817 protein-coding genes, 11 pseudogenes, 1 riboswitch and 1 other annotated feature (2 of these 830 only partly in view) are annotated in these 922,746 nt (G+C 50.6%); of the genes and pseudogenes, 486 read left to right on the top strand and 342 right to left on the bottom strand.

Annotation, left to right across the window (positions count from 1 at the left end):
• The 6 genes from C7820_RS09805 to C7820_RS09780 all read left to right on the top strand — a co-directional run.
• Nucleotides 1-1,240, top strand: the 3' portion of a protein-coding gene (locus tag C7820_RS09805; protein ID WP_116230792.1) for a type 2 periplasmic-binding domain-containing protein. 386 nt of this gene lie to the left of the window's left edge; only the last 1,240 of its 1,626 coding nucleotides appear in the window; its start codon lies off the left edge, out of view; the stop codon is at nucleotides 1,238-1,240.
• Nucleotides 1,241-1,298: 58 nt separating this feature from the next.
• Nucleotides 1,299-2,222, top strand: coding sequence for an ABC transporter permease (locus tag C7820_RS09800; RefSeq protein WP_076166645.1), 924 nt, complete (start codon nucleotides 1,299-1,301; stop codon nucleotides 2,220-2,222).
• 67 nt (nucleotides 2,223-2,289) lie between these two features.
• A complete protein-coding gene (locus C7820_RS09795) occupies nucleotides 2,290-3,114 on the top strand; it encodes a carbohydrate ABC transporter permease (RefSeq protein ID WP_076169368.1) in 825 nt (274 codons plus the stop codon).
• A gap of 45 nt (nucleotides 3,115-3,159) precedes the next feature.
• Complete coding sequence (locus C7820_RS09790; protein WP_116230791.1) at nucleotides 3,160-4,284, top strand: glycoside hydrolase family 88 protein; 1,125 nt, start codon at nucleotides 3,160-3,162, stop codon at nucleotides 4,282-4,284.
• Nucleotides 4,285-4,524: 240 nt separating this feature from the next.
• Nucleotides 4,525-6,873, top strand: a complete 2,349-nt coding sequence (locus C7820_RS09785) for a helix-turn-helix domain-containing protein (protein ID WP_258875185.1) — start codon at nucleotides 4,525-4,527, stop codon at nucleotides 6,871-6,873.
• A gap of 22 nt (nucleotides 6,874-6,895) precedes the next feature.
• Entirely contained in the window at nucleotides 6,896-8,569 is a 1,674-nt protein-coding gene (locus C7820_RS09780; protein WP_258875184.1) for an extracellular solute-binding protein, read from the top strand.
• 24 nt (nucleotides 8,570-8,593) lie between these two features.
• Here C7820_RS09780 and C7820_RS09775 read toward each other — a convergent pair whose 3' ends face one another.
• The gene (locus tag C7820_RS09775) at nucleotides 8,594-9,022 is read right to left on the bottom strand and encodes a hypothetical protein (RefSeq protein ID WP_116230789.1); all 429 of its coding nucleotides are present in this window, start codon (nucleotides 9,020-9,022) and stop codon (nucleotides 8,594-8,596) included.
• A 322-nt stretch (nucleotides 9,023-9,344) separates the two neighbouring features.
• On the opposite strand from C7820_RS09775, the gene C7820_RS09770 reads away from it, so the two are divergent.
• From C7820_RS09770 to C7820_RS09760, 3 genes are all read left to right on the top strand, one after another.
• On the top strand, nucleotides 9,345-10,112 hold the full coding sequence (locus C7820_RS09770) for an arylamine N-acetyltransferase family protein (RefSeq protein ID WP_116230788.1): 768 nt from the start codon (nucleotides 9,345-9,347) through the stop codon (nucleotides 10,110-10,112).
• A 161-nt stretch (nucleotides 10,113-10,273) separates the two neighbouring features.
• On the top strand, nucleotides 10,274-11,773 hold the full coding sequence (gene proP / locus C7820_RS09765; protein WP_116230787.1) for a glycine betaine/L-proline transporter ProP: 1,500 nt from the start codon (nucleotides 10,274-10,276) through the stop codon (nucleotides 11,771-11,773).
• Between the two features lie 245 nt (nucleotides 11,774-12,018).
• Nucleotides 12,019-12,330 (top strand): hypothetical protein, encoded by a 312-nt coding sequence (locus C7820_RS09760; RefSeq protein ID WP_076166622.1) that lies wholly within the window; start codon nucleotides 12,019-12,021, stop codon nucleotides 12,328-12,330.
• A 74-nt stretch (nucleotides 12,331-12,404) separates the two neighbouring features.
• On the opposite strand, the gene C7820_RS09755 is transcribed toward C7820_RS09760, so the two are convergent.
• The gene (locus C7820_RS09755; RefSeq protein ID WP_258875183.1) at nucleotides 12,405-13,274 is read right to left on the bottom strand and encodes a pentapeptide repeat-containing protein; all 870 of its coding nucleotides are present in this window, start codon (nucleotides 13,272-13,274) and stop codon (nucleotides 12,405-12,407) included.
• Nucleotides 13,275-13,471: 197 nt separating this feature from the next.
• On the opposite strand from C7820_RS09755, the gene C7820_RS09750 reads away from it, so the two are divergent.
• The gene (locus C7820_RS09750; protein WP_116230785.1) at nucleotides 13,472-14,224 is read left to right on the top strand and encodes an SDR family oxidoreductase; all 753 of its coding nucleotides are present in this window, start codon (nucleotides 13,472-13,474) and stop codon (nucleotides 14,222-14,224) included.
• Between the two features lie 64 nt (nucleotides 14,225-14,288).
• Here the strand turns inward: C7820_RS09750 and C7820_RS09745 are convergent, their stop codons facing one another.
• A complete protein-coding gene (locus C7820_RS09745; RefSeq protein ID WP_076166611.1) occupies nucleotides 14,289-14,444 on the bottom strand; it encodes an aspartyl-phosphate phosphatase Spo0E family protein in 156 nt (51 codons plus the stop codon).
• Nucleotides 14,445-14,766: 322 nt separating this feature from the next.
• Between C7820_RS09745 and C7820_RS09740 the strand changes: the two genes are divergently transcribed.
• Entirely contained in the window at nucleotides 14,767-14,958 is a 192-nt protein-coding gene (locus C7820_RS09740; protein ID WP_105443220.1) for a hypothetical protein, read from the top strand.
• A 139-nt stretch (nucleotides 14,959-15,097) separates the two neighbouring features.
• On the opposite strand, the pseudogene C7820_RS09735 reads toward C7820_RS09740, so the two are convergent.
• Nucleotides 15,098-15,938 (bottom strand): annotated as a pseudogene (locus C7820_RS09735) (manganese catalase).
• A 213-nt stretch (nucleotides 15,939-16,151) separates the two neighbouring features.
• Between C7820_RS09735 and C7820_RS09730 the strand changes: the two are divergent.
• The 18 genes from C7820_RS09730 to C7820_RS09645 all read left to right on the top strand — a co-directional run bounded on the left by C7820_RS09730 (nucleotide 16,152) and on the right by C7820_RS09645 (nucleotide 37,750).
• A complete protein-coding gene (locus tag C7820_RS09730; RefSeq protein WP_116230784.1) occupies nucleotides 16,152-18,032 on the top strand; it encodes a WG repeat-containing protein in 1,881 nt (626 codons plus the stop codon).
• A 161-nt stretch (nucleotides 18,033-18,193) separates the two neighbouring features.
• Nucleotides 18,194-19,618 carry a spore germination protein gene (locus C7820_RS09725; protein ID WP_181908986.1) on the top strand — a complete coding sequence of 475 codons (1,425 nt, stop codon included), beginning with the start codon at nucleotides 18,194-18,196 and terminating at the stop codon, nucleotides 19,616-19,618.
• Nucleotides 19,619-19,653: 35 nt separating this feature from the next.
• Nucleotides 19,654-20,748: a GerAB/ArcD/ProY family transporter gene (locus C7820_RS09720; protein ID WP_116230782.1), complete on the top strand. Its 1,095-nt coding sequence runs from the start codon at nucleotides 19,654-19,656 to the stop codon at nucleotides 20,746-20,748.
• A complete protein-coding gene (locus tag C7820_RS09715) occupies nucleotides 20,745-21,878 on the top strand; it encodes a Ger(x)C family spore germination protein (RefSeq protein ID WP_116230781.1) in 1,134 nt (377 codons plus the stop codon). The genes C7820_RS09720 and C7820_RS09715 overlap by 4 nt, the downstream gene beginning before the upstream one ends.
• 331 nt (nucleotides 21,879-22,209) lie before the next feature.
• Nucleotides 22,210-23,235 (top strand): inositol 2-dehydrogenase, encoded by a 1,026-nt coding sequence (gene iolG / locus C7820_RS09710; RefSeq protein ID WP_116230780.1) that lies wholly within the window; start codon nucleotides 22,210-22,212, stop codon nucleotides 23,233-23,235.
• A 66-nt stretch (nucleotides 23,236-23,301) separates the two neighbouring features.
• Complete coding sequence (iolD, locus tag C7820_RS09705; protein ID WP_116230779.1) at nucleotides 23,302-25,164, top strand: 3D-(3,5/4)-trihydroxycyclohexane-1,2-dione acylhydrolase (decyclizing); 1,863 nt, start codon at nucleotides 23,302-23,304, stop codon at nucleotides 25,162-25,164.
• A 24-nt stretch (nucleotides 25,165-25,188) separates the two neighbouring features.
• Nucleotides 25,189-26,100, top strand: a complete 912-nt coding sequence (iolE, locus tag C7820_RS09700; protein WP_116230778.1) for a myo-inosose-2 dehydratase — start codon at nucleotides 25,189-25,191, stop codon at nucleotides 26,098-26,100.
• A 14-nt stretch (nucleotides 26,101-26,114) separates the two neighbouring features.
• Nucleotides 26,115-26,939 (top strand): 5-deoxy-glucuronate isomerase, encoded by an 825-nt coding sequence (gene iolB / locus C7820_RS09695; RefSeq protein ID WP_116230777.1) that lies wholly within the window; start codon nucleotides 26,115-26,117, stop codon nucleotides 26,937-26,939.
• Nucleotides 26,936-27,937 (top strand): 5-dehydro-2-deoxygluconokinase, encoded by a 1,002-nt coding sequence (gene iolC, locus C7820_RS09690; protein WP_258875182.1) that lies wholly within the window; start codon nucleotides 26,936-26,938, stop codon nucleotides 27,935-27,937. The genes iolB and iolC overlap by 4 nt, the downstream gene beginning before the upstream one ends.
• A gap of 21 nt (nucleotides 27,938-27,958) precedes the next feature.
• Nucleotides 27,959-29,425 carry a CoA-acylating methylmalonate-semialdehyde dehydrogenase gene (locus tag C7820_RS09685; protein ID WP_116230775.1) on the top strand — a complete coding sequence of 489 codons (1,467 nt, stop codon included), beginning with the start codon at nucleotides 27,959-27,961 and terminating at the stop codon, nucleotides 29,423-29,425.
• Between the two features lie 78 nt (nucleotides 29,426-29,503).
• Nucleotides 29,504-30,502 carry a LacI family DNA-binding transcriptional regulator gene (locus C7820_RS09680; RefSeq protein ID WP_116230774.1) on the top strand — a complete coding sequence of 333 codons (999 nt, stop codon included), beginning with the start codon at nucleotides 29,504-29,506 and terminating at the stop codon, nucleotides 30,500-30,502.
• 608 nt (nucleotides 30,503-31,110) lie between these two features.
• Entirely contained in the window at nucleotides 31,111-32,061 is a 951-nt protein-coding gene (locus tag C7820_RS09675; protein ID WP_116230773.1) for an ABC transporter permease, read from the top strand.
• A 125-nt stretch (nucleotides 32,062-32,186) separates the two neighbouring features.
• Nucleotides 32,187-33,911 (top strand): extracellular solute-binding protein, encoded by a 1,725-nt coding sequence (locus C7820_RS09670; protein WP_116230772.1) that lies wholly within the window; start codon nucleotides 32,187-32,189, stop codon nucleotides 33,909-33,911.
• A gap of 17 nt (nucleotides 33,912-33,928) precedes the next feature.
• Entirely contained in the window at nucleotides 33,929-34,837 is a 909-nt protein-coding gene (locus C7820_RS09665) for a carbohydrate ABC transporter permease (RefSeq protein ID WP_116230771.1), read from the top strand.
• Nucleotides 34,838-34,871: 34 nt separating this feature from the next.
• The gene (locus C7820_RS09660) at nucleotides 34,872-35,762 is read left to right on the top strand and encodes a CehA/McbA family metallohydrolase (RefSeq protein ID WP_116230770.1); all 891 of its coding nucleotides are present in this window, start codon (nucleotides 34,872-34,874) and stop codon (nucleotides 35,760-35,762) included.
• A gap of 13 nt (nucleotides 35,763-35,775) precedes the next feature.
• Nucleotides 35,776-36,780, top strand: a complete 1,005-nt coding sequence (locus tag C7820_RS09655; protein ID WP_258875181.1) for a LacI family DNA-binding transcriptional regulator — start codon at nucleotides 35,776-35,778, stop codon at nucleotides 36,778-36,780.
• Between the two features lie 112 nt (nucleotides 36,781-36,892).
• Nucleotides 36,893-37,204 (top strand): Dabb family protein, encoded by a 312-nt coding sequence (locus C7820_RS09650; protein WP_116230768.1) that lies wholly within the window; start codon nucleotides 36,893-36,895, stop codon nucleotides 37,202-37,204.
• 36 nt (nucleotides 37,205-37,240) lie between these two features.
• The gene (locus tag C7820_RS09645) at nucleotides 37,241-37,750 is read left to right on the top strand and encodes a GNAT family N-acetyltransferase (RefSeq protein WP_116230767.1); all 510 of its coding nucleotides are present in this window, start codon (nucleotides 37,241-37,243) and stop codon (nucleotides 37,748-37,750) included.
• Nucleotides 37,751-37,848: 98 nt separating this feature from the next.
• Here C7820_RS09645 and C7820_RS09640 read toward each other — a convergent pair whose 3' ends face one another.
• Together C7820_RS09640 and C7820_RS09635 are read right to left on the bottom strand one after the other, a co-directional pair.
• Nucleotides 37,849-38,505, bottom strand: a complete 657-nt coding sequence (locus C7820_RS09640; RefSeq protein WP_116230766.1) for an NADPH-dependent F420 reductase — start codon at nucleotides 38,503-38,505, stop codon at nucleotides 37,849-37,851.
• Nucleotides 38,506-38,589: 84 nt separating this feature from the next.
• Nucleotides 38,590-39,498, bottom strand: a complete 909-nt coding sequence (locus C7820_RS09635; protein WP_116230765.1) for a LysR family transcriptional regulator — start codon at nucleotides 39,496-39,498, stop codon at nucleotides 38,590-38,592.
• Nucleotides 39,499-39,636: 138 nt separating this feature from the next.
• On the opposite strand from C7820_RS09635, the gene C7820_RS09630 reads away from it, so the two are divergent.
• The 7 genes from C7820_RS09630 (at nucleotide 39,637) to C7820_RS09600 (ending at nucleotide 48,399) form a co-directional block, all read left to right on the top strand.
• Entirely contained in the window at nucleotides 39,637-40,386 is a 750-nt protein-coding gene (locus tag C7820_RS09630; protein WP_116230764.1) for an SDR family NAD(P)-dependent oxidoreductase, read from the top strand.
• A 646-nt stretch (nucleotides 40,387-41,032) separates the two neighbouring features.
• Nucleotides 41,033-42,508: a PTS mannitol transporter subunit IIBC gene (locus C7820_RS09625; protein WP_116230763.1), complete on the top strand. Its 1,476-nt coding sequence runs from the start codon at nucleotides 41,033-41,035 to the stop codon at nucleotides 42,506-42,508.
• A gap of 85 nt (nucleotides 42,509-42,593) precedes the next feature.
• The gene (locus C7820_RS09620) at nucleotides 42,594-44,765 is read left to right on the top strand and encodes a BglG family transcription antiterminator (protein WP_181908985.1); all 2,172 of its coding nucleotides are present in this window, start codon (nucleotides 42,594-42,596) and stop codon (nucleotides 44,763-44,765) included.
• A 5-nt stretch (nucleotides 44,766-44,770) separates the two neighbouring features.
• A complete protein-coding gene (locus C7820_RS09615; protein ID WP_076166532.1) occupies nucleotides 44,771-45,208 on the top strand; it encodes a PTS mannitol transporter subunit IIA in 438 nt (145 codons plus the stop codon).
• Nucleotides 45,205-46,344: a mannitol-1-phosphate 5-dehydrogenase gene (locus C7820_RS09610; protein ID WP_116230761.1), complete on the top strand. Its 1,140-nt coding sequence runs from the start codon at nucleotides 45,205-45,207 to the stop codon at nucleotides 46,342-46,344. The genes C7820_RS09615 and C7820_RS09610 overlap by 4 nt, the downstream gene beginning before the upstream one ends.
• A gap of 63 nt (nucleotides 46,345-46,407) precedes the next feature.
• Nucleotides 46,408-48,132 (top strand): phosphoenolpyruvate--protein phosphotransferase, encoded by a 1,725-nt coding sequence (gene ptsP / locus C7820_RS09605; RefSeq protein ID WP_116230760.1) that lies wholly within the window; start codon nucleotides 46,408-46,410, stop codon nucleotides 48,130-48,132.
• Nucleotides 48,133-48,135: 3 nt separating this feature from the next.
• Complete coding sequence (locus C7820_RS09600; RefSeq protein ID WP_076166519.1) at nucleotides 48,136-48,399, top strand: HPr family phosphocarrier protein; 264 nt, start codon at nucleotides 48,136-48,138, stop codon at nucleotides 48,397-48,399.
• 81 nt (nucleotides 48,400-48,480) lie between these two features.
• On the opposite strand, the gene C7820_RS09595 is transcribed toward C7820_RS09600, so the two are convergent.
• On the bottom strand, nucleotides 48,481-50,217 hold the full coding sequence (locus C7820_RS09595; protein WP_116230759.1) for an ABC transporter ATP-binding protein: 1,737 nt from the start codon (nucleotides 50,215-50,217) through the stop codon (nucleotides 48,481-48,483).
• Between the two features lie 325 nt (nucleotides 50,218-50,542).
• Between C7820_RS09595 and C7820_RS09590 the strand changes: the two genes are divergently transcribed.
• Nucleotides 50,543-50,812, top strand: coding sequence for a YrhK family protein (locus tag C7820_RS09590; RefSeq protein ID WP_076166513.1), 270 nt, complete (start codon nucleotides 50,543-50,545; stop codon nucleotides 50,810-50,812).
• Nucleotides 50,813-50,970: 158 nt separating this feature from the next.
• On the opposite strand, the gene cypC is transcribed toward C7820_RS09590, so the two are convergent.
• Nucleotides 50,971-52,227, bottom strand: a complete 1,257-nt coding sequence (cypC, locus tag C7820_RS09585; protein ID WP_397334155.1) for a CYP152 family fatty-acid peroxygenase CypC — start codon at nucleotides 52,225-52,227, stop codon at nucleotides 50,971-50,973.
• Nucleotides 52,228-52,651: 424 nt separating this feature from the next.
• Here cypC and C7820_RS09580 point away from each other — a divergent pair, with 424 nt between their 5' ends.
• From C7820_RS09580 to C7820_RS09520, 13 genes are all read left to right on the top strand, one after another.
• On the top strand, nucleotides 52,652-53,653 hold the full coding sequence (locus C7820_RS09580) for a BadF/BadG/BcrA/BcrD ATPase family protein (protein WP_181908984.1): 1,002 nt from the start codon (nucleotides 52,652-52,654) through the stop codon (nucleotides 53,651-53,653).
• 106 nt (nucleotides 53,654-53,759) lie between these two features.
• Nucleotides 53,760-54,701, top strand: a complete 942-nt coding sequence (locus tag C7820_RS09575; protein WP_116230756.1) for a DUF1861 family protein — start codon at nucleotides 53,760-53,762, stop codon at nucleotides 54,699-54,701.
• A gap of 394 nt (nucleotides 54,702-55,095) precedes the next feature.
• Complete coding sequence (locus C7820_RS09570) at nucleotides 55,096-56,145, top strand: nucleotidyltransferase family protein (protein ID WP_116230755.1); 1,050 nt, start codon at nucleotides 55,096-55,098, stop codon at nucleotides 56,143-56,145.
• Nucleotides 56,142-57,308, top strand: coding sequence for a glycosyltransferase family 4 protein (locus tag C7820_RS09565; protein WP_116230754.1), 1,167 nt, complete (start codon nucleotides 56,142-56,144; stop codon nucleotides 57,306-57,308). Before C7820_RS09570 ends, C7820_RS09565 begins: the two co-directional genes overlap by 4 nt.
• 169 nt (nucleotides 57,309-57,477) lie before the next feature.
• Entirely contained in the window at nucleotides 57,478-58,437 is a 960-nt protein-coding gene (locus tag C7820_RS09560; RefSeq protein WP_258875180.1) for a glycosyl transferase, read from the top strand.
• Nucleotides 58,438-59,035: 598 nt separating this feature from the next.
• On the top strand, nucleotides 59,036-59,998 hold the full coding sequence (locus C7820_RS09555) for an ABC transporter permease (RefSeq protein WP_076166498.1): 963 nt from the start codon (nucleotides 59,036-59,038) through the stop codon (nucleotides 59,996-59,998).
• A 12-nt stretch (nucleotides 59,999-60,010) separates the two neighbouring features.
• Entirely contained in the window at nucleotides 60,011-60,883 is an 873-nt protein-coding gene (locus C7820_RS09550) for a carbohydrate ABC transporter permease (RefSeq protein WP_089547061.1), read from the top strand.
• 82 nt (nucleotides 60,884-60,965) lie between these two features.
• Nucleotides 60,966-62,597: an ABC transporter substrate-binding protein gene (locus C7820_RS09545; RefSeq protein ID WP_116230753.1), complete on the top strand. Its 1,632-nt coding sequence runs from the start codon at nucleotides 60,966-60,968 to the stop codon at nucleotides 62,595-62,597.
• A gap of 165 nt (nucleotides 62,598-62,762) precedes the next feature.
• Nucleotides 62,763-63,560, top strand: coding sequence for a Nif3-like dinuclear metal center hexameric protein (locus C7820_RS09540; protein WP_116230752.1), 798 nt, complete (start codon nucleotides 62,763-62,765; stop codon nucleotides 63,558-63,560).
• Nucleotides 63,561-63,667: 107 nt separating this feature from the next.
• A complete protein-coding gene (locus C7820_RS09535; RefSeq protein ID WP_076166482.1) occupies nucleotides 63,668-64,342 on the top strand; it encodes a GntR family transcriptional regulator in 675 nt (224 codons plus the stop codon).
• Between the two features lie 26 nt (nucleotides 64,343-64,368).
• A complete protein-coding gene (locus C7820_RS09530; protein ID WP_116230751.1) occupies nucleotides 64,369-66,444 on the top strand; it encodes an alpha-glucuronidase family glycosyl hydrolase in 2,076 nt (691 codons plus the stop codon).
• A 46-nt stretch (nucleotides 66,445-66,490) separates the two neighbouring features.
• Entirely contained in the window at nucleotides 66,491-68,860 is a 2,370-nt protein-coding gene (locus C7820_RS09525; protein WP_116230750.1) for a glycoside hydrolase family 2 TIM barrel-domain containing protein, read from the top strand.
• 717 nt (nucleotides 68,861-69,577) lie between these two features.
• Nucleotides 69,578-70,984, top strand: a complete 1,407-nt coding sequence (locus C7820_RS09520) for a sensor histidine kinase (protein ID WP_181908983.1) — start codon at nucleotides 69,578-69,580, stop codon at nucleotides 70,982-70,984.
• Here the strand turns inward: C7820_RS09520 and C7820_RS09515 are convergent.
• Entirely contained in the window at nucleotides 70,971-71,558 is a 588-nt protein-coding gene (locus tag C7820_RS09515) for a response regulator transcription factor (protein ID WP_116230748.1), read from the bottom strand. The two genes, C7820_RS09520 and C7820_RS09515, sit on opposite strands and share 14 nt — an antisense overlap.
• A gap of 278 nt (nucleotides 71,559-71,836) precedes the next feature.
• Between C7820_RS09515 and C7820_RS09510 the strand changes: the two genes are divergently transcribed.
• The 15 genes from C7820_RS09510 (at nucleotide 71,837) to C7820_RS09435 (ending at nucleotide 83,498) form a co-directional block, all read left to right on the top strand.
• The gene (locus C7820_RS09510; protein WP_116230747.1) at nucleotides 71,837-72,286 is read left to right on the top strand and encodes a hypothetical protein; all 450 of its coding nucleotides are present in this window, start codon (nucleotides 71,837-71,839) and stop codon (nucleotides 72,284-72,286) included.
• Between the two features lie 18 nt (nucleotides 72,287-72,304).
• Nucleotides 72,305-73,357 (top strand): phage tail sheath subtilisin-like domain-containing protein, encoded by a 1,053-nt coding sequence (locus C7820_RS09505; RefSeq protein WP_116230746.1) that lies wholly within the window; start codon nucleotides 72,305-72,307, stop codon nucleotides 73,355-73,357.
• A 10-nt stretch (nucleotides 73,358-73,367) separates the two neighbouring features.
• Entirely contained in the window at nucleotides 73,368-73,832 is a 465-nt protein-coding gene (locus C7820_RS09500) for a phage tail tube protein (protein ID WP_220376645.1), read from the top strand.
• Nucleotides 73,833-73,970: 138 nt separating this feature from the next.
• The gene (locus C7820_RS09495) at nucleotides 73,971-74,369 is read left to right on the top strand and encodes a phage tail assembly chaperone (protein ID WP_116230745.1); all 399 of its coding nucleotides are present in this window, start codon (nucleotides 73,971-73,973) and stop codon (nucleotides 74,367-74,369) included.
• Between the two features lie 231 nt (nucleotides 74,370-74,600).
• Nucleotides 74,601-76,607, top strand: a complete 2,007-nt coding sequence (locus C7820_RS09485; protein ID WP_116230744.1) for a phage tail tape measure protein — start codon at nucleotides 74,601-74,603, stop codon at nucleotides 76,605-76,607.
• Entirely contained in the window at nucleotides 76,607-77,266 is a 660-nt protein-coding gene (locus tag C7820_RS09480) for a LysM peptidoglycan-binding domain-containing protein (RefSeq protein ID WP_116230743.1), read from the top strand. The genes C7820_RS09485 and C7820_RS09480 overlap by 1 nt, the downstream gene beginning before the upstream one ends.
• Nucleotides 77,263-78,273: an XkdQ/YqbQ family protein gene (locus tag C7820_RS09475; RefSeq protein ID WP_116230742.1), complete on the top strand. Its 1,011-nt coding sequence runs from the start codon at nucleotides 77,263-77,265 to the stop codon at nucleotides 78,271-78,273. The genes C7820_RS09480 and C7820_RS09475 overlap by 4 nt, the downstream gene beginning before the upstream one ends.
• A 3-nt stretch (nucleotides 78,274-78,276) precedes the next feature.
• The gene (locus tag C7820_RS09470; RefSeq protein WP_116230741.1) at nucleotides 78,277-78,744 is read left to right on the top strand and encodes a DUF2577 family protein; all 468 of its coding nucleotides are present in this window, start codon (nucleotides 78,277-78,279) and stop codon (nucleotides 78,742-78,744) included.
• Nucleotides 78,744-79,157, top strand: a complete 414-nt coding sequence (locus C7820_RS09465; RefSeq protein ID WP_116230740.1) for a DUF2634 domain-containing protein — start codon at nucleotides 78,744-78,746, stop codon at nucleotides 79,155-79,157. The genes C7820_RS09470 and C7820_RS09465 overlap by 1 nt, the downstream gene beginning before the upstream one ends.
• Before the next feature lies 1 nt (nucleotide 79,158).
• Nucleotides 79,159-80,220, top strand: a complete 1,062-nt coding sequence (locus C7820_RS09460; protein WP_116230739.1) for a baseplate J/gp47 family protein — start codon at nucleotides 79,159-79,161, stop codon at nucleotides 80,218-80,220.
• The gene (locus tag C7820_RS09455) at nucleotides 80,210-80,800 is read left to right on the top strand and encodes a putative phage tail protein (RefSeq protein WP_258875179.1); all 591 of its coding nucleotides are present in this window, start codon (nucleotides 80,210-80,212) and stop codon (nucleotides 80,798-80,800) included. The genes C7820_RS09460 and C7820_RS09455 overlap by 11 nt, the downstream gene beginning before the upstream one ends.
• 12 nt (nucleotides 80,801-80,812) lie before the next feature.
• Nucleotides 80,813-81,856, top strand: a complete 1,044-nt coding sequence (locus C7820_RS09450) for a discoidin domain-containing protein (RefSeq protein WP_116230737.1) — start codon at nucleotides 80,813-80,815, stop codon at nucleotides 81,854-81,856.
• Nucleotides 81,849-82,289, top strand: a complete 441-nt coding sequence (locus C7820_RS09445; protein ID WP_116230736.1) for a hypothetical protein — start codon at nucleotides 81,849-81,851, stop codon at nucleotides 82,287-82,289. The genes C7820_RS09450 and C7820_RS09445 overlap by 8 nt, the downstream gene beginning before the upstream one ends.
• Nucleotides 82,279-82,512, top strand: a complete 234-nt coding sequence (locus C7820_RS09440; RefSeq protein ID WP_076166411.1) for a hypothetical protein — start codon at nucleotides 82,279-82,281, stop codon at nucleotides 82,510-82,512. Before C7820_RS09445 ends, C7820_RS09440 begins: the two co-directional genes overlap by 11 nt.
• Nucleotides 82,513-82,673: 161 nt before the next feature.
• The gene (locus C7820_RS09435) at nucleotides 82,674-83,498 is read left to right on the top strand and encodes an isocitrate lyase/PEP mutase family protein (protein WP_116230735.1); all 825 of its coding nucleotides are present in this window, start codon (nucleotides 82,674-82,676) and stop codon (nucleotides 83,496-83,498) included.
• Here the strand turns inward: C7820_RS09435 and pdxR (C7820_RS09430) are convergent.
• On the bottom strand, nucleotides 83,495-84,910 hold the full coding sequence (pdxR, locus tag C7820_RS09430; protein ID WP_116230734.1) for a MocR-like pyridoxine biosynthesis transcription factor PdxR: 1,416 nt from the start codon (nucleotides 84,908-84,910) through the stop codon (nucleotides 83,495-83,497). The genes C7820_RS09435 and pdxR (C7820_RS09430) overlap by 4 nt on opposite strands.
• A gap of 123 nt (nucleotides 84,911-85,033) precedes the next feature.
• On the opposite strand from pdxR (C7820_RS09430), the gene C7820_RS09425 reads away from it, so the two are divergent.
• Nucleotides 85,034-85,999, top strand: a complete 966-nt coding sequence (locus C7820_RS09425; protein WP_116230733.1) for a DMT family transporter — start codon at nucleotides 85,034-85,036, stop codon at nucleotides 85,997-85,999.
• Here C7820_RS09425 and C7820_RS33415 read toward each other — a convergent pair.
• On the bottom strand, nucleotides 85,980-86,123 hold the full coding sequence (locus C7820_RS33415) for a hypothetical protein (RefSeq protein ID WP_163873822.1): 144 nt from the start codon (nucleotides 86,121-86,123) through the stop codon (nucleotides 85,980-85,982). The two genes, C7820_RS09425 and C7820_RS33415, sit on opposite strands and share 20 nt — an antisense overlap.
• 273 nt (nucleotides 86,124-86,396) lie before the next feature.
• Between C7820_RS33415 and C7820_RS09420 the strand changes: the two genes are divergently transcribed.
• The 9 genes from C7820_RS09420 (at nucleotide 86,397) to C7820_RS09380 (ending at nucleotide 98,428) form a co-directional block, all read left to right on the top strand.
• On the top strand, nucleotides 86,397-88,004 hold the full coding sequence (locus C7820_RS09420; protein WP_116230732.1) for a gamma-glutamyltransferase family protein: 1,608 nt from the start codon (nucleotides 86,397-86,399) through the stop codon (nucleotides 88,002-88,004).
• A gap of 209 nt (nucleotides 88,005-88,213) precedes the next feature.
• Nucleotides 88,214-89,074 carry an AraC family ligand binding domain-containing protein gene (locus C7820_RS09415; protein WP_116230731.1) on the top strand — a complete coding sequence of 287 codons (861 nt, stop codon included), beginning with the start codon at nucleotides 88,214-88,216 and terminating at the stop codon, nucleotides 89,072-89,074.
• Nucleotides 89,071-89,994 carry a DMT family transporter gene (locus C7820_RS09410; RefSeq protein WP_116230730.1) on the top strand — a complete coding sequence of 308 codons (924 nt, stop codon included), beginning with the start codon at nucleotides 89,071-89,073 and terminating at the stop codon, nucleotides 89,992-89,994. The genes C7820_RS09415 and C7820_RS09410 overlap by 4 nt, the downstream gene beginning before the upstream one ends.
• A 101-nt stretch (nucleotides 89,995-90,095) precedes the next feature.
• Nucleotides 90,096-91,133 carry an iron-hydroxamate ABC transporter substrate-binding protein gene (locus C7820_RS09405; RefSeq protein WP_258875178.1) on the top strand — a complete coding sequence of 346 codons (1,038 nt, stop codon included), beginning with the start codon at nucleotides 90,096-90,098 and terminating at the stop codon, nucleotides 91,131-91,133.
• A gap of 177 nt (nucleotides 91,134-91,310) precedes the next feature.
• Entirely contained in the window at nucleotides 91,311-93,599 is a 2,289-nt protein-coding gene (gene metE, locus C7820_RS09400; protein ID WP_116230729.1) for a 5-methyltetrahydropteroyltriglutamate--homocysteine S-methyltransferase, read from the top strand.
• Between the two features lie 162 nt (nucleotides 93,600-93,761).
• Nucleotides 93,762-94,046, top strand: coding sequence for a DUF4183 domain-containing protein (locus C7820_RS09395; protein WP_116230728.1), 285 nt, complete (start codon nucleotides 93,762-93,764; stop codon nucleotides 94,044-94,046).
• Between the two features lie 127 nt (nucleotides 94,047-94,173).
• A complete protein-coding gene (locus C7820_RS09390) occupies nucleotides 94,174-94,731 on the top strand; it encodes a GNAT family N-acetyltransferase (protein ID WP_116230727.1) in 558 nt (185 codons plus the stop codon).
• Nucleotides 94,732-94,993: 262 nt separating this feature from the next.
• On the top strand, nucleotides 94,994-96,946 hold the full coding sequence (locus C7820_RS09385) for an elongation factor G (protein WP_116230726.1): 1,953 nt from the start codon (nucleotides 94,994-94,996) through the stop codon (nucleotides 96,944-96,946).
• A 177-nt stretch (nucleotides 96,947-97,123) separates the two neighbouring features.
• Nucleotides 97,124-98,428 carry a discoidin domain-containing protein gene (locus C7820_RS09380; protein ID WP_258875177.1) on the top strand — a complete coding sequence of 435 codons (1,305 nt, stop codon included), beginning with the start codon at nucleotides 97,124-97,126 and terminating at the stop codon, nucleotides 98,426-98,428.
• Between the two features lie 67 nt (nucleotides 98,429-98,495).
• On the opposite strand, the gene C7820_RS09375 is transcribed toward C7820_RS09380, so the two are convergent.
• Entirely contained in the window at nucleotides 98,496-98,696 is a 201-nt protein-coding gene (locus C7820_RS09375) for a hypothetical protein (protein WP_258875176.1), read from the bottom strand.
• Between the two features lie 304 nt (nucleotides 98,697-99,000).
• Between C7820_RS09375 and C7820_RS09370 the strand changes: the two genes are divergently transcribed.
• The 3 genes from C7820_RS09370 (at nucleotide 99,001) to C7820_RS09360 (ending at nucleotide 102,780) form a co-directional block, all read left to right on the top strand.
• Nucleotides 99,001-99,993 carry a Gfo/Idh/MocA family protein gene (locus C7820_RS09370; protein WP_105443175.1) on the top strand — a complete coding sequence of 331 codons (993 nt, stop codon included), beginning with the start codon at nucleotides 99,001-99,003 and terminating at the stop codon, nucleotides 99,991-99,993.
• Nucleotides 99,993-100,862, top strand: a complete 870-nt coding sequence (locus C7820_RS09365) for a sugar phosphate isomerase/epimerase family protein (protein ID WP_116230725.1) — start codon at nucleotides 99,993-99,995, stop codon at nucleotides 100,860-100,862. The genes C7820_RS09370 and C7820_RS09365 overlap by 1 nt, the downstream gene beginning before the upstream one ends.
• Nucleotides 100,863-101,061: 199 nt before the next feature.
• On the top strand, nucleotides 101,062-102,780 hold the full coding sequence (locus C7820_RS09360; RefSeq protein WP_116230724.1) for a histidine kinase N-terminal 7TM domain-containing diguanylate cyclase: 1,719 nt from the start codon (nucleotides 101,062-101,064) through the stop codon (nucleotides 102,778-102,780).
• A gap of 87 nt (nucleotides 102,781-102,867) precedes the next feature.
• Here C7820_RS09360 and C7820_RS09355 read toward each other — a convergent pair whose 3' ends face one another.
• Nucleotides 102,868-103,761, bottom strand: coding sequence for an AraC family transcriptional regulator (locus C7820_RS09355; RefSeq protein ID WP_181908982.1), 894 nt, complete (start codon nucleotides 103,759-103,761; stop codon nucleotides 102,868-102,870).
• A 254-nt stretch (nucleotides 103,762-104,015) separates the two neighbouring features.
• Here C7820_RS09355 and rhaB point away from each other — a divergent pair, with 254 nt between their 5' ends.
• The 27 genes from rhaB (at nucleotide 104,016) to C7820_RS09220 (ending at nucleotide 144,525) form a co-directional block, all read left to right on the top strand.
• A complete protein-coding gene (rhaB, locus tag C7820_RS09350) occupies nucleotides 104,016-105,464 on the top strand; it encodes a rhamnulokinase (RefSeq protein WP_116231697.1) in 1,449 nt (482 codons plus the stop codon).
• A 36-nt stretch (nucleotides 105,465-105,500) separates the two neighbouring features.
• Nucleotides 105,501-106,778, top strand: coding sequence for an L-rhamnose isomerase (gene rhaA / locus C7820_RS09345; RefSeq protein ID WP_116230722.1), 1,278 nt, complete (start codon nucleotides 105,501-105,503; stop codon nucleotides 106,776-106,778).
• 520 nt (nucleotides 106,779-107,298) lie between these two features.
• Nucleotides 107,299-108,573: a BNR-4 repeat-containing protein gene (locus tag C7820_RS09340; protein ID WP_220376644.1), complete on the top strand. Its 1,275-nt coding sequence runs from the start codon at nucleotides 107,299-107,301 to the stop codon at nucleotides 108,571-108,573.
• 237 nt (nucleotides 108,574-108,810) lie between these two features.
• Entirely contained in the window at nucleotides 108,811-110,601 is a 1,791-nt protein-coding gene (locus C7820_RS09335; RefSeq protein WP_116230721.1) for a sensor histidine kinase, read from the top strand.
• Between the two features lie 119 nt (nucleotides 110,602-110,720).
• Entirely contained in the window at nucleotides 110,721-111,470 is a 750-nt protein-coding gene (locus C7820_RS09330; RefSeq protein ID WP_116230720.1) for a response regulator, read from the top strand.
• 150 nt (nucleotides 111,471-111,620) lie between these two features.
• Nucleotides 111,621-112,961 carry an extracellular solute-binding protein gene (locus tag C7820_RS09325; protein ID WP_116230719.1) on the top strand — a complete coding sequence of 447 codons (1,341 nt, stop codon included), beginning with the start codon at nucleotides 111,621-111,623 and terminating at the stop codon, nucleotides 112,959-112,961.
• A 274-nt stretch (nucleotides 112,962-113,235) separates the two neighbouring features.
• Nucleotides 113,236-114,117 (top strand): carbohydrate ABC transporter permease, encoded by an 882-nt coding sequence (locus C7820_RS09320; RefSeq protein WP_116230718.1) that lies wholly within the window; start codon nucleotides 113,236-113,238, stop codon nucleotides 114,115-114,117.
• A 23-nt stretch (nucleotides 114,118-114,140) separates the two neighbouring features.
• Nucleotides 114,141-114,986: a carbohydrate ABC transporter permease gene (locus C7820_RS09315; protein ID WP_116230717.1), complete on the top strand. Its 846-nt coding sequence runs from the start codon at nucleotides 114,141-114,143 to the stop codon at nucleotides 114,984-114,986.
• Between the two features lie 4 nt (nucleotides 114,987-114,990).
• Nucleotides 114,991-117,237 carry an FAD-dependent oxidoreductase gene (locus C7820_RS09310; protein ID WP_116230716.1) on the top strand — a complete coding sequence of 749 codons (2,247 nt, stop codon included), beginning with the start codon at nucleotides 114,991-114,993 and terminating at the stop codon, nucleotides 117,235-117,237.
• Nucleotides 117,238-117,443: 206 nt separating this feature from the next.
• Nucleotides 117,444-119,519: a serine hydrolase domain-containing protein gene (locus C7820_RS09305; RefSeq protein WP_116230715.1), complete on the top strand. Its 2,076-nt coding sequence runs from the start codon at nucleotides 117,444-117,446 to the stop codon at nucleotides 119,517-119,519.
• Between the two features lie 211 nt (nucleotides 119,520-119,730).
• Complete coding sequence (locus tag C7820_RS09300; RefSeq protein ID WP_116230714.1) at nucleotides 119,731-120,411, top strand: serine/threonine protein kinase; 681 nt, start codon at nucleotides 119,731-119,733, stop codon at nucleotides 120,409-120,411.
• A 79-nt stretch (nucleotides 120,412-120,490) separates the two neighbouring features.
• The gene (locus C7820_RS09295; RefSeq protein WP_116230713.1) at nucleotides 120,491-120,865 is read left to right on the top strand and encodes a MerR family transcriptional regulator; all 375 of its coding nucleotides are present in this window, start codon (nucleotides 120,491-120,493) and stop codon (nucleotides 120,863-120,865) included.
• Nucleotides 120,866-121,195: a thioredoxin family protein gene (locus C7820_RS09290; protein ID WP_116230712.1), complete on the top strand. Its 330-nt coding sequence runs from the start codon at nucleotides 120,866-120,868 to the stop codon at nucleotides 121,193-121,195. It begins immediately after the preceding gene.
• A gap of 259 nt (nucleotides 121,196-121,454) precedes the next feature.
• Entirely contained in the window at nucleotides 121,455-124,136 is a 2,682-nt protein-coding gene (locus C7820_RS09285) for a discoidin domain-containing protein (protein WP_147306271.1), read from the top strand.
• Nucleotides 124,137-124,392: 256 nt separating this feature from the next.
• On the top strand, nucleotides 124,393-125,685 hold the full coding sequence (locus C7820_RS09280) for a cupin domain-containing protein (RefSeq protein ID WP_181908981.1): 1,293 nt from the start codon (nucleotides 124,393-124,395) through the stop codon (nucleotides 125,683-125,685).
• A gap of 44 nt (nucleotides 125,686-125,729) precedes the next feature.
• Entirely contained in the window at nucleotides 125,730-128,144 is a 2,415-nt protein-coding gene (locus C7820_RS09275; RefSeq protein WP_258875175.1) for a glycoside hydrolase family 95 protein, read from the top strand.
• A gap of 109 nt (nucleotides 128,145-128,253) precedes the next feature.
• A complete protein-coding gene (locus tag C7820_RS09270; RefSeq protein WP_116230709.1) occupies nucleotides 128,254-129,213 on the top strand; it encodes an ABC transporter permease in 960 nt (319 codons plus the stop codon).
• Nucleotides 129,214-129,232: 19 nt separating this feature from the next.
• A complete protein-coding gene (locus C7820_RS09265; RefSeq protein ID WP_116230708.1) occupies nucleotides 129,233-130,096 on the top strand; it encodes a carbohydrate ABC transporter permease in 864 nt (287 codons plus the stop codon).
• Between the two features lie 222 nt (nucleotides 130,097-130,318).
• Nucleotides 130,319-131,899 (top strand): extracellular solute-binding protein, encoded by a 1,581-nt coding sequence (locus C7820_RS09260; RefSeq protein ID WP_116230707.1) that lies wholly within the window; start codon nucleotides 130,319-130,321, stop codon nucleotides 131,897-131,899.
• A 75-nt stretch (nucleotides 131,900-131,974) separates the two neighbouring features.
• On the top strand, nucleotides 131,975-133,000 hold the full coding sequence (locus tag C7820_RS09255; protein ID WP_116230706.1) for a response regulator transcription factor: 1,026 nt from the start codon (nucleotides 131,975-131,977) through the stop codon (nucleotides 132,998-133,000).
• A 29-nt stretch (nucleotides 133,001-133,029) separates the two neighbouring features.
• Nucleotides 133,030-134,871: a cache domain-containing sensor histidine kinase gene (locus tag C7820_RS09250; RefSeq protein ID WP_244169159.1), complete on the top strand. Its 1,842-nt coding sequence runs from the start codon at nucleotides 133,030-133,032 to the stop codon at nucleotides 134,869-134,871.
• A gap of 209 nt (nucleotides 134,872-135,080) precedes the next feature.
• On the top strand, nucleotides 135,081-136,643 hold the full coding sequence (locus C7820_RS09245) for an extracellular solute-binding protein (RefSeq protein ID WP_116230705.1): 1,563 nt from the start codon (nucleotides 135,081-135,083) through the stop codon (nucleotides 136,641-136,643).
• A gap of 57 nt (nucleotides 136,644-136,700) precedes the next feature.
• The gene (locus C7820_RS09240) at nucleotides 136,701-139,085 is read left to right on the top strand and encodes a glycosyl hydrolase family 95 catalytic domain-containing protein (RefSeq protein WP_116230704.1); all 2,385 of its coding nucleotides are present in this window, start codon (nucleotides 136,701-136,703) and stop codon (nucleotides 139,083-139,085) included.
• A gap of 22 nt (nucleotides 139,086-139,107) precedes the next feature.
• Nucleotides 139,108-140,328 carry a glucuronate isomerase gene (locus C7820_RS09235; RefSeq protein ID WP_116230703.1) on the top strand — a complete coding sequence of 407 codons (1,221 nt, stop codon included), beginning with the start codon at nucleotides 139,108-139,110 and terminating at the stop codon, nucleotides 140,326-140,328.
• Between the two features lie 70 nt (nucleotides 140,329-140,398).
• Nucleotides 140,399-141,430: a glycoside hydrolase family protein gene (locus tag C7820_RS09230; RefSeq protein WP_258875174.1), complete on the top strand. Its 1,032-nt coding sequence runs from the start codon at nucleotides 140,399-140,401 to the stop codon at nucleotides 141,428-141,430.
• A 37-nt stretch (nucleotides 141,431-141,467) separates the two neighbouring features.
• Complete coding sequence (locus C7820_RS09225; RefSeq protein WP_116230702.1) at nucleotides 141,468-142,643, top strand: glycoside hydrolase family 88 protein; 1,176 nt, start codon at nucleotides 141,468-141,470, stop codon at nucleotides 142,641-142,643.
• Nucleotides 142,644-142,692: 49 nt separating this feature from the next.
• Nucleotides 142,693-144,525: an alpha-L-fucosidase gene (locus tag C7820_RS09220; protein ID WP_116230701.1), complete on the top strand. Its 1,833-nt coding sequence runs from the start codon at nucleotides 142,693-142,695 to the stop codon at nucleotides 144,523-144,525.
• Nucleotides 144,526-144,684: 159 nt separating this feature from the next.
• Here C7820_RS09220 and C7820_RS09215 read toward each other — a convergent pair whose 3' ends face one another.
• The 4 genes from C7820_RS09215 to C7820_RS09200 all read right to left on the bottom strand — a co-directional run bounded on the left by C7820_RS09215 (nucleotide 144,685) and on the right by C7820_RS09200 (nucleotide 149,993).
• Nucleotides 144,685-145,791: a GerAB/ArcD/ProY family transporter gene (locus C7820_RS09215; RefSeq protein WP_116230700.1), complete on the bottom strand. Its 1,107-nt coding sequence runs from the start codon at nucleotides 145,789-145,791 to the stop codon at nucleotides 144,685-144,687.
• An 18-nt stretch (nucleotides 145,792-145,809) separates the two neighbouring features.
• Nucleotides 145,810-147,012, bottom strand: a complete 1,203-nt coding sequence (locus C7820_RS09210) for a Ger(x)C family spore germination protein (RefSeq protein WP_258875173.1) — start codon at nucleotides 147,010-147,012, stop codon at nucleotides 145,810-145,812.
• A 57-nt stretch (nucleotides 147,013-147,069) separates the two neighbouring features.
• The gene (locus C7820_RS09205; protein WP_116230698.1) at nucleotides 147,070-148,677 is read right to left on the bottom strand and encodes a spore germination protein; all 1,608 of its coding nucleotides are present in this window, start codon (nucleotides 148,675-148,677) and stop codon (nucleotides 147,070-147,072) included.
• Between the two features lie 176 nt (nucleotides 148,678-148,853).
• Nucleotides 148,854-149,993: an NADH-dependent flavin oxidoreductase gene (locus tag C7820_RS09200; RefSeq protein WP_116230697.1), complete on the bottom strand. Its 1,140-nt coding sequence runs from the start codon at nucleotides 149,991-149,993 to the stop codon at nucleotides 148,854-148,856.
• Nucleotides 149,994-150,218: 225 nt separating this feature from the next.
• On the opposite strand from C7820_RS09200, the gene C7820_RS09195 reads away from it, so the two are divergent.
• The 13 genes from C7820_RS09195 (at nucleotide 150,219) to C7820_RS09145 (ending at nucleotide 159,034) form a co-directional block, all read left to right on the top strand.
• Nucleotides 150,219-150,704 (top strand): RrF2 family transcriptional regulator, encoded by a 486-nt coding sequence (locus C7820_RS09195; RefSeq protein ID WP_116230696.1) that lies wholly within the window; start codon nucleotides 150,219-150,221, stop codon nucleotides 150,702-150,704.
• A gap of 56 nt (nucleotides 150,705-150,760) precedes the next feature.
• The gene (locus tag C7820_RS09190) at nucleotides 150,761-151,678 is read left to right on the top strand and encodes an NAD(P)/FAD-dependent oxidoreductase (RefSeq protein WP_116230695.1); all 918 of its coding nucleotides are present in this window, start codon (nucleotides 150,761-150,763) and stop codon (nucleotides 151,676-151,678) included.
• 119 nt (nucleotides 151,679-151,797) lie between these two features.
• Nucleotides 151,798-152,065, top strand: a binding site (T-box leader).
• 197 nt (nucleotides 152,066-152,262) lie between these two features.
• Nucleotides 152,263-153,348: an aspartate-semialdehyde dehydrogenase gene (asd, locus tag C7820_RS09185; RefSeq protein WP_076166265.1), complete on the top strand. Its 1,086-nt coding sequence runs from the start codon at nucleotides 152,263-152,265 to the stop codon at nucleotides 153,346-153,348.
• 172 nt (nucleotides 153,349-153,520) lie between these two features.
• A complete protein-coding gene (locus tag C7820_RS09180; RefSeq protein ID WP_116230694.1) occupies nucleotides 153,521-153,823 on the top strand; it encodes a putative quinol monooxygenase in 303 nt (100 codons plus the stop codon).
• Between the two features lie 137 nt (nucleotides 153,824-153,960).
• Complete coding sequence (locus tag C7820_RS09175) at nucleotides 153,961-154,155, top strand: small acid-soluble spore protein H (protein WP_076166259.1); 195 nt, start codon at nucleotides 153,961-153,963, stop codon at nucleotides 154,153-154,155.
• Nucleotides 154,156-154,171: 16 nt separating this feature from the next.
• The gene (locus tag C7820_RS33410) at nucleotides 154,172-154,345 is read left to right on the top strand and encodes a hypothetical protein (RefSeq protein ID WP_167372827.1); all 174 of its coding nucleotides are present in this window, start codon (nucleotides 154,172-154,174) and stop codon (nucleotides 154,343-154,345) included.
• 177 nt (nucleotides 154,346-154,522) lie between these two features.
• The gene (locus C7820_RS09170) at nucleotides 154,523-154,918 is read left to right on the top strand and encodes a VOC family protein (RefSeq protein WP_116230693.1); all 396 of its coding nucleotides are present in this window, start codon (nucleotides 154,523-154,525) and stop codon (nucleotides 154,916-154,918) included.
• A 178-nt stretch (nucleotides 154,919-155,096) separates the two neighbouring features.
• Complete coding sequence (locus C7820_RS34025) at nucleotides 155,097-155,540, top strand: alpha/beta fold hydrolase (RefSeq protein WP_309545748.1); 444 nt, start codon at nucleotides 155,097-155,099, stop codon at nucleotides 155,538-155,540.
• Nucleotides 155,501-155,851 (top strand): alpha/beta fold hydrolase, encoded by a 351-nt coding sequence (locus C7820_RS34020; RefSeq protein ID WP_309545747.1) that lies wholly within the window; start codon nucleotides 155,501-155,503, stop codon nucleotides 155,849-155,851. The genes C7820_RS34025 and C7820_RS34020 overlap by 40 nt, the downstream gene beginning before the upstream one ends.
• Nucleotides 155,852-156,439, top strand: a complete 588-nt coding sequence (locus C7820_RS09160) for a TetR/AcrR family transcriptional regulator (protein WP_116230692.1) — start codon at nucleotides 155,852-155,854, stop codon at nucleotides 156,437-156,439.
• Nucleotides 156,440-156,719: 280 nt separating this feature from the next.
• Nucleotides 156,720-157,136, top strand: coding sequence for a hypothetical protein (locus tag C7820_RS09155; RefSeq protein ID WP_116230691.1), 417 nt, complete (start codon nucleotides 156,720-156,722; stop codon nucleotides 157,134-157,136).
• Complete coding sequence (locus tag C7820_RS09150; RefSeq protein WP_089547113.1) at nucleotides 157,133-158,419, top strand: ammonium transporter; 1,287 nt, start codon at nucleotides 157,133-157,135, stop codon at nucleotides 158,417-158,419. Before C7820_RS09155 ends, C7820_RS09150 begins: the two co-directional genes overlap by 4 nt.
• A 204-nt stretch (nucleotides 158,420-158,623) precedes the next feature.
• Nucleotides 158,624-159,034, top strand: coding sequence for a VOC family protein (locus C7820_RS09145; protein ID WP_116230690.1), 411 nt, complete (start codon nucleotides 158,624-158,626; stop codon nucleotides 159,032-159,034).
• Nucleotides 159,035-159,163: 129 nt separating this feature from the next.
• Here the strand turns inward: C7820_RS09145 and C7820_RS09140 are convergent, their stop codons facing one another.
• Nucleotides 159,164-160,030: an AraC family transcriptional regulator gene (locus C7820_RS09140; protein WP_116230689.1), complete on the bottom strand. Its 867-nt coding sequence runs from the start codon at nucleotides 160,028-160,030 to the stop codon at nucleotides 159,164-159,166.
• A 212-nt stretch (nucleotides 160,031-160,242) separates the two neighbouring features.
• Here C7820_RS09140 and C7820_RS09135 point away from each other — a divergent pair, with 212 nt between their 5' ends.
• From C7820_RS09135 to C7820_RS09100, 8 genes are all read left to right on the top strand, one after another.
• Nucleotides 160,243-161,088, top strand: coding sequence for an amidohydrolase family protein (locus tag C7820_RS09135; RefSeq protein WP_181908980.1), 846 nt, complete (start codon nucleotides 160,243-160,245; stop codon nucleotides 161,086-161,088).
• A 52-nt stretch (nucleotides 161,089-161,140) separates the two neighbouring features.
• Nucleotides 161,141-162,088 carry an aldo/keto reductase gene (locus tag C7820_RS09130; protein ID WP_116230688.1) on the top strand — a complete coding sequence of 316 codons (948 nt, stop codon included), beginning with the start codon at nucleotides 161,141-161,143 and terminating at the stop codon, nucleotides 162,086-162,088.
• Between the two features lies 1 nt (nucleotide 162,089).
• Nucleotides 162,090-163,106 carry a zinc-binding alcohol dehydrogenase family protein gene (locus C7820_RS09125; RefSeq protein ID WP_116230687.1) on the top strand — a complete coding sequence of 339 codons (1,017 nt, stop codon included), beginning with the start codon at nucleotides 162,090-162,092 and terminating at the stop codon, nucleotides 163,104-163,106.
• Nucleotides 163,107-163,242: 136 nt separating this feature from the next.
• Nucleotides 163,243-165,546: a helix-turn-helix domain-containing protein gene (locus C7820_RS09120; protein WP_116230686.1), complete on the top strand. Its 2,304-nt coding sequence runs from the start codon at nucleotides 163,243-163,245 to the stop codon at nucleotides 165,544-165,546.
• Between the two features lie 311 nt (nucleotides 165,547-165,857).
• Nucleotides 165,858-166,712 (top strand): ABC transporter permease, encoded by an 855-nt coding sequence (locus C7820_RS09115; RefSeq protein ID WP_076169336.1) that lies wholly within the window; start codon nucleotides 165,858-165,860, stop codon nucleotides 166,710-166,712.
• A 27-nt stretch (nucleotides 166,713-166,739) separates the two neighbouring features.
• Nucleotides 166,740-167,660 carry a carbohydrate ABC transporter permease gene (locus C7820_RS09110; protein WP_116230685.1) on the top strand — a complete coding sequence of 307 codons (921 nt, stop codon included), beginning with the start codon at nucleotides 166,740-166,742 and terminating at the stop codon, nucleotides 167,658-167,660.
• Nucleotides 167,661-167,730: 70 nt separating this feature from the next.
• Nucleotides 167,731-169,395, top strand: a complete 1,665-nt coding sequence (locus tag C7820_RS09105; protein ID WP_116231692.1) for an ABC transporter substrate-binding protein — start codon at nucleotides 167,731-167,733, stop codon at nucleotides 169,393-169,395.
• Nucleotides 169,396-169,427: 32 nt separating this feature from the next.
• Nucleotides 169,428-171,836: a glycoside hydrolase family 95 protein gene (locus C7820_RS09100; RefSeq protein ID WP_116230684.1), complete on the top strand. Its 2,409-nt coding sequence runs from the start codon at nucleotides 169,428-169,430 to the stop codon at nucleotides 171,834-171,836.
• A 105-nt stretch (nucleotides 171,837-171,941) separates the two neighbouring features.
• Here C7820_RS09100 and C7820_RS09095 read toward each other — a convergent pair whose 3' ends face one another.
• Nucleotides 171,942-172,805: an AraC family transcriptional regulator gene (locus C7820_RS09095; RefSeq protein WP_116230683.1), complete on the bottom strand. Its 864-nt coding sequence runs from the start codon at nucleotides 172,803-172,805 to the stop codon at nucleotides 171,942-171,944.
• Between the two features lie 124 nt (nucleotides 172,806-172,929).
• On the opposite strand from C7820_RS09095, the gene C7820_RS09090 reads away from it, so the two are divergent.
• The 8 genes from C7820_RS09090 to C7820_RS09055 all read left to right on the top strand — a co-directional run bounded on the left by C7820_RS09090 (nucleotide 172,930) and on the right by C7820_RS09055 (nucleotide 183,822).
• The gene (locus C7820_RS09090; protein ID WP_116230682.1) at nucleotides 172,930-174,228 is read left to right on the top strand and encodes a Gfo/Idh/MocA family oxidoreductase; all 1,299 of its coding nucleotides are present in this window, start codon (nucleotides 172,930-172,932) and stop codon (nucleotides 174,226-174,228) included.
• 257 nt (nucleotides 174,229-174,485) lie between these two features.
• Nucleotides 174,486-176,312: a cache domain-containing sensor histidine kinase gene (locus tag C7820_RS09085; protein WP_116230681.1), complete on the top strand. Its 1,827-nt coding sequence runs from the start codon at nucleotides 174,486-174,488 to the stop codon at nucleotides 176,310-176,312.
• Nucleotides 176,287-177,891, top strand: coding sequence for a helix-turn-helix domain-containing protein (locus C7820_RS09080; protein WP_116230680.1), 1,605 nt, complete (start codon nucleotides 176,287-176,289; stop codon nucleotides 177,889-177,891). Before C7820_RS09085 ends, C7820_RS09080 begins: the two co-directional genes overlap by 26 nt.
• A 62-nt stretch (nucleotides 177,892-177,953) precedes the next feature.
• A complete protein-coding gene (locus C7820_RS09075) occupies nucleotides 177,954-178,868 on the top strand; it encodes a carbohydrate ABC transporter permease (RefSeq protein WP_116230679.1) in 915 nt (304 codons plus the stop codon).
• A 3-nt stretch (nucleotides 178,869-178,871) separates the two neighbouring features.
• Nucleotides 178,872-179,714 (top strand): carbohydrate ABC transporter permease, encoded by an 843-nt coding sequence (locus C7820_RS09070; protein ID WP_116230678.1) that lies wholly within the window; start codon nucleotides 178,872-178,874, stop codon nucleotides 179,712-179,714.
• A gap of 109 nt (nucleotides 179,715-179,823) precedes the next feature.
• The gene (locus C7820_RS09065; RefSeq protein ID WP_116230677.1) at nucleotides 179,824-181,143 is read left to right on the top strand and encodes an ABC transporter substrate-binding protein; all 1,320 of its coding nucleotides are present in this window, start codon (nucleotides 179,824-179,826) and stop codon (nucleotides 181,141-181,143) included.
• 135 nt (nucleotides 181,144-181,278) lie between these two features.
• A complete protein-coding gene (locus tag C7820_RS09060; RefSeq protein ID WP_116230676.1) occupies nucleotides 181,279-182,928 on the top strand; it encodes an MGH1-like glycoside hydrolase domain-containing protein in 1,650 nt (549 codons plus the stop codon).
• A gap of 12 nt (nucleotides 182,929-182,940) precedes the next feature.
• Nucleotides 182,941-183,822 (top strand): glycoside hydrolase family 43 protein, encoded by an 882-nt coding sequence (locus tag C7820_RS09055; RefSeq protein WP_116230675.1) that lies wholly within the window; start codon nucleotides 182,941-182,943, stop codon nucleotides 183,820-183,822.
• A gap of 509 nt (nucleotides 183,823-184,331) precedes the next feature.
• On the opposite strand, the gene C7820_RS09050 is transcribed toward C7820_RS09055, so the two are convergent.
• Nucleotides 184,332-185,252, bottom strand: a complete 921-nt coding sequence (locus C7820_RS09050) for a nucleoside hydrolase (RefSeq protein ID WP_116230674.1) — start codon at nucleotides 185,250-185,252, stop codon at nucleotides 184,332-184,334.
• 239 nt (nucleotides 185,253-185,491) lie between these two features.
• Here C7820_RS09050 and C7820_RS33405 point away from each other — a divergent pair, with 239 nt between their 5' ends.
• Nucleotides 185,492-185,656: a hypothetical protein gene (locus C7820_RS33405; RefSeq protein ID WP_181908979.1), complete on the top strand. Its 165-nt coding sequence runs from the start codon at nucleotides 185,492-185,494 to the stop codon at nucleotides 185,654-185,656.
• Nucleotides 185,657-185,838: 182 nt separating this feature from the next.
• Here the strand turns inward: C7820_RS33405 and C7820_RS09045 are convergent, their stop codons facing one another.
• Both C7820_RS09045 and C7820_RS09040 read right to left on the bottom strand, forming a co-directional pair.
• Entirely contained in the window at nucleotides 185,839-187,587 is a 1,749-nt protein-coding gene (locus C7820_RS09045; RefSeq protein ID WP_147306270.1) for a methyl-accepting chemotaxis protein, read from the bottom strand.
• Nucleotides 187,588-187,722: 135 nt separating this feature from the next.
• Nucleotides 187,723-188,511 (bottom strand): AraC family transcriptional regulator, encoded by a 789-nt coding sequence (locus tag C7820_RS09040; RefSeq protein WP_181908978.1) that lies wholly within the window; start codon nucleotides 188,509-188,511, stop codon nucleotides 187,723-187,725.
• Nucleotides 188,512-188,927: 416 nt separating this feature from the next.
• Here C7820_RS09040 and C7820_RS09035 point away from each other — a divergent pair, with 416 nt between their 5' ends.
• Nucleotides 188,928-189,371, top strand: coding sequence for a DUF5348 domain-containing protein (locus C7820_RS09035; protein ID WP_116230672.1), 444 nt, complete (start codon nucleotides 188,928-188,930; stop codon nucleotides 189,369-189,371).
• A gap of 100 nt (nucleotides 189,372-189,471) precedes the next feature.
• Entirely contained in the window at nucleotides 189,472-189,981 is a 510-nt protein-coding gene (locus C7820_RS09030; protein WP_116230671.1) for a GNAT family N-acetyltransferase, read from the top strand.
• Nucleotides 189,982-190,009: 28 nt separating this feature from the next.
• On the opposite strand, the gene C7820_RS09025 is transcribed toward C7820_RS09030, so the two are convergent.
• Complete coding sequence (locus C7820_RS09025; RefSeq protein WP_076166176.1) at nucleotides 190,010-190,480, bottom strand: GNAT family N-acetyltransferase; 471 nt, start codon at nucleotides 190,478-190,480, stop codon at nucleotides 190,010-190,012.
• A gap of 241 nt (nucleotides 190,481-190,721) precedes the next feature.
• On the opposite strand from C7820_RS09025, the gene C7820_RS09020 reads away from it, so the two are divergent.
• The 14 genes from C7820_RS09020 to C7820_RS08955 all read left to right on the top strand — a co-directional run bounded on the left by C7820_RS09020 (nucleotide 190,722) and on the right by C7820_RS08955 (nucleotide 204,002).
• A complete protein-coding gene (locus C7820_RS09020) occupies nucleotides 190,722-191,498 on the top strand; it encodes an ABC transporter ATP-binding protein (RefSeq protein ID WP_116230670.1) in 777 nt (258 codons plus the stop codon).
• Nucleotides 191,499-191,534: 36 nt separating this feature from the next.
• On the top strand, nucleotides 191,535-192,344 hold the full coding sequence (locus C7820_RS09015) for an ABC transporter permease (protein WP_116230669.1): 810 nt from the start codon (nucleotides 191,535-191,537) through the stop codon (nucleotides 192,342-192,344).
• Between the two features lie 12 nt (nucleotides 192,345-192,356).
• A complete protein-coding gene (locus tag C7820_RS09010; RefSeq protein ID WP_116230668.1) occupies nucleotides 192,357-193,274 on the top strand; it encodes an ABC transporter permease in 918 nt (305 codons plus the stop codon).
• A gap of 32 nt (nucleotides 193,275-193,306) precedes the next feature.
• A complete protein-coding gene (locus tag C7820_RS09005) occupies nucleotides 193,307-194,908 on the top strand; it encodes an FAD-dependent oxidoreductase (protein ID WP_116230667.1) in 1,602 nt (533 codons plus the stop codon).
• Nucleotides 194,905-195,237, top strand: a complete 333-nt coding sequence (locus C7820_RS09000) for a 4Fe-4S dicluster domain-containing protein (RefSeq protein WP_076166160.1) — start codon at nucleotides 194,905-194,907, stop codon at nucleotides 195,235-195,237. The genes C7820_RS09005 and C7820_RS09000 overlap by 4 nt, the downstream gene beginning before the upstream one ends.
• A gap of 27 nt (nucleotides 195,238-195,264) precedes the next feature.
• Nucleotides 195,265-196,287 carry an ABC transporter substrate-binding protein gene (locus C7820_RS08995; RefSeq protein ID WP_116230666.1) on the top strand — a complete coding sequence of 341 codons (1,023 nt, stop codon included), beginning with the start codon at nucleotides 195,265-195,267 and terminating at the stop codon, nucleotides 196,285-196,287.
• A 32-nt stretch (nucleotides 196,288-196,319) separates the two neighbouring features.
• Nucleotides 196,320-197,930 carry an FAD-dependent oxidoreductase gene (locus C7820_RS08990; RefSeq protein ID WP_116230665.1) on the top strand — a complete coding sequence of 537 codons (1,611 nt, stop codon included), beginning with the start codon at nucleotides 196,320-196,322 and terminating at the stop codon, nucleotides 197,928-197,930.
• On the top strand, nucleotides 197,927-198,277 hold the full coding sequence (locus C7820_RS08985) for a 4Fe-4S binding protein (RefSeq protein WP_116230664.1): 351 nt from the start codon (nucleotides 197,927-197,929) through the stop codon (nucleotides 198,275-198,277). Before C7820_RS08990 ends, C7820_RS08985 begins: the two co-directional genes overlap by 4 nt.
• A gap of 257 nt (nucleotides 198,278-198,534) precedes the next feature.
• Entirely contained in the window at nucleotides 198,535-199,593 is a 1,059-nt protein-coding gene (locus C7820_RS08980) for an ATP synthase beta subunit C-terminal domain-containing protein (RefSeq protein ID WP_116230663.1), read from the top strand.
• Nucleotides 199,594-199,692: 99 nt separating this feature from the next.
• Nucleotides 199,693-200,319: a hypothetical protein gene (locus C7820_RS08975; RefSeq protein WP_147306269.1), complete on the top strand. Its 627-nt coding sequence runs from the start codon at nucleotides 199,693-199,695 to the stop codon at nucleotides 200,317-200,319.
• 180 nt (nucleotides 200,320-200,499) lie between these two features.
• Nucleotides 200,500-201,651 (top strand): non-hydrolyzing UDP-N-acetylglucosamine 2-epimerase, encoded by a 1,152-nt coding sequence (gene wecB / locus C7820_RS08970; protein WP_116230661.1) that lies wholly within the window; start codon nucleotides 200,500-200,502, stop codon nucleotides 201,649-201,651.
• Nucleotides 201,652-201,655: 4 nt separating this feature from the next.
• The gene (locus tag C7820_RS08965; RefSeq protein ID WP_116230660.1) at nucleotides 201,656-202,213 is read left to right on the top strand and encodes a hypothetical protein; all 558 of its coding nucleotides are present in this window, start codon (nucleotides 201,656-201,658) and stop codon (nucleotides 202,211-202,213) included.
• 138 nt (nucleotides 202,214-202,351) lie between these two features.
• The gene (locus tag C7820_RS08960) at nucleotides 202,352-202,954 is read left to right on the top strand and encodes a class I SAM-dependent methyltransferase (protein ID WP_116230659.1); all 603 of its coding nucleotides are present in this window, start codon (nucleotides 202,352-202,354) and stop codon (nucleotides 202,952-202,954) included.
• A 61-nt stretch (nucleotides 202,955-203,015) separates the two neighbouring features.
• The gene (locus tag C7820_RS08955) at nucleotides 203,016-204,002 is read left to right on the top strand and encodes a phosphotransferase enzyme family protein (RefSeq protein ID WP_181908977.1); all 987 of its coding nucleotides are present in this window, start codon (nucleotides 203,016-203,018) and stop codon (nucleotides 204,000-204,002) included.
• 72 nt (nucleotides 204,003-204,074) lie between these two features.
• Here C7820_RS08955 and trxA read toward each other — a convergent pair whose 3' ends face one another.
• Both trxA and C7820_RS08945 read right to left on the bottom strand, forming a co-directional pair.
• Entirely contained in the window at nucleotides 204,075-204,383 is a 309-nt protein-coding gene (trxA, locus tag C7820_RS08950; RefSeq protein ID WP_116230657.1) for a thioredoxin, read from the bottom strand.
• A gap of 32 nt (nucleotides 204,384-204,415) precedes the next feature.
• On the bottom strand, nucleotides 204,416-205,306 hold the full coding sequence (locus tag C7820_RS08945) for a class I SAM-dependent methyltransferase (protein ID WP_116230656.1): 891 nt from the start codon (nucleotides 205,304-205,306) through the stop codon (nucleotides 204,416-204,418).
• A gap of 339 nt (nucleotides 205,307-205,645) precedes the next feature.
• Here C7820_RS08945 and C7820_RS08940 point away from each other — a divergent pair, with 339 nt between their 5' ends.
• Entirely contained in the window at nucleotides 205,646-206,203 is a 558-nt protein-coding gene (locus C7820_RS08940) for a GNAT family N-acetyltransferase (protein ID WP_116230655.1), read from the top strand.
• A gap of 128 nt (nucleotides 206,204-206,331) precedes the next feature.
• On the top strand, nucleotides 206,332-207,243 hold the full coding sequence (locus C7820_RS08935; protein WP_116230654.1) for a GNAT family N-acetyltransferase: 912 nt from the start codon (nucleotides 206,332-206,334) through the stop codon (nucleotides 207,241-207,243).
• A 91-nt stretch (nucleotides 207,244-207,334) separates the two neighbouring features.
• Here the strand turns inward: C7820_RS08935 and C7820_RS08930 are convergent, their stop codons facing one another.
• Together C7820_RS08930 and C7820_RS08925 are read right to left on the bottom strand one after the other, a co-directional pair.
• Nucleotides 207,335-208,072 (bottom strand): SDR family oxidoreductase, encoded by a 738-nt coding sequence (locus C7820_RS08930; protein ID WP_116230653.1) that lies wholly within the window; start codon nucleotides 208,070-208,072, stop codon nucleotides 207,335-207,337.
• Between the two features lie 78 nt (nucleotides 208,073-208,150).
• Nucleotides 208,151-208,405, bottom strand: a complete 255-nt coding sequence (locus C7820_RS08925) for an Atu4866 domain-containing protein (RefSeq protein ID WP_116230652.1) — start codon at nucleotides 208,403-208,405, stop codon at nucleotides 208,151-208,153.
• Nucleotides 208,406-208,622: 217 nt separating this feature from the next.
• On the opposite strand from C7820_RS08925, the gene C7820_RS08920 reads away from it, so the two are divergent.
• The 3 genes from C7820_RS08920 (at nucleotide 208,623) to C7820_RS08910 (ending at nucleotide 210,677) form a co-directional block, all read left to right on the top strand.
• Nucleotides 208,623-209,561, top strand: coding sequence for an AraC family transcriptional regulator (locus C7820_RS08920; RefSeq protein WP_116230651.1), 939 nt, complete (start codon nucleotides 208,623-208,625; stop codon nucleotides 209,559-209,561).
• A 47-nt stretch (nucleotides 209,562-209,608) separates the two neighbouring features.
• Nucleotides 209,609-209,920: an ArsR/SmtB family transcription factor gene (locus C7820_RS08915; RefSeq protein WP_116230650.1), complete on the top strand. Its 312-nt coding sequence runs from the start codon at nucleotides 209,609-209,611 to the stop codon at nucleotides 209,918-209,920.
• A 145-nt stretch (nucleotides 209,921-210,065) separates the two neighbouring features.
• Entirely contained in the window at nucleotides 210,066-210,677 is a 612-nt protein-coding gene (locus C7820_RS08910; RefSeq protein WP_309545746.1) for an NAD(P)H-dependent oxidoreductase, read from the top strand.
• Between the two features lie 134 nt (nucleotides 210,678-210,811).
• Here C7820_RS08910 and C7820_RS08905 read toward each other — a convergent pair whose 3' ends face one another.
• Nucleotides 210,812-211,294: a DinB family protein gene (locus tag C7820_RS08905; protein ID WP_116230648.1), complete on the bottom strand. Its 483-nt coding sequence runs from the start codon at nucleotides 211,292-211,294 to the stop codon at nucleotides 210,812-210,814.
• Between the two features lie 214 nt (nucleotides 211,295-211,508).
• On the opposite strand from C7820_RS08905, the gene C7820_RS08900 reads away from it, so the two are divergent.
• The 3 genes from C7820_RS08900 (at nucleotide 211,509) to C7820_RS08890 (ending at nucleotide 216,240) form a co-directional block, all read left to right on the top strand.
• A complete protein-coding gene (locus C7820_RS08900) occupies nucleotides 211,509-212,420 on the top strand; it encodes a LysR family transcriptional regulator (RefSeq protein ID WP_116230647.1) in 912 nt (303 codons plus the stop codon).
• 238 nt (nucleotides 212,421-212,658) lie between these two features.
• Nucleotides 212,659-213,456, top strand: a complete 798-nt coding sequence (locus tag C7820_RS08895) for a polysaccharide deacetylase family protein (RefSeq protein ID WP_116230646.1) — start codon at nucleotides 212,659-212,661, stop codon at nucleotides 213,454-213,456.
• Between the two features lie 225 nt (nucleotides 213,457-213,681).
• On the top strand, nucleotides 213,682-216,240 hold the full coding sequence (locus C7820_RS08890; RefSeq protein WP_116230645.1) for a glycosyl hydrolase family 95 catalytic domain-containing protein: 2,559 nt from the start codon (nucleotides 213,682-213,684) through the stop codon (nucleotides 216,238-216,240).
• A 146-nt stretch (nucleotides 216,241-216,386) separates the two neighbouring features.
• Here the strand turns inward: C7820_RS08890 and C7820_RS08885 are convergent, their stop codons facing one another.
• Nucleotides 216,387-217,922, bottom strand: coding sequence for a sulfatase family protein (locus tag C7820_RS08885; protein WP_116230644.1), 1,536 nt, complete (start codon nucleotides 217,920-217,922; stop codon nucleotides 216,387-216,389).
• Between the two features lie 118 nt (nucleotides 217,923-218,040).
• Here C7820_RS08885 and C7820_RS08880 point away from each other — a divergent pair, with 118 nt between their 5' ends.
• Nucleotides 218,041-218,922, top strand: coding sequence for an AraC family transcriptional regulator (locus tag C7820_RS08880; RefSeq protein WP_116230643.1), 882 nt, complete (start codon nucleotides 218,041-218,043; stop codon nucleotides 218,920-218,922).
• Between the two features lie 75 nt (nucleotides 218,923-218,997).
• On the opposite strand, the gene C7820_RS08875 is transcribed toward C7820_RS08880, so the two are convergent.
• A complete protein-coding gene (locus tag C7820_RS08875) occupies nucleotides 218,998-219,876 on the bottom strand; it encodes a LysR family transcriptional regulator (RefSeq protein WP_116230642.1) in 879 nt (292 codons plus the stop codon).
• A 148-nt stretch (nucleotides 219,877-220,024) separates the two neighbouring features.
• Here C7820_RS08875 and zwf point away from each other — a divergent pair, with 148 nt between their 5' ends.
• The 3 genes from zwf to gndA all read left to right on the top strand — a co-directional run bounded on the left by zwf (nucleotide 220,025) and on the right by gndA (nucleotide 223,727).
• Nucleotides 220,025-221,548 (top strand): glucose-6-phosphate dehydrogenase, encoded by a 1,524-nt coding sequence (gene zwf, locus C7820_RS08870; protein ID WP_116230641.1) that lies wholly within the window; start codon nucleotides 220,025-220,027, stop codon nucleotides 221,546-221,548.
• Between the two features lie 64 nt (nucleotides 221,549-221,612).
• Nucleotides 221,613-222,278, top strand: coding sequence for a fructose-6-phosphate aldolase (gene fsa / locus C7820_RS08865; protein WP_116230640.1), 666 nt, complete (start codon nucleotides 221,613-221,615; stop codon nucleotides 222,276-222,278).
• A 30-nt stretch (nucleotides 222,279-222,308) separates the two neighbouring features.
• On the top strand, nucleotides 222,309-223,727 hold the full coding sequence (gene gndA / locus C7820_RS08860; protein WP_116230639.1) for an NADP-dependent phosphogluconate dehydrogenase: 1,419 nt from the start codon (nucleotides 222,309-222,311) through the stop codon (nucleotides 223,725-223,727).
• 75 nt (nucleotides 223,728-223,802) lie between these two features.
• Here gndA and C7820_RS08855 read toward each other — a convergent pair whose 3' ends face one another.
• Nucleotides 223,803-224,228, bottom strand: coding sequence for a hypothetical protein (locus C7820_RS08855; RefSeq protein ID WP_116230638.1), 426 nt, complete (start codon nucleotides 224,226-224,228; stop codon nucleotides 223,803-223,805).
• A 300-nt stretch (nucleotides 224,229-224,528) separates the two neighbouring features.
• On the opposite strand from C7820_RS08855, the gene C7820_RS08850 reads away from it, so the two are divergent.
• Together C7820_RS08850 and C7820_RS08845 are read left to right on the top strand one after the other, a co-directional pair.
• On the top strand, nucleotides 224,529-224,861 hold the full coding sequence (locus C7820_RS08850) for an antibiotic biosynthesis monooxygenase family protein (RefSeq protein ID WP_116230637.1): 333 nt from the start codon (nucleotides 224,529-224,531) through the stop codon (nucleotides 224,859-224,861).
• Nucleotides 224,862-225,013: 152 nt separating this feature from the next.
• Nucleotides 225,014-225,574, top strand: coding sequence for a pyridoxamine 5'-phosphate oxidase family protein (locus tag C7820_RS08845; RefSeq protein ID WP_116230636.1), 561 nt, complete (start codon nucleotides 225,014-225,016; stop codon nucleotides 225,572-225,574).
• 117 nt (nucleotides 225,575-225,691) lie between these two features.
• Here the strand turns inward: C7820_RS08845 and C7820_RS08840 are convergent, their stop codons facing one another.
• The gene (locus tag C7820_RS08840) at nucleotides 225,692-226,867 is read right to left on the bottom strand and encodes an ROK family protein (RefSeq protein ID WP_116230635.1); all 1,176 of its coding nucleotides are present in this window, start codon (nucleotides 226,865-226,867) and stop codon (nucleotides 225,692-225,694) included.
• 204 nt (nucleotides 226,868-227,071) lie between these two features.
• Between C7820_RS08840 and uxaC the strand changes: the two genes are divergently transcribed.
• From uxaC to C7820_RS08775, 13 genes are all read left to right on the top strand, one after another.
• A complete protein-coding gene (uxaC, locus tag C7820_RS08835) occupies nucleotides 227,072-228,475 on the top strand; it encodes a glucuronate isomerase (protein ID WP_116230634.1) in 1,404 nt (467 codons plus the stop codon).
• Between the two features lie 18 nt (nucleotides 228,476-228,493).
• Nucleotides 228,494-229,780 carry a nickel pincer cofactor-dependent isomerase, group 22 gene (locus tag C7820_RS08830; protein ID WP_116230633.1) on the top strand — a complete coding sequence of 429 codons (1,287 nt, stop codon included), beginning with the start codon at nucleotides 228,494-228,496 and terminating at the stop codon, nucleotides 229,778-229,780.
• Nucleotides 229,781-230,554, top strand: coding sequence for an SDR family oxidoreductase (locus tag C7820_RS08825; protein ID WP_116230632.1), 774 nt, complete (start codon nucleotides 229,781-229,783; stop codon nucleotides 230,552-230,554). It begins immediately after the preceding gene.
• Nucleotides 230,555-230,580: 26 nt separating this feature from the next.
• On the top strand, nucleotides 230,581-231,381 hold the full coding sequence (larE, locus tag C7820_RS08820) for an ATP-dependent sacrificial sulfur transferase LarE (protein ID WP_116230631.1): 801 nt from the start codon (nucleotides 230,581-230,583) through the stop codon (nucleotides 231,379-231,381).
• Nucleotides 231,382-231,399: 18 nt separating this feature from the next.
• Entirely contained in the window at nucleotides 231,400-232,167 is a 768-nt protein-coding gene (gene larB, locus C7820_RS08815) for a nickel pincer cofactor biosynthesis protein LarB (RefSeq protein ID WP_397334112.1), read from the top strand.
• Nucleotides 232,164-233,198: a nickel pincer cofactor biosynthesis protein LarC gene (gene larC / locus C7820_RS08810; RefSeq protein WP_116230629.1), complete on the top strand. Its 1,035-nt coding sequence runs from the start codon at nucleotides 232,164-232,166 to the stop codon at nucleotides 233,196-233,198. Before larB ends, larC begins: the two co-directional genes overlap by 4 nt.
• Before the next feature lie 28 nt (nucleotides 233,199-233,226).
• Nucleotides 233,227-233,712 (top strand): nickel pincer cofactor biosynthesis protein LarC2, encoded by a 486-nt coding sequence (gene larC2, locus C7820_RS08805; protein WP_116230628.1) that lies wholly within the window; start codon nucleotides 233,227-233,229, stop codon nucleotides 233,710-233,712.
• A 136-nt stretch (nucleotides 233,713-233,848) separates the two neighbouring features.
• A complete protein-coding gene (locus C7820_RS08800) occupies nucleotides 233,849-235,228 on the top strand; it encodes an amidase (RefSeq protein ID WP_116230627.1) in 1,380 nt (459 codons plus the stop codon).
• A 695-nt stretch (nucleotides 235,229-235,923) separates the two neighbouring features.
• Nucleotides 235,924-237,426, top strand: coding sequence for a spore germination protein (locus C7820_RS08795; RefSeq protein ID WP_116230626.1), 1,503 nt, complete (start codon nucleotides 235,924-235,926; stop codon nucleotides 237,424-237,426).
• Nucleotides 237,423-238,595, top strand: coding sequence for a Ger(x)C family spore germination protein (locus C7820_RS08790; protein WP_116230625.1), 1,173 nt, complete (start codon nucleotides 237,423-237,425; stop codon nucleotides 238,593-238,595). The genes C7820_RS08795 and C7820_RS08790 overlap by 4 nt, the downstream gene beginning before the upstream one ends.
• Nucleotides 238,596-238,605: 10 nt before the next feature.
• The gene (locus C7820_RS08785) at nucleotides 238,606-238,839 is read left to right on the top strand and encodes a hypothetical protein (protein ID WP_116230624.1); all 234 of its coding nucleotides are present in this window, start codon (nucleotides 238,606-238,608) and stop codon (nucleotides 238,837-238,839) included.
• A gap of 15 nt (nucleotides 238,840-238,854) precedes the next feature.
• Nucleotides 238,855-239,943, top strand: a complete 1,089-nt coding sequence (locus C7820_RS08780; protein ID WP_116230623.1) for a GerAB/ArcD/ProY family transporter — start codon at nucleotides 238,855-238,857, stop codon at nucleotides 239,941-239,943.
• A 108-nt stretch (nucleotides 239,944-240,051) separates the two neighbouring features.
• Nucleotides 240,052-240,435: a YciI family protein gene (locus C7820_RS08775; protein WP_116230622.1), complete on the top strand. Its 384-nt coding sequence runs from the start codon at nucleotides 240,052-240,054 to the stop codon at nucleotides 240,433-240,435.
• Nucleotides 240,436-240,448: 13 nt separating this feature from the next.
• On the opposite strand, the gene C7820_RS08770 is transcribed toward C7820_RS08775, so the two are convergent.
• The gene (locus C7820_RS08770; protein ID WP_116230621.1) at nucleotides 240,449-241,663 is read right to left on the bottom strand and encodes an MFS transporter; all 1,215 of its coding nucleotides are present in this window, start codon (nucleotides 241,661-241,663) and stop codon (nucleotides 240,449-240,451) included.
• Nucleotides 241,664-241,806: 143 nt separating this feature from the next.
• Between C7820_RS08770 and C7820_RS08765 the strand changes: the two genes are divergently transcribed.
• Nucleotides 241,807-242,670: a LysR family transcriptional regulator gene (locus C7820_RS08765; protein WP_116230620.1), complete on the top strand. Its 864-nt coding sequence runs from the start codon at nucleotides 241,807-241,809 to the stop codon at nucleotides 242,668-242,670.
• Nucleotides 242,671-242,750: 80 nt separating this feature from the next.
• Here the strand turns inward: C7820_RS08765 and C7820_RS08760 are convergent, their stop codons facing one another.
• Nucleotides 242,751-242,945, bottom strand: a complete 195-nt coding sequence (locus C7820_RS08760) for a hypothetical protein (RefSeq protein ID WP_105443075.1) — start codon at nucleotides 242,943-242,945, stop codon at nucleotides 242,751-242,753.
• A gap of 319 nt (nucleotides 242,946-243,264) precedes the next feature.
• Between C7820_RS08760 and C7820_RS08755 the strand changes: the two genes are divergently transcribed.
• The 5 genes from C7820_RS08755 to C7820_RS08735 all read left to right on the top strand — a co-directional run bounded on the left by C7820_RS08755 (nucleotide 243,265) and on the right by C7820_RS08735 (nucleotide 248,854).
• Complete coding sequence (locus C7820_RS08755) at nucleotides 243,265-243,855, top strand: ankyrin repeat domain-containing protein (protein ID WP_116230619.1); 591 nt, start codon at nucleotides 243,265-243,267, stop codon at nucleotides 243,853-243,855.
• Nucleotides 243,856-243,962: 107 nt separating this feature from the next.
• Nucleotides 243,963-245,465: a sensor histidine kinase gene (locus C7820_RS08750; RefSeq protein ID WP_116230618.1), complete on the top strand. Its 1,503-nt coding sequence runs from the start codon at nucleotides 243,963-243,965 to the stop codon at nucleotides 245,463-245,465.
• Nucleotides 245,440-246,135 (top strand): response regulator transcription factor, encoded by a 696-nt coding sequence (locus C7820_RS08745; protein WP_116230617.1) that lies wholly within the window; start codon nucleotides 245,440-245,442, stop codon nucleotides 246,133-246,135. The genes C7820_RS08750 and C7820_RS08745 overlap by 26 nt, the downstream gene beginning before the upstream one ends.
• Before the next feature lie 132 nt (nucleotides 246,136-246,267).
• Nucleotides 246,268-247,749, top strand: coding sequence for an S-layer homology domain-containing protein (locus tag C7820_RS08740; protein ID WP_116230616.1), 1,482 nt, complete (start codon nucleotides 246,268-246,270; stop codon nucleotides 247,747-247,749).
• Nucleotides 247,750-247,990: 241 nt separating this feature from the next.
• Complete coding sequence (locus tag C7820_RS08735) at nucleotides 247,991-248,854, top strand: SDR family oxidoreductase (protein ID WP_116230615.1); 864 nt, start codon at nucleotides 247,991-247,993, stop codon at nucleotides 248,852-248,854.
• Between the two features lie 113 nt (nucleotides 248,855-248,967).
• Here the strand turns inward: C7820_RS08735 and C7820_RS08730 are convergent, their stop codons facing one another.
• Nucleotides 248,968-249,834, bottom strand: coding sequence for an SPL family radical SAM protein (locus C7820_RS08730; RefSeq protein ID WP_116230614.1), 867 nt, complete (start codon nucleotides 249,832-249,834; stop codon nucleotides 248,968-248,970).
• A gap of 259 nt (nucleotides 249,835-250,093) precedes the next feature.
• Between C7820_RS08730 and C7820_RS08725 the strand changes: the two genes are divergently transcribed.
• From C7820_RS08725 to C7820_RS08715, 3 genes are all read left to right on the top strand, one after another.
• Entirely contained in the window at nucleotides 250,094-250,516 is a 423-nt protein-coding gene (locus C7820_RS08725; RefSeq protein ID WP_309545744.1) for a nuclear transport factor 2 family protein, read from the top strand.
• Between the two features lie 161 nt (nucleotides 250,517-250,677).
• Complete coding sequence (dhaK, locus tag C7820_RS08720) at nucleotides 250,678-252,441, top strand: dihydroxyacetone kinase subunit DhaK (RefSeq protein WP_116230613.1); 1,764 nt, start codon at nucleotides 250,678-250,680, stop codon at nucleotides 252,439-252,441.
• A 33-nt stretch (nucleotides 252,442-252,474) separates the two neighbouring features.
• Nucleotides 252,475-253,197 (top strand): GNAT family N-acetyltransferase, encoded by a 723-nt coding sequence (locus C7820_RS08715; protein ID WP_258875172.1) that lies wholly within the window; start codon nucleotides 252,475-252,477, stop codon nucleotides 253,195-253,197.
• Between the two features lie 83 nt (nucleotides 253,198-253,280).
• On the opposite strand, the gene C7820_RS08710 is transcribed toward C7820_RS08715, so the two are convergent.
• Nucleotides 253,281-255,725, bottom strand: a complete 2,445-nt coding sequence (locus C7820_RS08710; protein WP_116230612.1) for an S-layer homology domain-containing protein — start codon at nucleotides 255,723-255,725, stop codon at nucleotides 253,281-253,283.
• 287 nt (nucleotides 255,726-256,012) lie between these two features.
• On the opposite strand from C7820_RS08710, the gene C7820_RS08705 reads away from it, so the two are divergent.
• From C7820_RS08705 to C7820_RS08645, 12 genes are all read left to right on the top strand, one after another.
• Entirely contained in the window at nucleotides 256,013-256,999 is a 987-nt protein-coding gene (locus C7820_RS08705) for a phosphotransferase enzyme family protein (protein ID WP_116230611.1), read from the top strand.
• A 733-nt stretch (nucleotides 257,000-257,732) separates the two neighbouring features.
• The gene (locus C7820_RS08695; protein WP_258875171.1) at nucleotides 257,733-260,798 is read left to right on the top strand and encodes a 3-keto-alpha-glucoside-1,2-lyase-like domain-containing protein; all 3,066 of its coding nucleotides are present in this window, start codon (nucleotides 257,733-257,735) and stop codon (nucleotides 260,796-260,798) included.
• Between the two features lie 185 nt (nucleotides 260,799-260,983).
• Complete coding sequence (locus C7820_RS08690) at nucleotides 260,984-262,741, top strand: cache domain-containing sensor histidine kinase (protein WP_258875170.1); 1,758 nt, start codon at nucleotides 260,984-260,986, stop codon at nucleotides 262,739-262,741.
• A complete protein-coding gene (locus C7820_RS08685; protein ID WP_116230607.1) occupies nucleotides 262,734-264,368 on the top strand; it encodes a response regulator transcription factor in 1,635 nt (544 codons plus the stop codon). The genes C7820_RS08690 and C7820_RS08685 overlap by 8 nt, the downstream gene beginning before the upstream one ends.
• 139 nt (nucleotides 264,369-264,507) lie before the next feature.
• Entirely contained in the window at nucleotides 264,508-265,911 is a 1,404-nt protein-coding gene (locus tag C7820_RS08680) for an ABC transporter substrate-binding protein (protein ID WP_116230606.1), read from the top strand.
• A 71-nt stretch (nucleotides 265,912-265,982) separates the two neighbouring features.
• The gene (locus C7820_RS08675; RefSeq protein WP_116230605.1) at nucleotides 265,983-266,882 is read left to right on the top strand and encodes a carbohydrate ABC transporter permease; all 900 of its coding nucleotides are present in this window, start codon (nucleotides 265,983-265,985) and stop codon (nucleotides 266,880-266,882) included.
• Nucleotides 266,883-266,981: 99 nt separating this feature from the next.
• A complete protein-coding gene (locus C7820_RS08670; protein ID WP_116230604.1) occupies nucleotides 266,982-267,884 on the top strand; it encodes a carbohydrate ABC transporter permease in 903 nt (300 codons plus the stop codon).
• Nucleotides 267,885-267,917: 33 nt separating this feature from the next.
• Entirely contained in the window at nucleotides 267,918-268,928 is a 1,011-nt protein-coding gene (locus C7820_RS08665; RefSeq protein ID WP_116230603.1) for a glycoside hydrolase family 130 protein, read from the top strand.
• Between the two features lie 197 nt (nucleotides 268,929-269,125).
• Nucleotides 269,126-270,514, top strand: a complete 1,389-nt coding sequence (locus C7820_RS08660; protein ID WP_116230602.1) for an FAD-dependent oxidoreductase — start codon at nucleotides 269,126-269,128, stop codon at nucleotides 270,512-270,514.
• The gene (locus tag C7820_RS08655; RefSeq protein ID WP_116230601.1) at nucleotides 270,511-271,530 is read left to right on the top strand and encodes an SGNH/GDSL hydrolase family protein; all 1,020 of its coding nucleotides are present in this window, start codon (nucleotides 270,511-270,513) and stop codon (nucleotides 271,528-271,530) included. The genes C7820_RS08660 and C7820_RS08655 overlap by 4 nt, the downstream gene beginning before the upstream one ends.
• Before the next feature lie 291 nt (nucleotides 271,531-271,821).
• Nucleotides 271,822-272,664 (top strand): sialate O-acetylesterase, encoded by an 843-nt coding sequence (locus tag C7820_RS08650; RefSeq protein WP_116230600.1) that lies wholly within the window; start codon nucleotides 271,822-271,824, stop codon nucleotides 272,662-272,664.
• Complete coding sequence (locus C7820_RS08645; RefSeq protein WP_116230599.1) at nucleotides 272,661-273,200, top strand: PadR family transcriptional regulator; 540 nt, start codon at nucleotides 272,661-272,663, stop codon at nucleotides 273,198-273,200. The genes C7820_RS08650 and C7820_RS08645 overlap by 4 nt, the downstream gene beginning before the upstream one ends.
• A gap of 559 nt (nucleotides 273,201-273,759) precedes the next feature.
• Here the strand turns inward: C7820_RS08645 and C7820_RS08635 are convergent.
• Nucleotides 273,760-274,131, bottom strand: a complete 372-nt coding sequence (locus tag C7820_RS08635) for a hypothetical protein (RefSeq protein ID WP_116230598.1) — start codon at nucleotides 274,129-274,131, stop codon at nucleotides 273,760-273,762.
• The gene (locus C7820_RS08630) at nucleotides 274,131-274,727 is read right to left on the bottom strand and encodes a PadR family transcriptional regulator (protein ID WP_181908975.1); all 597 of its coding nucleotides are present in this window, start codon (nucleotides 274,725-274,727) and stop codon (nucleotides 274,131-274,133) included. Before C7820_RS08630 ends, C7820_RS08635 begins: the two co-directional genes overlap by 1 nt.
• 333 nt (nucleotides 274,728-275,060) lie before the next feature.
• On the opposite strand from C7820_RS08630, the gene C7820_RS08625 reads away from it, so the two are divergent.
• The 6 genes from C7820_RS08625 to pepF all read left to right on the top strand — a co-directional run bounded on the left by C7820_RS08625 (nucleotide 275,061) and on the right by pepF (nucleotide 281,244).
• Nucleotides 275,061-275,738: a response regulator transcription factor gene (locus C7820_RS08625; protein WP_116230596.1), complete on the top strand. Its 678-nt coding sequence runs from the start codon at nucleotides 275,061-275,063 to the stop codon at nucleotides 275,736-275,738.
• Nucleotides 275,735-277,111, top strand: coding sequence for a sensor histidine kinase (locus C7820_RS08620; protein WP_116230595.1), 1,377 nt, complete (start codon nucleotides 275,735-275,737; stop codon nucleotides 277,109-277,111). The genes C7820_RS08625 and C7820_RS08620 overlap by 4 nt, the downstream gene beginning before the upstream one ends.
• Before the next feature lie 66 nt (nucleotides 277,112-277,177).
• A complete protein-coding gene (locus C7820_RS08615) occupies nucleotides 277,178-278,302 on the top strand; it encodes an ABC transporter permease (RefSeq protein WP_116230594.1) in 1,125 nt (374 codons plus the stop codon).
• Complete coding sequence (locus tag C7820_RS08610; protein WP_116230593.1) at nucleotides 278,299-278,982, top strand: ABC transporter ATP-binding protein; 684 nt, start codon at nucleotides 278,299-278,301, stop codon at nucleotides 278,980-278,982. The genes C7820_RS08615 and C7820_RS08610 overlap by 4 nt, the downstream gene beginning before the upstream one ends.
• 19 nt (nucleotides 278,983-279,001) lie before the next feature.
• Nucleotides 279,002-279,349: a helix-turn-helix domain-containing protein gene (locus C7820_RS08605; RefSeq protein WP_181908974.1), complete on the top strand. Its 348-nt coding sequence runs from the start codon at nucleotides 279,002-279,004 to the stop codon at nucleotides 279,347-279,349.
• A gap of 95 nt (nucleotides 279,350-279,444) precedes the next feature.
• Nucleotides 279,445-281,244: an oligoendopeptidase F gene (gene pepF / locus C7820_RS08600; RefSeq protein WP_116230591.1), complete on the top strand. Its 1,800-nt coding sequence runs from the start codon at nucleotides 279,445-279,447 to the stop codon at nucleotides 281,242-281,244.
• Nucleotides 281,245-281,361: 117 nt separating this feature from the next.
• On the opposite strand, the gene C7820_RS08595 is transcribed toward pepF, so the two are convergent.
• On the bottom strand, nucleotides 281,362-282,345 hold the full coding sequence (locus C7820_RS08595; protein WP_116230590.1) for an MBL fold metallo-hydrolase: 984 nt from the start codon (nucleotides 282,343-282,345) through the stop codon (nucleotides 281,362-281,364).
• Nucleotides 282,346-282,525: 180 nt separating this feature from the next.
• Here C7820_RS08595 and C7820_RS08590 point away from each other — a divergent pair, with 180 nt between their 5' ends.
• From C7820_RS08590 to C7820_RS08530, 14 genes are all read left to right on the top strand, one after another.
• Nucleotides 282,526-282,936, top strand: coding sequence for a PaaI family thioesterase (locus tag C7820_RS08590; RefSeq protein WP_116230589.1), 411 nt, complete (start codon nucleotides 282,526-282,528; stop codon nucleotides 282,934-282,936).
• A 38-nt stretch (nucleotides 282,937-282,974) separates the two neighbouring features.
• On the top strand, nucleotides 282,975-284,537 hold the full coding sequence (locus C7820_RS08585) for a class I adenylate-forming enzyme family protein (protein ID WP_116230588.1): 1,563 nt from the start codon (nucleotides 282,975-282,977) through the stop codon (nucleotides 284,535-284,537).
• Nucleotides 284,534-285,514: a zinc-binding dehydrogenase gene (locus C7820_RS08580; RefSeq protein ID WP_116230587.1), complete on the top strand. Its 981-nt coding sequence runs from the start codon at nucleotides 284,534-284,536 to the stop codon at nucleotides 285,512-285,514. The genes C7820_RS08585 and C7820_RS08580 overlap by 4 nt, the downstream gene beginning before the upstream one ends.
• A gap of 22 nt (nucleotides 285,515-285,536) precedes the next feature.
• A complete protein-coding gene (locus tag C7820_RS08575) occupies nucleotides 285,537-286,364 on the top strand; it encodes a VOC family protein (RefSeq protein WP_116230586.1) in 828 nt (275 codons plus the stop codon).
• Between the two features lie 36 nt (nucleotides 286,365-286,400).
• Nucleotides 286,401-287,198, top strand: a complete 798-nt coding sequence (locus C7820_RS08570; protein ID WP_116230585.1) for an ABC transporter permease — start codon at nucleotides 286,401-286,403, stop codon at nucleotides 287,196-287,198.
• Between the two features lie 88 nt (nucleotides 287,199-287,286).
• On the top strand, nucleotides 287,287-288,378 hold the full coding sequence (locus C7820_RS08565) for an ABC transporter substrate-binding protein (RefSeq protein ID WP_181908973.1): 1,092 nt from the start codon (nucleotides 287,287-287,289) through the stop codon (nucleotides 288,376-288,378).
• A gap of 28 nt (nucleotides 288,379-288,406) precedes the next feature.
• Nucleotides 288,407-289,186: an ABC transporter ATP-binding protein gene (locus C7820_RS08560; RefSeq protein ID WP_076165900.1), complete on the top strand. Its 780-nt coding sequence runs from the start codon at nucleotides 288,407-288,409 to the stop codon at nucleotides 289,184-289,186.
• 44 nt (nucleotides 289,187-289,230) lie between these two features.
• Entirely contained in the window at nucleotides 289,231-289,923 is a 693-nt protein-coding gene (locus C7820_RS08555; RefSeq protein ID WP_116230583.1) for an SDR family oxidoreductase, read from the top strand.
• A gap of 139 nt (nucleotides 289,924-290,062) precedes the next feature.
• Complete coding sequence (locus C7820_RS08550) at nucleotides 290,063-290,518, top strand: MarR family winged helix-turn-helix transcriptional regulator (RefSeq protein ID WP_089547191.1); 456 nt, start codon at nucleotides 290,063-290,065, stop codon at nucleotides 290,516-290,518.
• Between the two features lie 42 nt (nucleotides 290,519-290,560).
• A complete protein-coding gene (locus C7820_RS08545; RefSeq protein ID WP_116230582.1) occupies nucleotides 290,561-291,733 on the top strand; it encodes an amidohydrolase in 1,173 nt (390 codons plus the stop codon).
• Nucleotides 291,734-291,939: 206 nt separating this feature from the next.
• Entirely contained in the window at nucleotides 291,940-292,116 is a 177-nt protein-coding gene (locus tag C7820_RS33400) for a hypothetical protein (RefSeq protein WP_181152809.1), read from the top strand.
• Between the two features lie 82 nt (nucleotides 292,117-292,198).
• Nucleotides 292,199-293,365 carry an MGDG synthase family glycosyltransferase gene (locus C7820_RS08540; protein WP_116230581.1) on the top strand — a complete coding sequence of 389 codons (1,167 nt, stop codon included), beginning with the start codon at nucleotides 292,199-292,201 and terminating at the stop codon, nucleotides 293,363-293,365.
• Nucleotides 293,366-293,380: 15 nt separating this feature from the next.
• Nucleotides 293,381-294,025, top strand: coding sequence for a TVP38/TMEM64 family protein (locus tag C7820_RS08535; protein WP_181908972.1), 645 nt, complete (start codon nucleotides 293,381-293,383; stop codon nucleotides 294,023-294,025).
• A gap of 325 nt (nucleotides 294,026-294,350) precedes the next feature.
• A complete protein-coding gene (locus C7820_RS08530; protein WP_116230579.1) occupies nucleotides 294,351-295,670 on the top strand; it encodes a bifunctional DedA family/phosphatase PAP2 family protein in 1,320 nt (439 codons plus the stop codon).
• A gap of 5 nt (nucleotides 295,671-295,675) precedes the next feature.
• Here the strand turns inward: C7820_RS08530 and C7820_RS08525 are convergent, their stop codons facing one another.
• Entirely contained in the window at nucleotides 295,676-296,104 is a 429-nt protein-coding gene (locus C7820_RS08525) for an EamA family transporter (protein ID WP_116230578.1), read from the bottom strand.
• Between the two features lie 186 nt (nucleotides 296,105-296,290).
• Between C7820_RS08525 and C7820_RS08520 the strand changes: the two genes are divergently transcribed.
• The 7 genes from C7820_RS08520 (at nucleotide 296,291) to C7820_RS08490 (ending at nucleotide 305,812) form a co-directional block, all read left to right on the top strand.
• Entirely contained in the window at nucleotides 296,291-299,113 is a 2,823-nt protein-coding gene (locus tag C7820_RS08520) for a DEAD/DEAH box helicase family protein (protein WP_116230577.1), read from the top strand.
• Nucleotides 299,114-299,252: 139 nt separating this feature from the next.
• On the top strand, nucleotides 299,253-300,854 hold the full coding sequence (locus C7820_RS08515) for a copper amine oxidase N-terminal domain-containing protein (RefSeq protein WP_116230576.1): 1,602 nt from the start codon (nucleotides 299,253-299,255) through the stop codon (nucleotides 300,852-300,854).
• 189 nt (nucleotides 300,855-301,043) lie between these two features.
• A complete protein-coding gene (locus C7820_RS08510; RefSeq protein WP_116230575.1) occupies nucleotides 301,044-301,820 on the top strand; it encodes an NUDIX hydrolase in 777 nt (258 codons plus the stop codon).
• An 89-nt stretch (nucleotides 301,821-301,909) separates the two neighbouring features.
• Nucleotides 301,910-303,397, top strand: a complete 1,488-nt coding sequence (locus C7820_RS08505; RefSeq protein WP_116230574.1) for a nicotinate phosphoribosyltransferase — start codon at nucleotides 301,910-301,912, stop codon at nucleotides 303,395-303,397.
• Between the two features lie 10 nt (nucleotides 303,398-303,407).
• Nucleotides 303,408-304,022, top strand: a complete 615-nt coding sequence (gene nadD / locus C7820_RS08500; protein WP_116230573.1) for a nicotinate (nicotinamide) nucleotide adenylyltransferase — start codon at nucleotides 303,408-303,410, stop codon at nucleotides 304,020-304,022.
• A 15-nt stretch (nucleotides 304,023-304,037) separates the two neighbouring features.
• Nucleotides 304,038-304,856 carry an ammonia-dependent NAD(+) synthetase gene (nadE, locus tag C7820_RS08495; protein ID WP_116230572.1) on the top strand — a complete coding sequence of 273 codons (819 nt, stop codon included), beginning with the start codon at nucleotides 304,038-304,040 and terminating at the stop codon, nucleotides 304,854-304,856.
• A gap of 113 nt (nucleotides 304,857-304,969) precedes the next feature.
• Nucleotides 304,970-305,812, top strand: coding sequence for a nucleotidyltransferase domain-containing protein (locus tag C7820_RS08490; RefSeq protein WP_116230571.1), 843 nt, complete (start codon nucleotides 304,970-304,972; stop codon nucleotides 305,810-305,812).
• A gap of 96 nt (nucleotides 305,813-305,908) precedes the next feature.
• Here the strand turns inward: C7820_RS08490 and C7820_RS08485 are convergent, their stop codons facing one another.
• Entirely contained in the window at nucleotides 305,909-306,502 is a 594-nt protein-coding gene (locus C7820_RS08485; protein WP_116230570.1) for an NADPH-dependent FMN reductase, read from the bottom strand.
• Nucleotides 306,503-306,748: 246 nt separating this feature from the next.
• Here C7820_RS08485 and C7820_RS08480 point away from each other — a divergent pair, with 246 nt between their 5' ends.
• Complete coding sequence (locus C7820_RS08480; protein WP_116230569.1) at nucleotides 306,749-307,291, top strand: hypothetical protein; 543 nt, start codon at nucleotides 306,749-306,751, stop codon at nucleotides 307,289-307,291.
• A 91-nt stretch (nucleotides 307,292-307,382) separates the two neighbouring features.
• Here C7820_RS08480 and C7820_RS08475 read toward each other — a convergent pair whose 3' ends face one another.
• Nucleotides 307,383-308,891 (bottom strand): stalk domain-containing protein, encoded by a 1,509-nt coding sequence (locus tag C7820_RS08475; protein WP_181908971.1) that lies wholly within the window; start codon nucleotides 308,889-308,891, stop codon nucleotides 307,383-307,385.
• 183 nt (nucleotides 308,892-309,074) lie between these two features.
• Between C7820_RS08475 and C7820_RS08470 the strand changes: the two genes are divergently transcribed.
• Nucleotides 309,075-309,758: a hypothetical protein gene (locus tag C7820_RS08470; protein WP_258875169.1), complete on the top strand. Its 684-nt coding sequence runs from the start codon at nucleotides 309,075-309,077 to the stop codon at nucleotides 309,756-309,758.
• Between the two features lie 85 nt (nucleotides 309,759-309,843).
• Here C7820_RS08470 and C7820_RS08465 read toward each other — a convergent pair whose 3' ends face one another.
• A complete protein-coding gene (locus C7820_RS08465; protein WP_116230567.1) occupies nucleotides 309,844-311,253 on the bottom strand; it encodes an amino acid permease in 1,410 nt (469 codons plus the stop codon).
• Nucleotides 311,254-311,487: 234 nt separating this feature from the next.
• Here C7820_RS08465 and C7820_RS08460 point away from each other — a divergent pair, with 234 nt between their 5' ends.
• The 5 genes from C7820_RS08460 to C7820_RS08435 all read left to right on the top strand — a co-directional run bounded on the left by C7820_RS08460 (nucleotide 311,488) and on the right by C7820_RS08435 (nucleotide 316,468).
• Nucleotides 311,488-311,772 (top strand): GNAT family N-acetyltransferase, encoded by a 285-nt coding sequence (locus tag C7820_RS08460; protein WP_116231687.1) that lies wholly within the window; start codon nucleotides 311,488-311,490, stop codon nucleotides 311,770-311,772.
• Nucleotides 311,773-311,800: 28 nt separating this feature from the next.
• Nucleotides 311,801-312,583: an NAD-dependent epimerase/dehydratase family protein gene (locus C7820_RS08455; RefSeq protein ID WP_116230566.1), complete on the top strand. Its 783-nt coding sequence runs from the start codon at nucleotides 311,801-311,803 to the stop codon at nucleotides 312,581-312,583.
• Between the two features lie 494 nt (nucleotides 312,584-313,077).
• Nucleotides 313,078-315,426 carry an RNA polymerase recycling motor HelD gene (gene helD, locus C7820_RS08445; protein ID WP_116230564.1) on the top strand — a complete coding sequence of 783 codons (2,349 nt, stop codon included), beginning with the start codon at nucleotides 313,078-313,080 and terminating at the stop codon, nucleotides 315,424-315,426.
• 71 nt (nucleotides 315,427-315,497) lie between these two features.
• A complete protein-coding gene (locus tag C7820_RS08440) occupies nucleotides 315,498-315,914 on the top strand; it encodes an NUDIX hydrolase (RefSeq protein WP_116230563.1) in 417 nt (138 codons plus the stop codon).
• A 101-nt stretch (nucleotides 315,915-316,015) separates the two neighbouring features.
• On the top strand, nucleotides 316,016-316,468 hold the full coding sequence (locus C7820_RS08435) for a GNAT family N-acetyltransferase (protein ID WP_258875168.1): 453 nt from the start codon (nucleotides 316,016-316,018) through the stop codon (nucleotides 316,466-316,468).
• Nucleotides 316,469-316,567: 99 nt separating this feature from the next.
• On the opposite strand, the gene C7820_RS08430 is transcribed toward C7820_RS08435, so the two are convergent.
• A complete protein-coding gene (locus C7820_RS08430; protein ID WP_116230561.1) occupies nucleotides 316,568-317,095 on the bottom strand; it encodes a hypothetical protein in 528 nt (175 codons plus the stop codon).
• A 249-nt stretch (nucleotides 317,096-317,344) separates the two neighbouring features.
• On the opposite strand from C7820_RS08430, the gene C7820_RS08425 reads away from it, so the two are divergent.
• The 11 genes from C7820_RS08425 to C7820_RS08375 all read left to right on the top strand — a co-directional run bounded on the left by C7820_RS08425 (nucleotide 317,345) and on the right by C7820_RS08375 (nucleotide 328,611).
• Nucleotides 317,345-318,196 carry a hypothetical protein gene (locus C7820_RS08425; RefSeq protein WP_116230560.1) on the top strand — a complete coding sequence of 284 codons (852 nt, stop codon included), beginning with the start codon at nucleotides 317,345-317,347 and terminating at the stop codon, nucleotides 318,194-318,196.
• A 290-nt stretch (nucleotides 318,197-318,486) separates the two neighbouring features.
• On the top strand, nucleotides 318,487-318,990 hold the full coding sequence (locus C7820_RS08420) for a hypothetical protein (RefSeq protein WP_116230559.1): 504 nt from the start codon (nucleotides 318,487-318,489) through the stop codon (nucleotides 318,988-318,990).
• 3 nt (nucleotides 318,991-318,993) lie between these two features.
• Nucleotides 318,994-319,638 (top strand): PspA/IM30 family protein, encoded by a 645-nt coding sequence (locus C7820_RS08415; RefSeq protein ID WP_116230558.1) that lies wholly within the window; start codon nucleotides 318,994-318,996, stop codon nucleotides 319,636-319,638.
• Between the two features lie 145 nt (nucleotides 319,639-319,783).
• Nucleotides 319,784-320,890 carry a glycine-rich domain-containing protein gene (locus C7820_RS08410; protein WP_147306268.1) on the top strand — a complete coding sequence of 369 codons (1,107 nt, stop codon included), beginning with the start codon at nucleotides 319,784-319,786 and terminating at the stop codon, nucleotides 320,888-320,890.
• A 144-nt stretch (nucleotides 320,891-321,034) separates the two neighbouring features.
• Nucleotides 321,035-321,655 carry a TetR/AcrR family transcriptional regulator gene (locus C7820_RS08405; protein ID WP_251675658.1) on the top strand — a complete coding sequence of 207 codons (621 nt, stop codon included), beginning with the start codon at nucleotides 321,035-321,037 and terminating at the stop codon, nucleotides 321,653-321,655.
• Nucleotides 321,656-321,674: 19 nt separating this feature from the next.
• The gene (locus tag C7820_RS08400) at nucleotides 321,675-322,898 is read left to right on the top strand and encodes a cytochrome P450 family protein (RefSeq protein WP_116230556.1); all 1,224 of its coding nucleotides are present in this window, start codon (nucleotides 321,675-321,677) and stop codon (nucleotides 322,896-322,898) included.
• 256 nt (nucleotides 322,899-323,154) lie between these two features.
• Complete coding sequence (locus C7820_RS08395; protein WP_116230555.1) at nucleotides 323,155-323,922, top strand: ABC transporter ATP-binding protein; 768 nt, start codon at nucleotides 323,155-323,157, stop codon at nucleotides 323,920-323,922.
• A complete protein-coding gene (locus C7820_RS08390; protein WP_116230554.1) occupies nucleotides 323,909-325,840 on the top strand; it encodes an FtsX-like permease family protein in 1,932 nt (643 codons plus the stop codon). Before C7820_RS08395 ends, C7820_RS08390 begins: the two co-directional genes overlap by 14 nt.
• Nucleotides 325,841-325,853: 13 nt before the next feature.
• Nucleotides 325,854-326,222: a YxeA family protein gene (locus C7820_RS08385; RefSeq protein ID WP_116230553.1), complete on the top strand. Its 369-nt coding sequence runs from the start codon at nucleotides 325,854-325,856 to the stop codon at nucleotides 326,220-326,222.
• Nucleotides 326,223-326,449: 227 nt separating this feature from the next.
• Nucleotides 326,450-327,163 (top strand): response regulator transcription factor, encoded by a 714-nt coding sequence (locus tag C7820_RS08380; protein WP_116230552.1) that lies wholly within the window; start codon nucleotides 326,450-326,452, stop codon nucleotides 327,161-327,163.
• Nucleotides 327,160-328,611 carry a sensor histidine kinase gene (locus tag C7820_RS08375; RefSeq protein ID WP_116230551.1) on the top strand — a complete coding sequence of 484 codons (1,452 nt, stop codon included), beginning with the start codon at nucleotides 327,160-327,162 and terminating at the stop codon, nucleotides 328,609-328,611. The genes C7820_RS08380 and C7820_RS08375 overlap by 4 nt, the downstream gene beginning before the upstream one ends.
• Before the next feature lie 53 nt (nucleotides 328,612-328,664).
• On the opposite strand, the gene C7820_RS08370 is transcribed toward C7820_RS08375, so the two are convergent.
• Nucleotides 328,665-329,891 (bottom strand): epoxide hydrolase family protein, encoded by a 1,227-nt coding sequence (locus C7820_RS08370; protein WP_116230550.1) that lies wholly within the window; start codon nucleotides 329,889-329,891, stop codon nucleotides 328,665-328,667.
• Between the two features lie 65 nt (nucleotides 329,892-329,956).
• Nucleotides 329,957-330,403, bottom strand: coding sequence for a MarR family winged helix-turn-helix transcriptional regulator (locus C7820_RS08365; RefSeq protein ID WP_116230549.1), 447 nt, complete (start codon nucleotides 330,401-330,403; stop codon nucleotides 329,957-329,959).
• Between the two features lie 184 nt (nucleotides 330,404-330,587).
• Between C7820_RS08365 and C7820_RS08360 the strand changes: the two genes are divergently transcribed.
• Nucleotides 330,588-331,514, top strand: a complete 927-nt coding sequence (locus C7820_RS08360; RefSeq protein WP_116230548.1) for a VanW family protein — start codon at nucleotides 330,588-330,590, stop codon at nucleotides 331,512-331,514.
• A gap of 49 nt (nucleotides 331,515-331,563) precedes the next feature.
• On the opposite strand, the gene pdxR (C7820_RS08355) is transcribed toward C7820_RS08360, so the two are convergent.
• A complete protein-coding gene (pdxR, locus tag C7820_RS08355; protein ID WP_116230547.1) occupies nucleotides 331,564-333,000 on the bottom strand; it encodes a MocR-like pyridoxine biosynthesis transcription factor PdxR in 1,437 nt (478 codons plus the stop codon).
• Nucleotides 333,001-333,162: 162 nt separating this feature from the next.
• Here pdxR (C7820_RS08355) and C7820_RS08350 point away from each other — a divergent pair, with 162 nt between their 5' ends.
• The 5 genes and pseudogenes from C7820_RS08350 to C7820_RS08330 all read left to right on the top strand — a co-directional run bounded on the left by C7820_RS08350 (nucleotide 333,163) and on the right by C7820_RS08330 (nucleotide 337,014).
• Nucleotides 333,163-333,438, top strand: coding sequence for a hypothetical protein (locus C7820_RS08350; protein ID WP_116230546.1), 276 nt, complete (start codon nucleotides 333,163-333,165; stop codon nucleotides 333,436-333,438).
• A gap of 253 nt (nucleotides 333,439-333,691) precedes the next feature.
• A pseudogene (locus C7820_RS08345) lies at nucleotides 333,692-334,924 on the top strand (RICIN domain-containing protein).
• A 113-nt stretch (nucleotides 334,925-335,037) separates the two neighbouring features.
• A pseudogene (locus tag C7820_RS34015) lies at nucleotides 335,038-335,166 on the top strand (VOC family protein); the annotation flags it as partial.
• A 106-nt stretch (nucleotides 335,167-335,272) separates the two neighbouring features.
• On the top strand, nucleotides 335,273-336,385 hold the full coding sequence (locus C7820_RS08335) for a nucleotidyltransferase domain-containing protein (RefSeq protein WP_116230545.1): 1,113 nt from the start codon (nucleotides 335,273-335,275) through the stop codon (nucleotides 336,383-336,385).
• A gap of 245 nt (nucleotides 336,386-336,630) precedes the next feature.
• Complete coding sequence (locus tag C7820_RS08330; RefSeq protein ID WP_116230544.1) at nucleotides 336,631-337,014, top strand: YkvA family protein; 384 nt, start codon at nucleotides 336,631-336,633, stop codon at nucleotides 337,012-337,014.
• A gap of 84 nt (nucleotides 337,015-337,098) precedes the next feature.
• On the opposite strand, the gene C7820_RS08325 is transcribed toward C7820_RS08330, so the two are convergent.
• A complete protein-coding gene (locus C7820_RS08325) occupies nucleotides 337,099-337,965 on the bottom strand; it encodes a helix-turn-helix domain-containing protein (RefSeq protein WP_181908970.1) in 867 nt (288 codons plus the stop codon).
• Nucleotides 337,966-338,098: 133 nt separating this feature from the next.
• Here C7820_RS08325 and C7820_RS08320 point away from each other — a divergent pair, with 133 nt between their 5' ends.
• The 9 genes from C7820_RS08320 to C7820_RS08280 all read left to right on the top strand — a co-directional run bounded on the left by C7820_RS08320 (nucleotide 338,099) and on the right by C7820_RS08280 (nucleotide 355,218).
• Nucleotides 338,099-338,860 (top strand): SGNH/GDSL hydrolase family protein, encoded by a 762-nt coding sequence (locus C7820_RS08320; RefSeq protein WP_181908969.1) that lies wholly within the window; start codon nucleotides 338,099-338,101, stop codon nucleotides 338,858-338,860.
• A gap of 62 nt (nucleotides 338,861-338,922) precedes the next feature.
• Nucleotides 338,923-341,232: a helix-turn-helix domain-containing protein gene (locus C7820_RS08315; RefSeq protein WP_116230541.1), complete on the top strand. Its 2,310-nt coding sequence runs from the start codon at nucleotides 338,923-338,925 to the stop codon at nucleotides 341,230-341,232.
• A 221-nt stretch (nucleotides 341,233-341,453) separates the two neighbouring features.
• Complete coding sequence (locus C7820_RS08310; protein WP_116230540.1) at nucleotides 341,454-342,488, top strand: ABC transporter permease; 1,035 nt, start codon at nucleotides 341,454-341,456, stop codon at nucleotides 342,486-342,488.
• Between the two features lie 15 nt (nucleotides 342,489-342,503).
• Nucleotides 342,504-343,388: a carbohydrate ABC transporter permease gene (locus tag C7820_RS08305; RefSeq protein ID WP_116230539.1), complete on the top strand. Its 885-nt coding sequence runs from the start codon at nucleotides 342,504-342,506 to the stop codon at nucleotides 343,386-343,388.
• Between the two features lie 39 nt (nucleotides 343,389-343,427).
• The gene (locus C7820_RS08300; RefSeq protein WP_116230538.1) at nucleotides 343,428-344,936 is read left to right on the top strand and encodes an ABC transporter substrate-binding protein; all 1,509 of its coding nucleotides are present in this window, start codon (nucleotides 343,428-343,430) and stop codon (nucleotides 344,934-344,936) included.
• Between the two features lie 136 nt (nucleotides 344,937-345,072).
• Nucleotides 345,073-348,849, top strand: a complete 3,777-nt coding sequence (locus C7820_RS08295) for an Ig-like domain-containing protein (protein WP_116230537.1) — start codon at nucleotides 345,073-345,075, stop codon at nucleotides 348,847-348,849.
• 247 nt (nucleotides 348,850-349,096) lie between these two features.
• Nucleotides 349,097-349,777 carry a hypothetical protein gene (locus C7820_RS08290; protein WP_116230536.1) on the top strand — a complete coding sequence of 227 codons (681 nt, stop codon included), beginning with the start codon at nucleotides 349,097-349,099 and terminating at the stop codon, nucleotides 349,775-349,777.
• Nucleotides 349,770-353,972: a glycoside hydrolase family 2 protein gene (locus C7820_RS08285; RefSeq protein ID WP_116230535.1), complete on the top strand. Its 4,203-nt coding sequence runs from the start codon at nucleotides 349,770-349,772 to the stop codon at nucleotides 353,970-353,972. The genes C7820_RS08290 and C7820_RS08285 overlap by 8 nt, the downstream gene beginning before the upstream one ends.
• Before the next feature lie 109 nt (nucleotides 353,973-354,081).
• Nucleotides 354,082-355,218, top strand: coding sequence for a glycoside hydrolase family 88 protein (locus tag C7820_RS08280; protein ID WP_116230534.1), 1,137 nt, complete (start codon nucleotides 354,082-354,084; stop codon nucleotides 355,216-355,218).
• Between the two features lie 236 nt (nucleotides 355,219-355,454).
• Here C7820_RS08280 and C7820_RS08275 read toward each other — a convergent pair whose 3' ends face one another.
• Entirely contained in the window at nucleotides 355,455-356,759 is a 1,305-nt protein-coding gene (locus C7820_RS08275; protein ID WP_116231685.1) for a catalase, read from the bottom strand.
• Between the two features lie 352 nt (nucleotides 356,760-357,111).
• Between C7820_RS08275 and C7820_RS08270 the strand changes: the two genes are divergently transcribed.
• The 6 genes from C7820_RS08270 to C7820_RS08245 all read left to right on the top strand — a co-directional run bounded on the left by C7820_RS08270 (nucleotide 357,112) and on the right by C7820_RS08245 (nucleotide 362,870).
• Nucleotides 357,112-357,471: an NUDIX hydrolase gene (locus C7820_RS08270; protein ID WP_116230533.1), complete on the top strand. Its 360-nt coding sequence runs from the start codon at nucleotides 357,112-357,114 to the stop codon at nucleotides 357,469-357,471.
• 19 nt (nucleotides 357,472-357,490) lie between these two features.
• Nucleotides 357,491-357,919, top strand: a complete 429-nt coding sequence (locus tag C7820_RS08265; protein ID WP_116230532.1) for a GNAT family N-acetyltransferase — start codon at nucleotides 357,491-357,493, stop codon at nucleotides 357,917-357,919.
• Between the two features lie 98 nt (nucleotides 357,920-358,017).
• Nucleotides 358,018-359,160 (top strand): NAD(P)/FAD-dependent oxidoreductase, encoded by a 1,143-nt coding sequence (locus tag C7820_RS08260; protein ID WP_116230531.1) that lies wholly within the window; start codon nucleotides 358,018-358,020, stop codon nucleotides 359,158-359,160.
• Nucleotides 359,161-359,260: 100 nt separating this feature from the next.
• A complete protein-coding gene (locus tag C7820_RS08255) occupies nucleotides 359,261-359,923 on the top strand; it encodes a hypothetical protein (protein WP_116230530.1) in 663 nt (220 codons plus the stop codon).
• Nucleotides 359,924-360,090: 167 nt separating this feature from the next.
• Nucleotides 360,091-361,089: a cation diffusion facilitator family transporter gene (locus C7820_RS08250; protein WP_076165695.1), complete on the top strand. Its 999-nt coding sequence runs from the start codon at nucleotides 360,091-360,093 to the stop codon at nucleotides 361,087-361,089.
• 269 nt (nucleotides 361,090-361,358) lie between these two features.
• A complete protein-coding gene (locus tag C7820_RS08245) occupies nucleotides 361,359-362,870 on the top strand; it encodes a glycoside hydrolase family 43 protein (protein WP_116230529.1) in 1,512 nt (503 codons plus the stop codon).
• Nucleotides 362,871-362,887: 17 nt separating this feature from the next.
• Here C7820_RS08245 and C7820_RS08240 read toward each other — a convergent pair whose 3' ends face one another.
• Nucleotides 362,888-363,757 (bottom strand): AraC family transcriptional regulator, encoded by an 870-nt coding sequence (locus tag C7820_RS08240; protein WP_089547251.1) that lies wholly within the window; start codon nucleotides 363,755-363,757, stop codon nucleotides 362,888-362,890.
• Between the two features lie 270 nt (nucleotides 363,758-364,027).
• Between C7820_RS08240 and C7820_RS08235 the strand changes: the two genes are divergently transcribed.
• Nucleotides 364,028-365,734, top strand: coding sequence for an ABC transporter substrate-binding protein (locus C7820_RS08235; RefSeq protein ID WP_258875167.1), 1,707 nt, complete (start codon nucleotides 364,028-364,030; stop codon nucleotides 365,732-365,734).
• Nucleotides 365,735-365,814: 80 nt separating this feature from the next.
• Here the strand turns inward: C7820_RS08235 and C7820_RS08230 are convergent, their stop codons facing one another.
• Together C7820_RS08230 and rlmD are read right to left on the bottom strand one after the other, a co-directional pair.
• Nucleotides 365,815-366,522, bottom strand: coding sequence for a DNA alkylation repair protein (locus tag C7820_RS08230; protein ID WP_116230528.1), 708 nt, complete (start codon nucleotides 366,520-366,522; stop codon nucleotides 365,815-365,817).
• Between the two features lie 35 nt (nucleotides 366,523-366,557).
• A complete protein-coding gene (gene rlmD, locus C7820_RS08225) occupies nucleotides 366,558-367,967 on the bottom strand; it encodes a 23S rRNA (uracil(1939)-C(5))-methyltransferase RlmD (protein WP_116231683.1) in 1,410 nt (469 codons plus the stop codon).
• 259 nt (nucleotides 367,968-368,226) lie between these two features.
• Between rlmD and C7820_RS08220 the strand changes: the two genes are divergently transcribed.
• The gene (locus C7820_RS08220) at nucleotides 368,227-369,123 is read left to right on the top strand and encodes a stalk domain-containing protein (RefSeq protein ID WP_116230527.1); all 897 of its coding nucleotides are present in this window, start codon (nucleotides 368,227-368,229) and stop codon (nucleotides 369,121-369,123) included.
• A 133-nt stretch (nucleotides 369,124-369,256) separates the two neighbouring features.
• Nucleotides 369,257-372,169: a glycoside hydrolase family 3 protein gene (locus C7820_RS08215; RefSeq protein WP_116230526.1), complete on the top strand. Its 2,913-nt coding sequence runs from the start codon at nucleotides 369,257-369,259 to the stop codon at nucleotides 372,167-372,169.
• 495 nt (nucleotides 372,170-372,664) lie between these two features.
• On the opposite strand, the gene C7820_RS08210 is transcribed toward C7820_RS08215, so the two are convergent.
• Nucleotides 372,665-373,576 (bottom strand): AraC family transcriptional regulator, encoded by a 912-nt coding sequence (locus C7820_RS08210; protein WP_116230525.1) that lies wholly within the window; start codon nucleotides 373,574-373,576, stop codon nucleotides 372,665-372,667.
• A gap of 278 nt (nucleotides 373,577-373,854) precedes the next feature.
• Here C7820_RS08210 and C7820_RS08205 point away from each other — a divergent pair, with 278 nt between their 5' ends.
• From C7820_RS08205 to C7820_RS08160, 10 genes are all read left to right on the top strand, one after another.
• Nucleotides 373,855-374,250 carry a VOC family protein gene (locus C7820_RS08205; RefSeq protein ID WP_116230524.1) on the top strand — a complete coding sequence of 132 codons (396 nt, stop codon included), beginning with the start codon at nucleotides 373,855-373,857 and terminating at the stop codon, nucleotides 374,248-374,250.
• 46 nt (nucleotides 374,251-374,296) lie between these two features.
• A complete protein-coding gene (locus C7820_RS08200) occupies nucleotides 374,297-374,755 on the top strand; it encodes an NUDIX domain-containing protein (protein WP_116230523.1) in 459 nt (152 codons plus the stop codon).
• 318 nt (nucleotides 374,756-375,073) lie between these two features.
• Nucleotides 375,074-375,505, top strand: coding sequence for an NUDIX hydrolase (locus C7820_RS08195; protein WP_116230522.1), 432 nt, complete (start codon nucleotides 375,074-375,076; stop codon nucleotides 375,503-375,505).
• 52 nt (nucleotides 375,506-375,557) lie between these two features.
• Nucleotides 375,558-376,052, top strand: a complete 495-nt coding sequence (locus C7820_RS08190; protein ID WP_116230521.1) for a DinB family protein — start codon at nucleotides 375,558-375,560, stop codon at nucleotides 376,050-376,052.
• A gap of 49 nt (nucleotides 376,053-376,101) precedes the next feature.
• The gene (locus C7820_RS08185) at nucleotides 376,102-376,356 is read left to right on the top strand and encodes a hypothetical protein (protein ID WP_116230520.1); all 255 of its coding nucleotides are present in this window, start codon (nucleotides 376,102-376,104) and stop codon (nucleotides 376,354-376,356) included.
• A complete protein-coding gene (locus C7820_RS08180) occupies nucleotides 376,349-377,224 on the top strand; it encodes an alpha/beta fold hydrolase (RefSeq protein WP_116230519.1) in 876 nt (291 codons plus the stop codon). The genes C7820_RS08185 and C7820_RS08180 overlap by 8 nt, the downstream gene beginning before the upstream one ends.
• 131 nt (nucleotides 377,225-377,355) lie before the next feature.
• Nucleotides 377,356-377,847 carry a VOC family protein gene (locus C7820_RS08175; RefSeq protein WP_116230518.1) on the top strand — a complete coding sequence of 164 codons (492 nt, stop codon included), beginning with the start codon at nucleotides 377,356-377,358 and terminating at the stop codon, nucleotides 377,845-377,847.
• A gap of 238 nt (nucleotides 377,848-378,085) precedes the next feature.
• Nucleotides 378,086-380,491 carry a nitrite reductase large subunit NirB gene (gene nirB, locus C7820_RS08170; protein ID WP_116230517.1) on the top strand — a complete coding sequence of 802 codons (2,406 nt, stop codon included), beginning with the start codon at nucleotides 378,086-378,088 and terminating at the stop codon, nucleotides 380,489-380,491.
• 12 nt (nucleotides 380,492-380,503) lie between these two features.
• On the top strand, nucleotides 380,504-380,854 hold the full coding sequence (gene nirD / locus C7820_RS08165; RefSeq protein WP_116230516.1) for a nitrite reductase small subunit NirD: 351 nt from the start codon (nucleotides 380,504-380,506) through the stop codon (nucleotides 380,852-380,854).
• Complete coding sequence (locus C7820_RS08160; RefSeq protein ID WP_116230515.1) at nucleotides 380,829-381,641, top strand: formate/nitrite transporter family protein; 813 nt, start codon at nucleotides 380,829-380,831, stop codon at nucleotides 381,639-381,641. The genes nirD and C7820_RS08160 overlap by 26 nt, the downstream gene beginning before the upstream one ends.
• Nucleotides 381,642-381,731: 90 nt before the next feature.
• On the opposite strand, the gene C7820_RS08155 is transcribed toward C7820_RS08160, so the two are convergent.
• Entirely contained in the window at nucleotides 381,732-382,295 is a 564-nt protein-coding gene (locus tag C7820_RS08155) for a restriction endonuclease (RefSeq protein ID WP_116231682.1), read from the bottom strand.
• A gap of 183 nt (nucleotides 382,296-382,478) precedes the next feature.
• On the opposite strand from C7820_RS08155, the gene C7820_RS08150 reads away from it, so the two are divergent.
• The gene (locus tag C7820_RS08150) at nucleotides 382,479-383,033 is read left to right on the top strand and encodes a P-loop nucleotide/nucleoside kinase family protein (RefSeq protein WP_116230514.1); all 555 of its coding nucleotides are present in this window, start codon (nucleotides 382,479-382,481) and stop codon (nucleotides 383,031-383,033) included.
• 116 nt (nucleotides 383,034-383,149) lie between these two features.
• Here C7820_RS08150 and C7820_RS08145 read toward each other — a convergent pair whose 3' ends face one another.
• The 3 genes from C7820_RS08145 to C7820_RS08135 form a co-directional block, all read right to left on the bottom strand.
• Complete coding sequence (locus tag C7820_RS08145; RefSeq protein WP_116230513.1) at nucleotides 383,150-383,797, bottom strand: DUF2306 domain-containing protein; 648 nt, start codon at nucleotides 383,795-383,797, stop codon at nucleotides 383,150-383,152.
• Nucleotides 383,798-383,826: 29 nt separating this feature from the next.
• Nucleotides 383,827-384,885 carry a DJ-1/PfpI family protein gene (locus C7820_RS08140; protein WP_116230512.1) on the bottom strand — a complete coding sequence of 353 codons (1,059 nt, stop codon included), beginning with the start codon at nucleotides 384,883-384,885 and terminating at the stop codon, nucleotides 383,827-383,829.
• A 107-nt stretch (nucleotides 384,886-384,992) separates the two neighbouring features.
• Entirely contained in the window at nucleotides 384,993-385,202 is a 210-nt protein-coding gene (locus C7820_RS08135; RefSeq protein WP_309545743.1) for an SHOCT domain-containing protein, read from the bottom strand.
• A gap of 160 nt (nucleotides 385,203-385,362) precedes the next feature.
• Here C7820_RS08135 and C7820_RS08130 point away from each other — a divergent pair, with 160 nt between their 5' ends.
• From C7820_RS08130 to C7820_RS08085, 10 genes are all read left to right on the top strand, one after another.
• Nucleotides 385,363-386,049 carry a response regulator transcription factor gene (locus C7820_RS08130; RefSeq protein WP_116231681.1) on the top strand — a complete coding sequence of 229 codons (687 nt, stop codon included), beginning with the start codon at nucleotides 385,363-385,365 and terminating at the stop codon, nucleotides 386,047-386,049.
• 1 nt (nucleotide 386,050) lies between these two features.
• Nucleotides 386,051-387,385, top strand: a complete 1,335-nt coding sequence (locus tag C7820_RS08125) for a sensor histidine kinase (protein WP_116230510.1) — start codon at nucleotides 386,051-386,053, stop codon at nucleotides 387,383-387,385.
• A 372-nt stretch (nucleotides 387,386-387,757) separates the two neighbouring features.
• On the top strand, nucleotides 387,758-389,557 hold the full coding sequence (locus C7820_RS08120) for a cache domain-containing sensor histidine kinase (protein ID WP_116230509.1): 1,800 nt from the start codon (nucleotides 387,758-387,760) through the stop codon (nucleotides 389,555-389,557).
• Nucleotides 389,557-391,233, top strand: a complete 1,677-nt coding sequence (locus C7820_RS08115; RefSeq protein WP_258875166.1) for a response regulator transcription factor — start codon at nucleotides 389,557-389,559, stop codon at nucleotides 391,231-391,233. Before C7820_RS08120 ends, C7820_RS08115 begins: the two co-directional genes overlap by 1 nt.
• 127 nt (nucleotides 391,234-391,360) lie before the next feature.
• Complete coding sequence (locus tag C7820_RS08110) at nucleotides 391,361-392,932, top strand: extracellular solute-binding protein (RefSeq protein ID WP_116230508.1); 1,572 nt, start codon at nucleotides 391,361-391,363, stop codon at nucleotides 392,930-392,932.
• 37 nt (nucleotides 392,933-392,969) lie between these two features.
• The gene (locus C7820_RS08105; protein ID WP_089547274.1) at nucleotides 392,970-393,932 is read left to right on the top strand and encodes an ABC transporter permease; all 963 of its coding nucleotides are present in this window, start codon (nucleotides 392,970-392,972) and stop codon (nucleotides 393,930-393,932) included.
• Between the two features lie 16 nt (nucleotides 393,933-393,948).
• Complete coding sequence (locus C7820_RS08100) at nucleotides 393,949-394,848, top strand: carbohydrate ABC transporter permease (RefSeq protein ID WP_258875165.1); 900 nt, start codon at nucleotides 393,949-393,951, stop codon at nucleotides 394,846-394,848.
• Nucleotides 394,849-394,907: 59 nt separating this feature from the next.
• Nucleotides 394,908-396,941, top strand: coding sequence for an alpha-L-arabinofuranosidase C-terminal domain-containing protein (locus tag C7820_RS08095; protein WP_116230507.1), 2,034 nt, complete (start codon nucleotides 394,908-394,910; stop codon nucleotides 396,939-396,941).
• Nucleotides 396,938-398,698, top strand: coding sequence for a glycoside hydrolase family 2 protein (locus tag C7820_RS08090; RefSeq protein WP_116230506.1), 1,761 nt, complete (start codon nucleotides 396,938-396,940; stop codon nucleotides 398,696-398,698). Before C7820_RS08095 ends, C7820_RS08090 begins: the two co-directional genes overlap by 4 nt.
• A 115-nt stretch (nucleotides 398,699-398,813) precedes the next feature.
• Nucleotides 398,814-401,282, top strand: a complete 2,469-nt coding sequence (locus C7820_RS08085) for a family 43 glycosylhydrolase (protein ID WP_258875164.1) — start codon at nucleotides 398,814-398,816, stop codon at nucleotides 401,280-401,282.
• A 93-nt stretch (nucleotides 401,283-401,375) separates the two neighbouring features.
• Here C7820_RS08085 and C7820_RS08080 read toward each other — a convergent pair whose 3' ends face one another.
• From C7820_RS08080 to C7820_RS08070, 3 genes are all read right to left on the bottom strand, one after another.
• Nucleotides 401,376-401,615 (bottom strand): DUF362 domain-containing protein, encoded by a 240-nt coding sequence (locus C7820_RS08080; RefSeq protein ID WP_116230504.1) that lies wholly within the window; start codon nucleotides 401,613-401,615, stop codon nucleotides 401,376-401,378.
• 29 nt (nucleotides 401,616-401,644) lie between these two features.
• On the bottom strand, nucleotides 401,645-402,880 hold the full coding sequence (locus C7820_RS08075) for a cytochrome P450 (protein WP_116230503.1): 1,236 nt from the start codon (nucleotides 402,878-402,880) through the stop codon (nucleotides 401,645-401,647).
• Between the two features lie 152 nt (nucleotides 402,881-403,032).
• Entirely contained in the window at nucleotides 403,033-404,514 is a 1,482-nt protein-coding gene (locus C7820_RS08070) for a DHA2 family efflux MFS transporter permease subunit (RefSeq protein WP_116230502.1), read from the bottom strand.
• Between the two features lie 240 nt (nucleotides 404,515-404,754).
• Between C7820_RS08070 and C7820_RS08065 the strand changes: the two genes are divergently transcribed.
• From C7820_RS08065 to C7820_RS08005, 13 genes are all read left to right on the top strand, one after another.
• Nucleotides 404,755-405,360, top strand: coding sequence for a TetR/AcrR family transcriptional regulator (locus C7820_RS08065; protein WP_116230501.1), 606 nt, complete (start codon nucleotides 404,755-404,757; stop codon nucleotides 405,358-405,360).
• A gap of 8 nt (nucleotides 405,361-405,368) precedes the next feature.
• Nucleotides 405,369-406,598: a S41 family peptidase gene (locus tag C7820_RS08060; RefSeq protein WP_116230500.1), complete on the top strand. Its 1,230-nt coding sequence runs from the start codon at nucleotides 405,369-405,371 to the stop codon at nucleotides 406,596-406,598.
• Nucleotides 406,599-406,783: 185 nt separating this feature from the next.
• The gene (locus C7820_RS08055) at nucleotides 406,784-407,863 is read left to right on the top strand and encodes a FecCD family ABC transporter permease (RefSeq protein ID WP_258875163.1); all 1,080 of its coding nucleotides are present in this window, start codon (nucleotides 406,784-406,786) and stop codon (nucleotides 407,861-407,863) included.
• A gap of 3 nt (nucleotides 407,864-407,866) precedes the next feature.
• Nucleotides 407,867-408,628 carry an ABC transporter ATP-binding protein gene (locus C7820_RS08050; protein WP_116230499.1) on the top strand — a complete coding sequence of 254 codons (762 nt, stop codon included), beginning with the start codon at nucleotides 407,867-407,869 and terminating at the stop codon, nucleotides 408,626-408,628.
• A gap of 16 nt (nucleotides 408,629-408,644) precedes the next feature.
• Nucleotides 408,645-409,664, top strand: coding sequence for an ABC transporter substrate-binding protein (locus C7820_RS08045; RefSeq protein ID WP_116230498.1), 1,020 nt, complete (start codon nucleotides 408,645-408,647; stop codon nucleotides 409,662-409,664).
• Nucleotides 409,665-409,817: 153 nt separating this feature from the next.
• A complete protein-coding gene (locus tag C7820_RS08040; RefSeq protein ID WP_076165586.1) occupies nucleotides 409,818-410,030 on the top strand; it encodes a hypothetical protein in 213 nt (70 codons plus the stop codon).
• Between the two features lie 224 nt (nucleotides 410,031-410,254).
• On the top strand, nucleotides 410,255-411,133 hold the full coding sequence (locus tag C7820_RS08035) for a hypothetical protein (RefSeq protein WP_116230497.1): 879 nt from the start codon (nucleotides 410,255-410,257) through the stop codon (nucleotides 411,131-411,133).
• Between the two features lie 216 nt (nucleotides 411,134-411,349).
• Nucleotides 411,350-412,957 carry a two-component system sensor histidine kinase NtrB gene (locus tag C7820_RS08030; protein ID WP_116230496.1) on the top strand — a complete coding sequence of 536 codons (1,608 nt, stop codon included), beginning with the start codon at nucleotides 411,350-411,352 and terminating at the stop codon, nucleotides 412,955-412,957.
• The gene (locus tag C7820_RS08025; RefSeq protein ID WP_147306266.1) at nucleotides 412,954-414,588 is read left to right on the top strand and encodes a thiamine pyrophosphate-binding protein; all 1,635 of its coding nucleotides are present in this window, start codon (nucleotides 412,954-412,956) and stop codon (nucleotides 414,586-414,588) included. Before C7820_RS08030 ends, C7820_RS08025 begins: the two co-directional genes overlap by 4 nt.
• A gap of 246 nt (nucleotides 414,589-414,834) precedes the next feature.
• On the top strand, nucleotides 414,835-415,824 hold the full coding sequence (locus tag C7820_RS08020) for a phage baseplate protein (RefSeq protein ID WP_116230494.1): 990 nt from the start codon (nucleotides 414,835-414,837) through the stop codon (nucleotides 415,822-415,824).
• A gap of 184 nt (nucleotides 415,825-416,008) precedes the next feature.
• Nucleotides 416,009-416,485, top strand: coding sequence for a Cys-tRNA(Pro) deacylase (gene ybaK / locus C7820_RS08015; RefSeq protein WP_116230493.1), 477 nt, complete (start codon nucleotides 416,009-416,011; stop codon nucleotides 416,483-416,485).
• Between the two features lie 274 nt (nucleotides 416,486-416,759).
• A complete protein-coding gene (locus C7820_RS08010) occupies nucleotides 416,760-417,404 on the top strand; it encodes an SDR family oxidoreductase (RefSeq protein ID WP_116230492.1) in 645 nt (214 codons plus the stop codon).
• A gap of 238 nt (nucleotides 417,405-417,642) precedes the next feature.
• Entirely contained in the window at nucleotides 417,643-418,497 is an 855-nt protein-coding gene (locus C7820_RS08005; protein WP_181908967.1) for a phosphotransferase, read from the top strand.
• Nucleotides 418,498-418,718: 221 nt separating this feature from the next.
• On the opposite strand, the gene C7820_RS08000 is transcribed toward C7820_RS08005, so the two are convergent.
• Nucleotides 418,719-419,498: a DJ-1/PfpI family protein gene (locus C7820_RS08000; protein WP_116230490.1), complete on the bottom strand. Its 780-nt coding sequence runs from the start codon at nucleotides 419,496-419,498 to the stop codon at nucleotides 418,719-418,721.
• Nucleotides 419,499-419,816: 318 nt separating this feature from the next.
• Here C7820_RS08000 and C7820_RS07995 point away from each other — a divergent pair, with 318 nt between their 5' ends.
• A complete protein-coding gene (locus C7820_RS07995; RefSeq protein ID WP_181908966.1) occupies nucleotides 419,817-421,826 on the top strand; it encodes a WD40/YVTN/BNR-like repeat-containing protein in 2,010 nt (669 codons plus the stop codon).
• 137 nt (nucleotides 421,827-421,963) lie between these two features.
• Nucleotides 421,964-422,515 (top strand): GNAT family N-acetyltransferase, encoded by a 552-nt coding sequence (locus C7820_RS07990; RefSeq protein ID WP_116230488.1) that lies wholly within the window; start codon nucleotides 421,964-421,966, stop codon nucleotides 422,513-422,515.
• Nucleotides 422,516-422,604: 89 nt separating this feature from the next.
• Here C7820_RS07990 and C7820_RS07985 read toward each other — a convergent pair whose 3' ends face one another.
• From C7820_RS07985 to C7820_RS07945, 9 genes are all read right to left on the bottom strand, one after another.
• Nucleotides 422,605-424,104, bottom strand: a complete 1,500-nt coding sequence (locus C7820_RS07985) for an ABC transporter substrate-binding protein (RefSeq protein WP_116231677.1) — start codon at nucleotides 424,102-424,104, stop codon at nucleotides 422,605-422,607.
• Nucleotides 424,105-424,141: 37 nt separating this feature from the next.
• The gene (locus C7820_RS07980; RefSeq protein WP_105442971.1) at nucleotides 424,142-424,903 is read right to left on the bottom strand and encodes a response regulator transcription factor; all 762 of its coding nucleotides are present in this window, start codon (nucleotides 424,901-424,903) and stop codon (nucleotides 424,142-424,144) included.
• On the bottom strand, nucleotides 424,878-426,638 hold the full coding sequence (locus C7820_RS07975; protein WP_116230487.1) for a sensor histidine kinase: 1,761 nt from the start codon (nucleotides 426,636-426,638) through the stop codon (nucleotides 424,878-424,880). Before C7820_RS07975 ends, C7820_RS07980 begins: the two co-directional genes overlap by 26 nt.
• Before the next feature lie 158 nt (nucleotides 426,639-426,796).
• On the bottom strand, nucleotides 426,797-428,293 hold the full coding sequence (locus C7820_RS07970) for an ABC transporter substrate-binding protein (RefSeq protein ID WP_105442969.1): 1,497 nt from the start codon (nucleotides 428,291-428,293) through the stop codon (nucleotides 426,797-426,799).
• Nucleotides 428,294-428,374: 81 nt separating this feature from the next.
• Nucleotides 428,375-429,304 carry a carbohydrate ABC transporter permease gene (locus tag C7820_RS07965; RefSeq protein ID WP_076165561.1) on the bottom strand — a complete coding sequence of 310 codons (930 nt, stop codon included), beginning with the start codon at nucleotides 429,302-429,304 and terminating at the stop codon, nucleotides 428,375-428,377.
• 13 nt (nucleotides 429,305-429,317) lie between these two features.
• The gene (locus C7820_RS07960) at nucleotides 429,318-430,274 is read right to left on the bottom strand and encodes an ABC transporter permease (protein ID WP_076165559.1); all 957 of its coding nucleotides are present in this window, start codon (nucleotides 430,272-430,274) and stop codon (nucleotides 429,318-429,320) included.
• Between the two features lie 260 nt (nucleotides 430,275-430,534).
• A complete protein-coding gene (locus C7820_RS07955) occupies nucleotides 430,535-431,413 on the bottom strand; it encodes an alpha/beta fold hydrolase (protein ID WP_116230486.1) in 879 nt (292 codons plus the stop codon).
• Nucleotides 431,414-431,619: 206 nt separating this feature from the next.
• Nucleotides 431,620-433,038, bottom strand: coding sequence for a MocR-like pyridoxine biosynthesis transcription factor PdxR (gene pdxR, locus C7820_RS07950; protein ID WP_116230485.1), 1,419 nt, complete (start codon nucleotides 433,036-433,038; stop codon nucleotides 431,620-431,622).
• A gap of 278 nt (nucleotides 433,039-433,316) precedes the next feature.
• Entirely contained in the window at nucleotides 433,317-433,928 is a 612-nt protein-coding gene (locus C7820_RS07945) for a nitroreductase family protein (protein ID WP_116230484.1), read from the bottom strand.
• 330 nt (nucleotides 433,929-434,258) lie between these two features.
• Here C7820_RS07945 and C7820_RS07940 point away from each other — a divergent pair, with 330 nt between their 5' ends.
• From C7820_RS07940 to C7820_RS07850, 19 genes are all read left to right on the top strand, one after another.
• Nucleotides 434,259-436,391, top strand: a complete 2,133-nt coding sequence (locus C7820_RS07940) for a GMC family oxidoreductase (protein ID WP_116230483.1) — start codon at nucleotides 434,259-434,261, stop codon at nucleotides 436,389-436,391.
• A gap of 171 nt (nucleotides 436,392-436,562) precedes the next feature.
• Nucleotides 436,563-437,420, top strand: coding sequence for an SDR family oxidoreductase (locus C7820_RS07935; RefSeq protein WP_116230482.1), 858 nt, complete (start codon nucleotides 436,563-436,565; stop codon nucleotides 437,418-437,420).
• Between the two features lie 252 nt (nucleotides 437,421-437,672).
• Nucleotides 437,673-438,599 (top strand): VanZ family protein, encoded by a 927-nt coding sequence (locus C7820_RS07930; RefSeq protein ID WP_116230481.1) that lies wholly within the window; start codon nucleotides 437,673-437,675, stop codon nucleotides 438,597-438,599.
• A gap of 254 nt (nucleotides 438,600-438,853) precedes the next feature.
• Nucleotides 438,854-439,399: a helix-turn-helix domain-containing protein gene (locus C7820_RS07925; protein ID WP_116230480.1), complete on the top strand. Its 546-nt coding sequence runs from the start codon at nucleotides 438,854-438,856 to the stop codon at nucleotides 439,397-439,399.
• Between the two features lie 158 nt (nucleotides 439,400-439,557).
• Entirely contained in the window at nucleotides 439,558-441,081 is a 1,524-nt protein-coding gene (locus C7820_RS07920; protein ID WP_181908965.1) for a response regulator, read from the top strand.
• Between the two features lie 32 nt (nucleotides 441,082-441,113).
• A complete protein-coding gene (locus C7820_RS07915; RefSeq protein ID WP_116230478.1) occupies nucleotides 441,114-442,904 on the top strand; it encodes a cache domain-containing sensor histidine kinase in 1,791 nt (596 codons plus the stop codon).
• Nucleotides 442,905-443,016: 112 nt separating this feature from the next.
• Nucleotides 443,017-444,396, top strand: coding sequence for an ABC transporter substrate-binding protein (locus tag C7820_RS07910; RefSeq protein WP_116230477.1), 1,380 nt, complete (start codon nucleotides 443,017-443,019; stop codon nucleotides 444,394-444,396).
• A gap of 39 nt (nucleotides 444,397-444,435) precedes the next feature.
• On the top strand, nucleotides 444,436-445,326 hold the full coding sequence (locus C7820_RS07905; RefSeq protein WP_181908964.1) for a carbohydrate ABC transporter permease: 891 nt from the start codon (nucleotides 444,436-444,438) through the stop codon (nucleotides 445,324-445,326).
• Between the two features lie 5 nt (nucleotides 445,327-445,331).
• Nucleotides 445,332-446,162 (top strand): carbohydrate ABC transporter permease, encoded by an 831-nt coding sequence (locus C7820_RS07900; protein WP_116230476.1) that lies wholly within the window; start codon nucleotides 445,332-445,334, stop codon nucleotides 446,160-446,162.
• A 127-nt stretch (nucleotides 446,163-446,289) separates the two neighbouring features.
• Nucleotides 446,290-447,360, top strand: coding sequence for a M24 family metallopeptidase (locus C7820_RS07895; RefSeq protein WP_116230475.1), 1,071 nt, complete (start codon nucleotides 446,290-446,292; stop codon nucleotides 447,358-447,360).
• Nucleotides 447,361-447,382: 22 nt separating this feature from the next.
• Nucleotides 447,383-448,579: an NAD(P)/FAD-dependent oxidoreductase gene (locus C7820_RS07890; protein ID WP_116231676.1), complete on the top strand. Its 1,197-nt coding sequence runs from the start codon at nucleotides 447,383-447,385 to the stop codon at nucleotides 448,577-448,579.
• Nucleotides 448,576-449,577, top strand: a complete 1,002-nt coding sequence (locus C7820_RS07885; RefSeq protein ID WP_116230474.1) for a proline racemase family protein — start codon at nucleotides 448,576-448,578, stop codon at nucleotides 449,575-449,577. Before C7820_RS07890 ends, C7820_RS07885 begins: the two co-directional genes overlap by 4 nt.
• A gap of 26 nt (nucleotides 449,578-449,603) precedes the next feature.
• Entirely contained in the window at nucleotides 449,604-450,602 is a 999-nt protein-coding gene (locus C7820_RS07880; protein ID WP_116230473.1) for a proline racemase family protein, read from the top strand.
• A gap of 43 nt (nucleotides 450,603-450,645) precedes the next feature.
• Nucleotides 450,646-451,545 carry a dihydrodipicolinate synthase family protein gene (locus C7820_RS07875; protein ID WP_116230472.1) on the top strand — a complete coding sequence of 300 codons (900 nt, stop codon included), beginning with the start codon at nucleotides 450,646-450,648 and terminating at the stop codon, nucleotides 451,543-451,545.
• Nucleotides 451,546-451,573: 28 nt separating this feature from the next.
• A complete protein-coding gene (locus tag C7820_RS07870) occupies nucleotides 451,574-453,013 on the top strand; it encodes an aldehyde dehydrogenase family protein (RefSeq protein ID WP_116230471.1) in 1,440 nt (479 codons plus the stop codon).
• Between the two features lie 10 nt (nucleotides 453,014-453,023).
• Nucleotides 453,024-453,296: a (2Fe-2S)-binding protein gene (locus tag C7820_RS07865; protein WP_116230470.1), complete on the top strand. Its 273-nt coding sequence runs from the start codon at nucleotides 453,024-453,026 to the stop codon at nucleotides 453,294-453,296.
• On the top strand, nucleotides 453,296-453,628 hold the full coding sequence (locus tag C7820_RS07860) for a (2Fe-2S)-binding protein (RefSeq protein ID WP_116230469.1): 333 nt from the start codon (nucleotides 453,296-453,298) through the stop codon (nucleotides 453,626-453,628). Before C7820_RS07865 ends, C7820_RS07860 begins: the two co-directional genes overlap by 1 nt.
• Complete coding sequence (locus C7820_RS07855; protein WP_116230468.1) at nucleotides 453,625-454,872, top strand: NAD(P)/FAD-dependent oxidoreductase; 1,248 nt, start codon at nucleotides 453,625-453,627, stop codon at nucleotides 454,870-454,872. Before C7820_RS07860 ends, C7820_RS07855 begins: the two co-directional genes overlap by 4 nt.
• A gap of 1 nt (nucleotide 454,873) precedes the next feature.
• Nucleotides 454,874-457,189, top strand: coding sequence for a beta-L-arabinofuranosidase domain-containing protein (locus tag C7820_RS07850; RefSeq protein WP_116230467.1), 2,316 nt, complete (start codon nucleotides 454,874-454,876; stop codon nucleotides 457,187-457,189).
• 105 nt (nucleotides 457,190-457,294) lie between these two features.
• Here C7820_RS07850 and C7820_RS07845 read toward each other — a convergent pair whose 3' ends face one another.
• Both C7820_RS07845 and C7820_RS07840 read right to left on the bottom strand, forming a co-directional pair.
• Nucleotides 457,295-458,581: an MFS transporter gene (locus C7820_RS07845; protein WP_116230466.1), complete on the bottom strand. Its 1,287-nt coding sequence runs from the start codon at nucleotides 458,579-458,581 to the stop codon at nucleotides 457,295-457,297.
• 395 nt (nucleotides 458,582-458,976) lie between these two features.
• On the bottom strand, nucleotides 458,977-459,876 hold the full coding sequence (locus C7820_RS07840; RefSeq protein ID WP_483874465.1) for an NAD(P)-dependent oxidoreductase: 900 nt from the start codon (nucleotides 459,874-459,876) through the stop codon (nucleotides 458,977-458,979).
• A gap of 130 nt (nucleotides 459,877-460,006) precedes the next feature.
• Here C7820_RS07840 and C7820_RS07835 point away from each other — a divergent pair, with 130 nt between their 5' ends.
• Complete coding sequence (locus tag C7820_RS07835; protein ID WP_116230465.1) at nucleotides 460,007-460,864, top strand: LysR family transcriptional regulator; 858 nt, start codon at nucleotides 460,007-460,009, stop codon at nucleotides 460,862-460,864.
• Between the two features lie 98 nt (nucleotides 460,865-460,962).
• On the opposite strand, the gene C7820_RS07830 is transcribed toward C7820_RS07835, so the two are convergent.
• Nucleotides 460,963-461,517 carry a TetR/AcrR family transcriptional regulator gene (locus C7820_RS07830; protein ID WP_116230464.1) on the bottom strand — a complete coding sequence of 185 codons (555 nt, stop codon included), beginning with the start codon at nucleotides 461,515-461,517 and terminating at the stop codon, nucleotides 460,963-460,965.
• Nucleotides 461,518-461,677: 160 nt separating this feature from the next.
• On the opposite strand from C7820_RS07830, the gene C7820_RS07825 reads away from it, so the two are divergent.
• The 6 genes from C7820_RS07825 (at nucleotide 461,678) to C7820_RS07800 (ending at nucleotide 467,954) form a co-directional block, all read left to right on the top strand.
• Nucleotides 461,678-462,616: a ketopantoate reductase family protein gene (locus tag C7820_RS07825; protein ID WP_116230463.1), complete on the top strand. Its 939-nt coding sequence runs from the start codon at nucleotides 461,678-461,680 to the stop codon at nucleotides 462,614-462,616.
• A 139-nt stretch (nucleotides 462,617-462,755) separates the two neighbouring features.
• Nucleotides 462,756-463,337, top strand: coding sequence for a dihydrofolate reductase family protein (locus tag C7820_RS07820; RefSeq protein WP_116230462.1), 582 nt, complete (start codon nucleotides 462,756-462,758; stop codon nucleotides 463,335-463,337).
• A gap of 77 nt (nucleotides 463,338-463,414) precedes the next feature.
• A complete protein-coding gene (locus C7820_RS07815; RefSeq protein WP_116230461.1) occupies nucleotides 463,415-464,098 on the top strand; it encodes a response regulator transcription factor in 684 nt (227 codons plus the stop codon).
• A complete protein-coding gene (locus C7820_RS07810) occupies nucleotides 464,095-465,954 on the top strand; it encodes a sensor histidine kinase (RefSeq protein ID WP_116230460.1) in 1,860 nt (619 codons plus the stop codon). Before C7820_RS07815 ends, C7820_RS07810 begins: the two co-directional genes overlap by 4 nt.
• A 192-nt stretch (nucleotides 465,955-466,146) precedes the next feature.
• On the top strand, nucleotides 466,147-466,824 hold the full coding sequence (locus C7820_RS07805) for a GDSL-type esterase/lipase family protein (protein ID WP_116230459.1): 678 nt from the start codon (nucleotides 466,147-466,149) through the stop codon (nucleotides 466,822-466,824).
• Nucleotides 466,821-467,954 carry an acyltransferase family protein gene (locus C7820_RS07800; protein WP_116230458.1) on the top strand — a complete coding sequence of 378 codons (1,134 nt, stop codon included), beginning with the start codon at nucleotides 466,821-466,823 and terminating at the stop codon, nucleotides 467,952-467,954. Before C7820_RS07805 ends, C7820_RS07800 begins: the two co-directional genes overlap by 4 nt.
• Nucleotides 467,955-468,031: 77 nt before the next feature.
• Here C7820_RS07800 and C7820_RS07795 read toward each other — a convergent pair whose 3' ends face one another.
• Nucleotides 468,032-469,108: a GntR family transcriptional regulator gene (locus C7820_RS07795; RefSeq protein ID WP_116230457.1), complete on the bottom strand. Its 1,077-nt coding sequence runs from the start codon at nucleotides 469,106-469,108 to the stop codon at nucleotides 468,032-468,034.
• A gap of 203 nt (nucleotides 469,109-469,311) precedes the next feature.
• On the opposite strand from C7820_RS07795, the gene C7820_RS07790 reads away from it, so the two are divergent.
• From C7820_RS07790 to C7820_RS07700, 19 genes are all read left to right on the top strand, one after another.
• Nucleotides 469,312-470,028, top strand: coding sequence for a MerR family DNA-binding transcriptional regulator (locus C7820_RS07790; RefSeq protein ID WP_116230456.1), 717 nt, complete (start codon nucleotides 469,312-469,314; stop codon nucleotides 470,026-470,028).
• A gap of 118 nt (nucleotides 470,029-470,146) precedes the next feature.
• A complete protein-coding gene (locus C7820_RS07785) occupies nucleotides 470,147-470,884 on the top strand; it encodes an SDR family oxidoreductase (protein ID WP_116230455.1) in 738 nt (245 codons plus the stop codon).
• A gap of 187 nt (nucleotides 470,885-471,071) precedes the next feature.
• Complete coding sequence (locus C7820_RS07780) at nucleotides 471,072-471,986, top strand: tetratricopeptide repeat protein (RefSeq protein WP_116230454.1); 915 nt, start codon at nucleotides 471,072-471,074, stop codon at nucleotides 471,984-471,986.
• Nucleotides 471,987-472,045: 59 nt separating this feature from the next.
• The gene (locus C7820_RS07775) at nucleotides 472,046-472,477 is read left to right on the top strand and encodes an SRPBCC family protein (protein ID WP_116230453.1); all 432 of its coding nucleotides are present in this window, start codon (nucleotides 472,046-472,048) and stop codon (nucleotides 472,475-472,477) included.
• A gap of 94 nt (nucleotides 472,478-472,571) precedes the next feature.
• The gene (locus C7820_RS07770) at nucleotides 472,572-473,039 is read left to right on the top strand and encodes a MarR family transcriptional regulator (RefSeq protein WP_116230452.1); all 468 of its coding nucleotides are present in this window, start codon (nucleotides 472,572-472,574) and stop codon (nucleotides 473,037-473,039) included.
• A gap of 156 nt (nucleotides 473,040-473,195) precedes the next feature.
• A complete protein-coding gene (locus C7820_RS07765) occupies nucleotides 473,196-474,608 on the top strand; it encodes an MDR family MFS transporter (RefSeq protein WP_116230451.1) in 1,413 nt (470 codons plus the stop codon).
• 305 nt (nucleotides 474,609-474,913) lie between these two features.
• A complete protein-coding gene (locus C7820_RS07760) occupies nucleotides 474,914-476,740 on the top strand; it encodes a sensor histidine kinase (RefSeq protein ID WP_116230450.1) in 1,827 nt (608 codons plus the stop codon).
• The gene (locus C7820_RS07755) at nucleotides 476,715-478,229 is read left to right on the top strand and encodes a response regulator transcription factor (RefSeq protein WP_181908962.1); all 1,515 of its coding nucleotides are present in this window, start codon (nucleotides 476,715-476,717) and stop codon (nucleotides 478,227-478,229) included. The genes C7820_RS07760 and C7820_RS07755 overlap by 26 nt, the downstream gene beginning before the upstream one ends.
• Nucleotides 478,230-478,396: 167 nt before the next feature.
• Nucleotides 478,397-479,728 carry an ABC transporter substrate-binding protein gene (locus C7820_RS07750; RefSeq protein ID WP_116230448.1) on the top strand — a complete coding sequence of 444 codons (1,332 nt, stop codon included), beginning with the start codon at nucleotides 478,397-478,399 and terminating at the stop codon, nucleotides 479,726-479,728.
• Between the two features lie 21 nt (nucleotides 479,729-479,749).
• Nucleotides 479,750-480,616 carry a carbohydrate ABC transporter permease gene (locus tag C7820_RS07745; protein WP_116230447.1) on the top strand — a complete coding sequence of 289 codons (867 nt, stop codon included), beginning with the start codon at nucleotides 479,750-479,752 and terminating at the stop codon, nucleotides 480,614-480,616.
• Entirely contained in the window at nucleotides 480,613-481,521 is a 909-nt protein-coding gene (locus C7820_RS07740; RefSeq protein ID WP_116230446.1) for a carbohydrate ABC transporter permease, read from the top strand. Before C7820_RS07745 ends, C7820_RS07740 begins: the two co-directional genes overlap by 4 nt.
• Before the next feature lie 168 nt (nucleotides 481,522-481,689).
• The gene (locus C7820_RS07735) at nucleotides 481,690-482,796 is read left to right on the top strand and encodes a Gfo/Idh/MocA family protein (protein ID WP_116230445.1); all 1,107 of its coding nucleotides are present in this window, start codon (nucleotides 481,690-481,692) and stop codon (nucleotides 482,794-482,796) included.
• 57 nt (nucleotides 482,797-482,853) lie between these two features.
• Nucleotides 482,854-483,657, top strand: a complete 804-nt coding sequence (locus C7820_RS07730; RefSeq protein WP_116230444.1) for a sugar phosphate isomerase/epimerase family protein — start codon at nucleotides 482,854-482,856, stop codon at nucleotides 483,655-483,657.
• Nucleotides 483,658-483,690: 33 nt separating this feature from the next.
• Nucleotides 483,691-485,109, top strand: a complete 1,419-nt coding sequence (locus C7820_RS07725; RefSeq protein WP_116230443.1) for a sulfatase family protein — start codon at nucleotides 483,691-483,693, stop codon at nucleotides 485,107-485,109.
• A complete protein-coding gene (locus tag C7820_RS07720; protein WP_116230442.1) occupies nucleotides 485,106-486,110 on the top strand; it encodes a Gfo/Idh/MocA family protein in 1,005 nt (334 codons plus the stop codon). The genes C7820_RS07725 and C7820_RS07720 overlap by 4 nt, the downstream gene beginning before the upstream one ends.
• A gap of 17 nt (nucleotides 486,111-486,127) precedes the next feature.
• Nucleotides 486,128-486,682, top strand: coding sequence for an adenylyl-sulfate kinase (gene cysC / locus C7820_RS07715; protein WP_116230441.1), 555 nt, complete (start codon nucleotides 486,128-486,130; stop codon nucleotides 486,680-486,682).
• Nucleotides 486,683-486,696: 14 nt separating this feature from the next.
• Complete coding sequence (locus tag C7820_RS07710) at nucleotides 486,697-488,115, top strand: sulfatase family protein (protein ID WP_116230440.1); 1,419 nt, start codon at nucleotides 486,697-486,699, stop codon at nucleotides 488,113-488,115.
• Nucleotides 488,116-488,145: 30 nt separating this feature from the next.
• A complete protein-coding gene (locus C7820_RS07705) occupies nucleotides 488,146-489,033 on the top strand; it encodes an AraC family transcriptional regulator (protein WP_116230439.1) in 888 nt (295 codons plus the stop codon).
• Nucleotides 489,026-490,465 carry a sulfatase family protein gene (locus C7820_RS07700; protein ID WP_181908961.1) on the top strand — a complete coding sequence of 480 codons (1,440 nt, stop codon included), beginning with the start codon at nucleotides 489,026-489,028 and terminating at the stop codon, nucleotides 490,463-490,465. Before C7820_RS07705 ends, C7820_RS07700 begins: the two co-directional genes overlap by 8 nt.
• 93 nt (nucleotides 490,466-490,558) lie before the next feature.
• On the opposite strand, the gene C7820_RS07695 is transcribed toward C7820_RS07700, so the two are convergent.
• The gene (locus tag C7820_RS07695) at nucleotides 490,559-491,497 is read right to left on the bottom strand and encodes a tyrosine-type recombinase/integrase (RefSeq protein WP_116230437.1); all 939 of its coding nucleotides are present in this window, start codon (nucleotides 491,495-491,497) and stop codon (nucleotides 490,559-490,561) included.
• A 422-nt stretch (nucleotides 491,498-491,919) separates the two neighbouring features.
• Between C7820_RS07695 and C7820_RS07690 the strand changes: the two genes are divergently transcribed.
• Together C7820_RS07690 and C7820_RS07685 are read left to right on the top strand one after the other, a co-directional pair.
• Nucleotides 491,920-492,753 carry a discoidin domain-containing protein gene (locus C7820_RS07690; RefSeq protein ID WP_258875158.1) on the top strand — a complete coding sequence of 278 codons (834 nt, stop codon included), beginning with the start codon at nucleotides 491,920-491,922 and terminating at the stop codon, nucleotides 492,751-492,753.
• Nucleotides 492,754-492,883: 130 nt separating this feature from the next.
• Nucleotides 492,884-493,243: a winged helix-turn-helix transcriptional regulator gene (locus C7820_RS07685; RefSeq protein WP_116230435.1), complete on the top strand. Its 360-nt coding sequence runs from the start codon at nucleotides 492,884-492,886 to the stop codon at nucleotides 493,241-493,243.
• 84 nt (nucleotides 493,244-493,327) lie between these two features.
• Here the strand turns inward: C7820_RS07685 and C7820_RS07680 are convergent, their stop codons facing one another.
• Nucleotides 493,328-493,891 (bottom strand): NAD(P)H-dependent oxidoreductase, encoded by a 564-nt coding sequence (locus C7820_RS07680; protein ID WP_116230434.1) that lies wholly within the window; start codon nucleotides 493,889-493,891, stop codon nucleotides 493,328-493,330.
• A gap of 566 nt (nucleotides 493,892-494,457) precedes the next feature.
• Between C7820_RS07680 and C7820_RS07675 the strand changes: the two genes are divergently transcribed.
• The 4 genes from C7820_RS07675 (at nucleotide 494,458) to C7820_RS07660 (ending at nucleotide 497,504) form a co-directional block, all read left to right on the top strand.
• Nucleotides 494,458-495,033 carry a nitroreductase family protein gene (locus tag C7820_RS07675; protein WP_116230433.1) on the top strand — a complete coding sequence of 192 codons (576 nt, stop codon included), beginning with the start codon at nucleotides 494,458-494,460 and terminating at the stop codon, nucleotides 495,031-495,033.
• A 12-nt stretch (nucleotides 495,034-495,045) separates the two neighbouring features.
• Entirely contained in the window at nucleotides 495,046-495,528 is a 483-nt protein-coding gene (locus C7820_RS07670; RefSeq protein ID WP_116230432.1) for a nitroreductase family protein, read from the top strand.
• Between the two features lie 217 nt (nucleotides 495,529-495,745).
• Entirely contained in the window at nucleotides 495,746-496,330 is a 585-nt protein-coding gene (locus C7820_RS07665) for an RNA polymerase sigma factor (RefSeq protein WP_116230431.1), read from the top strand.
• Complete coding sequence (locus C7820_RS07660; protein ID WP_116230430.1) at nucleotides 496,305-497,504, top strand: DUF4179 domain-containing protein; 1,200 nt, start codon at nucleotides 496,305-496,307, stop codon at nucleotides 497,502-497,504. The genes C7820_RS07665 and C7820_RS07660 overlap by 26 nt, the downstream gene beginning before the upstream one ends.
• Before the next feature lie 89 nt (nucleotides 497,505-497,593).
• Here the strand turns inward: C7820_RS07660 and C7820_RS07655 are convergent, their stop codons facing one another.
• Nucleotides 497,594-498,022, bottom strand: a complete 429-nt coding sequence (locus tag C7820_RS07655; RefSeq protein WP_116230429.1) for an Lrp/AsnC family transcriptional regulator — start codon at nucleotides 498,020-498,022, stop codon at nucleotides 497,594-497,596.
• 136 nt (nucleotides 498,023-498,158) lie between these two features.
• Between C7820_RS07655 and C7820_RS07650 the strand changes: the two genes are divergently transcribed.
• Both C7820_RS07650 and C7820_RS07645 read left to right on the top strand, forming a co-directional pair.
• Nucleotides 498,159-498,911 carry an MBL fold metallo-hydrolase gene (locus C7820_RS07650; protein ID WP_116230428.1) on the top strand — a complete coding sequence of 251 codons (753 nt, stop codon included), beginning with the start codon at nucleotides 498,159-498,161 and terminating at the stop codon, nucleotides 498,909-498,911.
• A 94-nt stretch (nucleotides 498,912-499,005) separates the two neighbouring features.
• A complete protein-coding gene (locus C7820_RS07645; RefSeq protein ID WP_116230427.1) occupies nucleotides 499,006-500,679 on the top strand; it encodes a DUF4091 domain-containing protein in 1,674 nt (557 codons plus the stop codon).
• Between the two features lie 137 nt (nucleotides 500,680-500,816).
• Here the strand turns inward: C7820_RS07645 and C7820_RS07640 are convergent, their stop codons facing one another.
• From C7820_RS07640 to C7820_RS07630, 3 genes are read right to left on the bottom strand one after another with little or no spacing between them, the layout of a single operon-like run.
• A complete protein-coding gene (locus C7820_RS07640; protein ID WP_116230426.1) occupies nucleotides 500,817-501,791 on the bottom strand; it encodes an electron transfer flavoprotein subunit alpha/FixB family protein in 975 nt (324 codons plus the stop codon).
• Between the two features lie 27 nt (nucleotides 501,792-501,818).
• Nucleotides 501,819-502,586 (bottom strand): electron transfer flavoprotein subunit beta/FixA family protein, encoded by a 768-nt coding sequence (locus C7820_RS07635; protein WP_116230425.1) that lies wholly within the window; start codon nucleotides 502,584-502,586, stop codon nucleotides 501,819-501,821.
• Between the two features lie 26 nt (nucleotides 502,587-502,612).
• Nucleotides 502,613-503,194, bottom strand: coding sequence for a fatty acid metabolism transcriptional regulator FadR (locus C7820_RS07630; protein WP_076165412.1), 582 nt, complete (start codon nucleotides 503,192-503,194; stop codon nucleotides 502,613-502,615).
• 190 nt (nucleotides 503,195-503,384) lie between these two features.
• Between C7820_RS07630 and C7820_RS07625 the strand changes: the two genes are divergently transcribed.
• From C7820_RS07625 to C7820_RS07595, 7 genes are all read left to right on the top strand, one after another.
• Nucleotides 503,385-505,571 carry a (Fe-S)-binding protein gene (locus C7820_RS07625; protein WP_181908960.1) on the top strand — a complete coding sequence of 729 codons (2,187 nt, stop codon included), beginning with the start codon at nucleotides 503,385-503,387 and terminating at the stop codon, nucleotides 505,569-505,571.
• The gene (locus tag C7820_RS07620) at nucleotides 505,568-507,970 is read left to right on the top strand and encodes a 3-hydroxyacyl-CoA dehydrogenase/enoyl-CoA hydratase family protein (RefSeq protein ID WP_116230424.1); all 2,403 of its coding nucleotides are present in this window, start codon (nucleotides 505,568-505,570) and stop codon (nucleotides 507,968-507,970) included. Before C7820_RS07625 ends, C7820_RS07620 begins: the two co-directional genes overlap by 4 nt.
• 22 nt (nucleotides 507,971-507,992) lie before the next feature.
• Nucleotides 507,993-509,174, top strand: coding sequence for an acetyl-CoA C-acetyltransferase (locus C7820_RS07615; RefSeq protein WP_116230423.1), 1,182 nt, complete (start codon nucleotides 507,993-507,995; stop codon nucleotides 509,172-509,174).
• 68 nt (nucleotides 509,175-509,242) lie between these two features.
• Nucleotides 509,243-511,024: an acyl-CoA dehydrogenase family protein gene (locus tag C7820_RS07610; RefSeq protein ID WP_116230422.1), complete on the top strand. Its 1,782-nt coding sequence runs from the start codon at nucleotides 509,243-509,245 to the stop codon at nucleotides 511,022-511,024.
• Between the two features lie 25 nt (nucleotides 511,025-511,049).
• Nucleotides 511,050-512,744, top strand: coding sequence for a long-chain-fatty-acid--CoA ligase (locus tag C7820_RS07605; RefSeq protein WP_116230421.1), 1,695 nt, complete (start codon nucleotides 511,050-511,052; stop codon nucleotides 512,742-512,744).
• Nucleotides 512,745-512,787: 43 nt separating this feature from the next.
• Nucleotides 512,788-513,285: a PaaI family thioesterase gene (locus tag C7820_RS07600; RefSeq protein WP_258875157.1), complete on the top strand. Its 498-nt coding sequence runs from the start codon at nucleotides 512,788-512,790 to the stop codon at nucleotides 513,283-513,285.
• Nucleotides 513,263-513,592 (top strand): SCP2 sterol-binding domain-containing protein, encoded by a 330-nt coding sequence (locus C7820_RS07595; protein WP_116230420.1) that lies wholly within the window; start codon nucleotides 513,263-513,265, stop codon nucleotides 513,590-513,592. The genes C7820_RS07600 and C7820_RS07595 overlap by 23 nt, the downstream gene beginning before the upstream one ends.
• Before the next feature lie 185 nt (nucleotides 513,593-513,777).
• Here the strand turns inward: C7820_RS07595 and C7820_RS07590 are convergent, their stop codons facing one another.
• The gene (locus C7820_RS07590) at nucleotides 513,778-514,635 is read right to left on the bottom strand and encodes an SDR family oxidoreductase (RefSeq protein WP_116230419.1); all 858 of its coding nucleotides are present in this window, start codon (nucleotides 514,633-514,635) and stop codon (nucleotides 513,778-513,780) included.
• 641 nt (nucleotides 514,636-515,276) lie between these two features.
• On the opposite strand from C7820_RS07590, the gene C7820_RS07585 reads away from it, so the two are divergent.
• From C7820_RS07585 to C7820_RS07575, 3 genes are all read left to right on the top strand, one after another.
• The gene (locus C7820_RS07585; protein WP_147306264.1) at nucleotides 515,277-517,763 is read left to right on the top strand and encodes an Ig-like domain-containing protein; all 2,487 of its coding nucleotides are present in this window, start codon (nucleotides 515,277-515,279) and stop codon (nucleotides 517,761-517,763) included.
• A 280-nt stretch (nucleotides 517,764-518,043) separates the two neighbouring features.
• A complete protein-coding gene (locus C7820_RS07580; protein WP_116230417.1) occupies nucleotides 518,044-519,336 on the top strand; it encodes a sulfatase-like hydrolase/transferase in 1,293 nt (430 codons plus the stop codon).
• A gap of 148 nt (nucleotides 519,337-519,484) precedes the next feature.
• Complete coding sequence (locus C7820_RS07575) at nucleotides 519,485-519,808, top strand: 2Fe-2S iron-sulfur cluster-binding protein (protein WP_116230416.1); 324 nt, start codon at nucleotides 519,485-519,487, stop codon at nucleotides 519,806-519,808.
• Nucleotides 519,809-519,922: 114 nt separating this feature from the next.
• Here the strand turns inward: C7820_RS07575 and C7820_RS07570 are convergent, their stop codons facing one another.
• Nucleotides 519,923-521,278 (bottom strand): lytic polysaccharide monooxygenase, encoded by a 1,356-nt coding sequence (locus tag C7820_RS07570; RefSeq protein WP_116230415.1) that lies wholly within the window; start codon nucleotides 521,276-521,278, stop codon nucleotides 519,923-519,925.
• A gap of 455 nt (nucleotides 521,279-521,733) precedes the next feature.
• On the opposite strand from C7820_RS07570, the gene C7820_RS07565 reads away from it, so the two are divergent.
• From C7820_RS07565 to C7820_RS07545, 5 genes are all read left to right on the top strand, one after another.
• Nucleotides 521,734-522,357: an FMN-dependent NADH-azoreductase gene (locus C7820_RS07565; protein ID WP_116230414.1), complete on the top strand. Its 624-nt coding sequence runs from the start codon at nucleotides 521,734-521,736 to the stop codon at nucleotides 522,355-522,357.
• Nucleotides 522,358-522,531: 174 nt separating this feature from the next.
• Complete coding sequence (locus tag C7820_RS07560) at nucleotides 522,532-523,146, top strand: TetR/AcrR family transcriptional regulator (RefSeq protein ID WP_116230413.1); 615 nt, start codon at nucleotides 522,532-522,534, stop codon at nucleotides 523,144-523,146.
• A gap of 133 nt (nucleotides 523,147-523,279) precedes the next feature.
• Nucleotides 523,280-524,695: a DHA2 family efflux MFS transporter permease subunit gene (locus tag C7820_RS07555; RefSeq protein ID WP_116231672.1), complete on the top strand. Its 1,416-nt coding sequence runs from the start codon at nucleotides 523,280-523,282 to the stop codon at nucleotides 524,693-524,695.
• 187 nt (nucleotides 524,696-524,882) lie between these two features.
• Nucleotides 524,883-525,380 (top strand): helix-hairpin-helix domain-containing protein, encoded by a 498-nt coding sequence (locus C7820_RS07550; protein ID WP_309545742.1) that lies wholly within the window; start codon nucleotides 524,883-524,885, stop codon nucleotides 525,378-525,380.
• 12 nt (nucleotides 525,381-525,392) lie between these two features.
• Nucleotides 525,393-526,187: a GNAT family N-acetyltransferase gene (locus tag C7820_RS07545; RefSeq protein ID WP_116230411.1), complete on the top strand. Its 795-nt coding sequence runs from the start codon at nucleotides 525,393-525,395 to the stop codon at nucleotides 526,185-526,187.
• 31 nt (nucleotides 526,188-526,218) lie between these two features.
• On the opposite strand, the gene C7820_RS07540 is transcribed toward C7820_RS07545, so the two are convergent.
• A complete protein-coding gene (locus C7820_RS07540) occupies nucleotides 526,219-527,124 on the bottom strand; it encodes a helix-turn-helix transcriptional regulator (protein WP_116230410.1) in 906 nt (301 codons plus the stop codon).
• Between the two features lie 48 nt (nucleotides 527,125-527,172).
• Between C7820_RS07540 and C7820_RS07535 the strand changes: the two are divergent.
• Nucleotides 527,173-527,295: pseudogene (locus tag C7820_RS07535) on the top strand (dihydrofolate reductase); the annotation flags it as partial.
• Between the two features lie 27 nt (nucleotides 527,296-527,322).
• On the opposite strand, the gene C7820_RS07530 reads toward C7820_RS07535, so the two are convergent.
• The gene (locus C7820_RS07530; RefSeq protein WP_076169287.1) at nucleotides 527,323-528,567 is read right to left on the bottom strand and encodes a nitrate/nitrite transporter; all 1,245 of its coding nucleotides are present in this window, start codon (nucleotides 528,565-528,567) and stop codon (nucleotides 527,323-527,325) included.
• A 410-nt stretch (nucleotides 528,568-528,977) separates the two neighbouring features.
• On the opposite strand from C7820_RS07530, the gene nirB (C7820_RS07525) reads away from it, so the two are divergent.
• The 12 genes from nirB (C7820_RS07525) to C7820_RS07470 all read left to right on the top strand — a co-directional run bounded on the left by nirB (C7820_RS07525) (nucleotide 528,978) and on the right by C7820_RS07470 (nucleotide 542,587).
• A complete protein-coding gene (gene nirB, locus C7820_RS07525; protein ID WP_116230409.1) occupies nucleotides 528,978-531,104 on the top strand; it encodes a nitrite reductase large subunit NirB in 2,127 nt (708 codons plus the stop codon).
• Entirely contained in the window at nucleotides 531,101-533,218 is a 2,118-nt protein-coding gene (gene nasC, locus C7820_RS07520; RefSeq protein ID WP_258875156.1) for an assimilatory nitrate reductase catalytic subunit NasC, read from the top strand. Before nirB (C7820_RS07525) ends, nasC begins: the two co-directional genes overlap by 4 nt.
• Nucleotides 533,219-533,370: 152 nt before the next feature.
• On the top strand, nucleotides 533,371-534,225 hold the full coding sequence (locus tag C7820_RS07515; protein WP_116230408.1) for an NAD-dependent epimerase/dehydratase family protein: 855 nt from the start codon (nucleotides 533,371-533,373) through the stop codon (nucleotides 534,223-534,225).
• Nucleotides 534,226-534,390: 165 nt separating this feature from the next.
• A complete protein-coding gene (locus tag C7820_RS07510; protein WP_116230407.1) occupies nucleotides 534,391-535,206 on the top strand; it encodes a MerR family transcriptional regulator in 816 nt (271 codons plus the stop codon).
• Entirely contained in the window at nucleotides 535,199-535,579 is a 381-nt protein-coding gene (locus C7820_RS07505) for a DMT family transporter (RefSeq protein ID WP_076165362.1), read from the top strand. The genes C7820_RS07510 and C7820_RS07505 overlap by 8 nt, the downstream gene beginning before the upstream one ends.
• On the top strand, nucleotides 535,579-535,893 hold the full coding sequence (locus C7820_RS07500) for a DMT family transporter (protein WP_076165359.1): 315 nt from the start codon (nucleotides 535,579-535,581) through the stop codon (nucleotides 535,891-535,893). Before C7820_RS07505 ends, C7820_RS07500 begins: the two co-directional genes overlap by 1 nt.
• Before the next feature lie 259 nt (nucleotides 535,894-536,152).
• Complete coding sequence (locus C7820_RS07495) at nucleotides 536,153-537,175, top strand: LacI family DNA-binding transcriptional regulator (protein ID WP_116230406.1); 1,023 nt, start codon at nucleotides 536,153-536,155, stop codon at nucleotides 537,173-537,175.
• 165 nt (nucleotides 537,176-537,340) lie between these two features.
• A complete protein-coding gene (locus C7820_RS07490) occupies nucleotides 537,341-538,765 on the top strand; it encodes an extracellular solute-binding protein (protein ID WP_116230405.1) in 1,425 nt (474 codons plus the stop codon).
• A gap of 45 nt (nucleotides 538,766-538,810) precedes the next feature.
• Nucleotides 538,811-539,689, top strand: a complete 879-nt coding sequence (locus tag C7820_RS07485) for an ABC transporter permease subunit (RefSeq protein ID WP_105442891.1) — start codon at nucleotides 538,811-538,813, stop codon at nucleotides 539,687-539,689.
• Nucleotides 539,690-540,565, top strand: coding sequence for a carbohydrate ABC transporter permease (locus C7820_RS07480; RefSeq protein WP_244169143.1), 876 nt, complete (start codon nucleotides 539,690-539,692; stop codon nucleotides 540,563-540,565).
• 25 nt (nucleotides 540,566-540,590) lie between these two features.
• A complete protein-coding gene (locus C7820_RS07475; RefSeq protein WP_116230404.1) occupies nucleotides 540,591-541,889 on the top strand; it encodes a CehA/McbA family metallohydrolase in 1,299 nt (432 codons plus the stop codon).
• Between the two features lie 176 nt (nucleotides 541,890-542,065).
• Entirely contained in the window at nucleotides 542,066-542,587 is a 522-nt protein-coding gene (locus C7820_RS07470; protein WP_076165352.1) for a GNAT family N-acetyltransferase, read from the top strand.
• A gap of 131 nt (nucleotides 542,588-542,718) precedes the next feature.
• Here C7820_RS07470 and C7820_RS07465 read toward each other — a convergent pair whose 3' ends face one another.
• The gene (locus C7820_RS07465; RefSeq protein ID WP_258875155.1) at nucleotides 542,719-543,837 is read right to left on the bottom strand and encodes an Ada metal-binding domain-containing protein; all 1,119 of its coding nucleotides are present in this window, start codon (nucleotides 543,835-543,837) and stop codon (nucleotides 542,719-542,721) included.
• Between the two features lie 82 nt (nucleotides 543,838-543,919).
• Between C7820_RS07465 and C7820_RS07460 the strand changes: the two genes are divergently transcribed.
• From C7820_RS07460 to C7820_RS07445, 4 genes are all read left to right on the top strand, one after another.
• Nucleotides 543,920-544,645 (top strand): bifunctional transcriptional activator/DNA repair enzyme AdaA, encoded by a 726-nt coding sequence (locus tag C7820_RS07460; RefSeq protein WP_397334154.1) that lies wholly within the window; start codon nucleotides 543,920-543,922, stop codon nucleotides 544,643-544,645.
• Nucleotides 544,611-545,183, top strand: coding sequence for a methylated-DNA--[protein]-cysteine S-methyltransferase (locus tag C7820_RS07455; RefSeq protein WP_309545741.1), 573 nt, complete (start codon nucleotides 544,611-544,613; stop codon nucleotides 545,181-545,183). The genes C7820_RS07460 and C7820_RS07455 overlap by 35 nt, the downstream gene beginning before the upstream one ends.
• Nucleotides 545,173-545,886, top strand: a complete 714-nt coding sequence (locus C7820_RS07450; RefSeq protein ID WP_116230401.1) for a 2OG-Fe(II) oxygenase — start codon at nucleotides 545,173-545,175, stop codon at nucleotides 545,884-545,886. Before C7820_RS07455 ends, C7820_RS07450 begins: the two co-directional genes overlap by 11 nt.
• A 274-nt stretch (nucleotides 545,887-546,160) precedes the next feature.
• The gene (locus C7820_RS07445; RefSeq protein ID WP_116230400.1) at nucleotides 546,161-546,991 is read left to right on the top strand and encodes a sugar phosphate isomerase/epimerase family protein; all 831 of its coding nucleotides are present in this window, start codon (nucleotides 546,161-546,163) and stop codon (nucleotides 546,989-546,991) included.
• Between the two features lie 552 nt (nucleotides 546,992-547,543).
• Here the strand turns inward: C7820_RS07445 and kduD are convergent.
• From kduD to kduI, 3 genes are read right to left on the bottom strand one after another with little or no spacing between them, the layout of a single operon-like run.
• Complete coding sequence (gene kduD / locus C7820_RS07440) at nucleotides 547,544-548,290, bottom strand: 2-dehydro-3-deoxy-D-gluconate 5-dehydrogenase KduD (RefSeq protein WP_089547374.1); 747 nt, start codon at nucleotides 548,288-548,290, stop codon at nucleotides 547,544-547,546.
• A 37-nt stretch (nucleotides 548,291-548,327) separates the two neighbouring features.
• Nucleotides 548,328-549,092, bottom strand: coding sequence for a DeoR/GlpR family DNA-binding transcription regulator (locus C7820_RS07435; protein ID WP_116230399.1), 765 nt, complete (start codon nucleotides 549,090-549,092; stop codon nucleotides 548,328-548,330).
• 31 nt (nucleotides 549,093-549,123) lie between these two features.
• The gene (gene kduI, locus C7820_RS07430) at nucleotides 549,124-549,957 is read right to left on the bottom strand and encodes a 5-dehydro-4-deoxy-D-glucuronate isomerase (protein ID WP_116230398.1); all 834 of its coding nucleotides are present in this window, start codon (nucleotides 549,955-549,957) and stop codon (nucleotides 549,124-549,126) included.
• Nucleotides 549,958-550,219: 262 nt separating this feature from the next.
• Between kduI and C7820_RS07425 the strand changes: the two genes are divergently transcribed.
• Nucleotides 550,220-550,750: a GNAT family N-acetyltransferase gene (locus C7820_RS07425; RefSeq protein ID WP_116230397.1), complete on the top strand. Its 531-nt coding sequence runs from the start codon at nucleotides 550,220-550,222 to the stop codon at nucleotides 550,748-550,750.
• A gap of 22 nt (nucleotides 550,751-550,772) precedes the next feature.
• Nucleotides 550,773-551,429, top strand: coding sequence for a carboxylesterase family protein (locus C7820_RS07420; RefSeq protein WP_116230396.1), 657 nt, complete (start codon nucleotides 550,773-550,775; stop codon nucleotides 551,427-551,429).
• A gap of 66 nt (nucleotides 551,430-551,495) precedes the next feature.
• On the opposite strand, the gene C7820_RS07415 is transcribed toward C7820_RS07420, so the two are convergent.
• A complete protein-coding gene (locus C7820_RS07415; protein WP_116230395.1) occupies nucleotides 551,496-553,220 on the bottom strand; it encodes a glycoside hydrolase family 2 protein in 1,725 nt (574 codons plus the stop codon).
• A gap of 319 nt (nucleotides 553,221-553,539) precedes the next feature.
• On the opposite strand from C7820_RS07415, the gene C7820_RS07410 reads away from it, so the two are divergent.
• Nucleotides 553,540-555,180, top strand: coding sequence for a catalase (locus tag C7820_RS07410; protein ID WP_116230394.1), 1,641 nt, complete (start codon nucleotides 553,540-553,542; stop codon nucleotides 555,178-555,180).
• Nucleotides 555,181-555,212: 32 nt separating this feature from the next.
• Here the strand turns inward: C7820_RS07410 and C7820_RS07405 are convergent, their stop codons facing one another.
• Nucleotides 555,213-555,620 carry a winged helix-turn-helix transcriptional regulator gene (locus tag C7820_RS07405; protein ID WP_116230393.1) on the bottom strand — a complete coding sequence of 136 codons (408 nt, stop codon included), beginning with the start codon at nucleotides 555,618-555,620 and terminating at the stop codon, nucleotides 555,213-555,215.
• Nucleotides 555,621-555,781: 161 nt separating this feature from the next.
• Here C7820_RS07405 and C7820_RS07400 point away from each other — a divergent pair, with 161 nt between their 5' ends.
• Together C7820_RS07400 and C7820_RS07395 are read left to right on the top strand one after the other, a co-directional pair.
• The gene (locus tag C7820_RS07400) at nucleotides 555,782-556,912 is read left to right on the top strand and encodes a Gfo/Idh/MocA family protein (RefSeq protein ID WP_116230392.1); all 1,131 of its coding nucleotides are present in this window, start codon (nucleotides 555,782-555,784) and stop codon (nucleotides 556,910-556,912) included.
• A 107-nt stretch (nucleotides 556,913-557,019) separates the two neighbouring features.
• Nucleotides 557,020-557,976 carry an acyltransferase domain-containing protein gene (locus tag C7820_RS07395; RefSeq protein ID WP_147306262.1) on the top strand — a complete coding sequence of 319 codons (957 nt, stop codon included), beginning with the start codon at nucleotides 557,020-557,022 and terminating at the stop codon, nucleotides 557,974-557,976.
• Between the two features lie 339 nt (nucleotides 557,977-558,315).
• Here C7820_RS07395 and C7820_RS07390 read toward each other — a convergent pair whose 3' ends face one another.
• Nucleotides 558,316-558,672, bottom strand: a complete 357-nt coding sequence (locus tag C7820_RS07390) for a VOC family protein (RefSeq protein ID WP_116230390.1) — start codon at nucleotides 558,670-558,672, stop codon at nucleotides 558,316-558,318.
• A gap of 157 nt (nucleotides 558,673-558,829) precedes the next feature.
• Here C7820_RS07390 and C7820_RS07385 point away from each other — a divergent pair, with 157 nt between their 5' ends.
• The gene (locus tag C7820_RS07385; RefSeq protein ID WP_116230389.1) at nucleotides 558,830-559,237 is read left to right on the top strand and encodes a MerR family transcriptional regulator; all 408 of its coding nucleotides are present in this window, start codon (nucleotides 558,830-558,832) and stop codon (nucleotides 559,235-559,237) included.
• Nucleotides 559,238-559,423: 186 nt separating this feature from the next.
• Here C7820_RS07385 and C7820_RS07380 read toward each other — a convergent pair whose 3' ends face one another.
• Nucleotides 559,424-560,014: a CGNR zinc finger domain-containing protein gene (locus C7820_RS07380; RefSeq protein ID WP_116230388.1), complete on the bottom strand. Its 591-nt coding sequence runs from the start codon at nucleotides 560,012-560,014 to the stop codon at nucleotides 559,424-559,426.
• Between the two features lie 131 nt (nucleotides 560,015-560,145).
• On the opposite strand from C7820_RS07380, the gene C7820_RS07375 reads away from it, so the two are divergent.
• Nucleotides 560,146-560,559 (top strand): nuclear transport factor 2 family protein, encoded by a 414-nt coding sequence (locus tag C7820_RS07375; protein ID WP_116230387.1) that lies wholly within the window; start codon nucleotides 560,146-560,148, stop codon nucleotides 560,557-560,559.
• Nucleotides 560,560-560,633: 74 nt separating this feature from the next.
• On the opposite strand, the gene C7820_RS07370 is transcribed toward C7820_RS07375, so the two are convergent.
• From C7820_RS07370 to C7820_RS07355, 4 genes are all read right to left on the bottom strand, one after another.
• On the bottom strand, nucleotides 560,634-561,011 hold the full coding sequence (locus C7820_RS07370) for a hypothetical protein (protein ID WP_116230386.1): 378 nt from the start codon (nucleotides 561,009-561,011) through the stop codon (nucleotides 560,634-560,636).
• Nucleotides 561,012-561,219: 208 nt separating this feature from the next.
• Nucleotides 561,220-563,013, bottom strand: a complete 1,794-nt coding sequence (gene cstA, locus C7820_RS07365; RefSeq protein WP_116230385.1) for a carbon starvation protein CstA — start codon at nucleotides 563,011-563,013, stop codon at nucleotides 561,220-561,222.
• A 264-nt stretch (nucleotides 563,014-563,277) separates the two neighbouring features.
• Nucleotides 563,278-564,015: a LytR/AlgR family response regulator transcription factor gene (locus tag C7820_RS07360; RefSeq protein ID WP_116230384.1), complete on the bottom strand. Its 738-nt coding sequence runs from the start codon at nucleotides 564,013-564,015 to the stop codon at nucleotides 563,278-563,280.
• Complete coding sequence (locus tag C7820_RS07355; protein WP_116230383.1) at nucleotides 564,008-565,780, bottom strand: sensor histidine kinase; 1,773 nt, start codon at nucleotides 565,778-565,780, stop codon at nucleotides 564,008-564,010. The genes C7820_RS07360 and C7820_RS07355 overlap by 8 nt, the downstream gene beginning before the upstream one ends.
• 1,041 nt (nucleotides 565,781-566,821) lie before the next feature.
• Here C7820_RS07355 and C7820_RS07350 point away from each other — a divergent pair.
• The 15 genes from C7820_RS07350 to xerS all read left to right on the top strand — a co-directional run bounded on the left by C7820_RS07350 (nucleotide 566,822) and on the right by xerS (nucleotide 587,308).
• On the top strand, nucleotides 566,822-568,609 hold the full coding sequence (locus C7820_RS07350) for an ABC transporter substrate-binding protein (RefSeq protein ID WP_181908959.1): 1,788 nt from the start codon (nucleotides 566,822-566,824) through the stop codon (nucleotides 568,607-568,609).
• Between the two features lie 175 nt (nucleotides 568,610-568,784).
• The gene (locus C7820_RS07345) at nucleotides 568,785-569,624 is read left to right on the top strand and encodes an AraC family transcriptional regulator (RefSeq protein WP_116230381.1); all 840 of its coding nucleotides are present in this window, start codon (nucleotides 568,785-568,787) and stop codon (nucleotides 569,622-569,624) included.
• Between the two features lie 253 nt (nucleotides 569,625-569,877).
• Nucleotides 569,878-571,851: an ABC transporter substrate-binding protein gene (locus C7820_RS07340; RefSeq protein WP_116230380.1), complete on the top strand. Its 1,974-nt coding sequence runs from the start codon at nucleotides 569,878-569,880 to the stop codon at nucleotides 571,849-571,851.
• Between the two features lie 39 nt (nucleotides 571,852-571,890).
• Nucleotides 571,891-572,892 (top strand): ABC transporter permease, encoded by a 1,002-nt coding sequence (locus C7820_RS07335; protein ID WP_076165307.1) that lies wholly within the window; start codon nucleotides 571,891-571,893, stop codon nucleotides 572,890-572,892.
• 3 nt (nucleotides 572,893-572,895) lie between these two features.
• Entirely contained in the window at nucleotides 572,896-573,750 is an 855-nt protein-coding gene (locus C7820_RS07330) for an ABC transporter permease (protein WP_116230379.1), read from the top strand.
• 24 nt (nucleotides 573,751-573,774) lie between these two features.
• The gene (locus C7820_RS07325) at nucleotides 573,775-574,773 is read left to right on the top strand and encodes an ABC transporter ATP-binding protein (protein WP_116230378.1); all 999 of its coding nucleotides are present in this window, start codon (nucleotides 573,775-573,777) and stop codon (nucleotides 574,771-574,773) included.
• Nucleotides 574,770-575,882, top strand: coding sequence for an oligopeptide/dipeptide ABC transporter ATP-binding protein (locus tag C7820_RS07320; RefSeq protein ID WP_220376643.1), 1,113 nt, complete (start codon nucleotides 574,770-574,772; stop codon nucleotides 575,880-575,882). Before C7820_RS07325 ends, C7820_RS07320 begins: the two co-directional genes overlap by 4 nt.
• The gene (locus C7820_RS07315) at nucleotides 575,882-576,121 is read left to right on the top strand and encodes a hypothetical protein (protein ID WP_076165300.1); all 240 of its coding nucleotides are present in this window, start codon (nucleotides 575,882-575,884) and stop codon (nucleotides 576,119-576,121) included. Before C7820_RS07320 ends, C7820_RS07315 begins: the two co-directional genes overlap by 1 nt.
• 538 nt (nucleotides 576,122-576,659) lie before the next feature.
• Nucleotides 576,660-576,983: a hypothetical protein gene (locus C7820_RS07310; RefSeq protein ID WP_147306261.1), complete on the top strand. Its 324-nt coding sequence runs from the start codon at nucleotides 576,660-576,662 to the stop codon at nucleotides 576,981-576,983.
• A gap of 223 nt (nucleotides 576,984-577,206) precedes the next feature.
• Nucleotides 577,207-579,378: a PrsW family glutamic-type intramembrane protease gene (locus tag C7820_RS07305; protein WP_116230376.1), complete on the top strand. Its 2,172-nt coding sequence runs from the start codon at nucleotides 577,207-577,209 to the stop codon at nucleotides 579,376-579,378.
• 1 nt (nucleotide 579,379) lies between these two features.
• A complete protein-coding gene (locus C7820_RS07300; protein WP_116230375.1) occupies nucleotides 579,380-579,709 on the top strand; it encodes a hypothetical protein in 330 nt (109 codons plus the stop codon).
• Between the two features lie 142 nt (nucleotides 579,710-579,851).
• Entirely contained in the window at nucleotides 579,852-580,883 is a 1,032-nt protein-coding gene (locus C7820_RS07295; protein WP_147306260.1) for a phosphotransferase enzyme family protein, read from the top strand.
• Between the two features lie 221 nt (nucleotides 580,884-581,104).
• A riboswitch (cyclic di-AMP (ydaO/yuaA leader) is annotated at nucleotides 581,105-581,268 on the top strand.
• Between the two features lie 134 nt (nucleotides 581,269-581,402).
• Nucleotides 581,403-583,226, top strand: coding sequence for an APC family permease (locus C7820_RS07290; protein ID WP_116230373.1), 1,824 nt, complete (start codon nucleotides 581,403-581,405; stop codon nucleotides 583,224-583,226).
• 273 nt (nucleotides 583,227-583,499) lie between these two features.
• Entirely contained in the window at nucleotides 583,500-585,764 is a 2,265-nt protein-coding gene (locus tag C7820_RS07285; RefSeq protein ID WP_116230372.1) for a glycoside hydrolase family 3 N-terminal domain-containing protein, read from the top strand.
• Between the two features lie 473 nt (nucleotides 585,765-586,237).
• The gene (xerS, locus tag C7820_RS07280) at nucleotides 586,238-587,308 is read left to right on the top strand and encodes a tyrosine recombinase XerS (RefSeq protein ID WP_116230371.1); all 1,071 of its coding nucleotides are present in this window, start codon (nucleotides 586,238-586,240) and stop codon (nucleotides 587,306-587,308) included.
• Nucleotides 587,309-587,683: 375 nt separating this feature from the next.
• Here xerS and C7820_RS07275 read toward each other — a convergent pair.
• Nucleotides 587,684-588,058: pseudogene (locus C7820_RS07275) on the bottom strand (glucuronoxylanase); the annotation flags it as partial.
• 363 nt (nucleotides 588,059-588,421) lie between these two features.
• On the opposite strand from C7820_RS07275, the gene C7820_RS07270 reads away from it, so the two are divergent.
• Nucleotides 588,422-589,204 (top strand): helix-turn-helix transcriptional regulator, encoded by a 783-nt coding sequence (locus C7820_RS07270; protein WP_258875154.1) that lies wholly within the window; start codon nucleotides 588,422-588,424, stop codon nucleotides 589,202-589,204.
• 42 nt (nucleotides 589,205-589,246) lie between these two features.
• On the opposite strand, the gene C7820_RS33805 is transcribed toward C7820_RS07270, so the two are convergent.
• The 9 genes from C7820_RS33805 to C7820_RS07220 all read right to left on the bottom strand — a co-directional run bounded on the left by C7820_RS33805 (nucleotide 589,247) and on the right by C7820_RS07220 (nucleotide 598,708).
• A complete protein-coding gene (locus C7820_RS33805) occupies nucleotides 589,247-589,924 on the bottom strand; it encodes a glycosyl hydrolase 115 family protein (RefSeq protein ID WP_251675967.1) in 678 nt (225 codons plus the stop codon).
• Between the two features lie 128 nt (nucleotides 589,925-590,052).
• The gene (locus tag C7820_RS33800; protein ID WP_258875153.1) at nucleotides 590,053-590,289 is read right to left on the bottom strand and encodes a hypothetical protein; all 237 of its coding nucleotides are present in this window, start codon (nucleotides 590,287-590,289) and stop codon (nucleotides 590,053-590,055) included.
• 15 nt (nucleotides 590,290-590,304) lie between these two features.
• On the bottom strand, nucleotides 590,305-592,281 hold the full coding sequence (locus C7820_RS07260) for a hypothetical protein (RefSeq protein WP_116230370.1): 1,977 nt from the start codon (nucleotides 592,279-592,281) through the stop codon (nucleotides 590,305-590,307).
• Between the two features lie 841 nt (nucleotides 592,282-593,122).
• Nucleotides 593,123-593,962, bottom strand: coding sequence for an NAD(P)-dependent oxidoreductase (locus tag C7820_RS07250; RefSeq protein WP_258875152.1), 840 nt, complete (start codon nucleotides 593,960-593,962; stop codon nucleotides 593,123-593,125).
• Nucleotides 593,959-594,330 carry a MerR family transcriptional regulator gene (locus C7820_RS07245; RefSeq protein ID WP_116230368.1) on the bottom strand — a complete coding sequence of 124 codons (372 nt, stop codon included), beginning with the start codon at nucleotides 594,328-594,330 and terminating at the stop codon, nucleotides 593,959-593,961. The genes C7820_RS07250 and C7820_RS07245 overlap by 4 nt, the downstream gene beginning before the upstream one ends.
• Nucleotides 594,331-595,026: 696 nt before the next feature.
• On the bottom strand, nucleotides 595,027-595,344 hold the full coding sequence (locus tag C7820_RS07235) for a glutamate ligase domain-containing protein (protein WP_258875255.1): 318 nt from the start codon (nucleotides 595,342-595,344) through the stop codon (nucleotides 595,027-595,029).
• Between the two features lie 58 nt (nucleotides 595,345-595,402).
• Entirely contained in the window at nucleotides 595,403-596,035 is a 633-nt protein-coding gene (locus C7820_RS07230; protein ID WP_116230366.1) for a Mur ligase family protein, read from the bottom strand.
• Between the two features lie 95 nt (nucleotides 596,036-596,130).
• Nucleotides 596,131-596,784 (bottom strand): rhodanese-like domain-containing protein, encoded by a 654-nt coding sequence (locus C7820_RS07225; protein ID WP_181908958.1) that lies wholly within the window; start codon nucleotides 596,782-596,784, stop codon nucleotides 596,131-596,133.
• A 109-nt stretch (nucleotides 596,785-596,893) separates the two neighbouring features.
• On the bottom strand, nucleotides 596,894-598,708 hold the full coding sequence (locus C7820_RS07220; protein ID WP_116230364.1) for an alpha-galactosidase: 1,815 nt from the start codon (nucleotides 598,706-598,708) through the stop codon (nucleotides 596,894-596,896).
• A gap of 124 nt (nucleotides 598,709-598,832) precedes the next feature.
• On the opposite strand from C7820_RS07220, the gene C7820_RS07215 reads away from it, so the two are divergent.
• Nucleotides 598,833-599,657: an AraC family transcriptional regulator gene (locus C7820_RS07215; RefSeq protein ID WP_116230363.1), complete on the top strand. Its 825-nt coding sequence runs from the start codon at nucleotides 598,833-598,835 to the stop codon at nucleotides 599,655-599,657.
• A gap of 313 nt (nucleotides 599,658-599,970) precedes the next feature.
• Here C7820_RS07215 and C7820_RS07210 read toward each other — a convergent pair whose 3' ends face one another.
• From C7820_RS07210 to C7820_RS07145, 11 genes are all read right to left on the bottom strand, one after another.
• On the bottom strand, nucleotides 599,971-602,739 hold the full coding sequence (locus C7820_RS07210) for an FIMAH domain-containing protein (protein ID WP_116230362.1): 2,769 nt from the start codon (nucleotides 602,737-602,739) through the stop codon (nucleotides 599,971-599,973).
• Nucleotides 602,740-603,493: 754 nt separating this feature from the next.
• Complete coding sequence (locus C7820_RS07200) at nucleotides 603,494-604,231, bottom strand: alpha/beta hydrolase (RefSeq protein ID WP_116230360.1); 738 nt, start codon at nucleotides 604,229-604,231, stop codon at nucleotides 603,494-603,496.
• 337 nt (nucleotides 604,232-604,568) lie between these two features.
• Complete coding sequence (locus tag C7820_RS07195; protein WP_220376642.1) at nucleotides 604,569-604,982, bottom strand: AAA family ATPase; 414 nt, start codon at nucleotides 604,980-604,982, stop codon at nucleotides 604,569-604,571.
• Between the two features lie 183 nt (nucleotides 604,983-605,165).
• Entirely contained in the window at nucleotides 605,166-605,981 is an 816-nt protein-coding gene (locus C7820_RS07190) for an aminoglycoside phosphotransferase family protein (protein WP_258875151.1), read from the bottom strand.
• A gap of 423 nt (nucleotides 605,982-606,404) precedes the next feature.
• A complete protein-coding gene (locus tag C7820_RS07185; RefSeq protein WP_116230359.1) occupies nucleotides 606,405-606,737 on the bottom strand; it encodes an ester cyclase in 333 nt (110 codons plus the stop codon).
• A gap of 421 nt (nucleotides 606,738-607,158) precedes the next feature.
• Nucleotides 607,159-607,794, bottom strand: coding sequence for a cysteine hydrolase family protein (locus C7820_RS07180; protein WP_116230358.1), 636 nt, complete (start codon nucleotides 607,792-607,794; stop codon nucleotides 607,159-607,161).
• A gap of 596 nt (nucleotides 607,795-608,390) precedes the next feature.
• The gene (locus tag C7820_RS07170; protein WP_116230357.1) at nucleotides 608,391-609,377 is read right to left on the bottom strand and encodes an SDR family NAD(P)-dependent oxidoreductase; all 987 of its coding nucleotides are present in this window, start codon (nucleotides 609,375-609,377) and stop codon (nucleotides 608,391-608,393) included.
• A gap of 69 nt (nucleotides 609,378-609,446) precedes the next feature.
• Nucleotides 609,447-609,884 carry a MerR family transcriptional regulator gene (locus C7820_RS07165; protein WP_116230356.1) on the bottom strand — a complete coding sequence of 146 codons (438 nt, stop codon included), beginning with the start codon at nucleotides 609,882-609,884 and terminating at the stop codon, nucleotides 609,447-609,449.
• Between the two features lie 355 nt (nucleotides 609,885-610,239).
• A complete protein-coding gene (locus C7820_RS33795; RefSeq protein WP_251677588.1) occupies nucleotides 610,240-610,347 on the bottom strand; it encodes a hypothetical protein in 108 nt (35 codons plus the stop codon).
• 457 nt (nucleotides 610,348-610,804) lie between these two features.
• Nucleotides 610,805-610,978 (bottom strand): dihydrofolate reductase family protein, encoded by a 174-nt coding sequence (locus tag C7820_RS07150; RefSeq protein ID WP_258875150.1) that lies wholly within the window; start codon nucleotides 610,976-610,978, stop codon nucleotides 610,805-610,807.
• Between the two features lie 149 nt (nucleotides 610,979-611,127).
• Nucleotides 611,128-612,015, bottom strand: a complete 888-nt coding sequence (locus C7820_RS07145) for a LysR family transcriptional regulator (protein WP_116230354.1) — start codon at nucleotides 612,013-612,015, stop codon at nucleotides 611,128-611,130.
• Nucleotides 612,016-612,131: 116 nt separating this feature from the next.
• Between C7820_RS07145 and C7820_RS07140 the strand changes: the two genes are divergently transcribed.
• On the top strand, nucleotides 612,132-613,526 hold the full coding sequence (locus C7820_RS07140) for an MFS transporter (protein ID WP_116230353.1): 1,395 nt from the start codon (nucleotides 612,132-612,134) through the stop codon (nucleotides 613,524-613,526).
• A gap of 374 nt (nucleotides 613,527-613,900) precedes the next feature.
• Here C7820_RS07140 and C7820_RS07135 read toward each other — a convergent pair whose 3' ends face one another.
• From C7820_RS07135 to C7820_RS33790, 9 genes and pseudogenes are all read right to left on the bottom strand, one after another.
• Nucleotides 613,901-614,890 (bottom strand): copper amine oxidase N-terminal domain-containing protein, encoded by a 990-nt coding sequence (locus C7820_RS07135; protein ID WP_258875149.1) that lies wholly within the window; start codon nucleotides 614,888-614,890, stop codon nucleotides 613,901-613,903.
• Between the two features lie 355 nt (nucleotides 614,891-615,245).
• Nucleotides 615,246-616,016, bottom strand: coding sequence for a nucleotidyltransferase (locus tag C7820_RS07130; RefSeq protein WP_116230351.1), 771 nt, complete (start codon nucleotides 616,014-616,016; stop codon nucleotides 615,246-615,248).
• Between the two features lie 338 nt (nucleotides 616,017-616,354).
• The gene (locus C7820_RS07125; RefSeq protein WP_258875148.1) at nucleotides 616,355-617,074 is read right to left on the bottom strand and encodes a hypothetical protein; all 720 of its coding nucleotides are present in this window, start codon (nucleotides 617,072-617,074) and stop codon (nucleotides 616,355-616,357) included.
• Between the two features lie 113 nt (nucleotides 617,075-617,187).
• Complete coding sequence (locus tag C7820_RS07120) at nucleotides 617,188-618,540, bottom strand: sensor histidine kinase (RefSeq protein WP_258875147.1); 1,353 nt, start codon at nucleotides 618,538-618,540, stop codon at nucleotides 617,188-617,190.
• A 71-nt stretch (nucleotides 618,541-618,611) separates the two neighbouring features.
• Nucleotides 618,612-619,319: a response regulator transcription factor gene (locus C7820_RS07115; protein ID WP_116230348.1), complete on the bottom strand. Its 708-nt coding sequence runs from the start codon at nucleotides 619,317-619,319 to the stop codon at nucleotides 618,612-618,614.
• A 677-nt stretch (nucleotides 619,320-619,996) separates the two neighbouring features.
• Nucleotides 619,997-620,248, bottom strand: a complete 252-nt coding sequence (locus tag C7820_RS07105) for a YolD-like family protein (RefSeq protein WP_116230346.1) — start codon at nucleotides 620,246-620,248, stop codon at nucleotides 619,997-619,999.
• A 373-nt stretch (nucleotides 620,249-620,621) separates the two neighbouring features.
• Nucleotides 620,622-621,053, bottom strand: a complete 432-nt coding sequence (locus C7820_RS07100) for a GNAT family N-acetyltransferase (protein ID WP_116230345.1) — start codon at nucleotides 621,051-621,053, stop codon at nucleotides 620,622-620,624.
• Nucleotides 621,054-621,184: 131 nt separating this feature from the next.
• Nucleotides 621,185-621,511 (bottom strand): NIPSNAP family protein, encoded by a 327-nt coding sequence (locus C7820_RS07095; protein ID WP_116230344.1) that lies wholly within the window; start codon nucleotides 621,509-621,511, stop codon nucleotides 621,185-621,187.
• Nucleotides 621,512-621,825: 314 nt separating this feature from the next.
• Nucleotides 621,826-622,003: pseudogene (locus tag C7820_RS33790) on the bottom strand (class I SAM-dependent methyltransferase); the annotation flags it as partial.
• Between the two features lie 227 nt (nucleotides 622,004-622,230).
• Here C7820_RS33790 and C7820_RS07085 point away from each other — a divergent pair.
• Nucleotides 622,231-622,794 carry an RBBP9/YdeN family alpha/beta hydrolase gene (locus C7820_RS07085; RefSeq protein ID WP_181908957.1) on the top strand — a complete coding sequence of 188 codons (564 nt, stop codon included), beginning with the start codon at nucleotides 622,231-622,233 and terminating at the stop codon, nucleotides 622,792-622,794.
• A 286-nt stretch (nucleotides 622,795-623,080) separates the two neighbouring features.
• Here the strand turns inward: C7820_RS07085 and C7820_RS07080 are convergent, their stop codons facing one another.
• On the bottom strand, nucleotides 623,081-623,986 hold the full coding sequence (locus C7820_RS07080; RefSeq protein ID WP_116230342.1) for an NAD-dependent epimerase/dehydratase family protein: 906 nt from the start codon (nucleotides 623,984-623,986) through the stop codon (nucleotides 623,081-623,083).
• A gap of 136 nt (nucleotides 623,987-624,122) precedes the next feature.
• Here C7820_RS07080 and C7820_RS07075 point away from each other — a divergent pair, with 136 nt between their 5' ends.
• The gene (locus C7820_RS07075) at nucleotides 624,123-624,482 is read left to right on the top strand and encodes a winged helix-turn-helix transcriptional regulator (protein WP_116230341.1); all 360 of its coding nucleotides are present in this window, start codon (nucleotides 624,123-624,125) and stop codon (nucleotides 624,480-624,482) included.
• Between the two features lie 206 nt (nucleotides 624,483-624,688).
• Here C7820_RS07075 and C7820_RS07070 read toward each other — a convergent pair whose 3' ends face one another.
• The 6 genes from C7820_RS07070 to C7820_RS07045 form a co-directional block, all read right to left on the bottom strand.
• On the bottom strand, nucleotides 624,689-625,432 hold the full coding sequence (locus C7820_RS07070; protein ID WP_116231668.1) for an ATP-binding cassette domain-containing protein: 744 nt from the start codon (nucleotides 625,430-625,432) through the stop codon (nucleotides 624,689-624,691).
• A 40-nt stretch (nucleotides 625,433-625,472) separates the two neighbouring features.
• The gene (locus C7820_RS07065; RefSeq protein ID WP_116230340.1) at nucleotides 625,473-626,267 is read right to left on the bottom strand and encodes an ABC transporter permease subunit; all 795 of its coding nucleotides are present in this window, start codon (nucleotides 626,265-626,267) and stop codon (nucleotides 625,473-625,475) included.
• Nucleotides 626,268-626,339: 72 nt separating this feature from the next.
• The gene (locus tag C7820_RS07060) at nucleotides 626,340-627,368 is read right to left on the bottom strand and encodes an ABC transporter substrate-binding protein (protein ID WP_258875146.1); all 1,029 of its coding nucleotides are present in this window, start codon (nucleotides 627,366-627,368) and stop codon (nucleotides 626,340-626,342) included.
• Nucleotides 627,369-627,392: 24 nt separating this feature from the next.
• A complete protein-coding gene (locus C7820_RS07055) occupies nucleotides 627,393-628,499 on the bottom strand; it encodes an iron-containing alcohol dehydrogenase family protein (RefSeq protein WP_116230339.1) in 1,107 nt (368 codons plus the stop codon).
• Between the two features lie 95 nt (nucleotides 628,500-628,594).
• Nucleotides 628,595-629,788 (bottom strand): aminotransferase-like domain-containing protein, encoded by a 1,194-nt coding sequence (locus tag C7820_RS07050; RefSeq protein ID WP_181908956.1) that lies wholly within the window; start codon nucleotides 629,786-629,788, stop codon nucleotides 628,595-628,597.
• Nucleotides 629,789-630,213: 425 nt separating this feature from the next.
• On the bottom strand, nucleotides 630,214-631,155 hold the full coding sequence (locus tag C7820_RS07045; protein WP_116230337.1) for a zinc-binding dehydrogenase: 942 nt from the start codon (nucleotides 631,153-631,155) through the stop codon (nucleotides 630,214-630,216).
• Nucleotides 631,156-631,281: 126 nt separating this feature from the next.
• On the opposite strand from C7820_RS07045, the gene C7820_RS07040 reads away from it, so the two are divergent.
• Nucleotides 631,282-632,202: an MmyB family transcriptional regulator gene (locus tag C7820_RS07040; RefSeq protein WP_116230336.1), complete on the top strand. Its 921-nt coding sequence runs from the start codon at nucleotides 631,282-631,284 to the stop codon at nucleotides 632,200-632,202.
• A gap of 574 nt (nucleotides 632,203-632,776) precedes the next feature.
• On the opposite strand, the gene C7820_RS07035 is transcribed toward C7820_RS07040, so the two are convergent.
• From C7820_RS07035 to C7820_RS06965, 14 genes are all read right to left on the bottom strand, one after another.
• Nucleotides 632,777-633,460 carry a short chain dehydrogenase gene (locus C7820_RS07035; protein ID WP_220376641.1) on the bottom strand — a complete coding sequence of 228 codons (684 nt, stop codon included), beginning with the start codon at nucleotides 633,458-633,460 and terminating at the stop codon, nucleotides 632,777-632,779.
• Nucleotides 633,461-633,731: 271 nt separating this feature from the next.
• Complete coding sequence (locus C7820_RS33785; RefSeq protein WP_258875145.1) at nucleotides 633,732-633,890, bottom strand: NAD(P)H-dependent oxidoreductase; 159 nt, start codon at nucleotides 633,888-633,890, stop codon at nucleotides 633,732-633,734.
• Nucleotides 633,891-634,052: 162 nt separating this feature from the next.
• The gene (locus tag C7820_RS07025) at nucleotides 634,053-634,406 is read right to left on the bottom strand and encodes a MarR family winged helix-turn-helix transcriptional regulator (protein ID WP_258875144.1); all 354 of its coding nucleotides are present in this window, start codon (nucleotides 634,404-634,406) and stop codon (nucleotides 634,053-634,055) included.
• A 716-nt stretch (nucleotides 634,407-635,122) separates the two neighbouring features.
• Nucleotides 635,123-636,004, bottom strand: a complete 882-nt coding sequence (locus C7820_RS07015; protein WP_116230335.1) for a fumarylacetoacetate hydrolase family protein — start codon at nucleotides 636,002-636,004, stop codon at nucleotides 635,123-635,125.
• Between the two features lie 99 nt (nucleotides 636,005-636,103).
• Nucleotides 636,104-636,970, bottom strand: coding sequence for a class I SAM-dependent methyltransferase (locus C7820_RS07010; protein WP_116230334.1), 867 nt, complete (start codon nucleotides 636,968-636,970; stop codon nucleotides 636,104-636,106).
• A 488-nt stretch (nucleotides 636,971-637,458) separates the two neighbouring features.
• Nucleotides 637,459-638,700, bottom strand: coding sequence for a Gfo/Idh/MocA family protein (locus C7820_RS07005; RefSeq protein WP_116230333.1), 1,242 nt, complete (start codon nucleotides 638,698-638,700; stop codon nucleotides 637,459-637,461).
• 32 nt (nucleotides 638,701-638,732) lie between these two features.
• Nucleotides 638,733-639,554, bottom strand: a complete 822-nt coding sequence (locus tag C7820_RS07000; protein ID WP_116230332.1) for a sugar phosphate isomerase/epimerase family protein — start codon at nucleotides 639,552-639,554, stop codon at nucleotides 638,733-638,735.
• Nucleotides 639,555-639,592: 38 nt separating this feature from the next.
• Complete coding sequence (locus C7820_RS06995) at nucleotides 639,593-640,762, bottom strand: dihydrodipicolinate synthase family protein (RefSeq protein WP_116230331.1); 1,170 nt, start codon at nucleotides 640,760-640,762, stop codon at nucleotides 639,593-639,595.
• Between the two features lie 199 nt (nucleotides 640,763-640,961).
• A complete protein-coding gene (locus tag C7820_RS06990; protein WP_116230330.1) occupies nucleotides 640,962-642,113 on the bottom strand; it encodes a Gfo/Idh/MocA family protein in 1,152 nt (383 codons plus the stop codon).
• 258 nt (nucleotides 642,114-642,371) lie between these two features.
• Nucleotides 642,372-643,208, bottom strand: coding sequence for an AraC family transcriptional regulator (locus C7820_RS06985; protein ID WP_116230329.1), 837 nt, complete (start codon nucleotides 643,206-643,208; stop codon nucleotides 642,372-642,374).
• Between the two features lie 242 nt (nucleotides 643,209-643,450).
• The gene (locus C7820_RS06980) at nucleotides 643,451-644,086 is read right to left on the bottom strand and encodes a TVP38/TMEM64 family protein (RefSeq protein ID WP_116230328.1); all 636 of its coding nucleotides are present in this window, start codon (nucleotides 644,084-644,086) and stop codon (nucleotides 643,451-643,453) included.
• A 245-nt stretch (nucleotides 644,087-644,331) separates the two neighbouring features.
• Nucleotides 644,332-644,730, bottom strand: a complete 399-nt coding sequence (locus C7820_RS06975; RefSeq protein WP_116230327.1) for a hypothetical protein — start codon at nucleotides 644,728-644,730, stop codon at nucleotides 644,332-644,334.
• Nucleotides 644,731-644,795: 65 nt separating this feature from the next.
• Complete coding sequence (locus C7820_RS06970) at nucleotides 644,796-645,005, bottom strand: hypothetical protein (protein ID WP_116230326.1); 210 nt, start codon at nucleotides 645,003-645,005, stop codon at nucleotides 644,796-644,798.
• A 141-nt stretch (nucleotides 645,006-645,146) separates the two neighbouring features.
• The gene (locus C7820_RS06965; RefSeq protein WP_116230325.1) at nucleotides 645,147-646,058 is read right to left on the bottom strand and encodes an AraC family transcriptional regulator; all 912 of its coding nucleotides are present in this window, start codon (nucleotides 646,056-646,058) and stop codon (nucleotides 645,147-645,149) included.
• Nucleotides 646,059-646,231: 173 nt separating this feature from the next.
• On the opposite strand from C7820_RS06965, the gene C7820_RS06960 reads away from it, so the two are divergent.
• The gene (locus C7820_RS06960) at nucleotides 646,232-647,071 is read left to right on the top strand and encodes an SDR family NAD(P)-dependent oxidoreductase (RefSeq protein WP_116230324.1); all 840 of its coding nucleotides are present in this window, start codon (nucleotides 646,232-646,234) and stop codon (nucleotides 647,069-647,071) included.
• Nucleotides 647,072-647,798: 727 nt separating this feature from the next.
• On the opposite strand, the gene C7820_RS06955 is transcribed toward C7820_RS06960, so the two are convergent.
• Entirely contained in the window at nucleotides 647,799-648,653 is an 855-nt protein-coding gene (locus tag C7820_RS06955; protein WP_116230323.1) for a patatin-like phospholipase family protein, read from the bottom strand.
• A gap of 118 nt (nucleotides 648,654-648,771) precedes the next feature.
• Here C7820_RS06955 and C7820_RS06950 point away from each other — a divergent pair, with 118 nt between their 5' ends.
• Nucleotides 648,772-649,164 (top strand): MerR family transcriptional regulator, encoded by a 393-nt coding sequence (locus C7820_RS06950; protein WP_116230322.1) that lies wholly within the window; start codon nucleotides 648,772-648,774, stop codon nucleotides 649,162-649,164.
• A 91-nt stretch (nucleotides 649,165-649,255) separates the two neighbouring features.
• On the opposite strand, the gene C7820_RS06945 is transcribed toward C7820_RS06950, so the two are convergent.
• Nucleotides 649,256-650,164: a phosphotransferase family protein gene (locus tag C7820_RS06945; RefSeq protein ID WP_116230321.1), complete on the bottom strand. Its 909-nt coding sequence runs from the start codon at nucleotides 650,162-650,164 to the stop codon at nucleotides 649,256-649,258.
• Nucleotides 650,165-650,603: 439 nt separating this feature from the next.
• Here C7820_RS06945 and C7820_RS06940 point away from each other — a divergent pair, with 439 nt between their 5' ends.
• Together C7820_RS06940 and C7820_RS06935 are read left to right on the top strand one after the other, a co-directional pair.
• Nucleotides 650,604-651,005 carry a RidA family protein gene (locus C7820_RS06940; protein WP_116230320.1) on the top strand — a complete coding sequence of 134 codons (402 nt, stop codon included), beginning with the start codon at nucleotides 650,604-650,606 and terminating at the stop codon, nucleotides 651,003-651,005.
• Between the two features lie 24 nt (nucleotides 651,006-651,029).
• Nucleotides 651,030-652,526: a monooxygenase gene (locus tag C7820_RS06935; RefSeq protein WP_116230319.1), complete on the top strand. Its 1,497-nt coding sequence runs from the start codon at nucleotides 651,030-651,032 to the stop codon at nucleotides 652,524-652,526.
• 200 nt (nucleotides 652,527-652,726) lie between these two features.
• Here C7820_RS06935 and C7820_RS06930 read toward each other — a convergent pair whose 3' ends face one another.
• Nucleotides 652,727-653,650 (bottom strand): alpha/beta hydrolase, encoded by a 924-nt coding sequence (locus C7820_RS06930; RefSeq protein WP_116230318.1) that lies wholly within the window; start codon nucleotides 653,648-653,650, stop codon nucleotides 652,727-652,729.
• 691 nt (nucleotides 653,651-654,341) lie between these two features.
• Here C7820_RS06930 and C7820_RS06925 point away from each other — a divergent pair.
• The gene (locus C7820_RS06925) at nucleotides 654,342-655,247 is read left to right on the top strand and encodes an NAD(P)-dependent oxidoreductase (RefSeq protein ID WP_116230317.1); all 906 of its coding nucleotides are present in this window, start codon (nucleotides 654,342-654,344) and stop codon (nucleotides 655,245-655,247) included.
• A 38-nt stretch (nucleotides 655,248-655,285) separates the two neighbouring features.
• The gene (locus C7820_RS06920; protein WP_116230316.1) at nucleotides 655,286-655,648 is read left to right on the top strand and encodes a MerR family transcriptional regulator; all 363 of its coding nucleotides are present in this window, start codon (nucleotides 655,286-655,288) and stop codon (nucleotides 655,646-655,648) included.
• Between the two features lie 229 nt (nucleotides 655,649-655,877).
• Here C7820_RS06920 and C7820_RS33655 read toward each other — a convergent pair whose 3' ends face one another.
• From C7820_RS33655 to C7820_RS06890, 6 genes are all read right to left on the bottom strand, one after another.
• Nucleotides 655,878-656,423 carry a CD3324 family protein gene (locus tag C7820_RS33655; RefSeq protein WP_220376640.1) on the bottom strand — a complete coding sequence of 182 codons (546 nt, stop codon included), beginning with the start codon at nucleotides 656,421-656,423 and terminating at the stop codon, nucleotides 655,878-655,880.
• A gap of 393 nt (nucleotides 656,424-656,816) precedes the next feature.
• Nucleotides 656,817-658,496, bottom strand: a complete 1,680-nt coding sequence (locus C7820_RS06910; RefSeq protein ID WP_220376639.1) for an ABC transporter ATP-binding protein — start codon at nucleotides 658,494-658,496, stop codon at nucleotides 656,817-656,819.
• Complete coding sequence (locus tag C7820_RS06905) at nucleotides 658,493-659,614, bottom strand: helix-turn-helix domain-containing protein (RefSeq protein ID WP_181908955.1); 1,122 nt, start codon at nucleotides 659,612-659,614, stop codon at nucleotides 658,493-658,495. The genes C7820_RS06910 and C7820_RS06905 overlap by 4 nt, the downstream gene beginning before the upstream one ends.
• Nucleotides 659,615-659,899: 285 nt before the next feature.
• Nucleotides 659,900-660,550 carry an MBL fold metallo-hydrolase gene (locus C7820_RS06900; RefSeq protein WP_116230314.1) on the bottom strand — a complete coding sequence of 217 codons (651 nt, stop codon included), beginning with the start codon at nucleotides 660,548-660,550 and terminating at the stop codon, nucleotides 659,900-659,902.
• 153 nt (nucleotides 660,551-660,703) lie between these two features.
• A complete protein-coding gene (locus C7820_RS06895) occupies nucleotides 660,704-661,906 on the bottom strand; it encodes a multidrug efflux MFS transporter (RefSeq protein WP_116230313.1) in 1,203 nt (400 codons plus the stop codon).
• 16 nt (nucleotides 661,907-661,922) lie between these two features.
• Nucleotides 661,923-662,483 (bottom strand): cysteine hydrolase family protein, encoded by a 561-nt coding sequence (locus tag C7820_RS06890; RefSeq protein WP_116230312.1) that lies wholly within the window; start codon nucleotides 662,481-662,483, stop codon nucleotides 661,923-661,925.
• 123 nt (nucleotides 662,484-662,606) lie between these two features.
• Here C7820_RS06890 and C7820_RS06885 point away from each other — a divergent pair, with 123 nt between their 5' ends.
• Nucleotides 662,607-663,215, top strand: a complete 609-nt coding sequence (locus tag C7820_RS06885) for a TetR/AcrR family transcriptional regulator (RefSeq protein ID WP_116230311.1) — start codon at nucleotides 662,607-662,609, stop codon at nucleotides 663,213-663,215.
• A gap of 221 nt (nucleotides 663,216-663,436) precedes the next feature.
• Here C7820_RS06885 and C7820_RS06880 read toward each other — a convergent pair whose 3' ends face one another.
• Nucleotides 663,437-663,796, bottom strand: a complete 360-nt coding sequence (locus tag C7820_RS06880; protein ID WP_116230310.1) for a MerR family transcriptional regulator — start codon at nucleotides 663,794-663,796, stop codon at nucleotides 663,437-663,439.
• 103 nt (nucleotides 663,797-663,899) lie between these two features.
• Here C7820_RS06880 and C7820_RS06875 point away from each other — a divergent pair, with 103 nt between their 5' ends.
• Nucleotides 663,900-664,610 (top strand): SDR family NAD(P)-dependent oxidoreductase, encoded by a 711-nt coding sequence (locus C7820_RS06875; protein ID WP_116230309.1) that lies wholly within the window; start codon nucleotides 663,900-663,902, stop codon nucleotides 664,608-664,610.
• A gap of 134 nt (nucleotides 664,611-664,744) precedes the next feature.
• On the opposite strand, the gene C7820_RS06870 is transcribed toward C7820_RS06875, so the two are convergent.
• Nucleotides 664,745-666,238, bottom strand: a complete 1,494-nt coding sequence (locus C7820_RS06870; protein WP_116230308.1) for an alpha/beta hydrolase family protein — start codon at nucleotides 666,236-666,238, stop codon at nucleotides 664,745-664,747.
• A 251-nt stretch (nucleotides 666,239-666,489) separates the two neighbouring features.
• Nucleotides 666,490-666,912, bottom strand: coding sequence for a hypothetical protein (locus C7820_RS06865; RefSeq protein WP_116230307.1), 423 nt, complete (start codon nucleotides 666,910-666,912; stop codon nucleotides 666,490-666,492).
• 355 nt (nucleotides 666,913-667,267) lie between these two features.
• Between C7820_RS06865 and C7820_RS06860 the strand changes: the two genes are divergently transcribed.
• Nucleotides 667,268-668,629 (top strand): MFS transporter, encoded by a 1,362-nt coding sequence (locus C7820_RS06860; RefSeq protein ID WP_116230306.1) that lies wholly within the window; start codon nucleotides 667,268-667,270, stop codon nucleotides 668,627-668,629.
• A 256-nt stretch (nucleotides 668,630-668,885) separates the two neighbouring features.
• Here C7820_RS06860 and C7820_RS06855 read toward each other — a convergent pair whose 3' ends face one another.
• The gene (locus C7820_RS06855; protein ID WP_116230305.1) at nucleotides 668,886-669,635 is read right to left on the bottom strand and encodes an SDR family oxidoreductase; all 750 of its coding nucleotides are present in this window, start codon (nucleotides 669,633-669,635) and stop codon (nucleotides 668,886-668,888) included.
• 219 nt (nucleotides 669,636-669,854) lie between these two features.
• On the opposite strand from C7820_RS06855, the gene C7820_RS06850 reads away from it, so the two are divergent.
• Both C7820_RS06850 and C7820_RS06845 read left to right on the top strand, forming a co-directional pair.
• Nucleotides 669,855-670,682: a helix-turn-helix transcriptional regulator gene (locus C7820_RS06850; RefSeq protein ID WP_116230304.1), complete on the top strand. Its 828-nt coding sequence runs from the start codon at nucleotides 669,855-669,857 to the stop codon at nucleotides 670,680-670,682.
• A 195-nt stretch (nucleotides 670,683-670,877) separates the two neighbouring features.
• Nucleotides 670,878-671,164: pseudogene (locus C7820_RS06845) on the top strand (TetR/AcrR family transcriptional regulator); the annotation flags it as partial.
• Between the two features lie 10 nt (nucleotides 671,165-671,174).
• On the opposite strand, the gene C7820_RS06840 reads toward C7820_RS06845, so the two are convergent.
• From C7820_RS06840 to C7820_RS06805, 8 genes are all read right to left on the bottom strand, one after another.
• Complete coding sequence (locus C7820_RS06840; RefSeq protein WP_116230303.1) at nucleotides 671,175-671,702, bottom strand: GNAT family N-acetyltransferase; 528 nt, start codon at nucleotides 671,700-671,702, stop codon at nucleotides 671,175-671,177.
• A gap of 177 nt (nucleotides 671,703-671,879) precedes the next feature.
• Nucleotides 671,880-672,758, bottom strand: coding sequence for an SDR family oxidoreductase (locus C7820_RS06835; protein ID WP_116230302.1), 879 nt, complete (start codon nucleotides 672,756-672,758; stop codon nucleotides 671,880-671,882).
• A gap of 34 nt (nucleotides 672,759-672,792) precedes the next feature.
• On the bottom strand, nucleotides 672,793-673,776 hold the full coding sequence (locus C7820_RS06830) for an aldo/keto reductase (protein ID WP_258875143.1): 984 nt from the start codon (nucleotides 673,774-673,776) through the stop codon (nucleotides 672,793-672,795).
• Between the two features lie 78 nt (nucleotides 673,777-673,854).
• Nucleotides 673,855-674,313 carry a MarR family winged helix-turn-helix transcriptional regulator gene (locus C7820_RS06825; RefSeq protein ID WP_116230300.1) on the bottom strand — a complete coding sequence of 153 codons (459 nt, stop codon included), beginning with the start codon at nucleotides 674,311-674,313 and terminating at the stop codon, nucleotides 673,855-673,857.
• A gap of 277 nt (nucleotides 674,314-674,590) precedes the next feature.
• A complete protein-coding gene (gene rarD / locus C7820_RS06820) occupies nucleotides 674,591-675,469 on the bottom strand; it encodes an EamA family transporter RarD (protein WP_116231663.1) in 879 nt (292 codons plus the stop codon).
• Nucleotides 675,470-675,636: 167 nt separating this feature from the next.
• A complete protein-coding gene (locus C7820_RS06815; RefSeq protein WP_116230299.1) occupies nucleotides 675,637-676,119 on the bottom strand; it encodes a DUF2975 domain-containing protein in 483 nt (160 codons plus the stop codon).
• Between the two features lie 221 nt (nucleotides 676,120-676,340).
• Nucleotides 676,341-676,640: an IDEAL domain-containing protein gene (locus C7820_RS06810; protein ID WP_116230298.1), complete on the bottom strand. Its 300-nt coding sequence runs from the start codon at nucleotides 676,638-676,640 to the stop codon at nucleotides 676,341-676,343.
• A 379-nt stretch (nucleotides 676,641-677,019) separates the two neighbouring features.
• Nucleotides 677,020-678,948 carry a glutaminase domain-containing protein gene (locus tag C7820_RS06805; RefSeq protein ID WP_181908954.1) on the bottom strand — a complete coding sequence of 643 codons (1,929 nt, stop codon included), beginning with the start codon at nucleotides 678,946-678,948 and terminating at the stop codon, nucleotides 677,020-677,022.
• A 96-nt stretch (nucleotides 678,949-679,044) separates the two neighbouring features.
• Here C7820_RS06805 and C7820_RS06800 point away from each other — a divergent pair, with 96 nt between their 5' ends.
• Nucleotides 679,045-679,851: an AraC family transcriptional regulator gene (locus C7820_RS06800; protein WP_116230296.1), complete on the top strand. Its 807-nt coding sequence runs from the start codon at nucleotides 679,045-679,047 to the stop codon at nucleotides 679,849-679,851.
• 48 nt (nucleotides 679,852-679,899) lie between these two features.
• Here C7820_RS06800 and C7820_RS06795 read toward each other — a convergent pair whose 3' ends face one another.
• The gene (locus C7820_RS06795; protein ID WP_181908953.1) at nucleotides 679,900-680,664 is read right to left on the bottom strand and encodes an alpha/beta fold hydrolase; all 765 of its coding nucleotides are present in this window, start codon (nucleotides 680,662-680,664) and stop codon (nucleotides 679,900-679,902) included.
• 144 nt (nucleotides 680,665-680,808) lie between these two features.
• The gene (locus C7820_RS06790) at nucleotides 680,809-681,735 is read right to left on the bottom strand and encodes a ketopantoate reductase family protein (protein ID WP_116230294.1); all 927 of its coding nucleotides are present in this window, start codon (nucleotides 681,733-681,735) and stop codon (nucleotides 680,809-680,811) included.
• 148 nt (nucleotides 681,736-681,883) lie between these two features.
• Between C7820_RS06790 and C7820_RS06785 the strand changes: the two genes are divergently transcribed.
• Together C7820_RS06785 and C7820_RS06780 are read left to right on the top strand one after the other, a co-directional pair.
• Complete coding sequence (locus C7820_RS06785; protein ID WP_116230293.1) at nucleotides 681,884-682,435, top strand: TetR/AcrR family transcriptional regulator; 552 nt, start codon at nucleotides 681,884-681,886, stop codon at nucleotides 682,433-682,435.
• 98 nt (nucleotides 682,436-682,533) lie between these two features.
• Nucleotides 682,534-682,950, top strand: coding sequence for a VOC family protein (locus C7820_RS06780; RefSeq protein WP_116230292.1), 417 nt, complete (start codon nucleotides 682,534-682,536; stop codon nucleotides 682,948-682,950).
• Between the two features lie 80 nt (nucleotides 682,951-683,030).
• Here the strand turns inward: C7820_RS06780 and C7820_RS06775 are convergent, their stop codons facing one another.
• The 7 genes from C7820_RS06775 to C7820_RS06745 form a co-directional block, all read right to left on the bottom strand.
• Complete coding sequence (locus C7820_RS06775) at nucleotides 683,031-683,456, bottom strand: SRPBCC family protein (protein ID WP_116230291.1); 426 nt, start codon at nucleotides 683,454-683,456, stop codon at nucleotides 683,031-683,033.
• Nucleotides 683,457-683,531: 75 nt separating this feature from the next.
• The gene (locus C7820_RS06770; RefSeq protein WP_116230290.1) at nucleotides 683,532-684,488 is read right to left on the bottom strand and encodes a sigma-70 family RNA polymerase sigma factor; all 957 of its coding nucleotides are present in this window, start codon (nucleotides 684,486-684,488) and stop codon (nucleotides 683,532-683,534) included.
• 329 nt (nucleotides 684,489-684,817) lie between these two features.
• Nucleotides 684,818-685,702: a copper amine oxidase N-terminal domain-containing protein gene (locus C7820_RS06765; protein ID WP_116230289.1), complete on the bottom strand. Its 885-nt coding sequence runs from the start codon at nucleotides 685,700-685,702 to the stop codon at nucleotides 684,818-684,820.
• A 56-nt stretch (nucleotides 685,703-685,758) separates the two neighbouring features.
• Entirely contained in the window at nucleotides 685,759-686,316 is a 558-nt protein-coding gene (locus tag C7820_RS06760; RefSeq protein WP_116230288.1) for a DUF4362 domain-containing protein, read from the bottom strand.
• Nucleotides 686,317-686,498: 182 nt separating this feature from the next.
• Nucleotides 686,499-690,659 (bottom strand): S-layer homology domain-containing protein, encoded by a 4,161-nt coding sequence (locus C7820_RS06755; RefSeq protein ID WP_116230287.1) that lies wholly within the window; start codon nucleotides 690,657-690,659, stop codon nucleotides 686,499-686,501.
• A 127-nt stretch (nucleotides 690,660-690,786) separates the two neighbouring features.
• Nucleotides 690,787-693,300 (bottom strand): winged helix-turn-helix domain-containing protein, encoded by a 2,514-nt coding sequence (locus C7820_RS06750; protein ID WP_258875141.1) that lies wholly within the window; start codon nucleotides 693,298-693,300, stop codon nucleotides 690,787-690,789.
• A 343-nt stretch (nucleotides 693,301-693,643) separates the two neighbouring features.
• On the bottom strand, nucleotides 693,644-694,528 hold the full coding sequence (locus C7820_RS06745) for an AraC family transcriptional regulator (RefSeq protein ID WP_116230285.1): 885 nt from the start codon (nucleotides 694,526-694,528) through the stop codon (nucleotides 693,644-693,646).
• 164 nt (nucleotides 694,529-694,692) lie between these two features.
• Between C7820_RS06745 and C7820_RS06740 the strand changes: the two genes are divergently transcribed.
• A complete protein-coding gene (locus C7820_RS06740) occupies nucleotides 694,693-695,445 on the top strand; it encodes an SDR family oxidoreductase (RefSeq protein WP_116231662.1) in 753 nt (250 codons plus the stop codon).
• Between the two features lie 240 nt (nucleotides 695,446-695,685).
• Here the strand turns inward: C7820_RS06740 and C7820_RS06735 are convergent, their stop codons facing one another.
• The gene (locus tag C7820_RS06735; protein WP_258875140.1) at nucleotides 695,686-695,922 is read right to left on the bottom strand and encodes a TetR family transcriptional regulator C-terminal domain-containing protein; all 237 of its coding nucleotides are present in this window, start codon (nucleotides 695,920-695,922) and stop codon (nucleotides 695,686-695,688) included.
• 222 nt (nucleotides 695,923-696,144) lie between these two features.
• Here C7820_RS06735 and C7820_RS06730 point away from each other — a divergent pair, with 222 nt between their 5' ends.
• Entirely contained in the window at nucleotides 696,145-696,879 is a 735-nt protein-coding gene (locus C7820_RS06730) for a DUF4241 domain-containing protein (protein WP_181908952.1), read from the top strand.
• Between the two features lie 294 nt (nucleotides 696,880-697,173).
• Here the strand turns inward: C7820_RS06730 and C7820_RS06725 are convergent, their stop codons facing one another.
• From C7820_RS06725 to C7820_RS06700, 6 genes are all read right to left on the bottom strand, one after another.
• Nucleotides 697,174-698,385 carry an MFS transporter gene (locus C7820_RS06725; RefSeq protein WP_116230283.1) on the bottom strand — a complete coding sequence of 404 codons (1,212 nt, stop codon included), beginning with the start codon at nucleotides 698,383-698,385 and terminating at the stop codon, nucleotides 697,174-697,176.
• Between the two features lie 161 nt (nucleotides 698,386-698,546).
• Entirely contained in the window at nucleotides 698,547-699,644 is a 1,098-nt protein-coding gene (locus C7820_RS06720) for an L-dopachrome tautomerase-related protein (protein WP_116230282.1), read from the bottom strand.
• A 136-nt stretch (nucleotides 699,645-699,780) separates the two neighbouring features.
• Nucleotides 699,781-700,269, bottom strand: coding sequence for a GNAT family N-acetyltransferase (locus tag C7820_RS06715; RefSeq protein WP_116230281.1), 489 nt, complete (start codon nucleotides 700,267-700,269; stop codon nucleotides 699,781-699,783).
• A complete protein-coding gene (locus C7820_RS06710; RefSeq protein WP_116230280.1) occupies nucleotides 700,266-701,456 on the bottom strand; it encodes a winged helix-turn-helix domain-containing protein in 1,191 nt (396 codons plus the stop codon). Before C7820_RS06710 ends, C7820_RS06715 begins: the two co-directional genes overlap by 4 nt.
• A complete protein-coding gene (locus tag C7820_RS06705; protein WP_116230279.1) occupies nucleotides 701,453-701,641 on the bottom strand; it encodes a hypothetical protein in 189 nt (62 codons plus the stop codon). The genes C7820_RS06710 and C7820_RS06705 overlap by 4 nt, the downstream gene beginning before the upstream one ends.
• Before the next feature lie 178 nt (nucleotides 701,642-701,819).
• The gene (locus C7820_RS06700; RefSeq protein ID WP_116230278.1) at nucleotides 701,820-702,656 is read right to left on the bottom strand and encodes a phytanoyl-CoA dioxygenase family protein; all 837 of its coding nucleotides are present in this window, start codon (nucleotides 702,654-702,656) and stop codon (nucleotides 701,820-701,822) included.
• A gap of 151 nt (nucleotides 702,657-702,807) precedes the next feature.
• On the opposite strand from C7820_RS06700, the gene C7820_RS06695 reads away from it, so the two are divergent.
• Entirely contained in the window at nucleotides 702,808-703,683 is an 876-nt protein-coding gene (locus tag C7820_RS06695) for an AraC family transcriptional regulator (RefSeq protein WP_181908951.1), read from the top strand.
• A gap of 60 nt (nucleotides 703,684-703,743) precedes the next feature.
• On the opposite strand, the gene C7820_RS06690 is transcribed toward C7820_RS06695, so the two are convergent.
• Entirely contained in the window at nucleotides 703,744-704,613 is an 870-nt protein-coding gene (locus C7820_RS06690; protein WP_147306257.1) for a chemotaxis protein, read from the bottom strand.
• A gap of 261 nt (nucleotides 704,614-704,874) precedes the next feature.
• On the opposite strand from C7820_RS06690, the gene C7820_RS06685 reads away from it, so the two are divergent.
• Complete coding sequence (locus tag C7820_RS06685) at nucleotides 704,875-705,810, top strand: S66 peptidase family protein (RefSeq protein WP_116230275.1); 936 nt, start codon at nucleotides 704,875-704,877, stop codon at nucleotides 705,808-705,810.
• A 137-nt stretch (nucleotides 705,811-705,947) separates the two neighbouring features.
• Here C7820_RS06685 and C7820_RS06680 read toward each other — a convergent pair whose 3' ends face one another.
• A complete protein-coding gene (locus C7820_RS06680) occupies nucleotides 705,948-706,436 on the bottom strand; it encodes an AAA family ATPase (protein WP_116230274.1) in 489 nt (162 codons plus the stop codon).
• A 30-nt stretch (nucleotides 706,437-706,466) separates the two neighbouring features.
• Nucleotides 706,467-706,682: a helix-turn-helix domain-containing protein gene (locus C7820_RS06675; protein ID WP_116230273.1), complete on the bottom strand. Its 216-nt coding sequence runs from the start codon at nucleotides 706,680-706,682 to the stop codon at nucleotides 706,467-706,469.
• Between the two features lie 437 nt (nucleotides 706,683-707,119).
• Here C7820_RS06675 and C7820_RS06670 point away from each other — a divergent pair, with 437 nt between their 5' ends.
• Nucleotides 707,120-707,665, top strand: coding sequence for a GNAT family N-acetyltransferase (locus tag C7820_RS06670; protein WP_116230272.1), 546 nt, complete (start codon nucleotides 707,120-707,122; stop codon nucleotides 707,663-707,665).
• Here C7820_RS06670 and C7820_RS33780 read toward each other — a convergent pair.
• From C7820_RS33780 to C7820_RS06645, 5 genes and pseudogenes are all read right to left on the bottom strand, one after another.
• Nucleotides 707,658-707,942: pseudogene (locus C7820_RS33780) on the bottom strand (hypothetical protein); the annotation flags it as partial. The gene C7820_RS06670 and the pseudogene C7820_RS33780 overlap by 8 nt on opposite strands.
• A gap of 2 nt (nucleotides 707,943-707,944) precedes the next feature.
• Complete coding sequence (locus C7820_RS06660) at nucleotides 707,945-708,274, bottom strand: helix-turn-helix domain-containing protein (protein ID WP_116230271.1); 330 nt, start codon at nucleotides 708,272-708,274, stop codon at nucleotides 707,945-707,947.
• 141 nt (nucleotides 708,275-708,415) lie between these two features.
• A complete protein-coding gene (locus C7820_RS06655) occupies nucleotides 708,416-708,883 on the bottom strand; it encodes an NUDIX hydrolase (RefSeq protein WP_116230270.1) in 468 nt (155 codons plus the stop codon).
• Nucleotides 708,884-709,000: 117 nt separating this feature from the next.
• Entirely contained in the window at nucleotides 709,001-710,002 is a 1,002-nt protein-coding gene (locus tag C7820_RS06650) for an NADP-dependent oxidoreductase (RefSeq protein WP_116230269.1), read from the bottom strand.
• 87 nt (nucleotides 710,003-710,089) lie between these two features.
• Nucleotides 710,090-710,416, bottom strand: a complete 327-nt coding sequence (locus C7820_RS06645) for an ArsR/SmtB family transcription factor (protein WP_116230268.1) — start codon at nucleotides 710,414-710,416, stop codon at nucleotides 710,090-710,092.
• 350 nt (nucleotides 710,417-710,766) lie between these two features.
• Between C7820_RS06645 and C7820_RS06640 the strand changes: the two genes are divergently transcribed.
• Nucleotides 710,767-711,093 (top strand): hypothetical protein, encoded by a 327-nt coding sequence (locus tag C7820_RS06640; RefSeq protein ID WP_116230267.1) that lies wholly within the window; start codon nucleotides 710,767-710,769, stop codon nucleotides 711,091-711,093.
• Between the two features lie 310 nt (nucleotides 711,094-711,403).
• Here the strand turns inward: C7820_RS06640 and C7820_RS06635 are convergent, their stop codons facing one another.
• The 5 genes and pseudogenes from C7820_RS06635 to C7820_RS06610 form a co-directional block, all read right to left on the bottom strand.
• Nucleotides 711,404-712,501 (bottom strand): helix-turn-helix transcriptional regulator, encoded by a 1,098-nt coding sequence (locus tag C7820_RS06635; RefSeq protein WP_116230266.1) that lies wholly within the window; start codon nucleotides 712,499-712,501, stop codon nucleotides 711,404-711,406.
• Nucleotides 712,502-712,804: 303 nt separating this feature from the next.
• Nucleotides 712,805-713,923 carry a serine hydrolase domain-containing protein gene (locus C7820_RS06630; protein ID WP_116230265.1) on the bottom strand — a complete coding sequence of 373 codons (1,119 nt, stop codon included), beginning with the start codon at nucleotides 713,921-713,923 and terminating at the stop codon, nucleotides 712,805-712,807.
• Nucleotides 713,924-713,977: 54 nt separating this feature from the next.
• Nucleotides 713,978-714,105, bottom strand: a pseudogene (locus C7820_RS06625) (ApeI family dehydratase); the annotation flags it as partial.
• Between the two features lie 433 nt (nucleotides 714,106-714,538).
• Nucleotides 714,539-715,366 (bottom strand): class I SAM-dependent methyltransferase, encoded by an 828-nt coding sequence (locus C7820_RS06615; RefSeq protein ID WP_116230263.1) that lies wholly within the window; start codon nucleotides 715,364-715,366, stop codon nucleotides 714,539-714,541.
• 110 nt (nucleotides 715,367-715,476) lie between these two features.
• On the bottom strand, nucleotides 715,477-716,052 hold the full coding sequence (locus tag C7820_RS06610) for a histidine phosphatase family protein (protein WP_116230262.1): 576 nt from the start codon (nucleotides 716,050-716,052) through the stop codon (nucleotides 715,477-715,479).
• Between the two features lie 331 nt (nucleotides 716,053-716,383).
• Here C7820_RS06610 and C7820_RS06600 point away from each other — a divergent pair, with 331 nt between their 5' ends.
• On the top strand, nucleotides 716,384-718,663 hold the full coding sequence (locus tag C7820_RS06600; protein WP_116230260.1) for a penicillin-binding transpeptidase domain-containing protein: 2,280 nt from the start codon (nucleotides 716,384-716,386) through the stop codon (nucleotides 718,661-718,663).
• Nucleotides 718,664-718,834: 171 nt separating this feature from the next.
• On the opposite strand, the gene C7820_RS06595 is transcribed toward C7820_RS06600, so the two are convergent.
• From C7820_RS06595 to C7820_RS06585, 3 genes are all read right to left on the bottom strand, one after another.
• Nucleotides 718,835-719,314 carry a GyrI-like domain-containing protein gene (locus C7820_RS06595; RefSeq protein ID WP_116230259.1) on the bottom strand — a complete coding sequence of 160 codons (480 nt, stop codon included), beginning with the start codon at nucleotides 719,312-719,314 and terminating at the stop codon, nucleotides 718,835-718,837.
• Between the two features lie 195 nt (nucleotides 719,315-719,509).
• On the bottom strand, nucleotides 719,510-719,932 hold the full coding sequence (locus tag C7820_RS06590) for a DoxX family protein (protein WP_116230258.1): 423 nt from the start codon (nucleotides 719,930-719,932) through the stop codon (nucleotides 719,510-719,512).
• A 33-nt stretch (nucleotides 719,933-719,965) separates the two neighbouring features.
• Nucleotides 719,966-720,445 (bottom strand): GyrI-like domain-containing protein, encoded by a 480-nt coding sequence (locus C7820_RS06585; RefSeq protein WP_116230257.1) that lies wholly within the window; start codon nucleotides 720,443-720,445, stop codon nucleotides 719,966-719,968.
• A 288-nt stretch (nucleotides 720,446-720,733) separates the two neighbouring features.
• Here C7820_RS06585 and C7820_RS06580 point away from each other — a divergent pair, with 288 nt between their 5' ends.
• Both C7820_RS06580 and C7820_RS06575 read left to right on the top strand, forming a co-directional pair.
• The gene (locus C7820_RS06580; RefSeq protein ID WP_116230256.1) at nucleotides 720,734-721,315 is read left to right on the top strand and encodes a DUF6241 domain-containing protein; all 582 of its coding nucleotides are present in this window, start codon (nucleotides 720,734-720,736) and stop codon (nucleotides 721,313-721,315) included.
• Nucleotides 721,316-721,535: 220 nt separating this feature from the next.
• Nucleotides 721,536-722,351, top strand: a complete 816-nt coding sequence (locus C7820_RS06575; protein ID WP_116230255.1) for an alpha/beta fold hydrolase — start codon at nucleotides 721,536-721,538, stop codon at nucleotides 722,349-722,351.
• Nucleotides 722,352-722,502: 151 nt separating this feature from the next.
• On the opposite strand, the gene C7820_RS06570 is transcribed toward C7820_RS06575, so the two are convergent.
• From C7820_RS06570 to C7820_RS06415, 32 genes are all read right to left on the bottom strand, one after another.
• Nucleotides 722,503-723,444, bottom strand: coding sequence for an aldo/keto reductase (locus C7820_RS06570; protein WP_116230254.1), 942 nt, complete (start codon nucleotides 723,442-723,444; stop codon nucleotides 722,503-722,505).
• Between the two features lie 537 nt (nucleotides 723,445-723,981).
• Nucleotides 723,982-724,530 carry a 6-phospho-3-hexuloisomerase gene (gene hxlB, locus C7820_RS06565; protein ID WP_116231661.1) on the bottom strand — a complete coding sequence of 183 codons (549 nt, stop codon included), beginning with the start codon at nucleotides 724,528-724,530 and terminating at the stop codon, nucleotides 723,982-723,984.
• 151 nt (nucleotides 724,531-724,681) lie between these two features.
• The gene (locus C7820_RS06560) at nucleotides 724,682-725,389 is read right to left on the bottom strand and encodes an orotidine 5'-phosphate decarboxylase / HUMPS family protein (RefSeq protein ID WP_116230253.1); all 708 of its coding nucleotides are present in this window, start codon (nucleotides 725,387-725,389) and stop codon (nucleotides 724,682-724,684) included.
• Nucleotides 725,386-726,687, bottom strand: coding sequence for an MFS transporter (locus tag C7820_RS06555; RefSeq protein ID WP_116230252.1), 1,302 nt, complete (start codon nucleotides 726,685-726,687; stop codon nucleotides 725,386-725,388). The genes C7820_RS06560 and C7820_RS06555 overlap by 4 nt, the downstream gene beginning before the upstream one ends.
• Nucleotides 726,684-727,655, bottom strand: coding sequence for a sugar kinase (locus C7820_RS06550; protein WP_116230251.1), 972 nt, complete (start codon nucleotides 727,653-727,655; stop codon nucleotides 726,684-726,686). Before C7820_RS06550 ends, C7820_RS06555 begins: the two co-directional genes overlap by 4 nt.
• Entirely contained in the window at nucleotides 727,652-728,518 is an 867-nt protein-coding gene (locus tag C7820_RS06545) for a sugar phosphate isomerase/epimerase family protein (protein ID WP_116230250.1), read from the bottom strand. Before C7820_RS06545 ends, C7820_RS06550 begins: the two co-directional genes overlap by 4 nt.
• A gap of 342 nt (nucleotides 728,519-728,860) precedes the next feature.
• Entirely contained in the window at nucleotides 728,861-729,868 is a 1,008-nt protein-coding gene (locus C7820_RS06540) for a LacI family DNA-binding transcriptional regulator (protein WP_116230249.1), read from the bottom strand.
• Between the two features lie 328 nt (nucleotides 729,869-730,196).
• Nucleotides 730,197-734,348: a carbohydrate-binding protein gene (locus C7820_RS06535; protein ID WP_258875139.1), complete on the bottom strand. Its 4,152-nt coding sequence runs from the start codon at nucleotides 734,346-734,348 to the stop codon at nucleotides 730,197-730,199.
• 473 nt (nucleotides 734,349-734,821) lie between these two features.
• Entirely contained in the window at nucleotides 734,822-735,325 is a 504-nt protein-coding gene (locus tag C7820_RS06530; RefSeq protein WP_116230248.1) for a DUF3600 domain-containing protein, read from the bottom strand.
• Entirely contained in the window at nucleotides 735,315-735,878 is a 564-nt protein-coding gene (locus tag C7820_RS06525) for a sigma-70 family RNA polymerase sigma factor (protein WP_116230247.1), read from the bottom strand. The genes C7820_RS06530 and C7820_RS06525 overlap by 11 nt, the downstream gene beginning before the upstream one ends.
• 220 nt (nucleotides 735,879-736,098) lie before the next feature.
• A complete protein-coding gene (locus C7820_RS06520) occupies nucleotides 736,099-736,701 on the bottom strand; it encodes a hypothetical protein (RefSeq protein ID WP_147306256.1) in 603 nt (200 codons plus the stop codon).
• Between the two features lie 221 nt (nucleotides 736,702-736,922).
• On the bottom strand, nucleotides 736,923-738,182 hold the full coding sequence (locus C7820_RS06515; protein ID WP_116230245.1) for an FAD-binding protein: 1,260 nt from the start codon (nucleotides 738,180-738,182) through the stop codon (nucleotides 736,923-736,925).
• 156 nt (nucleotides 738,183-738,338) lie between these two features.
• The gene (locus C7820_RS06510) at nucleotides 738,339-738,815 is read right to left on the bottom strand and encodes a GNAT family N-acetyltransferase (protein ID WP_116230244.1); all 477 of its coding nucleotides are present in this window, start codon (nucleotides 738,813-738,815) and stop codon (nucleotides 738,339-738,341) included.
• Between the two features lie 244 nt (nucleotides 738,816-739,059).
• The gene (locus tag C7820_RS06505) at nucleotides 739,060-741,288 is read right to left on the bottom strand and encodes a chondroitinase-B domain-containing protein (protein WP_116230243.1); all 2,229 of its coding nucleotides are present in this window, start codon (nucleotides 741,286-741,288) and stop codon (nucleotides 739,060-739,062) included.
• 182 nt (nucleotides 741,289-741,470) lie between these two features.
• Nucleotides 741,471-742,595 (bottom strand): glycoside hydrolase family 88 protein, encoded by a 1,125-nt coding sequence (locus C7820_RS06500; RefSeq protein ID WP_116230242.1) that lies wholly within the window; start codon nucleotides 742,593-742,595, stop codon nucleotides 741,471-741,473.
• Nucleotides 742,596-742,624: 29 nt separating this feature from the next.
• Nucleotides 742,625-743,515 carry a carbohydrate ABC transporter permease gene (locus C7820_RS06495; RefSeq protein WP_116230241.1) on the bottom strand — a complete coding sequence of 297 codons (891 nt, stop codon included), beginning with the start codon at nucleotides 743,513-743,515 and terminating at the stop codon, nucleotides 742,625-742,627.
• 12 nt (nucleotides 743,516-743,527) lie between these two features.
• Nucleotides 743,528-744,499 (bottom strand): ABC transporter permease, encoded by a 972-nt coding sequence (locus C7820_RS06490; RefSeq protein WP_116230240.1) that lies wholly within the window; start codon nucleotides 744,497-744,499, stop codon nucleotides 743,528-743,530.
• 77 nt (nucleotides 744,500-744,576) lie between these two features.
• Complete coding sequence (locus C7820_RS06485; protein ID WP_116230239.1) at nucleotides 744,577-746,226, bottom strand: extracellular solute-binding protein; 1,650 nt, start codon at nucleotides 746,224-746,226, stop codon at nucleotides 744,577-744,579.
• Nucleotides 746,227-746,379: 153 nt separating this feature from the next.
• Nucleotides 746,380-748,707, bottom strand: a complete 2,328-nt coding sequence (locus tag C7820_RS06480) for a helix-turn-helix domain-containing protein (protein ID WP_181908949.1) — start codon at nucleotides 748,705-748,707, stop codon at nucleotides 746,380-746,382.
• A 22-nt stretch (nucleotides 748,708-748,729) separates the two neighbouring features.
• Entirely contained in the window at nucleotides 748,730-750,985 is a 2,256-nt protein-coding gene (locus C7820_RS06475; protein ID WP_116230237.1) for a glycosyl hydrolase family 95 catalytic domain-containing protein, read from the bottom strand.
• Nucleotides 750,986-751,409: 424 nt separating this feature from the next.
• Nucleotides 751,410-751,859 (bottom strand): DUF1569 domain-containing protein, encoded by a 450-nt coding sequence (locus C7820_RS06470; protein WP_116230236.1) that lies wholly within the window; start codon nucleotides 751,857-751,859, stop codon nucleotides 751,410-751,412.
• 265 nt (nucleotides 751,860-752,124) lie between these two features.
• The gene (locus C7820_RS06465; RefSeq protein ID WP_116230235.1) at nucleotides 752,125-753,795 is read right to left on the bottom strand and encodes an ABC transporter substrate-binding protein; all 1,671 of its coding nucleotides are present in this window, start codon (nucleotides 753,793-753,795) and stop codon (nucleotides 752,125-752,127) included.
• Between the two features lie 25 nt (nucleotides 753,796-753,820).
• Nucleotides 753,821-754,717, bottom strand: a complete 897-nt coding sequence (locus tag C7820_RS06460; RefSeq protein WP_116230234.1) for a carbohydrate ABC transporter permease — start codon at nucleotides 754,715-754,717, stop codon at nucleotides 753,821-753,823.
• 15 nt (nucleotides 754,718-754,732) lie between these two features.
• Entirely contained in the window at nucleotides 754,733-755,647 is a 915-nt protein-coding gene (locus tag C7820_RS06455; RefSeq protein ID WP_163875335.1) for an ABC transporter permease, read from the bottom strand.
• A 156-nt stretch (nucleotides 755,648-755,803) separates the two neighbouring features.
• A complete protein-coding gene (locus tag C7820_RS06450; RefSeq protein WP_116230233.1) occupies nucleotides 755,804-758,113 on the bottom strand; it encodes a helix-turn-helix domain-containing protein in 2,310 nt (769 codons plus the stop codon).
• Between the two features lie 366 nt (nucleotides 758,114-758,479).
• Nucleotides 758,480-758,971, bottom strand: coding sequence for an NUDIX hydrolase (locus C7820_RS06445; RefSeq protein ID WP_258875137.1), 492 nt, complete (start codon nucleotides 758,969-758,971; stop codon nucleotides 758,480-758,482).
• A 240-nt stretch (nucleotides 758,972-759,211) separates the two neighbouring features.
• On the bottom strand, nucleotides 759,212-759,775 hold the full coding sequence (locus C7820_RS06440; protein ID WP_105442686.1) for an NAD(P)H-dependent oxidoreductase: 564 nt from the start codon (nucleotides 759,773-759,775) through the stop codon (nucleotides 759,212-759,214).
• A gap of 41 nt (nucleotides 759,776-759,816) precedes the next feature.
• The gene (locus C7820_RS06435; protein WP_116230232.1) at nucleotides 759,817-761,622 is read right to left on the bottom strand and encodes a DHA2 family efflux MFS transporter permease subunit; all 1,806 of its coding nucleotides are present in this window, start codon (nucleotides 761,620-761,622) and stop codon (nucleotides 759,817-759,819) included.
• Nucleotides 761,623-761,625: 3 nt separating this feature from the next.
• The gene (locus C7820_RS06430; protein ID WP_116230231.1) at nucleotides 761,626-762,069 is read right to left on the bottom strand and encodes a MarR family winged helix-turn-helix transcriptional regulator; all 444 of its coding nucleotides are present in this window, start codon (nucleotides 762,067-762,069) and stop codon (nucleotides 761,626-761,628) included.
• A gap of 733 nt (nucleotides 762,070-762,802) precedes the next feature.
• Complete coding sequence (locus C7820_RS06425) at nucleotides 762,803-763,252, bottom strand: nuclear transport factor 2 family protein (protein WP_116230230.1); 450 nt, start codon at nucleotides 763,250-763,252, stop codon at nucleotides 762,803-762,805.
• Between the two features lie 116 nt (nucleotides 763,253-763,368).
• A complete protein-coding gene (locus C7820_RS06420) occupies nucleotides 763,369-765,240 on the bottom strand; it encodes a stalk domain-containing protein (RefSeq protein ID WP_181908948.1) in 1,872 nt (623 codons plus the stop codon).
• 112 nt (nucleotides 765,241-765,352) lie between these two features.
• Nucleotides 765,353-766,387, bottom strand: coding sequence for an aminoglycoside phosphotransferase family protein (locus C7820_RS06415; protein WP_258875136.1), 1,035 nt, complete (start codon nucleotides 766,385-766,387; stop codon nucleotides 765,353-765,355).
• Nucleotides 766,388-766,580: 193 nt separating this feature from the next.
• Here C7820_RS06415 and C7820_RS06410 point away from each other — a divergent pair, with 193 nt between their 5' ends.
• Nucleotides 766,581-767,507, top strand: coding sequence for a DUF2268 domain-containing putative Zn-dependent protease (locus tag C7820_RS06410; protein ID WP_116230227.1), 927 nt, complete (start codon nucleotides 766,581-766,583; stop codon nucleotides 767,505-767,507).
• Nucleotides 767,482-768,228 carry a MerR family transcriptional regulator gene (locus C7820_RS06405; RefSeq protein WP_116230226.1) on the top strand — a complete coding sequence of 249 codons (747 nt, stop codon included), beginning with the start codon at nucleotides 767,482-767,484 and terminating at the stop codon, nucleotides 768,226-768,228. The genes C7820_RS06410 and C7820_RS06405 overlap by 26 nt, the downstream gene beginning before the upstream one ends.
• Nucleotides 768,229-768,392: 164 nt before the next feature.
• On the opposite strand, the gene C7820_RS06400 is transcribed toward C7820_RS06405, so the two are convergent.
• The gene (locus tag C7820_RS06400; protein ID WP_116230225.1) at nucleotides 768,393-769,244 is read right to left on the bottom strand and encodes an AraC family transcriptional regulator; all 852 of its coding nucleotides are present in this window, start codon (nucleotides 769,242-769,244) and stop codon (nucleotides 768,393-768,395) included.
• Nucleotides 769,245-769,467: 223 nt separating this feature from the next.
• Here C7820_RS06400 and C7820_RS06395 point away from each other — a divergent pair, with 223 nt between their 5' ends.
• Nucleotides 769,468-771,753: a glycoside hydrolase family 127 protein gene (locus tag C7820_RS06395; RefSeq protein ID WP_258875135.1), complete on the top strand. Its 2,286-nt coding sequence runs from the start codon at nucleotides 769,468-769,470 to the stop codon at nucleotides 771,751-771,753.
• 182 nt (nucleotides 771,754-771,935) lie between these two features.
• Here C7820_RS06395 and C7820_RS06390 read toward each other — a convergent pair whose 3' ends face one another.
• From C7820_RS06390 to C7820_RS06370, 5 genes are all read right to left on the bottom strand, one after another.
• Nucleotides 771,936-773,027, bottom strand: coding sequence for a stalk domain-containing protein (locus C7820_RS06390; protein WP_116230224.1), 1,092 nt, complete (start codon nucleotides 773,025-773,027; stop codon nucleotides 771,936-771,938).
• A 104-nt stretch (nucleotides 773,028-773,131) separates the two neighbouring features.
• The gene (locus C7820_RS06385; RefSeq protein WP_116230223.1) at nucleotides 773,132-773,683 is read right to left on the bottom strand and encodes a dihydrofolate reductase family protein; all 552 of its coding nucleotides are present in this window, start codon (nucleotides 773,681-773,683) and stop codon (nucleotides 773,132-773,134) included.
• Between the two features lie 213 nt (nucleotides 773,684-773,896).
• A complete protein-coding gene (locus C7820_RS33775) occupies nucleotides 773,897-774,520 on the bottom strand; it encodes a hypothetical protein (protein ID WP_258875134.1) in 624 nt (207 codons plus the stop codon).
• A 54-nt stretch (nucleotides 774,521-774,574) separates the two neighbouring features.
• Entirely contained in the window at nucleotides 774,575-775,783 is a 1,209-nt protein-coding gene (locus C7820_RS06375) for a hypothetical protein (RefSeq protein WP_116230222.1), read from the bottom strand.
• Between the two features lie 247 nt (nucleotides 775,784-776,030).
• Entirely contained in the window at nucleotides 776,031-776,789 is a 759-nt protein-coding gene (locus tag C7820_RS06370; protein WP_116230221.1) for a cyclase family protein, read from the bottom strand.
• A 286-nt stretch (nucleotides 776,790-777,075) separates the two neighbouring features.
• Between C7820_RS06370 and C7820_RS06365 the strand changes: the two genes are divergently transcribed.
• A complete protein-coding gene (locus C7820_RS06365; RefSeq protein WP_116230220.1) occupies nucleotides 777,076-777,564 on the top strand; it encodes a DinB family protein in 489 nt (162 codons plus the stop codon).
• 78 nt (nucleotides 777,565-777,642) lie between these two features.
• On the opposite strand, the gene C7820_RS06360 is transcribed toward C7820_RS06365, so the two are convergent.
• From C7820_RS06360 to C7820_RS06350, 3 genes are all read right to left on the bottom strand, one after another.
• Nucleotides 777,643-778,053 (bottom strand): cupin domain-containing protein, encoded by a 411-nt coding sequence (locus C7820_RS06360; RefSeq protein ID WP_116230219.1) that lies wholly within the window; start codon nucleotides 778,051-778,053, stop codon nucleotides 777,643-777,645.
• A gap of 87 nt (nucleotides 778,054-778,140) precedes the next feature.
• On the bottom strand, nucleotides 778,141-778,896 hold the full coding sequence (locus C7820_RS06355; protein ID WP_258875133.1) for a carboxymuconolactone decarboxylase family protein: 756 nt from the start codon (nucleotides 778,894-778,896) through the stop codon (nucleotides 778,141-778,143).
• A gap of 41 nt (nucleotides 778,897-778,937) precedes the next feature.
• On the bottom strand, nucleotides 778,938-779,318 hold the full coding sequence (locus tag C7820_RS06350; RefSeq protein WP_116230217.1) for a DUF2255 family protein: 381 nt from the start codon (nucleotides 779,316-779,318) through the stop codon (nucleotides 778,938-778,940).
• Between the two features lie 209 nt (nucleotides 779,319-779,527).
• On the opposite strand from C7820_RS06350, the gene C7820_RS06345 reads away from it, so the two are divergent.
• Entirely contained in the window at nucleotides 779,528-780,073 is a 546-nt protein-coding gene (locus C7820_RS06345; RefSeq protein WP_116230216.1) for a TetR/AcrR family transcriptional regulator, read from the top strand.
• A gap of 63 nt (nucleotides 780,074-780,136) precedes the next feature.
• On the opposite strand, the gene C7820_RS06340 is transcribed toward C7820_RS06345, so the two are convergent.
• Nucleotides 780,137-780,559: a MerR family transcriptional regulator gene (locus C7820_RS06340; RefSeq protein ID WP_116230215.1), complete on the bottom strand. Its 423-nt coding sequence runs from the start codon at nucleotides 780,557-780,559 to the stop codon at nucleotides 780,137-780,139.
• Nucleotides 780,560-780,713: 154 nt separating this feature from the next.
• On the opposite strand from C7820_RS06340, the gene C7820_RS06335 reads away from it, so the two are divergent.
• The gene (locus tag C7820_RS06335; protein WP_116230214.1) at nucleotides 780,714-781,754 is read left to right on the top strand and encodes an NAD(P)-dependent alcohol dehydrogenase; all 1,041 of its coding nucleotides are present in this window, start codon (nucleotides 780,714-780,716) and stop codon (nucleotides 781,752-781,754) included.
• Nucleotides 781,755-781,858: 104 nt separating this feature from the next.
• Here the strand turns inward: C7820_RS06335 and C7820_RS06330 are convergent, their stop codons facing one another.
• The 13 genes from C7820_RS06330 to C7820_RS06270 form a co-directional block, all read right to left on the bottom strand.
• On the bottom strand, nucleotides 781,859-782,941 hold the full coding sequence (locus tag C7820_RS06330) for a Gfo/Idh/MocA family protein (RefSeq protein WP_116230213.1): 1,083 nt from the start codon (nucleotides 782,939-782,941) through the stop codon (nucleotides 781,859-781,861).
• 19 nt (nucleotides 782,942-782,960) lie between these two features.
• Nucleotides 782,961-783,944, bottom strand: a complete 984-nt coding sequence (locus C7820_RS06325; protein ID WP_116230212.1) for a Gfo/Idh/MocA family protein — start codon at nucleotides 783,942-783,944, stop codon at nucleotides 782,961-782,963.
• A gap of 117 nt (nucleotides 783,945-784,061) precedes the next feature.
• A complete protein-coding gene (locus C7820_RS06320; RefSeq protein ID WP_116230211.1) occupies nucleotides 784,062-785,720 on the bottom strand; it encodes an extracellular solute-binding protein in 1,659 nt (552 codons plus the stop codon).
• 93 nt (nucleotides 785,721-785,813) lie between these two features.
• Nucleotides 785,814-786,734: a carbohydrate ABC transporter permease gene (locus C7820_RS06315; RefSeq protein ID WP_116230210.1), complete on the bottom strand. Its 921-nt coding sequence runs from the start codon at nucleotides 786,732-786,734 to the stop codon at nucleotides 785,814-785,816.
• Between the two features lie 33 nt (nucleotides 786,735-786,767).
• On the bottom strand, nucleotides 786,768-787,718 hold the full coding sequence (locus tag C7820_RS06310) for an ABC transporter permease (RefSeq protein WP_116230209.1): 951 nt from the start codon (nucleotides 787,716-787,718) through the stop codon (nucleotides 786,768-786,770).
• A gap of 204 nt (nucleotides 787,719-787,922) precedes the next feature.
• Entirely contained in the window at nucleotides 787,923-789,077 is a 1,155-nt protein-coding gene (locus C7820_RS06305) for a GntR family transcriptional regulator (RefSeq protein WP_116230208.1), read from the bottom strand.
• Between the two features lie 173 nt (nucleotides 789,078-789,250).
• The gene (locus C7820_RS06300; protein WP_116230207.1) at nucleotides 789,251-789,970 is read right to left on the bottom strand and encodes a stalk domain-containing protein; all 720 of its coding nucleotides are present in this window, start codon (nucleotides 789,968-789,970) and stop codon (nucleotides 789,251-789,253) included.
• Nucleotides 789,971-790,234: 264 nt separating this feature from the next.
• Complete coding sequence (locus C7820_RS06295) at nucleotides 790,235-791,386, bottom strand: enolase C-terminal domain-like protein (RefSeq protein WP_116230206.1); 1,152 nt, start codon at nucleotides 791,384-791,386, stop codon at nucleotides 790,235-790,237.
• A 52-nt stretch (nucleotides 791,387-791,438) separates the two neighbouring features.
• Nucleotides 791,439-793,805 carry an AraC family transcriptional regulator gene (locus C7820_RS06290; RefSeq protein ID WP_116230205.1) on the bottom strand — a complete coding sequence of 789 codons (2,367 nt, stop codon included), beginning with the start codon at nucleotides 793,803-793,805 and terminating at the stop codon, nucleotides 791,439-791,441.
• 94 nt (nucleotides 793,806-793,899) lie between these two features.
• Nucleotides 793,900-794,781: a carbohydrate ABC transporter permease gene (locus C7820_RS06285; RefSeq protein ID WP_076164814.1), complete on the bottom strand. Its 882-nt coding sequence runs from the start codon at nucleotides 794,779-794,781 to the stop codon at nucleotides 793,900-793,902.
• A 13-nt stretch (nucleotides 794,782-794,794) separates the two neighbouring features.
• Nucleotides 794,795-795,757, bottom strand: coding sequence for an ABC transporter permease (locus C7820_RS06280; RefSeq protein ID WP_116230204.1), 963 nt, complete (start codon nucleotides 795,755-795,757; stop codon nucleotides 794,795-794,797).
• Between the two features lie 70 nt (nucleotides 795,758-795,827).
• Nucleotides 795,828-797,420, bottom strand: coding sequence for an extracellular solute-binding protein (locus C7820_RS06275; protein ID WP_116230203.1), 1,593 nt, complete (start codon nucleotides 797,418-797,420; stop codon nucleotides 795,828-795,830).
• A gap of 283 nt (nucleotides 797,421-797,703) precedes the next feature.
• Nucleotides 797,704-798,165 carry a DUF6843 domain-containing protein gene (locus C7820_RS06270; protein ID WP_147306255.1) on the bottom strand — a complete coding sequence of 154 codons (462 nt, stop codon included), beginning with the start codon at nucleotides 798,163-798,165 and terminating at the stop codon, nucleotides 797,704-797,706.
• A 247-nt stretch (nucleotides 798,166-798,412) separates the two neighbouring features.
• Between C7820_RS06270 and C7820_RS06265 the strand changes: the two genes are divergently transcribed.
• Entirely contained in the window at nucleotides 798,413-799,348 is a 936-nt protein-coding gene (locus C7820_RS06265) for a DMT family transporter (protein ID WP_181908947.1), read from the top strand.
• 91 nt (nucleotides 799,349-799,439) lie between these two features.
• Complete coding sequence (locus C7820_RS06260) at nucleotides 799,440-799,916, top strand: nuclear transport factor 2 family protein (RefSeq protein WP_181908946.1); 477 nt, start codon at nucleotides 799,440-799,442, stop codon at nucleotides 799,914-799,916.
• On the opposite strand, the gene C7820_RS06255 is transcribed toward C7820_RS06260, so the two are convergent.
• Nucleotides 799,913-800,794, bottom strand: a complete 882-nt coding sequence (locus C7820_RS06255) for a helix-turn-helix transcriptional regulator (RefSeq protein WP_116231656.1) — start codon at nucleotides 800,792-800,794, stop codon at nucleotides 799,913-799,915. The two genes, C7820_RS06260 and C7820_RS06255, sit on opposite strands and share 4 nt — an antisense overlap.
• 194 nt (nucleotides 800,795-800,988) lie before the next feature.
• Between C7820_RS06255 and C7820_RS06250 the strand changes: the two genes are divergently transcribed.
• On the top strand, nucleotides 800,989-801,558 hold the full coding sequence (locus tag C7820_RS06250) for an NADPH-dependent FMN reductase (RefSeq protein ID WP_116230199.1): 570 nt from the start codon (nucleotides 800,989-800,991) through the stop codon (nucleotides 801,556-801,558).
• A 21-nt stretch (nucleotides 801,559-801,579) separates the two neighbouring features.
• Complete coding sequence (locus tag C7820_RS06245) at nucleotides 801,580-801,891, top strand: Dabb family protein (RefSeq protein ID WP_116230198.1); 312 nt, start codon at nucleotides 801,580-801,582, stop codon at nucleotides 801,889-801,891.
• Nucleotides 801,892-801,939: 48 nt separating this feature from the next.
• On the opposite strand, the gene C7820_RS06240 is transcribed toward C7820_RS06245, so the two are convergent.
• The 3 genes from C7820_RS06240 to C7820_RS06230 all read right to left on the bottom strand — a co-directional run bounded on the left by C7820_RS06240 (nucleotide 801,940) and on the right by C7820_RS06230 (nucleotide 803,712).
• The gene (locus tag C7820_RS06240; RefSeq protein ID WP_116230197.1) at nucleotides 801,940-802,398 is read right to left on the bottom strand and encodes a DUF2269 family protein; all 459 of its coding nucleotides are present in this window, start codon (nucleotides 802,396-802,398) and stop codon (nucleotides 801,940-801,942) included.
• Between the two features lie 13 nt (nucleotides 802,399-802,411).
• Nucleotides 802,412-803,140, bottom strand: a complete 729-nt coding sequence (locus C7820_RS06235) for an NAD(P)-dependent oxidoreductase (protein WP_116230196.1) — start codon at nucleotides 803,138-803,140, stop codon at nucleotides 802,412-802,414.
• 239 nt (nucleotides 803,141-803,379) lie between these two features.
• Nucleotides 803,380-803,712: a winged helix-turn-helix transcriptional regulator gene (locus tag C7820_RS06230; RefSeq protein ID WP_089547588.1), complete on the bottom strand. Its 333-nt coding sequence runs from the start codon at nucleotides 803,710-803,712 to the stop codon at nucleotides 803,380-803,382.
• A gap of 207 nt (nucleotides 803,713-803,919) precedes the next feature.
• On the opposite strand from C7820_RS06230, the gene C7820_RS06225 reads away from it, so the two are divergent.
• A complete protein-coding gene (locus C7820_RS06225) occupies nucleotides 803,920-804,129 on the top strand; it encodes a hypothetical protein (RefSeq protein ID WP_076164794.1) in 210 nt (69 codons plus the stop codon).
• A gap of 250 nt (nucleotides 804,130-804,379) precedes the next feature.
• Here C7820_RS06225 and C7820_RS06220 read toward each other — a convergent pair whose 3' ends face one another.
• The 6 genes from C7820_RS06220 to C7820_RS06195 all read right to left on the bottom strand — a co-directional run bounded on the left by C7820_RS06220 (nucleotide 804,380) and on the right by C7820_RS06195 (nucleotide 807,583).
• Nucleotides 804,380-805,147 carry an ABC transporter permease gene (locus tag C7820_RS06220; protein ID WP_116230195.1) on the bottom strand — a complete coding sequence of 256 codons (768 nt, stop codon included), beginning with the start codon at nucleotides 805,145-805,147 and terminating at the stop codon, nucleotides 804,380-804,382.
• Nucleotides 805,148-805,906, bottom strand: a complete 759-nt coding sequence (locus C7820_RS06215) for an ABC transporter ATP-binding protein (protein ID WP_116230194.1) — start codon at nucleotides 805,904-805,906, stop codon at nucleotides 805,148-805,150.
• 15 nt (nucleotides 805,907-805,921) lie between these two features.
• Nucleotides 805,922-806,272, bottom strand: a complete 351-nt coding sequence (locus C7820_RS06210) for a DUF1048 domain-containing protein (protein ID WP_116230193.1) — start codon at nucleotides 806,270-806,272, stop codon at nucleotides 805,922-805,924.
• A gap of 12 nt (nucleotides 806,273-806,284) precedes the next feature.
• The gene (locus tag C7820_RS06205; RefSeq protein ID WP_076164786.1) at nucleotides 806,285-806,632 is read right to left on the bottom strand and encodes a DUF1048 domain-containing protein; all 348 of its coding nucleotides are present in this window, start codon (nucleotides 806,630-806,632) and stop codon (nucleotides 806,285-806,287) included.
• Nucleotides 806,629-806,937 carry a PadR family transcriptional regulator gene (locus C7820_RS06200; protein ID WP_285855252.1) on the bottom strand — a complete coding sequence of 103 codons (309 nt, stop codon included), beginning with the start codon at nucleotides 806,935-806,937 and terminating at the stop codon, nucleotides 806,629-806,631. Before C7820_RS06200 ends, C7820_RS06205 begins: the two co-directional genes overlap by 4 nt.
• A 313-nt stretch (nucleotides 806,938-807,250) precedes the next feature.
• On the bottom strand, nucleotides 807,251-807,583 hold the full coding sequence (locus C7820_RS06195; protein ID WP_258875131.1) for an iron-sulfur cluster biosynthesis family protein: 333 nt from the start codon (nucleotides 807,581-807,583) through the stop codon (nucleotides 807,251-807,253).
• Between the two features lie 193 nt (nucleotides 807,584-807,776).
• Between C7820_RS06195 and C7820_RS06190 the strand changes: the two genes are divergently transcribed.
• A complete protein-coding gene (locus C7820_RS06190; protein ID WP_116230190.1) occupies nucleotides 807,777-808,379 on the top strand; it encodes a TetR/AcrR family transcriptional regulator in 603 nt (200 codons plus the stop codon).
• A 5-nt stretch (nucleotides 808,380-808,384) separates the two neighbouring features.
• The gene (gene map, locus C7820_RS06185) at nucleotides 808,385-809,137 is read left to right on the top strand and encodes a type I methionyl aminopeptidase (protein ID WP_116230189.1); all 753 of its coding nucleotides are present in this window, start codon (nucleotides 808,385-808,387) and stop codon (nucleotides 809,135-809,137) included.
• A 68-nt stretch (nucleotides 809,138-809,205) separates the two neighbouring features.
• Here the strand turns inward: map and C7820_RS06180 are convergent, their stop codons facing one another.
• The 3 genes from C7820_RS06180 to C7820_RS06170 form a co-directional block, all read right to left on the bottom strand.
• Complete coding sequence (locus C7820_RS06180; protein ID WP_116230188.1) at nucleotides 809,206-810,429, bottom strand: RNA polymerase sigma factor; 1,224 nt, start codon at nucleotides 810,427-810,429, stop codon at nucleotides 809,206-809,208.
• 237 nt (nucleotides 810,430-810,666) lie between these two features.
• The gene (locus tag C7820_RS06175) at nucleotides 810,667-812,409 is read right to left on the bottom strand and encodes a Rieske (2Fe-2S) protein (protein WP_116230187.1); all 1,743 of its coding nucleotides are present in this window, start codon (nucleotides 812,407-812,409) and stop codon (nucleotides 810,667-810,669) included.
• Between the two features lie 466 nt (nucleotides 812,410-812,875).
• A complete protein-coding gene (locus tag C7820_RS06170; RefSeq protein ID WP_116230186.1) occupies nucleotides 812,876-813,316 on the bottom strand; it encodes a DUF5946 family protein in 441 nt (146 codons plus the stop codon).
• Nucleotides 813,317-813,707: 391 nt separating this feature from the next.
• Here C7820_RS06170 and C7820_RS06165 point away from each other — a divergent pair, with 391 nt between their 5' ends.
• Nucleotides 813,708-815,180, top strand: coding sequence for an MFS transporter (locus C7820_RS06165; protein WP_116230185.1), 1,473 nt, complete (start codon nucleotides 813,708-813,710; stop codon nucleotides 815,178-815,180).
• A 115-nt stretch (nucleotides 815,181-815,295) separates the two neighbouring features.
• Here the strand turns inward: C7820_RS06165 and C7820_RS06160 are convergent, their stop codons facing one another.
• The 4 genes from C7820_RS06160 to C7820_RS06145 form a co-directional block, all read right to left on the bottom strand.
• The gene (locus tag C7820_RS06160) at nucleotides 815,296-816,063 is read right to left on the bottom strand and encodes a class I SAM-dependent methyltransferase (RefSeq protein WP_116230184.1); all 768 of its coding nucleotides are present in this window, start codon (nucleotides 816,061-816,063) and stop codon (nucleotides 815,296-815,298) included.
• An 82-nt stretch (nucleotides 816,064-816,145) separates the two neighbouring features.
• Nucleotides 816,146-816,988 carry a 23S ribosomal RNA methyltransferase Erm gene (gene erm / locus C7820_RS06155; protein WP_116230183.1) on the bottom strand — a complete coding sequence of 281 codons (843 nt, stop codon included), beginning with the start codon at nucleotides 816,986-816,988 and terminating at the stop codon, nucleotides 816,146-816,148.
• A gap of 323 nt (nucleotides 816,989-817,311) precedes the next feature.
• Nucleotides 817,312-818,175: an RNA polymerase sigma factor SigJ gene (gene sigJ / locus C7820_RS06150; protein WP_116230182.1), complete on the bottom strand. Its 864-nt coding sequence runs from the start codon at nucleotides 818,173-818,175 to the stop codon at nucleotides 817,312-817,314.
• Between the two features lie 22 nt (nucleotides 818,176-818,197).
• Nucleotides 818,198-819,391 (bottom strand): NAD(P)/FAD-dependent oxidoreductase, encoded by a 1,194-nt coding sequence (locus C7820_RS06145; RefSeq protein ID WP_309545740.1) that lies wholly within the window; start codon nucleotides 819,389-819,391, stop codon nucleotides 818,198-818,200.
• Nucleotides 819,392-819,650: 259 nt separating this feature from the next.
• Here C7820_RS06145 and C7820_RS06140 point away from each other — a divergent pair, with 259 nt between their 5' ends.
• Complete coding sequence (locus C7820_RS06140; protein ID WP_116230181.1) at nucleotides 819,651-820,046, top strand: hypothetical protein; 396 nt, start codon at nucleotides 819,651-819,653, stop codon at nucleotides 820,044-820,046.
• A 94-nt stretch (nucleotides 820,047-820,140) separates the two neighbouring features.
• Here the strand turns inward: C7820_RS06140 and C7820_RS06135 are convergent, their stop codons facing one another.
• Complete coding sequence (locus tag C7820_RS06135) at nucleotides 820,141-820,734, bottom strand: TetR family transcriptional regulator (protein ID WP_116230180.1); 594 nt, start codon at nucleotides 820,732-820,734, stop codon at nucleotides 820,141-820,143.
• Between the two features lie 198 nt (nucleotides 820,735-820,932).
• Here C7820_RS06135 and C7820_RS06130 point away from each other — a divergent pair, with 198 nt between their 5' ends.
• Nucleotides 820,933-821,793 carry an SDR family oxidoreductase gene (locus C7820_RS06130; protein WP_116230179.1) on the top strand — a complete coding sequence of 287 codons (861 nt, stop codon included), beginning with the start codon at nucleotides 820,933-820,935 and terminating at the stop codon, nucleotides 821,791-821,793.
• 208 nt (nucleotides 821,794-822,001) lie between these two features.
• Nucleotides 822,002-822,913 carry a helix-turn-helix transcriptional regulator gene (locus C7820_RS06125; protein WP_116231654.1) on the top strand — a complete coding sequence of 304 codons (912 nt, stop codon included), beginning with the start codon at nucleotides 822,002-822,004 and terminating at the stop codon, nucleotides 822,911-822,913.
• A gap of 35 nt (nucleotides 822,914-822,948) precedes the next feature.
• Here C7820_RS06125 and C7820_RS06120 read toward each other — a convergent pair whose 3' ends face one another.
• A complete protein-coding gene (locus C7820_RS06120) occupies nucleotides 822,949-823,362 on the bottom strand; it encodes a MerR family transcriptional regulator (RefSeq protein ID WP_116230178.1) in 414 nt (137 codons plus the stop codon).
• Nucleotides 823,363-823,456: 94 nt separating this feature from the next.
• Here C7820_RS06120 and C7820_RS06115 point away from each other — a divergent pair, with 94 nt between their 5' ends.
• Nucleotides 823,457-824,302, top strand: a complete 846-nt coding sequence (locus C7820_RS06115; RefSeq protein WP_116230177.1) for an SDR family oxidoreductase — start codon at nucleotides 823,457-823,459, stop codon at nucleotides 824,300-824,302.
• A gap of 243 nt (nucleotides 824,303-824,545) precedes the next feature.
• Nucleotides 824,546-825,760, top strand: coding sequence for an MFS transporter (locus tag C7820_RS06110; protein WP_116230176.1), 1,215 nt, complete (start codon nucleotides 824,546-824,548; stop codon nucleotides 825,758-825,760).
• Between the two features lie 8 nt (nucleotides 825,761-825,768).
• Here the strand turns inward: C7820_RS06110 and C7820_RS06105 are convergent, their stop codons facing one another.
• From C7820_RS06105 to C7820_RS06035, 15 genes are all read right to left on the bottom strand, one after another.
• Entirely contained in the window at nucleotides 825,769-827,757 is a 1,989-nt protein-coding gene (locus C7820_RS06105) for a Na+/H+ antiporter (protein ID WP_116230175.1), read from the bottom strand.
• A gap of 312 nt (nucleotides 827,758-828,069) precedes the next feature.
• Complete coding sequence (locus C7820_RS06100; protein ID WP_220376637.1) at nucleotides 828,070-828,606, bottom strand: DinB family protein; 537 nt, start codon at nucleotides 828,604-828,606, stop codon at nucleotides 828,070-828,072.
• A 67-nt stretch (nucleotides 828,607-828,673) separates the two neighbouring features.
• The gene (locus C7820_RS06095; RefSeq protein WP_116230174.1) at nucleotides 828,674-828,967 is read right to left on the bottom strand and encodes a hypothetical protein; all 294 of its coding nucleotides are present in this window, start codon (nucleotides 828,965-828,967) and stop codon (nucleotides 828,674-828,676) included.
• A 173-nt stretch (nucleotides 828,968-829,140) separates the two neighbouring features.
• On the bottom strand, nucleotides 829,141-829,779 hold the full coding sequence (locus tag C7820_RS06090; protein WP_116230173.1) for an HD domain-containing protein: 639 nt from the start codon (nucleotides 829,777-829,779) through the stop codon (nucleotides 829,141-829,143).
• Between the two features lie 170 nt (nucleotides 829,780-829,949).
• Nucleotides 829,950-830,804, bottom strand: coding sequence for a GNAT family N-acetyltransferase (locus C7820_RS06085; RefSeq protein WP_181908945.1), 855 nt, complete (start codon nucleotides 830,802-830,804; stop codon nucleotides 829,950-829,952).
• 133 nt (nucleotides 830,805-830,937) lie between these two features.
• Nucleotides 830,938-831,204: a CD3324 family protein gene (locus C7820_RS06080; RefSeq protein WP_116230171.1), complete on the bottom strand. Its 267-nt coding sequence runs from the start codon at nucleotides 831,202-831,204 to the stop codon at nucleotides 830,938-830,940.
• 303 nt (nucleotides 831,205-831,507) lie between these two features.
• Nucleotides 831,508-832,086: an MBL fold metallo-hydrolase gene (locus tag C7820_RS06075; protein ID WP_116230170.1), complete on the bottom strand. Its 579-nt coding sequence runs from the start codon at nucleotides 832,084-832,086 to the stop codon at nucleotides 831,508-831,510.
• 21 nt (nucleotides 832,087-832,107) lie between these two features.
• Nucleotides 832,108-832,629 (bottom strand): DUF5946 family protein, encoded by a 522-nt coding sequence (locus C7820_RS06070; RefSeq protein ID WP_116230169.1) that lies wholly within the window; start codon nucleotides 832,627-832,629, stop codon nucleotides 832,108-832,110.
• 245 nt (nucleotides 832,630-832,874) lie between these two features.
• Nucleotides 832,875-833,729, bottom strand: a complete 855-nt coding sequence (locus C7820_RS06065; RefSeq protein ID WP_116230168.1) for an alpha/beta fold hydrolase — start codon at nucleotides 833,727-833,729, stop codon at nucleotides 832,875-832,877.
• 126 nt (nucleotides 833,730-833,855) lie between these two features.
• The gene (locus C7820_RS06060; protein WP_116230167.1) at nucleotides 833,856-835,076 is read right to left on the bottom strand and encodes an MFS transporter; all 1,221 of its coding nucleotides are present in this window, start codon (nucleotides 835,074-835,076) and stop codon (nucleotides 833,856-833,858) included.
• A 497-nt stretch (nucleotides 835,077-835,573) separates the two neighbouring features.
• Nucleotides 835,574-836,011, bottom strand: a complete 438-nt coding sequence (locus C7820_RS06055) for an Rrf2 family transcriptional regulator (protein WP_116230166.1) — start codon at nucleotides 836,009-836,011, stop codon at nucleotides 835,574-835,576.
• 118 nt (nucleotides 836,012-836,129) lie between these two features.
• The gene (locus C7820_RS06050) at nucleotides 836,130-837,356 is read right to left on the bottom strand and encodes a copper amine oxidase N-terminal domain-containing protein (protein WP_116230165.1); all 1,227 of its coding nucleotides are present in this window, start codon (nucleotides 837,354-837,356) and stop codon (nucleotides 836,130-836,132) included.
• Nucleotides 837,357-837,706: 350 nt separating this feature from the next.
• Nucleotides 837,707-839,683, bottom strand: coding sequence for a YjhG/YagF family D-xylonate dehydratase (locus C7820_RS06045; RefSeq protein WP_116230164.1), 1,977 nt, complete (start codon nucleotides 839,681-839,683; stop codon nucleotides 837,707-837,709).
• A gap of 16 nt (nucleotides 839,684-839,699) precedes the next feature.
• Nucleotides 839,700-841,166: an alpha-ketoglutaric semialdehyde dehydrogenase GucD gene (gene gucD, locus C7820_RS06040; protein WP_116230163.1), complete on the bottom strand. Its 1,467-nt coding sequence runs from the start codon at nucleotides 841,164-841,166 to the stop codon at nucleotides 839,700-839,702.
• Between the two features lie 21 nt (nucleotides 841,167-841,187).
• On the bottom strand, nucleotides 841,188-842,063 hold the full coding sequence (locus C7820_RS06035; RefSeq protein WP_116230162.1) for a fumarylacetoacetate hydrolase family protein: 876 nt from the start codon (nucleotides 842,061-842,063) through the stop codon (nucleotides 841,188-841,190).
• Between the two features lie 230 nt (nucleotides 842,064-842,293).
• Here C7820_RS06035 and C7820_RS06030 point away from each other — a divergent pair, with 230 nt between their 5' ends.
• Nucleotides 842,294-843,157 (top strand): AraC family transcriptional regulator, encoded by an 864-nt coding sequence (locus C7820_RS06030; RefSeq protein ID WP_089550251.1) that lies wholly within the window; start codon nucleotides 842,294-842,296, stop codon nucleotides 843,155-843,157.
• Between the two features lie 70 nt (nucleotides 843,158-843,227).
• Here the strand turns inward: C7820_RS06030 and C7820_RS06025 are convergent, their stop codons facing one another.
• The 18 genes from C7820_RS06025 to C7820_RS05940 all read right to left on the bottom strand — a co-directional run bounded on the left by C7820_RS06025 (nucleotide 843,228) and on the right by C7820_RS05940 (nucleotide 862,967).
• Complete coding sequence (locus tag C7820_RS06025; RefSeq protein WP_116230161.1) at nucleotides 843,228-845,513, bottom strand: glycoside hydrolase family 95 protein; 2,286 nt, start codon at nucleotides 845,511-845,513, stop codon at nucleotides 843,228-843,230.
• A 90-nt stretch (nucleotides 845,514-845,603) separates the two neighbouring features.
• Nucleotides 845,604-846,350: a response regulator transcription factor gene (locus C7820_RS06020; RefSeq protein WP_116230160.1), complete on the bottom strand. Its 747-nt coding sequence runs from the start codon at nucleotides 846,348-846,350 to the stop codon at nucleotides 845,604-845,606.
• A complete protein-coding gene (locus C7820_RS06015) occupies nucleotides 846,328-848,079 on the bottom strand; it encodes a sensor histidine kinase (RefSeq protein WP_116230159.1) in 1,752 nt (583 codons plus the stop codon). The genes C7820_RS06020 and C7820_RS06015 overlap by 23 nt, the downstream gene beginning before the upstream one ends.
• 102 nt (nucleotides 848,080-848,181) lie before the next feature.
• A complete protein-coding gene (locus C7820_RS06010; protein WP_116230158.1) occupies nucleotides 848,182-849,747 on the bottom strand; it encodes an extracellular solute-binding protein in 1,566 nt (521 codons plus the stop codon).
• A 61-nt stretch (nucleotides 849,748-849,808) separates the two neighbouring features.
• Nucleotides 849,809-850,696 (bottom strand): carbohydrate ABC transporter permease, encoded by an 888-nt coding sequence (locus C7820_RS06005; RefSeq protein WP_240913115.1) that lies wholly within the window; start codon nucleotides 850,694-850,696, stop codon nucleotides 849,809-849,811.
• A 15-nt stretch (nucleotides 850,697-850,711) separates the two neighbouring features.
• Nucleotides 850,712-851,695 carry an ABC transporter permease gene (locus C7820_RS06000; protein ID WP_116230157.1) on the bottom strand — a complete coding sequence of 328 codons (984 nt, stop codon included), beginning with the start codon at nucleotides 851,693-851,695 and terminating at the stop codon, nucleotides 850,712-850,714.
• Nucleotides 851,696-851,900: 205 nt separating this feature from the next.
• Nucleotides 851,901-853,322, bottom strand: coding sequence for a family 43 glycosylhydrolase (locus tag C7820_RS05995; RefSeq protein ID WP_116231652.1), 1,422 nt, complete (start codon nucleotides 853,320-853,322; stop codon nucleotides 851,901-851,903).
• A 28-nt stretch (nucleotides 853,323-853,350) separates the two neighbouring features.
• Nucleotides 853,351-855,234 carry a glycoside hydrolase family 127 protein gene (locus C7820_RS05990; RefSeq protein WP_258875130.1) on the bottom strand — a complete coding sequence of 628 codons (1,884 nt, stop codon included), beginning with the start codon at nucleotides 855,232-855,234 and terminating at the stop codon, nucleotides 853,351-853,353.
• A 312-nt stretch (nucleotides 855,235-855,546) separates the two neighbouring features.
• On the bottom strand, nucleotides 855,547-856,035 hold the full coding sequence (locus C7820_RS05985; protein ID WP_116230156.1) for an NUDIX hydrolase: 489 nt from the start codon (nucleotides 856,033-856,035) through the stop codon (nucleotides 855,547-855,549).
• A gap of 226 nt (nucleotides 856,036-856,261) precedes the next feature.
• Nucleotides 856,262-856,684 carry an SRPBCC family protein gene (locus tag C7820_RS05980; RefSeq protein WP_258875129.1) on the bottom strand — a complete coding sequence of 141 codons (423 nt, stop codon included), beginning with the start codon at nucleotides 856,682-856,684 and terminating at the stop codon, nucleotides 856,262-856,264.
• 11 nt (nucleotides 856,685-856,695) lie between these two features.
• Nucleotides 856,696-857,706 carry an aldo/keto reductase gene (locus tag C7820_RS05975; RefSeq protein ID WP_116230154.1) on the bottom strand — a complete coding sequence of 337 codons (1,011 nt, stop codon included), beginning with the start codon at nucleotides 857,704-857,706 and terminating at the stop codon, nucleotides 856,696-856,698.
• 418 nt (nucleotides 857,707-858,124) lie between these two features.
• Nucleotides 858,125-859,369 carry a serine hydrolase domain-containing protein gene (locus C7820_RS05970; protein ID WP_397334101.1) on the bottom strand — a complete coding sequence of 415 codons (1,245 nt, stop codon included), beginning with the start codon at nucleotides 859,367-859,369 and terminating at the stop codon, nucleotides 858,125-858,127.
• Nucleotides 859,370-859,534: 165 nt separating this feature from the next.
• A complete protein-coding gene (locus C7820_RS05965) occupies nucleotides 859,535-860,398 on the bottom strand; it encodes a pentapeptide repeat-containing protein (RefSeq protein WP_116230153.1) in 864 nt (287 codons plus the stop codon).
• Between the two features lie 14 nt (nucleotides 860,399-860,412).
• Complete coding sequence (locus C7820_RS05960) at nucleotides 860,413-860,742, bottom strand: PadR family transcriptional regulator (protein WP_076164694.1); 330 nt, start codon at nucleotides 860,740-860,742, stop codon at nucleotides 860,413-860,415.
• Nucleotides 860,743-861,066: 324 nt separating this feature from the next.
• Nucleotides 861,067-861,411 carry a hypothetical protein gene (locus tag C7820_RS05955; protein ID WP_116230152.1) on the bottom strand — a complete coding sequence of 115 codons (345 nt, stop codon included), beginning with the start codon at nucleotides 861,409-861,411 and terminating at the stop codon, nucleotides 861,067-861,069.
• A 6-nt stretch (nucleotides 861,412-861,417) separates the two neighbouring features.
• Nucleotides 861,418-861,849, bottom strand: a complete 432-nt coding sequence (locus C7820_RS05950) for an SHOCT-like domain-containing protein (protein WP_116230151.1) — start codon at nucleotides 861,847-861,849, stop codon at nucleotides 861,418-861,420.
• A gap of 13 nt (nucleotides 861,850-861,862) precedes the next feature.
• Complete coding sequence (locus C7820_RS05945; protein WP_116230150.1) at nucleotides 861,863-862,228, bottom strand: DUF2089 domain-containing protein; 366 nt, start codon at nucleotides 862,226-862,228, stop codon at nucleotides 861,863-861,865.
• A gap of 406 nt (nucleotides 862,229-862,634) precedes the next feature.
• Nucleotides 862,635-862,967 carry a winged helix-turn-helix transcriptional regulator gene (locus tag C7820_RS05940; protein WP_116230149.1) on the bottom strand — a complete coding sequence of 111 codons (333 nt, stop codon included), beginning with the start codon at nucleotides 862,965-862,967 and terminating at the stop codon, nucleotides 862,635-862,637.
• Nucleotides 862,968-863,093: 126 nt separating this feature from the next.
• Between C7820_RS05940 and C7820_RS05935 the strand changes: the two genes are divergently transcribed.
• Complete coding sequence (locus C7820_RS05935; protein ID WP_116230148.1) at nucleotides 863,094-863,990, top strand: NmrA/HSCARG family protein; 897 nt, start codon at nucleotides 863,094-863,096, stop codon at nucleotides 863,988-863,990.
• A 31-nt stretch (nucleotides 863,991-864,021) separates the two neighbouring features.
• Here the strand turns inward: C7820_RS05935 and C7820_RS05930 are convergent, their stop codons facing one another.
• Complete coding sequence (locus tag C7820_RS05930; RefSeq protein WP_181908944.1) at nucleotides 864,022-864,915, bottom strand: phosphotransferase enzyme family protein; 894 nt, start codon at nucleotides 864,913-864,915, stop codon at nucleotides 864,022-864,024.
• Nucleotides 864,916-865,038: 123 nt separating this feature from the next.
• On the opposite strand from C7820_RS05930, the gene C7820_RS05925 reads away from it, so the two are divergent.
• A complete protein-coding gene (locus C7820_RS05925; RefSeq protein WP_258875128.1) occupies nucleotides 865,039-866,502 on the top strand; it encodes an alkaline phosphatase family protein in 1,464 nt (487 codons plus the stop codon).
• A gap of 192 nt (nucleotides 866,503-866,694) precedes the next feature.
• Nucleotides 866,695-867,570 (top strand): aminoglycoside phosphotransferase family protein, encoded by an 876-nt coding sequence (locus C7820_RS05920; protein WP_116230146.1) that lies wholly within the window; start codon nucleotides 866,695-866,697, stop codon nucleotides 867,568-867,570.
• 137 nt (nucleotides 867,571-867,707) lie between these two features.
• On the opposite strand, the gene C7820_RS05915 is transcribed toward C7820_RS05920, so the two are convergent.
• On the bottom strand, nucleotides 867,708-868,613 hold the full coding sequence (locus C7820_RS05915) for a LysR family transcriptional regulator (RefSeq protein WP_116230145.1): 906 nt from the start codon (nucleotides 868,611-868,613) through the stop codon (nucleotides 867,708-867,710).
• A gap of 138 nt (nucleotides 868,614-868,751) precedes the next feature.
• Here C7820_RS05915 and C7820_RS05910 point away from each other — a divergent pair, with 138 nt between their 5' ends.
• Nucleotides 868,752-869,771 (top strand): alpha/beta fold hydrolase, encoded by a 1,020-nt coding sequence (locus tag C7820_RS05910; RefSeq protein WP_116231648.1) that lies wholly within the window; start codon nucleotides 868,752-868,754, stop codon nucleotides 869,769-869,771.
• 94 nt (nucleotides 869,772-869,865) lie between these two features.
• Here C7820_RS05910 and C7820_RS05905 read toward each other — a convergent pair whose 3' ends face one another.
• On the bottom strand, nucleotides 869,866-870,681 hold the full coding sequence (locus tag C7820_RS05905) for a nucleotidyltransferase domain-containing protein (RefSeq protein ID WP_116230144.1): 816 nt from the start codon (nucleotides 870,679-870,681) through the stop codon (nucleotides 869,866-869,868).
• Nucleotides 870,682-871,134: 453 nt separating this feature from the next.
• Here C7820_RS05905 and C7820_RS05900 point away from each other — a divergent pair, with 453 nt between their 5' ends.
• Nucleotides 871,135-872,355 carry an MFS transporter gene (locus C7820_RS05900; protein ID WP_181909059.1) on the top strand — a complete coding sequence of 407 codons (1,221 nt, stop codon included), beginning with the start codon at nucleotides 871,135-871,137 and terminating at the stop codon, nucleotides 872,353-872,355.
• Nucleotides 872,356-872,581: 226 nt separating this feature from the next.
• On the opposite strand, the gene C7820_RS05895 is transcribed toward C7820_RS05900, so the two are convergent.
• Entirely contained in the window at nucleotides 872,582-872,851 is a 270-nt protein-coding gene (locus C7820_RS05895) for a hypothetical protein (RefSeq protein ID WP_258875127.1), read from the bottom strand.
• Between the two features lie 92 nt (nucleotides 872,852-872,943).
• Here C7820_RS05895 and C7820_RS34085 point away from each other — a divergent pair, with 92 nt between their 5' ends.
• The 3 genes from C7820_RS34085 to C7820_RS05880 are packed head-to-tail and all read left to right on the top strand — an operon-like array spanning nucleotide 872,944 to nucleotide 874,731.
• Complete coding sequence (locus C7820_RS34085; protein ID WP_116230142.1) at nucleotides 872,944-873,450, top strand: CBO0543 family protein; 507 nt, start codon at nucleotides 872,944-872,946, stop codon at nucleotides 873,448-873,450.
• 22 nt (nucleotides 873,451-873,472) lie between these two features.
• Nucleotides 873,473-874,264 (top strand): hypothetical protein, encoded by a 792-nt coding sequence (locus C7820_RS05885; protein WP_116230141.1) that lies wholly within the window; start codon nucleotides 873,473-873,475, stop codon nucleotides 874,262-874,264.
• A 5-nt stretch (nucleotides 874,265-874,269) separates the two neighbouring features.
• Nucleotides 874,270-874,731, top strand: coding sequence for a hypothetical protein (locus C7820_RS05880; protein ID WP_116230140.1), 462 nt, complete (start codon nucleotides 874,270-874,272; stop codon nucleotides 874,729-874,731).
• A gap of 39 nt (nucleotides 874,732-874,770) precedes the next feature.
• Here C7820_RS05880 and C7820_RS05875 read toward each other — a convergent pair whose 3' ends face one another.
• Nucleotides 874,771-875,970 (bottom strand): serine hydrolase domain-containing protein, encoded by a 1,200-nt coding sequence (locus tag C7820_RS05875; RefSeq protein ID WP_116230139.1) that lies wholly within the window; start codon nucleotides 875,968-875,970, stop codon nucleotides 874,771-874,773.
• Between the two features lie 194 nt (nucleotides 875,971-876,164).
• Here C7820_RS05875 and C7820_RS34080 point away from each other — a divergent pair, with 194 nt between their 5' ends.
• Both C7820_RS34080 and C7820_RS33765 read left to right on the top strand, forming a co-directional pair.
• Nucleotides 876,165-876,398, top strand: a complete 234-nt coding sequence (locus tag C7820_RS34080; RefSeq protein WP_285855013.1) for an AraC family ligand binding domain-containing protein — start codon at nucleotides 876,165-876,167, stop codon at nucleotides 876,396-876,398.
• Nucleotides 876,377-876,682, top strand: a complete 306-nt coding sequence (locus C7820_RS33765; protein WP_258875126.1) for a helix-turn-helix domain-containing protein — start codon at nucleotides 876,377-876,379, stop codon at nucleotides 876,680-876,682. Before C7820_RS34080 ends, C7820_RS33765 begins: the two co-directional genes overlap by 22 nt.
• On the opposite strand, the gene C7820_RS05865 is transcribed toward C7820_RS33765, so the two are convergent.
• The 4 genes from C7820_RS05865 to C7820_RS05845 form a co-directional block, all read right to left on the bottom strand.
• The gene (locus tag C7820_RS05865; RefSeq protein WP_116230138.1) at nucleotides 876,675-877,112 is read right to left on the bottom strand and encodes a VOC family protein; all 438 of its coding nucleotides are present in this window, start codon (nucleotides 877,110-877,112) and stop codon (nucleotides 876,675-876,677) included. The two genes, C7820_RS33765 and C7820_RS05865, sit on opposite strands and share 8 nt — an antisense overlap.
• A gap of 154 nt (nucleotides 877,113-877,266) precedes the next feature.
• Nucleotides 877,267-877,872 (bottom strand): TetR/AcrR family transcriptional regulator, encoded by a 606-nt coding sequence (locus tag C7820_RS05860; protein WP_116230137.1) that lies wholly within the window; start codon nucleotides 877,870-877,872, stop codon nucleotides 877,267-877,269.
• Between the two features lie 391 nt (nucleotides 877,873-878,263).
• Nucleotides 878,264-878,710, bottom strand: coding sequence for an AAA family ATPase (locus tag C7820_RS05850; protein WP_116230135.1), 447 nt, complete (start codon nucleotides 878,708-878,710; stop codon nucleotides 878,264-878,266).
• Nucleotides 878,711-878,803: 93 nt separating this feature from the next.
• Nucleotides 878,804-879,463, bottom strand: coding sequence for an FMN-dependent NADH-azoreductase (locus C7820_RS05845; protein ID WP_116230134.1), 660 nt, complete (start codon nucleotides 879,461-879,463; stop codon nucleotides 878,804-878,806).
• A 171-nt stretch (nucleotides 879,464-879,634) separates the two neighbouring features.
• Between C7820_RS05845 and C7820_RS05840 the strand changes: the two genes are divergently transcribed.
• Complete coding sequence (locus C7820_RS05840) at nucleotides 879,635-880,150, top strand: RrF2 family transcriptional regulator (protein ID WP_116230133.1); 516 nt, start codon at nucleotides 879,635-879,637, stop codon at nucleotides 880,148-880,150.
• Between the two features lie 106 nt (nucleotides 880,151-880,256).
• Here the strand turns inward: C7820_RS05840 and C7820_RS05835 are convergent, their stop codons facing one another.
• The 3 genes from C7820_RS05835 to C7820_RS05825 all read right to left on the bottom strand — a co-directional run bounded on the left by C7820_RS05835 (nucleotide 880,257) and on the right by C7820_RS05825 (nucleotide 881,911).
• Nucleotides 880,257-880,628: an iron chaperone gene (locus tag C7820_RS05835; protein ID WP_116230132.1), complete on the bottom strand. Its 372-nt coding sequence runs from the start codon at nucleotides 880,626-880,628 to the stop codon at nucleotides 880,257-880,259.
• A 19-nt stretch (nucleotides 880,629-880,647) separates the two neighbouring features.
• Nucleotides 880,648-880,956 carry a hypothetical protein gene (locus C7820_RS05830; protein ID WP_116230131.1) on the bottom strand — a complete coding sequence of 103 codons (309 nt, stop codon included), beginning with the start codon at nucleotides 880,954-880,956 and terminating at the stop codon, nucleotides 880,648-880,650.
• A gap of 100 nt (nucleotides 880,957-881,056) precedes the next feature.
• Nucleotides 881,057-881,911, bottom strand: a complete 855-nt coding sequence (locus C7820_RS05825; protein ID WP_116230130.1) for a helix-turn-helix domain-containing protein — start codon at nucleotides 881,909-881,911, stop codon at nucleotides 881,057-881,059.
• Nucleotides 881,912-882,018: 107 nt separating this feature from the next.
• Between C7820_RS05825 and C7820_RS05820 the strand changes: the two genes are divergently transcribed.
• Nucleotides 882,019-883,179, top strand: a complete 1,161-nt coding sequence (locus C7820_RS05820; RefSeq protein ID WP_116230129.1) for an epoxide hydrolase family protein — start codon at nucleotides 882,019-882,021, stop codon at nucleotides 883,177-883,179.
• 112 nt (nucleotides 883,180-883,291) lie between these two features.
• Here C7820_RS05820 and C7820_RS05815 read toward each other — a convergent pair whose 3' ends face one another.
• Complete coding sequence (locus C7820_RS05815) at nucleotides 883,292-884,323, bottom strand: aldo/keto reductase (RefSeq protein WP_116230128.1); 1,032 nt, start codon at nucleotides 884,321-884,323, stop codon at nucleotides 883,292-883,294.
• 181 nt (nucleotides 884,324-884,504) lie between these two features.
• Between C7820_RS05815 and C7820_RS05810 the strand changes: the two genes are divergently transcribed.
• On the top strand, nucleotides 884,505-885,098 hold the full coding sequence (locus C7820_RS05810) for a TetR/AcrR family transcriptional regulator (RefSeq protein WP_116230127.1): 594 nt from the start codon (nucleotides 884,505-884,507) through the stop codon (nucleotides 885,096-885,098).
• A 117-nt stretch (nucleotides 885,099-885,215) separates the two neighbouring features.
• Here the strand turns inward: C7820_RS05810 and C7820_RS05805 are convergent, their stop codons facing one another.
• Together C7820_RS05805 and C7820_RS05800 are read right to left on the bottom strand one after the other, a co-directional pair.
• Nucleotides 885,216-886,187, bottom strand: coding sequence for an alpha/beta hydrolase (locus C7820_RS05805; protein ID WP_116230126.1), 972 nt, complete (start codon nucleotides 886,185-886,187; stop codon nucleotides 885,216-885,218).
• A gap of 338 nt (nucleotides 886,188-886,525) precedes the next feature.
• Nucleotides 886,526-886,795 (bottom strand): CD3324 family protein, encoded by a 270-nt coding sequence (locus C7820_RS05800; RefSeq protein ID WP_116230125.1) that lies wholly within the window; start codon nucleotides 886,793-886,795, stop codon nucleotides 886,526-886,528.
• A 486-nt stretch (nucleotides 886,796-887,281) separates the two neighbouring features.
• Here C7820_RS05800 and C7820_RS05795 point away from each other — a divergent pair, with 486 nt between their 5' ends.
• Nucleotides 887,282-887,500 carry a hypothetical protein gene (locus C7820_RS05795; RefSeq protein WP_116230124.1) on the top strand — a complete coding sequence of 73 codons (219 nt, stop codon included), beginning with the start codon at nucleotides 887,282-887,284 and terminating at the stop codon, nucleotides 887,498-887,500.
• Between the two features lie 57 nt (nucleotides 887,501-887,557).
• The gene (locus C7820_RS05790; RefSeq protein ID WP_116230123.1) at nucleotides 887,558-888,541 is read left to right on the top strand and encodes a phosphotransferase; all 984 of its coding nucleotides are present in this window, start codon (nucleotides 887,558-887,560) and stop codon (nucleotides 888,539-888,541) included.
• Nucleotides 888,542-888,639: 98 nt separating this feature from the next.
• On the opposite strand, the gene C7820_RS05785 is transcribed toward C7820_RS05790, so the two are convergent.
• Together C7820_RS05785 and C7820_RS05780 are read right to left on the bottom strand one after the other, a co-directional pair.
• Entirely contained in the window at nucleotides 888,640-889,101 is a 462-nt protein-coding gene (locus C7820_RS05785; RefSeq protein WP_116230122.1) for a phage tail protein, read from the bottom strand.
• An 86-nt stretch (nucleotides 889,102-889,187) separates the two neighbouring features.
• A complete protein-coding gene (locus tag C7820_RS05780) occupies nucleotides 889,188-889,667 on the bottom strand; it encodes a GyrI-like domain-containing protein (protein ID WP_116230121.1) in 480 nt (159 codons plus the stop codon).
• A gap of 110 nt (nucleotides 889,668-889,777) precedes the next feature.
• Between C7820_RS05780 and C7820_RS05775 the strand changes: the two genes are divergently transcribed.
• Nucleotides 889,778-890,740 (top strand): helix-turn-helix transcriptional regulator, encoded by a 963-nt coding sequence (locus C7820_RS05775; protein WP_116230120.1) that lies wholly within the window; start codon nucleotides 889,778-889,780, stop codon nucleotides 890,738-890,740.
• Nucleotides 890,741-890,782: 42 nt separating this feature from the next.
• On the opposite strand, the gene C7820_RS05770 is transcribed toward C7820_RS05775, so the two are convergent.
• Entirely contained in the window at nucleotides 890,783-891,232 is a 450-nt protein-coding gene (locus tag C7820_RS05770; protein ID WP_116230119.1) for a MarR family winged helix-turn-helix transcriptional regulator, read from the bottom strand.
• 108 nt (nucleotides 891,233-891,340) lie between these two features.
• Between C7820_RS05770 and C7820_RS05765 the strand changes: the two genes are divergently transcribed.
• Nucleotides 891,341-892,609 carry an FAD-dependent oxidoreductase gene (locus tag C7820_RS05765; RefSeq protein ID WP_116230118.1) on the top strand — a complete coding sequence of 423 codons (1,269 nt, stop codon included), beginning with the start codon at nucleotides 891,341-891,343 and terminating at the stop codon, nucleotides 892,607-892,609.
• A gap of 14 nt (nucleotides 892,610-892,623) precedes the next feature.
• Here C7820_RS05765 and ppsA read toward each other — a convergent pair whose 3' ends face one another.
• Nucleotides 892,624-895,221, bottom strand: a complete 2,598-nt coding sequence (ppsA, locus tag C7820_RS05760) for a phosphoenolpyruvate synthase (RefSeq protein WP_116230117.1) — start codon at nucleotides 895,219-895,221, stop codon at nucleotides 892,624-892,626.
• Nucleotides 895,222-895,561: 340 nt separating this feature from the next.
• On the opposite strand from ppsA, the gene C7820_RS05755 reads away from it, so the two are divergent.
• Entirely contained in the window at nucleotides 895,562-896,302 is a 741-nt protein-coding gene (locus tag C7820_RS05755) for an EcsC family protein (RefSeq protein WP_116230116.1), read from the top strand.
• Nucleotides 896,303-896,340: 38 nt separating this feature from the next.
• Here the strand turns inward: C7820_RS05755 and C7820_RS05750 are convergent, their stop codons facing one another.
• The 6 genes from C7820_RS05750 to C7820_RS05725 all read right to left on the bottom strand — a co-directional run bounded on the left by C7820_RS05750 (nucleotide 896,341) and on the right by C7820_RS05725 (nucleotide 903,056).
• Nucleotides 896,341-897,858 carry an ABC transporter substrate-binding protein gene (locus C7820_RS05750; RefSeq protein WP_116230115.1) on the bottom strand — a complete coding sequence of 506 codons (1,518 nt, stop codon included), beginning with the start codon at nucleotides 897,856-897,858 and terminating at the stop codon, nucleotides 896,341-896,343.
• Nucleotides 897,859-897,970: 112 nt separating this feature from the next.
• The gene (locus C7820_RS05745; protein ID WP_116230114.1) at nucleotides 897,971-899,188 is read right to left on the bottom strand and encodes an MFS transporter; all 1,218 of its coding nucleotides are present in this window, start codon (nucleotides 899,186-899,188) and stop codon (nucleotides 897,971-897,973) included.
• Nucleotides 899,188-900,318, bottom strand: a complete 1,131-nt coding sequence (locus C7820_RS05740) for a Gfo/Idh/MocA family protein (protein ID WP_116230113.1) — start codon at nucleotides 900,316-900,318, stop codon at nucleotides 899,188-899,190. The genes C7820_RS05745 and C7820_RS05740 overlap by 1 nt, the downstream gene beginning before the upstream one ends.
• 21 nt (nucleotides 900,319-900,339) lie before the next feature.
• Nucleotides 900,340-901,131, bottom strand: a complete 792-nt coding sequence (locus tag C7820_RS05735) for a sugar phosphate isomerase/epimerase family protein (protein WP_116230112.1) — start codon at nucleotides 901,129-901,131, stop codon at nucleotides 900,340-900,342.
• A gap of 94 nt (nucleotides 901,132-901,225) precedes the next feature.
• The gene (locus tag C7820_RS05730; RefSeq protein WP_116230111.1) at nucleotides 901,226-902,107 is read right to left on the bottom strand and encodes a carbohydrate ABC transporter permease; all 882 of its coding nucleotides are present in this window, start codon (nucleotides 902,105-902,107) and stop codon (nucleotides 901,226-901,228) included.
• Nucleotides 902,108-902,123: 16 nt separating this feature from the next.
• Complete coding sequence (locus C7820_RS05725; protein ID WP_258875125.1) at nucleotides 902,124-903,056, bottom strand: ABC transporter permease; 933 nt, start codon at nucleotides 903,054-903,056, stop codon at nucleotides 902,124-902,126.
• Between the two features lie 394 nt (nucleotides 903,057-903,450).
• Between C7820_RS05725 and C7820_RS05720 the strand changes: the two genes are divergently transcribed.
• Complete coding sequence (locus tag C7820_RS05720) at nucleotides 903,451-904,578, top strand: ROK family transcriptional regulator (protein ID WP_116230110.1); 1,128 nt, start codon at nucleotides 903,451-903,453, stop codon at nucleotides 904,576-904,578.
• Nucleotides 904,579-904,746: 168 nt separating this feature from the next.
• Here the strand turns inward: C7820_RS05720 and C7820_RS05715 are convergent, their stop codons facing one another.
• The gene (locus tag C7820_RS05715; RefSeq protein WP_116231646.1) at nucleotides 904,747-904,980 is read right to left on the bottom strand and encodes a DNA-directed RNA polymerase subunit alpha C-terminal domain-containing protein; all 234 of its coding nucleotides are present in this window, start codon (nucleotides 904,978-904,980) and stop codon (nucleotides 904,747-904,749) included.
• 657 nt (nucleotides 904,981-905,637) lie between these two features.
• On the opposite strand from C7820_RS05715, the gene C7820_RS05710 reads away from it, so the two are divergent.
• Nucleotides 905,638-906,876 (top strand): saccharopine dehydrogenase family protein, encoded by a 1,239-nt coding sequence (locus C7820_RS05710; RefSeq protein ID WP_116230109.1) that lies wholly within the window; start codon nucleotides 905,638-905,640, stop codon nucleotides 906,874-906,876.
• 1 nt (nucleotide 906,877) lies between these two features.
• Nucleotides 906,878-908,005 carry a carboxynorspermidine decarboxylase gene (nspC, locus tag C7820_RS05705; RefSeq protein ID WP_116231645.1) on the top strand — a complete coding sequence of 376 codons (1,128 nt, stop codon included), beginning with the start codon at nucleotides 906,878-906,880 and terminating at the stop codon, nucleotides 908,003-908,005.
• Between the two features lie 196 nt (nucleotides 908,006-908,201).
• Here nspC and C7820_RS05700 read toward each other — a convergent pair whose 3' ends face one another.
• Nucleotides 908,202-910,799, bottom strand: a complete 2,598-nt coding sequence (locus C7820_RS05700) for a glycoside hydrolase family 38 N-terminal domain-containing protein (protein WP_116230108.1) — start codon at nucleotides 910,797-910,799, stop codon at nucleotides 908,202-908,204.
• Nucleotides 910,800-910,966: 167 nt separating this feature from the next.
• Here C7820_RS05700 and C7820_RS05695 point away from each other — a divergent pair, with 167 nt between their 5' ends.
• Nucleotides 910,967-911,866: a helix-turn-helix transcriptional regulator gene (locus C7820_RS05695; protein ID WP_116230107.1), complete on the top strand. Its 900-nt coding sequence runs from the start codon at nucleotides 910,967-910,969 to the stop codon at nucleotides 911,864-911,866.
• 230 nt (nucleotides 911,867-912,096) lie between these two features.
• Complete coding sequence (dgoD, locus tag C7820_RS05690; protein WP_116230106.1) at nucleotides 912,097-913,245, top strand: galactonate dehydratase; 1,149 nt, start codon at nucleotides 912,097-912,099, stop codon at nucleotides 913,243-913,245.
• A 100-nt stretch (nucleotides 913,246-913,345) separates the two neighbouring features.
• On the opposite strand, the pseudogene C7820_RS05685 reads toward dgoD, so the two are convergent.
• A pseudogene (locus C7820_RS05685) lies at nucleotides 913,346-913,456 on the bottom strand (BBE domain-containing protein); the annotation flags it as partial.
• Nucleotides 913,457-913,615: 159 nt separating this feature from the next.
• Nucleotides 913,616-913,756, bottom strand: coding sequence for a hypothetical protein (locus C7820_RS33395; RefSeq protein ID WP_181908943.1), 141 nt, complete (start codon nucleotides 913,754-913,756; stop codon nucleotides 913,616-913,618).
• A 208-nt stretch (nucleotides 913,757-913,964) separates the two neighbouring features.
• Here C7820_RS33395 and C7820_RS05680 point away from each other — a divergent pair.
• Nucleotides 913,965-915,140, top strand: a pseudogene (locus C7820_RS05680) (serine hydrolase domain-containing protein).
• Between the two features lie 86 nt (nucleotides 915,141-915,226).
• Here the strand turns inward: C7820_RS05680 and C7820_RS05675 are convergent.
• The gene (locus C7820_RS05675) at nucleotides 915,227-916,213 is read right to left on the bottom strand and encodes a hypothetical protein (RefSeq protein WP_258875124.1); all 987 of its coding nucleotides are present in this window, start codon (nucleotides 916,211-916,213) and stop codon (nucleotides 915,227-915,229) included.
• 445 nt (nucleotides 916,214-916,658) lie between these two features.
• On the opposite strand from C7820_RS05675, the gene C7820_RS05670 reads away from it, so the two are divergent.
• Nucleotides 916,659-918,188, top strand: a complete 1,530-nt coding sequence (locus tag C7820_RS05670) for an MFS transporter (protein WP_258875253.1) — start codon at nucleotides 916,659-916,661, stop codon at nucleotides 918,186-918,188.
• 29 nt (nucleotides 918,189-918,217) lie between these two features.
• Here C7820_RS05670 and paiA read toward each other — a convergent pair whose 3' ends face one another.
• The 3 genes from paiA to C7820_RS05655 all read right to left on the bottom strand — a co-directional run bounded on the left by paiA (nucleotide 918,218) and on the right by C7820_RS05655 (nucleotide 919,940).
• Nucleotides 918,218-918,736 (bottom strand): spermidine/spermine N(1)-acetyltransferase, encoded by a 519-nt coding sequence (paiA, locus tag C7820_RS05665; RefSeq protein WP_116230103.1) that lies wholly within the window; start codon nucleotides 918,734-918,736, stop codon nucleotides 918,218-918,220.
• Nucleotides 918,737-918,763: 27 nt separating this feature from the next.
• Complete coding sequence (locus tag C7820_RS05660; RefSeq protein ID WP_116230102.1) at nucleotides 918,764-919,216, bottom strand: MarR family winged helix-turn-helix transcriptional regulator; 453 nt, start codon at nucleotides 919,214-919,216, stop codon at nucleotides 918,764-918,766.
• 145 nt (nucleotides 919,217-919,361) lie between these two features.
• Complete coding sequence (locus C7820_RS05655; RefSeq protein ID WP_116230101.1) at nucleotides 919,362-919,940, bottom strand: TetR/AcrR family transcriptional regulator; 579 nt, start codon at nucleotides 919,938-919,940, stop codon at nucleotides 919,362-919,364.
• A 160-nt stretch (nucleotides 919,941-920,100) separates the two neighbouring features.
• On the opposite strand from C7820_RS05655, the gene C7820_RS05650 reads away from it, so the two are divergent.
• Nucleotides 920,101-920,994, top strand: a complete 894-nt coding sequence (locus C7820_RS05650) for a ketopantoate reductase family protein (protein ID WP_116230100.1) — start codon at nucleotides 920,101-920,103, stop codon at nucleotides 920,992-920,994.
• A gap of 138 nt (nucleotides 920,995-921,132) precedes the next feature.
• On the opposite strand, the gene C7820_RS05645 is transcribed toward C7820_RS05650, so the two are convergent.
• Nucleotides 921,133-921,858 carry a YwiC-like family protein gene (locus C7820_RS05645; protein ID WP_116230099.1) on the bottom strand — a complete coding sequence of 242 codons (726 nt, stop codon included), beginning with the start codon at nucleotides 921,856-921,858 and terminating at the stop codon, nucleotides 921,133-921,135.
• A gap of 55 nt (nucleotides 921,859-921,913) precedes the next feature.
• Nucleotides 921,914-922,746 carry the 3' portion of a GTP 3',8-cyclase MoaA gene (gene moaA, locus C7820_RS05640; protein ID WP_116231643.1) on the bottom strand. It continues 184 nt past the right edge of the window, so 833 of the gene's 1,017 nt are visible here — the last part of the coding sequence; its start codon lies off the right edge, out of view — the gene reads right to left on this strand; the stop codon is at nucleotides 921,914-921,916.

The following is a 922,746-nucleotide window of genomic DNA, read 5'->3' as shown; positions in this document are numbered from 1 at the left end:
GGCGATCAAGGACGGTTACATTTTGAAGCTGAACGATCTGATCGACAAGTATGCTCCAAACCTGAAAAAGTACCTTCAGGAGCATCCCGACATCGACAAGATGGTCAAAACGGACAGCGGCAGCTATTACGCGTTCCCATTCATCCGGGGCGACGAATACCTGCGCGTATTCCAGGGGCCGATTATCCGGAAAGACTGGCTGGACGAGCTGGGTCTGCCGGTGCCGGAAACGATTGATGAATGGACGACGACGCTGAGAGCCTTCAAGGAGAAAAAAGGGGCGGCCGCACCGTTTTCGGTCGTGAGCAAGCCGCGCTTTTTCAATGAATCCGGCAACGGCGCATTTATTGGTGCCTTCGGTGTGAACCGCGGGTTCTATCAGGAAGACGGGAAGGTCAAATTCGGCCCCGCTGAGCCCGGTTTTAAAGAGTATTTGAAACTGTTCCATGACTGGTATAAGGAAGGCTTGATCGATAAAAACATCGCGACGGCCGACACGAAGGCAGTCGATGGCAACATGGCATCCGGCGCTACCGGGGCCACGATCGGCAACGCCGGAGGAGGCATCGGCAAATGGCAGCCGCTCGTTGAGGCAAACGATCCGAAAGCCGTGCTTGTTGCGGCACCTTATCCAGTGCTGAACAAAGGGGACAAACCCAAATTCGGACAGCTGAACCAGGCCTACGCGTCCGAAGGAACGGTAGCGGTCACGACCGCAGCCAAGGATCCCGCGCTCGCGGTGCGCATGCTGGATTACGGGTACAGCGAGGAAGGACATATGTTCTTCAACTTCGGTGAGGAAGGCGTAAGCTACAACATGGAGAACGGCTATCCGAAATTCACCGATCTCTTGATGAAAAATCCGGACAAGCTCGCTCCCGCCCAGGCGATCTCCCTGTATGCGCGCAGCAGCTATAACGGGCCGTTCGTGCAGGATAAGCGCTACGCGGAGCAGTTCTTTGCGCTCCAGACGCAGCGCGATGCGGTGGAGGTTTGGAAAAACACCGACGCGGCGAAGTATAACCTGCCATCCATTACACCGACGCCGGATGAAAGCTCCGAGTATGCCACCATCATGAACGATATCAACACGCTGGTGGATGAAATGACGATCAAGATCATTCTCGGCTCCGAGCCGGTCGATCAATATGACAGTTATGTCGCCAAGATGAAGTCGCTCGGACTGGACCGGGCGATCGAAATTCAAACGGCGGCGCTGCAGCGTTACAACAGCCGGTAAGCACAAAGGAAGGGGAGAGCCTGCTCTCCCCCTAATATAATCGAGGTGAACTTCAGGCATGGCAAATCGGCAATCGTTTCGAAGCCGGCTCGTTCGTGATTTTGTGCTCAACAAGTATTTATACATCATGATGCTGCCGGTGATCGCCTATTATTTGGTCTTTCATTATGCCCCCATGTACGGGGCGCTGATTGCGTTCAAAGATTATTCGCCCATGAAGGGCATTCTGGGCAGCGACTGGGTCGGATTGAAGCATTTTCATGACTTTTTCGGCAGCTACTATTTTTGGCGAATTTTAAAAAATACGATCTTGATCAGCCTTTATACGCTGGTTTTTGAGTTCCCGGCGCCGATCATACTGGCCCTCCTGATCAATGAAGTACGCAAGAAGAAATTCAAACGCGTCGTCCAGACGATCACGTACATGCCGTATTTTATTTCGCTCGTCGTCATTTGCGGCATCATCACCGATTTTACGAACGCGGACGGGCTCATCAACCGCCTGTTCATGTTCCTGGGCTATGACGGCCAGGCCATGCTGCAAAAGCCCGATCTGTTCCGGCCCATCTACGTGCTGTCCGAAATCTGGCAGCGGATCGGCTGGGAATCGATCATTTATATCGCTGCGCTCATGAGCATCGATCTGGAGCAGTACGAAGCGGCCCGGATCGACGGGGCCAGCCGTCTGAAGCAGATGCTGTACATTACACTGCCCGGACTGCTGCCGACCATTATGATCATGTTCATTCTCCGGATGGGGAACCTGCTCAACGTCGGATTTGAAAAGATTATTCTTCTATATAACCCGGTTACGTACGAAACGGCAGACGTCATCTCTTCGTTCGTATACCGCAAAGGTCTGCTGGAATTCGGCTGGAGCTACAGCTCCGCCGTCGGTTTGTTCAACTCGGTCATCAATCTCGTCCTCCTGATAACGGCCAACGCCATCAGCCGGAGGGTGAGCCAAAACAGCCTATGGTGAGGTGGTAAGCTTGAAAACAGAGAGCGGTTGGGGTGACCGCATATTCAATGTCATCAACTATGCCCTGATGATTTTTCTGGTTGTCGTGACCTTGTATCCGCTTGTGTATGTATTGTTCGCTTCCTTCAGCGATTCAGCCCGGCTGCTCGGCCACAAGGGCTTTCTGTGGCGTCCGCTCGGCTTCAGCCTCGACGCCTATAAGAGCGTGCTGGACAACCCGGGGATCGGCATCGGTTTTCGCAATACACTGTTCATTCTGGTATTCGGTGTAGCGGTAAATTTGCTGCTCACCTCGATGGGCGCTTATGTCCTGTCGCGCAAAAACGTGATGTGGAACAAGGTGTTCATGTTCATCATCGTGTTCACCATGTTCTTCAGCGGCGGTCTGATCCCGCTGTATCTCGTCGTCAAAGGCGTGGGTCTGCTGGACACGCTGTGGTCCACAATCGTTCCGTTCGCTGTCAGCACGTTTAACCTGATCATCATGCGGACGGCCTTCATGGGCATTCCGGACAGCCTGGAGGAATCGGCCAAAATCGACGGAGCGAATCATTTCACCATTTTGTTCCGGATTATCATCCCCTTGTCCATGCCGGTTATCGCTGTCATGATTCTCTATTATGCGGTGGACAAGTGGAACGGGTGGTTCTACGCATCGGTGTTTATCAAAGACAGAAACCTGTTTCCCCTGCAGCTGGTGCTGCGTGAAATTCTGATCTCCAACTCGACCGACAGCATGTCATCGGGCGCTTCGGCGGGAGACCGGTTCCAAATCGGGGAAACGATCAAATACGCAACGATTATGGTGGCGACCGTGCCTATTCTGTGCGTGTATCCGTTCCTGCAGCGGTTTTTCGTGAAAGGAGTCATGGTTGGCTCGCTGAAGGGCTGATGCACGTAGCTGCGAATCAAATTAGGTCAAAAAGGAGGTCTTCGCATGAAGGACTTTGAAACAGTTAAGCAGGAGATGTGGCGGCAGATCGTCCTCAAGGCGGGACAAATGCTGGAACGAATCAGAGACAAATCGCCGCATGCCGCAGGCCAAGACGGAAAATACGATGATATGCGGATCGATTGGTGGACTTCGGGCTTTTGGCCGGGCGTGCTGTGGCTGATGTACGACATGACCGGTGAGGATAAATACCGGGAGGCTGCCTGGAACTGGGATGAACGGTTGTCGGAACTGTGGCTCGCTCCGAATCATTATGATCATGATGTCGGTTTTCAGTTTTTGCCGACCGCAGTCATCAAGCATAAGCTGACCGGAGACGAAGACGCGGCAAGACGCGCGCTTCTTGCCGCCGGCTTCCTGGCCGGGCGCTTCAACCCTGCCGGCCGGTTCATCCGTGCCTGGAACGGCGACAAGACCGGCTGGTCGATCATCGATACGATGATGAATCTGTCACTGTTGTTCTGGGCATCGGAACAGAGCGGAGATCCGCGGTATGCACATATCGCAGGGCAGCATGCGGATACGGTCGTCCGCCATTTCGTCCGCCCGGACGGGTCCGTGCATCATATCATCCGGTTCGATGCCGAAACCGGCGAAGCCGCCGAAGCGATCGGCGGACAGGGCTTTGCGCCGGATTCGGCCTGGAGCCGGGGGGCGGCCTGGGCACTATACGGTCTAACGAATGCGTATCGTTATACGGACCGTCCGGATTACCTTGCGGCAGCCCAGCGGGTGGCGAACTTTTTTATTGCGCATCTGCCCGAGGATGGCGTGCCGTACTGGGATTTTCGTGCGGAAGCAGTGGAGGCCGAGGGCGGCATTGTGCGAGACAGCTCGGCCGGCGCCATCGCGGCATCCGGATTGCTGGAGCTCGCGGAAGTGCTTGGCGATATCCGGGGAAGAGGATATCTTGATGCCGCGCAGCGGATTCTGCATTCCCTGTACACGGCGTACGGAACATGGAATGATCCGGATCATGAGGCCGTCCTGCTGCACGGAACCGGCCATAAGCCGGTATCACAAAACGTGGATGTATCTCTCATTTACGGCGACTACTTTTTTATTGAGGCGGCCGCCAAACTGAACGGATGGAAGCACCGGATCTTTTAAAAAGATACGTATAGCGAGTTGATGCAGGATGCATGACCGCCTGTCCATTCATCTGCATGAGCCTGGGTAGACCGTGAGGTCTCCCGAGGCTTTTTCGCGTTAATTCCGTATCCAACAAGGGGATATTACGCTTTTTATCAACCGGATTGCACTTTTTATCTATACGCATCCCAGGCGATATTCGATATAATGGGTGTCTAATCAATCGAGACAAACTATTGAAGTATGGGTGATGGTCTTTTGCTGAACATTCAAAACCTATGGCGGAAACGGGAGAGCATCATTGTCACCTGGCTCGTATCATACAGCGCGGTGCTGTTTGTTCCGATCGTCATCAGCCTGGTGATCTATGCCCAGGCCAGCCATGCGCTGAAGAGCGAAATCCACCGGGCCAACGATTCGCTCCTGAAGCAGATGAGGTACACAATCGATAATCAGATCGACCTGATGAAGCGGTTGAATATGGAAATGACATGGAGCCCGAATTTGCAGCATCTGATGTATTCCAGCATGCCGGCTCAGGAAGTGCCGTACACGGCATACCAGCTGGTGAATGAATTCAGGCTGTTTAAAACGTCGTATGCTTCCATTGACGAGTTTTACGTTGTTTCCAGACGGGACGGCTCGGTGTACAGGTCCGGCAATATCCGCGACTTGAAATCCGCTTTCTATACAATTCACCAAACCGGTGCGCTCACATTCGAGCAATGGAAGAGCGAAGTATTGAATGGTACAAGCAATTCCTTTATCGTGCTTCCCCATGCCAATGCGGCTGATGAACATACGGCAATCGCCTATATTACGCAGCTGCCGAAAGACATGAACGGGCAGAGCACTGGCTGCGTAGTGGTCATGTCCGATACCCGCCGGTTCCAGGAAGCGGTGGAGGGCATTTCGGGTTTCAGCGGTGCGACGCTGCTCATTTTGAACCATAACAACGAGATTCTGATGTCCAACCATCCGGACTCGGAAGAGCTGGCGCCTTTTCTGAATGGTAAGCGGATTCAAACGGATTCCGCGCAGGCTGGCTCGTCGGAACTGTTCTCAATCAACTCCTCTGTCTCGGACCTGAAGTACGCCCTGATCATCCCGAGCGGAATCTATTGGGAAAAGGCGGAATACGTACGTAATTTTACGTATGTCAGCATACTCGTAAGCCTGGCAGGTGCCGGCGTCCTGACCTGGTTTTTTATGCGCCGCAACTATTCGCCTGTACAGCAGCTGGTCGAGTCACTCAAGGATGAAAACACCGACCGTAGTAATGCCGATGCGAACGAGTTCCGGTTCATCCAGAAAGTCGTCGCCCGCACCCGCACTGAAAATGACGAGATTTCCATGCAGCTGCAGAAGCACCAGCAGGTGCTGCGGTCCAATATGATCAACCGGCTGCTGAAAGGCAAACCGGATACACTGGTACCGTATGAGGAGGCGTTTCGTTCATTTCATATGAAGCAGGTATCCACGGAATTTGCCGTCATTCTGTTCGTGATCGAGAACGAAGACAAGCTGTACGAATTTTTGCCGGGCATCGACATGAATGAACGGAGCAAGCTGATCCATCTGATTATATCCAATGTCGTGGAAGAGCTGGCGGAAAAGCAGGGACATGCCGGGTATGTGGTCGAAACGGATGACATGATGGCCTGCCTTGTCAATTTGAAAGCGGATACTTCCGGATGGGAGCACGATCTTCATGACATCGCCGCCGAGGCGCAGCGGTTTCTGGAACGGTATGACATGGAGCTGACCATCTCACTGAGCGGACGCCATGCTTCCTGGATCGGCATTTCCGAGGCGTACCGGGAGGCGGTCGACGCGATGGAATACAAAATGGTCCTCGGCAAAAAAGGGATCATCGCATACGAGGACATCCGTGCCGACAGCACCGCAGACATCGGTTACGGCTATTATTATCCGCTTCAAATCGAGCAGCAGCTGATTAATGTGATCAAGGCGGGGGACCTGGATGAAGCCGCATCGTGTATGAACGAGATCATTGAGAAAAATCTGGGCAAGCCTGTCATGCCGCTCACACTGGCAAGATGCCTGATGTTCAATCTCGTCGGGACGATGATCAAGGCGATCAACGAGCTGGGCGAAGGGAGCGGCGGCATCACGCTTGCCGACAACCCGCGATGGATCGACGATATTATGGCATGCGGCACGCTTCGGGAAATGCAGGAGAAGCTGCAGTCCCTCCTTCAGGAAGTGTGTGCCTACGCATCAGCTAAACGTTCATCCCACGTATCCAGGGAGCGGGAGGATACCCTGCGGAACCTTATTGAGGAAGTCCACCAGTATATCCAAGCGAATTACATGGACATGAACTTGAACGTCAACGCGATCGGCGAGCATTTTCAGCTGAAGGGGAGCTATCTGTCGAAGCTGTATAAGACCCAGACGGGCGAAGGCATACTGGACAGCATTCATAAATACCGGATCGAGCAGGCGAAACGGCTGATGCGGACCAAGCCCGAGTCGGTCAGCGAGATATCCAGGCAGATCGGATACAACGACCCCGCGACCTTCATCCGGGTGTTCAAAAAGTATGAAGGGATCACGCCGGGCAAATACAGAGAAATTATTTGATGTTTATTTTCGGGAGGTACCTATGAAACGGAAAGGAAACGGGAGAGCGGCGGTGTGGGGATGGCTGGTTTGCATGGTTCTGCTCATAACGGTATTGCCGGCTTGCGATCGTGAGCGGACGACGAAGACGGCAAGTTCGTTGCCGACTGCTGAAACAACCCTGATGACGGGAGGAGGCAAAGGTTCGTCCGCCTCGGATGCCAAGCTGACCTATTGGGCTGAACTGAACGGCAACGCGGCGGGGATCAAGTCCACCTTTAACCAGGTGCCGTTCTTTCAGGAATGGCAGCGGAGAACCGGCGTCCAGCTGACGTTCATCCAGCCTCCGGCCAACCAGGCGAAGGAAGCGATCAGCGTGCTGCTGGCATCCGGCGATCTGCCGGATATGATGGAGTACGAATGGATCAACTATCCGGGGGGACCGGAGAAGGCGATCAACGACGGCTATATTTTACGCCTGAATGAAGCGATCGATCAGTACGCCCCGAACTTGAAGCGGTACCTGAAGGCGCATCCCGATATCGATATGCAAATCCGTACAGCCGGAGGCAGCTATTACGCATTCCCGTTTATCCAGGGAGACGACAAGCTGCGGACTTACCAGGGACCGATTATCCGCAAGGATTGGCTGGATGAGCTGGGCCTGGACGTACCTGTGACGATCGACGATTGGCATACGGTGCTCAAGGCATTCAAGGAAAAGAAAGGCGCGAAAGCGCCGCTTACCTTCCTTGGCGTACCGAACCCGCTGTTTGGCATCGAGGGCGGAGGGTTTATCGGCGCATTCGGAATTAAGAAAGGCTTTTACCAAGAGGAGGGAAAAATCAAGTTCGGCCCGGTTGAGCCGGGGTATAAACAATTTCTGTCACTGTTCCGGCAGTGGTACGCGGAAGGGTTGATCGACCCGAACTTTGCTGCCGTGGACTCCGAAACACAGGACACGAACATGATCCTGAGCCGAAGCGGTGCAGGCATTTGGAATGCGGGCGCCGGCATCGGCACGTGGCTGCCTGTTATGAAAGCGCAGGATTCGTCGGTGGAGCTCGTTCCGGCGCCCTATCCGGTGCTTCAACGCGGAGACCGGCCCGAATTCGGGCAGCTGGCCCCGGCTGTCGGATCCAGCGGGGTGGCGATTTCCGCGAAGAGCAAGCATGTCGAAGAAGCGGTCAAGATGCTGGACTACGGGTACGGACCGGAAGGACATCTGCTTTTTAATTTCGGCATCGAAGGGGTCAGCTACGAGATGAAGGACGGGTATCCGGCGTATACGGACGTCATTTTGCACAACCCGGATAAGCTGGCGCCATCACAGGCGCTGGCGATGTACACCAGGGCAAGTTATTTCGGGCCTTTCGTCCAGGATATACGTTACATGGAACAGTATTATTCCCTTCCGGAGCAGAAGGAGGCGGTCCGGGTGTGGTCCGACACGGATGCGGCGCTTCATACGCTGCCTGCGCTTCCGACCACAGAGAAGGAGAGCACCGAGCTGGCGGTGATCATGCAGGAAGTCAATAAGACCGTAACCGAAATGTCGCTGAAAATCATTATGGGCATGGAGCCGGTATCCGCTTTTGATGAATACGTGAAAAAAATCCGGCTGATGGATATCCAGCGTGCCATCGACATAGAACAGCAAGCGCTGGACCGTTATCGCGCATCCGTATCCAAAACAGGCGGGAACACCACCGGTTGACCGTGGAACGGGCTGTCCCGAAACCTACGATTTTAAGCCTTTCCTGATAGCAGGAACCGCTGCTGACAAGAGCGTGTTAAAGGCAATATAGAACGGAAACACAATCATTTCGAACATTAAAATCAAGCCGGTGACCGGAGCGGGATCATCTCCCGGATTCGTCAGCGGAAACAGCATGCTGAAGCCCCAAATCAACAGGATGAAATACGGGATCCACAGAACGGCAGCGGCATAAGCGGATTTGCGGCCGGAAACGAGACGCTTGCTCAGCCAATAGCAGAGGATCAATGATACGACCAGCAGGGCCAGATTCGCCCAGTTCAATGCATTATAGATGCCAGTCCAATTCGTGATTCTTTCCAGCCTGTACACATTGCCCAAACTTTCCGCATGGAGGAAAAAGAGGAAAGCGTAAATACAGCTCATCACATTCAATTTGAAAAAATAGCGCATGAAGGTTCATCTCCCATTAGTCCAGCGGTTCGCTGGGCTTCATTGCGTTGACGGATCGGCAAGCCGAGAATTTGTTCAATGCGGCGGATGCCACGTGGTGCTGCTCTGGCGCCTTTCACAAAGCCACATCTTTTATGGAAAATACAGGTTTCCATTCATTACCATTATACCTGAATCTAATTTGTAACGGTACAGCTGTGATAAATTCGCATTGTCCCGGCAGATCGCTCCCTGTACCTTATAAGTAATGGATTTTTTGTAATCGCATATCAATCAGCCCGTTTCTAATCACGATTTCATCTTCCCAAATGAGGTGAGAAGAATGTTTAACCTGCAAAAATACATGAGCAGACTGGGGATGGCCTATCAAATCGACATCACGCCCGATCTGAAGCTCCTGCGCGAACTGCAATATCGGCACATCATGCATATTCCTTTTGAAAACCTAGATATCATGGGTGGGGTCCCTTTGTCGATGAAACCGGACATTCTCTTCAACAAGATCATTGAAGGCCGGCGCGGAGGCGTATGCTACGAATTGAACGGGTTGTTTCACAGCCTTCTCAAAGCGCTTGGATTCAGCGTATCGATGGCTGCCTGTACCGTCAAGCAGGAGGAAGGTTGGTTTATCTACGGAACCCATGCCGTAAATGTCGTTCATCTTCCAGGTGGAGATTACCTCGTGGATGTTGGTTTTGGCGGCCGAAGCCCCCGAGTACCGGTTCCACTGAACGGCGAATGGACTGAGGACTGGGATGGACAATGGCGCCTGCGTCCGTATACAGAAAAACAGGACCGATTGGTTTTGGAGAAGGAAACCCCAGGTGAGTGGGAGATGCTGTACCAGTTGGACAGGGAGCCGCGACTGCTGGAAGATTTCACAGCGGTGTTCGATATGACGCAGTACGGGCACGAATCGAAATTCAATAAAATACGGGTGGCCATGATTCAGACGGAGCAGGGACGCGTTACGCTGAGCGGAAACTCTTTAACCCGGGTAAACGGAGAGATGAAATCTAAAGAAGACGTCGAGCCGGAACGGATTGGGCAGGTGCTGCGCGAGCTATTCCATATTGAATGGAAGGAATGACGGTCCATTAGCAGCCGGTCTCGTGATTAGCCCGTATTGAGGGCAAGAAGACTGACTTCGTTAATGAAGGAGGGCTGCCGGTTCTTCGATGAATTGGTGTAAGGCTTCGGGCGAATACTAGTTTGGTCAAGGTATTTTCGCTTGCAGAGGAGTCTTCGATTATGGACAGCAACAATCACGAGAAAAGTAAATGGGCGCTGCCTTTCCGAAAAAAAACCGGACCCCGGCTCCATAAGGACGATATCACGGTCGTGGACACCGGCAACGCCAAGAAGGCCGTCGTCGCCACCGCATTGGGAAATGCCATGGAATGGTTCGACTTCGGAATCTACTCTTATTTGGCCGTCATTATGGGCAAGGTGTTTTTCCCGGAGATGACGGGTTCCATCCAGCTGATTTATACATTTGCCACGTTTTCCATCGCCTTTCTCGTCAGGCCGTTCGGCGGTTTGTTTTTTGGGAGGCTGGGGGACCGACTAGGCCGGAAAAAAGTGCTCACCATCACGTTGGTCATGATGGCGGTGTCTACGCTCTGCATCGGCCTCATCCCGAGCTACGCATCCATCGGCATTACCGCTTCGGTGCTGCTGCTGCTGGCCCGCCTGGTCCAGGGCTTCTCCACCGGGGGAGAATATTCGGGCGCCATGACCTTCATTGCCGAATCTACGCCCGACAAGCGCCGCGGATTTATGGCGAGCGGTCTGGAAGTAGGCACCCTGGTGGGGTACATTGCCGGATCCGGGTTGGTGACACTGCTTAGCTACCTGCTCGGGCCCGACCGGATGCTGGCTTGGGGCTGGAGGATTCCTTTTTTTATCGCGGCTCCGATCGGCTTGGTCGGCCTGTACCTGCGGAATCATCTCGAAGAAACTCCCGCCTTTGAGGCGATGGAGAAAGCAGCCCAGGATGAAGGGAGGCAGAAAGTGCCTTTCCGGGAACTGCTAAAGGTTCAGTGGAGAGTCGTCCTGCTCTGCATCGTCATGGTGTGTTCCTTCAATGTCGTGGACTATATGGTATTGTCTTACATGCCATCGCACCTTACCGCGGTGCTCGGTTACGGAGAGACGGAAGGGCTGCTGCTCATCCTTATTGTCATGTTCATCATGATCCCGATTGTGCTGTTCATGGGTTACTTCAGCGACCGGATCGGGAACAAACGCATCATCCAAGGCGGTCTGCTGGGGCTGATCGTGCTCTCGCTGCCGGCATTTTGGTGGATCGGGAGCGGCAAGGGAGGGATGGTCTTTCTCGGTCTGCTGTGCCTCGCCGTTCTTCTGACCTGTTTTGAAGGCACCATGCCGTCGGTGCTTCCGGCTTTGTTTTTTACCAAGGTCCGATATGGAGCCCTGGCGATTACTTATAATATTTCAGCATCCCTGTTCGGCGGGACCACTCCGCTTGTCATGGCTTGGCTGATCAATCTGACCGGTGAGCCCTTGGTACCGGCGTATTATTTGATCGCGGTTTCAATTATCGGCTTTATCATCGTGACCATGTGGTTTACCGAGACCTCGGGCCGGTCGCTTCGCGGTTCTGCGCCCGCGGTGGAGAAGCCGCACGAAGTTCATGAGGTGCTTCAAGAGCCGGAGGAAGCGCTGTGGTGGCATGAGGAGCAGTCGGCCATCCACGATCAGCTGTCCGATTCAGATCCAACACGTTAAGGAAATAAGGATGGCGTGATGAAATATATAAATCTTTAAAAAGGCGCTGGAACAAGGGTTCCGGCGTCTTTTTTGCTTCTTTTTCCAAATATTTATGTGAAAGCCTTTTCAATTGTGTTTAAATGTGTTATCTTTGAGGTAATCTAATTGTGTCTAAATTGTGAAAGCAATTTGTCGAAATTGTGAATCATCGCTGATCCATAGCGTATGATATAGCATCCAATGTTTTTAAGGAGGAATTCATCATGACCTTTTTACTGCTGAGTGTGTTTACCGCTGCGTTGATCGGTGTGTTGTTTTTCGGGAAGAAGCACGAGGTGTTGATTGCCAACGTCATGAATACATTGCTGCTCACGGGTCTTGCGATTGCGTCCGGAATGCATTTGAGCTCTGGCGGCTTGTTCTATCTGATTCTGATTTTCTACTACGTGGTGCCGATGTATGCTGTCATTACGCTGTTTGGTGTCATGAAGAAGAACAACAAGAAGAAGCAGAAGGACGTATTTATCAGTTCCTTTGAGCCGTCCCTCCCCGATTTGCGTGGAGAACGCGCCTAATATCCAATAATAATTAACCGCTGGGACAACGAGGTTCCAGCGGTTGTTTTATTTTGTGAACTCTTGGCAGGCTATTAGGTCCAGTGAAAAGGTCGCTCCAAATGTGCTGGAATTTTGGTAGCTGCGTTCCCTTTGGCGGCATTGATCTGGAACTGGGTCAGAAAAAGGCATCCGCTCAAATCCGCGCCGCTGATGTCCGCGTCCCGGAAGTCGGCGCCGATCAGATCCGTGATTCGGAGGTCTGCATCCCGAAGGTCGGCCGCGATCAAATATGCGCCTCTAAAGCTCTGAAATTTGAGATCGGCGCCTTTCAGCTTGGCACCGATCAGATCCGCCCCGCGTCCCTTCAAGTTCTTACGAGAAGACGGTCCCTTGTAACGTCGGCGTGCCTCCTCCCGAACGAGTTCACTGGTCTTAAGGAGCAGGAGGTTTACTTCGGCCCGGTGAGCGGGAATATCCAGCTTCAATATTTCCTCTGGCGGAAGTTCGGTGAGACGATGCGTTTCATTCAGCTGCGTTCTAAGCTCCTCGTGGATCAGGTGGGCGTCTGGATGGCTTAGCGCTTCGCTTAAATAGGCCAGAAGCTCGTGCAGCTGTCGCATGACAGGAAACACTTCGAACATTTGCTTCGCCGTCTCCGGCGCTTGGCGCCAGTCTATGCCGCTATAAGTAAACTGGGAAACTTTTTGTCCGGCCCCGAAACAGTCATAAACGGTACATCCGCGAAATCCCTTTTGGCGCAGGCTGTTATGAATACCGCAGCGGAAATCGGATTGCAGATGGCGGCAGGGCTCTCCCGCCTGCTTGTCCATGGCAAAGTCGGATGAGGCGGCAAAAGGAAGGGAGACGCAGCACAGGCCGAAGCATTTCTCGCAGTCTGCCTTCAGGGCAGCTCGTCCGAAGTCTCCTAAGTCTTCAAAATGATATGGGTCTGGTTCACTCAATGTTGATATCTCCTTCATGTAAAATCAGTCCGATTTTCTTTTTACCTACAGTTATCTTACAATAAATTGAAGCATTTATCGATGACGTGATGCTTATCAGCCTGAAGCTTTCGCCAGATTTACTGATACATGGAATCGAGCGGAGATTGGACATCTTATCATTGTGAACTAATTTATCCAACGGGAGTGAAGGAGAAATGAAGATTAGCGGAAATACGATACTCATTACCGGCGGCGCATCCGGAATCGGGCTGGCCTTGGCGGAGCGGTTCGTTCAGGCGGGGAATACCGTGATCATTTGCGGGCGCCGCGCAGACAAGCTTCAAGAGCTGAAGGAACGTTATCCGGATATACATACGGTGGCATGTGACCTGTCTGTGGAATCCCATCGGCTGGAATTGTTCCGTAAGGTGACGTCCGAATTTCCGGGTTTGAACGTTCTCATCAATAATGCAGGCATTCAGCAGCGGGTTCATTTGCTCGAAGCGGAGAAAGAGTGGGAGTATTACCGTCAGGAAATTTCAATTAATGTAGATGCACCGATTCATTTAACGCTGTTGTTTATGCCGCACTTGCTAAAGCAACCGGATCCGGTCATCGTCAATGTCACCTCAGGATTGTCCATTACGCCGGGAGCCTGGGTTCCGATTTACAGCTCTACCAAGGCCGCGCTCCATTCCTTTACCGTTAGTCTCCGGATTCAGCTGGCTCAAACGTACGCCAAGGTGATTGAAGTGCTGCCGCCTGCGGTCAACACCGATCTTGGCGGGGCCGGGCTTCACACCTTCGGCGCGCCTCTTGACGAGTTTGCCGACTCGGTATTCAGGGACCTGCAAGCCGGTAAAGAGGAGATTGGTTATGGCGGTACGGAGGAGAGGCTGCATTTGTCGGCGATACAAGCAAGAGAAACGGCAGCCCGGATGTACGATGGCTTCCGGTCAGGTACATAACATCTTGCACACGATGCAGAACAGGAAGAGGACCTGCTGACAGGATCAGCAGGTCCTCTTTGGGTTACATGTTTTCTTTTAAAAATTTGTCGTAGTCGTTTAATGCCCGGTCTAATTTCTGACTGGCCTTGATCAGCTCCGGATCGGTGAGACATCTGCATACGGACAGTTTATTCAATTCCAACCGAAGCTCTTCAATTTTACGAATAATTTTATCCATGGTTGAACAGCTCCTTAGAAATTTTGCATCCTCCTTGCGCTCGCAGCATGCCGCAACGACAGATGCGTCAACACTTTTTTCGATCCAGCACATGATTTTTGAAAAAGAATGATACTACATTTTTCGCTAAATTCCCCTCAAATCCCTTCCGTGAAGCTGACATATTATCGAAATGTTACCCGATGATGAAATTTTTTTTTAGGTTCATAAAACCCTTCCGGCCTGGACAGCGAAATTCGATATAAATGGGTAAAATTTACATGGTTTAAGGAACGGGTGTTCGTATATAATAAAAACATACGTTCGGTTAGGAGGGTCTGTCATGTCAGAAAAATATGTTGGGCAAACCGTGGAGATCGTTTATTTAGACCAGGCCGGTAACATTACGCAGCGTAAAATCGAAGTGAAAGAGATGCGCGGGAACACCGTCAGGGCAGTATGCCTGAAGACAGGTGCCCCAAGAACCTTTCGGAGGGATCGGATTCTGGCATGGCAGGTCGCAAGAACTGCCTAGGACCGGTTAGGACGGAGTTCTTGACGCAGCTCAATTCGTGCGTATTGCTTCATCAATAAATTGATTCTTCGAAGAGAACGGAACCCAAATAAAAAGCCTAACCCGGTATGGGCTAGGCTTTCTCTGTATATATCAAAACTTACTTCTGCAGTACCTTGTCATCGAGATCATGATGGAGCGATGCAGCCGGCTTCAATGGCTTGTAGACCTGGCCTTGCGGTTCGGGATCGGCCAAGTAAACAAAGTCCCCGGAGCCGTCCGGGGCGATTCCTTTGGCCCACAGCCCTTCGCTCGACTCTACGCCTTCGGATAAGTTCCAGAATTCGTAGGCCTGCGGCTGTGCTTCCTGCTCCGACTCCGCGGGGAACGAAGCGGGAACGACAACGCCGTTTTTCGCTTCGAGCTCCTGAATCGCAGCCATCCATTGGTATTGATGGTAACGGTCGCGGGCCAGCATTTTGCGGAGCGTCGCGCGCACGCTTTCATCCGATGTCATATGGTATAAACGGGCAACCTGAAGCCGCCCCTGGCTTTCCGCATGCAGGTTGGATCGCATGTCGGCCAGCAAATTGCCGCTTGCCACAATATATCCGGCATTCCATGGGACGCCGGTCGAGCTCGTTGGGAGACCGCCAAGCCCGCTGACCAGCAGATGCTGCGGGTTGATGCCGCCCATGATCGCTGCGAGGACAGGGTCTTTGCCCGCTTCCTCCTGATCAGCCGGTGAAGCACCGTCCAGCAGCTGGCTGATCAAGGCACAGAGCATTTCAACATGGCCGATTTCCTCGGTGCCGATGTCCATCAGCATATCTTTGTATTTTTCCTCGCCTCTGCAGTTAAATCCTTTGGAAGAGATACTGCATCATCACGGTCATTTCACCGAACTGGCCTCCAAGCACCTCTTGGACCTGCCGCGCAAACATGGGATCCGGGCGCTCAACTTTGACTTCGAACTGCAGCTCCTTTTGATGACGAAACATGAAATCCCTCCTGTAGTAAGTGATGGTTTGTGTGCTTTGGACTTTGTATTTGCAAGATGTAATTAACCTCCCTGGTAAAAATAAAACAAACAGGATCATCAATGTCGGGGATATGATAAAGAACAAGTTCGCCGGCTTTCTGTCTCAGTCCTGGCATATCTTCCCGCTCTCGGCATACCATTAGGCAAAAGCAAAGAGAGAGGGAGGATACGGATGAACGAAAATGAACCGCAAAGTCCGGTACAGCTGGTCAGCACGCACCTGCCGGAAGGGGCTGAGCTGGTTACGATGAATACTCCAGCCGGACAACCTGCCGTGATTGCCGAGGATTTAACTGGGGATCGGGTCCCGGAGATATCCGCCGTCTACCGGTTGAATGATGCGCTGTACTTGCTTGTGCTCCAGTTCAGCGAAGGGGCATGGAGAACGATGGCCAGGATCCAGGGCCCAGGCTATGGAGTCACGTTCTTGACCGCTGCACCGGTAACCAAGCCTGGGCGGAACAACCTGCTCGTAGGCTGGCAGATCGGTTCCATTTGGTCGAAGCTGTCCGTGTATGAGTGGACGGAGTATGGTTTGACGGATGTAGCGCCTGCAGAAATGAGCTACAGCTATATTGACGTGGCGGATTGGCCGGGCCCTGGAGGTCCAGACGGCAGATCCGAGCTCGCACTCTGGATCCACGATACGGGCGAAGCCTACCGGACGGAGGTGCTGCGCTGGCGGGACGGGAGTTTTCACCCGGCTGAAGATGTTTACCCCGCCTATTACCCTGAAGTAGCCCGCTACTATGAACGGATGACCGAATCCTATCCGGATTATCCGTTCTACTGGTACTATCTGGCCGAGGCGCAGTATCGGGCCGGTATCCCGCAGGCGGCACTGCATTCGGTACGAAGAGCCTTAGGATTTGCCCAGCCGTATCCTTCCCGGGAAACCCTTTTGACGCTGGAGAGGAAGATCCTGCAGCTGCCTCGCGTGGCGGAGCTGCTGCGGTTTTCGGCCCGAACCGCCGAAGGGCTTCGGTGGGGGTATATCAACACGAGCGGTACGATGGTACTTCCGGCCAGATACGAGGAGGCGGCGGAATTTCAGAAGAACGGTCTTGCTATTGTCCGGGAACGAGGAAAATACGGATTGATCGATCAAGCCGGGATGTGGGTCGTTGCCCCGGTGTATGATTCGATATCGCCGTTTTCGGAACACCGGGCCGTCGTCACGGACGGCGGCGTCTGCAAGCTGATCGATGAACAAGGTAAGGTGGTAACGAAATGCGGGTACTCGTATATCGCGGATATGCGGGAAGGCAGGTCCGTATTTCGTGGAGAGGGCTATCAGGGGGAAACGGTACATATCGGCCGTTACGGCTATCTGGATTCCCAGGGATACGAGATCATCCCGGCAAGATATGAGGAAGCCGGCGATTTTGGCAGTGGAAGAGCCTGGGTCAAAATGAAGGATGGTGCGTACGCGCTAATCGGGCTGGACGGCCGCAGTCTATACGAATATGAGTTTGAGTATGCCGGTCCTCCAGGCGGCGGATTGCTCGTTTGTCAGCAGCAGGCCGGCGGAAAATACGGCTATATCGATCTGCGCGGTCAAGTCCGTATACAGCCTGCTTTTACCTCGGCGTCTCCCTTCCGCCGTCAGCGGGCGATCGTGAACATGGGGGAGGGCGGCACGAAGAGATACGGCGTCATCGATGAATCAGGTCAATTCGTCGTTCCACCTGAATATGACGAGATTCGTGACCTCGGTGAGGAAAGGCTGGCACTCGCGCACGCCGTGAATCCGGGGCAGCCGTCTATCGGCTTGAACTATGCGATTGCGGATTGGGAGGGCAGGCTGCTGACAGACTTTGCGTATACCCGCGTGTCGGCCTATCAAGATGGTCTGGCATCGGTCGCGGATGGGCAGGACACCTTTTTGATCGATTCTAGCGGTGCAGCCGCGTCCGGATATCCAAAGGTGGAAGGCAGCGGCAGCCTGACTTTGAAGGGGAACGGCCTAATTGAAGTCCAAGTGGACCGGCGGATGTCGTATGTAACTCGTGACGGAAGAACCATTTGGCGGGACCAGGATCCTCCCAAATGACTTCAGCCCGCCAATCACAATAAACCTTGAATTCGACGAACCGCTGCCGTGAAGGCCAGCGGTTTTTTTGGATTGGAAGGTTCAGGATCGATTGGGAATAATTTTACACGGGATGGGGGAAATTAACCGCAGTCTAACTAGTTATGGCAGGAGGGCAGGCTGTGACCTCACCAGAGCAAACGATCTATCCTTCGCTTGACGGGAACATTTCATACATCCGGGACAAGCTGTGTCACACCGACGATCTGAAGGTCAGGCACCTAACTTACCGCGGACAATCTTCGGCGCTCGTATATCTGGAATCAACGGTGGACCCAACCCTGATCGAGCGCAACGTCATCCGCCCGCTGCGGCAGGGAGGAGATGAGGACTTGTCCCAGCTTTTCCTGACGCTCCGGCTCGAGACCGAACACAAGCTGGATAAGGGCACGCAATCCCTTTTGTCGGGCAATTGCTTGTTTTTTACCCAGAATGACATGAAGCAGTTCTACGTTTTGACCACGCCGGCCAAGTACGAACGCAGCATTACGGAGCCGGAAAACGAAGGCATTATCCGCGGGGCACACAACGGTTTTATCGAGGATTTAACGGTCAATTTGTATCAGATCCGCCAGCAGATCAACTCGACGGACCTGAAGGTGCATTATCACAATATAGGCAGTACGGCTCCACGCAAAGTAGCGGTAATGTACATGAATAACCTGGCGGACCCTGCCGTAGTCAAAAAAGTGGAAGGCAGGCTGAAGGGCATCACGCTCGATTCCGTCATTTCGACCGGCTTTATCCAAGAATTCATGGAGGATCAGCCGTTTTCGATCTTTCCCCAGTTTTTGAATACGGAACGGCCGGACCATACGGGCGCGTATTTGCTCGACGGGCATGTGGTCATTATGCTCGAAGGGGATCCGACGGCTTTGATCGTTCCGGTGAGCTTTTTCTGCTTTTATCAAACCCCTGACGATTACAGCAACCGTTGGATGATCGCATCGTTTGTGCGGTTTATCCGGCTGCTCAGCTTCATTACCGCCTTTCAGCTGCCGGCATTCTATATCGCCATCGTAGCGTTTCATTCGAATATTTTGCCTATTCAGCTGTTCTTTACTGTGCAGGGTTCATTGACCCGGGTACCGTATCCCCCGCTCGTTGAAGCGATGCTGCTCGAGCTGATCTTCGAATTGCTGAGGGAGGCAGGACTCCGGCTGCCAAGCCGAGTAGGGCAAACGATCGGCATTGTTGGTGGTCTGGTCATCGGGGATGCGATCGTCAAGGCGGGTTTCGTGTCGTATACGATGATTATCGTTGTGGCTTTAACCGCGATTTCGTCGTTTTTGATACCGTCCAATGAGATGAGCTCGGCGATCCGGATATTGCGGTTTCCCCTGATGATATGCGCATCCATTTTCGGTTTTATCGGCATTGCTTTCGGACTAACGATCCTGTTCATTCATCTGTGCAAGCTGGAGTCGTTCGGGAAGCCTTATCTGTCGCCGCTGGCCCCATTGAAAATAAAGGGCTTCAAGGATGCATTTCTACGGTTTCCGATCTGGACGATCCGCGGCAGGCATGGCGAGAAAAAGCACAACTAACATCAGTTGACACGGATCCGGGAGGGGTGGCCAAGGTGGATCAGGCTGAGAAAAAGATGTCCCCGAAACAGCTGTTTTTGTTCATTATCCAAGCCCAAATCGGAGTCGGCGTGCTTTCGATTCCCTATGACCTTAGTAAGACGGCAAAAGGCGGCGGGGGCATATCGGTTGTGATCGCCGGAGCGATTACCCAAATCATCATTTTGATGATGTGGACTCTTCTGCGTAAGTTTCCCGGGATGAACCTTTTTCAAATTTGTATCCGGCTTGGCGGACCGATGGTAGGCAGGCTGCTGATCGCATGCTATGTCGGATATTTTATTTTGCTGGGCAGCAATGTTTTGCTCAATGCCTACATGGTACTCCAGCGCTGGATTCTGCAATCTACCCCCAAGTGGGTGGTACTGCTCCTGTTCTGTATCATGACGTATTACCTGGCCAAGGAAAAGCTCACGGTTTTGGCCAGGTTCTACAGCCTGTCGTCCATGCTGTTCATTCCTTTGATTATTTTTGTCAGCTACGGCCTGACACAGGCGCGGATCGAATACATGCTGCCGTTAACCGAAGCAGGCTTGATCAACATCCTGAAGGGAACCAAGGATACGACGATTTCGATGTACGGGTTCGAAATGTTCCTGATCATCTTTCCGTTCATCGACGCTTCAGACAGCAAGAAATTAAAAATGATCAGCTTGTCGAATCTGTTCGTTACCCTGTTCTACGTGTTTGTCGTGTGCACCTGTCTCATGGTGTTTAACCAGACGCAGCTGGCGATGATCCCGGAACCTGTCATTTACCTGGTCAAGTCGCTGAATTTTTACATCATCGACCGGGCGGATGTTCTGTTCTTGTCGATCTGGTCGATTACCTTGGTATGTTCCATCACCAGTTATTGCTACGCAGCAACGGACGGGCTTGCGGTCCTGTTTAAAAAGAAGGATCACCAAATTTTTGACCTGTGGGTTAAAGTAGCCTTTTTTTTAATCGCTCTGCTGCCGACCACGCCGATGGCGATTGAGCGCATCAACAAGATTTCCGAATATGCCGCGTACGTGTTCATTGCGGGCCTTCCCTTCCTGCTAATGCTGTTCTCTTTATTTGTCAAAAAGAAAGCGGGTGGAGCCGTATGAAACGAGGCCGCGGGGCACTTTGCTGTGCCATGCTGAGTCTGAGCACGGCGCTGCTGACCGGATGCTGGGACCGGGAATATTTGAAAGACTTGAATTTGGCCTACAGCGCAGGTTTTGATCTGACCAAGGATCATAAGATCAAGGAAACCGTTGAGCTGATCATTCCCCCGAAAACCGAACAGAGCTCCACGACAAATGAAATTCATTCGGCAGTGGGTTTGTCAACACGCGGGGCGAGCAACATCCTCCGGGCTCGCGTAAGAGGGAATATGCGGGTGATCAAGAACAGCGTGCAGCTGATCGGCAGATCTTTGGCCGAAGAAGGGCTCAAGGCACCGATGGACGTCAATTTCAGGGACCCTCGGAACCCGTCTTCCGACGTAAGGCTGGTCGTCACAGAGAACGATGCTTCAGAAATCATCGGCATGAAAAAAATAGGCGAGCTGCAAATCGGCGAATTCCTGACCCAGAAAATCAGCAGCTTGGAGAAAATGAGCCTGTTCTACCCGCCGGAAACCGTAAATACTGTATTTCGTGCTTTGACAGATCCGGGTCAGGATTTTGCGCTGCCTTATATCGGGGTACAAGGCTCCGAGATCGTTGCCAAAGGCGTCGCCTTGTTCCATGATCAGAGCTTTAGCGGATCGCTAGGCAAGGATCAGTCGATCATGCTGGTTCTGATGAAAGGAAAATCGGGAGGCAATGCCCGGTTTACCAAAACCGTGAATCTGGATACAACCAAGCCGATTCGCGGATCGATCAGCTACAACGTCGGCAATAAGAAGAGGAAGCGTGAGTTTCACGTTAGCGTCTCCCGGAACGGCGATGTTCACGTGAAACTGAGCCTCAAGCTTCAGGCGGTCATCGAGGAATTCACCGGACCGCAGCTGCTGGATGATAAAGCAGTAACGCGAGTGAACAAGGAGCTGTCGTCCATTATGACCGAGGAAGCCAGGGAGGTCGTGCGGGAACTGCAGCAGGCGAACTGCGATATTTTTGGGGTAGGCCGGCAGCTGATGGCCTATCATCCCAAACTGTGGAAGCGGATCGATTGGAACAAGGAGTACCGTAACGTTCAGTTTCATACCCAGGTCCAGGTGTCCATTATTGATACCGGGGTCATTCAATAACAGCCTGATGTCCATGCCGTACGGGATGCGGTATGGGATGTTTTGCGGTCTTGCCGTTTGCGGCAGGCCGCTTTTTTTGGTTTTCCAATTCGCTGGAAATAGAATGTTAACTTGCGGAAACTCATATATATGTCATGGAAACCGTTATCTAATAACCTGACACAATGCAGCGTTTAAAAAGCAATCGTATAGCAAGCGGCAAAAAAAATGTGGTATTAAATAACAAAAAAGGGTTTGCAAAGGTCCGGTGCGGTGTTATAATCCGATCAAGGAAAGCGGTTACCCTAAATGATTCATTGAAATGATATCGTGAGAACAAGGTGGAATGTCCATGAGTAAACAACTGAATATCGGCGTGATCGGAGCAGGGAGGATCGGAAGGCTGCATACCGAAAATCTGCTTAATCATCCTCAGGTTAAAGTGAAAGCGATTGCAGACCTGCAGATCGATCATGCCAGGGCATGGGCCAATGGGCTGGGGATCCCTTTGCTGACCCAGGATGCGGAACAGATCATCAGTGATCCGGGCATCGATGCCGTTTTTATTTGCACGTCAACCAATACCCATATTGACATGATCGAGCGATCCGCCAAGGCGGGTAAACACATTTTCTGCGAAAAGCCGATCTCCTTCGATGTCCGGGGAACCCGCCTTGCGCTGCAAGCCGCTTCCGACAGCGGCGTCAAATTCCAGCTTGGCTTCAACCGCAGATTTGACCCGAATTTCCGCAGAGTCAGGGAGATCGTCGCTTCCGGCCAGATTGGAGATCCCCATCTGATCAAGATCACTTCGCGCGACCCCAGCCCCCCTCCGCATGACTACATCAAGGTATCCGGCGGGCTGTTTATGGACATGGCGATTCACGATTTTGACATGGCCCGCTTTTTGAGCGGCAGCGAAGTGGATGAGGTGTATGTCCAAGGAGCGGTGCTGGTGGATCCGACCATCGGAGAGCTCGGAGATGTGGACACGGCGGTCATCATGCTGAGATTCCGGAACGGCGCGATCGGTGTCATCGACAACTCGAGGCAGGCTGCCTATGGGTACGATCAGCGCGTAGAAGTTTTCGGCTCACTGGGCCAGGTCAACGTGCAGAACGATTTTCCGAACTCGGCGGAAATCAGCACGGCCGGGGGCGTGTACCGGGATAAGCCGAAGCATTTTTTCCTGGAACGTTATGAAGCGGCGTATCGGCTTGAAATCGAGAGCTTTATCAAAGCGATCGTGAACAATGAGGACGTACCTGTCAGCGGAGAGGACGGGTATCAGGCGGAGCTGCTGGCGGATGCAGCAAAGAAATCATGGCTGGAGAAGAGACCCGTCAGCTTGTCCGAGTATTCGATGTCTACAACATAAGATTTTTGTTTGTCTTTAGGGTAAGCGATTAACCTTATGAAATATTCTGCGAAAGGATGGTTATGAATGGGCGTACTTCGATTAACGATGGCACAGGCTTTGCTTCGCTTCCTGGACCAGCAGTATGTGCAGCTGGACGGAAAGGAGCATAAGTTCGTAAAGGGAGTCATGGGTATTTTCGGTCACGGCAACGTCCTGGGCATCGGTGAAGCATTGGAGCGGGAGCCGGGCAGCCTCAGATTCATCCAGGGAAAAAATGAACAGGGCATGACGCATGCCGCCGTTGCGTACGCGAAGCAGAAGAATCGGCTGGAAATCTTCGCCTGTACTTCCTCCATAGGCCCGGGGGCGCTGAATATGGTCACGGCCGCCGCGACGGCGACGGTCAACCGGATACCTGTGCTGTTGCTTCCAGGCGATATTTTTGCCTGCCGGCAGCCAGACCCGGTCCTACAGCAGCTGGAGCATCCGATGGACTATACCGTGTCCGTCAACGATGCCTTCAAACCGGTCAGCCGGTACTGGGACCGGATTACGCGTCCCGAACAGCTGATGAGCTCGATGATCCAGGCGATGCGAGTACTGACTGACCCGGCGGAAACCGGCGCGGTCACCATCTGCCTGCCGCAGGACGTGCAGACAGAGGCGTACGATTATCCTGAGGATTTTTTCCGGAAAAGGGTGCATTATCTTGACCGCAAGCCGGCAAGCCAGGCAGCGATCGAGCGGGCGGCGGACCTGATTTCGCGCAAGCAAAAGCCGATCCTGATCGCCGGCGGCGGCGTTCATTATTCCTTGGCCTATGAAGAGCTGCGGCAGTTCGCGGAAGCGTTCGGCATTCCCGTGGCCGAGACCCAGGCGGGGAAGAGCGCAATCCCTTGGGACCATCCGCTGAATATGGGAGCGATCGGCGCGACCGGATCCCTTGCCGCGAACCGGCTTGCCAGAGAAGCGGATGCCGTCATTTGCGTGGGTACCCGGCTGGGGGATTTTCCGACCGCGTCCAAAACCGCTTTTACGAGTCCCAAAGCAGAATTCATTCATATCAATGTGAGCGGTTTTGACGCGTCAAAGCTGAATGCATGCCAGGTGGTGGCGGATGCTGGAGCGGGATTAAAAGAATTAACCTCCGCACTCCAGGCAAGGAGCTACAAGTCTGCTCATAACGGACCAGAGCTTGCCAAACTGAAAGCCGAATGGACCCGGGAGGTCGACAGGCTGTATGGCTTAGAGTCGGAAGAAGGCTTGGCGCAAACCCGCTTGCTCGGTGAGCTGAACCGTTTCATGGCAAACGAAGTGATCGTAGCGGCGTCCGGGAGTCTTCCCGGCGATTTACACCGCCTGTGGAGGTCGGAAGCGCCCAAATCCTATCACATGGAATACGGCTTTTCCTGCATGGGGTACGAAATTGCCGGGGCCTTCGGCGTGAAGCTCGCCGAGCCAGACAAGGAAGTCTATGCGCTCGTCGGCGACGGAAGCTACCTTATGCTTCATTCCGAGATTTTAACCAGCATCCAGGAAGGTGTAAAGGTGAACGTGATCCTTCTGGACAATCACGGGTACCAGTGCATACACAGCCTGCAGCGTGAAAACGGGAGCGACGGCTTCGGCAACGAATTCCGTCTGCGCAGCCCGGAAACGGGGCGCCTGACGGGGGACTACGTGCCGGTAGACTATGCGGCCCATGCGCGAAGCATGGGAATCAAGGCATTTTCCGCCACCAGTGTGGATGAGCTGAAGGAAGCCCTCCGGCAGGCCGGGGAGGAGAAGGGCTCTACCCTGATCGAAATCAAGGTGCTGCCTGGCACCCAGTCGGGCGGATACGAATCCTGGTGGAGGGTGGATGTACCGGAAGTGTCGACCAGCGATAAGGTGCGGGCTGCGAGGGAAACGATGAACGAACATGTGCAGCAGGCGCTGAAAATCTAAGTCCAAAGGGAGGTTACGACGTAGATGACGGATATCCGATCGATTAAATTGGGCATTTCACCGATCAATTGGGTTAATGAAGATGTGCTTGAACTGGGCGACCATTATACGTTCGACGACTTGATGCGGGATTTCACGCAGCTGGGGTTTACCGGAACGGAAAACAGCCGGAAATTCCCGAAGGACACGGCCGTTCTCAAGAAGGCTTTGGCTGAGCATGGACTCCAGATGGCTTCTCAGTGGAAGGGCGTCTTGTTCTCCGAGCCGCGCCGCAGGGCGTCCGAGCTGGAATCGTACCGGCAGCATGTTGAATTTCTAAAGTCGATGGGCAGCCGCCATGTCGTCACCTGCGAGCTTGGGGGTTCGATCATCGGCGACCCGAGAAGACCGAAAGGCGTGCAGGACGTGCATCCCCTGACGGACGAGGAATGGAACCACATGATCGCGGGGCTGCATCAAGCCGGAGAAATCTGCAAACGAAACGGGATGAAGCTCGTCTACCATTATCACATTGGAACTGTGGTCGAACGGCCGGACGAAATTCAAAGGCTGATGGAGACGACGGATCCCGAGCTGGTTCATTTGCTGCTGGATACGGGGCATGCCTATTACGGCGGATCCGACCCGCTGGAGCTGTACGAACGCTATGCGGATCGCGTTGCCTACGTTCATTTGAAGGATGTCCGGAACGATGTGCTGGAGCGGGTGAAAAGGGAGGGGATTCCTTTTCAGCAAGCGGTCATCCAGGGCGTGTTTACCGTACCTGGCGACGGATGCATCGACTTTGCGCCGATTTTCCGCAGCTTCGTGCGGCATGGTTATGACGACTGGATGATTCTGGAGGCGGAGCAGGATCCCGGCCAAGCAAATCCTTATGAATATGCCAGCAAGTCCAAGCAGTATCTCGCTCAAATTGTTCAGGAATTGAATGCCTGAAAGGAGGAAGGAACATGTCCAAGCTTATCGTTCCCGGCGGAGAGCCGGACGAGAACGGCAGATTGCTCAGCATCACGCCCGAATCGGCGGGGTGGGAGTACGTAGGTTTTGAAGCGTACCGGCTGGAACCCGGTCAAACGATCGAGCAGGAGACGGGAGACCGTGAAGTCTGCCTCGTGCTGCTGAGCGGGCTGGCGAATGTGGAAGCAGGCGGACAAAGCTATGAGCGGATCGGCCGCCGGATGAGCGTGTTTGAGCCGCTTGCCCCTTATGCGGTATACGTTCCTGCGCACAACCGTTTCCGGCTGGAAGCCGTTACCTTAACGGAGGTGGCCGTGTGCAGTGCTCCCGGTCAAGGGCGGCTCGAAGCAAGGCTCATCCCGCCGGAGAAGATCGGGGTGGAGCAGCGGGGCTCCGGTTATATGGAGCGGACCGTCCGCAATATTTTGCCGGAGCAGGAGGAAGCGGAAAGTCTGCTCGTCGTGGAAGTCTTTACGCCGGCAGGGCACTGGTCCAGCTATCCTCCGCATAAGCATGACCAACTCGATCTCCCGCATGAGTCCCTGCTGGAAGAAACCTATTATCACAAGGTGTCTCCGGGTCAGGGGTTTGCCCTGCAGCGCGTATATACCGACGACCTGTCGCTGAATGAAACGCTGGCCGTGAAGAGCGGGGACGCCGTCCTCGTTCCCTGCGGTTACCATCCGGTGTCGGCGCCTCCCGGGTACGATGTGTATTACCTTAACGTCATGGCCGGGCCGGTGCGCACCTGGAAGTTCCATAACGACCCTCAGCATGAATGGCTGATGACCCCTGGACAGGAGGTGCCAAAGCGTTGACCACGATTTCATTTCCAGACCATCGTTCCCTGGACTTTATCGGGCTGGGCCGGCTGTGCATCGATCTGAACGCCAACGAAATCCATCGCCCGATGGAGGACACGGTCACCTTTACCAAATACGTCGGCGGCTCCCCGGCCAACATTACGATCGCCATGGCAAAGCTGGGGCTGCGAACCGGTTTCATCGGCAGGGTGTCCGACGACGCCCACGGCCGTTTCATTACCCGGTACCTGCAGGACGCAGGCATCGACACCCAACATGTTATCGTCGACCGGTCGGGCAGCGTCACCGGACTCACGTTTACGGAAATCAAGTCTCCGACGGACTGCAGTATCCTGATGTACCGGGATAACGTAGCGGACCTCAAACTGGAGCCTGGCGACGTAAGCGAGGATTATATCCAAAGTGCCAGAGCGCTGCTCATTTCAGGTACAGCCCTTGCAAAGAGCCCGTCCAGAGAAGCGGCTTTCAAAGCGATGGAACTGGCGATAAGACACGGAGTCGTCATTGTTTTTGATATCGATTACCGTCCGTATACATGGACCTCGGCCGATGAGATCGGCACGTATTACCGTCTAGCCGCCGAGAAATCGGATATTATTATCGGCGGACGCGAAGAGTTCGACCTGATCGAAGTGTTGGACGGTCCGCTATTGCAGGATGATGAAGCCACCGCGAAGCAGTGGTTCAAGCACCGGGCCAAGCTGGTGGTCGTCAAACGGGGTGGCGATGGGTCGACAGCATTTTCGGCGGACGGAGAGAAGCACGTAGGTGCCGTTTTTCCGGCACAGGTGGTGAAAACCTTCGGCGCAGGGGACTCCTTTGCTGGTGCCTTTATTTACGGCCTGATGCAGGGATGGAGTATCGACCGGTGCCAGCAGTTCGGCAGTGCCTCAGCATCGATCGTGGTCTCCAGCCACAGCTGCTCCGACGCGATGCCGACAGCCTCGCAAATCCAGGAGCGGATCGACCGCTTTGTGCAGCAAGGAATCTGACCAAACGATGGAGGTATCTACATGACGGATCAAGTGCAAGATCAAGTGCAGCAGCTTCACAACTACGTCGGGGGCCGGTGGGTTCCTTCGGGCGGAAGCAGATCGGAGCGGGTCTATAATCCGGCCACCGGGGAAGAGATCGCCCGCGTCCCCTTATCCACCCTGGATGATCTGAACCACGCCGTATCCGCGGCGGCGGAGGCGTTTCCGTCCTGGAGCGGCACCCCGGTGCCGCGCCGGGCACGGATCATGTTCAAGTTCCAGCAGCTTTTGACGGAACACTGGGAAGAGCTCGCCCGGATGATTACGCTGGAAAACGGCAAGAGCTACCAGGAAGCATATGGCGAGGTGCTGCGCGGTATCGAATGCGTGGAGTTCGCCGCCGGCGCACCGACGCTGCTGATGGGCAGCAACCTGCCGGATATTGCCTCGGGGCTGGAGTCCGCTATGTACCGTTATCCGATCGGCGTCGTCGGCGGCATCACGCCGTTTAACTTTCCGATGATGGTGCCGAGCTGGATGTTCCCGCTAGCGATCGTATGCGGCAACACCTTCGTGCTGAAGCCGTCCGAACGGACGCCGCTGCTCGCGAACCGGCTGGCGGAGCTGCTCCAGGAAGCCGGGCTCCCGGACGGCGTGTTCAACATCGTTCACGGTGCGCATGACGTCGTTAACGGCCTGCTTGAGCACGAAGACGTCAAGGCGATTTCGTTTGTCGGCTCCCAGCCTGTGGCCGAGTACGTGTACAAGACGGCAGCAGCTCACGGTAAACGGGTACAAGCGTTGGGAGGCGCAAAAAACCATTCCATCGTCATGCCGGATGCCGATCTCAAGCTCGCGGTCAAAGAGATCACGAGCGCGGCCTTCGGCTCCGCAGGCGAACGCTGTATGGCCTGCTCGGTCGTCGTAGCCGTCGGCGATATCGCCGACGAGCTGGTGAGCGGGCTGGCCGAAGCTGCCAAGAATATCCCCGTAGGCGACGGTATGGAACCGGATGCCTTCCTGGGACCTGTAATCCGGGACTCCCATAAGAGCCGGACCATTGGATATATTGAGAAGGGGATACAGGAGGGGGCGCAGCTTGTATTGGACGGCAGGGATCATGCCCTGGCCAACGCAAAAGGTTATTTTCTTGGCCCAACCATCTTTGACCACGCCGCTCCAGGCATGAACATTTGGACGGACGAAATTTTTGCGCCTGTACTTCAGGTCGTTCGGGTTAGCAGCCTCCAGGAAGCCGTAGCGATTGCCAACAAGTCCGAGTTTGCCAATGGGGCCTGTATCTATACGGACAGCGCCAAAGCGATTCGAGAGTTCAGGGAATCGATCGACGCCGGCATGCTTGGGGTCAATGTAGGCGTACCGGCACCCATGGCGTTTTTCCCGTTCTCCGGCTACAAAAAATCCTTTTACGGAGACCTTCACGCCAACGGCAAAGATGGAGTGGAATTCTACACCCGCAAGAAAATGGTTGTGGCCCGCTATTGATCATGGAGCAAATTGCCACAGACTGGAACTTTCCCTATACTTAGAGTACAGAGCAGCGTTAAGGAAGGGGGAACGAGGGTGGCGACGATATACGATATCGCCCGGGAAGCCGGCGTGTCCATTGCCACAGTATCCAAGGTCATCAACCAGACCGGCCGGATCAGCGACAAGACAAGAAAGCATGTGCAGGACGTGATGAAACGGATCGACTACCAGCCGAGCGTCGTCGCATCCGCCTTGACCAAGAAAAGGACGTATTCGCTCGGGCTCCTGATCCCCGATATCGCGAACCCGTTTTTTGCCGAGCTGGCCCGCAGCATCGAAGATCATGCCCACGAGCTTGGATACAGCCTGGTCATATGCAGCACGGATAACGATTTGACCCGGGAAGAAAGGTATGTCAACGTTCTCCGGCAAAAGAGCGCCGACGGGATCATCATCGCCACTGGCGCCCGCAACGACACCATGATGAAGCAGCTGATGAAATACAAGCTTCCGGTTGCCGTCATCGCGCGGGAAATGCCGCTGCTTGCAGTGGATACCGTGCTCGTGGACGATTACTTAGGCGGCTATCTGGCTGCGTCTCACTTGACTGGGCTCGGACACCGGAACATTGCCGTGATTGCGGAGGACTTGGCGGTGATGAGCTCGAAGGAACGGGTTCGCGGTTACCGGAAAGCCCTTGAAGAAGCAGGAATCACTTACGATGACAATTTGGTGGCGGTCAGTCCGTTTCATGTCGAGGGAGGGAAGGCGACAGCCAAGGAGCTGCTCAGCGGCTCCAACCCGCCGAGCGCCATCTTCGGATGCAACGATCTGCTGGCGATCGGAGTCGTGCAGGCTGCCCGGGAGCTTGGCCTGCGCGTACCTGAGGATGTTTCGGTCGTGGGCTTTGACAACACGGTGCTGGCGACGATTATCGATCCGCCGCTCACTTCGGTGGCCCAGCCCGTTCAGCAAATGGGAAAAGAAATCGTCCAGCTGATCACTGGCGAAATCGACGGAAGCAAGCCCTCCAAGCAGCGCCTGGTTCTGCTGCCGGAACTCGTAGTCCGTGGAACAACCAGCGCCGTGTAACGGCGCTTTTTTTTTGCTGTTTCCCATTGTGGATCATCCGATGGTACCATCGTTTTTCCCGACATAATGAGGCAGTTTCAACCATTTTACAAACATAGACATTTTATTACAAAAATAATGATTGCGCTTTCATGCCGGAGTAGATTATAATTTCCTCAAGGTAAAGCGCTTACCTCACATTTCCAGTATCATGTTACCGACACAGTTCCTAGGGGGAGAGTCCGAAGCTATCTATCTTCGAGTTTATGTTACAAAGCTTCAAGAAGAAGTGAAGAGTCTTTATATGGTATCGATACCATACGCACTGAATAACGATTTAGATATCGATGCTAACAATCGTATCGGGATCGGATTCAGCTCTTGGTTTCAACCACAGAAATGTAATATTTTACAAAAAGAGCAACCATTTTTGATTTACACCTCATCTTGAGAGACTATATTCCAATTAAAGCCGACATTGAAAAGCCATTCTTAGTGAAAGGGGGGGATTCAGCCCTAAGAGAACAGATATGCAGTGATCATGACAACGATTAAGGGTGACGGGCGGCATGCAAGACACCGCTTCGGTTCATCAGCAATCATCCACAAAAAGAAGGTGATCCGAGTCCATGCAAACCCAGCTGAAAACAGCAGCTGTACCTGGAAAGACACCCGGCAAACGATGGAAAAACATTCTTCTGCATAAATACCTCTACATCATGCTGCTTCCTTGCCTCGCTTTTTTTATCATATTTTCCTACATACCGATGGTCGGCCTGATCCTGGCTTTCAAGGAATACAAGTTCAATACGGGAATCCTCGGAAGCCCGTGGGTCGGTCTGAAGTACTTTGAGCGTTTTTTCAATGATTATCAGAGCGGAATGCTCATCAAGAACACCTTGATCATCTCCTGCATGAAGCTGTTTATCGGCCTGCCTTTTCCGATCCTTCTGGCTTTGATGTTCAACGAGATCCGCAACCGTTATTTTCGCAGCATCGCCCAGAGTATCGCCTATCTCCCGCATTTTTTGTCCTGGGTAGTGGTCGTGGGGTTGGCTCAACGCCTGCTAGCTCCGGATAACGGATTGCTCAACCAAGTCGTGTCTTATTTCGGCGGGGACGGAAGCACCTTTTATATGATGGAACCGAATTATTTCTATTCCATTATGTTCGGCAGCCATTTATGGAAGACGATCGGATGGGACTCCATTATCTATCTGGCGGCGATTGCCGGCGTCAACCCGGATATGTACGAGGCGGCCAAAATCGACGGGGCGAACAAGTGGAAGGAACATTGGTACATCACACTCCCTTCCATCCGTCCAACGATCCTCATTTTGTTCATTCTATCACTGGGTAATATTTTGTCCGCCGGATTCGATCAGCTGTACCTCTTGAGAACCCCGGGAAACATGCAGCTCTCTGAAATTCTGGATACTTATGTCATTCGCATCGGTCTTCAGGGCGGCCAATACGGATATGCAACGGCCGTGGGATTAATGCAGGGCTTGATCGGATTGATCCTGGTCGTTACTGCCAACCGTATCTCAAGAAGGGTCTCTGACACATCGGTATGGTAGCGATACCATATGCTTTGCAACAACATTAATGCAACCATAATGCATCCATATTGCATCCATGATTGCATCCGTGAAAAGACAGGGGAAAGGCCATTGACCAATTATTTGAAAAGAGGGATGCCGAAATGCTGAAAGGGAAAACGTGGTTCAAAATGTTATCCATGCCGCTGATCGCCTCCATGCTTCTAGTTGGGTGCAGCGGAAATGATTCAAGCGGTCCAAACAGCGAACCGACGGCGGCTAATCAGGATACGGGTACGGCAAATCACCCTGCGACCTGGATTGCGGACCGTAAAGTAAAAGGGCTTGTCTTTATGGGGACGGATGACTACACGGAGGATATGAATGCGGAGATCAAAGCCAAGCTGAAGGAGATGACCGGCATCGACCTGGAAATCGAAATCATGGTGGCGGACCATTCCATCGACGGACTCATTGCGGGGCTGGCGTCGAACGACCTGCCTGATTTTATAACGTTCTATCTTAACAACAGCGGCCGGCCCGAAATGCAGGTTGTGCTGAAAGCGGCCAGAGAGCAAATGTTTACGGACCTTACGCCGCTGATGAAAGAAACGAAGATCTACAGCAAATATCTGCAGGACGACTACCTTCCGCTTGACACGAAGTATGGCGTCATGTTCCGGCCGGAGTTCGGAGGATCATCCTATTTCGTCCATATGAACATCGCCAGACAAGGCGGCTACTCGACGCGTAAATATGCCGGCGGTCCTTATATCCGCAAGGATATTGCCGACGCCCTGCATGTGGATCCGCGCACGATTGATACGACCCAGAAGCTGTATGAGCTGGCGCAAAAAATCAAGGCAGGCGGGTTCAAGGACAAGAACGGCAAAGACGTCGTTCCGATCGGTCCTTCTTACTGGGGAGGCAAGGAGGTCGGTGCCTTGTTTAACGACCTGGAATGGGGCAGCGCCGATCAGCGGATCAATAAGGATGCAGGGGGGAACATTTTGCATGAAAGCCAGACCGAATATGCATTGAAAAAAGTTGAGTATGTGCAAAAGCTCCTGAGCGAGAAACTGCTGCATCCCGAATTTTTCACGATGGACGAAAGCCGGGCGACGGAAGGCGCCCTGAATGGAACGTGGGGAATTATCGGAGATATGCACAATTATCAGGAGTTTAACCGCGATATGCATTACCTGCCGCTGGGACCGATCAATTATGTTGACCGTCCATACCAAATGCAGGTCGATTACAAATCCGGATACTCGGCCTGGGCGATTCCGGCAACGACCAAAGATCCGGAAGACATCATGAAGCTGGCGGACTTCCTGGCAAGCCGGGAAGGAAAGCTGCTGTGGCAATACGGGATTGAAGGCAGGGATTACACCCTGGATGCCAAGGGGAACCCTCTTGCCAACAAGGATATTTTGGATTTGAAGCAAAGCAATCCCGAGGAAGCGAAGAAGCTTGGCTTTGCGGGTGTCGGCAACTATTGGGGTGAGCTGCTGGGATCGACGGATATTGACCGGATGGCCGACTTCGGGGAAATGGAGTACGGAGACGCGGTTGCTCCGGAAGTGAATGCAGGCGCGCTGAAAATCGCCGATTACTGGGGCTGGGATGACAAACGCAAACAAGCGAATGTTGTGGACGGCTACACACCTTTATCTTTCATCGGAGAATTTGATCAGGGAACCGAGCTGAAAGCTGCGTTCGAAAATTATGACGACAGTCTGATTCGGGCGTATTACGCAAAAAACCTGGATGAGGCGAAGAAGATCCTGGACTCCGCTTCCAAGCAGCTGGATGCCTCCGGACTGCAGGCGTTCCTTGATCTGCTGAAGCAGAAAAATGCCGACGCCAAAACGCATTTGAAATTCTAGATGGGAGGATCATGCGGATGAAGCCATTTTACCGGACGCCGCTGGGTGAAAAAGTATATATCTTCGTAATCTACCTGCTGATCACGCTGCTGTGCCTGTCCATCGTCCTGCCGTTTTTGAACATATTGGCGCTCTCCTTCAACGCGGGGAAGGATGCGGAGCGCGGCGGGATTTACTTCTGGCCCCGGGTATGGTCGATCCAAAATTTCAAGGAGGTGTTCGCCTCCTCGAATATCGTAACGGCTTTCGGCATCTCGCTGTTTCGAACCGTGGTCGGCACGGTCGCGAGCGTATTTCTGACCGCGATGGGCGCCTATGCGCTGAAGAGCAGAACGATGCCCGGAGTGCGCTTCTTCACGCTGCTGATCTTCTTTACGATGCTGTTCAGCGGGGGAATGATCCCGTATTATATGCTGTTGAAATCACTGCATTTGACTAATACGATCTGGGTATATATTATCCCGAGCTTGTACAGCGCCTGGAACCTGATCATCATGCGGACGTTCTTTCAGCAAATTCATCCCAGTCTGGAAGAGTCTGCGCGGATGGACGGCTACAATGACTTCGCCATCTTTATGCGGATCATCATGCCGCTCAGCAAGCCGGTGATTGCCGTCATCGCGCTGTTCAACGCCGTCGGTCACTGGAACGACTGGTTTACGGGCGCTTTTTATGTCCGTTCGGCAAAATTGCGCCCGCTATCGACACTGCTGCAAGAGATGCTCACGCGGGCGGAAGCGATGCGCAGCAAGCTGGAATCCGCCGCAGGCATGAACCAATATGACGCGCTGGAGAAAATGCAGGTAACGGGCGATTCCATGAAGATGGCCACGATCATCATTGTCGTAGCGCCGATCATCATCATTTACCCGTTTATTCAAAAGTACTTCGCCCAAGGCGTTATGATCGGTTCGATTAAGGAATAACCGCAGAAAGATGATTAACCAGGGAGGATTTGGCATGCGCATCGAAAACCCTTATGATAAAAGAGGAACGTGGCTTCGCGGAAGCTTTCATAATCATACCAATAACAGCGACGGCTGGTTTCCACTGGAAACGGTGTATCGGATGTACGCCGATTATGATTTTCTCGCGATTTCGGATCATGACAAAATTACTGATTTGGATGGAGATCGCAGCATCCCCACGGTTTTTGAAGCGATCGAGGTCAGCAGCCGCGAGCCTCACATGCTTCTCGTTGCGCCCCCTCGTTCCATTTTGGAGGGCTACAGCAGCGAGTTTTCGATTGTAAATTACCAGAGGCTTGCTGATGTGACCTTGGATAATGGCGGAATCTGCGTTCTCGTGCACCCGAACCGGTATTTTTCGAATTACTGGAATCTGGAGGACATGCTGCAAATGGAGCGGGTGACCGGCATCGAGGTATACAACGGGGACGGGAACATCGAATACGATATCGCGTTTGATAAATGGGACGTGATGCTTTCGGCGGGACGGCGGGTATGGGGCTTCGGAAACGACGATTCGCATGTGTACGGACAAGAGAAGCAGGCCTGGAACGTCGTGCTTGCCGAAGAAAACTCGCAGCAGTCCATTCTCAGCGCAATCCGAAGCGGCAGTTTTTATGTCTCCACTGGTTTCGGTTTTGAATCGATTCAGACCGATGATCGTCAGATCAGCATCCGCCTGAAGTCGAACAAACTGCTGGACCGGATGTATAAATATGTGACCTTGTTTGGGAAAGACGGCAGGGTGCTGCATGAGGAAACGGGACGGATTACGGAAGTGACTTATTCGTGTATGGGAGACGAAGGGTATGTCCGCGTCAGCGCCTATATTGAAGGAGGCTATGCGGCGTTCTCTCAACCCTTGTTCATTAATCAGCGTTAGGGATGAGATGGGTATGAGTGTTAAAATTAAGGATGTTGCCAAACGGGCCGGTGTCTCTACGACAACGGTCTCCCGTGTTTTAAACGGGGAAAAATACGTCAGGGAAGAGCTGAAGGACCGCGTCAACCAGGCCATTGAAGACCTGGGTTATGCGCCCAGCCATATTGCCAGAAGCCTGGTCAGGAACAAAACCAATCTGCTGGGGGTCATCGTGCCGGATCTGACCTCCAGCTTTTATTCGACCATTCTGAGCTCCATCGAGCAGACCGCTGCCTCCAATCATTATAATCTGCTCGTCTGCAATATCAGCGAGGACATTGACAAGGAGTTCAAATACCTGAACATTTTCAAGGAAATGCGCGTGGAAGGCATCATTATCATGCACGAGAAGATCAATGAGGATATTCGGAATTTTATCGAGAAATTAAAAATTCCCGTCATCTTCTCCAGCGTGAAGCCGATGGACCAATCCTTCGTATCGGTCATCGTGGACGATTATGCCGCAGCGTATGACGCAACGACATATTTAATCGGACTCGGGCATAAGCAGATTGCTTTTATAGGCGGGGACATGCGTGATATGACTTCCGGCCAAAACCGGTACAGCGGGTACCGGAATGCTTTGGCGGACCATGGAATTAAATTTGTCCATGAACTGGTCCGTTTTGGCGATTACAAGGTGAACAGCGGCTATGCACTGATGGGTGAGTTCCTGCGTTACAAACATAAACCGACGGCGGTCTTTGCCGTTAGCGACGATATGGCGATCGGGGCGGTCAACTGCATCATCGATCACGGCCTGAAGGTTCCTGAGGATATTTCGGTGATCGGCTTTGACGGAAGCCAGATGACGGAGCTTGTCCGGCCGCGGATCACGTCTATGGAGCAGCCCATTCAGCGAATGGGCGAGGTGACGGTCGAAACGCTGCTTCTGTTCATTGCAGGAGAAAAGCGAACAGTGGAAGATATCATTTTGGGTCATCGGTTAGCGGTGCGCGACAGCTGCAGATCCCTGTGAAGGCTGTGAACAACCAAGAACCGGGGACGCTTTGAAGCTGTCCATCTCTTTGGTAAGCCTTTATAATAGTAAAAGACTCGTTTGTCATTTCGATGAAAAAAGGAGTGTTAACGTGAAAGACGGCACTATCATCCATTCGGTCATCTTTTCGCTGAAGCATGAGAAGGGTTCGTCCGCTGAACAGCGATTTCTGGAGGACGGCAGAGCTGCGCTCAGCTCGATTCCTACGGTAAAGGAATTTCAAGTATTCCGGGAAATCAGCCCCAAGAATACATATGACTTTGGTTTTTCCATGAGGTTTGACAGCCGGGCGGATTATGAATCCTATAACGCTCATCCGCATCACGTTGCATTTGTGAGGGACCGTTGGGATCAGGAAGTGAGCCAGTTCCTTGAAATCGATTATGCCGGATATGAGCATTGAGGTTAGATTTTCGATAGGACGAGGATGGTGCAAGCTTTGAATATTCAAATTCGAACAGGCCGGAGAGATGAGATGGAAGAGATCATGCAATTGATCTCCAGATGCGTTCAGGTCATGCAGGAAGGCGGCAGCGACCAATGGGACGACGAATATCCGAACCGGGATGTCATCGGGGAAGATCTGAGCCGGGGGACACTGTTCGCAGCGGAAGGCGACGGGCGGATCCTGGGCATCATGGTGCTGGATCAGCATCAAGACGAGCAGTATGACAAGATCCCTTGGACGGAGACGGAAGGGCCGCATCTGATGATGCACCGGATCGCGGTGGACCCGATGGCCCAGGGGCAAGGAATCGCGCGTAAGCTGGTTGCTTTTGCGGAACAGTTTGCCCAAGAGAATGGATACAAGAGCATCCGGCTCGATACATACGCCAAAAACGCGCCTGCCCTCAAGCTGTACCGGGGACTCGGCTACGATCAGCGGGGCGAAGTGAACTACCCGGGACGGGAAGCGGGCTTTCCGGCATTTGAAAAAGTGTTTGTTTAGTCTTCGGCAAGGTAATCCGATACCGTTATAATGAACAAAAATCCCCTTTGCTCCGTACGGTGGAGACTAAGGGGATTTTTGTTCTGTTTATATGCCGATCAAGCTCTAAACTCCGCTGGGCGCTCGGGGCTGGCTTCCGCGAGCGCTTGGCGAAGGCTGTCGGCGTTGTGCTCGCGGTAGCTTGGCGTACCCGGCTGCTGGCGCCAGGACTCATCCAGTCCGCCGGCGTCGATGGCGTCAAAGCCAAGTTCTTCAATCAGGTCAAGCACGACCTGCTTAGAGGCGGGATCGTCTCCAGCCACCGGCAACGCCAAACGTCCAGGGCTGCCCTTCGGCAGACCGCGTTCCAGCAGATTTTGGGCGGAAATGCCGTTAAAAGCTTTATTCACCGGCCGCTTCAGATGCTGTTCCACCCAGCGGCTTTCCGGCAGGCCTGCTTCAATTTCCGCGATGAGCCCGTCGCGCTGTCGGGGGTAATAGTTCCCCGTATCGATAATCACGGCATTTGGTGCAGTATGGTCGAGGATTCCGGCAGGAAGGTCAGGAATGTTTTTCTGTGGAATTGTGACAATGACCACTTCTGCACCCTGCGCCACTTCCGTGACTTCCTTGGGCGCTGCTCCCGTTTCTTCAGCAAGTGAAGCCAAGGTTTGTGGGCCTCTCGAATTGGCGATGGACACGTCATGTCCGAGTTTGGTCAGGCGGCGGGCGAGATTTCCTCCGATATTTCCGGCACCGATAATCGCAATTTTCATTTATTCCGACTTCCTTTCCCGAATTAGTTGTATATCATCAAATAAACTGTAACAAAAACAGTTATCGATGTAAAGCGCTGCAAACTATTTTTTTCCAAATGAATGATCCTGCTGCGGGTAAAGCTTTTGCATCGTATCCAAGAAGCCTCGGAGAAGAGGAGAGATGTGGTCTTTTTTCCATACAAAAGACATCCTGTATGCGGATTGGCTAACTCCAAGTACAGGCTTATATGCGAGATCGGTGCGAAGATGCCTGGCAGATTCATGAATCAGGGCAATGCCGAGACCCGATGAAACGAGCGACAACAACGTATGCATTTCGTCGGCCGTTTGAACAATGGCTGGACTGAACCCTGCCTCCATGCATACTTGAATCATCGTATCGTAATAAACCTTTCCTACTTCCCGGTTGGTAGTAATAAACGATTCCCTGCTTAATTCGCCGATATGCACAGTATGGCGGTTACCCAATGGATGTTCGGGAGGGAGTGCGACCCAGAAAGGCTCGCTCCGGATGGAGTATGACATAAGAAGCGGCTCGTTCACGGGAATGCCTGTAATACCGATGCTAAGCGTGCCATCCAACAGAGCTTCGATTTGGGAAGATGAATGTAAATGGCATGGTGTGATTTGGACTTCGGGATATGTTTGACGGTACGCAGAAATAACCTGAGGAAGAATGTCCCAAGTTGCGGATTCCACGAATCCGATCCTGAGTTCTCCGATCATTCCCGAAAATGCGCTCCTAACCTTGTCCACGGCACGATCCGCGTCGTGGAGCAAGTTTCTGGCTTCCTCATAAAATAAACTTCCGGCTGCTGTCAGGGAAACACTTCGTTTGGTACGGATAAACAAGGCACCGCCTAGCTCCTGTTCGAGCTGGCGAATCTGCTGACTAAGTGCAGGCTGGGCGATGCCCACCCGATCGGCTGCCCGTCCGAAGTGCAGCTCCTCGGCCAAAGTGACGAAATATTTGAGCTGCCGCAGTTCCATAAAGATCCTCCAATTCCCTTTTTTAATAAGTATAACTTATTACAGAAATATAAAACCGATATTTCGCTTATGATCGGATTGATATTACAATAGAATTCATCCAATGTCACACACATGGCGAAGGGAAAGGTGATCAAGATGACTTCAATGAAACGTACAGCGATCGTAACTGGCGGAAGCAGTGGAATCGGATTCTCGATTGCTCAAAGGCTCATACAAGAAGAAATCGGTGTCATGATCCTTGGCAGACACGAAGCTTCCCTGAGGGAAGCATGTAAGCGGCTGGGCGAAGGCGCTTCATGGGTACAAGCGGATGTACGCCGTCGTGAAGATGTACAGCGGGCCGTCGAGGAGGTAGTCCACCAAAACGGGCGTTTAGATATAGTGATTAACAATGCGGGATTCATGGGTGAGGCCGTTTCTACCGGAGTGCCTCTTGAGGATTCCGAACGGTTCTGGGATGACATTATTGGCGTGAACTTGAAGGGGGCATTCTTGATGACGGCTGCCGTAGCGCCATACCTGGCAAGTCCGGGCGGCAGGATCGTCAATATCAGCTCGATCGGGGCGTTTACAGGTGGAAGCGGCCCCGGATCCCTGGCATACGCCGCCTCGAAATCCGGGCTCCATGGCCTTACGTACGCTGCAGCCCGAGAGCTGAGCGTCAGAGGGATAACGGTGAATGCCGTGGCTCCAGGCTTGATTACGGATACCGGTTTTGGCCACCGTGAGGATAAACTGCAGCAGCTGATCCCGAGTATTCCCGCCGGACGTCCGGGGACGCCGGACGAGGTAGCCGCCGCGGTCTTATACTTGATTTCGCCGGATGCATCTTATGTCACTGGAGAAATTCTGAACGTCAACGGCGGATGGCTTTTTGGGAGATGACGTCTTTCATGCCGGATATGGCCAACACATATACACGCTAGCGCCCTAAACTAGGGCGCTTTTTTTAATATCAGAAAGTATAAACTCCAGAGCCATGGCTTCCTGATATTGCAAGAAAAACTTCCTTTAGAGGCGGTCTGTCTTCTGTGAAGGTACGTCGATAGACGTTTTTTTTATAATATCAGAAAGTATAAACTCCAGAGCCATGGCTTCCTGATATTGCAAGAAAAACTTCCTTTAGAGGCGGTCTGTCTTCTGTGAAGGTACGTCGATAGACGTTTTTTTTATTTTGTGAAAAATCGGTAATTTCTGAATCAGGTCCACTTAATGGGAAAAGCTACCCATGATCAGGTTCCATAAAGGAAAACTTAATCTGGGAAAATTACAGATTAAACGAATACAGTCACAGCTGACCGGAGTGAACTTAGCCCGTATGTTTCCCCTGCAAGTCATCCTGACCAGGACCTGAAAAAGCCTGATGCATCAAGGGTTTAGGCAGGATTCATAAAGTTTTGTCATCAGGGCTCCTGACAATATAGCGTTTTCATTTTATTGAGTGTCAGGTTGATGTCGGCTAGGATGGATATAGGACGAACGACGTATTGCAAAATACCGTTCGACAAAAGTTTACAAGGAGGTTATCCTCATGGCCCAATCCACATCTTCCTCCGCATCCGGTGCCGCCCGGGTCGGAGTTCAAAAATTCGGGCGCTTCCTGAGCGGCATGGTCATGCCGAACATCGGAGCGTTCATCGCGTGGGGCTTGATCACGGCACTGTTCATACCGACCGGCTGGATTCCGAATGAGTATCTCGCGAAGCTGGTCGACCCGATGATCAAGTACCTGCTCCCGCTGTTGATCGGATACACCGGCGGTACGATGGTGCACAAGCAGCGCGGCGGCGTGATCGGCGCCCTGGTCACGATGGGCGTCATTATCGGAACCGACATTCCGATGTTCCTCGGCGCGATGGCCGTCGGACCAGGAGCTGCCTGGGTGCTCAAACAGTTTGACAGAGCCGTCGAAGGCAAAATCAAATCCGGCTTCGAAATGCTCGTCAACAACTTCTCGCTCGGCATTATCGGCGGTGTACTCGTCCTGATCGCTTATTCGATCGTGGGACGCATCATCGAAGCCGTCACCAACGTGCTTTCCTCCGGCGTTGAGTTTCTGGTTCACCACCACTTGATTCCGCTCGTCAACATTTTGATCGAGCCGGCGAAGGTGCTGTTCCTGAACAACGCTATCAATCACGGGGTGTTAAGCCCGATCGCGATTGAACAAGCGCAGACCGCGGGCAAGTCCATCCTGTTCATGCTTGAATCGAACCCGGGTCCCGGACTCGGTATCCTGCTCGCTTACATGATCGTAGGCCGCGGATCCGCCCGTCAATCTGCACCGGGTGCGGCGATTATTCACTTCTTTGGCGGGATTCATGAAATTTACTTCCCGTACATTCTGATGAACCCACGCCTCATTCTGGCGGCAATGGCCGGCGGCGTGACAGGCACATTTACGTTCTCGCTGCTGAACGCGGGACTCGTTGGCCCGCCATCTCCGGGCAGCATCATCGCTTACCTGGCCATGGCGCCGCGGGGGGAAATCCTGCCCGTACTGAGCGGGGTCATCACCGCTGCGATCGTATCCTTCGTCGTGGCTGCGCTTCTGCTGAAAACCAGCAAGAAGACGGAAGAAGACCAGGACGATCTTGAAGAAGCAACGAAACGCATGAAAGACATGAAAGCTGCAGGAACTCCAGCTGCTGCGGCGGCCGCTGCGGCAGAAGGGGCGAAAGAAGCAACGGCTCCTTCGGCGGCAAGCATGGCCGAAGGGCAGAAGAGCAAAGACGAGGTTCATAAAATCGTCTTCGCCTGCGACGCCGGCATGGGCTCCAGCGCTATGGGCGCTTCCATCCTTCGCAAGAAGATGAAAGCCGCCGGATCGCCGATCGAGGTCACGAACACGGCGATCAGCGACATTCCGTCCGACGCGGATATCGTTGTCACGCATAAAACGTTGACCGACCGTGCTCGCGGCGTAGCGCCGCAAGCAGAGCATATTTCCATCGACAACTTCCTGAAGAGTCCGGAATATGACGAGCTTGTCGAACGCTTGAAATAACTATAAACACGCTTGAGGCGAATGGATGCGGGCATATGGGCCGGCGTCCAAGCGCCTTTTGCGGCCGTTTTGGAGGCTAAGGGGCATGGAATTGTCACACCGTGTAAGACAGATCTTGGATTTGCTGCTGCGCAGCCCTTCAGAGAGTACGGTTGCCGAAATCGCCAGCAGCATTCGGGTCAGCCCGCGGACGGTGCACAGGGAGTTGGACACGGTCGAGAGTTATCTGCATCGGCACGGGATTACGCTTCACCGGAAAGCCGGTTCCGGCCTCAGTGTAGAAGGTGACCCTTCTCAAATTGAACAAGTTCGATCGGAGCTGCTCATGCCCGCCGAGATCGAATATTCGGCGGATGAGCGGCAGGTATACCTCCTTGCCCGGCTGCTTGGTTCGCGGGAACCGGTGAAGCTGTTTACGCTTGCCCACGAGATGAAGGTCACGGTACCGACCGTAGGAGCGGATCTGGACGATTTGAGCGACTGGATCGGCAAACAAGGCTTGCTGCTGATCCGCCGGCGAGGCTATGGAGTGGAAATTACAGGCTCGGAGCCCTTGATCCGCGAGGCGATTCGTACGCTCGTCCGTTTCCGGCTGGATGACTTGTCGCTTATCGGGTACTCGGAGCAGAATCCGCATCATCCAGTGGATGCCCGAATCGCCTCAATGGCCGGGGCGGACCGCATTTCGGCGATCGAAGAAACCTTATGGAAGTGGGAGGAGCGGCATCAGGAAGAATCCTTCAGTGAAGAAGCCTATACCGATCTGTTGATCCGGCTGTCCATCGCGGCAGCCCGCATTCGCAAGGGCATCACAGTCACTGAAGCGGAAGCCGACCGCCTCATCAATCTGCGGCGGTTTGACCGGCCATCCGCTATGCCGGCTCAAGACCATAAAATGAAGTCCGCTGAACTTTTATGCGATGAGTTGAGTGAAGTTCTGAACATGGAATATTCGCTGCCTGAAGTGAGGTATACCGCAGAACTTCTTGAAAGAGCCTTGGCTCATTCGACAGGAATGCTTCCGGCGGACGATCTGGAGCTTGCCGGCACGGTCCGGTCGCTCATCCGCAAAATGATGGAACTGGATGCGAACGACTACACTGCTGACCGCTCCCTTCGGGACGGTTTGTTCATGCACCTGAAAGCGGCGATGGAACGAATCACAGCAGGGCAGCGGATCCGGAATCCGCTGCTGGATACGATCCGCAAGGACTATGCCGAGCTGTTCGGCCGGGTCCGGCAGGCAGCGGACGCCGTGTTTCCTTCCGTCCGCATCCCGGACGAGGAGATCGCTTTTCTGGTGATGCATTTTGGAGCAGCGCGGGAGCGTATCGGCCAGATCCCCCAGCATATGCGTGCGGTGATCGTATGCACGAGCGGGATCGGCTCTTCGAAAATGCTGGCAGTTCGGCTGCGCAAAGAATTTCCGCAGCTCCAAATCGTCGAGCAGGCTTCATGGTATGAGGCCGCAAGGATACCGAGAACGGACTATGATTTGATCATCAGTACCGTCGATTTGCCGCTGCCGGAGGAACAATATTTGAAGCTGAGCCCGCTACTTACCCCAACCGAAGCGGAGAAGCTCCGGGATTATATCCGGCACCGCGGCGTGACGCCCCTGCCGGACAGATTATCAGCGGATGCCGATCCGCTGCCCGGATTACTGGAGGATTTGGCACCGGAGCTGAGAGAGTGGCCTGCCGGACGCCGGGAAGCGGCCGGTACAGCCGACATCGACGGCTTGCGTTCATTGCACCGAACCCTCAAGCAAAGCATTGAGCTCTTGGAAGCTTTTCGTGTGCTGCCGCTGCGGATCGAAGGGCAGCCGAGCCTTGATCAATGGCTGCTTGCCGCCTGCACAGCACCGGCGCTCCGGGACGTGGTCATCGACCCGGAAGCGGTCGCGGCACTGCTGATCCAGCGGGAACAGCACGGGACCCAGCTGATTCCCGGCACGGAGCTGGCGCTGTTTCATACGCGCAGCAATGCGGTGAAACGGCCGGCATTGATGCTCTTTGAACTGGATCAGCGGTTCAAGCTGGATGACTCAGGTGTTGTTGAGCTGTCGCGCTTTTTGCTGATGCTGGCTCCGCGTCAGCTCGAGCGGGAAACCCTGGAGGTGCTGAGCGAAATCAGCGCAACGCTGCTGGACACGGATATGATTGAAGCCCTTGCGGAGGGGGATGAAGGGCGCATCAGGGAACTATTGTCCGCCCATCTCCGTGCATACTTAAAAAACAAATTGGAAAGAGAGTGATCATCATGAGTATTTTATCCGCAGATCAAATTCGAGTGAACGTTAAAGTATCCGACAAGTATGAGGCTATTCGCCTTGCCGGACAAATGCTGGTTGATGCCGGACATGTGGAACAGGAATATGTCGATAAGATGATTGAACGCGAAAACGCCTTGTCCACTTATATGGGCGCAGGTCTGGCCATTCCCCATGGGACCAACGAAGCCAAAGGAATGATCAAGTCGACCGGACTGGCCGTGCTGCAAATTCCGGATGGGGTCGATTTTGGCGGGGATGAGCCGGCGGTGCTCGTCGTCGGGATTGCCGCCCAAAACGGTGAGCATATGGACATTCTGACCAGCGTCGCCATGGTTTGCTCGGATGAGGACAGCATGGAAGGCATCCGTACGGCGAAGACCGCCGAGGAGATTTTGAGCATCTTTGAAAGCGGGATGGAAGAATGAAGGCTCTACATTTCGGCGCAGGAAATATCGGAAGAGGATTTATCGGCTTGCTGCTGTCGCAGTCGGGTTACGAGGTCGTATTTTCCGATGTGAACGAGTCGTTAGTGCAAACGATCCAGCAGCGCGGTTCTTACACGGTCACCATTGCCGACGAGAGCGGGAAGCAAATCCCGGTAGAGGGCGTTAACGCCATTGACGGCCGGGATCCCGCAGCGGTTGCAGAAGCAGTGGCTTCCGCCGATATGGTTACGACGGCTGTGGGAGTGAACATTCTGAAACATATCGCGCCGGGGATTGCAGCTGGTTTGAAGCTTCGGATGGAGCGCGGAGCAGCTCCGCTGCATGTCATTGCCTGCGAGAACGCCATCGGCGCCAGCACGCAGCTGAAAGAACATGTCATGGGCCATCTGTCGCTCGAAGAGCAGCAAAAAGCGGCTTCTTATGCAGCCTTCCCGGATTCTGCGGTAGACCGCATCGTGCCGCTGCAGCATCATGAGGATCCGCTAGCTGTCACGGTGGAGCCGTTCTACGAATGGGTGATCAATCGATCCCAAATGTTCTCCGGCTCCCAGGAAATCCAAGGCGTTCATTACGTTGACGACTTGATTCCGTATATTGAGCGCAAGCTTTTCACAGTAAATACAGGTCACTGCAGCGCGGCTTATGCCGGATATCGGAAAGGATACGCGACCATCCAGGAAGCGATGAAGGACGAGGAAGTCGCCGGGCTGGTTACCGGTGCGCTGCAGGAAACGGGAAGCATGCTCGTGCGTGCTTACGGCTTTGATCCTGCGGAGCATGAGAACTATATCCGTACAATCATGGACCGCTTCCGCAATCCGTATTTGAGCGACGAGGTTGTCCGGGTCGGCCGGTCGCCGATCCGTAAGCTGTCTCCGGATGACCGCCTGGTCCGGCCGGCGCTTCGTGCCTGGGAGCAAGGCGGTTCCTTCGAGCATTTGACCGAGGTTATGGCGCTGGCTCTTAAATTCGACTTCGCGGAAGATCCGGAGGCCGTCAAGCTGCAGAGCCTGATCGCGGATCAAGGCGCCCGCCAGGCTTTTGCCGAAGTAAGCGGTCTTGATCCAGACCATACGCTGACCGAGAAAGTGTTGAAGGCCTACAATCAACAATAATCGATCGAAAACAAGCATGTTCACGATAGACGAATTCCAACGTAAAATAAGGAGGTATGGCCCATGAGCCAACTGCTGACCGGCGTGCCCGCATCACCGGGCATCGCCATTGCCAAAGCGTACCGGCTGGAAGCGGAGGAGTCTATCCCGCAGCAGAGAAAGGTCGACGATCCTGAGGCCGAGAAACAGCGTCTTCGCAGCGCAGTGGATGCGGCCAAGGCTGATATCGACCGGATCCGGGAAACGACGCTGGAGCGGCTTGGACCGCAGAAGGCCGAGATTTTCGAAGCACACCTGTTTCTATTGGACGACCCAGATCTGATCGACACGACGCTGGACCAGATTGAGAGCGACGGCGTCAACGCGGAATATGCCCTGCACGAAGTGGCTTCCAGCATCATCGAAGCGCTGCAGTCCATGGATAACGAGATGCTGCGGGAACGCGCGGCGGACGTCAAGGATATTACGGGACGGGTCATCAGCAAGCTGGAGGGACGGGAGCACAGCGCGCTGTCCGAGCTGAGCACAGAAACCATTCTGATTGCCAAAGACTTGACCCCGTCGGATACGGCCCAGTTAAATCTGGAATTCGTCCGGGGCTTCGTCACGGAGATCGGAAGCCGGACGTCGCATTCCGCCATCATGGCCCGCTCCCTGGAGCTGGCTGCCGTCGTCGGGACAGGAGCGGATGCTTCTGCGATTCGGACGGGGGATACGGTCATACTTGACGCAACGGCCGGGAAGGTCATCGTCAATCCGTCGGATGAGCAGCTCCGCGAATATTCCACTCGTAAGGCAGAATATGAAGAGTATAAGACCCGCATGCGCATCTACGTGGACCGGCCATCGGTCACCGCAGACGGCGTTCAGGTGGAGCTGGCCAGCAATATCGGCGGCATTGACGATCTGGAGAAGGTGCTGGAGAACGGGGCGGACGGCATCGGCTTGTTCCGTACCGAATTTCTATATATGGGACGCAGCTCGTTCCCTTCCGAAGAAGAGCAATATTCTGTCTACAAGCATGTATTGGAGAAAATGAACGGAAAGCGCGTCGTCATCCGTACGCTGGACATCGGCGGGGATAAAGAGCTGCCTTACCTGCAGCTGCCGAAAGAGATGAATCCGTTTCTGGGCCAGCGGGCCATCCGTTTATGCCTGGATAAGGAGGATTTGTTCCGCACCCAGCTTCGGGCGCTGCTCCGGGCCAGCATGCACGGCAAGCTAGCCATTATGTTCCCGATGATCGCCGTCCTGGGCGAGCTTCGTGAGGCGAAGCGGATTCTGGCGGAAGAACGTGCCAAGCTCGAGCAGGAGGGCACGAAGGTGTCCGATACGCTTGAAGTCGGCATTATGATCGAAATTCCCGCTGCAGCGATCGCCGCCGATGTGTTGGCGAAGGAAGTGGACTTTTTCAGCATAGGCACGAACGACCTGATTCAGTACACGATGGCGGCGGACCGGATGAACGAATCGGTCGCCTACCTGTATCAGCCTCATCATCCGTCGATTCTCCGTCTGGTGCAGCTTGTGATCCAGGCAGCTAACCGCCACGGCAAATGGGCCGGCATGTGCGGCGAAATGGCCGGAGATTCGGCAGCGATTCCGCTTCTTCTCGGCCTCGGACTGTACGAATTCAGCATGAGTGCCTCGTCCGTACTCCCAGCCAGGGAACTGATATCCCGTTTGTCCAGAGAGGAATGGGCAGGCTTGGCCGAGCAGGCGATCGGCATGAGCACCCAGCAAGAGGTGCTTGATTTTGTCAACCAACAACTAAGGAGTGAAGCATAAGCTATGGTATCCCAAACTTTTACCGTCATCCACCCGCAAGGGTTTCATGCCCGCCCTTCGAAACTGTTCGTAGAGAAGGCAAATACGTTTCCTTGTAAAGTCACACTGTTCAAAGGCGAGAAAAAAGCGAACGGCAAAAGCTCCCTCGGGCTGTTGACCCTGGGCATTGCCGCCGGCGATGAAATCCGGCTGGAAGCCGACGGGGAGCAGGAAGAGCAGGCGCTGCAGGAGCTGGGCCAAATGCTCACCAAAATTTACGAAGAGTAGTATGAAGCAGCAAAAACCATCCAGAGCCTCAGGGAGAAATCCCTGTTGGACTGGATGGTTTTTTTGTAGGGGAATAGCCGGTCACAACTTAAGCTGCATGTTATATAAATGCGCATAGGTGCCGCCCCGTGCCAAAAGCTCTTCATGCGTTCCCTGTTCCGCAATCCCGTCATCGGTCAGCACGATGATCCGCTGTGCATTCCGGACCGTAGACAGCCGGTGGGCGATCACCAACGTCGTACGGTTGTCGGACAGCTTCTCCAGCGACGACTGTACCGCCTGCTCGCTGTCGTTGTCAAGGGAACTGGTGGCTTCGTCAAAGATGATCACGGGCGGATTTTTGAGAAACACGCGTGCAATGCTGAGCCGCTGCTTCTGACCGCCGGATAACTTGATTCCGCGCTGGCCGATGTCGGTATCATAGCCGTCCGGCAGCCCTATAATGAAATCATGGGCATGGGCCTTTTTCGCCGCCTCGATAACTTCCTCGCGGGTCGCCTCCACGTTGCCGTAACGGATATTATCCATAACTGTGCCAGCAAATAAATAGATATCCTGCTGGACGATGCCAATGTTCCGCCGGAGGGACCGCAAAGTTAATCCACGGATGTCTTTGCCATCCAAAAGAATGGTTCCTCCGCTGACTTCATAAAACCGGGGGATCAAGGAGCACAGCGTCGTTTTCCCGACGCCGGACGGACCGACGATGGCTACGTATTCGCCGGCTTCGATGGTAAGAGACAGGTCGGTCAGCACTTCCCGGTGATCATCTTTATACTTGAAGGAGACCTGCCGGAATTCCACCTTGCCTTCGGCATGGCCGAGTTCTGCCGCCCCTGGCGCGTCGCAGATATCCGGCTCTACCTCCAAAATCTCCATGAACCGGTCAAACCCCGTCATACCTTCCTGATACAGCCTTGCGAAATTCACCATCCGCTGAATGGGCTCGATCAGAATGCCGATGCATAAAAAGAAGGTCAGCAAGTCCGGAAGCTGCATCGACGAGTGGAGGATAGCGGCACCGCCGAAGACGATAACGGCCACGGTAATCAGCTGTGTAAAGCCGATCATTCCGCCGGAGAAAATGGCTTCGCTCTTGTACCCGTCGCTCCGGCTCTGGAGAAAGCGGGCATTGGCCCGGGCAAATTTGCGGATCTCCACGTGCTCGTTCGTAAACGATTTGACCACACGGATACCGGCGAGGGAGTCTTCCACCTGCTCGTTGATGTCCCCGATCCGGTCCCGGCTGATTCGCAGGGCCGCATTCATTTTCCGGTTAAAATAAAACGCGTACGCAGCCATCACCGGCAAAAATAGAAAGACAATTAAGGTCAGCTTAACGTCGATCGCGATCAAAATGATAAACGCACCGGTAAATTTCAAGATCGAGATGAGCAGGTCCTCCGGTCCGTGATGGTACAGCTCGGCAAGGGATAAAATATCGTTTGTGGTCCGGGTCATCAGCTGGCCGGTTTTTTGTTCGTCGTAAAAACGGAACGAAAGCTTCTGCAGATGCTCGAACAGTTCGCTTCGCATGTCGCCTTCCATCATCGCGCCCATCATGTGGCCTTTGTAATCCACGAACACCTCGCAGGCAATATGGAGAATGACCAATGCGAGCATCCCTGCACCGACCTCATAGATTTGGGACAGCGAGTCAGAATGAGCACCGTCAAGCAGCTCGGAGGTAATGTAGCGGACGCCGAGCGGAAGAACAAGTGTAATCGCCGACAAAATAAAAGCGCATGCCATATCGGCGGCAAACAGTCCCTTGTAGGGTCTATAGTAGGAAATGAATTTTTTGATTCTGGAATTCAATTGGATTCCTCCCGTAATGCAGGAGGGTTAAAGTATAGTCGCCCTCCCGTTGGTAGGTAAGACGGCGATTTTTTTCATAGAAAACACCCTTTCCATAAGAATTACTTTCATCATATCCGAACAGATTTCCATTTAGGAGTAAAATTTGCCTATATCTAAAAATTACTGCGGTGTGGGTACGTTCTAACGGCTCATGGAATTGATTCATGAAGGATGGGGCGGGTAATGAAATAAAACGCACTTTCTTATAAAAAGATGCGGGCTCCTGTGCAGGCAGTCCTCTTTGTGTTACGAAAGGAGCTGATTTATTATCCGGCATCATCTCATGGAGTTTGAGCAGCTTAAGACGGATGAACATCATTGGCATTGGGTGGTCAAGTTCCGGCACCACCGGCTTGTGGTCCATGAACCCGGCAAGGTTCTGCGGATCGCGAGCGACATCATCATTTCGCTGTGCTACATCAGCGGCAGCATGCTGTTTTTTCAGGAGTCGACGCAAACGGCGGGCGTGTGGCTGTTCATCATGGGCAGCTGCCAAATGCTTGTCCGCAGCGTGCTGCGCATTCTGGGCAAAATCGATTGGAAACAGCGCTAAGTCATTACGCAAAAAAGAGGTCTGGCTGCCATGTGAATCCAGGTCCTTGGCGATGGACCCCGATAATGATCATTCCATGCATGTTAAAAAGCCGCATTGCTGCGGCTTTTCCTCTGTTCAGGGAAGACATGGGCTGTGGAACATAAGCGAATTCATATCTAAACACTTCGGACGTTCTGAATGACAATGTTGCTGTGAGGCAGCGACGGAATATCGCTGAAGCTGTAGCTTAAATCCTGCTGTGGCACGTCATAGCTCATCCGGTTGGCCAGGAAGTCGAGGCTCTCCTTCATAATTTCCAGGGTTAGCCATTCGCCGGCGCACCGGTGCCCTGTATCATGATCTCCTCCGCCTTGAGGAATAAACCTGAAGGGGGATCCTTTCCAATGATGAAAACGGTCCGGCATAAATTTCTCCGGCTTGTCCCACTGGTCCGGGTGGTGATTGGTGCCATACAGGTCCAGCATGGTTAACGTCCCCTGCTCAAACTGATAGCCGTTCCAGACAAAATCCTCTGCCACCCGTGCTGCCGTCACCGGGAAGAAAGGATAGAAGCGGCGGACTTCCTGGATGAAGTGGCCAAGCCGCACTTCATCCGATCCGGCCAGCTTTTCCCGCTCTTCAGGCTGCTGAATGACGGCCAGTGCGGTAAAGGCGATATAAATGGAAACGGCGACGATCGGACGAATAATATTCAGCATTTCCACGGCGGCAGTTTTTAAGTCGAGCAGCTGGCCATTCAGATCCCGGTGAAACGAGATCACGGCCAGTGCCGAATGTTCCGGCGCTGTGAAACGGTTGGCGCGCACGTCCTCAATCAGGCCGCTGATCCAGGACTCCGCCTTGGCTCTGGCGTTCCGGCCTTTCATATAAGTGATTCCAATCGAGGCGGGAGATTCGAACAACGCGCCTAACCAGCCCGTTTTCTCTCGTACTTCTTCCGGTTTAAGCGGAACTCCAGCCCATTCGCAGGCAACCCGGCATAACAATTCCTTGGCTTCCTCGTAAATCTCGACTTCTTTCCTCGTTTCAAAGTTTTTCGCTGCAATCTCCCAATATTTTCGGGTCAGCTCCCGTATTCGCTGCATCGCGTCGTCGGACATGAGGGACATGAACATCGCTTTCCGGTGGCGATGGGCTTCGCCGTCCAGCGTTTGAACCCCGTTTTCACCGAACAGCGTTTTAATCACGCGTTTGGGTGCCGCACCGAACCGGATAAATTTGTCCTCGTCATAAAACAGCCTGGCGGCTTCTTCCCCGCGCATGCAAATGGTCCGTTCGCCAAGCAAACGCGTCTCGAATACATCCGATTGAAATCCGAGGGTTCGGTTCGTGATGAACAAATAGCCTTCTTTAAGAAAAGCTAAACTATGATCCAGGCCTTCTTCTGCCGGCATCGGTCTGTTTTCTTCCAACATGAATGCAACCTCCTTTTACAAATAAACCGCATCATATATACATACCCGAACTGTACTCGATTGATCGTACCCGGCATGGACATGAGAAGAATCTGGATAAACAGGGGTACGAATCAAAGTATTCCCATTCTCTCCGAAGGATAACAGATAGCCGTAGTTTTACCTGCACCGGAGGAAGCGGTCAAGGACCCCCGAATGATCCGGATTTCCGGGTCGTTTTGAGGGGGTTTTTGGTCGGTTATTTGCTGCTTTTTTTGCGAGGAACTTGGATCATTGTTCCTATCGTACACTCGATACAACAGAGGAGGATATGTAAAGAACTTTGTCGAATTAAACCTAACTAGTAAATAACTTCCATGAAGGCTGGAGTTCTTCTCGGGTTAGTGATTGGATGGTAGAGATAAGGGGGCAGGGGGATTATATGGCTGGAAGGAAACTGATTATGGGTATCGACGGAGGGGGCTCCAATACCAGAGTGGTCATCGCAAGTCCGGAAGGAAACATCGCAGCGTACATCGAGGATCAGAAAGCGGCATCGCAGCATCGGGATAACCAGGCTACGGATAATGTCAAGGCGGCGATCCGCAAAGCCCTTTCCGTCGCGGGGTGTTTCCCTGAGGAAATTTGCGGCATGGCCGCAGGCATCGCCGGCTACGACCGGGATCAGGATTTAGAGTGGGTGCAGGAACTGACTCATTTACCGGAAATGACATGCCCTAAGTGGCACGTAAACGATGCAGTCGCCGCCCATTACGGTGCATTGATGGCAAAACCAGGCGTCGTGGTTATTTCCGGAACCGGCTCGATTATTTTCGGTATCAATGAAGAAGGGCGATACATACGTAATTACGACTATCATCACTATGCTGCAAGTGCAGCGAGGTTTCTGGCCTATGACGCCGTTTATGAAGCAATCGCCGGACATACAGATGATACCGACGGGCGTCTGGTTCGTGATATGCTCTCGCATTGGAATGCAGCCGACCTTGGGGAACTTGCAATTCTGGGCAGGAACGGTTTCCATGATGACCGCCGTGAAAGGGACCGGACATTTGGAGCCTTTGCCCCTTATGTTACGGAGGCGGCAGCGACAGGAAGTTCATTAGCCCAAGCGGTTTGCGACCGGTCCATCCACCAGATCGTGGTCGGCATCCGCTTGCTCAGCCGGCATTTTCAGGCCGAAACGCTGCGGGTCGCGTGCATCGGGAGCGTGGCGAACAGCACTTATTTTCAAGAAAAGCTTAAGCGTTTCTCCACAGATGATCCGGGAAGGCCATTCCGTTTGGTGGATCCGCATTTTCCTCCCGCTGTAGGCTCGTTCTTGTATGCAATGGAGCAGCTGGGAATTCCGGTTACAGACAGCGTCCTCAGCAAGCTTGAGCGCACTTTAAGCGAAAAAAATAGGGTCATCGTAGAATCATAATGCTCGTTCCCTATCGAGTTTACAATACTCTATTGATTTTTTGAGCGTTTTGATAATAATAGGATTCGGAAAAATCAAGGCAGCATAGGAAAGGAGACTTATCAGCATGAATGTGGAGAAGCGTACCATACGAACATGTGACGTGCTCCTCAGGGAATTTCATGTGAAAGAAGTGCCCGTCCTGGAGAGGAAAAAACTGATTTTTACAGGAGTTAACGGTAAAGATGTATACAACATAACGGCTCCTTTTGAAGACGAGGGCGTGAAGGTACTGGCTGGCAGGGTAGAATCACGCGACAGCGAACAATCGCAGGTGATGTTTTTTACCGAGCGGGACGGCGTATGGCATCCTTTGGACCGGGCTCCGATTCTAAAGCTTCAGGATCCGTTTGTGACAAGAATAGGAAACCGGCTCATTATAGGAGGCGTAGAGACCTTTCCGGATCCGCTGCGCAAGGACAGGCTCTCGTGGAGAACGGTGTTCTATCAAGGGAATCGTCTTGATCAGCTGGAACCTTTTTTTACCGGACCGGACGGCATGAAGGATGTCCGGATGGTCGGCCTGCCGGAAGGGGACATCGGTATTTTTACCAGACCGCAGGGCGAAATCGGCGGGCTGGGTAAAATCGGCTTCTTTCGGATTCCGTCCCTGGACAGGCTTACGGTGGAGGCTATAGCCAACGCTCCCTTGCTTAAGGAGCAGTTCGCGGATGACGAATGGGGTGGGGTTAATGAAGCCCGAATATTGTCGAACGGATGGGTGGGCGTACTGGGCCACATCGCCCGTTTCGACGGGAAGGGCATGCGTCATTATTATCCCATGGTATTTGCGCTGGATCCGAATTCAGGACAGTACACCGACATGGAAGTGATCGCAGTTCGGGCCAGCTTCGCCCCGGGTCCCGCAAAACGGACCGACCTTGAGGACGTCGTATTCAGCGGGGGAATCCTTCGCTTAGCCGATGGTACGGCAGCTCTTTATGCAGGGATCAGCGATGCGGAAGCGCATTATATTGTCATTCCCGATCCATTTCTGACGTATGAGTAAGGAAATTTGAAAAAACTTGCGAAAGTATACCATGTATTGGCTTTCATGGCGGATACTCATCCATTTCCGCGAGTATTCGCTATTGAAAGCAAGGAACGAATTCGTTATTAGTATTAATAGCAGCCTATTTAGGTGAGTGCTAATAATCTGAAGCGGGAGGGGGTTATATTTATATGACCATTCTGTTCGATGATGCGGCACTTGATCCCACCGAGGGGCAAAAGGTCATAGCGGACGGGCTTTAGCGCATAGCGGCTGAAGACCAGACAACTCCAAAACAGAAGTCGTTGATGAATGAATTTTTTACGCTCATGGTGCCATGATCGAGAAAAGGTTCGCCATGCGCCGGCTTCTTTTTTTATGACCGAAAACCGAACTGGAGGGTGATCAACCGATGAAAGCGTTGCTGTTGGCCGGGGGACTGGGCACACGTCTGCGGCCGTTAACCGAACAAATGCCGAAACCGATGGCGCCAGTAGGAAATCGTCCCTGGATCGAACACTTGGTAAGGCAGCTTAGTGATCAAGGGGTGAGGGAATTTGTCCTGGCGCTCAAGCATTACCCGGACCTGATTCGAAACCATTTGGAAGACGGCAAAAAATGGGGGGTCTCCATCGAGTATGTTATAGAGAACGAGACGCTGGGTACTGCCGGCGCCATTAAAAACGCGGAATCGCTGCTTGGCGACTGCTTCCTGGTGTTTAACGCCGATATCGTACAGCATATGAATATTAAACCGCTCATTCAATATCATCAGGAACGGCAGGCGACCGTTACCATCGGGCTGACCGAGGTAGAGGATCCCAGTTCTTTTGGCGTTGTAGACATCTCGGAAACAGGCCGCATAGCCCGGTTTGTGGAAAAACCGAAATCGGGGGAAGCACCCTCGAAACTGATCAATGCCGGAATCTATGTCATGAACAAAGAAGCCTTGAGCTACATACCGGCAGGCCGCGAGGTATCGATCGAAAGGGAAACCTTCCCTCTTCTCATCGAAGCAGGGGAAGGTGTGTATGGCTTCACGATGACCGGATATTGGCTCGATATGGGCACCCGGGAACGCTACCGGCAGGTGCATTGGGACCTTCTGGATCGCAAATTGAAGCTGCCTTTGCCGGGTAAAGAGAAGACCTCGGGAATCTGGACCGGGACCGGCTGCCGGATCGGCGACGGCGCCCTTTTGATCCCGCCGGTCGTGATCGGAAACCGCGTGCAAATCGGCGATAAAGCCATCATCGGACCGTACACGGTCATCGGGGACGACTGCCGGATTGCCAATAACACCCGGTTATCGGAGACGATTCTGTGGGACGGCTGTCACGTAAGGGAAGGAGCACAGCTGTACCAATGCGTATTCGGATTCGGCTCGGAAATCGGATCCCGGCATATCCTTTACGAAGCTTTTGCGCACCGCATCAAAGAGGAGGAGGAGATTACGGTATGAATCGGATCGCTTATATAGGCACTTATGTGCCTCAAAAATGCGGGATTGCCACCTATACGCATCACTTGCGGCAAAGCGTGAACGGAGCCAGAGGCTGGAAGGGCCAAGATGAGGTTTACGCCGTCAAGCCGGCGTTCAGTTTGTTGGGAGATACGGATCCGATGATCCATGAAGTCGAGAAAGAGGACCGCAAAGCATACCGAAAGCTTGCCGAGCGGTTGAACCGGAGCGACGTGTCCGTCGTTTCGCTTCAGCACGAATTCGGCATTTTCGGCGGGGAAGCCGGAGAATATGTGCTTGATTTGGTCGATCATCTCGATAAGCCGCTTGCCGTTACTTTCCATACCGTATTTGAGCATCCGGAAGAGCCGTATTTAAGCATTCAAAAGCGGATTGCCCAGCGCAGTGATCTGATACTGGTAATGAACCGGCTGGCTGCCGGCTACCTCCACCGATCGATGGGTGTGCCGATGGATAAAATCCGCTGCGTGCCTCATGGAACACCGGAGCCTGCGGCCGGTTTGCGCGAACGGACGCGGCAATCCATGGGCTGGGACGGACACAAGGTCATGATGTCGTTTGGTCTTCTCAGCCGGGGGAAAGGTTTTGAGTTGATCCTTCGTGCTCTACCTGATGTCGTTCGAAAAGTACCGAACGCCTTGTATGCCATTGTGGGGCAGACACATCCTGAAGTGCGCAAATGGGAAGGCGAGGCGTACCGGCAGGAGCTCGAATCCCTTGCCCGTGAACTGGGAGTGGATGGCCATGTCGTCATGATCGACAGGTTCGTGGAGGAGAACGAGCTGGCTGGGCTGTTATCGGCCGCCGACCTGTACGTCACGCCTTATCCGGGCATGCAGCAAATTACGAGCGGAACGCTCGCTTATGCGGTTGGTTTGGGCCGGCCGGTTCTGACGACGCCGTATGCCTATGCCAAGGATTTGCTGGGGGATTATCCGGAGCTGCTGATTCCTTTTGATGATACGAAGGGATGGTCGGAGCAAATGGGAGCTATTCTTTCCGAAGAGGAAACGGCGAGAAGATGGGAACGGGAAATGGGGCGGATTGGAGCGGACATGCATTGGTCCAAGGTCGGTCTTCTCCATCTGGAGCTGTTCAACGGATTAGCCGCTTCCGTTCCGGAAATCATGAAAGCGAACTGAGGGAGGGGGACCCTTGAAAAGTTACCGGATATGTCCTAGACATTTGGAAAGGATGACGGATGATACAGGTTTGCTCGAGCATGCATTGGGTTCAGTTCCTAGGAGACAGGAAGGATATACAACAGACGACAATGCCCGTGCCCTGTGGGCTTGTTCGGTTATTCAGCGCATGGAACCGGATGTCAGCGAGCGCTGGCTGAAGCTGGCAGACATCTACCTGGCTTTTCTGCTGTGGCTTCAAAAAGAGGACGGAACGTTCCATAACAATGTTGCTTATGACCGTTCTCCTGAACCGGAAACGGCATCGGATGACTGCCATGGGCGCGCCGTATGGGCTGCGGTGAATGCATGGGCCGAGCTGCCGGACGAGGGAAGCAGGTGGGCTGCTGAAACGATCCTGCTCCGGTCGGCCGCTGCCGCGCAGCAGCTGCAGTTCCCACGGGGGTGGGCATATACACTTGCGGCCTACTCCCGGCTGTGGACAGTGGAGGAATGCTATCCGCTCCGAATGACAAGGCCGGAGCTGCTCGAGAAGCTTCAGGTCTGGACGCTGATCGAGCGTTTAGAGGGAAATTTGATGGACCTCTACTCCACGTCGGCTGAGCCGGGATGGCACTGGTTCGAGCCGCAGATGACCTACGGAAACGGCGTACTCCCATGGGCACTCTATTCCTCCTATCAAGCGACGGGACGTGAAACCGTCCGGCGGGTGGCCAAGGAATCCCTGGATTTTCTGGCCGAACAAATGACGGCAAAGGAAGGCTGGATCCGGCCGATCGGCAACCGGGGCTGGGCCGACCGCTGCCATCGCAGCCGGTGGGATCAACAGCCGCTCGAAGTAATGAAGCTGGCTCTGGCTGCCAGGGAGGCCTATCGGGTGGAAGGCAGCCAGGAATATAAGGAGCTAATCCGGCGCTGCAGGGAGTGGTTCCACGGTGAAAATGACTGCCGCCGCCCGCTCGCCGATCCTTCAGATGGCAGCTGCTGCGACGGCTTGACGCCAAACGGACCGAACCGGAACAAGGGGGCGGAATCCACGATTTCGTTTTTGCTGACAGAGTATCTGTTTGCCGAGTTGAATAGTGGTCATGAACAATTAGAAAAGCGTGCCGAGATGCTGAAAATTTAAAATCTATAGATGGTTGAATATAAATCCATAGTTTCCATTTAGAGTTCCAGGTTTGCGAACAAGGAATCATGTCGAAGAGAAGCAGAAATATGCGAAAGTTTCCTATGAAGCGTCAGCTGTGATATGTCACGGCTGACGCTTTTTTGGGGTTGGGGATGGCAGTTTTCGTATTCAGCTTGTTCGAAGAGGGCGTAACTTTTTTAAAGTTCCCGAAAGAAAAATATTGAAATCCAGGAAAAGGTCCATTACAATAAAAACAGTTCAACTACCATACTAGTTATACTAGTATTCCAATTTTCTCTGAACTGCCTCACCATTTTTATTCCGGTCTATTGTTTTCTAAGTTCAAAAAAAGCTATGGAGAACAGATGTATTGAGTTTTTTGAAGGTTATTTGTAAGCGCTTTAAGAAAGGGGAGGTCTTTTTCAGGGTTCGACGACCGCACTAAAGCCACACGAATTGTAAGCGGTTTATCCGCTTGCCCGGACCGGGATGAATGTTCATATGTGAAATGGTTGCGCGAGACATCAGACGGATTGGTACGAGAAGTGCAAAAATAACAGCGACATGTTCTGCGCGGATTGGAGTGATCTGAAGAATGGAAACGAAGGCCGCAAGCCCCGTCTTGCCCCAGGAGAGAGCCGTCAAAAAACAGAAGCAGCGCTCTGTAGGAAGGCTTTTTCGCAAAGATTGGCAGTTGTATTCGCTCTTGGTATTACCGGTCATTTACCTGCTCATTTTCAAATACGGGCCGATGATCGGCAACGTCATCGCTTTCCGCCGTTTTGTTCCCGGGGGGAGCATCTATGGAGAGAAATGGGTAGGGTTTCACTACTTCCAGATGTTTATCCAGGATCCGAACTTCTGGAAGGTATTTACGAACACGCTGATTCTCGGCGCTTTGACCCTGCTGTTCACGTTCCCGATTCCGATTATCTTTGCGTTACTGCTTAATGAAGTGAAGAACAAGAAATTCAAGAAATTCGTTCAAACCGCCTCTTACATGCCACACTTCTTGTCGATCGTCATCGTGGCCGGCATGATCCTGCAGATGACTTCGGCGAGCGGGTCGATCAATGCGCTCATCCGTTTCTTCGGCGGAGACGGTATTAATTTCATGCAGCGGGCCGAGTGGTTCCGGGCGATTTATGTTACCTCCGAGGTATGGCAGGGCATGGGCTGGGGAGCGATTCTGTATCTGGCCGCACTGACGACGATTGACGAGTCCCTGTACGAAGCTGCGAAAATTGACGGCGCCAACCGGTGGAAGCAGACGCTGCACGTGACGATCCCCGGGATCCTGCCGACCATCGTCACGCTGCTGATCCTGAACATGGGCAGCTTCCTGGCCATCGGTTTTGAAAAGATACTGCTCCTCTACAATCCGGTCATCTACGAAACATCCGACGTCATTTCTACATATTTGTACCGGGTCGGCCTGCAATCCAGCAGCTTCAGCTATGCCACGGCCATCGGATTGTTCGAATCGATCATCGGGCTCATTCTGGTGTTCTCGGTCAATGCGATTTCCAGAAAAGTAACGGAAAGAAGCCTATGGTAAGGAGGTCCTCAAGTGAAAGATTCCGCTTCTTATAAAGTGTTCAAAGTCGTCAACACGATCATTTTGCTGCTGATCGTCTTCATTACGGTATTTCCTTTCATTAACGTGCTCGCCCAGTCCTTCAGCAGCGAGGCTTATATCAATGCGGGGAAGGTCAACCTGATTCCGAGAGGCTTCAATATCGACACGTACCGGACGGTGGCCAAGGATGCGATGTTCTGGACGAACTACAAAAACACCGTCGTGTATACGGTGGTCGGGACGGCCATTTCGATGTTCATGACGACGATCTTTGCCTATGCCTTGTCCAAGAAAAGGCTGATGGGGCGCAAATTTTTGACGATGTTCGCGGTGTTCACCATGTTCTTTAACGGCGGGCTGATCCCGAACTATGTGCTCATTAACAGCCTTGGTTTTGCCAATTCGATCTGGGCGATCGTCGTTCCGGGTGCTATCAGCATCTATAACATGCTGATCATGAAATCATTTTTCGAGAACATGCCTGAGGAGCTGGAAGAAGCGGCTTCGATCGACGGTTTGAATACGTACGGGATTCTTTTCCGCATTATTCTTCCGCTCAGTAAGGCGATCATGGCCACCATGATGCTGTTCTATGCGGTGGGACATTGGAACTCATGGTTTTCCGCTTTCCTGTACATGGACCAGAAGGAACTGTTCCCGGTCACCGTATACTTGCGGAACCTCATTGCCGGGGCAACAGGTGGCGCCTCCGCGGGGGCGACGTCAGCGGATAACCTGACCCAAATCTCTGCGAACATTAAGTCCGTCACGATGGTTCTTACTATTCTGCCGATTCTGCTGATTTACCCTTTTGTCCAGAAGTACTTTGTATCGGGTGTTATGCTGGGTTCCGTGAAAGGATAAATCCGGTCCGGATCGCCGCATTCATTTCATAGCTTTACAGTTCTTTGCAGTTCCGACATTCATTCATGGGGGGAGTAATCAAATGTTCAAGCGTTCTCGTAAAAAATGGGGAATGACGCTGATGGCCGCAGTAATGAGCCTGTCCGTGGCTGCCTGCAGCAACAATCTTGGCGGCAGCGGCGGAGAAGCCAAGGATCAATCCAAAGGCGCGATGGAAAATTACGGCGTTAACGTTTCTTTCAAGGCAACCGAGCCGTTTAACCTGCCGATTCTTTTCAGCGACCAGCCGGCCTACCCTTACAAGAAGGACTGGATGCTGTTCCAGGAAATCACGAAAAGAACGGGCGTCACGCTTCAGCCAACCATCGTTCCGATGAGCGATTACAGCCAGAAGCGCTCGCTGCTGATCAGCTCGGGAGACGCTCCGCTGGTCATTCCGAAAACGTATCCCGGGGAAGAAGCTTCCTTTGTGTCATCCGGTGCGATTTTGCCGGTAAGCGATTACATTGATATGATGCCGAATTTTAAGGATAAAGTCGAAAAATGGGGCATGGAAAAGGAGCTGGACGGACTCCGGCAGGAGGACGGTAAATACTATGTGCTCCCTGGCCTGCATGAAGAGGTATGGCCGGATTACACGCTGCTCGTGCGGACCGACATTTTTGAGAAGAACAACATTCCGATTCCTGCGACCTGGGATGAGCTGTATACCGCTCTCAAGAAGCTGAAGGAAATTTATCCGGACTCGATTCCGTTCTCCGACCGGTTCCAGTTCAACAGTACGCTGAACATTGCGGCGACCGGATTCGGAACGAAGGCCGGCTGGGGCTTCGGCAACGGTCTCACTTACAAAGCGGACAAGGACGAGTTCGTGTACACGTCCACGACGCCGGAATACAAAAATATGCTGACGTATTTTAACAAGCTTGTATCCGAAGGCCTGCTGGACAAAGAAAGCTTTACGCAAACGGACGATCAGGCGACTCAGAAGTTCGTATCCGGTAAATCGTTTGTGATCAACGGCAACTCCCAGACCGTCGTGCTGCATCGCACGGACATGAACAAATCGCTCGGGGAGGGCAAATTCTCCATCGCCAAAATTACGGTACCAGGAGGACCTGCAGGTCAGCTGATGTCAGGCTCCCGTCTGGAGAACGGCGTGATGATTCTGGCCAAAGCCAAGGAAAACCCGAACTTTAAGGCGATCCTTCAGTTCATTGACTGGCTCTACTACAGTGACGAAGGCGAAGAGTTTGCCAAGTGGGGTGTTGAAGGGGTAACGTATACCAAAGAGAACGGCGTCCGGAAGCTGGTCGACGATATCAACTATAACGGCCTGAACCCGGAAGGAACGAAGGACCTGCGTATCGATTACGGCTTCTCCGGAGGGGTGTTCGCCTACGGCGGTACAACGGAGCTGCTGCAATCGATGTTCAGCGACGAAGAGAAAAAGTTCCAGGAAGATATGAAAAAGACGAAAACCGTCGTACCGGCCGAGCCGCCGATCCCGTATTCCGTAGAAGACCGCGAGCAGGCGACCCTGCTGAGCACGCCGCTGAAAGACTACTCGGATCAAAACACGCTCAAATTTATCCTCGGCGAGCGACCGTTGTCCCAGTTCGACGCATTTGTGAACGAGCTCAAAGGACAGGGTCTGGATAATTATGTTAAGCTTGCCAACAAGACGTATAAAGCTTATAAAGAAAAGAAGTAAGTCGGTAAGTCGTCATAAACACGAACTAATCTGAAGTTACCGAATCGGGTTGCCGTTTCGCCAGCGAAATGGCAGCCTGTTTTCAACTCGCCGGGCGTTATGCCGTATTAGCATGACATCCACCACGAACATCCATGCTTTTCATGGTCCGAAGGAGTGAATGGTTTGCGTGTTACCGCTCAGGAGGTCGTAACGTATTTAACGGAACCCGCCGGGGATTTGGAATCCCGGATCGACCGGATCATCGCCGGATCTCCCGAAGCGGAGGTCCGCGGAATCGGGGTCGCTTTCATCGCTTCCCATGATATTGTCCTTGAGGCCAGCCGGCTTGGGGTGAACCTGCTGGTTACGCACGAAGGGGCTTTTTACAGTCATCAGGAAGAGCAGGGCTTCGCTCCGGAAGATCCCGTTCATGCGGCAAAGCGGAAGCTGATCGAATCGGAGGATATGATCATTTACCGGTTTCACGATCATCCGCACAGTTATCGGCCGGATATCATCACGGCGGGACTGATCGAAGCATTGGGATGGCAGGATTATGAGCACCGGGATCTCGGAACGGCTTCCGTTGTGCGGCTGCCGCAGAGCCGTAGATTATCTGACATCGCCGGGCATGTAAAACAGAAGCTGAATCTGCCCTATCTGCGTGCCGTCGGCGATCCCGAGACAGTCTGCGGGCAAATCGGAGTTGCTGTCGGGTACAGGGGAGGTGGACAGCACGCGATCCCGTTATTCGAGCAAGAACGTCTGGATTTGATGATCATCGGTGAAGGGCCGGAATGGGAAACGCCCGAATATGTCCGGGATGCATCCGCGCAGGGACGAGCCAAAGCGCTGCTTATGCTGGGTCATGCCGCCAGCGAGGAACCGGGGATGAAGCTGATCAGCGAACGGCTTGCCGGCAGATTTCCCGGACTTCCGGTCCACTTTATTCCAAGCGGTTCGATGGTAGAAATCCTGTAAGTGTCCGCAGTGTGTCCGACTGAATTATTTTTAAAAAAAGAATGTTTGGCAGTCATTTCAACCTTCGCGTGTTGTGAAATGAAAGCAAGGAGAAAGAGGTAACCGTAATGTCGACAGAGCAGAAAATCAAGGGTTCCACCAGGGCTTATTCCTATAACCTGCTGAGGGAAAGAATTCTTCATTTGGAGCTCGAACCAGGCACCAAAATTTCGGAGAAGGAAATCGCGGACGAGCTGAACGTCAGCAGAACGCCCGTCAGGGAAGCGTTTATGAAGCTGGCGGAAGAAGAACTGCTGGACATCATCCCGCAGAGCGGCACCATTGTGTCCCGCATTAACCTGAAGCATGTGGAGGAAGGCCGGTTTATCCGCGAGAAGCTGGAAAAAGAAATCGTGGCGCTTGCCTGCGACCAATTGGATAAAGACGCCCGGTTCAAGATTGAAGCGAACATTGCCATGCAGGATGTTTGTGCCGGGCAGAACAATTTCTACAGGCTGTTTGAGCTCGATGAAGAGTATCATCAGATCCTGTTTGACGCCACCGGCAAACAGCGGACGTGGAAAATGCTGCAGCAGCTGAACATTCATTTTAACAGGCTGCGGCTGCTCCGGCTCTCCAAAGACTCCAATTGGGAAAATATCATTCGTCAGCATAAAGAAATCTACCAGCTGATCATTCAGCAGGATAAAGAACACGCGATGAAGGTGATGGAGCAGCATCTCCGCCTAGTCGTCGTGGAGCAGGACTTTTTAAAAGAGAAATATCCGCATTATTTTATATAAAGATCATCGGGAGGGACGAGAAGCTCATGGCGCAAGAGGCAAGGCTTCCATACTCGTCAGCGGATCAGGGCTGGCTCAGCTATACGAATAATGAATCACTCGCCGGAATGAAAGAACTGACCCAAATTGCGGTATATGGCAATTCGGATGTGATCGATTCCGCGCTCGCCGAACTCACGCACGGCATTCGTGAAATGACAGGCATTCTTCCTGCCATCGTGTCAGACTCGGATCGGCAGGCGTCGAGCCTGATCCGTCTTGGTTTACTCGAGGAGATCGGTGTACCGGAAGAATGGGTGGATGCAGCACGAATCAAGGATCTGGGGGAAGAAGGGTATGCGATTCGGCGTCATCCCGAGAACGGCGGCGGTTCGCTGTATGTGATGGCGAATACGGACAGGGGCCTCTTGTACGGCACATTTCATCTGCTGCGGATTCTGCGGACCGGACAGGAACTGGACCAACTGGATGTTACGGACAGCCCGCGGAATCCGCTGCGTATGATGAACCATTGGGACAATATGGACGGTTCCATTGAGCGGGGGTATGCCGGCAGATCGATCTTTTTTCAAGATAACCGGTTTGTTGAGGATGACGCCCGTATCCGGGATTATGCCAGGCTGATGGCATCCATCGGCATCAACGGCATCGCGATAAACAACGTCAATGTCCACCGGACGGAAACGCAGCTGATTACTCGGCAGTTTCTGCCGGATGTGGCGAACGTGGCCGGGATATTCCGCCGTTACGGCATCCGATTGTTTCTCAGCGTCAACTATGCAAGCCCGATGGAGCTTGGCGGACTGGATACGGCCGATCCGCTGGATTCCCGGGTGGGCGATTGGTGGAAGGAAAAAGCAAAAGAAATATACGAATATATTCCCGATTTCGGCGGATTTGTCGTAAAGGCGGATTCGGAGCATCGTCCGGGCCCGTTTACATATGACCGTACGCATGCGGACGGTTCGAACATGCTGGCGGAAGCGCTGGAGCCGTTCGGCGGGCTCGTCATTTGGAGATGCTTCGTGTACAACTGCCTTCAGGATTGGAGAGACCGGTCAACGGACCGGGCCCGCGCAGCTTACGACCATTTTAAACCACTGGATGGACAGTTCAAAAACAACGTCATTCTCCAAATCAAAAACGGTCCGATGGACTTTCAGGTCCGTGAAGCGGTATCCCCGCTCCTTGGAGCCATGCCCGGCACGAATCAGATGCTGGAGTTTCAAATCACGCAGGAGTATACGGGGCAGCAGAAGCATCTGTGCTATCTTGTTCCCCAGTGGAAAGAAATCCTGGACTTTGATACGTTCGCCCAAGGCCAGGGCACCGAGGTCAAGAAAGTGGTCTCCGGGGGGATCTATCCTTATCGAGCCTGCGGGATCGCCGCCGTCATTAACGTGGGAGACGACCACAATTGGACCGGGCATACGCTGGCGCAGGCCAACCTTTACGGGTACGGCCGCCTCGCCTGGAATCCGGATCTGACCGAAAAGGATATCACGGACGAATGGATTCGTCTTACATTTGGCGGCGATTCTTTGGTTTCCGCAGAAATTGAACCTATGCTTGCAGACTCATGGCATATTTACGAGAGCTACACCTCACCGCTTGGCGTCGGCTGGATGGTCAACCCGGGGCATCACTACGGACCGAATGTCGACGGTTATGAGTATTCGGTGTGGGGGACGTATCATTTTGCCGATTGTCACGGCATCGGCGTAAACCGGACGGTCAAGGACGGAACCGGCTATGTCTCCCAATATTTCCCCGAAAATGTACAGCGGTATGAATCGCTGGAATCGTGCCCGGATGAGCTGCTGCTGTTCTTCCATCACGTTCCTTACAGCCATGTGCTTCATTCCGGCAAGACGGTGATCCAGCATATTTATGATACCCATTTCGACGGCGTGGAGGGTGTGGAGCAGCTGATCGGGCGTTGGAGCAAGCTGGAAGGTCATATCGATGAACGGCGCTACCGGAATGTCTGGGAGCGGCTGCTTATTCAATTGGATCATGCCAAAGAATGGCGGGATGTCATAAATACGTACTTTTACCGAAAATCCGGTATTCCGGATGCAGCTGGCAGAACCATCTATTAGTCATTCAACGATCATATCCCTTACGAGTAGAGCAGGAGGTAGGCTCATGGCAGAACTGACAATGGAGGCGGGAACCCGAAGCAGGAAGATGAGCTCGTTCAATACGGGCTGGTTGTTCGCCCTGGGAAATTACGCAGGCGCCCAACAGCCGGATTTTAAAGATCAGGAGTGGCGGAAGCTGCAGGTTCCGCATGACTGGAGCATCGAGCAGCAGGTGGATCCCGCCATGGCATTCGGCGGCATGCAGGCTTACCTGCCGCGATGGAACGTGGGATGGTACAGAAAGCACTTCCATATCAAGTCGTCATCCGACAATGAGCGCGTCTATATTCAGTTTGATGGGGTTCATCATAACAGCGAGGTATGGATCAACGGTCATTTCGCCGGAAAACGGCCTTACGGGTATGTCAGCTTCCAGTACGATCTGACGCCTCATATCAAGTGGGATCAAGACAATGTGATCGCGGTCAAGGTGGACAATACGCCGATGCCGTCCGACCGGTGGTATTCGGGCTCGGGTATTTACCGCAACGTATGGATGATTCGGACGGATGAGCTGCATGTTGCAGCGTGGGGAACTTTCATAACAACACCGAAGATCCACCCGGATAAAGCAACGGTACAGGCGCAAATCCGGGTAAACCATCATGGCGAAGAGCCTGCGGATTGTACGGTTATTACCGAATTCGTGGACAGCCGGGATGTGGTTTTGGGGAAATGTGAGTCTCCTGTGACCGTATCTGCTTCAGAAGAGGTTACGGTCAATCAGGAAACGGTGATCCCCTCTCCGCATTTGTGGTCGCCGGAGCAGCCGGACTTGTATTATGCCCGGACAACGATTGTTCGGGACGGAGCTGAAACCGATGAATATATAACGCCGTTTGGCATTCGGGAAATCGTGCTGGACCCGAACCGGGGCCTCATTCTTAACGGGGGGCCTTTGAAGCTAAAGGGCGTGTGCATCCACCACGATCTGGGCTGCCTGGGCGCAGCCTACAATAATCAGGCCATGAAGCGCAGGCTGGAGAGACTGAAGGAAATGGGCTGCAATGCAATTCGCTTCGCCCATAACCCGATGGCCCCGGAGCTGCTAGATCTATGCGACCGCATGGGCTTTCTGGTCATTGATGAAGCGTTCGACAAGTGGAAGTCGCTGTATTATGAGCACCTGTATGATGAGTGGTGGGAGAAGGATCTGGAGGCGATGCTGATCCGGGACCGGAACCATCCGAGTATTTTTCTGTGGAGCGTCGGCAATGAGGTCGAAAACCAGGGACAGCCATCCATGCTGGTTATGCTGAAGCAGCTTACCGACTACTGCCGCAAGCTGGATCCGACACGCCCCGTCACCTGCGCGCTCGAACCGCATAACGTGCCGATCAGCCTGCGCGAAGGCCCGATTGAAGACAAGGTCCTGCACACGAAAAAGATGGCGGAGCTGGTCGATATTCTAGGGCTTAATTATCAGGAGCAGTGGTATGAGCATTACCGGGAAGCTATGCCGGATACACTGATCGTCGGCACCGAGACGTTCCCATACTACCGCGGGGAAGGCAACCGCGTGAAGGGCTACCTTCCGGTCAATCCTTGGTTTGATGTCGAGAAGCATGACTTTGTGATCGGGCAATTCGTATGGGCCGGGATTGATTATCTGGGAGAGGCTTCATACCCGTACAAAGGCTGGGCATCCGGCCTGATCGATACCTGCGGCTTCCGCAAACCGATCTCTTATTTGCAGCAAAGCTTCTGGTCGGAAGAGCCGATGGTTCATATCGCCGTGTTCGATCCGGCACAAGAGGATGCGGGCGCGCAGTGGACGCTGCATTGGAAATCGCCTGGGCTCGCGAGCCACTGGACCTTTCCCGATCAGGAGGGCAGATTGATGAGGCTTGTTACGTTCACCAACTGCGAGAGCGTGGAGCTGATCATGAACAACGAATCGTACGGCGTGCGGAAGCTGACGGATTACCCGAACCGCTTCATGGAATGGTATGTGCCATACCATGCCGGCACCATTCGTGCGGTCGGCCGTAACGGTGATGAGATAGTATCCGAGTTTGAGATGAAAACGGCAGGAGCGCCGCATCGGATCGTACTGGACACCGACCGCTCCCTGCTGAGGGCGGACGCCCGTGATATCGCGCATATCGAAGTCAGCGTCGTGGATGAGCAGGGGATTGTCGTCCCGAATTCGGACTTCGAGTTAAGCTTCGACATTCAAGGGAAAGGCGAGATCATTGGCGCTGATAACGGGGATTTGCGCGACCACGAGCCTTTTAAGAGCAGCCGCAGAAAAACCCGCGGTGGCCGTTGCCTCCTAGTCGTTCAGTCGGGTCTGGAGACCGGCGAAGTGGTGATCCGCGCAGCTGGGAACGGTTTGGCAGCGGGTGAACTGCGGATTAAAGTGGAAGAATAGGCCTATGAAAAGGGCAGCAAAGGACGATGAATTCGTTCTTTGCTGCCTTTTATTCTGCTAGTCCGGGCTCATCGCCGTTTCACCGGTTCGGGCAGATTTCCATAGCAGCCGCAGCTCGGAAGATTGGGATATTCTCCACAGTTTGGGTTATGAAAAGATCCATGGTATTGCGGATGCTTATGCATAAGGTGGTGGGACGAAATCCCGGCTGCGTTATACGACCCAACTATAAAATAAGGTATCCGGAAGGATACTTTTTTTGATTAGAATCTGGTAAGATTGTGCAGTGCAGCCCGATTATGTATATGGATCAGGCGATTCGGCCAATTGCCGATTTCCCGAGAACTGACTGGAAGGATACGATATTTCCTCGAAAGGTAGCCTGAAGAGGAAGAGGCCGACTCCGTTTTTTTTGCTACCAAGATGTCAATGGAATTGCTGAATGGGTGAGCCTGATTTGGACCTGCAAGCATGGGGAAGAGGGCAATGACATATATGTTAAAGTCCGAATCATAGCATATGCCGAGTAGCTTATCCAAGAGCTTGGATATTGTAAAAAGGAGGGGAAAAGAAGGGCAGAATGTTAGTGTAACACTTTTGCGTACATGGCATGGATGTCTGTGATTCTGGCACGGAGGTGGATGGGTTAGCACCCAACCCATGAAAATAATATACATATTCATGTTTGTTTCTTTATGGTCTTTAGGCCTGTTTTTTTTGGCTAACCGCACCCGCTCGACAGTATGGATCGGCTTGACTATACTGCTTGGCGGATCTGCCAGCTTCGCGTTTGCGATGCATTTGTCTATTATCCCCTACATTCCAGCCGATTGGTTATCCCCCGGGCTGAGTTACTTCCTTTATTGGCTTACGGTAGCCGCCATGCATATTTATTTTTACGTCCTGCCTTACGTTTACTGTATGGGAGGGTTATGGCTGAATGAGAGCGTTACCGGTTTTGTTAAAAAGGTGCTGACGCTCGCGCTGCTGCCTGGTCCATGGCTGCTGATGGCGGACCATTGGGCCCATGAACCTTGGAATCAGTTTGAAGTCGCCCGTTTTCGCTGGTGGGACGGAATCTATGTCGCCGCCGGAAGCTTTGGCTACATCCTTGCCTATTTTAAAGAGAAGAGCGAAGCGGCAAGACGCAGACAGTGGCGGACATTCGTGCTGCCGCTGGCAATGCTGTGGGCGTATACGAGCGATTACATCGGCTTTGAGCATCTGGAGCTGGGCTGGTGGTCGTTCCACTTGGAGAGCAATGGAATGTGGGAGTCCAACTTTATCATGATCTTGGGGACGGTGGGATTTATTATTTTTTATATCGCCAGATCCGGGTTTCTCGGCATCAAGCTGCGAATCGAACGGGAGCGCATTGACTATTCCATCCGGACGCTGACCATGGGCGTCTCCATCCTGAACCATTCCATCAAGAACGAAATCCAGAAAATCGATTATTTGGCAGAGAAAAGCCGGGTTCTGCTGGAATCGGGACAATCGGATAAGGCGGCGCATACGATCGCCCAGGTGCATGGCTTAACCGCCCATTTGCTGCACATGGTCAACCGGATCAAGGATAAAGCGGAGGACGTCGTCCTGCAGGAGGGGGAGCACGATATCCGGCAGCTGATCGACTCCGTCGTCGCGTCCGCCGGCTCGCTGATCGAGCGCCATCCGGCCACGATAACCGCGCGTTACGACGCAGAAGGGCGGCTATACTGCGATTCGGTTCACGTCGCGGAGACGCTGTCCAACCTGATCCGCAACGCGCTTGACGCGCTGCCTGCCTCCGGCGGAGGCATTGAACTCCATACGGCTTCGACCAGACGGGAGTTCCGGATTACCGTACAGGACAACGGCGCAGGCATTCCTACCGAACATCTGGCCAAAATATTCGAGCCGTTCTTTACGACAAAGAAGCATGCTCTGAACTATGGGCTGGGTCTGTCCTATTGCACCAGTGTCATGTCCAAACACGGCGGGAGGTTATCCGTTGCCGCAAGTGAACCTGGGAAGGGAACGACGATCGTTCTGCATTTTCCTTATGCCAGGTTCAAGCCATTGTCGCCTGCATTCAAACGGCAAGCAGATTCCCGGACGCTTGACCAGGTTAGTCCATTTTAAAATGGGTCAGTTTGTTTTTGATGCTGCGCAGCTGCGACTTGATCGTATTCGTCGATTTGTGCAGCTTCTCGGAAATTTCCCGCTTGCTTAATCCGTTCTTCCTCAGATCAAACACTTCTCTCTCCATGGGCGTGAGTTCCATGAGCTGAACCTCGCTCCGCATGATCCGGGCGGCATCGGAATGGATCGCTGCCCGGCCATGATGCGCTTCCCTAATCGCATGAACGATATCCTGATAACTCGACTTATTGATATAATTCAGCGCGCCAAGCCGAAAAGATTTCATGACGACTTCCGCTTCCGTAATGGAGGTGAGCATAATGATCTTCACCGGTTCGTTCCCGGGCTGGCGCAAAATAAGCTCGGCCGCTTCCAGCCCGTCCAGGTTGTTGCCGGTCAGATTGATGTCCATCAGAACGATGTCGATCCTTGATTTTGCGGCGGTCTCGATGGCATCTTCTTTGGTTGCGCAGGCGGCGATCATCTCAATATCAGGCTCATCGGACAAATCGCTGCTGATGTGATCCCTCCAAAAAGGGTCGTCTTCGACCAGCATCACTCGAATCTGCTCCATTTCAAACCCCCTTACAGAAGATTACAATTGCATCCAGTATAGCAGATCATATATGAACGCAGGAGGATGAATTCTTCTCACCCCCAGGTGAAGAAAGTTCATCCTGTTCGTTATGCGCTCCGTCCGCCTATAATCCGAAATGCAGCGGGTCGAAGCACCCGTCCAGAAGCTGGCAGAAGGAAGTGGGGAACGGATGGTTTGAAAAAGGATATATGCTTGATGAAGGATTCTAGGCGCTATGCTGCATGCCTGGTACGGTTCGGAAGAGGTGAAATTGGGTGTCGGTAAGCGAGAGTATCAACCGGATGTCGGAACTGATTTTGGCCAAATTTCCGGGAGCGGGGATTCACCGGTATCAGGAGCCTGCCGCAGCATCGCCGGGCGATTTTACCGTTTTGTTCAAACAGGAAACGAGGAAAGCGGTGAACCGGGATCACACGTTGGTCGACCGGGAGTATGTGATCCAGGGGGTTGGCCGTGATGCGGAGCAGGCGGTACAGGCAATGGAAGCCTTAAGCCGGTTTTTGATGAATGAGTATCCGGCTGCTCCCCCGGAAGCTGGGCCATCCCAGTTTAGAATCGACACGATGACGCTGACCGCGCCCGAAAAGCTGGATAACGGGGTGTTTCGATGCCCCGGAACGATACAAATCCAGTCACGGGAATCTGTGGCCGGCCCGATGTTCGAGAAAGTAAGACGTATCGAGGTACGCACAAACAATTTATAGGAAGGTGGCATGTAGAAAATGGGTGGAGCATGGGATCCGATCAGTTTACCGGTAAGGCCGGGGCTGTACATTAACTTTGTGGAGGCGGCTGCCGCGCAAATCAAAGGCGGGGCTCGCGGAACGGTCGCCCTTCCGCTGTTCCAATATGCAGGAGCCGAAGCGGGTAAATTTTACACGATTGAGAAAGAGGCTGAAGCCATTCAGCTGTTCGGTGCGGAAGCGGTGGGCCCAATCCGGCTGATTTTGCAGGGCGGTGCCAAAGAAGTATTGGTATATACGGTGCCTCCGGTCGAGGGGAACGTCACGCCGGCTGTATACACATCCATTCGGGACGTCTTCGGATCACGGCCGTTTAACGTGTTTGTGTATCCGGATGAAGTTCCTGCCGAAGAGCGGAAAGCAACCCAGCTGTGGTGCAAGGATAACCGGGAAGACGAAGGCAAGCATTTTATGACCGTGTTCGGCGGTTCACTCGAAGATGATCTGGATCCGGCTGTGGGGAACAAGCGCAGTACGGACCTCGCCGACGAATACGCGGTGAACTTGATTACAGGCGTTGAGATTGGCGGAACGGCGTACAGCTCGGCCCGCTATGCCCCATACATTGCCGGAATGATCGCCGGAACAGGCATCAACAAATCGATAACATATACGCCTGTCATAGCGACGGATGTCGTCAAACGCCTAAAAAACAGCGAAATCAATGCATCGCTGCAGAAGGGATCGTTGGTTCTTGTCTATGACGGGGAGAAAGTGAAAGTTGAACAGGGGCTCGTGACAGGCAAGAAAAAAATCAGGGCCATGCGCGCACGCCAGGCGATCTCGACCGATATTCCAAAAGCAGCGGCCGAGGCTTATATTGGCAGGCTCGATAACAATGCGGACGGTCAGGCTGCACTGATCTCTGCCGTGAAAGCCTATCTGGAGCGTCTGGAGCTGAACAATGTGCTGACCGATATTGTCGTCACCCTGGATCCGGACCGCCATTCCGAAGGAGACAGCGTTTTTCTTCTGATCGGATTTACGGAAATTGATAGTATGGAGCGGATTTTCTTAACGATCAAGGTGTAGACATCGATAAATGCTTAAAATTGACCTGGGAGGGATTATTGTGCTGGATTCGACCCGCGTGATTAACGGGACTTACGGATATGTGTACCATGATGGAACCTGGCTGACCAACATCAAATCAGCCGAGGCAAACGTCGAAATTACGAAAGAAGAGATTAAAAGGGCAGGAACCCGCTGGACGGCGCACAAGGTGACCGGACTTAGCGGAACAGGCACCATTTCCGGTTACAAGGTGACTTCCGAGTTCGTCGAACGGATCGGCAAGATCGCCGATGACAGCCAAGGCACGTTCATTACCGAGCTGATCCTTAAGCTGGAGGATCCCGAATCGTATGGAGCATACCGGGTTCGGCTCAAAGGCGTAACATTCGATAAAATTCCGCTGATGCATTTTGAAGTCGGAGCCATTGTGGAGGAGGAGCTTCCCTTTAATTTCACAGGCTATGAGCTTCTTGACAAAATAACGGCTGAGTAAAACCTGCTCGGAGTGCGGTGGTGACACGAAGCCGGAAGGGACCTGGCGAAGAAGGCGGGCCATCTACACGCCGTAGGGCTCTCGGCTTCACCCGCTGCGGAAACATATACAACGATATATAAAGGAGATGTATGAACCGTGACGATAACGGATAACCGACAAATCAGCGTGCTGCAGGCACTTCTCAGCGCGGACAGCAAGCCTAAGCGTGACATCCCGATGAAAAGGCTTGGGGTGGACTTCCAAATCCAGGCGCTGGACGGGAAAACGATTCATAAAATCCAGGAACAGTGCACGCATTATACCGGCAAAGGAGTAAAACGGGAAAAAGTACTCGACGAGGAACAGTTCGGCGCCCTTGTGATTCAAAGGGCTTGTCTGATCCCGGACTGGAGCGCCAGAGAGCTTATCGACAAATACGGGTCGCCAACGGAAGCGATTTTGGGAGTACTGCTGGCCGGCGAGATTGCAAAGCTGTCCTCCGAAATTCTGGAGATCAGCGGTTTTGACAGTGATGAAGACGAAATAAAAAACTGATTAAGGCGGGCGGCGAGGCTTTTCTGCTGCATCTGATCTTTCAGCGGCATCATCTTCCGCCTGACGAGGTATTTAACAAGGACGAAGGGACGAAGCGGTTTATGTATGCTTCCATGATGCTGCAGCTCGAGGAAGAGGAGAAGATACGGCGGGAAGAAGCAAGGGCTGCCCGCAGGAAAACACCGTAGGACCTTTGACGGGTATTTACGGTAAGCGGGGAGGTGGGGACGATTGGCTTCGTCTTCGAACAACAGCGGAGGCGGCGTTCAGATTTCGGGTAAAAGCATGAACAGCCTCAAGCAATATAACAAAATGATGAAACAGCTGCAGACGACGACGATCAGCCTGGAGCAGTTTAACGGAATCGCCCAAATGAGCGAGGAAATGTGGAAGGCAGGCGACTTGAGCGCTCAGGTCACGAGGCAGCTGTTTGCGGTCAAAATGGCAGCTGGCGACGCGGTCACGACGGTGACGAAAGGGATCTCCGGAGCGGCCTCGACGATCTACAGCGGAATTTCCGGGGCATTCTCGAAAATTGGCCAGGGTGTGTCCAAGGGAATCTCGGTTGGTGCCAGGACGGCAGCCAAACCGTTTGCTGCGGTCTGGAGTAAAGTAAAAGCCATGAAAGCAGCAGCCGATCAGAAGGAAGCGGATGAAGATGCCGCCGCGGAAAGGGCGAATTATTTGTACGGCACGCCGATTCCGAAGAAGAAAGGGATCAAGCGGCTGCAGAAGATCGTCGGATCAAGCCCGATCCAGGATTCAGAGAAGCAGATGAAGATGCTCTCTACGGTCACGGGTACAGCCAGCAGCATGCTCGGTGCTCTAAAAGACAAATCTTTCGAAGCAGCCAAGGTGTTCAGTACCGCCATGGGCACGCTGCGCGCTTCCTCAGGTGCGGGGCCCGGTCAAATCCAGGGGCTGACGGAATCGCTGAAGAAAGTCGGCAGTCAGGTGCCGCAGAACCTGAACGAGGTCGCAAAAGTGATGGGGACCCTCAGTGGAAAGGCAAAAATGTCGGGCTCTCAGCTGGAGGCCATGTCCAAAGCGGTGCTTGACGCCTCCAGGTTAGCCGGAGCGGGCAGCGGGGAAGCGGCGGAGTCGGCCGCGAAAGTGATGGATGTATGGGGCAAGAAGGCGAATGAAGGAACCTTGATGATGGACCAGTTCTACGCAGCCAGCCGGGCAAGTGGCGTAGGGATGGGAGATTTGTTGAAAAACATGACCCAGATCGGTGCACCGCTCAAGACGATGGGCCTTGGATTTGGCCAGTCGATGGCTCTTCTCGCCCAGTGGCAGGCCCAAGGGTTCACGCCCATACAAGACGCTTTGAAGAAAGATCTCCCCAGCGGCGGGATCGCGAAGATCGCGAGCGACATCAAGGATGCAGCGACGGCGGCGGATGCGGCTAGCATCGCCACCAAATATTTCGGCGAAAAGGCCGGTTCCGATCTGGTCACGGCCCTCCGGGGCGGGCAAGTAGAGTTTGCGGGTGTTATTGCCGCAATGAATTCGGCCAATGGAGCCATCCAACAGCAATCCGGTCAGGTGAAGACGTTCGGTGATCATTGGGATCAGCTTCAGAACCGGATTACGATTGCCCTTGCCCCGCTCGGGGAGGCACTTCTTCCATTTGGTGAAGCGATGGCTTCCGTGATCGAAGTACTTGCCAGAGATTCGGACATCGTGCTGGCCACCATCGGTTCGATGGCAGCTCTGCTTCTCGGCGTGTTCGCCCCTGCATTGTGGGCTTCGGCAGTGGCTGGGTGGGCATTAGTCGCGCCGTTCTTGCCGATCATCGCTACGGTTCTGCTCGTCGGCGCTGCCGTCGCGGGGCTAGCGTACCTGTTCAAATACCATATGGATGCGATCATGGAGTCCGTCACAAAAGTAGCCAATGCCATCGGGTCGTTTTTTGGTTTTGGAGATGAGGAGAAAAAAGTCTCCATCGATGTAAACCGGAAAAGCGCAGGGCAGATCACCGCAAACGGCGGACCTATTCCTGGACATTATCATGGTATGGATTATGTGCCATATGACGGGATGATCGCTAGGCTTCATAAAGGGGAACGAATTATGACGGCCAGCGACAACCGTGAATTTACCGGCGGATCTGCCGTAAGCGGGCCGATATCTATCACGGGCAACACTTTTCATGTTCGCCAAGAGTCGGACATCGATGCGATTGCGCGGGCACTTGCCAGGGAAATCAAAGCGGCAGGAGGTTTGATGGCGTAATGGCATCATTGGAATTTTGGCTGAAAACGATGGATGAGACGGAATGGCTGCAGCTGCCTGTAAATCCTGAGCAAATATCGGTCAAAACCTCGCATGGTTATGAGGATGTCCAGGTCACGCAGCTGGGGGAATATACGGTCATCGGTGAGGCACTGCTGAAAGAATATTCGCTTGCCTCCTTCTTTCCACGCGATTACCACCCTGGGTTTTGCGAGTACGAAGATATCCACGATCCCTGGGAAACGGTGGAGATGATCGAGAAATGGATCAAAAGCCGGCGCCCTGTACGGCTGGATATAACGGGGACGAAAATCAAAGGGCTGGTTACCATTCGTTCATTCCAATACACGGAACGAGCAGGTAATCCAGGGGACGTCTTTTACGAGCTGGAGTTAAAAGAGTATGCCGAAGTCCGGTTCCGTCAGGTCGAAACCACCGGTTCGGGTAAAGCAACGATCATTTCGGGAGAACAGCGTCCAGATGCCAGAGTCAGACCCGCAGCGTACGTTGTTGTTCCCGGCGATACCCTGTGGAAAATATCCCAAAGAACGCTGGGAAACGGGGATCGGTGGAGAGAGATTTATGCGGCAAATGAAACGGTAATCGGAAAAAATCCAAACCGGATTGTCCCAGGCCAGAAGCTGGTGATTCCATCATGAGCTGGAGCGTGGAGTACCAAGATGACCAACAGAACGTGCATTTGGACCCGATCGTCAAATCGGTCAGCTGGTCCGGCGATATTAAGCAGGCTGCGCGCAAGCTGGTTGTGGAGTTGTCCAACACCGGTGATCAGCGGGAGTTATACATGACCTATAAGAAGGGCGGCGAACTTCGCCTGATCTGGGATGAGAAGCTGGAATTGTTCCGGGGTGTGCTGTTTGCGGATCAGCTCAACTCTAAAGGACAGATGACGCTGACAGCGTATGATGAGAACATTTACCTGACTAAAAGCAAGGATACCAAAATATTTCGGAACATGACCGCTTCCTCTGTGATCAAGAAACTGTGCGGCGAATTTTCGATTTCTACCGGTGAAATCCAGGATACCGGTTATGTAATCCCTAAGCTCGTGTTTCGCGATAAAACTTTGTTTGAGATGATGGTCATGTCACTGACCGAGTCCCAGAAGCAAAACGGGGAGTGGTATCATCTGACTTCACGGGAGGGCAAACTCCAGCTGCTTGCCCGTAAAGAGCAGCCGGTCAAATGGGTGCTGGAAAACGGGGTAAATGTGCTGGACGCGAGTTATTCCCAATCCATCGAAGACACGAAAACCCAAATTAAAGTGGCTGGAGGGGATGCAGCCAAAAAAGAAATATCGGCTGCAGCCAAGGATGGGGAACTAATACGGAGGTTCGGTGTCATGCAGCACTTGGAAAAACCCGAACAAAGCATGACCAAATCCCAAATGGAGCAGCGGGCGAAGCAGCTTCTTGCCGATTTGGGCACCATTGAGGATCAGGCCCGGATCGATTGTCTGGGTATCCCTGAGGTCATTTCGGGTTCCTGCGTATATGTAATGGAAAGCGTCACCGGCATCCTGGGAGGCTATTACGTATCTGCGGACGATCATCGGTTCGAACGGGGCAACCATACGATGTCGCTCACGCTGTCGGCGACGGACGACATCCCCAAGATGGAATATAAGGAAGCGAAGGGAGGCTAAACGATGGAACGAATCGAAGGATCGGGAGCCAGCCAGCTTGTGCAGCTGATTCGTGCGATCGGATACAATTCCGATATGTCCATTGAACTTGCGACCGTGACGGCTGCGCCTCCCGAGCTCAAAATCAAGGTCGATCACATGAATGTCGAGCTGGAAAAAGATGATCTCATCGTGGCTCAGTCCCTAACCAAATATAAGCGAAAAGTGAATCTGAAGAGCGAAAGCAAGACGAAAGTTTCGGCAACGAACACGAATCCGGAGGCGCCTCCTTTTAACTTCGATCCTGGCGCCGTGTTTGTGGGCCAAGGCAAGATATCGTTTACCGGAATAAAGGTGTCGTCCGCCGATTTCTCCACCGAGGAAGCGGAGCTGGAATTCATCGACGAACTGGAGGAAGGCGACCGCGTGGTCGTGGCAGGGATACAGCAAGGACAAATTTATATTATTTTGGACCGGGCGGTGATGTACTGATGGCATTATCACCATTGCGCAACCGCGAGGAGCGATTTGTTGAAGTGAAGCATCTCTCTGCACCGTCGCGGACTTATAACCTTAATTTTGATACAGGAGAGGTCGGTGGGCGGATCATCGACGGGCAGGAGGCGCTTCGGCAATGGATCCGGAAGGCTATTCTCACGGCAAGGTACCGATATCTTATTTACGACAGTCAGTACGGCTGCGAACTTGAAAGTTTGCTGGGCCAGGATATTTCCCATCAGCTGCTGAAGAGCGAAATTACGAGAGTAATTACCGAGGCGATTTTAGCGGATGACCGTGTCACAACGGTGGAGCAGTTTGCCATCGTGCGTGACGGTGACCGATTGTTTGTGACATTTACCGTACGGACCAGCGAAGGGATCTTGGAACAGGAGGTGACGATCTGATATGTATGAACAGCAGACGAAAGGGGCCATCTTGCAGCGGATGCTGGATGCTTCGCCTGCCGATCTCGACAAGCGCCAAGGTTCGGTTACGTATGACCTGCTGTCGCCAGCGGCCATCGAGCTGGCGCATGCCTATATTGAACTCGACAATGTGCTGAAGTTTGGCTTTGCCGGCCCGCAGCAGCCCTCCGAGTTTCTGGATCTCCGGGCCGCCGAATTTGGCCTGGCTCGCCGGCCGAGCGTGAAGGCGGAAGGCGAGCTTCGCTTTAAGGGTGACGACCATATCGTGATTCCACGGGGAACCGCCGTCTCGACGGAAGACGAGGATCCGGTCGTGTTCGTCACGGTCGATGAGGCGACCATCAAGCAGGGGAGCGCTGTCGTGAAAGCGGCCGCGGCCGTGGGAGGCAGGAGTGGGAACGTCGCTGCAGGCCGAATTACGTTAGTACGTGGCAATTTATCCGGCGTCCTGACGGTGACCAATCCACTGCCTTTCGTCAATGGAGCTGACACCGAGTCGGACGAATCGCTTCTTGGACGGTATTTCGACCGGGTCAGAAGGCCGGCGACGAGCGGCAATGCGTGGCATTATCGGGAATGGGCTCTCGAGGTTCCAGGCGTGGGCGACATCAAAGTATTCCCGGTATGGAACGGGGGCGGGACGGTCAAACTGTCAGTTTTGTCCGACGACAAACGGGCCCCAGTCCCCGCCATTATCGAGCGTGTACGTGCGGCAGTGGAAGAACGGCGTCCGGTTGGGGCTCAGGTCACGGTGACTCCTGCGGTGGAGGTGAAGATTGATGTGTCGGCGGCGATCAAGCTGATGCCGGGTGCGGTCCTTGAAGACGTTAGAACTAAATTTCAGCGGGAGCTGGCGGCATTTTTGGCGGGTCTTGCTTTTCACCAAACGCTGGTTCCATATAACCGGGTGTTTGGTTTGCTGCTGGACGTTGAAGAAGTGTTGGATTTCAGCCAGCTAACAATCAACGGAACTTCCGGGAATCTGGAGCTCGCCGAAGAGCAGGTTGCTGTGGCAGGGACGGTGAATTTCGTTGTTACGTAACATTTCATCAGATATGCTCGAATATCTCCCTAAATATTATTCGGATTCCCGGATCGTCGGTAATCTGACGAGGCGTGAAGCGGATGAGTTGAACCGCCTGCATGAAGGCATTCAAGACGTCCTCAAACAGTTTTTTATCGATACGGCGACATGGGGGCTCGAAACATGGGAGAACATTTGCGGCATTCCTCAAACGCCGGGCAAACCCGACGACCAACGGCGCTCCGTGATCAAGACGAAGCTGCGCGGTGCAGGAACGGTCACGCTGGCCGTGATTCGCAGCGTCGTCGATTCGTTTGAAAACGGAGAAGTCGACATCCGGGAAAACTTCGGACGTTATGAAGTTGTCGTCACCTTTATTGGCAAGCGCGGCGTGCCGCCGAATTTGAATGATGTCCGGAAGGCGCTGCGGGAGATCGTCCCGGCGCATCTTCACCTGAACTTCCAGTTCACCTATTTGAGGTGGGAGGAACTGGATGCAGCGGATTTAACCTGGGAGGAGCTTGAGGCGCTTGGGATGACATGGGACCAACTGGAGGTCTGGAAGCCGGATCATTCAGGACGGAAGCTTGAAATGTAAGGGGGAGTAGACATGGCAAAACTGCCAAGCGGACTGCAGACGTTCGAGCCTTCGGATACGGTCAGGAGGATCGCACAAAATGAAAATATAGAAGCGACCGATGCGCTGTTTCACGGAACAGGCGGGCACCGGCATACGGGAAAAGCGGGGGATGCGCCGCTCATCGGCAGCGAAGGCATCGCCGGCGGTGCAGTTACAGGTGATAAGATCGCATCCACAGCTGTCACTGGAGACAAAGTGGCACGATACACATTGTGCCGCAGGCATCTGAAATCCGGCCGGATCAGCGGGAATGCCGCCAAATACAAGCCGGTTACGGTGACGGCAGGACAGCTCAGCGGGCTGCCGACGGTGCCGTATTTCCAATCCGGCGAACATTTTTGGGCTTTGTACTCAGCCTATAACAAGTTTCCTCAATCCATGACGGTCAATCTGGGCGACGAATATTCGGATATCGAAGGCGTTTCTTTTGAAAAGGGTTGGAACGCGGATCCCGTCAGCTTCTATATCGAAACCAGCAGCGACAACACCAACTGGAGAAAGGTTTACACCTATTCGCGCAGCGTAACGGATGAATTCCCGAGGTATCATCCCTTTGATCAAGCGGCAGCCGGTTCTTACGTCCGGTTAACGGTGACCGCTCCAGACAGCTCGGGCAATACGATCATCGCCGGTTTCGGTGTTCTCAGCAGGGCTTGTCCGGAGAGCAGTCCCGATTTTAAGGTCGAAAACGGTATATTGAAATTTCATGACGGATCGGGGTGGAAGGGCGTGGGAATTAAAAGCGTACAGCGCGGAACGACGAATATTTCTTTTTTCTATCCGAATGGAAACGGCTCATTGGTTAAAGAAGTGACCATTACGGCAGTTAATCCGCAAAAAAGCTTTGTTAATATCACCACAACCGGCTTGTCGCATTGGTCTCAAACCTCGCCGATGATGGACGGCTCGGTATGTGCAACCCTTGTGGGAAACAACAAGGTCAAATTTAATTTCATGGACGGATTTTACGAGGCGTATGCGGAAATTTCCTGGGAGGTGATCGAATTTGCCTAATTATTACGCGGAATTGGATGAGGAAGGCAAGGTGTTTGCTGTCAGCGAACTGGGCGGCGTTGTGGATTCTCCGCTTATGATCCCGATTACTTTCGAGCAATATCAAGATCGGCGGCTCCTGTTTACCCGCTTCGTCGAAGGCAAGTTCCAAGGAGCCTTTGCGCGGATCGAAGCGGATAAATCCTCCATTGCGGCAACAGGTGAAGATACCCTGTCTGCCCAGATCATCATAACCGATTGGGAGGGGAACGTGCAGGACGAATACAATGAAGTGATCCAGGTGGAGCTGAACGGGGTGCTGCAGTCCGTGAAAACAGAAAAAGGCGTGGCTCATATCACGGTTACCAGTGATGAGCCCGGCGCGTTCGTTTTAAAGACACACGGATTGGACCGAAATGCGGAGCTGAAGGTGGTGGTTGCCGATGCCGGCTAAGAAGGCAGTGTCTTCAAAAACCCATTTTCACATTCCGAAGGACCCGCTTCGGGTCAAGTCGGAAGAGATACAAGCCCGCCATGAAGGGAGAAGCCAGCGCAGTCTGAAGAAAGTGGAAGTCACCAACGACATGCTATACGAATTGTTAACGGATATTTTGGAGAAACAGTCCATACTGGAACAACGGTTGGAGCAGTATATGAGGGGAAAGCCGTTGAACTGATTCTGACCTCTATCTCTCCGCACAGAGCGGCGGATAGAGGTCTTTGTTATGTAGTGAAGGCCTTCCGGTGAATGCAATCCATATTTCGATGATGACCGAAGGGTTTCCGGTTTATCATGGAGTCAGGTTGATCAAAAAGTGAAAGAAGAAAGGATGGGTGAATGGTGGATATTGAGCAGCACATCCGCAAAGCACTGGATTTCAGACAGTTTCATAAGCAGACCTTCCTTTTGCCCAACGCTTGGGATGCGGCAAGCGCCAAGGTCTTCGAGCAGTGCGGATTCAAGGCCGTAGGTACGACCAGCGCAGGCATTGCCGCCGCCCATGGTTACACGGACCGGAGCATGCCGTTTGACACGATGTTGGCCGCGGTCCGGGAGATCGTTCAGGCCGTGAGCATCCCGGTTTCCATAGATATGGAAGACGGGTATGGATCGACGCCGGAAGAAGTCGCGAATTCGGTTAGACAAGTGATCGAATCAGGCGCAGTAGGGATCAACCTGGAAGACAGCAAGATGAATCCCCGAGACGGGCTGTATGATATCTCCGAGCAACGGCAGAAAATAGCCGCCACCCGGCAGTCCATAAACCGGTTGGGCATCCCGGTGTTTATTAATGCCCGGACGGATCCTTATTGGATTCGAAAGGGAACGCCGGAGGACATGCTGGAGGACACGCTTAAACGAACTAAGGCTTACAGAGAAGCAGGGGCCGACGGCGTCTTTGTGCCCGGCGTTACAGATATTGCTGCGATCCGCATCCTCCGGAAAGAAATCGGTGGTCCGGTCAACCTGCTGGCTGGCGCCGGCATGCCGTCCCTTCAAGAGCTGCAGTCGCTGGGGATTGAACGGATCAGCACCGGCTCCGGCCCTTTCCGTGCCGTGATATCGATGCTCCACCGGATCGGCGGCGACATGCTGGAGCACGGCTCGTTTGAGCGAATGACATCGGATGTCCTCACGTATGATGATTTATTGCAGCTCTAACGATGACGGACATGTTCCTTAAAATACTCGGCTGCAAACTGCTGAAGATATTGCACGCTGTAGCGGATTTCACCGGGTTCCAGATGACCGTAGCCAAGCAGCAGCTTGTCGGTGTGCCTTCCTTTCCGTATGCAGTGATGCTCCACGGGGACCGTGCGTATCCCGCTCCGGCGTGCATGATCCCGAAACGAATCATCGAAGGCCATGCCGGCAAACTCAACGGCCAAATGCAGCCCTGCCGCATCGCCCCAAGGACGCCATTGCTCCCCAAAACAGTCCGCCAGCGCATCGAGGAGAACCTGGCGCCGTTCTCTGTACAGCTTCTTCATCCTTGCGATATGCCGGTCGAATTTGCGGGTACGCAAAAACTCGGCCAGCGCCGCCTGTTCAAATGGCGGATTTTGCACGTCCGTATAGGTGCGCAGCCTTCTCCAGCGGCTTTGCAGCTCGCGGGGAACTAGAACATACCCGATCCGGAGCGCAGGAAACAGAACTTTACTGAACGTGCCGATATAAATGACCCGGTCCGGGGCCATCGCATACAGTGGTGCTGCCGGTTCCCCGTAATATCTGTATTCGCTGTCATAGTCGTCCTCAATGACATAGCTGCCGCAGCGGCGCGCAAAGCGGATCAGCTCGGCTCGCCTGGCTGCAGGCAAAATACCCCCAAGAGGAAATTGATGGGACGGTGTAACGTATATCGGCCCGCGGTGATCCAGGGATAAGGCATTGGTCTGAATCCCATGGGCATCGACGGGAACCGGCGTCACCTTGTAACCTTTTTGAATAAAAGTCTGGATCATCTCAATATTACAGGGATCCTCGGCCAATATTTCCGGATGGTCCGTATGGAGCAGGTCGGCAACCAAGTGAAGCGCCTGCGTGGCACCTGCGGTAATATAAATATCACCGGCGTCAACGGTCATTCCTTTGCTGCGCAAAAGCCAGGCGGCAATCTCTTCGCGCAGCTGTACCAGGCCTTGAGGGCCGCCATATCCCAGAAGCTCCACCGGCATTTCGCCCAACGCCTTCTGGAATACCCGCTGCCAAGCGTAACGCGGAAACTGGCGCAGGTCCGGCTGGCCTGTTTTGAAGTCCGCCCGAATGGAAGGAACAGGGATCGCTTCTTGATGCTGCTGGACTGCGCTCTGCTTCGCTTGATCCAGAATTAACCCTCCAACAACCCGGGTAGGCGCCCCCTGTCGGCTTTCCGCGTACCCTTCGGCGATCAGCATGTCATATGCTTCATTCACGGTATTCCGTGATACGGCCAGCGACTGGGCCAATTCACGGGTCGAAGGGAGGGGCGAGCCCTCCTTCAGAATCCCGTTTATCATTTGATCCCTCAGCCTCTGATAAATCTGACGTTTCAATGAAATGTCCGAGCTCCGGTCCAACTCGATTCCCCACATGGCATCCTCCAACTGGTTGGTATCATTTCGGGATGAACTGGTCCTTTTCCGTACCAGTTTGGTCCACTATGATTGTAACAGCCTTTTGGAAACGAAACTACTGAACCGGGGATGATGCTGAAAATGGAACGAATCAAAGGATATGTGTATCTGCTGTGCGCATTTGGGCTTGCCGGCACCTCTGTCGTGGCGGCTTCGTTTGTAAACGGTAAGCTTGGAACGTTTACGATTACTTCCATGGGCCTTTTGTTCTCGCTGGTTTGCCTGCTGCCGTTCTGTATGGGGCAGCTGCTGAGAACGATCCGGGCCCTGTCTGCCAGGCAGTGGCTGCTGCTGTTCTGCCAGGCGATGTTCGGCGTCCTGCTGTTCCGCATGTTTTTGCTTTACGGTCTCACCCGTACAAGCTCGGTGGAGGCCGGTATATTAACCGGCGCGACCCCCGCGATGACAGTATTGTTGGCCGTGCTGTTCCTGCGCGAAAAGATGAGAGCCGCCCATTTACTAGGCGTCGCCGGCACGGTCTGCGGCATATTGCTGATCCAGGGCGTGTTTATGCCGGAAAGCCGTTTCAGTAATGAACATATGGTTGGAAACATTCTGGTCCTGGGTGCCGCCGGCTGCGAGTCGCTGTTCAACGTTCTGTCCCGCGCAGCGGCAGTTCAAAGCAGCGGGAAACACGAGGCTATACATCCTGTCGTGCAGACGACGCTCGTCTCCGCGATGGCATGGCTGATCAGCCTGGTCCCCTGTTTGGCGGAGCAGCCTTTAGCGGCTCTCTCCGGAATGGGATGGCAAGGGTGGCTGGCTCTTGTCTGGTATGGTCCTGTGGTGACCGCTCTGGCGTTTATTTGCTGGTATGCCGGCATCCGGCGCTGCAGGGCTTCGACCGCGGCCGCCTTTTCGGGCATGATGCCGTTCACTTCCCTGACACTATCTGTGTGGCTGCTGCACGAACAGGCCGGATGGCCGCAGTGGGCAGGGGGCTTGCTTGTCATTGCCGGCATGGTTCTGATTGGCATGGATTGGGAATCCAAGCTTGTAAGGCAGACTCAGATGCCTGCAGGTTTACCTAAAAAAAGCGGGACATAAATTCATCAATCGCCGTCGTGTCTTCATAACTGCCGATAATGACGAACAGCAGGAATGGAACGGCGATGACCGCGATCAGCAGGCCTTTGCCGAAATAGAGGAGAAATCTGGTCAGCATATTCATTTTCGATCACTCCTTCGAATTTTTGAATGCGCAGGGATGAAAAAAGACCCTGATCAGAATCGCTTCTGATAAGAGTCGGAGCCGCTGCGGCCCGTAGATCCGCAAGGTTCTGGTTCATTCTTCTGGTTCAGTATATGACTGAAAATAGGGAGTAAGAACAGCAGTCCCGCCGCCAGAATCCTGCACGTGGCATATGAAAAGATGATTGACAGTTTAAAACCCGGATGATATGTTTACCGGCAAAACCGAAGAAATCAGGAGGCTGAAGCATTCATGTCCTTTGATCCTCTATATCATCCGTATCCTTCTTACCGGCTGCCGGTTTACGCGAATAAAGGCATGGTGGCCACTTCGCAGGCGCTCGCCTCAGCGGCAGGCTTGGACATTCTGAAGCGCGGGGGCAACGCCGTCGATGCGGCGATCGCTACGGCTGCGGCGTTGACGGTAGTGGAGCCGTGCTCGAATGGAATCGGCGGTGACGCCTTTGCCCTCGTTTGGATGAAAGGCCAGCTGCATGGGCTGAACAGCAGCGGTCCGGCGCCGGCCTCGATCTCGATCGAGGCGGTGAAAGCGCTGGGGCATCACGAGATGCCCCGCTACGGCGCGATTCCGGTGACCGTGCCGGGCACGCCGGCCGCCTGGGCGGAGCTATCGCGCAAGTTCGGCCGGCTGCCGCTGGCCGAGTCGCTGGAGCCGGCCATCCGCTACGCGGAGGATGGCTACCCGGTATCGCCAACGGCCGCAGCCAACTGGCACGCCGCTTTCCAGCGCTACAGCACGCTCGAAGGCGAGGAATTTGCGCCATGGCTGAGCGTGTTTGCGCCGGGGGGCAGGCCGCCGGCGGCCGGCGAGATGTGGCGCTCGCCCGACCATGCGCGGACGCTCCGCCTGATCGGCTCGACGGAAGCGGAAGCGTTCTACCGCGGGGAGCTGGCCGAGCGGATTGCCGGATTTATTTCCCAATCCGGCGGCTTTTTGAGCGAAGAAGATCTGGCTGCCTTCAAACCGGAGTGGGTGAAGCCGATGTCGGTACCGTACCGCGGCTACGACATTTGGGAGATTCCTCCGAACGGGCAAGGCTTGATCGCCTTGATTGCGCTCAATATTTTAAAGGGATTTCCGGCAGCATCCCAGGAATCGGCCGAATCATATCACCGTCAGATCGAGGCGATGAAGCTGGCGTTTGCAGACGGTGCTCGTTACATAACGGATGCTGCGCATATGTCCGTCGATCCGCATGTATTATTGACGGAAGAGTACGGGGAGCTGCGAAGAGGGCTGATCGGCGGCGAAGCGATGGTTCCGGCGGCAGGCGAGCCGCGCGCAAGCGGAACGGTGTACTTGGCGGCCGCAGATGGAGAAGGCAACATGGTTTCTTTTATTCAGAGCAACTATACCGGCTTCGGATCAGGGATCGTCGTTCCCGGTACGGGGATCGCCCTGCAAAACCGCGGGCTGGAATTTTCGCTGGAGGAGGATCATGCCAACCGCCTGGTGCCGGGAAAACGGACGTACCACACGATCATCCCGGGTTTTATCACCAAAGGAGAACAGCCGGTGGGGCCTTTTGGCGTGATGGGCGGGTATATGCAGCCGCAGGGACATGTTCAGGTGGCGATGAACCTGATTGATTACGGCCTTCACCCGCAGGCAGCGCTCGATGCTCCTAGATGGCAGTGGGTAAAGGGCAAGACCGTTACGGTCGAGCCTCACTTTCCGATGCATTTGGTCAGACGTCTCCAGCGTATGGGTCATGACGTTCAGGTTGCACACGACTTCGGCTCGTTTGGGCGGGGGCAGGTCATCTGGAGAGATCCGGATACCGGGGTGCTGTGCGGAGGAACCGACCCCCGGACCGACGGGGGCGTTGCCGTCTGGTAAAAGCATTTCAGCATTTAGTTCGGCCGATCTCGGACCATATAGAAAGGGATACTAAGCTCGCCAATCTGGATGTTGGCGGGCTTGTTCCTTTTGATCGTACTGCTTCGCCATGGCGATCATGCTTGGCTCGTACCTAGAGCAATATTATGCAATCCTTGTGGGTGAACATTCGGTTACCTTTATAGAGAAACCAAGAAGGAGGTGACGGCATGCCGGACGAAATTCGAACCGTTTATTATGACGCTGGCCTGCAGGTCGAGGCCTACCGATTTGTGGGTGTCAAACAGAAATTCCCCCCTCATTTTCACGACTATTACGTGATCGGATTTATAGAAGGCGGGCAGCGCTATTTGGAATGCCGGCAGCGGGAATACATCATCAATCCTGGAGATATCATCATTTTCAATCCGCGTGATGTTCATGCCTGCGAGCAAGTGGACGGCCGTGCCTTGGATTACCGCTGCATAAATATCCAGTCTCAGCGGATGATGGAAATCGCGCAGGAAATTACGGGCCGAAGCTATTTGCCGGCGTTTGCGCAAACCGTTCTGTACCAGAGCGAGCTTGCCCCTTCACTGAGGGAAATTCATGCCATGATCTGTGAGGGAGAGTCTGATTTTATCAAGGAAGAACAGTTCTTTTTGCTGATGGGACAGCTGATTCATGAATATACGGATGTCTCGGCCTGCGGGGCTTATGAGGGGGGAGCGGGCTTTCAGGACGTGTGTGATTACATGGAGACGAACTTCGCAGGGGCCATTTCACTGGATGACTTAAGCGCTTTGGCAGGGCTCAGCAAGTACCACTTTTTACGCTCGTTTACCCGGGAACGGGGCATATCGCCATACAGCTACCTGGAGACGGTGCGGATCGGACACGCCAAGAAACTGCTGGAACAGGGAACGCCTCCGGCAGATACGGCACTGCTGACCGGGTTCAGCGATCAAAGCCATTTTAGCAACTTTTTCAAGCGATTTATCGGGCTAACGCCGCGCCAGTATATGCGAATTTTCGGGAATGAACGGCAGATGGAGCCTGTCCTGCCAACTAAGGGGGCCAAAGGCGTATGAAGCTGTCCGAAAGCCGGAACGCTGGCCATATGACCGCCTTGTTGACGATTCTGATTTGGGGGACGACGTTCATATCGACCAAAGTGCTTCTGGACGATTTTGAACCCTTCGACATTTTGCTGCTGCGTTTCGCAATCGGATATGTTGCACTGCTTGCCGTTCATCCCCGAATGATTCCATTCCGGCGGATCCGGGAAGAGCTGCTGTTTGCGGGGGCGGGCCTTTGCGGGGTAACCTTGTATTTTTTACTGGAAAATGTGGCGTTAACCTATACGCTTGCTTCCAACGTTGGCATCATCGTTTCGGTCGCCCCTTTTGTCACCGCTGTAACGTCCAGGCTTATCTTAAAAGAAGGGAGGCTGGATGGGCTGTTTTTCGTGGGCTTCGCGGTGGCCATGAGTGGAGTGGTCCTGCTCACGCTGCAAGGAAGCGCTGTGCTGAAGCTGAATCCGATCGGGGATTCCCTGGCAGCACTGGCATGCGTGTTTTGGGGAATCTATTCGATCCTTACGCGCAAAATAAGCCGGCTGGGGTATCATACCATTGCTTGCACGCGGCGGATTTTTTTCTATGGGCTTTTGTTTATGCTTCCGGTCTTGCTTACTGAGGGGCTGCCCGGTAACCTCGAGCGTTTATCCGATGGGGCCAATATAGCCAATCTGCTGTTTCTTGGGCTGGGCGCATCCGCGGTATGCTTTGTCACCTGGAACTGGAGCGTTGGTGTACTTGGGCCCGTGCAGACCAGCGTATATATTTATCTCGTGCCGGTCATCACCGTGGCAGCCGCGGCCTTGATCCTCCATGAGGAGATCACAGCAGCTGCGGTCTGGGGAGCGCTGTTAACCGTCGCCGGACTGGTTCTGTCCGAACGAAGGGGGATACAAACGAAAGGCAGATTGGACAAAGAAGCATCGAACTAGCCACTGTAAAACAGATTACTTAAAAAATGAATTGCCACCTCTGAAGTGTCATGTTATATTGATAATGATTCTCAATATCAAATACATAGGGGTGGATTCAGTTGTTTAAATTTATAAGACCATACACGCTGATGGTCTGTGTGTTAGGAATAGCCCTGATGCTGGCGGCCTGCGGCGGGAACGCATCCAATGCAGGGTCGGGGACGTCGGGAAGCGGAGGAGAGGCCGCTGGAACTGCTTCAGCAGGATCATCGTCCGACACGCCTCCATCCCAAGCCGGGGGGAATGAGTCTTCCGGAACGGGTAAAACGGTGACGTTCCAAGCGGGCAACGGCGATGTTCAGGTACCCGAGCATCCGCAGCGGATCGTCGATTTGACGAATTTCTATACAGGGTACTTCCTGGCGCTAGGCGTCAAGCCGGTCGGCGTGTTGGAAGGCGCCATGGAGAATCCGTATTTCGAGGGCATGCTGGACGGCGTCGAAAGCGTCGGCAGCGAGCCATCGCCCGAGAAAATTCTGTCGCTGAAACCGGATCTGATCATCACGTATACCGGGACGGACGGAATCGATCAGCTGGAGCAGATTGCCCCGGTTGTCGCCATTGAATACGGTAAAAAGAATTACAAGGATCAGATGATCGACTTCGGAAAACTGACCGGTAAAGAAGCAGAAGCGAAGGCTTGGGTCGAGCAGTGGGAAAACAAGATCAATGAACTGAAGCCCAAGATTCAGGAAGCGGTAGGCAGCAAAACGGTGTCCATCCTGAACCCTTATGCCAAAGGGCTGTACGTGTTTGGACATAACTTCGGCCGCGGCGGAGAAATCATATATGACGAATTCGGCTTGAAGGCGCCGCCGGAAGCACAGAAGGAAGCGATTGACAGCGGGACCGGCTGGGCCACAATCTCTATGGAGAAGCTCCCGGAATTTGCCGGAGATATCATTTTCACTTGTCCGTGGTCAGGAGACACAAGCGACCCGAACATCGTCTATGACAACCCGGTATGGAAAAGCTTGCCCGCGGTTAAAGCAGGTCATGTATTTCAGCTGAATCCGAAGGCGGACACGTACAACGACCCGGTATCATTGGAAGCTCAGCTAAAGTTCATATCGAACAGTCTGCTGTCCGTTAAATAAAGTATGGATAAAGCTCTGCAGCTGCGGGTAAACAAGCCGCCTGTGGAGCTTATTTTGGTTAGAACAAGAGCGGTCGTTATAGCTTGCGGCTATAACTAGATATAGTTATTTCCAGTTTTACGGCAGCAGACGTCACGTGTTATCTTTTTGGTAACAATTTGCAAAGGGGTAACGAAGATGGCATACAGCAGCAGTTTGGGATATCCGCGCATCGGCGCAAACCGGGAATGGAAGAAGGCGCTGGAGGCGTTTTGGTCCGGAAAAATCGAAGAATCGGAGCTGCACGCGCAGCTGCAGGACATTCGTTTGAATCATCTGAGCAAACAGCGGGACAAAGGAATCGATCTGATCCCGGTCAACGATTTCAGCTATTATGATCATGTGTTGGACACAGCAGCCATGTTCGGGATGATTCCGGATCGTTTTGAATACAACGGCGGGCCCGTTCCCGTATCCGTCTACTTTGCGATGGCGAGAGGAAACAAAGACGCCACTGCCTGCGAAATGACCAAATGGTTCAATACGAACTACCATTACATCGTGCCGGAACTGGGCGGCATCACGCCGGTCCTAACCGAGAACAAACCGCTTGAGGCTTACCGTGAAGCCAAGGACAAGCTTGGCATCGAAGGAAAACCGGTCATCGTCGGACCGCTCACTTTCCTGAAGCTGTCCAAAGGGTATGCCGCATCGGAAACGGACGCCTGGCTTGATCGGCTGCTGCCGCTGTACGCGCAGGTTCTGAAGGAGCTGGAACAGGAAGGCGTCAACTGGGTGCAGGTGGATGAGCCGATTCTCGTAACGAAGCTAAGCGATACAGACGTCAGCCGGCTGCAGAAGATTTACCAAACGCTCAAAGCTGCGGCGCCAGGCGTCAAAATCATGCTGCAGACCTATTTTGAAGCAGTCGAACGTTATCAAGAGGTTACACAGCTGCCGGTCGACGGAATCGGGCTGGATTTGGTGCACGGAGGAGAAGGGAACCGGCAATCCATCCGTGACTTCGGGTTTCCGCAGGATAAAGTGCTTGGAGCGGGTGTCATCGATGGACGCGGCATTTGGAAAGCATCCCTGCGCGAAAAGCTCGATCTGCTGAACGAGATCGCGGCGACCGTGCCGTCTGAACGGCTGGTGATTCAGTCCTCCTGCAGCCTGCTGCACGTACCCGTCACGGTTCAGGCAGAAACGAAGCTTCAGCCCGAACTTCTGGGTGCGCTGGCTTTTGCCGATGAGAAGCTGGAAGAAATCGTGCTGCTGAGCAAGGCCGTTCAATCCGGAGCATCGGTGATTTTTGCTGAGCTGGAAAAGAGTGAAGCGGCGGTAACCGCGCTCAAGCGTTCCGGCGAACGCAACCGCACCGATATCCAGCAGGCGGTGGCCGCTGTCAGCGCGGGGCCTGCGCAGCGTGAGGCTGCTTTTGCGAAGCGCCTCGACGTGCAGCAGGAACGGTGGCAGCTGCCTATTCTGCCAACGACGACTATCGGCAGCTTCCCGCAGTCAGCGGAGGTGCGCAAGGCACGCCAGCTGTGGCGCAAAGGCGAATGGAACGCCGAGCAGTACACGAATTTTATCCGGGAACAAATCGACCTCTGGATTCAGCTGCAGGAGGAAATCGGACTTGATGTGCTCGTTCACGGCGAATTTGAACGGACGGACATGGTCGAATTTTTCGGGGAAAAGCTGGCGGGATTTGCCTTTACGCAGAACGGCTGGGTTCAATCCTACGGTTCCCGCTGCGTCAAACCGCCGATTATTTTCGGCGACGTCGCTTGGGAGAACCCGATGACGGTCAAGGAGACCGCGTATGCCCAATCCAAGACGAAGCTGCCGGTCAAGGGCATGCTCACCGGGCCGATCACCATAATGAACTGGTCATTCGTTCGCGATGACATCAGCCGCGAGCAAATCGCCTACCAATTGGCTTATGCATTGCGGCAAGAGGTTGAGGCGTTGGAGAGCGCGGGGATTGGCATGATCCAGGTGGATGAGCCGGCCGTTCGTGAAGGGCTCCCTCTGAAGGAACAGGACCAGAAAGGCTATCTCGAATGGGCGGTGAAGGCGTTCCGGCTGACCACGTGCACGGTGCAGAATTCGACGCAAATCCATACCCACATGTGCTATTGCGAATTCCATGACATGATCGATTCGATCATTGCCATGGACGCGGACGTCATCTCCATTGAAACCTCGCGGAGCCACGGGGAGCTTATTCAAAGCTTCGAAGAGAATACCTACCCGCTGGGTATCGGCCTCGGCGTATATGATATTCACAGTCCCCGCGTTCCGGACGTAGAGGAGATGACCCGGATGATCGACCGGGCTTTGCGGGTGCTGGATCCGAAGCTCTTCTGGATCAACCCAGACTGCGGACTCAAAACCCGGGGAATCGGAGAGACCGTAGCCTCGCTCCGGAACATGGTTGAAGCTACGCGCCTTGCCCGTGAAAAATACGCTTTGCAGGTGTAAATTGATATAACCAAAATGCGTTAATCGCCTTTGTTGCTGCGAAGCCAATAGGCGCGGTAAAGCCGGCTATGAATCTACCGCTGTTTTCATCCATTTTTATAGATTTGCCCTCACTTCTCTGATCCTATCGCTTCTATTGATAGAGAAGGGAGGTGAGCAAGGATGCCTATTGTAACACCATACCAGAACAGCCTGCGGTATACGTCCACGATCGGTTCGGGGACTGGAACAGGGGCTGCGTTCACCGTGGCCGCTACGGCATTTACGAATGATGCAGGCACGGCGGCCACGGCTTTTCCTGGAGCGTATAAATATTACAATCTTTTTATCAACGGAATGCTCCAGACGGCGGACACGTCCTCGGTCACGACGACCGCCATCACCATTCCAGGAGGTGATGCACTGGACGGAGGAACTCCTCTCGTCGTTCAGTTCATCGTCTCCTAACGGTTATCGCGGTACAAGCGCAGTGCAATGAATCGTCCGGATCCTTCCGGGCGGTTTTTTGCATCCATCCGTTATCCCCTTTCATGATATATTAATAGAATACTGAAGCCGGTTTGGGGGTTGGCATATGGGGAAATTGGAGATCAGAAGACCAAAGGCAGCGGATGTCGAGGCGATACATACGTTTTTTAGGCTGGTTATCACGGATACGTTTGAGAAGGAAGGCATAGCCGACCTGCACGATGATATCGAGCATGAAATCGCCTCTAAGCATGATTACCTCAGTCAGGATTTGGAATCGCAAGGCCGCCAGCGTTATTTTCTCATCGCATGGATGGAAGGCAAGATCGCCGGAACGATCGAGTATGGACCTTCCAGCTCCCTGATCGATGAATCCACCGGCCATGCGTTAAGGGATGTGATCGAAGTCGGGACCGTCCTGGTTCGCCCCGAGCTCCATGGCCAGGGTATCGGCAGCACGCTCTGGAGCACTATGCTGCTCACGCTGCAGGCAAAAGGCATCTCGCAATTCTGCCTGGACAGCGGGTATCGGAACGCCCAGCGGATCTGGACCCGGAAATTTGGCGAGGCGGACTATGTGCTGGACAACCATTGGGGAGAGGGGCAGCATCATATGATCTGGTCCCGAAAAGTCGAGGATATATCCATCTCGTTCAAAATATAATATCACTGAATTGCTGCAATTTTGTTGGGATCGCCCCATCAAGCCGGTTACCGGCCTGATGGGAGCGGTCTTTTTTTGGCGCTATTTAAAATGCGTGGCCGGATATTTTTTAGCTATAAGCATTTTATACCCGTTCCGGATGTCCGGAAGAGGGATACAATAAGTTTACAAATGATACAGGAGGCGGTACGCATGCGGCAACGCTATATCGACACGAAACCGAAAGGATCCAATCTAATGAAACCTGTGAGGTTAGAGCGATATGAACGATACGATAAATATTGGAGTTTTGGCCCATGTTGACGCCGGCAAAACGACTTTGACGGAGCAAATTCTGTATCAGGCAGGGGTAATCGAGGAAGCGGGATCGGTCGACCAAGGCAGTACGATCACCGACTCTTTGGACATGGAACGGAGAAGGGGGATCACCATCAAAGCGGCAGCCGTGTCGTTTATGCTGGGCGATCTGAAGGTGAATGTTATCGATACGCCGGGGCATGCGGACTTCATCTCCGAAGTCGAACATTCCCTTGGCGTTCTGGACGGCGTGATTCTGGTCGTATCCGCGGTTGAGGGAGTGCAGGCACAGACGCGGGTGCTGATGCAGACACTCAAGGAGCACGGAATCCCGGTCATTTTTTTTATCAATAAAATGGATCGGCTGGGTGCGGATTTCATTCGGGTACGGGACTTAATCCGCAAGCTGCTGGATGAACGCATATGTGAGGTGTCAGTTGCCCTGCAAGAGGGAACAGAGTCTGTTCAAGTGGTTCCGGCGGATCCCGGAGGTTCCGGCTGGATCGAAGTGCTGGCTTTGGGCAGCGAAGCACTGATGGAGGATTTCGCAAATAATGAGGTTATAACCGAAGACCGGCTAAGGCAGGAGCTGGGCAGACAATGCCGGCAGGGACTTGCGTTTCCACTGTTTGCGGGATCTGCGGTGAGAGGCTTGGGGGTTCGGGAGCTGCTCTCCGGGCTGGCCCGTTATTTACCTGTTCAAGCATCGCAGGCGCTGTCCGCTCTGCCGCTGTCAGGATTAGTCTTCAAAGTGGTTGTCCAGGCGGGCGGGGAACGGCTCGTTTTTGTCCGATTGTTTGCCGGACAGCTGCAGACCCGGGCTGATGTGACGGTCATCGCGCAGGATGGCCTGTCGGAACGGATTAAAATCAAGCAGCTGTACGGGCTGAAGGATGGCGGAAGGAAACCGGTTCAGCACGTCGATGCCGGGGATATCGCGATTTTTGGCAGCGAGCAGGTGAAGGTAGGGGATGTGATCGGCTGCGTATCGGAGAGCATGAAGGTATTCCGTTTTCAGAAGCCTCCGATTCAAGTGAAGGTATCTGCGGTCCGGCCGGAAGACGGTCACCCGCTTCATCAGGCGCTGAGCGAACTGACCGTGGAAGACCCGTTTCTGCAGTATGTATACGACTCTCATACCCACGAAAATATCATCCATGTCTTCGGTAAGGTGCAGCAGGAAGTGCTGCTCGAAACGCTGAGGGAGAGGTATGCGATTGAGGCTGCTTTCTCGGCACCGCAAGTGATCTGCATCGAAAAGCCGGTATCTTCCGGGGAGGCGGCGGAAAGCATGGGCGAGCCGGACAACCCGTTCTGGGCGACGGTCGGCATCCGCGTCGAGCCGGGTCCTGTAGATTCCGGTCTGGTATACCGCCTGGAGGTTGAACTGGGATCGCTTCCGCTGTCGTTTCAAAAGGCGATCCGGGAAACCGTAACGGAGGTCCTCCAGGAAGGGCTGTACGGGTGGGGCGTTACTGATATCACGGTTACCCTGACACACAGCGGTTACAGCAGTCCCGTATCCACGGCAAAGGATTTCCGGCTGCTGACACCGCTTGTTCTGATGAAAGCGCTGGAAAGAGCGGGGACCCAGGTGTACGAACCGGTCAGCGAACTGCAGATCAGCCTTCCCGAATCGAGCATCAGCAAAGTGCTGTTTCGGATCACGGCGCTGGACGGGACGTTTGAAGAACCGAAGTTCGATCACGGCAGCGTTTATGTCACGGGAACGATTCCGGTGCGAAATGCCGACATCTTAAAAACCGAGCTGCACGGGCTCACTGGGGGAGAAGGCGTGATGTCAGTAAAGCCGGGCGGATACATCGCCGCTGCATCACCGATCCCCGTCAATCAACGGAGGCAGCTGAATCCGCTCCAGCGCGGTGAATACATGCTGCATATCAACAAAATAAAATAAACGGTACATCCACAATCCGAGGTTCCGGGCGAACGTCGGATTGTTGGCATGACCGCAAGCCGTCATGCAAGATCTGATTCTGAACGCCGAATATGACACATATCGTTAGATGGCACCACGTTACATCTGCTGTATATTAGCCGAAACCATCCATTTTGTGTAGAGAGGTGAACTGGTTTGAAAGGAAAAGCATTCAAAACGCTCATGAGCTGCCTTCTGCTCCTTGGACTGCTGCCCTGGAGCGCATCGGCAGAGACGGTACCCGAATCCGTGATTTACGGCGGTGGTCCGTTCTATGCAGGGGGAACCGACACGATGAACACGCTGAAAGCTTCCGGTTTCACGACGGTCATGCTGTGGACTATCCATGTCAACAGCAACGGGGATCTGGTGTATAACGATCAGCCGGTGGTTTCTAACGGCACCTATATCGGCAAAGCGTCATGGCCTGCCGAGCTGGCTTCGCTCAAGCAGGCGCCCACCTCGGTGAAGCGCCTTGAGATCAGCGTTGGTTCATGGGGCGTGAGCGATTTCCAGAACATCAAAAATCTCGTCGCCTCTCAAGGGACGGGAACCGGAAGCATTTTGTACAAAAACTTTGCTGCGCTCAAGTCGGCGCTTGGGGTCGATGCGGTGAGCTTTGACAACGAGGACTTATACGACGTTAATTCGGCGGTCGCCTTTGGCAAGATGCTGTCCGGGATGGGCTTGAAGATCACGCTGTGTCCTTATACCAACGTCAGCTATTGGCAGAGCGTCAAATCCCAACTGGGATCCAGCGTGGATCGTGTGTATTTGCAGGTATACGACGGAGGAGCGGGGAATGATCCGGCAGCCTGGAGCAGCCAACTCGGGATGACGGTGATGCCGGGATTGGACAGCAAAACGTCCAGCGGCGGCAACACCCCGGCTCAAGTCAACAGCCGGATGAGCGCGTGGAAGTCGTCGGCGGGCATCCAGGGAGGTTTTATCTGGTATTATGACGCCATTTTGAACAATCCGGGCGGAGGGTCGGCGGCGGACTACGCGGCGGCAATCAACAGTGCGCTGGGCACGCCCGCTAACGGGTCGTTGACGACGGGCGGCACGGTATCCGCCAGCGCAATGGGAAGCCCATCCGGCGAAGAGAAGGAGAAGGCGTTTGACGGGAGCAGCTCAACGAAATGGCTTATTTTCACGAATGCGGGCTGGATCCAGTATCAATTCGGTGGCGGAGCATCCCATATCGCCACTTCCTACTCGGTAACGTCAGCTAATGATTTTCCAGCCAGAGATCCGAAGAATTGGTCGCTTCAGGGATCGAATAACGGCACGAGCTGGACGACGCTGGATACCCGTACAGGCCAAACTTTTGCAAGCCGTTTTCTGACGAAAACGTATACCTTTAGCAACACGACCGCTTATTCGTATTACCGTCTCAACGTGACGGCGAACAATGGAGGTGCAGAGCTTCAAATCGCCGAGATTGGCCTGTATCCATAAACCGCTAACTTCGAATGAGCCGTTCAACACCGTCAGCTCTCGTTTAGAGGCTGGCGGTGCTTTGCCGTCAATCGCGTTTGATTTTGCCGAGCTCATCCGTTAACCTGTCCAGCTTACGATTTAATGCTTCCAGCTTCTTATCGTAATGGCGGTAGGTGAAATAACCGAGAACCGCTTTGAACAGAAAAAAGACGACCGCGGCGATGACGATCAAAAAGTAATTGTGGGCGAGCTGCCTGAGCCAGCTGTTAATCGCATGCATATCCATGGGCCAGCTTCCTTTGTCCTTGTAATGAGTATATATCAGCTTTTTCCATATCGGAGCTATTATATCCGCTTATCATCGAGCGTTTAGAAAATAAGCGGCTGACAGAAGTAATAGCTTGAGTTTCAAAAGTGCCGCTTTTCTGTGAAATCATGACAGGACGGCCGTCAAGTTGTCGTTATATTGCATTGTTCGGATGCGCTTTCATTTCTATAATGGGGATGACATAAAATACTGCTGAGATGAAGCCGGCAAGCCGTATGGAAGTATCCTTACTGTACCGTATTTTATTGAGGAGGCTGTGTACATGAGCAAAGTTCGCGTAGGCATCATCGGCACGGGAGGCATCGCCGCTTGGCATGCCAGACAACTGCTGGAACTACCGGAGGTTCAAATTACAGCTTTGACGGACACCAGTGACAAGAATCGGAATGCATTTGTGGAAAAATTCGAGCTTCGTGAAGCCCGCCAGTATTCGAATTACGAGGACATGCTGGCACAGGCAGAGCTGGACGCGGTGGTGATCTGTTCACCGCACACCCAGCATTTCCAGCAGGCGCAGGATGTGCTCAGCAGTGGTCTGCATGTTCTGATCGAGAAGCCGATGACCTGCTCTTCGGCAGAGGCCGAGCTGCTGATTCATACCGCCGAGCAAGCGGGGAAAATTTTGCAGGTATCGTATCAGCGCCACTTTCAACCCGAGTTCCTGTACATAAGGGATGCCATTGCGAGCGGCGTCATCGGCAAGGTCACCTCGGTTACCGCTTCGCTGTATCAGGAATGGAGACAGGGGACGCCCGGTTCCTGGCGGCAAGACCCGGCGCTCTCCGGGGGCGGCTTCCTGATGGATTCCGGCAGCCACATTATCGATGTGCTGCTCTGGACCACCGGGCTGACGCCGGTTGACGTCAAACCGCAGCTGCATATGCATGGCGCGCCGGTCGAGATCGATACCTTCACCTCGATCCGGTTTGCGGAAGGTGCAGTGGCTGGATTGAATCTGGTCGGCTATGCACCTTGCTGGCATGAAACCTTCGTGTTCTGCGGCGAGGACGGCGGTATCTTCTATGACAACGGAAAAATCACGCTGCGGCGGCTGAAGCAGGAACCGATCGTCCCTGATCTGCCGGAGCAGACGACGAATCAGGACAAAAGCTTCATCGACGCGATCTTGGGACGGCATGAAGTATTGGTGCCTGGAGAATTCGCTCTGAAAGTTGTTAAGTTATCCGAGATGATCTACCAGGCGGCAGGCTATGTCCCGCAGGCAGCCGCAATGACAGAGGAGGAAAACGTCTAATGAGCAATCCCATCGGAATGCGAATTCCGCCTAAAATTGGTGCGGAAGGAATCCGGCAAACGGCTCTGTGGGCGGCGGAAGCCGGGCTTGATATTCTGGATGTCCCGCAGCTGACTCCAGAAGTAAAGCAGGCGTGCGAGGAGGCCGGCATCGGGATCGGATCGGTCGATGCCCAGCAGACGGCAAAGCTTCTCAGCCGCGACGACTCTGTAAGAGAGGCGGCTGTGACCTCAGTAAAACAGCAAATGGACGGAATATCGGAACTCGGTGGCAGTGTCATGTTTATGTGTCTCGTCCCGGAAGACCATACGCTCCCACGCAGGGAGGGCTTCGCTATCTGGAAGGATACGTTTCCGGAACTGGTCCGCCATGCCGAGGAGAAAGGTGTTTATATGGCAATCGAGGGCTGGCCCGGCCCGGCGCCGTATTATCCGACGCTGGGATGCACGCCCGAAATGTGGAGAGCGATGTTCGAAGCGATCCCTTCGCGGCATTTCGGGCTCAACTATGATCCTTCCCACCTGGTCCGGCTGGGCATTGATTATCTCCGCGCTTTGAGCGAATTCGGGGACCGTGTCGTTCACTGCCACGGCAAGGATACGGAAATTTTGCACGATGAGCTGTACGAGTGCGGCGTCATCCCCGCAACCTTTGGGGAGAAGTATGGCTTCTCCGAAGGGTCATGGCGCTACACGATCCCTGGACATGGCGAAGTGGAATGGAGCAAGGTTGCCGTAAGGCTTGACCGGCTTGGGTATCAGGGAGCAGTGAGTATCGAGCTCGAAGATCATCGGTTCTGGGGATCGATCGAGGCGGAGCGGCAGGGGATCGTGAAGGCTGCCGAACATTTGGCTTTGTATTTTAAATGATTTGGACCGGCATTTATATCGGGCCGTCTTGAATGAAAGGCATCTGGGGATTCAATCCCGTCATCATCCCGCCATCTTGGATGGCGGGATGATTATTTTTCTGTATCCTTGCCCTTATTTCCTGTGGTAACATCGGGATAAGAATGACCGGACCGCGACGGCTCCGGCTAACCACACATGATTTGGAGCCTGCAACCTTATGGGAACACCTTACTCCGCTGTCCTGACTCTGATCGTTTCCGCCGGTGTGTTAAATCTTCTGATGGGATTATATGCCTTGTCGGGAAGGTCCAAGCTCACCATGGTAAGAACCTTTTTCGCGTTCAGCCTTTTGGCAGCCATTTATACGTTCGGGTCCGCGCTTGAACTTGCCAGCGGCTCGCTTGAAGAAATCAAGTTCTGGATCAAGTTCGAATACTTGGGCATGCCGTTCCTGCCGCCGCTGAATCTGCTCATCATCATGTCCTATCTCGGTATGGAGCGTTATTTGGGAAGGCGTCTCAAGATAGCCATGTTCATCATTCCCACGGTCACACTGCTGCTGGTTATGACGAACGATTGGCATCACCTCTATTACCGCGACATTGTCCTGCGGGCAGGCGGGTCAAGCCTTAAGGCGGACGTGGTGGGAGGTCCCTGGTATATTATTCAAGGCGCCTACACGTTCGGCTGCATGATCGGCGGTGTCGTGCTTCTGCTGAGGCATTGGCGGAGAATGCCTTCTTACCGCTTTCAGCTCGGCACGATGCTGATCGGCCTGGTGCTGCCGCTTGCCGGAGACTTTCTTTACCTGGGCGGCATAACCCCCGAAGGGATGGATCCGATCCCGGTGATCATGACGGTGACTTCAGCGCTTTACTTATGGGCGCTTGTGTCCAAAGGATTGTTTCACGTCGCTCCGATTGCCCGGGACAAGCTGTTTGCCAGTATGCGCGACGGGGTGTTGGTACTCGACAGGGACAACCGGCTGGTCGATTACAACCCTGCCGCCGGCGCCATGATTCCAGAGCTCGGTATCTCGTCCATCGGGGAGCCGCTGGAAGGGCTGTGGGAAAAACACGCCGGGGGACCGCTGCTTCATTACGATCCGGATACGGATATCGGTTCAGGAGCGGATATCCAGGAATTGAGCTGGCATATTGGAGAGAGGGACTTCAACTATCAAATCCGGACGTCTGTCATCCGCAATCAGGGCGGGCAGCCGGCCGGACGGCTGATCGTGCTGATCGATGTCACCGAGAAAGCGCGTCTTCAGGAGGAGCTTCGGCAGCTAGCTTACTATGACGGGTTGACGCGGATTTACAACCGTGCCCATTTTATGAAGCTGGCCAGCGGCATGCTGTACGACTGCCTGAAACGGGAGGAGCCGATGTCGCTGCTGCTGTTCGACATCGATCACTTCAAACGGATCAACGATGAGTTCGGGCATGATACGGGCGATGACACCCTGATGCACATCGTCGCGGTATGCCGTGAACAGCTGCGCCCCGAGGACGTGTTTGGCAGGTACGGGGGCGAGGAATTTGTGGTCGCCCTTCCGGGGCTCAGCCCGGTAGAGGCTGCCGGAGCAGCGGAGCGCATACGCGCCAGCCTTGCCTTGCAGCCGCTTGAGACAGCGGGCGGCCCACTGTCGATGACGGCAAGCTTTGGCGCCGCCGGCTTTCCTGCGGCGGCCCTTGCGAGGACGGAAGCAGCGGCGAGCGGGGAGGTAGGCGATACCGGCCCATCGTCAGCCTGGGTCCGTGATGGAGGTCTTACAGCAGGAATGGAAGCCACATCCGCAGGAGTGCTCCCTATAGGAGGAGGCGAATGGCCGGATGCCGAGCTGCGGCGGCTGCTGAAGATGGCCGACCGGGCGCTGTATGAGGCCAAGCGGGCCGGAAGAGACACGGTGCGGATTGCCGCGGAAACGTCCTGAACAATATTGAATGAAGGAAGCCAGCCCCTTGGGGACTGGCTTTATTTGTGTATATGCATAGTGTATATGAATATTTACAATGTCTCACTAATCTTCCGTTCCGGCGGCCGACCTCTTTATGGACGCGTGTGACTGCCGGTATTCCCTTGGCGTCATGCCGGTAATCTTCTTGAAGAGCGAGTTGAAAAACGCGATGTCCGTATACCCCACGGCGCCAGAGATATCGTGAATCCGGCGGTGACTTGACCGAAGCAGGCGGCAAGCCTCCTGAATACGGATCCGCTGCAGATACTTGATGGGTGGGAGTCCGGTATGTTTGACGAACAGCCTCTGAAACTGCCGCTCCCCAATCCCGAGCTCACCGGCTAGCTCTTCTACGGTAAACGGACGGCTGTAATGGCCATGAAGCATGGACAGCACATGGTCCATACCTACGGCGGCCGGCGGTGCCCCTTTCACTGCGGCTTCGTGAATCCGGATGATGCAGATCATCAGCTGAAGCATGCCTGCGTACAAGGCGGTTTCCCTTCCGGTACGCTCCACCGAATACTCGCGATAGAGCCGTTCAAACCAGCCTTTGGCTTCGCCGTCACGGTCGCGGTAGTGCATGATTTCTTTAAAAGCCAGAAGCCTTCCAAGCTCATCGCCTCCAGGCACCATTTCCAAAATTTTGGTGGCATTCTCCATCGAAGTCAGGCAGTTATACACGATCAGCTGACGGTCCTTGGCCGTTGACCCCGGGCGGAACACATGCGAAGCGCCGATCGGAATGACAAACAGGTCCCCCGCAGATACGGGCATGACCTCGTCACCTGTATGGTGATACCCGGTTCCTTCAGTGACATAACTCATTTCCAGAAAATCATGGTGATGTTCGGTTAACTCATAGGACTCGGCGTTGCGGTTTACAAAAATCGAGAAGTCATCCCAATTGTTGAAATACTCCCTTCCGCTCAGCAGCCTTACCGTACGCTTAGGCATGATTAATTTCCTCGCTATGTCGGAATTACCGGGTAAAATGTCGCTTTCACCTAAATTACCCGGGGTGTTAATCATTTTATGATAAATAGGAGGATAGAACAAGATCTGGTCATGGAACGCTGGGAAAAGTTGCGCGACAAGGTATATGGAAGCAGCCGAAAGGCTTGCGGCAGAATCTATTCCTGATATGGCAGGGTGATTCGAAAGCGTTTCCATAAAGGAGAACGAACTTGGTTCAGAAAGGGGATGGAGGTATGGATACTCATATCGCCGTTGACATCGGGGCGTCAAGCGGGCGCCTTGTTCTCGGAAGGCTGAAGCATTCCAAGTTGGTGCTGGAGGAAATCCACCGGTTCGACAACGGCTTCCGTGAGCTGGACGGCTCCCTGTATTGGGATATCGAGCATTTGCTGGAACAAATCGTTGCAGGGCTGCAGGCAGCCAGGAAGGCCGGCGTCGAGTCCTGTACTTTGGGGATCGATACCTGGGCGGTGGATTATGCACTGGTCGACCCGGAAGGCAGGAGGCTTAGGGAAGTCTATGCGTACCGTGACCGGCGGACGGATTCGGCCCCGGCGGAGCTGGAAAAGCTGATATCCCGCGAAGCCCTGTATGAGAAGACAGGCATCCAGCAGCTGACATTCAACACGATTTACCAGCTGTTTGCACATGATCCGGAAGAACGGACACGGGCGGGCCAGGTTCTGCTCGTACCGGATTATTTGTATTACCGTCTGTCAGGCAGACGGATCAACGAAGTGACCAACGCGTCCACCACCCAGCTGCTGAACTTGCAGAGCCGGGATTATGATGAAGAGCTGCTGTCCATACTCGGGATGCGGCGGGAACAGTTTGCTGCGCTGACCGAGCCGGGAACCCCCCTTGGAGGGCTGGACCCGGCACTTCAGCAACAGTACGATTTGCCGTTATGCAGCCTCGTCGTTGCGGCAACCCATGATACCGCTTCCGCGGTGCTTGGTGTGCCCGCCCGTGAGGGGAGTTCCTGGGCCTACTTGAGCAGCGGCACTTGGTCCCTACTGGGCGTGGAGCGGATGCAGCCCCTGAACACGAAGGAAACGATGGCAGCGAACTATACCAACGAATGGGGCGCTTACGGAACATATCGTTTTTTGAAAAATATTACAGGCCTCTGGTTAATCCAGGAGGTCCGCCGGCAGAGCGGAGACCGGTATAGCTTTGCTGAGCTGGTTCAAATGGCGGAGCAGAGCGAGCCTTACCGCAGCCTGATCGACTGCAACGACGACCGGTTCCTAAATCCGCCGGACATGGCGGAAGAGATCCGCAGCTTTTGCAGGGACACCGGGCAGAAGGTTCCGGAGTCGGTGGCCCAGGTGGCACGCTGCATCTTCGACAGCTTGGCTTTAAGCTACGGCACGTACTTGGATGAGCTGGAAGCGCTGACCGGAGAACCCGTCGAAATCCTGCACATTGTGGGCGGCGGAGCGAAAAACGAGCTGCTCTGCCAGCTGACGGCGGACGCCACCGGCCGGGAGGTTTGCGCTGGCCCCGTCGAATCCACGGCGCTCGGCAACCTGATGGTCCAAATGATCCATGCCGGAGTGTTCAGGGATATTCACGAAGCCAGAAGAACCGTTGCCGAATCTTTTGAAGTGACCCGCTATAAACCGGGCCCCCTCGCAGCCGGCGTGAAGGAACGCTGGAATAGGGTCGTAAAGAAATGATCATTTACCAAATCCAATTTTCGGGAGGCAAGTAACATGGATCAACAAATCCGGAAGAGCTATGAGGATGCCAAAACGCTGTATTCCCAGCATGGGATCGACGTCGACCTGGCGCTGGAAAAGCTGGCGCAAATTAAAATTTCGCTCCACTGCTGGCAGGGGGACGATGTGCGAGGTTTTCTGTTCAGAGACGCGGAGCTTAGCGGAGGAATTGCGGTAACCGGCAGTTATCCGGGACGCGCGGCCACGCCGGATCAGCTGAGAGACGATCTGGAGAAAGCCTTGTCCTTGATCCCCGGCAAGCATAAAGTGAATCTCCATGCGATATATGCGGACACCGAAGAGAAGGTAGACCTTGACGAGCTCGAGCCCCGCCATTTTCAGCGTTGGGTCGATTGGGCCAAAGATCAGGAGCTCGGTCTGGATTTCAATCCTACGTATTTCTCCCATCCGAAAGCGGCCGACGGTTTTACGCTCAGCCATGCGGATGAGGAAATCCGCCAGTTCTGGATCCGCCACGGCAAGGCATCCCGCAGGATTGCCGAGCATTTCGGCCGCGAGCTGGGTCAGCCCTGCGTGACGAACAGTTGGGTTCCTGACGGGTACAAGGATACGCCGGTCGACCGCCTGTCGCCGCGCCAGCGGCTGCGCGATTCGCTTGACGAGATTTTCAGTGAAGAGATCGATCCGTCGTATAACATCGACGCGGTGGAGAGCAAGTTGTTTGGTTTGGGTTCCGAAAGCTATGTTGTGGGTTCGCACGAGTTTTATATGGGTTACGCGCTGTCACGGGGGAAAGCGGTCTGCCTCGATGCCGGGCATTTCCATCCGACCGAAGTGATCAGCAACAAGCTGACGTCCATCCTGATGTTTAGTGAACATTTGCTGCTGCATGTCAGCCGTCCCGTGCGTTGGGACAGTGACCATGTCGTAACGATGGATGACGAGCTGCTCGAAATTGCCCGCGAGCTTGTCCGGGGTGATTTGCTGCCGAGAACGAGCATCGGCCTGGATTTCTTTGACGGCAGCATCAATCATATTGCAGCGTGGGTCATCGGCACCCGCAATACGATCAAAGCGCTCCTCCGGGCCATGTTGGAACCGGTGGATGAGTTGAAAAGGATCGAGCTTGCAGGCGATTTCACCTCACGGCTGGCTTTGACCGAAGAGTTCAAATCCTACCCTTTCGGGTCCGTGTGGGATTACTACTGCGCTTCGCAGGGCGTGCCTGTGCGTGAGCAGTGGCTGCATGAAGTGAAACGCTATGAGGAACAAGTGTTATCCGCTAGATACAGCCTGGTTCAGAATTCTTAAATTCTGGCAGAGATGAGAATGAAGTGCTTTAAATATACAGTAGCGACGCCGCATCCGGCGTCGTTTTTTTATAATATCAGAAAGTATAAACTCCAGGGCGATGGCTTCCTGATATTGCAAGAAAAATTACCTTTAAACGCGGTCTGTCTTCTTTGAAAGTACGTCGATAGACGTTTTTTTTACGTCGGCAATAAACGTATCGTGTGGCCTGGCAGGGCAGAATTATTCTCGCATCATATATCTCGCTAAGTTTAGTCCATGCGAGCGGCTGGACCGATTTAATGGGATGTCCGCGCTAGGGGCTAATTCGTTCTATATCTTTTTTCAGCTGAATGAAAAGACGTGATTTTGTTCTATGGGATGCATCAATTTGTGTATGACACGGGGGTCGGACCTCGTGCTACGATAACCGTGCGCATGAGTGTTCTAATAACTTGAAAGCGCTTCACATGGTGGGCAGGATAGAGTCTCATGCTTCAGGTATATGAAGGGGTTACTTTACCTAAAGGAGGCCGATGATATGAAAAAAGGAAGACCGTGGAAAATTGGAGCGGCGGCGTTGATGCTGGCGACGCTCCTGCCGTCCGGGATGGGCAGCGCTGCCGCGGCGTTGACCGAGGTGCCATATGCCATGGATTCAAGCAACCAAGCGGGTTGGTGGACGCCCCTCGAAACGTATGGAACGGGATTGGAGTACGCCTACATGGCGTATAACGCTCCCGGAAGCGCCGAGTCAACGCATAAAGTATATATCGCCAGGCGGGACGGGAACGGAGTATGGTCCAATATTCCTGTCATGAACGGCAGCTCGGTTGCGGAATACAGCGATGATTTGGGACATAATCAGCCCTCGATCGCGCGGGACGGAAACGGCAGGTTTCATGTGTTCGCTTCGATGCACCACGAAGCATGGCATTATTTCCGGTCCGACACGGTAGGGGGAGCGCCGCAAAACCATTCCGCCGATATGCCAACGCTTTCCACGTTTCAAGGCACCTATCCCGTCTTGACCACGGCACCGAACGGAGACGTATACCTGTTGATCCGGTCCGGCGAAGACGCCGCCGGCTACCGGTCAGGGCAGCTGTTCCGGTGGGATAACGCGGCTTCCACATGGTCCAAGGTGGCCGTGATCGGCTCGTCCTTGAACAAATCGTTCTACCCTGATGATCTTGTGTTTGATGCGAACGGCGACCTTCACATTTTGTTCGAGTGGTCCGCGTTTGCGGCCAGTCCGCTGCGGCATGAATTGTCTTACGTCAAATACAGCCCATCGACAGGCAGCTTCTACAAGGCCGACGGCAGCGCCGTTTCCCTGCCGCTGACGCCGGGAACCGCGGATATCATCCAGCCGCTCGCGCCGACCGAAGCGTATGTTCAGACGGGAAGTGACCCCGGTGGCCCCGGTGTGCAGAGCGCCAAACTGGCCGTGGATTCGTCCGGCAATCCTGTCGTTGCCTACCGCTACCGGGAGGAAGGCAGCACGACCTTTTCCGTGAAGTATGCATCCTATGGAGTCGACGGCTGGAACCTGCAAACCGTGTATAACGCTTCCGAGACCAAGGCAGCCATTGATATTACATGGGCAGGCTCGGTGCCGCGGGTGTACTACGCCAAGAGCAGCGGTACGGACCGCGCATTTATGGCCGTCCCGTCAGGCGGCGGCTGGAGTCAAACGTCCATCGCACCAGGCAAGCCGATAGAGCGTCTAAGTGTTGAGCGAAATGATAACGGTATTGATATTTTGTACCTTGTGGACGTCACGAACCGCAAGCTGTATTACGGTAGAAACTGAGCCTGCGATCTTGTTGAAACGATATCAAAGTATACGTATAAATCTCCTGAAGAACCGCATATGGTGCGGTTCTTTTTTCGTTACCTGGCAGGATTAACAGCAGCGTGTCAATAGAACGATTTGATGTTTTTTGCAGGCATGCACGCTACAAAATTACGCTCTTGTACGAACATTGTTATCTAGGGACATCGTGTGAGATATAATGGGAGCACCAAGTGTAAAAAAGGAGTTCTCGTTATGCGGAAATGGCTCGGTCACCTCATTCCCCACAAGCTGAAATACCGGTTGTTTGCCCTGTTTGCGCTCGTCATTTTGCTTCCGTTCAGCGTGCTGAATTTGTACAACTACCAGAAAATCGAATCGCTTGTCCAAAATAAAATCAGCGAGCAGAGCCACGAGCAGCTGGACAATCTGCACCGGTCACTTGAGGATCAGCTCAGCATCGCGTTCAAGACGCTGATTTTCCTGGAACAGGATTCCGAGGTGAGACGCATTCTGCAGAAGCCGGAAGAACGGTCGGTCCTGGACAATAAAGAGATCATGGAGGACAAGTTCAAAGGGCTCAACAACAGCTTTTTCCTGTACAATCCGTCCGTCTATTTCACGCTTCTCGACAACAGCGGCCATGTGTATACATCCTATCCGCCGAATACTTCCCTGAATTACAGCCAGATTGCATCTAACGCATCTTTTAAGGCGCTTAAGGAATCCAAGTCCTCTTATCTCTGGGTGTCCGACGATGCCAATTACGTGTCACGGGATATCAGTAAAAGCCCGAGCCTGCTGTCTTTGTACGCAGAACTGCGCGACAGAAGCAACAAGGCCTACGGCTTGGCACGCATCAGCATCGATTTCTCCTTCTGGTTTCAATCCATGCTGCAAAAATCCGAAAGCGATCAAGCCTACTTCATCATGACCCGTACCGGTGAGGTGATCGCAAGGTCGATTCCCGATTCGTCACTGTCTGCCGCAGCCGTCAAAGAAATCGCAGACATGCCGCAGAGCGGTCATTGGACGGATCAGCAGTCTGATACGCTGGTGAATTACAGCTATTTGTCTTCCCTGGATTGGTATCTGGTGGATCGAATACCGCTTCATCTGCTGTTCCGGGAAATCGAAACGCTGAAGAAGCAATACTTTGTAACCTTTTATGCCATTACCGCCGCGTTTATTGCGGTTGCGTTCATGATTGCCCATGCGTTTACAAGGCCGTTGTCGCATATGCAGATCAAGATGAAGGAGGCGGTCCGCAAGGATCTGCGGATCCGGCTGCCCGAGAAGCGGTACAAGGGAGAAATTTTGGAACTGACCCGGACGTTCAACACGATGATGGTCGATATGAACGGTTTGGTCCAGCGGCTGCGGGCCGAAAAGCGGCAGAAGGATGCGGTGCATTTTCAAATGCTGCTGGCACAGATGAACCCCCATTTTCTGCTGAATACGCTGAATACGATCAAGTGGATCGGCCTGCGGAGCGGTAGCGAAGAAATTGTCGAGATTTGCCTGTCGCTCGGAAAGCTGCTGGAGACGAGCCTCAACTCCGACGTGGACCTGATTCATCTCCGGGATGAAATCGAGCTTACGCGTGCCTTTCTTTATATTCAGCAGGTGAGATATGGGAACCGCTTTCAAGTGGAATTCAGCTATGATGAGGAGCTGGTGTACGCGCTGGTGCCGAAGCTGAGCCTGCAGCCCTTGGTGGACAATGCAATCAAGCACGGCATCGGCAATATGGCCGAAGGCGGACGGATTCTGATCCGGATGGGGCGCAGCCCGCTGCTGCAGGACCGGCTCACTCTGGAAGTCGAAGACAATGGCGTCGGCATCGAGCAGTCCACCAAAAATCAGGGCGAAGCCCGCAAGCGTCCGAGTATCGGATTGCAAAATGTGAGGGAGCGGCTGCGCCTTTTGTTCAAGGACAAAGGGGAGCTTGAGGTTATCCCGCTTGAGCAGGGAACGCTGTGCCGGATGCACCTGCCGGTGCTGCTGTCCGAGCCCTACGAGAATACGCGTCAATCGATATCATGAACGATCTAAATGGAACTAAAATGATGATCCGGCTGATTTCTTGGGATGTGCAACTGTTCTAAGTCTGAGCTGAGACTTTATTTGGTTCCTTCTATCAAGCTGTTAAGGAGTGAACGCGCATGTGGAAAGTGCTGCTGGTTGAAGACGAAACCTTCGTGAGGGAGTCGGTCAAGGAGATCATCCGGTGGGAGGAGATGGGCTTTACGCTCGCGGGCGAGGCGAGCAATGGTTTGGAAGCCCTGCCGATGATCAAGAACGACCCGCCGGATCTGGTGCTGTGCGACATCGTCATGCCGCAAATGGACGGCCTTGAACTTCTGCAGGAGACGCGGAAAGCCGGCATCGGGTCCAAGTTCGTCATGCTGACCTGCATCGGGGACTTTGAATCCATGCGCCGAGCGATGGAGTACGGGGCCTCCAACTATATTTTGAAGCTGTCCATGAGCGTGAAGGATCTTCGGGAGACGCTGTCCAAAGTGAGCAGGGAGCTGTCAGCCCGGCAGCCGCAAGTTGAACGTCCGGTTCGGCAGCCGGCGGCCCGGGAGAAGATTACACACCCGGAAGTGAACAAAATTATGGAGTATATCGAACAAAACTACGATCAGGACATTACGCTCAAATCGCTCGCCCGTTATGTCATGATGGGGGAAAACTACGTCAGTGCCTTGTTTAAAAAGAAAACCGGGGAGACCTTGATCCACTACCTGCACCGGACGAGGGTCGAGAAGGCCATCGAATACTTGACGACGACGGACCTTCCGGTCAATCGGATCTGCCAGAACGTTGGTTTTATGAACGACAACTATTTTATTAAAATTTTTAAACGGATGACGGGGATGACCCCGAGCCAATACCGATTGAAGCAATAGAACAAAATGCATGTTTAGTATCTGTCACGAGCCGCCGAACTGCGTATTTCTGTTCCATGGGAATCATGATTCTGTTACTTACGGCGGGGCCCGCCGCTTTGCTATCCTTGAGCTGCAACAAACAATTCATTTTGATACGGGGGGCTTCAATTGAGAAAAAAAGGTTGGCTTGCGGGATTCGTATCGCTGGCGCTGATCGCGGGCGTCGTATCGGGCTGCTCCGGTGGCGGCAGTAAGGGGGACGCCGAGGGGGCGGCGGGCAGTGCAAAAGCCGCTTCGTCCGCTTCAGGCGGCGCCGTCAAACTGAAAATGTGGGGCGGGGTTCCGCCGGAGGCCGGTCCGCAGGAGGTGGTGGATGCCTGGAACAAGGATCACCCGGACATTCAAGTGGAGTATGTACGCTTTGTCAATGACGATGAAGGCAACTTAAAGCTGGATACGGCGATTATGACCGGACAGGATGTCGATCTCTTCGTCAACTATTCCGCTTCCCAGGCGTCAAAACGGGTTGCTTCGGGGGCTGCGGCTGACCTGAGCGCCTTCACGGACTATAATATCGATGAGAAAATGGGGCCCGAAGCGGCTGGCTGGAAGATCGACGGCAAATATTACGGCGTACCGACGACAAAAAGCTCCTTTTTCGTCGCGCTGAACAAGGATGCCCTGGATGCAGCCAACCTCCCGGTTCCGAAGGACTGGACCTGGGACGAGATGAGGGAATACGCCAAGAAGCTGAAGAAGGGCGAAGGCTACGGTTTTATCCAGAATACCGAGCCGTTTGTCGACCCGATCGACTCCGTGCTCGCCAAAGAAGGCTATACCAAGGCAGACGGCAGCTCCAACCTGGATCATCCGCTTGTGCGCAAATGGCTGGAGAGCTTGTACGGCATGATGAAGGATGACAAGACGACACCTCCTCTCGGCGAGCAGCTGACGTCCAAAATGCCGGTCGAGCAAATGTTCCTCAGCGGTGAAGTGCCGATGCTGAACATCGGGGCCTGGCTGCTCCGCAGTTCCAACAACTTTACCGATTATCCGCGCGATTTCAAAATTGCGTTCGCACCGGTACCGCGGCTGGAAGAAGACGCCGCAAACTATGTGACCCGCGGCGGGCTGGGCGATTATATATCGATCAACGCCAAGTCCAAGTATCAGAAGGAAGCGTGGGAGTTCCTGAAATGGTACGCGGACGGCGGCATGGCACCGATGGCAGCCGGCGGGCGTTTGCCTGCATCCAAGGATGCGGATCAGGATACGGCGCTGAAAAGCATGCTGGGAGACAAGGGTGACACCTACGATCAGGAATCCTTGATGTACGTCATGTTTGACAACAAGACGCCGACCTTCGTCCGTACCGTGCCGCAGGAGGTGATGGATCTGCGCTCGCAGGAATACGAGAAGTACTTCCTGGGGTCACAGGACCTGGACGCGACGGTGGCGGCTATGGTGAAACGCCATGACGAATATTTAAAATCCAATCCGCAGCAGTGACCTATTGCAACAAGGTGGTGCGCTCTTCTGAACACAAGGGATGGCCAAGTCTATTGGCTGTCCCTTGCCGCATTCTGGATAACTTTTTGCCCCCTTTATTGATCCGATTGCCCGATTATAGATAGAACGATTTGATGAACAAGCGCAGCGAGTCGTCCTCGAAGCGCTTTTTTTGCATCATTTTGTGATATGAAGACGATGGTTTTGTTCCTTCTGCGAAACGTCCCGGCTTGCTAGACTGAGGACATCAAAAATATGAAGGTAGGCGAAACGCATGAACAACCATTGGATGAGAAGGCAGCGCAGGCTGGGTTACGTCTTCATCGGGCCCAGCATGATCGGCGTGCTCCTGTTCTTTCTCATACCGGCCGCATACTCTCTCGGTTTGGTCTTCACGGATTACAAATTCATGAATCCCAAGGTCGGGTTCGTCGGTCTTGATAATGTAACCCGGATGCTGCACGACAAGCTGTTTTACCTGTCCTTGAAGAACACCGTGCTGTTCCTCGTGGCGGTGCCGGTGTCCATCGCACTCGGCTTTGTCGTCGCGGTCATTCTGAACCAGCGGATCTACTTGAAAAAGCTTCTGCGCGCCCTGTACTTTATGCCGTACATTACGAGCGGGGTGGCCGTCGCGTTTGTGTGGATGCTGCTGTTCCAGCCGAAGCAGGGGCCGATCAACGGATTTCTCCACGGCATCGGCATCGATCATCCTCCCGGATGGCTGTCGACGACCACCTCCTCCATGTTTGCGATCGACATCATCTGGATCTGGTTTCTGATGGGGTATAACATGATCATTTATTTAGCCGCGCTGCAGGAGGTATCGCCGGAGCTGCTGGAAGCCGCGAAGATCGACGGCGCCCGGCCGGGACAGCTGCTCCGCAAAATCATCTGGCCGCTCGTCAGCCCCACCACGTTTTTACTGCTGGTGACCGGAATGATCATGACGATCAAGACGTTCGGCATTATTCAGGCGACTACGCAGGGCGGCCCCGGGAACAGCACGACCATCTTGTCCCTGTACGTCTACCAGAACGCCTTCCGGTACTACGACATGGGTTACGCCGCCACGATATCGTGGGCGCTGTTCATCATCATCCTGATCATTACGGTGATCCAATGGATCGGCCAAAAACGATGGGTTCATTACTAAGAGAAAGAGAGGCCTGAAGCATCATGGAACTCCAAAAACGACTGCTGGCCGGCACGCCGGGCAGGCTGCTGGTGACGCTGATCATGCTGGCGCTGGCCATCGTGATGGTTATGCCTTTTCTATGGATGATCAGCACGTCTTTGAAAACACCGACCGAAGTATTCAAATACCCGATCGAGTGGATTCCCGCGCATCCGACATGGGAACATCACATCAAGGTGTGGACCGGACCGAAAAGCTTCGGTACTTACTACCTGAATTCGCTAAAAATTGCCCTGATCGGCATGGCGGGCGCCACGTTCCTGTCCGCGTTTGCGGCTTACGGTTTTGCCCGGATCGAATTCAAGGGAAGGAACGCGCTGTTCATGCTATATTTATCCATGATGATGATTCCCCCGCAGGTACTGTTCGTGCCCAAGTTCATCATGTTTGAATGGGCCGGCATTTATAATACGCATCTCGCCCTGATTCTGCCCGGCTTGTTCACGATTTTCGGTGTATTCATGCTGCGCCAGTTCTTCCTTTCTATTCCCCATGAGATTTCCGAGTCGGCTTTTATCGACGGGGCGGGGCATTTCCGGATCTTCTTCCGGCTCATTCTGCCTCTCGCCAAACCGGCGCTGGCCACCTTGGCCATTATCGATTTCTCCTGGCAGTGGAACGATTACGAGAACGCGCTGGTCTTTTTGATCGATGAGCGGCTGTACACCATTCCGCTTGGACTTCAGAACTTTATCCTGGAAAATACGGTGGACTACAACGGCATGATGGCCGCGGCGTCTGCAGGCATTATCCCGATGATCGTCGTGTTTGCGATCGGCCAGCGCTACATTATTCAAGGGTTGACCAACTCTGCGGTGAAAGGGTGAGAGAATGAAAACCGAGACGATACGAAGCGACGTAACCGTCGTTGGCGGCGGACTGGCCGGCGTATGCGCCGCTATTGCGGCGGCAAGGCTCGGCAGCCAGGTCGTGCTTGTGAACAACCGCCCGGTACTCGGCGGCAATTCAAGCAGTGAGGTTCGGGTGTGGGTGTGCGGAGCGACCGCGCACGGCATCAACCGGTACGCTAGGGAGACCGGCATTATGGGCGAACTGTTCGTCGAGAACCAGTACCGCAATCCGGAAGGCAATCCGTACCTGTGGGATTTGGTGATCCTGGAAGCGGTGCGGGCGGAGCCGAACATTACGCTGCTGCTGAACACCGATGTGCATGAAGTCGAGGCGGACGGTCCGGAGGAGAACCGGACGATCCGGTCGGTGACCGGCTGGATGATGGGCTCCGAGCGGCGTATCCGCTTGGAGAGCCCCGTCTTTCTCGATTGTACCGGCGACGGTCTCATCGGCTTTATGGCGGGCGCCCGCTTCAGGATCGGCCGGGAAGCCTCCCGAGAATACGGGGAAGCGTGGGCGCCGGAGGAGGCGGACGGCATCACCTTGGGCAGTACGCTGTTGTTTTACACGAAGGACGCGGGTCATCCTGTCCGGTTCGTACCGCCTTCTTTCGCCAAGGACATTACGCAGACGCCGATTCCGATCAAGCGGGTCATCCGCAGCGGCGACTCGGGCTGCCATTACTGGTGGATCGAGTGGGGAGGCGAACTGGACACGGTCCATGATAATGAAGTCATCCGGGACGAACTATGGTCGGTGATCTATGGGATCTGGGATTATATTAAAAATTCAGGGCGGTTTGATGCCGACGCCATGACGCTGGAATGGGTTGGTTCCATTCCGGGAAAAAGGGAATACCGCCGCTTTGTCGGCGACTATGTGCTGAACCAGAACGACATCATCGCGCAGGAGCCGTTCCCTGACCGCATCGCCTTCGGCGGCTGGTCCATCGATCTGCACCCGCCGCAGGGGATGTATGCCGAAGCCAGCGGATCCAAGCATATGCACGCGGACGGCATCTACCATATTCCGTACCGCAGCCTGTATTCGGCGAACGTCTCTAACCTGTTGTTCGCCGGCCGCAACATCAGCGCTTCCCACGTGGCTTTTGGCACAACGCGCGTCATGGCGACCTGCGCGGTCATGGGGGAAGCGGCCGGAACCGCCGCTTCGCTGTGCGCGGCGAAGGGCGTGCCGCCGCGGGCCGTTTACCGCTCGCATCTGCACGAGCTGCAGCAGACGCTGCTGCGCCAGGACGCGTCCGTCATCGGCCTGCGGCATGAAGACGACCGGGATCTCGCCCGCCAGGCAAAGGTGTCGGCCTCGTCGGTCCGAAGCAGCATCAGCGTCACCAAACCGCATTCAGCCTTCCGGCTGGAGCGGGATGCCGCGATATTGTTTCCGGTGGAGCCGGCAGTTGAAGGACTGGAGTTGCTGGTGAACGCGAGCGGGGACACCCGGCTGACCGTGGAGTTGTGGGACACGGGCCGTCCGGAAAACTACGTGCCCTGTACAAAGGTGGCTGAAGCCGAAGCAGCTGTTTCCAAGGGTGAAGCGCAGTGGATATCCCTTCCGCTGGCTTGGGCGCCGGACACGCCGCAGAATGCTTTTGTCATCATCCGCGGGAATCCGGACATCAGCCTGTACCGGGCGTCCGAACCACTCAGTGGGGTTCTTGCTTTTGAAAAGGGGGCGGTCCCGAACGCTTCAGCTGATTTGGAGGACCATGACGAGAATCAGCCCGTCGTGGCCTGGAGCATGAAGGCGATGGTCCGGCAGCCGTTCTGCTTCAAGGTTCTGGGTACGACCGCTGCCTATTCGCCGGCGAAGGCGGTCGGCGGATACAAGCGGCCATTTGGCGGACCCCATCTGTGGGCGTCGAATCCGATTGGGCCGGAGGACGAGGCATGGCTGCAGTTGACATGGGAGAGTGAAATTACGCTGCAGGAAGTGCGGCTGACATGGAACGACGACGTCAACGAAGACCTGATCAATCTGCATCATCACCGTACACCGTTCGAAATCATCCCTGAACTGGTCAAGTCATACCGGATCGAGGCACGCATCGGTGGGGAATGGGATACGATCGCCAGTGTTCAGGATAATCGGCGAAGAAGCAATCGGATCGCTTTGAATGAGCGCATTTCCACCGACGCGCTGCGCCTCGTGATCGAACAAACGAACGGTGCTCCTGCGGCCGAACTCGTGGAGATTCGGGTATATTGATTGGAAGGTCAACGGAACCCATCATCGCAAAGGTACGGTTGAGGCAGCCATCCACCAAGATGGCTGCCTTTTAGTTAAGGTAAGCTAGATAGTTGGTCCTATGTCGAACCGCAGTATGAGACGATGTTCCCTTTTTGTTGGAAAACTGAACCAAATTCGGGGTGATGAACGTAGTACCGAATAGTCCAACAAAAGGAGGTTCATTCATGAAAAAAAGGATGGCATGGCTTCTGGCTGCCGCACTGACATTGACTCCGCTGGTTCCAACCGCTGCAATGGCGTCCGGCACGGAAGCGACGGTTCCAGCCGCCAAAGGGCTTAAACAAATCGCCGCAGAGAAAGCGGAACTGCTCACGAAGCAGTACGGGACGATCAGCGTGCAGTACGCGCTCATCGACCAAGGGAAGATTCAAGTCTCCGGCCAAACCGGGACGAATGATCAAGGGGGCAAGGTTCCACTAACGAGCGGCACGATGTACGGCATCGGCTCAACGAGCAAAATGTTTACGACCGCCGCCGTCATGAAACTGGTTGACGAGGGGAAAATCAACCTGGATACCCCGCTTGTACAGTACATACCGGAATTCAAAATGAAGGATGAGCGCTACAAGCAAATTACCCCGCGCATGCTGCTGAACCATTCCTCCGGGATTCAAGGTTCCAGCCTGAATAATGCGTTTTTGTTTGAAGACTCGGACCCTTACGCGCACGACACCCTGCTTGAGCAGCTGTCCAAGCAAAGCTTGAAGGCCGATCCGGGCGCTTTCTCGGTGTATTGCAACGACGGCTTTACGCTGGCGGAGATCCTGGTGGAACGTGTAAGCGGGATGAAATTTACCGCCTTCGTTCATCAATATTTCACCGGGCCGCTGGACATGAAGAATACCAAAACTTCGCAGGATATGGTGGATCCTTCCCAAACGGCAGGCCTCTATTATCCCGGCATTCAGCAGCAGCTGCCGAACGAAACGGTGAACGTGATCGGCACGGGAGGCATTTATTCCACGGCGGAGGATTTGGCGCGGTTCTCGCAAATCTTTACCGGACAACAGCAGGGCATCCTGTCCGCCAAGTCGGTGGAGGCTATGGGTCAGCCTGAATACAAAAAAGGATTGTGGCCGAAAGATGCGGACAATTCCTTTGATTACGGCCTGGGCTGGGACAGCGTAAGGCTGTATCCGTTTAACGATTATGGTATCAAAGCGGTCGTCAAAGGCGGGGACACGATTCTGTATCACGCTTCGCTGATCGCCCTTCCGGAGCAGAATATGGCTGCGGCTGTCGTATCATCAGGCGGAAGCAGCTCGACGAACCAGCTCCTTGCGACCCAAATCCTGCTGGAAGCGCTGAAAGAAAAAGGAACAATCAAAGAGATCAAGCCGGACAAATCGTTCGGGAAGCCGGTTCCGGCCAGCATGCCGGAAGATCTGAAGAAGGAAGCCGGATATTACGGCTCGACTAATCAACTGGTCAAGGTTGACTTGAAGGATGGAATGATGTCCGTCACGGTTCCGAATGTTCCTGAGTATCCTGCGGAGAAATATGTGTACACTTCGGACGGAACGTTCGTGAACGAAGCGGGTACCGCTAAAGTCAGCATTGTGAAAGAAAAGAATGGCTTGACTTACCTCTGGGTCCAGGAATACAGCAGCGTTCCTGAGCTTGGGCAAATAGCGTTGTCCCATTATCTGGCCCAAAAGCTGGACAGCAACCCGCTGACGAAAGACGCGGCCAAAGCTTGGGATCAGCGTGAAGGTAAAACCTATTATCCGGTGAACGAAAAATACACGTCGGTCATGTATTTGATGAAGCCTACGCTGGAGATCAAGCGGGCCCAAGATTTCCAAGGGTATTTGAACGACAAAAAAATTACCGGACCGAATACGGCAGCCAGCGTTCTTCAGGTTCCGGGCATGGGCGGCCGGGACACCTCGGAATACAGCTTCTATAAAAAAGACGGGGCCGAATACCTGGAAGCCGCGGGCAGCGTGTTCGTCAGCGAGGATCTGGTGAAGCCGCTGTACCATGGCAAACAATCGACTGTCAGCATCAAGGCCGATGGTTATGCAAGATGGTTCACGGTTCCGAAGCAAGCCGCCGGAAAAACGATGACGGTGAAGCTTCCGGTTGAAGGAGGATTCGTCGTTTATGACGCCGAAGGCAAACTCGTAAATATGAGTGAAGTCAGCGGATCTAACCAAGTTGTCCTGCCTAAGGACGGAACCGTTGTTTTCGCAGGAGACGCCGGATCTTCGTTCGACGTCAAACTCGATAAAAAGTAAGGTATAATACGTAACCTGCTATCATCATTCATCATTTTATAGCTATTGAATGCAGAACCACCGTATCCTTCATCTACTAAAGGGGCGGTGGTTTTATATTACAGCGGGAGCGAAATCCTGGCTGTAACTAACGAGCTGCCATTCACTTGGATTACCCGGCTCAAATACAGTAGAATAAGTAAAACCTAAGCTCGCAGGGGGCGGTCGAACAATGAACAACAGTAAAGAGTGGAAGCAGGCCGAACATGCTCTATCCCGAATGGAAGTGCTGAAACAAGGCAGCAACGAGCCGGTGGCGATAACCGGTGAATCGGAGGATTTAGTCTGTATCGGCATCGGAACCGACGCGGCTGTGTTTGTATACGAACCGCTTCCAGCGTATGCATATAAGCTGTACACGGAAGCTGCGCTTCCAAAAAAGCAGGCGGAAATTCATGTCTACAGCCGGCTGGAAGGCAGTCCGTTTTTTCCTGTGTTTTACGGATCTGGAGAACGCTATGTCGTCATCAGCCGGGAAGAAGGTATGACTCTGTATGATTGCCTGCTGTACGGAATCCCGGTGCCACGGCAGGTCATCGACGACGTGGATGCCGCCCGTGCATTTGTAAGGAGCAAAGGGCTTAATCCCAGGGACATTCATTTGAAAAATGTGCTGCTTCAGGACGGGCGCGGGAAAGTCATTGACGTGTCTGAATATGTCCAGAGCGGAAACGATAAGCGATGGGAGCATCTGGAATGGGCGTATGATAACGTGTATCCGCTGCTGGAAGGCAAAAGGATCCCCCTATGGTTGATTGAAGCCGTGAAGACGGCTTATAACCATCTCGATCCGTTGAACATTAATTTACAGGAATTTTCCGAACGCATACGAAAGCTTTTTATAAAAAAATAATTGGCCTGCCTCTTGACCCTCACATTAGTGTCAGGGTTTACAATAAAGACCTACCGGGCAGGAAGGAGGAGATGGGGCCTTGAACATTGGAGAATTGGCGGAGCGGACCGGTGTTAGCATTCGCTCCCTTCGTTACTATGAACAAAAGGGGCTGCTTACGCCACTGCGAAAGGAGAACGGATACAGGGAATATACCCCGTTTGCGGTCGAGCAGGTGCAGGCCATTCAGCTGTATTTGAACCTCGGATTGTCCACAGACGAAATATCCGGAATTCTGCAGTGCGTCTTGCAGAACAAGGAAGCTTTTTGTAAAGACGTGCTGCCGATCTACCAGCAAAAGCTTCAGGAGATCGATAAACAGATTCAGGTGCTGACCAGCATCCGGGCCAATTTGACCGAGCGCATCGATTCCATCCTGTTCGAACGATCCCTATCCGGTCAGGAGGAAGGTTAAATGAGTATTCAAGCGGTTAACGATACGACGTTTGCGTCGCAAATAAGAGCCCAGGGAACGACATTGGTGGAATTTGGGGCGGTATGGTGCCCTCCCTGCAAGAAGCTGCTCCCCATGCTGGATGAGTTGTCTGAAGAGATGGGGGATCAGGTGCATTTTTTGAAGGTGGACTGCGATGAGTCTCCTGCTGCTGCCAGCCAATATCAGGTGATGTCCGTTCCGACGGTCATCGTGTTCCGCGACGGTGAGGCTGTCGAGAAGCTGGTCGGCCTTCGGCCGAAGAGCGTTTACGAGCAGGTTGTATCCAAGCATAGCTTATCTAAAGCATGAGTGGTGAGCGAAGATGGGCCATACTTCCCGGCAAGAGGGATGGATCGTGGCCTCTGCAGTGAGAATTGATATTTAGCATGGATGTCACAAATAGGCGGCGGTTCCGGAAGCATGGTACGCATGTTGGCCGGTCGCCGTCTTTGTCTGTTTGGAGGAAGGAATAAGAAAACACAAACCGATCGATAAAAACGACATGTTAAACGGTGAGAAGCCTTGTTAATATGTAAGCGATTTCAAAACAAGAAAGGTGGGATATGATTTGACGGGTTGGAGGAAAAGGGTCAGTGCAAGTCTGATCGTATTGATGATCTGCTCCCAAGCGGCAATGGCCGGAGGGAAACAGGCAGTTGACGCTGCTGCGGCCGAGGACGTGAACTTGGCGGTTGGCAGTACGGCGACGGCAAGCTCGGGCAGCGCAGCAAACGCGGTGGACGGCAAAGGCGAAACGGTATGGCAGCCATCAGCCGCCGACAGAAAGGATGATATGAACGTGTGGCTTTCCATCGACTTGGGTAAGGAGGAAACCTTCAACAAGGTGATGTTCAACTTGAACCGGGCAGACAATCTGAAGGATTACCAGCTGCTCTATTCGAACGACCAGACGAATTGGAATGAAGCATTCAGCAAAAACAAGGATTTAAGCGCATCGGAAACCGCCAGCTTTGAGGCGGTCAGCGCACGGTATTTGAAGCTGAGCCTGAATCTCAGCAAAGACCTGAACGTGCAGCTATCCGAGCTGTCCGTGTATAACAGTTCTGAGGCACCTGCACCGGCTGACCTTCAGCGGATCTATTTTACCGATGCGGCCGGGAAGGAATACCCGAACAACAGCGAAATCCGGCTGAACAAAGGAGAAGAAGCTGCGCTGTTTTTGAAAGGTGAACTGAAATCCGGCAGCATCGTGGATTTAAGCGAAGTGGCGAAAACCTTTAAATCTTCCACCATGGACGTGTCCGTATCCCCTTCGGGAACCGTGACGGCGAACCAGGTCGGTGCTTCGCTGATGCAGGCGGTCGTACATACAACGGAAGACTTGAAGACAAGCGACCTATGGGTGGTCGTTGATGATCCCGCAGCTTTTCAAGGCGAAGCCTATGTCGTCAACTCCAAACTGACGCATCCGCGGATGAAGACGGAGATCGGACAGCCGGCCGTCATCGAACCGCAGGACGTTTATCCGACCGTGTCCCTGACGCCTACCGTAAACGGAAATGTCACAGGCGAATTGATTTATAACGGCAACAAGACAGTTGATGCCTTGCCAAAGACAGCGTTGACTAAAGGAGAAGCGGTGGAATGGACGCCTGTGGGGAAAGCGGACCGGCAAGGGTCCTATCAGCTGCGGTTGACGATTGAACAGAGCGGCAAGGAACCCGTGTACGAATCATATTATTTTACCGTGCTTGATCCAAAAAGCGTTCTTGCGGGACAGAGCCCAATCGCTTTCTTGGGTAAAGACGGGAAAATGGTATACATCGGCGATTACCGCGGCAACCAAATTCTCGACTTCTCGAATGTCGGCTATATGGGCGGTGGTGTAAAGATACCGAACGTGCCCGTAAAAGCCACCGTATCTCCGGGAGAGGGAGATGACACGGCACGCATCCAGGCAGCGATCGATGAGGTGGCCCGGCTTCCGCTCGGCAAGGACGGGTTCCGTGGCACGGTCCTGCTGAAAAAAGGCAGATATGACGTCGGCGGCACACTGACCGTCAAAGCCAGCGGGATCGTGCTGCGGGGCATGGGTCAGGACGAAAAAGGAACGCTTATATACGGCACCGGGGCCAATCCACGCAATTTGATCGAAATCGGGGAGAATGTCGGCCTTACTTTGGACAGTGGCTCTAAGCAGACGATCTCCGATTTGTACGTGCCATCGGCTGCGCGAACCTTTCATGTGGAAGATGCCAGTGCCTATCATGTAGGCGACCAAATCGTCGTCCGCCGGATCGGGGATAAAAACTGGATTCATGCGATCGGCATGGATTACATTTACAACCGTCCGGGCGGCACGGCAACCCAGTGGTCTCCGTTCAACCTGGATTTTGACCGGGTCATCACGGCCGTCGACGGCAATTCGATTACGGTCGATGCGCCGCTGGCAAGCGCGATCGAGCGCCAGTGGGGCGGCGGTGAAATCTACAAATACACGGATGAGGCCCGCATTCAGCAGGTAGGCGTCGAAAATATGCGGGTGGATTCGGACTTCGATCCGAGCGTCATCGATACCGTCATGGATAACGATACGACCGACCCGTATTATGCGGACGAGAAGCATGCCGAGCGCTTTGTCGTGTTTAACAGTGTTAAAAACGGCTGGGTCCGGGATGTAACAGGGTATCATCTGTCGTACTCTCTCGTTCAAATGAGCCGCAACTCCAAATGGATCACCGTTCAGGACAGCAAAATGTACGACATGGTCAGCATCATCACCGGCGGCCGCCGATACGTAATCCATCAAATGGGACAGCTGAATTTTGTGCAGCGGATCTACACGGAGACTGCGCGGCATGCGTTTGTCGTTGACAGCAGGGTGCAGGGGCCAAACGTGTTTCTGGATGGTGAGGCGGTCAAAAATTATAACACCAGCGAACCGCATCACCGCTGGTCCGTAGGCGGACTGTTCGACAACATCAAGGCTCCGATTTCCATCCGGGACAGAGCTTGGCTCGGCAGCGGCCATGGCTGGGCCGGGGCCAACTATGTGAGCTGGAACACGGAAGGAGAGCTCACCTCCCAGCAGCCGCCGACAGCGCAGAACTATGCCATCGGACATGTCGGCGAGAAGGTGCCCGGTCTGGTTCCGAGCGACTACGATCCCCGTCCGCGCAGCGACGGATACTGGGACAATTACGGCCAGCATGTGACCGTTGAGAGCCTGTATAAGCAGCAGCTGGAGGAGCGGCTGGGCAAAAAAGCGCTGAACAACATACAAAAGTAACCAACAGCTAGTTCCGGCTTAGCAGCATCCACAATTTGTTGAATGATGCCAGACGATGAAGCCATGATTCCCATCCTATTCTCTATTGAGTAGGACGGGCGGAATCATGGTTCTTTTTATCTAAGCATAAAAAAACACAACCGCCAGGAATCTATGCCATGGAGAGACGGGCGGATGAGGAGTAGCATGGAGGCTGGAGTTACGTAATGTGCGGAATATATCTGAAAAGATGTTTTCCATAAAAGGAGGCCTATTTATGAAAGCGCTTCTCGTTGGTTTGGGAGGTTTTGGCGGCGGCTGGTACCGGAAGCTCCGGTCCCAGTATGCGGATATAGAACTCGCCGTTGCAGATATAGACTCTGGTAAAAGGACGGCGGTAGAGGCGGATGGAATCCCTTTTTACGAAAATGTACGCGAAGCCATCGAGCGGGAACAGCCAGATCTGTTGATCAACGTTACCCCAAGGGAGGTTCACAAGCGCATTAACGAGCTGGCGTTCGATCATAAACTGCCGGTATTTTGCGAAAAGCCGATCGCTGACAATTATGAGGATGCCGCCGCGATGGTGCAGCGTGCTGAACAGGAGCAAATTCCGTTTATGATCGCGGAAAACTACCGTACGTTTCCAGCGGTTCGTAAGCTAAAACAGCTTCTGGACGAAGGGGCGATTGGTGAACTGCGGTCCATGGAATGCGATTTTTTCAGGCAGCGCCAAAAAATAACGCTGGAGCGGGACGAAGTGCTGGAAGAAGTCATCATTCACCATTTTGACCTGGTGCGGTATTTGTCCGGCCGTGAAGTGAGCAGGCTGTATGCTTCACGCAGGCATGTGTTTCATATTGTTATGGACCTGCAGGCCGGAATCCAGGCCTCGTTTCGCTGCTCCTTGACCAGCCAGGGGCAGGAAACGCAGTGGGCCGGCGATTGGCGGATCGAGGGATCGCTGGGCAGCTTGACCTTTGCGGGCGGCGTGCTCGAGCTCGTGACGGCGGAAGGCGTCCGGCGGATCGAGGATTTTAGCGATGTGGACGCCCCGGGGCCGTTCACCGAGTTTTTGCGGTCACTGGAGGAACACCGCCCGGGTGAAACGAATGCCAGGGATTATTTGAAAAATCAGGCTTTGGCGGATTACACGAGAAGGTCTCTCCGGACAGGCGTCCCTGTGGATCCTTCGGACAGCTGGGGATACGGGCCGGCCGTTATCCGCAATTTTCTTCGGGCCGAACTTACAGGCTCTGTAAGCCATGGAGGTGAAGGCTTGGTGCATGGCAGCAAGCTGTTCGGGAGCGACGATTTCGATACGCCGCTGAAATTTTTGCATTACACAATCATCCCGCCGGGGTCATCCATCGGCCTGCATGGTCACCGTGAGGATGAAGAACTGTACGTTCTGCTCGAAGGCAGCGGCTTGATGACGGTGAACGGAAGAACGTACCGGGTGGAAGCCGGGGACATCGTTCTGAACAAGCCTTGGTGGAGGCACGGCCTGCGAAATGACGGGGATGTGCCGATGAAAGCGATCATTTTTGAGGTGGGTATACCCAAATAGATGTGTATGCAGCAAAGGCCGGAGGAAGAGGAGAGGTGAAGCATGTGGTCAAACAGGATGTCAGCTTGCAAGAGCGTACAACTACAAATACGAGGGACCTTCGATTATGGTACACCCGGCCGGCAGCCGGGTGGAATGAAGCACTGCCCATAGGGAACGGGCGGCTGGGTGCAATGGTGTTCGGCACGCCGGGTCTGGAAAAAGTCCAGCTCAATGAGGATTCGATTTGGTACGGCGGTCCGGGACGGGCGGCCAATCCCCGGTCCCAGCCCTATTTGTCTGAGATCCGGACGCTGCTTAAGGAAGGAAAGCAGGCAGAAGCGGAGCACTTGGCGAGAATGGCGATGACGGCTTCCCCTAAATATGAGCAGCCATACCAGCCTCTAGGGGATCTGATGATCAAATTCCTTGATCAGGAAGGGCCTGCGGAAGACTACGAGCGGCAGCTGGATTTGGAGCAAGCCGTTGTGGACGTTCGATACCGGCACAAGGGCGTCCGGTATCGGCGGAGCTATTTCGCCAGCGAACCGGATGGGGTTCTGGTCATCCGATTGACCGCGGACCAGCCGGGACAGCTTACGCTGGCCGTCAACCTCATGCGCCGGCCGCTCGATTATGGCTGCCGGACCGACCCTTCGGGAGCCATCGTCATGGACGGGGAATGCGGAACGGACGGCGTCCGGTTTAGTGCAGCCTTTCGTGCCGTAATTCAGGGAGGACGGCAGCGGGTTATCGGTGATTACCTTTCGATCGAAGGAGCGGATGCTGTGACCCTGCTGCTGGCGGCGCACAGCACGTTTCGGGTGAAGCAGCCGGCAGAAGTTTGCCTGGAGCAGCTGGAGAGAGCAGCGGCGAAACCGTTTGAAACGCTGCTGAAACGGCATATAGACGAGTATGCGTCCCGGTTCGGCCGCTTTGCGATCGATCTGACGCCGGACGGGGATCCGCTTGCCGCTCTTCCTACAGACCAGCGGTTGCTCCGGTTGCAGCATGCGTTGGGACATGAAAGCGGCGAAGGAAACAGAAACGATTTGCTGCCTAATGAAGCGGAGATTGAAGATCCCGGTCTGGCGGCCCTCTACGTTCAATATGGGCGCTATTTGCTCATATCCTGCTCCCGGCCGGGCACCTTAGCGGCCAATCTGCAGGGGATTTGGAACGACAGTTATACCCCGCCGTGGGAATCCAAATATACGATCAACATCAACGTTCAGATGAATTACTGGCCGGCTGAAGTGCTCCATTTATCCGATTGCCATGAACCGCTGTTTGATCTGATCGACCGGATGCGGCCTAACGGACGGGCTACCGCTCGCGAGATGTACGGCTGCCGGGGCTTTACTGCCCATCACAACACGAATCTGTGGGCTGAAACCCGGCCGGAAGGGATTCTGATGACCTGCACGGTGTGGCCGATGGGCGCCGCGTGGCTGTGCCTCCATCTATGGGAGCACTACCGTTTCGGGGGTGATCTGGCTTTTCTTACCGAACGGGCATACCCGGCGATGAAGGAAGCGGCGCTATTTCTTCTCGATTACATGATCGAGGAGGACGGTTATCGGGTTACGGGACCGTCTGTTTCTCCAGAGAACCGGTTCGTTCTCCCGGACGGCGGCAGCGGCAGCCTGTGCATCGGTCCGGCGATGGATTCACAAATCGCGTTGACGCTGCTGTCCGCCTGCTTGGAAGCGGCGGCGATCATCGGCGAGGAGGATCAGGCATTTCTCGGCGAATTGCGGGAGACGATCGAACGCATTCCGCGCCCGGCTGTTGGTAAACACGGACAAATTATGGAATGGCTGCGCGATGATGAGGAGGCCGATCCCGGGCACCGGCATATTTCGCAGCTGTTCGCCCTGCATCCGGGTGAGCTGATTGATGTTCGGCGCACGCCGGAGCTGGCGGCTGCTGCCGAGCGGACGCTCGCGCGGCGCCTCGCCGCAGGCGGCGGCCATACGGGCTGGAGCCGGGCGTGGATCGTCAATTTCTATGCCCGGCTTGGCAGGGGGCAGGAGGCTTACGGGCATTTGATGAAGCTGTTTGCGATCTCCACGTATCCGAATTTGCTGGACTGCCATCCGCCTTTTCAAATCGATGGCAACTTTGGCGGAGCGGCGGGAGCGGCGGAAATGCTGCTGCAATCCCATGCAGGGGAGATCCGGCTGCTGCCGGCCCTGCCGAAGGCGTGGCGCTCCGGCCGTGTTGAAGGCCTGCGGGCAAGAGGGGGGTATACCGTAGGTCTGTCTTGGAGTAAAGGGACGCTTGACGAGGTGACGATCCGCTCCTCCAAGGCGGGCTTGTGCCGCCTGTGGTCGCCCGTCCCCTTGGAGCTCGCTGTTTCCGGTCACCTGGGAGCCGGTGCCTCGGGCGATAAGTCCGACGATGACCCTTCCGGTTTTGAATATGTGATCACCTTGGCAGCTGGGGAAAGCTGCTGCATTCGGGCACGCAAAGGATGAACGCCACCGTAATAAAACACAAGTGAAGCGACAAATCCCCATTCCGAGGGTCCGGACAAAAAGATTAACATTAGCGATGAAGCGATCTATACAAAAAGGAGCGATATTTATGCCAGAACAAGCGCCAGCTGCCATCTCAGCCTCCAGTCCGGCCTTGCCCGTACCAAAAAGGCGGATGAGCAATCTGCGCAAATACAAGGCGCTGTACCTGATCTCACTGCCTGGAATCATTTATTTTATCGTGTTTAAATACCTGCCCCTGCTGGGGTCCGTCATGGCGTTTCAAAACTACAACATCTTCAAGGGCTTTACAGGCAGTCCATGGGTCGGACTCGACCAGTTCCGCAGGATGTTCACTTACCCGGAATTTCTGCGGATTCTTGAAAATACGGTTCTGATCGGATTTTATGATCTGATCTTTGCCTTTCCGGTTCCGATTATCTTTGCGCTGCTCCTGAACGAATTGAGGAAAGTCGTGTACAAGCGGATTCTCCAAACGGTCGTCTATCTGCCTCACTTCCTCTCCTGGGTCATTATCGGAGGGATCATGATCGGCATATTATCGCCGACGACAGGAATCGTGAATCAGGTATTGAATGCATTCGGACTCAAATCGATTTACTTTCTGGGCGAGGATTCGTATATCCGGAGCATCCTGGTCGGAACGGGGATCTGGAAAGACAGCGGCTGGGGCACGATTGTGTATTTGGCCGCACTAGCCAGCGTCAATCCTGAGCTGTATGAAGCCGCCCGCATCGACGGTGCCAGCCGCTGGAGACAAACCCTGTCGATCACGATCCCGGCCATCCTGCCGACCATCACCATTATGTTCCTGCTCCATATCGGAAACTTCCTTGATTTCGGTTTCGAACGTGTATTCGTCTTTGTCAATTCGCTGAATGAAAGCAAGGGCGACATCCTCGACACCTACATTTACCGGGTCGGCCTCATTGATCAGCAGTACAGCTACACGACGGCGATCGGCCTCTTCAAATCGGTGGTCGGACTGGTGCTTGTCATGATCGGGAATACGCTGAGCAAGCGGGCTTCGGGCGAAGGACTATACTAGAAAGGAGAAGGATGGCACAATGAAAAATAAAGGCAGCTTATTCGACGGATTTAATTATATTTTCTTGACGCTGGTCGGATGCTTGATGGTGTTCCCTCTTCTCCATGTGCTCGCCAAATCGTTCAGCAGCAGCCAGGCGATCAATGCGGGCAAGGTCAAGCTGATCCCGGTCGATTGGACGCTGACAAACTACCATGTCATTTTGGGAGACAGCTCCATCTGGCGAGCGTTTATGGTAAGCGTATTCATCACGGTCGTCGGGACGCTGATCAACTTGATCCTGACCGCATCACTGGCGTATCCGTTGTCCAGACCCGAGTATTCGTTCCGCAAAGTCGTGCTGATTTTTATACTGATTACGATGATCTTTCAGGCGCCGCTGATCCCTAACTATATGGTGATCAAAAACCTGCATCTGATCGACTCGTTATGGGCCTTGATCATTCCGTCGGCCATCAGCGCATACAACCTGTTCATCATGCGCTCCTTCTTCGTCGCCCTTCCGTCGGAGCTGATCGACAGCGCCCGGATTGACGGGGCGGGAGAGCTGCGCACGATGTGGAGCGTCATTCTTCCGCTGTCCAAACCGGCCATGGCAACCATGGGGCTGTTCTATGCGGTATCCCACTGGAATTCGTATTCATCGGCGCTGTATTTTATCAACAACCGGGCGCTTTACCCGCTGCAGCTTCGCCTCCGGGAAATCGTTCTGAGCAATGACCTCGGTCAGGCAGGCAACCTGCTTGAAAATGTGAACCAGATCTCTCCGGCTGGCGTGCAAATGGCGGTCATCGTCGTTTCCGTCGTACCGATCATTATCGTGTACCCGTTCCTGCAGAAGTACTTTATCAAAGGGATGCTGATCGGGTCGATCAAGGCCTGATATTATCTTTTTACAGCTAGAAAAGTATACGTTTTCATAGAAGTGAAATGTGATAAGATATTAAACATCAGTGTCATGCTATTTGCTCGGCGAGCGCTCAAGTATAGGTTGGCAGGCAAGAGTTTGGACCGGTGAGTGAATTTGGTTTTGCGTGCAGCTCAAAAACAGGAGAGCGAAGCGGAGTCAAACAGGAGTCAAATGGATGCAGGGAGGAGAGACGGCATGAAAAGAGCAGCTTATTTCATTCTGGCAGCGGCCGTTATTCTCCTGTTCTGTTATCTGACTGGAAGCGCGGACCGATTAGCCTCACCTTCGCCGCAGCTGGCTCAGGAAGGTGTGAAACAATCCTCTCCTCAGCCGACGGCCTTCAGCTTGGCGATATCCAACGGTGCCAGCCCTTATGCGGTGAATATGGCGGATCCGTCCGCGGACCGCTGGGTCAAACAATTGGAAGCGCTGACAAATACAAAGCTGTCCATCTCTTTGATCTCGCTGAAAGATTTCGACCGGCGCATGCCGGTTATTCTTGCAGGCGATACCTATCCGGATGTCGTGCAGATGATTGGCGGGGCAAGCTCGGCCGCCATGGCGGGATCGGTCCAAGCGGGACTGTTCCTTCCGCTTGACGATTTGATCCAGACCTATGCTCCGAACTTGTGGAAAGCGGTGCCGCCGGAAGCCTGGAAGGAAACGAGCTTCGAGGGGCATATTTATGGAATTCCGGCTTGGCTCGGCAACCCGTCGCGCCGGGCAACGTATATCCGATCGGACCTGCTGGCGCAAACGGGTCTGCCCGTACCGAGAACCGTCGACGAATTTCTGGACGTGCTCCGCGCCTTCAAGAAGCTGGGAGTCGAAATTCCCTATGAGATGCGGGAGAATTTCAAGTATGCGGACGTCATTTTCGGCGCGTACGACGTGCTGGGTTACCAGTTTGAAGTCCGAAACGGTGAGGTGGTTCCGAAATTTTTGGATGCAGAGCATATGATGAAGGCGCTGCAGGTATACCGGACGATGCTGATGGAGGGACTCATCCCGGAGGATTTTGCAACAGTCTCGTCAACTGAATATACCCATGACATCGAAGCTGGCCGAGTGGGAAGCTGGACGGCGAACGCAGCCGGATTGCTGGACTTCCGCACCAAGCTCAGGGCCTCGGTTCCCGGGGCCCAAATCGATATCATCCCCTCACCGGAAGGACCGGAAGGGACGAAAGGCTACGGCTTGTACAGCTCCGTCATCAATTCGTTCTACATTAATAAGCATGTGTCCAAGGAAAAATTGATCGGCATTCTCCAATTTTTTGATTGGATGGTTTCGGACGAAGCTCAGCGTTTTTTCTCGTTCGGGATCGAGGGCGACACGTATACGGAAGACCATGGGACGATTGCGTATCATTTTCCGAAGACAAGGGAGGAGCAGGACGAGGAGACCTTCCGCGAACTGCTGTGGCTGACGCACGATCTGACGATCAACCGGGCCAGAACGGAACTGGTGCCGGGCGGGAAGGATCTGCTCCATGCTTTGGACGTGACGCTGCCGAAGGAAGGGCTGGGAAGCATCGTCTTTGTTCCCGAGCTGGAGTCCTTCAGCGCCTACCCCGATCTTGCTTCGGAGCGGCCGAACCAGGCGCCGCCCGTGATTGTTGACCATATGGTCAAAATGATTTACGGCAAGGAACCGATCTCGGATTGGCCGAAGGTCGTCCGGGAATACCGGGAACGAGGCGGAAATGCGATTATTCAGGAAGCGACTTCGAGGTACCGGGCCAAGCAGGGGGTGCTGATCCAGCACAACCGATAAGATGCGACACTTCTTTCTCTTTTCGATAATGCAGCTGCGCTTTTTCTATCCGCTCAAGGAAGGGGTTTGATACAAGTGCGAGTTTTGATTGTGGAAGATGAGCCTGTCATTCAAAAAGGATTGGTTAAGATGGTTCAGCGTTATCCGGCTTCCTTCTCCGCGATTTATACCGCCGATGACGGGGAGACCGCTTTCGAGACGATCCGGAATCTGGAACCGCACCTGGTGCTGACGGATTTGCGGATGAAGCGGATGGACGGACTTGAGCTGTGCGAACGGATACACCGGGAATTCAGCCATGTCCAGGTTGTCGTCATATCCGGTTATAATGACTTTCAGTATGCACAGCGGGCTATGGCGTACGGGGTCAAGCGCTATTTGTTGAAGCCGGTGACCCAGCAGGATGTACACGATACGCTGAAGGAGCTGATATCAGGGATGACCGGCAGCATTATTCCTGTGCAAAAATATGTGGAGTGGGCGCATCAGCTCGAGCAGAGCATCTGGCTGCTGCAGCGGGACGAAACGATTCGCCTCATCGAAGAGGGCGAACGGTCGGGCTTGTTCGATGGGCTGAATGTGATCAACATGGAAGCGGTGCTGAGCGACTGCCTTGGCATGATCATAGAACGGCTGGAGAGCCGCGGCTGGAAGCCGCGTTCCGGATGCCGGGGAACACAAGGCGCGTCGAATACGAAGAAGGAAGTCATGATCGCTTTTACCGCCAGTATGGACCGGATTCTCGAAGAGCTTCAGCTGACACGGAAAGGCAATTTCAAGGATCCGATTGAAGAGGCCAAAGCCTTTATCGACCAGCATCTGTCGGAGGACATCACACTGGAGGAAGTGGCCAAGCGGGTGGGGCTCGCCAGGACCTATTTCAGCGCTCTTTTCAAGAAAATGACAGGGGAGACCTTTGTGCATTACCGGATCAAAAAACGGATGGAAGAAGCGCGCAGGCTGCTTGCCGTACCGACCCTGACGATCACCGATATCGCGGTCAAGGTGGGGTACGAGGATTATCCCCATTTCACGAAGACCTTTAAAAATTTCGTCGGCGTATCCCCGTCGGAGTACCGGTCTTCTTTTGGCATTGAATGATGAGAGTATCCCTGAGGCTGAAGCTGCTTTTGTATTTTACCATCGTGATTCTTCTTTCCCTGTCTGCGGTTGGCATCGCTTTCTACAGCATTTCAGCCAAGCAGCTGCAAAAAAGCGCAAAGAGCCAAATGGTCCAGATCGTGGACAATGCCGTACACCATACCAATCTGTATTTGTCGTCTTATCAGCGGTCGATGGTGGCGCTGCTGACCGACCTCAGGGTCAAACGGTACATCGATCTGCCGGCTGATCGGGAGGAGTACGAAAATTACCGCTACATGACCGATATCCGGGATGCGATCGTGGATCCGGTGTGGATCCGCAATCCCGAGATCGAAGCACTGTATATCATCGGTTACTCCGGGAATGCGCTCTATTATTATAACGGCGGATCGGAACCATCCTTTAAGCCGGAAGATACCGCCAAACAGATCCGATATTTTAAGGAGAACACGGATGAAAGCGGCCGGTTGACCATTATGAATTACAGCATTTTGGGCGAAAAGACCCCAATGATGACGCTAATCCGCCGTATCCGCGGACTTCGTTCCACGGACATGAAAGGTTTTGTGGGGATCGAGGTCAAGGCGGAGGAGCTGTCCACCCTGTGGAAGGGGATCGATCTGGGGAAGGACAGCTATTTTTTCATTGTGGACGGCGAAGGCAGGATACAATATCACAACGATCAGACCAAGGTAGGATCGATCGTTCCGGCCAGCCTGGGCAAACAAATCAGCGAGGCCGGCACCGAGATGTTCCGCAGTTCAGCGGAGGGAATGGACCGGGTATACATCAGCCGCAAAGCCGAATACTCCGGGTGGAATCTGGTGGTGTCCATTCCGTACAGCCAGCTGCAAAAACCGCTTAACACGATACGCAGCTCCATTATCGTCGTTGCGGTCATTACGTTCCTGACGGCGTTGTTCCTGGCGAGCCGGTTCGGCAAGTCGATTACTACCCCGATCCGGACGCTGATGAAGGGGATGAGCCAGACGGAAAAGGGAAACTGGAAGTTCATTCCGCTTCCGAAGCACCGGGACGAAATTACCGAGCTGATGATCCGCTACAACCTGATGGTGAACCGCTTATCGGAGATGGTCGATACGGTGTACCGTGCGGAGCTGAGGAACAAGGAAATGCAGGCCGAACGGCAGAAGGCCGAGTTCCAGTCGCTCCAGCTGCAGATCAACCCGCATTTTCTGTACAATACACTGGAAACGGTCGTATGTTACGCGGTTATTCAGGAGTCGGACGAAATTACGGAGATCGTCGGGGCTCTGTCTTATATGCTGCACTATTCGGTACGGACCAATCTGGAAGAGATCACGGTAGCGAATGAGCTCAAACACGTCATGTACTTCATGGTCATTATCAATCACCGGATCGGCCGGACGTTCGAGATTGATGTGCGGGTAAGGCCGGAGCTGCTTCTGCGGAAGATGGTCCGGCTCACGCTTCAGCCGCTGGTGGAAAATGTGTTCCAGCATGCTTTCAGGCAAGGGGTGGAGGATCATCATACGATCATCATTGATGCCGGCGAAGAGGGAGATTCCTTCTGGGTCAGCGTGCAGGACAACGGCTGCGGCATGGCCCCAGAGCGGCTTGAGGAGCTTCGCGCCAAGCTGAGCGAGAACCGGCTTGCCGACGAGGAGGACCGGGGCAGCGCGGGCGGGATCGGCGTACCCAATGTGCACCGGCGGATTCAGCTGGTGTTCGGCGAGGACTACGGCGTAACTGTGGAAAGCAGCCCCGAGTGGGGAACCCGGATGATCATGCGGATGCCGATTTCAGGCGTCAAAGAACTGAGCAGCCCAGCGGGGCAAGAGGCAGTCGCGCCTATTCTGACCCTGCCCATGGCGGGCAGCGGCTAGGCGCAAACAAAGGAGAACGTTAAGCAAATCCTGTATTCCGGAGCATGGAATACGGGATTTTTTTATGTTCAGACAGCCGTAAAAAACCGCAAAAAAACACATCACGACAATAATCCGCCCCATGGGAGCTTCCCTGGTTAAGCCTTATGATGGGGACAGCAGCAAAGAGAATACCTTTTGCACTTTGCATGAAGAGAGGGGATTATAAGATGAAAAAATGGGTCAGTCTGATCCTCGCGGCGTCGCTTGTCACGGGTCTGACCGCAGGCTGTGGAAACAAAAGCGCCTCGAGCGGCAGTGACGATGCGGCCGACGCATCGAAACCGGTGAAATTCAGCATTTCTTTAACCACAAGTGGAAACGCTTACGCGGAAGGCTCCAAGGACATCAACAACGAGAAATGGGTCAAGGAGGTCGAGAAGAGAGCCAACGTGGATTTGGACATCAGGCTGATTCCCCTGAAAGACTTCGATGCGAAAATGGCCGTCATGTTCGCCGGCGGCGATATTCCGGACGTCGTGCAAAACGTCGGCGGGGCAACAGATAAGTCTATGGCCGGTTCGGTTCAGGCCGGCGTGTTTATGCCGCTGGACGACTTGCTGAAAGAGTATGCTCCGAACCTGATGAAAGCCGTTCCGAAGGAAGCGTGGGACGAGGTGAGCTACAAGGGGAAAATCTACGGCGTGCCGACCTGGCTCAGCAACCCTTCCCGCCGCGCCACTTACATCCGGACCGACCTGCTGGAAAAAACGGGCCTGCCGGCGCCCCAAACGATGGACGATTTCCTGAATGTCCTGCGTGCGTTTAAAAAACTTGGCGTGAGTGCGCCGTATCAGATGAGGGAGAATTTTAAATACGCGGACATCGTATTTGGTGCGTATGACGCCCTGGGCTATCAGTTTACTGAAATGAACGGCCAGGTCGTACCAAAGTTTTTTAACGCTGAAAATATGGAAAAGGCGCTGACCGTCTATAAAACGATGTATGACGAAGGCCTGATCCAGAAAGATTTCGCGACGATCCAGGCGCCTCAATACAGCGAAAATATCGAAGCTGGCAATGCCGGCATGTGGACAGCCAATGCCGCCAGCCTTCTCGATTTCCGTACGAAGATCGGTGCGGCGGTTCCCGGCGCCAAGGTCGATATCATCCCGTCACCGATAGGGGACAACGGACAGAAGGGTTATGGATTGTACAGCTCGGTTAACACTTCGCTCTATATCAACAGCAAGGTCAGCAAAGAGAAAGCAGCCCGGATTATCCAAATGTTCGAGTGGATGCAGACGCCGGAAGCGAAAAACTTCTACAGCTTTGGCATCGAGGGCGAGGATTACACGGTTAAAGACGGAAAAATCGATTACAAGCTGCCGGAAGGCAAAGCCGCTCAGGACGAAGCCGGATTCCGCTCGCTGCTTCGCTGGGTCGGTGACGGAACGATCAACCGTGAACGGACCGAATTGCTCCCAGGCGGACAAGACGTGCTGAAGGCACTCGATGATACACTGGCCAAAGAAGGTGTGGGCGGAATCGGATTTGTGCCGGACCTGGAGTCCTTCAGCCAGTTCCCTGACTTGGCTTCCAAACGTCCGGATCAGGCGCCGAAGCTCATCATCGACCACATGGTCAAAATGATCTACGGCAAAGAGCCGATCAGCGATTTTCCTAAAGTCATCGAGGAGTATAAGCAAAAGGGCGGCGATGAGATCGTCAAAGAAGCCACGGAGCGTTACAACAACAAAGACGGAATTATCGATCAGCAAAGCCGCAAATAGGTTGATTTCAGGGAAGCCTTTCACGCGAAGGGCTTCCTCCTGTTAGGAGGGGAATATATGGGGAGGAAGACCGGAGACGGACGGAATAAGCTGAAGCTTCTGACCCCTTCATCCTGGTGGGAAGCCAAGTGGAGGGAGGCGCTGCCGGCAGGCAACGGAATCACCGGAGCAGCCGTGTATGGCGGAGTCCATTTGGAGACGGTCATGCTGACGCACGGCGGCTTATGGTGGCAGAGCCGCACGCCGGATCTGCCCGACGTGAGCGGCCGCCTTGGAGAGATGCGCCGGTTGATGATGGAGGGGAAGGAGGCGTTTGCCGAAAATATATTGGTCGACGGTTTGAAGGAGCAAGGCTACGATCCGGTCATGGCCGTTCCGCTGCCGCTTGGCGACCTGAACTTGAGTATGGACGTGAGTGAAGGCTTTAAAGACTACTGCCGGGAGCTGGACATGGAAACCGGTGAAGTAACGGTTCGCTGGCAGGACGGGCATACGCGTTATGAGCGGGCGTTGTTCGTATCCCGGGCGGACGATTTGATCGTCTATGAGCTGCGATCGTCAGGGCCAGGCCCGATATCGGCGAAGATCGCCCTTGACCTGCATCATCGCGGGGATGTCAGGCGTCCCCCTGGCAGACCTGACGCTCCATTACCGACAGGAAGCGAATCAGGGTCCGACGATGAGTTCATATGGTATGCCGCATGCCATGACGACGGCAGCGATTTCGGTGCCGTCGCCCGGGTGGTCACGATCGATGGCAGGATAAGCAGCACAGGCAGCGAGTCCGTTCTTGAAGGCGCCACGCAGGCACTGATCCTGGTTAAACTGTTCGTTCATGAACCGCGTCAAGCGGCCTGGAAACGATTGAAACACGAGCTTGCCGCAGAACATCGGTCTTACACCGAGCTGCTGCAGCCGCACATTGAGGAGCATGAACGCTTGTTTCAGCGGATGGCGCTGAATCTGGATGCTCCCGGACGAGAGGCCACGAACGAAGAGCTGCTGCTGCAAGCATACCGCGGCGAAGCCCCGCTGGCCATGCTGGAGAAGATGTGGGCCTATGGGCGTTATCTTCTGATTTCAAGCTCTCGCGAAGGCGGGGATCCCTGCCATTTATACGGCTTATGGTGCGGGGAATACCGCGGCTTCTGGGCGTTCCATATGGTCAACGAGAACCTGCAGATGATATATTGGCAGGCGCTCACGGGACATATGCCCGAGCTGCTGCTGCCCGTATTCGATTACGTGGAGCGGCAGATGGACGATTATCGCCGCAACGCGCGCTGTATCTACGGCTGCAGGGGGATCTGGATCCCCGCACCGACCGCGCCGGACTCCGGCCTGCTGAAGACGATCGCGCCCCACATTATCCACTGGACCGGGGCGGCAGGCTGGATCGCGCAGCACTATTATGATTATTACCTGTACACGGGCGACAGGGAATTTTTAAGAAACCGGGCCCTGCCGTTCCTGCGGGAGGCGGCTTTGTTCTATGAAGATTTCCTGATTACCGGGGACGATGGTCTGTACATCAGCTGCCCATCCAATTCGCCGGAGAACCGGCCGGGTAACGGCGCGGGTGGGCCAAAGGGAACGGCGATGAATGCGACGATGGATTTTGCCATCGCCAAGGAAGTGCTGACCCGGCTGGTTGAGGGTGCCGCTCAGGAAGGTTTGTATGCTGAGGAAGTCGCGGGCTGGAAAGACATGATTGCCAAAATCCCGGCGTATCAGGTCAATGCAGACGGCGCAGTCCGCGAATGGATGCATCCTGCCTATGAGGATCAATACCATCACCGGCACCAGTCTCACCTCTATCCGGTATTTCCGGGCAAAGAGGTAACGCGGGAGACCGATCCCGGTTTGTTTGCAGCCTTCGAGACCGCGTTAAGAAAGAGGCTGGTCGTTGGATTAAAGGAGCAGACGGGATGGTCACTTGCCCATATGTCCAATTTGTACGCCCGCATGGGCGAAGCGGATAAGGCGCTGGAGTGCTTGGATCTGCTGGCAAGATCAGCCGTGATCAATAATTTCTTCACGCTTCACAACGACTGGCGCGGCATGGGCATCGGCTTGGATATGGAGTGGGCTCCGTTTCAGATTGATGCGAATATGGGCATGACGGCTGCGCTTCAGGAAATGCTGCTGTATTCCGATCCCAACATGATCCGAATCCTCCCAGCCCTGCCGAAGCGATTCCTCTCTGGAAGCGCCGCTGGAATGCTGGCATGCGGTGGCTACGAGGTAGACATCGCCTGGGACAGGAAGGATGGCATGCTTGATGTTCGGCTCCAATCTTTGAGGGCTGGAGGCTCCGTTACCCTCGTGCTCCCCGATGCTTGCAGCGGCTTCAGGGACGGGGGCAGACTGCCTGAGAATAGGCAAATCCACATCTTGCTTGAACAGGGTGAATCCCTAACCTTGCAGTTGACGTTCAGCTAATGAGAGGGGAGAGACAAGGATCATGAGTATATCTTCATTATTAGAAGAAATTATGCGTCTGCCTGTGATCGATACGCATACGCATTTGATAGGCGATAAGCTGTGCGCGGCCGACTTTTGGGAGATCGCCGATTATTTCTGGTTGAACCAAGAGCTGCAGACGGCGGGATATCCGAAGGATGCGGCACAGCTGCCGGTTCCGGAGCGGGTGGAAGCCTTCGTCAGAGCTTACAAGGCTACCCGTAATACGATGATGAACCGTGCTTTTACGGCGATCATGAGGGATTTATACGGAATCACCATCCATGACGCGGCGTCTGTGCTTCAGGCGGACGAAGCTGTACGCGCGCAGAGAAGTGCTACAGGCTGGGCTCAAAGCGTGGCTGACCGGCTGCATGCGAAGCGGTTTGTTGTGAACCGCCCTGAACATGCCATATTTGACGGTATGCGGGAGGATGCCCTGCTGCTGCCCCGGATCGACGGGTGGCTGCCGGAGCTTGCCGCCGGCATCGTCTCCTCCGCAGCCCATGAACGCCAGGACCGTTTCGCGCAGGCAAAAGCGTTCATTTCCGAGCAATTGAAGTCCTATCATGAGATGGGCTGTCCGGGGATCATGACGACGCTCCCCCATTATGAGGCTGCGGCGCATGAGGATTATAAGCTTGAAACCGCGGGGCGGACCGATGAGGTCATGATGCTGCTTCTCCATGAAATTTGCTCCGGCCTGCAAGAGCGGGGCATGTTCCTTCAGCTGTTCCTCGGCGTGGAACGAAGATGGGGGAGCAGTTCGGCCGCCCCTGTGAACGATCCGCTCCGGATCGTAAAACTGTATGGCTTGTTTGAGCGTTACAATATCCCGTTTGAGCTGGTGGTTGCATCGGAACTGAACAATTTGGACGTCGTACAGGCGGCCTGGAATTTTGCCAATGTTCATGTAGGCGGCATGTGGTGGTATAACTTCCGTGCCAGCACATACACGCAGAGCATGCAGTACCGGCTCGAGGCGTTATCCCCGCTCAAAAGCTCGCTGATCGTCTCGGATGCGCGCTGCATCGAATGGACGTACGGCAAACTGCTGATCGTGAAGCAGCTGCTGGCCCGTTTTCTGGATGAACAGATCAAGGATGAATGGCTGAGCCGCGAGGATGCGCTGGCACTAGCCGCGGAATGGCTGCATGGCAGCGCGGCGAAACGGTACGGGTTGGCGGAGTCGACGGTCTCATCGTGTAACCGGGATCACTGAATCGTGAATGACGCGTACCATTTGGCAAAGACAGATGGTTGAGAAACTTAATGATGAACGGAGGGAGAACGTGACATTTTCACTGTTTGACCGGATGCTGCCTGCCCCCATGGAAGGGGGCTTTCGGATGGAAGGCTGGTGGGTATGGTGCGGGTCGGTCGTTCGCGGAGAGGACGGACGCTTTCATATGTTTGCGTCCCGGTGGCCGAAGTGGATGCCGATGCACCCGGGCTGGCTGCTCCGTTCGGAAATCGTCCGAGCCTCGTCCGATACCCCGGAAGGACCCTATACCTACGAAGAAACCGTGTTCCCAGCGCGGGGAGCGGAGTATTGGGACGGAAGGAGCACCCATAACCCGCACATCATCCGGTATGGAGACAAATATTTGCTGTATTACATGGGATCGACGCATCCTTTCCCTGAGCCGCGGCCAGGAGAGACGGTGGAGGCAGACGACTGCCGCGTCATTGCGGCAAGGGCGAACAAGCGTGTCGGCTTGGCCGTCGCCGACAGCATCTATGGGCCGTGGAAACGTCTCGATACGCCGATTCTGCCGACGAGGCCGGGCAAGTTCGACAGCTTCCTGACCTCGAATCCGGCGCCATGTATCCGGGAGGATGGCTCCGTGCTGCTGGTTTATAAAGCCCGGCGGTATGAGGGCACAACCCATGGGCAAATGACGCTGGGCGCAGCAGAGGCAGCAGGATATGAAGGACCTTATCGTGTAATCCAGGATGCGCCGCTGTTTCCGCCGGAACGGTTTCATATCGAAGACCCGTTCATTTGGCGTACAGCGGAAGGGTATGCCATGATCGCGAAAGACATGGATGGGAAGCTGTGCGGAGAGAAGCACGGCGGCATTCTGGCACTTTCTCCGGATGGCAGGGACTGGAGGCTCGCGGACCAGCCCAAATCCTATTCCCGGCGCGTCCGATGGGAGGACGGATCGGAGCGTTGGATGGGCAGCTTCGAACGGCCTTTCCTGCTGTTTCAGGAAGGACAGCCGACGCATCTGTTCGCCGCTGTTGCGGACGGACCGGGGGGCTTCCGGCAAGCCGAACATACCTGGAACATGGTGATTCCGCTGCGGACTTCGCCTTGAATTTAGAATAGAACAAACAATTACAGGAGGAGATCATATGGGAGAGACCGTTTCGAAGCAAAAGGGCAGCGAAGGGAGCTCGGCGCTTATTTCGGAATCCGTTCAGCAGTGGGCGGAGGGGGCCTGGCAGCAAATCGTAAACAAAGTGGAGCGGACCAGTCAGCGGATTGGAGTCAGTTTTCCGCATGCATCCGTTAACGGGGTCTATGACAACATGCGCCCGTCCTGGTGGACAGCCGGCTTCTGGCCGGGGATCTTGTGGCATATTGCCGAAGACGGGCACCATCCGGGGCTGCAGGGGATTGCCGAGCTGATCGAGGAGAAGCTGGACGAACCGCTGTATTCGCTCGCTGTGCATCATGATGCCGGCTTTATATGGACGCTTTCGTCCGTGGCCGACAACCGGATTACCGGCAGCGAGCGATCCAAACATCGCGGGCTGATGGCGGCCGCCCAGCTGGCAAGCCGATTTAATGTAAAAGGCAGCTTCATCCGCGCCTGGCATGACCTGGAGCAGGTGAACCGGGCAGGCTGGTCCATCATCGACACGGTGATGAATCTGCCGCTGCTGTATTGGGCTTCTGAAGTAACGGAGGATCCCCGGTTCCGCCATATCGCCGCGGCGCATGCGGATACGGTGCTGGCGCATTTTCTGCGTCCGGACGGATCCAGTTATCATATCCTCGAATTTGATCCCGAGTCGGGTGATCGAATCGGTGCCATGTCCGGTCAGGGGTATGCCGAAGAATCCGCCTGGTCCCGAGGCAGCGCCTGGACCATCTACGGACTCACCCTGTCTTATATTTACACGGGAGAAGAACGCTTTTTGACCGGCGCCAAGCGGGCCGCTCATTTTTTTCTGGCGAATCTGCCGGAGGACCATGTGCCGCACTGGGATTTCCGGGCGCCTGAAGAAGGGGGCAAGCCGCGGGATACTTCGGCCGGGGCCTGCGCGGCATGCGGGCTGATCGAGATGTCCCGACTGGTACCCGAGGCGGAAGCGCGGCTGTATCTCCGTTCTGCGGAACGCATCGTGCGCTCCTTGCATGAGCATTACGGGACATGGGATATGCCGGGGGAAGAAGGCCTGATCCTGTCCGGCACATCCAATCTGCCGGGTGGTGTGCATATCGATACGCCGCTGATTTACGGCGATTATTTCTTTGTTGAGGCGGTATCCAAGCTGCGCGGCTCGGCGCTGAGATTGTGGTAATGTGTATCAGCGCTGAGGCAGTAATTCAGCGCGAAAGGAGATATGACGAATGAAACGACAGGCCGAACAACAGGCCCAACAGACAGCAGCAGGGTCCGCGCCCGAGAACCTGCTCGATGATCCTTTTCATATAGAGACAGTCCCTGAAGGCCCTCAGTCTGAAGTGCAAAATCACCGGATGGAATGGTGGAGGGAAGCCCGGCTGGGCCTGTTCATCCATTGGGGACCCTATGCACTGCCAGCAGGCGAGTGGAAAGGGGAGGAGATCCAAGCTTCCTACAGTGAGCACATCATGCTGCGCGCAAAGATTCCGGCCGCCGAATATGAAGAGATGGCCGCAGGCTGGAATCCTTTTTCTTTCGACGCGCTGAAGTGGGTGCGTACCGCTAAAAGGGCCGGCTTGAAATATATCATTTTCACGGCCAAGCATCATGACGGATTCGCCATGTATGATTCGCATGTGTCCAATTACTCCATCGTCCAGCATGCGGCCTTTCGAAGAGATCCGCTCCGGGAGCTGGCGGAAGCATGCGAGCAGGAAGAAATCGTACTGGGTATTTACTACTCGCACGCCATGGACTGGCATGATCCCGATTCCCAGGGGAACACCTGGGACTACCCCGGCAATATCGGTGCTTATGACGACGTGGAGAGCTGGGTGCACGATCCGGATAAGCGAAGCCGCTTCGAGCGCTATCTGAATCATAAATCGATACCTCAGGTTCGCGAGCTGCTGACGGATTACGGGAAGGTCGGCCTGATGTGGTTCGACTGCGGCGGCAAGCTTACCCGCGAGCAGGGGGAGCAGTTTTTGGACACTGTATACTCGCTGCAGCCGGACTGCCTGGTGAACAGCCGGGTGTGGAAGGCTCCACTAGGGGATTACTCCAATACGTCCGACAATCAGCTGACCACGCGGACTTTGCGCCAGGATTGGGAGAACATCATCACGCTAAACGATTCATGGGGGTACAAAAAATCGGATCACAACTGGAAATCTCCCGCATCCATCATCCGGCAGATGATCGATGTCGTCAGCAAAAACGGCAATTTGGTCATCAATATCGGACCGACAGAGACGGGAGAGTGGGATCCGGTATCCGAATCGATTTTGCTGGAAATCGGCGGTTGGTTAGATACATACGGAGACAGCATTTACGGGGCGGGAGCATCCCCGACAGCAAGGCCGTCCTGGGGCAGGTGCACCGTTAAAGGAAACACGCTGTATCTGCATGTCTTCGACCGGCCAACGGAACGGAAGCTGGTCGTTCCCGGCCTGAAGACGGACGTTCTGCGGACCTATATGCTGGAAGACGGCAGGGAACTGAAATTGACCCGGTTATCGGAACAGGATTTGGAGATTGAACTGCCTGAATCGGTGCTATCCGAAGTGAACGAATTTTCCAAACCACAAGTCATCGCCGTCCTTTGTACCGGTCCGGTCGATGGCAATCCGGTGGGACTATTGGACTCACGGGAAGGCAGCATCCTTGAATTAGGCGTATTCGATGCCGAAATATCCGGAGCCGGACTGAAGTATGATACCGGGAAAAAGGGCCGTGACAACCTCCTGGATTGGACAGACGAAAGTGCCGAGGCGGTCTGGTCTGTCCGGACCTTGGGGGCCGCAGATTTCGACGTGCGCATCGAATATGGCAGCGGTGACGCCGAGGGTGGAGGAGGCGGGACCTACCTGGTGACCACCGGAGACCAGTCACTGCGCGCTCAGGTGCAGCCGACCGGCGGACCGTATGACTTTCGTGAGTTTTACGTGGGGAAGCTGCGTTTTCCGGAAGCAGGGGAGTATTTGATCCGTCTTCAGGCGGAAAGAATTACGGGCCAATATTTAATGCAGCCTAGATGCTTGAAGCTGCATCGTTAACCCGAACCGGATTGTGTTGAATTACGGAAAAGGAACCATTGCCTCTGCAAGCAGAAGACGGCGGTTCCTTTTTTCTTGACTTGGCTTCCTTATATCGCAAGAGAAACTGCCGCTTTAAGCGGCCTGTCTTCCTAGAATGTACTTCGATTGATGTTTCTCTCAAGATCTTCTCGACAGCTTTCCTTTTCGGGAAAAGAGCCTCTTCATCAGGACAACGGCTGCCAAAGCAAGGGGAATCCAAATTTGGAAAACCGGAAAGTCGTACACCAAATTTCGCGTGAATCCGATCCAGGTATGGTATATAAAATTGGGTGCAGCGAAAGAAATGGTATAAATAAACGCGCCGACGATGACCGTTAATTTTTTATGGCTCATCTTTATCAGGTAGGAAAGGCCGATAACCGCCCCCAAGTAAAAAGCCGTCATTTTCACAAAAATGCCGATATAAATCAGCAAAATAATGACCGGATCGAGCCGTTCGAGAAAATCAGCGATTTCGATCAAGCGGACCGATCTGAGCATGGGGAGGGTGGTAATGCTTAAGATTTCGGGGCTCAATATCGTTAAATTCAACAAGTTGAAGATCAGCAGCAGGATTCCCACGAACAGGTAGGAAAAGATCGACAGCTTGGACAGGTTTTTTTTGTTGTTCAAATGCTTCCAAAACGCCAGAAACACGACGACCTCGCCAAACGGGAAGCTGATGACTTTCGGAATGGCTTCCCTGACCACAGGCATGATACCATGCTCGAGCACTGGCTGAAGCCGCTCCAGATGAATATTTTTAGAGACGATGAACATCAAGAAAATCAGGAAATAACCCAAGATGGTAAAGGGGAGCAGAAATTCGACGACGCGGAAAAAAACTTCCGTTCCCTTGGAAATCGCATAGGCGGACAGCAGAATCATGATCAGCATCAGGACGGACAGCGGCGTTTTGGGAAGAAAGGAAATGTTGATAATGTCCCCAAACTCCCTGGTGTTTCTCATGGACTCATAGGAAAAATAGAAAATATAAGCGATGGTGACGATCGTTCCGAGAATACGACCCAGATGTTGGTTCAGGATTTCGAAGAGATTGCGGTCCTCGTTCCCCTTTTGGATGAAAAGGTAAACCAGGAGCAGCAGCAGTCCGGCCAGCATCGCGACAATGACGACCAGCCAGGCGTCCTGCTTGGCTCCCACGCCCAATTCGTATAACGGGGAAGTTCCGATCAAAAACAGGATCATCATCGCGATCAGCTCGTATATGTCTATTTTTTGCAAGTAGGGGCACTCCTTCCGCTAGAATTTTTGGTCTTTGAGCAAGCTGGAGTACGGCTTGGTAATCATGTTCGTATGCTCAATGTTAATCTTGACCTGCACGCGCAGGCTGATTTCCTCGATAGGACGCTTCGTCTTCATCAGGTTTCTCCAAGTAGAGGGATCTTTACGGTGTATCGCGTTCATAAATCCGGCTAGATCCACGTTCATTTCCTGCAGATGGCTCCAGGTCGCCATGACATCGCCGCCGATTTGTTTGCTTATCGTACGTTCTAAGTCCCGTATGACCTCCGGATTCTTTAAATCCAGATTACAGCCGGATTCGTCGATCGCTCCCGTTGCGGAAATTTTGGCATGGATAATCGATTTCCCATGAATGACCTTCGGATCCAGTTTGGTGGACGATTTCAGCACTCGATAGCTGAGCAGCTGATTTTCTTGGCCTTTTGCACTGCACGGAAACACGACGATCATGCTGCTGACACGGTCGGAAAGCCATGCTACGGAACGGCTATCTTTTTGATCGATCCATCCCACCAGCTTGTCCTTACGGAATACGCCCAGCTCTCCGAGCTTAATGACCGCATCATTTCGCGTCGATTTCAGGGCATCGAGGGAGGACTGCTTGGTCAAATCTCCGGATACCTCAAGCTCGGGCGCCATGGCGCTTTCATCCGGGCTGGCAACCATTCTGGCGAAATCGATGAGCCGCATGTTTTGAGCTTGGGACAGATTTTTCTGGCTTTGATCGATGATCCGCTGGATGGCGTTGCCGGATATTTTTTCCAAAGGGATGAGCACTTCCAGCAAATTGGAGGCTTTGCCTTTGGTTAAGAGGACGGACATGGTCTCCCTGCTCTCGAACGGACGAAGGAAAAAATCAAGAATTTCCCCGACTCCTTCTTTCCGGGCCACATCTTCGCTAAGAATAAGGACGGAGTTATGGGCAAAAAAGAGCTTCCTTGATGTTTCCAGACTGGCATTCTGCATCGCCTCGGCAATGGATCGCCCCTTGGTTGAGAAAATGGTCGTCGGAGACTGGCTGCCCGCACCGCCGCCTCCTGTCTGGGTGGCAATCGATTGCGGAATGACAACCTGGAACGAAATTTCCCATTTCCCGTTGCTCCGGTCGATGGACGTCGCAGAAATGATGCTCAGCGTATTCAATTCTTGGCTGTCCCAGCATCCGCCCGTCAGCAGCGCGACCGACAGTAAGAGAAACATAAGGCCCAGTCTCCGGAGCATCTTTTCCACCTCTTCGTTTGACCTGGATGTTTGCAGCTATTGTTCATCTTTCGATGGCGACGGTTTTTGGATTGATTTTTGGCGTTTGATGTTTTTTTGACTGATTAAAGTAGGTCGTTTGAGCATAGCCCACCAAGGCACGCGCACCAATGCGTCCTTTTGATCGGAAGGAGAAAAGGGCGCAAGCGGAATCAAATACGGGACTCCGAAGGACCGCAGCCCTGACAAATGGATAAGCATCGCCATTAATCCTGCAATGATCCCGAACAATCCCAGCGTAGCCGCCAGCAGCATGAATCCGAAACGAAGCAGGCGAGCTGAATTGGATAAGCTGACTGATGGAGCTACAAAGCCGGCAATGGCGGTAAAAGCCACGATAATAACCATCGCGGCAGATACCAGCCCGGCCTGAACCGCCGCTTGTCCCAGAACGAGCGCGCCGACGATCGAAATCGCGGACCCGATCGCCCTTGGCATCCGCACCCCGGCTTCCCTCAAAACTTCAAACGTGATTTCCATGGCAAGCGCTTCGACAAAGGCTGGAAAGGGGACGCCTTCCCGCTGAGCCGCGAGGCTGATGAGCAGGGTCGTCGGCAGCATCTGCTGATGAAATGTTGTGATCGCGATGTACATCGAGGGCAGGAGCATGGAGAACACAAATGCAATGATCCGCATCAAGCGCAGAAACGTCGCGATATCGAATTTTTGGTAATAATCCTCACTGGATTGAAACAGTTTGAAAATTGTAATGGGGGCAATAAGCACAAAGGGACTCCCATCTACAAGAATGGCTACTTTTCCTTCCAAAATAGCTCCGGCAATCGCGTCAGGACGTTCTGAATTCGTAAGGGTCGGAAAAGGCGTAAAGGTGGCGTCCTGGATAAATTCCTCGATATATCCGCTCTCCAGAACGCTATCGATGTCAATCCGGTCGAGCCTTTGTAAAATTTCCTGCACCACGTTATCACTAGCGATACCATGGATGTACATGACGGCTACGTTCGTTTGGGTTACGCGGCCGATCGTTCGGTCGACGATCCATAGATTCGGATTTTTGATTTTGCGGCGGATTAATGACGTATTGATCCGAAGGTTCTCCGTAAAGCCTTCCCTTGGTCCCCGGATGACGGTTTGGGACTGGGGTTCGTCTACACCGCGCTGCTCCCCACCGGCTGAGGATGCTGATATTCCCTTGGCTGTGCCATCTACCAGAATGACCGTATTGCCGGCAAGAATGGCGTCAAACAGTTTCTTCATGGTATCGATGTCCGTGACTTGGCCAATGGCTAAGAACCGGTGTTTGATCCAACCCAGTACCTGTTTTGGCGGGTCCAGCGAACAATCCGCATCGGCCTGGATTTGCGTCAAAGATTTCAAAATGGAATTGTTGATAATCTGCTCATCGGCCAAACCGTCGGTGTAGATGACGGCGACATGAACAGGTTTTCCCAGGGCCTGGTCCAACCGACGGATTATAATATCGGAACTGTCGCCCGTCATTTCCTTGATCATTTGGACGTTAACATCCAAGTATTTGGAAAGTGGCGTTTCAGGCATATTAAATTCCGTAGACTGCTCGTTTTGGTCATGATTTTGGTTGGAATCACCGCTGGAATCTTGTTTGGATTTGAAAAAAGGCCGCATCCTAATCCTCACCTTGAAATTTATATTCTGCTTCATCGTTGCCTTTTTCGGAGGAACTTAAACTAGGGGCATCGATAGAGGATTGTTCATCAGAAAACGTGCCGGAAAACGCAAAACAGACGGCTGGCGGCCGCCTGTCGCGATTTATAAACAAGCAATAGACTGAGGGGAAATCATTACCTTTCGGCGTCCACAACTTGCGGGTCACTGCGCAGCGGGAACCAGCCGGGAATACTCATCATGAGGCTCCACAGCGGCTCGGGAACCGATAATTCCTGCAGGTCGAGAGGAGAGATGGACGTCCGGATCTGCTGTTCACGGCCTTCCAATACCAACTGTACCCAATCCGGTTCCATAATAAGCTCTCGTCCCAGGGCGATGAGCGGGATGCCGGAGGACAGCGCCTCCAGCGCATCATCTGGCGTGTAAATGCTGCCGACGCCTATAATGGGGATACGCGAGCCGACGCGCTCCTGAAGAATCGCCAATCGTGTCCGGCTGTCCTGAATCCCCCTTCGCGGCACGGAACGGAAGCTGGTCAAGGATACATGAAGGTAATCGATTCCGGTACCCGACAGTGCATCGACGAACGAGAGGGTATCGGCCATCGTAATGCCTGGCGTTCCCGCCTCTTCAGGCGAAAACCGGAAGCCGACCAGGAAAGGTTGTTCAGACTCTTTGCGAACGGTCCGAAGGACCTCGCGAATAATGGCTAAGGCCAGCGTCATTCGATTCTCCAAGCTCCCTCCATAACGGTCTGTGCGGCGGTTCGTCATCGGGGATAAAAATTGATGCAGTAAATTCCCGTTGCCGCCGTGAATTTCCACCCCGTCAAATCCGGCGTTTACCGCTCTTCGGGCTGCTTCTGCATAAGCATGAATGATGCCTTCCATTTCCTGCTCGGTGAGACTGCGCGGGACGGGGGCTCCTTCCCGGTCTTCCGGGATGTTTCCGGCGCTGACGTAATCGCCTGTCTTTGAGCCTTGTCTGCCTGCGTGGAAAATTTGCAGCACGGCCTTGGCTCCGTTCCTCTGGATCGTCGAGGCAAGCCGGCGGAGTCCGGGAATGAGGGCGTCGTTGTCGGCGCCGGGCGCACCAGGCATTCCTCCTTGCTGCAATACATACGTTGCCGCTGTGATGACCATGGAAGCGCCGTGAGAACGCCGTTTGTAGTATTGAATTTCCTGTTCGGAAATGGAGCCGTCCGCATTGGAACTCATATGGGTCATCGGAGACATCACAATCCGGTTTTTTAAAGAAATGTTGGCTGACGGAAAATGAAATGGATCAAAAAGGGGGGAATACGATTTCTTCATTGGGTGACAACTCCTTCGTAACGATTCCTTTATTGAGCTTGTTATGATTATAAGAGGGGAAGCAGCATCCCGTAAGAACGCAAAATCTTTGGATATAATCCAAGTACCTGGACTAACTAACATAAAGTAAGCTTGATTTATCATCATGTTCTGCATATAATGGACATTACAGGTCCATAATAAATGCGCTGTTATGGTTTGCTGCTTGAAAAGGAGGAATCCAGCATGCAATTTTCAAAAAGTACTGCATACGGTTTACACGCCTTGATGCTGCTGGCGAAAACGGAACGGGGCCGCAACGTGGGAATTAAAGAACTGTCCTCATCCCTGGGCGCTTCCGAGAGCTATTTATCCAAAATTATGTCCAAGCTGCGGCAGGATGGGCTTGTTCGCGCAGTTACCGGTGTGAACGGCGGCTATGAGCTTGCCCGGGCCGCCAGTGATATTACTTTTCTGGACGTGGTTCAGGTTCTCGAAGGACGTCAGCACTTGTACGAATGCTTCCACGGGAGCGACCATCCGCTGCCGGCTCTGGAAGCTGCGGGGGACGAACCGGAAACGCCGGAATTTGCTTTCGGCGAAGGATGCCCTGTCAAACAAGTGATGGATGCCGCGGAACTGCAGATGAACCGTTATCTTCAGCAGCATACGATCCAATCGGCACTGAACCAGGCGGGCTCATGTGATGCCCATACAGCAGGCAAGAAGTAATAGACTTCTTGCGCATTTATTATGGATAAAAGGGATCTATAAAGGGAGGAATTAAAATGTCAGAAGTATTGTTGGATGCGGTTATTATCGGAGGCGGGCCAGCCGGCATGAGCGCAGCGCTTGCGCTGGGCAGATCAAGACGTTCCGCGGTGGTCATTGACGAAGGCCGCCCGCGCAATCGGGTAACCCATGAGATGCATAATTTCCTGTCACGGGACGGTATCGCTCCCGCGGAGTTCCGGCGGATCGCCAGAGAACAAATCAGTGAGTACCCTGCAATCAAGTTTGTTCAAGGGAAGACGGAATCCGTGGAAGGAAGCGATGGCGATTTCCGGATCCGCACGGTTGACGGAATGGTTTACCGCAGCAAAAAGCTGTTGTTTGCAACCGGCAAACGAGACCTGCCTCTGGATATTTCCGGGTTGGACGAGGTATACGGCAAAACCGCGTTTGTCTGCCCCTATTGCGACGGCTGGGAACTGCAGGACCAGCAGCTCGTAATGATTGCCAAGGGCGAAGGAGCGATGCATTTATCCAAAGTGCTTATGGGATGGTCTACAGATTTAACGCTATGCACGAACGGTCCGGATGAATTGAATGCTGAGCAGCGCGAAGAGCTGGAGCGCCACGGCATTACTGTTAAGGACTCACCAATTCACAAGATTGAGTCTGAAGAAGGCAACGTAAAGCAGGTACTCCTGGAGAACGGCGAATCCGTTGCCTGCACCGGGATTTTCTTTGCGCCGAAACTGGCCGCGGCCACTGACCTGCCACAGTCGCTGGGCTGCGAAGTGTCGGAATCCGGAAGCATCGTGGCCGATCGGATCGGCAAGACCAATATCCCCGGTGTATTCAGTGCCGGAGATGCCGCTTCTGACATGTATCAAGCCATTGCTGCGGCTTCCATGGGCGCGTTGGCAGGCATGGGCATCAATGCCGAACTGTTGGATGAGGCATGGAAATCGGTTCGCTGAGTCGCAGCCAGCTGATCCATTCTTTTGCCAGGTTTGTGAAATCGGAATTTTTTTGCGAAAAAAGGTTTACGTCAGGCGTAACTTCCGATATTATAAGCGTAATGTAAGAACCGTTAATTTGAAATGCGATGAAGAGAAGAGTAGGTAAAGGAAGCATTTCCCAGAGAGCTCCGTCCGCTGAAAAGGAGCATTGAGTCCTTTATTGAATAAAGCCTCTGAGCAGCACGCCGGAACCCGATGTTCAAGAAGAGGATGGTGTGCCAGGAGCTCCTGTTACAGAGCTAGAGTATATGCATCAGTTGATTGATGCCGTACTCGAAGAGGCTAAAATGGCGACATTTTAGCGAATCTGGGGTGGTACCACGAGTATGATATCTCGTCCCTAAGACGGCAGTCTTGGGGGTGGGATTTTTTATTTTTTCGTCATGATCCTGTAAATATCGCTGCTCACAGGCGGATGGGCACACCAATTCAAACGGTTTGAATAGTGTCTAATAGACGGTTTAACGAGCCACGCCTGTCACCATAGTATTTGTTTAGCAGACAACATCTCATACTCTACTTCGAAAGGATTGGAATCACTCATGTCACAAAAACTTAAAGTCGGTATTGTCGGTGGAACCGGCATGGTTGGCCAGCGTTTCGTACAGCTCTTGGATCAGCATCCCTGGTTCCAGGTGACCGCGATTGCGGCAAGCAGCAGTTCCGCCGGTAAAACCTATGAAGAATCGGTGCAGGGAAGATGGAAACTGGCAACGCCGATTCCCGAGGACGTCAAGCAAATTGTAGTTCAGGACGCTTCGAAGGTCGAAGAGGTTGCGTCGGGAGTTGACTTTGTTTTCTGCGCCGTGGATATGAAGAAGGACGAAATCAAAGCGCTTGAAGAAGCGTATGCCAAGACGGGTACGCCTGTGATATCGAACAACTCCGCACACCGGTGGACGCCTGACGTGCCTATGGTGATTCCGGAAATCAATCCAGGCCACATCGGGGTAATTGAAGCACAAAGACAGCGGCTCGGTACCAAAACCGGGTTTATCGCGGTCAAACCGAACTGCTCGATCCAGAGTTATGTGCCGCAGCTGAACGCGCTGCTTGATTTTAAACCGACTCAGGTGGTTGCGTCGACTTACCAGGCGATCTCCGGCGCAGGCAAAAACTTTACGGACTGGCCGGAAATGCTGGATAACGTCATTCCTTACATCGGCGGTGAGGAAGAGAAAAGCGAACAGGAGCCGCTGCGCATTTGGGGCAGCATCGACAACGGGCAAATCGTTAAGGCGTCCTCTCCGATCATCACGACCCAGTGTATCCGCGTTCCTGTGACAGACGGGCATTTGGCGACCGTGTTCGTTTCTTTTGAGAAAAAGACGTCGAAGGAAGAAATTATTGAGCGCTGGCGCGCGTATCAAGGAAGACCGCAGGAATTGGGCCTTCCAAGCGCACCGAAGCAGTTCATTACGTATTTTGAGGAAGAAAACCGGCCGCAGACGAAGCTGGATCGCGATATTGAACGCGGCATGGGCGTTTCGGCAGGCAGACTGCGTGAGGATTCCATTTATGATTTCAAATTCGTGGGTCTTTCGCATAACACGCTGCGCGGCGCCGCAGGCGGGGCAGTGCTGATTGCCGAACTGCTGAAGGAAGAAGGATATATTCAAGCCAAGTAACAAGTCCAAGGGATCGGATCGAGGTATCCGGTCCCTTTCTATTTGTTTTCACGAACTTTAGGACAGGTTCTCACAATCCCTGACCGTATCTGTCAGTAATTATCGTCTATACTGATGATAGTTGCGAGGGAATGAATCACATATACGAGTTGTGATGAAGGGGAGGACGAGAATGGAAAAATACGCTATGTTCGGCAAACTGACGGCAAAGCCGGGACAGCGCGATGAGCTCGCGAGAATGATGCTGGAATCCAGCGGGACGCTGGAGGATATGGAAGGCTGCATCTATTATATCCTGCATGAAGCGGAGGACAATCCGGATGACCTTTGGATTACGGAACTATGGGAAAGCAAGGAAGCTCACGCGGCCTCGTTGAAGAATGAGAAGGTGCTGGAGCTCATCGGACACTGCAGGCATCTCATTGCTGAAGCCGGCGGCATTAAGGTCCGGCCGATCGGAGGCAAAGGATTCTGATTCCTGATATAAACCATGTATGAGAGCAAACCGCGGATGCCGCGGTTTTTTGTTTCCGGGAGAGCGCGATGCATAACACCGCATGCCCCCGTACATAGTATAAGCGAACTCTACTCAACATTTGGAGGCATTACACAATGAACGTTCAAAGAGCACAGGAAATCGCATCCTCGCCAGTCATGGCAAACGTACTGCTGGATGGAACCCCCATCTATATACAGCATGTGGACGAGCTGAGCGAAACCGCACGCGTCTATCCGCTCGACAATCCGGAAGCTGAGCGGGAAGTACCGCTGTATTCGTTAGAGGAGCAGGATCATTTTCTGGGATAAAAAGGAGAGAATTGCGATGAAAGAAGTGCCTAAACAAAATGAAAAAGAGGCGGATCGGTTGAACGACTATGACGTCACCGATGATGTGGTACGGGAAGTTCCCGCCACGACCGATGCCAGTGATGCCGTCGCGGCCATGACTTCGCATATTAATAAGTATGATGTGCCCGATGAGCTGGAGGAAAAATAATCGACAAAGCTGTTAAAGCGTACAGGCGAACCTGTGCGCTTTATTGTTGTTCCCGATCGAATGTATTCACTTTTTATGCAAGTATAGCAATCGGGAATAAATCAGGCTCGTGATGATTTGATAGAATCAGCATGAGAACGAGTGTTTTGATCACATTTCATAGGGGAGAGATGGACGATGATTCAATGGGGAGACAAAAACATCGATGTCATCACGTTGTTTGTGGAAGATCTGCCGGAGGCCAAATCATTCTATGAGCGGGTATTCGGCCTTTCCTCCGTCTACGAGGATGACAACTCGGCAGTATATAACTTCGGGAACATGAGCGTCAATCTGCTGAAAATAACCGAAGCGGACGAGCTTACGCATCCGGCTCCGGTGGCAGACCGCGGGGCAGGAGCGAGGTTTGTGTTCACAATCCGCGTTGCTAACGTGGATGCGTTGTGTACAGAGCTGAATTCAGCCGGCGTTGCGCTGCTGAACGGTCCGATGGACCGCCCATGGGGAATCCGTACGGCAAGCTTCCAGGATCCGGGCGGGCATATCTGGGAAATCGCGCAGGAGCTGCGTTGATTCCTACGGAAATGGATTACAGGGAATTGTGGAAGACGGACAGAGCTTAAAGATGATGATAAGCTGAACCTCATGCGTTGAACCCAATGGGTTCGGCGTATTTTTTTCATTGACTAACTGTTCAACCAATAGTAATATGATGACATGATCAGGTAAATGATGGATGGAGGGATCCGGGATGGATTTGTATTATGAGATTCATGGCAGTGGAAAGCCCGTCATTTTTATACACAGCGGAGGCACGGACAGCAGGCTGTGGTCATTCTTGGCGCCATTAGTCGCCAATGATTACCAGGCTATTACTTTTGACGGCCGTGGTGCAGGCAAATCTCCTTCTCCCAAGGAACCGGCGAACTACGTCGGAGACTTGCATGAGCTGATGGATGACCTTCACCTGGATACCGCCGTCCTCATCGGGCATTCGGGAGGCGGCCAAATCGCCACCGACTTCAGCCTTCAATACCCGAATCGTGTTTCGGGCTTGGTGCTCATCGGCCCATCATTGACGGGCTATAAGCCATCACCAGAGTTTGAGCGCTGGATGAGTGAGGTGAACGCGGCCGCCCCGGATGCCGAAAAATCATGGAGCTCGCGTTCAGCGCTCCGCTGTACCGCGTCGTGATGTCCAGCCCGCAGCGCCGATTGATGATTGACATGTTCAGGCATCACCTGGCCAAGACAGCCGAGTGGGGGAGCTTCGAATCCGTTTGGCCGCAGCCTCCGGCCATCGGTCGATTAGAAGACCTTCACATACAAACCCTGCTTATGATCGGCGATAATGAGATCCCGGATAATGAACGCGTCGCAGAGCTGTTCCGGAGCTTGCCGAATGTTCGTTATGTCCAAATTCCGGGGACGGACCATATGATGCCATTAACCCATCCGGAGATGATGTACAGCTATATTGCCGAGTTTTTGAAGGAGAGACGTTAAATGCCTCGCACCCAGGAAGAGAATGAACGGATTCGTCAGCAGGCCAAGGCGAAGATCCGGGAAGCAGCCATAGAGCTTTTTATGAGAAAAGGTTATCATGCCACCTCGATCGATGACGTCTCCAAACACGCCGGTGTGTCCAAAGGGCTTCTATACAACTACTACAGTGGGAAAGAAGAATTGCTCGGGGCCATGGTCGAAGCGAGAATCGGGGAATTGATACAGGTCATGGAGAAGGCAGAGGCATTGGAGACGCCGGCTGAGCAGCTGAAACATATCGTTGAAGGGGCCGTCGATAATGTGCGGCGTTCTCCTGAGGTGTTCCGGTTCTACCTGCACCTGCAGACCCAGCCGGAAGCCGATGAAACCGTCGCCAAATACGGCAAGATCCTAATTGAGGAAAGTGCCCGCCAGTTTCAAATCCAGTGCCGCATGTTCGAAAAACTGGGAGCATCCGACCCGGTAGCGAGGTCATTGTATTTTTCCTCCGCACTGCAGGGAATCATGCTCATGATCTCGACATATCCGGATCAATTTCCGGTCGAGGCTATGAAACGGCAAATCATCGAGGATTTCTGCCAAGCTTAGCGCCAAATGTAAGACGGCAATCACCCGCTTTTTATAAATCCAAATGAACAGGGAACAGCTGCTGATGCAGCTGTTTTTTGCTGATTGAGGTCGTGTCATAGGAGGGCGTTTAAACGATAAAATTTATTAATAAAGCTGGTAACGATCGGATAAAAACGAATAGAAATACTTCATGAAAGCTTTTTTGCCAGGAGAGGTGTTTTCTCTATCAATCTATTGACTTCTACGATTAATGACCATATAATCAACTAAAGTGACCCGACGTGTAAGGAGACCTGACATGGTTATTATCGATGAAGTGTACCGCAATATCAGTTTTGATATGCCGGAACAGGAATTATTTATTTTACTCGAACGCGTTAAAGCGAAGAAGGAAGAAGACATAGAAGAGTTGAAAAACAAAATCGATAAATACGAGCAGAAACGCCGGGCGGAAGAGGCACTGTATCAATCCATGTCCCCGATCCGGCGCTTGTTTACAGGGCGGCCAGCCAGCCATCATCAGGCAGTTGAGTATATGGTCCATGTCAAAGAACGGTTCAAGAAGATCGACGCTATAAAGCGCAGTATTCGGGAACTGGATCAGGTACTTGATAGGCTGCGTTTACCGATAAGGGATTCAAACGAGGTATTTCTGTCTCCTGAACTGATCCGGGAAATCAGACTGCTTCAGGAAATGGAGGCTTCACAGGAATGAATTTAACGCTTGAATCTTTAGGTACGGGAATGGATACCGTATGGGTCGTTCTCAGCGCCGCCATGATTCTGTTAATGGAGGGCGGGTTCGCCTTGCTTGAGGCAGGATTTGTTCGTTACAAGAACAGCGTCAACATTATTATGAAGGTGTTCGCTGATATCACGATCGGCACGTTGGTTTTTTATGTATTCGGATTTGCGCTCATGTACGGAAAGGACGCCGGAGGGATCATCGGGACGAGCGGATTTGTCCTTGGGGGGGATTTATCCCACCTCCAGCTGCCAGTGTCGCTGGATACGTATTGGCTGTTCCAGGCGGCCTTCACCATCGCCGTCATCTCGATCGTATCGGGTGCTGTGGCCGAGCGGATCAATTTTAGAGCCTATTTGCTGTACATCGTCCTGATGACCGGCCTGATCTATCCGATCGGCGGCCACTGGGCCTGGGGCGGCGGATGGCTGACGAAGCTCGGCATGCAGGATTTTGCCGGCTCTGCCGTCATTCATGCGCTCGGCGGCTTCTCGGCCCTTGCGGCTGCGTTGATCGTGGGTCCCCGGAAAGGCAAATTCAATAAAGCGGGTGCCAGCACGATCGCCCTGCCCAGCAACCTGCCGCTCGCTTCGGTAGGGGCGTTCCTTCTCTGGTTCGGCTGGTTTGGCTTCAATGCGGGCAGCACGCTCAGTGCAACCGATGTCCGCATCGGACATATTGCGCTGACAACGATGCTGTCTGCCGCATCCGGCGGCGCGGTCACACTGGTGTACACGCTGTTCCGCTACCAGCGCTCCGACGCGCCATCCGTCATTAACGGCTCCTTGGCAGGTCTGGTCGGAATTACGGCCGGATGCGCTTTTGTCAGCGACAGCGCCGCCATCCTGATCGGTGCGATCTCGGGACTGCTTATGATGGCGGCAACGAGCTGGCTGGAGGGACGCCGGATTGACGATCCCGTCGGCGCCTTCCCGGTCCACGCCGTATCCGGTGCGTGGGGAACCCTTGCTGTTGGTCTGTTCGCAACAGACGGGGGCCTCTTTTACAGCGGCAGCTGGCATTTGCTTGGCGTTCAGGCGCTCGGACTGGCTGCGCTGGCGGCATGGGGATTTGTCCTTACTTGGGTCGGCCTTAAGCTGATTGGTCTCCTCGTCCCTGTTCGTTCCAGCGAGGAGGAAGAGGAAATCGGCCTCGACATCAGTTATCACGGCATTATGGCAGCGGACCGGTCCCACGAGTTTATCGATCATGAAGTCCGCTATTCAATGAGCGAAGAACATCGGAATGTATAGTTGTTTGTAAGGTTCAAAAGGAACACTTCGAATCACCCTCGAAGTGTTCCTTTTTATATTGCAGCATTTATTAGATACCGGGATGGGGTCTAAGCACCGCACCGCCAAATTCCAAGTTAGCAATCAGTAAGAAACGGAAGGTGATCCGCTGTGATACACTGATCTGGAAGAGTTGACAATCCACAGGGAAAGGAAGTATTCAAGATGGGCGTATTGAAACCTTTTATTTACTCGGAAAATGCAAGAAGTCAGGCGGATTTCTATATCCGTTCGCTTGGCGGCAATCTGGAATCCGTTATCACTCATGGGGAGTCGATGGGAGTACAGAATGACTTGCAGGATAAAGTGATTCATATGTGCTTATCGGTAGCCGGAGGCAACTATATTTTTATGTCGGACTCCATGGAATCGAATCTTCAAGGCAACAATATGTCGCTGAATATCGACTACCCTTCGTCAGAGGAAGCCCGCGAGGCATTCTCGAAGCTTGCCGATGGAGGTCATGTCATTTATCCGTTTGAACAGCAGCCGTTCGGGTTGTACCTGGGCGAACTTACGGACCGGTTTGGTGTCCGTTGGATGATTACTGCACCGTCGGTATCTACCCAATCCTAAGCGTTCCACAATTCAATAGGCCGTATCCGGAAACCCCGCTTGAACCTTTAGGTTAAAGCAGGGGTTATTTTGTTGTTCCGGCAAATTCCCGCTGGTGGGTGCTTCTGTTATTTTAATGAGCGGAGCTATCTATCGGGCTGTAGAGCTATGCCTGTAATGCGAAGGAGTCAGGCCGACAATCTGTTTGAATTTCCGGTGAAAATGAGGCATACTGTCAAACCCGCAGGCCGGGGCGATGCTGCTGATGCTGTCGTCGGTGTGAAGCAGCAGCTCTTTGGCCCGGATCACCCGTTTGACGTTGATGTAATCCGTTACGCTCATCCCGGTCAACTGTTTGAACACGCGGCTGAAATGGGCGGAGCTGACGGAAGCGAGCCGGCTTAAAGAGCTTAGGCTGATCTGCTCGCAGTAATGCCCATCGATATACAGCAAGCTTTGCCGCATCCAGTTCGGACCAACGAACGGGCTGCGGGAGCCGCTGCTCCCGGCACGTTGTTCCCGGTGGATCAGCAGCAATAGGTACTGAACGTACAGCACGATCGAGTGGCGGTAGCCCGGGGGTTGACCACTCAGCTCGGACTGAATGGCGGCCAGCTTGTCTTCGAGCTGCGACTCCAGCGCAGCGGGGCATTCCAGCTTATAAGCATGGTTGGAACTGCAGTTGTCAAAGCACTGCAAGTAAGAAAAGGATTCGCCCAAAGAAGACTGCCGGACGAGTTCGGGACTAAAAAACACGGCAGTGGACGTGACCGGATCGTCTTTGTCCGGGAACGCCTGGTGGATCGTGCTGCCGGGGATGATGAACAGATCCCCGCGGCGCATTTCGTAAATCGTCCGGTCAATAAAAAAGGAACCTTTGCCTGAGTGGACATACACCAGCTCATGCCAATCGTGAAGGTGATGCGGCAGTTCCAGCTGCGCCGTCTTTCGGTCGCGGTAATTGAATGAGAAAGGAAATTCCGGCTGCGCGTCAAATTGTTTGCGAATGGGATTCATAGCGTTGCCCCTTGAGCTTATTGGGAACCATCAGCCGAACCTTCACCTTCCGTAAACGATTCATAACAGAAGAGGAGGGTCAGCAAATGGGTTCGTTGTCTTGAAGATATCAAAATCGGATATGATTGTGCAAGATTTCGTTCTTTTAGAACCGATCCATAGTTGTTATATTGAGAAAAGAACTTCGTTTTACAAGAATGGAGGGAATTGCAATGCGAATAGACGCTCACCAGCATTACTGGAGTATCGCCCGGGACGACTACGGCTGGATTACGCCGTCCATTCCTGTCCTGTACCGGGATTATCAGCCGTCGGATCTGCTTCCGCATCTGGCAGAACATCATCTCGACGGAACGATCCTCGTGCAAGCTGCACCAACGTATGAAGAAACCGATTATATTCTCGAACTCGCGGCACACGATGATCGGGTTCTGGGCGTGGTCGGATATATGGATCTCGCGGATGATGATCACAAGGATCATTTTGAGCGCTTTGCGCAGCATCCCAAATTCGTCGGCTTCCGCCTCATGATCCAGGATATGGAGGATGCAAATGCGATCCTGGAACCTTCATACGCAGCTTCGCTCAAACACTATGCGAGCCTTGGTGTTCCGGTCGATTTGCTCGTCCGGTCCGATCAATTGGATACGCTGGTCCGGCTGATCGAGCAAATTCCGAATCTGCATGCGGTGATCGACCATCTGGCGAAACCGCGCATCGCCGCAGGGGAAATGGAGCCTTGGGCCGGATCCATGAAAAGGCTGGCGTCTTATCCGAACCTGTACTGCAAGCTGTCCGGCATGGTGACCGAGGCGGACCATGACGGCTGGAAGCCGGATCATCTGGAGCCTTATGTCCGTCATGTTCTGGACTGTTTTGGCGCAGACCGGGTGATGTTCGGCAGCGACTGGCCGGTATGCCTGATGGCTTCGAGCTACGACGGTGTCGTGGATGCTCTTTTGAAGACGCTTCCACCAACATGGGGGGCAGATGAGAGTTTGAAATTGTTTGGAGGCAACGCCGCAGCATTTTACCGGCTGAAGAATGAGACAAGATGACAAGCATCGCTGTGGGGGAAACGACTGAATCGAAGGGTTGGGTGAAACCGAAATGAAATACCGGAAACTAGGAAAAACGGGTCTGGAAGTATCGGCGCTCAGTTTTGGTGCCTCCTCGTTAGGCTCCGTATTCCGCGACACGGATGAGCAGGAGAGCCTGCGAACCGTCCACGAGGCGATTGACAGCGGGATCAACTACATTGACGTCTCGCCTTATTACGGATTGACCAAAGCCGAAACGGTACTCGGCAAGGCGCTTAAGGACATTCCGCGCGACCGGTACCTGCTGTCAACCAAGGCCGGACGATACGGGGAGAACGAATTCGATTTTTCCCATAACCGGATTGTGACGAGTCTGGATGAAAGCCTGAAGCGGCTGAACGTGGATGAAGTGGATATTCTGTTCCTCCATGATATCGAGTTCGTCCCGGCGCAAATCATCCTGGAGGAAGCCCTACCTGCGCTTGAAAAGCTCAAGCAGGCGGGCAAAATCCGGTTTGCCGGCATTTGCGGACTGCCGCTAGCGCTGTTTGAAACGCTGCTGCCGCAAATCGATGTCGACGCGATCATTTCCTACTGCCATTATTCGCTGAATGACACCAGTCTGCTGGACTTGCTGCCGCTTCTTGAGGAAAGGAATACGGGGCTCGTTAACGCCTCCCCTATCTCCATGGGACTGCTGAGCACCCGGGGAACGCCCGCCTGGCATCCGGCCGATCCGGAAATCAAGGAGGCCTGTCTGAAGGCGGCACAGTTCTGCGCGGACCAAGGGGAGGATATCGCGAAGCTCGCGGTACAGTTTTCCACCTCCAATGAGCGCATTCCCACCACGCTGGTCAGCACAGCCAACCCGGAAAATATCCGCAGGAATGCTTCCTGGGTGGAGGAGCCGGTGGATGAACGTCTGCTAAGCGAAGTGCTCGCCATTTTGGAACCTGTGCATAACCGGACCTGGACCAGCGGAAGGCCCGAATATAACACGAAAATAGGGGAGGCGTGAGATGAAAGGCATCATATGTTCAGACGTCGGCCGATTTGACATGGCGCTGGATCTGCCGGAGCCCGTGATGGAGCCGGGTCATGCGGTGGTCGAGATCAAGCGGGTCGGGATTTGCGGAACCGATCTGCACGCATTCCGCGGCAACCAGCCGTTTTTTACGTATCCGAGAATCCTAGGCCATGAGCTGGCAGGTATTATTAAGGAAATCGGCCCTAACCGTGATGGGCTTGAAGCCGGCGATCAGGTGAGCATCATCCCTTATTTGCACTGCGGGACATGCATTGCCTGCCGAAGCGGGAAGACGAACTGCTGTACGGATATGCAGGTCCTTGGCGTTCATACGGACGGCGGCATGCGTGAGCGGATTGCCGTTCCGGTGACCCACTTGATTCGCACGAACGGGCTGACGCTGGACCAGACCGCGGTCATTGAACCGCTGGCCATAGGTGCCCATGCCGTGCGAAGATCGGGGCTGACGGCCGGCGAGACGGCGCTCGTCATCGGGGGCGGGCCGATTGGGCTCGGGGTCATGGCCTTTGCAAAGGCCAGCGGTGCCCATGTGCTCGCGATGGATGTGAATGACGAACGCCTTGCTTTCTGCAAGCAATGGATTGAGGCGGATACGCTGGTGAATGCATTGCAGAATCCCGATGAACAAATTGCGGCGGCCTGCGGCGGGGAGCTGCCTTCGGTCGTGTTTGACGCTACGGGAAACGCACAGTCGATGACTGACGCTTTCCGCTATACCGCCCATGGCGGAAGATTGGTCTATGTCGGATTGGTCAAAGCGGATATCCGGTTCCACGATCCGGAATTCCATAAACGGGAGCTGACGCTGCTGGCCAGCCGCAACGCAACGCGCGAAGACTTCATGCACGTGCTGCATACGATCCGGTCCGGCGGGATCGACGTCGCTCCATACGTCACGCACCGGACCGCATTTGACGATATGATTGAACAATTTAACCATTGGCTGGACCCGGCTGCCAAGGTCATCAAAGCGATGGTAGATATGTAAGCTCATAGCTGGATGAAGCACTAAAGAAAACGGCCGTCTTCGAAGACGGTCGTTTTTCTCAACTTAGCGGTGATTGGAAGGAACAAAGCCGCAGGCGGCTGACTCATTCGATATCCATGAAAGGTCAGGTGGTTCCATGAAACAGGTGTGGCTGAACATTTCGCCGGTTTTTCGCAGATTCCTTATGTCTTATATGATCGTGCTGATGATCCCGCTGATTGCAGGATATGTGTCTTACCGGACGTCGATCGATGTAGCGGAGCAAAGTTCTCTGAAGACCAGCATCATGACGCTGCAGCAGAGCAAGGATCTGATAGAGCGCAGGCTCGCGGAAGTACAGGGCTTTACCAAACAGCTCGCCATTAATCAGGATTTAGCCAGGCTCATGACAGCGCGTTCGGACGAGCAGAATTACGACGTATACGGTCTGTGGAAAATGATGCGGGATATCGCAAGTTACAGCCAGACCAACGACTTCCTTTCGAATTTTTACATCTACCTCCGCAACAGCCATCTGGTGCTTACGCCAAGCACGGTCTATTACCGGCCGGAGCTGTTTTACGAATCGAACCATTATGAAGGCATGACCTTTGAGACTTGGAAAAAGAACTTTCTCGAGAAGAGCAACCTCAGCATGGTCGTTCCCCAGCACGATTACGTGACAAAGACACATCAGCAAACGGTGGTTACCTTCGTGCAGGCCCTGCCCCTGAACAGCTTCGATACACCTCTCGCTTCCGTCGTGGTCCTGATCGATACGAAGAAAATGTCCACATACCTATCAGGGATAACCGATCAATATGGAGGTTGGGCATTCGTCAGGAACCATGATGGGGAAACCGTCCTGTCTGAGGGGATCACTGGCAGCGACATAGCCAAAATCCGAAATATTCCTTCAGGTAAACCCGGCGATATCAGCCGTGCGGTGGATGACATGCTGCTCATATCCATCCGGGATGAATTAAGCGGCTGGGTCTACACGGCCGGCGTCCCGAAATCTGCTCTCATGATCAATGCGAACCGAATCAAGAACATCACCGGAATACTTACCGCGGTTTCATTAATTTCCGGACTTGTCATCGGACTTGTGCTGGCATACCGGAGCAGCGCCCCGATCAACAATCTGATAAATTCACTCAAGAAACAGCTTGGATTGGAACTCAGTACAGGTATCCAAGACTACGATTTTATCGCGGGAAACATTTCAAGCCTGATTGCGAGCAACAGACAGCTGGAACAAGAGCTCCACAACCAGGTGCCGTTGATCCGTGACGCTTTCATCAAACGGCTGTTGGTTGGAGAATTTTACAACGAAGAAGAACTGGCCGCTGCTTCCGCACAAGCGGGTGTGAACATTAAAGGTGACGCAGGTTACGCCGGCCTGGCTAAAATCAACACCTATGGCGGTTCAGACAGCCGCGAATCGCTCGCGGAATCCAGTGTGGCCCGCCTTATTGTGCGTCAGTCCCTCATGGAGGCCGAGCCCGATATGCTGGTAACGGATTGGGGGCAGGATAAGCTGGCCTTTTTGCTGCTGCGCACAAGCAAGCTGGCCCCGGATGAGGCCTTGGTGATACAAAGGCTGCAGGATCTGGCGGGCACGCTGTTCAGCCATTATCACATGCCTGTCCAGTTCGGAATGGGGAGGCCCTTCGAGGCGCTGGCGGATGTCGGGCGTTCGTTCGGCGAAGCGGCGGAGGCTCTGGACTATGCGGCGTTCACCGATGAGGGAGGCGTCATTCGGTATGAGGACTCAAGCAGGGACGCGTCGTTATTTTATTATCCGATCGAAACGGAAACGCGGCTGCTGAACACGATCAAGTCAGGAGATGGCAAGGAAGCGATGCGGATCCTCGAACACATTGCCGTACGGAATTTTCAGGAGAGGGAGCTGTCCCGTGAAATGACAGAGCAGCTGATCGGCGAACTCAAGGGAACGCTGCTCAAGCTGCTGGATCAAAAGGCGGGAGATGATCCCGAGTTTACAGAGAACCTCCAGTGGCGGATCGCTCAAATCCAGCCGTTCGAAGGGACCGACAGGCTGCTCGGACAAATGGGCGAAATGATCGGCCTCTATTGTTCGATGATCGAGGAGAAAAAGAACGCCCTGCATCATCAGACGGTACGGCAGGTGAAGGATTATCTTGAGTCTGCGTACGGGGATGCGGACTTGACGCTGTACCACATCGCCAAGCAGGTTGGAAGGCCGGAAAAGTATGTCTCCACGGTATTCAAGGAAAGCGAGGGGGAGCCTTGGTTCGATTACCTGGAACGGCTGCGCATCGATAAAGCGTCCGAGCTGCTGCTGAACCGGGCTTTGAAAATCGACGATATTGCCGAAAGGGTCGGCTATAACAGCGCACATTCATTCCGGCGGGCATTCAAGCGGGCCCGGGGGATCTCCCCGAGCATGTTCCGGGAGGCGGCCGAATTAGGATGACTCGCATTGATTCAGCACTGATCGAATGCGCTTTCATCGCAAAATGTACGCTTGATCGCGGATTGTACGGTCGGGTTGTGGATGCTTCCGCCGCAATTGTACCTTTACGGTCGTGGAGCGGAGATTTTACCATGAATTCTGTAAGCGCTACCATTACAGACGATTCCGGAGTCGTAACGTGAAGGGGGAATATGCTTGTGAAGGCTGTATCAGTTCAGCCGCAGACGGAGACCCGGGAGAGGAGCACTTCCAAAAATTATTGGAAGGAAGCCAAGAAAAGTCTGAGGAAGCACTGGCAGCTGTATTTACTGGTGATACCGCCGGTCCTGTTCTTTATTCTTTTCAAATACCTCCCGATGGCGAACGCGGTGCTTGCATTCAAGAACTATCAGGTGACCAAGGGAATATGGGGAAGCCCCTGGGTGGGGACGAAGTACTTCGACATGCTGTTTAACAATCCGCAATTCTGGACGCTGATCAAGAACACGTTGTTTCTGTCTCTGTATCAGCTGGCAGCCACTTTTCCGATCCCGATCATTCTGGCCCTGCTGCTCAATGAGGTGCGAAGCCTCCGTTTCAAAAAAGCGGTTCAGCTGATTACGTATGCGCCGTTTTTTATTTCGACCGTCGTCATGGTCTCCATTATTATGATCTTTCTGGCTCCGCGGCTCGGATTGCTGAACGTGATTCTTAATGCAATGGGCATGGAATCCACGAATTTTCTCGGCGACCCGACCAAGTTCAGATCCGTTTACGTATGGTCGGAAGTGTGGCAAACCACCGGATACTCCTGTGTCATTTATTTGGCGGCATTGGCTGGCGTGGACCCGTCGCTCTATGAAGCGGCCAAAGTGGACGGGGCTTCCAGGCTGCAAAAAATCATCCATGTGGACATTCCGGGCATTCTGCCGGCCGCCGTCATCATCCTGATCCTAAGCGTCGGCAATATCATGTCGCTGGGCTTTGAGAAAGTGTATCTCATGCAGAACCCGTTAAACCTGCAATCTTCAGAGATCATTTCCACGTATGTGTACAAAATCGGTTTGCTGAACGCCAATTACAGCTTTGCCACAGCCGTGGGCTTGTTCAATTCGGTGATTAACCTGATTCTGCTCGTGGCGGTCAATGCCGTCTCGCGGCGGATATCCGAGAACAGCCTGTGGTAATTCAAAATGAACAAGGGAGGGGAGGCTATGGCTGTTATACAGACGACCAGTTCCATATCGTCAAGGAGGAAAATTCGCGAATCGGCAGGAGACCGCGTTTTCCTCAGTATCACCTACATCCTGCTCAGTTTGATCCTCGTTGCCGTACTTTACCCGCTCATTTATATCGTCAGCTCATCAATCAGCAGTCCGCAGGCCGTCGCATCCGGCAAGGTCTGGCTGTGGCCGGTTGATATCTCATTTGCCGGATACAAAACGGTCTTCAGCAACGACCAGATTCTGGTCGGCTACGGAAACTCGCTATTCTATACCTGCTGCGGGACCTTGATCAGCGTCATCCTGACGGTGGCGATCGCCTATCCGTTATCGAAAAAGACGTTTTTTGGGCGCAATGTGCTCATGATGTTCATCACGTTCACCTTTCTGTTTTCCGGCGGCCTGATTCCTACGTATCTCGTCGTCAAGGGACTTCATCTGATCGATACGAGGTGGGCGCTGCTGCTGCCAAATGCGATCTTTGTATTCCAGGTCATAATTGCCCGCACCTTTTTTAAAGCGTCCATTCCGGAAGAGCTGAACGATGCCGCCGAAATCGACGGCTGCAGCGACATCCGCTTTTTGCTCAGCGTCGTCATTCCGCTGTCCAAGCCGATCCTGGCCGTATTGACGCTGGTGTATGCGGTCGCGCAGTGGAACGCCTTTTTCGACGCGCTAATCTATCTGAAGTCGCAGCATTTGTATCCGCTCCAGCTAACGCTGCGCAGCATTCTGATTCAAAATTTCTCCGGCGGCAATATGGACGCAAGCGAGCAGGTCAAGCGGCAGGAGCTTGCCTATTTGATGAAATATTCTCTCATCGTGGTCGCAAGCCTGCCTGTGCTGATCCTGTATCCCTTTATCCAGCGGTATTTCGTTCAAGGGATGCTGATCGGATCGATTAAGGGCTAAACCGCATAACAGTGGATGACTTAGCAGTGGAGCTTTTCAATTTTTGATGGAAAAGGGGCGTGTCGTGTTCATGAAGAAACGTGTTTACCGAGGCTGGTTCAGCTTGATTGCGCTGGTGCTTGTTCTCGCAGGCTGTTCCGGGGGGGCATCACCGAATGATTCGGGAGCGGAGGGCGGATCTGCGGGAACAGGCGGGGAAACCGGAACCGTTCCGATCAGCGTATTCGTCAATACCGACGGCAACATCGACTATAAAACAAACCAGTTCACCAAAGTGCTGGAGAAAAAAGCAAACGTCAAACTGCAGTTTACCGAGGTACCTTATGACGGCGCAGCGGAGAAACGCCAAATTTCCCTCGCCAGCGGCGACTACCCGGATTTGTACATGCTGATTCCGTGGGTCGACAAGTTCTCCCAATCGGATCTGGTGAAGTTCGGGCAGCAGGGCGTGATCCTTCCCTTGAACGATTTGATCGATCAATATGCCCCCAACATCAAGAAGGCGCTGGACGACCACCCGGATTACAAAGCGATGTCCATCGCTCCGGACGGCAACATCTACGGGCTAACTATGCTGAACGAATGTTTTCACTGCTCTTACCCCAACAAAATGTGGGTGAACACCAGCTGGCTGAAGAAGCTCAATTTGGAGGTCCCTAAAACGACGGAAGATTTCAAGAAGATGCTTGAAGCCTTCAAGACCAAGGATCCAAACGGCAACGGCAAAGCCGACGAGGTTCCTCTGAGCGGTTCCATCGAAAATTTTGGCGTGCACATTCTACCTTTTCTAATGAACGGCTTTATCTATGATGACGATAAATACTATCTGACGGTGAATGGCGATAAAGTAGACATCGCGGCCAACAAGCCGGAATGGAAGGAAGGACTTGCCTATGCCAGGTCGCTGTATGCCGAAGGCTTGATTGACCCGGGGGCATTCACACAGAACGCCGACGCGTTCAAGCTGATCGGCAACAATACCGCAACCGAGCTTCTGGGTGCGGGAGCATCGATGCATCCGGCGATATTCACGGATACCGGGGAGGGCAATAAGTACAGCTCTCATTACGATGCCATTCCTCCGCTGCAGGGGCCCCATGCCGCATATGCCACATTTAATTACCCGGTCGAGCCGGGAGCTACCTTCGTCTTGACCAACAAGGCAAGCAAAGAAGTCCAAATCGCTGCTATCAAAATGCTGGACTACATTTATACCGAAGAGGGACAGCTGCTGGGTAACTATGGAGAGGAGGGCAAGGACTGGGTAAAGCCGAAAGAAGGAGACGTGCCATTGAACGAAAAGGCGAGACCGATTTTCAAAACGCTGGAGCAGCCGGCGGGCTCCGAGCCGCGAAACAGTGCGTGGGGAGCAACCGCCCAATACGACCATACCCGGGAGTTCCGCGATGGCTGGATTCAGGAAACCGATATTTATAAAAATTCGGGTTATGAGCGCAGATTGCAGGAAGCGACCTACCTGTACGAGAATAAACAACCTAAGGAGGTCTATCCCAATTGGTCGGTTTGGATCGATCCAGCGGCTGCCGACGAGCAAAGCATGCTTCAGCAAAATATAAAGGACTACGTGGATCAAAATGCCCTGCAGTTTGTGACCGGCGCCAAGAACCTGGACAAAGACTGGGATGCTTACGTCAAAGGGCTGGACGCATTAAATCTGAAGCGGTATTTGGAAATCATGCAGCAGGCGTATGACACGACCAAAAAAGCAGAATAAAACGAACCTTTTTATCGAACCGGAGGGGAAGCATGAAACTTCAATATGACAAACCTGCTACAGTATGGACGGAAGCGCTTCCGATCGGCAACGGCCGGATTGGCGCCATGGTGTTTGGAGGCGTGGCCGATGAGCGGATCCAGCTGAACGAAGACACGCTGTGGTCGGGATATCCGCGGGACACGAATAATCCTGAGGCTTTGGAGGTATTGCCCCGGGTGCGCGAGCTGATCCGCAGCGGGCAATACGAGGAAGCCGACCGTGCGGCGAAAGGAATGATGGGTGCCTACAGCCAGTCCTATCTTCCGCTCGGAGATCTGCATATCGAGTTGGAGCAGGAGGGAGAAGCTTCGTTCACGGGCTACAAAAGAGAGCTGGATCTCGCTGAGGGCATTACTCGTGTTGAATACACGGTTGGCGGCGTGGTGTATACGAGGGAGATGTTCGTATCCCATCCGGACCAGGTTCTGGTCGTCCGTCTGACTTCCAGCGAGGCAGGGAAGCTGAATTTTCGGGCAGCGCTCAGCAGTCCGCTGCGCAGCGTGACGGAGGCGGAGAGCGGCGCCCTGGTCCTTCGGGGTACCGCACCGGAACAGGTTTGGCCCAATTATTACCGCAACGATGATCCCATTATCTATGGTGATCCGGATACGACGGAAGCGGTGCGTTTTCAAGGACGCCTGGCAGCAGTAACCGAGGGTGGCAGCGCAGCGGTCAGCGAATCCGGCATCCGCGTTCAAGGCGCAACGGCGGTAACCCTTTATTTCAGCGCCGCAACGAGCTTTAGCGGCTTTGATAAACTGCCCGGAAGCCAAGGCAAAGATGAGAAACGGGCCGCCAAGGACGATTTGGACAGAGCTATTCAAGGCAATTATGAAGGCCAGCGCCAAACGCATATTGCCGATCACCGCTCGCTGTTCGACCGGATCCAGTTGTCGCTTGGGGTAAGCAAGGCAGGAGAAGAACTATCGACAGAGGATCGGATTGTCCGCTATGGCGCCGACGATCCGGGGCTGGTGGAATTACTGTTCCATTATGGCCGATACCTGATGATCGCAAGTTCGAGGCCCGGAACCCAGCCGGCGAATCTGCAGGGAATATGGAACCAGGAGATGCGCCCCCCGTGGAGCAGCAACTGGACACTGAATATCAATGCAGAAATGAATTACTGGCCGGCCGAAACGGCGAATCTGTCCGAGCTGCATGAGCCGCTGCTTCGCTTTATCGGCGACTTGGCCCGGAACGGCGGGACAACGGCCCGGACTCACTATGGCGCCCGCGGCTGGACCGCCCACCACAACTCGGACATTTGGGCGATGTCCAATCCCGTAGGCGATTACGGGCATGGCGATCCGGTATGGTGCATGTGGCCGATGGGCGGTGTCTGGCTGTGCCAGCACTTGTGGGAGCATTTTGCATTCAGCCGTGACGAGAAGTATTTGCGGGAACATGTCTACCCGGTGATGAAGGAAGCGGCTCTGTTCTGCCTGGATTGGCTGCATGACGACGGCAGCGGCCGGCTTATCACTTCGCCGTCAACGTCGCCGGAGCATAAATTCAGAACGCCGGCGGGCGGTCTGGCTGCGGTCAGCGAAGCATCGACGATGGATCTGATGCTGATCTGGGACCTGCTCACGAATTTAATTGAAGCGTCCGAGACGCTGGAGGAAGACGAAGCGCTGCGGCAGGAGTGGCTTGAGGCCAGGGAGCGTCTCCTGCCGCTGCAGGTCGGAAAGTACGGTCAGCTTCAGGAATGGTCCAAGGATTTCGAAGACGAGGATGTCCACCACCGTCACGCGTCTCATATGTTCGGCGTCTATCCGGGCCGGCAGCTCACCAAGCGGCAGTCGCCGGTTTTATTCGAGGCCGCCCGGCGTTCCCTGGAACGGCGGGGCGATGACGGAACAGGCTGGAGTCTCGGCTGGAAGGTCGCTCTATGGGCCCGGTTCGGCGAAGGCGACCGTTCGCTAGCGTTGCTCTCCAACCTGCTGCGCCTCGTCCGCGAAGATGAACCGGATAATTATCACCATGGCGGGGTGTACGCGAATTTGTTCGACGCCCATCCGCCGTTCCAAATTGACGGCAATTTTGCGGCGACGGCCGGGATTGCCGAAATGCTGCTTCAGTCCCATCAGGGATATTTGGAGTTCCTTCCGGCTCTGCCTGCATCTTGGCCGAACGGATTTGTGAAGGGCCTTCGTGCGCGCGGAGGGTTTGAGGTCAGCCTGGATTGGAAAGATGGAAGGCTTGCGGAAGCTGAGATTGTCTCCCATGCCGGATCAACCCTGTCCATCTATTCGCTGAATCCGCTGACGATCTTGGCGGATGACAACAGCATTCCTGTTCAACAGACTGGAGAGAACTTGTACTCATTCCCTACGGCTGCGGGCATGACGTACCGCTTATTGCTTGAGCCATCCGTTCAACAAGGAAGGCTCTGATTGTTGAAGCCCTGCCGAAAGTTCGGCAGGGCTTTTTCATTTGAAATGGGGATAGTCAAGCGCGATCACCTTCGTTAGAACGAGAACGCCTGGAGCCAGTCGGCTTCATTCCCTGCGCCGAAAACCGGAGCGGTAGCTGCGGGCAGACATCCGCGTGACCGACTTGAATACTTTTTCAAAATGCGAAAAGTTCTCGAACCCCACATCTTCCGACACCCGAATGATGCGTTCGTCTGTTTCGCGCAGCAGTCGCTGGGCCTCCTTGATCCGGGTAATGCCGATATATTCGATCAGGCCAAACCCGGTATACTTCTTGAACGACCGGCTCAGATGGCTGGGGCTCAAGTAGAACTGTTCACTCAGGCCGCTCAAAGTCAGGGGCTCCCGGTAATGCTCCGAGATGTAGCTGGCGATGGCGTTCATGCGGGCTGCGGCGGGAGAGACCGTGTCTTCGGGCGCCCCCTGCTTGTACGCTGCGGACTGCCTGGCCGCAAACAGCAATGCCTGTCCCGCAGCATGCCGGACGGCCATCCGGTAACCGGGAGCCTCTTCCTGGATCTCCCGGAGCATTTCATAGAGCAGCTGCTCGATCCGAAGCTTGTCCTGATCCGGTAAATGCACCACGCGGTGGGGACCGTGGAACGGAGCAAGCAGCAGCTCGGCCTCATCCGGCTGGAGCGGCTCGAAATACGATTCGTTGACATAAATGACGATGCGTTCATGGTTCGGCACACCGGTGTCCGAGGTTTTATGCACTTCATTACCCGGGATGAACACCAAATCTCCGGACCGGACCCGATATACCCGGTCTTTTATAAAGTAAAAGCGTTCGCCGCCAAACAAATAATACAGCTCATAATGTTTGTGCATATGATCCTCCGACATGGAGAAGTGTCCTTTGCGTCGGTTATATTCTACTGAAAAGGGATCGGACGCGTTTCCGTACCGCAGCTCCTGGTGTAAAGCCATAATCGATCCTCCACATGCGCAATAAATGCGGGATTTTCATCATTCTAGCATAAAATGCGGGGACAATAAGCGAATTTTGCAGTAATCTGCAAATAAACAGATTCATAGAAGGAGAGGGAATGATATGGCCAAAAAAACTTATGTGCAGGTCGGAGCAGGCGGAAGAGCGGAATTCTTTTATGGTGCGATTGCCCAGCGTTTCCGGGAGTCGGCGGAGCTGCTCGCTTTTTGCGACGTGAACCAGACTCGTATGGATTATGCCAACAAGCTGCTGACGGAGAAGTACGAATATCACGCGGTACGAACGTATAAAACCGAAGCCTTTGACGAGATGATCCGGACCGAGAAGCCGGACTTCGTCATCGTAACCAGCGTAGACCGTACGCATCACCGTTATATTATCCGGGCGATGGAGCTCGGCTGCGACGTGATCACGGAAAAGCCGATGACGGTCGACGCGGCCAAATGCCAGGACATTCTCGACGCGGTGGAGAGAACGGGACAAAACGTTCGGGTCACCTTCAACTACCGTTATGCGCCTCATCATACGAAAGCCCGAGAGCTGATTGCAGACGGAACCATCGGGGATGTGACGTCGGTTCACTTCGAGTGGCTGCTTAATACGCAGCATGGCGCGGATTATTTCCGCAGATGGCATCGGGACAAGCGCAACAGCGGCGGACTGCTTGTACATAAGTCGACCCACCACTTCGATCTGGTTAATTTCTGGATCGGATCCGAGCCGGAAACCGTCTATGCGATGGGAAACCTGCTGTTTTACGGGCGGGAAAATGCTGAGAAGCGCGGAATCACCAAGTTTTATGACCGTGCCACAGGCCATCCGAACGCCAAGGACGATCCGTTTGCGCTGTCGCTCGACAGCAACGCGCATCTGAAAGCAATGTACCTCGACGCGGAGTGGGAGGACGGCTATCGCCGGGATCAAAGCGTATTTGGCGACGGGATTTCGATCGAGGATACGATGAGCGTTATGGTCCGGTACAAAAATAAAGCGCAGCTGACCTATTCGCTGAATGCTTACATGCCGTGGGAAGGATACCGGATCGCCTTTAACGGCACCAAGGGCCGGAACGAAATGACGGTAATCGAGCAATCCTATGTCAATTCCGGAGGAGACAAAGCGCTGGAAGGAGCGATCAAGGGCGTTAATATCCTGGTATTCCCCATGTTCGGCGAGCCTTACAAGGCGGACTTCGAGGAAGGGGCCGGCGGGCACGGCGGCGGCGATCCTGTGCTGCTGAACGACATTTTCGGCGTGCCTGTGGAAGATAAATTCCACCGGGCGGCGGACCATATTGACGGCGCGCGCTCAATCCTGACGGGCATTGCCGCCAACCAATCGATCTCCACCGGACTTCCGGTGAAAGTCGACGATCTGGTAAGGTTTTACGGGGCAAAGTAATATGCTCCACGGATAAGGGGCGAGGCCACCTGAGCGGCAGCCGGGGTGGCCTTTGGCTTCACGGTGCGGTAAGAGTTACAAAGACACTGACCGGTAAAGATCAGTGTCTTTGTCATTTTCGCCGATGGTCCGGGGACTTACTGCTGCCGGAAATGGAGTGTTGGAAGGGTATGGCACACAAGGATGAACCTGATTTGGTATGATGTGTTCAGCAGTAGCGAGAAAGCGCTGTCAAAATAACGAGAGGAAGGTTCGTCATGTTCTACTCGCTCAGAAGCAGGCTGATCTTATTTTTCGTGTTGTTGTTCGTTTTGTCGTTCGGTGCATTGTCCCTTCTCATTTTTAACGAATCACGAACGATTATCCGTTCCTATATTGAATCGTCCGCGCTCGAGAAAATGAATGAATACGGTTCCTACATCGATATGGTGCAGACGCAAATTTACGACTTGGCTTCCCTGGTCTTTAACAGCGACCAGACCGATACATGGGATAACATCGCATCGGACACGTCGGCAACGGAAGGGGAGAAGATGCTTGCCCATATCCAGATGAGCAAGTTTCTGACGCAGACGACCAACAGTTATACCAGCATCTCATCGGTCGCGCTGTACCGCAGGGAAGGCGTGTGGGTCAGCATGGACAACCAGGTCATCAAGGAAAGCTCCTTTCTGGATCAGTCCTGGTACAGGCAGTTTCGGGACGAGACGGTCCGCTGGGTGCCGGCGCACACCGACGATGTGGAATTGAAAATCCGCCGCAGCGACCATCCGGTCGTCAGCATGCTGATGCCGATCGGGGCATTTGAACCGAAGCAGGCGAAAACGGTGCTGAAGGTCAACGTGAGTGCCGATTATTTTCTGGAGCCGCTGAGCAGGATCCATTTGGGCGAGAGCGGGACGATGTATTTAATCGATCAGCACGGCAGCCCGCTCCTGACCCAAGCGGATTATGAAACGAGCGCCAGTCTCTCCAAGAACGAGGTCGCCAAGGCACAGGCAGGGCGGAGCAAGCAGGGCGTCGTCTATTTCCGGAACAGCCAGGGTGAAGCGCAAATCCTCGTTTACAAAAAGCTGGATCAAAACGGATGGATGCTTGTCGGCATCGTTCCGGAGAGCGACCTGTACGCGCCGCTACTTAAGCTGCGCAACAGCATTATGGTGCTGGCGGTCGCGCTGCTGCTGATCTCGCTGTTCATCGCCTTCTGGCTGTCGAACGGGATTACGAGGCCGCTGTCGAGGCTTGTTTCCGCCATGCGGCATGTGCAGCGGGGTGATTTTGACAGCGCAGAGAGCCGACTGCCTCTGGAAGGCACCATTCGTAATGAGGTCGGCTTTGCCACAGCGACGTTCCGCAACATGATCGGAAGGCTGCGGCAGCATATCAAAAACGAATTTGAGCTGAAGCTGCTCCGGCAGCAGGCCGAATATAAAGCGCTGCTAATGCAGATTAATCCGCATTTTTTGTTCAATACACTGGAGCTGCTCAGCAGCCTGGCGATGCAGAGGCGTACGGACGATACCGTAAAGGTCATTGAGTCACTCGGCAAAATGCTGCGCTTTGGCTTGCGGATCAGCGACGATTTGGTTGCCTTGAAGGAGGAACTGAAATACGTTCATGATTATGCCTCCATCCTGCGCATCCGCTTCGGGGACCGGCTCTGGCTGTCCGTGGAAAAGGACGGCCTGCCGGAGCATGCCGCCTGCGTCAAGTTTGTCCTTCAGCCTTTGCTCGAGAACGCCGTAAAGTACAGTTTTGCGCATCGGACGGAAGCGCGTGTATCCGTCAGGGTATACCGAAGGGACAGCCATGTGGTTATGTCCGTCACCGATAACGGACCCGGGATGACGGAGGAACAAATCCGAGAGGTGCTGAGTGAAGCGGCCGCCGCCAGGCCGGACCAAATTCTGGCCAGCAGGGAACGGCAGATCGGACTCGGGAACGTACTTGCGCGGTGCCGGCTGTATTATGGCTCTTTGTTTGAGGCTCATCTGGACTCAAAGCCCGGCGGGGGAACGCGAATTGAACTGATGTTACCGATCCGGGAGGTGCATAACGATGTATCGTTTATTGATCGTGGATGACGAACCGGAGATCCGTCAGGGTCTGCGGCTCAAGATGGATTTGGACGGTCTTGGCATTGCGCTGGCCGGCGAAGCATCGAACGGGGCGGAGGCGCTGTCCCTTCTGGAGAACGGTGACATTGAGATCGTTCTTACCGACATGAACATGCCGCTGATGGGTGGCGTGCAGTTTATGGAAGTGTGCAGGAAACGCTGCCCGAACGTCAGGGTCATCGTCATTACCGGCTATGAGGACTTTCAGTATGCTCGGGCCGCACTCCGCTTCCAGGCGAGCGAATACTTACTGAAGCCGGTTGCCCGCGATGAGCTGAATTCCGTCCTGAAGAACGTCACCGCCGAGCTGAAACGGGAACGGGATAAAGCACAGCTAGAGGCTAAAACACAGTGGGAGCTGTCGCAATATTACAGGGAGATGAAGGAGCAATTTATCCTCCGGCTCGTCCGCTGGGAATCCGGGCCGGAGAGCGCCGTTACGGACCACGCCCGCAGATTCGGGCTTGGCGGGTGGGATGAGCGTCAAGTACGCTTTATGACCCTCGGCCTGAAAGTGAGAGATATCGGACATGCGCCGGATCGGGCACCCGACCAATTCCTCCTCCCGCTGGAAATGATCTGCCGTGAAAAGGCAGACGACGCAGCCGGAAATTGCGAGGCGTTCCGGGACGGGCATTATCCGGGGCTGATTCATGTGGTCACCACAGAGTCCGTGGAATGGCTGTACTCTTTTGCAGATCACCTCCGGTCAGAAGTGAAGCGAATGCTTGGATTTGAGCTGGGCTTCGGCATCGGCCAATCCGTAACAGGCTTCAAGGGTTGGAAAGACGGCTACCTCTCAACGCTTGTGGCTTGGAACTATGCTGACAGCCGTTTGCCGGCCGAGACCCATCTCCAATCCACCGACAAAGCGTCCATAAGCGCGGATGAAATCAAAGTCATCGAACGGTACTTGGCCAAAGGTGAATATGCTGCGTTTGATCAGGCCGTCCGCCCCATTCTCCAGCTGGCTTTTACAGGGCCTGCGGCCAGTAGGGTGAAAGTCATTTTTCAGTTGTACCTGGCTCTGGAGTCGGCAGCGAGCGATTTGCTAATCACGATCGAGAGTGCAGAACAACTGTGGATCCGGCCGGAGTTGGCCTATTCATTGGATTCGATGGATAAGGCGTACTCGTACCTTGCAGGGATCGCCCGGAAAATCGCCAGACAGCGCGAAGAAGGCGCTGACGCTGCCGATGTCAACCTGATTGAATCCGTCCGCCGCTATATTGATGACCACTATGCATCAGACTTGAACTTGAGCGATATGGCTGCCCGTTTTAACTATCATCCTTCTTATTTCTCGGAACTGTTCAAGAAACGGGTCGGGCGACCCTTCATTCAGTACTTGACCGATGTGCGGATGACGCAGGCGATCCGGCTGCTGGAGGAGACCCAGCTCAGCCTGTGGGATATAGCCGAACTTACGGGCTTTAGCAATGCCAGCTACTTCAGCTCGAAATTCAAAAAGATTTACGGCGTTTCTCCTTCCGATTACCGAGAGAGGTTACCTGAAAAAATTGATAGCGAAGTGCCGAAGAAATAGAATTCAGCGCGTGCCGCATCTTGCTTATGATGTTCTTACCAACATCAGAAGGAGGATTCGCGATGCGAACATCACGCAGGCTGCCGATCCATTCGCACAACCGTACGGCGTACGCTTTTTTGCTGCCTTGGCTTATCGGCTTTTTCTGCCTTACGCTCGGACCGATGCTCGGTTCGCTGTATTTGTCGCTGACCAAATACAACTTGCTGCGTCCACCCGAATGGATCGGTTTCGCCAATTTCAAGCAGATCTTTACGAATGACGCGACGTTTACACATTCGCTGCAGCTGACATTCGTGTACGTGCTGCTGTCCGTACCGCTCCGTATCATTTTTGCGCTGCTCGTGGCGCTGGCATTGAATAAGGGAATTCGCGGGTTGGGCATTTACCGCACCGTCTATTACATCCCGTCCCTTCTTGGAGGAAGCGTCGCCATCTCCATCGTCTGGCGGCAAATTTTTGACAGCGAAGGCGTCATTAATGCGTTTCTGGGCTGGTTCGGCTTGGAGGGACCGGCATGGATCGCCAACCCGGATTACCTGATTTATCCGATCGTTACGCTGTCAGTTTGGCAGTTTGGCTCGGCGATGGTCATCTTCTTAGCGGGCCTGAAGCAGGTGCCGGCCGATCTGTATGAAGCGTCCCAAGTGGACGGCGCCGGGAAAATACGCCAGTTTTTCAGCATATCGCTGCCAATGTTGACGCCCGTTCTCTTTTTTAATCTGATCATGAGCATTATCAACTCGTTTCAGGCGTTTACGCCGGCTTACGTCATCGGCGACGGTCACGGAGGACCGCTGGATGCCTCGATGTTCTACACGTTGTACCTGTACTTGAAAGGCTTCTCCTATTTCGATATGGGATATGCATCGGCACTGGCCTGGATCATGCTGCTCATCATCGCCGTCTTTACGGGCATTATCTTTGCCACGTCGCGCTTCTGGGTGTTCTACGGCGACGGGAAAGGGGGGAGATAAGCCATGCTGACGGTGAAAGGAACTTACTCCAAGGCGATCAGGCACGTGCTGATCCTCCTGGTCGGACTGGCTATGCTGTATCCCGTATTGTGGCTGCTCAGCAGCTCCTTTAAGCCAAATCAAGCGATTTTTACCGATACCGGTTTATGGTCGCACACCTTTACGTTCGATAATTACAAAAATGGCTGGAAGGGCTTTCAAGGCGTATCCTTCAGCCGCTTTTTCGGCAACTCGGCGCTCATCTCCATCCTGTGCGTGCTGGGTAACATTGTGACCTGCTCGCTTGCGGCCTATGCCTTTGCCCGGCTGGATTTCAAGCTCAAAAAGGTGTGGTTTGCGCTGATGCTGGTAACGATCATGCTGCCGTACCATGTGACGCTTGTGCCACAGTATATCATTTTCAGCAAGCTGGGCTGGATTAACACGTTTGCGCCGCTGATCCTGCCCAAATGGTTGGCTCACGATTCCTTCTTTATTCTGCTGATGGTCCAGTTCATTCGCGGCATCCCGCGGGAGCTGGACGAGAGCGCGACGATCGACGGCTGCGGCCAGGGCAAGCTGTACCTGCGGATCATTCTACCCCTGCTGACCCCGGCGCTGATCTCAACTGCGATCTTTACGTTTATCTGGACGTGGGACGATTTCTTCAGCCAGATGATTTACATCAGCGATATCAAGCTGTTTACCGTGCAGCTCGGCATCCGGGCGCTGTACGATCCGTCGGGCTCATCCGATTGGGGGGCGCTGCTCGCCATTTCCGTGCTGTCGCTGCTGCCGATCACGCTGATTTTCCTGATGTTCCAGCGGTACTTCCTGGAAGGCATCGCGACGACAGGGCTGAAATAACGATGTAGTGGGACCGTTAAGACCGAAATGAGGAGAGCAGATGTCTGGGGCAAAACCGAGAATTATGCAAACGCTCCATAAACTTATAGCGACGAAGGAGAAATGGAACATGAAAAAAAGATGGTTCATATCTGTGCTGGCGTCCATGACTGTGATGCTGTCGGCATGCGGCAGTTCGGGCGGCCCGGCCGCTTCCAGCGGGTCCGGCGGAGAAGGAGGTTCCGGAGGTGACCAGGTCGAGCTTAGGATGATGTGGTGGGGGGACCAGGCGCGGGCGGATTTGACGAATAAGGCGCTTGAGCTGTTCGAGCAGAAGCATCCGGATATTAAAGTCGTGGGCGAGTTCTCACCGCAGGACGGTTATTTTGACAAGCTGAATACGCAGCTGGCTTCGGGAACGGCACCAGACGTATTTTTTCTAGGAGGCAATGTGGTGGACTACGCCAACAAGGGCGTTCTGCTGGATCTCCAGCCCTATAAAGGCAATGAGCTGAAGCTTGACGATATGGACACAACGATGGTGCAGTACGGAACGATCAACGGCAAGCTGGTTCATATTTCAGCAGGCGCCAACGCCCGCGGGATCGTTATCAACAAGACGCTCTTTGAGAAAGCCGGCATCGAAGTGCCGCAGGATGGCTGGAACTGGGAAGATTACGCCCGGATCAGCAAGGAAATTTCCGATAAGCTGGGTAAAGGCTACTATGGGACTTACAATTTCACGACCGACGGCATGGATATTTATTTGAAGCAGAACGGCAAACAGCTGTATGACATGGCAAACAACAAGCTTGGTTTTGAGGAAGCCGATATTCTGCCATGGTTCCAGTACTGGGACCAAACGTCTAAGGCAGGAGGCGTAGTCACGCCGGAGCTTCAGGTCTCCAATCCGCCGAATGATGCGAGCAAGTCACTGATCATCAAAGGAAAAGTAGCAATGACCCTGCTACCTTCCAATATGCTGGCCTCGTACCAAAGCCTGACCCAGGATGAATTGACGATGGTGCAGGTACCGCGCGGACCGAAAGGCACCGGCGTGGTGTTTGAATCCAGCCAGGGCATGTCCGGCTACGCGAAGACCCAGCATCCGAAGGAAGTGGCCGAGCTGATGGACTTCTGGATCAACGATCCGGAGGCTGTGAAAATACTGGGCAGCAACCGGGGCGTTCCGGTGACGGCGGAAGGCCGCAAGACGCTGGAGGCCGAGGCCAGCGCAGCCGACAAAATCGTCTATGACTTCACGAGCCGCGTGTCCGATGCGAACAAGAAGGAGCCTTTTGCCATCAGCTACAACCCGCCGGGGAACGCCGAGTTTATCAAGCTTGCGGATAATACGGTCCAGCTGATCGGCTTCGGGAAAGAAAACGTGGATAAAGCGGTGTCCGACTTCTATGCGGGAACGGTAAAAATTTTCCAAAGCAATCTGTAAGTATCCGGCAGCATCCGGCAGATCCGGCGATGACGCCGATCCCATAATCAATGGCCCCGAAAGGTCATCCGCTGCGGCAGAGACTTGGCGGGGCTTTTTTCTGATAGAAGAAACATAGAAAGCGAGGAAACGATCGTGGATGAGAAAGCGCTGTTAGATAAATTAAGGGCGGTGAACGTGGAACAGCGGATTGGTGAGCCCGGGAAAGCGCCGGACTTAGATGTTACTGCCGAGTGGAGACGGAGCGGTGTCCGGTTTGCCGCATCCAAAGGCAAGCTTGAAATTGTCTATTACAAGGCGATTCGCAGGCTGCTTGACTGCATCGCAATTGTTGGCGGCGTACCGATGCTGCAGGAAGGAGGGATTTATCTTGGCTGCTGGCTCGAAAGCACCGGCACGATCAACGCGGAACTGCTATCACGTTTCCTGCCGAGCGTGGCGCAATCGACGTTCCGCTCCTTTGCGCTGCACCAGCGGGCCGATGGTCTGCTCCCTTATAAAATTACGGGTGATGGGCCAGCGTACCGCCAAATCCAGCTTGTTACCCCGCTTGCCCGCAGCGTCTGGAATCATTATTTGCTGCAAGGGCGGGACCATGCGTTTCTGCGGATGATGTACCAGGCGATGGAACGTTATGATGTCTGGTTGGCTGCTCATCGTAATACCCGGGGGACCGGCTGTGTCGAGGCATTTTCGGCTTTCGATACGGGCCATGATCTGTCGCCGCGCTTCTGGCATGTGCCGGACACGCCATACCAGGGCGATCCGAGCCGGTTCGATCCCGGTTCGCCGGTTTTACCGTTCCTGGCGCCGGACCTTACGGCGAACGTATATTGTCAGCGTTTGTATTTGGCCCAAATCGCCGAGGAGCTGGGCTTGCCTGGCGAGGGGTGGATTTCCAAAGCTAAGCAGAGTGCTGACAGCCTCTTCCGGTACTGTTTTGACGAGGAAGACGCCTTTTTCTACGATCGTGACCGTCAGGACCGATTTGTCCGCGTACAGTCCGATATTCTGCTGCGCGTACTCGCATGCGAGGTCGGTGACCGTGAATTTTTTGATGACATGCTGTCGCGATATTTGCTGAACACACGCAAGTTTTTTGCCAAATATCCGTTCACCTCCATTGCGATGGATGATCCGCGGTTCGACCCGTTCTCCAGCTACAACAGCTGGGCGGGGCCGTCCAACTTCCTCAGCCTGATCCGGGCTCCGCATGCTTTTGAGCATCATCACCGGCATGTCGAGCTGACATGGGCCATGCAGCCGATCTTGTGTTCATTGGCCAGGGCCGAGCGTTTCGCGCAGACCGTCAGTCCCTGGACAGGGGAAGAGGGCTTTACCGAAGCCTATTCGCCTGCCATCTTGTGCCTGCTCGACTACGTGGAACGGCTTTGCGGAATCCTGCCTAGACCCCATGGGGAAATCTGGTTCACGGGGCTTCTCCCGTCTGCGATGGATCATGGAGAGGAGGTCGCCGGCGAGACGGCTTATGCACGATCCGTAGACAGGGTGCTCTACGAGCTGGTCAATCTGCGTGACAAGTCGGTCATTTACCGGGAGGGTCAAGCCTATATGAACTTCCCTTCCGGCGTCCGGGTCATTACGGACCGGGAGGGAAACCTGCGGGGCATTCTTGGAATGAGTGTGCGGACGGTTGATGGCCGATTGGAATGGGAAGGCAGGAGCATCCCTTTTTCGGTCAAAGGAAATGAGTATCTCAAATACGGCGATGGAGAACTGAAACAAACCAGAGATGTTGGCATCATTTGTCCGACATATTCTTAAGGAGGTCTTGCTATGAACAGGAAGGAGATTCAGATTCGGGACCCGTTTGTATTACCCCTCCGCGAGGAAGGCAGATATTATTTATACGGGAGCACGGATGCCAACATTTGGGGGCCTGGAACCGGATTCGACGCCTATATCAGCAACGATCTGGAGGAATGGGACGGGCCGTACCCTGTATTCAGGCCGGGAGCCGATTTTTATTCCGATACGAATTTTTGGGCACCTGAGGTTAATGCATTGCACGATAAGTTTTATATGTTCGCCACGTTTCGCCGGCGCGACAATGGGCGTCTTGGCACGTCGGTTCTGTCGTCACCCGGTCCGCTGGGGCCGTTCGTGCCTCACAGCAGCGGCCCTGTCACTCCGGAAGCCTGGAGCTCACTGGATGGGAGCTTATTTATGGACGCAGAAGGGCAGCCATGGATGATCTTCTGCCACGAATGGCAGCAGGTCGGGGACGGTGAAGTGTGCGCGATGCGATTGAGCAGCGATTTATCCGAGCCGGCCGGAGAACCAGTCACGCTGTTTCGGGCATCTGAAGCGCCGTGGACGACGCCCTACGAGTCGCCGCGATATAAGGAAACGGTCAATTATGTCACGGACGGCCCCTTTTTGTTCCGCGGTGAATCCGGCCATGTATACATGCTGTGGGCCAGCTTTATCGACAACCGGTATGCGCTGGGGGTTGCGCGCTCGGCGACAGGGGGCGTCACCGGACCATGGATTCATCAGCCGGAAGCGCTGTATCGGAATGACGGAGGACATGGCATGGTATTCCGGACGTTTGACGGTAAGCTTGTATTGACCCTCCATGCTCCCAACCGTACACCTGACGAGCGCCCGTTATTTCTGCGGATTGAGGAAGCAGCGGGATTCATTCAGCTTCGCTGAAAATGATTGAATTCAATCATATTAAAGAAAGACTCTGCCAGTATAACTGGCAGAGTCTTTATGAATGAACCGATTGAACGCGTTTGACGGTCCAAAAGGGGACGATGACAGGTTTACGGTCATTAGAAACGATAACGAATGTCCGGGGGTCGTCGGTTCTATGGCAAACTCCGGTATAGAACTCTCCGCTCACCAGATGTATCGTAATTTCTGTATTCGTTTCCGCTGCAGAAAGAATCATTTCCTTGTTCAAATTGGAATGGTCACCCCCATACACAATCGTTAATCAACTATAATTAAACAGAATTCCAGAAATTAATCAAGATTTTTGTCGAATTATTAGAAAATCTTTTAACAATGTACATTCAAAGGAGCCAGACCGTATTTAGGCGGTGTTTTTCTGGCGAATTTTGCGATCAGAGGCAGCAAGTCCCGGATACATGTACTTTCATATATTTTAAAAAAAGAGCCGACTACTTCCTGTAAAGGGAGCAGCAGCTCATAAGAAATTACTTCACTTCGGCAATCTTGTTGAACAAATCGCGGAATACGGCATCCCGGTTCACATGGTAAATATAACGGATCTGATGCCGCGTAGGGTCATTTACCCAACGGAAATCTTCGGAAATTCGCGGGCTGGGAACCAAAATGCTGGGGCAGGCTTCCGGAACAGCCAGCCAGGCGATGACAGAGATGTCCCAGATGACGCGTGAATACGCGTAATGATCCGGCGAACAATTCCGGTAAGTGTCGTAGAGATATTGGCCCACTTCTCCCTTATGCTTCATATGGGTTTCCAGTTCCGAGAGGGTCGTCAGGAGATGAGATGCCGTTCCCATGCACGGGACGAGAACAAGAGGGACACCGGAGCCGAGCACCAGCCTTGAGCCATGCAGATCCTGCGCGAGGTTGAACTCGCGCGTATCCGGCCAATGCAGCGAATGGCCGCCCAGCCATACGACGACGATCCGGTTGATAATCTCCGGTTCCAGCAGAATGGCCGAGGCCACATTCGTGATGGCTCCGATCGCAACGACATACAGCGGATCGTCCGGTGAAGAGGCCATAGCCCGTTGGACCAGATCCCGTGCCGCATCGCTGTCCACTGGCATATCAGCGCCGGGAAGATAGCTCCCTGATCCCCGGTGCACGGGGATATCCTCCCGCTGGGCAAGCTGACGGATTTTCAAGATCTCCTGGTAGCTTTTTTCCATGCCGTCCAATGGGCTTTCCGACAGTTCGTTGTAAAAAGGTGCGGCATACAAGGCCTCAACAGTTACGCTGGTGCTTGATTTCATGGCATAGATGACAGCGAACTGATCATCGATTTCGTTAAAGGTATCCGTATCCAAAACGATTCTTACCGGTCTTCCGGGATGCTGCAGCCGCCTGATTCGCTCATCGTCTGTGATCTGAGGAAATGTGGTCACGCTTTACGTCCTCCTATTCTCCACTGCATGATTTGGACTTCCAGCTTTAACCTCAATATATCACAGAAACGGTGGGGCAAGCCGGTTAAATGCAGCTAAATTTTCAGCTCTTTAGGTGACGGATCATCCCCGGAACTTACAAGTGTGTAAGATAGGTGTAAGTGAAATCAATAGGTGGCACGCCGGTTCACATGTATACTTTGAATAAATAAGAAAAGGGAAAGTGAAGGTGAACCGTAATGGAAGACAAACAAGAAAACCGTCTATTGAATATCGCACTTTACGTCATGCTGTTTATCATTCTGATTTCCTGCTTCGGGCGGCTGATCGATCACTCGGTCTACTTCGCAGAGAATGCTCTAAGTATGCTGGTACGAATCATGGAACGTATTTTATCCTTTTGAGTCCTAGAGCTTGAATCATTGGAATCAATAATCCTATAGCTGCGATCCGTCGCAGCTTTTTTGTGCAGATATTTTTAAGGTGGGATAGGTATGGGGAAATAGAAACCGGGATCAGCAGGGCAGGACACCTCCGTTAAAAAAGGGTAAGCCTAATGGCTTACCCTTTTTGCAGATGATCCGAGTTATACCCGGAACTTGCTGATGATTTGCGACAGGTTGCGTGCCATCGTCAGAAGCTGCTCGGAAGAACTCGCGATTTCTTCCATCGATGCGAGCTGCTCCTCGGAAGAAGCCGCAACGCGCTGTGCTTGCATGGCGGAGGAGGTGGTGATGCGCTCCAGCTCTTCCAGCGAAGCCGCAATTTCCTCGCTGCCGGCTGACATCTGCTCCGAGGCAGCAGATACTTCCTGTACCTGGGCGGATACTTCGCGGATGGCCTGCACAATGGCGCGGAAACTGTCGCCGGCCTGCAGCGCGATCTGCGTACCCATACGGGCCTCGTCGGAAGAACGCTGGAGGGAAGCTACCGCCTCATTCGTCCGGTCTCCGATGCCTTCGAGGATTACTTTCACCTGTTCGGAGGAATTTTTCGACTGCTCTGCCAGCTTGCGGATTTGCTGGGCGACCACGGCAAACCCGCGGCCGTGCTCGCCAGCCCGGGCCGCTTCGATGGAAGCGTTAAGGGCCAGCAGGTTCGTCTGGTTGGCTACATCCGCAATGAGGGCCAGAATTCCCCCGATTTGCCGGCTCAGTTCTTCCAGCTCCCGCATGGTTCCAACGGAATCGGACAAATTGTTCTCGATCGTCTGCATCTGCTCCACTGATTTCATCATGACGGATTCGCCTTCAACTGCGCGCTCGGTCGTATGCGCAGCAAGATCCGAAACAACGCTGGAGGACTCGGCGATACGCTGGATGCCCACGGCCATTTCGGACATAGCCCGCTGGCTTTCCGTCGAGCTATGAAGCTGCGTCTCCGAATCGGCGGCGACCTGGCTGATCGCTTCGGTAATTTCGTTAGTGGCCTGTGCCGTCTGCTGGGCACTTTCCTGCATCAGTTTGGCTTCATCGGTCACTTCGAGGGAAGTATGCTGAACATTGCCAGCCAGCTCCCGCAAACTCGAAACCATACTATTAAACGCATCTGCCGCTTGGCCGATCTCGTTTCTGCTCTTGACCGGGACACTGACGGTCAAATCGCCTTCGGCGGCCATTTGGGACACTTCCGCCAGTCGGCGAAGGGGTTTAAGGGCATATCGGACAGCTACCGATACGATAATGATGGCTGCGACGAGGAACACGGCTCCACCTGCCAGGCTTGTCCATAGGATTTCGGAGAGCCGATTCTGAATTCCATCATAGTCGAAATCGATGCCGAAGACCGAGACGATGTTCCCTTGTTCATCTGTCACGGCTGAAAGATAGGTCACCCAGGTCCCCAACTCATCGTCGTAAGGCACGGTTACGGCAGAGCCTTCTTTTAGCGTCTGATCAAAAGCATGCTCAAAATAAGCAGGCATCACGTATTCCGTTCCCGGCTGCAGCATCTGATCATCGGGGCCTTGCAAATTGATAACGGCTCTGTTACCGTTGCGTTCCATTTTTTCCGTGGCCAGAATATAGGCGTTGCCAATGCCTTGGTCTTTGCTAACCATCGCCTTCAGCTGACGGCGGATGACCTGAAAAGGCTCCGTATCCGTCGGCCCATGATTGGCCACCGCCTGGGTAATCTGCTTCACTTGGCTTATATTGGTATCCAGCTGGGACTCGAGGACGCTTCCGAGCCCCATAAATCGTTCCTGGAACAGACTTTTCTGCTCATTATAGGAGATCCACGTTTGAGCGCTGATGACGACGACGAACAGAACGGCCAGCAGCAGCGTGCTCAGCGCCATTAAACTCCGGAATCTGAATAACTTCTTTGACTTCACGTATGTGCACCCTCTCGGATTGGAATAACCAATATATCGGTACTGTGCACTCGTTTATTTAGCAGAGAAACCAGCGAAAACGGAGGTAATATATTCCACCCGAGAAACAGTTCAAAGTCCGCATTACTGAACTTGTCAGGACTTCGAAACGGCTGAAGGAGGATAACCTTTGATCGACTTAAATACGTTGCTGAAATACGATATATCATGGAATCCGCAGCGGTCCGCAACCTGGGTCACCGTGAAGCCCCCGGTGGACAAGAGCATTTCCGCTTGATTAATCCGGATCTGGTTCACATATTCCTTGAAGGAATATCCCGTGACTTGTTTGAACAATTTGCCGAAATAAACGGGGTTCAGGTTGACGATATCCGCCATCCCGGTTAAATGCAGATCCTCCGGATAATGGTCGATAATATATTCGAGCACCTTGTTGACGCGTGGATCAACAGGGTGATGTCCGGCGCTGCGGTAGGTATTGGTGATGAGGACATGATGGACGATAAGCATAAACAGCGCTCTTGCATGCATGATATAGCCCGGATGCTTGCGCATCCATACCTGGGTGAACTGCTTGATGTAACCCAGAATTTCGCTCGTGATGAGATTTTTCGTAACGGTCTGAAGTGGAAGCGCTTCCGATCTGCCAGGCGCAAGCCATTTGAAGTTGAATGCGTAAGAGTGCATGGGACAGTCTACAAACGTGTAAGCTTCGCGAACGCTGCCCACGGGTATGTAAATCACATCCCCGGCTTCCACCGTATATTTAACGCCATTAATAAAATAATTGGATTTCCCTTCGACAACAAACGTCAAATCCTGAAAATTGATCGTCTGGCGAATAATTTCCCATTGTGGGAAACAGCGCCTGTCCACGAAGAAAACAACGTCTGGAACGAGATTTTGCAGCCTTTTCAAATCCATGCGGAATCCCCCTTGTTCGGTTTTATCCATATTCGGACGGCATGATGAAATCTATACTTAATAATTTAATAATTACAAATAATATTTAGTTGCTCTATGGATTCTAAAAATGGTTTACTTTTATAATAAGCATAGTTGTAATGAAGAAATTCAGTCATCATTAGTTATTGCAAGCCGGATTACAGGCTTATGAATGAGAAAATTCCTGTTTACTTGTTACAAATTTTATTATAGTTTAGTGGAGCATACTTGAGTACCATATCATGAATGGTGCGTTTGATTCAAACCGTTTTTGTAAGCGATTACCGAATTGTTTAGCTCTCTGGCTTGCTGCGGTTGCCTGCCGGAATTGTCATGTTCAGAAAACGTTTTTGGTTAGACAGCGTCAATAAATTTTTTATGGATAAGGGGTTCGCATGACAAAGGATACGATGCTACAGGAACTATTAAACTTAGAAGTCCAGTTGAAAGAAATCACCCATGGCCTTCGGCAGATTGAAGACACGTGGAGTGACCATTTTGACCCGGCTGATCCGGACGATATGTATCTGTGTTCGACATTCGCCAAAGTGGAAGACAAGCTGTCCGCCGTCCGCCGCCTGATTCAAGGCATTGGGGCACAAGTGATTGCCCAAGGCACGCTGATAAAGAACGCTGATGGACAGTATGCCATCGGAAACACAGGTATCATGTTAACTGCGGGTTCTGCCGTCGAGGTTTTGTTCCGCAGTTCGGAGCAGGATGCCGAATGGATTGAAAGCGGTGTCGAATTGTGCGGTGAGGAGTATACATTAACGGGTTTTCCCAGACTTGACTTAGAGGGTCTAACGGTAAGGGTCAAGCAGTATCCCTCCGAATAGAGAGCGGTGCGGTGTATAACACGCCCACGTTTGTCACGAGAAGATCGGATGTGCTAGAATGGCAGCAGCTTGAAGCACTGGGAACGAGGGGGCAGCGTGAGTGGAAGTTATATTAACTCAAGTAAACACCGAAGAGGAGATTGCAGCACTGGCTGATCTGGCCTATGGGATTTGGCACGAATACTTTATCAGCATCATCACACGGGATCAAATCAACTACATGGTCGACAAATTTCAATCGGTTCCCGCGATAACCGACCAAATTCAACATCAGGGATACGAGTATTACTTTATCAATATTGACGGGGCTCATGCTGGATATATCGGAGTCAAGCAGGAAGAGGGCAAGCTGTTCCTGAGCAAATTGTACATTGCCAAGGAGTACAGGGGGCATGGGTACGCAAGCCGGGCTATGGAGTTTCTGACAACTCTATGCAAAGAGCGGAGCTTAAGCGCCATCTGGCTTACCGTGAACCGGCATAACGACTCGACGATTGCGGTATATAGGAAAAAAGGGTTTAAAACCGTGCGCACGCAAGTGGCAGATATCGGTAACGGTTTTGTCATGGACGATTATGTGATGGAAAAGCCGATCGTGTATAACGAATGAAAGCACCCTGAGGGTGCTTTTTTGCTGTTCACAGCGTCTTGATATACCAGGCGTCACAGGCAAAATGCTCGGTCGCACTCAGCGGCTTGTCCATCGGAACAAACCCGTGCTTGAGATAAAATTTGTTGGCCGCCGTCATGTTGTGGAATGTTTCCAGGTAGCACTGCTCGTAATGCTCTTTGGCAAAATCGAGCGCAACCCGCAGCAGCTCCGCCGCGATCCCCGTTCCCCTGGCTTCTTGGCAGGCGTACATTTTCTGCAGCTCGCAAATGTGCGGGAAACCTGGCACAGGTCCAATGCCGCATCCGGCGGCAATACGGCCTTCATCTTCGGCCACCCAATATTTTGATCCTTCAGGGCGATATACGTGATAAAAGTTACCTAAATCGGGATCGGCCCAGGCGGTACCGGGCTTGTTCGCACCAAACTCAATCAAGCATGTCCGGATTAGCTGCTCGACCGGCTTATTGTCTTTTTCCTCGATTTCTCGGATGATCATGATGACAACCTCCATTACTGAAAACCAATCTACCGTACTATCATACGACCTAACTGGAGATTCTGTACACCCCGCTAAAAAGAGTGGATCAGAATTTTGAATTAGCAATCGAATTTATTAATCCCTACTTGTTGAATCGGATTTAGAATGATAAAGTGCTGTCATATATCCAAGTAAACGGGTAGGAAAATATTATTTTGGCTTGTCGGCATCATTTGATTTCTAAAGGGAGGCAGAGCATATGGCGGAGACTTTGCTAAACATCACGGCGCTGAGTAAAAGCTTTGATACAGCCAAAGGACGTGTTGAAGCACTGCACAAAGTGGATTTGAACATCCGGGAAGGAGAGTTCATTACGGTCATCGGTCCGAGCGGCTGCGGGAAAAGCACGCTGCTGCGCATCATCGCCGGGCTGGACGGACAGTATTCCGGAACCATTACACTAGCCGGCCAGAACATTACGGGACCGGGAATCGACAAAGGATTTATTTTTCAGGAGCATCGTCTATTTCCTTGGCTGACGGTGGAGAAAAATATTGCTGCGGATTTGTCACTGCGTGATCCCGAAGTTAGGCGTAAGGTCGATGAACTCATCGAACTGGTCAAACTTGGGGGCTTTGAAAAAGCCTATCCCAAGGAGCTGTCCGGAGGGATGGCCCAACGGGTGGCGATCGCAAGGGCGCTGCTGCGCAATCCCCGGGTGCTGCTGCTGGATGAACCGTTTGGTGCACTGGACGCCTTCACCAGAGCACATATGCAGGATGTACTGCTGGATATTTGGCGCAGAAATCAGACGACGATGATTTTTGTCACCCATGACATTGATGAAGCCGTATTTCTGGCCAACCGGGTCGTCATTCTCAAGCCGCGGCCGGGTCAAATCAAAAGCATCGTGCCGATCGATCTTCCCTATCCCCGGAAGAAAACGACGTCATCCTTTCAAGAGCTTCGGCTTCGCGTACTTAAGCTGCTGGATTCCCTGGATGAGTTAGAGCTTACGGATGGGGCCGGTATATAAAATTGTTGTACTCATGTCAGAAAGGCAGGTGGTTGTATGAGTCACGAAATTTCAACAGCAGGACCATCCCTCAGAGCGGGCTCCGGAAGGTGGAAGCTTCTCGGGCTGGGACTGATTCTGCCGGGAGCCGTGCTTGTTTTGTGGCAGATCTTCGGACAGCTGGGGTATATATCCGATTTGCTGTTTCCGACACCTCTCGCCATTCTGAAGGCCTTTGTCGGTCTCGCTCAATCCGGTGATTTATGGGATCATTTCCGAATCAGCGCCGTGCGTGCACTTGCAGGATTTGCGCTCGGGGGGAGCTTGGGACTCTTGTTTGGAATGCTGGTCGGTCTGTTTGCGAAAGTCGAAAAGATGCTTGATCCTACGCTCCAAATGATCCGCATGATTCCGAGCCTTGCTGTCGTCCCGCTGTTTATTCTTTGGTTCGGAATTGGCGAGGAATCCAAAATTCTGTTGATCGCCAAAGGGGCCTTCTTCCCACTCTATATCAATACTTATCTCGGTATCCGTAATGTGGATAACAAATGGTTCGAAGTGACCCGTGTGCTCGGGTACAGCCGCATCCAGCAGATCAGAAGGCTGGTGATCCCGGCGGCGCTTCCTAACATTCTCCTTGGAACCCGGTTATCGATCGGGTTATCGTGGCTGGGTCTGGTGGTAGCCGAATTGATTGCTTCGACTTCCGGGGTCGGTTATATGATGTCCGATGCCCGCCAGTTTGCCGATACGCCGGTCGTTTTTGTAGGCATTATCGTGTTTGCGGCCGCGGGACTCATTACGGATTATATCGTTCGGCTGGCGGAGCGCAGGTTGTTAAGGTGGAAGGAAAGCTATACCAGGTAAGGAGGTATTCAAATGAGCCTGCAAAGCGAAATGCCGATTCCGCAAACAACAGCTAAACAAGATCGTGCTATCCATTCGCCTCCACATTCAAATCCCGCGGCTGGGGAGGATGCAGTGAAGGTTACAGCGGATATCGTACAAACGAACAGGCAGCCGAGGAGCTCCAAGAGATGGTGGGCCGATCTGTTATGGGCATCTATTATACCGGTTGTGGTGGTGGTGTTATGGCAATGGGCAGGCGGCGCAGGCTGGATATCGCCCGAATTCATGCCGACGCCGTGGGTCATTCTGAAATCGTTGATTCATCTCATTGCCTCGGGTGATCTTGCCTACCAGATTGGAGTGAGTATACAGCGTACGCTCCTCGGATTTGCGATCGGAGGCCTGCTTGGACTGGTGTTTGGATGTTTTACCGGTATGTTCCGCAAGGCGGAGTATTTGCTCGATCCCAGCATCCAGGTGCTGCGACTGGTTCCACATTTGGCCATCGCACCCTTGATCATATTGTGGTTTGGCTTTGGCGAAACCTCCAAGATTGCCATCATCATTTCCGGTTCTTTTTTTCCCATGTATATCAATACATACGCTGGGATTCGCCAAGTGGACGGTAAATGGTTCGAAGTGGGCAGGGTCCTCGAATTCAAGCCGTATCAACGGTTCACGCGACTGATTGTTCCCGGGGCAATGCCGAGCATCCTGCTTGGCGTTAGATTGTCGCTGGCTGTATCGTGGATCAGCCTTGTCGTTGCGGAACTCGTAGGTTCTACGGCCGGGATCGGTTTTATGATCAATGAAGCCAAGCAAAACTCGGATACCCCGGTTATTTTTGTCGGCATTCTGATCTTCGCGGTTGTAGGCAAGCTGATCGATTCGCTGGTTCGCCTGCTGGAGCGCAGGTGGCTTCATTGGCGTGATGCCTATCGTGGTTAAATCCCATTCCGAAAAAATAGGAGGCGTGGCAAATGGCAATTCAGGAACAGGCGCAGCATTTGAAAACGGACGTATTGGTGATCGGCGGGGGACCGGCGGGCACTTGGGCCGCCGTTACGGCAGCCGCCAAGGGAGCCAGAGTGGTGCTGGCCGATAAAGGGTATTGCGGATCCAGCGGGGCAACGGCGCCTTCAGGCACGGGAGTGTGGTATGTGAAGCCGGATGAACGGCTGAGGGAAGAAGCCAAAGCCAGCCGCTATGACATGGGCGGAAGGCTGGCGGAACACCGCTGGATGAACCGGGTGCTTGACCGCACCTATGCCAATATGAACCAGTTGGCAGGCTGGGGGTACCCGTTCCCGCTGGATGACGAGGGCAATCAGCACCGGCACAGCCTGCAGGGGCCCGAATATATGCGCCTCATGCGCAAGGTCGTCAGGAAGGCGGGCGTGACGATTCTGGACCACAGCCCGGCGCTGGAGCTGCTGGCCGACGAGCATGGCGTGGGAGGTGCTGCGGGAGTCAATACGCAGACGGGTATCCCGTGGACGGTGGAGGCCGGAGCGGTTGTGATCGCCACAGGCGGCTGCGCCTTTCTCAGCAAAGCGCTCGGCTGCAACGTCCTCACAGGCGACGGGTATCTAATGGCCGCTGAGGCCGGGGCGAATCTGTCCGGCATGGAATTTTCCAACGCCTACGCGATTTGCCCGACATTCTCGTCCGTGACGAAGACGGCTTATTACAGCTATGCCAGCTTCTATTATGAAGACGGCACGATTGTCGAAGGAGCCGGTTCCAAGCGCGGGCGCTCCGTGATTGCGCGTAATCTTATGGAGGGCCGGCAGGTCTATGCCGTCCTCGATCAGGCGCCAGAACACTTGAAGCCGCTGCTCCGGGTGGGCCAGACCAACTTCTTCTTGCCGTTCGACCGCCGCGGCATTGATCCGTTTACGGACCCGTTCCCGGTTACGCTTCGCCTGGAAGGGACGGTCCGTGGCACCGGCGGCATCCGGCTGGCGGATGAGCTCTGCGCAACCGATGTGCCCGGGCTCTATGCGGCGGGCGATGCCGCCACCCGGGAGCTGATTTGCGGCGGGTTTACCGGAGGAGGGAGCCACAATGCAGCTTGGGCTATGTCCTCCGGCTCCTTCGCCGGAGAAGGTGCGGCGGCCTACGTCAAGAAGCTGGGTGCCCGTGATGGAAGCCGCAATTTAGAGCGAAAGTCCACCCAGCCCATCGTGGAGGAAGGCAAGGGCAGCGTTACACCAAGCCGGGCAGCGGAATGGGTGCAGGCCGTTCAGGATGAGGTCAAACCTTATGACCGCAACCTGTTCCGGACCGGTGAGGTGATGACCCGGTCTTTGAACAGGCTGAACGGCTTATGGAACGAGCAGCGGGAGCAGGCTATTGAGCACACCGTGGATGGCGTCAAAGCAAGGGAAGCGGCCGCCATGACGGCAACGGCCCGTTGGATGTACACATCTGCCTTGGCCCGGACGGAATCGAGGGGCATGCATAAGCGCAGCGATTTTGCCGGGATGGACGACAATCAGCACTACCGCCTGATCACAGGCGGATTGGACCAATTGTGGGTTCGTCCGGAGCAAGTCCGTAAGGAGGTCGTCGTCCATTGATCGAAGTTATCAGTGAAAGCAAATGCATTGCCTGCAATCAATGCGTGTCTGTATGTCCTACCAACGTATTCGATCGCGTTGCTGACGGGATTCCCGTGATCGCCCGGCAAAGCGATTGCCAGACCTGTTTTATGTGCGAGCTGTACTGCCCTGTCGACGCCTTGTATGTCGCCCCGGAATCCGAGTCGGTCATCGGTGTCACGGAAAGCGAGCTGTCAGAACAAGGCCTAATGGGAGGATACCGGGAGAAGGTTGGCTGGGGGAAAGGCCGCAAGCCTGTCGCCAGTCACGAATATATGTATCAGCTGTCGAAGCGGAGCGGATTTTAATTATCGACTGAAGTGGGGGAGCCAATCATGAAGACAACGCATCGTAAAAACACCAAACACGGCCGCTTATGGAAATCAGCTGTCATTCTTGCAGGTCTGCTAGCCATCATCGTGGTTCAGGGCTGCTCGCCGTCCAAGCGCAGCGGGGATGCTGCCGAAGCTGCCGCGGATAAGCCGACGGTGCTCAATTATGGCTACATCGGGATCAATAAATTAAATGTGCCGTCAAGCGGAGCTGAAGGCTGGGGATTCCATAAAGGGATTATTCAGGAGGAGCTGAAGAAGCATGGGATTACGCAGGTGAACCTGACCGGCTTCCCCAACGGACCCGACCAAACAGAATCATTAGTCAGCGGCCGGCTGGACGCAGGCAGCCTTGGCGATACACCGGCGATCATCGCTTACGCCTCCGGTGCGAAAACACGTTTGATTTCCCAGCCATCGACCTATTCCATCGGGTACTTGTTTGCCAAAAAAGGCGGAGCTAAGTCCATCAAAGATTTGGAAGGCAAAACGATTGCCATTCAAAAGGGATCTTTTATGCACCGTTATGTCGTTGGCTTGCTCAAGCAGGAGGGCGTGAAGGATTATAAGCTGGTTCACATGCTGATTCCCGATGCGCAGGCAGCTTTGGCAAGGGGGGATGTTGACGCGTTGACCAACAATGGCGTGCAGGCGATGAAGCAGATTGACGAAGGTTATCCGCTGCTTGACGATGCCACCAAACATCCCGATCTGATCGGTACGAGTGCTACCGTCGTGTCGGACGCTTTTCTGGCCAAATTCCCCGACTTTCCGAAAATATGGAACGAAGCGCGCAAAAAGGCGCTGGATGACTTAAAGCAGCACGAAGACGAATACTACCAGTTTGTCGCGGATGCGCAGGGAACGACTCCGGAAGTTATCAAGAAGATCAGCCCGATCAGCGAGATCAAGGATACGCCGTTTACCGATGACGGCTTAAAGCTGATTGAAGGAACGAAAGACTTTCTGGTTGAAGAAAAGCTTGCGAAAAAAGATTTTGATATGAACGACTGGGTGCTGAAATAACCACGTACAGGACGATAGGGGGATTGCAGCAAATGGCACCCAAAATGGATATTCAATTAACCACGGATGTACTGGTTCTTGGTGGCGGGCCAGCTGGCGCCTGGGCGGCATGGAGAGCCGCGTCCAAGGGAGCAAGGGTTGTGCTTGCGGATAAAGGCTTCTTGGGCAGCAGCGGTGCGACGGCACCTGGAGGAACAACCCTGCTGGTGATTCCTCCGGTTGCCGAGCTGCGGGAAGATGCCGTGCAGAGCAGGCTCAAGGCAGGCGGATATCTGTCGGAGAACGCCTGGATTCACCGGGTTCTGGATGAGGTGGAGACCTATTTGGAAAAAGTCGGAGAATGGGGATATCCCTTTCCGAAAGATGGTAACGGGAATCCGCTCCGCACGCATTTGCACGGCCCCGAATATATGAAGCTGATGCGCCGGGCGGTCCGGCAGGCCGGCGTGCGCATATTGGATCAATCCCCTGCACTGGAGCTGCTGCACGATGCGAATGGCGTCGGGGGAGCAAGAGGCGTGAACCGGCTGACGGGCAAAGAATGGGAAGTACGCTCCAATGCGGTCGTTCTGGCTACTGGGGGCTGCGCGTTTCTGAGCAATGGGTTGGGCTGCAACGTACTTACCGGCGAGGGACTGCTTATGGCTGCCGAAACGGGAGCCGAGCTTTCCGGGATGGAATTCAGCCGCCAATATGCGCCGAGCGCCGCTTTTGGCAGTGTGACCCGGGGGAGAATGCTGGCTTGGTCTACGCTCTATGATCAAGAAGGGCGCGTGATCAGCCGGGGTGACCGCGCCTTCGGCAGTCTGCAGCAGCATCTCCTGAAAGGACCGGTGTACGCCTCGATCAATTTGGCCGACACGGAGGAGAAGCGGCGGTTTCTTCGTCACGCGCATCCGATCTTCTTTATGCCGCTCGAGCGCGCAGGCATCGATCCGTTCCGGGATAAGTTTCCGATCACGCTCCGGTACGAAGGGACGATGCGCGGGACGGGCGGGCTGCGGCTCACCGGGAACGACTGCCGCACGAGCGTTCCGGGTTTATACGCAGCGGGCGATGCCGCCTCGCGAGAGAAAGTAACGGGCGCCATTTCAGGCGGAGGAGCGTATAACGCTTCCTGGGCGATATGCAGCGGAAATTGGGCGGGCGAAGGTGCTGCGCAGTATGCACTATCCCAATCCGGGGATGCCGGTAAGCGGGATCTGACGCCGGCAGGACGATACGGCTTGGTGCAGCATTCGGACGCCGACCGGCTGATGGACGTCCCGCAAATCATCTCGGCCGTTCAGCGTGAGGTGTTCCCTTTGTCGATTAACTTTTTCCGCAGCGAACCGGTCATCAGGGCGTCTCTCGACCGTTTGCACGGGCTTGTTCCTTTTTTGCATGACAGTGTATCTGACGATCACCGTCATCGTGTGCGTGCCCGGGAAGCGGCAGGCATGGTGGCTACGGCGAGATGGATGTACTCGGCCGCCCTTGCGCGCAAAGAGAGCCGCGGGCTGCATGCCTTTGCGGAATACCCCCAGCTGGATCCCCGCCAGACCCACCGCCTTCTGGTGTCGGGAATCGACCGAATCCACATCCGGGCGGAAAAAGTCCCTCATGCGTCCGAACTCACGCCGGAGGAGGGGAGGGTCTTATGATCGAGCTGGTCAGCGGGGAGCGGTGCATCGGTTGTTCCATTTGCGTAAAGGTCTGTCCAACCAACGTGTTTGATATGCAGGATGGACAGCTTGTGATCGCCAGGCAGGAAGACTGCCAGACATGCTTTATGTGTGAAGCGTATTGTCCAGTTGATGCTTTGTATGTTGCGCCTTATGCGGACCGATCCGTAGAGGTCAGCGAAGAGGCGTTGTTGCACCAAGGAATGCTCGGCAGCTGGAGGGCAGAAATCGGATGGACCATGGGCAGTGAAACGACGATGGCCGCCCGGGATACCACGCCGTTTTTTGAACAATTTACGAAAAACCACCGGCCAAAGGAAAGCTAATGTAACGTACTGAAGCATGTGGAAGTGTAAAGCCACCATGATTTCAAACAAGGGTGGCTTTTTTGGCGTGCTGATCGGCTGCCGCGAATGGGTGAGTGAATAACCATTTTGTATTAGAGTCCTCGGTTTTCACTTTAATGTTGAGGTTCTAAATATGTCTTGTGTACAAGGTAACAAACAATCACAAATTTTTCCTCATTCCCTATTGCGCTATAGAGTAAAATAAATTACTATACAAAGTAAGGAGGTGCTAAAAAATGGATGAGGAGTTACAGCTTAACGTTCCGCTGCTGCGCCGACGCGTACCCAATCTAACGACGGCGGCACGGGAGGCTGGTCTAAGAGCGGCAACGGTTTCCAATCTATGTACAGGTAAAATCCCCGTCGGCCGCGCTGAAGTAAGGACGTTGGTGGCTCTTGCTTCTTTGGCGGGATGCAGTCTTGATGAACTCATAATTAGAGGGAGTGGTGTTCGTATGATCGAGACAGGTGTAAAAGCGTTGGATTTGCTCGCCCCGGTAGTTCGCGGGGGAACCGTTGGATTTGTGGCACGGCCGAACATGGGGCAGCTCGTTATGCTCGCAGAGCTGATGCTCCGCATGAAGAAACGGGGATTCGCAACCGTGTTCTGGGACCCGCAATCGGATATTTCGGGCGTCGAGCTGGTTCAGGAGCAATCCGAGTTTTCCCATTCGGCCAAAGAGGACGTTTATCAGCAAATCGTGCAGCTGCGCGGGGAAAAAGATATTCTCCTCGGCGTTGATCGGAGCAAAGTTTTATCCGGCGAGTTATTATCCTTGCGAGATCGACTTAAAGAGGTCGGAGCACGGCCCATCACGATCGCCCTTGTAGATATTAAGTGTGAAGCGGCTGACGATGATAATGCGTATGGACCTTTGGACACCCTGTGGAGATTTGACACCGATCTGATCAGCAGAGGCATTTATCCGGCTATCGATCCGATCGGGTCGACCTCGACCGTTCTGGAGGGAGCGCATCTGGATGCCGTTCATCTGACCACCCAGCAAGCGGCACGGAAACTGCTCCGCCGTTACAGAGAGCTGAGATCGTTGGTGACCGTACTGGGCACCGAAAAGATTTCCGATAGTGATTTGCAGCTGTACCAACGTGGCGAAAGGCTCGAAGCTTATCTTGCACAGCCTTTCTATGTATCCGAGCCCTATACCAAGAAACCAGGTGAATGGTTGACGCTTTATGATACACTGGCTGATGTGAAGCGGATCTTGGACGGTGAAATGGATGCCACCGAGCCTTCCGAATTGTTTTTTAAAGGGCGGCTGGAAGTCACCAGCTGAAGCGTGATGATTGAGATCTGGTAAACGGTTGCATGGGGCCGGTCCAGCTGACCGGCTCTTACGTACCGTATCGAATAGTTATCGAAAGAGGTGAACGGCTTGATTCGCGGCGTCATACTCGAAGGCTTATCCACAACTGGGAAAACATCCGTATTATCTGCATTAAAAAGAGTACATAGTTTAAGTTCGCATGCCGAGCGAACGATGATCGCGCTAAGTGAACATTATTCGCAAATCCTGCATTCCGATCACGGCGTGCTGAGATCTTTGGATCAAAATGAACATATCCAGCTGTTGAATCAGCATATCGCTTACCTTGAACAGCTGCATGGTTGGATTAAATCTCTGGGTCAAACGAAAGCGTCAAACGGAATTTTTTTCATCTTAGAGAGATTTCATCTTAATCATCGTGCGGCATTCGCAGATCATACAGAAATTGAGGCTTTGGAACAGCGGATGCGGCGTCTCAATGGAAAATGCGTTCTTTTGACCTTATCTCCGGAAGCTGTTCCGACCCGATTTGTTGAAAGCCGAGGCGAAGCCTGGCGGTCCTATATCATGGCGAATCATCCGACTGCAGACGAAGCTTGCCGCAAGTTTGTTGAGGATCAGGAAAGGCTGCGCACATGTATGAAACAATCGCTCATTCCTGCAATAGAAATCAACACCGACGAAGCAGCGTGGGATGATTATGCGAATCAAATTTTGAAGGCGTTGGACGAATAAGCACTATAATACATACCCGGTGAAACAAGCTGCAGGCTGCCGAACAACGGCGGCCTGTTTGGGTTATAGAGGGACTCATTCCTGAACAAAAGGAGATGTGGTGCTTCGTAACGAAGTAATATTATGGAAACAGTATAAAATCGTGGCAGAGAATGGATTTACCAAAGGAGAGAATCGACAATGAAGAAAAAAATAATGGTTATATTCGGCACTCGGCCTGAAGCGACGAAAATGTGCCCAGTGATTCAAGAATTGCGCCGTCATCAAGAATGGTTTGAGACAAAGGTGGTTGTTACCGGCCAGCACCGAGAACAACTAACTCAAGCTCTTTCACATTTTAATATTCAACCCGATGTCGACTTGGCTTTGATGAAAGAAAATCAATCACTGGCTTACTTAACTTCGGCTGCGATTGTTGGACTTGACAACATCATTAATGAGGATAAGCCTGACATGATACTGGTTCATGGAGATACGCAGACTGCGATGTGCGGAAGCTTGACAGCATTTTTTCATAAGATCCCGGTTGGGCATGTCGAAGCAGGCTTACGTTCTCATCAAAAATATTCGCCTTGGCCCGAAGAAGTAAATCGCAGAATTGTCGATGTTATTACAGATTTACTATTTGCGCCGACATCTGTTAGCAAGAACAATTTGAATAGAGAGGGTTATGATTCCGAACATATTTTTGTTACCGGTCAAACTGCCGTCGATGCAGCAATTCTAACCAACAAAGCTGATTATAAATTTCATAATGAACAATTAAACGATCTTGTCCAACTTCAAGGAAGATTGATTACTGTAACGGCTCACCGCCGTGAAAATTATGGAGAACCTATGCAGCAAATGTTCAAGGCGATCCGCCGTGTGGCTGATGAACATCCAGATGTTCATATCGTTTATCCGGTTCATTTAAGTCCATATGTCCAGGATACCGCATTTGCTATGCTGTCCGGCCATGATCGGATCCATTTGCTTGATCCCATTGAATACCCTGATATGATCAATCTGTTATCCCGTTCTCATCTTGTATTAAGTGATTCAGGCGGACTTCAAGAAGAAACACCTGTTTTTAATAAACCGTTGATCCTGATGCGAGATACTACAGAACGGCCAGAGGCTGTTGCGGCGAACGCCGTTTACCTGTCCGGAACCCAAGAGGATTCTATTTTTAACATAGCCAATAAACTATTAACGGACCCGGATCTCTATCATCAGATGGCAAATGCGAGAAACCCATTTGGTGACGGGCTCGCCTCCAAAAGAATCGTACATATTATTGCCCATCATTTCGGATTAACTGAAGACCTGCCAAATGAATTCGAGGAGTAAGCCAATGACTCAATACTACTATATCGCTTCAAGCCGTGAGCTTCCTACTGGCTCCTTCGGGAAGAACAAAACGGTAATGACCATTCGGGATTATATTGAAAAAGTGAACCCTTCGGCGAAAGATCAGATTGTGATGCAAGCGCTGCTGGAAAAGGACCCGGAGGGGGATCAGCTGATGGATATCTACGAAACGGAATTGGACGCAGCCGGCTTGTATGTAGCGGGCCCTATGAAATCAGTAGATGCATCGTGCCCGTTTCAGCACCCATACATTTATCAGGTAGACCCTGATGGAGGCTCTTTCGAAATGAATGACGAGAAGAAGCTGTCTTCGCCTGAATACTACCAATGCAGTAGAAAATGCATAACCGAGCTGTTCGAGTATATGGGACGTCATTTAGAGATTGGTGAAGAGCTGGAGCTGTACTCATGCACCGCATATGGGTGTGAAAGGTTTAGTGACTTGCCTAACAAGGATGATCTTATGATTGATTTGTCCACTTTCCAATTGGGTGACAATTTTGAGTGGAAAGAGCGCCAAATGATACGGGTAAGAAAATAAAGTGGATATCGTGCTGAATCAGTGCGAGGAGTGGGGCGGCGGCCGGCTTTGGTTTGATGACGTCTTAGTCCGGGAGAACGGCCGATTTGTATTGGATGAGCTGCAGGGGTTAAATCGTGAATAAGGCGGGATAAAGAAATGGATAAAACAAATCTGGCGAAATCGTATGACATCGATTCACACCGAAGAGCAAACGCGCATCCGGCGGATTGGAAGGTTATCGAGAGGGACAAGTTTCTTACCCGCCTGCAGGATTCAGGTAAAAAAAAACTTCTGGAAATCGGTGCCGGGACAGGGATAGACAGCCTATACTTTAAAGATCATGGTCTAAAGGTAACCAGCATTGATTTATCCAGTGAAATGGTGCGTTACTGCAGAGAAAGAGGGCTGCAGGCGTATGTGATGGATTTCTATCATCTAACATTTGAGGACGATTCGTTTGATGCCGTCTACGCCTTAAACTGTCTGCTGCATGTGCCCAAAAATGAAATAGGCGGCGTGCTGTCGGAAATCAAACGAGTGATGAAGCCGGATGGATTATTTTATATTGGATTATATGGAGGTACAGATTCCGAGGGGGTTTGGGAAAACGACTGGTGTGAGCCAAAACGATTTTTCGCTTCTTATTCAGATCGTTCCATCCGAGCGCTAACCGGGCAATATTTTAAGGAAATCAGCTTTCAAACCGTTCCTTTAAAAGAGGGTGAGCCCTATTTTCAGGGACTCCTGTTACAGAAATAAAAAATGAAATCCAAGGCGGGCATTAACTCGGTTCGAAAACATGAAGATACGGAGGTTTCAAATGCTCACAGCGGATATTTTGTCCAAAGCTGCCGCATCGTTTGACTTTGATGTGAATACGCTGGAGTTTGTCAGCCATTCAACGAATGTGGTATACCGGTTTTCGAAAAACAATGAATTTTATTTCCTGCGGATATCGGTTAAGCCTCTCGCCTACGCAGAAAAGATACATGCCGAATTGGAATGGGTTCATGATTTGGTACACCATGGCGTAAACACCTCTTTGCCGATCTTAACGAAGGATCAACAGTTAACCGCCGTGTATGAAGAAGACGGACTATGTTTTATTGCCGCTGTTTTTCGCATGGCACCGGGAAAATTCTTCGAGAAAGGCAACCCTCACTTATGGGGGACAGACATCTATCATGCATGGGGAGAAACCATGGGGAAGATGCACAAGCATTCGAAGTCCTATATACCTATGGTGAAGGGCAGGCAAAGAGATCATTGGAGCAAGAGCCAGTTCAGCAATCCGAATTTGCAGCATGGGATGTACAAGGTGCTTCTCGAAAAATTACAAAGCCTTGAAGATCAAATCGATTCGCTCCCTCGGGAGGATAATGCTTATGGGCTGATCCATAATGATTTTCATCCCTATAATTTCATGATCGACGGAGATACGATTACCGTATTTGATTTTGACGACTGCATTTATGGCTGGTATGCACTGGACATTGCCATTGCGGCAGCACATGCGGTTTGGTGGGGGTCCCCTGGAGAAGACCGAAAGTCAAAGAATGAATTTGCCCGGAGATTTTTGGATAATTTTCTTGCAGGGTACTTCAAGCATCATCCGTTGGACTCTCATTGGATTCAGCGTATTCCCTTGTTTATGGATTACCGAAATATATGTTCCTTCTTCTGGTGGCTGCAGGATTGGGATGGTGATGAAAGTAAACTGAATGATTTTCAGAAGAATGCAATAACAAAGGCGGTGAAAATCATCGCGGATGGCCGCTCCTTTGACGGCTGTGAGATTGAAATGTAGCTTTACCAATTTCAAAAGCCGGAGATTCCCGCTGAAGGAATTCCGGCTTTGTTTTGCTACCTTGATTTATGCTTAGGCCGTGAGCTCCTTCAAGATCTGTTTCGGCAGAATCCCCGATTCCTGGTAAACGAGCTTGCCATCTTTAAAAATAAGGGTGGTCGGTATGCTCATAATCTGAAATTGGGAAGAGATCACCGGGTTATCATCTACATTCACTTTAATCACGTTAACCGAACCGCTTGTTTCCCTTTCAAAGTCCTCCAGAATGGGAGCAAATATTTTACAAGGACCGCACCATGATGCCCAAAAATTCACGACCGTTACGCCTTCTGTCTGCATCATATTTTTAAACGTTGCGTCTGTTGCATGCTGGATTGCCATTGTTATCTTCCTTTCAATAATAAATTTCCGACTCAAATCTCTCTGGTGTACATGTTCTGATCCTGCAGTCGAATCAGCACCTTGCCAAAACGCCCGCCCTGTTGGAAGGTTACTTGTCCAGACGGATATGCTTGGTCCAGATAGTCCGCAACGATTGTTTGGTTGCGCTCATCGACAGGCAGGCCATGTCTGCGAAGCCAGCTCATCATCTCCTGCAGCGCTTCTTCCTTCGACATCTCTACCGTTTTCGTTTCCCGGGTGACCAGGGACTCATAGGAATAGCCTTTGAGATACAGCAGATGGAGCAAATATCCCATTTCCGCTGGTTTGGACTTGTAAGGTTCGCCGGTGACGAGCGGCCAAATTTCGTTGACCAGACTATGCTCTGCGGAAGAAACAGGCAGACTGACATAACAGAATTTTCGGGCACATTGGAGCACTTTCTCCACGCTCTCCCAGTCGCGAATGACCGGGCACATCGAAACGAAGACGAGATCGAAAGCCTGGCTCAAGCCTTTTTCTTGAACGTCGATTTCCTCAAATGGTACGGGGATAATCTTTATTTGGCCTTCGTCAAACTTGGCTATGTGTTCCTTCAGCAATTCAACTTGTGGTGGAGAGGACTCGACGGCCGTTACACAGGCTCCCCGCTCTGCAAACGGCACCGAAAATACGCCCGAAGCGGCGCCGATGTCCAGCACAGAGGCATTCTTAAATGATACCCCTTGTCCCTCAATCCAGTTCAGGATGCGATGGGTTCGTTTTCTTCCCTCCGGGCTAAATGACTGCTCATGGAAAGCCTTGGCTTTATGATCAAAGTCTCGAGAAGGGTCGATGCCGGCTTGTTTGGACTTGTTTATATAGGTGTCGGGGTCTTCTTTCCACGCTTTTTCCCAGCGGGCTTCATTAAAAAAATCGTTCATGATCTTTTAAACCTCCATAGATCTGTTATATCCATAATTAGAGCAAAAAAATAAATTTTTCTGTATGCTTAAAACATTAAGGCTCTTGCTTGACCGAAACCATCGTAAACCTCACACCAAAGTCCTTATAGAGAAGAGGGATGGTTCAAGTGAGATCCTCCTTTCTATTCGATAATATTATAGACCTACAATATCCATAATAAAATATACTCCATGGATTTGCAATGCTTTCTTCAGAAAATTCATTGTATAGCTGTTCATATCCCTTCATAATTTTGATACGAGAGATTAAGATTTTAATTAAAGAACGTTAATGTTTGACAAAGGAGGAGTCATTTGATGTACAAGGCTATAGTCAATGATGATTCATACATTTCGATTCTGGAAGACAGGCACGCTAACGAGCTTTTTCATTTAATTGACAGCAGTCGTGAATCTATACGGCAGTGGCTTCAGTTTCCTGATCTTACGCATAAAGTCGAGGACACAAGAGCCTTTATAAGCAGGTCATTAAAAAGATTCGCGAATAACGATGGGTACTGGGCTGGGATATGGTATAAGGAACAGATTGCAGGGGCCATAGGTTTTCTAGGGATCGATTGGGAAGCGGGTCGAACAGAAATAGGCTACTGGCTTGGCACACAATTTGAGGGGAAGGGTTTAATGACTGCTGCATGCAGAACGTTTGTCGCTCATGCGTTCCATGATCTGCGGCTTCGTAAAGTCGAGATCGGAGCAGCTGCAGGCAATATCAAGAGCCGAGCGATTCCGGAACGATTGGGCTTCACGCAGGAAGGGATTATCCGGAATTACGAACGTTTACATGACCAATATTTAGACAGAGTCATTTACGGTCTTACGCAACAGGAGTGGTTAGACCAGCAAGCCATGTCCTAATTAGCCGCCTGATCTTCTGTAACCTCCAAAATGAATATAAACGAATGTTACCAAACAAGTGTAACGTAAAATGGTAAAATCAACCTGTTGGAGAAGTGTTACAGATCATTAAAAAGTGAGGTTCGTGAATGACTCTGATTGAAGTCCGCCATTTTACGAAAGAAGATTTTCAGACGCTGGGTGATTTGTATGCTGCCGTAACTTCAATAGGAGAAACGGTATTCTGGTGGGTTGGAGACGAAGCCAATTGGACAAATGTGTTCATTGCAGTGGAGGGAGAACGAATCATCGGAAAAGGGCAGGTCAGCGTTATTTCGGAAATCCCGGCTGGCAGCCCGCAGGACCATAAGCACCATATTTATCTCAACTTGAAGACGCGTCCGGAAAGGGAGAATGACTATCATCTCTATGATCTGCTATACGAACCTTTGCTGAATAGGGCTTACGAGTTGAAAGCAGCCCTGCCCCCGGCTCATCAGACGTTGATTGGGATCGGTAACCAGTCCACGGAAGTGAACAACACCCAATATTTTATATCAAAAGGGTTCAGCTACAGTAAAAGTTTGTATACCATGCAAAGAGCACTGGTTGGAGAAATGGATCCATTCGCTCTTTCCGCACCTTATCGCTGTATCCAGTGGGACATGCCGTCGGAAGCCGGCATCCATGAATACTTGGCAGCAGACATGGAAATTTGGCCGGGGGCTCCCATTGGGATGGAGCGGCTCATGGAAAACCGGAAGAATCGAGCGTGGACTTCTTTTGTCGTCCGGGAGAATGATACGCTGGTCGGCAGCGTGATGGCATGGGTGGATGCAGAGGGGGATGGCGTCATCGAGGATGTTTTTGTCAGAGAACCTTGGCGAAAACAGGGCATTGCCAAGCATTTGCTGCACCAAGCGCTGACCTATCTCAAAAATATCGGATGTGAGTGTGCCGTACTGCAGGTTGAAACGGCCAACTCATCGGCTTTATCCTTGTATCATGCCGTGGGGTTCAAAGAGGTATCGGAGGAAGTTCGGTATGAGCGTGACTTGTAACCATTAAAAAAGCTATCAGGCAGCCGGATCGTTTTGTCGACCGGCTGCCTGATTCGTCATTAGGATGTTTAATTTTTATTTATTCACTGTATCATCCAAGCCGGGCTGTGGGGCGAACCACCAGCTCGTTCACATCGACGTCCGCCGGCTGCTCGATCGCATACGCGATGGCTTGGGCAATAGCGGAAGCAGGAAGAGCGTTACGCCGGTACGTTTTCATAAATTCCCTTGCCCCGTCATCCGTAATGCTCTCAGCGAGCTCGGATTCCGTTACGCCGGGAGAAACGAGCGTTACCCGAATGTCTTCATCAATTTCCTGCCGCAAACCTTCCGTGATGGCGCGAACGGCGTATTTGGTTGCACAGTATACCGCCGCCGTCGGCGTGACTGAATAAGCCCCGATGGAAGCCACGTTAATCATATGGCCGGATTGCTGCTCCTTCATCACGGGGAGACCTGCGGCAATACCGTGGAGAACCCCGCGGATATTGACGTCGATCATCCGGTTCCATTCGTCGATTTTCAAAGCTTCCAACGGTGATAGCGGCATCACGCCGGCATTGTTTACGATGACATCGACCCGTCCAAATCGGCTTTGTGCCAAGCGGATGATAGACTGCATTTGCTCGATACTCGTCACATCAAGCTGTTGATATAAGGCGGACCCTCCTTCTGCCTGAATGAGGGAAGCCAGTGCTTCCAGTTTTTCTACGCGTCTGGCCCCCATGACGACATGGGCGCCCCGGCTGGCAAGAAGCTTCGCTGTAGCTTCGCCGATCCCGCTGCTTGCACCTGTAATCACAACGACTTTTCCATTGATTTCGGACATTGAAATTTCTCCTTTGGATTTGATTTATGCTAAGTTGCTCGATTCGAACTCTTGTGATGAAAAAGGGGCATCTTCCCGCTAATTTTCACGATAGAGAATCATGCCGGCGTGGTAGAGCACCGAATCGCGGAAGTCGCCGTCCGCTGTAAACCCTGTATCATCCACATATTCGATATGGTCACCTACAATGGTGTACCTGCCTTGATATGCGCTCTTCCGATCACCGCGCGATTCGTCATACCGCCCGTTCGTCAGCAGCTCATGCCGGATGTAACCGTCTTTAGTCACCCACATGCCGATATACGGATGGGATTGTTCGTTTTGTGCAGTCATTGAATATTCTCCTTTCCTTTGCGAAAGCCGGATTGAATTCTGCCTTGTCATCGTTTTCTACAGTAAAGTTATCCGGACCATGTTTCGCATTTCTTACATGTTCATTATCGTTCCTTCGGGAAGAGAGACGGTAGCCGGATCATACAAGATGATTGCCTAATCCTCCAGAAGCGGATAAAGTTAAGCTAATCATGTAGATCAAAGGGGGAAGAAAAGGATGGATGAATGGTTCGAGAAACAAAGGAAAGAACTGCTCCGGATCATCGAGAAGTTCACACCGGAGGACGGTACGCATGAGACGGAAGTTCCCGGTTTGCGCTTCATTCGCTCTTCCCGGTTATCCGAACCGGTATATTCTGTCTATGAGCCATCCCTTTGCGTCGTAGCGCAGGGTTCCAAGGTGGTTATGCTGGGACAAGAGGTGTATCAGTACGACCCGAGCAGCTATTTAACCGCTTCAGTCCATTTACCGATTACAGGGCAAGTGATGGAAGCATCGAATGAAACGCCGTATTTAAGCCTGCAGATCCTTTTTGATATGAACCAAATTCTTGATGTGATTCAAGCATCCGATGATGCTATCCGAGCTGGGAATGAGACCAGCCGGGGGTTGAAGGTAAGCCAGCTTAACGATACGCTTTTGGATGCCGTGCTGCGGCTTGTGAAACTGGTTGAGACACCGCGTGATATTCCGGTGCTTGCTCCTTATGCCATGCGGGAAATCATTTACCGGGTGCTTCAGAACGAGCACAGCGCATCTGTGATGCAATTTGCCGTGATCGGAAGCCACGCCCAGCGAATCGCGGGGGTGGTTGAGAAGATTAACCGCGATTTTGCCCTGCCTCTTCGCGTAGAAGAATTGGCTGCGGAGGCCCGTATGAGCACTTCGTCTTTGTACGATTATTTCAAGGAAGTCACAGGGATGAGTCCGATCCAGTACCAAAAGCAGATCCGTTTGCAAGAGGCGCGCCGGCTGCTCTTCTCTGAATCGATCGATGCGGCGGAAGCTGCGTTTCAGGTCGGATACGAGAGTCCGTCGCATTTTAGCAGGGAATATGCGCGGATGTTTGGGATGCCGCCGGTCCGGGACGTACGCCGATTGCGGAGCACGATGGTTGACGAAATGACGATTTCGGCGGAAATCAGCGGAGGGTAGCCGATCATCGTGTTGACATATCGGGAATTATCGATATAATAAAAATCATGAAATCACTTGAACCTATTGAAGTGTTTAAAGCATTGTCCAATGAAGCGCGTTTGCAAATTTTAGAGTGGTTGAAAGATCCTCAAGCTTATTTTGGCCCCCAGGGAGGGGTGGAACTGATCGAAGTTGGGGTTTGCGTAAGCCAAATTACAGCCAAGCTGAACATGACTCAATCGACCACATCCCAGTATTTGTCTGTGCTGCAGCGGGCAGGTCTGATCCATGCAACCCGAATTGGTAAGTGGACCTATTACAAAAGGAATGAAGAAGCGATTCAGGCCATCGCCTCGTACATCCAGAAAGACCTGTAATGATAGAGACTGGATTCAATTCAATGAATTCAGTTTTTATATACTAAACAAATCGATAATTCGAGATATGTAATATCGATTTTGTTTTTTATCCAATACATCGACATATCCCGAATTATAATTTAAAAAGAAGGAGATGTTTTCATTGACCAACCCTTCCATCTTGACCAACGATACGCATTCCAGCCCAACGAACCGATCCTCAAGGACCGCCACACTTGTGATTGTTGCTCATCCCGATTTGGAGCATTCCCGGATCAACAGGCGACTGGCGGAAGAGCTGGAACGGCGGGGCAATGTGACCGTACATCGGCTCTATGAAGCCTATCCGGACGAAAAAATCGATATCGCAAGCGAGCAGGCGCTGCTTCTGGCGCACGACCGAATCGTGCTTCAATTTCCTTTTTTCTGGTACAGCTCGCCTTCCCTGCTGAAGAAATGGATGGATGAAGTGTTCGAGTTTGGATGGGCCCATGGACCAGGCGGGGTCAAGTTGAATGGAAAAGAGCTGATCATCGCCATCTCTTCCGGAGGTTCTCCGAGCATGTACCAAGCCGGCGGCTTTCACAATTACTCTTATGGCGAGCTGCTCCGTCCGTTCCAACAGACGGCAAACCTGACCGGGATGATCTATCGGTCGCCGTTTGTTATTGGGCGAATCCGCGAAGTCAGCGATGAGCAGCTGGAGAAGTATGCCGCAGAATACGCGGACTATGTAGAAGGCGAGAAAGCCTTATCAGGCACAACAAGTGCTTAACACGGTAAAAGTTTAGTTCTCACGCATAAGTTAAAGCCCCTTCCAGGCGCCAAGCGCTGCTGTGAAGGGGCTTCTTTCGTTTAGCTGGTAGAACTTCCGCTATGAGGCACATTTTCGCGCGAATGCAATCCGTTTTACAAGGAAACCGGCTTTTGTACCGCTTTTTGCTGGCTCGTAATCGTTCCCAGGTGGATAGCTTCGTGCATCAAGGCGAAGTTGAACAACTCGGCAGCGGTCGTGAATTCAAAAGGTCCCAATACGAACGGGGACTTCAGATCCTGCTGAAGCATATCCGGCGTAATCTCCGAAATCTGGGACAGCTGATTGGCAAGCTGCTGCACCAATTCTTTCTGGGATGGCGGAGAAATCGTCCAGTCGGCCGGCTTTGTACCGCTGTTGAACAGCGTTTCGTAGGTTGCCGGAATAGTCGACGCTGAACCGAAGCACAGCTGCTGATATCGATCGAGCCAAAATACGATATGCCCGACGTTCCAGCGGATCGTATTTCGAAAACCTGCCGGCGTTATATCGAAGAGCGATTCCGGTATGCCCTGAACCTGACCGATCACCAGTTGATGCAGCACCTTGCCCGTATTCACGATAGATTGTGTACTCATTTTTAATTCCTCCTTAGTGGTTTGTGGGGTGGTTTATTTCGTTCTTGTTACCAAGTTTACCGGTCCAGACCATAAGCAACAATCACGTAATTCCGATGGTATGAATCGTTTTCACTAATGGATCTTTCATCGTATGGGAAATCCTTCCGTCCTCCGTTATACTGGATATAGAACTTAACATGGCAGCATACGAACCAATGGGAAGGAGACGTCCATGGAACTTCGACAGCTTGAATACTTTGCCGCGATATGTAAAGAAATGCATTTCTCCCGGGCCGCCGAGAATCTCTGCACGACACAGTCGAATTTGAGTCAGCAAATCAAGTTTCTGGAAAAGGAGCTGGGGATGCCTCTGTTTGACCGGATTGGCAAAAAGATTGCCTTAACCGATGCCGGCCGGATCCTGCTCGAACAGAGCCAGCTGATCTTTGAGAGGGTGGATTACATTCAAGGGGCCATCTCGGATCTTAAAAAAATGGAGGGCGGCAAGCTGGACATCGGCATTCTGCCAGGGGATGGGGACCTGCTGTTCGACGCGCTGCTGCTTGATTTTCACCGGGCTTACCCCAAACTGTCCATTTCGGTCAGCGAAACGACGAACGTGTATGAAGAGGTTTTGGCCGGGAACAGAGACTTGGGCGTCACGACGATGCCTGAGCGGCCCGACGACCGTATGGCCATCATCCCGCTGTTTCATGAGGAGTTTGCGCTTGCCGTCCGATCGGATCATCCCGCTGCCCGATTAAAGGCCATCCCCTTTGAACAGCTAAAAGAGCTGGATATGGTCACATTCGGCCCCGATCACCAGATTACGAAGCTGATTCGAGCCTGCTGCCAGGAAAAAGGGATGGAGCTGCGTCACGCGATGGTGACCTCGACGCTTTCGACGCTTCTCTCTATGGTAGAGCAGGGAATTGGAGCATGCATTCTTCCCCGGTTGCTGCTCGACAACCTTGGCCGGGAACAAATCACCGCAGTCACGCTCTTGCATCCAACACCGAGCCAGGAGATCTGCATCATTTACCGGACGGATAAATATCTGGGGAAGGCAGGCCGCATATTCATTGAGGCATTACAAGCTTACATAGAGCGTGTAATTGAAAGCGCAAACCGTTCACTTGGGTAGATGGGTATCAAATGAAGTAGGGGGAGTCCCATTGGAAGCCTTTCATAATCAACCACAATCGGATTTTACAGGGATCAAGCTAGTGTTGATTTATGTTCTGAATGTGATGACCATGAACAAAATTCCTTGGACACGCAACACGCTTGCAGCTATGAAAATAAAGATGGATCATCAGAAGCGAATTCATATGTACAAGTAAACGATTGTCACTATGCTTACCAAAGAGGAGAGACGACATATGCGCATCCAATTGGACCGTTTTCCTAACGGTGTGAATAAGGCGGTGACGCTCAGCTTTGACGACGGGCGGGACCATGACCGCAAATTAGTCGGTCTGCTGAACGACTATGGCCTCAAGGGGACGTTTCATCTGAACAGCGGGAATCTCGGCAAAGCAGGACATATTGACAAAACGGAAGTCGCGGCATTGTTTGAGGGGCATGAGGTTTCGGTTCATACGGTGGACCATCCCTTTCTGGAACAGACGCCCCCGGATCAAGTGCTGGAGCAGGTGGTGGCAGACCGCAAGGCATTGGAGGAGCTCGTCAACTATCCGGTCAAAGGGATGAGCTATCCGTTCGGCACATACAGCGATCAGGTTGTGAACATATTGCGGTCCATCGGTATCGAATACGCCCGTACGGTGAACAGTCATGGCGGCTTTCATAAGCCGGAAGACTGGCTCCGCTGGCATCCGACCTGCCATCATAAGCAAATGGTCGAATACGCCGATCAATGGATTCATACGCAGCAACGATATTCAAGAATGTCGCTTTTTTACGTCTGGGGCCACAGCTATGAATTCGACAACGACAATAACTTGGACTTGGTAGAGAGGCTCGGTGAGATGATTGGTGGCAAGGACGACATTTGGTACGCGACGAATGCGGAAATTTACGCCTATTGCAAGGCCGTGGAAGGACTCCGGTACTCTGCCGATTCACGCCTCATTCATAATCCGTCGGCCCAATCGGTATGGATCAGCGTAGATGGGGACCCGATCGAAGTCCGTTCCGGAGAAATCGTCCGTTTATAACCAGACTATATGAGTCAGACCCTTTTACGAGGAAGCCGTTAGGTACGGCTTTCTTTTTTGTTGCCACTCCAGGTCGGCCCGGATTGTCGTTTCGTAACAAATTCCATGTCCATCGTAACTTATTCATACTGGCAGCATCCCGCACACGATTAAGATAGACATGGATTCACTATTAAGCGTGAAAGTCTAAGGCTTTTTCATCACACACGCAGGGAGTGCAGGCCAGTGAAAAAAGCAGTTGGATCTCCAAGCATGAATATGCGCGAGCATGTCTCACGGGCGGATTTGCATTACAGACATACCGTGGAGCGAAGTGAGGGCGGCCTACCGCTCGGAAACGGCCGGATGGGCAGTCTCATTTGGACTTCCCCCTCGGCGCTCAAGTTTCAAATCAACCGGGCCGATGTGTATGCGAACGACAGCCGTACCAACAGCTTCAACCAGCGTCACTCGGATTATGCTTACGGCTGCGGCTTTGTTGATATCGATCTTGTGGATTATGGTGAAGATGTATTTAATGACAAAGGAATTCGTCAGCATCTAAGCCTGTATGACGCGACAGCCTCGATTTCGGGAATTGGGGTGGCGGCGGAGGCCTTTGCTGCGTCAGGACATGATGTGTTCGGCGTCCGGATCCATGATCGGCGGCCGGTGCCTCAAGTGGTCAACATTAAGCTCAAAATGCTGCGCCCGGCAGAAGTCGTGACCAAAAACCACTCGGCTGTGTCACGCCTCATGATAAGGGACGGTATGATGGTGCTTCATCAGCAATTCCGCGAAGGAGACTATTTCTGCGCTTCAGCGGTCGTTATTGCGATAACGGGAAGGGACGCGCAGGTAAGGATGAACGACGAGTACGGCGGCCGGAAGCCAGTAGGCGCTTATCGGGAAAGTCTGGTCATCGGGCAGCCGAATGAGACGGAAATGCGCCTGTGCGTCCAACCGGAAAACGGCAGTTTTGAACTTTTTATGAGCAGCGCAGCCAGCTTTGATGATCAGGAAGATGTCATCGGGGAAGCGATCCGAACGGTGCGGCATGCCATGCAGCCGGGATATGACGCGCTGCTGGCGGAGCATCGCAAGTGGTGGCATTCCTTTTGGGACAAATCGTATATCCGCCTTCATAGCGAGGACGGGCGTGCTGAATTTGTCGAACAGCATTACACGTATTATGTATACCTGATGGCATCCAATTCGCGGGGTTCACAATTTCCTCCGAATTTCGGCGGCATGCTGCTCAGCCCGCGCGGAGATCTCCGGCACTGGGGAGCCATGCATTGGTGGAACAACATGAATTTGTATTATAACGCCGTGCTGCCAACCGGGCATTACGAGCTGTTTCATCCGTATTTCAACATGTATTCAGCCATGTACGACTCGTGTGCAGCCGCCGCAAGGCAGCAGTGGGGGAGCCAAGGCATTTATATTCCGGAAGTCGTGTCCTTTGATGGCGTGGAGGAGCTGCCGGAAGATATTGCCGAGGAAATGAGGGACCTCTATTTGCTGCGCAAGCCGTGGGAGCAGATGTCCGACCGGTTTCGCGAGTATGCTTACTCCAAGCGGCCGCATGAGAGCCGTTGGAACTGGAAGTATCACGAAAAATATGTGGATGGCAGGTTTACGTACAAGGAACGAGGTTACGGCCCCTTTGGATTCACGACCCACATGTTCGCCACCCAGGTCGGAATTGCGTACCACTACTGGTTGTACTATGAGTTCACCAAGGATGAAGAATGGCTGCGTGAGCGCGCATATCCGATCATCCGGGGCGTCGCCGAGTTTTTCCGCCACTATCCCAACCTGCGGAAGGATGAGGACGGACTGTATCATATGTATCACACGACCAGCGACGAAAAATATTACGGCGGCAAAGACACGATGGATTCGATGGCGGGCATGCATACGATCTTCCCGATCGTCCTGCGGGCTTCGGACCTGCTCGGATTGGATCGCGATATACGGCCGGCGTGGCAGGAGCTTTACGAGCATCTGGCCCCGCTCCCGCGAAGCGACCAAGCGGACGCCGTCCTGAAAACGGGAGAAGGGGAAGCGGCCGTTTGGGTCGGCGCTCTCGGTCCGGTATTGGATCAGAAAAGCCAAATCGACGTGAAGCCTGCTTATTTCGGCAGCCTGTGTTCACTAGAAACTGCCGTGAGTAACCAAGACATGTTTAAGACGACTATGGCTACGGTTCGGTACCAGGAGGAGCTTCTCGATCACGACTGGAGCCGGGCTGCCTCTGAAATGTCGGGGATGGCACGCGTCCTGGCCAATATGGGGCTTGCCGAGCCTTTTAAGCAGGTCGTGCTGGCCCAGTTGGAATGTGTCAACGCGGAGCGGGATTACTGCTATTTCAACGATACGGGCCGAATCAAATCGTTTGAAAACCGCTTGACCGTCAGGGAAGGGGTGAACTGCATCAGCATTCAGCGTATTGGTAACGCCGCAGCTGCGCTGCAATCGGCGCTGTGCCAAAGCCAGCCTGCAGGCCCAGGCCAGGATTCGGTTATCCGTCTGTTCCCTGCATGTCCTGTGGATTGGGACGCCGAATTTTCGCTATGGTGTCCTGGTGGATTTAACGTCAAATCGGCTGTTCAGGGCGGAGATATACAATATATAACGATCACGTCCTCCCTGGGAGGTACATGCCGGATCCGGAATCCATGGGGAGAAGGCGAAATACGCCTGCAGAAGGTAGGAGGCGAGGTTTACATGCTGGAAGGTTCACTGCTCCAGTTTGAGACAGAGATAGGAAATGAATACGATCTGTATCCGAATAAATAATTGAGTTGGAAAAGGCCGATTCACAGCGATGTGAATCGGCCTTTTGGATTTGCTGCTGTTACTCTTACTCTCGTACGTTCATAGGTTCATGAATTTCATTACGCCGGGCAAAGCATTCCCGTCGTTTGGATCGGGCCTGACAAGCGCTATGCTCCGGTAATTCTCGGCATCGGCATGGATTCTTTGCCGAGCTCCGCCCAGGCATATTTAAGCAGTAGTTCGGTTTTGAGCAGCGCATGCTCCGGATCGTCCCATAAATTGTTCAGCTCTCCGGGGTCTTCCTGCAGATCGAAGATTTCACCGTAGGTCTGGTTGTAGTAAACTGTGATTTTATAACGCTCGTCGACGTACGTTTTTTGGTGGATGGTGGTCGGTTCATGCCTGAACTCACAGATAGCATGATCCCGCGCCTGTGCGGCTTCGCCGAGCCATACCTTTTTCTGGTCGATGCCCGTCATGGCATAAGGAACCGGCAGATCGCACAGGGACAAGAACGTCGGAGCCAGGTCCACCAAAGATTGAATGGCGCTGCTCCGCTTGCCGGCCGGCACTTCACCGGGATACCGGACGATAAACGGCAGCTTGATCAAGTCCTCGTAATGAAACCCGCCCTTGGCCTGCAGACCGTGCTGTCCGAAGAAATGCCCGTGATCCGTCGTAAAGACGACGATCGTGTTATCGGCCATTCCCAGTTCCTCCAGCTTATCGAGAATATGCCCGATGTACTTATCCATCATGCTGATCATGCCGTAATAGACGGCGACCAGCTTTTTCTTGTCATACTCTGTCAAGCGCTTCCTGCTGCCGTACTCGTAATAATGATGTGAACGGTAACCGTGGATGCCATGACCCGTTTCCTGCAGGTCTGTGAAGTCGGGTTGCTCTTCCTGGGTTTTGGCAAAATGAGGCGGGTTACGGTCATGCTCGCCCGGAACCATCTCGGGAATGGTGAGCTGCTCGGGATCGTACATCGTATCCCATGGCTCGGGAACGAGGTATTCCGGGTGCGGGTCGAAGAAGCTGGACCACAGGAAAAAGCTTTCGTCGTTTTCATGATATTGTTCCAGTAAAGCATTGGTCCGTTCGGCGATCCAGGTATTGTAATGGTACTCTTCGGGAATCGGCCATTTATATGTTTGGTCCCGGTCCATGGTACCTGTAGGCGGCAGGAAGTAGTCCCTCCAATTATGGCAGCCTTTCTCTTCCATCCACAGCGCATAATGCTGCCCGACATGGGCTTCATTGGTGTGATTCCGCGCCAGCTCTACATGGTCAAAACCGTAGAATCCGTCTTTGTAATTTTTCCAAAACTCCAAATCCTGAAGAATGGGATAGGCTTCAAGCGACGGAAATTCCTCGGTCGAAGTGAGCGGCTGAAAATGTGCTTTACCGATCAGCCCGGTCCGGTAACCGGCTTGCTTGAAATCTTCGCCTACCGTATGGCGGTCCTCCAGCAATTTGGTGCCGAGCGTCCACGCGCCATGCTGGCTCGGGTACATGCCGGTAATGATCGAGGCACGGCTCGGCGTGCAGGTCGGATTTGGGCAATACGCCCGGTCGAACGTCGTCCCTTCCCGGACAAGCCGGTCCAGATTCGGGGTATGTATTTCAGGATTAAAGGCGCCAATCGTATTCCAGTGCTGCTGATCGCTGGTAATTAACAAAATATTAGGTTTCTTCATCCGTCAACCTCCTCGAACTGATTATATGTAAAGGGGTGCCCAAAGAGAATGGCGTATTGTATGATAGATTTATCATTTTGTCAGTTCATGTAAGGATAATGGGGAGGGTAAGAACGTTATGCTGCAGGAGTATGACCACGAATTCGCGGAGTTTTTATATTACACGCCGACCAGGATCGACAAAGATACCCCGTTCTGGCTGGTCAGGGCGGGTCAGAGTACAGCAAAGCCGGGATACCGGATCGGTCCGCGCAGAATTGAATGCTACAGTATTCATTTTGTCAGGGCAGGCAGCCTGATGGTTGAATATGAGGGGCACACGTACAGGCTTCAGACAGGGGATGCCTTTTGTATGTATCCGAATCGCACCTATATGTATTACAAGCCGGACAACGATCATTCTCTGCAGTTAACATGGCTGGCCATGGATGGACCGGGCATGGAACCGATGCTGAATCTGGCAGGCTTTCATCCGGATGTACCCTGCTCCAGAGGGCTGTGGAGTCCAGAGGTAGCGAACTTGATCCGGCGTCTGTTTGCGGAGTGGAAGGATGGCAAGACGGATCAGGTCGCTGCCGCCCTGAACCTGAAAGGACTGCTGTACCAGGTGTTATCCCAGCTGATCGCAAGCGCCAAAGCCGTGGACGAGCCTCATCGTCCTGCTGCGGCAACGATAAAAAATAGTAAAGCATCCCAATGGACCGAGTACATCGAATGGCATGCCGCCGAGGGGATCACCGTACAGCAAGTAGCCGAATATGCCGGCCTGAACCGCACCTATTTTTCGACACAGTTTACGAGGCTTGTAGGCATGACCCCGGCTGAGTATATTGCCAAGGTCAAGATGGACAAGGCCAAGCAAATGCTGTCCGGGACGTCGGCTGCCGTTACGGAGATCGCTTATTCCCTTGGTTATCCGACCCTGTTTGCATTTACACGTGCCTTTAAAAACTACTGTTCGATGTCCCCGTCAGCGTACCGGAAGCAGCACTGCAATTAAGAACGGATGATGCGTTAAAGGACGCCATTGCATTGGCGTCCTCTTCACCTTGCCCTTACTATTGTCTTGCACCTGCTAATGAACCACCTCGATAAATCTCTTCGCCGCCGCCGATATCGGCATGTTACGCATCACCATAAGGCCCACCTTGGAAGGAGGGATCTCCACATCCAGCTCAATTTCAAAGAGAGAGCCTTCCTTCAGCTCCTTGGCTACAAATTCGCGCGTGACATACGAAATGCCCAGTCCACGCTTGGCGAATTCGATCAGCAAATCGACGCTTCCCACCTCGATGTCGGGCTTTAGCTCATGTCCATATTTTTCAAACAGCTCTGTGATGGCCATACGCACCCGACTGTTCCGCGAGAACAGAATAACGGGATATTCCATCAGCTGTTCCATGGACAGCGCTTGCCCCTTCAGCTCCGCATACCGTTCGCCCGCCACAAAGCAGTCCTGCAGCTCAATGCTTTCCGTTACCTCCAGCTGCGAGTCGAAGATCGGCATTCGGACAACGCCAAGGTCGATCCGTCCCTCCTTTAGATAGGAGATCACTTCCGGCGTCGTGCCGTGATTCAGGTGCAGCTTGATTCCTGGGTATTTGACGTGGAAGTCCTCGAGAAAAGGAAGCAGGTAGTGCTTGAACAACGAATCGCTTCCGCCGATCCGCAGCTCGCCGCTATCCAAATTTTTGAGCGCCACCATTTTTTCTTCAGCGAGCGTAATGAGAATTTGCGACTGCTCTATATAGGAAAATAAAATCTTGCCTTCCTGTGTCAGGCTTACGCCTTTGGAGTTGCGGTAAAACAGCGTAACACCGATCCGCTCCTCCAGCTGCTTGATGGCATGGCTGACGCTTGGCTGAGTCAGGTACAGCGCCTTGGCAGCCTGCGTGAGACTTCCCGTCTTTGCGGCCCAATAAAACACTTTATACAACTCGTAATTGTTAGTCATAGATATGGTCTATATCTCCTCAGAAATATATTGATTACATGTATGGCACATATTTGTATTATAGTGAATCCAAGACACAGAAACCAGAGCTTTTTCGACAGAATGAGAAGTGGAAGTCGCGGAGCTTTGAAAGGAAGGAGCAATTGAGATGAATCCTACAACTTTTGTATTGTTTGGAGCGACTGGCGATTTGGCCAAGCGCAAAATATACCCTGCTCTGTATCATTTATATATCCACGGAAAGCTTCCGGAAGCTTTCTCCGTGATCGGACTCGGCCGTAAAGAAATGACGGATGAAACGTTCAAGGCTCACGTCAAGCAGTCGCTGTACGATTTTTACCGGCTGAACGTGAAAGAGGACGACTCCCTGCAGTCCTTCCTGGGACTCTTTGGCTTCAACATCCTGCACATCGATGACACGGATCACTTCGTCCGGTTAAAAGACCGGGTAGAAGCTTGGGAGCAAGGAATCGGCGGAACATCGAACCGTTTGTTCTACTTGTCCGTTGCGCCGAACTTCTTCGGCACCATCGCCTCCCAAATCGAAAACAGCGGCCTTGGCACCGTAACGGGCTGGAAGCGCCTCGTGATCGAGAAGCCATTCGGCCATGACGTCGATTCGGCCCGTGAGCTGAACGACCAGCTGAGCCAAGCTTTTGCGGAAGAAGAAATTTACCGGATCGACCATTACCTCGGCAAATCCATGGTGCAGCGGCTTGAAGCATTGAAGCAGGCGAATCCTGTTATTCAGGCGCTGTGGACGAACCGCTTTATCGCCAACGTCCAAATTACGGCTGACGAGACCGTAGGCGTTGAGGAGCGCGCTGGATACTACGACAAAGCCGGCGCCCTGCGGGATATGTTCCAGAACCACATGATGCAGCTGCTCATGATGCTGACCATTCACGCACCGCACAACATGGCTTCGGCGGAGAACGTCCAGCTCAAGAAGAAGCAGGTGCTTGAAGCACTGGACCCGCTGCAAAAGCAGGATGTGCTTACCAACATCGTGCGCGGACAATACACAGCCGGATCCATTCAAGGCAAACCGGTTCCTGCATACACAGCTGAGCCCGGCATTTCCGAAGGTTCGATGAACGATACGTTTATCGCGGCCAAGCTGCATATCGATAATTACTACTGGCGCGGCGTTCCGTTCTATATCCGGACAGGTAAACGTCTGGCCTCGAAGAACACGCGCATCGTGATCGAATTCAAAGAACCGCTCACCACGGCGACGCAAGCAGAGCAGGCAACCGCACCGAACCTGCTGGTCATCGAGATCGGGCCAAAAGAAGGCATCACGCTTCAGCTGAATGCGAAGGACCCGGATCATCCGAACGGCTTTAAACCGGTATACATCGATATGTATCCGGACCGCAAAGAAGCCCAGGAAGCGTACGAAACGCTGATTCACGATGCACTGAACGGAGATTCGACGTTCTTCGTCCATTGGGATGAGGTCGACCTGTCCTGGCAGTGGGTGCAGCCGATCCTGGAAGCCTTCGCTGCTAATGAGGTGCCGCTGCATCCTTATGCCGCCGGTTCGCACGGACCGGAAGCGGCCCATGAGCTGCTTGCCGCAGACGGATTTCATTGGTGGTTCGATGAGGAAGACGAAGCCGGAAAGGCTGCTTCCGAACCGCTTGTCGAGCAAGTTACCGCCAGCTGATTTTGGGTTCTATGCTCGGTTTACCGAGCCAATCATATATTGAACATTCACAGGAGGTTGTAAGATGAAATTTTTTATTGATACCGCCAATCTGCAGGATATTCAATCCGCCTACAAAATCGGGGTTCTGTCCGGAGTCACCACGAACCCGTCCCTGGTTGCCAAGGAAGGCGTGAAATTCGAAGACCGGATCGCCGAAATTTGCCAGGCTGTGCCGGAAGTGGAGTCCGTGTCGGCGGAAGTGACGCCGGATGCGGAAACCGCTGAGGAAATGATTGCCCAGGCGAACGAGCTGATCAAGATCAACAACAACGATGAAAAAATCACGATCAAGCTGCCGATGACCCTCGCGGGTCTGGAAGCCTGCCGTTATTTGTCCCAAAAAGGGGTCAAAACGAACGTGACCCTGATCTTTACCGTGAACCAGGCGCTGCTGGCCGCCCGTGCCGGGGCAACATACGTATCGCCGTTCCTGGGTCGCCTGGACGATATTTCCGAAGACGGCGTCCTTCTGGTGGACAAAATTGCGCAGCTGTTCCGCACGCATAACCTGGACACGCAAATTATTGCAGCCTCGGTACGCCACCCGGACCACGTCACCCGCGTCGCTATGGCCGGCGCGCACATTGCGACCGTACCGTTCGGCGTGATTGCGCAAATCACCAAGCATCCGTTGACGGATCAAGGCCTGGTTAAATTTGCGGCAGACTGGAAAAGCAGCGTCAAGTAAAAAGAGAGAGATCTGGAGGAGAGAGAAACGATGAGCAAACAGCAAATCGGTGTGGCCGGTCTTGCCGTCATGGGCAAAAACCTGGCTTTGAATATGGAAAGCAAAGGCTTCGCGGTCGCTTTATATAACCGTTCGCCGGAAAAAACGAAAGAACTGCTCGCTGAAGCCGAAGGAAAAAACTTTGTCGGTACATTCAGCATCGAGGAGTTTGTGCAGTCGCTGGAAACCCCGCGCAAAATCATGATGATGGTCAAAGCTGGCGGACCGACGGACGCGCTGATCGAGCAGCTCGTTCCGCATCTGGAAGAAGGAGACATCCTGATTGATGGCGGGAACGCCTTCTTCCCAGACACCGAGCGCAGATACCGGGAGCTTCAGGCAAAGGGCATCCGCTTTATCGGAGCCGGGGTATCCGGCGGCGAAGAAGGAGCCCTGAAAGGACCGGCGATTATGCCTGGCGGCCAGAAGGACGCTTACGAGCTCGTTGAACCGATTCTTACGGCCATTTCGGCCAAAGTCAACGGAGATCCTTGCTCGACGTACATCGGCGAAGGCGGGTCCGGCCATTACGTGAAAATGGTCCATAACGGCATCGAGTACGGCGACATGCAGCTGATCGGCGAAGCTTATCACCTGCTGAAGGATGTGCTGGGACTCGGGACGGAAGAGCTGCATGACATTTTCACTGAGTGGAATCGCGGGGAGCTGGACAGCTACCTGATCGAGATTACCGCTGATATTTTCTCCAAAAAAGATCCGGACACCGGCAAACCGATGGTTGACGTCATTCTGGATGCGGCGGGACAGAAGGGAACAGGGAAATGGACGAGCCAAAGCTCGCTGGATCTCGGCGTACCGCTGTCCATCGTGACCGAATCGGTATTTGCCCGCTTCTTGTCCGCAATGAAGGAAGAACGCGTGGAGGCTAGCAAAATCCTGAAAGGGCCGCACACCGCTCCGTATGAAGGGGATGAGCGGGAGTTCGTGGAAGCCGTACGCAAGGCGCTGTATGCCAGCAAAATCAGTTCGTACGCCCAAGGCTTCGCGCAGCTCCGTGCTGCCTCCGAAGAGTTTAACTGGAATTTGAACTTCGGCAGCATCGCGATGATTTTCCGAGGCGGCTGCATCATCCGTGCCCGCTTCCTGGAAAACATCAAGCAGGCCTATGATAAAAATCCGGAGCTGAAAAACCTGCTTCTGGACGATTACTTCGGCTGGGTCGTTACCAACTACCAGGATGCTTGGAGAAACGTTGTGTCCGTTGCCATGCAGCGCGGCATTCCGGTTCCGGCCTTCGCTTCCGCACTGGCTTACTACGACAGCTACCGTACGGAGCGCCTGCCGGCCAACCTGCTGCAAGCGCAGCGCGACTACTTTGGCGCGCATACGTTTCAGCGTGTCGACAAAGAAGGCACCTTCCATTTCCAATGGATCGAGTCCGAAGAATAATCGGTTATGGTCAATAAGAAAGCGTCCCGATGCGAGAGCATCGGAACGCTTTTTTTTGTTCAAAGGAGCGGAACCCTATTCATCGAGAGAACCTGTATCATACACGACTTGCCCTTGAGCGTTATATCCGGTGAATCGCATTGGCGGGTTTTGCGGTTCATCCAAGAGCACATACCAGTATACGGTGCCGTCAGATGCAGGGATCAACTGGGCTTCGGTTTTTACTTTGCGTGTCTCCACGACGACGCTCAGAATGTCTTTGTTATTCACAGTCCCGACAAACATGGGGCTAAGCTGATTCAGGTTGCAGTAGCTCCAGTCGATATCCTGGTCAGGATGGATATCCGTGTACGTGCCGACGATCCAAGTCCAACTCTGACGGTTGTGCTTCAAAAGGCCGACGTTATATTGATTGTCATTACTATAGAACACCACACTATGCTTATTGTCTGTATCAAAGGTTTTTAAAATGTCGTCATAAGGGATGTTGGATTTGTGCATCGCTTCCTCAATCGTTGATGGAGAATTTGAACAACCCGCAATCAGTACGAAACATAACAATAGGATACATCTGATTTTCATTCGTCACGTCCTTAACCCGAGATCACAGTGCACACGCATTTTTCACTTCAATAGTAAAACGCAGTATTTCGCGGTTAAGTTGGAGCGATAAATACATATTTTTGTTTAGGCATCCGATTTCTGTTCGCCCAGCATCTCCACAAGGTTAAACATTCATTTTATTTATTGTAAGTGGCTCGGTATAATGCAAGTAGAATGAGGGATAAAGGGGGAACGAGGATGGGAGCAATTGCAAAAACGCCGCAACCGCCGTACTATGCGGTCATTTTTACTTCGGAAATGTCTGAAGGAGAGAACAGAGGGTACGGGAAAATGGGAGATAAGATGGTCGAGCTTGCTTCGAAGCAGCCGGGTTTTCTCGGAGTCGAAAGCGTCCGGGGAACGGATGGGGTCGGAATTTCCATATCGTATTGGGAGTCGCTTGAGGCGATCAAGGCCTGGAAGGAGAATTCCTTGCACAGGGTAGCTCAGGACAAAGGGAAGAGCGAATGGTATGCACGGTTCGGTCTGCGGGTGAGTAAGGTCGAGAGGGACGATTTTATGAATATCTAATTTGTAATTAACCCGGTTTGAATGGAAGTCCCCATTGCACAAACACTCATAACTATAATGTATGATTACGCGGTGAAAATATATTTTTAATATGCAGCGGATGAACATACAATGAATTTAATTAATCGACAGAGTAGGAAAGGGGGATTCAAATGGGGAAACAATTTCCGGCTATGCTGCCTGAGCATATGGACTTTATCCGGAAGCAGCATATGTTTTTCGTTGGTACGGCGCCGTTATCGCAAGAGGGACACGTCAACTTGTCGCCAAAAGGTTATGACACGTTCCGGATCTTGTCTGAGAACCGGGTCGCGTACCTGGATTTGACCGGAAGCGGCAATGAAACGAGTGCCCACCTGGAAGAAAACGGCCGCATCACGATCATGTTCTGTGCGTTTGATGGGCCGGCGAACATCATGCGCCTGTACGGAACCGGGACGGTGATTTTACCGGAGAGCAGGGAGTGGGAGTCATTATACCCTTTGTTTGATCCGATGCCCGGAGCGAGACAGATCATCACGATCGATGTGCATAAAGTGCAGACGTCCTGCGGTTATGCGGTTCCCTTCATGACCTATGAAAAGGAAAGGGACACGCTGAATCGGTGGGCAGAGCATAAAGGCGAACAAGGGCTTCACGACTACTGGCAAGAGAAAAACAGGAGCACGATCGACGGACTGCCGACTCCTTTAGGAAAACGGCTGGGGTTATAGTCAAGTAAAAACACGAAACCAAATGACGCAAAACAAGCCGGGATGGATCCGGGCTTGTTTTTTTGTATAGGCCGTTTTGTTGTATCGAGCATCATCGTTCAATTTTCATTCCCCTAATCAATCAGCAAGGTCGTCGCCGGAGGGCAAGCTAAGCACAGGCACGTTCAGAAAACGGGAAATCGCCAGTGCACAGGCACCCATGACACATGATTTCCGCCCCATGCCCGACAGTGTGATCTCCCGGTAATGGCTGATTTGGGAGTGGAGTTGATGATGGATCCTCTGTAGTGCATCGGGAACCATTCGCAGAAGCTCACTGTCGATGACGATAACGTCCGGATTGTACATATTGATGACATTGTTCAGCCCGATCGACAGGTAATAGACGAACTGATTCAGAGCGTCAAGCACTTGTTCGTCGCCTTCGGCAATGCGCCGGCTGATCCACTCCATATCCGAGGCATCACCAGGTTCGGCCGAAAGGATGTTCCGGAGCACGCTTGTCTCCGAAGCATACTTCTCCCAGCAGCCGAGGTTGCCGCATGCGCAGGGCTCTCCGCCGGGAACGACGATCATATGGCCGATTTCACCGGCAAAGCCCTCATGGCCGCGAAAAAACTTGCCGTCCATGATCATGCCGAGCCCAATGCCGGAATACAGCGTTACGCAGAGCAGGTTGTCGGTCGTATGGTGAGCGTATGCCCGCTCGGCAAAAGCACTGAGGTTCGCGTTGTTTTCCAAATGGACAGCCGTACCGACTGCACGTTCCAGATCCTGCTTCAAGTCAACGTCCTGCCATTGAAAGCGGGGCACGAATTTGATTGTCTCTTCATTGGAGACGAGTCCGTGGATCGCCAATACGATGCCGACCATCCCATAGCGGCTGCCCGCGCATCGGCTTTGATAACGGCGGATCGCGGAGGCCAGCAGCTGTACGATATCCTCATAGGCTTCGGATTGAATTGGAATGATTTCGGTTGTGACCGGATGACCGGTTAAATCGGATAGCATGAATGTCGCATGTCCTGCGTCCAGGTCAATGCCGAGCGCATATCCTGCCTGGGCGTTCAGGGAGAGCATAATCGGTTTGCGTCCGACGGGGTTGTGCTCCAGCTCGGTTTCGACGACCAGTTCTTCTTCCAGCAAATCTGCTACCTGCGCGGAGATCGTCGCCCGGGTCAAGGCCGTAATCTTGGACAGATCCGCTCTGGAAATTTTTCCTTCCTTCATTATTTCCCGTATAATCAACGCCCGGTTGATCTTTTTTATATAAGAGGCGTCTCCGGTTACCATTTGTTTCCTCCAATTTTAGAACGTCATGAAAATTCAGCATAAACCATATTGTAGCACGAACCCGCCTCGCCCGCTCAGAAATTACCCGATTGACAAAGGCATGGGGAGTTGGTACAGTACGAATATATTTTGTAAGTTTAATAAACAAATTAAAAATTGTAAAGGGTTTCATACCAATTAACGATCCTTGGAGAGGAGAACAGGATGAGTCAATTTCTCGATTCGGAATTTTTGCTGGATACCCCTGCGGCGGTTCGGTTATATGAAAAGGCGGCTGCCGATTTGCCGATCTTTGATTTTCACTGCCATTTGGACCCGAAGGAAGTATGGGAGAACAAGCCATGGGCCAATATTACGCAGCTGTGGCTGGGAGGCGACCATTATAAGTGGCGTACGATGCGGATGCACGGCATCGGTGAGCAGCTGATTACAGGCGATGCGGAGGATTGGGATAAATTTATGGCCTGGGCGGAGACGGTTCCGCACCTGATCGGCAACCCACTGTACCACTGGACGCATTTGGAGCTCAAGAACGTGTTCGGCATCGAACAAATCTTGAGCCCAGTCACGGCCCGCGATATATGGGAGGCATGCAATGCCAAGCTGCAGCAGCCCGATTTTCTGCCGAGGGCGCTGATCGCCAGAGCCCGGGTGAAATTTATCGGCACGACCGACGACCCGCTGTCCCCGCTGGAATATCATGAGCGGCTGGCTGCCGATGACAGCTTTCAAACCATCATCGCGCCGACGTTCAGACCGGATGGAGCATTATATATCGAGCGCCCCACTTACACCGAATGGGTACATAAGCTCGGGGAGATTACAGGCGAAACCATCAGTTCCCTGGATGCCTTCCTGAATGCGCTTCAACGGCGCGTGGATTACTTCGATGAGCATGGCGGACGTGCGTCCGACCATGATATCCCGTACCTTGATTTCGCCGACATCACAAAGGAAGAAATCGTTCCTATTTTTAATAAAAGATTGAATGGTGAAGAATTGTCAGGCGCTGAGATTAACGCATACCGCTCTTTCCTGCTGAAGGAGCTCGGCAACATGTACGCCGGCAAGCAGTGGGTCATGCAGCTGCATATGGGCGCGCTCCGCAACACCAATAAAAAGATGAAAAAACGCATCGGTGCGGATACCGGTTTTGACTCTGTGGGAGAAACGAACCTTGCGCAGGGTCTCGCTCGCTTCCTTGATGCATTGGATCAGGAAGACGCCCTGCCGAGAACGGTGCTGTTCAATTTAAATCCGAAAGACAATGCCGTCCTGGCCGCGATGACAGGCAACTTTTATGAGGAAGGGGTGCCGGGCAAAGTCCAGTTCGGGTCTGGCTGGTGGTTTAACGATCATATAGATGGTATGGAAAAGCAGATGAAGGACCTGGCGAATGTCGGTCTGCTCAGTCATTTTATCGGCATGCTGACCGATTCGCGCAGCTTCCTGTCCTATGCCCGGCACGAATATTTCCGGCGCATTCTTTGCAATCTTCTTGGAGCTTGGGTGGAGAAGGGGCTCGTGCCGAATGATATGGAGGCCCTGGAACGGATGGTTCGAAACATCGGTTACGGCAACGCCGAAGCCTATTTCATGAAACGATAACGGGGGAGGGGAAAGCGCATGGGTATTTTGCAGGAACTTCTGAAGGATATTCCGATTCCGAAAATGGCCAAGGTCAACGTGCGGTTCAACGATGAACAGATCGTGGACCTTGGCAGCGACCTTGGAGCCAAGCTGCGTCAACCGCACATTATGGAGAAGGTCAAGCCCGGCATGGAAATCGCGATCGCTGTCGGCAGCCGAGGGCTTGACCGCATCGTGGAGCTAACCGCCGTAACCGTCAAAGCATTGAAGGAAGCGGGGGCCAAGCCGTTTATTGTGCCGAGCATGGGCAGCCACGGAGGTGCCACGGCGGAAGGGCAGCGGGAGGTGCTGGCGCATCTGGGCGTCACAGAAGAGAGCGCAGGCTGCGAAATTCGCTCCTCGATGGAAGTCGTTCAGCTCGGCGCGCTGCCGAACGGCCTTCCGGTGTATTTGGATAAATACGCCGCAGCGGCGGACGGCATCGTCGTCATTAACCGGATCAAGCCGCATACGGCTTTTCGGGGACCGGTGGAGAGCGGCATCATGAAAATGATCAGCATCGGCCTTGGCAAGCAGAAAGGGGCAGAGGCCTGCCACCAGCTAGGGTTTAAATATATGGCCGAGAACGTTCCGGCCATGGCCCAAATGATCATGGAGAAGAAGCCGGTCCTGTTCGGGGTAGCGACGATCGAAAATGCGTTCGACAAGGTTGCAGTCGTTGAGGTGCTTACGCCGGAGGAGATTACCGCCAAGGAACCGCAGCTGCAGCTTCAGGCGAAGGAACTGCTGCCGAAGCTGTTTTTTGACCAGCTGGAAGTGCTGATCATTGACGAGATCGGCAAAAACATCAGCGGCGACGGGATGGATCCGAACATCACGGGCCGATATCCGACGCCATATGCGCATGGAGGACCGGATGTCAACAAAATGGTCGTCCTGGATTTGACGCCGCAAACCGAAGGGAATGCAAACGGGGTGGGCACGGCGGACTTTACGACGCAGCGGCTTGTCGACAAGATGGATTTGGAGGTTACTTACGCCAACGGGCTGACGTCCACCGTCGTCGCGCCGACGAAGATCGCCACGACGCTGCCGAATGACAAGGAAGCGATTCAGGCGGCGGTGAAAACGAGCAATGTGCTGGATTTTAACCAGGCGAAAATCGTCCGGATCAAAAATACGCTCGTTCTGAGCCAAATCGAGGTGTCCGAAGCGCTGTTTGAATATGTGAAGCAGCATCCGCAAATGGAGCTGGCCTCGGAGCCGTATGATCTGCCTTTTGACGAGCACGGAAATTTACCGAAAACGGAGGAGAGTCAATAGATGACGACGAGTTTGTTTGATTTAACGGGGAAAACGGCGGTAGCAGTCGGCGGCAACAGCGTGCTCGGCTCGGCGATTGCCGAGGGCTTTGCTGAACACGGCGCCAAGGTCGCGATCGTCGGGCGGAACCTGGACAAAGCGGAGGAAGTCGTAAGCGTCATCCGGAGCCAAGGCGGGGAAGCGAAAGCATTTCAAGCGGATGTGGGCTCGCGGGAGTCCCTGGTCCAAGCGGCCGCGGACATTGAAGCATGGTCGGGCGGATGGGACATTCTGCTCAACGCTCCGGGTACGAACAGCACCACTCCCTTTTTCGAGCTGGAGATGGAAGAATGGGACCGCATTATGGACGTGAACCTGAAGGGCATCGTGCTTACCTGCCAAATTTTCGCCAAGCGCATGGTCGAGCAGAAACGGAAGGGAAGCATCATCAACATCTCGTCGGTGTCCTCGACGACGCCGCTCTCCAAGGTGTTTACGTATTCGGTGTCCAAAGCCGGATTGAACAGCGTCACCCAATTCCTGGCTCGGGAGTTTGCGCCGGAGGGGATCCGCGTGAACGCGATCATTCCGGGGTTTTTCCCCGCTGTGCAGAACCAGAAAATATTAAGCCCGGAACGGGTCGAATCGATCATGCGGCATACGCCGATGAATCGCTTCGGTACGCCGGATGAATTAAAAGGGGCCGCGATCCTGCTTGCTTCAGATCAGGCGTCAAGCTTTATCACCGGCTCGATGATCCGGGTGGATGGCGGGTTCGGCAGCATGACGATTTAATGGCCATACGGGAAGGAGGCAGGACAATGCTAACCGAAAAATACGAGAAACTGCAGTCCATCCTGCGGGAACTAAATTCAGTTGTCGTGGCATTTTCAGGAGGGGTGGACAGCACCTTTCTGCTTAAAGCGGCTGTCGATACGCTCGGCCCGGATCAAGTACTGGCGGTGACCGCAGATTCGGAAACGTATCCGTCAACCGAGCTTGCAGAAGCGAGGGAACTGGCCGAATGGATCGGAGCGCGGCATCAGGTCATTGAAACCTCCGAGCTGGCGATTCCCGGATATGCCGAAAACACGAAAAACCGCTGCTATTTTTGCAAAAGCAGTCTTTTCGACCACTTGGTTCCCGTACTGACGGAGCAATCCTATAAAAATATCGTTTACGGCGTCATTGCAGACGATATGAATGAGTTTCGGCCCGGCATGCAGGCGGCAAAGGAAAGGGGCATTCGCGGACCGCTGCTGGAAGCCGGATTGTATAAGGAAGAAATCCGTGAGCTGTCCAGAGGCTACGGCCTGCCCACTTGGGATAAGCCTTCTTTTGCCTGCTTGTCCTCGAGAATCGCTTATGGGGAACGGATTACCAAGGAGAAGCTGAGCAAGGTTGAAAAAGCGGAGGCCTATTTGAAATCGCTCGGCATTCGCCAGGTACGGGTACGCACGCACCAGGACACGGCGCGGATCGAAGTGGAACCGAAGGACATGCAGACCGTTCTGGAGCAGCATACACAAATTTCCGGCAGGCTGCAGGAGTACGGCTACAAGTACGTAACGCTTGACCTGGTGGGCTATCAGAGCGGCAGCATGAATAAGGTTTTGGCATAACGAAAGCTCTGGAAGGGGATGAGAACTTTGTTGGACGACGTTCTGGAGCAAGTACGCAGTGGAGCCCTGAGCGTGGCGGAAGCCAAAGCACGGCTGGCGGCATTTGAGGATCTCGGCTTTGCCAAGGTTGACCACCAGCGCAGTAAGCGGCAGGGTTTCCCTGAGATCGTCTATGGGGAAGGCAAAACGGCGGATCATATCATTTCGATTGCCTGCGCTTTGCAAGCCCGTGGCAGCAGCGTCCTGGTCACACGCGTGGACAAGGAAAAAGCCGAGACGGTGCTGCGGGCGTGTCCGGATTACAGTTATCACGAGACGGCAAGGGTCTTGTACTGGAAAAAGGAGCAGATGCCCGCTGACGATTCGCAAGGGTATGTCGCCGTGATTGCGGCGGGAACCTCGGATCTGCGCGTGGCGGAGGAGGCGGCCGTGACGGCCGAAGTGCTCGGAAGCAGGGTCCACCGGATCTATGATGTGGGCGTTGCGGGGATCCATCGCTTGCTCAGCCATTTGGAGGAAATCCAGCAGGCGACGGTTTCTGTTGTGGTGGCCGGGATGGAAGGGGCGCTCCCCAGCGTCGTGGGCGGCCTGGTCTCCTACCCGGTCATCGCAGTACCGACCAGCGTCGGGTATGGGGCTCATTTTCAAGGCTTGTCTGCGCTGCTGACGATGCTGAATTCGTGCGCCTCAGGCATCAGCGTGGTGAACATCGACAACGGATTCGGCGGAGGTTATAACGCCGCGCTGATTCATCAGCTTGTACATAGAGGGGGAACACGAACTTGAAAACGCTATACCTTGACTGCTTTTCCGGTATCAGCGGAGATATGTTCATCGGTGCGCTGCTGGATGCCGGCGGCGATGCGCAGCGGATGCAGACGGAGCTGCAGAAATTAAACATCGAAGAAGAATATACGCTGCAGTGGAGCAAGGTGAACAAGAACGGGATCATCGCGACCAAATTTGACGTGCATCTGCAAGAAGCGCATAAGAAAGATCACGATGAGCATCATCACGTGCATGAACATTCCCAAGCGGATCTTGAGGCCCAGGAAGGTTCAGGCGAAGCTCAATACGATCATGATGTAGCGCATCTCCACAGCCATAGCCACAAGCATGATCACGACCACAGTCACGAACATCATCTTGGACATGACCACAGCCACGATCATGTGCACGATCATGTACATGATCACCATCACGACCACGCGCACGATCATCATGCCCAAGATCACCATCATCATGACTATACACATCACCATCATAGCCATGATCATTCGCATAGTCACAGCCATCATCACCATCATCATCATCGGGCATACAAGGATATCGTCCAAATGATTGAAACTGCCGGTTTTGAGGAGCCGGTACGCGACACGGCGCTCCGTATTTTCAAGATCATCGGGGAGGCTGAGGGAAAGATACATGGCGTTCCGTTAGACGACGTTCATTTCCACGAAGTAGGCGCAGTAGACTCCATCGTCGATATTGTCGGTGCCTCGATTTTGATTCATGAAATGGGTATCGAAGCGATTCATTCCTCGCCCGTGCCCGTCGGTATGGGCAAAATCCGGATTGACCACGGTATTTACCCGGTGCCTGCGCCTGCGACGCTGGAGATTCTGAAGGGCGTACCGCTGGAAGCGTCGGATGTCCGCTTTGAGCTGACGACACCGACGGGTGCGGCGATCGTATCGGTGCTGGCGCAGCAGTACGGGCCCATTCCGTCTATCAAGGTGTCCGCCGTCGGTTACGGAGCAGGTACCAAAATGTTTGCGGACCGGCCGAACGTGCTGCGTGTCATCGTGGGCGAATAACGCTCTTGATCCGAAAGGAGTCTGTCTTATGAAATCCGAGCTGCCCCCAAATCATGAACATGTCGATCATGACATGGTGAAGATGGAAGTCAACTACGACGACATTTCGGGTGAATGGCTGGGCTACGTGATGGACCTTCTGCTCGAAAACGGTGCAAACGACGTGTTCTATACCCCCATTTATATGAAGAAAAACCGGCCGGGAACGATGCTTCAGCTGCTATGCGCCAAAGAAAAGATCGACCGGATGAAAGAAATCATTTTTCGCGAGACAACCACGCTTGGCATCCGGTATTATCCGCTCACGGTGCACCGTCTGGAACGAACGTTTACTCAGGTCCCAACAGAATGGGGTGCCGTTACCGTAAAATTGGGTATTCATAACGGGGAGACCGTTCAATGCGCTCCGGAGTTTGAGGATTGCAAACGAATAGCCAAAGAGAACAAGATCCCGATCAAGTCTGTTTACGAGCAGGTATGGAAATCCGTCGGGTTCCTGCCTACCAATTCGTGACGTTTTACAATTACCTTTTATTGGCAAAAACCCCATACGTTCTCTATCATTTCCGCATAGCTTAGTAGAGAACTGGACATGAAAGCTTCCCGAAAGGGAAGTTTTCGTTTGTCTGACTAAGAAAGGAGAATGAATGATGGGGAGAAAAACGATTCAGGAAATTCAATCCGGGTACAAAACAGGCTCTTGGACAACGCTGGACATTACGAAGCATTATTTGAAACGGATTAAAAAGAAAGATCCTGCACTCAATTCATATATTACGGTAGCCAAGGAGCGGGCAACGGGAGAAGCTAAGCGGCTCGAAGCCAAATCCTCATCGGGAGAGCAAACCGGTCTCCTGTACGGAATTCCGCTTTCCTATAAGGATAATATCGATACGAAAGGTATCCGCACCACTTACGGCTCCTCGATTGACGCCAATCACATACCAGACAAGAATGCTGCCATCGTCCAGCGGCTGCTGCTGCAGGATTCGATCCTGCTGGGAAAAAACAATCTGCATGAATATGCCCTTGGTGTCACCTCAAATAACCCGCATTATGGAGCTGTGCACAATCCATGGAATCATGAGTACACGCCGGGAGGCTCCAGCGGCGGATCGGCTGCGGCGGTAGCCGCTGATTTGACGACAGCTTCCATCGGGACCGATACGGGCGGCTCCGTTCGGATCCCGGCGGCATCCTGTGGCGTTGTCGGGTTAAAACCTACGTATAACAAAGTACCCACTGAGGGCGTATTTTACGTTTCTTGGACTCTGGATCATGTTGGGCCGATCACGGCCAATATGACCGACTTGGCAGTCCTGTTCGGTGCCATGGCGAAGCAGTCCTACCTGCCATATCTGAATCAAGACATCCGGGGGCTTCGTGTCGGCGTGCCGACCAGCTACTTTAACGAACACATCGACCCGGAAACCTATGCATTGTATCTTCAATCACTGGAGGCGCTTGAGTCGCTCGGTGCCATTCTCATTGATACGGACGTCTCTTTTGTGGAGGGGAACAGCGAGGTTTCGTTGACCATCGCCGCTTCCGAGGCCGGTTATGTCCACAAAAGCCGGATGGAATGCTGCTTATCGCAATACGGAGCGGATGCCAGAGCCTTTTTGGAATCGTCCCGGGATATCACCTCGCTGCAGTATATCGAAGCGCTTAAGACAAAAGAGATGTATATGAACATGTTCGATAAATTGTTCCGCGAACGCATTGATGTGCTGGCCACACCGACGATCCCGATCCCTGCGCGGAAAATCGGCGTGGACGAAGTCCGTTTTGGCGATTATACGGAAAGCGTGTTTGACGCAATGACCCGTTATACAGGCCTGTTCAACATGGTGGAGGTTCCGGCTCTGTCCATTCCTTGCGGGCTGACAAGCGAAGGGCTTCCCGTCGGACTGCAGCTTGTGGCCCGAAAGGATCGGGAAGATTTGCTGATTCGCGCCGGATACGCTTATGAGCAGGACCAGCTGAAGGAATTTTACCGTCTCCGGGATCAAATCTGCGCAGGATACTAATCAAGTGTCTTGAGGGGAACACTGTCTGCACTGCCGTGCAGCGGTGTTCCTTTGTTATTTTCTGTTCATCCGTAATTCCGGAAATATTAGAAATCTCTCGTTTACCGAATTTTTCAAGCTGTTCTGACCATACTAAAAACATGATCGAAGAAACTTCAAAGAAGCCAGACCGCGCTTAGAGGAAGTTTTTAGTGCGATATAAGGAAGCTGAATCTCCGAAGCCTGCACATTCTTATATCTAACTAAAAATGTATATTGATGTACCATCTAAGAAGCCAGACCGCGTTTAGCGGAAATTTTTATTGCGATATAAGGAAGCAGAGTCACCGAAGCTTACACTTTCTTATATCTAACTAAAAACATGATCGAAGAAACCTCAAAGGAGCCAGACCGCTTTTAGCGGAAGTTTTTAGTGCGATATAAGGAAGCAGAGTCTCGAAGCCTACACTTTCTTATATCTAAATAAAAATATCTATCGAAGTAACTCCTAAGAAGTCAGACCACGTTTAGAGGAAATTTTTAGTGCGATATAAGGAAGCGGGCTCATTGATGCTATTTCTTCCTTATATCTAAATAAAAATATGTATCGAAGAAACTCCTAAGAAGCCAGACCGCGTTTAGCGGAATTTTTATTCCGATACTAAAAAAATATATTTTGCCACCAGTATGGACCTTTGCCGGTTGGGGGTGTGGACATGCAAACCAATGAAGATGTGATCTTCTTAGCTCGCTTACAAGAAAATATCTCTCATCTGAAAGAGCGGTATGCGGATTGCTTTGATGTCGTGTTCCACGATTTCAGCTGCGGCCAAACTCCTGCGGTCATCGTCTACTTTATGGGTCTGACCGACAGCGACATGATTAACCGTTACATTCTCGAACCCACTTTGAAACAGTTGTCAGAAGACGGGGGCATCACCTTAGGGGATTTTTGCAAGTGCTTGCCGGTGTCCTCCTATACCATGATCCAAACGATGGATCAGGCGGTGATGGAGATTGGTGACGGCAATGTCGTCCTGCTAATGGATGGGGAAGAAAGGGCGATCTCTCTGTACCTGTCAAAATGGGAGCAGCGCTCGATCACGGAACCCGAGGCGGAATCCGTCGTCAGAGGCCCGCGTGAAGGGTTTATCGAAACGCTGATGGTCAATGTGTCCATGATCCGCCGCAAGCTGAAGTCGCCCGATTTGAAGATGAAGTCGATCCGGATCGGACGTTTTTCCCAGACCGAAGTTGTCGTCGCTTTCGTCAGCGGTATCATAGAATCCTCGCTGGTCACTGAAATCGAAAGCCGTCTTTCCCGCATCAACATCGACGGGATCTTGGAAAGCGGGATGATTGAAGAGCTTATCGAGGATAATCCATATTCGCCTTTTCCGCAATTACAGACGACAGAGCGGCCCGACGTGGTGGCAGCCAATCTGCTTGAGGGCAGAGCGGCCATACTCGTCGAAGGAACTCCCATTGCCTTGATTGCTCCAGCAACGATTTTTACCTTTCTGCAATCGCCGGAAGATCATTACCAGCGTTATTACATCGGCACAGCCATCCGCTGGCTGCGTTATTTTTTCGCGTTTATTGCTCTCATCGGGCCTTCATTCTATGTCGCTATCGTTACCTATCATCAAGAAATGATTCCAACGACGCTGCTGCTTAATATGACCAAATCGAGGGAGCAAATACCTTTCCCGGCTCTGGTTGAAGCACTGCTGATGGAAATTACGTTCGAAGCTTTGAGGGAAGCGGGTGTTCGGCTTCCAAAACAGATTGGTGCGGCGGTCAGTATCGTGGGAGCGCTGGTCATCGGTCAGGCGGCCATAGCCGCCGGCCTCGTTTCTTCGCCGATGGTCATGGTCGTAGCGCTCACTGGGATCGCCTCGTTTCTGATCCCCCATTTTGCTTTTGGCATCACGGTCCGGCTGCTTCGTTTTCCGATGATGCTGCTGGCAGGCTTTCTGGGCTTTTTCGGCCTGATGATGGGGATCACCTTAATCTTGACCCATCTGTTCGCACTTCGTTCTTTTGGCGTTCCTTATGTTACGTTGTCAACGGTCAGCAGTCTGAGTCAGCTGAAGGATATTCTGGTCCGCGTCCCAACTTGGAAAATGAATACTAGACCGCGAATCGGCGTTTGGAACAGGTATCGCCAAGGTGCTAACCAGCGTCCGGGACCCGGGCGGGGAGGCCGACGAAGATGAAAAGCGCAAGACTTGCTGCTGCGTTTCTTCTGTTTACGATCATCCCGCTCGTTACTGGGTGCTGGGACCGCACCGAGGTGAACGATCTGGCTTTAATTATGGGAGCTGGGATGGATGCTGCGCCAAACGGGAAAGTAGAGCTGTCCGTTCAAGTCTACACGCCCAACCAGACCAGCACGAGCAGCGACGCCGAGATGACGAGCAGTGGAAACGAAGGAGACATGGTTATCGTGAAAAGTGCAGTCGGGACGGATTTGGCGGATGCGGCCCAGCGGCTGCAGGAGGAAATGCCTCGCAAAGTCTTTTGGGGCCACAGCGAAGTATTTATCGTGGGGGAGGAGCTCGCCAAGAGGGGGATCATGGATCAGGTCGATTTTCTCTTTCGCCATCCCCAGCCGAGGGAGCATGCTTATTTTTTTATCAGCAAAGGAAGGGCTAAGAGCATTTTGAGCATAAACACGCGAATGGAGCGGGACAGCGCGGAAACCCTTCGCGAATTGACCGTTCTAGCCGGAGGCATGGGAGTTACGCTTAAAGACTTGGGAGGAATGCTGGCAGGTCGGTCGAAGGCAATTATCGTTCCTCTCATCGGGAAAAAGGAGGAATCTGGACAAAGCAATGCTTACCCGTACATTAACGGGGCGGCGGTTTTAATGAAGGGGAAAATGGCGGGTCAATATCAAGGAGAAGTCAAACGATACGTTCAGATCATCCGCAACGAGCTGGAATCAACGACGGTAACATTTCCTGTACAGGAGAGTAAGGGCGATGATGGGGGCATCATGTCCGTCCGGCTGATCAAATGCCATACGAAGCTAATTCCGTTGATTCGCAGAAATCAATGGAGTGTTATGATCCGGATTGAAGGTGAAGCAAGTGTGCTTCAGAATGAAACCCATGTCAATGTGATGCTGCCCCAAGAAATGCCTCGATTGGAACAGCAGCTGAACAAGGAAATCGAGTCCAAGATGAAAGAGACGTTTCGGCAGATCCAGGATGAGACTGGCGCCGATGTTTTCGGAACGGCCGATGCGTTTTGGCATAAGTATCCTACACGTTGGACTAAGGAACAGGCCCGATGGGATGAAATATTTCCTGAAATCAGCGTTTACGCCCATTCCGGTGTACATATTATTTCGCCTGGTTTTTCCGGTAAAACCTTTAAATGAGGGATAAGCGATGATTGTGCTCAAACTGCTTGGCATCACGCTGCTCTTTGTGGCCGTGTTTATATATGATTTTTCGAGTGTGGACCCCAAGAAGAAAAAGGAACGGGCAGCCATTGCCGTTATTACCTTCGCCGGGTGGGGTGTAGCAGTCATGCTGTTATTTGCTCCCGGCTTGCCCGGTCCGACCGAATGGATCAATCAAGTGACCAAACCGATCTGGGTTATCTTTTATCCCGAAGGCTAGGAGGGGGACGGCGGAATGGATAAGGAGAAAGTTTCGAATCTTCAACTGTGTTTGATGATGTACCTGATGATCGGCGGGACCTCCATACTCGTCGTGCCTTCTTTTACCGCGATGTATGCCAAGCAGGATATGTGGATTTCGCCGGTCATCGGCTCTGTCTTCGGTTTCTTCAGCGTGACTGTCGCTTGGCTGCTGTATCGGAGAAATCCGGGGCTTACGATGATCGAGCAGACGCAGCGCCTTTTTGGGAAGTGGGCCGGAAGCATTCTGGGCATCGTTTTCCTCTTATTCCAAATCGACGCGATCGGCTTGATTACCCGGGAATATGCCGAATTCATCGTACAAGCGTTTCTGCCCAAAACTCCGCTGGTTATGATTATCGGGTGTATTGTATTGACATGTTCATTTGCCGTCCGGTCCGGCGTGGAAGTGATTGGACGATTCGCGCAAATATTCGGCCCGATTTTTTTGTGCTTTGTCCTGGCGATTTTTCTGTTTCTTCTACCGGAATATCGTTTTTCCAACATGCTCCCCATTCTGGGAACCGGAATCAAGCCTTCGCTAAAAGGCTCTTTAGAGCCTTCGGTTTGGTTTATGGAATTCATCTTGATTTCATCGGTCTACCCGTCCGTCCGAAATGGAGACAACGGCCTCAAGGGTGGGCTGTTTGCCGTATTTCTAATGATGATCACGATGGTCATCACGAATTTTACTTGTTTGTTTTTGTTTGGGGAATCGACTGCCAATCTCACCTTCCCGTTCCTGTCTGCTTCGCGCTTTGTGAATATCGCTGATTTCTTTTCGCATGTGGAAGCCATTGTGATGGCGCTGTGGATCCTCGGGGGCTTTGCGCAAATTTCGATGTGGTATTACACGCTTGCTCTGGGAACTGCCCAATGGTTAAAGATGACGGATTTCCGTCCACTGGTATTTCCGGTTGGGCTGCTGATCGGTGTGTTCAGTATCTGGGTGGCCAAAAATTTCCAGCAAATGCTTCATTATTTTCCCACTGGGGGAACGGGCAGTTCCATCATCGCTTTGCTGCTGCTGCCGATCCTTTTACTCCTGGTCAGCCTTGTCCGCGGAAGCGGAGCTCGGAAATAAACTTTTTTCTTCGTCCTTCGCAAAGAAATGTCGATCCGGGAATATCTCTCTCGTCGTCTTATATAGGCAGCGTTATAATGCTGTATATGACGATGAGGAGATGAAGTTATGAAGTATTTGTGTTTGGGTTACCTGGAACCGGATCTGATGGATGCCAAACCCCAGGATGAAATCGACAGAGTGATGCAGGAGTGCAAGCCCCATCTTGAACAGTTGTATCACAGCGGGAAGGTGCTTCTCGACGCCGGCCTGGACAAGGCCGCGACGACCCTGCAGCGCAAGAATGGAAAGCTGAGAATGCTGGATGGTCCATTTACCGAATCAAAGGAGCTGATTGGTAGCGCGTTTCTGATCGAAGCCGAGGATCTGGAAGATGCGGTCCGTGTGGCATCTCTTCATCCGGCCGTTCAGGTGAGCGCGGGCGAATCGTTTGGCTGGCGCATCGAAATTCGCCCGATTCATCATTTTGAATTGTTCAGTCCAGAGGGATAACTTTCGATTTCATTTATTTGTTTAACTTCACTCTTACAAAAACGGCGCCCGCGACCGAAACCGCCCCCAAAACCGCTGCAAACAGCGAGGCACCCAGGGAGATGCTGGTCATATCGATCACAAATCCTGTTCCGATCGGCAGCAGTGCGGCAGGTACATAACCTCCGATATTCAGTACCGCGTTGGCTTCGGCGCGGCGGTGTGCCGGAACATGCAGGCTGATCAGCGTCAGGCCTCCGAGCTGCCCTAATCCCTGTCCTGCACCGGCGAATACAGCTGCTATGACCAGCAAAACGGGTGCCGAATCAATGACAGCAGCAACCAGGCATATCATGGACAAAAGGGTTGCCGCACTTCCCAGGAGAAACAGGCTGCGTACCGGCAGCCTTTTGACAGCGAATTGTATTCCCGTGGCCGCCAAGAACATAATACAGGCCGTTCCTCCAGCTACCAAGGGACTGGTCACATGGAGCAGTTTGGACAGCAGCGACGGACCCAGCGACAGCACAAAGGAAGTCGAGGTAATGCCTGGAGCAAACGCGGAAATTCCTAAAGCTAAATGCAGGCGATTTTGCTTAGGAACTGTTGGAAAGCGCAGTTTCCATCCTTCGCTTGCAGGATGCTGCCGGGAGGGGAGGCGGGCTGCCACCATGAAGGCTGCTGCCAAAATAATAAGTTGAGTGGTAAACACCGTGACAACATGATGCTCAAGAAACTCCGCCATCATTCCGGCCAGCAAAGGTCCTAGCCCGGCTCCAAGGACCATGGCCACAGAGGCGGCAAGGGATGCAACCTGTTTTTTACTGTGTCCGCCTGCGTCCACTACAGCAGCCATGCCCGCGGAGACGATGACGCCGACGGCTATGCCTGTCAGCAACCGCGCCGCCAGCAGCATGCCGAACGAATCGGCCGAAGCAAACAGCACACAAGCCGCCATCGCTGCTAATAGACCCGGATACAATACGGCCTTGCGTCCGAAGCGGTCCGATAATTGGCCGGCTGCGAGCAGCGTGCCGAGCAGGCCCAGAATATAAGCGGCAAAAATAACCGTCAACGTTCCATTCGAAAATCCCATCGCCGTCTGCCATTGCACATACAACGGTGTTGCTGAATTGGACAGCATAAATACGGCTGTTACGATCCAGGCGGTAGTCCAGATGCGGCGTGTTGATACGCGGGAGTCCTCTGATGCCTGAGGAATTTCCGCGTTTTTTGTATGATCGATCAAGGTAATCTCCTCCTATTCAACCAACTCTTTGAATGTGTGTAGGGCATCAGTGTTGTCATGAATTTAGAATACGTTATAATAGTTCATAACTGAAATACACATTTGTAATAGGAGAGATAACCATAAGGTTATGTTGAAGAGCGATGAATTTAAACTTGAACCATCTGAATGTCTTTGTGGCAGCCGCCGAGAAAATGAACATTACCGGAGCGGCGAAAGCGTTGTTTATATCCCAACCCGCTGTGAGCAAAACGATTAAACAGCTGGAAGATGCGCTGCAAGTGAGGCTGTTTGTCAGGGATAAGCAGAAGGGGATCATTCTGACCGATGTCGGCAGGGAGATTCTGACATTGGCCAGGCAGATGCAGTCCATTGAAAATCGTATTTTCCAGGCAGCCAGCCGGGAGAACCAGCTGTTAACCGGAAAAGTCAAAATCGGCTCGTTTCCAGCGGCATCGACCCTGTTGCTCCCGGAGGCGATCTCCAGGTTCCGGGCTAAGTACCCACAAGTTCAAATCGAGCTGAGTGAGGGGGTATCCGACCAGATCAAGGAATGGGTTACCGACCGTACCGTGGAAATCGGGCTAGTCGCTTCTCCGTTTGAAGGATTTGAGCATCATAGCCTGGTTCAGGATCACATGGTGGCCGTTATTCCGGACGATCATGAGCTGCAGAATACAGAGATTGTGGATCTCAGAAAATATGAGCAAGACATGATTTATTGTAAAGGCGGACATAAGGCGGCGTTGAACCGTGCAATACAACAGCACCATTTTAATCTCGAAAGCAACTTGACCGTCCAAACCGCCGAAACCTTGATCCAGATGGTCCGCAGACGACTCGGAATCGGTCTTGTTTTCGATTTTACGCTGTCTTCCGTGTCCCATGAACTTATCGTAAAGCCCATTACGCCGGTCATCACCAGGGAGATCGGGATCATCGCGCTCTCATTTGCGGAGATTTCACCAGCATCCATGGAGTTTGTTCGAATGATGAAAGAATCATGAAACAAGCCGCTTCCGGTTATGCCGGTGCGGCTTGTTTGTTAATATATTCAATCGATGGCTGTTCGGAACGGAAACTCCCCTTAGCGGCTGCTCTGACGATTCTCAACAGACTTCATGCGGTTTTGTTCATCGGGCGCCCGGTCATGGCCGAATTCCTGGCCGGCTTCCATTTCGGTGTGTCCCGACTGGCTGCGGGCAAATTCAGTGAATTCCGCCTTTTGCTCATCTTGCTCATGCTTTTGTTTCAGTATCTTTTTCGGATCTTGGGTTGTCATGGGGAAAGCCTCCTCGATTCAAATTCACTTTCTTATTATTACCCGCCTCGATGTTTGCCAAACTTACGCGTCATGTATGTATAACGATGAAACGCAGGATTTGTTATATGAAAAAAATAAGTGAAACAAAGGTTTTAAATATTTTGCATATGGAGTAGAGCGTGTTAGCATGTCGTTGAGTAGGAAAAAGGGGATTTGATCTATGATTCGTCTCTTTTTATGTATCGTTTGTATACTTTGGCTCAGCTCATGCGACATCATGCCGGGCTCTTCAAGAGAACAAGCGAAGGAACAATTGTCATCAACGGGGGTGGAAACGGTGACTCAGCAATTCATACAAGCGGCGGAAGCAGGTGATCTTGAGGCGGTACAGAACCTGCTTCAGGACGGAATCGATATTAACGCACAGGATGAGCGCGGCAGAACGGCCGTCATGGCTGCGACGTACAACCATCAGACGGAGATGGTCCGGCTGCTGATCAGCAAAGGGGCGGACATCAACATCAGGGATCATCTGCTCAACAATGTATTTCTGTATGCCGGAGCTGAGGGAATGTTGGATATCGTCCAACTGGCGATCGACGCTGATGCAGACACCAAACTGACCAACCGCTATGGCGGGACGGCGCTGATCCCCGCTTCTGAACGGGGCCATGTCGAAGTGGTCCGGGAGCTGTTGACCCGCACCGATATCGATGTCAATCATATCAACCGCCTGCACTGGACTGCTTTGCTGGAAGCGGTCATTTTGGGAAACGGCGGGGAGAAGCATCAGCAAATCGTCCGGCTGCTGGTCGATCATGGCGCGGATAGGGAGATCGCGGATGTGGAATGCATCACTCCGCTGCAGCATGCCCAAAGCAAAGGTTATAACGCAATCGCCGCAATACTGGAACGAGCAGGTTCGTAGCGATCAGCATATCCGCTAAAATAAAGCATGTGATCATCCATGCGCTAAAGAGCGAACGGTCCTGACCGTTCGCTTTTTCTGTACCTATCAAAGACGGAGGTGAGCAAGTGTCCATCCGCATCAAGCTTTTATTATCCTATACTGGCATGCTGCTCATCAGCCTGTTGGTCTTTGCCATGACGGCGAGCCTGTTTACGATCGCGGCGACGGGCGACGTGCACAGCCTGCGCGATTTTTACAAAGTCCACTATCAGCTCAATCCGCTGACGGAACAAGAAGAATCTATTTTTTTGGAATTGAAGTATCTTGCCAAAAATGAGCCGGATCGATTGCAGGAACAGCAGCTGCTGAAGGATTTCGATTTCAAGCTCAAAACGGTTAGAGCCGGGCTGTATGTACGCCGTGAGAGCGGACGCATCTACCAGTCGTATACGTTCAACCAGCCTGAGCTGGAACGGCATCTGCCGCCTTATGACCTGAACAACAACCAAATTCGCAGTACGTTTAATATCGGTGAGCGTTTTTATGCGTACGCCAAATACGACTTCCATTACTCGGACAGCCAGAAAGGCAGTGTGTTCGTCATCCGCGAGCGGAGTCCGTTTGGCGAAGTCACGAGAAAGCTACTCCCGGCATTCGTCATTAGCTTGGCAGGCATCATCGTGATATTCAATGCGCTGCTTTTCCGCTGGATTACGCGCAGCGTTGTTAAGCCGTTGGACCGGCTACGTCACTCGGCAGAGCACATTCAGCGGGGCAATCTGCAATTTTCGCTTGAACCGAGCACAAAGGACGAAATCGGACAGCTGAATGCAGCTTTTGAGAATATGCGGAAAAGGCTTCAGGAGTCGGTTCAGCTGCGGCTCGAGGATGAGGCGAACCGGAAGGAGCTCATCTCGAACATTTCCCATGACCTGCGGACACCGATCACCAATATTAAAGGCTATATTGAAGGCATTCGAGATGGAGTGGCAGATACACCCGAGAAAATGAACAAGTACGTCAACATCATTTATTCCAAAGCCGTTGACCTGGACAAGCTTGTGGAGGAGCTGTTCCTGTACTCCAAGCTGGATCTGAAACAGGTGCCGTTCACGCTTGTGGCGGTTGATATCGTTGACTTTCTGGACGACTGCATCGAGGAGCAGCGATACGTTCTGGAAGAGAAGGGAGTGGTCATCGGATGGGCTCATCGGCCAATTCCGCCGGTCAACGTATTTGCCGACCTCGAAAAAATAAAGCGTACCGTTCTTAATATAATCGGGAACGCTCAGAACTATATGGATAAAGAACATAAGAACATTCATATTTCCGTTCATCCTGAACGGGATTGGATAACCGTCGAAATCCGGGATAACGGGACGGGGATTCCGCAAGAAGCGCTGCCGCATATTTTCGAACGATTCTACCGCGCCGAAGCTTCGCGGAATTCTTCAACCGGAGGCAGCGGTCTGGGACTGGCCATAGCCAGCCAGATCATTGAGGGGCACGGGGGCAGGATCTGGGTGGAAAGCGAGGTAGGTGTTGGTACACGCCTGTTCTTCACGCTGCGGCGTACCACATACGAAGGAGGGGAAGGCAGACATGGCCGGCAGCATTCTGATTATTGAAGACGAGACGACTATCGCGCAGTTGGAACGGGATTATTTTGAATTGAACGGATTTCATGTGGATTTGTGCCATCATGGAGACGAAGGGCTGCGGCTTGCTCTTGAAACGGATTACCATCTTATCATTGTCGACCTGCAGCTGCCGGGATTGAACGGTTTTGAATTATGCAGCAGGATCAGGCAGGCGAAGGAAGTCCCGATCCTGATCGTCTCCGCCAAAAATGAAGAGATCGATAAGATCCGTGCGTTTAATCTGGGGGCCGACGATTATATTACGAAGCCGTTCAGCCCGAGCGAACTGGTAGCCAGGGCAAAGGCGCATTTGACCCGGTATGAACGGCTGATGAGCAGGCATGAAGCGACCCACAAAACCGAAATCCATATCCGCGGCCTGGTTATTGACCAGGCGGCACGCCGGGTGTACGTCCGCAATAAGGAGGTTATATTTACTTCCCGTGAATTCAGCCTGCTCGAATTTTTGGCCAGCCATCCGAACCGGGTATTCAGCAAAAGCGAGCTGTTTGAACGGATTTGGGGCATGGACTCGAACGGGGATATCGCGACCGTCACCGTACACGTACGGAGACTGCGGGAGAAGATGGAGGTCGATCCGTCCAACCCGCAGTATATCGAAACGGTATGGGGAGCGGGATACCGGTTCACCGTGTGACCGATTTAATAAATTGTTAATATAAAGTTTCGATTTTGTTTATGCCGGGTTTCTTGGCTGTTTATCCGTCTCGTTTACGATAGGGACATGACAAACACCAATCCATCTAAGGGATTGAAGGAGGAACCATCGATGAATAAACATGCTAACAAACTGGCCGGCCTGATGCTGGCCGCAGCTTTGGGAACAGCCGCCTTGCCAATCGGTGCCGTGCATGCCGCAGGCGATTCAAGGGCGCTGGGAGAAGGAGATATCAGTCAAGCCGTCCGTCAGTTATCGCAGCTTCATATTATGCAGGGGTACGAGGACGGTTCACTCGCCGTAGAACAGCCAGTCACACGTGCGGAGCTGGCCAAATTGCTTGCCCTGACGTTTAATTTGCAGGGTGCGGATCAGGCACAGCAGGGATTCACGGATGTCAATCCGCAGGCGTGGTTTTCGAAATATGCCGATGAAGTGGCAGCACAAGGGATCATGCTGGCAAATGATGGCCGTTTTGAGCCCCGCGGGACCGTAACGAAACCGGAACTCGTGCAGATCGTAACCAAAGCACTGAAGAGGGATGCGAAATCCGTGGAATACTGGGCTGAAAGCCTTGACCAGGGCAGCGGCCCGGTCGCTCGCGGAGAAACTGCGTATTTACTGAGCATGGCGCAGCGGGCGATCCCGTCGGACAAAGCCAAAATCACCAGCATCCGTTCCTTGAATGCGATTACGCTGATCGTGACGTTCGATGCGCCTTTAACGGCGGACAACGAGGCGTTTACGAAAGCAAAAGAAGACTTTGCCTTCACCGGCGGTCTTACGTTAACCAATCTTCCGCGGCTAAAAACGGGTTCCATCGCTACTTATATTGTACCAACCTCCGTTCAGCAGCCGGGTGTCCAATACTCCCTGACCTACAGAGGAGCAAACGCGGGGACTTTTACCGGGAATGCAGACAAGCTGAACATGACCGAGGCCAGACAGGTAACGAATGATACGTTTGAGCTGGAATCCCTGCAGGCGAACGGCGTGGTAGACTACGGATATGTCATCTCCGCATACAGTGCCGGCCGGGGAGCGGCTGCCTTCGTCCTGGACGAAAACAACCGCGCCAATGGCAAAACCTATCAGATCATTTCCTCCGGACAAGCCAGGGAGGTAACGATCACGCCGGAGGGCGGACAACCGATGGTAGCTAAATATGTACCGTTCACGCAGTCGACCGATGGCAGACAGGAACCGAAATTCCGCCTGCCTGAGGGCAAAACCCTGACTCCGGGCGTCACCTATACCGTGACTTCGGATTGGGCGCAGATTGGACGCCCGTCTTTCGTGGCGCAGAGCATCGCGCCGCTTGACATCGTCGGTGCCGAAGCCGTGAGCGAGACTTCCATTACGGTTGCGCTATCGGAAGACCCGGGAGACGAGCTGTTCTCGGGCCGCAGAGTCGAGCTGACGGATGCGGAAGGGCATAAGCTGACCGCCGAATATAAATACTCCAGCCGCAAAGGGGCCGTGGGTATCTTCGATCTTGCACCAGACAGCAAACTTGTGAAAGGCACAACCTACACCGTCACGCCGGTGGGGGAATGGGCCGGATCTTCCCGGACTCCATTAACAGCGAATTAAATCTTATACGCTTCTTGCTTGTTTCGGCTGCCGGATGTCCGGCAGCTTTTTACTTTTCTTTAACGCTTAAGTTTAATCGGATCATTGCTAGCTATGAACAGATAACGAGCAAAGGGTTAGTCGGTTGACACACGATAATCCTGTAACTATAATAGTTACATAACTGATTTGTTACTAATATGGTTACAATTAAGATCATCATGTGACAATAAGATCATAACGCTACAATGGAGGAATCAGGATGAAATTATTAGTTACCGGAGCCACAGGGAAGCTGGGCAGAAAAGTAGTGGAGAACCTTTTGCAGACTGTCCCTGCAAGTCAATTGGCGGTCAGCGTGCGCAACCCGGACAAGGCTGAAGATCTTCGGGCCGGGGGCGTTGACGTCCGCCATGGTGATTTTGACGTGCCGGAAACGTTGGATAAGGCCTTTGCCGGGATTGACCGGCTGCTGATCATTTCCGCGGATGGAGACAACGAAACCCGGATTCGGCAGCATACGAATGCGGTGGAAGCTGCCGCACGAGCCAAAGTTGGTTTCATCGCCTACACGAGCTTGGGAAATGCAGCTGAGAGCAAGCTGTTTCTTGCGCCACCTCATCAAGCAGCAGAGCAAGCGATTTTGAAGACGGGCATTCCGTATTCGTTCCTGCGGAACAACTGGTACCTGGAGAATGAGATTCCGAGCATTCAGGGGTTTCTAGCTGGAGCACCATGGGTGACGTCCGCAGAATCCGGCAAGGTTGGCTGGGCGCTGCAGCAGGAGTATGCCGAAGCGGCTGCTGCTGTTTTAGCGGGGGAAGGTCATGAGAACACCGTGTACGAGCTGTCCGGCAAACCGCTGACACAAGCGGAACTGGTGACTGCACTGGGCGATGTGCTGGGTAAAGAGGTACCGCTCCAGCAGGTCGACGACGAACAATATGCTGACATCATGAAACAAGCAGGAGTTCCGGAGTTTGCACTCCCGATCGTTGTAGGCATTCAGCAGGGGATTCGTGAGGGGCAGCTTGAGATCGAAAGCCAGGATTTCGAGAAGCTGCTTGGCCGTCCTTTAACACCTATAGCAAAAGCACTGGATCAGATTGTAAGCGGGCTTAAATAAGTGAGCATCAATCGTTGGCCTAGATCTTGATATGGCATGAAGAAAGCTGCAGAACCAACAGGTCTTTTATGACCCGGTCTGCAGCTTTTTTACTGGTGTGAAATCTGGTGGTCTCACTCGTGTTCATCTCTCTTATTTTCCGTCTGTTTCATTGGGAAAGCTTCCTCTTTAGAAACGCGAATCCGGTCCGGCGGAAAGTGTTTTTGGAAGTACTTCAATACCCGAAGATGGATATCTCTGTCGTACCAAGGGGTTAATCCATGCTCCTCAAAAAGTGCTGGCATACCCAGTCTGGCTGAACGCTTACCAAGCATACCGTCTCCAATCAGTAATGTATCGATCCACACGTAATCTGCAATTCCGCTTAAAGTCTTGGGGAAATCAGGTGTGAACGGCAGTACCGGCGAGATGGAAGCCTGCGTTCGGATTCCTGCTTCATGAATTTCCTGTAAGGCACGAAGACGGAGGCGAATACCAGGTGCCTGCGGGGCAAAGATCCGCTTCATATCCTCCCGGTCGGTCTCCACTGTCATTGATACCAGCAGTTCGCATTTGTCCTTAAGCTGAGTCAACAAGTCAATGTCCCTCGTGATGAGCGGTCCGCGCGTTTGAATTTGCAGCGAATCCGGCGGATCGCTGATCATTTCCTCGAGAATCCCCCGGGTTATGTTCGCTTTGCGTTCCATAGGCTGATAAGGATCGGTGGCGGATGACATAAAGATATGAACCGGTTTGTTTTTCTTCCGCAGCTTTAATATCTCCTTGCGGTAATTTTCAGCCGCGTTCGTCTTGACCTCCAGCCAGGTTCCCCAGGGCATGTCTTTAAATTTCTGGATAGGCATTTCCCTTACATAACAGTATTTGCAGGCAAAGGCACAGCCGCTGTATGAATTTAACGAGTGGGTGAACCCCACATCCAAGTATCCTTTTACTTCAGTGAGGATGGTTTTGGCCGTGATTTCCTTCGTTTCGATGTTCATATCCACAGCTCCTTTCCCATATTGTAACCGATGTGGCGGAGGTATAGGGAGAGAACTCGTTATGGTTGACATAATAAATATTACGTAATCATCATTATAGCCATATAAAGCAGGTGAAGTCACATTCGCAAATTAATTTACATCTAATTCATCTTTTCCGGTAAATAAGCCATCATCTGTCTTGTTTATTTCGTATCCTAAGCGTGTCTTCTCATTTGATTTGACGAGACGATAATACAGCCAATAAGGAGAAATAATGATGAGAATGGATATTGATTTCGGGAAGCCCCTTACAGCTGCTTGGGATGCCAACACGACCTGCGGAAGGGCATTTGAAGCGTTTCGTACCGCATTTGAATACGGTGAAACGGCGGATTTTCTCGCGCTTGTGACAGACGATTTCCGTTTTTCCGTACCTTTGCCGTACGACGAATGGAAAGAGCCGCAGTTCGGAAGGCACCGGTTCATCGAGTTGGTCCAATTTGAAAGGGAAGTGCTGCAAGTAGCGTTAACCCCGCAGTTTCAGCTATTTGATTCTCAGTACGGAGTGGTCGTTTTTCGAGCAGAAGGTCTGCTCAGTAACCAACCTTATCACAACGTTCTTACCGTCGTGTTTGAATTTAAAGGCGAACGGATCAGGTCCTTCCATGAATTCGTCGGGATGCCGCTCAAAAACTACTGAGAGCTGAATCCCTGATCGGAATGGTTGCGGCAATTCATGTTGAAGAAGCAGGATATTCGGGGGTGGCCGATGAAATCGTTCGACGTATCCATTAAAATCGGTGTCAGCAACGGTATAATGGTTATAGAGTGTTGGAGTGTTTTAAGAAAGGATGCGATCCCATGAAGAAAATCATGAACAGACCGGAGACACTCGTTGCGGAAATGTGCAGCGGTCTCGTATTGGCCCACCCTGAGCTTGAGTTTATCCGTAAATACAACATCATCAAGAAAAAAGTGATCCAGCAGGATAAGGTGACGCTGATCAGCGGCGGCGGCAGCGGCCACGAACCGGCACATGCTGGTTTCGTCGGCAAAGGCATGCTGGATATGGCCGTCTGCGGCGACGTGTTTGCTTCCCCGTCCCAGATTCAGGTGTACCAGGCGATCCGCTCTTCTGCGAGCAAGAAGGGGACGCTGCTGATTATTAAAAACTATAGCGGCGACATCATGAACTTTAAAAATGCGGCCCATCTCGCTGCCGAAGACGGCATTCAAGTCGACTACGTGAAGGTGGATGACGATATCGCCGTTGAAGACAGCTTGTATACCGTCGGCAAAAGAGGCGTCGCCGGAACGGTGCTCGTACATAAAATCGCAGGAGCCGCAGCGGAAGCGGGCTTACCGCTGGAAGAAGTCAAGCAGGCCGCCCAGAATGCAGTCGATAACGTGAAAAGCATCGGGTTTGCGCTCACGTCCTGTACTGTGCCGGCCAAAGGCAGTCCGACGTTTGAGATCGGTGATCAGGAAATGGAATACGGCGTCGGCATCCATGGCGAGCCCGGCATCCGGCGGGAGAAGCTGATCACGGCTGACGAACTGGCCTCCCGAATGGTTGCGGAGCTGCTGGAAAGCTTGCGTATCAGCGACAGTGCACCCGCGGAGGTGGCCGTCCTGGTAAACGGATTCGGCGGTACGCCGCTGCAGGAGCTGTACCTGCTGAACTATGCGGTCATACGTGAGCTTGCCGCACGGAACGTCACTGTATATAAAGTTTTCGTGGGCAACTATATGACAAGCATTGATATGGCCGGCGCGTCGCTGTCGATCATGAAGCTGAATCCCCAGCTGAAGCAGCTGCTCAGCGAGGATTGCGAGACGCCGGCTCTGACCGTCCGCGGACCATTCGAGCCGGTACAGTACGTACCTGATGAAGAGACCGTCCGACACTCGGTATCCTTCGGCACCGCTGCTGATGAAGCGCATGGTGTCATACACAACAATAAGCTTACACTGGAAAACCTGGTTTATCTGGTTGATCGCATGAGCGGCGTCATTATCGAAAACGAAATTCCGTTCTGCGAGCTGGATGCTCATGCCGGTGACGGTGACTTTGGGATGAGTGTGGCCAAAGGGTTTAAGCAGCTCAAATCCGAGTGGGAGGAACTCACATCCGAGGCGCAAGATATCGGAGGATTTCTTGATGCCTGCTCTCTAATCATTATGGAGCATTGCGGCGGTGCCTCCGGTCCGATCTGGGGTTCGGCCTTCCGGGCGGCAGGCAAATTTGCGGGGAACCGGAGTGAGCTGACCGTTACGGACATCGCCGGCATGATGGATGCTGCCGTGAAGGGAATTCAGGATACGGGTGAGCGTTCCTTTGGACGGGGTGCCATTGTGGGTGACAAAACGCTGATCGATGCGCTTGTCCCCTATGCCGAAGCCTGGGCGAAGGCGGCCAAGCAGGGCACCGATCTGATCGGCGCAGGCCTGTCCGCGGCAGAGGCAGCCGTTGAGGGGGCCAAGCAAACCGAGCACATTGCGGCCCGGATGGGGAGAGCCGGAACGGTTGGTGACCGGAGCATCGGTTACCCGGATGCGGGAGCCTACGCATTAGGCGTAATTTTTACTGAACTCGCGCATTCCCTTAAACCTTCGGATCAGTGAGATTCTATGAACGCTAAAAGGGGGCATGAAATTTTGAGTAATGGCCAATTTCACAAACCTTCCGCCCGGGATCTAATGGAATATCATGCGGAAGCTATGTTTACCCATGACCGCAGCGGACGCCTACATCTGGTCAATGAACCTTGGCCTGGTTCAGAGCCGGCTCCGCGATTGTTCCTGGGAAGAACCACGGAGGGAAGGAGCGTTTGGCGTTTCCGTCACGACGTTCCTGACCAACTGGTGAAGCAGCTGGAGAGTTGGTGTGCCGAAGAGGCTGTGGTCGTTGACTTTCAGGACAGGCCGAAGCATGAGAAGGATTATTGGAACCTGCTGCAAGGTAAAAAAATGACGATGGGGCCTTGCTTTTCTATTGAAAATGAAACGAGAGAGCCATCCGTGGATGTGCAGCGAATCACGCCTGAAAATGTAAGGCAGCTTGCGCGGGAAGGATTCGAATGGCTCGCTGACGAGATCAACTTTGCGCAGCCCTGCGTTGCGGTGGTACAGGAGGGCCGAGCCGTCTCCGTGTGCCGCAGCGTCCGCATCGGTACGAAGGCGCATGAAGCCGGGCTGGAAACGTTGGAAGAATTCCGAGGCAGGGGATACGCGGCTGCAGCGACGGCGGGATGGGCTGCAGCCGTCCGGGAGCTCGGCTGTATTCCGTTATACAGCACCTCATCGGATAATCTATCTTCTCAGCGCGTCGCGGGGAAAATGGGGCTTTCTTTCTATGGCGTGAATTTTTCGATTTATTAATAAAAGTGATTAGGACGTTAGTTGATTCGCGGACACGATTGTGGAATCAAGAGGCAATCATGTTTGCAGGCAGCATGTATCCGTTATTTGGAGCTTTGCTCCAGCAGTGAACGGAGCTCTGCATCGGTTCCTAACAGCCGAAGAATCATCGTGACGGCTTCAGCCCGGGTCACGGGTTCATTTGGGGCAAAACGGGACTCATCTCTGCCTTCGAGAAGCCCGGCTGCTGCGGCTTGCCCGATGATATCCTTAGCCCAATATGAATCGGCAATATCCGCAAAATGGCGAGTTTCACCGGTGGTCAGTTCAGATAAATCCGCCAGATTAGCCATCATTTGAGCCATTTCGGCCCGGGTCAGGCTGCGCTCGGCTTGGAAAAGCCCGCTTGCATTGCCCTTGACAATTCCATTGGAACCCAGAATGCCTATGGACGCAGCCGCCCAATGATTATGCATATCCCTGAAGGTAACGACCTCATTCCCTTGCCGAAGCGCGAAAGCTCTGACTACCAGTTCACTGATTTCCGCCCGGCTAATCGGAAGGTCCGGCTTGAAGCTTCCGTCACCGTATCCGTTGACCAATCCAAGCCGGGAAGCCACCGCGATGTCTTTTGCCGCCCAATGCGTGTATGTATCGGCAAATCTCTCCGGATGGTTCATCGCCAAGGCGTGGCGGAACGAAGCAGCAACATCCTCTGCCCGGATAAACGCCCTGAATGAAGATACCGGTTTTTCCGGCATTGGCGTAGGAGTTGGAGTCGGTGTAGGCGTCGGTACAGGAACCGGACTTGGTGCAGATGGTGGATCTGCCGGTTGGGAAGGGTTAGAAACGACCGGCTTGGCTGCGACTTTTAGATTCAGTGATTCGCTCTTGCCCCCATAGACGGCCGTGATCACAGTCGTGCCCGCACTCTTACCGGTGATCTCGCCGTAGGCAACCTCGGCAACCGCTGGATCAGCGGCGCTCCATACTGCTGACTTCGATACGTCGATTTCAGTCTGATTCGAATACAGAGCTTTCAACAAGACCGATGAACTCTGGCCAACCTCCACATTTAAGCTGCTTGCACTGATGCTCAAGTGTGTCAAGCCCTGAACCGTTAAGACTTTATCGGCTTGATTGCTTTCGTCGTTGCCGTCGCTTACCACAAAGCGGATGGTTCGATCTGATGGTTCCGGTGCATTTTCGGAGCTAACGTATGCTACGCTTCTTAAGGCCGACTCCCACTCAGAAACAGTGGCTGTTCCACTTTCTGATGTCAGGGTCAACATACCAGAAACGGGATCGAAGCGGCCGCTGATGTTGCCCATCGTCGCTCTATCGTTGGTGAACTGGAGCTCTTCCTTACCGGCATGATACGGGCTTATGATAGACACACGGCCGGAAGCCAAAGTCTGATCATCGGGATCTGTGACAGATAGTAGGGGATCGACGGGTATGGTCCCGGCGGTATACGAAGACGAACCCGCACTAGTTGTCACAACGGGCGGCTCGTTGGCTCCAGGAGCGGACACTTTTACCGTCTTGGTGGCGGAATTGCTGCTTGCGATTCCGTCGCTCACCGTGAACGAAATGGTTCTTATCGCGGCCGTATTCGGATTTTTAGATGTGTTGCCATAAGTCACCGCTCGCAGCGCTTGCTGCCACTGGGCAATCGTGGCCAATGCTTCGGATGACGTCAGAGTTAATGTCCCTGTCTCTGTATTATAGCTCCCTGTAATGTTACCCATAGTCGAGCCGTCGTTTATGAAAATCAGGATATCTTCTTTAGAAAAAAAGTTTCCCGAAATCGTGACACTAGCCGATGACATCGTTCTGTTATCCAAGTCTGACAGGGTAAGTCCGGGATCGATCTCTACTGCAGTCCCGTTAAAGGTTGAGCTGCCGCTCGTGGTTGTCAAAATCGGCGTCTGGTTAACCGTTGTCACCGTCATCATTTTGTCTGCGGGATTGCTTGTGGCGGTCCCGTCATTCACCATAAACGTGATGATGCGGTTCACCGTATTAGGGATGATGGCCGTATTCGAGTATGTAACTGCTCGCAGGGCTTGCTGCCACTGGGTAATCGTAGCTGATGCTCCGGAAGAGGTCAGAGTCAATGTTCCGTTAATTGAATCGTAGCTTCCGATAATATTGCCATATAAGGTCGTGTTGGTATTCACAAACCCAAGCAGGTCCTCGCCGGATTGCAGCCCGGATGTAATTCGAACTTGAGCCGAGGACAAAGTGGGGGTATCAGAATTCATGATGGAGAAATTCGAATCTACGAAGACGGGGGGCGCAGTTGTATTATCTCGTGCTCTAAAGCTGGTTGTTCCGTCACTGGTGGCAATCTGCGGCTGTGTGCTGGCATTCGTCATCTGGTTGGTAGTTGGGGATGAATCATCAGCCGCACCTCCTTCGCTAACGATGGCAGCAGGTCGAGGGTCGTCTGCAGCGGATGCGGATTCGGGGAGAACCGAAGAGGTTACCATTTGAAATGCCCAGATCAGGGTAATGATTGCCGCGTACTTCGAGCGGTTGTTCATAAAATTCCTCCTATTTGCGTCATGAAATAAGTCGTGCTGTCTCTATATAGATTGAACTAAAGATAAGCATCGAGCCTTCAGTTAGCCGCCTGTAAACTCAATTTCGATAGTTCAATCTATTTAGCTATAGAATATATCGGAATTCGCAAAGCTTGAGAGTATAGTTCGAAAAAAATAGGGCTCGCACACTCGCAGGGACTACGGATAACAATCTATAAGTTCAGCTGGACATATGGTAGTCTTTTGGTATTAGAGAGCATTCATCCCAATTCAACGAGGTACAATCCATGACAAACGAAGATTTGGAGCGGTTGGCACAAAGGTTTGGCATCAAGGGGGCATCATTCGATTTTATCCGGCATAACGAAAACGAAACATACAAGGTAAATGCGGGCGACGGACGCAAATTTGTATTGCGAATCCATCAGCCTTTCCAAGAGGGGATGACCGGTAAGCAGCACACCTATGAAGGACTGCTGGGTGAACTGCATATGCTGGAGGAGCTATCCCATAACAGCGGCCTTAGTGTCCAGACCCCGATCCGTAATAAGGAAGGGAGCTTGATCACCGTGATGGAGCATAATGGACGTCAGCTGAATTGCTCCATGCTCTCATGGTTAGAGGGGAGGGACCTCAATAAAACGGATGTCAGCCACCCTGAACTGGTACGTAGACTCGGCAGCCAAATCGGCAAGCTGCATACTTTTTTCCGCGGATACTATCACAAAACGCTGGAGAATCGGCCCAGCCAGGGGATGGCTTACAATCAATGGCTGGCCGAAACGGTCCGGAAAGGACTCAGCCTAGGCCTGTTTACACGATCCGATGTCGACATCGTTGATGAAACCTTGCGGGAAATCAACAAGCTTTTAGCTGCGTCAGCTGAGGCCCCTTCCGGCCGGTTAGGTCTCGTCCATGGAGATCTGGGATTAGGCAACGTAATTATTTCACCCGAAGGGATTATGAGCTTTATCGATTTTGGTTTTTTCGGAGAAGGTTACGAACTGCTGGACGTGTCGATGGGGGCCATCATGGTGCCGCCCGAACACAGGGACGTGCTGCTGGATGGGTATTATGAAGTGATAGGACGCAGTATAAGCACAGGTGATAGGGTCTTGCTGGACGGCTTTGCGCTTGTGGCAATCATCGGGTATTATGCTTTTCAAATGCCGAATGAAGCGGTTCATGGGTGGATGCGGGAGCGGATGCCGCGCTTGTGCGCAGAATACTGCAAGCCGTTCCTGCAGGGGGAGCGGATCTTTTCCAAAGTGTAAGCTGTGAGCGGAAGCCGGAAGCCTTTATTGCCTAGAAGGATGCAATCGTGGTCGGCAGTGATTCATACCGGTTCGGTATCGGTGGTAGAACTTATGTTTATTACTTCGACTTCGATTCAGAGACTGAAAGTGATTTGCGCGATCTTAGTCGGACCAAGCAACTCAATCGTCTCATTAAGGCGATTCTTTTGCACTTGAACGGGCGCGGCATGCTAAGGGTAAGGGAGGCTATTTAGATGCCTTCACCCGCAATGATGGAGCAAGAGGAGCTAGTAAATGCGATTATTCGCTCTAGTAATGTATGTAAATGATCGACGGTCCTACCGGAATGCAGCACGGCAGCAATAAATTCTACCTGATTTAATCCATGCAGGAAGTGTGAATGGTATTGAAGGGTATTTGCTGAAAAAAGACTTAGCCAGTGAGCTGCCCACATCACCCGCGGAAGCACGCGGAGGCTTAACCAACTGCTCTTCCTCGGAATTCACATTCCCCAGTACCCGGTGGACAGTTAAAATGTATCCCTGAAGAGTGGGCTTGCCCCACTCCTTTCTTTTTGGGCAGGGATTATAATCCATCTCAACAATGAAAAGTTTCAAATGGAGGGGGGAACTTGATCATCATAAAATGAGCTTGTTTCCGAAAATAATGTTAGCGCTTACGCCAAACCACAAGCACTGCCTTATGATCGGTGGGTGGATGATTAATTCTTAAGGAGGTATTTATGCTTACCATGACAAGAAAAGCAGTCAGTCTGTTGGCCGTGCTTGCCGTTATGATCACGGTATTTTTAGCCCAATCTGCGGATGCGATCGCGATGGAGAGCTATTCGGTTCCTTCATTGGATAGGACGGATGTCGCTGATCCGGCATTATTGGCACAGACCGACAATGCTCCGGCCACGATTCAAAATTATCCGATGCCGTCCATCTATACCGCGTCCAGCGTGTTTTCATTGAAAGCGGATAACGAAGCGGTTCCTGTCATCAGCTATATGCCTGACTATGACTACGCTGAGTTTTCTTTTTCCGGCACGGTCCATATCGAAGTTACTGTAAGTGAGCCGATTACCTCTTATTCCATCAGTCCAATGGCTAAAAAGATCGCAGGTACGGTCAACGGGAACAAGCTAACATTCTCGCTTTCTTCCTCAACCTATGTGATCGTGAAAATCAATGACATGAACAAAAAGATCGTCATCGCAGCAGATCCTTTGGAGACGGATGTTCCCCCGTCCACAGGTGCAGGAATCTATAATGTTACAAAGTCGCCGTACAACGCGGATAACACGGGAACAGAGATGGCATCGGACGCGATTCAACGTGCTATCGATGATGCCAATCAAGCCGGCGGCGGCGTTGTATTCGTTCCGGCCGGTGTCTATAAAAGCGGGAACCTGACGCTAAAAAGCAATGTGACCTTCTATCTTGCCGGAGGAGCTGTCATTGTCGGCACGGGCAAGGGTGAAGACTACGTGATCGATTTTCGCAAGGATTCACGAAATGCGGATGGTACGTATTTTATTCGCACAGCCGTAGACTCCAGCAATATCACGATACGGGGACGGGGAACCATTGATGGAAAAGGCATAGCGATGCGTGAGCGAAAGATGCCCGCGCCAAATAAAAACGAAGGGTTCCTGAATAACTTGCTGGTCCCGATTGCAACCACCAATTTTACATTTGACGGTTTAATACTGCGGGATGGCGGTTTCTGGTCGTTCATGGTTGTTCGTTCTGACAATGTGACCATCAAGAATCTCAAGGGATTCCAGGATTTATACAAAATTGAGAATGACGTTATCGACATCAACGAGAGTCAGGACGTGCTGGTTAAACATGCGATTGGAATATCGGATGACGACGCTTTTTCGACTAAAACCTGGCTGCAGACGGGGATGTCCAAGGGTTGGCCAGGAGCACTTGAACATTTGGAAAATGTAGTTTTCGATGACGTCATGGCGTGGACAAGATGCGCGGCTTTCAAGATCGGCATGGGGGTGGCTCAGCCGCAGATCGACGTGACCTTCCGAAATTCATACGTGTATCAAAGCGCTCGAGCCTTGCTTATTGATCATGGTTACCAATATAATACTCTTCCTGAGGAAGGTTACGCCCACAACATTACGTTTGAAAATATCGATATCGAACGAGTCGGTATCAATCAATTCGGGAATTATTGGTTCGGGGTATCAACCAGTACTTCCGGGGATGTAAGCAATGTTATATTCAAAAACATTAACGTTCGTGAGACGGGATCCCAGAAATCCAGACTTTCCGGAAATGACGCCAAAGGCGGAATGGTTAACGGCGTCACGTTCGCCGATGTTTATGTTGGAGGCAAGCTCGCAACAAGCTTGAACGACTTGAATGCAACCACTAATAGTAACGTAAATGGCATCCTCTTTGCCAATTCCAAGCCGCCGCTGTTCAGCGATAATTTCGAAGACGGAAATACGGCGGGCTGGACGTCCGTGACCGGCGGATGGACCGTACCGACAGACGGCTCGAATCAAGTGCTGTCCAGCGGGAACCAGACAACCACATCCCTGATAACCGCTAATGCCGGCAATTTATGGACGGATTACGCGTATGAAGCCAGAATGCGCATGCCCATTACCAATGCAAATGCAGGTCTGGTCTTTAGGGTGAAAGATGCAAACGATTATTATATGTATCGAATCAACTCATCGAATCAAAAGCTGGAGTTGTACAAATCCGTGAATGGACAACTGACGTCTGTAGCCAGTTCACCGTTCACAGCCCAGGAGAAGCAGTGGTATACGGTTAAGGTGATTGTACAAGGGAACACGATTGCCTGTTATGTGGATGGAGAATTACAAATGGAATGGACCAATCCTGTAAACGAATTGACAGCAGGGGGGATCGGATTCCGGACCACCTCGGCGGGCGTCCATTTTGACGATGTCGTGGTTTCACCGATCAATAAAGCGCCTGAAGATGTAACGCTTTCGCATAACAGCGTAGTCGAAAACACAACTGCAGGAGGCATGGTCGGCACCTTTTCCACTACCGATCCTGATGCGGGAGAAACATTCGCTTATATGCTGACAGCAGGAGCCGGGGATACGGACAACAAAAGCTTCACGATTTCGGACAACAAGTTGTTTCTTGCCGTAACACCTGATTACGAAGTAAAGGATAACTACAGTATCCGGGTGAGGAGCTTAGATTCAGGCGGACTATATGTTGAGAAGACTTTTACGATCCATGTCACGGATGTGAATGAAGCGCCTACGAATCCGATTCCTACGGTCACAAGGTTCAGCGACAATTTTGAAGACGGAAATACGGCCGAATGGACGTCTGCCTCCGGTTCCTGGAGTGTGGCAACAGACGGCACGAAAGCCTTGTTCCAGAATGCTTCGGCCACTGGACTCATTACCGCCGGGGATTCATGGACGGATTATACGTTTGAAGCCAAAGTGAAGATGCCTATCACCAATGCCAATGCAGGCATTCTATTCAGGGTACAGGATGCTGGTCATTTCTATATGTACCGAATCAATTCCGCAGCTAAAAAGCTGGAGTTGTACAAATCCGTGGACAATGTCATGACCCTAGTATCCAGTGCTCCGTTCACAGCTCAGGAGAAGCAGTGGTACACGATGAAGGCTTCCATTCAAGGGAACACAATGAAATGTTATGTGGATGGTGAATTAAAAGTGGAATGGACCAATTCCGTAACGGAATTAACGGCAGGGAAAGTAGGTTTCCGGACCACCTCGGCGGGTGTCGCTTTTGATGATGCTTTAGTTCTGGTTCCCGCTCCGATTTAGCCTGTTCCCGTACGGTCAAAAATAGCCGATCTACAGGCAGGCGGTCGGTCGGCATAAGTGGGTTATACGATGGAGCTGCCCCAAAAGCCATGAAATTGGCTACTTTGGGACAGCTTCGTTTTTTACATTGTCGAATTGGAGTCTACGGTGACATAATCGAAGGATAGAAATTACAACGGGGGGGCGTGAGGGGCTTGATCCACCTTCGAAGGCAATCATTCCGCAACAAACTCAAAATTGCATTTTTATCCGTCATCCTGCTCTCCGTGCTGATGACCGGCGGGCTATCGTATTATATCTCGGCTGCTACCCTGGAAAAGAACGCGCTGAAGCTCACGCAGGATACGGTGGTCAGGTCCGCGCAGATCGTGGATGAGAAGCTGAACAAGCTGATGCTCATCATGATGACGTTCATGATCAGCCAGCCTTTTCACGACATGCTGAAGGATGCAGCCTCCGGGGATTCCAGCGCGTATTATACGCATCTGAATGATCTTGACAACGTTTTCTCGCAGGCGCGGATTGCCGAGCCGATGATACAGTCCATCTATGTGACGACGCCGATTGGTGAGTTCTATCCTTCGTCCATGAACCGTAACCGGCTCACCGCGTTCGAGGATACCTTTTTGTATGAGCGCATTGAAGAGGAGAAAAAGAACATTTGGGTAGAGGGCCACGAGGATATGCTCTTTTCCGGCAGGGACCGTGTCATCTCGCTGATTCTGGAGCCGATCTTCGATATTCCGGTCAGAGATGTCTATATTGTCGTAAATATCCGCGAGGACGGCTTCCGAAAACTGGTGCAGGGAGATACCGGGACAGGGGCGTCAAGCTTTTTGCTGAACGCCGAAGGAGAGACGGTCTACCCAGTGAAGGAGCATCTGGTCCAGCAGGCAGCGGACTCAGAGAATCTGAGGGATATGATGAACCGCCCGGAAGGCAGCCAGTCCTTTGAACTGAACGGCAAGTCTTATTTGCTCAATTATGCGCAACTCGGTATTGCTGATTGGACGATGACCACCATCCAGTCTCAGGCTGGCGTGCTGAAAGACATGGTATATGTGAAATGGCTGATCGCCGGGATTGCTCTGACGGCTTTTACCGTAACGACGCTGATTTCCGGCGCGTTTACGCGCTATCTGCTGAAGCCGCTGCAAGGGCTGCTGAAGGTGATGAAGCGGGTGGAGAACAATGATTTGTCCGCCCGTTTTGAGAGCGGTAGTGGAGATGAGCTGGCTCAGGTGGGCTTCCGGTTTAATCGGATGCTGGAGCAGATCGTAGTGTTAATTGAAGAGGTCACGGAGGCGCAGACGCATAAGCGGTCTGCGGAGATCAAGGCGCTATCAGCTCAGATGGATCCGCATTTTCTGTACAACACCCTGAACACCATTTACTGGAAGCTGAATTTGAAGCAGGTCGGGCCTTCGCAAAAAATGGTTATGTCGCTCTCCCGGCTGTTCCAGCTCGGACTGAACAACGGCCAGGAAATTACGACATTGTCGAAAGAATTGGAGCATGTGCGTCAGTACCTCGATCTGCAGTCAAGCTGCTATGAAGGATTGTTCTCCTATGAGATCCATGTCCGCGATCCGGAGATGTCCTCGCTTTCGATTCCGCGCATCCTTTTGCAGCCGCTGGTGGAGAACAGCATTCTGCACGGTTTCCGCGACCTGGAGAACGGCGGCCGGATCGAGATCGAAATTGACGGAGACGGGGAACGCTGGACGATTGCCGTACGCGATAACGGCAGAGGCATGGACGAGACTCAAGTGCGCGGACTATTTTGGCAGGAATCGGAGAAGGGGTATGCCGTGTCCAATCTGATCCGGCGGCTTCAGCTTTATTACGGCGACAGTGCCGAATTTCATGTGGACAGTGCGCCGGGGTGTGGAACAGTAATGCGGATTTCTTTACCCAAGAAGGGGGAACATTCGGATGAGTAAACATGAGGCGGTCAGTCTCTGCATTATAGACGATATCAAAAGCGTGGTGGACGGCCTGACCGCGATGAATTGGGAAGAACAGGGGATTCGGGTCGCGGGCGCATCAAGCAATGGGGAAGAGGGGCTCAAGCTGATCAATGGGCTGAAGCCGGACCTGGTCATTACTGATATACGGATGCCGAGAATGGACGGGCTAAGTATGCTGCGTGCGGTTATGGAGGAGAACCGCAGCTGCAAGGTCATTTTGATCAGCGGATATGCCGACTTTGAATATGCGCAGCAGGCAGTGCAACTGGGGGCGTTTGATTTTGTGGTGAAGCCTTTTTCGGAGGAAGATATCATGTCTACGGTGCTGCGGGCGAAGGCAGAAATTATGGAAGAGAGATCCAAGCGCTTAAATCTGAGGGACATGGAGAATAAGCTCCGTGAGAGCATGCCGGTACTGCGTCAGGAATACTTTGCGCTGCTCGTAAGCCACCGCACTTCATGGGAAGAAGCTTCGTTGCGGTGGGATTTTCTGAATATCGAGCTGGAGCCTCGCGGCTTTGTAGTGATGCTGATCGAAATTGACCGTTTTCAGGAGCAGGCATCCGTGCATTCCATTCGGGAGATGGAGCTGATCCGTTTCTCATTGCTGAATATTATGCAGGAGACACTGGCCAACTATGCGCGCAACGTGGTTTTCCGCGCCCGTCACGACCGGTACCTGGTCGTACTGAACGATACGGGCGGATCCGGTCCGTTCAGCCCGATCGAAATTGCCGAGCAGTGCTGCCGGAATATTGATCGGTATACCAAGTTTACAGTATCGGTCGGGGTCGGCGGCAGAGTAGAGGAGATCAGCGAGCTGCCGGATTCCTATCGCCAGGCTCATCGTGCGCTCACCCATCACCTGTTCACCGACGGCAATGCAGCAATTATGTACGACGATATACACCAGAGCGGAAGCCAGAAGCCGCTGGCGCTGGAGTACAAGGACGAGCTGCTGCTAGCCCTTCGTTCCGGAAATGCCGGACGAACGGAGGCCATTCTGTCCGCGATTTCGGAAACGCTGCAGAGCCTGGTCTCCCGACAAAATCCGGATTACCTCCTCAGTTTTTACGATGAATTGGCAGCTTCAGCCATTCGCACCTTTTACGAGATGGTTCCGTATCCGGACATTCAGCCGCTGATCCAGCGATTCAGGGTGGTGCAAGGGACAGCGGGATTGTCGCTGGCCTCTCTGCAGCGTCAACTGCTTGCCCTATGCACGGAGGGAGCCGAACTGGTGCGCCGGAACAGCTTCTCCGAAGGGCAGCGGGTGATTTATGAAGCCATTGACTATATCAAGGGCCACTTGTCCGAGGATATCACCGTCGGCGAATGTGCCGCGCATGTTCATCTCAGCGCCAGCTACTTTTCGAGCCTGTTCAAGAAAGTGACTGGGATGACGGTCACCCAGTATACGACCTCGGAGCGCATCCAGAAAGCGAAGCTGCTGTTGGTGGAGGGAGCGCAGGTGCAGGAAGTGGCCGCGGCCGTAGGCTATGAGGAGCGCAGATATTTCAGCGAGATGTTCAAGAAGATCACCGGCCAGACGCCGTCGGAGTTCAGGGCGGGCTATCACCCGGAGCGGCCGGAGGCGTAGGACGCGCAAAAGGGCGCGCAGCACGAACCATAGAATTCTATCCCTGGAGAGTGAATTTGCCTCACTCCTTTTCTGAGGACGAGGGTCTACAATAAAAAACGAGCTCACAATACAAACGTCAATAAAAGGGGAAGAATGTATGCGAAAAAAATGGTTAGGTCTCGGCTTGAGCTTCATGTTGGCCGCCGGAATCGCAGGCTGCGGCGGGAATGACAACAATGGCACCAGCGATGCGACGAATGGAAAGTCTGACGGCGGCACGGCAACTCCCGCAGCCGAGAAGAGCCAACCCGTACAGCTTAAATATTGGACCGACGACCGTCATGACCAGGAGTATATCAAGGAATTGATCAACAAGTTCAATGAGACGAACGGCGACAATATCCAGGTGGAATTGACAGTAATGTCCGAGAACTACACGCAAAGCGTCGACATCGCATTTTCCAGCAACCAGGCACCGGATGTACTGCGTCTGAAGAGCGCCAATACGTCCGAGTTTGTCAAGAAGGGGTACCTGGCGCCGATCGACGGTTATCTAACCGATGATATGAAGAAGAAATTCGGCAGCTTGTTGATCGACAATGTCAACCGTTTTGACGGCAAGGTGTACTCTTTGGCCAATACCGGTCTCACTATGCGACTTGTCTACAACAAGGATCTCTTTGCCAAAGCGGGCATCGAGAAGCCACCGGTATCGCTGCAGGAAATGGTGGACGATGCCAAGAAAATCACCGAAGTCGGCAAGTCCGAAGGCATCTACGGTTTCGCGCTGAACTTCAAAAATCCGAAGCAGGCATTTGACCGTTCCATCCGGGAAATTCTCTCGTTGAGCGGCTATCAGGGACTTGGCTTTGACATGAAAACTGGCCAATTCGATTTTGCGCCTTACTCGCAGGTCATCGAATATTTCAAACAGATGCATAAGGACGGAAGCATACTCCCCGGCGCGGAAACGCTGGACATCGACCCGCTGAGGGCCCAATTTGCGGCAGGTAAAATCGGCATGTACCTCTCCTTCTCGACGGAACCGGGCGTGTACAAGGACCAATTCCCGACGGAAATCAACTGGGCGGGCGCCTTGGCCCCAACGCTGGATGGACAGATCAAGGGAACTTCTGAGATCGTGTCCGCCGGAACCTGGCTTGGAATAAGCGCCAAATCGGCGCATCAGGAAGCGGCCTGGAAATTCATGCAGTATATGTACGGCGATGATGTTCTGAAGACCTATCATGAAAAAGGCTTCGGGATCGCCATCGTGCCAAGCATTGTGGAGCAGGCCAAAAATCCGGATACCAACGGCATGGAGGGCTTCTTGGTCGGAGATCACGACTCGCTCTGGCCTGCTGCGCCAAGCGTTACCCCGGAAGGTTCCAACTATGCGGACGCTTTCTTCAAATATATGATCTCCGATGGAGATCTGAAGACGATCACAGCAGATTTGAACGCCAGATACAACGCCGCATTGTCCAAGGCCGTGGAAAAAGGCGAGTTTACCGTAACGCCGAATCCTGCTTTTGATCCAAGCAAACCGCAGGGCGAATAACAGGCAAGGATGGGGCTGCCGCGCACGCTTTCGCGGATGCCCCTTTTCTTTCCCCTAAGGAGGAACGAATCATGAGCTTTAAATGGAAACGGCTGGGCGAGAATTCTCTGTTTCTGTTCCCGAGCATCATTTTGACGGCGGTCTTGGGAATCTATCCCTTGTTCTGGATGCTCCGCTATATGTTCTATGATTATGCCGGGTACGGCGAGGCCTTGTTCGTTGGTTTGGACAATTTCCGGCGGTTGATGCGCGACGGTTTGTTCTGGGAATCGGTCGGCAATACCTTTATGTTTGCCGGAGGCAAGCTGCTGTTGACGCTACCCTTATCCCTGTTGTTGGCGGTTATCCTGAACGGCAAACTGCGTGGTGGAAGTCTGCTTCGGGGGATTTATTTTATGCCGACGGTCATCAGTACCGCGGTTATATCCGTTGTTTTTTATACCATTTTCAATTCCTATAACGGGATGGTTAACACGCTTTTGATGAAGCTGCATCTGATTTCGCAGCCAGTTGACTGGCTTGGGCCGAAGCATGCGATGCTTACGGTCATCCTGGTGGCGGTATGGGGTGCGGTCGGCAACTACATGCTGCTGTTCCTCGCCGGACTACAGAGCATTCCACAGGATTTGTACGAGAGCGCGTCCATAGACGGCGCAAACGCCGGAAGGCGGTTCTTGCACATCACGCTTCCAATGCTGGCCCCGGTTGCCCAGATGGTCATAATGTTGGCAATTATCGCTTCGCTGAAAGGCTATGAGAGCATCATGGTCATTACGGAGGGTGGACCGATCGGCAAAACCGAGGTTATGTACCTCTATCTTTACAAACTGCTGTTCCCGGTTTCCACCGGTTCGCCAGTAGCGCAGCAGCTCGGATACGGCAGTGCCGTTGGCTTCGCAAGCGCAGCGATCGTCGGAGCGATTACCGGTTTGTACTTTTTCCTTAGCCGTAAAATGAACAAAGTGTATTAGAAGTGCAGGGCGCCGAATTTGTGAATGCCTTTACGATTTGACAACAACGCCGCAGCCTGGTTTATAGTGAACGGCTGCAAGCGTAAAGGAGGTCCAGCAATGAACGAACAAGCATTACCCCAACAGCCGGGCATACGCGAAAAAAACAGGGCCCGTCCTGATTCTGGCCGTGCAGGCAGAGTAGTGGGCCGTACGCTCATGTGGCTGTTTTTATTGGCAACGGCGATTCTGACTTTGTTCCCTCTGATGATGACGATATCCGGTTCGCTCAAGACTGGCGCCGAAATGATGACAGGCGGCAGTCTGCTGCCGGCCAAGCCGCAATTCGCCAACTATACGGAAGCCTGGAAGCAGGCCAATTTCGCCCGCTATACCTGGAACAGCGTCTTTGTCAGCATCATGGTTACAGTGGGCACCCTACTGGTCGCTTCCATGGCGGCATATGTGGTGGACCGGCGCGATTTCCCCGGCAAATCCCTGTACGTGACGGTGCAGGCATCGATGATGTTCATATCCGTCGGCGCCATCGTGCTGCGTCCGCAGTTTGATCTGATGGTCATGTTGCACTTGAATACCACGCTGTGGGGTGTCATCCTGATTCTGATCAGCGCCCATTCCAGCACGTTTTTTATGCTGCAGGGATTCTTCAAAGCCATTCCCCGCGAGCTGGATGAAGCGGCCATGGTGGACGGCTCAGGGTTCATCCGTACCTTCTTCCGGATTATCCTGCCGCTCTTGATTCCGGGGCTGGGCGTGGCCGGACTGTTCGCCTTCCGCCATGCCTGGAACGAATATATCCTGCCGCTCGTGTTCACGATGACCAATCCGCAGCTGCAGACGCTTACCGTCGGGCTGGCGAATCTCCGCTACGGCTCTTCCGCGGCCATGCAGATCCATCTGATGATGGCGGGAGCATGTTTGTCAATTCTGCCGATGCTGCTCGCTTATATCGTGGCCAACAAGACGTTTATCCAAGTGACGGCAGGTTCGGTGAAAGGTTGACTCCATTTTCATACTCAAGGAGCATTGATGCATATGAATGAATTTACGGTAGGACCATTGTTATCCAGTTCAGTGATTGCCCGGTATTCTGGAAATCCGATTCTGTCGCCGGGCGATGTGCCCTATGGTCCCGCGATGGTTTTTAATGCCGGGGTTACCAAATTTAAAGGCAGATATGTGATGGTGTTCCGCAATGACTACGGCGATGAACGCAAGGGGATTGTTGCCCCGCATCATACGACCAATCTTGGGCTGGCTTTCAGCGATGATGGAAGAAAGTGGGAAGTGCAGCCGCAGCCTTGCTGGTCCTGGCATGATGAAGAGGTCATCCGCGTGTATGATCCGCGTCTGACGGTGATTGGCGAACAATGCTTTATGTGTTTTGCGGTTGATACGGAACATGGGCTGCGCGGCGGCATTGCCGTAACGGAGGACTTCAGCTCCTTCGAGGTGCTGAGCCTGTCGCTGCCGGACAACCGCAACATGGTATTATTCCCGGAGCAGATCGGGGGTAAATACGTGCGGCTGGAACGTCCAATGCCCGTATACAGCCGGGGCGGCAAGGACCGCTTTGACATGTGGATGAGCGACTCTCCAGACCTAAAGTACTGGGGCAACTCCAAGCTGCTGCTGGCGGTTGAAGATGTTGCCTACGCCAATGACAAGGTAGGCCCTGGCGCTCCGCCCGTCAAAACGGACAAGGGCTGGCTGACCCTGTTCCACGCCGTGGACCTCGACCCCAGCCGCGGCAAGAACGGCTGGGAGGACAGCTGGAAGAAACGGTACACCGCCGGCATTATGCTGCTGGATCTGGCTGATCCCAGCCGGATCATCGGCAGGGCGGAGGCGCCGCTGCTTGTGCCGGAGACCGAATATGAGACTAGTGGAGGCTTCCGCAATGATGTTATTTTTCCGGGAGGCATGATTCTGGAGGATTCCGGCGAAGTCAAAATCTACTATGGCGCCGCCGATACCGTAGAGTGTCTGGCTACCGCGAACGTGGAGGATCTTCTCCGCCTTTGTCTTGAAGGTGTGGTCAAGTAAGCTAAATGTGACACTTAATCACTTGGTTATGTTCATCACTGCTAGGAATGTTTGAACTTTCGACTGCTGTTATGTTTGGATTTCGCTGGAACATTCGCTCCTTTAGTTTCATATTTTCCCCAAACCATTCCTAGCCGTAATATTAGTTTTTTTAAGTTTAGCTTATTGCAGCCAATATATATCCAGAGGAGGTTTCCATGGAATACGGACATATTACTTTGCCAACAACTAACATCCCGGTTTCCCGCGAGGTGGATGTGCTGGTCATCGGCGGAGGTGCTTCGGGCATTGCCGCGGCCATTGCTGCTGCAAGAGGCGGAGCAAGCACTATGCTGGTGGAGCAACGAGGTTTCCTTGGCGGCATGGGCACCGTTGCGCTCGTCCCGGCCTTCTGCCCCTTTACGGATAAGCGGAGGCCGATTATCCGCGGCCTCGGCCTTGAGCTGATGGAGCGTATGAAGCAGGCGTGCGACGTCGGGTACAGAGAGGAATATCAAGAACTGCTGGACTGGGTACCGATCGATCCCGAGGTGCTTAAACGGGTTTATGACGGCGCTATTCTGGAAAGTGGCGTTACGCCGCTGTATCACACCTTTGTTTATGATGTCGTATTGTCCGAGGACCGTCGGACGGTGAAAGGTGTCGTTGTCGTTAACAAGACGGGGCGCTCCTTCATCTCCTGCCAGTATATCATCGATTGCTCGGGAGACGGGGATATCGCTGCGCTGGCGGGGGTTCCTTTTCAGAAGGGCGGGGAAGCGGGCGAGCTTCAGCCCGGCAGCATGTGCTATCTGCTTGCGAACGTGAACCGTCCGAATTTCAGACGATACCTGGAGGAGAGCGGGGATACAGGCCAACTGCACCAGACGGTGGAGCGGGCGATCGAGGACGGTGCGCTGCCGGAGGGCCGCAAATCGATCTCCGGCCTTGCTTGGGTCAACGACTACCTGGTAGGCGTTAACTTCGGTCATGTATTCGGCGTAGACGGCACGCTTGCCGAGGATTTGACGCGGGGGGCCATTGAAGGACGCCGCTTGGCGGAACGCCAGCTGCAGTTCTTCCGCCGCTACGTACCGGGCTTTGAGCACGCCCATATGGTTGCGAGCGGAGAGCAGCTTGGCATTCGAGAGACGCGGCGCATCGAAGGAGACTACATACTATCGGTCGATGATTTCATTGCTGCGCGCTCCTTTCCGGATGACATTGCCCGGAACGCCTACTACATCGACATCCATCTCGCCAACAGCAAAAGCGAAATGACATTCAACCACTTGCCGCCGGGAGTCTCACACGGCGTACCGTACCGGATCCTGCTGCCGGTCGGCATCGACAACCTTTGGGTCGCTGGACGCTCCGTGTCCTCGGATCGTGCGGTCCAAGGTTCCTTGCGGGTGATGCCGAACTGCTTCTCTATGGGTCAGGCCGCGGGGTCGGCGGCTGCATTGGCGCTTCAAAGTGGAACCGGCTCGCGCGGCATTTCCGTATCTGAGCTTCAGCGGCGGCTGCTGGAGCAGGATGTATGGCTGGGAGAGGATTTCATGCCAGCTGAGGAGACTGCAGGCAAGAAAGAAGGGAATACGCCGTGAAGCAGCTTCCCTTAACAGATGAGTGGTTTCACGGTGCCGTTTCGCTGGAGCAACGGGAGGATGGAATCAAGCCGTGGCGAATTCCTTACAAGGATTACAACCTGTATCCGCCCGAGGGACTCGAAGGCAAAGCGGAGATTTGCGCCGGTGTCCGCCTTCGGCTTCGCACGGATTCCGCAGAGGTGGCGGTATCGTTCACACCGCTTGCGGATGCAGCAGCCATGGATTGCCTGGTCTGTGGAGAATTATTCCGGACGCTTAGCCTACCCGCCGGAGCATCAGAAGCCTTGTTCTGCGGATTTCCGGGCGGAGTCAAGGATCTGGAGATCTGGCTCCCGCAAAATATAGGAATGACCGTCATCGGCCTGCGGATTGGCGCCCAAGCTGTCGGAGTCCCGCTGCCGGACACCCGGCCTCGCTGGATTACGTACGGCAGCTCCATTACCCAGTGCGTCGGGGCTTCCAGCCCTTCCCGCGCTTGGCCTGCCATTGCCGCCGAAGCATGCGGCTACAGCTTGACCAATCTCGGCTTCTCAGGCAACTGCCACATGGAACCGATGATCGGGCGGCTGATTCGCGACTTGCCGGCCGATTTCATCTCCATTTGTGCGGGCGTGAACATCTATGGCGCAGGCACCCTAAGCCCTCGCATGTTCAAGCCGCTGCTGATTGGAATGCTGGAGACGATACGCGAGAAACACAGGGAGACCCCACTGCTTGTCATTTCCCCGATTTATGGCACCGTCCGCGAAACGGAGCTCAATATGCAGGGCCTTACTCTGCCCATGATTCGTGAAGCCATCCATGAGACCGTGGAGCTATTGCGGGAGCGGGGCGATCGCCAGTTGTATTATCAAGATGGCCAGAACTGGCTAGGCCCGGAGGATGAAGCCTTTCTGACGGATGGCCTGCACCCTGATGCCGAGGGGTATGAGTTGCTCGGCAGGCGTTTTCGCGATCTTCATGAATTTGCGTTCCGAGATGTACATAGATTTGCAGATAACGAATTGCTTTGAAAGAGATCAGTAAACGAAGAGAAGAGAGGGATTCCATCATCGGAATGCCCTCTTATTTCTTATTTGTCTCCGTCATCGAAGGATACCAATGCGGTCCGATAATCGCACCGTTCCGGCTGATATGATTTCAACCAGGTGCAGCCGCCACAACGACCTTTGCGACAACAAAAGCCTGAAAACATTCAAAAAAATAACCGTAGAAGAATTATAATTCAATTGACTATAGTCTAATCAGACTATATAATGTTTTTAGTCTAATTAGACTATAGTGTTGTAAAGGAGTAAGACGAAATGATAAAGTCATTCTTAATGTTGGGGCAGTCGAATATGGCGGGTCGTGGATTTTTGCATGAAGTCGATCCTATCTATAATGAAAAAATAAAAATGCTTCGCAATGGACAGTGGCAGATGATGACAGAGCCGATTAATTACGACCGTCCGGTTTCCGGTGTAAGCCTGGCGGCGTCTTTTGCCGATGCCTGGTCGAAAGCCAACCCCGATGAAGAAATTGGTTTGATTCCTTGTGCGGAAGGCGGCAGTTCCTTGGATGACTGGCATCCGAAAGGCATCCTTTTTCAGCATGCTTTGTCCGAAGCCCGCTTCGCCCTGCGGTCCAGCCAAATCTGCGGAATCCTATGGCATCAGGGTGAGAGCGACAGTTATCGTTCGCTACATGAAACTTATTACGAGAAATTAACCCTTATTATCGAGACCCTAAGAAACGAATTGGATCTTGATGAGGTGCCGTTGATCATTGGCGGACTTGGCGATTTCCTTGGGAAGACCGGTTTTGGACAGCATGCAACAGAGTATCGGCAGGTCAATGAACAATTGCAGCACGTCGCTAACAAGCAGGAAAATTGTTATTTTGTAACAGCGGCAGATTTAACGGCGAATTCTGATGGCATTCATTTAGATGCGGTTTCGCAACGCAAATTCGGATACCGCTATTTCGAGGCTTTTTCGAAAAAGTGTCATGTCATGGAACCCATCCCTGAGGAAGAGCAGTCGCTGATAGTGAAGCGAAACTATTCGAAAACAGAACAGATTTACCTTCATAGCATGGATTTGGCTTCGGGTAAAATCACGTACGCAGAATTCGAGGAGCTTATGGCGAAGGTGATGCAGCTTTGATTCCCTTACTCATCCTTGGCTTACTCACCCAAAATCCCGGCGCTCACGGCTATGAACTGCTGGCCTTAATGGAAAAACGCCATTACAAATATATCGTAAATTTCACAAAAGGCTCGTTTTATTACAATCTGCAGCAACTTGAAGAAAAAGGTTGGATTGAACAGATTCAGCAGAATTCTTCAACCAGTGGGCGCGAAACTCGGAACTTTAAAATCACCGAATCGGGAATGGCTGAATTCGAAAAATTAATGGTCAAATACGGCACCAAATCGGAATATGTGAACCTGCAATTTTATGGGGCGCTGCTCTTTGCTGATGAATTCGACAAAAACAAATTGCTGGAACTGATCCAATCGCAAATAGACCAGACTAAAGTCCGAATCGCCCTCCTTGATGAATACCTGTCCAACACACAAGAACTTCCCGGCACAATCGATTACTACCGCCGCATGAACGAAAATTCCCGTTCCCATCACTTGGTTAACTTAGAGTGGTTTGAACAATTGAAAGCAGAAATAGAGGGGCCTGTCGTATAATTAAATAAGAAGTTAAGTAAACTGGTCCCCATAGACGGGACACTTTGAAAGAAGTGGTTAGGCTGTGGGGACTTTTTGTATACTGGTAATGTCATCTAAGGATCTAATTGGAACAGCGAGGATTTTCAGTTCAGTGGCTGCTTTCTGGTGAAGGAGCCGAAAAAGAAGTACATTAAAACGAAGTAGTTATTTTGGATATCATGTTACCCGGTTTAGACGGATTCACTGTGGGAAAACGATTAAACAAAGCAGCTCCTGCTGTTCCTATGAATTGTAACCCGAGAGATGGACACTTTGAAAAAAATGCCCTCTCTCGGGTTCTTTGCATCTCCCCGCGGTCCATCAGACAAGCCGTGGCGTCTGTGTCCCGGCCGACTCCCTCGGCCGATACATTGGAGACGACATGGCCGGAGAATCGGCAGGACGAAAGCGGGGTTACCGCAAAGGTGACAACGCCGGCCGTAACGATCATCAGGAGTACAAGAATCGTCAGCAGCAACCTCTTTATAGTCTTCAATATCCTTCCTCCCGCCCAAACATGATGGAGTAGATCACCCCTTTAATGAAACCAGGCTTTAGCCTCCGGGCTGTTTAATCTCCATAGGACGATGACCGGCAAAATGATTCCAAGCAAAAACCCGATGCTGTGCCATGCGGCAAACTCAGCAATCCGCATGACGATCAGGATGGTGCAAAGAACGTTCGCTGCATACCTGCTGAAGAGGGCGGGAATGTTCAGGCGATAGGCTGCATAAACCGAAGCAATTGCTGTGAGGATCATGATCACGCATAACGCTTTCTTGACCATTCCCGGGCTGCCCAACGAATAAATGCCATTAATCCCATTGATTACGGCTGTGGCATATAACAGAATTTGCACGAACGTGACGATTGGGGGCTTGGTTGATTCGATTCTCCGATGATTGGACATCAGGGCTGCTCCTCCTCTGTTTGCGATTCTTTTAGCGATAAAGATAAAAGCTGTGATTCTGCTTCATTACACCAGTCCAGGACCATTTGGACATACGCTGTTCCGTATTGCTTGAGCATAGCGGGAACTGGGAGTGACGAAACGTCCTCCGGACGATCCCATGAGCTGCCCGGCTGGATTTCCTGAATGGTTTTCAGCATCCATTCAAAGCTGGAGCGGCGTTCCCGGATCAGATTCACGATCATTTCCGGTCCTTGCCGACTGGCAAATAAAAATTTAACGAGATTCTCATCCCTGATCTGAATGGGTGCAGACGGAGCTGCCAACCAATGACGCAGAGCGTCCCGGCCCTTATCCGTGAGATGCCACCGTTGACGGGCTCTTGGCCCTTCGGCACCCTGCGGCGCTTCAATAAGCTGTAACGACTCAAGTACCTTCAGCTGTGGATACAGCTGCCCATCGCTGATGCCCCAGAACATGCGGACCGACCGTTTTGCCGCCTCCCGTATTTCATAGCCGCTTCTCGGATGCAAGGAGAGGAAACCTAAGATCGACCAGGCGGTTGGCGTAAGTTCGAGAGGCTCTATATCCGTCATTGCGGGGTTTGAGCCTGCTGTCCCATCTTCATTCTCTTGTCGATGCAATATCAAAGCACTCCTTTAAATTAATATCTCTGCCAGAGATATTATCCGTCTCGACCCGCTTTTTGTCAAATCCCCGTTAGTTTGCTCAAAATGAAAATCCAAGATGTTGTGTATTCTAAAAAAATAGAGGATTATTATTTTCATCATGGCTGCTTCTTATGAGTGATGGCAGAAATGATGAGGATACATAGGGATGTTCGGTTTTGTATTGTTTTGTTCATATGCCGTTCATCTCCTTTTGATATATTGATCGTTACGAATGTTGTATAAAGTGGGGGAGTTTCGATGAGACAACTGCTGATTGTGGACGATGACAGCCATATCCGTGAATTGCTGAGGTTCGTCATGACGAGAGAGGGCTATCAAGTCTATGAAGCCGAGAACGGTATGGAAGCAGCCAAAATGATGGACAGGCATGACATGGACCTCGCCGTCGTGGATATCATGATGCCATATATGGACGGGTACGAGCTGTGCGAATATATTCGGGAAAATTACGATATTCCCATCATCATGCTGACGGCAAAAGACCAGCTAACCGACAAGGAAGAGGCTTACTCCAGGGGAACAGATGATTACTTGACCAAGCCTTTTGAACCGGAGGAACTGGTATTTCGTGTCAAGGCGCTGTTCCGCCGCTATCAGCGCACCTCAAGCGATACGCTTTATTTGAACCGAATCGTGATCGACCGGAATAATGTGGAGGTCACCGATGGGCAGAGCGTCTTTTTGCTGCCGATGAAGGAGTTTGAGCTGCTCTCGCAGCTTGCCCAATATCCGGGAAGGCTGTTTTCGCGGGACGAGCTGATCAGGCTGGTATGGGGAGCCGATTACGAGGGGGATGACCGAACGGTCGATGTCCATATCAAGCGGCTTCGCCAGCGGTTTGCCGACTATACAGACGATTTCTCCATTCAAACGGTAAGGGGCATCGGGTACAAATTAGAGGTGCCCAAACGATGAAATCGCTGTACTCGCGTGTGTTTCTTATCACCCTCATTGTGATTGTTGTCAGCAGCACGCTTGGCTTTTTGGCTTCCAATATGTATTACCATGTCAAGCTCAAACCGTTCAACGACGAGAAGCTCGTCGGGATCGCCAGCCAAATGAAGCGGTTCTTGGAGAATGAGCCTGCGGATGTCGATGCCTACCTTCAGAATGCGGCAGCGCTTGGATATCAGATTTATTTGACGGACGGTGATAAAGATGACCGATATTACGGCCGCAGTTTTCGCAAAATGGATTTGGGCGAGAGCACCATATCGAAGGTTCTGCAGGGAGACATCTATCATGGGGTAGCCCAATTCCCGAACAAGCCTTTTATCTCCGGGTTCTTTGATAACCGGTTAAGCAATACGGTCGGGGTACCCGTCGCGGCAGGCGGCCGCCAATTCGCTTTGTTTATGCATCCTGACGTCATTTTGCAATTTGGGGAGCTGCGGATCTTTTTCGCTTTGGTCGGGATCTTGACGGTAGCCATCAGCGTCGTCTTGTTTCTGATCAGCACACGCTATCTCGTTAAGCCGGTGACCCGGTTGTCGGAGGCAACGAAGCGTATCGCGCAGGGAAATTACAATATCGTGCTGCCGACCAAGCGCAGGGACGAAATCGGCAGGCTCGCCGAGCATTTTATGGTCATGAGTCGGGAGCTGGAGCGTACGGATGCGGCCAGACAGCAGTTTGTGTCCAACGTCTCGCACGAAATCCAGTCGCCGCTGACGTCGATTCAGGGGTTTGCCAAACTGCTTGGCGAGTCCCGTCTATCTCCAGAGGAATCTGCGCACTATGCATCTATTATCGAACAGGAAAGCCGCCATCTTTCGATGCTCAGCAAGCAGCTGCTTCTGCTTTCATCCCTGGAACAGGGACAGGTTGCTGTGAACCGGAAAACAATTTCCCTGCGGGATCAGGTTCGTCAGGCGGTTCAGATGCTCCAGTGGCGTATCGAGGAGAAAGAGCTTCTGCTGAAAATATCTATACCCGAATCCATAACGTTAACCGGTGACGACGTGCTGCTCATACAGGTGTGGATGAACCTGATCGGGAACGCTGCCCAGCATATTCCTGAAGGGAGGACCATTACCGTTCATGCCGAACAAACGCATGCCGAAATCAAGGTGGAAATCCGGGATACGGGCGACGGCATTGCCGCAGAGCATTTGCCCTTCTTATTCGACCGTTTCTATCGCGCAGATCGGGCACATGAACGAGGTTCCGGAAGCACAGGCCTTGGACTGGCCATTGTCAAAAGGATCGTACAGCTTCACGAAGGCCACATCGAGGTAACCAGTTCACCCGAAGGAACCAGCTTTATCGTTACACTGCCTTCGTTGTAATTTACCATTCATGCGCCGTTCACATTCGCTTCCTATACTGGACTCATTCCAAAGGAGGGAAGCAGGATGTATTTAGCTTTACGGGAGATCAGATTCGCCAAGGCCCGTTATTCTTTGATTGCAGCCATCATGCTGCTGATTTCGTTTCTCGTGCTGTTCGTCACAGGTCTGGCCCAGGGCTTGGCCTATGATAATGCAGCCTCGATCCAAAATATGCCCGCCACCCATTTCGTACTGGAACAAGGATCCGATCATCGCTTTACCCGATCACAGATCAGTGGGGAGAAGCTCGAACAGACCCGGTCCGTCGTGGGCGAATCGAATGCGGAGCCGCTGGGGGTGCAAATGACGAGCGTCGTTCTTTCCGGTGACATTCAAAAAATCGACGTTGCGCTGTTAGCCGTTAATCCCAAAGGATGGCTGGCACCGGATCTAACCATGGGGGCTACGGAGAAACAGGAAACAGGCGGTGTCGTCGTGGATGAGAAGCTGGTGGAGCACGGCGTCAGATTAGGATCCATCCTGGTCGATCAAGCTTCGGGAACCCGGTGGACCGTAACCGGTTTTGTCAAAAATGAGTCGTTCAGCCACGCTCCAGCCGTGTTCTTGAGTAAAGAGGAGTGGATGGAACTTCATTCGCCATCGTCTGCGCAATCAGGGTCCAGCAGAGCCGAAGGGCAGGCCGCATATAACGCGGTTGCGGTTAAAGCAACGGAGGGGCAGGTCTCTAAGCTTCAAAGTGCGGTTCCGAACACAGAGATCATTAAGAAGGCGGATGCTGTGTCGGCGATTCCCGGATACAAAGAGGAGCAGGGCTCGCTTCTGATGATGATTGCGTTCCTGTTTGTTATCTCGGCGTTCGTGCTGGCTGTCTTCTTTTACGTCATCACGATTCAAAAAACGAGCCAATTCGGTATCCTCAAAGCGATTGGCACGCGCACTTCGTATCTGGCCGGAAGCGTGACGCTTCAAGTACTGCTCTTATCCGTATTCAGCTTGGCGATCAGCATTTTTCTGGTCAAAGTGTTGGAGATGGCGCTTCCCGGGACCATGCCGTTTCAGTTAGGGGCAGACATGCTGGCGCTTACCTGCGCTGCGTTTATCGCGATGTCCTTGGCCGGCTCGCTGTTTTCGGTGTGGAAGGTAGCCCGCATCGAAGCATTGGATGCAATAGGGAGGGCAGCAGCATGAACAATCGCTTGGAAATGCACGACATCACACGCACTTTTGCAGACGGTGGATTTCAACGGACGATCCTGGACCGTCTCAACCTGAAGGTAGCGGAAGGGGAATTGGTCGCCGTCATGGGACCATCGGGCTCCGGCAAGAGCACGTTTTTGTCGATCGCTGGGGCACTGCTGGAGCCGACCGGAGGAGATGTCTTGATCGATGGCAAGTCCATTATCGGCCAGGACAAACAAGCCCTTTCAGAACTGCGACTGCGGAAGATGGGTTTTATTTTTCAGAATGCCAATCTGATACCGTATCTCAAGGTGGAGGAGCAGCTGATGCTCGTGGCTAAGCTGGCGGGGAGCAGTAAGGAGGTTTGCGCGGCGAGGGCTGACGAACTGCTTCAGAAGATGGGGCTGACGCATCGGAAAAATGCTTATCCGCATAAGCTTTCCGGGGGTGAACGGCAGCGGGTGGCGATCGCCAGGGCGCTGATGAATGACCCCGCCGTATTGTTCGCCGATGAGCCGACAGCAAGCCTGGATGCTTCGCGCGGGTTGGAAGTTGTCGCCATGATTGCGAAGCAGGTTAAGGAGCAGCGGAAAAGCGCGGTGATGGTTACGCATGACGACAGGGTGCTCCCATATTGCGACCGGGTATTTTATCTGGATAAAGGAAAGCTGACGGAGCATCCGGTGTGACATTCGATAAACGCACCTGGTGACCCCGGAACCGGTCGTCGACGAGAGGGTGCGCGATGTTTGCGCTTTTATACAAAGATCGTATGCTGCTCCCATTAGACTCGGAGATTTTGCCAAGGTAGCCAATACGAGCGAGGGCCATCTGCGTCTTCTGTTTCGCACACATTTAATGGTGTCTCCTTACCAATATTTGCTGCAGGTAAGAATTGGGAAAGCGCAGGAACTGCTGCTGGCCACCAACAGGCCGCTTGCGGATATTGGCGCTGAAGTCGGGTTCGAGGAGTACAGCCACTTCCTCGCCACCTTCCGCAAAATCGTCGGCATGTCCCCTTCACACTACAGGAAGAACAATTCGTTGTATCAATAAAACGCTTACCGTTACCGTATCCATCTATGATACAATGGAGCATATTGGTATTTATACAATGGTCAATTCAAGTACTTGGGAGAGGGGCTTTGCATATGTCGAAAATTTTAACACGGGCTGAAGTGCCGGTGGAAACCACCTGGAACCTGGATGATATCTTTCCGTCCAAAGAAGCATGGGAACAAGAATTAAATAATATTCAGCGGGATATCGCCACGGTTACGAAATATGAAGGCGAACTAAGTCAAGGCGCTGACACTTTGCTGGCCTGCCTGCAGGCCCAGGAAGAGCTTTCCGGCAGAATGAGCCGGGCAGGAGCGTATGCGTACCTGCATCAGTCTGGCGACAGCATCAATCCGGAGAATCAGACGAACGCTTCGAAAGCGCGTGACCTTGCTTCGCAGGTCAGCTCGGCGTTGTCTTTTATCAAATCCGAAATCATTGCGCTTCCGGACGGTACGATTGACCAGTACATAGCCGATCAGCCCGAACTGCGGGAATTCGAGCGCAGCCTTCACCTGCTCCTGCAAACGAAACCCCACCGGTTGACGGCGGAAACGGAGAAGGTGCTGGCCTCGCTGGGCGAGGTATTGGATGCCCCTTACCGGATTTATGAACGGAGCAAGCTGGCCGATATGACCTTCAAGCAGGCGGTGAACGGTGAAGGGGAAGAAGTCCCGGTCTCGTTTGCCCTGTACGAGAATAAGTACTGCGAATCGCCCGATACTGAACTGCGCCGCAACTCGTTTAAAGCATTCAGCGACACGCTGCATAAATACCGGAATACGTTTGCTGAGGCATACGGTACCGAAGTCAAGCGACAGGTTATTGAATCCCGCTTGCGCGGTTACGAGTCCGTGACCGATATGCTTCTGCAGCCGCAGCAGGTCACCAAGGAGATGTATAACAACGTCCTGGATATTTTGCAGGAGGAGCTGGCGCCGCATATGCGCAGATATGCCGCCCTCAAGAAAAAGGTGCTCCAGTTGGATGAGATGACGTTTGCCGACCTGAAAGCGCCGCTCGATCCCGATTACAACCCGGAAATATCTTTTCAGGAAGCCGGAGAACTGATCAAGGAAGCCTTGGCTATCCTCGGACCGGAGTACGGGGGAATCGTATCGGATGCCTTCCGCAACCGCTGGGTGGATTACGCGGACAATGCCGGCAAACGCACGGGGGCGTTCTGCTCGTCGATTCCGGGCGTACACTCGTACATTCTGATCAGCTGGTCCGACAGCATGCGCGGGGCGTTTACGCTCGCTCACGAAGTAGGGCATGCCGGCCATTTGATGCTCGCAGCGAAATACCAGCGGCTGACGAATGCCCGTCCGTCCCTGTATTTTATCGAGGCACCGTCAACGATGAACGAGCTCCTGCTGGCGGATCATTTGCTTACGCGTTCCAATGAACCTAGAATGCGCCGCTGGGTGATTTCGCAGCTGCTCGGTACGTACTTCCATAACTTTGTGACGCATTTACTGGAAGGCGAGCTCCAGCGTAGAGTTTACGATCTGGCCATGAAGAATGTGCCGATCACTGCGGTAACCTTGTGCGAGCTGAAAGGTGATATCCTGTCATCGTTCTGGGGAGCGGACGTGGTCATCGACGAAGAAGCCAAGTTAACCTGGATGCGGCAGCCGCATTACTATATGAGCTTGTATCCTTACACCTATGCGGCCGGCCTCTCTGCATCCACTGCCGTCGCCAAGCTGATCCGGGAGGAAGGACAGCCTGCGGTGGACCGCTGGCTCGAAGTGTTAAAAGCCGGTGGCTCTATGAGCCCGCTGGAACTGATGAAGCTGGCCGGCGTGGATATGTCTCAGCCCGATCCGATCCGGAGTGCCGCCGCTTATGTCGGTTCCCTGATCGATGAGCTTGAGAGTTTGTATTGATTTTTTTCATGAAAGAGACGAAAGGTCCGGATTTACCGGACCTTTCTTTTTTAGTATCGATGATTGTTTGAGAGCGTACTACGATTGCTGGATGTGTGGAATAACGGCCATGTGAAGCTAATATGGTACATTTTCAAAAACGGAATACTTTCCCCCGGACTCTTGCACCCGCAAGAGTTTTTGTCGTTCCAGGTAACGTACGTGAGCTGCGGTTTCCCCAAGCGCAAACCGTGCGTTGTCGTTGTCAAAAACTTTGGAGAACAGCCTCATGCTAATGTCATATATCGTAGTACCAGCGCTTCCAGCCTCATGTACAATGCCCAGGACATGATCGAGCCGCTCCTTATGGTGGGCAATCACCGATTCAAAATAGTCCGTCTGCGGCTGAAACACCGGTCCGTGTCCGGGCAGAACGGTGCGAACCATCCGTCTTTCCAGCGCGTTCAATGTCGCGAAATATGACTCAAGCGGATTACCCTCATCCTCTTCGTACTGATATGTGATGTTGGGCGTGATTTTCTGCAGCAGCAGATCCCCGCCAATCAGCGCCTGCCTCTCCGCATTCCAAAACCCCACGCTGCCCTCGGCATGACCGCCGCCAAGTACGATTTCATACGGCTCCCCGGCGAGCACGATCGAGTCACCTTCCAGAAGGTTTACCCTTGTACCCGTAATTGGGGAAATTTGATGGAGCAGCTTCGAATCCAGCTCAGCTACATCCTGAGCTAGAGTCTCCGGTATGCCGCTTTTTAAATAAAAATGGAGATTTCGCTCCGACTGCCCTTGGCTATAATAGCGCTCCGCCAAGGCATAAGTCTCACCACTTGCATTCACTTCGGCTCCCGTCCAGCGCTGCATCTTACCGGCAAACCCATAATGGTCAGGATGGAAATGCGTAATGTAAATATTGCGGATATCAGAGGGCTTTACATTGAGCTGATGCAGCGTCTGCACCCATGATTTCTCGGTAACTAAGGTGTCCAGCCCGGGATCGATGACGCTCCAAAAAGACCCGTCCTGAACGAGATAGCTGTTCACGTGATTGAGTCGAAAGGGAAGCGGGATGCGAATCTGATAGATTTGCTTCAGCGGCGTCTTCATGAATTGGTCTCCTCTTTGTCGAAGTTTAGTGAGAACTATAGATCAATGTCGAGCCCTGCGTCAATGACATATAGATTTTATTTGATTTTATATAGAAAAGTTCAATTAGACTTTTAATTCCTACCGGTTTAGTATGATTAAAAATGTTTCACAGGCAAACAAAAAGGAGGTGAACTTCAAATGGCCGCCGTTTTAACTCGAGAAGCAATCGAGCCGGTTCTTACCGGTACGAAGTTTCATCAATTTCTGGGCATCCGGCTCGAAGAAGTGAACGAGCAGTCCGTTACGATCCGGCTGCCCTATAACGAGCTCTTTTATACCTCTGCCGACGGATACATCCACGGGGGGATTCTTGCGACAGTCATCGACATCGCCGGATATTTTGCCGTGTTCAGCCAGCTGAATCAGCCGGTTCCGACGGTCGATCTCAAAATCGACTACCTGCGTCCCGGGAGGGCGGGGGATCTGCTGTTTACCGGTTCCGTAGTCAAGCTGGGGAGGACCGTCAGCATCGCCGACATCGTGGCTGCCGATACAACCGGTAAAGCGATTGCGATCGGAAGAGGATTGTTTAGCTCAAAACAGGAGTAAGAAGCCAACAATATTCAGAATACAAAGGTGGAGCAGCGATGAACTCTTACAATTTTGCAGAAATCATTCGTTCCTCGGCAGCCCGTGCTCCTTTAAGTCCTGCGATCATTGCCCAAGGGAGAACGATAAACTACGGTGAGCTTCAAAGCCGTACAAACCAGGCGGGCAATTTGTTTGCCGGACTTGGTGTTGAGCCCGGAGACCGGGTGGCCGTGCTATTCATCAATGACTTCAGGTTTTTGGAAATCTGCTTCGGACTGATGACCATAGGAGCGGTTCCGGTGCCGATGAATTCGAAGCTGGGCGCAGATACGCTTGCTTATATATACAAGGATAGCGGCAGCCGCTTGCTGGTGTACCACTCATCTATGGGGGACAAGGCAAAGATCATTCATCAGGAGGCTGATGTTGCTGCAAGCGTCATCTGCACGACGGAATCACATCCGGACGATCTCGGGCTGAATTCAATGGTGTATGATGAAATACTATCGTCACAGGATACCCAGATGGACCTGTATCCGACCCGCGGAGCAGATCTGTGCCTGCTACCGTACACTTCCGGATCTACGGGAAATCCCAAAGGATGCCGCCTCACTCACAGCGGTCAGCTGTGGAACGTAACAGCGATTGCCGAAATCCGCGACTTGCAGCAGGAAGACCGGATCGTGATATCCCTGCCTCTTTATCATAAGAATGCCATGCTGTCCATGAAGGCGGTGTTTTATTCCGGGTCATCTGCCGTTATCCTACCGGCGCCTGAGCCTGCAGCTATTTTTCATGCGATCGGGACGCATCGGGCCACTTATATTTCCGGCGTTCCAGCCCTGTACCGCATGCTTGTGACTCACCTGAAAGAGTCATCCGCTTCTTATGATCTCAGCTCACTGAAGTATGCGATATGCGGGTCGTCCGATACGCCGGTTGAACTCCTGGAGGACATTAAGCAGTGGATGGGCATCGAGGTGTATGAAGGATACGGCCTTACCGAAGGAGGACCGGTTGTGCTGGAATCGCGTAAAGGCCTGCACAAGCCGGGATCGGCCGGCTTTCCGCTGCCGGGATGTTCGATTCGGATCGTGAATGAGACAGAAGCAGATGTCCCGGAAGGAACGATAGGCGAATTGTGGGTGAGTAACCCCGGTGTAGCGGACGGCTATTGGAATCTGCCGGACGTGACGCGCAGACGGATCACTTCAGACGGCTGGCTCAAAACAGGAGATATGGCGTGGCAGGACGATGAGGGTTATGTCTACATTGTTGGACGCAAGGACGACATGATCAACGTAGGCGGCGAGAACGTCTATCCGAAGGAAGTCGAAAACATCCTGCTTCAGCATCCGCATGTCGAGGATGCCTGTGTTCTTCCGATCCCTCACGAACTCAAGGGGGAGGTGCCGGCAGCATTTGTCGTGTTGAATCATCCCACCGATCGTGAGGAAATCAAGCGGTTCTTCATTGAGCGGGGACCGGCCTATGCGCATCCTCGCGAGATATACGAATTGGACGCTTTTCCGCTGACCGGTCCGGGGAAAGTGGATCGGACGCGGCTCAAACAAATGTTGGTCGAACAATTACAAAAAGGAGTGGGCAAATCGATATGAAAGCAGCGCTGATTCTTGAACATGGAGATCGAAACAATGTGGTGGTGGGGGATTATCCGAAACCGGAAGCCGGTCATGGAGAAGTTCTGGTCAAAGTTAAGGCGGTATCCCTGAACCATTTGGATATTTTCGTTAGGAGAGGGATTCCTGGAAGAAAACTGGACCTGCCCCATATTTCGGGCGGAGACGTCGCCGGCGTCGTCGAAGAGATCGGATCCGGGGTCACGAACGTTAATCCCGGTGACCGGGTCCTGATCGATCCGCATATCCCTGGCAAAGGGGCACTCGGTGAGGATACAACGGGTGGGCTGGCGGAATACGTAAAGGTTCCGGCAATCAATTTGATTCCTCTTCCGGAGGACATCTCCTTTGACGAGGCGGCTGCACTGCCGATCGCCTATGGAACGGCTTGGCGGATGCTGATTACGCAGGGCAGGCTTCAGGCCAACGAAACGATTGTCATCTTGGGGGCTAGCGGCGGCGTAGGGAATGCCGCGGTGCTGATCGCCAAGCTGGCAGGGGCGCGCATTATTGCGGCAGCCGGATCGGACAGCAAGGCGGAGAAGCTGAAAGAGCTTGGAGCGGATCATGTGATCAATTACAGCAAAACCGATTTTTCCAAGGAAGTATGGGCTTTGACGGACAAGCAAGGCGCGGATATTGTAGTGGACTATACCGGGAAAGCCACTTGGCCGCAGAGCATCAAAGCGACACGCAAAGGAGGACGGATTCTGACCTGCGGAGCGACGACGGGATTCGAGGCCGTTACGGACCTCCGGTACGTATGGGTCCGCGAGATTTCGATCATCGGCTCCAACGGCTGGGGAGAGGGAGACCTGCATACGCTGCTGGATTTGGTAAGCCGAAAAAAACTGAAGCCGGTCATCGACCGCGTACTTCCGCTGGAAGATATCAGGGAAGCGCACCGTTTGATCGAAGAACGGGAATTTTTCGGCAAGATCATTATTCATCCTTAAACAAGCCAAGGAGGAGCGAACCATGGGAGTCCAATTAACGTTTGATCATGCCGTACATTTTGTGAATAAACCTGAGCAAGCGCCGGAAGAACTTGCAGGGCTGGGGATTCATACGGTGAACGGCGGGAGGCACGAATCGGTAGGAACGTACAACGCACTGACGTATTTTGATATTCGCTATATCGAATGGATCGGCATTTTTGACCCGAAGCTGCTGCCTCCCCACCAGGATACCCAACGTTACGGGCTCGTGGATACGCTGGCAGGTGACGGTTATGTCGAAGGACTCAGCCGGATCGCGCTGCGGACGGAGCAAATAGATGAGTTGGCGGAGCAGCTGGCCGCCGAGGGTAATCAGGTGATCGGCCCTGTGGATTGTTCCCGCAGAAGGCCGGACGGGAAACTGCTGGAATGGAAGCTGTTGTTCGCAGGATTGCCTGACGAAGGACTGCCGCTGCCATTCTTCATCCAATGGAACGATTCCGATGAAGACAGAAGGGCCGAACTGACGGCAAACGGCACCATTACGGATCATGCCCGGGGTCCCATGACTCTGGATTATGTGGCGTTTACGGTTCACGACTTGGGAAAGACGGTCAGCCGTTGGGCGAAATGGCTCCACTTAGAGGCCGGAGAAGTCGTCTATGATGACTATTGGAAGGGCAAGAAACAAGTCATTGATCTGGGTTCGTTCCAACTGGTATTTCTGGAGCCCGATCAAGAGGGACCCGCAAGGGAGTACTTGCAATCAAGGGGAGAACGTCCGTTTCTAGTCGGACTGAACAGCGGTCAGGAAGGCTCACCAGAGCAGTACATCAACATTCACGGTTCTTTCTATCATTTGAAGTAGTCGAAGGGGACGCCTGAAGGAAAGGAGAGGCATCGCATGGCGTTACATACCAAAAAAGATACTAAAGCGAAAAACCTATGGATCCGATTCGTGCAAATTGCATTTATTGCCGCACTGCTGGCGGGCATGCAGCTGGCGGTGTCCAAGGAGTGGGTGAGCCGGGTATTCTTGGCTTCCCCGTCCCAGATCGTACAGGAGTTCGTATATATGCTCAAAGAAAACACACTTTGGCCGCATTTGTCCGTTTCCCTGCAAGAGGTTGCGGTAGGATATCTCATTTCGGCGGTGGCGGGCATCGGGCTTGGGGTGCTGTTTGTTTCATTCCCGTTATTGGAAAAGCTGATCGACCCGCTGATGGCGGCGATCATGGCCATTCCAAAGACGGCGATCATGCCGCTGCTCATTGTATGGTTCGGTATCGGCTTCAAAAGCAAGGTCGTTCTGGTTATACTGTTCTGTTTCTTTAACATTTTGTATAACACCGTAACGGGTTCCAAGCAGACCCGAACGGAGCATTTGAAGCTGGCCAAAGTGTTTAAGGCGAGCCGGGCGCAAACGGTATTCAAGGTTTTGCTGCCTTCGGCGCTTCCTTCCATTTTTAACGGGCTGCGTGTGACGGCGGCCACGGCGATCACCGGCGTCGTATTTGCCGAGATGGCCGCGGCCAAGAACGGGCTTGGTTTTCTGCTGAATGAGTCCCAGGCTGTACTGAATACGCCAAGATTGTATTTAGTCATCATTGTGGTGACGGTGTTATCTGTACTGTTCGTCGGGCTGATCAACCTGATCGAAAGGTTGGTATGCCGCCGGTGGATGCCGAGCCGGATCGCCTGATTATAAATTATACATTATACAAAGGGTGGGAAAGAGGAACATGTACTCAAATCAATGGTTAAGCAAAACAATTAGCGGAGTTATCTCATTGTCCCTGGTTTTCACGCTCGCCGCTTGCGGCTCGTCTTCCAAGGATGCTCCCGCTTCCACCAGCTCCACTGGTTCTGCTGAAGCTGGAAGCGGCACGGAGGCAGCTTCCAGTACACTGGACAATACAACTGTGGATATCGCTTCAGGGGTTCCGCCATGGAAAGGGCGGGACAACAAGGAAGTCACCCTTACGGCCGGTTTTTCCAAAGGGATGACCGGAATTGCCAATCAGTTTGCCATCGACAAAGGCTGGTATGAGGATGCCGGCATTCATTTAAACTTTGTCGATACGATTAACCCGGTTGCGGCTTTCGGTGCCGGAGAGGTCGACATCGCCGACGGAGATCCCGGAACCTATATCCCTGCCATTGTGAACGGGGTGAAAATTAAAGTCGTCAGCAATATGTGGAGAAGCCGCGGGGCTTACTGGATTATCGCCAAGCCCGGAATCAAGTCGTTCGCCGACTTGAAAGGCAAAAAAATTGGTTCTGCGCAGCCGATCGGCGGCATGCCGCTCACCTTGATGGAGGTGCTCTCACAGAACGGCATCGATCCGAAAAAGGATGTTCAGCTTGTGCCGAACGGCGTGTATCAATCCGCCTACGCGACGTTTGAATCAGGCGAAGTCGACGCCACGATTATTCACCAGCCGTTCGCCACGATGGCGGAGCAAGCCGGCAAGGGGAATGTGCTGGCCAAGACTTGGGAGTTTATGCCGAAATACCAAACCGGCGTGCTGGTAGCCAGCGAGAAGCTGATCAATGAGCAGCCAGAAGTAGTCGAACGCGTGCTCGAAGTGTATTTCTATGCCAACGAATACGCCAAGACGCATCTGGATGAATTTCTGCCCTGGGCAGCCAAGTATTTGAACCTTGATGAGAAGACCGCACGTACTGCAATCGAATCGGAAATCGTCCTCTGGGAGAACGATCCGATCGTCGATAAAAACCGCCTGCAAGTGACCGAGGATCTGCTGAATCAATACGGCATGCAGCGGGACAAAATCTCGGTCGACGGCACATTCGACAACACGTTTGCGGAGCGCGTCGCCAAAAGGCTGAAGCTGGGGAAATACAAGGCGAACAATTAAATGGGGAACCGTGAAAGGAGCTGATGTCATGCCGACAATCGAGCTTCGGCATATTACCAAGGAATACGAAAATATCGATGAAGAGCAAACCTATGCTCTGCACGACATTAACCTGACGGTTCAGGACGGGGAATTTGTGTGCGTGCTTGGTCCAAGCGGTTGCGGAAAAAGCACGCTCCTGGAAATTACCGCGGGTCTGCTTTCCCAGACGAGCGGAGAGGTGCTGCTGGATCAGGTTCCGCAAGCCGGAACCAGCCGCGACATCGGCGTCGTGTTTCAGGATTCCGCGTTGTTCCCTTGGCGGAGCATCCGCCGCAATATCGAATTCGGCTTGGAGATTGCCGGCGTCAGCCGCGAGGAGCGGCGCGCCAAAGTTCAAAAGACAATCGAGCTTGTAGGCTTGGCTGGTTTCGAGGACAAGTATCCACATCAGCTCTCCGGGGGCATGAGGCAGCGCGCCGGGCTTGCCCGGACGCTGGTTGCCGATCCGCGGGTCATCCTTATGGACGAGCCTTTCAGCGCGGTGGACCATTTGACGCGGTTGACCTTGCAGGACGAAATGATACGTATTTGGGAGAAAGAGAAGAAGACAATCTTTTTTATTACGCATGACGTGGCTGAAGCCGTCTATTTGGCGACAAGGATTGTCCTTCTCAGTCCGCGTCCCGGCCGCATCCAGCAAATCTTCGACGTTCCGTTCGATCGGCCTCGTAACCGAAACGATATGGAACTCTTGAGTATCGTGGAAAAGATATATATGGCGATCAACAACCCGGTCCAGAGCCATGACACCGAATATTTTATTTAACCGATTCAAAGAGACTAAAGGCCGGATGATATGGGGGGATTTCGATGAGAGTCATCATTACGGGGGGCAGCCGGGGGATCGGACTTGCGATTGCCAGGCAGCTGTCCATCGCCGGTCATGAACTGCTGCTGGTGGGGCGGAACGGGGAATCATTGGCCGAAGCGCGAACCGCGCTTGGTGGGAATGCACTGGTTTTCACGGCAGACCAGACGAGCGAGGAAACACCGGATCGGCTCATTATATATATGAAGGAACATCAATTCCAACCGGACGTTCTCATCTTGAACGCTGCCGCTTTCTTCGATGACACCCGTTCCGTTACAGAGCCAAAGGGTGAAGAGCTGGAGCGCATCCTTCTGGCCAATGTCGTATCCAACTACAATTGGGTGCGAACTTTGCTTCCGCTGATCCGCCAAGGTGAATACCCACGCATTCTGGTCATCGGGTCGACTGCCGGACTGCGGGCGGATACCTCGCTGTACGGCATTTCCAAAGCGGCGCTCCGAAATTACGCGCTCGGTCTGCGGGAGGAACTGAAGCCTGCCGGAGTCGGTGTGACGCTGATCCATCCCGGCGGCACCTTTACCGAGCGGCGCGTTCCCAATGAGCGAACAGCCCCGGACCGACTGCTGGAAGGCAGCGACATCGGTTTGCTGGTTGCAGCCATCTTGTCTTTAAGTCCGCAGGCGGTCGTCGAAGAGCTAACGGTCCGACCGATGCTGGGCGACACTTTTTAATCGATATTAGCTGGTATTAGAAAAGGTTCATTTCATGATTTCACGATGGGTCCATGCGTTTGATTGACGGATTTTGGAAGAACGGATAAGATGAGGTGAATGTTTCTGACGAACACAACAATTTAGAGGAGCGTTTGTATTGGATCAGTTTCATATTCAAGTGGACCTGGCCTTGGGACGGATGTTTGAAATTTATAATCTCCTGAATAAAAAACCAAAAGAATATGTGTCCGGCATGCTGCTATATTATTCGGAAATCCATATGATTGAAGCCATTGGAAGGCATCAGGACTCCAATCTGACGGAGCTTGCCAGCATATTGAACATCACCAAGGGAACCGCCTCCAAGACGATCGCCAAATTGGGCTCCAAGGGGCTCATCTGCAAGTTCCAGCGGGAGGATAACAAGAAAGAGGTCCATTTCCGGCTGACGGAGCTTGGACAGCTTGCGTTCGAAGGCCATTACCGGTATCACGAGTCCCGAAGCTCGGATATCGACCGGGACTTCGACAGTTACTCCCCGGATGAGCAGAAGCTCATATTGCACTTTATTGAGCGTTATACCGAAGAATTAAGCCGGTACCTTGAAGAATGACAATGTTATACTACATCATCGGAGTTAGAAGGAGGAATTCGCATGGCCAATCCCGGTTTAACGAATACCGGTTCCGCTGCGAAGCTGCAGGAACGCTTGGTGGACATTCGCCGCAATCTGCATCTGGAACCCGAATTATCCAATGAAGAGTTCGAAACGACGCGCAAAATCAAAGCTTGGCTGAAGGAAGCCGATATTGAAATTCTGGATTTACCCAACCTGAAGACGGGGGTCATCGCCCAAATCGGGACCGGCAGGGAACCGATCATGGCCCTGCGGGCGGATATCGACGCGCTGCCGATCGATGAAGAGACGGACGTTCCGTTCCGATCCAAGTTTGCAGGAAAAATGCATGCTTGCGGCCACGATTTTCATACAACCGTCGCCTTGGGAGCCGCCTATCTGTTGAAGGAAAAGGAGCAAGAGCTTCAAGGAACTGTACGGATGATTTTCCAGCCGGCCGAAGAGACTGGACACGGAGCTAAAGACGTGGTGGACTCCGGCGGGTTGGAAGGCGTATCGGCGATCTTCGGCCTTCACAATTCGCCGGAGCTTGCGGTAGGAGAACTGGGCACATGCGAAGGCGCCATCACTGCCGGCGTTGACCGGTTCGAAATCGTCATTAACGGAATCGGCGCCCATGCGGCAACGCCTGAGAAAGGGACCGATGCGATCGTCGCCGCCTCCCAAATCATCCTGGCTCTGCAAACGATCACCAGCCGCCGGGTCAGCGCACTCGATGCTGTCGTGGTCAGCGTCACCCGAATCTCCGGTGGGAACACATGGAACGTCCTTCCAGGGACAGTGGAACTCGAAGGAACGGTAAGGACGCTCGATGTGGAGGTACAGAAACGCATTCCGGACACGATCCGGCAAATTATTGACGGAATCGGAGCATCGGCGGGGGTGTCAGCTGAGCTGAAATGGTACCCCGGACCGCTAGCCACGATCAACGACGCATACTGGGCCAAGTTCGCCAGCGATGCGGCGGAGGAATCCGGCTATGTCATCAAAGTGCTTGGACCAAGCATGGGAGGGGAGGATTTCTCTTACTATCTTCAGCACATTCCCGGCGCATTTGTGTATGTAGGGTCTAACTCGCCCTATGCGCTGCATCATCCGAAGTTTAATCCGGAAGAGGACGCGCTGCTCCCCGCTGCGGAATATTACAGCCATCTGGCGGTACGCTGCCTCAACGAATTGAATAACCGATAAGCCGCGAGCTTGAATTGCACCACACTCTAACAGTTGGAGGTGCAGTTCAGCTTCGCGGCTTTTTTTGTTCAGAATTATATTCGACGATTATCATTCGTTTACATTTCCGAGATATGATCGAACCAGGGCTGAATCAGATCGTTTCGCTTGTCTGAGTATTAGATATGTCAGCCATGGAATTTGAATATAGATGGGGAGTGAGAGGCATGTATGAGAAGCTTCAGGATATGGATTTGTTTTTGCAGTCCATGCATGACTTGGAAACACGTATTCGTCATATGATTCAACGGTCCGGCCTTTCCGAGAAAGAGCAGCAGTTTATTTTGGACCATATATTGGTCATTCCCGGCAAGGATTTTTCATATCAGCGTAACTACGGTTAACTCTTGGCAGATCATCCTGACCGGATCAGGCATCGACTTGTGTCGCCTGGCTATCCGATGAGACCATAGGGAGGGAACAAGCATGTCTAACCGTCGCCCGCGTATTTTGATTTTCACAGCCGGCTTTGGAGACGGCCATCTTCAGGTATCTTCGGCGTTATTGCACTATTTTCATGGGCAACAGGTCAACCAGGTGCAAATCATTGACCTCATGAAGGAAGCTCATCCGGTACTAAATTCCTTGTTCTCGAAAGTGTATCAAATGAGCACATTTACGTCCCAATTGGGCCTCGACTATTATGGCTGGAGCTATTACATGACCAGAGATTCCAATCCATCCGGGCCGGTGATGCGGTACCTGAACGGACTCGTGAAAGGCAAAATGCTGGAGACCATCAGCCGTTTCCGGCCCGATGCGATCATCAATACATTTCCTTTCGGCGTCGTTTCGGAGCGAGAATGCGTTCACGCCGCGCGTACGTTTACTGTCATTACCGATTATGCCCTGCATTCCCGCTGGATTCATCCGGATACGTTCGGGTATTACGTGGCTACCAACGAGATCAAGGACATGATGGTCCAAAATTATAACGCCGCAGCGGAGAAAATCAGCGTTACCGGTATCCCTGTACGACCGCAATTCTATACAACAGCAGCCGAAGCCCCGCTGCGACGTGCTGCACAAGGAACGGCCAAGGGGAAACGTATTTTGATTATGGCAGGCACATTTACGGTGTTCCAGCAGCTGGTCGAGCTCATTCATCTTCTGGTTGACCAGGAAATTTGCGAAATCACAGTCGTATGCGGACGCAAACAGCAAGCCTATGAGAAATTGACGACGATGTTTTCGGGCCAGCCGCAAGTGAATATTGTTGGATACGTCAAAAACATTCACGATCTGATGGCCGCTTCCTCCTGCATCGTAACGAAGGCAGGGGGCATCACTTTGTCCGAAGCCGTCATTCTGAAGCTGCCGATTTTCATTCTGAGTCCGTATGGCGGTCAGGAGAGGGAAAACGCCCGCTATTTTAAAACCAATGGTATGGCCCAGATTTCATCCAATGTCCGCCAGCTCGCGGAGCAGCTCCGGGATTTTCTCGAGGCACCGACGATAGCCGATCGGATTCGCGGAAAAATGGCTGAATTTCATAAAGGAGCAGCAGGCGAGCTGATCGTGAACGATATTTTGAAGATGCTGCAAAACTATCAAGATGCAAACCATGATTATGAGCTGATGCTTCGCCCCTAAACGATGAAGCATAGGATGAAATGGTTCGGAATGCTGCTCCTGACCGCTTTGGCGATATATTCCGTTTATGTACTGCAAACAGGGGATGCGGATTCTATTGTCGCGTGGATACGCCACTATCGTTTCTTGGGCTTTGTTGCTGTGTTTCTGTTTCAAACCCTGCTCAATATGCTCCCGCTGCCAGGCGAAATCACCGCCGTGATGGTTCTGGAAATCTACGGGCCATATTGGGGAGGTCTCTGCTTGTGGACTTCGGGGATCATCGGAGCTTTTGGGGGATATTGGCTTGCCTGGTCCTTCTCATCCTATTTTGCAGGTACGCGGGTTGAACCGTATCTTGCCAAAATGGAGGATTGGCTGAGAGCCAGTGAATTTAAAGGCCTTCTGATCGCACGGTTCGTTCCATTCATTCCTTATCACGCTGTCAACTATGCCGCCGGGCTTTTAAAGGTCAACCAATTTCGTTACATGGTGACGACGGCGATCGGCGTGTTTCCGCATACTGTGGCTATGAGCGCACTGTACGCTGGTGTACGGAAAGGTTCACTGCTCTGGGCTGTGCTCGGCTGCATGGTCTTCATGATCCTTGCCGGTTTGTCATGGTATGTGAAGAAGCGGACGTCAAGTAAGTCCCGAAAAAGCAGAGTTACGGCGGAGTAATGTAGACAATGAGAGTGCAGCCAAGGAACGGTTGCCGTTTATTGGGATCCATGCAAAATAGCTTAGCGTTTCATAGGATGACAGGCAACTCCAACCAAGCCCGGCGGATTTCTCGTTGGGGTTGGTTATTTCGGCTTGGAGCTGCGGTTTGACAGGAAGGCACGGTCTATTTACACTGCGTATTATCCAAGACCAGATCGGCGCATGTTAAAAGCGTGAAATGAAGGGGAAATATAGAGAAAGTGGCTTCTATAAAGCCGATGAAGTAAAAGTTATACGACTAAATAAGTTACAGCGCTATGTGTAGAGGGAGCTGGAAGTACGTATGCTGACGAATTTGCTAGAGCACTATGGTTATGCATTGATCTATCTGTTTTTGTGCCTGGAAATGCTTGCCCTGCCGCTTCCCGGTGAAATGATGATGAGCTATACCGGTTTGTTTGTGTATGAAGGGAAACTGAACTGGCTGCTGAGCATGGCGTCGGCCGGAGCCGGCGTCTTGACCGGCGTGACTTTATCTTATTGGATCGGATACCGGCTGGGACGCCCTTTTATTTCGCGCCATGGCAGCAAGGTCCATCTCACCGAAGAGAGGATGGATCAAATTACAGGCTGGTTTGAGCGGTACGGGGACAAGCTTCTGTTTGCCGCTTATTTTATACCGGGGGTCCGTCACATTACCGGTTACTTTTGCGGCGTAACGCGTATGCCCTTCCGGCGTTATGCGCTGTTTGCCTACTCTGGCGCGCTTTTCTGGGTAGGCCTGTTCATTTCGCTTGGTAAAGTGCTCGGCCCGAAATGGGAAGCCTATCACTCTACGGTCAATCGGTACATGGTTATTTTCGGGATCGGTTCGGCACTGGTAACAGCGGCCATTTATGTCTACCGCAAGTATAAACATCAAGCGATCGAGCGATTGATGGATTTGCTGGCAAGCGGCGTGCGGCACTTTCAGTCGTTCGGAAAGGTCCGTCTATTGCTGCTGGCCTCATTTGCTGCGTTCGTATTGTTTTTTTCGTTAATGCTCGGCGTCATTCAGGATTTTTTGTCGCATGAGTACGGACAATTCGACCAAATTGCCTCCTATTTAGTATCGGTGCTGTTCGGCCCGGAGTGGGCGGGCTGGATGCACGTATTTGCGAGGTTCGGGACTTTGGATTTGTATGGGCCGGTTCTATGCCTGACAGGCTTGTGGATCGTGCTCCACAGCCGGGATCGCAGGCTGGACTTGGCGTTCCTGGTTTGGGTTGTGGCCGGCGGAGAGTTTTTGGACAGGGTGCTTCGCCTGCTGTTTCATCGTCCTGGTCCGGTGGCAGCAGGCGTACAGCTGTTCAATACATTTCCGAGCGAGGAAACGTTAGTTACGATGACAGTATGCGGTTTTTCGGCCTTTTTACTGCTGCGGCATTATCACTTCCGTTACGTCCGGGTCCCCATCGTTGTGGCAGTGATCCTGGTCTGTTTGGCGGTCGGGGTCAGCCGGGTTTATTTTCACGTGCAGTTCCCAAGCGATGTGTTTGCCGGATACATTTTTGGCGGTGTCTGGGTCAGTCTGCATGTGATGCTGCTGGAAATTATGCGCAAATTCAAGGAGTCGGAACTCGGCACGGCCTCAGGAAAAGGCAGCGGCAGCAAAGGTGCTTAATCAGGTTATTTCATGGCGACCAGAAGTGCGCCGATCGCGATCAGCACGACGCCGGCCGAGTTCAGCCAGGATATTTTTTCGCCGAGGAACAGAAAGGCCAGAATGACGGCGATCACGACACTTAACTTGTCGATAGGCCCTACCTGCGACACCTTGCCGTACTTGAGGGCCAAAAAATAGAACAGCCACGACGTTGCACCTGCCACTCCGCTGAGCACGATGAAGCTGAGTGCTTTTTTTTGTGCTAAAATGCTTCCCAGCTGGCCGAACTTTCCCTGTACGGCAATGACGCCGAGCAGAAATAAGGCCATAATGACGGCTCGAATCGCCGTTGCTGCGTTGGCATCGATGTTTTGCAGACCGATTTTCCCGAAAATGGACACCAGCGCAGCCGCCGCGGCTGAAAGCAGCGCGTAAATAAGCCATGCAGCCATAAGCATCCCCCTTTTTTCATAAATGACTTTTCAACATCGGCAAAGATTCCCTATTATAGTATTGTTCATCACGGGCTTAAATCATGAATCATTTTACAAAATATCCATTCCCCGAATCCCTGGCATATTTTTCGGCGTAAAGAGGGATATGGACGAAAGGAAATAGATGAAAAGAGGTGAACCGCCATGGAGAATCAGACCAAGGTTTTTCCTGAGCATATCAAATTTCGCTATCCGTGGCGTTCCTATCAAAAGCGGATACTGGACCGGTTGGACGAGCATTTGCGTAATCGGCACCTGCATCTTGTTGCGCCTCCCGGATCCGGCAAAACCGTTCTGGGCCTGGAAGTCATGCTGCGCATCAACCGGCCGACGATCATTTTGGCACCGACCTTGACGATCAAGGAGCAGTGGGCAAACCGCTTCATGGAGCTTTTTTTGGAAACAGACATACGCCCGGACTGGTTGTCGACTTCCATTCATCATCCGGCCATGGTCACAATTACAACATATCAGGCCTTACATACTGTTCTCGCTGCCGCCGGGAAAAAAGATGATGTGAAGGGAGACAAGCAGTCTATTGTTCTAATTGAAGATGGGCTGAAAACTGCGGTCGATGATACGGAAGATGCTGCCACTGAACGTGGATCGGCTCCGGAAGAGCAGGAGCTTCCAGAAGACACGGATGAGGCGGAAAAGGAAGACGAGGTGGACCAGCCTTCAGCAGCGATAGAGATCATTGAAAAGCTGAAAAAGCTGGGACTGCACACCGTCATTTTTGATGAAGCCCATCATTTGCGCGTGTCCTGGTGGAGGAGCGCGGTTCAGCTGTGCGACCTGCTGGAGCGGCCGACCAAAATTGCGCTGACAGCAACGCCGCCGTATGACGTGAATCCGAACGAGTGGCAGCGGTATATCGAGCTGTGCGGGCCGATTGATGAGGAGATCAGCGTGCCGGAGCTTGTCCGTCATGGCGAATTATGCCCGCATCAGGATTACATCATGCTGACACCGCCTGAGGAGAAGGAAGCGGCACAGCTCCGCGAGTTTCGCATGCATGCGGCCAGGCTGCGGGGCGAGCTCATCCGGGACAAGTTCATGACCGAGCTGATCGCCGGCCACCCTTGGATCACGAACGCGGAATTCCATATGGAAGAGATATTATCTTCCCCTGGTTATTACTCCAGCATGGTCATTTTCTTACGGGCGGCGAATCAGCCGGTGTGGCGCGATGCGGTCAGGCTGCTGGGGCTTAAAGAAGCAGATACGCCAAATCTAAGCGACGAATGGCTGGAGGAGCTGTTGAGCGGGGTATTGTTTAAAGATGCCCATGTGGATTCAGATCGGCCTGAGCTGAAGGAACTTCGCAGACGGCTTAGCCAACTCGGCATGATTGAGCGGCGCAAGCTGTACTTGCGGTCCACTCCGGCACTGGACAAAATGCTGATTCACAGCGTTTCGAAGCTGAAGCAAATCGGGCATATCCTCGATTATGAGAGATCGGTCCTTGGCGAAGGCCTGCGCATGGTCATCCTTACCGATTATATCCGGAAGGAAGACATGCCTAAGCAAGCAGGGGATGAACAGCCAATTCAGCGCCTTGGGGTGGTCCCGATTTTCGAAACCATCCGCAGACGGCTTAGAGAAAAAGAACCGAGCGGGCGAGAGCTCCCCATCGGCGTTCTGACCGGCTCCCTTGTGATCCTGCCAGTCGCTGCGGCAGCATGGGTGCGGGAGACGGCCGGTCAGCGCGGTATTACGCTCACGGAGCGGCCGCTCGCCCACGATTCCGAATACGTGACGATCGATGTGCGCGATTCGAATCGTTCCGTTATCGTCGGATGGGTCACAGAGCTTTTTGACCAAGGCGGTGTCCGCGTACTCGTTGGTACGGCCGCGCTGCTGGGCGAAGGATGGGATGCGCCAGGGATCAATTCGATGATCATGGCCTCCTACGTAGGCTCATTTATGCTGTCCAATCAGATGCGGGGGCGTGCGATCCGTTCGCAGCGCGGAAATCCGGACAAAACCGGGGTGATATGGCATTTGGCCTGCGTCGATACGGAGCTTGCGGATGGAGGAGAAGATATGGCGTCTCTTGCCAGACGTTTCCGCTCGTTGGTGGGCTTGTCCATTACGAATGAAACGATCGAATCCGGCATGGAGCGAATGGGATTGGGGCCGGGACAGTTAGGGGAAAGGGGTATTGAGCTGTACAACGCACAAACATTGGAAAGGGCAAAGGAGCGGCACTTGCTCAAGGAGCACTGGGTATCAGCCGTTGCCATGCAGGGTTCGATGACCGAGGAGCTGAAGGCGGAAGGCAAGAGTGTTCCAAGGCCGGTGGTTTATCCCTATACGGTCAAAGCGGTTCTTATTTTCGCATCGGTGCTCGGTTTGGAGACGTTTTTTGACGCGGCCTCATCGCCTCAAATGCTGCACTCGGATGCACCGGGCTGGTTCAAATTCAGCATAGCTGCCATCTTGGCGGCCGTATGTGCCAGCCCCTGGATCTACAAGGCTGCAAAAATGACGATCAAGCACCAGTCGCTGGATCGAAGTATTCGCGAAGTCGGATTAGCCGTATACACCGTGCTGTATGAAATGAAGCTGGTCCAACCCGCGCCGAGCATTCATCTGATCGGAAGTCAGGAGGAAGGGGGGGCCGTCGTATGCTGGCTGAGGGATGGGAGTACGCATGAAAAGACGCTGTTCCTCAATGCCCTGCAGCAGTTGCTCGATCCGATCGACAATCCCCGCTATTTAGTCTATCGCACATCGCGGCGGCGGTTTGGCCGGTCGCATGATTACCATGCCGTCCCGGAGGAGATCGGACGGCGCAAGGAACATGCCGAGCGTTTTGCCGTTCTGTGGCGCAAGCATATCGGACCGGCTGAGCTGGTCTATACCCGGACTCCCGAGGGCCGCAAGAAGCTGCTTGATGCGAGAGCGAAGTCCCTGACGGCGATGTTTGTCCGCAAATCCGAGCGGGTCAGCGCTTGGCGGTAAGGCTAGCAAACCATCACATGCGGCACTGAAGCTGGTGAATTATGTACGGGGAAATTTTTCAGGGCAGCAACCAACAGCTGATTTCCGGCGTTTATTGATTAGGCACTCATTTCTTTTTATAACGGGAGGATCCTATCTGATGCGCTTCAAACTACGATGGAATTCATTTCTGTCGGCTGCTTTTCTGGCCGCCGCTGCTGCATTTGCAATTGCACTGCCTGTTAGCGCCGACAATTCCGCGGCAACCAAAGCGGCGGCCAATACTGGCATTAACTTGACGATGAACGGTAAAGCTGCAAATCCGAAAACACCCCCTTTCCTTGACAAAGGTACGGTTTATCTGCCGGTCCGGGATATGGGAGAAGTGCTCGGTACCCTGGTCTCTTGGAACGTTCAGGCCAAAACGGTAACAATGAGGTATCCAAAGCTCACCGTGAAACTGCCTTTTGGCTCGAAAAGCGCTAGCGTCAATGGACAGCTTGTCGCTCTGTCCTCGCCACTTCGAATGGTCGACGGGCGGGTGTATGCCCCGCTGCGCTTCTTCTCGGAGGCTATGGGAACGGAAGTGAAGTGGGAGAAGTCCACTCAAACCGTACATATGACGAAATCGGACGATTACATGAGATTAACGCCCTATGCGATTTGGTTGAATCAGGTTACCCATGACCTGTATCTAACCAAAGATGAACAAACTGATGTAACCTTGATCGGTAAACTGGATGCTGAATTTAAAGGGACCGTTACGACCGATGGAGCGGTTCGAAATGGGAAAAATACGGTGCTAACCTTTGTGGACAAGTACGCGAACCCTCAGCCCCATTATGATGTCTACGCCCTACTTATCCGCAATAACCGAATCGTCGAGCAGAAGCATGCGGCTTATGACCGCCGGTACGAACCGAATACGTCATACTATCAGGTATATGATCCTAAAGGCTGGATCGAATATACGGTGCTGACGGACGGAAAGATCGTGTGGGTATATAACGACGAAGGGAAGATCGTTGCCACGCATGATTTGTCGGAGCTGACCAAGCAGGAAGACGTGTTCGGCGTTCAGGCCGTTGGCACGGATTATTTGGTGGTCCGGCCGAGCCGCACCGGATTGTTGACGTTAATAGACCTGAGGGACCAGACAACCACGGTACTCGCCGACAAGCTTTTAACGGGAAAAGATTTGGCATACGCCCGTGAGAACCAGACGCCGTATCCAGGAGATACGCTGAGCTTCGCCGGGGATGATTGGTATCCCGGTTATGGAATTTTAGATTTCGCCTATGACAGTCCGTTTCAAAAAAACGGTCCCTCCGAGCGGCTGACCTACGAACGGCCGTCTTATGCTGAAGAACGGAAGGCACTCCCTAAAGAGCGAAGCTTTCAGGAGATGGCCGCTTCATGCGCCGTCGACACGGTGAAGTCTGTTCATATGCAGGATGGAGACATCACGTACAAACCGCTGATCGCAGCGAACAAGCAGGATCAGGAGGGGATTCGTACCGTTTGCCGGATGCTTAAAAAAATTACTGCCGAAGGCTCGGAAGTGACGCTGCCAAGGATATTTCCCGAAACGTTTTTCCACGGGATGTCGGTAGAGTTCACTGCCGGGGATTCCGTCAGCATTTACAGGGCTGAAGGAACCAAGCTGGCTATGGGTTCAGAATTGGGAGGGAAAACTATTTTTCTGGAGGATGCCGAAATGGTCAAGACTTTCGAGCGCTTAAAAGTAAGTTCCAATAATTAGGTCGGTCTTGGAACCGCCTATTTTGTCTAACAGCTTCCTGACCGAAACATTTGAACAGGCCGACGCAGAAGTCGGCTTGTTTTTTTATTATTTTGGAAACATAACCCTTGACACAAAAAACCAACCCAGGTATATTATTAATTAACAAAATGTTAATTGTAAATCGAAACAGGAAAGGCGCAGGCAAATATGTCCAACGAACAAGCACTTCAGCAATACGATGTCCGAAAGTACCGCACACCTGACGGTTATACGTCCGACATCGCGGTCTTTACAATCCGTTCGGAGAAGACGGAAGCATTTAAACCGCCGGTTATGGAGCTGCAAATCATGCTCATCAAACGGAGTATGACGGACAGTGAGGGCCGCCCCAACATCGAAGCAGGGAAGTGGGCGCTGCCGGGAGGCTTTGTCGAACCGACGGAATCCGCTTTTCAAACGGCGGAGCGGGAACTGAAAGAAGAGACTGGGGTCGAGCATATTCATCTGGAGCATTTTGGCGTATACGATACGCCGGGCCGGGACCCGCGGGGCTGGATCATATCGAACGCGCATTATGCGATCGTGCCCGAACACCATCTGTCCCAGAGAGCAGCCAATGATGATGCGAGCGAGGTTGAGCTGTTTCCGGTCGACGACGTCCTGTCGCTGGACTTGGCGTTTGACCATGAAGTCATCATTCAGGACGCCATCGCCGTCATCCGGCGGAAACTGCTGGAGACGACGGCGGCCAAGGATTTTCTGCCTGAAGAGTTTACCTATTCGGAGCTGCAGAGTGTACTGCTCACCGTAACGAAAGATTCGGCGATTGCCCTGGATGCGGCTTTTGCCAGAAAGATTAAGTCACTCCCGTTTATCCAGGAGGTGGCCGGCAAGAAGACGAGCCGAACGTCGAAGAAACCGACGCAGCTGTACCGCTTTGTGGATGCGGATATCAGCAGCTCCATATATCACAGCAAGAAGTAAATCCATTTTGCGAAAATAAAGATCTTATTTTTTTCGAAATCTGATTTAACATTTGGTTAATTGTTATTTTACAAAAGGAGGACCAACGAATGAATCAGCAACCGAATCCGGATGCCAATCTTCATGCAGATGACAGCCTTGCGCTGCATACGGATAAATATCAAATCAATATGACGCAGTCCTACTGGCAGGATGGAATTCATGAACGACGGGCCGTGTTCGAGGTTTATTTTCGTAAAATCCCGTTTCACCACGGTTATGCCGTCTTCGCCGGACTGGAACGGGTGGTGCGCTATCTGCAGCAATTTCGTTTTACGGAATCCGATCTGTTTTACCTGAAGGAAGATGGATACAGTGACGAATTTTTAAAGTATCTCTCCGGGATCCGCTTCACGGGAACGGTCAAGTCTATGAGGGAGGGGGAGCTGGCGTTCGCCAATGAACCGCTGATGCGGATTGAGGCACCACTGGCTGAAGCTCAGTTAATCGAGACGGCTGTGCTGAATATCGTCAACTATCAGACTTTGATCGCGACGAAGGCTTCCCGCATGAAGCAGGTTACCGGAAACGACATCACGATGGAGTTCGGATCCCGGCGGGCCCAGGAAATGGATGCAGCCATTTGGGGAACGCGCGCGGCGTACATCGGAGGGTTTGATGCGACATCGAATGTACGGGCCGGCAAACTGTTTGGTATTCCGACTGCAGGAACGCATGCCCATGCGATGGTTCAGGCATACAGGGATGAGTATACCGCTTTCTGTAAGTATGCAGAGTCCCACCGGGACTGCGTTTTCCTAGTCGATACGTATGACACGTTGAAGTCCGGGGTACCGAACGCGATTAAGGCAGCCAAAGCTTACGGCGATCGGATCACGTTCAAAGGCATACGTTTGGATAGCGGCGATCTGGCTTATTTATCTAAAGAGGCCAGAAAAATGCTCGACGATGCCGGTTTTCCGCAAGCCCGAATTTATGCCTCCAACGATCTCGATGAACAGACGATCATGAGCCTGAAAGCCCAGGGAGCGCAGATCGATGTGTGGGGTGTCGGAACCAAGCTCATTACCGCTTACGATCAGCCTGCACTGGGAGCCGTTTACAAGCTGATTTCCATTGAGAATGAAACTGGTGAAATGGTCGACACCATTAAAATCAGCTCGAATCCCGAAAAGATTACAACCCCGGGCAGAAAGCGGGTTTATCGCATCATCAACCGGAGCAACGGCAAATCGGAAGGCGATTATATTACGCTGGAGCATGAAGAACCACAGAAAGAGAGGCGTCTCAAAATGTTCCATCCGGTGCATACGTATATTGCTAAGTTCGTGACCGATTTTGAGGCAAGGGAGCTCCATCATCTGGTTTTTGACAGCGGAGAGCTGGTGTATGAACTGCCAGACTTGAAGGACATCAGAGCGTTTGCGCGTGACAACCTTCAGGTGCTTTGGGAGGAATATCAGCGGATCTTGAATCCGGCAGAGTATCCGGTGAACCTGAGCCAGGCATGCTGGGATAACAAAATGAGGCTGATCGACGAAATTCAGCGGGACATCCAGCGGCAGCTGCAGCCTTAAGGAGGGGAACATGGCGAAAATCGGAATATACGGATCCTCGTTCGATCCTATTACCAACGTACATCTGTGGACGGCCAGCACCGTGGCCCACCGCTGCCGGCTGGACCGGGTGATCTTCCTGCCCTGTTCAAGCAAAAGGCCGGATAAATCGCTGCATGCCAGCGACGAGCACCGGTGGAACATGATTCAACTTGCGATAGATGGCAATGATAAATTTGTCGCGGACGATTATGAGATGAAGCAAGCAGGATGGGAAATTGCCACCTATCTGACGCTGAAGCATTACAAGGAGACTTTCCCGGGCGACGACATTTACTTTATCATGGGTGCGGATCTGCTGCTTGATATCGGGGAAGGGAAATGGAAGAAATCCGAGGAGCTCATCCAGGAAAACAAGTTCATCGTGATGGCTCGGGACGGAATCAACATGCTGGCGGCCATCAGCAAATCGCCGATTCTGCGGAACGCCGACGACGGACAGACGTTTCATCTGCTCGACAAAGGGCTCGCGATGGAAATCAGCTCGACGTATATCCGGGATGAATTTCAACGAGGCGGTGAGCCGCGTTATCTGGTTCCCGACAACTGCTATGCTTATATGTGCCAACATAAACTGTACCGATAGAAGGGAGTCATTGATATGAAAAACCAACAACAAATTATTCAAGAACTTCATGTAAAGCCTGAAATTAATCCGGAGGAAGAAATTCGCAGACGAATCGGTTTCCTAAAGGATTACTGCAAGAAGGCAGGGGCCAAAGGGTTCGTGCTCGGCATCAGCGGCGGGCAGGACTCGACCCTGGCAGGACGCCTTGCCCAACTTGCGGTCCAAGAGCTGCGTTCGGAAGGATATGAGGCCAAATTTTACGCGGTTCGGCTCCCTTTCGGCATTCAGAAGGATGAGGACGATGCGCAGAAGGCGCTGGATTTTATCAAGCCGGACGAGAGCTATGATTTCAACATTATGAATGCCGTCAACGCGTTTGCCCTTACGTATTCTGAATCTACCGGAAACGGGCTTCCCGATTACCATAAAGGAAACGTCAAAGCGAGAATGCGGATGATCGCCCAGTACGCCATCGCCGGTGAGCGGCAGTGTTTGGTTATCGGGACGGACCATGCGGCCGAAGCGCTCACCGGATTTTTCACGAAATTCGGTGACGGAGGAGCGGATATTCTGCCGCTGACCGGGCTGACCAAAGAGCAGGGCCGCCAGCTGCTTAAAGCTTTGGACGCCGAAGCGCGATTGTATCTGAAGACGCCTACGGCCGATCTGCTGGACAACAAGCCGCAGCAGCCGGATGAAACAGAGCTGGGCATGGAATATGAAGTGATCGACCAGTATTTGACCGGCCAGCAGGTTGACCCGCAGGAGCAGCTCAAGATCGAGCAGCGTTACGACCGTTCGCAGCATAAACGTGAGCTACCTGTGACTCCTTTTGATGAATGGTGGAAATAAGGCCAAGCGCCGGCTTTAGCCGGTGCTTTTTTACGTTTAAATAGTTTTCTACCGAAAATCCCGTTTGTGCGGCTGCTATAATCAATGAAAAGAGTCAAATGAGGTGAGCTGGCATGGATATTCAGCCCATAATCCATCGAATAACACAGGATCTTGGTCAGGTTGATGGGGTCAGGGCCATCGTACTTGGTGGTTCCAGAGCCAGAGGAATGCATCATTCCGGGTCGGATATCGATATCGGCATCTATTATGATTCAAGGGAAGGATTGGACGTCGAAGAACTCCGTCGGATCGCTGCTGCCCTCGATGATGAGGGCCGAACGGACCTGATCACGGAGATTGGCGGATGGGGACCTTGGATCAATGGCGGGGGCTGGCTGCAAGTCGAACAAATACCGGTTGATTTTTTGTACCGCGATATCCGCAAAGTCTCCATGGTGATGGAAGAATGTCTTGCCGGAAACGTCACGATTGATTATCAGCCAGGCCATCCTCACGGCTTTATTAACGCCATTTACATGGCGGAAGTCGCGTTGTGCCAAGTGCTATGGGACCCTGCGGACAGCATTACCGCACTGAAGTCCAAAACGTCGCCTTTCCCAGCCGTATACCGGCAAGCGGTCATCGGCAAGTTTTTGTGGGAAGCCGAATTTTCGCATGACATCGGGATGAAAGGGGTCGCCAAGAAAGACATCTCTTATGTGAGCGGATGCTGCTTTAGGGCGGTATCCTGCTTGAATCAGGTGCTGTTCGCCATAAATCATCAATATTGCATGAACGAAAAGGGAGCGACTGCCCTTGCCGACGCTTTCGATATCGTGCCGCCAGCCTATGCAAAGCGGGTCCATCAAATGTTTACCTTGGTATCGGCAGATGCCGGAAGGTTACAAGAAGCGCTTGATATTCTGCGCAAGCTGGTGCAGGAAACTAATAGGCTGGTCACCGCGGGGGATTAAAAGCAGGCTGAGGAGTAATTAGTATAGCAGTGAATATAAAAAAGCCGCCGGGTTAATCGGCAGCTTTTTTTGCATTTATTTGGATTGGCTATACAATTATCTTAAAGTCTTGAGGGCTCCGCTCCAAGCTACGACTTGATCCAGCATGGCATTGACATTGTCCAGATGAAGGGCTTGCGGTTTAAAGACCGATCCGTTTTCAAAATCGGTGAACAGAGACAGCGTTGGATGAACGCGAACGTCGGCAACCAAAAGTTCTCCCAGGATACCGCGGAGATGTTCCGCCGCACGGGCGCCGCCGGTGGAGCCGTAGCTCACAATCCCTGCTGCTTTGTTGTTCCACGCTTCACGGGCGAAGTCAATCGCATTTTTCAGCGCGCCGGTAATACTGTGGTTGTATTCCTGAACGATGAACACGAAGCCGTCCAGTTCTCCGAGCTTTTGGTTCCAAGCGGCGATGCCAGGTTCGGATCCGTCTGTCGTTCCGAGGAAAGGCAGATTATAATCGTTGATATCCACGATTTCGTAGTTAGCGTCACCGCGTTGGTCGGCAATCTCTTTGATCCATTGTCCCACTTGCGGGCTTACCCGGCCTTGACGCGTGCTTCCCAAAATAATACCGATGTTCAATTTGCTCATTGTAACTTCCTCCTTGGCTGCTGTGCCAAATAATTTTTTGAAAAACGACATGTTTGCACCACCTGAACCATCTATGATGTATTTGGATTATGAACCGACTGCAGTCTGAATTCATCAGTAAGTTACTTTGCGTAAGTTATTATATTTTTTAAATTTAATGTTGTCAACATAAAAACTTTATTTAAGTAACTGAGATGCCAACCTGTTTATCCGGAGAAAGGATCCATGGCTGCGGCGTGGAAGTAAATATAAGCAGAGCAAGCAAGTAAGAAAAAGAGCAAGAGGTGGAATCATGCGATGAAGGCTATTACCGATATTCAGATCCCAGACGTTCCATGGCATCGGTTGACGACGGCCTATGGGAGAGGAACGGACATTCCCCGGTTCATTAAAGAAAAACAGTACGCTTCCCTAGCGGGATTGATCGAACATCAGGGGACCTTGTGGCAGGTGACCCCTTGGACCATTCTTGTATTGATGGAGAAACTAAGGACGGTGGAACCGGTACAGGTTTCCATCGAAGAGATCGATTTATACCTTGCTGTAGCTTCTGCATTAGCAGATCAGGATATTCAAGACGTCGGCTCGATAAAATCCATGAAAGAGCTGCTGGATGACAAGTACCTCTGGCCCGAGCAAGAAGACGGAGACGAGGAGGAGTGGGAGGAAGAAGAACCTCGCGGCTACGAGCCGGATCCTTTTTACGGATATTATTATTTCAGCGGTGTGCTGCTAAAACAGGGAGTAGCGGAGTTCACGCGGATCATGAGCAGAAACGAGGACCTTGCTCCCAGGATCCGAGAGCTGTTGGCTTTGCTTAAACGTATCACCGCTGAATGATATTTAGCTGTAACCATTCTTAGGCAATTACGCTATGAAAAAAGCACACACCGCATTTAGTGGCGTGTGCTTTCTGCGCATGAACAGCCTGTTACTTGCCTTGAATGCTCAGCTCGACAAGATTCGGATTCCAATCGACCTGGCATCCCAGCTGTTTGAACAGGGAGGCTGGCACCATGACAGCGCCGTTAATCATACTTACCGGGGCGGACAATGCAATGGACTGTCCTTGAATGGCGGCATCGGCCGAGTCGGGACGGAAAGTCACCGTAGTTTGGCCATATTGAAGCTTGTAACTGGTCCCTTCCTGAGTTGTAGAGGCCTCGAGAGAGCCTCCGAGCTCCTTCGCTATGCTTTTTACAGGGACGATAATCGAGTTATTCTTGTTGACCGCCGGGAAGGAGGCGGGGAGCAAGCTGCCGTTGATACGAATGGTGATCGGCCGCTGAATGGGAACCGGTGCATATTCCATGCCGTCACCCGCATTTCGCGGGACGCCAACCTCATTCCAATTGTTCGCCCCCCAGCCGAATACCTGGCCTTTGGCATCAATGGTCAAGCGATGGGTATCCCCGGCCGATGCCGATACGATCCGCTGCAGTCCTTTGACTTTAACGGCTGTTCTGCCCTTTTTGCCGTCGTACATCCACAATTCGCCTTGTCGGCTTACCAGCAACGCATAACCAGGGGAAGCATAAACATTTCGAACCTGAAGGGACGGCTGAATGCTCACTGGCTTCACATACAGCTTTCCTGTGCTAGAAGAAGCTGGGGTAGACCAATTCCATACCTTGCCGGAGCTGTCTATTCCATAAGCGTCATAGGCATGCTGCATGGAAATTTGCTTCAGTGCCGGCAAACCCTGTATTCGGACCGGTACGGAGAGGTGAAGCTGATTCTCTGAGGTGTTCACCGTTAACTTCCAGACAGATCCTGCCGAATCCAGCGCATAGATATAATCGGATGTCGACTGCAGTTGTACGATATTTTTCAAACCCTTAACTGAAATCGGCTTGCCCGAATCGCCGCTCTTCTGATCTCTCATCCACGCTTTCACGGACCCATCGCTTGCTAGACCAAAGCTGTACTTTTGCAGTGTCGTTACTTGCGAGATTCCGGATAAACCCGGGAGTGCTCGCGGAACCTGGGTTTCCCGGACGTAGCCCGGTCGTGATCCCCATTCCCAAACCGTACCGTCGCGTGTGACGCCTAATTGGTAACCATACCCGTCGGTAGCTATCGAGTTCAATGGTGGCAGTGTGTTGAGACGAACAGGTGCCACCATGCTGGAAACGGCCGTAGTATCGGGAATCCCGAGTTCGCCATATAAGTTTCTTCCCCAGGTCCACACCGAGCCGTCTGCCCGGAGTCCGACCGAATAATAATTCCCGGCTGCCACCTGAACGAAAGCCGTTCCCAAAGTGGCGGTGCTGGAAGCTGACGCGGCCGGTGACTCTGCAGAGCTGAAAACCGATAACCGTGCTGCAGAATCCAGGCGATCTCCCGGTTGAGTCGATGCTGCCGCAAACGAATGGGGTGATACCGCTGTCACAACCACTGCAGATAGCAGCACGCCTTGCATGAAGTGGGAATATTTCATGATCATCCTCCGTGTTCTTTTTACTTGAATCTACTAATCAAGACGCAAGCATCATACGGGAAGTTGCGCTGCCACAAAGTGTAATCTTTATTGGAAAAGCTCCGTGTCCGGCCAACCGTTGCCCCGGCCACTTCCTACGCTTTATAATTCTAGTTAGTAGAATCCAGCAGACAGGAGGCGGATATGATCGATCAGCAGGAGTATGGAAAATACGTGCTTGGATTGATGGATAAAGAAGAGGCTGAAGAAACTGTAGGGCCTATTGAAGAAGAGATGTTTTACGGTTATTTTCAAATCTATATGCCCAGTGGAAAAGGGGTGGAAGCTACGTTCGCGCCCCTGGAAGACGGTGATATCTTTTTAAAGCGGATCCTCCCGATCTATGAAATGCTGGATCCTCAGGACTTTCAAGGGGAATGGGTGCCCGGGTATTTTAACGGAAAATCTGAACATGTATCCGAAGAGGAGCTCAGGGATCTTGGCCAAAGGCATATCCTCGGTTTGAAGCAGCTGATGGACGATCATGCCGAGCTGGATGAAGCGGTTGAGGCGTCGGCGTATCTCGGAACGGTCTCCGAAGTAGTCATCGTATCCGGCAGCGAATTCGAAAAATTCCGAGAGGAGTATGATCCCGTCGTACACGAATCGTTGTTTGAACTGGTGAGTGAGCATACGGATCATCAGGAACCTGTTCAAGTGTTGAGCGAGGCTTATTATTCCATTGCCTGTGACTACTGGATTTCGTACTACCTCCAATGGCACCGCTATGGGCTTGAAGGAGACCCGCTTGCTGCGTATTTTGAGTTGTACAAGCTTGGATATTCGGCGATTTTTGCGAACGGTAAGCTGTATATTGGTAAGCCGTAGAAGTTGAAGCCGCTGTCGCAACAGAATCCTATGAAAAAGGCGTCCATCCAAGATGGCCGCCTTTTTGTGTTCGCTACAGTAATGATTAGTTTGATGTGCTGCCTACCTTGCCTTTCTTGAACAGCAGCGGATAAAACAGAATGCCGCTGACGATCAACACAATGCCCAGCAGGAAGGTTTTCAAATCCGCCGTTCCCGCGATGATGACCCAAAGCGAATACAATGCCGCAAGCCCCGCGATCACGCCCTCGGTTACCCGTTCTTTGCGAGCCGTAAAGGTTTCTCCGGTCCAAATCAGCTTAATATGATAGAGTGAAGCAATCAAATAAGGGACCAGATAGGCAAGCGTGGCAATGTAAATGATAAAATCGAACGCCGCCGAGATCGAACCGGAGATCGTCGACAGCAGCAAAACCTGACCGACCGCGTTCGAGATCCATAGCGACGTCTTCGGCATGCCCTTTCCGTTTTCCTTGGAAAAGGAAGGGAGAAACACGCCCAGCTTGGCGGCCTGAAACGGCACCTCGGCGCTCAGCAGCACCCAGCCGATCGTCGACCCAAGCAGGCTGATCAAGCCCAGCGCAGCGAGGAGCTTGCCGCCGATCGGGCCGATGACCGCGGTAATACCGTCCACCAGCGGATTCTGGGAAGCCATCAGCTGATCCTGCGTCATCAGTCCCATCGTCAGGATGCTGATGCCTACATACAGGATGATGGAGATGAGCAGCCCGGCAATGGTTGCGCGGCGGATGTCCTGTTTGCGGCGGGCGCGGGCGGCAAAGACCATGGCGGATTCGACGCCGATAAAAGCCCACAGCGTTCCAACGGCGGCGGCATTGACCTGGGACAGCAGGCTGAGCGTTTCCCCGCTGTCATCGGTGCGAGGAGCCAGGAAGGGGCCGATGTTGCTTTTTTGAAAAGCGAATAAAGCAATGATAATAAACAAGGCGAAGCCAACCACTTTGGTTGCCGTCGCGATAAAATTCAATCGGCCCGCACCGTTCATGCCTTTCATACAGATGGCGTGCGTGCCCCACAGCAGAAGCGAGCAGACGATAAATGTCAGCACATTGCCGGCCTTTAACGTGAATATTCCGGTATCCACCCACACCTTACCGCTGGTCAACACCGGAAAAAAGGTCGACAGGTAACTGGCGAAGGTCGTAATCACCGCCACGAACCCGGCTATATTGCCTACCCAGTACCCCCAAGTGGACATGAAACCGGCAAGGCGGGAGCCATGTGAGCCTTCCCGGAACAGCTCTTTCGCGTAAATTTGCGGCCCGCCGCTGAGCTCCGGCTTACGGACAGCCAAGCTTCCGAAAACCAGTGCCAGCATAAGAACCCCGAGCCCAGTCGCCAGCCAGGCCAGAATGACGCCCGCAGGGCTGGCAGCTTCGGACAACGAGCGGGGCAGCATAAAAATTCCGGAACCGACCATATTCCCCACGACGAGAGCGGTCAAAATCCAGAATCCCAGTTTGTGTCTGGTCATGATGTCAAACTCCTTTTGAATGAATAATGAATCGACTTGTTGAAAAAAACACTGACAAGTATTAATCATACACTTTCTTCTGGTAAAGCACCAGAGTAAAATTCAGGGGAGCCAATTTTATGACGTACGCCCTCTGCAGGTTTCGCTTGTCCATTCGGCGGGGAAGAATAAAGAAGATAGAACAAAGAAAATAGAACAAAGAAGGAACAACTTTGCACAAGGAGCGTGGGAATGTTGAGAGAAATCCGTGAAGCGGGTCAAGGGTTCGTGATGGTGGAGGATGAACGTGCGGTGGCGGAAATCACTTTTCAGCCCGTAGACGACAGAACCATCGTCATAGATCATACGTATGTGTCCGAGGAGCTGCGAGGACAGCGGATCGGGGATGAACTGGTCAAAGCGGTGGTGGATATGGCCCGGAAGGAAGGCAAGAAGATTATTCCCGCCTGCTCATTTGCCCATGTTCAATTCAAGCGGCATAAAGACTATAACGATGTGTGGCAGCAAGAAGAACGCTGATCGAACAATAAGAAATGAGGTGGGAGCAATGAAACGGAAAATACTCGTTACCGGTGCAGCCGGGCGGATCGGGAGCTGTGTAGCAGATGGACTCCGCTCGACAGGAAAATATGAAGTGGTCGCAACAGATATTCGGCCCGATCCGGAGCACGGAGTCAGCAAGCTGGACATCACGGATGGAGAGGCTGTGGCGGCAGCGCTGGAGGGTATCGATACGGTGCTTCATTTTGGCTGGGCTAAAGACGAAGACGATTTCCTCGGGAAGGTGCTCCCCATTAACGTGACAGGTGCTTATCACATTTATGAAGGTGCCCGTAAAGGCGGCGTATCGAGGGTTATTTTCGCGAGTTCCAATCATGCCACCGGTTTTTATAAAGTAGGAGAGCATATCAAGCCCGAGGATCACCGGCCCGACAGCTTTTATGGGCTCAGCAAAAGCTATATCGAGCTTCTTGGCCGTTACTATTCTGATAAGTACGGAGTTTCCTCCGTGAACATCCGGATCGGCAATTTTCCGGGCGACGACCGTCCGCACTCGGATCGTACCGCTCATATTTGGATCTCCCGGCGCGATATGGTGCAATTGGCCGAATGCTGCATTGAGGTAGATCCATCCCTTAAGTTTTTGACCATGTACGGGACCTCAGCGAATGACGATAATTATTATGATATCGGATACTTGCGCGAAAAAATCGGCTATGAGCCGAAGGACAACGCGGCGGACGTGCTGGCACGGCAGGGGCTGGACGAAGACGACACCAAGCAGGAGGAAGGGGTATACCAAGGCGGTCCAGGAGTAAAGAAGGAATAGGCATAAAAAATATGGTTCTGAATATATTTTCCCTGAGAAAACCGGGTTACTTTATAAAAAAGCCAAGGAGTTATGTCGTCTGCAGGCGGCGTAACTCCTTTTCATATTGACTTGATCAATGAGTTTCGGCACAAAAAGCTTGCATTGGAGCATAAGAAAAACGTCTATCGACGTACCTTCAAAGAAGACAGACCGCATGTAGCTGAAGTTTTTCTTGCGATTATAGAATGGTTCAGCTTTGCTGAAATTTATAAATTCTTTAATCTTTAAAAAACTCCGCCAGACGGAACGTTATCCCGTAATAGGCGGAGTTAGAAAGCAAACAAAAATAGAGTTGCCAAAATGAGAGCAACATGATAAATTTAAATATGCGTCATGTGACAATATGTAGAATTAATCAGTATTCCCTAATTATATGTTACACCATTGCGTCGGTCCCGTCAACCCCCATTTTTCAGGAACTCACAATCATTTGTGTAAAGGAGTGTTTCTTAATGAGTCAAGAACTTCAACAGGAGCAGCAGCGGGTGAATCAGGTGATTGGCATCATCCAAGATCAGATCAACGAATATGAGGAAGCAACGGCTCGCCGCCGGCAAGAGGTTGTGGACATCCGTAAGCATTTCTGGGAAGACGTTACGGTGAACACGGACAACTTTGACGATTTTCTAGAAACGATTATCAGCTTAAGGCAGCAGTCCGAGGTCCTCTCCTTAAGCCAGGGCAGCCATCGCCAGTCCTCCAAGCGGCTGTCCCAGCTTCAGCGCATGCAGGATGTGCCGTATTTCGGGCGGATTGATTTTGCCGAAGAGGGAATGAACGAGACAGAGCGCGTGTACATCGGCGTTTCCTCACTCACGGATGCCACCGGGGAAAAGTTCCTGATTTATGACTGGAGAGCCCCGGTCTCAAGCATGTATTATGACTGCACACCGGGTCAGGCTGAATACATCACGCCCGGCGGGCCGATTCAAGGCACGCTGGAGCAGAAATGGCAGTACATCATCCGCAGCGGGGTTATTCAGTCGATGTTTGATACCCGGCTCACCATCGGTGACGAGATTCTCCAGCAGGTGCTCGGTCAATCCGCAGACACGCACATGCGAAGCATCGTGGCGACGATTCAGCAGGAGCAGAACCGGATTATCCGACATGACAGTGCACGTCTTCTCATTGTTCAGGGCGCGGCCGGGAGCGGCAAGACGTCGGCGGCATTGCAGCGGATCGCTTATTTGCTGTACAAATACCGGAACCGTTTGACGGCGGACCAAATGCTTTTATTTTCGCCAAATGCCATGTTCAAGAGTTATGTCTCCAACGTGCTGCCAGAACTCGGGGAAGAAAATATGCAGCAGGTTACGTTTCAGGAGTACCTGAACCACCGGCTGAGCAGCTCCTTCGACGTTGAAGATCCTTACACGCAGCTGGAGTACGTCCTTACGGCTTCGGAAGACCCGAACTACCGGGTGCGGATGGCGGGTATCCGCTTTAAGGCGACAAAGGCGTTTTTTGATCGGATCCAATCCTGCCGTCAGGCGCTGGAACAAGCTGGAATGGTATTCAAGGATATATCCTTTAAAGGTAAAACGCTCGTTTCCGCCGGGGAAATCATGGAGAGATTCTACAGTGAGCACACGACGCTTCGCTTTGCCAACAGACTGGAAAAGTTGTCGGATTGGTTGAAGGAGCTGGTCAAAGAAGCGGAGAAGGCCGAGCGGAGAAAGCCTTGGGTGCAGGACGCCGTTGAGCTGGTCGACAATGATGAATACCAGCAAGCTTATGCGCATCTTCGAAAAAAACAAGGGTTAACCGAAGAATCGGAAGAGGATGTGGATCTGGAACTTGTCCGTAAAGAGCTTGCGCGCCGGATCGTCAGCAGGAAATTCAAACGTATTCGGCAACAAATTAAAGATATGGGCTTTATCGATACGCCGGCCATCTATAAGCAAATGCTGGTTTCCCATCCTGCTGACGACGAGGTTGAAGGAGCAGAACTCCCTCCCGAATGGAATGAAATCGGCGAAATGACGTCTCAACTGATAGACCAAGGGAAGCTTTTATATGAGGACGCAACACCTTATTTGCTGTTAAAAGAGCTGATCGAAGGCTTTCAGACCAATGTTTCGATCCGGCATGTCCTCGTGGATGAGGCGCAGGATTATTCGCCGTTTCAATTCGAATTTATAAAAAGGCTGTTCCCGGCGGCGAAAATGACGGTACTTGGCGACTTCAACCAGGCAGTCTTCGCCCACGCCGACGGTACGGACGATTTCGGCATGCTGGCCGAATTATACGGGGAGGAACAAACCGATGCCATTATATTGAACCGAAGCTACCGGTCCACCAGACCGATCGTCGAATTTACACGGGCGCTTATCCCCAACGGAGAAGAGATCATCCCTTTTGACCGGAACGGAAGCCGCCCCGTACTCACGAGAGCTGCCGACGCGGAGCAGTTGCATCAGTCCATTAGGGAAAAAGTCAAACAATTCCGGGAACAGGGGCACCGAACCGTTGCAATTATTTGCAAATCCGCAGCCCAAAGCGCATCCGTATTCGAATCCCTTCACGATCTGGAGGATATCAAGCTCGTTACCAGCGGTTCGATCGAATATAAACAGGGAATCGTCGTCATTCCGGTATATTTGGCCAAAGGAATCGAATTCGATGCTGTGATCGTCTATAACGCTTCGGACGAAGAATACGGAGAAGAGAGCTTGCGGCGGCTGTTCTATACCGCCTGTACCCGGGCCATGCATGAACTGCAATTGTACAGCATCGGGAAACCGAGCCGCTTTGTTCAAGAGGCAGCTTCATGGATTGCGGAAGATTCGATTTCATGAATTGAAAACCATCCCCATTTCATGTATCGTCAATCACAATGAGAGACGCTGCATGGGGGGAGGACCATATCATGACAGGTAAGATCGTTGTCGTATTAAAAGCTGTAATTATCCATCAAGGCCGTGTACTGATCCTCAAACGTTCCGGTTCAGACGAAGTAGGCGCGGGAGGCTGGGAAACGGCCGGTGGAAATCTGGAGTTTGGCGAGGATTTGGATACCGCATTGATTCGCGAAATTAAAGAAGAAGCGGGGATTCACGTAAGTATCGATCGATTGCTGTTTGCAACGACGTTTTTTACGGATCCGGGGAGGCAAATCGTGCTGTTATCTTATTTGTGCAGGACTGACGAACCGCGTGTAACCCTCTCGCACGAGCATGACGAGTATAGATGGGCCACGAAGTCGGAACTCGTTCAATATTTGCCTGAGGCGATCATCAGCGACTTTACGAAGCATGGCGTCTTTGCGCTTCCCGAATTGATTTAATTCCTGTATCAGTGCTTGGGCGGACGATCTTTATTGTATTTTATCCACTCTACGCCGCTTTAGGAGCGAAACCTATGTATACTCACGGAGCATTATCCAGGATGGATTTAACAGACATTTGCGGGTTCCCGCAAACGGAACAGGAGCTGCTTTATGTTGGCCCAGGTTTTAGGTTTCCGTTAACACCAGAACAAATATCGGATTCACTCATGAACCGCTTTGAACCAACTGTTGTTATAGAAGAAGATTCCGGTCAAATCGCCGCTTACGCTAATTTATATAACCGATGCGGTCATGCTTGTTGGCTTGGCAACGTCATTGTCTCACCAAGTCACAGGGGACGAGGAGCCAGTGAACTTTTATTGCATGCAATGATGCAAAAGGCAAAAGACAACTACGGGGTGAGGGAGCTTTTCCTCTCCTGTCATCACGCGAATTCAAGAGGGCTGGCGTTTTACCATAAACATTCCTTCAGACCTTTTGATTTGAAAATTTCCCAGCTCGATGACGGCCGCAAAATCATTACGGTGCATATGAAAAAGAATCTGGGCTGATTTCGACCAATTTATCGGAAGCGGCGGTTTGACAAGGCATATAAAGAAAGCCCGCTTTGCAGCGGGCTCGGTATGCTCTCCGTTTATCGATTCCTTTATTTAGTTCTGCTCCTCGGCTACCAGAATCATTCCCGAATATTCCAGAGCCTGGATTCGGTATGTGCCGCCAGTTTCGATGACAATATGCTTGTCTGCGAGCTCGTATTCTTTACCGTCCTCTGTTCGTACACGGTCCCCGCCACGTCTAGGATCCCATATTTCGACGACGTGTACGGTTTTGACAACCGGCCCCTGAACGATATCCGCTGTTACTCTCCCAAGCATAACTAAAGGGAATAACGATAGGAAAAATATAAAAATGGCGAATAGCAAGTCTGCTCTTCGCGTAACCGATTGCCGTTTGCCATACCGAAGCACCACATATGTAAAAATATAGCTGAAAAATATCAATGCCGCGCTGTATCCAGCGATTCCCATCCACAAAAATTGGCGGACATGACCATCATACTTCACCCCGACAATCGCCAGTTCTGCCAAGCATAGCATCAGCAGGACAATCCGCAGGAGGTTTCTTTTCTTTTGGTACCAGACCCTTGGTGGAGTAACTAGAGCTCCCAACGCCTTCATAGGCATCTCCTTTCGTCATTCGAACATAGTTGAACTTATCGAAGCCGATACCTGCAAGCAGGACGCAGCACTCACCGGCATCATTCAAAAAGTAATGGAAGATCCTGCAAATTGCAAGCCTGAATATCAGGAACAGGAAACGAACGTGAATTCATCAGGCGCATAGGTGCACGCTGCTGAAACCCGATCTAGTACGGCTCCGTAATGTTACAAAGACAACATTTTTGAGCTCACAGGGGGAACGAGCGCGTGTCTAGGCATTCGAAAAGTCAATCAAAACACAGCAGCGCAAAGCGTCATCATGAGGTTCGCAAAGGTAAATTCAAGCGGAAGGGGAAACCGGACGGAAGCCGGGCTACCCGTTTTTGGCTGGGTTTATTGAAATTCCTAGGTTTTTTCATATTAGCCGGCTTACTGCTGCTGTATTGGGACTCGGCCAGGTTGGCCTCATTAATCTCACATGCGGCTCCGGTTCAGCAGCTGACGGCAGACACGAACGGAATCGTCCGAGTAGAAGGAAACGCAGAGGGAGAGGCCGTTGCAGCGGATGAAGGCAAGTTAATGCAGCGTTACCTGCTGCTTCAAAAGGAAAAGTTTAATTGGCACTGCAGCAAAAGCGGCTGTAACTATATGTGGAATGAAGACGTCGCTCCTCAAGTATGGGGAAGTTTAACCATTCAAGGCGTTAAGGTAGAAAGTGAGCGGTTCAAATTCTACTCGGACTGGCTGCCTCTTGATTCCGAAACTGTGAATCCGGATCAGCTTTCCTTTATCCATGAGGGAAATACATCCCGCCCGCTGCTTGTGGAGAGCCCTAAGGAAACGGCTTACGGTTATCACGCGCTTAGCCCAGGGCAAAGGATCACGGTGATCGGCCGGGCCGTTAACGGACATCTGGAGCCCATTCATCTGCCCGGCGAGGGAGAAGATCAGCGTATGATTTTGATTGGAAGCAGTGTAGAGGAAATGCTCTCCAGCGAAAAGGAAACGCAAATCGGGGTTCTCATCGCTGCCGGATTCGTCATGCTGTTTTTGGTACCCGTGATCGTCGGGTGGATCCGTAAATTGTTCCGGAAGCTGCTGACTTTGCAGAGCTTGTAGTATGTGTTTTGCAAAACCAAAAAAGCAATTAAATAGAGCAAATTAAAAGTCCGCGGAAACCGCGGACTTTTTCGTTTGCTCAGAAAGGTTTGGCTATGCGAGTTTGCAGTGCTCTTACAGCATTGGCACGTCCATATTTCCAAAGCGTCCCGGTGCCGGGAATCGGGTCGGTCAACATCCTGTTTTAACAATTAAGATTCGCTAAAGCTTGTTCTCTTAAGCTATACATACGCAAGGGACAAGGCATAACATACATGACCAAAACGGTTGCGGGAAAGGAGGTGAGTTCCTTGAAAAAACCTTCGTTACTTACCGGTATTGTCATCGGATCGGTTTCTGTCCTTCTCCTTGTGCTGCTCATGAAATGGAGCCTCTTTATCGGGCATGATGTTCCCGGAAAAACCTGGCACGGTCTTGTCGAACAGGGGCATCATGGGTATCCGGGATTTACAAGAACGGGAGGGCACTCGGAAGCGGGGATGAACCCTGTGTGGACGGCACTGCTTCAAATCACTCTGATGATCGGCGGGATGCTCCTAATCCTGAAAAGCAAGGGAGGGCTGAAATGGGCCGGAGTCATCCTGGCTGTTCTGGGTACACTCAGCTTATTCACCCCGCTATGGGGCACGATTATTCTGATCGCCGTTTTCCTGCTGTATAAAAGGATTGTCAGCCAGCGTAAATTGCTTTCCGATCCGGTCTTTTCCGACGTGGCGCCGTTATCAAATGAGCATAGTTCAAGCCGAGGACAATTCCTGGATGAATGGGAACGCAGACAACATAAGGAGGATTAATATATGGGAATTTTTACGAGAATCAAAGATATAGCCGCAGCAGACGTGCACCGTCTCTTGGATCAGGTCGAAGATCCCGTCAGCATGGCCAAACATTATATCAGACAGCTTGAAGACCAGATCGATCAAGCACGCGGGGCGCTGCAAACCCAAATTGCCGCGGAGCAGCGGTATGATCTGCTGCTGGCATCAACCGCTGAAATCGTCAGAAAGCGGGAGCGCCAAGCTCAGCTAGCCGTCGAACGCAATGAAGACGATATCGCGGCGATGGCCATTCAAGAGAAGCTGCATCACGCCAAGCTGGAGCAGACCTATACGGAGCAGCGTGAAACGGTCAGAAAACAGGCCGAATCGCTTCGCGGTGAAATTCAACGGCTGCAGGACGTGCACAAAGAGCTCACCGACAAACTCACCTTTTTGCTTGTTCGTGCCAATGCGGTGAATACGATGCGGGATACGGCAAGGACTGCTCCGGTCTCGGATATCAGCAAGCTATCCCGCGGTTTTGAGCGCATGGAGCAGAAACTGATGCACGCAGAAGCAGGGACGCTGGCTTATCAAGCGGCGGACAAATTAACGAATTGGTCGCGTCAGCAGGAAGTTCAGGAAGAACTGGCCAGACTGAAGTCAGCCAAACAAAGCTCTTAAGCCTGGAAGTGAATGGTGTGTGGTGAACCCCTGTTTCTGAGAGAAGCGGGGGGTTGCCTTTTTATAGGGAACGGATTTCCAGTAACGAATGTGTCATTGCTTCCTTCCCGGGATATGGTAATTTCATTAAGGGGATTCATTTCCATTGGGGACCGAAATCCACGGCATAAGGAGGAGTAGCATGAGTTTGCTGTCATTTTTGAAAAGATTGCTGGGTTCCGGTTCGGCTTCCGGAGATAGCTCAAAAGAAGGGAATAAGGGTCACGGGTTTGATACACCCATACCACCATACATAGGCATCAATAAAGAGATACAAGGCTTAGCCGATCTCGTCATACGATTGGAGAACGCTCTGGGAACGGACTATATGGAGCACGTAAAGCAGCGGGTTATGGAGCGCCATCCTATCAGCCATACCCAATATCAATGGATGCTGCTTGAAATGAAGAGGTTCTTTCTCATGTGCGCGATTCTCAAGCAGGTTCCCATGTTCAGTAAAGATGCCGATCTGATCTGGCATGAAATGCTGATGTTTACCCGCGATTATGATCGCTTCTGCACCACTTTTGCAGGACGGTTTATTCATCATCAACCTAACGTGGCCTACACGAATGATAAAAAGTTGCCGGAAGAAGAGAGGGCACGGTATGATTTGATCTACAGCATGCTGTTTCACATTTATCCGGCAAACGAGGCACTTCTCAATCCGTTTTTCCAATTTAAAATCGATGAGGAATTCATTCAAACCTTCGACAATTTAAACGATCCAGAGATCCGCAACCGATATTTTCAAAGCAGTTCCGATGCCGCAATCGAATCCATTCAACTGGCCATCATCGGCTCGATCCGAAAACATTATCGTGAAGTCAAGTCAGCAAAACCCGGCACATTGAGGGCAAGCCGTCCATTGCCTCCCAGAAGCCGCCGGGGTCAATCCACCGGCATCCGCCGCAATGTGGAGAGCGGGGTGACGGTAGATCCGTTCAGCTCCATTCTGTTTCTGACGGCCATGGATACGGATCCTTGGAATGATGACAACCCTTCGGGCGATTGGAATCCTTCAGACAGCGATCCTTCGACCAATCCAGGGGTGGACGATTCAGGCCCATCTCCGGACAGCGACAGCACTAGCAACGATGATTCCGGCAATTCTTCTTGCAGTTCGTCCTGCAGTTCGTCCAGCGATTCATCCTGCAGTTCGTCCTCGTGCAGCTCCTCATCCTGCAGTTCCTGTGGAGGGGGAGGAGACTAGGAAACCAGGAAACCTGTAACCCTGTACCTTCAAAAAATCCTTCTGCTTTCTGCAGGTGGATTTTTTTGTCATTTATATTGACCGAGAGGTCAGCATGTTGTATGATTTTACTAACCAATTGGTCAGCATACTCAAAAAGAGGTGATGAGACTGCCGATACAGCTTTACGAACAGGAGAACATTTTGCAAGCCTGCTTAACTGTGTTTGCGCGCAACGGTTACAAGAACACTTCAACGGAAATGCTGGCGGCTGCTGCCGGGATCTCCAAGGCTTTGATCTTTCATCATTTCACGAGTAAGAAGAAACTGTATCTTAGCTTAGTGGACCACTGCTTTGAGAAGGTCCGAACCGGTATCCATTTTGATGAGCGGACTACGGACCATGCTGATTTTTTTACAGCCATCACTGAGTTAAGCCGTGCAAAGCTCGGCTATTTTCGCGAGCATCCGGATGAATGGAAGTTGGTATATGAGGCATTTTATGCCACACCTGATGGCTTGAAGGAGGAAATCGAGGATAAGTACGGCCAGGTGAGCGAAGCCCGGAATGCGATGTTGGCACAGCTTTTTGACAAGGTTCCCCTTCGTGAAGGCGTAAATCGAACGTATGCATTCGAGCTTGTCATGTCCGTAACCAGACATTTCGAAACGAAGTTTCTGAATGAGACCAAGGGGATGAGCCATATTGACGAAGCCTATACCCGCAGCCTTATGGAGGAATTGGAAGCATTTTGCGACATGATCCGATACGGTATGGAAAACTAAAGTGAAGAGGTGAGCGGCCGTGAAAGACATCACCAGCAGTGATTTAGTGGCACCGGAAACGATGCGTGATTTCAATGCGTTTTACCAAAAACTGGTCCATCGTCAGGAAAGACTTTGCCGGCTTGACGACTTTTTTGGCATGGGCGAAGCTTGGATAGCTTTTCGGTATGAGGATGTCTCAGCGATTTTGAAAGATCCCCGGTTCCTTTCGGACCGGCGAAAGTTCCCTTCACAGCAACAATCTTCACCTGAGAAAAGCTCCGTCAATGAATTGCTCGAATGGTTCAAAAACATGCCTAATATGCTCATGGTGGATCCGCCCGACCATACCCGGCTCCGGCGTTTGGTCTCCAAAGCTTTTACACCCCGAATGATTGAGGATCTGCGCCCGCGCATCCAACAAATCGCCGACGAGCTGCTGGATAAGGTGGCTAGCCGGGGCAAGATGGAACTCATTTCTGAATTTGCTTATCCGCTGCCTATCATCGTAATCTCAGAGATGCTGGGAATCCCCGGCCATCATCAGGCGCGCTTTCGCGAGTGGACCCACAAGCTGGCCCAAGGCGCGCTGAACCCCGGCCAAGCAAACTTGGTTCAAGAAGCCCTCCAGGAGTTTATTGATTACATTCAATCTTTGATTTCCGAAAAGAGGGTGCGGCCCGGTAACGATGTTATCAGCGGTTTGCTGCAGGCATATGACGAGGGCGATAAACTGAACGAAAACGAGCTGCTCTCTACCATTTGGCTGCTCATTACGGCAGGACATGAAACGACCGTGAATCTGATCGGCAACGGAACCCTGGCACTGCTTCAGCATCCCGAACAAATGCAGCTGCTTCGCGAAGATCCGGCCCTTCTGCCGGCTGCGATTGAAGAACTGCTCCGGTATGCGGGTCCGGTTATGATTACGGGCCGGGTTGCAGATGAAGATATCGAGATCCATGGTACACTCATTCGAAAAGGCGAGATGGTTATGGTTTCGCTGGCCGGAGCGGATATGGATGCAAGCCGATTCGACGCGCCAGAGCGGCTGGACATCACAAGACAAGAAACCGATCACTTGGCGTTTGGCAGAGGAATCCATCTTTGCTTAGGAGCACCCCTTGCCCGCATGGAGGGACAAATCGCGTTCGGCACGCTATTGCGGCGCTTTCCCAACCTGCGTCTCGACGTGAAACCGGAAGACCTGGCCTATCACTACAGCACGCTACGATCATTGGTGAGTCTTCCCGTCAGCTTTTAAAGCTTCTTCATATCCATAGAAAAGTCCGCGAAATGCGGACTTTTTTCTTTTGCTTCCCATTCATTGATCAACTCGTCTGGAGACAGGCGAGTTTTTATTTGTGTCGGCAGCTCATAAAGATTCTTTCCGTTTTGTTGTGCCTTCTAACAATTTAAGGTTCCTGTAAGGTTGGGATTAACATGCTGAAAGGTTCGGGATTTAACATAAATGATGTAAGCAATAAGGAACGAATACAACCCGATTGAAGGAGATACTCATGAAAACGATACTGCAAGCGGAGAACGTCAATAAAACCTTTGGCACCAAAGGAAACCAATATACGGCACTGCACAATATCAGCCTTAGCATCGAAGAGGGCGAATATGTCGGCATCATGGGACCTTCCGGTGCTGGGAAATCCACCCTGTTGAACATTTTTTCGACGATCGACACGCCGACTTCCGGGGAAATCATCATTGATGGGCACAACATCGTGACTATGAATGAAGAAAAACTGTCCGATTTCCGCCGGAATAAGCTCGGCTTTATTTTTCAGGACTATAACCTGCTTGATACGCTCACGGTCAAGGAAAACATTCTGCTGCCGCTGGCCCTGTCCAAAGTACCGGCGGCGGAGATCGAACAGCGGGTTAACGAGATTGCCGACACGTTTGGAATCCGTGAAATCCTGGATAAGTACCCGTACCATATCTCGGGCGGACAAAAGCAGCGGGCAGCGGCTTCCCGGGCGATCGTGGCCAATCCGAGCCTGATTTTGGCGGACGAGCCGACCGGCGCGCTCGATTCGAAGTCGGCCACCCGCCTTCTGGAAAGCTTGAGCCGGCTGAATCAGGCAAATCGCTCCACCATTATGATGGTTACGCATGATGCGAATGCTGCGAGCTACTGCAAGCGGGTTATTTTCATCAACGACGGCCGGCTGTTCATGGAACTCCGGAAGGATGATCTCTCAAGAAAACAGTTTTTTGGTCAAATACTCGAAGTTCTGGCTACGCTTGGAGGTGAGGAAGATGACGCTGTTTAATATCGCCGGCAAAAACATCCGGAATAACTTCAAACATTACTTTCTGTACTTTGCATCGATGATTTTCAGCATCGTTATTTATTTTACGTTTGTGTCGTTGAAGTACGATCATACCATTCAATCGGCATCGGACGGGTCGCCGAAAATCAGCTCGGCGTTCAGCGGTGCGGCCGTCGTCCTGATCGTCTTCGTCGCCATCTTTATCTGGTATTCGAATTCGTTTTTTACGCGTAAGCGCAAAAAGGAAGTCGGACTGTATTCATTACTCGGCGTCCGAAAAAAGCAGATCGGCCGCATGCTCTTTTATGAAAATTTCCTGATGGGCGTCCTGGCGCTGCTCGTCGGCATTGCGCTCGGATCGGTGCTCAGCCGTTTTTTTGTCATGCTTCTGATGAAAATAATGGGTTACGACGCCATGCCGAACTTTGCCATTTCGCTGGCAGCCGTCCTGAATACGATTACCGTGTTCTTGATCATTACGCTGATCACTTCAGTTCAAGGCTACCGACTGATATACCGGTTCAAGCTGATTGAGCTGTTCAAGGCGGACCAGGAGCGGGAGAAGGAACCTCGGTCATCCGTATGGATTGCCCTTCTCTCCGTATTGCTTGTTGGTTTCGGCTACTGGCTTGCGCTGCAAAACATGCTGACATCAGAGGCGTGGAAGACAATCGGTGTGCTGATGACTCCGCTGGTTATCCTCGTTACGGTTATTCTCGGCACGTATCTGCTCTTTAACACATTGACCGTTACGCTGTTGAAGCTGGCCCGCAAACGCAAAAGAAGCTATTGGCGGGGACTGAATCTGATTGGAACTTCCCAGCTTTTGTACCGGATGAAAGGGAACGCACGCACGTTGACGATCATCGCCGTGCTGAGCGCAACGACGCTGACGGCGGTCGGAACGGCATACAGCCTTTATTACAATAACCGGATCAATGTGGCGCTGGCGAACCCGAACAGCTACATGTTTATCGGAGGAGACAAAGCTGCAGAGAACAAAGCGAATCAGGCTATCGAACAAGCTGCGGGTCACAAGGTGATCTACCATGAATCCGTCCCTTTGCTAGAAATGGATGCCGATACTACAGGACTGGGGCAAACTGCCGGGTCCAATGAGCAGACGTTTACGGTGATATCGAACCACACCTTCAATAAGCTGGCCAAGCTTCAAGGGCGGGACGACGTGCTGAGCCTACAAGGCAGCGATGCCGCGGTGCTGGAGCCCGGGTATATGAAGGGGATTTCGCCGGCATACGAGGGATCCACCATTGTGCTGACGGGAAAGGGAATCCATGAAAAGATCCATTTTACCGCATTGAAAACGTACAGCGTGCTGAACCTCGGGACCGTCTATTCAACCCTGGTCGTCAGCGACGATTTGTTTGCGGCGCTCCAGCCGAAAGCCAAGAGCTTGACTGCTCAAGCGTACGAAATTACGCATCAGGACAAGGCTAAGGATCTGACCAAGCAGTTGGAGAATATTCTGCCGGAGAACGCCGGTTTGGCAAGCTTCTATAGCGATTATGCGCGGGGAATGGAGTCTACCGGTCTGATGATCTTCATGGGAGGATTCCTTGGGCTCGTGTTCCTGGCGGCGACAGGCAGCATCATTTATTTCAAGCAGCTGACGGAAGCGAGCAGCGACAAAGCCCGGTACCTGATTTTGCATAAAATCGGCGTCAAAAAAAGCGAAATCCGCAAATCGGTCGCCAAGCAGGTGCTGTTCGTATTCGCGCTGCCCCTTGCAGCAGGCATTGCCCACTGCGCCGTGGCCTTATCGGCTTTATCGAACCTGATGATGACCAGCCTGGTCGTTCCCGTCGTCAGCTGCATGGGCATTTATATTTGCATTTATCTCGTTTATTATTTCCTGACCGTCAACAGCTACTACAAAATCGTTACGAATGTAAAGTGAGGAGTGGATTGAAGTGAAAAAAGGACTCATCGCAATAGCGGTCATTTTGATCGTTGTGGTCGGATTCGTCGTATTCATTCAAAACGTGAATTTGAACCGCCTCGGAGCGCAGCAGTATTATGTGCAGATTAACCAGGACGGAAAACGTTTTGAAGACAAAACGGACAACGGGGAAAAGTACGTCTACTACGAATACACCTTGGATGGCTATAATCCAAGCGGAAAAGAAAAAGCTTTGACTTTTACGGCACAGAAGGAACTGCGCAAAGACGCTTATTTGCGGGTTTATGTCAAAGGAGATGAGGTCAGTTCCTACCAAGAAGTGAAGGCCGATGAGCTGCCGGAAGGAGCGAAGCAGAAGCTGGACGGTGCAGGGAACTAATCCCTGCTCAGATGCTGAATGCACTCAGCATCAGCGCGGATTACTACCAATATGATGTCATGGATCCGACAGGCAAAATCACGTCAGACCGGGAAACCGCCAATCCGTTGGCTAAGTCTTTCGCGCAGGAATGAGATGGACAGCGTTTCAAAAGGGGACAGCGGCTTGAAAATAGAGTTATAGTAGATGGCAGGGTGGAAATGATGAAGAAAGGAGGTACAGAACGTATGCCGCAAAGTCAGAAAGTACTGATCGTCGATGATGAGGAAGATATCGTGAAGCTTTTGAAAACCGTTCTTATGAAGGAAGGCTTCGAGCATGTGTTTGCCGCTTTTTCCGCGAAAGAGGGTTGGGAACAGTTTCAGGACAAACGCCCTGACGTCGTCATCCTGGATATTATGCTGCCGGACGGAGAAGGCTATGACGTCTGCAAGCAAATCCGCAGCGTTTCGAACGTACCGATTTTTTTCCTATCGGCCAAGACGGAGGAAATCGATAAAATACTCGGTTTTGCCATCGGTGGCGACGACTACATCACCAAACCGTTCAGCCCGAAGGAAGTAGCATACCGGATCAAAGCCCGCTTTCGCAGGCAGGAGGCTGCCTCTGATGAAGTGGTAAAAGAGCATATCGTGCAAGCAGGTCCGTTTGTGTTTGACGAGCAAAAGATCGAACTGAAGAAAAACGGTGAAATTATCGAGCTGAAGCCGAAAGAGCTGGGATTGTTCACCCACTTGCTGAAGCACCCGAACCAAATTATCAGCAAAGAAAGCCTGTATGATCAGGTTTGGGGTGAAGATTCTTTTGGCTACGACAATACTGTGATGGTCCACATTAGGAGACTCCGGGAAAAAATCGAAGACGATCCCTCCAATCCGCAGTATTTGGTCACAGTGAAGGGTCTGGGGTACAAGCTTGCTCTGGAGGGTGCGAAACGATGAAATGGAGACTGACCGGAAGATACCTGGTATCTGTAGTTCTCATCGTTGTGATTGTCATTTTCATGAACATCGTGGTTGTGACCGGTCTTTATTTAAACCAGTTTGCCTTTCCCCATTTTTCTTTTCAAAGCAAACAGAATAATCCGGATTTGATTACCCGGTCGTTCGGCAAAGAATTGATCCTCTCCGATTCGGGGATGACCATTACAGGTGAAGGGAAGGAACTTCTTGACCGTAACCAGGCCTGGATCCAAGTTTTGGATGAGAACGGTCGGCAGGTCTACGGGTACCACGTCCCACCGGATGCAAAAACCAAATATACGCCGATGGATATGGTTCAGACCTACAAGTATATGGAAAAAGAGCTGATGTCGACCGTTTTTGTGGGGGAAAAGCAGGGCAAACAGCAGCGCTACAGCTACTTAATCGGTTTCCAAAATACTTATCTGGAGCGGAACGTCCTCACGTATGATATGCGCTCCGTGGTGCATTTCTTCAAAATCGGTAGCTTGGCCGTCATTGGGGTCGATGGATTTATTGCGCTGTGCATCGCATATCTGTTCAGCAAAAAGCTGACCCGGCCGCTTCATAAGCTGATCGATGCGATCAAGCAGCTCGCCCACAAAAAATATGGGGTTCATTACGAGCCCCAAGGGGTTTACAAAGACGTGTTCCATCATGTCAACCTGCTGAGTGCGGAGCTGGAAGCCAGCGAGGCCGAACGTAAAAAGCTGGACCGCATGAAGGAAGAATGGATTGCCAACATCACGCATGATATCAAAACGCCGCTGGCTTCGATCCAAGGATACGCCGAAATGATGAGGGACAAGGAATATGAGTTTACGACCGGAGAAATGCGCGATTACGCGGAAATCATCGAACAGAAATCGCACTACCTGAAAGACGTCATTGAAGATTTGAACTTGTCCACCCGCCTTAAAAACAAAAATATTACGCTTAACCTGAAGAGCGTCAATCTGGTCAGCCTGGTGCGCAGCGTAATTATCGACGTGCTGAATGATCCCCGATACAGCGGCAGGAACATCGATTTCAGTTACAGTGAAGAGACGATTCAGGTAAAAGTGGACGACCTCCTCATTCGCAGGGCCGTCAGCAATTTGATCTACAACGCGATGGTTCACAACGCAGAGGATACGGTCATTGAGGTTGGGGTAGAGAAAACGGCGGATTCGGTGACGATGATCATAGAGGATCATGGGAAAGGCATCCGCAAAGAGGAACTGGACCGGATTTTTGACCGCTATTACCGCGGAACCCATACGGGGGAGAAGCATAAAGGTTCAGGACTGGGAATGGCCATCGCGCATGATATCGTGGAGGCACATGGAGGAGAGATCCGCGTCACCAGCGAGCTCCATCAAGGAACGAGGATCGAAATCAGGCTTCATCCGCTTCCAGAAGTTCACAAATCCGATGAGATCCTATAATCCTATTCAAATCTCAAGAGAAGGACCACCCGGAAAGGGTGGTCCTTCTTCCGTTACCGGCGGCCGTGAAAGGTCCGGCGTAAATCTTGAACCCACAGCTCCGGCACTTCCCACGGTATAAAGTGGCCTCCTTCTTCGTGGGCAGTAATGTTCACATGGTTGTACCATGCAGCACGGTCGGTCTTGAGAAAATGCTCCACGCGTTGATCGGTCGTCACCCCCGGCGGGTTTTCGTAACCGACGAAGGTAATGCCGGTCGGTGCTTCGATAACAGGCTGTCGTGAATGGGAGGGCTCCCATGGATAACGGTTGTTGTTGGCATACACACGCATCGACGTTTCGATGGCGTTATTGACCCAGAAAATCGTGGCGTGCGTCAGCAGGTCATCCTTGGAGAACACCTGTTCAATGCTGCCTTTGTTGTCGCTCCACTTGATCCAGCGTTCAAGAATCCAGGCCAGCATGCCGACAGGTGAATCGCTGAGCCCGTAAGCGAGCGTGCCGGGATCCAGAACGTGCACGGCAAGATGCGAAGCAAACCGCCGGTCCAGCTCCAACAATTGATTCCGGATCTCTTCAGGCAGGTCATCCGGAATCGGACGTCCGCCGGCATAATCCCAGGCGCGTTCCCCGTTAAAGAAGTCCAATTTGAGGGCCGAACCGATATGAATACCGTACAGCTCAGCTCCGTATTTATGCCCGAGCTGACCGGTGATCAGCGCGCCGACATCGCATCCGGCAGCAGCATACTTCTCGTATCCGAGCATGTCGGTCATGAGGGTGTGCCACAGATCGGCGATCTTCCAGAAGTTCATGTCCGGATGGTCGGGAAGCGGAGCAGAGAATCCGAAGCCCGGCAGCGAAGGAACGATGACATCAAAAGCGTCGGAGGGATCACCTCCATGCGCCCCCGGGTCAGCGAGCGGATCCACCACTTTGGACCAATGCCAGAATGTCCATGGCCAGCCATGGGACAAAATGAGGGGAACCGGGTTTGGCCCGACTCCGGGCTTGCGCATAAAATGGACAGGCACACCGTTGACTTTGACATGATAATGCTCATAGGCGTTGATCGCCTTCTCGGATTTACGCCAGTCGAATTCGTGAATCCAGTAATCGACGAGCGCTTTCATTTCATCGCGGCGTACGCCGTAGTAACCGTCTTCGTTGCCTGCATCCAGGGGCCATCTGGTGGAGGTAAGACGACGGTTCAGATCGTTCAGTACCTCTTCGGAAACATGAACGGGACTTGCTTTAAACGGAAATTCGGCATGGGACATAGTGATCCTCCTCTGACGTGATTTGGAGCCGATGAAAAGGTGAACGTTTCAAGCGGGAAAATCCGCTAAGCGTCGCCAGCAATTTCGACCAGGCGCCTCAATGCCGGGATGGCATCAGCTATCGCTTGTCTCTCTTCTGTCGTGAGATGTTCCGCAAAACCGGCAATCCGACCGATACGTTCCAGGCGCCGGGAATCGATCACGTTAGCTCCCTGGGGGGTAATATGCACGAGAACAACGCGGCCGTCATTTGGATCGGATCTTCGTTCGACGAGCCCGTCCTTCTCCAGCTTGGTTACAATTTGCGTGATCGCCGACTGGGTTACCTGCTCCGTGGCAGTCAGTTCTGTCAGGCGCATCGGACTGTTGTGGGTTAGCGTGTGCAGGACCGACAGGGCGGTGAAGCTGAGCTTTTCAATGGACGGCAGTCGAATATTAATCCGGGTCAGATTTTCAATCACTCGAACAAAATCGGCGACATCCAATTCTTTGGATAGATGTTTAGGTTTCATGTCACTAATATATTAGAAACTTATATAAATGTCTAATATAAATTGGGAATGGATGAGAATTGGAGGTGAATGATTTTTGTGGAATCGCATCATAATAGCAGGATGAAAGCAGGATCTGCTCCAAACACCATGATGAAACGAGTGATGAGGCTTGAGATGGACATCCGCGGCATGCCTCCTGTTCATGCTGCTGCATAATCCGACCGCAGATCAAGAACAGGCACAGGACAAGCTTACGGTCACCCATGAAGGAAAAACCATCTCTGTGCTCCATCGCGACGCGCACAGCTTGGGGGTGTTTCCCTTACTGGACAAGGAACAATATAATGCGTGGGTCAACGAACTGGAACGGAAAACCTATAAAGAAGCGCAAAACGCCAGTTTTGACGCCGGCGGGCGCATTGTCGAGGGGAAGAACGGGTACAAGCTCGACCGTAGAGCTTTTTTAATGAAGTATTATGCGTATCTGTACGAAACGAAAGGGCCGGCCGTGATTGAGGTTCCGACGTACCCGGTATATCCGAAGGTCGATACGGAACTGCTCGCGTCTTTGCGTTCGAAGCAAATCGGTTATTATATTACTTACTACAACGCCGGCAACCGAGACCGCTCGCATAATATTGCTCTGGCGGCCGAAGCGATTGACGGTACGGTCATCTTTCCTGGTGAACGGTTCTCGTTTAACCGGGTAGTCGGCATACGAACGACCGGCAGAGGATACCGCCGGGCCGCCGTCATTGTGCGGGGCGAATTATCTGAAGGCGTAGGAGGCGGCATCTGTCAAGTATCCTCCACATTGTTTAATGCCGCCGATCGCGCCGGGCTGAAGATCGTTCAGCGATATTCCCACAGCCGTCACGTTCCCTATGTGCCATCGGGCAGAGATGCAACCGTAAGCTGGGGCGGACCGGATTTTGTTTTTGACAACGCGTACAACCAGCCGGTCCTTCTTCGCGCGTTTGCGGGCGGCGGCAGCATGGCTGTGTCCATATTGTCGTCTGATGTGATCGAATACTTCCCGAAAAAGGTCCCCAGCATATCTCATCATCTGCCGGAAGAGGTGCGCGACATTACCGCAAGCCAAAGCCCCGGCCATCAGAAGAAAAATTAGACCACAGGCTTGCCTTAAAGCAGCTTTCATAGTCCAAACACGGAACAAATTAATTCCTTAAGCTGTGCAGCGCACGGGCAAATCCGGCGATGCCTTGTCCAATGTATTCCGTCTTTGCACGCGCGAACGTAAACCGGACGAATCCGGCATCCGAACCGTACACGCTGCCAGGCACGAATACGACGCCGTTCCGGATTGCTGCTTCCAGCAGCTTCGCGTCATGGACTGGATCGGACAGCTTGCACCACAAATGATGACCGCCTTTCGGAATATGGAATTGAATCTCCCCCGGCAGCTCCTTCCGCAGCGCTTCGATCAGAAGATCGCGCTTATACATCAGATTTGTCCGCAGGCGGCCGAGATGAGGTTCAAAAAAGTCCGATTCCAAAAACTGCGCCGCCACCTGCTGGGGAATGACGCTAAGTCCAAAATCCATCTGCTGCCTGGCATCCGCCAATCTCTGCACGACAGAATTCGGGGCAACCATCCAACCGATCCGCAGTCCCGAAGCGGCGATTTTGGAGAAGGATCCGATATAAATGACAGACCCGGACGTATCTATTGATTTTAAAGGCATGCGTGGTAAGCCTTCGTAATCGGTTAGGCTGTAAGGATCGTCTTCGATGATCGGCAGTCCGAGCTCGCTTGCGGTTTGAAGGAGCTTGTGGCGCTTGTCGTCGGCAAGCAGCGTACCGGTAGGATTTTGAAAATTTGGATTCGTAAATATCATCTTGATGCGGTGCTTTTTGTACAGTCCACGAATTTCTTCCGGCCTCATGCCGTCCTGATCTACGGGAAGCCGGAAGATCCGCAGTCCCGCCGACTGGAACATCGGCAGCGAATAATAATAGGATGGGTCCTCTATAGCAACGGCGTCGCCAGGGGACAGCAGGCATTGCGTAATTAAAAATAAGGACTGCTGAGACCCGGATGTAATCAGGATGGATGATTCCGTCGCCTGAACCCCGCGGTATTCGGCCAAATATTGAACGAGAGCTTGCCGGAGCGGAATATATCCCTGCGGGTTGTCGTATCCCAAATACGATGCGTACTGATGGCTGCTCATGATTTCACTGATTTCGCTTGTCGGGGCCAGATCGCCCGCAAGTTCACCACTTGCAAAATCGACCAGAGAGGGATCCTGGCTTAGAGCTTCCCGAATTCTCCGGAGAAACGGAAGGTTCGGAAGAAAGCTCCCTCCTTCGGCATACCTGTTCCAGTTTGGTGTATGTTTCGGTGAAGCACCCCACTTAAACTGGCTCACCCGAGTTCCGCTGCCGGAACGGCTTTCGATGATCCCGAGCGAACGGAGTTCCGCAAAAGCTTGTACGACCGTGCTCCGGTTTACGCCGATCTGCTCAGCCAATTTCCTTTCTGAAGGCAGCAGGCTGCCGGGCGGAAATTCCCCAAACGAAATTCGCCGCTCGATGTGGTCGGCGATTTGCTGATATAATGGTTTTTTACTTTTTCGGTCAAGACCCCACATACGTTATCACTTCCTCGAACACAATTACGACACATGTTTATCATCCTTACCAATATATCTTATTCGCTTAACGATTTCCGTCTTTTTCTCACCGAGAGTTTTGCGTTTTCATGAACACGGCCCGTTTCATTTAGTGAAATGGATGGTCAGGGAACGATTGCAATGGCTGGTGTGTTCACGTCCGATGGTGATTATAATGAAACTGCAACAAATCTACTTGACGGGCGGGTGAACAGCATGGTCTGGCTGATGGTTTTTGCCGTGATCGTATTAATATGGGGACTCTTCGCAACGATGAGAATTGGACAATCCCAAAGCAATAAAGAACAAAACCCACAATACTTCCAGGATACGGGCAAAAAATGGTTTAAGCTTCTAGGCTTCTACGTAATTAGCATCGTTGCGGCAGCTATAATGATTGTGATTTTGATTAAGTGAATAAACAGAGGTAAATGATGAGTTAAATGTAAAAATATATAAATAAAGGTTGTTAATGTTATCCAAACCAGATATACTAGCAATGTAAGCGCTTGCTTTAGTAGATTGAGACTTCTAGATTTCCCTGCCGCTGTCCCATACCAAGCATAAAGCGAGGTGATTAACGTCCCAAAGGCGGGCTCTTTAATGATGCAGGTCTGATTTTCCTTATAGTGTCTGTGACGTTTTCCCAATTTGATGAGGAGGGAACAAGATGCTGAAAAAAGGATTATGCGGAATCATCATGGTCAGTCTTTTGATTGCTTTATTTCCTGTCAAACAGGTGAGTGCCGCTCCGAACTGGAAGCTGGTGTGGAGCGATGAATTTGACGGAACCGCGCTGAACCGTTCCAATTGGACTCCGGAGATCGGCACGGGCAGCGGCGGATGGGGAAACAACGAGCTTCAATACTATACGGACCGGTCGCAGAACTTGCAGGTTACCGGAGGAAATCTGGTGATTACGGCAAGAAAAGAATCATACGGCGGAATGAACTACACTTCGGCACGTATCAAGACGCAAAATCTGCAATCCTTTACCTATGGCAAAATGGAGGCTAGGATCAAGCTGCCTTCCGGACAAGGGCTGTGGCCGGCGTTCTGGATGCTGGGGAGCAATATCAGCACGGTGGGATGGCCGTACAGCGGAGAAACGGACATCATGGAGCGGGTTAATAACAATCCTTATGTTAACGGCACCGTTCACTGGGATGCGGGAGGGCATGCGGAGTACGGCAGAGTATCGGGCAACCTTGATTTTTCCCAATACCATGTGTACAGCGTCGAATGGGATTCGAAGTATATCCGCTGGTTCGTTGACGGACAGCAGTTCAATGAATTTTATATTGAGAATGGCACCGGAAATACCGAGGAATTTCAGCGGCCGTTCTTCCTGCTCCTGAACTTGGCGGTCGGCGGCAACTGGCCGGGGGCTCCGAACGATTCGACGCCGTTTCCTGCTCAAATGCTCGTGGACTACGTTCGTGTATATCAGGACAATGGCCAGTCCAGCGCAATCAGCAACGGAGTTTATACTTTGGCCTCCAAGGCAAGCGGAAAAGTAATGGATGTCGTTGACGTGTCCATGGCCAGCGGAGCCAAAATCCAGCAGTGGACGAATTATACCGCCACTAACCAGCAATTCCGGATCGAAAGCACGGGAGACGGTTATTACAAGCTTACTGCCGTGCACAGCGGCAAAGTATTGGATGTGCCGAATTCGTCAACGGCATCCGGCGTCCAGCTGCAGCAGTGGGATGATAACGGTACGAACGCGTAAAGGTGGAGCATTGTCGATGTAGGCGGAGGGTATTATAAGCTGGTTTCCAAAGCAAACGGACTCGTCGTTGACGTGTCCGGCTCGTCCACGGCGGATGGCGCGGCCGTTCAGCAGTGGACGGATAACGGAACGGACGCCCAGAAATGGGCTTTGACCAAAATCAATTAAGGCTCAGACAAGCAGTCCACATATGGGCTGCTTGTTTGTGTTTATGAGACTGAAGCGGAACAAATGCTAAATCTCGGTAATCGATGAGAAAATTCGGTGGGTGAGCGTGCTATAATGTGGATGCGTTGTATCGCGATTTTACCGATAAACAGATCACCGTCGGTGAAATCGTTGAGCTGCCTACCCGCAGGGTGTTTAACTTTGCGGATGACGAAGCGAATTACTTTGCGGTCATGGAAAAAAATAACGGCCGCTCGCGGCCGGAAGAAGGGGCGATGGTAACGACCATCGCTCTTTTCGCTAAAAGGGACATATCAAAGTCAAGCCCTGATTCAAGGAGGAATTCAGATGTTTAACCCTTTAGAAGTAGCCGAGCTTATGGTCCAACATATCTCAACGAATTTTCCGGACGACGTCTCTCTGATCGGATATTATGGATCACGCGCGCAAGGAACGGCGACGGAGCGTTCCGATCTCGATTTTTTCTTTATACCGGCGAACGCCGACGGTTTCCGTCATAGTCTGCAGTTTGTAGTGAACGGTATCAGCTTTGATTTCTGGCCGATCAGCTGGGAACGTGCGGAGAGAATCGCAGCTTTCGAAGAACTGAATGTATCGATCATCGCGGATTGCAAGCTATTGTATGTACGTTCCGAAGAAGATCATGAGCGGTTTCTCCAGCTTCGCAGCAAAATTGCTGACCAAGCCCGGACAGGCTTGGAATGGCTCCATAAAGCCGAATCGAGGCTGAAGGAAGCTTATATACATCTTTACAACTTAAGCAAAATGAGCTCTATGGATGATCTGGTTTCTTTTCGCTATGAAGCCCAAGAGATCCTTATCTTAAACCTTGAGAGCGTTTCATTAATTAATCATACATACTACACCAAAGGCTGGGGCAAAAACAGGGAGCAAATCCGAAACTTCCCTATACAACCGGAAACATTGGAGCAGACGATGGAGACGATTCTGAACTCCAGTTCGGGATTTCAAATCCGGGAAGCCTGCGAACGATTGACCAAGGATACGCTTCGTCTCATTTTGCAGCAGAAAGAAAAAGACGTCAGCGGTCCCGATTATCCTGGCCGGATGAAGGGCTTTTATGAAGAAGTGAAAGGGATTATGGATAAGGTGGTGAGCGCTTGTGAATCAAGCGACTACCATACAGCCTATTTCTGGGCGGTCGGCGTGCAGAAGGAAGTATCCCGTTTTCTCTTTTTCACCGAGAAAGGGTATTGGCCGTCGCTTTTGTGCGCCGGGGAGGAGGAGTTAACCTTGTATAAGGAACTTGGCTTTCCAGATTTAATCGGATTACTGAATCAGGAAGAGTTCAGCCCCCTGAAAGAAGCGGTTGAACAGCTTGATTCGCAGCTGGAGCAGCATCTTCAGAGCCGCGGAGTACAAATCAACCGGTTCCGGAACGCCGAAGAGTTCAGCGATTTCCTGCTGACGCTGCGTTGATCGCCGAAGCTGAATGCATCATGTCCATATCCCGTTGTGATTCCAATTCGTAGGACTGGAAATGATGATAGCATAGAGGACGGCTGCTGCTGCTGAGAGTCTCCTTCTCATGGTGTCGATTCGTAAATAAGTGCAGGGAGGTTTGTCAGTTTAAGGCGGCGAAGAATACATAAGGCAAGTCTTGCAGCAAGTTAATATGAAGATCATTCAATGAGTCATAACAAGCCAAGGGGAGAATGGAAGACATGATGGAACAGCTGAAAGCTTGGGCCAAACAATTAAAAAGGCAGGTTTTTGTTCTCTATTACGCTTATCGGGACAAACGCTCGCCATGGTATGCAAAGCTGTTTTCCATGTGCGTCGTTGCCTATGCATTCAGTCCCATAGATTTAATACCGGACTTCATACCCGTCATTGGCTATGCGGACGATTTGGTTTTGATTCCGCTGGGAGTATTGGCTGCTATAAAAATGATGCCTGGTGAGGTCATTGAGGATGCCAAAAAGAAAGCAGATGCTCGCATGAACCAAGGGAAACCGGTGAATTGGGCTGCGGGTGTCATGATTATTTTATTATGGGCTGCTGTACTGGCAGCGGTATTGACTTACCTGTATAACCGTTTGATGTAATTCGCTGATTCGCAGCAGGGCCTTCCGGCAGGATTCGGGTCGCCCGCCCAATCGGCTGCTTAAATCATGGCCGTTCCCCCGTATTTATGAATCCTGCAGCTTCTCCCGATACTCGGATGGCGTACAGCTGTAAACCTTGCGGAACTGGCGGGCGTAATAGTTCTGGTCCCGAAAGCCGCTTTCGAGCGCCACCTGGGAAATGGACAGGTTTGGATGGCGAAGCAGCGTGCAGGAATAGTCCAGACGCTTGCGTATGACGTAATCCATCGGTGTTGTGTGATAGTTGCGCGTAAAGACGCGCTGAAACTGGCGGGCGGACAGGTAGGCTTTGTCGGCCATCGCTTGCAGGGTGATCGGCTGGAGAAAGTGCTCTTCAATGTAAGTGACGGCTTCACCGATCCGCAACGCCTTGTTATCATCAGCTCCGCTGCCGATCTGATAATAGCGGGAGAGCAGGCCGACGAGAGCGGTAAAATAAGAGCGAATCATCAGACGATAGCCCTGCGGCTGCAGTTCATACTCGGTTAAAATCAGGTCAAGCAGCCTTGTCGCTTCCTGCAGCTGCGCTTCGTTCAGTGCAAGCATGCCCTTGAAGTTCATTTCCTTGCGGTAAAACGGTTCGATGTAGAAGAGCGCTTGAAAGCCCGGAAGCAGCCTAAGCTCGGACAGCTGCAGAAGCTGCTCAGGCTGGAACATGACGTTGATGTATTCAATCCCGTCGACGTTTTTGTAGCCGTGGGATATGCCGCTGTGAATCAAGAATACCTGGCCGGCTGTAACGGGGTATTCCCTCCCTTCAATGATATGAACGGCGCTGCCCTGCAAAATGACGACGAGTTCGGAAAAATCGTGGCTATGTACAAAATATTCGTGTGTTAGCGGACATTTCTGGATGCGGAACGTAAATCCCGGTTCGAGCCCGATGTCCGTGGCAAACAGTCTGGTCATCATGTCCATATTATGCTAAACAATGTCGGCATCGTCAAGGCGAAGAGCGGCGTCCCGCGATACCATTAAGATTACAGGCCGACGTATAGCAGATCGATATGTCATCGGCTTAGAGAATGTCAGTGGGGAGGTACCTATGGATTTATGGTGGAATGAAAGGACGAATCAACCCGTGAAGCCGGTTATTCTTTTTCTGGGGGACAGCATTACGGCCAGCGGTCATTATATCCGGTATACCGAAACCTGGCTCCGTCAGCACCAGCCGACGATGGACATAAAGCTGGTCCCATGCGGTGTACCCAGCGAAACCGTGTCGGGACTCAGTGAGGCGGCACACCCGTTTCCGCGTCCTTGCGTGCACGATCGGCTTCGGAACGCGCTGGATACGGTATCGCCCGGGATCGTGGCCGCCTGTTACGGGATGAACGACGGGATTTACCATCCTTACTCCGAGGATCGTTTTGCTGCCTTTCAAGAGGGGATGTATCGTCTAGCCGAAAGCAGCCGAGTGGCAGGAGCCAAGGTGGTGCTCATGACGCCGCCGCCGTTTGACCCACCCTCTATGAACGCCGAACTTCTGCCCGAAACCGAGCCGGATTTCAGTTATCTTACACCATTCCGGGAGTATGATCGCGTCCTCGAGCAATATTCCGCATGGCTTCTGTCTGCGGGTGATGTTGCCGACCGGATCATCGACTTACGCAGTCCGCTGCTGGACCATATAAAGGAACAAAGGGCACTGAATCCTGCTTATCGTTCGGGGGACGGTATTCATCCGAATCGTGCCGGGCACTGGGTTATGGCGCGTACGTTTCTCAAGGAAATGTTCGGCGCGGCACCTGGTGTTATTCCCGATGTGGATGCGATTTCGAGATCGCTTGCTGAAGAAACGGATTGACACCTAAAAATCAACCGGATTATAGTTAGGTCACTCCAACAATTGGGAGGGAGAGAGGTACGATGAACTTGCTGCAAATGCTGCGTACGCGGAAATATTTACAGCGGATCCTGCTCAGCTTTATGCTCGTAGTCGCCACGCTGGCGGTGGCCTCCCTATTTATGAACGCCTTCGCACGCGACAAAGTGCTCAGCCTTCAGAACGAAGCCGACCGCAAGCTGCTGACCCAAATCAACTATAACATTGAAAACATGAACGGCATCGTCAAGGACCTTGCAGTATCCTTGTACAACGACGAAGAGCTGATCGCACTGAAATCCGGAGCGGATTACAAGCAGAGCATTCTGAAGATCGAGCGCCTGAATCAGACTGTAGCGGCGTCTCCGTATCTCCACGCTGCCGTCTTTTACAACGGGGCGCAGCACCGGTTTTTCTCATCGCTCAACCATGATATGGACAACAGGCTGCTGTATCAAAGACTGGGGGATTATATGTCGTCCCGCAGCGACCTGCCGAAGCTCCAGTTGATTCCGATGGATCTGGACGGCGGAAATGAAGGGATCGATGTGTTCGCGTTCTTCATTTATGACGGACCGTCCTTAGGTTCCGTCAATGATAATGTCCTGATATTGACCGTCAAGCCGGGATGGATGCTGGATAACGTGAAAGCGCTTAATCGTGTCGCGGAGCGGGAGAACGACATGCTGTTCGTGACTGACAGTGACGGGCGCATGCTGATCTCCAACGACCGGTCGCTGCCGGAGGGGCTGAGCGTCAAAAAGGATTTGCTTCCGCAAATCCAATCTACCGGGAGTACGCTGGACTCTTTTATCTATAAGCACGGTTCGCATAAATACAAGGTGACGTATTTGAGCAAAGGGCTGAACAACTGGCAAATCGTCAGCCTCCAAAATTATAACGACGTGCTCGGCAGCGTCCGGCAGATGAAGTGGACGGAGATGGCCGTGACGCTGTCCGTTGCAGTCCTGGCTGTGCTGCTGTCCGTGTTCTTTTCGCTGCGGCTGTATAAACCGGTCGGACAGCTCCTGACGCTCGTTCCGCCGCAGCGGCGCGATGCTCCCCCGGCGAAGGATGAGCTGTCGGTCATTGCCGCCAACGTCACGGAAATGATCGGAAAGCTGAAAGGGCTCGAGCAGGAGAGGGCATCCCAGTGGAACATCGCCAAGGTCTATCACCTGCGCAGCCTGATCGGTCTCAGCGAAGGCGTACACGAACTGGAGTTTCGGCGGATCAGGGAGCAGTACGGGCTCGATATCGCGTATCCATCAAGACTCCGTCTGGCTCTGGTCCAGATTGACGACGTACAGAGCCTTGCCCGCGGCCAGGGATCGCAAGCGGAATCGCTGCTGTATTTCGCCATAGCCAATATTGGCCAGGAACTGCTCCACAAACAAGGATCCTGCGAAGCCGCAGATATGAAAAGCGGGCATCTCGTCTTTATCGTCGGCGGCGAATCCAGGGATCTAGATATGCTTGCTGACCGCTTTCGGGAGCTTCAGCACACCATCCTTCAATATTATCGGGTTACCTTCACAGTAACACTCAGCGACCCGTTTGAAGACTACCGCGAAATCACGGCGCATTATAATCTGGCTGTCCGCCACGCCAATTACCGTATGGTTTTTGGCAAAGGTGCGGTGCTAGAGCCGGAACGGGTTCGAAGCTGCGAGGCAAACGATACGTTCCGCATTCCGCAGGAATTGGAGCGGCGCCTGACGGAAGGATTAAAGAGCGGCGATCTGGAAGAGACGGAGCAGGCGATCCGGAGCTGGAGAGAGCTGATCGGCGGATTCAGCTTCGAGAATATGTACTCTGCGCTGCTGCATCTGGCAGTGACGCTCAGCAATACGCTGGGAGAGATGAACCATCACAATTTGAACCCGGTATCGGTCAACGTTCAGGCCATCAACCGGCGCATTCTCGAGAAAGAAACGTTGGATGAAATCGAAACGGTACTGCTTGAGGTCGTCCGCGAGGTATTCGAACAGCGGCGGAACGGGCGTGAAGACAAAAACAGGCTGCTTGCCGATACCGTGAAAGAAATAATCGACAAGCATTTTGCCGATCCGGATCTCAACGTGCAGCGGATCGCCGACATGCTGAAGATGAGCTCGGTTTACATCGGGCAGGTGTTCAAGGCACAGGAAGGGACGACGGTCGTCGATCAGATTAATGCCACCCGCCTGGCCCGTGCCCGAACGTATTTGGAGCAGCAGGAGCTGACCGTAGCGGAAATTATGGAAAAGGTGGGCTTCGGCAACGAAAGCTATTTTTACCGCTTGTTCAAACGCCGATACGGAACCACACCCAAGGAGTACCGCCTGAAATCAGCCATAGAGAGAAGCATATGAACCTGATGAAGACCCGCACGGGAGAACCGTTTCCCTGGCGGGTCTTTTGCATGTCCAAGAACGGCTGCAGACCTGTAAATACAGGAATCCGGCATCTATACAGCCCGCCAGTACAGTGATCCTGCAATTGTACAGTACGCAGCAGCAAGGGTTTTACGTTATCGTTAGACGTGCAAAGCCTGACACCAGGCAGAGCGCAAAGGAGGAAAGGGGCTTACGATATGTTGAATAAGGTTTCTCTGGCGGGTGACGCAGAAAACAGACGGGTGGCGCCAGAACCCGGACAAACCGGACCGCTACCCTCGCCGGATGTGCCGCCAAAGCAGCGCAAGCAAAAATCGTTCATCCGGAGGGAGCTGCGCCATTTCCGTAACAACCGGGAGCTGTTCCTGCTTTCATTGCCGGGAATATTGTATAAGCTGATATTTGCCTATATTCCGATGGTGGGGCTCATCATCGCCTTCAAAAATTATCGGTACGATCTGGGCATCTTTGGCAGCAAATGGGTGGGACTCGATAATTTCCGGTATTTGTTTTCTACGGATACGGCTTGGCGGATTACGCGCAACACGGTGCTGTACAATGCCGCCTACATCTTGGTGACCACCGTGGCTGCACTGCTGCTTGCGATCCTGATGAACGAAATCAAGCAGAAATGGAGCAAGTTTTATCAGACCGCCTTGTTTCTGCCGCATTTCCTGTCCTGGGTGCTGGTCGGTTACGTCGCGTATGCTTTTTTGAACCATGCAGACGGTTTGATCAACCGGACGCTGCAAGCGTTTGGAATGGATCCGGTCAGCTGGTATCAGAACGCGGCGCCGTGGCCAGTCATTCTCATTCTGGTTCATTTATGGAAGGCCGTCGGTTTCAATACGCTCATCTATTTCGCGGGAATTTTGGGGATCAACGGAGAATATTACGAAGCGGCGCGGATCGACGGGGCGACCAAATGGCAGATGGCCCGCAAGATCACCATTCCGCTGCTGTCGCCGCTGGTCATCATTCTGCTGATTTTGTCCATCGGCAACATGTTCCGCGGCGATTTCGGTCTGCACTACTTCATTCCGAACAACTCAGGTTTCCTGTATGGATCCACCGATATTATCGATACTTACGTGTATCGCGCACTGCGGGAAATCGGGAACGTGAGCATGTCGGCGGCAACGGGCTTTTACCAATCGGTTGTCGGCTTCGTATTGGTTCTGCTGGCCAACGGCATTGTGCGCAAAATCAATCCCGACCATTCTTTATGGTAAGGAGGTGACGTAAAGGTGACAAAAACATTGGAGCTGTCGAAAGTATTGATCAACCTGCTGTTTATCATCCTGTCCGTCATGGTCGTGCTGCCGTTTCTGCTCGTCATCGCCGTATCGCTTACAGATGAGAAGGCATTGTCCCGGGACGGCTATCAATTCATCCCCAAATCGTTCAGCCTGGAGGCGTACCGCTATCTGCTGGATGCCCCGGACGTTATGATACAGGCATACGGGGTTACGATCACCGTCACGGTGATCGGATCGCTCGTCGGACTGCTGCTGACCGCGATGACCGCTTACGTCATTTCCCGGCCGGATTACCGCTACAACCGGATGACGACCTTTTATGTATTTTTCACGATGCTGTTCAGCGGGGGACTCGTTCCTTCCTATATTCTAATGACCCAGTACCTGCACCTCAAAGACAGCCTGCTTGCACTCATTTTGCCGGTGCTGCTGTCGCCGTTCAACATCATGGTCATGAAAGGGTTCATGTCCAAGATACCGCTTGAGATCATCGAATCGGCGAAAATGGATGGGGCGAGGGAATTCCGGATTTTCTTCCGCATCATTCTCCCTTTGTCCACGCCGGCATTGGCTACGCTGGGCCTGCTGATCTCGTTCTCCTATTGGAACGACTGGTTTAACGCGATGCTGTACATCGACGATCCGGGTAAGGTACCGCTGCAGCTGTTGCTGGTCCGGACGCTGAACAGCATTGAATTTCTCACGACGAATACCGAGTTTGCGACGCAGCTGGGCATCGACCTGGCGAGCTTCCCGAACAATTCCGCCCGGATGGCGATCGCCGTGCTGGCCGGCGGACCGATGCTGATCATCTTCCCGTTCTTCCAGCGGTTTTTCGTGAAAGGGCTTACGGTTGGCTCCCTCAAGGGTTAACATACACGCAAGCGATTATAAAAACAGGAGGTCACACAGATGAAGAAAAAGTGGTTTGGCGTGCTGGCGTTTATCCTGCTGGCAGCAACCGTCCTTGCCGGATGCGGCGGCGGAAAAAGCGCGGACGGAGGCGGAGAAACGGCCGGATCAACGGATGTGAAGAACGAGAGCGGATTGAAACCCGTCGAGCTGACCTGGTATTATCCGCTGTCCCAGCTCCAGCCCGATCAGCAGAAGGTACAGGACGAAGTCAACAAAATCGTCAAAGAAAAGATCAACGCTACCGTCAAGCTGATGCCGGTCTCTATTGGCGACTACGTGCAAAAAATGAACACCGTGCTAGCAGCAGGCGAGAAGTTCGACATTCTCTGGACCGGCTACATGCTGAAGCCGGAGGAGCTGGTACGCAAAGGAGCCATACAGCCGCTTGACGATCTGCTGAATCAATACGCGCCGGAGCTGAAATCCGATGTGCCGCAGGTGATGTGGGACGGCCTCTCTGTCGACGGCAAGATTTACGGCATCCCCAACCAGCAGATCAACGGTTCCCGCTATGGGTTTATCGTGCTGAAGGAGCTTGCCGACAAGTATAAACTGGACACCACGAAAATTAAGAAAATTGAGGATATCGAGCCGTTTCTGAAACAGATCAAGGACAACGAACCGGATATGATCCCGTTCGGTATCTTTGGCAACGACTTCATCAATCCGCAGGTGCATGACGACAAATATTGGATCGTTCCGGGGCTCGATGACCACTTCTACATCAAGACGGATGACCCGACCTATACGCTTCAACGTTATCCGGAAGAAGAACTGAACAATTTCCGCCTGGCCAGCAAATGGTACAAGGAAGGGTTCATTTACAAGGATGCGGCGACCGTCAAATCGGCCGACTTCAAAGGCAAGATCGCGGTGGATTACCATATCGTCCTGAAACCGGGTGTCGAAGCGGAAATCAAAGCAAGAAACGGCGGCCATGATGTGGTCATCATCCCGCTCAGCAACTGGTTCTCCAACGGTTATTCGGCGACCACCAACCAATCGATCAGCCGCACTTCGCCGAATCCGGACCGGGCGATGATGCTGCTGAATCTCGTGAACACCGACAAGGAGCTGTACAATCTGCTCTGCAACGGCCTGGAAGGCGTTCATTACGAGAAGCAGTCCGGCGAATACATTAGCGCACTCCCGGATTCCCGATATAAACCGAATATGGACTGGGTGTTCGGCAGCGTATTCAATTCTTATCTGAAGGAAGGCCAGCCGGAGAACGTCTGGGAGGAAACAAAGAAGATCAACGAAACAGCCGAAATCAATCCGGTCGGGGCGTTCAAATTCAATTCGGAGCCGGTCAGCACCGAGATCGCCAACCTGAACGCGGTATGGGGCGAATACAAGCGCGGACTTGTGACCGGGACGCTTGATTTTGACGAAACCTGGCCGGTGCTCTACGGCAAGCTGAAGGAAGCGGGCGAGGATAAGTATGTGGAGGAGGTGAAGAAACAGTTTGAACAATTCCTGAAAGACAAGGGGTTGAAAAAGTAAGAAGAATATTGAAAAGCAGAGAAGCGCATGCAGCGCACGGATAACGGGGAGAAACCTGCTGTCATGGGCGGCTTCATTGGAAGCATACAACGGGACCGGGGCCGGCCCTAATCCATGCTGAAAGGAAAGAGAAGCCATGGCAAAAAAACGGTTGCTCGCGGTTCTCGCGGCCATCGTGCTGATCACGTTCACCCCGTCTCCGCCGCCAGCTGCAGCGGATGAAGCAGTCGCCAAACCAACGGGAAAATCGCTGTATGTAGCCACCAATGGCAGCGACACGAATAATGGATCCAAGAACCACCCGTTTAAAACGCTGGAGAAGGCAAGGGATGCCATCCGGAAGCTGAAAGCGAAAGATGGCCTGCCCGCCGGCGGCGTGACGGTGTATCTGCGGGAGGGGCGGTACGAACGATCAGGCAGCTTTGATTTGAACGAGCAGGACTCCGGCGAAGCCGGGAAGCCGATTAAGTATACGGCTTATCCAGGCGAAAAGGTGATCTTGTCCGGATCGAAACGCATTGAAAAATCTGCCTTCACACCGGTCACCGATCAAGCGGTTCTTAACCGGATCATCAGTCCCGAGGCGAGACAAAAAGTGCTGGTGGCCGACTTGGCAGGCCAGGGGATTACCGATTACGGCGAGCAAAGCCGCCACGGCTACTATCTTGCCAACGATCTGAGCAAAGTCCCACCGATGGAGCTGTACGTCAATGGGCAAGGAATGACCTTGGCGAGATGGCCGAACCAAGGGACGGTACAAATGGATGAGATAATCGATCCGGGCCCGACGCGGAAAGATCCGAACGGGGAAGTTCATACGCGCGGAGGAACTTTTTCGTATACGTATGACCGGCCACAGTACTGGACCCAGGCGGACGATATTTGGCTGGATGGAATATTCGGCTACAGCTGGGAATGGTCCTACAACAAAATCGCCTCCATTGACACAGCCGCCAAAACCATCACCCTCCGCTACGGAGAGATGAGCGGCCTGCTCAAAAACTGGTACCCGGATTTTCATTTTGCGCAAAACCTGTTGGAAGAGATCGATATGCCGGGCGAGTATTACATCGACCGCCACGCGGGAAAGCTGTACTTTTTGCCGAACGCCGAATTTACAGCGGCAAATCCGACGATCGAGGTAACGATGCTGAAAACGCCGATGATCAATGCGCTGAACGCTTCATACATCGACTTTTCCGAGCTGGTCATGGAAGATGGACGCGACTCGGCAGCGGTCATTATGGGCGGCAGCCACGTGCGTATTCTGAACAGCGAAATCCGCAACTTCACGAACAGCGGCGTGCTGGTCAATACGCAAAGCCGGTTCTACTACAATGATTTTCAGGGCGTACCGGGAACGGACCATGCTATCGTCAGCACGCATATCCACCATATCGGCGGGACGGCGGTCACGCTGACGGGCGGCGACAAAACGACCCTGCAGCCGGGAAACAACATCGTTGAAAATTCGCACATTCATGACTTTGCTTATTACCATAAAGCTTACAATCCTGGCGTTCTTCTCTCCGGGGTCGGCAACCGTATGGCGCATAACGAGCTGCATGACGCGCCACATCCCGGCGTGCTGATCTTCGGCAACGACCATGTCGTAGAGTACAACAACATATACGATGTGTGCAAAACCTTCTCGGATCTTGGGGCTATTTACATGAACGCGGGCGAAACACCGCAGCAGCGGGGTACCGTCATCCGCAGAAATTATTTTCACAATATTGGAGAAAGCAAGGCCGGCGTCGAGGGCGTCTATCCCGACAACTTCACCATGGGGCTTCAGATCGACGAAAACATTTTCTACAAAATGGGCAACTCGGCGATTAAAAACAACGGCGGCGCACATATTTTGTCCCGCAACAATATTTTCGTAGACAGTAAAGTTCCGTATGATTACGCGGACATCTACCTTGGGGATCAGCCGGACAATCAAATCCCGAAAAACTACATGCCAAAATGGCAGGCGCTGTTCGCCGCCAACAACGATTTTGTCGGAACGCCTTATTTGACCAAGTATCCAGAGCTGGCCAACTTCTTTACAGAAAACCGTTATTATCCCGATACGAACACGTTCCAGGGCAATGTCATCTACAACCCGACCATTCCACGCAGCACGACGACCAATGCCAATGGAGCGTATGACAAATTCGGGCTGGTTCAGTATGCCAATAACTTCGTTACGACGGAGGATCCGGGCTTTGTGGACCTGGCGAGCGGAGATTTGTCCCTGCGGCCGGATGCGGCCGTATTCAGCGCCATACCTGGCTTTCCCAACATCCCGTTTGGAGAAATCGGCATTAACGGCCGAGCCGGCACCAGCACAGGTCAGGACAGTCATCCTGTCCAGGGGGTTGCCGTATACAACGACGATGTGACGGTAGACCGCTGGAAAACGGTCAAACTGCAAACGGCGGTCCTGCCATGGAACGCAGATCATCCGGCACTGTCTTTCACATCCGCCGATCCGGGAATCGCAACGGTCGATAACGCTGGCGTTATTACAGGACAGTCTGTCGGCCAAACCGAGATCATTGTGGCATCTGTGGAAAATCCGCAGCTGACAGCAACCGCGAAAGTAACCGTTGAAGCCGGCGACGGCATTATGGACTTCACCGATTTCGAATCCGGTGCAAATGGATGGCCGGTGGATGCTAACCGGAGCATCGTGAAAGTGGATGAAAACCGCTGGTACAAATTACTTAACGGCGCGTCCGCGCTGAGCAGCAAAAAGTTCTCCGATTATGAGCTGACCTTCAAACTGAAGACGCCGGCGACCATCGGCGAAAACGCAACGCTGTATATTTTCGACCGCCAGGCGGGCAGCGCTTCAAGCCGTATCGGATATAAAACCCGGGCGGACGGAACATCGTCATGGCTGCTCTACAACTCGGCGTGGTCCGTGCTGAAGGAAGTCAAGATGCCTGAGCATGATTTGAAGCCGGGCACGGAGTATGCCGTCAAAATGCTCGTCAAGGGCGGCGACATCAGCGTGTACGTGAACGGCGGGTTCCGGCTGAAAGGCACCGATCCGGGACATAACGCGGAGGGTCAGGTCGGGTTCTACGTTAACAACGTCAGCGACATGATGTTCGATGACATCCAATTCAAGGCGCTGACCACCGATCTGGCCGGTATTATTCCGGCGGATAACCAGGTCCGGCTGGCTGCCGGAGAGAGCAAGCAGCTCCAGCTGACGTTTGATCCCGCGGATACGCCGGATACGGATGTGACCTGGCAATCCGCGAATCCTGCGGTGGCCGAAGTGAACGACACGGGCGTCGTGAGCGCCGTGTACGAGGGCGAAACGGTCATCACGGCCGTATCCAAGGTAAACCCGCTGATCAAGGCGGACATCGCGGTCACCGTCTCAAACATCATGCATGAGACCGATTTTGAAACCGGAGGAAACGGCTGGCCTGTCGATCCCAATAGCAGCATTGCAGCCGATCCGGACGGAAACCGCCGCTATAAAATCTTAAACGGCGCCACCGGCCTGCTCGACCGAAACTTCTCGTCCTACCAGCTTGAATTCAAGCTGAAGACGCCTGCGGTTATGCCAAATGACGGAGTGCTGTACATTTTTGACCGCCAGGACGCCACTGCATCGACGCGAATCGGCTACAAAACAAGGGCCGACGGCACGTCGGCATGGATGCTGTACGACACCGCCTGGCAGAAGATCAAGGAAGAGGCGCTGCCTACGCAAGACCTGCAGCCGGATACGGAATATGACGTCAAGGCGGTCGTCAAAGACGGCGACATCCAGCTCTATGTGAACGGGGAACTGAGGCTGTCCGGCACTGATCCGGGACATAAACCTTCCGGCAAAGTCGGCTTTTATGTGAGCGGATTCGATTACATGCTGTTCGACGACATTCGTTTCTTGGTAGTGCCTTAAAGCTTACTGGTGTTTAAGGGTTTCTTCGGCGCTCTCTCCCTGCATGGAGGGGGCGCTTTTACAATTCCAGGTCCGGTACAGCAATCAAGAGGTTCAATTCAATTCTATTCAAGGACAATACGGTATACCTTCCATGGCAAAATCGTGCTAAATGTGAGCAGCGCGAAATTTATGAATAAGCGTGATTCTCAGATACCTAAAGATTTTTAGCATGGCAAAACCAATAACCACCTCAAGGAGGGACAACATGATTCGATGTTTATTCCGAGCCGTCTGGAACGGAGAAGGCAGTCCGCGCTCTTTTTTTCGAGCCCAGGAAAGAGAGCATTCGCTTGCTGATGCGATGGAGCGGCTTCAGGTCGCCAATCTAAGCCTATTTGCCGATCAAGAACAGCTGTTTCTATATTATGAATGTCTGGACACGCCGGTTCTCCCGGAAAGCTTGCTGGCTGAAACCGGAGAGCGGCTGGCTGAATGGCCGGGAGGCGCACCGGGAAGACGTTGGGTACCGATGACTGATATTTTTCATTACCAGCACCCTGTGTCGAATTCGCAGTGGACCCGTGTCCATAAGGAACGCACCCCTTACGGAAGAATCGCTCTGTTAAAGCCGGAGCAAACGGCAAGCTATGTATATTATCACTACCAATACCAGGAGGAAAAGCCGGGGGACGGCGATAAGTACGGCATGATCGGCATGCACGAGAACGTTTTGTTTTTCTACTCGGAGCTGCCGGAGACGCTCACGCCTGCGCCCTATGAGGGCCGGTTGAAAACGTCGTTGAAGCCCGAAAACTGGGCCGAAGTGATGGAGCCTCATTTTATCAAGTGGGAGGGGGCTCCGGATGGGCAGGACATTTGGCGCAAGCTGATGCTTGTGCTAGAGGTACGCTGCCCGGCCGAAAGAAGGGGGGCACAACATGCGTAACTCGCTATGTCTGAACGGAGAGTGGGATTTCATGCCGCTGTACGATCAGCCCCAATCCCGCAAGCTGCCGGAGAATATCGTATACGATCAGCACAAAGTTCAGGTCCCATCCAGCTGGAGAAGGACCTACAAGCAGGGCACCGGCCGGTCGTTCGGGAACATTCCCGAATACGGATATGTTCCGATGGACCTGTACGATTATCCGAAGGAATGGGACGCCGCCGAGGCGGGTGTGCTGCACCGGAGCTTCCGGCTTCCGGACCATATGGCCGGCCAGCGGATTGTGCTGCGCCTGGACGGCATTATGCAGAAGGCCGTTATCTATTTGGACCGGGAGGAAATCGCCGTATGGGAGGACGGCTACCTGCCGCTCAGGCTGGATATTACATCCCGGGTGCAGGCGGATCGTGAACACCACCTGCACGTCGTTTGCGGGAGCTTTGACCGTGTAACCCTTCCGTCCGGATCACAAAAAGTGACCGGCCTTACCGGTTCCTGGTTCGGCACCGTTTGCCGCGGCATTTGGCAGGATGTTTATTTGGAAGGTTATCCGGAATTGTCGCTGGAGGATGTCAGCATCCGCACGTCCGTCCGGAAAGGGAAACTGGAGGTGCATGCAATTGCCGGAGGAGCTTCCACCGAGATAGAGCACAATTCGCGAGAAATGGAGCAGAATACGGTTCAGGTCAGCCTTGTTGTACGGGAGCTTGGCGTGTTGAGCGGGAATGGGCATCATGTGGAGTATGCCCAAGCATCCTTGACTCATCCGGCTCCAAATCCGGTTCTTGCAGCAAATGCAGCGGCCGTTCCTGTTGACGGTGCCGTTATTCAGCTGCCAAGGCTGTGCGAAAACGAGCGGGACGGGGTAGCATACCGTGCCTCCTTCATACTGGATTGGACGGACGCCTATCAGTGGAGTCCGGATTCCCCGTTCCTCTATCGGGCGGAGCTTGAGCTGCTGGTGGATGAGCGGGTCATCGACCGCTGTCATATTACGTTCGGGTTCCGGGAGTTTTGGTGCGAAGGACCGCAGTTTGTCCTGAACGGCATTCCGGTCAATCTGCGTGGAGATTCCTGGCATTTTCAAGGCGGGGTGCAGCAGACGGAAGCCTACATCCGGAACTGGTACCGGATGTGCCGCTCCGTCGGCGTGAACAGCATCCGGCTGCATGCCGAGCCGTACCCTGAGGACTACGTGCGGATCGCCGATGAAGAAGGAATGCTCATTGTGGATGAAACCGCGATATACGGCTCGGGCAAATCGATGCAGTCAGACCATCCGGTTTACCTGGAAAACTGCCGGAACCATGTCCGCCGCCTTGTGCAGCGGGACAAAAACCATCCGTCCGTCATCCTGTGGAGCGTACAGAATGAGATGCGCTGGGTCGACGGGCGTGACGCTTTCAAAACACATATCCCCGGCCTGATGGCCGCCATCCGCGAGCTGGACCCGACGCGGCCGATTCTTGCTGAAGGAGACAACCGTCTTCTGTCGAAAGAAGATACGGAGGTGGAGAGCCGCCATTACAATATCGACGGCACGATCGGCCAGTGGGACCGTGACGTTCCGCTGACGTTCGGCGAGCATGGCGGGTGGTGGTACATCTGCCCGCAGAACAGCAGTATGTATGTCGGACTGCGAGCCTACTACGGGACAGATGAGAGCACGGCCGGCCTTGCCGAGAAGGAGCGGCTGTTTGTGGAATACGCCCGGCGCCAGGGCGTATCCGGCATTTCGACCTTCAACTTTGCGCATTATTTCATGCGGGCTATGCCTGACCGCGACGTGATTTTACCGCCGGCAGGTCCAGGCGAACTCGGCCAGCCCGGCGTCAAGCCGAAGCGGATCCCCGCCTATTCACTGACCTTGAACAACGGTCTGCTGCCTGAAGAGTATCCGGCTTATTCACCAAATCCGGCCTTTGCTATCATGGCCAGAGCATTCAAGCCGGCCACCATCATCGCGGCCGAATACAATCGCTGTTTTTACGATGATGCGCCGGTTCACCGCAGCTTCGACGTGTACAACGATACACTTGCCGCGCAGGACGTCCGGGTGGAATGCAAGATCAGGCAGAGAGGCAAGCTGGTTCACGAGCAAAGCTTTGACTTCCGCCAAGCTCCGGCTGAGCACCAAATTATCTCGCTGCAATGGACCCCGGAATCTGTGGATGCAGAAGAACGGGCTGAGCTGACCGCGCAACTGATGCATGACGGGCAGCTTGTGCATGAGCTGCGTATCGAATACAGACTGGTTTCCGCCCGGCTGCGCAGCGATGCGGTAGAAGTCGGACGGGAAGCATTTTTTTGGGGGCCAGCCGGTGAATATGACATGATCTGCAGGATGATTCCTGAATGCGCAGCCATAGAGCGGGAAAGCTTGGCCGGACTGCCGGCGGACAGCTTACTCATCATCGGCACCTACGCCGAGGATGCGGACGGCTGGCTGGAAGCGCAGCTGAAGGCATTCGTGGAACGCGGCGGCCGTCTCATTCTGCTGGAGCAAAACCAGCTGTCGCTCGGCAAGCTGACGCTGTCGCGCAGGCCTTTCATCCGTGCCCATGCTGGCAGCTACAGCCATCCGGTTCTGAAGGGGATCGGCGATGAGGATTTAATGTTCTGGCATGAGGAGCTGCGGGAAGAAGGACCGCTGCCGATCATTCATGCGGCCTTTGAAAAGCCGGTCATCGGCGACTTTACGCTGCTGCTCGAATGCGGTGCAGGCGATTTCGGAGACGATGGAGACTTGTGGTCGCCGCTGGTGGAATACCGCAGCGGCACAGGCATGTTTATCGCGAGCCAGCTGGATCTTATGGCAAACGTCGCGCGCGTTCCGCAGGCCTGCCTGCTGCTGCGGAACCTGATCGCCTACGCCGGGCGCGCCGATGTCGCGGGCGCAGGCGAAACCGCCCGCACGGCCGCGCTGGTACGCGCCGGCGGAGCTGCCGCAGCTTTCCTCGACAAGCTGCGGCTGAACTACACGGCGCTTGGCGAAGCAGCGCCGCTTCCGGCGTCGGCGGGCGCAGCCGCCGCGCAAGGGGGGCCGGCGCAGGGCATCGCCCCGGCGCCGGACTCAGGCGGGCATGGCCGGCATGCCGCCATGCCGCCCGGGCAGGGCTTCGGCCTGCTGGTGGCCGAAGCCTGCCTGCTTGAGGCGCCGGGCGCGTCCGAGGCCGTTCGGCGCCACGCCGAAGCCGGCGGACGCGTGCTCGTCCTGCCGGCGGAGGGCCCGCAGCAGGCGGCGCTGGCGCGCCTGCTGGACCGCCCCGTGCGGGTAGCGCTGCACGAGGCGTATCACTTGGCGGCGGATGACGGCGCCGCCATGCGCGGCATCAGCCCGGTCGACCTGTTCGGCTACGACAAGGTATTCTTGTCACCGCGAGACGTGGTCAACCGGGTGCTGGCCAGCCACAAAATCGAAGCACCCGGCACGGAGGTGCTGTGCCGCAGCGTGGAAGGCACCGCCTGGAAGGACTACTTCGTGAACGGCTACACGGCGGAGTACAGCCGTTTGGCGCTGGTGGAACTGAATCACGCAAAGGCTGTGCCTGCAGGGGCATTCGTGATCGAAGCCAAGATTGGCGGGGGAAGCGTGGTATGCTCTCAACTGCTTCCCGATCCCGGCAGCGATAAGGCGCTGCGCCTGTATTCGCGCCTGCTCGCCAATCTTGGAGCTGCCTTCGATGACGGCTTGCTTACAAGTGAGAAGGGTGATGCACAGTGGGCTGTGGAAGCGGTGATGGCCCTGCCTTGTCCGCCGCATGTCGATTACGAAGCGATGAAGGCTTACCACACGGACCCCGAATTTTCGTTGAACAATTTGGGCGAAGGCTTGTACGGATGGATGCAGAAAAAGGAACGGCGCCCGGATGACGGCATGTTTCGCATAGCGGACGCTGGAAATACGCCATGGTTCCTCAGCTGTTTCATCGTGGTGCCCGGGAAGGAAAATGAGATGCGGCAGGGGAAGCTGCGGATCAACACCGAGGCGTCGTTCGAGATTTATATAAACGGGGAAAAGGTCTCAATGCCTGAGCAGGAAATCATTCTGAAGGGCGGGCTGAACAGGCTTATCGCCATCGTTCGCGGGACAGCGGGAGACCTTCTCTTCGGCATGACCTTCCTGAATCGGGACGGTACGTACATGAAGGATTTGGCGTTCCGCCTGACGTTGGACGATGTCGAGCCGAAATAGGCAGGTACGCAGGCGTGCTGCCGATTAGGTTTAACTGCAACTTTATAGAGGGCTTCATCCCATAGTTCCAACACAGAAACCCTACTTTATCATTTTTCAGGAGGTTGTTATGAACTGGAGCGCAACGATCGAGCAAACGCTGTTAACCACGAAAGCCAACATCGCCCGCTTTCAAGGCCAATTTCCGCATGTCAGCCACGGAGATGGCAAATATCAGCTGGTGAATCATACCGATTGGACGGAAGGCTTCTGGGCCGGGATTTTATGGTTGAGTTACGAATACAGTAAAGATCCGGATATCCACGATGCAGCAGTCCAAAGCGTCCGTTCTTTTCAGGAGAGGCTGCAGCAGGAGAGCCACTTGCAGCACCACGATATCGGCTTCCTGTATTCTCTGTCCGCCATGGCAGGCTGGATTGTCGAGCAGAATGAAGATGCCCGGGAAACTGCCCTGCAGGCAGCCGACCTGCTCCTAAAACGATGGAGGCCCTCCGCGCAAATCATTCAGGCGTGGAGTCCGGAAGGAGACCCGGAAAACGGCGGGCGTATCATCATCGACTGCCTGATGAATCTTCCGCTTCTGTATTGGGCGTCCGAGCAGACCGGGGACCCTCACTATGCCGCGATCGCCCGCATTCATGCGGACAAGAGCCGGAGATTTCTCGTACGGGGGGACGGATCATCCTACCATACGTTCTACTTCGATCCGCAAACGGGTGATTCGATCCGCGGGGGTACGCATCAGGGCTTCAGGGACGGTTCCACTTGGTCCCGCGGGCAGGCTTGGGGCATTTACGGTTTCGCGCTTGCCTATCGTTATTTGAGGGAGCCGTATTTTTTGGATACAGCCAAGCAGCTGGCCCGGTATTTCATGGATCACGTACCGGAGGATCTTGTGGCTTATTGGGATTTTGACGCCCCGCAGCAGCCGGGTGAACCGAGGGACAGCTCTGCTTCGGCTATTGCAGCATGCGGCATGCTGGAGCTGGCGCAGCATCTGGACGAATCGGATCCTGAGCGCGCATCTTTTCAGGAGTTCGCGGAGCAGTCCGTCATCTCCATGGCGAACGGTTATTTCACGGCTGGCAGCACGGAGGAAGAGGGGTTTCTGCGGCATGGCTCCTACTTTGTCAGAGGGGGAATTTCGCCGGATGATTTCGTCATTTGGGGCGATTATTTTTTCCTTGAAGCACTGATGCGTCTGGATGGCCGCTCGCCCGGGTATTGGTACGAAAGGTCGCTCTAACGCTGGGTCGAAGTCAATGTAAACGTTAATGGAGTATGATCTAAGGTGGCGGCCATTGTGCCGCCTTTTGCCATTGTTCATGCTGTTTCCTGTTTCCGCTGAACGACAAAAGTTCGCTGAGATAGACTGCTGAGCACAAAAAGAAGGGACACGTTAAAGAACGTATCCCCCTCTCGTCTACCAAGCTCAGACGTATGGCATACCCGAAATGATCCTCAATGATTCCTTGTTCAGTCTCAGCCTTTTCCTTTCATACCGATGTGCCCCGCAACCCTTTCACCCAGCTCCGGAGATGCTTCGTACAAGTAACTTAATACGATCCGCTGCGTTTCATGGGATATTCCTTTTAAATCAGCTGCTAGGTTATCCACCAAGTGCTCCTGCTGTACTGGTGAAATGGCGCGGTAAAACTCCCCGGCCTGGGTGAAATTATCCGGTTTGGAGATGTCGGTCCGTTCGAGCTTGCCCTCCACGTATCTGCCATTTCCGCTGGTCACCAGGGAAGCCGGAGACCAATTCTCCTGGTGATTGATCGGTATGCTGCGAAAACTAGGGCCTAACCGCCGGCGCTGGGAATCCCAGTAAATGTTGGCGCGGCCCTGCAGCATTTTGTCATCCGACAGCTCGGCACCCTCCAGCAGATTGGACGGGGAAAAGGCAATCTTTTCGACCTGTCCCATATAATTGTCCGTATTGCGGTTCAATACGAGGCGGCCGACCGGACGAAGAGGGTACTGCTGCTGGTCCCATACCTTGGTATCATCCAACGGGTCGAACGGAAGATGCGCCGCATCATCGGGATTCATCAGCTGCACATACAGCCCGTACTCCACGGTCTTGCCTGCGGCAATGGTATCGTACAGATCCTGGCCGGCAATATCCGGGTTCTCACCCGCCAGCCGGGCTGCTTCCTGCCGATCGATATACTGCTCGCCGGCTAATGGCATCCAGTGGTACTTTACATAAAAACGCATGCCCTTTGCATTTTTCCATACGTAAGTGCTCACGCTGTGACCCTTGATATGACGGAGACTCTTCACCGTGCCCACGTCCGAGTAGAGCCAAACGAGGAAATGGGTGGATTCCGGCGCCCTGGCTACAAAGCTCCAGAAGCGTTCGGGATCGATCAAATTGTTCTTCGGCGAGGGGAGAAAGGCCTTGATTGATTCCGGAAACCGGACGGCATCTCGAACCAAAAAGACGGGGATATGATTGCATAACAAATCAAATACCCCCTGTTCCGTGTAAAACTTGGTGGAAAACCCGCGCACATTGCGCGAAGTATCCGGTGTGCCTTTATTGCTGACCGCGAGGGAAAAGCGAACCGTGACGGGAACCTGCTGACCGGGCGTCTGCAAAAAGCTGAGCATCGTATAGTCGGTCATGGAATGCACTGTCTCAAAATAACCGAATGCGCCAAAGCCTTTTACGTGGACGGGACGCTCAATGATTTTGCTATGTACAAAGGTTTCCAGCGTTTCATGCAAAATGTTATCCTGTTCCAGGACAGGCCCGCGTTCGCCAACCGTCTGTGAGTGCATCACGGCCGGCAGATCCTCTGCCCATGGTAAGGACTGGTTAACGCTTTGCGGCCTGTCGTTCCCCTGATTTGGAACCGCTGAATTGGGTTCACGGTTCGCTGTATTGCCAGCCTGAGGGGCAGCACCGTTGTGATGGGAATCGTTCATTCCTTAACCTCCATATTCATGACTTCTCTCCTATATGGTTTATGCGGACTACCAATGAAAATATGAGTGGACATCCATATGTCACTGCAGGTTTCACGGTGCGGTGCATCGAAATATAGTCGCTTATAGGTTAGCTGGAATGTCATAAATAACCCTCTCAAAAGAAACTTTATAAATTATTATCGAGGGTGGGGAATGAAATAACATGATGATATCTTATGAGACCGGTACAAATACATTTCAGTTTAGGGCTGCTTGCATTATCCTCCATAGAGATAAGGTACTGATGCAAAGAGCAGAACATAATCAGTTGTGGTTTATACCCGGCGGCAGAGTGGAATTCGGTGAAACCGCAGAGGAAACGATAGAACGTGAAATGATGGAAGAATATGGGGCGCCAATCTATGACCGTAAGCTTCTCTGGATAATCGAAAATTTTATAGACTTTCCGGATCGTAAGGTTCACGAGCTGGGGATGTTTTTTCTTGTAAATTTGCCAAGAGATCATTCCATATTTGATCATACGACAGGGGTCAAACATATTAAAAATAGAGCCGTCAGATAGATCGGAGGGAGAATATATTATGATCCGTGAAGCGGAATCCAAAGATAGGGAACAACTGAGTAACTTGTACAGAATGCTGGTGCCGAACAGCAAGAAAATGAGTGTGCTGGAAGAGCAGATCGAAAAAATCAGAATGGATCCCGCCAATTTTCTGCTGGTCTATGAAGAGGAAGGGGCATTGCTGGGAACGCTTACGCTGAACATCTGCCCTCAAGCCATGCATGGGACCAGACCCTATGGATTGGTCGAGAACATCGTCGTTCATGAGGACCACCGCAGCAACAATATCGGCCAATCCCTTCTGAAATATGCCGAAGAATATTGCAGATCGCTGCATTGTCACAAAATCATGCTGCTCAGCCATTCCAAACGTGTCTGGGCCCATCAATTTTTTGAACGCGAAGGATATGACGGCTCAGTCAGCAAAGGCTTTAAAAAATATTTGTAACCGTACATTCAGTAAAACCTAAAGATCAGCACGAATTTCCTCTGTAAGAGAAGTGTTCGCTATAATGGGGTAACAGGCATCAAGAAAGGAATGTAATTATGAAGAAATATATCATCATCGGATCAGGCATCCTGGGAGCATCGACGGCCTATCAGCTGGCAAAAATGGGAGCGGATGTCCTTCTCATCGACCGCAAAGATCCAGGACAGGCGACGGATGCCGCTGCGGGTATCATTTGTCCATGGCTGTCGCAGCGCCGCAATCAGGCCTGGTATCGGCTCGCCAAGGCAGGGGCGGCCTTTTATCCAGGGTTAATCAAGGAACTGGAAGGAGAAGGCGAGACCGAGACGGGCTATGCGCAGGTCGGTGCCCTCAGCGTTCATCAGGACCCGGAGAAAATCCGGAAGATGGAGGAGCGGGCTTTGCAGCGCAAAGCGGATGCACCGGAAATCGGCGGTATTACCCGGCTTTCAGAAGAAGAAACCCATCAATGCTTTCCGCTGCTGGAGAGAGGTTATCAATCGGTTCGGATCAGCGGCGCCGCCCGGGTCGACGGCCGTGCCCTGCGCGACGCTTTGATTCGGTCTGCCCAGAGGCACGGGGCCGTTGTGATTCACGGGGATGCGAAGCTTCTGACGGATGGGAACCGGGTGAGCGGCGTATCGGTCGGACCCGACGAATATGCAGCGGACCGCACGATCGTCTGTGCAGGGGCGTGGGCCGGACAGCTTCTGCAGCCGCTCGGTGTCCGCTTTAACGTCCGTTACCAAAAGGCGCAAATCATGCACCTCCAGCTCGAGAATCATGAGGATACAGGCACATGGCCAGTTGTCATGCCGCCTTCGGATCAATACTTGCTTGCTTTCGAGAAGCAGAAGATTGTGATCGGGGCAACGCATGAAAATGACGTGGAAGGCTACGATACAAGAACAACAGCGGGCGGCATGCAGGAAATTCTGAATAAAGGATTAGCCTTGGCGCCCGGTTTGGCGGACGGCACCTTTCAGGAGGTCAGAGTCGGATTCCGTCCGTTTACCTCCGATTTTTTGCCTGTGCTTGGGGCCGTTCCGGGCTGGAGCGGCCTGCTCGCGGCGAACGGGCTCGGTGCATCCGGCTTGACGATGGGGCCTTTTATCGGCTATCAGTTAGCTAAGCTGGCGCAAGGCGTGGAGCTTGATATCGACATACACGATTACGATATCCGCAAAGCCATAGATGAGGGTTCGTTAACCGAATCGTAACCCGAACGTAACCCTTCATGGATCGCCATTCTTCTACAATAGAAATGACATTGATACATATAAATACGTCTCCAATGGCGTATATAAAGGAGAATGATCCATGAAGAAACGTTTGAAGGTGTTCATTGCGGCGAGTTCGGCATTTGTCATTCTGTCGGGCTCTGCGCTGGCGGTGTCGGCCGGGCCGCGGATTTTTATTAATGGGGCGGAATTCGCCAACACTTTTATGAAATTGAAAATCGAAAACGGAACCGCCATGGTCTCGCTGCGGGCCATCGTGGAGCAGCTGAAAGGCGAAGTGGAGTACAAGAGCGACGGCATTCATGTGTCATTGCCCGAGGCGAGCAAGCTGGCTCAGCAGGTGAACGGCTTCATGAACGCCCTGCAGGCCGATACGCCGGAGGATGCCGCCAATACCTGGATCCGCGGCGTTCAGAAACGCAGCGGACCGATGCAGTACGCGGTGATGACTCCCGCGCTGCAGGCTAAAACCAAACAGCAGTTTGAGGACAATTTCTGGGTTACCGGGGGCTCCAGTCCTCATATGGGCACGGTTACCAACATGACTACCAAGACGTTATCGGACGGCAAAGTGCAAATCTCCTTTGATTACCCTTTGGTGACCTCCGCAGGCGTGGAAGGCACGGGCAAAGCTATGCTCACGATTGAGAAGGGGACTGGACCTGCTGATGACCAATGGGCGATTTCGTCCATTTGGCTGAAAGATCCCGGAGATACCGGGCTCATGATCGGAGTGGATTAGGGATTTTTCGAAAGCTCGCTTGATAGCGGGCTTTTTTTCTTGGTTTACCGTTTGCCCGGCAACCAATAAACATCGTCTATTTCCCATTACACTGCATAAAATCCGGCTATTTTTCCCATCGTAAGAACATATTCAAACATGTCGGATTCTTAAGCAGGAGGCAAAAGATGGCGCAGCAGCAGGAACGGGAGCATTGGCTGGCACTCATCAAAAAGGGAAACAAATCATCGGCGATCGCAATGCTCGGCAATGCGGTCATCGCAGCAGCCAAAGGGGTGGGGGCGGCTTTGAGCGGCAGCGGGGCGATGTTTGCATCGGCGATGCACTCGCTTGCGGACTGTGTAAACCAGGGGTTTGTGTTTGCCGGAAGCGTGCTTGCGGAAAGAAAACCCAACCGTAAATTTCCGACCGGATTCGGCCGGGTGATCAACATTTTCTGCATGGTCGCCGTCATTGTGGTGACGATTATGGCTTATGAAACGATTCGGGAAGGATGGCATTTGATTCATCATCCGGCCAAAGCGGGCGGAGCTTTTTGGATTAACGTGGGTGCGCTTATTCTGAACCTGGTGATCGATGGCGCGATTTTATTTAAGGTGATGAAGGAAATTGCCCGAGAAGCAAGGATTGAGGCCTCCGGGATCTCACTCATCCCTATGTCCTTCAAGCATGTATCACGCTCAGCACCTCCGACGCGGCTGGTCTTTTATGAGGATTTGGTAGCGGTCACCGGTGCGTTTCTGGCTCTTGTCGCTGTTGTCGTCACGACATTTACCGCCTTTAAAGCACTGGACGGCATCGTGACCGTCATCATCGGTGTGCTGATGGTGGCCGTCGCTTTTCGTGTAGGCTATGATAATATGGTCGGACTAATTGGTGTGGCTGCGCCGCGCGACGTGGCGGAGAAGGTGTCTTCCATCATCTTGTCCGATCAGGACGTCACCGATATCAACGGTCTGCGGATTATCCAGGAAGGCCGGTACTATCATGTGGATACGATGATCGAACTTCGGAGCGGCCTGTCGCTTGCCGATGCCGATGATATTAAGTTCCGCGTTCAGGACCAGCTCAGCTCGGATCCGGATATATCGGATGTCGTATTGGGCATCATCGAAGATAACGGTGTGAAAAATTGGACGCCGGAGCATTTGAATGAGTTTTCGTAATCGCTAGCATTAAGATATTTGAAAAGTCCGCAGAATGCGGGCTTTTTTGTGTTGGGCTGCACGAATCCGGATGGATGGCTGGGTGTCAAATGCGCCATATTTTGTGGCTTAAATGTCTAGATCATGCTATTTTCCTGACTTGATCATCAAGGTTTGACTGCAGGCAACCGTTTAGAATATGGACAGAGCCGGTTGAACCCAGAACAAATTGGCGTAACCGCTCTCATAGAGTCAAATGTGGAATCATCACGATTAGGAGCTGAGTATCGATGCAGTATACCAACCCCGTCATTCCCGGGTTTCATCCGGATCCCAGCATCTGCCGGGTCGGTGACGATTATTATCTGGTCACCAGCACATTCGAGTATTTTCCGGGGGTGCCTATTTTTCACAGCAAAGATTTGGTGCATTGGCGGCAAATCGGGCATTGCCTGACGAACGAGCAGCAGCTGCCGCTGGCGGGTGCAGGCAGCTCAGGCGGCATTTACGCGCCAACCCTCCGCTACCATGACGGTTTGTTTTATATGATAACGACCAATGTTAGCGGGATCGGGAATTTTTATGTGACCAGTGTTGAAGCAGCTGGACCCTGGTCCGATCCGATACCCGTTGCGCAGGGCGGGATCGATCCATCCTTGTTTTTCGATGAGGACGGCCGTGTGTATTTCCAGTCGACCCGAATGGGAGACGAGGGAGACGGGATTTATCAATGCGAGATCGATAAGGAAACCGGTGAGATGCTCACCGAAAGCCGGTTGATCTGGCAGGGAACCGGAGGGGCGCATCCTGAGGCGCCGCATCTCTACAAAATCGGGGATTATTATTACTTGATGATCGCCGAAGGCGGGACGGAGTTCGGACATATGGTGACGATCGCCAGAAGCAACGATCCTTACGGACCTTATGATTCTTGCCCGCATAATCCGATTCTGTCGAACCGGAGCATAAAGAGCACCATCCATGCGACAGGTCATGCTGATCTGGTACAAGCTCATGATGGAAGCTGGTGGGCGGTTTGTTTGGGGATCCGGCCACCGTCCTATCCGATGCGCCACCACCTGGGCCGGGAAGTGATGCTTGCGCCGGTAACCTGGACGACGGACGGTTGGCCGGTCATCGGAGCAGGCGGACACATCGAACCCGTTATGGACTCGCCGAATTTGCCTGCCGTCCGCTGGGACGATAAGCCGGCAAGGGATGACTTTGACGCCTCACAGCTTCAGCTGGAGTGGACCTTTTTACGTAATCCCGCTCCCGGGAGCTGGTCTTTGGAGCGGCGGCCTGGGCACCTGGAACTTCGCGGAAATCGGACGACGCTGTCAGACACCGGCTCTCCGGCGTTTGTTGGCCGCCGTTTGTGCCATTTTACCTGCAATATTTCGGCAGCCATGGAATATGAACCAGCCGGCGACGGGGAAGAAGCCGGGTTAACGGTTTATATGAATGAGAAGTATCACTATGATCTTGCCGTTACGTCAAGAAATGGAGTCAAGAAGATACGGCTACGGCGAACCGTCGGATCTTTATGCGTGGAGGAAGAACATGCTTGTCCAGCAGGGCCGCTGGAACTGAAGATCGAGGTACAGCCTGACAAATTCGTGTTTTATTACGGGCAGCCGGGAGCAGAACTGACGGAAATCGGCTGGGGGGAGACCCACCTGCTTTCCACGGAAGTGGCCGGGGGATTCACCGGGGTATTCGTGGCGATGTACGCGGTATCTGCCGATGAGGAGCCTGCTCCCGCGTCGTTCGATTGGTTCGAGTACGATCCGGTTGGCTGACGCTGGTGCTCCAGCCTTTACGGCTGCACGCTTTTCCGGAATGCTTTGGGCGTCATGCCGTAAGTTTTTCTAAACTGGCGTGTCAAATAATTGCTGTCGTTATAGCCGCATTCGTATGAGATTTCGGTGATCGAAAGGTTCGTCTGCTTGAGCAGGATGCATGCCCGTTCCAGGCGAAGCCGCTGAAGATACGCCATCGGCGACGTCTGATAATATGCCCGAAAGATCCGGTTCAGGTGCCGTACGGAAATCCGGGACTTATCCGCGATTTCTTCCAGGGTCACCGGTTCGAGATAGTGGTCTTCGATATAGGATACTGCATTTGCCAAATGCATCAGATTGCTCTCGACGCCCTGATCCTGGTGCTCATACAGCCTGGACAAGTATACGGCAAGCTCCATAAACCGTGACGCCAGCATCGTTTGATAACCTTGGTGCCGATGGTGGTATTCGTCAATCATATCGGAAATGACCGAAGCCACATGTTCGAGATTGGACAGCGGAATATTAAGTTTACTTTCATAAGGATGCAGATGGCGATAAAGCGGTTCCAAAATAAAAAGCGCCTGAAATCCTTGAGATGCCCTTAAATCCGGGCCGGCATATTTCAGCATATCGGGCTTGAACATGATGTTGCAAATTTTAAAATCGTACGGATCCTTGTAGGCATGCTGCGTGGCGCCATTAATAACAAACGCGTTGCCTTTTTTGATAAAAGAAGCCTCGTTGTTGACGATATGCGTAGCATGTCCGTTCAGTACGATCACCAGCTCGCAAAAGTCGATGTGCTTATGCAGCTGCATGTCTTCGTCATGACCTCCATACTGGATGAAAAACGGAAACTGCTCATCGGTCGTAAACCAGTTTAAATACACGTTGATGCTCATGGAGGATCCCACCCGATAAAGTATGGTTTGATGTCTATATCATCCTATAATTGCGACTTAAAAATCAAGGTTTGCTTGTAGATTACGAATTACAATGGCTATTAACCAAACCGGAAACCGGTAGAGGAGGGATGTTTTTCGAGGACATTTCCGAAAACGTTTTTACTGCACGCACAAACGGAAGGATAACCGGGAGAGCTAACATCAATCAGCTATGCTAAACCGAAAAATGCAAACGCATTCTTAACAGAAATAAGGGGGAACATGACCATGACAGGTACAGTTGGGAAAAAATTCGGGCAGCTTCTTCTTGCCGGCATGCTGTTCATTTCGGCAGGGTGCAGCAGTTCAGGGGATGGCAAGCCAGCCGGTTCGGCCGGCAGCACGCAGGATTCCAAATCAGACGATACGAGCCCGATCACATTTTCGTTTTTTGGGGCGGACGCGAGCTCGAACTGGAACAAAATGCAGGATGAGGTTGGCAAAGAGATCACCAAAAGGACAGGGGTGACCCTGGATGCGGAATTCGCCGTATCCGGCGCGGGAGCGGATAAAATATCGCTTATGGCGGCGAGCGGTGATTACCCGGATCTGATTTACGGCAAAGGCGATGTCGACAAATTGGTGGAAGCCGGGGCCATGATCGACCTGACCGATTTGATCGACAAGTATGCACCCAATCTGAAAAAGGTATACGGCAAGTATATGAACCGCCTGCCATACAGCAACGACGACAAATCTATCTATGTCATACCAAGTAACGCGGCTGTTGATCAGCAGGACTTTGACGCCGGCAGCGGCTTTGAAATCCAAAATGCGGTGCTGAAGGAGCTGGGTTATCCGAAAGTCAGAACCGTCAAGGATTTTGAAAACGTTCTCCAGCAGTACAAGGATAAGCATCCTACAATTGACGGCAAGCCGACCATTCCGTTAACTTTGGACGCCGATGACTGGAGAATCATGATCACGGTTACGAACCCCGCAGTGTATGCTACCGGACTTAAGGACGATGGTGAATACTACATTAATCCGGATACCTTTGAAGCCAAGCTGCACTATAAGCGGCCGGAGGAGAAGGAATACTTCCGCTGGTTGAACCATATGTACAATGTGGGCCTGCTGGATAAAGAAACGTTTGTCCAAAAGAGCGATCAGTATAAGTCCAAAATCGCCAGCGGCCGCGTCCTCGGTCTGATTGACGCCAAATGGGGATATGCGGAAGCCGAGAATGCCCTGAAGTCAAGCGGGAAGGCGGAGCGCACCTACGCCCATTTTCCGGTGACCATGTCGGAAGAGTACAAGGATCATAACTTCCAGGATACCGGATTTATGTCCGGCTGGGGCGTTGGCATTACGACTGCATGCAAAGATCCCGTACGGGCAATCAAGTTCCTCGACTTCCTTGCATCCGATGAAGGACAGGTCCTGATCAACTGGGGGATTGAAGGCAAGCATTATAATGTGGTGGATGGCAAACGGGTTATTCCCCAAGAAGTGCTGGATAAGAAAGTGAATGATAATGCCAACTTTACGAAAACCACCGGGATCGGCTTGTACGGAAACATGTCGGCTCACTACGGTGACGGTGTCAAGGACGCCACAGGAAACTACTACACGACGAATTTTCCGGAACAAATTATCGCTTCATACACCGAGCCGGAAAAGGAAACGCTTGAGGCATACGGAGCAACCACCTGGAAAGACCTGTTCCCATCGAGCAAGGAATTTCCGGTCAAGCCGTGGGGTGCTGCCTGGAATATTGCAGCTCCGCAGGACGGCAATTATAACGTGATTTATCAGAAAACGCAGGATATTATCCGCAAACGGATTCCGGAAGCCGTTCTGGCAAAACCGGAGCAGTTCGACGCAATTTTTGACGGTATGCTGAAGGAGCTCGACGACGCGGGCGCCGTGGAGATGGAAAAGCAATATACGGAGCTGGTCAAAGCGAGAGTGGAGCTGTGGAGCGGTAAATAAACACGCATAAAAAGATGCACAAAAGGAGTCTTGAGCTCCTTCTGTGCATCTTCTGCGTTTAACATCTTACATATCTGCAATTAACATCTTACATATTTGCGTTTAAAGCCGAGCTGTTGTTTATCCACCGCTTTTTGAATGCTTTCCGAAGCATTTAGGATGCTGCTTTTTTTATGATCGCGCTTCATTTCTACCGGACCGACTGCTTTTGCAGTCTCGACTGCTTTATCATGGAGCGGCAGATAGGATACGGCAACCGTGTATATAAAATTGTTCATCGCCGATTTTGTGCGTTCCGGAGCTTCATGGATTGTCTTTGCCACCAATCCCAGCATATCCGCGAGTTTGCTTTCGTCAAATTGAGCGTCCGGCCGGCTGCCTAGAAGCCAGCAATAACAGCTCCAGCCCGCCGACATTTTCAGCTCCTCACCGCTTGCGATCCATTGATCGGCGAGTTGCTGCGCAATATCGGTTTCCGCCAAGGTTACCGCCACCACGTAATCGGACAGCATATAAAAATAGGCCCCCTGAATCCAACGCTCAAAATCCGCTTCGGTCATCGCTTTCGGATCGGCAATGATGCCGGCAAAGTACATGGCGTCATAATTTCCTGTGGCGTACAGCTGCTCGGCCAACGATTGATCGATTTTGATCTTCTTGGCCATGGGTTTCATGGCACCTGTCGCTACGCCAAAAAGCGGTTCATGTGCTCCATTGGACATATACTGCTTCTTGAGCCGTTCCTTGCCGAGAGCTTCGAGCTCCTGCATGACCTGTTCAAAATCCATGCTTTGACACCGCCTTCTTCAATTTGTTGCCGTCTTTATTTTCCGCTTTTGCCGTTCCAAACGAACAGCGAACAGCACTCCACATGACTCGTCTGAGGAAACATGTCAACGGGCTGGGCCCACTGGAGCTCATAACCGCCGTCGATCAGCACCTTGCTATCTTTTGCCAATGTGGAAGGGTTACAGGATACATACACGAAACGATTGGGCTTCGTTTTCAGAACGGTTTCCAGGAAGCGGCGGTCCAGTCCGGTTCGCGGCGGGTCTGCGACGATGACGTCCGGGCGAAGTCCCGCTTTGACCCATCGCGGGAGCAGATCCTCCGCTTCGCCTACATGGAAGCTGGCGTTATGACGGCCGTTGCGCTCGGCATTCCGTTTGGCATCCTCAACAGCCTCCGCGATCGTCTCGATACCACGGACTTCCTTGGCGTGCGGGGCCAGCCAGAGCCCGATCGTGCCAGTGCCGCAGTATGCGTCAATGACCGTCTCACGGCCGGTCAGACCGGCGGCAGCACGGACCGATTCGTACAGCTTCACCGTCTGCTGCGGATTAAGCTGAAAGAACGCTCGCGGCGATAGGGAAAATTCCAGATCGCTCAAGGATTCCTGCATGGAATCGGCCCCCCATATGGTGATGGTCCGGTCTCCGAAGATCAGCGAGGTCCGCTTCGGATTGACGTTCAGGGCGATTCCTGCCAATCCGTCGATAGACAATCTGAGCAGACGGATGAGATCGTCCTGACGCGGCAGGCTGCTGTTTGCACAAACCAACGTCACCTGCAGCTGGTCGGATTGAAAGCCGTGACGCACCACGATCGTACGCACACCTTCTTTACTGCCGTTTTCTTTGGCCAGCGGGATGCGCAGTTCTTCCAGCACGGATTTCACTTTCTCCACGGCCTCATTTACCTTTGGATGCTGGATAGGACAGCCGCTGATATCCACGATGCTGTGGCTGTCGGCTTCATACAGCCCTGCTATGATTTCGCCGTTCCGGCGTTCCACTTGCAGCTGGGCTTTGTTGCGGTAGTCCCAAGGGTGGTCCATGCCCAGGATCGGCTTCAGCTTGAGCTGGTCGATACCGGCATACCGGTTGAACGCTTCGCGGACAATGTCCGTTTTGGCCTGCAGCTGTCCTTCATACGAGATATGCTGAATCTGGCAGCCGCCGCATACGCCGAAAACCGGGCAGGGAGGTTCAATCCGGTGGGGAGATCGTTTCTCCACCTCTGTAAGCTGCGCTTTGATAAACTTAGGCTGCACTTCGGTTACCTCGGCCTTGACGACTTCACCGGACAGCGCTCCGTCGATAAAAACCGCCTTCCGCCGATAATAACCTACTCCTTCACCGTTAATGCCCAAACGTTTGATGGTCACGACGATGCGGTCGCCGGTCCGAAGCTCATCGGCATGCTCGCGGGCAGAGCCAGGCGTCTGCTTCATCGGCTCATTTTTGCGAAAGCCTTTGCGAGCAGCTGCATCCTTTCGATATAAATGAGTCCCGGCCTGGGACTGTCGTTTGTTATTGGGATGTTTTCGTTCATTCATGTTCGTTCTACACTCCATCGCTTGTTCTTCGTTTCACTATACCACGCGGCCAGGTAGGAATGCCATGTTCCGCCGCCGGGTTCTGCATTTTTCGTGACATTTCCTGTTGGTCAGCGTTTATATCTTAAAAAGCAGCAGAGGTGACCTGTTTCATATGAAAAAGCTGAAATTATTATTATGGATAACGATGGCCACAACGGGATTGGAAATGACGGGATTTGCGATGAATGAATCTGCACAAGCCGCAGCAGCCCCACAGTCGGTAGCCGTTCAAAATGCAGAATGGAACCAAGGACATCTCCTTGTCCCGGTCCGGTCTTTAGTCGAACCGTTGGGAGCCCGTTTTGAATGGTTTCCTGCAGAAAAGGAATTGGTTATCCGCAAAAACGATCGTACCATTCGGCTGGCTGCAAATTTCAGGCGTGCCATCGTGGAGACCCCATCAAGAGGAGAATTTCCTGAATATCCGGACCTGCCGCATCGCGAGTATGCCGATATGGGAGCTCCCGTCCAAGTGTTGAATGGTAGTGTCTATGCTCCATTAAAATTTGTCGCAGCAGCATTGGGAGCTACAGTTGAGTGGGATGGACCGTCCAAGCTTGCCACGGCGAAGCTGGAAGGAATCCGGATCCAAATTAAACCGTCACCATCCCCTGTTTCTATGACGGGTACCCAAAAACTGACCTCCGCCCGCATGAAGTTGTTGTCGGATAAGTTAAACGAAGTCCAAAATCTGGACGCTACATACGTGAGCGCACAGTACAAACGCTATTTTACCGAACGCTTCATCCGTACGCTGATTCATGATCAAGGGCTGCAGGCAGCCGGCCGCTATAAAGATCCGGTAACCCTGCCCGAATATACCGGCAAAACTGCCGCCACGTTTACACAATCGGCTCCGTTAGGGAACGGGCTGACGGGAGAGGATCAATACATAGAGGATCGGACCGTTATGCTCATCTGGACAGGAGGGGCTTGGAAGGTGGAGCGCGTCAATATCCGCATAAGAATATTGATGACGGGGTTTGCCGAATACGCACCAATGAACTAGGAACATACGAATCTTTCCTCAGGGTGACCTAACGGACAGTCTTTCTATGAATTCTATATGAAAACGCCTCTAATTATCCGGGTATCTCCTGAAACCGATATGGCTTAAAATACGCCTGAAGGAGATGATAACGATGCCAGCACAGACCGACTATCCATTTCAGAATACATCCTTACCTCTAGAAGAACGAGTGAGAGACCTGGTCTCCCGATTTACACTGGAAGAAAAAGTGGAGCTGATGGTTCAATATCAAGCTGCCGTCGAGCGGCTCGGTGTGAAAGCGTATAAACACGGAACGGAAGCAGCCCACGGCATGGCATGGCTGGGAGAAGCGACCGGATTTCCGCAGCCGATCGGCCTTGGCTGTACGTGGGACACGGAACTCATGAAACGAATCGGCAGCGTCATCGGTGACGAGGCCAGAGGGTTCTACCGCCGCAATCCCGAAGTGAACGGATTGACCCTGTGGGCTCCGACCGTCGATTTGGAACGCGACCCGCGCTGGGGCAGAACAGAAGAAGCCTACGGAGAAGACCCGATCCTGACCGGGAAACTGGCTTCCGCGCTCATTCAGGGCATTCAAGGCGATCATCCCGTATACTTGAAAGCGGTTGCCACTTTGAAGCATTTTATTGCGAATAATAACGAAGTTGGCCGGGGTGACGCTTCGGTCAGCATTGATCCGCGCAACATGCGGGAATATTATTTGAAAGCTTTTGAGATTCCGTTCAAGGAAGGCGGCGCCCAGTCCATGATGACGGCTTACAACGCCATCAACGGCGTGCCGGCGAACCTGAGTCCTGACGTCAAAGCCATCGTCAAGGACGAGTGGGGCATGGACGGTTTTGTTGTAAGCGATGCCTTCGACGTGACCGGTACCGTCCGCGATCATGGATACCTGGATACGTATAAGGAGGCTGTTGCCCGCTCCGTTAAAGAAGGCGGGATTGACAGCATCACGGACGATTCGGCTGTGATCAAGGATGCGCTGCGTGAAGCGCTGCGTGAGGGACTGCTGGCCGAGAGCGATCTTGATGCCGCACTGACGAATACCTTCCGCGTCCGCTTCCGGCTCGGCGAATTCGATCCTGAAGAGGGCAACCCGTATGCTGCGATCGATGAATCCGTAATCTTACGGCCAGAGCATGCGGAGCTGTCCCGGGAAGCCGCCCGTAAGGCAATGGTGCTGCTGAAGAATGACCGTGGGCTTCTTCCGCTCAAAGCAGACAAGCTGAACAAAGTGGCCGTGATCGGGCCGCTCGCCGGAATGGTGTACCGGGATTGGTACAGCGGTTCGCTCCCTTATGCCGTCACGCCGCTTCAGGGCATCGAAGAAAAGCTTTCCGGCGCAGGAACGAACGTTAAGACACGGTACAGCGGGGGAACGGACCGGATTCGGCTCAAATCCAAAAAGACAGGGCGGTATGTGCGAATTCAGGCCGGAGAAGAGGCAGCGCTGGCTGCAACGACCGAAAATGCTTTGGATGCGTCTGTGTTTGAAATGACGGATTGGGGCTGGGGAAGCCACACCTTGATCTCTGAAGACAATGGCCGCTACCTGACAACTGACGATAAGATCGTTAAAGCGTCTTCCGAACAAATTTGGGAGTGGTTCACCAAAGAAGTCTTCCTCATCCCTCCTGCCGAACATGAGCAAGGATGCGTAACCTTCTCAACATGGAACGGTACACCGGTGACGGTGCATGCCGAATCAGGTCAGCTGCTGGTTGGCGACGGCCAAGCCGCGGAGACTGCAAATGAGATCAACGTTGCAGGTGCTGCCGAGGTATCCGGTGAGGATGCCCCGATCGTCCATGCCGATCTGTTCGAGCTGGAAATCGTCACGGACAAGCTTCAGACCGCCAAAGAATCAGCAGCGGAAGCGGAGCTGGCGGTTGTGTTCGTCGGCAATCATCCGCTGATTAACGGCAAGGAGACGATCGACCGTCCGGACATTACACTTCCGGAATCGCAGGAGAAGCTGATTCAGGAGGTATATGCAGCCAATCCGAACACGGTGGTCGTCGTCGTAGGCAGTTACCCGTACGCGCTAAACTGGGTGGACGCGAATGTACCGTCCGTCCTGTACACGTCCCATGCCGGCCAGGAACTGGGTCATGCTTTGGCAGACGTGCTGTTCGGGGATACCAACCCGGCGGGACGACTGAATATGACGTGGTACAAATCCGTCGACCAGCTGCCGGAATTTATGGACTATGATGTCATTAAGCACGGCAGAACGTACCAATACTTCGAGGGCGAGGCTCTGTATCCGTTTGGACACGGCTTGTCCTACACCAGTTTCCGGTACGATGGGTTGCAGCTCGCCAAGGATAAGCTTACGGCAGGCACGGATCAAACGGTTCGTCTGACATGCAGGGTAACCAACATCGGCGAAGTGGCAGGGGAGGAAGTGGTGCAGCTGTACGGCCGGGCAAATCAGTCCCGCGTCAAGCGACCGCTCAAGCAGCTGCTTGGATTCCGCAGAGTGATGCTTCAACCGGGAGAGACAGCCGATGTGTCCTTTGAAGTTCCGCTAGATCAGCTGGCGATCTGGGATGTCACCCGCGAGCGCTACTGCATCGAGACCGGCACCTATATGATGATGGCCGGCGCTTCTTCGGAGAACCTGCCGCTGACAGCCGAGCTGGTTGTAGACGGTGAGACCATTCCGCCGCGTGACCTTACACAATTAACGAAAGCCATCAATTACGACGATTACGAAGGCGTTCTGATCGGTGAGTGTACGGAAGGCGGCAGCGCCGTGATCGTGAAGGATCCATCCGGATGGATCGCTTTCCGTGATGCCAAGTTCGAGGACGGTGCGGATACGCTGCGAATCCGGGCGGCCGGAGCGGCGGATGCCGTCGTTGAAGTGCGGCTGGATCATCCTGAAGGGCTGCCTGTGGGCCGGATCACTCTGACTTCAGGCGACTTACAGACATGGCAGGAGTATTCCTGCAAGCTTAGCGGAATACACGGAAGTCAGAATGTGTATTTTATTTTGAAAGGAAACCTGGCAATTAGCCAATTCCAATTCGCTTAAATCGGAAACGGAAAGCAAAAGCCAGCTATTGACCTATACACCCGCCTGCATTAAAGGGCGGGTGTATTTTAGGTTTCATGCGGGCATGTAACTGCCAAGAAGATATGAAGGTTATATTTATCTGATTAATCATTAATCATATTAAATAAATAATTTTCCTTAAGTACTCCAGACAGCATGTTGAATCATGTCATCTCGTACCACAACTTTCCCACAAAGTTACTTACACGGATTACGACTGGCACCATCGGCTAGTAGACTGCTGGCTGGCCAAGATACTGGATGTTGCATCCACAAGGTAGATCATGATTATGTGAGCATGCGTGCTGTACGATTTTTCAACAAATCGGGAAGTTACGCACCAGAGAACAATCCTTAACATGATTAATTAAATTCAGTCATCATGAAGCGAACAAGCCCCAATCTCATCGAGATCGGGGCTTGCTGTTCTTGTGGCGCAGCTTGTGTTTCACCTATGGAAATGAGGGAATCCCCTTACTGGATAGAGGCTTGCTTCAAATCGCTTTTAGGCGGCAGACCATACAATCGGGCATACTCGCGGCTGAATTGGGAAGGACTTTCATAACCAACCTGGAAAGCGGCATCGGCTGCCCCCATTTTTTCACTGATCATGAGATGTCTCGCTTCCTGGAGCCGGATCCGCTTCTGATATTGCAGCGGGCTCAGAGCCGTCACCTGTTTGAAATGTTTATGAAAAGACGACGCGGCCATATTTACTTCTTTCGCCAGTTCCTCGACGCGAAGCGGCTTGGAATAATCACGATGGATGAGCTGAATGGCCTTCGCAATGGCGTGCGCCTGGCTGCCGATCACCGCAAACTGCTTGACCAAATGGCCTTGCTCGCCCTGCAGAACGCGGAAGAGAATCTCCCGTGTAATCAAGGGAGCCAGGATAGGGATTTCGGCAGGTTGGTCAAATAATTTAACCAGCCTCAGCAGGGCATCAAGCAGTTGCGAATTCGTCTTGCCGACAAATATGCCGCTTCCCGGCTCCGATTCTTCAGGCCAGGCTAGATCTGTATGCTGCAGTATATCCAGAATTTGATCCGGTGTAAACTCCAGGTGAAGCCCAATGAACGGAACCTCAGGCGAGGCTTCGGTGATCTCACTTTTGATCGGGAGATGAACGGATGTCACGAGGTACGTGGTCGGATTGTAGTGGTAAATCTCTTGACCAAGCGCTGCGGATTTGGCGCCCTGGACAATGAAGCATAAAGAAGGCGCGTACATGCTATGAATAGGTTCGGATTTCGCCGTGGCCCGCATCATGTGCAGTGACGGGATCTCTGTGATATGTAATCCATCCGTCTGCAACAGCTGATTTAGCCGCCCGGATAATTCAGACAAATAGGGTTCGAGTCCGTTGGGGTGCATTTCTAGATCCATTTTCAGAACGCCTCCTTGTTCAAACATACGGTAAGAATAACAAAGGAGCTGACATCAGGCAAGAATGGATGATTGTTCTGAGTCTGAGATGCTTCAGATCATTTTCCTGAATCATCATAAGAACCTCCTTTTCCGGATGTAGAAGCCGATTCATTCCGTCAACTTCTTCTTTTTTTCTGTCATGCGAAAATGTTAACATGGAGAAGGTCGAAGGAAAAAATATAAAAAAGGTTCAGGACCAATGAGCTTTTTCATGTACCAACGAGGAGTGAGCATTTATGCAGAAAAAAATAGGACATGTTACGCTGCTGGTTAAAAATTTTGATGAAGCGATTGAATTTTACACTGAAAAGGCAGGGTTTGTTCTGTTAACGGACAACCATTTCGGGAACGGCATGAGATGGGTCACCGTAGCTCCATCGAAGGATGCGCAAACCGCCATCGTATTTGTGGTGGCACACACGGAGGCTAAGCAGGACAGGGTTGGAACCCAAGCCGCGAACCACGTATTCCTCGTCGTCCAAACCGATGACTTCTATCGTGATTACGACCAAATGAAGGCAAACGGAGTTCATTTTCTCAGTGAACCGAAAGAGGTCCCATGGGGCATTGAGGCGGTCTTCGAGGATCTCTACGGAAATCGGCTGGACCTTGTCCAACATAACGGATTTTAAAAGACTGATCCATACCACATAGAAATTTAGGAATCGTGAGGTTAGCATGAAGCCAATTAGAAACTCTGCGAAAGCGATCATCATTCAGCAAGGAAAATTGTTATTGACCAAAAACAAGGATAACGACGGTTTTTTCTACCTATTCCCAGGCGGCGGCCAAGAGCACGGAGAAGTACTGAAAGAGACCCTCAAGAGGGAATGCGTCGAAGAACTTGGAGTACAAGTTGAGGTGCAGGACCTTGTTTACGTGCGCGAGTACATCGGGAAAAATCATGAGTTCGCAGCATGGGATCATGACGTTCATCAAGTGGAGTTTTATTTTGTCTGCTCGCTTGCGCAGGAAGCCCCGGCACAGATGGATGGAACCCAGCCCGACCCGGATCAGATCGGCGTAGAATGGGTGGATATTCGTCAACTCGATCACATCAGGCTGTATCCGAAAGCGCTTGGACATCAATTAGTGAATAATGAATTGAACGTCCGGTATCTCGGTGATGTGAATTAAGTGATTCAGGTGAATAACCGCAGGTCATTTATACGAATCTTTGGGATTTCTGAAAGTTAGCGATGACCTTTGGGATGGTGAGGTTGTTCGTTTGCTGAAAATCGAGTGATTTAACAAATGAAAGTGATAAAGGAGCCTGAACGGCTTCTTTTTTTATGGGGATTTGAGGAAGCAGAAAGCTGTTGAGGGTTAAGTTATTTTCAAGGATGATTCAGAATATATGTTCTGGTATAATGATCAGGAGAATTTTGGAAAACAACAATACCTTCATGAATTGAAGTCGATTAATTCATTCAATCCCCATAAGGAGGACTATCCATGCCAAAGTTAATTGGCTCCGCGGCCATAATTCTCGATGCTGAGGGAAGAGTGCTGCTGGTAAAACACAGCTATGGCAAACACAATTGGGACCTGCCTGGCGGTAAGGCGGAAGAGAACGAGTCGGCTCAAGAAACCGCAAAAAGGGAAGTATTTGAGGAAGTCGGCATGGAAGTGCTTATCGGGAACCTGACAGGCATATATTACGATCCGGATTATGACATTCATCACTTTGTGTTCCTTGCGACGAGTAAAGATACCCGTGTGCCACAGCCAAGCTCGCCTGAAATTGTAGAATGCGGATTTTATTCAAGGGACGAACTTCCTAGACCCATTAGTGATTTCACATGCAGACGGATCGAAGATGCACTGCGCCATACCCAAAACCATGAGCTGTTTCACAAGGTGGGGCCAAGACAATGGATCGAATAGGGAGCAATAGGGGATCCATAATGTTCGGGCTACTAAACGAGGAGATGTGAACATGGAACTTGCACTCGAATTTATCCAAAGCATGAAGGTCAAGCTGATATCGGAACAAAGAGGGACGCTTAAAGCCATTGAACAAGTGTCGGAAGAAGATATTACCTGGCACCCGACTCCGGAAAGCAACAGTATTGCTAATTTGGTTGCGCATATTCGGGGCGCGGCCCACTCACGGGTTGAGACGATCCTGTATAACATTCCGGACAAGCGGGACCGGGATAAAGAATTCGAACGTGGACTGATGATGACGAAAGAAGAAGCATATCAGCATACTAAAGAAGCGTTTGATATCATTCTTCAGTATCTTCAATCCGAGCCGGAGCAATTGTTGTCCCAGCCTTTCCTCCATCTGCCGCCGCTTACATACAGCCAAGTGAACAACGAAACGACAGCCCTAAATCTGATGATGGCGATGTTCAGAGAAGTGCACTACCATACGGGACAGATCATTTATATTGCCAAAATGAGAAAAGGCGAGTTAACTTGGGACTGAAGAGATCAGAAACTGTGGTGCTGTACATTTTTCGGAAAGGGGACAGGGTATGGAAAAAATGAAATGGTTGCTGCTTGCGATCTCATCGTTGATCTTGGCAGTCTGCTCGTTACGGGCAGGATATCTGTGCCTGCATCCGATGATCCCCGAGACAGGTCCTGTGGGTGAGCCTCCTGAACCTGACCGTTTTCAAGCTGTTCTTTGGTATATAGCTTCCGGGTTATTATTCATCTCATTCATCATCGCTGTTGTTCGATCGATCAGCAGCTGGGTGCAAGTGGGATGGCGTATTTCCGATGACTAGAGATCGGGTCAACCGGACCATCGGCTATTTTACTACCAAAGCAGGCTATACAATAGAATATTCGATTGTTGGAAAAGGGGAGCCTCTTCTAATGATGCATGGAGGTCATTCCAATTGCCGTGAAGAACTGGGTTACCGGGAGTTTTACGAACACGGCTACTCGGTGATCACACCATCCAGACCGGGTTACGGTAAGACGTCAAAGGAGTTAGGTGAGAATCTGAGTGTCGCTTGCGATGCTTACAAGGAACTCTTAGACCATTTATGCATCGATCAGGTTCACCTCATCGCGATATCGGCCGGAGGGCCAAGCGGAATAAATTTTGTGACATCCTATCCGCAGCAGGTCAGAAGCCTTGTGCTTCAATCGGCCGTTACTCGGAGGTGGCTGACTCCAGCTGACAAATTATACAAATCGGCTCAAATCATGTTTAATCCTTCACTGGAAAAATACGTTTGGGCGATGATGAGAACGATGAACTATTTTTTCCCCAAGCTGATATTCAAGAGCATGATCGGTTCGTTCAGTCAATTACCGACATCGGAGGTATTAAATCAGACGAACGAGCACGACTTGGAGCAGTTCTCCAATATGTTGAAAGATCAGAGGTCCGGTCACGGTTTTCTGATCGACCTGGTGCAGACCGGGAAGCAGCTTGATCATGAATTGTCCGCTATCAGGTGCCCGACTTTGATCATGCACAGTATTCATGATGCCTCCGTGCCCATAGATCATGCCCGATTTGCTCATGAGGTGATTCTCAGTTCCCAGTTATGTGAATTGAATTCGTGGGGTCATTTAATTTGGGTTGGAGAAGACTCCGCTGAAATGTATCGAAAATTGTTTGTGTTTTTAGACAAACACTAAACGAATTGCACGGGAGTCAACAAAACTAGCACTCCTCTGATCCTATGCTGCCAACAAAGCAATCGAAAAGAAACGCCGGTTCCCTTGATAGGCTACAATCATCATAGAAATGAATATAGCCGGGAGGTAGGATGCGAATGAATTTGCACAAGATTACCCCAAACCTGTGGTTCGATTCTCAAGCTGAAGAGGCGGCGAATTTTTATACGTCCATTTTCCATGATTCCCAAATTGGCAGAATTGCCCGCTACGGTCCGGAAAGCCGTGGTGTAGAGGGAACGGTGATGACCGTGGAATTTCAATTGGAAGGGCAGCCATTTGTCGCACTGAATGGGGGTCCGCATTTTAAGTTCAATGAGGCCATATCTTTTATCGTTCATTGCGATGATCAGGAGGAGCTGGACTATTATTGGGATAAGCTCTCCGAAGGAGGGGACGAAAAGGCGCAGGTTTGCGGTTGGTTAAAAGATCAATTCGGCGTATCCTGGCAAATCATCCCCAGCCATTTAACGGAGATGATCAGTGACCCCGACCCGGCTAGAGCAGGGCGAGTCATGCAAGCCATACTCCAGACGAAAAAGAAAATCGACATAAAGGCGCTGCAGCAAGCTTACGAAAATTAAAGTTATTCTTACCCGCGTTAAATACGAAGGTTCGAAGAAAAGGTCACCTGTCAGGGTGGCCTTTTGTATTTTTGCTTCTTACGGTTGGAGGTCATCACAATAACGCCGTAACATTCCTGCCCTTCGCAAATTTTTTGCTTTAACAAAGCCGCTGTGATTTACTTCACAGGCAAAGCCTCCCATATCCGTTACGATATAAATGTAATGAATTTCACAAGGTTGCACGGGAGGCGTGTTTATGAGCAGACGATTGGTGATGATAGGCAACGGGATGGCGGGGGCGCGGTGTATCGAGGAAATTCTCCGCCGGGACCGCGACCGCTACGAGATAACGATGATCGGGGATGAACCGTATCCCAACTATAACCGCATTATGCTGTCCCCTGTGCTGCAAGGGAAAACGACGTTTGAAGAAATCACGATTAACGATTGGGACTGGTATCAGTCCAATAACATACATTTGCTGTCCAAGGAACGGGCTATAGAGATTAACCGAGCGTCGAAAGAAGTCCGAACCGACCGGGGAACCGTCGTCCCCTACGACGAGCTCATTATCGCGACCGGATCCAGCGCGTTTATTTTACCTGTACCAGGACACGACCTGGAAGGCGTCGTCGGTTTCCGCACCATTGAAGACACGAAAATGATGCTGGAAACGGCTAAACAATACAAAAAGGCGGTCGTGATCGGCGGCGGACTGCTCGGCTTGGAAGCAGCTCGCGGATTGATGAACCAGGGGATGGAGGTTCATGTCGTTCATTTGCTGCCCCATCTGATGGAAATGCAGCTCGACGCGGCAGCGGCAAAGCTGCTTCAGCAGGACCTGGAAGCCCAGGGCATGAAGTTTCTGATGGAAAAGAAAACAACCGAAATCTACGGTGACGGGAGAGTACAAGGGCTTCGGTTTGAAGACGGAACGAACGTCGAATGCGATCTTGTCGTCATGGCCGTCGGCATCCGTCCCAATGCAGCGCTGGCGCGGGACGCGGGGCTGGCGGTTGGCCGGGCGATTCAAGTCAACGACCTGATGCAGACGACGGACCCGTCGATTTATGCCGTAGGCGAGTGCGCTGAACACCGCGGTATTGCCTATGGTCTGGTAGCTCCATTGTATGAACAGGGCATCGTGCTTGCGGACCACCTTACAGGCCGGCCTACGGAAGGTTACGCGGGCAGCGTGTTGTCCACGCAGCTTAAGGTAGCGGGATGCGATCTGTTTTCCGGTGGAGAAATCCACGCGGATGCGGACACGAAAGCCATAGTCGTGCAGGACGAGGTCGCCGGATCCTACAAAAAGATCCTGGTCCGCGAGAACCGCATCGTCGGCGTCGTGCTGTACGGGGACGTATCCGACGGAACCCGGCTGTTCAGCCTGCTGAAGAAGGGCAGCGACATTCAGGAATATACGAGTGCCTCCGTGCTCCATAAAGCCGGGGGAGACAGCGGACTCGATGTCGCGTCGATCAGCGCGGACGAAACGATTTGCGGATGCAACGGTGTAACCAAGGGACGCATCGTCGGCGCCATTCTCGAAAACGGACTGACCACGTTCGACGAAGTGAAAGCTGTGACCAAAGCCGGAGGCTCATGCGGCAAATGCCGCGGCATGGTTGAGGCGATTCTTGCGCATACGCTGGGCGACAAATTCGACGCATCGGCGCAGAAGGCGGCAGGCATGTGCGCATGCACGACGCTTACCCGCGATGAGGTGGTGGCCGCGATTCGCGAGAAAGGTCTGCAGTCGCCAAGGGAGACGCGCATCGTGCTCGGGTTTGCATCCGAGGAGGGCTGCTCGAAGTGCCGTCCGGCACTGAATTATTATTTGCGGATGCTGCATCCCGAGACGTATGCCGACGATAAGGCATCCCGATATGTCAACGAACGAATGGAAGGCAACATGCAGAAGGACGGTACGTTCTCCGTCATTCCGCGGATGTATGGCGGAACGACGACACCGGAGGATTTGATCCGCATCGGTGAAGTTGCGAAGAAATACAACGTGCCGCTGGTAAAAATTACGGGCGCAAGCCGCATCGGGCTGTACGGCGTACAGAAGGAAGACGTCCCTAACGTTTGGGAGGAGCTGGAGATGCGTTCGGGATACGCCTACTCCAAGTCGCTGCGTAACGTAAAATCGTGTGTCGGTTCGAGATTTTGCCGGTTCGGCACCCAGGACTCGTTAGGACTAGGTATCCGGCTGGAACAGGAGATCGAGATGGTCGATACGCCGCACAAAATGAAAATGGGCGTGACCGGCTGTCCGCGAAACTGTGCCGAAGTATTGACGAAGGATTTTGGCGTCGTCTGCGTGGAGAACGGATACCAGCTGTATTTTGGCGGAAACGGCGGCACCGAGGTCCGGGAATGCGACAGCCTGACGACGGTGGCGACTGAGGACGAAGTGATCCTGTTGGCTAAAGCCTACGTTCAGCTATACCGGGAAACCGGCATTTACGGCGAACGCACAGCCCCATGGGTGAAGCGCATGGGCACAGATTGGGTGCGCCAAATGTTGGACAATGAGCAGGAGATTGCCGGTTTAGCCAGCCGCTTCGAGCATGCGAAAACAACGTATCGGGAAGCATGGTCGGCCGCGCTGGAAGACGAAGAACGCCGCCGGATGTATACCGTGGAGAGACCATAAGGGGGGAAGGGCATGAGCGTGACGAGAGAAATGATGAAAGTGATGAAGCTGGATGAGCTGAAGCCGCAGATTGGCAAGGAGGTACGCGTTGGCGATGAGTCGATTGCGTTGTTCCGGCTGTCAAACGGGGAGGTGCGGGCGGTTAGCAACCGGTGTCCCCACAAGAACGGTCCGCTGGCTGAGGGCATCGTGTCGGGTGAATTTGTTTTTTGCCCGCTCCACGACTGGAAAATTTCGCTGACGACTGGGGAAGTGCAAAAGCCGGACGACGGCTGCATCCAGACCTACAAAACCGCGGTCATCGACGGTTACGTCTATATTGGAGGACTGAAGGAGCATGAAAAACACCATTCAGATCGTTGAAACCGCCGGGATAAACAAGGTTAGCCTTATGAACCGGAGTATAGGCAAATACTTTGTATCCTCCATGCTTGCCGGTTTGTTCGTTGGTCTCGGCATCATACTGATCTTTACGATCGGCGGACTGCTCGCTCCGGTTCACGCACCCGCCATGAAGATCGTCATGGGAGCCAGCTTTGGTATCGCTTTGAGTCTGGTCCTGATGGCAGGATCGGACTTGTTTACAGGCAACAATATGGTCATGGTGGTCAGCACGCTGAACAAGAAGACGACCTGGCTCGATACGCTTAAAATATGGCTGTACAGCTACCTCGGCAATTTTGCCGGATCCTTGCTGGTCGCGGCGATCTTCGTATGGACGGGATTGGCGAAAGGGGGAACGGCCGAATTCATCAACAGCACGGCTGCTGTTAAAATGAATGCACCGTTTATGGAATTGTTCATGCGGGGAATTTTATGTAACACGCTCGTCTGTCTTGCCGTCTGGTGCTCCATGAAGCTGAAGGAAGAGACCGCCAAGCTGGTCATGATTTTCTGGTGTCTGTTCGCCTTTATTACTTCCGGATTCGAGCATAGTGTGGCGAACATGACGCTGCTCTCGGTTTCGCTCTTCATCCCGCATCCAGACACGGTAACCTGGGGAGGGCTGGCCGCAAACCTGATTCCGGTTACCCTCGGTAATATGGTCGGCGGCAGCGTGTTCGTAGGTCTGGCTTATTGGTATATGACGAAAGATAAAGAGAAAGTGGAGATCGAAACTCTGCCGCAAAGCAAAAGGTCTGCAAGTTAATGATCTGAAATAATCAACACCGTGAGCCTTCCCTTAGAGAGCCCCAAGGGTGCAGCGGGAATGAAAGCCAAGAAAGCGCGGTACGCCCCATCAGGTCGCTTTCTTGGCTTTTGGTTTCCACGTTGGCGCTTCCGTCACAGCAGGTTCCTCGATGATAGCCATTGCTTCATCGTAACGGCGGCTTTTAAATAGAATGATCAGTTCCTCCAGATCTTCCCTGTCCAACAGCTTCACCCCGTTCACGGCCGCCAGGATGCGGCAGGATTCGGTGTATCTTCCGGAAGTCAGCACGATGGCCCGCTCAGCTTCATAGTATCTCATCGAAGTATAAATCTCCTGAACCGCGCCGATGCTGACCGGATTGCTGTTCCCGTAGCGTTTGGCCTGAAGGACGTTTCTCAGTCCGCTCTGATCCGTAAACACCAAGTCGGCGCCGAAGTCCCGGCTGGCTGTCGTTTGATACACTTCTCTATATCCGAGCTCGTGAAACAGCCGGAAGAGATACAGCTCAAATTCAGAGCCGTCTGCCATTAAATCGATATCCTTGATCGTAATCTTGCGCGGATTCGCCTCCCGGCGGATCCTTTTTCTGCGGTTTCTGACCAAACGTATGACGAATAGGACGAGGAGCAGGGCAATCAGCCCTGCGATCATGATGGTCGTTGTATCCAAGGTAGTAGGCAAATTAGGTTTCCTCCAAATATCCGAATGTTTGTTCCTATCCACTATATCAAAATCGCGTCAACGAAGGAAGTCATTTCAAATGACTTGCCAGCTGAACATGACCGTAAGAGAGTAAAGGATATACATAAATAAAACATGGGGTGTGATTGTTAAATGACCGGGACGTTGAATTTCGAGGAATGGTTGGAACGGGATCGGGATCGGGATCGTGACTCCGCTCTAGTCGTGCTCATGTGCGGAATCGCCGGTTCCGGGAAAACTACATTTTCCCAGAGATTGGAGGAACAAGGATTCATCCGTCTCTCTATTGACGAGGAGGTGTGGAACACGCACGGTCGTTACGGAATCGATTATCCGGTTGAAAAATACAGAGAATACTTGGATGTCGCGCATGCAAGCTTACGAAAAAAGCTAGTCACTTTGGTTCAAAACAAAAAGCAGGTTGTGGTCGACTCCAGCTTTTGGAGCCGTTCCGCGAGAGATGACTATAAACGGCTTATTGAACATTCGGGAGGAAAGTGGAAGTTAATTTATTTAAAAGTACACCCTGATGAATTGCGAAAGCGCCTCAAGGTCCGGAGCCAACGTTTCGATGCGAACGCCGCTTTTCCTATAACCGAGGAGACGTTGAACAATTTTCTTAACTCGTTTGAAGAGCCACAGGGAGAAGGAGAAATCGTAATAGAATATGGGATAGAGCAACAATAGTCGGCAGATTCTGCTGGTCTGTTTTGCGGATTACTAAAAGGCTGCCGTACGCACGGCAGCCTTTCGTAGTTCTACAGGAGGAACATTAGCACTTCTCATCTCAGCACAATTTTCTATTACAGATCAACAGTAATTTTTCGCGTTATCTTCATCGTTCTGATCAGAATATTTGGAACAATCAGCAGCAGTACGATCGCTCCGTAGACGCCGATGGTATAACTCAAAGCATATTCCAACCCAAAACCCTGTTGAAGGACGGAAGTAATCAGATGAATGAGCAGGTTTGTAAAACAAAACGCATAACTCCGAATCATCCAGTTGCGGTGCCGAATGACCCGTTTCTTCTTAATTTGAATGAGTGCCGTCACTGTAATGAACAGCCAGATTAAATTTAGCGCGTTAAACGCCATGCTCGTCACTTTTCCTCCGGTGGCATAAGGGGCCATATACCCGGAAGTGATAACAACAAGAAGCACCGACACCATATACAGGTATCCGTTGATCCGATGGAATTTTCGGCTTTTTTGAAAAACGCGGTTGGAAAAATTGACAAGCCCAGCCGCCATGGCGATGCACGCAAAAGCAACATGTATGCGCATAACGCTTAACCACGCTGGGAGGTGAATTTCACGTTGAAGACCGGTTTTATGGCTTAAAAAACCTTCCGCACCGGGATCGATAATAAAATTATCCAATAAAGCGTAAAGGATAAACAAAATACTGACACAGGCCAACACACCATATAAGATTTTTCGTTTGTTCACTTCATTCTTAACCCCCAAAGCTCTTCAATTCATTGTTGAAAAGTTGATTTCAAGCGCTTGCCGGCGACCCTGGAGGCCGGAAGCACGCCGGCTTTGGCGGTGCCGTGCAGCTCGTCACCATCGACGGTTACATCAAATTTCAGGTTTAAACGCATCGGCTTGGTCACTTGCTGGGACCAGGTTAGCTTGTTACCTTGAATGACGGGACTCATAAATTTGACCGTTTCATCCCCTTGGGTGGCCGTTCCACGGACTTCCCCATGGCTTGTTGCGATGGAGAGCTTGACATCCATTTTACCCACGGGCGTTGCAATGGTCACATCCCATTCTCCGTCGAAAACGGACTCTGTATGTCCGGATGTGTTTTGAAGGGGAGGGGAAGGTGGATTCACCGCTTCAGTACTCAGCACAAGGTTCGATTCCTTGTCTGTTTCGGTCTTCTCCGAGTTCGGCACCATTCCCTGTGCCCGCCATGCGATACCTCTCCGCTCGTATTCGAACAGCTCCTCGATCGCATGGGCGATCCGAGGGCCAAGCTCGCGTTCCACCAGATGCAGGGCAACATCGAGCCCGGACGTTACGCCGCCGCCACTAACCAAATTGCCGTCGTCCACGACACGTGCTTTGACCGGCAGAACACCGGTTGCGCCAAGGACTTCCATGCCCAGATGATGCGTAACGGCCCGTCTGCCTTCCAGCAAGCCTCCCATGGCCAAAACCAAGGACCCGCCGCATACGGTGGAGACAATGATGTCTTTCCTTCCAAGGGCTTCCCTGATCATGCCGGTCAATTTGGTATTTGCGGTTCGTGCCAATATGGCTGGGACGGAATCAGGACCGTCGCTTTCGACATCCCCGGCAGCCCCGGGAACGAGAATAATCCCCGCTCGATTTGGATCCAGTTTACCGGCTGCTTCAATAGGCAGGCCCTGGGTGCCGCTGGCCACAGCTCTTGCTCCTTCGGCGGTGACAAGCTTCACCTCCAGCGCATCATTGGACATCATCGCCGCGGCACAGAAAACTTCATAAGGTGCCAAGGCATCCAGCAGATCGAAGCCATCAAAAAGAACGATTTGAACGGTTAACATCGATACATCCTCCTTCATTGAAGACGAAGCCCGTACGTTCAACTTGAGCCCCTTGTATTTTTACGCGAGACACGATCGCCGAACGGGTACATGATGGGCAATCATCGTTATTTGGTCAGCAAGTCCTTAAGCCGGCTATATTCCTGTTCGTCAATTTCACCTTTGGCCATCCGGTTTTTGAGAATCCAGGCAATGTCATCCTCCCGGCGGCGGCTATTACCGGACTTGTGACGAATGGAATAAATCCGAACCGCAAAAAAACAAAAAAGCGTGATACAAAACAAAGCGCTAAACACGTATACACTGCTGTTTTCCATGGTCAACCTCCTTCACGAACAACATCCTATCAAATGAATATCTCGAATGAAGAAATAAAAGTGTCACAAAACGATAAACATTGCATCACAAAATGGGAAGGGCGGTTAGCTCTTCACTAAAAAGATGATAAACTAGGATGCGAAGGTGGGATGTATGTACATGAGCGTAAGCCATACGATTCTCGTTGTAGACGACGATCTCAGCATCGTCGAACTGTTGAAGGACTTTTTGGAGAATGACCATTTTCGTGTGATCACGGCCTGCGATACGGCAGAGGCATGGGACATGTTTGAACGGAATACAGTTCACGCGATCATTCTGGATATTATGATGCCGGGACAAAACGGGTTTGATTTATGCCGCCGGATTCGCGCGGATAGCGACGTTCCGATCCTTTTTCTGAGCGCGCGCAGCGATGATGTGGACAAGATTCGGGGGTTGACGCTCGGCGGCGACGATTATATCGTGAAGACGGCTTCTCCGGGAGAGATTGTCGCCAGGCTAAAAGCCGTCCTGCGGCGCACCGCTTCGCGGGAGCATACGAAGGAAAGGATCCTTGACTACGGCCGGATCCAATTAAACTTGTCTACCAGGGAAGTTTTTGTGGATGGGGTCAGCATCGTGCTCACCCCGAAGGAGTACGATTTGCTGCGATTGTTCGCCGAACATCCAAGGCATGTATTTTCCTATGAGCAGCTGCTCGCCAAGTTTTGGGAAGGGGTCGGCGACCGCCATACGATTCGGGTTCATCTCAGCCGGCTCCGGGAGAAAATAGAGGTTGACGCGAATCAACCGCAATACCTGGTCAACGTGTGGGGAGTAGGGTATCGCTTCGAGGGAGGATAAGATGAAAACACTTCGCATTCGCACATTTACGATACTCTGCCTATTTATGATCACGCTCGTGCCCTGGGTATTTTTCGTTGCAGCCAACTTTCTGGAAACCCATTCGCTAAAAATCGGCTCAAACCAGCCGTACGATGAAAGTCTGCAGAAAGATATAAACGAGGCCATTCACATGATTGAGATGGGCTCGGGCCAATGGCGGGATCCGAACTGGCAAGGCCAGCTGCAAAGCGAGCTGCGTCAAACCAAGCTGGACGCCGTCATTTTATCCGATTCCGATGAGGAGATTTATCGGTCGACCGAGCGTGAAGGTGGCTTGCGGTCAACTGAGCGGTTCTCTGTCATCGATAATGGCCATTTGCTTGGAAGGGTGGTTCTTTACCTGCCCAAGTCTAATACGCTGCCAATGATATCGGCGTTTGCCGGATTGCTGCTCGCTTTTTTCATCGTTGGCGTAGAGATGCGGAGATTCCTGCTAAAGCCCCTGGAGAAAATGAGCCGGGCCGCAAGGCAAATCGCTTCAGGCGATTGGGAGGTGCGGTTACCGAAGTCCAGAATTACGGAAATTGCTGAAGTAAGGGATGGATTTGATGTGATGGTTAAAGGGCTGGGAACGTCATACCAGAAGCAGGTAAAGCTGGAGGAAGAACGCCGCTTTGTCATATCTGCGGTTGCGCATGATTTGCGTACTCCGTTGTTCGCCCTGAGAGGATATTTGGACGGCTTGGAGCAAGGCATTGCCCAAACGCCGGAGAAAATTTCAAAGTATGTGGCGGTGTGCAAGGAGAAATCGGCCCAGTTGGATCGGTTGGTGGAAGACCTGTTTACTTTTACGAAAATGGAGTATTGGGATCGTCCATTGAACAAGGCGCCAATCGATTTACCGGTCGTGCTCCAGCAATCCATCGACAGCTTGAGTCCCAGTGCCGGGCATAAAAGTATTGTGATCAACAGCCATTTGGCCGCCGATTGCATCGTTAGCGGGGATGCGCATCTGCTGGAGCGCGCACTGAGCAACCTGCTGGATAATGCGGTGAGGCACACCCCGCCAGGCGGTACGATCGATGTCCGATGTAACAAGAAAGAAGGGGAAATCGCGTTTGTGATCCGAGACAGCGGGCCGGGGTTCACGGCGGAAGAGCTGGAGCGCGTGTTCGAACCGCTGTACCGCGGGGAAGCGTCCAGAAACCGTTCGACCGGGGGCAGCGGCCTGGGATTAACCATCTCGCAGCGAATTATCCGGCAGCATGGAGGCGAACTCACGGCAAGCAACGATCCAGAGGGCGGCGCAAGGCTGACGGGCTGGATTCCAGCTGCAGACTCACATCTTTTTTGATAGAGCTTACTGCGGATAACACTTTGAAATAGGCTGGTCACTGCCATTCGGCGGCCGGCTTTTTTTGCGTATAAGCAGCTGCTTCTATTTCTTTCGGTTGGTCCTGATTTGGCAATATGTCAGGTTGACTCGACAATTTTTTATTTTCCTTTATATAATATGTATAAATTTCCCCCGTTAAGAAGCAGTTCCGCTCAATTGGAAAGTTGTCATTTTGTTGCGTAAGTACAAAGTGTTACCATCTCTTCCAGCAGTAACCTTAAAGAAACAATCGAATATTTTTTTCTAAGGATTGGGAAGCGCTTGCATTTAAATTGCCAGTCTATCGCCATATAAAACGAATTTAAAACACACTAATAAGGGTGGTATAATATGAATTTATCAACGCTGCGAAGATGGCTGTGGCCGCAAACGAGTTTCCAGGGGAAAATTTTTATGGCTTTCGGCCTGATCACATTTCTGTCCATCGTCTCCGTCACCGCTATCGTCTATGTGAATATGCGCGAGACGATCAAGCATAACGCGGTCACATCCGTCTCGGACAGCATTCGGCAGGCGGATGAATCATTGAACGTCATGCTCGAGGAGATCGACCGGCTGAACACGGTTGTCGTGACCAATAAAAACACGGTGATCAATACGATCATGAGCCCGAACGAAGAGCCAAGTTATGAATGGTTCCTGGAACAGAAGCGGATTACGGAGTATTTATCCGGACTGATTCAGTACAAGCCCTATATTTCCCGCATGGCGGTCGTCGGGCTGAACGGAAAAGTATTTTTTACCGGCGGTCCCTGGATGGACCGGAGCGTTTTGGGTACTCCGATGCTCAACTACATGCTGCACAATGGATCACGTCATGCGTATTTTAAGCCGGAAGGAACTGCGGATGCCATTACCGTCGGCCGTGAGATTCGCTATAACCGCGAGACGGTCGGCATCGTCATGGTTGACTTGGACTATGACTTTATTAAAAAAACGTACGGAGTCAAACCGACCGCGGACAGCATGCTGTATGTTCTTGATGAGCAGAACGGCTATGTGTATCAATCCGAGTCTGCGCCGTCTTCTTATGCGCCTCCCCTGGACAGAATCGTCCAGATCAAAGGGAAGCTTGCCGGAGATAACGACGTCGTGGAGCAGAAGATCAACGGCAGGTCCTACATCGTGGTCAGCCGCCATTCCGAATACACGGGCTGGAGCACGCTGGCACTGATTCCGCTTGATTCGTTACTTAGCGAATCGACGCGAATCCGTAATTTGATGACCGAGGTATCGATCATCGTCTTTATCGTCATCCTGATCGGCTCCCACCAGGTTTCTTCGCGGACCACTATAAATATTCGTCGGCTCAGATCGATGATGATGCAGGTGAAGGACGGGAATCTGTCGTTTCCCCGAACAGAAATTCACTCAAAGGACGAAATCGGACAGCTGTACCGCGTGTTCATCAGCATGGTAGACGAATTGAAACGGCTGATGGAAGGCATCCGATTAAGCGAGAAGAAGAAGCGGGAGGCCGAGCTGACCGCCCTTCAGGCGCAGATTCGTCCGCATTTTTTGTACAATTCGCTGAATACGATCAAGTACTTGGCCAAGCTGAACGGGGTGCCCAATATTGAGGAAGTATCCGGCTCACTCATTGAGCTCATGCGGGGTTTATTGGGGAACTCCAACGAATTTTTAACGCTGCGCGAAGAACTTGACTATGTGAACAGCTACATATCCATCGTGAAGTACAAATATTTGGAACCCATCGAGGTGCACACGCAGATCGAAGACGACGCTTTGCTGGATTGCCGTGTGCTGAAGCTGATGCTCCAGCCTCTCGTCGAGAATGCGATTATGCATGGGATCGGTCCATCCGGGGAAGGGGGCTTCGTCCTGATTCGGGTCTATGCGGAGCATCAAGAACTGCGGATCGAAGTCACGGACAATGGCCGGGGCATGACACAGGACCAGATCGACGCTCTTCTTGGAGCAGCGGACCGTGAGGAAATGCCGTCACGCTTCAGCAGCATGGGCGTACGCAATGCGAACGAACGGATCGTGAGAATGTTCGGCGAATCGTACGGTTTGAGCTTATACAGCGAGCCGGGTCTGTACACGAAGGTAGAAATTCGTTTTCCGCAAATCCGTAACAGCGATCAATCTGATCAAGAGGTGGTCTAATGATGTTTAAAGTACTGTTGATCGACGACGAGCCGTTGGTTGGCAATGTCATTCGAACGTTATTCAACTGGAAGAAGAACGGGTTCGAGTTCATCGGCGAAGCTTACAGCGGCACCGAAGCATTGGGGATGATGGAGGAGTCGCAGCCCCACATCGCCATTATCGACGTGAACATGCCGGGGATGAACGGAGTAGAGCTCCAAAGGATCCTCCAAGAGCGGTATCCGTCGGTTAAGACGATCATGCTCAGCAGTTATGACGATTACGATTATGTCCGCGAATGCTTGCGAAACGGGGCTGTCGACTATTTGCTCAAGCACCGGCTTGATGAGGCGTTGCTGCTGAACGTTTTGGGCAAAGCCGTTAAGGATTTACAGGAAGAAGACCGGGTGGAGGAAGGAAGGCTGGCGAGCAAAAAAATGGCGGAGACGATGAAGCCCGTATTGATCAGAAGCCGCATTGCCGAGCTGGTGAGAGAGAACGGGGAAGGGGCAGGTAGACTTGAGCTTGCGGGCGGGCTGGAAGGCTTGTATCCAGGTGCTGTCCGTTATGCGGCAGCGGCACTGCAGATCATCCCGTTCCTGCTGCTGACGGAGTCGTTCAGTGACAGCCAAACGAACCGGCTGGTACAGCAGGCGGTCGATGTGATGCAGCAGAGCCTTGGAGACATCCATGAGCGGACGGCCGCTTACGTGGAGAACGGGCGGCTGATGGTCGTGTTTGCGTTCAAGGAGCGCAGCGAACATGCCGGCTGCAGCGAGGCGCACCGCTGGATGGGCAAAGTTCAGCATGCGCTGGAGCTGATGCTGAATTTGAAATCCGTCTATGCCCTTGGGCATCCATGTGCAAGCTTGACGCAGCTGGGGACGAGCTACAGATCGGCCGAAAAGGCGCTCGATACCTCTCCTGTCGTGGAGAAGGGCATAAGATCCGAACGTGTGACCCATAACGAGCCTGCTGCCAAAGAAAGACCGAACGAGCAGCATTTTCGTGTTGCCTTGACGATTGAGGAACAGAAACAGCTGCTTCTTGCCCTGGAAAGTCTGGACCAGGAAAGGATACAGCAGCTGATCGCCTCCGTTTGCGGTTCTGTATGTCATCAGCCGCTTCATTCGCCTGCGGTGCAGATGATTGTCAGCGAGCTGCTGCACACCGGCGACAAGGCTCTGAAGAAGTCCATTTCCACACCTGCAGCGGAAGCCGTCATGTCAGAACTCCCGCCGAGACGCGATCTAGGGCGGATCGGCAGCATGTATGAGCTTGAGGAATGGCTGAGATCCTACTTCACCGCCTTGCTGAATTTACTGAAGCGTCAGCGTGCTGGAGGCAGCTATTCCCGGCATGTCTCGCAGGCTATCCATTTTATATTGGAGCGGTATCAAGGTTATATCAACTTAGAAATGGTGGCGGCTTCCATCGGGCTTAATCCCTCTTATTTAAGCCGTTTATTCAAAGAGGAGACGCAGTGCAACTTCTCGGAATACGTGAACCGTATACGCATCGACGCGGCCCAAAAGCTGCTGGAGAGCGATCAATATTCGGTCAAACAAATCAGCAGCCAAGTGGGCTTTACGACATATAACTATTTTTTCAAAGTGTTTAAGGAGCTGACCGGGATGACACCGCATGCTTATGTGGAGAGCCTCCGTCCGGAACGACAGCGGTCGAAACCGTAAAATATGTGGAGTAAATAGTCAAATAAGTAGAATTTGCTGTCATGCCGGGTGAACTATAATACTCACATGCACCAGGGGAAACGCTTTCAACTGTTCCCAAATATACAAATACGGAGGTCATAGAATCATGTACAAACTTTGGGGTAAATATGCGCTGAGCACAGCGCTCGTTTCCGCTTTACTGCTCTCGGGCTGCAGTTCCAACAGCGGTTCGGGAACCGATGCAAAGACGGCGGAGCCGTCCGAAGCAACGGTGAATGAGACCGGGTTTCCGCTAACTAAAGAGCCCGTCACACTGAACATGTTCACCCGGATTGCCCCGCTGAATGGTCCTTTTAAGGACATGCCGGTGTTTCAGGATTATGAAAAAATGAGCAATGTGCATGTAAACTTCACCGAAGCGCCGACAGACGGCTTCCAGGAGAAGAAAAACCTGCTGTTTGCGTCCAATGAGCTGCCTGACGCTTTTTACCGCTCAGGCATTACGCCGCTTGAAGCGACGCAGTATGGTGCCGTTGGCCAATTGATTCCGCTGGAAGACCTGATCGACAAATATGCGCCGAACCTGAAATCACTGATGGAACAGTACCCGGAAATCCGCTCGGCGATCACGACACCGGAAGGCCACATTTACGCGATCCCGGGAATCGTGACGCTTGCAGCCGCCCGTACGGATAAGAAGTGGATCAATGAGGCGTGGCTGAAGAAGCTGGGCCTGAAAGAGCCCGAAACGACGGACGAATTGTACGATGTGCTGGTGGCCTTCCGCGATAAGGATCCAAACGGCAACGGCAAGAAGGATGAAATTCCGATGACCGCCCGGGCGGGCCTGGCTGTCGTCAACTTGATGAGCGGATCGTTTGGTCTCGACCAGCAGCTTGGTTACAACATCAATCTGGAGAACGACAAGGTCAACATCTGGATGGGCAGCGAGAAGAACAAAGAGCTGCTCATGTACCTGAACAAGCTGTACAAAGAGAAGCTTCTGGATCCGGAATTGTTCTCGCAGAAGGAAGCGCAGTATTTGGCCAAACAGGGCTCGGGCAATGCCGGATTTTTCTTTGATCAGACGAACAACAACTTTCTGCCTATTGCCGACCAATATGTAGGGATTGCGCCTCCGGCAGGTCCGCACGGCGATCGGCTGCAGGCCCAGACAGCGCCGGTGCCGCGTGACTTTGGTGCCTTCGCCATTTCGTCCGTCAATAAATATCCGGAAATCACCATGCGCTGGATCGACTATTTCTACAGCGACGAAGGATCGACCCTGCTGCGGTTCGGGCGAGAAGGCGAGCACTATGAGCTTAAGGACGGAATTCCATATTATAAAGAAGACTTCCTGAAGACCGACAACCAGCCAAAAATCACACCTTATGCTGGAGGAGGAGCGCCACACCTCATTAGTGATAAGGTAGCCTCTTATATCAATCCTCCTCAGGTGCAGGAAGCTCAGAAGAAGCTGGATCCATACATGCCGAAGGTCCGTTATGCGGCTCCGATGTTCGATGAGAAGACAGCACAGGAAGTCAACATCCTCCGGAACGATATCGACAAGTATTACGAAGAACAAAGTACCAAATTCATTGCCGGTGCGCTCAGCTTCGATAAATGGGATGAATTCCAATCGACGCTGAAAAAGATGCAGATCGACAAGCTTCAGGAGCTGTATCAAGCAGCCTATGACAAGATGGAGAAGTAATGATGATATTTCGTCATGAGGTAAGGAGTAGATGGTTATGAAGAGCGCGCAAGTCCAGGCGACGGCCGCTCCATCCCGGGTTTCCGCAAGACGGGGGAGACGCATATGGATTCAGATGGTCAAGCGGTACGACCTGTATCTCATGCTGCTGGTGCCGATCGCCTGGTATTTGATCTTTCATTACGGGCCGCTGTACGGTCTGCAAATTGCTTTTAAAAATTTCAACCCGGCCAAAGGAATTATAGGCAGCGGCTGGGTCGGCTTCGATCATTTCGAACGGTTTTTCGATTCGTATTACTTCGGGCGGCTGCTGTGGAACACGTTATCGATTAATCTGTTCTCGCTGCTGATCGCTTTTCCGATTTCCATCGTGCTGGCGCTGATCGTCAACGAAATTCGCAGCAAATCGTTCAGCAAGCTGCTGCAAAATATTACGTTCATACCGCACTTTATTTCCGTCGTCGTCATCGTAGGCATCCTGAACGTATTCCTCTCGCCCACGACGGGGCCGATCAATTCGCTGATTGAGGCATTCGGCGGTTCGCCGATCCGATTTCTGGAGGAGGCCGGCTGGTTTAAAACGATTTTCATCGGCTCGAACATATGGCAGAACATGGGCTGGCAATCGATCATTTACATCGCGGCACTCAGCGGGATCAATCCCCAGCTGTACGAAGCGGCGAAGATGGACGGTGCCTCCCGGCTGCGGCGCGTGTGGCATATCTCCTTGCCGGGAATCGTTCCCGTCATCGTGATCATGCTGATCCTGGACATCGGCCATTTCATGGACATCGGATTCGAAAAAATATTACTAATGCAGAACAATTTGAACCTTGAGGCGAGCGATGTCATTTCCACGTTTGTGTACACGACCGGTATTCTCAAAGGAGAATACAGCTACACCGCGGCCATCGGGCTGTTCAACTCGGTCATTAACCTGGTGCTGCTGCTATTGGTGAACCGGTTTGCACGCAAAACGTCGGAAACGAGCCTTTGGTAAAGGAGGAACATGCGCCATGTCTAAACAAGCTGCTGCAATGATCAGCAGACCGAGGGATGAGCGGGTGTTCGATGCGGTCGTGTATACGATCGCATCGCTCATCATTCTGATCGTGCTTTATCCGCTCATTTTCGTGGTCAGCGCTTCGTTCAGCGACCCGGCGAAAGTGCTGAACGGGGAAGTATGGCTGCTGCCGAAAAGCGTGTCTTTGGACGCGTACTCGAATATTTTTCATAACGGAAAAATATGGACGGGATACATGAATACGATCATTTATACGGTAGTCGGCACGATCGTCAATATGATCCTGACTATATTGGCGGCTTATCCGCTGTCAAGACCCGACCTGCCCGGCCGGAAAGTGCTGATGGTCATCATTACGCTTACGATGTTTTTTGGCGGCGGGCTGATCCCTACTTATTTGCTTGTCAAAAATCTGGGCATGCTGGACACGATGTGGGCCTTGATCGTTCCGGGAGCGATCTCCACGTACAACCTGATCGTTATGAGAACGTACTTTCAGGGCAGCATCCCTTGGGAGCTGCAGGAGGCCGCCCACATCGACGGATGCTCGAACTGGCGGCTGTTGATCAACATCATCCTGCCCCTGTCCAAGCCGATCCTGGCCGTTATGGTGTTGTTTTATGCCGTCGGCCATTGGAACTCATTTTTTAATGCCTTGATCTATATCCGCGACGAGGGTCGGTATCCGCTGCAGCTTGTCCTGAGGGAAATCTTGTTGATCAGCCAGACCGACGCCGTTGACGGCAACGTCGGACTGGAGAGCAAGGTGCTGCTTGCGGAAAGTATCAAGTACGCGGTCATCATTATTTCCAGCCTGCCGATTTTGATTATGTACCCCTTTGTGCAGCGGCATTTTGTCAAAGGCGTCATGATTGGCTCCATTAAAGGATAGACATGGGCAGACGCCTTGATTGGCGGCGTTTAATAACATCTTACTTATGGAGGTACATTGTGCAAACGAATGCGACGATAACAATCGACTGCAGCCGGCCTGGTGAACATACGGTTAACCCTTATCTCTTCGGGCATTTTGTGGAAGATATTCGGGACCATATGGAAGCGATGCTGGCCTTTCCCTTAAGAGATATGGATTTTGAAAGCGAGAAAACCGGAGAGAGCGCCGTATCGGGAAGCTGGATTCCCTTTACGAACGGACGAAATACGCAATATGCGCTGGAAGCGCCGGCACTGAGACATTCAGGCCGCGCTCAGCGCATCCGGATCATGAGCGACGATGACGCATACGCTGGCATCGCACAGAACGCTGCGCTAAAGGGACCGATGACATACACGGTCCGCATTGTCGCCCGCGCATCCGTTGAGCTCCGTTATATCATACTGGAAGCGGTGGACCGGCGGACCGAGGAGCTTCTTGGGCGTGTGAAGATGGAGCTCAAAAGCCACAATTGGCAGGAATACGAAGCCAGCCTGCCTGTCTCCAGAAACTGTGCCGACGCGGAGATCCGTGTCTATGTTCCGGCAGACCATCCCCGCTGGACCGACCATGTTTCCACCGGCATGCTATGGCTCGATCACGTATCCCTGCTTCCTGAGGACAACATCGGCCTGGTGAAACGCGAGGTGATCGATATGGCCCGGCCGCTGAATGCGGGCATGATGCGGCTCTCGGGGAATTACATCAGCGCATACCACTGGGAACATGGCGTGGGTCCGGTGCTGGAGCGGCCCGTGATGTACAACGAAGCTTGGGGCGGATGGACCAGCAAGTATTTCGGGACAGACGAATTTATCCGGTTTTGCCAGGAGCTGCAGGTGGAACCGCTGATCTCCGTCAACGACGGGTCCGGTACGGCCGAGGAAGCCGCACGGTGGGTGGAATACTGCAACGGAAGCATCGATACGCCGATGGGAGCACTGCGGGCGGCGAACGGTCATCCCGAGCCGTATAACGTACGGTATTGGGAAATCGGCAACGAAGTATGGGGCGACTGGCAGGTGGGAACCTGCTCCGCCGAAGAATTCGCCGAGCGCTGCAAGGCGTTCGCGCTAGCGATGAAGGCGGTCGACTCGTCCATCGTCATCTTGGGCTGCGGGCATACTGACCCGGAATGGAACAAGCCGGTGCTCGATATTGCGGGCGAACAGATCGACTACTTGACGATGCATCTATACCACGGCTTCGGACGCTTCGGGATGAACCGCGATACACCGGCAGAGGAACGATATAAAGCCATCGCAACCTTCCCGGAATGGACCCGTGAAGATATCCGGCAGGCGGAGGAACTCATACGCGCGAATCCGAAGCACAGCCATGTGAAGCTCGCCGTCACCGAGTACAACACCATGTATTTTCCGAACACGGTGCGCAAAGGGCTGCCGGATGAGCACACGCTGGGGGCCGCTGTCGCCAACGCCGCCAACCTGAATGAAATGCTCCGCAGGAGCGATATGGTGCACATCGGCAGCTTCTCCGATCTGGTGAACGGTTGGCTTGGCGGCTGCATCCGTGTGGGCGATTACTACGCCGATCAATACCGCGGCAAGAAGCCCGGCTGGAGCGGCCTGCCGCTTACAGTATACGGAACGCCGACCTATGAAGTATTAAAGCTGTACGCCAACCGGGACATCCGGCGGATCCTGCCGGTGGATGCGGAGTGCGGCACCTTTGCCGTGCAGTCGCCGAAGCAGACGCGCATCGGGCTTGATGCGGTGCCTGATTTGGACGTGACCGCAGGTATTAACGAGGACGGCAGCGTCATCACTTTGTTGATCGTGAACCGCAGTCTGCATGAAGTAAAGGCAAAGCTTGACCTGCTCTCATTCGAACCTTTTGGTGACACTATTGTACATGAGATCACAGGCGACTCTTTCGAAGACATTAACTCCGTTTTCGAACCGGACCGCATCAAATGCGTGCCCCGTGTCGTTCCGGTTTCCGCCTGGCAGGACGGTTATCCTTTACGGAAAACATCGGTGTATGCAATTGAAATCAAGAAAGAACAAAGGTCAGGAGTGGCAAAATGACAACCAGAGGCTATATCAAGGATTATCCCAGGCCGCAGTTCGTCAGAGGCGACTGGATGAGCCTGAACGGAACGTGGGATTTCCGATTCGACGACCATAACGCGGGAGAACAGGAACGCTGGCAGGAGACGTTCGCTGAAACGCATAAGATCAACGTTCCTTTTACGTACGAAACCCGGCTGAGCGGAATCGGGATCGAAGAGTTCCACCCTTACGTCTGGTACAACAAAAAGGTACATATCCCGAAAGAAGCCGGGGGAAAACGGGTCATCCTGCATTTTCAAGCCGTCGATCACGTTGCCAAAGTGTGGATCAACGGCCAGATGGCCGGCAGCCACCAGGGCGGGTATGCCGCTTTTTCCTTTGATATCACGCCATACCTGGTCTTTGGCGCCGATAACCAAATTACGGTGAAAGCAGAAGACAGCGACAGCTGCACCCAACCGCGCGGCAAACAGCGCTGGACGAAGGACAACTTCGAATGCTTTTATGTCCAGACGACGGGCATTTGGCAGACGGTATGGCTGGAATATGTAGAAGAGCAGCGGCTGGAAACCGTCAAAATCACACCGGATGTCGACCGGTCGATCGTCCGTTTCGATTACCAAGTGGAGGGGGTGGAAATTTCAGGCGATTTGAGGCTGGAGGCGATCGTTACATTGAAGGGCAAGCCCGTGAAGCGGGTGAGCTTAGTGATTGACCGCCCCTGCCTGACGGTGGAAGTGGATCTGATTCATGAGGCGAACGGGCCGTGGAAAAAATGCCTTTGGTCGCCGCAGCACCCGAATCTGTACGATGTTGAGTTTGTCCTGACTTTGGACGGCCAAGTGGTGGACCGCGTCTTTTCCTATTTTGGAATGAGAAAAATCTCGATCGAGAATGGCCGGGTGCTGCTGAATAACGTGCCGATCTATCAAAGGCTGATCCTGGATCAGGGTTACTGGACGGACAGTCATTTGACACCGCCAAGCGAGGAAGCCCTGATCGAAGACATCGACAGCATGTTAGCGATGGGCTATAACGGTGTTCGCAAGCATATGAAAATCGAAGACGCCCGCTTCCTCTATTGGTGCGACGTAAAAGGTCTGCTGGTATGGTCTGAAATGGCTGCGACCTTTGAATTCCACGATCTGGCGGTCGAGGCGTTTACGAAGGAATGGCTGGAGATCGTCCGGCAACAGTACAATCATCCGAGCATTATCACGTGGGTTCCTTTTAATGAATCGTGGGGGATTTCATCGATCCTTCGAGATTCAAGACAGCAGAAATTTACCGAGGGCATTTATCATTTGACCAAAGCGATCGACCCGCACCGGCCGGTTATTACCAACGATGGCTGGGAGCATACCGTATCCGATATTTTGACACTGCATGATTATGTCGAAAATGGAGACGGGTTCATGAAACGGTACTCGAACCTGGAGGCTGTCTTAACATGCGAAACGACTTGTAATCAATGGAAATTCGCTTTTGCCGAAGAGTATGAATACCGGGGTCAGCCTATAATGATCACCGAGTACGGCGGCATTGCGTTCCGGTCGGACAAAGGCTGGGGTTACGGACGTCAAGTCGCTACTGAAGAGGAGTTTCTGAGCCGGTTCGAGGGATTGACCATGGCAATCAAGAGCGTCGATTCCATCGTTGGCTACTGCTATACGCAGCTGACTGATGTACAGCAGGAGATGAACGGGATTCTGAACGAAGACCGTACGCCAAAATTTCCGCTCGAGAAAATTAAACAGATCAATATGGCATAACCGAACGCCGTTACTCCAAGAGCCAAAAGAATCATATTTCTTTTGGCTCTTCCCTTGATCAGATCCATTTACGAAAAACGTAATCTATCGTACAAATTAGGGAGGTAATATCATAGTGAAATCTTTGCGATGGCTAATCATGGTAGCGGTTACATTTTCCCTGATCACCACGGTGCCCACCGAAACCTCTGCTTATCAAAACCCGAGAGCACTTCCTGACGAATGGGGGCAGTATGGACTCGGAGACCCTTACGTTTTGAAATTTAACGGATATTACTATTTGTATGTGAGTACGCGAGATACGGATGACGGCGTTAAAGTATGGAGCTCCAAGGACTTGGTGAACTGGTCCTATCGGGGTTTGGCCGCAACGGACCCGATTACGCATGGAGCTTATGCGCCTGAGGTCGTCTATTGGAACGGCATGTTCTATATGTATACGTCGCCGGCAGGCCAAGGACATTATGTCCTCAGCAGCACGAGTCCTACCGGTCCGTTCAACGTCGTTACCGGCAATCTCGGCAAAACGATCGACGGCCACGTCTTTATCGACGACGACGGATCGTTCAGCTTCTATCATGCAGGGCAGGGACGCATCGATGCAGCACCGATGAGCAGCCCGACCTCGATCGGGGCGAGCTCGTCTACAGGTGTCGGCATGGGAGGCTGGACCGAAGGGGCGACCGTGTTCAAGCGGAACGGCAAATACTATATGACTTATACCGGGAATCACGTGTTCAGCAAAGGATACCGGGTAGATTATGCGGTGAGTACGACAGGTCCGCGGTCCGGTTACGCTGCCGACAGCCTGAATCCGGCGTTAATCAGCACGGAAGGCCCGACCGTGGGACTTGGTCACAACACCGTGGTGGTCGGCCCTAACCTCGATACCCACTACATCGTCTATCACAACTTGGAAGGGCCAGGCGTGGTTGGTCCGCTCCGTCATCTGAATATGGACCGCATCGTGTGGAACAACGACAAGATGATCGTTCAGGGACCGACAACAACGCCGCAGCAGGATCCGGCGATGCCCACATTCTACGATTATTTTGACCGGACATCGATCGGCAGCGGGTGGACCAATGTCAACGGCGGCCATTGGGGCATCTACAATCAGGAGCTGATGTGGCAGGACTCGATCGGGGATACGACCTGGTACAAACAGATTTCGTCGGCAACCAGCTCTTCCGATTATACGGCCGAATTCAATACGAAAGAAATGAAGCGGGGCACTTCCGCCAGCCCAAGATACGGTGCCACCTTCTCGTACACGGACGAGAACAATTATGGCGTAGCACTGCTAAGCTCGAAGAATAACCGTCTTGCGACGTCCTTCCGGATCAACGGTGTGGATCAAGCGTGGCAAACGTTCGACCTGCCTGCAGGTTTTGATTACACGAAATGGCACAGCATTCGTATCGAGAAGTCCGGCACGACGTTTAAGTATTATGTGGACGGCATGCTGAAAGGAACGCGGACGGCCAATTTGGGCGGAGGTAAAATCGGTGTCCTGACGGAAGATACGCATGCGGATTTCGGCTATGTCGCTGTCAGTAACGATGTCAACGGAAGCAGCGCATGGGATGCTTACAAACCGGTTCCAGGGACAATCGAAGCGGTGCATTACATGAAGGGAGGCGAGGGTGTCGCCTATCATGACACGACCGCGAATAATATTGGCGGCGCGTACCGCACGGACGCTGGCGATATTCGTCTCAACAGCGAGGGGCTGTTTAACCTAGGCTGGAATCAAACGGGAGAATGGTATAAATACAAAGTCAACGTGGAATCAAGCGGTTATTACGATATCGACTTCCGAATGGCCACGACGATGAACGGTGTGCAAATCCGCCTGTGGGACGGATCGACGGACGTAACGGGAATCATCGACGTGCCGAACACAGGGGACTGGGATAAATGGCAGACCGTAACGAAGAAGGGAGTCTATCTGAATGCCGGGCAGCGGGAGCTTCGAGTCGAATTCGTTAAAGGCGAGGCCGATTTCTCGCGGATGACGTTCCATAAGAGCGCACAAGTCACAGCGCTTAGCGATGACTTTAACGATGGGAATGACAACGGATGGACGCGATTTGAAGGGACATGGGCCGTAGAGAACGGCGAGTACAGCGCGGGAAGCTCTGGACCTGCCAAGTCCACGATCGGTGACGCAAATTGGGCGGATTACACGGTCGAAGCCGACGTCAAAATGATCGACGCTGGAGGCGACGGTGGATTGCTCTTCCGGGTGTCCAATCCTTCCCATGGCACGGAACGTGGGCAAAACAACTATGACGCCTTCCAGGGGTACTATGCCTATTTGACGACAAGCGGGGTTAACCTCGGCAAGATGAGTTACAGCTGGACATTCATCAAAAGTGCGCCGCAGACTTATGCGACAAACACCTGGTACCATATGAAAGTGGTGGCGCAAGGGACTAATATTAAAGTTTACGTGGATGATATGAACCAACCGAAGATCGATTATACGGACAACAGTCTGAACCCGTTCACGCATGGCAAAGCAGGCGTCAGAACGGCCAATAAGCATACGCATTTCGATAACTTTAAAGTATCGCCGTAAGCCGTAACAGGAAGGTATCCCGATCTCTGCATACTCTCCGTAACAGCAGCAGCCTGCCGATTTCTGCATCGGCAGGCTGTTCTCATGATCGCATTATTTCGATTTATAAAAATCCTCCGCTTTTTGGATCATATGTTTTTCTTCGTCCGGCACATCCGTATCGTAAAAAACGGCTCCGACCGGACAAGCAACCTCACAGGCACCGCACTCAATACAAATATCCGCCTCGATAAAAAATTGGTCCGGGCCTTCCTCGATGCAGTCTACCGGACAAACGTCCACGCATTCTGCCGCTTTTTCATCAATACATCCCGAGGTAATCACATAAGGCATTCGTTCTCACCCTTTCGATGAAATGCTTACTACCGGCGTATCACGCGTACCGGTAAAGAGATCAGCGTCTGTCCGGCGGCGGATGGGGTTAGGTGAGCTTCCAGCTTGAATCCTGGAACGGGCTCAATCCGCTCAAATTGGTCCATGAACAGCCCCAGGCCGATGTTGGCTTCTAGCCGGGCCAGCGGTGCTCCCAGGCAGAAATGCGGACCGTTGCCGAAGGTCAGATGCCGTTTATTGTTGGAACGGTGGATGTTCAGCGTAAACGGGTCCTCAAAAACCTCTTTGTCCATATTCGCAGCACTCATCCAAGCGACGACGACGTCTCCTTTTTTAAGCTCCACGCCGAGCACGTTATTATCCTGCTTCACCGTACGGTCCATCTTCGCCATGTGGAACCGGTAGCGAAGCATTTCTTCCACCGTATTCGGAAGAAGCTCACGGTTAGCCTGGACCTCACCGTAGATCTGGTCGTTATCATACAGGAAGGAATAGAACGTGCTGGACAGCAGATGGCTTGTCGTCTCAATGCCGGCCCCGAGAATGAACATGGTCATCCGGACGATTTCGTCATCGGTCAAACGTTCGCCATCGACCTCGGCCTGAATCAGATCAGAAATAATATCATCGGTGAGCTGGCTTCTTTTGGCGATGACATGCGGATAGAGATAGTTGTAGTAATTCGTGGCCGCCTGCCGCTTCAGCTCCTGAACGTCTTCGACATTGTCGGCCGGAAGAGGGAGGAACAGATGATCGACCCATTCCTTAAACAAGAAGCGGTCTTCGGACGGAACACCGAGCAGGTCGGCGATCACGATGGTGGGCAGCGCGCTTGAAAAGCTTTTGACGATATCGATAACCGGTTCGTCGCCCATGTCCTTGATCAGCTGGCTGACCACCTCATGGATGCGCGGCTCCCACAGCTTCAAGCTTCTTGGCGTGAACGCCGCCGACAGCAGGCTGCGGCTTTTGCGGTGTTCCGGAGGATCCGAACTGAGATCGACCCGTCCCGAATTATGCTGGCCGGCTTCATTATCGGCGCCGACGCTGATCGTCGTCCGTGCCCTCACGCTGGAGAAGTACTCGTAATCGCTCAATACTCTTTTTACATCTTCATACCGGAAGACATTCCAGGAATTCGTTTCCTCATTATAGCTGATCGGATCATGTTCCAAGTGGTGCCTGTACCATTCAAAGGGGCTGAATTCTTCCACGGCGGATCGAAATTGGGTGATTTTAGCTAAGGAGATAATTTCCTTCTGCATAATACTCCCTCCCGGTTTGAACTATTTGGATTATGATTAAATTAACATATGTTAATTTAACATATATTCGTCAGAGGAACCACGACCGAATGACCCATGCCTAAAGGTCCGCTTTCCGGTTATAACGGTGGATCAAGACCATGGGCGAACCCTTAGACCTCACTCACGACGCCTTTTTGAATTGCAGCTTCGGATGCATGCTCAATATTCCGGGACGTGCGCTTGATAAAGAACGAGAGCAGCAGGCCAACAATACCGATACCGATAATGACAACATAGGCGTCGTTAATTCCTTGGATGGTCGCTTCCAGAACCATTTGCTTCTGATTCGCCGCTGCGCCGCCGGACGCCATCATGTCCGTCAGATGCGTTTTCGTCCGGTCGGACATGACCGTTACCAACAGGGACGTACCGACCGCACCGGCTACTTGACGCACGGTGTTGGATATGGCAGTTCCATGCGCGTTTAATCGGGCAGGCAGTTGGTTGAGACCTGCGGTCTGGATTGGCATCATTAGCAGGGCCATACCGATCCGGCGTCCTGTCGACATGAACAGCAGATACGCATAGGTGGTATGATCCGTCAAGTTGATGAATCCGGCGGTTGTTGCGATCGTAATGATCAATCCGGCAACGGCAAGCCATTTGGCGCCGAAGCGGTCAAACAGGCGGCCGGTGACGGGCATCAGCAGTCCCATCACAAGCGCCCCCGGGAGCATCAGCAATCCGGATTCCAAGGCGGAATAGCCGCGTGCATTTTGCAGGTATAACGGAAGCAGCATCATATCCGCATACATGACCATCGTGACCATGATGTTGATCACCGTAGTCAGGGAGAACATGTTATACTTGAAAGCCCTTAGATCCAGCAAGGGTTTCTTGGAAACCAGCTGTCTCCAAACAAACAGCACCAGGGCAATCACGCCGACGGCAATGGACACCAGCACCTCGGCGCTGGACCATCCTTGGCTCCCTGCCTGGCTAAAACCGTACAGCAGCGTGCCGAATGCGACTGTGGACAGAACGACGCTGATGATGTCCATCTTGGAGCGGACTGTCTCCGACACGTTTTTCAAATAAATAAAGCCGCAGATAATGACGATAACGGCAAGCGGGATCATGCCATAGAACATCGTTTGCCATTTGAAATTTTCCAGGATGTAGCCGGCAAGCGTCGGGCCGATCGCTGGAGCGAAAATGATGGCGAGTCCCATCATCCCCATGGCCGCGCCCCTCTTTTCCGGAGGGAACAATACCAAAATCACGTTGGTTAACAGCGGCATGATGATACCGGCGCCAGCAGCTTGAATCATGCGTCCCGTGAGCAGAACCGGGAAGTTGACCGCGAGGGCGGAAACAATGGTTCCGACGAGGAAGATCATCATCGAAGCTTGGAACAGCTGGCGGGTGGAGAACCTCTGCATAAAATAGGCCGTAATCGGAATCAGGATTCCGTTGACCAGCATATAGCCGGTGGTCAGCCATTGAGCCGTGGTGGCCGAAATGTTGAAATCAATCATCAATTCCGGGGTGGCCACACTCATGACCGTCTGATTCAGTGTTGCGAGAAAGGCGCCCAGTATCATAATGATTAGAATCGGGCCCTTTTTGACGGAACTGCTGGTTGTGTCCATAGGATGACTCAATCTACTCCTTCCTTTCTTTTCTCTCTAGACTTAATTTACAATGTGTTGGATAATTAACATTGTATAAATGAGATTATAGACAGAAGAGTGGAAGCTTACAAACAACGTTTTCACAAAAAATGTAAATTAGTTTTCGTTTCATCGTTTTAATGTTGATTAGTGATAAGATTTACTGCACATTGGTATTAAATTGTCTATTACGCAGGCCAGGAGAAAGGAAGGAAAAAAATGCCCGACGTTTCCAAACAGCCGACCGACCCCAGAGTGCTTCGTACAAGGCAGCTCATCAAGGATGCTTTTATCGATCTGCTGCAGGAGATGGATATCGAGAAAATGTCCATTAGCCGAATCGCCGAACGAGCCACCATTAACCGCGTTACCTTTTATTTGCATTATCGGGATATTCCCGACATGCTGGAAAAAATGGCCGATGATATGATCGAAGATTTCAAGCAGGCCGTGGGCATTGAGCCGGAAAAGCCGGCCGCTAACGAGGAAGAGGATTGGTTCATGATGCTGCGGCTTTTGGAGCATATTGCAGAGCATCACAAGTTCTACAAGGTGATCTTGGGATCGCGGAAGGCGCCCATATTCAGTGAAAGGCTGTTAAATATGCTGACCGAGTTAATTTCGGCAAGAATCGAAGAGATGGGGACCGAGTCTTTTTGTTACAAAGCAGGCATACCCAAGGACATCGCCATCTGGCACGGATCGGCAGCCCTCATTGGTACGATTGTGGCCTGGCTGCGGAATGACATGCCGTACACACCGGCCTTTCTCGCTAAGCAGTTTTATTTGCTGATGCGCAGCCGGATTGAAACGAAGGGAGAGTGAATGGTTTGATGCAGGAGTTAACTTTAAATGAGCGTCTGTTGATTTTATCGGAAACGATCCGAATGACCGAAAAGGCATTTGCGCACTGGGAGAGTGCAACCATCACACCTGATGAATTGGGGGAAGCCGCAAAAGAGTTTTTCGACAAAGCCGCAGCAGCCGAGAACCGGGCTGATTTTCAAAAGGTGATGTGGGCGTATTTTGGACAGCTTCGTAACGCTCATTCGAATTATATCGACAGGGCGGCACCGTTCCCGCATGGCGGGGTATTTCCATTATCACTGCTGGAGTCAGATGGCTCTTGGCTTGTAAAGGAAGACGACACCGGTCTTACCCACCCCGGGGATATGGTGGTATCCATTGCCGGCAAATCGATGAACGAGTGGCTGAACGAGATGAACCAATGGGCGAGGATTGCGGATTGGCGTATGATGGCTGGCCGTCTATCTGTATATTTTTCGCATTTTTACACGAAGGAGCAGGCAGATATCGAATTGTTGAATGAGCAGGGCAATACTCGAACAGTTACGTTATCCCGTCAGCCTATAGATTATAACAGCCACAACAATGGCGATACATCAGGAAAATGGCTGCAGCAAGACAAAATTGCGTATATACATATTCCAAGCTTTAACCATTCGAGGTTTGAAGAGAAGGCTCTCGAGCTGATCGGGGAATATCAACACGCCTCATCGATCATCATCGATGTGAGAGGAAACGGCGGCGGGAGCATGCCGGGAAGGTTAACGCATAAACTTATGAACCGGCCGTATCGGTGGTGGAAAGAGATGGCGCGACATCCCGAGTTTTTATGCCGTCGGCATCCGAATGCCGAAATATCCTTTACAACGGATTATCGGTTTTCCATATTTGATCCGGACTATACGCAACCTTCAGCCGAAACCTCCTACCAAGGTAATGTCATCATCCTGGTGGATCGATTCACCGGTTCTGCAGCCGAAGACTTTACCATGCAATTTATTGACAACGGAAGAGCAATCATCATCGGAGAGAGGACCTATGGTTCAACCGGTCAGCCGCTCGTTCAGCATTTCGATGACGGCAATATCGTTGTGCTGGTTGGAGCCATCCGCTCCTATTTTCCAAACGGGGACCCATTTGAGAATGTTGGCATCGTACCTGATATCGAAGTTCCGGTGAGGAGAGAAGATCTGTATCAACGAAGGGACAGAACGCTGGAGAAGGCGCTTGAGGTTATCAAAAATGCATCATTGTAATTCGTATTAAAACGAAGGTCGGGCATACAGTGCCCGGCCTTTATTATTTTGTGAGAACATAAAACCCTACTTATTTTTTCAACTAGGGATTGTCATGCGGAAGAATATGCCTTAATATATTCGATAATGATAATCATTATCATTACATACACAGACATCGGTACGCATCGATAGGAGGTGAATTCTTGAATACGAAGGAAGGAACAACGACTAGGTTGGGAAGCGGCTATTATGCAGTGATTTTGATCTTGATGATTCTAATCGCGTTATCCGCTGTCTTTTCCGTATCGATTGGACAGGTACATATTCCTTTCAGGCAGGCGTGGGAAATCATCGTCCATGCCTTGACCAACGGCAAATGGGGATCGATGAGCCACGTCGAGAGCGACTCCTACGTCAACATCATTTTGCAGGTCCGGATGCCCCGCGTCATATTTGCCCTTTTGATCGGCATGGGGCTCTCCTTATGCGGAACGATCATGCAGGCGGTCGTGCAAAATCCGCTCGCTGACCCGTATATTCTCGGCATTTCGTCTGGCGCATCCTTGGGAGCAACCTTTGCAATCCTGGTCGGATTCGGCAGCGGTGCGTTGCTGTCCCAGTTCGGCGTCGCCTTCGGGGCTTTTGCCGGGGCCATGGTCACGTCTATTGCCGTGCTGGTGTTATCCAGCATCGGAAGCAAAGCGACATCGGTAAAGCTCGTCTTATCCGGCGTCGTCATCGGCGCCTTGTGCAGCTCCTTTTCCAGCCTGGTCATTTATTTTGCCAACAACGCGGAGGGCATCAAGACTGTCACGTTTTGGTCCATGGGCAGTCTGGCTTCCTCCAGCTGGGATAAAACGCCAATCATGGCGGCGGTTGTACTGCTCGGCTGCGCATTGTTCCTATTGCAGCACCGTGTGCTCAATACGATGCTGCTCGGGGACGAGTCAGCCATTACGCTCGGGATTAACTTGAGTTCCTACCGCAAGTTTTATATGATCGCCGCGGCGCTTATTACCGGTACGATGGTTGCTTATGCAGGCATGATCGGTTTTGTCGGTTTAATCATTCCCCATATCGGCAGGGGGATCTTTGGCGCGGATCATAAGCGGCTGACGGCAGGAACGCTGCTGCTGGGCGGATTGTTCCTGATCTGGTCGGATATTTTATCCAGAACGCTGATTCATAATGTGGAACTGCCCATCGGGATCATTACATCGGTGATCGGCTCGCCGCTGTTTATCTATATGATCGTGAAAAAAGGCTACAATTTCGGAGGGTGAGACATGGAGTTGACCGTAAAGGAAATGCATGTCCGGATCGGCAAAAAAGATATCGTGAAGAACGTTTCGATCCAGGTCAAAAACCGGCAGTTCGTTGGCCTGATCGGTCCAAACGGATGCGGGAAATCCACACTGTTGAAAAGCATATACAAGAGCCTGGTTCCGCAGAAAGGGACCGTTTATTTAGACGACCTGGATGTGCTGAAAACGAACGAAAAGAAAGTTTCGCAGCGGCTTGGCGTCGTGGGCCAGTTCAATGAGATGAATTTTGATTTAACGGTCCAGCAGATGGTCATGCTGGGCAGAACACCGCACAAGAAGCTGCTGGAATCCGACAAAGCGGAAGATATGGCGATTGTGGAAGAAGCTTTGGCGAGAACGAATTTGCTGGATTATAAAGAGCGCAGCTATTTGTCGCTGTCCGGCGGGGAAAAGCAGAGGGTCATTTTGGCGCGGACGATCGCGCAGCAGCCCAAATTCATGATTTTGGATGAACCGACGAATCACCTCGACATTCGGTACCAGCTCGAAATTTTGACTTGTGTAAAAGGGTTGGATATCGGGGTGCTGGCCGCGCTGCACGATTTGGAAATGGCCGCTCATTACTGCGATTATCTATATGCCATGAAGCATGGCGAGGTATATGCGCATGGCACGCCTGAAGAGGTGCTGACGCCGGAGAACATTGAAGTGCTGTACCAGATTAAGTGTAAGACATATATAAATCCGGTTACGAACGGGTTGGGATTTGCTTATGGTCTATAAAAGGGGAGGAAGACAAGTGAAAAAACATCTGCTGCTGACTGCCGGGATTGCGGCAATGCTGGTGCTTAGCGCCTGCGGAAAGGCGGAGAAAACCAGTGAACCGGAGGCCCAGGCTGCCAGCCACTATCCGGTAACGATCGAAAATTTCACGAAGGCGGAAGGCGGAACGACCTGGGAGAAAAAAGAGCAGGTATTCGATAAGGCGCCAGAACGCATCATGGCCAATACCCGCCCGGCAGCGGAACTGCTGCTTCACCTTGGACTTGGCGACAAAATTGCCGGGGTAGGGGCGAATTTCGGGGCACCGGATCCAGCGGTCGAATCGGAATATAACAAACTGAATATCCTTAGCGACGAGTACGTCGGCAAAGAGGTTACGCTGGGTACTAATCCTGACCTGGTTTACGGACGGGGCGGCTTATTCGATAACGCCGATTGGGGAGTCGGCACGGTGGACACCTTGAACGGCATGGGAATCAAAACCTATGTTCTGGAATCGTCCGTTACAGGGGGAACCTATGATTCGATTTACAAAGATATTGAACATCTAGGTGAAATTTTTAACGTACAAGATAAGGCCGAGTCGTTCATCCAGGAGCTGAAAGGGAAGCAGGAAGGCATCGCTTCCAAACTAGCGGGTATCCAAGCGGAGAAAACATTCGCCTATCTCCATATGAGCGATCCGAAGGAAGTGAGCGTATACGCAGCCCAACAAGAAACATTTTTTAATGATGCGTTCAAAATGGTCAAACTGGACAACGTCTTTAAAAATGAAACGGGCGAGGTCAGCGTCGAAATGCTGATTCAGGCAGACCCTGATGTACTCATTATCCCGGACTGGAGCACGACGGGCGGCACGACCCAGGATAAGCTCAAAGAGGCGCTTTATGCAAATCCCAAATTGTCAAGCATGAAGGCGATCAAAAACAAGCAAATCTATGCGGTGGACTACAACTATATGTTTGGCTATGGCTACAATACGATCGACGGGATGGAAAAGCTGGCTAAAGAAATGTATCCTGACTTGTTTAAATAGTTTCATATCATAGAGAAGCGCGTCATGGCAACACTCTGTAATCGACAGAATCGCCGTACCTCCATCAGATTTCCTTCCTTCTGATTTGTGTAAATAAGAAGTAACAGCCTGGGCCATACTATGCCAATAGGAAATGAATGGGAGGTGGGAGCGATGAGCGAGACCAGTATTACGATTCATTTTGTCGGCGGAGAAGCACTCAATATTATATCCGATGACGTCAGCGGTGTAATTTCCAGGCTGAAGAGCGAGGAATGGGTAGAATTGAATGAGCATCAGGTGCAAACTTCGAACATTTCCTTTTTTACGGTGTATGAGTCCGGCTTTGGCAAAAACAGCGAAAAACAGCTTCCGTCTAAAAGCTGAATGGGTCATTAGCATACCGAACGACAGCCTGGAACGATCCGGGCTGTTTTTTTGTCGTGTAGACTTTCATATCTATACGCAGCAGGCTGATGGGCTTCTCGTCCATTCCGTTATCCTCGACTAAGGTCCAGTAATCACTCTGGCCTTTTGATAGGTGTGCTCCATGCGATTTTCCTTATAATGAAGATTATACATAACCAAACAGGAAGAAACTGGGGGTACAAATGAAAAACATAATCACAGGGACGACCGCCGTACTTGCCGTCATGCTGCTCGCAGGCTGCGGAACCGTGGACGATGCTGCACAAAAGCTCAAGCAGGGGGTGCACGAAACGGCAATGACTGCCGGAACAACGGTCATGGATAAAGTGAGCGGTATCGAAGAAAGCATCAAAAGCAAGGGTGACAGCATTCAGCTTACTGCCGAACAGGAAGTTAGGGCGGATTCATCGGTACAAATTCACCATAAAGCAGGGAATATCACTCTCGTACAGGGTACAGGAAATAAGATCACCGTGGAGACCACCATCTGGTTTTTAAATGATCAAACTCACCGCAATATTGCCGAGCAAGCGGAAACCTCCATTGTGGATAAAAACGGCTCGATGGAAATTGTGACACATGCAAAGGGAGATCCCAAACGAGATTTATGGGATTGGGCAGAGTCCCGTTTCGGGAAATCCGAGCTGTTCATCGAGTATGTCGTCAACGTGCCGGATCAGATCACCGGTTATGAGGTTGTTAACGATGTCGGCGGCATCACGATGAAAAACCTGAACGGATCGTATCAGGTTGAAAATAGTGTGGGTAGTATAACCGTTGAAGGAGCGCATGTTGCAGGGAAATCCAGAATCCAATCGGATGCCGGAAGCGTCCGTGTGGACATCCAGGAAATGGAGAAGGACAGCACTCTTCAGGTAGGTACCGATGTAGGCGGAGTCCAAGCGGTACTTGCAACTTCCTTGTCTTGCACCTTGAAGGTTCAGAGCGAACTCGGAACCATTTCCGGTGTATCGAGCGGTTCTACCGACTTCAACGGCGGGGGCCCGGTCATTACGCTTTCCTCTTCAGTCGGAGCGATTTCGGTAGAAGAAGCCATTTGAAATCAGTGATTTGAAGCCATGTATGTTTAGATGATTTGTGATTATCTTTGGCACCATGAAGAGGCTGTCCCTGAGTCCGTAGACCTGGGGACGGCCTCTTTGTTTGTTCGACATTAACTTTGAAAATATTGCCTAATCCCCAAAATATTTATATTCCTTAAGCCAGATTTACTATAAGATATAGGAAGTACAGTCGTAATTTGGGGGTTCGACCACATGGAAAACAATTACCTCGCCGAGGTTCGACGACGTTGCATCGCCTATGGAATGCAGCCAACCGATGTTCCCTCACTCCGAACAACCGTGTCCGAAGAGCATCTACAGAGACAGAAGCGGCTATATGCCGACATTCTGGAGGTTACCAAGGGATTTGGAGAGAACACGATTCAATTACTAAACGGGCAAATGGTTTCATTCGTCGTCACGGATGACAAAGGTTTGGTAATTGATTCCTTCGGTGATCGGATTATTAGAGAACAACTTTCACAGCTGAATATTAAAGAAGGGAGCTTGCTGATTGAGAGAGAGGTGGGGATATGCGCGACACTGATCACGCTGGAGTACAAAATTCCATTTCAAACGGTGGGAACGGATCATTATCATCTTGTTCTGCACGAATCGGCCTGCCACAGCGTCCCTTTTTCGGTTCCAGGAAATCATGGGGTGCGCGAAGGAACGATCTCCCTGATGACAAGCATCGTTGATTTCAGCAATTACCAGCTCGCCATGCTTGTGAATATGGCGGAATCTATGGGAAGGGAGCTGAAGCTCAGGAAAACAAACCAGCGGCAGCTGGATCTGCACCATCTCATGGTCGACAATTTGGATACCGGAATTCTTTTGGCTGACCGATCCGGAATTGTAGTCGATTTCAACCACGTCGCCCTAAACATCATCCCCGATTATATTTCCGTCGGACAGTCCTCCTATCAAATTACGGAGCTCGGACCGCTTTTTTTGCAAACGATTGCTAACGGCCAGCGGCAGCGGGGAATCGAGGTTCATTTTCACGCCGGCGGGACACACACGGTTTGCCTTGCCGACATCATTCCGATATTTGAAAATGGGATCATCCAAGGCGCCTATGCGCAGCTGCGGGATATTACCGAACGTTATTTGCTGGAGCAGCAGATCATCGTCAGCGAAAAGCTGTCGGCCATCGGCAAGCTGGCCGCCGGTTTAGCCCATGAAATCCGCAACCCGCTAACCTCCATCATGGGCTTTGTGCAAATTATCCGTGAGCGGCCGCTGGACCCGGACACGACCCGTTATTTGGGTTTCGTACACGAGGAGCTGGTGCGCGTCAAAAATCTTGTATCGGATTTTGTCACGATGTCCAAGCCTTCTTTTCCAATCGTCAAGCCGATCGAAATCAATCCGTTCCTTGACAGCGTGCTTGATTTTATGGAAGGACAGGCCGCGCTGCACGATATCCGGTTTATCCGGGATTACCATACCCTTGACCAGGACATCCTGTATGCCGATGCTTCGCAAATTAAGCAGGTACTGATCAATATTTTACAAAATGCCGTTGAAGCGTCCCAGCCAAAAGAAGCCGTAACCTTAAAATCTACCATACAAAACAAGCATCTAACCATCACTATTTCTGACAATGGCACCGGTATTAGTCCTGAAAACCTCACAAAAATACAGAATCCTTTTTTTACGACCAAAGAGAACGGAACGGGCCTGGGTCTATCCGTATCCTACCGCATTATTAACAACCACAACGGAGAGATCATCGTCGATTCCAGATTGGGTGCAGGAACGGAATTCAATATCCGATTACCTTTGTCAGGCATTTTAAAGGAGTGTCCTGTGTGAAAAATGTCGTAGAGCTCTTAGTTGAAACGCTGGTCAGTCTGGATATTCAGCATGCTTTCGGAATTCCGGGCAAATCCGTTGCCCCTGTGATTCTGGAATTTGGCAACCAGGGGATCGAATTTATTCTGGGAAGGCATGAAAGCGGGGCGGGTTTTGCAGCCGGAGGTTATGCTTTTGCGGGGAAAAAGCTGGGGGTGGTCGTCGGAACTTCAGGACCGGGAGGGACCAATCTGGTCACTGCCGCAGCGCATGCGAAAATGAACTGCCTTCCCGTTCTCTTCATCACGGGACATCAGTCGGCGGCGGAAACAGGGATCCCGCAATGCCAGGATTCCTCGTTATTCGGCATCGATTTGGCGGAAATTATGAAACCCGTTACGCTGTTCAGCACGATGGTTTCCCGCGCCGATACCTTCCCGGCGATTCTTAATCATGCGCTTCGCGAAGCCATGACCGGACGCAAAGGTCCGGTACATCTGTGCATCCCATTTGATGTGATGATTTCGCCAGTAGCCGAGACGAATATCCATATTCCGTCAAGCCGTCTAAACTATGCCGCAACCAATCTGACGGATGTGGTGAATCAGGTGCTGGCCGCCCGAAACCCGGTCATTCTGGCAGGAAAAGGGGTCGTCCTCTCCGGAGCTCAGGAGCCCCTCGCCAGGTTCGCCGAGCAGTTTCAGGTTCCCGTCGTCACAACTCCCGGTGGAAAGGGAAGCATCCATTCGATGCATCCACAATATTACGGACCTTTTGGTCTGGGCGGACACCAAAAAGCCAAGCACCTGCTGGAGTCGGGCGTCGACCTGATGCTGGTGATGGGATCGCGATTGAGCGATACCGCACTGGCGGGCTTGGATCGCTCTTATTTCCCGCAAAAGATCATTCAGTTCGATATCTCTTATGAATTTATGGGCGGGATTATCCAGGCTGAGCATACGCATGTGTTCGGCGATATTACAACGAATCTCGAGGAGCTGCTGCGCCTGTATCCGAATGAAAACGTGAGTGATGACGTGCGGGTTGGTGAGCGGTATCATGATCCCCTGCCCGAGCTTCAGTCCCTTTCTGTCGCAGAAGTCTGCCAGGCGGTAGGGGATATCATTCCTGAGCGAACCACGGTTTTTGCCGATGATGGCGCGCATGGGTACCATGCGGTTCGTTGGCTGGATATAAAGCCGGGGGTCACATTTTTCTTCGATTCCTATTTTGCTTCCATGGCCAATGCGATCGGGATGGCGATTGGTACAAAATTTGCCGACCGGGACCAGAACGTCATCTGCTTGACGGGAGACGGCTGTTTATTTATGCTGGGCTCCGAAATCTCAACCTGCGTCGCCGAGCAGCTTCCGGTTATTTTTATCGTCATCAATAACGGACAGCTGGATATGGCATTAAAAGGGATGCGCGAGTTTACCGGAAGAACCGACGGCACGGTCTTTAAGCAGCCTTTGGATGCCGCAGCGTATGCGGCTTCAATGGGAGCGGACAGCGCACGGTGCACGACGCTCAGCGAATTTACAGATGTTTTTAAACAGGCACTGCAGCTCAATAAGCCTTTTGTGTTTGACGTGATCGTGGACAAGGAGGAGATCCCTTCCACCTTGGCCCGGCAAATGAAGCTCGATTAAGAAATTTTTGCATACCGAATTGACGGATCACGCGAGAGAAGCGCCATTATGGCGCTTTTTTATTTTTGCAAATTTTCATTTTTTTGATAGATTGGAAGGATTGTTTTGCGGCATTAGGAATTGGGTTCATCTCAAATATAGGCAATTCATGTGAGTATTTAGCCCTAATTCTTTGAAAAACGGTTTTCATAGCCAGTTATTTCTATTAGCATAATGCTAATAACTCTCAATGGAGGTATCAACAAGATGTATTCATTTCAGTCATTGATCTCAAGGAACAAGCATTTTAAATTATTCTGCTTCGTTGCTCTTTCCATCCTGCTCTTTGGGATGTCGAGTCTGACCGCCTTTGCGGCATCGCCGGGAAAAACCGTCAACGCTTCAGCGAAACTGGCATACAACCTTAAAGGACTTCATCATAAACTGGCGGTTCAGAAAGCTTATATCGCTTCGAAATACGTATATGTTACCCAGCGGTCCAAAGGGACGGTCTATCTTTCCAGACTGGTTATCAACGGCAATACCGCTACATACAAGGATGAAATGAAGATCACCAATGCCGGTCACGGGCAAACGCTGGATATGTATACCTACAAAGGGATCAACTATTTTTACTTCAGCTCAAAAGCCGATCCTTCAACAAGCAATTATTGGTCGCTCCAGGTCGCGAGACTTCAATATTCAGCCGGCAAGACCCTGGATTATACGGACCTTCACCGGTTCACGTATATGAATTACGCCAACAAAAAGGGCACAAGACTAGGCGACACGTACCGTGTTGACGGCGGCGGAAACAGCACATATACCTTTTTCCGGGTTCAAACGAAACAAGGAAAGGTCACCTGGTCCGTGTATGATACGGTTAAACTGAACAAGCTGCTGGACAGCAACGAGCAGGTCCGTCTGGATAGTGCAGCGGCGAAGGCAGCGTGTGTATCCAGCTTTACCCAGTCGGGCAGTGCCATCGTGAGACCGAACGGTTCCTTCCAAGGCGCCGACCTGCTTGGCAAAACGGAAATTTATACGTCTGGCGGCGCTGAAGGAAACATCCCGCAGATTGCTATGATGTCTAACACAGGAGCTTATAAGAGTCTGGTGAAAATCACCAACGTGGGAAAACATGAAATCGAGGGCGTACAAAACAAAAACGGGAACGTTTATTTTAATATCGTAACCAATCCCGACAGCAAGCAGAATACCCAGAAAATTTACTACGTTCCAGACAGCATTTTTTAATTGCGATCGTGTTAGCTGGTTCGATGACAAGACAGAAAACAACCTGAGCATGGTTCAGGTTGTTTTTCTATTGACAGCGATAATGAAATTTTTCCAGGCGTCCGTTACCATGTTAAAATAGTACGTAGCTATTCAACGGCTAGTTATTTAACGAATTGTCATTGCGAAGGTAAGGTGAAGAAAATTGTCAGCCAAGACGAATGCCTGCCGAATACTCGACACGCTTCAAATCAAGTATTCGCTGCACGAATATGAATGGGACGAAAATCAGCTGGATGCGGCAACGGTTGCCGCGAAAGTAGGGCTGGAGCCCGGCCAGCTGTTCAAGACGCTCATTTTAAAAGGGGATAAGACAGGGGTCATCGCTGCTTGTATTCCAGGCGACCGGGAACTGAATCTGAAAAGTCTGGCCGCTGCAAGCGGCAATAAAAAAGTGGAGATGGTCCCCGTGAAAGACATTCAATCCTTAACAGGATATATCCGGGGCGGCGTGTCTCCACTGGGCATGAAAAAGAAGTATCCGCTGTATATGAATACATCCGTAAGCTCCATGGAAGTTGTCAGCATTAGCGGGGGAAGACGGGGGCTGCAAATTTTTCTAAGTGGGCAGGACTTAGCGGCAGCTGCGGAGGGAGTGCTGGCCGATCTTGTGCACAGTTAGCCCGCAATGATGGAACGGGTTCAAACCCATCAACCTGCAGGTCTAATCAGATTTTGCCTATTGAACTCAAAAGCTGCATAAATGCGATAAAAAAGCCGCCAATCAACACTAAAACAATCACCATGATCAGTACAAATCTTTTTCCATCCATCGTTAAACACCTCAGGATGATTATACCAAAAGATAGCCCTGATCCATAACAAATATGGAAAGCAAGGCGTTAAAAACAATCCTATCTATCCATAATAAGTATAGAAGAAAGGAAGGATTTATTATGAATGTACTGATTATCGGAGCCAATGGCCAGATTGGCCGGCATCTTGTAAGAAAGCTGCAGGAATCCAACAAGCACAATGCCATCGCGATGGTGAGAAGCGACGAGCAGAAAGCGGCATTTGAAGAGCAAGGCGTGCAAGCGGTGTTTGCTGACCTGGAAGGAAGTATCGATGACATTGCCAGCGCTGCCGAGGGGGCGGATGCAGTTGTATTTACTGCAGGCTCGGGCGGCCATACAGGAGCCGATAAGACGATGATGATTGATTTGGATGGTGCAATCAAGTCGGTGGAGGCTGCCAAACAATCTGGGGTGCGCCGCTTCATCATGGTGAGCGCGATCGGGACCCATCGCCGCGAGCTTTGGATGGAGAGTGCGCCTTACTACAGCGCCGCGAAGCATTATGCGGATATTTGGCTCGAGCAGAGCGGCCTGGATTATACGATTGTTCGCCCAGGAGGGCTGATCAATGAACCCGGAACGGGGAAGGTCACCGCGGCGGTTGACCTGGATCGGGGGACAATTCCCCGTGAAGATGTGGCTGAGGCTATACTAGCATCATTGGAAAATCCTCATACCGTCGGTAAAGCTTTTGATATAATTCGTGGCGAAACCCCAATAAAGCAAGCATTAGACGCGCTCTAACATATCTTAGAGAATTTCTAGATAAACCAAGTTATTGAAGCCGCTGAATAAGCGGCTTTTTTCTGTAGCTTCATGCCTGCTACTCAGTCCCATGAGCGTGGCACTAAGGGAAAAGGTCGAATGGATCAAGGAGGATAACCGATCGTTATCACGAAGTAAAAAAGAATATCAAATTGTTTACCGCTACTGTTTTCCAGGACCACTAAGCCAAGTATTTTCAGAAGGAACGGAGGATCTTATGCATCGTCATCCATCGTTTAACTTGCTGCTTCACGACGACGAAGAACTGGCAGAATATCTAGGAAGCCCGGTCTCACAACGGATCACCATCCATGAATGGCCATTATCGTGTGTTCAGCGCATGGTTACGGAGCAGGGAGACCGTTACATTTATAAAGTTCAGGCTCCGCCGACGCTGGAAGTCCAATTTTATGCTCGTGCCCAATCTCCGCTCCTGGTGCCGGTTCGCGTGATCGAAGCGAAGGACAATATGACGGCTATGCTAATGGAAGAAATCCAGGCGCCGCGGCTGAAGGACATTCCTTTAAAAGATTCGGAGGCAGCCAGCATCGCCAATGAGCTGATAGACATGATCTCACAGATCCATGGAGATTTGCCTGCCATGTTCGACATCAGTACGGAAGAAGGATGGGCCGCATATATCGAGGGTGCTCTTCATGATATTTCCGAATGTATCCATGAAGGAAGCTTCAAGGAAGTGGACATCGGCAAGGTCAACAAACTGCGCGAGTGGAGTCAAGCCCCGGCATTGCTTACCGAACTCCGTTCACCTTCAGGATATGTTCATGCAGACCTTAAAGCGGAAAATGTGCTGGTGACAAACGACGGGTACCGGGTCCTCGACTGGCAGCGCCCGATTCGGGGGCCGGTATCGCTGGATGCTGCAGCTTTATTACATTCGCTGGGTATTGATCCTGTTCGTTACGTCCCGATCGGCATTATGCAAATCTATCATTTCCTGCATGTCGCATGGTATGCCCAAGCGGCCAGGAAATGGGTTCCTCAGGGGAAGCCGTGGTTCGACAGCCTTATTGCCGAAATTGCTCGCGACCTCGAGCTGAAGCAGATCTAACTTAGCAGCGACCAACCCCGATAACAAAAGCTACCGGGCATCGTGCGAACTTACCTCTATCATGCTGATGCAGCTCGTCTCGACCGAAACGTTCCTGATACGTTAATTAAAAGACACCTCATACATGCCCATGAGGCATTTTAGAGGTGTCTTATTATGTTCATAACTACATTTTCAGCTCAGACGACGATCTTTGACCTTATTATAGGAACAGCGTTCGCTCATTTTACAGCCGTATTCTTGAAAAAGTCGATGGGCACTGTGCCTTCGGCTTTCCAGACTGTGCCGCGCTGCTCGTACTGGAATAAGTTTTCTACAGCGTTAGCGATCTGCGGCCCCAACTCGCGTTCGACCAAGTATAGAGCTACGTCCAATCCCGAAGTCACGCCTCCGCCGCTGACCAGGCGTGGTCCATCCTCAACGACTCTGGCCTCTACCGGGATTGCGCCCGCGGCACCTAACGCAGCCATGCCAATCGGATTGGTTACGGCATGCCGATCTTTCAGCAGTCCATCCATCGCAAGCAATAAGGAACCTCCGCATACCGTTGCTACCGTCACTTCTTTATCGTCCATTGCCTGTTTGATCATGCTGGTTAAGGACGTTTGCTTCGCCTTCCAAAGAAGGTTCGGAATGGTATCCGGAGTATTTCCCGCCGGCTTGCCGGCAGCACCAGGCACCACAATAATTCCCGGTTGATGGGGGTCCAGCTTGGATTTCGCTTCCAGAGAGGGTCCGCCCAGCCCGCTCGGAACAGAACGCTTGCCTTCTGCGGACACCAGTTCGACCGTCACTTTGTCACCGGAATACATGCCCGCAGCGGTAAATACTTCATAGGGCGCCAAGGCGTCGAGCAAATCGAATCCATCGAACAGCACGACCTGAACATGAAGATTATCCTTCCTGTTTTGATTGTCTGGTGCAGCATTCGCACTTGCGGCGGGGACAGCCAGACTGAGTACTAATGCTAATGACAAAAATAACGCAAACATCTTTCTCATTTCTGAATCTTCCTTTCTCTTCGCACCAAGCTCAGGCAATATAGCTCATGCGTTTTTTATTAGCAGTAAAATCATATCAAGCGAATATCACAAACGGCGTTCTATAAAAGTCACAAAAGGATCAACAACTCCTCACAATACATGGAACCATGAAAATATGAAAATCTTGACTCCAGAACGAGAACAATCCTTAACCCATCGCACTAAAGCAAACTCTATAATTAAACTTGTCATGAACAATCTTAAGCCTTGGACGGTTAAAGCACAGGAGATTTATTTTACTGAATGTTTTTTGCGCGGATGAAGGAGGCGTTAAACATGAGAATAAGACGCAGGCATTTCAAAGCAGCAGTCCTTGTGTCCATTTTGGCAGCCGTTCTTACGGGGTGTGCTAAAGGGGCGGAACCAGCAGCGGCCGCGCTGTCTTTGGCTGATATCCCCATTAAGCCGCAGCAGGGAAAGGAGCTCACTTGGAACGGGAATATCCCATATGATCTCCCGGTCTTCGATTTTGTCGATTCCAAAACCGGATTTGCGGTCAAAGAGCGCACTGACGCTCAACTAAGGCTGCTGTCCACCCAGGACGGCGGGACGCATTGGCAGGAACAGAATTTGCCTGGGAAGTATATACGCAGCCTGGATTTTATCAATGCCAAAACCGGGTATGCTTTGGTCGAAGACAACTGTTCCAGCAGCGCAGGACAGCTGCAGTGCAAACAGATCAGCCTGCTGAAAACCGGAGACGGCGGCAGCAGCTGGATGACAAAATGGAAGTCCGAATCCCATGAGGACCACAGCCAAGGCACTCCCATTCTGCATAAATTGTCGTTTGTGAATGAGAAAAGCGGCGCGATGCTCGTAAATGACCGCCTGCTTCTCACACAGGATGGGGGAAATCATTTTCAAACGGCTGTGTTCGGAATGAAGGACTTCAAACCGGTCAGCACCAGTTTTCTGAAATCCGGCACCGGCTATGTGGTCGGTACGGTCGGCAAGGATGATACCAGGCTTGCTGTTGTAAAGACTAATAATGGTGGGCGGACATGGTCCAAACAGTTGGATCTCTCTGCGAAGGATTCGCCTTTGTCCGCTTTTCAAATCCAGTTTGCGAGTGAAAATACCGGATGGCTGCTGACAAATGAGAAGGGGATGCTAAGCGGGGACGTTTACCGTACGGTTGACGGTGGTAAGCATTGGACTAAAATGAGCACACAGCGGACGGGACGTCCTTATGTAAACGGCATTCAGCTGATCGACGGGAACACCGGTGTAATTTCGCTGCACCCGGGCGCGGGACCGATCGAAGGAGGCATTTGGCTGACGAAGGACGGCGGCCGCAGCTTTACCAGCGTGAGCAAGGCGGTGGCGGTAAATCAGGTACAGATGGTGTCCGCTAAGGCAATATGGGCCGCCGTCGACGGGATGAACGGCTCCGATTTTCTCATTCATTCGAATGACGGGGGGATAAGCTGGCAGGAGTCTTATCCGCTATCCGAGCCGAATGGCAGCCCGACGAAGGACATAGCTTTTATCGATCTTCAACGCGGATTTGGCATCGGGACCCAGCTGGACAGTGGTAAGGTCCTGAAAACGATCGACGGTGGGGCGAGCTGGAAGATCATCGCTTCCCTGGATTCTTATATCCGGCTTGAGAAAATCAGCTTTGTCAGTAAAAAAGAAGGCTTCATGATGGCCTTCCGGGATAAAGACCCCCAGCATGTTTTATTGAAAACCCAGGACGGCGGGCTCACCTGGCATGAGGTTTCCAGCGAATCGCTGAACAAGCTGGGAATATCCGACGTTTCAGCCTTCCGGTTTTTTGACACAAATCATGGCGTCTTGTTCGCCACAGGAGAAGGGAAGGCTATTTATCGCACTTCGGATGGCGGAAAGACTTGGGGCAAAACGCTGGTGAGCAAAGAAAATAGTGAGATGCAAGTCTCCTTGGCCTCCTATTCCAGTGGATGGCTGCTGAAGCAGACGGACACCAAGGGAAGTATTGAGCTCGTCCGCTTCGGGGCGGACCATTCGGAGGAGACGGTATTGACGCTGGACAAGGACTGGTATCCGGACGCAGTCTATTTTAGCGATGAAACGCACGGGTATATGCTTTTTGAAGATTTTGAAGCCAAAGACGGTGTGATTACCCGCCTACTGATGACTGCTGACGGGGGCCGAACCTGGGTGGATCATCCTTTTCCCGCGGATGCCGAAATGGTAGACGTTCGATCGATCGGCTTTTCCGATCCGCAGCATGGCTGGATTCAGTTCCTGCAGGGAACTGCCGTGACGGCTGATGGCGGGCTGAGCTGGTCCGTTCAGCAGTGATCGTCGACAGGGCTAGCCGGAAATCGGAGAAGCTGACAACTTGTGCCCATTTGCTGCCGCCAAACGGCGGCTTTTTTTATCCATCACTTGAACTAAAATCTAATTAAATTGAAAAAAGAAAAAAGGGGGACTGGTGCATGAAAGCATTGCCGACCATTCCACTTGACAGGCTGCTGTTACGTCCTTTTTGCCTAGACGATGCCAAGGATGTTCAGAAATTAGCCGGGGATCCATACATCGCTGACATGACGTTATATATTCCTCATCCCTATGAAGATGGCATAGCGGAGAAATGGATTGCATCCCACCAAGATCAGTTTGAGCAGGGACGATCCCTCGAGCTGGCTATCGTACATAAGGAAGGCCAATATGTGATCGGTGCCATCTGCATCGCATTCCATCAGCCATTTGACCACGGCGAACTTGCTTATTGGGTCGGGAAGCCCTATAGCAATCTTGGTTATTGTACCGAAGCCGCAAAGGGAATCGTACGTTACGCCTTTGAAGAAATAAGGTTAAACCGCGTATTTGCGCGTCATTTTGGCAGGAATCCTGCTTCGGGCAAAGTGATGGCTAAGGTGGGGATGAAATATGAAGGCACGTTACGACAGCATGCTAAAAAGCAGGGGAAATACGAGGATCTTGTGTATTATGGACTGTTAAAAGAAGAGTATCTTTCGATGAAATGACCGGCAGCGGGTTACATACAGTATGACCGGCTGCCGGAACGTATCAATTAAAGAACGGATTGCACACGGAGAGTTGTATTCGCAAACAGCTACCTGCTGACAGCACGCCATGCATCCAGCTGTCTCTGCACTTCTTTACGCACGTCTTCAATACCTGCCTGCTTCAGTTCATGATTAAACTTGGGGAGGATCGCGCCAACATCGACGGAGCCCGTCATCAGACTGGGGTAGTATTTCTGCCAGACCATCTCAATGTTATCGGTTTGAGACGTCATTTTGCTAAGATCCGGCGTAAATCCGAGCACGGCCGACTTGACGACTCCAGCGTTATATTGACGGAACTGCTCCCATTTATCGAGGGGGTCCGGGTAGCCGCCGCCCATCGTATTCAGGATAAACCAATTTCCCTGAGTATACTGTACACCAGCATAACGGGACGAGGCATCGGCTCCATCCTTATCTTTTGAGGTGATGGGGACAACCTGCCCTTTGGCATCAAGCGTGTAGTGCACGCCCTCAATACCGTAATTAAATAAGTTTCGTATTTCCGGATCCGTGTTTAGCAGATTCAAAAACTTAATGCTCTCGGCGGGATGCTTGGTGTTGGCATTGACCGCCATAATTCCTCCCCGGACCGATTCCGTGGTGACAACGCTCGGCGTGACGGGATTCGCCACAACCTTGTAGCCGCGGTCCTTGCTCCAGGTCGTCTCCGATAGGGGACCGCCGCCGGAGGATTTCCAGAATACTTTGGCTCCCCGTTTCAAGCCTCCAGGCTCCCGCAGCGCCGCGTCCTTGTTAATGAAGCCAGCCTTGTAATAACGTCGCAGCGTATCCAGAATCTGCCGCGCTTCCCTGGTTTCGAATATATTGACGACCTTGGCGCCCGGATCCAGCGATTTGATCATTAAGGGAATTTTGTTGTTCATGATATATTCATAGCCATCGAGTGCAAAGAAATTGTGCGAATCCCGATCGAGTTCCATCGGTACGTAATCCGGTTCTTTTTGTTGAATCATCCGAAGAAGAGGTTCAAGCGATTCCAGCGTATCGTACTTAGAGATGTCGATATGGTATTTATCCACGATGGAAGCAGGGTACATCCACTGATCACGCACAGCCAGCTCTTTATTGGTTGGAATGCCGTATATGCCGCCGTCGTTCATGCGTACTCCCTGCCAAAAGATCGGATCAATCTCGTCGTACATCTCCTTGCCCAGTCCCTGAAGGTAGTCATCCAGCCTCAGCCAGGCTCCGCGCATCGCCGTGGGGGCGTAATCGGGAACAAAGGCGACGTCGAATGGACTGCCGGCGGATATGAGTGTGTGCAGCCGATCTTCATATTCCTGCCAACCGACCTTGATGTACGTGACGGTGACGCCGATTTTGGGTGCCATGATTTCGTTGATCTTATCGTTGACGAGCTGCAAATCCTTATCAGGTTCTCCGATCGTATAATAAATCAGATTGACCGGTGCGCCGTCATCGGAGTCGCTATTTTGGCCGGACTGACGAAAGCAGCCTGTCGACGTTAAGAGCAGCAGAATCAGAGAGAGGATCATTAAGACCGGCTTGCGTCTATAATTCATGACCACCCAGCAGCCTCCTTTCTGAAGTGTACGTAGCTCAAGCTTTTCCGCGGAGCTCGGAAGGAGACTTTCCGAAAAAGCTATGAAAGTGCGTATAGAAATAATTGAGATTGTTGTAGCCGACGGAAAACGCGATATAAGATATTTTCTCTTCGGTTGAACGGATTCGGTCCTCTGCAAGCAGCATCCGGTATGCCATGAGGTACTCCGAAAACTTCATTCCGGTCTCTTTAAGAAACAGCTGTCCCAGGTAAGTACTGTTCATTTGGAAGCGCTCCGCTACGGATTTTAACGTGATGTTCTGGGCGTATTCCATCTTGATCATCAGCAAAATGCGATTGACCAGCTTGGAGAGGTGCTCATATTGAACCCCTAATACGGGATCTCTGTTCAGGTCCTCGCTGTTCTTATCGCCAATCGTACCGTTAAGATCCTCGACAATGATTTTCTCAATGACTTGCTGCAGCTTGGTGCGCTCCACCGGTTTGAGCAGATAGTCTTTGACGCCGCAGCGAATGGCTTCCTGCGCATATTTGAATTCACTATAGCCGCTCATAATAATGTATTTCGTCGGGATCTTAAATTCGTTAAGCCTGCTGATGGTCTCATACCCGAGCGTCTTGCCAATGCAGACATCAAAGATGGCCACGTCCGGCTGCAGGTCAACCACTTTGGTCATGGCTTCCTCAGTCGTTTCACACGTTTCAATGCGGCCAAACCCGTATTGGTTCCAGTCCAGTATCCGTTTCATGCCCTCCAAAATTTGAGGCTCGTCATCCACAATCATCAACTTGTACATGTTCAATCACCTCTTTTGATATCCGTACCGCAATCTTGACCCCGGCTTCCTCGTTATTCGCGATTTCAATCGTACAGCCGTCCCCATAGAAGAAATGCAGCCGCGTGTATACGTTGCGAAGACCGATACTTCCGGAGGAAGCGTCATCCTGGTTAAACAGCGTGCGCCGAACGGTATTTAAACGCTCCGCCGGGATTCCCTGCCCGTTATCCACAAATTCAAGCACATAACCATCATCGGCTTCCCAGCCATTAACGACATACAAATTAAACTCATGACCAGCATCGAAGCCGTGAATGAAGAAATTTTCCGCGAGCGGCTGCATCCAAAATTTCACGGTCGGGATCGAGAGGAGGGCCGGTTCGACATTGACCTGATAATAAAAACGTCCCGGATACTTAAACTCCATAATCTCCAAGTATTTCTGCAGCAGTTCCAGCTCGCTGGCAATCGAAATGATATTTTCCTTCTTCACGATTTCGCGGTAGAGCGTCCCTAAAGTCGCAATGGCATCGGCAGTATCTGTGTCCCGGTTGACCAGCGCAGTAGAGCGGATCACCTCCAGCGTATTGTACAGGAAGTGCGGATTAATCTGGTTCTGAAGCGCTTTCATTTCAGTTTCCTGCTGCTTTATTTTCAGCAAATATTCATTGCGGATGTACTTATCCAGCTGCTGTATCATATCATCCAACTCACGTGCGATCATACCGTATTCGTTTCTCCGGTACCGGGCCGGGCGGCTCGTCGTAAAATTGGCCGTTTTGACGCGTCCGATCGACTGGATGATGCGGTGCAGGAAGAGGGCATCATCCCGTAAATTGTAGACAATGAGCAGCAGTACGCTGACCATCGCGGCCAGCACGATCAGGAAGAGGGTGATCAGCATCCCGGCATGCTGACGAATCAGCGTGGACAAATCGATGATGCTGACGAATTTGAAATTAAACTTGGTGGAGGCGAAGGTGACATAAAATATCGGCTTCAGCATTCCCCTTGAAATAATGCCGTGTGTGCGTCCATTTGCCGCAGCCAGGCGGGATATTTGCTCCAAATCTTCGCCGTGTCCGCCGATCAGGTAGATATCGCCGGCAGCACTGACGGCCGCAGCTTCGCCAACCCGGAAATTTTGGACCGATCTGAAAACTTGCTCACTGCTGACCAAAAAGCGCAGCTCTCCGAATTCCTGAGAGCCCAGCGTAGGATTCGACAGTTTCTTGCGGTATACGAAACCTTTCGTGATCGTGTCATGAAAAGCCTCGTCCTTATTCGGAAGTCCGAACGTGTAACTGGCGATACCGTTATCGTTAAAGCGTACTACATTACCGTATTCGCCGGTGTGCAGGCTGATCTGCGTGATCTCGCCCTGCGCCCAGCTGTATAAGTAGGTCTTAAGATCTTCGGGAAAGGAAACGAGCGGCTGCGAGTAGATGCTGTGATCCAGCCTGCTCGTCAAGTAACCTTCAGCACTGCTGCTCGCAAAGCTTCTGGCATCGTCGAGCAATCCCGGATTGGAGTAAATCCGCTGCATGTAAGCCTCGATACGGTCGGCGTCATACTGCAGTTCATTTTCCACGCGCGAGAATGCGTTCGCCGCCTCGATCCGGGCATTGCCGACCCATTGGTTGAGCAGCATGGCACAGGTCAGCGTGCCCAGCGTGAGTCCGATGCTCACGACGAAGATGACATAGGCGATAAACTTGTGGCGGTAAATTTTGATTTGCAAAAAAGAGCCCATAAGACACCTCGATTGACAGCAACTCGTCGAAGCATGAATGCTAATCCCAATGTATCACGATTAGTGCAAAGGTACCACGATTAGTACGAAACTTCATCGATGGGAAGGAAAAAGCATCCCTTAAGAGAGTCTCATTAAGGGATGCGCTTCCATTTCTTTTACTTGAAGTAGTTATCGATTTGCTCTTGAGCCGCTTTCATAATGGTATCCATGCCGGCCGACTTCAGTTCAGCGGTAATCTTCGGCACCATTTTCTCCGGATCGGATGCGCCGGTAATGAGTTCATACTTGTATTTGTCCCATACGGCCTGGCAGTTTGCCACTTCGGTCTGCAGATTGCTGATGTCCAGCGCGAACCCGAGAATCGTGGAGGAGGAGGCCGCTTCGTTCAACTTTTTAACCTGTTCCCATTGATCTTCCGGAGCGCCTTTCGTCACCGCCAGATTAAAGAACGTGCCTTGGGTGTAAGCAGCCAGCGGCCAAGTATCGGTTGTACGCTCGATGACCTTTTCGCCGTCGACGTTCTTGTAGTCTACGCCCAGCTCGCCAAAGGCCAGCATGTTGCGCAGCTTCGGATCGGTGTTGACCAGTTCAAGGTACTTCAAAGCTTCCTTCTGATATTTCGAATTTGCCGAAATCGCGTTCAAAGAACCTTGGATTGTACTTGTGGTGTAGATTGGTCCATAATGCTGAACCATGTCGTATTTCTGGACGTTATCATTGATTTGCCAGCTGATTTCGGCGCCAGGGAAGGCTTGTGCCGCAAAGAACGGTCTGCCTTTGTCAGCTTCGGTTTTGGTCGGAGCATCCGGATTGATGATGCCGTCTTGATACCATTGATGCAAAAGCTTCAGGTTAGCCATAACGTCAGGCTGCTCCAGAACGGAAACGACTTTGCGCGATGCATCGTCCGCTTTCACGCCGACCGGAGGGAAGCCCAGCGTTAAATCGTCATAATCGTTAAAGAATCCGTTCAGGCCTTCGCCTTGGGTCATCGGCAGCGGGTAGAAGCTTTTGCCTTCGCCGGCCTTCATATCATGAAGCGGCTTATCCAGATCCTGCAGCGTCTTGATGTTATTGATGTCGATATTGTACTTCTGCACATACTTGTCATCGAATACCCAATACTGCGTCAACGCGGAATCTTTATAAGTCGGTACGGAATAATATTTTCCGCCGATTTTGGTGCCGTCCCATACGTTTTGCGGAATCAGTTTGTACAGGTCAGGCGTTTCGCTTTGTACCAGATCGGTAATATCGGCAAAAGCACCCATCGCAACCTGCTTGCTGTACTTTCCGCTGTTCGTGAACATGATGTCAAAAGGCTCGCCGGTATTGACGATGGTGTTCATCTTCGTGTCCCATTCGCCCCAGCTGGCGACCTTGATGTCCACTTTCACGCCGATCTTTTCGGCTGTGTAGGCATTCATGGCGTCAACCGCCTTGCTGAAGTTGCTTGGCACCTGACCGCCGATCGTCCACCAGACTAGCGTCGGAACATCCTTGGTCGTTGTCGAAGTTTCCTTTGACGGCTCCGTGGTTGTCTGCGATCCATCGGCTGTAGAAGCAGGCTTCGAACCGCCGCAGGCCGCCAGAGCTGTGGCCAGAAGGGTCAGCAAACAGAGCGTAGAGATGAACCTGAAAGATCTTTTCATTCCAAATCCCCCTTATAGATGTTGAATCACCGTGATAGCAGTGATTTATCATAAACCAAGATGCCTTGGCTTATTTCGTCATTATCCTTTAACAGCACCGACCGTAAGCCCGGAAATAAAATACTTCTGGAAAAACGGGTAGGCGCAGGCTACAGGCAAAACGATGAGGATCGCCACAGCCATCCGCGCGGATTCCTTCGGCATCGTCGCGACAAGTACGGCGTAGCTGACGCCCATGCTTGCTGCATTCTTTGCCAGGGCATCGACATTGCTCATCAGGCTGTTGAGCAGGGCCTGCAGCGAGTACAGGTTTTGGTTGTCGATATACAGCATCGATTGAAACCAATCGTTCCAGTAGGCGAAGCAGAGAAACAATCCAATCGTCGCGATCACAGGCAGCGAGATCGGGAGGACGATAGAGAAGAAGATCCGCAGCTGGCTCGCGCCATCGATTTCCGCCGATTCGATGAGTCCGTCGGGAATCGTGCTTTTGAAAAACGTTTTGCAGATGATCACGTTAAACGATGAGACGGCCAGCGGCAGAATCAGGGCCCAGATGCTGTCTTTCAGACCCAATAAATTCGTATTGATAAAGTAGCTGGACACCAAACCGCCGTTGAACACCATCGGAATGAATACGATCCAGGTCAGAAATCCCTTCAGCTTGTAGTTGGGGCGGGAAATGACGTAACCCATGGATGCCGTCAGCAGGACCCCGAGCACGGTCCCAATCACAGTGACAAGAACCGACACGCCGAGCGCCCTCAGAATCGTTGTCCCCTGCTTGGCGATATAGGCGTATGCATCACCCGATAGTACGGTCGGCAGTAAATGATATCCCGTCTCACGGATCGAGTCTTCACTGGAAAATGAGATGGACAGAACTACAACGACAGGAATGACACAGATGAGCGCCAAGACGATAAATATCAGATGGAATATGACGTCGACGACTCTGTGGGTACGATTAAATTTCTCCAGGCCCGTATCGTAAGCCGTTCTTGTTGACATCGACCCTACCTCCTTACATCATTGCGCTTTCCGGATCGATTTTGCGGACAATCCAGTTAGCGATCAGAATGGTGGCACAGCCCAGGACGGACTGCACGAATGCAGCAGCGGAGGCCATCCCGACAGTAGCGGTTTTCAGCTGCTTGTATACCATGACATCGATGGTCGTAGACACGTTGAACAAGGAATTGGAGTCCCTCGTGACTTGGTAGAACAAGCCGAAATCGGTGTAGAAAATGCGCCCGACAGCCAAAATGAACATCATGACGATAACCAGTTTCAGCATCGGCAGCGTAATAAATCTCGTCTGCTGCCAAATTGAGGCGCCATCGATAACCGCGGCCTCGTAATAGGTGCTGTCAATGCTCGTGATGGTGGCCAAGTAGATAATCATTCCGTAGCCCAAGCCTTTCCACACGTTTAAGAGAATTAGGAAGAACGGCCAGTATTTCGGTTCCATGTACCAGTTCACCGGGTCGCTGCCCATACTGACGAGCATTTGGTTGACGATCCCCTTATCGAAACTTAGGAAAGCCCAGCCTACGGCGGATACGACCACCCAAGATAAAAAATAGGGAAGGAACATCATCGTTTGATAGATTTTGCTGGCCTTCCGGCTGTGCAGCAGTCCTACCATAATGGCGAATAGAACAGGGAGGACGATGCCTAGAACGATAAAGATCAGGTTGTATCCAATCGTATTGCGGATAATGATCCAAGCATCGTTCGATTTGAACAGGAACTCGAAGTTTTTGAAGCCGATCCACGGGCTGTTGAACACATTGCTCAGGAATCCGCCGCTAATTCTAAAATTTTTAAAGGCGATAATGATCCCGAACATAGGCAGGAAGCAGAAGAGGATATACCATATGGTCGTCGGCAAGGCGAGCAGGGTCAGTTCCGTATCCTGCTTGTGCCAACGCGGACGTAAGCGCTTACGTTTGTGGCTTTGCTCGGCTTTTGAACTCATGTTAGTCACTCCTTCCGGTGGTTTCTCTATTGCAGCTTGCGCTTCGTAAATTCATTGTATAAAAGGAAGATTCCATGCTTCCAGATAACAAACTTGATACTATAGTCAAAAAACGTTAGGTGAACATGAAATTTTGTCGAAATAAACGCATAAAGGCACCCGGTTCCTACGACCGGATGCCTTTTTTAAATGGTGAATTAAGAAGCTTATTTGAATGATAATCGATGGGATTATCTTGAAAAGCGTTAGCCGAACATCTTCTAACCGTCCAACAAATTAGACACGAGCCAGGGCTTGATGACCGGAAGCACGGTCTCCGGGTGCATGGCTTTGGTATGGTCCATCCCGTCTCCGGTTAAGATGCGAACATCCCAGCCCATTTCTTCCAAAGCTTGTTGGTTTCTATGCAATATCCCGGCAATGTCCACAGTGACGCCGCCGAAGTTTTCCCCATACACGATCGTATCTTTCTTTCCGGCAAAAGCCAGCTTCGGAACGGCCGGGTTCAGACTCACCGCCCGATCGTCAAAATCCATTAAATGCTGGTACAGCGTCATAAACTGTTTGGTCTGATTCGTGTCGATCTTGACCTGAACCTGGTCCCAATCCACCTTTTCCGGACTGCTCGAATCCTGCCAATCTTTCATTATAGGGGTATTTTGATTGCGTACAGCTTGTTCATAAGTACTGCGGGTCACCACCATCATTTCTTTATAGGGCCCGTCCAATGGCGGAAATCCACCCATGATCAAACTATCCAGCCGATCCGTACGGATAGCCAGCTGCAGCCCGACCAGCGCCAGCCAGGAGTAACCATAATAGCTAAAATGGCGGACATTCATTTCATCAGCGATGAACAGCAGATCTTCTACAATCTGCTCTGGTGTCAGATGGTCGGGATTGGTATGCTTCATGCGATGTCCTTCATAGTCAAAGTACAAGACTTGGAACATATCAGCCAGTCCCTCGACGAAATGCTGTCCGGATTCGGGGTCGACTCCCCACAGCTTCAGGCTTTCAGCTTCTTGGCCGTACACGGATTCCTTGGCGACAGGCAGCATAATTGTTTTGCCTCCGGATCGTCCCGCCAAACCAACTTTGATTTCGGATGAATCCTTGAGCTTGATGACTTTTTCCATTTATTTCACTCCTCAATGGTTTATACAGTCATCATATAACATTCATGCAATCTTTCGGTTTCGCGGGTTTACTTCATTGATATACTTGAATGATTTGCAAAAATATATTGTTGTAGCACTTGAAGGTTTAACTTTAAACTCGAGTGCCGGCCATGGAACTGTATTGATCGAAACGAAATACCAGTTTAATAAACGTAAGCTATATCTCAGATCCTTCTCCAAGATTCGGTAAACTGCTGGATTCTACGCAGCCCTTCAGCTATTTCCCTCTCTGTCAGATTCCCGTATCCGAGTACCACCTTGCCGGGGGAGCGACCTTTTAACACTGCATAGTCTTCAAAAGATGAGAGGCGGACGCCGAGCCCTTCCATGTTGTGCCAGTCTATCGGTCCGTAAGCATCCTGCTTAAAATGGAGCTGGACATGCATTCCAGCTTCGTCACCCAGCAGTTCAACGCGGTCGCCGAATAAGCGGCGGCATAGTTCCGCGATAGATACGCGTTTTCGTTTGTATATCGCTCTCATTTTGTGAATATGCCTGTCAAAATGCCCGTCCAATATAAAACGCGCAAGTGCCGATTGCATGATACCGGAAGTTGTCAGGTTTAGCTCCGTTTTGGTGCGAATGACCGGCTCGATCAGTTCCGGGGGGACAACGAGGAATCCGATTCGCAGGGCGGGCGAGAGCGTTTTGCTAAACGTGCCTGCATAGATGACCTTGCTCGGGGCAAGAAGCTGCAGCGGAGGGACCGGCCCGCCTTTATGCCGGAACTCGCTGTCATATTCGTCCTCTATGATATAGTGACCAGCCTTTTCAGCCAGCGCAATAGCCATCTGCCTCCGTTGAATCGCGAGAATGCTCCCAGTCGGGTATTGGTGGGAAGGCGTCAGCACGATCAGACCAGCAGGGAAGTTATGCTCAATCCGGTGGATCTGCATCCCTTGATGATCAACCTCGACCGGATGGATGGTATAGTTTAATCTTTGGAAAATATCACCGACAAACCCGATCGTCGGCTCTTCCGTGTATACCGTATGAAAACGGTCCGAAAGGGTAGACGCCAGCAGCAGAATTCCTTCGGAGGTCCCCGACGTAATGACAATTTGGTCCATACTGCACGCCATGCCTTTTACCCGGTACAAATAACCAGCAATGACCTCTCGTAGTGCGGGCAGCCCTTGAATATTGCCATACGAAAATATGTCTTCCACCGCCGAATCGGTAATCTCACGAACGTATTTACTCCAGAGCCTGCGGGGAAAATGAGACAAATCAGGCAGACCTCCGTCAAAGTCAATGAGCTTCGGTTTCTTAGGAACGGACTCAGATCGAGCGGTTGATGTTGAAGAAGGCATAGGGTCGATTTTCATAGCTTTGCATGTTTCGATGCCCTCAGCGACAAACGTTCCGGAGCCGGCTCTGGACGTCAAGTACCCTTCGGCGGTCAATTGCTCATACACTTCGATTACGATGTTGCGCGCTATCCCAAGGTCCGAGGCAGCCCGGCGGGTCGGCGGCAGCTGGAGACCGGGTTCGAGTGCACCACTCTCAATTTCCTGACGCAGGTAACTGCATAGCTGCTTGGTGACCGAACCAGCCCCTGCAGTAGCTCTAAATCCGAACATGGCAATGCCTCCTTTACATTGGTTCTTCTTATAAACAATTTTCCGGCTCCTAGGATGACCAATTATCACCATTATACGGAAGCTGAAGAAAACGCACAAAGGGGATGACGGTATGTGATTGTTCCGCTAGATAGTAAACATAACAAATATTATGTAAACTTAAAGTGGTGGTCATAGTTGTTCTTTTGTCAGCAGCACAACAAAAGCTGGCCAAGATCGGCCAGCTTTTTAATAGGTGTATTCATATGTGTTAAATAGATGCGATAGAGCGGCTTACTTTACTCAAATTTCCCTTCAAAAACAAGCTCGTTCAGCGGGCGGCGGTCATTCGGCACTTCGCGCTGCTGGATCGCTTCCGGAAGTACGGATTTATCGCCCAGATAGCCGAGGGCAATCACGGCGTGAAGATCGATGTGATCCGGTACGTTCAATATTTCACGGGCTTTATTGCGGTCAAAACCGCCGATGGCATGCGTGTGCAGACCGAGAATTGTCGCTTGAATCGCCAAGGAAGCCCAGGCTGCGCCGGCATCGAAGGCATGCGCACCGTTCGGGTCGCCGTTTTCTCTAAGTTTGTCGGAAGCGACCACAATGAGAACTGGCGCACTGGACGCCCATGTTAAATTGAATTCGTTTAAAAATGAATGAAATTTGCTGAGCTGCTCTTCGGTTTTAGCGACGATAAAGCGCCAAGGCTGATCATTATAAGAGGATGGAGCCCAATGTGCGGCTTCAAGGATGGTATAAAGGTCCTGATCACTGACTTTACGGGTGGAAAAAGCCCGTGTAGACCAGCGATTTAGAAATAGCGGGCTTACCGGGTATTCGGATTTGCGCTGTCCTTGCACCTCCGGTAAAACTTCATTGACGATGGATTGAACGCTGCTCATATACGACTTCTCTCCTTTTCGAATAAATATCTGCAGTGTTGTCATTGCTGCTTACTTAAACTTACGAACTTACTAATTAAATATAATTAAATATATGATTTAACTTGGATATAGTCAAATCAAAATCTTTAATGGATGATTAGGTATGTTTGCAGAATGACGATAGCCGCAAGCAGGGTTTAGTGATGAATAAAGAGAATACTAGATGCATCTCTTAGAGTGAGAACGGTTAAGGTGAACCGGCAATTTTGCATGAAGCACAGTTTTAGTCTACGAATGTATCGAAAAACCAAAAAGCGACAATTCGAACGAGAAGAAAGGTGGCAGAAAATGAATCAGAACTATCAAACATCCCTATCATTCGAGTGGCATTCTATATTGGAAGCGGTTTCTAATCGATTCATCCCGGAAAATGAATGGCCGTCTGCGGCCGGCGGAGGCGCACTCGTCTATATGGAACGTAGGGCAAATGAGGATCCTTCAACTTGGAACAAGCTGATCGAGCCCGGACTCCGCGCACTCGAGTCGGAAGCGTTGGCCCGGTATGGGCACGCATTTTCAGAACTGTCCGAGGAACAACAGGATGGATTGCTTCAGGATGTCCAGCATGACCGCGTCCACGATTGGCCTGTTTCGTCCGCAATGTTCTTCAATGCATTATTGGAGCTTGTCGTCGATGGCTACTATGGAAATCCTGAATCCGGCGGGAATCGCGAAGGTAAATCATGGGAAATGATCGGTTTTCGGCCGGGTCCAGTATCCGGCGAACAGGGACCGCCAGTCGAAGCCGATTTGCCTTTACGAACACTTGATCAGCTACAAGACCGCTACGATGCCGTCGTTATCGGAGCCGGAGCGGGCGGATCGGTAGCGGCGGCGGTGCTGGCTGAGTCGGGCATGCGCGTTCTTGTCATCGAACTCGGCCGTTGGCTTCGGTATGACCAGGTAGGCCGGGACCATTTGCGCAACCACCGGCTGAGTAAATTCGGCCACAACACCGGACCTGATCTGGAGGGCAGTCCGCGTACGTTTCTTGATGTGGCTGGGGAAGAGAGAATCACTGCTCCGCATGAAGGAAATTACCACAACAACGCCATGACGGTCGGCGGCGGTACGCGGGTGTACGGCGCTCAGGCGTGGCGGTTCCATCCGGAGGATTTTCGAATGGCAAGCCACTACGGCATCCCGGACGGGAGTTCCCTTAGCGACTGGCCGATCTCGTACGAGGATCTGGAACCTTATTATGTGAGGGCCGAATGGGAGGTGGGCGTATCCGGTGACGGGAACGCCCACACCGGCCATGCCAAGCGGAGCCGGCCTTACCCGATGCCGGCTATGCCCTTGACGACGGAAGCGCGGCGGCTGGCGGAAGCGGCAGCCCGTTTGGGATGGGACGCCGGATCGGTCCCGCTGCTGATCAACTCGGTCGAGCGGGACGGCAGGCCGGCATGCGGACAGTGCGGCCAATGCGTTGGCTTCGCTTGTCCAACCAACAGCAAAAACGGGGGACATAACACGATGCTCGTCCGCGCGGCCGCCACCGGTAACTGCGATATCATCTGCGATACGATGGTGGAAAGGATTGAGACGGAAGGCGGGAAGCGGGCCACCGGGGTAAGGCTTGTGCAGGAAGCAGGCGGGAAGATCCGGCGTCAACTGGTGGCAGCCGGTCAAGTCATCGTAGCCGCCGGCGCGATCGAAAGCGCGCGTTTGCTGCTGAACTCGGCTACCGATGCAGAGCCGGACGGCATCGGCAACCGGTCCGGCCAAGTCGGCCGGAATCTGCAGGGTCATGTCTATACGGGCGCGTACGGTCTCATGGACGATCCGATCCAGGACGGCCTTGGTCCCGGTGTCAGCATCGCTACGCTTCGCTTCGCCCATGACAATGGAGGCGGCGTGATCGGGGGCGGACTGCTCGCCAACGAATTCACCCGGCTTCCCCTTATCCATTGGTACAGGGCACTTGCTCCAGACGCCCCGAGATGGGGGCTGGCAGGCAAAGAAGCGATGCGTGACAGCTATTTGCGCACCAGCCAGATCCAAGGACCGATTCAAGAGATCCCGACAGCGGAATCGAGAGTGCGTCTCTCACGATCAGTGAAGGACCGTTTCGGTATGCCAGTCGCCCAGCTCTCGGGCCAGGTCCATCCGGAGTCGCTGCGGGCGGCAGCGATGCTGGGCGAACAGGCCGAGAAGTGGCTTTGGGCTGCCGGTGCGCACCAGGTTTGGCGAACAAGTCCGGGAACCGGGCTTAGTGGCGGACAGCATCAGGCAGGCACGCTTCGGATGGGGGATAATCCCGCCACTTCGGTCACCGATCCGACGGGACGCGTACACGGTTATGACAACCTGTGGGTGAGCGACGGATCCGTGCATGTAACCAACGGGGGAGTGAATCCGGTACTGACGATTCTAGCTTTGTCATTCCGGACTTCGGAAAACATCGTGAAGCATGGCTAAAACGGTTATCAGCAGTAAATATCAGAATGTAAGTGAGATAACCCTCCATCAATTGGCGTGAGGAAAGTTCGATTATAACCTTTTATTACCATTTGATTGTGGTAGGATGATTGTATATGGAATCGAAATGATTCCTCACGCACACTACCTTTCTGAAAGGAAGCACATCGGATGAAGCTGGTTATCACAGGAGCCACGGGAAACTTAGGCGGGCTCGTTATAGACCATTTACTGAAAAAGATTCCGGGAAGCCAGATCATTGCAGTCGTTCGAAAACTGGATAAAGCTGCTTCGCTATCAGAGGCAGGGCTGGAAGTTCGCCAAGGCGATTACAACGATCCGGGAACGCTTCGCGCAGCTTTTGAAGGCGGGACCAAACTGCTATTTGTATCCAGTCCGGATACCGATGATCCGCTGCGGATCGTTCAGCATGCCAATGTGATCAAAGCTGCCAGAGATGCGGGAATCAGGCATATTGCCTATACCAGCTTCGCTTTTGCCGAGGAAAATCCGTTTGCACTCGTTCATATGGCCACCGAATATGCCATCCGCGCGAGCCGTATCCCATATACCTTTTTGCGAAATGGCGGATATGCGGAGTTTTTCATCAATGACCACCTTCAAGCAAATGTAGAACGCGGGGCGATCGTCACCAACACGGGCACAGGGAGAGTGAATGCGGTCAGCCGCAGTGATCTGGCACTTGCTGCCGCGACGGTACTGACCGGAGAAGGACACGAAAACAAGCAATACACGCTGGTTTCCAATCGTCCATGGAGTTTCGATGAGTTGGCGGAAGTTCTCTCCGAAGTATCAGGTAAGCACATCATCCATCAAAAGGTTTCTTTCGACGAAGAGAAGGCTATGCTTGTTCAAGCAGGCTTATCGGAATCTTTAGCTCAAACGACGGCCTTTATCTATAACAATGTTGCAGAAGGAACTATGGAGAAAACGACCGACGATTTACATCAATTGATCGGACATCAGACGACGCTTAAAAAACTTGTTACAAAAGTTTTGCAAGCCTAGGCAAACTGGTAGACAGCCGCTTGAGGTACACATGATCCCTAAGACTTCTGGTCCTAGGTAACGTTCAGTAAATAAGTAGAAGAAGGGCAAAAGGTGAGGGTTCACCTGATGCTCTTCTTTTGTTGCGTCCGATCGTTCCCCTTACGTGACAACCGCGTAAGTTTGGTGTAAGAAAGAACCCTAGGAGAAGTAAGAATCTTGGGATAAACTTGCATGAGATATCCACTCATTTCGCAATAGGGAGCAGAATTTATGGCACAGAATCGCAAGGTTATCCTGATCATCACTATCCTTTATACAGTCCTCATTTTATATTTTATGTTTTTTGCGTTTGGCAGAATCGGAGCATCGCACCAGATTACAGAGTACGAATTTATTTTTACGCCCACTGATTTTTATCATGTACCGGATTTGCCTGATTTGTTTCGATTTTCCTTAATGGCTCTGTTTGGTTTTGGCAACTTCGCTGCATTTATTCCTTTCGGTTTTTTGATTCCGATGTTGTTTCCCATGCGCTACGTTCGATTTATTACATTGTTCTTTTTGTCCATCATGGTGGTCGAAACGGTACAAATGCTTACTTATCTGGGCAGCGGCGATATCAACGACGCGATTCAAAATTCTATAGGTGCATCCATCGGATACGCAGCTTACAAATTAGGATCAAACACAAAAACGATAAAGAAACAGCTTGTGATTTCCGGATTTTCCGCATTGTTCATTTTCGCTGGCGTATGGGGCTGCTGCGAAGTTATCGAAACGGCGCTGACCAAAAAAGAAGGACCTTTCGTTGCAATCAACGAAGTGAAGAACGCCAGTGGAAAAACGGTTCAACACACAGCACCATTTCGTTTTGAGTTGGGCGGCGAACAGGTGCTGCCTCAGTACAATGTGTTCAGTTTCAAAGAGCAAACGGCAGCAATTTACACTTCTGAACTAAGTGGAAAAGATATCATCCTCTATTTCAAGTATGGAGCAACGGGTAAGCTGGGAGGTACGCTTGCGATTTCGGTCGATGGGCAGCAGCTTCTGTACACAGAAGCATCAACCTACCAAGAGGGAGCTGCTGAAACGTACGAAATTCCAATTGAAAAAGCGAATAAACTTACAATCACCATAAAGGGAAATGCGAGATTGTGGGATCTCGGTTACAGGGAAATGAAGTATTTCTGGAATTAGTGCTTGCTGATGCGAAAAATGGAAGTCATTTATGTTTAATAATATAAATCATTAATCTGATTAATTATTGAAGACAGGGAGTGTCCTAAATTAGGATATTCCCTGTTTTTTTGCTGTAAATGGTGGTTTTCCGGCCTTCCGTACACAGCAAAAATGCCTGAATACATTGGAAAATTTTATTGACAATCGTCATTAAATATTGTTTCATTTTATTAAACTAAGTTGAATTTCATTCTATTTAGGAGATCAATGTGATGGAATTGGGGAGTAAGATCCGAAAAATTCGCAAGGACCAAAATCGGACCCTGGACGAAATCGCCCATGCCTGCGGCTTTACCAAAAGCCTGCTGTCCAAAATCGAAAACGGAAAAACGGTGCCGCCCATCGGCACGCTGATCAAAATCGCCGAGGCGCTTGGAACCAAAATATCCATTTTGCTTGATGACAGCGACCAAAACGGGACGGTGTATACCACAATGACGGGGACCCTGGATAAGATGGTCACGTCGGAAAAAGGATATTCGTTTTCGGCCATCGCGGCCGAGCGGCCCGAGAAGTTGATGCAGCCCTTTTATTTTGTAGCGAAGAAAGGGAAGACGGAGAAGCGAACGGTCTCCCATGTCGGGCAGGAATTCATTTATGTGCTCGAAGGGACCATGATTTATTATGTCGGCCAGGAAGCTTATACACTGCATGCCGGCGACAGCCTGTATTTCGACTCCTACGAAAATCATAAATATACGCCCATCACGGATGAAGTAAAGTACTTGTCGGTTTTCTGTTCGGATTCCAAAGCTTGAGTCCATCTAACCGGCAATGCCCGGTAAGTTGATGTCTGTCCTTGTTGTAACATGCTCATACAGGATTCTTGTAAACGGTTGGCAGCGCCATCACCTTCAATTTACTTGAAACCCGGATGGGCATTTTTTGTACCATTCATACGCAGGGGGGATTGGATATGCTGAACGTCTTAGTCGTTGACGACGAGCCGAAGCACAGACAAGGATTGTCGCGGATGCTGAAAAATCTGAGGCCGGAGTATCACATCTTTAATGCCAGGGATGGTGCGGAAGCGCTGGAGAGGATGGAGACCCATCCGATCGATCTGGTATTTACAGATATCCAGATGCCGATCATGGACGGCCTTGAATTCGTGGAACGTTTGACCCGCCGCGGGGGGAGCGAAAGCGTGGTGATTTTGAGCGCCTACTCGGATTTCGCCTATGCACAGCGAGCGCTGCAGCTCGGGGCAAGCGATTACCTGCTCAAGCCGGTGGAAGCCCAGAAAGTTACGTCTCTCCTTCAGAAAGCCGAACATAAGGCGGGAGCCTTGCGTGAGGCGACCATCGAATCGGCTTTGTCCGAACTGCTCGAGGGAAGTCCTGCCGAAACAGACATTAATTTGCTGCAGAGGTCCTTTTCAGGCAGGAGACGCGGAGTCTCGCTGGGTGCCGTGATCCACACAAGTGGTGCGGACCGGAAGCGGATGCTGTCCCTGCTTAAACGCATGCTTGCCCACATCATGGAGGAATCCGGTCTTGCCCATGCCTTTTACGTTACGGATCAATGGTTGAGGGGGGTGATCCTTAGCGCCGATGCCGCGTTTGACGTCACTTGCGAGCTTGAAGCGAAACTGCAGGAACTGATGGATCATTTTCAGAAGGAGCATAACCAGGAACTAACAGTAGGCATAGGCATGTACTTTACAGAGTGGGGGCAAGGGGCGCAGTTGTCTTATCAGCAGGCGCGCTTTGCACTTCAAAGCTTATTTTACGACGGGCCGGGAAAATTGTATAAGTCTGACCAACAGAGCCCTAAAGACCCGTCCGCGATCATCCATTTGGATGCAGGCAAACTGGCCAAAGCGATTCTATCCGGCAAAAGGGATGACATTCATGCGTGTCTGAAGACCGAACTGGAGCGTACATTGGCCCAGGGATATCCCGATCCCTCCAGGTTGAAGTATTCCGTCGCCGCCTCGATTCACCATGTCACTTCAATTTTGATCGAAAAGGGACTTTCTCATCTCCCCCATGCCGCTTTTGAAGGAGCACTGATGCGCTGCAGCCGCATGGATGAATTACAGGAGACAGCGTTCCAGTGGGTTCTAGAGATGGCCAATCATTTAGATCAACGTAGACAGTGTAAAAGTGAGACCGTGGTGGACAGCTGCAAAGCCTATATTGAAGCCAACTATGGTGAGGAGGATTTGTCCCTGAGCACACTGGCCGTGAAGTTTCATTTTAACCCCTCGTATTTTTGTATTCTGTTTAAAAACCACACCCGTATGACCATCCACCAATACATCACCCATATCCGAATGAGGGCGGCGGCCAGCCAGCTGCTGCAAACCTCCCAGAAAGTTTACCAAGTGGCCGAGAACGTGGGCTACAGGGACGTGAAGTATTTTATCCGTCTGTTTCGGAAGGAGTACGGCACAAGCCCGGATGAATACCGTCATTTATCCGCTACCCGCATATAAGGAAGGGATGTTCATTGAGAAGCCGCCGATTGATGCCGCGATTTCAGGATCTGCGCTATCGAACGAAACTGATGTTGTCCTATGCCCTCATCGTCACCATTCCCCTAACGATACTCAGCTATAGATATTTTGTGTCGAGCAGCGGGTTTATTTCCGACTTTGCCAGACAGAACCTGTACTCTATTGTGAAGCAGAACAACGAAATTATGGACGCCGAGCTCACCAGGGTCGAAGACAGCAGCCTCGCTTTGATCGCGGAGCAGGTTCTGTACGAACAATACCTCAATGCGGATCCGAAAGACGAATACCATATGATCACGATGGAAAAAAAGGTAAGCCGGGCGCTGAATACATATTTTCCAGACTTGAAGCACATGTACTCCATCCACTTAATCACCAGCTATTCAGACATCGGGCCTACCGGTGCTACGTCCTTTATCCCTTATGAAGGGTTTAACCAAACAGCCCTGTATCAGGCTGCCGTACAAGCGGATGGGGGAATGGCTTGGGTCCCCACGTTTTCGTTTGGTGACATGTTTCATCGGGATGCCGGGTCTCCCGTGCCCTCCGAGAACGTTCAGCTTCTGGCCGGCGTCCGGCTGCTGAAATTGTTTCGGATCAATAACGGGGAGGTGATCGAGCTGCAGGGTGCAGCCGAGCTTCCCGTGCTGGTCATCACCTATCAGCCCGATTATTACCGTTCCCGCTTCGCCAGCGTGCTCCCATCTACCGGGGCTTCTTTTTTTATCATGAGCCGGGACGGTCAGAGGGTAGCCGATTCGCAGGAAAAGGATTCTACGATGGATGAAACCTCATTGAAAAGAATGGCGGAGATGAAAAGCGGCACTCTCACGATCACAAGAAACGGTAAGCCGCTTATCGTATGCTTCGATACTTCCGAGGTGACCGGCTGGATTTCCGGTGTCACGATCTCGCCGGAGGCGCTCGGCAGCGCCTTTTTGCCGGAGGTGAAGTCGTACACGTTCTATTTGACGCTGATCCTTCTGCTGGTCTCGCTTCTCTTGGCATTTTTTCTGGCCAACTCCATCACCAAGCCCATTCAACAGCTGCTTCGAGCGATCAAAAAAACGGGAGAAGGGGAATTCGATACCCGCGTCCCGGTCAAATCCTATAACGAGATGGGGCTGCTCATCCACAAGTACAATCAAATGAATGTTAAAATCAACAACCTGATCGAAGAAAACTATAAAGTGAAGCTGAGAGAAAAAGAAACTCAAATTATGTCCCTGAACATTCAGCTGAATCCGCATTTTCTGTATAACACGCTCAACATCATGAACTGGACGGCGCTCGAGAACGAGCAAAACGACTTAAGCGCCATGATCGTCAGCTTGTCTTCCATGCTGCAGTATACTTCTGCAAGCAATCAGGACATCGGCGACCTGGAGGAGGACCTGAATTGGTTGAAGCATTATTTTTCGATTACCGAGCAGCGGTTTGAAGGCAAATTCACGGTAACCTATGACATCTCGCCTGAGCTGTATTCCTACAAGGTCCCAAAGCTGTTCCTGCAGCCCTTTGTTGAGAACGCCATCGTTCATGGCTTCGCCCGCCTGCACAGCGGTGGAAAGATTGTGATCCGGGGTCGGCTCATTGGGGATGAGCGGATCTTCATGGTGGAGGATAACGGAATCGGCATCCCGCATCACAAATTGGCTGGTTTGACACGGGAAGAGAGCCGCTCTATCGGCATCCGCAACGTTGATCAGCGAATCAAACTCATCTACGGTGATTCCTACGGCGTGACCGTAACCTCTGAAGAAGGCAGGGGAACGACCGTCATTATTAAATTGCCGCTATGAACAACACATAAAAATTGTCCACCATTCCAAAAATGTTCGAATTTTTTTTGAACCTCCGCTTTTTTACAATGAATTTACAAACATCAAATCCATGTGATTGGAGGGTAAAAGAATGAGAATTTCCAAATTTCTCGCTGGGATCGCTTTACCCGCTTTACTGGCTGTAACCGTTTCCCTTTCGGGCTGTTCGGGCAGCGGAGGATCAGCCCAAAGTGAAGGTGGCACCAAGGATGGGGGCAACGGGGAAGAAAAGGTCACCCTAAAGTTTGCTTTCTGGGGAGACACGATCGAAAAGAAGACGGTCACGGAAGCGCTCGAAAGCTTTGAGCAAAAAACCGGCATTCAGGTGGAGCCTATGCACATTCCGGCGGACTATTTGACCAAGCTGACGACGATGGTCGCAGGCAATGTCGCACCAGACCTCGGATATTTATCATCCGGAGCGGCACTAAGCTGGGGGAAAGACGGGAAGCTGCTGAACCTGGCTCCGCTGATCGAGGAGGACAAGGAATTCAAGAAGGAAGATTATCTGGATCAAGTATGGTATGAAATCGAACCGGGCAACACGATCGGCATGAGTACGGCTGTAGAAGGTTACGGACTTATGTACAACAAGGATATGCTCCTAGAGGCGGGTGTCGAGCTTCCTCCCACGCAGGCAGATAAGGCATGGGACTGGGATACGTTCATTGAGTACGCAAAGAAGCTGACCCTGGACGATCAGGGACGAAATGCGCTCGACCCTAATTTTAATCCGAATAAGATCAAGCAGTTCGGCCTCCAATACGACCCGTACAACATGATGGCTGCGGTGGTCTCGAACGGCGGTAATTTCCTGACGGAAGACGGAAAAGGATTCGGGCTGGCGAAGCCGGAGGCGATCGACGCGATTCAAAAGCTGGCGGACTTAATGTATGTGCACCACGTATCGCCGACGCCACTGCAGACCAAGAGTCTTCCTGACATGGCGCTCCAGACCAAGAAGGTCGCCATGACCGTATCCGGCAACTGGGCGCTCCAGGCTTTTGCAGAACAGGATTTCAATCTTGGGGTCGGTGTCCTGCCTAAATTAATGAAGAGCAACACGCTGCTGGACGGCGCGCCGACGGTCATTTTCAAATCGACCAAGCATCCGAAAGAGGCATGGATGCTGTATAAGTACATGGCGGATCCGGAATCGGTGCTGCCGCTGATCGAAGGCGGCTTGTGGATGCCGCTCAAGAAAGAGTGGTATACGAATCCGGACCTTATCAATAAATGGGCGTCGGGGAACAAGGCTCACCCGGAGGGATACACAGATGCTTTCATGAAACAGACGATTGAAAACGGCATCCGGACCCCTGGCTTTGAAGTGAAGAACCTGGATAAAATCAATGCGCTGGTGACCCCTGCCCTTGACTTGGTATGGACCGGCAAGAAGTCAGCGGAGGAAGCACTGAAAGAGATCGAACCTAAAGTACAGCCGCTGATTGAAGGCTATTACGGCAAATAACCCCGTCCGAACGAACCGATCCAGAAAGGAGGGATTCCCATGCTGCACAAACGCCGTATCGCCGTGGCGGGCATTCTCTTCGCCCTGCCCAGCATCTTTGGGATTATACTGTTTGTCATTCTGCCCATGCTCACCAGCTTGCTGCTCAGCTTTACGGATTACCGGATCGTGAATACGCCCAAATTCATCGGGTTTACGAATTATAAGCGGCTTTTCGACGGGACGGATCCTTATTTTTACAATTCGCTGTGGGTGACCTTTAAATACGTCATTCTCCGCGTTCCGCTCGGACTGATCGTCTCATTTATCGCCGCTTTCCTGCTGAACATGGAATTTATCCGCGGCAAATCGGTGTTCCGCACGATCTTCTATTTGCCGGCGATCGTGCCGGCCGTTGCGTCCTCGATGATCTGGATCTGGCTGTTCAGCCCGGACCTGGGACTGTTCAACAGCTTCCTTGAAGCGCTGAATCTGCCCACCTTAAATTGGCTGTACTCTGAAAATACGGTGGTTCCTTCGATTGTGATCATGAGCCTGTGGGGGATGGGAAGCACGATCATTATTTTCCTGGCAGGCCTACAAGGTGTACCCAGATCCTTGTATGAAGCCGCCATCGTGGATGGTGCAGGTGCGGTCCGGAAGTTCCGCCATATCACCATTCCGATGATGACGCCGATCATTTTCTTTAACCTAATCATGGGGTCAATCGGGGCTTTCCAAGTGTTCACGGAAGCTTTGATTATGACGCAGGGAGGACCGAATAACGCCAGCTTGTTCTACAACTACTACATCTACCGTCAGGCTTTTCAGTTCGGCGAAATGGGGCAGGCCTCAGCCATCGCCTGGATCCTTTTTATCATCATCCTGATCGTCACGGCGATCTTTTTCCGGACATCCAAGTCCTGGGTATTTTACGAAAGTGAGGTGTAGCGCCCATGAGGAAAAGCCGCCGGGTCTCGCAGATCATCGTATACGCCATTCTCATCCTGGGGAGTGTATTCTGTTTGCTGCCATTGTTCTGGTTAGTACGCAGCTCCATGATGTCATCTATGCAGATTTTCGAGATGCCGCCCAAATGGATTCCCTCGCCGTTCCGGTTTCAAAACTATACGGAGGCGCTGACAACCATCGATTTTCTCCGTTTTTTTCGGAACACCTTAACCATTACCGCCAGCTGCCTGATCGGAGCGCTAATCAGCAGTTCGCTCGGGGCATACAGCTACGCAAGGCTTGACTGGCCAGGAAAGAAATTTTTCTTTGGATTGCTGCTCGCCAGCATGATGCTTCCCGGCGCGGTCACGCTGATCCCCACTTTTATCGGGTGGAGGCTTGCCGACCTGATTAACACTTACGTGCCATTGATATTGCCGGTTTGGTTCGGTTCCGCATTCGACATCTTTTTGCTGCGGCAGTTTTATGCCGGCATCCCGAGAGATCTCGATGAAGCGGCATATGTGGATGGGGCCGGCCCATGGACGATTTTCTGGCGGATCATCATTCCATTATCCAAACCGCCTCTGATTGTCATCGGTTTATTCTCGTTCATGAACTCGTGGAACGATTTCATGGGACCGCTTGTGTACTTGAACGAAGAAAGCAAGTTTACGCTGGCGCTTGGGCTGCAAATGTTCCAGTCGATTCACAGCGCGCAGTGGCATCTGCTTATGGCAGCCTCCACCGTGGTTATCCTGCCGGTCATTATCGTGTTTTTCATCGGCCAGCGGTATTTTATCGAGGGGATTACGCTGACTGGCATGAAGGGATAAGGAAGTAATTTTGCAGATTTGTGCAGCCGTCATTCAACATAGTTGAATGTTGTTACATTAGATTGATTATGAAGAAACCATAGCATCCTGTGCAGCTGCAAGGATGAATAAGGAGCGTGAACCTAACATGGAAGCACAGCGCCTCGTCATTTTAAGGGAAGAGCTTGAGCGTCAAGGTATCGATGGACTTTTGATTTCCAGCCCGTATAACCGCAGATATGTGACCGGATTTACGGGAACAGCGGGCTTTGTCGCCATAACGAAGAATCATGCATGGCTGATCACCGACTTTCGTTACACCCATCAAGCAACGGAACAGGCCAAAGAATACCAGGTTGAACAGCATACGGGCCAACCGCTTGAATTGATCCGGGAGAAGCTGAGTGCTGCAGGGGTGAGGAAGCTCGGGTTTGAGCAAGATCATCTCACATACGCGTCATACCAAACCTATGTTGAAACCTTTCAGGGCTTTGAACTGATCCCGACGCAAAATATTGTGGAAAAGCTGCGCGGAATCAAAGATGAGCGGGAGCAGGAGCACATTCGAAAGGCGATCGAAATTACGGACATGGCCTTTGAGCATATCCTTGGCTACATGAAGCCAGGCGTTACCGAAATGGACGTTGCCACGGAGCTTGAATACTTTATGCGCAAAAACGGTGCCGTCTCGTCCGCGTACCCGACGATCGTGGCTTCCGGCGTCCGTTCGGCGCTGCCGCATGGCCTGGCCAGCTCAAAGCCGCTGGGAATGAACGAATTTGTGACGCTCGATTTCGGTGCGAACTATGGGGGATATTGTTCCGATCTGACGCGGACGGTTTTTATTGGTGATCCGACGGAGCGGCATCAGGAGATTTACCGGATTGTGCTTGAAGCCAATCGAAAGACCTTGGAAGGCTTAAAGCCGGGGATGACCGGAAAGGAAGGGGATGCTTTGGCTAGAGACTGCATTGCCGGCTATGGGTATGGGGAGTATTTCGGACACGGGCTCGGTCATGCGTTTGGCCTGGAGATCCATGAACTGATGCGCTTTTCCGAAAAGACGGAGGATTTGCTGGAGCCCGGCATGGTTATGACTGTGGAACCCGGTATCTATTTGCCCGGCTTTGGAGGCGTCCGCATTGAGGATGACATTCTCGTGACAGACACCGGGATTGAAGTGCTGACGAAATCAAACAAAGAGATGATTGTCCTATAAAACGAAAGAAGTGATTGCATCCATGCGTGATGAAACCGCAGAAGTCGTCATCATCGGGGGAGGGATCATCGGCATGTCCATTGCCTACTATGCCGCGAAAGCCGGCATGGACGTTCTCGTCGTGGAACAGGGGGAAATCGCCGGCGGGACCTCTTCCAAATGCGACGGCAACATCCTTGCCATCGACAAGGACCCGGGCTTCGACAGCCAGATGTCGCTGAAGTCGCAGGAATTGGTCAAGGAGTGGGTACGGGATCTCGATGAGGAGTTCGAATACCGGGCTCCCGGAAGCATTCTGGTCTGTGAGACGGAGGAAGAGATGATCGCTGCCGAATCCTGGGTCGCACGCCAGCGTGAAGCCGGCCTGCCCTTCCGCATGCTTGATCAAAAGGATCTAAGGGACGAATGGCCTTACATGGCCGAAGACCTGCCAGGCGGATTGGAATGCGCGACGGATTCAACGGTCAATCCGGTGCTGCTGACCTACTCGCTGGCGTCTACAGCCCGGCGCTATGGGGCAAGACTTCGAACCCATACGCCCGTCACCGGCATTCAGCTTGACGAGGGAAGGAAAGTACGCGCCGTTGAAACCTCGGAGGGCAGAATCCGCACGAGCATCGTCATTAATGCGGCCGGGGTATGGGCGAAGCATATCGGACGGATGGTGGGCATCGATATTCCGATCGAGCCCCGCAAGGGACATATTCTTGTCGCATCCCGGTGGGCGAACATCGGGAAACGGAAGGTGATGGAGTTCGGATATTTGATGAGCAAATTCGGCGGCACCCGTAACGTGGACCCCAAATTTGACCGATATGGCGTCGCGCTCGTCTTCGAGCCTACCGCTTCGCAAAACTTCCTGATCGGCTCCAGCCGCCAATTTGTCGGGATGGACAGCGGCGTCGATCAGAAGGTCATCAGCTTGATTGCGGAAAGAGCCATTCGTTTTTTCCCTGTGCTGGAGCAGATTCCGCTCCTGAGAACCTATGCGGGCCTGAGGCCGTGGACGGCGGATCATCTGCCGATCGTTTCCGCAATCGACGAAGTCCCCGGATTCTATGTGGCGGCGGGGCATGAAGGGGACGGGATCAGCCTGGCCGCCGTAACCGGGAAAGTGATCAGCGAAATGCTGAGCGGGGCCGAGACCTGCATTCCGGTGGACCGTCTTCGTTATGACCGATTCCGGAGCAAGCCGCACCCCCAGGAGGTGATTCGATGAGATGGTCCAAGATGGTCACCACGATCGACACGCATACCGGCGGGAATCCGACCCGGACTGTCACGTCCGGGGCTCCGGAGCTTTTCGGGAAAACGATGACCGAGAAGATGGTCTACATGTCCGAGCATTATGACGATTTCCGCCAAGCGCTGATGTTCGAACCCCGCGGGCACGAGGTCATGTCCGGCTGCATCTTGACACCGCCTTGCGATGAGAATGCCGACATTGGGGTGGTGTTTATCGAAACCGGCGGGTATTTGCCGATGTGCGGTCACGATACGATTGGGCTCTGTACGGCACTGATCGAGGCGGGATATTATCCGGCAACCAAGGACGTCATCCGGCTCGACACGCCGGCTGGCCTAGTGGAAGCCAGGCTTACGATCGAGAAGGGGAAGGTCAAACAGGTTACTTTTACGAACATTCCGTCTTTCCTCTACAAGCAGGATGTCCGGGTGCAGGTCGGCGACCTTGGGGAGGTCTCCTTGGATCTTGCTTACGGCGGCAATTTTTACGGGCTCGTCGATTCCCGATCACTGCATTTGCCGCTGGTTCCCCAGCGGGCTTCCGAGATCGTCCGCACCGCCGTTCGGATCCGGGATGCGGTAAATCACAAGCTTGAAATCGTCCATCCCGAAATTTCTGTCATTCGCGGACTGACCCATATCGAGTTCTACAGCGATCCGGTATCGCCAGTGGCCCACTGCCGGAATACGGTCGTCGTCCCTCCCGGGGGGATTGACCGCTCCCCCTGCGGAACGGGCACATCCGCCAAAGTAGCCGTGCTGCGTGCCAAGGGCGAACTGGCAATCGGAGAGGAATTCGTCCATGAGAGCATCGTGGGTTCGATGTTCCGCGCCCGTGTTCTGGAAGATACGACTGTCGGCCATCTGCCGGCCGTGATTCCGCAAATTTCCGGCTCGGCTTGGGTGATGGGATTTCACCAATTCATTCTTCAGGAACGGGATGAACTGAATACGGGGTTCTTCCTGCTTTAAACATCACAACGACGGGGGCCAGCACTATGGAAACGAAAAAATGGTATGCGGCGATCGATGTGCATTCCTGCGGACAGCCGCTGCGGATCATCACGGGCGGCCTGCGGCCATTGGCCGGATCGACGATGCGCGACAAGGCTGTATTCTTCCAGCGGCATGAGGATGACGTAAGGAAGCTGCTGATGTCGGAGCCGCGCGGCCACTATGCAATGACCGGTGCCATCGTTACAGCGCCGGTGACGCCGGAAGCGCGATTCGGTTTGCTGTTCCTGAACCAGCAAGGACTTGCATCCGTCAGCGGGCACGGAATCATCGCCGCGGTCACGGCTTGGACCGCGACGGGGCAGATTGCCCCGTCCGATGCGGCGGCGGGTATACTGATCGATTGCCCGTCGGGAACCGTCCAGGTGGTCGCTGAAGTGGAGGGAGACGAGGTTCGGTCGGTGTCGTTCCGGAATGTGCCCAGTTATGTGCACACAGAGCGACTTCCTGTGACGATCCAAGGGAGGGAAATCAGGGTGGACGTCGCTTTCAGCGGTGAATTTTATGCCGTGGTGGATATAGGCGAGTTCGGAGCGACTTCCTTGGAGCCCCATCAGCTTAGGGAATGGGCAGGTATGATCCACAGTGAAGCCGAAAGCCAGCTTGAACTTCAGCATCCGCAGCTGGATTGGATATCCGGTATTCACGGTGTGTTCTTCTATCAGCGGGATGAGCCAGATCGTCTGTCCTTCCGCAGCGCTTGTATCTTTGCCGGAGAGCAGCTTGACCGGTCGCCGGGCGGTGCTGGAGTATGCGCTCATTTGGCGGTCCTTAGCTCCCGCGGACGGCTCGAACCCGGACAGCAGGCTGTGTATCAGGGGATCAGCGGGGTTCAGGTCATAGGAAGCATCGCCAGAGACAGCCTTCTGGCTGGCAATAAAACCATCATTCCACAGCTAACGGGAACCGCCCATGTACTTGGTTTCATGAATTTCGTATTGGATCCGGACGACCCGCTGCCGGATGGGTTCGTACTGAATTAGCCTTACAAATATCAACTTGAATCATGAGAGGAGACATCTTGATATGCCAAAATTTGAAGGGGTTTATGTGGCGATCGTTACACCGTTTACAGCCACATTTGAAGTGGACTACAAGCGTCTATCTGAGCTGTGTGACTGGCTTATCTCGCAGGGCGTCCACGGCTTGGTCCCGACAGGATCGCTAGGGGAATATGCCACGTTGACGAATGAGGAGCGGGCAAAGGTCGTTCATACCGTCATTGAAGCCGCTGCTGGGCGCGTACCGGTTGTCGTCGGTTCAGCGGCGCCATCCACGAAGCAAGCTGCCGAGTGGGTCCGGCATGCCAAGGATTCGGGCGCTGCAGGCGTTATGGCCCTTCCGCCGATCCAGTACCGTCCGCTGGAACATGAAGTTATTGCCCATTATGAAGCGCTGAATGAAGTCGGGCTGCCGATGATCGCTTACAATAATCCGCATGATTATAAGGTCGATTTGACGCCGCAGCTGCTCGCCAGGCTTTCGAGACTGGAGCATCTCGTGGCGGTGAAGGAGTTTTCGGGCGATATCCGCAGGGTGCACGGCATCCTGGAGTATACCGAATTGGATGTGCTGATTGGCGTCGACGACTTAGCTATGGAAGGTCCGCTGATGGGGGCCGTGGGCTGGATTTCCGGGGTGCCGAACGCGCTGCCTAAGGAAGGCGTGGAGCTTTTTAATCTGGCTAGACAAGGGAAGGTTCAGGAAGCGACCACGCTATACCGCCGCTTGCTCCCATTGTTCCATTATGATGCGAGTCCCCAGTTAGTGCAGTCGATCAAGTACATGATGGAGCTCGCCGGATTCCCGGTAGGTCCAACAAGACCTCCGCGTCTTCCGCTTCCGGAATCTGAGTACGAAGCGATTCAAAGGGCATTTGTGCATGCGGTTAACCACCAACCTGCCGGTGAAGCGAAGAGCTCATAAGAAGAGATTGAAAAAGGAGGGTTAGCGTATGGTACACAGCCGAAATTGGATTGGCGGAGAGTGGATCACCCCCGCGTCGGATGAGCTGGCCGTGAAGAACCCGTCCAACATTCATGAGGAGATCGGGGTGCTTCATCTGTCGGATGCATCGCATATCGCTCAGGCGGAGCAGGCAGCCCGAGCCGCATATCGTTCCTGGTCCCGTTTGACCGGTGCCGCCCGAGGTGAGCATTTGTATCGCATGGCGGCTGCGCTCGAGTCCGCCTCCGCGGATGTCGCCCGCCTCGCCAGCATGGAAATGGGGAAGCCGATCACCGAAATGCAAGGCGAAGTCATCCGGGGAGTCAACCTGCTCCGGTATTACGCGGCGGAAGGCGTCCGCTCTAACGGAGTGGTCATCCCCGCAAGCGAGCCGAACGTGCTCCAGCATACGAAGAAGGTTCCTTTGGGCGTGGTAGGTGTCATTACGCCATGGAATTTCCCGGTGGCGATCCCTTTGTGGAAAATCGCACCTGCGCTCATTTGCGGCAATACGGTGGTCTGGAAGCCGGCGGAGAACGCCTCATTGACCGCCACTTTGCTGTGCGAAGTTTTTGTGGCAGCAGCTCTCCCGCCAGGCATCCTGAACCTGGTGGTCGGCAAAGGAAGCAGGATCGGCGACGCCCTTCTGGAGCAGATTTCCCTTGACGCCGTAAGCTTTACCGGCTCAACGGCGACAGGAACCCGCATCGCCCAAATTTGTGCGAAACGAAACATCAAGTATCAGACCGAAATGGGCGGGAAAAATGCAGCCGTGATCCTGAATGACGCCGACCTGGAGAAGACGGTCCCGATGATTGTGAGCGGCGCGTATCGTTCGGCCGGCCAGAAATGTACGGCAACCAGCCGAATCATCATTGAATCCGGAATTTATGACGAATTTATTGAAGCGATGAAGACGGCGATCGATGGAATCAAGCTGGCTCCATCGCTGGATCCGTCGGCTTATCTTGGACCTGTCGCTTCCGCAAGCCAGTTTGAAACGGTGATGTCCTATGTGAAGCTTGCGCGGGACCAGGCTGAAATCGTAGCCGAAGGCCGCTCTGCCGAGGCGAACGAAGAAGGGTATTATATTCCGCCGATCGCAGCAGCCGGCGTGGATCCAAGCCATCCATTGATTCAGGAAGAAATTTTCGGACCGGTTACCGCGATGTTGAAGGCTGCCGATTTTGAGGAGGCGATCGCCTTATGCAATCAATCCCTATACGGACTCAGCGCTTCATTGTTTACCCGGGATTTGTCTTACGCGCATCGTTTCCTGGATGAAGCTCAGGCCGGGATGGTCCGCGTCAACCAGGAAACGGCGGGCGTGGAATATCAATCCCCGTTCGGTGGCTTGAAGCTGTCGAGTTCACATTCGCGCGAGCAGGGGCAAGCCGCGCTCGATTTTTATACCGAGCTGAAAACCTGCGCCATCCGGTATTGGTAGGAGGCCGGCTATGAATACATCCAACCTGATCGTTTGCCGTTGTGAAGAAGTGACCATGGAACAATTGGAGGAAGCCTACCAATCGGGCTGCTGCACAGCCAGGCAGATCAAGATGAAGACGAGGGCGACAATGGGAGCCTGTCAGGGCCGGGTATGCAGACAGATGCTCGACGCCTGGGTTCATTTGAAGAACCCGCAGTTACCCCGGGATGCGGAGCAGCTGTCTTACCGTCCGCCGATCCGTCCCGTCACGTTCGGGCAGCTGGCGAAGGGAGAGGTGTAATGGACAGAATCGAAAATCATCCGATCTTGGGGCCGAGGAAAACAAAGCGGGAACCCGTAGATTTTACGTTTAACGGTGAGCAGTGGGCCGGGCTGAAAGGCGAGCCGATTGCAGCAGCGCTGCTCGCCGTGGGCATACGGACACTGCGTCGGCATGAGGAATCCGGCAGCCCCCGCGGTCTGTACTGCGCTATCGGCCACTGTATGGAGTGCCGCCTGAACGTGCAGGGCAAAGGCACGGTAAGAGCCTGCCTGACTCCTTTGGAAGCGGGGATGTGCATCTCGGAAGGGGAGCGGCTTCCCAATGAGATCACGGGGAGGAGGCTTCCATGACGCCCGCGATTCCTTTTGATCTGTTGATCGTCGGTGCCGGCCCGGCAGGATTGTCGGCGGCTGTGGAAGCTGCCAGCCGCGGTCTCTGCGCTGCCGTGGTGGACGAATTCCCCGAACCGGGAGGCCGCATGTTAGGGCAGTTTCACGAGGAGAAAGGGCATTGGTGGGTCGGAAGACAGGTGGCCGAGCAGCTGCTCGACAAGTGCTCCGCGCTAGGAGTGAAGCTTCGGTGCGGAGTATCCGTCCACAGCATCCTGCGAAGCGGCGCCGTTTGGGTCCTGAAGACCTCAGAAGGATCTATGCAGGCCAGAAACGTTCTGCTCGCTACCGGAAGTGCCGAAGTTCCCCATCCCCTGCCGGGGTGGACGCTGCCGGGTGTCATGTCGATCGGCGCCGCACAGGTGATGGCTAATGTCCATTACGTCAAACCGGGACGCCGCGGTTTGATCATAGGCGTCAATGTGCTCGCCATGGCGATCTCCCGCGAGCTGTCGGTGAGCGGCGTTTCGATCGCAGGGATTGTCCTGCCCGGGATTGGGCCGATAACCGGCAAAGAAGCATCGCCAAAAGAGAGCCTGAAGGAACTGATGGGATTGGCCCATTTGGCGCCGTCACCGCTGATGAGGATCGGAGGAAAAGCGGCAAACGCTTTGGGGATGGCGGGTTTCGTATCGAGGTTCATTCCAAGGAGCGGGATCAAGATTTGGGATATCCCTTTACGTTTGCGAACCGTTGCCGTATCCATTAACGGGCGCAGCCAGGTTCAATCGGTCACACTTGCGGATGTCAACGGAGAAGGCGCCGTTATTCCGGGAAGCCAGCGGGAGGAGCTTGTCGATTTTGTGGCGATTGCCGGAGGGTTATACCCTTTGGCCGAATTGGCGTCGGTAGCCGGCTGCCCGTTTGTGTATGCGGAAGAGCTGGGGGGCCACGTACCGGTTCACGATGAGCAAATGCGAACTCCGGTCGAAGGGCTGTACGTAGCCGGAAATATTACCGGAATCGAGAGCGCACTGGTAGCCATGGCTCAAGGACGCCTTGCGGCCGCCACGATTTGCGGTGACACTGGTCTTCTCGATCAACATCATGATCACGAAGTGCAGGAAGCCATGCAGGATGTCCGACGCGTGCGCGCCTCCGCGCTCATTCAATTCCGTCCGGGCATCCAGGAGGCCAGGGATCAATTTTACCGGAAATGGGGCAGTTTTCAGAGGGATGGGCAAGAGATAAAGGAGGAGGGATGACATGAGTTCCATTCACGACGACGAAATGATCGTCTTAAAAGACATGGAAGCCCTGTATCTGGGTAATCTCGGCACAGTCGAATTCGACATTAACCTGCCCAGGGAAGGAAAGTACGGATCGCAGATCTCCTGGCAGTCGGGAGACAGCCGGTTCATCAAGGATGACGGCAAGGTGACCCGTCCAAAATACGGTCTCGGCACACGGACCGTTCCGCTGATTGCGACGTTCCGCTATGGAGAAAGCGTAAAGGAACGAGCATATCACGTGACCATTTTGGAAGAAGAAAATAACATCAAAGTATCCCGAATTTATCCCATAACCCTGAGGGCTGAACTCGGTGCGGTGGGATATTTGCCTTCCGTCGCGGTGGTTGAAACCGAGGAGCATGAGGTCATAACCCATGCTGTGAATTGGGAAGACGGGGAAGTACGGGTGTTTCAAGAAACCGGACCTGCAGCCGCACGAGGCTTTCTCAAGGATACGGAAATTCCGGTCACTGCCGAAGTTTTGGTTCAAGCCAAAGTTGAGCAGGAAAAGATGGATCCGCTTCCCGCTGTAAAAAGCTTTTCTCCAAGCGCAGTCCGGCTTGGCGGCGACACAGCCTTTCAGGCTGCCCAAAACCGAAGCCTGGCATTTCTGAAATCCGTCAATGATGATCAGATGCTGTACAATTTCCGGGCTGCTGCCGGATTGGATACGAAGGGTGCCCCGGAAATGCTCGGCTGGGATTCGCCGGATTGTTTGCTCAGAGGACATACGACAGGGCATTACCTGTCCGCCCTGGCACTCTGCTACGCGGTAACAGGGGATGAAGACATCAATAAAAAGGCGGACTATATGATCGCCTCGTTAGAGGAATGCCAGCAGGCTTTTTCCATAAAACCCGGTTATCATGAGGGATTCCTGAGCGGTTACTCCGAGGAGCAATTTGACCGCTTGGAATCATTTACGAGATATCCGGAAATTTGGGCGCCTTATTATACGCTGCATAAAATCCTCGCCGGATTGCTTGACGTGTACCGTCATCTGGGCAGCGACACCGCACTCGGGATCGCCGACCGTCTCGGCGACTGGGTATATCGCCGTTTGGGCAGGCTGCCCAACCACGTGCTGAAAACGATGTGGAGCATGTACATCGCCGGCGAGTTCGGCGGCATGAACGATTCGCTTGCGGAGCTGTACCAATTGACGCGTAAATCAAGCCATCTGGCGGCGGCTAAATGGTTTGACAACGACCGGCTATTCGTCCCGATGCAGGAGCGCATCGATGCGCTAGGCGGGCTTCACGCCAATCAGCATATACCGCAGGTCATCGGTGCCCTGAACATTTTCCGGGCTACCGGCGAGAAAAAATATTATGAGATCGCCCATTTCTTTTGGCATGCGGTGACGAACGCCCACATCTATTCGATCGGAGGAACGGGTGAAGGCGAAATGTTTCGGCAGGCGGGCAGGATCGGGGAATACCTCAGCGATAAAACCGCTGAAACCTGCGCCTCCTATAATATGTTAAAGCTGACAAAGGAATTGTTCGGTTATGAACCTGCGGCGAAATATATGGATTATTACGAACGGACGATGTTTAATCATATCCTGGCTTCGGGCGACAGCAAACCAACGGGAGGAAGCACGTACTTCATGCCGCTAGAGCCAGGAGGCAGAAAGTCATTCGATTCGACAAGCAACACCTGCTGCCATGGCACCGGCTTGGAAAACCATTTCAAGTATCCTGAAGCGATCTATTTTTACGATGAGCAGTCGCTGTTCGTCAATCTCTTTGTGTCTTCCACCTTGAATTGGGCGGAGAAGGGGATAACCATAGCACTTTCTGCGCAGAAGCATGAACCGGGGGAGATTACACTGCGATTACAGGGTGAAGGAAGGTTTATTTTGAAAATCCGCCGACCTCACTGGAGCCCGGAAGGCGGCATCGTGGAGATCAACGGCCGCCAGGTCGATTACATGCCGGGGCCAGACGGTTATTGGTCCCTGGATCGGAATTGGAAGGACGGCGATGTAATTCAATTGAGGCTCGACTGCCGGATTCGGCTGGAATCGGCTCCTGACCGGAGAGAATGCGTATCGCTTGCTTACGGGCCGTTTATTTTGGCTGCGGTTTCGGACTCGAAAGAGTACCTGCGGCTTCCGCTTCAGGAAGGAGATCTGGACAGCCAATTCGTCAAGGAAACCGGACCGCAAGGGCTCCAATTCCGCTATATAAAGGACGACGTAACGTTTATTCCGCTGGCAGATGTCCAGAACGAGAGCTATCACGTTTACTTCTTGGCTGAAGGATCAACAAAGGATCAGCGATAAAACAAATTGTGGCAAGTCCTATATGGGAATTATTCTCTGCCTAATTCAATCCGATTAAAGTCTTAACGCCGCCGGTAATATACCGGCGGCGTTAAATTTTCTATCCTATAGGTCGTCGATGTCTGAATCCAAACGGCGAACCTGGCGGGAAGATAGCGTCCACATCGCTCCAAGTAGCAGCAGAATACCGCTTACGACGAAGATGAACCCAATCCAGGCCCCATTTTCTGAATCGATGATCCAGGTAAGCCAAGGGGACAGCTTCGTCCCAGGGAGGAGCCTTTCGAGCCATTGATCGGCCAGCGGCCCCGTAATAAGGAAGGACAAGGGTGCCGTGACGGCACATAACTGGCCATATGCGGCAAATACCCGTCCTTGAAGGGAAAGGGGCATTTTGCGCTGCAAAATGGAGTAAAACAAAGCCCCTGTCATCGCAAGTGGAAGCATAAGCAGAAATACGGCGGCTCCCAGCATGATGACCTGAGTGCTCGTTCCGAGCAGAACAAACATCAAGGAGGTGAGGATTGAGCCGGTGAAGATGAACCTGATTTTATACCGAAAATGTCCCCACCATACAGCAGCAGCTGCACCGGCCAAAGCACCGGCATTCATTGCCCCCAACAGCAAGGTCAAGGCGTCGCTGCTCCCCGTACGCTGCAGGAAAAAAGGGATAGCCAGTTCAAGCGGCCCGTTCAGAATAAAATTCCACCATCCAAAATAAAGAAGCAGATAGAGCAGCGGTTTGTTTTTCCACAAAAATCGGAAACCTTGAATGGCATCGTTCCATATGCGAACTTCCTCAAGCGGTCCCTCTTCGTGCTTTATTTCAGGCAGCGGTAGAAAAGCGACCACCCCGGTTCCTACCAGGAAGGTGAGCAGATCCGCCGCCAAGATGATGCTAATTCCATACGGTTCGTAGAGTAAACCAGTCAACGAAGGGGCGATCACCCCTGCAAGCGGAAAGAGCAGCTCTTTCATGGCATTCATGCGATCCAGCTCTTCATCCCTCACCATAAGCGGGATCATGGCTGAGGTTGCCGTGCTCTGCAGCGCCACAAACAATCCCTGCACGGCAGCAATGCCATAGACCGGCCACAGCGTGGAATGGATGTTCATAAGGCAGATCACGAGCAGCAGTGTACAGACCGCCTGGCCTGTATCTCCGGCAATAATGGCCGTTTTGCGCTTCCAACGGTCAGCAGCGATGCCGATCCAGCCGCCCAAGAACAAGAGGGGAAGCTCATTGAAAAGTGCCAGCAGCAGCAAGGGGGTCGATTGACCCGTTTCATGGAACAATTTTAGCCCGATCGCGATGGAGGTCATGCGGCTTCCCAACATGGAAAAACCCTGCAAACCGAAAAAAACGTAAGGTAAAGCTTTAGAAGGGTACATGGCTATTCTCCTTTTACGGCAGCAAAAAAAGCTCCCATGGAACTACAGATCCACGGAAGCTTGCAGCTTCGGTACTGAGGCGCACAAAAGGGCGGCTGCCTTCGACCGAAGTGCTGCTTGTTGTTCTGATGTTCTGAAGTGGGAAGCAGGAAAAAGGCGCATCGAATCAAAGCTCTGCTGATTGACAGAACGTCAAAGATTGTTGAGATTTCCTGCTTTCGTATGCAATTAAGCCTGCACTTCAGAACGACCAGTGAGGAGCATATCCTGTCGATTCCCCTTTTGTTTACCGATTGTAAGTGTACATATTCTATCACGCCGAATTTCTGTAGACAATATGACTTAAGTGTCGATGTAAATAAAATTTCGTTTGAACTCGAAGGTATCCGTTTGCCTCATTCATTGCCCGTCCGGAGAACTTTAATGACCGCAGCAAGCTCTTCGTTTTCGTATCCGGCTTGTATCGCCCTTTCGTATAATCCCATGGCGAAATTGGGGAAATCCGGATTGATCCGTGCTTCGCGCGCCTGCTTCACCCATAACTCTGCTGTTGACATGCAGGTTTTGACCGAGCTTTGGGGCTGATCATAAGTCTCCGACTGAATCACTTCTCCTTCATGCTTGATCATTTGCCCGAAAACAGGGGAGATGTCGGCTATCATAGAACCAAACGCATCGATCCGGTGGCCTTCGGATTCAAGAATGCGCGCACCGTGAAAGAATCCGAACATCGAGCCGAACATCGTGGAAAGGGCGGCCAAATCCCATGCTGAGGCAGATCCAACCGATTCGCCCAGATATATCAGGTTTCCGGCTAAAATTCTAAGAACCGGCTCACTCCGCTGGTATGCTTTTTCCGAACCTGACAGGAATATAGGCGTATCAGGCATTCCTATCTGAGGAGGTGTTGCCATAATGGCACCGTCCAGATAAACGGCACCCTGCTCATGAGCCCACGCCTCGCTGTTCCTTGCGTCTTGAGGAGTCCCCGTGCTGAGCTCCACCAATAACTTACCGTCCATTCTAGCGGCCACGTTCTCTGATCCCAAAATGCTCCGCGATATCTCATAGGTTGCCACGCATACGATAATGATTGGGCTGGCATTCACAGCAAGTGCAGCATCGGGTTCAAAAACCGCGCCTTCCTGAACGAGAGCCTCTGCCTTCTCGCTTGTCCGGTTCCAGACCGTCACTTTCTTGCCGTTACGCAGCAAAGTCCGGGCTAACGCTGAACCCATAGGACCCGCTCCAATAACCGTTATATCACTCATGTTTATTGATTCCTCCCCGTGTATTCTGCCGAAGTTTTGTGTTTTGTAACGTCCCTCGGCAATATTATTGTAAGGCAGGATCGACTTGGCGTATAATGATTGAAAATCATGCAAGCATCATTAATATTGATACCGAAATGAGGGTTGGTCGTAAATGGAGCTATCGGATCTGAAGGTGTTTCTGGCCATCGCCGAAGAACGGAACATTTCCCGGGCTGCCGAACGATTGGGCTATGTACAATCAAATGTGACGGCAAGGATTCGCAAGTTGGAAGAAGAGCTCGGTCTTCCCTTATTTTACAGACATCCTAAAGGTGTAACGTTGACCGATAAAGGAGTGACCTTCAGTGAATACGCGAAGAGCATTCTGAATTTGTCGGAAGAAGCGGTGCAAGTCGTTAAAGAAACGGAATTTCCTAGCGGACCGCTAGCAATCGGTGTGGTGGATAGCGTAACTTGTCTGGATTTCATGGATACGCTGGCTGAATTTCAACGTCATTATCCCGATGTTTCGCTGTCCATTTGGTCGGGAACGTCATCGGATCTTCTGACTAAAGTGCTGGACCATCAATTGGATGGAGCGTTCGTTATCGGCGAATTTGACTCTCCGTACCTGGTTTCTGAACAAATCCAGCGCGAAGAATTAACTTTGGTAACCCCGCCGCATATGCGCGGGTTCCCGGATTTGTCACAGACGAGATGGGCCGTATCGCCGGCAGGCTGTCCATTCAGGCGGGCATTGGAGGCATGGCTGCGAAGCGAGGGAGTTGCTTTCGATAACATCATCGAATTCAGCTCGCTGGAGACACTGATCGGGTGCGTACGCTCGGGACTTGCTGCCACGCTGCTGCCGGCTTCCGTCTTAGCAGTGGACTATTCGGCGTTTGGGGCATTCCCGATTCCGGAACAGTACAGGTATACACAGACCTGCCTGATCCGCCGCAAAGATCGTTATTCCAGCAAAGCGTTCGTTGCATTCTCCAAATTGATACTCGATTCCATGGCTGTGTAATGATGGAGTGGAAAAAATCAGACAGCGTCCTTATATAAGGTACTCACGAAGAGCCGCCAATCAGGCGGCTTTTTTGCTGCATGTATGCGTGGTTTGCATCAGGATACCGTCGGCAGATGCTGTTCCAGCAGCATCACCAATTGCTTAACCATCTCTTCTGGCGGATACGGCCTCGAATTTACGATCCACCATTCCACCAGACCCGTGATTGCAGCCGCCACGAATTGTACCGTGATCTCCCGATTCGCTCCTTGCGGAAGGCCATAAGTTTGGACCTGCTCCTCGACACCCCTGATGATAAAAGCCATCATTTGGCCTCTGAACGCGTGGGTTCCTTTTCTTGTCAACAACGTTTCGTAGATGTGCGCATGCCGTTCCAAATATTCAAACGTTTCAAGCAGCGGGCCATCGGACGCAAACAAGGTTGTGTCTTTTGCAGGCATGCAGGTCTCGTACAATTGCTTTAAGTAGCTGTCGATACACTGATCCAGCAAGTCGTATTTGTCGGCATAGTGCAAATAAATGGTCCCCCGGTTCACATTGGCCCGATCTGCAATTTCATTAATCGTAATATGCTCGATTTTTTTCTCCTCCAACAATTCGACAAAGGCTTTGAGTATCGCTTCCCGCGTTTTTGCAATCCGTCTATCCATCGTTTCTCCTTTTTTGAACACTCGATATGTGTTTGTTGATTTATCGACAAAAGCAAGAACATTACCGATTGATGCAGTGGTATCGCCTTGATATGCTAAGTCTAATCAACATTTGTTGATAAATCAATATTTGTTAAAATGCTGAAGCGGAGGAGTATTCATGAACATATTGGTGTATGGGGCAGGCGTCTTAGGCAGCTACTTGGCACACGTACTGGTGCGCGGAGGCCATGATGTGACTGTATTGGCCAGAGGCAAGCGGGCGGAGGAGATGGAGCAGAGCGGCCTCGTTATCCGCCACTATTTTCAGCGCAAAACGACGGTCGACCGGATCCGGGTTATTCGTACATTGGACGCTGAGGAAAGCTTCGATCTCATCTTTGTCGTCATGACCTATCCGGATTTTCCAACCGTGCTGCCAATACTGGCTGCGAATCAGAGCCGTCATATCGTTCTGGTAGGAAATAATGCGGATTCCAGCAAGATGCAGCATGAATTGCAGCAAATGAGCCGGACCGATAAACAGGTCGCCTTTGGTTTTCAGATTAGCGCGGGCCGGAGGGAAAACGGACGCATCGTCTGCATCCGCGCAGGCGGGCAAATGGTACTGGGCGGGATTGACGGGCCGGTTTCTTTTCGGTCATTGCTGGAAAAAGCATTCGAAAGCACCAAATACAAACTGCTGTTTCACGAGGATATGGATGCTTGGCTAAAGAGCCACATCGTTCCAATTTTGGCGATGAATGCAGCCTTGTTTGCCAAAGGCGGAAGGCTGCAAGAAATAGCCAAGGATAAAGGAACACGTACCCTGATCATTGCGGCGATCGATGAAGGCTTCAGTGTGCTTGAAGCCTTGGGATATACGATTACGCCTGCCGGTCAAGCGGCATTTTTTCGCAATCATAAACGGACGGCCAGCCTGGCGCTGAAAATTTACCACAGCCTGCCGGTAGCCCGATTGGTGGACGGATCTTTCGAGGAAATCGCCGCCTTTTTCGAAGCGTTCGGCGATTGGAAGCGTAATGCGGGCGTGCCTACTCCCCGGTTGGACGATCTCGAAAAACAGTTTTTTGGAAGTACTAAAGCCGAGAGCCGCTAGGCAACGATTCTGTTAACCAACATCCGCACCCCCATAAATTTACCAAATAGGAGAATGAGCAATCGGTAAGAAACGTGCTCCCGGGATCACTGATATAATGCATTTAAATACAACGCTTATATAGGAGGTTGTTATTGATATGGGTGAAATCATTCTTACCATGCAGGTCTCACTGGATGGCATTGTGTCGGACGAGCATCTGTGGATGACGCTGAGCAGGGAAATTCTTGAAGATTATTTGGACTATTATCAGACGATCGACACGATCATCGTCGGCAGAAACTCGTACGGCTCATTAGCCGAATACTGGCAGCAGGCGGAGAACTCATCCGATGCATTGGAGCAGGCCATTGCCAAAAAGATGAACGACATTCCTAAACTGGTGGTATCGCACTCCGATGTGGAACTAACCTGGAGAAACTCGGAATTATTGCTGGTGAAAGACGAGCACTCCCTTGCTGAAGAACTCCAAGCCCGAAAGAATGCCGTGCAGCGAATTTCAGTGGAAAGCGGCGTGAAGACGTGGCAAACCTTTATCGAGCACGGGTTTTACGACAAATTATGGCTGCTGGTTCATCCGGTCGTAGCCTCACAAGGCGAGCAATTATTCGCTCTTGCTGGACAGCGGCAGTCGCTGCAGTTGACGCAAACCAAAACCTATTCCAATGGAGTCGTTGGATTACAGTATCAGGCGGCAAATCAATCAGGACAACCTTTCTAGGAAGGTTGTCTTGTTTTATGGGCTTCGTTTACAATAAGATTTTATGAACTAAGAAATGCGAAGCCGGGAGAGATTCCATGCAAGAAACGATATTAATCGCCGAAGACGAAGCCGTTTTAAGGGAAATTGCCAAAGATTATTTTACGAATGAGGGGTATGAAGTGCTGGAGGCTGCTGATGGGGAAGAAGCCCTGCATCTATTCCAAACGAACGATCCTGCGCTAATTATTCTGGATATCATGCTGCCTGAGTTGGATGGATGGTCGGTATGCCGGCGGATCCGCAAAACGTCAAATGTTCCGATCATCATGCTGACGGCCCGGTCGGATGAAGAGGATACACTGCTCGGATTTGAGCTGGGTGCCGATGATTACGTAACCAAGCCTTACAGCCCGCCTATTTTGATGGCTAGAGCGAAACGGCTGCTCGACAGCCGTCGCCGGCTACCGGTCAACACGGTCCATCAGAGCTTGTCGCTTGGCGGCATTAGCCTGAATCTTACTTCAAGATCCGCCTCCGTTGACGGCAGAACACTTCACTTGACGTTTACGGAATATGAAATTTTAGCCCTGCTGATGAAAAATCCGGGAATGGTCATCACCAGGGAACAATTTATCGCCAAAATATGGGGGTATGAAGATGCGGGGGACGACCGGACCTTGAATACCCATATCCGCAATTTGCGCATCAAGCTTGGCGATAAGTCAAGTTTGATCACAACCATTCTTCGGATCGGCTACAAATTCGAGGATCCGGCATGAGGACGAGGATCGTCTTTAAGTTATTTTTGCTTACGGCCGCGCTGTGCATGCTGATTTTGGCTGCGGTCGTCATAGGACAGACGGTATTTTTTAAACAGTTTTACGCGAACCAGAAGGTAAATGAAACGGTTAAATCCATCCGGAATTTCACCAATGAATACGAGCAAGCACCGGGAAGTGAACAAGCCATACTGCAGCTGGAGCAGAAGTTCAACGACCAGTACCATGTATGGATCACCCCGCTCGATCGATACGGGAACGTGCATCAAGCGAACGACTTTGAGATGGAAGTCAAACTGGACTCTTCCCAAGAGCACCCGGAGCTCTCGAACAAAGAAATCAGAGTACCCCTCTACCATCTAGTCAACCAGGAGGAGATACTTGGCGGGGAAACTCCCCAATTAGCACCGGGAATGCGAATCAGCATGTACGGTGTCGTCAAGGATTCCGCACTTATTCCTTACATCATCGGAAAAACCGGAATTTTCCCTCCAGGCACGTTAGGCGCATTAACCCCGGCACAGCTGGAAGGGGTCAAAGGGCAGCCCTTTTGGGAAAACCGGCAGCTTGAGGAGCAGGTGAACCAGTATCTTCATGAGAAGTCCTCCGGCACTGCGGGAACTTCACCGGTAACCATGATCATCGGGACCGTCCAAGCCGTTCATGTACCGCAGAATAGTTACACATCTCTGTCGTATCTTGCTCCCCAATCTTTCTTTATGGAGCGGGCCCGGGCTTTTCAGGCCGATCTCCTGTTGAACCCTGGTATAGCGGACGAACCATCCCTGCAGATTACCGACGATCACCAGAATGATATTCCCTATAAGCGGGTCGTCCTGCGGGTGAAGGATTCGGTAGGCGGAGAGGGGTATCTGTTCGCTATGGTATCCCTGCAGCCTGTAGACGATGCGCTGAATATGGTCAAGGCTTATTACGGTTATGTCCTCGGTTTTGCCATTCTGCTGATTCTGTTTGCGTCCTACTATTACTCAAGGAAAATTGCCGGTCCTTTACTGCAGATCAACCGGGTTACTGAAAAAATTGCCAACCTGAATTTTTTCGAGAAGGTTCCTGTCTTGTCCAGAGACGAAATCGGCGATTTGGCCAAAAATATCAACACACTGTCTGACGCCTTGCATTCCCGTATTGAACAGCTGAAACAGGACATCGAAAAAGAAAAGAAGCTGGAAAACACACGCAAAGAATTCATCTCGAGCGTGTCCCATGAGCTAAAAAACCCGCTCAGCGTGATGAAAAGCTGCCTCTCCGCCGTGAAGGACGGCGTAGCCCGGCACAAGAACGATTACTACATGGCAGCGTTGGAGAAGGAAGTGGACCGCATGAATTTGCTGGTGGTGGATATGCTCGAGCTGGCTAAATTCGAATCCGGCACCTACCAAATGAAGGGGGAGCCGTTTTACATTGATGAAGCCATTCACGATGCGTGCGGGCTGCTGACGCTGGATATGGAGAATAAACATTTGGATTTGAAGATACAAGTCGACCAAGCGAGCGTATGGGGCAACCATCAACGGATCGAGCAGGTGCTTGCCAATTTTCTGACGAATGCCGTTCGGTATTCACCGGAAAACCAGTCGATCCATATTTCGGCCAGAGAAGAAGGAGAGGCTGTTAAAGTCAGCGTAGAGAACAAAGGTGCCAGAATCCCTGAAGACCAACTGGATAAAATCTGGGACCGCTTTTACCGGGGAGATGCTGCACGGAAGCGCTCGGATGGAGGAACGGGACTCGGGCTAGCCATTTGCAAAAATATTCTGGAGCTCCACGGCGCCCGTTATGGCGCCATGAACACGGAGGATGGCGTCCTGTTTTTCTTTTACCTACACAAGGCTTGATGAAACTTAATCATTTCCTCGCAAGAAACCGCCTTGTTCTGCATGATGCAGGACGGGCGTTTTTTTTCTATCCAGATAGGAAGAACATTCTTTAGCTCCTGTTGATTTCATCTTTACCTGATCTTGATATGGGTCTTTTATGCTGTCTTACGTACACAAATAAAAGAGCTGAAATCAAGGAGGTCATTCATTATGAAGACTAAAATGGGGTTTATTTTGCTGGCCGGGGCGATGGCTTGTTCCATATCGGCTTGCAGCCCGGGAGTAAATGGCAGCACGGTTTCGACAGATACAACAAGTTCGGTGAATGATCAGCAAGCGAGCACCGAAGCAAAAACTGCGGAGTCTGCGTTTGCCTCCAGTATGTTCATCGGGGATTCGTTTGTGGAAAAGGTCGCTAAATGGTTGGACAAAAGTCAAACCATCGCCAATGCGGGAGCAACCGCCCAATTTGCCATTGAAGACGTGGATCAAATCGCCGCAAGGCAGCCGGCGCATGTGTTCATCATGCTTGGATCCAATGACCTGCTCATGCCGGTAGACGATCCTATCGCCAATTCCATGAACCATTATGCCAAGCTGATCGAGGGGATTCGTAAAGCCGTACCGAATGTGAACATCCACGTCCTATCGGTTACGCCAGTGACGGACCAAGTATTAAAAGAAGAACCGCGCTACAAACAAATCCCGGACTACAACCGTTCGCTGAAACAGATGGCCGCCAATGAAAAAGTGGACTATATCGACTTGTCATCCATTTTCCAGACGGGTACGGATCTTCATACCGAGGATGGCGTTCACTTCAAGGATGAGTTTTATCCGCTGTTTCTTCAAAAAGCGGAAGCCCATCTGAACATACCCGAGTCATGAGTAATCCGGGACAAGCTCACTATATCCCCGGTCTGGATGGGATCAGAGCGCTGGCTGTATGTGCAGTCATTGCTTACCATCTGAATTTGGGGTGGTTTCCCGGCGGTTTTTTAGGTGTCGGCATCTTCTTCGTGCTCTCCGGATATTTGATTACGGATCTGCTCATCCGGCAGTGGGAAAGAACCGGGCGGATCGATCTGCGGGACTTTTGGGTCCGGCGCGCCCGGAGGCTGCTTCCTGCCATGTGCTCGATACTGCTCATCGTGATCGTCTGGCTCGCCTTATTTCAAACCTCGCGTTTGGTTGAATTGTGGGGCGATATTGCAGCTTCCTTGCTGTATGTAACCAATTGGTGGTTTATCGTTAACGACACAGCGTACTTCTCGCGGTTCAGTACAGCTTCGCCGCTCATGCATTTCTGGTCTTTAGCCGTTGAAGAACAGTTTTATCTGGTCTGGCCGGTTATGCTCATGCTGGGACTCCGCTTCGTTACCAACCGCAAAATATTGTTCGCGCTCATCCTTATAAGCGCTTTGGCTTCAGCCTTGGCCATGTACTTCCTCTACGTACCGGGGCTGCTGGATACGAGCAGGGTGTATTATGGAACGGACACGCGTGCGTTCTCGTTGTTGATTGGAGCCGGACTTGCTTTGTGCCGGCCCGCTGGTAATCCGGGCAAGGAGGGAAAAGGAAGAACTGGACTTCCGACAATCGCAATGGATTTTACGGGATTTGTTGGACTAGCTATTTTAATTTGGATGATCTGCGGGACAAGCCAATATGAACCCTTCTTGTACCAAGGCGGGATGGTACTGCAAAGTACAGCCACAGCAGCGGTCATCGCCGCGGCCGTTCAGCCCTCCACATGGATCGGGCGCTGCCTAAGCTGGAAGCCGCTTCGCTGGTTGGGTATTCGTTCCTATGGAATTTATCTGTGGCATTACCCGATACTCTTGCTTACATTTACAGGAGAGGAACGGTCTTTCCTTCAAACAGCCGTGCAAATAACTGCTGTTCTGGTCATCGCGGCGATATCATGGACGTACCTGGAAAAACCCATTCGCTATGGCTATAGCAACTGGAGTAGACAAAGAGGAAATACAGACAAACGATCTTCCATAGAATCCTAGAGCGTAAAGTCAAAAAACAACAACCCTGCTATAACGCATTCGGGTTGTTGTTTTTTTAGGAATCGGCCGCGGCAAGGCTACAGCTTTTTGACCGATTCGCGTATGACAAGCTGAGTGGACAGCAAGATCTTTTTGTAACTGTTGGGCGTTTCACTGCTGCTGTTCTCGAACAGAAGCTTTGCCCCCTCGTAGCCGAGTTCCTCAAAATTCTGCTTCACGGTGCTCAGCGATACCTTGGCGTATTTGGCGCTTTCGATGTCGTCGAAGCCCATGATGGATACTTGCTCGGGAATTTTGATTCCCCGTTGGGTTAGCTGCCCGATCATCTCGAGCGCCCGCCGGTCGTTCACGCAGAAGAGTGCAGTCAGCTCGCCCTGCTGAATTTGTCTGCATAGCTTCGTATAGTCCAAATCCCGCTCCAGGTATAACAGTTCGTCAGCCGGGGCAAGGGAGGCATGTGTCAGGGCATTCCGGTACCCGCTAAACCTGTCGACCTCAGTGCTCAAATGAAAATCATAAGCAGCAAATCCGATTTTTCGATGACCCTGGGCAATCAAATACTCCACGGCTTCGTAGGCGCCGTCATGGTTGTTGCACGTAATGCAGTTGACGGGATAACCTGCAGGAATACGATCGAGCATAACAAAGGGAATCGACTGTCGGCGAATCTCGTTCAGATATCCCTTGGCCAACTCCGGATGCGCGGAATAAATAAGCAGTCCCCGGTTCTCGGATTGGATCAGCTTTTGAATGACCTCACGCTCCTGATCCACGTCGTTTTCCACAAATTCAATGATGAGCCTGCAGTCCTGCTGGTTTACGAACGACTGAATCCCTTTAATGATCTGCATATACGAAGCGTCATACATTTCGTTGCCGGAAATCATAAATGTGACGTAACTGGATGTTTTATGTACAGAAACGGCCGGATCGGCGACAAAGCTCCCTTTTCCCCGAATGCGGTAAATGACTCCTTCATTGACCAGCTCCGCCAGCGCCTTTCGCACCGTGATCGAGCTGACGTCAAGCAGTTTGGAAAACTCGGATTCGCTCGGAATGCGGTCATGGGTGCCAAGCTCTTTATTTTCTATTTGCAAAAGCACATAATCCTTCACTAACTGGTACTTGGGCAATGTTGAGTCGTTCTTGCTCATGTAGGTTCACCTCTTATAGACATATCCCTAATTATATCGTACATCGGGGTAAAATATATGGTTCTTCGTTGCATGGTTTGAAACAAGCGGCAAGAGAGCTGCAAGGATGCGGATGTATCCCAACATTACTTGTAGGTCCGGCCCGTAATTCTTATAATATGGGTACAAAAGTTTAAGGTTTTACTTTAAGGAAAGGACCGTCAATGGACAAAAACTATACACCGAAGCAGATGGCCACGAGACTTCATGTCAGCACCACTACCTTGCGGAGATATGAAGAACTCGATCTGGTGCCGGATGTACCTCGCACGGCCAGTAATCGGAGATATTACACACCACTGCATGTACAAGCTTTCATTGCTTTACGTGCCTTAATCAAAGGATTCGAAATCCCGGTCAGTTATGATGTCATGGGTTTGCTAAAAAGGGGGCACGTTGAACAGGCGCTCTGGAAAATCAATTTACATCAGTACAACATTCAGGTAGAGAAACAACGCGTGGAAGAAATCATGGGCTTGATCAAGAAAACTGATTTTTCCAAGTACAGAAATATACGTGTAACGGAAGAAATGAAAATCGGGGAAGTAGCCGCGATTGCTGGTGTAAATCCCTCGGCCATCCGCCATTGGGAAAAGGAGGGGCTCATTCGCTCCAAACGGAACCCGGAAAACGGATATCGGGTGTTTACGTCCGGGGAATTAAAAAAGATCATCGTACTGAGCAGTCTGAGGAAAACCGTCTATTTTATTGAAAACATGAAGCAGCTGCTTGCCGCTTTAGAGACATCTGATCTCGCTGCGATTGAACGCTCTTTCAAAGTGGCACTGCAAAAGCTGAATGAGCAGTTGAAAAACCAAATGAACGGCATATCCGAAATGATGAGATATATTGAGCTCTATTCCTTCTTCGAAGAGAAATAGGCAAGAATTGAATAGGTATGTTCTAACGATGCCCAACCACCTTTTCCTATAATGAGTACATAAGGTCGGGCACGGGAGAAACGTCACGGCCAATACAATCTAAAGGAGAGAAACGGATATGAGTTTGAATGGAAAAGTTGCCATCGTTACTGGAGCATCGAGAGGGATCGGGAAACAAATTGCGTTACAATTGGCAGATGCCGGCGCGAAGGTCGTCGTGAACTACTCCTCCAATGAGGCAAAAGCGGTTGAGGTGGTACAGGCGATTGAGCAGGCCGGCGGCGAAGCGGCTGCCATCCGCGCCAATGTAGGCCGTTTGAATGAAGTCGAAGCGCTGTTTACGAAGACGCTGGAGCGGTTTGGACGCCTGGACATTCTGGTCAACAATGCCGGGATCATGGGGGTAGTACCGATCGCTGAAGTGACGGAAGACATGTACGACCAGCATTTTGATATTAACGTGAAAGGAACGTTCTTCGCTTGCCAGCAGGCGAACTTGCATATGGCGCAAGGCGGGACGATCATCAATTTTTCAACTTCGATTGCAGGAGCCATGCTCCCGGGTTACAGTATTTACGCGGCAACCAAGGGTGCCGTAGAGCAGATCACCCGTCAATTGGCCAAAGAATTCGGCCCTAAAGGAATCACGATTAACACCATTGCCCCGGGACAAGTAGCAACGGATCTGTTCTTGAACGGAAAATCCGAGGAACTGATCGATTCCTACCGCCGTATGAACGCCTTCGGTCGACTTGGAGAAGTGGAGGACATTGCGAATGCGGTCGAGCTGCTGGTCAGTGACAAAGCACGGTGGATTACAGGTCAAACGATTCGCGTTAACGGCGGTTTCAACTGAACAATGATGAGTCATCCGCGCTAGCGGATGGACTTGGCGATTAAAGCTTCCGGCTGCGGGAGCTTTTTTCCTTGTTTGGCTTTAATCATTTTTTATCTTGTCACAGAGGGACATAGCGCATAACATTTGTGTAGTGACTGATATGCTGCAAGATGTCTATACTTATGCTCAAAGGAGAAATTACTGTTTGAATACGAATCAAAGGGCCATCGCGTGCCTGGAACATAATAAATACGACGAAGCGCTCGCGCTTTTCAAACAAGCTGTAGAAGAGTCACGGGGCGTTCAGTCCTTGACCAATCTTGCGTGGATCTATGTACATGAAGAGGAGGAACACGAGGCAGCCTTGGCATTGCTCCAAGAAGTCATTGCTTTAAAACCGGCATCTTATTTTCCATATAATTTGTTGGGTGAGGTTTATATCGTCATGGAAAAATGGCAGGAAGCATCGGATATGCTGGTCCGATCCTTGGCGATTCAGCCTTCGGAGGAAGCGTACAATAACCTGGCGATCGCGAATTATCATTTGGGAGATATTCAGAGCGCTGCCGACTATTTTCAGCGTAGTGCTCAGCCCTCTGATTATGCGATGTACAGCCACATTAAGTGCTTGATTGAACTGGCAAGAACGGAGGAAGCTAAAGCGAAGCTGGACGCCTTTTCGGAAGAAGACGAAGAATTTGTCGGCCAGGTTGAAATGGCAGAATTGTATGTTGAATTGGACTGCTTTGAGCAGGCTGTTGAATGGTTTGAAAAAGGGTGGAAGTTATACTGGAAGACACCCGACTGGGTCGGCCGTTTTGTGTACGCTTTACTGAAAATCAATAAAGCAGGGCGCGCACATGAAATCCTTAATGAAGTCATTCAGCAAAAAGCTGAGGACATCCGCGACGCGGACAAAGAGGCGTTTGACGACGATTGGACGGAGGATGAAAAGGCCGAGTATATTCAGGAACTGGCTGAGGAACAGAAGGCGTATGAGGGGTTGCTCCAACGTATTACGGGAGGCTATATTCCTCCCATGAAATACGATACTTCCTTGCGGTACGGCTGTTACTTGTTCGGATGCGAGCGCCATCAACATCCCGAGTATCATGAATGAAATGAGAAATCAGGCTATCATGATGTGGACAAACTCCAAAATGAAAGGAAATGGGTCGCATGAACAACGTTACCAAAATGAAGATCGGCAAACCGGTCAGTGAAGTGTTTGAAGCTTTTGTTGATCCAGCTAAAATAGGGAATTTCTGGTTTACTTCCAGCTCTGAAAGATGGGAACAAGGCAAAACGATTACATTAACATACGACGAATATGATGCCCGGGGCGATATCAGGATCATGGAAATCAAAGAAAACCAAAAAATCGTGTTTCAATGGGGCGCCGACGGAGAAGGGCACGAAGTTACCATTACACTTGCTGAATCAGGGATTTCCGAAAGTATCGTCGAGGTGACGGAAGAAGGCTTTAACGAAAACGAGCAGGACTGGATACGTCAATTCGTGGATAATAAAGAAGGATGGGTCTATATGTTGACTTGTTTAAAAGGGTATTTGGAATATGGCGTTCAATTGAGAGCCTCCCTGATCAAATAGTTAGCCAAATGCTTGCATAGCCGCCGATATTGTTGAAATAGAAACAAAACCTCCATATAATAGGGTCATGCACCAACGGGCGGGAGGGCAGTCCATGAATAAACAAGAACAGGTCATGATGGATTTCAGGGACTTATTTAACAAGATGGCTTGGCTTAATAAATCCAAGATGGAAGACAGTCTTAAGGGGTATAAGCCTTCTGAAGTCCATTGCATCGAAGCCATTGGAAAAAACGCGGATCCCAACGTAACCAAACTTGCGGAGTCCCTTTATATGACGAGAGGTGCCCTAAGTAAACTAACGAAAAAGCTTATGGAAAAAGGTCTGATCGAAAGCTACCAGAAGCCGGAGAACAAGAAAGAAATCTATTTTAGGCTTACGGAGCAAGGGAAGGTCATTTATAACATCCATGAGGAACTGCACAAAGAATTTCAAGAGCGGGATCAAGCCGTATTTGAGCAGGTCACTGAGGAGCAATTTGACGCTATGCTTCGATTCATCCATGCATACAGCAGGCATTTGGATACAGAAATTATGAAAAAGGGTATTAGTATTCATTAAGATGGACCAATTCGAATAATGAATAAAGAATCCGCAGGCAGTCGGGCTCTATTGAGCATGGCTGCTTTTTTGTTATGTATATTTTGTTGACAGGGAAACAAAGTTGCGTTATTGTTGACAAGGAAACAAACAACAACCTTCTGAGAGGTGATGAACATGTCAAAAGTTAAAGCCAAGGAACCAGCATTACCCAAAGAAATGCTTGTTGCCGCCTGGGCGATTGCCCTCGGAGCCATTGCCCCTATGCTGGACTCGACGATGGTGAACATCGCCATCGACCAGCTAACTAAGGACTTCAACACGACATTAGATATCGTTCAATGGTCCATTACAGGTTATGTTTTAGCACTTGCAATCGCAGTTCCAGTATCCGGCTGGTTGATGAATAAGTGTAACGGGAAGAAAGTTTTTATTGGAGCAGTCATCGCTTTTGGTGTCGTTTCTGTGTTAGTAGGCGCAAGCTGGGATATTTCCAGCTTCATCTTTTTTCGTCTGCTTCAAGGATTCAGCGCGGGGATTATAACGACGCTCATGTCAACCCTATTGGTTCAAACAGCTGGTCCTGAAAATGTGGGGAAAGTAATGGCCATCGTCAGCACACCTATGATTTTTGGACCAATCCTAGGGCCAGTCATCGGAGGCTTTATCGTTCAAGGCGCGTCTTGGCATTGGATATTCTTCATCAACGTGTTTATTGTTCTGATTGCTGCGCCCCTGATGATGAAAAAGATTCCCGACTTTGAACCGTTTGACAAAGACAGTAAACTCGATGTTTTTGGAATTATTGATTTGTCCTTCATGAGTGCGGCCCTGATATACGGCATTACGAAAGCAGCGGACCATGCATCCTTTAACAATCGGGAAACCATCTTGTGGGTGGGCATGGGTCTTGCCTTAGCCGTCATTTACTACGCTTATAATCGGATCCGAAAAAATCAAACCGTGCTTCCAGTGAATTTATTTACACACAAGAGCTTTACAGCTGCGAGTATCGGTTTGTTTTTGGCGAATATTGCCGTCATGGGTCCGATGATCATCCTGCCGTTGTTCTTCCAAAACTTCCGGCATTTTACCGCCATTGAGGCAGCGCTTGCGTTAATTCCCCAAGGCGTCGGGATGTTCATTACCCGGCCGCTGATCGGAAAAATGATTGATCAGATCGGCGCGAAATACGTAGTTCTGGTCAGCCTTGTCGTTTCGCTTATTGGTTCCATTCCGCTGATCTTTATCACCGATCATACGAGCATGATCTGGATTTCCATCGTCTTGTTCATCCGGGGTACCAGTTTTGGAGGCATTATGCTTCCGCTTACGAGTGACGCTTATACAGGACTGGACAGCAAGCAACTTCCGCAAGCAGGTGTCGGGATCAATATGATTGAAAACCTGGGTTCAAGCTTTGGCTCAGCGGTTATCGCAACCGTGGTCGCAGCGGCCCTCCAAGGAATGCAGCCAACGATAGCGAACGGATTGAAGGGTTATCATACAGGATTTTTAGTATCCGCCGTTGTCCTTGCGGTAATCTGCATCCCGGGCCTATTCCTTACCCATAAAAAAAGCGCATCATAACGATTCTTGCTTCACATTCAAAGGCGGATGCAGCTCATTTTTGCTGCCATTCACACAGCTTCCATAAGGAACGGATGCCACCTGGCATTCGTTTTTTTGCGTGACAAGGGTTCCAGACGGCGGTTAGCGAATACAGGACAATCATCCGGCGCATATGCATCCAAAGAAAGACAACCGGAAGTATGTTGGAGGAAGGTGGTGATCTGATCAGAACGATCGGAAACCGGAGGATTTACACAAGGATTTCCACAAGTACATGGCATGGATAAAGGGAGGAGAGCCCTATCAAACGGTGGAACGACTATTTGCTGAAAACAAAAATGTTTATCGCATTCTCGGCGGTATCCCTGTTTATCGTGACGTTGACCTGCCTGATGTTTGACTACAAAAATGTAAGCGATATCAAAAGCCAAACGTTCGCACTATCGGATACGATTACGAGGCAGTTCAGCAGGACGTTCGAGCTGTATGTTCAGGACATTGAAAAATTATCCGTGTCGATCATCGGGGATTCCATCATCCAGAACAGCCTGATCGATCATTACCATTCCGACGATCCTGTGGAGCAGAACGAAATCGAACTCACGATCAACAATCGGCTGTTCACGCATTTACAGTCGAGATCCCAATTGCAGAGCATTTACCTGTTTACTTTGGACCATAATGCTTATTTTGTATCGAAAGCCAGCGGACCTAAAGTCAGTTTTGATCTGGAAGATGAAATCTGGTATCCCCGGACAGCCGAAATCATGACAAACAAGTTCATTTTACTGCCTGTCTCTGAGGAAAATACCGGAGGAGACCGCCGGGAGAAGGTCATCTCATTCGTGCGGAACATCAACCGCATCCCTTATCGGGACACCCTCGCGTATATGAAGATCAACATCAATGTGAACGTGATTAACGATATGCTCGTCATGTCCGATGCCAACGAATTTGAACGGAGCATGAGGGTTCTCATCGTGACGGACCAGGGAGACATCGTGTACGACAACAAGGACGAACTGACCGGAAACACCCATTCGGGACTGGGCAAGTCCGCATTTCAGAAATCGCCTCACTCGGGGGAATTGACGTGGATGGGGCAGCGATACCTGTACACGATCGAGCATTCGGACTATACCAAATGGAATACGGTCATTCTTACGCCGAAAGACTTTTTACTGTCCAAGCAGAAAAAGTCGCAATATATTCTCGCTCTTGCCGGGCTGCTCGCCACAGTCCTGATCGCCCTCGTGTCTTATCTTTTGTCTCACCAGATCACGATTCCGCTGCGTAACTTGATGAAGAAAATGACGCGGGTCGAGCAGGGCGATTTCAGCCAATACATGGCCGTTACTGGAAATCACGAAATCAGCAGGCTGAGCCGGATTTACAACAACATGCTGGACAGCATTTCCCGCTTGATCAGCGAAGTATACGAATCCAAATTGGCGGAGAAAAATGCCCAGTTATCGGCGCTGCAGGCGCAGATCAATCCTCATTTTTTGTACAACACCCTGAACATCATGAAGTCGATCAGCCGTGTCCGGGGTATCGAGGAGGTTGCCGAAATGTCCGAATCGCTCGCAGAGCTGTTCCAGTACAGCATGAAAAATTTGCATCAACCGGTCCCCCTTCAAGAGGAACTGAACCATATCGAAAATTACATGAACATCCAGCATCACCGTTTCGGCAGCAGGTTCGAGCTTCACGTTTCCGTCCCTGAGCATCTGCTCCACGCATCGGTATTGAAATTAACGATACAACCTCTGATCGAAAACGCGATCATCCATGGACTGGGTAACATGAAGTCCGGCGGAAGGATTGACCTTCGGGCGATGCAAAACGGCAGTTCGTTCGTCATCGAGGTATCCGATAACGGAAAAGGCATGGACAAAGAGCAGCTGGAAGGGCTGCGGAGCGTACTCCAGCATGCTGCACATTCGAGCCGCATTCAAGACCAGCCGTATGGGATCGGGCTCAGCAATATCCGTGAACGGATTCGGTTATTCTATGGGGCTGAATACGGGATGGAGCTGGAGAGCGGCCAGGGCGGAGGGACGACCGTCCGGATTAGGTTACCGTTTATGGATCACAACAACTGGAATAAGGAGGAGGCTTCGAATGAATATATTTCTGGTGGAGGATGAGCATTGGGCGCTTGCGGAGCTCGTCGAACTGTTCCGGATCTATGAAACGGAGCACCGCATTTTTGCATTTGGCAGCGGAGATGAAGCGTTGGCCGCGGCCTATGAGAACACGCCCGACCTGGTATTGACCGACATCACGATGCCGGGGATGGACGGGCTGGAATTGATCAAAGCGTTAATCGGTGTGCACCCAGACCTCAAAGCGATCGTGCTGAGCGTGCATGACCAGTTTACCTATGCCCAGCAGGGGATGAAAATGGGAGTCATCGACTATTTGCTGAAGCCTGTCCGCAAGGAGGTTTTATACGCGGCCATTGACCAAACGCTTCTTCATATTACAAACGATTCGAAAAGAAAAACCGAACGTATGCATGCAGCCGTCACACAGATGCTTTTGTCTTCAGAGACCCCGGAGAATGAGTATACGGCATCCGTTACCGGGAGCCTGTATTTCGCAGCATTACTGCAAATCAATGGCCATGCTTCGGAAGAGGGCGGGAAGGATACGGCGCTAGGCAGCGTACGATCGGTATTTCACAAGCGGCTGCGGGAACAAGACTTCTACTGCATTGACGTTGGTGCGAAGCGGAAGGTTCTGCTTGCAGCCTTAGAGGATGAACAGCTTATTGCATACTGTACGTCCTGCCTTCAAATGCTCTATCAACAAATGATCCATTCCGGAATTCAAGTGCACATGGGTTACGTCATCAAGAAGAAAGGGGAGTCCCTGCACTTCAGCTATACGGCATTGAACAAAATGATCGAGGAGCAGAGGAAGTTCGGGATGTCCACATACGTAACGCCGGACACATTCACTGTAGAGGCGGAAATCGGCGAAATATGGGATCGTGCCAGGCTGCTCCAAAATTTTATCGCACAGGGAGAAATCCAAAAGGGGAAAGATACGATTCAGAACATGGTTCATGAATTAAAGCATCATCAACTGACTGTGAAGCAGCTGACGCTGTTCATTAGTGATCTTTTCTATTCGCTCAAATATAACCTTCATGCTTCTTCTAACCGGGATACCCGAATCGCCGCGCTTCATGACGACATGCATGTACTTCACGAATTCACTACGTATGACGAATTGTCCGGCTGGCTCACCCGTAAAGTATTCGGGCTGTTCGGCGGGCAGACACCTTTTGATCAGAAACCCAAGGAACTTGTCCCCATTCTGTTAAATCATATCCATTCGAATTATCAGCATGATCTTTCACTTCAGCAGTTTGCCGCGGAACATCACGTAAGTCTCGGTTATTTGTCACGCCTGTTTAAAACCCAGACGGGGTACACCTTCTCAGACTATTTGATCAGGCACCGGATCGAAGCAGCCAAAACACTGCTGAGTGAGGGAGCACGCATCACGGATGTCAGCAGACTTGTCGGCTATGAGGATCCAAAGCATTTCAGCCAAGTATTCAAACGAATCGTCGGCGCCCCCCCTAAAACATACGCTCAAATGCAAAAAAGAAAATTCACCCCCTAAAAATGGGCAAAAGCACAGGTGTTCACCCATCCGTAATCCATCTAATCTTAACTTACGAGGGAACCCGGGCCCTTGATGCTGCATCGTTTCTCCAATAGAAAGCGCATTCAACCTTTGAGCAATCCGCAGGATCGAATGAAGGAATCAGTTAGGGAGGTTGTGTAATCATGAAGATGACGAAGAGCAAACCGCTTGCATTCGTTACCAGTATCGTGTTAATGATGACGCTGCTTGCAGGCTGCGGGGGAGGGGGCAAGGCCGCCGAAGGTGATACCGGAACCGCCGGTTCAACTTCGAAAAAGACGACGCTGACGTTGATGGTCGGCAACACGGGCACGACCCTGGAGGCGCTGAAAGCCGTAGCGGCGGAGGCTGAGAAAAAGCTGAATATCGCCATCGAATTCGATATTAAACCGGACGGCGGGGAAGGCGACAATCTGGTCAAGACGCGCCTGGCCACCGGCGATATGGATGATCTGCTCGTCTATAACACGGGATCGCTTTTTCTGGCGCTAAATCCGGAGGAGCACTTTATGGACGTTACGAGCGAACCATTTATGGCGAATGTGCTCGATTCCTTCAAGACGGTCGTCACATCCAACGGTAAAGTATATGGTGCTCCTGTGGGATCCACCAATGCAGGGGGCATTCTCTACAACAAAAAGGTTTACGCCGACCTTGGCTTATCCGTACCGAAAACATGGGATGAGTTCATGGCCAATAACGAAAAGATCAAAGCAGCCGGCAAAACCGCCGTGCTCGCTTCCTACAAGGATACCTGGACTTCTCAGTTGTTTGTGCTAGCCGACTTCTATAACGTTCAAGCGCAGGTTCCGAATTTTGCGGCGGATTACACGGCCAACAAGGTCAAGTATGCAACCACGCCTGCGGCGCTCCGCGGCTTCGAAAAGATCGAAGAGGTGTACAAGAAGGGCTACATGAATAAGGATTTCCTGGCAACGACCTATGACGTGGCGCTGAAAATGCTGGCCACCGGCGAAGGTGTGCATTACCCGATGCTGTCCAGCGGACTCGATACGATTATGGCCAATACGCCGGACCAGATCGACGACATCGGATTTTTTGCCCAGCCGAGCGACAGCGCGGACATAAACGGGCTGACCATATGGATGCCGAGCGGCCTGTATATCAACAAAGACACCAAAAACGCCGACGCGGCAAAGAAATGGGTGGACTATTTTGTCTCTCCGGAAGGGCAGGCCGTATTCGCTTCCAAGGTGAAAGCGACGGGTCCATACGTGATCAAAGGCGCCACACTGCCGGACGATTCTTACGGTGCCGTAAAAGACATGCAGCATTATTTCGACGAGGGGCACACTGCTCCAGCGCTTGAATTCGTCTCCCCGGTCAAAGGGCCGAACCTCGAAAACATTACGGTCGCTGTCGGCAGCGGCATCAGCACAGGCAAGAAAGGGGCCGAAGACTACGACAAGGACGTGGAGAAACAGGCGCAGCAGCTGAACCTTCCTGGCTGGTAACCGCCGAGAAAGGAGAACTTCATGACCAAAACCAAGATGAGAACGTATTCGTACTTCTTTTTACTGCCAGCCGGCATCATTTACTTCGTCTTTTATTTGCTCCCTACCATCCTGTCGTTTTTCTTCAGCATGACGAGATGGACCTTAACGAAATGGACGTATATCGGCTTTGAGAACTATGCCACGTTTTTCTCCGAAACGTCGCTGAGCATCGGTTTCCGGAACACGCTTGTGTACGCCGTCGTGACCTGCGGGTTAAAAGTCGTGCTTGGTCTTCTGCTCGGTGCCTTCCTTACGTCCAGGGTTTTGTTCAGAAACTATTTGCGTTCGGTTATTTTCTTTCCGACCTTGCTAAGTACGATCGCTGTGGGGATCGCATTCTCTACGATGATGCACCCTTCGCACGGGATGTTTAACACCGTCCTGGCCTCTCTCGGCATAACTGGTCCAGATTGGCTGGGCAATACGAAAATCGCGTTATTGTCGGTTGCGATGGTCGATGTCTGGAAGGGCGTCGGCGTCGCGACGGTCATCTACATCGCAGGGATATCGGCGATACCCCAGGAGTATTACGAAGCCCTGAAGATCGACGGAGGGAACAACTATTCCGCTTTTTGGAACATCACGCTGCCGCTGAGCCGGCCGGCCATGAACTCCGTCATCATCCTCGCATTCATCGGCGGCCTGCGCTCTTTCGATTTGATTTGGGCGATGACGAAGGGGGGACCCGGTTTTACGACCGACCTGATCGCCTCCATTATTTACAAGCAGTACCAGGCCGGTTTCTATGGACTCGCTACAGCCGGTAACGTGATTTTGTTCATCGCCGTCTCGGTGCTGGCGTTTCCGCTCTATAAGTTCCTGACGAAAAGCGAGGTGAACTTATGAGCAAAGATATAAGCAGCAATCAGTTGATAAAAGGCATCCGCGGAAGCAGGAGCGAGCGCGCTGACGGCAGGCTATCCAAACGGGCGAAGAAAATCACAATTGGTATCGTGGCACTCATCCTGAGCACCTTTATCTTTTGGATTCCCTTTTATTTTGTCATCATCAACTCGCTTAAGAACCAGGCGGAATCCGCGGATATGAGCATGGCTTGGCCGACCAGCTTTCATTTCCTGGACAATTATAAAGCCGTCCTGACCGCTTCGGATTACATGCTGGTCCGCGCATTCATCAACAGCACGCTGCTCACCGCCCTGTCCATCAGCATCCTCGTTATTGTGGCGGCGATGGCCGGCTTCGTGCTGCAGCGCAGGGAAGGAGGGAGGACGTCCTCCTTCATTAATTTTCTTGTGCTCGCCGGGCTGATGATCCCGCCGGCTATCGTGCCGACGATCTGGGTGCTCGATTCCATCGGCTTGTTTAAGACGCTGGCGGGAATCACGCTTATCGAAGTCGCTCTGCATTTTCCGTTTGCGGCGATTTTGTACAAAGCGTTTGTGGCGACGCTCCCCCGCGAAGTCGATGAGAGCGCCTTAATCGACGGATGCGGCGGCGGCCGGTTGTTTATGAGCATCATTTTCCCGCTATTGAAGCCGGTGACCTCGACTGTGATCGTGCTGACGTCCATCAATGTGTTTAACGACTTTGTCAATCCGCTTTACTTTTTCCCCGGCGCGGACAACGCTACGATCCAGCTGACGCTGTACAATTTCATGAGCCGGTTCACGACATCGTGGAACCTGCTGTTTGCTGACATCGTGCTGATCTCGATCCCGCCGCTTATTCTCTTTATTTTCTTTAACAAAAAAATCGTGGCGGGGATGACGGCAGGGGCGGTCAAAGGCTAGAAGAATGACCTGGCTAAATGTGCATTACAAATCGTCCGGATCGGTGCGGTTTCTGTCCCGATCGACCATGAATCAGAAAATGACGGAGATTATGATGTTATTAGAAAACGGTTACAGATCTTGTAAATGTGGAGCAACGAATGAAAAACGGATGAAAGGGATGAGGAAATGGCGGTCAAAATCGGAATTGTCGGTATGAATGGAATCGGGAATAACCACGCCCATTGTTATAAGGACGACGAATTGGCGGATGTTGTAGCGGTATGCGACGTCGTTCGGGAACGGGCGGATGCCGCTGCGGAAAGACATGGCGTCAAAGCCTATTACAGCGTGAAGGACATGATCGAGAACGAGCCGGATTTGCAGGTCGTGGACATTACGACCGGAGGGATCGATAACGGAAGCTGGCATTTCGAACCGGCGATGGAAGCGATCGGTTACGGCAAGCATGTGCTCGTCGAAAAGCCGCTCTGCAATGATGTCCGCGAAGGTCGCGAACTTGTTGCGTTCGCGGAGAAGCAGAAGGTGTATCTTGGATGCAACCTGAATCACTATTTCACGGCTCCTGCCGAGAAGGCGAAGGCTTACATGGACAGCGGAGAAATCGGCGAGCTTGTGTACTGCCTTGCCAAAATGGGCTTCAACGGCGGCGAAGCGAATTATGCGCCCGCCGGCTCAGCGAAAATCAGTGGGCATCCGTATTTTCACATGCGGGCATTTCTAACGCATCCGTTCAGTGTGATGCGGCATTTCTGCGGAGATATTACCCACATCCAAACGTTCTCGGACCGGCCGGGGTTCCGCCGGAGCGCCGGTGACGTGATGGTGTCCATCAACAGCATTCATGTCAAGTTTGCGAATGGCGGCGTAGGATACCTGCTTAGCCAGCGGGGCGACGCAGTGTATGGGCTCGGCGGCTGGTGGAGCCTGGAGGTGGCTGGATCCAAGGGGACTTTCTGCATCGAAAATTGCGTCGAGAAGGTTTCGTTCTGGAAGGCTGAGAAGGGCATCGCCGCGATCAGCGTTCAACCGGAACCAGTCGTCACCGATTTTGGCACAAACGATTTTAACCGGACGTTCAACAACCGGCTGCACGCCTTCCTGGAGGATGTAGAGAACAAGGTGTCTCAGGACCAGCTGCGCGCCAGCGGCCGCGATGCACTGGCCGTATTGGAATACGTTCATGCGGTTCAGGAGTCCTACGAGCTCGGCGGTGAAGTCGTTCGGCCGCATCCGCTGCCGCCGCTGCATGGTGATCCGCTGTACTTGAAGTGAGAAATCTGGATTATATCCATTATTCGAATATTCGAAGACAAAGGAGGATAACCCGAGATGATCAAGTTAGGGGTCAATTCCGTATTATTCAAGCATTTTAGCTTTGCGGAAGCGGCAAAGCAAATCGCGCTCTGCGGTTACGACGGAGTCGAGATTGCCGCCATCCAGGGGATGTGCGAACACCTGGACCTTAGCCGCTGGAAGGCGCAGAAGAACGAGCTGCTCGAAATCGTGCAAGAGAACGGCCTGTCCCTTCTTTCGACGGAAGTGGCATCGCTCGATGAGCAGCGGCTGCTTCCTGCGTTCGAAGCGGCCGCAGAGATGAAAATCCCGATCGTGAACGTAGGTCCAGGGGGCAAGATGAATGTCGAGGAAGACCTCGCCGCATCGATCGATAAGCTGGCCGGCATGTCTGAGAAGGCAGCGTCATTTGGCGTAACGCTGTGCGTCAAAGCCCATGTAGGCAACGCGATCCACAATACGCCGACGACACTGCGGGCCATGGAGGCTATTCCATCCCCGGCGTTCGGCATTGATATGGACCCGAGCCATATTCACCGCGCCGGCGAGCAAGCCGAGGAGGCGCTTCCTGCTGTGTTAAATCGAGTAAAACACATCCATATCCGTGACTGCCTGGGGAAGGAACAAGGCCCGGGTCCAATAGAACTGCAGGCGTGCGGAAGAGGAGACATCGACTTGTACGGATACTGCAAAGCCATGGTCGACGGCGGATACGATGGCCCGGTCGTGTTAGAGGTCATCGGCGCTTCACCGGAACACTCGCTGGCGCAGGTATCCATCGTTGCGGCTGAGTCGTACGGCTATTTGAACGCGATTCTTAAGAACTTGGGTGCGCGGTAAATCCATACTTGGTAAGGAGTGAATTCAATCGACATGAGCAACCGTAAACGTAAGAACGAGCCTAAGCGTAAGCCAAACGTCATTATTTTCGGCATCGACAGCCTTCGGCGCGATCATATGAGCTCCTATGGTTACGAAAAGCTGACGACCCCATATATCGACCGCGTGGCGAAGGATGGCGTCCTGTTCGAGAAGCATTTCAGTCCCAGCATTCCGACCACCCCGGCCTACGCGTCAATGCTGACCGGGATGGACGTATTCGGAACAGACGTCGTGGCACTCCGCCATGAAGGACCATTAGGCGATCATGTGCAGACGCTGGCCGAAACGCTGGGCGATCATGGTTATAACACGACTTGTATCGGTTTTACCGGCAATCCGTCCTCGCGCGGATTCAATACGTATCTGGATTACGAGGCTTGGCAGCCCGATGAGACGGGACGAACGCCGAAAGCGCAAAATTTGAACGAAGTGGCCGTACCGGAGCTGGAACGCTTGGCAGCGGACAACAAACCGTTTTTCCTCTTTTTGCGGCATATGGATCCGCATTCGCCTTATTTGCCGCCCGCTCCGTATGAACGGATGTTTTATGGCAGTGACGAGAAAGATCCCGGCAACCGCTCCATGGAACCGGTCTACGCTTTCAAACCGTTCGCCGATTTTTTGAAATCCTGGATTCCGGAAGGCGTCACCGACCATGAATACGTCACTGCGCAGTATGACGGGGCTGTCGCCTACATGGATGCCTGCATTCAAACCATCTTTGCCAAGCTCAGCGCGATGGGCCTGGAGGATGACACGCTTGTGATCATCACCGCCGATCATGGTGAGACGCTGTATGAGCACGACTGTTATTTCGACCATCATGGAATGTACGACTGCACGCTGGTCGTCCCGCTCATCATCAAGTTTCCTGGCCGCGTACCGGCCGGTAAGCGGGTATCCGACGTCACGGTCATTTCGGACGTGATGCCGACGGTTCTGGATCTGCTAGAAATTCCGATGGAGACGAAGTTCGACGGTCGCAGTCTGCGAAAGACGATCGCAGGCGAGGAGCGGAACCGGATCAGCGAATTTTATATCACCGAGTGCACTTGGATGCGCAAGCATGGCTGGCGCACACCGGAATGGAAGCTGATCCGGGCGCTTGAACCGGACTTCCATTTCAAGCCTGAGGTGGAGCTGTATAATCTCATTCTTGATCCCGAAGAAAATCATAATGTCGCGGAGCAGGAGCCCGATGTCGTTGCGCTGCTTACGAAACGGATGGAGGATCACATCGCCAGAAGAGAGCAGGAGACCCAAAGAGTCAACCCGATCTATACCAATCTGAATTGGCATGGAACAGGCAAGAAATTCACCTCGTCGCAGGAAGTGTATGATTCCCTTCACATCGGGTCCATCAAAAAGGCGCGTTCGCTGCAGGCGAAGGAAAAGGCGGAATCCCGATGATCAGAGTTGCTGTCGTCGGTGTGAATCATATTGGCAAAATTCACTGCCGGGCATACAAGCAGCACCCGGATGCGGAGCTTGTCGCCGTATGCGACCTTATGCCGGACCGCGCTGAAGCGGTGGGACTCGAGCATGGCGTTCCTTACTACACAGATCTGCGTGAACTTCTCGCCGCAGAATCTGTGGATATGGTGGCCGTGGCGACGGCAGGGGTTGAGAAAGGGAGCCATCATTTCGAGCCTGCCGTTATCGCGATCGAAGCAGGAAAAGACGTGCTCGTCGAGAAACCAATATCGAACCGGATCGAAGAGGCCCGCAGCATGGTCGTCCTGGCCCGGGAAAAAGGCGTAAGGCTCGCCTGCAACCTGAATCACCGCTTTACGCCTGCCGCGTACAAGGCTAAGGAACTCATCGAACAAGGTAAGCTCGGTTCCATGCTGTATATGAACATGCGGCTTACCATTTCGAACCGGCAGGAGGATACGGAGTGGCTGCACATGCGTGCGCTCCATCCGCATTCCATCGACGTCATGCGCTACTTCGCAGGCGACGTGAAGCGGGTGCAGGCATTCATGACGAAAGCGCCGGGGCGGAATTCATGGTCGACCGTTTCGGTCAACATGGAGTTCGTTTCAGGAGCGGTCGGTCATCTAACCGGCAGTTACGACGCCTCCATGCGTCACCCGATCGAGTTCTGTGAAGCAGCCGGCACCGCTGGCCGGATCGTCATCGACAACGTCTATGAGAGCATGACATATTATCCTCATCAATCGGATGAACTTATGGTGCTTCGCAATCCATTGTTCGGCGGGATGCAGGGATTTGATGACACGTTCAAGCACCGGATCAACCGCTTTATCGAACAGATCAAGGGAGGAACTTCCCCCGAAGACATCGAGGCTTCCGGCTCGGATGCGCTCGCCGCACAGGAAGTCATCGAAGCGGCTATCCGATCACATCAGTCCGGCGGAATACCCGTAGAGGTGCCGACCAGCCCATAAGCAGGAGGTACTTAAGGATGAATATAAGGCAGGAAGAGAAAGGAACGGTATTATGGTTTACCGGCCTTTCGGGCGCCGGCAAAACGACGACGGCCCGTTATGTGGCGAATGAGCTGCTGCAGCGGGGAGTCCGCGCAGAGCTGCTGGACGGCGACGAGCTGCGGGAAACGATTTGCAAAGGCCTCGGGTTCAGCCGTGAGGAGCGGTTTGAGAATATTAAAAGAATCGCCTACGTCTCTAAGCTCCTTGCCCGTAACGGGGTCCATGTGCTCGTATCCGCCATCACGCCATATGCTGAAATGAGAGATTACGCAAGACAAGAAATTCCGGGTTTCGTCGAAGTGTATGTTCAATGTCCTTTGGAGGAATGCGAGCGGCGTGACGTGAAGGGCCTGTATGCCAAAGCAAGACGGGGAGAGGTAAAGCATTTCACCGGAATATCCGACCCTTACGACATCCCTTCCGATCCCGACATCACGATTTGCACATCATCCCATTCGCTTCAGCACAACAGCGATCAGATTCTATCCTGGCTGAATCGCAGGGCACCGCTAAAAAAGGCAGTTCCTTAGGAGGATGAAGACGGATGAAAATCATTATGATTTCGCTGGATACGCTTCGCGCTTCCCGGTTAAGCGGGTATGGTTACACCAAGCCGACGAGTCCGCATATGGACCGGATCGCCGCCCAGGGCGTTCTCTTCGAACGGGCGTACGCCGCCGATATTCCGACGGAAGTGGCGCATACCGGGATTTTTACGGGCAAAGTCGGACTCACAACAGGCGTTGTATCGCATGGCTCCGAGCTGGCTCACCTGCCGAAGTCGGTGCCATGGCTGCCGACGATGCTGAGAAGCGCCGGATTCACGACCTCGGCAGTAGACAATTTGTATCAATTGAAGGAATGGTTCGCAAGAGGTTACCGCTATTATATGAACAGCGTCGGCGGCAACCGGTGGATCGACGGCGTGACTGTCAACGAGCTGGCATTTCCGTGGATTGAGGCGCATCGGGAGGAGAATTTTTTTCTGTTCCTCCATTACTGGGATGCCCACACGCCTTATCTGCCGCCGGCAGACTATGTTCCCGAATTTTACGACAGCGGCCGTGATCCCTATGATCCGGCCAACCGCAGCATGGAGCGGGCGTATAATCACCCGGCATATCCGTTTTTCAAACACCACCATTACGATCTGGTCGGACCGGTAACGGACAGCGCTTATTATAATGCGCTCTATGACGCCGAAATCCGGTATTTGGACGACCGGTTGAAGGAGCTGGACGACCATCTGGCAAAACTGGGAATTGCCGAGGATACCCTGCTGATTCTTTTCGGGGATCATGGGGAAAGCCTGACGGAGCACGATATATATTGGGACCACTGCGGACTGTACGAACCGACCGTCCACGTTCCACTCATCATGCGTTGGCCGGGCAGAATTCCATCCGGAAAGAGAGTGCATGGGCTGGTTCAGCAGGTAGACCTGCTGCCGACCGTCCTGGAGTCCACCCGTCAAGAGCTCCCTTCACATCTTAACCTTGCTCCGCTAGAAGATCCTATTGGGTTGGACGGCAAAAGTTTATGGCCGGCGATTCGAGGAGAAGCCGAGGGAACGGCGGAAAAAATATTTTTGAGCGAATGCGCCTGGCAGGCGGCCAGAGCCATCCGGACACCGAGGTACAAGTTTATCCGTACGTACGATGCGGGGCCGTTCACCCGTCCGCCAAGGGAACTGTACGATCTGATCGCCGACCCCGGGGAGAACGACAATCTGGCGAATCAGCTTCCCGAGCTCGCCGATCAATTCGAACAGGAAATCGGCGAATGGGTCAGCAGCAAGCTCGGCGGCCGCGAGGATCCGATGATGCGGCAGCTCGCCGAGGCAGGGCTGCCGTTCCGGAGACGGATCGAGCAAATTCTGTCCGCTTCCGGCATGAGCTGGGACGAATGGCAGCGGGATCCGCGGCGGGAGCGGTTTGATCAGGCAGCTTCGTCCTGCCATTAATGGCTAACGGTCAGAAGGAGGTGCTGCGGTGTGCAGGAAATTCTCAATAGCCGGGGCTACATGAAGGAAGAATTTCCGTTCTGGATCACACGGACCGAGCAGGGATCGCTTGCCGAGCATGGGCATGAATTCGTCGAGCTCGTCTATGTTGTGAAGGGAAAAGGGAGTCATATCTTTCAAGGAACGCGTTATGACATCCGGGCAGGAGACGTGTTCATTATCAATCCGGGCGAGACGCATGCCTATGACGTGGAGCAAGGCGAGAAGATGGAAATCATCAACTGTCTGTTCATGCCGTCCTTCATTTCGGACGCGCTGCTCAGGGAGCTGGAGATTACCACTTCGATGGATTACTTTTATGTGCATCCCTTCCTGAAGCATGACGTCCGTTTCAATCATCATTTAAACCTGCTCGGACAGGAAGCAGCTTCCGTCCTTACGCTGCTTGACAGCATGATCCGGGAAATCGGAGCGCGCGTCCTCGGGCATACGACGGTGATCAAGCTTCAGCTGGTGGAGCTGCTCGTGCTCCTCTCTCGATATTACGCGCTAATGCACAGCCGTAAAAGCTATGCTTCGCCGCGCCAGCTGGACCGGGTGATGACAGCCCGCCGGATCTATGGTTATTTGGAGCGCAGCTTCGATAAAAAAATTACGCTCCAATCCCTTTCCGGTTTATTTAACGTCAGTACACGGCAACTTAACCGAATCATGAGGGAAGAATTCCACAAGAGTGTATTCGACGTCCTCCATGAAATCCGGATTGAACGGGCCAAGCGGATGCTGACCGAATCGGACGAGAAGGTGATTGCCGTGGCCGCCAGCGTCGGCTATGACGATCCGTCGTTCTTCAGCAGGCTTTTCGTGCGGCATGCCGGCTGCTCACCGAGCGAGTTCAGGAGCGGTGCCCATGCGTAATCAGCGTCCCAATGTACTGCTGATCACCGCGGACCAGCTTCGCTACGACTGCGTGGGCTACAGTCGTAAGCATCCGGTCCGCACGCCGAATTTGGACCGGCTCGCTGCAGGCGGCGCAGCTTTCTCACATGCGTACTCCGTCCTGCCGGTCTGCTGCCCGGCGCGGCAGTCCCTGCTCTATGGCAGCCGGCCGGAAACGTTTGGCGCCTTGTGGAACTACAGCGGGGCGCTTCCTGTTGCGGCGCTGCCTCCTGACGCCTACACCTGGGCGAGGACGCTTGCAGAGAACGGGTATTCCTGTGCCTATTTGGGGAAATGGGGTGTGAATCCCGATTACGATGCGACGGCCTACGGATATCATTCGTATCTCGGTGAAGCGGAGTATGACGAATATGCCAAGAAGAAGTACCCGGACGTGCATTTTACAAACGGATACTTTGGCGAGAGTAATCCCATTCCGCTGGAAGACGCAAAGACGCATTGGTTTGCAGACCGTGCAGCCGAGGAACTGGAATGCCTTCAAACCAGCGGGAAGCCTTGGCACATGGCTCTGCATTTCTCCGAACCTCACCTGCCGTGCAGGCCGTCCGCGCCGTTTGCCGACATGTACGACCCTGCAGGCGTGACGGAGTGGGAAGGATTCAGGGATTCATTGGCGGGCAAGCCATATATCCAGCGGCAGCAGCAGCTCAGCTGGGGCGTTGAGCATTTTACATGGGATGACTGGGCGCCCATTGTTGCCCGCTACTACGGTTTGATCACCCAGCTCGACGATGCGATCGGCAAAGTACTGGATGCGCTGGAACGCACAGGGGCCGCAGAGAATACGATGGTCATCTTTACCGCTGACCACGGTGACATGTGCGGCTCGCACGGCATGATTGATAAGCATTATATTTTATATGACGACGTCGTTCGGGTGCCGCTTATCATTCGCTGGTCCGGCGTTCGGCATCCCGGGCAAACCTGCGATGATTTCGTGTATAATTTTCTGGATCTGCCTCCGACGTTTCTGTCCATCCTGGGACTTGAGTTATGTGACCCCTGCCATCTGCAGGGGAAATCGCTGCTTCCTCTGCTAACCGGTGAGGGACTGACTGAGCCGTGGCGGGACGCGGTTGTATCTACATACAACGGTCAGCAGTTCGGCCTGTATACGCAGCGTATGATCCGGACCAGGCAGTGGAAATACATCTGGAATCCAACGGATATCGACGAATTGTATCACCTGCAATCTGATCCCGGCGAGTTGAATAATGTCGTCAGCGAAGCGGAGCATGCCGGCATCCTGCAAGAACTTCGCGCTCGCTTGTATTATCAGCTAAAGGCGGACGGGGATGCGCTCGTCTCGAACCAGTGGATGCAGAGGCAGCTGCTGGGCGGCGCCAAGCTGAACGATATCCAGCGGACGACCGGATCGCTTAAAGGTTAGCTTTTTACCATCCTCCCAATGAAAAGACCTGTACGGCTCAGGTCGGTGTCATTCGGGAGTTTTTTGCGTTCCCAAATAAATTCTGCCGCCCGTTTAAGCTTGTCCATTCAACAACTCCCCTGGAATGGCCGGCCGGATATTATTCATCGCACGCTCTTTGGCCTCATCCAAAACATGAGTGTAGATCTGGGTCGTGGAAATATCCTCATGGCCAAGCAGCTCTTGAACCGTCCGCAGGTCGGCTCCGTTGTGCAGCAGATCCGTAGCGAAGGAGTGTCTCAGCTTATGGGCGGACAGCGTCCTTCCCGATAAATGCGGGTACTTTTCGAACAGGGCTTGAAAGGTCTTTTCCGCGATACTCTGAACCATTCGTTTGCTGATACGGCGCCGGAATTGGGAAATAAAAAAGGCCGTTTCCTTGGGATTCCGGGGAGATATCCGCTCGCTCAGACAGGTTTGCAGTAAGTTGGTCATTTCAGCAGGGAGGGGGATGTAGCGCCATTTCCCGCCTTTTCCGAGCACACCGATGTTATTCCCTTCCTGATCGAAGTCCGAAATGTTTAACTTCACGATCTCACTGACACGAAGTCCCGCATAGGCCATCAGGGCAACGATCGCAACGTCCCGAATCATATATCTTCCTTCAACCAGTCCCAGGCATGCATCGAGAAACTGCTTTTGAAGATACACGGGCTGTTTTTTCTTCTCAACCTTTGCTTTTTCAATATTCATGGCCGGATTATGGTCCGTTAGCTTGAATCGAATCATGACTTTATAAAAGAGGCGGATGGCCGACTGGCACCGGTTGCGATACCGGGCGCCTGCGCCGCTTTCACGGACACGAGTAAGGAAATACATCACATCAATCTCTGAAACTTCCGAGACCGCTTTGCCGTCCAGTGACGTCAAGAAATGCTTGAGATCATGAAAATAAGCATTCTGCGTTTCTTGTGAATATTCACGATCCTTCATATAGGAAACAAACAACTTCGTTTCGCGTTCATATTGCTCAAAAACTTCCGTATATTTCATCAGCTTGGCACCCACCTGATCGATTTAAAGATAAATTGCATTAAATATAGATTTAATGCAATTTTAGTATAACAAAAAAACCGATAAGTTAGGGCTCTATTGGCACAAATAAACGGGGGACCGGATTTTAGGCCGATTATGGGTCTGTCGTACGCTCTACAACCATTTTTTTGGCCAATGAAGCTGAAGGATCAGCAGGTGATGATAAGAAAAACGTCTATCGACGTAACTTCAAAGAAGTCAGACCGCGTTTAGCTGAAGTTTTTCTTGCGATTATAGAATGGTTCAGCTTCGCTGAAATTTATAAATTCTATAATCTTAAAAAATCTCTTTAGGGTTCATATGAACCGGTATATAATGTTCTTATTAGTTTATATCAATCCAATCAAGTTCATTTGATACTCTGAAATGGGGAGAGAACGATGATGCCGACAATCAAGCTCGAGTTATTGAATCGTCAAGATGAAGTGAGGACGGAGGAGTACAACGATTCGCAAACGACGCATGTCCATTTGATGGAACGGGAAGAAGAAGGGTTTACGTATCTGGCCTGCCAGCGTGTGGAGTACGCCGAGGGCGACAGGTTTAGAGTCACGATGGAAAAGCCGGATTCGTATATCGTGGTTCAAATGGATGAGACGCTCAATCCGTCTTTAATTTATGTAAAGGGAACCACATGGGAATACGAGATTCCGCTGGTGTACAAACGAGCGTATCCCGAGAACGCTTTTGCCGGATCGAAGCATTATGTTACTGCCCGATATGCGACGGAGAATGAGATCAGCCAGTACTGTAATCTGGCATTAAACCCTCATGACCAGAAGCAGGACTCGGGCGCTTTTCCGCATGCTCACGCGAATGTCGAAACTCGAAACGACCCTACCTTCTTTGCCCGCAACGCCATCGACGGCGTCTATGCCAATTACAGCCACGGTTCTTACCCGTATCAATCCTGGGGAATTAACCAGCAGCCGGATGCCGAGCTGACACTGGATTTCGGACGTAAGGTACAGCTTGACCGGCTGGGTCTCGTATTGCGGGGCGATTTTCCGCATGACAGCTGGTGGAAAGAAGTAACGGTCGCTTTTTCCGACGGGTCAGAGGAGCAGCTCCATCCTGCAAAAATCCGCAGCATCCAATACTTTGACATCTCTCCCCGCACGGTCGAATGGCTGGTGCTCAAGCGATTGATCAAAGGCGATGAGACGCCGTTTCCGGCCCTGACGCAGATTGAGGCATACGGCAGAAATGTATAGGTAAGCATCTTTTGATGGGTAAGCATCGATTACCGGACAAGCGGCCTTTATCCCCTGCACATCCTTTTACGCTGAAGAACTTAGCATATATAATGAAGACAGATCGTCTTGGCGAAAGGAAGGTGCTCCTGTGCGTGAAACCTGTGTTCCGGGCGGCGTTAAGCTCAAAGACACCGGATTTGGATATACGCTGTCCTTAATCGGCGGCAAATACAAAATGATCATTATGTATTGGTTGTCCGAACATCAAGTGATGCGTTTTAATGAACTCCAGCGGAGTATCGGAACCATTTCCTTTAAAACACTTAGCGTCATGTTAAAAGAAATGGAGGCGGATGGCCTGGTCATACGCAAGGAATTTCCTCAGGTTCCCCCGAAGGTCGAATATTCGTTGTCCGAACGGGGTCTTTCCCTCATCCCTGTCCTGAATCTGATGTGCGAGTGGGGGGAGAACAACTTTGTTCCCGGCGTTGAGGCTGTTCAGCGATAGGCATCCCGTAATACGGCTCATTAGAAGAAGTATTTCCCGTACAGGGAGATACTTCTTTTTTAATGGCCAAATCCATTTGCTGGTTTAGAGGGAGTCGATAAACTTCAAATAGTCCTGCGCGCTTTGTTCCAGTTCGTCCACAGGCTGATCGGTTTCCGCTCCCGGCACATTTTCACCAGGCTCGCTCTCCGTACCGTAGAATGCAAAAACCGAACGATAATCCGCATTGCAGTACCGGAAGGTCGTTTCAAACGGAACCAATATTTGCTCCAGTGTATACCGGTACCTGCCTGTTTCGCTGTAATCCGCTTTTTTGATCCCTGCAGAGACGCCAAGAGCGACTTTGCGGTTCTTTAGCTTGTCGCCACCGTTCGAACCATAAGCCCAGCCGTATGCCAGCACTTCGTCCAGCCATTGTTTGAGGAGAGGCGGGCAGTTGAACCACTGGATTGGAAACTGCAGCATCAAATGGTCATGCGTCTCCACCAAACGCTGCTCTTTTTCCACATCGATGGATTGGTCAGGATAAGCTTTGTACAAGTCATGGACCGTGTATTTTTCCGGGTATTTGTAGAGCTCTTGGACCCACCGTTTATTAATGACGGACGTTTCAATGCTTGGATGCGATACGATCACTAAGGTTTTCATCAGATTGGTCCTCCTTTTGTTCGATAATGACTTCGTATTGAGTATAAAAAATACCTCGCCACGCTGTAAGTACGCACTTTTAATACAGGTACTAACATCCTGGTAAGTGTGAACAGCGTCGAACAGAAGCCTTTTAACGACTTACGTCGGCGTATCCAAGCTGGATGGCCGATACAAGCGATGAAACGGAATTGACAGGAGTCGGGTAAATCTATACAATTATATTGTTTCATATGAATAAATAATTTGGAGAATCGGAATAGTTTTAACTGTTACAACCATATTATTATATATTCAGAGCATACATTTTTCTTATTCAAGGGACTGATTGATTCAAAAAATCACATCATTCCATGAATAGGTTTAAGGCAGTATTAGTAACATTTCTTTCACGTTCATAATTTGTTTCAAATGAAACAAATTGTTTTAACCAACTCATAACAGCGAGCCGGGATGCAGTACATGGAAACGACGAGTGATTCGCGAGGCTGTAATGCGTTGGTCAGGAGTGGGGGAAGCACATCATAGGCGGTTTTCAAGTCTGAATGAACAGGAGGGTTCGAATCATGGAATGGGCGACAATCATCCAAGAGCGCAGAAGCATCCGCAGGTTTAAATCCTCTCCCGAGGTGGATCAGGAACTTGTGCGGGAGCTGCTCCGGGAAGCGCAGGGCTTGTATCCTTATCCTTCCGGCGAGGCTGCAAGTTACAGGTGCGTATATGCAGGAACGGCGGAATCCAGGGAGCGTCTTGCTGTCTGCATGCTTGAGCCCCTGGTGAAGAACAAACTGGTCAAATGGCTGCCGGAAAAAATTCGGGATTTTGTCCGAAAAAGAGTAACGGAAATACCCGGTCATTTGGCTGTTATTGCCAGCACGAACGAGGACAGAAGGACAAATGACATGAATTATGCTGCAGTTTGCGGGATCATGCAAAACTTCCAGCTGCTTGCCTGGCAGCGGCAGCTTGGTACCCTATGGGACACGGAGCCGATGATGCAGAGCCGGGAGTTATTCCACCTTTTCCAAATGAAACCAACGGAGAAACTGGTGGGAATTTTACACCTCGGCTATTTTGACAAAATGCCGAAAGCCAGAGCCAGGACACGTGCAGAAAAGAAATGGACGATCATAACGGGATAAGGAGGCGAACTCATGAACATCACCGGTGTCTCAAATACAGGACTTACATCAAACTACAGCAATCGGCCCGTTCCTGAAAGTCATATCCTCGATCTTTTAAATGTGGCCGTATGGGCTCCGAACGACGGACTGCGGGAGCCGTGGCGTTTTATATTTATCGGGTCAGGTAGCACAGACATCATGGCCGGATTACAGGAGGAGGCGCCGGCTTATTTGATCCTGGTGATTAAAGAAGAGCGCGATCCTCATAAAAGGGAAGAAGATTTCGCGGCCGCATGCTGCCTTATGCAAAATTTCCATATGCTTGCTCAAGAGAGTAAGCTCCACGTCCGAATGACGATGAACGACTGGATTTATGATCGAACATCCGCCCATCGCTATGGTGTTCACCAAGAAGAGCGGATCGTCGCCGTTCTGGAATTGGGTTATCTGGAACCACCAATAGAGCCGGTAACCGCTGCTCATTCACCGGATCTTAACTTTGAGTTACTGTAATTGGTAAATGTTCAAGCTGCATAACCTTTTTCGCTCCTGATGCATCTAATTGGGGGAATGTTCAAAGGAGTACGTCAAAGATCCAAATCCTTCTCAGCGTCCCTTCCGGAAAGCATGTTTTCCGAAAAGGGACGTTTTTATTTCGGAACGATGTCACATTCGGCAGCCTGCCAAACGTTATACAGGGTGAGGATGGGACAACAAGGGAGGTGATGCCATGAAATACCTCAACCCCGGGGATGAGTCGACACAACCTATCGAGAGCGTTGTAGAAAGCGTCAAACAAGGAGATAAGCAGGCATTTGCCGACATCATCCGTACGTTTGAGCGTCAGATTTATACGTATTGTTATTACATTTTGAAGAACCGTGAGGAAGCGGAGGACGCGCTGCAGGAAATTTTCATCAAGGTGTATCAATCCATCCATAAATATGAGCACCAAGTTTCCTTCTCCTCATGGTTGTACAAAGTTGCTTACTACCATTGCATGGATATGGCCAGAAAGAAGAGCCGGCAAAAGAAGACGTTATCTCTCCAAAAAGAGATTCGGCAGTTGGAGAATCAGCACCAAAAGGACAGCGTACCAGAGGTGGAAGAGCTGCTGATGAATTTGAAGCCTGAAGAAAGGCATCTCGTACTTCTGCGGGCAGTGGAGCAGTACAGCTTCGAAGAGATCGGACAGATTATGGACTGCAAACCGGCGAACCTGCGCAAAAAGTTCGAACGCGTCCGGAAAAAACTGATTCTGCAAAAGAAGATCAAAGGAGGGGTAACCCATGAACGAATGGTCAGATCTAACTGAAGAAGAGCTGATGGCGCATTTGCGGAGAACGGTTAAGCAAAAGGAAATGCCGCAAGAAAGCTACGCCAATCAAATTATGGAGAGGCTGAATGAGATGAGTAGATCCAGCAGAAGCGAACGTATCGGAAGAGGAACCTGGAAGAAAAAGGCGGCGATTAGCGTAACAGCTGTAGCCATGCTTGGAGGTGTGGTGATGGGAAGCGGCTTCGTGTCCCCAGTTATGGCGGATGCCTTGAAAAACGTGCCGTGGATCGGCAGTGTGTTCCAATACAATTCGGACAGCACTTTGCGGCAAGCCAGCACGACAGGTCTGACAACGGCACCGAACCTCAGCGTAACCAAGGACGGGGTGACGCTCAGCATTAAAGAGGTGATGTTTGATGGAAACCGGCTTGCATTTGTCATTGAACGTCAAGGCGTGGACGACGATACGATGATCTCCCCTTATCCACCGGCAGGGGCGAAGGATGAGAAGGGGAACCTGATCCAAACCGTTCCATTGGAACAGCAGAAAAAAGGGTATATCTATATGCCGGATGTCACCATTCAAGGAAAAAACAAATTTTTCGGCATGTTCTCACAAGATGTAGGCAAAACGGAGGACGGACAAGACATCCACAATATGGCCATGTTTGAAATTTTGAAGGGCCTGTCTGAAATGAACCTCCCCGAAGCATTCGACATGTCCGTAAAACTGAACGTTTCCGGGATCAAAGAGTCGTTTGAATTCGTCGTGCCGGTCAAAAACCTGGCGAAAGGTTCGGTCGTCCTTCATCCGAATCAAACGCAAAGCAGCGGCGGCTTCAGCTATACGGTCAAGCAGCTTGAGTTGACGCCGGTAACGACACGTCTGGTTTTGGACAGCAAAGGCAGCGTTCCTGCGACATCAGAGCAAACAGGAGATTTAAGCCCGAGCAAAATGTACTACGACATCGTGGACCAGGATGGAAATCCGGTGCAGCAGAACTTGATCGGATACTTCAACAGCAGACCGGGTACCGAATATCATGAAGATGAGGCTTACAAGCCGTTTGACAAAACGCCGACCTCCATTAAGATCAAGCCTTATACATTGACTGTGAAAAAGGATTGGACCAACGTGTCCGACAGTAAGGGGGAACCGGTTAAAACTTATCATAAAGATCTCGAAATGACGATTCCGGTCGTCAAGTAACAAGCCAATTAAAAAAAGGTTATAAACTCTGCAAAAAAAGAGCTCTTATTCCATCTCGAACAGGGATGGGGAGCTCTTTTTTTGATGGGCTATTTTAGCTGGCCGATGGACAAATTGACCTTATAATTGCCGAACTGAACCATCTCGCCCAGAAGGTCATTGAGGTCCATAGGGGTTGGCACCTGCACCCGAAGGAGGTAGCAGCCTTCACCGCTGATCCGGTGTGCCTCCACGATGGGCTGGGTACGCTGGATGTAATGCTGGAACGAAGTATGCGTATCCGCAGATTTCATAAAGACCGTAATAAAAGCACTGACCTGGAGTCCGAGCTTGCCCGGGTTGCACCGAAGCGTATAACCCTCGATCACTTCCAGATCCTGGAGCTTCCGGATGCGGGCACCCACCGCTTGACCGGTGAGATGTACCTTTTCTCCGATCTCCTTGTTGGACTGGAGAGAATTTTCCACCAGCAGCTGCAATATTTTAAGGTCGATCTCATCGATATCTTGTTTGCTCATCTTGCCCTTCACTCCTTTCACCGTGAAAATATAGCTACCAATATCGTTTCGCCAGGCTATGTAAAGAACACGTTTTCCTGTTTTATACTGGTATCGTGAATAACAGAATCATAAACCAAACCGGGAGTGAATGGAAATGAAAATTCAATTGATCCGCAATGCCACATTGTTTATTGAATATGCCGGTGTAACTCTTCTCGTCGATCCGATGTTCAGCGAGAAGGAGGCCAACCCGCCGGTAATCAATACCGCCAACGAACTCCGCAACCCGCGGGTACCCCTGCCAGTGGAGGTGGAAAAGCTCGTGACGCCGGATGCGCTGCTGGTCACCCACCGGCATCCGGATCACTGGGATGAGCCTGCCCAGAAGCAAATCAGCAAGGAGACGGCGGTATTCTGCCAGCCGGAGGACGAAGGTGAGATCCGGGCAGCCGGGTTTACCGGCACGACACCGGTCGAAAGCAGCGTTACGTTTCAAGGAATCACTGTGACTCGTACCGGAGGTCAGCACGGAACGGGAGAAATCGGGAAACAGATGGGGCCTGTGTGCGGCTTTGTCCTTCAAGCCGAAGGCGAGCCGACGGTCTACATTGCAGGCGATACGATATGGTGCCGTGATGTTAAAGAGGCGCTTGATGCCTACCAGCCGGATCTGACGATCGTTAATGCCGGCGGTGCCCGCTTCGTGACGGGGGATCCGATCATTATGGATGTGAATGACGTGCTTGCCGTTCTGCGTCATCAACCGGATACCCGGGTGGCTGCCGTTCACATGGAAGCGATCAATCACTGCTTTTTAACGAGGGATGATCTGAAAGATGCAATAGAGAAGGCGGGATACAGCAGCCGGGTAATCATTCCGGAAGATGGGGAAATCTTTGCGGATTAAAAAAATATTTATTTTTGGGTTTTTTAAAGAGGATGCCGGGGGCGGACAGCGAAGGATACAGCATACCGTTTGAAAGCGAGGGATCATTGGCTCAATGAATCAGAATCAAGTATTTCAGACCAGGCTTCTCAGCTCGTTATCCAAAGTATTTCCCGATGGACAGGGAACCGAACATCCCGTGACAGGCGGGTCGATGCTCAGCAACGAAACGTATGCTTTTCAAGCTGCTTACCGAGCGGACAGCCCGGTAAATGATCTTAGGGTCATCGTAGACGCGCCGGCTGCACTGCAGGTTACGGTACGCCGGGTTGGCCTCGTGCCGTCCGGTTTTCCCGTATATCCGGATCATGATGAACATGTCCTGCGTGCGGAACCCGGATTATTTCCGGATCCACTGTATCCGCTGGATGAAGAACAAGCAATTGCAGCTGCACCGGGAGAGTGGCAAAGTGTCTGGATCACGCTTCAGACGAAAGGTCAGACTCCAGCGGGCAGCTACCCGATCACCGTCCGTTTTACATCCGGGGATGGGGAAGTTGCCGGAGAGGAGACTTTCCAGCTGGAGATGATTCCGGAGGAGTTGCCTCCCCAGAAGCTGATACATACCGAATGGTTCCATGCAGACTGCCTGGCGACCTATTACAAGCTGGACGTATTCAGTGAAGAACACTGGCAGGTGATCGGTCAATTCATTGATACGGCCATAAAGCATGGCATGAACATGATTCTGACCCCCGTCTTTACGCCGCCGCTGGACACCGAGGTCGGCGGAGAGCGGCCGACGGTTCAGCTTGTGGATGTGACCGTCACAGGGGAAAATCAATATGCTTTCGGATTTGACCGGCTCGCAAGATGGGTTGAGCTGTGCGATGAGAAGGGCATCCGCTATTTTGAATTTTCCCATTTGTTCACGCAGTGGGGCGCGAAGCATGCACCGAAGATTATGGCATCCGTTGACGGAAATCTACAGAAGATTTTCGGATGGGAAACCGATGCCACCGGTGAAACGTATCGTATGTTCCTGGAGCAGTTTGTTCCGGCACTAACGGAATGGATTCATGCCAATAACCTGTCGGAACGAAGCTATTTCCACATTTCCGATGAACCCGGGGCGGATCACCTGGAGTCATATGGCTATGCGAGCAAGCTGCTGGGCGGTCTGCTGCAAGGATTCCCGATCATCGACGCCCTGTCGGACTATGATTTTTTCGAAAATGGTTTGGTGAAAACGCCTATTCCGGCCAGCAACCATATCGAGCCGTTTCTGGAGCATAACGTCCAGCCGCTCTGGACGTACTATTGCTGTTCCCAATATAAAGAGGTGGCTAACCGCTTCATGTGCTTCCCTTCGGCCCGCAATCGGATTCTGGGCTACCAGCTGTACAAGTTTGACGCCGCCGGATTTTTGCATTGGGGTTATAACTTCTATTATTCGCAATACTCCAAAGGTGAGATTGACCCATACGAGACGACCGATGCCGGTAAAGCTTTTCCGTCAGGCGATCCGTTTATTGTATATCCGGGACCGGGCGGCGTGCCGGTCGAATCGATCCGGCTTGAGGTCATGAACGAAGCGCTGCAGGATTTGCGTGCACTCCAGCTGCTCGAATCGAAAATCGGCAGGGAGAATGTGCTGAAGGCGCTGGAAGAAGATTTGCCCGAGCCGATCACGTTCAGCCGCTACCCGCGCGAAGAAGAATGGCTGATCGCCAAGCGCGAATGGGTGAACCGGAAGATTAAAGAAGCTTTAGCTTCGGCAAACGTCTGAGCTGCGGCGTTGTCCCTTTGATCACCGCATCGAACACGACAAGACAAGGAAAAAGCATTCGTCAGACCGGTGGTGAACCGGCTGACGAATGCTTTTGTTTTTTGGAAATATGGGGCTTCATCACGTCCAACGAGCCGTTAAACCAGCACCTTGCGAAACTCGCGGGTGAGGAGCGGCACGACCTCGAACAGGTCCCCGACGATACCGTAATCCGCCACTTTGAAAATCGGCGCCTCGGGATCCTTATTAATCGCAATGATGACCCGCGACTGGCTCATCCCCGCCAAATGCTGGATCGCGCCGCTGATGCCGCAGGCGATATAGATCTCCGGCGTCACGACCTTGCCGGTCTGGCCAATCTGCATCGAATAGTCGCAGTAGCCTGCATCGCAGGCCGCCCGGGAAGCGCCCACCGCGCCGTGCAGCACATCCGCCAGCTCTTCAAGCGGCTTGAACCCTTCGGCACTCTTGACGCCGCGGCCGCCCGAAACGATAATTTTTGCCTCGGTCAGGTCAACCTTGCCGGACGTCTTGCGCACGATGTCCTTTACGATCGAGCGGAGGGAGCCAGAAGGGGCGTAATCGATCTCGATGATCTCCCCAGGCGAAGATACGCTTGGTGCGGGAGACAGATTGTTCGGGCGGATCGTCACGACCTGCGGGCCGCCGGTGAACGACTTTTGCTCGAACGCTTTGCCTGCGTAAATCGGGCGGGTGTAGACCGCTTCGCCGCCGTTCTGCTCGATCGCCGTCACGTCTGAAATTTGTCCGGCACCCAAATGGGCAGCGATTTTCGGCGCAAGATCCCGGCCCAATGCCGTATGGCCAAGGATGACCACGTCAGGCGTCACCTGTTCAAACACGCTTTTCACGACATCAAAATAAGCTTCAGCGTTGTAGATTTCCAGCTCGGGGTGGTCCACGGCGTAGACCCTGCCTTCTACATAGCCCGCCAGATCTGCAGCAAGGGTCGTAATTTGCGACCCGATCAACACGGCAGCGACGGCGTCTCCTTCATTTTTGGCAATGGAGGCCGCCTGAAGCGCTTCCAAAGAAACCTGACGCAGGCTGCCACCGCGGACCTCAGCTACGACCACAAACGTTTTACTCATTCGGGATTCCTCCTTTTATCGGTTTCATCAAATCAGCTTGGCTTCGGTACGCAGCAGCTGGACCAGATCCGCTGCCTGCTGGGCCAGGTCTCCCTTCAGTATTTGCCCGGCCTTGCGCTCAGGCGGCAGGGCGAGGGAGAGGCGGTTCGTTTTAGCGGCTACTTCTACTTCGGTCAGGCCGAGGTCGCCAAGCCCGAGACGCTGGAACGGCTTCTTCTTCGCCTTCATAATGCCGGGCAGCGACGGATACCGCGGCTCGTTAAGCCCTTGCTGCGCGGTGAATACCGCAGGAAGGGCGACCTCCAGCGATTCGGTATCGCCTTCGGCGTCCCGCTGCACGGATGCTTTTCCGCCGGCAATGTCCAGCTTCGTGATCGAGGAAGCGTGAGGCAGGCCCAGCAGGTGGGCTACCCTTACAGCGACCTGACCTCCGCCGGAGTCCACAGAGAAGTTGCCGCCTAGAATGAGGTCTACGGACTGCTGGCCGAAATAGGCCGCCAGCGCTGTAGCGATGCTGAACTCGTCGCCGGGAATGCTGTCGCCGTCAATGAGCACGGCTTCATCGGCGCCCATGGCCAGTGCCGTTCTCAGCGCCTCGGCCGTGCGCTCCGGTCCCACTGAGACGACGGTTACGGTACCGCCGTGCGCATCCCGCTGCAACAACGCTTCTTCTACCGCATATTCGTCGTACGGATTGATGACGTACTTGACCCCGTCGTCGGAAATCTGTCCATTTGAAATGACGATTCGTTCCTCCGTGTCGAAAGTTTGCTTCAGCATAACGTAGATATTCATGCGGACAAGCTCCTCTCTCAAACGCGTTATTTTAAACCTTTTAAGAAAAACTCAACTGTCTTATCCACCTGAGCGGAAAGGGAATACTTTCGGCCGGAGATAAGCCAGGAGGTGACCACTTCATCCATCGCCCCAAAAATCAGCAGGCGCGTCAGTTTGACATCGAGGTCTGCGCGGAACGATTTTTCGGCAATCCCCTGTTCAATGATATGCTCAATCAGCTGAATGTAGGGCTTGACGACAAGCCCGATGGCTTTGCGCAGCTCTAGCGAGCTCTGACGCAGCTCGATTTGTGTCACATAAGCCAGATTGATGTTGTTTTCGAGCTCGGTAAAGTGAATTTCGCAAACTTTGCGGAGAGCTTCATCGGCGGTATTCGTTTCCTTCACGCTGCTGTTGAACATGGAGACCAGATTGCCGAGACGGGCTTGAAACAGAGAAATAAGGATATCTTCCTTGTTTTTAAAATATAAATAAATCGTACCGTCCGCGACGCCTGCCTCCTTGGCGATCCTCGAAATCTGGGAGCCGTGATAGCCGTTCTCCGCGATTACTTTTAAGGCTGCATCCAAAATCAACTCATATTTTTCCAATTTTCTACTTGTCATCAGGCCACCCCGGTGTTAGAATTCAAATAACTGAATGAATACTCATTCATTTTTCTTAATCTTATGGGAAACAGTGCCAGTTGTCAATGTTTTCAAGGTAAGATTTTATTTTTAAACAAGCTTTGTAACCGCTTACGAAATGTAACCCGTCACCAAACTTAGGTGAATACGAAGAAAGGACGGATGACAAATGGTGTGGCCAATCGTCAATTTACTGCTGTTTCTCGTTGTGACCGGGTACGGTATTTACTTGTTCTGCCAAGCGGTGTATCACAGACTGCTGTACGTGAAGCTCGGCAAGCCGGTGGATTTCCGGAAGCAGCGTGAAGGCAGATGGGGCGAGTTCCTGGGACAGGTGTTCGGCCAGAAAAAGCTGCTGAAGGACCGGAAGAGCGGCATTATGCACGTGGTGATCTTTTACGGCTTCATCATCCTTCAGTTCGGCGCGCTGGATCTCATTATCAAAGGACTGACAGACGGCGGCCACCTTCCGCTTCCCGCGTACGACGTATTTGGTCTGCTTCAGGAGATCACGGTGTTTCTGGTCCTTGTAGCGATGGGATATGCCGCTTACCGGCGGTATGGCGAGAAGCTTGCACGCCTCAAGAAAGGGTGGAAGCCGAGCATTGTCGTGTTCTTTATCTTCTCCCTGATGCTGTCTGTGCTGCTGTCGCTTACCTTCGAAAGAATCCGGCTCGACCTCGAGCCATCCGCTTACGCACCTATATCCTCAGCGATTGCGGCCATCTTCTCCGGCATGTCCGGTACGGCGGCATCCATATTGTTTTACATCTTTTGGTGGGCCCATCTGCTTATTCTGCTATCTTTTCTCGTCTATGTTCCTCAATCGAAGCATTTTCACCTCATTACCGCACCGGTCAATATTTGGCTGGGCCGTTCCGAGCCTGTCGGCAAGCTGAGCAAGCTTGACCTTGAAGATGAAGAAGCCGAGTCGTTCGGCGTCGGCAGGATCGAAGATTTTACGCAAAAACAAATGATCGACTTCTACGCTTGTGTGGAATGCGGCCGCTGCACGAACGTCTGCCCGGCTTCCAATACCGGTAAGGTACTGTCGCCGATGCATCTTATTACTAAACTACGTGATCATTTGACGGAAAAGGGTACAGCCATGACAGGTAAGTCGCCGTATGTTCCCGAATATGCTTTTGCCGGGAGTGGAACGCATGCATTGGATGCAGCTGTGTCCGAAACCCATCCCGATTGGTCATCAGCGGACGGCGTGACGGATATTCGCCCGACGCTGGCATGGCAGAAGGCCACCTGGACCCATCAGGACACAAGTCCGCAGGACATGAACTTGATCGGCGACGTCATGACCGAGGAGGAGATCTGGTCCTGTACCACCTGCCGCAACTGCGAGGATCAGTGCCCGGTCGGCAACGAGCATGTCGATAAAATCATCGATTTGCGCCGCCATCTCGTGTTGATGGAGGGAAGCATGCCGGCAGAGGGGCAGCGAGCTCTGCAAAATATCGAACGGCAAAGCAATCCCTGGGGATTGAACCGCAACGACCGGGCCAACTGGACCGGCGAGGTGGAAGGCATCCGGGTGCCGACCGTCAAGGACAATCCGCAGTTTGAATATTTGTTCTTCGTCGGATCGATGGGCTCATACGATCTGCGCAGCCGCAAAATTTCCAAGGCGTTTGCCCGCCTCTTGAACGAATCCGGCGTCAATTTCGCCATTCTCGGCAACGAGGAGAAAAATTCGGGCGATACACCCCGCCGGATGGGCAATGAGATGCTGTTTCAGCAGCTGTGCATGGAGAACATCGAGATTTTCGAAAAATACGGCGTTCAGAAAATCGTGACGGCCTGCCCGCACACCTTCAACACGTTCAAAAACGAATACCCCGAATTCGGGCTCGAAGGGGTCGAGGTGCTCCATCACTCCGAGCTGCTGGATCAGCTCCTCCGCGAAGGGAAGCTGAAACCCCAGTATGAAGTGAAGGAGCGGATCACTTATCACGACTCATGTTATCTGGGACGCTATAACAACGTGTACGACCAACCGCGCAGCGTCCTCCGGGCCATTCCCGGCGTAGAGCTCGTTGAAATGAAGCGCACGCGGGAAAATGCGATGTGCTGCGGCGCCGGGGGCGGCATGATGTGGATGGAGGAGAAGTCCGGCAAACGGGTGAACCTTGCCCGCACAGAGCAGGCTTTGGAAGTAAATCCAAGCATCATCAGCAGCGCCTGTCCTTACTGCCTGACCATGATGGAGGACGGGACGAAGATGAAGGAAGTGGAAGAGCGTGTGAAAGCAAAGGATATCGCCGAAATTTTGGAGCTGTCCGTTTTCGGGGATTCCGCTGCTCACAATAAAGGATTTGAAATGGAGGCAAGCACACAATGAACAAATCCATTCGCAAGGCAGCCGTCATCGGCTCAGGAATTATGGGTTCCGGCATTGCTGCACATCTGGCCAATGTCGGGATCCCGTGCTTACTGCTGGACGTCGTTCCGACTCAGCTGACAGAGGAAGAGACGAAGAAGGGGTTGACGCTGGAGCATCCGGCGGTACGCAGTCGTCTTGCAACTTCGGCCATTGAGAAGCTCGGCAAGATCAAGCCGGCTCCGCTGTATGATCCTGCGTTTGCTTCCCGGATTACGCCGGGCAACCTCGAAGATCATCTACCGCAAATTGCAGGCGTCGACTGGGTCATCGAAGTGGTGGTCGAGAATCTGGAAGTGAAGCGGCAGCTTCTGAAGCGCGTAGAGGAGCATTGGAAACCCGGTACGGTAGTCAGCTCGAACACGTCGGGCATCTCGATCAACGAGATGGCGGCCGAATGCGGCGAATCGTTCAGAAAGTACTTCCTGGGCACGCATTTCTTTAATCCGCCCCGTTATATGAAGCTGCTTGAAATTATCCCCGGACGGGACACGGAGCCGGAGCTCGTGGCGCGTATGAAGGATTTTTGCGAAAGGGTGCTCGGCAAGGGCGTCGTCATCGCCAAGGATACGCCTAACTTTATTGCGAACCGGGTCGGTACTTACGGCCTGCTGGTGACTCTGCAGGAAATGATGGAGAAGGGCTTCACAGTGGAAGAGGTCGATGCAGTGACCGGACCGGCGATGGGGCGCCCGAAGAGCGCTACCTTCCGCACGCTGGATCTGGTGGGGCTCGACACGTTTGTTCATGTCGCGGACAACGTCCGGATGAACGTCGAGAATGAACGCGAACAGGCGGTTTTCACTTCGCCGGACGTGCTGACAGGCATGGTGGCGCGCGGCTGGCTCGGGGAGAAGAGCGGGCAAGGCTTCTATTTGAAAAAGAAAACGCCGGCCGGGAGCGAGATTTTATCGCTTGACCTGAAAACGCTGGAATACGTGCCGCAGATGAAGCCCAAATCGGCGTCGTTGGAGGCCGCGAAAATGGCCAAGGGAGCCGGAGCGAAAACAAAGGCGCTCCTCGGGGCGAAGGACCGCTACTCGGATCTGGCCTGGGACATTCTGAAGCAGGTGTTGGTCTATTCGGCCGAAAAGGTGGGCGAGATCGCCGATTCGGTCAAGGAAGTCGACGATGCCATGAAATGGGGCTTCTCCTGGGAACTCGGACCGTTTGAGACCTGGGACGCCATCGGCCTGGCCCGGTCCGTGGAGCGGATGGAAGCCGAAGGCTTAACCGTTCCCGCCTGGGTTAAAGAGTGGGTCGCTGCGGGACACAAGTCCTTTTACAAGCAGGAGGACGGCCGGCTGTATTCGATTCATGTGGCGTCGGGCGCATATCGTGAAGTAGAACAGCCGGAAGAAGTCATCAATCTGCGCAGCCTGAAAGAGCAAAACAAGGTGGTGAAAGGTAACAGCGGCGCCAGCCTGATCGACATTGGAGACGACGTCGCCTGCCTGGAATTCCATTCGCCCAACAATGCGATCGGCGAGGACATTCTCTCCATGATTACGCAGAGCATTGACGAGGTGCGCAGCAATTTCAGAGGACTCGTGATTGCGAACCAGGCACGCAACTATTGTGTGGGAGCCAACATTATGCTGCTCCTCATGGAAGCGCAGGACGAAGAATGGGACGAAATTAACGAAATCATCCGGAAATTCCAGTACACGATGTACGCGCTGAAGCGGTTTGAAAAGCCGGTCGTGGCCGCGCCGCACCGTATGTGCCTCGGCGGCGGGGTCGAATCCTGCATGCCGGCCGACCTGGTCATCGCAGCGCCGGAGACGTATTACGGTCTTGTCGAAGTCGGCGTCGGCCTGATTCCCGCCGGTGGAGGGTGCAAGGAACTGGCGCTGCGGGCAAGCCAAACGGCCGGTCTTCCGGATGCGGATCTGCAGCCGCACATCAATCACATTTTCCAAACCGTGGGGACAGCGACGGTATCGACGAGCGGCCACGATGCCAAGCGTCTCGGGTACTTGCGGCCAAGTGACCGTGTCGCGGTGAGTCAGGATGTTCAGATTTATCAGGCGAAGCAGGCTGTTCTCGGACTGGATCGCAGCGGCTATGAACCGATCCCGCAGGAGAAGATCCGGGTCGTCGGGGCAGAGGGTAAGGCCGTGCTTCAGCTTGGTGCGCTTGGTATGAAGCAAAGCGGTTATATCAGTGACCATGATTACCTGATCGCCCGAAAACTGGCCCATGTTCTCGCCGGCGGTGATGTCCCGGCAGGAACCCTTGTCAGTGAGGAGTATATGCTGGACCTCGAGCGCGAGGCTTTCTTGAGCCTGTGCGGCGAACCGAAGACGCAGCAGCGCATGCACCACATGTTAACCAAAGGCAAGGCGCTCCGCAACTAACATCCACGGGAGGGGATATTCCATGAAAGAAGCAGTCATTGTATCGATGGCGCGTACCGCAGTCGGCCGTGCCAAGAAAGGCAGCCTGGCACAGACACGGGCCGACGATCTCGGGAAAACGGTGCTGGAAGCCGTCGTGGAACGCGCGCCGGGCCTTAAAAAGGAAGACGTGGAGGACATCATCATCGGCTGCGCCATGCCGGAAGGCGAGCAGGGGCTTAATTTCGCCCGGATCATGTCGCTGTACGCCGGATTCCCGGTGACGGTGCCGGCGCTGACGATCAACCGGTTTTGCTCCTCTGGCCTACAGTCGATCGCCTTCGCGGCGGAGCGTGTCATGCTGGGGCATGCTGACATCCTGATCGCCGGGGGCGTGGAGAGCATGAGCCATGTGCCGATGACCGGTTTCAAGATGTCGCCGAATCCGAAGATCGTTGAGCAGATGCCGGAGGTCTACATCGCCATGGGACATACGGCGGAAGAGGTGGCCGACCGGTTCGGCATCAGCCGGGAAGATCAGGACCGGTTCGCTGCGAGATCGCACGCCAGGGCGGCGCAGGCGATTGCGGAAGGCAGGTTCCAGGACGAAATCGTGCCGGTTCAGGCCGAACTAAAAAGCGTGGATGAGAAAGGCAAAGTGCAGACGAAAACCTTCGAATTCCGGGTGGACGAAGGCGTGCGGAGCGACACGACAGTGGAGGTGCTGGGCAAGCTGAAACCGGCGTTCAAGCTGAACGGATCGGTCACAGCGGGGAATGCGTCCCAGGTCAGCGACGGGGCTGCGGCGGTCGTTGTCATGAGCCGGGAAAAAGCCGAGGCGCTTGGCCTGCAGCCGCTTGCCACATTCCGTTCCTTCGCGCTCAGCGGCGTCGAGCCGGAAATTATGGGCGTCGGTCCGGTCAAAGCGATTCCGAAGGCGCTGCAGATGGCCGGAATTACGCTGGATGACGTGGATTTATTCGAAATCAACGAGGCGTTCGCCTCCCAGTGCGTCCACATTATCCGGGAGCTTGGCATCGATGAGGAGAAAGTGAATGTCAACGGCGGCGCGATTGCGCTTGGGCATCCGCTGGGCTGCACGGGCACGAAGCTGACGACGACCCTGATCAGCGAGCTGAAGCGGCGCGGCGGCGGTTACGGCGTGGTGTCCATGTGCATCGGCGGCGGCATGGGCGCCGCGGGCGTGTTTGAGGTTCATCCGTAAGCAGAAAGCGTTCTACAGTGATTTGGTTTTTATATTAAAAAATTCATATCGCAAAGGAGACGGGAACGATGAGCACAACGATGAATAAGGTGATCGGCGGCAGTTATATCATTGAAGACACGGACTTTCACAATATGGTGACCCCGGAAGATTTTACGGAAGAACACCGGATGATCGCCGAGACAACGGAGGATTTTGTGGCCGGTGAAGTGGTGCCCCATGACGAAGCGATCGAAAAACTGAATTATGAGCTTACGGTGGAGAAGATGCGCAAAGCCGGTGAACTGGGATTGCTGGGCGCCGACGTGCCGGAGGCCTATGGCGGGCTTGGCCTGGATAAGGTCAGTTCGACGCTGATCAGCGAGCGGCTGACCAAGGCATCCTCTTTCGCGTTGTCGATCGGGGCCCATGTCGGCATCGGCACGCTGCCGATCGTCTATTTCGGCACTGAGGAGCAGAAGCAGAAATACCTGCCTGCTCTGGCAACCGGCGAGAAGATCGCCGCCTACTGCTTAACGGAGCCTTCCTCCGGTTCGGATGCACTGGGGGCGAAAACGACAGCCACCTTATCCGAGGACGGTGAATATTATGTATTGAACGGCAGCAAGCAGTTTATCACGAATGCCGGTTTCGCCGACCTATTCATTGTGTACGCCAAAGTGGACGGCAAAGACTTCAGCACCTTTATCGTGGAGCGCACGATGGAAGGTGTCAGCATTGGACCGGAAGAGAAGAAAATGGGAATAAAAGGATCGTCCACCTGTCCGCTCATCCTGGAGGATGTGAAAGTGCCTGTAGAGAATCTGTTATGGGAAGTAGGCAAGGGGCATTTGATCGCCTTCAACATCCTGAACATCGGACGCTTCAAGCTGGCCGCCGGTTGTGTAGGCGCCTCCAAGGATACGATTGAGCTGGCTGCCAAGTACGCGAACGAGCGCGCGCAGTTCGGCCGGAAAATCTCCACCTTCCCATTGATCGGCAAAAAGCTGGCGGATATGAATACGAAAACGTACGCGCTCGAGAGCATGGTTTACCGCACGGCAGGTCTGTTCGATGTTGGCCTTGCCGAAGTGGATCACAGCAGTCCAGAAGTGGGCTATCAATCGGCCAAAGCCATTGCCGAATATCAGCTCGAATGCTCGATCAACAAGGTGTTCGGTTCCGAAACGCTGGATTTCGTCGTCGACGAAGGCGTGCAAATCCATGGCGGATACGGCTTTATTCAAGAGTACCGGGTGGAGCGGAATTATCGGGATTCGCGGATCAACCGCATATTCGAAGGCACAAACGAAATCAACCGTCTGCTCATTCCGGGCACTTTGGTGAAACGGGCCATGAAGGGCCAGCTGCCGCTGATGCAAAAAGCCGTGGCGCTGCAGGCCGAGCTTCTGGAGCCGATTCCTCCGCAAACTTTCGAGGGTACGCTTGACCAGGAAGCCCATCTGATCAGGATGGCAAAGAAAATTTTCCTGATGGCCGGCGCCCAGGCCGTACAGAAATATCAATTGAAGCTTGAGGACGAACAGGAGATTCTGAGCCATCTGTCCGATATGATGATTTCCGTCTATGCGATGGAAAGTGCGCTGCTGCGTACGCAAAAAATCATCGACCGCTCCGGCGAAGACAAGGCTCGCCTGCCGATCATGATGACGACCGTATTCGTTCATGACGAATTCAATAAAATCGAAACGTGGGCGAAGGAAGTGCTCGCTGCGATGGAGTCGGGCGACACGCTCCGGACGCAGCTGTCCGTTCTGAAAAAGCTGACGAGAAAGTCGCCTGTCAATACGCTGGGATTGAAGCGTGAAATCGCTGAAAAGGTCATTGCCGCGGAAAAATACGTGCTGTAACAATTCGTGAGATGGGGTGGCCTGGATGTCGAGTAAACTTTGGTTAAATCAGTATCCTAGTGAGGTCCCGCACAGTTACGAGTATCCCAAGCAGAACGTTGCGCAATTTCTAGTGGATTCAGCTTCCCGATATCCAGAGCATATTGCTCTGGATTTCATGGGGAAGAAAATGACATTCCGATCCCTGCTGGTTTCGGTAAACCGGTTTGCGAACGCCCTGCTCCGGCTGGGTGTCCGCAAAGGGGACCGGATCGCCATCATGCTGCCTAATTGCCCGCAGGAGGTCATTGCGTATTACGGTGCGCTCCTTGCGGGCGGCGTGGTAGTCATGACGAACCCGCTGTACGTGCCGCGGGAAATTCAGCATCAGTTATCCGACGCTGACGTCCGCATCATCGTGACGTTGGATGCGCTGGTGCAGCGCGTGGAACAGGCGATGACCCACAGGCCGCTCAGTAAGCTGATCGTCACGTCGGTCAAAGACTATTTGCCTTTTCCGAAAAACATCCTATACCCTCTTGCCGCCAAAAAAGACGGAACAAATGTCTCCGTCACGTATGACGATCGGATCGTACCCTTTACCCGCCTCATGAAACAATCAAGCAGCGACCCGGTCAAGGTAGACATCGATGCGGAACAGGACCTGGCGCTCATCCAGTATACCGGAGGAACGACCGGTTTCGCCAAAGGCGTCATGCTGACGCATATGAATCTGGTAGCCAATACGATTCAATCGCAGCTGTGGTTTTACCGGGCACGGATCGGCCAGGAAAAATACTTGGCTGCGCTGCCTTTTTTCCATGTATTCGGGCTTACGGTGCTGCTTAATCAGGCAGTGTATAATGCCGGAACGCTCATCTTGGTTCCACGTTTTGAAATCAATCAGGTGCTGAAGATCATTGACCGGCGCAAGCCGACAGTGTTTCCCGGGGCGCCGACCATGTATATTGCGGTGATTCACCATCCTGAAGTGCACAAGTACGACCTTTCTTCCATAAATATATGTATCAGCGGAGCGGCTCCGCTGCCCCTGGAGGTACAGGAGCGGTTCGAGGAGGTCACGCGCGGCAAGCTGATCGAAGGTTACGGATTGACCGAAGCGTCCCCGGTTACACATGCCAACAACATATGGGAGAAACGCAAAAACGGCTCGATCGGTATTCCTTTACCGGATACCGAAGCCCGTGTTGTGCATCCCGATACGGGTGAAGAGCTGCCGCTTGGCGAAATCGGCGAGCTGGTCGTCCGCGGCCCCCAGATCATGAAGGGGTATTGGAACCGGCCGGAAGATACGGAGCGCACGCTCCGGGACGGCTGGCTGTACACCGGGGATTTGGCGAGGATGGATGAAGAGGGCTTTTTTTACATTTTGGACCGGCGTAAAGACCTGATTATAGCCGGCGGTTACAACATCTATCCGAGGGAAATCGAGGAGGTGCTGTTCGAGCATCCGGATGTGGAGGAAGCTGTCGTGGCTGGCGTGAACGACCCTTACCGCGGCGAAAATGTAAAGGCTTACATCGTGCTCCGGAAAGGCTCGTCTGTTACCGAGCAGGAGCTGAAGCAGTGGTGCAAGGAACGGCTGGCTGTGTATAAAGTGCCCAAGATCTACGAGTTTCGCGAGTCGCTGCCCAAGACGCTGGTGGGCAAGGTGCTTCGCCGCAAACTGATCGAAGAAGAGAATGAGAAGCTGGTCAATCAATCGAAGGTCGACCTATAGGGGATGACACACGGCGACGCCAAATGAGAAGGAGGGCAAGGACATGAATCCGGAAACGACGGACAGCCTGAATATGAACCTGAAGCTGAAGCAGCTGGAGAACGCCGCGAAGCATACCTTTTGGGACTTTATCGGATGCGAACTGATTGAACTTAAAAGCGATCAGGTCGTGGTAGCCTTTGATATTTTGCCCCATCATCTCAATCTCATCGGGATCGTGCACGGCGGCATGCATGCTTCAGCCATCGACTCCGCCATGGGCATACTCATTATGCTGGCCAGGCCGGAAGCCAATGTGGTTACTGTGAATTTGAACATGAACTACGTGGCTTCCACGGGTGAAGGGCGTGTCATCGTGACGGCCGAGATCATCCACAGCTCGCGCAAGCTGATAACAGCCCAGGCCTATGCGCGCAAAGAGAACGGGGATCTGCTTGCCTTCGGCACCGGTACCTTCCGGGTGCTGGAAAGGCATGTCCCTGAAGCGCAAACAGAGAGCGATAAGAGGGGGACGATGGATGAGCGTGGTACAAGAACTTGAAGCGATGGCCGGAAAAATGAACGAACAGCCGGGGGCGCTGGATGGGCTGCACGCCTCCTACCATTTTCATATTAAGGATACAGGGAAACATTTGCAGGTATATTTTCATGACGGAACCGTGCGGGTTGTGGAGGACGCTTCGGCTGACGCCGACTGCACGCTGACGATGTCTGAGAGCCATCTTCGGAAACTGCTCCGGAACGACTTGAACACGACGATGGCGTACATGACCGGATCGCTCCGGATCGACGGCCGTCTTGGCCTGGCTCTGAAGCTTCAGGAAATACTGAAGCAGTATCAGGTTTGAATACCTGGTTTACGACATCGATGAGCGCAATAATATAGGCTGCCTTATGCAGAGCAGCCTATTTGTGCTGTTATTTTAGATATAAGAAAGGATAAGCTTCGGAGAGTGGGCTTCCTTATATCGCAAGAAAAACTCCCGCTAAATGCGGTCTGGCTTCTTAGAAGATGCGCCGATAGGCGTTTTTCTTATTTCCCTTTACGGGTTAATTTAGCGAGAGCATCCCATTGTTCCTCAGTGACGGAGCGGAGGTCATTGAATTCGCCCGCCCCCTGCAGCCATTCTCCACCGTCAATGGTGACCACTTCTCCATTGATATATCCCGCATAATCAGAAACCAAGTAGGCAGCCAAGTTCGCCAGCTCCTCTTTGTTCCCGACCCGGCGCAAAGGGACGCGATCGATCATCTGCTGCTCCAGCTCCGGCGTGGGAGAGAGGCGAGACCATGCGCCTTCGGTTGGAAAGGGTCCGGGGGCGATCGCCACCTGGCGTATCCCGTAACGTGCCCATTCCACCGCAAGGGAACGGGTCAGTGCCAGCACGCCGGCTTTGGCCGCAGCGGATGGAACGACAAAAGACGATCCGGTGGAGGAAGCATAGGTCGTCACGATATTGAGCATGGTGCCTCCCTGGCCGCGGTCGATCCAGCGTTTGCCGATCTCCAGGCTCGCATAGAACGTGCCGTGCAGTACGATGTTCAGCACCGCGTCTACGGCTCGAGGGGACAACCTTTCGGTGGGACTGATGAAATTGCCGGCGGCATTGTTGACGAGAATGTCAATCCGGCCGAAATGCCGTTCAACGGCATCCGCAAACTCCGCAATCTGTGCCGGTTCCCGAACGTCGCAAGGAGCATAGAATATTTTGTAACCGCTATCAAGAAATTGTTCGGCTGTCTGCTTCAGCACTTCTTCCCGGCGCCCTGCGATCGCCAGTTTGGCACCAAGCCGCACGAACTTTTCACCCATGGCCCGGCCCAGACCCGTTGCTCCCCCGGTAATCAACACCACTTTGTCCTGTAACAAGTTCTGCGCAAAAGGTTCCATTTCCGATTCCTCCCAAATTATGTGCTGGAAAAGAATTCATACTGCTTAACTTCCACTATATCGGAACGGGAAAGCGGCGTATAGAGCAGCCTTTGCTATGTGGAGAAAGGGCACTGATTCGATGTTATAAGTCATCCACCATCGGCGTACGTGCGGTTGTTCACTGAAGGTTTATCCAGGTACAGGAGACATGGCGATACCAGGAGGGATGATGAAATTCGGGTAGAAAAACCGCGGAAAATCGCTGTAACCCTTTTTATTGTTCACATTTTTGTCACATGTGGTTCTAAGCGCACGTTCGCCATAATAAGAAGAAGTAAACGCTTCAAACTAACATTCCTCAGCTTGTACCCTTCCTCCTAGCCCTTTTTCCCGTTGCGATGTCAAGGTCATTCACACATTATGTAAAGGAAGTGAAGAGACTTATGGCAATTATGCAGGGGCATGCCCAAAGACGTGCCCGAAACCCGCGAGCTGTTCGTCACGTCGGAATTTGTCTGATCCTCACGGTCGTTCTTTCGGTGTTTGGAATTCCTCCATTGCCTGTTTTTGCTGCGCCTCTCATCGCGATAGACCAGCCTTCTGGCCCCTTGGGGCCGGGTATGTCCCGGATTTCCGGAACGTTTTCAGGAGTGTATGACGTGGAGCTCGCCGTAGGCGGCAACTCGCTCGTCAGTGCCCACATGGATGATCCGGAAGCGGACGGCAGCGGAAGCTGGTATGCCGACGTCGATTTCTCCAAGTACGACGGCCCGGTAGAACTGGCGGCTAGGGGAAAAGACAGCGTGACCCGCTATGTGGCCTGGTCTCCCTATATGTCGGTGGAGGTAGATAATCCGGGGGCCGCGCTCCCACAAGTGCAGATTACAAGCCCAGGCGAAACGAGCCCCGTGAAGGGGAGTGTCAATGTCCTCATTCAAGCAGGGGGCAAAAACCCGGTCAGCAACGTGCAAATCCGGATTAACGGCGGAGAGTGGAAGGATGCGCCTCCCAAAGGATCAGGATACCAATTCAAGTGGAAGACAGCGGCTTATGCCGGACGGGTCAATAGCCTTGAAGCGAAAGCCGTGGATTCAAACGGAAATACAGGATACAGCAGCGCAAAATATGTGGAAGTCGTGAACGTATACAGCCAAGCAACGCTGCAGGAGGACCAGCAGGAGCAAGAGGGCTGGACAGAGCAGGATGCCCAGAATGATCAAGATGTTCAAACCGATCAAAATATCCAACAGAATGCCGAAACGGAACTGAATGTCCAGAAAGACCAGAATGCTCAAATCGATCAAGATGTCCAAGCGCTGCAAAATAACGAAACTGCACAGGATGACTCGGCGGCACAGGATGCTTCAGCGGTACAAGATAACTTAACAGAGCAAGAGGTACCTCAAGCACAAGATGCCCCAACAGCTCAAGATGTCACCAAGGCACAAGATGAGATGACGACCCCTCCCTCGGAAGATACAGTTAATGAAGGGAAACCGGATGAGGGGATACAAATGAAAGCAGATCCTGGCTCCGAGAAGGTTGAAGCAGCATCCAACCCGACGACTGTTACCCAGCAGGTGTACGGTCAAGATCGGGCCATGTGGATCTGGGAAAATGAATCCTATCCCTTGATCATGAACCCAGGTTCCCGTAATGTGCTGGATGCTATGGCATCCGACACGTCGACGTTCGGGCAGAGACCGATCCGGACGCTGTACCTGGCGGTCGGACCCTATTTCGGCATGCGAATGCTGGAGGACAAACGGCCGGAGGTCAGGGATTTCGTCGGCTGGGCTCATGATAAGGGCTACCAGGTGCAGGCTTTGATCGCCGGCGGTACGACGCCGCCCTATTTCGGAGCCTATGCCCGTTACCGGACCCAGGCGGTCGCCGAGTTTGAAGGTATCCTGAATTACAATTTGTCCTCGGATCCAAGGGAGAGATTCGACGGTGTAAACATTGATACGGAGCCTTACAGCCTCGGTGATTTTAAAAGTGCCAAACCTTCGGTTCAGGTACAGTACCTTGACATGCTCAAGGCATTGATGGACCGCAAGCAGGCTTCCGGCCTGGACCTGCAGGTCGGGGCCGCCATCCCGCGCTGGTTCGACACATCGGTGGACGCCAGCAGCATCTCGTGGAACGGCTCGGTCAAATGGATGTCCCAGCACGTTCAGGATACGCTCGATTACATTTCGATTATGGACTACCGGGATCAGGCGGACGGCAGTGCAGGGATCATTGAACAAGCACGCGGAGAAATCGACTATGCGAATCAGATCGGCAAGCCGAATTCGGTCGTCATTGGCGTGGAAACGATCGATGTCGCCGACGGCGGCGATCCGGAGGCCATCAGCTTCTATGAGGAAGGCCGCACCTACATGGAGTCGGAACTGAACAAAGTGTACGCCGCTTTTGAAGGAGATCCAGCCTTCGGAGGGATCGCGCTCCATCATTACGGCAACCTGAGAATATTCCCGTCTGCATGGGGACCGGGAGGCGTGTTCTGGCAGCCGCCGCAGGACAGCGAACCGCCTTCAGCTGTTACGGGCACTCCGCAGGCAGCCGCCTTTGATTATCAGCGGGTCGATATCACCTACGGGCCGGCGTCCGACAACGCCACCGTGAAAGAGTACCGCATTTATCGCGGCACGGATGCGCAGTTTGAACCGGATCCAGCCTACCTTGCCGGTATATCTAACAAACTGAATTTCCGCGACGTCGGGCTGCTGCCAGATACGACATATATCTATAAGGTAACGGCCGTTGATTCCTCCGGTAATGAAGGGCCTGCAAGCCAGCCGTTCTCCGCAACGACGGGACATACCGATCTCAAGCCGATGATCGTGGGGCAAATGCAGGTCACTTACGACGGGACCAAGGCGACCGTATCCCTGCAGGTCGTCGACAAAGAGACGGGAGCTGGGCTTCAGGCAACGGTTTACGGCCGGTTTACCTCTATGGGCGGAAAATATGTCGGTGGCGCCACTACAGCGACAGGTACGTACACCGCTTCATCCGAAGCGATCAATGCGGCCGCGGGTAAAGCCGGTTTTGCCGCCCGCAGAATCCTGGCGCCCGGGTACTACTGGGCACAAGCTTATGATTCCCCCGACGGCCGGTTCACGGAGTGGGGGGGATAACGCCAAGCTCGCAATGGTAACGAGACAATATGATCCAGATGGTTGGTTAAACGGAAGGGCGCAGTGTTTATTCTGCGTCCTTTTTTTCGCTTCATACGAAGCCTCATTTCTGTAAAGAAAATAGATACTCATAGATTTCGCTATAAATATAGATGTACGTGAGATTTGTCACCAAAAAAGCTTAAAAATCATGCTTAGGCAAGGGATCTCACATTCTGTGGCGAAGGTGTAAAAAGGAGCGGAATGCATCCTAAAACTACATAAAAGGTGTGACTCAACTTTGACGAAACCGAATGTGATTGTGATTTACTGTGACGATTTGGGATACGGTGACTTGGGCTGTTACGGCTCCGATGCGATTCGCACGCCGCACTTGGATGCGCTTGCACAAGATGGAGCGCGTTTCACCAACTGGTACTCGAACTCACCGGTATGTTCACCATCCCGCGCGGCCTTGCTGACGGGAAAGTATCCCGCAAAAACAGGTGTCAGCCATATATTAGGAGGAAAGAGGGGGACAGGCGGATTAAAGGCCGACACCAAAACCCTGGCACAGCGCCTCAAAGAACATGGCTACCGGACAGCTTTATTCGGGAAATGGCATCTTGGATCCGCAGCGGACACCAAGCCCAATGCCAAAGGATTTGATGAATATTTCGGCTTCCAGGCCGGTTGCGTAGACTATTATTCTCACATTTTTTACTGGGGAATGCCGAGTGTGAATCCTGTGCACGATTTATGGAGCAACGACGAAGAGGTCTGGCGGGACGGCGAGTATCTGACGCATCTGATCACCGACAAATCCGTCGATTTTATCGAGGCAAGCCGGGATGCTGGCAAGCCGTTTTTCCTGTATGCCGCTTATAATGCGCCTCATTACCCGATGCATGCGCCGGAAAAATACATGAAGCGCTACAGTCACCTCCCAAGGGACCGTCAGCTGATGGCCGCCATGATCTCGGCTGTTGACGACGGAGTCGGCGATATTGTGGCAGCGCTTAAACGGGTGGGGGCGTACGAAAACACCATTATTTTCTTCTCGAGCGACAATGGACCCTCTTCGGAGTCGCGCAATTACCTGGACGGAACAGAGGATGTGTACTATGGCGGAAGCGCCGGAATCTTCCGCGGACATAAAGGCAGCCTGTTCGAAGGAGGGGTTCGGGAACCGGCCATCCTCGTATATCCATCCATCATCGCTCCAGGACAGACGAAGGAAGATGTCGGCATGATGGCCGACATCGTGCCGACCGTGATGGATCTCGCCGGTCTCCCCGTCCCCGCGGAGGAAGAGATCGATGGAAGCAGCATCGTGCCGATGCTGACGCAAGGGGCAGGCACTCCACATCAGCAAATATGCTGGGAGTACGGCAGCCAGCTTGCGATTCGGGAGGGCAAATGGAAGCTTGTGCTTGGCGGCAAGCTCGACTTTGACCGGACCCAGCCGGACGACGTTCATTTGTCGGATTTAGAGGCGGACCCGGGCGAGCGGGTCAATCTGAAGGACGAGTTCCCGGAGATTGCGCAGCGATTGGAAACAGATGTCCGGCAATGGTATGCCACGCTTCTGTAGTTCTTCCTTGGGGTAATGAAACGTGAAGGATGCACCCGGGACAAAGTTCTCATTGTATTCGGACTTGAGATCAGAAATAATAGAAGGCTGGAGCTGTCATCTAGCCATGCCAGTTCATTCGATCCAAATCATAAAAGGAGTTGATCGTATGCCAACGATTCAAGTGGAAGGCAGAGAAGCGATTAGAGCAGAGGAAGGGCAGAAGCTAGTCCTGGCCCTGGAGGATAACGGGGTGGATATTTTGCACCGGTGCGGAGGAAATGCCAGATGCACGACCTGCCGGGTGGAAGTGTTGAAAGGCGATGCTGGCCCTGTCGGGGAAGCCGAAGCAGCCATTCTTACCACCAAAGGAATTCACGAGCCGAATGTCCGTCTGTCCTGCCAAATTCGGGTACATAACGACCTGACGGTCAAACCTGTGATGACGGTATCTGATTCCGGGATGGATCCTGGTAAAAGACCAGTAGACTAAGGTTATCCGGTCGAAACAGCCACAAAATAAAACGGCTTTCTTTCCGCCAGGTTTCGGGGAGAAAGTAAAACGGCTTTCTTTCCGCCAAATTCCGGGGAGAAAGCCGTTTTTCCGTTATTTTAACAGCCAGAGCGCCGGAACGTTCGGCGGTTCCCAGCCTGTCAGCGAGGTATGGGCCTGCCGGCATTCATAGGTCGCTCCGTTATAGGTAACGAGCGTGCCTGGTGTGTAAGCAACATTGGGTGCCCATGCCGCTGCGGATGAGGACGAAGCCGTCTTGGCGGTTACCGCATTGCTGGCGGACGATTCATTTCCCGCCGCATCCACGGCACGAACGGTAAACGTATAAGATGTATCGGCCGCGAGTCCGCTGGCCGTGTAGGTCAGCGTCGTGCCGGATACGGTGCCTGCCAGCGCGCTTCCATTGTAGACCCGGTAGCCGGTTACGCCAACGTTATCCGTCGAAGCCGCCCATTTCAATTTAACCGTACCCGAAGTTGGTGTACCGTCAACCTGCAGACCGGTTGGAGCGGAAGGTGCCTGGGTGTCCGGTGGATTTGTGCCAGATGTGGTGAATGTTACGGCACTGCTGGCATCCGAAGTGTTACCCGCAGCGTCTACAGCCCGAACCGTAAACGAATAGGATGTATTGGGTAAAAGTCCGGTGACCTGATAACTGAGGACGGAACCTCCCGTTGTTGCGACAAGCGTGCCTCCGTTGTAGACCTTGTAGCTTGTCACGCCGACATTATCGCTCGAAGCCCCCCAGGTCAGCGTTGCGCCTGTTGACGTTATGGCAGATGCCTTCAAGCTGGAAGGCGCCGAGGGTGCCGTGGTATCGGGAGTGCCGCTGCCGCCGCCGAAGTCCACATCGATGACATTGTAGAAGGCGTTGGCGGTATCCGCGATTTCCCAAACGGCGAGGATCACCTGATATCCGGTGCGGCTCGGGACATTACAGGTGCTGGTGTAAGTTGCTCCAGGCTGCACACCGTTATAATTTTCCGAACAGAATGGCGTCAGATCAAAAGAATCTCTTGTGAGAGGCGTATTGGGATTCCAGTTCTGCTTCGTGATGTAATATTTCCAGCTGGTCGTCGCGTGTCTCGCCGTCAGGGTCCAGCTGAAGGTATTTGTCCCTGGAGAGAGGTTAACCTTGCTCCAGCGAGCCTGAGATTGTTCATCCAGCGTTGGAAAAGCTCCGTTGGCACTGGCGATTTTACCATCTGCCGGGCCTGCGGCAGGAAATCCCTTCGGAGCTTCTAAGCTTTGAGGCTCATAGACAATCGGGCCGCAATTGGTATTGGCACCCGTTTTGCATAAGTAAGCGCGGCTGCCGGGGGACTGGACATAACCATGCGCGGAAGCACGCTCCACGATCATCAACGTGCACAGCAGCGTGATCAAAGCTAAACTGCCTGCGAACAGCCATTTAAGCACTCCATGCTGTCGTAACCGAATCGTAGTCATCCAAATTTCCTCCTCTAATCCGAATATGAAAACAACATGTGTCATTCTGGCTGCAGATATCGCTTTGGCCGTCCCACCCCCTTATAAGAAAATTGATTCAACTTGCTTGGCCAGGGCCGACCTTGTTATCGGTCAGCTTTCGGAATGTTGGTTATATAAACTCGGCAGGCGAGCTTATATCGGAACATGGATGTTGATTTTTTAATTAATAAACTACATAAAAAATCAATATTTAGTAATAATTAGTATCGTTTAACACAACGATAAACCAATTAAGCATCCCCCTCAATAATAAAAAACAACGATTTAGGTAGTGTTTGAGTGAATCGTTTCCGTTCATTCATAAAAAATTGCGAAATGCGGAAACCTAATCAAGTCTGCAATGTATTCATTTTCGAACTCATGCGCTTAATTATTGTGAAACCTATATTGTTAATGGGAGGCCGCACAACAACATGTCCAATGTGTTAATGATCAAAGCGAATGACCGTCCGTTAGAGCAATCGGTTACGGTTCAAATGTATGAAACGTTCGTCAAAACGTACCGGGACACCCATCCGGATGACGTGGTTACCGAGCTGGATTTGTTCGCCTTGAACCTGCCGAATTATGGGAACACGGCACTTACCGCTCTCTTCAAGCGCAGCCAGGGACAGGAGTTGACGCCAGAGGAGACGAATATCGCCGATTTGGTTCGCGTTCATATCGATCAGTTTCTCGCCTCCGACAAGGTGGTCATCGCGTTCCCGCTCTGGAACTACGCTGCGCCTGCACCGCTGATTACGTATCTGTCCTATTTGGCTCAAGCCGGAACCATGTTCCGATACACACCCGAAGGCCCCGTCGGTCTAGCCGGGGGGCGTAAAGTGGTTCTGCTGAATGCCCGGGGCGGCATTTACTCCACGGAGGACATGGCTCCTTTTGAAGGGGCGATCCGTTTCGTGAAATCCAACTTGATGCTGTGGGGAATTACGCCGGAAGAAATCATTATTGAGGGACATAACCAGATGCCTGCCGAAGCAAAGAACATTATTCAAAAGGGACTGGATCAAACAGCAAAATACGCTGTGACGTTTTAAACGAGTATTGAAAGCATTTCGGCTGACGGCAGTCGGAATGCTTTTTTGTATTTTTTTCGGTAAAGTTCAAGCTAACCACATTTTTCATAAAAAAATGAGTTGACAGAAAGCGCATTTCATCGACTATAATATGTAGACCGTTCGTTATAATTTTGAAAGGAGGTCATAAGCGCGATGACGGAAAAGCCCAATTCCCGTGAATCCATCGTGGAAACAGCAACACGTCTTTTTGCCAAACAGGGCTATCACGGAACGGGATTAAACCAAATTATCAAGGAAAGCCATTGCCCTAAAGGCTCACTGTATTATTATTTCCCAGAGGGTAAGGAGGAGCTTGCCCAAGAATGCATTTTACGGATTAAAAGTGCGGTATCCGACAAGTGGGAAGAGGCTTTTAACCGGTTTGACGATCCGTCTCAGGCCATTCAGCATTGTATCGATGTGATTGCGGCCGATGCCAAAGCCACCAATTTCGAAGGGTTTATCCCGCTCAGCTTCTGGAATGCGGTAGAAACCTCCTGCATCAGCAATACCCTGAGAGAGGCTTGTCAAGGCGTGCTTCAGGAGTGGGAGAGAGTCCTGACCACACGGCTGCAGGATGCCGGGGTAGAGCTGTCCCGTTCACAGGAAGCCGCAACAGTCATCCTTTCATTGCTCGAAGGATCGCTGCTGATCGCCCAGACGAACAAGGATACGGGACCTATATTCCTTGCATCCAAATATGTTGGCATATTGCTGGACCGCCTTTTGGCCAAAAATACATCGGATGAAGCGCATAAAGAAAAATAAGGCCGAATGAATAGAGAGATTACAGATATTAGAGAAAATAGATAGAGACATATAAAGAGAGATAAGCGAGACATTGGACATATGACAGGAGGATGGGATTGTGGAAGCAGCCGTACAGCATACGCAAGCTCAAATGCAAACGGAGAAAAAATTTAAAGTTTTACCGATCATGATTTCACTTCTCATTGCCGGATTTATCGGCATGTTCAGTGAAACGGCGCTGAATATCGCGCTCAGTGATTTGATGCAGGTCATGCATATCACGCCTTCGACAGCGCAATGGCTGACGACCGGATACCTGCTGACCTTGGGTATTCTGGTCCCGGTGTCGGGATTGCTGCTGCAGTGGTTTACCACAAGGCAGCTATTTATTACAGCGCTCAGCTTTTCGATTGTCGGAACCCTGATAGCGGCGCTTGCGCCATCGTTTGAATTTTTGATGGTGGCCCGCGTTGTGCAGGCAATTGGAACCGGCATTATGCTGCCGCTGATGTTTAATACGATTTTGGTCATTTTTCCGCCGGAGAAGCGGGGAGGCGCGATGGGAATCATCGGGCTGGTCATCATGTTTGCGCCGGCGGTCGGACCGACGATCGCGGGTCTGTTAATCGAGAACCTCAGCTGGCACTGGATTTTCTGGCTGTCGCTGCCGTTTTTGATTCTGGCTCTGGTATTCGGCATTGCGTTTATGCAAAATGTGTCCAGCATCACCAAGCCGAAGATCGACTTGCTGTCCATCGCGCTGTCCACCATCGGATTCGGCGGCATCGTGTTTGGTTTCAGCAGCGCCGGTGAAGGGAGCGGTGGCTGGACGAGCACCAAAGTAATCTTGTCGCTAGTTATTGGTGTGGTCGGCCTCTTGCTGTTCGGATGGCGTCAGCTGTCGATGAAGCAGCCGATGATTAATCTGCGCGCTTTTAGATATCCGATGTTTTCCGTTGGCGTAGTGATGATCTTCATCAGCATGATGATCATTCTGTCGTCAATGCTGGTACTGCCGCTGTTCCTTCAAGGTGGTTTTGGCAAATCGGCGTTTTATGCCGGCCTGCTCATGCTGCCGGGGGGAATCATCAACGGGATCATGTCGCCGATCATGGGACGCCTGTTTGACAAATACGGACCGAAATGGCTCGTGTTCCCCGGATTTCTGGTGGCTGCCGCATCCCTGTGGTTCTTCTCGGGCGTAACGGCCGCTTCAGCGGCGTTCCTCGTGATCGTGCTTCATACCTGCCTGATGATCGGCATTTCGATGGTAATGATGCCGGCACAGACGAACGGGCTGAATCAGCTGCCGCGTGAATACTACCCGGACGGCACAGCCATCATGAACACGCTGCAGCAGGTAGCCGGTGCCATCGGCACAGCGCTTGCCGTCAGCGTGATGTCGGCAGGCCAGGAGCATTACGCTCAGGCGCACCCCGGCGGCAATCCGCTTGACGCGTTGACTTCAGGCGTTTCAAATGCGTTTATGTTCGGGATGATTATCGCAGTCATCGGATTTGTGATTGCCCTGTTCATCAAGCGTGTACCCGTAAATCATCAGAAATGACAATAGAAAACGAAGCCTGGTATCGGTTGATACCGGGCTTTGTTTATATTTGAGGAATTGCTAAGCTTTAGCGAGCTGTCGTCAGAAAAATTGTCGCCCGAAGCTTCCTGGTATATAATGGGGTTCCAGTGGATGTCCAATCGACGTTCATTGACGGATCTGCCTGAATCGATAGTCCATTCATGAGGTGATACACTTGAAGCAAACACCGCCCAAGCTCCCGCTGACCCCGGAGGAACGTGCCCATTTAAGAGCCTTTAAAGTGAAACTGAACGATATTGCCAACCTCGATACCGCACAGTTATCACAAATGCTGGAAATCACCCGCGAACGCGCCAACATGCTAAAGGGGCTGGCCATGTTTCAATCCGTGCCCTCGATTGGTCCGAAAGTGGCCGCAAGGGTGGTTGACATGGGATACTACTCGCTGGATGAGATTAAAGACCTGGACGGTGCGGACTTCATAGATAAAATGGAGGTGCATCTCGGATACTGGGAGGATCCTTGCCTGGAGGATGCTCTTCGCTGTCTTGTGCATCATGCCAACCATCCGGGCAGCGAGCGGGAATGGCCAGATTTTACCGAAGAAAGGAAAAAATACCGGGAGCAATTCGGATATCCGGCAACAAGGCCTGCAGCAGCCTGGTACGAGCACCGGGGGAATGAGGCAACCCGGAACAAGTAAGGGGGAATAGGTTTGATTCAGCAAAAGGTTCATCAGAAAGTAAACGATATCGAGGAAATAGAGCTGGAACTGACCCGATTTAACGCAAGGCGGGCGCTTTCCTCGCAAGACAAGCGTCTGGAAGAAATGCGAATCGGCAGTGCCCGTTTGCTAGTCGAAGCTACCGGTCCGGATTCGCTCTACTACAATCGGGTGAAAGGATTCGGAATCGCGGATCTGGAGCATTTGGACCAAATTGTCAGTGAATACGAGCAAAGAAATACCCGTCCTTGTTTTGATATGGCACCAACCCGGCTGAACGAGCAGGTTGCGCTGGCATTGCACCGCAAGGGATTTCTGCCCACAGATCAGCTGGCATTTTTAGAGGCCGAGCCGGCTGAGGCTGCAGCAGTGCATCCGGATATTACCATTGAACCGGTGGACGAAGGCAATGTCGACGTTTTGCTGGAGGCCGTCAGTGATCTGATGGGAGGCGTCCCAGCTGATATTTTGGCGAGAAAAAAACGGTACTTTACCCTCCCAGAATTTCGGAATTACCTCGCCTATTCGGATGGCCAGCTGGCCGGGATTGGATCGATGTTCATCCATACGGGAAAAGGCTATTTGGCCAACGATTATACCTTGCCCGCGTTTAGGGGTAGAGGATGCCAGACGGCGCTGATCCGCCATCGGTTGTCGGAGGCCAAGCGGACTGGCCTGTCGACGGTGTACACGGATGTGGTGTTCGGCTCTTCAAGTCATAACCATATGCTGGTCCAAGGGTTTAAGCATGTGTATACCAATTCCTTTTGGGTCAGAGACCAGTAAAAAACACTCCCTGCGGGGAGTGTTTTTTTGCCTACTTCTTGTACTGGCTTATGCTGTCTTGCAGCAGCTGGAGCACCAAATCCCTCAGCCGGGGCGGCGATACAACCTGCACATCCGGGCCAAATCGGAGCAGCCTCCGGGCTGTAAACGGGAACTCCTCAAGCGGAACCGGGCCGCTCCACTGTCCGTCCACAGCCGTATGCAAAATCGGGTCGTCTTTGGCAAGCCGCATACCAAAAGGGGTAAACCGCAGCACCACCTCGGCTTTGTCCCGCTCATCAGTTGACTGCATCCACACTGCCAGGGACGGCACTTCCGGATCGATCGCACCGGTTTTCTCCACACGCTGGATCCGGTCCACGCGAAAAAGGAGCGTCTTCTCCGGGTTTCGCGCAGGCATATACCAATAGCCATTCTCAAAATAAATGCCAAAGGGGTACACGTTGTGCTCCTTATTACCTTTTGCGGACTTATACACGATCCGGATTTCCTGTTTGGCAATCGAAGCTTCTAAAATTTCCGTCGTCCAAGGGGCAGGCTCATGCAGCTGCATCATTCGGAAAGAAATATGGCTGCGCATCTGATCGATGTTCGTCTGTACGTCGGAAGGCAGGGACCCGTAATATTGCACGGCCAAGTGGGAGCGGATCGCGTCAAAAGGGAAATCGGGCACCTTCTCCAGCATTTCGAGCATCAGAAACAAACCGAGCGCCTCGGTTCGGGTCAGCTGCAGCGGCGGCAGAATCCGGTTCTCCAGCGCGCGGTATCCGCCATGAGCCCCTTGTTCGCTGTACAGCGGAAAACCGATTTGCTGCAGGTAATCCAGGTCGCGCTGGATGGTCCGGACCGAGACGTTAAAACGTTCAGCTAATTCGCGGGCCGTAAACTTCTTCCGTGAGTCGATGATCCGCATCATGGCTAATCTCCGCTCATTCATGATATCCTCCTAATCACGTCAAGTTATGTCGTAGTTACATTGTAACATATGACAGAAGGGAGCGATAAAAACATGAAAAGCTCGAAAGTAGTGCTGTATCCCGCGGTTAGTCTGGACGGATATATTGCACCTTCCGACGGATCGGTGGACTGGCTGTTTGACGTTGAAGGCGCTAGGTTATACGCCAGCGATCTTGAATTACGATTTGAATTCGGCATTCACCGGATCCGTTATTAGCTTCTTTGCGGAAGACGCAGCAAACCAAGTTTTCTTCCATTGGCCTTTTGCCGCCAACACCACCAGCACACTGGCTACGGCCACACCGCTCAGAATCAGAAACCCGGGCGTATACGACCCGGTAGACTCGTACAATCCGCCGAGCACAAGCGGCAGCAGATAACCGCCGAACCCGCCGGCAGCGCCGACGATGCCTGTAACAATGCCGATCTCATCACGAAAACGCTGGGGCACAAGCTGGAAGACCGAGCCGTTGCCGGCACCCAGGCACATCATTCCGGCAAAAAGAAGGATGGAGATCACGTACAGCGGCGGCAGCGAGGAGACGCAGGCGAGCATGATGGCTGCCCCGGTATACAAGATGAGCAGCATGCGGACGCCTCCGATCCGATCGGACAAATACCCGCCCACCGGACGGAAGAGGCTCCCCGCGATGACGCATACGGTCGTAAAATCAGCGGCATGCACAGCCGAAAGATTATATTGCGTATGAAAAAAGATCGTCAGGTAATTGGTCAGACCGACAAAGCCGCCGAACGTAACACAGTACAGCCAGCAAAATAGCCAGGTATCCTTTTGCTTTAACACCGAGCCGTACTCGGACAATTTTTTGGGGGCAGGCTGGTTGGGGCTGTCTTTGGCAAAAATGCTGAAGAATATAAACACGATGACGATCGGGATCAAGGCGATGCCGAATACGGCTTCCCATCCGCCAAAATGCTGTGCCAGCCGGTTCGCGAACAGCGTGCTCAGCACCGTACCGCTGTTCCCGGCTCCGGCGATGCCCATCGCCAGGCCTTGATACTGCGGCGGATACCAGCGGCTGGCGAGCGGAAGCGCAGCCGAGAACGAAGCCCCGGCAATGCCGAGCAGCAGGGCGATGACGTGCAGCTCGCCGAGCGAGTCTACGAACCGCCAGCCCCAGATCAGCGGCACCATCGTCAGCAGCATTCCGAGCTGTCCGGTGCGCTTCGGCCCGATATAATCGGTCAGGAAACCGAGGACCAGCCTCAGTACCGAACCGCCCAGCACCGGCAGCGCGACCAGGTTCGCTTTTTGAGACGCGGTCATCGGATAATCTTCCATCATAATGACGCTCAGCGGCCCGAGGAGCACCCAAATCATAAAGCTGATGTCAAAATAGAAAAATGCGCTGAATAAAGACGGTTTATGCCCACTTTTCCAAAACGTCGTTCCTTCTTTCATCTCCATCTCCTCCATATCTTTTATCGCATACAATACAAAAAGCCGCAGATTGCCCATAAGCGGACAACCAGCGGCCTCATTGCCATGGGAAGTATTCTTCCCGGATGAAAGATCACGTCTTTGTGATTTCGAAATGAATTATAGTGGAATGTAAAATGCGTGTCAATAAACTATACATAAATTTTGTTATCGGGACATGAATCATCGTGATTTTGGTGAATATTAGAATGTCGTGTAATATATGTTGACATTAATTTCATTTTCTATTATGCTCAATTCAAATCCATTTTCCGGTACAACGGTGTACCTGTTGGCTAACTGGCAATGACGCCCGTTCTCTTGATCTCCAAGGGACGGGTTTTTTTATTTTTAGGCCTGGCCTACACAGTTTTTTAGCGGAGGTGACTGCAATGGGGAAGCCCAGGCTTGTCGTAGTCGGCAACGGGATGGCAGGGATGAGATGCGTGGAGCATATATGCGATTTTGCGCCCGACCGGTATGAAATCACTGTGTTCGGAAATGAGCCCCATCCCAATTACAACCGGATTATGCTGTCAAAAGTGCTCCAAGGCGGAACAAATGTAGATGATATTACGATCCATGATTGGGCTTGGTATACAGAACGGGGGATTTCCCTGTATACAGGAGAAACTGTACTTCGCGTCGATCCCGGCCAGCAGCGGATCTACACGGCATCCGGGCGTGTGGAGCCTTATGACCGGCTCATTATTGCGACCGGCTCCTCGGCCTTTATGCCCAAAATCCCAGGCATTCATAAGCCGGGAGTGACGGCTTTCCGGAATATCGCAGATTGTGAGCGGATGATGGAAGCTTCTCGAACGTATAAGCATGCAGCCGTAATCGGTGGAGGACTGCTCGGATTGGAAGCGGCAAGGGGACTGCTAAACCTCGGCATGGAGGTCGATGTCATCCATAACGCTTTGTATCTGATGAACCGGCAGCTGGATGCCTCCGCAGCGGAGATGCTGAAGCGGGAGCTGACCCAGCAGGGGATGCGTTTTCTGGTTGAAAAACGAACGGAGCGTATTCTCGGCAGAAAACGTGCGGAAGGCCTGCAGTTCTCTGACGGCAGCCGGCTTGGGGCTGACTTGATCGTTCTGGCTGTGGGCATTCGTCCGAACATTTCCGTAGCGGAAGCCAGCGGCATTCGCACAAACCGGGCGATTGTCGTGGATGATTATATGCAGACGAGTGCCGACCATGTATATGCCATTGGGGAATGCGCGGAGCACCGCGGCATTGTTTACGGCCTGGTAGCCCCGTTATATGAGCAGGCCCGCGTGCTCGCCATGCATTTATGCGGGCGGCACACGGAGCCCTATCCGGGATCAATCCCTTATGCACAGCTTAAGGTGTCGGGCGTCGAGGTATTTTCCGCCGGGCTGATCCAGGGTGGAGATTGCGAAACGGCGCTGCAGCACTTCGACGGCGTGAAAGGGACCTATAAGAAGGTGACGATGAAAAACGGCAGGATAGCCGGAGCTGTGCTCTTTGGTGACACTTCGGAAGGGACGGAGCTGTTGGGCTATTTAAAGCGGCGGGCGCCGGTGTCCGCCTTGAAGGCTCAGCCTGCCGGGGGGAATTCTTCACTGGCCAAAACGGCCGAAGCTATGGGGGATCAGGACACGGTTTGCAATTGCAACAGTGTCACAAAAGCTGCCATTATGGAAGCCGCCGGTCTGGGCGGGGCACAAACCGTGGACCAGATCCGGGAGCGGACCAAGGCGTCCGGTTCCTGCGGAGGCTGCAAGCCGATGGTGGCCGCGATTCTGGAGCTGGCGAAGTCCTCAGGAGGGAAGAAGGCGGCTCCGGCCGCTGCTCCGGTGCCGATCTGCGGCTGCACGGACATAGACCGCGCAGCGATCCGGGCCGCGCTGAGTCCGGGCAGCGATGCAAGCGTCCAAGCAGCCATGCTGCGTCTGGGCTGGAAGCGCCCGGAAGGCTGCCCGGTATGCCGATCGGCCGCCGCCTATTATCTCGGCATCCATCGCTCCGCCGACGGCGGAGAGCCCATGATCCGTGTGTCGGCAAGCTCAGCCGTCTCACCAGGAATTCCGCATTCGGAGGCCGGGCGGATCGCGCTCGAACTGGAGCGAAGAAGCATGGGGTGGTTCATGCCGACACGGATACGCATCGCGGTGTCTGCGGGTCCGTGCGACCCGGTGGGCATCCTTGTACATGATCTCGGTATCGGTGCATCCCCGGCCGGATGGGAATTGTACGCCGGCGGACATATGGAGCATCCGGTCAAGCCGGCTCAACTGGTCGGTGTCCTGCCCGATGCCGGGGACATCATCGACATGGCTCTCGGCTGCCTTGCGCTGTACCAGGAATCCGCCTATTATCGGGAGCCTGTGTGGGAGTGGCTGGAACGATACGGACTTCATCGTTTACGGGAGAAGCTGCTCGATCCCGATGAGCTCGAATCGCTGCTTGAAATGATAAGCATGACCCGATCCGCAGGTATCGACGCACAATCCGATAAACACTCTGAAGAAAGGACGGTGGGCATATGACGCTGACGATGAATACGCAATGCCCTTTTTGCAGCGTGCAGTGCAAAATGACCGTAGAGATTGCACCCGGGGAGGCCAGGCAGCGATCGGGTTTTCAGGCGACGGGAGTCCCCAATGCCGCGTCCGAGGGGCGGCTGTGCGTTAAAGGGATGAACGCACACCAGCATGCTTCAAGCCGGGACCGCCTCCTGTATCCGCTGGTGCGGAAGAACGGAGAATTGGTCCGCGCCTCTTGGGAAGAAGCATTGGACACCGTCGCAGCGCGGTTCTCGGCCATTCAGGAGGCGTACGGCCGCGATGCCGTCGGTGTATATGGCGGCGGTTCTTTGACGAATGAAACGGCGTATGCACTTGGCAAATTTGCGAGAGTGGCCCTCCGAAGCCGGTACATCGACTATAACGGGAGATTTTGCATGTCGGCTGCGGCATCAGCCGGAGTGAAGACATTCGGGATCGACCGGGGACTGACCAATCAGCTTTCGGAAATCCCGCTGGCCGAATGCATTATCCTCGCCGGCACGAACATCGCGGAGTGCCAGCCGACCCTCATGCCTTATTTTATCCGGGCGAAAGAGAATGGAGCATTCATCATCGTCATTGATCCCCGGGCAACCGCGACGGCGGAGCTGGCGGATCTGCATCTCCAGGTGAAGCCGGGAACCGACAGCGCTTTGGTGAGCGGTATGCTGAAGGTCATCTTGGACGAAAATTTGATCGACTCAGCATTTATTCAGAGCCGCACAAAGGATTTTGACCAGCTCAAGGCTGATTTGCTCCGAATTGATTTGGAAGGGATTGCCGAGTTAACAGGCGTAAGCGTTGAGCAGATAAGAACCGCTGCCGTAACTTACGCAAAAGCGGGCACCGGCATGGTGTTTACTGCGCGCGGCGTGGAGCAGCATGCCGATGGGCATATGGCGGTCCGGAATTTTCTGAATATGGTTCTGGCCACCGGGAAAATCGGCAGGGAAGGCTGCGGCTACGGTGCCGTTACCGGCCAGGGGAATGGCCAGGGCGGCCGAGAGCATGGACAGAAGGCGGATCAGCTGCCCGGCTACCGTTCGATCGAAAATGAAAACGACCGCGCGTTCGTGGCAAAGGTTTGGGGAATTCCGCCCGAAGAGCTCCCTGGAAAAGGGGTATCTGCCTATGAAATGATGGAGCTCGTACACCAGGAACAGATCAAAGCGTTATTCGTCATGGGCTCGAATCCGGTTGTTTCCAATCCCCATGCTTCACTGGTGGAGGAGGGTATCCGGAAGCTTGATTTTCTGGTCGTCGCCGATATGTTTCTGTCCGAAACGGCAAGATACGCGGACGTTGTCCTGCCGGTCACTTCCTATATGGAAAACGAAGGGACACTGACGAATCTGGAAGGCCGCGTGCTGCTGAGGGAAGCAGCCAGACCGGCGCCGGGCGAGACGCGCCATGATTGGCAAATCTTGTGCTCGGTTGCGGAAAAGCTCGGCAGAGGGGCATATTTTCCGTTTAAGGATGCAGAAGAAATTTTTAATGAGCTGAGAAAAGCCAGTCAGGGCGGGATTGCCGACTACTTCGGGATCACTTACGAACGCCTGCGGCGGGAAGAAGGCATTTACTGGCCGTGCCCGTCAACCGACCACCCGGGGACAGGGCGGTTATTTGAACGTTCTTTCGCTCACTCCGATGGACTTGCCCGGTTTCAGACGGTACCTGTTGCTTCACAGGGCGAGGAAACGGACGGCGAATATCCGCTCATCATGACCAACGGCAGGGTGCTTCCGCATTATTTGACGGGCGTTCAAACCCGGCGCAGCCCGGTGCTAGCCGCAAAGTTCGTCGAGAGCTTCATGGAAATTCACCCGCTGACCGCGCGTAAGCACCGGATTGAAGACGGAGCGCTCGTACGCGTCAGTTCCAAACGGGGGACGGTTACCGTACGCAGCCGGTATTCTGACAAAATTCGTGAGGATACCGTATTTATACCGATGCATTGGGGAGACGCTCAGAATGTGAATTTGGCCACCAATCCGGAGCTTGATCCATACTGCAAAATGCCTGATTTTAAAGTCAGTGCTGTCCGGGTTCGGCCGCTTGCCGAAGAATGGCCAGAGGATGAAGGGGAGATCATCTAGAAAAAATACACGGCATATCTGAGTTCAGCTTTAGGTTTATTTTCAAATTGGTCTGCTCCAAACCGCTGTGGATTGGCCCTTATTCCCGTCAATGACTCATGCTACAATAGCCGTGTCATGGAATTTACGATGCATGAAAGGGGAGAGGGCGCATGAATATTTTGATCGCAGGCGCTTCCGGAGCTGTCGGCCGTATGCTGGTGCCGCGGCTGGTCCAGGCCGGCCATACGGTAACAGGTACGACTCATCGGCCGGAAAACATACAAGTCATTGAATCATTGGGAGCTAAAGCCCTCGTCGCGGATGCATTTGACCGGGATGCTACTTTTGCAGCAGTCCGCGAAGCAAGCCCGGAAGTCGTCATCCACCAGCTGACATCCCTCGGCAGCCGGGTTTTCGCGGAAAACTCCCGCATTCGGGTGGAAGGAACCCGTCATTTGGTCGATGCCGCCCGCGAAGCCGGCGTGAAACGAATCATTGTCCAGAGCATTGCGTGGGCTTATCAGCCGGGGAATGGTCCGGCGACAGAAAATGTACCTCTGGATGTCGAATCTGCGGATCCTTCCCGTAAACGTACGGTGGATGCCGTTGCTGCACTTGAGGAGACCGCAGCGGAAATTCCGGAGCATGTCATTCTTCGCTACGGGTTGTTTTATGGTCCCGGAACATGGTATACAAGCGGCGGGTATATGGCCGAAGAGTTGCGTGAGGGACGAATGTCTGCCAATGAAGGAGTTTCCTCATTCGTACATGTGGAGGACGCCGCCCATGCCGCATGCCAAGCGCTGGATTGGCCGTCCGGTGCTTATAATATTGTGGATGATGAGCCGGCACGGGGCACCGATTGGCTCCCGATTTTTGCGGAGTCGGTCGGTGTTTCCCTGCGGCACACCGCTGCAGGGGAGGGGCAGCCTTGGGAACGTGGTGCGGCAAATGCCAAAGCCCGCGGACTGGGATGGAAACCGCTGTACCCCTCTTGGCGAACCGGTTTTCGAGGGAGTCATTAAAGCTTACGAAGTACACGAATGCACCGCTTATCAGACATTGGACAGCCAGGGCTGTTCCGATGTTCTATAAGGGGTGCTTTTTTTGTCGGGGGAACCAACGGGATTTGTACTTGACTCTCACCTATACGTGAGGGTTTAGTATGGATATGGGAGGTGCTTAAGTTGATGTATAAAATTGGACAATTGGCCAAGGAGGCAGGTATCTCCATCCGCACGCTGCGCTATTACGATGAAATGGGTATCCTGACCCCCTCTTTCGTATCTGATGCCGGATATCGGTACTACAACGAAGACGACATCATGAAGCTGCACCACATTACGACTTTGAAGCAGCTTGGGTTTACATTGGGACAAATCCGAAGCGTATTAGAGGCGGAAGCCGGGGGGTCTCACGCTGAAAAATGGACTCACGCAATTCGGATGCAGCTTGATTTGCTCCAGGATGAAAAGCATCGCCTCGAGCTGCTCGAGCGCCGGCTGCTGACGACGCTGCGCACAATCGAGCTCCGGGGTGACGTGCCGGTGGAAGAACTGGTCCTGTTCATCCAGATGCTCCATTCAAGAGAAGCCGACTCGGCAGCAAAATCCGTTCAGCGGAACAATAGGGTTCGGCAGTTTGCTCCCGATGAGCTCCCGATTATTGAGAAGCTGCCGAAGATTGATGAGGATGATCCGCGGTCGGATGAATGGATCGGCCTGCTGCGGGACATCCATCGCCACATTGAAGAGCCGCCGGATTCACCGGCATCCAGACAGTTGGCACAGCGGCTGCTGACCATTGGCGAAGGGTGGTTTGATGGCCGGGAAGACGTGCTGGAGAAGTATTGGGAGTGGATTCGTCCCGAAGCCGGGGAAAGCGAAAAGGTCCTTGGACTGGATGAAGATACGGTGAACTACATCGACCGCATCGTCGACGAGTATTTGCGGCACGAGCAAGCGCAGCAAACGGATAAGACGAAAGGAAGGGATCGAAATGAATGAACAAGCAAAAACCACGACGCCAGCGAAACCCGTGAAACCGCGCAAACCGTTAAGCAAAAACCAGGCGTGGGCTTATGTGGCGATCGGGGGAATCCTCGAAATCGTCTGGGCTTCAGGCTTCAAATATGTGGAGATTCCCTCCATCATCGTGCTGATTGCCCTGCTGACGAGCTTTGAGCTGGTCATCCGTGCAGCGAAGGTTCTGCCGGTCGGGACAACCTACGCCGTTTTTGCCGGGATCGGCACGATCGGAACCGTGGTTGTGGAAGCTGTTTATTCCGGTGGTATTGGCCTGCTGAAAGTCGGCATTATTTTGCTCTTATTGCTGTTTATCATCGGTTTAAAACTTACCAGCGGGGAGGAACACAGCTAATGGCTTGGGTGCTGCTTATTGCCGCCGGATTGCTTGAAATCGTCGGCGTGATTGGAATCAAAAGGGTATCCGAACAAAATAACTGGACCAACAACCTCATTCTTATCGGCGGTTTCATCGCGAGCTTTTCATTGCTGGTCAGAGCGATCGAGTCGATCCCTCTGTCGACGGCTTATGCGGTCTGGACCGGGATCGGTTCGGTTGGAGCGGCCGTTGTGGGCATGATGTTTTTCAAGGAATCGAAAACGCCGGTTCGACTGTTTTGTATCGTGGGCGTCATCGGCTGCGTCATCGGGCTTCGGCTTGTTGAGTAAACCGCAGCATATCTGAATAAGGCATCAATGCAAAACCTCGCTTGCGGGGTTTTTTGTGCTGAAATCCAGCGTCCGTGGCGGGATGTGCCAAACCGCTGGACAAGAAAAAACGGTTTAATGCCGGAATTGATCATCGAATGTTCAGGTTTTACATACATATTTCATGAACATGGAACGTTTTTAACAAAACCGGTTTAATGTAGGACTTGTACTTGAGACAAATTCCAAGCCAAGACATGAAGGAGAGGATTAGGCGAACGTGGTTACGATTGCTGATGTAGCAAAAGCTGCGGGGGTTTCGAAAGGTACGGTATCCAGCGTGTTCAGCAAGAAACGTCCCATCAGCAAAGAGGTCACGCAGCGTGTGCTTAAGGCGGCGGAGGAATTGAACTACAGGCCGAATTACTGGGCAAGGAGCCTCGTAAACCGGAAAACCAACATTATCGGGCTGAACATGCGCAGCGAGAAAATGCCGCTGGACGCGTTCCAGCACGAATTGCTCGACGGCATGATGGAGGTTTGTTATGAACATGGCTACCGGATATTGATCAACATTTTGCAGCCTTCCCTGCTGAAGCAGGTGGAGCTTATCGCTTCAGATCCGGTGGACGGAGAAATTTTGCTCGACCCGATTCATGACGATCCCCGAATTGAAGACCGGCTGAAGAGACACGTCCCCATCGTTGTGGTAGGACGTCCATCAGGTGAACGGGCCGGACAGGTATGCTCCGTCGATAACGACAATATCGCGGCGGCCGCCAAAGCGGTCAGGCTTCTCCTGACGCAAGGGCACCGGCGGATATTGTTTCTCAACTCGGCGAAGGACCGGACCGTGGCGGAGGATCGGGAGCTGGGTTATTATTTGGCCCATCGCGAAGCCGGTGTGGATTCGCTGGCAGGACTGATCCAGAACAAGCCGGATGACGATGGAACCTCGATCCGCTTCGGATACGAGATGACCCTGCAGATGCTTCGCGAACATTCTCGAATTTCCGCCATTCTGGCGGACAACGAATCGATGGCTATGGGCATTTATCAAGCGGCGGAGGAGCTTGGACTTCACATTCCCGCTGATCTTTCCGTTATCGCTTTCAGCGGAGGCGAGCATTTCCCGCCCGCGATGCATCCGCCGTTAACCGGGATGAGGCTGGATGCAAGAACCATCGGCATGGAAGCCGCCCGCCTGCTGATCGAGCAGGTGACTGCCGGCGCAGCCGGGGTTAAGCGGATACTCCTTCCGTCCGAACTGGTGGAGCGCGGTTCCTGCGCGTGCACCCATTAAACCGTTTACACATTGCTATCTATAAGAAAAACGTCTATCGACGTACCTTCAAAGAAGACAGACCGCGTCCAGTGGAAGTTTTTCTTGCGATTATAGAATCGTTCAGCTCCGCTGAAAATTTATCATTCTATAATCTAAAAAAAATCATTGTTGGAGGTGTTTTGAATGAAAAGAAAGTCAGGCATTTTGATGGCAACCCTGCTGGCAGGTTCACTCCTGGTCTCGGCATGCAGCAGCAGCGGCGGAGGAGACACGGGTAAGGCGGCGGAAGGGGGAGCGGATACCGGCAAGCAGCCGGAAATGAAGCTTCGCATTCTCTCCGCTAACGTCGGCGGGAAAACCCCGGATGAAATGAAACAGTTCGAGGCTGAGATTAAGCGGTTAACCGGCATTGACGTGACGATCGAAAAGCCGGCGAGCGACTACGACCAGAAAGTGCTGACCGTGCTGGGTTCGGGCGAGAAATACGATCTGATCGAGCTCAGCGACCTCGGCAAGCTGGATCAATTTGTCGGGCAGGGTGCGGTGACGGATCTAAGCGATTTTGTTAAGGGGTCGAGCACGCTCTCTGATCCGAAGGTGATTCCCACCGCTGAATGGGATCAGTTGAAAGACAAGGATGGCAAAATCCATGCCGTCTTCACGAAATTCCAGGGCGGCACGATGCCGATCGTCCGTAAGGACTGGCTGGATAAGCTGCATCTGCAGGAGCCGAAAACGCTGGACGAATATTATCAGGTGCTGAAAGCTTTTAAAGAGCAGGATCCGGATGGCAACGGCAAAAACGACACCTACGGCTTGAGCACTTCCGGCTTGTATGACATTCAGGGGTTCATGAGTGCGGCCGGTTTGAAGTACCGCTATGTGATGAAGGACGGCAAGCGGACGATCCCGTATGCTTCCGACGAAGCGATTCCGATGTATGAATGGTTTGCCAAGCTGGTCAAGGAAGGCATCATGGATCCAAACTTCGTAACGAACGATACAGGCAAAATGCGCAACCTGTTCCTGACAGACCGGGTCGGTATGGTGACGTACTGGGATGCCTGGGTTGGCATGTTCAACAACCTGCGTAAAGAGCAGGATCCGAATACAACGTTCCAGGCGGAAGCGATCGCCAGCGCCGCCGGTCCGGACGGCAACATCCTGATGCGCCGGGGCGACCCCGACTTCTGGATCGTGCCGCAAAATGCGCCGCATGTAGAAGCGGCAGAGAAATTCCTGGAGTTCTGGAACTCCAAGGAGGGCATCACCCTCGGCAGCCTTGGTATTAAAGACGTCGATTATACCGAGAGCGGTGGCCAATATACGCTGACGGCAGAGGGCAAGGAGCACAACATGGACCATGGCGTGCCGTTCTGGTACAACGAAAACGTCAAGTCCCCGTTTGACAAACTGCCCGGCGTCGAGGCCGCCCAAGAACTGGTCAAACAGCATGCGACGCTGGAACTTGCCCTTCCGGGCTGGCCGGACGCGGAAAAAATCGTGCAAAATTACGCGCTGAAAGCCATGTCAGGGGAAATGCCCGCCGCCGATGCCGTCAAGAAAATGCGGGAGGAACTGAAGAGCGCGAATTTGATCGACGAATAGCTCCCGCGGTTTGATTTTACCCGATAGGATGTGAAGTTAGACAAGATGAGAGCGATTCGTAAATACGGCGTACTCTATGCCATGATGCTTCCCGTCGTCATTTACTTTATCATTTACGGTTATTATCCGCTCGCGCGGGGCCTGCAGATCAGTTTTCAGGACTACAAGCTGATGGGGGAGCGCCCCTATATCGGATTTGCGAATTATGCGGCTGTGTGGCATGATCCGTTTTTCTGGAAAGCGCTGGGCAATACGGTGGTGATCGGGGGAGGCATTCTGGTCTTCGGATTTGTCGCCCCCCTGGTCATCGCTTTATCCCTGAACGAAGTCATGACGGCATGGTTTAAAAAAACGGCGCAGATGCTGCTCTACATCCCGCATTTGCTGTCCTGGGTCGTGATCGGGGGAATGTGGATCTTCCTCCTTTCGCCCGACACCGGTATCGTCAATTTGGTGCTTCACAAGGTGGCCGGCATCGAACCTATCCATTTTCTGGCCGAGTCCACCTGGGCGAGATGGGTCATGATCCTGGTCTCCACATGGAAGGACATGGGCTACAGCTGTATCCTGTTTCTTGCCGCGATCGTTTCGATTAATCCGTCCTTGTACGAAGCAGCCCGCATGGACGGGGCTACCAGGTGGCAGCTTGTGCGATTCGTGACACTTCCCCAGCTGAAAGGAACGATGAAAGTCATTATCCTGCTGAATACGCTCGGGGTGCTAAGGATCTTCGACCAGGTCTTTGTCCTCCGCAATCCGTCGACCTCTTCCCATGTCGATGTGCTGATGATGTACACGTTTCAGAAGGGCATTATGGAGATGCAGGTTGGCGTGGGTGCGGCCGCGAGCTTTTTCGTTCTGGTCTTTACGCTGATATTGACGCTTGCCGTGCGGACACTAACCCGATTTGACGAGGTGGAATAGATGATGAGACACGCGAATTACGGTTTAAACGCCAAGCGGATGACGGTGTTCGATTGGCTCAACGCCTTGTTCATTATCTGCCTCATGCTGACGATGATCATTCCCTTCCTGAACGTCATATCGCTCTCGCTGTCCTCCGGGGTTGCGTCCATGCGGCCGGATATTATCCTGTTTCCCAAAGAATTCAGCCTGGATGGATACCGTACGATCTGGAACAGTCTGGATTTGTGGCGACCTTTCCTGAACAGCACGATTGTGACTGTTTTCGGAACGCTGCTGCATGTGCTGCTGTCGTCGCTGGCGGGCTATGTGCTGATCCATCCCCGGGTACCGGGAAAACGGCTGATGATCACCTTCATCCTGATTACGATGATGATTCCGCAAGAGGCCGTCCTGATCCCGCTGTACGTGGTCAACAAGGACTTCCACCTGATCAACACGCTGACGGTGCTCGTTCTGTCCGGTCTTGTCTCGGGGTTTTCGATCCTGCTGATGCGTAACTTCTTCATGAGCATCCCCTACGAAATTTCGGAATCCGCCAAAATCGACGGTGCGGGCGACTTCTGGATCTTCGCGGCCATTTATATGAGGCTGGCGACCGCCGGATTGGCTACGGTGACGCTGTTTGAATTCGTGGGACGCTGGAACATGTTCACAGCACCGCTGATTTTCATCAATGACAGCTCGAAATATACGCTGCAGGTAGCTCTGAAAGCCATGATTATCGATTCAAGCACTTCTTCCAGCAACTACCTCATCACCACGAATGTAAAAATGGCCGGAATCATGATCGCCATTCTGCCGCTGATCGTCATCTATCCGTTTGTGCAGCGGTTCTTTATGAAAGGAATCATGCTGGGTGCCACGAAGGAATAATAGGATGAAAGAGGGGGAACACGCCATGCAAGCACATATGAATGAGACGGAACCTTTGCCGGTCGTAACGATCGGGCGGCAAGTGAACATATCTCCCGAAGAGGAGAAAACGTACCTGGAAGTGCGCTTTCATGTTCCGGCTGATGCTGAACGGATCCATGTCGCTTACCAATACGACCGCGCTGACGGGAAGACGGTGATCGACCTCGGCCTGCGTTCCCCGGAGCGGATCGTCGGCTGGAGCGGCGGTGCCAGAACCGAAATGTTCGTCGGACTGGAAACCGCGACCCCCGGATATGCCTCGGGCGATATCGCCTCAGGAGAGTGGGCCGTGCTGCTGGGAGCCTACAAAGTGCCGGATGAAGGAACGGAGGTTTCGGTCTCCATCGAGATCCAGCTCAAGCATAAACGGTGGATTCCAGGCGATTTGCATGCCCACACCTATTACAGCGACGGCAAACACAGCGTCAGCGAGGTTTCCCGCTCGTGTCTGGATAAAGGGCTTGCCTTTCTCGCCATGACTGACCATAATACGTTCTCCCAAAACCGGAACACCCTGGCGAAGACGGAAGAACTGCTGCTCATCCCAGGCGTCGAGATGACCAATTATAAGGGTCATGCGAATTTGCTTGGACAGCTGGATGCGCTGGAGGACTTCAGGGTGTATACGGTGGAACAAGCTTCGGAACAGCTGGCCAAAGGAAGGGAAAAGGGAGCGCTTGCGGTGCTGAATCATCCTTTCTGCCCGGACTGCCCGTGGGAATTCGGCTTTGACGTTCCGTTCGATGCGATCGAGGTGTGGAACGGCCCGTGGCGGGAGCTGAACGAAACGGCGGTACGCTGGTGGCAGGAGCGCCTTGCCGAAGGCCGGCGGATCGTGGCTGTGGGAGGGAGCGATTTCCACGGTCCCCATCCATGGGTTCAGCATGGACGGCCGACCGCGCACGTGCAGTCGGAGTCACTGACCGCAGCCGGAATTCTGGAAGGGATTCGCCGGGGAAATGTGGTGCTGACCCTTGATCCGGACTCCACGTTTATCGATTTTCAGATCAATGGCACTTACGCCGGGGATCAGGTACAGCGGAACTCTGAGCACGGGACTGTTGAGATGGAAGCCGTGATCCGCCGTGCCCAGGGAGATCAAATCAGCCTGTGGTCCGACCGGGGATTGGAGCGGCAGTGGACGGCAGCGAATGACGAGATAACCTTGACCTGTGAGCTGCCCCAGGACCGGCTCTTTTACCGGATGGAGGCCAGACGCGATATGGGGGAACTGGGCGCACAGGTGATGACCTGCCTGACCAATCCCGTCTATTTAAGATAATTTGATCATAGAACATTTCAAGAGGGTATATTGCTTTTCACAAGAATGTCTAGCGTTTATAATCGATCATAGAAGTGAGTACAGTCTATTGACCGTATTCACTTTTTTCTTTGTAAAGCGTTAAAATGATGATTAACAGCATGTAGCGGCATCATCACGAACAAGGGGGTAATCCAATGAATGTTATCATTAGACAAGAAAAACTTAAAGACATTAACGAAGTCTACGATGTCGTTCAAAAAGCATTTGAAGATGCTTACTATTCAGACCACGATGAGCATCATTTGGTAAAAAGGCTTAGAAATTCGGCGAGCTATGTTCCGGAATTGTCCCTTGTAGCCGAATGCAGGAACAGAATCGTGGGTCATATTCTTTTTACGGAAATAAAAGTGGGGAATCATACGCTGATTGCCCTTGCACCTGTTGCTGTATTACCAGAAATGCAAAGCAAGGGCATTGGGAAGTTGCTGATTATGGAAGGCCACAAAATCGCTGCACAGCGTGGTTATAAGGGTTCTGTCGTTATGGGTCATGACAAATATTATCCGAAATTTGGCTATAAGAAAGCCAATTCATATGGCATTAAAGCGCCATTCGACGTTTCTGACGATCATTTCATGGCTGTTGAGCTTATTGAAGGTGGTCTTACCGATGTCCATGGCGTTGTAGAATATGCAAAGGAATTTTTTGAAAATTAGAAATATGATGTAAGATATTTTGGCAGGAACTTTAGCCAATCTGCGTTGGTCTTAGAGTAAAAAAACAAAACCGTTAAGCCGATCATCTGCGATGGCTTAGCGGTTTTATAGCGTTAATTTGTTGGCGCACCCTAATACAAGACTCTCCACAGGTAAAAGGTAGCGTATGACTCCCAGCCCGACCAGCCTGCGGACAACTGCCGGATTTCCGCCTTGGACGGCTTGCTGTCTCTTCCCAAAATATGCTTCATGGCGTTGTGCAGCCCGACATCGTCGATCGGAAACGCTGACGGAAACCGCAGGCACCGCATGGATACGTAGTTCGCCGTCCAAGGCCCGATCCCCCGGATGCTCGTCAGCATCTTTTCAGCTGCCTGATGGCTACCGGTCTGCAGCAGCCCCAGCTTGCTGAGCTCACCGGAGGCAATTCGCTTTGCGGTATCGATCAGGTATTCGCATTTTTTGACGGTCATCCGCAGCACGGCAAGATCTTCAACAGAACATGCCGCGATTTTGTCCGGTGTCGGATAAATCCAGTACGTTTCTCCCTCGCAATCCACACTTCTTCCGAAGTTCTCCACCAGGCGTCTTTTGAGCGTATAGGCATAGGTCAGGTTGATTTGCTGCCCAAGGATTCCCCAGGTAACGGCCTCGAACAAGTCAGGGATGCCCACGGTCCGCAAGCCTCGGAAGGACTGCACAGGACCTTTCAAGAGGGGATCGGATTCGGCCAAACGATAGAAAGGGACGATATCCCGGTCCAGATCGAACCACTCCCGCACATAACGGGCCACCTCCGCGCGTACCCATTTGCGGGAAGGGGCCGTATCACCAAGAAAACGGACGACCAGCTCCCGGCAGTCACCGGCACGGATTTCGATCACCGGTGTCTCGTCTGCGACGGACAGCGATTTGTAAATCCGGTTGTTGTCGATCCGGTGCAGACATTCATTGGAGGAGCGCAGCAAATATTTAACGTTTTCCTCGAAATTGAATTCGGCAGGGATGAAGAGCTTGATCTCGTGCTTATGGTCCTCCCAGGAGCCGCGGGGAAGGGTGGAGCAGCAATTTCTGCATGGCCGGTACCCCGCAAGCTCGGCTTCTTCCCGGGTATGGAAGCGAATTGTATTTTCAGGTTTAGGATGACCGCCGCACCACGGGGTGCAATAAATGTTCATTGTGGTGACGCCCGTAAAATAAGGAGCATCCCAGACCGAATGCATCGTCTCTTGTCGGCATGTTGTAGACATAAGAGGTCCTCCTTTGCATCTTGCTTACCTTACCAGTGTATACCGAAACCTGGACGCTTTCATTTCGTTATCTTGCTTTTACATTCCCAACTTCATCCCAAACGGCTCAATGAAGGGTATACTGGGGATGGAGGTGAGGCAGATGAAGGATCACAGGAATGACCGGGATATAGACCAAACCGAGATAAAGCGCCGGATAAAAGAGGATATTCCGGAGGAAAAGTGGCAGGCGATTGTTTCCAACGATGCGGCGTATGATTTCCGTTTCTTTTACGGGGTCAGCACGACGGGGATTTTTTGCCGGCCTTCCTGCAAATCCAGACCGCCCAACAAGGAGAACGTACGGATCTTTCAACATGCGGAAGAGGCGCTGGCGGCCCGCTTCCGGCCGTGCAAACGGTGCAAGCCGACCGGCGAGAAGCTGCCCGATCAGGAATGGGTGAACCAAATCACCGATTATATCGACCGTCATTTTCGGGATAAGCTGTCTTTGGAACATTTGGCTGATGTCTGTCACGGAAGTCCTTTTCATCTGCAGCGGACCTTTAAGCGGGTGCAGGGAATCAGCCCGGTTGAATATATCCAGCGCAAAAGGATACAGGAAGCGAAACACCTGCTGGCCCACACGGACCAATCCATCACGGAGATTGCCGCGGGGGTCGGGAATTCGAATGTCCCGTATTTTATTACGCTGTTCAAAAAAATGACAGGCCAAACGCCGCTGGAATTCCGGCAAATATGGCAGCACGGCGCTGCCCTGGAGGTGCAAATGTATGAATATGAACATGATCACGGCAAGCAAAACTGACTTGGTAACCCTGTATTGGGACAGGCTCGACGGAGACGGCTGGAGCCTTTATGCAGCCGCTACGGCCCAAGGGCTCGGTTATGTCGGTTCCCACGATGGTTCTTTTGATGAACTTGAGGCCTGGGCGGCACAGCGTTATCCGAACCATGAATGGGTTCGTGATGAAGTGACAATGCTTCCTTACATTACGGAGATCGCTGAATATCTTCAGGGAACAAGAGAACAATTTACGATTCCAATGGACGACCGGGGAACCCCGTTCCAGCGGGAGGTATGGCAGGCACTCTGCTCCATTCCTTATGGGCGGACCACAACCTATTCCGAGATCGCACACCAGATCGGACGCCCGGCTGCGGTGCGGGCCGTTGGCGCGGCGATTGGAGCCAATCCGGTGCTGATCATGGTGCCCTGCCACCGTGTCATCGGAAAGAATGGGGCGCTTACGGGATACCGCGGCGGCCTCGAAATGAAAGAGAGGCTGCTTGCTCTCGAAGCGGGGCAGTCCGTCCCGGTTAGGGGACCGCATCATGCCAGCTAGTTTCCGGGAGCGGATTCAGGGGGTGGACTGGGGCGCGCTTCGGAAGACGTTAGACGATCAAGGGTATGCCAAGCTGCCTGCCATTCTAACTCCGGAAGAATGCGAAGAGCTGATTGGAACCTACGCAATCGAAGAACGGTTCCGCAGCACGATCTCGATGGCCCGGTATCGCTTCGGCAGCGGAGAATATAAATACTATGACCGCCCGCTGCCTGCGGCGGTCCAGCAGCTCAGGGAATACCTGTACCCGGAGCTATCCCGGACCGCCAACCGTTGGCATGAGCAGCTCGGCATGGATGCGGGGTATCCGGCGTCCCTTGACGAATTTTTGGAAGAGTGCCATCGGCAAGGCCAGCTGCGGCCTACTCCGCTGATCCTGAAGTACGAAGCCGGGGGCTACAATTGCCTGCATCAGGATTTGTACGGCGAAGCGTATTTTCCTTTTCAGGTCGTGTTCGCCCTGAATCAAAGGCAGCAGGATTACACCGGCGGAGAGTTTCTGCTGGTAGAGCAGCGTCCGCGGGCGCAGAGCCGGGGGCATGTGGTCACGCTCGAGCAGGGTGAAGGGCTGATTTTCCCGACGAACTACCGGCCGGTTCAAGGGACTAAAGGCTATTACCGAACCACGCTCCGTCACGGGGTGAGCACGGTACAGACTGGTATTCGGTATACGCTCGGTGTTATTTTTCATGATGCCACCTGAGCGTATCCGCTCCTTTTTTTGAAATGTCGCGAGCCTGTATTGACAATGCTAATCGGAAGTTACAGTATTAGGGGAGATGCAATCGCTTTCAGGGTGAAGTGGGTTTTGGGGCGGAAGGGCATCGTCCACAAACGTGTCTTATCGTCAGACCCTATGCTAACTCCGTACTACGAACGCGATTGAACTGCCCGATTCCTTATGGATTAAGGGGTTAGTATGGCTTTTATCATATTTCACAATACGGGCAGCAACTACAGGAAGGTGTGGGGATTGAATGCCAAATTTATCGCTGACGACGTGGAGTCTGCACCGCAATCTGGGACCGCTGCGCTGGACGCAGTGGGATGATGAGCGGAAGGAACACGTCACCCGGGTAGAGGAGCAGCCGGAGAAGCTCTCGCTGCTTGAACTGCCGGCTGTACTGAGAGACAAGGGCTTCACCACGATGGAAATTTGCCACTTTCATTTCAAGGACACGAGCAGCAGCTATCTTCAAGAGCTTCGCGAGGCGATTCAGCAGGCGGGGATGCGCTTTTATACGCTGCTCGCCGATTACGGCGACATTACGAATCCGGATGAAACGCGCCGTGAGGCAGATATGGAGTGGCTGCAGCGCTGGATCGATATTGCGTCCGCTGCGGGTGCTGAACGGATCCGGATTATCGGCGGCGATGCCGATCCCGGTGATGCCGAAGCACTCAAGCTCGCCTCCAGCCAGCTTCAGCGGCTGATCGATTACGCGGCGGATAAACAGGTCCGTATCGTTACCGAGAATTTTCATGCAATGACCTCCACGGCGGACAACTGCCTGGCTCTGCTGGATGCCTGCGGCAACCAGCTTGGATTGACGTCTGATTTCGGCAATTTTAAGGGGCCGACCAAGCTGCAGGAATTGTCCAGAACGATTACCAGAAGCGAATCCATCCACGCCAAAGCGCAGCAGGACGAACAGGGCAACCTCGACGATGCGGAATTTATTTCGTGCATGGAGCTGGTGAAAGAGCATCAGTATGAAGGACCGATTACGATCGTCTATGATGGTCCCGGAGACATGTGGGACGGCATTGATCGGGTAAGGAAGTTAGTCACTCCGTACTTAGGCTGACAATGACGTCTCCTATGGCTGGAGGATGAACATGAACGTAAGATGAACGTTCAAAAGGCGATTTGCTTCGGGGGAATTTCCCTGCAGCAGGTCGCTTTTTTATGGATGATTGTTAATTGAAACGTAACATTGTTATGTTCTATTAAGCAGGCAATTGTGGTTCTAATAGGTATTTTCAGCACGATTTGTCGTTTTGTCGATAAAAAGCGTCTTCATTGCGCAACGTGTCGAAGGGAAGGAGGAGGGGGGACTCATCGATTAAGGATCTTTTTATTAAAGACCCGCTTGTTTATCCTCACCATTACATCCATTCGAAACAATGTTACGTCTGATAAGCGGATTAAGTCTGGATGATTCAACCCGCTTGGCTATGTTATACCCGCACATATGATGAAAATGAACTTCTTTGTCGGAATCTCGAAAATGGCTCTATTCGGAAATGATTCGAGCATGCTGTTAATGTGGGGGACTTTAGCATATAAAAAAGCTGCGCATTTCAGAAGAAGGGAACGGTTCCTTTTCTGTAATGCACAGCTTTTATTGAATATGGCGTTATCTGGCCAACCATCCTCCGTCGACGCAGAGAACGTGGCCGTTGACATAATCGGATGCTTGGGAAGCGAGGAAGACAACCGGACCCTTCAAATCTTCCGGCGTGCCCCAGCGGCCTGCCGGAATCCGATCCGTAATCGATTGCAGACGCTGTTCGTCCGAGCGGATCGGCGCCGTATTGTTCGTCTCCATGTACCCGGGGGCAATGGCATTGATCTGGACGCCTTTACCAGCCCACTCGTTGGCAAGCGCTTTGGTGATTCCGGCAACCGCATGCTTCGCCGCCGTATATCCCGGCACATTAATGCCTCCTTGGAAAGTAAGCATGGACGCAATATTGATGATTTTGCCGCTGCCGCGCTCGAGCATGTGGCGACCGGCGAGCTGGCTTAGGAAGAACACGGTGTTCAGATTCAAATTGATCACATCGTTCCAATCCTGGCGCGCATGATCCGCTGCCGGCGTACGGCGGATGATACCGGCATTGTTCACCAAAATATCGATGCCGCCATAGAAGGAAAGCGCCTGCGCAAACACTTGATCCAAGGCGTCCGTGTCGCTTAAGTCGGCGGAAATTTGCTCCGCCTTCCCGCCAAGCTTGCGGATCTCCTCGACCGTCCGGTCACTGTTCGTCGAGGAGATGCATACGACCGAGGCGCCGGCTTCCGCCAGGCCCACGGCCATGCCTTGTCCCAGGCCGCCGGAGGTGCCGGTGACCAGGGCGATTTTACCCGTCAAATCAAACATCGTATATCAGTCCTTTGCATGGGATAGGTTGGATGCTTCACTGCGCATTCGCCACTTCGAGACGGGCGCCCGCTTGGCGAACGGCATCAGCGAATTCAGGGCTGCACCCTGAGTCGGTAAGGATCGCTTCGACTTCGTTCAGCTTCGCAAACGTCAGCAGGGCGCTTTGTCCGAATTTGTGATGGTCCACCACAGCGTAACAGGTACGCGCGGTCTCGAGGAGCGCCCGTTTGATGTCCAGAAGCTCTCCGGTGTAGATCGTCAGCCCGTCTTCGGGATGCAGGCCCGTTGCCGACAAAAACGCCTTGTGGATATTCAGCCGCCGAACATAGGTGACCGCTTCCGGCCCCGCCAGCATGTTCCGCACGCGGTAGCCTCCGGGGACGACAAGCCGGATGGCGTCCTTGCGGGCAAGTTCCGATATGATGTGGACATCGTTGGTGACGACGGTCAAAGGCTGGTTGTCCAGCGTCTTGGCGATTTCAAGCGTTGTGCTGCCGCCGTCCAGCGCGATGACGTCATTCGGTTCGATGCGCGATAGGGCCAGGCGGGCGATATCCGCCTTCTCCGAAGCGTGGCGCGCCAGCGGTTCCTTGGTGGACAAAATGCCCAGCTGGTCGCTTTGCGCCAGAATCGCTCCGCCATGCACCCGCTGAAGCAGACCTTTGTCCTCCAGCTTGGCCAGATCTTCGCGGATCGTCTTGCCGGTGACGTTCAGCCGTTCGCTCAATTCGGCAACCGTCACCTCCTGTTTGGCCAGGAGCAGTTCCATGATGTTTTCGTAGCGGCGTAAAGGGTTCATTGGTTATTCATCCATTCGTTCGAGTTTTATCTTATTTTAATTCATCCATGCCGACAGGGTCCATATCCTCAAAGATTTGGTTCTCGCCGGCCATGCCCCAAATGAAGGTATAGCTGTTTGTTCCAACGCCGCTGTGGATGGACCAGCTTGGGGAAATAACACCCTGTTCGTTGCGGACGACGAGGTGGCGGGTTTCCTGCGGCTCACCCATGAAGTGGAAGACATTGCCGTCTTCCGGCATGTCGAAATAGAAGTAAACTTCCGAACGGCGGTTATGCGTATGGCACGGCATCGTGTTCCACATGCTGCCCGGCTTCAAGAGCGTCATGCCCATGACGAGCTGGCAGCTTTGGATTCCGCCGGTATGGATATAACGGTAGATGGTGCGCTCATTGGAATTGCTCAGGCTGCCCAGGTTGTTCGGCGAAGCTTCGCTGATGGCCGCCTTCACCGTCGGATAAGCTTTGTGGGCAGGCGTGGAGTTCAGGTAGTATTTAGCCGGATTGGCTTTGTCGCTGCTGCTGAACACCACTTCCTTGGCACCGAGTCCCACGTATAGGCAGTCCTTCGAATCGATGGAATAGTCCGTGCCGTCGACGCTGATTGTACCCGGTCCTCCGACATTGATGATACCGATCTCGCGGCGCTCCAGGAACGTATCGGCACCCATCGTTTTCGGGTCGGCTTCCAGCTTGACGCTCTGATTTACCGGAACCGCGCCGCCGACGATGAAACGATCGACATGCGTGTAATAGAGCGTGAGCTGATCCGCTGCAAACATCGACTCGATCAAAAATTCCTGACGCAGGCGAGCCGTATCAAACGCTTTCACTTCTTGGGGATGGGATGCGTATCTAATTTCCATGTTCGTACCTCCATAGGTTCATAATGGTTTATATAAGTTCTATAATGTTCATTATAGTTCATCCACTTAGGATTTCAAGCATAATTTAAAGCGGATACATTTCCACAATTGACCAGCAATTCAGCGATCTGTTATGTTGAACTTGGAATGCAGATCTCTTAAATCGAGCGTTATATAAGTTGAACTAAAGTATACGGAGTGTACCAATAAACCATTTCGATGTTTCAACTTATATCACTCGTACAACGATGGAGGTGAAGATATGCCTGAAACGATCAACATTCGGCCGGCGGAGTCTGCGGACCTCCCGTTTCTGTGGGAAATGCTGTTCGCTTCCATGTACACGCCGGAAGGGGAGCCACCATTATCCCGCGATATCCTTGCACGCCCGGAAATATCGAAGTACCTGGACGATTGGGGAAAGGAAGGCGACATGGCCTTCATTGCCGTCTCCAGCGAAGGGGAGCGGCTGGGATCGGTCACGCTCCGGTTGTTTGATCCGGAACATTCCGGATACGGGTATGTGGACGAGAATACACCGGAGCTGGGCATGGCCATCCTGCCGGAACACCGCGGCAAGGGTATTGGAACCCTGCTTATGCAGCGGGCGTTTGAGGAGCTGCACGCTGCAGGGATACCGTCCGTATCCTTAAGCGTGGATCCCAGAAATCGTGCGATGAAGCTGTACGAACGATTTGGGTTCACGGAGGTCGGCATGTCGGGAACTTCGATCACGATGAAAGCGCAGGTTCACCGTTCGGGCATTTCAGAGAGCCGAGGAACCAATACATAAATCGAAAGCGGGGAACAAAAGTATGAGTCAAAGTGCCAAGAGGCTGGACAAAGAAATAACGAAGCGGGTCAAACTGGACTATTTGCTGCACCTGCCTGAAGCCTATGAAAGCGAGCCTGAGAAAAAATGGCCGCTGATCCTCTTCCTTCACGGTTCAGGGGAGCGCGGTAGCGATGTGGAGCTGGTCAAAGTGCATGGTATTCCGAAGATCGCGGATCAGGATCCGCAGTTTCCGTTCATTGCGATCTCACCTCAATGCCCGGAAGACTCGTTCTGGGCGATGGAGGAAGACGCCTTGATGGCTCTCCTTGAGGAGGTAGAGGATCACTATCGCGTGGACCCTAAGCGCATTTATTTAACGGGATTAAGTATGGGCGGTTACGGTGCATGGCAGCTGGCTGCGATGTATCCAGATAAATGGGCGGCTGTCGTTCCGATTTGCGGAGGAATGGAACCGAAATATGCCGAGCAGATCAAGGATATCCCGATTTGGGCCTTCCATGGGGCGAAGGATGATGTCGTTCCGCTGTCGGAATCCGAACAAATCGTGAACGCGCTGAAAGAGATCGGCGGGAACGTGAAATTTACGGTGTATCCGGACGCGAATCACAACTCATGGGCTGAGACCTACGCCAACAAGGAATTGTATACCTGGCTGCTCAGCCACTCATTATCTTAAAATAGCAAAGGATGGATATGCCCGGTGCAGTGCCGGACATACCCATCCTTTTTAAGTGTGCAAATATCATGATTCATTCGATATAACGTTCTGCGCCCCCTTGAAATATCGTTTAACCACATCGTACGCCAGCTTCGGCCTGCGATACCGGTCGACGATGCCCTTGCTGTTTTGGGCACCTGCCCGGGACAACAGCCAGCCGGTCGCATCGGTGACCCGGCAGTCGCAAAACTGCCAAATATACATGCCGGACAGGAAGGGACTTGATGTGTATGCAGCCAGGTTGGCTTCAATGATATCCGCCTGCCGCTCCTCGGTGCCGCGCATCCGGGCTTTGTCGCGCAAACCGTAATATCCATCCCCGCCGAACTCGCTCATGATCATCGGCTTGCCGGCGCCACCGGCCCGGTCAGCCCATGCCCGCGCCTGTTCACAGAGAGCCTTTGGATCTTCGTCCGTATACCAGCCGGGATACAGATTAAAGGAAACGATATCCGCCAAATCAAAGCAGAGCTCCCGCTCCCTGTGATGCGAAGCGAACGTCAGCGGACGGCTGGCGTCCAGCGCTCTCAGCTGCCCTAGCTGCCGGCTGTAGTGCTCACGTCCTTCCTCGGTATCGCTGGCACATTCGTTCAGGATCGCCCACAGGATAATCGAAGGATGGTTGTAATGCTGCTCCACCATTTCGCGGTTGACTTGTTCGCACTGCCAGACGAAATTCGGATTGCGCATTTGCTCCAGGGACAAGCCTCTCGCATGATTTTCCTCCCACACCAGGAAACCTAGCTCGTCGCATAAATCCAGAAAACGTTCGTCGTTCGGATAATGGCTCGTCCGGACAGAGTTGGCACCCATATCACGCATCAGGTCGAGATCATGCAGCATCAAAGATACGGGAAGAGCCGCACCGGCCAACGGATGATCTTCATGCCGGTTGAAGCCTTGGAGTACCACATCTTTGCCGTTCACCTGAAGTTTGCCGTCTCGGGTGGTCACCGACCGGAATCCGACCCGTTCGATCAAATCATCAAGAGGCGGGCTGCCCGTATCCTTGTCTTCGTACAGCCGGACATGAAGCTGATACAGTGATGGCTCTTCCGGCGACCAGGAAGAAACGTCCGGAAATGCAAACGACTTTTGCAGCTTTTTTTCGGCCCCTGGCGCCAAGGTGACGGTTCCAAGCGAAAACTCGATTCCAGCGAGAGTACCGGTTACCTGGACCGTTCGCTCCATGTCATTCGGATTGCTGACGACTGCGCGGACCTCGGCACTCCATTCGCCGCTTTTATGTTCAGGTGTGAAATAAATCTGCCGTACGTAAGGGCTATACAGCTCCTCAAGGACCACTGGGCGGATGATCCCCCCGTAGGTGTAATAGTCGTTTGGAATATGCAAGGCGGACGCTTCGCTGAAACGGTTGTCGGCTGCGACGATCAGCGTATGCTCACCCGGCCGTACATCCGGAATGACCACATCAAACGCGGTGTAGGCGTTATAATGCTGCGCAACTTTCACCCCGTCCCAGTAGATGTGGGCCGTGTGGCTTACCCCTTTAAAAATAAGCCGGACAGATGCTTCCCTCCGGATATTTACGATCGTTCGATAGGCGCCAACGCCTTGGTATGTACTGAAATCAGGATGCATCTCCCAGCAGGATGGCACCGCCATCCGATAGGGGAAGGACTGACCGGCCTGAACGGACAAATCGGGTTCTTCGACGACGGTAAAATCCCAGGTGCTTTCTATAGTGCGGCTAACGCGGACTTCGTGGTTTTGAAACATCCTCTCCATTTCGGTTGCTCCTCCTTCATCAATTTACGTACCTATTTCTATTCCCTTTTACATCACTTGATTTGTGTCGAGTTCGGGCGTGGGCTGTTCGAGGCTCACGCTATTGGACGCGCTCAGAATCATGCTAAGCGATTTCAGTCGGAGGATCAATCGGAATAAATTGATGTAAAATGGATTTTTTTGATGTCCGGACTTTAGTAGTGCGGAAGGCTGAAGGCTGAAGGCATAAAAACGGAATCGGCTGGAAACGCTACTTCATATCTTTGCCATCTAAAATTAACCAGCCTTTGTACATAAAGACGAAAAGGAGAACAGCAGCATGGACCAACAACAAAAGCCTTTGGAGCATGGCACTTCAGTGACCGGTTCCGGCGATGCCCTTGACCGCCGCATGGCTCCGGGCGAAGACGAAATGTCGCTCACCACGCGCCAGGGCCATCCGGTGAAGAACAACCAGAACATGCGGACGGTGGGAAGCCGCGGACCGGCAACGCTGGAAAACTATCAATTTATCGAAAAAATCACGCATTTTGACCGCGAGCGCATTCCAGAGCGTGTCGTGCATGCAAGAGGAGCCGGAGCGCACGGATACTTCGAGGCCTACGGCAAGGTTGGAGATGAGCCGGTATCCAAGTATACGCGGGCGAAATTGTTCCAGGAAGCGGGCAAACGAACGCCTGTCTTCGTCCGTTTCTCCTCAGTGATCCACGGCGGCCATTCCCCGGAGACGCTGCGTGATCCGCGCGGCTTTGCCGTGAAATTTTACACCGAAGACGGAAACTGGGACCTGGTCGGGAACAATCTGAAAATTTTCTTTATCCGCGACGCCATCAAATTTCCCGATATGATCCACGCTTTTAAGCCGGATCCGGTCACGAACATCCAGGACAACGAGCGGTTCTTCGATTTTTGCTGCAACTCGCCGGAAACGATGCATATGGTGACGTTCGTTCAATCCCCATGGGGCATCCCGGCCAACTACCGGCAGATGCAGGGGTCCGGAGTCAATACCTACAAATGGGTAAATGCTGAGGGAGAAGCGGTATTGATCAAGTACCATTGGGAACCGAAGCAGGGCATCAAAAATTTGACTCAAGCCGAGGCGGAAGCCATTCAGGGTAAAAACTTCAACCATGCGACCCAGGACTTGTACGAAGCGATCGAGCGCGGCGATTATCCGGAGTGGGAGCTGTTCGTGCAAATTTTGAGCGACGACGACCATCCCGAGCTGGACTTCGACCCGCTGGACGATACCAAGCTGTGGCCGAAGGAGCAAATTCCTTGGCGTCCGGTCGGCCGGATGGTGCTGAACAAAAATCCGGAGAACTATTTTGCCGAAGTGGAGCAGGCGGCGTTCGGGACCGGCGTGCTCGTCGACGGGATGGATTTTTCCGATGATAAAATGCTTCAGGGACGTACACTTTCGTATTCGGATACCCAGCGCTACCGCGTCGGACCGAATTACCTCCAGCTGCCGATCAACGCGCCGAAGAAGCGGGTAGCCACCAATCAGCGTGACGGCCAGATGACGTATTATGTAGATAAAGCGCCTGGACAGAATCCTCACATCAATTACGAACCGTCCTCGCTGAACGGTTTGAAGGAAGCCCCACGGAAGGAAATCGACTACATGCCGCATGTGGAAGGCAAACTGATGCGGGCCAGCATTGAACGAACCAACGATTACAAGCAAGCCGGGGAGACGTACCGTGCGTTTGACGATTTTGAAAAGAACGAGCTGATCAGCAATCTGGTTAATGCGCTGTCTTCCTGCAGCCCGGTCATACAGGAGAAGATGATCCACCATCTGACCCAGTGCGATGAGGAATACGGCCGGCGCGTCGCCGAGGGGATCAAACAGCATGGCTCAAGCAGCCATCATGGCCCGCTGGGCGCCACTCACACACATGAAGCGGTAGAGGATGCCGAACGGAAAGGCCACAGCACCGACTCGTATTGACACCAATCATGCATCTAAAAAAGCACGCCTACCTAAACGGTCTGCGTGCTTTTGTCTGCCTTATACTTTTCTCTCGCATCGTAATCTTTCCGAGCTTGTTCGATCTGAGAATAATGCTCGTTCAGCCAATGATTTAGCTGGCGCAGGTAGGGGATCAGGCTCTCTCCCATCGGAGTCAAGGTATATTCCACCACAGGCGGAACCTCCGGAAGGACGCTGCGCTCAATGAGTCCGTCCCGCTCCAGTTGGCGAAGCGTCTGGGTCAGCATTTTTTGGGAAATGTCGGCGATGCTTCGCTGAAGCTGACCGTACTGTTTGGTGCCTTTTTCCAATACGAAAATGATGAGGACCGCCCATTTATTCGAAACGATTTCCAGTACACGCCGAGCCGTGCAGGACGTTACCGAAAATGCAGGTTCCGCTGCTCTTAAGTTTTCCATCATCCACCTCCTAACGCACCTGCGGGTTCGTAACGAACCGAAAAGTGCCTTCTTTTCACATTGTACTCACTGTATTAATCTATGTCTACCAACCCGAAAACCCATCCATAATTTGCCGGCAGTCAGGTGGATCCCTTATCCATTTTTTGGGAGGCTTAATTATGAATATAAATCATCAACCTCTTCGTGTCGGAATTATCGGTGCCGGTTTGAACGGTGCGTGGGGAGGCCGGGCACACATTCCGGCGCTGAAGGCGCTGCCCGAGTTTATGGTGACCGCCGTCGGTACGTCGGGGCAGGAAAGCGCAGAAGCGAGCGCCGATCACTTTGGCATTCAGCATGCCTTTTCCGATCCGCTTGAGCTTGCCCTGCATCCAGAGGTCGATTTGGTGACCGTGTCCGTCCGGGTTCCGGAGCATGACCGGCTGATTCGCTCGGCACTTGAGGCCGGCAAGCATGTGTACAGCGAGTTCCCGCTCGGACGGACGACCGCGGAATCGTCAGCATTGCTGCAGGCGGCCCGCGACCGAGGAGTTCGCCATTTCGCCGGGCTGCAGTCGCGCGCCAATCCTGTCATCCGCTACGTCCGGGAGCTTCTGGCAGAAGGTTACGTCGGGGATGTGCTTGCCGTTCACGTTAATTACGCCATACCGACGTATCCGATCCGTTCCAAGCAGATCGACCAGAGCCACGTTTATTTGCTGGACGATGCGAACGGAGCCAACCAGCTGACGATCGCCGGCGGCCATCTTCTGGATGGGATGATGTATCTCTTTGGTCCATTTTCCGAAATATCGGCCATATTGAAGACGCAAGCTCGGCAGGTCCCTGTGGAAGAGACGGGTGAGATCATCCGTGCGTCGGCACCGGATCATGTCGTGGTCAGCGGGATTCTGCCGGGCCAGGCCGTTTTCAGCTCCCAAATCCGCAACGCGCACGTGGGAAGCTTCGCGATCGAGATTAACGGCACGAAAGGGGATTTACACATCCGCTCACGTCAAAACTTTATGTTCCAAATCGATGATCTGATCGTGCTTGGCACGCAGGGAAGGGGAGAGCTGAAGGAACTGACGCTGCCCGGGCATATCCACCTGCCTCCGGCTGAACTGATAGGAACTCCCGCTTACAATGTGGCGGGCATGTACCAGCAGATCTACCGAGATCTGGCGAATGACACGCACGAGGCGCCGGATTTTCAAACCGCGCTTGCGGTTCACGAGCTGCTGGACCAAGTGCGGAAGGCGGGGGAGACAGGGGCAACCGTACGTCTAGAACCCGGTTATACGGTTTAATCAAGGACCACCGCTTGTAAGGGAGATGGACGGAGGAAACATGAAATGGTAAGTTGGTAGAAGAATATCATCAAGACTTTTTCTACCTTACGGAGGTCAATTCGATTATGGCAAAATCCGTCGTTTTCTTGTTTCCCGGTCAAGGCTCTCAATATTACCGGATGGGAATCGAACTCTACGAACGGCATTCCGGATTCCGGGAATGGATGGACCGTATGGATCGGCGGCTGTACCAGTCGACAGGCAGGTCTGTCGTCCTGGAATTGTACGGCAGCGGCCGAAAATCGGAGGAACCGCTGGATCATTTATCCTACAGTCATCCGGCCATCTTTATGGTGGAATATGCACTGGCGCAGGTGATGATGGAAAACGGAATTTATCCGGATCTCGTGCTTGGAACGAGCTTGGGCGAATTTGCGTCCTGCGCCGTTGCCGGCGTCATCGATTGGGAAACGGCTCTGGAGCTTGTTGCGAATCAAGCCGATGCGGTCCAGAATACTTGTGAGCCGGGTGGCATGATCGCCATTGCAAGTGATCCCGCGCTGTTCACGCAAGCCGCAGAGCTTCATACGAATACCGAGCTGGCGACCGTCAATTATCAGTCCCACTTCGTCGTTTCCGGTACAGCCGAAGGTATCAGGCAGGCGGAAGCGTATTTACAGCAAACCCGGATCGCTCACCAGGTGCTGCCTGTGCGCTACGGCTTTCACTCCGCAGCCATTGACGCTGCGGAGACGGCGTATAAACCTTACCTGACAGGAATCCATGTGAACCGGCCGCAGGTGAAGCTGGTTTCCGGCCTGTACGGAATGGGCATCACGTCATTATCTTCGGACTATGTCTGGGATGCGGTTCGGCATCCGATCCGGTTTCGGGAAGCGATGCAGCGTCTGAGCCCATCGGAGCATATTTGCGTTGATCTAGGGCCGTCCGGAACGCTTGCCAACTTCACGAAGCATTTGTGGAAACAGGGGTCCAGCGCTCACGTATACAGCGTGCTCAGTCCTTTTCAAAAAGATCTGGACCGGCTCCAAACGACAATACGACGAATACAGCAAGCATAGCGCAGAACGATTTCAACCCATTCCCGTCTGCGGGGATGGGTTTTTTAAGAGATCAGAAAGTATAAGTTTCGGAACTTCCGCTAAACGTGGACTGTCATCTTTGAAAGGTAAGTCGATAGACGTTTTTTTATGAAAACAAGTGTGATTCAAGTATTTGCGAATGCCGCTGGGCAGCATCAAAGAGGTTGGGAATAGCATCTAATTAACGTAATATTTATTATGTAAACCTAATATCATTTTCTTTTTTAAACATTTATCATTTATGGATATTGACTGGTTATCATGATCATTGGACCAAGCACGGAAAAAAGAGAACCCGCAAATAGCGGGCTATGGACTCTAATCATGATGTTGAACGTATTCAAAAATCTCGCCATCCGGATGCTGTACCGTAAAATTTGTGCCCGTTGGAACTCTTGTGAGATCCCGAATGATTTGGCAGCCTGAACTCTTGAGGTGGTCATAAAACTCGTGAATGTCGTCCACCTTGAACGTTGCCTTGGTCTTACGGAATGGCTCCAATGCCTGATTTGATCCAGCCAAAATCAAAACGTCGCCCACAGATGCTAATTCCAATCCCGCTGCTTCATACTTGAACCTAAAAGTTGAAACTTCATTCAACAAGTTCTCATAGAATGTAAGGGACGTCTCCATATCATTCACATACACTCGTGTGTACACTTGAAGTACCTTCATCCTGCACTTCTCCTCTCTTTCTGACACGATTCTAAGAGCGAAAGTATTTCATGTCATTAATATTAAATTGATTCTATCACCTCATTTCGATTGACGTTCCCCTTGACCTGGAGTCAGCTCCAGCGTTTACAATAAGGGGGAAAGGCGGTGATTTTTGATGTATAACATTCGGGAAGCTTCCACAATGACTGGATTTAGTCTGGACACATTACGTTATTATGAAAAAATGGGACTGATCCAAGCAGCTTCGCGTGGAACGGGTGGTGTCAGGAGCTATAGCGATGCAAATGTCCACCAAATTTTATCGATTAAATGCTTAAAACAGAGCGGTTTGTCGCTGGAAGACATTAAGGATTTTATTGCCGATGGGCAGTGTTTCAGAGACAAGGAAGTTCTGGACGATGAAGAGATGAAGTTAACCCAAAGCCGGATGTCTATTCTAGCGGCCCAATTGGACCGGTTGGAGGAGCAGCGGCAGGCGCTGGACCAAACGATCGCGGAGGCACGGACCAAATTGGACTATTACGAAAAGCTTATGCAATCCGAACGAGGAAAAAATGATTAATGTAAGTTTAAACTCGTGGAGCCAGGACATCTTGAAAGTGCGCCTTGGTCATCCGCGCAACATTCAGTTAACATAATATATATTACGTAACCACAATCTTCATTGTTCCCCCGTAGAGATTCAATGTAATGCAAAAAAAGCTTGTTTGGTTCGTATCGTTGTTTGTGCTGGTGGTAGTGTTAGTGATTACATATCTTGATTGTGATCTTTTTTGGCCTGGTTTCGCGCCACTTTGACCCGATTTCCGCAAATCTTCATGGAGCACCATTTCCGTCGTCCCGAACGGTCAACATAGAGCAGGACGCATTCGGGATTGGAACACCTATGAAGATACGCTAATTCACCGGCCTCCAGCAGCCGGAGCGCGTCCAGGGCGACCAGGGACAGGATCGCATCGATATGAGACCCCAGCGGAACGGGAACGAGTCTTCCGTCCAGGAAGTGATAGGACAATGGAGCCTTGGCAATGCACGCTTCCATGAGGCTGATCCATGAGCGGGTAACCTCTTGGCCGTCAGCCAGCCGCTCGTACATATCTCTGACGACCATCCTAAATTCTTTAACTTTATTCAGCGCTTCTTTCGTGATCTCCGATGATGCATGCTGAAGTGAAGGCAGACTTTCCTTCATATTTAATGCTTCAAGCCAAGCGGTTAGATCTTCCGGACGGATCAGTAAATCATGGCGGATGCCTCTTCGAACCAGCTCGGTATTGACCAAATCCAGTGAAGGATGCCCAGAGAGCAGTGGAAACGAACCTGTATTATTTAACGTCATGAAATATCCTCCAACTGACATTTTTTTAACTAACCTAATAATAATAGATTGACAGGTTAATTGAAAGAACATATCATACTAACCATAACAACCGCATTTTTGTGGTTAGTTCATATCGTGAGGTGGAGTCCATGTCTAATATCATTAAACCCCCGTTTAACCATGAGTCGGCGCTTGCCAAGGTAAAAGCTGCCGAGAACGCCTGGAATACAAGAAATCCGGATCTGGTGGCGATGGCTTATTCTCCCAACTCGGAGTGGAGGAATCGCACCGAGTTTTTTAAGGGAAGGGAGGCCATTCGGGATTTTTTGAAACGAAAGTGGGAAAAAGAACTGGATTACAAGCTCATGAAGGAGCTATGGTGTTACACGGACAATCGCATTTCGGTACGTTTCGAGTATGAATGGCGGGACGCTGACACGGGACAGTGGATGAGAACGCATGGGAATGAGCATTGGGAGTTTGATGAAGAAGGGCTGATGCGAAGACGGGATATGAGCGGCAACGATTATCCGATTCATGAATCGGACCGCAGGTACAGATGATTCTCGTTACAAGCAGCAAGGGCGCCAACCGAGTGGATGGACGCCCTTGCATAAGTATTCATGTCATTTATAAGTTAACGATTCAGCTCAGTAATATGAAGTGAAATCGAGTTTTCGTCAGAGCTTTCCAGTGCTTTTCTGTTCAGCAGCAGGTCTTGCAGGTAGGAAGATATTTTGGAGTCCAGTTCTGTAATAATGAGCGATTTCATGGTTTCAATGTCCTCATGTGCACAAAAGGTGTGGTTTGAAATCAGCCCGTTCGCATATGCCTTGGTATCGTCTTGGATCACACCGAGCTTTTCTTTATACACTCTCTTGACGTTGGCATCTTCTGATTTAATTTCGTAATAACGTCCGGTTTCCTTCAGGAGCTTCCATTCCTTGACGCAAACGACAAGCTGATCCTTATGCACAATGCCGGACACCTTAAATAAACGGATCGAGTTATTCATGTAGTTAATTACTTCCTTCTTCCTGTATGATCATGATTTCATGCAGCCTCAGAATGGCCGCTATACATATTATCACTCCTTGATATTGGAAGCAAATGCTAATTATTGGCTTGCCATGTCAGGGGATGATTCAAAAAAAGCCGCCAGGCCTTTAGTGGAGGACCTTGCGGCAGGTTGGTATGCAGATGAAAAATATTTTAGACGGATCTCACGGAATCAACGATCCCTGGTGTAATGTCGGCGAGCTTAACAGCTCCATCCATTTTTTGATGGCTGTGATTAAAATAATGACGCCCAAGATCAGCATAATGATCGAAAGCACACCATTGAGAACGTTATATCCCGAAGCTTGCGGATTCAAGTACACATGACGTACCATCCAATATCCTGCGTAGTTCACCGTGACATATAGATACGCAAGCGGTATGATGCACGTCAGAGCGTAGATCGGCTTATCCGCGATTTTCAAAATAACGGTTGCTCCGATAATTAAGCCAATGGAAGCCATGAGCTGATTGGAGACGCCGAACAAGGCCCATACCGAGCTGATATCACCGGAAAAGAGCAAGTATCCCCACATGAAGCAGGCGAGTGCACTCGCAAAAATATTGCCGGGCAGCCAATCGGTCCGCTTCAGCGGTTTATAGAGCTCGCCGAAAAAGTCCTGGATCAGATAACGGGAGACGCGGGTCCCGGAATCAATCGCCGTCAGTATGAACACCGCCTCAAACATGATGACGAACTGGAAGAAAAACGGTGCCAGATGGCTGAACCACGGAATTTTTGTGAAAATATACGACATGCCGACCGCAAGTGTGACCGCTCCACCGGTTCGGCCTTCCAGATCCATTCCGATTTCCTTGCTGAGCTGCGGAAGGTTCTCCACATGCATCCCAAGCGTCTGGAACACGGCCGGGGCGGAATTGATGGCGAAATAGTCGGCTGGGTGCAGCGCTGTAGCGGCGATCAGTGCCATGATGCCGACCACGCATTCGACGAGCATCGCTCCGAAGCCGATAACCTTGATATCGGTCCATTGATTGATCATTTTCGGCGTCGTTCCGGAGCCGACGAACGCGTGAAAACCGGAAATGGCACCGCAGGCGATCGTAATCGAAATGAATGGCCAGACCGGACCAGCGATGACTGGTCCTCCGCCGCCGGCGAATTCGGTAAAAGCCGGAAAGCGAATCACCGGGTTAATGACAAACACACCGGCAATAAGGGCAACGAACACGCCGATTTTCATGAAGCTGCTCAGATAGTCCCGGGGAGCGAGCAGAAGCCATACCGGCAGCGCCGCTGCAAAGAAAGCATAAATCGGCAGAATCACGGCCAGCGTCTTGGCATCCAACGTCAGCCATTGGGCGAAGGCCGTTTCCTGAATATAAGGACCGGCAAATACGCCGATCATGAGCAGAATAAATCCTGCGGTGGTCGCGGTCTTCAGCTTGCCGGTTTTTTTGTAGTACAGGCCGACGCCCATGGCGATCGGAATCGTAATGCCGACGGCGAAGGTACCCCAAGGATTGTTTTCGAGCGCATGAAGCACGACCATGGACAAGCCCGCCATCGTAATAATGATAATGAACAGCATGGCCAGACCTGTGCAAAAGCCGGCGACCGGTCCAAGCTCTTCCTTGGCAACTTCGGACAGCGACTTGCCTTGCTTGCGCATGGACGCGTACAGCACGACCGCATCATGAACCGCACCGCCGATAACGGCTCCGATCAGCAGCCACAAGAGGCCGGGCAAGTAGCCGAACTGGGCGGCCAGGATCGGCCCGACCAGCGGCCCCGCGGCGGCAATCGCGGCGAAGTGATGGCCGAAGGTGACCCATTTGTTCGTTGGTACGTAGTCCTTGCCGTCCTCGAGGGCATGGGCCGGCGTAGGCGTGCTGTTGCTGAGCTTCAGCACCTTGGCGGCCATGAACGTCCCATACAGGCGGTAGGCGATCATGAGAATACAGATGGATGCTATGACGATTGTAACCGCATTCATTTTTGGAGTTCCTCCTTTATTCACACCCCGCTAGTAACGGGTGAAGAGATTTTATCCGTACTATACCTGATGAAAACCGATTCAAGGTGTTTTCAGGCCGAAAAGTCGGGAGGAAAGGATGAACGGCCAAAAGAAGGCGGTGAATGGCAGGCAGCTGTATTTCGGGTGAGCCCCCACAGGATAAGCCAGACAGGAAGGGGCTGCCGGCCATCTGCCGCCGGTAAAGGAATGATCTCAGATAGACGGTGAATTATTGATTCTCAGCTACAATCCGAGCAGCTGCTTCAGTTCCTTGGTGAAGGATCGGCTGACGGGAACCTTGGATTCGTCTTTCATGACGAGAATACAGGCGGAGTTGAACCACGGCTGAATTTCGGTGACCGCGTTCAAGTTCGCCAGGTACGACCGGTGCACCCGGACGACGGAAGTTCCGGCCAGCCGGCGCTCCAGATTGACCAGCGGCTCATTCAGCTTGTATCGGTCACCTGTCGTGACCAGCTCGCTCTTGCCGTCCTCGGATGCCACGTAGACAATGTTGTCGATATCAATAAGCAGGATCCGCTCTTCCGCGCTGATCGCCAGCTTACCTGTACGATCGGGTCCCAGCGGGGGAGAAGGGGCTGCCCTTTTCTCGCGGGCGGAGCGGAGCTTCATGACTTTGTCGACGGTTTTCCGCACCCGTTCTTCCTCGAACGGCTTCAAAATATAGTCCAAGGCGTTGACTTCAAACGCCTGCAGCGCATACTCATCGTAAGCCGTGGCAAAGACGATTTCCGGAACCTGCTCCAGAACCGAGAGCTGCTTGGCCAGCTCCATGCCGTTATCCTCCGCCAGCTGGATGTCAAGAAACACGACGTCCGGCGCCATCTCCGCAATCGATTGCAGCGCCGTCTCCAGCGAATCGGCCTCTCCAACAATATGAACCTGTCTGGTACGGCCGAGCAGATAAGCCAGTTCGTCCCGGGCGAGCGGCTCATCGTCGACAATGAATCCTTTAAGCATGCATTTCCCTCCTATGTGCAAGATGCAAAGGCAGCGTAATCACGACTCGGGTTCCGGGAGTATGGGCATCGCTTTCAATTTGGAACGAGCCCTCGCTGCCATAGATCTCCGCGATCCGCTTACGGATATTATGCAGCGCCGTGCCGGTTCCGTCTTCTGAATGAACGGCCTGCTCACCAAGTCGGTCCAGCAGGTCCGGCGAGATTCCTTTGCCGTTATCTGCAGTGACAATCATGACTTCATGGCCTTTCTGGCTCGCGGCAATACATACGTTCCCTTTATGGTGGGGACCGAGTCCATGGAAGGCATGGCGCACGGCATTTTCGACCAAGGGCTGCAGCGTAAACGGTGGTATCTCCAAATTCGCAAGCTCCGGCTCGATATCGAATGTCATCTCGAATTTATCAGGGAAGCGCGCCTTCTCCAACGTCAAGTAGGCTTCCACATGCCTCAGCTCCTGGCTGAGCGGGATCAGAATCTGCCGTGCGCCATGAAGGTTGCTGCGGAAAAAGACTCCGAGCTGAATGAGCAGCTCCCGTGCTTTGTCCGGATCGGTCCGGCACAGCGCTGAAATGGTATTGATCGCGTTAAACAGAAAATGGGGATGCACCTGCGCCTGGAGCGCTTTGACTTCGGCATCCTTCAGCAGCCTGCTCTGCATCTCCGCCTCGGCCAGCTCGAGCTGCGTGGAGAACAAGCGGCCAAGGCCTTCCGCCATTTCCCGCTGAACACGGTCCAGCCTGTCCGGGTTCGTATAATAAAGCTTCAGCGTCCCGACCGTGCCGCTCCGCACCTGCAGCGGAAGCACGATCGCAGCCTGCAGGCTGCAGCCATCATGGAAGCATTGAATGTCTTCTTTCGATGTCGCAACAGACATTCGTCCTTGTTCCAGTACGGACCGGGTAAGCTGGGTCGCCAGGCTGTGGAGCGGGACATGATGGTCCGAGCCGGCACCTACATGCGTAAGCACCTGCTCCCGATCCGTGATCGAGATCGCATCCGCATCGGTGGCCTCCAGAATGACGCTTGCCGCTTCCCGGCACGATGCCGGGTTCAGGCCCTGACGGAAAAAGGGCAGCGTCCGGTCGGCAATATGAAGCACCTGGTTCGTCTGGAGGGCGCGAGTCCGCTCCTCCTCCTGCAGGATAGACTGGATGATCAGCATAAACATCAGGGTGCCGAATCCGTTCATGACGATCATCGGCAGGGCGATGACCGAAACCAATTGAACTGCAGCGTCGAAAGGGCGGGCTATCAGCAAAATAATCCCCATCTGTACGCATTCCATCAAGATTCCGATGGCAACCGCACGCCATGGCGCGCCGGGATCGGACCTCCGGAACCGCCTGCCGATCCAGCCGGTGACCAAACCTGCCAGTATGGTAGATATAGAGCAGGCGGCAGCGGTATATCCGCCAAGCGTCAGCCGATGAAGACCGGCGATCAGCCCGGCCCCAAGTCCGACCAGCGGTCCGCCAAGCAAGCCGCCGATGGCCACGCCCATAATCCGCGTATTGGCCAGTGCACTGTCAACCTGCACGCCGGCCTGCCAGATTTCGGAGCCGATGGCACCTCCATGAATTTCTACACCGGTATAGTTACTGATCATGCCGAACACGCCGAAAATGACGATCAGCAGCAGCTTGGCGGGAAGCCGATCCTCGTGATGCAGCGTCTGACGGAACGACGTCATCCTGGACAGCAGAAAGGCGACGATAATCAGGATGCCGACTCTTTCCAGCATAAGAGGCAATAAATAGAACATGTCAGTATCATCCTCCGCAATCGTTCGTTGTTCGTTGATTTACCCGCGGAGCTAGTATAATCGGAAATTGCAGCGTTTTCAATCGGTGCTGTTTCGACAGATTGCCCCAATCATTTAACGGCATGAACGACATAGAGGGACATCAGCGGATGTCGAACCTATGAACATTTTGCGATTACCCAAGAAATAATTTGATCGTTCGGCGGATTTCCCGTTTGGGCAGAGCTTCATTAGGTAGGGCATCATCATCCCATTTGCCACCGCTTAAGCGAAGAAGAACATGAAGCCTAGGCGGCATATGGAGTAGTCAGGGCAACCAGCAAGCGCAACATCTCACCGAACTTCACCGTCTGACCTAAATGGGGCTGGCTTAAGTTGAAGCTTACCGGTATTTCCCCTAAAGTCGTCCAAGACATTTGTACCCTAGGGGCGTTTGTTATTGTGTGTGAACCAGCGGCGTCATGAATTCAGCCTGCTCCAGCTGCAGAGAGAACGAATCCCAATACATTAGCGCGAGAACTCCAAGTGATCTTTGGCATACAAGATGATGTTTGAATCCATCAATCGGGTAGCGCCATTGGCTGTGTAGATCACCAAGATGCTCAAAGTCCACAGCAGCAGGCCTACGGCCTAGCTCGGCTCAGCGTTCGAAGGTCATCAGCAGAAACCCGGTTGTATAGAGAATCCACGGTCGGTGAATGACCGGTTTCCAGGGAAATGAACGGTATAGGGGAGAACATCAATTCCGCGTACATAGACATGACGAGCGAAGATTATGTAAGATCATACATAGAAGGGCAGCGCCAGTTCTTTCATTTCCTCCGGAGCCGGGATGGCGACGGATACAAGAAAGCATCAAGTAAGAAGCGTTCCATAAGATAGTAGGTGACCGGACCTTGCCGGGGCTCTGCCGAAAACATGTTTCATTACCTCCTCTTTACGTTTCATACAAGTCAAATTATAATTTTGAAAAAGGCGAAGGGAAAGGCGAAATCTTCAAGTGAACATTTCACCTTTTCATGGCAAAGGAGGGGAATTCATATGGACGTTGTCCATTACTACAATAAACTGAATCAACACTTTACTTCCGAGCCCCGTGGCTCCTCGATCCAGGTGACGATGCAGGAGCTGGAGGACATATGGGAATGCACCCGGCGAAATGCACAGCTGCTCGTGCAGAAAATGAAGGAACTGGGGCTTATTGATTGGCAGAGCGGATTGGGCCGGGGCAATACGTCGCGGCTCGTCCTTGTTGCCGATGCACAGGAGCTGCTGCTGGACAAAGCCAAAGAACTGGCTTTAAAAGGACATGTCGGCGAAGCGTTCGGGCTGCTGCATGCGCATACGGACCCCCTGGCCGAATCCCAATTTTCCGATTGGCTGGCCGGGCAGTTTGGTGCGCAGAAGGCTTCCGATCATAAGGACATCCTCCGTTTCCCGTTTTACCGGCCGGTGCCCGATCTCGAGCCGCTGTTCGTCATTCGCCGCACGGAGACCCACCTGATTCGACAGATTTTGAACACGCTGGTGGAGTTCGACACGGCCGGTCATGTGATCAAGCCGGGGCTCGCCCATTACTGGGAATCGGATCGCGAGTACACCGAATGGACCTTTTATTTGCGTAAAGGCGTACTGTTTCATCACGGGAAGGTGATGACGGCCGAAGACGTTCAATATACGTTCCAGCGCTTTGGGCAGCTGAATCCGCCGGACTGGTTCATGGCGAATGTGGCAAGGGTTGAGGTCCTCAGCGATATCAGCGTACGTTTTCACCTAAGCGAATCTAATGCCCTGTTTCTGCATCTACTAGCTTCGGAACGCTTCTCCATCGTACCTAAGGATCTGGACCGCATTGCGGCGACCCGGGATATACGGCGGATGCCGGTAGGTACAGGCCCATTTGTCATGAAGGAGAACAGCGATAACGGCATGATCCTCGAAGCGAATGAGCGGTATTTCCAGGGCCGGCCGATGATGGACCGCATCGAGATTTGGGTTTGGCCGAACTATTTGGAGCATCTGAAGCCCGACAGACTTCAGGAACGTGACACGCAGGTGCTCTATTTTGAACCGACAGGTAAGAAGAAAACGGGCACTTTGCTGACCCGACTCGAAGAGGGTAGTACTTATCTGACTTTTAATCTGTCGAGGGACGGAATACTTCATGACGTTAAGCTTCGGGAGGCAATTCATTTAGCTATTAACCGTGAACAGATGGTCAAGGAGCTGGGAGGAAAGAGAGAACAGCCCTCCTCGGGCTTTAATCCGTATGACCATGACGAGGCGTACGGGCGGGGCGGGGAATTGATGCTCGCGAGAGCCTGCCTGGCCGAATCCGCCTACCGCGGAGAAACGCTGACCCTGTACACTTACGAAATGACCAGTTACGAGCTGGATACCGAATGGATCCGTCGGGCCTGCGAAGACATCGGGGTGAAAGTGGAAGTCCATGTGATGCCGATCCGAGAGCTCACGGATCCATCCGTCTTGAAACAAGCCGATATGATTTATGCCGGAGAGGTACTCGGTAACGAACCTTCCGTGTCTTTGATCGAAATGTACCGTTCCCATTACGGATATATCCGCAACCACTTGGACGAAGCCGCGAGGGATGGGGTAGACCGGGCGCTGTCCGAGGTTCTGGCAGAACCGGATTACACCGTAAGAAGGATTTTGCTGAGGCGGATTGAGGATCAGTTAAAAAGAGACCATCATCTGTTATTTATGTACCACAGCATCCACATCATCGGACATGATCAATCCTTAGGCGGTATTACCTTGGATACCTGGGGTAAAATCAACTACAAAGATGTGTGGGTCAAGCGCTGAGGTTGCAGGTGCATGCAAGGCGTGACGGGCGTCAATGCATGTAGAGAACCCTTTTTCAAAGCTGGCAGGGGCCATTCGTCCCCATACTTCCGCCTGACATACAGTCTTAAGGGTATGTGTTATCGTAAGGCTACCGTTTTCAACCAATTTCATTCGAAAAGGATAGGGATCGCTGATGGATATCGGATTTATGGACAGCATCGTGTATTTTCATACGAATCCGAGCGACAAGGATCAGAAGGAGGGCTTATTTCTATCCCACTCCCACCCATCCGCGGAGATTACCCTCCTCGTAAGGGGAGAGGGTTATTATGCCGCTGGGGAACAGAACGTTGAAGCACATCCGGGGGATCTACTGTTCATTCCGCCGGATCTGAAGCACAGCTACGTCTGTGTCAAAGCCTGGGAAGGCTATTCACTTCACATCTATGATCAGAACCTTCCGCCATACTGCCAGTACTTGTTGTCGCATGCGTTTTCGCAGCGTCCGGGTCCGATCCTGAAAGCGTCTTTGACCCCTGGCGCCGCGGAGCGCGCGTTAGCCGGCATGCGCCAGATTGAGGAAGAATGCAGGCGGGAAGAGAAGACCGAATATTCCTACGATTTGCTGCGCAATGCTCTGGAGACACTGCTGCTCGCTTATCATACGGGAACTTGCGACCAAGCGGCTGAAGCCCTCTCGGAGCATCCTGAAGAGCAAATGATTCAGGAAGCGCTGAAGGAAATTCACCAGAATTACCATACATCGCTGAAGGTGTCGGATCTGGCGGCGAACCACTATTTGTCGGAAAGCATTTTCCGCAAAAAATTTACCGACCGCATCGGCATGTCACCTAAACAGTACATTATTTCCTTGCGAATTGACGAAGCCAAGCGGCTGCTGCACACCTCGCGCAAGCCCGTTGAATTTATCGCCTCCGAAGTCGGCTTCAGCTCGTCCAGCCGTTTTCATGACTTGTTCGTCAAGCATGTGGGCATGACGCCGATGGAATGGAGGCGCAGCGGGGAAAGTTAATGCTGTAAATAACTCGGAAGGTCCTTGTCCAAAGGGCCTTTTTGCTGTTAACAGGGGCTGTGCCAGCCGTTTGCTGGCATCTGGTAAAGAATGAATATAAAAGTTTTCGACCGTCGAAAACGAAACGATTCTATACATTTTCGGGAGAGTATGTAAGCGTTTTTATGAACTTGATTTTGAAATCGTTCGCTATAATAGTGAATACTCCAGGAGCCAATCTTCTGGAGAAGATAACCTAGACGGGAGGAACTGCATGAACGTCTTGAGCGGACGCAAAAGATTATCAGGCCTTTGTTTAAGCATTGTGCTCGGAGCCGTAATGATCGTCTCAGGCTGCGGCACCTCAGCTCCCGGCCTGGTCGACCGGCTCAGCGCCGGCGAAGTGAAAGATATGCAGCAGCCGGTTCCGGATGCGCAGATCAAGTACAACAAGGACAAGATTTTCCACGTCTTGGGCGGATGGCCCAAGCCCCCGCTGTACCAAGGCAACCCGTTCGGCTCCGGAGGAACCGGGGATACGAACAACCGCTACATGTTTGAGGGCCTCTTCTTCTTTATCCGGTCAATGAACAATGTGTACAACCGGCTGGCGGAATCCTCCGAGGATACCGAGCAAACGACGACCGTACATCTGCATCAGAACGTAAAGTGGCATGACGGCGCCCCTTTTACCAGTAAAGATGTATGGGCGTACTACCGGCTGAACAACGGGGCCGAAGTGACGAAGTATTTGACTTCGATCGAAACCCCCGATGACTACACCGTTGTTTTTCACTGGATGAACCCTGCGCCGTATCCTGAACTTAGAAAGCTGCTCCTCGCCCAGGATCTCCAGGGCCAAATCCCTTACCACATCTACAAGAAATACGTGGATAAGGCCGATGCTTTGCTGAAAGAAGCGAAACCGCTTACAGACAAATCCAAGGACGGACCGTTCAACTTGGATATTACGGATGAGCTCAGCAAAAAAATCGCCCTGAACTGGAATGAATTCACCCGTGCGGGCCCGAAAATTCCGGTCGGCACCGGACCGTATAAGTTTGAAAAAGTGACGACGACCGATATGCTGTTGGATAAGTTTGAAGATTACTGGAGACCCGATGCGGTCCATTTTGACAAGATCTGGATCAAAAACGTACCGGAGCTCTCGGCCCAATACGCTCTCGTCAAGGCCGGCAAGCTCGACTGGTACGACGGCACCCCGCCGAAGGACATCCTGGAATCGCTGCTGAAGCAGAACAAAGATCTGGTTCACTACCGGATGTATGATCCGGCGAGCGTGGGGCTGATGTACAACATCCGCAACAAGCCGTTCGACAATCTCAAATTCCGGCAGGCGCTGACTTATGTGCTGGATAAGAAAAAGCTGCGTGAAATCGGCAACTTTTACGGCCAGGAATACCCGAAAATATCGATGACGGGCATCATGCCTTCGTCACTCGAAAAAGAAGTCGACAAATCCGTCCTTGATCAGATGACCGATTATACGACGAACCTGGATAAGGCGGCCGAGCTGCTGAAGGAGATCGGCTGGACCAAAGGATCCGATGGTTTATGGCGCGATCCTGACGGTAAGGTGCCTTCCTTCATCATCGGTGCGCCGAACAACTGGGCACCCGGCGTGAACTCGGCGCAGATCGCCGCGGAGCAGTTCACCAAATTCGGCATTCCGACGAAGCTGAAGGCTGTGGACAGCACCATCTACTTCTCCAACGCCGACAAGGGACAATACGATATGTCCATGGACTGGGTTGACGTGTCCTGGGGCTTCCAGAATCCGTGGAGCTCGATGCGGGTGCTGTTCTGGCAGGGAACGAAAACGAAGGTCGGCTTCCCGAACGTCAAGAAGAAAGACGCGGACGGCAACGAAGTCGATACCGGCAAACTCGATCTGAAGCTGAAGGGCATTGACGGGAAAGTATACGATATCGACAAGGAAATGAAACGGTTCCCTTATGTTCAGGACGAACAGGAGCGGCGCAAAATCATCGACAACCTGGCCTGGATCGCCAACGAAAACTGCTGGGGCGTGAACTTCTTCCAGAACGCCACAGGCGCCTGGCTGAATACCAAAACGATGTCCGGGAACTTCCCGATGATGGACCAAATCGTTCAATACAACCGGGATATGCCGCTCGCTACCGATCCGGATGAGCAGCTGGCCATCACCCACCTGAACCACGGCTTCAACTCAACGTACATGCCGGAAGAGTATTGGCCGAGATAACGGCCGCACAAGCCGGATAAACACTTGGAGGTGACAGGAATGAGCCTGAAAGGGGTCTTAAAAAGAATCGGTGTTTCCCTGATCACGGTCTTCCTCGCGATGCTGCTTACGTTTTTCCTGCTGCGGATGACGCCCGGCAGTGCGATCGATACGTGGGCGAGGGACTTTGCCACTCAGCGCGGGATGAGTCTCGAGGAAGCATACCGCCAGATTACGGCCATGATCAATTATAATCCGAAAGAGCCGATCTTCACCCAGCTGGGACGGTACCTGGGAGGGCTGCTGCACGGCAATCTGGGCATGTCCATGATCTATCAGAACGTTTCGGTAAACGAAATTATCGCCAACGCGCTGCCATGGACGCTGTTTGTGCTCAGCGTGTCGCTCGTCATCAGCTTCTTGATCGGCATTAACCTGGGTGCCATGATGGCGTTCAAGCGTAAGACGGTCCTGGATCCGATCATTTCGATCTATGCGATCCTAACGTCTTCGGTGCCTAACTTTATCGTCGGCATCCTGCTGCTCGTTATTTTCGCCTTTCAATTCGGCTGGTTCCCGGTCAACGGGGCTTATGACCCGATCGTGGAGCCCGGCTTCAACCTTCCGTTCATTCTAAACGTGCTGTATCACGGCGCGCTGCCGATTCTGACCTACGTCATTACGACGATCGGCACATGGGCGCTGACGATGAAGGGGAGCGCGGTCAACGTGCTGGGTGAGGATTATATCGTCGCCGCCAGCATCCGCGGGGTCTCCGAACGGACGCTGATGAGCCGTTACGTCAAGCGCAACGCCATGCTGCCGCTGATTACGACGCTGGCCGTCAATTTCGGCTTTATGCTCGGCGGATCGCCGCTGATCGAAAATGTGTTCAGTTATCCCGGTATGGGCTATTACATCGGGCAGGCAACACAGCAGCGCGACTATACTTTGATGCAGGGCTTGCTGCTCGTGACCAGCATCGCGGTCATTCTGGCCAACCTGGCCTCGGACCTCATTTATGCCAAGCTGGATCCGCGCGTCAAGCTGGAGGAGGGCTGACGGATGAGTCAAGGATTTATCGATTTCTGGCAGACGATATACCGCAACAAGAAAGCGTTCTCAGGTATGATTATCCTGGCGATCTTCATCTTTATGGCCATCTTCGGGCCTATGATGGCCTCGCTGGACATGACCGTCAACTTCGACGGCCGGTATAAGAGTCCGTCCTTCGCCCACTGGCTTGGCACCGACTACGGCGGCAGGGATACATTCCTGCAGCTGGTGTACGGTTCCCGGGACGTGCTGTCGATCGGGCTGTTCGCCGCCCTGTTTACGCTGGTGCTCGGATTCGTGATTGGGGCGGTATCCGGCTTTGTCGGAGGCAAAACCGACACGGTGCTGATGTTCATCACCAACCTGTTTCTGACCGTTCCGAGCTTTCCCGTGCTGATGATCGTTGCCGCGCTCGTGCAGATCAAGAATCCGGTCATGTTCTCCTTTATTCTGGCGGCATGGTCATGGGCGCCGCTCGCCAGGGCGATCCGCTCCCAGCTGCTGTCGCTCAAAAACCGCGAATTTATTATCGCCTGCCGGATTATGGGCCTGAAAACGCCCTATATCTTGTTCCGGGAGATTCTGCCGAACCTGACGCCGTATCTGGCGATCAACTTTATTATGGCGGCCCAAGGGGCCATCGTTGCCAGCGTCGGTCTGATGATGCTCGGTCTTGCCCCATATTCCCCGACCAACTGGGGGATGATGATCCAGCTGGCCGTACAGAACACCGGCGGCATCTTCAACCCCAAAGGCTATATCTACCTGATCTCGCCGATCATGTGCCTGGGGCTGTTCCAAATGGCCTGCATCTTTTTCAGCAACGGGCTGGAAGAGGCGCTGAATCCGAGACTGAGATCGTAAGGGCCGGCGATGAAGGAGGAGAAAATGATGGAACCATTGGTCGAAGTGAGGGGGCTGACGATCGAATTCCCGATGCGCGCAGGTCTGCTGCGGGCTGTCAATGAAGCGGATTTTGTCATCCCCAAGGGACAGATCACGGCCCTGGTCGGGGAGAGCGGAAGCGGCAAATCCACGATGGCATCCGCCATCATGCGGGCGATTTCGGTTCCCGGACGCGTTGCCGGCGGATCGATTACGTTTGATGGCCGCGATGTGATGAGCCTGGGTAAAAAAGAACTGCAGGCATACAAATGGGAGCAAGTGTCGATGGTGTTTCAGGCGGCGCAGAACGCGCTGAATCCCGTCGCCCGGATCAAGGATCAGATCATCGAGACGTTTCGGGCCCATTCCAAATCGTATACGGAGAAGCAGATGGTGGATAAAGCGCGGAATCTGCTCGATTATGTCCGGCTTGATCCGGACCGGGTACTGAATTCGTTTCCCCATGAGCTCTCGGGCGGGATGAAGCAGCGGGTTATGATCGCCTTCAGCCTGCTGCTCGATCCGCAGCTCGTCATCCTCGATGAGCCGACGACTGCGCTGGACGTGATCACTCAAGCTTATATATTCGATATTTTGAAAAAGATCCACAAAGACATGAATATTACCATGCTGCTCCTGACCCACGATATCGGCGTCGTCGCCAAAGCCGCCGACCGGGTCGGTGTGATGTATGCAGGCAACGTCGTCGAAGCCGGCGACGTCTACGATATGTTCAAGCGGCCGAAACACCCCTATACCGCGAAGCTTATGAAAGCCGTTCCGAGCTTGTATGAAGACGTGTCGGAACGGAAGGGGATCCCCGGATCTCCGCCGGATTTGCTCAACATGCCGCCGGGATGCCCGTTTCACCCGCGGTGCGAATATGCGCACGCGAAATGCAAGGAAGAGAATCCGATCAAGGTGTATACGCCCGCTGGGCATGAAGTCGCTTGTCATTTATATCCGAATCCCGAGTCGGTTGCGGAGGTGCGTACGTCATGAATGCCAGAAATATCGAATTTGAGGTAGAGCCCAGACAGCGGCTGCGGGAAGCGGCCAGAACGGAGAGTTCCGAGGTGCTGATGCGGCTCGACAGCGTAAGCATGTACTTTGAACGGAACCAGGGCATGTTTGGTCCCCCCCAGAAAGTGGGAGCTGTCGTCGATGTCAGCCTGGATATTCATCCCGGCGAAATCATCGCTCTGGTTGGCGAGAGCGGATGCGGAAAAACGACGCTCGGGAGCATCATTACGGGCCTGCAGAAGCCGACTTCAGGCAAGGTGCTGTACAAGGGACAGGAGATAACGAAGCTGAGCGGCGAAAAAGCGAACCAATTCCGCGGCGACGTTCAGCTGGTGCAGCAGGATTCCTACGCCGCGCTGAACCCGATGCGAACCATTTACCAATCGCTGTCGGCTCCCATCCTGCAGCGTAAAATCGTCCGCGGCCGCAAGGCGGCCCGGGCGCGGGTCATCGAGCTGCTGCAGACCGTCGGCCTGACGCCGCCGGAACGCTTCCTCGATAAATACCCGCACCAGCTGTCAGGCGGCCAGCGCCAGCGGATTCTGATGGCCCGCGCCATCTCGCTGAATCCGAAGATCATCGTGGCCGACGAGCCCGTCTCCATGATCGACGTGTCGCTGCGCATCTCGATCCTGAACCTGATGTCGGAGCTGAACCGCAAGCTGGACATCGCCATCATCTATATTACGCACGACCTGGCAACGGCCCGCTACATCGCCGGAAGGGGCCGCATGGCCGTCATGTATCTCGGACGTGTGATGGAGCTGGGCGGGGTCAACGATGTCCTCAGCCATCCGAAGCATCCTTATTTGCAGGCGCTGCTGTCCGCCGTTCCGACGCCCGATCCCGAAATCGCCAAAGCGATGGCGGAGCTGCCGCTGCGCAGTCTGGAGATGCCGAACGCGGCCAAACCGCCGTCTGGCTGCCGCTTCCATCCGCGGTGCCCGATGGCCACGGACCGCTGCTCCTCGGAAGAGCCCCAGCTCCGCTTGGTGGGCTCGGAGCAGACGGCTTGTCATTACGCGGAGGAGGCGCATGAGCTGTGGCAGCGCAAGATGGCTGACATCGGCGCCATCAAAAGCGTGTGATGGGCGACTTCGGAGCACTGTCCAGAATCGTTCTTTCGATGTCACTAGTCCTGCTGCTGCTCTGTTTCGTCTCCCTGACGGCGGTAAAGCCAGGCACAGGGCCGTATGTCGTGGTTGTTCTGTCGGTCTGGATCAATATCATTCTCTCCGGCTGCATCATCCTCGTTTCCGTCTGGCGGAAAATGCGGGATGCCAAGCGCCGCAGGTTGGAAGAGGCGCAGGAGCCGGACGGGAAATGACTTTCGGACTTAAGGGACGGACACCCAATGATTAATGGCATGAATTAATTACCCAACCACCCTTAAAAAGCACGATTCCCGCTGTGGGGAGCGTGCTTTTCGGTTTCATAGGCACGATGTTAAAGGAAAAAGAGGATGTTACCATTTTTATTAAATTACGTTAACTATAAACATCATTAATAAATGTTCATCCCCGCTATGACCCGGCAGAGTCTTGCCCCGCATAAACAGGTTAATAACAAGTTGAAATCCTACTTAACTGATCCTTCGGGAGTATCCGCGTCCAACAATGTAAAATTTCTATTTCGCATCGGGTCAAACCCCGTAACTCTTGCCCGTATACTCACGTCGTTAATATAAACACACGTATATTCAAGCCGTAGCGGGAAGGAGCAGGAAGTTGGAAAAGGAAAGCAGACGGCTTCTTTTTATACTGATCAGTGCAATGTCTGTTACAGCCTTGGTCGTACTGGTGATTTTGAGTGCAGGCCTTTTTTTGGACCGAAACCTGCGCTCAAGTACGTTGCAGGAGGCGAGGGTGCTTCTTCGAAGCGAGCTTCGTTTTCCTGATGAAGATCAGATTCGCTCGGTCCAGGTGTATGACGATAAATTTATGGAACCAGAGATTCGAATCCGTTACCCGAATGGATTACGCTTGTCCGTCACCCGGCTGCGAAGTCCGTCCCCTTATCCGGTTCTGTCACACCAGAAAGCCGTTCCATCCACGAAGGAGCTTCGCGATGACCAAACGGAGAAAGTGGTGTATCGTTTCGTGAAGGATGATTTTCTGTATACGCTGCACGGGGACGTCCCGGAGCAGGTTATTTCGGACACGGTCCTGCAGATCTTCAGAAACGAGTGAACTGGGGCGGATTGATTATAGGAGCTATGCACCACTCGCGCCGGTTAGCGGCGGCTTTTCGGCTGACCTTAGTCCCCTTGGAGGGGGAAAATGGTCCAGTTTTGGTTTACATCCCCATATTCACTGCCCAACCCAAGACGAATATAAGGTATATTGGGGAGGAAGCGGATCTTATATCTTCACAGCTCTTGTCACGACAGCCCCTCAGAATCAGGGTGATGCCATGAAGGAGGAGATTGAAACGGATACGATCTGGAACATCCGAAACGGAATCAGGGATATCGCCGAAGGGGTGTATCGGTGGGTGCAGGAAACGCTCCGGCGTCTCCCCTGGCTCAAAACCTTATATACGATATGGTGCTGGATATCCCTTTTGTTTTTTATCCTGGGCCTGTTCCTGTACCGGGATTCACGCACGATGCTCGTCCAGTATTTATGGTCTTTTTATGTCATGCTGCAGTTTTGGTTTCTTTGCCGGAGCAAAACATTTACCTGGAAGCAGGCGGGCATGTTTATGCTGCTTGGCATCTTTCTCGTCATCCCGGTCACGGCGCTGACGCTGCTCGCGGCTCACGGCCTGTTTGGTGGGGATACGAGGGACACCTGGTCCCAGGCCGTCTTGACCCCGATCTTCGAGGAAGTGTGGAAGCTGCTGCCGCTCGGTCTGTTTCTGCTCTTTTCACGGCGCGCCTCTTCCATGAGCCTTGCCGATTATACGCTGGCCGGAGCCGGGGCGGGCGTGGGCTTTCAATTGATGGAAGAGCTGACGCGACGCTGGCTGAACTCCGGTATCATCGGGCGGACGTACGGCTACAGTGTGACGATGCTTGGAGGAGAGACGATCCATTGGGATTTTTGGACCCTGTTCCCCGGCCGATTTGAAGAAAGCATCTTTCCGACCATCATGTCCGTCAGTCATCCTGTGCACACCGGCATGATAACCTTAGGGCTCGGTTTGGCCGTGCGTTTGCGCAAGCGGCTGAGCGACGCCATTTTCGCCCTGCCTGCACTGCTGCTCGTCTGGTCGATCATCGATCACGCAGCTTATAACGGTCAGGGCTCACTGCCGGACTGGTTTATGAAAATCAGCGACTTGACGGGGAGCGGATACCGGACGAAAGGCGTGTTCCTCCTGATGCTCGCAATTGGGCTCGTCCTGGATTACGTCTCGTTGAATCGGGTGAAAAGCCGGCTGCCGAGAATGGAAGGCGAAGGTTGGATCAACCCGGTGTCAGAGCTGTGGTATATGCTGGAGTCTCTCTTGACCCGCAGGGAACGGCTGGCGAGCGTCATGTCCTGGACCCGGGAACGCAGGGAGCTGGGCTTCTCGCTCCTATACGGCAATCAGGAAGCCGCCGCGCTGCAGGGTGACCTGCAGACGAGGATGCTGAAGCACTTCCGAGCCGCCGCCGGTGTAACCGCGGTCCTGCTGGTGGTCACTGGGCTGGCGGGCTTCGCCGCTTATTTCCAGGCGCACGTCCATCCCGCCGATCCGGCTTGCTTCTCATGCATGTTCGATTCGCTGCAGAACTGGTGGGACCGCCTCGGTTTCTGGGAAAAAAGCGCCATCGTGCTCGGAGCATTCGCTCTGTCGTTAATGTTCGTCAGCTTCTGGCCGGCGCTCGGTATTGCCTTAACGGCGGCGAGCATACCGGCGAGCGGCCACGAAATCGCCAAGGATATCCGCGATCCGAAAAGACTGCTCACACCCGAGAATGCGATCTCTACGCTGCTTGCGCTTGCGCTGAGCCGTGTTCCGTTCGGCAGGCTGGCCGAACGTTTCGGTAAAAAGGGCGGCAGCAGGCTGAAGGATTGGCTGGAGAAGCTGCTTAAACGGCGAAAGGAGCCGAAGCCGGAACCCGACCTGCCCAAGAAGCCGCATAAACCGGATGGGGAGGATCCACCGCCAAAGAAAGAGAAGGAACCCGAGGAACAGCCGCCGAAGAACGATGCAGATGATTACGTGCATTGGAGCAAAGCGAAGTACCGCGGGGTAGAGCTCCACGATGCCAAGAACGGAGCGCTTGGGGAGTTTGACGGCGTCGATCTGGAGAAGGGCATCTTCTATGAAGCCAAGTCGGCGCAAGGGCTCGACCGCATCCATCCAAAAACGGGCAAGCCGCAGCAGACGCCGCAGCAATTTACGGATAAGCAGTTGTACCAGAAAACCAAGGTGCGGATCAACAACCTGATGCAGAAGGCGGTTGGGACGCGAACAACGCCTGACGGAACGACGGAGATTCCGACGCTGGAGCAAATCAAAGGAATCCGGCATTTCGAGTTTCAGCTGGACGGGGATTCACCGGCTCTGCGGGCGGCCGCGGAGAACAGTTTGAATAAGCTTCGCCAGGAGTTTCCGGATTACACATTCAACATTCGATTTGGGGTGAAATAACATGTCAATCAGCGCCATTATTGTGGACCCGGAAGACGAATTTGAACGGTCCTATATGCTGCCGGTGGCGACGGAATCCTTTTTCCAGAAATATTGGGTGCCGGCGGTGGAAGAGTTGAACTTGCAGTGGGTCGCACTTTTCCAGGACGGTACGGACGTGGAGTCCGAGGACATCCCGGCTGTCTTGGGCGAAGTGTCCCAGCTTAAAGAATGGGCGCGAAGCCACATGCATGGGGACGACCTCGACCACATGTTACGCAGGCTCGAGCTGCTCGAGACGGAACTGCCGAAAGCGTACAGGCGCAGCGGAGCGGTTGTCTACATCGGTTAATATTGCCGGTTAACATTGGTGAATGAATGAAAGATTGTTTAATCTCATAAGAGGTGAGTGCGATCAAGTCCGGGTTACACAGACACCGGGCTTGATTGCTTTAATCCGCGCTACGTGATGAAAAGGGAAAGGGGAGAGCGAAGTGAGGCAGTCTTATCGAATGGACGAAGGGGCTTTTATGCATCAATTGAACGAAGCTTACGGAATCTCTGCCCGGAGGCTTATTTTTATCCCTTATGGAGATTCGGCCTATTCTTACCGGGTGGAGGGAGAAAACGGGAAGCGATACTATATGAAACTGTTTGACCATAGCAATGACAGCCACCGCCAAGGCATTCTTCGGTGCAGCCGTTATGTGCCGTTTATGTGGGAATTGCATCAGACCGGCCGCTTTGTGGAGCTGCCCTGTCCGTTTCGAACCTTAAGCGGTGCTTTCCTGCTTTCCCTCTCCGATTGCACAGCGCTGCTGTTTCAATTTATCGATGGGGAGACCTGGGCTGAAGCTTATCCTTTTTCCAAGCATAATTTGGAGCGTATTGGACGGCTGGCGGCGCGGATTCGGCAGTTGACTCCCTTTACTGCCACATCTGGCCTTTCGAGTGAAACGTATGATGTCTCCTTCTCCGAACATTTGATCCAATGCCTGGAGCAGCTTGAGCATCTTCAGCCCGGTGCAAGTCCCGCAAGCCAGCTGCTGCGTGAGCTTGTTATCCCTCAGCAAACGCACATAACCGAGCTGCTGCACCAGATAACAGGGGTTCGTGAACGGCTCGTGCTTGACCCGGCTCCCAATGTGCTCTGTCACGGTGATCTGTGGGGAGGGAATCTGATGGAGACCGCGGACGGCCGGTTGGTCGTCCTGGACTGGGAAGCGGCCATGCTTGCGCCACCAGAGCTGGATATCGTGGGGTATACCGGGGACGGACTGGGTCATTTTCTCACAGGGTATGAGCAAGAACTAGGACAACGGATGGAGCTGAACCTGGATTTGCTGCGTTATTATGCATACCGCCATCATTTGAGAAACCTGACCCATTGGTGCATGAATATTTTGCATCGCGACCTGGAGCCGGATCAGCTGGATAACGACCTCGAAATGGTCCGGCATCACTGCTTGAACCGACTGGATACCGTAGAGGCTTCGCTGAGGAATGCGGCGGATCGAAATATTTAGAAGCCCGATATGAATTTAATAGCGTAAACAAGCGATATGCACAGCTACAGCCAGAAATTAATAGATTGCCGCCATTGTAAGCGTTGACATGGAGTTCTTTTGATTTTTTTCATACGTATCTCAAACCGTTTGCTTCTTTACAGCAGGCATCCGGAAGGAGTAAGATTCAATTCGTAATCGTGAACTTGTGAACCTGAAACGTAATGAACCTGAAACGTAATACTCCTTGATCGCTGAATTCTGAAGTCAGGAGCGGGGGAACCAAAGGGAGGAAGTTAAGCCTTCGTCCCAGGGGTGAATCACTTGATGTTCATTTATTGAGTGTAGGGATACTTTCGGTCCCGAATCCGTCAGCTAACCTCGTAAGCGTGATGAAAGAGGGATTTGTCGTGCGCGTAAAGTCACGGGAAGGTCCAGCTTTCCTGCGGCTTTTTTTGTTGTGCCCAAAAAGGGTTGAGCACGTGTCTAACGGGTACATCATGAGCATTTCAACTCTAACACTGGCGGTGACAAACATTTATGGCAGCATTGAAAAGACTTCTGATTGGACGGCCGCTGAAGTCTACCGAATTGGGAGAACAAAAACTGAACAAGAAAAAAGCGTTGGCCATTCTATCCTCCGATGCGCTGTCGTCCGTAGCGTATGGGCCGGAGCAAATTTTGCTGGTTCTGGTCACGGTCAGCACGGCGGCGTTCTGGTATTCGATACCGATCGGAATCGGCGTATTGATTTTGCTGGCTGCACTCATTTTATCCTACCGGCAGATCATCTTCGCTTATCCGCATGGCGGCGGCGCTTACGTTGTCTCCAAACAGAATCTGGGAATCTACCCCGGGCTTGTGGCCGGCGGATCGCTGCTGATAGATTACATTCTGACTGTTGCGGTCAGCGTTTCGGCGGGCACGGACGCACTGACTTCGGCGTTTCCGGCGCTGCATGAGCATACGGTGGGGATTGCCGTCACCTTCGTCATCCTCATTACGCTGCTGAATTTGCGGGGCGTCACCGAGTCAGCCTCCATCCTGGCTTATCCGGTGTATCTGTTCGCCTTCGCGCTGTTCATTTTGATCGGCGTCGGTATGTACAACATCGTGACCGGTCACGTTTCACCGCATTTGCATACGCCGGTCGGGACGCCGGTAGCGGGGATCAGCCTGTTCCTACTCTTAAAAGCTTTTGCTTCGGGCAGCTCCGCCCTGACCGGGGTCGAAGCGATCTCGAACGCCATCCCGAACTTCAAGGACCCGGCCCCGAACAATGCGGCCAAAACCTTGATGGCAATGGGGATTCTGCTGGCTGTACTCTTCTCGGGCATCGTATTTCTTGCTTATTATTTGGGCATATCCCCAAATCCCCAGGAGACGGTCGTTTCTCAGATTGCCAATCAGACGTTCGGACGGAATTTTATGTACTTTTTCATCCAGGGCACGACGGCACTGATCTTGATCCTGGCGGCCAATACCGGATATTCGGCGTTTCCGCTGCTGGCGGTCAATTTAGCCAAAGACCGGTTTATTCCCCGGATGTTTACTGTCCGCGGTGACCGTTTGGGATATTCGAACGGAATCATCATCCTTGGGCTACTGTCCATCGTGCTGATCGTCGCCTTCCACGGACAGACGGAACATTTGATCCCACTGTATGCGGTAGGGGTATTTATCCCTTTCACGCTCTCGCAAACGGGGATGATCGTCAAGTGGATTCGGGAAAAACCGCAGGGTTGGGTGACGAAGCTCGTGATCAATACGATCGGCGCGCTGATCAGCTTCACGGTGTCGGTGATGTTCTTCGCAACCAAGTTTGCGCAGATCTGGCCGGTACTGATCTTTTTGCCGCTGATTGTGTATCTGTTCCACCGGATCAAGAAGCATTATGAAGCGGTTGGCGAGCAGCTGCGGCTGTCGACATGTGAGCCGGCGGTACCGATTGAAGGCAACGTGATCATTCTCCCCGTTTCGGGCATTACGCATGTCGTGGAGCATTCCCTGAATTATGCGAAGTCACTGGCGGCGGATCAGATCATTGCGGTATATATTCCGTTTGAACGGGAAGAAGAGAACCGGTTTGAGGAAAAATGGCAAAAATGGCGGCCCGACGTGCGCCTTGTGACGCTGCATTCTCCGTACCGGAGCATCATTCATCCGCTTAGTAAATTTATCGATACGGTGCACCGGAAAGCCAGCGAATCCAACTACCAGGTCACGGTGATCATTCCGCAGTTTATTCCCAAGCGGAGCTGGCACAATCTGCTGCACAACCAGACGAGCTTGATGATTCGGACTTATCTTTTATTCCGCAAAGATGTTGTTGTGACGACGGTACCGTATCATTTAAAAAAATAGCGATTCAGATGGTTCAAACCATTCGTAATCAGGCCCCGGCATCTGTGCCGGCGGTCTTTTTTTTGCGTAAATGCAGCGGATATATATGAAGGGAAAGAGTAATCCCGTGGGAATAATGGCTTGAGCGTAATGGCTTATGAGTAAGGGCTTATTTCCTGCAGAGCAGGGAATGCATTTTTTCATGATGTGTCTGGAGTCGAGGCAATAACGCAACAAACGGTATGTCACTCGCGTCTAATCATCGTACCTAGAACAGCAACAGGAGTGGAGCAGATGAATGTAAAACTGATGACGATATTCGGTGCCGTGCTCGGTTCTGTGCTCGTATGGGCAGGAAGTGCAGCTGCGGAAGAACGCTTTACCGATCTGCAGCACTCGAAGTGGGCAGAGGACGGCATCACCTATATGGCCGAACGGGGAACCGTCGCCGGATACGGTAACGGGAAGTTTATGCCCGAAAAACAAGTCACAAGAGCGCAAGCTGTCACTTTCATGGTGCGGGAACTCTATCCGCAGGAGCTGCAGCAAGCAGCCGACGGCGGCATGACCTATACAGATGTGCCTAAGAACCATCCTTTTTATCTTGAAATAGCCATTGCCGCAAAACATGGGCTGGCCAGCGGATTTCCTGACAGCACATTCCATCCGGATGCACCGATGAGTCGTGCCGAAACGGCGGCGTTTCTTACACGTGCCTATTCACTCGTAAAAGGCCAGCACCCCGTATCATTGACGGATACAGCAAAGCATTGGGCGGCAGCGCCTATTCTCATGATGAGCTCCAACGGATTGATCGGCGGATATTCGGATGGCACCTTTCGTCCGGACCGATCTGTGACGCGAGCGGAGTTTGCTGTATTTATGTCACGGGTCATTCGCTTCGAACGTCAAGGAGCCATTCAGGCACAGGATTGGGATAAGCTGATGTCCTACATGACCGTAAGCGAGCAGGTCGGCCAAATGCTCATGCCTGACATCCGGCAATGGAACGGGCAAGTGACGACTACGGTCAATGAAGGGGTCAAACGCAGCGTTCATGATCAGGATTTGGGCGGACTTATTCTTTTCGATAAAAATATGATAGACGTTCGGCAGGTCACCACTCTGACGCATGATCTACAGATGGAGGCAGGCGACATTCCGCTGTTCCTTGGCATCGACCAGGAAGGCGGGGTCGTTAAACGAATCCCCGGAGGTACGAATCTGCCGGGTCAAATGGCGCTGGGTGCAACTGGAGATACAACGCTCGCCGAAGCGGCCGGACGGCTGACCGGGGAGGAGTTGAAGGCGCTCGGGCTGCAGGTCAATTTTGCTCCGGTGCTCGACATTAACAGCAATCCGGATAATCCGATTATCGGAATGCGGTCGTTTGGCTCGAATCCGGATTTGGTGACACGAATGGGTCTTGCTGAGATCCAAGGACTTCGGCAATCGGGAGTCATCGCGGCGGTCAAGCATTTTCCCGGCCATGGCGATACGGTTGTAGACTCCCATTTGGGAATGCCGGTGCTTTCGCATGATCGGGAGCGGCTCGATGCGGTGGAGCTCAAACCGTTCCGGTCTGCCATCGATAACGGAGTAGAGATGATCATGACCGCACATATAGCGTTTCCAGCTGTAGATAACGATCACGTCACATCGCTCAAGGACGGAAGCAGCGTGCCGATTCCTGCTACGTTATCCAAGAAGGTACTGACCGGATTGCTCCGGGGGGAGCTTGGATACAAAGGCGTCATCATTTCCGATGCCTTCACGATGAATGCGATCGCGGAGCATTTTGGCGAAAATCAAGCGGTGCAACGTGCCGTTTCCGCTGGTGTGGATATCATCCTCATGCCGCAAGATCCGGCAGCCGCGCACCAAACGCTGGTGAACGCGGTGAAGAGCGGGGCGATACCGATCGAAACCATCCATTCGTCAGTGAAACGGATTTTGGAGCTGAAAGCGAAATACGGTTTGTTTGACCGCAGCGAAAGCCTTACGCAGCAATTGGCCGCGCTTAATGGTGTCATTGGTTCCGAGAAGCATCGTACAGTGGAGCGGGAAATCGCAGAGCGAGCGGTCACCTTGTTAGCCGGTCGTGACGGTGCGCAGCCGGATCAAATTCGTCAAGGCGATCGGGTTGCGATTGTCGCAGCCGATGAGGAGCAGGCGAAGCAGCTCGAGAGACAGCTGAAGCAAGCCGCAAATAACCTATCGCTGAAAACAGTAACAGCCCTAGTCGGGCAAGGAAAAACGAATGAGGCGCTTCAGGCGGTGGATCAAGCGGATTACGTCATCCTGGCTTCATATCAGTTCCGTAACGTGGCCAGTCAGTTTGGCTGGGCCGATTATCAAACGTTGATCGATGAGATGAACCAACATAACAAGCGTTATACGCTGTTATCGCTGGGCAATCCGTATGAGAAGATTTACATTCAGAACATGCGTTCTGGTATCGCAGTTTACGGTAAGCAGGAGCCAAATACAGCTGCCGGGATCAAAGTGCTGCTAGGCCAACTGAAAGCCGGCGGGGTGCTGCCGGTGACAATTAAGTAATTATGATCAAGATGGTGGTTATTGACCTAACCGGGTTTAAGTGGTTGGGTCAATAAGAACAACTTAGCAATAATAGCCGCGCATAAGCGCGGTTTTATTGTACTTTTTTTAATAGACGGAAATAACTGATCAGGTTCATTATTATAAGAACGATTTAGATGTAATTGCTGTCCATGAATATCAGCGGTGCAAATCTATAACTGGCCGATTGTTCGATGACGTAATATATAAATTATAAGCTAAGCCAACTGACACTAACACAAATGCACAATGAAGATGATAATATGTATCGCGGAATTTTTTGGAGCTTGGGTATAGAGGATGTGGGAATAAGCGCCGCATACTGAATAGTGACTAAGATGATGAATAGATGAATCTATATGGCCATCATTATAATTTATAATTACGTAAAATAATAATTTGACGAATAAATATATATAAGTTATTCTGTACATAAGGAGGTTTAGCAATAAATGGATAAAAACACGAAGCTGCATTACATGAAACGCGTTGATGATAAATGTGCGGAGCTTCCCTGGTACGTGACCGAATACATCGATAGCCGCAAACGCAAGCTGTCGCACACGACGCTGCTGAATTACTGCCACGATTACCTTATCTTTTTTGATTGGCTTGTGGCTGAGAAACTCGCTGCGGATGATCGTAAAGACATTGAATTGAATGTTCTGGAATCACTGACCGTGCGCGAAGTCGAAAATTTTCTGTCATTTCTGGAGTATCAGCTGGGCAACAACAAATACACGATCAACCGGAAATTGTCGGCGTTAAAGTCGTTGTTTGATTACCTGCAAAACAAGGCTGAAACGTCGGATCTCAAGCCGTATATTCAACGAAATGTAATGGCCAAGATCGACTTTAATTCCATTAAGGAAAGCCAAGAAACTGTGGCGAACCGCATTGAGGGCAAAATTTTACGTGAAGACGATTTTGAGAAATTCCGGCAGTTTGTGGCACATGATTTCGGTGAACTGAACAAAAGCAACAAACGTATGGTCCGGTTCCACGAATTTAACCGTGAGCGGGATACGGCCATCGTATCGCTGATCCTCGGGTCAGGACTGCGTTTATCCGAGGTAGCGGGAATCAATATTGAGGATTTGGATATGAACAAAGGCCAAGTGCGCGTACTGCGCAAAGGCAACAAAGAACAATATGTTTATTTTAGCCAGCAAGCCTTATTAGACCTGGAAAGCTACTTGAAAATCCGGGAAACGCGATATGTACCGGAAAAATCAGAAAATTACTTATTTATAGCAGCACCGATCGGCCGCAAAGGCAAAAGCCGGCGGTTAACACCGAGATCGATTGAGAAACTGATCGAAAAATACGCTGCAGCGTTTGGTAAACCGGCACTGACGGTGCATTCCTTGAGACATTCCTTCGCAACCCGCTACCACCTGGAGAACAACGACGTACCGAGGCTGAAGAATCAGCTGGGGCATTCATCGATCCAGACGACGATGATCTATACGCATTTAACGGATGAAGAGATGAGAAAAGCCGTTAACAATATGGATAAGTGATTGAAGTAGTGTGTGTGAAAATAAAAATAGAAAAATTGGGCCGTCATCCGGCCGTTTCTTTGGTACTTTTTCACAAAACTCGTATTTTGTACATATGTCGACCAACTCCCTGTTGCGGCAAAGTCCACATTGCTCATTGCTTTTGTTCCATTCAGATGTCCCGCTCTCTAGCGCATACCTGATTTTAATATTTTTCTTTCCCGTAGTTCCGATCGTGACGTTATTCCACTGAATCCCTGCATTGGATGCTGCTTGAAAATCGACATATCCGGTTCCGGTATAGCCGGACGCTGCACTGCTTACTGCCGAGTCGGTCAAGGTTGTACCCGTTTCCGCTTCATAAGTGGTCCCGTTGCCTTGACTCATGCCTAGAGTGAATGTCTCAAGCATTTCGCTCGGAGGATTCCATGGTGTAGCAAACACGATGGCTCCGTGCTCAATCGCATTTTTTGCGGTTTCCACTTCCCTTTGCCAATTATTTTTATCCGGATCTATATAAATTCTTAAAACAGAAAAACCGAGCTGGTTCTTTCCATTACCAAAGGCGGTTTCTCTTTGAACCGGCGTCAAATCTCCGATCCAAGCGGGGTGGTTCATCCCTCCAAAGCCGCGAATCACTTGTTTCTCTGCCGTTAAATTGACGGTCACATTGCTTGCTGCTGAGACTTTCGCTGGCCCCGGCACGATTAGCGAGAATGTTGTTACACATGCCAATAATGCACAAATTGACTTTTTAACGCGTTCAGTAATCAATTCACCATCTCCTTCATGATTTTATTTTTTGCAATACCTGCTAATACCGCCCACCACCTCCTCTCGTATGCGTCATCGTACGATTGCTCGGTCTCCTACTGTGGTCCAGTAACTTCACTTATCTTTGTTACCGCTTACATAATTATCGACTCTATCATAAGCAAACGCTTGCCGTCTTCGTCCTAGTATGGTAGGATAATGACATTTTAAAGTAGTTTTAGACAATAATCATTGCGTATACCGATGTAATTATTGCGCGAACATACCAGGAGGTTGCAGCCATATGAACGAGTCCTTTGAGCTTCGATATGATCCCATAAAAAAGACTATCTTTACCTGCACAGGACGACCACATTCAACATGGGGACTTTCTATCATCAGCACGAAGCGTACGAATTTTATTTGTTTCTGCGGGGGAACGTTAATTTTTATATTGAAAACAGCTGCTTCCGCTTGGAACCAGGCGACTTACTCGTCATTCATCCGGATGAAATGCACCGATCGTTTAGCTTGGATGATTCGGAGTATGAACGGATAACGATCAACCTTCAGAAATCTTACCTGAACAGCCTTTCTACTTCATCTACCAATTTATCTGATTGCTTCGATAACCGCCCTAAAGGGAAGGGGAATATTGTCCATTTGGATGAATCCCGCAGGAAGCAGTTTCTCCAAATAGCAAACCATCTTGAGGATGTTATCGCTTCCGATGCATACGGGTCAGACGTTTTGGCTAATAGCTACATCGCTCAGTTACTGGTTTTAACGAACGCTGTTTTTAAAAATGCAGACTTTACCCTTCGCGATATCATGCCGGAACTTGTCCGAAAGACGATGGACTACATCGAATCGAATCTCTCTCAGAACATCTCACTTGAGCACCTTTCGGCTGCCTTTTATTTGAACAGTACTTATATCAGCCGCCAGTTCAAAAAACATACGGGGTTAACCCTTCGTTCATATATTTTGGAACGCCGCATTTCATTGGCCAAGTCCTATCTTCGTGAGGGTTTCAGCATAACAGAGGCATGCTTCCAATCCGGATTTAGCGATTATGCTAACTTTATTCGCAGCTTTACCAAGATCGCCGGAATTTCTCCCGGAAAATTTGCAAAAAAAAAAGAGCAAACCTTCCGTAGCTGAAGCAGTTGCTCGGTAAGGTAAGCTCATTCTCATCCTCCGGGTTTATCGGTACAGATCCGCAGGATCTTTGACATAATAACTTTCTACCGGACCAAGATAGGATTCAGGCAGTCGACTTGCTTGCGGGTAGAGCACAATTCTCTCAAGCACTAATGAAGGGCTTACCGCGTATATCCTGAGCGTGTTCAATCCGCGCTCGATGACATCCCGGAGCAGGGAAACGTTGTCCGCCAGCGTCGCCGATTCGCCAAGTATAGTCGTATCCTGCTCGCCGCGCATGCCCAGCGTAATCACGTTCTCGAACCCACTGTTGCGTTTCAGACAGTCTTCCCAGAAACGAAGGATCCCTACCCGGTTCCCTCGGAAATCCCATGCATCTCCATAGATGGAATCCTTGCCGCGTACATGCTTGTATTCTTCACAGTTTCGCATGCAGGGCTCGTGATGTGAGGTTCCCATGACAATCCCATATTCATCCGCTAATTCCGCATTCAGCAGACCCGGACCGTCACAGTTAAAATTGGAGCTCCACATCGCGGGCCATAAGTAATTTCCTTTCAGACGCAATATCAATTCAAATACATGGTCATACATTTCCGCATTCAGCCCGCCAAAATGATGCACTGCCCAATGGCCAAACGCGGGCCATTCGTCATTAATGAAGATTCTCCTGTATTTGACGGACGGTTCCCTGGAAACCCGATTAACTCGTTCCGTCAAGACGGCTTTTCCCCGCTGTACAGGCCTTACATCTGACCAGTCCACCAATGGAGATACCCCCAGGCACTCGGAAAGATGGAATAAGCCGTAAATCGTGCCACGTATACTTCCCGTTTTCCTTCGATCAATTACAGATCTATGATGCCCTTCTCGTTTAATTCGTCCAGAACAGGACTGCGTCCTACCGTACCATAGATGACCGAGTACATTCCCAAATCGGCCCGACTTTGAGTGATCTCCGGCATGAATCCGGCAACAAGCCGAACGTCCTTCCTGACTTTGTCCGCGATCTTATTTACACCCGTAAATGCTGTCTCTTCTTGATAAAATGCCAGCCCTTTTTCCGCTCCAACGATAAAGTTCATCGATGTCCTCCTACTTTATTTCATCTGGGCTTCCCAATAGTCGCCGACAAGGCCTTCAATAACACTTCCACTGGCCCAAGGCATAAGACAGAACCAAGTACTAGCCAAAGACCCATCACTGTATTTCTCCGTAACCAGCCCTTCTGAATGACAAAATCTTTCGGACATCCATCCTTTTTTGCCATAATCGAATTCATTGTCATAACGGTTGTAGGTCTGACATCCCCATCGAACCGTATCGAGCATGCGCTGTCTGACATATGGATCGTTGCGTTGCTCCACGAAGTACTGCAACTCATCAACGAGGTTGCTGGACATAGGATGGATATGCGGATTCGCGACGGAAGTGACGCTGCCCCCGCAGCTGGACCAGCCGATCGTGCTGAGCGGCGGTATCTTAACCGGGGAATTATAGCAGAACTTGAACGTAAATTCATAACAAATGGCATCTCTCATATGATCCAGATACAGCTCGTCGCCGGTCAGCGTGTGCAGGAATCTGACAGCCTTGATATATGCCAAAATTCCTTCCGAATCTACTGCCTTATCCGCATCAAGCGGTCCACCGTAGCATTCCATTCGCTTAACATAAGTTTCATAATAATGATTTTCGCTACTCTTAAGGCTGTCCAGATGCGAATTATCGCCGGTCAGCCAGCTGAAATAAGCCAAAGCAGCCATACACCATGCACCGCCGAAAGAATCGTATTCGAGGCCCGCTCCGGTTCGAGCCGACACAATTGTCGGGTACTCATGATCCGAGTTTTTGGTACGCTCCAATTGGAGTAATACCTTCTTGACGAAGATCATCCAATCCTCATGTCGGCAACCTTTGATTCGTTTTTCATAATCGTAAGCCTTCATAATATAGTACATGGCTTGGGCCGCCAGATAAGCGGAATGTCCAGGTGTGCGCATCCCGTCAAACCACCAGCCTTTGATGCTCCATGTCCCGTCTTGATAAGCATCATAGGGTAAACCTGAAGCCGGATTCATCGAATTTTCGACGATATTATTGATACAGGAAAGCGCTTGTTGACGCATAGGCTCATCTCCAAGCCGCAGAGCTGCCATAAGCACCGGGGTGGCTACCGTCAGTCCATCCGTCCAACTGATCGATATAATTTTGTTGTAACGATATCCCCCAGATTCTCTATCCTCAAATACGAACGTGGAATAGTGCCGATCTTCGGGCAGCCAAGCATATTGATAAATAGCCTGGGACAAATCTGCTGCAGCCGTGCGGAAATCGCTGCCCTCTCTCGGATCTTGATGATAACGGTAATAAACCTCTTCCAGTGCAGCATTAACCCCAAGTTCGGAATCGGAATCGTATTCATATAAGTACATCGTAATATCCACGGATTCTGCTGATGCTAATTCAAAACAGTTCTCGCCAAGAGGTGCCCTTTCCTTAACGAGGCGTGATTTGATAAACAGTAAAGGCGCGTTTTCATAACCCAGCGTGTAACCTACCGTTCCCTTGGAAATCGAGCAGGTATAGCCAGCATACTGGTAAAACTCACCTATCTGATCCGGACTCCACTGCTGCTTGATCCCATCTTTACAAATAAAGTAGGGACTTGCGCAAAGTCCGTAAATTTTACCGTTATCATATACAAACGCGGCCGGATGGGACAAACGGTCGCTCCTCACCATCCACCAGGGAGAAGATGGCCTTGAAGGGCTCCCTACCCTTAATCTGGGAAATTCATTGGGAACGTTTTGGGGAGCCTCACCCCGGTTATGTCCATACATAAACGCCGGCAGGAAAAAACGAGGTTCCGTTTTGGCGAACGGCAATTCCACATGTATCACGCCGAACCACGTATCAGATCCTTCATTTCTAATCCGGATATTAGCCCGAATCGGATCTCTAGGACTGCCGATACCGTCTGCTATTTCGAAGGAAGCACTTAGTCCGTGCTGCTGTAATTCCGTATATTCCACACTCTTCTGCAATCTGCTTCTTGCCGTTAATATCAGTTTCATGCTGTCCCCCAAATGGTATAATCTAACATCCCGCATGCCAGGATGATTCCATTTTAAAGTAAGCTCAATGCATTTTCATTGCTTAGAGTGTCAATTTTATTGCGCGAAATCACCCTTTCTATGTTATAGCGGAAATCTATCTTAATCTGATGTTTTGCTCAGAGCTGTAATAAATTATGCTTTCATTATCTGGTACCTGGTAATGGGTTGGTACGGTTACCTTGAAGGAATAATTGCTTTTACGAATTCACCAGAGTCTCCTTTCTGAACAGCGATTACTTCATTTACATTTTTACCCTTTATCGAATATAATTTTGTTCCTGTTGGATAATAATTAGAATAATTATCGGGAACCTCTAATAAATTATCGCTTTTTTCTCGACAAAAAGACCCACGCAATCCTGCCCGTTAGCTTAATGAATTAGTGTAGTGAAATATAGTTTTATGCTTATCTAATCGGTAATCGGATTATGTTCTTGTCCTTTACGGCAATCGGTACAAGTTCTTGTCTTTTCTTCGGGACAAGAACTTGTACCGATAAACAAAAAAACCGCTAAAATAGCGGCTTTCATTGGGACTATTCATATTTAGTTCCAATTCCATAAATACATCTGCCCTTACATAAGGCATAGGCCCAATCTGTTCAACGTGAACGTGCTTGAACCCAACGCTGTCTTTGGGGACCTCGATTTCCTCTACGCTCGTTTGTTGGAAGTATTTTACGATTGTGGATCGATCATTCATCTCAAAAGCCTTTGGTATGTACATATGTATCCCCCCTCGGGAACTTAGACACCATTCGGAAAAATTCCATTCTTCCCTTGCAGTATTTTTCCGACTGTTAAGGAGAGGGAACTTCGCTAAATAGATCGTATAATAAATTAGCGAGTGGCGCCTCCGTTCCCGCCAGCACCGCCCTCTCCTTGAATAACCCCATGTCTTTGCCGGCAATCCAGCTGTTCGGGAGACCTGGCAACGTAATTTGTTCGGTATGAAGCGCAATATATTTGCCAAAATTTTGATACACCGGAGCGGTAAACATGGTTAGGGAAAGCATTTCCATCATTTCCGACGGATCGATTTCGTTTTTCTGCGCCATTCTGCATGCCTCCATCATGGCTTCCATGGCCGTAAAGCTTATGAAGTTGCCGCAAATCTTGACGATTAAGGCTGAGCCGATCTTTTCACCGAAATCGAAAATCCCTTGCCCCATCGCATCCAGAAGCGGCCAAGCTCGTTTCTTTGCCTCCTTCGATCCCGTGACGCAGATCCATAGTTTTCGCGCGGCAGCCGCTTCAGGCGGACCAAAAACCGGCGCTTCAACATAATGACTCCCGTTTACGTCATGGAAATCGGCGAGCATCCGGGAGGTGGCGGGAGAAACGGTACTCATCGAGAGATGGAGGCCTCCTTGTCCAAGCCGTTCCATAAATCCTTCGCTCCGCACAATATTTTCGAGCGCAGCATCGTCGGTCACCATAGTAATGACGATACTTCCCTTTGCAGCTGCTTCGCTTGGTCTAGAGACGGATTCGGCCCCGAGCGCGACCAGAGGTGCAGCTTTGTCTGCTGTTCGATTGTATACTCGAAGTTTGTAACCGGCTTTGATCAAATTAAGAGCCATAGCTTGCCCCATATTCCCCAAGCCGATAAATCCAATAGGTGTCATCGCACCCTTCACTTCCTTTTTCCGTTTTGAATTTCCGCATATTTGGCCAGTTTCATATTGACCGCTTCAAACGCTCTATCGAGCTCCCGCTGCCTTTCTTGAAGCTTCCGCTTGTGTTTTTCCAGCAAATCCTGCCTTTGCGGAATGGTCGAATCTCCCTGGACGGCTAGCTCCACGAATTCTTCTAATTCGGCGACGGTCATCCCTGTGGCCCGAAACCATATCATCAGGTTGATCCATTCCATGTCCCTCTCTTCAAAAATTCGATTTCCGTAAGGGTCGCGTTGAAGAAATGGCAGCAACCCTTTCCTTTCATAAAATCGGATGGTATGGGGAGGAATTCCCAGCTGTTCCGAAGCCTCTTTAATGGATAAACTCACCTTGACACCTCCATTTCCTGAAAGAAAAAATACTCCAATTTATATGACTCCCACAACCAGAGAGAAGTTTATATTCATAGTACACCTTAAACATAAGTTTAAGGCAACAGTTTCTTGGAAGTTCTAAGGTCCGAGAAATACGCTTGTTGCTAGGTCCGATACATACGCCTTTCAATCGGATAGGAGGCTATCCATAAGATGGATAGCCGACCTTCCACACCACCGTACGTACCGTTCGGTATACGGCGGTTCAACCGTTTAAGTGCAATTTGACGCAATCGCTCGTATTGTGCGGGAAAGTCAAAATACCCTGCTTGTGCGAGCTTTTCGTTTGTTATGGAACAGGACAGCACTGGACTTCCGGCAACCCGCCAGTAGCCCAGAAGCGTTTTCCCCCATTGGTAAGCCTGTTTCTCCGGTACTCCCAATTTTCGAAGGTTCTGTACCTTATAGTTTCAATGCTTATCTAATCGGTAATCGGTACAAGTTCTTGTCCTTGGCTCTGGACAAGAACTTGTACCGATAAAACAAAAAGCCGCTATAATAGCGACTTTCAATGGGACTATGTTCTTGTCCTTCGACAATTCTACACCATTTTTGTGATATCCCTACCCGTTAGCGTAAAAAAATGGAGCAGCCGCCGCCGGCAAGACTGCTCCTCTATTTGTTGAATTAAAGTTTCCATAAGTTTAGTGATTACTTCATTAAGAATGGGATAATTGAATCAATCTGTATCCCTCTTGATGCTTTTAACAAAATCACATCATTTTTCTTAATTGCTTGGTTTAGTGCATTTGCCAACCCCATTTTATCTTTAAATGTTTTTACAGCACCTGTTGGATATCTCTTTATTGCTTCTGATGCAATATGGTAACTAAGATCACCGAATGTATAAATATAGTTTATTTTATCCGGATCAAGGTTTTTACCAATGACTCGGTGGAACTCTTCTTCATGATCACCAAGTTCAAGCATATCACCAATGACTAAATGCTTATCATTATAACCCGTCAGCTCTTGAAAAGTCTTAATTGCTGCATTTACCGAATCCGGACTAGCATTCTATGCATCATTAATTATGGTAAATCGATGGTAAAGTAATCTTCTCTAATCTCATTTCAGGCAATTTCAGATGAAGAAATCCTTCATTAATTTCTGCAGGGTTTAAACCCAACCTTAGAGCAACGGCTATTGTAGCAAGCGCATTATTAATATTATGGGCACCGAGAAGTGGAAGGTAGTAAATATCGTTTGCAACAGAGAATTGGGAACCATCGGAGTTTGATAATGCATTCTCGACGCTCACATCATTAAAATTCCCCTGACCAAAACTAATGGTTTCTAATGGGCTATTATTTTTAATTTTAAAGAGTTCTTTAGTTAATAATGGCTCGTCACCGTTGAACACAAAACATCCACCACTCTTTAAACCAGTAACGATTTCCAATTTTGCTGCTGCTATTGCTTCTCTAGAGCCGAGGCTTGATAGATGGGAAACACCTATCATTGTAATTACAGCTATGTCAGGATTGGTAATACGAGAAAGTTGCTCTATTTGCCCCCTTTCACTCATCCCCATCTCAATTATTGCAATTTCAGCATCTTTTTTTATCCCTAATATCGTTAATGGAACACCTACTTGACTGTTTAAGTTTCCTTCTGTTTTATAAACTCGAAATTTTGTCCGTAAAACAGAATTTAGCATCTCTTTTGTAGTTGTTTTACCATTACTACCCGTAACACCAATAACTTTGACTGGTAATTCTCGTCGATATGAGGACAGCGGAAGCAGCCGGTCTCCTATATTAAAGGATACGAATACTGCTCTATTCCTGGAATTGTATAAACTCTGCTGTAACCTGCATCTATAAGGGCTTGTGCCGCTATAGAACTTTTATACCCCATTTGACAGTAAAGGATTACCGGAGTATCCTTTCGCACGCATACCGAGAACGGGTTATTGGAGATATCCTGTAACGGTATACAAATGCTTCCCCGGATATGCCCTGTTCGATAATCCTCATTCGTCCGCACATCTACTAGCATAGCCGTAGGGTCATTCACCATAAGCTCCCATGCTTCCTCGGGGGTCAGATGTGTACTTAGAAATACTCTTCCCCCTGTGTGAGGCATACGCTGCTCCCTATCAAGCATTCTCGCAACAACTTCTTCGGCTTCCACACGATTTAAGCTGCCCGCTGTATCGAACAGGTATGGGTCACGTCCGTGCATTATACCTTTTACATACATCTGCGCTATATGCATGACGCAGGTACGGCAGGAATATAAGTCCCTAAGATATTCTGCCGCCGACCAATCATGCTCGTCTCTTTCTCCGAATTCTGTCAGCAGGGTCTCGTGAACGATTCTTGCAGCGGAACGGCGCTCAATGGGTTTGCTTATGTTGGTTAGATCATAGTCCTCGATTATTCCTTTATACAACGCGTAATCCATATAGCCTGACGACCAACTGCCGCGCGTTGGCTCTATATGGCCTTTTATGCTTCTAAAGACCATGGTCACAAACTGTTCGGTAGTAACAAGATCCTCAATCATCAGCTTACTATACAGGAGTAACTCTTAGGGTAACATTGTCATAGGCGTCAATGCCTGTAACAGAAAAGGTCTCTGATATCCTCGTTGTAACCTCGCCTGTCCATAAATCCTTTAGGCAATAGCTTGCTGCATGTTTGAATTTTTCAGCATCAACCATTTTATGCCCAAGATAATCGATAATGCGGCTTACATCAACGGAGTGCATTTTCGTATCTTTCGAGTCGCTGAGATTGATAAAGGATATGGCCATATCTCCGTTCGCAAGAGGCTTTGCCAGAATATCAACCCGGTTGATATTCGCAATATAGGCCGTATCGGGATTGTCATGGTCGATAGAGCAGTAAATTCTTTTGGCTTGGACACCGAGGGGATCCTGATTCAAGTCGATGACCTCTTTGTTCGCAATAATCCTCCATAGCTCGTCGCCCTTTGCAATCCGTCTTAAGTCCATTCCAAGCATAATCGGAGAATTCATCATGCACCACATCGTCATATGCGTTTTGCTCATGGTCGTCGTGATCCCGTTCATACCGATGACAAGCATATCGGGATCGTTCCACCCCTTATCAAGCCCGGCAAACTCATCCATAATGACCGCCTTGCTATATTGCGAGGTTATGCTTGCGGTATGGTTTGAACTCCATTCGGCGGAGCCCGGATTGCCATCGGAGCCGACGCTGAAGGTTATATCGTTAAGAATGCGCCAGGAGTCTCCAACCTTATATCCCCAGTTTTGCGGCTGCGTTTTCCCCCATTCGCAGATGGAGAATACAATATCATGGTTAGGGTCAACCTTGTTCAAGCCTTCCAGCAAAACCGCATAGGAATTAAGGGTATTTTCCTGCCTTCTATGGTTCATAAGACGGATGATGTTTTCTCCCTCATTTAGGGAAACCGTTATTTCTTCCGAATCTGTAAAGGCAGCCGTACTTTCGGTAAGAGGAAGCAAATCATCAAAATATCGGGTTTCATTCTCTGCGCTTCCAACCGCAAGCTGAAGCCAGCGTCCCGTGCCATTCTCCTCGCCGCTTGCGTAATTGACGGTTATGGTGTAGTTTCCGCCAGCTGGCGCGTTCACGGTAAACGCCAGCTCTCCCCAGCGGTCGCCCACAGGTGTTGTCCCCACGTTTGTTCCGTCGAAGGTACCGATGTTTGTTACATAGTCGCCACTGTTTTTGTATGCGCCCTGGCCTAGAAGCACACCGTCCTTCACCGCATTTAAAGTAATGTTCAGTTTTTCGCCCATAACCGTTATGCTTCTGATATTCGGGGCATAGGAATATTTGGCATTTGCCGAGGCCGAGAACGTGGCGTTATCCCAAAGGTAGTAGCAATTGTCAACCTTGATAAAGTCAACCCCCCATTCTATATAAGACTTCGTGTCGACATCCTCAAAGCCGCAAGTGCCTACCGCGGAGCCTGCGCAAAGATGTGTCCCTATATCGTTGTACATACCGAATTTAAGTCCCTTGCCGTGGATGTAATCGGATAGCGCCTTAAAGCCGCTTGGAAATTTAATCGATTCGTTAGAAAGCAATCCGTTGACGCGTTCGGACTTATAGCAGCCGTCATCAAGCACGACATACTTGTATCCCAACTCCGCAAGTCCCAAATCGACGATCGCGTCCGCCATCGTCTTTGTGAGAGCCTCGTTGTTCTTGCTGCCGAAGGCATTCCAGCTGTTCCAGCCCATGGCAGGGAGGCGTCCTTGCTTTTTATTCAGAAGCACCTTGCCGTTCGAGAAAGCCGGAAACATGTAGTCGGGATCCGTGATCTTGTCCGGCGCTGTCCTTGATGTAACCTTAGCTGATACTTTCTCCATAAGAAATCCTCCTCGCAAGTTGCATTTTTATTGTTATGATAGGATAAATAGTGGAGTAGATAAATGTGTTTTTATCGAGTGATTATGGGGAAATGTGATATAGTAGTTCCGGGAGCTGAATGCAATGAAACTCTATTATGCTAAAAGTCCTTTAATCTCATCCGATATTTATCCCATGCAATATGGGGAACAGCAGTGCGATAACGGATATTCCTTCGGGCCCGCGGCGCGTAACTTCTATCTCATCCATTACATTTACAGCGGGCATGGCGAGTTGCATATTAATAAAAAAGTTTATCAAGTACACGCGGGACAGTTTTTCCTGATCTATCCGAAACAAACGGCTTATTATAAGGCGGATGACCATGATCCGTGGCTGTATCGCTGGATAGAGTTTGACGGCAGCTTCTCGGAGAAGATGATGTCCGTGACAGGCTTCTCGCACGAGAACCACGTCATAAATGATGATAACGGCGTCGGAAACGCGCTGAAGAATATAATCGATTTAGGCTGGACTGACTTTGAAACGATCATGAGCCATTTTTGGCCGTTTATCGCGGCGCTTACGAAGGGCAAATTATTGACGAAAGATGAGAATACGGCAGAAACCTATGTCTCTTATGCCAAAAACTATATAAGAAGCAATGTGCACAAACGGATAGCCGTTTCCGAAATTGCCCATTTTTTAAACATAGACCGCAGTCACCTGGCACGCATCTTCAAAAGCATTTGCGGCATAAGCACGCAGCAATTTATTATTTCTCTTAAAATGGAGATGGCTTCGCAATCTCTCAAGAAGAGCAGCATGACCATAAAAGAAGTTGCCAATAGAGTCGGATATGACAATCAGATGGAATTTTCAAAGCAGTTTAAAAAACACTTTAATATGACCCCCACGCAATGGAGAGAACGTGTTTTCTATCAACAGTCCATAAATAACTATGAATGAAAACGTAAATGACGCACAATTGGTGCGTCATTTTTTTGTGCACACTAGTGTCTATTTCGTGCTATTCCATGACTTGATAACCATGGTTCACAATGAAAGCGTGCTCTATAATTTAATGTGACAGTATTGGGATATAGGGGGAGATATGTTTTGACCTCCATCCCGTTTTGCTGTTCGCCGCCCGTCGGACCATGTTCTTGTCCCCCGCCACTTAGCGGCTAAGTGCCAACTGAGCTCGTATAAAAAAGAGAGCATGGAAGGGTGAATTCCAGCTCTCTTCATTGGATCAACGATAATTGATCCGTTTATCTATTTAACGCCAGGATTGGATGAACGCGCGAAGTACGCTTTGAACGTATATCCGGGTTCCTTCCTCGATGTCTCCTTCCCCCGAACGATCCAGATGCTTCAGTGCATTCTCCAACTGATGAACCGCTTGTTCGAGGCGGCCCTCTCTATAGTGAAACAGTGCTTGACGGATTGCATTAGAAAGCTGCTTCGACAGCGGGTATTGTATCTCACCTTGATCGATTCGAGATTCGATTAATTCCGGCAGCTGATCCGGCGTGACCGTCTCCATATAGGTTATGGATGCATCATCATAATACGCCTTCGTCATCCATAACTGGGAACAGAAAAAGACCAGCCTGACGTAAGCTGCATTCTCCGGAGCAACGGTGCTCATCTCAAGCTGCTGCCATTTTCCGTTTCCTGCGGTAATTTGAAGCGAAGTCCCGCCGACTTGCTTATGGTTGGTATCATAGTAATTCAATGAAGCGAGGGTACGTCCTTCCTGCAAGTAAACATGGAATCTCGCCGAATACGCCGTACCCGGTTTCACGGGAACGGAATCGGATGCGACCGCAACCGTTTCCGTCGTGGAAGTATCCTTTATCTTCAGGCTACTCGGCCCGCTTACGGTCTGCTCATCACTCAGCCCAAAAGACACGTTTGGCGTTATATTAAACAAGGAGCTCCAGCCCGGGATCACGCCGGAATCAAGAGGCTGGTCAAAGCTTCCGTTCAATAGAGGGATCTCGATCGGGATGTGAACAGCTCCGCTTCCCTTCGTCACTTCGATTTTTTTAAGTAATGTATCATCTGAATAATAGATATGCCCGTCTTCGCCAAGTGTCATCAATTGCGTTGACGAGAGCGTGACCGCAGCTTCCGGATCTTCTGGATCGACTACGGTTATCCTGCCCGCAAGCGTCGTGAACATGTAGCCGTCTTCGCTCCACCGGATGTGAACCGGACGCCATCTTCCATAATTGGATACGGACGGATAAATATTGGCGCTTTTCACGATATCCATTGTCTCCGGATCCATGGCGAAGATCGTCCCATCCGCCGCTGCCCAGAGCAATCCGTCAGGACCGATACTTAGTCCGCCAATCATGTTAGGTTGAACGGATGCACCCGGGATGGCGGGAACGAATTCTTGAAGCTTCCTTCCACTGGCGATATCCCATACAAATATTTTGGCCGCTGTCTCCGTTGGATCGATTCCAAGGCCGCCAGCTATGGTAGTCGAACCGTAAAGCTTTCCGTTGTGGACGGCAAGGCCGACGATCGACTGGTTGTGTACAACGTCCTCATAGACAGTAAATCCTTGTTCAGGACCGCGTGACGGATCATACACGGTCAGCGACCCGCCGAGTTCTCCGTAGTCCGGAATCGTGCCAATAAACAGCTTACCTTCGCCAGACGTCATGGCGAACGGTCTGTCCTCGTGAGGAATTTTATATATCTCCTTCGGATTGACTCCATCCTGAATCGGCTGGTTCACATCCAGCTCCCGGATGTAACCTCCCGGATATAGACCGAAGTACATTTTGTCACCGAGTGCAGCCATGCCTTCCGCCTGTCCTAAAGAGAAGGTTTCAATTTCACTGGAAATCGGGGAATATGCAGCCCCTTTCCCACCCGGATAACCGCTCATGTACAGCTTGCCGTCCGGCCCTTTCTCCAGCGTCTGAATCGGAATCGGATTACCGGAGAACGGGTAGGTAACCGACTTTACCTTCTTCGTCTCCATATTCATGTAAGCCACCGCTCCCGACCACATGACGGTAGCCAGCGATTTTCCCGGGAGCTCCGGATCGTTCGTCATCTCGACCCACGCGGTATTGCGAAGGTAGGTGGTATATTCGATTCCGGTGTCGACCGCGTCCATTGTGATGAGATCGAGCTCCATCAACCGGTTGTTCTGTACGAAATATACTTTGTTGCTGCCCGGCTCGCCAAACGATAATCGAATTCCCTTATTGTCCAAAAAATAGGTATCACTCCAATCCCCGGCTTCCGTGTCATAGAACAGCAGAGCGTTATTTCCTCCGCTCAAGCCAGCTACGATATACTTACCTGCTGTATCAAGCTGATACACTTGCGCAGTCTCCACCGCACCACCATGTGTCGGCAGCGGAATTTGTTCCTTTTCCCCCGTATCCACGTTCACCTTTACAAGGCTTCCCTGAATACCGATACCTGCATACAGATATCCATTATGATAGGCTGTGGCCCGGGTATAACTTTGACCAGGCATTTCGTTGCCGTAATCCCTCATCTCGCCGGTGGAGGGATCGTAGCGTCCAACCTTGGCATTTGGATAAGAACCGAAATATACCCGGCCCTGTTCGTCATACGTCAGTCCGTATACGACACTTTCTCCAATCCCGCCCAGGTCGCGCAACTCCTTCGTTACAGGCGAATACGTATACAGCTTACCGTTACCGCCAATATAGACCGTACCGTCCGGCAGAGTGACATGCGTCCAGGAGCTTTCGGTTCCTTCAAGCCTGAATTTGCGCAGCACCTCCCTGCTCACCAGATCTACCACCTGGAATATGGCCGGCTTGCCAGTTACCGTCGTATACATGACATCTCGGCCATCTTCGTTTCCGAAAGCCGCGTCAAAAACAGCTACGTTCTCAATCGGGGAACCGATGGAGACCGGCTCTCCGAACGCTTTGTCCACTCGTGCATCTGCAGGAGCCGCGAGCCACCATTGCGATACCATAACCAACATGAGTGAAAGAATGGATATAGCGCTTCTTTTTGCGTAAATAATCCTTTTTGACATTAATGTAATCCCCCGGTTTCTTATGATAATTGAAAGCGCTTTAAATTGATTCCTCAAAGGTTGGGACTATACATCTTTAAACCTGCTCATGCTCTAGTTCCTTTGCCTGGTACAGTAAAGATCATACGTAAAACTCGATCGATGTCAGGTTACTGCTCAATCCCCCCCTCTTGATCACGGCCATCACGATTGCTATCACCATGATCCTCATTTTATTGCCATTACGGTCATTCGCTCTGTGGTTGGTTAGTTTATTGTGCAATTCACCAACTCCAAGCGAGCATCAGACTTCGTAGGCTCTTTAGTATAAAAACCGCTTTACTTTTTAGTAAAGCTACATATTTCCATAGGCTGTTGATTTTCTGCTGCTGCCACTTACCTAACCCTGCGCATGAATCTATAAAAAGGAAAATGTTGTGTGGAAATTGCTAAATGGGTAGAAAATACATAAACGTATGAATGTACTGTCGTAGGTATATAGCTAGATACTTATCTAATCGGTAATCGGCTCATGTTCTTGTCCATTACGGCAATCGGTACAAGTTCTTGTCCTCGACTCGGGACAAGAACTTGTACCGATAAAACAAAAAAGCCGCTAAAATAGCGACTTTCAATGGGACTATGTTCTTGTCCTTCGACACGGCACGAACGATTCTGCAGATCACCGGGGATCCCTTCCCGCTGCCGGTCAAAATCGTGCTGCCCGCCAGTCCAGCATCTGGCATGTGCAGCTGCAGCACAAAAGGCCCCTCTTTTACCAATTTAATTGCTTGAGGAAAGATAGTATGTCTTCATGAATTAATTTCTGGTCACTTCCTAGTGTCATCAAATGCTCAGAATTAGAATAACCGTGAATTGATTTATTATTTGTAGACACACTATTATATATATAATGTGCACTTTCTTTATACAAAGATTCGTCTAACTCTCCGTACAAGATCCTTATTGGTTGATTAATTCTATCTAACTCTTTCATGGTCTTGTCAATATAACGTTTAAAATGGATTAGACATGGAGTTGAAGACTTTTCCAATTCATCCACTTCTCTGGATATTTCTTTTTCATCTTTTCCTTCAAATTGCTTAAAAGCTCTTGCGTATTTGATTAGCCGATCTTTTAAGGAACTCATTTCTTTTTTATATGGTACAGACATGGTTACGATACCATTAACATTGAATGTTTTTCCTACGTCTAAAGCAAGTATTCCCCCTAAAGATATACCTATAACCGCAATTTGCGCATAACCCTCCTTGATCAAGAAGTGATACCCTTTTTCTACACTCCCCCACCATTCCGTCGGACTGGTGGAAATTAATTCTTCAGGAGTTAAACCATGACCTTCATAAACAGGGGCATAACATGAAAAATCATGAAGGTTCAAGAATTTTCCCAGTTCTTTTACATCACGAGTATTGCTTGTAAAAGAATGTAATAATAATACCGCTTGATCTCCTCCTCTTAGGAAGAAGGACTTGGGTTGAACTATCTTCATCACGGTCTTGTCACATCCAATATCTCATGGTTTACCACTATCTTACCACTTACCATACCTCTTGGCGGCCACCTTCATTAATTTTTAGAAAAACAACTAGAATGATAACTACAACTGCTAATAACGAAGCTGCCGATCAGTGCCGGCAGCTTCGTTTTAGTCGTTTATTCAACTATCGTTTCCCGTTAACGCAGTGGATGGTGCTAATCATATCCGGGTGCACTGATGTATTGGGCTGTGTCCTTGAGGCCCGTAAGTTACTGTCATTGGCGTTCATTTGCTTCGATTTGACGGAGAATTTCGTCAACGACGTGCGCGATCGGTGCGGTGGCGTCGATTATAATCCCGTTTTTAGGAACGCCTTTATTTCCCGTTCCTCTGGTCTGCCACCCCAGTCAGTTGGGTCCAGCGCCACTCGCTCATCAATCCGCCGGAGAGAGGTTTCCAGGTCGACTTCAAGGACAAACACGCCGTCGAAGAGGTCGATGAATTTGGGGTAATTCCGCGAACCACCGCAGAAAAATGTTACCGCCTCATCCTGATTGTCCACCAATGCTTTTACTTTATCAACATGCCAAATGTGGTGTTCGGGTTTAAAGCCATCCGTCGGGGTACCCGTTTCCGGATCGCCTTGATAAGCCAATTCACGGTCACCATGAATAACATGGTAGCCGCGCTGCTGCAATTCGTTGCAGACCGTAGTTTTGCCAGCGCCGGAAACGCCACCAATCAGATAATTCCTAATGCCCATAGCAGACCCTCCATTCAACTGAATAAGCACAATATATTAGATGTTTCTATCTGTACTAAACTGCCCGTTAGCTTAATAAACGATTTATGCCAAAAAACGCTATAAAGCACAAATTGCGAGGTCAAAGATTAATTGATGGGGAGGGCCTTCCAGTACTTCCACGCTTTTAGATAGCTCTCTAAATCATGCGGATGGAATTGAATACAGATACCAATACGGCAATAAAGCTTGAAAGATAACTTCTTCAATAAGCCTTGATCTCTCCAAAGGTTCATGATTCAGCAAATTGAATGCAGGCAATATGGTTTCTAGGTTTAAATCTTCTGGAGAGGAACAAAAAGCATACGTAAAATCGTATAACAAAGGGCCAATCATTGGCGAAGGGTCTATAACACCAACTAATGAGTGTTCAAGAAATACAAAATTATGGACACCAGTATCTCCATGGAGCAAAAATCTTGCTTCATTCTCTGCACTTTTGGATATTCTTTCAACAATGGATTCCAATCTATAATAATCCTCAATTGGTAAAAGGCTTCCCCAATTATTTCTCGTATCTTCTAAACTCCGAATGTTCCATTCACGCCAGGATTGAACCGGTGATCCTAGTCTTCCCCACTTGTCTGTATGTAGATGTTTTTCGTAATGATTGAAGAGCTCTCTCGCCAAAGTTGTCAACCAATTGATTTTTAAACCATTGGCAGTATGAGTTGTACCTGCAATGTATGAATATACGATATACTCTTTTGCTGGATCAGTATAGAGAATTTTAGGCAAAAGATTAATGTGCCGATGTGTATTAAGAAATTGTTCCGCCAAAATAATTTGGTTCGAGTGATCTATTTTTAAAACGTATTTCGATTCGCTGTGCTCTGAAAGAATATAAACCCGCCCATCTGTAGAACCAGTCCTATTTCTGGTTGCAATAACAGTGTTATCAATTAAGCCTTTTTCATGAAGATCATTGAGGATACTGTTTATATCTACTTGTTCAAACATACAATTTCCCCTTAACTATCGATTAGGCGAATATGTGACTAATATAACTCTTGATAAAATTCCTTTTTTTATACCTTCATCTATAAAGATCGTATAGTTGACCAGGAGGAAGTTCAAGGTAAAGTTTTGTTTAAATCAACTATCCTGCCCGTTAGCTTAATGAATTAGTATAGTGAAATGTAGTTTGATGCTTATCTAATCGGTAATCGGATTATGTTCTAATTGCGAATCATTTCAGGTATACAAATGCCTTGTCTACCCCGGTCACCAACTTTTGACTTTTATAAAAATTTAACTTCCCAACGACCCCTTCCATCTTGTGGCCTTAAGTAAAACATGAAAGCGAAGAAGGAGCCATTGTCGAAAAACAAAGGCTCCTTCTTTATGACTTACTATTTTGATAAACTTGATGGAACAGCAGCATCAGCTCATCTCAGAACCTGTCCACATTTCCTTCATTTTACCATCCTCTATTCTCACAAACCACATAACTCGTGATGTGGATTCTCTCTCAACGATGCCACGTACTGCCACAAGGTCTCCTTCGCTCAATATGCTTTCAATTGTAATTCGGAATTCCGGGTATACTTCTCGAACTTTCAGCACTGCTTGTTTGACACTTTCTGTTCCAATTACTTCTGGATGCGCATGATCCATCCAAGTAGGGGAAAGAACTTCGTCGGCGATCGTCACATCCCCCGTATTCCACATCTTCAAGTAACTTTTTACAAGTGCTTTATTGACATCTATATTCATTTCAACACCTCTAATATTTGTTTGTTTAAAATATTAAACCATATGGAACTATCGTCTCCGTCGTAACCCTGCAGCAATACGCTATCCGCGCTGGGAAGAAGTCATCCCTAGCGACCGAGAGCACGATCTGCAATATTAGCGGGCGAACCTACCCACTCCCGAATTGCATTCCGCTCAACCTCGCGGTCGTCGAAATGGATCGTTTCGTCCTTCGTGATCTGGAACGTTTTAAATATCTTTTATTATTTGAGATTCCTCGCTAAACTGCTGTCTCCAATGATCATTGTTCTCTGTAACCACAACATTCATCTAAACAACCTCCCCAGCGAAATATTTATTGCGACCAATAAGATGAAACGTTAAAAGCAGCTGCCAAAGCAACCGCTCATTACGAAAAAGTATCCGATAGTTCAACTATGGATTATTTTAATGAACTCATAACATCATTTGAAATACAAACATAAACACCAATATTCTTCATTTCTTGAATACCCTTATCGTAAACTTGTGACATGGAATCTGCGACCATCACAACACGAAAATCACGTTCACTGGCTTCGTAAATCGATGTTCGTGGACAGTTAGGAAAGTTACACCCTGTAAATACAATGGTGTCAATGTTACGCTCTTTGAGGAAACCTTCCAGGTCTGTTTTGTAAAAAGCACCCCAACGTGATTTATACATAACCCATTCATTTTCCCCAATCGACTGAAACTCGCCATTCAACAGCTTGTCAGCATCCAGAGAATTATAGTTTAATGGGCGGATTTCACTGACTAATTCGGCACCATCTGAATTTGGAGCGACAATCTTGGCACCTTCCTCAACCATTTCTTTCCTGCAAATATCGACGTTTGAACCATCTTCTTTATACAAACGAATTACATGGACAATCGGTAGTCCTTTTTCACGATACTTTTCTAGCAAAGACCTCATTTTCGGTAATACTTCAATAGTGCCCTTAATTTGGGCAGGAGCATTCGGCAAGGTAAAGTCGTTTTGCGTATCAATGGTAATGAGTACGGATGTGTTCCAATTCGGACTTATATAATTCATAGGCAAGATCACCTCATTTAGATCTTATTTTTACAATGGTACCATTTTCCTAGCAATTGAGAAGAACACTGCTTTCATTCGGTACGTCGCAAATCTGCCCTTAAGTTCAGCGGGGCCTCTGGCCCTAGAAGTACCGCCTATATAATTCCCGCCGACGGTTCCACGCGTAACTGAGCGTAGAACTGTGTCGTTGATGCCTTCTCGTGATCCCAGCATTCCTTGAATGAAATCTAATGGGGCACCATTATAAATGGCAAGCATATGTATGACGAAAGCGATGAGGATTAACGTTAACCGCAACCCCTCCACAAGCTGCAAGCTTCTTAACCGCATAACGTATAAGTTGGTGTGGCCATCGTCTTCTCTCAATTGCAAAAGCCCTCCGCTTTACCACTATTTGTGATATGTTTTCCGCACTGTCTGTAACGGCAACTTTTAGAGCCCTCCTTTACGAGAGGGCTCTTTGTTAAATCGCTAAATTTCTTGTTGAGGGTACACTGGAGAAGATGCAGAGCGGTGCGTTTGACTCTAATAACAAACGTGCCGCTTTTACATCTATACGTGCCTTCCGGCTCTTCATTCGAACAGTGACGTTCTCATGAACCCGAAATGTCGACTGATGTGAGTTCAACAGTAAGATTCCACAATCGCAAAGCCTCCTGAGGGTCAACAGCATAGTCCTTGACACCGTTCGGAACACCTTCTCGAGCGAGTTCCGCGATGTCACAATCCTCGCAATAGACCCCGCCAAGACCTATGAGCTGGGGAGAAGTTGCAGCCCATACTTGTGTAGCAGCGCCTTGCTGAGGTGTCTTGAAGCTTGGATCCGCAGGCGCTCCATGTTCGTCAATCCAGCCAAAGGAGACCAATTCATCCTTCGAAAAATGGCGCTGGAGTGGAGTCAGAATGGACCCTGGATGAACCGCAAAGGCACGAACCCCTTGACTTGCGCCGCGCTTGTCGAGTTCAACGGCGAATAAGATGTTGGCGGTTTTGGATTGCCCGTACGCCTGCCACCTGTCATAATCTTGCTTGAACTGAACATCATGCCATCGGATCGGGGTAATGTGATGGGCGCCCGATGACACGGATACGACACGCGCTCCTCCTTCGGCAACTAACGCTGGCCATATCGAGTTGATTAAGGCGAAGTGCCCGAGATGGTTGATCGCGAATTGCGCCTCCCAGCCGAGCCCTACTCTCGTTTCTGGGCAAGCCATGATCCCGGCGCTAAGAATAGCCATGTCCAGACCCCGGCCCCTGCCGAGAATCCGACGACTGAACGCTTGGACGCTTGCAAGATCCGAGAGGTCCAACTCCTCGATCTCTACGTTTTGTAAACCAGAGAGAGCTTGTTCTGCGGTGTACACCCTGCGAGCCGGCACGATGACGCGTGCTCCTGCCTTGACAAGCGCCCGCGTCGTTTCCAAGCCCAACCCCGAATATCCCCCAGTCACAAGCGCCGTACGCCCCGATAAATCGAGATTGAGCAGTACCTCTTCAGCGGTGCTGCGATAGCCGAATCCTGAGCCGATTGAATGCTGCGCTGTTCTTGAATTCTGTTGTTGATTAATGGTTACCATTCCTTTCTTAACTTGACATATCTGGATCGTACAACTTAGAGCGTACTCTATGTCAAGCGTCAATCCAGATCAAGCATCAGAAGGCGCATCATCTGAATCACATCCAGTCCAAAGGTGCTGTGCGGTGCCTTGCTTGAGATGTTCTTCGTAAACACCGACTTTCCAGTTTATGAGATCCAGGCAATCTTTTAATTGATCCATTTGAGCGACAACCCGCCGTTGGTGCTCCCGAAGGATTTCCAAACGCTGCTGTTCGTTTCCTTGCCCTCGGCGAACCAGTTCTGCGAATCGTTTGATCTGGGCAAGCGGCATTCCTGAAGCTCGAAGCTTGATACAGATGTCGAGCCATTCGACATCTGACTGACTGTAGCGCCTATGCCCTCTGTCGCCGCGCATAACCTGCGCGGACAGCAGAAGTCCTTCACGCTCATAGAATCGCAGGGCGTGTGGGCTCAGTCCGGTATTCTTGGCAACTTGGCTGATACTCAGTTCCTTGTTCGCTTCCATTCGCCGATCACTCATTTCTATATATGATTGAAATAACATTTTAGCTTCAGAGAGGTACACCATGATGTTCCGATGTGGGCAAGTTGTGCTACTTCATCGGGGTAATTGCCTACGGTCCCGTTGCATCTAGGCTGCTCTCCGGAACGTACACGACGGACACAAGGTACGATGCGAATGATTGGCGATCCAAGTCCCGGTCGCATACTGGCGCAGGTTTGCTGCGAAATCTGGCTGTCGAACAATTGAAGCCGCTTGCAGGCTTGACCTAACCGTTGCTCAATTGGCTCTTTCCAGGTCGAGCAAAGTGCAGACCGCAGAAAAGTCTATGATAAAGACGGGATTCTCTCAATTGCATCTAGGTTATTGTAGTCTTCAAACTTAAGGGTACTTGTTGAAGCGCAAGCAATATCCATGCCTGTTCCACATCAACTATATGAAAAAGTGTTCGTAAAATACTGCTCATCCCACCTGCACGTTCCTTTATTAATTCTTCCTCTGGTATTCTCTTCAATCATTGAAATCATTCATCACGACTTGCCAATTGTACTGAAAAAGTAATTGCATAAACCTACCTCTTAAATAAATCAGATTTTTATTATTTCTTCACTGATTCTGCGTTGCTGCCACGCAATCCTGCCCGTTAGCTTTAATGAAGTGCACTGCAAACATATTTAGATGATTATCTATCGGTATTCGGCTCATGTTCTTGTCCTTTTCGGTAATCTTTATAAGTTGTTGTCCCTCAACTCGGGACAACAACTTGTACCGATAAAACAAAAAAGCCGCTATAATAGCGACTTTCATTGGGACTTTGTTCTTGTCCCTCGACAAGTTATTAGGTCAATCGTCAAGACTGCCGCTACAGCCGGAGAATCCCTATTAAAGTAACGTGCCCTTTAGGCCGCTTGTCAATCGCACAACTAAGCTGGAACGTAGGTCAACCTGATCACCTTCTCGCCTATTCGATCGCTTGCTACGAGGCGCAGCGGCGGCCGCGGACCGGCGAAGAACGGCTTGCCGTGACCCAGCACGATTGGATGGAGATAGAGTCGATACTCACCAACGAGACCGAGCTCCGTTAGACTGTGGGCCAACTCCGGCCCGGCAACTTCAGGAAATTAACATTGATTGATCAAACAATATTGATTCTTGCGATATAAATTCCTATCTTATCAATGATGTCCATTTCTAGATGTTGCTACCCCTGATGGTGAACTGCTTTTCTGGGTTTTATGAAGGATAATTAATTTGTCTGTCTGGATATCGTCCCGAAATATTCCACAACTACCTCACGGAATTCGAGAGCAGCCCGCGAAATGTACCGACTCCTGTGCCATAACAAAGCTATCTCCCGTACCAATTCATGATTCTCTACTTTGAGATATTTGATATGTTCCCCAGAATACCTTGCCGTACTTGGTATAAAGGCTATGCCAATTCCCGCTTCTACTAGAGAACTTAGCCTTGCAGGTTCGTCACCCTCATATACATATGTAGGTACAAATCCAACCGATTTGCATATAGAATCTACCAGATCACGAGTACCGTAGCCTCTTTTTACACCAACAAAACATTCATCCCTTAGCTCAGTCAAAGATATGCTGTTTCGGTTAGCAAGCCGATGCCCTTTGGGAACAGCTACAAGAATCGGGTCGATGAACATGATTTGACATTCAATGTCTTCCCCTTTTATAGGAGGTGAGGACAAGCAAAAATCAACCTCTCCTCTATGAAGAAGCGTAACCATTTCCTGCGTGGTGAGCATTTGCACATGAAATTGGATATCGGGACGCTTGTTCCGAAACTCTCGAAGGATCTGAGGCAATGTGCTTGCGGTGGTCACTGCCAATTCGAGTGTGCCATGTTCTTGGCTGGACACATCGCTAATTTCCTGCTTCCCCTGTTCCAATTCAAACAACGCCCTTTCAGCACGGCGATAGAATCTGGTTCCAAACTCATTCAATCGCAGTTTCCTCCCTATTCGATCGAATAACAGGACTCCCAAATCCTCCTCCAAGCGCCCAATCGTTTTGCTTAGTGACGATTGAGTGACATGCAGACTTCGTGCTGCTTCAGTCATATGTTCCAAACGAGCTACCTCGAGAAAATATTTCAGTTGAAGAAGTTCCATTTCACACTCTCCTTTTATTCCCTTGAGTCAATGAAATCATAACACAAAATGCGTTGGAATAAATAAATGATTTCAAGTACGATGATGACACTAACATACAGATCGGAGGGATAAAAATGAGTATTCGCAATAGGTGGTTGATGATCTCTGTTGGACTGGGGATTCTATTGAACCCATTAAATTCTTCAATGATTTCAGTTGCTATTCCAAGGCTACAAAATGTGTTCCAACTCGACTTTACAGTGGTATCCTGGATCATTTTTTCTTTCTACATTGCGAGTGCTATCGCTCAACCTATCATGGGAAAAGCCAGCGATTTATTCGGTAGGAGGAGGATATTTCTTAGCGGGCTTGTTGTATCCTTCGTTGCATCATTATTAGCTCCACTATCCCCAAACTTTGGTTGGCTCATCGTGTTCCGCATTGTGCAATCCATCGGAACAAGCATGATGGTTGCGGTTGGAATGGCCATTGTGCGAATTCATATTAGGGAGAAACAAGCGACTGCACTGTCAGTCTTGTCCATATTCCTATCCGGAGCTGCAGCGATTGGCCCCTTTATTGGCGGGGTCATTATTCACTGGTGGGGCTGGCCTGCTATCTTTTTGGTTAATATCCCCTTCGCAGTGACAAGCTTTTTATTAGCTTGGAGGCATATTCCTAATGATGTTCCGTCTATGACATCCGTTGCTCGCAACATGTCCTTTCGCAGATGGTCTGATTTGATTGATGCGCTAGGAGTTCTGCTATTCACCGTGGGTCTGGTTGCTCTGCTCGTTGGATTATTGTCCGTAAAATCATCTGGTCAAATTTCATTTAGTAACGTTATTGTCGGGCTGATTGGCTTCGTTGGACTGGTAGCTTTCGTGCGACATGAGTTAAAAGCGAAAGCACCCTTTATTCCTTTACGCACTTTCGCTAAATATCCTGCAATGACTTGGGTCAATGTCGAATTCATGGTCGTTAATTTGCTTTTTTACTCTCTCTTTTTCGGGCTTCCGTCCTACTTGCAAATCGTACGTCATGTCAGCGAATTCCATACCGGGATGCTCATGCTAAGCTTAGGCTTGTGCTCGCTCGTTGCTTCTCCAATGGCAGGACGATGGATCGATAAATCAGGACCTCGACCAGCATTGCTTCTGTCCGGAATCCTGATGACATTTGGGTCCGTATGGATCGTGATCATGACACTGGATCAGACTTCACCGGTTATCAGTGTGTGTCTGGCTTTAGCTGCATTCGGTATTAGCAACGGGTTAAACAGTGTCGCTATGCAAGCGGCCTTATTCAAAAGTTCACCAAAAGAAATTATAGGTGTAGCATCTGGAATATTTAATACCTCAAGATACCTGGGAACCATTCTCTCTTCATTACTCATTAGCAGCGTAATGGGAGATAACTTCAGCTTTGAGGGATTTCGAGTACTTGGGATTATCCTCACGTTAATTGCACTGTCCTTGGTATTCGTAAATTGGCGTCACAAGGAGTCCGGGCAGTTGCATGAGTCCTAGTTATCTGACAAATGTAGCTTACCCTTCGTTACCTCAACAGAAAGCGGTAGCTGATCGTGAGAATCGGCTAAGCAGAATACGAATTAGATATATACCTAATCGTAAATGAGAACATGTTCTTGTCCATTCCGGTAATCGGTATAAGTTCTTGTCCTTGGCTTGGGACAAGAACTTATACCGATAAAATAAAAAAGTCGCTAAAATAGCGACTTCAATGGGACCATGTTCTTGTCCCTCGACAGGCGGCTCTTATTAGCTAAGTGAGAATAGACGCTTAGCACCTTGGTTTTTTACGAGCAACATCCTATTTTGTTGCTGAGGATGTTCCAAAGTTTACTATTGGAACATCCTCTTTTACTCACGATGGTAATTCATTATGGCTTCAAAAGCTCTTGTTGGTGCCCACTCAGCTTGATTTTGTACTGTCCAAACGTTTTTTTTCTTTCATCTGAACTTAGATTTCCAGCACGTTGATAACCGAATGTAGAGATCCCATCTTTGTCAATGGTCCAATCATAGACCTTACCTAAGGTATCAAACCCATAATAAAATCCAGGCTTACCTAAATAATCTGAAGACCATTGTCCATTATTGTGTGTTGCATATTTCAAATTGGTTGTTTGATCGGCATCTAGCAAGCCACGTTGATACTGAGTTAGATAATAGACATTGCCTAAATATGTTTTTACCGACTTTATAGGCACATTTTCAGCAGCTACTCTTGAAATTGATTCTCCATTTACCTGATATAAAATAAATTTTTGCGTTGTATTGAAGTCATAATTCAGATAGAAGTCACTCTTCTCAGTTTTGAACCAAATATCTCCAAGTTGCTTGTCGTTATTTGTTACATGATAACTAAAGTCGTCGAACGTATAGAAATCTTGGCTTACCCGTAATTTATTGTTCTCTTTTATTACAACCAAATATTTATCACTATAAATAACATTCTTACCTTCGTAGGTCAGCCCATAGACGCGAATTAGTTTGGACTCTTCAATCGTTGAAGTATTGACATCCCTTATAATAATAAGTCTATATGGCTGAGTTTCAGTGCTTTTTTGATATACTACTTTTTTGTTCAGAGCCTCCCCAATGTATCTTAGAGGAATATAGGTTGAGCCATTGTAGATGTTTGCAGGTACATCCATAGCAACGGTTTTACCGTCTATAGTGATGTTTTTATTTTTTATTTTCATTAAAATTGTTTTATTTGAATACTGAATGCGAATGGACTGACTTTTTGTATTGAAATCTACTACTGCACCAAATCCTTCAGATATCAAACGAAGTGGCACTAATGTTCTGCCATCTTTGACAATCGGTTTTACAGCCGATTCCTTTTGACCATTGATTAATGCCACGGAACTGTCCAGGGAAAGAACCATCGTGTTTTTAAAATCAGTACTCGTATCATTTTTAGTTGAATACTCTCTGCTTCAATCGTACCCATTAAGGAAAAAAATAATGTGAAAGAAACAATAGCTAATAAAAGCTTTGACTTCATAAATACACCTCTCTTTTTGTATCCTAGATTTACAAGTATGAATTTAGTCTTGGGTTGTCGGCCATACAGTCGAGACGAAGGCGGCTTTTTCCATTGGCCCGAACTTTAGTTGTGAGGCTTGCCGAACACCTAATGCCGTGAGGTCCCGACGGGCTTAGGGGTCTGGATGCGGTCACTCGCTTCACAGAGTGATCAGGAGCGTCAATATGGTGTTAATCGAAGGATTTTCTGGAAGCAGCCATTGCATTTAAGGCGTTCTCAAAATAGCTATATACTTCATCGGCAATTTCCAGAAACTCTTCAACAAGTACATTATTACTATCCAAGTAACATGCGTACAGATAATCAACTAAAGCGGAGTCAATCTCACAATAGTTTAATATTGCATTCTTCATCTTAATAATGTCATCTTGCCATACACCTGTATCTTCTAAAATCAAAGAGTATAATGCACGAATTAATCTCTTAGAGTAACCTTTAATATATCTAGTTTTCATAGTGTTATCACTAGCATTAGAAAGTAAACTATGTATACGATCTACTTCGTCCTTGGTCTCTGTATTTAAGTCTAAAATGAACTCTGGAGAAATCATGATCGGTGGTACTTTTTCACCAACGTCATCACCATATATGCAAACACAGATGATCTTAACCCAAAAACCCCACTCATTTGGTTTACTTAATACATCGTCAATCGAGCAAATTGTCGTATCAATCTTAGTTAATACTGGATATTCTTCTAAAAGCCTGTCTTTAATATTTGACAATCTTTCGTAATCAATATCCTTGGGATTTACACATACAATAGTAAAATCTGCATCTGACTTAAAAGGTTTAGCCGTTCCTTTTGGAATCGAGCCACACATATAAATGCTATGAATCTTACCTGTAAATTCGGAAAGTATATGATCTATATACTTAACAACAAAATCCTTATATTCACTTTGTATTACAATTCTATTTATAACTTTTTCTAATATCACATAGACTCCTCCTAAACTATGAACTTCTTTCGTCTAACGTCTTATCTACGAACTTTGTAAATAACTTCATATGTAGAGTATTCGCGAAATCAATAAACTCCCCTGCCTGTTAACTTAATAAATTTAATTAATAGTTCAATGCTTATCTAATCGGTAAGCGGCTTATATTCTTGTCCTTTTCGGTAATCACAAAAAAGCTCTTCTCCCCCGACAACTATATGTTCTTGTCGTCTTACAGCTGTTGTGCGAGTCTATACACGAGAAAATACCTGCTCCTCTCCCGGGCAGGTATTAAAGGCGAATCGTATGAATGGCTTACCAACATCGATCACTAAATATTAGTCCAGAAGGCTGTAGATCTGAATGCTCTCCACCTTGGCATTCTTGATATGAAACGACATCACATCCACATAATTGGATGGCTCGTAACGGAATTCATCCTCCTCATTAGGGGCTCCATCACCAAGCAGTTTCCCTTCAGGGTAGGCGTTTTTGAGTGTATCCAGGCTATCTCCTGCTTTAATGTTTCGCACTGTCGCGTACTTAGGATCTGTCATTTCGATATGAAAGATGGAGTCTTGTTTCCCCTCCGGTATACTGATTGTTTTAATCTCCAGACCAGGATACGTATAAACCTTTTCTGTAAAACCGATTAACGTATCCATGTTTGTTCCATCACCGGCACTGTACGTATGAGATTTCAGGTTATCCGGTTTGCCCAGCATCTGTTCCATCTGATCTTCATTTGCAGTATCCGAAATCGCAATGGTGTGCTCATTATAGACAAAAGCAAGCTCCTTCAGCACCACATTGCCTTCCTTCTCCATCGAACCTTCCTTAATCGCTTCAGCACTCTGTCCTTCCGAATTTTCTGAAGCAGGCGCAGTAGAATTTGATGCTCCTTCGCCTTTGGCCTGTTCGTCGGGCGTGTTATTTTCAGCCGAGCTCTGCGCCGCTTCTGGCGACTTGGCACCATTGGACTGGCAGCCCGTCAGTGCCATCGTTAGTAAAATACTCAGCAGGATACCAGCTGCAGCTTTATTTATCAATTTCATCATGATCCCTCCATAAAAGTGCGATTTCTTCTTATGAAGTGATTATAAAAAATGAATCTGTTAGTCTCATAACAGAATTGTATCAGTCTTGTAACGTTAACTATTTACATGCGTGTCTACGCACGGGGTAACACAATCGTAACGGTCGTCCCTTCCCCGATCTGACTTTCCATGTCGATATATCCATTAAACCGTTCTACAATCTCTTTGCAAATCGAAAGTCCAAGACCTGAACCGTTCGCTGTGCTTGCATTTTTCGCCCGGTAAAAGCGTTCCTGCACTCTCTCCAGCTCATCGCCCGCGATACCGATACCTTGATCACGTATCCGTATAACTACCTCGCTTGGCGTAGGTTCCAACTTTAATTCGATTAGCGAAGGACTGCCTGAATATTTGATGGCATTGTCCACAAGGTTGGCGATCGCATGGGACATCAGCATTGGATTCACGTTGGCGTGGACTCTCGTCAGAAGCTTATTCTCCGGTTCCGCTTCCGCCTCCCTGAACATAATCTCGATTCCTTTATCTTTGGCCTTGGCAGCCATACTCATTGCGACTTGCTGAATCAGTTCGTTCATTTCGGTCTTCTCTACTTCCAGTTCGTTGGAACCCGCCTTGTCGAATCGGGATAGCAACAACAGTTCATTAATCAAGCGCGTCAGCCGATCCGATTCCTGAAGCAGATGAGCATAGATTTTTTGCAGCTCCTTGTTCTCGTTCTCCCCTTCAACCAAGTATTGAGAGAAACCACGAATGGCTGCCAAAGGTGTTTTTAACTCGTGAGATACGTTGGAGACAAATTGTTTCTGGTACTGAATGTAATCATGAAGCTGCCGCCCCATGGAATCCAGCCCATCTGCCAGCATGCCCAGCTCATCCTTCCGATTTAGATGAACTCTCCGAAACTCCTGTCTAGCGAAACTTTGCGCAGCGCCAAGCAACAGCTTAATCGGCTTGGTTGTGTTGCGGGCAATCCACAGACTGGATAACGTAATCAGTACAATAAATCCGCCTGCACCCGCAAACAGGATATAACGGATTTGATCCATAATCGCATAAAAATAGGAAATGTCCTCCACGAACTCATACACATAAGCGTTTTGGTAGTATTGATCCTGAATGGGAGTGGCAAAATAAAGCAGATGATTTTCCGTTACGGTGTAGGCGTATCTGCCGCTCAGCGCTTTCTCAATATTCTTTTTAAAAATAAGAGGTTTGCCATCATGAATGATGATGCCATCCACAGCCAAGCCCAGCAACTGCTTGGAGCTATCATAGATACGTACTTCCTTGCCTGAAGCTTTCAGCTTCTCCAGAGCAAGTCTGACGATTTCTTTTGTCTGCGGCTCTCCTGTCGATGATCTATGCTGTGCCAACACCTCACGGAAGGACAACTCGGACAGATCCGCCTTCTCCATCATCTGTTTTTCAATGGTAATGAAGCTGTAGTAATCGATGGCTTTATTCACCGCAAAAATGATGATGCCAAAGGACAGCACAGAGAAAAATAAATAATTCAGCAGTAAACGGGTTGCATACTTCAGGCCTCGCCACCTCCAAGCTGATAGCCAAATCCATAGATCGTCCTGACATACTTCGGTTCGTCCGCGTTATCCTCCAGCTTCTTCCGTAATCGCATGATGGTCATATCCACACTGCGACTGTCTCCCATAAAGTCATAACCCCATCCGATCTGCAGCAGCTCATCCCTGGTAAAGATTTTGTCTGGCCTCTTGAGTAACGTTTCCAGAATTTTAAACTCTTTGGCCGTTAAAGACACGGATACACCGTTTTTCAGCACCCTTCGGCTTTCCAAATCAAATGTCAGCTCTTCATGAATAATGCGTGTAGATTTCACTTCTGTTTCTTCGCTTGATTCCTCCTTGCTCTCGTTTCTTCTCAGAATCACCTTGATCCGAGCGAGCAATTCACGATTGTCAAAGGGTTTGGTCATGTAATCTTCCGCCCCCAGCTCTAGTCCCAATACCTTGTCGATTACCTCATTTTTGGCAGAGAGCATGATCACAGGAACGGCACGTTTCCCGGTGATTTCCTTGCACAGGTCATATCCGGAGCAGTCAGGCAGCATCAAGTCAAGGACCACCAGGTCCGGCCCAAAAGCATCCAGCAGCTGCAGGGCTGCTTTACCGTTTTCAGCCGTTTGAACGACGTAGTTTTCTCTTCTCAGTACGAGCTCAATTAAATCTCTGATTGCGGCTTCATCGTCAATGACAAGTATTTTCTTCAATGTGCACCCCTTCTAGCCTTGTTCCCCAGCTTGAATCATAATTTACCCTCATCTTAGCACAGACCACCAACTGGATGATGAGGTATATTCCACTGAGCCCAACATTTTAATTACATCGCCCTTCATTTAGACTCATCTAATCGGTAATCGGACTAAGTTCTTGTCCATTCCGGCAATCGGATCAAGCTCTTGTCCTTTGCTTGAAACACGAACTTGTACCGATAAAACAAAAAAGCCGCTAAAAAAGCAGCTTCAATGGGAATATGTTCTTGTCCCTCGACATACGTCTTGTCTTTGTATTTTATCTTTTCAGCTGTTAATCTTTTCTGCATAATCCAATGAAACAAGTAATGGTACCTAACAAAATGACTATGAAGCTTAAACTTGGAAATCAAAATTTAAAATCTACAATTAAATTAAAAACTAAGCCAAGTACTATAAGTTCCCCACCAATGATCATGATCTTTTTCCAGTTAAATTATGGCGAAAAAATAAAACTGCAACAATAAATCCAACGATAATTGTCACAATTAGTAAGATACTAATGAATTCAAATCCAGTTTCGGTTAATTGAAACATACGATAAAAGGAATTCGTTTCCCGCCCTACTTCGGTCATTTGATCCCTCCAAGATTCACATGAGATTACTCATCTACAAATCTTCCCTTTCACTAAATCTAATCTCTAGGATAGTTCATTTCCATAATATCCATAAAAGGGACCTTGGTAATAACTCCATCCTTTTTGATGTGTACTTTTCCAGTCCGAGAGTCCATTTGATCTATCTGACCCCTTACTGGTTCCTCCCAGCCCCACACAGTAAGTAGAATTTCTGACCCTTCTTGATAAGCCTCTGTAAGCTGATTGCCTATCTCCTCTAATACAAATTCGTCCCTTGTCGGTCTCTTGGGAGCTTTTGATTTGACCATCGGTCTCTCCTCCTCGTTGTAAGGTTCGCAATCCGCATAGGAGCGCTCCAATAATTAATAACTAGTATAAGTTTACATTACAAAGTTACTTAAGAACAGCGTTACGCAAATCTACAATATTACTGATATATTGCAAGAGAGGCGTCGCCATCTGCCAAACGTATCCGGGAACGTGGTTCCTGCGCGAGGAGTCGAGGGGCTTGCAAGCGCGTTGAGCGGGCTGGGAGAATACCGGGCGGCCGCTTCGCTGATCGGAGTCTCCGAGAAAGTACGAGCCAATCTTCGCTCATTATCGTAAAACAAAAAAAGCCGCTGACACGCGGCTTTTAAGCGTATATGTTCTTGTCGTCTTACAGCTGGCTTTTGTCCTTAATTATAATTTAAGTAATAAAACCTTCTTTTCATAGTTGTCTAAACACCATTGAAACTTCTTTAGGATATGATTGTTAATTGGTTTGCCCTCGTAGTCAAATTCTTTAAAACCAAATTTTTGATAAAAATGCTTTAGCTCTTCAAATGGCAGACAATACACTTCTTTTAAATTATTTTTTTTCGTTTCCTTTACCAAGTAATCAACTAACTCCTTTGCAAGCGATAGCCCTCTGAACTCATCCAATATATATATACCGCCAATTTCAGCTTCTTCTGCATTAAGATAAACAATCCTTCCAACGCCTGCAAATTCATCCTGATGTGTAACTATTGCAATTTTTTCATGTTCTAAATTACTCGGCATAAAGCCTATTTTCTGATACTGTTCATTTACCCATTGGAGTTCATTTTTAGTTGCTAATTTTATTCCCATTTCTATTCGCCCCACTAATTACATAGATCAAGTAGTAACAAATGAACTAAACTGCCCGTTAGCGTAATAAAGCTGCTGGTCAGCACCGACAGCTCTTCCTGTTCGTTTATTCACTATCGTTTCCCGTCAGTTCAATTTCCCAATCTGAAAAATTCAGCTTGATTCATAAAATATTCATCAATTTTTTCGACGATGAGCCCGCCGTTTTCTTCCGAATTGCGTTTTACTTGAATCCATTCGATGTCTTTCTTAAACTGCTCCCATAGCCTTTGACGCTGCGCCATATCCTCATATTCCATCACATAATATATTTTATTTTGGCCCGTTGCATCTATCCAGAAATTCACGACCTTCATTCCCAGTCTTGTGAAAATTCTAAACGTATGATCCTTAAATCTGTCTTGAATGGCATCCATTCGACCTTCGTAAATCGTATAGATTCGCAACTCATATAGCATGTTGTTTCCTCCCTGAATGAATCTGATTGGTAATCCAGCACAAATCTATTCCGACTTTTTAAAAACCAGATCGAGCCATTCTCACTGGACCATCATGTGCTCCCTCGTGGGCCTCCAAGTTTACGCCTGTCACACATACCAAAAATTCACTGTAATTATAGTTAGAATATTCACTGAAGTAAAGGTGTTATTTTCTTTATCCTGCCCGATAGCTTAACGAAAAAGAAGCAGCTGCCAACCGACGGACTGCTCCATGTTATTTTGAATTAACGTTTCCCGTTAGCTTAAAATACGTTTGTATTTCATTCTCAGGCTTAAGTTGGCTTAACAGCATCCACCATTAGAGATACAAATCCCAAAGAATTTCATTGTTGCGGTGATCAAAGCGTTTCGATCGATAATGAAACCTTCTTTCTCATCCCAATCGGTGTAATGGAATTCTCCATTTTCATCGCAATACTCTAGAAGATTCACTTTAAAACCAGCTTCTTCTTTTCATCAAGCCGACTTTTGCGCACATGTCAGGGATGAATATTCAACATTCGGGTGGATTTTGAAGGGAATGCTAAAAAACACAGGATTTTATCTGGTAAGTGTTGAATACAATGGAGACACCCCCGGCAAGAATCTGCTCAGCGGTTCGCCGGTGAACAAGAAGATTAAAGTGATAGGAATCGTGTGCAATGATCACAACGAACATTTTGGAGGTGTCTCTCATCATGAGCAGAAGTTTTCTGCTATTGTATGGGGTCGGCGGCAGTGACCCCGATCATTGGCAAACTTGGTTACATCAAGAGCTAGTAAAACGAGGTATAACAGTCCGATTTCCTGACTTTCCAGACAAAGATCAACCTGACAGGGATGTTTGGCTCAATCATTTATCTTCTGTCTTTGAAGAAATTCCAAACGATGAAGAAGTCATCGTCGTGGCTCATAGTCTAGCGTGTATCATGTGGTTCCACTACGCGGCTTCAACTCCGAAACGAAAAATTCAGCGAGCCATTCTTATAGCCCCACCCTCGCCATTTTTGGAATATGAACCAGTGATGACTTTTTTCCCTGTACCAGAAAACATGCATGAGATCGGAATGGTTGCGGAAAAAACGTTGTTGGTTTTATCGTCAACAGATCCTTATTGCTCGGTGGAAGATGCTTCCCAGTACTTTAATCTAGGGGTTCCTTGCGTTATGTTGCCTAAAATGGGACATATCAACGTTGAATCGGGCTACGGACCGTGGCCATGGATTCTTGATGTATGCTTGAACGAGCAAGTTACATTATGATTCGATTACGGTAATCGGAACAAGTTCTTGTCCCTCAACAATGCTTGTACCGGTTTTCGGCTTATGTCAGGTCTCTTTGCAGTTCCAGCACCTCTCCCACGCTTGCAAAATTATGACGTGTTCCACTGATGGTTTGTTTTCCCAGCGGATGTATTCCTGTTTGTTCTTGTCATCTTACAGTAAATTTGCGTCTAACTATGCATTGTGACAAAAGATGGCGTTCAAACTTTTCAGTCTGAACGCCTGCATGTTGAAAGTTTTTGGCTCCCATGCTCATATCAGAACGTCACTTTTTATAACACCCATTTTCAATTTCTTCGAGCAGTGCAGTCCCTTTCGGGTTCCATCCCAGCATTTTTCGCGCTTTTGTCGAACGAACGCGGCTATTGGAACCGAAAGCAAAATGTGCAGCTTCAGGGCCCCATTGATTAATCGCTTCATCTAGACTCATCATTTCCGTTTCCGGACCTAATTCGAATGCCCGATTGATCGCCTCACCAACCTCTTTCATGGAGGCTTCGCCGTTCTCGGCAAAAAAGAAAGAACCGGCCGGCGCGCGCTCTATCGCTAATAGATAAAGCTCGACAAGGTCGTCGATGTGAACGTTCGACCAGACATTCTCGCCTTTTCCGATATGACACGCTGCCCCACGCTTCAATGCAAGCTCGATCAGCCAAGGAACTTGTATGCTATCCTTATGAATACCATAGCCTGTGCCATAAATCAGCGAGGGGCAAATGACCATCGAACGTATGCCGCGATTGGCGGCCGCGAGCACTGTTCGATCGATCGTGACGCGCGCCAATTTTTCGGGGAGTGGTTCGATGATTTCTTCATGATACACCTTACTGGCATATTCTCCCGCCGCCTTATCCCCGACAATACTGGAACCGCTCGTATGAACGAACGTTTTCCCGCTTCCTTCAAGCGCCGTTAATAGCGTCGTCACCGCGAAGATGTTATCCGAGTCTGCAGCGTTAACCACGATGTCAGCTTCCTTTGCCGCATGTATGAGCGGCTCGTAATCGTTTAGCGTGCCGATATATGGTGAAATCCCCAATTGTCTTAACTTGACAGCTCCCTCGTCTGTTCGGGTCAACCCCGTTACTTGAAAGCCCGCTTGACGCAACTTGAGCGCGACCGAACCGCCGATATAGCCCGTCGCACCGGTCACGAACACCTTCTTGTTCATTTGAGAAGCCTCCCTATATAATAAAAAATAAAATTAATTTCAATCCTTACCATAAAGGGAACGTGCATGCTTGTTAAGTAGGCACTTTTAATCGCGTTAGTTTCCAATAAGAAAGTTATAAACAGGAGGGGGAACCGTGAAAAACGAAGAACACGACTATGCCGCTTACGTCACACTGAACATCATCGGTGGCAAATGGAGCCTACTGATTTTGTGTCATTTACGAAAAAGGACTGTCCGTTTTTGCGAATTTCCGAAGCTTATTCCCGGACTTACGCAAAAAATATTGACAAAGCATTTGCGTGACTTGGAAAATCACGGACTCGTTCACCGGACCGTCTTTCCGGAAATTCCGCCTAAGGTTGAATACTCGCTTACAGATCATGGGAAAAGTCTTGGTCCCGTTCTGGATTGTCTCGAACAATGGGGAAAAGATCATTTAAACCGAGCGCGATCCTTAAACAGGTGTGTCGACAATTCCGCGGATCAAATATGAGCTAAAAAAAGGATCTGGCAATGACAATGAAAAGGACCTCCAATCTAATCGGAAGTCCTTTTTACTATTATGATTTCATGAAGAATGTTCCAGTGTAAACGCGATTATTGATTAGCTCCAGACTAATCATATTAACAACTCCCCATTTGCTCATTTGGCTCCACCCTTTCCAAATAACGCTTAAGAAGTTTATTTGAATAACGCCGTTATATCGTATAACCGGCCGTTCGCTGGAACAGCGGCTCCTCCCTTCCAAGTACCTTGTTGAGAATCAAATTTTCATAATAAGCAAAACCACTATCTCTTTCACGCGGTCGGTCCAGCGCAATTCGCTTATCCAATGAAATGGCCCCATCTTCAATCAGAATTACCCTGTCAGCCAAGGCAACCGCTTCGCTGACGTCATGCGTGACGAGAATGACGGTAAAGCCCTGCTCAAGCCAGAGCCGTTCGATCAACTGCTGCATTTCAATCCGAGTCAATGCGTCCAAGGCGCCTAGCGGTTCATCCAGCAGCAAAAGGGTAGGCTTACTTGCCAGTGCCCGTGCCAGTGCAACGCGCTGCTTCTGTCCGCCGGAAAGAAAATGCGGCCAATCATCCTCTCGTTCGGATAGACCGACTAGGTTTAGCGCTTCCGCAGCCTTAGCTTTATCTTTTCCCGGAGTACCGATCCTCACATTTTGCAATACAGTTTTCCATGGAAGGAGTCTTGCCTCCTGAAACAATACCCTTGTATGCCCGCTTCCAGAAGTAGCAGGATCATTCTCGTTGATGGAAATGAGTCCTTCCGACGGCTGCTCCAACCCGGCAATCAGCCGGAGCAGAGTACTTTTGCCACAACCGCTCCGCCCGACGACGGCGATAAACTCTCCGCGTTCAATCGTCAGATCAACTTGCTGCAGAATCCGCTTTTCACCAAAATATTTGCGGACATGGTTTAGGCACAGCATTGCTCCCTTTCCGATTTCAGACACCGCATTACACCCCCTTTTACTTTTTGGCCACACTATAATTCGGGTTCCACTGGAGTAGCCATCGTTCCAACCCCTTGGCGATGCTATCTGAAAGCTTGCCCAACAGCGCATAAATGATAATGCTAAGAACGGTAATATCGAGCTGCATAAACTCTCTGGCGTTCATGGCCATGTAACCGATGCCCGAGTCTGCAGCCACCGTCTCGGCCACAATGAGCGTCAGCCACATAATACCGAGTGAATAACGGATTCCCACCAGAATGGAAGGCAGTGCACCCGGGAGAATGACTTCCTTGTACAGATCGAGGCCCTTCAGTCCATAGACCTTGGCCATTTCGATCAGCCCGCGGTCTATTGACCTTATTCCGTGGAAGGTATTGAGATAGATAGGAAAAAACACGCCGAGGGACACGAGCAGCAGCTTAACTTCCTCACCGATCCCAAACCACATGATCACTAAAGGAATTAGTGCCAAGTGCGGCACATTCCGGATCATCTGCACCGAGGAATCCATCAATATCTCTGCTTTGGAGGAGAAGCCGTTGATTAACCCGAGAGCAAAGCCGATTCCGCCCCCAATCAAAAATCCTAGCAAGGCCCGCCTTGCACTGATCGCAATATTATCAAGCAGCACGCCGCTTTTAACAGAAATAATAAGCTCTTTAACGACTTGCAGCGGCTGCGGAAGTTTATTCGCCGGGATGATCCCAGTAACGGTCAGAACATGCCAAGCCAAAAGAAGAACGACAGGCAGCAGCCAAGGGGTAATGGGCGAGACCCAAAAGTTGTATTTGATTTTTGGTTTACTCATAGTTTGGCGGCTCCTTTCAAATGGAACGGCGGGCTAATAACAATTACCAGCCGCTTTTTTCAGAACTACTTTTTATTTTATCAATTGCGAAAAGGCATCGCTCCACAGCGACTTCACGTCCACCTTTTTCGTCAGCAGCCCTACAGATTGAAGTGTATCTGCGACATCCTGCTGCGAGGCGATAGCCTCATCTGAAATGGCAGTCACCTTTGTTGGCCGCTGCTCCTGGCTGTTTTTCAACGTTTCAAGCGCCTGTTCAAGCGGTTGCTTTGTATTTTCAGCTACGATTTCTGCCCATTTTTTCTGATTATTGCGGATCCATTCATTATATTGATTTAGACGGTTCAGAAAATCGGCAATCGCTGCGTGTTTGGCTGGATCAGCAATATCCGCCTTAGTCGTAATCACCGGGAAATTGCCTGACAATATGTCCTTAGCGCTAGCCAGCGTCGTCGCCCCGTTCTGGTGAGCCGAAATAATGGCATTGCCATAGCTTGCCAGCGCATCCACACTACCGCCGATCAAAGCGCTAAGTCCATCGGATGTTGAGAGCGCGACTGGCTCAATATCGCTCCAGCTTAGTCCTGCTTCTTCCAGCATCTTTACGAGAAAATAATGGGCTGTCGTGCTTTTAACATAGGCGACCTTCTTACCTTTCAGATCCGATACCTGTCTTACAGTTGAACCCTTTGGAATCACGAGTTCTTGTTCCAGCGTATCGGATTTCTGAATGGCGATGATTTGGAGGTTACCTCCATCCGCGGCTTGACTGGCAAAGATCGGCGGAATTTCACTGGTAAGCGCGATATCTAAATGGTCTCCCGCCATCGCTTCCAACTGCAGATTCCCACCCTGAAAAACGCTAAACTCTACTTTGTACGGTGTGTCGTCCAAACCCGCCTCTTTAAATCCTGCCTCCAGATTTCCCCACCCCGTCTGTCCGACCTTTAAGGTGACTTTGCTCAAATCTGGCGAACCTGCCGCAGCAGCAGCTTCCGCTTCATTTCCGGTTCTATTTTTCTCATTTCCGCAAGCGGCCAGGATGACGGCTATGACGAAAGGTAATGCGACAGATAGAATGGATAGCTTTCTCTTGTTCACATTAGGTTCTCCTCTCCATGTCTATTAGGATACAGATGATGCCAGTCCTATAACCCGTTTGCCCGTAAGGTCAGCCTGAACAATCGCCAATGCAATCTTTTCCCGATCCACAATGAATGGCAACTCTATCGCCTGCACCTTCTCCAACGGAAACACCTTGGCTATGGCCTCCGCTTGTTGCTCCGCATTTCCCCAAAATCCCAACTGCTCTAGAGTAACCGGAAGTTGGAGCTTGTGCAGTTTGCCAGCCAGTTGCAGGATTTCTTCATGCGGAAGTCCCTGTAGTATCGCATGGACGATTAAGGAAAAGGCGATTTTTTCGCCGTGCAGCGTGTCTTTCGTTTCGGGAAACTGGGTAAGGCAGTCGTGAAGGGCATGGGCCAGCGCGATTCGTGGCTGTCCTCCAGTGACACTACCTACCTGTCCTGCAAGCCAGATAATGGCCTGACTAGTTTCGTGAAATGCCCAAGTAACCTCATCCTCATATGCTGCTTCGTAAGCCTCCTGCGCATATCGGTCAAGCACTTCAACAGCTAATTGGGATGTATGTACGCTAAGCCGTATATCTAGATCTGAATGAAGATTTTTCATATTAACCGCAGTCTCGTTCCATTTCACATACGTATCCGCAATACCGGATGCCAAATATCGTCTTGGGGCCGCTGCCAACACACGAGTATCCGCTAGAACCAGCTGTGGGGACCGATTGAGGGGCAGATAACCTGCAGAACGTCCCTCGTTATCATAAAGAACCGTCAGCGCCGACCAGGCTGCGCATGTTCCGGCCACCGTAGGCACCGTAATACTCGGCAACTCCAAGCGTTCGGCTACTGCCTTTACCACATCCAGTGCTTTGCCTCCACCAATGCCCACAACGGCTTCGTATCCCTTGCCGGATGCTACTGATACATACCGGGCAATCTGCTCCAACGTTGGATACCCGGCAAACGTATGGATTTCATACTCCGCCTTTACTTCATCAAGACTAGCCAGAAGGGGAGCCGCTGCCGTCAATGCTGTTTTGCCGCCAATAATAAGAAGCTTTCTGCCGATCAATGTAATCCTCTCTCCGCCGCTGGCGAGGATATTAGGCTCGTTAATATAGATTGCAGGGGCTTTGACGTTGACCATGTAGTTGACCTCCTTAAGTAAAATGGATTTTATGGATAAAACTCGATAAGGTATTGGTGTCCGATTTTTAAACGGATGTGAAAAGGTCAATGATCCTATCCCGAATAGATTGAATAATAAGCCTCAGCCAGGCTTCGTATTCCTTTTCTGATTTGCTCCTCACTGCAATGACTGAAGCAAAGTCGCAAGTATCGGGCCCCTTTTCCATCGTTGAAAAATGCATTTCCGGAAACAAAGCTTACACCTTTTCTGTGTGCCAAAGGAGCTACGGCATTTACATCCACATGTTCACCAAACGTAACCCAGATGAAGAATCCCCCGTCTGGTACGGATACCTGGATCTCACTACCCAGTTCTTCATGCAGAGCCCGGATCATCGTATCCCGCCGACTGCGGTAACGATCGCTCAGACGCTCTACCTGCCTATCAAAATCATAGTGTTCAAGAAGTTCCCCTACGATCTCCTGCGTAAATGGGTTAAGCTGGCTTCCCAGCGATAAAGTGGCCATGTACTGGATGATTTCTTCCGGGGCGATAACCCAGCCCAGCCGGAGTCCCGGACCCAGCGTTTTCGAAAAGGTACTGACGTAGATTACCCGTTCCGGAGCAAACGAGTACACCGCAGGGAGGGTGGTCCCATTGAAACTTAGCTCAGCGTATGCATCATCCTCCAAGATATACACATCATAATCTTTGGCTAGTTGCGCCAGCTGCCGTCTACGCCCAATAGGTAGTGTTGAGCCTGTAGGATTTTGAAAGGTTGGCATGACGTAGATAAATTTAGGTAATTTACAGCCTTCTGCCGATGCCTTCTGTAGAGCCTCTTCAACCCGATTCACCTGCAGGCCTTCTTCGTCTACAGGAAAGGAGCGGATATTTGCGCCGGCAGCTCGAAAGGATTGCAGGGCATTGAAGAAGGTCGGCGCTTCCACCCACACCTCATCCCCGGGATTTATCAGAATCCGTGCAGTTAGATCAATCCCCTGAATCGCCCCAAACACCGGAAGAAAGTTGCCTCCTTCCGCAAGCAAGCCAAATTTGCGAACACGATTTAGCACCCAAGACTTGACTCTGACAGGCCCTTGAGCCCCCGAATAATGCAGCAGATCAACCCTGGCCACCTGAAGGGCGGCATTAGCCGCCTCGTTTAATTCCCTGATAGGCAAGAGATCCGACGCCGGAAAACCATACGATAGATGGACATGCTCTGGTTCTGCCGATTTCGTGCCACCTATGGACGGTGGCGGTAAATGGTTGGAAAAGCGGGACGTATAAGCTAGGTTCCCCATGAACAATAACCCCCTCCTTCTAATCATCATTGAAATGTAGAATGATAATACCAATAATTCCGATATGTTTTATGATATTCGAACAAAACCATGCTTCATAATAGAACAATCAAATATAAGGATTGATTTTTTATCAGGGACATAAAAAAGGAGAGCCTTATCCAGACTTGATGATCGTCAATGCATAAGAAAAGGCACCCGTTTAGGGTGCACCCAAAGGAATCTATGTGGTTCATCTTTCTTGACGTGACCCCGGAAACAATTATTTGGTAGGAGTTTGTCTGTAAATTAAATCTCCCCATATGTACGGAAAGGCAGCCGACCGAGATTGGACGACTGCCTTCTTGCCTTCTTAATGAAACTCATGTTGCTGTAAACTTCCCGTTAGCTTAAAAATCTTGTTCAGCCAAGGCCATTTGGGAGTATTAATTTTCTAAATGCAGGACTGCTTTTCCGCTATACTGCCGTTTCATTAATTGATCCGCTACCCGTTTGATATCTGTCCATGGTGCTTCTACCTCAATTCTGGGAATCAGTGTTCCTTCCGCGATCTGCTCAGTAAGATACCGCAAATCATCCGGTACGGAATAGCCCTTTAATTCTTCTAACAAATACAATCCATATAAAGTCGTCCGGCCCGTATGAATTAAGTTCCTTACGTCGATGGATGTAAATGGTGAGCTGGAATACCCCATCGTTACACCAACTCCCTCAGGTGCCAGATGGGGTATAAGACCCGCAAGCGTATCCCCGCCAACCGTGTCTATGATCAGATCATAAGGTCCGAACTGCCCTGCTCTTTCGGAAAGTTCACCAACAATAATCTGATTTGCCCCGTCTTCACGAACGAGATTAGCCTTCCCTTCCGATCTGGCTGTTCCGACCACAAATGCTCCTGTCCGGGCAGCGAGCTGATGGGCAAAAACGCCAACCCCGCCCGTAGATCCAGTTATCAACACCTTCTTCCCAAGAAGAAGCCCCCTTTTTTTAAGCGCATAGAGGGCGCTGAGCCCGGCGACTGGCAATGTAGATGCCTGTGCAAAGGAAACCGAATCTGGTATTTCAGACATCAAGGAAGTCCGGGCAGCAATTTGTTCCGCCCAGGCACCAAATGGGAGTAGTCCGACGACACGGCTCCCTTTTGCCGGCCCCGATCCGTCTGCAGCCTGTTCGATCACGATGCCTGAATAATCCCATCCTAGCCGTTGCTCAATGTCTCCGCACAAGGAATCCCTGATCTCACCACGGTTTAGAGAAATGGCTTTTACTTGAACGATCGCTTCATTAGATTGGGGGATCGGCGGTTCCACTTCCTTTATAATAAGCCGCTCAGTAACTAACGGGTCTGCAATGATTGCACGTACCATGATTGCTCCTCCTCGGCGTATATTGGATAAAACCCCAAATTGACAGGGGATTTACCTAGGAGTATAATTCTCTAACATCTTTTGACCAAGAGTAAAAATACACCTCCCGGAAAGAGGAGATGAACCATGATTCATTCATCCAATGCTCATATGGAGACAATAGTTCTTAAGGCGGTAATCGGTGAAATCGAAGCGGTCAGAAGCAAGCGCCAACAGCAATACCGCGAACTCGAGTCCCACCCGGAACTGAAACGATTTACTCAGCAAGAGCTAAACGATGTAGCCTTTACTTCGTATAAAAACATATTATCCGGCCGCTCAAGACGCATTCCAAGCCGGACGGCTATCATGGATATTGCCGATTATCTGGAGTGTACATCAGCAGAACGAAATGATCTTCTGCTTGCCGCAGGCTATATCCCGGAACATTACGAATTGGCGGGAACAGCTCTTAAACTAGCCTTAGAACAAGCCAAGCTGATCCTGCGCGGACTTCCTCTCCCCGCCTTCATTGCGACCCACAAGTTTGATATTACCGACATGAACCCCATGTTTCAGGGTTTGTATGGCGTGAGTTATGATACGCTTCACCTTGGTCGTTTTAATATGATCCACAATCATTTCAGTCCCGATTTACCCATTCGCAAACGGTCCACATTCAACGAGGAATCATTCCGGAAATGGGAATCTCATGCCATATACGGAATTCAGACCTTTAAGCTGAATAATATGTATTTTCGTCATGACGCTTGGTATCGCGACTTACTGCAAGATTTTAACCGATATGAAGAATTTAGAACTTATTGGGATTATGAAGCGGAGTCACCTGTAGACCCTATTTCCGAGCCAAAAATGCTCCTCGTTCGTAAAGGAGAAGATTCAGAATGGTTTCCCATTCGCGTGCGCCAGATCCACATATCCGTCAGCAGCTACATGTTTCCCCGAATTGAGGCTTTTTTGCCCGAAGACCTTCCGGCGAGACACATGTTTGAGTGGCTGGGTTGTCCCGTTGAATCTATGCTTGACCGCTATCAAGTGATAATCTAAACTTTGAACGGGCCATCCATTTGGCTAGCACAGAACATCAATCGTTAAACACAAAAAAGCCGCAGCTATGCGGCTTTTCAGCGTGTATGTTCTTGGCGTCTTCCAGAAGATCAAACTAATCTTGCCACCGCTCATTCGATTCCCGCATGGCTGCTGCAGAGGTTTTTTCCACGCTAATAACGGCAATGTCTCCGTGTCCGTTTCTCATTTATCCCTTCGTTAGCTCTCCCTATCTCTACAAGAGGCTCGCCTTTCGTAAATTACAGCTAAGAAAATTTCAGCTAACGTTCCGTAGTTTCTTTAAAACAACTTATTCGTATAAATGACGAGCATTATGACTAACAATTAACCTTACCGTTCGAATATTTTGCTCCTAAACCATTTCAAAACAATGTTAGTTAATTCTCTTGTATATCTCCAGTTCCGAAAACGGGGTTCTATATACACATCTCTCACAAATCCGTATTTTTGTACTTCTAGAAACAATAGCCACGTCTGCTTCGTAAATTTTGGAAAAATTAACATGGATCAAGGGTCAAGTGAATCGGTGAGCAAAATCCCCGATCTTATTTGACTACTTAAATAATTCATCTTCTAGCTGATTCAATGGTCGAATTGTTTGTCCCTGCATTGTACCTTCAATGGCCTGAACATAGGATTGTGCAACATCATACGCGGCTGTACCAGTTACGTTCTCCAAACCTAAGGTCGTTCTTTCCTCCGAATTCATCCTCTCCAGTGACTCTCTTACCCAGCCAGGGCTGATAATATTAACTCGAATTCCTCGCGGTAACTCCGGCGCAACAGCACGAACGAATCCATCTAGACCATTGTTCACAAAGGCGCCAACTGAGCTCCCAGGGATGAAGTTTTCGAACATATTACCGCTAGTGATGGTAATAGATCCGCCATCATTTAAATGATCGACAGCACGGAGCACGAGTGCAACCTGCCCTAATACTTTGTCTTTCAGCCCATCTATGAAGTCATCCTCGCTAAGAATTGAAAATGGAATTAGTTTACCACTGCCGGCAGTGACGACGACTGCGTCAATTTTACCAACCAATACGAACAATTTGTTTATTGTACTTAGATTCTCCAGATCGACTTGAAATTCCCCATTACGTGATGCAGTAATCACTTCATAATTTTTTTCTTCAAGAGCATGGACGACTGCGGCACCTATGGTACCAGTTGCTCCAATCACGAGAACTTTTTTTGTTGCTTTAGTTTCTGAATACATATGTTGGTTATTCATTTAAACACTCCTTTATGCTGAATATTTTATCGTGATCACATTCCTATGAGAGGGAAATCCACTTCCCTTCCATCTCCTCCAACTTCCTCCTAAGGCGGACCTGCGGATTTAGTTCTGCATTAGTAATATGCTTTACTTAGGCTTCAACACCATGAATGATTTCCTCCGCTTCAGCAACGACAACATTATGTTAAAAAAATGAGGCAGGTAATGCATCCCTGTCAAATTGGCCATTGCCTGAAGCGGTCTGGTCAGTTCGCTAATCGTGTATTTATGTGAAAACTTCATCTACCCACATTTTCATAAGAGGCGGCGTGCTGTACCCGTATAACGGGAACTGAAAGACGATTCTGTCGTGCGAGCGCAGCAGTTCTTGCTCGTGTTTAAAGTCTATGTTCTCATTTGGGTACTCCTTATAAAGGAAGTACACGGTTAATTCCTATGTCCGCTCGAGTTACTTTTTCCACCTTCTGTTAATCCGTGAACTTCCTAATTTAGGGTGAGCGATCAAGACAAGTACCTTCATCAAATGAACCTCCTTCTCTTAACGTCATACTTTAGTTGTACAACCAAAATAACTCCCCAAAAAATATTATTGCTCTAATTTCAAGCTGGTTGCGTAGAGCTGTTCTGTCAAAAATTTCGCCTCGTTTTCACCAAGTATCTCGCAGTACCGTTCGTATAGCTTGTTCCAACACTCCATGATCGTTTGATTCATATCTGTTCCCTCAGGCGTCAGTTTGACATTAGTTTTCTTACCGTCAATTTGCCTTTCAACCAATGCTTTGTTTTCCAGCTTATCTATTAGTCGGGTCAGTGTCGACGGCGTAATGTGCAGTTGCTCCGCCAAGTCTCTCTGGGAAATGCCGGGATCCTTGTATACCATCATCATGAGAAACGCATAAGTTGGACTGAGACCGGTAGAAACAAATGCCTCTTCAGCCATCCTTGAAATGGCCCTATATAGACGGGTAGCTGTGAAGTACATGCAATCCTTGAAAATCTTATCCTCCAATAACGATCACAATCCTCACATTTTTTAGTTGTACATACAAAATAAAGGATGATTCAGCTCATGTCAACCATAAATTTCCATCACATGTATTGCTTCACTATCCTGCCCGTTAGCTTAATGCTCTGAAGCCAGTTTAGCTCCAAATCTGGTTGACAACGAATCGAGTGCTATGTCCTCTTGCTAATTATTTGATCGTTCTCATCAAAACAACTTCTTCGTCTTCAGTTAAAAGCGTATGAATGTCACCTGGTAGCTCAAATATAAAAGTTCCTGGGACAGCAATCCATTCACGCCTTTCTCAAATTATCCAGCAAGCACATCTGTGATTGATAGTTCTTTTCAACCACGGTTAACCATATAAGTTCTTATCTTTTTCGGCAAACGATATATGTTCTTGTCGCCTTACAATATGGATTTTTATGTCATAAATATCATGTTTGAAATGGGTGAAATTCGAAAATTTCGGCGACTTATTCGTGTCAGCGCTTTTCATTAACTTCATCTCAATCGATTTCATTGCAAGTTTCGGGTAAATTCTGACTGGGGTGGTGCTTTCGGGAATCTATAAGCAAGCGCCGCTTACGATGGCAAAAAGGGACCCGCTGCTGGCTCAGGTGCTGCGTCGGGTCCCTTATTCAAGTGCTGGCTTATTCGGATATCATGCGGTTCGTGAGGCTGCCCAGCTTCTCGATATTGATCGTGACGATGTCGCCGGCCTTTAAGTACACCTGTTTCTCTGGCGGTTTGCCGAGCACGACGCCTTCCGGCGTCCCGGTCAAAATAATGTCGCCGGGCATGAGCGTCATATGGTGCGAAATGTAGCTGACGATCTCGTCGCAGCGGAAAATCATGTCCGACGTGTTGGAATGCTGTCGCACTTCGCCGTTTACTATGCACTTGATGTCTAATGCGTTCGGATCGCCGACCTCGTCCGCCGTAACGAGGTACGGCCCGAGCGGCGAAAATTTGTCGCACGACTTCCCGAGCAGCCACTGCTGAGTACGCATCTGCAGGTCACGTGCAGACAAATCGTTGGCGGCACAGTAGCCGAATACGTAGTCCAGCGCCTCTTCCTTGGCGACATATTTGGCCGTCTTGCCAATCACGATAACGAGCTCGGCTTCGTAGTCAACTTTCTGCGATGTGCGCGGCAGCGGCACGTCTTCGCCGTCACCAGCCAACGTGTTGCTGAATTTGCTGAACAGAATCGGAGACTCCGGGATTGGCGCGTTTGTCTCCTCGGCGTGTTTGCGGTAATTAAGGCCGACGCAAATGATTTTGTTCGGGTGTGTAACACACGGTCCGAGCTTGAGACCAGATTTTCCGAGCAGGACGTCGCTGCAAGACGCCAGAGTGCGGTTAACTGCTTGCTGCAACGTCCGTATCGCTTCCTCACCGCCTTCGATCACTTCGTGCACGGTGCGCGGTCCCGGGCCGTCACCAAGCGCCGCCGCAACGTCGACGATGCCTACCTCGGTAGCGACACCAAGGCGGTATGTATTACCTTCAAGATAGGTTAGCAGTTTCATTGGTTATGGTCCTCCCTAAGCATTTTTTCCGAAGACGAGGACGCCATCGATGTAGAGTGGCAAGCCCATCATGAACTTCGGTTCTATCGTTTCCGTTAGTTAATTCAATTCACAAATAAAAGCCGCAACTGGTTTTGAAATGATCAATTCTCCCCCACATGATTCAATTTTTTGTCTAGTTAGAGTAAGGAAAGTGTGTGAGATTGCTTCCCGTTGTTCGCGACTTAATGATTTGTCATGAAAAGGACCTTGATAGAGTTGAGTTGCCATATAGTATTTTAGCACAGGCTCAGGATCTGTTACCTTGAATCCTGCCTCATAAGTTAATAGTTCTACTCGATTAAAGTGCTCTAACAGTATGGCCTCTCCATTTTCTAAGGAAAAAGGAATCGGATCTTCTTTAATTTCAAATGGTATATGTAACTGATGCATTGTCTCCTGATGCAGTTCGAAGAATTCAGGCATCCCTCGGCTGCTATTAGTCGTAGCTAAAAATTGTCCTGTATTTCTTAAAACTCTGCTAATTTCCTTCAATCCTTTTTTCAAATCAGGTAGATGGTAAAGCATGTGATTAGCCATGACGACATCAAACTCATCAGAAAGAAACGGCAATTTCTCAGCGTCAGCAATCATGTGGAGGATAGGTAGCCCTTCCTGTTCTGCCTGAATACGTGCTGAATTCATAACTCCTTCTGTTAGGTCACAACAAACCATAAACCCGCCATTATTCTTCAAAATTTTACTGGTGGGGATCGAGAACCTCCCATTCCCTGTTCCAATATCAAGAACGCGTTCACTACCCAACAAGTTAAGCTTATCTATTGTCCAAGTTTCAAACTTTTCTTTTGATATTCCGTATTTACCCATGACCTCATACTTAGCACTAAGATTATTACCTGTGTTATAAATTAATTGTATGCTTTCTTTATTTTGTGAATTCTCGTAGTAGTTCCGGACTTGACTCATTTTCTCGCCCTCCTAACCGTACTTTAATTGTTCACAATTTCAATATAAATTAAATTCTTAATAAAAGTTAGGGGGTGAATTTGTCGATATTCCTGTAGTCTAATTAGCACTATCCTGCTTGATAGCTTTATGTCTGAAGCCAGTTATAGATTTGTTACTCCTTCTTTGCGGGCATCAGCTTATCGTACTCGGTTCTACTTTGAACCCTGCTCAGCCACGTATAATATGCTTTAAAACTACAATATCTTTAAAACAAAAAAGCCGCTGTTTAGCGGCTTTTAAGCGTGTATGTTCTTGTCGTCTTACAACCATATCATCATTCTTCTGTTTTAATATTACATAAAATGAATTTTTAATGCATGTAACATGGTCGGCTTCCCCTTGCAACAAGAAACCCCATCTTTAACTGTGTTGGAATCTCGATTTATGGTTTATCTTTAGATTAAACCTCGAATATTGTAAAAAAGAAGAGCCTTGAAGGAACGCCTCTAATTGGTCGGTCTACCGTTATTTGTGCGCATATTGGCAGGCAGCTCGAATCGGCTGTAGCCCTCCATCCGGAACAGCCGGGTCGGGGTCGCCCAAGGAAGCGGATATTCACTGTACAGCTGCCGCTTCGCTGCCGCGTCTCTCATCTTCTCGGATAAGCTGGGCAGCAGGCGCACCGTGGAATCTCCATCCTCCCGCTCGGTCACGAATCGGCCGGGAATGGCACGAACGGCGCGAGCCGACTCATAGGCACCGTTGGATACCAGCACGAAGCTTCGGCTTGCCTTGAGCGGCGAGAAGAGTGGTTTCCCTGGGGTTTCGATCGCTTCCATCAGGTTCAGATACATGCTGCACATCAAATCGGTCGGACCAAACGCCAAATCCTCTTCGGCGTCCTGTGCGCGAATGGTCAGCTTGTTCTGGTAATTCCAATGCGCTTCCCCTCGCGTGCCGTACACGGCAATCGAAGGCACTTCGCTTACTTCGTTACAAAGCATGGCGTAAAAATGAACGCTCACACCGTTAGTCATGACGGCGCGAATACAGGAGACATCGTCCCCCTCGATGTCATTGACGTGGTAAAGCTCGGCCTGCACCGATTCCGGGTACAAGTCTGCGGCGCCTCCTCCGGCCGCCAGCAAGCTATGGTGCAGCAAGTGGGCGAACGGATTGTTGAACGTCCCGTCCAGCACATACTGGCCGTCGCTGACTAGTTTGCCGGCCCAGCGGGTTCGATCGTAGTAAGAGCGAAGACGTTTCCACATGCCGATGCCGACCACCTGCTCCACCTGCCCGAGCACACCGGAGCCGATCCTTTCCAGCAGCGTTCGGAACGCCTGGCCCGACGTATTCTGGAAGTTCACCTGGCACAAGCGCCCGGTCTCCAGCTGCACCGCGATCATCTCGTCCAAGTCCTGAATCGTTACCGCCGGGGGCTTCTCGACCAGCACGTGAAAGCCCATCCGCATCACCTGGATGCACATCGGCTTGTGGGAGGAGATCGGCGTGACGATGACGACGAAATCGATATCCGGATGCAGCGTGAGCATCTGCACGTAGTCTATATAATGGACGGCCCCAAGCGCGGTCAGCTTGCCGTAAGACTCCTGATGAGCGCCGACATTCGGCTCCGCAAAAGCAGCAACCTGCAGGCTACCCTCTTCGACCAGCTTCTGCATGACTTTCACATGTTCAGCGCCGAATCCCCCGATCCCGATCAGCGCGGTGCGACAAATCTTCACATTCCTTCCCTCCAAAGCTGCAAATTTATAATTCATACATGCTGCAAATAACGTTCCTTGATGAGCGTGAGCGCCTTGTCTCCCGGCATATCCCATACCTGCCGGTTGAAGATTTCCACCTCGATCGCCCCTACGTAACCGGCCGCTTCAACGGCATGACGCATCCGGCGCAACTCGATAAAGCCGTCCCCCATCATTCCTCTGCCCATCAGCAGGTCGGGTACCGGCACGATCCAATCGGAGACGTGAAAGCCGAGTATACGCCCCCTGGCCCGCTCAATTTGCGCGTACAGCTCGGGATCCCACCAGACGTGGAACGCATCGACGACGACGCCGACGTCTTGCGGGTCGTGCTGCTCCGCGAGCGTGTTGGCTTGCGCCAGCGTATTGATGACGGAGCGTTCAGCGGCGTACATCGGGTGCAAAGGCTCAATGCCGAGCTTGACTCCGTGCGATCGGGCGAACGGCACAAGTTCCGCGATCGCTTCTTCGACCGTCATGCGGGCGAAATCGATATCCCGGTCTGGCGCCGGTCCGCAAACGAGCACGAGCACATCGGTGCCGAGCTCGGCCGCTTCCTCGACAGCGCGGCGATTGTCGTCCATCCGCTCTTTGCGCGCAGGCGCGGTGGCCGCCGGAAAATAACCCCCACGGCACAGGCTAGAGACGCGCAGGCCTGCGTCCCGCACAAGCCGCTTGCTCTCGGCAAGGCCGGTTTCGGCCACTTTATGCCGCCACAGCGCTATCCAAGGCACTTCGGCTCGAACGCATGCTTCCACGGCCTCACGCATATTCAGCCGATCGGTCGTAATCTGGTTCAAGCTGAGTCTGTCTATGGAACGAAGCGGTTCCATACTGATCCCTCCTTGATTTCAAACATCTCTATAAATGATTACGGCCGAATACCCGCCAGCGCCAAGACAGGCTTCATCCGTTCGGCGGCAAGCTCCGGATCGGCCAATAGCCCGGCCCTGTCGGCAAGCACGAACAGCTGGGCCAAATGGACGATCGAGCGCGATCCCTCCGCTCCCCCGATCATGCGGAAATGCGGTTGGTGGCCGTTCAAGTAGGCCATGAACACAATTCCCGTCTTGTAGGCGTATGTCGGCTTCTGGAAAATATGACGCGACAAGGCAACGGTAGGCTCCATAATCGCCTCATAACTGACCAGATCGCCTGCGTCTAGCGCATGAAGCGCCTGGGCGGCGGCCGGCGCGATCGCGTCGAATATGCCGAGCAGCGCATGGCTGTAGCCCTGCTCATCACCCTTGATCAGTTCCGGGTAGTTGAAGTCGTCGCCGGTGTACATCTTGACGCCTTCCGGCAGCAGCCGGCGCATCTTGATTTCTTTGCCGGCATCGAGCAGCGAGATTTTAATCCCGTCGACCTTGTCCGCGTTTGCCCGAATGACGCGCAAACAAACGTCCATCGCCTCGTCCAGATCGTTCTTGCATCCCCAATAGCCGGCCAGAGCGGGATCGAACATGTCGCCAAGCCAATGCAGAATGACCGGCTGTTTCACCTGTCCCAAAATGCGCCCATACACCCGCTCGTAGTCTTCGGGCCCTTTCGCGCAGGCGGCAAGCCCGCGGCTCGCCATCAGAATGACTTGACCGCCCTCGCCTTCGATGAAGCCGACTTGCTCTTCATAGGCGGCTTCCACGTCGGCGATCGTGACCGACGGTCCCGGAAACAGATGGTCGGTTCCCGCGCCGCAGGCGATTTTGCCGCCGACCGAGCGCGCTTCCGCGATCGAAGCGCGGATAAGCTCCTTCGAGCGGTTCCAGTCGAGGCCCATGCCGCGCTGCGCGGTATCCATCGCTTCCGCCACGGCCAGACCGAGCGACCACAAATGGTGCCGGTAGGCGAGCGTCGAGTTCCAATCAATCTGCGAATGATGCAGCGGATCTGCGTCCGCAAACGGATCGCAGACGACATGGGCGGCCGAGAAGGCGATGCGGCCCGTAAACGGCTTGGCCGGTACGGAGAACGAGCCTGCTTTGCCCGGAGTATATTCATACAACGTTCCCCCTGCACGGGGGAGGAGCAGCGATTTGGCCATCTGTATTCCCCTCCTTAAGAGGTAATTAAAAAATCGGCTTTTGATCACGAAGTATAGCTATGAAGCTTACTCGACGTCGAATCTTGAATTCAGCCGGGCCTTCCGCTACTCACGTAGGCTAACCTACGCTGCGTTGCTCAGTCCCTAGCTTCATCCAACCTTCTCGGTGCTGAAAAGCCGATTTTTTTAGTATTTATTTTTACAGGCTCAGCTTCGGCACGTCGATCCAGCGGCGTTCCTGCCATGACTGCAAGCTGAGATCGGCAAGCTGGGTGCCCTTCGCGCCTTCGAGCAAATCCCACGGAAACGGCGTACCGATGACGACATGCTTCAAGAAGAGTTCCCATTGCACCTTGAACGCGTTGTCGTATGACGCGTTGTCCGGCACCTCCACCCATTGGTCACGGAACTGGAACGGGTTCGGAATGTCCGGATTCCATACCGGCTTCGGCGTATTGACCCGGTGCTGCGTCTTGCAGCCCCGCAAACCCGCCACGGCGCTGCCTTCGGTGCCGTCGACCGTCACCGTGAGCAGATCGTCGCGGTCTACGCGCACCGCCCAGGACGAGTTAGCCTGCACGATAATGCCGCCTTCCAGCTCAAATATGGCGTACGCCGCATCGTCCGCCGTGCATTCATACGGAACGCCCTGCTCATCCAGACGTTTCGGAATATGTGTAGCGGCAAGACAGGAGACAGCCTTCACTTCCCCGAACAAATTCTCGAGAACATAGCGCCAGTGTGCAAACATGTCGACGATAATACCGCCGCCGTCTTCCTTGCGGTAGTTCCACGATGGCCGCTGACCCTGCTGCCAGTCGCCCTCGAATACCCAATAGCCGAACTCCATTCGCACGGACAGGATACGCCCGAAGAAGCCAGAGTCGTTTAAGCGTTTCAGCTTGAGCAATCCTGGTAAAAACAGCTTGTCTTGCACGACGCCGTTTCTCACCCCGGCCTCAGCGGCGAAACGGGCCAGTTCAAGAGCCCCTTCCAAATCGACGGCCGTCGGCTTCTCGCAATAAATATGCTTTCCCGCGGCGATCGCCTGCTTGATGCTTTCGGCGCGGCGCACCGTCGTCTGGCTGTCGAAATAAATTTCATAATACGGATCGGCGAGGCATGCTTCAAGATCGGTACTCCAACGTTCGACGCCGTGGGCAGCGGCCAACGCCTGCATCTTGCTCTCCTGCCGGCCGACCAGAATCGGGTCGGGCATGATGACGTCTCCGTCCGGTAGCGCGACGCCCCCTTGCTTGCGAATCGCAAGAATTGAACGGACCAAATGCTGGTTGGTTCCCATCCGTCCGGTAACGCCGTTCATAATAATGCCGATATTGCGAACTGCCATCTTTCATCGCTCCCTTCGCTTCGTATAACCGTATTGTAGTCGATGCGAAACCGCTTTTCTTACGATTACGGGAACACAATTCTCAATTTTGGAAGCGAATTATTCAAGCGAAAAACAAAACCCCCGCCGGCGCTTATCCGATGAGGGATGAAGGGAAAATATGTTTCGATCAATTGGACGGACGTCCTTTGCTCGTTATCTTGTGCGTTTGATCGCACATTGTGCTCTCGCTTGTCCATTTGACGGAAGGATCCCTGCCTACTCAGCTTGCGCGGGCGTGTTCAGCTCCCGGTACGCCTTTGGCGACAGCTTGGCGACAGCTTTGAACGACCGGTAAAACGTAGAAACGGAATCGTAGCCGACCTCGAAGCAGATCGAAATAATGTCCTTACCCGTTTCCACCAGCAACTTCTGGGCGACGCGGATGCGTACCTCGGTCAAATATTGCATCGGTGTCATGTTGTACCGTTCCTTGAAAATGTTGTTCACGTGCCGCGTGCTGATGTCCAGCTTGGAAGCGATGTCCCCCGCGGTCAGCGGATCAAAATACTTCGAATCGATATAGCTGCGAATTTTCTCGGCACGCAGCTTGTTGGAGCTGGAGCCCGCTCCGGCGGCCTCCGTTTCGGACGATCGAACCAGCAAGAGCAGCAGCTGGGACAGCTGGACTTTGAGCGAAAGCCGGACGAGCTGCGACAGCTCCCTGGACTGCTCGAACAGCATTTTCCTCAGCAGCTGGCGCAGTTCGCTTGCAGCAAACAATCCCGGCTTCATCAGGCAGGAGGCCGGAAAGTAGGCGTGGAGCAGCTGCGCCCTCATATCCGGATCGAGGACTGCCTCGTCAAACGCCAACACTAACAAGGTCAGCCTGAAGTCCGACATGACGGAGTGGACGGAATATGGAACGATCAGCGCCGTATCGTCGACCGTAAGCTTCCGTACTTCACCCCCTAGCCTGATCGTACCTTCCCCTTCCAGCACAAATAGCAGCTGGTACGTCTGGTGATAGTGCTCGGACACGAGATGCCCGCCCCTATGTTTCTGCTCGTATAAGTCTATCGCATTCCTGGACAAGTCGATCCATTTCAACGTCACGGCGAAGCCCCCGTTTTTTTGAGCGTTACATTTAAAGCCATTTTAGCGCGATCGGCGGTTTCTATACAACCTTTTAGAATATGTGAAGCTGACATGAACATTTATCGTTTGTACAAAAATAGCCGCAGTTACGCGGCTAATAAGCGTGTACGTTCTTGCGTCTTACACGACCAAATCAATCTGGCAGCATACCCCTTCATTGTTCTAATATTTATAATCTAACTCCAAGTTCTCTCTCCGCTTTATTCCATTGTGTTCGATGGCTCGGATTCCACAGCTGCCGAGGACGTAAAATAGGCCTGCAGCCTCCGGTTCAACCATATGGAAGCCGCAATAAACAACGCTACTCCGATTAACTTGACGGGCTGGGCAATAAAATCGGACAGATGCATTCCGATATAGGAAACGCAGAATACCATGACACCTTTGCCTAGAGTTACGGCTGCCGCAAAGGAAACTGTCGGCATTCGCGTTAATCCGGCGGCCATGTTTATGACGACGAACGGTCCTATCGGGAGCATGCTCAAGAGAAATACGAAGCTAAACCCGTTCCTCTGTGCCCATACCATGGCCATCCGTACTTTGGGCCTGACCGCCCAGCGTTGAATAAATGGTGTATCCGACGCTTTGCGAAAAAGCCAAAACGTAAGAAAACTGCCCGTTACAAGGCCGATCCACGAATATAAAAAACCCAGCCACAATCCATAGATGGCGGCATTGGCGCCGACAATCATAATAGTAGGCAGTGGCGGAACGAAAGACTTTAGAAAAGTTAGCAGAATGCCTGGCAGTGGCCCCAGCGAGCGGAAACGTTCCAAAAGGAGCTCGATGTTTTGCTCCGTAAAATACTCCATTATACTGATCTCAGCGCCTAACATAGAATGTGTTTCCCCCTATAACTCCAAGTGATTTCATTATAACTCTATATGATGCTCTTATTTTCTAAGGTAGCAGAAGTTCTGTCCGCATCATTGTACTATTCATATCTTAACTGGAAACGGGTATCCCGTTGCTCTAAAATATAGAGCTTTTTTGATGCTATTCGGTAGAGGTAAGGGTCACACCTGGAATTTCACGGTCTTTCACTTTTACCCGGCAGTCGGTACAATACAATGCTCCCAGGTTAATGAATACTTTTATATTCTTGAACAAAATCAATCGGCAGCATAGGTTCATCAGAAGCGGCTACTCGTTGCAGCTCTTTTAACCAGTTCATTGATTGTTCATCCAAATCTGACACATCGTTTGCTTGATGAAAATAAATATACAGCAATGCATAACGAAGTTTAATTACATCTTGTAAATGTACTATTTCTTCTTCTTGGATTGTATTTTCCTTTAGATATCCTTTTATAAAATGGCGGAAAAACAATCTATAATATTCCGTTTTATTTTCAAATTCCTTATACGGAAAAAAAGTCCCAGGCTTGTCATTTAAACGCCGGATTACTCCATTCATAACCCTTTGTGGCATGATGGATTTTCCCCATAAATTCGCCCCATTTTTCATAAAGCGATTCATTCCAATCTTCACCTGACACTTCTTTTCCAAGAGACATTTCGTCAGTCCTTTATTCGACAAAAAGTTTAAAATTCAATTTCTCCCCGTATATTATTCATTGATCTTCTAATTGTATGTGAGATTTTTAATATGAAAAATGCATTGTTTTTCTGGTATTCATAAACAAAACATTCATAACCGCCCAATAAACGAACACTGTCATTATTAATGTCATATCGCTTTATTGCTTCGGTAAGGATCTCTTCAGTGAATTGCTCTTTAATTTCTCGTATCATTTTCTATGCCTTCTTTCATTCATAATTTAAGTAATTGCATAGCTTTTCAAATGATCCTAACCGTCAATTACGGTTAACCAAAGATGAAAGGTCCCGAGCAGTGCGAAGAAGCTCGGGACCTAAGTTTAATCAACTGATCTTTTAACTAGTAGACAGATTAGTTGTGGACTGCATCCGTAAAATATCGGTAGTCGGAGGACACCCAAATAATCGGGCATATTCGCGACTGAATTGAGAAGGACTTTCGTAGCCGACATGAAATGCGACATCTGCGACGTTGTATTTATCAGTTATTAAAAGTCGCCGCCCTTCTTGTAATCGCAGCTGTTTCTGATATTGAACGGGTGTCATCGCAGTGACTTGCTTGAAATGTCGATACAGAGATGAAGTACTCATATTGGCGATCTGCGCTAATTCATTAATACGTAAAGGTTTGTCAAAGTTTGTTTTAATCCGTTCTACGACCTCTGCAATTGTTGCAAAATGACTACCAGATGTAGCAATTTGCTTGAAAACATCCCCCTCCTTTTCAGTAAGTAACCTATATATGATTTCCTTAATTATTAATGGTGCTAGCGCTAAAATATCTCTTGGTGTATCCAATAGTCTTACTAGCCGAATCACTGCATCAAGAAGATTCATGTTCATTTTACCAACAAATAAACTTCTCGGATAATGCTCTACGCTTTCTGGTAACAGATGGGTCTCCTTCATGATTTCAAAAATCTCTCCTGCATCAAGATCAAGCCTGATTGACAAAAAGGGAGCTTCCGGCGAAGGTTTGATCACCTGCCCCGATATAGGCACGTCTAAAGACACAGCTAAATAATCGCTAACACCGTATTTGTAACTCTCATTGCCCAGAATGATTATTTTTTCACCTTGGGCAACAATGCATAAGGAGGGCTTTTGAATCCTACATATTGGGACCATTGCTTTGGAGTCTTGGATGAGATGGAGCGAAGGAATTAGAGTTTTATGGTCCCCATCTTTTCCTGTAAACTTTTTGATGAGTCCCGCTAACTCTTGTTGTTGCAAAGCGATTTCGGTCACACGGAACACCTCTGCTCTAATATGATGTCTCTCATGCTTTTAAATATAAAGTAAAGCATTGCGTTTGTTAATAGGATGACAAGAATAGGCATAATGTTGAAAGTTTTCTTATACAAGTCAGAGCACGTGCTGATACATAATAAACACATCTTAAATGAAAGGTGGAGATATCATTGCTGGATCAAAAGGTATGGTATGTTACAGGGGCTTCGAAAGGTCTTGGACTTGCTCTTGTAAAAAAGTTGTTAAGTAACAATTACCGGGTCGCTGCTACATCAAGAAACTTAGAGGAGCTAAAACGAGCTGTTGGCCAAGTCCCAGAGGGTCGTTTTTTGCCACTGCAAGTGGATCTGAAAAGTTCCGAGTCTATTGATCAATCCGTTAAATTGGCATACGAATATTTCGGACAAATCGATGTAGCGGTCAATAACGCCGGATACGGAATTGGAGGAGCGATAGAGGAACTTTCCAAACAAGAGATCATGTCAAACTTTGAAGTGAATGTGTTTGGCAGTATTTACGTGATCCAAAGTGTCTTACCCTACATGAGGGCGAAACGCTATGGCCACATCATTAATATTTCATCCATCGCTGGAGTTGCTCCGCACACGGGATGGAGTATTTATGCGGCCACAAAGTCGGCTATTATTGGGATGTCTGATGTGTTAGCCCAGGATGTTAGATCTATGGGCATTAATGTAACGGTTGTTGCGCCGGGGGGATTTAGAACTGAGTTTAACTCAGCCGAATCTCTTGTTGTCGCGGATTATAAAATAGCGGATTATTTTCCTCTCCACGAAGGTATTAAACAATTTGCAGCAAATCATGGCAAGCAACTTGGTGATCCGGAAAAGGCTGCTGAAGTTTTTATCGAGCTGGTAGAATCCAATAATCCACCGACCTGCTTATTTCTAGGATCTGACGCATTCCAGCGAGCAACCGAAAAATATAACAAGCTGCTTGAAGATATGCAGGCAAATAAGAAAATAAGTGAACGAACGGATAGTAACTAATCTTCGTTATCAATAACCGTTGTAGTCATTGATTGGTTGACGCTCATTTAATGAGCGTTTTTTTCTGCTTGCACATGTAGCTAGTTGCATACTTTATTTGAGCTTATCCAGATCGATGGAACGGGCAGTCGGAAATAAAATGGGTATGGTAAATAAGCATCGAATCAGAAGATGGCGGCGTTTCAATCGGCTCATCCCGGATGTACGGCTAATTCTGTAAAGCACAGCCTGCAGTGCCTCATCCCGGCTCTTTATATTTCCTAGCTGCTTTTGAATGCGTAAAAAAAGCAGCCGACCAAAAAGCCGGCTGCCCTTAAATGTCTTCATTGATCTATTGTACCCGTTAGCTTAACGGTCACCGTGGAAGCCTTTTGGATTTAAATTACAAACCGGGCTTAAATAGTTTTTTCAAAGCTTTTCTTGCGTATACTCCTTCTCCTTCAGACCACTTATTCATGTTTCGAAAATAGCGATGAGGCAAGCATTTTCTCCTCCGCTCATTACTTTAAAGGGACGATCAAAAAAGTATGAAACTTCATCAGGAATCTTTTCAGGTCCTCTTATTTCCCGTAAACAAGACGTGCAGATCAACCGGCCCTTGAAAAAGCTTAATGCTCCGATAGATTTGCAAGATAAGCACCTTTCCTCGTCGGCTGTACTTAAATATAAGATAAACGAGCGAAATCGCCGCCATCTTTTGTCCGTTAGGAAAGAAAGAAACGGCTTCTTACCATATAGCCAGAACGGCTTCGGCGCTGGCGCATCCCTGCTCCCGCCCGGCGATCGCTGCTACGCTGCGGCGGGCCGGGTCGTATGGATTTGGACCGATGGCCACAACGCTGCGTTCATCGGGTGTTATGAGATAAACGTCCGCGCTTGTACGCATGCTTGCCGCATCTTCCGCCGCTCCCGGGATAGAGCCATAACCATTGGGCATCGGGGAGAGAATCAGGATCCGTTCGTAACCTTCAGCCAGCCTTGAATTGGTCGTGGACACCATTCCTCCGTCGGTCCATAAGCGGTCACCGATCGATACAAGCGGCCAAATTCCCGGAACGGCCCCGCTGGCCGACACGGCATCGAGTAAAGAAACTCCCGATTGATGATCGAAAGTATGAAGTTGCCCGGTATCGGCATCGATGGCGGTCACCTTAAGATTCGCCGGCCATTTTCTGGTCACAAGGCGACTCTCGACCACGGTGCGCCGCTGTTCAGGCGATACGGGGGAGGGAGTATTTTTGGCGATTAGGCCGAATTCTGCCCCGACTTTTCGCGGATCGCTTCCTCCCGTGGCAAATGCCCGATACCACGCTTGCCTCAATTCATCGGAAGCGGCGACCGGTAACTCGGCCGAGTTCGCCTCCGACTGGGCGGCAAACAGATTATTCATGTCGTACCCACTGGCCAGGGCTGCTCCGACAAAGGCACCGGCGGACGTTCCGATGATCACGTCAGCTCGATGGAGGTCTACTCCGGATTCGAGCAGTCCCGCTAAGACGCCAACCTCCCATGCGATCCCCGTCACGCCACCGCCCCCCAAAACTACAGCTCTGGTCGGTGAATTCCTTTTCTGTGTGTTCATTCACAGCTCCTCCTTCTGATCGACTATTGTGCCAATAGGTTTGACAAGGTTCCATTAGACCTCTAAAGTATAAACTATAAAGTATACTTGAAGGTCAAGCCTTGCGCGGGAGGAAAGTATGAAAATTCATGTGCTGGCGCAGAAGACCGGGATAAATCCGCCGACCATTCGTTATTACGAGAAAGAAGGATTGCTGGATAGACGCCACGTTGAGCGCAGGGACAATAATTATCGCGACTATACCGAGGAAGCGGTCGAACACCTTTTACTGATTAAAAGGGTTCAGGCTGCGGGTTTTACGATAAGGGAAATCAAAGTTGTTTTAAAGGAAGAAGACGGGAACAAACTTGAGCTCTCCCGGGCCATTGAATTTTTGCAGAAGAAGATGAAGGAAATGGACCATAGGAAAAGAGAATTGGAACAATCGCAGTCTCTTCTCTCCCGGATGCTAGACAACAAATTGGCGCTGCTGGCGAAGAAGGGAACCGAAGATGGGAACAGTATTAAATAAACCGTTGCCGTAATGAAGCACAAAAAGCCGCAGTTACGCGGCTTTTAAGTGTATATGTTTTTGTCGTCTTACATTACCATCTTCGATTTGTTTAACGATTTATGTTATTGTGTCGGATAGTATAACCTACTGTTTTCCTTAAAGTATAGATATTTTCCTGAAGAAACCTCTCGTTTTTTTCAATTCCTCTGTTTTTACACCAAACAACAGCACCGAACGCATCGTAAAAATCATAAAATGGCAGCACTTTTTCCAGAGCCAACATGGGCCGAATCGTCTGATATCCTTCAATGTAGGGTAATTTAGTTCTCGGATTGACTTCCCATATGTATCGATTGACTTTGGTAAAATCTATTTCAGAGGATCCCCCACGGGCACTCTCAAAATCAATAATGCCTGTAACCTTGTTACCGTTCACCAAAATGTTACCCGGTCTAAAATCCATATGAACGATACATGGCCCATCGGGATTTGGTAAAGCGAAGAAAACGCCATCAAAATGATGGATACATTTTTCATACAGTTCTGGATCAAGGATCTCTTTACACGGCTCTCTCCACTTTTCAAAATTACTTTTGATATGTAGTCTCCAGTTATTTGGGTCAAGAAACTTAAAACCATTGGTTGTATGATAACCAAAACCTGGGGTCTTTACCTCATGCAGCATTGCATGATACACACCGATTTGAAAAGAAAGTCCCTCATCAATATCTTCTGTACAGGGCATACCTTGAATCGCCGAAAGAAGCAATGCTCCAGTATTACTTTCATCACCATACCAAATGTCCAACACCTTAGGAACAGGGATGACTCCTTTCAATGTTTCAAGTATCTGAAATTCACGAAATAGTTTATCCTTGTTAAATGGAATTTTTACATAAACGTTTTCTCCGCTAGCAAGAGTAAGTTTGTATACATCTGAACTAAATGACTCTGGAACATCTTCTATATTCGAGACGGTCAATTTTAGCTTTTCTATAACATTAAGAATGGAACTCATTTGGTACCCCCTGTTTTAGATAGCAAGTGATATTCGTTGCCCCGTAAACCGAATGAAAACCAACATCTTGCATATATCCTATTCTTGCCCCAGTACCGTGTCCCCTTTTTCGAGGGGGTATTTTCATTTTTAGGAGCTCTTTTGCTCAAGAAACTGAACGAAAATTTCATGAATGGAAGTGTTGTTCTTACTGGCAGTATCCATGATTATGCTGGCTCCTCGACTAATTTGCCTCATCATATCACAGATTGTTTCCAGAGGAATAAAGGTATACTCATATATTGAGATTGGGGTTGACAGGATAAAGAGTGACCACGTACAATTACATTGTTTCATTTGAAACAATAATTATATATAATTTTAATAAACACCCTTTTTTATAAATGACAAAAAGGGTTCAAGTGAAATAATAATTAATGAAGGAGGTTCATGCCTGCCTATGGAAATCGTGAATCCCAGGACATTGACGGATAAGGTTACATCTGTCATTTCCCATGTCGTGGTAACTACTGCCTCTAAACTGGCCTTCATCTCAGGTCAGGTTGCTGTAGATGAAACAGGCGCATTGGTCGGTTCAGGGGACTATTACGTGCAAGCGATTCAAGTGTTCACCAATCTTAAGTATGCATTGGAAGCCGCGCGAGCCGATCCATTGTACATTGCAAAAATGAACATTTTTGTGGTAAACCACCACCCGGAATTGATTTCGATTATTTTTGACGCCGGATTTCATGTGTTTGGCCCTAACTGGCCGAAGACAGCAAGCACCTATATAGGCGTTCAAGCACTAGCCGATCCTGAATGGCTTATCGAAATAGACGCTATCGTGATCTTCCCATAATGTTTAAGAAAAGAGGTTATTGATATGAAATATGAAGTCATCCTTATCGGTGGCGGACCTGTCGGCATGATGTTGGCTGGAGAATTGGCATTAGCCGGTGTAAAGGTCTGCGTCATTGAGCGATTAAAAGAGACAACCCCATATTCACGTGCACTTACCGTACATCCACGAACCCTTGAAATATTAGATATGCGTGGAGTGAAATCACAATTAATCAGTAAAGGCCGCTTACTTTCGAGAGGACATTTTGCCGGATTAGATACTCCTTTGGATTTCTCTGTGTTGGATTCTTCTTCCAATCACACTCTCTTTTTACCGCAGAGTGAGACGGAGAAGGTGCTGGAGGAATGGGCTCTTAGCCTTGGCGCAGAGGTCTGGAGAGGGTTTGAGGCTCTATCTGTGCATCAGGATGAGGATGGGGTTGACGTTAAGATCGTGGGACCTCATGGAGAAACAACGTTAAGATCAGCTTATGTGGTAGGGACGGACGGAGCCAGAAGTTTGGTTCGCAAATCTGCAAATATATCCTTTGAAGGTACAGACGCAACCTTCACGGCTATTTTGGGGGATGCTGTTCTATCTGATTTGGCTCCTATGAGTGTCGTATCCCGAATTACAGAAAAAGGTTTGGTCAGCATCATGCCAATCAATGATCATATCTATCGGGTCTTGATGATCGATATGGAGAGACGAAACATCTCTAAGGATGAGAAGGTTACATTGGAAGAGTTTCGTTCATCGCTCATCCGTACGACTGGAAGCGACTTGGGATTGAACGATGTGAAATGGATGTCCCGTTTCGGAAATGCTACGCGGCAGGCGGGAAGCTATCGGAATGGTCGATTGTTTTTAGCGGGAGATTCGGCCCACATTCATTTTCCAGCGGGTGGACAGGGAATGAACGTCGGCTTACAAGAAGCGATGAACTTAGGCTGGAAGCTAGCAGGAGCAATCAAAGGCTGGGCTCCGGACTGGCTATTGGACAGTTATCATACCGAACGTTTTCCATGGAATACGGCCTTGCTCCGGAATACCGAGGTCCAAACCCTGCTTCTGGACGTGACTCCTCCCATCACGGAACTGCGAAGCATGCTGGCTGATCTAATTCAAATACCAGAGGCTAATTATCAAATCGCTGCACAAATTTCCGCAATAGATGTGCATTATACTCCCGATGCCGAAGCCTCTTCCCATCCTTTAAACGGGAAACGGTTCAAAGATCTCCGCTTAAAATTGAATGACGGGCAATGGATGAACTCCTATCCGCTCCTGCACAAAGGTACTTTTCTTCTGTTGCATTTCCATTCGAATGAACAAAATAGCGGCCAATGGGAAACGAATATCAACCTTCAAGTGTTACATGCATCTTTGGCTGAAGCAGACGCGGATTGGAACGACGTCCACACGGCACTTATTCGTCCGGATGGACATATTGCCTGGGCGATTTCTCTATCAGATCCGAATCCAATGCAAAAAATAAATGAAGGTATCACCCGCTGGTGCGGAGACATTACGGATTAGTCATACAAGCATCATAAAACTCCCGATTGAGACCCTGTCCCCCACTTTTTTAGGATAAAGCCACTCAGAACGGCAGAATATATATGTTCTTGATTCGGGTTCTGACCAAAACATATATCGTTAAAACAAAAAAAGCCGCTTTTACGCGGCTTTTAATCGTGTATGTTCTTGTCGTCATACAACACTACGCCTGATTTATTTTAATTAAATACCTTTTTAACAAAGTCAATAAGCTTGGACTTTAATACATCGCCGTGCTCTCCCCTGTGGTACATATCTGTTCCGTGATAACCACTCTCATCCACAATCAGCTCTTTATCCGTTGCTCCGGATGCTTGATATAATTTGCGCACTTCTTTTTCAATGGAGCCTCCATAATCTCCAGGTGAAAAAACAAACACGGAAGGTGCTTTTATCTTCTCGACGCTTGGAATGGCATCAAGGGGCCCACATTGTGCAGGAGAAGAAAGAATAATCAGTCCCACAATAGGCAGCGCTTGACGAACACCTGCAATGATTGCTGTACTACCGCCACATGATGCTCCTGCCAAAAATACTCTTTTTGCACCCAATCGTTTGAGTTCGCTTAAGGCAGCATCTGCATCACGATCTATATTCTGATTATCCTCCGGAATATTCTGTGAGGCACCATGATTACGATATTCAGGAATAACAACCAGATATCCGCTGTCTGCCAGCTCTGTTCCCATGTCAAGAAAAGAACAAATGTTATATCCTTGCTCGTGTGCAAGCAAGACTCCCTTATCTCCGCTGCCAAGCACAAGTGCAGACAGATGCACCCCATCGCTAGTTGTCAACGTAGTGGCTTTATCGCGTAGATCTTCTGGAACGCAACTGTTCACAAGATGCCCGCTAGAAGAGCGTACCGCTTGATCTGGCCAGGCAGGATCATACTCAACCGGTGGGTTTGATGGTATGTTCTTCACTTCGGAAACCGGTGTTTCATTTACAGCATTTTCTATAGGTTTCGTATTTTGAGGTTGATTAGATAGAGATTGATTTTCATCTGGAGATACAGGCTTTTTAGTGATGCATCCTGTAATCGTTACTAACAAAATGAGCAATACAAATACCATTTTTGTTCCTTTAAAAAATACGTTCATAGATTTTATACACCTCTAACTATTACTTGTTGAAGGAAACTCTTGTTAAATCAATTGATCTCATATTTAACCTCCTTTTATAGGTGTGTGTTAAATATTACACAAAATGTATGTTCGATTAAAGGGAGCGATGTGCAGCCGACCAAAAAGCCAACAGCCTCCAAATGTTATCCTTGGGTTAGCGTTTCCCGTGTGGTGGTTTTCGAGAAGTGGTATTGCTTTATAAAACTGATTTCGAGACAATTCAAACATATCACGTATCGCCTTTACTCTCAGTGCTTTCACACACTTGGGTAATTTTACCACATTTATGGTCGAAAAAGATGACTCATAACCAAACTAAACTGCCCGTTAGTTTAATAAAAAAGAGCAGCTACCACAGCCTGCTCTTTAATGGTTTATTATTCAGTAATCGTATTTCGCTAGCCTAACGCACTACAGCTAACTTTTCCCCTTAGTTTAGGCCATAAGCTTGTTTTCAGAAAGTTTGAACTTAATAAAGCACCTTGCTCCTTGGGTTTCCATCCTTGTCTTATTGCCTCAGAAATAATTAAAGCTACTTCAGAAGGAATTGGCCCAATAATCCTCTTTGATTGAGATAGATATTTCACATCGAACTTTACCGTTGCTATTACATTAGTGTCATAATTTAAAATTAACCCTGAACAATAGTTGGAGAGGAGATATTTGTATGTATGATAATAACCAAACTATGAACCCCCCTGCTGATCGCTCTCCGGTTACGGTCATTGGTCTTGGTCCAATGGGCCGAATGTTGGCTGCTGCTTTTTTACAAAATGGCCATCCGACTACGGTATGGAACCGCACAAATGGTAAAGCAGACGAGCTTGTCAGCCAAGGAGCGACTGTTGCAGATACGGTTGCCGATGCGGTTGCGGCAAGCCCGTTGGTAATCGTCTGTGTGCTCGACTACAATGCCGTGTACTCTATTCTTGAGTATTCGGCTGCTTCTCTGAGAGGGCGAACTTTGGTAAATCTCACCAGCGGTTCCCCGGATGGAGCAAGGCAAATGGCTGCATGGGCTGCAAAAGGCGGATTTAACTACCTTGACGGTGCGATTATAGTCCCTGCAGTTGGTCAACCGGAAGCGTCTATTTTGTACAGCGGTTCTGAGAATGCCTATCTTACACACCAGAGAACACTAATGAGTCTGGGAGGCACTGCCTCATATCTTAGTACTGATCCAGGCCGTGCAGCAGCATACGATGTAGCATTACTGGATATTTTCTGGACATCGATGACTGGTTATATCCACGCCCTTGCCATTGCCAATGCGGAGAATATCACGGCGATGGATCTCGTGCCTTATGCTCGAAACATTATCGGCATGATGCCTGATATAATGGTTGAATTTGCAAATCAGGTCGACAACAGCCATTACCCAGGAATTGAATCCAACCTCATCTCCACCGAGGCTGTAATGGATAACATTATCCATGCATCCAAAGCCCGCGGTATCGAAGTTGGAGTACTAATCGCCGCGAAAAATCTTGTCCATCAGGCGATCGATTTGGGCTACGGCAAGCAAGATTTCTCGTGTTTAACAGAGCTGATCCGTAACCCGCACGATAACTAACGTTAGTCCGAGCATACCACTTGAAAGGAGTCATTTCTATGAAAATAAGCCAATTGTCTAAAATAACCGGCGCTAGTATCCGATCAATCCGACATTATGAAGCAACCAATTTACTCACTGCTTCCCGTCTAAAAAATGGTTTTCGGGAGTTCGATGAAGCTTCCATAGAGCGCATCAAAACGATCAAAACTTACTTGAACTTAGGATTGACGACGAAACAAATAGAAAAAACATTAAAGTGCACGGACGGTTCTTATAAAGATGAAGCAGAGAAAGTTTGTCGGGAAATGATCCAAATGTATGAAGAAATGCTGCTAGAAGTCAACAGAAAAATGAATGCATTGGCTGTCGTCAAGCAAGAGATGGAAGAGCAAGTCCGGCAAATGAAGGATAGCTTATAAGCTAAACATTACTGATTGCATTCGCTTTGATATAATGTTGAATTAGGCTTCGATAGAACAGACGTCAAAATCCTTCGGAGCGCGTTTCCGAAAGGATTTTTTGTTTTTGTTTCAGTTCCACCCATTTAAAAATTATCCACCATTAGTTAAAAAATCATTATGACCTTTTGCCAGCTGCTGTTTGTTTTTTAATCTATTGTCCTTACCTAGTCTTTCTTGTTCAGGTACTTTATGCTTCACGGATTCCGACTGTATGTTCAAATATCTCAGATAGCTCTTTTCCGAGTTCAATCCATTCCAAACTTTTCCATTCACTTTCAGTATCGGAATTCCATTTACAATAGAAGTAAAGGATATCTTTATCATCGAGAATATCGGTTTTTGCATCAACAACCATTAAGGGGAGTTTATATTTTTGTGATTTTTCTTTAAACAACCTTATTGCTTCTATTTTATTTATAAAACGGTTTTTTTGTACTTCTACTACCTCATCGGTATTCTGTTTTATTGGATAAATATATCCATATATAATTCCTCGTATTCTTTCCTCACTTAAACCATACAATTCCGTCAAACTTGATACCTCAAACCCGTTATTATATTGTTCTCTTATTTGTTCATTTCTTTGGTCAAGTTCTTCTCGAATTCCCGTACTAGTTCCCCAAGCTTCTCGTTCGGTCTTAGGAACATATATATACACACCCTGGATGTACTTTTGTATTTCTTCTACTAAAGAATTGGGTAAGACTTGTTTTGCATTAACGTATTTATTCATTTATTAGCTCCTTTCTAGAATTGATTAATCCCTCCTTGATTTACAATGTATATGGTGCCGTATCATGATAACGATAACAATGCTATGTATTTCTCCATAAAATTCTCAAATAGTTCGGCCTGAACTATCCTGTCCGGTTAGCTTTACGCCTGAAGCTAGTTTAGCTTTGTAACTCCGTTTATGCGGGTATCAGCTGATAGCACTCGGTTCTTCTTCCCCCCCTGCTCAGTCGATGGACATTTTCTATAATTTACCGTTATTGTCATTTCATTGGACGGTAGCTTTATTGGCTACGGAAAAAGCCGCATTTTAACGCGGCTATTAACGGCAACTGCTCGTTTGACCAATTGCCGCGATTCTGTAGATGAGCCCCATCAAGGAGTTCTCTGGGTTCTATAAGGTCTTCGTCAGCTGAATGGTTTTATTAAAAAAGTCCATTCCGTCCATTTGATGCGAGATCACAATCAATATACCCATATATCGCTGTTCCCGTAAGGCGTGAATGATGGTGCGACGAGTCTCTTCGTCGACGTTAGCAGTGGGTTCATCTAATATTAATACATCCTTCTCGGCAAGCATGGCTCGTATAAAAGCGATGATTTGAGCCTGACCACCCGAGACACCTGAAGTGTTTTGATTGATTTCGGTGTCCAGTCCTTTTGGCATCCTGTCTATATACTCTTTCAACCCAAGTTCGCCAATCAGGTTTTCAACAGTGCTGCGGTTACCATTTTGCCCGTATAAAATATTGTCCAACACAGTCCCCCGGAAGAGAAAGGTACTCTGGGATACCACACCAATTTTTTGCCTTAAGGAGTCGCTTTGAATCGATGAGGCATGGATTCCGTTAAAGCGAATGATTCCGAAGGCAGGCTGGTACAACCCTAATAAAAGTTTAATAAGTGTCGTTTTTCCCGTACCGTTATCCCCAAGAAGAAGTACCTTATCCCCTCTCATGAACGAGAATGTCAAGTCATTAAAGACCAGAGGCAGATCTGATCGATATCGATATCCTACACGGAGGAATTCTATCGTTTCAATCCTTGAATCCAACTCGACAACCTTACCGCAGTTTTCGTCCTCCATGTCCAATAGCTGGTAAATTCTTTCGACACTCAAGCAAACCGGTTTCAAGATCGTATTTAAGGATGTGATACTTTGTGCACTGGCAAACACTTTCGTGGTGTATAGGGAAAAGGATGTGTACATGCCGACAGTAAATTGCCCTTTTAAGATAAGGATGCCGGAGATTAACAATATGATTAGGGTGAATAAGTTGTTTAACAAGCTGACGTTTTCGGTTAAAAAAATCAATGACTTGTTTTGTTTGACGCTATGGTGAAACAGCTCATTCATCTTGGATTTAAATTTGAAGAGCTGCGTCTCTTTGCCGCCGAGAATTTTGATGTCCTCGATGCCATTCATGGATTCAAAGACTTCCCCGCTTAAAACGGCGGACGACTCCATCATTTCCCTTGTGCTGTTCAAAAATTTTTTGTTGGATGATTTGGATAAAAAAATAAAGACAGGTACTAAAACTATAACTACGCAAGATATTTTATAATTAATCGCGAACATCGTGATCACAGCAAACATTGCATTTAATACGCTAAGCACCATACTGATAATGACTGGCGAAAAGGCATTTCCAACTGAATTGCATTCGGCCACCCGCCCTTGGAGGTATCCTTTTTCGGTGGTTGAGAGGTAACTCATTGGCAATGATAATACTTTTGACATGACCGAATACTTTAACTCGTTAACGATCGAATAACTTATTTTAACAAACAGCCATCCAGATAAAAGAGAAAATGCATACTGCACCAGATAAAGAACAGCCATCATGCCTAACAACAAAAACATGTCGTTGATGTTCTTATCTTTTAATAAAACCCGATCAAGCAATATCCCTGTTAGATACGGGATGGGAACTGTTAATATAGAACTCGCCAAAACAGCGCCTACCCCAAACATAAAGGACAATCGGTGCTTTCCGATAAAGGGAACTAGTTTAAAAAGATTCTTCCACGGTCCGATTCTACTCATGACATTTGCAGGGATCGTCAGATTCAACGGAATTCCCCCCAAACGTTGCAGATGAGCTTATCCAATACTTTTTTGAAACGGGGATCATCCACAAACGCAGATAGCTCGGGATGATTCGCAATCATTTCGTACATCTTTTTTCGCTGTTGCTGTGTATTGCCCATGAACCACATCCCCGAACCCCACTCTGCTAACTGATCATGGATCAAGTCAAAAAAGGAGTCCCCGCCTGCTGCAGTCAACTTCTGATGACGAGCTGCGAGTTCTGTGAATCGTTTGAGGTTATCCAGCGCCTGCTCTTTATCTCCTAGAGTCGTATACCCTAGAGCAGCTGTAAGAAAAAGGTTTGCATACAGGTTAGGGTTTAGATGTTTAAAATCGAAAGCTTCCGCTATGGCAAGTGCTCGTCGATAGATCTCTTCGAATGTTTTAATATGATCCGCCGAAGTCATTAAGTAAGAGATCATAAGTCCGAACAATGTAACGACATGCCGGTACATGCCCATTTGGAGGAAAGCTTTCGAGCTGTCTGTGTTACCAAGCATTTGGTATGCGTAAGACTTGATCCATTCGACGGGCATGAGTGGCGGGTTCATTTCCCCAAGCAGGTCCAGTGCCTTATTAGGGTCGCCAAGGGCCATGCAGCAGCTTGCTTCCAAATACACGGCTTGATGGATGAGCTCTATGTCGTCACTTTCTTCTTTCACTCGTACAAAAAGCCTCTTTGCCTCTTGGATCAACGCATTCATCTCAGAAACATCTTGCAAGAGCGTATTGTGGTTTAGGATCAACATTCCCACTTTTTTTAGCAACGGAAAGCAGGCGCAGTATTTCTTCGTTATTTCACGGCATTGGTTCAAAGCTTCATCCAATGGTTGTGAATCGAAAGCACGGGATAACTGATCGCATAGTTTTCGAATATCATCCGGTTCTAATTGCGGTCGATAATCCATCAAATCATCAATGGTTGTATTAAAGAATGAGGCAAGAAGCGGCAGCATTGTAATATCCGGGTAACTTTGGCCTGTTTCCCATTTGGAGACCGAGGCTTTGGATACTCCTATAAAATTGGAGACATCCTCCTGGGTCATGCCCTTTTCTTTTCGTTTTCGAGCAAGCACCTCGGCTATATTGATTTCTCTCATTATCATCACCTTCCATTAATAAGTCTAACGAAAGGAGTGGAATGGTGACAATGGAGTCATAATTAATTTCAGTTAAAAAAATCAACTAACATGAAACTTTGATTAAACCGAATGATGCATCCATAATTTCTTGCTTCACTTTGGATCGAGCTAAACAAAGCAGAGATAAGGGAGACCGATCGGCTTAAAAGTTTGCCCCAGCTCTTCGCAGAGTTCATTCGAAGGCAGAAGCCAAGCTTGAGGAGAAAGGAAAAAACCAGCTTCCGCGCGGAAGCTGGTTGGCTGCTATTTATAATCCATCGTCACGGTCCCGGCATATTGGGGCACGTTCTCCTTGGACAAGTTCAGCGTCTGAACGTGGGTCGTCTTCGCCCCTACAGCCTGGAGAAACTTACCCTCCTTGGCGAAGAACATTCGTCCGAGTAGGCCGAGCTCCTTCGTGCTGTAGTGCATCGGAATCGCCACGGTCGCCTGCAATTGCCGCATCACCTGTGCCGCCTCCGCCCCGTCCAGCGTCATCCTTCCGCCCACGGGAACGAGGAGGACATCCACCGGGCCGATGGCGTTCGCTTGCTCCTCCGTTAGCAGATGACCCAGATCCCCGCAGTGGCAGATCGTCAACCCGTCCATCCGGAAGCGGAACACGATGTTCGGGCCTCTTTTCTGACCGTTCACCTTGTCGTGGAACGTGCGGAAGCCGCTAATATCCACGTCTCCTACGCCGTACTCCTTCGGCTCGTTCACGACCAAGTAATCGCCTGAGGCGGCTTGAATCTTATTGTGATCTCCGTGATCGTGGGTCACGACGACGATGTCCGATTCGATCGGGACCGGCATGCGGTAGCCGAGGAACTTGTAGTAGGGATCGATAAGAATCCTGGTTCCGGCGTCTGAGGTGAACTGAAATGACGAATGGCCATACCACTTGATCTGCATGATTTGATGCGCTCCTTTCGTTTATCGGGTCGCGACTCTGGCCCCTTGATCCCCAGCAACAGAAAATAAATACATATCACTTTGGGGCGTTTTTAGCTTTGGCTGTGCATGCAATTTGTTTCTGAGCTTTGTTTCTTGCTTTGTTTCTGGGCGTTATTCTAGCAATTTCTCCCTCTGCAGCTTGCCGTACACTTTGAAGTAAACCCAAATGGCATTCATTAAGAGCAATGCGCCAGTGACAAGGAAAACATATCGGACGCCGAAATGCCCTGCGATTTGACCGCCAAGCACCGAACCGCCAAAGACGCCGAGATAGGCAGCCGACATATTCAATCCGAACACGTGGCCTGTCAAATTGGACGGGGTGATCTTCTTCAGTAAGACGTTGACCGAAGGATTTAGCCCGCCTGCCGCCAATCCTAGCAGGAAGCGAAGCGCCATCAGTTCCCAAGGATTGTGGACGAACGCCTGCGGGATGAACAATATACCTGCCACGATCAGCGTGAAGAGCATGATCTGATGTGCCCCGATCTTATCTGACATCTTCCCCAACCGAGGAGCAGCAATGATATTAGCCAATCCCGAAGCCGAGAAAATCGCTCCTGAGATCAATGTGACATGGCCCAGATTTCGCGCGATCTGATCGACAAAGACCGTAAGCACCGGTTGGACCGAATACGTGGCGATCGACATTACGAAGTACGTAATGAACAAGGTGATCGTTAAGCTTGGCTGCGGAACTTGAGCCCAGACTTCCTTGAAGCTCGGCACCTTTTTTTCCGTACGGACGAACGTCTCTTTCACGAAGAATAAGGTCGTCAGGAAGGCGATGAACATGAAGCCACCTGTGATGTAGAAAATGTTCTGCATCCCGAAATGCTCTTCAATTAAGCCGCCGATCAACGGTCCGAGCAGGGAGCCCGCGATGTTGGCCGTTGATAGCGTGCCCAGAGCCCAACCCGAATGTTCCTTGCTCGTCTGGGTCGCGATCAGCGTTGTGCAGGCTGTGCCATAGCCTGTAATGACGCCTTGCAGCAACCTCAAGCCGATCAGCCAGTAGACATTCGGCGCGAAGCCCATGCAGCCGATGACGATCGCCATGCCAAGGCTGGCTCTGAGCAGCATAGGCTTGCGACCGTATTTGTCAGCCGCGCGTCCCCAGATTGGCGAGAATATGGCGGAGATAATATAAGTCACACCGAATGCGACGCCGGACAATTGGGAGATCCAGGATGCGTTCTCAACACCGAGCTGCTTAATAAAGAGAGGCAAAACAGGCGCAATCTGGCTCATGCCTATACCTGTCATGAACATGCCGAACCAGCAGACCCATAAATTTCTTTTCCATATCTGCATTACAAATGCGCCTTCTTTACACCAAAGTATCGACCCACGCGTCTACCGTCACAACATCCGCCCGTTTAGTGAATACTTTCTCGAGCAGAATGCGATGAACTTCTGGATCGGGATCGAAGCAAGCATCGGATAGAACGGTAAGCTGATAATCTTTGTCCGCTGCTTCCGTCAATGTCGACAGTACAACGCCGCTCGTGGAGATACCGCTCAGAATAAGCTGGTTGATGCCCTTAGCGCGAAGAATCATCTCCAGATCGCTGCCGGAGAAGGCACTGACGCGCTTCTTGGTAACAATCGACTCTCCTGGCTGAGGCGCCAGCTCCGGATGAATTTGCGTCGTCTCGTCGTTCACTGTCATGCCGCCGTATTGAGCCGCTCTCGCGAACATTCGGTTCATCGGGCTGATCTCCGGATAGCCTTCGCGGAAGGCGACTCGCACGAAGATGACCGGAATGTTGTGATTGCGTGCGGCTTCCAGCGCCATCTTGTACGGGAACAGCGCTTGCTTGTCGCCAAGGTGCCCGGCAATAGCGTTTTGCAAGTCCATAACTAATAAAGCAGAATTGATTTGTGTCATTCGTTGAACACTCCTAATCCATATGATATGATTAAGCGGAGAACCCTCCACTTCATATTAAGCGGAGATGTCTCCACTTGTCAACCGTGATCGAAATTAAAATTCAAGGGACGTGATGTGCATATGAAAGAAACCGATACATCCCCAGCCCGTTCCGAACGCCGCGACGCGGCGGCGAATCGTCAGCGCATCTTGGATGCGGCGCTTCGGCTGTTTGAACAGCATGGTGTAGAAGCCGTCAGCATGAACCAGATCGCATCGGAAGCGCAGGTCGGGCCTGGAACGCTCTATCGCCGATACAAGAACAAAAGCGAATTGTGCCTGGATTTGATCCGCGACAGCGCCGACCTTCTATTCGAGGAATACGAGTCCTACTTGGAGCAACACCGAATGGAACCGGCGCAAGAGCAGTTGAAATATTTTATCCGTTTGTTCATCCAGTTCAGGGAGAAGAAATCGCAGCTCTTGATCGGCGTCGAAGACTCCTCGCAGACAAGCCGACCCAAGTCGCGGACAAGCAGCCCCATCTACAATGAGCTGAACAAAATTTTTGTGTCGTTATTCGACAAAATGGCAGCTTCCGAAACATTAAGTGCAAACAGCGACAGTGTTTTTAAAGCCGATATGCTCCAGATGGTGCTGAGCCGTGACTTCTATTCTATCCAAAGAGATGTCCGCGGCCTTTCGCCCGAGTCGATATTTGAACAAATCTGCTTCATTTTCCACTTGTGATAAAGACTCTCTTAAGAACCGTCCGAATAGCTCTCCCTAATAAACAACCCCTAGCGCTCGAACAGTTACGTTCAAGTCTAGGGGCAGTTTATCTAAAAGCTCGTATCAATCCCTTATTTATTTTCCTCAAAGCAGAAGCTCTTTCGGTGCCTAATCGATAACATTGCTGCAATTGTGTATGCTTTTGGCATCTTTCCTATACCTATTTTTACCCCAGAGTTCTAGTAATTTTCCCCGCGATAATACCGTTCAAGCTTTCGTTCCAAATGGACGAGCTGGTTTTTTTTCGCTTCAATGTCATCCAGCAGCTTTTGCTTCTGGTCTTGAATCAGCTGAATTCGTTCCGGAAGGGTCGAGGTACCCTCTTTGACCTTGTCGTAATACATTTTGATATCATCCACACTCATTCCGGTTTCACGCAGACATTTGATAAACACCAGCCAATTCAACTCGTTCTCCGTATATAAACGGTTATTCTGCTCGCTGCGCGCAGCCGGTTCCAGCAGCCCTTTTCTCTCGTAAAAACGGATTGCACCGATGTTGATTCCGACTGATTTCGCTACTTCTCCGATTGTAAGCATATAACCCCTCACTTATTAAAAAGTTTCTGTTGACCTACACTAAGTGTAGCATAGTAACTTATAGATCAGGTAGCACAACCATTATACAGAAAGAGGGATTTGAATGAAAAAAAACGCTTTTGTAACCGGAGCAAATAAAGGAATCGGATTTGAAATCGTGAAGCAGCTGAGTGAAGCCGGCTGGAAAGTCATTCTAGGCGCCCGCAGCACCGAACGCGGCGAGGCAGCCGTATCCGGGTTGACTTCCAAAGGGCTCGACGTAGAATTTGTACAAGTAGACATGGAATCCTTAGAGTCTATTGAACAAGCTGCCAATACGATCAAACAAAACTATCCTGACCTGAAGCTGCTGATTAACAACGCTGGCATGCCTGGTGCATTCTCCCGCTCGTTTATGGATACTAAAGAGGAGAATTTGCGGAACGCCTTTGAAGTTAACTTTTTCGGCACCTTCCGTTTGAACCAGCGTCTGTTCCCGTTGATCAAGAACAACGAAGGAACCATCATCAACGTCTCAACCGACATGGCCTCCCTGGATCATATGCAAAATGCGGAATCCACTCTAAACGCTTTTGATTATAATTCCTCCAAAACGGCAAACAATGCCATGACATTATCGATGGCTTATGAAGTTAGAAACAGCGGCGCTCAAGTCTTTGCGGTAACGCCAGGGTTCACAACCACCGATCTCAACGGCAATGCCTCAGGCGGTAAATCCAAGGAAGCCGCTGCTGCCATTATCGTGGGTTATGCCATAGATGGCAAACGTCATAACGGCGAGTTTCTGGATGAGAAAGGCATTTACGCTTGGTAATCAACTCCTAAGCCTTGCGTTTAGCAGACTCCTGGTCTAAAACATGTAGTTCAAAGAAGGGAGACCTAGAGGGATTTCCCTTCTTCGTATTATTTAGGATGCCGTTCTCCTCGTTATAAATTTTACTGGTTGCATTATCGCATCCGGTTCACCTCCGGAAAGCGGCTATCCTCTCCTTTCATTAAGGTTCCGCCTTGATTTTTCAGATACATATCGAAGAAATCCAGCATATAGGCATTGATAACGGTGTTCGCTCTTTCCGGCGCCATTTTCCCTGTGATGCCCAGTATCTTAAAAATCGGAGAAATGAACTGTATGTCAGTAAAATTCAAATGCTCCGTATTCTCGATATATAGGACTTGTCCCCCCTCCTCGACCGTTTCGCGCATCCGTTCAAGCTCCACCTTTTTATCCGCCGCTACTTGATCCTCCCACTCTCTTGTTGACCCCATACGGTTAAGCTCCTCATCCGAGTAGACTTGGTTATTCATCACCCTTGTTAATTGTTCGAAATAGCTTTCCGAGTTAATGAATAAAAATGGCTTTCGCAGCCCCTCTTTGTCACGCAGACGATAAAGCCCTCCATCAAGATCTATTCCCGCCGCAATGCGCGGATCGTAAGCAGCATCATAGGCCGTCGCCCCGCCGATGGAATGACCGAACACCCCGACATGACCGAGATCAATCCTCCCATGTAGTTGACTTGGTATCTGCCCCGATTGGATGAGCTCGAATTGGTCCAGCACAAATGCCACATCGTCGGTTAACACTTTTCCCAACTTGTCGCGATTCTCTCTTTCCGTCGCGTAATCATGGTCGGGCGAGAATAAATTGTCGGTTGTGCTGGTCGTGATTCGACCGTCCGGAAACTCGGTTGCAATTGTATTGAAGGTGTGGTCGATCACGGCTACGATATATCCGTGACTTGCGAGATTTTCGGCTTGCGACGTGTGGAGGAACCTGGAAGAACCGTTGCCGGGATTCGCAAGGATCAGCGGATATGATGTCTGTGCCGAAGAGATTTCTGCCCCCGAATAGGCATGACTGGATACATACTTCAGGTGTTGAAATGTAAATCCGGGAAGGCCATAATTCGCAGCCATATAACGTAAAATCGGGGTATTTGGAATAAAGGGAGCGTATTTACCAGTGCCTGCTTGAGCCGGATACCATACCTGAACCATCAACTCTCTCTTACGATCTCTGGCTTCGTCGAAAATTTCTTCCCTTTTTGTATCCACGAGATGAAAAGTTTGCGTACCTACCTTAAAATTGCCTGTCGGCTCAGGTAGTTTAAACACCGGGAAAGCATACATGAGACCCCCTGTGACGACCAGCATGATCACTATTGCGGTATAAACTGAACCCAACATAAATCGAGGGTTTTTTCTGGGGCCTTTTTTATTAAAATAGCGATAACCTGAAATGGCTAAATATATGATCGTAATACCATATGAGAATAGGAGCTGAACTCTGTATCCTTCCACCGTCCAATGAATGACCAGTAAAATTGTGGCGATCCCGCTTACAACGAATACTGGAACTCTACGCCGTCCTTTTTTCAATAGAACTGTTATGGCAAATAAGCCGATATTCGACAACAAGAGCAACACTTCAAACAGCCTCATCTCGCTTCCTCCTTTTAGAAAATCTCGGTTTTCGTTTGCTCCAATGTTATCCTGCGAGGCTGGCCTAAGCTATCGGCTTTCCTTACATCTCCCTTTCAATTTAGTAAGACGCTAACTTCTACGCAATCATCCATACAAAACAAAAAAAGCCCCGATGTTGAGTCGGGGTCAGTGTAAAAGCCCTGAATGTAAAAATGTACTTGTTTTTCTTCCTATTGCTGCGACTGCTCGTTCGCTTCATCTCCTATCCTCTAAACTATAGTAGCACGGTATCCGGTTTTCTTACCTTTTTTAACTGCCTCAATATAGCCGTCAAAATAATATGGAATCTCATCTTCTTTACCGTTCTGGATTCTGCCTTTAACTTTGTCAAATGCAAATATAGAAATTGAATAATCAGGCTCACCGGTAACCAAAACAGGTTGGTCTCTATCCTGTACCCAATAGTACTGGCCTCCATAATTCCTTCTTGCCACTTCAAAGATGTAACTTCCAGCCATAGATGAAACAGAATTCAATGCGTCGTTATCTAGTTTATAATCACATAACTCTTCGAGAATATCGTCTAGCTTACGTAGACTTTGAATACTAAAATCAAAATGACCCCGATCCGAAAAATTTTCCGCAAAGCTCTCCGCTGTTGAAATGATGTCTTGTTCTAATCGATTTTTCATAAACTCTATTATCTTTTCCTCCTTGTTCACTCTGCTTCAAAAATATGGGCAGATCATTTAGATGATGTATTTCGCGAAAATCATTACGTTATCCTGCCCGTTAGCGTAACTCCTGCTGCGCATATATAGCGATGTAACTCCATCTATGCGAACATCAGCTTATCCCTGGCACAAAAAAGCTTATGTCGTTTAAGCGGTTATGATATAATTGAGCTGTTTTTTTACATTTTTTCTAATTTGGAGGCGTAGCGTATCATGAGGCAATACAATTTAGCAAGGGTACAACATTTAGGGGAAAGCGCATCATTGACCCTATAAACTGCGATTCCCCTTCATTTAAAGGGGTTATATTCAAGTGCAGCACAGAAACGAAGTTCAAGTGTCGCGATTCATCCTGCGGTTGAGCATTTTGACGTTTTTCAGTGTCATGAACGAGACCATGTTTAACGTATCGTTACCGGAAATCGCCACTTATTTCCACATCGCACCTTCAGCTGCAAATTGGACCAACACCTGCTTTTCAATTTCTTTCGCTATTGGCGTCGCCGTGTATGGCAAAATATCAGAGCATGCAGGCATTCGAACGCTGCTATTGTTCGGTATGCTAACCTACGGTTTCGGTTCGTTACTCGGCCTGTTGGGTTATGGATGGTATCCGTGCGTACTGGCCGCGCGTGTTTTTCAGGGAATCGGGGCATCGGCCATTCCGTCGCTCATTATGGTGATGATCGTCAAGGTTGTTCAACCGGAAAATCAGGGCAAAGCTTTCGGCCTGATTGGCTCAGTCGTTGCCTTTGGCGAGGGACTCGGCCCGGTCATCGGAGGTACGGTTTCCGGCTACATGCATTGGTCGCTGTTGTTTGCGCTGCCGCTGCTGTCGCTTCTGGCCCTGCCGTTCGTACTTCGAACGCTGCCTGACGAGCCGACAGAGGGAAAAGCATTTGATATAACTGGAGCGATCTTGTTGTCTTCAGGCATTTTGTCTTTTGCGCTGTTTATGACGCTGCTTCATTGGATCTACTTGACTACAACGATTGTTTTGTTTGCGCTTCTTGCTTTTCATATTCGTCGGCACCGGGAGCCGTTCTTGGAACCGTTCCTGTTCCGGAAGAAAAGGTACCTTTCGGCCGTGCTTACAGGCGCACTGCTTCTCGGCACAGTCGCAGGTTTTATTTCCATGGTGCCTTATCTGATGAGTTCAGTGTACGATATGCCGACGCGCCTCATCGGAAGCACAATATTGTTCCCAGGCACTCTGAGCGTCATTCTGTTCGGGGTGCTTGGCGGGATGCTTGCTGACCGACGCGGTCATATAGCTGCGATGCTGACCGGATTGTGCATGATTACCACGGGTTTTCTAGTCGTCCTGTTCTTGACGGATCGGACACCATGGGTTATTTCAGCATCGATGATTCTGACATTTGGTGGCCTATCGTTTGTAAAAACCGCTGTTTCCACAAGTGTCGCAAGTACGCTGGAAGAAAATGAAACGGGATCCGGTATTGGCATGCTCAACTTCACCTGCTTCCTCGCGGAAGGGATCGGCATAGCCGGTGTCGGCGGACTGCTGACGAAGCCGTGGTTGAAAGCTCCGATAGTTGGGACCTTAACGAGCCAAACGGCCGCGCTGTACAGCAATATGATGCTGATTTTTATAGCGCTTAGTGTGTTTGGCGGCATACTCTTCGTTGTGCTTTATAAGCGGAATTGGCAGTGATGATGAAGAGCTCCGGGTGTACCGGAGCTCTTCTTGTTGTGACCCGATGTATCCCTTCAGCCAATGCTCTCGCTTGAAAGTTCATGTAACACTGAATGCTTATTTCGATTACATTCCAGGAGCCCTCTAGCTATCAATACATCGTATGGAATTAACAATTTGTGTAAGAGTAAAGCGGAGATATTTGTGAGGCAGAGCCTCTTCCGGTGGGTTTTGATGGAAGTGACTTACGTTCACCGTTCATAGTTCAAGAAACTTAAACCAGAGTAGAACCGCCATCTACGACAATGATCTGACCGGTGGAATATTTCTCGCGCATTAAGTAGAGAAACGCCTCAGCGCCGTCCTCCGGTTCACCGACTCGCCCAACCGGCAATGATTTCCCAGTATGTTCATACATTGCGTTCCGTTGTTCCTCAGGAACAGCATCCCACAACTCGGTACGCATAAGTCCGAAACAAACGGCGTTGACACGAAGCGGGCTCAGCTCGACGGCCAACGCCCTGGTGAGGGACTCAACGGCGCCGCATATGCTGGCTGAGACAGTAAACCCCTTCTGTGGACGAACTCCGGCAACACCGGAAGTCAACGTGATTGACCCTCCCTGTCTGATATTTCGGCTGCCGTATTTGGCGGCCATAAACGCTCCCCAGTATCGCACATTAAACCATCGGTACGCTGTGTCGACGTCGGTGGCGTCCAGACTTTCAACCATCAATGGATCGCCGGCAGTAAAGATTAAGTGATCGAATTCCCCGATTTCGCTGAAAAATTGACGAACTTGTTCCTCATTTGTCATATCAACCGCATATCCCTGGGTACCTTCAGGCAAACGTGAGACAGCACGGTCAACTCTTTCCTTTTGACTGGACACTACGACCAAGGATGCCCCTTCCCATGCAGCGGCTTCGGCTGCCGCAAACCCGATTCCGGACGTTCCTCCAAGAACAACAACCCGTTTTCCCTTGAAACAATGCCCACGTTCGATCTGTTCTGATTTCACCATAATATTCTCCTTCGTTTTCGATAGTTGGACCAGCCTTGCAATATGATTCTCTTCAGCCGCGAACAGCTGATCAATGCGAATTTCGGTATAGCTTGTCTTATCTCCGACTCTCCTTCACGACGGAAGATAAGCAGATTATAATGAGTCATAGCACCAACAAATAGATCTGAATTCATACTGCTATAATTTCTATCACCATATTGGAGAGGGAACTTCGTGATGAATGATGAAAGAAGACGTAAACAATTGGCTGACTTTCTCCGGTCACGCCGCTTGCGTATATCCCCAAGAGAGGCGGGGTTGCTGGTTGAAACATCGCGGCGTCGCATAACGGGCTTAAGACGGGAGGAAGTGGCAAGCTTATCAGGCATTTCCTTGCCGTGGTATACTTCACTGGAGCAAGGCCGGGACATTCATGTGTCTGAGCAAGTGTTGGAAAGCTTGGTACGAACATTACGGCTTAGCAGCGACGAACGCAACCATCTGTTCGTATTGGCCAATCATTCCTCACTTCCTCAGCCAAAAGCGGATAATTCCGTTCCCACTTCCCTTCAGCGGATTCTGGACAGAATGGGAACTTACCCGGCCTACATTATCGACAGGCACTGGAACGTTCTTGCGTGGAACCGAATATCGGGTACGTTGTGCGGAGACTTAAACCGGGCCCCGGAGCTCGAAAGAAATATGCTCTGGCGCGTCTTCGAGGTCGAAGACAACAAGTCCCGCATCGTTAATTGGGAGAATGTCGCCTCTACGATGGTGGCTTTTTTCAGAAATCGGTTTGCCTTGTACATGAACGATTCGTGGTTCCAAGAGCTATTCGACAAGTTATATGACAGGAGCGAGGAATTCAGGACGTTATGGGATCGACAAGATGTTTCCGGTATTTTGGAAGGAGAACAAATAATCCATCTTCCAGAAGCTGGCCAGCTGACTTTCCGTTACCATACGTTTACAATCTCTGAAAGCAGCGCTTTTGCAATGAGGGTGTTCACGCCACTTGAAAACTCGGGAACCGACGAACAGTTGGAAGAGTTACTAAAGTAAGTTCATGATCCCGAACAACATTTTTTTGTTACCGCAGTTTTCTGCACGAAGGCCGATCTTATCGTGAAAGAAGTAGTGCCGAGCAAAATGCAAAAAAACTGCACCCCAATTGTTAGACACCTAACAGTTGGGGTGCAGTTTTTTTAATGGCTAAATTCAGCCGAGGCGTAAGTGCCAAGTATAGTCTATTATTATATGGGTGAAAAAAATTTCGATGAGATTACCATTCAGGATATTGCGGACCAGGCAGATCTTAACCGCGGAACTATTTACCTTCATTATCAGGACAAATATGATTTGTTGGATAAACTGATCGAATCCTATATGAATGAATTAAGCGAGATGGATGAATGGGCATGTAAGCTGGATTGGAGCAAAGGGCTTGTTCCTTTTTTTGAGTACTTGAGAAAAACTAATTATTTTTTTCGACAATGCTAGCCAGCAAAGGAGCCCCTTCTTTTAGAAGCCGGCTTCAAAGTTATGGTGTGGAATTTATCGATTATCCAAATTATAGCAATATCCCTTTAATAGTACTCCTGAGGCTGGACTAAAATCAAGATCTTGAAAGCGTGTAAAGCCAAGACGCTCATAGAGACGAACAGCAGAGTGCATTTCGTCCTTTGTGTGCAATCCTATTGCCCTCTCGCCATTAACTTGAGCGCGCCGTATACATTCCTGTACAAGCAAAGCTCCTACTCCATGGCCACGCGTCGACGGATGCACAGCAAGCAATCGTAACTCAGCCCAACCAGGATTACGAACTACCCTTTCACTTGCGCTAGATGTCGAATGATACAAAAGAACACAACCCACGATATTTCCGCCAGACTCAGCGACAATTCGCTCTACAGATTCTTTTATTCCAAGCGTCGCCACTAATCTCCGATTATACTCTTCGCGCATTGAATCACTCATTGTTCGGGCATATTCCTCATATGCCTCTTCCACTATTGCTCTTATGATGTCTTGCTCAGATTCCACAGCATTTCGAATAAATATTTTATTGATATCAGTCATCATTTCCTTATCTCCTTTACTAATAAAGGCGTTAACCTAGTGCAAACTATATTTAGTACTGTACACGTGCATATTAACATTAGTATATACTTTGGTTTAAAAAATAGGTGGGTCAAGAATGGTTATAATTAAACCATAATGTTCTTGTCGTCTTATACCTATTAGCAGGTTTTAACGCAATCAACCTTGCAGTTGGGAAATCGACTCTTTCAGGACCTCTCTAAAACTTTTCGGAGGCCGGCCGATCAAATCAGCCAGAGCCGAATCAACTTGTGCGAAGTCTCCCTGACGGCTCGCCAGAAACATCCCCATCCGCATATTTATACTGGCTTCCGGCACGCCTTGTGCCATCATGCGGTCTCGAAACTCTTCGTCCGACACAACGATTCGGCGAATGGTCCGCCCCAAGACCTCGGAAGCGATTGACGCAATCCCTTCCATATCAATGGCCTCGGATCCCGTAAGATTGGGAGTTATGCCATCCAGTTTCTGCTCGCTGATGATCGCCGCCGCAGCCTCGGCCAAATCGGAGTGGGCTGTCCAGGCAACCGGACCATCCTCAGGAGCGATCAGTTCCCCTGTTTTTATGGCTCCACCGATCAACAGGAGTGCCGATGCGGCGTAGTAGCCGTTACGGAGCGACGTGAAGGCCATACCTGAAGCTCTCAGCAATTTTTCCGTAGCCGCATGGTGAATCATAGGGGCGAAGTGTGATGCTGGGGAAGAACCTATATGACTTGTGTATAGCACCCGAGTAACCCCTGCCCTCTTTGCCGTGTCAATCGCGGTTTGATGCTGCTGAATGCCATGCGGGATGTCAGCCTCGCCCATGATGCCGGACGAAACGATGAGAACCTGTGACGCCCCCTCAAAGGCGTGGTCCAGACTCTCGGCATCGTCGTAGTCGCCCCGACGGACACGAACTCCACGTTCTCGAAGCTCTTGTGCTTGATTCGGATCACGGACGCTGACACCGATCTCCTCGACAGGTACACGCTGGAGTAGTTGTTCTACTACGGCCCGCCCCAATTTCCCATTGGCTCCGGTAACGATAATCATAACAAACAACATCCTTTCATTTGTATGATTGTATTTATACGGAAACAGTCTTCCCGTTTCTAAATTGCATATTGGGGAAAGAAGCGCCGGCGATCTCCTGTTCTGGTATTGCATCTTCAATTTCCCTGATATCTTCTTCGGTCAAAAGGATATCGAGTGATTGCAAAGCTTCTTGGAGATGAACCGGCGATACGGTACCGATAAGCGGTATGATATCTTCCCCTTTGGATAATATCCATGCAAACGCCAGTTGGGATAACGTCATTTGTTTTTTTACGGCGATCTCTTCGAGTTTTTTGGCCAGGGCAACGTTCTTTCCTATATTCTCTTCAAAAAACAACGGAACATAGCCGCCCTTGCTCTTTTCGATCCGCTCTTCTGTCCATTGGCCGGCAAGAAGACCATGAGCCAATGCCCCAAAAGCAACTACGCCGATGCCCAATTCCCTCGCAGTAGGCAAAAGTTCTTTCTCAATACTTCGGTTAAAAAGCGAGTATTCGACTTCCACCCAGCTGATCGGATGCGTGGCATGCGCTCTTCTCAACGTCTCTGCGTCAACCTGGCTGACTCCAATCTGTCTGACATAGCCGGCCTTAACCAGATCGGAAATGGCACCGATCGTTTCTTCTACAGGAACACCCAGATCAATTCTTGCGGGCTGATACAGATCAATATAGTCAAGATTGAGTCGTGTGAGCGAATAGGCAAGATAGTTTTTAACATGTTGGGGGGAAACATCCAGTCCGTACAAGGAGCCGCTCGGCGTATTCATTGCTCCGAACTTCAGCGATATAAAATAGTCATCCCTTTTGTACCCCTTGAGCGCTTCGGCGATAACCATTTCGCTTCTGCCGGCACCGTAAAAGTCCCCTGTGTTGAGATGATTGATTCCACTCTCAAAAGCGCTATGAATGGCAGCAACGCCTGCACTTTTGACAGCTTCATTGACATTTGACATATGGCCGCAGCCGAGTCCGATTCTGGATAACTCCAGTCCGTTTGGTTGATCATTCATCATGGAAACCTCCTGAACTTTAAAATAAATTTGTGTAGCCGTCTACATATTTGTTCAAAAAAATAATAAAATGTGGTAAATTCATTCGTTCGGCGGCTGTTTTTCGACGTTTTCAAAAGCACGGGTCAGCAAAGAAACAAACATGGCTTTTTCGGCATCCGACATCCCTTGTGTGATCAATTCTTCAGATTTTGAGAAGGCATCACTCCTCTCACTAAGAAATTGTTTGGCTTTATCTGTTATGTCAATACGAAGGTTGCGTCCATCTTTAGGGTTGCTAGTACGCGTGATAAATCCGGCCTTTTCCAAACCGTTCAATAAATTTGTCACAGACGGACCGCTTAAAGCCATTGTTTTTTCAAGATACTTTCGATTGATCTCTATATGCTCCTCAATGGATTGATGAATATGCGAGAGAAGAATCGCTTGCGAGCTATTCAAGCCATGGTCCTTCAGAAGCTGGTCGATGATTTCCCGGACCCGTTGTGCAATAACTTTGATGTAAAGGCTATAGGGGTACATATCGAAAAAGCTTGGCATAGGATTCTCCTTTCATTTATGTAGATGACTACACTATATATGGGGTAGTTATTTTTGTCAATAACTCGTATGTATTGTACGCCACTGCCCTCATTCCAACTCTCCTGCAGGGCCTCTATACCCTTTTATTCACTGAATTCGCAGCTACTTAGGATAACGTTCACCGCACATGAAACTTAAACTATCCTACCCGTTTAACCCCGAACAGAAAACAGCCATCTCCCCCAGCGGACGGAAATGGCTGATATAACGGTACCGAGTAGACGTTTTGCCGCCGTCAGCGAGCCTTCGCGAGTTTCGTGCCTCGAACCGATGCCGCAGCGTATACGACAAGCGCTGTCCAGATGAGCGCAAAGCCGATGAGAAGAACCGGCGAGACCGATTCCTTGAACACGAATACGCTCAGTAACAGCATGATCGTCGGTCCGATGTATTGTACGAAGCCGAGTGTGGACAGCGACATCCGGGCGGCCGCTCGCGCAAAGAAAAGCAGCGGTAGCGCGGTTACCACGCCAGAAAGAAGCAGTTCGACGAAAGTGGACACAGGCAGCGTCCATGCCGTTGTTTTTCCCACGGCGGCCAAATAAATCCAGTAGCCAAGCGCAATGGGCAGGACTACAGCTGTCTCCGACAGCAAGCCTACAGAAGCGTCTTGTCCGATCTTCTTCTTCGCGAGTCCGTACAAGCCAAACGTCGCGGCCAGTGAGATAGAAATCCATGGGAACCGTCCGTAGTCGATGGCGATGATGAGAACCGCGGCGGCAGCGATGGCAATCGCGAGCCATTGGCCGCGGTTTGGCTTCTCACGAAGGAAGACAACCGCAAGCAGCACGTTCACCAACGGGTTCAAATAATAGCCGAGACTTGTCTCGACGACATGGTCATTGTTGACCGCCCAGATAAAGATGAGCCAATTGGCAGCGATCAGCAGTCCGCTAGCGGTGAGTGATAGCAGGAGCGAGCGGCTAGCCGCAATCCGTTTCATGTCACCCCAGCGACGCTGGGCTGCGACGAAAATTCCCATAAAGACGAACGACCAGACAACCCGATGTGACAGTATCTCGCCTGCCGGCACATCGTTAAACAACTTCCAATAAAGCGGGAGAATCCCCCACATGATATACGCGATAATAGCATTGACCAACCCGTTGTTCATCATCAATTTCCCTCTCCTTACTCCGATGTCTTAACGGATTATACGCCTCGATTATCGTTTTAGTAAAGGGATTAATATTTTTGCACAAAACCCGAAAGCTCCGTTACGCTCTTTTTCGTTTTACTAACATCACATCAATAGTAAAGAAAATCGCCATATGCTCCACTTCAGACCGTTAAATCATTTTCTGATTTTATAGTAATAGCTTCTTGTAAAAGTCTTTGGAGAACAGCAGCAAAAACGGCGATCACCATAGAGGCGAAAATAATGACCCATCCCATCGGTATGAAACTTGGAGGGTCAACTCTCCTTCCCATGAGATAGTAGAGTGGCATACCTAACAGGTACAGGGTACTGATTGTGATGGCACAGTATCTTATATTTTTTAATGCTTTTACCGATAATTCCGAGAACGCTTGGTTCTTATCAATATAGCTTAAAAGTTTAAAGGCATGATACAGAGCAAAGTAAAAAGGAATCGCTGCTGCGTACATATCAATTATTACGAGAGATTTCATATAAGCTATTTGGGGATACAATTCTCCAGCAAAATTCCCGATCTTGGGCACTAAAAATATGCACAATGCGAGAATCGGTATTCCAATCATAATAACAGCCATCTTCAAAAAGAGTGTTGTTCCTCGTTTCATAAGTGCACCTCACTTATTTAATGTCAGTTTTTACTTTGCCACATAATTTATTGTTTTACAATAAATTAATATCGTTTTTTATAAAAATAAAGAGCATTTCTCATGACAAAGAAATGCTCTTCCTTTAAAATGTTAAATTGACAACTCGTTCAACAAAACTGTCCGTTAGCTTAACGACTGCAGCCCAGATATAGCATCGGTTTAACACCGGTCCTGCTCATTCACGACCTCATCGATACATTTTGATCCGTTAAGCGCTTACATAACGATAGTTCGTGTGTCCACTTCTCAAACCACTCTTTATCTTTCCAGTCCAAGGAGAGATCTATAAGTTCCGGTAAATCGTCCATACATATTACAGCGTCGTTATTCCAAGAAACCCGATCTGTAGAAACTTCGATAATTCCCAAATCATGAGGAATTGTGGCTTGAACCAAAACCGTGGATTCCCGCATCAGCAACAAAAAGCCGGTTACCTTCTGCCCTCTGTAGCAGGCCAATACCCAATCTCCTTCGGTCATAATCCCATCAGCCTCCAATGAGTCTGTTACTTAGAATTAAAGGATCGCCTTTGTTTATGTTTATGCTTCATATCATCAAATTAGAAAAAAGCGCCTGAATATTCCTAGTTACCTTTGGTGAGCGTCTGGTCAGTTTATATTACTGGATCGCGGATGATCATGTTCGCTGTAACCTTCACCTGTATTCGTTGAGCTATCGGTTCCCCTTTAGCTTAATGTAAGCTAACTCAAATAAACGTGATCACCATTGGCTTTCTTGGCATGTAATGTGATTTTTCAGCTGATATCTACCCTGTCCTCTGAAGACAGCAAATCCCCCTTCAGAGTAAATACTCAAAGGGGGATTTGACTATTTCGCTATTCTTATGCAAGTCGTTGACTACGATTGAAGCTTGCAAATCTCCTTATCCATAAGAAGCTTGATAAATAACCCGCCTTGTACCGATCTGTTCTGGAAACCAACCATCTTCGCGTCGGTCGTCTGGAACCAATCGGTCATCGGAACGCGGCTCTCCGATTGATCGTAAGCGAGCCATAACCGATCGACGATCGTATTGAAATCATCCTTGTCTTCGCAGAGCGCGGCACTCCACACGATCCAATCGGATTTGGTGTAGGTGTTGCGATTGTCGAGCATAAGGCCGTAGGCACCCGAATGCTTCTCGATATAGGCTTGCGTCTCTGCCTTGAACGAATCTTCAGGGAATAAGTTCAGGCCGAAGATTTTATCCCAGATGGCATTATACTTCATGCTAAAAGAGCCGGGGCGATCGAACGCCAGACGGAACGTACCGTCATCGTTTGCAGCCATGGACTTCCATTGCTCCGCCATCGATCGGGCGAGTTCCATGAGTTCCGCTGCCTTTTCCTCGTTTCCTGCCATGCGGTTCAAGATAGAAAAGCTGGCAATACCCATAATCGCTTTCAGCGACAAGTTGCAGTTATGGGCCAAGTGCCCTGCAAAATCGTCCGTACACAGCTGGTTATCCGGATCGATGCCGTTTTGGATCAAGTACTGACACCAAGTTTCAAGATGTCCCCAGTTTTCTTGCGCAAATGAAACATCCTGCTCCGCTATTGCGACAGCCGCAGCGCATATTAACATGTTGCCGCATTCTTCAACCGGCATTTGCCAGTCGGGCGTAGTTCCGTTGCTGTATACTTGCCCATTCAGAAGCGGGTAAGTGCCCACATCGTGGGGAGCAAAGTCATAATGCCAAACCTCCGTGGAAGCGTACTTGAATATCGGCCGAAGCATTCCTTTCACCAATTCGGGGTTATACAGCAAAAATTGTGGAATGGATGGGTAAGTCACGTCAAGCGTAGCCGCACAGCCATTGCTGAAGTTCTCCTTAGAAATGAACAGAACTTCTCCATCCGGACCCGCGACGATTTTATGGGCGGCAATCGCTTGCCGGTAAGCGAGGGATACCAGGTCTGCATACTTTTCGCTTCCCGATGCCGAGGCGTCCTGATACAATTTTTCAGCAAACCGTTCGCATTTTTCAAACACCGTATCATATTCATTTAGCGCCTGCTTTATCGCCTCTTCAATCGTCTCTCCGTCTTTTCTCCAATAGGCATCCAGCTGTTGATGAAAATATTCGATCGATTTGATATCGTCATAGCCGACTGCAAAAAGCCCTTCTGCATTCTGCTCCGTATCCAGAACGATCGATAGCCCCATGGCATGATTTACGGTTCCGTAGAGGTTTATATCTTCGGAAGCGCTTACTGAAGCGCCGCTATGATTGGATGCGAGATAGACGTAGCCCCAGTTAATTCGAAGATCATCCCCGCTTCTGGTTAACGGATGCTGAATGCTGCTTCCCACCTTGCCGCAAGTAAAACCAGGTTCGCTCAGATCCGTATACACGGTCGGAAACTCATATTTTAAGTTTTGGCATAACTCTCCATCTACACTAATGGTAACTGTGACGTTATGTTTTTTCCCGTCGTTCGACTCGGTTGTCACATGGATATAGGACACCGGTCTGGACATGAGCTTCAAATCATCCAACAACAATGGAGTCGTGAACGTAACGGTTAACCGAATCTCATCGCATGCAAACTCGTATTGGCTTGACAAAGCATGAATATCCAATTTTGTCTGCTCCATGAGCAGGCTATCCGGCTTAACGCCCATGAAAACATATTCTTTCCCATCAACCAGCACAGTGCCGGTCATCCGGTGAGGCTTGCCTGTCCAATGCTGGGTGTCCGATTCATTGAGCTTGTCTGCCATGGACCAGATGGAAAAGTAAGGGTCAACCGTAATCAGCGGAACAGCTGGTGCACGAAGATTCATTTGGATTCCTCCCATTAATGCGTTTCTTAGTGTATAATTTATCATGTTCCAAAACGTAATTTAATAGGATTTATCATTGTAAATGTGAGGATTATCATGATGAACGAAACCATTTTCAATTTTTGGCATCTTAATGATTCCAAGCTTCCACTCAATGTGCTCATGTCGGGCATCTCTTACTGTGATAAGAACTACCGGATCGAACGCCATGGAGAAAACCTGTATTCGTTTGAATATATCATCGACGGCAGCGGCGTTCTAGAGATCAATTCCCAAACGCTCTACCCTCAGAAAAACGACGTTTACATATTGACTAAAAACAGCGACCATATCTATTATTCCAGCGAAGATCAGCCCTGGATTAAAATTTGGATTATTTTTAATGGTGATTTTGCCGAATCTTTATTCAAACAATATCTCCCTGAAAATACGTATCTCATCAAGGAGTGCAACATTCTCTCCTATATGAATGAGATCATTAACCTATCGTCGGCCACACATATGGACTATCCCAGCTTTATAGACGAAGTAACCGTCCTTCTTCTTAAAATCGTATTGCGCTTAAAGAACCATTTAAAACATAAAGCGCCAACCATATCCGAGCAGATCAAGTCGTATCTGGACGGCAATATCGAGAATAAAGTGGATTTGGACGATCTGTGTGAACAACTCGGCTATTCGAAAAATCATATGATCAAGATGTTTCGGGAAACGTACGGGATCACGCCTTACGCCTATTTTCGCAAACACAAAATTGAATTGGCCGAGCAATATTTACTGAATACCCATCTCAGCATTAACGAAATTTCAAACAAGCTGAATTTCGCCGATCAACATTATTTCTCCTCTGTATTCAAATCCATTGCCGGTGTTTCCCCTTCAGAGTATCGGCAGATTAAATAATAAAGAATGACAGAAGCATCAGAGGCTATTGCCGTGATACTATAGGCTTTACTGGTTATGGGATAACTCGAAAAATGTTTTTAGATGACCAAGCAAAATCTGAGGTTGAGTAGAAATATACGAAACATGATCTCCAGGCACTACGATGAGGTTCGTGTGAAGCAGCTTTGCCATTTCATTGGCGTACTCTGGGCGAATAATATCACTGTCTCCATTGACGAGCAAAACGGGCGCGGTAATTTGCTGCAGCTGCGTAGGTTCAAGAAAATCCTCCGTATTCGGGTTATTCGCCATTTCTGCACCTTTGGCAATAAGTTTGGACCAGTTATCAGGTTGGGGGGCTACACGTTCGTATTCTTGCCTCATCTGTAATGGAAAAGCTTCAGCAGAAGCATGTTTTATACCTTCAACTATATAGGGAAAATAGCCATCCATACTATAAATAGTCGAGGCTAGTGCCAGCTTGCGAACAAGGTGAGGATTAGACTTCGCCAGATGCAGTGCGACTGTTCCACCAGCACTGTATCCAAACACATCCGCTTCCGTGATTCCTAATTGACTCATAAGTTCAGCGGTGTCACGACCCATTTGAGCAAAACTTAAAGGGCGGTTAATGTCTGCGGTATGACCATGGCCTTGCTGTTCAATTAAAACTACCTGGCGGTGAAGAGCCAACTCCGGTAATATGGGATCGAACATGCTGGCAGTCGCAAACTGGCCATGGAGCAAAATTAGTGGTTTGCCACTCCCATGGATTTCATAATACATATTTAGTCCATTTACTTTCTCGTAACCACATTTTTTTTCACTCATGCTTAAGCCTCCTTGCGTTGTATTTATAAGATCGTCCATTCAAGTTTCGACATTCGGACGACTGGTATTTTTAATAGTATCACAGCAAAAGTTTCCAAGTTCTTTTGGATTGCTATCTTCATACAAGTTCTTGTCGTCTTCCATCTATTCAGTTGAAGGTGCAACCGATTTGATATCCTTTTGACTTAAAAATTTCTTTAAATCATGACTCAGCTGCACAATCTCATGGTTAGCACGATTCGCATAGTCCGGTAACATCATATCGCGAACCATTTTAGTTCGTAGCCATGTCATAAAGAACAGATCCAACAATAAGTTTGGAAATTTAACCACCATTTTAAGCATGGGTGGATCTATTGAAACGCCAGCTTTTTGTATGGCCCTTAGATACGCTTTTAAAGTGACTGTTATTTGGCGTGCCGTCTTTCTGGTTCTAACTGTTTTTTTGTCAGTTATTTTACCTTCAGAATGCAAAACACTCAGCATGGCAATGTCGGATACGGAATGTGTGATGAGATACGCTTGCATATCCTTTTTAATAACGTAAGGAAGCTTTGCTGTTTTAAATAATTTCGCGAGGTTTTTGATGCGTTCTGTCACTTCACCATTCACTTCTCCAAATGCAGTGGCCGCAATAATCTTCGGTAGAAATCGGGCATGCAGTACTCCATCTTTCATCTGTCCGCCGAAGCCGGGAAAAGCGGGTAAAAGTCGATCCCCTACGATATCCAGCCACGAAGAAAATCCAATCGAATTACTAGTCATCGTAACGATATTTTTGCTTTGATTATCTTTTAGCGCTAACAACGCTGATTCGGACCGGTCATAACGAACGGTGACGAAAATAAAATCGTATATATCGTCATTTTCGAGCGCATCAATGACCTTCACTTGTATCGATTGAACGGAACCTTTTTCTTTATACTGCAGGCCATTTTCTCTTAATGATTTAAATCTATTAGAATGGGCAAACAAGGTAACGTCAAACCCTGCTTCAATAAGCTTCATTGCGTACATGCTCCCAATGACACCTGCACCAAAAATTAAAATTCTGTCTTGTTTTGCTGACATGCGAACCACCCCTACTTATTAACATTTCTTTTGGATTATCAGACAACGTGTTGTATGATGTGATCATAAATCTTTATTTTTCCTTGATCAACCATCAGTATTTTAGGATTTGTCGGATGATATTTTTATTGGCTAGTAGGAGGGTAACATGAAAAAGCAACCTCAAATAACGGAGAAAACAAGACAAACGTTTATAGAAGTGTTTTGTGAGTTATATAGCCAAAAGCCGATTGAGAAAATTTCGGTTCAGGAAATTGCGAAAAAGTCAGGATATAACCGCAGCACCTTTTATCAATACTTTACTGACATTTACGAATTGTTAGACTCTGTTGAAAATGACTTATTGAATGACATGAAAAAAGAATTGGGTGATCAAGAGCTATCGATGCATACGTTTCAAGATACGCTCTTTTGTCTGGACAAAAGAGAACATCTCCTGGTTCTTAATGCCCTTTTAGGAGATTATGGAAGCGCCCGTTTTATAAAACGCTTAAAAAAAGAAATCACTTTGGGGCAATTAGAATTAAACGTTCCGCAAAACCATGCCTTAACGCCATACTTCATTGAGTTTTACCTGACAACTTCCCTTTCTCTATTTCGGCTTTGGATCCAGCGGCAAAAGGATTTATCGTCAGAACAATTTTTCAAGCTAGTGGAGAACCTGTATTCAAGCGGGATTGCGCCCTATTTTAAAGAATGAGTCTGTCTTCAGACCGATGAATTCCCGGATCGGCTGTCGTCTATATAAACGAAGGCATAAATGAACACAAACTAATTTGACGAAGAGGTGTTTTGAAAATGGCATTAATGTCCGCATTCACGAGTTTCAACCTGCCTGTAAAAAACGTAGCACAATCGAAAGCGTTCTTCACCGGACTCGGATTCGATCTCAACCCACAATTCCCCGAAAACGAGAATTCGGTAGCCATCGTGATCGGCGACAACCTGCAGGTCATGCTGATCAATCAAGCATTCTTTAATACGCTCACGGAAAAGGAAGCCGTCGATACGAGCAAGTATGCGCAGATGACGATCGCGCTGGCCTTCGAGAGCCGGGAAAAGGTCGATGAAATCGTGAATACTGCGGTCTCCTTGGGCGGGAAATTGCACGCTGAACCTGAAGATCATGGGACCATGTATCATTGGGGCTTCGTGGACTTGGACGGCCATCTATGGGCCATTAACTACATGAACATGGATGCGGCACAAGGTTAAGGCTAACGGGGAGCATGCCCATAATAGGGTTTAAATAGAAAAGACGCCGGGCATCTTCCCCGGCGTCTTCTTCGCGATGATTAGTTTTGTTCGGTATAGGCTTTGAAATTGTCCATGATCGCCTGCCAGCCTGCTTGCTGGAACTCGACGGGATTGGAGCTTTCCGCGTCGAACGTTTCAATGACCTTCGTCTCATCCCCTTGATCGACGAAAGCAATATCAATTCTTCTTCCGTCTTCCATCGTGTAGCCGATCGCCTCATGCCGATTCACAACATCGTAGACGCCGCCAAAATCAAAGCCCATGCTGCCATCCTTCGCTTCCATCCGTGTCGAAAACTTACCGCCAACCCGCAGATCGTTTTCCGCTCTCGGCGCATGCCAGTCCTCGGATGCTTGATTCCACTTCGTGATGTGCTCCGGCTCAGACCAATAGCGCCATACTTTCTCGACGGGGGCTTGAATGACGGTTTGTACAGTTACTTTCGTTGGTTGATTCGTTTCCATTGGATTGGACACCTCTCTCATAATATTCATCGTTTGGTTGATCTCAATGATATAGACGAATGCCAAATACGAAATTCATCGGTCGAGTCGCTCTGGCAGCCCAAATCGCGAAAATAATTTTGTATTGATGAAGTTTTGAACGTGCAGGATTTGATTTTCTTTGGTTTCGATGACGTGGATGCCCCAGGGTACCAGGCCGGAGCCGTCTTTGTCCGGCATATACTGGGCTAACGCCGGATAACCGCCATTCACCGTAATGGGCACAAAACGCGAACCTTCGCAATGCCAGCGAGTAAGCGAATAGAAGGCGGACAAATCTTCCTTGCCGTGGATCCACATCTCGAAGGGCGGCATCGACATGCAGCCTTCCTCGTGGAACAGCGCTACGAGCGCAGCAATATCGAATTGCTCGAAGGCCTCCACATACCGGGACAGCAGCTCCTGCTGCGGTTGAACGTCCATGCTGCTGAGCTCATCCGAGCGAAGCTGCGCCCGGTCCATCGTCTCTCGGGCTCTCTGCAAGGCGCTGTTCACCGCTGCCGGTGTCATCGCCAACGTTTCCGCGATCTGCTTGGAGGACCATTCAAATACATCCTTCAAAATGAGTACTGCGCGCTGCCGCGGTGGCAAGGTCTGCAGGAGGGCAATGAAGCACAGTTGAAGAGTATCTCTGCGGACGAGCCGATCCTCCGGATTGCCCCCAAAGTCGGGAGACGGCCAGATCCAGGCTGAGTCCGGCAGCGTGTCGCGAGGCTCGACGATGGCGACGGCCGGGTCGAACAGGTCAACAGGCAGCGCGCGGCGTTTGGATTGCCTCAGCTTGTCCAAGCACAGGTTGGAGGCAATCCGATAGACCCAAGTTTTGAACGAGGAATCCTGTCTGAACGTGCTCCAGCTCTGCCAGACCCGAATACTCGTCTCCTGAACGGCATCATCCGCATCGTCCATGGAGCCTAGCATTCGGTAACAGAACGAGGTTAAGCCCGGCTTCAAGCTTGCAAATAATGATTCGTCAAATACCTTCTCGTTCATCGTGTCCTCCTTTAACGATCTCCCCGAAAGGGCAGTACCTTCATTATAAGCAATGAAGCGGTCTAATTCATCAACGTTTCTGGGCATTCTTATGTCTAGTCCCAAGGGCTCCTAGATGATTAAAGTACCACATCTAATTGAGAGACAAACCTGGCTTATCTAGGAGGCGCTTCGTACAGAAGAAGCAATCAAAGGCATCGATAAACTTGCATATCAGGAATAGTATTTAGGATGATGTCAACGTCATTGAAAATTTCACTTTGAGATGATTTGCTGGAGGATCCTTAATAATCCCTATACTCTCCAGAGTGTGACTTCCCTTCCTTATTTTATTTAGGAAGCTTTTGAATGATATCGGAATAAACGTTGACTTTTGTATTTAACTCCACCCTTTTGCCATTCTCATTGTTGTATATAGCTATTGCTGATCCCTCATATCTATTTTCTATAAACAGGACGCTACTATTGTGATAGGCCTCAAAAAGGGGATCGGTATCCAAAATAAAATTAGGGGGAATAGCCCCGGATGTTTTGGATCGATCATCATCCGCAAATTGACCAATAGCCATCGCTTTCCCGTTTTTAATTTCAACAAGAGTCGTATTGCGACCGTCCAGTAACATGTATACATCTGCTCTTCCTACAGGGAAAGAATACTCATGGTAGACCCCAGAGGAATCAAGCGGTTTAAAATCAAACTTTATAGGCAAAGAAATTGCGGCTTTACGTGCAGCTTGCAAATTCTCTTGAGTCATCTGATTCATATCAAATTTATAACTGTCGGAGTTCACAAAAACCATTTTGCGAATGGTTTCATAGTCTACATGATAGCCCAAGGTTTCACTCACAAATCGAATAGGGACAAGCACGCGTCCATCCTGATTTTTTGCGGCCTGATCCATTTGTATCTTTTGACTTCCCTTATATGCAACCTTACTGCCTACAGTAATCTTTAAGTATTCTCCGTTTTTATTCTGTAAAGTCACTACCTTTGAAGAAGGATTCCAGCTGTAATGTATCCCTAAAGACGCTAATGAACGGATCGGAATAAACAAGCGATTATTATCCATAGTCGGGTGTACATCCATTGAAATGAATTTCCCATTAACGTTTATTTCCACAGGCCGTTTATTATAGTCCGCTGCTGCATGAGTCTGGGTGTAGCCCATAAAAGTAAAACTAACTAGAGAAAGCAAGATGACAAATTTTCTCAAATTTTCATCCTCCTAAGTTCTTAATCATGTTGTGGCGACCCGGTGTCGTTATGTGATTATTGGCTGCCCTCCTCGGCTTCAGCCTCTATGTTCGTGAACCAGAACGTATGACTGGTTTCATTATCACATCCCGTTAGCTTGTAATGGGAGTTTAACTCTTTGTTCTTCTCGAGCTCAATTCCCCGGCACACCGTGCTCGGACGACCTGCATCGCTACCAAACCCGTCCCTCGAGTTGTCATACGTATACGTAATCGCCTCAGCCCCATCATAGACCAGCTCATAAAAGATCGGGTCACCTTCAATTGTATATTGCGTTATACGTACCTGATTCGGCACACCCTTGTCGAGATTCTCCAAAAACAGCTTCCACTTGTCGAGATTGTACATCTTCCCGTGAACGTTCACGATATCTCCATTCGCGGCTGCTTGGTCAGCACCATAAGGGTCAGATACAGCGGGGAACGCTTTCGGCTTTGCTGGCGGTGGAACCGTCTCCCCCGGTACAGGAGCAGTGAAAGAACTGGTCGTATTATCGCTAGGTCTGTCCGACTTCTCATTGCAGCCCGATAGCAAAACTAATGTAGCCGCTAATATTAACACCCGTTTGATCATGAATGATCACCTCATATTTAACAACGCTATAGCGAGTATGAATGTTTCAATCGCAGACGCGAGTTCATTAGCTTCATGACCAATTAATATTGATATAAATGAATATGGACCACATTGCAATAAAAAACAGGCCGTGCCTCAGGTCTTTTTGACCTGTAGGTACGGCCTATTCTGATTCGCCTCTATTTTTCTTCTATATAACTAATGATTTTCTTGATCACCGTGACTGCTTCCGCCCGGGTCGCTTGGGCTTGAGGCTTCACTGTTCGATCAGGGTATCCTGTGAGGATCCCACATTCTACCGCGGACGCAACTGCATTTTTCGCCCATTGCGAGATCCGATCCCCGTCAGTGAAGGAAGGAGTACCCTTCGTGTTCTCCAAATGCAAGGCATTCGCCGCCATCACCGCCATCTGCTCCCTCGTGATGGGCTGATCCGGCAAAAATGTATTACCGTCATAACCCCGGATCATTCCATTGGCATAAGCCGTGGAGATCGCAGCCCGGGCCCAATGGTTCTCTGTATCGATGAACACATTATCCGCCTTCGGTTTCCATTGCAGGACCGTGGTCAGAATCGAAACAAACTCTGCCCGTGTAATCGGACGGTTCGGACGGAATGTGCCGTCCGGATACCCTTTTACAATCCCGCTTCCCGCCAGATGCTGGATCGTTTCTTCAGCCCAATGGCCCTGGATATCCGTAAATACAGCTGCAGATTCGTTGTTAACAACCGTTCGGGCGATAGCCGCGAACTTGCCGAGGTGGTTGATCGTGCCGCTGACCATGCCGTTCTCGAAGTCGATTTGCGGATCCCCCAATGGAACCCATTGCCCGGTATCCTCGTTTAGCCAGCAGAGCAGAATTGGATCGCCATCCTGCCGGGTCACATCAGCGTTCAGGCGAAGCTTGACGGTCACATTAACAAGGAAATTCCCCGGCACGTCTTTCTTCATTTCGAATACTCGGCTGGTTAGACGCTCAAGATCTGACAACGGGAGAGTATCCGTATCGGTTATTTGGTTAACCGTCACTTGGAAAGGGCGGTCCAATGCACAGGCGGGAAACGAGATCTCGCCGCCTTCGAACTTAACCATACCGCCCTTCAATCCGACCACGCTTGCCGCACCACAATTCAATCCGTCCAGGTTCGTGTTTGCCGGCAATGGCGCCGAACTGCTGCTTCCTTGGCCCAAACGGAACCGATTCGATACGGCTTCCGTCGAGTTCCCTACCTGATCAGACGCTCTTACGTGCAAGTACCAATCGCCGGTCACCCCGCTCTTCGTCAAATCGGTGCCGCTGGCAAACGGCGCCCAACCTTCCACTGGCGCGGAGAGATCCGTCGTCCAAGCATATTGAAGCGTTGAATGATCGATTCCGCTTCCGGTATCCATCGCCGTCGTCCGGGATGAAGCCGATGTGGCCACGGAATCCCTGCCGTTCGGGGAGAACGCGATGGCAGGAGGCGTTCGATCGATCTTCACCTTCAGCACGCCGGACAACTGATGGCCGGCCTCATCCTCCGCTTGGAAGACGATCGCGTGGTCGCCATCCTCGGTGATTTCGATCGGGGAACTGTTCGTATAGGCTTGCGGTGATCCGCCGTCCAACGTATAAGTGAACGAGGCAATCCCGCCGGTTCCCCCCTCAGCGTATACGCTGACGGTCACGCTCTGGTTCGTCCATTCCCCTTCCGTATAAGTGCCTCCGTCCGATTTTACTATCGTCGGGGTCAATGCCAACCCGCTTGAACCGATTTTAACCGTGCGCCGTTCCGCCGTTTCCATTCCCGCCGCATCTGCCGCCTTGAAATCGAGGACATGGATACCGTCGTCCTGCAGTTCAATGCTAGTCGTATAAGGCGACCAAGTCTCGCCTCCATCCAACGAGTAGACAAACTCGTTAACCTCGGCTGTCCTCTCATAAACGGATGCGCTCACCGACACTGGTTGGTTCGTCCACGTTCCGTCTTGGTAATTGCTGCCGTCAGCCGTTGTCATTGTGACCTCGATATTCGGCGGCCAGGGTTGATCCGACACGCTGGGCAAAGGATTATTCGCCAGATCGACGATACTTCCCGCTTGCGAATCGTACGACAGCCTGATATCCTGGCCGCTGCGCAATGGTTCACCCATCGTCAGCTTCATGGTCTTTGCCCCGGCCATTATAGTACCTACCACCGTGACATCAACCCCGTCCGCTAGAACGGAGAAGCCTCCTGCAGACAGCAAGTTCACCTCTTCATCGAATGTCAGCAGGATGCTATCCGGCTGTTCGATCCGAATATTCACGACCGCCGGAGGAGCTGCGTCCCGGCCTATATTCGCCTTAATTCCTTGTAAGAAAGGATACGTTTTCCCTTCTTCAATCGTCCAGTTCCCACTGAAATCCCAGCTCCCGAAGGTCGACTTCCGCTTCAAGGACGCCGTCGTCTGACCGCCTCCATGTCCTGTCGCTGCGGCATCGTAGTATCCCGAGGTTACGATGGAAGTCGGGCTGAAATCCCTCCCAACTAACCCTCCGACCTCCGAACCGGAGCCCGATACGCGTCCAGCGGCATAGGCTCGGTTGATCGTGCCAACATGCCGTCCGACCAGCCCTCCGACTTCCGCTTTTCCCTCGACGGAGCCGGTTGCGTATGTATCCTCGACCAAGCTCCCCAGGTCGGCGCGGCCCACCAGTCCACCGACAGCATACGTGCCAGTGACGGCGCCTGTCGCGTAGGACTGCTTGACGACACCGGGAAGCATCTTGCCGACCAGCCCTCCGATATTGTTACTGCCGCTTACATCCGCCGATGAATAGGACAATTCGACTGTACCTCCGCCAATGTCCCCGACTAATCCGCCGCTGGAATATCCTCCGCGGACACTGCCGCCATCCACCCCTATGCTGCGGACGAGCCCACCATCGCCGAGGTAACCGATCAAACCGACCTGTCCTGTATCAGGGCGGTTAATGATCAAGCCCCGGACCGCATACCCCTTGCCGTCCAGCCTGCCGGTGAAGGCGCCGACCGGAGCGAATCCGGCTCCTGCTTCGTCGCTCGTCCCCCACATATCCGCCCGGCTCTCGTCCTTGAAGAGATTGCCGAAATCGATGTTATTCTCAAGCGTATAGTTCGCCGTCGGATCCATCGCCATTAACTGAAGCTGGTGAACGTTGCTGATCGTCTGCGACCATTCCGAGCGGAGGAACGGCCGGGTCGAACCGTCAACCATGAACCAGTCCGCATTGAAATCGAACCCTGCATAGCTCGCTTGGCTGAGGGCTTGTGCGGTAGTGAGCTTAGTCACCACGCATTCGACTCCGTAATCATCGTTGTTATAGCTGCAACCGCTGCTCTGGCCAGAAGTCTCCGAATCCCAGTAGTTATTTTCCATCATGGCGCCGTTATTGGCACCGAGTACTCCGCCGACATCGCCTGACGCAGTAGTAACGGTTCCGGAGGTATACGTATTACCGATATGGCCGTAAACCGAGATGCCAACAAGTCCGCCTGCGACACGGTCTCCGCTGACGGAACCGATGTTGTACGATTGACTTAAGTCTCCACCGTCCAGATTTCCAATGAGCCCTCCTATGTAATAGCCACGGGCCATAACTTTGCCGGAGAAATAGGACCGAGTCAAGTTTCCTCCAAACAGCAGTCCGACAAGTCCGCCTACGTCATTATCCCCCACTACGTTGCCAGTCGCGTACGACTCCGTTATCGTTCTGTCGCTGCGACCCGCCAATCCCCCAACGGTACTAGTTCCGTTTACATTGCCTGTGGCGTAGGAAGAGATGATCTGGCCGTAATCATAACCGACCAGCCCTCCAACCACTCCATATCCCGTGACATCGACGCTTGCATGAGCTCGCTCGACCGTCCCATCATTGTTCCCCGCCAGCGCGCCGGTAAAATTGCTGCCGATGACGGAGCCGCCTTCAATACCGAGATTCCGGACCACCCCTCCCGTGCCGATCATCCCGAACAGGCCGACACCCTGCTCGGAGGGGCGATTGATCGTCAAATTTCGAATAACGTATCCCGCTCCATCGAGCTCCCCCGTGAACTGCTCGGATTTGTCACCGTTACCCCGCTCTCCGATCGGCTTCCAGCCCGCTCCGCCGTCCCAATTCGCCGTATCCGACGCATCGATATCCGCGGCAAGCCGATAGTGTGCCGACAAGTTGTTGCGCATGGCGTTGAGTTGATCCAGCCCCGTGATAATAAAGGGATCCTCCGCAGACCCGTTGCCGGCCATGTCGGTTCCCTCCGACTCCGCGTAGATGGGCATTGGAAGAATATCAAATGCCAGCAGCAGAACCATAAACCATAAGAAAACGCGCTTCATACCATCCGATCCTTTCTTTCTCTCAATCAATAGTCTTTCAAAAGAAATTATAAAAGATCCTTTTGGCTATTGAATCTAACCGCGGTTATAGCCTTGGTTATAGAAGATTAGATCGAATTTGGAAGGATCAGCGGTCACCCCGCAGCTCTCGTCCGCGCTTTATCGCCTCCAAGCGGTTTTTCGCCTGCAGCTTACTATAAATGCGGTTAATATGCGCTTTAAGGGTGCCCATGCTGATTTCGAGCGTTGCTGCGATCGCCGCATTGTCCATGCCCACTTCCATGTGGCGGAAAATCGCATACTCCTTAGGCGTCAGAAGCGTCTCCAGAGCGGCTGGCGGGATATTCAGCGGATCGGCCGTTCCGCCGTAACAGGCCAAAATTTTGCGGACGTAAGTGAGAGAGGGCGCATTGCGGTCTCGGATATTCCCTTTTTGGCGCTGCCGCACGTATTCCGCGAGCAGCTCCGCGACAGGTTTGCCCTTGTCGACGAACACGCGGACGTAGTCGTCCGGCTCAGCGTACCCTAACGCCTCTTCCAGCTTGAGCAGAGCCTCCTCCGTCTTGTCCCCGCGCTGGAGCATCATCGCTTGCAGAATCTGCAGATCCAGTGCATCCATCGGACGATGGCCCTTGACCGCGATGGAAAACAGCTTTTCCGACAACTCCCACGCCTCTTGCCGCTCACCCGTCTCCATCAACACCCGGACGAGGAAGACGTAAACGAACAGCTGATACACGGACACCGGATCGTCCGCGGAGAGCTTGTACCGTTCCTTCCACCGGACGGCCTCCGTAAGGTCCCCCTGTTGAAGCCGCAGAGCGGCCATCTCCGCTTCGAGGAGAATCGGCGCCGCATCGGCTTCCTCCTTTTGCGCTCTCGCGCAAGCCTCCTCCAGCCACTTCTCCGCCAGGGCGACGTCTTGCTTCGCTCTTCCGATCCGCGACAGGAATAGGCTTGCGGGGACATACGCTTTTTCCGGCTGATAGGCTTTATGGCTGCTGCCCGCGAGTCCTTGCTTCAAATAGTTCTCCGCCTGCTCCAACTCGTTCCGTTCGTACAGCAGTTCCCCATAGCAAATCACCGTCAAGTCCTGCAAGCCTATCCGGCCCATGAATTCGATCATGCTCGCGAAAAAGTCGTCTGACAGGCCCCTGGGCAGATGCTTGCCCCGTTTGCCGTTATACGAGCGGAAAACCGATGGAGCCAGCGGCATATAGGGAGACGCGAAAATTAAATCCGTTCCTTCGGGACTATGTCGGAGCGACAAACGGATATACTCCAGCGCTCGGATCATGTCCATGTCATACTGGGTCGCCTTGAAATTACGAACGTAATACAGGTAACCCAGATAACGGTTCTTTTCCTCCTCTTCCCACATGGACGAGGTTTCCTCATAATACTGCTCGGCCAGCAGCAAATACCGGTTCGCCTTCTCAACATCGTGGGACCATAACAGCGAGAAAATATACGAAAAGAACAGGTAGGGGCGCTGGATCAACATCTGCTCGGGAATCGCTTGCAACCAGGACCGGATTGCGTGGAACTCCCGCCGGATCATGACGCTGCGCATCCTTTCCAGCAAGCGCATGGCTTCCTCATACCGCTGTCCGGCCAAATAATATCCGACCGCTTCCTCAAGCATCTCCTGTCCCTCGCACCATTCGGCGGCGGCTTGGAACAAGGCGTTCGTTCTGACGGGATCTTGGAGCTCTAGCCGATTCCGCAAAAACTCTCCGAACAAGTGGTGGAACCGGTACCATTCCCTACGGTCGTCCAGCGGGACCAGAAACAGACCGACGTCCACCAACTCAGCGAGCTTCACCGAGCCGTTACCTCCGCCAACCTTTTCGCACAGAGGACTGTTCATGCGCTCCAGAACCGACACATCCAGCAAGAATCGCTGGGTCCGCTCGTCCAAAGCTTCGAACACTTCCTCCAGCAAATACTGTTCCAAGCTCTCTCCTTCCGGAGAATGGCGCCTCTTCCCGGCATCTGATCGGCCTCCATAACGCCAAGATAACGAAATTAACTTCAAGCCGGTCACCCATCCCTCCGTCTCGGCGAGGTAACGTTCGATCTCCTCCCTTCGCAGCTCCCGCCCGGAAGAGATCCGGAAGAAATCCATTGTCTCCCGCAAATCGAATCGCATCGGATCGGCATCGATTTCATGGATCCAGCCACGGCTCCGCCATCTCGCCTTGACAATACTGGCTGAGGCACGGCTTGCGAATAGAAGATATACGGAAGGAGGTAAATATTCCAGGAAGAATGAAACGGATTCGGCGATTTCCGGTTCCACGATCAGGTGCCAATCATCCCAGATTAACGCGAGCGAATTCTGCAGGCGGTTCAATTCGTTCAGTAACTTCACGAGAAACGGTTCAGCCTGCCCGGGATTTAGCGCGTCAGCCGCATCATGGACTGAGCTCGGCAGCTCTCCGATCGCCCGCTCGATAGAAGTCGTGACATATCGCCAAAACCGGACCAGATCGTTATCCTTTTCGTCCAGCGACAGCCATCCGACGGGAACGTTCGATTGACCTGCCCATTCGCTAACCAAGCTCGTTTTGCCGTACCCCGCCGGAGCGGTCAGAAATGTCGCCTTCCCAGTCATGCCTTCATTCAATCGCTCGATCAAGTGTGGGCGTGACACGTATTGGACAGGAAGGTGAGGAATTCGTAATTTTGATAAAAGAATCTCAGGGTTGTTGATATTCCAATCGCTCGTCATCGTCTGGTCCTTTCCCAAGTGAAGGATTCGTTTTCATATTCATGCTTTTTATTTTAACATGTCGAACCGGGAGAAAGATGCATAATAGCGGCTTCACGGGATCTTGAGTATACTATGAACCACTTAAATACGGATTTGCTCCAGAAGCGAAGCAGACTATGGTATCTAAAATACCGAGCCGCCAAAAAAGCCGCATCAATGCGGCTGTTAAGTGTGTATGTTCTTGTCGTCTTGGATTAGCAGATATCCTCTACAAGGAAAATTCACGTAAATCATGAATATCCCTTATCGGGGGACGTCCAAATAAGCGGACGTACTCTCGATTAAATTGTGAAGGACTTTCATACCCAACTCGAAATCCCGCGTTAGCTGCATCCAGGTTTTCCGTTAGCAGCAGTTGTCTTGCTGTTTGCAAGCGAATGATCTTTTGATATTGAAGCGGACTCATGGCCGTTACTTTCTTGAAATGTCTATGCAAGCTCCTCGGACTCATCTTGACCGTCTTAGCCAGCTCTTCAATGATTAGAGGCTCAGAATAATGATTTCTGATCCATTGGATGGCTTCAGATATACATTGAGCATAGCTTCCGATCACGGCATATTGCTTCAGCAGCTCTCCCTTCTCGCCTTGAAGGACCCTGTAAAATATTTCCTTAATGATCAAGGGAGCCAGCACCTCAATATCAGATGGGGTCTCCAGAAGTTCTACAAGGCGTAGAACCGCTTTGAGCAAGTCCGAGGTAGGCGGATTGAGTAGGATTCCTCGTTCAGTCGTCATCTTCTTCGAAGGACTGGATGTTTTCGATATATCGAGAAGAAGATTCGGATCAAAGGTCAGTTGTAAACTTAGGTACGGATAGCTTGGCGATGCTTGAGTAATTTGTCCGATCACAGGCAGATGTACCGGAGAGACCAAATAGCCCCCTGGGCCCACATCATATCTTTCCTCAGCTAAGTCCACCGTTTTAGAACCTTGAACAACGATGTAAAGGGAAGGATGGCTGTTGCTGTACACTGGTCCTGACTGCTGAGATTGACGTCTGAAATAAAGCTCAGGAATTGCCATGCTGTGCACGCCATCCATCGGTGTAAGACGATCTATGTACTGGACTAACTCGGAAATGAGCTCTTTCAAGTTTATGCACCAACCTCTTTTATTCAAAAATCAGTTAGACCCATTATACTTCTCTGGCGGGATTAGGCAAGGAACGGGCATGAATGGTCTACCGGTTGAACCCCCGCTTTTCTTAAAATGAAATGTGTACGAGACATATATTATAGAAGAAAGAAGTGGTGAGTGTGTCCGGAATACAAGATAAAGTCATTGTAATAACAGGCGCAAGTGGCGGGATCGGTGAAGCAACTGCAATGCTGCTTGCCGAGAGAGGAGCCCAAGTCGTACTTGGCGCGCGGCGATCGGATCAGCTTGAAGCTATAGCTAACCGGATTGAGAAGTCTGGCGGTAAGGCAGCTTATCTCGTTACTGACGTGAAGCGGTCCGAAGACCTTTCAAACCTTGTCCAATTGGCAAGCGAGAAATTCGGCAAGCTTGATGTTCTTATCAACAATGCGGGATTCATGCCCATGTCTCCCTTTGACGATCTGCGGGTCGAGGAATGGGAAGACATGATCGACATTAACATTAAAGGAGTTTTATATGGGATAGCTGCGGCACTACCCACCTTTCGGAATCAGGGCTCAGGACATTTTATTAACATTGCTTCCACGGCAGCCTATCGCATTTTGCCGAATATGTCGGTTTATGCAGGGACAAAACTTGCCGTTCGTGCGATCTCAGAAGGTCTGCGTCAAGAAGCCGGCGATAAGCTTCGCGTAACGATTGTTTCACCCGGATTCACAGTCACACCTGGCTCCATGCAATCGGATGCTCTGGATGCTATAAGGGACCCAGAGATGAAAGCCAAACTCGAAGCTTATCAGAATATTGGGTTATCCCCCTACTCGATCGCTAAAGCTATTGCGTTTGCAATTGAGCAGCCCCATGACGTGGATGTCAGTGAAATCGTGGTCCGTCCGACAGCGCAAGGATAGGAAACGAATAATGCTGATTAAAAACATCAGAAGCCACCATTTATCGTTACCTTAAAATTGTCCAAAAGTAAAGAATAGTTTTAGAACACATACTTAAGTCAGGTATTCAGCTACCAGTAAAAGGACGTACCACTGCACTGCGTTGCGGTTTCGGTACGCCCTTCTTTATAACAGCTTATTTAGCAATTCTTCTTTCCCAGAACAGCAGCCGGTCCCAATGCAATGTGCCAGAACACCAGATTAACGTGTCTTTAAGCAGCACTGCTGCAAATAGGACAAGAAGATTGTTATATTTGTTAACATTTGCTTGTTATCTCCATCCAGCTTGCTGAGCAAAATCCCTCCCTCCAACAAGGAAAATGCAAATGATGCTAGCGCATCAACATCCAGATCCTCTCTAAACTCCCCAGCTTGAATGCCGTCACGAATGATACTTTTCATCATATCAAAGAAAGTATGCAAAAATGGATAACACATATCAAATACGTTTAACCATATAAAGCCGCAGCAACGCAGCTTTTAAGCGGTTAAACCTCGATCTTCAACATGAGAATGTTTAGCGTTTAGTTCATTAGGCAGTTGATTCAAGTCAGGTTGCTGTTCTAACATAGGGTGGATGCCACTTTGGTGTTAGTGCCTGTCACTCAACACCCTCAACACGCACTACTTTTACAAGCCTATATCCGGAGGTAAATGCCCATGATCCCAACAAGTGAATGGCTGTCCCAGTGGGAGCAGCAGCGTGACAAATTGAAATGCCCTGTAGACTTGAATGATTATTTTATTTTGCCTGAGCTAGCAGGCAAGCAGCTGGCAGTTATAGATTTTGGTCCCACCTCCATTCCTACCGGCCAAATTCTTGTCCGCGACCCGCTGTGTTATTTGGGGAGTATAAAGGAGCAGCCTTATTTCCAAAGGGCGTCCGTTGGAACGTACTCAGCCGAAGCCTGTGTCGTGAAGCCGGACGAGGATGGTGACTGTGCCCGCTATGCCGCCGTTCGTCTGCGATTTTCAGATGTTCCTGCCGTCCGGTTCGAGGAAGCTCTGATTGGACATGAAGATATTTTAGGGATGGGGGACGGAGAGTTTTTTGGCTTCAATGTAGATGCGGGTCTGGCATGCATTTGCGATAAGCAGGCGCATCACGCTTTTTGCGACTTTGCTAGTCGGTGGCATCAAGAACATCCTGATGGCAATCTTTACGATGATTATTTTGCAGCCCTGTTTGCCGAGAGTTATCGCGAAAATCCGCAGTATCAGCGCAATGGTGGCGATTGGCTAAACTGGAAAATTCCCGACACCGAGTACCATATCCCCATGTTCCAATCCGGATTTGGCGATGGCGCCTATCCGGTTTATTGGGGCTACGATCAAGCAGGTGAAATCTGCCAAATCGTCGTTCAGTTTATTGACATTCAATTGGCATATACGTAAGTCAGATCAAAGGAGAACGACCGTCATAGGCGTTCTCCTCCTCGTCACACTGGAACTTTTATTGCCTATCTTGCTAACTGCTGGGCGTAACCTTCACCGAGGCCCCACCACCAAAAATTCCGGATGACGAGCTTCGATATATTCATCACAACAGTGAATACTCATCTCATAGCTCGATTAAACAAAAATGACCCACAAAAGAGGGTCCTTTTTCAAAGTGGCCATCATATGGGTCGAAATTCAGACTCTTCAATAAGGTGATTTTCACCAATATTACTGATATCTGCTGTTCTATTATTCTTTATGACAATGTCTGGATTTTACTGTAGTTATAGAAATAAGACCACTTAACATGAATATAACAACAGTAACCGCGAAAAGAAACAGGAACATAGGTGTGAAACCCAATAATTGAGCAATACCGCCGCCGACTATCGTGCCAAGTACCTCAGAGCCAAAATGTAATGTCATAAAGAATGCAAACACTCTAGCGATCAATTGGTCGGGTGTCTTTGATTGAATGACACTTTGAACATAGGCAAAGGCTCCAATCGAGATGCATCCGTCTACGACGACCAAGGCAAGCATAATGACAAAATTGCTTACCAGCATATAACCTATCCAAGCAAACGGAACCACGCATACGAAGATCATAAACCTGCCGATTGAGACCCTGTCTCCCCACTTAACAAGGATGAAGCCGCTCAGAACGTTACCCAGGAGAAACGCAGATATGACCGTTCCGTACCCTTCTGATCCGATATGAAACTGGGACTCCAGAAACGGTAAAAAAACAACTGAAATTCCTTGCCCTGAGAACGTAATTGCTCCATACACGATCAGCAGAAATAAAATATCGCTTCGGGATTTGATAAAGCTCCATGCAGTTTCAGTTACAAGTTGTGCATTTGCGCCGTCTACAAAAGTACTATCGATTAATTCGGATGTTGAACGGTCAATGGGACGCACAAAGGCAAAACCGATGGCAGCTAGGAGAAAACTTAAGCTATCAAGCACAAACCCGGCAAACGTACCGAGCCATAGAATGACTAGTCCGCCGACTATTGGAAAGACTAGGTCAATCACGCCTCCGAGAGAGGTGCGAATCCCGTTTGCTTTGGTTACAAGCTCAGTCCCTACTACACGCGGAAGCCATACACCTTTAAACGCATTACCAAATACACCTGCAAGCGCTAACATCAAATTAAGTAAAAATATCGCCCACGTTGCTTCCATGACAGGGTATAGCAGGGTGAGTATCCCGCAGACCACATGGACTACTATCATACCCAGTCGAGGGTTTACCTTCTCGGCCCAACGACCGGCGTAATTCGAAAATACAAAACCCGGAATTGAATTGAACAAAAATTGCAATGCAGTTATAAAGATCGAGTTTGTTAAATTAAATGTGAATACCGCAACAGTGATAGTTCTAAAATGGTTGTCTGCTTGAGAAACGATTTCAGCTAAGGTAAGCAACCAAAAGTTTTTATTCGAGTGCAACATCCCTGTTTATTCCCCCCAAGAATGATTTGCTAGTTCTTGGGGGAAGATGCAATTCCAATCCACATATGTACCACCCCTCCTTACTCCTCACATACATTGGTATGATTTTACAATGAGGTTATGCTGTGAGTAAAGCCAGTCTTTTGCTCGTTTACGATGACTTATGAAAAGGTAGGAGCAGGGAATTCATCAATTCTCAACCGAAGTAAACTATATGGTTTTTCCCGCAGGTCTCTCCCATAATGAAATCTCGCCTGCCGATGTAATTGATTCACAATGACATATAAGTATTGATCAGGGCCAATCGAAAAAGTATCCGGCCATAAAATTCTCGGATCATGCGCGATGGTTTCCATTACGCCATTTGGCAATATTTCCCGGATGCTATTATTTTCGTAGTCTCCTGCATAGACGGTTCCTTTTGAGCCAGTGATCATTCCGTCAGACGCACCCTTTTCCCCCCAATACTGCACATATTGAGATAAATTCATCTCCTGTATGCTTCTGTCTCTTAGGGCTTCTGTTGAGATCGAGAACAGTTGACGGCTGGTTAGCGGAGCATAAAATAAAACCTTACCATCCAGAGAAATCGCTAAACTATCGGAAGCCATTCTAAAAGGGGAAGTGGAGCCGTCCGGGTTTCGATTCATCAAAATTCTGCCTTCTACTTTGGGTAAAAAATGAGAATCAGGTGAAGTTGATACTGCCCCATTTAACCGTCTAAAAGCGTTCCCATTTTCTAAATCCACGACGATAATAGCCCCTGGACCTCTGGAAGAAGAATCTGTTATATATGCATAGCCTGCTCTTCCTACCCGAAAATCCAAACGGACGTCATTCAGATAAGTTGTTGGCAAAACAACGTCTTCAGTAAAGGTATATACTCTCCTTATTGTGTTCGTGCTTAAATCAACAGCAACTAATTTTGCTCCTCCTTGAATCGGTTCAGAAAAATTTGGTGCCCCGGTATCCAGTACCCAAAGTGTTCCTCTTCCGTCAGCAACGATGCTTTGGACACTGACGAAAGACATCGTAATATTCGCCGTATTAACCAAATTGGTTTCTATATTGGGATAAGGCTGCAACTGCCCCTTTACAATTTCCGCCACAGTAAATTGGACATCGTCTCCCCATTTCGGAAAGCATACAAAAATACGACCGGTTTCCGAAACGCTGACACCAGTAGGCATAGCCCCATAAAAAGCATGCACTAGCTCAAACTGCCCAAAATACTTTTCCATAGGTAACATAGGTTGCATGATATCCTCCTCAACAAATCTAAACGGATATCACCTATATATGATGAAAATTTGATGTAGTGCCTGGTTCTTGTTAAATTTATCTTTCAATGTTCATTGAGCTAACGTTCCCGTTAGCTGAGAAATATTGAGATTGCTACTCTGCCTTAGAAGGCAGCTTAAAAACATATTCTTCGACTTCTTCAGCACGTGCATTGGAAAACCCCTTGTCTTCACCACAAATCTTAAATCCGCATTTTTCCAATACCCGAATAGAAGCTGTATTATCTTTGGCTGAACGAGCAAATAAGGGACGAATGTTTACATAGTCAAGAAGTTGAGAAAGTGATCTAGTCGCAATACCTCTTCCCCAATACTCTCGTCCGATCCAGTAGCTGACTTCTCGTTCACCGAACTGTTCAAAGCTCGATACATGCCCCGCCACTTGATCGTTAAAAAGCACGGTCTTTTTTATAATCCGGTCGTCGTCTAATATCTTGTGCCAGTGGGACATAAAGGCGGTGTTGTCCGTTGGATCTTTGGCAGTAAAGGCAGCCATATGGTTGGCAATCTTGTCCAATTGCTGCTCAAAAAATATCGGCAAGTCATCTGAATTCACGTCTCGCAATATCACTTCGTTATTCATATTTCCACCTCACTAATCGTCCCGCATCCGTTGAATAATGCGAAATGTTGAAAACAATGGTTTAATGCTGTTCGCAACTGCTTTGTCGGCTGTATGCCGTTCTCGTACCATATATTTTTAACGACGAGTGTCCCGGTTTTTCGCTCCGCGATGACTTCGGCTCGTCCGATTAGGCTTTCTCCGTATAATAGAGGCAGCACATAATAACCGAATTTCCGTTTGACTGCGGGCGTGTAAATCTCCCAGGTGTAATCGAAGCCAAACAATTCGCTGATCAGCTTTCGGTCCCAAATCAAATTGTCCAGCGGGGCAATCAGCTCGCAGCGAAATTTCGGTTCCGGATTTTGCAGGACGGCTTCAATGAGCGGCAAGTCCTCTGCGCGGCAGTACAGCGTATCCTTCAATTGCTCTACAGCAATAGCAACAATGCGAGCTTCGTCCAACAACTGGCGGAATACCTCGTTACGCTGCGCCGCTTTCATTCCCCATATGTTCAGCCAAGCATCGGATGCCCGATTCCATAACAGGCCAACAGCACCGATCCGGCGCAGTACCCGCCACTTGTGATGATCAAGTTCGGCCTTCAGCGGCTCCGGCGCATTCAGCAGATTTGGCGGTATGTATTTCTCGGCGATATCGTAATATTTACGTGTTCCTTTTTTGTGATGGATAATCAACTCGCCTGTCGAGTACATCTGTTCCAGCACCGACCGGGAAGTATTGTTTCCGCTGCTCCAGTGGATAGCCGATTGCCACGAGAAATTTCCATCCAATTGTAAATCATCCGAGCTTAGCGCACCGTGATTGTGGATGTGAACCCGCACTTGCTCTGTCAACTCTTCCATTCCGGGGTAGCGCTTGGCATGTTGTCGGGCGGCCTGCCTGTACCGTTCAAAATAAGGCCAGTCCTCGAGAGGTATAATCGCCAGATTCTTGTCAGGATAATCGATCAGGAATCTATCTTTATACAGCAGCTCGTCGAGCATGTTCTTGGTAAATCCTTTGATTCGCGACTGCAGCACCAATTCGGCGTTTTTTCCGCAAACATCGATGGGATCGTATTGAATACAGCCGACCTGCCGTACAAACTCCAATACTCCCTCCTTTCCAGCCAATTGATATTCACCTAAGAGCCCGTGCTTCAATAACAGAAATTGTCTTGCCTGGCGGTTTGTCAATTCGATCATGAACGCATCGACTCCTTAACGAAACATTTGGGAGCCGCTTGCACAAGATGACGGATGGCGGAGTTACTTATCTCAATATAGTCATTATTTACTTCTTGCCATAATGGCGAAATCCATTCGGGAACTTCGTCTGCAATCCTCTTTCCTAATACCGAAAATGGCTCTTTCTCAACGATTCCAACCACGCCTATTTCCCCCTATCTGTGGAAAACGCAAAAACAAACACATGTTCCCATACATTTTACCATTATCTAGAGAATAAATACAAGAAAGATTGTAAAATAACTCCCGCCTGATCGGATCTTCCAAGAAAAAAGGCACCCGATTTCGAGTGCCCCTTCAACCTCTATCACCAATCCTTCATCATCTGTTGGCGGTTGATGAATAGACGACCGGGAAATGATCGCCCATCAGAATGTCCCCTTTGTTAACCGTGACATATGACAGCATCGGATGGCTGCCGTCCGGTTCGTAACGGGTATGTCCCGGCATGTAGTGAACGGCGATTGCCCGCCGTTTGCGCTCCGAACGGTTGTGGGGACTTCCGTGCCAAGTGAGGCAGTGGTGGTAGCCAACCTGCCCCTTATTGATTTCAAACGGTACCGCTTCCACTTTTGCTTCCTTCGGCAGCAGCTCCGGCTGACGATGGTAAGGCATGAAATCGGGCGTGTTCGCCAAATATTGTTGATGATTCCCCCACTTATGGCTGCCGGGCACCATCCACATGCAGCCGTTCTCGATGACCGCATCGTCGAGCGCGACCCAAGCGCTGACCAAATCCGCGGGCTGAATGATCGGCCATAGCGGGTGGTCCTGGTGCCAGTGTGTCGGACCGCCGGAGACGGGCGGTTTGTATTGGATTTGATCATGCCATATCCGCAGCGTATCGGTGCCGCACAGCTGGGCGATCTCCTCACAAATGACCGGGTGAGCGGCGTGCTGAAAGAAAGCGTCGCTGGCCATCCAAATGTTGACGATTTGCACTACTTTCTCACTGACCGTCATTTTCATCCCCTCATGAAGGGAATCGCTGCTTTCCGCGAGCATGTTTCGGTTCAGTACCGGTTTATTCACCGACTTCCCTTCCATGACTAAATCAAGCTCCTCGCGCAGTCGCTCCACTTCCTCGTCGTTTAAGACAATGCCGCCCTTCACAAAACCGTTTTTCTCGAATTCGGCCAATTGATTTGCATTCAGCAACTTACCTCACGCTCCCGCCCGTTTTATAATGATGGATGTAAACGCCTTCTATAAGATTTATCATAGATGGTATGCTCATTATTGTATTTTCCGAAATCCATCATCTTTTTGGGTATTTTCAAGTTTAAGCTTCAGACGGAGGAGATTGGTCATGTATACCGGTACATTAGACATGATTACGCCAACGGTCAATTTTTCTGCCAGGGCAACGGCGGATGCGGGAACGGACTGGGGGTACCGGAAGATCCCCGACAATCAGCTTTTCTATGTCGTGTCCGGCTGCGCAGAGCTCGAGATTGGAGGACAAAAAGTAGCCATTCGGCCGGGAGAATGCGTTTGTTACGGTCCGGAATGCCAAACGAAGCTGACGGCTATTCGAACGACTGATTATATCAGCGTTCATTTCCATTGGCACGCCTCTTCTCCTTTGCCCGTCCATCCCGGACTCCAAATCAAATATGGCGATCCGGGTTCGATCAGTGCCCCGCAACTGTCCGTTTTTCATATACCGTCTTACGGAGAAGTCAAGATTCCAACCCTGCTAACGATTGCCGGACTTGAACCGATCCTGTCTAAAATGGTTAATGAATACGAATCCGAGCTACCGGGATATACGCTGACATTGCGTTCGCTTATGATGCAGGCGATTACCCTGATCTGTCGGCAGCTGCTCGGGAACGACCACGTACAAGGTTCGAGGAACAAGATCGAACCGGCCATTCAAGCGATGCAGGATGAGCCCGGCATAAACTGGTCGGTTGCCGCACTTGCCAGCTTGTGCGGCTATCATCCGGTACATTTCACCAAGCTGTTCAAACATGAAATGGGGGTGACACCGAAGCATTTTATTATCAGAGAAAGGATCAAACGGGCGAAGCTCGCGCTTCTGCAGGGCGAGAAGCTGGAATTGATCGCGGAAAGATTCGGTTTTAAGAGCCTTCACTATTTCAGTTATCAATTCAAGCAGGAGACAGGTCTCACGCCGACGGAATTCAGAATGAACGGTCGGACCGGCGTAGATGGATAGCGCCTTTGGCTATCGTTGGAATAGCTTAGCCGTTCATCATTACAGGCTGCCGGCGCTGGCTTAACGAATCGATTGTCGGGTTGTTTGGTCGTAAAGGTCCGCAAGCGATTTGGCAATCCGCTCGATGACCGTCTTAGAACGGTAATACCCGCCGTGTGAATTAAGTGGGGTGCTGGCCAGAAAACCCGGGTTTCTGACCTCCACATCTTCTGTCACGGCCGCATCATACTCCGCGCTTAGATGCTTGAGCGGATAGGCGATCACATCATCTTTATCGTAGAAATTAACCCATTCGCCGTATGGGAGCCCTTCGGCCAAAAGAGCAGGCGAAGGAAACGATATCGGCTTGCCAAAGTCGTTATACCGCATCGTCCAGACCGCGATCGGGCTGCCCATTGTGTAAAAATGTGTTAGCGTATCACCACGAACGAGTGCAGAAGGGTTCTCACTTATTGATGCAAGCTTGCCGCTTGGCAGCCTGCCGTTTTGCAGGTCGTATATGAAGTTACTCGCGATGATCGTACCAAGACTGTGGCTTATGATGCACAGCGGGGCGCTGGGTCCTGTGCACTGCGCGAGCTCCTGCAGCTTTTCATAAAATCGTTCGTGAATTGCGGTGTAGATGTAGTTCCTATCATCGTCACCTGCTTTGTGGGGCAGCGGTTGATAGGCAATCGCGTCACCTAGAAAGCTGATCGCGTACCCCCGAGCATCGATCCACTTGTTCCAGTGCAAATGGTCAGGTGCAAGCTTTTCCTTGAGCTCATCTTCAAGCCGGTCCGTGATGTCCGCCCAATAAATCCCCTTGCTGACCAGCTCTACCGCTGGACATATTTCACTTAACCGCTTGCTAATAAGCCCTGCCATCGCCTCATGAAAATGTTCTTTTTGCTTTCCAATGCCGTGTACAAACCCTACCGCGATTTTCATCGAGTTCCCCACCACCTTCATCGCAGATCAACTTCCATATCATTCTAATTATAAGGGAAAGCATAGACGCCGTTCCAACAAAGAACAGGTGCTGCCTCTGAATTATGGCGTGTGCCCGAGGAGCATGGCCGAAAATGATAAAAGAGGGTTTCTTCGTTCATTCAAGCTCCTTTTTAGTACTGTGCTTGGGATTTTGCCAATATACTCTAAAGATATGATATGACAATGGCTTCTTCTATTTTCAGGAAGGAAGATCAGCACATGCCGATAAGTCCGCCAATGTTGCAGAGGGGCGATACCGTTGGAGTCGTTACTTTGGGGAGTCCGCTCGCTGCAGACGTAATTAATGCACGGATCGAAATTTTGAGAGCAATGGGATTCAACGTTGTATTGGGTCAATATGTATATGCACAAAACGGGTTTCTTGCCGGCACAGACGAGCAGCGGGCTTCTGATTTGATGATGATGTTTCAAGACGAGCGGGTTAAAATGATCCTACCCACCAGAGGCGGTACAGGAGTGGCGGGGATTCTTCCTTACCTTGATTATACGGTGATCCGCAATAACCCAAAAATTGTGACAGGTTACAGCGATATAACGGTACTATTAAACGTAATGCATCAATATGTAGATTTAATAACATTCCATAGTCTGCTGCTTATTGACTTCAAACCCGATACGCCCGCTTATAATTTCGATCAGTTTTTCTCTGCGACATCCGTGTATTCATCAACCCGGACCATCTTCAATCCGCCTGGGATGCCGCAGATCAGCCGTGTTCCGGGCAACGTTACTGGGCAGCTTGTTGGCGGTAATCTGACATCCTTTGTCGATACGTTGGGTACGCCTTTCGAAATCGATACAAAGGGTAAAATTCTTGTTCTAGAAGAAACTCATGAACCTACCAATACCGTCTACAGGTACTTGAATCATTTGAAGCTTGCCGGAAAATTCCGTGACTGCATCGGCATTATTATGGGAGAGTGCTCAGGCTGCCAGGCAGCTTATGGCAAATCCTATGAGGATATAATCAACGAATTTGTTGTACCTCTCGGTAAGCCGCTGATAACGAACCTTGCCACAGGTCATGGCTTTTATAAAGCTGCTTTGCCGATTGGCGCAACCATCAATCTCGATTCAGTCAATAATAGAATAACTATAGTTGAACCTACCATCAGCGTTATGCAATCGTTGTGACCAGTTAACAGCTCGTCTTTATGATGCTAATATTCTCTGTTACCTCAGTGGATGGGACAGTTCGTATCCAGGTGCGACGGTGTATTGGGCTAAGGCAATCCGTAAGTGTCAATAATTTACTCTCATCGGCGATTATTTTATTTGATTTGACGGATGATCTCGTCAACGACATGCTCGATCGGCGCGGTGTCGTCAATTATCATTCCGTTTTTCGGAATGTCTTCTTTCGTTTGGTGCAAACGCGCAATGAGTTTCCGTTCTGATGGCTTTCCACCCCACTCATTCTCCGGTCGCTCATCAAGCCGCCGGTTCAATGTGTCAAGGTCGACGTCAAGGACAAACACGCCGTCAAATAGATCTATGAATTTCGAAAAGTTCCTAGAACCACCGCAGAAAAATGTTACCGCCTCATCCTGATTGGCGACCAGAGCTTTTACTTTATCGACATGCCAAATGTGGTTCTCATGCATGATACCATCCGTCCGTATCCCCGTTTCCGGATCGCCTTGATAAGCCAATTCACGGTCACCGTGAATGGCATGGTAGCCGCGTCGCTGCAATTCTTTGCAGACCGAAGTTTTGCCGGTACCAGAGACGCCTTCAATCAGATAATTCCTAATGCCCATGGCTAGACCCTCCCCATCTCCTTTTACTTCTTATTCGTTCGGAATTAATTCATACAAATCACGAACATCACAGCCGAGTGAATCGGCGATCGATATGGCGACTTTGAGTGGCATCACTCTTTTGTTATCAATAAAGTCATAAACCCGTTCCGGTTTAAAAAGCAAGTCTTTTGCCAGCCATTCCACTGACTTACTGGATTCCATCAATCGTTCATTCAGCAAGCAACGTCCAAGTTCAAATTTCAATTAGCGATGACCTCCTGCGCAAGAAAATAGTTATTTAACATTACTTAAGCGTTGTCCATTGCCAGCAAGAGTATACTTTATAATGGGGGTTATAACGATAAGATTCCACATGCGTCTGTCCAATTGGTTGGGCGAGTTCCATCGCCGGGCTATCGTCCGTTAGTTTAATCTGTAAAGCAGTGCTATTTTATTCAAAGGCTCTTCTCGTAAGGATTGTTTCTTTTAATTATAACAAGGAGTAATTTACTTTTTATGGTATTATCTAAAGAGAGACTTATTCAGCTACTATGAAAAGTAACTCTATTTTTCATTCTCTGTGGTGCAGCACTGAATTTGTGCTGCATGGATGGCTTACGGGCAGTAATGTTGAATAAGATAGGGTCTAATTATCCTTGAATAAAATATTTTCAAAACATCCTAAAAGGAAGTGTGTAATATTGGGTAGTGAAAGTAAACTCATTATTTCTCCATTAAATAATGACTTAATAGAGGATATCAATATGACAAATGATTATTTTAAGTTATTTGGTAGAGTTGTCCCCAGTTTACAATCAGGAAGGTGGTCTTATAAAGAAGTTCTTTTTGATGAAACTAGAGAAACACGTTTTCCCGATGACAAACTTGATTGGAGCCAATATATAAACCGAGAGGATAAAACTTTGTTTTTAGCTTATATGAATAATACTTGCATAGGACAAATTAGAATAATTAAGGATTGGAATCGCTTCTGTTATATTGAAAACATTGCTACTAAAAAAGATTATAGAGGCAGCGGAGTCGGGAAGTTGCTCTTAAATAAAGCAGAAGAGTGGGCAAAACAAAGAAAACTTATAGGAATGTCCTTGGAAGCACAAGATGATAATCTTGGTGCATGCAGATTTTATGTGAAACAAGGATTTATACTAGGTGGAGTTGACACACTAAAGCAGTCATATAATCCTAATATTGAAACCACTTTATACTGGTATAAGTTATTCAAGTAACGGGGGCTTTAGCGGAATAAGTAATACAGTCGTTCCAACATAGGAATGGCTGTTTTTTATACCTCACGTAAGAATTGACGGTGATGCTATTTGAATTTTGGCAAGCAATGAGGAGATTTGGTTTATCTGCTCCTTTTCAGCCAACTTCTTACTTTGCTGAAGGGAAGCTGAACCAGTAAAGATAATTATCCAGGTACTTTGTGGCCACTCTTTGGAACCTCTCCATCCAGCCTTTTAAACGTTTATGATAGTTATTGACGTTTTGCAAATGGTAGATTTTCACTCCGAGACGAGTTCCCGGATTCCCCGGATGATCTGCTCCCGTGCCTTAAGCTTGTCCTTGAGCCGGCCAATTTCGGCCTCTGCATCTTCTGACCTGCCTGTTCCTTTGAACTCAAATCCGGTAATAATCCAATCGGTGGACACCTTGTACAGGTCGGCTAGCCTAGACAGCGATACCAGATCCGGTTCGGTTTTTGCGGTTTCATACGCGCTCAAGGTTTTATTGTTGATCTGTGTCAAACGATATACTTCCATTTGCGTTAGTTTACGGTTAATACGGGCGTTGCGCAAACGTACGGAGATATCCTCCAATTGTGTCTTTGCCATGCATCGGCCACTCCTCCATAGAAATTCTATAGACTGTATCGTCTATAGATAGAACGCACGAAAATCGAAAAAGTCCCATGGCAGGCTGCTATTTAATGAAATTAGTCCCGACCCTGATTTTTTTGCTCGGATCGCCCTACTTTAACCAATAATCGGTAGCTGTTTATTCGATAATAGATCATCAATAAGCATCTTATGTTCGGTGAATATGTTCTGTGGTAACTCTTTGAGAGAATAAAATTTATTTTGAATCGACTCCTTGTTACTTTCAACTAACTTGCCACTATACTGATCACAAACAAATGATATAAGGACTAGTGATACTTGGTCGCCATTAGAAAATGTTTTGTCATACTGTGGGCCAGAATAGATCCCGAATAACTTAAGTTCTTCTAATGTAAGTCCCGTCTCTTCGTAAACTTCTCTTCTTGCTGTATCTTGAACGCTCTCTCCTAAATCCATAAACCCGCCAGGAAAACCCCATTGACCATGATCTGAACGTTTCTGCATCAGGACTCGGTTTTCTTTGTCAAAAACAATTGCACCAGCAACAACCATAATAACCTTCTCGTTCCCTACCATTGACCTTAAATGTTGTATATAATCCATCTACACCCTCCACTTTACTAGCCAAATCATAACAATAGTTTATGCTTAATGGGTTAGACGTGGAATGGATTTTTGTAACTCGTGCATGGATATTTATTGTTCACGTGTCGTCTTACTTTACTTAATTCTAATGACTACTTTTCCCTTAGCCCTTCCGCTTTCCAGGTAATGAAAGGCTTGCTCGGCATCTTTCAAAAGATACACCTTATCAATAATCGGCTTAATGAGTCCGCCTTCAATATACCCCTTTATAACCTTTAATTGTTCTCCGCTCGGTTTCATAAAAAGGAAGTGATACGTCGTTTGGCTCTTTTTCTCTTTGGCTTTGATCTTACGGCTCGCGATAGACAAAATGGTTGTTTTCACCCAACCCAGTTTCGCCTCTCTTCCAAATCTGGCGTTCGGCATGCCGGAAATGGATACAATTTGTCCGCCTGGTTTCAGTATGCGGAATGATTTGTCCAAAGCTTCTCCACCTAAAGTATCAAAAACAGCGTCATATCCGTTAAGAATTTCTTCAAAATTCTCTTTTTTATAATTTATAATTCGATCGGCCCCCAACGATTTGACCAACTCATAGCCTTTTTCACTTGCAGTTGTAGCAACAAATGCACCCATCAGCTTGGCCAATTGGATGGCGAAGGTTCCTACACCCCCCGAACCTGCGTGAATCAAGATTTTTTGGCCTTTTTGGAGATTTAAGATATCAACAAATGCTTGGTAAGTCGTAAGTCCAATCAGCGGTATCGATGCCGCCTCTTCAAAGGTGAGATTCTCCGGCTTCAGACAAATATCTTCCTCATGAACAGCAATAAACTCCGCTAATGTTCCGATCCGGTTCTTGCGTGGTCTTCCGTAAACTTCATCTCCAGGTTTAAATGCATTGACCCGGCTGCCCACCTTGACTACAACTCCTGAAAAATCATTCCCCAAAATTAGAGGAAACTTGTAATTCAATAATAATTTCATTTTCCCTTCCTTAATTTTATAGTCAATAGGATTTAAGCTGGCTGCATGAATTTCCACCAGTACATCATGTTCTCCGATATTCGGCATAGGTTGTTCAGTCATGACTAATGGAACATTTTTTCCGTACTTGTTAATGGTCATAGCTTTCATTTCAAATCACTCCTAATAATATGATTATTGGTTTAAACAATTAAACCAAATGTTGAGTAAAAGCTCACTAGAGCTTAACCTTTTTGGTTAATCATTGAGACCATCGCATTCGTCTTCAACGGCAATAATTAATGTCTTGAGTTGTTCAAGTGGTTTACGGACAGTCAACACATAGTAGTTTTCTACGCCTTTTTTTTCGGATTTAATAAAACCAGACTGTTTCAATACCTTTAAATGATGGGATACAGCCGGTCTGGACAAATTGATATGGCCTGCTATTGTATTCACATTAAGCCCCGATTTGTTCTGTGCTAACAGCATAATTATAGCTTGCCGGTTTACATCGGTCAGCACCTCCAATAGAGGGATACAATCTTTAAATTGTTGTAAAATATCCTCTGTTTGCTGGCTCATGCCATTCACCTCTTAAGTTCATTGGTTTAATCTATTAAACATAATTATAGAGCTTTTAATAACAAAATCAAGCCTACGTAAAAACATACCTATAATTTGTGCCTTTGTGATAAGGTTCATTTGAACAAGTTACCCATCCGATTTCAATTTAATTTTAAGGCCTCTCCTCTTCATATGTCTTGAGGGGGAGGCCTTTATGTCATGATCTTTCGGTGGATCTGGGACTGCATCCCGCAAAATCCTCATGTCCCGTCCATGCCATGGTTACAATATGAGCCCTCTCGCCCGGCCCAAAATCCCATCGGATGCATAGACTGATTTATCCAATGTGAGTAAGGCGGAAAAGGCTTTTGGTGAACAAGAAAAATAAGGGCCGATCAAAAACGGTCTCACCCCGGCCCAAATTCCGCAAAAAACCAGTGTATATCAATGCATCCGAAAACGAGCTTGAGTGGTTGGCCAAAATCAACCCCGCCCGAGATCCCAAACAGGTCCAGTTAGTTGTAGATCTCCCGAATGAGGTATATGAATACTTACAGGAGAATGAAGTGGAATGGGATCGTGCCATTCAAAATGGTTTGCGCAGTGCAATGGAACCCGCGATAAACCCAGATTCGATCAAGGAAATAAAGTACCGAATTCAAGTAGTTACATCCGCCGACAGCAGCCAAAGTTAAACGGCTTTAGGTCTGTTTCAGACGCAGGATCTGCCATGGTTTATGCGGTTGTAGCACCAGTTGTTATATTCAGTGCAGGACACCTTCGTCAACCGAAAGTTGTACGATCCTGCCTATTAACATTGCGACGGCAGCCGATGATGTTGGCCGGATGCCGTCGTATTGCTCCCCGTTAACTTGACGCCGGTACCTATTGACCAGCACCTTGCTGGTTTATTGATCCGAACATCGATGAAAAACCGGATATCAAGCGGGCACCTCTAGGGGATCGCCGACGGTATCTGGATCACCAAGCTCCGAACCTCCGCGGCTATTTTACTTTATTTAATAAGTTTGTTACCATTCTGCTCAATGTTCCTTGATCGATAAAAGGAGCAAGACTTGCCAGCAGATCCGGGCTAAGCTGTTCAACTTCGACTCCATCTATCAACTTTTCGAGATTTTCCCTACCCAGAAAAGGAGCGAGGCTAATGATTCGGTTCGCATCGATGGTGCCGTCTACAACCCGATCTGCCAAACGACCTAATGTCTCTCTGCTGATGAATGGTGCCAGTTGATTCACGACATCCCAGCTCACGCTGCCTTCTTCAGCTTCTAGTATCAACCGATCCACCTGCTCCCTACCCAGAAAAGGGGCGAGGCTTACGATCCGGTTCGCATCGATGGTGCCGTCTACAACCCGGTCTACCAAACGATTTAGTGTCTCTTTGCTGATGAAAGGTGCCAGCTCTTGGACCAAATGCCAGCTCAAGCCACCCTCTTCGACATGTTGTACCAACCGATCTACTTGTTCTCTTCCAAGAAACGGAGCAATTTCAACAATACGATCCACTTCTAAAGAGCCGTCAATCGATTGATCTACCAGTCGGTTTAATGTGTCACTGCTAACGAATGGAGCAAGTCCGGTAATGGCATCCCACAGAATTTCGCTTCCTTCTACTTGACGAACCAGTTCATCCAATGTATCTGTTCCGAGGAACGGCGCCAGACTCAAGATTACGTCTAACTTAAGGACGCTGCTGTCTAATCGTTCTGTCACCTTATGCAAAGCGCTTGCTTTTACAAACGGCGCTACTTCTACAAGCTCTTCCAGTTCCACCTCACCGGCATTAACTCTCTCTGCAACTTGTTCCGGCTTGTTCTCTGCGATCTCCTCCACGATCGTTCCTAGGTGCAGGTGCTCCCGAACTTCTGTGTGCTCTCCTGCATTTAAAATGTCGTCTACCGTTTTGCCGAATAATCTAGCCAATTGCGGAAGCGTTCCGATATCCGGTAACGAGTCGCCCCGTTCCCATTTCGATACTGCTTGATGGCTTACATTCAGTTGATCGGCAAGTTCCAATTGTGTCAGATCCCGTTCTTTGCGAAGCTTCGAAATATAAGCTCCAATTTTACGTAAGTCGAGCATCGTATACCTACCTCCGATTAAACAAAAAGTACAGTGCGCACTGTCGAAAACAGCATAACATTTCCAAAAACGTCATCCTATCAAGCGTTGGTTGAATCGGCACATCCGCTTTATTCAACTGCCGGTAGAATTGCCCGGATTGATTCATTTAATGAATAAATTTACCTAATCAGATTACCTCTATAAATTAAGGCCTATTTATTAATATATAAAATGATAATAAAAATAAAACAGCAGCGATAAGAAAAGCAATGTGCCTATTTTCTTCTTTTTCCTTCCAAAAGCGAATTGAAGTAAAAGCATTCATATTTGGAATAACGTGTCTAAAACTTTATAACAAATCTGTTGAGTTAGTGTCTTATCATGATTGGATACAACGACTACACCCACTCTGTCCGATGGAGCCATACTGACGTAGGCACTAACACCCGGAAATCCGCCTCCATGCTCAATAAAAGTACGGCTCCCCACCTCTCTTGTCCCCCAACCTAAAGCGTAGCCATTTTCACTATCAAACTTCCACACAGGCTCATACATGAGGTCAATCATAGACTGAGGCATGAAAGGATGCTTACTCATATACGATGATAAATATCCGCCTAAGTTATTTGCAGTTGAATATATGAACCCCATCGGGGCACCCAAAAGGTTTACTGGAAACGGAGACTCAAACACATCCATATTAACATTTGGCTTGATAATGTTATGTAAAATGCTATCTGTTGCTGTGTAATATTGAGCACTATCTTCTTCTTGCTGCACTCGTTCAACATGCAGTGTGGTCCTGTTCATCTTGAAACTTCTAAACAAGACATTCTCCATATAGTCATCCCATTTAAATCCGCTAACCTTCTCAAATAGATCAGCTGCCACAATATAAGCGTCCGTGCAATAACTCCAGTTGGAGCCCGGCGGATAAGATAAAGCAACTGAATTAAAGTATTTAGTTACATCCTCGCGCTTACTGATACTTTGAAGGACAGCATCGGTAATTCCAAAATGTGCCTTTAGACTTTCAAAAACATTAAACTCGGATGCGTTGGGAGATATTAAATTACCAATCCCTAGATCGCCCGAGAATCCAGCGGTATGTGATAACAATTGTTTGACTGTAATCGAGTCACTCATCAATTTATCAGTTGTTCGAAAATATGGAAGATACTTCACAAGGGGAGTGTCGAGTTCAAAAAGCCCTTTTTCCACAAGCTGCAATAATGCTGCTGCTGTAAAGCTCTTCGATATACTCTGAATACTAACGATGGTGTCCGTTGTAAAGGCTCTTTCATTTCTACCCAAACGGGATTTACCAAACCCCTTGCCGTATAAAACTTGACTATCTTTGACTACGACAACAGCTCCACCGACGGGGAAATCTTGCTTACAGATAACACGATCTAATTGGGTCTCCAAAGATGTCACCATTCAAGAATTCTCCTTAAAAATATATAAACGACCAAGAATTGTTTTCACGTATCGGATACTCAAGACTCCAGGCATCACGGGATAATCGGGGAAGTGACCAAGGAAATAAGGATCATTGAAAGTCACATTTTAATTCCAATGGCTTTCTTTCCCCCAATAATTTCTAAGATTCTGTCGACCAAAAGGAAAGGATATGAATTACATTGAAGTGATTCCTAAAGCCAAAAAAAGTAAAGCTAAAAGTACAAATCCCCAAAGGATTTCAAGTATTGAAATTATAGAGAATAGCATCCGACTCCCGAGGCTAATCACACCGATTACGCCAATTATCATTCCAATTAATCCTGTACCAATCCAATAAACATCGCCCCATGGATACGAAAATTTATATAATTGGTCGGATAAGTAGATATATGAGAAAATTAACTGATTCAGCAAAGTAACAATCATTAATACTGAAAATAATTTCGTAGTCCACTTTGTTATTGTCATAATATCCTCGCCCTATTCTTAATTCTAATAAACCTTTCAGTTCCAACATACGACCAATGGGCTAGATATATCCTTAAGTTAATCGATACCCGTTAACTAAATTGGAGCCCTTCTTACATCTTATCAATGCTGCTTTGTACCACATGCAGTAATAAAATTCATCATCACATATGCATCAGGTGAATTATTATTAATCGCATCAGAAGCCTGTTTCATTTGTTCAAATTCATCTGAATTTATCACACCATTTTTATAAAAATGTACAAAACGATTCATATCCAATTGTCGTTTAAACCCATCAATACCATGAACATCGCTATGTTGAATTACTGAATCAATATCTATATCAATAAATCCACTCTTTAATAAGAGACGTGGTAGACTTCTGCCTATGAATCGATTTCCACCTTTCTGTGCAATATAATCCGAGATTTTCTTTAATATAGTATGTAATGATGGGATTTCCGGGTTTACCGTACCAAACACTCCATCGTCAATATCAATGATTACTAGTTTCCCACCAGGCTTGAGTATTCGATAAATCTCTTGTGCAGCTTCAAGTGGATTGTTTAAGTGGAGAAAAATTAATCGTGCGACTACAAAGTCAAATGAATTATCGGGTAGATCAATATGATAAATTGACGACTCCACAAATTTTATTCGTTCAGGTGGAACGTCACCTAGTAATTTTTTGGCTTGTTCGAGTAAAGTACTATCGATTTCGAGAGAGGTAATATGACTGTCGGGTAAGCTATTAAGTAATTGCTCAGTTATATATCCAGGTCCGCTGCCAACTTCCAATACACTCATACCATTTTGCAATCCGTACCATTTTAAGGCTCGTAGCCCCTTCTGCCAACCCATCGTTGCTTGTGCTTTCAACCGCTCGATTTCCTCTTGAAACCCTAAAACAGCACCTTGGATATTGTAGGTTGAACGCTGATCTTTCATGCTCTTCCCTCCCAATCTTTAAAACTCAAATCTGGCTCCGTCCGTTCATTTATCAAAACAGGTCATTTTGATCAGTTCCTAACACCCCCGTTAAATTATTCTCATAGTTACTAAAAGTGTTTGGTGCAGTTATACAATTGACATTCCCACTCGTTTTCTATATGCGTAAGAACAGTTAATGAAGCGTTATCTATATATGTTTTTTCGAACAGCTGCGGCAAAAGATGCTGCAATGACAAACCAATCAATGCTCCATGACTTACAACTAAAATTTTCTTTCCAGCATGACCGATACTCACTTCTTCGAGAAATGATAGCCCACGCTCGGCAACCATTTTGAAATCTTCCATTTCAAGTTTTTGCTCGCGCCAATTCACTCCCCAACGAGCAATACGTTCTTCCTTAGTGGTGCCCTCAATTAACCCGCAATTTATTTCTCTAATACGTTCATCAGTGAATACAGAGGCTACTCCTAGTAATTGCCGTATTATTTCAGCAGTTTGCCTAGCTCTGGTCAAATTACTGGAGAAAATCATGTCCCATGTTTCGCTTTTGAGTCTATTGGCCAATGCCGTTGCTTGTTGTATTCCTGTTTCGTTTAGAGGTATATCTGATATACCTTGAGCCCTGCCAAGGTGATTCCACTCGGTAACCCCATGTCGAATGAGCCCTATTGTGGTTGCCATCCCTGCTCTGCCCTCCTTATTGAGCGCACTATTTTCCTTTAATCCTTACCCAAATATATCATATTATTGTGACTAACCTGCCCATTAGCTTCATGCCTGAAGCCAGTTTTACTTTGTATCTCCGTACGTCTTTGACGGAACTCAATTTCCATGTATAGCCAATTAGGGATTTTTCTATTAAAATTGTCCTGGGGTGATATTATGACGAAATTAAACCGTACTGAAAGCAATTACAAAAGCCAAATGTGGAAGGCACAAAAGGATATCCGTAAGAAACACGGAGAGAAATATTACATTTACATTGAGGGTACAGAACTTGTGAGGGCTGAGTATGATTAAAAGAATAAAGCTTCGCGCGCTGCTCATAGGAGGATTTATTACCCTTCTTTTTGTTGTTCTGTTGATTCGGATATTTACGCTGCAGGTTGTCAAAGGACAAGACTGGCACGAGCGGGCGGTATTCCAGTGGACGAAAAAGGTCCCGATTCCGGCAACCCGCGGCATGATCACGGACCGGAACGGCGACGTTCTCGCATCCGATGTGCCAGCTTATACGGTCATCGTCAATCCCGCTGTCATCCACGAGAACGGGCTGGAGGACGAGATTGTCGGAGGACTGCACAGCATTTTGGGCAAGGATGAAAGCGAGCTTAGGGCACTTGTAACAGCCAAGGACGAAAAAGGCAAATACCATAAAAACCGTGAAGTCCGGAATGAAGGGTGGAAAATTAACGAAACGAAAAAGTCTCAGATCGCTGATTTCAACAAAAAGTTAATGGACCAGCTTGAGAAAGAAAAAAAAGGAATGGAGACCGGGCTGGGTTTGCTTAAGGAGCAGAAGCGGTATTATCCAAAGGGAACACTTGCTGCTCATATTTTGGGTTATACCGACCGGGACGGTGAGGCTGTAGCCGGACTTGAGGCAAGTCTGGATGATTACCTCAAAAGTACCCCCGGAGAAATGAAATACGAGAGCGACCGGCATGGAGACCAGCTTCCCCAAGCAAATATGGTGTACAAGCCAGCTGTTAATGGTAAAAATGTAAAGCTTACGATCGACGATACGATCCAGTATTATATCGAAGACGCGATGAAAGAAACGTATGAGCAGTACAAGCCAATCAGCATGACGGTCATTGCGGCCAATCCGAAGACAATGGAAATTCTCGGGATGGCGAACCTACCGACGTTCAACCCGAATACGTATTGGGATCCCGCGACGGATCAGAAGGACTTTTTCAACTATGCCGTGAAGGCTACGTACGAGCCGGGCTCCACGTTCAAGATCGTGACGCTCGCCGGTGCGGTGCAGGAGAAACTGTTTAACCCGAACGCCTTCTACCAGTCCGGACAAATCTACGTGAAAGGCACGCATACGCCCCTTCATGACATTGTCCGCTCGGGATGGGGGCAGATCACGTACCTGGAGGGCGTGAAGCGCTCCAGTAACGTTGCGTTTGTCAAGCTGGGATCGGAAATGCTCGGGAAAGACCGGCTGCTGAAATATATAAACGACTTCGGTTTCGGCCAGAAGACCGGGATTGAACTGCCAGGGGAAGTTTCTATGGCGATCAATCTGCCGGGTCCGGTCGAAGTGGCGACCGCGTCCTACGGACACGGCGTGTCCGTGACGCCGATCCAGCAGCTTGCAGCGATCAGCGCGGTGGCAAATGGCGGAAAACTGTTGAAACCTCATATTATTAAAGAAGTCACGGACCCGGATAGCGGGAAAGTAACCCAATCCTCAAAGACAGACGTCGTCCGTCAGGTCATTTCCCCGGAAGCCGCCAAGGAAACGAGCAGCTATCTGGAGCAGGTTGTGGCAGACCGGGCGATCGGTACCGGAAAACACGCATATATCGAAGGTTATCGCGTCGCTGGTAAAACAGGTACCGCAGTTAAATACGGTCCCGACAAATTACCGGATTATTCGAAATCCGTCGTCTCCTTTATCGGCTTTGCGCCGGTGAACGATCCGAAGATTGCCCTTATTGTCATTGTGGACCAGCCGAATGATCCGGATGTCGGCGGGGGCATGGTGGCGGCGCCGATCTTTAAGAAAATCGTGTCCCAGGCCCTGCCTTACATGGGCGTGCCGAAGTCAAACACCAAAAAAACGTCAGATGGCAAAACGACGGTGGAACGTCCTGAGGCTCCGACGCTGACGAAGCTGGCGGTGAAGGAGGCCAAACAAAAGCTGCTGAACGCCGGTGTCGATTTTGAGTCCATTGGCAAGGGTGCCTCGGTCATCCGGCAGTTCCCGGCAGCGGGGACGCCGATGAGTCCGGGGCAGCGCATCTATCTGCTCACGGAGGAGACCGATAAAATGACGGTGCCGGACCTAAAAGGAGAATCGCTGCGCGATGCGCTGGATATTTTGACCTTGCTGAAATGCTCGGTTACCGTCCAAGGGGAAGGATACGTCAGCGAGCAGCTCGTCACGGACAAGAATGGTAAGCGTTCCGTCCAGCTGACGCTGAAGCCGGTCAAGGATGACGAGACATCGCAGGATGCTTCATCCTCCTCCACGGAGGGTGGTTCCATTTCGGAGGATACGTCAGCGGACGATTTGGCCGACGGCAAGGCCGGTAAAGAAGCTGGCGATAACTGATAGGCGGCACAGACGGCACAGATTACTCAACCTTTTAGTGCGATTATTTATAGAAGTGAAAAATAAACTAACCCCGCTTCTTTACATAGAAACGGGGTTTTCCTTTCTTTACATAGAAACGGGGTTTTCCTAGCGTATAAATAAGCTCAACATGCCTCTTGCTAATCTCGTTTACTTCTCGACAACCGGAATCCACATTTCCCCATATACAAAACCGTCTCGCTGCCCCATCTCAACCGTTGCATTGGGTCCGCCAACATAAGCGTAATGTTCGGTCGCTGGCAAGACTTGACCAAAGGCAACCCCAGTAAGCGTATTACTCAACTCATCAGCCGACTTCCCTTCGCCTTTAACGACGAGGTATTGTCCCTTTGGGAATTGGATCACCCTGTGTTCTTCCGGGATCGACGAATCTGTCATGACGCCAGCATAATACATCATCTTGTGATTTACCGCTTCGTTTACCGCAAAAATATAGTCGTTCGCAGCAATAGCCTTTAACGTTTCAAGTCTTCCATCCTGTTCCACGGACCGCCAAAAGTTCTCCTTCTCTTTGTTCATGCCGGCATAATCCGTGTAATCGCTCTTCAGCTCCGTCCCAATACCAAGAACGCTAAAGCTGTCTTTTTCCTCAAAGGTATACGTTGCCATCATTCCTGCTCCTTTTTTGATTGAATCAATTCATTGGCTTAATCACTTGATAGGCATATCATAACTATAAATCATGTCAAAACATGATACTGTTTAGAGGGCAACCAATTGTCCCCTCCCGCATCTCCCCTACCTAATATTAGGCAGGGGAAGACCATCGGATCACGAATGAGGTGTCGTCATGTCACGCTTTAATTAGAGTCTGCGGCTTTTCGGACGCAGTGCCCAGGAAGCTATGCCAAGCGCGGCGTAGAAAAGCGGAAGAATTACATTGAATCCACCCACCCCGTAATCGTGAGCGAACACATGAGATAAGGTGGCGCCCGTCATTAGAAAAAAGATACCGCTATAAGCCCATTCCTTAAGACGGGGGAAACCTGGCATGACGATCGCAAGGATTCCAAGCAATTTCCAAGTCCCGAGAATGTAAGTAATATATAACGGGTAACCAATATGAGTCACTAAATCAACATTGCCACCCAATCGCATCAATTGCCCGATCCCGCTTAATGCAATAGAGAATGCGAGAATGATGGTGACCGTCCAATAAGCGGCCGTCTTTCCGATCCGACGGGATTCAACCTTCGTTATTTTTTCATTACTGGTAATTGTATTCATTTCCATTCCTCCTAAGGTTTTGTTTTGTTTTATTTACTTCTTCACAACCGGGATCCACATTTCCCCGTATACAAGGTTGTCACGGTGCCCCATCTCGACCGTTGCATTGGGCCCGCCGACATAGGCGAAGTTTTCGGCTTCGGGTAAAATTTGACCAAAGGCAATGCCGGTAAGCGTACGACTTAAATCATCTGCCGTCTTCCCTTCGCCATTAATGACGAGGTATGGTCCTTTAGGGAATTGGATCTCTCTGTGTTCTTCCGATAACGATGCTTCTGTCATGACGCCGACATAATACATCCTCTTACCGTTTACCAGCTCGTTTACGGCGAAAGTGTAGTCGTTCGCAGCAACAGCCTTTAATGCGTCAAGCCTTCCATCCTGCTCCACGGTTCGCGAGAAGTTTTCCTTCTCCTTGTTCATGCCCGCATAGTCCGTGTACTCGCTCTTCAGTTCCGTTCCAATCCCTACAACGATAAAGCTGTCTTTCTCCTCAATAGTAAATGCTGCCATCATCCCAGCTCCTTTTTTTGATTTGATCAATTCATTTGTTTTTCTTGATGGGTTAATCATAACGATGAATCATGTCAAAATATGATACTGTTTAGAAAGCCCGATACGACACCCACAATTCTGACCTGCTTGACCCAACATATCTGCCTTCTTACAGCGCTCTCCATTGGCTTTAAGAGCTACATCATCAGGTTCTTTTCTAAGTTTCCAGACTATTGACGGAATATAGTCCGAAATCTATAGTGTATTTAATGAAGAAGTACACAAACTTAACGGGAGAATCTCTAAATGTCCACTAAAAAGAGATGGGTTATCACGGTTGTTGTCGTGGCAGCCATTGCCGTCGTTGTTGGAACTGGCCTTTTTGTCAAACACTTCATAGATGCTTTAGTGACTGACCCGGAGGATCGTAAACAAGCCGAGAATCTAACTCCTGCACCGGCTCCGAAACCTGGGCAAACCCGAACCGACCTTGGGAACCTTCGCACGGATGACAATGACCAAGTTGATCTGGTGCTGAAAGACGCTTTAAAGCCCGAGATCGTTGTTGCAGAGCGTGACGTCGTCAATATCATGCACCATATGACCCACCAAAAGGTAAAGGCCAAGGAAAAGTGGGTCTCAATCGAAATGACGCCGGAACGGGTGCAGCTGCTGGAACAGATCATTCAAGTCAAGGGGACGAGTTGGATTAATTACGCAAGGATGCTCGATATCGCGAAGAAATGGGAGGCAGGCGACTTTTCTACCGTCGATGAGGATCACAACTTTTTTTGGATGATCGAAAATGGGTCGATCGGGAAAGCGAAAGGCGTTCTTACGGAGAAAGAGGAACAGGAATTCATCAAGAATACGTTTCATAAAGAATAAGAAGCCCGCAGCGGCTTCTTTTTTTGCCCATAAAAAGGCCGTCTCCTGCAAGGCAGGCCCTTACTCGCTATTGATCTACTCACCATTAGTGGACCGAAAATACCACCTCATGGTTCTTCCATGCTTCCGACACGCGGATACGCCACGACAGGACATTCACGTTTGGGCGCTGGGCGCGTATCCTATCGGGAAAGGATTTTGATTTACGGAGGCTTTGACAGTGGGATACTATGTGACAGTTGAGCCGGGGGTACAACTCTATGTGGAGGACATCAACCCGGCAGGAAGCAAAACAATTGTGTTTCTTCATGGCTGGCCGCTCAATCATGACCAGTTCGAATATCAGTTCAACGTACTGCCAGGTATGGGTTACCGATGCATCGGCATCGACTGGCGTGGCTTCGGCAAGTCGGACCGACCCTACGGTGGATATCATTTAGAACGGCTTGCGGACGATATTCGCGCCGTCGTTGATGCGCTGCAATTGAAAGACTTCGTGCTCGCTGGGCATTCGACCGGTGGAGCGATCGCGATCAAATACGTCGTGCGGTACAATGGCGGCGGCGTATCCAAACTCGTACTGATCGACGCAGCGGCGCCGCGCGGCTTCACCAAAGAGACGGCAGCGCAGCTGCTGAAGCAGTCGTTGAACGACCGGGCAAACATGATGCTCGGCGTGACCAACATTTTTTTCTTCCGGTACATCAGCAAGCCATTCGCGGACTGGTTTGTTCAGATGGGCATGCAGGCTGCCGGGTGGTCGACGGCCGCGATCATCGTCATGCTGCGGGACTTTGATTTAACCGCCGACCTGTCACACATCCAGGTTCCAACACTGATCGTGCATGGCATTCACGACCAGGTCATTCCATTCAGCCAGGCGGAGGAGATGCAGCGGTTAATCCCTCATTCGCAGCTCGTGCCGTTCATGTACAGCGGCCACGGTTCGTTCTACGACGAACGCGACAAGTTTAATGAGGTCATGCAGGAGTTCGTCGGGAATGCACGGCAGGCCCCGCTGCGGGTACCGCAGTAGCAATAAGTAGGGCAAATGGAAAAAACGACAGCCTTTTGCAGGTTGTCGTTTTTTTCGGATTTATTGAACTGAGCTAGTTCTTGTGTCTTTGCAGAAAGAATCGTTCAAGCGTTCCCCGCTTCGATCCTAAGTTGAACAAATGATTAGATGTTTAGTCGAGATTTTGTAGTGTCTGTTTACTTAAGTCGTCCAGCTTGGTCGCTTCCTCCTCAGTCAATTCTATGTCAGTGGAATGCAGGTTCTCAAAGAAATGCTTCTCGTTCTGTGTGCCCACGATGGCCGAGGTCAGGCCTTTCCGGCCTAGCAGCCAGCTAATTGCGATTTGCGAGAGAGTGGCACCTTTGGCTGCTGCGATTTCCTCTAAGAGACGGATGAGGTCCTCCGTCTTCCGCAGGTTTTCTGATTGGAATAAAGGTCTCTCCTTGCGAAAATCCGTCACTTCTTTGCCTTTGTGGAAAATTCCGGTCAAAATCCCCTTAGCGAGGGAGTTGTAGCTCATGATGCTGATGTCGTTTTGCAAACAATAGTCAAGCAATTCGTCTTCAATGCTGCGCTGGAGCATATGATACTCCGGCTGTATCGCGTCAACCCGCCCATATTGCATGGCTTCTTTCAGTTGAGCCAGAGAGAAATTGGAGACACCGATTGCACGAATTACGCCTTCTTCTTTCAACTTGGTCAGCTCTCCCATAGATTCTTCGATCGGGATGTCGTTACTGGGCGTATGGATGTAATACAAGTCGATATAGTCCGTGTTCAGCCGGAACATGCTTTGCCACAGGGCCGTACGGATATCTTTGGGCCGTAGATGATGAGCGCTTACCTTCGTTGCGATTACGCATTGTTTTCTTACATGGGCCAAGGCTTTTCCTACAATAAACTCTGAACGTCCGGCACCATAGAGCTCAGCGGTATCGAATGAATTGACTCCGTGATCAAAAGCTTGACGCAGAAGCCGGATGTTGTCCTCTTCGGGCCTCAGCTCCCAGCGCGTCAATCCGCCTGAGAAGGCATTGCCTCCTCCCAGTTCCATTGCGCCGTAAGTAATGCGGGACACTTCCATGTCTGTTCTGCCGAGTTTTGCGTACTTCATTAGACTTCTACTCCTTTCTCGAATCGATATGTAATGGGATAAGCCGCATGCCTCGAATCAAAAAATGATGACTGACGAATCATTTGCACATGAATGACTTCCGCATTGTTTTATCCATCATTCCAATCACTCCTCCTAACTTTAGGCAATAGAGACTGATTAAAGTACAACTCTATATTTCATATTCTCGAATGGTTTAAGCTATCCTGCCCGTTGGCTTAATTAAACTTTGCGCCTATCTCATTGTGTCATTCCCAGAAGTGCCAATACATTCGAGGCACAAGGCATTTTCCTGCTATTTTTCTGATAAAACTTCAGAAATAATGGATATTCCCCCAATCCTATGGACAAAAAAAGCCGCAGCTACGCGGCTATTAAGCGTGTACATTTTTTTCGTTGTATAGCAAACCAAATTTGTCCTTATCGCAGGGTTTCGCGAAGACAACCAACTTGAAACATAACTAGTTCAAGCCACTCCCAGGCTATTCATCATCGGAAATAAAAGTCTCGAGAGCTGCATTGAAAAGTACGATGCCGCTATTCAACATTACTGTGCTGCTTGAATGCCGCGGCGTTGTCGACGCCGCGGGACTCCGCATAGCACAGGCAGACTGCGTCCAGCACAAGGTGGACGCATTGGTCAAACAGCGAGCCTAGCGGCTGCACGCTCGCTGTTTCGCCTTCGCGGCGGTGTTTCGTCGCCGCCGGAATGGTAAGCACCCTCCCGGCCGAGCGGGCAAGTGGGGATTCGGCGTCGGTCGTCAGGGCGATGACCGATGCACCAAGCTCCCGTGACTTCTGTGCGGTCCAGACGACGCCATGCGTCGTTCCGGAGCCGGAGACGGCGACCACATAATCGCCCTTGGAGATTGAAGGGGTGATCGTCTCTCCGATAACATACGAGGTCGCACCGAGGTGCATCAGCCGCATGGCGAATGATTTGGCCATCAGGCCCGAGCGGCCTTCGCCTACGACAAAGATCCGGGGCGCATTCACCAGAAGGGCGGCCGTCTCGTGAACGGCGCCCTCGTCTATCCCCTCCAGCACAGCACGCGCTTCCTCAAGTATAGTCACCAGCTTGTTCATCATCGTATTCGACTCTCCTTCTCTTCGCGATCAAGCAGAATTCATCCGCATTCAATTACATTCAACATTCGACTGTAATGAATTTCCTAAACTCGGTCGGCTTATTTAATGTCCTTCCATATCACCTAATGAAAAACCCGGGCATGACCCGCTACCTTCTCCCTAACTTCCGGATGCAGTCCTGAAACGATCGGGCAGCGGCGACCGGGTCCGCAGCTTTCGTAATTGAGGAGCCGACGATGATAACCTCCGGCTTCATCGCCAACAATCCCGGCAGAGAATCCAGTATGATCCCGCCCGCGGCGGCGATCCGAAGTTCCGCCGGGCTAACGCTGGCAGAACCGGGGGCACCGGATGGGGCGGCCCTCCTATTTCCGGTCAAAGCGTCACCCGTACCCGGAGCGTTTCCATATGCGCCCGTCCCGGTCAGATGTGTGCCGTTCTCCTGCTGGTCCTTGCTAACATGGCGGCAGTGAACCGCCTCCCGGTACCGGGCAAGCGCAGCCTGTTCCTCCGGCGTCGTATGAAGCAGGTCAATCATGACCTGCCTGCCCCATGTCCGGGCGGTCTTTATACAGAGATCCACGGTGACCGGCGGAGATGCGCCCATGACCGTTGCCACGTCAGCCCCCGCCCTATAGCACAATTCGAACTCATATATGGCATTATCGAAGGTTTTAACATCCGCTACGATGACCTTGCCGGGAAATTCGCGCTTCATCGCTTCTACAGACGCCATGCCGAATTCTTTGATGAGAGAAGTGCCGACTTCGATCCAATCGATATAAGGTTCGGTCCATCTCGCCATATCGATGGCCTCCTGTATGCTCATCCGGTCCAATGCCAGCTGAATATTCATCTTGTCGACACCTCAAGCTTTCCCTCCGTAGTCGATTCCGCCGTTTTGCGAGATCTGCCCACGGTTAAAGTCAGAAGCGCGGACAGAAGCAGAGAGCCGGCCATAAATATATATGAGGCGCCGAAGCCTCCAGTGAAGCTGTTCAGGTAGCCGACGATGTAGGATCCGGCAAAAGAACCGAGTGCCCCCATACTGTTAATCAGTGCCATGGCGCCGCCGGAGACGTTCCGGGGCAAAATTTCCGGCATGATGGCGAAGAATGGGCCATACGGTGCATACATCGCGGCGCCGGCGATGATAAGAAGAACATAGGAAATCCAGAAATGATCCGCTCCCAGCAGATAAGAAGCATAGAATGCGACGGCGCCGACCATCAGGAATGGCCAAACAAAGCCTTTCCGGTTCTGTGTCTTATCCGAGAAGTATGATGCAATCAGCATGCCGATTACTGCGAGCACATAAGGTACGGAGGTCAGCCACCCGGTGGCGACCATGCTCATGTCAGGCGCGGCCTTAATAATCGAAGGAAGCCACATGACGAAGCCGTAGACACCAATGCTCCAGAAAAAATACTGCAGGCACAGCCGGATGACCAGCGGCGACCGGAACGCTTCGCCATAGTTCTTGACGGGCTTCAGCCCCTTCTGCTCTTCATGCAGGGTGCTCTCAAGCTCCTTTTTCTCCTCTGCTGTCAACCAGCTCGCTTCAGCCGGCTTGTCATTCACGAGCTTCCACCAGAAGAACGCCCAAATTATCGGAGGCAGACCTTCAATAATAAACATCCATCTCCAGCCGACAGCGGATACGAGATAACCCGAGACGATGGACATCCACAGCACGGTTGCAGGATTGCCGAGGATGAGAAAGGTGTTGGCGCGCGAGCGCTCTTTTTTCGTGAACCAGTGGCTCAGAAAGACCAGCATTGCAGGCATTACAGCGCTTTCAACAACGCCGAGACAGAACCGGATGATGATGAGAAAATGAACGTTATGGACGATACCGGTAGCCGCCGCCAGCAGCCCCCACAAAATCAGCGAACCGAACACGAGCTTCTTCGCGCTCTTGTTCTCGGCGTAATGGGCGCCTGGCACCTGGAAGAAGAAATATCCTAGGAAGAAGAGCGCGCCCAACAGCGAAGACATTCCGGCCGAAATCTGCAAATCCTTGGCCATGCCGGCGGCCGCACCGAAACTGTAGTTCGCCCGGTCGAGATAGGCCAGGCTGTACGTTATAAAGACAATCGGCATCAGACGCAGCCAGCGTGAAGCGACGAAGCCGCTTTGGTTCGAGTTGTTCATCTCTGTCTCACTCCTGTCAGATGATTGTGAAGATATGTCTCAAGCTCTTCCTTGGTCGGGTATCCGTCATGGTCGCCTTCGGACTGCACCGCAATCGAACCGATGGCGTTTCCCTGCCGCACCGCTTCGGTGATGCTTAATCCCCTCAGAAGTCCTTCGATCAAGCCAGTGGCAAAGCCATCCCCGGCCCCGACCGTATCTACAACCTTCTTCGCCTTGAATCCCTGAACGATTCCTTCTTCATTCGGGGTTCGGTAATATGCCCCTTCCGGCCCCAGCTTGACGGCAACAAGCGAAACACCGCGGTTCAAATAAAATCTAGCGATTTCTTTCGGATCCCTTGAACCGGTCAGGAATTCACCCTCTCCGATCCCCGGCAGCACCCAGTCCGCCCGGCACGCAAGGTCGTTGATAACCTCCCTCATCTCCTCTTTCGAAGACCAGAGCGAAGGACGCAGATTGGGGTCAAAAGAGACCGTCCTGCCCGCACCCTTCATCGTCTCCAGCGCTGCATAGGCAAATGCACGGGTGCTTTTCGTCAGCGCGGGCGGTATGCCGGTCATGTGCAGATGCCTGAAGCCGGTCAGATAGCAGAAGTCCACATCGTCCACCCCAAGTGTGCTTGCGGCGGAGCCTTTGCGGAAATACTGCACTTGCGGATCACCCTCATGTACCTTCGATTTCAGCTGGAACCCGGTTGGGCAGCGGGAATCGTAGGTAACCCCGTGGATGTCCACCTGCTCCCTGGCGAGATACTCTGCGATATATTCACCGAAGGCATCCTCGCCCAGACGGCTGATCCACCCCGAAGATAGACCCAGTCTCGAAAGGCCGATCGCAACATTGACCTCTGCGCCTGCGAGGCGGCGGCTGAAGGTGTCAATGTCCTTTAATGCGCCGGGTCTGCTCGCGATAAACATGACCATCGCTTCTCCAAATGTTACCGAATCTTTCAACATGGCTGTCATCCCTTCGTCAGTCTCTCCGTTTCTCTTTTATTTCCCTGCATGCCTCTAGCCTGCCGCAGCATCTTCAGATATTTAGCAAGACTCTCTGGTCCAGGGATTGTAAACTCGATCGCCCGGGAGGCGCAGTTTGGTAAATGGGCCAACAGCTCCCGCCATAAGGCGTTCTCTTCCTCAGGAATGGGAACTGTTTGCAGCACATGGTCCTCCGAATATACGACATGCTTACAGTGAATGTACGCGGTGTAAGGAGCCAACTCCAGCGCCGCTTTCACGGGCTCCTCTCCCGCGTATATCCAGTTGCCGGTATCGAATGTCATGAATACTCCGCCAAGCCCGATGAGCTCTACCGTTTCAAAAAACGCTTTCAAATTTCCGGCGTCGCCTCCATGTGGTGTCTGGTCGTTCTCGACCAGCAGGGTCAGCGGCCCATGCAAAGTCCTGTACTGATCAAGAATTACGCCTAGACGGATTAACCTTTCGTCGCAGCTCCGGCTAACTTGACCATGTGAACTCTTCCGGACCCCAGCGGTTCTTGCTGCGCCCACTGCCACGAAATGGCCAAGTGACACCTTCAGCATCTCCGGCCTTAATATCCCTGTCTCTTCAAGAATCTCCGACAATTGCTTTTCATTCAGCCTTCCGTTTTCGTCCCAAAGCTCCATTGGAACGGAATATATGCAGCGCAAGCCGCTGTTCCGGTTCGCTTCGCGGCATTCTGCAAGCGGCAGCTTTCCCGGCGGAAACAATTCCCGCCTGATTTCGATGCCGTCTGCGCCGGCGGCGCGAACCGTCTGCGTCCATTCGTGCTGAAGACCGGGAGTGTCGCCAAATACCGACGTCGGCACAAATACTGCCCCCATCATAGTCCTCCTCCTCCTTCATGCTCCGATCGGCTTATGAGGATACCAGAATGCCGACCTTCAAGTAAATCGATTTAGTAAACCGATTTACTTCCTTCCTGCGTCCATTATAATCAAGGCCTCTTTTTTTTGCAAGCCCTTTCTTTTAAGCGCTGTCATGATTGCACAGGGAAGATTCTGAGTCTCGTGGACAACCTCGCTCTTCACCATCGGTAGGCTCTCACCAGCCCCCGTATAGGTCAGATGTCATCCGGTCCGGGATACTACATACAGAACAAAGACAGCTTCAGGTCGGAGACCTGAAGCTGTCTTTAGTCAAAAGGTATGATGTCCTCCGAAATACTTTTAACGCGCATTACCGGACGATTCTCGGACAACAAGCTCACATTCAAAGACGAACTCAGCGGCCTCCGGCGTTTCGTCCGAGCGGATACGGTTGATCAAACGCTCGGCCGCTTTTCTCCCCATCTCTAGTGAAGGCTGGTTGATCGTCGTCAGCGTCGGCGTCAGCAAGTGGGCGAACGGAATATTGTCGAATGCTACAAGGGACAAATCCTCTGGCACCCGCAGCCCCTGTTCCTTAACAAAAGCAAGCGCCTCGAGCAGCACCAGATCATTTCCCGCAATGAGCGCCGTCGGCGGCTTTGGCCCCTCAAAGAGCTCGCGGAAGTGATCTTTAAGCGATGGAATCTCCGCATTGATGATATTACTACTTTCGTAGTCCAGACCGAGCTCTCTCATGGCTGCCCGGAACCCCTCCGTCCGCTCGGCACGCGTGCTGATGGTCAGCGGGCCTGTCGCCAAGGCGATGTTTCGATGTCCGAGCGACGCCAGATGCTCCACGGCCAGAGTAACTGCCTCCCTGTTATTGACCACAATGGTATCCGCCTTGACGTGATCTACGCGACGGTCCATGAAAAGGATCGGATATCCTTGCTCGGCGAGGCTTTCATATAACGGTCCGTTCTTGCCCGTAGCCAAGAGAATGATACCATCGACCTGCTTGGCCTGCAGCATTTCCGCATATTTCTTCTCCTTCTCTGGATCCTCGTCGCTGTTACATAGAATGACGCTGATGTTCTGTTCTTGGCAATAGTCCTCGATCCCCCGGCAGATTTCCGTGGACAGCCGGTGCATAATATTGGCGACGATAACGCCGACCGCACCGGTCCGCTTCTGCTTCAGCCCCCGGGCGAGCACGTTGGGCCGATAATCCAAAGCCTCAATGGCCTCTTCAATCTTGATCCGCGTCTCCTGCCCCATATGCTGGTATCTTTTATTTAGATATTGGGATACGGTACTTTTGGACACGCCGGCGCGCGCCGCCACATCCCCGATGGTCGCTTTCCCCACAGTGCTCTACTCCTCTGTTCAATGATATCCCTACTATAAAGCGCATTACGGTGCTTTGTCTATTCGTCCCTGGTGAGGAAACCTGTCAACCAAGGTTAAACATAGAGGCTCCAGTGCTTTCGATCAGGATAAATGTACTTGCCGTGGGCTTAAGGAAAAATATAGGAATGAACCGCTGCGGCTAATAACGGTTCTCCAGCGAAGAAAAGGGCTCTCTTCATCGACGAGTTGATGACTTTCATCATTTCCGATACTACAACGTAAAACGTCCCGGCACCGAAAGCTCCTCCGGTACTGGGACGTCAGTATTAGATCATTGCTTGGCCTGCTACTTGCCCAAATTAGCGCTCCACACCTCGATGAGTGCGTTAACGCTCCGATTGAGCGTTGTTTTTGCTTGATCAGAAATGTCATCCTGCTTCTGCACTTTATTCAGCTGCTTCAGCAAATTCTCCAGATGCTTGATCCCCTGCTTCCAGTCCGGCTTCTTCTTGCTTACCGCATCGGCGGCATGCTCAAGCTCCTTATCCAGCTGCTTCCGGATCTTCTCGTCTAACTGTCCGGCTGAGCCAAACTCCTCCAGCAGTTTGCCGATGGCAGCAGCGTTAATGGGAGCGGGGAGAACCGTGAAATTGTCGTAACTCGTTTCATTCATGTACGTCCGCATGCCGACCTTGCCGTGTGTAAATGGTCTGCCGCTGCGGTCTGTATAATCGATAACCGGCTTGCTCATATCATCGACAAATACTTGAATGCGGGCACCCTGCGCAACGACTTTTACATGTTTCCATTCGCCTGATTTCACCTCGAGCGGCTCCCCTGTCAAATAGGTCCAGCCGTAATTCAGCTTGCCGAGATGAACGCCCTGTTTGTTCAGGTACGCGACATATCCTTGTACGAAATCCGCATTGTTCTGATTCAGCTCCTTGCCGTGAGCCGGGTTGCTCCCCCGGAACAGAATGCCTGCGTCGCCTGTATCGCTAATCAGCTTGATATCAGACTCCACGCTGTAATCCGACCAATTGGCGTCTCCGATCAAGGTTTTCCCGAAGCTGCCGACCGCTGCTTGATATTCACCAGTATGAGCAGCTTTCGTTTCGATCGGATTCTGATGAATTCGTATTCCCTGGAAGTCAAATTCACCTACCACAGTTTCGACCTTCAAGGTATGTGCGCCCGCCGGGAGATAAATGCCTTGCTTTGTTGTTGTCGCCCAGTTCTCCCAGGTGACGGAATTCGGGATATCGACTTCACCAGTCAGATCGGTTGTATCGTCGAGCCACAGCCGGACCTTCGCCCCATCCATCGATGTAACGGTCACGAAATCGACGTTATACACGCCGGCCTTGGCAACGTCTACGTTGTAGGCCAGCCATTCGCCGGTAGCGTTCCACCCCACATTGTAGCTGCCGCCCGCATTTCGGCGGATGTCGACCGCATCGTTCCGGTATTCCGTACCGATGTTAGCAGGAGTCAGATCATGGTAGCCCGTACCTTCGCCGCCTGCCTTATAATCAGCAGCCTGGATAAATCCGGGCAGCACGTGTGGCTTATTGAACTGGGTGAGCGATAGTCTCGTCATGTCAAACTCGCCTTTGACGATTTCGACCTTCAGTTCATGATCACCGGCCGGCAGCTGGATACCGGCTTTCGTCACCGACTTCCACTTATTCCAGTCACCGGAAGCAGGAACGTTCAGTATACCAGTCAAATCCGTCATGTCATCCAGCCACAGCCGGACTTGTGCATCCTTAAACGTCGTAGCTGCCCACAAGTCGAGATCGTACAATCCCTCTTCCTCGACGCGAATGTTGTACTTCAGCCATTCGCCGGTTTGATTCCAGCCTACGATCTGATCGCCGGTTGCAGCGGATCGAATGTCGACGCTATCGCTGCGGTATTTGCCCCCAATGTTCTCAGGCGTCAAGTCATGATAGCCTACACCTTCACCGCCAGGCTTGTAGTGCTCAGCCTCGACGACGCCTGGCACGGGTATCGGCTGATCACTTCTCGTCAACGCTATGCTTGCAAAATCGAATTCTCCGCGGACCGTCTCCGCTTTTAGCGTATGCTTGCCTGCCGGCAGGGTAACACCGGATTTGCGCACCACATTCCAGATATTCCAGTCACCGGTCTTCGGAATGTCTACAATGCCGGTAAGATCCGTCGTGTCGTCCAGCCAGAGCCGGATTTGACCTCCCTCCATCGTAGTTGCTACTTTGAACTCTGCGTTATAGGTTCCGGCTTCCGCTACGTCAATGTTAAACTTCAGCCATTCACCCGTCTGGTTCCAGCCGACGTTGTAACCGCCGCTGGCCGGATTGGAGCGGATATCGACCGAATCTCCCCGGTACTCGCCGCCGATGTTTTGGAGTGTATTCTCATGATAACCTACACCCTCTCCACCAGAGATATAGTGGACTGTGCCAATCGTACCCGGGATCGGATGATAGGCGTCATAAGCCTGCTCCTCCTCGGCAATGTCGGACTTCACGCTCCAGAAGCCTTCATACCGCTGCCAGCCGTCGTCTTGTCCATCATCGAAGTTATCATAGAGAACTGGGACATCCGCGTGCCGGTAGAACGACAGCTTGTCCAGCGAGGTCGTGCCCGATGCGGCAGTGACCTTCAAAATATGCTCACCTGCCGGCAAATCTACCCCATTCAGCTGTGCGGTTTGCCATCCTGCATCAGCAGTGTTCATGTCAGCTGCCAGCTCAAACTCACCCAGCGGCTGTCCACCATCCAAAGTGAGCTGTACTTTGCTGCCCAGAGCTGCATCTGCATAAGAGAGATCTATATCGTATTTGCCTGTCTCCGCGATGTTCAGCCGGTATTGCAGCCATTCGCCTTTCTCAAAAGCGGTGATATCTGAGGTGCTGTCATCTGCTGTGGCCGTATCCACGCCATCTCCACGGTATTTGCCGATGGTACCCGGCGTCTCGTCGTGATATCCGACTCCTTCGCCGCCTGGCAGATAATGAACGGCTTCAACTTGACCCGGAACCGGTTTCGCGACACCAAAATCGCTGCTTCCGTTCACGTCGTTGCTGAAAGCAACATAACCGAAATTAGCCTTCGCGTTCTCCGTGACGTAACCGATACTGCCGCCGCTAAGCTTGGCGCTGCGCGTCTGCTTCAGCATGCCGTCGACATAGATCTTGAACGTGTCCCCTGCTTTCTCAACCCGGATATTATGCAGTTTTGTATAATCGTATCCTTCCGGAAGCGCGCTCTCCTCCCATCCCAGATCGGCTCCGTTCACCCGGAACTGCGTCTTCAGCGAATTGCTCGCCGGATCTAACAGCGCTGTACCGAAATCGTTATCCCCCTTGTAGGAGAACACGGCCCCGAGCCGCTGGCCTTCAGCTTTGCTGGACTCTGCCAGCTGCATGTTAAACTCTGCCGTATAGCTGCTTCCGGCCTCAGCATTGGTCAACAGCCTGCTAGTACCGGCAGCTTGCTGATGCAGAAGTCCCGAATCCGTGCTCCAGTTAACACCGTCCGCATTCGTCCATGCCGCGCTGAGTTCCGCACCATTAAACCGGTCCTCGAAATCCGGCATCTCCGGATCCGGCTGTTCGGTTGCCGTCGGTCCGAGCACGGACATTTTGTCACCGTTGAACACGATCCGATCCATTCCCATATGGCGAAGAGGTCCGACAATGCCTTTTCCTTCGAGATTGTGGTAAATAATATAGCGGGCATCCAGGTTCGGGCCAACGACGACCGTATTATGGCCGAGACCGACGGTCGGACCTTCCGTACTGATCAGAAGCGGGTTGTCCGTATCACGCACGAATCCCTTGAGCGGGTTTGTGCTGACCGCGTAGTCGACTCGATAACCTTTGCTGAATACATGGTTGCCGGTATACGTCATATAGTATTTGCCGTTGCGTTTGAACAGCGTAGAACCTTCCGTCCAACCGTTCATGTTTGCCCCCGTATTGACGCTGTTACCGATCGTCGTCGGCGTAGGCATTTCAGCTGCGAGAATTCCTTCTCCGTTCGCATGATAGAAATACCACTTGCCATCATCGTCAATGAAGACGTTGCCATCAATCGAATGGCCCAAATTGCCCGTCTGCACCGTGAACGGACCCGTCGGGCTTTCACTGCGCAGCACGTAATGACCATTGCCGGCAGGAGAGGTATACATATAAAAATATCCGTTCCAATAAACGACTTCAGGAGCGTAGGCTGCCTTCGTAACCGGATCGGTTGCGGCCAATCCTCCATAGCTCCAGTTGACAAGGTCAGGAGAGCTCCACACTTTGACCCCGGCATCGGTATCTCTCGTGCTCACATACAAATAATATGTACCGTTAAACTTCAGCACGTAAGGGTCGCCAAGTCCATATTGCCCCCATTCGTCCGGCAGCGATGCCGGGTTCTTATAGGCGAATGCCGCCTGAGGGGCTAACAAGAGCAGCACACACATCACGACCGCAATACTCCGTTTTAATATCAAACTGATCACCTCGCTGGTTTTATTAAAACGCTTTCATAGTAAAATGATCGTATCGATCTTCACCTGCCACCGCTATCCCATCACCTCAATTCATCCAATATATTTGTAATACATCGTGAGTATATCGGCATTATCCAGACAAAGTCAACGATTTATTTCAATTATCTTGTAATATTCAAAGAAATATCTGTTATTTTAGCTTATCATACAATATTAATGTAATAAATGAGATCACTATAGGCAGTTAAACGGTAGGTGATTACACTCATGCAAATACCAAAAGGAGCTGTCCACCACAGCTCCTTCAAGATCGTTAGTTAGTCAACATCATCAACAAGACTCCTGTACGGCAGACATTCATGACTGAATATCTTTTCAGAATGGAATTTCGCCGAATAATCTCGAATGGTTCTATTTTTGTTCGGTCACTCTGACAAAAAAAGGGACCCATCCACATGGGATCGGTCCCTACTTCATTCCTTTTACGGCTTGGTATTTTTGTTTATCTTCTCGAAGTACGGTGCCAGCTTAGAGGCAAGCTGCTCAAACCGCTGCTGTTCTTCTTGGGTCAGCTTCTCCTCATGTTTGACCCCTTTTTCATCGGTGATCTTCAGCTTCAATTGGATCAGCTGCTTTATCAGCACCTGATACTCCTTAAATTCATCTTCCGTAAGCTTGCCTTTTGCTGCCTGCAGCATTCCTTCAATCTCTTGATAATCTTCCTGTGTGCCGCCGTGCTGTTCAGTGGTTGAAACAGAACCGAATAGATCATCGGCAAGATAGGAAGAAGCAAATACCGCGGACGGAATCAGGATGGCTACTGCGGCAATACCTGCTAGCACTCGTTTTTTCATGGGAGATCTACCTCTCTTATCGTTTGCATACTGATGATAGGACTGTCGGACACGACCATACAATTCGGGTGGGCACTGCATCGAATCTGCCACCTGGCGAAGCTCTTCACGCAATTCCTTCTCAATGGACATACGCGTCTCCTCCCGTCATTTCGATCCGTTTCCGGAGTTCTTTCATTGCCAGGTGATGCCTGGATTTCACTGTGCCAACGGGGATCTGTAGAATGTCTGCAATTTCTTCCAGAGCGTAGTCGTGAAAATAGCGAAGGATGACGACCACACGTAATTTGTACGATAATTGGCGAACAAGGCTGAAAAGTTCATGCTGCATCTCGAACTGCAGCACAGCTTTGTCCGTCCAATCGAATTGTTCACATGTCATCCGGCGGTTTCGTTCAAAGAGGCGAATTCGCCGCCATGTCTTTCTTTTCCAGTCTTGGACTAGACGGACAGTAATCCCGTGCAACCAAAACCGGAACGGCCGGTTCGAGTCGTAGGTATGAAACGCCCGCCACATGCTCATGTAAACTTCATTCACAATATCCTCAATGTCCTGTTTGTTGTAGACGAGAAAAGCAACCGTCCGATAGACGTCTTGGTGAGTCGCCTGATAGACAAGTTGAAAGGCCGACTCGTCGCCCAACTTCGCTTTTTCAAGCCACGATAGTAACTCATTATCATTCATAGGGGCCCCTCCTGAACGTGTTACAACCCTTAATTCGCTCTCATGGGGAAAAAGGTTCAGTACGAGAATAAAAAATTTTGGCCAAAATATAGGAAATTCTTCAGGATGACCATTGTAGAATTTTCACACCTATCTTGTGAAACAAAAATAGCCGCTGCTTCGCGGCTTTAAGGATGTATTTATCGGGAGCTTTTGAATAATATCGGAATAAACGCTGCACTCAATCAACATGAAACAAACCAATTACGGATTCACCATCAACGTCGTACAGCGGAATATCACGACCATCTGGTGATCTATTGTTCTGTATCGCAATGGCTTCCTCGGGTGATTTAGGTAGCTCACCGTCTAAGTCTTTCTTCAGCACATATCCTGCAGTGCCATCCACGCCTATAGCCCTTATTAATTCAGGTTCCATATCTGGAGAAGCAGCATCTGCGCTAGAACCGTAGGTCTGTCCGTGTTTATTTTTAGGAAAGTTCATATTCTTGGCGCCAACATGAAAAGTACCAATTACCGTTCTCCCATCAACATCATACAGTGGAACATCGCCAGGTTCACCAAGGTAATCTTTTTTCAGCAAATACCCTTGAATACCATTCACACTTCCTGCATGGATTAAATCAGGGAGCATATCAGCGGAGTTGTCCTCTTGAGCAGAACCGTACGTTTGCCCATGTTCATTTTCAGGATAGTTCAGAGAATTTGTTTTGCTTTGATTCATTGTACTTTTAGCATCCGTACTTTGGAATACCATGGCACTGCCCACAACAAAAACAATACAACCAACAACAATCAATATTCTAATGCTTGTAAAATACATCCTCACATTTGTTCACTCCTAAACATTTCCTCGCTCTTCACTTTATAGCAGTTATAATTATTAAACGCATCCAAATAATAGAAGGTTACACTTATCTACCTTTTAGCTAATTGATCAACTTGTTTCTTCGTAGCTTACAAACTCAAAAAACCTCCAACCCTTATTGCAAGAGGTGGAGGTGGTCAGATCACATTTTCTAAATCGGTTATTTAAACTACACATTAACTCATAATGTAATGTTCCAGGAACGAATTTCGAAACTTCCCTGTTGGATCGTATCGAAGCAGCAACTGACGGAAATCCGCTAACCGCTCATACCGGGCTTGTAATCTTTCCGGCTCCATCGTAAACAGCTTCGCCCAATGCGGGCGTACTCCAAACGGTTCCAGTTCATGTTCGATAAGTGGAAGTAACTCGCGCACCCGCTCCCATTCCGGCTTCCATGTAAAATGTAAACCAACGCTGTCTTGATAGTAGCATGGGCTCATCCAGAATGTGTCCGAAGCGATGGTTCGTATCTCGGAAATGAAGAGCAGAGGCGCAATTCGATCACCCAATTTGCCTAGTGCATGTATCGCTTCGAGCGCATGCCGCCTTGGAATGAAATATTCACTTTGCAGTTCGTTGCCCGCGCTGGGGGTAAAATCCATGCGGAAATGGGGCAACCGTTCGTACCATGGTCCCGGAGCGCCTAACTGCTCGCTACAGTTGACGACAGATTGACCAGAAACCATATGACGTTTTTCCGGAGCGGGTAAGGCCCCGAAGAAATGGGATGGTGCCTCATCCTCCCCGTTTGTTCCCAGCTTTCGTTTTACCCACACTTGATTGAATATGGGCTCTGCCCAATTCGTAAACAAGCTGACACTGTATGCGGCAGATAAAATTTCTTCGATGTCGCTATCCAGTGCAGAAAAAGGAAGACGTTCATATACAGTCTGACTTACCTGAAACGAGGGTACTACATCCAGTGTAAGCTTAGTGACGACTCCCAGTCCGCCAAGTCCGACGACGGCCCCATCAAACTCGGGGTCAACCCTTCGCGTAAGTACCGCAATTTCTCCATCTGATTTCATTAGCTCAATAGCACGGACAGAAGACGCCAGGCTTGCATGATGGACGCCCGAGCCGTGGGTAGCTGTCGCCACGGCGCCAGCCACGCTAATGTGCGGAAGCGACGCTAAATTATGCAACGCGCAGCCATGATCATTTAAATAGCGGCACAGATCGCCATACCGAATGCCACCCTCGACAGTTACGATGTTCTGTTCACGGTCGAGATCGATGACCCGATTCATCTTTCGAAGCGAGAGATGGCTGCCACTGGTGTCGGCAATTCCGTTAAAAGAGTGCCGCGAGCCAAGCACGCGTATGCTTTTGCGGTTAACTACCAGATCCTTAACCTCTTCCAGATTTTTAGGCTCAAGCAGCTCCAACGAGCTGTAGCGATAGTTCCCGGCCCAGTTCAACTGATCTCCCATACGACTCTCCTATTTAAAATGCAAATTTTTGTCTGAATCAACTTGATTATTGAGGTATTCGGCATAGCGTTCCACAATCCTGCCCAGTAGCTCAATTAACCTTTGAAAGTAGTAGTCATGCTTAACTCGAAGATTGTACTTGGTTAGTCGCGCGATTTATACGATAGGCAATTCCAGCGTCCTGCTTCTTGGTTTGAATCCTTTTGCCTCATAGAATCCGATCGCATCTTCATTGAATTCCGCTACATGCAATTCGATACTGCTAAACTGCTGCGCTTTGGCGAGCTCTTTAATATAGTCGATAAACTTGCTTCCTATATTTTTCCCTCTGTACTCTTCGGACACACAGATATGGTCTAATTCGATGTATCTTCGTTCTACATAAGCAGCCCTCTTCGGTGCATCCATGAAATTTAAAATGGTGTAGGCGATTATACGGTCACCGTCTTCCCCGATGAAGACCTTTACGTTGTCGTCGTCCAACAATGAAATATAATAATCGTAATCGAGCGGTTTATCGCAAGGTCTGTAGATGTCCGGACGGTTCTTTGCATGGATGCTGTATAATTGTCCAACGAGCTCGTTGATGGCGTCAAAGTCCTCCGGTTTCGCCTCTCTTATTTTCCACTGCATGTCTAGTTCCTCCCTTACACAGCGCAGATATTTCTTATTACCCTGGGTTGACGAGTATAATCCAGATTACCGGCCAAGTTACAATTTTGTTTGGGTGGCATGCATGTGTCCAAATAGGTGTACCACATTTTGTGGTAAAGTATTTACAAAAATAAAGGCCACCTCGTTAACCGAGTTGGCCTTTCATTTACGAACTGCATTCTGTATTGCTACGGAATTTCATTTACTTGCAGTTGGAAGCGCGTTATTTCATTAATGCCTGGGGTCCAACATCAACGGTCGTGAGCGGCCGATTTGTTATGGATTTGCCGGAGCTATATTCATCTGCGCCCACATCCGGCGCGTATCTCATCTGACCGTCCATGTCGTCCAGAGCAAGCAGCGGGCTGATGGCCGCATCGATAGCCGGACTGTATACCGACAACCGGATTAACCCGTCATTACCGCGAACCAGCTTCAGATCTTCTTTGCGGATTGCCCCGCCAACAACGGGATTATTCGAAACAGGCGCAATGCCTTCCACCTTGTTCCCTTTGTATTCGGGTCGTTCCGGCGCCGGTGCTTTCATCATGGCTTCAGTCTCATTAAACATGGTGCCCGCATGGCTGAAGATCAGATTGTTATAGATCTTCGTCCCAACCGGCTGATAGGTTCTTCCACCGAGGGTAAATGCAGGCGTGTTGTTGCCTACGTTGACAATCGTATTATGGTAGATCTGGACGTTATACTGCCGCCAGTGTCCACGCAGCAGCTTTGTTCTTTCCTCCTCCGGAAGGCTGTTTAACACAGCGGTTTGTTCATTCTCTCCGCCCCAGCGGACGGTCGGGTTCGTTCCGCCTTCCGGTCCCCCGTCATGCGTGCCGCCGTCAAGGCGGATGATTTTATCCGTTAGGCCCTCCATATAATTGTTGTAGATTTGATGATCATTGCCATAGATCCGGAAGCCGCTGAGCCCCGCCGTTTTTCCATCGCCGAGTATAAAATTGCCATAGAAGCGGTTGCGGTTCCCGTGACGGGATACGATCCCGCCATACGAATTGCGCACCGTATTGTAGCGGATGACGTTATCGCTGCTTTTTACCGAAATGATCTCGTCTTCGCCGTTTAACCCGTCAAATAGATTATGCTGAATTGTCACATAGCCTGAAGATAATGACAAGCTGGATAACCCCAGACGAATTGCTTCCAGACCATTGCTGACCCGTGGGCCGATATCATGAAAATGATTGTATTCAATCACATCGTATTGCGAAATGCTCTGCCCGCTGTGGCCCTCGCCGTCATAGATCACCACAGCGCCAAATCCCTTCTTTGGACCGATGTCGTTATAAGCGATCCGGTTATGGCTGCTCGTACCTTCAACCCGGATATAGTGCCGGTTGGTTCCATTGTCGGTTAGCAGATTATCATCTTCATACGGTGTCGACCCGCTGTAAACTTCACCGCTCGGATCATAGCTGTTTTCTCCATAGCGGCAGCTCCCCTTGATGTTGACCAGGCACCACACGGAACGCTTATCTGCCTTGAACCGGTACGGCTGACCGGTCTCATCAAGTGCGAAGGTGTTGCCCAGAATGGAGATATGGCTGGAGTTCTGCAGCTGCACGCCAGGATGGACACCCGTCAAGGATCGGTTTTCTAATCCGCGTTCGATCAGGGTTTGATTTCCCGTCTCATCTCCGATGCCATTCCGGAAATGAAGTCCCGATACCTCGATGTAGCTGGAATTCTCAATGTGCACGTAGCTGTTCCCTGTCATCACCGCTTTTCCGGATTTCGCTGCCGTTACCCGGATCGGATACGCTGCGGTACCATGCTTATCTTTAATGACGAACGGGCCATTTTGTTCGTAGCTGCCCTGCTGAAGCTCAATCCATGTTCCGCTGACGGCTTCATCAAGGGCCGATTGCAGCTCCTTGGCCGTTCGGACCTTAATATGTTTGAATTCAGGAGGTTTGACCTCCCCTTCCTTAACACTTCCCGCATCAGGTGGAGGAGGGGCCGGCTCCCCTGTCTCCGGCGGGTTTCCTGCATACAGCTCCACTTCCATAATGCTGTTCCAATTTCCCGAGCTTCCGCTGGCACTGTTTCCATATCCCGTAAGACGGAGGTATCTCGCCTTCACCGGATGATCAAACACATAGGTCTGCAGGATGCTCTCCTCCGGCTGGAGTTGACGGCTGGACTGCTTGCCAAGAACGACGGTCCCCGTCGCGAAATCAGGCGTATCCGATGCAGTGATTTCAAAGCTGGAAAGCCGTTCCCGTGCGTTTAAAAAAGCAATGTTCGCATAAGTTACCTTTTGCGGCTGCCCGAGGTCAAACTGAAGCCATTCCCCTTGTCCGGATGCAGACCATCGGCTTTGCTGGCTGTCCGTGTCTTCTCCCCAGATCCCATCCAACACCTTTTCAGGTACGTATTTCGTGTTCGGCTGGTATGAGCTGGCTGTCACACCGCTCACTGCTAGTTTCATATGGCTGCCTCCCGTTTCATTCGCTGCTCCATTCACCTGTGAAGGTTGTAACGTTAGTGACCCTAATAACAACGTCAGTAAAAGTCCTATCCCTACTCTGCCCGTAAGCCTCTGCCTGATCGTTTTTTTCAGTAACGTACTCAACACGCTCCACCTCTTTCTTTAATTAACGATGTAAAGCACTAAAACACACGGTGAGACCAGCCCCGTAATTTCGCGAGCGCTTCCACATAAAAATAATCCCCGTAGATCAAGGATACATTGACGTTGACCCCTTCAGGCTTATGCCCTGTCGCGCTATGCAGAATTCCTTCGTGCTCATCCTCGCCGAAAGTGGAATAGCGTTCAGATAAAGAAGCGATAATACGCGTGGCTGCATGATGATACACAGCCCCCACTTCGGGAGATGTTAATTCCGCGAGCTCCAGCAGGCCTGAAGCGGCAATGGCCGCCGCAGAGGAATCCCGAGGCTCGGTCTCCTGGTTCGGAACACGGAAATCCCAAGGCGGTACCATATCCTCCGGCAATGAAGCGATAAAGTGGTGTGCCACCCGCTGCGATGCCTGGAGATACTTGGGCTCCCTCGTGTACCGGAATAGGTTAGCCATGCCGTAAAATGCCCAAGCATTGCCTCTGGACCAACAGGAATCCGGAGCATAGCCCTGCCCGCCTTTATATTCCAGCAGCCCGCCGCTCGCGGGATCAAACACGGCCACATGGCAGGTAGAACCGTCTGGCCGGACCATATGCCGTAAGGCCATGTCGGCATGCGCTTTGGCTATATGGCTGAATCTCGGATCCCCGCTCTCGTCTGCCGCCCACAACAGAATGGACAAATTCATCAGGCAATCGATGATTGCCCATCCCGGAAGATCACGGTTCCAAGCCCGCAGGTATTGGCCAGCCAGGTTGAACCGGCCTGCCAGAAAGTTGGCAGCTGCCAATCCCCTCCTTCTGCCATCGGCGTCGCCGGTTAATTTAAACTTCAGGATCGAGGTCGGCAAATATTGAAAACCGACATCATGATGAAAGCGATTCTCCTCCAACGTGAGCCGTTCCATTCGGATGTCCCAGTCCCACGCTGCATCAAGGTACCTTTGATCTCCTGTCAAATCGTAATAAATCCACAGCATTCCCGGCCAAAACCCCGATATCCAGTTATCCAATGTCAATCCATCGTATTCTCCGGATTTTGCCGCATGCGGCGCAAGCTGAGGTTCCTTTTGCATCAAACGATCCACTTTTTGCTGAGCCTGCATCCACCATGTCTCCAACTCCTGATCATTTATGATCCCAAACTTATTCATCGTAATCCTCCTTTGGCTGCTCAACTTTTTTATCCCTTAATCGCCCCAATCAAGGCCCCTTTGACAAAATACTTCTGAAGAAATGGATAGACGAGCAGAATCGGAACGGTGGCCACGATAATCGTCGCATGCTTGAGCGTTTCACCGATAATGGCAACCTCTCCACCGCTGGCTCCGGTGGCCATGGAGCTGGCATCATTGAGCAGCAGCAGCTCGCGGAGTACCAACTGAAGCGGGTATAGGGATCGGTCCTGCAGATAGATCATTGCGTTAAACCATGAATTCCAGTGGCTGACCCCATAGTAAAGCAGCATCACGGCCATCACCGGCATACAGAGCGGGATCATGATCCGGAAGAGAATGACGAACTCATTCGCCCCGTCGATCTTTGCCGATTCCTCCAGGCTGTCAGGCACAGCCTCGAACGCCGTCCTCATAATAATCAGATTAAAGGCCGAAATCGCCTGGGGGATCATCAGAGACCATAGCGAATTCGTCAGGCCAAGCCCTTTTACCGTGAAATATAGTGGAATCAGGCCTCCGTTAAAAAACATCGTAAATACGATAAACAGCATGAGCTGCTTACGGTAACGTAGTCCCTTGCGCGATAACACATACGCCCCAAAGGCCGTCAGGATGATATTGAGGACAAGTCCGCCGGCAAGAATAATGAAGGTATTGACGTAGCCCTTAACAATCATCGGGTTTTCAAACACCAGCTTGTAAGCATGAAAACTGAATTTTAACGGTCTCCATAATATCCCGGAATGCTGCATGTACAGCGTCGGATCGCTTAATGAGGCGAATAAAACATAGACCAGAGGGTACACCGTACAGATTGTGATGACCGTTAATAAGGTATAGTTAAAGGCATCGAATGCTCTCTCACCTAAGGATGGTCGGCCAATTCTTCGTTTCATGAGCGGTTCCTCCTACCATAAACCTGTATTGTTCATCTTCCGGCTCAACCAGTTGGAGCAGATGACCAGCATAAAGTTGATGGCGGAATTGAACAGTCCTACGGCCGAACTGAAGCTGTAATCGAACTCCTGCAGTCCGACACGGTACACATATGAACTAATCACATCCGCGGTTTCATACGTGGACGGATTGTACAGGAGAATGATTTTCTCTCCTCCCACATTCATGACCCTGCCCATTTCCAGAATGAACAGAATGATGATCGTCGGCATGATTCCCGGTAATGTCACATGGAGCATTTGCTTCCAGCGGCCTGCACCGTCCATTCTCGCCGCTTCATACTGCTCCTGATCAATACCGGCTAATGCCGCCAAATAGATAATGGTTCCCCATCCGACATTTTGCCAAATTCCTGATGAGACAAAGATCGTCCGGAAATATTGGGATTCAAGCAGTAAAGATACCCGTTCCCAGCCCAACAACGCCAGCAGGTCATTAATGATTCCGTCACTCATCGTAAATTCTTTGATCATACCGCATACAACAACGAGCGAAATAAAGTGCGGCATATAGGTAAAGGTCTGGACGGTCCGTTTGAATGCCGTCTTTCTCACTTCATTCAGCAAAAGTGCAAGAATCAGGGGAGCGGGAAATCCAAAAACCAGCTCATAGAAGCTGATCAATAGCGTATTTTTAATGATACGCCAGAAATAAATGCCTTCAAAAAATGACTCAAAGTGTTCCCAACCCACCCATGGACTGCCCATGATTCCTAAGCGCGGGGAAAAGTCTTTGAAAGCAATCAGGGCGCCGTACATCGGATAATAGTGAAAAATAGTGAAATAGAGCAGCACCGGTGTCAGCATGATATAGAGCCAAGGATTTCTTCGGATATCCTTCAGAATTCCCCAGCGGATTAGGCTCCTGCTTCCGGAAGTGGCCAATAGAGCCGCATGCTGCTCTTGAGGCGGATGTTTTGCCATGCCGTTGTCACTCCTCATGATCAATCTAAAGCCCAGAGGAATCGGCCGGTCATCGCCCTCCTCCGGGCTGATCAACGCTACCGCTCGTTATACCGATCCAGCGCATTCTGATAGATTTCGACCGCCCGATCAATCCCGAGCTTCTTGATCTGTGTGACGTAAGCATCATAATTCTCCATCGGTTCCTTGCCAACGATGAACTTCACGAACATCTCTTCCTTATAGTTGCTTACGTCCGTCAAGATTTTGCCGAGCTCCTTGCTCTCCTCATCCGTTGGGGTGAGGAAAGCGGGCAGTGTATGCTTTTCCGCGTCTGTATTAGACCATATTTTAACGGCCTCATCCTGCTCAGGGAACGTATTCCAGTTGCGGCGCTCATCCGCTTCATACGGACCATTCGGTTTGGAGTATTGGGATACCATTTGCTGCAGGCTGTATTTCTCGTTATTTTTGATCAAATCGGTATACACCGGAGTTCCGTTGTCCATCGAATAGCTCTCGCCTTCAATGCCGAAATTGAACAGCATGGCACCTTCATCGCTGTATGCGTAGTCCAGCCACTTTGCGACCAATTCCGGATTTTTGGCGGCGGTTGTAATCGCTTTGCTTGGTCCTGGGTTGTATTTAAAATCACGTTGACCCGTAAATGGAACCTCCCCTTTCTTTACCGTTGGATAAGGGGCACCCACCAATTTAAACTTCGGATCCTGTTTCTTCATGGCATCCATCCACTTGCCCAGACCCCCACTCAGCAGCGACACCGTTGCTCCGGTCTGGCCGGTCAAAATCTTGTTATCCAGAGCTTTGCCGTCCGTAAGTGCAAAATCCTTATCGAACAAGCCTTCGGCAAACCATTTGCGGAACAACGCCAGAAAATCCTTGTACTGCGGATCGACCGGACCATACTTCACCTTGCCCTCGTCATCAATATAAAAAGAGTTGGACGTATGATAGGCACCGATAAAAGCATCCCGGATTTCAAAATTCCCTCCCGTGTACGTGACGCTAAGCGGAGCTTTCGCCCCTTTCTGATCTTTGAAAGCTTTCAAGGTGGTTTCCCATTCCGCAATCGTGGTAGGTACAGGCAAATTCAAGTCGTCGAGCCAGTCTTTTCGAATGATTGGGCCACGGAATACCAGCCCGGACGGATTGCGGATCATCGGAAATACGTAATATTTGCCGCTGTCCGTTTTCACCATCTTGTCGAGTTCCTTGTCTGCTTCCAGCTTTTTCTTGAGGTTTGGCGCATACTTGTCAATGAGATCATTGAGTTCCAGAATGACCCCATCTTTGATCGCCTTCTCCGGTCCCCCCGGATAGGAGCCTGCGCTTCGCCCGGTCCAGTCATATTCGATCGTATCCGGCAGCTCATCAGAAGCGATCATCAGATTAAATTGTTCCTTCGTCTGCTGATCATTCGGATGGACATACTTCACGTTCACTCCTGTTTTCTCCGCCAGCGCCTTTCCAAACGGTGTTTCGGCTAGATTGGAATAGAAGGTGACGGCATTATTGTTCAAAGCTTCCCATGATGTGAACCCTTCGCTCGTCTTCAGCGGATAGGTCGAACCGATATCTGAGGATGCGCCCGCTTGATCTTTCGGTTCATCCTCCTCGGTGCTTCCCGTTGAGCATCCCGCCAGGATCAAACTCATGAGCAGGACAGAAGAGACAGCCGCTTTAAAACGCCTTATTAAGATTTTGCCTATCCGTAAACGTCGATCCATTGCCATTCCCCCGATTCAGGATAGTATGATGAATACCCTTTCACAACAAAGTATCCGAAGCCATTGTTCAACAAATCCGCGAAAGTGAACATAGACAAAACATAAAATGATAGGCAATTCTTTAAAAAAACGTGATCTTGTCTGTCTTCTGCGTCATTGTGCCGCCTTTTGGAATGCTCCGGGAGTTATGCCTTCAAACTTTTTAAAGGTTCGTACAAACGTGCTGACATCCGCATAACCGACACGGCCAGCGACTTCATTGACGGTCAGCTTGTTGTGCTTCAGGAGGCTTTTGGCTTCAGCGAGACGCAAACGGTTAATCGTGTCCAGCAGCGCTTCTCCCGTATGATCTTTATAAAGACGCGAGATATAGGACGGGGTCATCCGGAATACATCTCCGATCATGGAAATATTCAAATTCGGATCGTGCAGATGGTTCTCTATGTAGCGCTGTACATCTTCAATTAAATAGCGGTGGTGATCCCGCTTCTCGGCTTGAATCCAGCTGCAGACCTGACTCAGCTTATCCTTCAATTGTTCCTTCATTTGCGGGACATGCTCACATGAAAGGAGCGGTTCTACATCCAAGAGATGCGCCTCCAGTGATCGTTTGCCGGTAACGCTGACTTCATCAACCGTATTAAGCATCGTGCTGGCCATGTTATACATTAAGCATTTGGCAAGTGGAACGGATACCGGGTGTCCCGTGAAGTTTTTCTGGAAAATATCTTCGATCAGCGCCTCAGCCTTCGCGTAATTTCCGCTCTTCACGACATAGATGAGCTGCTGTTCGACGCTGAGCGGGAAATAATAATGATGCGGCGGCGCCTGATTCAATTGCGTATCCCGATACCGGATGAACTGTCCGCTTCCAAGTACAATCCGATACTCCAGGGCATCCAGTGCTTCATGATAGGACTGTGCGATCCCATAGATGTCCGAATAGACCTCCCCAACCGCGATCGTCAGCTCAACCTGCATCTGTTCCTGCATAAATTCACGAACCTGAGCGGATATGCGATGCAGAGTAAGCCGCTCCCGCTCTTCAGAATCGCTTTTATGAAAATTCACAATACATGCAAGAACATCATTCATTTCTGTCGTGTATATAGCGGCATCTTCCGCTGCTGCATCCACTAGGACATTTGTCAGAATAAAATGCAGCATCTGCTCCTTTTGATCCGCCAGGCCGTTCTGGCCGTACTGTTCGAATTTCCCGAAACCGTCCACGGACATGAGAATGACCACAAAGCGGTCGGATGAGAACTGAATATGATGGGCAGCAAGGGATTCGTGAAGAAGAGCCTCCCTTTCTATGGATCCCTTAAGAAGCCTGCGGATGAGATGGGCCCGAATGGTGTTACGGTGCTGGTCTAAACGGGCACGCATATCTTCTTTCTCCGTAAAATAATGCTGAATGGCCCCTTGCAGGAAGGAATATTCACTTGAACCTCCGTCAAAACGCAATCCGAATTTATGCGAAAGACTTTGGAGCATCACTTGGATCGGCATATAATTTTTCCGCAGAAAAAGGACGCAAATTACGCCTCCAACCAGGAAGCACATGCCGATGCTGATCCATATGAGCTTGCGCATATACTGCATTTTCTCGTTAAAGAGGGATGCCGGTAATACGGAAACGTATTTCCAGCCCGTTATTTTTGAAGTGATATAGGAAACGGCTGCTTGCTGCTCCTGCACATCTTTATACACGATGCCCTGCTGATCCCGAAGCTCCCCGTAGGTGAGATGCTGCGGCAGGAGGCCTGGATCTGTCCGAGCGGCGATATACCGGCTCTCCGTATCCAGAATGAACATCCTTGCATCCGGATGCCGCGGGGCGCTTTCGATTAATTTCGAATCCTTCATGACAAACAGTACGATTGCCGGCGGCTGCCCCGGTGTGTTAAAAACAAGGGATCTTGCAAACACAACAACCGGTGTTGCAGTCCCTCCATCCCAAAACGTCATCGGCGTATAGCCGTTTACATATTTTCGCTCAAATAAGCTGTTCCATTGGTCAAAAGAGGTATCGTCCTGCTGGCGCAGCTTTTGAAACAAACCCTGGCGGTTCATATGATCGTAGGTGGAGATCACCGTGTCACTGTTTGTATACATGACATAAATTTGCTCAATGTAATCATTCGCGTTTTTATACGTGCGCAGGCTCTCGGAAATTTGGAACAAATCATAATAATGGGCATCGCTGAGCGGGGGATCGACACTCGAGAAGCTGGAGATATTCCGGTTTAAAGCAATCTCCAGGCTCAGCTGCTCCAGCCCTTTCAGCTTGCTGTCAATCGACATCTCCATCTGTTCCAATAACAACGCATTCGAACGGTTTGTTTCCGTCTTGACCTGTTGATAGGTGATGAAATACAGAACAATACTGATGAGAATGGGCACCATTAACACGGTAATATAGGAAATGAGCCAAGTCACTATCACGCTCCGGTTGTACTTGCGCAGCTGCTTAAACATGATCCTCATGCCTCCCTAGGGATTATTTCGGTAATCCATACAATCGCCATGGCTTCCTGCTTCCAAAAAAGTGCTGCATGCCCGGCTCAGCCGGCACAGGTGCAATTACCCGTGGCTCCTCACCGTCTGCAGCATACAGCACGGCCTCATCACCCGATTTCAGCATGATTTCGATCGATCTATCCTCATGTAATATATAATGGACCCTCTTGCCTTGAACTTCGATCACAAACCCTTTCTCCGAATATGCAAGATCTGTTAGCAATCTGCATGGTTCCCCGGCAAGACTCTGAATTCGGATAAAAGCCGTTTGTCCCGCCTTCGAGGCAGCGCTTACAAGGAATCCTCCTTCAGCACGCAAATTATGAAAAACAGCCTCCTGCCACGTCTCCGGAACCGCAGGAAATACCCGGATGATATTCCCCCAGCTCTGCAGCAGCATGTCATGAATGGCTTCCGCCCCGGCTAACGGCGTCTCGATGACCGGCCCCGCCTCTTTATACATCGTATTTGGTTTAATCAAATGCATTAAGCTTCGCAAATAGGCTAGTGCTTCACCGCCCAGACCCATGGCTGCTGCAATAGAAGCGGCTCCGGTGAAGCTGAACCCGCGCAGATCGCCTTCCTTGGCTATCCAATGTCTGAGGGAACGAATGGCGAGCTGCCGTTCTTCCTCAGAATTTCCGGTAATATGCAGCGGGAATAGAGCCAGCAAATGACTGAAATGTCGATGGCCGAATTCCAGGCTGAGATCCCTACCGATTTTGTATCCTGTATGGTCTACCGGCAGCGGTGTAAGCCTGGCAAGAATATCGGCCCAGCGCGCCTGCAGCGGATCTTCGATCCCCATCCTTTTGGCAGCATACAGCAGTGTTTCGCAGCCCCAGCGCAGCAGGGAGAGGTCGTAATGAGCATCGGGGGTCTTGAGTTGTTTAAATGAGCCGTATTCAGGTGATACCGTGGGTGGCAGATGGAGTCTGCCGTCCGGACCTTCCTCCAGAAGATGCATATAGAGGCAAATGCTTCGCCGCAACAGCGGATAAACAAAATCACGGAGCAGTCCCTCATCCATCGAATAACGGTACTGCCTCCAGCAGTTATGCATAATCCACGTTAAATTTCCGACCTCATCTTCAACCGGGCTGTTCAGATCATAGCTGCTGCTTCGCCCCAGGCCAGCCGAATCGCTGCGGAAAGATTCGTCAACGTTACGAATTAACTGCTCCTGATGCTGCCGCAGCGAAGATATAAGGGATTGTCCGAGCTCAAGACGGTTCGCGGTATATACCGGTGAATAACTCATCTGAACGTTCATATTAAACCATAATCCCGGCCATGGCGTTGAGGTCATCCACGGGCCTTGGTTATCTATCGGAAGGAGGTCTTTTCTTGTTGCAGAGGCCAGTTTGTACATTTGGATCCAGTAAAAGCTTTCGAGCTGTGTGTCCGGAATCGAGATAAAGCTTGCCGGATAATAGTCATGCCACCAACGGCGATGTTCGGCTATCCACGAAGTCAAATCTTCCTGGGGCACATTCTCAAGTTCATGGCGTGCAATTTCCCTGTCTTTACTTGATATTCCGTTGACCACTGTCAACAGGCATAGACGGCGATACCTTACGTCGTTTTCGCATTCCACTTTTCGTTCCTTTACTCTTCCGTAATTATGTACCTTCCAAGCCGTTGTGCAGCCTTCACCTTTGCCATAGGATTGGACACCGATGCCAGTCCCTTCCTCTTCCGTCCGTTCGACAGTGATCTCCGGTATGTATTGGTTCAGGTTAATTCCATCGGCATTCTTCAGAATGGGATCGACCTCAGGATAGGAATACCATCTCATTTCCGCACCCTGCTCACCTTCATCGCTATCTAATTCAATGGCCAGAACCGGATATAGGGCATGGATCAATGCCCTTAATCTGATCTCTCCCTTCGTCGTAGGGATCACCGCGCGCATTTCAGCATTCCATAGATCAATCCGAATCTCACAAGGCTGATAGATCCAGCCCTCCATCTCCAACGCAATCTCGCCAATGGGGACGCGCACAGGAAACGCCTTAGCGCCCCCTTCTCGCGAAACCGTCACGTCGGTCCGACCAAGCACGAACCTCAGCACATGTCGTTGATCGCGATGCTCCTCGCTATATATCATGGCTCCAAGAAGACCGTTGCCTATAAAAACACCTTCATCCCAGCTTATCGGTTTTGTTTGCCATAACATATCGTGACGGGACAGGAATGCAGGCCAATCGATATGGGTTTGAATGCGTGTACTCATTTGCTTTTCCTCCTCTATTTTTGGGTAGTTGCCTTTAACCTTTAAGACCTGCCTTACAGTATGTATCCGCTTACATAATCAGTAAACCCAAAAGACTCGACCTTCATCCAATGTGGTTTTACTTATCCAATCCATTATACATCTTCTGGTTTACTGGCTGTTTTTGTTTTTGTATCAGGATCATAAAAGTCTCGATGTTTGCCGAGGTCGGCTATGCAGTAGCAGTTGCTAACGCGCCAGCTTACGTGAAGAACGGGTACACATGGTGAACGGCACTGTGAAGAAGATGGCGTAGCTTACCCTCTGGCCCAACTCGGAATGTGCCGCGTGAATCCTATCATCTCTAAACACGTCAAAACCCTCACCTATCAAACATGATAAGTGAGGGTTTTATCTTATCAGACCATGATACTTCTGTGAATGACTAAACACCAAATTGATTTAAGTGATGGTCCAGGTGCTTGTATAATCCTTTTCCCCATTGCTCAGGAGTCAGCTTTCCAAAAAAGGGATGTGGGTGAGACGTGCATTTTTCCGGGCCATTCCTTTGGAATGTTATAATTTTTTGTTTTAATTTTACTTTTTCGGTTTCAAATTCTTTTTCTTCTACAATCATAATTGTAGGAATCGTGGACATGTTGCGGGCAGGTGGCTTGTCATTATAAAACATGGGTTTCACAAACGTTCCAATGAATATGCCTAACCATCCTCTTGGGGGAAAGGAATTGCCCATTGCAATGTCATGGAACGATGAGCAATGAGCTAGCATTTGGGCAACATCCATCTTACCCCATTGAGCGCGTGAATTTGGACTCAATTTGTCTATCCGGCTCAAGATCTCGGCAGTGTCCGTTTGATTAAAGATGTTTTTCATCACAGACTCCTTCAATTTATTGAATGACAACTGAATAGCTAGACAGCTACAAAGCTTATTATACCTTTATTCGCCTACTCGATTTCTTCGGGATTGCTATTCCATTGCAGCATCTTTTGCATGCAAACGTCTACTGCCTGATAACGTAACGATGGCAGCCGATGATTTGGGCCGGCTGCCGTCGTGTCATGAATGAACTATTGTTCACCGACCTTCAATTACCCTTGGTACTTCCCCATATCGATGGTCATGCTCTTCGTTTGTTCTATTTACTGCGGCTATCATACGCCGTCTGATAAATTTCGAGATACCGCTTCAGATTCATGGCATCCAATTGGCTGACATAGCTATCCCAGTCCTGATCCAAACTTGCATCGCCAATCATGAACCGGGCGATCATTTCATCAACGTAATCATTGATGGTCTTTGCCAAATCCGCAGCCTCGGTTGCCTGCTCATTGGTCAGGAAGAGCGGAGGGAGCGTACTCACATCTGTCGGCTTATAGGGTTCATATTTATTTTTCGTTTCCTGATATAATATAACCTCCAGATCGTCGTCCCCTTTTGCAACTGCAGACAATCGGAAGTCATTGGTACGCAGCGCCGGGCCCGTCTGTGCCCAGTTCACATTTTGTACGGTGCCAAACGATTTAAGCTCAGACCATACCGCCGGCTTGCCGTTAATGCCAATCTCCCCTTTCTCCGCATCACGCCACTCCTGCCCAGGACGGCCGTATACGCTGCGGAGTGTCTGCTCTTTTTCATACAACCCGTCCGCCCAGCGCATCGCCAGCTCGGGATTCTTCGCTTTTTTCGTAATCACAAACGCTCCCGGAGTCAATGCCGTAGTATCCACGGCTGCAAACCGTTTGCCTTCCGGCCCTTTTAATGGAGGGACAGCTTTATATTCAAGCCATCGGCCGCTGTCGCCAAGCAGTTGGGTAAACACCCCTTGGTGTCCGCCCGTGGATGCTCCCATGATGACGGCATTCTGATTTTCTCCCAGCTGAATCAGCTGGTTTTCGTCCTGGGTAAACGATTCTTGAGCAATCAGCCCCTCTTGGTACAGCTTTTGAATATACCGGAGGCCTTCACGCCACTCCGGCTTGTTGTAGCCGACGTCGACCTTGCCCTCCTTGACGAACATATGCTTATAGCCTGATCCATAGATCGGGTTATAGATAAAAGAGTTCATGAGGAAAGCGTCGATCGAGGATCTCCACGACTTTTGGGTGATAGCCAGCGGAATTTCATCTTTTTTGCCGTTCCCGTTCGGGTCCTGTTCTTTGAACGCCTTCAGCACTTGGTACAAGTCCTCCGTCGTTTCAGGCATCTTCAGATTCAATTTTTTGAGCCAAGGCTCGTAGATCCACATCTTTTGGCTCATGGAACAATGATAGCAGTCATTGACTTCCGGCAGTGCATAGATGTTTCCGTCTATAGCCGTAATCATGGATTTGATTTCCGGATTTTCTTGAAACATTTTTTTCGTTTGCAGCCCCTGCTTTTCAATCAGATCATTCAAGGGAAGAAAAGCTCCCTGCGAGCCATAAATCATTTGCTGTGACGGAGAAATGTTCAGGCCCATAATCACATCGGGATAATCTTCACTCGCCAGTACGAGGTTCAGCTTTTCCTGCATGCTTTGCTCGGGGACGACTTCCCATTCGATGTGCACATTCGTTTTTTCTTCATACCATTTCGTGAATTCGTTCGTTTCGAAATTTTCGACCAGCGGGTTGCCGCGCACCATGACCTTAAGCGTTGTCTTCTCTTGGACCAGCGGGTAGGTGCCTGGCGCCGTCAGTTGAATGTCCGTTCCGGATGCTTTCTGATCCGGCTCCGCTGCCTTGGATCCTGATTCCGTAGAGCATCCTGCCAGCAGCAAGCTCAGAACAGCAGCCAGACCAATGGTTTTTTTCACGAAGTTCCTCATAACAGCCCTCCATCATATTGGGGTATTAGCCTTTCAACGATCCGATCATGACCCCTTTGACAAAAAATTTCTGCACAAACGGGTATACGACAAGCAGCGGGAAGGACGTAACCACAATAAGCGAATACTTTAACAGCTCCCGCAATCCCTGCCGTGCAGCAGCGGTTTTGGCATCTCCGAGCATGTCAATATTGACTTCATTTTGAACCAGAATGTCGCGGAGAACCAATTGAAGCGGATACAATTCTGCTCGTTTCAAATAAATCATCGCGTTAAAATACTGATTCCAGTGACCCACTGCATAAAACAAGGCAATAACCGCTAATATGGGCCCGGACAAAGGAAGAACGATGCGGAGCAAGAAGCGTAGATCGCTGCACCCATCTAGTTGAGAAGCTTCGAGGAGCTCATCCGGAATCGTCGTCTGAAAGTAAGTCCGCATAATGATCACATTCCAAACCGAAAGAGCGGCTGGAAGCAGCATCGCCCATACGGTGTCGATCATGCCTAGATCTTTGACAAGCAAATACGAAGGAATGAGTCCTCCGCTAAACATCATCGTGAATACAAAGAGCAGCATAAAACCATTTCTCCCCCGAAAATCCTTGCGGGATAGCGGGTAGGCTGCCATCACACTGAATACCAGATTAATCCCGGTTCCAGCAACAGTATAAAACATCGTATTGATAAAGCCCTTAACGACCATGGCATTTTTGAAGACAGCCCGATAGCCTTCTAAAGTAGGCTCAACCGGCCATAGCCATACCCTGCCGGATAAAACAGCCGTGCTGGAACTAAATGATGCACTGACGACAAATATGAGCGGATACAGGACAACGATCAAAATAATGGATAACACGGCATAATTCAGTAGGGTGAACCATCGGTCGGCCCTCGCTTCCTTCATAATGGATGGTTTCATAGCTTGCATCCCCTTCTACCATAAGCTTTCTTGCTTCAGTTTCTTCGCGGTCTGATTCACGACTAACAGCAGAATAAAGCCGATGACAGACTTGAAAAGTCCGATCGCCGTTGCATAGGAGAAGTTCATAGCCTGGGAAACCAGGCCGACTTTATACACATAAGTGTCAATGACTTCCGAGGAACGGAGGTTCAGTGAGTTTTGCATAAGCAAAATTTTCTCAAAGCCTGTCTCCATCATCTGACCTGTATTCAGAATCAACAGGATGACCGCAATGGGCATAATCCCCGGGAGATCGATATGCCGCATGCGCTGCACCTTGGTAGCCCCGTCCATCACGGCTGCTTCATGCAGTGCGGGATCAATCCCCGATAGCGCAGCCAGGTAAATAATGCAGGAAAAACCCGTATTTTGCCATACGTTAGACCATACGTAGATCGATTGAAACCAGGAAGCCTTGGCCATAAAATGGTAGGGTCCAAGCCCTGCCCATCCAAGCACCGTGTTAATCATTCCTGTCCGGGGATCGAGAAACTGCAGCAGCAGTCCTACCAATACAACCAAAGAAATGAAATAAGGAGCATAGGTCACCATCTGAACCGTATTTTTGAAACGGCGGTTCCTGACGTAATTCAGACCGAGTGCTAGCGCAATCGGAAACGGGAAGCTCGCCAGTAAGGTGTAGAAACTGATGGAAAGCGTATTTTTCAGCAGCCTCCAGAACTCATGGGACCGGAAAAATCGCTCAAACTGCCCAAACCCGACCCAGGGGCTCCCCGTAATCCCTTTGGTCACATTAAATTCCTTGAATGCGATTTGGGCCCCATACATCGGCACGTATTTAAAAATGATGATATACAGCAGCGGCAGCAAAAAAAGTGCGTACAACTGCCAGCCTTTCCTCAACTCCTTCAACGTCTTCAGCTTCATCCCCCCCTTACTTTGCCATGTGGTACCGGCCGGTGATCGAAGTATAGAACGGTGAGGAATTCCGCGTAAATCTGCACGTTTTTTGCACTACGCGAAATTTTAGAAAAGGCATTATTCCCGATTCATGGACTATACAAATCTTAAGTCATAAAAGCATTAGGCTTGATTTAAACGCCTGTATTCGGTCGCGCTTACTCCATTGGCCCGTTTAAACGCACGGCTGAAAGAATTAAGGGAAAGGTAGCCGACGGAGAGGGCGATTTCACTAATAGGCCTGTTTTCTCCGGCGAGTAAGGCTTTGGCCTTGTTCATACGGATATCTTCCAAGTAGTCGGAAAAGTTAAGTCCTGTGTGCTCTTTAAAAAAGTAGGATACGTATGCCTCGGAAGTACGTGCCTCCCTCGCCAGCATAGCCAGACTAAGGTCCGGATCATGAAAATGTTCGTGGATAAAGGATGCGAGTTGGGCGGCAAGCTTATCGTTATGGCTTTTTTTACGCCGCTCGTTCTGTCTGCACAGCTCAAGCAGTGCCCGTTGAACCATGTCTATCAAAGAAGCCGGTTCTATGCGGGGGTCGGCTGCCTTCAGAATGGTATCCATCTCCGGCATCATACCGTCTGGTCCCTGCTGCCCCCGTTCGCGGCATTTCAAAAGCGTTCCACAGAGTTCCTGAGACAGAATGCGTTCTACGGCAAGGGATGGCTGCCGCTCTGCATTATTTTTATCCCGAATCATCTGGATCAGCTGTTGAGTTTCCCCGTAATTCCCGGATTTCACCATCTGAATCAGCCTCTGCTCCACGTCGGAAGGGAAAAAGTATGCAGGAACCGTTAATTTCATATCATCATGAAATATAATCTGTTCTCTTCCGCCCCAGTAGGCATGATTCTGGACGAATATGGCCTCCCCAAAAGAACGGTAAATTTCCGTCAACCGACTCTGCTGTCCGCCTACTGCAATGGTGATTCCGGCTTGGTGCAGACCAAGGATTTGATCAAAAATACGAGTAACCCGGTGTTTGACATCTTCGCGGCACCGCTCTTCCGTGTCTGCATGGCTGCTTAGCAACAAGGCAAGCTGGTTTTCCCCCAGATCATGAATGTTCAACGAGTCGGCTTCCATCCCTGAAATCCGGTCAGAGACGGCCAGCTTTACAAAATCGAGCTCAGTGAGCATCGCTTCATTATAAGGTGCCTGATATCCCCCCAGCCGGATGACCGCTAACGTATGGCAGCTGCCGCATATGGAAATCCTGGCATGATCCATAGCATTCTCCAAGTCCTCCATAGAGGTAAAGCCTCCCTTTAGGAGCCTGTCAAAAAACACACTTTGCATGAGCGGGAGCTGCTCATCCAGCCTGCGTCTTAACTGTTCACGGCTGTCAATCAGCTCGGATACCGAATCGTGGATATCCTCCATTGCATTTAGCCGAAGCAGGTGGTTCCGATTAGTCCCCCTTCTGGCGGCCGAGGGAAGCATTCGCTGGAGCTTGATGACGGGAGTGCTGCTACGGTAAGCCAGAACAAAGGCTGCGACAAGCCCCAAAGCCAGCGCTGCCGTGAACACACTTAGCGTAAGCTCTTTGATGTAATGTGCCTTCCTGAGTACGACTGCCTCGGGCTGTGCCGCCACATAGGTCCATCCATTGTATCCAGAGGTAGTTTGAGTGATCAGCATATCTTCACCTTTCCACTGGCCTCTGGAAAACCCTCCTCTTACTGGAAGCGCTTTCAAATTTGAGTCTGGATGCACATCTCCAATTTGACTGATCACCCTCCCGTTCTGATCCGCAATGTAAGCAAAGCCCCCTTGCTCTATATTGATGTGACTCAGCATCTCCTGAATCTGCTTATTATCGATTAACACCGTTATAATTCCCTGGCTGTCCCTGCTCCCGAAAGACTGCATGTAACTCACAACCGAATAGGATTTGCCTTCATACTTTACCTCAGTTCCAGGCATGTAGGTCTTATAATGAAATTCATTGAACAATTGCTTATACCATTCCTCATAAGATAAGCCTTCATAATGAAGCTGCAGATCATAAAGCTGCCTGCTCGTGTATACCTTTCCCGGCGAAACGACCATACCGCTGTTTTTGTAAGCGATATAATAGTCAACGATAAAATGATTAAAGACCTGGTAATCGAACAGGCTTTTTTCGAGTTCCCAGAGCCTGTAGGGATGCGTATCGGAAAACGGTGATTTGACAAACTGAAACGAGAGCACTTTGGACTCGCTGGACATTTGCCGAGCGATCGTCTCAATTTCGGCAAACCGTCGATCAAGCGATTCCCTGACCTGGCCCAGTACCGCTGAATTTCTTTCCCGCGATTCACTCTCAACCAGCTCGGATGTTTTGTGATAAGCAAACCAACCAACCAGTAGCGAGGCCAATAAAATGACGGCGTACGGCACAAATAAACGGAATAACAGCACTGCGTGGCTACCTGATGCTTCTTTCAAATGGGTTCCATCCTTTCTAGAGTTATCGGTAACTCCAATATAGCAAGAACCAGGTAAGCCGTCATTAATAATGAAAACTATAAAAATGTCTAACTATATCGGTCAATTAGTGATCACTGCACATGGACATAGCTGGAGCGGGCGGGATCTTCAACGCGCTTCAGCGTACGCAAGAAAACACCTCGCCCACAAGCTTCCGTCATTGGGCCGAAACGGTTCTAAAGCCGGCTTTTGACGCTACTTGAAAGGAACTTGAGTACTCCATTTCGTAACAGCTGCGGACGATAATATCTGCCCACGGCTGCTGCTGGTTTTTCTAGTTCCTTAGGAATGGAAATTTCGGTAAATATGTACTTCATGTTAAACTTAGATTCTATAATCAAATGAACCACCCGCAACTGCAATGGTCCCAGTACGCACCCATTTCATTGCCTGCAATACCAAAGGCGATGAATTGTTACCATTGACTTCATCAAAGTCCAGCCAAATAGCCCCTTCTGAATCTTGTCCTTCAAACGCTTCAATGGCATTAGTGATCTCTTCCGAATCAACATCAACTTCATATAGAATCGCAATATGATGTAAATTTTCTATTGTATGATCTTGTAAGGTCCACATGACAGAAAAATCACAAACCCCAATATTTTTGAGCTTTCGAACTGTGTATCCCGTTTCTTCTCGGAGTTCTCTTATGACCCCTTGCTCTAAAGACTCCATCTTCTCTAATCGACCACCAGGTAAATCATATTTCCCCGTGTAAGGACCTAGAACTTTTCGAATAACTAATATACAGTGATCAGTTGTACAAATTCCATAGACCCCCATATGCCGATGAAAATTGTCATTGATATCAGTCACCCTACCATTCCCCCAAGCTAACTGTATTTATGCTTACCATTTTACATTCGGGGCTAAAAATTTTTATTGTCAAGGATTAACGTTTGTCTGACCCCAAGAAATATAGGTAAGGATTGATTTATCCGAACGGTACGATCCTGTTCAATCAAAAAGAAGAGCGCGGTCCATAACAATGGGACTGCGCTCTCGTTGATATTAACCCGGTGAGGATGTCCTCGGCGGGTACTTGAATTAGGTTATTTAAGGGTTGCTCAGCAATTTCTTGCCTGCCGCAATGGTGTTTGCTGTATTGGCCACACGTTTTCCTAGGGCTTCTCCCAGCCCGAGACCTTTCGTAAATAACGATTGGATCAGGTCATCGCGGGTATCTTCGACAGGGGATGTCACTCCGACCCCATAATAACTGCCGTACAGTGCATTCTCCGGAATATTAGCCGGCAAGCCGACAACCATCATGCCTTGATGCAGCATCGGTGTAACCAGGTTTAGCAAGGTCGCCTCGATCCCGCCATGAATGGTTGCCGTGGTACAAAATACTGCGCCGATTTTATCAACCAACGTCCCGTTTGCCCACAGATACCCGAGCTTATCGATCCATTCCTTTAAGCCGGAGCTAATCGTGCCGAAGTGTCCGGGGCATCCCCAAATAATCGCATCCATATCGGCAAGATCTTTGACGTTTGCCTTACTCACGTGATTGATGAACACCTCCGTGCCTTCCACGCTTTGGGCGCCTTTGGCAATGGAGCGGGCCAGCTGTTCTGTATGCCCCGCTTCGCTATCATACACAATATAGATTTTCATCGATTGATCTCCTCTCTTGATCGCTGTTCAAACGCGCTTCTTTATTTGTTTTCCTTTAGGAGCCCGTTCAATTTCTTGAGCGTTTCCCGGTAAGCCTGGTCGGGGGACATTTCTTTTTCATCCGGTTCCGCTGCCTCCTGGTTAGTGGCATCCTTCAGTTTCAGCAGCGCCTTCCGGTATTCTTTATCGGTGAATTGCCCTTCGTCTTTCTCAGGCTGAGACGGGGTTAAAAACCCTCGAATGGCATTTCGGAATTCGCTGTCCTTATTTTGCATGTCCGCGTGAGCCGCTACCTCCGCGAGTGCCGGTTGGTCTACCGGTTGGGCTACAGCTGCAGCTGGCGCCGGTTGGGCCGCCGACTCACTCGCCTCGGGCGCTTTAACCGGTACCTGCAACGTATCCTCTTGCGGCTTCACCTTGCGGATGAAGAACGCCAGGACAAGCGCAGCGACAGTCAGCCAAGTGGCCACGACGAAGGACTGGTTGATGCCGTAAATGGTCGCCTGCTGCGTAACCTCGGCCATCTTCGCAGCGTCTTTCGGGTTGATATGGCCTGCGATGACGAGGTCTTTCCCGTGCGAGGCCGCTCTGTTCGTCATGACTGTGACGAGCAAGGCGGTTCCGAGCGCGCCTGATACGTTCCGCAGCGTCTGGGACATCGCCGAGCCGTGCGCGTTCAGGCGGCGCGGCAGCTGGTTGAGGCCTGCTGTCTGGATCGGCATCATCAGCATGGACATCCCGAACATCCGCGCCGTATAAATGAGCATCATATGGTTGTATGATGAATCGGCTTCCAGATGGCTGAACTCGTACGTCGTGATGGTTGTGATGATAAGACCGGCGACAGCCAGCCAGCGCGCACCGATTTTGTCGAATACCATGCCCGTGATCGGGGACATGATACCCATCAGAATAGCCCCCGGCAGCAGCAGGAGACCGGAATCAAGCGGCGAAAAGTGGCGGATGTTCTGTAAGAAGATTGGCAGCAGGATCATGCCGGAAAACATCGCCATGGTAATGATGGCGTTAATCAGGGATGTGAGCGAGAACATGGAATATTTGAACACGCGCATTTCGAGCAGCGGATTCTTCACCATGATCGAGCGCACAATGAACAGGATGAGCGCGACCGCGCCGACGGCCAGGCAGATGATGACTTCCTCCGAGTCCCAGCCTTTCGTACCGGCTTCACTGAAGCCGTACAGCAGTCCGCCGAAGCCGAGTGTCGACAGGATCACACTCAGGACGTCGAGCTTCGGACGGGACGTCTTGATGACGTCCTTCATCGAGAAGGCGCCGAAAATCACGGCGATGATCGCGAGCGGCAGTACGATGTAGAACAGCACGTGCCAGTCATAATTCTCGACGATCCAGCCGGAGAGCGTTGGTCCGATGGCCGGCGCGAAAATCATTGCGACCCCCATCAGGCCCATTGCTTTACCGCGTTCCTCGACCGGGAAGATGGTCAGCGTAACGACCGTCATAAGCGGCATTAGAATGCCGGCACCGCAAGCCTGCACGAGACGGCCGGCCAGCAGCCAGCTGAAATCGCCGGATAACGCACAGATGACCGTGCCCAGTGCAAACATGGATGAGGCTACCAGAAACAATTTCCGGGTTGTAAACCGGTTAATCAGGAAGGCACTGACGGGCACGAGTACGCCGTTCACCAGCATATAACCGTTAGACAGCCACTGGATCGTGCTTTCCGTTACATTGAGATCCGCCATCATTTTCGGTAGCGCGACGTTAAGCACCGTTTGGCTTAACAGCGCCACAAACGCGGCGATGAGCAAGGAGGCCATGATCGGCCCCTTGCGCAAGTGTTTGGATACCATAGTGGTCATGGCTTAAGCTTCTTCCTCTCTATAATTTCTTAAAAGATGCAGTACTTTTTGCTGGATGCGGTCAAGCTCCCGCTGGTCTTCCTCAGGCAGCTCAAGCAGGGACCGCATCATGTGCAAGCGGGTGGCTTCCGTCTCGCGCCAGAGCGCCATCCCTTTCTCGGAAAGGGTCAGCGTCATCGCTCGCCTGTCGGTTTCAGTCCTCTCCCGGTCTACGAGACCGGCCTTGACCATCCGATCGACGATGCCGCTGGTCGTGCTGTTGCCGAGTTTCACCTTTTCGGCAAGGTCCGAAAGGCGGATCTCGGGGTGCTCCCGCAGCACCCTCAGCACGATCAGCTGCAGCGCAGTGAGTTTATGCTTGCTCGCCGCTTTGGTCATCAGCTGGAAGAACGCCTGATGGACCTCACGGTAGCTTTGGAATATTTCCAGGATCCGTTGTTCTTGCAACGTAAAGCTCCCTTCGCAAATATTTCGCATGCGAACTATTATCTAACCATTCAATCGATATGTCAATAAGTTCATAGTAGTAAATGTAGTCACGAACGTTCTGTTCAACAAGGAGCGCCATTGTACAGGTTACACCTTCGGGATAGGACAAATCTGACGTTAATGTAGTATCAATCGATACGATAAGGGCTTAATCAACGGGAGCAATGAACCCTTAGGGTGACACGTTCAAGTAAGGCTCTAAATGGTTTTATGGTTATAAAAAAAACCGCAGCTACGCGGCTACCCAGCGTGTATGTTCTTGTCGTCTAACATTATTATACAGGCACCTCCACCTCTCCATTCATCCTAATATTTCCCTTAACGGAATTAATATCTCTAATCTGCCAAAAAATAAAACACCAATGATCAATATAATGTGAGCATTTTAAGCAGGAAAATCCATGCAAAAAGGTTACTGCAGACTCTTGAGAAATTTCAAAATGATCCCATGTAACCTGACACTGTCATGTGCCTGGGTATCGCTCCATCGCCATGGATAAAAAGGACTACATCAGCATTCTTGGGCAGCACCAAAACAGCCGTTAGATTGACTGCTGTTCACTCAGCATGTCAATTCCCATTCATCAGCAATCATAACCATCGCCCTTTTATACCAGCAAAAAAAAAGCAGCCTAAGATTTGCCGGCTGCTGTTGCGCTGTATGGTTTATTATCCTCCGTTAGCTTAAAGCTTATTTATTAATTTCTGAATGGCCAAGTGCTGCGTTAATTAAAGAAGTATCAAAATAATAAGGAAATGCTTCTACGACTAAATCGTCCTTAATTTTTAAGATTTGAGCGAAAGGTAATTGAACTTCTTTCTCAGATTGTCTAGCCGTTGCCACTAAAGTCCCCCCCATAAAAAGGGTGTCACCATCTAATGTAGCAACCATGTTCTCAACGTTCATGGAACTCCAAGTATTATGCATCGTATTAAAGAGTTTTCCAAGTTCTTCATAACCACACCAATCGCCCGGATAAGGCAGGGATGCAGGCTCATGAACAACGATATCGGGGTGAAAGGCAGATTTTATACCGCTAAAGTCATTTCCATCCGAGCGCATAAATTCCATTTCGGCTGAAAACATTCGATGCAATATTCCCATTGCCTTCGTGCTGTTATCACTCCATGTATCATCCATTCATATTATCCTCCGTTCATATTATCCTCAACTTCATCTCGATTATAGAACAAAGGATCTTTCGATTTGTTGCTGTGATATCCCCGCCTAATTGAAATAGGTTCAGCATATAGAAGCTAACTTTTCACAACAATGACAAATGTGACGATCGCCGCCATATCCGTCTTCGGCAATGAATTTGGCGGGTTATAGAGCGTTATGTAGTACGTCCCGGGTCCCTTCGCCGGCTTAAATCGGTACGAGAAAGCACCATCCTTTACAGGAACGGTTACAGTCTTACTATCGACTTTATCCACATGGTAGCTGAGGCGAAGCGAATCGAAGGATAATCCGTCCAGCTTGCCCTGAATGGTAACATAGCCGGACTCGTTCGTCTCCGCATACCCGGCCGGCCAAGCGATACCGTCGGAGGACTGCAGCTTCAGCTCCGTCTTCAAGCCATCATAATACGGGATACCGCTGTAACGAAACGGAATTTGATTCGGCGAAAGATCAGCCTTGATCGGCACGTTCATAATAACCTGCTTCGTCTGCAAATCTTGCAGCACAAGCTCGTTGTCGCCGGGAAGCAGTGCAATACTGATATCAGCAACGTTATATTTGAAGCTGTTATAGCCAACCGGCGGTTTGTGCTGCACATAATTCCAGCCATTCCAGCTGCCGTCCCGGCTGTAGCGGCTATTGCTGTAAGTAAAGGAAGGCCCTCCGACGCTGAGCACGGAGACCGGATAATCTGCCTGATCGCTCGTTTGCAACAGCCGATAGTTCCCAGCCCAGTGGCGATCATGAACCGTAATCTGCTTGAGCGCGGCGTTGTAATCGATCGGCAGGCCGAACTGCTCGGTCATAAAACGGAGCGGAACAAGCGTTGTGCCCGCTTCAACCTGGGTCGGCAGGGTGGCGATCTTCTTGCCGCTGCGATCAACCTCACCTGTCTTCAAATTTAGCTTCAACTCGTTATGCCAACCGTTTTGTGATAAATAGACGGCTCCTTCATTGCTCACATACTGGATTTCGCCACCGATCACATGCACAATATCCCGCAGCGGCAAAAATACCGATCCATTGTAAACAACCGGTTTATGAGCTAGCCGGATAAATTGGTTTTCATAAGGCATAAACATGTGGTCGCGTCCAATTTGCAGATTGAGCTGCTTATCCACCGGAAGCAAAATAACGCTTGCATAGTCCAGCAAATTAATAACCGGCCGGAAGCTTGTCAGCATGGATGTAAAATCGGACTGAGCCGTCCCCGTCAACACAAAGGAGTAGAACGTTGAATTATCCACGGTCCAGCTTGCGGCATAGGTGACGTTTGAAGTCCCCTGTCCTGTGATAAGTACCGTGCCTTTAGAGCCGGCTACCGGAGCGCCTGATTTCGCTAGGCCGCTTAACATTTGATAGAGTGGATTGGCCTGCGGATTGCTCCTGCCCTGCGATGATTGCCCCTTAGCCGCTCCCTCCACATAGTAATCCCATCCATCCTTATTGAGCAGCAGCGAGGCCGTCGACGGAATTTGCAGCTTGGCCGATCCCGCTTGTCCCGCCTTAAGCCGAAACAGAACATTAGGAGCTTGCAGCTCTTTCGCAGAATCGGCTTGCGCTGCCGGTACCGGCAGCGTATCTTTGACTGCCTGCAGCTCCGGTGTCCGATAACCTAGAATTTCATAGCCGTCCGATGTGAACCGGCTCTTGTAACCGTAATACTGCCAAGCCGAATCCGGCAAACGGGTCGGTAAAAACGCGGTAACCGTACTATGCAGGTATAATTGTTCAGCAAGCGGTCTCATAAAATAGTTATAGTAGCCGAACCCTGGTTCTAGCGTGACATGATCTTCCGGATTTTCCGTATAGCCCTGAATGGTTTCCGCATAGCCATTTGGTTCAGCAAGTACAGACGTTTCGCTATACGCTTGAGTCACAGCCATCAGTATGGCAGTAGCAACAGAAGCCTGCAGCCACCGCTTCACACTTTTCTTCCTTATCATCGATATCCCCGCCTCCAAACACATTCATTCGAACCTTACGACGGTTGCGCCGAACCGCCGCTGTCCCCTTTATGTATCATATAGACGGTCATTCTCCCGCTTTGTTGCGAAACTATTGTTCATTTTTGATCTCAAAGATTTTTTGCAGGGTACGAATGAGCAGCGTTCTTTCATTATCCGTTTCCTGGTGTTTGTCTCCCGCTCCTGCATCCATATACCCTTCTACAAGCCTGTACCCGAACATTAGGAGAATCATCTCATAAACGCAGTTATCCGTTATGTGCGAAATATCCGCTTGTTCCGAAAAGCCCTTGTAATACGCCGGGATACATCTATGGTAGTATTCAACCATGTGTTCAATATCGGCTTCATCCGCGATAAGGCTTGCCATATCTTCACCTAAATAGCCCCACCCCGTGGTATCCCAGTCGATGAGTATAATGTTACCGTCTGAATAAATAATGTTTGTCACCCAAAAATCTCTATGGCACAGCACGATGGGCAGCTTTTCAATACGGCTGAATATTTCGTCCGCGCTTTCATCTATGTCGATGAGCATGTTACATAGATGTTTGGGGATACCGCAATCTTCGGAACGGATATAATCATACACTCGATTCCATGACCGGTAGTGAAGATAGATATCCTTCATATACTCCGCTCTGCTCAGATTGGTCATATTTTGTAAAAAAGCTGGCTGTTCGGCATATAACTTGCCCTGGAACCGTCCTAATTCCTCGGCTGCACGCTCATACATATCGCCGGTCAAGTCCAGACCCGATATGCCGTCGATATATTCCATCCATATCTGTGTTTCGTTCTCTTCTTCGTTCATTTCGACGTGATAACATTCTGGCCAACGGAATGATTCAGAAAACAAGGCGCCAAAATTGGACTTATAAAAATCATATTCTCTGCGCCATGAATCGGGATCCCTGTAACGTTCCCATTTCTTCTGCGTTTTTACAACGAGGTTATAGGCGATTTCACTGCCATCTGTGGTTTGGGCATGGCCCGTTACAAGCTGTACATTACCTACTGTACCGCCATGTAAAGGTTTAGTCTGGATATCGGCACAGATGATTTCAATACCAAGCATTTGGCTTAGAACCTGCGTCAGCGTTTCGGCATTGATCTCGCTCATCATGAAGTCCTCCAATCGTTTTAACAAGGTAACCCTTTGTCGTACTTCAAGTTTAGGCTGCCATCCTGTACAAATGAAGGGAAAAAGTAATTTAAAAAAAACTTCACCTGAATGGTTATTTTTGATCCGATGTACTTGACTATGACGTAAGGTCATAGTGCATAATTCTCACTATAAATTACCAGAGGTGAGAGAAATGATTATAAGAACACTGCGCTCAGATCGCATTTATCAAAAAGTTGCCCAGGCTTTGCCCGAGGACAAACTCGAATTATTCAGAAACGAAATGATGGCTCCCTTTATGAAACAATGGGAAATTCAACAGATCCCTTTCAGGGCTGAAGAGGCGAATGGATTTGACGTTATTACGTTTAATAGCATGATGCATCGATCCCCTGATCAGATTACCCCTCAGATATCGGCAGAGATCGAGCAGATTTCGTCTGATTCCTTTTGGTTAGAGTGTGAGCATGCTGTACAGAAAAGCCTGGGTCTATTTGCAGAGCATGGAATTCACCTCCCCGTATCCGAATATTTGTTTACCCTGCAGCTAGGGAATCCGGAAAGCCGTGCTCTAACCATTAACGAAGGATATAGCGGCTTTGGGGGCATTCCGGGGTTTATCTGGGGTACGCTCTTGCCAAATGATTACACCATTCCTCGCATGAAGGTTGCGCTGGCTCACGAATGCAACCATAATGTGCGATATCAATTTATTCAGTGGGATCACACCGTTCATTTAGGCGAGCTTATTGTCAGCGAAGGATTAGCTGAAAATTATGCTGCGTTCATGTTTGGCGAAGAATGGCTCGGCCCTTGGGTAACGAAAACAAACGCAGACACCCTTAACAGGCACATTAAGCCTGTGCTTAGCGAGAAATTGCACGTAACAGGGTTTGATCAAATCGCTCCGTATCTTTACGGCGACGAGATCGCCAAACTTCAAAACTTTAAACCAGTCAATATGCCTTATAGCGCCGGTTACGCTTGCGGATATTATTTAATCCAGTATTATTTAAGGAAAACAGGAAAAACGATCTTTGAGGCAACGATAACGCCCGCTGCTCAAATACTAGATGAGGTCGAAGGATTTTGGGATGAAGAAACCATATTTAACAGTTAATGATATTGTTCAGATTACAGGCATTACAGCTCGGACCCTGCATTATTACGATAGAATTCATTTATTTAAACCGACACATCTGACGGAAAAAGGATATCGACTATACGATCGAAGCAGTTTGGAAAAACTACAAACGATTTTGTTCTTAAAGGAATTGGATTTTTCCTTGAAAGAAATTGGCGACATTTTAAAGTTGACTAAGCAAGAACAGAAACAAATATTAAAGAAGCAAGGACAAACCTTATTATCGAAAAAGCAAAGACTGGAAACGATCATGGCGGCTCTCGAAGAATATGTGTCGGGAAATGATATTAGCCATTTGGAAATCTTCAACAGTACTTCTGCTCTGCCATTGAGAGAACAATATGCAAATGAGGCAAGATTCATTTATGGTGAGACAGAGGCGTATCAAGCGTATAATGAAACGTTGGAAGCATGTTCACCCGCAGAAAAAGAGGAACGTCTTTCAGCCATGGAGGAAATATTCAAACAAATGGCGTCTTGTATCCATCAGGATCCTTCCTCCGAAGAAGTGCAGCGATTCATCGAAGAGTGGAAAAAAATTTTAATGCAATTCATGCCTTGTGATGCAGCGTTACTGGCTTGCATTGCCAAAACTTATAAATTCGATACCCGATTCACAAGCTACTTTAATCAATACAGTAATGAGGATTTAGCAGATTTTCTTTACCGTGCAATCATGTCCCATATCAATCGGTAAAGACGGTACCTTGACGCAGAGGATGCTGAAACAGACAAGTAAATAAGTCCACTACGGAAACCGCAGGATGCATGACATCAATGTCATATCTTGCGGTTTGTTTTATATAATTCGCTCTGCTGCTGATATAGAGTTAGCCATCAGGGCTCTGGAGCGGATTTTTTCTACTTATAATAAAGCAAGCGGGTAGCGTAAGCATTGCGGTATTCCGATGGGGTCAGACCTGTTTTTTTCTTGAATGCTTTCATGAACGAATGGCTGTTTGAAAATCCCAATTGGTTGGCGATTTCGGTAATCTTCCGATTCGTATCCGTTAGCAGAAACTTGGCCGCCTCCATCTTTTCCTGCATGATGTACTGCTTTAAGGAAATGCCCGCTATGGAAGAAAACAAGCCCGTCAAGTATTTGGCGTTATACCCGAAATGCTTGGCGAGATGTTCAACCTTCAAATTTTCTTCCTTGTACCACTTAATGTAATCCACAATGTCATTGTACAGCTGCTGTTTCTCTGGCTTGGCGGGTTGATTCTGAACGAAAAACATCTGATTGTAAATCTCACACAAGACACCAGTTGTCAAGTAATTGTTCAAGTTTGGTTCTCGGTAGCTCCTGACGGAATCCTGCAATTGCTTGAGCATGACGGTCAGTTTGTTGGGGCTGCGCAAGGTGCCGTACTCAGGAATCGCGATGACCTCAGGATCTAAGGCTTGCTCAAGTTCATCGGCAGTGATGCTTTCCGTTTCCCCGCGCGCCGAGAAATGCAGCCAGTAAAAACTACAGTCCGACGCCTGATACCCATATTGATGCGATCGAGGCGGCATCAGCAGGAATTCCCCTTCTCTCAAGGCAAATTTCTTCGCATTGCATGAAATGTACAATGTTCCGCGAGTCTGGATAAACAGCTCATACTCCATTAAGATCCGGTTCATATGCTGCCACTCCGGGGACGGAGACATAAATTTCCCGGTCATCACCATTTTCACCGGGCCATCCACCCGGAAGCGAAAATAATTCATCGTCAGTCTCTCCCTTGCGATCAAACCTTTATACACTAATCGTATGAATAAGATACCAAACTTGGTGAGGTTTATCCATGATATTTTCAAGTAAATCTAAAAATCATGCTGAAGCAGATGTAAGCATAAACTGCTGACATTTTGACACAAAAACCGACCTTCTATTATTTAACGAAAAGTGAGGAAAAGGTACACTTGATGTACTCTCCACTGAAGGAGAAACTTGGTACAGAAAGGACCGATCGGGGAAATGAGATTACACGATTTTGGTTTGAATCAGGTCGTGCTGACTGGAGATTATCTTGTGAATGCCTTTACAAAAGAGGTCGATTATTTATTAAGCTACGATCCAAATCGCCTGCTGGCCGGATTCCGGGAAGTTGCGGGACTGCCGTCCACAGCCGAGACTTACCCTGGCTGGGAAAAAACAGAGATTCGCGGCCACACCATGGGACACTATCTGTCAGCATGCGCGCAGGCCTATGCCCAGAGCCGGAACGACAGGATCCTCGCGAATTTAGAGTATCTTGTATCCGAATTGGCCGGTTGCCAGCTGCAAAACGGGTATTTGTCGGCATTTCCCGAAACGCTGTTCGATAACGTGGAAAATCGGATACCGGCTTGGGTGCCGTGGTACACCATGCACAAGATCATCGCCGGACTCATCGACGTTTATCAATCGACCCGAATACAAGCCGCTTATGACCTCGTCAATAAACTGGGCGATTGGGTAGCGGATCGGACTTTACGGTGGTCCAAAGAACTGCAATCAACCGTGCTGGCTGTGGAATACGGTGGAATGAACGATTGCCTGTACAACTTGTATCAATTGACCGGAAATCCCCGCCATGCGGAAGCCGCCCATCAATTTGATGAAATCAGCCTGTTCGAGGCCATTTGGGAAGGCAAAGATATATTGAAGGGCAAGCACGCCAATACAATGATCCCCAAATTTATAGGAGCCCTGAACCGATATTTAACACTGGGAGAAAGCGAAGTTTTTTATCGAGAGGCTGCCGAGAGATTCTGGGACATGGTCGTATACCACCACAGCTACATAACAGGAGGCAACAGCGAGTCCGAGCATTTCGGAGAGCCTGATCTGCTCGATGCTAGACGGTCCGATATCACTTGCGAAACCTGCAATAGCTACAATATGTTGAAGCTGACACGGGAATTATTCAAACTCACCCAGGATGTGAAATACGCTGATTTTTACGAGACAACATATATCAACGCTATCCTTTCCTCCCAAAACCCGGACACAGGCATGACGATGTATTTTCAGCCGATGGCAACCGGTTATTTCAAGGTGTACAGCTCCCCGTTCGAGCATTTCTGGTGCTGCACCGGCACCGGCATGGAGAGCTTCACCAAATTGAACGACAGCCTTTATTTTCACTCGGGTGACCGGTTGTATATCAATCAATTTATAAGCAGTACAGTGGATTGGGCGGAGCAGCAGGTGAAGATCATACAAAGCTCTGACCTTCCATTCAGCGATACGGTTCAAGTGACTTTTGAGCTGTCCGATACCAGCAAGAAGGAACGGCGCTTGTCCGTTCGTATCCGCATTCCTTATTGGACCGCAGGCGAACCAACCATATCCCTGAACGGAGCGAACATTCAACCGGAAGTCAGGGATGGTTATGCAATCATTGATCGGTTATGGAAAGATGGCGACTCGTTACATATCCGCATCCCGATGAAAGCCGATTACTCCAGTTTGCCTGATGCACCCAATGTGGTGGGATTTCGTTATGGTCCGGTCGTTCTCAGTGCCGGGTTGGGTCAAGAAGATTTGGTTGAATCGAAAACAGGGGTTAACGTCAGTATCCCTACCCGGCGAATGCTCATAAAAGATTTCGTCATCCCGCAAGGCATGAGCGTTCAGGAATGGTTTGCCGGCTTCGACCGGCATTTCATCCAAAAAGACGGCGAGCTTTCCTTTGTGCTCCGAAATACGGATGAAGACAACCGATTGGTCTTTACCCCACACTTCAAGCAGCATAGCGAGAGATACGGCATCTATTGGAGGTTCGTTGAAGCCGATTCGAACAGCCTGCACGAACACTTGGAGAAATCTCAGCAAGAACAGCTGATCAGGGAAGCCACGATCGACGGTATCCAGATTGGAAACGACCAATATGAGCTGCAGCATCAAGTCAAGGGTGAACGGACCCATGCCGGAACTTGGGAAGGCCTGAATGGGAGAAGAGCGGAACCAGGCGGGTGGTTCAGCTATGAATTAAAGGTAGACCCGGAAGCAAAGAACGGTCTCTCGGTTACTTTCAGTTATGGGTCCAGAGCCGGGAGCATCGAGATTCGGGTTGACGGAAAACAGCTTGCTACAGAATCGGTTCCGTTAGAAAGAAGACGGGCTTTTTATGACAAAATGTTTGAAATCCCTGCCGAAATGACCGCAGGCAAAGCAGCGGTTGAGGTAAAGTTCTCCCCGATCCAGAATTTAAACGGCATCTATGGTATGTTACGGTCTGTGAAGCTGTGACATGCTAAATTTACCTGCTAATGTTTACAACGAATGACCTGAAAAGCCTTCCTCTTGGGAGGCTTTTCATACATATCACCAGCATCATGAAATAGATCATCTCATTGAACAACTTCCTCCGGGGATATAAAAAAGCCATGAAATTCAAGGCGCTTGAATTTCATGGCAGCTTAGAAATCATTTTATCTTCTAGCGTTGAATCCGATAAAAGCTTTTGTGTTGAAATCGAACACGGCAGTCAACGGCCCAAGCAGCTCGTCTTGATCCGTGTTGTAAGTCACCGTCACAACGCTTCCGTTCTCAGCTTGGACATCTTCAAGCAATTTCTTCTGCTCGGCCGTAGTAGCTAATACGCCAACCTCTTTAGAGGAAACAATTTGAACAGGTGCCTCGTCTCGCTTTGTCGTAATATGGGATGCTTGCGCACTCACCTGCGCCCAAGCCAAGTTGCGGTATTCCTGTGCTGTCTCCGGCGACATTTTCAGTCCGCCTGCAACAGGTGTTTGAGCCTGCACAACTAGAAGGAAAAGCGGGCTTTGTGGAGGAAGGCTTTGCATCATGAGTGGGCCGTAGTACGCTGTTACTTTCGTTCCGGCCTTCAGGTCCTCCCAATTCAAGGACTCCCCTTGGGATGTCATAACACGCGTTTCCTTACCTGCGTTCAAAACCAAATTGTCACCTAATTGAACCTGCCAGCCGTCTTCCGTGTGTTTCACGGCTTTGATAGTATCTTCTTTGACGACGCGATTTGCATGAACTTTAACAGTAACGGCCTGCGCTTGGCCCGGGAAGCTCATCGCCATAGCTGGTCCGAACTCTGCATCGATTTGTGTCCCGGCTTTCAAATCGGCTGGGGTTAGCATTTTGCCGTCCAGACTTTTAATCACCGTCGATTTGTCCACAGTCAATATGACCCATGTACTGCCGAGCAGCTCGATTCGGTACTTCCCGTTTTCATTCGCCTGCACGTTTACGATTACACCGGAAGCACGCATCAGGTCAACCGCTTCGCCGAGTTCAATTTCTTTGCTCGCTTCATCGTAATTTAATGTATATCCAAGCTTGGCCGCAGCATCACGGACCGGGATATACAGTTTACCATCAATAGATACAGGCGTAAGCATGCTGTCTTGTCCATTAATAAGAACCTTTGTATCTTTTTGAAGGTAACCTGTAACCTTTTCAACGAAAGCGTCAGCTTCGACTGCGGCCGTTGTACCGAGTATCCCTGCCAAAGTGAATAATACCGTTAGTTTAGTTCGTTTCTTGTTCATAAAAGGCTCCTTCCGATCCCGAGATGGATGACGTCAATCATATTATCAATCCATCAGACGGAAATCGGATCGATTAGGTTGCAGCCATTTGAAAGAGAATCATCCTATGTATAAATAATGTTGTACGTCGGTTTGGTAATTCCATTAGAGTACTGTTTCATGTCCACTAACTTCAAGTTAAGACGTGGCTTTACGCTTCCGAAGAGAGGAACACCTTCACCCACAATAATTGGATTAACCTTCAGCACTAATTGATCAATGAGTTTATGTTTAATCAACGACCCCGCTAATTCCCCGCCTCCACATAGCCAAATTTTACCATTAATCTGTTGTTTGAGTTTCTTAATAAACTCTATTGCATCACCTTGGATAAGTTCGACCTCTTCGTTTGACTCAAATTGCATGGATTTAGAAAATATGTAGTGTTTAATGCCCTTATACCCCGGTTCACCTGGTTTAGCACCGAATTGAAATCCAAACTCATATGTTTTTCCACCCATCAATACGGCATCGTATTGTTGAATATCTGTTAAAAAGTCTGGAACATGATCCCCATCAAATAAAAAGCTTGACTCATGAATATCTCCATCCATCATACCTTGATCCGCAATAAAGTTATCTAATGAAACTGCAACATGATAAATCAGTTCAGCCATTCAGTCATCCCTCCCAAAAAATATGTTCCTTATTTATTCTACTTGCCGGTTTCATTTCCTTGTTCTTTTCCGCTGTCACAATCCATGTATTTCAAAAATTGATGTATGGCTTTGTTCGGGGATTCGGAACTTTGGAAATATCTTCGGTCGTTCGTTCCCATGTTTAGATATGTTCATCCTGTTCATCCTTGGCATCGTCGGGAAACTCGCTGATTAGCGACCGTACTGTGCCGCAAAAAAACGTTCAATCATTAGTTTCGTTTCGCGGGGACTTCTCAACAGAACTGAATTTCCATTTTCATCAAAAGTAAAATGCCCCTTAAATGCTTCCGGCATAGCATCATATTGTTTCTCGACTTGTTGAAGTGCTTTTTCAAAACAGGGATACCCGTATTTTTTAATGAGGAGAGGCAGCCCGAAGGCGGATCTTAAAAACTCATATTCCTGGTAGTTATAGGGAGTAGTCTCCGGCCGCTTCATCAAAATTTTAAGGAAATGATCGATGACCTTGTCGATCTCTTCTTCTGTGGCATAATGCGCTAATCCGTGGATGGCGAGCAGTCTCATATCTAAATACCGTTCCTTCTTATAGGCTTTCTGAAAAAAATCTTTCAGCTCCAATTCCTTACACCGGATTAAACCATACAAAATTTTATTGCGCAGAGCGATATTTTTCAGTTTAAAATACAGCAGCTCTATGAAATCTGCTTCATTTGCTGTTAACAACTCATAGTCTACTTCACTTATTGCTCCGATAAATTTCGGATCATTTTCACGAAAGGGTGCAGTCGTTAAGTACCTAAGCGATTCTTGATGAAGCTGTTGATTTAAAGACATGGCGCCATCACTCCTTTTATAAACTTTGCACAGCAAAATCCCTGAGTTGATGCTTCAGTAATTGCGCGCTGCATCGAACCAGCGTTGAGCCATTTCTTCCGTGATAGGCTGGCCAATCTGGTGATCGGACTGGCTGAGCTGCCATACTGCTTCACCAAGGTCTTCTCTCTCAGTCGTTTCTATGCCTTTAAGGGTATTGAAGCGCACGGTGAAGGCGGTAATGACTGCCTCGGCATCGGCGAAGCTGCATGCCTGCGATAAGCTTGCCTGTGTAACGTTGTAAGCTTCGTTAGCCACCTTGGCCAGACGTTTAGGCCAGGACGAGAAAGGGCGCCCGAACTCGGTCGACCACCACTCGGGCTTTCGCAGTTGGCTTACTGAAGCATGGCCGCTCCACGGCCGGGTTTTCGCGCGGGCTTTCATTTGCTGCTTCAGACGTTTACCCGTGAGCTCTTCCACGTTATATGCGATAAATCTATCAAGCAACGGCCACGTGTCTAACGGGGGCAGGTCTTCCAGATCCGGCATGAAACGCAGCTCCAGATTCGTTAACCGGGCCTGACGGGCCAACACGTCCATATCGCAGAAGTTCCCCCATAAACTCAGTGAATGTAGGTTCGGAAAGCGGTTCAGACACTCCAGCGAGACCGGCTGTCCCATCGGCTTATTCTGTAACGCCAGGCTGTTCACCTGATGCAGCTCACCTAGGTCAGGCATCAAGAAAGGGGGATCATTCTTGCGTCTACTTGTATGCGGCGCTAGTGTCAGAGATGATGGGATGTTTCCAGTGGTTGAGAGACGTGATAGATCGCCGGACACGTTCAAGCGGCAAGGCGTTATCGGAAGTGTTAGGATCAGGCACCCTCCGGACGGATCCAACTCAATGTGCAAGCCATGCAAAATGGATTGGCTGGCATCCGCCACCGTGTCTGCCGGCAGGATTGGGGCCCATGTCATTTCTTCAATGGGACGCTTCTGTGCCCAATCCAAGAAGCCTGCGTCACTGCCTGTATAGTGCAGATAACGCGGCCAAGGCGAGCCGGCTGGCGTAGCAAAAGCATCGAATACGGTCCAATCGATATGCGCGTCAGGCTCGACGTGAAGATCTGCCTTTTTCCCCAAGTACGAAGGGCCAATGGACAGGCTCCCCACCCCGGGTCGAATCACAAGGGTGTGGCTGCAAAGACCTGTCAGGTCAATGGGATAGCGGCCATCTTCTCTAATTGAACCAACGGGAAGACGAGCTTGGTTATCGTTCGGCATCTCTATCATCCTTTCTCATAAACCCTACTTCTCGCATAAACGGTTTGGGGTTGGCTCTCCAAATTGTATCATTTCGATCCAAATTCCCCCAACCATTATTTATGGTACGGTTCAGCTCGAAGGTTCAATAATGCTATCCGGCGGACCGAATCAAGGGCGCGTTTGCACCAAAAGAAAACCACTCCTTTGCCAGGGGTGGCTTTGTCCTTTCCATTTTCATTACAACAACGTTCTTTATTTTATTGTCTCATTCCTCCACGATGGCAACCGGCCGGGCCCAGCCGCCGCTTGCCTTTTCGACCTTAATCGGGAAGCAGCATACTTTGAAGCCATACGGTTTCGGTATTTTGTCCAAGTTGGCCAGCTTTTCAATCTGGCAATATTCCTTGTCCTTGCCTACGTAATGCGCTGCCCACAGCACGCCTTCCCGCGGCTGCTTTTTATACGCTTCAGCCTGCAGGTTGAGAGGAATATCCCAGCCCCAGCCGTCAGTGCCGACTACCTTGATGCCTTGGTCCAGAAGCCACAGCGTAGCTTCGGCCGATACCCCGGCATGAAGAAAAGCATAATGCTCGTGATACAGCCGTTTGTCTGCATCGCTCCGAATGAGAACGATATCAAAAGGTTTCAGGGTATACTCGATCCGTTTCAGCTCGGCGATCAGGTCATCCGTTGTAATCTCGTAACCCGGCGGTTTCGCACTGAAATCGAGCACCACGCCGTCAGAATAAAACCATTCGAGCGGCAGTTCGTCAATCGTCCTTGCTTGCTTCCCTTCCGAGACCGGCCAGTAGTGCCATGGCGCGTCGATATGGGTACCCGAATGCGTATTCAGCGTCACCATTTCCGTTGCCCACGCCTTACTCTCTGGAAAATCCTCCTGCTTCAGTCCAAGTATCCCGGCCGCTTGCCGCGCACCATCTTCATGGGTCGCATATTCGATCTTCGCCGGCAGCGGCTCGCGGATACGCGGACTAATCGGCACGCTCAAATCAATAAGCTTCATGGTGGTTTTCTCTCCCCTCTCTCCTCGAATCAACCACATTATACTAAATTGTACATATAGCCGATAGGCCAACGTGGCGTTTTGTGCCATCCCTATTTTATGATAACCAAAATGACTCCAGATCGTTGTTATTTCTTGGTAAACACAACTTATGATAATCTATTGGTAACAGAGTTTTCCAAAATAATGTGTCGTTCATTGTTCCGTAAAAAAGGCTCATCTCGTAACTACCTGCATCACTTTGCAAATGAATTTTGACCAAAGGATTTAATGGAGGGAATAGAAAATGGATGTAAGGACACTTTTGTTACAGCAATGGGCAAGCTGCTTGGATCAAGAAGACTGGTTTCCACCACTTGAAAAAGTGCTAGAGGATGTTACGTTTGAACAGGCAATTTGGAAACCCGTTGATTCAATGAATTCCATTTGGGAATTAGTTTGTCATTTACTTTTCTATGAAAAGAGACTTCTGATGCGATTTCTTGGTGAGACAGACAATGAACCACAGGCCGAAGATAATAAATCTACATTTCGATTACCAGCTGAAACGCTCCAAAATTGGAAGGAAACAAAACAAGAATACGTTTACGTTCATCGCGAACTTGAAAAAATACTAGCAAAATCAGAAGAAGAAGATTTGTATAGACCGATCCCGGGAGAAAGATCATTGGTGCTCGAACTAAAGAGTTTAGCAATGCACGACGCTTATCATATTGGGCAAATTGTATTCTTAAGTAAAATGCAGGGAGCTTTGGCAGGTAAACGCAGCTTTTAATGATTAAAAACGGGAGCGTCCAAAATCCGACGTTCCCGTTTTTAATAGCTGAACAAGTGTCCCTAGTCAGTCTTGCCATTACTGCAATTTGTCGTAATGCTCATCCATAACGGGTTCCAACCATTCCGGTTTACCTGCAGTGATGGCAATATGTTCAAACCAGCTGTCTTTTGCTGCACCATACCAGTGTTTTACACCATCATGCGTAACAACAACATCACCGGCTTTCAGGAACTGGGCAGCCTTTCCTTCTTCCTGGTACCAGCCTTCGCCTCCGGTTACCAATAGAATCTGATACCCATCGCGATGGATATGCCAGTTATTCCGGCATCCCGGTTCAAAGGTTACGTTGCCAACGCCAACAGGAACGCTGGGATCGGCAACCAACGTCTGCAGGTAACTTTGTCCGACAAAATATTTGGCAAATCCTTCGTTCTTTTCTCCCACAGGGAAAATTACGCCCTTTTTTACCTCTTCATGTTTGGCCACTTGGGTTCCTCCATTAAACATTATTAGAATTCGTATCCTCGTTCGACAATTTGAATGTTTCGTTAACCATTGGTTTTGTCTCCTTTACTATTCCGGAATGATCTCATTGATGCAGCTCAAAGCATTTAACGTTCTAGGGAATCCCATATAAGGAAGACAATGCGTGATGGCGGTAATCATCGTTTTCTTGTCATTGCCGACATTTAGATTCCCTTGTACATGTGCCTTGACCTGATGATCGGCACCCCCGAGTGCGCTTATGATGCTGAGCGTCAGCAGCTCCCGTGTTTTCAAATCCAGGCCTCCTCGGGTATAGAAGTCGCCAAAGCAAAAGGCGGAAAGATAATCCTGAATATGCTTTTGATTGATCGGGGAATTCTCCCGGTTTTTGGTAATGATGTCGCCGAAAATGTCCACCTGCACGGCAAGTCCCTTGTCCAACCGAGTCTCTTCTTCAACCTGTTGTTGACTCTCCAGCGGCAATGCGATATTTCTTGCTTTGAAAACGTCGTTGACCTCCGTCATGGCATTCAGCGTTTTGGGAAAACCAACGTAAGGCGCGCATTGGTACACGGCTTCCTTGATTTCGATCGGCGTAAGTCGGACGTTCAGGGCGGCATGGACATGAGCTTTGAGCTGAGGCAAGGTTTGGTTTGTGGTTAGCACCACCAAGGTGATGAGCTCCCTCATTTTGTCATCCAGGCTGCCTTGATGAAAGACCTCCCCGAAAATAAACCGGCTCAAAATATCCTGAAAATCGGGATCCGTGGCATATGCTGCAGGCACTCCATCGCCGAATAGCTGCTTGTACGTTTCTTGGCTTTTCTCAATTCGATTCATCATAGCCTCCTGTCCATGGGACAAATTCAAACAAGCCGTTATGATTAATGTACGGTAAGCGGCACAACCTTCACTGTGGCTGAACGGGCTCGCGTACTGATCATTGAGTTCAGATAAGGACTTCCCTTGTATTTCGCACGATATGCATTGTCGATGAGGTCGGAGATCTCCCCTTCAACCGGTTCAAACGCAACCTCCTTCGTCATGCCAGCCACCGTGATGCGGCCCGCCTTCTGCTGTACCGCTGCCTGGTACCAACGGGAGTTCTGCCCGTAATAGGCGCGTACATAGAGTGAGTCCCCAACCACAACAGACCAAATCCAGGTCGGGGTACCATAGGTAACGCTGTCTTCCCGGAAAGGTGAGATGTGAAGATCATCGGACTCAGCGATCCTGCTCAATTCTTCATTCGACCACGTACTCATGAATGGGATCCTCCTTAAAACTTGATATTAAGCATGCACAAAGAATGAACTACTGCAGCTCAAAATGAACATTGATTGTTTAATCAACTCGTGTTTATAATTTTATACAGAACCCCCATGCTTACAATGGTCATTTCCTCTCAATGTGTGTGTTACTCAACAAATGATCCAAAATTGCCGATTATCTTAAGATGGAGGACGTTATAAAAATGACTAAAGTGGATCGAAGGGTCGTCAAATCCCAAGAAGCCATCAAGAAGGCCATTCTTGAACTGATGGCAGAAAAAAACTTTGATGACATTACCATCCGTGATATTTCCGACAGGGCCAATGTGAATCGAGGTACGGTATATCTGCACTATTTGGATAAATACGACCTGCTGGATAAAATTATCGAAGAACACATCAGTAATCTCAGCGAACTTTGCCGATCTGCATCCGAAATGAGCTTCCAGGAAGGAAATTATGTCTGGTTCGAATATTTTGCAGAGCATCATTTGTTTTTTTCAATCATGCTGAACACCAAAAGCGCGGCTCATTTCCGCAGCCGTTTCCTTGATTTAGTTGTTCAAGAGTATAAAGTTGAAGTCGATGTAACCGAAGGGAAAAATCAAGGCTTAAATCAAGAAGTTATCCTGCAATTTTTCGGGGCAGCCGTTGTGGGGGCCGTGGAATGGTGGTTCAGGAATGGAATGCCTGTTCCTCCTCGTGTCATGGCAGAACAGACAGGGATCTTGCTGGATCGAAATTTTTAATCTCTGAATAACAAAACCACCTGTAGCTCATATAGAAATATATGAATTACAGGTGGTTTTCTATTAATAAGTCGAGGCGAAGTTACTCCCAATTTTGTTGTTCTTATGAACATCTTCCGTTCCGGCATCCAGCGCGGTCTTGTAATAAAAGCATTTATGTTCGATGACTTCCATCGTTTTTTTAAGTTCTTCCATCTGCGCCTCTACAGCAGCTTTCCGTTCCAGAAACATATCATATCTTTGTTTCAGAGTCGTATCCCCTTCTGAACACCAACTAATAAAATTTTTAATTTCCTTAATCGGCATCCCGGTGGTTTTCAAACATTCGATTACTTTTAAAGCCTCGATATCGGATTCTTTAAACAAGCGTGTTCCGCTGGCTGTCCGTTCTACAAAGGGCAAAAGTCCCTCTTTGTCGTAGTAACGCAATGTATATATAGTAAGGTTCAATTGCTTGGCGGCTTCGCTGATTGAAAATGTCTTCAACAGGGATCTTCCTTTCTTTGCGATATAGACCTCGAGCTAATCCTAAAGCTACGAGAACATATTAACATAAAATCAGGGCTTGACCTAGAGTTAACTCTAGGGAATAAAATTGGTTTTGCAACATTTGAACAACTATTGATAGGAGGATTTCGAGATGATTACTGCTAAAGCAAGAGCTGTCGACGGTCCGGACAAACCGTTTCGAGCAGCTGAAATTAAACGGCGCGATCTGGATTCGCAGGATATTTTAATTGAAATCAAATTTGCGGGAATATGCCATTCCGACATCCATACGGCTCACGGCGAATGGGGACCTGTCAACTATCCGCTTGTGCCTGGACACGAGATTGCGGGAATTGTTACGGCTGTTGGCCCTAATGTCACAAAATACAAGGTCGGAGACCGTGTAGGGGTTGGCTGTATGGTTGATTCCTGTGGCGAATGCGAGAACTGCCGTAAAGGGGAAGAACAATACTGCCTCAAAGGAAATGTCCCGACCTACGCTGGTGTTGACAAATACGGCGAGCCAACTCAAGGTGGTTATTCCACCCACATTGTCGTCACGGAGGATTTCGTAGTTAGAATCCCCGACAACATCGAGCTTGATGCCGCGGCACCGTTGCTTTGCGCGGGTATTACAACCTATTCCCCGCTAAATCACTGGAAGGCCGGCCCAGGCAAAAAAGTAGCTGTCGTCGGTATGGGCGGCCTCGGGCATATGGCTGTCCAAATTGCGCATGCGATGGGTGCCGAGGTCACGGTTTTGTCCCAAACCTTAAGTAAAAAAGAAGATGGCTTGCAATTGGGTGCAGACAACTACTACGCCACTAGAGATCCGGAAACCTTCGAAAAACTCGCCGGCCGCTTTGATCTGATTATTAACACGGTGAGTGCCAGCATCAATATGGATGCTTATTTCTCACTACTAACGCTTGACGGAACTTTGGTAAACGTCGGTGCCCCAGGGGAGCCTTTGTCGCTGAATGTCATGTCCCTCATCGGACATCGGCGTTCATTTGCGGGCTCCATGATTGGAGGCATCCGCGAGACACAGGAAATGTTGGACTTCTGCGCACAGCACAGCATCGTTCCTAAGATTGAAGTGATCTCGGCCGACCAGATTGACGAAGCCTACAAACGTGTATTAGCTTCGGATGTGAAATACAGATTCGTCATTGATATTAGCACGATGTAAGCTGCGTACCAACATTTGTTCCATAAGTGATGACATGCTGAAGGTGCCTCAAAAGCAAGCTTTTGGGCACCTTCGTTTTATTCTATGATCTTTATTCCACTTCCTTATTCCTCATCAAAATAAACGGTTTTTCCCGTTTCTGCGGATATATACACCGCCTCTAATATTTGCGATACAACCATCGCTTCCCTCGGTTTAACCAAAGGTTCGGTATCGTGTACGATACTGTCAATCCATTGCTTCGCTTCATACTCGAAATCGGTCATTGCTTCTCCGCTGAATCGTTCTCTTGCATTCGGATTCACATCGATTTTATTCAGGAACAGGCTCCCATCCCGCTCGCCATTGATCCGCAGCTCATTTTTAGCAAAATCCGCTCCTCCCTTCGTTCCGCACAGCAGGTTGCCGCCACTTTCCGCAATGTTCAGGGCCCAGCTGGTTTCAATGATGACCGTCGCTCCATTTTTAAATTTCACATACCCGAACGCCGAATCTTCTACCTCGAATTCGTTTGGATCCCAGGATCCCCATTCGTTTGCGGCATTTTCGGTATATTTCAGTTTATGGAAGACGCTGCCGACGACACTAACCGGTTCATAGTTATCCATCAACCACAGGATCAGATCAAGGGAATGGGTTCCAATATCAATCATAGGACCGCCTCCCTGCTTCTCTTTATTCAGGAACACACCCCATGTAGGTACGCCTCTCCTCCGGGTCGCAACCGCTTTGGCAAAATAGATATCTCCAAGTTCCCCATTGGTGATCATCTTTTTTAACAGCTGGCTTCTGGCGTTGGAGCGATTCTGGTACCCGACGGTTAGCTTCTTGCCTGTTCGCAAGTGGGCTTCGTACATCGCTTTGGCCTCCGCGCCTGTGACTGCCATCGGTTTTTCGCACATGACATGTTTGCCGCATTCGAGAGCATCAATAGATATGGACGCGTGAGAGCTGTTCGGTGTCAATACATGTACGACCTCAATATCCTCCATCGCAAGCAGATCTTTGTAATTTGTAAACACCTTTGCATCTGGCGTGCCGTATTTTTGCGCCGCTTCCTCGGCCCTTTCCGGCTTCAAGTCGCAGAAGGCCACCATCTGTACATGATCTAACTTGGACAAACACGGCATATGCTTCCCGCCAGCGATCATGCCGCAGCCGATGATTCCTACTTTTACAGTTCTCATCTGAATTCCCTCCCCCACGCTATTTGAACTCTACCGTCCGGTTTTCCTTATGAGCGGTGTATGCCGCCTCCAATAGCTCCGTCAATTTTGTCCCCTCTTCCAGTCCGAAGGGCATCGGCTTGTCATATAGCAATGCATCTGCCCATTGGATGATCGGAAGCGGCTGCTCTTTAGGGAGTTGGTTCGGTGAAATCCATCCGGAGAAAGGCAAATCGAGCTTCTTCGAGATGACTCTAACGGTATCATCTGAGATCATCAAGGTGCCCTCTGTGCCGTAAATCTCAAGGGCGGAAGGAGTTTTGTACGTAACAAGGCTTGTTTCGACAAGTGCAACCGCATTGTTTACGAACTCAATAGAGCACTGCGCATTATCTTCCACTGCACGATGGGTGAAGTAATGAAACATGGAGGTGATTCTTTTGGGCTTACCGAGCAGCATACTTGCGATGTACATCGGATGACAGCCCAAATCCATCATGGCTCCGCCCCCGGTTTGCTTCTCATCATACCAGTATTCCGGCAGCCAATTGTTTAAAGCACCGTCGTGTCCGTTACGAATGCGTAAAAGCGTAATGTCCCCTAATATATGGTCGTCGATCAATTGTTTAGCGAACAATTGGTGCGGTCTTGTAAGAGCAGGAAATGAAATGCAAAACTTGACGTCTGCTTTGCATACCGCTGCAGAGATCCGATCGCATTCCTGGGTGGTAAGAGCCATGGCTTTTTCGGTAAAAATGTGTTTGCCGGCCTCAGCGGCTGCTACCATAACATCTGCGTGCATGCTTGTAGGGGCATCCACGACGACGCCATCGACGTCTTCCCTTTTCAGCAGAGTATCCAAATCCGCTTCAAAATCCGCTCCCAATTGGGCAGCCCATTCGCTTCCACGTTCAGGCTGTTCGTCCCATACGGCCGTGATCTTAACGTTTCCATGATTTTGCAGCCTTCTGGCGTAATCCGCTGCATGCACATGCCATTTGCTTAACATCGCAACGTTCAACATGCTTTTCCCCTCCGTAATCGGTTAATGGTCGTCGTATGCGTTTGAGCATTCGTTAGAAAGTGAATTGGGATGGCAGTAACGCCACCCCAAAATGGTTCATGATATAGATTGAACGATCTAGAACCCTACATCATCTCTTTCCGCAGCTTTTTGAGCTACGAACTCCGCCATTTCATCCACGCCCGCGGCCTTATATTTTTCTTGAACACTATGAAGAAGATTTAGAGCTTCTTCATCTGACGACGCAAACAGCGCTTTCTTAAATTCGTCATCGAAATTCAAGCTGCTGGTTTTACTGATAAAATCCTGGTATTTGGGCCATTCTCTTGCAAGGTAGCTGGCGCTTACTTTGTCTATGATTTTGATAGGCATTTTTGCCGAGAAGCTCTCCTCCAACTTTTGCCACTGCGTTTTTTGATCTTCGGGCGTTGGCCAAGTGACTTCATTGGAGAATGCCCCGATGAATCTTCCTGGAAGAAAATTGAGCCCTGCGTCTCTCTTCAGATCCGGGTTTTCATCGAATTGTTTTTTCACATCCGGAATCCATTGGGGTATCCCGTTTTCCATGGTATAGTGCGTTCCTTCGATCCCGAAATAAGCAAGCAGTCGGCCTTCCTCACTGTTGACATAATCGATGTACCGCAATGCCGCATCGGGATCTTTGATGTTCGCGCTCAAGAAAAGGACAGGGAAACCGGAACGGCCGGGTTTTTCAACTTGCGTTCGAATGTCTCCGTTCTTATTCTTCATCGGGCCGAGCAGTTCATATTGCATTTCTGGATTCGTCTTATACAGCGTTTTTTGTAAATCAGCTAACATCGGTTGGGCACCGAATACAGCCATCTTGCCCGTCGTGAGCTTTTCATTCGCTGTGGTACTCGTATTGCTGAAGGCTTCAAGATCAAACAATCCTTCTTTTAACAGCTTTCTCATGTATAACAACTTGGCTTCATAATCCTTGGATTGCGTCCAGTGAATCAGTTTTCCATCCACTTCACGGAAGTCCGAAATCGAATAATCCGACCATCCGGCAAGGAACTGCCCGTAATCCCATCCATTCCACATCGTTCCGGCCGGGATGACCGGCTTCCCGCCAATATCTTTGAAACCGCCATCTCTGATCTTGACCAATAGATCATACAGTTCATCCTGCGTATCAATATCCTCCGCTTTTACATTTAGAGCTTTCAGGATATCTCCCCTGGCAAAAAGGCCGTAATTCCAATTATGAATGCTCTCTGGGGTTCCGTCCGGGGTCTCCGTAGGAATGAGATACGTCTTGCCTCCAAAATCGGGACTGTTGAGATCGAACTCGGCAAAATCCTTCGCAATCCCGGTCGTCACCAGTCTTTTAATATTCGGGTATTTATCAAGATAAGGGGTTAAATCCAGAAGCTGTCCTTCCATGGCTGCCTTCTTGATGACCTGCCCTTCTCCTCCTGTAGTAGACCAGAACGGTGCATTAACAATATCCGGAACCGTACCCGAAGCGAAGATCGTATTCAGTTTCTCTACTTCGCTTGTTGTGATGGATTCGAGATTTAACGTGACCCCGGTTTTTTCCCTGATTTTTTGGGCTACGGGATTATTTTTCTGATCCTGCGGGAAACCGGCTCCCCCGCCGTTCCAAGCACTGAGGAAAGTCAAGGTTACCGGCTTTATTTCTTCAGAACCTGACTTGTTTGGACCCGGGTCAACCGTGCCTGCCCCCTCTTCTTTGCCTGTTCCCGTACATGCCGTCATGGTCACTAACAGCAGTAAAGCGATTAGTGTCATCGCAAGAACGCTCCTACGCCGCCTGTTCTTCCTCATCCTACAATCCCCTTCCATTGGAAGTTTATATATAAAAGGCTTAGCCTTTTATACCAACTACTCCTTAAGCGAACCTACCAATACGCCTTTGACGAAATATTTCTGAAGGAATGGATACACACAGATGATCGGGGTCGTGATAATAATGACGAAGGTCATCCGCAACGCTTCCGGCGTTACACCCCGCAGCTCCATCTGAGACTGGGTCATGTTTTGAATCGCAGATCCGCTGTTTCCCGACGACGACGTCATCGATTGGAAAGACGCTTCGCTGATCATCTTGTTCAGGAACGTAGCCGCAGGCTGCAGTTTTTCATTCTGTATGAAAAATTGACCGGTAAACCAGTCATTCCACACGCCGACCCCGACAAACAAGGCAATGGTAGCAAGCACCGGCATCGAAAGAGGAAGTATGATTCTTGCAAATACCGCCAACTCACTTGCTCCGTCGATTCGGGCCGATTCCGACAGACCTTCCGGGATCCCGTCGAAGAAGGTTTTCATAATAATCGCATTGAAAAAGTTATACAGGGACGGCAGTACCAACACCCAGAACGTATTCAGGATGTGCAATTCCCGGTACAGGATAAAGGTCGGAATGAGGCCTCCGCTGAACAACGTGGTGAAGAAAAAGAAGAATACGATATATTTTCTTCCGGGCAGCCCTTTTCGCGACAGGGCGTAGGCTAATAACGCCGTCAAAAATACGGAGCCAACCGTTACGATCAGGGTTCGGGAAATGGAAATATAAAACGAATTTAAGATTAAGGGATTGCTAAAAGCTTTCGCATAGTTTTCTAATGTAAACACTCTAGGAAAAAGATAGATTCCGCCCTTCATCGCGTCGTAGCCGTCATTGAAAGAAAGGGCCAGAAAATAGATAAATGGATAGAGTGCCGTAGCGCAGAATAAAAGCAGCACCGAATAGTTCAGCGTCGCATACATTTTATCTGCCGGCGTCAGCCTTCTCTCCCCCATACACACACCTCCTCAATCTTCAGCGCCAGCTGATTACCACAACGATACGTCACTCACACGTTTGGATACTTTGTTGACAACCACGATGAGAAGCAGCGAGATCGCAGACTTAAATAAACCAATGGCCGTGGAATAGGCTAATTGCCCTTGCTGCAGGCCCGTTTTTAAGACATACGTGTCCAATATCTCCGAGACGCTTAATGTTGCGGGGGACTGCATCAGCCAGATTTGGTCAAAACCCGCATTCAATATTCCGCTGAGGGAGAATATGAGCAATATGCCGATCGTTGGCGTAAGGGATGGAAGCGTGATCTTAAACAGTTTGCTCCACCGGCCTGCCCCGTCGATTTCGGCTGCCTCATACAAGTGCGGATCGATATTCGTTAACGCGGCTAAATAAATGATCGAACCCCAGCCTACACCTTTCCATATATCGGAAATGATGACCAACGGATAGAACAATTCCGGCTTCCCCATAAAAAAGATCGGATCCAACCCCATCTGGTACCGGATATCATTGATGAGACCTACGTTCGGAGAAAGTATTTTTTGAAGTAAAGTAACGACGACGACCCACGAAACGAAGTGCGGCAGATAGGAAATCGTTTGAAAAACCCTTTTGATTTTTTTGTGCATGATTCCATTAAGCATCAAGGCCAGGACCAATGGAGCCGGAAATCCGAAAATCAGCTTAAGGGCACTAATGGACAACGTATTTCGGAGTACATCGTAAAAGCTGGAATCGTTTAAAAACTGCTCGAAATATTTAAAGCCTGCCCACGGACTCCCCAAGATCCCCAGATTGAATTTGTAATCTTTGAACGCGATCAGAATGCCGTACATCGGATAGTAGGCAAAAATCAGAAACCATAGGATCGCAGGAAGAATAAATAAGTATATATATCTAAATTGCCATATTTTAACTAATTTTCGGTTCTTTTTAAGTCTTTCATATCTAGGGATAACAGCACCTTTGGGTACCATTCTCCGAACACCTCCTGCATCTTCGTCGTATCAGGCTTTATATCGCATGGATTTCACACATTCCGGTCTCACATTTGCGTAAGGCATATCGCACGGTTTCCCCTCCTTTATTGCAAGCGGTTTCATTTGTATGATTCAAATATATTCAATATGGTGTAGGAATCATTCCATAATTTCTTCATTCGCATAAAAGTTATCTTCAAGTCAGACAAAAGGAGATGTTCCCGTCGTCTCGCCAATCACCAATTCCGGCTCCACGAGGGTTTTAATGTATTTTCCGGGTTGGCCGTCATCACTGTTTATGACCTCAAGCAGCGTGTTTGCCGCCCGGTAGCCCATATCTCGTTCAAACTGTTTAACATGTGTGAATGTGCTGTATCCTTCGATGATGGAAGTCGGATCGTCAAAACTGATGATGGATATGTCCTCAGGCACCTTCAAACCGGCTTGACGTGCCATCTGATGGATTTTCACGCCAAGACTTCCGTTTAGCGTAATATAGGCCGTTGCCATTCGATTTTGGATATATCGGTACAGAGGATGTGCTTCAGCTTGCTCAAGACTTCCGATTTCAAAACCGGTTACGATGTGGGCCGGGTTGATGAGGGATCCCTTTTCCTTTAAGGCATTCATATATCCATCGATCCGCTCTTGAACGGTAACGGTTTGTATAGGCGAATCAGAGCATATGGCGATTTCACGATGCCCCAGATCCCATAAGTAATTGACAGCAAGGTTAGCGCCAAGCCTACCGTCTGATGCGATATAATGAGTTTCCACCCCTGGAAGGTAACGGTCGATGAGAACAAACGGAAATCCCGCAAATTTCATGCTTAATATTTCTTCATTGAATAATTCCTCATCAACGGGGAAAATCAGCAGCCCTTCCACACCAATTTTACTGCATGTCTGGATCGCCTCTTTTTCCTTCTCAATGCTGCCCTCCGATAAATAGATCACGAAACGGTAGTCGTTTTCATTTAGTGCTTGCTGAATCCCCTGGACAAGTCTAATGGTAAAATAATCATAAATGCTGGGCATAATCAGACCGATCAGCCTCGTCTGCATTTCTCCGCTGGTTTGATTGGTTTGCTGTACCGCACTTTTAGGAGATGTCGTCGGAATTTCATATTCCGGATCGCTTACAAAGGACCCTTTACCGGGCACTCTTGTAATGATTCGTTCGTTAACCAAACCGGACAAGGCATGCACGACAGTAATTTTGCTTACTCCGAAACGCTCCATAAGTTCCTTTTCCGTAGGGATACGGTCTCCAATCTTCAATACCTCGGACGTGACCAAATCACGTATATACTCTTGAACCATCTGATACAAAGGTATTCTGTCCACTGAGTTCATCCGAATCACCACATTTCATATCAATATATTCAATATATAAAATACGAATGATGAGACCATTTTATTCCATGTCCGTTCTTTGTTGGATACACAAATAGCAGGCTCCCGATATTTCGGAAGCCTGCTGGTTCATCGATCTGCTTGTTAAGTTAAACCAAATCGTCATCAATGATTTATTTCAATTTAGCGACGGATACGGCTACCTTCTCCAATTGCGCGTTCGAGAGGGAATGATCCTGCGAGTAGAGCGTAACAAATCGGTCATCGAGTTTAAAAGTCAGCATCGCGGTATCGCTTGGTGTATACCATTTAGCCTGCACCCCATTGGAGAGCGTGACATTTTTACCATTATATTCGAAAGCGTAGTCCCGTGGCGATACTTCTACGCTCATGTGCTTAAACGTAAACTTGACCGAATCCCCACCAGCAGCTACTTTCTGGTAACTATCGTTTTTTACCGCCTGCATTGGCGCATAAGCCGTAGTGAAGCCGTCGAATTTCGCGAATTCTTTCTTGATCGCCTGAATTTGAGAAGTCGAATAAGTAACAGCCACAAGATCGGATTCTGTATGGTTTCCTGTATTCCCATTGCTAGAAGGTGTACCGATGGTGATGACACCGGTACGGCTATTATAATCAACCGATGCCTTCAATGCCTCGGACAGGGCACGAACCGGAAGATAAGTCGAGTCGTTGTATACGATTGGAGCCAATTTGTTCCCTTTTCCATCCGTCGGTACAAACGTTTTTCCATCGATTTTGAAACTGATGTTGTGATTGAGGTAGGCGGAAATTTTCTGCAAGTTGGCACCGGCGTAGACGCCTGCCGCTCCGGAAACGGTCATTCCTACGACAAGTGCAGCCATAATGGTTCCTTTTACACGATTTTTCATAATTATTCTCTCCCTTGTTGTTTTATTGCCGAAGCAAACGCGATATCTTACTTTGGTAGAACTCAAACCTTCTTCATATCCCCGTTTATCTTGTTTAAGGCGGGGGTTCCTTATGTACCTAACTATAGAGCGACTTTATCTCCAAACTATCTCCGAATTGTATCCGACTTGTAAACATTTTGGTCGAAATCAAGAGAACTTAAAAAGGCCGCCATGCGGCAGCCTCCTTGCAACTTGAATATATTCTCGGCTTATTCTGAAGCTTTAAAGGGACCATCCGGATTGCTTGATCAGGTCCGTGACAAGCTCATCATCGAAAACGATTCCGAAACCGGGGGTCGCCGGAATATGAATCTCTCCGTTTTCGATTCGATAGCCTGATACATCCATGCCTTCAATCGTAATGTCGTCATATTCCACAAATTCGAAGTTTTGCACCGCTGCTGACAAATGCCCCGACGCGTAAATCCCGTAAGCATTGCCGTAACAATGAGGCGCGGACCGCAAACCATGGGCATCCAGCTTTTCGCCTAATTCCATCCAATGCATGAAACCCGGCGAGATGATATCGTACTGCAGCACGTCGACACATCCGCGAATCGCCCACTCCACGAGATGCGGTGAGGCAAGCCCTTCCCCGTCCGCGATGAGCACATTCTGCCCGCGTTGCCGGAGCCATTGCTTCAGGTCCTCGTACAAGGCTTCATCCTCATGAAAGGCTTCTTCCAGCCAATACAGGTTCACATCCGTCAAAGCTGCCAATACCTCTTTGGTTAAGTTCAAATTATACGCATTATTTGCATCGATCATAATTTTGCCTGTGGGACCCGCCACTTCTGCAATCCCGCGTACGATCGCAATATCCCGTTTCGTCCCTTCCCAAAGCGGCATATGGCGTCCGCCTCGGCCAACCTTAATCTTAAAATGACGCTGGCCCTTCGCAAAGCCTTGTGTCGCTTCTTCTTGCATCAATACGACGGCTGCCTTCTCATCGGAAAGATGCAAATCGTCGAAGTATAGAGAGGTGTCATAACATGGGACAACGAATGGGACTCCCCTTTCCAAGTTGGCACCCGATACCAAGTCATATACTGGTTTGCCTTGTCTCTGTCCTAACCAATCTAATAGCGGATATTCCAATGGCAAGCGATACGCTTCGCGCAGTCTACCGCTATCATCAAATAAGTCAAGCAATCTGCGGCCTATGATGCCTTCGGCCCACTCCGGCGTCATATGGATCGAGCTGCCGTAACCCGTTTGTCCATCGATCGTAATTCTGGCGATATCGACTGTACAGCTTTGGCCATGAATGCCGATTCTGCCATTGGCCCCGGCGCTTCTGGATCGTTCTCCCCTTAACTTGGCGAATTCGATTTTTTCCACAATCCAATCCGATTGTATCCCCGTAATATTCATAGGATCCCCCTCCTTCATCAACTCGGCAGTTTCATTTCCCGCGGTTACAAGCCTAGGGTATTCGTCTGTCACATTTCGTCATACTCTCTCTATATTTACCAGGTGTAATCCCTTCGACTTTCTTAAACACTCTAATGAAAACGCTGTCACTTGTATAGCCGACCATCTTGGCGATCTGTGCGTTGGTCAGCCCAGGATCCTCCATCAGTTTCTTTGCGTGATCCATCCGTACCACTGTCAGGTAGTCGTTTAAGTTCTGCCCGCTTACCCTTTTAAAAAATTGTGAGATATATTGCGGTGTGATTTGCAAATGCTCAGACAATAAATTCAGGCTCATGTTGGGATCGGCGTAATTCGCTTGAATACAAGCCTGTATTTGCATAAGGAGCTGTTCACTGTGGTCACTTCGTTCCAATTTGAATGATTCGGCAGCCGATAAATACAGGTCCTTTGCTTTTTCAAACATTTCATCGGTTGTTTTACAGGAGAGCAGGAAACGTACAGGATGGATGTCGCCCTCTGTAAGCCTACGGTACGCCGGAGTATCCGAAGTCATGATACGCAGCAGGGTACTGGCGAGACTGAATAATAGGCATCTCCCCAGCTCAGGAGTGATAGATTCGTCGCTAAAATTCATATCGAACAGCTGTTTAAGCAGAAGGACAACCTGCTCTTTGTCACCGCTTCGAACACAATTGATTAACTGCAGCTCGGTTTCGACGGGGTAATAATATTGCAGCTTTTGCTGGCGGATATCATGATAATAAAAGATCGACAGCTGCCCATTTACCATCCTGTACTCCAAGGCGGCAGCCGCCTCCAAATAGGCTTCTCCAATCTGATGCTGCCCCTCATGAACTCCGCTTATGGCTATACTGATCTCCAGCTTGAATCGGGTCTCCAAAATGCGGTGCAATTCAGAAACGATGTCCTTAACCCGGCAAGCCGGGTGCCCCAACTGATCCGGCAACAGATTGACGAGCAGGGCCAGCCGGTTTTTCTCCAGGTCTATGGTATGTATCGTATGCAAGTCGTAGATCGAATCTTCAGCCAAATTGGAGATAATAAATCGGACCAATGCCCATTGTTTTTCACTTTGGTTCGGTGCGAACCGGGTCAAGTCGTCCACTTGAACGAGAATGACGGCAAAATGAGGAAACGGAAACTGGATACCCATAAATTCCAGCGATTGTTTCATTTGCTCTGGAGGCTCATAATAGCCTTGAAGCACTCGATGCAAATAATTGGAACGAAGCAAGGGCAGCTGCTGGGTAAGCTTGTTCTTAATACTTCTCTCCTCGTCCCAGGAAACCTTCATCATTTCCATGATGTAGTCAAATTCATCACCAGCCGCTTTCCGGGGATGGAACTTTCCGCCCGGTATTGCCTCTACAATTCTTTTGATTGGAAAATAATTTCTATATGTGATTCCATACGCTGCTGCGCTCCCTACAAGGATGCATAACAAGAGAAGCCACAGCGCAAGATGCTCCATTTGTTTTAATTTATGCAGATATAAATTCAATGGCATCACATCAATATAGTACCATCCGACTTGTTCCGAGGTAGTGAATGATACCATCACATCTTGACCGTTCAGATGGGTATTGAGTAGACCGGTATTCGACTTCAGTTCGTTCAATATGGATGTTGATAAAGGGCTGGCGCCGGGTGTACTGCTGATGAGTTCATGATTTTGGTCCACGATATAAACGAAGCTCCCGTTGGCGGACTCGATTTTTCGTGTCATTTCGTGAATTTTGGCTTCATCGATCAGAACGACAAGACTTCCTTTAATTGTGGAGGTGTCTTCGACAGGCAGCGATTGCATAAAGGTAATGACTTTCATAGGGTCATTCTTCAGGCTGCTGTTTCGCTGCAAGGTTGCTGCCGGCAGGTAAGTTTGACTATGGTAGCTGATCATCTGTTTACGCCATTCTTCATAGGTAAGATGATCAAAGCTATAATATTTATCGTAAAAGCTGTGCGAATCGGTCACGAGGTTCGGTTTGATCACAGAATCACTTCGGTCCAAAAAAATATAGAAATCGTTAACAAAATTGTTGGTCATGTGGGAGTACATTTTTAAATAGTCTCTTGAAAACTGTACCAGATGATATCGTTCGGATAAGTTTTTGCTCTGCGTATCCAATAAATAACGCAGCTTAGGATTAAGTATCATTTGATTGGATAAATGTTCAATATCTTTAAGATTGCTGTCTATATTGAGACGCATTTGCTCCAGCATGCCAAGATTGGAACGTTCCGCATTGGCTTTCATGATATGTTCAAACTGGGTATAGAAAACAAACCAGATGATGATGGGAAGCAGGAGCAGCAGACAATTGGATACGAGCATCCTGATGAATAGGCTTCTTCTTTTGCTTCCGGCATTCTTTTTTCGGATGAATGAAAACATTGCGATCCTCCTAGTATAGAAAAGCTTGCTCACTCCCTATAATTCGGGAAGAGCAAGCTTACTCCCTTCGTTGGATGACCGATTCGTGTGACGATCATTCTTTTAACGCACCGATCAGGACACCGTGCACAAAATACTTTTGCAGAAACGGATACAGACATAATATCGGAAGTGTGGAAATGATAATTGTCGCATACTTGATCGTGATTCCGATGTCTAACCGATCTGAGGCCGCTGCATCGGTCGTCATGCTGTCCGTACTGTTCGAGATCAGAATTTCACGGAGAACCAGCTGCAGGGGAAATAACTCCCGGTCACGCAAATAAATCAATGCGCTAAAGTACGAATTCCAATGTCCGACCGCATACCACAAAATCATGACGGCTATAACGGGCATCGAGAGAGGAACAATGATCCGGCTCATGATGGTCCAGTCGTTCGCTCCGTCGATCCGCGCGGATTCCTCCAGACTTACGGGTACCGCTTGAAATGCGGTTCGCATAATGATCAAGTTAAATGAACTGACTGCCCCAGGCAAGAGAAGTGCCCAAGGCGTATCCAGCATGCCGAGACTGTTCACCAGCAGAAACGATGGAATGAGCCCCCCATTGAACACCATCGTGATCACGATCATGAACATGATGGAATTGCTGAAATAGACGTTGCGGCGAGAAAGGGCATAGGCTCCAAGTGTTGTCATGAATAAGTTGATGGCTGTACCGCCAGCGACATAAAAAATCGTGTTCCGGTAACCGGTCAGGATCATCGGATTATCCATTACGGCTTTATATGCCTCCAAGTTAAATCCTTTAGGGTAAAACAGCATGCCGCGAAATCGGGCCATTTCTGTAGGATCGCTCAAAGAGGCGAACAATACGTAAAGGAACGGGTAAAGCGTGACGAAGCAAAGCAGAATCATGAAGCACGTGTTGACGCCGGAAAATATCCATTCACCCAGGCTGCGTTTGTGAAGCATACCGTTTCTCCTTTTACCATAATTTATGTTCACTCACTCGTTTGCTAATGGAATTGGCGAGTACGATCAGAATGAAGCTGATGACCGAATTGAACAGCCCCACGGCAGCGGTATAACCGAAATCGGCTCCAAGAATACCTTTTCTGTATACATAGGTGGAGATGACATCGGCCGTCTCATAGGTTATCGGATTGTACATGAGGATAATTTTCTCACTCCCGACGGAAAGCATGGATCCAATATTGAGGATGAACATGATCACAATGGTTGGCATAATTCCGGTTAAGGTAATATGCAAGGTCTGTTTCCATCGTCCTGCTCCGTCAATCCGGGCCGCATCATAAAGCGTCGGGTCGATATTGGCAATGGATGCGAGATAGATGATCGAACCCCACCCGATTCCCTGCCAGATGCCCGAGGAAATGTACATGAACCGAAACCATTCCGGCTCCTGCATGAAAGCAATCGGTTGAAGTCCAATCATGAGGAGAAGGTTATTCACCAGCCCGTCTCGGGCAAAGAAATCGATCATCATGCCTACCACAACGACGATGGAGATAAAGTGCGGGAGGTAACTTATGGTCTGTACGATCCGTTTAAAAAAGCCCTTCCGAATTTCATTAAGCAATAACGCAAGAATAATCGAAGCGGGAAATGCGAACAGCAATTCATAAATATTGATCAACAAGGTGTTCCGAATCAGTCTCCAAAAATAGTAATTTCCAAAAAAGCTTTTAAAATGATCGAAACCAACCCACGGACTTCCCCAAATGCCGTCTGCAAGCCCGTAATCTTTAAAAGCAATCTGCAAACCATACATCGGTCCGTAATGAAAAACGATATAGTAGGCAATGACAGGCAGCAGTATAAGATAAATGTAGCGATTTCGGATCAAGTCCCTTTTAATGATGCTCCATTTCGTGTCTGCACGGTTCCCCGCTGCCGTCGTCACCATATTTCCCTGTACATTAGGCATGGCTTACTCCTTCTTTGAACACGGGAGAACGGCAAGCCGCAAGCTTTCCGCCTCCAGTTTAGTAGGCTTTTTAGCGGTTGTTGTAGCGTTCCAATCCGGATTGCTGCATTTTGATCGCATCGTCGAGCCCCATGCTTTTCAGGGTAGCGACATACTCATCGAACTTATTTAGCGATTCTGCGCCCATAATAAATTTAACGATCATTTCATTTTTGTAGGTGTCAACATCGTTCATGATCGAGGCATATCGGCTGTTGTCTTCCCTGGCGATCGTGATCGGAGGCATTCTCTTTTCATTCGAAGGTTCTGCCCAGACGGTTAAAGCCTCTTGCTGCTCCGGTCTGGCCGCATATTGCTCCATGTAGCGTACATCCTGCAAGAACGGACCGGCATCAGCGGACAAGACATGCTGTTTAAGGGATTGCGCAAGCGGCAATCCATCCGGATTGTTCATGACCGAGTCCGTATACTTCGGATAACCGTTCTCCATCGTATAGGAGACGCCTTCTTTACCGAAGTTCATGATCATTCGTCCTTCTTCGCTATAGAAGTAATCGAAGAATTTTACAGTTTCTTTTACGTGCTTGTTGCTTCCGGTAATAGCCGTGAATATACCTACAATTTGATTGTCCATTTGACCGAATATCGGTTTATCGCCGGACTTCAATGTCGGATAAGGTGTGGCAGCAAGCTTGAATTGCGGTTCCTTGGACTCCATTAAGTCCATAAATCTGCCCAAGCCACCGCCTACTGCCATCACAGCCGCACCGACCTGATTGCCGGTCATTTTGGCATCGTACATTTTGCTGTCATTGGCCGCAAAGTCTTTGTCCAGCAAGCCCTCATTGTACCAACGGTTCATGGTGGTAAGGTATTCCTTATATTCGGGTTGAACGGGGCCATATTTAACCGTATTTCCTTCGTGATAGAAGCCGTTCGGGATTCCAAAAACACCAGTAAAAGCAAGCTCGCCTGCTCCGATCATGATCGGAATTTCATCGGCCTTTCCGTTGCCGTTGGGATCTTGCTCCTTAAACGCTTTCAAAACGGTGTACCATTCGTCGATCGTTTTAGGAATAGGCAAGCCCAACTTGTCCAGCCAATCTTTACGTATAACCGGACCGTCGTGGGTTTGCAGTTTTCTAACGGGGCGGATAAACGGGAAGCCGATAATATCACCATTATCTGTCGACGCCTGCCTTCTCCATTCCGGGTTCTCGTCCAGCAGCTTTTTGAAGTTAGGCGCATCATCCAAATAGTCGTTTAATGGAATGATTTTACCATCCTGAATCGCTTTTTGAGCACCTCCCGGGTAATTATTCCACGAATACTCCACGACATCCGGCAGCGATTTCGAGGCCATCATCAAGTTGAATTGCTCCCCACCTTGACCTTGGGCCGGGTGTTGATAATCGATGGTGACACCGGTGTTCTTTTCGATTTCTTTAATAGCGGTAATCTCTCCATAGCTTTTCATAATGGCCGCTGCGTCCTTATGCATCTCTTTCCAATACGATAAGTGGCTCAAAGGTTCGGTTGTCTCTGCGGATTTCGTACTCCCCTTTGCGTTCTCCTCACTGCTGCAGCCGGCTATCGCTATAGCGGCTAACCCCAAACATAAAACGGGTGCAAGCTTATTGATTATTTTCCTGCTCATCTGCATCAATCGTAGCTCCTCCTCAATTTTAGATGTGCTTTTGCCATATTCAGCATAAAGGATGGTGGTTTCTCCCGAAATCGTACAAAATCAGAAAAGGTTTGCCGTTATTAAGATCGACTACTTGCGAAAATAAAACTGAATCGACCATATTAATGAATATAGACGAAAACGCGTTGGTTTCCTTGTCTTTTTTCCTGCTGTGTAACCTGTTGTTGTCATCGGATCTGACAGGAACATCTATCGTTAGAATATAAAAAGCCGCAGGTGTGCGGCTGTTATCTTCATCTTAATCGTTTATGGGCTTCACATCTTGGGGATAAACCACTTTCGTGCTTTTGCTCAGCTCAGCTTCAGTTCCAACAAAAAAAGATTCGACTGCCGGATACTGGAGTCCCCCTTGAGCTTCTGCCTTTGTAACTTTATGCGAATGAATGAGCTCATCTGTATCTAAAGCTGTCCTGTTGTTTTCTTCGTCAATATAGAAATAATCATCTGTAGTAATGCCATACCTTACATCTTCAGTTGCTGTTTTAAGAACTCCGTTTGATCCAATCTTGTATTGGTATGTACCGTCTTGCTCAATGATTTCGGACGCATTTTTTTGGTGATAGATAATAAAAACCCACCCAGTATAGCCTTTAGGAATCAAATAAACATTATGGTTTTTAGGTGAGGATGTACAAGCTGATAATAAAACAAAAACAAAACTGGCTAATAGCGCCATGCTTAATAAATATCGACTTTTCATAAGTGTTCCCCCACCATTGATAATAAGTGAAATTCGTCACATTTATCTACGTCTTTTATTATATTCTGTGATCTTGATCCATTTCATCCCCCTTTTCGATTGCTTTCGCATTTGCAGGCAGGTCCATCTCAACTTCAGTTGTGGTTCTTTTGTACAAAATAAAGAGCACATTGTTCAAGATCGTTCTACAGGAATGCCTTACACTAATGCTAAAGAGGTTCTATTCCAAATCGATGGAGGATGTTCAATGAATCATGCATGGACCTATGTCCGCCTTGCCGCCGTATCCGTGTTTTGGGGAGCCAGCTTTAATGCCGGTGAGCTGGCCATTCACGCGATGCCCCCTTTGACGGTCACCGCTTGGAGATTCCTCATAGCCGCCGCACTCATGCTGTTGCTTCTATTTGTGAAGGAAAAACCATCGTGGAGCACTGTTCGTTCCTCGATCTGGGTCTATATTTTATTAGGGGTAGTCGGCGTTTTCGTAACGAATGCTCTGCAGTTCACAGCCTTGAAGTATACACCACCGCTTCATCCTGCCTTGATTATGGCTACAAACCCAATCGTAACGGCACTTTTGGCGGTGCCTTTGCTGAAAGAAAACATCCGTAAGGGCCAAATCATCGGAATGTTGTGCTCGCTCGCCGGTGTTCTTATGGTCATTACCAACGGGGCTTTTTGGCAACTCACTAACATATCACTTGGAGATTTTATAGCACTGGGAGCGAATATCACTTGGGCGCTCTATGGTGTACTGGGACGAAAGCTTCTGACCAACAGCACGCCGCTCGCCACCTCAGCCATAACCATGGCAATTGCTACCATTTGCTTCCTGCCTTTTCTGGATTTCCCCTCACCGGGTATATCGCAAACGACACTCACAACAGCATGGATTTGCATTTTCTTTATGGGGACATTTGGCGCTGTTTTGACTTTTCTTTGGTGGAATCAAGGCATACAGAAGGTAGGTGCAAACCGTACCTCCGTATTCTTCAACCTGGTTCCTGTCGTAACGCTGATGATTTCGGTACTGATGGGGCAGCCGGTAGGTTGGGTTCAAGTAGTCGGTACCTTCCTCGTCATATTGGGTGTCGTCACCGCAGTCCGGACAAAACGAATGGGACCGAGTGGAAATCATGGGCAAAAGCCAACCATCACCGTTTCGGTCAAATCGGATCTTTGAGTCTTTTATGCCAAGTGATGAGCAGAACTTACAAGAATACAAAAGCGATGCACTGTAAAATAATCGTATGTACAAACGAGGAGGAAATAAGATGAACAACAATCAAGAGCTCTTGATCTGGATGAACAAAATGGCTGTAATCGAAACGGTATCCAAATTTGCTTATTATGCCGACAGCCGGGAGTGGGAATCACTTCAGCAGCTATTTACGGAAGAAGTGACAGTCGATTATACGTCCTTGGCAGGTGGCGAACCTATTACCATACCGGCCAGCATGCTGATGGACAACTGGAAACAGTCATTAACGCCTTTAAAAGCGACACAGCATTTGATCTCCAACCATATCGTGGATTTCGAAAATGAAGATCGGGCCGTATGCCGTGCCTACTTCCAAGCACAGCATGATTTTCCAAACTCCTTCGGAGGGAGTCAGTGGACTTTGGGCGGAAAGTATTTGTTCCGCTTCGTAAAAGAACACGATCAGTGGAAGATTACCGAATTGGTCATGACCGCGGTATGGGCCAGCGGCAATCAAAATATTATGAACTTGGCCAGCCAACACAACTAAACTCTTTGCGAAGTTTCAAGTGCCTCAGCATGCCTGCTGCTCTGATAATCACTTAGTAGACGCTGCATTTTTTCCATCGTGCCATCTTGATGAGGAACATGAATGGAGACGGTCAAATTTGGATCATGTAAATACTGAAACGAAACAAGATCAAAATTCAACTTCCCGAGATTCGGACAGTGCAGTGTCTTTGGAGCATCTATGGCATCGAGTACTTCATGATCGTCCCAAAACTCCCGAAACTCCCTGCTAACTTGGGACAAAGCGTCGAACTGTTCGGACCACCAGGGGTCGTCACCGTGACGCGCATAACCGGCATGAAAATTAGCGACAATCCGTCGCGCATGCAGTTCCCATTGTTCTCCCTTAGCGTAACGGAAGCGGGGTGACGTAAACGTCATCCATACAAAATTCCGCTCCCGATCTGACATAGCGGCCAGCTCCCCATTCAACGCGCAATAAGCCTCATTCCAGGCAATGATGTTCATACGTGCATCCATGACATTTGCCGCGGACAGGTTTTGACTATCTAGAAAGCGTTGAAGTTCCGGTGTAACCTTAGATGTTTTCTTGGTTTCAACCAAGGGATATTGCTTACGGGCCAGATGATACAGATGTCTGCGTTCCGATTCATCTAACCGGAGCACTTCTGCTATCCGATCAAGGACTTCTACGGATACGTTAATATGACGCCCCTGTTCCAAGTAGGTATACCAATCCAATCCCACGCCTGCCAACAGAGCCACCTCGCCTCGCCGAAGTCCGGGTGTCCGTCTGCGTCCGGAATCCGGCAATCCTGCTTGCTTAGGTGTGATCCTTTCACGCCGTGAGCGTAAAAATCGAGATAATTCCTCGTATCGGTCCAATCTCTTCGACATAATCCTCATGCCCCCTACTATATTCATGAACGTAGGATTCCCAATCCTACGATAACCAGATCTCTTCCTAGCCTCTTCACGTTTCATTAAACTCAGTTTATGTCCTCCATAGGAGGAAAAGCAAGGATGGATCAGACAGTGATCGCCCCAACCTGTTCTTTTCCATTCGAACCCATCTGATTGAGGTGATGACAATGAAAGTAGCCGCCATTGTCGGCAGCATCCGCAAGGAATCTTTTAATTTAAAGCTAGCTTACTATATTCAACATCGTTATAAGCATCTTTTCCAATTGGATGTGTTGAATATCCGGGATCTTCCCTTTTACGATCAGGATACGGAGTCCGCTCCGCCGCAGACGGTTATCGATTTCAAGGGCAAAGTCGCTGAAGCCGACGCGGTGTTATGGGTCACTCCTGAGTATAATTCAACCATTCCAGGTGTCATGGTAAATGCGATTGACTGGTTATCCCGCGTTGACCAAGTAATGGTCGGTAAGCCCTCTTGGATCGTAGGCTCTTCCATGGGTCTGCTGGGATCGGTGAAAGCTCAGGGCCATCTGCGTGATATATTGTTTTCTTCCGGCATTTCATCGCCGCTGTTACCGGGAATTGAAGTATACATCGGCCTTGTGCATGAGAAATTTAATGAGAAGGGTGAGTTGACCGATGAACCTACGATTAAGTATCTGGATCTCGTATCCGGAAATTTCGTGAAATGGGCTAAGGAACAATCCCGATTAAAGCAGCTGCAAAGTCAAGTATAAACGAGAATCTGGAGGAAAAAGATGTTTGAACATATTGTACTATTGAAATTCAAGCCCGATGTTTCGACTGCAAAAAAAGAAGAAGCCGTCATGCAAGTTTATGACTTTAAAGGAAACATTCCGGGTATCACAGAAATTACCGCTGGAATGAACGTTACGGAGGAGAAGGAGCATATGCAGGGGTATACGCTGGGAATCCGCGTCTCTTTTGAGAGTCAACAGGCTTGCCAGGACTATATTCAGCATCCCCTGCATCAAGAGTTTTTGCAGGCGATTGGCCCATATGTTGAAGGGATCATCGTTATGGACTACCCCTGGAAAGATCAGGATTAGAAGAATACACCTATTTTGTTAATAAAAAAAGCCGCAGTTATGCGGCTTTTAAAATGGCTTAACGACCATGAGCACCAATACGGCAATCATCAGCAGCATGGCTGCCATCTCGATGGGCACGATCTTTTTTAGCTGCAGTCCGAATTCGTCAGGTATGTCATTACCTTGGTCCTGACGCTCAGATATGGTTTTTCTGATCTTTTTCATACGCGGCTCGATCCATCCGTCGATCAGTCCAACCATGAGAAGAGCTAAGAGAATAGATACATTCAGCCACATTTGGGATAACCCCATCTTGGTTATGATCATAAGCCCAACCCCGGTCAGAATAAGTCCAGTTCCGCCAATTTTAGTAATGATGGTCAGTTTGGCCGTTATCCCTAAAACAAAATGAAGCTGGCCAACCGTTCTGGCGGATCTCCGAATGATGGGCGTTACGAAAGCGGGGCCGATAAAAGCGATCGAAGACAATATATGCAAAACGAGCAGTAATCCAAATAGACCCATCACCCCCTCCTCCTCAGCTCACTGCAATATGGCTTTGATAAGCTAGACCGACCCGTTTTCTTTTAAACGATCCTTCGAGTTCAAGATGGTCCAACATACACATGACAACATCGTCATAAGCCACATTCAGCTCTTGAAATCTGCTGAACAAGTGACCGGCTATCTCTGCTTCGGAAAAGTCCTTGATCGTCTCCTGCATCGGAACGGGCAAAATTTCCGTTGTGACATGCAGATGAGCAGAATCTGAATGCTCTCTCGCATCTGTCATGGTTCCCGGACACATCATGGTCCAATCGAGGTCCGTCCGCAGCAGCCTTTCGAAATTCCGGTTGTGGTTTTTATACTCAGGCGGAAAGCCGGGTAAATTGTTGCCGATCAAATCCGTATAAGGAATATCCAGCAGGCCGGCTCCTCCCATAACCCATACCCGCCCGGAGAAACTAGGCTCCAATTCACACTGGCTTATTATGTTATCGACGATTCGGACAAACTCTTCTCCCTGCCCCGCATGACCGGCTGCAATAATAGCGGCTTCTTGATTCACAAGTGCCTCACGAACGCTCACCGGGTCCATCATGTCGTCCACGATCACTTTCACATGCTTTTCGGAATGCTCACCCAGCTGATCGTAAAGCTTCTCAGCATTTCGCACAAATGCGGTCATTTCATGCCCCATTTGTATCCCTTGTGCCAACACTCTTTTCCCTGTATTCCCCGTCGCTCCAAAAACAATGATTTTCATCGTTATGTCCTCCTCTTCATGGGTCCCTTATTTGGTTAGCTCAAGCTTAGCATCGCTTCAAAAGGATGTTAAGAACCCACTTTAAAGTAGGGGACTTACTTAAAAGTAAGTATGACGGTAAGGGATACAATGCTTTTTTCAGGAGTGTGACTGCAGGGAAGCAAAAAGCTGCCCGGAAATCCCGTGGCAGCTTTTAGTTGGAGTTGTTTGAATTCGTGTACAAGTTCATTAAATCCGTTTTATGACGCCGGCTCTTCATACTTCCTCTTATTATGATTCTCTCCCCAAGCACACATGACTTCCGCAACAGGAATCAAGGTTTGGCCGTATTCACTAAGGGAATATTCTACTCTTGGAGGGACTGTCGGGTAAACCGTTCGATCGACAACGCCTTCTCGTTCCAAATCCCGGAGATGTTGTGCAAGCATTTTTTGCGAAACATCAGGGATAAGCTTTTCCAGATCGCTGAATCGCTTTGTAGAATCAATCAAAAGCCATAAAATCATCGGCTTCCATTTGCCACTTAGAACATGAATGATGGTCTCAATCGGACATTCACGCTGATGAATCATTGATGAATCATCCCCTTACCTGTAAGTAAGTACATTAACTGCAATGAACATAACAAAATTTTACATTAGCCCTACAATCAAGTCAATCCATAACCGTCTGAACCGTATTGGCAAACCCCCATTCCGAATACTTCATGGTGTCCAAGCATCCCTGCATGATGAAGCGGAATACCTTATGATATCCAGTTAAAGTTAGGAGCTGATATCATGAGCCGTTTTCCGGATGTGGTCATCATCGTCAGAAGCAAAAAAAATTTTGCCAACATCGGCAAAGTACGCATTATAGGTAGCGCGTCCCCTTGCCTCAGTACTTTAAAAGTAGGGGCACCCGTAAAAGATGCTGTACTATGTCTGCTTAAAAACGGGTTTGTAATTACGGAACAGAAAAATATTGGTGTTTTCTTCCGTATCCGATAAGTGGGTTCCGGCAGTTTTGCCTAGGCGCAAGCAAAAATCCCTTATTGTCACCAATAAATAAGCAGCAGCCAAGGACAAGAAAACAATAGTCCAGACTGCTGCTGTTTTAGCCCGCGTCAGGGCCATCTGTGTAATCTATGATTGCCTGGTAGAGCGCAGCCCAGAAGTCGAGAATAAAAATGTATGCAATGTTCCGATCAATGGAAGGTTTGCTGAATTCGAGACGGCAGGAAGGATGGAGAAGACCAAGTTACGCCCGCTTTTTGTACGCCCTCATCGCAAAGACATAAGCTACGAGCATAATGCCGAAGCACCATGCCAGAGCAATCCAGATATCATTGCCTACCGGTTGATTTGACAATAGCGCACGGATGGATTCTACAATAGAGGTTACCGGCTGGTTTTCGGCAAAGGCCCGAACAACCTTCGGCATCGAATCGGTCGGCACAAAGGCCGAGCTGATAAATGGCAGGAAGATCAGCGGATAGGAAAATGCGCTGGCCCCTTCGACCGATTTTCCGGACAATCCGGCAATCGCTGCGACCCATGTCAAAGCCAGTGTAAACAGCACGAGTATACCGGTTACAGCGAGCCATGGCAGAACCCCTGCCGAGGAACGAAAGCCCATAAGGAGCGCTACAAGGATGATGACGACAAGAGAAATCATGTTGGATACCAGCGAGGTCAGTACATGCCCCCATAACACGGCGGAACGCGCAATCGGCATGGAGTGGAACCGCTCAATAATGCCCCGCTGCTTATCCATAAACAGGCGGTAGGCCGTATAGGATATTCCGCTCGCAATCGCAATCAGCAGGATGCCGGGCAGCAGGTAGTTCACATAGTTATCCGTTCCGGTGTGGATTGCGCCGCCAAACACATAGACAAACAACAGCATCATCGCAATCGGTGTGATACAGACCGTAATGATGGTGTCCATGCTGCGGAATATATGACGCATGGAACGTCCAAGCATAACGCCCATATCGCTAAAAAAGTGATTTTTGACTGTCTCCATTTACATAGCCTCCTTCTTTCCGACGATGGCGAGGAATATCTCTTCTAATGTCGGCTGTTTTTCTACATACTCCACCTTTGCGGATGGGAACAGCTTTTTCAGCTCAGAGAGCGTGCCACTCGCAATAATCCTGCCTTCATGCAGAATGGCTATCCGGTTGGCGAGCTGCTCGGCTTCCTCCAAATATTGCGTGGTCAGGAAGATCGTCGTGCCGCCGCCGGCAAGTTCCTTGACGGTCTTCCAAACCTCGATGCGGGCCTCGGGGTCAAGCCCGGTAGTCGGCTCGTCGAGGAAAATGATCTGCGGATTGCCCACAAGGCTCAAGGCGATGTCGAGCCTGCGGCGCATCCCTCCCGAATAAGTCGCTGCCTTGCGGTCAGCGGCGTCCGTCAAGCCGAAGCGTTGCAGCATAAGATCCGCGACCTGGCGCGGATTTTTGAGGTGCCGCAGCTTGGCGATCATAATCAAATTTTCCCGTCCGGTCAATATTTCGTCCACGGCGGCAAATTGCCCGGTCAAGCTGATTGATTGTCGTACCCGGTCGGGCTTTGATGCGACGTCACAGCCGTTTACAGTGGCGGTCCCTCCGTCCGGTTTAAGGAGCGTGGTGAGGATTCTAACCATCGTCGTCTTGCCCGCCCCGTTGGAGCCAAGCAGGGCGAAAATCTCACCTCGCCCCACTTCAAGATCGACGCCTTTTAGAACTTCTGTGTTCTTATAAGATTTTCGCAGACCTTTCACTTCAATTAGTTTTTCCATCCGGGTACCCCTCTTTTACTTTGTTTTATCCGTTGCCTTTTTTATGGCCTTGTTACTTTCTTGCGCAACCGTTTCCTGATAGATGTCAGCGTAAGTTTTTGAATCTTTGATGAGATCGTCGCAGAAAGCCGCTACGTCTCTTCCCGTCACTTCGAGCACGGCTTTCCCCAAAGCTGCGCCCTCTTCAAAAAGATCGACAATTCCCGAGAGTATACCGGTCCCTTCGGTTAGCTCCACAGGGCCTACTTTAAAGAGATATTTTTGAATCTCCTTATACACAATCTGATAATCCCGCGGGAGCGCTTTGACTCGCGCCACGTGCGCCCGCCACTCTTTTTTGCCTTCGATGATATCTCGTATACTCATGTGATCCTCCTCCTATTTGCCTAATTTTTTGGCGATATTATGGTTGAGCTGCTCGCGCCACTTGTCACGAAAAGATTTTGCCCCTTCTTCGCCGGCCAGCGCTGAACAGAAGCCTTGAATATCGTCACCCAAAACCTCTTGAACACTCTGGCCGTCCGCCGCAGTTTCTTCAAGCAGGCCTAGCACACCGTCAAGAATCGGCATGAGGTTGCGGCCGGTGAAGTCGGAATGCACCCAAAGGTTGGCATTAATTTTTTTCCACGCCGCTTGATAGTCAGCAGGCAGCTTTTGGGCCCGCGATTCAAAGGCTTTCATTTCTTTGGTCATGTCGCTGCCGGTGATTTTTTCCCAAAAATTCATTGTTCCTTCTCCTTTAACTCGTTTATTTTGGATGATACAAACTCCCATTTTTCCCAGAACTTCCGCAGCTCTTCGCGCCCTGCGTCGTTGATCGCGAAAAATTTTCGCGGCGGCCCCATGTCGGAAGGTTTCTTGGTGATCTCCACCAACTTGTTTTTTTCAAGCCGGATCAGAATGGTGTATACCGTTCCTTCCACAACATCTGTGAATCCGAGGGCGTTCAGCTGCCGCGTAATTTCGTAGCCGTAGGTTTCTTGGCGGCTTATGATTTCAAGGACGCAGCCCTCAAGCACGCCTTTAAGCATTTCCGTTAAATTATCCAACACAATCGCTCCTTGCTATTCTGTGTGACTGGTATGAAGTAATACTTACTACCGCTATAAAGTAACACGTAGTAGCTGGTTTTGTCAACGGCGTTTCTCGTCGCATTGTAAAAAATAGGCTTACATTCGATTTTCCATCACAAGCTGTGATGCCTCTAATTGTCGGGTATTCTATATGCTGAAACAACGGCCTGTAATCCAGGCATTGTTAAAAACAAAAAAGCCGCAGTTATGCGGCTATTCTCTGTGTATGTTCTTGTCGTCTTACATTTTTTGAATCCAGATTACAAAAAAACTACTTTGCAGCACTGTCCCTGGTGTCCCTGATTCTGACATTGGTACTGTACCATGCCGAATCGCTGGACACCTTAAACGACGGATATGCTCGGTCCGCTTCCAGCTTCAACACGTTGTCGAATAAGCTTTCCTGCTGCCTGTCGATGAGAAAAGTAAATTTTTCTACTGTAACCTTAATATCGGTGTCAAGCGGCTGCTCAAGAATCTCGATGGCCAGCACCCCGTTACATCCGCAGTCCTCGGTATCATAAAAAAGCTTAAAAAAACCGGGACGTCCTGCTAAGCTTTGCGCTAATTTTTCATCCGTGTAGGAATCAATTAATATATTCACATTTGACCTCCTGCTCGCACTGCTGTTCATGTTCTCGTCGTTTTACAATGTACCATGAGATGATGTGAATTTCTATGGCCGTCTGTTGTCAGAATAGACTTTGTGAGCATTTCTTTCTGATTGCGCGAATCCGTCACATGATGTATATTGTTTTTTATATTGACATTACTGCAGGTCTAAAAAAGGAGGAGCCATGTCACCTCGTACCAAAGAACAGAATGATGCGATCCGCGAGATGCGGATGAACCAAATCATGCAGGCAGCTGCGGAAGTATACTTGGAGAAGGGTATCCAATTGGAAATACGCGATGTTGCGGTGAAGGCTGAGCTCGGCTACGGAACCGTGTATCATTACTACAAAAATAAGCACATGCTTTTGGAAGATTTATTATGGGATGCCCTGTATCGAACGGAGTCGGCAGTACAGCCCGTTTTGACCGGAGACGGCAACAATTTGCATAAAGCGGAATCGTTCTCCAGGCTGCTCCTGAAGGAGTGCATTCAAGATCCCTCCGTATTTATATTGCTTAAGACAGTTGCGGATAATTTTCATCACTACCCTGGTAACCGGTTTATCAAGCTGTCAGACCATTTTCAGGAGCGGATCTATATGCCGTTTGTGGAAATGATTCGTGATGGAACCAGTTCTAAATCACCGGAGAAGACAGCTAATCTGATATTTGGCTCGCTGGTTGGCTGTGCAGCATTAAACATCCACCACAATATGCGCAGCGAGACGGATGTCGAAGGCATCGTTGACGTGATTTTTTCAGGCATCCAGGCAAAGGAGAGATAATCGGAATGATTACCCTGAAATCGAAAGCGGAAATTGAACAAATGAGGAAAGCCGGCCGAATTGTCGCTGCTTTTCATCAAGCCATTGCTGGAATGATCCGGCCAGGAGTCTCAACGCTCGACATTGAGTTGTTCGCTGTGCGGTTCCTGAAGGAGAATAATGCCAGGGCTTATACGGTCGGCTACAACGGCTATCCGTATGCGACTTGTGCGTCTGTCAACGACGTCATTGCGCACGGTTTTCCGAGCCCTAAGCCGCTCAAGGAAGGCGACATCGTCACCATCGATATCGTCGCGGAAGCGGATGGCTGGATCGGCGACTCAGCTTGGAGCTATGCAGTTGGCGAGGTGTCGGAAGAAGCCCGTAATTTAATGCGGGTAACGAAGGAATGCTTATACCTTGGTATCGAAAAGGCCGTCGTCGGTAACCGGATCGGCGATGTGATGCACGCGGTTCAAAGCCATGCGGAGCGAAACGGATACTCGGTGGTGCGGGATCTGCTCGGTCACGGCGTGGGACGGGAGATGCACGAGGAACCTAATTATCCCCATGTCGGGAAGCCGGGCAAAGGGTTCCGCTTGAAGGAAGGAATGGTTATGACGATTGAGCCGATGATCAATGCCGGAAAAGCATTCATGACGGTTGATGCCGACGGATGGACTGCAAGAACCGCCGACGGCTCACTTTCTGCGCAGTACGAGCATACGATCGCCATAACTGCGGATGGACCGATCATATTGACTGAGCAAAAGAATTAGTTCAACAAAAAAACACCGGCATACGTGCCGGTGTTTTTCAACCTCAGATGGTGCCCTTATACAGGCAATCATCCACTAATATACTCAACCATTTTCTTATGCAGTTCCAATTCAGAACATTGAAAGATTCCGTTAAAATCATGCGGATTACGGATCACTTTGTTTAATGTCTCCATTCCATATTGCTCAACAACAAATTCGACGAACATATAGGAGAACTGGAATCCTTTCATCGTTTCAAAATCCCAAGTATCGTTATTTAACTCATCAAATGATGGGATCGCCAAATTGCGGATTGCATCTTCTGTCGAGCCTTTAATAAAGTCTTGAGTCATTTGTTTCGCTTCGTATCCGCCTATCCCTTGCCTTATCCATTTCGGAGCAGCTCTATTAATTTCATTGATTAACCACATGGTGAACAGATGGACCGTGCTTTTCAGGATGGATTGATACGTATGCTCAGGCCCTGGATTCAATGGTGATACGATTTTAAGAATATGTCCTTCATATGTGCCCATAAACCAATTGGGTGCATCGGCTTCGCCTACAGCTCGATGAAACGTTGGAAGATCCGGGTATATTTCAATCACTATCTTTTGTGATGGATGGTGATTGTATTTTGTCGAGATACGCTCTACATTATTGCTGAGTTCAGCAAACAAATCTTGTTGAACCTTTTTCAAACGTTTGCTCGTGCTCTCGCTGCCACCCTTATCTACAATTGAAATCAAATCCTGAATCGACATGATGGTAATTTCCCCCCATTCTTTCAATTCTTTTTTTAGTTTATCCAGTGATCTGTACAATCTGTTCTTTACGGCACTCTCTCGCATTCCAACGATGTTGGAGATTTCAGATAAGGTGCAATCCACAAAAAAACGTAGTGCAATAATTTCTTGGTCAACCTCATCTAATTCTTTTAGCGCAGCTCCAATATCAATTCGAAAATCAACAAATTTTGTAAACTCAAGGGAGATCGACTGTGACTCATAATCTGTAAAATCAAAAGGAGGTTCTTTTTTTCGTGACAACCTCCGGTATTCGTTTTTGACGGTGTTCTGAGCAATCTTAAATATCCACGTGAATAAATTAGAGCTGCCTTTAAAGCTCTGAATGTTTTCGACAGCTTTCAAAAATACCTGTTGAGTCAAGTCATCCGCAACCATCGGGTTTAATTTCAGCGAGAAATAGTTACGGATTCGTTGACGATACTGCTCATACGCTCTTTCAAAGCTTGTGATGATCGCCTGTTCATCCGGATAAACAGGTTGTGTGTCGTGAGCTCCTGACATGATGTGAACCTCCTCTTGATTTACAGTGAATTAGACACCAGAGGGAGCCAAAAAGCCACATACATTACAAAAAAATATTATGTAGTTACATCGCTATATCTTTTACAGCTTAAATCAGCTCTCAATAGTACATGATCTCTTTTCTATACAAAAGAAAATAAGCTTCCGATCATATCGAAAGCCTATTTCCAGCACAATTCATTCTACATCATAGGAATGACATCGTCACCGAATCACCTATTCTTCCTCGAACAATTTCTCTCCGCGATGGAGCCGCCATGCAATTTTCGCCGTATGAGGCAACTCACGGGAAGTCGGAGCATGTGCTGCCAAATAACGGGTAACTGCAAGGATCAGGGTTTCGCACGCCTTCTCAGCAAACGGCCCAGACTCGGATGTCCAGCGGTCATATTCCGCCACGGCTGCCTCGTACATCTGGAAGGAGTGGAATTCCGCATCCTCTCGCAGCAGTGCATGACCCAGGACGTTGAATAATGGCTCCGGCTTACCGCCGCTGCGCAGGTAACGCATCACCCATGCCGCCGCCGGCGCCACTTGCTGCTGCTTATCGAGAATCTCCAGCAGTTCCGAGGGCTGAGGTACTTCTTCGCCCGCGCTAACTGCACTTGGTCTCGGGGCAGCCGGGATATTCAAAAACCGGTCGAGGTAAATAGTAACCGCCGTATGAAAAATCCCCCGCACCAGCCCTGGATCGGCGGAACGAATCAAGCCTTCATGAACCGCGTGAGCATGCGTGAACGTGTGCAGCACCGAAATCCAGTCTCCGAAATCGTTATGGATAGGGAAGCGGACGATCCGTTCAGCCGCGGCCAATGCGGCAATTTGTGATATACGGACCGGAGAGGCGCCACCGAGCAAAGCCTCCTTTAACAAGCGAATCGTCCGAAGCGTATCGTCTCCGAGCAGCGCTTGAAGCAGTTCCTCCTCGTCGATCCCGGGGCCCCCTTTTCCAGATGAAACTCCCTGACTGGAGGACAACTCCTCGAACGCTTCCTTCAACGGCTGAACCAAATTGACTGGAGATTGCCAGCTATGAAGCTCTTCGCTGCGTGATGCGTTCCCAAACATTGGAACGAGCGAAGCGAGGACATCTGCACGCTGTTCGCGTCCGACATACTTCAAGCTCTCAAAAGCTTTATTGTGGAAATCCAGCGTGTGGCCTCCATTAATATAAAAATGGTCCGTCGCCGCCATGCTCATCATGGAGAATAACCGTCCCTCATCCGCCCCCGCCTGAACGGCGGTCAGAAGCACCCGTTCCGCGCCGCGCGTATCCCGAACCTCGATGCACTCGCGGTACCACTCCGTTAACCGTTCTATGGAGACGTCTGTATTCGGAAGCGGATCGAGCAAGAAGCGCGTTCCGCTTCCGGCTGAATCGCGCGCCGTGTGCAGCAATCCTTGAAACAACGCAAGGATCTGGCCTTGCTTATCCAGCTTAGGCAGAATGTTGGTCATCGCAGTCAGAATCGTTAATCCGGAGCCCCACCCTTCCCTGCGCTGTTGGACTCCAAATTCGATCCCGACCGCCGCGATTTCCTCCCCCGGAACGCCCGCCTCCATTAATCCGACGATGGCCTTAGCGATGACAAGACCGATATTTTGCTCAAGTCCGCTTAGAAGCCGATCCTTATACAGTTGTACTTGATTGCCATTTCGGGAACTTGGGTTGACCCAAATCAATCCGTCATGAACGGTAAGATCATGTACAGGAACATCGTCCGCCCAAGGGTCGAGCGTTCCCCCGCTGCATACATCAAACCTTGCATGATGCCAGTGGCATGTCAAAATTCCGTTGCACAAACTGCCCATGTGGAGAGGAAAACCGAGGTGAGGACACCGGTTATCAAGCGCATGCACTTGATCCTCGTGATAAAAAACGACGATGCCCCCTTTGATCAGCTTCGGCCCCTGATTTCGAAGCTCTTCTACCGAACCCGCCTGAATCCAACCATTCATGAGAACGCCTCCATTTTTTGAATTCATTTGCTTTCCTTGTATACAGATTATATGATTTCGGACACTTATTAAACATTTTTATTTAAAAAGTCGATAAATTTTTACTATGTTGATTTCAGATAACCAGCAACAAGCTCTTGTCCTCTGATGCTGCCTTCTTAGCCTGCAATCACAGAACAAAAAGACCAGTTTCACAACGTGAACTGGTCCTTCTTCATCCCTGATCTTAACAAAATTTCAATTTATCGTTCTCTGGCTCGCTTAAAACTTTGCAGCATCAGGATTTTCATTTCGGTCTATTCCTACCCTTTCAAGACGGTATATGTTTTCTTCAGCGACTTTTCCGCCAAGATGGACACGCTCCACCGAGCGTCCTTCAAGTCAGGCGTAAATAGTTCTGGAACGGACAGGAGCTGTCATGGACAGGGAAGGGGTGCGTCGACAATTAATAGTTTTCCTTAAAGTTTTAAATCTTTTTCAAAACAATGGGGCCCATATCTTTCAACGTAGTACGTCCCCACTGCTCGATGAGCTTGCAATAGCTTTCGGCGTCATACATCTGCGCCGCCACGTCAGCGATCGTCATGGTCCAAGATATTGTGGGGAGAGGCTGCGCATCCAATGGCCTTCGAATCCCCTTCGTGCTTCCGGGTCCTTTGGCCATATCTTGGCGAATTAACTCCGTAGCGTAGCCTTCCTCCAAATGCTTCTGTAATGCGGATTGGATCCAAGCGTACATCTCATCGCTATAACCTTGGTGTTGAACCATGTAGGTGGCAACGGTGAGAAAGTGAACCTGTCCATAGCTGGGATCATTGAATTCAAGTGCCAAAAATTCATGGAAAATCGATTCGCAGGTAATCCCCTGAGGAAGATCGGCGTTGCATAGAACACAAGTATTCGGCATGTATTTTCCTCCTCATCCACCGCAATAAAACCCCTTTATGTTAAGCGTTTTTTTATCCTTATTTTTTCAAACCATATTTTTAGATGCAGCTGACCTCTTCTAAATCATAAACCTTCACCTTGCGAGAGAGTCAATAGCTAATGCTGAAGATAGCATCCACGAGCTTCAATTCTTTTTTAAACTCAAACCAGCTAAAAATAGATGCTCCATTTTCGGCGGCATTTATTTTTTGAAGTGTTAAAATTGTGCAAAGTCTCAAGCAAGATGAGAAAGCGTTTAGGAGGGATAGCATGATATCGGTTGACTTGCAACTCACGTATGATCAGATGCTAAACGAAAAAAAATTGTGGCGGACCATAAGCGTAACAATCCCAACGAGGAGGTGCCCTTTATGATCACACATAGGAAATCGGGCAAATGGTCCGTATTGTTTGTCGTCACGCTGGTCTCCTTTATCACGAATCTGGATGCGACGATTGTGGTCAATGGTCTCCCTCCACTCATGGAGGATTTGCATCTTTCGCTTGAACTGGGAATGTGGACGCTTACCTCGTTCTACATCACAAGTACTGTATTTTTACTTCCTGCCGGCCGTTGGTCAGACATGTTCGGAACGAAACGGATTTTTCTATGGGGATTTGCTTTATTCACTATTGCTACCGCTCTTTGCGGAATGGCGGGTTCCGGTACGGTGCTGATCCTCGCTCGTCTGCTGCAAGGAGCAGGTGCCGCTATGGCGATGGCAGCATCCACCCCGATTCTGATGCGGACCTTTCCTCCCCAAGAGCTTGGAAGGGCCCTTGGTATCAACAACATCGCATGGGTGACCGGATCTCTTCTCGGCCCTGTTGTCGGAGGGGCACTCATCGGCGGATTCGGTTGGCGCTCCATGTTCTACGTTGTCGTTCCGCTCGGAATCTTGGGCTTGATCGCCGGATTTTTTATATTAAGAGAATCTGCGGAATTGAAAAAAGCCAGGACGGACTGGCCAGGCTTACTTACCTATGGGACAGGATTAACCGCATTTCTCATTGTTTTGTCGGAAGCGCAAACTTGGGGATGGGCATCGAGTATAACGCTTGGGCTGCTCGCTCTTGGAATTCTCCTTTGGATCGCATTCGTTTTCATTGAGAAAAAAGTCCGACACCCTTTGTTTGATCTAGGTCTCCTCGGCTATCGGGATTATACAATTGGGCTTGGCATCACGGCGAGTTATTGCATCGGTTATTTCGCTGTCTCTATTCTTTTGACGCTTTATCTGCAAGGTGCTCAACACCTCAGTCCCTTGGGAGCAGGGCTCATGCTGATCCCTTTATCTGTACCCCAACTGTTCACGGCTCCCTTAGGAGGCAAACTTGCGGACCGTTTCGGCCCGGCAAGAATGATATTGCTCGGTTCGTTTCTAATCGGTCTTGCGATCCTATTACTCGGACAGCTCGGCGTCGAGATGTCGGGTGCAGCTGTCATCATTCCGCTTTTGATTATATCTGCAGCAACCGGGCTCTCCTGGCCATCGCTTGCTAAAGCGGTGCTGTCAGCGGCTCCACCAAATCAAGCAGGGCCCGCATCGGGAGTGTTCTGGACCGTTTACAATATGTGCCGTGCGATCAGCCAAGCGCTTGTTCTGGTCATCATTCAATGGGTGGCAAAGTCTGATGTTGCTTCTCATTTGTTGTCGGGGGCCCAGAATCATGACATGAGTTCATCAAGGGATGCCCTTATTCATGCGACGAATGTTGGTTTTCGGTTGTTCGCAGCCTTTCTTGCTCTCGCCATCCTGCTTGGACTGTTTTTGCTGGGCACGCAAAGAAAACGGCAAGGGACTCGTCCGATTAAAAACTCGGAACAGGTAGAGTTTGAATGATCGCAAATACAAGGAAATACAACAAGAAAAGAACCGGATCCCTACGAGAATCCGGTTCTTGTAATCGTAAACAAAGCTCAACGATTGGCCCTATAACAACATCGCGAAACATCCATTATTCTTTAGGTTTTATGGCTCGTGTTGCAATAAAGCTGTTTGTATAGCGGTCCAAGAGCTTTTCCCCTCCGAAGGTATCTTCGTAAAACCCGGCAATGACAAAACCGGCATCGATTTGCCCCTGCAATTGCTGCTCCAACGTGTGGCCGAATTCAAGGGGTATTCCATTCTTTGCAATCTCTTCTTCAGTTGTATAATCGAGTTCCGAATAAGGGATGGAATGTTTCACTTGGAGGACCCCTTCCTCTTGAAGCTCCCAATCAAATAAATAAAATACGGGATTCATAAATCCGCTGATTAAACAACCTCCGGATTTCAAAACACGGAATGCTTCTTGCCAGACCGGCTGGATTTCAGGTACATATAAATTGGATACCGGATGCACAATCAAATCAAAGCTATCCGCGGCAAATATACTCAAATCAGTCATTGAGCCAAGAACGGTTCGGATCGATAATTGATCGCGTTTCGCAACCAGAGCATCCTGTTCCAATTGCGATTTCGAAAAGTCCAATACGGTTACATCCGCGCCTGCTGCTGCGAGTATCGGCCCTTGCTGTCCGCCGCCAGAAGCAAGACAAAGCACTTTTTTTCCATGAAGATCAGGAAACCATACTTTGGGTACAGGTTTTACGGATGTCACCACAATGCTCCAATTGCCTGCCCTTGCCTGTTGAATGTCTTCGCTGGATACGGGAACGGTCCAACGGCTTTGTTGCTTTACTTTTTCTTCCCAAATGTTTTTATTGTGCTCTAAACTTTTCATATGCTTATGCACACCCCTAACACAATTAATTAGCGTTAGTCTACCACCTGCGGCTAGTTGGTTCCATATGGATGATCCGACATTATTGACGTTTGTTTTTCTTTGGTGACTTTGGCCATCGATAGGAGGCTACGTGTCTGGTCATTGCAAGAAATAACATCCCCCACTGTTGTTCATTTAAGCTACAGATGGGTTGATTACGATCTATCCTTAGCTCCCTTACCAATTTTGTAATCTGCGGCGGCGTAAACACCTCGTTCATCGCTTCGTAAAAAGGTAATCGGGGATAACGCAGACCATGTGAAGCAAAGGCGATAAACTTTCTCCGAAGGTTTATCGGAACCGCTGGATTCTTCTTCCTAATCACCTTTACAACGGCTGAATCAACACTCGGCGGTGGTGAAAAATGACTCGATGGAACGGTTCGAACGAGCCGAATATCATACCACATTCTCCACGTTAGAATAACCGGATTCGTCATCGGATCTGCTGTAAAACGTTTCGCAGCCCCTTTTTCGATAATAAAAACAGCTCTTTGCAGCTGCACCGATGTGTCCCCCAAAAACTTTTCAAATATAGGAGAAGTGATTGAAAACGGTATATTAGCCACCACACAAAATGGACTTCGTGGTAGTTCATACCGAAGAACATCGATCTGCCTGATTTTAATATTATTTTCTTCTTTTATTTTGCTTCTTAGTTTCTGTATGCTTGCAGGATCATTCTCGATTGCGATGACAGTCCCTGCTTTCTCGGCCAACGGAAAAGTTATTGCCCCTGTTCCTGCACCGATATCGATGACCATATCGCTGCGATTGATCTGAGCCAGATCTACCAGTTCTTTAATTAAAAATTTATTGATTAACAAGTGTTGTCCAGAGAAATTTGACAACGCTTTACGATTTCTTGAATCGTATTTAGGCATGATAAAAAGCACCTCATTCATTCGTAATAGGAAATGAAAAAGGCACAGCACAAATAAACCCAACAAAATACCCTTAAAAAGAATAAGGAGTTAGAGGGTTACAAATGTTCTGTACCTTTCATTAACGAATACGAAAGAATGAGATGCAATACATAAAAGATGTCTCTTCTTAGCATGAAAAACTCGATACGGAGTTATAGTAACACACCTAAACTTTACCAGTCAAAAAGATATTGCAAAAAATCGTTTCCCGATTAAAAATGCCTCGATACACGATAAAAGGGAGCCGCAGCCCCCCGCTGAAAACCTGCAATTAAAACTACCTATACCCGAGTAAGCTTATCCGGGTTTCTTACGATGTAGATTCCGGCAAGCTTTCCGTAACGGCGTTGTAAAAATATAGCCGCCACCGTTTCGTCCCCTGAGCGGAGCACGATGCTGGTCTCCCCGTTCAAAAGGACAAACTCGGAGCGAAGACTTCCCTGGTAGTAGGGCTTTATGCCCTCGAACGCTCCGGCAAGGATTCGGGCCACTTGATCGCGCGCTTGGATCGGACGTGTAAAGGCAAGTACTTTTCCGCCCCCATCCGAGACGAGCATGACATCTTCGGTCAGAAGGGAAAGGATTTCATCGATGTTACCTTGCTCGAAGGATGTGAGGAACCGGCTAACCCACTCCCTTTCGGTCGCTTCGGCCGTAACCTGTTCCCCTTCGGATATTCCCATCTTGCTTTTTGCCCGGCTCATTAGCTTTCGGCAATTCGCCTCCTGTTTACCTAGCAGCTCGGCAATTTCGGGATATTCAAAACCCAGCGCCTCACGCAGGACGAAAACCACTCGCTCTGTCGGCGTCAGTCTCTCGAGCATAACGAGCATGGCGTAGGATAGCATATCCCGGCGGACAACCGTCGTCTCGAGCGTATCCACTTCCGGCGTACGAAAAGGTTCGGGGAGCCATGGACCAACGTACATCTCCCTCCTCCTACGCGCTGACTTCTGCAGATCAAGGCAGCGATTGGTTACCATTTTACACAAATACGCCTTAGGCTCCTCCAAACACTCTACATGTACATCGTAAGCCTTCATAAACACGTCCTGTACCGCATCTTCCGCATCCGCCGCAGAACCTGTCAGCTGATAAGCCAATATGAACAGCAGTGATTTATATTGACCGTACAGTTCTTCCAATCGCCGTCCCCTCCGATCATTTCTATCTAAGCATACTGGCGGTATCTTCTACCAGCTTTTTGATTATTCCCGGAAGTTTTCCGGTCATAACCATATCGATCCCCCATTTGCGTATCCAGAACACTCCTTTTTGCCCCAGTGCGATGGTGAACGCATCCATATTCGATTTGGCGGAATGATGACTTGGAGCGGGACGGCCCTCTAAATCCGCCCTCACGATTGACCCCAGCCGAAGCCCCTGCTCCCCCGCTTCAAAGCACGTCATCTGGGTAGCTCTGCCGTCTCTCGGATCAACAATTCCTGAACAGTCGCCAATGCTGTAAACGTCCGGCATCCCTTTGACGCGATAGCATTCATCCACCATTACCTTCCCGTCAAGTGTAAGGGGCAGCCCCATACGCTTCAGTCCCGGATTGGGTATCAAGCCTAAAGTCCAAATACACAAGCCAACCGGCAGACAGACGCCGTTATTGAGTGCCAACGATCCTGCTTCCTCCCGAAGCGCCTTACGATTGTGAAGCACCGTTACTCCGCATTCGATAAGCTGCTGCTCCAGCTTCCGTCTAAGTTTCCCCGACACTTCCGGGAGCAATCGTTCCTTTGCGTTCAGCATATAGACGGAGATCTCGGATGGGTTCAACCCTAACGCCATAGCTTCCTTCCTCATGGCGAGCGCAAGCTCGGCCGACGTCTCAATGCCGCTGATCCCAGCTCCTGCAACCGCGATGGTCATCAGTCTCTTGCGTTCCTCAGGCTTCATCTCGCGGGCAGCCTTCTGAAGGTTCGCGCGCCAGCGCTCCCGGATGTCTTCCGCAGCTTGTGGGTCGGTCAAAGCGATGCCGCCTTGATCAGGTTTCGGTTCCCGAACGATGCTGCCCACCGCCACGACTAGAAGGTCATAACGCATTCTGGCATCATTTCCTTGTGAGTCTGTATATCGAACCCGTTTCTCGGTACTTTCCACAGACGCAACCGAGCCTTGCACGAAATCGACATCCTTAAGAGTTAACTGATTCCAGGGGATCATAATCTCTTCCTCGGTCGCAGTTGGACGGAACATTCTCAATTTGCGCAAATGACCGGGCTGCTTGTCGAGGAGAACAAACCGAATCCTCCGTCCGTTCGCTATGCCCCGTGTTTTTTTCTGTATCGATTTGAGCGCTTGAAGTCCCGCATATCCCCCTCCAATGATGACACAGGTCAATTCCTTCATCATTCCTCAGCTCCTTTTGCATTTTGCACAAAGAACGATGTAAGGCTCTGATTTGTGACATCGGATACGCACAAAAAGTTCATGAGTCCATGTTATACGTAATTCAAATCGGCTAAGTCACTAAGTTCTAGTCTATTTGAGCAACGTATTTAAACACAAAAAGCCGCAACAATGCGGCTGATAAGCATACCAAATTTTATACAAGTTATGCAACAAATTATGTATAATCACATGGGGCGATATAACTGAAACGGAGGTGGTTGTGACAACGAAAAGAGTCATTGGAGTCATCATTGGTATTGCAATAGCGTTTATATTTTTTGATTATATTCATAAGTCTGATCCAGAAAAGACCCTGGATTTCTACCTTAGAAGTCTAAAACAATTACATATCGAAGAAGCTTATCAATGTATTGTTTTTGAAAATGGATTTGCTGAGCCATTCGAAAGTTATAAACGAAATGCGATTTCAAACCAAATCGTGAGCTACTCCATTAAAAAGTTCTTTGTTTTAGGAAAAGATAGTTACGTTGCCTTAGTTGCATTAACCGAGCAAAATAAACCAAGCCCCAGAGATATGACTTTCACGCTGAAAAAGTTTAATGGCAAATGGAAAATACTCTTCCCCTCCTATAAAAGTCCAAATATTCTCTACTAAGTCGTCTCCATTTTGACGATCCGGATATTTGAATCCCTCCTATACGCTAAAAAGTCATAAACATAATGATGTGATTATGACTTTTTGGTTCTCTTCAGCTGGCTGTTTGCTTCCAAAATGGAGCCAAATTGACTGATAAAACCTCAACAACCTCTTCAAACATCGTTTCTACGAAGTGATCTTGAGGGTTCCGGCTCCACAGCAAAACCGTTCCGAACATGCCCCAACTGATAACGAGTGCTGCAGCTTCTAATTTATCTGGCGAAAAGCCCTGTGTATCCATTTCATCGACCCGTTTAAGCAGGAGTCGATAAAGATCCTGATGTATGACATTTTCAAACATCGCTTCAAACGGTTTGTCTCCCGGCGTACTACATTGTTGAAACCGTAAAAGAAACTCGAATAGAGTTTGAAGAAGGGTTCGCAAATTGTTCGCATTGCATCTTGTTTCTTGCGGCAGTCTATCCCTTATTGCCATTTGGAATTTTTCCTTCATCCAATATTCAAGAAAGTCATATTTGTCCTGAAAATGCGCATAAAATGTTGTTCGATTTACAGCTGCTTGTTTCGTGATATCTTGCACAGATATGGAATAGAGGTTTCTCTTTTTCTCAACCAAATCGTTAAACGCCTGCACGAACAATTGGCGGGTTCGTATAACACGCGGATCTTCGGGATTTACAGACATGTGTACCCCCTCTTTCTCTTGATCTTAAATAACAGACAAAAGGACAACTATGTTGGGAACAGGACAAAAACAGCGATTTGCAGGTTGTTCGCGCGGGCCCATTCCTTTTAACTAAACTTATACGATTATGATTGCACATGCAAAATCGTATGGCAAGAAACGCATAATCTGATTTGCAGACGAAAGGATGAGTTAGAAATGATTGTTGTTACTGGAGCAAATGGAAAATTGGGCCGTAAGGTCGTAGAGGAACTTCTGAAGCGTCTTCCTGCCGGGGATGTTGGTGTCAGTGTCCGGGATGTGGACAAGGTTCGTGATCTGCAAGAACGCGGAGTCCGTGTTCGGCAAGGAAATTTCGATGATTCCGAAAGTCTTCTTTACGCTTTTGAGGAAGCATCTCAAGTTCTCATGATCTCATCCCACTCCCTGGGAGAAGCTGCTGTTCGTCAGCATCAAACCGCAATCGACGCGGCAAAGAAAGCTGGAGTTCGTCGACTGCTGTATACAAGCCAAATGTTTTCATCGGCAACATCACACTTTTCTCCCATGAACGTTCATGCGGCTACAGAAGAGATGCTACAATCTTCAGGAATGGCGTTCACGTCGCTCCGAAACGGATTTTATGCCGCATCAGCGATCATGTGGATGGGTGATGCCTTGGAAACAGGCGAGTTGATTGCTCCCGAAGATGGTCCAGTCGCCTGGACCACCCATTCCGACCTGGCTGAAGCCGCAGCGGTCATCCTGACAGAGCAGAGATATGACGGTATCACTCCTCCCCTTACGGCTTCTGAAGCGATGGACATGAGTGGAATCGCATCGATAGCTTCCAAGGCTTTGGGTCGACCCATTCGGCGAATTGTCGTGTCGGATGATGAATATCGGATCCACTTGGTATCCCGGGGACTGCCGAAAGCGATGGTCGACATGCTTACGGGGATGTTTCAGGCAAGTCGACTCGGAGATTTTTCGCAAACCAATCCCGCGTTGGAAAATCTGATTGGCAGATCCCCAGTAAATTTTTCGGATTTTTTAAAAGAGAGTCTAATTAACGCTTAAATTATAAACTTCGGATAAGGGCTGTCCACTTTGGATGGCCTGATCCGTTCTTGACCATTTATTTTCCTTTGCTCCATTTTTTTGTCTATAATAGACAATCGCCGACATCTAGTAAAACCTCCTTCTTGTTCTAAATATAGTATAATGACGAAGAGGTGACAGAATGATGTCACCATTAATAAATAAAGGAACTAAAGAAGGAGTACATATGGAAAAGGTTGAGAGATTAATATCGATCATCATGATCCTGCTGAAAAAGGATGTCGTTTCAACCACAGAATTCGCACAATTGTTCAACGTTACCAAAAGAACGATTCTGCGTGATATGGAAACATTGAGTGTATCCAACATCCCCATCTATTCGGTCAACGGAGTTTATGGCGGCTACGGTATTATGGAAGAGTATAAGGTTGATAAACGCCTTTTAAGCAGCTCCGATCTGGAGAATATTTTAACGGCACTCAGTGGATTGAAACCAATTCTGATCAGCCAAGAAGTTGATGTGACTATAAAAAAAATAGAGGCCATGCTCAGCCCGTTGGCTCCGAAAAGCTCAGTTCAGCTGTCATTTTATGATTGGGAGGGCAGGTCTGAAATTCGTCAAACCTTGAAGAAGTGTCAGGAAGCAATATTAGCAAGACGGTTGATTTCATTTGCGTATATTGATAAAAACGGCATGATCACGGACAGAATGGTCGAGCCGTATCAGCTTCATTTTAGCGAAACGAGTTGGTATTTGAAAGGATTCTGTCTGCATCGCATGAGGTATAGAACGTTTAAATTATCCAGAATCGACCATCTTCAAGTGGATGAAAAAACGTTTAACCCTAGAGATTATTCATTAGATCAAGAATATGAGTCAAGTTACCAACCGGAACTGGTCGCTGTAAGAGCGTTGATTTCGCCCAGCGTAAAGGATCAATTCATTGAAAGATATGGCCGTAAGAGTATTGAAAACTATAGTTCAGACTTATTCTTGGCAACCATCCACGTTCCTCAAAACCATATCGGATTTCAATTTTTAGCAAGCTTCGGCACAAACCTAAAAGTCGTGGAGCCCCCATCGTATGCTGAAGAATTTCGAAATTATTTACTTGAAATGGTGAATCAATATTCCTAAATTGCCGCCAAAAGGAGACGAGACCCGTCAGCAGCTCAATTGGATGAGCCGGCATGCCAAGCCTTTAGCATCTCTTGTGCTTTTTGCGGTTCGTCCCTGAGTAGAGTCCGATACTCCAGCATCCAGTTAAGAGTGACCAGCATCTGGTCATATTCTTCCTTCTTGCCTTCGATCTCCCTTTTCTTGTTGCGAATCCAATCGATAATCTGCTGGTTCGTGTTCGCGTTGGCGTCGTGGTCCCGCAGCACTTCCTTCAGTTCGGCCAGTGAACAGCCGATGGACTGGAACTTCTTGATGAGCTTCAACCGCTCGACGGCCTCATCCGAATAGTTGCGGTAATTGTTGCTTTCTCGCCGGACATGCCGATCATCCAGCAAGCCTTCCTTTTCATAATAGCGGATCGTATGAATCGTTAATCCCATCTTATCCGCCAGTTCCTGAATTTTCATCGTCTTTTCTCCTTTGGACCGCTTGCCCTAGAGTTCACTTCATAGTTTATGCTTAACATGTTCAAGCAGTCAACTCATGAAGGAGGATATCAACATGCATGTTTTTGTTACAGGAGCAACAGGGTATGTCGGTTCTGCGGTTGTCAAGGAACTGATCGGTGCAGGACATACCGTATCGGGCCTTTGCCGCTCTGAAGAGAAAGCAGCGGGATTAAAGGCAGCGGGAGCCGAACCGCTGTACGGCACGCTCGACGATCTCGACACGCTAAGCAGCGCCGCCGCGGCTGCGGACGGCGTGATTCATCTGGCGTTCACCAACGATTTTTCCGACTTTGAAGGTGCGCTGGCTCTGGATTTGCGGGCCGTGGAAGTCATGGGAGCGGCGCTCGAAGGCTCGGGAAAGCCGTTCATAACTACGGCACACGCCAATGGCCATGCCGTGGATCAAGCCGTGCTCGCGATGGCGAAGCGGGATATCCGGGCATCGATCGTCTCGCTTGCACCGTCCGTACACGGCGAAGGCGATAAGGGGTTTGTCTCGATGATGATCAGCATCGCCCGGTCGAAAGGCTTCGCCGCCTACATCGGTGATGGAACGAACCGCTGGCCGGCGGTTCACCGCCTGGACGCGGCAGTTCTGTACCGTCTGGCGCTGGAATCCGCCCCGGCGGGCTCACGGCTGCTTGGCGCCGGCGATGAAGGCATTCCGCTCCGCGAGATCGCCGAAGTCATCGGACGGCAATTGAACGTGCCGGCGGTCAGCATCACATCTGAAGAAGCTGCCGCTCATTTCGGCTTTCTAGGTGCCATTGCAGCACTCGACATTACAAGCTTGTATAACACTGCACAAGCGAGTCAGGCAACACGGGAGCTTCTTGGCTGGAAACCGATGCAGCCCGGACTCATCGCCGATCTAGAAGAAGGACATTATTTCGCCTAAAAAAGGAGGGGGTCCCAAGCCTTAATTGGCTGGGGACACCCTTTTTATTTTCAGTAAAGGTTATCGTTATTCGCTTGTTATGCCTCTTTTGTTCATCGGATACGGATACCCATCTATATTAAAATGATTCCTGTCGCAAATATTATTCATATTATTCAAGCGGATTGATGCATGCTAACATAAATGAAAAGTTCCGTTTATCCTGTTTCCATCGTTATATATTGACTACAGAGGAGATCATTGATGTTACCAAGGTCCGCATTTCCATTACTTCTATTGAATATGTTTCTCGCCAATCTAAGCATGGGCCTCGTCATTCCGATCGTACCGGAACTGCTCGAGATGTTTTCAGCAAGTGGGCAAGCCGCCGGCTATCTCGTCTCTTGCTTCGGTTTGACACAGTTTCTATTCTCACCCTTCGCAGGAAATTTGTCAGACCGGTACGGTCGTAAACCGATGATCATTACAGGGTTGATTTTATTTGCCATTTCTAATTTACTGGCGGCGTTTGCAGGCGATTTAACCTTATTATTCGTGTCGAGACTGATCGGCGGAATCGGGTCAGCCGCCCTGGTCCCTGCGATTATTGCCTACGTTGCGGATATTACAGCAGATGCCCAGCGCAGCAAGGCCATGTCTTGGTTAGGCGCATCGATGACTTCAGGGTTTATTATCGGGCCGGGTGTAGGAGGATTGCTTGCGGAATGGGGCATCACAATGCCTTTCTTCGCTTCCGCATCCGTTGGACTGCTGGCTATGATATGCAGTATGTGGATGCTCCCCGAGCCGCTGTCGCCTGAGATCCGCCAGCTTCGCCAATCTGTGCAGGACAAGAAAGACAATATCTTTCGTCAAATTGGTCTTTCCGTAAAATCCCGTTATTTTATCCTGCTGCTTATTGTTTTCGCCATGACGTTTGGTCTGACGCACTTTGAAGCCATTTTCCCGCTTTTTGTCGTTCAGGGTTATGGCTTTACCACGCAGCAAATCGCCATTTTACTTACCGTGTGCTCTTTGATCGGCACGCTGAACCAAGTGCTCCTGACCGACCGGATCACCCGCCGGTTCGGGGAAAAGCGGGTTATCGTCGCCATGCTTTTGCTATCCGCTTTCACGCTCGCATCGTTGCTTTTCTCAGGCAATTACTATTATGTCATGATCATCACCATGCTATTTTTTTCATTCAATAATATTTTGCGTCCAACCATCAACACCCTCCTATCCAAAGAAGCTGGAGAGGACCAAGGATTCGTCGCAGGGATGAATAATGCCTATACGAGCCTTGGTACGATCTTTGGACCGTTACTCGCAGGGATCTTATATGAAATCCATATTGACTTGCCTTATCTTTTTGGTGCATTTGTGCTGCTTGCAAGCAGTCTAGTCTCGGTAAGAAAATTGAATAAAAAATCGTCATCGGCGTCTACGAACGCGTTAACAGGCAGCATAAATCAATAAGATGATTCTCAACCCGTCTCTTCTCTCAAGTCATGCTCCATGAAGAGAATATCACGTTTCATTTCCTTCATGCCCTGTCTGGATATCCGTCCGGTCTCGAACATGGTTTGGATGTTGTCTCTCTCCAGCTGAATCCCGACCCGTGCGAGCTCCTGCATCATGATGTCGAATTCTTCCCGGTTGTAGGTGTCCGATTCGTTTCGGGTCAGAAGAAGCAGCGTACGTTCATATTGCAGGATCAGCGAGTTGACCGACTCCATATCCGTCTCCCCTTTTGCAAGCAGCGCATTCAGCTCCTTTATGACGTAAGCCGTATTTTGAAGTCTGAGCTTGGCCAATTCGGCGCGTCTCTGCCGGATACTCAGGCGGGCCGGATGCAGCATTCCGAACACTTCAATCCATTGCTTCACAGGGAAAAGCTCTTTTTTATAACGGACATCTCCTGTGTGCATAAATAACAGTTGGTTTATTCTTTTAAGGTAACGGTACGCTGTCACTGGATTCACTTCTTTCTTCTGAACCGCGTGCAGCGTGTTCTCTCTTTCCCATTTCAGGATAGACAGGCCCAAGGCCCGCTGCACTTTATCGTTCTTTTCCTCTTTTCTGAGCGATTTGATTCTGGAAGTATACGTATTGATGATCTGGGCAATCGCCAGCCGGTTCTGATCCGTGGTCAGTTCGTTTAATCCGTTCACCACATTCCTCAGAATTTCAATTTTTGCCTGAACCTCCTCCTCTTCCTGCTCCGTTAGCGTTTCTTTCCCCAATAAAAGCGGCAGCAGATAGTTGGACGCAAGAAGGGTCCACAGGATAACTCCAGCCGCAAGGAAAATGATCAGATCCCTCGCCGGAAACGCGGTGCCATCACTAAGAAATAAGGGAAGTGACATCGTACTCGCCAGTGTGATCGTTCCCCGGACGCCGGATAGGCTGAGGATCAGCGCCTTCTTGACCCTGAGCCGCCAAGGGTCGCGCGGTTTGGTCCCTTCGACCATATCCATCAGAATCGCCCAGATGAAGCGCAGTCCAAGCACAGCTGCGGTCAATAACAGGGTGTACATGATGACTTTCAGATTTCCGATTTCCGCGCTGTTCCAAATCGTCTGGATAATATCTGGAAGCTGTGTGCCAAGCAGCAGGAAAACCAGCCCGTTCAGTACAAAGATAATGACCGACCAGGTGCTTTTGGATACAACCCGCAGCTTGGCGACCTCGGGATTCATTTTCTTGTAGCCAAAAGAATGGGCGATTCCTGCCGCGACGACGGCCAGGATACCGTTAACCCCCAGTTCCTCGGCAGCCATGAAAATCACAAAGGGGGTCAGAATCTCAATCAGCATGTGGAGCGTAACATTCTCCATCCCCAGTCTCCGCAACCATTTCACCAACCCATATTTAACAAGCGTGAGCAGAAGGCCCAGCACCACCCCGCCAAGTGAGATAGAAATAAAGCTAACGCTGGCCGTTTTGAAAGAGAACACACCGGTGACCATTGCGGCTACGGCAAACTGAAATGACACCAGCCCCGATGCGTCATTGATTAAGGATTCCCCCTCCAGAATTTGCATCGTCTGATGAGGGATTTTTACTTTCTGCTCCAGTGCACCCACGGCCACAGCATCGGTAGGCGCTAATGCAGCCGCCAGTGCAAAAGATGCCGCCAGCGGAATCACCGGAAGGAGCCAATTCAGGAAATAACCAACCACGGCTACCGTCACGAACACCAGACCCAGTGCCAGCAAGAGGATGGGTTTCTTCAGCTTCCAGAGCGCTTCCTTATCCGCTTGCCTGCCATCATTGAACAGCAACGGGGCAATAAACAGGAGCAAAAACAGCTCTGGATTTAATTTCAGTTCAAAGTGTAACGGCAGCCAAGTGATCAACATCCCCAGCACGATTTGAATAATAGGCACGGAGACCGAGGGGATAAACCGGTTCACTAAATTGGATAAAGACACCGCCGCCAGCATTAGCAAAATAAACTCAAACAATTCCAAACGAATCTTACCTCCATTATCGATCTGTATTCATCAACTTAACGTAAATTCAGGGCCCTCGCAAACGATTCAGCTTATTGTAAAGTAATTTTATGAACTGTATGTGAATCGCTTGCACTTAAGCCCAGAGCAATATTCTTAGTACCCATAGGTATTATCATCGGAATTACCGACAGCTTCTTTAATACACCCTACTTCCATTTGTTCTTCACCATATATGGCTATGAAGCGTGAAAAAGCCTAATTTCTCGGCATTCGGTGAGAAATTAGGCTTTGGTACATCATTATAGGGCCCTGAAGCGAATATACAAATTATTCCCGCTCCTTTGGCCAAGAACCTTGCTGTTTGCGAATGAATACGATTTGTCCGATGTGGTATACGTTGTGCAGCATTTGACGGGCCAGCCTCCCAACACGCTCCTCATCCAGCTGACTGTCGTTCATTTGTGCCAGCGATTGACGCAATTCTTCACAAATCAGGCGGGTTTCAGCCACGGTTGCCGCCCACTTGTCAGCATCCGCCGGGTCCCCTGGCCCTCCAAATGTATCCTCCGCCAAAACAGCCTCCCATTTAGAATCAGGGGGTTCTCCGATATCTCCATATGTAGGCTTGTGTTCAGATGCCTCTGTTCCAGGCGTTGTGTCATGGAGTTGTCTGACAAGCAGGGCGTTGTAATAATTTAGATGGTTTACCGTTTGCCAAATGGTGTTTCCTCCTCCAGGAGGCTGCCAGCTTGCATCGGTCGAATTTAAACCTGCAAGAGCAGATTCTAAAGGTAAAAACCAGGTCTCCGTATCCCAAACAAAGTCAAATTGCATACGAAAAATATCTATCTGTTTCCTATTCATTTGCTCTCTCTCCTCGATGATTCATATTTGGGAGTCTTAACACAGATTACGATCGTCTCCTGTTTCTTTAAAGGACTTTTAAGACAAAACAATAAAAAGCGTCACCATTCGATCGATCTTCAATATGCTCGTCCATCCACCACACGCCGTAAGAGTAATAATAAGTCCCTTTTTCTGCGGGGGCATGAAAACTATTCTCTTTCACCGCAACGTCTATTGAACTTCCCTCCGCAGTCATTTGCGTGACGTGATGTTTGTTGGGCTTGGGCTCAACATTCATTGCAAACTTCACGACTTCACCGGGCTGCACGGAAACAGGAATTTCATCTTTTAATAGTTCAACCGGTCCTGCGGTATCCACACATATACCTTGATTCTATCCTAATCATCACTGCTTAGACGTTAAAAATTTCCAGTTTGTTGCTTCATACTTTAGCATATTCATCTTAAAACACAAAAAGCCGCAGTTACGCGGCTATGAAGTGTGTATTCTCTTATCCAGGTTCATGGCTTAGGCTGATTGAGCGCGCGCTGTTACTCTTCCCATCTTGAATGAAGCACGTGATGGCAAAAATTAGGCCGTTTATAGCCCGGCAGAAACAGCTCACAAATATCGGCGTTAATCGTGCCGTAGGTCGTTTCCGGTTTATGCTTAAAGCCTTCAAAGAAGGCGCGCAGAATGTTGTGCTTAAACCGGTTTCGCGGGAACGCATCAACGATTTGCCGGCGAATTTCTTCCGAGATCAGTTCGAAGTTTTTCCCCACGACGTCGTAACCGACGCCAAAATTCATCAGGGCCGCTTCGGTTTCTTTATACTCGACGATTCCGATCGTAGTATGCAGGGCGACGGCATCCCACACCAATCGGATGGATTCTTCAGGCACGCCACGGCTTTGCAGGAAATCTCGAGCGGCATTCGCGCCGTCGACTTCAAAGCGCTTGTCCGGACTGCGGAATGCAGGCGTAAGGCCTAAATCGTGGAAAAGAGAACTGATATAAAGCAATTCCGGATCATACTTCAATTGACTCTGGTTGCCTTTGAATGCTGCGAAAAGAAATACCCGGTTTGAATGGTTCCACAGCAAATCATCGCCATGTTCCCGGAGTAATTCGGCCGCTTCCTTGGCCAGTTTGCTATCAGGTATTTGGATATCTGCGATTGACATGGACATCGCTAAGCGCCCCCTATTTATGTCGTTAAGCTTATACTAGGGTTTCATGAAATGGAGATCAATGCGGGTATTTCTATGATCATCATCGACCAAATGCATGATCTCCTACCTATTTCCAGTATCCCCTTAAGACATTTGAATATTCCGGGAAGTCGCTGCAAATCCTTTTTCTAAATATCCATTGACATAAGTACTAATTTTACAGGAAAGGTATACCCCATTGACTCTAACAACGACATAGCTTCCTTATTCTGTTCATGAACCAGCGTCTCCACTTCGTTTCGGCCGTTCTTCAGATGATACTCAAATCCCTTCGTGATGAGAAACCTACCCAGCCCTTTTTTACGCCAACGCGGAATGACGAATAGTCTTTCGACTGCCCCAGTTTGCCAACACATTACGCTCCCAACAAGCTCATCACCTTCAAAGGCAGAGATGGTATGTAACTCCGGGCCACCCATCATCCATTCCAACATATTTACACTTCGGTATACTACACCTTGATAAAATTGATTTTCCAGCTCGGTATATTGGATTCGTTCTTCTCTGGATTCCATTGGGTGGTATTTGACATTCACTCCAACAGGCGTTCTGACTTCAGGTATGGATTCTTCAAGGGAACGCCGTGCTATGTAATAGGTTTGAAAAGGGCTAAAACCCTTCTCTTCGTAAAACGCTCTGTCACCATAAAAGTCCTTCCACGCAACCAGCTTCGTTTTTTTGTTAGGATTACGCAGCTTTTGACAAGTTTCCATAAAAGTAGGGAAAAGAGCTGCCCTCACTTCATCCATGCGGTTTAAAGCTAATTCATTCGTGGGCATTTCGACTTCGAATACATCATGATTATCCGCAATTCCGTGTCGTAAGTATCCTACACAAATTAAATTCCCGTCCTCGTTAAATACGCAGCTCATCCTCTGATGATCGTAATCTTGATTATATTTAAAAAGGATCCATGCTTTGTGACTTAAGTTTTTTACCGTTTCCTCAAAATCAGAACGATATGGACGAACTTGTAATGACATCCAAATGCCCCTCTCTGAATGGTGTTTCTCCAATCGTAGCAAAGGAAACCGTTTATAAAAATATAAAAGATCTTTCAGAATCATTTGTTACACAAAAAATCACATCATAACCTATGATGTGATTTCTGACGGCCTATATTTTTGAATAAATAATTTTTTTAATACTATCGATGGAAAGGCAGAATTGATCCGAAAGTTCATCGATCGTTGCACCATCGATATATTGCTGACGTATCGTTTCGTTTCTGAGGCTCAAATGTTTTCGGCTTCCTGAATTTTCGCCCCATTTCTTCCGTTGTCCTTCTGGGGTTGGGATGTAAACCACGCTTCCGTGGATATATTTCTGTATTTCCTTTAAAAGCTCTTCCGGAAAAATGATATCTGCATTTACATACTTCATGATAGCTCTGCTCCTTAAAATTTATTAAAATTTAAGGTTGCAAAGCCTATCCTATAAACAACTATCATGTACGCTGATATTCAGGCGGTAAAAATGAATTCTGAGCTCCATACAAACAACCGCCGTTGTTTATAGTACAAGACTTTGCATGGAGCTGATCGTCAATTTTCTCATCATTCGAGACCTCACTTTCAAAAAAATGATCGGTGTCTAATCAGTACCAAATATTACAATCGATCATATGTTTATTTTACTGATTTCTCCACTTCATGTAAATGTCTGGAACCACGCCTGACTGTCATTTCAAAGCATGAGGGGTTGGCCGTGCCCAGGGAATACCTTGTGTTCGTTTGTATTTCTTAACTGTGACCAGCTTTGATCAACCTTTTCGTTCGTTTCCATACTCATATGGGGATTATAGGGTAAATCTCCCGTAAAAACACCCACCCCCTCGATAACAATACTAATGGAATCATCCGAGTGGCCTGGTGTATGAAGTATATACCCTGGAAGGCCAACTTTTTTAGTAAAAACGGCCTGATCATGTTCATTGATGATATTATGAGCTTCCACCTTGATTTCTTTAAAGCTGGGGAACTTTTTCATAGACTCGTTTGCAGACTCAAGAAAATCCGACTGCGTTCGGCTGATAATTAGCTCAATACCCATGGATTGTATCTCTTGTGCGATTCCGCAATGATCAGGGTGAAAATGCGTTACCATCAAATAGTGAATGTCACTCCATTGGATGTTATATTTTCGCAATTGGCTGGCCATCTTCCCCAGCGTACCGGGTAACCCCACATCGATGAGAAGATACTTTTCCTGGAAGCCGATTGCATAATAATTGGTCGAAGCGTAGCCGATATTTATTACATTCATCTCGTCCTTCCTCCATTGTTATCATTCATATTTGTTGATATATAGATCTCCCACAACTTTTGCCTTTGTATGGTACCGATCATATGAATGGTAGACATCATTTGCCCATTTGTATACCATGGATTCGAGTTCTTTCTGCTTTAGCCCGATTATGTCTGTAACCGTTAAATGTCCTCTTTGCTGAAGCGGCAATGCAGGAATCAAAATATCCGGGTGTGACCGTTTGTATTGATCGAGGATACCGCTCAGCCGGCTTGTCTTTGCATACTCCCAGGCTATAGCCTTTTCAAGGATTAAATACTGTCTGGTGAGATGCAAATTGTTGTTCCATACCCCATGAACCTCCGAATGCTGCAAACAATGTGCATCGGCATATATAAATGTGAATAGCTTATTCCCTTCCATGAAATTCATTGCCAGATCGTTGAAAATGTCAAAGCATTCAAATACTCCACCGCTGGTATTCGACCCGCAAAATTGGCATCTGCCGTGATCCGTCAACTTTATGTCCTTTTTCTGGGCTTGCAGCTCTATGTTCTGCATAATCTCACCTTCCTTCGTGAACACTGACCCTTTGAAAATCTGCCTCGGCCTCTTGAGATCATTTTAAGGGTTGACGTTACGTTAAGGTCAATAAGCTATAGAGTGGGTCGTTTGAGATTCCTCCGGTTTTGGTAAGATCATATGCTGAGAAATGATAAAAAGCCGCAACAATGCGGCTCTTAAGTGAATAGCTGTTCTGGTTGTCTTAAAACTATCAATCGTACTCTTAGCCAAACCTTTTAACGTTACAAAGAGCTATGGATAAATTCCTTTATGGCCATTGCAACTCGTTCAGGCTGTTCTTCTGCTGAAAAATGTCCGCAATTCTCGATGATTTTGGCTTTGATATGTTGCAGGCCATTTTCCCTAAATCCCGCAAGGTATTTTTCAATATCTGCATGTTCATCCGATCCTCGCAAGTATAAAACTGGCGTTGACACGGTAACATGTTTTGACGCCGCATTATCCTGTTCATCTTCATGGAAGCATCTGTATAAATCAAATCCTGCTTTCAATGCGTCCAAACGGGAATAGGCTTCGGCATATAATGTTCTGCGGGCATCACTCATTCGCTTGCCTTTTCCGGCCAGCGCGTCATAGAAAAAGGAGAAATAAGGAAGTTCTTTGCCTGAAACCAGTATTTCGGGCAGTTCAGGCACGTTATGAAAACCAAAATGCCAGATGTAAGGATTACTTTTCACCTCGTTCCACGGATCAACTCCAGGAATGGCGACATTCATAATCACCGCGCGCGATAACCTGTCAGGAAAGCTCTTCAGAAAAGCATACGTCACCTGGCCCCCAGCATCACACCCTACCAACGTCACATCTTGCAAATTCATATGGTCCATAATTCCTCGAACATACTCGGCAATATTGCGTTTGCTGTATGACTGTAAAGGGATGACTGAGTTCCCGATTCCGGGGATGTCGATGGCGATAACATGATACGCTTCGGCAAGCCTATGCATCACACCTTCAAATTCCAACCAGCAGGTCGGCCAACCATGAATCAAAAACACAGTCGGCTTTGATATGGAACCAGCTTCGACTACATGGATCGGGACTTCTTTGACACGTACTTCCCGGTGTGTGAACAAACCTTCTCACTCCTATCGAAATTTTCTGATCACCTCTCGATCGTAGCATTCAAAATATGACAGCGTCTTGTCACCATTGACACATCGTATTTACAAAATGCGGACGGAAGTAAAAGCCAGCTGAGCTTAGCCGGCGGCACCCGACTCGTCTGCAGCGTGCGCATGCCCCGTTACGGCTGCCCGCCGCTTCATGCGCCGCTCCAGACGCAGGCTAACCGCAAATAAGACGAGCGACAGCGCCGTCATAGCGCCTGCGAAATAGCCAATTTCACCGACGGTAGCGAAGCGCACGACAGCTCCTCCGGCTGATGCGCCCAAAGCGCTGCCGACGTACAGGACGGAAGACTGCAGCGACAGGACGATGCCGGATGAAGGCCCCGACAGCCCGATCAACCGGTGCTGCTGCGCAGGATTGAACATGTAGCCGCTGAAGCCGAACAGTGCCATAGCCACCACCGCCATCGCGAGAATACCTGGCCGGCCGGCAAAGCCGTATAATGCGGACATCAAGATAAGCGCGGCTGTGAGCAGAGTCAGCGCCAGCGGAATCGCCCGGTTTGGTCCGATCCGGTCCGCGGCCAAGCCGCCTGTACGCACCCCGATGAAGCTGGCGATACCGGAGAGACTCAGCACCATGCTGATCGTCCGGCCGCCGGCACCATAGCCGGAAAAAAGTTCGGAAACGTACGTGAAGAGCGCAAAAATACCGGTGGCCCAAGCGAGCGTAATCAGCAAGGCGGATAGCAGCTCCGGCTTTTTCAAATACGAAAGGCGTTCCCGTATGCCGATCGCCGCGCCCGGCGCCACCTGCGGGAACAGCAGCCGGATGGCTAGCGCGGCGAGCAGCGCCACCCCGCCGACGATCCAGAACGTCGTACGCCAGTCGAACGTCAGGGCGACCCACATCCCGAAGGGGACGCCCAGCATCAGGGAGACGGTCTGCCCGGCAACGACGATCGACACCGCGCGCCCTCTTTTTTCAGGCGCGGCCAGCGTGGAGGCGACAGCGACGGCCCCCGGCGAGAACAGGCCTGCCCCCAGCGCGGCGACAATCCGCCCTGTCATCATCAAGCCATAAGAAGGAGCGAACCCGCACAGCACGTTTCCGACAGTGAGCAGCAGCAGCGAACCGAACAGCAGTTTCCTGCGTTCCATCCTCGCTGTCAGAGTCGTCAACAGCGGCGACGATACAGCGTACACGAGCGCAAACGCCGTCACCAGCTGTCCGGCAAGCGCCGTCGACACATGCATCGCCGCCGCCAGTGTCGGCAGCAGCCCGCCGATCATATACCCTTCCGTGCCGACCGCAAACGACCCAAGCGCCAGCCAAAAAATCCGTTTGTCCATGAAATCCCTCTCCTTATTTAGATTCGTCTTATCAATAGAACTAAATCAGTTACAATGAGAAGCAAAAAAAAGCTCAATTTCGGTTACATCTTACATTCTTCTCGTCATCAATACAACCGAATTGGTTACATTGAACACCGTAATGAGCCCACATCCAGCCGATTCGATACATGCCTCGGACAATCCGCCGGCTGAAGGATAGTCCAATATCATACATGCTTCTCACTCGCGCCCGCGATCAGGCAGATGTTATTTCTCAACACAACCTTTTCCCCACTTCCACCCACACTAGAACGTAGGAAGTCACCTGCCACCTCCTTCCATTGAAACTGAATCAGTTACATTGAGGAGCAAAAAAATACGGTCAGTCAAACGGCGTGACGGATTTCCCACCCGGGGTCTCCGGAGGCCGGAATCGCGGATCCAGCAGCAGCTGGCCGCTAATCTGGCCCAACCCGGCAAGCGGTTCTCGAAGAATGCCTGCCGTTGCGGCGGTATCACCGCTTCCCGTGCTCCAGCGACGAGGCGACCAGATCACGGATCGATTCCTGTGCCAGCCGGCGCTTCAACGCTTCCTCGCTGTCCTCGTAAACCGTTTGCAGGGCCGGCTGAATGCCATGGCCGATAATACAGCTCGGGTTCGGCTGGCTGTGATGCAGCTCGAATAGTGGAGTCTGCACAACGGCTTCGTACACGTCCAGCAGGCTGATCTCCTCCGGAAGGCGCGCCAGCTTCCATCCGGCCCCTGTCCCTCCGTGCTGCACCAGAACCAGGCCTGCTTTCGCGAGCTGGCCGAGAATCCGTCTCAGAAAAACCGGGCTCGTTCCCACGCTGTTCGCAATCCGGTCGGAAGGGAAAAATTCGTCCTTCTCCGACCAATAAGCCAGCCAAGTCAATATATGAAGCGCAACGGTGTAGCGGCTTACGATAGCCATTTTCGGCATCCCCTTTCAATAAAACCATTATAGTTTCATTGAACGCCTCCCGTCAACGGCTCCCTTTCTCTTCCCAGCAGCTATAGCTATACGATGTACTTTGTAATGGATTGGCTTCTCACTTCATGTCCTGCCAGCTTTTGAAATCGTGGATGGCGAATCCGGCATAGCTTGCATAATGAGCCAATTGATTATGAGCGGACTGCAGCTCTTTATCCATCATATCGCTGCTCATGGAATAGAATGAGACCCGCGGCCCCTCATTGCTTTTGACCGTTTCAACAGCAATAACAATCTTCTTGTTCAGCGTGGAAGCTTCCCTCAGCATGGCCTGCGCATTTTCCACAATGCCATTACCGCCTAACGCATGATTCCGATAATTCATGATGACAAGGGAATCGAACTTCTCCAGCATCCATGCGCTCATGCTGTAATCCTTTCCCGGTAATTTAATCGTATTCAGCCAATACGGAACGTCGATCGCAATGTTCAAGCCGCTTCCTTTGCTTTCTTTCTCAATCAGTCTCAAATTGTCCATCCAGCTTTCAAGAATGGTCTTATTGTCCGTGGTCCATTCGCTAAGACCATAAGGCTCAATATCGAAATGCAATCCCGTGAAGCCTGCTTCCGGGCCAACAGAGGAATTATAAGCTTTCACCCACGCTATAAATTTTTGAATATCTCCCTGCGCAGACATTTTGGCCCATTCCGGACGGCCCTCAAGTGCCTCCACTTGAATTCCTTCCTTCTTCGCTTTCCGGATGAAGCCTTCATATATTGCCGGATCTAGATCTCTGTCGATTTGAAGGTAAATGGATGTTACACCTTTTACTTTTGCGAAATTTATGATTTGATCTTGATCCTGTTTGAGGATGTGACTGTCCCATATCCATGTTCCTTTCGGAACCCGGGCAACAGAAGACATGATGCTCACCAGATTGCTCGAAGGCTGCCAATCCACGTTGGAGTGCAGGGCTTCACTAATAAAGCGCAGCGGAACCATCGTGCGGCCATCTTTAAGCACCGCCGACCCTTCAAAGTCCACTCTTTTCCCATTCACCAGTGCATAATTATGGCCAATCACCAAAATAATGATGTCACGGTTAAGCGAGATCGTGATTTGTTTTAAACTTCCGTTCCATTTCGTTGTCGCTCCGAGTTTGTCGGATACAAAAGCAAGCGGAACCATCGTAAGGCTGGATTTTTGATCGACATAGGGGTGTCCATCTGGGAATTGTACTTCACGCCCGTCCACGGATACACGGACTTCAGAAGCGTAAATCGCGGGGGTAAATGCACCTAAGCTCAGCATGATCGCCAACGTGCATACTAGCCATTTTCTCATGAGTGACTTCCTTATCTTATTAAATTTGTTCTTTAACGCAATGTGCACACTTAGTCGTCGCACAATGAAATTATACGGTATGTAATAATTGGTAACAAGCTCAGCGGGTAAATTACGCTTAACCCACAGGAGTCGTTCTACTAGAAGCTATCTCGGCAAGTCATAATTTCTTTACATTGCACAACCGCTCTTCACGTCCGTTAGCTTGAAACTAATCCCTGTCTTGAAAAACAGCCCTCTGGTCCAATAACAAAAGGACCACCGAAATAATCAGCAGTCCTTCTATTGATATAAAAGCAATGATCATCCGATCATTCCCCTTACAGAGGGTTGATCAGGATTACTAGGTTTTAGTTCCAACCGAGCGCCTTTTTTCCGGCTTCGATAGCTGTGATGATTCGCTCTACATCATAAACATTGCCTTTCCATGTGCCTCCGCTGACGGCTTGCAGAGCAGCCCATAGCTTCGTGTCGTCCGGGAGGTCATCATCGGGACGCATTCCTGGGTGGAATGGCCTCTGGGCCAATAATCGTGCCCCCTCATCCGGCGTTACCTCCTGGTCCCCTTCTCCGATAAAATCAACCCGCCCTTCCAGCAGGTTACGGTCAATGACAATTTCAATCCAATCGCCGTCCTTGAGCTTGCCGATCGGTCCGCCTGCCAGCGCTTCGGGGCCGACATGACCGATGCACGCGCCGGTTGAAACGCCGGAAAAACGGGCATCGGTGATAAGCGACACATATTTACCGAAGGACAGGTGCTTAAGCGCGGATGTGAGCTGATACGTCTCCTCCATGCCCGTTCCGGACGGTCCCCTGCCAATGAGAACCATGATATCACCTGCCTGAACACCACCGTTCTTAATCGCTCGGATCGCATCACGTTCGGTTGTAAACACCTTGGCCCTTCCTTTATGATGATATATGCCGTCCTCATTCAGGACGGAAGGGTCGATCGATGTGGATTTGATTACAGAGCCTTCCGGAGCGATATTCCCGGTTGGAAACGTGACGGTGGAAGTGATGCCAAGGACCCGCGATTGGTCCGGGCTCATAATGACACTGTCCGGATCGATTCCGTCCTTTTCCTTAAGCTGCTTGCGCAGCTGATGACGACGTTCCGACGATTCCCACCAATCCAGAACTTCTCCCAGTGTGGAGCCCGTTACCGTAAGCACCGATTCATCTAACACACCGAGACGTCTGAGGTGCAGCATCACTTCAGGCACGCCCCCGGCTAAAAATACCCGAATAGTCGGGTGAAAAACCGGGCCGTTCGGTAGTACGCTGACGATGCGCGGTACATCCCGGTTGACGCGGATCCAATCCTGCACCGCCGGCACCTGTAATCCAGCTGCGTGGGCGATCGCTGGGATGTGGAGCAGCAGATTCGTTGAGCCTCCGAAAGCAGCATGAACGACCATGGCATTTCGTACCGCCGCATCTGTGAGGATGTCACCCATCCGCAGTCCTTGAGACTCCATCGCCATCAGCGCACGGGAGGATTGACGGGCCATTTCCTCCCAGATGGGCTGTCCCGAAGGCGCGAGCGCGGCATGAGGAACCGTCATGCCAAGCGCCTCGGCGACAACTTGGGCCGTTGCCGCCGTACCGAGAAACTGGCATCCCCCACCAGGCGTCGCGCAGGCCCGGCAGCCAAGCTCCGCCGCTGCTTCCAGCGTGAGTTCGCCGCTTGAGTACCTGGCGCCGATCGTTTGGATTTTGCCGGCATCCTCCCCTTCGGTAGGCGGAAGCGTTACCCCTCCGGGAACGACAATTCCCGGAAGCTGCGGCATGCCCGCAAGCGCAAGCATCATGGCAGGCAGCCCTTTGTCACAGGTGGCAACGCCAATAACACCTTTTCGCGTAGGCAGCGAGCGGATGAGCCGGCGAAACACGACGGCTGCGTCGTTCCGGTAGGGGAGCGAATCGAACATGCCCGACGTTCCCTGTGACCTGCCGTCGCATGGGTCGCTCACGTAGCCGGCGAACGGGATACCACCGCGGCCGGAGATTTCCTCCGCCGCAGCCTTCATCAGCAAGCCAACCTCCCAGTGTCCTGTGTGATATCCCAGGGCTACGGGACTGCCGTCCTCTTGGCGAATCCCTCCCTGCGTGCTCAGAATCAGAAACTGCTTTCCGTTCAGTTCTCCCGGCTTCCAGCCCATCCCGACATTTTGGGACATGCCAAACAGGTCTCCGCTTGGGGCATTTCTCAGCAGATCATCTGTTAATGGCAGCCTTCCCTGCACCCCGGGGGCATGCGTTGTAATGTCGCCGCTTGCCAGGTCATCCTTCCCCATGATCGACTTGATCGAATTGTGCATGGCACCCTCCCCAAGATTATGGCTTCACGAAAACCGTTTTGATGGAAGTGAAAAATTCGATGGCCGCCTGCCCCTGTTCCCTGGAGTGCGAGCTCGACATTTTCATCCCGCCGAACGGGGCCTGCAGCTCAACGCCCGCTGTTTCCGCATTCACCCGGACCAGCCCGGCATCCATGTCCTGAATAAAGGACAGCATGGCGCCTATATTTTGCGTATAGATGGAGGCACTCAAGCCATAATCGCTATCGTTGGCCGTCGCTATCGCTTCTTCAAGGCTGTCCACGGCAATCAGGGCAAGCACCGGACCAAAAATTTCCTCCCTGGCAATGGACATTTGAGGAGTCACCCCGTCAAATAGGGTCGGCTGGACATAGAACCCGTTCTCAAGTGCCGGGCCGCTCGCCCTTGCCCCTCCGGTCAGCAATACGGCTCCTTCATCGAGCCCTTTTTGGATGTAGTGAAGCACAGTCTCCAGCTGCCTTTCACTAGCGCAGGGCCCCATCCAGGTCTCGGGTAACATGCCGTCACCAAGCCGAATGCCTTCGATTTGGGACAGCAGCTTCGCTTTAAAGGCTTCATACACTTTGCGTACAACGATCACCCGGCTGGTCGCCGTGCACTTTTGGCCGGTGGATTTCAAGCCGCCGCTGATCGTCGCTTCGACCGCCAAATCCAGGTTGGCATCCTCGGCGACAATAATCGGGTTTTTGCCGCCCATCTCGAGCTGGTACTTGGCTCCTCGAGCCAGTGCGGCCGCGCCGACGCGCTTCCCGACTTCGTTGGAGCCTGTGAAAGTGATTCCGCCCACGTCCGGATGCTCCACAAGCGCAGACCCGACCACCGAACCGCTGCCGCATACAAGATTGAAGACACCCGCCGGAATTCCCGCCTCCTCGAAGCATTCGGCCAATTTGGCTGCGGTCACCGCCGTTTCCTGAGCCGGTTTCAACACAACGGTGTTGCCGTATATCAGAGCCGGCGCAGTCTTCCAGAGGGGGATGGCTACGGGGAAATTCCACGGGGCGATCACACCGACAACCCCCAGCGGAACCCGGGTCGTGAACATCAGCGCCTCGCTGTCCGTCGAAGGAATTACGTCACCGGACTTGCGCATCCCCTCACCAGCGTAGTACCGCAAGATAGCGACCCCGCGCATCGTCTCCCCCTTGGCTTCCGCCAGCGTCTTGCCCATTTCTCTTGTCATTGCTTCGGCGACCTCATCGGCCCGCCGTTCCAATACACTGGCCGCACGAAACAGGATATTGCCGCGTTCCGACCCGGGCAGGCTGCGCCAAGCCCGCCGGGCTGCTGTGGCTGCTGCAACGGCACGGTTCACATCCTCTTCTGTGGAAACCGGTACATAACCGACCACTTCATGGCGATTCGCGGGGTTGATGCTGGGCTCCGTTTGTCCGGTGGAAGCCGCCGTCCATTCTCCATTGATGAAATTGCGATAAATCTGTTCTCCCTGGAATGCTGTCATGACAATCTCCTCCCCAAATCCCTAGTTTGATATAACGTGGTTCACCAACGTCCCGATCCCGCTAATCGAAATTTCGATGCGGTCGCCGGGAGCAAGCGTGAAGTCGGCCGGCGGCACAATAGCTGTGCCCGTCAACAGAACGGTACCGTCAAACAAATCGTTGTCCGCCGCCAGGAAGCGGACCAGCTCATCCAGCTTGCGGTTTAACTGACTTGTGCTTGCCTCACTTTCCACCACAACGTGGCCTTCGCGGTAAATTTGACAGACGATTCTGAAATCGTAGGGGTCTTCCACGGTATCCGCAAGCCGGATCGCGGGCCCGATCGAGCAGGACTTCCGCCATATTTTTGCCTGCGGCAGATAAAGCGGGTTCTCCCCCTCGATATCGCGGCAGCTCATGTCATTGCCAGCCGTGTATCCCACGATGGTCCCGTCGCCGGCAAGCACCAAGCCAAGCTCCGGCTCGGGGATTTGCCATACCGAATCGCTGCGCAGCGTTACTTGCTGATTCGGTCCGACCGTGCGTGCCGCCGTGGATTTCAAAAATATTTCAGGTCTCACGGCGTCATAGACTTTGTCGTAGAACGTCTCCGCATCCATTCTTCCGCCAGTGGCTTCATAATTCCTCGCCTCCCGGCTGCGCTGATAGGTGACGCCGGCTGCCCAGACCTCCGGCGCATCTACTGGAGTAAGCAGCTGCAATGACGGCCATGCGGCAGTCAGCTCATTTTGCGGTGTAATAGCGCTTTCAACAATTCGGACAGGTGAAACGCCTTTCTCCCTGGCCTCATCGATCAACGATATCAAATCAGAGTGAGGCAATGGATAAGCCTTCTCATCATCCGTAACCGCCGCGAGTCTCGTCTGCCGTCCGTCCAAATATCGAATAATCCGCATTCAATATTGCCCCCATTTTCTCCCTATAAGGGTTGATAATACTACCATATCATCGCCTATGACCCTTGACGATACGCTAATCTTCACTTCGATTTACCCTTTTCACGCATTTCTTTTCCGGAAGGATCAAGCTATAATCGTAACAAATTGATAACTTGTATCATACAGAGGAGGGTATCGCCGTGACCGAGCTTCCCGGAGTCTATGTTGGCCGTCTTCCCGATGTCCGCATGTCATTTCAACTGTTGGGCCTGCATGCGCGAAAAGTGGATTCCCGCTGGACCTATCCTTCCCACGAGCATCCCATGTACGAGATCCACTGGGTCGTGGAGGGAGAAATGGACATGGTGATTAATGGGCGAAAATACCGGCAGTCCCGGGGGGACCTGCTGTTCATCCATCCGGGCATGACGCATTCCTGCACCCGTGCCGGATCCCAGGGTTTCACCTACTTTTCCGTTCACTTCAGCGTGGACGATACATCCTTTTGCAAGGAGCTCAACCGCTGCAAGGAATTTTATTATCCGTCAGACTCGCCGTTGGTCCAAGGGCTGTCTCCGTCTCTGTCGACGCTGTATCGTCTTGCGGCAGAGCACCTGCGCAGCCCGCTCCCAACATCCAAACAGATGAAGGTCCATGCAGCTGTCTTCGAGCTGCTTGGATCCCTGGTTGGCCAATTGTCAGAGACTGCAACCGTCGCCCGATCCAAAAAGGAATCCCTTGCCCAGCAGATCGCCGAGCAAATAGAAGATTCCGTAAAATACATTCTCCTTCACGGAGAGATTCGGGAAAACGAACGAACCTGGATTCAGGATATTGCCAAGTCGGTCCATATGAGTCCTTCGCAAGTGAACCGCATCTTTAAGCAGATCTACGGGAAAGCCCCGCGTAAGTTTATGTCCGAAACGCTGCTGAACGAAGCACAGCGCTTGCTGCTGCAAACCGATTTGGGGATCGACCACATCGCCATGATTCTCGGATATAAAACCAATTCGCATTTCAGCCGCCAGTTCAAGCGGTGGACGGGAATGGCTCCCAGCGAGTACCGAAACCAAGTCCAGCAGCAGCCTTTAGCTTATGAGCCGGATCAGTAACTCATTAACGATATCCTATAATCGGCTTCCTCTATGATCCGGCCATAAAATTTTTAACTGCAACAAGCAATTAAGATGTTATTTCATCACTCATTCGTTTGGTGAACGTGTAGGAGCGGCCGGCTTCCCCCTCAAACGAAACGGGATCAAGACCAGGTGCTTCCAGACGGCATGGACCGGAAACCGCACAGGTTACGACCGCTTCAGTAACCTGGCCCTTCGACCAGGTGAAATTCAAGGTGAAGCCGCCCCGAGCCCGCAGCCCTCTGACTTCCCCATCGTTCCAGCTGTCAGGCAAAGCGGGCAGCAGCCGGATCAAACCTGAGTGGCTCTGCAGCAGCATCTCGGCAATGCCCGCCGTGCCGCCGAAATTGCCATCGATCTGGAACGGGGGATGGTTGTCGAACAGGTTCGGCAGCGTAGAATGATGGAGCATCGCTCTTACATTTTCATAGGCCTTGTCCGCATCCAGCAGCCGGGCCCAGAAGTTGATAATCCACGCCCGGCTCCAGCCGGTGTGTCCACCGCCGTTAGCCAGCCTGCGTTCCAGCGTCGTCCGGGCCGCTGCTGCCAGCTCCGGCGTGGAATCCACGTTAATGCCTTCTCCCGGATAAAGCCCGAATAGATGGGAGATATGGCGGTGTCCCGGCTCCACCTCCTCGTAATCCTCCATCCACTCCTGAATTTGTCCATGTCTCCCGATTTGCGGTTTGGGCAGCCGCTTCAAGGCGGCAGCGAGCTCCTCTCGAAACGCCTCATCTCTCTCAATGATTTCCCCGCTGCGGATGCAAGCATCAAACAGCGCTTCGATGATCTGAAAATCCATGGTGGCCCCGGCGCAGAGAACTCCTGTTTCGCCATTGGGCAGCCTGTAGCTGTTCTCAGGGGAGACAGACGGACAAGTCATCAGGCGTCCCTCGTTGTCCTCGATTAAATAATCGAGCAGGAACAATGCTGCCTCTTTCATCGTCTCATAGGCACGCGCAAGAAAGTAACGATCCTGGCTGAAGCGATAATGCTCCCACAAATGCAGGCACAGCCAGGCGGCGCCCATCGGCCAGAATGATGCCGGAAGATAGGTGTCCTGCGGCGCCGTATCCGCCCAAATATCCGTATTGTGATGCGCCGTGAATCCCCGGCAGCCATACATAACGCTGGCCGTGACCCGCCCGGGCTCACGCATCCTTTCGATCAAATCGAACAATGGCTCATGGCATTCGGACAGATTGCAGTTTTCCGCCGGCCAGTAGTTCATCTGCGTGTTAATATTAATCGTGAATTTGCTGTCCCAAGGCGGAGTAAAGCTGTCGTTCCAGATCCCTTGAAGGTTTGCAGGCAGGGAACCCGGCCGGCTGGAGGAAATAAGCAAGTATCGGCCGAATTGAAAATACGTTTCGATCAGCCCGTTATCCTCTTCGCCCTCCCGGAACAGTTTCAGTCTTTCATCGGTCGGCAGTGCGTTTTTGCCTGGACTTTCCGGCAGCCTCAAGGTAACCCGCCCGAACAATGCAAAGTAATCCTTCACATGTCGGGCAAGCAGCTCGGCATAGGAAACCTGGCACAATTCCTCTAACTGCCGTTTGCCGTAAAGCACCGGATCGGGATGCCGGAAGGTGGTACCCGCGGCTAGCAGCAGCGTAACCGCATCCGCATTTTCAACCAATAAATATTCGCCAATGGTCTTGCACACTCCGCCTTCTGGAAGCGCCTTCACGATGGCGCAGAACGAGCTGCCTCCTTTGCCGCCGCATTCCCCTTGCATCACAAGTCCCTGCTGGCCCCATTTTTCCGTCTTCTCCATGTATCTCCAGTTTCGGCGATTAAACCTTGCCTTTAAGGAAAGCGCCCCCTTCTTGTCAGCGGAAATCCGCATCACGATCGCCTGATCCGGGTAACTGGCAAACAGCTCACGGATATACCTCACATCTCCGATCCGGTAGCTGACCCGGGAAACGCCGCGTTCCAAATCCAGCTCCCTAACGTAATCCCCGGGCTTCTCATGACGATCGAACGAAATCAGAAGATCGCCGAGCGGCAAGTAGTGCCTCTGCGATTCGGGCAGCCCCGCCATCGTCATCCCCGCAAGGGCCTCCGCCTCCTTCAGGCGTCCCTCCATAATCAGTTTGCGGATTTCCGGCAGATGCGCCAGGGCGTCTTCGTTATTGCGATCTCGCGGACCGCCATACCATACAGAATCTTCGTTCAGCTGCAGCTTCTCCTCGGTAATTCCGCCAAAGATCATGGCGCCGAGCCGGCCGTTCCCAATCGGCAGTGCCTCGTTCCACTCTGCAGCAGGCTTGAGGTACCATAATCGCTGTTTCTGTTCCACGGTCTCCGCGGGATTCGTATTCGTCATGCTTTTCCTCCAATCCGCCTCACAGGCGAAAAAATGGTGTGTTCAATCCAGTTCAATCAACGGTTGAATGACCATGAGTCATCTCCCAGTTTAGCAGCTTTCCTTAGAATCCACCTCTATATTATCCATATCATCTGTTTCACGGTAGGCACCCGGTGTGATCCCTGTATACTTTTTGAAGACTTTGGTGAAATAATGTTTATTTTCAAACCCCGCCCGCCGACCGACCTCGCTTACGGAAAGATGCCGATGCGTCCTCAGCAATTTCTGCGCTTCCTTGATCCGAAATGCGTTCAAATAATTAACAAACGTGTCTCCTGTCACCTTCTTGAACAGGCTGCTGATATAATTCGGATGAAGGTTCATCAAATCGGCAAGGTGATCCAAGGAAAGATCATTCATAAAATTCGTTTGCGTATAAGCAAGAATGCGTTTCGTGTGCCGTTCACAGTCGGAATCGGCTTCGGAAGGCAGCTCTTCATCGATAAGTGCGAGCAGCTTAGCAATTTCGTCTTTGTCCAGCGGTTTAAGCAAATAATCCACGACGCCGCTGCGCAGTGCTCTTCTTACGTATTCAAATTCGTCATAGCCAGTCAGAATTATAAACCGCTTACACAGTCCGTTCCCTTTCGCCTCCTCCATCAGCTCGAACCCGCTTTTTTCAGGCATATGAAGATCCGTCACCGCGACATCCGGCATAAAACCCTTCATGACTTCAAGAGCCTCAAAAGCGTTGCCTGCCTCTCGCACCTCAGTACCGAGCGGAGCCGCGTCCTTGATGACCTTGACTAATCCCTCAAGAATAATCGGCTCATCATCTACAATCAATAGTTTCATCGTTAACCGCCGCCCCTTTCGTTATAATGATTGTGAGACATGTTCCTATTCCTTGCTCACTATCAAGAACCAGCCGTGAAGCACCGCCGAAAAAGGATTTCACCCGTTCGCTGACGTTAATCAGGCCAACACCACCGCCTTCGGTCTCTCTGCTGGAATAGTTGTCACTATCCCCCATGAGCAGTGAACGTAGCCTGGACAGCTTGTCCTCCGGTATGCCTGCCCCACTGTCAGATATGGAGATCCGAACTTCTTCAGCCGTTTCATACGCATGCAGCCTGATATGGACGGGCCGAAGTGTTGCTGCAGCTCCGTGGACGATGCTGTTCTCGATCAAGGGCTGGAGCATAAACCGGGGACAATCAATCCGATCTGCATCCACATCGATGTCCAGCTCGTAGCTCAGTCTGTTTCGGAGCCGCATCTTGTGAATCTTGAGATAGAAGATGACCGTCTCGATTTCCTGGGCGAGAACCGTATGATCCTCCTTGGAGGACAAGCTGTAACGCATCAGCTTCCCGAACCAAAAGGAAATGTCGGCTACCTCCTTATCGTTATTGGACTCGGCCAGCATTCGGATCGTTTCGAGCGTATTATAAAGAAAATGCGGTTTGATTTGAGCCTGAAGCACTTTATAGGCCGCTTCTTTATTTCGCAGCTCGGCCCGGTGGACATTGTTAATCAATTCGTCCATCCGCTGAATCATCGAATTGTAAGTCATGATCAGAAAGCCAATCTCATCCTGTCGGTTCGGACTGTCGTGCTTGCTGATGTACGGTCTCATATTGTTGTCGTCCAGGTTACGCATGTGTCTAGCCAGGCGAAGAATGCGCTTGGTGATTGTGGAAGCGAGTACATAATACGCTAGCGACAATGCCGCCAAAAAAACGATGACGGTTGAGATCAGAATCATCTCCTTGCGCTTGATCGCGTGAAACACGACGTCTACCTTTCCAATCACAACAACTCTGACCCCAAGCTCCTCAAAGGAGAGCTGATTCACGATCGTTTTCCGGTTAATGAAATAGGGCTTATTGTCACTTCCGCCGAGCAGTTTGAGCGTCTCCTCATCCATTCCGGAAGCCGTGTCCTCACCAAACGGTATCAGGAGCGCTTCCCAGTCACCTTCTATGCCGATAGCCTTGTAAAATTTCTGCATCAGACTGCCGCCAATGCGCAGCTCTAGAAGCCCGACAATTTCGGTAAACTCCGGGTTATAAATGTTCTGATAAAAAGCAAGCCGCGGTTCCTGAGCTCCCGGATCCTGGACAATCCATCCTCCTTGACCGGGTTTTAATGAACTTGCTATCTTCTTTCCCTGTGCATCAAGAGATGACCTATCGAGAAACCGGTCGGTAATTCGAAGCGCTTGTTTCTTGGTTTTATAGATTCGAAGCGACTCGATTTCCGGATTGGCAAACAGCGACTGTGTCATGATCGGACTGATATAACGGTTGTAGGCATAAATGCTTTCGGCGTCGGATCCATAAACTCCGCCCAGGTAGTCTGTGACATACGGGTTATATTGCAGCAAGCGATGGACGGATTCGATGCGGGTCAGATCCGCTTTCATATTTGCCTTGGCCTGCTCCAGGATCTTTTGCCGGCTTTCTACGAATTGCTGGGTCAGATTGCCGTATATTTGTACGTAGTAGTAATATCCAAACGTAACGACCGGGATAAAGACAAAGAAAATATATCCGATAACAATTTTGCGCACGATACTCACGGTCTTGAATCCCCCCGCTGCCTGTTTATTTCTACTAAACGTACCATGAGCAAGCAAAATCCGGTAGAGATTTTACGTCCCTACCGGTTCAATGGCATCGTGTTACTCAAACAAGCTTTTCTTCTTCTGGTATGTCTCATTTGCCCAATCTACAAGCTCCTGCAAACCCATATTCTCGGCGGTCTTCACCATGTTCTCGTAGTTGGCAACTGCTTCTTCTTCGGATTTCGCCAAATAAATTTTTACTTTCTCATTTTTAATCATCTCGTCGATTTTTGTTTTGAGCGTCTTTTCTTTGGAATCCGGCTGCGTTTGGATCAGACCGATCGCCGGTTTATAGGTCGTGATGGCCTTCGTCTCCATTAAAGCCTGTGTTTTCTGCGCTCCGGGAACATAGGACAACATGCCTTCGGTGACCCCGTCATTGTACAAGTACCACCATTTGATCCCATTGCCGTTAACGAAATCGGCATCCGATGGGTCGTATTTCAGATTTGGATAACCCGCTTCATTCCATGTCCAATGTTCGCCTTCGACACCAAACATAGTCAATTTTTTGCCTTCGTCGCTTGCCAGGTATTGAATAAACTTGATGGAGGCTTCCGGATCCTTATTTTTCTTTGTGATGAAGGTACCCGCAAATCCCAGGCCCGTACTCACGGCTTTGGCATCCTTCGACAATGCGCTCGGAAGCATTTTCAACGTAAAGGCGCCCCCGTTACTCTTGATTTTATTGTTGTCCGCTTCCGCAGCGGAAACGGTGTAGCCGTGAGCAAAGGCTTTGCCGCTTGTCACATATTGATCGTCAATCTGATCATTCGCAAAAGCAAAATTTTCCGCGAGAATGTATCCGTTGCGATACAAGCTGTTCATAAACTTGAAATACTCCAGCATCTTCGGTTGTCTGATCGCATAATCGATTTTGCCGTCTCGTTCATACCAGCCGTCAATGAGAGCTTCCGTGCCGAACTGCTGCATAAAGTACTGCTCAACCCATTCCTTATCCAGCACCAGCGGAACCATCTCCGGGTGCTTCTGCTTGACCATGCCTAACACTTTTACAAAATCGTTCAGCGATTGGATCGGCGGATTGCCGAGCTCCTTCAGAATATCTTCCCGAACGGCAATACCTGGATGGCCGTCGCTGCCAATCGAATATTTGTTTTGAGCCATTTCCTCCTGCGTAGCGAAGGAATTCCTCACCGTATAAAAATTGCCGTCGTCCATCGTATGGATCGCGATTCTCGTTTTGTCGATTTTGAAATCGGGCGCATATTTTTCGATCAACTCATTCCAGGGATAGGACAGCTTCGAGTCCGACAGCCGATCGATGTTAGCATACGTGAAGACGAGGTCCGGCAAATCTCCTGAAGCGATCATCAGCGGTAGCTGCTTATCGTCGGTTGCTACCGTGACATTCAGCTTGACTCCTGTCTTTTCGGTAATTTTCTCGGCTACCGGGCCTTTCCATTCCTTAACGGGATACCACGGCGCATCGATGAACAGCGATAATTCCTTCACGCCGCCTGATGATGCCGACGAATCACCGTTCTGCTTCGCGGCCGAGTCCCCGCCGTTACCGTTGCCGCCGCAGGCGGACAGCATAGTAATGGCAAGTACCGCAGACAGTGCCGCAGCGAGCAGCTTATAGCTCTTGATTGTTTTCAAGTGTACCCCTCCAATGTATACTGGTATTTTAATGTAAGCGATTAAATATAGAAACAACGATTTACCCTTTCACAGATCCTAACATAATTCCATGCACAAAATATTTTTGCAGAAAAGGGTATACGCATATGATCGGCACGATGGAGATGACCATCGCCGTCACCTGCAGCGAGAAGCTCGTCACGCCGGCCGAAGCCGAGGCGCTGTTTGCTACGGCAATCGAATCCAGCGGCGTGTTGCTCTTGTTGATCACTTCCATCATCCGAAAGGTAAGCGTTCGCAAGTTTTCCGATTGCACGAAATAGGCGGAGTCCAGCCATGAATTCCATTGGCCGACGCCCATAAATAACGCCATCGTGGCGAGTACCGGCGTCGAGACCGGCAGGATAATCCGAAAAAAGATCTTGAGTTCGCCAGCGCCGTCGATATGCGCCGATTCTTTCAGTTCGCCCGGGATTTCGCGGAAGAACGAGATGGCAATGAGCAGGAAAAACGTGTTGAGCATGGACGGCACGATGTACACTGCAAATGAATTAAGCAATCCGATCGAGCGCAGCACAACATAATAAGGAATCAATCCGCCGGAGAAGTACATCGCGAAAATGATGACCGTAAAATACGTTTTGCTGAACAACAAATCACGGTGCGAAAGGGCGTAAGCGACCAGGCTTGTCAGCAGCAGTCCCAATGCCGTACCCGAAATCGTCCGGGCAACCGTGACCAGAAAGGCTCGATACCACTTCGGATCTTCCAGAAATATTTTGTAATTTTCCAGAGTTACGTTTCGGGGCCACAAATAAATGCCTCCCAATAACGTATCGGAGCCTTTGTTAAACGAGGCGATGAATACATAATAGAATGGATACAGCATGATGAGCATCAATATAAACAACATGATGTAAATAAAGCTGTCAAAAATAACATCCTTCTGTCTTTGGCTCTTAAGCACCACCAGCCCTCCTTTTTAGAATAAGCTTGACCCTGACACCCGCTTGGCAATGAAGTTACTGGAAAATATCAAAATGACGGAGATAACGGACTGAATGAGATCGATTGCTGCCGCGTAGGAAAATCGCCCGTCACTCAGACCAACCTTGAATGCGTACGTCTGAACGATTTCCGATGTCGGATTGTTGATGCTGTTGCCGTATAAGTAGGCTTGTTCGAAGTTGGAGCCGACCAGGCCGCCTCCGAGAATACTGCCAATAGTCAACACCAGCACGACGACGATCGTTCCCCTGATTCCCGGAAGTGTGATATATCGGATCCGTGCCAGCCTGCCGGCGCCGTCCATCTCGGCAGCTTCGTAAAGCGAAGGATTAATCCCCGTGATGGCGGCCAGGAAGATGATCGTCCACCAGCCCATTTCCTTCCAAATCGCACTGCCAACGGCAAGTCCCCAGAAATAGTTTGGACTCGTCAAAATGTTGAGCGGTTTGTCAATCAGCCCGGTTTCGACCAGCGCCCGGTTTACCATGCCAACATCCGCAGACAGGAAGGCGTAGGATACACCGACGACGACAACCCAGGAAATAAAATGCGGCAGGTAGCTGATCGTCTGAACGAATCGCTTGAACGCCATATTTTTCACTTCATTCAACAGGATCGCGAGCAAAATCGGTGCGGGAAAAGCGAAGATGACCTTCAGTAAGCTCAGGACAAGCGTGTTGCGTACAATCGTGGCAAACTGATAATCATGGATGAATTCATCGAAATATTTCAAACCGACCCACTCGCTGGTAAAGATCCCCTTGATCCCATTTGAAATACTGTAGTCTTTAAACGCCATAAGAATGCCGAACATTGGCGTGTACGAGAAAATCAGCAGAAAGATCATACCCAGCCCTACAAATACATGCAGTACTTTTTGCTTTTTAAACCGCTTCCATAATTGGTGCTGCTGGCCGCCGTGATCCGCAGTTCTCGTAAACTGTGCTTCCAAATCCATATGCGCTCCTCCTTTATTGCTAGTCTATCCTCTTGACCCATCTGCTCGTAAGCCAACATTCTTAAGAAAGCGTTGTCATTTTTTAATACTCGGCCCCCATGGCTTTATCATTAAAAGATCACACAAACCAAAAAAAAGCAGTTCCGGAAAATGCTCGGGACTGCTTGCGTATTTTTTTCGGAAAGCTGGTTCTCGGGCGGGCGGTCTACACTAAAATAAACGAAGCCAGATCCGCGCTTCCACTGCCTGTGTACGTAAAATATAAAGCCTGTATGCCATCCGGAATGACGAGATCCGTTGAATATTCCGTCCATATATTCGTGAAGTTAACGGGTATTTTTCCGAGAGCCAGGCCGTCCCAAGTCGTTTTAATTTCAAAGTTGCCCTGGCAATAACCACGCACCTTGATTTTCACCTTCCGGATTCCTTGGCAGTCGAAATACTTGAAACCGGCAGTTGCGGAGTCTGTCATGTTAGCGATGTATCCGATCTCTTCATCCCCGTCTCTTCCCTCCTGCGTGATCTTCGGAAAACGGCTGTCCATCCATGCCCCTGAACCGAAACCGCCTGTATACAATTCTTCGTCTTTACAGAACAGATTACATGCCAAGTAGGCGTGGTATTCACCGCGACCCACAAGCGGGCCGTCATTGGGACCGCAAGAGGTCATTTCCACTTGAGGAATCGTTCCATCCTCCCGAATGACGATCGGTTCGATGCAGCCCTGCCGGCTAAAAGCTGTACCGTTGGTATGGCGATGATAAAAAATGAACCATTTATCGTTAATTTCCACAATGCTGCCATGGTTATTACCGCCATAATACATCGGTTTGTCCGCCGGTTTGTAGGAATCGATGTGAAGATCATTATTGCTTATGATGACGCCTTGATAAATGAAGCCTTTTGTCGGAAATTTACTGGTGGCATAACATAATTCATGCATGACAATCGATGAATAGACAAGATAATAGGTATCACCCTTCTTACGGATGGAGGGAGCCTCAAAAAATCCATGCCCTTCAAACCCGCTTCCTGTACTGTAAGGTTCACTTGGGGCGACAAATACAGGTTCCTCCACAATGGTAAGCATGTCTTCACCAAGCACCGTGGCCATTGCGCCATGTCTGGATTTATCCTTGGGTGCACAGAAACCAGTATATAAGTATGTCTTCTTCCCTTCTGTCAACACACCCGGATCAAACTGGGGCTCGTCTCCTTCTCTTTCGCCCAAGCGTGTACCGTCCGCGTACCTTACGTATCCGTAAAATTCATACTTTCCAGCAGGTGTATCGCAGACGGCAACCGAAACAACCGGCACCTTATCCAGGACATAATAAAGATAATAACGGCCATCCGGTCCGACGGTGACGTCGGGCGCATAAAGACACATTCTGCCATCAGGATTTAGCGGGTCATCCGTTTTAGTGTAGATCACGCCCTCATACCGCCAGTCGCCTAGATCATTCACGGGTGCCGACCAGCAAGCGTAGTCGTTTAAACAAAACATATGTCCGTTAAAGCGGTCATGCGAGCCATATACATAAACTCTGTCGTTAAAAACGTACGGTTCTCCGTCAGGTATGTATTCCCACGATGGGAGATAGGGGTTTAGCCCTTGTTTTTTCATCATAAACGTTCACTCCTTTAAATATCCTTTACGCTTCTTCATACGCCGAGCTGCCATCTTTAGCAAAGGAAAAACGGCGGTTGCGGCTGGAATCCTCTTCGAAGTCCAAATATACGGAATACGCTTCTTCCTCAACTCTGAATAGCGGTATGAATTTCGCTTGTTTGACTTGGTCATCGTCAAGGGCAAACTCCAGTTGCTTCTTTTCCGCCCTGACGAATCTTTCGTTGATATTTGCATTTGACATCCCTTGCAAAAGCGAACCTTGCCCGATCTGAGCCAGTAACACGGTGCCAAACATCACCGCCGCCAAACGTTCTGAACCTTGGAGCGGAACCAAATGCAGGGAAGCCTCTATTTCGATTTCAATCGTATCCTGATCCTGAAAAACACGTTGAATCCCGACGTACCCGTTTTCCCTGATAAGTTCGATCGGAGCGGAATTGATTTTTACAGCTTTGACTGCTTTTTCCTTGAGCATTAGTTTGAAAGCTGACGGTTCGGCTGCATCAACCACGAGCGTGGACGTAAGCCCATCGGGGAATTCCGTATGCTGTGTGATTGTGACATGCTTTTCTTTCCAAACCACAGCAGATGGAATAAAGGCATTCATCAGCAGAGCATCCTCGCTTTTAAACCAGATATTCTTCTGCAGCTCGCTCATTGCCTCGATGCCTGAGGCGGTACAACACCAGAAGGAATCGTACGGATCGCTGAATTTTTTGATCGCGCAGCTGCCCATCGGCTGGTGGTATTGCGAAAGGCCCGTTTCATCGCTGGCGCTATTCAACACCGCATTGTATTTCAGCGATTCCATATGATCCAGATACTCAACCGCCCCGTACCATTCAAACAACCGCTCCAGAATCCTTTCCGTATTATGCGCGCAGCAACTCTCGCTTTCGCCGCCGGTCAATGCATCTGCCAGCTGTCCGTAGCCTCCCCAGTGCTCCGATTTTTCGGAAACTCCGCCTTTGATAAAATGGGTGGCCATTGAGCTGTTGTTTCCATTGGCAAAAGTTCTTCCCTTTAAGTAATCATAAAAATTCAAGGCCGCCTTTCGATATTTTTCCTCGCGCGTAAGGTCAAACCGGTGCATTGCCGCTATAATCATCGGCAGGTGAGTGTTTGCGTGCAGATTTTCAAGCACATCCTTGCCGTCCGCAAGATGATCCAGGAAATAATCCCTGTCGAAGAGTTGGGCCAGCTCAAGTATTTTGGCATCGCCGGTGATGTCATACAAGGTGTACAGGGCATCGCCGATCCCACCGTACTCATTTACAGGGTTCACCTTCGTACAACGGAGAATCCCATCGATTTTCCAGAAGGAAAGCTTTTCAAAACGTCCGTGAATGTAGTGGGCCAGGTTTACGGAAAGAGCCAGGGCTTTTTCACTGCCGAGATACGCATAGCAATCGACTAACCCCTGGATAATCTTGTGCAGGGTGTAGTACGGCGCCCATACATTTCGATTCTCCTCGAATTCGAGCGTATCGAGCTTCTCCTCTTCGAAAGCGCTCAAATATCCGTTAGGCTTAGCGCATAACTCCATCATGTCCACGATTTCGTAAGCCTTTGATTTCAGACCATCATCCTGATCGGCAAAAGCGAATTTAGAACAAGCGGACAGATAATGCCCGACGAAGTGTCCTCGGAGACCGCCATCTTCGCTTTCCCACCCGCCCAAGGGCTCCGCGTTGGACGAAAGCCCGGCATTCATTTTGAACGTATGCATAAGCCGGTTCAGATCAAATTCAACAATATACTTTTTTACAAGTTGTCTGCGAAATGCAAAGGAACTGTCTGTCAACCTTACTTCATCAAGGCGAAAGTTGGTAAACAAACCGGTCACCTCAATTCCATCGATATGATCATCCATACCATAAAAAATGTATTTCTCTCGGATTTTCATGAAACTTCCTAAGGATGTATTTTATGCCCAAAGTACGAGCATCGGAACCGAGGAAAGAAGCTGCACGGAGGCATTCGGTCCACCTTAATAGTTAGTCTATCTTCATGCACCATTTGCTCGTAAGCCAACATTCTTAAGAAGGCGTTGTCATATTTTAATAATCAGCGTCCATGGTTTATCATTAAATGATCTCCCGAACTAAAAACAGTTCCGGAAAATGCCTGGAACTGCTCGCGTATTTGTATAGCCTGGTTGCCCAGGCGGATGACTCCAAAAAAGCAGCTGACCACTGAGTGTCACAGTTAAAAATTACTACATATTCCTTTGCAGCTTGACCTGACATTCAGACGTTGTTGCAGTGACGTACTCCATATAATTCACAGAGCCGTTAAAGTTCAAATAAGCTTCGTAGCGCATGCGGATTGCGGGTAAGGTAATCAAATCCAGAACATTTTCTTTTGGAACCCACCTGCATTCGCTCGTCTCCTCAGACGTCGCTAACTCTCCCCCCACAGCTGTACACACGAAATCAAACATGACCTTCGTAGGAACATCGGTTACACCGTCATACCACTTATGGATCGCTGTATTTGAAACCACACTGATTAAATGGCTAACCGTGGCGTCTATTCCACTTTCCTCTTTAATTTCACGGATCACGCCATCCATCAGGTTTTCGCCAACTTCTGTAATTCCCCCCGGATATACCCAACCGTCGTCATGCGCTTTTACTAATAGGATGTTCCCCTTTCCATCTTCCACAATACCGCCTGCCGATACTATATGTGTCGGAAACGCCAATTAAAGACGCCCTTTGCTTGATGATTTGTCTATGTATTCCTCTTGCTTCATGCACTTTCCTGCTTTTATGTAAAGGATAATATGACCCACAAGTTCGAACCTTGAGCACAGCAAATCATACATGGGCATATTTTATAAACGCTTCTTTATTTTGAGCGAACAAAAAAAAGAGTGTATCCAAGTTCAAATTTGACTCGGATACACGCCTCTTTTACTTATTAAATCTTCAATCTAAAAATGCTTGTTGTAATGCCTCTAAGCCGTCTTTATAGATCCCATGGAACAGATCAATAGCCTCTTGATCACTGACCCCTGCCGGGGTGAAACTGCCAGACCACTCTACCATTGATGATCTACCGCCAGCATCCTCTTTAACCTGGATGGTGGATAAATAATCCGTAACCGGAAAGGGTGCTTTCATAATCGAATAGGTGTTGTAGCGCTCCTTATGATTGAATGCTTCCAAGCGCTCTACAATCGTATCACCATCAGGATTAGCGAGATGACGTACACGCCCACCTTCACTTACTTTACTGTTAGGGATATAAGGTAACCAGTCAGGAAGAGCGTCAAAGCCTCCGATCAATTGCCATACTTGATCAGGTAAAGCTGAAATTTTGATAGATGTAACCGTATGTGCCATGTTCATGACTCCCCTATTTATTTCATGTCGATAGGCAGCGGTGCATGAGGTGCTACCAGTTTTTGTTCGCGCATTTCTTCCCAGAAAGCTGCCGGAATAACTGTGTTCAATGCAGCTTTGTCTTCTGCAATCCGCTCAGGACGACTTGCACCAGGAATGACGGCTGCAACCGCCGGATTAGCCAGCGAAAATTGTAAAGCTGCCGCCTTGATGCTGATTTGATGACGATCTGCAATATTTTTGATTTTCTCAACTTTTGCCACAATTTCCGGTGTCGCTTTTTGATACTCGAAGTGGGTACCTCCAGCAAGAACACCTGAGCTATATGGTCCGCCGACAACAATGTCCATCTTATGTTTAACTGCCGCAGGCATAACTCGTTGCAGCGCACGTTCATGGTCCAATAAGGTGTACCGACCAGCCAGCAAAGATACATCCGGCTTGGCTTCTTCCAATTCCAGCATGAGTTCGATCGACTCTACCCGGTTTACTCCGAGTCCCCAGCCTTTAATGACTCCTTCTTCACGTAAACGTGTGAGCGCACGGAATGCCCCGGTTCGGGCCGTTTCAAATTGCGAAATCCACTCATCACCATAAAAGTCTTGCGCCACATCATGAATATAAACAAAGTCCAGACGATCTGTTTTTAAACGTTTCAAACTATCCTCGATCGAGCGAAGGGTCGCATCCGCACTGTAGTCGTTGATGATTTTATTCTTACGGCCGAATTCGAAAAGTCCCCCTTTTTCCCCTAAATCACGTGCAGATGGATCTTCCAACTCATCCGAAATAATTCGGCCTACTTTTGTACTTAAAACGTACTCATCCCGGTTTCTTTTCGACAGTGCTTCACCCAGACGAATCTCCGCCAAGCCAGATCCATACAGCGGAGCTGTGTCGAAGTAACGGATGCCGCTCTCCCAAGCCGCATCTACAGTGGCTATAGCTTCTTCCTCCGGGATATTGCGATACATATTACCTAACGGCGCCGTACCAAATCCAATTTTTCCTTGCAGTATATTTCTCATCTAAGATGTCCTCCAAATATATATAATTAAATTTGAATGTGCATTGATTTGGAAATCAATGCCTATTCAAATCAACAAATGTCATTTTATCGTCTGTAAAAATAGATTATGCAGCATTTAAACAGAGATAGGAAGTACGCACTTTGAAGTACGATAGGCACCAAAAAGTACTCTACTGCCTACATCCGTCTATTTTTTGGTCCTCGTTAAAAAACAAATAATCGCAATAATGTGGCTTTTAAGTGTGATACGTTCGTGCAAATAAAAAGACAGCCGATCATCATGACGGCCGCCTTCTAACCTGCTTCATTATTAAATATGCTGATCGATTCCCGGAATCTCAAATGGATGGAGAATTTTCTGAAAGGCTCTGTGCCCTTTCTTGAGGTGGTACATCTAGGCTAATGTTACCCAGGTGTCAATCTTCGATGGCCTGATAGACCGTTGTCCAGAAGTCGTGGATAAGCCGCGCTGAATCCGGAGTAGACATCCCAACTTGGGTGAGAAGAATACCCGTGAGCTGGTTGTGCGGGTCGGCGTAGGTCGTGGTGCCGCTTCCGCCGTCCCAACCGAACTGGCCGATGGGCGCGTAGTCACCACGGTAGGTGCGAACCGCCATTCCGAAGCCCCAGCCGCCGTGCTGTCCTTGACCGAATGACACATGGACATTGTTCGTAGCCATGGCGTGTCGGGCGGCTTGCTGCTCGGGTGTGAGGCGGTTGGTGGTCATCAGCTCGACGGCGGGCCGCGACAGGATCCGTTGGTTCCCGTGCATCCCCTGATTCAGCAGCATTTGAAAGTACGCGTGGTAGTCTTCAACAGTGGAGCAAAGTCCGCCTCCGCCGCCTTGGAAAGCCGGAGGCTGGCTGTAGCGTCCCCCATCGGCTTCGTCCCACACGGTGAACTCACCGGTCTGCGGGTTAGGGGCATAAAGGGGCGGCAGGCGGTCGATCTTGCCGGCGGGCACATGGAAGCCGGTGTCTTTCATGCCGAGGGGATCGAAGATGCGTTCGCGCAGAAATGTCTCAAACGACTGGCCCGTGACCCTGGCTACGAGTACGCCGAGCAGATCGTTGCTGATGTGGTACTGCCAGCGCTCTCCAGGCTGGTGCATCAGCGGAAGCGCACCCAGGCGGCGCATCCACTCATCCGGCTCAGGCATCGGTTCCGGCAGATCTGGCGTGAGCCCCTGCTCGAAAATCGCGTTCATGATCGGCGTGCCCAGTGACGTCATATCCATACCAAGCCCGAATGTGGAGGTCAAAATGTCCCTTACGGTGATCGGACGCCGCGCCGGCACGGTATCGTCCAGCGGGCCGTCGGCTCTCTTCAGCACCCGCAGGTCGGCGAGTTCGGGCAGCCACGGGTCTACCACATCGTCCAGCCGGAGCCTGCACTCGTCAAGCAGGACCATCGCCGCAGCCATCGTGACCGGCTTGGAAGTGGACGCCATCCGGAAGATCGTATCCCGGCGCATCGGCGCGCCTCCGTCATGGCGCATTGTGCCGATCGCTTCGACGTGCGTTTCACCGTTCCGGCTGACCAGGGCGACGAGCCCGGGAATTTTCCCCGATTCAACATGCCGTGCCAGCACGTCACGCATTCTTTGAAGCCCGGTTTCGGAGAAACCGCTGCTGCTTTTTCCCGATATCATCTTTTCCATTTGGATGACCTCTCTTTACTTTTTATCAGCCCTATGATTCTCTCTTGTCATTCATGCTTTAAAGCCCTTTGTCAAAAAGGTATATTAGCTGTATCAACGAGACGAAATATCGGCAAGTAAAAGATGGCTCACCTCCTGTTCCGGGTATCCAAATCGAGATATGTACTAGATCACCGTAACCTTGGACAAATTGGCATCCATGCCCTTGAGTGCGGCAAAGGTCAGCTTATCCATCGTCGCCCCGTCAAAGCAAACGGTTTTGATCGCGCGGTAATATTTCTTGGTCAACAGAGATCCCTGGAAAGATACATTCTTGAGCGTCGCGCCCTTGAATGAAACTTCTTTCAATCCAGCTTTATCGAACTTGACGCCGACGAAGATTTGACCGTCAAAACGCTGTCCGCTCAAATCGGAGGACGTGAAGTCCACCCCGTCGAAAACACAGTTTTCAAAAACGGTTTTGGTAAGAGCGGTCATCGTGAGGTTGACGTCAGTCAGATGAACGCCTGTGAATGTTGCTCCGGCCAGCCATGATTTGCTGAAGTTCGTACGCACGAGGATGGATTTATTGAAGCTTGCATTCGCAAGGTCCAGGGTGGACAAGTTGCAGTCGGTCAGATTGGCGCCGTCGAAACGGGCGTCCCGCACGTCACTGCTCTTAAACGAGCTGCCGGTCAAGTCCGCATTCGTGAAGTCGGATCCCCGCAGCGCGCTCGCTGTGAATTTTCCCTTATGGGCGGTAACACCCGCAAAGTCGCTACCCGTCAAGTTGCTCGCGCTGAGGTTGGTCAGCACCTGCCGCTCCAGCGAACGGGAGAGGTTTGCCACCTCCAGTACGGTTTGTTCAATGTCGCCGATGCTGTCGATGGTCATCTCCAAAGCCGTTTCATCGTCCTTGCCCTCGGCTTTCAATTCACGGAACCGCTCCTGCAAATCGGAGTGCAGGTCCGCCTTTAATTCGCTGACACTCTTCACACCGTCGTATGGAGCAAATACCCCGTTCAAATAGTTCGTCAATTTCTCGTTCATCCCATCGACTCCCCTTATAACAAGTTTTCGAGCACACGCTTGGCGTACTCCCAGTTGCTTTTGTTGCGCTCGTACGTTTCCTTGCCCTTCTCGGTAATTCGAAAATATTTGCGCCGTCCGCCCTGCGATTCATCGCCCCAATACCACTCGATATCTCCGTCCCCTTCAAGCCTCCGGACGCTGGAATACATCGTGGCTTCCTTTAGTTCGTACTCACCTCCCGAACGTTCGGCAATCAGCTTGACAATTTCATAACCGTAGCGGTCCGCTTCGGATAATAATCGTAAAATCATCGTGTCGGTATGGCCTCGCAGCAGGTCGGATGTGATTTTGTTGTCACTCATACAATCACCTCCATATCTGCATAATACAATACACTACTGTGACTGTAAAGGTAATTAATTTATTGAAACACTTTACTAAAATCTCTTTTACGCTAAATTTGATTAGTTTACATAATTTAATTACGGTTAACCAATTAGGCCCCATTTCTTTCTCGTCAACGTGATATGTGTTCTTGTCTTTCGGTTTTAAAAAAACATGTCTTACTAAAACACAAAAAGCCGCTGCGCCGCGGCTATCACACGTATATGCTCCTGTCGTCTTACGTGCTTTGATTCAGCATAGGGCTCTTCTCACTAAGCATGATGCTGGAATTAAAAACTTGCCTACAATTTAATCAACACTTTCGTACCGTCCTGAGCCTGGACATCGACCAGAACGGTCCCTTTGCACCGCTGCAGGTCTTTGATGAGCTGCCTAATCGCTTGCTGCGTGCTTGCGTTCTCAAGAATTGACAGCAGTAATTCAGTCCCGAATCGTCTGCCGTCCGAATCGAAATCAGGATTCCGGCTCGAGTCCCCACCCACATGTCCGCCAGACTTGTTCATCCAATCCTTCATTTTGCGCTGAACTATACTGGTAGTCAGAATACTGGATCCCATGCGTAATACGGCATAAGGGACCGGAATCGTAAAAGCATACCCTTTGCTTTTAACCTTAACAGTTATCATGGCCAGTTACTCAATCACTACGGCGACGGTATTCCCGTCACCAGTACGGACATCAACGATTTGCCCGTCAAGCTCGTTTTCGATTGCATCGATCAGCAGATCGATATCGATATTCTTCACATATTCCGCGGATTGCGGAATATTAGACGCAATGCTGTGCCCCGCTCCGAGAACCGCCTTCACCAGTTTAATCGGTAAATTAATGCTGACATTATCGTTTTCTTCGGTTGTTACTCGAATTTTCAACGTTTTGTCTAAATAACGGCCGGAACCCGATGGCAATTTCTTCGAATAGTCTTGTTTCCCAAATACTTGCACGGCTTGCGATGGATGAGCCATTTGCTTCTCCTGCAGTGCATTAATCAACTCCGATGCCTTATCAGAATCAATTTTGCCTTCCTGCATCATAGACAGCACTTTGCTGATTTCTTCTCTCATCGTTTCTTCCTCCTTATTCATCCTTCAGCATTCTGACCGCTTCATCCGCAGTAATTTCGCCATTCTCCAGCATGGAAATGACCTTCTTCTCATCGACTTCCTGCTTCTTCCGCGTTTCGTATCCGAGGGCCGTGATGATATCATTGAGCTTGCCGCGAACCGTCGGGTAAGATATGCCGAGCTCTTTCTCTACTTCCTTGATGTTGCCCCTGTTCACTAGAAAGGTGATCACAAAATGGAGCTGTTCAGGTGAGAGTAGAGCCAGCTTTGATAATTCAAACGTATTCTCAATCGTCGTCCGGCAATGTCCACATTCCAGCTTGACTGCGTGCAGCGGATGGTCGCATACAGGACACTGTGTGATGATGGGATACTTCATACTCTACTCCTTTCTTTTTTTGAATTATAAAACAACACATTCAATTTGTGAATCCTAAAAATTAATTATTTTAATAATTTACTCAAAATTATTAATTTTCTGGCGTTTATTATAAACATTTTTGAGTTACCATTTAACAAAACCGAAAACACCAGCGAATTCAAATCAAATTGATTCGCTCTATCGTTTTCTTCGTGCATAAGGGGTTCCGGTTACACCCATCCGCAATGAAAACATTGGCCGCTTCTTTGGGTTTATTGACCCTGACGGACATATGTACTCTGTCCTGAGAGTTAATCATTGAAGCCGGCCTGCGCACAAAAGCCCGATTAACTTCATGTTAGTCGGGCTTTTATTTTACTGTCCTCCTCCTGCTTCTTCAAAGCACCTATGGTTGGCAACCTTTTTATTCATTTGGGGTGGAGCCCCATTTTTCTCCCCATTGGCGCATTTGAAAAAGTACTTCCCTATACTCTCTGCCTTTTTCCGTCAAAGAGTACTCGACGCTAATAGGATTTGTCGGGTAAACCTGACGATTTACGATTTTATAATGTTCTAAATGCCGCAAAATATCGGTTAAAGATTTGATGCTGATGGTGCTCAGATTCCGGCGCAGCTGATTAAAGCGCTGAGGGCAATAATACAATTGAGAGATTACCAGGAAGGCCCATTTGCTGCCTATCACTTGTAACGCTTCGTTAACCGCGGATAGGCATTTTTGTTCATCACTTGGGTTCAAGCAATCACTTCCTCACATATTACTTACTATTCGTAAGTATAACTCGACAAAGTGTCTCCTTACAAAGAAATCATATATGATTTACACTTTCAATGAGTTATTCCATTACCTTGAAGGAGGAAGCATATGGCTACACTTCAGAAGACGATTTTGGTTTTAGGAGCCACAGGCCAGCAAGGGGGCACGGCAGCGTCACATTTGCTTGCTGATGGCTGGCAGGTGCGTGCTTTCACCCGTGATCCTTCAAGTAAGGCAGCCCAAGCCCTGGCTCAAGCGGGTACTCAATTGTTCCGGGGGGATTTGGGAGATCGCGTTTCGCTGGATGCTGCCATGCAAGGAGTGCACGGAGTCTTCAGTGTTCAACCACCTACATGGGAGCCAAGCGATGCAAGAACGGCCGAAGAAATTCGTTGGGGTAAAAATGCAGCCGATGCGGCGAAAGATGCCGGAGTTCAGCATTTCGTTTATTCATCGAATAGCGCTGCTGACGTACAGTCCCGCTTTCGTTATTTTGCCAAGTGGGAAATTGAACAATACATTAAGACGCTTGGCCTTCCTGCAACGATCCTGCGCCCGTCGGGATTTATGGAAAGTTACGCCAGTCCGTTTTATGGTATTCAGCATGGGACATTGGCTGAAGCTACCAACCCGGATGTTCCTGTACATTGCATTGCTGTGGATGACATCGGTGCATTCGTCAAGCTGGCCTTCAAGCATCCCGGCAAATTTCTGGGCAAGACGATCGAAATCGCCGGTGACGCACGGACTCCGCCTAGCATTGCGTCAGCCATCACTCGTGCGACAGGCCGCCCGATCAGCTATGCCCAAATTCCTATAGAAACGATTCGTCAGCACAACGAAACCTTGGCGCGGATCTATGAATGGTTAAACGGAGACGGCTACGAAGTCGATTTTCCAACATTGCGCAGCCTACACCCTGGTCTTATGGATTTTGACACTTGGCTGGAGAAGAAAGGGAAAGCGATGTTCGAAGTGCTTTTTCAAACGAACCAAACGAATTAAAGTTTATCATCTTGAAGTCTAACAGTCGCATTTAACGGAACGGGACGGCGTCCTGTCCCATCAACGGTGAACGCTCTAACAATTTCCTGACAATCCAGCCGTCGTCCCAAGTTCCTTCCTTCAGGTGCCTGCATGCATTCTCAATCAGCCCCGCCCACCACATGGGCGTGATCAGTTCCCACTCCTCCAGCTCAAGAGGTGATACTTCATCATACCCATAAATAACCTCGTCGTACTTTCCCCGCCAAGAAAGAGCAAAGTCGCCTACTCGATGATCCCAGTGAGCAAGCTCAAAATCGAGTATGCCGGAGAGCTTCCCATCCTGGAATCGCAGGTTCCAGGGTGTAAAATCCCCGTGGATCACGATCCCGGGTCTGGAATGAAGTCTCAGCTCCTCCACCCGCCTTCGGGCACGCTCCAAATGCCACCACAGAATTCGTATTTCCTCAGGGTGCTGCTTTTCATTTCGTGAGAGCAATCGATCCAGCTCGGAGTCAAATAGAATCTCTTCGCACCGCCGCCAATCCTTGCGCTGACCGATTCCACTGAGTTTGCCAAGGTCTGAGTGAAACTGAGCCATAAGCCGCCCCCTTGCACGCTGTTCGGCCGCCCGATTGTCCACAGATGGCGGTTCACCGTAAAGATAAGGGAACAACCCCCAGATATACCCATCCATCTCGAACGGCCCTTCAATAACGGCTGCCACAGGCCATCCAAGCTCGGCTATACTTTTAAGCAAATTCACCTCATAATCGATCTCATCAAATTGAGTTTCTTTATACCAGCGCCGTAATACAAGGTGGTCGTTCTTGAAATTTACCAGCCAGTGCTGGTTGAGTCTCCCACCCAATGTAGTGGCCACTTTGATATGAAACTGTTCAAAAAGCATATCCAATGGCAGCGCCAAATCCGCACGATCGCTCACTTCTACTCCCCCTTCTATCGGATTCATCCTACATGACATTCCGCTTGCCGAATATTTTGAATACTGAAAGCAAATAATGTGGCTTAAGAATAGGCTTGCAGAAAAAATTGGCAGGTGAACAGGTTGCAGCACATTATCTTCATTTGTGTCGATACGTTAATGAGCCAGGCGATTGATAAGGGAATCGAGCAAAACAAACTTCCAACTTTTCAGTTCTTGATGGAACGGGGTCAATACTATAGGAATGTCGTCACCTCATTTCCTACCATGTCCGTTTCGATTGACTGCACGCTGCTGACGGGAACGTATCCGGATGAACATCGTGTACCGGGACTGGTCTGGTACTCTACGCAAGACAAGAAAGTCATTAATTATGGCAGCGGATTTTGGGAAATATACAGGAACGGAATCAACCAATATTTGAATGATGCCTTAATCCGTATGAACGGCGACCATCTGAATCCGCAAATACCGACCATTTTTGAAGAAATGGACCGTATGGGGTTACAATCGGGGTCCGTTAATGGTTTGATCTATCGGGGAAGCGCGGATCACCAGCTGAATTTTCCTTTTTGGATTCATATGCCGACAGCGTTACCTAAAAATGTCACGGTCAAAGGTCCGGATTTGTTTGCCTATGGAGCATTCTCAAATCCGCTGAAAAGCGTGAAAAGTTTGCCGGTGAGCCCCATCGGTAAGTTCGGCTTTAACAATGAATATGCGCTCCAAACGGTGACGCATCTCATTCAAAACGAGCAATTGCCTCATTTTCTATATGTCTATTTCCCCGATCTGGACCAAAAAATACATAAAAAAGGGCCGTCGGATTTGGATGGCGTGATCCGCACCGATCACCAATTGAAGACCTTGCTGCAGGCATTCGGTTCACCGGAAGAGGCTCTGGAAAAAGCCGTAATCATCATTATGGGGGATAACGGAATGGCTCACGTCCACCCGAAAAATCGCCAACCGGTCATTGATTTAGGGCAAATCTTGAACGGATACCGCATTTTACGGCAGGGAGGCGCCGTCACGGACCAGACCGAGCTTATTCTTGCCATCAATGATAGAATGGCTTATCTGTATAAGCTAACCTCACAATATACTTTTGAGCAAATATCAGAGGTATTGAAGGCTGACCCGAGAATCGATATATTGGCTTGGAAAGATGATGATTGGATTCGCGTTGTTCGATCAGGATCATCCAAGAAATTCGCCTATCGCTCACAAGGAGAATTGGTTGATCCATATCATCAATCATGGACATTGGCCGAAGATCCCGAAGTGCTTGATTTACAAATCAATACCCAAAAGAATACGGTGGACTATGGACATTATCCCGATGTTCTCCGGCGATTGTCCGCTGCCTTACATTCACATCATGGAGAATACATGGTCGTAACCGCAAAGCCGGGATATGAATTGAAGTACGGCAGTTCACCCACCCATATAGGAGGCGCAGGGCACGGGGGCATAAGTCAAGCGGAGTCGCTCGTTCCTCTAATGATTGCCGGTACAGACCATAAACCGGAATCACTGCGGGTTGTTGATTTGAAATCTTACTTTCTTCAACTTTTAACGGATTGAGCTGATTATAACATTGCTCGGCCCCAGGGTGACTGGTCTGATTTCATAGAGACATGTTCAAAAATAACGATAGCCGGGACTATACATATCCCGGTTTTTTTTACGTTCTTATTTCTCGGTCTCTCCAACCCTTGAGGAGATGCAGGTGAAAGGTTATAATTTGATTACCATTTTTTAGAAAGCGGTGAGAAGATGGAGATTACCTGTGAGCTGGTACGCCGATTAATCGATAGCCAATTTCCGGAATGGGCGAATTTAGAGATAAAGCCTGTAGAAAAAAGCGGCCACGATAACCGTACCTTCCGGCTGGGCAGTGAAATGACCGTCCGTTTACCAAGTCATGAACGCTACGCCTCGGCTGTTGAAAAAGAACTGACCTGGCTTCCTGTTTTCAAGCCGCTTCTTTCCGTCCCCATTCCGGTTCCGGTTGCAAAAGGAGCGCCCACGGACGAATATCCTCTTCCCTGGTCCGTGAACCTTTGGATTGACGGCGACACGGTCACGCACAACAACATATCCGATCACAATCAATTTGCCGAAGACCTCGCCCGTTTTTTACAAGAGTTGGAGGCGATCGACGCAAGCCGCGGCGTTCCGGCAGGGGTCCAGAACTTTCATCGAGGGGGAAATCTTGCGGTATATGATGATGATACAAGAACGATCATCGAAAAGCTATCCGGTCAATATGATCACAAGCTGCTAACGGAAATATGGGAGCTTGCCCTTGCGACAACATACCAATCAGAGCCGCTATGGCTGCATGGTGATGTTGCCGTAGGCAATTTGCTGGTGAGGGATGGACGACTGTGCGGCGTTATTGATTTCGGAACGATGGGCGTAGGCGATCCTTCGAGCGACCTTGTGATGGCCTGGAACTTTTTTGATGAAGCCAGCCGCGACCTGTTCCTGAAGAGGATGGATTTTGATGAGGACACCATTCATCGCGCTCGCGGCTGGGCCCTATGGAAAGGGCTCATCACCTATGATTGGAACGAAAAAGGCTCGGAAGCTGCGGATTGGGGAAAGCATGTGGTGGACACCATTTTACAGGACTACAAGCGGTTGTAAGGAAGAAACCTTTATGCCTCTAACCAAACCCTTCCTTCCATAAGATACGTTCCCCTACGATTCATCTTAACCAAACAAGTTCTCGTCTTTCGATAAAGACGAGAACTTGTTTTTTGTTAAATAAATGGTTCCGCGAACTACACGGCATGAATAGGGGAATTTGCAAGTACTTCCCCTGCCGTTTCTATAAAAGATTCTATGATTGGTGAGAGCCACTTGTCTTTATGCCAAGACATCTGGGTATACACGTGCAGATCCGGAATTTCCCATGGAAGAGCAACAAGGTCGCCCCGTTCAACTTCAGCTTCCGTTACGATTTCAGGAAGAAAGGCAATACCGATTCCCGAAACGGCGCATTGTTTAATAGCTTCAGCACTTTGAAACTCTAAATACGTAATACTGTCTATCCCCTCTTTCTCAAATGACCGGTCGAACATGGTCCGATAGGGACAACCCTTTTCATTTGTCAGGAACACTTCTCCGTGAAAATCTTCCAGCTGAAGCAGGTTTCTTTTGGCGAGAGGATGGTCGGGAGCAGCAAAAAGGCGGAACCTCTCTTCCACCAACGGCTCCACGGCAAGTCCGCTCGAGCGAATGGGCTCGTCCAGCATAAAGACGACGTCGGCAGTTCCCTCAAATAGGGCTTGCTTGAGCTCCAGATTTGGAACGGAGCGGAAGATCAGACGAACCCCCGGATGCTGCGAGCGAAATCGTTGAAAGACAGCTGGGAGCCGATAGGCGCACACGACCTCATTGGCACTGATCGTCAGGGTGCCGGTTAAATCTTCATTGTCATGAACGGCGCCGCGAGCTTCGTCCAGCTTGTCCAGAACACCTTGAATGTGAGTTAAAAAGCGTTTCCCCGCCGTCGTGAGAACAAGCTGCTTGCCCAAGCGGTCAAAGAGACGAACCCCAAGCTCATCTTCCAATGCTTTTATTTGCATCGTGACGTTGGACGGGACGTAATTTAGCACTTCCGCAGCCCGACTGAAATTCAATGTGGATGCAACCGTACGGAACGTATTCAGCTGGCGCAATTCCATCACACACTCCCCTTTCACTATCAAAAATATTGAACACTGCTTTGAATTCTATTCACTTTTACTGAGAGTAACACAGAACTATACTGACAACAAGCAATACAATCTATTGGTTTCATTTTGAAAGGAGCAAACGATATGATGGATTATGAAATTTTTGATTTGGGTGACGTAACCTTGCAATCGGGAGTAACATTACCGAGCGCTTTCCTTGCTTATAAGACTTATGGCAGATTAAATGAGAAAAAAGATAACGTCATCGTCTATCCGACGGCTTTTGGCGACCAGCACGTTCAAAACGAATGGTTGATCGGAGACGGCATGGCACTGGATCCGCAGAAATATTTCATTATCGTTCCGAATCTTTTGGGCAACGGATTATCCTCCTCTCCCAGTAATACGCCTCCGCCTTTCGACCGGGCGAATTTTCCGCAGGTAACGATCTATGACAACGTTACATTCCAGCATCGGCTGGTGACCGAAAAATTCGGCATTCAGAAGATCGCTCTCGTTGTCGGTTGGTCCATGGGAGGCATTCAAGCCTTCCAATGGGGAGCAAGCTATCCCGACATGGTGGAACGAATTGCACCTTTTGCCGGAGTTGCAAAGACTTGGCCCCAAACGTATGTGGTCCTGGGCGGAATGAAAGCCGCGCTCATGGCTGCAGTCCGATTCGATTCCAGTAAACTTGACGGGTTGACTTCTGCTGACATGCGCGCCGTTGGCCATGTCTATGCAGGATGGGGCGTATCTCAAGCCTTTTACAGAGAGGAAATTTATCGTGAGATGGGATTCAGCTCTTTGGCAGATTTTATGGCTGGCGTCTGGGAAGACAGCTTTATGAAGATGGATCCGCACAACGTGCTGGCCATGTTATGGACCGGCCAACATGCGGATATTAGTGCAAACCCCGCTTATAACGGGGATTTCGATAAGGCGCTGGGAAGCATTAAGGCGCATGCCTGCATCATGCCGGGAAGTACGGATCTCTTCTGTCCGGCGGACGATAATGAATATGAGGCTAAGCTTATACCTCATGCGGTTTTTAAACCGATCGAGTCGATCTGGGGCCATTTTGCCGGCCGCGGAATCAACCCTCCCGATAATCAATTTATTGATGACAATCTAAAACGCCTGTTGGCGACGGGTACAAATGAATAGATCATTAATATCATGACGTCTAATCGAACAAACCCTTGTGAGAGTAACAACAGCAGCCGATCCTTTGGATCGGCTGCTGTTGTGTTATGCTGCGCTATAGTTTCCGTTCGTTAAACGAGCTGCCATTGGAATTTTCTGAATAGATACCGTCAAGAAACTCGATGGAAACGCGTTCTGCTTCGTTCCTTGGCACAATTTTCGAACCCTGGCGCAGACGCTGGTACATCTGGATCGTATTTTTTAACGCATGATAGCAGCTTTCAAAGCTATGGATAGGGATCGTTCCTTGTAATTCCTCCATTTCCTTGAGGGCGTATTTTTCGAGCTTTCGGACTCCTCTCGGGGAACGTCCGTTGTGGATAAGTACCAATGGTCCTAACACTGTATTCCGCATAAATGTTAACGTATCAATCACTTCGAATAATTCGCCTCTCCCTAATTTTGCAGCACAGTAATGAACCCATACCCAGAAGCGATCTTCGATCCATTGAGGCTGAGGGGAGGGGAAAGATGCACTTGTATTATTGAGTATTGTTGAAATTCCAGTACCTTTCTCCCAAAGAATCAGCGGGTTCTCGACCCGGGATTCGAGTTCTTCCAAATGAACGAATTTTAAATCGACATGGAGAGCGGCTGGTCCATATAAACAAATAAGCAATCGGGGTTCCCCAACATGCTCGCCTGTGAATGCAGACAGTAAATGACCAAGCCTTTCGGCAAATTGGATGCGCTGTTCCATGATCTCTTTTTGAAAAGCACAGTCGTAGACGATAATTAAATCCAGATCACTATACTCATCCATTTCTCCATACATCATAGATCCGCCCGCGAGCAGGCCTATAAAACGTTGATCTTTGCTTACATGTTCAATCGCTTGTTTAATGAATCGATCATGTAAAGGTAACTTCATACCAAGCACCCCTTAATTTGTGACCCATAAAATGGGTATTATTACAAAATAACATTTACAAAGATTGATCGTCAACTGTATGCCGTTGTCAAGTGGTCTATTGCATTCTTATATCTGGTACGGATATTAACAAAATTCTTGTTACAACAATTTGTATCCTACAACAAAAAAAGAAGATTTGTTACGACGGTGATAGATAGTTTACTCAACTATCCTCGTTAAGTTTGATTCATTCAGCAACTCCGTACCTCTCGCGGAACCGGCAACCCATCCGCCGCTGATTATATACACCCTAACCCAATTTCCGACCATGTTTTCTCCCCCTCTCTTCCCTCTTTTTTTCATTTCATATAAAATGAATTAGCACTATGTAAGCAAATACATAGTTTCGCTTTACCGAAACTATACGTTCGGCATTTTTTTCACAACAAGAAAGGATGACTTGCATTGAATGTGAACACTTCGTCCGTGCTCCATAACCGCTCATTTTTGCACTTATGGATCGCGCGGATTTTCTCGGCCAGCGCGTTTCAAATTCTGTCCGTCGTCATTGGTTGGCAGATGTATGCACTGACGGACAGCGCCTTTCAGCTCGGCTTTGTCGGGCTGGCCCAGTTCCTGCCTATGCTGCTGCTGACGCTGCCGGCCGGGCAGACGGCGGACCGCTATGATCGCCGTACCATCGTTTATATTTGCCAACTCATGGAGTGCGCTGTCGTCGTCTTTCTCGTCATCAGCAGCATTGAGGGCTGGATCACCTCTGTCCATTTGTTGATCGCCGCTGCCATTCTCGGCGCTTGCCGTACCTTCGAAGGCCCGGCTTCTGCAGCCCTCGTGCCGGATATCGTCGACCGCGAGCAGCTGCCACAGGCAGCCGCCTGGTCCGCCTCGGGGATGCAAACGGCGATGATCGTCGGCCCGTCGCTCGGAGGTGTACTCGTGATCTGGGGCGTCTCTACGGCCTACATCACAACGCTGGTCGCGCTCCTAATATCCGTCGTATTGATTTTCTTCGTGAAGACCGTTCATTTCGTTAAAAAGCTGGATGCCGTCGGGATCGACACCTTTTTCAGCGGTCTGCGGTTCGTATTCGCCCGTAAAATCATCCTGGGCACCATCTCGCTCGATCTGTTCGCCGTTCTGCTCGGCGGCGCGACGGCATTGCTGCCCATCTTTGCCGACGAAATCCTGAAGACCGGTCCGACCGGTCTCGGCCTGCTTCGCGCAGCGCCAGCAGTCGGGGCGATCGTTGTTTCGCTGATTCTCACGCGTATTTCGATTGAGAAAGCCATTGGCAAAACGCTGTTTGCCTCGCTCGTGGTGTTCGCCTTGGCGACCATCCTGTTTGGCATCTCCCGCAGCATCTGGCTTTCGCTCTTCGCGTTGTTTCTCACCGGCGCAGCCGACGTCGTCAGCGTCGTGATTCGTTCGACGCTTGTACAGGTGAACACGCCCCAAGAGATGCAGGGTCGGGTCAATGCCGTTAACTCGCTCTTCATCGGCACTTCCAATCAGCTCGGCGAATTCGAATCCGGTACGATGGCCGGGTTGGTCGGCGCTGTGCCGGCAACCATCATCGGCGGCGTTGGCACCCTGGCTGTTGCCGTAATCTGGATGTATTGGCTTTTCCCTGTTCTTCGGAACCTGAAGACGTACTCGACGGAAGAAGGGTAAATAAACTGAATTGCATCTTACAATAAAATAGAAGCATCTAAACCCCAAAAAACCTTCAATCCATGCCACAACGGATTGAAGGTTTTCGCTTTGGTTCGGCTCTTACTCTTCTTCGCTTTCGCAAATCACTTCAGTAAATATATTTAATGGAAAAATGGTAGGCACTCTTCGGCCCGGGGTCTGGACAAACTCGACAAACCCCCGCCCACGCGGATTAAAATCCCGTTCAGTTCGCCGAGGTCGCCGTCAAGTCAAAGGGTTTCGTCCGTATAACCCTTTCGTTCGTGACGATATAGAAGGAGGTCTGGATTGCGACTACAGTCTTGCCAACGGTAAACGAGGACTTGGTCACATTTGAGAGCTTGCCTGTCGTTTTGGTTAATCTCGGAAACCCGGGCTGGAACACCGTAACCGTTCGTCCCACAAGCGCCTGCAAGCGCTGCACCAATGTAATATTCTGTGGAGCGGGACAGCCGTGAATATTGTTGTTCCCCATCATATTTCCTCCGATAAGTCCTTGGCGCCATCGCCGAGGGCTTTTTACTGTCTTCAGTGAAGGGGGTTTATTATCATCTGAATCATCCCATAATGCTAATCAGGCACAGAACTGCGCCGGATCAAAACGGGAAGTGGTCAATAAGCATGGTCTATGTATTTGTCCTTTTTTTATTTCTGAACATTGTGTCTTTTTCAGTCCCAAAAAGTTTAAGCAGGGTCGAAATTTATGCGACTTCCTTTTTTGCCTACGCATTCGGTCTTACAACGGATGTGGTGTTTGACCTGCATTATGATCTCTATGGTTACCTGTCCCCCGGATTCCAGTGGCTGTCTATGTTGGCGATTATCATGTATTTCCCGTCCGTCAGCTTCCTGTTCTTGAATTTTTTCCCTTTCCATAAGAGATTGCGGTTCAAAATTACCTATATTCTAATCTGGTCAGTATTTTCTGTTGGCATTGAATGGCTCACAGTGCAGACCGACTTTTTTTATTACAACGGTTGGAAGCTATGGTATTCAGCTGTATTATATCCCTTTATATTCTTAATTCTTGTATGTAATTTGAAACTCGTGAGAAGGCAAATAGCCAATCTTTAAGTGTATTTATGGAGGAAAGTTCGTGGATAATTACAGGAATGTCGAAAACAAATTCCGCCGCTACAAGGCCCATATTTCCATAGCCGGCACCACCCAGTTTCATATCCGCAATCCGTATGTCATTGCTTGGTGGTCTGCGGCATTTCCGGGTTTCGGGCACCTCCTGTTAAGCAAATATTTACGTGGGCTCACCTTGTTTATGTGGGAAGTGATTGTCAATTACAACGCAAAAATTAATCTGGCGATGGTGCATTCGTTTTGCGGGAATATTGAGGCAGCGAAAGAGGTGCTGGATCCAAGGTGGATGCTCATGTATATTCCGGTTTATTTGTTTGGCATATGGGATAGTTACCGAACATCGGTCGATATGAACAAAGTTTATTTGCTCGCTGAAAAAGAAAATGCGCCATTTAACTCTTTTACCATCGGAGCGATGGAGATTAATTATTTGGATAAACGGCAACCCGTCATGTCGGTCATCTGGTCATTATTTATGCCAGGGCTTGGACAGCTGCACATTCACCGCATCGTCACCGCGTTTTTCGCACTTGCTTGGACGATCGTATTTTTATATTTCTCCAAACTGCTTCTGTCCGTCCAGTACTTGTTCCTTGGTCAATTAACGGAGTCAACGGCTGTGCTTGACAAACAATGGCTGCTGTTCATGCCTTCCATGTGGGGATTTTCAGCGTACGACTCGTATGCAAACACCGTGGAAAATAACAAGCTGTTTAACAACGAGCAGAAGAGTTTCCTGATCAAGCATTACCAAAGCCCTTCGTTTCAAGTAAAAAAGGGAAAGGTAGTGAAATAAACCCGATGGTACAAATATTTTCAACGTTTGAGCATTCCACCAATTTGGAATTAGCGATCACGGTTCTGGAGAAAAACGGAATCCATAAAGAGAACATTTTCGCTGTACCCTTAACGAATCGCAAAACGGAGCGGAGATTGTTTGACAGTATCCACAACGCGGACGGAATTTCGTTGATCAGCACTGGAGCAGCGCTTGGCACGGCGTTTGCCGTCATTGGTGCCAGTGTCGGTTTTAAGCTGGCCTGGGGGCCGATCTATTGCGGCCTGATTGGCACGTCTGTTGGTTTTATCCTTGGGGTTTGCATCGACTTGTTCTACTACAAAGTCATTAAAAAGAAGCGGCGTCTGTTACGGGGCAAATATTCGGAAGTGATCCTCTTGATTGAGTGCGAGGAGGATCAGGCTGATACGGTGGAAGATATTTTATGGCATCATTATGCATTTGGAACAGCAAGGGTCGTTTAAGAAAATACAAAAAGCCGCAACCATGCGGCTTTTTTCTCCTCATATATCCTCTAAACGTCGGCTTTTATATTGGGTTGGTGGCATCTCTGCATCCCAAATGCTAGCATAGGCATAGTTCCGTATCGTACCGTGCCAGCGATACCACTCCGAACCCTGTTCCTGCTGCGCATAGAACAGCGTGACTTCCGATTCAGGGTCCATGACAACGTAACAGCCTCTAGCGCCATCCCAGCCAAATTCCCCATGTTGGCTAAGTGCATTGTTATCCTCAGGATTCACTAAGGTTCTTACGCCTAAGCCATAACTATAGCCCAGTTTGCTTCCCCCGCCGAATTTGGCAAAATCCTGCTGCGCAGTAGGCGACAGGCGGTTGCTTCGCATAGCATCCACTGTGTCCGGTTTAAGGATGCGCACGCCATTCGGTGCCAATCCGTAGTTGCACAATGCCTCTGCAAATATAATATAGTCTGACACTGTGGAATATAATCCGCCACCGCCGCTTTCATAAGCTGGACCTGGCTTAAGCTTAAAGGTTTCTCCGACGCTTTCTGCCGTGTGCGTCTTACCATTAAATCGATTGTACAGCTTGCAAAAGCGGCTCTCATCCTTTAGCTGGAATGAGGTATCTTTCATCTCTAGCGGATCGAAAATATTCTCCTGCAAATATTGTCCAAAGCTTTGCCCTGTTATGACCTCGAGCAATGCACCCAGTACATCGTGGCACGCGGTATATTTAAAATGCGAGCCCGGTTCAAAGGCTAACGGCTCCTGCGCCACTGCCCTGATAACAGCAAGTGTCCGGCCCTCACTGTTGCTCTCGGCTACAGCCTTATGAACTGCATCCGTATGAATCGTTTCGATTCCTGCTGTCATTGTAAACAAATGCTCGATGGTAATTGGATTTTGTGAAGGAAGCAGGTCGATTGTTCCATCTGGCAGCGAATGACGAACAAGCATGTGCTTAAACTCTGGGATATACTCATACAAAGAATCCGTGAGCTTATATTTTCCTCGCTCTAGCAGCTGCAGCAGTGCTGTACAAGTCACGACCTTTGTTGTAGAATACAATTTGAAAATGCTGTCCCTTCTAAATGGAACCTGATTCTCTACGTCTGAAAACCCGGTATAATGTTCGTAAACAGGCTGGTGTTTGTGATACATAGCGACACCTAAACCAGGAATGTTTTTTTCATTATAAAATGTATCCAGATACGCAGTGAGCTTCGTAAAATTCATCATTTTCCGCCATCCCTTCTTCTATATTTACCCCGCATTAATATATTATCTGAATACATGCCTTCTATATAATAAGGTGTTATTAAAGATTCATGTGTATAATTGGCGTACCCCAGCCCAAAACGATAAATCCAGAACGATCGGAGGCTTGAATATCCAAAAACAACAAACGAGCTGCGCATAATGCGCCAGCTCGCTTGCCTGTTGTTGTATGGGGTCAGCAGTTCTTTGATGATCTGGTCGGCGTCGCTTTAGAACAAGCTCACGATAAGAATTGGACCGAGCACAAGTCTCATCCCGATTACGATCTATGGTTCATTCAATCGGGCTCCGTGAGGGTGACGATCGGCGAGTCCGAACATACGGCAGGTCCGGGAGACGCGGTGTTTTTTTATCCCGATATGCAAACTTGCACCGTTCCGTTCGGATGAATGAGCTCGCTGCGCTAGTCGGCGTATCCGAAAAGTATTTTATCTCTTATTTCAAGAAAAGCGTAGGCATTACGCCGGGACAGTACATTTCCCAAATCAAAATGAACCGGGCACGCGACTATCTCTACGCCCAAAAATACACGATCCAACAGATCGCAGGCTTTCTCGGGTATCCTGATCCGTTTACCTTTTCAAAAGCCTTCAAAAAATATTACAAAAATTCGAATAACCAGGGTTCTCTGCGCATTCACCCTTCCGTACGCCAGAGACGTCCCGTTATTTGACCTTCTCTGCCAGCTCCAAAATGATCCCTTCCGGCCCACGAACATAGCATAACTTGTAGCTTTGTTCATATTGCTGGATCTCACTAAAGGTTTCCGTGCCCTTCTGTTTCAATGTGGATACGATGGCTTCAATGTCTTCAACCTCAATGGCCATATGCCGGATACCGAGCGTATAGGGATAAGACTGCTGAATTTCGGTTTCATCTGTCGGATGATAATATTTGACCAGCTCGATCCATGCCTGGCTCTCTGGTGCCCCCAATGCTATACAGGCTGTTTTTCCGTTGCGGAGCCCTAGGACCCGATCCAACAGCTCGCCTTCCATCTCCCATTCCGCTCGCACCTCAAAGCCTATATCGAGAAAAAACGCTTTGGCGGCCGAGAGATCATTTACGTTTATACTTACATGATCTATTTTATTGACCTTCATCTCGCACATCTCCTTCACCCGAGAAATAATGATGCAAATCGCTTTAGAAATGACGCAATAAGCACAACCCAATATTATCGTATATTAACGATTTCGATTTCTTTTCAATTGCTAAGTTGAGTTTGGTGAAACCGGAAACCGTTCCTCTTCCAGTTTACTCATTCACCGCGTGCCCGCACAGCTCCTGGAGATGGCGGACGATGATCCGTTCAATGGTCTCCGGCGTGTAGATCTCCGGCCGAAGCAATGCGAGGACCGTCAAGCCTTCAATCACCGCGGCCAATCTCAAGCTTTCGAGCTCCATGTCGATGGATGAGGGAAGAAGCTCTGCCTTAGCCAGAAGATCGAGGACGGTTCTGCTCAGGTCATGAAGCCCGTCCGTGAGCTCATCCTTTTTATCTTGTAACGCCGGGCTCGTGAGCGAACGGATGGCAAATACCCACCAGACGCCGGCTGCCGTTCGTTTGTCCGAATCCGTGGGGAGAAGTTCTAATACCACTTCCAGCGCGGCTTTCATCGGAATACGGCTTATCTCGATTCCTTTTGCTCTGTCGGCTCCCCTCGTCAAATAATAGTCCACGATAAATAACAGCAGCTCGTCCTGCGTTGAAAAATAATGCCGTAAGGCTCCAGGCGACACCCCTGCCGCAGCGGCAACGGCACGAATAGACGCATGCTCGATCCCCTTTTTTTCAATAATTCTCCATGCCGATTCCGCGATCAGTTTTCTTTTTTGGTCATGGTCCACAATTTTTGGCACGGTGAAAACGCCCCTTGATATTATTTTAACACGCTGTATTATTATAAATAGCACAGTGTATTATTTAGAGTTTTTTTCAGTTATACCGCGTTGTGGTTACCACGTCAAGAGAGTGGGACTCTTTCGTGATTTAAGGAGGGGATATCGGTGCAGGACCAATCCAATAAATTTCGTTGGCAATTGATATGTTATAGCTGCAAAAGATCATTTGATGTCTTCGAAGGCACTCCAGCATATGAGCGCGCGAAACGTAACAGAAACGGAATGTATTATTGCGAGGATTGCAAAAGCAGGATCGAGCTTGAAGCGAGGCTGCAGCTGGGAAGACGACTGTTGACCGGAAAGGATTAGCAAAAAACCGTGCCGCCTGACGGCGCACGGTAAGATTGCGTTATCCTTCATAAGGTAATTTTTGAATCTCAAACCCATCGATTAGTGACTTGACTATATACAGCTCATTAAAACCCTCACTATAAGACGGCCGTTGCAGCTTCTTCAAAGTGTTCATCATTCCGATCTCAGGAACCTTTTCTTTCCCTTCCCTCTTGTTGTTACGCTCTTGGGATAATTCATAGTCAGGCTCGAAATAATACCCTATAACCTTATAATGATGTTTTTTCACGAAATCGATATATTTTTTTCGAGCCTCCACGGTGGGATTCGTATTGTCTACCACAAAGGATTGCATCGTTCGGACGGATGCTTCCAGAAAAACATTCTCCCGGTGTCTTGTTCTCAACATATCAAGATTAATCCTCATATGAGTTGCAAAGAACCTTTCCTTGTAAAATGTTGATTTTCCGGAAGCCTGTATTCCGGTGAAAATGACGCATTCCATGACAGTTTTCCTTCCTGGCTTAAAGATGGCGGGGCGTTTCAGATCCGATTTGATCTTTATCGTCTCCCCCAGGACGATCTTTAATACGGGCCCTTATCGCGTAACGCTGCCAGACATGCGATGTGCGAAACGTTCGGCCGCCTGAAGGGCCTCCTGCTTGGCCTGCTCCAGTACGTTCTCTTTCGGTAAAACAGCGTTGCCCTGCGCACGAATGATCTCGTAGCTGTCAAATCCCATAAAGGTAAACATCGATCGTAGATATTGATGGGAATATTCCACTTCCGTGTACCAGTCGTTATTGGTGTATATCGATCCGCTTCCCTGAATAACGAGTACGCTCCGTCCGTCCTTAAGCAAGCCTACGGATCCCGAATGGGTAAACGTGTACGTTTCCCGCGGAATGAGAATGGCGTCCATGTAGTCTTTGAGTTTGGACGGGATATTGAAATTATGCATCGGCATCGCAATGACGATGTTCTTCGCACCTTTGAACTGCCGCAGCAGTTCGTTCGTCCGGTCCGTAACGGCCTGCTCCTCCGGTGTAAGCCATTCTCCTGCTGCGGACTTGCTGCGGGCCGTTAGAGCAACGTGATCCAGCAGTGGTACCTCGTCACGATAAAGATTGACTTGTTCGAACTCACCTTCTGGGACAAGCTCTCTGTAACGCTGTAAAAAAGACTCGAGCACGTTTAAAGTCACCGAGGTGGTGGATTCTACGTCCGGATGGGCATTTAGAACCAGCATTTTATTCATGATGCATCCTCTCCTACTCATTCACAATTGTCGATAATATTGATCGTCGATTAGATCTGTCGACATTATAACTTGCCATCATTCCGTTTGTCAATCGCGTTACGTTTGACATCAAAAATGTTTGCTTTTAACATTATGGTTAGTGAATTTGTCGGGAGGCAGGTGGCTTGCATGCAGTATAGTATTGGGGTCGAATATGCTTTGCATTGCCTCGTATATTTGATTGATCTCCCGGTGGACAGTCCGATCGGGATCAAAGAACTTTCCGCCTACCAAGGTTTGTCGGAGACGTATCTGTCCAAAATATTCGGGAAGCTGTCCAAAGCGGGTATTGTGGATTCGGTACCAGGGGTCAAGGGCGGCTACAAGCTGGCCAAATCCCCGGATGCGATAACTTTCTGGGACGTCGTAACGGCCGTCGAAGGAGATCAGCCCATTTTTCAATGCCAGAACATTAAAGATAAAAATTATTTCTACCGGAGCAAGGAAAACAACGATGCGTGCGCTTCCTGTACGCCTTCGGATTGCTTGATCAATATGGTCATGCTGGAGGCGGAGGAGAAAATGCGGGATTCTTTGCGTAGCCGGACACTGCAGTGGATGAACGAGGAACTGGAGCGCACCTTGCCCAAGGAAACCCGGGAAGATGCGCGCGCCTATTTTAAGAAGAACAACAAGGTTAAGTAGGCCAGGTTTTTGCAATTGGATTTAAAATAAAAAAAAGCCGCAGCAATGCGGCTTTTTTAACTATTGTCTATTCTCGTCATCTTGCGATTTGCACTTTATGAATAAGCTATGCCCGCCAAAACGTTGTGCAGTCTGCCTTATCCAAAATGTTAAATTTGATCATTTTCTCAAGTAAGGAGTAATCAACAGGACGATCCCAGCGGATCCGCACCAGCTCCTTGGTGTGATCATAGCCAGATTGTACAATTTCATCGGAAAAATGAAGAATTCCCGCCCTTTCAGGGGCAACAGCCAGATGATGTTTGGCAACGCTGAAGCCGATGATAAATGTGCCGTGATCGGTAAACATAGGCTGATTCCACGCAATTTTTGGCGTTAAATCCGGGAATGTCTTCGTGATCCAGCCAATAATTTCTTCCAATCGGGCACGATGCTCGGGGTTATCCATCCGTGTTAAGTATTCTTTAAAAACTTCCATGGTCTCCCTCCTATTTCCATTATCCTTCCACGATATCCGCCCGCAAATCTCCTGCAATTTCGATCATAAGGGGTACGATGTCTTGATGAGAGACCGCTGCATACAACTCCCCCATATAGTGCCTAAAAGGAATGAGGGCGTCTCCATGCTGCCACATAAAGAAATCCCCTTCAATCGACATGGTACTCTCTTCCCCTTGCACAGTCAGCACCGTTTGGTAAGTAAAATCAGCCTTGGTTGAAAAATAAGCTTTGCATTCTTCAAGTGAAATGTCCTGATCACCGGAGTCCGGCTGCATCGATCTCGTAATTCGAAAGCGTTGATTCATAAATATCCTCCAAAAATAAATGACTTTCTACTTCATATCCTCCACTACCTTAATCGTTAGGCGGATCACTGTCAATGGAGGCTCAAGGGCTCTCCGTCTCTTATTGAACCGTGGAGAACTTGCGGGAGATGGTCCTGTATTTTGTAGGTGAGATGCCTTTTTTAGCCGTAAATTGCTTGATCAAGTGAGTGTCATACTCAAATCCGGCAGCGTGAGCAATTTCATCAAGCTTCATCCCGGTGTGCGTTAAAAGTTCACTTGCAACTTTTAAGCGGTATGACAGCAAGTAACCCATGGCTGTAAGACCACATCTTTCCTGAAACAGCTTATTCAGCGTCACTCGGTTTAAATGAGCGCAGCTCGTCAGATCTTCCAAAGAAATCTTTCTGGAATAGTTCGTGTGAATATACTCCAGCACCAAATCGACAGGGGAATGTTCGCCATTTCGGTTTAAATCCTCGAGCAAACCTAGAATTTGGATGAGGTATTTCTTTATTCTGCACACCCAGCGGGCATCACTTTGCGCCTGCACTTCCATGCCGAGTATAAAAAACCATTCAAATAATAGCGGAAATGCTTTCTCGGTGATACGGGGTACAGCTGTATATGGATCCTCCCTGTGAAAAAGGGAACGGCCTGCTTGTATTCTCGGACTCGTCGGGAAATAGCCCCGCGTATCGGCGAGAGTGATCGTGTTAAGAAATTCGGGATGAAAACGAAAGGATTGTGCGGCAACGTTTTGTTTTTCTATCACTTCCATCTCGTCATCCTCGGCCAAGCAAAGGATACCAGGAGCTACGATCGATATCGGCCGTTCGTTTAACGTCCCGCTCATCCTTCCTGATGTGAAGAAAATGAGAGTATAACGCTTAGGATAAGGAAGCACGCTGAGATCCTCCACAGCGGAAAACTCAATATTCACATTACGATGTTTGTGTCGGTCTATTTGCGGCATAGCCATCACCTATCAAATTTTATAGTTAGATGCTTCGTTTATGCCAGTGTACCATACCAGCACAAAGGATATAATGGCGATGCAACGACAAAAGGAGGGAAAACACGATGACTATTGAGCGTTTTCACATTCATGTCGCAGACGAAATGTTGGACGATCTAAAATACAGACTGGATCATATTCGCTGGCCGGAACAAGTAGATAACGATGGATGGGAACGAGGTACGGAATTAAGTTATTTAAAGTCGCTCGTTTCGTACTGGAAGGATCATTATGATTGGCGAGCCAAGGAATCCGAGTTAAACCGCTTTTCCCAGTATTGCTGCCATATCGACGGGATCGATGTGCACTTTGTACATGAGCGTGGTAAAGGATCTAACCCTCTGCCCATCATTCTTACCCACGGTTGGCCCGACAGTTACCTTCGTTACGAAAAAATCATTCCTCTGCTTACGGATCCTGCCAGCTGCGGCGGAAATCCAGAAGACTCATTTGATGTGATTGTCCCGTCATTACCTGGTTTTGGGTTCTCAAGCCGCCCTGCACATTCCGGTGTCAACAATTTTCGTGTCTCGGAAATGTGGGCTAAGCTGATGACGCAGCACTTAGGTTACAAAAAATTTGCTGCCGCCGGCGGGGATATCGGCTCCGGTGTTACAAGGTACCTGGCAGCCAATCATCCGGAACTGTTATTCGGAATCCACTTGACCGATATCGGCATCATTAGAGATCTGATGACGGCAACGGATCAGGCAAAGCTGTCGGAAGAAGAACTGCGATATAAGAAAAACGCATCGGCATGGATTGCTGAAGAGGGTGGCTATATGTCCCTTCAATCGACCCGCCCCCAAACATTGGCGTATGGACTATCCGATTCACCGGTCGGCTTGGCAAGCTGGATCATTGAAAAATTCCGGGCATGGAGCGATTGTAACGGTAATCTTGAGCAAAAATTCAGTAAAGATGAACTGATCACGTATATAATGATTTATTGGGTGACAAACACGGCCATGTCGGCAGCGAACATTTATTATGAGAATTCTCATTCCTTGCCGCCATTGGGCTACATTGAGGTGCCGACAGGCATCGCATTACTCCCTGCTGATATATTGCTGCCGCCCCGAGAATGGGCTGTACGCAACCTAAATGTAACCCGCTGGACTACGTTGCCCCGTGGCGGACATTTTACCGCATTGGAAGAACCCGAGCTCTTGGCACAGGACATTCGTGCCTTCTACAAGCCGTTTAGAGGGACAAATCATCATTAATATTCATGAAAATCTAAAACGTGCACTCCCCAATACTACGATAAACAACGGCAGCCGATCGTGTGATCGGCTGCCGTTGTATGATTTCGCGAGGTTCCTCTCCAATGATTTTTCAACTCACGTGTCGTCTGCGCCGTTCGGCACTCATCCACTCAGGACTCCAGGTTTGCTCTTTGTCATCGATCCGTTTGCCTGGTGGAACAATGGCATCGATCGCATCCAACACATCCGTGCCGAGCCTCAATTCTGCACCGGCAATATAGGCTTTTAATTGTTCTGAAGTGCGCGGTCCCCAGAGAGTTGACGTGACGGATGGATGACTTTGGGTAAAAGCGACTGCCATATCCGCTAGTAGAATCCCCGCTTCATTCGCAAGATGCTGCAGCTTTTCAATGATCTTAAACTTATATTCATTTTCAGCTAGCTCAGGATTTAACGCATCTGCATACCCTTTTAATGTCGCAGCACGAGAATCGCTTAGGGCGGCCTGACCTGCTTTGTACTTTCCTGTCAGCAAGCCACCAGATAAGGGACTGTACACGAATAGAGAAAGATCATATTGTTTAGCGACTTCAGCAAGTTCGAATTCCATTTGTCGATTGATCATAGAATATGGTGTTTGTTCACTTACAAATCGCTGGATGTGATATCGATCGCTAATGGCTTGTGCCTGAACCATTTGCCAACCCAGGTGATTTGAAGTACCGATATGATAAATTTTCCCTTCTTTCACCAAATCGTTCAACGTTAATAGAATCTCCTCATAAGCAACAAATTCAAAAGGAAGATGGAGTTGATAAAGGTCTATATAGTCGGTCTGCAAACGTAACAGACTTTGTTCAACAGCATTTCGTATTGAGCGGCGAGATGCACCACTATGATTTAATTCCAGGGTAGCCTCCGCACCAAATTTAGAAGCTAATATGACATTTTGCCGCCTGGTTTTAATCGCTTTTCCGATAATGCGTTCCGATTCCCCATTTCCGTATCGGTTAGATGTATCAATCAGATTGATCCCAAAATCCAATGCTTCATCAATCATTTTTATACTATCTTCTTCACTTGTCCTTGATCCAAAACTGGATCCGCCTAATGCAAACGCGCTGACTTTCGTACCCGTCTTTCCAAGATATCTATACTCCATGGTTTCCCTCCTAAAATTTGATATAGCCCGATGGTAATGAACACGTGTTGATTAAGGCTATAGAAGCAATTATAATCAGGCATAACGGGGAGTTCAATGAACATAAAAGGCCACGTGTTGATTAATAGATACAACGTTAAAATTGTTGATAAACACCGACATTCATCATGGAGGTACACAAATGAGCCAAAATAGTACGGATTTGAGAGTCGTCCGGAGTCGCACGCTAATGGAGAACGCCTTGTTGTCTATTTTAGAAAATAAAGGTATTAAAGGGCTGACGGTTAAAAACCTATGTGAAACAGCAGGAATTAATCGAGGCACTTTTTATTTGCATTATAAAGATATTTTTCATCTGATTGAGGAAACGGTATTTATTCAAGAATTATTGAGCGTTTTCGAACCTCTCAATCTTCAGGAGTTGATGCGCTATCCTGCTCATGAGGAAGCTTATCCTCCGATTACCAAGGCCTTCCAATACATGCATAAGCATGCCAGCTTTTTTAAAGCGCTATTCCATCCGGAAGCTCCAGCAGAGTTAAAAGAACGGCTCCAGTATTTAGTGGGTACACGTTTGTATGAAAATTTGAAGCGAAATCAAGACGATCTTTCTGAAAACCTATTTACGGATTATGCAATTGCTTATTTGGGAAATGCACAGTTTGGAATGATTCAACATTGGTTTACGGCGGATCGTTCCATTCCTCCCGAAGATATAGCGAGAATGCTGACCAGATATATACGCAATACACCATGTCTTGAAAACGGTGGTTGAATTTTGTATGGTGCCTGCAGTTATTTGAGCATCCGATGTGTAAGCAACAAAAAAAGCAGCAGTTCAACGTTTTGAACTGCTGCTTTTACTTTTAAGATCATACTCGAGAAAATAAAATCAAACCAGCTCCAGCGCTTTCAGCAAGGCGTATTCACTGGATTTGGCGCCTTCCTGCGAATAATGCGCATTCGGAAAGGCTGGAGCCAAATGATGATATCCAGGATATACATGCAGCTCCACCAAGACACCGTCAAAGGCAAGCTGTTGGGCAAATCGTATCGCTTCATCGATGAACAAATCAATGCTGCCTATGCTGATATACGTGGGCGGTAAACCGGCCAGCGATTTCGCACGCGCAGGCACGTAATACTCGCTGGTCCCCTCTTGACCGGGTTCATGCCCTAGTACCGATTTCCATCCAAAATAATTGCTGCGATTTGTCCACACAAACTCGCCGGCATAGGGATGATCCGGCGATATACTCGTACGGTCATCGAGCATCGGGCTGCGCAGCCTTAGATGATGAATATCGAATTCCTTTTGATCACGAATGTATAGGGCTAGCCCTGCCGCAAGTCCGGCACCTGCGCTGCTCCCCCCAACCGCGACTTTCTGAATATCGATCGCGAGTTCCTCAGCATGCTCAATGCACCATTTCAGGGCTGAATAACAGTCATGCAACTGGCTTGGCTGAATATGTTCCGGCGCGAGTCGGTAATACACAGATACGCAGCAAAAACCATGCTGCGCCGCCAAGGCTGCATTCGCTGAGCGATCGCCGACCGGACTGCCCATAACCATTCCGCCACCGTGAATCGAATAATATAACGGCATTTTATCGTACTTGGGCTCACGAGGTTTAATGATTTCTATGCGTATATCGGGTCCGCCAAAATAACTTGGCACCGCCCTTTCTTCCCATGTGACAGGAAACAGCTGCGTTACATCTATTTGCGGAATCATTTTTGCTTGACTTTCCCGTGATTCCATTAGGGTTGCATCCGTCAGATCGCTTGTCGGAAATAAATCAAGTGCACTTATAATCTCCGGATCGACCAGATGCCTGCTTCTGTTTTTTTGTTCGTTCATCGTTACGTTTCCCCGCTTTCTTATAGAATCCTTCGAAGGATGATGTGGTCCAGCATTCCCCGATGGGATCGATTTCATAAGTTGTTGTATCGATCTTCTGCACCAGCGGATTGTTCCTCCGCCTATTCAAATTCTAAAGAGCGCAATAAGCGATTCATATGTAAACAATGACTTAGAATCGTTTTCGACAAAAAAAACGTCTATCGACGTACCTTCAAAGAAGACAGACCGCGTCTAAAGGAAGCTTTCTCGCGAGATCAGGAAACAGAAGCTCCGAAACTTATACTTTCTGATCTCTTAAAAAAACTGATGAAGATAATCTTCATCAGTGCCGTTCGTTATTTATTTCCCGAATATACAATTTTCTTAATCGTTTCAATGGAGAGGAAATAGTCCTCAGCAAGCTGCTCGATACTGCTATTATTCTTATATGCCTGTCTGATCTCGGCATTTCGCTGATCCAGACACTGCCTTCCGCCGCTCAAGCTCCCCCATTGCTGATATTCCTTCTGCTGCTTCGGAATATAAATCGTCTCTCCTTGGACATACTGTTGAATCTCTAAAATTAGCTTTTCAGGTAGTATTTTTTTAGCATTCGTATATTTCAATTCGCTTCACTCCTTATTTTGAAAATAAGGTGCAAAGCCAAAATATTAGAAAAGCTTATTCCGCGTTAGTTAAAATTCCGCCCCACACAAAGTAACGCTTCTCCAATACTGGCTTTGCATGAGTGAAAGAAGTCACAGACAATCTTGATCGATTCTCCACCAGTAAAGCACCCCCTTAACGTTCCAAGTATACCATATTTCAGATGGGCGGTTCCTGTCATTATGAATTCTAGTCAACCATTCTGCTCCAAATCATATGACGCTTATTCAGCCTTGGTCTGGTCCGTTAAAGAAAAAAGGATATTTGCCTAAAACCAAGAACTTCTTAACATGTTAGATAGAATGAACTAAAGAAATATAGAGCCGTATGAGACCGTTATAACAGGAAGTTCAAAGCTAAACTTTAGTTCAATCTATATAGTCGTTTTATTATATAAAGTTTATTTAAAGATTGGAGGAGCTTTTCGTGAAAAGGAGAAAAATCAAATGGGGATGATTGTACTCGGTATATTCATGATTGTATTAAGCCTGTACGATTATAAAAATCCTAATTCCAAGCTTCTTAAATTTTTGCGACGTGCTCCCAAGAATGATACCGAAGCCCAACAAGTACGCTCAAATGGTTCCACTGAAATGTTTGGCGGGATCATATTTATTTTGATTGGAGTAGTCGTTCTTCTGTTACGAAAATATGGGGACTTCTAGCGATCAACCAGGAATGAAACAACAACTGACACTGAACTCATACAAAGGAGTCAATCCATGTATACCCAACCTACTGCACTACGCTCTGTTTTAGATCCAAAGTACCTGGAATACTGCCTTAGCAAGCACTATGACATTGGAGAATGGAATGAATGTTTGTATTGGCTGCGTGGACTAAATGATACTTATAGAATTCGAACTTCTAAAGGTTTGTACATACTGCGAGTGTATCGTCAATCGGTTGAAGAATGTGATGTTGCTTATGAGTTATCTTTATTAACCCAATTACAACGCGAGTTGAGCTCAGTGGCTACACAAGTATCCGAACCCATGATCCAAAGGGACGGCCGTTTGTATACCATTTTGGATGCACCAGAAGGTAAGCGAATAGCCGCCATTTTCCGCTATTTGAGCGGCACCGAAAATCTGCTTCACGACGAAAAATCATGTTTTTCATTTGGAAAATCTGCTGCCGAATTGCATACAGCGATGGATCGGATAACTATGAATCAGCCCAGGTTTCACCTGGATGCTCACTTCCTTATCGATCAATCCCTGCATCGGATTGTGGACTACCTTGGAGAGACCCACCGTTCCGTGTCTTTCCTACGTGAATTTGCGGGCGCTTTAATGGACCGGATTCATACAGCAGCTGACCAGGGCTTGGATTGGGGAATCTGCCATGGAGATATGCACGGCAACAATAATGCGTTCCAGGATGGGGACCACTTCACTCATTATGACTTTGAATGGTCTGCACAAGGTTGGCGCGCTTATGATTTGGCACAAGTCCGGGGCAGAAAACGTCAATTAGAGGATCGAAAGGAAGCGCTTTGGGATTCGTTCATCTCAGGTTATCGATCGGTTAGAGACTTTTCTGCACAGGATGAATCTGCGATTGATTTATTTATGATCGCTCGCCGCTTTTGGATTATGGGGCTTGATGTGGCATTCATCCATAATGATTCTGGCGCCCTGGACTTTTCGGAAGATTGGCTGGAAGGGTTTGTTCAGAAATTTCGCTCATACCATATTATTTGAAATGCCTCCGCCTAACCCATCTAGTATCTGTTTCATCCGATGATTATGAAAATTAAAATGCAAAAAAGCCGCATCTTTGCGGCTTTCTCCTAAGTAGTTTAGTACTCTTTCTTGATGACAAAAAACGAGCCCCGGATCGTTCCAGCCAATTTAGACTTCTGCCGGGCAAACTTAAACTTTTCCAGCTCCTTCGGTTCCTCCATCCCGTCCGAAAGCTTAAAACCAACGGCCCGTTTCTTCGGGTCATCCACCGTATACATTACATTGAGCCCCAGACCATCTTCATAAAAGACATAGGTGAATTGAATATTTTCGACTTGAAATTGCGATGTTTCCAAAGGCTTGGCTGAAAACTCGATCTCTCGTTCTTCTTTCAAAATCCGGTTCACATAATCCAGAGTCTCCTGGCTTTCGCTGGCGGGTACGACCGTAAATTTGTGCTTATACTTGTTCATGAAGTAACGGGCCTCATTCGCCCGAAGCCCAGCAAGCGCTTCTGCTACTGGAGAAGACTCAACACCAACGGTGGACACATTTTTAAAATCAACGATATACGACATTTCTATCCCTCCTAAAAGTTTTGCAAGGCGTTACACCTTAGAACTCACTTCGGGCAAAATCCGCCCCGATTACTTCACGAATTTACTTACTTCTTTACGACAGGAATCCACATTTCGCCAAATACGACGCCGTCCCGCTGCCCCATCTCAACGGTTGCATTCGGCCCTCCAACATAAGCATAATCTTTCGCTTCCGGCAGCACTTGACCAAACGCAACGCCAGCAAGCTGATTGCTCAGATCATTGGATGTCGGCGCTTCCCCTTTAACAACGAGGTATTCGCCCTGAGGGAATTGGATCATTCTCGTTGCCTCTGGCAGCGAAGCATCCGTCATGACGCCGGCATAGTACATCATCTTGTTGTTCACCGCTTCGTTCACGGCAAAAATGAAATCATTAGCGGCGATGGATTTTAACGTATCCAGCCTTCCATCTTCTTCGACAGCCGACCAGAATTCTGCTTTTTCTTTGTTGATGCCGGCGTAGTCTGTGTAATCGCTCTTCAGTTCCGTTCCAATCCCCAATACGATAAAGCTGTCCTTTTTTTCCAACGTATATTGTGCCATTTTGATTACCATCCTTTTTTTAAATTTGTTCAAATGATTTGTGTTTTCACTTGATAGGTTTATAATAACCTTGAATCATGTCAAAAAGTGATACTGTTTAGGAGACTCCTATGAAAAAAGTTGAACGGATTAATATCATCATGCGGTATATCAACAACCGTGCCCACTTTACGATTTCCGAAATCATGCGGGAATTTAACATCTCCCGATCGACGGCGATCCGGGATATCCGGGAAATCGAAGCGATGGGGATGCCACTTGTTGCAGAAGTCGGCAGGGATGGCGGGTATTTCGTCATGAACAACTCGATCCTGCCCACGGTCCGCTTTACCGATAACGAAATTAAAGCATTGTTCATTGGCTTCATGGCTACAAGAAATCAACAGCTCCCATATTTGAAGAGCCGCCATTCGCTGGCCGAGAAATTGCTTGGCCTGATTTCGAAAAACCAGCAGGATGACCTTGTCCTGTTGAATCAAATTTTGCTGTTTGAAGGAACCAACCCCAATAATCCCGACCTGCTCGACCTGTCGGACCTCCCCCATCCGATGCTGGAAAAGCTCATCCAAGTCCTTCTCAGGGATGAATATTTATGGATCACCATCCAAGAAGAGATGGAAATCAAGTCCTATCCCATTTATCTCCTGCACCTCTATCGTGAGAAAAGCGTGTGGCTGATCGAGGGATTTGATTTGAAGGAAGAGAAGAGAAGGATTATTCCTGTTGATGACCTTACCAATGTAGAGCCATACCCTTTGAAAAAAAGAATAAGTAAGAAAAAGATCCAAGAACAACTACGTAAGCAGGAAGAAATCACCAACCTGGTCATTGAGCTGGGTCCAAAAGCGATTGCGCAGTTCAGAAAATACCATCCAATAAAAGTATCCCTGTCCTATACGAATCCTTACCAAACGACAGCCATTTTAAGGACATATATTCATGTCGATAAAGCCGAAGAAATGACCGAAATAACCAATTGGCTGCTTTTCCTGGGTGGTGATATCAAGATCAGGGAGATGCCGAAAGAGATCTTGGAGGTGATCCAGGAAAGAATGGGCTTGTACCTTCCATAAACGGAGCCGGTAAAGCCCTCTCTTCTTCAGTCTGGCATTGAATTAGTGTTTTTCAGTAAATTTCATTAACACACGATTGCACTGTCTAATAAAATCAATGATGAACTCAAGTTCCTTATCATCATAATTAGATAGCAGTTGATTCATTTCCGCTGCAAATGAACTGAAGAGCGGGACAATGTTCTTTTCTGCATTTTCTTGGTTCATGTAAATGTTGACCCTTCTCTTGTCTTCCGGATCTTGTTCACGAAAAATAAAGCCTACCTTTTCCAATCTGTCCAAAACGCCCGTGATTGCTCCCGTTGTCAATCCAGTCAATGCAGCAAGCTGACCGGCTGTAAGCGGTTGGTTCTTCATAATGACATCCAAGCATTTGTGATCCGTGGAATTGATTCCTAACTTTGCAGCAATGGCTTGGTGAAACAGGATCGTTGCCGTACTGTTATTCCGTAATTCTTCATTAAGAATATTGATGTTTTTGCTTGTTGACATAAAAATCATCCTCTTTTATATTTATCTTATCTCATGAGATAAAATGTTTTGCTGCTTTCATTGTATCAATAAAATTGCCGATGAGCAAATGAAAAGAGGCTGATAGATATGTCCCAAATTTCAGTGGCTATTGCTGGAGCCGGGTTAAGCGGATTGTGTTTGGCCCATTCTTTACTTCGCGCCGGGTTCGATGTGCAGGTGTACGAAAGTGATCCGGAACCGTTTGCCCGCCGCCAGGGATACCGGGTCACGTTAGACGAGCACGGGATGGCAGGACTTCACAAGTGTCTTCCGCCGCGTTTATTCGAGTTGTTTTTGGCCACCACATCGCCCACTGACGAAGATTCTTACTTTCGAGTTACAAATCAGGACCTTGGAGAGGTCTTCAGGCTTACATTCAAAGGGGATCGGAGTGGTACCGATTTACGAACGCCGCGTCAAACCGATCGCCAAACGCTGCGTACGATTATGCTCGAAGGGCTGCAGGATCGGATTCATTATGGGAAAAAGGCGGTTCGGGCCGATGCGGCAGCGGATGGCGCCACCCTTCACTTTTCTGACGGAAGTTATACACATGCTTCACTCGTCATCGGTGCCGATGGTGTAAACTCGGCATTACGCAAGCAGCTGTTGCCCGACTGTGACCCGGAGGATGCGAACAGCTGGGGAATTTATGGTCGCACGCCTCTTCTGCATAACGGGCAGTCCATCGTTCCTGCTCCACTGAAAACGAGCGGCGTATACGCCATTGGAAAAGCGGGTAAAGGCTTTTTCTTTACGACGATGAACTTTCGCGAAGCTCCGCAAGCGGCTTTTTCTCGATTTGGAGCAGAGCAATCACCTCCCATTTCTGACGATTATGTCATGTGGGCTCTTCTCTTGCCAAAAGAACTGTTTCCTGCATCTCAAGAGAAACTTGATTCCGAAATACTGCATCACTTTGCACTAGAGACTGCCCTGGACTTTCACCCCGTGCTGAGGCGGTTCGTGAATCAAGCCGATGCAGATTACACCATGCTGGTAAAATTAAAAGCGGCCAGGAAGCCGTCTTCCTGGCCGGTGTCCCGAATCACTTTAATGGGCGATGCAGTACATGCTATGCCACCAACTGGATCTCATGGAGGCAACACAGCTCTACGAGATGCAGCTCTTCTCGCTGAAAAACTTAAAGCAGCAGTATCCCAAGGCGAACCTTTAGAGGAAGCCATTGCATCTTATCAAGCGGAGATGAGTTTGTATGCATTTCGTGAGGTGGAATCAGCCAAGGCGATGCTGAAGCGCTTCTCCATTCATAATCCATTCATGAGCTGGGTCATGTTACGTGCAATGCCTTGGATTCGTTCCTTTAAAAACAAGCCGTTAACAACAACAGAATAACTTGACGACGCCAGCTATTCCAATATTTCAATGTACCCTTCTGTTCCATTCACACGGATTCGCTGCCCGTCTTTGATGAGCTTGGTCGCATGATCCACTCCGACTACGGCCGGCAGGCCATATTCACGCGCGATCACGGCTCCATGGGTCATCAGGCCGCCGACTTCCGTGATCAAACCTTTGATGGATACAAACAAAGGGGTCCAGCTTGGATCCGTAAATGCGGTAACCAAGATATCTCCTTCTTCCAGAGCAGCATCTTCCATGTTTAAAATGACACGAGCTCTTCCTTCTATCACTCCAGAAGAAACAGGCAGACCTAAAATCGCATCGGCCGGGAGATCTCCCCGTTTGTACGAACCTCTAAACATTTCGCCATCAGACGTTATGACACGCGGTGGGGTCAGTTTTTCATATACTTTGTACTCGTCTTTGCGTTTGCTGATGATGCGATCATCCAGCATATTGGTGCGAACGGCTTCGTGAAGCTCTTCAAAAGTAAGGTAGTATATATCTTCGACATCATGAATGACGCCGGCTTGCACGAGCCGTTCGGCTTCTTTCAGTAAAGCCTGCTTATAAACAAAGTAGTGGCTCACCCAGCCATATTTAGGGTATTCCCGATACCCGATGAAATTTCGGACGAGATCGATCATCCGTTTCGTTTCGTCGGCTTTTTGATCGCCATCCGGCAGCTGTCTCAACCGATTTAACAGCTCTTGTTCTTTGGCCAAAGCTTCCTGGCGACCTTGCTCGAATTTCCGACGGCTCTCATGAGGCTCAAAGTTTTTGATGTTGCTCAGGATCATTGGGACCAGCGTAAGCGGTTTTTCGCTCCAACGGGTACGACTGATATCGATTTCTCCAGTACACCGCATGCCGTATTTGCTCAAGTAATCATAGATCGCTTCCCGGGCTTCCCTTCCTCCATCAAACTTCACCAGTTCGTCCAGAAAGTGATCTTCTGTTGTATGCTCCAAATAATCAATGACTTCCGGATAAGGGCGAATCACATCCGCGACATCCAGCAGCGCCAAGCCCATTTCCGAAGTAATATTGTTGGGCACGGATTGTGAAAGCGTATCGGCTGCGTTTTTTTCACCTAACCATTTGTTCATATGTTCATTGATCCAAAATGTAGCATTGATAGCCGACATAAACACAGCCGTACTTTGCGGATCAAATAAAATCCTCTTTAATTCCTGGATGTCTTCGAGGATGAAATCGAACAATTCTGCCCCGGATTTCATTTGGATCTTTTGTTTTAAAGCTGTTATCGAGGCTTGATTCCGCTGGATCAAGTCAGTTACGATAGCCGGATCGTTTTCGAAGGCTGCCGGCTTATCTGTATTACTTTTAGCGGGAATGGGTGCGGTTTGATCATTCGGTACCAATTTGATAAAGTCTCGCTCGATTACGTTCTCAATTGCGCCTATGAAAAGCGGATCGGATTCCAAGTTTTTTAATAAAGCTTCCCTGCCGGCAGTGGTAGTCAGCCTAGGCGCAATATCAATGAACAGCCTTCCGCCCGCTATACGCATAGGAGCAGGAGTAATTAACAGATAAAAAGACAATCCCAACGGTTTGATCGGATCTGTCATCATTTGTTGATGGCCAACAGATAGATAGACGTGATTATCCTGATCATTTGCTTCAGGGATCGGGTATAGCGTTGTAATCGGCCGGCTCTGAACAATATAAAATGTATCATCAGCCAAACACCATTCGATGTCCTGCGGCTGGCCGAAATAAGCTTCAACCTGCCTTCCGATCCGTTCCAGCTCTACAATTTGTTGATCGGTAAGGGTTTGGGCCTTTTGCTGATCCGGATCGATTTGGCGTGTTTCGGTTCCGCCTTCTTTTTGTCCATAGATCGCCAATGTTTTGGCAGCTATCCTCTTATCGACGATTTCCCCTCCTTGTACTTTATAATTATCAGCGGATACCAAGCCGGAGACCAGTGCTTCCCCAAGTCCAAAACTGGCATCAATGGACAGCTGCTTCCGGTTTCCGCTCATTGGATCAGCGGTGAACAATATCCCCGAAGCCTGCGGGAATACCATCTTTTGAATGATCACGGATAAATAAATGTGACGGTGATCAAATCCATTTTGTATACGGTAGATGACTGCGCGATCCGTAAATAACGAGGCCCAGCATTTACTGATATGCTGCAGAATGGCATCAACACCGATGATATTTAAATAAGTATCCTGCTGCCCTGCAAAAGAAGCGTGCGGTAAATCTTCGGCAGTTGCACTAGAACGCACAGCGTAAGCGTGGTCCTCGCCGAACCGGGAGAGATAGTGAGTCACTGTCTCCACAACATCGGAAGGAATTTCTGATTCAATAATGGTCTGCCGAATCTTCCCGCTGATCTCACCAATTTGGTCTCGATCATCTGCGTTTAGCATGGTTAGTTGTTGGAGTAATGCATGATACGTTTCGTTTTGTCCGATGGCTTTTCGATACCCCTCTGTTGTAATACAGAATCCTTCGGGGACCTGGATTCCGTCAACTTTGGATAATTCTCCTAAATTTAACCCTTTTCCGCCAACGAGATAAAGCTGCGATTTTTCGATTTCATGAAACCCAAGAACCATGGAACTCATTCGACCATCTCCCTAACCATTAGATTGAGAAAAAAACATTTGACAAGAGTTTAACCGGCATGTTACACTTAAAATGTAAGATAAGATATTTATGACTTCATAACATGAACAGTCGTGATCTGATTATATCATCACGTCTTTTTTTGTGCAATATGAAAGAACCTGGGCAGATACCCAGGTTCTTTTTTGGTTTGAGTTACGACGATGTATGTGGGTCCTAACGAACCTCTTTGCGGTGCTGGACTTTAGTCGAGGTCAGAAACCTGCTGCAGTCTGGTCCGAATCAAGGCGTTATTCGTTACAATAGAATAAAGCAAGCACATTGGAGGAGCGATGGATCATGAATTACGAACATAAAGTCCAAAAGGAAGTTGCTGATTGGGAACAAAAGCTGTTCAAACCGCCGGGATGGATGGAAAAAGCATCGAAAACCGTCGGCAGCCGGATCAACCATTTGATTCCCCCAAAGGTGCAAAACGTCATCACGACCACCATCCGGTCGATCGTGCGCACGGCACTGTTCGGCGCGGAATACACCCCAAGGCGTCCGGTGCAAAGTACGATGGATCTGGAAGCTGCCGATCAAGAAGCAAAAGACCTGTTTGCCCTGTACCAAAAAATTGCGGTTGCTGAAGGTGCTGGAACGGGAGCTGGCGGCATCATCCTTGGTATGGTAGACTTTCCGGCTCTCATCGCAATCAAGATGAAATTTTTGTTCGAGCTGGCGCATGTTTACGGTTATGACACGAAACATTTCTCCGAGCGGGTGTTTATTCTCAAGGTATTTCAAATGACGTTTTCGGGGCCGGATAACCGTGCCATGCTGCTCGATTCCATCAAAAATTGGCATATCGAAAAGGAACAATGGCTGTCCGATACCGAATATTCAAGGACGATGGACTGGGAGACTTTTCAGATCGAGTATCGCGATGCGATCGATTTCAGGAAAATGCTGCAGATGCTGCCAGGGATCGGCGCGATCGCAGGGGCATGGGCGAATTACACCATTCTTGAGGAGCTGCGCGAATCGGCCATGAACGCTTACCGCCTGCGCAGATTGCACGATGATATCGAGGTTTGATCGTATTGACTACTTTTTTCTTAGTACTGAGAGGTCCTTCACTTATTGCTTGCAGCCCATGCATCCAGCTGCCTTTGTTTTTCGGCGATCACTTTATCGATTCCGGCCGATTTTAATGCTGCGTTAAATTTCGGCAGGTATACATCCGGATCCAGAGTTCCTGTCTCAAGCGCCTTGGAATATTGCTGAACGACATTCTGGATCGCGGCCAATTCGGTTTTGACCGGCTCTGAGTTATAGGTGAATCCGAGCGCTGCAGACTTCTCCGCACTTTGGTTAAACGCCTCCATTTGCTTCCATATATCCGGACTGTCCGTCGACCACGGATAAGACAGCAGCTGATTCCCGAACATCCACCCTTGTCTCATGTTGTAGCCGCTGTTCGTCGCATCCACACCACTAGGAAAGTCAATCGTCCCGTCTTCCTTCACTTGATAGTGCTTTCCTTCTATCCCCCAATCCAGCAAATTGATGATTTGTTTGTCGGAGTAGAGCAAATTCAGAAACATCATCGCGCGCTCGGGATTTTTGGATTTGGCCGCAATAGCAAGCATCGCGTTCATAATCGTCAGCGTATTCATTTTGGGCGGCGCGAGTGCGACTTCCGTCAGCTCCTTGCCGGCCCATGCTCCCGTCTGCGTCGTGATCCCCGGCTTGCCTTTATTGGGTGTCGCGAACCCGATGTTTGCCTTGATATAATCCCGGCCGGTTTGCGAGGTCGTTGCAATGTCTTTGGGGATGTATCCTGCCAGGAACCATTGACGTATCACCCCGATGAACTTCGCATATTCCTCGCTCTCATACAAATTAACGACCTTCAGCTGATTCGGATCGGTAAGTACACCGATCATGTCTCCCAGCGGGTCAATCGTCGTCTGCAGCAGTGGATAGGCGATGGAACCTCCCCCTGACGCTTTACCCAGCATATTGGCTTCCGGATGCTTCTTTTTAACGCTTTCAAAAATCGGCTCCAAATCCTCGATCGTTTTCACCTGGCTGACGTCCATATTGCTTTCTTTTAACCAATCCGTTCGCATTAGAATAGTCGGATAAGCGGCAAAGTCCCGGATCGTTGGAACGCCGTATATTTTGCCGTCAATTTTTGCCGCAGCCAGTACGTCCGGATCGAAGGCGGCAAGGATATCCTGGCCATGGGACTGAAGCAAGTCATCGATGGGCAGCAGCTTTTTTTGCGCGACTTCCGAAATATATTGGTCTTCCCCCGTGAACACCAGGTCGAGTTTCTCATTGCCGGAGAACATCAGCACTTTTTGCTGTGTCCACGCAGCCGCTTCAATGCGTTTCAGTTTGACGGTTGCATTGATTTTGTCTTTCGTAATCTTGCTGATTTCCTGCTCCACAAGACCAAGATCACGCTGATCCGGTCCCCAGAATGCGATCGTAATTTCATAAGGGGCAAGTTTGCCGTCACCAGACCCTTCTTTCGATGACGACGGCTCCTTCTCACCGTTCGAAGAGGAGCTTGAACATCCGCTCAGAACGACGGTAACAGCCAGCACAAAGAACAACAAGGAATGAACCGACTTTTTCCACATAGGCTTTTGACCTCCCAGGATCTTCAATATGGAATCTCCACGCTTGGAGCTGAAGTACAGCAGAAAGGGTGACGAACGCCGCGTCACAGCGGCATTCGTCCGATCCCGATCTTCATGATGCCGCCAACTCGGACTGCTTGCGGTATTTCATCCACATGAACGTAAAACCTGCCACCCCTGCTACAGATATGATCGCGCAAATCGAATACATCGTTTGGGGACCCAAATAATCAAACATCCAACCGCCAAACAGACCTGCGATGATGCCGGAAATACCACCCCACGTCAGGGCATAAATGGCCTGCCCGGTCGCTCTGTACTCGGCTGGTATTAACAGTGCGGTCAGACTGGTTCCGATATAGTAGTAGCCACCGAACGTAATACAATGCAGCACTTGGATAAAGATGACCTGGAGCGGTCCGCCGGCAACCGACATCAATAACCAGCGGATCACGAACAGGATACTTACGATGACCAGCCCTCCCAGCATCATCCTTGCCGACTTTTTCAGGAAGCGGTCAAACAGCAGAAACACTGGAATTTCAAAGATCGCCGACAGGAACACCGACCAGCCAATCAATTCGTTAGAGCCTCCCAGGTTGGATATGTACAGTGTGACGAACGTTTGGTTGATCGAGTTCGGAACCGAAATGAGGATACCAAGGATAACGAATACAAAGAACAGCTTGCTCGACAGCATCACTTTCCAATAGCTTTGTCTCTCGGTCTTCGGCTTGGAAGTCACTCTGCCCTGAGGGAGTCCGATGGTAAATGCCAGTGAGATCAGCATCATGATCCCGTACAACATCCAAAGATTCACTAGCCCCATCCAGCTGAGCACCGGTCCGGCCAACGCGGCGATGATCGCCCATCCCAGTGAACCCCATAGGCGAAACGCGCCAAACTTGTAGTTCGTGTTCTCGATGGCATTCAGAATCAGACTGTTGCTCTGCGAGAACGTGGGACTGTTGAAGAAAAAGAAGATCAGCATGAAAGCGAAAATGACGGCATATTCTCGGAGCTGAAACACTACGATCGTCGCTAACAAATTCCCGGTCAGAAGAAAAATGAGAATACGTTTCACATTCTGCAGCCGGTCGCTCCAATAACCCCAGAATGGATTGGCGAAGATGGAAATGAAGGGCCCACCGGCCATAATCATGCCGATTTCCACTTTGCTGAGTCCGATGTTTTGAAAATATAAAGGAAAGAATGAAGTCAAAATCGCAATCGTACCATACAGGAAAAAGTTGAAACGTTTCAGTGCCGACAACGATCCGGAGGAAAGGCCGGCCGCCGGTTGGACCTCCCTCTTCCTTAAAGGCAGCATTAGAGCTGGATCGCTTTCGACAGGGATTGTTCGATGATCTCGTCACTGCTTACTTCCCGCCCAAGCCGGTCGGATAAATAAATGCCTTCGCTAATCAGCATCGTCTGTGAAGCGATATGGGCTGTGGGAAGCAGCTCCACTCTTCCCTGCAGCGCGGCAACCCAGTGATGCTGTGAGGACTGGTATGCGTCATAATTCGGCTTCAAATGATTCCAGCGGCCGTCCATCTCATCCAGGTTGACGCTGCCGTTGACATCCATATCGCAAATCGTCGTATGAAAACTGAATGGGGCCAAAATTTGCTGATCCGAATAGGCCGGCAGCTTGATGCCCCCTTTATCCCCAACCACAGAGCAGCCTTCGATGCTTCCCAGGTGAATGCTCCACGCTTCAATAATATCGAGCGTCGCGCCGCCTTCAAATTTAATGAACCCCAGCCCCAACTCTTCCACGTCAAAGACCGCCTGCCCGGCACGCCCGGCATCCACGTCCATCTCCCGGTAGCCTTTACCCGAAATCCGCTCCACCTTCGGTGTGCCAAGCAGGTACAGCATTTGCGCGATATGATAAACCCCCATGTCGATCAGCGCACCCCCGGCGGCGATTTGTTTGTTTAGAAAAGCCGGGGTCCCGTATCCGTCAATATAAGGACGTCCTCTCCGGCGATGGCCGGTAGCCCTGGCATGATACAGCTTGCCGAGCATGCCCCCGTCGATCAGCGCTTTTGCGGCTTTGGTCTCTTTTCGATACAAGGTGCCGAGCTGAATATGCAGCTTTTTGCCGTAATCCTCTGCCGCTTCGAGCATAGATACCCCGTCCCGGTATGTCCCTGCGATCGGTTTTTCACAGTATACGTCCTTGCCTGCCTCGAAAGCGGCAATCGTCACGGGGGCATGCAAATTGTTGTGCAGACAGACATCAACGGCTTCAATGTCATCGCGCTTCAGCATTTCTCTGAAATCGGTATAGACGTGGGGAATATGGAACTCATGCGCGACCTTGAGGGCTTCCTGTTCATTGATGTCGCAAATGGACACGATCTGAACATCCTCCATATTCGCGTAATTTCTCAGGTGAGCTTTGCCGATCAAACCTGCCCCAATCATGCCAATGCGAACGGTTCTTCCCATGTCAATCATCCCTTCGGTTTTTTAATTTAAACGGCTCAACATCCGCTTCACGGAAGCAATCGCCCATTCCATCTCTGCATATTGATTGTCCGGCGCGTTGTACTCGATGCCCCAGTATCCGTCATAGCCGGCATCCAGCAGTGCTTTCACCATTTGTTCGCCCTTTGGTGATCCTACCGTCTTGCCGTCAAAATGCGTATGATAGACCCACGGCGCGACCAACGTGTCGCCAATGTCTTCATCCGTATCCCAGCGGCCCATATGGAGCAATATGCCAAAGTTCGGGTGATTGACCGCTTCGGCCACTTTTTTTAAGTATTTTGGATCTTTGGAGGTTCCCATATGATTTTCAGGTCCGACGATGAGTCCAAGGTCAGCCGCTCTCCGGCTCAACGCTTCGAACTTGTTCACAACATATTCGAACTGCTCTTCCGTCCCGGGCGCCGAGCTTTGATCTCCCGAATCGATGCGGATGGTTCGCGCTCCAAGCTTCTCGGCAATGGATAGATAGGCGACAGCGTTTTCATAAAGACTGCTGCGCTTGTCAGGATCTGCATCCCATAAATGCGCCCCGTCCACCGCGATGTTGATAATCGTCATTTCTTTTTCCCGTATCGCTTCGGCCAGACGTTGAATATAAGCTTCATCAGGCAGTGAAAAAATGTCGTCCTTAGCCCCTTCAAAGGTCCCGTTCCACAAATCAACGGTATCGAGATGGTATCTGTACTTGGAAGATTCCAGGTACCCGAACGTATCCATCTTCCCTTCCCGGATCATATTGAAAAAAGAAAAACCGCCAATGCTGATTTTCATGGATTAGCCTCCCTGATTTGTTTTCTTTTTTTATAACCACGTCCTGCAAACCTCTGGCAGTCTTTCATCACCTCCTTAACATGCTGCTGGGAAATTATCCTTTGACCGCCCCGACGGTCAGCCCTTTAACGAAAAATCTCTGAAAGAACGGATACGTTAACACAATCGGCAGCGCGCCGATCACGGCAATAGCCAGGCGGACGCCCTGGGTCGGAATGGAACTGCCGTCCACCCTTGAAGAATAGTCTACATTATCCAGCAAATATTGGACGTTCAGCAAAATGGTATTCAGAAGCACCTGTATGCTGTACAGCCTGGAGTCTGAAATGTAAATGAGTCCGTTAAACCAGTCGTTCCAATAATTAATGACCTGAAATAGTCCGACCGTTGCCAGCACGGGAAGAGACAGCGGCAGCGCCATTTGCACGAATATGCGAAATTCCCCCGCTCCATCCATGTTCGCCGACTCGAGTACCGCATCCGGAACCGATACGGTAAAAAACGTCCGCAGCAAAATAACATAGAAGGCACTGACCAGAAGACCCGGGACGATCAGCGCAAGCAAGGTATTGGTAATATGAAAAACATTCGAGTAGATTAAATAGGTCGGAACAAGTCCTCCGTTGAAGAGCATCGTGAAGAAGACGATAAATGAAAAGAAATTGCGCAGCGGTAAATCCTTTTTCGACAACGGATAAGCGAGCAAAGTCATAAGGACTAGACTGGCCAGTGTACCTAAAATAGTCACAACGACGGAGATGCCGTAAGAATTCAGGATCTCCCCCGATTTTTGAAAAATGAATACATAACTATCTAGGCTCCATTCACTGGGAAAAAACGAATAGCCTTCCCGTATAATCGCATCCTCATCGGTGAGCGAGGCCGTAATCAGCAGCAGAAACGGCACCAGGCAAAACGCGACAATCAACCAAAATATGAAATGGATAAGGACTTGTTCAATCCGTGTTCTTCTCAAGGACTTCGCCTCCTTATTAGAACAATGAGTTGTCGGGGTTTATCTTCTTCACAACAAAGTTGGAAATGAGGATCAGCGCGAAGCCAATCACGGATTGGTAGAAGCCTGCGGCGGAAGCCATTCCGATGTCCCCGCTCTTGAGCAGCGCCCGATATACGTATGTATCCAGCACATTGGTTGTTGGCAGCAGCGGCCCGGAGTCAAGCGTCACTTGGTAGAACAGACCGAAGTCCGCGTAGAAAATCCGCCCGATCTGCATTAAAGTCATGATGGTGATGACGGGAGTAAGGGACGGCAGGGTGATGTGGAAAATTTGCTTGAACTTCCCCGCCCCATCCAATGTGGCGGCTTCATAATACTCTTGGTCGATGCCGACGATGGCAGCAAAGTAAATGATGCACAAATAGCCGACGCTGTGCCACAACTTGACGATAGTGAGGATGACCGGCCAGTATTTCGGTTCCGTATACCACATGACGGGTTCCAGTCCGAGAAAAGGAAGGACCGATTTGTTCATGAAGCCTGTTTCCATGCTTAATAACGAAAATACCAGGTAACCGACAATGACCGTAGAGATAAGATAGGGCAGCAAAATGGCACTTTGGTATAAGCGCTTTAAAAACCGCTGTTTCACTTCGGCCAGCAATATGGCCAGCGCAACGGCGAAGACAAGATTGAGTATGATGAATACAACGTTGTAGAGGATGGTGTTCCGGGTGATGATGTAGGCTTCGGACGTCTTGAAGAGATACTCGAAGTTTCGAAAACCAATCCAATCCCCGCCGAAGACCCCTTTGGAGAAGTCAATTTCCTTAAAAGCGATGATGATGCCAAACATGGGTATGTAGTTGTTGATGAGCAAGTAGACGATACCGGGGAGAATCATCAGGTACAGGATTTTGTATTTTTTGGCCTTTTTGAGAACTGTGCGGTCCAACCAGGATGTCATAGTAATTCCCCTCCTCGGAATAAATGACTGCTGCACGCCTAGCGGGATTCTCAAAGATTGAACTCGGCATCATCCTCCCTGTGTGATTAATTTTTCCACCGGACAAATTAATTAACGAAAAAAATTCGCCTCCTTGAGGCACGTTTGTGATCATTATAGGGACGCCTTTACGGCCCTGTCAATGTGTTTTTTTATTTTATTTGCTATCCCTTCCACTGCCCGCCTCGACTGGGACTCGTTGACAGCACAATGGGCATTTTTCTATAATCGCATTGACACAAGAATAGGCTACACTCCCGTTCCTATGCCCTCTTTCAGCCTAGCCGCCAGGAATCAGCACTCCTGTCCTGACGGGGACTCGGCCAATCATAACTTCCGAAAGTAGGAGAATGCGATGACGAATAAAGTAGGAAACCAGCAGATGCTGCGGGAGATCAACGTTTCGACACTGCTGCATATGATTTTTGAGCATGGACCGATATCCCGTGTCGAATTATCGCGTAAAACCAAGCTGAGCCCGACGACCGTTTCCGTGCTGATCGAGGAGCTCATCCGCGAACAGCTCGTGCATGAGACCGGTATGGCCGGTAAAGGTGTTGGTCGAAAAATGACCCTGCTGAATATTCGCGCTGACGGCGGATACGTCATTGGCGTCGATATTTCGAGTTCTCCAGCGCATTGCGTGCTGCTCGACCTAAACGGTCAGCTGGTGGCCAGCCAAAGCCTGGAATCGGTGCGCGGCCAGGACGAAATTCGAACTTCGCTGGTGAAACAGCTGCAGCAATTCATCCATAAGCAGCGGATTCCCCGTGAACTCATCAGACGCATCGGCATTTCCCTGCCGGGGAGACTCGATGAGACGCAAAGCATCGTCATCTCTTCTAAATATTTGCAGCTGGAACAGTTCCCTATGCGTCAAGTGTTAGAGCAAGAACTCTCGATTCCGGTACTGCTGGCTAATGATTTGGACGCCGCCGGATTTGCCGAACGATTCAGCGGAGCCGCCAAAAATGAGCATACCATTATTTTTCTGCTGATCGGCCAAGGCACAGGAGCTGGACTTGTCCTGAACGGGGAGATTTATCGCGGCTCCAGCGGAGCGGCCGGACGAACCACTCACCTCTCTCCGTATTGCACGCCCATCCTTGCGGAAAGACTTCGCACGAACCATCCGGAAGAGTTCGGATCCATGTCGCCGGAAGCAACGGTTCATGCCTTTATGGACCTGGTTCTCGCCGGCGTCCAGCCCTTCAGTGACCAAGGGGAGCTCATCATCCGTGATATTGCCGATTATTGCGGAAAAATGCTGGAAATGCTCAATCCGCAAAAAATGATTCTGGGCGGCTGGATTACTGACAATGCGGCGTTTTTCGACCGTCTCGTACATGCGATTCACGAAGCTGATCACTCCCCCTATGGAGACACGCCGATCGTCGTTTTCCACTGGAAAGAGTACGGGTCTGCCTTGGGGGCGGCGATGCTTGGACTGCATGAAATTTTCAAGAAGAAAACGGTACAGTAACTTTATGCCGGTGGTCCTTTACAGCAATATATGTTCATGCCCAGCGCTGCCGGACATGAACATATCGTTGCCCAGGAATTGCCTCAAACCGCTACGCCGACTGGTGATGTTTTTAATGCATACCCGTCTCGTCCTGCAGAAGGTCCGCTTATTTGGAAAATGACTGCGTCATATCTGTTTGAATGACAGACCCTTTTCTTCTAATGCGGTTCTTAAGATGGGTAAAGATTTCGGACCCATTCCGTGAATTTTCAAAATCTCTTTTTCCGTAAATTTGGAGAGTTCATCCAATGAAGTGATCCCGTGATGCCGCAGTGCGTTTCTTGCCGGTGAAGCGAGCAGTGACAGAAATTCCTGGTCTGGATTATGTTCTTCCTCATGTTTTTTCGCCACGGTTTTCATCCCCTTCGATAAATCTATTTTCACCACAATAATAACACTTATTAAGAGTCAGAATTTCTTCTGATTTGCTTATTCTCAACGCTCATACACATCGTTCGGAGCTTGTCCAGTGCAAAACGATCTCATTTGTTTTAAATTTCCTCTTGCTCAATATTGCCTATCCTGCTATTATGGAGAAGCGTAAATTTTGGAAAGCGAAATATTCGGATATATTAGGATCTTTCCAAGCAGATAAACTTTGACCACTTCCTCTCGGGAAGTTAAGGCCATACGGACAGCCGGGTCAAATGCCGATTGGCAACTTTCGTTGCCTTATTGATTGAGTTAAAAGCTCAAATTTTATAAGTTGGTAACTTTATAACCAGTGCTGACGCACACAACTTGTGAAACGGTCAATAAGAGTGGTAAAAGTAATTATTTGCTATATAGACTCTGATCCTAACAAAGTATATTTGAATATTAAGAGCCCTTCCATGAAACGTTGCGTTTTATGGCTGAATGATAAGCACACTAGGGGTTTGTCCGGTCATGCTTATTGGAATTTCTTATTATTTGACTATATCAAGCAAGTGTGATGCGCATGGTGCGTGTTTCGCTTGCTTTTTTGTTGCCGTTTTTACAGAAAAAATTGAATTGGATGAGGAGATTGATTGAAAAATGGGAAAAGCACTAATCATCGGCGCCGGTGGCGTAGCATCTGTAGCAGTTCATAAATGCGTTCAAAACAGCGATGTCTTCGAAGAAATCTGCATTGCCAGCCGTACCAAGTCCAAATGCGATGAACTGAAAGCAAAACTTGACGGTGGAAAAACCAAAATTACGACCGCACAGGTCGATGCCAACAACGTGGATGAGCTGATCGCTCTGATTAACGAAGTGAAGCCGGATATCGTTATGAACCTGGCCCTTCCTTACCAGGATTTGACGATCATGGATGCTTGCCTGGCAACTAAAACACACTACATGGATACGGCTAACTATGAGCCGGAAGATACGGCGAAATTTGAATATAAATGGCAGTGGGAATACCGCGAGCGCTTCGAAAAAGCAGGAATTACAGCTCTGCTCGGCAGCGGATTCGACCCGGGTGTTACCGGCGTATTCTCGGCTTATGCGCTGAAGCACTATTTCGACGAAATTGAATATATCGACATTCTGGATTGCAACGGCGGAGATCACGGTTATCCTTTCGCCACCAACTTCAACCCGGAGATCAACATCCGTGAAGTGTCCGCTAACGGCCGCTACTGGGAAAACGGGGAATGGATCGAAACGAAACCGATGGAAATCAAACGCGAGTATAACTTCGCTGAAGTCGGCCAAAAGGACATGTACCTGCTGTACCATGAAGAGCTGGAATCCCTTGCGCAAAACATCCCTGGACTGAAACGCATCCGGTTCTTCATGACGTTCGGCCAAAGCTACCTGATGCACCTCAAGGCGCTTGAAAACGTAGGAATGACCTCCATCGAACCGATCGAATTCGAAGGAAAACAAATCATTCCGCTGCAATTCCTGAAGGCCGTGCTTCCGGACCCGGCTTCCCTCGGACCTCGTACGGTGGGTAAAACCAACATCGGCTGTATCTTCAAAGGGAAAAAAGACGGCCAAGATAAAACGTACTATGTCTACAATGTTTGCGACCACCAAGAGTGCTACAAAGAAGTCGGCTCCCAAGCGATCTCTTATACAACTGGCGTTCCTGCCATGATCGGCGCAGCGATGGTTCTCACCGGCAAATGGAACAAACCGGGCGTATACAACGTCGAAGAGTTCGATCCGGATCCATTCATGGAAGAGCTGAACAAATGGGGCCTTCCTTGGGTAGAAGACTTTAACCCTGTGCTGGTTGACGCCTTGCCTGAAGAAGCAAGAGAGCCGGAGCTTGTTCGTTAAGATGCGGTTCGAGGAGTTACCTACACCCTGTTTTGTAGTCAGTGAAGAACTCATTGAGAAAAACCTGAACATTTTGAACGGTGTCATGCAGCGGACGGGTGCCAAGATCGTGCTTGCGCAAAAGGCTTTTTCCATGACCGAGATGTACCCGCTTATCGGCAAATACTTAAGCGGTACGACCGCCAGCGGATTATTCGAGGCACGGCTGGGCCATGAGGAAATGGGCAAAGAGAATCATGTCTTTGCCCCCGCTTACCGTGAAGATGAGATCGACGAAATTGTTTCCATTTGCGACCATATCATTTTCAACTCCTTCTCCCAGCTGGCAAAGTATAAGGATAAAGCTCTTGCAGCCGGCAGAAAAGTTGGCATTCGCATCAATCCGGAATGCTCGACGCAAGTGGGACATGAAATCTACGATCCCTGTTCGCCGGGGTCAAGATTCGGTGTGAAGCGGGAGGATTTCCAGCCGGAACTGCTGGACGGCGTTACAGGGCTGCACTTCCATACCCTGTGCCAACAGAACTCCGACGATTTGGAGACCACGCTGAATGCCGTCGAAGATAAGTTCGGACAATGGCTGCCGCAAATGGAATGGATCAATTTCGGCGGCGGCCACCATATCACGAGAGACGACTACGATATTCCGAGACTCGAGGCTTGTATTACACGAATGCAATCCAAATACGGCTTGGAAGTCTACCTCGAACCCGGAGAAGCCATCGCGCTGAATGCGGGCTATATGGTCACTTCCGTGCTGGATATCCATCGTAACGGCATCGAGATCGCCATCGTGGACACCTCGGCCACCTGCCATATGCCGGATGTGCTGGAAATGCCTTACCGTCCGCCGCTCGTCGGCTCAGGCGAAGCCGGCGAGAAGCCGTACACCTATCGGCTCGGCGGTCCGACCTGCCTTACTGGCGACGTCATCGGAGACTACTCCTTCGATCAGCCGCTTCAGAGCGGCGACCGATTGGTATTCGAAGACATGGCGATCTACTCCATGGTCAAAACGAATACCTTCAACGGCATGCCGCTGCCGGCCATCGCCGTGCAGGAGAAAGACGGCAGCTGCCGCGTCGTACGCGAGTTCGGCTATCAGGATTTCAAGATGAGACTTGCTTGATAAATAAGAAAAACGTCTATCGACGTACCTTCAAAGAAGTCAGACCGCGTCTAGAGGAAGTTTTTCTTGCGAGATCAGGAAGCAGAAGCTCCGAAACTTATACTTTCTGATCTCTTAAGCAAAGCCTTAGCCCTATAATAAGGGTTAAGGCTTTTTCGTTTAACGTTTTCTTTTTTAGAAAAAGCCTTGTATTGACCTACTTAAGGATAACCTTCAAATAGGCTAATTCCCCTGGCTGCATGATCATTTGTACATCTTTACTGCTGCTTGGGATCTGTCGAACTACTTCCTCCAGCGGATTAACCAAGTAGGCAGCCTCGACTTCTCTATCCATTACGCTAAAGGTATACTCGGACGGCTCGGTTCCGGCATTTCGCAGGGTCAGAATAAACCCATTCCCATCCACAGTCGGTTTCACATATAGCAGGACGACTGTACCGCTTGACTGACTAAACCACTGCCCTTCTTCCTCCCTATCACACATCACCGCTGCATTCATGGCTATAGGATCCGCTGCAGCTATGCCCGCACGATATGCCTCAACGGGATCAAATTGCCCGAACGGACTTAGCTCATAATGCAAAACGATCTCTCCAGGTTGACTGGCCCAGAAGTTGGTATCCCAATAATTATTCATGGCCCATGCAAGCAGCAGCGGGTTTTCCTGGCGGTCGATCTGCTTACTCTCCTTGCCGAAATGAAAATCGCCGATTTGAACGAGCGGCGCATCGGGACAAGCTAAGGTGATCCCCTTCTGCTGATCATAGATGGATACCGTTTGGTCAACCGTCACCCAGTCCCGGCAAGCGGTGCCAAGCTGCTCCCTGTCTAGCTCGACTAGCAAGCCGGCTGTATCATAATGGGCACGCCAGCCTTGATCCATCTGCAGCGGAAAGGCGAAATAGATCGACTCGGGCGTCCTTATATCCGATTTATTCATGGATGCAGTGAGACAGATTCGGGGATGGATGGCAGAAAAGGTAATCCGCTGTTCCAGACTGGAAACCCCCGGCGCTTCAAGCTGCAAGACATACGTTACCGAATCACTGGCTTGTTCGACCGAATAAGCTTGCAGCCGGTTGGCACCGACACGCTTTGCTTTCCATTCATGATTCCAGACGGATATGCTGCGATTCCCTTTGTCAACATCCCGCGGGAACAAGGTGCTTCGATGCTCATGATTGTGGCGCCCGTCGATCGTCTCCTGAACAAACTCAAATAACGTCCATGGGCTCTTTTCGTCGAGCATAGGCCACTGATGTATCTTATCGAATAACTGCACAATTCTTCCGCTGACAGGGTTGTATGTCATCCGGTAAAATGGCGTTTCGATCACCCCTTCCGTGACCGAAATGCGGTTGGACGAGGCGGCCAGCCGGGCTTCTAGCTGAGCAAACGGGATCTTTTTCCACGAAAATGGTGCCATCTCTACCGTTCCATACGATTTATAATTCTGTACCTCCTGCGTGTATGGCAAGAAGTCCATGACACGCGAAGCGTCTAAATGACGACCGCTGCCGAGGTAGTACTCAGGCACCTTGACCTCCGCATGCTGCGTTTCACTTGAGGAGTTGACCAGCATGACGCCGCCAGGCTCATGGGATTGTCGCGGGTTCCCTGCAATCGCTTCCATTTGTTTGGCATACACGTAAGCAGACAGGTCAGCCGATTTGTACGCCGTCACCCTCTTGTGCAGCTGCATCGAAATCGAAAGCGGATGGTCAGGGAGGTTGACCGAACCCCATGAACCCCAGGTATGCTCATCATACAGCAGCGCCTGCTCCAATGCCTCAGTTTTCGCTTTCGAGTACTGCAGGTTTGGCGTCCCTTGGATCGCTTCAAGAAAATCAGCCTTCTTCAGGTTTTGCTTCGTTTGGCGAACGATCTTGGTTTCTTTCGCAGAACTTCCCGCGCCGAAATTCCAGTAGTCCGTCCAATCGCCCGAATGAGTCTGGATTTGTTCTTTCGGCACCTGTCGAACCCGCTCCAGAAGCATCTCCGGAGTCGCGAAAATCACCTTCTGGTCATATCCTTCTGCATTGTATCGGCGGATCAGCGACAGCAGGTTCGGGTCCGGGCAGTTATTGTCATACAGCGGCGGATTGGTAGCCGTTAAGTACACGAAATCGTAGGGATAGCCCTCTCCTTCCAAACGGTCGATATAGTCCTTAATCCCTTGCGCCATCAGCTGGGTATCATCCTGACTCGTGTGGAAAAACTGGCTGAACAGCGAATAATGCTCGCCCAGGAACGTCAGCAGCTGCCGATCGTCGGGGGTTGTCCATTTAAACACGGCAGGACGTGGCAGCGGTATGCCCCCGAAATGCACGTTAATGCCTGTGATATAAAACTCGATTCCCGCATCAAGCAAAACCTGGCTCAGCGGCCATGGCTGCCCGTTGACATCATGATTTATCGCCGTTTTGATGGAAACGCCAAATCGCTCCCGCAGCTCGCGAACCGGCTGAAGCATTCGTGCAAGCTGATCCGCATGTACAAGCGGCGTCGTATGCATCGGAAGTGCAGCAATACTGATCTGTCCATTATGCAGCAATCTGCGGAAATCGGAAATTTGCTCAGAGGCGGCTGTCTCCAGCCATTGCATCACGGGATACGTGGCCTCGCAGGTCCAGCGGAATTTTGCATCCTCGGGCTCATGCTCCGATTGAAGACACAGCCGGATTGCTTCATCAATATAGTCTTTCTGCAGCTCCAGCAGTAACGGCTGGGGATGCGTGTAGCCGATATCCAGGTGACTATGGTGCAGACACAATATTTCTTTGATTTTCGCCATTCCTGTCACGCTCCTAAAACTTTATGCATTCGTCATCCTTCATCTTCAGGGTTACATGATAAATCTCTTAAAAATTGTATCAAGTTCTGTGGGCTGCGTATTTACAGAAACGTATATCTTTTATACAATCGTCATGCCTATTTTCGGAGAAAAGGAGATGGTCTGTAATGGATTTTGCCAATCTTCATCCTTACGTCTACCATGCCTGCCTATATCCATTTTCCAGAGGCCAGAGCAGCCTATCGCGTACTTGCTACGCTTCATCGCTCTATCTGATCAGCGAGGGTAAGGGCATCATTCGGTTTCGGGGAGAAGACCACCCGGTCGTTCCCGGTTCTCTCGTATATATGTCGCCGGGCTTGCTTCATGATTGGTATGCAGATTGGGAAGAGCCAATGGTCCACTATTGCTGCTATTTTGATTGGGCGTTTATCGATCGCAGAGAAGCCTTCTCGACACCCAACATGATCTGTTTCGACCTTTCTCAACTGCAGCCTTCGCTCATTGGGCCTGCGTTCCCTGTGCCAATTCCCGAATTGATGACGGTAAGCAAGCTGCGGATCTGGATGGATGGATTTGAGACTTTTTTTAATAACAATGAATACATAAACGAGCGAACCTATTACCGCGGTCTCAAGATTCAATCCAATTTCCAGCAGTTTATGGAGTACTTTCTCACCTTCGCCCTCAAGGAGAACAATATCCCCGATCCGCGAATGCTTCATCTTTTAGAACGGCTGGATCAGGATCTGATGACCGGCAGCGTGAAGCCGCTGGAAGTGTATTTTCGGGAGCTTCACATGAGCCGCGGCTATTTTTTCGAAAAATTCCATCAGGCCACCGGCTTATCACCCACGCAATATATGAACCATTTCCGGATTAACCGTGCCAAGGATGATCTGCGGTTCTCCCATTTGAGCATCACGGAAATTTCCGAGAAATACGGTTTCTCGTCGGTTCATTATTTTTCTAAGCTGTTCAAGCAGTTAACGGGAACGCCGCCTAAAGAGTACCGCGCAGCTTATATCAGTGAGGGCATGAAGCAGGTAGAAGTTTTTTCACCATAGTCAAGGGCGTGAGTCTATCAGTGCGCTACCTATTGTTCGAATTGCTAATTAAAAAAAGACCGCTTTTTGCGGACTTTTTAGTATACTCTTGGTATACAGCCAAGTTCATCGCAGCGTAATTTGCAGATTTCGACTCTTACAGGAAAACATGATGCGAGGTGGGATGATCCGATAACGTAAAGCAAATCTTTTCTGCGGCTCAATAAAATTATGAATAAGGTGGGTTACGAATGAAAATTACAGGTTATGAATTATTCCTTGTACCACCACGCTGGTTATTTTTAAAAGTCGAAACGGATGAGGGCATTGCAGGTTGGGGAGAGCCTGTTATTGAAGGGAAAGCCGCAACGGTAAAGACGGCGGTCGAGGAGCTGATGACTTATTTAATCGGCAAGGATCCTTTGCGCATTGAAGATCACTGGAATGTGATGTACCGTGCCGGATTCTACCGTGGCGGCCCGATCCTGATGAGTGCGATTGCCGGCATAGACCAGGCTCTGTGGGATATTAAAGGAAAGTTCTATCATGCACCTGTCTATCAGTTGATCGGCGGCGCTTGCCGGGACTCGATGAAAGTGTATTCCTGGATCGGCGGGGATCGCCCAAGTGAAACGGCACAAATGGCGCTGGAGTGTGTGAAAAAAGGGTTTCAAGCCGTTAAAATGAATGCAACCGAAGAATTGCAGTACATCGATTCCTATGACAAGGTCGAGAAAGTGTTGGAAAACGTAGCTGCGATTCGTACCGCTGTCGGAAACCACATCGGAATCGGAATCGATTTTCACGGCCGCGTACATAAGCCCATGGCAAAAGTACTGGCTAAAGAGCTCGAAGTGTTTCGACCTATGTTTTTAGAGGAACCCGTGTTACCTGAAAATAATGAAGCATTAAAAGAGATCGCCTCGTTAACCTCCACACCGATTGCGACGGGAGAGCGGATGTTCTCAAGATGGGATTTTAAGCATCTGCTCTCCGGCGGATACGTGGATATCATCCAGCCTGATTTATCCCATGCCGGCGGCATCACGGAATGCAAGAAAATCATCAGCATGGCGGAAGCCTACGATATCGCGGCTGCTCCTCATTGTCCGTTAGGTCCGATTGCACTGGCCGCCTGCTTACAGGTCGATGCCACCGCCCACAATGCCTTCATCCAGGAGCAGAGCTTAGGCATCCACTACAATCAAGGAAATGATCTGCTTGATTATTTGATCGATCCCGCTGTTTTCCATTATGAAAACGGTTACGTTAAAATACCGGACGGTCCAGGCTTAGGAATCGAGATCAACGAAGAAAAGGTGCGCGAAATGGCAAAAATAGGCCATCAATGGCAAAATCCGCTGTGGCGCCACAAGGACGGAAGCGTAGCCGAGTGGTAGAACCGCTCCTTGCGCATCTCATCCGGATCAACAAATCAAAAAGATCGTTCCTCTCACGATGGGGAGCGATCTTTATTTGTTTCAACATTAGCTAGTATGTTCAGTTTGACTGCCGTGACTTCTTCCCCATCGGGATACTTTGGGCAAAACGGAATACATTATGGGGGTCATATTTCCGCTTGACCCGCTTCAATCTGTTAACATTCACTCCACCTGGCAACGGCGCCTGCCTTATAGGCGCTTTGTATAGAAACCTTAGCTTTTCTCGAAAATCATGTAATCTCTGTTGTTCTTTATTTAACGATCAACATGCAGGAAAGAAAAAACGGCTCCGGTTTACGGAAGCCGTTTCTTTGCGGTACTACTTCACTCAGCAGTTCTTGCCACTCTTCTTGCCTGGATTCATCGGTTGATTCCCCACGGTTTCAGCCAGCTTCTCTCCGAATTGATCCAGCCGTTCTGGCGAAGCTGCAGGGCCGTCGTTTTTCGGCTTGTTGTTTCTTCCAGTCATGACGCTCACCTCCATCCATAACATGAGCGCCTGGCCTTGTTTTCATACCCTGGCGCTTCATCCGAACTTAAAATCGGGTCCTTTTTGCAGATTGCTTTGAACTCGGCACTATACAACCACTCCAAAAGCGCTTAATATTTTCAATAGCAAGTTGTTTCAAATCCGCAATCGTTGCAGTGAACTTATTCGAGAAGGAGTCATCAGAGGCATGCTGGAACCAAACATCACCAACTTATTGAAAAATACGTTAAAAGCAAGTATTGATAACAAGGAGATCGCCGGCGCGAACTTCATGGTGCTTAAGGACGGGAACGAAGTTTTTTACCATGAAGACGGATTAGCTGACCTTGAGTCGGGGCGCCCGATCACAAGGGATTCGATTTTCCGGTTATATTCGATGACGAAGCCGGTGACTTCCACCTCCATCATGATGCTGCTGGAGCGTGGGGCTATCGATCTGTTCGATCCTGTAAGCCGTTACATTCCGAGTTTCAAAAACCAGCTGGTTGAGAAAAACGGCGAACTGGTTCCAGCCGGCCGCGAAGTCAACATTCACGATTTATTGAATATGACATCTGGATTGGTATACGGCGGAACCAACCAAGGCGGGCAGCAAACGGACGCATTGTTCCAGGAGCTGGGCAGCCGGTTGAACGGTGATAACCCGATGAGCACACTAGAGTTCGCGAACCGCCTGGGCCAGATCCCGCTTTCGTTTGAGCCGGGCTCGTACTGGCAGTACGGAACGTCGGCCGATGTGCTTGGCGCCGTTGTAGAAGCGGTGAGCGGTATGCGGTACGGATAATTTTTGAAAAACGAAATATTCGAGCCGCTGGGCATGAAGGATACCGGATTCTGGCTGCCTGAAGAAAAAAGAGACCGTCTTGTAAAAACCTATCAGGATGATGGTGAAGGCGGCTTAAAGCTCTACTCGCACAGCCACCTTGGCATCGCCCATCAGCTGGACCGTGATCCGGCATTCGAGTCCGGCGGAGCCGGCCTGGCATCCACGATAGACGATGCTGCCAAATTCACGACGATGCTGATGAATCAAGGCAGCTTCAACGGTGTTCAATTGTTAAAGCCAAGAACGGTTCAATATATGACGTCGGCGGCATTAACCGAGTGGCAGCAAAAAGGCTTCGATACGTGGCACACTATGCGTGGCCACAGCTATGGCAACCAGATGCGCATCATGACCGACCCCGGAAAAGCCGGATTTATCGGCAGCCCGGGCGAATACGGCTGGGACGGCTGGCTGGGGGCTTACTTCAGCAACAGCCCACGGGACGGACTGACGATCTTGTTTATGATCCAGAAAAAAGATGGTGGCACGATGCCAATTACGCGCAAGCTGCGTAATATCGTGTTCAGCACCTTGTAAGGGCAAACGAAAGAACCGCACGAGAGTTGAGCTCCACGTTCGGTTCTTTTTTTTACAAAAATTGGTCTATAGGTGGGCGGCTCCCATCAGGAAGCGCTGAAATCGTTAAAATAATGCACGCCGTCATGCGCCGTATCGCCGGGTTCGGTTCTTCGGTTGGTGCTGAACCATAACTTATCTCCGTTCGCCACTCCGACGCCCTCGATCTCAAACAGGTCAGGAAATGCCGAAGACGTCACGCGAAACGATAGATTGGGATCCGCTTGGATGGTACCCGATGCCGTAGAAATATTGCGATAAACGAGCACAATGCTGACGTTTTTATATGTCATCGGAACATAGATGGTGTTGTTATAATAACCGAAGCCTTGGAAAGCATACGAAGTGATATTGGAAATCGTGCTTCCGTTGACCTTGGCATCTTCAATATTCAGAGAGAAGCTATTCGTTACATGGATCGTTCCGCTGGTTGCGGTTAGCGGCAGTGAACCTCTATACAAGGTTCGTCCGGATTTGAATAAAAAGTTTAGGTTGCTCGCGTCTTTGCTCGTAATTTTCACACCCGACATCGCCTTGTCTGCACCATCGTACTTAATAGTGTAATTACCTACTTTGTAGTAAGTCGTTCCTACATATTTCAGTTTCACGAGACTCATGCTGCCAGCGTTCATGGTGACGACGAACATATAATAATTGCCGTCATTGGAGCTGAGAACGACATCATTGGCATGGCCGAGATAGGTTGCGTAAGTAGATCCGTTATCCCCGTTGGTCATGAGCGTTGTAGTACCGTCACTCATTTTGGTACGATAAATGACCGCCTTATTGTTGTCGCCATTGACTTTTACAGAATAGACGTAAGTTGATCCCACGGCAAATCCCTGAGCGGCGTAGCAATCATTGGCATTGCCCAGCGTAGCGACGGTGGAGTACGTGTTGTAATATGCTGCACTTGCTGCAACGGGCATCAGCATGGATGCGCAGAGAAGAATAGCGATAAATAAGGTCAATCGTTTGCTGCTCCTCCAAGTCTGGGCCATGTCAGCCATCCTTTCCGTAAACCTCCACTTCATACACGGACACCTCCATAAAATTGATGTTATGTTGTCTGTATGAATGAAATCAGTTTCCTGCCTGCCAACCTCCACAATTACAGAGCAGCTTGTTATTGGAATTCCTGCAAGGAATGGTTCGTTCTATTGTAGTTTAACCTGAATCCATGCTCATTCAAGTCATTATAGTCCTAAATCAGGGTAGTTCTGGGCCTAATCCTTTTGTCCCCCTGTTCGGACCCGTCTCATAGCTGGTACTCAGATGTAAAATTTCCCCTTGAACCTTACGCAGCGTCATGTCCTAAGATTCAATTGCCGGCAAAAAATATTAAAGGGAGATCGATGATGATGACGAAACGGCAACTTCAACACAGCACACCGTTTATTAAGTATGCAAGGCGAGGAGTGGGATCCAAATGAGCAGCACATCGTACAGCAATGAGCTGAAAGCCGCCTAAAGGAATGGATCGGACTTGCCGTACTGGCTCTGCCTGCCCTTCTGGTCTCGATTGATCTCTCCGTGATGATTCTCGCGCTGCCGCATATCAGCGCCGACCTGGGCGCAGACAGCGCTCAGCAATTATGGATCATCGACATCTATGGATTTATGCTCTCCGGATTTCTAATCACGATGGGCTCGCTGGGAGACCGGATCGGCCGCAGGAAGCTGCTGATGATCGGCGGAATCTCTTTTGCGGCAGCTTCCTTATTGGCCGCCTTTGCTCCCAACGCCTGGACTCTGATTGCAGCGCGTGCGCTGCTGGGGATCGCCGGGGCAACGGTCGCGCCTTCGACTTTAGCTTTAATCAGCAGCATGTTCCACAATCCCAAGCAGCGCTCTCTCGCCATTGGCATATGGATGATGTGCTCTATGGGCGGCATGGCGCTTGGTCCGGTCCTCGGCGGTATGCTGTTAAACCACTTTTGGTGGGGTTCGGTATTCCTTCTTTCCTTGCCCATCATGCTGATCTTGGTCCTTACCGGACCCGTTCTGCTGCCGGAATATCGTCATCCCCAAACCGGCCCTCTGGATGTAACAAGTGTTTGGTTGTCGTTGCTTGCCATTTTGCCGGTCATCTACGGACTTAAACAAATAGCCAAATACGGCCTCCAAATTGCACCATTACTGTTTGTATTCGCTGGCTTAGTCTTTGGCGTGTTTTTCGTTACGAGGCAGAAAAGGTTGACCAGTCCATTGCTGGATCTGCGTCTATTTGCGAACCGGGGATTCAGCTCCGCGCTGGGAGGCATGTTCGGCATCACATTTACGGGAGCAACGATGCTCTATATCGGGCAGTATCTGCAATTCGTAAAGGGGCTGTCTCCGCTTGAAGCAGGGTTATTTATGCTCCCCGGAGCCATCGCCTCCATGGCCGGGATGTTACTCTCACCGCTGGCCGCACGCCTGATGCGCCCGGCTCGCCTGATCGGTGGAGGCCTTTTGATCTCCGCGACAGGATGTCTGTTCCTCACTCAGGTGGGCAGTGATTCCGGCCTCACCTATCTTGTCATCGGGTATGTGCTGTTCAACTTGGGTGCTGCTCCATTACCCAGCCTGTCCAGCGATCTGGTGATCGGCTCGGTCTCGCCGGCAAAGGCAGGATCGGCCGCAGCCATGCTGCAAACAAGCGGAGAATTTGCGTTTGCGTTGGGCATTGCCGTTTTGGGCAGCATCGGCACGGTCGTGTATCGCAGCCAGGTGACGAGCTTGATCCCTGCCAACCTCCCGGAATCCTCTGCACAACTCTCACGCGACAGTTTGACCGGGGCGATCGAGACAGCAAAAAGTCTCACAGTGGAAGCCGGTACTTCGCTCTTCGAGGGGGCAACCAAAGCTTTTATGGGCGGGTTTCACGCTATTGCAGCGGTAAGCGGAGTCATCATGCTTGGTATTATCGTTCTGGTCGTGATCCAGTTCCGTCACTTACGACCGATTGGAGAGAACCAACCGAACCTAGCAGAAAGTATTCCGGAAGCAGAGCATTCCCTGCTCTAATGAATAATGATCTAGAATAGCCTTGGCCATTAGGCCAAGGCTATTTGCATAATAAAATCCGTTTGTTCTTCGTCACCCATATAAAACGAGTGCGCTCCGGTTTGAACAAAACCTATTTTTTTGTAAAAGTGGATGGCTTTCTCGTTCTTTTCCCAAACTCCGAGCCACACTGTCTTTTTGTTGTGAGTTTTAGCGATTTCCATCGCTTGGTTGATTAAATATTGGCCAAGCCCTTTTCTTTGAAACTGGCTTCGAATATAAATCCGCTCAATTTCAAGCGCATCATTGCCCATGGGTTCAGTCTGGGCATCATTCATATTGACCTTTAAAAATCCGGCAAGTTCATCATGGAAAAGGACGAAGTAAAACTCCGAAGAGCTATGGGCCCATTCTTTTTCCAACTGTTCGGTATTAAATGCCTTTTCCAAATAGGCTTTCAAATTCTCCGGTGAATTCTGGTCTTTAAATGTGTCCGTAAATGTTTCGATGCTAATTTCCCGGAGCCGCGGTAAATCTTCACGGCTGCACTTTGTTATGCTAACTGTCATGTTAGTCGAAAGCTCCTTTATCTAAAATCAATAACCCCTCTTGTTCCCCTTTTTGACGTATTCCCAATCCACTTCGATATTCTTTCTAACCCTTTGCAGAAGTTGAAAAATGGTATCTGTTTCTTCTTCCGAAAATCCCGCTAACGCGACCCGATTCGAATGATCATGTTCTCTTTGGATAAAAGGATATACCGATCGCCCTTTTTCCGTCGGAAAAAGTTTTTTGATCTTTCGGTTATGCTCGTCCGCCTTTTTCTCAATAAAGCCATTCGTTTCAAGCTTTTGTATGGCACGGGCTGCAGTAGTCCGGTCTACCTTAATCATTTCGGCTAGCTTTTCCTGAATGATCCCCGGGCTCTCGCAAATCCGGACAAGATACAAATACTGCCCTTTCGTCAGGTCATATTCCTTAAATTCGATGTTGCTGATTGAATCCAACGCCCTGGCAATCATTCCGATTTCGCGCAGAATTTCTTTCATACGGGCAGCTCCTCATCCTTTTCAACTGATCCATCGTTCTTGATCCATATTATATTATTTTTATTGCATTTGCAACAAAATGAAAGGTGCGAATGATTTAAGTAATTCATAGTAAATGCAACATCAGATTGTTTAGAGCGTAACCTTAAGGCACTTTCGGCAGACCCAGGCCATTCATGACATAGGGACGAACAATGCCCACAAGTATATCGGTTCGGTCATTCTCTCCCACCGTTAACCAAGCATGCGCAGCGCCATAAATCGCAGAGGCAATCATCGCCGAGATGATTTTCGTATGGCTGTCTTCCATGAGATGAAGATTCCCTCTTCGTAAAATGCCCTCAATGGATTGCTGCAGAAGCTGCTTGATTTTCTCATCGACGAGCGATGCAATCGGTTTGGAATCCATTCTGCATATCCGATAAAAATCCATAATGTAGTGGTAAGTCATCATAATCAGCCCGTCACAGATTTCATCCGTAAAGTCGCGTGCATTCAGCACTTGATCAGGGATTCGATCGCGAAAAGCCTGCTCTGTGATTTCTTCCAGCAAAGCGTATTTATCTTCATAATGCGCATAGAAGGTGGCGCGGTTAATCGTTGCCCTTTGTGCGATATCGTTAATGGTTATGGAATCAAAATCTTTCTTTCGGAGAAGCTCCCTGAATGCTTCTCTGATTAACTGCCGTGTGCGCAATACCCTCGGATCCTGCTGATTTACCATATCCAACCTCCTGTTAAAACATCAAATTTCAAAATGTGTTGTCTATGCAATATTCCGCTTCATCTGCCGATTGATAACATGCACCTGCCATATTATCATCTTACCCAACAGATGTTGCTTAAGCAATCTGTGACTACTTGACGGAAAGGATAGATCACTGTTGAATACGATACAAAAGAGAATTTTAATATTTGGCGCAGGTATCGTTGGCAGCATATACGCGCTCCGGTTTGCCCAATCGGGCCTGGATGTCACACTGCTGGCTCGGGAAAAGAGGCTCGAAGCCCTTCAAAAGAACGGGCTGCGCTACAACGATCACGGCACGATAAAACAAATGTCCATCAAGACGATCGCGAAGCTGGAGGACGACGATATTTACGATTTTATCTTTGTTCCGGTACGGTTTGATCAAGCCGAATCCGCCCTGTCTGCGATCAAAAATAACCGGAGCCAAACGATTGTCACTTTGACCAACACCATCGGTTATGAATCCTGGCTTGATATCGTGGGTGACCGGCTGCTCCCCGGATTTCCCGGGGCAGGTGGAGACCTGAAAGAGGATGTTTTATACGCCCAATTCGGCTCGGAAAAACATCAAGGGACAATCCTTGGTGAAATCAATGGACAGACGAGCGAAAGGGTCAAAGAACTGGCCAAAGTCCTTGAAACGGCGGGTTTGCATTATGAAATCCAGCATGATATGTATGCATTTCATGTTTCGCATGCTGCGGTTGCCGTGGGCAACAAGCATTTCTATACGGACGACGGTGTGGTCGATCTGGAGACTGCAAGAAGCGAACGCACGCTCAACAAAATCGCGGCTGATATTAAACAAAACCTTCGCTTGGTCGAGCTGGCCGGAATCCCGGTCGTACCGAGCGAAACGAAGGCCATGGGGGAATTGTCGGAACAAGAACTTACCGCGATGTACCGCCAGATGCTGAGCCATGATTTTATTATTGATGTCATGCTTGGGGACCATGCCGTCAGTCAAAGAGCGGAAATTATGCTGTTGGATGAGAAATTTCATGAAAAGTTCTCTTTGGGGCAATAAACCAGATCGGCTAGCCCGGTTAATCCCATGCAAAAAGAAGCGGCAGTCTAGGACTTTCGAGCCCGGGTCTGCCGCTTTTCATAACAAATAGGCATTTGATGTATTTGGTACTTTTGCGTTTTGGACGGCTTTTCTCGCTTACAGCAGGATCAGCGTTAGAATCACAAATTGCACGGAACCGACAATTTCCATGATGCCTACCCTCATCGGCTTTAACGGTTTGCCGGAGTACATCCATGTCTTGATCAGCGGATAAACAAATGGCAGGCACATCCAAGGGCTGAGCGAAAGCAGCGGCAGTATCAGCGCGATGAGATGATATACCTTCGCATAGAGGGTCCACCGTTTATTTTTCCGCTCACGAAATACGGATTTAACGAAAAAAACGGTTCCCATAAAGTACAGGAAGTTGTACAGCAGAACCTCCGCCAGTTCTCTGCCCCACGTTCCGCCACCCAGCAGATAAGCTGCCGCGCCGGCGGTACAGAACAGCAGAATCGCGCAAACATCGTTCAGCAGCGCCCGCTCGGACTTTCGCCGCACATGCCAGATATTTACGGTAAGAAGCAGGATAAGTACCGGTGCGAACCAGAACAGCCATAACTCCTGAAGCAGCACCGGAATGAGGCACAGGAGGGCCACCGCCGCATAACCTGCCCCCCATTTGAGCCACCAGGTCTGCTTGGTCGTCTTTTTTAAAGCCTGCAGCAGCGGATAGGATGACAAATACAGGAACAGCCAGGCAAGGAACAAGGGGAGATGCAGAAAAACGGGTTTCGCGGCCATCATGCCGATGATAAAGGGAATGCTGACCATGGCCCAGCCCCCGTGCTCCCTTGGAATGACCATGCTTATTTTTTTCATCCACCTTCTGCTCCTTTTCCATGGCTGGCTGTTCACGCCTTTAGGTTCAGGCCGTTCAGCCGCCGATATAGGACATACCAATCTTTTTTCGGCTCATCGCCGTTTGTTCCGTTCGCTCTTCCGAATACCGGTCTTCCCGCTTCTCCCACACGCCGCGGATGGCCGCAAGCAGCTGTTCATCCGATGCGCCGGATCGCAGCAGGCTTCGGAGATCGAACCCTTTGGAGGCAAACAGACAGGAATACATTTTACCGTCCGAAGACAAACGGACCCGTGTGCAGGAAGAGCAGAATGCTTCCGATACGGACGAGATAAAGCAAACCTCGCCCTCCCCGTCTCTGTAGCGGTACCGTTTGGACGCTTCCCCGGGATAGCGCGGAGAGACCGGCGTCAGCTTGGCATCGCCACCCAGCCGTTCGAAGATGTCCCGCTTCGTCATGACCTGCTGCATACGCCAGCCGGTGTCATTTCCAACGTCCATAAATTCGATGAAGCAGAGCGTGATGCCGAGTTTTTTGAACAAAGCCGCCATCGGGACGATCTCCTGATCGTTGAGGCCCTTTTGAACGACCATATTCACTCTAACCTCGAATCCGATACTGCGGGCGCGTTCCATGTTGGCGATAATGACAGACGGCTGAATGCCCCTTCCGTTGATACGGCCGAAGCGTTCCGGATCGAGCGCATCCAAGCTTACATTCACCCGGTGAAGCCCGGCATGATAGAGGCTCTCTGCCTGCCCCCCAAGCAGTAGGCCGTTCGTGGTCAGCCCGATATCATCAATCCCTGGAATAGCAGCAAGCATACGAATGAGCTCGGGAAGTCCACGGCGCAGCAGGGGCTCACCGCCGGTCAGGCGGATCTTTCGCACGCCAAGCGATGCGTATA

This window comes from Paenibacillus sp. VMFN-D1, assembly GCF_003386155.1.
GTDB classification, from domain to species: Bacteria; Bacillota; Bacilli; order Paenibacillales; family Paenibacillaceae; genus Paenibacillus_AQ; species Paenibacillus_AQ favisporus.
The sequence above is the reverse complement of the archived record's forward strand: the minus strand, read 5'-3'. Positions and strand labels throughout refer to the sequence as shown.

Excerpts from the sequence above, each read along its gene's own strand:
- C7820_RS07615 (WP_116230423.1), top strand. The coding sequence starts at position 507,993 with ATGAAAGAAGCAGTCATTGTATCGATGGCGCGTACCGCAGTCGGCCGT.
- gucD (WP_116230163.1), bottom strand. The coding sequence starts at position 841,166 with ATGACAGCATTCCAGGGAGAACAGATTTATCGCAATTTCATCAATGGA.
- C7820_RS06890 (WP_116230312.1), bottom strand. The coding sequence starts at position 662,483 with ATGACACAAATCAATTCTGCTTTATTAGTTATGGACTTGCAAAACGCT.
- C7820_RS06455 (WP_163875335.1), bottom strand. The coding sequence starts at position 755,647 with ATGAAGCTGAAGACGTTGAAGGAGTTGAGGAAAGGCTGGCAGTTGTAC.
- C7820_RS08990 (WP_116230665.1), top strand. The coding sequence starts at position 196,320 with ATGGCACCCAAAATGGATATTCAATTAACCACGGATGTACTGGTTCTT.
- C7820_RS06735 (WP_258875140.1), bottom strand. The coding sequence starts at position 695,922 with ATGTGTTATCCATTTTTGCATACTTTCTTTGATATGATGAAAAGTATC.
- C7820_RS08120 (WP_116230509.1), top strand. The coding sequence starts at position 387,758 with ATGAATTTATCAACGCTGCGAAGATGGCTGTGGCCGCAAACGAGTTTC.
- C7820_RS08510 (WP_116230575.1), top strand. The coding sequence starts at position 301,044 with ATGTCCAACGAACAAGCACTTCAGCAATACGATGTCCGAAAGTACCGC.
- C7820_RS09505 (WP_116230746.1), top strand. The coding sequence starts at position 72,305 with ATGGGTGGAGCATGGGATCCGATCAGTTTACCGGTAAGGCCGGGGCTG.
- C7820_RS09465 (WP_116230740.1), top strand. The coding sequence starts at position 78,744 with ATGGCATTATCACCATTGCGCAACCGCGAGGAGCGATTTGTTGAAGTG.
- C7820_RS05825 (WP_116230130.1), bottom strand. The coding sequence starts at position 881,911 with ATGCCGCAAATAGACCGACACAAACATCGTAATGTGAATATTGAGTTT.
- C7820_RS06260 (WP_181908946.1), top strand. The coding sequence starts at position 799,440 with ATGAACAACAATCAAGAGCTCTTGATCTGGATGAACAAAATGGCTGTA.
- C7820_RS09425 (WP_116230733.1), top strand. The coding sequence starts at position 85,034 with ATGGAACGAATCAAAGGATATGTGTATCTGCTGTGCGCATTTGGGCTT.
- C7820_RS06950 (WP_116230322.1), top strand. The coding sequence starts at position 648,772 with ATGAAAATTCATGTGCTGGCGCAGAAGACCGGGATAAATCCGCCGACC.
- C7820_RS07085 (WP_181908957.1), top strand. The coding sequence starts at position 622,231 with ATGAGCAGAAGTTTTCTGCTATTGTATGGGGTCGGCGGCAGTGACCCC.
- C7820_RS06280 (WP_116230204.1), bottom strand. The coding sequence starts at position 795,757 with ATGCCTAATGTACAGGGAAATATGGTGACGACGGCAGCGGGGAACCGT.
- C7820_RS08745 (WP_116230617.1), top strand. The coding sequence starts at position 245,440 with ATGGCCGGCAGCATTCTGATTATTGAAGACGAGACGACTATCGCGCAG.
- C7820_RS07350 (WP_181908959.1), top strand. The coding sequence starts at position 566,822 with ATGGACGTTGTCCATTACTACAATAAACTGAATCAACACTTTACTTCC.
- xerS (WP_116230371.1), top strand. The coding sequence starts at position 586,238 with ATGGATAAAAACACGAAGCTGCATTACATGAAACGCGTTGATGATAAA.
- C7820_RS08455 (WP_116230566.1), top strand. The coding sequence starts at position 311,801 with ATGAAACGGAAAATACTCGTTACCGGTGCAGCCGGGCGGATCGGGAGC.
- C7820_RS09340 (WP_220376644.1), top strand. The coding sequence starts at position 107,299 with ATGAAAAAAGGAAGACCGTGGAAAATTGGAGCGGCGGCGTTGATGCTG.
- C7820_RS09590 (WP_076166513.1), top strand. The coding sequence starts at position 50,543 with ATGGAGTTTGAGCAGCTTAAGACGGATGAACATCATTGGCATTGGGTG.
- C7820_RS08680 (WP_116230606.1), top strand. The coding sequence starts at position 264,508 with ATGCGAAAAAAATGGTTAGGTCTCGGCTTGAGCTTCATGTTGGCCGCC.
- C7820_RS06645 (WP_116230268.1), bottom strand. The coding sequence starts at position 710,416 with ATGAGCCAGCAAACAGAGGATATTTTACAACAATTTAAAGATTGTATC.
- C7820_RS08230 (WP_116230528.1), bottom strand. The coding sequence starts at position 366,522 with ATGGATTTTGAACAGGTCATGCAGGAGCTCGAAGCTCTCGGCAAGGAA.
- nspC (WP_116231645.1), top strand. The coding sequence starts at position 906,878 with ATGCGGTTCGAGGAGTTACCTACACCCTGTTTTGTAGTCAGTGAAGAA.
- fsa (WP_116230640.1), top strand. The coding sequence starts at position 221,613 with ATGAAATTTTTTATTGATACCGCCAATCTGCAGGATATTCAATCCGCC.
- C7820_RS08185 (WP_116230520.1), top strand. The coding sequence starts at position 376,102 with ATGGAAAAAATGAAATGGTTGCTGCTTGCGATCTCATCGTTGATCTTG.
- C7820_RS07370 (WP_116230386.1), bottom strand. The coding sequence starts at position 561,011 with ATGAATAACTCGATCCGTTTATTTAAGGTGTCCGGCATTGTGCATAAG.
- C7820_RS06970 (WP_116230326.1), bottom strand. The coding sequence starts at position 645,005 with ATGATACGAGAAATTAAAGAGCAATTCACTGAAGAGATCCTTACCGAA.
- C7820_RS06050 (WP_116230165.1), bottom strand. The coding sequence starts at position 837,356 with ATGAGAAAATGGCTAGTATGCACGTTGGCGATCATGCTGAGCTTAGGT.
- C7820_RS06000 (WP_116230157.1), bottom strand. The coding sequence starts at position 851,695 with ATGGATTTGGAAGCACAGTTTACGAGAACTGCGGATCACGGCGGCCAG.
- C7820_RS06315 (WP_116230210.1), bottom strand. The coding sequence starts at position 786,734 with ATGGGGGAGAGAAGGCTGACGCCGGCAGATAAAATGTATGCGACGCTG.
- C7820_RS08175 (WP_116230518.1), top strand. The coding sequence starts at position 377,356 with ATGCGAATGAATTTGCACAAGATTACCCCAAACCTGTGGTTCGATTCT.
- C7820_RS06775 (WP_116230291.1), bottom strand. The coding sequence starts at position 683,456 with ATGGAAACGAATCAACCAACGAAAGTAACTGTACAAACCGTCATTCAA.
- C7820_RS06585 (WP_116230257.1), bottom strand. The coding sequence starts at position 720,445 with ATGGCAGCATTTACTATTGAGGAGAAAGACAGCTTTATCGTTGTAGGG.
- C7820_RS08250 (WP_076165695.1), top strand. The coding sequence starts at position 360,091 with ATGGCGCAGCAGCAGGAACGGGAGCATTGGCTGGCACTCATCAAAAAG.
- C7820_RS08390 (WP_116230554.1), top strand. The coding sequence starts at position 323,909 with ATGACGCTGTTTAATATCGCCGGCAAAAACATCCGGAATAACTTCAAA.
- C7820_RS08315 (WP_116230541.1), top strand. The coding sequence starts at position 338,923 with ATGAACTTGCTGCAAATGCTGCGTACGCGGAAATATTTACAGCGGATC.
- C7820_RS08210 (WP_116230525.1), bottom strand. The coding sequence starts at position 373,576 with ATGGATCTAGAAATGCACCCCAACGGACTCGAACCCTATTTGTCTGAA.
- rlmD (WP_116231683.1), bottom strand. The coding sequence starts at position 367,967 with ATGAAGCAGACGCCTGGCTCTGCCCGCGAGCATGCCGATGAGCTTCGG.
- C7820_RS06760 (WP_116230288.1), bottom strand. The coding sequence starts at position 686,316 with ATGATCAAACGGGTGTTAATATTAGCGGCTACATTAGTTTTGCTATCG.
- C7820_RS06835 (WP_116230302.1), bottom strand. The coding sequence starts at position 672,758 with ATGATTATCGTTACCGGAGCCAATGGGAAATTGGGGCGGGCCGTAGTA.
- C7820_RS05915 (WP_116230145.1), bottom strand. The coding sequence starts at position 868,613 with ATGGAATTGCGCCAGCTGAATACGTTCCGTACGGTTGCATCCACATTG.
- C7820_RS06240 (WP_116230197.1), bottom strand. The coding sequence starts at position 802,398 with ATGGGTCTATTTGGATTACTGCTCGTTTTGCATATATTGTCTTCGATC.
- nirB (WP_116230517.1), top strand. The coding sequence starts at position 378,086 with ATGAGCAGACGATTGGTGATGATAGGCAACGGGATGGCGGGGGCGCGG.
- C7820_RS07820 (WP_116230462.1), top strand. The coding sequence starts at position 462,756 with ATGGGTGAAATCATTCTTACCATGCAGGTCTCACTGGATGGCATTGTG.
- C7820_RS08850 (WP_116230637.1), top strand. The coding sequence starts at position 224,529 with ATGGGAGCAATTGCAAAAACGCCGCAACCGCCGTACTATGCGGTCATT.
- C7820_RS08160 (WP_116230515.1), top strand. The coding sequence starts at position 380,829 with ATGAAAAACACCATTCAGATCGTTGAAACCGCCGGGATAAACAAGGTT.
- C7820_RS08505 (WP_116230574.1), top strand. The coding sequence starts at position 301,910 with ATGAATCAGCAACCGAATCCGGATGCCAATCTTCATGCAGATGACAGC.
- C7820_RS06120 (WP_116230178.1), bottom strand. The coding sequence starts at position 823,362 with ATGAAAATTCAGGAACTGGCGGATAAGATGGGATTAACGATTCATACG.
- C7820_RS07660 (WP_116230430.1), top strand. The coding sequence starts at position 496,305 with ATGAACGAATGGTCAGATCTAACTGAAGAAGAGCTGATGGCGCATTTG.
- C7820_RS06110 (WP_116230176.1), top strand. The coding sequence starts at position 824,546 with ATGTTACCAAGGTCCGCATTTCCATTACTTCTATTGAATATGTTTCTC.
- C7820_RS07675 (WP_116230433.1), top strand. The coding sequence starts at position 494,458 with ATGGAATGGGCGACAATCATCCAAGAGCGCAGAAGCATCCGCAGGTTT.
- C7820_RS06530 (WP_116230248.1), bottom strand. The coding sequence starts at position 735,325 with ATGTCCATTGAGAAGGAATTGCGTGAAGAGCTTCGCCAGGTGGCAGAT.
- C7820_RS06690 (WP_147306257.1), bottom strand. The coding sequence starts at position 704,613 with ATGAAAATCGCGGTAGGGTTTGTACACGGCATTGGAAAGCAAAAAGAA.
- C7820_RS08090 (WP_116230506.1), top strand. The coding sequence starts at position 396,938 with ATGACAACCAGAGGCTATATCAAGGATTATCCCAGGCCGCAGTTCGTC.
- C7820_RS07560 (WP_116230413.1), top strand. The coding sequence starts at position 522,532 with ATGACGGAAAAGCCCAATTCCCGTGAATCCATCGTGGAAACAGCAACA.
- C7820_RS09390 (WP_116230727.1), top strand. The coding sequence starts at position 94,174 with ATGGGGAAATTGGAGATCAGAAGACCAAAGGCAGCGGATGTCGAGGCG.
- C7820_RS07445 (WP_116230400.1), top strand. The coding sequence starts at position 546,161 with ATGCCAAATTTATCGCTGACGACGTGGAGTCTGCACCGCAATCTGGGA.
- C7820_RS09120 (WP_116230686.1), top strand. The coding sequence starts at position 163,243 with ATGAAACAGGTGTGGCTGAACATTTCGCCGGTTTTTCGCAGATTCCTT.
- C7820_RS06235 (WP_116230196.1), bottom strand. The coding sequence starts at position 803,140 with ATGAAAATCATTGTTTTTGGAGCGACGGGGAATACAGGGAAAAGAGTG.
- C7820_RS06650 (WP_116230269.1), bottom strand. The coding sequence starts at position 710,002 with ATGAAAGCTATGACCATTAACAAGTACGGAAAAAATGTTCCATTAGTC.
- C7820_RS05840 (WP_116230133.1), top strand. The coding sequence starts at position 879,635 with ATGCAGTATAGTATTGGGGTCGAATATGCTTTGCATTGCCTCGTATAT.
- C7820_RS09545 (WP_116230753.1), top strand. The coding sequence starts at position 60,966 with ATGTTCAAGCGTTCTCGTAAAAAATGGGGAATGACGCTGATGGCCGCA.
- C7820_RS08775 (WP_116230622.1), top strand. The coding sequence starts at position 240,052 with ATGAAGTATTTGTGTTTGGGTTACCTGGAACCGGATCTGATGGATGCC.
- C7820_RS09535 (WP_076166482.1), top strand. The coding sequence starts at position 63,668 with ATGTCGACAGAGCAGAAAATCAAGGGTTCCACCAGGGCTTATTCCTAT.
- C7820_RS08665 (WP_116230603.1), top strand. The coding sequence starts at position 267,918 with ATGAATGAATTTACGGTAGGACCATTGTTATCCAGTTCAGTGATTGCC.
- C7820_RS33410 (WP_167372827.1), top strand. The coding sequence starts at position 154,172 with ATGAAAGAAGTGCCTAAACAAAATGAAAAAGAGGCGGATCGGTTGAAC.
- C7820_RS07710 (WP_116230440.1), top strand. The coding sequence starts at position 486,697 with ATGAAAATCATTATGATTTCGCTGGATACGCTTCGCGCTTCCCGGTTA.
- C7820_RS07700 (WP_181908961.1), top strand. The coding sequence starts at position 489,026 with ATGCGTAATCAGCGTCCCAATGTACTGCTGATCACCGCGGACCAGCTT.
- C7820_RS05810 (WP_116230127.1), top strand. The coding sequence starts at position 884,505 with ATGAGCCAAAATAGTACGGATTTGAGAGTCGTCCGGAGTCGCACGCTA.
- C7820_RS07730 (WP_116230444.1), top strand. The coding sequence starts at position 482,854 with ATGATCAAGTTAGGGGTCAATTCCGTATTATTCAAGCATTTTAGCTTT.
- C7820_RS07215 (WP_116230363.1), top strand. The coding sequence starts at position 598,833 with ATGAAACTCTATTATGCTAAAAGTCCTTTAATCTCATCCGATATTTAT.
- metE (WP_116230729.1), top strand. The coding sequence starts at position 91,311 with ATGGCATACAGCAGCAGTTTGGGATATCCGCGCATCGGCGCAAACCGG.
- C7820_RS07735 (WP_116230445.1), top strand. The coding sequence starts at position 481,690 with ATGGCGGTCAAAATCGGAATTGTCGGTATGAATGGAATCGGGAATAAC.
- C7820_RS09600 (WP_076166519.1), top strand. The coding sequence starts at position 48,136 with ATGGTATCCCAAACTTTTACCGTCATCCACCCGCAAGGGTTTCATGCC.
- C7820_RS09730 (WP_116230784.1), top strand. The coding sequence starts at position 16,152 with ATGAACGAAAATGAACCGCAAAGTCCGGTACAGCTGGTCAGCACGCAC.
- C7820_RS06875 (WP_116230309.1), top strand. The coding sequence starts at position 663,900 with ATGAAAAAAAACGCTTTTGTAACCGGAGCAAATAAAGGAATCGGATTT.
- C7820_RS09515 (WP_116230748.1), bottom strand. The coding sequence starts at position 71,558 with ATGGAGCAGATTCGAGTGATGCTGGTCGAAGACGACCCTTTTTGGAGG.
- C7820_RS09205 (WP_116230698.1), bottom strand. The coding sequence starts at position 148,677 with ATGCGGCCTTTTTTCAAATCCAAACAAGATTCCAGCGGTGATTCCAAC.
- C7820_RS09020 (WP_116230670.1), top strand. The coding sequence starts at position 190,722 with ATGGCGGAGACTTTGCTAAACATCACGGCGCTGAGTAAAAGCTTTGAT.
- C7820_RS07095 (WP_116230344.1), bottom strand. The coding sequence starts at position 621,511 with ATGCTATATGAGTTGCGAATCTATACGATTTACGAAGGTCGAATGGAT.
- C7820_RS06055 (WP_116230166.1), bottom strand. The coding sequence starts at position 836,011 with ATGGCTATCGTAAGCCGCTACACCGTTGCGCTTCATATATTGACTTGG.
- C7820_RS07190 (WP_258875151.1), bottom strand. The coding sequence starts at position 605,981 with ATGTTTGAACAAGTAGATATAAACAGTATCCTCAATGATCTTCATGAA.
- C7820_RS07955 (WP_116230486.1), bottom strand. The coding sequence starts at position 431,413 with ATGGAAAAAGTCATCAAGCTCAAGGATTCATCCGAAATCAAAGTTGGT.
- ptsP (WP_116230760.1), top strand. The coding sequence starts at position 46,408 with ATGAGCCAACTGCTGACCGGCGTGCCCGCATCACCGGGCATCGCCATT.
- C7820_RS08325 (WP_181908970.1), bottom strand. The coding sequence starts at position 337,965 with ATGATGACCAGACTGTTTGCCACGGACATCGGGCTCGAACCGGGATTT.
- C7820_RS08955 (WP_181908977.1), top strand. The coding sequence starts at position 203,016 with ATGCTCACAGCGGATATTTTGTCCAAAGCTGCCGCATCGTTTGACTTT.
- C7820_RS06275 (WP_116230203.1), bottom strand. The coding sequence starts at position 797,420 with ATGCAGATGAGCAGGAAAATAATCAATAAGCTTGCACCCGTTTTATGT.
- C7820_RS09260 (WP_116230707.1), top strand. The coding sequence starts at position 130,319 with ATGAAAAGAGCAGCTTATTTCATTCTGGCAGCGGCCGTTATTCTCCTG.
- C7820_RS08110 (WP_116230508.1), top strand. The coding sequence starts at position 391,361 with ATGTACAAACTTTGGGGTAAATATGCGCTGAGCACAGCGCTCGTTTCC.
- C7820_RS09245 (WP_116230705.1), top strand. The coding sequence starts at position 135,081 with ATGAAAAAATGGGTCAGTCTGATCCTCGCGGCGTCGCTTGTCACGGGT.
- C7820_RS08540 (WP_116230581.1), top strand. The coding sequence starts at position 292,199 with ATGTCTAACCGTCGCCCGCGTATTTTGATTTTCACAGCCGGCTTTGGA.
- C7820_RS07575 (WP_116230416.1), top strand. The coding sequence starts at position 519,485 with ATGCCAACGATTCAAGTGGAAGGCAGAGAAGCGATTAGAGCAGAGGAA.
- C7820_RS06570 (WP_116230254.1), bottom strand. The coding sequence starts at position 723,444 with ATGAAGTACGCAAAACTCGGCAGAACAGACATGGAAGTGTCCCGCATT.
- C7820_RS08190 (WP_116230521.1), top strand. The coding sequence starts at position 375,558 with ATGGAACTTGCACTCGAATTTATCCAAAGCATGAAGGTCAAGCTGATA.
- C7820_RS05770 (WP_116230119.1), bottom strand. The coding sequence starts at position 891,232 with ATGTCAACAAGCAAAAACATCAATATTCTTAATGAAGAATTACGGAAT.
- asd (WP_076166265.1), top strand. The coding sequence starts at position 152,263 with ATGTCACAAAAACTTAAAGTCGGTATTGTCGGTGGAACCGGCATGGTT.
- C7820_RS07925 (WP_116230480.1), top strand. The coding sequence starts at position 438,854 with ATGGAATTGGGGAGTAAGATCCGAAAAATTCGCAAGGACCAAAATCGG.
- C7820_RS09790 (WP_116230791.1), top strand. The coding sequence starts at position 3,160 with ATGAAGGACTTTGAAACAGTTAAGCAGGAGATGTGGCGGCAGATCGTC.
- C7820_RS06405 (WP_116230226.1), top strand. The coding sequence starts at position 767,482 with ATGAAGAAACCATATTTAACAGTTAATGATATTGTTCAGATTACAGGC.
- C7820_RS09420 (WP_116230732.1), top strand. The coding sequence starts at position 86,397 with ATGTCCTTTGATCCTCTATATCATCCGTATCCTTCTTACCGGCTGCCG.
- pdxR (WP_116230547.1), bottom strand. The coding sequence starts at position 333,000 with ATGTGGGGTCTTGACCGAAAAAGTAAAAAACCATTATATCAGCAAATC.
- C7820_RS06755 (WP_116230287.1), bottom strand. The coding sequence starts at position 690,659 with ATGAAGCGCGTTTTCTTATGGTTTATGGTTCTGCTGCTGGCATTTGAT.
- C7820_RS05790 (WP_116230123.1), top strand. The coding sequence starts at position 887,558 with ATGTATACCCAACCTACTGCACTACGCTCTGTTTTAGATCCAAAGTAC.
- iolE (WP_116230778.1), top strand. The coding sequence starts at position 25,189 with ATGACGGATATCCGATCGATTAAATTGGGCATTTCACCGATCAATTGG.
- C7820_RS09440 (WP_076166411.1), top strand. The coding sequence starts at position 82,279 with ATGCCGGCTAAGAAGGCAGTGTCTTCAAAAACCCATTTTCACATTCCG.
- C7820_RS09330 (WP_116230720.1), top strand. The coding sequence starts at position 110,721 with ATGTGGAAAGTGCTGCTGGTTGAAGACGAAACCTTCGTGAGGGAGTCG.
- C7820_RS08825 (WP_116230632.1), top strand. The coding sequence starts at position 229,781 with ATGACGACGAGTTTGTTTGATTTAACGGGGAAAACGGCGGTAGCAGTC.
- C7820_RS06580 (WP_116230256.1), top strand. The coding sequence starts at position 720,734 with ATGTCCACTAAAAAGAGATGGGTTATCACGGTTGTTGTCGTGGCAGCC.
- C7820_RS09415 (WP_116230731.1), top strand. The coding sequence starts at position 88,214 with ATGCCGGACGAAATTCGAACCGTTTATTATGACGCTGGCCTGCAGGTC.
- C7820_RS06515 (WP_116230245.1), bottom strand. The coding sequence starts at position 738,182 with ATGGGAGATCAGTTGAACTGGGCCGGGAACTATCGCTACAGCTCGTTG.
- C7820_RS08570 (WP_116230585.1), top strand. The coding sequence starts at position 286,401 with ATGGCGTTACATACCAAAAAAGATACTAAAGCGAAAAACCTATGGATC.
- C7820_RS09675 (WP_116230773.1), top strand. The coding sequence starts at position 31,111 with ATGCAAACCCAGCTGAAAACAGCAGCTGTACCTGGAAAGACACCCGGC.
- C7820_RS09300 (WP_116230714.1), top strand. The coding sequence starts at position 119,731 with ATGAACAACAGTAAAGAGTGGAAGCAGGCCGAACATGCTCTATCCCGA.
- erm (WP_116230183.1), bottom strand. The coding sequence starts at position 816,988 with ATGCCTAAATACGATTCAAGAAATCGTAAAGCGTTGTCAAATTTCTCT.
- C7820_RS06025 (WP_116230161.1), bottom strand. The coding sequence starts at position 845,513 with ATGACGAATACGAATCCCGCGGAGACCGTGGAACAGAAACAGCGATTA.
- C7820_RS08685 (WP_116230607.1), top strand. The coding sequence starts at position 262,734 with ATGAGTAAACATGAGGCGGTCAGTCTCTGCATTATAGACGATATCAAA.
- C7820_RS09125 (WP_116230687.1), top strand. The coding sequence starts at position 162,090 with ATGAAAGGCATCATATGTTCAGACGTCGGCCGATTTGACATGGCGCTG.
- C7820_RS08920 (WP_116230651.1), top strand. The coding sequence starts at position 208,623 with ATGGATGAATGGTTCGAGAAACAAAGGAAAGAACTGCTCCGGATCATC.
- C7820_RS06465 (WP_116230235.1), bottom strand. The coding sequence starts at position 753,795 with ATGAGGAACTTCGTGAAAAAAACCATTGGTCTGGCTGCTGTTCTGAGC.
- C7820_RS08800 (WP_116230627.1), top strand. The coding sequence starts at position 233,849 with ATGGGGAGAAAAACGATTCAGGAAATTCAATCCGGGTACAAAACAGGC.
- C7820_RS06795 (WP_181908953.1), bottom strand. The coding sequence starts at position 680,664 with ATGAGTGAAAAAAAATGTGGTTACGAGAAAGTAAATGGACTAAATATG.
- C7820_RS09795 (WP_076169368.1), top strand. The coding sequence starts at position 2,290 with ATGATTTTTCTGGTTGTCGTGACCTTGTATCCGCTTGTGTATGTATTG.
- C7820_RS07885 (WP_116230474.1), top strand. The coding sequence starts at position 448,576 with ATGAGATGGTCCAAGATGGTCACCACGATCGACACGCATACCGGCGGG.
- C7820_RS08830 (WP_116230633.1), top strand. The coding sequence starts at position 228,494 with ATGGGTATTTTGCAGGAACTTCTGAAGGATATTCCGATTCCGAAAATG.
- C7820_RS08490 (WP_116230571.1), top strand. The coding sequence starts at position 304,970 with ATGGATATTCAGCCCATAATCCATCGAATAACACAGGATCTTGGTCAG.
- C7820_RS07045 (WP_116230337.1), bottom strand. The coding sequence starts at position 631,155 with ATGGTACGTGCAATCATTGCAGACCCGTTAGTTACTGAGCGGCTTATT.
- C7820_RS09525 (WP_116230750.1), top strand. The coding sequence starts at position 66,491 with ATGGCAGAACTGACAATGGAGGCGGGAACCCGAAGCAGGAAGATGAGC.
- C7820_RS07360 (WP_116230384.1), bottom strand. The coding sequence starts at position 564,015 with ATGCTTAAAGGATTCATTGTCGACGATGAGCCGCTCGCCCGGGACGAA.
- C7820_RS06800 (WP_116230296.1), top strand. The coding sequence starts at position 679,045 with ATGATGAACGAAACCATTTTCAATTTTTGGCATCTTAATGATTCCAAG.
- C7820_RS07610 (WP_116230422.1), top strand. The coding sequence starts at position 509,243 with ATGAGCACAACGATGAATAAGGTGATCGGCGGCAGTTATATCATTGAA.
- C7820_RS09635 (WP_116230765.1), bottom strand. The coding sequence starts at position 39,498 with ATGGAACTGCGGCAGCTCAAATATTTCGTCACTTTGGCCGAGGAGCTG.
- C7820_RS05660 (WP_116230102.1), bottom strand. The coding sequence starts at position 919,216 with ATGAAAGAAATTCTGCGCGAAATCGGAATGATTGCCAGGGCGTTGGAT.
- C7820_RS08135 (WP_309545743.1), bottom strand. The coding sequence starts at position 385,202 with ATGGAAAACAGCAGTGTATACGTGTTTAGCGCTTTGTTTTGTATCACG.
- C7820_RS08730 (WP_116230614.1), bottom strand. The coding sequence starts at position 249,834 with ATGAACATCGAAACGAAGGAAATCACGGCCAAAACCATCCTCACTGAA.
- C7820_RS06730 (WP_181908952.1), top strand. The coding sequence starts at position 696,145 with ATGATCCCAACAAGTGAATGGCTGTCCCAGTGGGAGCAGCAGCGTGAC.
- C7820_RS09775 (WP_116230789.1), bottom strand. The coding sequence starts at position 9,022 with ATGCGCTATTTTTTCAAATTGAATGTGATGAGCTGTATTTACGCTTTC.
- C7820_RS08965 (WP_116230660.1), top strand. The coding sequence starts at position 201,656 with ATGACTCAATACTACTATATCGCTTCAAGCCGTGAGCTTCCTACTGGC.
- C7820_RS09660 (WP_116230770.1), top strand. The coding sequence starts at position 34,872 with ATGCGCATCGAAAACCCTTATGATAAAAGAGGAACGTGGCTTCGCGGA.
- C7820_RS07080 (WP_116230342.1), bottom strand. The coding sequence starts at position 623,986 with ATGAACAAGAAGGTGTTCGTGACCGGTGCGACGGGCTATATCGGCGGT.
- rhaA (WP_116230722.1), top strand. The coding sequence starts at position 105,501 with ATGGATCAACAAATCCGGAAGAGCTATGAGGATGCCAAAACGCTGTAT.
- C7820_RS05700 (WP_116230108.1), bottom strand. The coding sequence starts at position 910,799 with ATGGCGAAAATCAAAGAAATATTGTGTCTGCACCATAGTCACCTGGAT.
- C7820_RS08285 (WP_116230535.1), top strand. The coding sequence starts at position 349,770 with ATGCGTAACTCGCTATGTCTGAACGGAGAGTGGGATTTCATGCCGCTG.
- C7820_RS08530 (WP_116230579.1), top strand. The coding sequence starts at position 294,351 with ATGCTGACGAATTTGCTAGAGCACTATGGTTATGCATTGATCTATCTG.
- C7820_RS08205 (WP_116230524.1), top strand. The coding sequence starts at position 373,855 with ATGCAGAAAAAAATAGGACATGTTACGCTGCTGGTTAAAAATTTTGAT.
- C7820_RS08030 (WP_116230496.1), top strand. The coding sequence starts at position 411,350 with ATGGAAAACAATTACCTCGCCGAGGTTCGACGACGTTGCATCGCCTAT.
- C7820_RS07200 (WP_116230360.1), bottom strand. The coding sequence starts at position 604,231 with ATGAAGATAGTTCAACCCAAGTCCTTCTTCCTAAGAGGAGGAGATCAA.
- C7820_RS07915 (WP_116230478.1), top strand. The coding sequence starts at position 441,114 with ATGCCGCGATTTCAGGATCTGCGCTATCGAACGAAACTGATGTTGTCC.
- C7820_RS06600 (WP_116230260.1), top strand. The coding sequence starts at position 716,384 with ATGATTAAAAGAATAAAGCTTCGCGCGCTGCTCATAGGAGGATTTATT.
- C7820_RS09160 (WP_116230692.1), top strand. The coding sequence starts at position 155,852 with ATGCCTCGCACCCAGGAAGAGAATGAACGGATTCGTCAGCAGGCCAAG.
- C7820_RS07325 (WP_116230378.1), top strand. The coding sequence starts at position 573,775 with ATGATGGAACCATTGGTCGAAGTGAGGGGGCTGACGATCGAATTCCCG.
- C7820_RS08405 (WP_251675658.1), top strand. The coding sequence starts at position 321,035 with ATGAGACTGCCGATACAGCTTTACGAACAGGAGAACATTTTGCAAGCC.
- C7820_RS07035 (WP_220376641.1), bottom strand. The coding sequence starts at position 633,460 with ATGAATAACCAACATATGTATTCAGAAACTAAAGCAACAAAAAAAGTT.
- C7820_RS08610 (WP_116230593.1), top strand. The coding sequence starts at position 278,299 with ATGAACAATCGCTTGGAAATGCACGACATCACACGCACTTTTGCAGAC.
- C7820_RS09280 (WP_181908981.1), top strand. The coding sequence starts at position 124,393 with ATGAAAGCGCTTCTCGTTGGTTTGGGAGGTTTTGGCGGCGGCTGGTAC.
- C7820_RS07105 (WP_116230346.1), bottom strand. The coding sequence starts at position 620,248 with ATGGTCAAATCAAAAGCTCCCAAGAGACCGACAAGGGACGAATTTGTA.
- C7820_RS07345 (WP_116230381.1), top strand. The coding sequence starts at position 568,785 with ATGGATATCGGATTTATGGACAGCATCGTGTATTTTCATACGAATCCG.
- C7820_RS05975 (WP_116230154.1), bottom strand. The coding sequence starts at position 857,706 with ATGAGAAATATACTGCAAGGAAAAATTGGATTTGGTACGGCGCCGTTA.
- C7820_RS09270 (WP_116230709.1), top strand. The coding sequence starts at position 128,254 with ATGCCAGAACAAGCGCCAGCTGCCATCTCAGCCTCCAGTCCGGCCTTG.
- C7820_RS08855 (WP_116230638.1), bottom strand. The coding sequence starts at position 224,228 with ATGCACAAATCCAACATCCCTTATGACGACATTTTAAAAACCTTTGAT.
- cysC (WP_116230441.1), top strand. The coding sequence starts at position 486,128 with ATGAATATAAGGCAGGAAGAGAAAGGAACGGTATTATGGTTTACCGGC.
- C7820_RS08615 (WP_116230594.1), top strand. The coding sequence starts at position 277,178 with ATGTATTTAGCTTTACGGGAGATCAGATTCGCCAAGGCCCGTTATTCT.
- C7820_RS06805 (WP_181908954.1), bottom strand. The coding sequence starts at position 678,948 with ATGAATCTTCGTGCACCAGCTGTTCCGCTGATTACGGTTGACCCTTAC.
- C7820_RS06125 (WP_116231654.1), top strand. The coding sequence starts at position 822,002 with ATGGAAAAGGTTGAGAGATTAATATCGATCATCATGATCCTGCTGAAA.
- C7820_RS07635 (WP_116230425.1), bottom strand. The coding sequence starts at position 502,586 with ATGAATATCTACGTTATGCTGAAGCAAACTTTCGACACGGAGGAACGA.
- C7820_RS08675 (WP_116230605.1), top strand. The coding sequence starts at position 265,983 with ATGAGCTTTAAATGGAAACGGCTGGGCGAGAATTCTCTGTTTCTGTTC.
- C7820_RS05765 (WP_116230118.1), top strand. The coding sequence starts at position 891,341 with ATGTCCCAAATTTCAGTGGCTATTGCTGGAGCCGGGTTAAGCGGATTG.
- C7820_RS08515 (WP_116230576.1), top strand. The coding sequence starts at position 299,253 with ATGCGCTTCAAACTACGATGGAATTCATTTCTGTCGGCTGCTTTTCTG.
- C7820_RS07435 (WP_116230399.1), bottom strand. The coding sequence starts at position 549,092 with ATGAACCCTTTACGCCGCTACGAAAACATCATGGAACTGCTCCTGGCC.
- C7820_RS06390 (WP_116230224.1), bottom strand. The coding sequence starts at position 773,027 with ATGAACAAGAAACGAACTAAACTAACGGTATTATTCACTTTGGCAGGG.
- C7820_RS06085 (WP_181908945.1), bottom strand. The coding sequence starts at position 830,804 with ATGTCATTACAAGTTCGTCCATATCGTTCTGATTTTGAGGAAACGGTA.
- C7820_RS07055 (WP_116230339.1), bottom strand. The coding sequence starts at position 628,499 with ATGGTCAACGTCAAAGCCCCTGCAATCTATATTAACGAGCCTAATATC.
- C7820_RS07385 (WP_116230389.1), top strand. The coding sequence starts at position 558,830 with ATGTATAACATTCGGGAAGCTTCCACAATGACTGGATTTAGTCTGGAC.
- C7820_RS06480 (WP_181908949.1), bottom strand. The coding sequence starts at position 748,707 with ATGTTTAAGCAGCTGCGCAAGTACAACCGGAGCGTGATAGTGACTTGG.
- C7820_RS08935 (WP_116230654.1), top strand. The coding sequence starts at position 206,332 with ATGACTCTGATTGAAGTCCGCCATTTTACGAAAGAAGATTTTCAGACG.
- C7820_RS08960 (WP_116230659.1), top strand. The coding sequence starts at position 202,352 with ATGGATAAAACAAATCTGGCGAAATCGTATGACATCGATTCACACCGA.
- C7820_RS08725 (WP_309545744.1), top strand. The coding sequence starts at position 250,094 with ATGAGAATGGATATTGATTTCGGGAAGCCCCTTACAGCTGCTTGGGAT.
- C7820_RS09750 (WP_116230785.1), top strand. The coding sequence starts at position 13,472 with ATGAAGATTAGCGGAAATACGATACTCATTACCGGCGGCGCATCCGGA.
- nadD (WP_116230573.1), top strand. The coding sequence starts at position 303,408 with ATGGCGAAAATCGGAATATACGGATCCTCGTTCGATCCTATTACCAAC.
- C7820_RS07625 (WP_181908960.1), top strand. The coding sequence starts at position 503,385 with ATGGTGTGGCCAATCGTCAATTTACTGCTGTTTCTCGTTGTGACCGGG.
- C7820_RS05950 (WP_116230151.1), bottom strand. The coding sequence starts at position 861,849 with ATGAGAGAAGAAATCAGCAAAGTGCTGTCTATGATGCAGGAAGGCAAA.
- C7820_RS07785 (WP_116230455.1), top strand. The coding sequence starts at position 470,147 with ATGAGTTTGAATGGAAAAGTTGCCATCGTTACTGGAGCATCGAGAGGG.
- C7820_RS07285 (WP_116230372.1), top strand. The coding sequence starts at position 583,500 with ATGAATGTAAAACTGATGACGATATTCGGTGCCGTGCTCGGTTCTGTG.
- C7820_RS06785 (WP_116230293.1), top strand. The coding sequence starts at position 681,884 with ATGAAAAAGCAACCTCAAATAACGGAGAAAACAAGACAAACGTTTATA.
- C7820_RS08270 (WP_116230533.1), top strand. The coding sequence starts at position 357,112 with ATGATGATATCTTATGAGACCGGTACAAATACATTTCAGTTTAGGGCT.
- C7820_RS08365 (WP_116230549.1), bottom strand. The coding sequence starts at position 330,403 with ATGAAACCTAAACATCTATCCAAAGAATTGGATGTCGCCGATTTTGTT.
- C7820_RS06770 (WP_116230290.1), bottom strand. The coding sequence starts at position 684,488 with ATGAACGAGAAGGTATTTGACGAATCATTATTTGCAAGCTTGAAGCCG.
- C7820_RS05740 (WP_116230113.1), bottom strand. The coding sequence starts at position 900,318 with ATGGGAAGAACCGTTCGCATTGGCATGATTGGGGCAGGTTTGATCGGC.
- iolD (WP_116230779.1), top strand. The coding sequence starts at position 23,302 with ATGGGCGTACTTCGATTAACGATGGCACAGGCTTTGCTTCGCTTCCTG.
- larC2 (WP_116230628.1), top strand. The coding sequence starts at position 233,227 with ATGAAATCCGAGCTGCCCCCAAATCATGAACATGTCGATCATGACATG.
- C7820_RS07850 (WP_116230467.1), top strand. The coding sequence starts at position 454,874 with ATGAGTTCCATTCACGACGACGAAATGATCGTCTTAAAAGACATGGAA.
- larB (WP_397334112.1), top strand. The coding sequence starts at position 231,400 with ATGAGAACTTTGTTGGACGACGTTCTGGAGCAAGTACGCAGTGGAGCC.
- C7820_RS06300 (WP_116230207.1), bottom strand. The coding sequence starts at position 789,970 with ATGAAAAATCGTGTAAAAGGAACCATTATGGCTGCACTTGTCGTAGGA.
- C7820_RS33415 (WP_163873822.1), bottom strand. The coding sequence starts at position 86,123 with ATGAATATGCTGACCAGATTTCTCCTCTATTTCGGCAAAGGCCTGCTG.
- C7820_RS05795 (WP_116230124.1), top strand. The coding sequence starts at position 887,282 with ATGGGGATGATTGTACTCGGTATATTCATGATTGTATTAAGCCTGTAC.
- C7820_RS07845 (WP_116230466.1), bottom strand. The coding sequence starts at position 458,581 with ATGTACCCTTCTAAAGCTTTACCTTACGTTTTTTTCGGTTTGCAGGGT.
- C7820_RS07880 (WP_116230473.1), top strand. The coding sequence starts at position 449,604 with ATGGAAACGAAAAAATGGTATGCGGCGATCGATGTGCATTCCTGCGGA.
- C7820_RS06270 (WP_147306255.1), bottom strand. The coding sequence starts at position 798,165 with ATGAAAAGTCGATATTTATTAAGCATGGCGCTATTAGCCAGTTTTGTT.
- C7820_RS09305 (WP_116230715.1), top strand. The coding sequence starts at position 117,444 with ATGAAAAAAAGGATGGCATGGCTTCTGGCTGCCGCACTGACATTGACT.
- C7820_RS06865 (WP_116230307.1), bottom strand. The coding sequence starts at position 666,912 with ATGAAAAATCGATTAGAACAAGACATCATTTCAACAGCGGAGAGCTTT.
- C7820_RS07665 (WP_116230431.1), top strand. The coding sequence starts at position 495,746 with ATGAAATACCTCAACCCCGGGGATGAGTCGACACAACCTATCGAGAGC.
- C7820_RS08360 (WP_116230548.1), top strand. The coding sequence starts at position 330,588 with ATGCTGCTGCATAATCCGACCGCAGATCAAGAACAGGCACAGGACAAG.
- C7820_RS09135 (WP_181908980.1), top strand. The coding sequence starts at position 160,243 with ATGCGAATAGACGCTCACCAGCATTACTGGAGTATCGCCCGGGACGAC.
- C7820_RS06550 (WP_116230251.1), bottom strand. The coding sequence starts at position 727,655 with ATGACAGCCATGTTGAAAGATTCGGTAACATTTGGAGAAGCGATGGTC.
- C7820_RS07140 (WP_116230353.1), top strand. The coding sequence starts at position 612,132 with ATGAGTATTCGCAATAGGTGGTTGATGATCTCTGTTGGACTGGGGATT.
- nadE (WP_116230572.1), top strand. The coding sequence starts at position 304,038 with ATGAAAAACCAACAACAAATTATTCAAGAACTTCATGTAAAGCCTGAA.
- C7820_RS08115 (WP_258875166.1), top strand. The coding sequence starts at position 389,557 with ATGATGTTTAAAGTACTGTTGATCGACGACGAGCCGTTGGTTGGCAAT.
- C7820_RS06660 (WP_116230271.1), bottom strand. The coding sequence starts at position 708,274 with ATGGCAAAGACACAATTGGAGGATATCTCCGTACGTTTGCGCAACGCC.
- C7820_RS09760 (WP_076166622.1), top strand. The coding sequence starts at position 12,019 with ATGACCTTTTTACTGCTGAGTGTGTTTACCGCTGCGTTGATCGGTGTG.
- C7820_RS05830 (WP_116230131.1), bottom strand. The coding sequence starts at position 880,956 with ATGAATCAACGCTTTCGAATTACGAGATCGATGCAGCCGGACTCCGGT.
- C7820_RS09065 (WP_116230677.1), top strand. The coding sequence starts at position 179,824 with ATGAAAAAAAGATGGTTCATATCTGTGCTGGCGTCCATGACTGTGATG.
- C7820_RS06035 (WP_116230162.1), bottom strand. The coding sequence starts at position 842,063 with ATGCGGATTATTCGATATTTGGACGGACGGCAGACGAGACTCGCGGCG.
- C7820_RS06995 (WP_116230331.1), bottom strand. The coding sequence starts at position 640,762 with ATGGCCAAATCGCTGCTCCTCCCCCGTGCAGGGGGAACGTTGTATGAA.
- C7820_RS08620 (WP_116230595.1), top strand. The coding sequence starts at position 275,735 with ATGAAATCGCTGTACTCGCGTGTGTTTCTTATCACCCTCATTGTGATT.
- C7820_RS08880 (WP_116230643.1), top strand. The coding sequence starts at position 218,041 with ATGCTGCAGGAGTATGACCACGAATTCGCGGAGTTTTTATATTACACG.
- C7820_RS07900 (WP_116230476.1), top strand. The coding sequence starts at position 445,332 with ATGAGGAAAAGCCGCCGGGTCTCGCAGATCATCGTATACGCCATTCTC.
- C7820_RS08275 (WP_116231685.1), bottom strand. The coding sequence starts at position 356,759 with ATGCACTCACAGACGGTTGGCGAACGCGGGCCTGTCCTGGAACAGGAT.
- C7820_RS08585 (WP_116230588.1), top strand. The coding sequence starts at position 282,975 with ATGAACTCTTACAATTTTGCAGAAATCATTCGTTCCTCGGCAGCCCGT.
- C7820_RS09395 (WP_116230728.1), top strand. The coding sequence starts at position 93,762 with ATGCCTATTGTAACACCATACCAGAACAGCCTGCGGTATACGTCCACG.
- C7820_RS07355 (WP_116230383.1), bottom strand. The coding sequence starts at position 565,780 with ATGTTCTATTTATTGCCTCTTATGCTGGAAAGAGTCGGCATCCTGATT.
- C7820_RS06385 (WP_116230223.1), bottom strand. The coding sequence starts at position 773,683 with ATGGCTGAACTGATTTATCATGTTGCAGTTTCATTAGATAACTTTATT.
- C7820_RS07770 (WP_116230452.1), top strand. The coding sequence starts at position 472,572 with ATGAATAAACAAGAACAGGTCATGATGGATTTCAGGGACTTATTTAAC.
- C7820_RS06470 (WP_116230236.1), bottom strand. The coding sequence starts at position 751,859 with ATGAAAAACATCTTTAATCAAACGGACACTGCCGAGATCTTGAGCCGG.
- C7820_RS08580 (WP_116230587.1), top strand. The coding sequence starts at position 284,534 with ATGAAAGCAGCGCTGATTCTTGAACATGGAGATCGAAACAATGTGGTG.
- C7820_RS06115 (WP_116230177.1), top strand. The coding sequence starts at position 823,457 with ATGCATGTTTTTGTTACAGGAGCAACAGGGTATGTCGGTTCTGCGGTT.
- C7820_RS09615 (WP_076166532.1), top strand. The coding sequence starts at position 44,771 with ATGAGTATTTTATCCGCAGATCAAATTCGAGTGAACGTTAAAGTATCC.
- trxA (WP_116230657.1), bottom strand. The coding sequence starts at position 204,383 with ATGGCAATCCAGCATGCAACAGACGCAACGTTTAAAAATATGATGCAG.
- C7820_RS08065 (WP_116230501.1), top strand. The coding sequence starts at position 404,755 with ATGCCCGACGTTTCCAAACAGCCGACCGACCCCAGAGTGCTTCGTACA.
- C7820_RS09770 (WP_116230788.1), top strand. The coding sequence starts at position 9,345 with ATGTTTAACCTGCAAAAATACATGAGCAGACTGGGGATGGCCTATCAA.
- C7820_RS06345 (WP_116230216.1), top strand. The coding sequence starts at position 779,528 with ATGACTAAAGTGGATCGAAGGGTCGTCAAATCCCAAGAAGCCATCAAG.
- C7820_RS09740 (WP_105443220.1), top strand. The coding sequence starts at position 14,767 with ATGTCAGAAAAATATGTTGGGCAAACCGTGGAGATCGTTTATTTAGAC.
- C7820_RS07745 (WP_116230447.1), top strand. The coding sequence starts at position 479,750 with ATGACCAAAACCAAGATGAGAACGTATTCGTACTTCTTTTTACTGCCA.
- C7820_RS07895 (WP_116230475.1), top strand. The coding sequence starts at position 446,290 with ATGGAAGCACAGCGCCTCGTCATTTTAAGGGAAGAGCTTGAGCGTCAA.
- C7820_RS05725 (WP_258875125.1), bottom strand. The coding sequence starts at position 903,056 with ATGACATCCTGGTTGGACCGCACAGTTCTCAAAAAGGCCAAAAAATAC.
- zwf (WP_116230641.1), top strand. The coding sequence starts at position 220,025 with ATGAATCCTACAACTTTTGTATTGTTTGGAGCGACTGGCGATTTGGCC.
- C7820_RS07070 (WP_116231668.1), bottom strand. The coding sequence starts at position 625,432 with ATGCTGTGCCTAAACCATGTCCGCAAATATTTTGGTGAAAAGCGGATT.
- nirB (WP_116230409.1), top strand. The coding sequence starts at position 528,978 with ATGGGGAAGCCCAGGCTTGTCGTAGTCGGCAACGGGATGGCAGGGATG.
- C7820_RS34020 (WP_309545747.1), top strand. The coding sequence starts at position 155,501 with ATGGAGCTCGCGTTCAGCGCTCCGCTGTACCGCGTCGTGATGTCCAGC.
- C7820_RS05815 (WP_116230128.1), bottom strand. The coding sequence starts at position 884,323 with ATGGAGTATAGATATCTTGGAAAGACGGGTACGAAAGTCAGCGCGTTT.
- C7820_RS07415 (WP_116230395.1), bottom strand. The coding sequence starts at position 553,220 with ATGGAGAGGATGTTTCAAAACCACGAAGTCCGCGTTAGCCGCACTATA.
- C7820_RS07425 (WP_116230397.1), top strand. The coding sequence starts at position 550,220 with ATGCCTGAAACGATCAACATTCGGCCGGCGGAGTCTGCGGACCTCCCG.
- C7820_RS08035 (WP_116230497.1), top strand. The coding sequence starts at position 410,255 with ATGAAAAACATAATCACAGGGACGACCGCCGTACTTGCCGTCATGCTG.
- C7820_RS08350 (WP_116230546.1), top strand. The coding sequence starts at position 333,163 with ATGGCTGGTGTGTTCACGTCCGATGGTGATTATAATGAAACTGCAACA.
- C7820_RS09530 (WP_116230751.1), top strand. The coding sequence starts at position 64,369 with ATGGCGCAAGAGGCAAGGCTTCCATACTCGTCAGCGGATCAGGGCTGG.
- C7820_RS07500 (WP_076165359.1), top strand. The coding sequence starts at position 535,579 with ATGGCTTGGGTGCTGCTTATTGCCGCCGGATTGCTTGAAATCGTCGGC.
- C7820_RS07875 (WP_116230472.1), top strand. The coding sequence starts at position 450,646 with ATGCCAAAATTTGAAGGGGTTTATGTGGCGATCGTTACACCGTTTACA.
- C7820_RS05715 (WP_116231646.1), bottom strand. The coding sequence starts at position 904,980 with ATGAAAACCGTGGCGAAAAAACATGAGGAAGAACATAATCCAGACCAG.
- proP (WP_116230787.1), top strand. The coding sequence starts at position 10,274 with ATGGACAGCAACAATCACGAGAAAAGTAAATGGGCGCTGCCTTTCCGA.
- C7820_RS05980 (WP_258875129.1), bottom strand. The coding sequence starts at position 856,684 with ATGAACATGGCACATACGGTTACATCTATCAAAATTTCAGCTTTACCT.
- C7820_RS07320 (WP_220376643.1), top strand. The coding sequence starts at position 574,770 with ATGAATGCCAGAAATATCGAATTTGAGGTAGAGCCCAGACAGCGGCTG.
- C7820_RS07220 (WP_116230364.1), bottom strand. The coding sequence starts at position 598,708 with ATGGAGAAAGTATCAGCTAAGGTTACATCAAGGACAGCGCCGGACAAG.
- C7820_RS08020 (WP_116230494.1), top strand. The coding sequence starts at position 414,835 with ATGTATTCATTTCAGTCATTGATCTCAAGGAACAAGCATTTTAAATTA.
- C7820_RS34025 (WP_309545748.1), top strand. The coding sequence starts at position 155,097 with ATGGATTTGTATTATGAGATTCATGGCAGTGGAAAGCCCGTCATTTTT.
- C7820_RS06895 (WP_116230313.1), bottom strand. The coding sequence starts at position 661,906 with ATGCAGATATGGAAAAGAAATTTATGGGTCTGCTGGTTCGGCATGTTC.
- kduD (WP_089547374.1), bottom strand. The coding sequence starts at position 548,290 with ATGTTTGATTTGACGGGTAAAATCGCCCTGGTCACCGGCACCTCCGGC.
- C7820_RS09240 (WP_116230704.1), top strand. The coding sequence starts at position 136,701 with ATGGGGAGGAAGACCGGAGACGGACGGAATAAGCTGAAGCTTCTGACC.
- C7820_RS07145 (WP_116230354.1), bottom strand. The coding sequence starts at position 612,015 with ATGGAACTTCTTCAACTGAAATATTTTCTCGAGGTAGCTCGTTTGGAA.
- C7820_RS07195 (WP_220376642.1), bottom strand. The coding sequence starts at position 604,982 with ATGGGCATTAGGAATTATCTGATTGGTGGCGTTTCCGGCGCTGGCAAA.
- C7820_RS06900 (WP_116230314.1), bottom strand. The coding sequence starts at position 660,550 with ATGCAGATCAAGTGGTATGGCCATTCGTCATTTCAGTTCACCTCAGAC.
- C7820_RS06610 (WP_116230262.1), bottom strand. The coding sequence starts at position 716,052 with ATGGCAACCACAATAGGGCTCATTCGACATGGGGTTACCGAGTGGAAT.
- nasC (WP_258875156.1), top strand. The coding sequence starts at position 531,101 with ATGACGCTGACGATGAATACGCAATGCCCTTTTTGCAGCGTGCAGTGC.
- C7820_RS05905 (WP_116230144.1), bottom strand. The coding sequence starts at position 870,681 with ATGAAGTTACCTTTACATGATCGATTCATTAAACAAGCGATTGAACAT.
- C7820_RS07395 (WP_147306262.1), top strand. The coding sequence starts at position 557,020 with ATGGCAAAATCCGTCGTTTTCTTGTTTCCCGGTCAAGGCTCTCAATAT.
- C7820_RS06495 (WP_116230241.1), bottom strand. The coding sequence starts at position 743,515 with ATGAAACGAAGAATTGGCCGACCATCCTTAGGTGAGAGAGCATTCGAT.
- C7820_RS07905 (WP_181908964.1), top strand. The coding sequence starts at position 444,436 with ATGCTGCACAAACGCCGTATCGCCGTGGCGGGCATTCTCTTCGCCCTG.
- C7820_RS09360 (WP_116230724.1), top strand. The coding sequence starts at position 101,062 with ATGGGAACACCTTACTCCGCTGTCCTGACTCTGATCGTTTCCGCCGGT.
- C7820_RS08905 (WP_116230648.1), bottom strand. The coding sequence starts at position 211,294 with ATGAGTACACAATCTATCGTGAATACGGGCAAGGTGCTGCATCAACTG.
- C7820_RS08435 (WP_258875168.1), top strand. The coding sequence starts at position 316,016 with ATGGATTTAACAGACATTTGCGGGTTCCCGCAAACGGAACAGGAGCTG.
- C7820_RS06925 (WP_116230317.1), top strand. The coding sequence starts at position 654,342 with ATGTATGATAATAACCAAACTATGAACCCCCCTGCTGATCGCTCTCCG.
- C7820_RS08260 (WP_116230531.1), top strand. The coding sequence starts at position 358,018 with ATGAAGAAATATATCATCATCGGATCAGGCATCCTGGGAGCATCGACG.
- C7820_RS09015 (WP_116230669.1), top strand. The coding sequence starts at position 191,535 with ATGAGTCACGAAATTTCAACAGCAGGACCATCCCTCAGAGCGGGCTCC.
- C7820_RS06790 (WP_116230294.1), bottom strand. The coding sequence starts at position 681,735 with ATGTCAGCAAAACAAGACAGAATTTTAATTTTTGGTGCAGGTGTCATT.
- C7820_RS09355 (WP_181908982.1), bottom strand. The coding sequence starts at position 103,761 with ATGCCTAAGCGTACGGTAAGGCTGCTGAGCGGAAGGGAGTATTTCAAC.
- C7820_RS08845 (WP_116230636.1), top strand. The coding sequence starts at position 225,014 with ATGGGGAAACAATTTCCGGCTATGCTGCCTGAGCATATGGACTTTATC.
- C7820_RS08940 (WP_116230655.1), top strand. The coding sequence starts at position 205,646 with ATGTACAAGGCTATAGTCAATGATGATTCATACATTTCGATTCTGGAA.
- C7820_RS07720 (WP_116230442.1), top strand. The coding sequence starts at position 485,106 with ATGATCAGAGTTGCTGTCGTCGGTGTGAATCATATTGGCAAAATTCAC.
- C7820_RS08630 (WP_181908975.1), bottom strand. The coding sequence starts at position 274,727 with ATGACGGATATAGAGCCTCTCGAACTTACGCCAACCGCCTGGTCGATC.
- C7820_RS07405 (WP_116230393.1), bottom strand. The coding sequence starts at position 555,620 with ATGGAAAACTTAAGAGCAGCGGAACCTGCATTTTCGGTAACGTCCTGC.
- C7820_RS09080 (WP_116230680.1), top strand. The coding sequence starts at position 176,287 with ATGTATCGTTTATTGATCGTGGATGACGAACCGGAGATCCGTCAGGGT.
- C7820_RS06415 (WP_258875136.1), bottom strand. The coding sequence starts at position 766,387 with ATGATGAGCGAGATCAATGCCGAAACGCTGACGCAGGTTCTAAGCCAA.
- C7820_RS09200 (WP_116230697.1), bottom strand. The coding sequence starts at position 149,993 with ATGAAGAAATCGTATTCCCCCCTTTTTGATCCATTTCATTTTCCGTCA.
- C7820_RS07290 (WP_116230373.1), top strand. The coding sequence starts at position 581,403 with ATGGCAGCATTGAAAAGACTTCTGATTGGACGGCCGCTGAAGTCTACC.
- cstA (WP_116230385.1), bottom strand. The coding sequence starts at position 563,013 with ATGAATGCGGTTACAATCGTCATAGCATCCATCTGTATTCTCATGATC.
- C7820_RS08525 (WP_116230578.1), bottom strand. The coding sequence starts at position 296,104 with ATGGCTGCATGGCTTATTTACGCGCTGCTTTCAGCCGCGGCGGCTGCG.
- C7820_RS06630 (WP_116230265.1), bottom strand. The coding sequence starts at position 713,923 with ATGGTGACATCTTTGGAGACCCAATTAGATCGTGTTATCTGTAAGCAA.
- C7820_RS33795 (WP_251677588.1), bottom strand. The coding sequence starts at position 610,347 with ATGAGCAGTATTTTACGAACACTTTTTCATATAGTTGATGTGGAACAG.
- C7820_RS06720 (WP_116230282.1), bottom strand. The coding sequence starts at position 699,644 with ATGCAACCTATGTTACCTATGGAAAAGTATTTTGGGCAGTTTGAGCTA.
- C7820_RS07695 (WP_116230437.1), bottom strand. The coding sequence starts at position 491,497 with ATGAAATATACGGAAGTTTTTGAGCAATATGAACGCGAAACGAAGTTG.
- C7820_RS05835 (WP_116230132.1), bottom strand. The coding sequence starts at position 880,628 with ATGGAAGTTTTTAAAGAATACTTAACACGGATGGATAACCCCGAGCAT.
- C7820_RS09145 (WP_116230690.1), top strand. The coding sequence starts at position 158,624 with ATGGGCGTATTGAAACCTTTTATTTACTCGGAAAATGCAAGAAGTCAG.
- C7820_RS08785 (WP_116230624.1), top strand. The coding sequence starts at position 238,606 with ATGATTGTGCTCAAACTGCTTGGCATCACGCTGCTCTTTGTGGCCGTG.
- C7820_RS07010 (WP_116230334.1), bottom strand. The coding sequence starts at position 636,970 with ATGAGTCAAGTCCGGAACTACTACGAGAATTCACAAAATAAAGAAAGC.
- C7820_RS07375 (WP_116230387.1), top strand. The coding sequence starts at position 560,146 with ATGTCTAATATCATTAAACCCCCGTTTAACCATGAGTCGGCGCTTGCC.
- C7820_RS09175 (WP_076166259.1), top strand. The coding sequence starts at position 153,961 with ATGAACGTTCAAAGAGCACAGGAAATCGCATCCTCGCCAGTCATGGCA.
- C7820_RS07940 (WP_116230483.1), top strand. The coding sequence starts at position 434,259 with ATGAATCAGAACTATCAAACATCCCTATCATTCGAGTGGCATTCTATA.
- C7820_RS08470 (WP_258875169.1), top strand. The coding sequence starts at position 309,075 with ATGATCGATCAGCAGGAGTATGGAAAATACGTGCTTGGATTGATGGAT.
- C7820_RS05960 (WP_076164694.1), bottom strand. The coding sequence starts at position 860,742 with ATGAGTGACAACAAAATCACATCCGACCTGCTGCGAGGCCATACCGAC.
- C7820_RS09010 (WP_116230668.1), top strand. The coding sequence starts at position 192,357 with ATGAGCCTGCAAAGCGAAATGCCGATTCCGCAAACAACAGCTAAACAA.
- C7820_RS07890 (WP_116231676.1), top strand. The coding sequence starts at position 447,383 with ATGCGTGATGAAACCGCAGAAGTCGTCATCATCGGGGGAGGGATCATC.
- C7820_RS07990 (WP_116230488.1), top strand. The coding sequence starts at position 421,964 with ATGAAAGCATTGCCGACCATTCCACTTGACAGGCTGCTGTTACGTCCT.
- C7820_RS08900 (WP_116230647.1), top strand. The coding sequence starts at position 211,509 with ATGGAACTTCGACAGCTTGAATACTTTGCCGCGATATGTAAAGAAATG.
- C7820_RS07340 (WP_116230380.1), top strand. The coding sequence starts at position 569,878 with ATGAACGTCTTGAGCGGACGCAAAAGATTATCAGGCCTTTGTTTAAGC.
- C7820_RS08415 (WP_116230558.1), top strand. The coding sequence starts at position 318,994 with ATGGGAATTTTTACGAGAATCAAAGATATAGCCGCAGCAGACGTGCAC.
- C7820_RS07970 (WP_105442969.1), bottom strand. The coding sequence starts at position 428,293 with ATGAAAAGATCTTTCAGGTTCATCTCTACGCTCTGTTTGCTGACCCTT.
- C7820_RS07590 (WP_116230419.1), bottom strand. The coding sequence starts at position 514,635 with ATGGAACCTTTTGCGCAGAACTTGTTACAGGACAAAGTGGTGTTGATT.
- C7820_RS09105 (WP_116231692.1), top strand. The coding sequence starts at position 167,731 with ATGAAGAAACGTGTTTACCGAGGCTGGTTCAGCTTGATTGCGCTGGTG.
- C7820_RS06335 (WP_116230214.1), top strand. The coding sequence starts at position 780,714 with ATGATTACTGCTAAAGCAAGAGCTGTCGACGGTCCGGACAAACCGTTT.
- larE (WP_116230631.1), top strand. The coding sequence starts at position 230,581 with ATGCTAACCGAAAAATACGAGAAACTGCAGTCCATCCTGCGGGAACTA.
- C7820_RS09035 (WP_116230672.1), top strand. The coding sequence starts at position 188,928 with ATGACAAAGGATACGATGCTACAGGAACTATTAAACTTAGAAGTCCAG.
- nirD (WP_116230516.1), top strand. The coding sequence starts at position 380,504 with ATGAGCGTGACGAGAGAAATGATGAAAGTGATGAAGCTGGATGAGCTG.
- C7820_RS33655 (WP_220376640.1), bottom strand. The coding sequence starts at position 656,423 with ATGAATAAATACGTTAATGCAAAACAAGTCTTACCCAATTCTTTAGTA.
- hxlB (WP_116231661.1), bottom strand. The coding sequence starts at position 724,530 with ATGAACAAGCTGGTGACTATACTTGAGGAAGCGCGTGCTGTGCTGGAG.
- C7820_RS09095 (WP_116230683.1), bottom strand. The coding sequence starts at position 172,805 with ATGGCTTTACACCAGGAGCTGCGGTACGGAAACGCGTCCGATCCCTTT.
- C7820_RS08650 (WP_116230600.1), top strand. The coding sequence starts at position 271,822 with ATGATAAAGTCATTCTTAATGTTGGGGCAGTCGAATATGGCGGGTCGT.
- C7820_RS08310 (WP_116230540.1), top strand. The coding sequence starts at position 341,454 with ATGTTGAATAAGGTTTCTCTGGCGGGTGACGCAGAAAACAGACGGGTG.
- C7820_RS06710 (WP_116230280.1), bottom strand. The coding sequence starts at position 701,456 with ATGATCGAATTGACAAACCGCCAGGCAAGACAATTTCTGTTATTGAAG.
- C7820_RS08995 (WP_116230666.1), top strand. The coding sequence starts at position 195,265 with ATGAAGACAACGCATCGTAAAAACACCAAACACGGCCGCTTATGGAAA.
- C7820_RS06815 (WP_116230299.1), bottom strand. The coding sequence starts at position 676,119 with ATGAAACGAGGAACAACACTCTTTTTGAAGATGGCTGTTATTATGATT.
- C7820_RS05720 (WP_116230110.1), top strand. The coding sequence starts at position 903,451 with ATGACGAATAAAGTAGGAAACCAGCAGATGCTGCGGGAGATCAACGTT.
- C7820_RS08130 (WP_116231681.1), top strand. The coding sequence starts at position 385,363 with ATGAGCGTAAGCCATACGATTCTCGTTGTAGACGACGATCTCAGCATC.
- C7820_RS07600 (WP_258875157.1), top strand. The coding sequence starts at position 512,788 with ATGAATCCGGAAACGACGGACAGCCTGAATATGAACCTGAAGCTGAAG.
- C7820_RS08440 (WP_116230563.1), top strand. The coding sequence starts at position 315,498 with ATGACAGGTAAGATCGTTGTCGTATTAAAAGCTGTAATTATCCATCAA.
- pdxR (WP_116230734.1), bottom strand. The coding sequence starts at position 84,910 with ATGTGGGGAATCGAGTTGGACCGGAGCTCGGACATTTCATTGAAACGT.
- C7820_RS07595 (WP_116230420.1), top strand. The coding sequence starts at position 513,263 with ATGAGCGTGGTACAAGAACTTGAAGCGATGGCCGGAAAAATGAACGAA.
- C7820_RS06170 (WP_116230186.1), bottom strand. The coding sequence starts at position 813,316 with ATGCCGAATACTTGTGTTCTATGCAACGCCGATCTTCCTCAGGGGATT.
- C7820_RS09800 (WP_076166645.1), top strand. The coding sequence starts at position 1,299 with ATGGCAAATCGGCAATCGTTTCGAAGCCGGCTCGTTCGTGATTTTGTG.
- C7820_RS07555 (WP_116231672.1), top strand. The coding sequence starts at position 523,280 with ATGCAAACGGAGAAAAAATTTAAAGTTTTACCGATCATGATTTCACTT.
- C7820_RS07465 (WP_258875155.1), bottom strand. The coding sequence starts at position 543,837 with ATGTCTACAACATGCCGACAAGAGACGATGCATTCGGTCTGGGATGCT.
- C7820_RS05805 (WP_116230126.1), bottom strand. The coding sequence starts at position 886,187 with ATGAACGAACAAAAAAACAGAAGCAGGCATCTGGTCGATCCGGAGATT.
- C7820_RS05780 (WP_116230121.1), bottom strand. The coding sequence starts at position 889,667 with ATGGCACAATATACGTTGGAAAAAAAGGACAGCTTTATCGTATTGGGG.
- C7820_RS06045 (WP_116230164.1), bottom strand. The coding sequence starts at position 839,683 with ATGCACAATTCGATCAAGTCGATCATGGGGAAGGATGACCTGGCAAGC.
- C7820_RS06080 (WP_116230171.1), bottom strand. The coding sequence starts at position 831,204 with ATGAAGTATGTAAATGCAGATATCATTTTTCCGGAAGAGCTTTTAAAG.
- C7820_RS07125 (WP_258875148.1), bottom strand. The coding sequence starts at position 617,074 with ATGATGAAATTGATAAATAAAGCTGCAGCTGGTATCCTGCTGAGTATT.
- C7820_RS06525 (WP_116230247.1), bottom strand. The coding sequence starts at position 735,878 with ATGAATGATAATGAGTTACTATCGTGGCTTGAAAAAGCGAAGTTGGGC.
- C7820_RS08705 (WP_116230611.1), top strand. The coding sequence starts at position 256,013 with ATGACAAACGAAGATTTGGAGCGGTTGGCACAAAGGTTTGGCATCAAG.
- C7820_RS08485 (WP_116230570.1), bottom strand. The coding sequence starts at position 306,502 with ATGTCGTTTTTCAAAAAATTATTTGGCACAGCAGCCAAGGAGGAAGTT.
- C7820_RS09315 (WP_116230717.1), top strand. The coding sequence starts at position 114,141 with ATGGAACTCCAAAAACGACTGCTGGCCGGCACGCCGGGCAGGCTGCTG.
- C7820_RS06020 (WP_116230160.1), bottom strand. The coding sequence starts at position 846,350 with ATGAAACTATTGATTGTAGATGATGAGCCGATTATTCTTGAGGGATTA.
- C7820_RS07655 (WP_116230429.1), bottom strand. The coding sequence starts at position 498,022 with ATGAGCAAACAAGATATCGATGAGATCGACCTTAAAATATTGCAGCTG.
- pdxR (WP_116230485.1), bottom strand. The coding sequence starts at position 433,038 with ATGTTCGGATTTAGAGCTACTGCAGGGGCTGGTTCGGTCACCAAGCAG.
- C7820_RS08005 (WP_181908967.1), top strand. The coding sequence starts at position 417,643 with ATGCATCGTCATCCATCGTTTAACTTGCTGCTTCACGACGACGAAGAA.
- wecB (WP_116230661.1), top strand. The coding sequence starts at position 200,500 with ATGAAGAAAAAAATAATGGTTATATTCGGCACTCGGCCTGAAGCGACG.
- C7820_RS05675 (WP_258875124.1), bottom strand. The coding sequence starts at position 916,213 with ATGAAGTGGAGGTTTACGGAAAGGATGGCTGACATGGCCCAGACTTGG.
- C7820_RS08760 (WP_105443075.1), bottom strand. The coding sequence starts at position 242,945 with ATGACAACCCAAGATCCGAAAAAGATACTGAAACAAAAGCATGAGCAA.
- C7820_RS06685 (WP_116230275.1), top strand. The coding sequence starts at position 704,875 with ATGCCGATAAGTCCGCCAATGTTGCAGAGGGGCGATACCGTTGGAGTC.
- C7820_RS09555 (WP_076166498.1), top strand. The coding sequence starts at position 59,036 with ATGGAAACGAAGGCCGCAAGCCCCGTCTTGCCCCAGGAGAGAGCCGTC.
- C7820_RS07740 (WP_116230446.1), top strand. The coding sequence starts at position 480,613 with ATGAGCAAAGATATAAGCAGCAATCAGTTGATAAAAGGCATCCGCGGA.
- C7820_RS08060 (WP_116230500.1), top strand. The coding sequence starts at position 405,369 with ATGCAGGAGTTAACTTTAAATGAGCGTCTGTTGATTTTATCGGAAACG.
- C7820_RS08710 (WP_116230612.1), bottom strand. The coding sequence starts at position 255,725 with ATGAACAACCGCTCGAAGTACGCGGCAATCATTACCCTGATCTGGGCA.
- C7820_RS33800 (WP_258875153.1), bottom strand. The coding sequence starts at position 590,289 with ATGAACTTTATCGTTGGAGCGGAAAAAGGGCTGGCATTTTATCAAGAA.
- C7820_RS07910 (WP_116230477.1), top strand. The coding sequence starts at position 443,017 with ATGAGAATTTCCAAATTTCTCGCTGGGATCGCTTTACCCGCTTTACTG.
- C7820_RS06990 (WP_116230330.1), bottom strand. The coding sequence starts at position 642,113 with ATGGCAGTTCGCAATATCGGCATTATTATGAACGGCGTTACCGGACGG.
- C7820_RS07400 (WP_116230392.1), top strand. The coding sequence starts at position 555,782 with ATGAATATAAATCATCAACCTCTTCGTGTCGGAATTATCGGTGCCGGT.
- C7820_RS07670 (WP_116230432.1), top strand. The coding sequence starts at position 495,046 with ATGAACATCACCGGTGTCTCAAATACAGGACTTACATCAAACTACAGC.
- C7820_RS06245 (WP_116230198.1), top strand. The coding sequence starts at position 801,580 with ATGTTTGAACATATTGTACTATTGAAATTCAAGCCCGATGTTTCGACT.
- C7820_RS08795 (WP_116230626.1), top strand. The coding sequence starts at position 235,924 with ATGCAAACCAATGAAGATGTGATCTTCTTAGCTCGCTTACAAGAAAAT.
- C7820_RS06100 (WP_220376637.1), bottom strand. The coding sequence starts at position 828,606 with ATGAATAGGAAACAGATAGATATTTTTCGTATGCAATTTGACTTTGTT.
- C7820_RS08375 (WP_116230551.1), top strand. The coding sequence starts at position 327,160 with ATGAAATGGAGACTGACCGGAAGATACCTGGTATCTGTAGTTCTCATC.
- C7820_RS07725 (WP_116230443.1), top strand. The coding sequence starts at position 483,691 with ATGAGCAACCGTAAACGTAAGAACGAGCCTAAGCGTAAGCCAAACGTC.
- C7820_RS09180 (WP_116230694.1), top strand. The coding sequence starts at position 153,521 with ATGGAAAAATACGCTATGTTCGGCAAACTGACGGCAAAGCCGGGACAG.
- C7820_RS09630 (WP_116230764.1), top strand. The coding sequence starts at position 39,637 with ATGACTTCAATGAAACGTACAGCGATCGTAACTGGCGGAAGCAGTGGA.
- C7820_RS07570 (WP_116230415.1), bottom strand. The coding sequence starts at position 521,278 with ATGACTACGATTCGGTTACGACAGCATGGAGTGCTTAAATGGCTGTTC.
- C7820_RS06955 (WP_116230323.1), bottom strand. The coding sequence starts at position 648,653 with ATGAACACACAGAAAAGGAATTCACCGACCAGAGCTGTAGTTTTGGGG.
- C7820_RS05920 (WP_116230146.1), top strand. The coding sequence starts at position 866,695 with ATGGAGATTACCTGTGAGCTGGTACGCCGATTAATCGATAGCCAATTT.
- C7820_RS08070 (WP_116230502.1), bottom strand. The coding sequence starts at position 404,514 with ATGGACACAACCAGCAGTTCCGTCAAAAAGGGCCCGATTCTAATCATT.
- C7820_RS07980 (WP_105442971.1), bottom strand. The coding sequence starts at position 424,903 with ATGTACAAGTTGATGATTGTGGATGACGAGCCTCAAATTTTGGAGGGC.
- C7820_RS09235 (WP_116230703.1), top strand. The coding sequence starts at position 139,108 with ATGAGTATATCTTCATTATTAGAAGAAATTATGCGTCTGCCTGTGATC.
- C7820_RS08555 (WP_116230583.1), top strand. The coding sequence starts at position 289,231 with ATGAGAGTCATCATTACGGGGGGCAGCCGGGGGATCGGACTTGCGATT.
- C7820_RS06370 (WP_116230221.1), bottom strand. The coding sequence starts at position 776,789 with ATGAAGCTTATTGATTTGAGCGTGCCGATTAGTCCGCGTATCCGCGAG.
- C7820_RS06830 (WP_258875143.1), bottom strand. The coding sequence starts at position 673,776 with ATGATGAATGATCAACCAAACGGACTGGAGTTATCCAGAATCGGACTC.
- C7820_RS07510 (WP_116230407.1), top strand. The coding sequence starts at position 534,391 with ATGTATAAAATTGGACAATTGGCCAAGGAGGCAGGTATCTCCATCCGC.
- C7820_RS07920 (WP_181908965.1), top strand. The coding sequence starts at position 439,558 with ATGCTGAACGTCTTAGTCGTTGACGACGAGCCGAAGCACAGACAAGGA.
- C7820_RS09100 (WP_116230684.1), top strand. The coding sequence starts at position 169,428 with ATGAAACTTCAATATGACAAACCTGCTACAGTATGGACGGAAGCGCTT.
- C7820_RS08590 (WP_116230589.1), top strand. The coding sequence starts at position 282,526 with ATGGCCGCCGTTTTAACTCGAGAAGCAATCGAGCCGGTTCTTACCGGT.
- C7820_RS08985 (WP_116230664.1), top strand. The coding sequence starts at position 197,927 with ATGATCGAGCTGGTCAGCGGGGAGCGGTGCATCGGTTGTTCCATTTGC.
- C7820_RS06590 (WP_116230258.1), bottom strand. The coding sequence starts at position 719,932 with ATGAATACAATTACCAGTAATGAAAAAATAACGAAGGTTGAATCCCGT.
- C7820_RS07210 (WP_116230362.1), bottom strand. The coding sequence starts at position 602,739 with ATGTCAAAAAGGATTATTTACGCAAAAAGAAGCGCTATATCCATTCTT.
- C7820_RS07490 (WP_116230405.1), top strand. The coding sequence starts at position 537,341 with ATGAAAAGAAAGTCAGGCATTTTGATGGCAACCCTGCTGGCAGGTTCA.
- C7820_RS06070 (WP_116230169.1), bottom strand. The coding sequence starts at position 832,629 with ATGCAGAACATAGAGCTGCAAGCCCAGAAAAAGGACATAAAGTTGACG.
- C7820_RS07755 (WP_181908962.1), top strand. The coding sequence starts at position 476,715 with ATGAATATATTTCTGGTGGAGGATGAGCATTGGGCGCTTGCGGAGCTC.
- C7820_RS09610 (WP_116230761.1), top strand. The coding sequence starts at position 45,205 with ATGAAGGCTCTACATTTCGGCGCAGGAAATATCGGAAGAGGATTTATC.
- C7820_RS06905 (WP_181908955.1), bottom strand. The coding sequence starts at position 659,614 with ATGAGAGAAATCAATATAGCCGAGGTGCTTGCTCGAAAACGAAAAGAA.
- C7820_RS09450 (WP_116230737.1), top strand. The coding sequence starts at position 80,813 with ATGGCAAAACTGCCAAGCGGACTGCAGACGTTCGAGCCTTCGGATACG.
- C7820_RS07540 (WP_116230410.1), bottom strand. The coding sequence starts at position 527,124 with ATGAATGAGCGGAGATTAGCCATGATGCGGATCATCGACTCACGGAAG.
- C7820_RS09665 (WP_116230771.1), top strand. The coding sequence starts at position 33,929 with ATGAAGCCATTTTACCGGACGCCGCTGGGTGAAAAAGTATATATCTTC.
- C7820_RS07860 (WP_116230469.1), top strand. The coding sequence starts at position 453,296 with ATGGACAGAATCGAAAATCATCCGATCTTGGGGCCGAGGAAAACAAAG.
- C7820_RS09085 (WP_116230681.1), top strand. The coding sequence starts at position 174,486 with ATGTTCTACTCGCTCAGAAGCAGGCTGATCTTATTTTTCGTGTTGTTG.
- C7820_RS07025 (WP_258875144.1), bottom strand. The coding sequence starts at position 634,406 with ATGGCTGAAGAGGCATTTGTTTCTACCGGTCTCAGTCCAACTTATGCG.
- C7820_RS07995 (WP_181908966.1), top strand. The coding sequence starts at position 419,817 with ATGAGAATAAGACGCAGGCATTTCAAAGCAGCAGTCCTTGTGTCCATT.
- C7820_RS05745 (WP_116230114.1), bottom strand. The coding sequence starts at position 899,188 with ATGCTGCCTTTAAGGAAGAGGGAGGTCCAACCGGCGGCCGGCCTTTCC.
- C7820_RS09780 (WP_258875184.1), top strand. The coding sequence starts at position 6,896 with ATGAAACGGAAAGGAAACGGGAGAGCGGCGGTGTGGGGATGGCTGGTT.
- C7820_RS08780 (WP_116230623.1), top strand. The coding sequence starts at position 238,855 with ATGGATAAGGAGAAAGTTTCGAATCTTCAACTGTGTTTGATGATGTAC.
- C7820_RS07650 (WP_116230428.1), top strand. The coding sequence starts at position 498,159 with ATGAAAATTCAATTGATCCGCAATGCCACATTGTTTATTGAATATGCC.
- C7820_RS06715 (WP_116230281.1), bottom strand. The coding sequence starts at position 700,269 with ATGAATAACGAAGTGATATTGCGAGACGTGAATTCAGATGACTTGCCG.
- C7820_RS05990 (WP_258875130.1), bottom strand. The coding sequence starts at position 855,234 with ATGAAAATCCGAGAGAAATACATTTTTTATGGTATGGATGATCATATC.
- C7820_RS08000 (WP_116230490.1), bottom strand. The coding sequence starts at position 419,498 with ATGAGAAAGATGTTTGCGTTATTTTTGTCATTAGCATTAGTACTCAGT.
- C7820_RS06285 (WP_076164814.1), bottom strand. The coding sequence starts at position 794,781 with ATGCTTCACAAACGCAGCCTGGGTGAATGGATATTTTCCGGCGTCAAC.
- C7820_RS06880 (WP_116230310.1), bottom strand. The coding sequence starts at position 663,796 with ATGCTTACAATCGGAGAAGTAGCGAAATCAGTCGGAATCAACATCGGT.
- C7820_RS08695 (WP_258875171.1), top strand. The coding sequence starts at position 257,733 with ATGACAAGAAAAGCAGTCAGTCTGTTGGCCGTGCTTGCCGTTATGATC.
- C7820_RS08625 (WP_116230596.1), top strand. The coding sequence starts at position 275,061 with ATGAGACAACTGCTGATTGTGGACGATGACAGCCATATCCGTGAATTG.
- C7820_RS09075 (WP_116230679.1), top strand. The coding sequence starts at position 177,954 with ATGCGAACATCACGCAGGCTGCCGATCCATTCGCACAACCGTACGGCG.
- C7820_RS09620 (WP_181908985.1), top strand. The coding sequence starts at position 42,594 with ATGGAATTGTCACACCGTGTAAGACAGATCTTGGATTTGCTGCTGCGC.
- C7820_RS07015 (WP_116230335.1), bottom strand. The coding sequence starts at position 636,004 with ATGAAACTGCTAACCTATCTTGAAGGTAATACATACCGCCTTGGTGTC.
- C7820_RS06200 (WP_285855252.1), bottom strand. The coding sequence starts at position 806,937 with ATGCTTAAAGGCGTGCTTGAGGGCTGCGTCCTTGAAATCATAAGCCGC.
- C7820_RS08790 (WP_116230625.1), top strand. The coding sequence starts at position 237,423 with ATGAAAAGCGCAAGACTTGCTGCTGCGTTTCTTCTGTTTACGATCATC.
- C7820_RS05995 (WP_116231652.1), bottom strand. The coding sequence starts at position 853,322 with ATGAAAAAACAAGGGCTAAACCCCTATCTCCCATCGTGGGAATACATA.
- kduI (WP_116230398.1), bottom strand. The coding sequence starts at position 549,957 with ATGGAAATTAGATACGCATCCCATCCCCAAGAAGTGAAAGCGTTTGAT.
- C7820_RS07000 (WP_116230332.1), bottom strand. The coding sequence starts at position 639,554 with ATGGAACCGCTTCGTTCCATAGACAGACTCAGCTTGAACCAGATTACG.
- C7820_RS09140 (WP_116230689.1), bottom strand. The coding sequence starts at position 160,030 with ATGAATCCCATTCGCAAACAATTTGACGCGCAGCCGGAATTTCCTTTC.
- C7820_RS09210 (WP_258875173.1), bottom strand. The coding sequence starts at position 147,012 with ATGTTTCTCTTACTGTCGGTCGCGCTGCTGACGGGCGGATGCTGGGAC.
- iolG (WP_116230780.1), top strand. The coding sequence starts at position 22,210 with ATGAGTAAACAACTGAATATCGGCGTGATCGGAGCAGGGAGGATCGGA.
- C7820_RS05775 (WP_116230120.1), top strand. The coding sequence starts at position 889,778 with ATGAAAAAAGTTGAACGGATTAATATCATCATGCGGTATATCAACAAC.
- C7820_RS09110 (WP_116230685.1), top strand. The coding sequence starts at position 166,740 with ATGGCTGTTATACAGACGACCAGTTCCATATCGTCAAGGAGGAAAATT.
- C7820_RS07330 (WP_116230379.1), top strand. The coding sequence starts at position 572,896 with ATGAGTCAAGGATTTATCGATTTCTGGCAGACGATATACCGCAACAAG.
- C7820_RS05850 (WP_116230135.1), bottom strand. The coding sequence starts at position 878,710 with ATGGAATGCGTCATTTTCACCGGAATACAGGCTTCCGGAAAATCAACA.
- C7820_RS08980 (WP_116230663.1), top strand. The coding sequence starts at position 198,535 with ATGGATGAGGAGTTACAGCTTAACGTTCCGCTGCTGCGCCGACGCGTA.
- C7820_RS07530 (WP_076169287.1), bottom strand. The coding sequence starts at position 528,567 with ATGAAAGAAGGAACGACGTTTTGGAAAAGTGGGCATAAACCGTCTTTA.
- C7820_RS08320 (WP_181908969.1), top strand. The coding sequence starts at position 338,099 with ATGGATTTATGGTGGAATGAAAGGACGAATCAACCCGTGAAGCCGGTT.
- C7820_RS07825 (WP_116230463.1), top strand. The coding sequence starts at position 461,678 with ATGAACATATTGGTGTATGGGGCAGGCGTCTTAGGCAGCTACTTGGCA.
- C7820_RS07040 (WP_116230336.1), top strand. The coding sequence starts at position 631,282 with ATGATTCATTCATCCAATGCTCATATGGAGACAATAGTTCTTAAGGCG.
- C7820_RS06160 (WP_116230184.1), bottom strand. The coding sequence starts at position 816,063 with ATGAAAAGTTTAGAGCACAATAAAAACATTTGGGAAGAAAAAGTAAAG.
- C7820_RS08395 (WP_116230555.1), top strand. The coding sequence starts at position 323,155 with ATGAAAACGATACTGCAAGCGGAGAACGTCAATAAAACCTTTGGCACC.
- C7820_RS07975 (WP_116230487.1), bottom strand. The coding sequence starts at position 426,638 with ATGGGCTCTTTTTTGCAAATCAAAATTTACCGCCACAAGTTTATCGCC.
- C7820_RS06175 (WP_116230187.1), bottom strand. The coding sequence starts at position 812,409 with ATGAATGGTTGGATTCAGGCGGGTTCGGTAGAAGAGCTTCGAAATCAG.
- C7820_RS05965 (WP_116230153.1), bottom strand. The coding sequence starts at position 860,398 with ATGAACGAGAAATTGACGAACTATTTGAACGGGGTATTTGCTCCATAC.
- C7820_RS09170 (WP_116230693.1), top strand. The coding sequence starts at position 154,523 with ATGATTCAATGGGGAGACAAAAACATCGATGTCATCACGTTGTTTGTG.
- C7820_RS05845 (WP_116230134.1), bottom strand. The coding sequence starts at position 879,463 with ATGAATAAAATGCTGGTTCTAAATGCCCATCCGGACGTAGAATCCACC.
- C7820_RS06510 (WP_116230244.1), bottom strand. The coding sequence starts at position 738,815 with ATGCAGTGGAAAATAAGAGAGGCGAAACCGGAGGACTTTGACGCCATC.
- C7820_RS07790 (WP_116230456.1), top strand. The coding sequence starts at position 469,312 with ATGGACAAAAACTATACACCGAAGCAGATGGCCACGAGACTTCATGTC.
- C7820_RS09320 (WP_116230718.1), top strand. The coding sequence starts at position 113,236 with ATGAACAACCATTGGATGAGAAGGCAGCGCAGGCTGGGTTACGTCTTC.
- C7820_RS09055 (WP_116230675.1), top strand. The coding sequence starts at position 182,941 with ATGAACAGGAAGGAGATTCAGATTCGGGACCCGTTTGTATTACCCCTC.
- C7820_RS06265 (WP_181908947.1), top strand. The coding sequence starts at position 798,413 with ATGAATCATGCATGGACCTATGTCCGCCTTGCCGCCGTATCCGTGTTT.
- C7820_RS06030 (WP_089550251.1), top strand. The coding sequence starts at position 842,294 with ATGTCATTTCAACTGTTGGGCCTGCATGCGCGAAAAGTGGATTCCCGC.
- C7820_RS06410 (WP_116230227.1), top strand. The coding sequence starts at position 766,581 with ATGATTATAAGAACACTGCGCTCAGATCGCATTTATCAAAAAGTTGCC.
- C7820_RS07050 (WP_181908956.1), bottom strand. The coding sequence starts at position 629,788 with ATGGGGAACCTAGCTTATACGTCCCGCTTTTCCAACCATTTACCGCCA.
- C7820_RS05750 (WP_116230115.1), bottom strand. The coding sequence starts at position 897,858 with ATGTGGAAAAAGTCGGTTCATTCCTTGTTGTTCTTTGTGCTGGCTGTT.
- C7820_RS08295 (WP_116230537.1), top strand. The coding sequence starts at position 345,073 with ATGGCAAAAAAACGGTTGCTCGCGGTTCTCGCGGCCATCGTGCTGATC.
- C7820_RS09570 (WP_116230755.1), top strand. The coding sequence starts at position 55,096 with ATGAAAGCGTTGCTGTTGGCCGGGGGACTGGGCACACGTCTGCGGCCG.
- C7820_RS06870 (WP_116230308.1), bottom strand. The coding sequence starts at position 666,238 with ATGAGGCTGTTTGAAGTGTTGCTCTTGTTGTCGAATATCGGCTTATTT.
- C7820_RS06975 (WP_116230327.1), bottom strand. The coding sequence starts at position 644,730 with ATGAATCGCTTTATGAAAAATGGGGCGAATTTATGGGGAAAATCCATC.
- C7820_RS09385 (WP_116230726.1), top strand. The coding sequence starts at position 94,994 with ATGAACGATACGATAAATATTGGAGTTTTGGCCCATGTTGACGCCGGC.
- C7820_RS09155 (WP_116230691.1), top strand. The coding sequence starts at position 156,720 with ATGGTTATTATCGATGAAGTGTACCGCAATATCAGTTTTGATATGCCG.
- C7820_RS08100 (WP_258875165.1), top strand. The coding sequence starts at position 393,949 with ATGTCTAAACAAGCTGCTGCAATGATCAGCAGACCGAGGGATGAGCGG.
- C7820_RS08105 (WP_089547274.1), top strand. The coding sequence starts at position 392,970 with ATGAAGAGCGCGCAAGTCCAGGCGACGGCCGCTCCATCCCGGGTTTCC.
- C7820_RS08245 (WP_116230529.1), top strand. The coding sequence starts at position 361,359 with ATGCAGTATACCAACCCCGTCATTCCCGGGTTTCATCCGGATCCCAGC.
- C7820_RS06920 (WP_116230316.1), top strand. The coding sequence starts at position 655,286 with ATGAAAATAAGCCAATTGTCTAAAATAACCGGCGCTAGTATCCGATCA.
- C7820_RS08335 (WP_116230545.1), top strand. The coding sequence starts at position 335,273 with ATGTTTAACCCTTTAGAAGTAGCCGAGCTTATGGTCCAACATATCTCA.
- C7820_RS08465 (WP_116230567.1), bottom strand. The coding sequence starts at position 311,253 with ATGACCAGACACAAACTGGGATTCTGGATTTTGACCGCTCTCGTCGTG.
- C7820_RS07605 (WP_116230421.1), top strand. The coding sequence starts at position 511,050 with ATGTCGAGTAAACTTTGGTTAAATCAGTATCCTAGTGAGGTCCCGCAC.
- C7820_RS08575 (WP_116230586.1), top strand. The coding sequence starts at position 285,537 with ATGGGAGTCCAATTAACGTTTGATCATGCCGTACATTTTGTGAATAAA.
- C7820_RS08520 (WP_116230577.1), top strand. The coding sequence starts at position 296,291 with ATGGAGAATCAGACCAAGGTTTTTCCTGAGCATATCAAATTTCGCTAT.
- C7820_RS09070 (WP_116230678.1), top strand. The coding sequence starts at position 178,872 with ATGCTGACGGTGAAAGGAACTTACTCCAAGGCGATCAGGCACGTGCTG.
- C7820_RS07795 (WP_116230457.1), bottom strand. The coding sequence starts at position 469,108 with ATGAGCAAGAACGACTCAACATTGCCCAAGTACCAGTTAGTGAAGGAT.
- C7820_RS06885 (WP_116230311.1), top strand. The coding sequence starts at position 662,607 with ATGAAAGAAACCGATACATCCCCAGCCCGTTCCGAACGCCGCGACGCG.
- C7820_RS06255 (WP_116231656.1), bottom strand. The coding sequence starts at position 800,794 with ATGTCGAAGAGATTGGACCGATACGAGGAATTATCTCGATTTTTACGC.
- C7820_RS07960 (WP_076165559.1), bottom strand. The coding sequence starts at position 430,274 with ATGAGTTCAAAAGCCGAGCAAAGCCACAAACGTAAGCGCTTACGTCCG.
- C7820_RS07450 (WP_116230401.1), top strand. The coding sequence starts at position 545,173 with ATGCCAGCTAGTTTCCGGGAGCGGATTCAGGGGGTGGACTGGGGCGCG.
- C7820_RS07815 (WP_116230461.1), top strand. The coding sequence starts at position 463,415 with ATGCAAGAAACGATATTAATCGCCGAAGACGAAGCCGTTTTAAGGGAA.
- C7820_RS08595 (WP_116230590.1), bottom strand. The coding sequence starts at position 282,345 with ATGAAGACGCCGCTGAAGCAAATCTATCAGATTCGCATCCCGCTTCCC.
- pepF (WP_116230591.1), top strand. The coding sequence starts at position 279,445 with ATGTCGAAAATTTTAACACGGGCTGAAGTGCCGGTGGAAACCACCTGG.
- C7820_RS07455 (WP_309545741.1), top strand. The coding sequence starts at position 544,611 with ATGAATATGAACATGATCACGGCAAGCAAAACTGACTTGGTAACCCTG.
- dgoD (WP_116230106.1), top strand. The coding sequence starts at position 912,097 with ATGAAAATTACAGGTTATGAATTATTCCTTGTACCACCACGCTGGTTA.
- C7820_RS08660 (WP_116230602.1), top strand. The coding sequence starts at position 269,126 with ATGGAATACGGACATATTACTTTGCCAACAACTAACATCCCGGTTTCC.
- C7820_RS08895 (WP_116230646.1), top strand. The coding sequence starts at position 212,659 with ATGCGCATCCAATTGGACCGTTTTCCTAACGGTGTGAATAAGGCGGTG.
- C7820_RS06855 (WP_116230305.1), bottom strand. The coding sequence starts at position 669,635 with ATGGTGAAATCAGAACAGATCGAACGTGGGCATTGTTTCAAGGGAAAA.
- C7820_RS06145 (WP_309545740.1), bottom strand. The coding sequence starts at position 819,391 with ATGATGAAGGAATTGACCTGTGTCATCATTGGAGGGGGATATGCGGGA.
- C7820_RS06545 (WP_116230250.1), bottom strand. The coding sequence starts at position 728,518 with ATGATGGGGGCAGTATTTGTGCCGACGTCGGTATTTGGCGACACTCCC.
- C7820_RS07810 (WP_116230460.1), top strand. The coding sequence starts at position 464,095 with ATGAGGACGAGGATCGTCTTTAAGTTATTTTTGCTTACGGCCGCGCTG.
- C7820_RS05880 (WP_116230140.1), top strand. The coding sequence starts at position 874,270 with ATGGTACAAATATTTTCAACGTTTGAGCATTCCACCAATTTGGAATTA.
- C7820_RS08080 (WP_116230504.1), bottom strand. The coding sequence starts at position 401,615 with ATGCCTTATGTGATTACCTCGGGATGTATTGATGAAAAAGCGGCAGAA.
- uxaC (WP_116230634.1), top strand. The coding sequence starts at position 227,072 with ATGAGTCAATTTCTCGATTCGGAATTTTTGCTGGATACCCCTGCGGCG.
- C7820_RS09625 (WP_116230763.1), top strand. The coding sequence starts at position 41,033 with ATGGCCCAATCCACATCTTCCTCCGCATCCGGTGCCGCCCGGGTCGGA.
- C7820_RS06400 (WP_116230225.1), bottom strand. The coding sequence starts at position 769,244 with ATGAATTATTTTCGCTTCCGGGTGGATGGCCCGGTGAAAATGGTGATG.
- C7820_RS09130 (WP_116230688.1), top strand. The coding sequence starts at position 161,141 with ATGAAATACCGGAAACTAGGAAAAACGGGTCTGGAAGTATCGGCGCTC.
- C7820_RS07620 (WP_116230424.1), top strand. The coding sequence starts at position 505,568 with ATGAACAAATCCATTCGCAAGGCAGCCGTCATCGGCTCAGGAATTATG.
- C7820_RS07775 (WP_116230453.1), top strand. The coding sequence starts at position 472,046 with ATGAACAACGTTACCAAAATGAAGATCGGCAAACCGGTCAGTGAAGTG.
- C7820_RS06190 (WP_116230190.1), top strand. The coding sequence starts at position 807,777 with ATGTCACCTCGTACCAAAGAACAGAATGATGCGATCCGCGAGATGCGG.
- C7820_RS08280 (WP_116230534.1), top strand. The coding sequence starts at position 354,082 with ATGAACTGGAGCGCAACGATCGAGCAAACGCTGTTAACCACGAAAGCC.
- C7820_RS05865 (WP_116230138.1), bottom strand. The coding sequence starts at position 877,112 with ATGAAGGTCAATAAAATAGATCATGTAAGTATAAACGTAAATGATCTC.
- C7820_RS05935 (WP_116230148.1), top strand. The coding sequence starts at position 863,094 with ATGGCTACACTTCAGAAGACGATTTTGGTTTTAGGAGCCACAGGCCAG.
- C7820_RS07855 (WP_116230468.1), top strand. The coding sequence starts at position 453,625 with ATGACGCCCGCGATTCCTTTTGATCTGTTGATCGTCGGTGCCGGCCCG.
- C7820_RS09190 (WP_116230695.1), top strand. The coding sequence starts at position 150,761 with ATGTCAGAAGTATTGTTGGATGCGGTTATTATCGGAGGCGGGCCAGCC.
- C7820_RS06350 (WP_116230217.1), bottom strand. The coding sequence starts at position 779,318 with ATGAGTACGTGGTCGAATGAAGAATTGAGCAGGATCGCTGAGTCCGAT.
- C7820_RS07225 (WP_181908958.1), bottom strand. The coding sequence starts at position 596,784 with ATGGATTACGCGTTGTATAAAGGAATAATCGAGGACTATGATCTAACC.
- C7820_RS06425 (WP_116230230.1), bottom strand. The coding sequence starts at position 763,252 with ATGGATGATACATGGAGTGATAACAGCACGAAGGCAATGGGAATATTG.
- C7820_RS06930 (WP_116230318.1), bottom strand. The coding sequence starts at position 653,650 with ATGAACGTATTTTTTAAAGGAACAAAAATGGTATTTGTATTGCTCATT.
- C7820_RS06435 (WP_116230232.1), bottom strand. The coding sequence starts at position 761,622 with ATGACCACTATGGTATCCAAACACTTGCGCAAGGGGCCGATCATGGCC.
- C7820_RS09745 (WP_076166611.1), bottom strand. The coding sequence starts at position 14,444 with ATGGATAAAATTATTCGTAAAATTGAAGAGCTTCGGTTGGAATTGAAT.
- C7820_RS06215 (WP_116230194.1), bottom strand. The coding sequence starts at position 805,906 with ATGGAAAAACTAATTGAAGTGAAAGGTCTGCGAAAATCTTATAAGAAC.
- C7820_RS08480 (WP_116230569.1), top strand. The coding sequence starts at position 306,749 with ATGAAGGCTATTACCGATATTCAGATCCCAGACGTTCCATGGCATCGG.
- C7820_RS07335 (WP_076165307.1), top strand. The coding sequence starts at position 571,891 with ATGAGCCTGAAAGGGGTCTTAAAAAGAATCGGTGTTTCCCTGATCACG.
- paiA (WP_116230103.1), bottom strand. The coding sequence starts at position 918,736 with ATGACAGTTAGCATAACAAAGTGCAGCCGTGAAGATTTACCGCGGCTC.
- C7820_RS08740 (WP_116230616.1), top strand. The coding sequence starts at position 246,268 with ATGAATAAACATGCTAACAAACTGGCCGGCCTGATGCTGGCCGCAGCT.
- C7820_RS09670 (WP_116230772.1), top strand. The coding sequence starts at position 32,187 with ATGCTGAAAGGGAAAACGTGGTTCAAAATGTTATCCATGCCGCTGATC.
- C7820_RS06075 (WP_116230170.1), bottom strand. The coding sequence starts at position 832,086 with ATGAATGTAATAAATATCGGCTACGCTTCGACCAATTATTATGCAATC.
- C7820_RS06780 (WP_116230292.1), top strand. The coding sequence starts at position 682,534 with ATGGCATTAATGTCCGCATTCACGAGTTTCAACCTGCCTGTAAAAAAC.
- C7820_RS05895 (WP_258875127.1), bottom strand. The coding sequence starts at position 872,851 with ATGGGGAACAACAATATTCACGGCTGTCCCGCTCCACAGAATATTACA.
- C7820_RS08535 (WP_181908972.1), top strand. The coding sequence starts at position 293,381 with ATGAAATGGTTCGGAATGCTGCTCCTGACCGCTTTGGCGATATATTCC.
- C7820_RS07300 (WP_116230375.1), top strand. The coding sequence starts at position 579,380 with ATGTCAATCAGCGCCATTATTGTGGACCCGGAAGACGAATTTGAACGG.
- C7820_RS07870 (WP_116230471.1), top strand. The coding sequence starts at position 451,574 with ATGGTACACAGCCGAAATTGGATTGGCGGAGAGTGGATCACCCCCGCG.
- C7820_RS05755 (WP_116230116.1), top strand. The coding sequence starts at position 895,562 with ATGAATTACGAACATAAAGTCCAAAAGGAAGTTGCTGATTGGGAACAA.
- C7820_RS06220 (WP_116230195.1), bottom strand. The coding sequence starts at position 805,147 with ATGGAGACAGTCAAAAATCACTTTTTTAGCGATATGGGCGTTATGCTT.
- C7820_RS08475 (WP_181908971.1), bottom strand. The coding sequence starts at position 308,891 with ATGAAATATTCCCACTTCATGCAAGGCGTGCTGCTATCTGCAGTGGTT.
- C7820_RS09265 (WP_116230708.1), top strand. The coding sequence starts at position 129,233 with ATGAAAAATAAAGGCAGCTTATTCGACGGATTTAATTATATTTTCTTG.
- C7820_RS08765 (WP_116230620.1), top strand. The coding sequence starts at position 241,807 with ATGAATTTAAACTTGAACCATCTGAATGTCTTTGTGGCAGCCGCCGAG.
- C7820_RS06680 (WP_116230274.1), bottom strand. The coding sequence starts at position 706,436 with ATGGGCATTAGGAATTATCTGATTGAAGGCGTCTCTGGTACCGGCAAA.
- C7820_RS08875 (WP_116230642.1), bottom strand. The coding sequence starts at position 219,876 with ATGACTAACAATTACGAGTTGTATAAAGTGTTTTATTGGGCCGCAAAG.
- C7820_RS07690 (WP_258875158.1), top strand. The coding sequence starts at position 491,920 with ATGATGCCGACAATCAAGCTCGAGTTATTGAATCGTCAAGATGAAGTG.
- C7820_RS06210 (WP_116230193.1), bottom strand. The coding sequence starts at position 806,272 with ATGAGTATACGAGATATCATCGAAGGCAAAAAAGAGTGGCGGGCGCAC.
- C7820_RS08560 (WP_076165900.1), top strand. The coding sequence starts at position 288,407 with ATGCCGACAATCGAGCTTCGGCATATTACCAAGGAATACGAAAATATC.
- C7820_RS06555 (WP_116230252.1), bottom strand. The coding sequence starts at position 726,687 with ATGAACAACTCGAACCAAAGCGGCTTCGTCGCTTCACGCTGGCTGCGT.
- C7820_RS07835 (WP_116230465.1), top strand. The coding sequence starts at position 460,007 with ATGGAGCTATCGGATCTGAAGGTGTTTCTGGCCATCGCCGAAGAACGG.
- C7820_RS08040 (WP_076165586.1), top strand. The coding sequence starts at position 409,818 with ATGAGCGAGACCAGTATTACGATTCATTTTGTCGGCGGAGAAGCACTC.
- C7820_RS06485 (WP_116230239.1), bottom strand. The coding sequence starts at position 746,226 with ATGGATCGACGTTTACGGATAGGCAAAATCTTAATAAGGCGTTTTAAA.
- C7820_RS06825 (WP_116230300.1), bottom strand. The coding sequence starts at position 674,313 with ATGCCAAGCTTTTTCGATATGTACCCCTATAGCCTTTACATCAAAGTT.
- C7820_RS09025 (WP_076166176.1), bottom strand. The coding sequence starts at position 190,480 with ATGATCATCCGAGAAATCGAGGAAAAAGACAATAAGCCGGTCGAGCAG.
- C7820_RS07930 (WP_116230481.1), top strand. The coding sequence starts at position 437,673 with ATGGCACAGAATCGCAAGGTTATCCTGATCATCACTATCCTTTATACA.
- C7820_RS06520 (WP_147306256.1), bottom strand. The coding sequence starts at position 736,701 with ATGTATTTTACAAGCATTAGAATATTGATTGTTGTTGGTTGTATTGTT.
- C7820_RS06180 (WP_116230188.1), bottom strand. The coding sequence starts at position 810,429 with ATGTCAGGAGCTCACGACACACAACCTGTTTATCCGGATGAACAGGCG.
- C7820_RS08265 (WP_116230532.1), top strand. The coding sequence starts at position 357,491 with ATGATCCGTGAAGCGGAATCCAAAGATAGGGAACAACTGAGTAACTTG.
- C7820_RS07515 (WP_116230408.1), top strand. The coding sequence starts at position 533,371 with ATGAATATTTTGATCGCAGGCGCTTCCGGAGCTGTCGGCCGTATGCTG.
- C7820_RS07565 (WP_116230414.1), top strand. The coding sequence starts at position 521,734 with ATGTCCAATGTGTTAATGATCAAAGCGAATGACCGTCCGTTAGAGCAA.
- C7820_RS06320 (WP_116230211.1), bottom strand. The coding sequence starts at position 785,720 with ATGACACTAATCGCTTTACTGCTGTTAGTGACCATGACGGCATGTACG.
- C7820_RS09565 (WP_116230754.1), top strand. The coding sequence starts at position 56,142 with ATGAATCGGATCGCTTATATAGGCACTTATGTGCCTCAAAAATGCGGG.
- C7820_RS06135 (WP_116230180.1), bottom strand. The coding sequence starts at position 820,734 with ATGTCTGTAAATCCCGAAGATCCGCGTGTTATACGAACCCGCCAATTG.
- C7820_RS07645 (WP_116230427.1), top strand. The coding sequence starts at position 499,006 with ATGAATCAGAATCAAGTATTTCAGACCAGGCTTCTCAGCTCGTTATCC.
- C7820_RS06460 (WP_116230234.1), bottom strand. The coding sequence starts at position 754,717 with ATGAAACCATCCATTATGAAGGAAGCGAGGGCCGACCGATGGTTCACC.
- C7820_RS09470 (WP_116230741.1), top strand. The coding sequence starts at position 78,277 with ATGGAACGAATCGAAGGATCGGGAGCCAGCCAGCTTGTGCAGCTGATT.
- C7820_RS08370 (WP_116230550.1), bottom strand. The coding sequence starts at position 329,891 with ATGTCCCATGCCGAATTTCCGTTTAAAGCAAGTCCCGTTCATGTTTCC.
- C7820_RS06230 (WP_089547588.1), bottom strand. The coding sequence starts at position 803,712 with ATGATTCATCAGCGTGAATGTCCGATTGAGACCATCATTCATGTTCTA.
- C7820_RS07390 (WP_116230390.1), bottom strand. The coding sequence starts at position 558,672 with ATGAAGGTACTTCAAGTGTACACACGAGTGTATGTGAATGATATGGAG.
- C7820_RS08380 (WP_116230552.1), top strand. The coding sequence starts at position 326,450 with ATGCCGCAAAGTCAGAAAGTACTGATCGTCGATGATGAGGAAGATATC.
- C7820_RS08545 (WP_116230582.1), top strand. The coding sequence starts at position 290,561 with ATGGCCAATCCCGGTTTAACGAATACCGGTTCCGCTGCGAAGCTGCAG.
- C7820_RS07945 (WP_116230484.1), bottom strand. The coding sequence starts at position 433,928 with ATGAGCAGCGTTCAATCCATCGTCAATGAAGTTTTACCGGAGGTGCAA.
- C7820_RS33775 (WP_258875134.1), bottom strand. The coding sequence starts at position 774,520 with ATGTCTTTAAATCAACAGCTTCATCAAGAATCGCTTAGGTACTTAACG.
- C7820_RS06505 (WP_116230243.1), bottom strand. The coding sequence starts at position 741,288 with ATGAAACTAGCAGTGAGCGGTGTGACAGCCAGCTCATACCAGCCGAAC.
- C7820_RS07230 (WP_116230366.1), bottom strand. The coding sequence starts at position 596,035 with ATGCTAAATTCTGTTTTACGGACAAAATTTCGAGTTTATAAAACAGAA.
- C7820_RS07800 (WP_116230458.1), top strand. The coding sequence starts at position 466,821 with ATGAGTAATCCGGGACAAGCTCACTATATCCCCGGTCTGGATGGGATC.
- C7820_RS09090 (WP_116230682.1), top strand. The coding sequence starts at position 172,930 with ATGGCCAAAAAAACTTATGTGCAGGTCGGAGCAGGCGGAAGAGCGGAA.
- C7820_RS07180 (WP_116230358.1), bottom strand. The coding sequence starts at position 607,794 with ATGAATTATATAAGTCCGAATTGGAACACATCCGTACTCATTACCATT.
- C7820_RS09460 (WP_116230739.1), top strand. The coding sequence starts at position 79,159 with ATGTATGAACAGCAGACGAAAGGGGCCATCTTGCAGCGGATGCTGGAT.
- C7820_RS09220 (WP_116230701.1), top strand. The coding sequence starts at position 142,693 with ATGAAACGACAGGCCGAACAACAGGCCCAACAGACAGCAGCAGGGTCC.
- C7820_RS07165 (WP_116230356.1), bottom strand. The coding sequence starts at position 609,884 with ATGGAAGCGAACAAGGAACTGAGTATCAGCCAAGTTGCCAAGAATACC.
- C7820_RS06695 (WP_181908951.1), top strand. The coding sequence starts at position 702,808 with ATGTATACCGGTACATTAGACATGATTACGCCAACGGTCAATTTTTCT.
- C7820_RS06225 (WP_076164794.1), top strand. The coding sequence starts at position 803,920 with ATGAGCCGTTTTCCGGATGTGGTCATCATCGTCAGAAGCAAAAAAAAT.
- C7820_RS06375 (WP_116230222.1), bottom strand. The coding sequence starts at position 775,783 with ATGCCGAACGATAACCAAGCTCGTCTTCCCGTTGGTTCAATTAGAGAA.
- C7820_RS09475 (WP_116230742.1), top strand. The coding sequence starts at position 77,263 with ATGAGCTGGAGCGTGGAGTACCAAGATGACCAACAGAACGTGCATTTG.
- C7820_RS06615 (WP_116230263.1), bottom strand. The coding sequence starts at position 715,366 with ATGAAAGATCAGCGTTCAACCTACAATATCCAAGGTGCTGTTTTAGGG.
- C7820_RS07410 (WP_116230394.1), top strand. The coding sequence starts at position 553,540 with ATGGACCAACAACAAAAGCCTTTGGAGCATGGCACTTCAGTGACCGGT.
- C7820_RS07865 (WP_116230470.1), top strand. The coding sequence starts at position 453,024 with ATGAATACATCCAACCTGATCGTTTGCCGTTGTGAAGAAGTGACCATG.
- C7820_RS08945 (WP_116230656.1), bottom strand. The coding sequence starts at position 205,306 with ATGAACGATTTTTTTAATGAAGCCCGCTGGGAAAAAGCGTGGAAAGAA.
- C7820_RS07485 (WP_105442891.1), top strand. The coding sequence starts at position 538,811 with ATGAGAGCGATTCGTAAATACGGCGTACTCTATGCCATGATGCTTCCC.
- C7820_RS09480 (WP_116230743.1), top strand. The coding sequence starts at position 76,607 with ATGGCATCATTGGAATTTTGGCTGAAAACGATGGATGAGACGGAATGG.
- C7820_RS08050 (WP_116230499.1), top strand. The coding sequence starts at position 407,867 with ATGGAGTTGACCGTAAAGGAAATGCATGTCCGGATCGGCAAAAAAGAT.
- C7820_RS08635 (WP_116230598.1), bottom strand. The coding sequence starts at position 274,131 with ATGTCCAATCATCGGAGAATCGAATCAACCAAGCCCCCAATCGTCACG.
- C7820_RS05820 (WP_116230129.1), top strand. The coding sequence starts at position 882,019 with ATGACTATTGAGCGTTTTCACATTCATGTCGCAGACGAAATGTTGGAC.
- map (WP_116230189.1), top strand. The coding sequence starts at position 808,385 with ATGATTACCCTGAAATCGAAAGCGGAAATTGAACAAATGAGGAAAGCC.
- C7820_RS07640 (WP_116230426.1), bottom strand. The coding sequence starts at position 501,791 with ATGAGTAAAACGTTTGTGGTCGTAGCTGAGGTCCGCGGTGGCAGCCTG.
- C7820_RS07750 (WP_116230448.1), top strand. The coding sequence starts at position 478,397 with ATGAAGATGACGAAGAGCAAACCGCTTGCATTCGTTACCAGTATCGTG.
- helD (WP_116230564.1), top strand. The coding sequence starts at position 313,078 with ATGAGTCAAGAACTTCAACAGGAGCAGCAGCGGGTGAATCAGGTGATT.
- C7820_RS08430 (WP_116230561.1), bottom strand. The coding sequence starts at position 317,095 with ATGAAGGCGTTGGGAGCTCTAGTTACTCCACCAAGGGTCTGGTACCAA.
- C7820_RS06560 (WP_116230253.1), bottom strand. The coding sequence starts at position 725,389 with ATGAATATTCAGCTGGCATTGGACCGGATGAGCATACAGGAGGCCATC.
- C7820_RS07630 (WP_076165412.1), bottom strand. The coding sequence starts at position 503,194 with ATGACAAGTAGAAAATTGGAAAAATATGAGTTGATTTTGGATGCAGCC.
- C7820_RS33405 (WP_181908979.1), top strand. The coding sequence starts at position 185,492 with ATGGAAGACAAACAAGAAAACCGTCTATTGAATATCGCACTTTACGTC.
- C7820_RS09365 (WP_116230725.1), top strand. The coding sequence starts at position 99,993 with ATGAGCAATCCCATCGGAATGCGAATTCCGCCTAAAATTGGTGCGGAA.
- C7820_RS09715 (WP_116230781.1), top strand. The coding sequence starts at position 20,745 with ATGAAACGAGGCCGCGGGGCACTTTGCTGTGCCATGCTGAGTCTGAGC.
- C7820_RS33395 (WP_181908943.1), bottom strand. The coding sequence starts at position 913,756 with ATGACTGGAAGAAACAACAAGCCGAAAAACGACGGCCCTGCAGCTTCG.
- C7820_RS07765 (WP_116230451.1), top strand. The coding sequence starts at position 473,196 with ATGTCAAAAGTTAAAGCCAAGGAACCAGCATTACCCAAAGAAATGCTT.
- C7820_RS08915 (WP_116230650.1), top strand. The coding sequence starts at position 209,609 with ATGAAATCACTTGAACCTATTGAAGTGTTTAAAGCATTGTCCAATGAA.
- C7820_RS07505 (WP_076165362.1), top strand. The coding sequence starts at position 535,199 with ATGAATGAACAAGCAAAAACCACGACGCCAGCGAAACCCGTGAAACCG.
- C7820_RS34085 (WP_116230142.1), top strand. The coding sequence starts at position 872,944 with ATGCTAATCAGGCACAGAACTGCGCCGGATCAAAACGGGAAGTGGTCA.
- C7820_RS06305 (WP_116230208.1), bottom strand. The coding sequence starts at position 789,077 with ATGAACTCAGTGGACAGAATACCTTTGTATCAGATGGTTCAAGAGTAT.
- C7820_RS05655 (WP_116230101.1), bottom strand. The coding sequence starts at position 919,940 with ATGGTAAATCAGCAGGATCCGAGGGTATTGCGCACACGGCAGTTAATC.
- C7820_RS06295 (WP_116230206.1), bottom strand. The coding sequence starts at position 791,386 with ATGAATATTACGGGGATACAATCGGATTGGATTGTGGAAAAAATCGAA.
- C7820_RS08155 (WP_116231682.1), bottom strand. The coding sequence starts at position 382,295 with ATGATCGCAGGGCTGATTGCCCTGCTCCTCGTCCTATTCGTCATACGT.
- C7820_RS07185 (WP_116230359.1), bottom strand. The coding sequence starts at position 606,737 with ATGAATATAGATGTCAATAAAGCACTTGTAAAAAGTTACTTGAAGATG.
- C7820_RS06850 (WP_116230304.1), top strand. The coding sequence starts at position 669,855 with ATGAATGATGAAAGAAGACGTAAACAATTGGCTGACTTTCTCCGGTCA.
- C7820_RS07270 (WP_258875154.1), top strand. The coding sequence starts at position 588,422 with ATGGGGACTTTCTATCATCAGCACGAAGCGTACGAATTTTATTTGTTT.
- C7820_RS05785 (WP_116230122.1), bottom strand. The coding sequence starts at position 889,101 with ATGTCGTATATCGTTGATTTTAAAAATGTGTCCACCGTTGGTGTTGAG.
- C7820_RS05710 (WP_116230109.1), top strand. The coding sequence starts at position 905,638 with ATGGGAAAAGCACTAATCATCGGCGCCGGTGGCGTAGCATCTGTAGCA.
- C7820_RS08150 (WP_116230514.1), top strand. The coding sequence starts at position 382,479 with ATGACCGGGACGTTGAATTTCGAGGAATGGTTGGAACGGGATCGGGAT.
- C7820_RS07100 (WP_116230345.1), bottom strand. The coding sequence starts at position 621,053 with ATGGGAATAAAATTAGCAACTAAAAATGAACTCCAATGGGTAAATGAA.
- C7820_RS07475 (WP_116230404.1), top strand. The coding sequence starts at position 540,591 with ATGCAAGCACATATGAATGAGACGGAACCTTTGCCGGTCGTAACGATC.
- C7820_RS07680 (WP_116230434.1), bottom strand. The coding sequence starts at position 493,891 with ATGAAAACCTTAGTGATCGTATCGCATCCAAGCATTGAAACGTCCGTC.
- C7820_RS09655 (WP_258875181.1), top strand. The coding sequence starts at position 35,776 with ATGAGTGTTAAAATTAAGGATGTTGCCAAACGGGCCGGTGTCTCTACG.
- ppsA (WP_116230117.1), bottom strand. The coding sequence starts at position 895,221 with ATGAGTTCCATGGTTCTTGGGTTTCATGAAATCGAAAAATCGCAGCTT.
- C7820_RS06490 (WP_116230240.1), bottom strand. The coding sequence starts at position 744,499 with ATGGCAAAACATCCGCCTCAAGAGCAGCATGCGGCTCTATTGGCCACT.
- C7820_RS08930 (WP_116230653.1), bottom strand. The coding sequence starts at position 208,072 with ATGTCCGAAATCAATGGAAAAGTCGTTGTGATTACAGGTGCAAGCAGC.
- C7820_RS06420 (WP_181908948.1), bottom strand. The coding sequence starts at position 765,240 with ATGATAAGGAAGAAAAGTGTGAAGCGGTGGCTGCAGGCTTCTGTTGCT.
- rhaB (WP_116231697.1), top strand. The coding sequence starts at position 104,016 with ATGGATACTCATATCGCCGTTGACATCGGGGCGTCAAGCGGGCGCCTT.
- C7820_RS07985 (WP_116231677.1), bottom strand. The coding sequence starts at position 424,104 with ATGAATTATAGACGCAAGCCGGTCTTAATGATCCTCTCTCTGATTCTG.
- C7820_RS05945 (WP_116230150.1), bottom strand. The coding sequence starts at position 862,228 with ATGAAGTATCCCATCATCACACAGTGTCCTGTATGCGACCATCCGCTG.
- C7820_RS06290 (WP_116230205.1), bottom strand. The coding sequence starts at position 793,805 with ATGTTTTCATTCATCCGAAAAAAGAATGCCGGAAGCAAAAGAAGAAGC.
- gndA (WP_116230639.1), top strand. The coding sequence starts at position 222,309 with ATGAGCAAACAGCAAATCGGTGTGGCCGGTCTTGCCGTCATGGGCAAA.
- C7820_RS06310 (WP_116230209.1), bottom strand. The coding sequence starts at position 787,718 with ATGGTACCCAAAGGTGCTGTTATCCCTAGATATGAAAGACTTAAAAAG.
- C7820_RS06090 (WP_116230173.1), bottom strand. The coding sequence starts at position 829,779 with ATGTCCATGTCAATCGCAGATATCCAAATACCTGATAGCAAACTGGCC.
- C7820_RS08180 (WP_116230519.1), top strand. The coding sequence starts at position 376,349 with ATGACTAGAGATCGGGTCAACCGGACCATCGGCTATTTTACTACCAAA.
- C7820_RS06325 (WP_116230212.1), bottom strand. The coding sequence starts at position 783,944 with ATGTTGAACGTTGCGATGTTAAGCAAATGGCATGTGCATGCAGCGGAT.
- C7820_RS09500 (WP_220376645.1), top strand. The coding sequence starts at position 73,368 with ATGCTTAAAATTGACCTGGGAGGGATTATTGTGCTGGATTCGACCCGC.
- C7820_RS08240 (WP_089547251.1), bottom strand. The coding sequence starts at position 363,757 with ATGAGCATCAACGTGTATTTAAACTGGTTTACGACCGATGAGCAGTTT.
- C7820_RS07805 (WP_116230459.1), top strand. The coding sequence starts at position 466,147 with ATGAAGACTAAAATGGGGTTTATTTTGCTGGCCGGGGCGATGGCTTGT.
- C7820_RS09435 (WP_116230735.1), top strand. The coding sequence starts at position 82,674 with ATGGTGGATATTGAGCAGCACATCCGCAAAGCACTGGATTTCAGACAG.
- C7820_RS08885 (WP_116230644.1), bottom strand. The coding sequence starts at position 217,922 with ATGAAGAAACCTAATATTTTGTTAATTACCAGCGATCAGCAGCACTGG.
- C7820_RS06060 (WP_116230167.1), bottom strand. The coding sequence starts at position 835,076 with ATGGACAAACGGATTTTTTGGCTGGCGCTTGGGTCGTTTGCGGTCGGC.
- C7820_RS09640 (WP_116230766.1), bottom strand. The coding sequence starts at position 38,505 with ATGAAAATTGCGATTATCGGTGCCGGAAATATCGGAGGAAATCTCGCC.
- C7820_RS08125 (WP_116230510.1), top strand. The coding sequence starts at position 386,051 with ATGAAAACACTTCGCATTCGCACATTTACGATACTCTGCCTATTTATG.
- C7820_RS09225 (WP_116230702.1), top strand. The coding sequence starts at position 141,468 with ATGGGAGAGACCGTTTCGAAGCAAAAGGGCAGCGAAGGGAGCTCGGCG.
- C7820_RS06655 (WP_116230270.1), bottom strand. The coding sequence starts at position 708,883 with ATGGATTATATACAACATTTAAGGTCAATGGTAGGGAACGAGAAGGTT.
- C7820_RS33400 (WP_181152809.1), top strand. The coding sequence starts at position 291,940 with ATGTATGAGAAGCTTCAGGATATGGATTTGTTTTTGCAGTCCATGCAT.
- iolB (WP_116230777.1), top strand. The coding sequence starts at position 26,115 with ATGTCCAAGCTTATCGTTCCCGGCGGAGAGCCGGACGAGAACGGCAGA.
- C7820_RS06165 (WP_116230185.1), top strand. The coding sequence starts at position 813,708 with ATGATCACACATAGGAAATCGGGCAAATGGTCCGTATTGTTTGTCGTC.
- C7820_RS08215 (WP_116230526.1), top strand. The coding sequence starts at position 369,257 with ATGCCAGCACAGACCGACTATCCATTTCAGAATACATCCTTACCTCTA.
- C7820_RS07260 (WP_116230370.1), bottom strand. The coding sequence starts at position 592,281 with ATGAAACTGATATTAACGGCAAGAAGCAGATTGCAGAAGAGTGTGGAA.
- C7820_RS06595 (WP_116230259.1), bottom strand. The coding sequence starts at position 719,314 with ATGGCAACGTATACCTTTGAGGAAAAAGACAGCTTTAGCGTTCTTGGT.
- C7820_RS08925 (WP_116230652.1), bottom strand. The coding sequence starts at position 208,405 with ATGACTGCACAAAACGAACAATCCCATCCGTATATCGGCATGTGGGTG.
- C7820_RS06945 (WP_116230321.1), bottom strand. The coding sequence starts at position 650,164 with ATGAGTTCCATTCTTAATGTTATAGAAAAGCTAAAATTGACCGTCTCG.
- C7820_RS08195 (WP_116230522.1), top strand. The coding sequence starts at position 375,074 with ATGCCAAAGTTAATTGGCTCCGCGGCCATAATTCTCGATGCTGAGGGA.
- C7820_RS07935 (WP_116230482.1), top strand. The coding sequence starts at position 436,563 with ATGAAGCTGGTTATCACAGGAGCCACGGGAAACTTAGGCGGGCTCGTT.
- C7820_RS05955 (WP_116230152.1), bottom strand. The coding sequence starts at position 861,411 with ATGATAACTGTTAAGGTTAAAAGCAAAGGGTATGCTTTTACGATTCCG.
- C7820_RS06130 (WP_116230179.1), top strand. The coding sequence starts at position 820,933 with ATGATTGTTGTTACTGGAGCAAATGGAAAATTGGGCCGTAAGGTCGTA.
- C7820_RS06840 (WP_116230303.1), bottom strand. The coding sequence starts at position 671,702 with ATGATGACTGATATCAATAAAATATTTATTCGAAATGCTGTGGAATCT.
- C7820_RS06935 (WP_116230319.1), top strand. The coding sequence starts at position 651,030 with ATGAAATATGAAGTCATCCTTATCGGTGGCGGACCTGTCGGCATGATG.
- C7820_RS06980 (WP_116230328.1), bottom strand. The coding sequence starts at position 644,086 with ATGTTAGGCGCTGAGATCAGTATAATGGAGTATTTTACGGAGCAAAAC.
- C7820_RS07470 (WP_076165352.1), top strand. The coding sequence starts at position 542,066 with ATGAATGTTATCATTAGACAAGAAAAACTTAAAGACATTAACGAAGTC.
- C7820_RS06355 (WP_258875133.1), bottom strand. The coding sequence starts at position 778,896 with ATGATGAATCGAATTGAGAAAAGCCAAGAAACGTACAAGCAGCTATTC.
- C7820_RS08220 (WP_116230527.1), top strand. The coding sequence starts at position 368,227 with ATGAAAAAGCTGAAATTATTATTATGGATAACGATGGCCACAACGGGA.
- C7820_RS06205 (WP_076164786.1), bottom strand. The coding sequence starts at position 806,632 with ATGAATTTTTGGGAAAAAATCACCGGCAGCGACATGACCAAAGAAATG.
- C7820_RS08010 (WP_116230492.1), top strand. The coding sequence starts at position 416,760 with ATGAATGTACTGATTATCGGAGCCAATGGCCAGATTGGCCGGCATCTT.
- C7820_RS09040 (WP_181908978.1), bottom strand. The coding sequence starts at position 188,511 with ATGGATTTGAAAAGGCTGCAAAATCTCGTTCCAGACGTTGTTTTCTTC.
- C7820_RS06440 (WP_105442686.1), bottom strand. The coding sequence starts at position 759,775 with ATGAAAATCTATATTGTGTATGATAGCGAAGCGGGGCATACAGAACAG.
- C7820_RS05970 (WP_397334101.1), bottom strand. The coding sequence starts at position 859,369 with ATGGAAAAGATGATATCGGGAAAAAGCAGCAGCGGTTTCTCCGAAACC.
- C7820_RS07315 (WP_076165300.1), top strand. The coding sequence starts at position 575,882 with ATGGGCGACTTCGGAGCACTGTCCAGAATCGTTCTTTCGATGTCACTA.
- C7820_RS09150 (WP_089547113.1), top strand. The coding sequence starts at position 157,133 with ATGAATTTAACGCTTGAATCTTTAGGTACGGGAATGGATACCGTATGG.
- C7820_RS09310 (WP_116230716.1), top strand. The coding sequence starts at position 114,991 with ATGAAAACCGAGACGATACGAAGCGACGTAACCGTCGTTGGCGGCGGA.
- C7820_RS09575 (WP_116230756.1), top strand. The coding sequence starts at position 53,760 with ATGAATGTGGAGAAGCGTACCATACGAACATGTGACGTGCTCCTCAGG.
- C7820_RS09335 (WP_116230721.1), top strand. The coding sequence starts at position 108,811 with ATGCGGAAATGGCTCGGTCACCTCATTCCCCACAAGCTGAAATACCGG.
- C7820_RS06250 (WP_116230199.1), top strand. The coding sequence starts at position 800,989 with ATGAAAGTAGCCGCCATTGTCGGCAGCATCCGCAAGGAATCTTTTAAT.
- C7820_RS08300 (WP_116230538.1), top strand. The coding sequence starts at position 343,428 with ATGAAGAAAAAGTGGTTTGGCGTGCTGGCGTTTATCCTGCTGGCAGCA.
- C7820_RS06365 (WP_116230220.1), top strand. The coding sequence starts at position 777,076 with ATGGATGTAAGGACACTTTTGTTACAGCAATGGGCAAGCTGCTTGGAT.
- C7820_RS08255 (WP_116230530.1), top strand. The coding sequence starts at position 359,261 with ATGAAGAAACGTTTGAAGGTGTTCATTGCGGCGAGTTCGGCATTTGTC.
- C7820_RS06810 (WP_116230298.1), bottom strand. The coding sequence starts at position 676,640 with ATGACCGAAGGAGATTGGGTATTGGCCTGCTACAGAGGGCAGAAGGTA.
- C7820_RS05735 (WP_116230112.1), bottom strand. The coding sequence starts at position 901,131 with ATGAAAATCAGCATTGGCGGTTTTTCTTTTTTCAATATGATCCGGGAA.
- C7820_RS05910 (WP_116231648.1), top strand. The coding sequence starts at position 868,752 with ATGGATTATGAAATTTTTGATTTGGGTGACGTAACCTTGCAATCGGGA.
- C7820_RS07380 (WP_116230388.1), bottom strand. The coding sequence starts at position 560,014 with ATGACGTTAAATAATACAGGTTCGTTTCCACTGCTCTCTGGGCATCCT.
- C7820_RS07305 (WP_116230376.1), top strand. The coding sequence starts at position 577,207 with ATGAAGGAGGAGATTGAAACGGATACGATCTGGAACATCCGAAACGGA.
- C7820_RS08290 (WP_116230536.1), top strand. The coding sequence starts at position 349,097 with ATGATTCGATGTTTATTCCGAGCCGTCTGGAACGGAGAAGGCAGTCCG.
- C7820_RS07830 (WP_116230464.1), bottom strand. The coding sequence starts at position 461,517 with ATGGATAGACGGATTGCAAAAACGCGGGAAGCGATACTCAAAGCCTTT.
- C7820_RS06635 (WP_116230266.1), bottom strand. The coding sequence starts at position 712,501 with ATGCTCGACTTACGTAAAATTGGAGCTTATATTTCGAAGCTTCGCAAA.
- C7820_RS09370 (WP_105443175.1), top strand. The coding sequence starts at position 99,001 with ATGAGCAAAGTTCGCGTAGGCATCATCGGCACGGGAGGCATCGCCGCT.
- C7820_RS08075 (WP_116230503.1), bottom strand. The coding sequence starts at position 402,880 with ATGCAGAAGGAAATTATCTCCTTAGCTAAAATCACCCAATTTCGATCC.
- C7820_RS08200 (WP_116230523.1), top strand. The coding sequence starts at position 374,297 with ATGAAGCCAATTAGAAACTCTGCGAAAGCGATCATCATTCAGCAAGGA.
- C7820_RS07420 (WP_116230396.1), top strand. The coding sequence starts at position 550,773 with ATGAGTCAAAGTGCCAAGAGGCTGGACAAAGAAATAACGAAGCGGGTC.
- C7820_RS08330 (WP_116230544.1), top strand. The coding sequence starts at position 336,631 with ATGATGGAACAGCTGAAAGCTTGGGCCAAACAATTAAAAAGGCAGGTT.
- C7820_RS09005 (WP_116230667.1), top strand. The coding sequence starts at position 193,307 with ATGGCAATTCAGGAACAGGCGCAGCATTTGAAAACGGACGTATTGGTG.
- C7820_RS07480 (WP_244169143.1), top strand. The coding sequence starts at position 539,690 with ATGATGAGACACGCGAATTACGGTTTAAACGCCAAGCGGATGACGGTG.
- C7820_RS06940 (WP_116230320.1), top strand. The coding sequence starts at position 650,604 with ATGGAAATCGTGAATCCCAGGACATTGACGGATAAGGTTACATCTGTC.
- C7820_RS06475 (WP_116230237.1), bottom strand. The coding sequence starts at position 750,985 with ATGAGTACACGCATTCAAACCCATATCGATTGGCCTGCATTCCTGTCC.
- dhaK (WP_116230613.1), top strand. The coding sequence starts at position 250,678 with ATGAAGAAAATCATGAACAGACCGGAGACACTCGTTGCGGAAATGTGC.
- C7820_RS05875 (WP_116230139.1), bottom strand. The coding sequence starts at position 875,970 with ATGATGAATTTTACGAAGCTCACTGCGTATCTGGATACATTTTATAAT.
- C7820_RS05645 (WP_116230099.1), bottom strand. The coding sequence starts at position 921,858 with ATGAAAAAAATAAGCATGGTCATTCCAAGGGAGCACGGGGGCTGGGCC.
- C7820_RS09195 (WP_116230696.1), top strand. The coding sequence starts at position 150,219 with ATGCAATTTTCAAAAAGTACTGCATACGGTTTACACGCCTTGATGCTG.
- C7820_RS06725 (WP_116230283.1), bottom strand. The coding sequence starts at position 698,385 with ATGTTGCACTCGAATAAAAACTTTTGGTTGCTTACCTTAGCTGAAATC.
- C7820_RS09580 (WP_181908984.1), top strand. The coding sequence starts at position 52,652 with ATGGCTGGAAGGAAACTGATTATGGGTATCGACGGAGGGGGCTCCAAT.
- C7820_RS07170 (WP_116230357.1), bottom strand. The coding sequence starts at position 609,377 with ATGGTAACCATTAATCAACAACAGAATTCAAGAACAGCGCAGCATTCA.
- C7820_RS09685 (WP_116230775.1), top strand. The coding sequence starts at position 27,959 with ATGACGGATCAAGTGCAAGATCAAGTGCAGCAGCTTCACAACTACGTC.
- C7820_RS09410 (WP_116230730.1), top strand. The coding sequence starts at position 89,071 with ATGAAGCTGTCCGAAAGCCGGAACGCTGGCCATATGACCGCCTTGTTG.
- C7820_RS06330 (WP_116230213.1), bottom strand. The coding sequence starts at position 782,941 with ATGAGAACTGTAAAAGTAGGAATCATCGGCTGCGGCATGATCGCTGGC.
- C7820_RS08140 (WP_116230512.1), bottom strand. The coding sequence starts at position 384,885 with ATGTTAACCGTTCAAATCGTTCTTTTTGATGGCTTCGATCTGCTGGAT.
- rarD (WP_116231663.1), bottom strand. The coding sequence starts at position 675,469 with ATGAACAACGGGTTGGTCAATGCTATTATCGCGTATATCATGTGGGGG.
- C7820_RS06500 (WP_116230242.1), bottom strand. The coding sequence starts at position 742,595 with ATGAATAAGTTTGGGATCATAAATGATCAGGAGTTGGAGACATGGTGG.
- C7820_RS09560 (WP_258875180.1), top strand. The coding sequence starts at position 57,478 with ATGGAACCGGATGTCAGCGAGCGCTGGCTGAAGCTGGCAGACATCTAC.
- C7820_RS08840 (WP_116230635.1), bottom strand. The coding sequence starts at position 226,867 with ATGGTAACCGGAGACGCCTCTTATATAAAAAAGATCAACCGGGCGTTG.
- C7820_RS08735 (WP_116230615.1), top strand. The coding sequence starts at position 247,991 with ATGAAATTATTAGTTACCGGAGCCACAGGGAAGCTGGGCAGAAAAGTA.
- C7820_RS09290 (WP_116230712.1), top strand. The coding sequence starts at position 120,866 with ATGAGTATTCAAGCGGTTAACGATACGACGTTTGCGTCGCAAATAAGA.
- C7820_RS07965 (WP_076165561.1), bottom strand. The coding sequence starts at position 429,304 with ATGTCAACAAGAACGGCTTACGATACGGGCCTGGAGAAATTTAATCGT.
- C7820_RS08670 (WP_116230604.1), top strand. The coding sequence starts at position 266,982 with ATGAACGAACAAGCATTACCCCAACAGCCGGGCATACGCGAAAAAAAC.
- C7820_RS09375 (WP_258875176.1), bottom strand. The coding sequence starts at position 98,696 with ATGGATATGCATGCGATTAACAGCTGGCTCAGGCAGCTCGCCCACAAT.
- C7820_RS05695 (WP_116230107.1), top strand. The coding sequence starts at position 910,967 with ATGGATTTTGCCAATCTTCATCCTTACGTCTACCATGCCTGCCTATAT.
- C7820_RS08235 (WP_258875167.1), top strand. The coding sequence starts at position 364,028 with ATGACAGGTACAGTTGGGAAAAAATTCGGGCAGCTTCTTCTTGCCGGC.
- C7820_RS07065 (WP_116230340.1), bottom strand. The coding sequence starts at position 626,267 with ATGAGTAAACCAAAAATCAAATACAACTTTTGGGTCTCGCCCATTACC.